We start from the raw sequence: 667,282 nt of genomic DNA, 5'->3' as shown, positions 1-667,282 counted from the left end.
ATCTACCTCCAAGGCGGCACCACCGAACACACCCACGGCATCACCTCCACCCTCCTCTCCACCCTCGCCGTCCGCTCCGGCCACATCCGCGACTCCCTCCTCCTACGCCGCGCCGAACAGGACGTACGGGCCCGGCTGGAGGCCGAGGCCGGTGCGGTCGGCGACGGCGTCACGGCCGCGCACACGGCCTGAGCCACCCGACCCTCATCCTGACCACCCATCAGAAACCTGACACGGAACGACGAAGGAGCACCACAGCCATGGCCGCCACCAACCCCTTCGAGGACGACGACGCCCGCTACCACGTCCTCGTCAACGCCGAGAACCAGCACTCCCTCTGGCCGGTCTTCGCCGAGATCCCCGACGGCTGGACCGTCGCGCACGGCGAGGACTCCCGCGAGGGCTGCACCGCCTACGTGGACGCGCACTGGACGGACCTGCGCCCCGCGAGCCTGGTCGCCCAGGCCTGAAGGACCCGGTAGGTCCCGCGCGGAGGGCCGGTGGAAGACATCCTTCCACCGGCCCTCCGGCCTGCCGGGGCACGGACCGGTGGGATCCGTTCAGCGCGCGGAGTCACCGCCGGCGAGCACGGCCGGCTCCGCCGGGCGCGGTACGGCCGCGGCGAGCCGCTCCAGCGCCCGGTGGTCCGGCGTGCCGGGCGCCGCGGTGTACACGACCAGGCGCAGCGCCGAACCGACGGCCTCCAGCACATCGCAGTCGAGGGTCAGCCGGCCGGCCTCGGGGTGCTCGACCGTCTTGGGCTGTGACGCGCTCGCGGCGACGCCGGTCCTCGCCCAGGCCGCGGCGAAGGCCGGGCTGCGCTCCAGGAGTTCACCGACGAGCGCGCGCGGACCCGGGTCGTCCGGGAAGCGCCCGAGGCTCGCGCGCAGGTCGGCGACGGCGTACGCCTCGAAGGCCGCGGCCTCGGCGGCCGTACGGACCACCCGGGAGGCGCCTCCGGTGAAGTGGCGCCGCAGAGCGTTGCGTTCGCCGTCCTCCCCGGACGCGTCGTCCCCGAGGAGGGTGACCGCCAGCGGGTTGGCGAGCACGACGTTCCAGGCGCGGTCGATGACCATCACCCCCGCGTCGTGGAGGCGGTCGATGACGCGGTGCAGTCCCGGTGTGACCCGGCCGGCCGCGGCGCCGGGCGCCGGGGGCGCGTGCCCGGCGAGCCGGAAGAGGTGGTCCCGCTCCTCGCCGCTCAGCCGCAGGACGCGGGCCAGCGGCGCGAGGACCGAGGCGGAGGGCCGTCCCGCACGGCCCTGTTCGAGCCTGGCCAGGTATTCGACCGAGAGTCCGGCCAGGGTGGCGACCTCCTGGCGGCGCAGCCCGGGGGCGCGCCGGCGCGGCCCGGCCGGCAGGCCGGCCTCGGCGGGTGCCAGGCGGTCGCGCCAGGCGCGCAGACAGGTGCCCAGGTCGGTGGGGTCCATGACCCCATTGTGGCGTGTGCGGATCGGCTGAGGGTCGCCCTGCCGGTACCAGGATGATCTCGGCCCTCGTCCCGGCGGGACGGCCGCTCCCACGATGGGCGAGGAGCACGGGTCCTCCCGGAACGCGCGTCGCCGGTGGCGCCGCGGTGCGGCCCGCCCGTGCTCGTACCCCACTGATCCGGCACCGCCCCGGTTTCCGTACCGCCCCGGCCGGTGCCGCTCCCGGCAAGGAGATACCGCCATGAGCACGATCCGGCCGACCGCCTCCGTCCAGCCGCTGCTGCGACCGGCTGACCTCGGTGGCCTCCGGCTGCCCAACCGCGTGGTGATGGCCCCGGTCACCCGGGCCCGCGCGACGAATCCCGGGCTGGTGCCGACGGAGCTGCACGCCGCCTACTACGGGGAGCGTGCCGGCGCCGGGCTGATCGTCACCGAAGGGACGTGGGTCAGCGAGCGGGCGATCGGTTTCGTCGACGTCCCGGGCGTCTACAGCGAGGAGCAGGTCGCGGGGTGGCGGCGGGTCACCGAGGTCGTGCACGCCCTGGGCGGCCGCATCGTGCTCCAGCTCTGGCACACCGGCGCCGCCTCCCACCCCGACCACCTGCGGGGGGAGGTGCCCGCGGGGCCGTCGGCGGTCGATCCCCGCGAGAAGTCCTTCACCCGGGAGGGGTTCAAGGACACCGTCACCCCTCGGGAGATGACGGCCGCGGACATCGCGCGCACGGTCGCCGAGTACGGGGCCGCCGCGGCGAACGCCCGGCGCGCCGGGTTCGACGGGGTCGAGGTCCACGCCGTCGGGCCGTATCTGATCCCGCAGTTCCTCAATCCCCGGCTCAACAGGCGCACCGACGCCTACGGGGCGGGCGCGGCGGGACGGCGGCGGCTGCTGTGCGAGATCGTCGACGCGGTCGCCGCCCCTTGGAACGGGCGGTGCGTCGGCGTCCGGCTGTCGCCCTACTGGGACACCGGCGACCGGTTCGTCGCCGACGAGCGGACGCTCGCCGAGTACGACGCGCTGGTGACGGAGCTGGGCGCGCGCCCGGTGGCGTACCTGCACCTGCGGGGGCGTGACCTCGCCGCACCGGGCGGCACCCCGGACTTCGGGGCGTTCGCGCGGTACCGGCGGCTGTTCGGCGGTCCGCTCATCGTGAACCTGGGGTTCGGCCGCGAGTCCGGGAACGCGGTGGTCGAGGCGGGGATCGCCGACGCCGTGTCGTTCGCCACGCACTTCATCGCCAATCCCGACCTCGTCACCCGGTTCGCGATGGGACGCGCGCTCGCGGCCGGCGATCCGGCCACGTACTACACGGGCGGGGCCGCGGGCTACGTCGACCAGCCCGTGAGCGGGACGGGGTCCCCGTCGGCCGGACGGGGCTGAGGGCGCGGGACACGAGGGCCGCGATGCCGTCGCCGCCCGTGCCGGGTGCCGGGCGAGGCACGGCCGAAAGCCGGGGTGTGCCGTGCGGCGGAGCCGTGTACGGTGCGGGCGATGTCGCGGTGGCGTGAGCGTCCCGCACTGTTCCGAAGCGGCTCGCGCCGGTGCTCCGGCACCCGGGTGAGCCGTGGTTCCGCCCGCCACCACGGCACGAAGGCCGGGGCGCCGGCGACGGCGCCCCGGCCCTGTGGATTCCAATATTCCGGACAGGAAGGGCCGTGCGCATGCGGAAGCGACTGCGCGAGAGGTTCAGACGGATCTGCCGGACGACCGGCGCACCGAGGCCGGGAGTCACAGGACCGCGTACGAACGGTGGGGGTGGTTCCCGCCGTACGAGCCGTACCGGCCGTGCGGGTCGCGCGCTGGCGGCCGCCGTGGTGGGCGCCCTGCTGGCGGCCGCCCCGGGGCTCGCCTTACCGGGGTCGGCCGCCGCGGACCCGAGGTCGGCCACCGTGTTCGGGTCGTCGATCGCCGCCGCGCGCAACGCCGACGGGCGGCTGGAGCTGTTCGGGACCAACAGCGGTGACGCGATCTACCACCGCTGGCAGACCTCCATCGGGGGCGCCTGGTCCGGCTGGGCACAGTTCGACGGCGCGCTGCGCGCCGTCGCGTCCGAGACCAACGCCGACGGGCGCGTGGAGCTGTTCGGCGTCAACGGCGCCGGCTCCATCTATCACCGCTGGCAGACCTCCCCCGGCGGCGGCTGGTCCGGCTGGGCACAGTTCGACGGCGCGCTGACCTCGATCGCCGCCGCGCGCAACGCCGACGGACGACTGGAGATCTTCGGGGCCAACAGCGCCGGGAACATCTATCACCGCTGGCAGACCTCCCCCGGCGGCGGCTGGTCGGGGTGGGCGCAGTTCGACGGCGGGCTGACGCAGGTGGCGGCCGAGACCAACGCCGACGGGCGTGTCGAGCTGTTCGGCGTCAACAGCGCCGGAAGCATCTACCACCGCTGGCAGACGTACCCCGGTGGCGGCTGGTCCGGCTGGGAGCAGTTCGACGGCGGCCTGTCCTCGATCGCCGCCGCGCGCAACGCCGACGGACGACTGGAGATCTTCGGGACGAACAGCGCCGGCGGGATCTACCACCGTTCGCAGAACTCCATCGGCGGCTCCTGGGGTCCCTGGGCGCAGTTCGACGGCGGCCTGAGCCAGGTGGCTGCCGAGACCAACGCCGACGGCCGCATCGAGCTGTTCGGCGTCAACAGCGCCGGCTACCCGTATCACCGCTGGCAGACCTCCGTCAGCGGCGGATGGTCGGGCTGGGTGCTGTTCGACGGCCTGCTGAGGGGCTGAGCACCGAGCCGGACCGGTGACGGCGGCCACGGCGGCGGGAAGCCCCGGGGGTACGGGCCGCGCCGCCCGTACCACCGGGGTGTCCGCGCCCCGGGGGCGTGCCGAAGCGCTCCGGCACGCCCTTGACCTGGAGCGCGCTCCAGCTCATATGGTCGGGGCATGTCAGACAACACGCCCTCCGTGGCCGTCCTCGGCACCGGCATCATGGGCTTCCCCATGGCCCGTAACCTCGCCCGTGCCGGACTGGACGTGCGCGCCTGGAACCGCAGCCGCGAGAAGGCCGTGCCGCTCGCCGCCGACGGTGTGCGCGTCGCGGAGACGCCCGCCGACGCCGTGCGCGGCGCGGAGGTCGTGCTCACCATGCTTCACGACGGGCCCGCCGCCCTGGAGGTGATGCGGGACGCCGCGTCCGGTCTGCGGGCCGGTGCCGTCTGGGCGCAGTCGACCACCGCGGGCCTCGACGGGTTCGACGCGCTCGCCGGCTTCGCCCGGGAACACGGCCTCGTCCTCGTCGACGCGCCCGTCCTGGGGACGAGGCAGCCGGCCGAGGAGGGGAGGCTCACCGTCCTGGCCGCCGGGCCCGAGGCGGTTCGCGGCACCCTCTCGCCCGTGTTCGACGCCATCGGCGGGCGTACGGTCTGGGTGGCCGACGAGGCGGCCGGTGGCGCCGCGACACGGCTCAAGCTCGTCGTCAACAGCTGGGTGCTCACGGTCACCCACGGCACCGCCGAGGCGCTCGCGCTCGCCGAAGGCCTCGGTGTGGACCCGGCCGCCTTCCTGGGCGCCGTCGAGGGCGGCCCCCTGGACATGGGCTATCTGCGGGCCAAGGCACGGCTGATCCTGGACGGCGGCCTCACCCCGCCGAGCTTCGCCACCACCACGGCCGAGAAGGACGCCCGGCTGATCGTCGAGGCGGGGGAACGGGCCGGGGTGCGCCTGGACGTGACGGCCGCGGGCGCCGAGCGCTTCCGCCGGGCCGCCGAACAGGGCCACGGTCAGGAGGACATGGCCGCCTCGTACTTCGCCAGCTTCGACGACCGGGGGTGACCGGGAGCACGGGGTCACGGGCCGGGCGCGCCGCTCAGCCCTTCCCCTTCGTGACCGCCTCCGCGAGCCGCAGCGTCATCTTCTGCTGGCTCGCGTCCCGGTGGGTCGGGTTGAAGGAGTAGGAGACACGGCGCTGCTGGTCGCGCGTGGCGAACACCGCCGAGTTGTAGCCGTACCGCTCGCCGGTCTTGCCCCACAGCGTCACGCCGTTCACGGTGACCGTCTGGAGACCGGCGCCGTAGCGGGCCGGGCCGCCGTCGAGCATGCGCACCTCCGCGGGCGGCAGTGTGAACATCCTGTCCAGCTGGGCCTTCGGCAGGAGCTCGCCGGAGAAGAGCGCGGTGATGAAGCGGTCCAGGTCGCCGGTCGTGGAGATCATCTCTCCTTCGCCCCAGGCCTCCGTCTGGTCGTACTCCGTGACGTCCTCCAGGTGGCCGTCCGACATGGCCAGGTAGCCGTGCACGTGCGGGCCGCGGATCTTCGGGTCCGCGCCGGGGAGGGACGTGCGGTCCAGGCGCAGCGGGCGCAGGACGCGCTTGCCGATCTCCTCGCCGTACGGGCGGCCGGTCACCTTCTCTATGAGCATCGCGGCCAGCACGTAGTTGATGCCCCGGTACTCCTGCTTGGTGCCGGGCGCGAACTTCATCGGGCCGCGGGTCACCATGGCCGCGAGCTGCTCCGGCTTCCACCGGTCGTGGCGGTGCCGGAGGATGTCCTCCGGCGTGTCGAGGTCGGGGATGTCCGGGCCGCTCTCGGCGGGCAGGCCGCTGGTGTGGTTCAGCAGCTGGGTGGCCGTGATCGGCGGGAAGCCGTCGGGCAGCACACCGGGCAGGCGGCGCTGGATCGGCGCGTCCATGTCCAGCTTGCCCTCGGCGGCGAGCTGGAGCACCACGGTGGCGACGAAGACCTTGGTGATGCTGCCGATGCGGAACCTGTCGTCGGGGCGGACGGGCCGGCCGGTCCGGGTGTCCGCGACGCCCGAGGTGCCGTACCAGCGGCCGGCCGAGCCGCTGACCCGTATCTGTGCCGCCGTCAACTGAGGGTCCCCCAGCTCGGACAGGGCCGCCCGGAGGGCCCGGGTGTCGAGGGGCGGAACCGCCGGGGCGGTGGTGGAGGTGGCGCCGCCGGGGCGCGGGGCGGCCGCGGCGCCGCTCGCGGGCAGGGCCGCCGTCATGAGCAACGAGCCGGCCAGGGCGGCCCCGAGGAGGGCCCGGCGGGAGAGGAAAGTGGACGAGTGCGTCATGTCGATCATGGTTGTCCGCCGGGGCCGCGCCGCCATCCGGGGCGTACCCCCACCCGCCCCTGAGCCGTCCCTGACCCGCGGCCGGGGGTCGTCCCCCATGGCCGTCGGGGTCCCCGGCGTCATGGACCGTCGCCCGGCGCGCGCACGTACCGCCGCCGACGGGACACCGACCGTACGTGCGCGGGAGCATATGATCGACCGGGATACGTCGGGACGGGGGGAGTCGTCAGAATTGCCCGCGCCGCACCAGATGACTCGCATCCTTCTGCTCGGGCCCGTGCAGTACGTGCCGGTCCGGGGGACGGCCGCCCGCCCCGGCGCACCGGGGCCGCAGGCCGTGCTGGCGGCCCTGGCGCTGCGCGCGGGGAACCTGGTGACCATCGACGAGCTGATCGACGGGCTTTACCACGACGACCCGCCGTCCACCGCCCGGCGCGTGGTCGTCAACTACGTGCACCGGCTGCGGACCCACATCGACCGCGTGGACCCGGCGGAGGGCACCTCCGGGGAACGCCCCTCCGCCGTCATCGGGACGACCGACGACGGATACGTGCTGCGGCTTCCCGACGAGTCCGTCGACGCGCTGCGGTTCGGCCTGCTCACCGCGCGGGCCCGGCACCACGCCCGGAGCGGTGACCCCGCGGCCGCCGCGGCCGCTCTGGAGGAGGCGCTCGGGATGTGGCGGGGGACCGCTCTCGCCGGGCTGCCCGGGCCGGCCGCCGAGGACCACCGCCGCGCGCTCACCGAGCAGCGGGCGTCCGCCGTGGAGCACCACCTGGAACTGCTGCTGGAGTGCGGCCGCAGCGCGGAGCTCGTACCGGACATCCTGCGCGCGCTGGAGGCGTACCCGTACCGGGAGCGGCTGCACGGCGCGTTGATGCTGGCCCTCTACCGCTCCGGGCGCGCGGCCGAAGCGCTGCTGGCCTTCGAAGACGCCCGCAGGGTGCTCGCGGACGAGCTCGGCGTCGACGCGGGCCCGGCCCTGCGGGAGCTGCACGCCGCCGTCCTGGCGGAGGACCAGGCGCTCCTCGCGGTCCCCGGGGGGCGGGCGCTCCTCGTCGCCCCCTCCCCGGCGGACGAGGACTCCCCGCCGTCGGCCGCCCCGGTGCGACCGGGCGTCCAGGAGCTCCCGGCGCCCGCTCAGCTCCCGCCCGCGCCCTACGACTTCACCGGCCGTCAGGAACAGCTCTCCGCGCTGGTCGGCGCGCTGGACGGTGGTGCCGAGCACGCCGTCGCGGTCATCACGGGCATGGGCGGCGTCGGCAAGACCACGCTGGCGCTGCGCACCGCGCACACCGTCGCCGCCGGCTACCCGGACGGGCAGCTGTACGCGAACCTGCGCGGCCCCGACGGGGCTCCGGGCGACCCGGCCGCGATCCTGGCGGGCTTCCTGGCGGCGCTGGGCGTTCCGCACGAGCGGTTCCCGGCGTCGCTCGCCGACCGCACGGCGCTGTTCCGCACCCTGTTGTCGCGGCGCGCCGTCCTGGTCGTGCTCGACAACGCCGCGGGCGTGACACAGGTCGAACCGCTGCTGCCGGGCGCGGCCCGGTGCGCCGCGCTGATCACGGCGCGGGCCCTGGCGGCCATGCCCGCCACGCTCACCGTTCCCCTGGTGGGCATGGGGACCGACGACGCCGTGGAGCTGATAGGCAAGGTCGCCGGGGCCCGGCGGCTCGACGAGGAGCCGGAGGCCGTGGCGGCGCTGGCCGCGGCCTGCGGGCACCTGCCGCTGGCGCTGCGCGCGGCGGGCGCCCGGCTGGCGGCCCGGCCGGCGTGGAGTGTCGCCACGCTGCTGGAGCGCGTGTCGGACCAGGCCCGGCTGCTCGGGGAGCTCCGGGTGGGAGAGCTGACGGTCGAGGCGGTCTTCGAGCTGTCGACGTCGCAGCTGCCGCCGCGGCAGGCCCGCGCGTTCATGGCGCTGTCGATCCCGCACTACGCGGAGTTCGACGTCAGGGGCGCGGCCGCCGTTCTCGACCTGCCGGAGCGGGACGCCGAGACGGTGCTGGAGGCGCTGGTCGACGCCGTCCTCCTGGAGACCCGCGCACCGGGCCGCTATCACTTCCACGACCTGGTCGGCGCGTACGCCCGGGCGAAGGCGAAGGCGGAGCTCTCCGAGAGCGAGCGCCGTGCGGTGGTGCGCCGCGCGGCCGACTACATCTGCGCGAGCGTCGTGGCGGCGGTACGGGCCTCGCAGCCGCTGGCCGGTCCGCTGACCGCCGACATCCACCCCCGGCGGTCGGCCGGCGCGGACGTGGGGACCGGGCGTGACGCGATGCTGTGGGTGCGGGGGGTGCTGCCCACGGTCGTCGCGGTCGTCGAGCAGGCGGCCGCCAGCGGTGACCCGGACGCGGTGGCGCTGGCCGTGGACACCGTCACACTCGTGCCCTGCTTCGAGGACATCGTGCCGCTGGGGTCGTTCGCGCAGGCGGCGACCGCCCTGGTCCCGGCCGCCGTGGCGCTCTGCGGCGGGGACATCGCGGGCACCGCCTACTACGCGGCGGGGGTGGTGCTCCAGAAGCACTCCTCCCCCGAGTCCCTGCACCGCTCGCGGGCGCACCTGCTGAGGGTCCTGGACATCTTCGGGGACGCCCCGGCGCCGGGCGGCGGCCCCCGCCCCTTCCTGCTGGTGCTGTTCTCCCTGGCGATGCTGGCCCAGCTGGAGCTCCAGTTCGGGAACTTCGCGGCGGCCCGCGCGTACGCGGAGCGGTCGGTGGCCGTGGCGGAGGTCAGCGGCGACCGGGAGCTCGTCGCGCGGCGGCGGACCCTGCTGCTCCAGGTCGAGGTCGAGGACCCGGAGCGGCGGATCGATCTGGTCCGGATCGGTGCGGAGTGCCGGGAGCTGTCGGGCGTCTTCACCCGGCGCGAGGACGAGAAATGGCTCATCAGGATGCTGATGACGGAGGCGGAGAGCGTCCTGCGCGGCGGCGGGCACGCGGAGGCCGCCGGGCTGTACCGCCGGGTGCTGGAGCGGGCCCGGCACAGCGGCCACGCCCGTAACGAGACGGAGTGCCTGTTCCGGCTCTCCGAGGCGCTCCTGGCGACCGGCGACACCGGGGCGGCCGTCGACACCGCGCGGGACGCCGTGGCCGGTGCCCGGCTGGCCCAGGAACCCTTGCTGACGGCGCACGGTCACCGGGCTCTCGGGCTGGCCCTGCGGGCGGTGGGCGAGGAGGCGGAGGCCGCGTCGCACCTGGAGCGGGCCGAGGAGCTGTACCGGGCGCTGCGCAGGCCGCCGGGAACGGCGGAGGTCTGACGCGCCCCCGCGGGCCGGTCCCCCGTGCCGGCTCCTCACGGACACGTCAGCAGTCCCGCCCGTGCCGGAAGGGGCGCGGCGGCGGGCCGGACGGCGGACCGGCAGTCGGCGAACGTCAGGGGGGCTCCCGTGGCGACGACGATCCGGCGGTCGCCGCGGTAGGGGTCGCGGCCGTGCGCGCTGCGGACGTTGTCGACGAGCATGAGGTCGCCCGGCTCCCACGCGCGGCGGACGGTGGCGGCCTCGTAGGCGGCGCTGATGGTGTAGAGCTCGCCCCTGGTGAGGGGCAGGCCGTCGCCGAAGCCGGTGTGGAAGGGCAGCCCGTCGTGGCCGAGCTCGTCGACGAGGATCTCGCGGACCTTCTCGTCCAGTGACCACTCGTTCCAGAAGGCCATGTGGTTGAACCACACCTCCTCGCCGGTCTCCGGGTGGCGGACGACGCCGGGGCGCAGGCCCCGGGTGCGGAGGCCGCCGTCCGCGCGCCATTCGCAGGAGACGAGGTTCTCGGCGCAGCGGCGCTCCACCTCGGCCCGGGAGCCGGTGCCGAACGCGGAGCGCCAGCCCGCCGGGACGCGGTCGGAGTACGTGCGCGTGAGCAGCCAGCCGTACGTCCGCATCCGCTCGACCAGGTGCGGGGGGAGGTAGCGCAGCACGGTCCGGCAGTCGGCGACCGGGGTGGCGCCGCCCTGGTCGGGGGCGCTCAGGCAGCCGAAGAGCAGCAGCCCGGGGAAGGTGAGGGCGTGGCTGTCCTCGTTGTGCGTCCGGATCGACTGGCCGGACGGCAGGTTCGTGGTGGTGCGGACGCCGTGACCGAGGTCGCCGCGGGGGGTGGCCGTCTCCCGGTGCGGGGTGCGCTGCGGCAGGAGCACGTCGCGGACCTGCGCGAACGCCTCCACACTGTGCACGGGAAGGCCGCGGATGTATACGGCGCCGTGCTCCCGCAGGCCGGCGCGGAGCGCGTCGTGCGCGGAGGCCAGCCAGAGGAGGGCCTCCTCGACGCCGGGCTGGTGGGGGGCCACGAGTGTGGCGGGCCGGCCGGGCCCGACGGACCAGTGGAGGTTCACCGGTGCCCGCCCGGGGCACGGTGGCGGAGGCCGGCGGCGGGGGAGGCCGGGCGGGGTGTCGGACGGTACCGGGGCCGGGCCGTACGGGCCGGCTGCCGCTGTTCGGACATGGAGGGTCTCCGGGTCGATCGGCGGGGAACGGTTGGGGGGGCGCCGGTCCTAGGCGGGGCGGACGGCGTGGACGCTCCAGTCGCGCAGGAGCGGGGACATGGCCAGCGCGCGCCGGCAGATGTCCAGGGCGGCGGCCCCGGCGGCCGCCCCGGGGGGCTCCAGGGTGAAGATCCCCAGGTGGAGGCGGCCGGGAGCGCAGCGGACGCTGATGTGTTCCAGGCGGTCCTCGGCGGTGGCCGCGACCCACAGCAGGTCGCTCACCTGTGCCCCGTCGAGCACCTGAGGGGCCCCGGTGCCGGTGGCGGCCAGGGTGATGACGGTCAGTCGCATGGTGGGAGGTGCGTCAGTCCCGGATCACAGCGCTCGCACCGACGGGAGGGCCGGGGTCCACCGGTCGGCGGTGGCGGCGGGTCTGCCGGGGACGCGGGTGCGGACTGCCATGGGAGACGCCTTGTCTGGTCGGGCCGGCCGGGCTTCCGGTGCTGACGGAGCCGCTGGAGCCGGTTCACGGAACTGCCGGGACCGTTCGGGTCGCCGGCGCTTCCGCGCCGTCCCGGTGGTCACCATCCTGGTCGGCCGCCCCGCGCGGGGGAAGGGGTTCGGGCCGGTCCAAACCGTCCTGGCCGGTTTGTGCCACGGGCGCCGGCCCGCGGCACCGGGGGGCCGGAAGCGGCGTCCCGGCGTGTTGATCCGCTGTTGACCGTGCCCGCGCAGACTGACCGGCACGGGGGTGCTTGTCGCACGAGGAAGGGTTACGCATGTTGGTGGCACTCGGTCTGGAGACGACGGACGAGGCGGTCTACCGCGAGATGCTGGAGTCCCCCGCCCTGGGGGTCGAGGAGATCGCGGCCCGCTTGGCGACCACTTCCGACCGCGTCCGCGCCTGTCTGGACAAGCTGTTCGAGCTGCGGCTCGTGCAGGAGTCCTTCGAGACGCCCGGCCGCTTCCTGGCGGTGGAGCCGGCCATGGGGCTCCAGCGGCTGCTGGCCCGGCAGCACGCCGAACTGATGGAGCGGCAGCGGCAGATGGCGGACAGCCAGGCCTCGTTCCTCCGCCTGTTCGCCGGTACGGGCGCCCGCTCCTCCTCCGGTGGCGGCGTCGAGCGGCTGGTGGGCGAGGACGCGGTGCGGCGGCGGCTCCAGGAGCTGGCCCGCGACGCGGTCCGCGAGGTGCTGACGTTCCTGCCCGGCGGCCCTCGGTCGGCGGCGGACCTGCGGGCGGCGCGGCACGACGACGGGCACGCCCTGGGGCGGGGGGTGGCGATCCGGGTGATCGGCCCGGAGGGGGTCCGCGAGGACGCCGCGACCCTGGGCTACGCGCGGTGGCTGACGCGACAGCGCGGTGAGTTCCGCACCACGGCGAGCCTGCCACCGCGGATGGTCCTGGTCGACGGGGTGACGGCACTGATCCCGCTCGATCCGGACGACACCCGCCGGGGCGCCCTGTGCCTGTCCGGCCCGGCGCTGCTGGCCCCGCTCCTCGCCCTCTTCGAGCAGACCTGGGAACGGGCCGCTCCGCTGGGTCCTCCCGGCGCCGGGCCCGCCCATCCGCTGTCCGACCACGAACGCGCCCTGCTCACCTACATCGCCCAGGGGCACACGGACGAGTCGGCCGCCCGGCAGCTGCACGTCTCGCCACGCACCGCCCGCCGCACGATGGCCTCCCTCATGGACCGCCTCGGCGCCCGTAGCCGCTTCGAGGCGGGCTTGAAGGCGGCGCGGCTGGGCTGGCTGTGAGCGCGGCGGGGCGACTGTGAGCGGGCGGGGCGGGGCCGACCGTGAACAAGCGGAGGAGGCCGGCTGTGAACAAGCGGGGTCGGGGTGAACAGCGAGCCGGCCGCCGACTGTCGTGCCCCGGCGACCCGGCGGGCGCAACGATCGCGGGTGCGGCCCGGCCACGGCGAAGGACGGCGGGGCCACGGCGCGACAGCCCCGTGACCCCGCCGGCTCCGTGGCGTCAGTCGTTCCCGGGCGTCGCGTGCTGGACGACCTCGAAGGCCATCAGCTTCGACCCCGTGGCCGCCGGCTTCGGCCGCTCTCCGTCGCCGCCGCCCTGGTGCCCCTGCCGCATCGCGCCGTTGAACCAGTTCTGGTAGTCCTCCTCACTGCGCCAGCGGGTGTAGACGAAGTACTCGTCCGTCCCCTCCACGGGCCGCAGCAGCTCGAACCACTCGAACCCGTCCGCGCCCTCCACCAGGCCCGCCCGTGCCGCGAACCGCTTCTCCAGAAGCTCGCGCTGTTCGGCGGGGACCGTCAGGACGTTGATCTTCACTACGCTCATGCCCCCATGGTGCCGGACGCGGGTGACGGGTGAGGCGGCGGGGGCGGCGCAGCGTGTCCCCGGGCTCGCCCGCCCCGCGGACCGGCCGCCCGGCGGCGGCTCCGGAGTCGATGCCCCGTGTCACCGAGCCCGACGGCTAGCGCCGCTTCAACCGCTTTCTCACCGCCTTCAGCAGCTCCACCCGCCCCACCCGCAACGTCAGCGCGTCATGCCCCGCCAGCGGCTTGGCGTACCAGGGCATACCGAACCGCCGCCAGCGGGCGGGCTTCGGCGAGGGCTGCGCGGGTACGGGGACGGACCACTCCTTGCCGTCCACCGTAAGGCGGAGGGTCAGCTTCCACTCGCCGGCGGTGACGCAGGGCACCCGTGCCGTGAACGCGCCTTCGGAGGCCGAGGACGAGGGCTCGGCGAGCACCACCTGTTCGGCGCCGTTCGCTCCCTCGGCGCGCACGGTGAGTGCGCCCTGGGGCCAATCGCTCAGCCCGCAGCGGCCGTTCACGACGAGCGTGGCGGAGGACTCGGACGACCACTGCGCGCCGGTGACCCGCAGGCTCGGCCGTACACGGTGACGGGTCTCGCCCACGTCCAGTGTGAGGTTGCCGTAAGGCTTGGTGGTGTAGAGGGCGGCCGCGGTCCCGCCGTCCGTGACGACCATGGTGGTCGCCGTGGTCACGGACTCCGCACGGCTGCTGCCGAGGCGCACCTCCTTCACGATGCCCTGGGCGGTCACGGCGAGCGAGATGTCCCAGAGGCCGGCCGTCAGCGGGGCGAGGTCGATCGTCGCGTCGTACTCCGCCGTGTCGCGGTCGTGGAGGTCGCCGCCCTTGCCGGCACCCGGGGCAGGGGTGTGATCGACCGCGAGGCGGTGCTCCGTGTCCGTGCCGCGCTTGCGCAGGACGAGCTGACCGGTGACGTCACGCGTGGATATTCGGTCGATGCGGGCGTGCCCGGTGAGGCGCAGCCGGGTGGTGTCGAGCTCCGCGGAGTCGACGCGGTGGAGGGTGCGCAGCTCGGCCGTGAGGTCGTAGCAGTCGTCGGGGACGTTCAGCGTGGTGTCGCGGAAGTAGGGGTAGTGGGCGTAGGCGCGACCGTCTTCGACCTGGATTTCCGGGAGGGCCGTGGCCGTGGCGGCGAGGGTGGTGATGCCGTAGCTGGCCGCGCCTCGGTCGAGCTCCCAGCGGACGAGGGTGAGGAGCTCGTCGAGGAGGTCGCGGCCGACGAGGTGGCAACGCAGGCGGACCGCGGCGGGCAGGCGGGCGGCCAGGCCGTCGGTCCAGTACAGCGTCACCAGATCGGCCAGCTCGTGCAGCGACTTCTCCTGGACGTCACGGCGGGGTTCACGGCTCAGCTGCAGCACGGCGTCCCGCAGCTCGACCGCGAAGTGCCGGTGCATCAGCGCGTCGCGATCGGGGCCGGCCGGCACACGGTCGGCGACGAGCTCGACCATGGTGCGGAAGAGGTCCACCCGCATCCGTGTGCCGTGCTCCTGCGCGGTGATGTTGTTGCCGTCCTCGCGCGCGACCCAGTAAAGGCAGTCGTAGTCGGCGACGACGGATATCGCGGCGGCCTCGAGGTAGGCGGTGGCGACGAACGGCTGGTCCTCACCGATCGACAGGCCCGTGTCGAAGCGGAGCCGAAGCCGGTCGATCAGCTCGCGACGGAACAGCTTCATGGGGTTGAGGGTCCAGTAGACCCTGGAGGAGAAGACATCGGTCTTGGGCTGGTTCCGCTTGAACATCGACTGGGGTGCGCGGCGCCCGCCCTCCCCCACGATCCGCCCGAGGGCGACGTCGGAGCCGTTCTCGTCCGCCGCCGCGATCATGCGCTCAAGGGCTTCGGGGCCGATGCGGTCGTCGGCGTCGAGGAAATAGACATAGCGTCCGGTGGCGCGGTCGAGCCCGAGGTTGCGCGGACCCGCCGGACCGCCGGAGTTCGGCTGGTGGATCACACTCATCAGCGGCGCCCGCTCCGCCAGCCGGTCGAGCTCCTCCGCCGTACCGTCCGTGGATCCGTCGTCGACCACGATCAGCTCGATCCGGTCCGCCCCCAGGGACTGATCGAGAACGGAGGCGACGCTGCCGGTCACGTACGGCATGGCGTTGTACGCCGCGATGATGACCGTGACATCAGGCCCAGGCATGGTGAAGCACTCCATTCCCGCAGTTCAAGGTATTTTTCCAGGATATAGGAGTTATCGAAATACCATTCCTCGAACGCCGCGGGCGTTCCTCGAGTGCCGCGAGCGGGCGGCGGGCGACAGTGACGCGGCGGGCACATTCGACGGGCACGGCGGACACGTCACTGCAACGCCACCCTTGCCCTTCCCTCCGGAACCCGGACAGGGGTGCTTCAGTCGGCGTGTGCGGTCAGGTGCGAAGTGCACTGCCAGGGCGGTGCAGTTCGGTGTCGGGGAACGGCTTCGTACGGACCCGGCAGTTTCGTTTGGATCAGTAAGTCGTTGGGTTGGTTGTGCCGTTGACTGATGCGCAGTGGGCGCAGATCGAGCCGTTGTCCCTGGACCGGGCTTCGCACGGAGCCGGTATCGACTCTCCGGTGGGAACCGCCACCGCGCAAGTGGCGTTGTCCGGAGAGCACGCGATGCGCCACCCCACCGCTCCCGCGGACACCCGCGACGGGTTCCCCGCCGGCGACCTCCCGGGTTTCCGGTCGCCTGTCACCCGCATACTGCTCGCCAGCGACGGTTTGACCACCGTCCTGCTCCAGGCGCTCACACGATCAGCCCTCACACCACAGGTGGACGGCATCGAGATGACGCCGGGGCAGCATGTGGAGGCGACGGCGCGTGGGCTACTGCGCCTGGCGACGGACGATGTGTGCCTGGTGCGCCGTTCCCGGTTGGTCAGCCGTACCGGTGAGGTGGTGTCGGCGAACATCGTGACGGCGCGGGCCGGACAGGACGCACGGATCGACGCGGCGATGCGGGATCGTACGCGCCCCATCGGGTTCGCGTTCGCCGCGGCGGGCTTGCCGATGAACCGCCGCATCAGCCGCATCGGCCTGACGAGCTGGCCGCAGGCCCCGGACACGCCCTGCGCTTTCAAGGCCTACACCCTGAACGCCGACGACAGGCCGTGGGCGTACATCCGCGAGCTGTTCAGCCCTCGGATCGTTCCACCCGCGACACGGGCCGAGCCCGGGATGCGGACCGAGGCGGCGGCAGCCGGGGAGCGTGCTTGAGATGTTCCGTGACGCCCTGATCGACGCCCTCGCCGCGGGCGGCGCCCGCGTCGCCGTCCTCGACGACACCGCGGCCTGTTCCTACGCCGAGTTGGACGCCTGGTCCTCCTCGCTGGCCGACACCCTTCGCCCGCTGACGCGGACCCCGGAGGACTGCGCCGCGCTCCTCCTGCCCAACGGTGCTTCCTGGCTCGCCGCGCACCTCGCCGCCCACAAGGCGGGCATGGCGGTGGCACCGATGAACGCCGTGCTCACCGAGCACGAGATCGTCCGCGTGCTGGAGCATCTCCGCCCCCGGGCGCTGCTGACCGGCCCGGACCGGTCGGATGACATCAAGGAGCTGTGCGCCGGGCGACGGCTGCGTGTGGACGTGATCGCGGCAACGCCGGGAAGGCATGTCGTGCGGCGCGGTCCACACGAAGCGGCAGGGGCGAAGACGCGGGCGGCCACCGGCCGCGTGGCGGACGCCCCGTGCATGATCATGCACACATCGGGATCGACGGGCCTCTGCCGTCCCGTGGTCCAGACGGAACAGGCGCTTCACCTCGCGGTCGGCTTCTGGCGCGGCCGGCACCGCGGTCCCGATGATGTGGTGGCCGTTCCCATCCCCCTCGCGCACACCTACGGCCATCTCGCGGCGATCTCCACTCTGCTGGCCGGGGCGACGCTGCTGACCTCCTCCCGCGCCTTCGAGCCGACCTGGTGGCTGGAGCAGCTGGTCGCTCGCGACGTCACCGTCATCGAGGCGGTGCCGACCGCCTACCGCGGGCTGCTGGAGGCCGCCGGTCCGTGGTGGCGGCCGGCCGCTTTGCGGCGCTGCCTGAGTGCGGGGCAGCAGACGCCCGCCGACCTGCGACGCGACTGGCATCGGCACACCGGCGTGGAGTTGCTGCAGAGCTGGGGAATGACCGAACTCTCCGGCGCGGGGCTGAGCCCCACCGCTGATTCCTGTCGGGACGGCGCCGGCGTCCCGGTACCGGGCCTGGAAGTCCGCGTCGTCGACCCCCAGACCCCCGGACACCCCGTGCCGGCCGGTACGGTCGGCGAACTGTGGGTGCGGGGCCCCCAGGTCACCCCCGGCTACCTGACGAGCTCCGGACAGATGGCATCCGTCACCGACGACGGCTGGCTGCGCACCGGCGATCTGGTGGTCCGCGACGCGCACGAGTGCGTCCGCGTCGTCGGGCGGTCCAAGGACACCATCATGACCGGTGGGTACAGTGTGCAGCCCGCCGAGATCGAGGACGTACTGCGCACTCATCCCGAGGTCGAGGACGCCGCCGTGATCGCCCGTACCGACCCCCGGCGCGGCGAAGTCCCCCACGCCGTGATCGTTCCCCGGCACGACCGTCGGCCGGACGCCGAGGAACTGCTCAGCCACTGCCGCGGCCTGCTCGCCCGGTACAAGGTGCCCCGCTCCATCGACTTCGCCGAGCGGCTGCCCCTGTCGGCCACCGGCAAACTCGACCGTGCCGCGCTGCGCGGCCGCTACGGCGCACCCGAGCAGGAGGACACGCCCCATGTCGTCGCATGACGGGACCCGTGCGTCCCACGAGTGTGCCGCCGGTGATCCGCCTGTTGCCGTGATCACCGGTGCCACCGGCGGACTCGGGGCGGCCATCGCGACCGCCTGTGCCGAACGGGGATTCCGGCCGGCCCTTGTCGCGCGCACCCGCTCGGCGCTCGAACGCCTCGCGGCGGCGCTGCCCGCACAGCCGGGCAGTCCGGTCACGACGGTGTGCGCGGATGTCAGCGACATGTCGGCCGCTGCCGTCGCCATGCAGAAGATCTATGCCGACTGCGGCCGCATCGATGTCCTCATCGACAACGCCGGCGTGGAAGGCCCCATCGGCCTCACCTGGGAGATCCCCGTCGAACAATGGTGGGAGGCGGTGCGCGTCAACACACTGAGCACCGTCGCCACGGTGCATGCCGCGATTCCGCTGATGGCTCGTCATGGCGGTGGCCGTGTCATCAGCATCAGCAGCGCCGCGGGACGGCACCGCTGGCCCACCTTGTCCTCCTACTCCGTCGCCAAGGCCGCCGGCATCACGTTCATCGAGAACATCGCCAGCGAAGCCCGCCCCTACGGAGTCCTGGCCTTCAGCCTGCATCCCGGGATCGTGGCGACCGGACTCACCACGAGCGCACTGGACGAGACCGACTCCACCGACCCCTGGCGCCGGCGCCGCGCCCTCTGGCTCCGCGAGCAGATCGAAGCAGGGCGGGCCGTTCCCCTCCCTCGAGCGGTCAGCGCCGTCCTCGAACTGGCCACGGGCCCGGCGGCGGAACTGTCCGGTCGCTACCTGACTGTCGAGGACGTCACCTTGTCGCGGTAGCCGGCCTCAGGGCGTGCCACAGCAGAGAACCGTGGCTGGTCGGCATCCGGCCCGCCGGAACCCGCCACGGACCGCCTGTAGGCGCCAAGATCACGCGATCGTCTGATCACGCCCCTCTTACCTCGCCTGCCTCCGACGCTCGGATCCGGTGACCTCACGCCCCGAGCCCTCACTTGTCCGAATCACACAATCGGAACCTGGGTGCGGACACCTCCGCCAAGAAGGGAGGTGACAAGATCGAGGTCACCTCAGCGCACTTCCGACCATCCCCTCACGGCCGTGCCACGATGGCCGGGTGACACCCGGCGGCCCGGCGGGAAGATCTTGATGTCCTCCGGCGTCGCCGCCTCGCACAAGCCTTACGCACAGCCTCACCGACGCACGTGACAGGAGTGGATCCCCGCAATGCCCAGCACCCCCTCCCCCAAGGCCACCGCGCAGATCGGCGTCACCGGGCTCGCCGTCATGGGCAGCAACCTCGCCCGGAACTTCGCCCGGCACGGGCACACCGTCGCCCTCCACAACCGCACCTACGCCAAGACCGAGGCGCTCGTCGGCGAGCACGGCCACGAGGGGGACTTCGTCCCGGCCGAGTCCGCCGAGGACTTCGTCGCCGCGCTGCAGAAGCCCCGACGGATCGTCATCATGGTCAAGGCCGGGGACCCGACGGACGCCGTCATCGACGAGTTCGCCGCGCTCCTGGAGCCCGGCGACGTCATCATCGACGGCGGCAACGCCCACTTCGCCGACACCCGCCGCCGCGAGAAGGCCCTCCGTGAGAAGGGCATCCACTTCGTCGGCGCGGGCATCTCCGGCGGCGAGGAAGGCGCGCTCAACGGGCCCGCCATCATGCCCGGCGGATCGGAGGAGTCCTACAAGGCCCTCGGCCCCCTCCTGGAGTCCATCGCCGCCAAGGCCGAGGACGGCAACCCCTGTTGCGTCCACGTCGGCCCCGACGGCGCCGGACACTTCGTCAAAATGGTGCACAACGGCATCGAGTACGCCGACATGCAGCTCATCGCCGAGGCCTACGACCTGCTGCGCAACGTCGCCGGGTTCGCGCCGGCCCGGATCGCCGAGACCTTCCGCGGCTGGAACGCCGGGCGCCTGGACTCGTACCTCATCGAGATCACCGCGGAGGTGCTCGCCCACACCGACGCCGCCACCGGGCGGCCCTTCGTGGACGTGGTGGCCGACGAGGCCGAGCAGAAGGGCACCGGCCGGTGGACGGTGCAGACCGCGCTGGACCTCGGGACCCCGGTGTCCGGCATCGCCGAGGCCGTGTTCGCCCGCTCGGTCTCCGGCCACCGCGACCTCCGCGAGGCGGCCCGTGAGCTGCCCGGGCCGCGGCGCGCGGCGCTCCCCGACGACGAGGCGGCGGCCTTCGCGGCGCGGGTCGAGGAGGCGCTGTACGCGTCGAAGGTCGTCTCGTACGCCCAGGGCTGGAACATGATCAGCGCCGCGAGCGCCGAGTACGGCTGGGACATCGACCTCGGCGCCATGGCCGCCATCTGGCGGGGCGGCTGCATCATCCGGGCCGCGTTCCTGGATCGCATCAGGAGCGCCTTCGCGGCCGACCCGGCACTGCCCACCCTGCTGGCCGACAAGGGCTTCGCCGAGGAGGTCGGGCGGGCCCAGGACGCCTGGCGCTCGGTCGTCACCACCGCCGTCGCCCACGGCGTGCCCACCCCCGGCTTCTCCGCCGCCCTCGCCTACTACGACGCGCTGCGCGCCGAGCGGCTGCCCGCCGCGCTGACGCAGGGGCAGCGCGACTTCTTCGGCGCGCACACCTACCGGCGCGCCGACCGCGAGGGGTCGTTCCACACCCGGTGGAGCGGGGAGCGCGACGAGGAGCGCACCGCCTGATTCCGGCCGCCGGCGGCCGGCCCCCGGTGGAGGCGGCCCGCGCGGGCCGCCTCCGACGCCACCTGACGGGCCGCCAGATCACCTGCGGGCACATCGTCGGAAAAGGTGCGAACAGGTCGTGCGACACGCCGAAAATCGGTGACCGGATCACCCGCTCGTATGGATGTGTCCCTACCTGTCGTTTCTGTCCTGACCTGCGTCTTTGCAGGTCAGAAAGGGGTTGCGGCGACCTCGGCGTAGACCGGGCCGGGGAAAGGGCTTAACTTATGCGCTATGACCTCCCCCCGCAGCACCTACGGCGGTGGCTACTACGCCGCGCCGTCGTTCCCGGACACCCCCATCTACGACAGCCTTGTCGCGGAGCGGGGCACCCCGCAGATCGCGCCCATCCGGGTGTCGTCGCCGTACGACGGCGGGAGCCAGCTGCCCGCCCTCCCGGCGCTGCCCTCGGGCCCGTCGGCCGCACCGCAGCCGCAGGCGCCGCAGAGCGGCTACGCCGCCCCCGGCCAGCAGTACGGCTACCCGGCCGCGAACGGCCAGCAGCCCGCCGGCCTCCAGCAGGCCCCGGCGCCCTACATCCCGCAGCAGGCGCCGCGCTACGCGGGGCCCCAGCAGCAGTACCAGCAGCCGCGTCCGGCGGCCGCCGGTCCCGCCGGCACCGGCGGCCCGGCCGGTTACGACGCGATGCGGCCCGTGGCGCCCCGCCCCGCCCCCGCGCAGTACGAGGACCCGTACAACCGGCCGTACCCCCCGCAGCAGGGCGGCTACTGAGCCTCGCCGACCCGGCCGGGCGGCCGGGCGACGCCGGGTGCCGGGGGGCCGGGGCGGGCGTAGCGAACGAAGCGACGGGGGGAATCGTCCGGTCATCGGGCCGCGGTGGCAGGATGGCCGCATGTCCACGCCAGTGCTGACCTCGGTCCACTACTACCCCGTCAAGTCCATGGCCGGGTGCGCGCCCGCCGAGGCGGCCGTGGAACCCTGGGGGCTCGCCGGGGACCGGCGGTGGCTGGTCACCGACGAGAGCGGCGCGCAGATCACCCAACGGCAGCGGCCGAGACTCGCGCTGGCCTCGGCCCGGCCCTCGGCGGGCGGCGGGATCCGGCTCCACGCGCCGGGCGCCGAGCCGATCGACGTCCCCGTGCCCGACGCCGCCGAGCGGGGCGGCACGGTCACGGTGCGGGTGTTCCAGGACAAGGTCGAGGCCGTCCCGGCCGGGGCCGCGGCGGACGCGTGGGTGAGCGACTTCCTGGAGTGCCCGGCCCGGCTGCTGCACATGGACGACCCGGCGGTCCGGCGCACGATCGACCCCGAGTACTCCCGGCCGGGTGAGACAGTGAGCTTCGCCGACGGCTTTCCGCTGCTGGCCGCCGCGCAAGGCTCGCTGGACGCCCTCAACTCCCTGATCTCCGAGGGCGACCACGCCGAGGAGGGCCCGCTGCCCATGAACCGTTTCCGGCCGAATGCGGTGATCGCGGGCACCGAGCCGTGGGCCGAGGACGGCTGGCGGCGCGTCCGGATCGGCGAGGTCACCTTCCGGGCCGTCAAGCCCAGCAAGCGCTGCGTCGTGACCACCACCGACCAGCTGACGGCCGTACGGGGCAAGGAGCCGCTGCGCACGCTCGTCCGGCACCACCGGATCGGCAACGGCGCGGTGTTCGGCATGAACCTCATCCCCGAGCACACCGGGGTGCTGCGCGTGGGCGACCCGGTCGAGATCCTGGCCCGGGTCCCCTGACATCGGGCTTCCGGCGTCGAACTCCCGAGAGCGAACCTCCGGGGCCGGACCTCGTCTCGGCCTGGAGCGGGGCCGAACCGGCGCCGGGACGAGCGCCGGGAACAGCCGCCCCGCACGCCCCTGTCGTCCCGTCACCGCACGCCACCCGTCAACGCGCCGCCGCGAACGGCATCCGGAGGGGGTGATTTTGCTCTCTCCGCCGCCTTCATCCGCATGCGATGCCCTGTGTGAGGTATCTACGGAACGCGGAAGGGGGTGAGCGTGGTGCGCGCGACGAGGTGGGCATGGCGATGGCGGCGCAATCCGCTGCGCCGCCGGACCGACGCCCTGGAGGCGTGGATCGGGGTGGCCGCCGTGGCCCTGATGCTGCTGACCGGCACGGCCGTCGGCTGGGCGACGGGAACGCTCGCGCACAAGGCGCTGCGGGAGACGGTCCGCGAACAGCAGCGGCACCGCCACCTCGTGACCGCCACGGCGCTGCGCACCCTGCGGAGCCGGCCCGCCGGGACGGAGCACGAGGCGGCGGCCGAACGCGAGGGGCACCTCCGGGTGATCGCCCGCTGGCCGGGCCCGGAGGGCGAGCGGCTCTCCGGGGTGGTCGCCGTCCGCGACGCCGCCGACCCCGGCCACCGCTTCCGGCTGTGGACGGACGACCAGGGGCGGGTCGCGGGCCGCCCCATGGACCGGGGCACCGCCGCGGTCCACGCGGTCCTCGCCGGTGCCGCCGCCGGCGCGGGGGGCGCCGGGCTGGTCGAGGGGTGCCGCAGGATCGTCGTCTGGAGGCTCACCCGACAGCGGTACGCCGAGTGGGACCGGTCCTGGCGGCAGGCCGCGCACACCTGGGGTCGCGCGGACGCGGGGAGCTGACCGGTCAACTCCCGTGGCCCGCGCGCGCTACGGTGGTCCGGCCGGTACGTACCGTGCCGGTGAACGCACGCACGAGGTGGGGGCAGAGCAGCACCATGGCACAGGGCTCGGTCCAGGTGACGCACAGCGGTACGTCGCGGTGGCGACGGCGCACGGGGGAGTACGACTCCCTGGCCTCGGCCCTGGAGGCGTCGGCGGACGGCGACGTCCTGTCCGTCGCGCCGGGCACCTACCGCGAGAATCTGGTGGTCACGCGCGCCATCACCCTGCGCGGCTGCGAGAGCGCGCGCGGCTCGGTGCGGATCGCCCCGGCGGAGGGCGTCGCCCTGACCGTGCGGGCCTCGGCGGCGCTGCTGGACCTCCACATCGAGGGGCAGGACGCCACGGCGCCCGCGCTGCTCGTCGAGGACGGCGCCCCGGAGCTGGCCGATCTGCGGATCACCACCCGCTCCGCGGCGGGCCTCGAGGTGCGCGGCGGCTCCCGGCCCACGGTGCGCCGCTGCACGGTCGACAACCCCGGCGGCACCGGGATCAGCGTGCTGGACGGCGCGGGCGGCTTCTTCGAGGACTGCGAGGTGGTGGCCGCCGGCCAGTCGGGGGTCGCCGTGCGCGGCGGCGCCCGTCCGCGGCTCGAGCGCTGCCGGGTGCACCACGCCTCGGGCGCGGGGCTGTCCATGACCGGCGAGGGCAGCGCCCTGGAGGCGATCGGCTGCGAGGTCTACGAGATCCGGGGCACCGGGGTGCAGGTGACCGCCCGCGCGGCCGGGCATCTGACCGACTGCCAGGTGCACCGCACCTCGGGTGACGGCGTGACCCTGGACACCGGCGCGGTGCTCTCGCTGATGGACTGCGAGATCCACGACGTCCCGGAGAACGGGGTGGACCTGCGCTCCCGTTCGGTGCTGTCGATGACGCGCTCGGCGGTGCGCCGCTTCGGGCGCAACGGCCTCTCCGTGTGGGACCCCGGTACCCGCGTGGAGGCCGACCGGTGCGACATCCACGAGAGCACGGGCGACTACCCGGCCGTCTGGGTCAGCGACGGCGCCTCCGCCGTGCTGGGCGCCTGCCGGGTGCGGGAGGTGCCGGACGCCCTGTTCGTGCTGGACCGGGGGTCCGCCGTCGAGGTGGTCGACAGCGACCTCGCGCAGGTCCGCAACACCGCTGTGTCGGTGAGCGACGGCGCGACGGCCCGCCTGGACGACTGCCGGATCCGGCAGGCCGGTACGGGCGCGTGGTTCCGCGACCACGGCAGCGGGGGCGCGATGACGGACTGCACCATCGACGGGGCGGCGACGGGCGTCATCGTCACCAAGGGCGCGGACCCCACCGTCGAGCGCTGCGTGGTCAGTTCGCCCGCCGAGGCGGGCTTCTATGTGTCGGCGGGCGGCCGGGGCACCTTCCACGACTGCCGGGTGACGGGCAGCGGCGGCTACGGCTTCCACGTCATCGACGGCTGTCGTTCGACGCTGAGCCGGTGCCGCACGGAGCGGTGCGCGCGCGGCGGCTACGAGTTCGCCGAGGCCGGCACCGTGAGCGAGGGCTGTACGAGCGACGAGGGCGCGATCGCGACGGCCGGCGCCTCGCTGTCGCCGGGCCGGGGCGTCGGCGCCCCGGTGGTGGAGGCTGCGCCCCTGGCCCGACCGGCACCGGTGCTGTCGGTCGGGGTGCCGCTCCAGCGCTCCCCCGACGACGCCGTGCCGGCCACCCCCGAGTCCGGGCGCCCGGCGGCGACGGTGCTCGGCGAGCTGGACGCCCTGGTGGGCCTGGAGAGCGTCAAGCGTGAGGTGCGGGCGCTCACGGACATGATCGAGGTCGGGCGGCGCCGGCGGGAGGCGGGGCTCAAGGCCGCGTCCGTGCGCCGGCACCTGGTCTTCACCGGCTCCCCCGGCACCGGCAAGACCACGGTGGCACGGCTCTACGGCGAGATCCTCGCCTCGCTCGGGGCGCTGGAGAGCGGGCACCTGGTGGAGGTCTCCCGGGTGGACCTGGTGGGCGAGCACATCGGCTCGACGGCCATCCGCACCCAGGAGGCCTTCGACCGGGCGCGCGGCGGGGTCCTCTTCATCGACGAGGCGTACGCCCTGTCGCCGGAGGACTCCGGTCGGGACTTCGGCCGGGAGGCCATCGACACGCTGGTGAAGCTGATGGAGGACCACCGGGACGCGGTCGTGGTGATCGTCGCCGGCTACACCGCGGAGATGCAGCGGTTCCTGACCGTCAACCCCGGTGTGGCCTCGCGCTTCTCACGCACCATCACCTTCACCGACTACGCTCCGGACGAGCTGCTGCGGATCGTGGAGCAGCAGGCGGTCGAGCAGGAGTACCGGCTCGGCGAGGGGGCGGCGGACGCCCTCCTGAAGTACTTCACGGAGATCCCCAGGGGCCCGGCCTTCGGCAACGGCCGGACCGCCCGGCAGACCTTCGAATCGATGGTCGAGCACCACGCGGGCAGGGTGGCGCAGCTGTCCGCGCCGAGCACGGACGAGCTGACCCTGCTCTACCCGGAGGACCTGCCCGAGCTGTCCTGAGCGGGTATCCAGGCGGCGAGCTCGGCCAGCAGCGCCGAGCGCTCCTCGGCGAAGGCGGGGTCGGCCTGGTAGCGGGAGTGGCAGAGGACCGGCGCGGGCAGCGGGTGCTCGGGCGTGCGCCCGTAGGCCAGGGGGTCCTTGAGGGGGCCGCGGTCGACGCGGCGGGCGCTGTCGGCGCCGGACCCGGCCGGAGGGAGCCGCACGGGGCCGCCGATGGGGTCGGTGCGGCGCCACAGATTGCGCCAGCACCGCAGGTCGTGGTGGAGCGCCGTGAGCTGCGCGGGCCCGAAGTAAGCGGGGAACCAGCGGCCGTAGAGGCGCTCCAGGGGCGAGCCGTGGGTGAGCAGGGCGACCCGGGCACGGGTACCGCGGTCGAGCTGCCAGACGGCGGCCGCCGCGAGGACGCTGCCCTGGGAGTGCCCGGAGATGACGAGCCGGCCGCCCGTGCGCTCGGTCCACGTCCGCATCCGCCAGGTGAGGTCGGGGACGGCGCGCTCGGCGTAGCAGGGTGGGGCGAAGGGGTGGGCGGCGCGCGGCCAGAAGGTGCCGACGTCCCAGAGGATGCCGACGGTGCGGCGCGCGGCGGGGTCGCGGTAGGCCCGCCGGCCCCAGGTGAGCAGGAGGACGAAGCCGAGGCCGACGCACCAGGAGCCGAGGGCCTGGGCGGTCTGCGCGCAGCTCTCGACGGCCGCGGACGTGCCGTCGGCGGCGCGGCCGGGCACGTCGCCGGTGGCCCAGGCGCCGGCGAGCGCGCCGCCGCCGAGGAGGAGGGTGAGGCCGGCCGCGGTGCCGGCGACCCAGGGGGCGGAGTCGGTGAGCCCGGCGCGGGCGACGGCTCCGGCGATGGCGCCCGTACGGGCCCGGTCGGGCTCCTCGCCGGGGTAGTCGCCGGGGACGGTGCGGAGCAGCTCGCGGCGGGTCCGCAGGGCGCGCACGGCGAGGTGGAGCGCCGGCAGGAGCAGGGCGGCGAGCAGCGGGGGTATGGCGGACGCCTGCCAGGACAGGACGACCGGGGGGCCGGCGATCGGGCCGTCGCCCATGCCGGGGGTGGCGCGGCCGTCCAGCCAGTCCGCGGCGCGCTGGGCGACGCCGGCGGTCATGAGCCCGCCGAGGGCGCAGGCGAGCGTGGCGACGACGGGGCCGGCGAGCCCGGCCAGCGGGGCCCGCTCGACGGGCTCGGCGCGGTGGAGGCGGCGGGCGACGACCGCCAGGAGGACGACCAGGAGGATCTGGGCGAGGCCCACGGCGCCGAAGAGGCGGTCGCCGGGGAGCATGCCGGTGGAGACCCAGCGGGGGCGGCTCCAGGCGGCGTGCACGGCGGCGAGCGCCAGCAGGGCGAGGGCGGCGACGGGCAGCGCCCGGACGGCGGCGCGGTCGGTCCTGCCGTCGGGGGTGGTCTCGTGGCGGCCCCGGCGGCACACGGTGAAGAGCGTGAACGCCCCGGCCGCCGACAGGGCGGCGACGAGGGCCCAGCCGGTGGCGTCCAGGGCCGTGCCGCCGCCGGGCGCGCGGTCGTGCCGGGTGGCGGCCTGGGTGAGGACGGCGGCGACGGTCAGCAGGGCGGCCGCGGTGTGCGCGGCGCGCAGGCGGGCGACGATCCGGCGGCCGTACCAGAAGCCGGGCAGGCACAGGGGCGGGCGGCCGCCCGTGCGGGGTTCGCCGTCGTCGGGGGCGGAGGGGGCGGGCGGCTGGGTCTCGTAGGCGCTCCAGGTGCGGTGGGAGAGGAACCACAGCAGGCCGGTGAGGGCGGCGGGCACGGTGGCGGCCAGGGCGAGCCGGCGGCCGGGCTGGCTCCACCAGCCGTCCCTGGCCGAGGACATGAAGCCGAGCCATGCCTTGCCCGAGGAGCAGGCGCGGTTGCCCGCGCACTGCCAGGCCGTCAGGTCGAGGGTGACCTCGCAGATCGCGGCGGTGAGCAGGACGGTGAGGCTGAGGGCGACGAGGCGGACCAGCACGCCGTAGGCCCGCGCGGTGCGGGTGCGGGCGTCGGCGGCGGGGCGCATCCAGTGGGCGAGATTGACGACCATGAAGGGCAGCAGGACGAGCCACAGGGCGCGCGAGCCGTTCCCCGACGTCAGGTTGGACCATACGTATGCCTCGCGGACGGGCCCGTCGCGCGGCTCGCGCGGGTCGTCCTCGGCGTCGAGGTCGTCGGTGCGGCGGTGGATGCCCGCGATGTCGTCGCCGGTGACGCGCTCGGTGCGCGGGTCGCCCAGCATGCTCTGCGCGGTGGCGCCGCCGACGCCGTGCACGAGCAGTTCGAGAGCGAGTCCTTGTGTCGGACGTGCCGCCCGTGTCTCCGGCTGTTCCTGTGCTGCCACCGCGTCCCCCGATCCCGGTGTGGTCCCTCACTTCCAGAATCGTCGCAGGAGGCACTGACAATGCGCGGAGGCGGGGAACGAGGCGCAATCGTGATGCGAGTCGAACGAAGCCGATCATCTGCCTTACGTGCGTGGGAAGATGAGCGGGCACAGCTGTCGGCGGCTGACCGGAAAGGACGGCCCGGGTGAGCGACAACCAGAACCTCCTCGCGGAGCAGCGGCGCGCCCTGATCCTCGACGAGGTCCGGCGGCGCGGGGGCGTGCGGGTCAACGAGCTGACGCGCAGGCTGAACGTCTCGGACATGACGGTCCGGCGGGACCTGGACGCGTTGGCGAGGGCGGGCGTCGTGGAGAAGGTGCACGGCGGTGCCGTGCCGGTCGCGGAGGCGACGGCCCACGAGCCGGGCTTCGAGGCCAAGTCGGCGCTGGAGCTGGCGGCGAAGGAGGACATCGCGCGTGCGGCGGCGCGGATGGCCGCGCGGGGCGGGGCGATCGCGCTGGCCGGCGGGACGACGGTGTTCGCGCTGGCCCGGCGGCTGGTCGACGTCCCGGATCTGACGGTGGTGACGAACTCGGTGCGGGCCGCCGACGTGTTCCACACGGCGCAGCGGTCCGTGTCGTCCACGGGGCCCGCGGCCCGGCCCGGAGCGGCGACGGTGGTGCTCACGGGCGGGGTGCGGACGCCCTCGGACACGCTGGTCGGCCCGGTCGCGGACGCCGCGATCCGCTCGCTCCACTTCGACGTGCTGTTCATCGGGGTGCACGGGATCTCCGCCGAGGCGGGTCTGTCGACCCCGAATCTCGCGGAGGCCGAGACCAACCGGCACTTCGTGCGGGCGGCGCGCCGCGTCGTGGTCCTCGCCGACCACACCAAATGGGGGACGGTGGCGCTGAGTTCGTTCGCCGCGCTGGACGAGGTGGACGCCCTGGTGACGGACGCGGGGCTGCCGCCGGCGGCGCGCCGGGAGATCGCCGAGCGGCTGCCGGAGCTGGTGGTGGCGGACGGCTTCGGCGAGACGGCGGATCCCTAGGCCCGGAACGGCCTCGTCCGGAGACCGGGCGCGGGGCGCCCGTACCACCCCGTGGGAGGCGTCAGCCGGGCCAGTGGCCGGTCGCCAGGAAGGTGGTGATGGCCGTGGTGTACGGGGCGATGTCCAGGCCCTGCTCGGCGAGCCAGGCGTCGGAGTAGTACGTGTCGAGGTAGCGCTCGCCGGGGTCGCAGATGAGGGTGACGACGCTGCCCTAGCGGCCCTGGTCGGCGAGTTCGGCGACGATCTTCAGCGCGCTCCAGAGCCCGGTGCCGCTGGAGCCGCCCGCCTTACGGCCGACGGCCGCGTCCAGGGCGCGTACGGCCGCGATGCTCGCGGCGTCCGGTACCTTCATCATCCGGTCGATCGCCCCGGCCACGAAGCTGGGTTCCATGCGGGGCCGGCCGATGCCCTCGATGCGTGAGCCGCGGTCGCTGGTCGCGGTGGGGTCGTGGTCCCGCCAGCCGTCGAAGAAGCAGGAGTTCTCGGGGTCGGCGACACAGATGTGGGTGTCGTGCTGCATGTAGCGCACATAGCGGGCGAGGGTCGCGGAGGTGCCCCCGGTGCCGGCGGTGGCGACGATCCAGGCGGGCACCGGGTGGCGTTCGAGACGCAGTTGCTGGTAGATCGACTCGGCGATGTTGTTGTTGCCCCGCCAGTCCGTGGCCCGTTCGGCGTAGGTGAACTGGTCCATGTAGTGGCCGCCGGTCCGCTCGGCGAGGGCGGCCGCCTCGGCGTACATCGTCCGGGGGTCGTCGACGAAGTGGCAGCGGGCGCCCTGGGCCTGGATCAGGCGGCACTTCTCCCGGCTGGTGGTGCGGGGCATGACGGCGACGAACGGGACGCCGATCAGGGCGGCGAAGTACGCCTCGGAGACGGCGGTGGAGCCGCTGGACGCCTCCACGACGGGGGCGTCGGGGCGGATCCAGCCGTTGCACAGGCCGTAGAGGAAGAGCGAGCGGGCGAGGCGGTGTTTGAGGCTTCCGGTGGGGTGGGTGGATTCGTCTTTGAGATAGAGGTCGATGCCCCACTCCTGCGGCAGCGGGAAGCGCAGCAGGTGGGTGTCGGCCGAGCGGTTCGCGTCGGCCTGCACCTTCCGGACGGCCTCGGCCAGCCAGGCCCGGTGGGCGGGGTCGCTGCGGTCGATGTCGACGGTGGGGACGGGAGTGGGGCCGGCGGAGCCGCCCGCGCGCACGGTGCTGTTCACGACGCTCCTCACGCAGTTCGTCCTGGCTCGTACGGGAGCACCCGGACGTTTCGATCATAAATGGGCACTGGTGCGTGAGCCGCCTCACAGGCAGACTGCGCAGCAGGCACACGATTCGGCCGGGGAGGCGGTTGCCGTGGCGGAGCCGGAGTTCAACGCGACCGGAGTACGGATCGAGCGGGCTCTGCGCTCTCTCACCAGGGCCGGGCAGGTGAAGATCAAGGACGGCAGGCTGGAGCTGCTGACGAGCTACGGCCGGGAGATCGACAGCGCTCCCCTGGACGCGGTCCACGCGAGCAAACCCTGGTTCGCCGCCCGGGACCGGGCGCGGGCACGGGTGAACGGCACACGCTACGTCCTCACACTGGGCGGCCGGGACGGTGCGGCCGAGGAACCGGGGCCATCGGCGGTCCGGCGGTTCCTGGAGGCGGTCCGCTCCGCGCGCGACAGTGATGCGCGGGGCTGAAGGCGTAGGAGTTGCGCATGTGGCAGTGAGAACCGACCCTTGACCCATATCGGCATCACCGAGGGTAGAGCGGCGATTACACTCCGGATCAGTGTTCGCCGACCGGCTCAGCCACCACCGCCGTCGGACCGGACCCGGCGCGTGCCGGAACGCCTATCTGCATCAGGCTAGCCCTACTTCTTCAGGGAGTCGCAGCCGTGATCAGTCGACCGAACAAGCACTGCACCGTAGAGCTCCAGGCTCTGCCGCCGCGGATCGGCCAGGTCCGCAGAATCGTATCTGCGCAGCTCCGTTACTGGCACCTCGATCCCCTCATCGACACCGCCGCGCTCGGCGTCACCGAGCTCCTGACCAACGTGCACCGGCACGCGGAACCCGACAAGCGCTGCACCGTCGAGATCGACCTCGTGCTGGACCAGCTCACGGTCTCGGTGCGGGACCACGACCCCCGGCTGCCGCGTCTCGGGGACGCCGACACCGGCAGCACGCACGGCCGCGGTCTGGCGCTGATCGCCGCCGTCAGCGCGAGCTGGGGGGTGCAGGAGCGGCACGACGGCGGGAAGGTCGTGTGGTTCACCCTCGCCGTGCCCGGTACGCCCGCGGCCCGGCGGATCCAGGCCGAGCGCGCCGCCGCGTTCGAACAGACCGTCACCCGGTTGCCCGCGCTGGACGAGTCCGTCTTCGAGGAGCCCGCGGCGGCTCTCCGGACGGCGTCGCTCGGCGGCCGCTCCCCCGTCCCCGGCTGAGCCGGACGAGGGCGCGTCCACCGGCCGGCCCCACTCACACCCCACCCACCCTCGCGGGAGCGGCCTTTACCCGGCCGCGACGGCGCGCGACACCCGTCGGACGCGCCGCCCGCCGGGCGGGCCGGGTCCCGGGCCCGGTGGACGGACGGGCGTCTCCGCACGCCTCCGTCGGACGCCCGCGCGCCACGGCCGGCCGTACAGGCCCCCGAGGCCCGGCCGACCGCCCCTTCCCGGGCGGCGCCGCGTGGCAGAGTGGGACCGTGGACCACCTCTCCGTATTCCACCGTGAAGTCCTGGCGTTCGAGGCCGTGGTACGACGAGCGGCCGACTCCGGTGGATCACCCCTGGTCCCCTCCTGCCCCGGCTGGTCGGTGGCCGATCTGGTCGTGCATCTCGGCAGCGTCCACCGGGCAGTGACCCATATCGTGACGCGGCGGCTCGACGGCCCGCCGGAGACCTCGGACCTCACCTTCCTCGATCTTCCCGCGGACACCCACGACTGGCCGCGCCCCGAGGACGCGCCCCATCACGGGCCGTTGCCCACGAGCCTTTCCGACTGGTTCGCGGCCGGGGCCGCCGCCCTGGAGTCGGCGCTGGGCGACCGCGCGCCGGACGCGTGGGCGTGGACGTGGTCCGGGGAGCGGACGGTCGGCTTCTGGCGGCGGGTGCAGGCCGTCGAGGCGTCGGTGCACCGCTGGGACGCCGAGCGGGCGCTCGGCACGGCCCGGCCGCTGGAGGCGGATTTCGCGGCGGACGCCATCGGCCACAACTTCGAGGTGTTCGTACCGGCCCGGCGGACCTGGCGACGCGTCCCGGCCGGCGCGGGAGAGCGGTTCGGGTTCCGGCGTACGGACGGCCCCGGCGACTGGACCGTGTCCTTCCACGGGGACGACGTCCGGACCGCCGACGGCACCGGCCCCCGGGACGTCGAGGTGGCGGGCACCGCCTCGGACCTGCTGCTGTTCCTGTGGCAGCGGATCCCCGCGGAGCGGCTCGACGTGAGGGGCGACCGGCGCGCGCTCGACCGCTACTTCGCTCTCGTGCCTCCCGTGTGAGTGCCGGAGCCCTCCTCCGGGACGGCCGACCGGCGGCGGTACCCGTCCTCGTCGATCTCACGGCCGCCCGGGAGGGCCGTCGGCGAAGGTTCGGCAGGCGCTGCCCGGCCCCTCCGCCGGTTCATCTCCGGGTGACGGGAGTTCAGCCGAGTGCCGCCAAGGGGTCGTCCAGGACCGGCTGCCACGCCGCCTCGGCCGCGCCGATGAGGCTGTTGTGGTCCAGGGTGCAGGACAGGATGGGCACGCCGCCGCTGCGGCCCCACAGGCTACGGTCGGCGACGACCGCGCGGAGGCGTTCGGGGTCCGCCTCCAGCAGTTCGCGGTGGAGGCCGCCGAGGATGATGCGGTCCGGGTTGAGGATGTTGACCAGGCCCGCGAGACCGAGGCCGAGCCGGTCGACGATCAGTTCCGCGGCGGCGCGCACGGCCGGGTCGGCGTACTCCGTGCGGAGCAGGTCGCGGGACTGCTGGAGCAGGGAGACCTCGGGCCCGGGGTCGCGGCCCGCGGCGGTCAGGAAGGCCAGCGGGTCCGCCTCCACGTCCAGGCAGCCACGGCTGCCGCAGTGACAGGGCAGGCCCGCGGGGTTGACCGTAAGGTGGCCCACTTCCAGGGCCAGGCCGGAGCTGCCGCTGTGCAGCCGGCCGTCGAGTACGAGCGCGCCGCCGACGCCCCGGTGCCCGGTGGCGACGCACAGCAGGTGCCGGGCGCCGCGCCCCGCGCCGTGGCGGTGCTCGGCCAGAGCGGCCAGGTTGACGTCGTTGCCGGTGACTCCGAGGGCGGGGGTACCGCCCGGGCCGGGCACGTCCGCCTTGGCGAGCGCCTCCGTGAACAGTTCCCGGACCGGCGCCCCGGCGGGCCAGGAGAGGTGCAGCGGGTTGAGGGCGGTGCCCTCCGGTTCGGCGACGGCCGAGGGGACGGCGAGGCCCGCGCCCAGACAGCGGCGGCCCGTCCCGCGCAGCAGACCCGCTCCGGCCTCGACGACGGCGTCGATGATGTGCGCGGGGTCGGCGGGTACGGTCATACAGCCGGGGGCGGTGGCGACCATGCGGCCGCCGAGGCCGACGAGGGCGGCGCGGAAGCCGTCGGCGTGGATCTGCGCGGCGAGCACGACCGGCCCGTCCGGGGCGAGGGAGAGCCGGTGGGAGGGCCGGCCCTGGGAGCCGGCGGCGGCGCCGGGGCGCGCGTCGACCTCGATCAGCCCGAGGGCCTCCAGCTCGGCCGCGACGGCGCCCGCGGTCGCGCGGGTCACGCCGAGCTCGGCGGTGAGCACGGCCCGGGTGGGGGCGCGGCCGGTGTGGACGAGCTCCAGGGCCGGGCCGAGGGCGCCACGGCCCCGTTCCAAACGTGTTGTCCGAGTCTGGGTCACACCCCTATTCTGACTTTGTGCCGACGCTGAACAAAATACGGACAGCCATTTCGAGCCGATCCGGCCGGATACCCACCGACCCCGACCTCCGCCGCCTCCGCACCGCCCTCACCCTCTTCTTCGCCCTCGACGGCCTTCTCTTCGCCGGCTGGGTGGTCCGCATTCCCGCGATCAAGGAGCAGACCGGGGCCTCCGCCGGGGATCTCGGCCTCGCCCTGCTCGGCGTGTCGGCGGGTGCCGTGGCCACCATGACCGTGACCGGCCGGCTGTGCCGCAGGTTCGGGAGCCATCCCGTGACGGTCGCCGCCGGTGTGCTGATGTGCCTGGGCATCGCCCTGCCGTCGTTCGCCCACTCGGCGCTCGCCCTCGGTCTCGTCCTCCTCGTCTTCGGCGTCGCCTACGGCGGTCTCAACGTCTCCATGAACAGCGCCGCGGTGGACCTCGTCGCGGCGCTGCGCAGGCCGGTGATGCCCAGCTTCCACGCCGCGTACAGCCTCGGCGGGATGCTCGGCGCGGGCCTCGGCGGACTGATCGCCGGGCAGCTTTCCGTCACCCGCCACCTGCTGCTCCTCACCGGCCTTGGGCTCGTCGTCAGCGTGCTCGCCGGGCGCGCGCTCCTGTCCCGCCCGGCACCCGTCGTCGACCGGGTGGCCCCCGCGAAGGAGCCCGGCGCGAAGCCGGCCGGCAACCGGCGCGGTCTGGTCGCGGTCCTGGGCCTCATCGCCCTGTGCGACTCCTACGGCGAGGGGGCGCTCGCCGACTGGGGCGCGCTCCACCTCCAGCAGGACCTCGGCGCGCGGGCGGGCCTCGCGGCCGTCGGCTACTCCGTCTTCGCGCTCACGATGACCGTCGGACGGCTGTCGGGCACCGCGCTCCTCGAACGGCTGGGCCAGACGAGGACGCTGGTCGCGGGCGGCGCGACGGCGTCGCTGGGCATGCTGCTCGGCTCTCTCGCCCCGACGGCCTGGATGGCGATCGCGGGCTTCGCGATCACGGGGTTCGGGCTGGCCAACATCTTCCCGGTCGCGATCGGGCGGGCGGGTGAGCTGGCCGGGCCCGGTGGGGTCGCGCTGGCGTCCACATTCGGCTACGGCGGCATGCTGCTCGGACCGCCGGCGATCGGCTTCCTCGCGGAGTGGTTCTCGCTGCCCACCGCCCTGACCACGGTCGCGGGCCTCGCGGCCATGGCCGCGCTGATCGCCTACGGCACCCGGAACATGGTGCGGGCCGCGGCCCGGTGAGGTGTCCGGGCGGGCGTTGTCAGTGGCCGCTGACACAATTCGAGGCAGCGGGACGACGGGGCCGGTGGACGGGAACGGGACGACGGGTCCGGTGAACGGGAAGGGGCGGGGCCGCATGCGCGCGGAGGGCGACGACTGGCGGTGCGCCGGGGTGCGCTGGCCGCCCACCGGGCCCGAGCTGGCCTGGCTGCACCCGGTCCTCGGCGGGCGCACCTCGCCGCTGCCGGCCGGGCGGCAGCTCGCCTTCGTCACCGGGAAGGCCCGGCGCTGCCTCGGGGTCCGCAGGGGCGGCCGGCACACCCCGTGCCCGGCCGGCGCGGCGCTGACGTCCACAGCCGTCTCGGCGCAGTGCGCGGAGTGCGCGCGGCTGGACCGGGCGCACTCCGTGGCCGCCGACACCGTCACCGACGACCCGCGCCCGTACGACGTCTACCTGGCGTGGTTCGGCCCGGGCCTGATCAAAGTCGGGATCACGGCGGCCGAGCGCGAGGGCGCCCGGCTGCGGGAGCAGGCGGCGCTGTCCTACGCGCTGCTCGGGCGCGGCCCGCTGATGGCCGCCCGCCGGGCGGAGGCCGTGCTCGGCGCGGCCCTCGCGGTCCCCGACCGCTTTCCGTACGCCGCCAAGCGCGCCGCCCGGCACCCGCTGCCCGCGCGGGAGTCGCGGACGGCCGAGCTGGCGGAGCTCCACGGGCGGGCCCTCGGGCTCGCCGGTCTGCCGGAGTCGCTGGCGGTCCGCGCGTTCGCGCCGGTGCACCACGACGAGGAGTTCCACCTCGGCGGCCTCCGGCCCGGCCCCGGCCTGGTCGGACTCTCCCCCGGGTGCGCGATATCGGGGCGGGTCGCGGCGGTCGCCGGGCCCGACGTGTATCTGGACGCGGCGGACGGACGGCTGCTGCTCCTCGACACCCGGCAGCTGGCGGGGTGGGCACTGCGGGCCTCGGCCCCGGGGACGGCCGTCACCGCGACCGTCCGCCCGCCGGAGCCGGCGGAGCCGGACGCCCTGTTCTGACCCGGGCAGGACGCCCTGTTCCGACCCGGGCCGGAAAGCTCGGGAGACCGGACCGGAGGGAACCCGCTTCATGTCCGGCGGGCCGGGCCCGGACCGGAGCGAGCCGGTCCCGTTTCCGGTCCGGGGACGGGCCAGGGCGCGGACCGGACAACACCAGCCCCCTCCCCGGACGGAACGAACCAGGGCACGGACCGGAGAGAGCCGGTCCCTTCCGGACGGAACGAGCCGGGGCCGGGGCCGGACGGCGGCGGGCGGCGGCCCGCCCGGTCCCGGAGCGTACGGAACCGGACCGGCACCGGGCGGAACAGGGTGACACCGGCCTGCCCTCCCGCGCCGCCGGCCGGAGCCGTCAGCGGTCCATCGAGGACAGCACCCGCCGTGCCATGGAGTGGGTGCGGACGACCTCGGCGAGCGTGGTCGTCCCCCGGGTGATCTTCACAAAGACCTGCCACGCCGGCCGGAAGCCGGTGAGCGCGGCGTGCATCAGGCCGGGGCGGCGCTGGTAGAAGGCGAGCATGCGCCGACCGACGCCCATCTCCACACCGAGGCCCGCCTTGATGGCGAAGGCGTAGTTGAGCGCCTGGCGGCGGGCGTCGACGGCGTCCTGCGCCTCGCCGATGCGGACGGCCCACTCCCCCGCCAGCCGCCCCGAGCGCAGGGCGAAGGAGATGCCCTCGCGGGTCCACGGCTCCAGCAGTCCGGCGGCGTCACCGCAGACGATCACCCGGCCGCGCGACAGCGGCGAGTCGTCCGAACGGCAGCGCGTGAGGTGCCCGGAGGAGATGCTGGGCTCGAAGCCCGCCAGGCCGAGCCGGGCGATGAAGTCGTCCAGATAGCGCTTGGTGCCCGAGCCGTCGCCACGGGCCGAGATCACGCCCACGGTGAGGGTGTCGCCCTTGGGGAAGACCCAGCCGTAACTGCCCGGGATCGGGCCCCAGTCGATGAGCACCCGGCCGGCCCAGTCCTCGGCGACGGTCGGCGGGACCGGGATCTCGGCCTCCAGGCCGAGGTCGACCTGGTCGAGCTTGACGCCGACGTGGGCTCCTATGCGCCCGGCGCTGCCGTCGGCGCCGACGACGGCGCGGGCCAGGACGGTGGTGCCGTCACCGAGCACGACCGCGACGGTGCGCCGGTCGGGCACGGCCGGGCCGTGCTGCTCGACGCGCGAGACCGTGACGCCCGTGCGCACCTCGGCGCCGGCCGCACGGGCGGAGTCGACGAGCGCGGCGTCGAACTCCGGGCGGTTGATGAGGCCGAAGAGCATCCGCTTGGAGCGGCGGGTGCGCGTCAGCTTCCCGTTGAGGGAGAAGGTGACGGCGTGCACCCGGTCGCGCAGGGGCAGTTCGAAGCCGGGCGGCAGGGAGTCCCGGGAGGGACCGATGATGCCGCCGCCGCACGTCTTGTAGCGCGGCAGTTCCGCCTTCTCCAGGAGGAGCACCCGGCGGCCGGCGGACGCCGCCGCGTGGGCGGCCGACGCCCCCGCGGGCCCGGCGCCCACCACCACGACGTCCCACACCGGTTCCTGACCCCCGGTCGCGTCCCGCTCCGCGTCCTGGGCTGCGTTTTCGCTGCTCACCTGTGCTTCTACTCCCGCTCGATCACCGGCTAGGGCTACCGCCCGCATCCTAAGGCCCCCGGAACCCGCGCAGGCCGTCGACCACGCTCCGGGAGGATCCGGGTCCGGGCCGAGGGGCGCGGGCGGCCCGGGTCCGGAGGGGAGCCGTGCGACGGACCATGGGAGGATCGGCAGACAATCAGCCCGTACGTACGGATATAACGCCTCGCCCCCAAGGAGCGTTCCCATGGAACCGTCCTCGCCCGTCCCGCCCCGGCCGACCGCGCTCGCGGAGACCGTCGCCGCCCTCCAGTCCCGTGCCCGGGCGGAGCTGACGGAGCTGGTGGCCTTCGCGTCGGTCGCGGACGAGGCGCAGTTCCCCCGCAGCGAGTGCGAGGCCGCGGCGGACTGGGTGGTCCGGGCGCTGCGCGCCGAGGGCTTCACGGACGTGGCGCTCCTGGACACCCCGGACGGCACGCAGTCCGTCTACGGATTCCTGCCGGGCCCGGCGGGCGCCCCCACGGTGCTGCTCTACGCGCACTACGACGTGCAGCCGCCCCTGGACGAGGCCGCCTGGCTCTCGCCCCCGTTCGAGCTGACCGAGCGCGACGGGCGCTGGTACGGGCGGGGCGCCGCCGACTGCAAGGGTGGCCTGATCATGCACCTCACCGCGATCCGGGCGCTGAAGGAGCACGGCGGCGTACCGGTCAACCTGAAGGTCGTCGTGGAGGGCTCGGAGGAGCAGGGCACCGGTGGTCTGGAGCGCTACGCGCAGGAGCACCCGGAGCTGCTGGCCGCCGACGCCATCGTCATCGGTGACGCGGGGAACTTCCGGGTCGGCCTGCCCACCGTGACGGCGACGCTGCGCGGTATGACGCTGGTCCGCGTCCAGGTGGACACGCTGGCGGGCAACCTGCACTCCGGTCAGTTCGGCGGGGCGGCGCCGGACGCGCTGGCCGCGCTGATCCGCATCCTCGACTCGCTGCGCGCCGAGGACGGCACGACCGTGGTGGACGGCCTGCCGTCGGACGCGCGCTGGGAGGGGCTGCAGTACCCGGAGGAGGAGTTCCGCGAGGACGCCAAGGTCCTCGACGGGGTGGGTCTGATGGGCTCGGGCACGGTCGCCGACCGCCTGTGGGCGCGCCCGGCCGTCACCGTGCTCGGCATCGACTGCCCGCCGGTCGTGGGCGCCACCCCGGCCGTGCACGCGGGTGCGCGGGCCCTCGTCAGCCTGCGGGTGCCGCCGGGCACGTGCGCGATCGAGGCGACGAAGCTGCTGACGGCCCACCTGGAGTCGGCCGCGCCGTGGGGCGCGCGGGTGGCCGTGGAGCAGGTGGGCCAGGGCCAGGCGTTCCGCGCCGACACCGCGAGCCCGGCGTACGCGTCGATGGCCGAGGCCATGCGCGTCGCGTACCCGGGCCAGGAGATGCAGGTCTCCGGCATGGGCGGCTCGATCCCGCTGTGCAACGCCCTGGACGCCCTCTACCCCGAGGCGGAGATCCTCCTGATCGGTCTGAGCGAGCCGGAGGCCCAGATCCACGCGGTGAACGAGAGCGTCTCCCCGGAGGAGCTGGAGCGGCTCTCGCTCGCCGAGGCCCTCTTCCTCACCCATTACGCGGAGAGCAGGGGCTGATCAGGGGCTGATACCGCCGGGCCCGAGCGGGCACCGGGCCCGCCGCCGGTGCCGGTGCGGCCTCCGCGCCTGAACCGCGCGAAGCCGGCCCGGCGCAAAGCCGGCCCGGCGCAAAGCCGGCCCGGCGCAAAGCCGGCCCGGCGCAAAGCCGGCCCGGCGCAAAGCCGGCCCGGCGCAAAGCCGGCCCGGCGCAAAGCCGGCCCGGCGCAAAGCCGGCCCGGCGAGGGTGCCCGTGCGGGCACCCTCGCCGGGCACGGCGTCGCGGACGGCCCGTCAGCCGACGGGCACGCCCGCCTCGAGGTTGAGCGGGCGGCCCTGTTCCCGGGCGCGCAGCGCCCACCGGAGCCGGTTGAGGCGGACGGGCGGCAGCAGCGCGGCGGCCTCGTCCTCGGTGACGAAGCGCCAGCCGCGCAGCTCCGAGCCGGGCAGCAGCAGCCGGTCGCCGGCCGCGCCCGGGAGCCGGCCGCCGTCGAAGAGGAAGCGCATCCCGCCGAAGCCGGGCGGGTGCGGCGGCTCCCAGTCGACGACGAGCAGCCGGGGCACGGAGGGGAGTTCGACGCCTAACTCCTCAGCGACCTCGCGCACGCCGGCGCGGGCGGGCGCCTCGCCCGGTTCGACGACCCCGCCGGGGAACTCCCAGCCGGGCTTGTAGGTGGGGTCGACGAGGAGCACGCGGTCCTCCTCGTCGAAGAGCAGCACCCCGGCGGCCAGGGTCTCGGCTTTGGGCTCGGGGGTCTGGACGATGGCGCAGGTGCCGGCGGCGCCCGTGCGCAGGGCGTCGGCGACCCGCTCGGCGGCCTCCCGGGGGGTCAGCGCGCCGGTGTCGAGGGTGAAGGCGTCGGCCCGCAACCAGGGCAGGGCGGCCCGGTAGGGGCCGATGTGGTCGCGGCACCACCGGCGGACGGACTCGGTGCGGCCGGGGTCGTCGGGGTAGTCCTCACGGCCCTCGATCCGGCTGCGCAGGATCGTTTCGTCGGTGTCCAGCAGCACATGCCGGACCGGGATGCGCCGCGCGGCCAGCCCGCCGAAGATCTCGTCGCGGTACTCCTGCCGCAGCAGCGTCATGGGGACCAGGAGCACCCCGCCGACCTCCGCGAGCACCGCGGCCGCCGCGTCGACGACCAGCCGGCGCCAGACCGGCAGGTCCTGGAAGTCACCGGCCTCGCCCAGTCTCTTCGGCGGCAGGAGGTGGCCCAGCGCCCCGCCGATCACCTCGGGGTCGTACAGGGCGCTGTCCGGGACCAGCTCGGTCAGCTCCCTCGCCGTGCTGGTCTTCCCCGCACCGAACGCGCCGTTAAGCCAGACGATCACGGTTCCCCCTTCTCCGTAGGCCCCTGTGACGTGCCCGGAACACCTTGCCACGGAAACGCGTGCGAGCGGCATGACGCACGGTGGGGCTCCCGGACGCCCGCCGGCATCCGGATTCCGCCCTCGCGCCCCCGCGCGGGCCTTGCCCGGCGCGCTCCCGGCCACGCCGACCGGTGCGTACGCCGTCGCGCCAGGGACGGGGTGCCGCCCGTGGGGTGACCGGGGCGCGGGAGCCATGACGGCCCGACAGGTCGGGGGCGTCCAGCGGGCCGTACCGACGTCGTCGGGCCCGCTCTACGACCGGCCCGCCGTCAGCGTGCCCCGGGCACCTGCCAGAGCCCCGTGCCCTGGGCCGCCGCGGCCGCGGCGCCCACCAGACCCGCGTCCGGGCCGAGCACGGCGGGCAGCACCTCGACGCCCGCCGCGAAGGACAGCGTCGCGTAGTCGCGCAGCCGCGCGCGCAGCGGCGCGAAGAGGACGTCACCCGCCCCCGCCACCCCGCCGCCTATGACGGCCACCTCGATCTCCACCAGCGTCGCCGTGGCGGCGATGCCCGCGGCGAGCGCCTGGGCGGCGCGCTCGAACGAGGCGAGGGCCACCGCGTCCCCGGCGCGGGCGGCCGCCGCGACGGCCGCGGCGGTACGGTCGCCGTCGGGGCCGGGGTGCCAGCCGGCCTCCAGCGCCCGGCGCGCGATGTTGGGGCCGCTGGCGATGCGCTCGACACAGCCGCGGGCACCGCACGGGCATGGATCCCCGTCGAGGTCGACACTGATGTGGCCGATGTGTCCCGCGTTGCCCGTGGGCCCGGTGTGCAGTCGGCCGTCGAGGACGAGGCCGCCGCCGACCCCGGTGGACACCACCATGCACAGCGCGTTGGCCCGGCCCCGCGCCGCGCCCCGCCAGTGCTCGGCCGCGGTCATCGCGACCCCGTCGCCCACCAGCGTGACCGGGCGCCCGGACACCCGCCGCGCCACCTCCTCGACCAGCGGATAGCGCCGCCAGCCGGGGACGTTGACCGGGCTGACGGTGCCCCGGGAAGCGTCCACGGGCCCCGCGCTGCCGATGCCCACGGCGCGCACCCGGGGCCATCCGGCGTCCGCCGCGAGCGCGTCGAGCACCTCGGCCACCGCGCCCATCACGGTCGCGCCGTCCTCCCGGGCGGGCGTCGGCCGCCGCGCCCGGGCGAGCAGCCGGCCCCGGCTGTCCACCAGCGCGCCGGCGATCTTGGTGCCGCCGATGTCGAGAGCCGCGACGAGGTCGGGGTGCGGGGAGGCGGGTGGGGCGGCGGGGGTGGTGGGTTTGGCGGGCATGGCGGGCATGGAGGCGATCTCTCCTGGTCCACGGCGTGCGAGAGGGCGTGAGGTCGTCAGTCTCCCCAGAGTTGACAACGTTGTCCAGGCTCTATGCTCGACGTCACCCCGTACTCCCGGCGTCCCGCGCGAAGGAAGATGCACCGTGGTCGAGAAGAGCCCTCAGCAGCGCTACGGCACCCGTCCGACCATGAAGGACGTGGCCGCGCGCGCCGGGGTGGGGCTGAAGACCGTCTCGCGGGTGGTGAACGGCGAGCCGGGCGTCACGCCGGACACCGAGCGGCGCGTGCGGGACGCCATCACCGCGCTCGGCTTCCGCCGCAACGACAGCGCGCGCATCCTGCGCAAGGGCCGGACCGCCTCCATCGGGCTCGTGCTCGAAGACCTCGCCGACCCCTTCTACGCGCCGCTGAACCGCGCCGTGGAGGAGGTGGCCCGGGCCCACGGGGCGCTGCTCATCAACGGCTCCAGCGCCGAGGACGCCGAGCGCGAGCGCGAGCTGGCGCTGGCGTTCTGCGCGCGCCGGGTCGACGGCCTGATCGTCATCCCCGCGGGCAGCGACCACCGTTACCTCGAACCGGAGATAGCCGCCGGCGTCGCCACCGTCTTCGTGGACCGCCCGGCCGGCCTGCTGGACGCCGACGTCGTCCTCTCCGACAGCTTCGGCGGCGCCCGCGAGGGCGTCGCCCACCTCGTCGCGCACGGCCACCGCCGCATCGGCTTCCTCGGCGACCAGCCGCACATCCACACCGCCACCGAGCGGCTGCGCGGCTACCGCGCGGCCATGGCCGACGCCGGGCTGCCCGTGGACGACGCCTGGGTGTCCCTGGGCACGACCGCCCCCGAGCGGGTCCGGCGGGAGGCGGAGCGCATGCTCGGCGGGCCCCGGCCGGTCACGGCCCTGTTCGCGGGCAACAACCGCGTGACGGTCACGGTGGTGCGCGTCCTCGCCACGGCGCGGCGCCCGGTCGCGCTCGTCGGCTTCGACGACTTCGAGCTCGCCGACCTGCTCTCCCCCGGCGTCACGGTCGTCGCCCAGGACGCGGCCCGGCTGGGCCGCACCGCGGCGGAGCGGCTCTTCCGCCGCCTGGACGGGGTGCTGGAGCCGCCCCGGCGGGTGGAGCTGCCGACCCGTCTCGTCGTGCGCGGCTCGGGCGAACTCCCGCCCGCCGAGGGCTGAGTCCCCCGCCGCGGGCGGGCGTCCGCTACCCCGCCCGCCCCGCGAGCCGGTCGAGGTCCGCGCGGGAGAGCCCGGTGAGCCCGGCCACCTCCGCCGCGTCGACCGCCCCGCAGTCCAGGCCGCGCAGCAGATGGCCGCTGAGCGCCCGCGCGGTGGCGGGCTCGTCCAGGACCTCGCCGCCGGAGCGGGCGACGTACGCGGCGAGCCGCGCCGCGGTGGCCTCCAGCCCCTCGCGGTAGAAGGCGTACACCGCCGCGTACCGCGTCGGCAGGTGGCCCGGGTGCATGTCCCAGCCCTGGTAGTACGCGCGTTCCAGCGAGCGCCGTACGAGCCGGTGGTGGAGCCGCCAGGCGTCGTGGACCCGCGGCGTCGGGCCGACGGGCAGGACGTTGGTCGAGCCGTCGGAGAGCCGGACGCCGGTGCCGGCGGCGGCGACCTGCATCACGGCCTTGGCGTGGTCGGCCGCGGGGTGGGCGAGCGACTGGTGGGCGGCGCCGACCCCGCAGGCGGCGCTGTAGTCGAAGGTGCCGTAGTGCAGGGAGGTGACGCGGCCCCCGGCGGCGTCGATCATGCGGGCCACGGTGGCGCGGCCGTCCGCGCCGAGCACCGCCTGGGTGGTCTCGACCTGGATCTCGAACCGGAGCCTGCCGTGCTCCAGGCCGCGGGCCTTCTCGAACTCCCCGGCCAGGCCCGCCATCGCCGTGACCTGCTCGGCGTAGCTCACCTTGGGGAGGGTGAGGACGAGCCCGTCGGGCAGGCCGCCCGCGTCCATCAGGCCGGTGAGGAAGACGTCGAGGGTGCGGATGCCGCGGTCCCTGACGGCGGCCTCCAGACACTTCATGCGGATGCCGACGTACGGGGTGGCGGTGCCGTCGGCGCACGCGCGGGCCACCAGCTCCGCGGCGCGCGCGGCCGCCGCGTCCTCCTCGTCGTCCGGCCGCGGCCCGTAGCCGTCCTCGAAGTCGATCCGCAGGTCCTCCACGGGCTCGCGCTCCAGCTTCGCCCGTACGCGCGCGTGGACGGGCCCGGCGAGGTCGCCGGGTATGCCGAGGACGGCGGCGAACGCCCCGGCGTCGGGGGCGTGCGCGTCGAGGGCGGCGAGCGCCTGGTCGCCCCAGGAGCGCGGGGTGCCGGCCGTGAGGGCGTCGGCGGGGACGTAGACGGTGTGGACGGGCTGGCGGGTGCCGGGGTCGCCCGGGTAGCGGCGCGCGAGCTCGGCGTCGACGCCCGCGAGGGAGGCGCCGATCCGTTCCGTCACCGCGCTCGCGAGGGTGGTCGCGACCGTCCGCTGCTGCCCCATGACACGCCTCCGTACTTCCGCTGAGCGGAACCGACTGTCCGTCCGGCGAAGCTACCGACGGCCCTGGCGGAAGGTCAACAGCCCCGGGCGGCACGGGGTTCGGCGGGGACGCGGAGAACGCCCTGGGCCCCCGTGCGCGTGCGCGCACGGGGGCCCAGGGGCGAGCGGGGTCAGCCCTTGCGGGACTTGACCTCCTCGGTCAGCTGCGGGACGACCTCGAAGAGGTCGCCGACCACGCCGTAGTCGACCAGGTCGAAGATCGGGGCCTCGGCGTCCTTGTTGATGGCGACGATCGTCTTCGAGGTCTGCATGCCGGCGCGGTGCTGGATCGCGCCGGAGATGCCCGCCGCGATGTACAGCTGCGGCGAGACCGACTTGCCGGTCTGGCCGACCTGGTTGGTGTGCGGGTACCAGCCGGCGTCGACGGCGGCGCGCGAGGCGCCGACGGCCGCGCCGAGCGAGTCGGCCAGGCCCTCGATGAGGGAGAAGTTCTCGGCGCCGTTGACGCCGCGGCCGCCGGAGACCACGATCGCGGCCTCGGTCAGCTCCGGGCGGCCGGTGGACTCGCGCGGGGTGCGGGAGACGACCTTGGTGCCGGTGGACTTCTCTCCGAAGGAGACGGCGAGCTGCTCGACCGTACCGGCGGCCGGGGCGGCCTCCGGGGCGGCGGAGTTGGGCTTGACGGTGATGACCGGCGTGCCCTTGGTGACGCGGGACTTGGTGGAGTACGAGGCCGCGAAGACGGACTGCGTGGCCACCGGGCCCTCGGCGCCGGCCTCCAGGTCGACGGCGTCGGTGATGATGCCGGAGCCGATGCGGACCGCGAGGCGGGCCGCGATCTCCTTGCCCTCGGCGGAGGACGGGACGAGCACGGCGGCCGGGGAGACGGCCTCGAAGGCGGCCTGGAGCGCGTCGACCTTCGGCACGACGAGGTAGTCGGCGAACTCGGGCGCGTCGGCGGTGAGGACCTTCACCGCGCCGTACTCGGCCAGCGTCGCGGCGGCGGCGTCCGCGCCGGCACCCAGGTGCACGGCGACGGGCTCGCCGATGCGGCGGGCGAGGGTGAGCAGTTCGAGGGTGGGCTTGCGGACGGCGCCGTCCACGTGGTCGACGTAGACGAGGACTTCAGCCATGGGATTGCACTCCTGAGCGGAAAGATAGGGCGGGTGACGGCGTTCTTACGGGCTGACGGAAGCTCAGCCGCGGTGCGCTCCGGGGGTACGGGACGGGCCCGCCCCCGGACCGGCCGCTAGATGAACTTCTGGCCCGCGAGGAACTCGGCGAGCTGCTTGCCGCCCTCGCCCTCGTCCTTGACGACGGTGCCGGCCGTGCGGGCCGGGCGCTCGTTGGCCTCGTCGACCTTCGTCCAGGCGCCCTCCAGGCCGACCTCCTCGGCCTCCAGGCCCAGGTCAGAGAGGTCCAGGGACTCCACCGGCTTCTTCTTGGCGGCCATGATGCCCTTGAAGGACGGGTAACGGGCCTCGCCGGACTGGTCGGTGACGGACACGACGGCCGGGAGGGAGGCCTCGAGCTGCTCGCTCGCGGCGTCGCCGTCACGGCGGCCGGTCACCTTGCCGTCGGCCACGGCGACCTCGGACAGCAGGGTCACCTGCGGGACGCCCAGGCGCTCGGCGAGCATCGCCGGGACGACGCCCATGCCACCGTCGGTGGAGGCCATGCCGGAGATGACCAGGTCGTAACCGACGTGCTCGACGGCCTTGGCCAGCACCAGCGAGGTGCCGAGCGCGTCGGTGCCGTGCAGGTCGTCGTCCTCGACGTGGACGGCCTTGTGGGCACCCATGGAGAGCGCCTTGCGCAGCGCGTCCTTGGCGTCCTCGGGGCCGACGGTCAGCACGGTGATCTCCGCGTCGTCCGCCTCGTCGGCGATCTGCAGCGCCTGCTCGACGGCGTACTCGTCGAGCTCCGAGAGCAGGCCGTCCACGTCGTCACGGTCGACGGTCAGGTCCTCGGCGAAGTGCCGGTCGCCGGTGGCGTCGGGCACGTACTTCACACAGACAACGATCCTCAAGCTCACGCCGGCTCTCCTACTGCATCGTCTCTTCGTAGCTGCCTTGTGCAGGCAGCATAGGCGCCTTGTGGGGCGGATTCCGGTCGGACCGGCCTGCGCCCCGAGCGGAATGTTACTCGTCAGTACATCGAGCGTGTCACCCGAGCGCAAGGGTGGTCGGCTGTGATCTGCCCAACGCGGGAGATCAGGGACGTCTCAGTCCCGCAGACCGTTGAAGCGCCCCTGGTGGTGGATGAGCGGGCGGCCCGCGCCGTCGGGGTCGCCGGCGACCACCTCGGCGAGCACGAGGCGGTGGTCGCCGGCGGGCACCCGGGCCACGACGCGGCACACCATCCAGGCCAGCACGCCGTCCAGCAGCGGCACCCCCTCGGGGCCCGCGCGCCAGCTGGTGGGCGGGGCGAAGCGGTCGGCGCCGCTGCGCGCGAAGGTGCCGGCCAGCTCCTTCTGGTGCTCGCCGAGTATGTGCACGCCGACGTGCTCCGCCTCGGCCATGACGGGCCAGCTGGAGGAGCCGGTGCCCACCCCGAAGGAGACCAGCGGGGGTTCGGCGGCGACGGAGGTGAGCGAGGTGGCCGTGAAACCGACCGGGCGCGTGCCCCGCGCCGTGATCACGGCGACGCCGGCGGCGTGCCGGCGGAAGACGGAGCGCAGCAGTTCGGGGGTGGCGAGGGCGGGCGTACCGAGGGCCTGCGTGGCCGTCATGGATCTGTCCTTCTGCTGGAGGTCGGACCAGAAGTGGTGTCGAACCAGGAGCCGTACGGGCGCGAGGGGGTCACCGCCCCGGACGGCGCGCGCTCGCGGTCCGCGGCGGATCGATGTGCGCGCGCCCGAGGGGAAGCGGTCCAGGCCACATAACGTCACCCTGACGATTCGTGGCGCACAGCGTCAAGTGCGGCCGGGCATATGGGAGACGGATCACGGCGATCACAGGGCGGCGCCGAGTGCCGCGATGACATCGGCCTTCCTCGGCTGCCCGGCGGCCCGGCGCACGACCCGGCCGCGCGCGTCGAGGACGAGCGTGGTGGGGGTGGCGGCGATCCCCAGGGCGCGGACCAGGCCGAGCCGGGCCTCGGCGTCGATCTCGACGTGGGTGACGCCCCCGACCATGGCGGCGACCTCGGCGAGGGTGCGTCTGGTCGCCCGGCACGGCTGGCAGAAGGCGCTGGAGAACTGGACGAGCGTGGCCCGCTCCCCCAGCTCCGCGCCGATGTCGTCGGCGTCGAGCCGTACCTCTTCGTCCCGCCCCGGCACGTTCTTCCCTCCGCGGTCGTTGTCGCCCTGTGATGATCGTGGTCGTCGTGTGGTCGTCCCCACGGGCCGGGCCCGTGGTCGTCGCCGATTGCAGCACCGCCGGGGGCGCGAAAATTTCCGCCCGGCGTCTCCCGGGGGGTCCCGTGGGGGGCGGTGTACCTTCGGCGGTAACCGGGCGGTGGGCCGACGTGATGAGAATCTCCCGGCCCGCGGGGGGCCCTCGCTGGTCCCTGACCCGGACGATCAGGCACGATTCGGCACGGGCCGACAACCTACGGCCGCGTAACTTCAGCCGGGAGCCCCCTCCCCCAGGCCCAGAGGATTGTCCGATATGGCAGAGCTCGTCTACCCGCCGGTGATCGGTACCGCCCGCACCATGTTCAAGGCGCTCGACCTGCGTTTCGACATCCAGGGCACCGAGCACGTTCCGCCGCGCGGCGGGGCGGTCCTGGTGAGCAACCACATCGGGTACCTGGACTTCATCTTCTGCGGCCTGGCCGCCCGGCCCGCCAAGCGGCTGGTGCGCTTCATGGCGAAGGAGTCGGTGTTCCGGCACAAGGTGTCGGGGCCCCTGATGCGGGCGATGAAGCACATCCCGGTGGACCGGGCGGCCGGCATGGACGCCTACAAGCACGCGCTGTCCGCGCTCCGCTCGGGCGAGATCATCGGGGTCTTCCCGGAGGCGACGATCTCGCAGTCGTTCACGCTGAAGAACTTCAAGTCGGGCGCGGCCCGGCTGGCGCAGGAGGCGGGGGTGCCGCTGCTGCCGATGGCGCTGTGGGGCACCCAGCGGCTGTGGACCAAGGGGCATAAGCGGAATCTGGGCCGCAACCACTTCCCGATCACGATGCGCGTGGGCGAGCCGCTGACGGCCGACCCGGCCGAGCACGCGGACACGGTGACCGAGCGGGTGCGCGGGCGCGTCCAGGAGCTGCTGGAGGCCGCCCAGCGGGCCTATCCCGTCCGTCCCAAGGACGCCTCCGACACCTGGTGGATCCCGGCCCACCTGGGCGGCACGGCGCCGACCCCGGCCGAGGCGGCCGTCCTGGACCGCCGCTAGCCGGGCGCCACGGGCCCGAGGACGGGCCCGTACCGGCCGGTATATGTATGCGCCCGGCCCCCTGGTCGTCGACCCGGGGCCGGGCGCACACGCGTACGCGCTACTGCTTGCTCATCTCCTCCGCGACCGCCTTCGCGAAGGCGTCCACGTCGGCCTCGGTGGTGTCGAAGGAGCACATCCAGCGGACGTCACCGGCCGCCTCGTCCCAGAAGTAGAAGCGGTAGCGCTTCTGGAGACGCTCGCTGACGTCGTGCGGGAGCCGGGCGAAGACGGCGTTGGACTGCACGGGGTGCAGGACCTCGACGCCCTCGACGGACCGCACGCCCTCGGCCAGCCGGGTGGCCATGGCGTTGGCGTGCGTGGCGCTGCGCAGCCACAGGTCGCCGGTGAGCAGGGCCTCGAACTGCGCGGAGACGAAGCGCATCTTGGAGGCGAGCTGCATCGACATCTTGCGCAGGTGCTTCATCGCCCGCACGGCACCGGGGTTGAGCACGACGACGCACTCGCCGAAGACCATGCCGTTCTTCGTGCCACCGAAGGAGAGCAGGTCCACGCCCGCGTCGGTGGTGAAGGCGCGCAGCGGGACGCCGAGCGTGGCCGCCGCGTTGGCGATCCGCGCGCCGTCCAGGTGGACCTTCATCCCGCGCTCGTGGGCGTGGTCGCAGATCTCCCGGATCTCCTCGGGGGTGTAGCAGGTGCCCAGCTCGGTGGTCTGGGTGATCGAGACGACCTGCGGCTGCGCGCGGTGCTCGTCCTCCCAGCCCCATGCCTCTCGGTCGATGAGCTCGGGGGTGAGCTTGCCGTGCTCGGTGGGGACGGTCAGCAGCTTGAGGCCGCCGACCCGCTCGGGCGCCCCGCACTCGTCGACGTTGATGTGGGCGGAGGCGGCGCAGACCACCGCGCCCCAGCGCTCGGTGGCCGCCTGGAGCGCGACCACGTTGGCGCCGGTGCCGTTGAAGACCGGGAAGGCCTCGGCGGTCGGCCCGAAATGGGCGCGCATCACGTCCTGGAGATGGGCGGTGTAGTCGTCCTCGCCGTAGGCGACCTGGTGGCCGCCGTTGGCGAGGGCGAGCGCCGCGAGGATCTCGGGGTGGGCACCCGCGTAGTTGTCGCTGGCGAAGCCGCGCAGCTCGGGGTCGTGCCGGCGTATCGCGTCGGTCGCCCCCGAGGAGGGTGCCTGGGTCACGGTTGCGGAGTCAGCCACTGACGGGTTCCGTTCACTTCCTGGGCGGGCATGTCCCAGACGCCGACGATGGCCTCGGCCAGGTCCTTGACGTCCGTGAAGCCCGCGAATTTCGCGGTCGGGCGCTCGGCGCGCATGGCGTCGTGCACCAGCGCCTTGATCACCAGGATGGCAGCGGCCGCCTTCGGGCCCTCCTCGCCCCCCGCCTTGCGGAAGGAGTCGGCGAGCGCGAGCGTCCACGCCTCGGCCGCGGCCTTGGAGGCGGCGTAGGCGGCGTTGCCCGCGGTGGGCTTGCTGGCGCCGGCGGCGCTGATCAGCAGATAGCGGCCGTTGCCGCTGCGCTGGAGGGCGCCCTCGAAGGCGAGCGAGGTGTGCTGCACCGTACGGATGAGCAGCTTCTCCAGCAGCTCCCAGTCGGCGAGGTCGGTCTCGGCGAAGGTCGAGGAGCCGCGCCAGCCGCCCACGAGGTGCACGAGGCCGTCGATGCGGCCGAACTCCTTCTCGGTGCGGTCCACCCAGGCGCGGGTGGCCCCGAGGTCCAGGAGGTCCACGGTGTCGCCGGTGACGGTGGCGCCGCCGTGGGCGTAGCGGGCGGCGTCCACGGCCTCGGCGAGGCGCGCGGCGTCGGCGTCGGAGGCGACGACCGTGGCCCCGGCCTCCGCCAGGCGCAGCAGGGCCGCGCGGCCGGCCGGGCCGGCCGCTCCCGCCACCGCCACCACGGCGCCGTCCAGGCGGCCGCCGCCGTTCGTCGGAATGCTCATCTTCGTCGCCTCTTTCTCGAGCTCGCTCACGCCGCCACCCGCTCGGCGTCCGCGGCGGTGATCCCCTTGGTCGAGGCGATCACGGTGCGCAGCTTCTTGGCAAGGGCCTCGAAGAACATGCTGAGCGGGAACTCGTCCGGAAGCACGTCGTCGACGAGCTTGCGGGGCGGCAGGGTGAGGTCGAGGGCGTCGGGGCCCTTGGCCCACACGGAGCCGGGGTGCGGGGCGAGGTAGGTCGAGACGAGCTCGTAGGCGGCGAGCCAGTGGACGAGCTTGGGGCGGTCGATGCCGTCGCGGTAGAGCTTCTCGATCTCGGCGCACAGCTGGTTGGTGACCTGCGGGGCCCGGTCCCAGTCGATGTGGAGGGTGTTGTCCGTCCAGCGTACGACGTCGTGCTGGTGGAGGTAGGCGAAGAGCAGCTGACCGCCGAGGCCGTCGTAGTTGCGCACGCGCTCGCCGCTGACCGGGAAGCGGAACATCCGGTCGAAGAGGATGGCGTACTGCGCGTCGCGGCCCTGGCCGTAGCCGTCGGCCTCGAGCTTCACGGCCTCCTTGAAGGCGGTGAGGTCGCAGCGCAGCTCCTCCAGGCCGTACATCCAGAACGGCTGCCGCTGCTTGATCATGAACGGGTCGAAGGGCAGGTCGCCGTGGCTGTGGGTGCGGTCGTGGACCATGTCCCACAGGGCGAACGCCTGCTGGCAGCGGTGCTGGTCGCCGATCATCGCGGCGATGTCGGCGGGCAGCTCCAGGCCGAGGGCGGTGACGGCCGCCTCGGTGACGCGGCGGAAGCGGGCGCCCTCGCGGTCGCAGAAGATGGCGCCCCAGGTGAAGCGCTCGGGGGCCTCGCGCACGGCGATGGTCTCCGGGAAGAGGACCGCGGAGTGGGTGTCGTAGCCCGCGGTGAAGTCCTCGAAGGTGATGCTGAGGAAGAGGGGGTTGTCGAAGCGGGTGCGCTCCAGCTCGGCGAGCCACTCCGGCCACACGACGCGCATCACGACCGCCTCGAGATTGCGGTCGGGGTTGCCGTTCTGCGTGTACATCGGGAAGACGACGAGGTGCTGGAGGCCGTCGGCGCGGTGCGCGGCGGGGTGGAACACCAGCAGCGAGTCGAGGAAGTCCGGGACGCCGAAGCCGGCGTCGGCCCAGCGGCGGAGGTCCGCGACGAGGGCCGTGTGGTAGGCCGCGTCGTGGGGCAGGAGGGGTGAGAGCTCCTCGACGGCCGCGACGACGCGGCCGATCTCCGCCCGGACGGCGTCGCCCGGGGGTGCGCCCTCCGCACCGAAGTCGATGGATCCGTCGGGGGACTGCCACGGCCGGATCGTCTCGACAGCGCTCTTGAGCACCTCCCAGGCCGGGTGATCGACTACCCGCTCGGTGGTCGATTCCTCGGCTGCTATCGCCGTCGACGCAAGAATTTCCGTCATGGCTACCCCTCCTCAGGAGAACTTGGCGTTAAGACACCGTATCCATGCGCGGTTCTCCACCTCAAGAGGTAGAGCGACAAATTATCCTGCCGGACCCCCGGTGAAGCCGCGTTTTTTCCTGCTTCCGGCAACGCCGATCGCCTCAAACGTATGTTTTCGCCCCACGAGCCCCACAGGCACCGGACGGCGTCCTAGTCAGCCGCAGGGCGGTTTCCGGCCAGTTTCCGGCGCATTTCCCGGGGCCACCCCGGACGCGCACTGTTCACGAACCGGCAACAGTCTTCCGCTATTCGGACGGATCATGGCCTGACCTGGACAGACCGCCCGGGGCACTGCCAGTCTCCCGCCATGCCCGTCGTCAACCAGCGCGTACACCACGCCGATCCGCTCCCGCGCCGCCGCGCCACACGCCGCGCCGCCCCGTTCGCGGCCGGCCTCGCCGTCCTCCTCACGGCCGCCGTCGGCTGTGCGGCGCAGGACGACACCGACGCCGCGAAGTCCCCCGCCGGGCCGTCCGCCGGGGCCGCCGCCTGCGCCAAGGGCGGGCTCGCCACCGAGACCGCCGGAAAGCTCACCGTGGGCACCGACAAGCCCGCCTACGCCCCCTGGTTCCGCGACGACGACCCCACGAGCGGCGAGGGCTTCGAGTCCGCCGTCGCCTACGCCGTCGCCGACCGGCTCGGCTACGCCAGGACCGACGTGGTGTGGCGGACCGTGCCCTTCAACAGCGCCGTCGCACCCGGCGCGAAGAAGTTCGATTTCGACGTCAACCAGATCTCCGTCAGCGACGAACGCCGCCGGGCCGTCGACTTCTCCTCCGGCTACTACGACGTACGGCAGGCCGTCGTCGCCCTCAAGGACTCCCCCGCCGCCAAGGCCACCACGGCCGAGGGACTCAAGGGGGTGAAGCTGGGGGCGCAGGTCGGCACCACCAGCCTCGACGTCGTCAACGACGTCATCAAGCCCGGCACGGCACCGGCCGTGTTCCAGAAGAACGACTTCGCCAAGACGGCCCTGAAGAACGGCCAGGTCGACGCGATCGTCGTGGACCTGCCCACCGCCTTCTACATCACCTCGGCCGAGGTCACCGACGCGAAGATCGTCGGACAGTTCGAGGCCGGGAGCGGGAAGGCCGAACAGTTCGGGCTCGTCCTCGACAAGGGCAGCCGGCTCACCGGCTGCGTCAGCCGGGCCGTCGACTCCCTGCGCGAGGACGGCACGCTGGCGAAGCTGGAGAAGCGGTGGCTCTCCGAGGCCGTCGACGCGCCGGTGCTGAAGTGACGGCCGGCGACACGGCGTCCGGGCCTCATGCGGGGGCCGCACCCGTGGCGGAGACGACGGAGACGGCGGGCCCGGCCGGCGAGGACCGGTACGTACCGTCCGCGCGGCGCCTGGAGCGCGAGCGCTTCAAACGGACGCGGGCCCGCCGGGCCACGGCGGTGGCCGCCCTCAGCACCCTGGTCACCGGCGTCGTGCTGTTCCTCGCCGTCGTCAACTCCCCCGGCTGGCCCCGCACCCGGGAGACGTTCTTCAGCGCGCACTACGCCCGCGAGGCACTGCCGGAGGTCCTCGACGGCCTGTGGCTCAACCTGCGGCTGCTGGTCGTCTGCGGGGCGGCCGTCCTGGTGCTCGGGCTGCTGATCGCCGTGGCCCGTACGCTGCGGGGCCCGGTGTTCTTCCCGCTGCGCGCGCTGGCCACCGCCTACACCGACTTCTTCCGCGGGCTGCCGCTGGTCATCTGCCTGCTCATGGTGGTCTTCGGCATCCCGGCCCTCCGGCTCCAGGGCGTCACCACCGACCCGGTGCTGCTGGGCGGGACGGCGCTGGTCCTCACCTACTCGGCATACGTGGCGGAGGTCTTCCGGGCGGGCATCGAGTCCGTCCATCCCAGTCAGCGGGCCGCCGCCCGCTCCCTGGGGCTCAACGGGCGGCAGACCCTGCGCTTCGTCGTCCTGCCGCAGGCGGTGCGCCGGGTCGTGCCGCCGCTCCTCAACGACCTGGTCTCGCTCCAGAAGGACACCGGCCTCGTGTCGATCGCGGGCGCGGTCGACGCCGTGTACGCGGCGCAGATCGTCGCGAGCAAGAGCTTCAACTACACGCCGTACGTGGTCGCCGGGCTGATCTTCGTCGCCCTCACCATCCCCGCGACCCGGTTCACGGACTGGGTCACGGCCCGGATGGACCGCCGCCGGGCCCAGGGAGGGATCGTATGACCAGCGACCGTAAGGACGAAGGCACACCGGCGGCCGCCGCGCCGCGGAAGGACGCCCCGGCCCGGGTGCCGGGGCAGGGCGGCGGCGCGACGCCCGTGCTGCGGCTGGAGGCCGTCCGCAAGACCTTCGGACGGACCGTCGTCCTGCGCGACGTCGACCTCGAGGTCGCGCCGCACACCGTCACGGCCCTGATCGGAGCCTCCGGCTCCGGCAAGTCGACGCTGCTGCGCTGCGCGAACCTGCTGGAGGAGATCGACGACGGCGCGATCTTCCTCGACGGCGAGGAGATCACCGACCCCCGTGCGGACCCGGACACCGTGCGCCGCCGGATCGGCGTGGTCTTCCAGGCGTACAACCTCTTCCCCCACATGACGGTGCTCGACAACATCACCCTGGCGCCGCGCCGGGTGCACGGGGAGCCGCGCGCGCGGGCCGAGGAGCGGGCGCGGGAGCTGCTGGAGCGGCTGGGCCTGGGCGGCAAGGCGGGCGAGTACCCGGACCGGCTCAGCGGCGGCCAGCAGCAGCGGGTCGCGATCGTACGGGCGCTGGCGGGCCGGCCCCGGCTGCTGCTGCTCGACGAGATCACCGCGGCCCTCGACCCGGAGTTGGTCGGGGAGGTGTTGGGCGTCGTGCGCGATCTCAAGGAGGAGGGGATGACCATGGTCCTGGCCACCCACGAGATGGGCTTCGCCCGGGACGTCGCCGATCAGGTCTGCTTCCTGGACGGCGGGGTGGTGCTGGAGCGCGGCACGGCTGCCCAGGTCTTCGGCGACCCGCGGGAGGAGCGCACCCGGCGGTTCCTGCGGCGGCTGGTGGAGGCCGGCAGGCTGTGACGGCCCGTGGAGGAACGGGCACGCGTAAGGGGCTCCGGCCGTGGCCGGAGCCCCTTACCAGCAGCCGTGAGGACTGTGGCCTCACCGCCTACGGCAGCTTCTTCACCAGCAGCTCGAACTCCAGGTCGTCGCGCTGCGGGATGCCGAAGCGCTCGTCGCCGTAGGGGAAGGGGCTCATCTTCCCCGTGCGGGCGTAGCCTCGGCGCTCGTACCAGGCGATCAGGTCGTCGCGCTGCCGGATGACCGTCATGTGCATCTCGCGGGCGTCCCACTCGGCCCGGACGAACCGCTCGGCCTCCGCGATGATCACCTTTCCGAGGCCGGCGCCCTGCATCGCCGGCCGGACCGCGAACATCCCGAAGTAGGCGTGGTCACCGCGGTGTTCGAGCTGGCAGCAGGCGACCAGGGCGCCGTCCAGCTCGACCACGAGCAGCCGGCTGTTCGCGTCGGTCACCACGGCCAGGACGCCGTCCGGGTCGGTCCGCTGGCCGTCCAGCAGGTCCGCCTCGGTCGTCCACCCGGCCCGGCTGTCGTCACCCCGGTAGGCCGATTCGACGAGCGCGACGAGTTCGGGCACATCGGCGGCGGTGGCGGTGCGGAAGGTCGGCTCGGCAGCGCGGCTGCCGGCGGTTTCCATGGTCACCCGTGGGTTCCTCTCCATACGTTTCGACTCGTATGAACACTAACCCGATCGATGGTGCGTACAGTCGCAGTCATGGCGCACGTACTCAGCAGCAGAGTGCTTCTCCGGCCCACCGACCCCGAGCGCTCCCGTACCTTCTACGGGCGCACGCTGGGACTCGCGGTCTACCGCGAGTTCGGCACGGGCCCGGAGCGCGGCACCGTCTATTTCCTGGGCGGCGGATTCCTGGAGGTCTCGGGCCGCTCCGAGGCGCCCCCGGGGCCCGGCATGGAGCTGTGGTTGCAGGTCGCGGACGCGGCGGCCGCGCACGAGGAGCTGGCCCGGCAGGGCGTCGAGATCCTGGAGCCGCCGGAGCGCAAGCCCTGGGGGCTGATCGAGATGTGGATCGCGGATCCGGACGGGGTGCGGATCGCGGTGGTGGAGGTGCCGGAGGACCATCCGATGCGCTACCGCCCGGGGATCTAGGTAAGTGCGAGGCCGGGTTCTCACCTTGACGGAACACCTAGTGGGGCCACATTCGTTCGTGGTAGAGGTGAGCGAATGAACTCAGTGAACTCTTCAGCGAAGTCCCTGCAGGCGAACAAGGATCTCGTGGCCGAGTACATCCGGCTGTTCTACAACGACAAGGACTTCGACCGGGCCCGTCGGCTGCTCACCGAGGGCTTCGTCAACCACCACCCCGGCGTCGGCGCGGGCCGCGACCGGACCGTCGAGTCGTTCTCGGCCGTCGCCACCGCCTTACCCGGGTTCTCGCTGACGGTACGGCGCGTGGTGGCCGAGGGCGACCAGGTCTGGACGCACAGCGTGGCCAAGGCCGCGCCGGACGCGCCGCCCTCGATCGTGGTGGACATCTGGCGGGTCGAGGACGGCCGCATCGCCGAGCACTGGGACGTGGGCCAGGGCCTGCCCGAGGGCTCCTCCCTCGAGGAATTGATCGAGGACGCCGGATGAGGCTCCGCCGCATCGGCCGTGCGGGACCCGAGGTCTTTCCTCTCGGACTCGGCTGCATGGGCATGTCGGAGTTCTACGGCGGCGCCCGGGAGTCGGAGTCGATCGCGGTCGTCCACCGCGCCCTCGACCTCGGTGTGAATCTGCTGGACACCGCCGACATGTACGGGATCGGGGAGAACGAGCGCCTGGTCGGGCGTGCCGTCGCGGACCGTCGCGACCGTGTGCTGCTCGCCACCAAGTTCGGCGTGGTCCGCGACGGGGACCCCGCGGCGCGTGGCATCAACGGCAGCCCGGAGTATGTGCGCGCCGCCTGCGACGCGTCCCTGGCCAGGCTCGGCGTGGAGCACATCGACCTTTACTACCTGCACCGTCGTGACCCCCGGGTGCCCATCGAGGAGACGGTAGGGGCGATGGCCGAGCTGGTGCGGGCCGGCAAGGTGCGCTGGCTCGGGCTGTCCGAGGTGAGCGCGCGGACCCTTCGCCGGGCCTGCGCGGTGCATCCGATCTCCGCTTTGCAGAGCGAATTCTCGCTGTTCAGCCGGGACGTCGAGGAGAGCGTGCTGCCCGCGGCCCGGGAGCTCGGCACCTCCCTGGTCGCCTACGCGCCGATCAGCCGGGGCCTGCTCGGCGGCGCCCTGCCGCCCGCTTCCGAACTGGCCGACGGCGACTTCCGCCGGGCGGCGCCCCGCTTCACCGGTGACAACGCCGAGCACAACGCGCGTCTCGTGGCCAGGATCCGGGAGATCGCGAACGAGGCCGGGCTCAGCCCGGCCCAGCTCTCCCTCGCCTGGCTGCTCGCGCGGGGCGAGGACATCGTGCCGATTCCGGGCACCAAGCGGCTGCGCTACCTGGAGGAGAACGTGGCCGCCGCGGAGGTGGAGCTGTCCGGCGCGACGCTTTCGGCTCTGGAGTCGGCCGTCCCCACCGGCGCGGTGCGCGGCGAGCGGTACCCGGACATGTCGCACATCGATCGCTGACCCGGACCGCCCCGGCGGCGTGGGACCCGGGACTCAGATGAGGAACTGGTCGTACCCCACCCGCCGGGAGCGGTTGCGCAGTTCGCCGTTCTCGCGCACCAGCACGTCGTGCACCAGACAGCTCGGGGCGACCTCGGGCTCGCGCACGCCGGGCCTGGTGGTCACCACGAGCACGTAGAACGTGGAGTGGATGCTGCCGTCGTCCTGCGGATCCAGGTCGATCATGTTGAACCAGTGGCGGCGCTGTACCGGGTCGCCCTCGAACCGCTTGTGGAAGTCGTACAGGTCCGCGGTGATGCCCGCGCGGGTCCGGGACGGTTCGCGGCCCGGCGTATGGGAGAACTCGCCGTCCTCGGTGAACGTCTCCGCGTACGCCTCGAGCTTGCGCGCGTCGAGTGACTGCATCTGCCGCGCGTAGTACTGCTGGACCTCCGCGTACAGGAGGCGATCGTCCGGTTCGCTGCCGCTACGCCTGCTCGTCATGGCTGGAGCCCCTTCGGTGGACGGTGCCGGGCGACCCTTCACTGTCGTCGGCCCCGCCACCGTCCGGCCTGCTCGTCCAAGTCCCCTCGAAGTCCGCTCGAGGCGGCTCCCGGCCCCTGGCCGCCCGGTCACGGGTGCCGGCCCGCTCCGGCGCGACCGGACTTCCAGTCCGATTGGATCCGGGTTCGAGCACCTCCGGCAAGCGTGGAGCGCAGTTCGCAGCCAGAGCGAAACGCCCGGGCTATCCCGGCAGAACCCGAGAGGACCGACCATGGCGGAACGCACCCGGCGAGTGGCACTGGTCACCGGAGCGACCAGCGGCATGGGCCTAGAGATCGCCAAGAGCCTGGGCCGGCAGGGCATCAGCGTCTACCTCTGCTCGCGGCGCGAGGACGCGGTGGCGGCGACCGTCAAGGAGCTGCGCGATCTGGGCCTCGACGTGGACGGGCGCCCCTGCGACGTGCGGAAGCCGGAACGGGTCCGCGCGCTCGTGGACGCGGCCGTCGACCGCTTCGGCCCCATCGACATCCTGGTCAACAACGCCGGCCGGCCCGGTGGCGGGAACACCGCCGAGATCGAGGACGAGCTCTGGTACGACGTGATCGACACCAACCTGAACAGCGTCTTCCTCGTCACCAAGCAGGTGTTGACGCGCGGCGGCCTGCGGGACAAGAGCTGGGGCCGGATCATCAACATCGCGTCCACCGGCGGCAAGCAGGGCGTGATCCACGCCGCCCCGTACTCGGCGTCCAAGCACGGCGTCGTCGGCTTCTCCAAGGCGCTCGGTCTGGAGCTCGCCAAGACCGGCATCACGGTGAACGCGGTCTGCCCGGGCTTCGTCGAGACGCCCATGGCGGAGCGCGTGCGCGAGCACTACGCGGCGATCTGGGGCGTGGACGAGGAGGAGGCCCACCGCCGGATCAGCGCCCGCGCGCCCATCGGCCGGTACGTGGAGTCCGGCGAGGTCGCCGCGATGGTCGACTACCTGGTCGGCGAGGGCGCCGACGCGGTGACCGCCCAGGCCCTGAACGTATGTGGCGGGCTCGGCAACTACTGATCCCGCCGGTCCGCGCCCCGGGCCGGGAAGGGGCCGGCACGCGTCGGTCGCGCCACCCGCTCCCCGGCCCCACACTAATGCAAAGGAACGTACTGAGATGCTCAGTTCAACCGTGCCCACGGCCGTGGACGGCCCCCGATGACGCGCCGTGTCGTGATCACCGGTATCGGCATCCGGGCCCCCGGAGGCAAGGGCGCGAAGGAGTTCTGGTCCACACTGACCAGCGGCCGCACCGCCACCCGCAGGATCACGTTCTTCGACCCCTCGCCCTACCGCTCGCAGGTCGCCGCGGAAGCCGATTTCGACCCGGTCATCGAGGGACTCACGGCGTCGGAGACCGACCGCATGGACCGGGCCACCCAGTTCGCGGTGGTCTGCGCCCGAGAGGCCGTCGGCGACAGCGGGCTGGAGCTCGGCGGCCTGGACCCGTACCGCGTCGGTGTCGGTCTGGGCAGCGCGGTCGCGGCCGCCACGAGCCTGGAGCGCGAGTACCTGGCCCTGTCCGACCGGGGCCGTGACTGGGAGATGGACCCCGCGAGGCTCTCTCCGCACATGTTCGACTACTTGGTGCCGAGTGTGATGGCGGCCGAGGTCGCGTGGACGGTGGGCGCCGAGGGGCCGGTGGCGATGGTCTCCAACGGCTGCACCTCGGGGCTCGACTCGGTCGGCCACGCCGTGCAGCTGATCCGCGAGGGCAGCGCCGACGTGATGGTGGCCGGTGCCTGCGACACCCCGATCACCCCGATCGTGGTGGCCTGCTTCGACGCCATCAAGGCGACCACGCCGCGCAACGACGACCCGGAGCACGCCTCCCGCCCTTTCGACGGTTCCCGGAACGGCTTCGTACTCGCCGAGGGCGCGGCCGTGTTCGTCCTCGAGGAGTACGAGAGCGCCCGGCGCCGCGACGCGCACATCTACGCCGAGGTCACCGGATACGCGACCCGTTCCAACGCGTTCCACATGACCGGGCTCAAGCCGGACGGCCGGGAGATGGCCGAGGCGATCCGGGTCGCCCTCGACGAGTCGAGGGCCGATGTGACGGCCGTGGACTACATCAACGCGCACGGCTCGGGGACCAAGCAGAACGACCGCCACGAGACCGCCGCGTTCAAGCGCAGTCTCGGGCAGCACGCCTACGAGACCCCGGTCAGCTCGATCAAGTCGATGGTGGGGCACTCGCTCGGCGCCATCGGCTCGGTGGAGATCGCGGCATCGCTGCTCGCCATCGAGCACAACGTGGTCCCTCCCACGGCCAATCTGCACACCAGCGACCCGGAGTGCGACCTGGACTACGTACCGGTCACCGCCCGTGAGCACCGGGTGGACACGGTCCTCACCGTGGGCAGCGGCTTCGGCGGGTTCCAGAGCGCGATGGTCCTCCGCAGCCCCCAGGAGGTCTCATGAGTGCCGTCGGCGTGGCGGACGCGGGCCGGGCGCAGGCCGTCACACGGCGCCCCGGCCCCGGCCCGGGCCCGCACCCGGGCACCCGCCCGGTGTATGTGACCGGCATCGGCGTCGCCGCTCCCAACGGCCTCGGCCTGGAGCGCTACTGGGAGGCGGTCCTCGCGGGCCGCTCGGGCGTCGTACCGATCACCCGCTTCGACACGTCCCGCTATCCGGCCCGGCTGGCGGGTCAGATCGAGGGCTTCGACGCGTCCGCCCATCTGCCGAGCCGGCTCCTTCCGCAGACCGACGTCTCCACCCGGCTCGCGCTGGCCGCGGCGGACTGGGCGATCGCCGACGCGGGCGTGGATCCGTCGAAGGCCACGGACTACGACATGGGCGTGGTGACCTCCACCGGGTGCGGGGGCTTCGAGTTCACCCACCGGGAGTTCAAGAAGCTGTGGAGCGTCGGCTCCCAGGCGGTGAGCGTGTACGAGTCCTTCGCCTGGTTCTACGCGGTCAACACCGGCCAGATCTCGATCCGCAACGGCATGCGCGGACCCAGCAGCGCCCTGGTGGCCGAGCAGGCCGGCGGCCTCGACGCCCTCGGACACGCCCGGCGCACCATCGGGCGCGGCACTCCCCTGGTGGTCACCGGAGGCGTGGACTCCGCCTTCGACCCCTGGGGGTGGGTCTCCCATCTCGCCAGCGGGCGGATCAGCCACGCCACCGACCCGGAGCGCGCCTACCTGCCGTTCGACGCGGCGGCCCGCGGCTATGTGCCGGGCGAGGGCGGGGCGATCCTGGTGGTCGAGGACCCCGTGGCGGCCCGGGCGCGCGGGGTGCGCCGGGTGTACGGGGAGATCGCCGGGTACGCCTCGACCTTCGACCCCGCCCCGGAGGGCGTCCGGGAGGATCTCCCGGCACGTCCCGGGCGGCCGCCCGGGCTGCGCAGGGCGGCCGAACAGGCACTGGCCCAGGCCGGGTTGACGCCCGCGGACGTGGACGTGGTGTTCGCGGACGCGGCCGGTGACCGCGACCTGGACCGTGCCGAGGCCACGGCGATCCGGGAGTTGTTCGGGGTGCGCCGGGTGCCGGTGACCGCGCCCAAGGCGCTCACCGGGAGGCTGTACGCGGGAGGCGGGCCGCTGGACGTCGCCACCGCGCTCCTGACCGTCCGGGACGGCGTGATCCCCGCTTCCGGGGCCAGCTCCGACGTCCCGGCCGATTACGGAATCGACCTGGTGACCGGAGGCCCGCGGGAGGCCCGCGTCTCCTGCGCCCTGGTCCTCGCCCGCGGCCGATGGGGCTTCAACTCGGCCGTGGTGGTCCGTGAGGCAACCCTCTGACCCTCCGTCCGCACATGCGCCGCCTTCCTGACGACAGCAAGGATTCGACCATGCCGAACACCACCATGACCCTTGACGACCTGCACCGCATCCTGGCCGACTGCGGGGGCGCGAGCGAGGACTGGCCCGCCGGCGAGGACGTGCGCGACCGGCCCTTCCAGGAGCTCGGGTACGACTCCCTCGCCCTGCTGGAGGCCGCCGTGCGCATCGAGAACGAATTCGGCGTGCAGGTGCCGGACGAGGTGGTCCCGCTGCTCACCAGCCCTCGCGACGTACTCGACCTGGTCAACGGCTCCGCCGCGAAGACCGTGTGAACCGGCGCGCCACGCGCGCCGACCGACCCGCGACCCGGAAGGCCCTCGACCATGACCGAGTTACGAGAGCACCACACCCTGCACACCCGCGTCGTCGCGGCTCCCGCGGACACCGTGTACCAGCTGGTGGCCGATGTGACCCGATGGCCGGTGATCTTCGAGCCCACGCTGCACGTCCGGCATCTGGAGCGGGACGGCGACAACGAGCGCTTCCGTCTGTGGGCCCTGGTCAACGGCGAGGTCAAGGACTGGACCTCGCGACGCGTGCTGGACCCCGAGGGGCGCACCGTATCGTTCCGCCAGGAGCACAGCCGGCCGCCGTTCGCCTCGATGGGCGGCCAGTGGCGGTTCGCCCCGCAGCGGGACGGCAGGACCATGGTGAGCCTCACCCACGACTTCACCGTGCCCGGTCAGGAGGCGGGGGCGTGGGCCACCGAGGGGGTGAACCGCAATTCCGAACGGGAGCTGGCGGCCCTCGCGCGGATCGCCGAACTTCCGCACGCGATAGACGATCTGGTCTTCTCGTTCACCGACCGTCTCGAGCTCTCCGGCGCGGCGGCGGACGCCTACGCGTTCGTGGACCGCGCCGACGCCTGGCCCGAGCGGCTGCCGCATGTGCGCCGGGTGCGGCTGCGCGAGGACCCGCCCGGGGTGCAGGACATGGAGATGGACACGGTGACCGCGGACGGCAGCGCGCACACGACCCGCTCCGTGCGGCTCTGCTTCCCGGACTCGTCGATCGTCTACAAGCAACTGGTGCCGCCCGCGCTGCTGTTCGGGCACAGCGGGGCCTGGGAGTTCACGCCGGACGGGGCGGGCGGCGCCGTGGCCGTCGCCCGGCACACCGTCGCGGTCGACCCGGCCGCCGTCCCCAAGGTGCTCGGCGAGGGCCGCACCCTGGCCGACGCCCGGGCCTACCTGCGTGCGGCGCTGGGCGCCAACAGCCGCACCACGCTCGGCCACGCGGCCGCCCACGCCGGCGCGAACGCCTCGGCGCTCGCGCCGGGCGGTCCGCCTCACGAGGGGACGCGGTGACCGCCATGTCCCAGGGCCCGACGACGCGCGCCTGACCCGGGTGGCCGAGCGGCGGGCCGCGCGTCGCGCCCCGCGCTCCCTGCCGCACCGCCGACGGCGCAACCGATCGACACGCCTCACCTTCCCCGATCCGGAAAGGACCTCGCCCGTGCAGACGGCACCCCTTCGACAGTCCGACCCGGCCACCCGCGGCCGGCGCGCACGCCGTGCCGTCATGGCCGGCCTCGCGGCCGCCGCCCTGCTCGGCGCCTGGGTGGCGGCGGACACCGGCCGCGCGGACGACTCGCGGTCCGACGCGAGCCCGGCGGCCCACGGCCGTGTCAGGACCGAGTACGGCACACCCCAGCCCTTGGGCGACGGCACCGTCCGCGTCTACTCGCAGCGCCGCGGCTCCCGCCCGCTCACCCTCGGGTACACCTTCTCCGCCGCCGCCCTGCGGAACCTGCCCAAGGAGGGCGACGGCAAGCTCTGCTACGACGTGAACGGCGACGGCAGAACGGACCGGGCCACGGAGTGCGTGGACGAGGTCGAGACGGCACTGGACCTTCCCAAGGGGTTCCGCGAGAACGTCGGGGGCCCCTTCACCTGGGCGCAGCTGACCTGGGACCCGCGGGGCCATCCGCCGGAGAGCTACGGCATCCCGCACTTCGACTTCCACTTCTACATCCAGGACGAGGCGGCCGTGCGCCGGATCCGCACCGGCCCGTGCGCCGGCCTGATGAACTGCGACGACCTCAAGACCGCGCGCAAGCCGGTGCCGGAGCGGCACATGCCGGCCCGGTACATGGACATGGGTGCCGTGGTGCCGCAGATGGGCAACCACCTGATGGACATGGACGCGCCGGAGATGCACGGCAAGCCGTTCACGCGGACGTTCATGTACGGCGCGTACGACGGCCGGATCAGCTTCTACGAGCCCATGATCTCCAAGGAGTGGATCGAGGGGCTCGCGAACGGGCGCGCGGGCGGCTGCATGCCGGTCAAGAAGCCCGAGGCGTGGGCCGTCTCCGGCTGGTACCCGACCGAGTACTGCATGGACTACAGCCGCGCCACCCGGCAGTACACGGTCTCGATGTCCGGCTTCACGCACCGCGAGGCGACGCCGTGACGGCACGGCCCGGGGTGGACGCCCGGTCGGCACCGGGAGCCCTCGCGGCCTCGGGTCCGGACGGCGGGGGCGCCGGCCCGGACCCCGCGCTGTTCCGCGGCGCGATGGCCCGCTTGCCCACCGGTGTCGCCATCGTCACCGCTCATGACCGGCACGGCAGGCCGCACGGCTTCACCGCCGGTTCGCTCTGCTCGCTCTCGGTGGACCCGCCGCTGCTCCTGGTCTGTCTGGCCACGTCGGCGCGTTGCTATCCGGTCTTCGCGCGGAGTCCGCGGTTCGCCGTCAGCCTGCTCCGGGAGGGGCACGAACACTCCGAGCTCGCCCGGCGGTTCGCGGGCAAGAGCCCGGACAAGTTCTCCGACGGCGGCTTCGTGCCCACCGAGCGCGGGGGCACCGTCGTGGCCGGGGCGCTCGCGGTCGTGGAGTGCGTGACGCGGCGCAGGGTGGACGCGGGCGACCACGCGATCTTCCTCGGTGAGGCGGAGCACGTGATCCTGCCGGAAGGCGGCGGCCGCCCCGCCGTCTACGCCGACCGGGGATTCCGCTCCCTGTGCGGTGCCGACTGCGCCCGGAGCGACATGCCCCGGGGAGCGGGCCCCTGAGCACCGTCCCGGCCCGGCTCCGGTCCAGGAGCCGTGCCTAGCCTCCGCCGGGCGGCGCACCGCCCGGCACCACCTCCCTCACGAAAGGCGTCACCCCATGTCGTTCCTCGGGCCGCTGAAGCCGATCACCGTCGATGACGACGCTCTGCGCGCCCACTTGGAGAGCGCCGAGGTGCCCGCGCTGCTGATGACCGTGGCGCACCTCACGGGCGACCTGTCCGTGCTGCGCGAGGACCTGCGGGCCGCCGGCTGGCTCTTCGCCCCGCAGGGCGGCCTCTCCGCCGAGCAGCGGGCCGCGGCCCGGGAGACCGCGTTCGACGCGCTCGTACGGTACCGGCGGGCCGGCAGCGTGCCCCCGCCGCCGCCCGACCGGGAGACGCTGCGCCGGATCAGCGGCTGGGCCATGGGCGGCGACACCGAGGACATGCTGCCCCTGCTCGCCGAGGAGATCGTCCTCGCCGATCAGGACCCGAGGGCTCCGCGCTGGCGGGCGAAGGACCTCGCCGCACCGGCCGGCGAGGCGCCCGAGGGGCCCCGGGATCCCGCCCCCGTGCGCGTGTCGATCATCGGCGCCGGGATGAGCGGGCTGCTCGCCGGACACCGGCTGGCCCAGGCGGGCGTGCCGTTCACCATCTACGAGAAGAACGAGGACGTCGGCGGCACCTGGCTGGAGAACCGGTACCCGGGCTGCCGGGTCGACGTCCCCAGCCATCTGTACAGCTACCCGTTCGCCAACCGCTCCGACTGGCCGGATCACTTCTGCACGCAGGACCAGCTCCTCGAGTACTTCCGGGCGTTCGCCGAGGAGTACGGACTGTACGAGCACATCCGGTTCGACACCGAGGTGCGCGAGGCGTGCTGGGAGGAGGAGCACGCACGCTGGCGGCTGGAGTTGTGCGGCCCGGACGGGACGCGGAGCGTGCGGAGCGAAGTGCTGGTGAGCGCCGTAGGACAGCTGAACCGGCCCAAACTGCCGGACATCCCCGGCCGGGAGCGGTTCGCCGGTCCGGCGTTCCACTCCGCCGCCTGGGACCACGGCGTACCGCTCGCCGGCCGCCGGGTGGCCGTCGTGGGGACGGGCGCCAGCGCGTACCAGTTCATTCCGGAGGTGGCCGAGAGCGCGGGCGAGCTGACCGTGTTCCAGCGCACACCGCCGTGGCTGCGCCCCACCCCGCACTACCACGACGCGGTGCCGCCGAGCACCGCCTGGCTGTACGAGCACCTCCCCTACTACGCGGCCTGGCACCGCTTCTGGCTCTTCGCCCCGGGCCTGCGGGGTGTGCTCGAGGGCTGGATCGTGGACCCGGACCACCCGCCCACCGAGCGCGCCGTCTCCGCCGCCAACGACGAGTTGCGCGCCACTCTCACGCGCCACCTGGAGGCGCAGCTCACCGACGCGCCCGAACTGCTTCCGCTGGTGCTTCCGCGGTATCCGGTGGGAGCCAAGCGGGTGCTGCGGGACAACGGAATGTGGTTACGGACGTTACGGCGGGACAATGTCTCGTTGATCACCGAAAAAATCTCGGAAATCACCGAGGACGGTGTGCGCACCGCGGACGGCGTTCTGCACGAGATCGATATCCTCATTTACGGAACTGGATTTGCCGCTTCCCATTTTCTGGCGCCTATGCGCGTCACCGGTATCGGCGGCGCGGATCTGCATGACACCTGGGACGGGGACGCCCGCGCGTACCTCGGCCTGACGGTTCCCGGTTTTCCCAATCTCTTCTGCCTTTATGGCCCGAACACCAACCTCTCGGGGCAGGGAGGCAGTATTTTCTACTTCTCCGAGTGCGGAGTGACCTACCTTCTCGATGCCGTTCGGCTGCTGCTCGAAAGCGGACGGCGGTCCCTGGACGTGAAGAGGGATGTTCACGACGCGTACAACGCCTGGGTCGACCGGGCCAACTCGGAGCGGGCCTGGGGGTGGTCGAAGGTGAGCAACTGGTTCACCAACGAGAAAGGGCGCTCGGCGCAGAACTGGCCTTTCACGGCGCAGGAGTACTGGCGCCGCACCCGCCGTGTCGACCCATCCGACTACGAGACCCCGGACCGTCCCGGCCGTGCCGCGGACCCGGCGGCGTCATCAGGCAAGCGATGAGGGAAACGAGAAGGAACCATGGACATCACGATGAGCGATCAACCAGCGGAGCGCAGAGGGGTTTCCCTGCCCGAGGCCGTCGCGCTCGACGTCGAGCCCGTACAGAGCATCGCCGCGCCCTTCCGTCCGGTACGGGTCGCACCGGACGACCCCCGCTATCCCGACCTCGTCACCGGCAATGACAAGCGCTGGGTCGCCGCGCCCGAATACGTCCAGGTGGTCGGCGATTCCGACCAGGTCCTGCACGCCGTGGACCGGGCCGCCCGGGCCGGGAAGCGGGTCTCCGTGCGCGGCGGCGGCCACAGCTACGCCCCGTTCGTCTACCACCCCGAGGCCGAGGTCATCATCGACCTGTCGCTGATGTACGACGTCTACTACTGCGACCGGCGGCGGGCCTTCGCCGTCGAGGGCGGCGCCCAGCTCGGCCGGATCTACGAGTGGCTGTTCAAGGGCTGGGGGGTGACGCTGCCGGGCGGGGTGTGCCCCGGCGTCGGCATCGGCGGCCACGCCAGCGGCGGAGGGTACGGGCTGCTCTCCCGTAAGTTCGGCTATGTGGTGGACCACCTGGAGGCGGTGGAGATGGTGGTCGTCGGCCGCGACCGCCGGGCTCGCCGGATCACCGCGTCCCGCAACCCCGACGACCCGAACCACGACCTGTGGTGGGCGGTCACCGGCGGCGGTGGCGGCAACTTCGGCATCGTCACGCGCTACTGGTTCCGCTCTCCGGGCAGCCGCGGAGCCGCCCCGGCCGAGCAGCTCCCGCGCCCGCCCAAGAGCGTGCTCCTGAGCGTCGTCCCGATCCCCTGGTCCGACCTGGACCGCACCGGCTTCACCCACCTGGTGCGCAACTTCGGCACCTGGCACGAGCAGAACATGGCCCCGGAATCGCCGTACACCTCGCTGACCGGAGTGGTGTTCCTCCAGCACAAGGCGTCGCGGTCCATCAACATCCTGACCCAGATCGACGCCGGGATACCGAACGCCGAGGAGCTGCTGGCCGGCTATCTCTCGGCGATCACCCAGGGCACGAAGGCCGCCGTCCCGCCGGCGGCCAGGCTGTCCTGGCTGGACGCGACCGAGCTGATCGGCACCAGCAACCCCACGCTGATGACCAGCCCCGCCATGCGCAGCGGCGTGAAGACCGCGTATATGCGCAAGGGCTTCACCGACGCCCAGATAGGCACGTTCTACGACCAGATGACCCGGGACGACTACGTCAACCCCAACGCCACGCTCCAGCTCACCGGGGTGGCGGGCGGCCGGATCAACGCCGTCGATCCGCACGCCACCGCCTCCGTGCACCGCGACTCGGCGTTCCTCGCCCTGTTCGAGAACTACTGGCAGGACCCCCGCGAGGACGAGCAGCACATGGGCTGGCTCCGCGAGATCTACCACACCGCCTTCGCCTCGACCGGCGGGTACCCGGTGCCCAACGAGCAGTCCGACGGCTGCTACATCAACTCGCCGGACACCGACATCAAGGACCCGCGGTTCAACAAGTCGGGGGTGCCCTGGCACGCCCTGTACTACAAGGACAACTACCGCAGGCTGCAGCGGGCCAAGGCGCGGTTCGACCCCACGGACTTCTTCCGCCACTCGCAGTCCGTCGAACTTCCGCACAGGCCCTGAGCGCTCCCGGGAACACCGCGGGGCCCGCGTAGGCGGGCCCCGCTCGCGCGCGCTCGCCGAAGGGCCTCAGCCGCCGGCCGCCTCGGAGACGGAGACCGTATAGGAGGCCACCGTCACCTCGGCCCCCTGTCCGAAGAGCCGGCTGGTCTCCGCGCTGTCGGGGTCCACGAACGTCTGCGGTACGGGCGGTCCCTGGAGCGTGCTGTGGTACTGCTCCGGCCGGGGAGTGAGGCGGACCAGGCCGGACGCGTTCGCGTGGCCCGTCAGCGCTCCGTCCAGTACGGTGAACAGGCCGATACCGGCGGCGAACTGACGCGGCTCGGCCGGCGTGTCCTCGCCCCCGTGCTCGAGCATCAGGTGCTCGCGGCCCGCCAGACGGTATCCGAGCCGGTCCACCCGGAAGACCTCCTCGCCCTCCAGGAGGTAGCGCACCGTTCCGGCGGCGCGGTCGTAGGAGACCCGGCAGTGGTGCACGTCCCCGGGTGCGCGGTCGGCGACGGGAACGGCGTAGAGGAACGCCGCGTAGTCGCCGAGCTGTCCGCGCCCGAAGGGCAGCCGTTCGTAGCAGGCGTACACCTTGGCGTTGGTGAGGAAGAACTCGACACCGATGAAGCTTTCGAAGTCCACGATCGGGGCTGCCGCCGAGGCCAGTCGCAGGTCGCTGTCCGGGTCGGCGACCGCCTCGCCGAAGGGGTGTGCGGCCGTGCCGTAGGTGCGCCCCGAGAACACCGTGTCGAAGTGGAGCACCTGTCCGCGGACCGCGTCGAAGCCCGGCATCCCCCCGGCGGCGCGCTCGTTGGCGTAGGACAGCCATTTGACGTGGTCGATCTCGCCGGGCAGCCCGGCGCCGTTGACGTGGTCCTGCCCCAGGCCGCGTACGAAGGCGGGCTCTCCCGTGACCGGGTTGACGCCGCCGGAGACCACGCGCAACCCTTGGTCCGAGGTCGTCACACGGCCGTCGTCGCCGACGTAGGACTGCTGCGCGTAGTGCCACCAGCGGGCGTCCGGGCCCGTCGCGGTGAACCCGCCGGCGAAGTCGGCGTCCCAGATCACCTTCTCTGCCGCGCCATGACTCACGTGCGTTTCCCTTCCTCGGTGTCGGCGTGCGGTGTGCGGTGTGCCGTGCCGCCCAGTCCGCGGACGAGCGCGTCGGTCTGGTCCATGAGCATCCTGCGGCTCACGGCCGCGTCGGCGACCGAGACCGAGGCGTGGAACGTGCCCGGCCAGTAGCCGATCTCGGTGCGCACCCCCGCCTGGATGAGCCGGTGGGCGTAGATGAGGGCCTCGTCGCGCCCCGGGTCGTACTCGCAGGCGCCCACATACGCGGGCGGCAGTCCGGACAGGTCCGCCGCTCGGGCGGGCGCGGCGTACGCAGGCACCGCGTCGGCGCCGGGCCGGTGGCGCGGCCCCAGGTAGTGACCCCAACTCGCCTGCGCGCACGCCCGGTTCCATTTCGGTGTGTCGGTGAAGGCACGGGCCGAGACCGTTTCGAGGCGGTCGTCGAGCTCCGGCCACATCAGGCACTGCATGCGCAGAGGGGGTCCACCGCGGTCGCGGGCCAGCAGGGCCACCGCGGCGGCCAGTCCGCCTCCGGCGCTCTCGCCGCCGATCCCGAGCCGGTCCCGGTCCACACCGAGCCGGTCCGCGTCGCCCGCCGTCCAGAGCAGGGCGGCGTAGGCGTCCTCGAGACCGGCGGGGAAGGGGTGCTCGGGTGCGAGGCGGTAGGCCGGCGCGATCACGACGGCGCCGGTGCGGTCCGCCAGGCGCAGACACGTGGGGTGCAGGGCGTCCGGGCCGCCGCAGACGAAGCCGCCCCAGTGCAGGTACAGCAGTCCGGGGCCGGGCCGCGCGTCCCGGGCGGCGGGCCGGTAGACGCGGAGCGGCACCGGTGGGGCGCCGTCCGGTCCGGGGGCGGCGGCCTCGGACACCTCGACGGCGCCGAGGGGCCGGTAGGGCGGCCGACGCTCGGTGACGGCCCGGACCGCGGCGCGGGCGGCCACCGGGTCCGTGTAGTCGACCGGGGCGAGGCGCGCCGCCCAGGGAGCGAGCTCGGGATCGTAGTCGTAGGCCACGGCGGTCACCTCGGTGGGGTCGCTTCGCGCGGGGTGCCGCCCGCGGCCCGCCGGGGCCGCGGGCGGCGTGGGCTCAGAAGGTGATGACGAGCTTGCCGCGGGAGTGGGAGCCGGCGAACCGCTGCGCCGCCTCGACGGCCCGGGAGAACGGGAGGGCGTCGACGTGCGTGTCCAGCTGCCGCTCGGCGGCGCGCCGGACGAGGTCCTCGAGCTGCCCGATGCCCTGCTCCACGCCCACATAGGCCGCCGTGACCCCGCGCTCGAACCCCGGCGCGCCGCCCAGCGTGGAGACGAGGAGCCCGTCGGGCTTGGCCGCGGCCGCGGTGGCGGCGAGGCCGGGCCCGGCGTTGACCAGGTCGATCACCACGTCCACGCCGTCGGGGCGGAGGCGGCGCGCCTCCTCGACGACGTCCTTGCCGGTGTAGTCGATCGTCTCGACGGCTCCCAGGCGGCGCAGGTACTCGTCGTCCTCGGGTTTGCCGGTGGCGAGCACCTGGGCTCCGGACCGGTGGGCGAGCTGCACCAGGTAGGACCCGACGCCGCCGGACGCGCCGATCACCAGCGCGCTCTGGCCGGATTTGAGCTGGGCCGCGTCGTGCGCGGCGGCGGCGGTCATGGCCGCCTGCGGGAGGGCGGCGGCGGTCTCCGGCGACAGGGACTGCGGGCGGTGCACCAGGTTCGGGCCCTCGGTGGCCAGCGCGTATTCGGCGACGGTGCCGAAGAACGGGTAGGTGAAGGCCACGACCTCGTCGCCCGCCTTGAAGCGGGACACGCCCTCGCCCACGGCCTCCACCGTTCCCGCGGCGTCGAGCCCGAGGTGGAAGGGGTGCTCCACGGGCATCTGCTCGCGGAACTCGCCCGTGGTGAGGCGGATGTCCAGGGCGTTCAGGCTCGCGGCCCGCACCTTGATCAGAACCTGCCCGGCCTCGGGTGCCGGCTTGGTCACGTCGGTGACCGTCAGCTGGTCGACCGGGCCGTAGGAGGAAGCGATCAGAGCCTTCATGGCGGAGTTTCCTTTGCGTTGAAGAACGATGGACATTGCCCGTGGTCCGCTGTCGTGCGGGTGCGGGGCCGTCGTCCGGCCCCGGGCACGGCGGGGTGGGGTCACCCCGTCCGGCCTTCGGTGCGAGGTGCGCGGGACGGGCTCACCCGCGCACCCGTTCCCAGCAGAGCCGCCGCCGCTGCGGCCGCCCGCCGATCATCGCCGTGCCGTGCAGGACGATCCGATCGCCGTCCTGCTCCAGCTCGCGGACGAGTTCCCGGCCCACTTGGTGGCCGTGGGCGCTGACCTCGACGTGGTGCACCACGGTGCGCTCGTCGGCGAGGCGCCACCGCCCCGCGTACCCCATGAACGTCTCGTGTTGCCGGGCCGGGGCCGCTCCCCCGGCCCGCTGCCCCGGCCCGGCGGCCGCGGAGGGGCCGGTGCGCATCATGCTGACCGCCATGTACCCCTGCTCGTCGTAGATGAGGAGCCCTTCGGGTGCGGGGCCGAGCGGCCCCTCACCGGTGCCGCCCGCCTCGTCCACGTCGACGTACGAGACGAGGCGCCAGGTCCCGGCCAGCTCGGCCGCTGCCGGGACGGGCCGCCCGGCGTCGCGGTGGTTCACCTGCCGTGCCCCTTCCGAACGGTGTAGCGGGCCACGGAGAGGCTCGCGCCCTGGCCGAAGAGCCGGCCGGTCCGCGCGCTCTTGTCGTCCAGGAAGGTCTGCGGCCGGGGCTGTCCCAGGGCCGGGGCGAAGTAGAAGTCCTCCGCGTCGGACAGCCGCACCAGAGCGGCTCCTGCCTGTCCCGGCCGCGCGCCGTCGAGGAGGCTGAACATGCCCATGCCGCCGTTGAGCTGGCGCGGCGCGATGGGTGTCTCCTCGCCCCCGTGGTCGAGGACGAGGTGCCGCGAGGAGTCGAGGCGACGGCCGAGCCGGTCCGTGCGGAAGACCTCGTCGCCGTCGGCCACCCAGCGCACCCGGCCGGCGGAGCGGTCGTAGTGCAGCGCGAGGCGGTGCCGCTGACCGGGCGAGCGCCGGGCGACGGGGATCGCGTAGGAGAACGAGGCGTAGTCGCCCAGCTGCCGGCGGGCGAACGGCAAACGCTCGTAGAAGGCGTAGATCCGGGAGTTGGTCAGGAAGAAGTCGACGACCAGGAGCGTCTCCGGGTCGAAGGCGTTGACCGCGATCGAGGCGAGGCGCAGGTCGTCCTCGGGATCGGCGACGGCCTCACCGAAGGGATGGCCTTCCGTGCCGTACGTACGGCCGGACACATCGGCCTCGAATATCAGCTCCCCTTCGGGCGGCGCGTCGAAGCCGGGGAGTCCGGCGGAGGATTCGTGCTGGATGTAGGCGAGCCATTTGACGTGGTCGAGCAGGCCGGGCAGCCCCTGGCCGTTCTCCCGCTCCTGGGCGAGGGTGCGGACGAACGCGGGGGTGCCGTTCTCGCCGACGCCGCCGGAGTCGACCCGCAGGCCGTGCGCACCGGTGGTGACCACCCCGTCGTCCCCGGTGTGGGGACCGGTCGCGGAGTGGTACCAGCGCGCACCGGGCCCGCTGGTGGCGAAGCCCTCGCTGAAGTCGGTGTCCCACAGCACCTCGCCCTGGTGCGGAGGTTCGCCCGCCGGCGTCGTGGCCCGGTGTAATCGCTGTTCGTCGGGGCGGTCTGCCATGGCTGCTGTTCTCCCCCTGTGATGCCTGGATGTCTGCCCGGCCGTGCCTGCCGCGTCCGGCCGTCGCCGCGCTGGGCGGCCTGTCCCGTGCGACCCTCTCCAGGACCGCTCGAAGACGGCTCGAAGGCGCGGTGCGGTCGCGCGCCGCCGTACGGCCGGGCCCGCGCCCGTGGTGCCGTGCGGCGGTTCAGTTCCGGCCGTCGCCGACGATCCGGGCGGTGATCCGGGCCAGGCGCAGGCCCTGGAAGCGGGCCGCGGCGAGCACCTCCGGCGAGGGGCCGCCGCCCTGCGAGGCGTGGGAGGTGCCGTAGGGATTGCCGCCCGCGGGATAGACACTGGCGTCGGTGTAGCCGGGCGGGACGGTGATCGCGCCCCAGTGGTGCATGGTGTTGTACAGCGCGAGCAGCGTGGACTCGTTGCCGCCGTGGTCATTGGCGGCGCTGGTGAACCCGGTCGCCGTCTTGTCCGCGAGCTCACCGGAGGCCCACAGCCCGCCGGTGGTGTCCAGGAACTGCTTGAGCTGCGCGGAGACGTTTCCGAACCGGGTCGGGGTGCCGAAGGCGACGCCGTGGGCCCAGGCCAGGTCGTCGAGTGCGGCGAGCTCGACGCCGGTGGTGGCGTCGAGGTGCGCCCGCCACGCGGGGTTGGCGTCGATCGCGCTGTCCGGGGCCAGTTCGGCGACCCGGCGCAGGCGCACCTCCGCGCCTCCCTTGTCCGCTCCCTCGGCGACCGCCTGGGCTATCCGGTGCACGTTCCCGGTCGCGGAGTAGTAGATGACGGCGATGTTCAGGCTCATCACGGATTCCTGCCTTGTCGTCCTGCGCGGGCTCGGCCGAGGGGCGCGTGCGATGCGAGTCGGGCAGGTCCGGCGCCGCGCCCACGAACCGCGGCGACCGGCCTCCCTCTCCTGGAACTTCCCTTTGCTCAGCGGGAGTTGTGCCGTGCTAGCGTACGGGGCCAGACACTAACCGGAGCGCACTCCGATTACAAGCGGGATCGGACAACCCCTCCCGCCCGGTTCCGAAGAGGCCACGTAGACTGCCCCGACCGCCCTCCCGGCAGGAAGTGAGGAACCACGGTGGACAGCCGCCGCCCGGCCCCGCCGCCCCCGTCCGGCGCGCCGGGACCGCTGACACCGCTGCCACTGGCCGGAAGGACCGCTCCCGAGCGCGCCGACGCCGCCCGCAACCGCCGCAGGATCCTCGACGCCGCGAGCCGCATCGTGGCCCGGCACGGTGTGCGCGAGCTCACCGTCGACCTGGTCGCGGGCGAGGCCGGGATCGGCGTGGGCACCATCTACCGCCGCTTCGGCGACCGGGCGGGACTGATCTTCGCCCTCCTCGACGAGCACGAGCACCGTTTCCAGCGGGATTTCCTGGCGGGGCCGCCACCGCTGGGACCGGGGGCCGAACCCGTCGCACGCGTCCGGGCCTTCCTGCACGCCCTCGCCGACCGGGTCACCGCACAGTTCGAGCTGATCCTCGCGGCCGAGTCCAGCGCTCCCGGGGCCCGCTACCGCAGCGGTCCGTACGCGGTCCACCACACGCATCTGGTCACGCTGCTCACGCAGGCGAGGCCCCCGGGGGCGGACGCGCGCTTCCTCGCCGACGCGCTCCTCGCTCCGCTCTCCGCCCTCTTGATGGACCATCAGCGGAAGGCGCGGGGGATGACCGCCCAGGACGTCAAGACCGGTCTCGACGACCTCCTGCGCTGGTCGCTGGGCTGAACCTCCGGCTCTTCCAGCCGGTATCGAGCCGACTTCGACGGCGGCGGACGAGTGTCTGGAACGCCCCAACCGAGCCGAGCCGTGGGCTGCCACGGAGACCAGTGAGGTACCGGGATGCTGGACCGATCCCCACAGCGCGTCGCCACCACCGCACCCTCCACGACCATGTCCGAAGCGGCTCCGGCGGCCGCCGGCGTCGCCGCCCTCGCCGCCGAGCGCGCGACCTCGGCGGAAGCCGCGCGCAGGCTCGACCCGGACGTGGCCCGGGCCCTGGTCGACGCCGGATTCTCCCGGCACTTCGTCCCCCTCGAGTGCGGCGGGAACGCCGGCACGTTCCGGGAACTGACCCCGGCGGTGGCCGAGATAGGCCGGGAGTGCGCGGCCACCGCCTGGTGCGCCTCGCTGATGGCCAACCTCTCGCGGATGGCCGCGTTCCTGCCCGCGGAGGGCTTCCGCGAGGTGTGGGCGGACGGTCCGGACGCCGTCGTGGTCGGGTCCCTGATGCCGGCCGGCCGGGCCCGCAAGGTGCCGGGCGGCTGGCGGGTGAGCGGCCGGTGGTCCTACATCAGCGCGGTGGACTCCTCCCACTGGGCGCTGGTGTGCGCCACCGTCCCCGGCGCGGAGCGCTCCTCGGCCAAGGTGTTCGCGGTGCCCAGGGCGCAGTTCTCCGTCGCCGACACCTGGTTCAACATCGGCATGCGGGCCACCGGAAGCAACACCGTCACGGTCGAGGACGTCCTCGTCCCCGACGCCCGGTGCTTCGACCGCCAGGACCTCTTCACCGGACGCGCCGTGGACTCGGCCGCACCCTGCCACTCGGTGCCGCTCGAAGCGGTCAACGGCCTTTCCTTCGCGACCCCGGTGCTCGGCGCCGCGCGCGGGGCGCTCGCCGCCTGGTCGGCGTACCTCACCGAGAAGGCCAGGTCCGCCGCGGCGCGCCCGGACGCCCCGCAGGTCGACCGGGCCTCGGCGCACGCCACGCTGGCGCGCTGCGCGGCCGACATCGACGCCGCGGCACTCCTCCTCGAACGCGCCTCGCTGATCGGCGACAAGGGCGCGGCGGCCACCCGCCTCGAGGTGACGCGCAATCTGCGCGACTGCTCCTACGCCGTCGACGTCCTGGTCACTTCGGTGAACCGGCTCTTTCACGCGGCGGGCACCTCGGGGCAGGCCGAGAGCAACCCGCTGCAACGGCTGTGGCGGGACGTCAACTCCGCCGCCAGCCACATCGCGCTCCAGTTCCAGCCCGCGGCGGACTCCTACGCGGCCCAGTGCCTGGCGATCTGAGCACGGGACCGGAAAGGACCCCGGGAAGACCGGCACGCCCCGGGCCGGGGCGGACGCACGACCCGGTGCCCGGGCCTGTCGGGCCCGGGCACCGGGGGCGGCCCGCGACGCGCGTGACGGACCGGGGCTAGCCGGCCTTGGCGCGCAGGCCCCAGGGCACGTCGAAGCGGTCGCGCGGAGCGACACCCCGCGTGGGCCGGTCCTCGTCGTACCGGCCGTGGTTCAGCACCTCGTACTGGAGCCGCCGGATCTCCGGCGCCGGTTCGACGCCGAGTTCCTGGTCCAGGACGGTGCGCAGCTGCTGGTACGCCCGAAGGGCGTCGGCCCGCCGCCCGGTCTTGTACAGGGCTTCGATCAGCTGGGCGTGAAAGTGCTCGTTGAGCGGGTGGAACGCGACCAGCGAGCTGAGCTCGGGCACCAGCTCCTGGTAGAAGCCGAGCCGCCGCAGCACCTCGATACGCAGGTTGATCGCCCGGATGCGCACCTCGCACAGGTGTGTAAGGTGCGCGCTGAGCACTCTGCCCAAGGCCATTCCGGAGAAGGCGGGGCCGTGCCACATCGCCAGGGCCTCGTCCAGCCGCGCCATCGCGTCCTCGGGGCGGCCCGCGTCCAGGAGCCCCTTGCCTTCCCTGACGAGGCGCTCGAAGCGCTTGCTGTCGACGAGCTCCTCGTCGGCCAGGATGGCGTACCCGGGCGGCCGGGTCACGAGCACCTCGTGCCCGGCCTGCCCGGGCAGCTCCCGGTCGAACATCTGCCGTGCGTGGTAGACGTACGTCTGCAGCGTGGTCCGGGCGCTGCGCGGTAATCGCTGCCCCCACAGCTCTTCGAGGAGAGTGTCGGAACTGACCGTCTCCCGGCACCGCACAAGGAGCAGCGCGATCACCTGTCCCGTCTTCGAGGTGTTCAGCTCCAGGGACCGTCCGTCGTCGGTCACCATTTCCAGAGCACCGAGCACGTTGAACTTCACTGGCATTCCCCCGGCATTTCACGTCGTCTTCCGGCCTTGGGATCCCCCTGTGAAATAGGGCGCCGATCAGTGCAGGTCAGTGCAGATCAGCCACCCTTCGACCAGGCTGACGAAGCCTGGGAAGCGACCCCCGCCAATTTCCCCCGCCGGCCGCGCCCGAGCGAGACCGGCCTTTGATGCTTCTGTCAAGCATGGCACCTCTTCGATCGGGAACAAAGCATTCCACCCCGGAATGATCAATTCATGCGAGTCAAGTTACCGTATTGACCGAATTCCCTCCTGATCGAAATCACCGAAGTGACCGGTGAACCCTTACCAGTGACACCTCGTCAGGTTTTTCGATCTTCGGCCGGGCGGGGCGCCTCAGGCGAATGCGCGGGCGCACGCTCGGGCGCCCTGTGCTCCCCCTGTGCGCCCGTGCGCTCCCGTGCCACGCGCGGTAAGGGGAATCCTCCGGAGGTGGATCCGCGCGTCCGGGCGGACCCGCGCGTCCGGGGAGGTGTGCCGTGCAAGGACCGCCGCTGGTCGGCTGGTTGCTGGTGGCGCTGTGCGCCGCGACGGGCGCGTACTGCCTGGCCCGGATAGGGGCGGACGCGGGCCCGGTGGGCGGCAGGGCCACCGGCGGGGACGCCCTGATGGGGCTCGGCATGGCCGCGATGGCCGTGCCGACCGCCGTGCTGGACACCCGCCCGTGGGGCGCGCCGCTGTTCGCGGCCGTCTTCGGAGCGGCCGGGCTGCGGTCGCTGCTGGTGGCGGCGCGGGGCCGCACGGAGCCGAACCACCTGCACCACGCGGTGGGCGCGTTCGCGATGGTCTATATGGCGCTGGCGATGGCGGGCGCCCCCATGGCCGGTCACTCGGGGCATACGGCGGCGGGTCACGAACCGGCGGGAACACCGCTGCTGACAGGACTGCTGCTGGTGTATTTCGCGGTGTACGTGGTCCGCACGGTGGCGGTGCTGGTGCCGGTGGTGGCCGCGACGTCGGGTGAGGTCACCTGGCCGGGCCGCCCGAACCTCACCAACGCCTGCCGGTTGTCCATGGGCATCGGCATGCTGGCGATGCTCCTGACGATGTGAACGGCCTGACGATGTGAACGGGTGGTCCGGTTCCCCGAGGGCGCCGCGCGGGGCCGTGGCATGCGTCACTTCGCGCACCGGGGCGTACCCGCGCACGGCCCGGCCCTCATAGGCTGCGGCCATGATGGTCCCGCTCGCCTTGCTGGTCCTCGCCGGACTGGTCGCGGCAATGGCGCCGCGCCTGCTGACCCGCTCCGACTGGCCCGACCGCGAACCCGTCGTGGCCCTGTGGGTATGGCAGTGCGTCGTGGCGGCCGTGCTGCTGTGCTGCGCCCTCGCGATGTCGCTGAGCGCTGCCGCGGCCTGGGAGGCGGTGCGCGGCCATGTCTTCGCGGTCGCGCCGCACGCGGTGGTGGAGGCGTACGCCCTGACCTCCTATGCCTCGTGGGCGGCGCCGCTGGCGGTCGCCCTGGCGTGCGGGGCGGTGTGGACGGCGGCCATGCTCACCCGGGAGGTGCGTGGGGCGCGGGCCCGGCGCCGGCGCCGGCGCGCGGAGCTGGTCGTACGCTCCCCCCGGCTGCCCGGCGAGGACGCGGGCGCGGAGCGGCTGGTGGTGCTGGAGGGCGAGCGGCCCGACGCGTGGTCGCTGGGCGGCGCCGCTCCTCAGCTGGTGATCACCACGGCGGCGCTGCGGCGGCTCAAGGGCGAGCGGCTGGACGCCGTACTGGCTCACGAGCAGGGACACGCCCGGGCCCGGCACGACTGGCTGCTGCACTGCTCGGGCGCGCTGGCGAACGGCTTCCCGCAGGTGCCGGTGTTCGCGGCGTTCCGTGACCAGGTGCACCACCTGGTGGAGCTGGCCGCGGACGACGCGGCGTCGCGCCGGTTCGGCAGGCTGAACACCGCGCTGGCGCTGGTCGAACTCAACGAGGACCGCGGGGTGTTCGGGCCCTGTCCGGCCCAGCTCTCTCAGGTGCCCGGCCGAGTGCACCGGCTGCTGGCACCGACGCCCCGGCTGACGGCGGCGCGGCGGCTGCGGCTCACCGCCGCGGCGGCGCTGGTGCCGGCGGTCCCCCTGCTGGTCACCTTCGTGCCGGGGCTCAGCGCGCTCGGCTGACGGGCGGCCACCGGCGTCTGGTGCCGGCGCGGTCCGATCGGCGACGATCTGATCATGCATTCTCCGCGGCGCCCTCCTCCCCCGCCCCCGGCCGACTCCCTCCGCCCGTACAGGCCCATGGCGCCGCTACGAGTGGGTGCCACCCTCGGCGCGCTGTTTGTGGTGCTCCTGGTGCTGGTGAGCACGAGCTGGGCTCCGCTGCTGACGCTGGACGGGCGGCTCGCGGACGGGCTGCACCCGGTGGCCACGGGTCACCGCGGCTGGACCCATGCCATGCGCGTGCTGTCGGACTGGCTCTGGGACCCCTGGACGATGCGGGCGGCGCTCGCCATGACGGCCCTCTGGCTGCTTCGGCGGCGGGAAGGGGTACTGGCGCTCTGGATCGCCGTCACGTCACTCCTCGGCACCGCCCTCCAGCAGGGGCTGAAGGCGGCCGTGGGCCGCGACCGGCCGTCGTGGCCCGATCCGGTGGCGACGGCGCGCTACCAGGCGTTTCCGTCGGGCCACGCCCTGACCGCGACGGTGGCCTGCGGGCTGCTGGTGTGGCTGCTGTGGCTGCACGGCGCCGGCCCGCGGTGGGTGCGCGGCGCTTCGGCGGCCGCCGTGGTGTCGGTGGCCGGGGTGGGCTTCACCCGGGTGTATCTGGGGGTGCACTGGCTGTCGGACGTGGTGGGCGGGTGTCTGCTGGGCGGGGCGCTGGTGGCGGTGTCGGCGGGGGCGTACGCGAGGGCGGCGGGACGGAGCGGGGTCGCCGCCGGGGCCGGGACCGGGGCCGGGGCCGGAACCGGGGCGGGAACCGGGAAACGGCCTCGGAAGGACCCGCGGAAATAGTTCAAGCTTCACTTATGTTGGGGTGGGGGAAAGGAGCCGTCCATGACCGACTTCACCCCGTTCTCGCCCACCGCCGAGCCGCCGGCCACGCCGCACCCGCTGGCGGACGAGTACGCGCGCGCCCACCTCTTCTTCGAGGCCAGGGACTACACCGAGGCCGCCCGCATCCTGGCCCCGGTCGTCGAGGCCGAGCCGGGCCCACCTCGCGGCCCGGCTGCTGCTCGCGCGCTCCTACTACCACTCCGCCCAGCTCCGACGGGCCGAGGCGGAGGCCCGCCGCGTGATCGCCCACGCCCCGGCGGAGGCCTACGCCTACCTGCTGCTGGGCCGCAGCCTGGAACGCCAGAACCGCATGGAGGACGCGGCTCCGTACTTGCGGCTGGCGGCGGCGATGGACAGCTCGTACGCGCGCGGGGAGGAGGACACGCGGAGCGCCGGAGGCGCGTAACGCCCCGCCGGCCCGGTAGGGCCGGCCCGCGCAAACCGATGGGAACAAAGGCGACCAGGCTCCGCTGCGGTAGGGCCCGTTTTCCAGCGGCCATTTCTTCATGTCGTCACTCGACGTCTCGAATTGTGAGGGGAGGCCGCTACCCCGCCCGGCCGGGGAGCGTACGCGGGGTCTGCTGAAAGGGCTCTGCTCTATTCTCGATTTCATGATCGAGGATATTCCGGTCTCCGACATTCCGACGCGGGAAGGGGATGGGTCCGCGTGAACAGCGAGGACATTCTGGTGGGGCTCGACGAGGAGCGCCGGGCTTCCGGGGAGAGCTCCGGACGGGGCGGAGTCGTCCGCGAGTACGCCGCGGACGACTCCGAGTGCCGGATCGTGTACGCGCGTTGTGCACCCGAGGAGCTGGACGACGTGATCCAGGAGGAGATGGCGCGGGCGAAGGCCCAGGGCGGCACCCTGGAGTGGAAGCTGTACGGCCATGACACCCCCGCGGATCTGGCTGACCGGCTCACCGCGGCCGGGTTCGAGGCGGACGACCGGGAGAGCGTGCTGGTACTTCCCGTGGACGAGGCGGCCCTGGCCTCCTTCACCCCGGAGGGCCGGGACATCAGGCGCGTGACCGACGAACGCGGGCTGGAGGACTACGCGGAGATCGCCCGCGCGCTCGGGCGGAAGAACGCCGAGGAGGAGCGGCGGCGGCTCGCCGCCGAACTGCGCGACGCGCCCGAGGCGATGAGCATCCACATCGCCTACGTCGACGGGGTGCCGGCCTCCTGCGGCCGGGTCCACTTCCGGCCGGGCGGCCCCTACGCCGAGCTGGCGGGCGGCAGGACCCGCCCGGAGCACCGGCGGAAGGGACTGTTCACGGCGCTGGTGGGCAGCAGGCTGCGGGAGGCGCGCGAGCGGGGGCGTACCCACGTCTTCGTCGACGCGCTGCCCACCTCCGAACCCACCTTGTGCAAGCGGGGGTTCGAGGTCGTGACCTGGACGAGGCCCTTCGTGTACGAACCCGGCAGCTGAGCCGGTCCGGACGGCGGGGAAGGCGGAGGGAAGGCACATGACAGCGGATGTCGTCGTGGTCGGCAGCGGGCCGAACGGCCTGTCGGCCGCGGTCGCCATGGCCCGGTCCGGTCTGCGCGTCGAGGTGTACGAGGCGGCGCCGGAGGCCGGTGGCGGGCCGCACACCAACCCTCTTCCGGGAGGACGTGGTGCACGACAACGGTCATCGCGCCGGCCCCCGACCGACGTGATCACTCAGCCGCCGGACCCCTGATCGCCGGACCCCCGCAGATGCGCGATGCCCCGGTCCAGGGCCGCTTCCAGATGTTCCATGCCTCCCGTCGTCATCAGGATCATCACGCCGCCCTGGACTCCGGCGAGGAGTGCCGCGGCTTCGCGATCGGCGTCCAGGCCGGGGACCACCTCGCCACTGCCCTGCATATGGCGGATTCCCGCGGCGAGTTGGTCCTGCCATCGCCCCAGGAGTCCGCGGGCCACGGACCGCGCGGCGTCCGTGGCCGATCCGAGCTGGGACACGGCCGCGTGCAGCGGACAGTTCTCGCCCTGCTCGCGGTAGCGGGCGACCACCTTGTCCCGCCACTCCCACCAAGCGGCCCAGCTGGTGAGCGAGCCCAGCTCCGGCTGCTGGTCGTCGATGACCCGGTCCGCCTCGTGCCGGGCCACGGCCAGCAGCAATTCGTCCTTCCCGCCGGGGAAGTAGTGGAACAGCTGGCTCTTGCTGGTCGCCGTGCGCGCCATGACGTCCTCGAGCCGCAGGGAGAACACTCCTTGGTCGCGGAACTCCTCGGCGGCTCCCTCGATGATGCGCCGCTTGGTCGCGGCGCCCTTGCGGGTCAACGGCACAGGTCCTCCTTGTGCGGTGAAGCATGTCCGGCGGGGATGCCCAAGGCCGGTCAGGGCAGGAGGAGCAGTTTCCCGGTGGTCCTGCGCGACTCGATGTCCGCGTGGCCTTCGCCGCGTCCGCCAGGGCGTAGCGGCCTCCGATGCGGGGGGTGAGCCGCCCGCCGAGGACCAGGTCGAAGATCTCTCCGGTGCGGCGGACCAGGGCCTCGCGGGTGGGCACGTGGTGGTGCATCACCGGGTAGGTCAGCATGATGCTGTTGGGCAGGTCGGTCGGCCGGAGGGACGGAACGCCCATGTACGGGCCGTAGTACACGTGCACCCCGTGCGGGCGCAGGGCGAGCTGGGAGGAGCGGAACGTCTCGCTGCCACCACCGTCGTAGACGACATCGGCTCCCCGGCCGCCGGTCAGTTCCCTGACCCGGTCCTCGAAACCGCCACCGGATCGGACGAGCACATGGCCGGCGCCGGCCTCCTTCGCGGCGGCGACCTTCTCCTCGCGGGAGACCAGGCCGATCACCTCACCACCACGGGCCTTGATCATCTGAGTGAGCAGCAGGCCCACTCCGCCCGCCGCCGCGTGCACCACGGCCGTGTCGCCCGGACCGATCGCATAGGTCTCCGTGCTGAGGTGGCTCGCGGTGATTCCTTGGAGCATGACGGCGGCCGCGGTCTCGTCGGTGATGGCGTCGGGCACCTTGACCAGCGAGTCCGCCGAGACGGCGAGTAACTCGGCGTAGCTGCCCGGGTGGTAGAACCAGGCCACCCGGTCACCGACGGCCAGGCCCTCGACACCCGCGCCCAGGGCCGTGACGTATCCCATCCCTTCGGCGCCCAGGACCACGGGAGCCTCCCAGCCCGGGGCGCCCTGCGCGCGGGCGCCGGTGTCCATGTAGTTCACTCCCGCGGCCCCGAGCCGGACCAGCGCCTCACCGGGGCCGGGGACCGGATCCGGCAGCTCGGTCCATCGCATGACCTCGGGACCGCCGTGTTCCTCGATACGGATCGCGTGCATGAGCAGCACCTCTCTGGGTGAACGAACGTGTGGTGAAGGGGTATGGCGATCACCGTAGGCAGCCAGGATTGGACCCACAAGTCCACTCCTGCGACGCGCCGGGCCGGGCCGGACCGTCAGGAGGGCGCCTGACCGGTGAGGGTGGCGAGGGCGTGCTGGAGGGTGGCATCGCTCGGCGGACGGTCGGGCCAGCGGGCGCCGACATGGCCGTCGGGCCGGATGAGCAGCGCTCCGCTCGGGCCGATACCGCAACGGCCGGCGTGCTCGCCGGGGAGGGTTTCGACGCGCAGCGGCCACGGCGCGGCGGCGCATCGCGCCCAGCGGGAAGGGTCCGGGGTGAGGAGAGTGAACCATTCGCCGAAGGCGTCGAGGGTGGAGCGGTCGCGCGCGAGCCGGAGGTGTGGCATGCGGTGGCCGGGCTCCGCGGTGGGGACGTATTCCGTACCGGCGTCCGGGTCCTCGTGCGTTTCCTCGCGCGTTTCCTCGTGCGATTCCTCGTGCGTTTCCTCGTCCGCCCTCTCCTCCGTCCTCTCCTCCGTCTTCTCACCCGCGCCCGACGGCCCCGCTCGGGTGCTGTCGCCTGCGAGGACGGCACCGGAGCGGTAGACGGCGCCGAGGACAAGGCCGAGCTGGGCGAAGAAGCCTTTCGACCAGGGAAGTTCGACGTGGGACGGCACCGTCTCACCGGAGCGCAGTTGCTCGCGGCGCCGGTTCTGCACATGGAGCGCGAGCTGGGCGTTGGCCACCGCCTGGCGGAGGGTCCGGAGGGCGACGGGGTGCCGTTCCGCCTCGTAGGTGTCCAGCAGGCCGGGCGCGGCCCACCCGTGGAGCACGCCCGCCAGCTTCCAGCACAGGTTGTGCGCGTCGGCGATGCCGGTGTTCATGCCCAAGCCGCCGATGATGGGGATCGCGTGCGCGGCGTCGCCGGCCAGCAGGTTCCGGCCGTGACGGAAGCGTTCGGCGACGGACGCGTTCATCACCCAGTGCTGGACCCGCACCACCTCGACACGTACGTCGGCGCCGGGGCCGAGGGCACGGGAGACGAGACCGGGCCAGTCGGCGTGCGCGGCGTCCTCGGGTGTGGGACCGAACCAGGCCCAGCCTCCTTCGGGGTAGAGCGGGGTGAACGATCCGTGCGCGGTGAAGTAGACCCCGGCGGGCCGGCGGGCGCACCAGCGGCTGAGGTCGGCGTCGAACACGACGGTCGTGAAGCCCCCCATCGCTCCCGGGCCGGAGGTGTCGATTCCCAGCCGCTGCCGGACGGTGGAGTTCGCGCCGTCGGCGGCGAGTACGTAACGGGCGCGGACGCGGGTCTCGTGACCGCTCCGGTGGTCGACGAGCGAGGCCACTACGCCGTCGGGCTCCTCCGCCAGGTCGACGAGCTCGGCCCCGAACCGCACCGGCGTGTCCGCCGCGGCGAGCAGGAGGGGTTCCAGCCGGTCCTGCGAGGTGACCACGCCGGTCGCGGGGCTCTCGGGTACGGGCGCGTCGACCCCGGCCATCGCCGCCGTGGCGAAGTCGCGGTCGTACAGCGTGTCGCGGAAGCGGATGCGGCCGTACTCGGGCGCGAACGCGCGCGCCGTGATCCCGGCGGCGAGCCCGAGCCCGCGGAAGATCTCCATCGAGCGCACGTTGACCAGCCGGGCCCGGGGAAACGGTGACAGCTCGCGGTGCCTCTCGACCAGCAGGGACCGCACACCCCAGCGTTCCAGCAGCACTCGGGCGGTGAGCCCGACCGGTCCACCACCGACGATCAGTACCGCCACCTCGGTGTCCGCGACGGGCATGTCGAGCTCCTCCCGCTCACCCCGGCCCCGCGCGGCACACGGCCCCGGACCGCCATGAGATCAATCTTCCGCACCGGCCACCCGCGATCGCCCTTCCCTCCCTCCGACACGCCCTTGGACGCACCGGTTCGCTCCAGTGGCCCGCGGGTCCGGTACGAAAGGTCGCATACCCTCTGGCGTTCTTGATCCACTTCGTGGTTGTCTCGGTCTCCCAGCCTTTTAGGAGAGAAGGAACGACCATGAGACGCTTTGTCCGCGCCCTGGCCCTGACCGGAGCGACCGCCGCGGCCGGCGCCCTGACGCTGCTGACCGCCCCCACCGCCCAGGCCGCGCCGTCCGACGGGCCGGCGTGCGTCACGGCCGCCGGGACGAAGTCCTTCGGTCGCGGCGAGATAGCGATGTGTCCGCAGAGCGACGGCACCACGCGGGTCACCGGCTGGGTCGAGGACCTGCTGCCCGGCAAGGGCTGGGGCGGCACGCCGGACGGGCGCTGCGCGGGCTGGTGGATCGAGATAGGCGCGAAGGGCGGCATGGTCGGCCCGCTGGTGTGCCCGCACTTCACGCCCTCGCACGAGGCGACGTACAAGTTCGACTACACGTTCAAGCCGCAGGCCCCGGTGACGGGCGCGAAACTGAACGCGTTCACGGCCTGAAGGCCGCAGCAGGCCGCAGCAGGCCGCAGCAGGGCGAAAAGATCAGCCCTTCAGGCCGTAGAAGTGCATCGGTGAGTTCGGCCTGAAACCGATGCGGGGATACACCGGCGCCCCCGCCGCCGTCGCGTGCAGGGTGGCACGTGTCAGGCCGGTGGCCCGGGCACCTTCGTGGAGGGCCTTGCGGGTCACCGCCTCTCCGTAGCCCTTGCGCTCGCATTCCGGGGCCGTGGCGACGAGCACGACGAAGAGGCGGCCCGCCGCCTCCACCGTACCGGCGCACGTCACCGGGACACCGTCCCGTAGTCCCAGGTAGGCGTGCACCCGCTTCTTCCACAGCGCCGACCCGACGAGCCCGTCGCGGCCGTCCTCCAAGGGGAATCCGTAGGCCCGTGAGTTCAGGTCCGCGTACGCCCGCAGCTGTTCGTCGGTGGTCACGCGTACGAACGTCAGGTCGGGGTGGGACGGCTCGGGGAGGGGAAGGAGGTCACCGGCCATGCCGACGCCGGGGAAGGCGTGCTCAAGGCCCGCCTTCTCGGCCGCCGTCCGCAGTCCCGCGCGTGCCTCGTCGTCGAGGAGGTCCTCGAAGAGCCACAGGAATCCGGGGTGTTTCTTCGCGCGCATGATGTCCGCGGCCTGGCACAGGCGCTGCTCGAGGAGCGCCGCGTCCGCGTCGACATCGGTCAGCGTGACGCAGTTCCAGAAGGCGAACCGGCAGTCGGCCCAGCGGACGGCGATGCCCGGAAGGTCCCGTACGTCGGCGTTCGCGTCACGGTCGAGCACCATGGCCCGCCAGCCCACGGCGAGCTGCTCCATAGATTCGATCGACTCCGTACGTTCCGGCACCGGACCTCCTGAGCGGTGGAATTGCGGACTGCCCTCAAGCGAGCGGACTGCCCTCAAGTAATACGCCACCGGCCAGGGGTCGGGCCACGGTCACTGCGGCTTGAAGGAACGAATCTGGTAGCTCCCCTGGAGGTTTCCCTCCCCGCCCTTCGGGGTGGAGCCCACTCGCGCCTTGTAGTTGGTCTGCGTGTAGTACTGCACGCGGTGACCGGTGTTGTTCCGCACGGAACGGACGTTCCATCCCTTCTGGATGAACCCGCAGTCGTCCGCGGTGTTGGCCTTCTTGCTCACGGACCACTCACATCTCTCCCCGCCGCCGTTCCAGTCGGAGTAGATGCAGAAGGTCCCGGGCGAGCACGGGTAGCTCAGTGCGGAAGATCCTCCGCCGGGGGCGGCGACCGCGCTGGGCGCGACGAGAGCGGTACCGAGAGCGATGACCGACGCCACGGCGAGCGGGATGGTACGACGCATGGACCCCTTCTCCCTTCTCCGGCGTGGGCTCCGGGCAACGCCCGAATCCGACCCCAGGCAGCCTGCCATCCGGCATGTCGGGCGGGGGAGGGCATTTTCTGCCACCTAAAGGACACCACCGAAATGTCATGATCCTGCGATGGGAAGGAATCAGCCCTCGTGTGTGTTCAGCGCGAGTAGTGAACTCATGTGTTTCAACAGAAGGGTGAAGTCGTGTCAGTGACATTCGACGAGGAGACGCGCGAGCTGCTGGACGGGAGGAACTTCGCCACCGTCGCGACCCTGAACCGGGACGGCGGGCCGCAGACCTCGGTGGTCTGGATCGCGCGGGACGGCGACGCGGTGCTGTTCTCCACCACGGCGGGGCGTCTGAAGGCACGCAATCTCACCCGGGACCCACGGGTCAGCCTCACCGTCTTCGACACCGAGAACCCGTACCGGTCCGTGGACATCCGCGGCACCGTCGAGCTGATCGAGGACCCCGGGAAGTCGTTGCCGCTCGAGCTCTCCCGGAAGTACCTGGGCGAGGACCCGCCGCCCGAGCCGGAAGAGGTGCTCCGGCTCATCGTCCGGGTGACACCGCGGAAGGTGACCCGCTTCCCCGTCTGAGCCCCGCGACCACCTGCCTCGGGAGCGGGCCCGGCGCGCCTGCCGGCGACGCCCGGCCCGGCAAGTGCCGCGTGCCGGTACGTTGTCGTCATGAGCAACCTTGATCGTCAGGCCGCACTCTCCGTCTGCGGCGGCCGTGGATTCGTTCCCGGCGAGCCTGTGCACGAACTGCTCAGCCCACGCCACGTACGGCTCGGCGAATCGACCCGGGTGCGCCGGCTGCTCCCGAACCTGGGCCGTCGCATGGTGGGCGGTTGGGCCTTCGTCGATCATTACGGTCCCGACGACATCGCCGACGAACCCGGCATGCAGGTGCCGCCGCACCCGCACATGGGGCTGCAGACCGTCAGCTGGCTGCACGACGGGGAGGTGCTGCACCGTGACAGCCTCGGAAGCCTCCGGACCGTCCGGCCGCGAGAGCTCGGCCTGATGACGTCCGGCCGGGCCATCTCCCATTCCGAGGAGAGCCCGCGACCGCACGCCCGCTACCTGCACGGCGCTCAGCTCTGGGTCGCCCTCCCCGAAGCGCACCGGAACGTGGAACCGCGCTTCGAGCACCACCCCGACCTGCCGGTGGTCACCGCGCCCGGACTGACCGCGACCGTCATCCTCGGTGAGCTCGACGGCGTGCTCTCGCCCGGCACCGTGTACACCCCGATCGTCGGAGCGGATCTGACGCTCTCCCAGAGCGCGACGGCGAGCCTGCCGCTCCACCCCGACTTCGAGTACGCCGTGCTCTCCATGTCGGGCGAGGCCCATGTCGACGGCGTGCCGGTCCTGCCGGGTTCCATGCTCTACCTCGGCTGCGGCCGCACCGAACTGCCGTTGCGGGCCGGGTCGGACGCCGGTCTGATGCTGCTGGGCGGCGAGCCCTTCGAAGAAGAGATCGTGATGTGGTGGAACTTCATCGGCCGTACGGGAGAGGAGATCGCACAGGCCCGTGAGGCGTGGATGACCGGCGACCGCTTCGGCAGCGTCCACGGGTACGACGGAGCCCGGCTGCGGGCACCCGACTTGCCTCCGGTGCCGCTCAAGCCGCGCGGACGGGTCCGCTGAGACACGGCCGGGACACATACGAAAAGGCCCCGCCCGGCATCGTGCCCGGTGAGGGCTCGTGCGTACCGTGCGAGGCAACGGTGGGCGCCGTGCTCATCCGTCCGTCGACGGGTGCCCGTCAACGGCGTCCGTCGACGAGCGCGGCAGTGGCGCTGATCCGTGCATCGTCCGCTGATCGGGCGCTCCCCCGCGGCGCCCGATCAGCGGACGCACCGGATCCCGGCCGGCGCGCTGGCGGCAAGGACAACCGGAGACACGCTGAGTATATTGGCCCGGAGCCAGTCAACGCAGGAGTTAGGACATGTCTCCCCGCAGCGCGTCCGTCAACGAGGAGTTGCGGCGCCGTTCGCGCGAGCGGCTGCTCGGAGCGACCGTCGAACTCGTAGCCGAGCGGGGGTACGAGGCGACGACGCTCGCCGACATCGCGGACCGGGCGGGCACGGCGCGCGGTCTGGTGTCGTACTACTTCCCCGGCAAGCGCCGGCTTCTCCAGTCCGCCGTGCACCGGTTGATGCATCTGGAGCTGGCCGCGGCGCTGGAGCGTCCGCCGCGCGCGCGGGACGGCCGGGAGCGGCTGGCGCGGGCGATCGACGCGGTCCTCGGCCTCGCCCGGGACCGTCCGTTGCTGATGCGCACGCACATGGCGGGCATCCTCCAGGAGGACGGCTTCCTCCAGTGCCCGGACCAGCAGCGTCTCGCCCACCTGCTGCGCGACACCATGGCGCGCTACGGCTCGGCCGACCCGGAGTCCGACTACCGGCTGCTGCGCGCCCTGTTGATGGGCGCGGTCGTGGCCGTGCTGCTGCCGGGCGCGCCGATGCCCGTCGAGCGGCTGCGCGCCGAGCTGTTCCGGCGGTACGGGCTGGACTGGGAGCTGGGCGTGCCGCCCGGCCCCTCACCGCGCGAGGGATTCGATACCCCCGCGCGGTGAGGGCCCGCCGAGCGACCGCCCGGACTAGACGCCGAACGGGGTCGCGTAGCGAATGGTTCCGCCGGGCATGGACCGGCCGGCGTCGAGGCCGAGGGCCATCATGGCCTCGTCCGGGACGTCGAAGGGCGGGCGGATCCCGTACACGGAGGCGCGGGTGAAGCCGAACCTCGGGTAGTAGTCGGGGTGTCCGAGCACGGTGACGGCGTGCTCACCCATGCCCTCGGCGGCGTCGAGAGCGGCGCGGACGGCCGCGGAGCCGGCGCCGGTCTTCTGGTACTCCGGGAGGACGGCGACGGGGGCCAGGCACAGGGCCGGGGCGTCGCCGATGTGGCAGCGGGTCAGCAGCGCATGGCCGACGACGGTGCCGTCCGGGGTCAGGGTGACCACGGAGAGGCCCGGGATCCAGGAGGTGTCGGCGCGCAGGGCGTCGACGAGGCCGGCCTCCATAGGGGTGTCGAACGCGGCGAGGACGATGGCGCGGACCGCGGGGATGTCGGCGTCGGTCTCGGTGCGGGTGATCCAGTTGGTGCGAGTGTTCATGACGGGATGACTGTCCGTTTCATGGGATCGGCACGGTTCGTTCCCGAAGGGTCCGGTACCGCCGGCTGCCGGGAGGACAGACGGAGCACCGCGAGAAGCAGAGAGCCGCGGAACAAGGTCGGAAGGCCCTTGCGGGAAGGGGCCCCGTCAGCACACGGAGACGACCACCGCGCCGAGCGCGAGGCTCGTGCCGAGCACAAGGCTCATCACGCGGAAGGGTCGGAGAACGGTCAGACCGGGGCCCGGGACGTGAGGATGGTCCGGGCGGCGCTACGCATGGCAGCGGCCTTCAGTACGGTCATCAACCTCACCTCCCTACTCGCTCGAAAATCCGGTCGAACACCAACGATCACCACGCTAACACGCCCGGGTGAGGCCGCGCCCGTCAATTAAGCGCCCCGGAAATCACCTGGTACGGGCCCGGGGTTGCACCCCCCGGAAGCGGCGCGGCCCGGCACTCCGGGCCCCCGGATTCCGGCCGCCCCGGCCGCCTGTCTCGCGCGCCTCTCCCGCATCCCGTCCCCCGGTGCCATCCTGGACGTCTCTGCGGGACGTCTGCGGCCCTGCCGCGGGAAGGGGCCCAGCGTGCTTCGCGTCGCAGTCGTCGGATCGGGACCGAGCGGGGTCTACGCCGCGCAGGCCCTCGTCCAGCAGCGGGACGTCCCCGGGGTGACGGTGGACGTCCTGGACCGCCTGCCGTGCCCGTACGGCCTGGTGCGCTACGGCGTGGCGCCCGACCACGAGAAGATCAAGTCGCTCCAGAACACCCTGCGGACCACGCTGGAGCACCCGGGCATCACCTTCCTCGGCAATGTCGCGGTGGGGGACGGCCCCCGCGAGCTGCCGCCCCGGCGGCTGCTGGACCTCTACCACGCGGTGGTCTACTGCGTCGGGGCCGCGACCGACCGGCGGCTCGGCATCCCCGGCGAGGACCTGCCCGGCAGCTTCTCCGCCACCGAGTTCGTCTCCTGGTACAGCGCCCACCCGGACGCGGCGCCGGGCGGTTTCGTGCTCGGGGCGCGTTCCGCGGTAGTCATCGGGGTGGGCAATGTGGCGGTCGACGTGGCCCGCGTGCTGGCGCGCGGCGCCGAGGAGCTGCGGCACACCGACGTACCGGACGCGGCGCTGGCCGCGCTCGCCGACAGCCGGGTGACGGACGTCCACATGGTGGGCCGGCGCGGCCCGTCCCAGGCCCGGTTCACCACGAAGGAGCTCCGCGAGCTGGGGGCGCTGCCGGGCGCCGAGACGCTCGTACGGCCGGAGGAGGCCGCGCTGGACGCGGGGTGGGCCGACCCGTCCGGGCTGCCTTCCGCGGTGCGGCGCAACGTCGAGGTGCTGCGCGGCTGGGCCGGGCGGCCGTCGCTCGGCCGGGCGCGCCGGATCCGCCTGCGGTTCTTCCTGCGCCCGGTGGCGCTGCTCGGTGACGAGGCGGTGCGGGCGGTGCGCTTCGAGCGGACCGCTCCGGACGGGCGGGGCGGGGTGACGGGCACGGGCCGGTTCGAGGAGATCGAGGCGGGGCTGGTGCTGCGGTCGGTGGGCTATCGCGGGGTGCCGATCGCGGGGCTGCCGTTCGACGAGGGCAGCGGGACGGTCCCGCACGACCGGGGGAGGGTGCTGCGGGAGGGGGCGCCGGCGCCGGGCGAGTACGTGGCGGGCTGGATCAAGCGGGGGCCGACCGGGGTGATCGGGACCAACCGCTCGTGCGCCAAGGAGACCGTGACGTCGCTGCTGGCCGACGCGGGGGCGCTGCTGGAGCGGCGTCCTCCGGAGGACGCGCGTGCCGCGCTGCGGGCGGCGGGCCAGGAGCCCGTCGAGTGGCCGGGCTGGCTGGGGATCGAGGCGGCGGAGGCCGCGCTCGGGCGGAGCCTGGGCCGGGGGCCGGTGAAGATCCCGGACTGGGAGGGCCTGCTGGCCGCGGCCCACGGCACGGGGGAAGCGACCCCGAGCGGAACCCCTGACCCCCGCTCGCCGGGCTGACCGCGGCCCGGTGGGAGCACCGCCCGGGCCCGGCCCCCCCCTGACGCCCGCGCGGACCGGCCACGGCACCGTGGCCCCGACGCCGCCGCGCGCACACGGCGGACGGGGGCCTACCGGCCCTCCTCCCCCAGCCGCGCCGCTTGGCGGTGGGCGCCCGTGAGGACGCTGTCGAGCAGCCCGGGGAAGAGCTCCTCCAGGTCGTCGCGGCGCAGCGCGTTCATCTTGGCGGTCCCCCGGTAGATCTGGGTGATCACACCGCTCTCGCGGAGCACCCGGAAATGGTGCGTGGTCGTGGACTTGCTCACCGGGAGGGCGAAGACGGAACAGCTCTGCTCGCCCTCGGAGCCCGCGAGCGCGCACACGATCTGGAGGCGCATGGGGTCGGAGAGCGCGTGGAGCACGTCCTCCAGGCGGATCAGGTCACGGTCGGGGTGCTCCAGGGAGCGGCCGGTCGACGGGGGCCGGGTCTGTGTCCGCACGGCTGCTCCTTCGGGCTCGGGCGTCGTCGGGCTCGGCCGTCCTGGCCGTCGCCGCCGGGCGAGGGTACCGGACGAGGATCCCATTGTACGAGGATCCTCGTAGTTTGACATCTGGCGTACTACGATGGGTATCGTACGAACCGTGGTCGCCGCCCGGCGGTCGACACCACACCCGTCACCCCACCCGTGTAGCGCATTTGGAGTCTGTTGTGAGCGTGAGCGCACTCTTCGAGCCTTACTCCCTTCGGTCGCTGACCTTCCCCAACCGCGTCTGGATGGCACCCATGTGCCAGTACACCGCGGACGCGTTCGGACCGAACGCGGGCGTGGCGCGGGACTGGCACTTCGCCCACTACTCCGCCCGCGCCATCGGCGGCGCCGGGCTGATCCTGCTGGAGGCCACGGCCGTCTCCCCGGAGGGCCGGATCAGCCCCGGGGACCTGGGCATCTGGAACGACACCCAGGCCGAGGAGCTGCGCCGGCTCACCGCCTTCCTCAAGGAGCGCGGCACGGTACCCGGCATCCAGATAGCGCACGCCGGCCGCAAGGCGTCGACGAAGCGCCCCTGGCACGGCAGCGGCTACGCGGACGCCGAGGAGGCCTGGCAGACGGTCGCCCCGAGCGCCGTCGCCTTCGACGACCGCCACCCCACGCCCACCGAGCTGACGGTGGAGCAGATCAAGGAGATCGTGGGGCAGTTCGCGGACGCCGCCCGGCGCGCTCTGGCCGCGGGCTTCGAGGTCCTCGAGGTGCACGGCGCGCACGGCTACCTCATCCACGAGTTCCTCTCCCCGCACAGCAACCACCGCACCGACGCCTACGGCGGCTCCTTCGACAACCGCGTCCGGTTCGCCCTGGAGGTCGTCGACGCGGTGCGCGCGGTCTGGCCCGAGGACCTGCCGGTCTTCTTCCGCGTCTCGGCCACCGACTGGCTGTCGGAGAACGCCGACGACGCGCGCGAGGGCTGGACGGCGGACCAGACCGTGGCCCTGGCGCGCGAACTGCGGGCCCACGGCGTGGACCTGCTCGACGTCTCCACGGGCGGCCTCGTACCCGACGCGGTCATCCCCGTCGGCCCGGGCTTCCAGGTGCCGTTCGCGAGCCGCGTGAAGGACGAGGCCGGGCTGCCCGCCGCCGTGGCGGGTCTGATCACCGAGCCCGAGCAGGCCGAGAAGATCGTCGCCGCGGGCGAGGCCGACGCGGTCCTGCTCGGCCGCGAGCTCCTGCGCGACCCGCACTGGGCGCACCGCGCCGCCGACGCGCTGGGCGCCGCCAAGCGAGTGCCGGCACAGTACGGCCGGGCCTTCTGACCTGCCCGTACGCGCTTCCGGAGGCCGCTGCCCGGCGGCCTCCGGAAGCATCTGCCGACGCGCGGCGATCACTCGTCCGGGGGATGCCGGAGAGACACGCGGCCAAAGCGCGGCGGGGTGCGCACGGGCGGCGGCGGGAAGGCGCGTTCGTACGGGAACGGACTGAGCCAGTAGAGTGACGCCCCGTGGCTGCACGACCGTTGAATGAGATCGTCGAACCGGGCTGGGCCAAGGCGTTGGAGCCGGTGGCCGGGCGGATCGCCGCGATGGGCGACTTCCTGCGCGCCGAGATCGCCGCGGGCCGTACGTACCTGCCTTCGGGCGCGAATGTGCTGCGGGCCTTCCAGCAGCCCTTCGACGAAGTGAGAGTGCTGATCGTCGGTCAGGACCCGTACCCGACACCGGGTCACGCCGTGGGACTGAGCTTCTCCGTCGCGCCCGAGGTGCGGCCGCTGCCCGGCAGCCTGGAGAACATATACCGCGAGATGCACACGGACATGGGGCTGCCGCGGCCCTCGAACGGGGACCTGACCCCATGGACCCGCCAGGGCGTGCTGCTCCTCAACCGCGCGCTGACCACGGCCCCGCGCAAGCCGGCGGCGCACCGCGGCAAGGGCTGGGAAGAGGTCACCGAGCAGGCGATCCGGGCGCTGGTCGCCCGGGGCGGCCCGATGGTGGCGATCCTGTGGGGCCGCGACGCCCGCAACCTGCGCCCGCTGCTCGGCCAGGTGCCGTCCGTGGAGTCCGCCCACCCCTCCCCCATGTCCGCCGACCGCGGCTTCTTCGGCTCCCGGCCGTTCAGCCGGGCCAACGAGCTGCTGGCCCGGCAGGGGGCGGCCCCCGTGGACTGGCGGCTTCCGTGATCCGGCGCCCGGCGCCGCGCCGGACCCCCGCGCGGGGTCCTGCGGGCGGAGCTCCGGCGCGGCTGTCGCCGGCGCCCCGGGCCCGGCGGAGACGACCGCCGCGATGACCGCGCCTGCACGGCCGTCCAGCCATGTCCTGGGCGTCGACTCCGGCGGCTCGGGCATCCGTGTCGCCCTGGCCCCCGCCGACGGCGGGGGCCCTTCGCTGCGCTGGTCCTCTCCCGTGCCCACCGCCGTCGGCCCGGCCGGCGTCGACGCCCGCGGCCTCTTGGCACAGCTGCTGCCCGCCGCCCGGGAACTGCTCGGGCGGGCGGGCGCCGGGCGCTGCGAGGCCGTCTGCGTGGGCGCGACCGGCATGGCCGGGATGGGGGACGAGCTCCGCGCCGTCCTCCCGGCCGCTCTGCGCGAGGCGCTCGGCACCCGGCGGCTGGCCCTGGCCTCGGACGCGGTGACCGCGTACGTGGGGGCCCTGGGCCAGCGTCCCGGGGTCGTCGTGGCGGCCGGTACGGGCCTGGTGGCCCTCGGCACCGATCTGTCCCCCGAGGGGGGCTGGCGGCGCGCGGACGGCTGGGGGCACCTGCTCGGGGACTGCGGCGGCGGTGCCTGGATCGGGCGCGCCGGGCTGGAGGCGGCCATGCGGGCGCACGACGGGCGGGCCGGCGGTTCACGGGCGCTGCTCGACCGGCTGCGCGCCGTGTTCGGCCCCGCGGAGCGGCTGCCGGGCCTGCTGTACCCCCGGGCGGACCGGCCCGCCCTGCTCGCGTCCTTCGCCCCCGAGGTCGCCGTGTGCGCGGCGGCCGACCCGGTCGCGGCCGCCATTCTCCGTGAGGCCGCCTGGCACATCGCCGGCACGGCCGCCGCGGCCTGCCCGCCCCCCGGACCACCCTCCGACATGTCCGTCATCTCCGATACGTCCCGCGCTCCCGGCCGGACGATTTCCGGCCGCGAGACCCCGGGTCCGGATGCCGACGGACCCTCGGGCGAGGCAACGGAGGGGGCCGGTGTGACATATGAAGTGGCACTCGTCGGCGGATTGTTCCGGATGGGCGATCCCCTGCTCGCACCCGTGCGCGAAGAGTTGCAAAAGCAACTACCTCACGCGCGACCGGTCGACGCCGCGGGCGAGCCGCTGGACGGCGCATTACGCGTGGCGGGAGCGTTGGTGACGGACAGTCTCCTGGTGCCGGCCGATCCCGCGATGCTCCGTATCATTTGCTGAACACTCCTTCATTCGTCGTATGCGCGGGCGAATAAATCCGGACAGACAAGACCAGGACGGACCCGCCCGAACGGTCCGGTGCGATGAACGACTAACATGCGGCGCCATGAGCTCCCCCACAGGGCCCGCGCCTGGCCTGCCCGTACGAATGCCGCGACCCCGTCAGCCCGGACGGCATCGGCGACCGGAGCCAGCGGCCGCGCCGGTGGGTGCGCCTCCGCTGGTCCTCGCCGTGCCGGGCACACCCGAGCCCGCCACCCGCGGCCTCGCCGAGGAGATCCTGAGCATCGCCCGCTCCGAGCTCCCCGGCATCGACGCGCGGATCGGCTACGTGGACGCGGAGGGCGACAGCGGCGGCTACCCGTCGCTGGAGTCCGTCCTCGCGCACGCGGCCGCCCAGCGCGCCGCTCGCGCGCGCGAAGCCGAGGCCTCGGGCAGCGCGGAGGACGCCGCCGACTCCTGGGACCGCTGGCCCACCGCCATCACCGTGCCGCTGCTCGCCGGACCCGACAACGCGCTCCTCCGGCGGATACGTCAGTCGGTCATGAACAGCGGCTCCGTCACCGAGCTCACCGACACGCTCGGTCCGCACCCGCTGCTCGCCGAGGCGCTGCACGTACGCCTCTCGGAGGCCGGGCTGGCCCGCGCCGACCGCGCCCGACTGTTCACAGTTGCAACTGCCGCCGACGGAATCATCCTGGCGACGGTGGGTGGCGAGGAGGCCGTGCAGGCCGCCGGCATCACCGGGATGCTGCTCTCCGCCCGTCTGGCCGTGCCGGTGCTGGCCGCCGCGCTGGACGAGGAGGGAGCCGTCGCCCGCGCCGCTGAGCAGCTGCGCGGCTCCGGCTCCCGGCAGCTGGCGCTCGCGCCGTGTCTGATCGGCCCCGAGGTGGCCGAGGGTCTCGCCGCCGAGGCCGCGCGTGAGATCTCCTGCGCGGCGGCCGAGCCGCTGGGCGCCTACCCGGCGATCGGCAAGCTGGCCCTCGCGAAGTACGCGAGCGTGCTGGGCATCACGCCCCAGCCGTCGCCGCAGGGCGTGCCGGGCCGCTGAGCGACGCCGCGCACCGCGCACGAGCTGTACACGCCTGACGGGCCGGCCGCCCGCCCGGTGTCCGGAGAGGGGCTCCCGCCCGGCGGGGGCCCCTCCGGCACGTGTGGGACCCCTCGGCACGTGTGAGGCCGGACCGGCTACGGACCGGCGTCGGACGTGGACCGCCCCGCACCCGGGGAGGCCACCGGCCGGAGAAGCCCGGGAGGCCACCGGCCGAGGCAGCCGTCGGCTCTCACCCTGAAGTTCAGCTTGAGGGTGTGGTTCCGGGCCGACCCGCGGCCCGTACGCGCGGCCCGGCTCCGGCCGCTACCGGAGAACCCGGCCGGACGGCCGCCCCGCACGCCTCAGTCGAAGATCACACAGGACGCGGCGGTCACCGGGAGCGCGCCGCCGGGACGCGGTATGCCGGTGGTGGCGTCGACGGTGAACCACGCGACGTCACCGGAGCGCTCGTTGGCCGCGTACAGATGACGCCCCGCGGGGTGCGGTGTCAGGTCCCGGGGCCAGCGGCCCCCGCAGCCGACCGCCGAGCGGAGCTCCAGGCCGTCCCCCGAGGCGTCGAGGGCGAGGGTGGTGACGCTGTCGTGCCCGCGGTTGGCGACCCACAGGAACCGTCCGTCGGAGGACACCACGGGCGCCGAAGGGTAGTTCACGACGTCGGCGTCCGGCGGTACGACTCGGGTCTCGCCCAGCGGCTCCAGGGCCCCCTTCGCCGCGTCCCAGCGGCACACCGTGACCGTCGACTCCAGCTCGTTGAGCACGTAGGCCCGGTCGCCCCGCGGGTGGAAGACCAGGTGCCGTGGGCCGGTGCCGGGCCGCAGCGCCGCCTCGTGGTGCGGGCGGGGCAGGCCGGACACGGGGTCCAGGGCGTGGATCCACACCGAGTCCGTACCGAGGTCGACGGCGAGGAGCCAGCGGCCGGAGGGGTCGGGCACGACGGCGTGCGCGTGCGGAGCCTCCTGCCGGTCGGCGACCGGGCCGCCGCCCCGGTGCGGCAGGACCGCCACCGGCGCGCCGAGGCCGCCGCCCGTACGGACCGGCAGGGCGCTCACGCTGCCCGAACCGTAGTTGGCGGTGAAGACGTGCGTGCCCGCGAAGACGAGGTGGGTCGGGCCGTCGCCCCGTACGGGCACGGGCTCGCCGAGCGGCTCGGGCCGCGCGGGATCGGCGAGGGAGAAGGCCGCCACGGCGCCCTCGTCGGTCTCGCTCACCGCGTAGAGGACGTCGGCGCCCGGCGAGAGCGCGAGGAACGACGGGTTCACGACGACGTCGGTGGAGTGCACCGGCGTCAGGGCGCCGGTGCCCGGATCGGCCTCGGCGACGGTCAGACCGGGGCCGCCCGCCTCCGTGAACGAACCGATGTACGCGAGGCTTCCCCGGCGCCTCGGCCGTGCGCTGCTGATCACCATGCCGCCCTCCCCTCGGACCACGTGTGTCTCCGACGCTACACGCAGGCACCGACAGAGCGAGGTCAGGGAAGTGTCAGGGAGCGGTCGGTGTCCTGGAACGGGCACCGGGGCCGCCCGGCACGGAGGTGCGGGACGGCCCCGGAGGGAGCGCGACGGGGGCCGGGGACCGGCCGGAGGTGTCAGGCCTCGGCGAACACCCCGCGCGGGTTGCCCCGCAGGGGCTTGGCGAGCGAGGAGATCGCCTCTTCCAGGTCGCGCAGGTGGTCGAGCGCGCGCTCGGCGCCGGGGTGGTGGTGCGGGACGGCGTCGAAGGCCACGGCGGCCGGGGGCACCTGCTCGCCGCCGGGTGCCACCAGGCCGTGGAGCGCCGTCTCGACGCGCTGGCAGGCGGCGGTGAGCCGGGCGTCGTGCGAGGCGTCCGGGTCGGCCGCGACGGCCGCCAGGCCGCGGGCCTGCCGGGCGCAGTCGTCGAGGTGTGCCATGACCTGCCGGGCGCGCTCCTTACGGACGCGCAGGGGGCTGAGCGGGTGCAGGAGGGGCGCCAGGGAGACCCGGACCTTGCCGAGGAGGAGTTCGAGCTCGGCGACGTGCGGGGCGGGGTCGGCGGACTCGTCGCCCGCCAGCCGCCGGGCGGTCTCCGTCGTGCAGTGCCGTACGGCCAGTAGGGCGCGCTGTATCCAGGCGTCGGTGGCCGCGTGGGTGGTGACGGGCAGGACGAGGGCGACGGCGAGCGCCGCGCCGGCGGCGCCCACGAGGGTCTGCTCGAAGCGCAGGGCGAGCAGCCCGGGGTGGAGCACGCCGAGGAGCCCGTAGAGCAGACCGGCCATGACGGTCACGAAGAACATCATCCAGCTGTACGAGGGCGCGGCCGTGTAGAAGATCCCGAAGACGCAGACCGCGACGAGGAGGGCGGTGGGCCCGGGCGCGCCGTGCAGCGGCACCGCGACCACGAGGCCCACGGCGATGCCGGCCAGGGTGCCGACGACCCGGCGGAAGCCGCGCACCAGGGTCTCGCCGCGCGAGGCGGTGTTGACGAAGATCCACCAGGCGGTGCCGACGGCCCAGTACCAGCGCTCGTCTGAGACGAGCTGGCCGACGCCCAGGGCGAGGGCGCACGCGAAGGTGTTCTGGAAGGCCTGGCGGGTCGTGGGGCGGGCGAGGCCTCGGGCGGCCAGTGGGGCGGGGCCGACGGGCGGCGGGGTGCGGCGCTCGATACACCAGACGCCGAAGCGGACGAGGCCGCACGCCGCGAGCGACAGCAGCACGGCCACGTACAGCTGGGGCAGCTGCGCGGGGACGGCGTGCAGGAACTGCGTGGCGAAGAACATCATGAAGCCGAAGATCCCGAGCGCCTGTCCGCGCGGGCCCCAGCGGCGGGCGTAGACCCCGCAGAAGACCACCGCGAGGAAGGCGGCGTCGCGCAGGAGCGGCATTCCGTGCAGGGAGGCGGCCAGCGCGAGCACGGGGAAGCCGACGACGGGCAGCAGGGCGGTCGTGACCACCTGGCGCCGCGCGGTCGGGTCGCCGACGGTGAACATGGCGAGCAGCGCCGCCAGGCCGCCCGCGATGCTGGCGGGCAGCGGCAGGCCGGACAGCTCCACGACGGTGACCGCGAAGCCCACGCCCAGGACGGCGCGGGCCGCGGTACGCAGCCTCATCCGGCCCGGATCCGGTGCCACGAAGATTCTCTTCAGAGCTGCCGCCCTTTCTACGTTCCGGCATGAAAAAGGCGCCGCGGGATCATCCGCAGCGCCATCGACTGCTCCATCACAACATCTCATCGGCTGTTGGCTCAAGAGAGGCGAATACCCCTGTGCCATTGGCACACTCCCGGGCATCCGATCTCGGCCGTAGGAGGGCCAATGGCGCCCTCGTCCGGCCGGGCGGGTGCGACGGGGCGGCGGGTTCCCAAGGCCGGGCCGGTGGGGACGACGCGCCGGAGACGGCCGCCGGTTCGCCGAGAGGGCTCGCCATGCCGGTGGAGTGAGCCATTGGTACCGTGACCGGCCGGGAATCCCGACCGGAAGGAGGCCGTCGGCGCATGGCCGTGGACGTCTTGGACTCGAAGATCCTCCGTTTGCTGCTGGAGCAGCCCCGCACCAGCGTGCGCGAGTACGCGCGGCTGCTGGGGATCGCGCGCGGCACGCTCCAGGCCCGCCTGGACCGGCTGGAGCGGGACGGTGTGATCACGGGGACGGGCCCGCGCCTCTCCCCCGCCGCGCTCGGCCACCCCGTGCTGGCCTTCGTCCACATCGAGGTCACCCAGGGCCATCTCGATCCGGTGGCGACGTCGCTGGCCGAGGTCCCCGAGATCATCGAGGCGTTCTCCATCACCGGGGGCGGCGACATGATGGCGCGCGTCGTCGCGCGGGACGCCGGGCACCTGGAGGACGTGATCCAGTTGCTCGTACAGCTCCCCGGAGTGGTGCGTACGCGCACGGAGGTCGTGCTGCGCGAACGGGTTCCGTATCGGATGGTGCCGCTCGTGGACGCGGTGGGCCGGTCGGCTCAGCGGGGTTCGTGACGTCGCTCTGGCCATCGGGCGTGTTTCCGCCCGCGGCCCGGGAGCATGGGCGCCTTCCTCGGTGCAGCGGTAATCCGCAGGTCATGTTCTCGCCGCCGCCCGGAAGGACTCGGACGCGCGGAGCCGATCCGCGCGTGGGTCACGGGAGATACCCGAACACTCCTGGTTTCTCCCGGCGAAAGAGTTGGTGCGATCATCTGCTCGCCCGGCTCGACACGCGAGAACGGGCACGCGAGAAACAGAGGCATAGATGGAGCGATGTGAGGGAAGACCGGCCCGCCGGTGGGGCGCGGCCCTGATCGCCTCGACGGCGGCGGTCACCGCCGTACTCCCCGCGACGACCGTGGAGGCCGCCACCGGTCCGACGGTGGCCGCGAAGGGCGCGTTCCTGCTCGACAGCGGCAAGAACCGCCAGCTGTGGGCCAAGGACGCCGACACCAGACGCCAGATGGCCAGCACCACGAAGATCATGACGGCGGCGGTCGTCCTGGACACCCGGGGCGTCGACCTCGACAAGAAGGTCACCGTCAAGCAGTCCTACCGCGACTACGTGGCGCGGAACGGGGCGAGCACCGCCGACCTGCGGACCGGCGACAAGATGACCGTACGGCAGCTGCTGTACGGCCTGATGCTGCCCTCCGGGTGCGACGCCGCGTACGCGCTCGCCGACACCTTCGGCACGGGCAGGACCGAGTCGGCGCGCACCGCGTCGTTCATCGCCAAGATGAACAAGAAGGCGGCCGACCTGGGCATGAAGAACACCAAGTACGACTCTTTCGACGGCATATCGGCGAAGGGCGCCAACTACACCTCGGCGCGCGATTCGGCCAAGCTCGCCGGCCATGCCCTCTCCAACAGCACGTTCCGCACGGTCGTGAGGACGGCCTCCACCCAGCAGAAGGCGGCGAACGTCAACCGCACGTACTACTGGGACAACACGAACAAGCTGCTGGGCTCCTACAAGGGCGCGCTCGGCATCAAGACGGGCACCGGCACCACGGCCGGGCCCTGCCTGGTCTTCGCAGCCCAGCGCGACGGCCGGACCGTCGTGGGCGTGCTCCTCAACGACCCCACGCAGCGCTATCCGGACGCCGTGAAGATGCTGGACTGGGCCTTCAAGACGAAGACCAGGTCCGACGTCAAGCTCCGGGAGCTGCCGGAGTCGGCGCAGCGGGACTGACCGCCGCCCCCGTGGATGAATGAATGTCTGAGTAACTGAACGATGCCCCTATGGGAGTGCTCCCATAGGGGCGTTTTTGCGGCTGTGCCGGCCTTTCGGCGTCTCCCACCGGCTCCGCCGCTCCCTCAGCCGAGGAAGGAAAGCCGGACCTGACGGTCGGGGTTGTCCACGTTCGTATCGACCAGGACGACCGACTGCCATGTCCCCAGCGCCAGTTCGCCCCCGACCACCGGGAGCGTGGCGTGCGGCGGCACCAGGGCGGGGAGCACGTGGTCCCGGCCGTGGCCGGGGGTGCCGTGGCGGTGGCGCCACCGGTCGTCGGCCGGGAGAAGGTCGTGCAGGGCGGCCAGGAGGTCGTCGTCACTGCCGGAACCGGTCTCGATGACGGCCAGGCCGGCGGTCGCGTGGGGGGTGAAGACGTTCAGCAGGCCGTCCCGCCCCCGGGCGGCCTCCTGGAGGAAAGCGGAGCAGGCGTCCGTCAGGTCGTAAACGGTCTCGACGGAGCCCGTCGGGACGTGGAGCGTGCGGGTGGTGAAGGTGTCAGCCATTTCCTCACCGTAACCGCAGCGCGGATCCTCAGGGCGTCGGAGCTCCGCTCCGGGCGCGGTCGGGCACGCCGCCCGAGCCGCCGGCCGGGCCGGCCGAGGTGTTCCGGTCGCCGTTCGGGCCGGGGTTCGGGCCGGGACCCGGGAGCGGCGGGGGCGACGAGCGCCGAGGCGTGGGCGAGGAGAACCGGCCGCCGGGTTCGGTGCCCCCCGTCGTGCCGTTCGTGGTACTTCCCGCCGTGTCCCCCGAAGGGCCGGAGCTCGGGGTCGGACCGCCGGTGGAGGACGGCGGCGCGGTGGCGGACGGGCTCCGGGTCACACTCGGGCTCGGCGGGACACTGGGGTCTCCGCCGGACGTACGGCTCGGCTTCGGACTCGGGCCGCGGGTGGAGGTGCCGGACGGAGCGGGGGACGAGGTCCCGCCGCAGTGCGGTGACGTGCTGCCGTCGGGGCAGGTCTTGTCCTTGCTCCTGTTGCTGTTTCCGATGACCGTGTCGACCACGGGGCCACCGGTCTCGCCCCACGTGGTTCCGGTGCGAGGTTCCTCCGCGACGACCGCCGCGATGGGCTTCCCTTCATGGCGCTCGTACGCGTTCGCGCAGACGAACGGGGCGACGAACACGACGACGGAGGCACCGAACCGGACCAGCCCGGCCTGGGCTCCGTCGGCGAATATCGTGCCGCCGAGCAGTCCCCCGCTCCCCAGCAGACCGACGAAGGTACCGATGTCGCCCAGATGCGAGAGGATCCAGGTCACCACGCTGCCCGCGGCGGCCTCTGCTAACAGTCGGAAGATGAGCCTGACCATTGTCAACTCCCCCGATGCGGTGATGATGCGTTGCTAGGAGACGGCGGCGCACGGCTTCCGGTTGCGGCCTGCTCATGAGTGCGCCCGGCGCGTAAGGGCACACAGCGGCTCGCTCGCGGGCGCGAGCGCCCGTGGCCGAGCCAGGTGTCCGCCGTCGAAGCCCAGGGGAACAGCTCGGGAAGAGATCCCACCTCCACCGAGTTAGTAGAAACATGAACAATACTGTGGTGCGTGAGCGCGAGGTGGACGTCGTGGTGATCGGCGCCGGGCAGGCGGGCCTGTCCAGCGCCTACCACCTGCGCCGGGCGGGGTACGAGCCGGACAGTGACTTCGTGGTCCTGGACCACGCGCCGGGTCCGGGCGGAGCCTGGCGGTTCCGCTGGCCCTCACTCACCTACGGCAAGGTGCACGGGATGCACGCGCTGCCCGGCATGGAGCTGACAGGTGCCGACGACGCCCGGCCCTCCTCCGAGGTGATCAGCACGTACTTCGCGGAGTACGAGCGCGCCTTCGACCTGCGCGTCCACCGCCCGGTGGGGGTCCGTACCGTGCGCGAGGGCGACGGGGGCCGGCTCCTGGTCGAGACCTCCGAAGGTGTGTGGTCGGCCCGCGCGCTGATCAACGCCACCGGCACCTGGGACCGCCCCTTCTGGCCCCGCTACCCCGGCCAGGAGACCTTTCGCGGCCGCCAGCTGCACACCGCGAACTACCCCGGACCCCGGGAGTTCGCCGGACAGCGGGTGGTCGTCGTGGGCGGTGGCACCTCCGGCGTACAGCATCTGATGGAGATCGCCGAGGCGGGAGCGGAGACGACCTGGGTGACACGCCGGCCTCCGGCCTTCCGCGAAGGACCCTTCGACGAGGACCGGGGGCGGAACGCGGTGGCCCTCGTGGAGGAGCGGGTGCGCCAAGGGCTGCCGCCGCAGAGCGTGGTGTCCGTAACCGGGCTGCCGATGACCGCGGCCATGGAACGGGCCCGCGCGGCGGGCGTCCTCGTCCGCCGGCCGATGTTCGACCGCGTCACGCCGGACGGGGTGGAGTGGGCGGACGGCACCTCGGTGGACGCCGACGTCATCCTCTGGGCCACCGGCTTCCGGGCCGTGATCGACCACCTGGCACCGCTCAAGCTGCGCGAGCCCGGCGGCGGCATCCGCGTCGAGGGCACCCGAGCCGTCCACGACCCCCGCGTGCACCTGGTCGGCTACGGGCCGTCGGCGAGCACCATCGGGGCGAGCAGGGCGGGCCGCGGAGCGGTACGCGAGATCAAGACCCTCCTGAACGCCCGCACCGGCGCTCCCCTTCCGGCCCCGGCCTGACCCCACCCGTCGCCGTACGGCGAGCCGTCCCGTCCGTGACCGGTTCTTCCCAGCCGTCGGCCGCTGCGGCAGTATGAGGCGCGGATGATCACTATCGGCGCGCCGCCGGACGGGCCGTGAGGAGAAGTCATGCGCGTGGGCCTTTTCGTCACCTGCGTCAACGACTCGCTCTACCCCCGCACGGGCCGGGCCGTGGTGACCCTGCTGGAACGCCTCGGTGTCCAGGTCGACTTCCCCATGGCGCAGAGCTGCTGCGGTCAGCCGATGTTCAACACGGGCTACCGGCACCAGACCGAGCCGCTCGTACGCCGCTACGCGGCGGCCTTCCGCGACCACGACTATGTCGTGACCCCGTCCGGATCGTGCGCCGCCATGGTCCGGGACAACTACCCGAGGATCGGGGCCAGGGCCGAGGCGGAGGGACGGGGGACGGAGCTTTCCGAGGCCGCCACGAGCGCGGTGCCCAAGACCTATGAACTCACGGAGTTCCTCGTCGACGTGCTGGGCGTGACGGACGTCGGCGCGTACTTCCCTCATACGGTCACCTACCACCCCACCTGTCACGGGCTGAGGGCACTGGGCCTGGGTGAGCGGCCCCGTCGGCTGCTGGAGCGTGTCGAGGGGCTGGAACTGCGGGAGCTGGACGGGGCTGAGGAGTGCTGCGGCTTCGGCGGCACCTTCGCCGTGAAGAACCCCGCCGTGTCCGCCGCGATGGGCTCCGACAAAACCCGGGCCATCGCCCGGACCGGCGCCGAGGCCGTGTGCACGGTCGACAACTCCTGTCTGATGCACATCGGCGGCGTCCTCGCCCGGGAAGGCTCACCCGTGCGCCCCGTGCACATCGCCGAGATCCTCGCCGGCACGAAGGAGTCCGCCCGATGAGCCGCGACGGATCCGACGTCCCCCGGGGCGGCGGCGCCACCTACCTCGGTATGCCCGCCTTCCCCCGGGCCGCCGACTTCCCCCGGGCCGCCGACACCGCCACCCGCGACGGCCGGCTGCGCGCCAATCTCCGCCACGCCACGCACACCATCCGCGCCAAGCGCGCCCGGGCGGTCGCCGAACTGGACGACTGGGCGCGGCTCCGGGAGGCCGGCGCCGCGATCAAGGACCGCACCCTGCGCCATCTCGACCACCACCTCGTGCGTCTGGAGGAGGCCGTCACACGGGCCGGGGGCACCGTCCACTGGGCCGCCGACGCCGCCGAGGCGAACCGCATCGTCACCGATCTCGTACGGGCCACCGGCGAGCGCGAGGTGGTGAAGGTCAAGTCCATGGCCACGCAGGAGATCGGACTCAACGAGGCCCTCGCGGAGTCCGGTATCCGGGCGTACGAGACCGACCTCGCCGAACTGATCGTGCAGCTCGGCGACGATCTTCCCTCGCACATCCTGGTCCCCGCCATCCACCGCGACCGCGGCGAGATCCGCGACATCTTCCGGGACCGGATGGCGAGCTGGGGACGCCCGGCCCCCGAGGGGCTGACCGACCGGCCCGCCGAGCTGGCCGAAGCCGCGAGACAGCACCTGCGGGAGAAGTTCCTGCGTGCCAAGGTCGGGGTGTCCGGCGCCAACTTCATGGTCGCCGAGACGGGAACGCTCGTCGTGGTCGAGTCCGAGGGCAACGGCCGTATGTGCCTGACGCTCCCCGAGACGCTGATCTCCGTCGTGGGCATCGAGAAGACCGTGCCGACCTGGCGGGACCTGGAGGTCTTCCTCCAGCTGCTGCCCCGCTCCTCGACGGCCGAGCGGATGAACCCGTACACGTCGATGTGGACGGGCACCACCGACGGCGACGGACCCCGCGTCTTCCATCTGGTGCTGCTCGACAACGGCCGCACCGACACCCTCGCCGACCAGGTCGGCCGCCAGGCGCTGCGCTGCATCCGCTGCTCGGCCTGCCTCAACGTCTGCCCCGTGTACGAGCGGGCCGGCGGCCACGCGTACGGCTCGCCGTACCCCGGACCGATCGGGGCGATCCTCACTCCCCAGCTGCGTGGTCTCGCCTCCCCGCTGGAGGAGTCGCTTCCGTACGCCTCCTCGCTGTGCGGCGCCTGCTTCGAGGTCTGTCCCGTCGCCATCGACATCCCCGAGGTGCTCGTCCACCTGCGGGAGCGGGTGGCGGAGGGCGGTGAGGTGACGGTCCGCGGGACGCGCACGGTCATCAGGCCCGCGAAGCGGCACGCCACCGAACGGGCCGCGATGCGGGCCGCCCGCTGGGCCTTCGACCACCCGGACGCGCTCCGTCGCGGACAGCGGATCCTCTCCCGGACCCGCCGGCTCCAGCCGCGACGGCTGCCGGGCCCGGGCCGCGCCTGGACGGACTCCCGCGAGCTGCCCGCCGTCCCCGCCGAGTCGTTCCGCGACTGGTGGGCCCGTACCCGTGGAGGCACCTCGTGAGCGGCGGTACGAGCAGGGAGCGGATCCTGGGACGGGTGCGCCGCGCGCTTGCCGACGTGCCACGGGAAGAGCGCCCGGAGGACCACCCGGTGGTACGCGACTACCTGCGGGTCCACGGCGAGCGGAGCCCCGCGGAAACCCTCGACCTCCTCGCCGGGAACCTCGCGGACTACCGTGCCCTCGTCCACCGCGTGGACGCCGCCGGGCTGCCCGCTCTCCTCGCCCGGCTGCTCGCGGAACGAGGCGCCCACCGCGTGCTCGCACCCGCCGGGCTGCCCCGAGGTTGGCTCCGGGACGCCCGGGTGGACGTTCTGTCGGACACCCCCGCGCTGACGGCGCGTGAGCTGGACGTCGTGGACAGCGTCGTCACCGGCTGTGCCCTGGCGATCGCCGAGACCGGCACGCTGGTGCTCGACGCGGGCCCGGGGCAGGGACGCCGCGCCCTCACCCTCGTGCCGGACCACCACCTGTGTGTGGTGCGGACGGCGGATCAGGTGGTGGATTCGGTCCCGCAGGCCCTGGAGCGGCTGGCGCCGGTGGCGGCCCGGCCGCTCACCTGGGTCTCGGGACCGTCGGCGACCAGCGACATCGAGCTGGACCGGGTCGAGGGCGTCCACGGTCCGCGCACCCTGGAGGTGCTCCTCGTGGCGGGAGATCCACGACCCGTCTGAGGCGCGCCGGTCGCGGGGCTTGTGGCGGGGAAGAGTTCTGTTCGATCCTGGCGCTTCCTGTTCTTTCGCGTATCGCTCATCCGGAGCCGACGTATGCGCGCACGACGACCGGACCCCCGCTCCTCCCTCGTCACGGACGCCTCCCCGGAGCTCTTCCAGGAGAACCGGGAACCCGCCCGGGCCCCGCTCGTTCCCTTCGCCGACGCCCGGGCCGCGCTCTCCGCCGGCCCGGCGGACTCGCCGTACCGCCTCTCGCTCGACGGCTCCTGGCGGTTCCGCTGGTCCAGGAACCCCGACGAACGCCCCGTCGACTTTCACACGCCCGACTTCGACGACACCGGCTGGGCGCACATCACCGTGCCCGGCAACTGGGAGACCCAGGGCTACCCGGAACCCGTCTACCTCAATGTCGACTATCCCTGGACCGGCTACGAGCAACCCACTCCCCCTCGGGCTCCCACCGGCTTCAACCCGGTCGGCTCCTACCGCCGCGTCTTCGCCGTCCCCCGCGCATGGTCCGGCCGACGGATCCTGATCTCCTTCCAGGGCGTGAAGTCCGCCTTCTTCGTCTGGGTGAACGGCGAACGGGTCGGCTACAGCGAGGACAGCTACGCCCCCGCGGAGTTCGACATCACCCCCTACCTGCGCTCCGGCCAGGAACCGGTGGTCAACAGCCTGGCCGTCGAGGTCTACCGCTGGTGCAAGGGGAGCTGGCTGGAGGACCAGGATCAGATCGACCTGTCCGGCATCTTCCGGGAGGTGTTCCTCTACTCCGTCCCACATGTGCGCGTGCACGACCTGTTCGTACGGACCGAGCTGGACGACGTCTTCCGTGACGCCGACCTTCGGGTGACCGTGGCCCTGCGCGCCGGCCCCGGGCTCGCGCCGACCCCCGGGCATCGGGTACGCGCCACCCTCCACGACGCGCGTGGTGAGCACGTCCTCTCCTCCACCGGGACCGTCCGCTTCGACGGCTCCGGGGAGGCGACCGTCGAACTCACGGAGCGCGTCACGGCACCCGCCCTGTGGTCGGCCGAGGAACCCCATCTCCACACCCTGGTCGTCGAACTGCTCGACCCGGCCGACAAGCCCCTCGACGTCCGGCGGACCCGAGTCGGCTTCCGCACCCTCTCCTTCGGGCCGGGGAAGCTCACCCTCAACGGCGAACCGCTCGTCCTCCGTGGCGTCAACCGGCACGAATGCGACCCCGACCACGGGCAGGCGGTCCCCGAGCCGCGGATGGTCGAGGACATCCTCATCATGAAACGGCACAACATCAACGCCGTCCGCACCTCGCACTACCCCAACCATCCACGCTGGCTGGAACTGTGCGACGAATACGGTCTCTACGTGGTCGACGAGGCCGACCTGGAGACGCACGCCCTCCGGGACTCCCTGCCGGCGAGCCGGCCCGAGTGGGCCGCCGCCTGCCTGGACCGGATCCGCAGCCTGGTGGAGCGGGACAAGAACCACCCGTGCGTCGTGCTCTGGTCGCTGGGCAACGAGGCGGGCCGGGGTGACATCTTCGAAGTCATGGCCGACTGGGTGCACGGCCGGGACCCGTCCAGGCCGGTGCACTACGAGGGCATGAACGAGGTCGCCGACGTCGAGTCGCGGATGTACGCCACACCGGCCGAGGTCGAGGCGTACGCCACCTCGGGCGCCACCAAGCCGTTCGTCCTGTGCGAGTACGCGCATTCCATGGGCAACAGCACCGGAAATCTCCAGGAATACTGGGACGTCATCGACGCTCACCCTCATCTCCACGGTGGGTTCATCTGGGACTTCGCCGACCAGGCGATCCGCCTCCCGGTCCCCGGCGTTCCCGGGCGGTACTTCCTCTCCTACGGGGGCGACTGGAGCCCCGGTGCCCGCTCGGACGGCAACTTCTGCTGCAACGGGCTCGTCGACGCCGACCGGCGCCCCCATCCCGCTCTGCACGAGGTGAAGAAGGTCTACCAACCCGTGCGCGTCGAAGCCGGGGACCTCGCCGGCGGGACCGTCCGGATCACCAACAAGCACCTTTTCACCGGCCTCCACGCGTACGAACTGCGGTGGGAGGTCACCCGCGACGGCGAAACCGTCCAGCACGGCGTCCTCGCCGCGCCGCCGGCCGAGGCGGGCGGGACCACGACGGTGGAACTCCCGCTGGAGCCGCCGGAGAAACCGGAGCCCGGCGCGGAGTACTGGCTGAATGTGTCGTTCGCCCTCCGGGACGCCACGCCTTGGGCGGAGGCGGGTCATATTGTCGCCCGCGAGCAGCTCGCACTGCCCTGGCGTGCCCCGGCGGCAACCCTGTCGCGCGGGACCATGCCGACCTCGGCGCTGGACATCGCGCAGACAGCCGACTCCGTCACGCTGACCGGTCCTGAACTGCTTCTGAGCCTCGACCGCGCGACCGGGGCCCTGACGACCTACCGGTACCAGGGATACGAACTGCTGACAGGCGGCCCGGTGCCCAACTTCTGGCGCGCGCCCACCGACAACGACATCGGCCGTGGTGCCCATGTCACGCTGCGCACCTGGCGGGACGCAGGGGCACACCGCACGGTCACCGGCATGGAGGTCACCCGGCTCACCGCCTCCGAGGTCACCGTCGCCGTCACCGCCACGCTTCCCACGGCTCCGGCCGACTCGCTCTGGACGACCCTCCTCACGGTGCGCGGTGACGGCGAGATCCTCGTCGGGCACACACTCGTCCCCGGTGAGGGTCTCCCGGAACTCCCTCTGGTCGGCGTCCTGCTGACCGTGCCACCCGCCTTCCGGACCTTCACCTGGTACGGACGAGGGCCCCACGAGAACTACCGGGACCGGCGCACCGGAGCGTTCATGGGCCTCCACCGCGCCTCGCTGGACGCGCCCCGCATGCCCTACGCGCGGCCGCAGCAAGCCGGCGACGTCACGGACGTCCGCCATGCGTCCCTCACCTCCTCGGACGGCTTCGGCCTGACCGTTCTGGCCGAGCCCGGCGGGGACACACATCCATTGGAGATCAGCGCGTCGCGCTGGACCCCCTTCGACCTCGAAGGGCTCGAACACCCTCATGCGGTGGTGGCACGTGAGGGGACCGTACTGGCGGTCAATCACCGGCAGATGGGCGTGGGCGGCAATGACTCCTGGGGTGCCGCTCCGCTGGAGGACTATCTGCTGCCCGCCGATCGCGCGTACAGCTACTCCTACCGCCTGCGGCCCGCACGCTGACGGCCGGTGGCGTGTTCTTCCGGTGGCGGATCTCCCCCTGATCTCCATGAAAGCGAGCGTAGACGGGACGACGCCGGGCGGTTCTCGACTGTCCACAGCCTCGGTCATACGGTCACACCAATGGGAGGAGTCGAGTTGGAACCACCACTGCGTGACATCACCGTCGTCGCCCTCGAACAGGCCGTCGCCGCACCTTTCGCCACCCGTCAGCTGGCGGATCTCGGCGCCCGGGTGATCAAGGTCGAGCGGCCCGGCCAAGGAGACTTCGCCCGGGCGTACGACCGCAGGGTGAAGGGGATCTCCGCCTATTTCGTCTGGGTCAACCGAGGAAAGGAGAGCGTGGCCCTCGATCTCAAGGCCGACGAGGACCGCGCGTTGCTCGACCGGATCCTCGCCCGAGCCGACGTCTTCGTCCAGAACCTCGGTCCCGGTGCGGCCGAGCGCCTCGGGCTCGGCAGCCAGGTGCTGCGCACCCGCCATCCGCGCCTGATCACCTGCGACATCACGGGCTACGGGGCGACCGGCCCCTACCGCGACAAGAAGGCCTACGACCTTCTGGTGCAGTGCGAGACCGGTCTGCTCTCGATCACGGGCAGTCCCGACTCCCCCGCCCGGCCCGGTATTTCCGTCGCCGACATCGCCGGCGCCATGTACACCTACTCCGGCATCCTCACCGCGCTGTACGAGCGTGAGCGCACCGGCGAAGGCACCGCACTGTCCGTCTCGTTGCTGGACGCGCTCGCCGAGTGGATGGGCCAGCCGTACTTCGCGCAGGCGTACGGCGGCGCTCCGCTCACCCGTAGCGGCGCCCGGCACCCGACCATCTCCCCGTACGGGCACTACGCCTGCGGCGACGGCGCACGGGTCTTCCTGAGCGTGCAGAACGACCGGGAGTGGGTGGCCCTGTGCGAGCGGGTGCTGCGCGAGCCCGGGCTGGTCCGCGATGCCCGCTTCGCGGACAATCCGGCGCGGCGCGCTCACGACGACGAGCTGACCGCCGTCATGGAGAAGCACTTCGCCCGGCACACGGCGGACGGAGTCGTCGCCTTACTGGACGGCGCGGGCATCGCCAACGCGCGACTGCGGTCGGTCGGGGAGTTCGCCGACCATCCACAGCTGCGGGCCCGGGACCGCTGGCGTGAGTTCGACTCGCCCGTGGGCCCGCTGAGGGGGTTGCTGCCGCCGGTCTCGGTGGAAGGACGGGAGGCGGCGATGGGCGCCGTGCCGGAGCTCGGCGCCCATACGGACGCGGTCCGGGCGGAGTTCTCGGCGGACCAGGGGCACGCCTAGCGATCGAGGGGGCGCTTCGCCGTCTCCGGGAGGACCGCGTAGACACAGGCGGAGACCAGGCAGAGCCCGGCCACGTACCAGGGGAAGGCCCCGGGGTGGCCGGACTGCTTGAACCAGGTTCCCAGGTAGGGCGCGGTCCCTCCGAACAACGCGACGGTGAGGGAGTAGGGGAAGCCGATGCCTGCCGCCCTGACCCGCGCGGGGAAGACCTCGGCGTTGACCGCGGCGGCGATCGAGGTGTAGCCGGTGAGCAGCACCATCCCCGCGCACTGCACGAGCAGCAGGGAGAGGAACGCGCTGGTGATCGAGTGCAGCAGGGGCACCGCCAGGATCGCGAACCCCAGCGCGAAGCCGATCAGCAGTGGCCGTCGTCCCACCTTGTCGGACAGCAGTCCGCCGAGTGGCTGGAGGAGGGCGAAGAACGCCAGCGAGAGGGTGCTCGCGATCAGGGCGTCACCCTTGTCGAAACCGGCGTTCACCTGGGCGTAGGTCGGCAGGTATGTGGTCCACGTGTAGTAGGCGAGGGTGCCGCCCGCGGTGATTCCGCAGATGAGGAGGGACTCCCGGGGGTGGCGGCGCAACGCTTCGAACAGGGCGGGGCGCTCCGTGTCCGTTCCGTGCGCCGGCTCCCTCGTCTCCTGGGCGCCCTGCCGGATCCAGAAACCGACCAGGCTGATGAGCGCGCCGATGAGGAACGGCACCCGCCAGCCCCAGTCGCCCATCTGCCCCTCGGTGAGCAGATGGGCGAGGAGTGCGGCGATTCCGGAGGCGAGCAGCTGGCCGATGGTGGTGGACACGTACTGGAAGCTGGAGAACAGCCCTCGTCGGCCGGGTCCCGCCGACTCCACGAGGAACGTCGTCGAGGCGGCGAACTCTCCTCCGACCGACAGTCCCTGGATCAGGCGGGCGACGACCAGGACCACGGGTGCGAGCACGCCGGCGGAGGCGTAGGTGGGCGTGAGCGCCACCAGTAGGCTGCCGCCTCCCATGAGCAGGATCGTGGCGGTGAGGGCGGCCCGGCGGCCACGCCGGTCGGCGATCGAGCCCATCAGCAGGCCGCCGACCGGGCGCATGAAGAAGCCGACGGCGAAGACGGCGAAGGTCGAGAGCAGGGGGACGAGAGAGTTTCCGGAGCCCTTGGGGAAGACCCGGTCGGCGAAGTAGACGGCGAGGAAGGAATAGGCGTACCAGTCGTACCACTCGGCGGCGTTGCCGACGGACGCCGCCGCGAGCTGTCGTATCGAGGAACGAGGGGCGGAGGGCGGTGTTCCTGCCGGTGTCGCGGCGGGAGCGCCGTCCATGGGCAGGGACTTGGATTGCGTCATGATCCCCTGGATCCCCCACCCACCCGCCTCGCACACCTGTCCGAGTCCGGTTCTCGCTGGGTGACCCTGCCAGTGGTACGCACGGGGTTCGTACGAAGCCCACAGGTCTGGGTGGCCCTCCCGGCCGACGGCAGTCTCTTCCTCAGCGGTTCATCCCACGCAAGGAAAAGGCGAGATCATGACAGTTCAGGAAAAGGCTCCGGCGGCGGCACTTCGCACGGAGAAGCGGCGGACGGTGGAAGCCACGACGTCCTGGTCGGCCGGCTGGGCGGCACCGGTCCAGCGGCCGAGCTCCGGATTCGAGGAGAACTGGTCCGAGGCCGGCTTCGCCCGTCAGTCCGTCCGCCAGGTCGTGCGTGTCACCAGTGGAGGCACGGCCGCACGGATACGGCTGTCGAACCGGTTCGGTGAGCAGCCGCTGACCGTGTCCGCCGCGAGCCTCGCCCTGGCCGGAGGGGGCGCCGCGCTCCGGCCCGGAACGGCCAGGGAGGTCACCTTCGGTGGCCTCGCATCGGTGACGATCCCCGCCGGGGGCGAGGCGGTCAGCGACGCGACGGAGCTCCACGCCGAACCCTTGGACTCCGTGGCGGTGACGCTCTTCTTCGACGGTCCGACCGGGCCCGCGACCTTCCACGCCCAGGCCTACGCGACCAGCTACCGGGCGGCGGGCGACCGGACGTCCGATGCCGAGGGAGGGGGCTTCGACGAGCGCACCCACTCCTGGTACTACCTCTCCGACGTCGAACTGTCGGGCGGAGAGCCGCTGAAGGGCACCGTGGTGGCGTTCGGCGACTCGATCACTGACGGCTTCGGCTCCACCGTGGACGCCGACCGTCGCTACCCGGACGTGCTCGCCGAGCGGCTCGCCGCGACCGGCGAACGGTGGGCGGTGCTCAACGCGGGCATCGGCGGCAACCTCGTGCTGAGCGACTCCCCGTGGTACGGCGAACGGGCCGTGAGCCGGTTCGAGCGTGATGTGCTCGACAAGCCCGGGGTCAGTTCCGTGATCGTCTTCGGCGGCCTCAACGACATCGGCTTCAGCGAGGTCGACCTGGAGACCTACAAGCCCAATCCTGATGTCACGGTGGAGCAGTTGATCGCCGGCTACCGGTCACTGATCCGGCGGGCACACGACCGTGGTGTCAAGGTCATCGGGGCGACCATCCTTCCTTTCAAGGGGTCGGAATACCACACCCCGCGGGCCGAGGCGAAGCGTGTCGCGCTCAACGAGTGGATCCGCACGTCCGGGGAGTACGACGCGGTGGCCGACTTCGCCGACGCCCTCGCCTCGGCCGAGGACCCCGAGGTGCTGGCGCCCGCCTATGACAGCGGCGACGTCAAGCACCCCAATGACGCGGGTTACCGGATCATGGCCGAGACCGTCGACCCGGATTCCCTCTGAGCCCTCGCGAGGAGCGTCAGACATCGGCCGTCAGGCGGGCGTCCCGGCGCACGAGGGCGGCGTAGTGCCCGTCGTCCGCGAGGAGTTCCTGATGGGTGCCGCGCTCGGCGACACGGCCGCGGTCGAGGACGACGATCTGATCGGCGTCACGGACCGTGGAGAGCCGGTGGGCGATCGTGATCGTCGTCCGCCCCGCGGAGAGCGCGTCGATGGCCTCCTGCACGGCGTGTTCGGTACGGGTGTCCAGTGCGCTGGTCGCCTCGTCCAGGATGAGGACGGGCGGATCGCGCAGGATCGTACGGGCGATGGCGAGGCGCTGCTTCTCCCCGCCGGAGAAGCGGTAGCCCCGCTCGCCGACCAGGGTGTCGTAGGCCTCGGGGAGGGAGGCGATGTGGTCGTGGATCTGCGCCGCCCGGGCGGCGGCGACGAGCTCCTCGTCGGTCGCGTCCGGCTTGGCGAAACGGAGGTTGTCGGCCACCGAGGCGTGGAAGAGGTAGGTCTCCTGCGAGACCACCCCGACGGCGCGGGCGAGCGTGTCGAAGTCGAGGTCGCGGACGTCGACCCCGTCGAGCAGGACCCTGCCGCCGGTGACGTCGTACAGGCGCGGCACCAGATAGCTGAGGGTGCTCTTCCCGGAGCCGGTCGGGCCGACGACGGCCAGGCTGCCGCCAGCGGGAACGGCCAGGTCGATGCCGCTGAGCGTCGCGCCCAGCCGGCCGGCCGCCTGAGCCTCCGGGTCGTAGGAGAACGTGACGTGCTCGAAGCGGATGTCGCCGCGGATCTTCTCCAGCCGCACCGGGCGGTCCGGCTCGGCGATGTCCACCGGCAGGTCGAGGTACTCGAAGATGCGCTGGAACAGGGCGAGCGAGGTCTGCACCTGCACACCCGTGGAGAGCAAGCTCACTGCGGGGCGGAAAAGGCCCTGCTGGAGGGAGACGAAGGCGACGAGCGTGCCCAGCGATATGGCCGGCCCGCCGGTCCGCAGGGCGGCCATGCCCGCCGCCCAGTAGATGACGGCGGGCATGGCGGCCATCACGATCCCGATGGTGGACATCCGCCAGCGCCCGGCCATGCTGGACCGCACTTCGAGTCCGACGAGCCGCTCGGACTCCTTGCCGAACGCCTGGGTCAGTGAATCCGAGCGCCCCATGGTGCGGCCGAGCAGGATCCCGCTCACCGAAAGGGACTCGGTGACCATCGCGGCCATGGCGGCCATCTGCTTCTGCCGCTGGGAAGTGATCCGCTTGCGCTCACGCCCGACGCGCCGGCTGATCCAGACGAACACCGGCAGCAGGAGCATGGAGACGGCCGTGAGCCGCCAGTCCAGGGCGAGCATCGCGACGATCGTGGCGACGACGCTGGTGAGGTTGGAGACCAGCGAGGTCGCGGTGGAGGTCACGGTGGCCTGCATGCCGCCGATGTCGTTGGCGATGCGGGACTGGACCTCGCCCGTGCGGGTGCGGGTGAAGAAGGCGAGCGGCATGCGCTGGAGGCGGTCGTAGACCGCGGTGCGCAGGTCGTGCATCACACGCTGGCCGACCGTGGTGGAGACGAGGGTCTGGAAGACCCCGAAGACGCTGTTGACCACGGCCGCGGCGATCATGCCGATCGCCAGCAGGCTCAGCAGGCCCGTACGGCCCTGCGGGATGGCGACGTCGAGGACCTCGCGCAGGAGGAACGGCGAGGCCACCGAGACAAGTGAGGAAGCGGCGACGAGCAGCCCGACAAGGGCGAGTCTGCCGCGGTAGGGGCGGAAGAGCCGGAGGATGCGGCGCACCTGCGCGGGCTGCTCCGGGTCGGCGGGCGGGGGCGTCCAGTCGGGTTCGTCGTGACGCATGGGCTCCTAGTTCTCTGATCGCGGAGTGCTCTGGGCGCAGGGTGCGGACAGAGGGAATGCGGAGAGGAACGAGCGGAAGGGCGGCGGAATGGCCGAGGGGAATGATGCCGTACCGAGCATAGCTCACTGTTACCTATGCTCACAATGCACTCCGTCCTGGTAATCTCTGATCATGACCGCCTCCGACCCGTCCGGACAGCTGGCCGAGCAGCTGCTGCGCCTCACGCGCCGGCTCCACCGCGCCCAGAAGCGCTATCTGGACCCGGTCGGCATCACCCCCGCCCAGTCCCGGCTGCTGCGCACGGTGGCGCAGTACGAAGAGCCGCCCCGGATGGCGGATCTCGCCCAGCGCCTCGAAGTGGTGCCGCGGGCGGTCACGACGCTGGTCGACGCCCTGGAGGCGAACGGCGCGGTGCGCCGGGTGCCGGATCCCACCAACCGCCGTGTGATCCGCATCGAGCTCACCGAGGCGGGCCGCGCCACTCTGCGGGAGCTGCGGGAGGCCCGGCGGGCCGCGGTCGAGGACATATTGGCCCCGCTCTCCGCGCAGCAGCGGGACACCCTCGGCAGCCTGCTCACCGAGCTCATGCGAGGCCCCGGCCACCACCTCTGAGACAGGGCGGCGCGTACGCGCCGGGTGGGCCCGAAGCCGGACGGCCTCGGGCCCACCCGGGTCGCGTTCAGCAGTTCCGCCTGTCCTCCGTCAGCTCCCCTTGAGCGGTGGCGAGGGTCCGGTCGTGGCAGGTGCCGGGCCCGAACAGCCGGTAGCGCTCACGGGAGACGCCTGTCGCGTGCCGTTGTTCCCGTGGCACGTTCTGGTTGTACGCGGCGTCCCCGGTGTACGTGTCGTCCAGGTGTGACCAGTCGAGCCTCTCACCGGCGCGCACGGTGGCGCTGTCCGAGCGGTCTCCCATCGTCATCACGGTACGCAGCCGCTCACCCGTCCCACCCGTGATCTCGCCGTCCATGGTGTACGCGCGATGGGTGCGGGTGACCGTCGCGGGGCCCCGGCCGCGGGTCACGACGGTCTCGTCGTCGTTCCAGCGGGCCTGGAGGGCGTCCGTCGACTCCCCTTCCGTCCAGCGGTGCGTGGAGGTGTTGGCGACGTTCCGGTCGACGGTCGTGGTGACCCGGCCGTGCGAGGTGTCGAGGTACCCCGAGACCGTGAGCGAGTCGCGGCCCTCGGCGCGCAGCCGGTGCTCGGTGCCCGGTTGATGCGTGACGGTGCCCGCCGGCTCCCCCGCCCGGTGGGCGGTCAGGGCTCCGGTGACCCGCGACGCCCCGGCGTCCTGCCAGACCAGGACGTTGGTGGGCGTGCTCCAGCCGCTCTGCCCTTCGGGCACCCCGGCCACGGATATCGCGATCCGGTGCGGCTCGCCGTCGTTCAACTGCCCGGCGAACGGCGTGAGGTCGTACTCCACGGGCCGCACGTCGAAGGCGCGCGGGCCGGGGATGACGTACCACAGGAAGGGGTTCGACCATCCGCCCGTCCATACGGTCGGGAAGGGCGCGGCGATTCCCGCGAGTCGGCCGTCCACCGAGACCCTCACCTCTCGGTAGGGGCCGTCCTTGGCCTTGCAGGAATACGGCGCGGCGTCCGGCACGGTGAGGTACCAGAACTCCTCGCAACCGCCGCCCGAACCGGTCGCGTAGACCTCGGCCACGATCCGCTCACTGTTGCGCGGCGTGGTCAACTGCCCCTCGTAGACCGTGCCCACCTGGTGCGCACCGTCCAGGGTGAGGACTTTGTCCGGTGTCCGGGCGGGCTTCACGCGCCCCTCGGCGGCGTAGAACGTCAGCGTCACCTTGACCTTGATGACGCCCGTGTAGGTGCTGTTCACGAGATTGCCGATGAGCATCTCGACCGGCTGCCGGTCGCGCAGCGTGGCGGCGTAGCGGGTGACATCCTTCTCGACGTTCCAGGTGATCCCTTCCGGTGAGGGTTCCGGCGTGGAGGTGCGCAGTACTTCCACACCGCCGATCCGCAGATAGCCGAGACGGTCGTACTGCCGCCCGGCGACGGCGCCTTCGAGGCGCAGGACGACCTTGTTCCAGCGGTCGCCGCATGCCTTGGGCGGGAGATACGTCCCCCGGTAGGGGGTGTAGTCGCGGAATTCCGTGTCGGCGACGGTGACCTTGCACGAGGTGGTGTCCGGTACGGACACCGGGGGCCCGGCGGTGACCGGATCGTGCCAGTCGGTGCCGAATTCCGTGGGCGGCGCCGAGGCCGTGGCGGGGCCGATGCCCAGCGTCAGGCCGACGGCCGCGGCGCACAGCGCGAGAAGCAGTCGTCTCATGTGGCAGGAGTGAAGCGCTTCGTACTGCCGTACGCCAGTGCTCCTTTGGCCGTATCCGGGGCGGGGTGGGAAAACCAGTTGAACGCCGTGGTCGTGTGGCGCAAGCCTTGCACAGGCCCTCTCCGCGCCCCGACCCCCTGGGATGTCATGCAGATTCGCGATCTTCCGTATACCGATCCCGGCCGACCTGACGTACGGTCGGGGCCGCGGTTCCTGCTCTGGCTCGGGCGGAAGCAGGTCGCCGGCCAGGTCAAGGCCATGCTGTGGGGCGTCCTGCACATGGCCGCGGTGGCGTTGCTGCCGGTCGTCCTGGGGATCGCCGTGCAGGCCGTGGTCGACCGGTCCGGTGGCCGGTTGGCGCTGGCGGGCGGGCTGATGGTGCTGCTGGGCACGCTGATCGCGCTGGGCGACACGATGCTGCACCGTGTGGCCGTCACCAACTGGATCACGGCCGCCGCCCGGGTGCAGCAGCTCCTGGCCCGGCGCACGGCCGAGTTGGGGGCCACGCTCACGCGCAGGGTCGCGGCCGGTGAGATCGTCGCGGTGTCGACGGGTGACGTCGAGAAGATCGGCTGGTTCGTCGAGGCCTTCTCGCGGTTCCTCTCCGCCGCGCTGACGACGGTGGCGGTGTGCGTGGCGCTCGTGATCTACCAGCCGACGCTCGGTGTGGTCACGGCGATCGGGGTCCCGGTGCTGGTCCTGGCCGTGCTGCCGTTGCTGCCGCACGCGACGAAGCGGGCCGACGACCAGCGTGACAAGGCGGGCCGGGCGACCGAGCTGGCGTCCGACACGGTGGCCGGTCTGCGAGTGCTGCGCGGCATCGGTGGCGAGGAGCTGTTCCTGACTCGCTACCGCCGGGCCTCGCAAGAGGTCCGCAAGGCGGCCGTGCACAGCGCCCGGATGTGGGCGCTGATCGCGGCGGTGCAGGTGCTGCTGCCGGGGCTGCTGCTGATCGCGGTCGTCTGGTACGGCGTCGGACTGGTCCAGGACGGCCGGATCGGTGTGGGCGAGCTGGTCACGGTCTACGGCACGGTGACGTTCCTGCTGTTCCCGCTGCGCCAGTTCGAGGAGATCGCGATGGCGTACTCCTTCTCCCGCCCGTCCGCGGCGCGCGCCGCGCGGGTGCTGGCACTGCGGCGCACCGTGCCGGCGGCGGACGCCGCACGGGCCGGCAAGGCGCTGTCGGGCGATCTCCACGACCCGGCGAGCGGGCTGCACGCCCCGGCCGGCCGGCTGACCGCGGTGGTCTGCGGCGACCCGGACGCCGCCGGCCGGCTCGCCGAGCGGCTGGGCGGGCACGCGACCGGTGCGACGGAGGCACCGTCGGTGCTGCTGGGCGGTGTGGCACTGGACGAGGTGCCGCTGGACGAGGCCCGTACGGCGGTGCTCGTCCAGGACAAGGACCCCGTGCTGCTGTCGGGGACGCTCGCCGAGCTTCTCGACGTGCCCTCCTCGGGAGAGGTAGGGGCCGACGCGGCGCTGAAGGCGGCGCAGTGCGGCGATGTGCTGACCGCGCTGGCGCAGGCGTCGGCGGACGACTCCGGTGATCCCATGCGGACCCGGATCACCGAGCGCGGCCGGTCGCTGTCCGGAGGGCAGCGCCAACGGCTGGCGCTGGCCCGGTCGCTGGTCACCGACCCGGAGGTGCTGGTGCTGGACGAACCGACCTCGGCGGTCGACTCGCACACGGAGGCCCGCATCGCGGACGGCCTGAAGGAGCTGCGGCAGGGCCGTACGACGGTGGTGTTCTCCTCCAGCCCACTGCTGCTGGACCGCGCCGATCGCGTGGTGTTCACCCGGGAGGACCGGGTGGTGGCCGTGGGCAGACACCGCGAGCTGCTGCGTGACGCTCCCGCGTACCGGGCGGTCGTCACGCGCGAGACCGACGAGGAGGGCGCCGGGCCCGCGCGGAGCGCGGCCGGTGCGGACACGGGGGCGCTCGACACCGAGCTCACCCGTCTGGAGAAGACCGAACAGATCGAGGAGTCGGCATGATCGGCGTGGCGCCACCGGCGTACGACCCGGCGGCACCGGAGTCGGCGACGACCCTGCCGGTCGCCGCGCCCGCGACCGTACGGAGCTATGTACGGGGGATGCTCCGCAGGCACCGCAAGGCCTTCGCCCTGCTGGTGGCGGTGAACGCGGTCGCGGTGACGGCCTCCATGGTCGGCCCGTACCTGCTGGGCGGCCTGGTCGAGAACCTGTCGTCGGGGAAGGAGGACCTCCGGCTGGGGCAGGCGATCTCGCTCTTCGCGGTCGCCTTGGGTGTGCAGACCGTGTTCGTCCGGATGGTGCGGCTGCGCGGGGCGGTGCTCGGCGAGGAGATGCTGGCGGACCTGCGTGAGGACTTCCTGGTGCGGTCGGTGGCCCTCCCGCCGGGCGTTCTGGAGCGGGCGGGCACGGGTGATCTACTGTCCCGCATCACCACCGACATCGACCGGCTGGCGGAAGCCATGCGGGAGGCCGTGCCGCAGTTGGCGATCGGTTTCGTGTGGGCCGGGCTGCTGCTGGGCGCGCTGACGTTGACCGCGCCGCCGCTGGCACTGTGTGTGCTGGTCGCGCTCCCGGTGCTCGTGATCGGTTGCCGCTGGTACTTCCGGCGGGCACCCGCCGCCTATCGGTCGGAGGCCGCGGGGTACGCGGCGGTGGCGGCCTCGCTCACGGAGACCGTGGACGCGGGGCGGACGATCGAGGCGCACCGGCTGGGTGAGCGCCGGGTGGAGCTCTCGGACCGGCGGGTGGCGGAGTGGACCCGGTGGGAGCGCTACACGCTGTGGCTGCGCTCGGTGCTGTTCCCGGTGATCAATGCGACGCACTCGCTGGTCTTCGGCTCGGTGCTGATCGTCGGTGGCGTCTTCGTGCTCCAGGGCTGGGTCTCGGTCGGCCAGCTGACGACGGGAGCGCTCTTCGCGCAGATGCTGATCGACCCGATCGGGCTGATCCTGCGCTGGTACGACGAGCTCCAGGTCGCCCAGGTGTCGCTGGCCCGTCTGGTGGGGGTCCGTGAGATCGAGCCGGACGGCGCGGACGAGGACGTGGCGCCCCGGGGGCGGACGGTGCGCGCGGACGAGGTGCGCTTCGGCTACCGGGAGGGCAGCGACGTGCTCCACGGTGTGTCCTTGGAGGTCCCGCCGGGCAGCCGGGTCGCGCTGGTCGGGCCGTCCGGCGCGGGCAAGTCGACGCTGGGCCGGCTGCTGGCCGGGATCTACGCGCCGCGCTCGGGCAGGGTGACGCTCGGCGGCGCGGAGCTGGCGCGGATGCCGGCGGAGAGCGTGCGCCGGCACGTGGCGCTGGTCAACCAGGAGCACCATGTCTTCGTGGGCTCGCTGCGGGACAATCTGCGGCTCGCCCGCGCGAGCGCCGACGACGGCGAGCTGTGGGAGGCGCTCGCGGCGGTGGACGCGGAGGACTGGGCGCGGGCCCTGGAGAGCGGCCTGGACACGGAGGTCGGTTCGGGCGGGGTCGTGCTGACCCCGGCCCAGGCGCAGCAGGTCGCGCTGGCCCGGCTCGTCCTCGCCGATCCGCACACGCTGGTGCTGGACGAGGCGACGTCGTTGCTGGACCCGCGCGCGGCCCGGCACCTGGAGCGTTCGCTGGCGCGTGTGCTGGAAGGCCGGACGGTCGTGGCGATCGCGCACCGGCTGCACACCGCGCACGACGCGGATGTGATCGCGGTGACGGAGGACGGCCGGATCACCGAGCTGGGCAGCCACGACGAGCTGGTCGCGGCGGACGGCGCGTACGCGTCGCTGTGGCGCTCCTGGCATCAGTGACCGGCGCGTCGGTGACCGGCCGGGGCCGGGGGCCGGGAGGTCAGATGACTCCCAGGCCCCCGAGCCCGCCCACGCCGCCGAGTACGACGAAGGCCGGCATGAGTACCTTCAGCTCCACCCAGCTGCCCGCCCGGAAGCGCATGGCCTTCGGCGGCCCGACGGGGTACCAGCGCTTGCGGCCGATGGGTATCGGCCAGAGGATCGGGCACCCGGAGACCGTGAGCGCGTCCCCGATGTCGTGCACGAGGGCGCCGAGGACGATGGGCAGGCCGAGCCACATGTACTCCTGGCCCGCGCCGGTGAAGAGCCAGTCGGCGCCGTTGCCCGGTTCGTTGAGGACTCCGGCCAGGATCCAGGCGCTGGTGGCGCCGAGGAGCCACACCAGGACGTCGCTGGAGGTCCGGGCCATGCGCCACAGCAGCCCTTCGACGGCGAGCACCAGGTGGACGAAGAGGATGCCGAGCACGGCCCAGCGACCGCCGGTCATGGCGAGGACCGAGGCGCCGGTGCCTATCAGCACCGCCCAGAGCCAGGTGTGGGTGAGGGTACGGTGACCGCCGTTGCGCCGGGGGTCACCATGGCCCCGGGTGGCCTTGTAGACGGAGTGCGACAGCTTGTCGATGATCTCGCAGAGGCCACGTGAGATCGGGCCGAACGCTCTGGATATCGTGGCGGACTTGTGGTCGAGGTCGGGCGCGAGTGCCGCGCCGGCGCAGATCAGGGCGCCGACGATGAGCACGGGCCAGGGCATGGGGTGCCCGGCCGCCGCGACCGCCGATCCCACCCCCAGCCAGGCGGCAGCGCCTGAGAGCGAGTGCGCCGGTCCCATCATTCCGATTCCACCCCTTTTGTAGGCCGAAGTCCCGTTTTTCTGACATCGGGTCGGCGACTCAGCGTAGCCCCCGATGATCATCGATCCGCCGCCCGGTTCTCTGATCCGGCCATGGGCCAGGCAGTATGGAGGCGTGACCCTTATCGATCAGATGCCGAGCCATGCCGACCCCGATGCCCTCTTCGAGGCTTTCTCGACCTGGGCCGAGGAGCGGGGTATCTCGCTGTACCCCGCGCAGGAGGAGGCACTGATCGAGGTCGTCTCCGGCGCGAACGTGATCCTGTCGACCCCGACAGGGTCGGGCAAGAGCCTCGTCGCGGCGGGCGCGCACTTCACCGCGCTGGCCAACGACCAGGTGACCTTCTACACCGCGCCCATCAAGGCGCTGGTCTCGGAGAAGTTCTTCGACCTGTGCAAGATCTTCGGCACGGAGAACGTCGGCATGCTCACCGGCGACGCCTCGGTCAACGCCGACGCGCCCGTGATCTGCTGCACGGCCGAGGTCCTCGCCTCCATCGCGCTGCGGGACGGCAAGGACGCCGACATCGGCCAGGTCGTGATGGACGAGTTCCACTTCTACGCGGAGCCCGACCGGGGCTGGGCCTGGCAGATCCCGCTGCTCGAACTGCCGCAGGCCCAGTTCATCCTGATGTCCGCGACGCTGGGTGACGTCTCCCGCTTCGAGGAGGACCTCACCCGGCGCACCGGCCGGCCCACCACCGTGGTCCGCTCCGCCACCCGCCCGGTCCCGCTGTCCTACGAATACCGCGCGACGCCCCTCACCGAGACCCTGACCGAGCTGCTCCAGACGCAGCAGGCACCGGTGTACATCGTGCACTTCACCCAGGCGGCCGCCGTGGAGCGGGCGCAGGCGCTCATGAGCATCAACATGTGCTCGCGCGAGGAGAAGGACGAGATCGCCAAGCTGATCGGCAATTTCCGCTTCACCACGAAGTTCGGACGGAACCTCTCGCGCTACGTCCGGCACGGCATCGGCGTGCACCACGCCGGCATGCTGCCCAAGTACCGGCGGCTGGTGGAGCGGCTGGCCCAGGCCGGTCTGCTGAAGGTCATCTGCGGTACGGACACGCTCGGCGTCGGCGTCAACGTGCCGATCCGCACGGTGCTGTTCACCGCACTCACGAAGTACGACGGCCAGCGGGTGCGCACGCTGCGGGCCCGGGAGTTCCACCAGATCGCGGGCCGGGCCGGCCGGGCCGGTTTCGACACGGCCGGATTCGTCGTCGCCCAGGCGCCCGAGCACGTCGTGGAGAACGAGAAGGCGCTGGCCAAGGCGGGCGACGACCCTAAGAAGCGGCGCAAGGTGGTCCGTAAGAAGGCGCCCGAGGGCTTCGTCAACTGGGGCGAGAACACCTTCGAGAAGCTCATCGCCTCCGAGCCGGAGCAGCTCACCTCCCGCTTCCGCGTCACGCACGCGATGCTGCTGGCCGTCATCGCGCGGCCCGGCGACGCCTTCCAGGCGATGCGCCGGCTGCTGGAGGACAACCACGAGCCGCGCCGGAACCAACTGCGGCACATCCGCCGCGCCATCGCCATCTACCGCTCGCTGCTGGACGGCGGCGTGGTCGAGCGGCTCGACGAGCCCGACGCCGAGGGCCGGATCATCCGCCTGACGGTGGACCTCCAGTCGGACTTCGCCCTCAACCAGCCGCTGTCGACCTTCGCGCTCGCCGCCTTCGAGCTCCTCGACCCGGAGTCGCCGTCCTACGCCCTGGACATGGTCTCCGTCGTCGAGTCGACGCTCGACGACCCCCGGCAGATCCTGGCCGCGCAGCAGAACAAGGCACGGGGCGAGGCCGTCGCGGCGATGAAGGCGGACGGCGTCGAGTACGAGGACCGCATGGAGCGGCTCATGGACGTCACCTACCCCAAGCCGCTGGAAGAGGTGCTGTCCCACGCCTACGACGTCTACCGCAGGAGCCACCCCTGGGTCGGCGACCACCCGCTGTCGCCGAAGTCGGTCATCCGCGACATGTACGAGCGCGCGATGACCTTCACGGAGTTCACCTCCTTCTACGACCTCGCCCGGACCGAGGGCATCGTGCTGCGCTATCTCGCCAGCGCGTTCAAGGCGCTGGACCACACCGTGCCCGACGACCTCAAGTCCGACGACTTCGAGGACCTGATCGCCTGGCTGGGCGAGATGGTGCGCCAGGTCGACTCCAGCCTGCTGGACGAGTGGGAGCAGCTGGCCAACCCGGAGGTGGAGACGGCGGAGCAGGCCCAGGAGCGGGCCGACCAGGTGAAGCCGGTCACCGCCAACGCCCGCGCCTTCCGGGTGCTGGTGCGCAACGCGATGTTCCGCCGGGTCGAGCTGGCCGCCCTCGACAAGGTCGGCGAGCTCGGCGAGATGGATGCCGAGGCCGGCTGGGACGAGGACCGCTGGGGCGAGGCCATGGACGCCTACTGGGACGAATACGACGAGCTGGGCACCGGCCCGGACGCCCGGGGGCCGAAGCTGCTGCGGATCGAGGAGAAGCCGGAGGACGGTCTGTGGCGGGTCCGGCAGACCTTCGCCGACCCGAACGGCGACCACGACTGGGGCATCTCCGCCGAGGTGGACCTCGCGGCCTCCGACGAGGAAGGCCGCGCGGTGGTCCGCGTCATGGACGTCGGTCAGCTGTAGCCTCCGAGGCACCGCCCGCGCGGTGCCCTCGAGCGGTGAAGGAGTGCCGATGACCAGTCCCACCGACCGGCTGGTGGGTCTGCTCGACCTGGAGCAGATCGACCTGAACATCTTCCGGGGCCGCAGCCCGGACGAGTCGCTGCAGCGTGTCTTCGGCGGCCAGGTGGCCGGGCAGGCGCTGGTCGCGGCGGGGCGGACCACCGACGGCGACCGTCCCGTGCATTCGCTCCACGCGTACTTCCTGCGCCCCGGCCGGCCCGGGGTGCCCATCGTGTACCAGGTGGAGCGGGTGCGCGACGGACGGTCCTTCACCACCCGGCGGGTGGTGGCCGTCCAGCAGGGCCGTACGATCTTCAACCTCACCGCCTCCTTCCATCACAGCGAACCGGGGTTCGAGCACCAGGTGGCGGCGCCCCGGGTGCCGGGCCCCGAGGAGCTGCCCAAGCTCGCCGACGAGATCCGCGAACATCTCGGCGGCGAGCTGCCGAGCGCGCTCCGGCACATGGAGCGCAGGCTGGCCTTCGACATCCGGTACGTGGACCGGCTGCGCTGGACCGCGCGGGAACTGGCCGACGCGGAACCGCGCAGCGCGGTGTGGATGCGCGCGCTCGGACCTCTCGGCGACGACCCGCTCGTCCACACCTGCGCCCTCACCTACGCCAGCGACATGACGCTCCTGGACGCGGTGCGCATCCCCGTCGAGCCGCTGTGGGGGCAGCGCGGCTTCGACATGGCCTCCCTGGACCACGCGATGTGGTTCCACCGGCCCATCCACGCCGATCAGTGGTTCCTCTACCAGCAGGAGTCCCCGATCGCGACGGGTGCCAGGGGGCTGGCCCGAGGCCAGATCTTCGACCGCGAGGGTCGGCTGCTGGTCTCGGTGATGCAGGAAGGACTCTTCCGCAAGATGCCGTGAGAGGCCGTGAGAGGCACCGGGGAACCGGCACCGGGCCCACACACCGCCAGGCGCACGGACGGAGCGTCACCTCCGGCCCCGCAGCCGCCCCCACAGCGCGCGCAGCCCCACCGCCGACTCCGGCTCCGGCAGCGCGTCCCGGGCCGGCCTCACCTCACCGGCCGAAGGTTCTTTCCGGACCGAAGGCTCTTCCGTGACCGCCACCTCTACCCGGCGCCCTTCGGGCCCGGTGACGGGGCAGGCGGCACGGGCCCGCGCCAGGGCGGCCGTGAGCTGCTCGCGGTACCAGGCGATCTCCCCGGGATCCGTCGCCAGGGTCACCCGCTCCACCACCGCGCGGACGAGCTGCGTGTCCGCGCGGACGGCCGACAGCTCCGGCCTCAGCTCGCTCACGCGGGCCCGTTCGTACGGATCCGGTACCGCGTCGGCCAGCTGCTCGGGGCCGAGCACCGACGCCGTGGCGGCCGCTCGCTCCCACGGATCGTCGGTCAGCGCCAGCAGCTGGTCGAGCCGCCGGGCACGCCACCCGCGGGCTCTGCGGTCCTCGCGCTCCTCCAAGGCGTCGCGCAGGGCCGCCGGTGTGCGTCCGGTGAGGAGTTCGGGGCTCGCGTCGGCGAAATCCACGAGATCGGTGGCCAGATAGTGCCAGACCACGGCGCGATAGCGGTTCACGTAGAAACGGACGGGGGCGAAACAGCCGGCACGGGCCAGGCGTCCGAACCGGGCCGGGCTGATGCCCATGAGCTCGGCCCCCTCGGACGTGCCCACCACCCACACTCGGGTGCGCAGGGCCTCCGGGAACCCTGGGGCGCCCATGTGCCGGTCGATCTCCTCCCGCGCGATCCGGCGCCGGCCGCCCGGCCCGGCGGTGAAGGTCCGCACGAGCCCCAGCTGGACGGCCAGCTCGAACTCGCGCGGCTTGAGCTCCAGCTCCCGCGCGGCCCTCGCGAACGGGACAGCGGCCACGGCCGTCCCCCGCTTCTGACACTGCTGCACTGCCATGACAGCCTCCCCGCCCCACTTCGGTCACCGACAGTGACGAAGATAGTGCCGGGTCGCGACAGCGCGTCAGCCCTGTGGATAACTCCCGTCAGCGCCCACGCCCCGGGGCGGTGCCGTCGGCGTCCCCCTGTCGGCGGGTCTCGATGCCCAGATGTTCGCCGACACGGTTGACCAGCAGCGTCATCTCGTAGGCGACCTGCCCGATGTCCGCGCCCGGCCCGCCGAGGACGCACAGGCAGCTCCCGCCCCCCGCCGCCGTCACGAACAGCACGCCTTCGTCGAATTCGACCATCGTCTGGCGCACCCCGCCCGCCCTGAACTGCCGTCCGGTGCCCTTCGCCAGGCTGTGCAGCCCGGACGCGACCGCCGCGAGGTGCTCGGCGTCCTCCCTCTCGAGGGAGGTGCTCGCGCCCGTCACCAGGCCGTCGTTGGACAGCACCAACGCGTGGCGTATGTTCTCGACGCGCTCGGTCAGGTCGTCGAGCATCCAGTCGAGTTCCTTGCTGAGTGCCATGTCCCGCCTCCCCGTTCCGCTCTTCCCCGTGACTGCCGTGCCAGCCTTGCCCACCGGCGCGCCGTCGGCAACCCGCCCGTACCGTCGGCACGTCCCTGTCGGCCGGTTGGCGCAAGATGGGGACGCGGCGCGGACAAGGTCACGAAGGCCGACGCCGTGTCCGGACGGCCGGGCAGCCGCCCGGACAACCGATTCCCCCCTCGCCGAAGGAGCCATGACGTGAGCGACGACCCCACCCGGGTGCGGGAGTTCTTCACCGCGCGGGCCGACGACTGGGACGCCAGGTTCCCCGACGACGGGCCCGCCTACGGTGCGGCGGTCGCCGACCTCGGCCTGCGCCCCGGTGACGTGGTGCTGGACGCGGGGTGCGGAACGGGCCGGGCATTGCCGGCGCTGCGCGGGGCCGTGGGCCCGCGCGGGGTCGTACTGGGCGCGGACCTCACACCCGCGATGCTGCGGGCCGCCGTACGGGCCGGCCGGGACAGCGACGGAAAGCTCCTCCTGGCGGACGTCACGCGGTTGCCGCTCCGGGACGGCTCGGTCGACGCCGTCTTCGCGGCCGGACTCGTCTCCCATCTCGCCGACGCGGAGGCGGGCTTCCGCGAGCTGGCGCGGATCGTCCGTCCCGGGGGCCGCCTCGCGCTCTTCCACCCGGTCGGGCGGGCGGCGCTCGCCGCGCGCCATGGGCGGCGGATGACGGCGGACGACGAGCGGGCGGAGGAGAATCTCGGGCCGCTCCTGTGGAGGGGTGGGTGGCGGATGGTGTCTTATGCGGATGAGGACGCGCGGTTCCTGGTCATCGCGGACCGTTCGTGACGCGTGGGGGTGAGCGTTGCCGGGTCTGTTGCCAGGACGGTACCGCCGGGGGCAGTGCGATCAGGGCGGGAGCGGGTAGCCGTTCCGGCCCGGTCGGCTCTTTCCCCGGCCCCGCCCTTCCCGGAACCGGGGCTCCGCCCCGGACCCCGGACCTCACACGCCGGACGGGCTGAATCGCCCTACGCCACCGCCGCCACGAAGTCCTCCGGATTGTCGAACATGATGTTGTGACCGGCCCCCGCGATCGTCCTTACGGTCACCCCGGCCGCGGTCAGTTCCGGACGGCGGGGTATGTCGTCGCCGTGCTCCCCCACCAGGTACACACGCGGAATGTCGAGTTCCAGGAGCATGGCGCGCATCGTCGGCGTGGTCCCGCGGACCAGGGCGACCGCGGTGCGGTGGAGGGCGGTCGGGTCCGCCAGGCGCATCGTCGCGCGCCACAGGGGGCCGACCCGCTCCAGCGTCTCCTCGAAGCCCCCGCCCCGCACGAACGCTTCCTCCGTGTAGGCCGCGATGCCGCTGCTCCCGGCCGTCCTGGGCGGGTTCGGGTCGAGGTTCGCCTCCGCCAGGACCAGGCGTGAGACCAGGTCGGGACGCCGGGAGGCGAGCACGACGGCGACGGCGCCGCCCATGCTGTGCCCGATCAGCTCGGCGCCGCGCGCCCCGGCCACGTCAAGGACCGCGGCCAGGGCGTCGGCGTGTTCCTCCAGGGTGTAACCGAAGTCGAGCGGGCGGTCGCTGACGCCGTGTCCGGGAAGGTCCACGAAGAGCGACCGCCGCCCGGCCAGGGCCGGGTCCGCGGCGATGTGCGCGTGGTAGACGGCCGAGGACGAACCGAGGCCGTGGACGTAGACCCGCGCGGGTCCCTCCCCCGCCGCCTCGGTCCATCGCACGAACGCCCCCGCGGGACCGAACCCGACCTGCCGCATACCCCGCACCCCTTCGACGACTCCACTCGGAAGAGCCACACTATCCCCGCGCTTCGAGCAACCGTTCGCCGGGCGGGCGGCGGGTGAGAGCGGGCGTCACCTCCCGTGGGGCACCGGGCACGCTCCCAGCCGCTTGGCCGCTTGAGCGCCGTGGAAGGTACCGAGTTCGGCGACGTCGTAGCCGTTCGGATAGCCCTTGATCTCGCGGTTCTGGCGGGCGTGGTGCGGGGTGCGCCTCGGCGGGAGGAGCCGCACGGCCTTGGCCCTGGCGCGCAGCGCCCCCTGGACCAGGGCGCGGGCGGCGGGGTGCGGGCTCTCGTAGCGGAAAGCACGCAGCAAAGGCTCGTCCAGGAGCGCCTTGCTCGCACCGCGGACAAGCGGAGCGAGAGGCGCCGGATACCAGGAGGCCATCAGGTCCAAAGTGGCGTCCGAGACGGCCCTTCCGTCCTCGTCCCACCCGAAATGGGCATCCTCGTACTCGTCGAGGCAACGGCCGAAGTCGTCGTAACTCTCAGGTATGTCCTGGATACCCATATGCCGGCCGAGGGTCCGGTAGTAGGCCGCCATGGCCCGTCGCTCGTGCTCGGAAACCCTTCGCCAGCCGTAGCGGTCGAGCCACCTTCCGGGCACCGCGACAAAGGTGCACAGGACGTAGCGCATATCGTCGTTGCTGATGTCATAGCTGCGGTGCATCTGGTTGATACGGCGGATCGCGGACCTGCCGGTCGTGGTGTCGAAACCGTGCTCCACGACCGCGTCGAGCAGCAGCGTGGTGTCGTCGTACCGCTTCTGCGTACGGTTGACGAACTCGCCGGTCTCACCCAGGAGACGGCCGATGCTGGGCACGGCGTAAGTCCTGTAAAGGGCGAGCTCCAATGCCCGCGCCATGTCCCAGGGGAATTCGAGGGTCGACGTGATCTGATAGATCCGGAGGAAGTCATTCTCGGGGTCGAGCCGCTGAATCTCCCTGAGCCGGTCGAAGCGTTTCACCGCGCTGTCTCCCTTTCGTTCGTCGGAGGTTCAACTCTACGTCCGAAGGGCACACTTGAACGACCGCACGGCAAACTCTTCACGGGGCAGGTGATCCGCGTGTTCGACAAGCTCCGCAGGCGTTTCGAGAATGCCTGGCACGTCCCCTCTCCGCCACCGCCCGCGGGCCGGCAGCGGAATCTCTTCGAGGCGGCGGCCGTCTACGTGGCGGCATGCGCCGAGGACGACCACGAGCGGTGCGCGGAGGCGTCCCGGTGGGTGTCGCCGGAGGCCCTCTGCTTCGGCGTGAACGAGCTCGCCTGTCGCGCCGTCATAGCGCTCGCCCGCGAGCACGACGAGTCACCGCAGCGCGTGGCACGGTCCCTGCTCGGCCTGCCAGGGGCCTGAGACAGCCGCCCCTCGGGCACGCGCTCACGTTCCGCTCCGCCACTGTTCCCCGCCCCGTCACCCGAAAGGCGTGTACATGTCATTCCGTCAGCCTACATTGCCATCGAAGCCGCAGGCGCCCACCCCCTGCCCCCAGCCCGCTCCCCCTGTACGGAGGATCCGTGTCCGCCGCAGCCCACCACCCCCACAGACCCCGCCGCCCCCGCCGCCGTCCGGGCGCCCTGATCGCGTCCTTCGCGCTCGCCGCCACGTCCCTGGGCCTGTGGGCCTCCGAGTCCTCGGCCGCGGCGGCCGTGCCCACGCCCGACCACGTCGTGGTCGTCGTCTTCGAGAACCACGCCTACGGCCAGGTCATCGGCACCTCCAGCGCCCCGTACATCAACTCCCTGGTCGCCGGTGGCGCCGACCTGACGAGCTCGTACGCCGAGACGCACCCCAGCCAGCCGAACTACTACGCGCTCTTCTCGGGCGACACCCAAGACGTCACCGACGACAGCTGCGTCACCCCCGGCTTCAGCGACGAGGCCAACCTCGCCTCCGAGCTCATCGCCGCCGGTAAGACCTGGGCCAGCTACAACGAGTCCCTGCCCGGCGAGGGCTCGACCGTGTGCAAGAGCGGCAAGTACGCGCAGAAGCACAACCCGTGGTTCGGCTTCGGGAACGTGCCCACCAACACCGCCCACACCATGAGCGCCTTCCCCACCGACTACACGAAGCTGCCCACGGTCTCCTTCGTCGTCCCCAACCTCTGCAGTGACATGCACGACTGCTCCGTGCGCACCGGCGACACCTGGCTGAAGAACAACCTCAAGGGCTACGCCGACTGGGCCAAGACCCACAACAGCCTGCTCCTCATCACCTTCGACGAGGACAACCGGCTGAGCGGCAACCGCATCCCGACCGTCCTGTACGGCCAGCCGGTCAAGGCGGGCGTCACCTCGGGGACGACCTACAACCACTACGACGTGCTGCGCACCCTCGAGGACATGTACGGCACCACCCACGCCGGACAGGCCGCGAACGCCAAGGACATCACCGGCATCTGGAACAGCTGACCGTGTACGTCGCGGACAACCGCACCGTTCCGGACCGAACCCCGGACCGCGCACAGGACCACCCCGACACCGCCGGCCGGCGACCCCTCCCCGGCCGGCGGGCCGTGGCCGTCCCCGGCGCCGTGCTCGCCCTGGGCACCGTCAGCCTGGTCACCGACGTCTCCTCGGAGATGGTGGCCGCCGTCCTGCCGCTCTACCTGGTCGCCGAGCTCGGTCTGTCGCCGCTCGGCTTCGGCCTTCTGGACGGCGTCTACAACGGCGTCAGCGCGCTCGTACGCCTCGTGGGCGGCGGGCTCTCCGACCGGGGCCGCGGGCCCAAATCCGTGGCGCTCGCCGGCTACGGTCTGTCCGCCCTCTGCAAGCCCCTGCTGCTCGTCGCGCACGGCATGCCGCTGATCGGCGCCGTGCTGGCCGCCGACCGCACCGGCAAGGGGCTGCGCACGGCGCCACGCGACGCGATGATCTCGCTGGCCTGCGAACCCGGCGCCCGGGGGCGGGCGTTCGGCGTGCACCGGGCGATGGACACCGCGGGCGCGCTGCTCGGCCCGCTGGTGGCGTTCATGATCCTGCGGGCCGCCGCGGGCGGCTACGACGCCGTCTTCACCGTCAGCGGCTGTGTGGCCGCCCTGGGCGTCCTCGTCCTCCTGCTGTTCGTACCGGGCCGGACCACCGTGCCGACGACCCCGGCGCCCGAGGAGGGCAGGGCGCCGCTGCGCGCCGTACTGCGCCGTCCCGGTGTCCGCCGTCTGACCGGCTGCGCCGTGCTGCTGGGCCTGACCACGGTCAGCGACTCCTTCCTCTACCTCACCCTGCAACGGCGCCTGGACCTGTCCGAGGCGTGGTTCCCCCTGCTGCCCCTGGGAACGGCCTCCGCCTTCCTCCTGCTGGCCGTGCCCCTGGGCGTGGTCGCCGACCGCGTGGGCCGACGGAAGCTCTTCCTCTGCGGCCATCTCGCGCTCCTCGCGGCCTACGGTCTGCTCGTCGCCCCGCTCGGCGAGTCCGCCGCGCTCTGCTGCCTCGTGCTCGCGCTGCACGGGAGCTTCTACGCGGCCACCGACGGCGTCCTGGCCGCCGCGACCGCCGACGCCGTGCCGAGCGCGGTACGGGGCACCGGGCTGGCCGTGGTGCAGACCGGTCAGGCCGCCGCCCGCTTCGTCTGCTCGATCGCGTTCGGCGCGGCCTGGACCGTCTGGGGCGACCGCACGGCGCTGGGCGCCGCTGCCGCCGGGCTCGTGCTGTCCACCGCCGCCGGCACGCTCCTGCTGCGCCCCGCGCCCGCCAAGTCCCCGCCGACGTCCCACCGGAGTCCTTCCGTTGAACCGTAAGAGTCACGTGAGCCGTAAGAGCCGCGTCCTGATCCTCCTCGTCGCCGTCCTGGTCCTCGGCGGTGTCGCCGTGGGCGCCACCCTGCACGCCGCCGGGCGGGCGGCGGAGAAGGACCGTGTCCGGTCCGGCGGACCGGCCGTGCGCTCCGGTGAGGTCGCCCTGGACGCGCCCGGGGTCAGCGTGTTCCAGAACATGGCCTGGGGTCCGCACCGCGACGAGATCGCGTCGGTCCCGGCCGGGGACCCCGCGGGTCCGCGCACCTCGTCCGGGGTGCGCTGCCTGCGCTTCCACACGGCCGGCGGCACCGGCGTCTGCCTGCGCGCCGTGCGCGGCGGGCTCCGCGACACCTACCGCGCCGTGGTCCTCGACGCCCGCCTGCGCGAGACACACCGCTACGACCTGGCGGGCGTGCCCTCCCGCGCCCGGGTCTCCCCCGGCGGCCGCAGCGCCGCCTGGACCGTCTTCGTCAGCGGCGACTCGTACGCGGGCACGGCGTTCTCGACGCGTACGTCGGTGCTCGACCTCCGCACCGGCCACCTGGACCGGACGCTGGAGGACTACCGCTTCTTCCTGGACGGCCGGCCCCGCAAGCCGGTGGACCTCAACCTCTGGGGCGTCACCTTCGCCGACGACACGCGGTTCTACGCGACGGCCGCGACCGGTGGCCGGACGTACCTCGTCCGGGGTGACCGTGCGGCCCGGACCCTGCGCACCGTGCACACCAACGTCGAGTGTCCGTCGCTCTCACCGGACGGGACGCGGATCGCCTACAAGAAGCGCGTGGAGGACGCGTCCTCCGACGCGCCCTGGCGGCTGTATGTCCTGGACCTGCGCACGCTGCGGGAGACGCCCACGGCCGAGCGGCGCAGCGTCGACGACCAGGCGGTCTGGCGGGACGGCGGGACCCTCGTCTACTCCCTGCCGGGCGACTACGGATCCGACCTGTGGACCGTGCCGGCGGACGGTTCGGGCAGCCCGTCGGTCTCGATGCGGGCCGCCCTGGCCCCGGCCTTCACCGCCCGGTGAGGGAGCGCTCCGCTCGCAGCGGCGCGCCCACCTCGTGCATGTGGCGCAGCGCCTGGCGGTAGGAGTCCACGAGGCCGGTCTCCGTGTACGGCAGCCCGGCCGCGCGGCAGTGCGCGCGTACCAGGGGCCTGGCGAGCCGCAGGTGGGGGCGGGGCATGCTGGGGAAGAGGTGGTGCTCGATCTGGTAGTTCAGGCCGCCGAGGAACCAGTCCGTCAGCGCGCTGCCACGTACGTTGCGCGAGGTGAGGACCTGGCGGCGCAGGTGCCCCCAGCGCTCGCCGTCCGGGTCGGGCATCTCCATGCCCTTGTGGTTGGGGGCGAAGACCGCGCCGAGGTGCAGTCCGAAGAGCGCGTGGTGCAGCAGCGCGAAGGCGATCGCCTTACCGGGGGACATCGACGACAGAAGGAGGGTCGCGTAGCCCGCCCAGTGGAGGACCATCAGCGTCGCCTCCACCCGTCGTTCCGGTGCCTCTTGCCTTTTGAGGTCGCGGACGCCCGAAACCTTCAGGTTGAGACCTTCGAGAAGGAGCATGGGGAAGAAGAGCCGGGCCTGGTTGCGGGTGAGCCAGCGGACGAAGGCCCCTTCGCGCCCCGCGGCCTGCCGCTGTGTCCATACGAGCGCGCCGACGCCGACGTCCGGGTCCTTGTCGACGTGGTTGGGGTTGGCGTGGTGGCGGTTGTGCTTGTCGTTCCACCAGCCGTAGCTCATGCCGAGCAGCAGGTCGGCGTGGAGCAGGCCGATCAGTCGGTTGCCCCGGCGGGTGGCGGCTATCTGGGAGTGTCCGCCGTCGTGGCCGACGAAGCAGGCCCGGGCGCAGAACACGGCGGCGGGAACGGCCAGCGCCAAGGTCCACCAGGAGTCTCCCGCGAGCGCGACGCCGGTGGCCGTGGCGGCGAGCGCGAGCAGGTTCGCGGTGATGGTGAGCGCGTACCAGCCGCGGCGGCGTTCGAGCAGGCCCTGTTCCCTGACCTGGCGCAGCAGCGGGGCGAAATCGCTTCCCGCGGCGCGTTCGGCGGGCGGGGCGGTGGCCTGGGGCATGGTTTCTCCGGACGGTCGGTCGACGGGCTGACCTCACAGAACGTACGGATCAGGGGCATGGGGCGGCCATGGCGGCACCACCCGGATCCCTGGGGGGCCTGCACCTGCCGACCGAGGGGGGTTGGCTACACCCCCCTCGTTCCACGGGGGTGCACCCCGCGCCCGACGCGTGGCGTGGTTCACACGCGGCGGGCCTCCCTCGGGGGCGCGCGTCCTGTACCCTCGGCCGCTCCGAGCTCCACTAGTCAAATTTGAGGAATGCGCAGCGCTGTGACACCGCCCTCTGCCGCAACACCCTCCGAGGTCTCCCTGCTCTCCCGCTGTTCGGCCGTCTTCCTTCCCGGCGACCCCGCCCGCACGGGGCGCGTGGCCTGCTGGCGGGCCGACGGCGAACCGCCCGCGGGTCCCGGCGTCGTCGAGGACCTGACCGTCGCCGTCGCCGACGGGACCGGCGTCGGCACCATGGACGTACGGGCCGTGGTGCTGCCCGTGCGCGAGGCCGTACCCGTGCTCACCCGCGCCCGGGCGGCGCGCGCGGACGAGGCGGCGGCCTTCTGGGGAGCCGCCGCGGTGCTCGCCCTGCAACTGGCCGCGCGCGGCCGCCTGCTGCCCGGTCTGACGGCGACCGACCACGACGCCTGGCGCGTCGGGCCGCTCGCCCCCGAGGACCTGACCCGGGTCCGGGAGCTGGCCGCCGCCATGCCGCCCGCCGCGCACGCCGTGCCCCTGCCGGGCACCGGACCGCTGCTGCTGCCCGACCCGGAGCGGCTCGTCCGCTCCTTCCTGGACGCGGTCGCCGACGGTCTGCCCCGCTCCCCCGCCGCGGCGCTGGCCGCGGGCGGGCCCGCCTTCGCCGCGCCCGAACCGCAGCGGATCCCCGCCCGGCGCGCCTGGGCCGACGGCATCGCCGCCGGGCACGACGCGGGTGTGCGCCTCTCGCTCCGGGTCGAGGTCCTGGGGCTCGGCGAGGAGGCGGCGCCGCGCTTCCGGGCCGTGCTCCAGCTGCACAGCCTCACCGACCCCGCGCTCGTCGCCGACGCCGCCGAGATCTGGTCCGGCACCTCCCCGGTCGCCGCCGCGCTCGGCCGGGGCGCGCGCATGAACGCGCTGCTCGCCCTGCGCCGCGCCGCGCACGCCTGGCCCGCGCTCACCCCACTGCTGTCCGCCGCGGCACCCGACGCCGTCGACCTCGCCGACGATGAGGTCGGCGAACTCCTCGGCGCCGCCTCGGCGGCGCTGGACGCCACCGGCGTCCAGGTGCACTGGCCCAAGGACATGGCGCGCGAGCTCACCGCGCACGCCGTCATCGGACCGGCCGGCGACGACACCGGGGACGAGGACGACGGCCGTAAGGCGCTCGGCAGGGACCGTTCCGGGATGCCCTCCCTGCTGTCGGCGGACGCCCTGCTCACCTTCAGCTGGCGATTCGCCGTCGGCGACCAGGAGCTGACGAAGGAAGAGCTGGACCGGCTCGCGGAGGCAAGCCGGCCGGCCGTACGCCTGCGCGACCAATGGGTGCTCGTCGACCCCGAGTCCGTCCGCCGCGCCCTCGGCCGGCGGGACCGCGCGCTCACCCCGGTCGAGGCGCTCGGCGCCGCTCTTACGGGCCACGCTCCCGCCCGGGAGGCCGGTGAGGGCGAGGAGACCGTCGAGGTGGCGGCGACCGGCTGGCTGGCCGCGCTCCGGGACCGCATCGCCGACCCGGATGCCGGCGGGGAGCCGCTCGCCCAGCCCGCCGCGCTCGCCGCCACCCTGCGCGACTACCAGCTGCGCGGCCTGGCCTGGCTGCACCGCATGACCTCGCTCGGCCTCGGCGGCTGCCTCGCCGACGACATGGGCCTCGGCAAGACCGTCACCCTCATCGCCCTCCACCTGCACCGCGCGACGCTCCCCGAGGCGGCCGGACCGACCCTGGTGGTCTGCCCGACCTCCCTCATGGGCAACTGGCAGCGCGAGATCGAGAAGTTCGCGCCCGGAACGCCCGTACGCCGCTTCCACGGCTCCGGACGGACCTTGGACGGCCTGGCGGACGACGAGTTCGTCCTGACCACCTACGGCACGATGCGCCTCGACCCGGAGCGGCTGGCCGCCACCGGCTGGGGCATGGTCGTCGCCGACGAGGCACAGCACGTCAAGAACCCGTACTCCGACACCGCGAAGCGGCTGCGGGACATCGGCGCGAAGGCACGGGTCGCGCTCACCGGCACGCCGGTGGAGAACAACCTCTCCGAGCTGTGGGCGATCCTCGACTGGACGACGCCCGGTCTCCTCGGCTCCCTGGGCGCCTTCCGCAGGCGCTACGCCCAGGCCGTCGAGGGAGGCGCCGACCCGGCCGCCGCCGAGCGCCTGGCGGCCCTCGTACGGCCGTTCCTGCTGCGCCGCCGCAAGTCCGACCCCGGAATCGCCCCCGAGCTGCCGCCGAAGACCGAGACGGACCGCGCGGTCGCCCTCACCAAGGAGCAGACGGGTCTGTACGAGGCCGTGGTGCGGGAGATCCTCGCCGAGGTCGAAGGGGCGGACGGCATCGAACGGCGGGGGCTGATCGTCAAGCTCCTCACCGGGCTGAAGCAGATCTGCAACCACCCGTCGCAGTATCTGAAGGAGCCCGGCAGCCCTCGGATCGCGGGCCGTTCGGGCAAGGTCGAGCTGCTCGACGAGCTGCTGGACACCATCCTCGCGGAGGGCGCGAGCGTGCTGGTGTTCACGCAGTACGTGCAGATGGCCCGGCTGCTGGAGCGCCATCTGGCGGACCGGGGCGTCGCGGCGCAGTTCCTGCACGGCGGCACGCCGGTGCCCCGGCGCGAGGAGATGGTCCGGCGCTTCCAGGACGGTGAGGTGCCGGTCTTCCTGCTGTCGCTGAAGGCGGCCGGCACGGGCCTGAACCTCACCCGGGCCGGGCACGTGGTGCACTTCGACCGCTGGTGGAACCCCGCGGTCGAGGCGCAGGCCACCGACCGCGCCTACCGCATCGGCCAGACGCAGCCCGTGCAGGTGCACCGCCTGGTCACCGAGGGCACGATCGAGGACCGGATCGCGGAGATGCTCACCCGCAAGCAGGCCCTGGCGGACGCCGTGCTGGGCTCCGCGGAGGCGGCCGTGACCGAACTGACCGACGCCGAGCTGGCCGAGCTCGTCGCACTGAGGGGGGCCGGACGATGACCGGACACGACAGCCTGGAGCGGACCTTCGCGGCGCCGCCGCCCGCGCCCGGCCGGGCCTTCGCCGAGAGCTGGTGGGGACGCGCCTGGCTCAAGGCGCTGGAGGACACGGCGCTGGACGGCCGGCAGGTGAAGGAGGGACGCCGGCACGCGCGCGCGGGCGCGGTGGGCGCGGTGTCGGTCCGGCCGGGCCGGATCACGGCGCTGGTGCGCGACCGCGACGGCACCGCGTACCGCTCCGACGTGCTGGTCCAGCAGCTCTCCGGCACCGAGTGGGACCGGCTGCTGGACCTGGTGGCCGACCGGGCCGGGCACATCGCCGCGCTGCTCGACCACGACATACCGCCGCACCTGGCCGAGGACGCGCTGGCGGCGGGGGTGGAACTCCTGCCCGGCATCGGTGACCTGGAGCCGGAGTGCGGTTGCGAGGCGTGGGACCACTGCCCGCACACGGCGGCGCTGTGCCACCAGGTGGCCAGGCTCCTCGACGAGGACCCCTTCGTGCTGCTGCTGATGCGCGGCCGCGGCGAACGTGAGCTGCTGGACGACCTCCAGGCGCGCAGCGCCTCCCACGCGCCGGAGCCGGCCGCCGAGGCGTCGCCGGGTGTCCCCGCCCTGGACGTCTTCACGGCGCGCGTCGCCCCTCGTGCCCTGCCCGGCCCCCCTCCGCCGGTGGACGCGCCCGCCCGCCCCCTCGTGTTGACCGCCGACACGGCACCCCCGCCCGGGCTCGACGTCGAGGCGCTGGAGTTCCTCGCCGCGGCAGCCGCCGCCCATGCCCGGCGGCTGCTGGCGGAGGCCCTGGCACCGGGACACGAGCTGACGCCCATACCGGCCGGTCCGACCGTGTCGCAGGACGCGGTCCGGCTCGCCGCCGCGGGCGCGCCCGCCCGGGTCGCCGCCGGACTCGCGGCCGGTACGGGACGCGACGGCGCCGCGCTGGCGCGGGCCGTTCGGGCCTGGGAGTGCGGCGGACCGGCCGCGCTCGCCGTCCTGGAGGAGGAGTGGACGCCGGAGCCCGCGGTGCTGGCGCGCGCCGGGGCCCAGCTGGCCGCCGCCTGGGAGGAGGGCCCGGCGCCCCGGCTGCGGGCGACGCGCAACCGGTGGACGGTCGTCGGCACCTCGGCGCAGCTGCGCTACGGGCCGGACGGCCGCTGGTGGCCCTACCGCCGGGAGGGCGGCCACTGGCTGCCGGCCGGCCCCTGCGCGCACGACCCGGCGACGGCTCTCGCCGAGCTCCTTACGGAGGAGAACGGATAAACCGAAGGCGACACAGCCGAGAAATCAAGCTTTCCAAGGCGATCTAAGGCGTTTTGCCTATCAGTGCCAAAATATGGTGATCTACTCTTCAATCACCTTCTGGTCACGGAAAGGTCCTTTGGGATGGCTTTCGCCCTGCTGCGCCGTTACAAGCGTTCTCCTTACGGGGAGAACGCTCCGATCCCGTACGGCGCGGGGGCCCTCGACTGTGTCGTCCTCGACCCCGTACGCCTGCCGATGCACAGAGCGGAGGTGTCCGTCCGGGACGTCCACGGCCAGGAGGTCGTCCACGGCCAGACCGACCCCCACGGCCGCTTCGCGGCGACCGTGGCGCCGGGCGAGTACAGCCTCGCCGTGACCGCCGAGGGGTTCACGCCCGTACGCCGCACCTTCGAGTCCACGGACGGCGTACGGACCAGCCTCGACCCGCTGGCCCTGGAGCCGGCGCCGACGCCCTCCATGCCCTCGCCGGGCGCGTGGCGCATCGATCCCGACCACACGGCCGTGCGCTTCATCGCCCGGCACATCGGACTCGCCGAGGTCCACGGCCGGTTCAACCGGTTCGAGGGCTCCCTGTGGATCGGCGAGCGCATGGAGGACTCCCGGCTCGACGTGGTCATCGAGACCGCGAGCATCGACACCGGCGTCGCCCAGCGCGACGCGCACCTGTGCTCCGCGGGGTTCCTGAACGTGGCCGCGTTCCCCCACATGCAGTTCACCAGCGAGCGCTTCGTCCACCGGGGCGGCTCCCGGTGGACCGTCCAGGGCGTGCTCAACCTCCACGGCGTCAGCCGGAACGTCTCCCTCGACACCCGGTACCTGGGCATCGGCACCGGCGTCATGGGCGAGACCCGTACCGCCTGCTCGGCCTCGACCGAGCTGCACCGCGAGGACTTCACCCTGGACTGGCGCTCCATGCTCCAGCGCGGGATCGCCATGATCGGCGCGACCATCCGGATCGAGCTCGACATCCAGGCCGTGCCCGCTCAGTGACCGCTGTCCGGCGCCCGGCCCGCGGTCACGACGGGCTTGCTGTCGGGGAGCCGCGGCAGCAGTTCGGTGGGGAATCCGCTGGGCCAGCTCGTGGGGAACCCCGACGGCAGCTTGGTGGGCAGTTTCGTGGGCAGGCGCGTCGGCAGTCCGCTGGGCAGGGCCGTCGGCAGCCCCGAGGGCAGTCCGCCGGGGAAGGTGAAGGACGGTGACGGGCCCGCGGAGGGGCTTCTCCCGCCCGGCCCGTCCCGCTCCTCGCCGTCACCGTCCCTGATGAACAGCACGGCGCCCAGCGCGAGCGCCGCGATGACCACCAGCACGACCACGGCGACGACGATCCGCCTGCCGCCGCCGTCACCGCCGGGCGGTGGCTCGGGATCCCAGGGCGGCCGGCCGGGGCCGAACCCGCCCGGAGGCGGTGGCGGAGGAGGAGGGGGACCGTAAGGCGGACCGGGTGGACCGGGCGGGCCGGGTGGACCAGAGGAAGCGGTCATACGGTCCAGGCTCCCCGCGTCCGCACCTCCGCCACCGGGCGATGACGGTACCGCCACATCTTCCGCTCCGGATCATGACATTCCACCGCGCGTCCGGCAGCGCGTCCGCCCCCGCCCCCACCGGTACGCCCGGTCGTACGACCGGGCGAAAACACCGTCCCGTCACCGCGTGGCGCCCACGTCCGCTTTATCCCATAACCCTACGATCCGACGGTGGTTGTCGAACCGTACGCAAGGCGTTCAGCCGGCCGCGCGGAGGAACGCCTCGAGCCCCGCCAGGTCGTCGGTGTTGAGGTGGTCCGCACCGGCCGCGAGGAGCTCCCGCCAGACCGCTTCGCGCGCCGGGCCGGGCCGGTCGGGTGTGGCCCAGAACCGCACCCGCCGGTGCTCGGCGTGCGCCAGGGACACGACGCGCGCCAGCTCGGCCCGTTCCGGCCCGGGCATCGGCCCCACCCCCTGCCAGCTGAACTTGGTGTTCCAGTTGTCGCTGACGAGCGGGGCGAAGGAGGCCGGGACGCCGGTGCCGAGATCGGCGAGCCGGGCGTCGTAGAAGGCCCGCCGCACCCGCTCCGTCGCCATGGGCACCCGCGCGCCCCGGTCGCCGGAGACGACCGCGGTCACCGCGCCCCGGCGCACCCGCTCACCGACGCAAGAGCTGAGCATCGACCGGTAGCGCCGCAGGTGCCGGGCGAGCTCGCGGTAGGTGGGGGCGCCCGCGGTCTTGATGTCGACGAGCAGTTGCAGGGACAGGTCGTACCCCTCGTAGACACGGCCGTGCCCGGCTCTCACCCGGCGCAGCAGCGGTTCGAGGTAGAGCGATTCGAGGGTGCGGGTGGGATCGAGCCCGGACGCGTCGTGGGCGACGAGGAGCTTCCCGCCGACCAGCCAGATGTCCGCCTCGACGCTGCCGAAGCCGTGGGAGAGGGCGTCGGCGAGCGGGTGCGGGTGCTCGTAGTCGTTGTGCGCGTGGGCACGGCCCAGCGGCGGACCGGCGAGCCGGCGGGCCTCGGCCTCCGCGTCCGCCTCGACCCGGGGGGTCGGGGCGGCCAGGGCGGGGCCCGCGAAGGCTCCCGCGAGGGCGGCCCCGAGGGTGACGACGGCGGCGCGGCGCGTACGGGGGGACGCGGCCGGGTTCGCGACAGGGTTCACGGAGTTGACGACAGGTTTCGCGACGGGTTTCGCGACGGGGGGCATGGCAGGGGTCATGGCGTCTCCCGGGTCGATGGGCGTCGGGGTGCGGTGGCCGGCGGCCCGCGGGGGCTGACACCTGTGAGTATCCGGGCCCGACGGGCTGATGGGCAGGGACGTGCCGAGAGTTGCCCGCGTCGACGTCGGTACGTTCCCTGTCGTTCTTTCGGGGCATGGTGAACTCTTTTGTGCCGTGCCAGAGTTGACGGGACCTCTGGGGTGACTGTGAAGAGACGTAGCAGCCGCGTGCGCGCGGTACTCGCGATTCTGATGGCATGGACCTCGCTGGTCGGCGGGGGGACGGCCTGGGCGGACAAGGGGCCGCGGACGGCCGTGCGGCTCGGCGCCCTCGCTCCGGTGGCGCCGGGCGTGACGTATCAGGAGTTCTCGCTGGCGGCCTCGCACGGCCCGGCGTACGGCCATCTCCTGACGGCGAATCTGGACGTCGCGGCCATCTCGGTGGATCTGCTGTACCCGGGCTCGGTGGCCGCTCGGTCGACGGTCTCCCGGATGGTGTCCCAGCGCGGCGCGGTCGGCGGGATCAACGGCGACTTCTTCAACATCACGGAGACCCAGCATCCCGGCGTGGACGCGACCGGCGCCCCGGTGGGGCCGTCCGTCGCGGGCGGCCGCCGGCTCGGCGCGGCGGTGCCGAACGGCCAGCGCTTCGGGCCCGCGATGCCGCCGGGCGTCACGACCCGCGACGTCATCGGCGTCGGCACGGACGGCAGGGCCCGGCTCGACCGGCTCACCCTGGGCGGCACGGTGACCGCCGCGGGCCGCAGGCTGACGCTGCGCGGGCTGAACCAGTACGCGCTGCCGGTCGGCGGCATCGGCGCGTACACCCCCGCGTGGGGCGGCGCCTCACGGCTGCGCGCCGTCTGCGGGACGGACACCGACCGGAGCGCGCCGTGCAGCGGTGACACCTACGAGGTGACAGTGCGGCGCGGGCGGGTGGCCTCCGTGGCGGAGCGGCCGGGGCGCGGCACGATCGCCTCCGGCTCGGTGGTGCTGGTGGGGCGCGAGGCGGGGGCGCGCGAGCTCCGCAAGCTGCGCGTGGGTGACACGGTGCGCGTCAAGGAGCGCCTGGACTCCACCAAACCCGGCGCCCTGCGCTTCGCGGTCGGTGGGTTCCCGGTGCTGCGCGGTGGGCAGCCTCTGGCGAGGCTGGACGGCGTGGCCTCGGCCGTCCGCTCCGCGGCGGGTTCGGGCGGCGGCGGGCGCGTCTTCTACCTGCTGGCGCTGGACGGCGCCACCGATTACCGCACCGGCCTGACCATCGCGGAACTGGCCGACGTCATGCGGGAGCTCGGGGCCGACGACGCCCTGAACCTCGACGGCGGGGGTTCGAGCACGATGGTCACCCGCGATCCCGACGACGGCCGCACCGCGGTGCGGAACCATCCGTCGGGCGGGACGGAACGAGCGGTCGCGAACGGCATCGGCATTTTTATCCGAACTTAACATCGTCGATCAATCCACCCATTCGAGTGACTGCGGCGGCCAAATCCCGCTGATAGCTTCGAGGTTGCGCAAGCGGAAAGCAACCGTCGGGGCCCGCAAGGGGCAGTTCCGCAATGGATGGGTGGGAATTCAAATATGACGACGTCAGTGGAGACCGGCACCGACGCCGACAGTAATAACGGGCCGGGCTCCCTGAGCCTGGGCACCGCGGCCGCACGGAATCTGGCGACCACGACAAAGTCCGTACCCCAGATGCAGGGCATCTCCTCGCGGTGGCTGCTGCGTCTCCTGTCGTGGGTCCATGTCCCCGGAGGTACGTACCGGGTCAACCGTCGGCTGACACACACACTGGGCGACGGCCGGGTGGAGTTCGTCTCCACCGGCGCGGAAGTGCGGGTCATCCCCGCGGAGCTGGGCGAGCTGCCGCTGCTGCGCGGTTTCTCGGACCCGGCGGTGCTGGAGGAGCTGGCGGGCCGCTTCACGCAGCGCGAGTTCCGGCCCGGCGAGGTGCTGGTGGAGGCCGGGCAGCCGGCCGATCAGGTCGTGCTGATCGCCCACGGCAAGGTCCACAAGGAGCGCGAGGGCGAGTACGGCGACCCGGCCGTGCTCGGCGTGCTGGCCGACGGCGGGTATTTCGGCGACCGGGCGCTCGCGGCGCCCGAGGCGAGCGAGTGGGACTTCACGGTCAAGGCCGTCACCGCCTGTACGGTGCTGACGCTGCCCCGCCAGGAGTTCGAGTCGCTCCTGGAGCGCTCGGAGGAACTGCGCTCCCATGTGGCGGCGTTCCGCACCACCACGGGCCGCCCGCAGAACGAGCACGGGGAAGCGGCCATCGACGTCGCCTCCGGCCACTCCGGCGAGCCGGCCCTGCCCGGCGTCTTCGCCGACTACGAACTGGCGCCGCGCGAGTTCGGGCTGAGTGTGGCGCAGACGGTGCTGCGGGTGCACACCCGCGTCGCCGACCTCTACAACGAGCCGATGAACCAGGTCGAGCAGCAGCTCAGGCTGACCATCGAGGCGCTCCGCGAGCGCCAGGAACACGACATGGTCAACAACCGCGAGTTCGGCCTGCTCCACAACGCCGACCTCAAGCAGCGCATCCACACCCGCTCGGGCCCGCCCACCCCGGACGACCTCGACGAGCTGCTGGCCACCGTGTGGAAGGACCCCGGCTTCCTGCTGGCCCATCCCCGCGCGATCGCGGCGATCGCCCGCGAGTTCAACAGCCGGGGCATCTACCCCGACCCCGTGCAGGTCGGCGGCCACTCCGTGCCCGCCTGGCGCGGCGTGCCCATCTTCCCCTGCAACAAGATCCCGGTCACCGACAACGGCGTCAGTTCCATTCTGGCGATGCGGACCGGAGAGGACGCGCAGGGAGTGGTCGGCCTGCACCGTACGGGAATTCCCGACGAGTACCGGCCGGGCCTTTCCGTGCGGTTCATGGGAATCAGCGAGCAGGCCATCATCTCCTATCTCGTGAGCGCCTACTACTCCGCGGCCGTCCTGGTCCCCGACGCGCTGGGAATTCTCGAGAACGTCGAAGTCGGGCACTGACCCGCGAGGCGCCGCGCGCCCTCGCCCGAAAGGCTCCGAAAAGCACCGCGCATTCCGCGCCGGAGAACGCAACAGCCGGACAACGCAACAGATGGGTGATGACCAGCTATGACCACGTCAGTGGAGCCCGATCACGCCGAGCAGGCCGGCGAGTCCCAGCTGAGCCTGGGCACAGCCGCGGCACGGCAGCTCGCCACCACGACGAAGTCCGTACCGCAGATGCAGGGGATCTCCTCCCGCTGGCTGCTGCGGGTGCTGCCGTGGGTGCAGGTGTCCGCGGGCACGTACCGGGTGAACAGGCGACTGACCTACACCGTCGGTGACGGCCGGGTCGAGTTCATCTCGACCGGCACGGAGGTGCGGGTCATCCCGCCGGAGCTGGGCGAGCTGCCGCTCCTGCGGGGTTTCGAGGACGGCGCCGCGCTGGAGGCGCTGGCGGAGGGCTTCGTCCAGCGCGAGTACGCGGCGGGCGACACACTCGTCGAGGTGGGCGCCCCGGCCGATCACATCTTCCTGATCGCCCACGGCAAGCTCAACCGCACCGGCCCCGGCAAGTACGGCGACGAGACCGTGCTCGGCGTGCTGGCCGACGGCGACTACTTCGGCGAGACCGTGCCCCTGGAGCCGGACGCCACCTGGCCGTTCACGGTGCGGGCCGTCACGCGCTGCACCGTGCTGGCGCTCCCCCTCCAGGCGTTCCAGGAGCTCGCCGACCGCTCCGAGGCGCTGCGCGAGCACGTCGCGGGCTTCGCCTCGCGGACCCACCCGCCGCTGAACCGGCGTGGTGAGGCCGACATCACGGTGACCTCCGGGCACACGGGCGAGCCGGCGATCCCGGGCACGTTCGTGGACTACGAGCCGGCGCCGCGCGAGTACGAACTGAGCGTCGCCCAGACGGTGCTGCGGGTGCACACCCGCGTCGCCGACCTCTACAACGAGCCGATGAGCCAGCTGGAGCAGCAGCTCCGGCTGACCGTCGAGGCGCTCCGCGAGCGCCAGGAACACGAGATCGTCAACAACCGCGAGTTCGGCCTGCTCCACAACGCCGACCTCAAGCAGCGCATCCACACCCGGACGGGCCCGCCCACCCCGGACGACCTCGACGAGCTGCTGGCCCGGCGCCGCAAGACGCAGTATCTGCTCGCCCACCCGCGCACCATCGCGGCGTTCGGCCGGGAGTGCACGAGCCGGGGCCTCTACCCACAGGCCGTCGACGTCCTGGGCACGGCGGTGCGGTCCTGGCGCGGGGTGCCGCTGCTTCCCTGCAACAAGATCCCGGTGACCGAGTCGGGGACGAGCTCGATCCTCGCCATGCGGACGGGCGAGGAGAACCAGGGCGTGGTGGGTCTGCACCAGACCGGCATCCCGGACGAGTACCAGCCGAGCCTCAATGTGCGCTTCATGGGCATCAGCGAGCAGGCGGTCTCGTCCTACCTGGTGAGCGCCTATTACTCCGCGGCCATCCTCGTGCCGGACGCGCTCGGCGTCCTGGAGGACGTCGAGATCGGGCGCGGGTAGCGAGCGGTAGCGACACGCGTGCCCCGATGTCCGTGGATCCCTCCCGTCGGCGCGGCCGGCCGGGGGGATCCGCGGCGTCAGGGCCTTACGCCGCCGACGATGCGCGTGGTGGCGGAGATCCCGTCGTAGATGGTCGGGGCGACGCTCGTGCTCGCTAGGAAGAATCCGAGCAGGACGCAGACCAAGGCGTGGGACGCCTTCAGTCCGTTGCGGAGGAACACCACCGCCAGGATCAGCAGCAGTAGGACCACGGAGATCGAGACAGCCATGGCGAACCTTCCAGACGGCACCTTCCGGGCGGCGCGGTTGTCGCCAGTCTGTCCCATTGCGGACCGTTATCCGCGAAGGCCGCCGTACTCCATTCGGGTATGAATTCACTGGTTCGGCTGTTTTCCCTTACTTTCGTATCTCTCGATAGCTCCTGAAGCGGGAACGCCGCTCTACGCTCACGGGCGTGGCGAGATTCGTGGACGCGGTCAAGCGCTTGGTCGTAGGCAGGGCACTTCCCAGCGAGGGCCTTCAGGAGACGCTGCTGCCGAAGCGGCTGGCGCTGCCCATCTTCGCGTCCGACCCGCTCTCCTCCGTCGCCTACGCCACGCAGGAGATCCTGCTGGTGCTCACTCTCGGCGGCCTCGCCTATCTCCACTTCACCACCTGGGTGGGCCTGGCGGTCGTGGCGCTGATGGCCGTCGTGGTGCTGTCCTACCGGCAGGTCGTCCACGCCTATCCGTCCGGCGGCGGCTCGTACGAGGTGGTGTCGACCAACCTGGGCGCGTCGGCAGGGCTGGTGGTGGCCGCGTCGCTGCTGGTCGACTACGTGATGACGGTGGCGGTCTCGGTCGCCTCCGGCGTGGACAACATCATTTCCGCCTTCCCCTCCTGGAACGAGCACCGCACGGCCCTCGCGGTGGGCTTCGTGATGCTGCTGGCGACGGTGAACCTGCGTGGCCTGCGCGAGTCCGGCCGGGCCTTCGCGGCCCCCACCTACCTCTTCATCACCGGCATCGTCGTGCTCTGCGCGACCGGGCTGATCCGCTGGCTCGCCGGTGACGCCCCGGTGGCCGAGTCCGCCCGCTACGGCATCACCCCGGACCCGGGTGACACCGACCTGGCGGGCCTGGCACTCCTGCTGCTCGTACTCCGGGCGTTCTCCAGCGGCTGTACGGCGCTGACCGGTGTGGAGGCCATCTCCAACGGCGTGCCCGCCTTCCGCAAGCCCAAGTCCCGCAACGCCGCGACGACGATGACCGCGATGGGGCTGATCGCGGTGCTGATGTTCTCCGGGATCACCGCGCTCGCCCTGATCGCCGATGTGCGGATCGCCGCCGACACCTGCCGGCTGACCGGCTTCGACGGTGACTGCCGGACCGCGCCGCAGCTCACCGTCATCGCCCAGCTCGCCGCCGCGGTCTTCGGCGGCACGGACGGCTTCGGATTCTTCTACATCCAGGCGGCCACCGCCCTCGTGCTGATCCTGGCCGCGAACACCGCGTTCAACGGCTTCCCGCTGCTGGCGTCCATCCTGGCCCAGCACCGCTATCTGCCGCACCAGCTGCACACGCGGGGCGACCGGCTCGCCTTCTCCAACGGCATCCTGGCCCTCGCCCTGGTCGCAGCCGCCCTGCTGTGGGCCTACGACGCGTCGGTCACCAGCCTCATCCACCTCTACATCCTCGGTGTCTTCACCTCTTTCACGCTCTCCCAGACGGGCATGGTCCGGCACTGGAACGGCGAGCTGCGGGAGGGGCCCGCCCCGGCGGTGCGCCGGCGGATCCACACGGCGCGGACGATCAACGCGGTGGGGGCCGTGGTCACCGGCCTGGTCCTGGTCATCGTGCTGCTGACGAAGTTCACCCAGGGCGCCTATCTCGCGGTGATCGCCGCGGTGCTGCTGTGGCTGATGATGCGCGGTATCCGGCGCCACTACGACAACACCGACGCCGAACTCGCCGTCACCGACGCCGCCGAGGCGGGCGCCCTGCCGTCGCGGGTGCGCGCCGTCGTGCTCGTATCCAAGATCCACAGGCCGACGCTGCGGGCGCTCGCCTATGCGCGGGCCACCCGGCCCGACGCGCTGGAGGCCCTCAACGTGGCGGTCGACGCCGAGGAGGCCCGGGCCCTGCGGGAGCGGTGGGACGCGTACGGGATCGAGGTGCCGCTCAAGACCCTGGAGTCCCCCTACCGCGAGGTCACCCGCCCGGTGGTGGGGTACGTGCGTGCGATCAACCGCGAGAGCCCGCGCGACATCATGAGCGTTTTCGTCCCCGAGTACGTCGTGGGGCACTGGTGGGAGAACCTCCTGCACAACCAGTCGGCGCTGTGGCTCAAGGGACGGTTGCTGTTCGTCCCCGGTGTGATGGTCATCAGTGTGCCGTGGCAGCTCAGTTCCTCCGTCCGCCGGCGCCACCGGACCGTGGCCCGGGCCCCCGGCTCCGTACGCCGTGGGGTGCCCGCGGCGGTGCCGCACCTCGCCCCGCCGGCCCCTGCCGGGCCGGACACCCCGGACGGAGGGAGGTGACGTCACCGGTGCGCGGTGCTCGGCGGGCATGCCGGGCGCGGCGTGCCTAGGCTGGCGGAATGAGCCGCACAGCCCCGGACGCGCAGCACGCCACGGGCCCGCCCGCCGCGGCGGAGCGGGCGCGGGACCGCCGGGAGGGCCCCGAGGGCCGGGGATCCGCCTGGCGCCGGCTGCTGCACCGGGTGCCCAACGGCTTCGCGATCTTCTTCGGTCTGCTGGGCCTGTTCTGCGCGGTCACGTCCCTGATCACACCGCTGCGGCGCGCGGTCCGGCCGCTGACCGACGCGCTGGACACGCTGACCGTCCCCACGGCCCCGAACCTCGCCTACGCGGTCTTCCTGCTGCTCCTCGCGGCGGCGATGGCGGCCCGCAAGCGGGTCACGCTCTGGTTCGTCCTGGGCTATCTGACCCTGCTGCTGGTGGCCGACGTACTGCTGCTGGCCGTGGGCTACTGGGACACGATCCCCTCGCTGGTGCTCTGCGTCGCCGCGATGACGCTGCTGATCCTCGCCCGGCGGGAGTTCTACGCGGCGTCGCGGCGCGGCGCGTTCCTGCGGGCGCTGCTGGTGCTGGCGGCCGGTCTCGGCGCCGCCGTGCTGCTGGGCTGGGGGCTGGTGTCGCTGTTCCCCGGCTCGCTGGAGCCCGGCGGCGGCAACCGGCTGCTGTTCGTCGCCAACAAGGTGTGCGGCGGTCTGGTCAGCGGGCGGCACTTCGACGGGCACCCGCCGCACTGGCTGTACTTCCTGCTCGGTCTGTTCGGCGCGCTGGCGCTGCTCAACGCCGCCATGACGCTCTTCCGCTCGCAGCGTCTGGAGGCGGCGCTGCACGACGACGAGGAACCGCGCATCCGCGCCCTCCTCGGCCGCTACGGCAGCCAGGACTCGCTGGGCTACTTCGCGACCCGCCGCGACAAGGCCGTGGTGTTCTCCCCCAGCGGGAAGGCCGCCGTCACCTACCGCGTCGAGGCCGGGGTCGCCCTGGCCTCCGGTGACCCGCTGGGCGACCCGGAGGCGTGGACGCCGGCGATCGACGCGTGGCTGGAGCTCGCGGGCCGTTACGGCTGGCAGCCCGCGGTGATGGGGGCCAGCGAGGCCGGGGCCAAGGCGTACGCGCGCTCGGGGCTGGGCGCGCTGCAACTGGGCGACGAGGCGATCCTCCAGGTCGCGGCGTTCGACCTCGACGGCCGGGAGATGCGGGTGACCCGGCAGGCCGTCAACCGGGTGGAGCGTACGGGCGCGACCACCCGGATCCGGCGCCATTCGGCGCTCTCGGACGAGGAGATGGGCGAGGTCATCCACCGCGCCGACGCGTGGCGGGACACCGAGACCGAGCGCGGCTTCTCGATGGCGCTGGGCCGGCTGGGCGACCCGGCGGACGGCGACTGCCTGCTGGTCGAGGCGTTCGACAGCGAGGGCAGGATGATCGCGCTGCTGTCGTTCGTCCCCTGGGGGCGCGACGGGGTGTCGCTGGACGTGATGCGCCGGGACCGCGCCGCCCCCAACGGCGTCATGGAGTTCATGGTCGCCCAGCTGTGCGCGCAGGCGGGCCGGTTCGGCGTCAAGCGGGTCTCGCTGAACTTCGCGGTCTTCCGCTCCGCGTTCGAGGAGGGCGCCCGGATCGGTGCCGGGCCGGTGCTGCGGCTGTGGCGCCGTCTGCTGCTGTTCTTCTCCAAGTGGTGGCAGCTGGAGGCGCTCTACCGGTCGAACGTCAAGTACAACCCCGAGTGGCACCCGCGGTTCCTGTGCTACGCGGACACGGGAGCCCTGGCCCGGATCGGTCTGGCGGCGGGCATCGCGGAGGGGTTCGTCTCCGTGCCGAGCCTGGGCACGTTGTGGCGCCGGGGCCGGCGGCCCCGGGGCGTGGTCTCTCCCGCCTCGACCGCGGGCCTGCCGTCGCTGTCCGAGCTCGGTCTCGCCGACGCCGGGGAGGCCGCGGAGCGGGACGAGCTCGCGGGCCTGCCGGAGCAGGTGCGGGTGCGGCGGAACAAGCTGGAGCGGCTGCGGGCCGCGGGGGTCGACCCGTATCCGGTGGACGCCCGCCGCACGCACTCGCTGGCCTCCGTGCGGGCCGCGCACCCGGGCCTGCCGCCGTCGGCGCGTACGGGCGAGCGGGTGACGGTGGCCGGGCGGGTGCTGCTGGTGCGCAACCACGGCGGGGTGGCCTTCGCGGTGCTGCGCGACTGGTCGGGCGACCTCCAGCTGACGTTCACCCGCGACGACTCGGGGGCGGGGTGCCTGCGGGCCTTCGCCGCCCACGTCGACCTCGGTGACCACATCGAGGCCGAGGGCGAGGTGGGCACCACGGACCACGGCGAGCCGACCGTCTTCGTGACCCGTAGCCGGATGATCGCCAAGTGCCTGCGCCCGCTCCCGGACAAACGCCGGGGGCTCGCGGACCCCGAGGCGCGGGTGCGGATGCGCTATGTGGACCTGGCGGTCTCGCCGGAGGCCCGGCAGACCGTGCGGGCCCGGAGCGCGGCCGTGCAGGCCCTCCGGCAGGGGCTGCTCGACCGGGGCTATCTGGAGGTCGAGACGCCCATGCTCCAGCAGATCCACGGCGGCGCGAACGCCCGGCCCTTCACCACCCACATCAACGCGTACGACCTCGATCTGTATCTGCGGATCGCGCCCGAGCTGTATCTGAAACGGCTGTGCGTGGGCGGCATGGAAAAGGTCTTCGAAATGGGCCGCACCTTTCGCAACGAGGGCGTCTCGTACAAGCACAATCCCGAATTCACGATGCTGGAGGCGTATCAGGCGTTCGCGGACTACGACGTGATGCTCGACCTCACCCGTGAGCTGATCCAGGGGGCGGCCGTCGCGGCCCACGGCTCGGCGGTGGCACTGCGGACGGACGCCGGGGGCAGGCGGGTCGAGCACGACATCTCGGGGACGTGGCCGGTGAAGACCGTCTACGGGGCGCTCTCGGAAGCGCTCGGCGAGGAGGTCGGCGCGGACACGTCCGTGGCGGCACTGCGGCGGCACTGCGACGCCGCCGGGGTGCCGCACAGGCCGGAGCACGGGCGTGGGGACATCGTGCTGGAGATGTACGAGCGGCTGGTCGAGGAGCGGACGGAGCTGCCGGTCTTCTACAAGGACTTCCCGACCGACGTCTCGCCGCTGACCCGACCGCACCGCGCGGATCCGCGGCTGGCCGAGCGCTGGGACCTCGTGGCCTTCGGCACGGAGCTGGGGACCGCGTATTCGGAGCTCATCGATCCGGTGGAGCAGCGGCGACGGCTGACGGCGCAGTCGCTGCTGGCGGCGGGCGGCGACCCGGAGGCGATGGAGCTGGACGAGGACTTCCTGCGGGCGCTGGAGTACGCGATGCCGCCGACGGGCGGGCTCGGGGTGGGAGTGGACCGGCTGGTCATGTTCCTGACAGGACTGTCGATCCGGGAGACGCTTCCATTCCCGCTGGTACGCAGGCGCTGACCACACACTAAAAGACTTCCTTTGAGGAAGAAATAGAATTCATTATTTGCCTTATAGATCGCCCGTTGTTAATTTGACAGCTCAGTCCTTTCCGACCGAGCTGGTGGTGTTTTCCATGGCGGCACAGCGTGCGGCGACCCCTTGGCTTCCCATGACCGCGACGGCGGTGCTGTGGGGATCCGCGTTCACCGCGATCCAGGTCGCGCTGCCGGACTACTCCCCCGCCGCGATCGCCCTGCTGCGGATCACCGTCACCGTGGTGCTGCTCCTGCCGTTCCTGGCGCTGGGGAAGATCGGCCGGCTGCGGCGTGCCGACGCCCTGCGCATGGCGGCGTTCGGGCTCACCGGCATGACGGCCTACCAGGTGCTGCTCTGCGCGGGCGAGGAGAGTGTCGACGCGGGCACCGCGGCGATGCTGATCGCCGCCTCACCGGTCTTCACCACCGTCCTGGGCATGGCCTTCCTCGGCGACCGGCCCGGCCGGCGCGGCCTGGCCGGGCTGGGCGTCGCCCTCTCCGGCGCGCTGCTGGTCGCGGTCACGACCGGCGGCGGCAGCGGCTCCCTCATGGGCGCGCTCACGGTCCTCGCCGCCGCCGCGACCCAGGCCACGTCGTTCGCGCTCCAGAAGCCGCTGCTGAAGAAGTACTCCGGCGCCGAATGCGTCTTCTACGGCAGCCTCTTCGGCCTGCTGCCCCTGCTGGCCGTGGCGCCCGACGCCGTCGGACAGGTGGCGGCGGCGGACGGCCACCGCACCGCGGCGGTCCTCTGGCTGGGCCTCGGCTGTACCGCGGCGGCCTTCTGGACCTGGTCGCGCACCCTGCGCGCGACCACCGCCTCCACCGCCTCGCTCGTGCTGTACGCGGTGCCGGTCGCCGCGCTCGCGCTGGACGCGGCCCTGCTCGGGAACGTCCCCGCGCCGAGCGCCGTCGGCGGCGGCCTGCTCGTCCTGGCCGGTGTCGCGGTCGCGACGGTGCGCCGCGCGGCCGCCCCGCGGTCGGTGACCGTGGCCTCCGGGCCGGGCACCCGCGAGCCCGAGCGGGAGCCGGCCGGAGCCGGCGCCCGCTCCTGAAGGCACCGCGCCTGAAGGCACCGCGCCTGAAGGCACCGGTCCTGAAGACACCGCTTCGGGAAGCCCCACTCCGCAAAGCACCACCTCCGAAAGCACCGCTCCGGCCGGCACCCGCTGCCGGAGCCGCCCGCTCCCGGAGCCGTACGTGACGGGCGGCGTCAGTCCTGCGGGCCCGGCAGGTCCACCAGCCGGGCCAGGGTCGCACGGTGCCGCCCCGGGGTGCCGAGCGCGAGCTCGGCGCTCTTGGCGCGCTTGAGGTAGAGGTGTGCCGGGTGCTCCCAGGTCATACCGATTCCGCCGTGCAGCTGTACGCACTCCTGCGCGGCCCGCACCGCGACCTCGCCGCAGTAGGACTGCGCGACGGCGACGGCGACCGCCCTGTCCACCGAGCCGGTGGCGAGGGCGTCGGCGGCGTTGCGGGCCACGGCGCGCGCGGACGCCACCTCCAGCCACAGGGCCGCCAGCCGGTGTTTGAGCGCCTGGAACGAGCCGACGGGACGGCCGAACTGCCGCCGCTCGCCGGTGTAGCGCACGGTCTCCTCCAGGCACCACTCCGCGACGCCGAGCTGTTCCGAGGCGAGCAGGCCGGCGCCGGTGAGCAGCGCGGCGTCGACGGCGGCGCGGGCGCGGCCCGGTCCGGCGAGCAGGCTGCCGGGGGCCTCGGCGAGGGTGACGCGGGCGACCGGCCGGGTGAGGTCCAGCGAGGTGACCGGGGTGATCCGGACGCCTTCCGCTTCGGTGTCCACGGCGTACAGCCCGGTGTCGGCCGGCACGAGCAGGAGGTCCGACCCGGCCGCGCCCGCGACGGCGGTGACCTCACCGCTGAGCAGCGGCCGACGTCCGGCCGCCCGTACGGTCTCCGTCGGCCGGGCGCCCGGCCAGGTCGTGAGCGGCACGGCGAGGGCACCCACCCGGCGGCCCTCGGCGAGCGCGGCGAGCGGCGCGGCCACCGCGTCCTCGGCGGTGTCGCAGCCGAGCAGGGCGGTGACGGCCAGGACGGCGCCGGTGAGGTAGGGCACGGGGGCGACGGAGCGGCCCAGCTCCTCCAGGACGACGGCCGCCTCGCGGGCGGTCGCGCCCTGTCCCCCGAGCTTGTCGGGCACGAGGAGCCCCGCCGTTCCCATGCCGGAGGCCAGGGACCGCCACAGCTCCGCGTCGTACGGCCGGCCGTTCTCGGCCTCGGCGAGCACGGTGGCGGGGGCGCCCCGGTGGGTGAGCAGGGAGCGGACGGCCGCGCGCAGGTCCTCCTCGGCCTCGGAGTAGAGCAGGTCCGGCGCGGTGGCGGAAGACGCGGCTGAGGGCGGCGGGGTCATCGGGGCAGGTCCTTCCACGGGAGGTCCTTGTCGGTGCGGGGCTCGGGCGGCAGGCCCAGTACGCGCTCGGCGACGATGTTGAGCAGCACTTCCGAGGTGCCGCCCTCGATGGAGTTGCCCTTGGCCCGCAGATAGCGGTAACCGGCGTCACGGCCCGTGAAGTCGACGACCTCGGGCCGGGTCATGGTCCAGTCGCCGTACGCCAGGCCGTCCTCGGCCAGCAGCTCGACCTCCAGACCGCTGAGTTCCTGGTTGAGGCGGGCGAAGGAGAGCTTCAGGCCCGAGCCCTCCGGCCCGGGGCGGCCGCGCCGCAGCTGCTGGCGCAGCCGCTCGCCGGTGAGCCGGGCGGCCTCCGCCTGCACCCACAGGCCCAGCAGCCGCTGGTGGAGGTCGTGGGTGCGCAGCTCGGGGCGGGCGCGCCAGGTGTCGGTGACGAGCCCGAGCATGCCCGTCTCCCTGGTCTCGCCGGGCGCTCCGGACGCGCCGCTCCCGCCGATGGCGACGCGCTCGTTCATGAGGGTGGTCCGCGCGACCCGCCAGCCTTCGCCGACGGCGCCGAGGCGGTGGGCGTCGGGGACGCGCACGCCGGTCAGGAACACCTCGTTGAACTCGGCCTCGCCGGTGATCTGGCGCAGCGGCCGCACCTCGACGCCCGGGTCGGTCATGTCGCAGACGAAGTAGGTCAGGCCGGCGTGCTTGGGCACCGTGGGGTCCGTACGGGCGAGGAGGATCGCCCAGCGGGCGAGGTGCGCGCTGGAGGTCCACACCTTCTGGCCGTCGACCCGCCAGCCGTCACCGTCGCGCACCGCCCTGGTGGCGAGGGCGGCCAGGTCGGAGCCGGCGCCCGGCTCGCTGAAGAGCTGGCACCACACCTCCTCGCCGGTCCACAACGGGCGCAGGAAGCGCCGCTTCTGTTCGTCGGTGCCGTACTGGAGGAGGGTGGGCGCGGCCATGCCGAGGCCGATGCCGATGCGGCGGGGGTCGTTCCCGGGGGCACCGGCCGCGGCCAGGCCTTCGTCGACGACGGTCTGGAGGGCGCGCGGCGCCCCCAGCCCGCCGAGGCCCTCGGGGAAGTGGATCCAGGCGAGCCCGGCGTCGAAGCGGGCCCGCAGGAAGTCGAGGCGCGGTGTGGTGGCGGGGTCGTGGGCGGCGAGCAGCGCGGCGGTACGGGCGCGCAGCCCGGCGGCGTCGACGGCCTCCGGGCCGGCGGACCCGGCCTCGGGGCCGGGGTGGGTGGGGCTCATCAGGGCGCCTCCTCGGCGGGGACGACGACGATCCGGCCGGTCGTGGTGCCGTCGGCGACGCGCTGGACGGCGTCGGCGGCGGCCTCCAGCGGCACCCGCTCGCTGACGAGGGGGCGGACCGCGCCCCGGTCGGCGAGGTGCGTCAGCTCGTCGTGGCAGGCGCGGACGGCGGCCGGGTCCTTGGTCTGGTAAAGGCCCCAGTGCAGGCCCAGGATCGTGTAGTTCTTCACCAGGGCGTGGTTGAGGGCGGCTTGCGGAACGGTGCCGCTGGCGAAGCCGACGACCACGATACGGCCCTCGAAGGCGACGCACTTGGTGGACCACACGAACGCGTCGCCGCCGACCGGGTCGTAGACGACGTCCGCGCCGCGGCCGCCGGTCGCCTCCTTCACCGCCGCGACGACGTCGTCGGCGTGGCGGTCCAGCACCAGGTCGCAGCCCAGTTCGCGGGCGGTGCGCGCCTTTTCGGGGCCGCCGGCGACGCCGATGACGGTGGCCCCGGCGGCCTTGCCGAGCTGGACGGCCGCGCTGCCGACGCCGCCGGCCGCCGCGTGGACGAGAAGGGTCTCGCCCGCGCGCAGCCGGGCGCGGCGGTGCAGGCCGAACCAGCCGGTCTGATAACCGATGTGGAGGGCCGCGGCCTCGGCGTCGTCCAGGGACCCGGGGACGGGCAGGGCGCTCCGGGCGTCGACGACCGTACGCTCGGCGAAACCGCCCGCCGGGAGGGCCGGTCGCGCGAGGATCCGGGCACCGACCGCGGCCTTGACGCCCTCGCCGCCCGCGAGGACCTCGGCGCAGAGCTCGACCCCCGGGGTGAACGGCAGGGGCGGGCTGATCTGGTACCGGCCCCTGCACAGCAGCGCGTCGGGGAAGTTGACGTTCGCGGCCCGGACGCGGACGAGGAGTTGGCCGGGGCCGGGCACGGGTTCCGGGGCGTCCTCCAGGCGCATCACCGTGCGGGGTTCGCCTGTCCGGTGCACTCGCCATGCCTTCATGGGGCCTCCGTGGTGGGGTGTGCCGCGAGCGGACGCGTCGCATACTAAGCGGTCGGTAAGGGCTGGGAACAGGGGTACCCGCTCGCCGGAGGGGCTCGTTCCCGCTCCCTGGCGTCCGGTGGGCGGCCAGGAGCGGCGGCCCGGACGGCGGCCGGGCCGCCGCTCAGGCGGGCGCCCGGCCCGTCGACTCGCGGCGCGCCAAGTGCGGGGTCGGCGCCTGGACCCGCCTCGGCGGGGCGCCGTCCAGGAGGGCCGTCAGGAGCTCCGCCGCCTGCCTGCCGAACGCGACGGTGTCGCGGGTGAGCGAGGTCAGCGCCGGGTGGGTGCTGCGGCAGAGGACCGAATCGTCCCAGGCGACGATCGAAAGCCGGTCCGGTACGGGCACGCCGCGCTCCGCCGCCACGGCCAGCCCCGCCACGGCCATCACGTCGTTGTCGTAGACGAGCGCGGTGGGCGGCCGTTCCCCGGTCAGCAGGCGGCGGGTGGCTTCGGCACCTTGTGCGTCGGAGTAGTCCGTGGTCACGGAGGTGACGTCGGGCAGACCGCGCCGGGCGGCCTCGGCACGCAGGCAGGCCATACGGCGCCGGGTGTGCGCGAGTTCGGGGAGGCCGGCGATGTGGGTGATGCGGTGGTGGCCGAGCTCGTGGAGGTGGCCGACGATGGAGGTCATCGCCCCGGTGTCGTCGGCCCAGAGGTTGGAGATCACGCCGTGGGGCGGACCGGGGGCGCCCTCGTCACCGTGCGCGCCGGGGGCGTACGGACCAGCGGGAACCCCGGAGACGCCGGGCACGCCGGGCACGCCGGGACCGGTGAACACACCAGCAGCGTCAGGCACCCCAGGCCCGTCGGAACCGTCGAGGGCGCCGATCACCACCGCGGGCAGGCCGAGCCCGTCCAGCAGTGCCGGGCGGGGGTCGTCGGCACGCGGGTCGACGACGAGGAGGCCGTCCACGCGGCGCTCGGCCCACCAGCGGCGGTGTACGGCGCACTCGGCGTCGACGTCCTCCACCAGCTGGAAGAGCAGGCCCAGCCGGCGCACGGCGAGGGCCTCCTGGACGCCGGAGACGAGCTGGAGGAAGAACGACTCGACACCCAGGGTGCGGGCGGGGCGGGCGAGGACCAGCCCCACGGTGGCCGCGCCCTCCCCGGACAGGGCGCGGGCCGCGGTGCTGGGCTGCCAGCCGAGCTGTTCGGCGACGCGCCGCACCCGTGCGCGGGTGACCTCCGAGACGCCCGGCCGGCCGTTGAGCGCGAAGGACACGGCGCTCTCGGAGACCCCCGCGCGGCGGGCGATGTCCTTCATGGTCGGCCGGCGGGCCGGTGTCCGGCGCATGACTCCCCCTCCGTCCCGCGGGCGCGGCGGGCCGTGCCGAAGCGCTGGAGCGGCGGAGGCCGCGACGGAGGTCACGACGGCGGCCCGCCCACGCCTTCCCGTATGCCAACTCGCCGCAGACTAAAGCGCATTAGTACGCGACGGAAGTGCACCGGACGTATTGACTTCAGGGCGGCCCGGGTGCAGTTTTTGTTGCGCTCGCCCTCGTCTCCCCGGTCCGACCGAAGGAGTTCACCGGCCATGCCACCCTCCCGCAGCGCCGCGGCGGTCGCCGCCCCGCTCCTCGCCTCCGTTCTCCTTCTCGGCGCCTGCGGTTCCGGCGGTGACGGCGGCGGGGGCGGCAGCGCGGACGGCAAGCCCGAGGGGAGCATCACTTTCCAGACCTGGAATCTCCGCAGCAACTTCAAGGGCTATTTCGACGGCCTGGTGCGTGATTTCGAGAAGGCGAATCCGGGCGTCAAGGTCAAGTGGCTGGACCAGCCGGCCGAGAACTACGCGGAGAAGCTGAGCGCGGACGCCGGCGCCGGCACCCTGCCCGACGTCGTCAATGTCTCGCCCGACCTCTCCTACCCGCTGGCGAAGGCCGGGCTCCTGATGAACCTGGACAAGGAGAAGGCCGCCGCCCGCTTCAAGGGCGAGTACACGCCGGAGTCCTGGCAGGGCAATACGCTGCCCGGCCTGGACGGTTCGTACGCCTTCCCCTGGTACCTCAACACCGGCCCGCTCTTCTACAACAAGTCCCTCTTCCGGGAGGCCGGGCTCGACCCCGAGAAGCCACCGGAGAACTACGACGAACTGTTCGCCGCCGCGCGCACCATGGCCGGGAGGCCCGGTGGGCGGACGGCGACACTGGCCGGCACCCCCTCGATCGAGGACTTCGGCCGCTACGGCGTGCGGCTGATGAACGAGGACGCCACCCGGTTCACCTACAACGAGCCCAAAGGCGTCGAGCTGCTGACCCGTTACAAGGAGCTCTACGACCGCGGCGCGCTCGACGCGCAGGCGCTCACCAACACCCCCGAGAAATCGGGGCAGAAATTCCTGGAACAGAAGGTCGCCATGAATCCGGGCAGCGCCCACGACCTGGGTACCTTCAAGAAGAACGCGCCGGCCCTGTACCGGAATCTCGGCATCACCGACGCCCCGAACAACAACGGCAAGCCGAACATGTACGTGATGGGCCTGGCCGTCAACGCCCGCGGCAAACACAAGGCGGCGGCCGTCGCCTTCGCGCATTTCGTCACGGACCGCCGGAACCAGGAGGCGTTCGCCCATCAGGTCGCCGTCTTCCCCAGCACCAAGGGTTCGCTGGACGACCCGTACTGGACGAAGGACGACGGCACCGACGAGGGCCGGGTCAGGGTGGCCTCGGCGAAGATGCTCAAGGGAGCGGTGAATTACACCCCCGTGGTGATGAGCGACGAGATGAAGGTCGTGCTCAAGAACGAGGTCGCCAAGGCTCTCCAGGGCAAGAAATCTCCGAAGGAAGCCCTCGACGACGCCGCCGCGCAGAGCGACAAGCTCCTCAAGCGGAGCTGACCGCCGTGCAGCGCGCCGCCGGACGCACCCCGGAGCGGCCGACCGCCCGCGCGGGCCGCGTCCGTACCCACCGGGCCGCCAGCCCCTGGCTCTTCCTGCTGCCGGGCCTCGGGGTCGTCGCCGCCTTCGTCCTCTACCCCTTCCTCAGCACGGTCCACAAGGCGTTCACCGACGCCCGTACGCTCACGCCCGGCACCTGGGTGGGGCTGCGGAACTTCCGGGACATGCTGGACGACGAGCAGTTCCGGGTGGCCCTGCGCAACAGCGTCCTGTACGTGGTGGCGGTCGTGCCCCTCACCGTGCTGCTGCCGCTGCTGCTCGCGCTCCTGGTCCACAAGAAGCTGCCCGGCGTCACGTTCTTCCGGTCCGCGTTCTACACCCCGGTCGTGGCCTCCGTCGTGGTGGTGTCGCTGATCTGGGGGTGGATGCTGGACGACCGCGGGCTGGTCAACGGCATCCTGCGGTTCCTGGGCGCCGGGCCGGTCGCCTTCCTCGGCGACCAGTGGCTGCTGCTGTTCAGCGCGATGGCGCTGACGGTGTGGCGGGGCCTCAGCTACTACATGATCATCTATCTGGCGGCGCTGGCGAACGTGCCGCGCGAGCTCCACGAGGCCGCGGCCGTCGACGGTGCGGGGCCCCTGCGCCGCTTCGTCAGCGTCACCGTGCCCGCCCTGCGCTCCACGATGGTGCTGGTCGGCGCGCTGTCGTCGGTCGCGGCCTTCAAGGTCTTCTCCGAGGTCTATCTGCTGGCCGGGCCCACCGGCGGACCGGCCGGCCAGGACACCACGCTCGTCATGCTCGTCCAGCGCACGGGCACCGGCCTGAACGGGCGCGTGGGCTACGCCTCCGCCCTCTCCCTGGCCGTCTTCGTGCTCACCCTGCTGCTGATGCTGCTGGTGCTGCGCGCCGACCGTAAGGAGGCCGACGGGTGACCCGTACGTCCGGCGGGGAGAAGGCCCTGCGGTACCTGCTGATGCTCGCCGTGCTGGCGGTCTCCGTCGGCCCGTTCCTGTGGCAGCTGTCGACCTCCCTGAAGAGCACCACCGAGGACATCTACACCTATCCGCCCGGCCTCCTCCCCGAGCACCCCACCCTGGACAACTACCAGGGCGTCGCCGACATCGTCCCCGTCTGGGACTACGCCCTGAACTCGCTCAAGGTCGCGGCCGCCAACGTCGTCACCAACCTCGCCGGCGCCTCCATGGCCGGCTACGCCCTCGCCCGGCTGCGCTTCCGCGGCCGGAAGGCGGCCGGGCTCGCCTTCGTCGCGGCGCTGCTCGTGCCCCTGGAGTCCGTCGTCATCGCGCAGTTCACCATGATGCGCGACCTCCAGCTGAACAACACCCTCACCGCCGTGGTCCTGCCCGGGGCGGTGGGGGCGCTCAACGTGCTGCTGATGCGCAACGCCTTCGCGAACCTCCCGTACGAGGTGGAGGAAGCCGCCGTCATCGACGGGGCGAACGTGTGGCAGCGGTTCACCAGGATCGCCCTGCCGTCGGTGCGGGGCACCCTCGCCGCCGTCGCGATCTTCGCGTTCATGGGGGCCTGGGACGACTTCCTGTGGCCGTTGATCGTGCTCTCGGACCCGGACCGCTTCACCCTGACCGTGGGCCTGAACTTCCTGCACGGCACGTTCCAGCAGAACCCCCGGCTGGTCGCCGCCGGAACCGTCATCGCGGTCGCCCCGCTCCTCGTGATGTTCGCCTGCCTCCAGCGGTACTTCTTCCGCGGCGTCGGCGAGGGCGCCGTCAAGGGCTGACCGACCACCGCACCCGCCCGAAGGGACGACACCCGTATGCGCTTCGGCGTCAACTACACGCCCACCCGGGGCTGGTTCCACCACTGGCTCGACTTCGACCTCGACGAGATCCGCGCCGATCTCGACTCGCTCACCGTCCTCGGCCTCGACCACATCCGCGTCTTCCCGCTGTGGCCGCTCTTCCAGCCCAACCGCGCGCTCGTCCGCCCGCGCGCCGTCGAGCAGCTCGTCGCGCTGGTCGACGCGGCCGGCGAGCGCGGGCTCGACGTGGCCGTCGACGGCCTCCAGGGCCACCTGTCGAGCTTCGACTTCATCCCCTCCTGGACCACCACCTGGCACCGCCGCAACATGTTCACCGACCCCGGCGTCGTGGAGGCCCAGGAGGCGTACCTGACCGCGCTGGCCTCGGCGCTCGCCGACCGGCCGCACTTCCTCGGGATGACGGTCGGCAACGAGATCGACCAGTTCTCCGGCGACCCGCACCCCGACCCGGACCGGATCCGGCCCGAGCAGGCCGGGAGCTGGCTGCGCCGGATGCTCGACGCCTGCGACAAGGCGGCGCCGGGACGGGCCCATCTGCACGCGTCCTACGACGCCGCCTGGTACGACGGCACACACCCCTTCACCCCCGCCCACTCCGCGCGGCTCGGCGCCATGACGGCCGTGCACTCCTGGGTCTTCAACGGCACGGCGCAGCGACACGGGCCCACGGGCGCGGCGACCGAGCGGCACGCCGCCTACCTCGTCGAGCTGTCCAAGGCATGGGCCGACGACCCGGACCGGCCCGTGTGGCTCCAGGAGGTCGGGGCACCGGCCCCGCACATCCCGCCCGGCCGGGCCGCGGCCTTCACCCGGGCGACGCTCGCCCACGCGCTGGACTGCACCGGCCTGTGGGGGGTCACCTGGTGGTGCTCGCACGACGTCGACCGGGCGCTCGCCGACTTCCCGGAACTGGAGTACGGCCTGGGGCTTTTCACCAACGACCGCCGGATCAAACCCGCCGGGGAGGCCGTCGCCCGCGTGGTGCGCGAATGGCACGAGGGCGGACGGGAGCCGGAGCCCCGGCGTACGGCGCTGGTGCTGGACGTGGGCGATCCGGAGACGGCGCCGTCGCGGTCGGTGTGCGGGCCCGGTGGGGAGTTCTTCGAGGCGTGGATGCGGGTGGCCGCGCGGGGGGTGCGGCCGGGGGTGGTGCTGGGGTCTCGGGTGGGGGACGCGGGGTGGCTGGCGGCGCGGGGGATCGACTCCGTCGTGTCGGTGGACGAGGTGTGACAGGTGGCCCCTGCGGGGGGCCTTTTCCCCTACCCGCCCCTTCCCGTAACCGGGGCTCCGCCCCGGGCCCCGGTCCTCAAACGCCGGACGGGCTGAAACTTCCGGACTGCCCCTCGCCTGCGACAAGGAGTCCCCGTGCGTAAGAGAGTCACCCGCCGCTCCGTCCTCCTGACGGCCGCCCTCGCCGCCGCGACAGGTGCGGCCCGTGCGTCCACCGGGAGCGAGGGGACGCTCCAGCCCTACGCCTCCTACTGGTACCCCGACAGCCTCCCGGCCGGCTCGCCCGGTTCCGGGATCGTCTGGCGGAGCCTGCGCTCCTGGACGCCCGAAGGTGACGCCGACCTGCCCTTCAACCGGGCCACCGTGCCGCTCGCCGCCCGCTTCACGCCGCCGCCGGTCAACGCCACCGCGCAGGCCGGGCAGGCCCGTGTCAGCGCGCTCGTCTCCTTCGCCCCGACCTCGGGCAACCCCGCGCAGGGCTCGGCCACCGCCGACTTCTACGCCCTGACGCACTGGGCCTACCTCGACGAACTGGTCTTCTGGGGCGGCTCCTCGGGCGAGGGGCTGATCCTCGCCCCCAACGCGCCCGTCGTGGACGCCGCGCACCGCAACGGCGTGCCCGTGCTGGGGACGGTGTTCCTGCCGCCGGCCGCCTACGGCGGGCAGTTGCGCTGGACGCGGGAGCTGGTGCGGCGCGGCCCGGACGGCGGCTTCCCGCTCGCCGACCAGCTGATCCGGGTGGCCCGCGCGTACGGCTTCGACGGGTGGTTCCTCAACGCGGAGACCGGCGGCGGCGACGCCCGGCTGGGCGCGGACACCCGCGACTTCGTCGCCTACCTGCGGGCGCGCGGCGAGAAGCTGCGCGTCACCTGGTACGACGCGATGACGCTCGCCGGCGACGTCTCCTGGCAGAACGAGCTCAACGACCGCAACGCGGCGTTCTTCGAGGCGTCCGACTCGATGTTCCTCAATTTCGACTGGGACCGGGCCGGGCTCGTCTCCTCGGCGCGGCGGGCGGAGGGGCGAAAGCGCGGCAGGTACGAGCTGTGGGCCGGCGTCGACGTCGAGGCGAACGGCTGGGACACCCGGGTCGACTGGGACGCGGTCGTCCCGGCGGACGGCCCGCATGTGACCTCGTACGGCTTCTACCGCCCCGAGTGGACGTGGAAGAGCCTGCCCGCGAACGCCCGGACCCCGGCGGACTTCCACGTGCGCGACGACCGCTTCTGGTCCGGGCGGGCCCTGGACCCGGCCGCCCCGGACAGCGGCGCCTGGCGCCCGCCGGCGGCCTCGGTGGCGGACCGCTCCACCCTCACCGCGCTGCCCTTCGCGACGGCCTTCAACACCGGGCACGGGCTGGGCTGGTACGAGCGCGGGACCCGCCTGTCGGACTCCGCCTGGAACCACCTGGGCCTCCAGGACCGGCTGCCCGGCCGCCGCTGGGTGGTCCGGACCACCGGCCCCCGGCCCACCGTGGGCTTCGACTTCGCCGACGCCTGGCGGGGCGGCGGCAGCCTTCTGGTGACGGGCGGGCTCACGGCCCCGGCGACGGTGGAGCTCTTCCCGGCGCGGCTCCCGCTGTCCGAGGCCACGGTCGTGGAGCTCGCCCACCGCACGGACGACGGCTCGGCGGCCGTGCGGGTGGAACTGGCACTGGAGGTGGCCGCCGCGCGGGGCGGCCCGTCCCGGCTCGTCCACCTGCCCGCGGGGACCCTCCGGGCGGGTGGGCGCGGCTGGACGACGGCAGCCGTGCGCGTCGGCCGGGCGCTGCGCGAGCGGGCCGGAGGAACGATTCTCTCCCTGGGCGTACGGCTCGGCTCGCCCGACGGCGGGACGGCGCGCTGGCGGCTGGGCGGCCTCGCGGTGCGCGACACCGCGCCGCCGCCCGGCCCGCCGGGCGCGCCCACGATCACGGCGTCGCGGACGGACGCCGACGGCACGGCGGCGCTGCGCCTGGCCTGGACGGCGCCCGTCCGCTCCCCCGGGTCCGTACGCCATTACGAATTGCACCAGCTCCTGCCCGGCGGCGGCCGTCGCTTCCTGGGGGGCACCTGTGGGCATGCCTACTACGTCGCGGCCCTGCGCCGCGCGGCCGGCGAGGCGGCCACGCGCGTCGAGGTGCGCGCCGTGGACGAGCTGTACGCCTCCTCGGCGCCCGCGTCCGTCACCTTCCGCTGGTAGACCCTCTGCGTTAGGACACCGACCTCATGCACAACGACCGCACCCTCACCGAAGACCGTCTGAAGCGTGTGCTGGAGGAGCGCATCCGGCCCGCCGTGTATCCGGAGTCGGTGCCGCTGGCCGTCTCCGTGTGGCACGCGCCGGGCGAGCCCGTCCCCGTGGCGGAGGGCCTGGCCGCCCCCCGGACGCCCGTGGAGGTCGGCGCCGAGTGGGGGCCGCCGTGGGGCACGAGCTGGTTCACCGTGGCCGGGCGGGTGCCGGACGCGTGGGCGGGCCGGACCGTCGAGGCCCTACTCGACCTGGGCTTCGACGAGAACATGACCGGTTTCCAGTGCGAGGGGCTCGTCTACCGGCCGGACGGCTCGCCCGTGAAGGGCCTCAACCCCCGTAACCAGTGGGTACGGATCGGGGGCCACGACGGCACGGTCGCGGGCGGCGAGGAGGTGCTGCTGCACATCGAGGCGTCGGCGAACCCGGTGATCCTGGACTACCGGCCGTTCCGGCCGACGGAGCTGGGCGACCGGGAGACGGCGGACGCGGCACCGCGCTACCGGCTGGCCCGGATGGACCTGGCCGTCCTGGACCGGACGGTGTGGGAGCTGGTGCGGGACCTGGAGGTGCTGGGCGAGCTGATGACCGAGCTGTCGCCGGACTCGCCGCGCCGCTGGGAGATCCTGCGGGCGGTGGAGCGGGCGCTCGACGCGGTCGACCTCCAGGACGTCGGGGGCACGGCGGCCCGGGCGCGCGAGAAGCTCGCGCCCGCCCTCGCCGCGCCCGCGCACGCCTCCGCCCACCGGATCAGCGCCGTGGGGCACGCGCACATCGACTCGGCGTGGCTGTGGCCGCTGCGGGAGACGGTGCGCAAGGTGGCCCGTACGACCGCGAACATGACGGAGCTGCTGGAGGACGAGCCGGAGTTCGTCTACGCCATGTCGCAGGCGCAGCAGTTCGCGTGGGTCAAGGAGCACCGCCCGGAGGTGTACGCGGGGGTGAAGAAGGCCGTCGCGGAGGGCCGGTTCGTGCCCGTGGGGGGCATGTGGGTGGAGTCCGACACCAATATGCCGGGGTCGGAGGCGCTGGCGCGGCAGTTCGTCCACGGGAAGAGGTTCTTCCTGGAGGAGTTCGGGATCGAGTCGGAGGAGGTCTGGCTGCCGGACAGCTTCGGCTATTCGGCCGCGCTGCCGCAGCTGGTGAGGCTGGCGGGGGCGAAGTGGTTCCTGACACAGAAGATCTCGTGGAGCCGTACCAATAAGTTCCCGCACCACACGTTCTGGTGGGAGGGCCTGGACGGCACCCGGGTGTTCACGCACTTCCCGCCGATCGACACCTACAACTCCCAGCTCTCGGGCCAGGAGCTCGCGCACGCGGTCCGCAACTTCCAGGAGAAGGGCGGCGCCACCCGGTCGCTCGCGCCCACCGGATGGGGTGACGGCGGGGGCGGGACGACGCGCGAGACGCTGGCGCGGGCGAAGCGGCTGGCGGATCTGGAGGGTTCGGCGAGGGTCGTCTTCGAGAAGCCGTCGGCGTTCTTCGAGAAGGCGCAGGCGGAGTACGCTCAGGCGCCGGTCTGGGTGGGCGAGCTGTATCTGGAGCTACACCGGGCGACGCTGACCAGCCAGGCCCGCACCAAGCGGGGCAACCGGCGGGCGGAGCACCTGTTGCGGGAGGCGGAGCTGTGGGCGGCCACGGCGGCGGTGCGGACCGGGTTCGCGTATCCGTACGAGCGGCTGGACCGGATCTGGAAGACGGTGCTGCTCCACCAGTTCCACGACATCCTGCCGGGCACGTCCATCGCGTGGGTGCACCGCGAGGCGGCGGCGACGTACGCGGCGGTGGCGGCCGAGCTGGAGGAGATCGTCGGCGGCGCGCTGGCGGCGCTGGCGGGTGACGGCACGGGCGGCGGGACGGTGGTCTTCAACGCGGCGCCGCACGGGCGGGGCGGCACCCCGGCCCACGCCGCGCGCCCGGTGCCGGACGAGGCCGCCGCGCCGGTCACGGCCGGGCCGCGCGCGGGCGGCGGTTTCGTCCTCGACAACGGGCTGCTGCGGGCCGAGGTCGACGGCCGGGGGCTGGTGGTCTCCGTGTACGACCACACGGCGGAGCGGGAGACGGTCGCGCCGGGCGCGGCGGCCAACCTCCTCCAACTGCACCAGGACTTCCCGAACATGTGGGACGCGTGGGACGTCGATCTGTTCTACCGGAACACGGTGACGGACCTTACGGACGTGGAGACGCTGGAGCTCACGGCCGAGGGTGCGGTGCGCGTGGTCCGGGCCTTCGGGGCCTCGCGCGTCGAGCAGCTGCTGTCGCTCCCGGGCGGGGCTCGGCGGCTGGACGTCGAGACGGAGGTCGACTGGCACGAGACGGAGAAGTTCCTCAAGGCGGCCTTCCCGCTCGATCTGCACGCCGACCGTACGGCGGCCGAGACCCAGTTCGGCCACCTCTACCGCCCCACGCACACCAACACCAGCTGGGAGGCGGCGAAGTTCGAGGCGTGCGCGCACCGGTTCGTCCATCTGGAGGAGCCCGGCTGGGGCGTGGCGGTCGTGAACGACTCCACGTACGGCTACGACGTGACGCGCGCGGTCCGGGACGCCTCTTCGGGGGCCGCCGGCACCACGACGACGGTCCGCCTCTCCCTCCTGCGCGCCCCGCGCTTCCCCGACCCGCGCACCGACCAGGGCGTGCACCGCTTCCGGTACGCGCTGGTGCCGAACGCGTCCGTGGGCGACGCGGTGCGGGAGGGGTATCTGATCAACCTTCCGGAGCGGCGGGTGGCGGGCTCCGCCGCCGTGGCGCCGCTGGTGCGCGTCGACGACGACGCCGTCGTGGTCTCGGCGGTGAAGCTGGCCGACGACGGCAGCGGCGATGTGGTCGTCCGGGTGTACGAGTCGCTCGGCGGCCGGGCCCGGGCCGTCCTCACGCCGGGGTTCGCCCCGGGGGCGGTGTCCGTGTGCGACCTGCTGGAGCGGCCCTCGGGCACGGTGGCCGCCGAAGGCGGGCGCGTGTCCCTGACGCTGCGGCCGTTCGAGATCGTCACACTGCGGATCGCCCGCGCGTGACGCCCTGACGGGCAGGTCTCCCGCCCGTCCCGGCCCGCGCGGGCCTGCGGCAGAGAGGCGGGGTGCCGGTTCGTGCCGGTCCGGCCCCGCACGGCTCCGGCGGAGGGGCGGGGGCGCCGGCCTGTACGGGTCCGGCCTCCCGCCGCGGACCCCCGGCGGGCAGGGGGTCGTGGACGAAGGAGGCGACGGCGCCGGTGACGCCGGGCGCGCCGCGCGGGGCGGCCTCGAAGGGCACCAGGTCGCGCCCGGGCACGGCCGCACAGCCGGGCCCCCGCCGGGCCCCGGGCCGGCTCTCCCCGACGTCACTCCGCTCCGTAAACCCGCTCCGGCGGTCGTGCCGCCTTCAGCAGCCCCCTGACGGCCTCCCCCACTTCACCGGCCTCCCACCGCCCCGCCCGCTCCACCGAGGGGCCGGGGCACCAGCCCTCCATGACCGTGACGCGTCCTCCTTCGGCCTCGAAGACCCGGCCGTTCACCCCGGCCGAAGCCTCCGAGGCGAGCCACACCACCAGGGGTGAGACGTTCTCCGGGGCCATCGCGTCGAAGCCCCGCCCCGGAGGGGCCATGGCCTCGGCGAAGGTCCGTTCCGTCATCCGGGTGCGGGCGGCCGGGGCGACGGCGTTGACCTGGATCCCGTAGCGGGCCAGTTCGGCGGCGGCGACGAGGGTGAGGCCGACGACGCCCGCCTTCGCGGCCGCGTAGTTGGCCTGGCCGACGCTGCCCAGCAGGCCCGCGCCCGAGGTGGTGTTGACGATCCGCGCGGCGGGCGTACGGCCGGCCTTGGCCTCGGCGCGCCAGTGGGCGGCGGCGTGCCGCAGGGGCAGGAAGTGGCCCTTGAGGTGGACGCGGACCACCGCGTCCCAGTCGTCCTCGCCGAGGTTGACGAGCATCCGGTCCCGCAGGAAGCCGGCGTTGTTGACGAGCGCGTCGAGGCGCCCGTAGGCGTCCAGCGCCGTGGCGACGAGCGAGGCCGCGCCCTCGGTGGTGGCGATGTCGCCGCAGTGCGCCACGGCCCGACCGCCGCGTGCGGTGATCTCGTCGGCGACGCGGCGCGCGGGGCCCGCGCCGCCGCCTTCGCCGCCCTGGTCCACGCCGAGGTCGTTGACGACGACCTTCGTGCCCGCGGCGGCGAGCGCGAGGGCGTGGGCCCGGCCGAGGCCGCGCCCGGCGCCGGTGACGGCGGCGACGCGCCCGGTGCGGATTCCGGTCATCGCTTCACTCCTCCTGGTGGGTTCGGGCGGCCGCGAGGAACGCGGGGCGCTCCCCGCCGCCGTGGACGAGCAGGCCGGCGCCCGTGATGTAGGCGGCCCGGTCCGAGGCGAGGAAGACGGCGGCGTCGCCGATCTCGTCGGGCTCGGCGAGGCGGCCCGCCGGTACGGTGCGGGCGACGGCGGCGACCCCGTCCGCGTCCCCGTAGTGGAGGTGGGCGGACTCGGTGCGCACCATGCCGAGGACGAGGGTGTTCACCCGGACCTCCGGGGCCCATTCGACGGCCATGGTGCGGGCCAGGTGCTCCAGACCGGCCTTGGCGGCGCCGTAGGCGGCGGTGCCGGGGGACGGCCGGCCGCCGCTCACACTGCCGACCATCAGGACGCTGCCGCCGTCCGGTGCCGCGCGCAGGAGCCCGTAGGCCGCGAGGGAGACGGTCAGCGGGGCGGTGAGGTTGAGGGCGACGACCTTCGCGTGGCTCGCCGCGTCCGCCGCCCCCAGGGGCCGGTACGGGGTCCCGCCCGCGTTGTTGACCAGCACGTCCAGGCGCCCGTACGTCTCCGCGACGGTGCCCAGGAGGCCGTCCACGGCGGTCTGTTCCCGAAGGTCGGCGGGGAGGAAGCGGGCGACGCGCCCGGCCGCCGCGACCGGCCGCCCGGGGGCCTCGCGGGCACAGACGACGACGCGCGCGCCGGTGCGCAGGAAGGCCCGGGCGATGCCCGCGCCGACGCCGCGCGTCCCGCCGGTGACGAGCACGACCCGGCCGCCCGGGCCGTGGGGGCGGTGAGCTGTGGCCATTCGGGCACCTCCCGTGGGGGCCGGTCCGCTGCTACCGTCGCGCCTAACAAACGTTTGGTGGAAAGGTAGCTGATCCGCTGATGGGTGTCTCCACCTCCCGCCCCGAACCGGGCGTCGCCGTCGTCACCGTGGACTTCCCGCCCGTCAACGCCCTTCCCGTGCGCGGCTGGTACGAACTGGCCGACGCCTTCCGCGCCGCCGGCGCCGACACCGGGGTCCGCTGTGTCGTCCTGGCCGCCGCCGGACGCGGCTTCAACGCCGGCGTCGACATCAAGGAGCTGCGCAGCACACCCGGCCACACGGCCCTGCTCGGCGCCAACCACGGCTGCGCCGCCGCCTTCTCCGCCGTCTACGACTGCCCGGTGCCGGTCGTCGCCGCCGTGCACGGCTTCTGCCTGGGCGGCGGGGTGGGTCTGGCCGGCAACGCCGACGCCGTCGTCGCCTCCGACGACGCCGTGTTCGGCCTGCCCGAGCTCGACCGGGGCGCGCTGGGCGCCGCCACCCACCTGTCCCGGCTCGTGCCGCGGCACCTGATGCGCACCCTCTACTACACCTCCCGCACGGTCACCGCCCGGGAGCTGCACGGGCACGGCTCCGTGTGGCGAGTGGTGCCGCGCGGCGAACTGCCCGCGGCGGCCCTGGCGCTGGCGCGGGAGATCGCCGCCAAGGACGGCTCGCTGCTGCGGCTGGCCAAGGCCGCCCTCAACGGCATCGACCCCGTCGACGTGCACCGCTCCTACCGCTACGAGCAGGGCTTCACCTTCGAGGCGAACCTCAGCGGCGTCGCCGACCGCCTCCGCGAGGGATTCGCGCCCGGATCCGCCGACCGGCATACCGAGGAGGACCGCGCATGACCGCCGACAAACGGATGACCGCGGACGAGGCCGTGTCGCACCTGGAGAGCGGCATGACGATCGGCATCGGCGGCTGGGGCTCCCGGCGCAAGCCCATGGCCCTGGTGCGGGCCCTGCTGCGCTCGGACGTCACCGGGCTGACCGTGGTCTCCTACGGCGGCCCGGACGTGGGCCTGCTGGCCGCGGCGGGCCGCGTGCGCAAGCTCGTCGCGGCCTTCACCACCCTGGACTCCATCCCCCTGGAACCCCACTTCCGGGCCGCCCGCCAGCGCGGCGAACTCGAACTCACCGAGCTCGACGAGGCGATGTTCATGTGGGGACTGACGGCCGCCGCCCACCGGCTGCCGTTCCTGCCCGTCCGCGCCGGGCTCGGCTCGGACGTGATGACGGCCTGCCCGGAGCTGCGGACGGTCGTCTCGCCGTACGAGGACGGCGAGGAGCTCGTCGCCGTGCCCGCGCTGACGCTGGACGCCGCGCTGGTCCACCTCAACCGGGCGGACGCCCGGGGCAACGGCCAGTACCTGGGCCCGGACCCCTACTTCGACGACCTCTTCTGCGAGGCCGCGCGGGAGGCGTACGTCTCGTGCGAACGCGTGGTCGACAGCGCGGAGTTCGCCGCCTCCGGCGGCCCGCAGACGCTGCTGGTGCGGCGCGCGTGCGTCAACGGCGTCGTCGAGGCGCCGGGTGGCGCGCACTTCACCTCCTGCGCGCCCGACTACGAGCGCGACGAGGCGTTCCAGGCCGCCTACGCCCGGGCCGCCGCGGACCCGGCGGCCTGGCGGGAGTTCACCGGCCGCTTCCTCTCCGGTGACGAGGACGCCTACCACGCGGCCGTCGCCGACTTCACCCGGGAGGCGGCGTGACCGCGACCCGGGCCGAGGTGTGCGTGGTCGCCTGCGCGGAGGCGTGGCGCGGCGACGGGGAGATCCTGGCGAGCCCGATGGGCGTGCTGCCGACGATCGGCGCGCGGCTGGCCCGGCTGACGTTCTCGCCGGACCTGCTGCTGACGGACGGGGAGGCGCTGCTGATCGCCGACACCCCGGCGCTGGGCGCGAAGGCGGCCGTGGTCGAGGGCTGGCTGCCGTTCCGCCGCCACCTCGCGATGGTCAGCGGCGGCCGGCGGCACGTGATGATGGGCGCGAGCCAGCTCGACCGGTACGGCAATCAGAACATCTCCCGCATCGGCGCCGCGGACCGGCCGGACCGGCAGCTCCTCGGGGTGCGCGGGGCGCCCGGCAACACCGTCAACCACGCGACGAGCTACTGGATCCCCCGGCACTCTCCCCGGGTGCTGGTCGAGCGGGTCGACATGGTGTGCGGCGTCGGCCACGACCGCGCCGCGGCCGCCGGGCCGTCCGTCACGCGCTTCCACCGCGTCCCGCGCGTCGTCACCGACCTGGCCGTCCTCGACTTCGCGACGCCGGACCGCACGATGCGGGTCCGCTCCCTGCACCCGGGGGTGGCCCCCGAGGAACTGCGCGCGGCCACGGGGTTCCCGCTCGACGTCCCCGCCGGCGTGCCGCGCACCCGCGTCCCGACCACCGCGGAACTGCGGCTGATCCGGGACGTCATCGATCCGGACGCCCTGCGCGAGCGGGAGGTACGGGCGTGAGGACGGCCCTCACCGACCTCGTCGGCGTCCGGTACCCGGTCGTGCAGACCGGCATGGGCTGGGTGGCCGGGCCCCGCCTGGTCTCGGCGGTCGCGAACGCGGGCGCCCTCGGCTTCCTGGGTTCCGCCACCATGACGCCGGGGCGGCTGCGGTCGGCGGTCCGGGAGGTGCGCGCGCGCACGGACCGGCCCTTCGGGGTGAACCTGCGCGCGGACGCCGGGGACGCGGCCGAGCGTGTGGACATCCTCGTGGAGGAGGGCGTCAAGGTCGCCTCGTTCGCCCTCGCGCCCTCCCGCGACCTGATCTCCCGGCTGAAGGACGCCGGTGTCGTCGTCGTCCCGTCCGTGGGCGCCCGGCGGCACGCCGAGAAGGTCGCCGCGTGGGGCGCGGACGCGGTGCTGGTCCAGGGCGCCGAGGGCGGCGGCCACACCGGCCGGGTGGCGACGTCGGTGCTGCTGCCCCAGGTGGTGGACGCGGTCGGCGTCCCGGTCGTCGCCGCGGGCGGCTTCCACGACGGCCGCGGGCTGGTGGCGGCGCTCGCCTACGGCGCCGCCGGGGTGGCGATGGGCACCCGCTTCCTGCTGACGGCCGAGAGCACGGTCCCGGCGGCGGTGAAGGCCGCCTACCTCGCGGCGGCGGTCGAGGACGTCACCGTGACGACGAAGGTCGACGGGCTCCCGCACCGTGTGCTGCGGACCCCGTTCGTCACCGCGCTCGAACGCTCGGGCCGCGCCGCCACGCTCGTACGGGCGCTGCGGCACGCGGCCGCTTTCGGCCGGCTGACCGGCCTGGGGCCGGGCCGCCTGGTGCGGGACGGGCTGGCGCTCCGCCGGGGCAAGGGGCTGACCTGGAGCCAGGTCCTGCCGGCCGCGAACACGCCGATGCTGCTCAAGGCGGCCATGGTGGACGGCCGTACGGACGCCGGGGTGATGGCCTCGGGGCAGGTCGTCGGCCTCATCGACGACCTGCCGACCTGCGCCGACCTGGTCGCCCGCGTGATGGCCGAGGCACGGGCGACGCTGGCGGGCCTGCCGGAACCGTACTGAGACGCGCGCGGGCCCCTCCGGCGGCGGCCGGAGGAGCCCGCGGGGCGGAGGGGGCGGGATCAGGACACGATGTCCTTGTCGCGGAAGTGCCGGAACGCCAGCGCGAACAGCACCAGCGCGTAGCCCGCCGACACCGCCACGCCCTTGATCATCCCGCCCCATTCCAGGTGCGGCTGGAGCGCGTCGGCCCACGCGTACTGCCAGTGCGCGGGCAGCAGGTCGCGCCAGTCGCCGAGGGCCGTGACCGCGTCCAGGACGTTGCCCACGATCGTCAGGCCCACCGCGCCGCCGACCGCGCCCAGCGGGGCGTCCGTGACCGTCGACAGCCAGAACGCCAGGGCGGCCGTCACCAGCTGGCCGACGAAGACGTACCCGACGACGATCGCGAGCCGCGCGGTGGCCGTACCGGCCGGCAGCGCCCCGCCGGTGGGGATCTGGAGCGGCCCCCAGCCGTACGCGGCCGTGCCCGCCGCCAGGGCGACCACGGGCAGCAGCACCATCGCGGCGGCGCTGAACGCCAGCGCCACGGTCAGCTTGCTCGCCAGCAGACGGGCGCGCGGCACGGGTGCCGCCAGCAGATAGCGCAGCGACGACCAGCCCGCCTCCGACGCCACCGTGTCGCCGCAGAACAGCGCCACCGGAACCACCAGCAGGAAGCCCGCCGAGACGAACAGGCACGTGGCCGCGAAGTTCGCGCCCGATGCCGTCGCCGTGTCGATCAGGGTGATCCTGTCGTCCCGGCCGCTACGTTCCCCGCCGATCGCGAAGGCCGCGATCAGCACGAAGGGCAGCACCGCGAGCACCGCCCCGACCACGAGGGTGCGGCGGCGGCGCAGCTGCCGCATCGCCTCCACGCGCAGCGGCAGCGTGTGCCGGGCGCGGTAACCGGGCGCCGACTCCGGGGCCGGACCCGGCGCCGCCCGTTCCTCCTGCGTCGCCGAGCTCATGACGGGCCTCCGATCAGGGTCAGGAACGCGTCCTCGAGACGGCGGTGCGGACCCACGCGCGCCACCGGGACCTCCAGCCGGACCAGCTCCACCAGCAGCGTGGCGGCGCTCATGCCGTCGAGCCGCACCAGCAGCCCGTCCTCGCCGCGGACGGCGGAGGCGACACCGGGCAGCGCCGCCACCTTCTCCGCGACCGGCTCCGGCAGCTCGCCCTCGACGCCGACCAGGAGCGTGTCGCCGGAGCCGACGATCTCCGCGACGGGGCCGGCGGTGACCAGCCGGCCGCGGTCCATCACCACGAGGTGCGTGCAGGACTGCTCGACCTCGGAGAGGAGATGGCTGGAGACGATGACGGTGCGGCCGGCCGCCGCGTAACGGATCATCACCTCGCGCATCTCACGGATCTGCGGCGGGTCCAGACCGTTGGTCGGTTCGTCGAGGATCAGCAGGTCCGGCAGGCCCAGCATCGCCTGCGCGATCGCCAGCCGCTGCCGCATGCCCTGGGAGTACGTCCGTACGGCCCGGTCCAGCGCGGAGCCGAGCCCCGCGATCTCCAGGGCCTCGTCGAGGTGCGCGTCCTCGGCCGGGCGGCCGGTCGCCTGCCAGTACAGGTCGAGGTTGGCCCGTCCGGACAGGTGCGGCAGGAAGCCCGCGCCCTCCACGAACGCGCCGACCCGCGACAGCACCGGGGCGCCGGGCCGGATGGCGTGGCCGAAGACCCGCACCTCACCGCCGTCGGGGCGGATGAGGCCCATGAGCATGCGCAAGGTGGTCGTCTTGCCCGCGCCGTTCGGGCCGAGCAGGCCCAGCACCTGGCCGCGTTCCACCCTGAACGACAGGTCGCGCACCGCGTACCGGTCGGCGGACTTGGCGTACCGCTTGCTCAGGCCGGTGATCTGCAGCGGCACCTCGGCGAGCGCCGGGTCGGGCGGTGCGGCGGCGGTGCGCCGCCGGCCGGTCAGCAGCACGGCCGCCGCGACGGCCGCGCCGCCCAGCGGCAGCCCCCACGTCCACCAGGGCAGCGCGGCCGAGGCGGTCCGCACACCGGGCGCGGTCGGCACGCTCAGGCCGTCACCGGCGAGCGCGACGGTGTAGGTGGCAGGCCTGACCGGTGAGGCGTAGCCGAGGTCGGTGGCGGAGAGCACCAGCCGCATCCGGTGTCCGGATTCGAAGACGTGGTCGACGGCGGGGAGCCGCAGCTCGACCGTCCTGCCGTCGCGGGCGCCCTCGACGCGGACCGGGGCGACCAGCTGCCCGGGCAGCACCTGCTGACCGTTCGGGCCGACGTCGTAGACCTTGGCGAAGAGGACCGCGTCCCCGGCGCCGAAGGTGACCTTGACCTTCACGGTCGGCGATCCGGTCACCCGGACGCCCTCGGTGAGCCGCGCGGAGTCGAAGCGGGCGTGCTGGCCGGGGAAGTCCAGCGAGACCCCGACGCCCAGCCCCGACAGCCGGGCGACGCCGCCCAGGCCGGGCACCGACGAGATCGCGGGCGGGGTGGCGCCCGCCGGGTTGCCGAACATCTGCGGGCGGCCGGTCAGGGCGACCGTCCGGGTGTCGCCGCGCAGCCCGGGGTAGGTGTCCGCGCTCGCGCCGCGCAGCCGGGCCTTGCCGTCGGTGGTGTCGATGCCGCCGGTCCGGCTGACACGGAACGCGGGGCCGGTGTCAGCGCCCTCGTCGTCCTTCAGATAGCGGTCGAACCACGTCTTCACGCGGCCCTCGACACGGCCGGCCTCGGTGTCGGCACCGCCGTCGTGGCCGCCCGCGATCCAGTCGACGGAGACGGGCGCGCCGTTCCGGCCGACGGCGCGGGCGGCGGCGTCGGCCTGGTCGAGCGGGAAGAGCGAGTCGGTCTGCCCCTGCACCAGGAGCGTGGGCACCTTGATCGCCCCGGCGACGGCCGAGGGGCTGCGGCGCTCCAGCAGCTCGCGCGCCGCGGCGTCCGGGGCCCCGGCGACGGCCACCCGCTCGTACATCGCGCACAGCGTCGTCTCGAACCGGCCGCAGCCCGGCTTCCCGGCCGGGGGCGCGGGCGCGGCGTTCCGGCCGCCGAGGGCTCCGGCGGGCGCGCCGCCCGAGCCGGTGGTGAAGAAGATGCCGGACCAGAGGCTCTTGAAGACGCCGGACGGGAACAGCGAGTCGGCGAGGTTCCAGTAGGTGATCTGCGGGGCTATGGCGTCCACGCGCTTGTCGTGGCCGGCGGCCAGCAGGGCGACCGCGCCGCCGTACGAGGCGCCCGCGATGCCCACCCGGGGGTCGCCGGCCTTGTCGAGGCGGACCTCCGGGCGGGCGGCCAGCCAGTCGATCAGCCGGCGGGCGTCGGCGACCTCGCGGTCGGGGTCGTTGAGCCCGATCCGGCCGGTGGAGCGCCCGAAGCCGCGCGCGGACCAGGTCAGCACGGCGTAGCCGTCGCGCGCCAGGTCCTCGGCCTGCGCGCGCAGGTCGTCCTTGCTGCCGCCGAAGCCGTGTGCCAGCAGGACGGCGGGCCTGCGGTCCGTACCGCCGGAGGTGTAGAAGGACGTGTCGATCCGTACCGTGCCCTTGCCGCCCGGTTCCTCCGGCATCGTCAGGAACCGGTCCTCGCGGTGCACGGGGGCACCACCGCCGGAGGCCGATGCCGCGGTCCAGGTGCCGGCCCCGGCGAGCACGGCGCCGGCGGCCAGGGCGGCGACCAGCCGCCCGCGGCGCCGGCGGGGGAGACGGAGTTTCATGTCCGCATGCTAAGCGGACGGCCCGCGCGGCCGGCCGGGCGGTCAGTCCCGGGCCATCGCGGCCAGCTTGGTGACGGTGTTCCAGTTGCGCGCGGTGCCCACCACGCCCAGGCGTCGCTCCGTCAGCTTCTTCGCCAGCCGGGAGTCCCGGATGCCCAGGGCGCAGTGCAGATAGAGCGCCCGCTCCCCCAGGGCGAACCGCTCGGGCGCGTACTCCGCCGGGTCGAGCTCCGCGACGGTGGCCGGGTCGACGGGGGCGGAGAGGAACGTCACCAGGAAGCGCGACGGGTCGACTTCCTGCCCGGCGAACGGATTGCCGTCAACCACCCGGCGCAGTTCACCCTCGGTGCGGACCAGGCAGCGCACGGTCAGCCCGAGCTCCTGGAGGATCGTCCGCTCCAGGCCGGCGGCCAGGCTCTCCTCGTCGGCCTCCGGGTGGGTGAACACGGCGTTGCCGCTGTTGAGGTGCGTCCGCACCGATCCGCAGCCCAGGCCGGCCAGCATCGCGCGCAGGGTCTCCATGGGCACGCGCTGCTTGCCGCCGACGTTGATACCGCGCAACAGCGCCACATAGGTCGTCACTCCGTCACCGTAATATGCCCGCCATCACCGTTGTGAAGGGCGATCGCATGGTGCACGAGGCTTCGCGGAGAGGGAACGGGGGCAGGGCGCGGGCCGGCTGGACCCTCGCCGTGCTCGCACTGCTGCTGACGGCGGTCGGCGCACCGCCCGCGGGGGCCGGGGCCCCCGCGGAGAACCCGGCCCGGGTGGTGCGGGAGGTGCGGGTCGACGACCGTACGCGCGACGTCCAGGTCCGGTCCCCGGAGCTCGACGGGCTGACGCACACCAGGTGGGTGCGGCTGCTGCTGCCCAAGGGCTGGTCGCCGGGCGCCGCACGGACGTGGCCCACGCTGTGGCTGCTGCACGGCGGCGGCGGGGACCACAAGGACTGGACGGCCCACACCCACGTCGAGGAGCTCGTCGCCGACCGGGACGCGATCGTCGTCATGCCGGAGACCAGCGGGTGCAGCGCGTACAGCGACTGGTGGAACCACGGCCGGGGCGGCGCCCCGAAGTGGGAGACCTACCTCCTGGACGAGCTGCGGCCGCTGCTGGAGCGGGCGTACCGGGCGGACACCCGGCGGGCCGCCGTCGCGGGCCTGTCCATGGGCGGCCTGGGCGCCCTGAAGTTCGCCGCCGCCCGCCCGGGCGCGTTCCGCGCCGCCGCGTCCTACAGCGGGGCCGTCAACCTCCTCCACAAGTCGCCCGACGGCGGGTTCGACGGCCCCGACGCGGTCAAGGCCGGCGGCCTCGTGTGCCTCACGGACTGGAAGCGGGTGTGGGGCGAGCCCGGCCATCCCTTCGACACCACCGACCCGGCCGATGTGCGCCAGCGGGCGATCTGGCAGCGCAACAGCCCCCTCTACCAGGCCGCGAGGCTCGCCGGCACACCGCTGTACGTCTCCTACGGCGACGGTACGAAGAAGGGCCCGGACTGGACGTGGGGCGACCCGGCACCGTCGCCGTCGCGCTGCACGGATCCGGCGGCGCACGGCAGGGACGACGGGATCGAGCGGGCGATCCACGGGATGAACCAGGAGTTCCGCAAGCGGCTCGCGGAGCTCCGGATCCCGGCGACGGTGTGCGCGTCGACGGGGGTGCACACCTGGCCGTACTGGGAGCGGGAGTTGGTGGCGTCGTTCCCGATGCTGATGGGGGCGCTGGGGGTGTAGATCCCCCGGTACGCCCCGCTCGGGTGCGCCTGCCGGGCGGCCCGTGGGCCTACAGCCGTTCGATGATCGTGACGTTCGCCTGGCCGCCGCCCTCGCACATCGTCTGGAGCCCGTACCGCCCGCCGGTCCGTTCCAGTTCGTGCAGCAGCGTCGTCATCAGTTTCGCCCCCGTCGCCCCGAGGGGGTGTCCCAGCGCGAGCGCGCCGCCGTTGACGTTGGTCTTCTCCGGGTCGGCTCCGGTGTCCTTCAGCCAGGCGAGGACGACGGGGGCGAATGCCTCGTTGATCTCGACGAGGTCGATGTCGTCCATGGTCAGGCCCGCTTTTCCGAGGGCGAGTACCGTGGCGGGGATGGGTGCCGTAAGCATGAGGAGGGGGTCGTCGGCGCGGACGGAGAGGTGGTGGACGCGGGCGCGCGGGGTCAGCCCGTGGTCGCGGAGGGCGCGGTCGCTCGCGAGGAGCAGGGCGGCGGCGCCGTCGGATATCCGGGAGGACAGGGCCGCGGTGAGCCGGCCGCCCTCGGTGAGCGGCGGGAGGGCGGCCATCTTCGCCGGGGAGGTGTCCCGGCGGGGGCCCTCGTCGGCCGCCACCCCGCCGTAGGGGACGAGTTCGCGGTCGAAGCGGCCCTCGTCGGCGGCGCGCACGGCCCGCCGGTGGGAGCGGAGCGCGAACTCCTCCATGGCGGTGCGGGAGATGCCCCACTTCTCGGCGATCAGCTCGGCGCCGGCGAACTGGCTGACGGGCCGGCCGCCGTAGCGGGCCCGCCAGCCCGCCGACCCGGCGTACGGGCCGTCGGTGAGCCCGAGCGGCTCGGTGGCCCGGCGGGTGGCGTAGGCGATGGGGACCTGCGACATGTTCTGGGTGCCGCCCGCGACGACGAGGTCCTGGGTGCCGGAGAGGACGCCCTGCGCGGCGAAGTGGACGGCCTGCTGGCCCGAGCCGCACTGCCGGTCGACGGTGACGCCGGGCACCTCCTCGGGGAGGCCCGCGGCCAGCCAGCTCGTCCGGGCGATGTCGCCCGCCTGGGGGCCGACCGTGTCGACGCAGCCGAACACGACGTCCTCGACGGCGGCCGGGTCCACGCCCGTACGCTCCATCAGGGCGCGCAGCACATGGGCGCCGAGGTCGGCGGGGTGGGCCGCGGCGAGTCCGCCGCCGCGCCCGCCGGCGGGGGTGCGGACGGCTTCGACGATGTAGGCCTCGGGCACGGCGGCGGCTCCTTCGGGGTCAGGTCCGGACGGCGATGCCGTCCAGGACCATCGACAAATACTGGCGGGCGATCTCCTCGGGGTGGTGCCGGCCTCCCGGCCGGTACCAGGACGCGGCGACCCAGACGGTGTCGCGGACGAAGCGGTAGGTGAGCCGGGCGTCGAGGTCGGCGCGGAAGGCCCCCTCGGCCACGCCGCGCTCCAGCGTGCCGAGCCACAGCTTCTCGAACCTCCGCTGGGACGCGGCGAGATAGGCGAAGCGGGGCTGCGCGGCGAGGTGCCGGGACTCCTTCTGGTAGATGGCGACGGCGGGCCGGTGCCGGTCGATCTCCCGGAAGGACTCGGTGACGAGGGCCTGGAGGGTCTCGCTGGGGCCGAGGCCGGCGGCCAGCACGGCGTCGTAGCCCGCCCACAGCTCGTCGAGGAAGGTGGAGAGGATCTCGTCGAGCATCGACTCCTTGGAGTCGAAGTGGTAGTAGAGGCTTCCGGCGAGGAGCCCGGCCTCGTCGGCGATCCTGCGGACGGTGGTGGCGTTGTAGCCCTGCGCGGCGAACACCTCGGCGGCGGTGGCGAGGAGTTCACGGCGGCGGGCGGGAGCGGGGCCGGCGGGCTTGCCGTGCGCGGCCTTGCTGTTCCGGGTCTTGCTGCTGTCGGTCCTGCTGTTCGTCGGCACCCGGTCATTGTCGGCCATGTGCCGTCCCGCGGGGGCATCGGCGGTCACGCGCGCTGGCTGCTGACGGAGACCGTCTCGCCGGTCATGTAGGAGGAGTAGTCGCTGGCCAGGAAGACGATGACGTTGGCGATCTCCCAGGGTTCGGCGTGCCGTCCGGAGACCTCCAGGGCGGTGAGTCCGGCCAGGAGTTCCGGGGAGGTGACCTTGGCCAGGTGCGGGTGGACGGCGAGGCTGGGGGCGACGGCGTTGACGCGTACGCCGTGCTCCGCCGCCTCCACGGCCGCGCACCGGGTGAGCGCCATGACGCCCGCCTTGGCGGCGGCGTAGTGGGCCTGGCCGCGCTGGGCGCGCCAGCCCAGGACGGAGGCGTTGTTGACGACGACGCCTCCGGTGCCGCCGGCCCGCAGTCTGCGCAGGGCGGCGCGGGTGCAGCGGAAGGTGCCCTTGAGGGTGGTGTCGACGACCTCGTCCCACTGCGCGTCGGTCATCTCGACGAGCTCGGCGGTGCCGCCGAGCCCGGCGTTGTTGACGACGACGTCGAGGCGGCCGTGCCGCTCCTCGGCGAGGTCGAAGAGGGCTGCGACCTGGGCCTCGTCGGTGACGTCGCAGGGCAGTCCGGTGACCTGTCGGGCGCCGAACTCGTCGCTGAGCGTGGCGACGCAGACCCGGAGGCGGCGCGCGTGGGAGTCGCCGAGGACGACGCGGGCGCCCTCTTCGAGGAAGCGCCGGGCGGTGGCACCGCCGATGCCGGTGCCGGCCGCGGCGGTGATGACGGCGGTGCGGCCCGCCAGGAGGTCGTGACCGGCGGGGCAGGCCGGCGGGACCCCACGGGCCCCTGGGGGAGCGGCCGTTGGGTGGTCGTCGGACGCCTCGACGCTGCTCATGGCCGTACGTTAACCTACCAAACACTTGTTAGGGAAGGAGGGTCATGCCCCCGCCCGCACCAGACGCCCCGACGGTGCGCTACGAGCGCAGCGGCCCGGTCGCGACCGTCGTCATGGACCGGCCCGAGTACCGCAACGCCCAGAACTCCGCGATGACTTACGCCCTGGACGACGCCTTCGGCGAGGCCGCGGCCGACGACGGCGTCAAGGTCGTCGTCCTCGCCGGGGCGGGCGACCACTTCTCGGCGGGCCACGACATCGGCACACCGCGGCGCGACGCCCATCTGCCGTATCCGCGCCGCGCGGGCCTGTGGTGGGACCACTGCGGCAAGGACGGCGCGGAGAGCCGCTTCGCCCGCGAGTCGGAGGTCTATCTGGGCATGTGCCGGCGCTGGCGCGAACTGCCCAAGCCGATGGTCGCCTCCGTCCAGGGCGCCTGTGTGGCGGGCGGGTTGATGCTGGCGTGGGTGTGCGATCTGATCGTGGCGAGCGAGGACGCGTTCTTCGCCGACCCCGTCGTCCGGATGGGGATCCCCGGCGTCGAGTACTTCGCCCATCCGTGGGTATTGCCGCCGCGCGTCGCCAAGGAACTGCTCTTCACCGGGGACCGCATGACCGCGTGGCGCGCCCACGAGCTCGGCATGGTCAACCGCGTGGTTCCGCGCGACCAGCTCGCGGCGCGTACGGCCGAACTCGCCGCCCGGGTAGCGGAGATGCCCCGGATGGGGCTGGCCCTGGCGAAGCGGGCCGTCAACCAGGCCGAGGACCTCCAGGGGCTGCACAGCGGCCTCGACTCCGCCTTCGGTCTGCACCATCTCGCGCACGCGCACAACGCGGAGACCGCCGCGGACCCGCTCGGCGGCATGGACGTCCGGGCGATGAAGGAGCGCGGCCGCTGATGGACCTGGACCTCACCCCCGAGCAGGAGGATTTCCGCGCCGAGGCCCGCGCGTGGCTCGCCGCGCACGTACCCGAGGTGCCGCCGCGCTCGCTGGAGACCCGGGAGGGGTTCGCCGAGCACCGCGCCTGGGAGCGGACCCTGGCCGCGGACCGCTGGTCGGCGGTGACCTGGCCCGAGGAGTACGGCGGCCGGGGGCGTTCGCTGCTGGAGTGGCTGCTCTTCGAGGAGGAGTACCACGCCGCCGGGGCGCCCGCCCGCGTCTCGCAGAACGGCGTCTGCCTGCTCGCGCCCGCCCTGTTCGCCCACGGCACCGAGGAGCAGCGCGCCCGGCTGCTGCCGCCGATGGCGAGCGGCGCGACGGTCTGGGCGCAGGCGTGGTCCGAACCGGAGGCCGGGTCCGACCTCGCGTCCTTGCGGTCGGTCGCCGTGCGGGAGCGGGGCGGGTGGCTGCTGCGGGGGCAGAAGACGTGGTCGTCGCGGGCCGCGTTCGCGGACCGGGCGTTCGGTCTCTTCCGCAGCCACGCCGACCCCGGCCGGCCGCCGCACCACGGGCTGACGTACGCGATGTTCCCGCTCGACGCGCCCGGCGTGACCGTACGGCCCCTCGGCCGTCTGGACGGCAGACCGGCCTTCGCGGAGATCTTCCTCGACGACGTCTTCGTGCCGGACGCCGATGTGCTCGGCGAGCCGGGGCGGGGCTGGCGGGTGGCCATGAGCACGGCGGGCGACGAGCGCGGGCTGACGCTGCGCAGCCCCGGCCGGTTCCTGGCCGCCGCCCGGCGGCTCGTCGCGCTGTGGCGGGCGACGGCGGACCCGGACGACACGGCGCTGTGCGACCGGGTCGCCGATGTCGCGGTCCGGGCCCGGGCGTACCAGCTGTACGGGTACGGCGTCGCGGCGCGCCTGGAGGCCGGGGGCACGCTCGGCTCGGAGCCCAGCATGAGCAAGCTCTTCTGGTCCGAGCTGGACCTCGCGCTGCACGGGACGGCCCTCGATCTCCTCGGCCCGTACGGCGAGCTCGCCGGCACGGCGGCCGACGCGCCGGAGGGCGGCCGCTGGGCGGACGGGTACACGTTCGCGCTGGCGGGGCCGCTGTACGCGGGGACGAACGAGATTCAGCGGGACATCGTGGCGGAGCGGGTGCTGGGGCTGCCGAGGGGGATGCGGTGAGGTTTCTGCCGGACGCCGAGCAGAACGCGTTCGCCCACAGCCTGGACCGCATGCTCGCGGCGGCCGGCACGCCGGGTGCCGTACGGGCGTGGGCGCGCGGCGAGCACGGGCCGGGGCTCGCGCTGTGGCGGCGGCTCGCGGAGGCGGGCGTCCTCGGCCTGGCCGTACCGGAGGCCTACGGCGGGGTGGGGCCGCTGCCGGTGGAACTGGCCGTGGCGTACGAGCGGCTGGGGCGGCACGCGGTCCCGGGCCCGGTGGTCGAGACGGCGGCGGTGGCCGCGCTGCTGTCCCACCTGGCCGCCGCCGGTGAGCCGGGCCCGGCCGAGGAGTGGCTGCCCGGGGTGTGCGCGGGCGGGACCCGGGTGACGCTCACGCTGCCGGCGGGCGGGCCGTACGCGCTGGACGCGGACGTGTGCGACGGGGTGTTCGTGGTGCGGGAGGGGATGACGGGCGAGGAGGGGGACGGCGCGGCCGGTGTACCGGGGGACGGCGCGTCGGGGGCGGCTTCGGGCACGGGCCGTACGCACCTGGGCGGCGCACCCGGGGACGGCGCGCGCACGGAAGGCACCCACGCGGGGGTCCGGCCGGGGGACGGTACGCGCATGGACCGCACCCGCGCGGGCGCCGCGCCCGTGCGGGAGCGCGCCCCGCTCGCCGCTCCCCCGGTCCGGCTGTTCCTCGCGGGCGGGCACGGTCCCGTGCAGTCCTCCGTCGACCCCGCGCGGCGGCTCGCCCGGCCCGTCCTCGGGGAGGAGGTCCCGCTGCCGGAGTCCGCCGTGCGGGCCGCCGCCGCGCACGCCGCCGGCTGGGCCGCGTTCGCCTGCGCCGCCCAGGCGCTCGGGGTCGGCTCCGCGCTGCTGGAGCGGACCGTGGCGTACGTACGGACGCGGACGCAGTTCGGGTCGCCCGTCGGCGCGTTCCAGGCGGTCAAGCACCGGCTCGCGGACACCCGGACGGCACTGGAGTTCGCCCGGCCGCTGGTGCACGGCGCGGCCGTCGCCCTCGCGGCGGGCGCGCCGGGCGCGGCGGCGGAGGTCGCCGCGGCGAAGGCCACGGCCTGCGACGTGGCGTACGCGGCGGCCCGTACCGCCCTTCAGCTGCACGGCGCGATCGGGTACACCGCGGAGTACGACCTGTCGCTGTGGATCGGGAAGGCGCGGGCACTGCGGTCCGCGTGGGGGTCCCCGGCGGACTTCCGGGCCCTCGCCCTGCATTTATTTTTCGAGTAAAACACTTGCTAACCTATTGGGGTGTCCCTACAGCTCACCCCCCTCGGAAAGCGCCCCCGGCCGCTGCCCCTGCGCGGCACGATGCGGCTGAACCGCCCCGGCGACATCTGGTACAAGCCCGCGTTCAGCGCCGCCACGGCGATGGCCGTGGCGGACGGCGCGCTGCTCGCCGCCGGCCGCCTCGACCTCGCCCTCTACACCTCCGCCGGCGCCCTGTGCGCGCTCTACGGCCACGCCCTGCCGTACGCCGCGCGGGCCAGGGCGCTCGCCGTACTGGTGGCCGGCATGGCGGCCGGTGTCGGCGTGGCGCTGACGGCCGCCTCCCTGACCGGCTCCGCCGCGCTGCTGGTGCTGGTCGCGGCGCTGCTGGCGGCGGCCCAGAAGGCGCTGTGCGACGCCTCGCGGATCGGGCCGCCCGGGAACATCGTCCTCACCTTCGTCACGGCGGGCGCGTGCTTCGCGCCGCAGCGGCTCGGCCAGGTGCCGCCGCACCTCGGACTGGTCCTCGCGTGCGGCGCGTTCTCCTGGCTGGTGTGCATGGCCCCCGCGCTCGTCCGGCCGTACGGGCCCGAGCGCGCCGTCGCCGCCCGCGCGCTGGAGGCCACGGCCCGGCTGCTCCGGGCGCGGGGGGACGACGTGCCGAGGGCCCGGCACGCGGCGACCGCCGCGCTGCACACGGCCCGCCGCGGGCTCGCGCACACACGGGCCGCGGGCCATCCGCTCGCGGGGCTGGAGGGGCTGCTGCTGCGCGCGGAATCGGCCACGGCCGGGGAGGAGGCGGACGGCACGGCCGCCGCGCGGCTCCACGAGTCCTGGGCCCGTGACCTCCGCAAGGGCCGTCCCCTGCCGGACGGACCGGGAACCACCGAGGCCGGAGCGCCGGTGGCCGCCGGCCCCTCCCCCGCCCGTACCCGGCGGACTTGGTTCCGCTCGCCGCTCGTGCCCGTCGCCGTCCGGGTCGCGGCCGGGGCCTCGGCGGCCGGGTGGGCCTCGCTGGCCCTGGGCGTCGGCCACCCGTACTGGGCCGTGGTCACCGCCGCCTCCGTCCTCCAGGCGAACACCGCGCTGTCCTGGCAGCGCGCGCTCCAGCGGGTCCTCGGCAACCTCCTCGGGCTGCTCCTCTTCGTCCTGCTGCTGCCCGCCGTCCGGACCGGGCACGCGGCGATGGTCCTGCTCACCGTCGCCCTGCTGATCGGCGCCGAGGCGCTCATCACCCGCAACTACTGGCTCGCGACCGTGTGCGTCACCCCCATGGCCCTGCTGCTGACCGAATTCGGTGGCGGTCACCCGGCCCGGGAGCTCGTCGGCGACCGCTGGACCGATACGCTCATCGGCGCGGCGGTCGGGCTGCTCGCCTGCGTGCTGGTCACCAACCGGCGCGCGGTGGACCGCACCGACGCCGCGCTGGGCCGGCTGTCCGAGGCACGGGCGGCGGCCCTCGCCGTGCTGGACGCCCCGCACTCCGCTCACGAGGCGGGCCGGGCGCGCGACCGGCTCGCGACCGCGCTCGTCGAGCTGCGGGAGGCGGCGGACGTCGCGGCCGGCGAGTGGTGGCAGCGCGCCCTGCCCGCGGAGCGCGTACGGCTCGCCGAGCACGACGGGCACCGGGCGCTGGCCGCGCTCGTCCGCAGGCTCGCGCCGGCCGCCGCCTGACGCGCCGCGCGGGGCCGGGACGCGCGGCGGGCGGACCTCCTTACGGATGGTCACGAGCGGGACGGCAGAATCTTCACCGGAGCCCCCAGGGAAAGGACCAGAGACCGTGACCGAGGACGTCGTCGCGCGCGTGCTGCGCCAGTGGCTGCAGGTCCACCCGGGACTCGACACGGCGCCGATGGCCGTGATCGGCCGGCTCAACCGCTGCGCGGCGCTGCTCCAGCAGGCGACGGACGCCCCACTGGTGCGGGAGGGGCTGACGCGGGCGGAGTTCGACATCCTCGGCACCCTGCGACGCACGGGGCGGGAGCTGACGCCGGGGCAGATCTCCCGGGAGACCTTCGCGTCCGGGGCGGCCGTCACCAAGCGGCTGCGCGTCCTGGAGGACCGGGGCCTCGTCGCCCGGCGCGCCGACGAGCGGGACCGGCGCGTGGCCCACCTCTCGCTCACGGAGGAGGGCACCGGCCTCATCGACCGGCTGATCCCCCAGCAGCTCGGCTATGAGAGCACGCTCCTGGAGGGGCTCGGCGAGGAGCACCGGGAACGGCTCGCGGAGACGCTCGCCGAGCTGCTCGTCCTCCTCGAAGGACGGCTCGGCGGCCTCCAGCCCTGACGGGCACCGCCGCCTCTCACCCGTGGGGGTGAAGACGCGTCAGGGTGGACCCGCCCCGCGCGCCGGCCGTCCGGCGGGCCGTCCGCTCCGGACCTCGCCCGAAGAGGGCCCGGGCGGCCCCCGCCCTCCGCCGGGGCGGGACGGCCGGCGGACACGCGGGCGAGTCCGTGTACGAGCCCCGGCGCCGCCGCCACAAGAGCCGCGCGCGGCCCCTCCGGCCGCGCCGGTCACTCCGGTTATGGCCGGAATCCCTGGTGGCACGTGCGGTTCCCGTGCCCGGTTCATGAGCGATCGGTAACAGCGGGATCCATTCCCCCCGCTCTCCCCCTCTCATTCGGTGCAACAGGCACCTACAGGGAGGGCGGGGCGACGTCATGGCGCTGCCGAAGAAGCAGAGGAACCGGATCGCGGCCACGGTGGCGGTCCTCGCGATAGCCGGGGGCACCCTCGCGGTGGCGTCGAACGAGCGTGGTTCCGGGGGTGGTTCGCCGGCGGCGGAGCGGCCCTCGCCGGTCAGGCAGGTGAGCCAGGAGATCGAGCACCTCTCCGAGGACCCCGGGAAGACCGTCAACCTCACCGTCGACGACGGGCCCGACCCCACCTGGACCCCCAAGGTCCTCGACCTGCTGAAGCGGTACGACGTCAAGGCGACGTTCTGCATGGTCGGCCCCAACGCGGCGAAGCACCCGGACCTCGTGAAGCGGGTCGTCGCCGGGGGCCACCGGCTGTGCGACCACTCCATGTCGCACGACACGAGGATGGACAAGAAGTCCGTCGAGTACCAGTCGAAGGAGATCCTCGACGCCAAGAAGCTGATCGAGGAGGCGTCGGGCGGCGCCCCGGTCCGCTATTACCGGGCCCCCGGCGGTGCGTTCACCCCCGACAGCCGCCGGATCGCGGCCGAGAACGGCATGCGCCCCCTCGGCTGGAACGTCGACACCAAGGACTTCGAGCACCCGGGCGTCGACAAGATCGTGGACACCGTCAAGCGGCAGATCGGCAAGGGGCCGACCGTTCTGGTGCACGACGCCGGCGGGTCGCGCAAGCAGACCGTCGAGGCGCTGGAGCGGCTGCTGCCGTGGCTGAAGCAGGAGGGCTACACCTTCAGCTTCCCCCGGACCTGACGGCCCGTCCCCCACGGCGGGGCCGCGCCGGCGAACGGCGAGGACGGCACCACGGGCCGCTGTCAGCGGCCCCCGCCGCCGCTGCCGGCCTGCGGGGAGGGCAGCTTGGCCGCCGGGAAGGCGTTGTTGCTGTCGCAGACCAGGTCGGAGATGGTGTAGCCGCCGCCGCTGAGCTCCACCTTCACATCGTGGATCTGGCGCCTGGGCGGCGTCTCGTTGTCCGCCGCCGTGCACACGAACTGGCTCCGGGCGACCGGGCTCAGCCTCAGGACGTTGAACGGCATCTGGACGCTCACCCGCAGGGTGCCGGTGGTGACGTGCACCTGGTCGGCCCGCATCCTGGGCAGGTCGGAGTAGAGCCCGCGGACGCGCTCGTCGGGCTCCGGCCCGTTGAGGAGCAGGGCGACGGCGTCCTCCGCGCCGAGCTTGGTCTTGGCGTCGCGGGGCACCGACTTCACCCCGGTCGGGGACATCAGATAGATCCGGGCCCCCTTCTCCTGGGTCGTGCCGGGCCGCTTGGCGCCGCTCGCGGGCTGCCCCACCTCGATGACGTCCGTGGAGGTGACCCCGCATCCCGCGAGCGTCCCGGTCAGCAGGAGCGCGGCCAGGGCGGCGCGTCGCTTCGTCATCCCTCGTCACCTCCGCAGTGGCGCAGCGGCAGGTCCACCGTGAACACCGCGCCGCCCTCGGGGCGGTTGGCGGCCCGTACGGTGCCGTCGTGCAGGCGGACGTTCTCCAGGGTGATGGCGAGTCCGAGGCCGCTGCCCTCGGAGCGGGCGCGGGCGGAGTCCGCCTTGAAGAAGCGCTCGAAGACGTGCGGGAGCACCTCGGGGTCGATGCCCCGGCCCCGGTCCGCGATCTCGATCAGCAGCCGCTCCCCGGCTCCCGGGGTCTTCCCCTCCGCCACCCGGACGGTGACGCCGACGGGTTCGCCGCCGTGCTTGAGGGCGTTGCCCACGAGGTTGGCGACCACGACGTCGATGCGGCGCGGGTCGAGCCGGGCGCGTACGCCCTCGGGCAGGTCGACGGAGACCTTCTCCTGCCAGCCGCGGGCCTGGAGTGTCTTGCGGACGGTCTCGGCGACGTCGACCTCGTCCAGGTGGAGCGCGGCGGCGCCCGCGTCGAAGCGGGAGATCTCCATCAGGTCCTCGACCATACGGGCGAGCTTGCCGGTCTCCTCGCTGATGAGGCGCACCGCGTAGGCGGTGTCGGGGTCGAGCGAGCCGGCGTCGTCGTCGAGGACGTCGACGACGGCGGTCATCGCGGCCAGCGGTGTGCGCAGCTCGTGCGAGACGTCGGCGGCGAAGCGCCGGGAGTTGGCCTCCATGCGGCGCAGCTCGGCGACGTTCTCCTCCAGGGCCTCTGCCATGTCGTTGAAGGTGCGGGAGAGGTCGGCGAGCTCGTCGCGGCCGGTGACCTTCAGGCGGGTGTCCAGCTCACCGGCGGCGATCTTGCGGGTGGCGCGGCGCAGCTCGCGTACGGGCCGGAGCACGCCGCGCGCGGCGATCAGGGCGGGCACGGCGGCCAGCGCCACGCCGGGCACGGCGCCGCTCTGCGCGGCCTGGACGAGCGCCCGTACGTTGATCTCGTCCTCGCGGAGCGGTATCTGGGCGTAGACCTCCAGGCCGGAGGGCGCGCCGTTGTCGGCGTAGGTGACGGGCAGGCCGATGGCGAGCCAGGCGTTGCCGTCGATGTCCATGCGCTGGAACGCCGCGATGCCGTTGCGCACCTTCTTCTGGAGCCCCTGCGGGATGATCGCCTTCACATCGGCGGAGGGGACCATGGGGCCGTTCCCGTGCCGGACGTGGATGATCCAGTGCTGGGCCTCGCCCGCCCGGGTGAGGCCGTGCGTGAGCTCCAGGAGCTTCTGCTGACTGGGTGGGAAGGCGTAGTCGGGGATCTGTGAGTTGACCTGGGAGCGCAGGGCGGAGACGGCCGTGTCCTGGGTGCGCTTGAGGATCGCCGTACGGGCCTCGCGGAAGGTCAGCCCCGCCGTGGTGAGCGCGCTGAGCGCGGCGACCAGCAGGAACGCGACGACCAGGCGGGCCCGCAGGCCCGACGCGAGGGCGCGCAGCGACGGGCGGCGGAACTCGGGGCGCCGGAGGTCGGGGCGCGGGAACGCGGGCCTGCGGAGTCGCGGCCGCTTCACAGGGGTCCGAAGCGGTAGCCGAAGCCGCGCACGGTCTGGATGTACTTCGGCGACCGGGTGGAGTCCTCGACCTTGGTGCGCAGGCGCATCACACAGGCGTCGACCAGGCGGGCGTCACCGTGGTAGCTGTGCTCCCACACGTGTTCCAGGAGCTGCTGGCGGCTGAAGACCCGGCCGGGGGTCGCCGACAGGTACAGCAGCAGCTTCATCTCGGAGGGGGCGAGCGGCAGGTCCTGGCCGTGCTTGGCGACGAGCAGGCCCTTGCGGTCGATGGAGAGGTCGCCGTGCGTCTCCACGGGCTGGCTCGCGGCGGGGTCGGGGCCGCCGTCGCCCGGGGCGGCGCGGCGCAGCACGGCGCGGATGCGGGCTTCGAGGACCTCGCCCCGGGCGGGCTTGACGATGTAGTCGTCGGCGCCGGCCTCCAGGCCGAGGACGACGTCTATGTCGTCGCCGCGCGCGGTGAGCATGATGATCGGGATCTGCTGGGTGGCGCGGATGCGCCGGCACACCTCGAAGCCGCTCTTGTCGGGCAGCATGAGGTCGAGCAGGACCAGGTCGGGGCGGAAGGTCTCCATGGCGGAGAGCCCGGCCTCGCCGGTGGCCGCGCCCTCGACCTCGTGGCCGCGGCGGCGCAGGGTGAGGAGGACGGCTTCCCGTACGGCCCGGTCGTCCTCGATCAGCAGCACGCGTGACATGCGGACAAGTATCGTTCCCCTCGGGACACACGTGCGCCGCACGGCCCTCCGGACGCCCGAACTGTCACCGACTGCTCATATTCGCCGGTCTCGGCCGGGCGGTGGGACCGCGTTCGGACCGCTCCCCGGCGAGGACCGGCCACAGCCCGGGATCCTCGAAGTCCAGGGCCCACAGCGCGGTCCCGGTCACCCCGTACTTCCGCAGGACGGGCAGGTGGGCGGCGACGCCGCGGGCGTCCTGGTACCAGACCTCGCGCTGCCGGCCGTCCTCGGTGTAGGTGAAGTGCGGGGTGCGGGAGACGGGGTCCAGGGCGTAGGGGGCGCCGACGCGGCGGCGCAGCGCCTCGGCCTCCCGGCTGGTGCGGTGGGTGGCGCGGGCGGGGTCGCCGACGCGGTGGTCCCAGCCGTAGGCGGGGATGCCCATCTCGATGCGGCGGGCGGGTACCCGCGCGGTGGCGTAGCTGAGGATCTCGTCGTACCAGGCGGGGCTGGAGAGCGGGCCGGGGCTGCCGAGGGCGTTGTGCAGGTTGTAGCCCATGATCCGCAGGTGGTCGAGGGTGCGGCCGAGATGGGTGTAGTCGAAGACCCGCCCCTCGTCGTGGGCGGGGGCCGCGGTGCGGGGGAAGACGGCGGCCACGCACTCCTTGCGCAGGGCGTGCAGCCGGGCGCACAGCTCGGTGGTCAGGGCGTTGAAGCCGGTGCGGACGCGTGCGGCGAGGGCGGGGGTGCGGGCGCCCTCGTTCATCCGCTCGTAGTCGAGGTCGAGGCCGTCGTAGGCGTGGTCGGTGGTGAGCCGGACCAGGGTGTCGACGTGGGTGGCGCGGGTCTTCGCGTCGCCCATGAGGCGGGCCATCGCCTCGGCGTCGAGGGTTTCGGTGACGGTGGGCACGACCTTGATGCCTGCGGCGCGCAGGCCGTCGACGACGGTCCGGTCGCCGGCGCCGGGGTGCGCGGTGAGCCGGTCGGCGGCGGTGGCCTCGTACCAGAAGGGGCTGACGGTGTGCAGCCGGTCGGCGTGGGCGAGGGCGTCGCGGTAGGCACCGGGTTCCCAGTAGGGCAGCCAGGCCGAGGCGGTACGGGGTGGGGCCGCGGGGCGGGGGGCCGCGAGGGCGGGCGGGGTCAGGCAGGTGAGCACCGCCGCCAGCGCGGCCGTCACTGCGGGGACGGCACGTCCGCTGATCATGCGCCCAGCCTCGTACGGTGCGGGCGGCGGCGCGAGCGGAGTGCGCCGGGCGGGCGGCTCCCGGGCCGGGACATCGCCGCTGGATTCTGTACCTACTGGTATGTACAGTGCGGGCATGAAGATCATCCGCACTCGCCCGGACGCCGTCGCCGCACCGTCCGCGCTGGTCACCGGCGCCGTTCACCTCGACGAGCTGGCCGCCCCCGCTCCCCCGTCCCGGGTGCGGGCCGCGAGCGTCCGCTTCGCCCCCGGCGCCCGTACGCACTGGCACCGCCATCCGCTCGGCCAGCTCCTGCAGATCACCGAGGGCGCGGGGCTGGTGCAGCGGCGCGGCGGCCCGGCGGAGCCGGTCCGCCCGGGTGACACCGTCCGGATCGAGCCCGGCGAGTGGCACTGGCACGGCGCCGCCGCCACGACGCCCATGACCCATCTCGCCGTCCACGAGGCGGCCGCCGACGACACCGAGGCCGAGGTGGGCGAGCCCGTCACCGACGCCGAGTACGCCGCCGCGCACACCAGCGCCTGAACAGCTCCGCGCAGCACCGAGAACAAGGACCTCCGCGCCATGTACGCCATGCAGTACGAGATCACCCTCCCCGCCGACTACGACATGGGGATCATCCGCGACCGCGTCGCCACCCGCGGCCACCTCCTCGACGACCTCCCCGGGCTGGGCCTGAAGGCCTATGTGATCCGGGAGCGCGGCGTCGACGGCTCGCCCGTCAACCAGTACGCGCCCGTCTACCTGTGGCGGGACACCGACGCCATGAGCCACTTCCTTGTCGGCGGGGGCGGCTTCCAGGGGATCATCGGCGACTTCGGCCGGCCCGCCGTCCAGCACTGGACGGGCCTGGCGACGCTGGCGGGCCCGGCCCGCGGCCGGACGCCCGCGGCCGCTTCCCGGCGGCTGACCCCGATCCCGCCCGGCGCGGAGCCGGGTGACCTGGCCGCCCTGATCCAGGAGGAGACCCGGCTGCTGCGCGGACTCGCCGCGCGGGAGGGCGTGCACACGGCCGCGCTGGCGGTCGACCCGCGCCACTGGCAGCTGATGCGGCTGACGCTGTGGGAGCGGACCGCACCCCGGGACGAGGACGCGACCGAGCGCTACGAGGTGCTGCACCTGTCGGCCCCGCACCTGGACGAGTCGGGCGGCGCGCCGCGGCGGTGACCGGCGGGGCTAGCCGCCGATGTGCCGCAGCAGCAGCTCCCGGAACTCCCGGTCGAAGTCCTCGTAGTGCCGCCGCAGCCGGTCACCCGGCCAGTCCGCCGGCAGCAGGGACGCGGGCAGCACCGGGTCCGCCAGGAGGTGGCGAAGGACGGCCGCCGAGACGGTGAACCGCCGGGCGAGACCCTCCGCGCGCTCCCGGCGCAGCGCCGCCTCCAGGGCCCGGGCCCGCACCGCCCAGGCCTCCAGGTCCCACAGCGTGGCGGCGAGCCGTGCCGGGTCGCCCTCCGGCGCGGCTCCGGTGAGCAGCGCGCACTGCTCGGTGACGACGGCGGGCCGGGCGCGGACCAGGTTGGCCGGGCGCAGCCAGCAGCCTTCGCGCAGCTCGGCGAGGCGGAGTGCCGCCATGGCCTGGCGGAGTGCCGCGCGCTCGGCGGCGGGGCGGCGGTCGGGGGTGACGACGGCGATCTCCCAGCCGCCGTCCCAGGGGCGGGTGCGCGGGGCGCGGCTGTCGTCCTGCCGGGCCTGGCGGGCGAGGAGCCGGTCGGTGAGGCGGTAGGCGCCGTCGCGCTGCTCCAGGTCGCCGGCGGCGACCATCCGGGTCAGGGCGGTGCGGACCGCCCCTTCGGCGGTGCCGAACAGCTCGGCGACGCGGACGAGGGCGCGGGCCGGGAGCGCGGGCGGGTGGTGGCCGAGCAGAGTGGAGAGCACGACCGAGCGCGCGGTCAGCGGCCGCAGGGCGGGCGCGGCACCCGCGCCGGGGTTCCCCGCGCGGTCGTCCCTGTCCGGCGGGACCCTGTCCATTACAGCCTCCGATCACGCATCATGAAACTGTAATGCCCCTCGTGCCCGCCCGCCCACCCGGAGGCCGTCCCATGAGCGCCACGCACGAAGTCCTCAACCAGGCTCCGCCCCTGACCGGTTTCACCACGGCCGACGACCCCGCCCTGCTGGAGGCCCTGCGGCGCGACGGCGCCGCGGGGGCCGAGGCCGAGGTGCGCGAGCTGGGCGCCCGGGCGGGCTCGCCCGAGGCGCAGGAGTGGGCCCGGACGGCCGAGGCCCATCCTCCGGTGGCGCACACCCACGACCGCTACGGCCACCGTGTCGACGAGGTGGAGTTCCACCCCTCCTGGCACCGGCTGATGACCGTGGCCGTGGAGAGCGGCCAGCACGCCGCCCCCTGGGCGGAGGGCGGCCCGGGCGCGCATCTGGCGCGCGCGGCGAAGTTCTACGTCTGGGCGCAGGCCGAGCCCGGTCACGGCTGTCCGGTCTCCATGACCTACGCCGCCGTGCCCGCGCTGCGCGCCGAGCCCGCCCTGGCCGCGGCCTATGAGCCGCTGCTGGCCGCGCGCTCGTACGACTTCGGGCTGCGGCCGCCGCTGGGCAAGCGGGGGCTGATCGCCGGCATGTCGATGACGGAGAAGCAGGGCGGCTCCGATGTGCGGGCCAACACCACGACGGCGGTCCCGGCCGGCGACGGCTCGTACGTGATCACCGGTCACAAGTGGTTCACCTCGGCGCCGATGAGCGACGTCTTCCTGGTCCTGGCCCAGGCTCCGGAGGGTCTGACCTGCTTCCTGATGCCCCGGGTACTGCCCGACGGCACACGCAACGCGATGCGGATCCAGCGGCTGAAGGACAAGCTCGGCAACCGCTCCAACGCCTCGGCCGAGATCGAGTACGAGAGGGCCGTGGCCTGGCCGGTCGGTGAGCCGGGGCGCGGGGTGCGCACGATCGTCGAGATGGTCAACATGACCCGGCTCGACTGTGTGATCGGCTCGGCGGCCGGGATGCGGGCCGGGCTGCGGCAGGCGCTGCACCACACCGCGCACCGGCGCGCGTTCGGCGCCGAGCTGATCGACCAGCCGCTGATGCGCAACGTCCTGGCGGACCTCGCCGTCGAGTCCGAGGCGGCGACGGTGCTGGCGATGCGGCTGGCGGCGGCGCTGGACCGGTCCGAGGCGGGCGACGCCGGGGAGGCCGCCCTGCGGCGCCTCGCGCTGGCCGCCGGGAAGTACTGGGTGTGCAAGCGCGGCAGCGCGCACGCCGCCGAGGCCCTCGAATGCCTGGGCGGCAACGGCTACGTCGAGGATTCGGGCATGCCCCGGCTCTACCGCGAGGCGCCGCTGCTGTCGATCTGGGAGGGCTCGGGCAATGTCGCGGCGCTGGACGTGCTGCGGGCGCTCGGCCGGGAACCCGCCGCCCTCGCGGCCTACTTCGCCGAGGTCGACGCGGCGGCCGGGGCCGACGCCCGGCTCGACGCGGCGGCGGCGCGCCTGCGCCGCCTCCTCGGCGAGCTCACCGACCCCGGCCGCGCGCAGCTCCTCGCCCGCCGGGTGGCCGAGCAGCTCACGCTCGTCCTCCAGGGCAGCCTGCTCGTCCGCCACAGCACCCCGGCCGTCGCGGACGCCTTCTGCGCCTCGCGGCTGGACGCGGACTGGGGAAACGCCTTCGGCACCCTGCCGGCCGGCACGGACCTGGGCGCGGTCCTGGAGCGCGCGCGGGCGAAGGACGCGCGGTGACCGCCGGCGTCCGCGTGGTCCGGGCCGGGCCGGTCACCACGGTGGTCCTCGCCCGGCCCGGGGTCCGCAACGCCGTCGACGGGCCGGCGGCGGCCGCGCTCGCCGACGCCTTCCGGGAGTTCGAGGCCGACGAGGACGCGCGGGTGGCGGTGCTCTGGGGCGAGGGCGGGACCTTCTGCGCGGGCGCCGACCTCAAGGCGTTCGGCACGGAGCGCGGCAATCGTGTGGCGCCGGACGGCGACGGGCCGATGGGCCCGACCCGGCTCCGCCTGTCGAAGCCGGTCGTCGCGGCGGTGAGCGGCCACGCGGTGGCGGGCGGGCTGGAGCTGGCGCTGTGGTGTGATCTGCGCGTGGCCGAGGAGGACGCGGTGTTCGGCGTGTTCTGCCGCCGCTGGGGCGTGCCGCTGGTCGACGGCGGTACGGTCCGGCTGCCCCGGCTGATCGGGGCGAGCCGGGCCATGGACCTGATTCTGACCGGCCGTCCGGTCGAGGCGCCGGAGGCGTACGCCATCGGACTCGTCAACCGCCTTGTGCCGCCCGGGGAGTCGCGCCGGGCGGCGGAGGAACTGGCCGCGGGGATCGCCCGCTTCCCGCAGGAGTGCCTGCGCGGCGACCGCGCCTCCTTGCTGGAGCAGGAGGGCCTTCCGGAGGAGCCCGCGATGGCGGGTGAACTCGCCTACGGTATGGCCTCGTTGGAGAGCGCCGCCGAGGGGGTCGCGCGCTTCGCGGCGGGGGCGGGCAGGCACGGTGACTTCTCCGAGCCGCGGGACGCCGGGAGATGACGGTCCGTTGAGGTGCGTCGGCCCTGGACCCGGAGTTCACGGCTTCCTCCGGAAGTGCCCTTGTTGTCGAAGTTGTTCCACACATAACGCACACACTTCTTCATCCCATCGGAGGGATTGAGGCGCGAAGGCGCGGCGGAAGCCTTGCCGACCACCAAGATCTCTGTCGTGAGTGGATGGGTGTGTGCGGGGCGGACGGGGATCGTGGCCTTCGTGGCCGTGCTGGCGACAGCCGCGGCCGCACCGGTGCAAGCGGACGGTGACGGGGACGATCCCAGGGGCGTGCGGGACGTGAAGGGCGTCCGCGTTGGCGGAACGTTCTTCCCCGCCGGGAAGCCCCGTCCGGACCACCCGGTTCACCCCGCACACCACCCGGCCTACCCGCTTCGCCCCCAGGGTCGGCCGTCGGCCGCCGCCTCCTCCCCCACCGTGGTCATCGAGGGGCCGTCGGGCCGTGGACGGACCTCCGGGCGCGGCCACCTGGGCAAGGTGACCGTCACGACGGGCGACGGCGCGTCCGTGGTGATCCAGGACGAGCCGGGGTGCGTGACGGTCGACGCGCGGGCGGGCGGCGGCACGGCCGTCATCGGTCACTGTCCCGCGCCGCGTCCCCGCCCGCCGGGCGTGCGGATCGCGCCACCGGCTCCGGCTCCGCCCGCCCCCTCGCCCCCGCCCCTTCCGCCCCGGCCTCCCGCACCCGTGCCGCCACCGGCGCCGCGGCCGGTGATCGCCCGCGGCGGCGACGTCTCACCGCCCCCGGCCCCCGCGCCGGAGCCGACGCCCACCCCCGTGACCACACCGCCGTCGCACATCGCGCCCCGCGCCTACCACCCGTCGGTCTCCAAGCGCCCCGAAGGCGGCGTCTCGCTGGTGACCTTCACCCTGCTGCTCACCGCTCCGGCCGTCCTCTCGGCCGCCCTGCTGCGGCCACGCGGCGGCGGTGGCGGTGGGCGCCGCGGCTGACGCCCCGCCCGCGTTCCCGTACCCGCAGACATCCTCACCCCGGAGGTTTTCCCTTGTCCGAGTGGCTGGTCCTGGCCCTCGCGATGGCCGCCGCCTGCGCGGTCGTCCTGACCATCACCTTGCTGCGGCACCGCAGGCTCGGCGAGGACTTCGATCCGAGCGAGACCCCCGACGTCATCGAGTACATGACGATGATGATCGGCGTGGTCTACGCCATCGTCCTCGGCCTGGCCATCGCCGGCGTCTGGGAGGCGCGCAACGGCGCCCAGGAGGAGGTCCGCGCCGAGGCCCAGGCGCTGCACGAGATCCACGAGCGGGTCCAGGTCTACGCGCCGGCCGCCCGGGACCAGGTGCGGGAGGACATCGACGCCTATGTGAGCTACGTCGTCCACAAGGAGTGGCCGGTCATGCTCAAGCACGGCGGACTGACCGAGCGCAGCGCGCAGTTGCTGGCCAAGGTCCGGGAGGACGTCACCTCCTACGAACCGCGCAACGACCACGAGGGACAGTCGTACCAGCCGATCCTGGACCAGGTCGGCGCGGCGGACGCCGCGCGCACCTCCCGGGGCGGGAACTCCGAACCCACCATGCCGGGCGTGGTGTGGTTCGGGCTGGTCGCGGGCGCGCTGGTGGCCGTGGGGCTGATCTTCACCCTCCAGATCGGGCGGTCGCCGCGCGAGCTGCTGCTGGCAGGCCTCTACAGCGCCCTGATCGCCTTCCTCCTCTTCCTCATCTGGGACTTCAACTCCCCCTTCGGCCATGACGTGGGCGATGCCAGCGGTGCCTTCACGGAGATGTTCGCCATCTGACGGGCAGGTGTTTGAGGCCGTTCTGGAAGTTGGACGTCAGGCGGACCGGCTCGCCCGCCCGCTCCAGCCCGGGCAACCGGTCCGCGGCGGCCCGCAGGACGGCCCTCAGCTGTACGCGCGCGAGGTGGGCGCCCAGGCAGACGTGCGGGCCGAAGCCGAAGCTGACGTGGTCGTTGGGCGTGCGGGTGATGTCGAAGCGGTCGGGGTCGGCGAAGACGCGCTCGTCGCGATTGGCGGAGGCGTGGAAGACGACGACCTTCTCGCCGCGCCGGACGCGCACCCCGGCGAGCTCCGTGTCGCGGGTGGCGGTGCGGCGGAAGTCCATGACGGGCGGCCAGTGCCGGAGGACCTCCTCCACCGCCGTCGCGGTGAGCTCCGGGCGGGTGCGGAACAGCTCGAACTGCGCGGGGTGGTCCAGGAGGGTCAGCAGGCCGCCGGGGATGCCGTTGCGCAGGGTCTCGTTGCCGGCCACCGCGAAGAGGAAGAACATCGTCTCGAACTCGTCGCGGGTCAGGCCCGCGTCGCGCATGTGCGCCATCACGCTGCCGGGGCGGGGCTCGCCGGAGAGGGCGTGCGCGTAGGCGAACATGTCGGCGAGGGCCTCCCGCGAGCGCGGGCTGATCATGCTGCCGTCGGGGCGGGCGAGCGTGGCGGGCCGCAGGGCGAGGGCGGCGCGGCCCACCGGGGTGAGCGCCCCGGGGGCGGCGGTCGCCGACCCGGCGTGGTCGGGGTCCTGGTAGCCGATGACGCGGTTGGACCAGTCGTAGAACAGCCGCCGGTCCTGGTCCGGCACGCCCATGATGTGCGCGAGGGTCCACACGGGCAGGTCCGCGGCGAGCTCCACGAAATCCGTCGCGCCCCGGGCCGCGACACCGTCGACCAGGGCCTGGGCGCGGGCCTCGATGACGGCCTCCAGCTCCCGGACGGCGCGCGGAGTGAAGGCGGCGGCGACGATGCGGCGCAGCCGCGCGTGGGCGGGCGGGTCCTGGTTGAGCATCATCGACCGGACGAAGTCGAGGTCCCCGGGCGTGTCCGGGTCGGGGATCTGGGTGGCGCCCAGGTGCGAGGAGAAGACCTCGGGGGTGCGCAGCACGTGCTTGACGTCGGCGTGCCGGAGGACCGCCCAGTAGCCGGGGCCGGCGGGCCAGGGGCCGACGGCCGGCTCCTCCGTCCAGTGCACGGGGCTGTGCTCCCGTAATTCCCGGAAGCGTGCGTAGGGCACCCCGTGGGCATAGGTCTCGGGATGGTGGATGTCGGCGGGCACCTCGGATCCGGTCACTTTTGTGACCGTACGCCCTCCTCTGGCGTGTACGTCAAGGGCTCGTCACAATGACGAGGTGCCCTTGAGGCCGGTCGAGCACGAGGGAAACATGGGGCCCGGCTCCACCCGTGGTGTTCAGCGGAACCGCTGAGGTTCCGCCGGCGGCGATGGACGGGAGGTACGGACCATGGCGGACACCGAGTCCGGCAGGGCGGGCCCCGCCGCGTTCGTGGACGAGGCGGAGGTGAACGCGCTCGTACGCGGCATCTGTTTCAAGACCGGCCCTCCCAGGCTCCTCGGAGTGGAGCTGGAATGGCTCGTCCACGACCCGCGTGACCCCACCCGCCCGGTCCCCCCGCCCCTGCTGGCGACGGCCGCCGACCGCCTGCGTGACCTGCCGCTGCGGTCCCTGATCACCGTCGAGCCGGGCGGCCAGCTGGAGTTCAGCTCCCGGCCCGCGGACTCCCTCGCCGCCTGTGTGGCGGAGGTCTCCGCCGATCTCGCCGCCGCCCGCCCCGCCCTCCACGACCTCGGCCTGGTCCTCGCGGGCTACGGCCAGGACCCCTGGCAGCCCCCGCGGCGCGTCCTGCGGACCCCCCGCTACGAGGCCATGGAGGCCTTCTACGACCGGCGCAACGGCGCGGGGCGCACCATCATGTGCCGCACCGCGTCCGTCCAGGTGTGCGTCGACGCCGGGTTCGAGGAACCGGGTCCGCTCGGCTTCGGGCGGCGCTGGCGGCTCGCCCATCTGCTGGGCGCGGTCCTCGTCGCCGCGTTCGCCAATTCCCCGCTGCATCTGGGCCGGCCGACCGGCTGGCGCTCCACCCGGCAGGCCGCCTACGCCGACGTCGACCCCGGGCGCGCCCTGGCACCGCCGGAGCTCCCGGACCTCCGGGCCGCCTGGGCCGGGTACGTCCTGGACGCCCCGGTGATGTGCCTGCGGTCGGGCGACCGGCCGTGGCACGCCCCGGAGGGTCTGGACCTGCGCCGCTGGGCGCGCACGGGACGGCCCCGGCGACTCACCGCGGACGACGTGGCCTACCACCTGACCACGCTGTTCCCGCCCGTGCGCCCGCGCGGCCACCTGGAGCTGCGCATGATCGACGCACAGCCCGGCGAGGACGGCTGGCTGGTGCCGCTCGCCGTGACGGCCGCGCTGTTCGACGACCCCGTGGCCTCCGAGACGGCCTACCGCGCGGTGAAGGCCCTCGCGGACACCGCCGGCGCGGAGCCCCCGCCGGACAATCCGCTGTGGCGGAACGCCGCCCGGCACGGCCTGGCCGACCCCGAGCTGCACGCCGCGGCGGTCGCCTGCTTCGCGGCCGCCCGGGAGGCACTGCCCCGGATGGGCGCGACGTCCCGCGTCCTGGCCGCCGTCGACGCCTTCACCGCCCGGTACGTCGACCGCGCCCGGTGCCCCGCCGACGACCTCCTGGACCACGTCCTCGGCAAGGAGCGCCGCGCATGACCGTCCCCGAGCTCGACCCCGCCGTCCTCCGGCGGCGGGCCGCGGACGCCCTCCGCACCGCCCGGGCGCGCACCCACGCGCTCACCGGCTGTGTGGACGGGCGTGAGCTGACCGCCCAGCACTCCCCCCTGATGTCGCCGCTGGTCTGGGACCTCGCGCACATCGGCAATCAGGAGGAGCAGTGGCTGCTGCGCACCGTGGGCGGGCGCGAGGCGCTGCGGCCCGAGATCGATTCCGTGTACGACGCGTTCGAGCACCCGCGTGCCGAACGCCCGAGACTGCCGCTGCTCGCGCCCGAGGAGGCGCGGGGCTATGCGGCGGACGTCCGGGACCGGGTCCTGGACGTCCTGGAGAGAGTGCCGCTGGCCGGGGCACCGCTGCTGGAGGCGGGGTTCGCCTTCGGCATGATCGCCCAGCACGAGCAGCAGCACGACGAGACGATGCTCATCACCCACCAGCTGCGCCGGGGCCCGGCGGTGCTGTCCGCCCCGGAGCCGCCGGGGGCCGCGCCCGACGCGGCCTCGCTCCCGGCGGAGGTCCTGGTCGAGGGCGGGCCGTTCACGATGGGCACGTCGGCCGAGCCGTGGGCGCTGGACAACGAACGGCCCGCGCACACCCGCTTCGTGCCCGCCTACTTCCTCGACACGCTGCCCGTCAGCAACGGCGCGTACCTCCGGTTCGTCGAGGACGGCGGCTACGCCGACGCCCGCTGGTGGCGGCCGGCCGGCCGGGAGCAGGTGCGCCGTCACGGCCTGGCCGCGCCGCTGTTCTGGCGGCGGGAGGGCGGCGGATGGGTGCGGCGGCGGTTCGGGGTGGAGGAGCCCGTACCGCTGGACGAGCCGGTGCTGCACGTGAGCTGGTACGAGGCGGCGGCGTACGCGGCGTGGGCGGGGCGGCGGCTCCCCACGGAGGCGGAGTGGGAGAAGGCGGCCCGCCACGACCCGGGCTCCGGCCTCTCCCGCCGCTATCCGTGGGGTGACGCGGACCCTTCTCCCGACCGCGCCAACCTCGGCCAGCGGCACCTGCGCCCGGCTCCGGTGGGGGCGTACGCCGCCGGCGCGTCCCCCTTGGGCGTGCGCCAGCTGATCGGCGACGTGTGGGAGTGGACGTCGAGCGACTTCCTGCCTTACCCGGGCTTCCGCGCCTTCCCCTACCGGGAGTACTCGGAGGTGTTCTTCGGCGAGGCCCACAAGGTGCTGCGCGGCGGTTCCTTCGCCGTCGACCCGGTGGCCTGCCGGGGGACGTTCCGCAACTGGGACCTGCCGGTCCGCCGGCAGATCTTCGCCGGCTTCCGCACGGCGCGCGACGCGGAGCCGTCCTGATGTGCCGCCACCTCGCGGTGCTGGGGCCGCCGGAACCCCTCGGCACGACCGTGGTGGAGCCCCCGTACGCGCTGTTCCGCCAGTCGTGGGCACCGCGCCGGCAGCGCTACGGCACGGTCAACGCGGACGGCTTCGGGGTCGGCTGGTACGCCCCGGAGGACCCCGTCCCGGCCCGCTACCGGCGGGCCGGGCCCATCTGGTCCGACCCCTCCTTCGCCGATCTGGCGCGCGTCGTGCGCACCGGGGCGCTGCTCGCGGCGGTCCGGGACGCCACCGAGGCGAGCGCCGACGGCGAGGCCGCGGCGGCCCCCTTCGCGGGCGGGCCGTGGCTGTTCAGCCACAACGGGGCGCTGACCGGCTGGCCGGAGTCCGTCGCCCCGCTGACCGCGCTACTCCCGCGCGCCGATCTGCTGCGGCTGGCGGCGCGGTGCGACTCGGCGTTCGTCTGGGCGCTGGTGGAGCGGCGGCTGCGCGGCGGCGAGCCACCGGGCCGGGCGCTCGCGGCCACCGTCGCGGCGCTGGCCTCGGCCGCGCCCGGCTCGCGGCTCAACCTGCTGCTCACCGACGGCGCGTCGATCACCGCGACCGCGTGGGGCGACACCCTCTGGTACCTGGTGGCGGACGGCCGGACGGCCGTCGCGTCCGAGCCCTACGACGACGACCCGCGCTGGACGGAGGCGCCGGACCGGACGCTGCTCACCGCCACCCGCGCCGAGCTCTCCGTCGTCCCGCTCTCCCCGCTCTCCTCGCTTCCTTCGCTCAAGGAGCCCGTTTCGTGAGCCCGTTCGCCCTGACCCGCACCCTTCCCCTCGACGCGACCGCCGCCGCGCTGCGCGCGGACGTCGCCACGGGGCTGACCCGCTCGCCCAAGGAGCTCCCCCCGAAGTGGTTCTACGACGCCCGGGGCAGCGAGCTGTTCGACGAGATCACCCTGCTGCCGGAGTACTACCCGACGCGGGCCGAGCGGGAGATCCTGGTGACCCGCGCCGACGAGATCGCCGCGGTCACCGGCGTCCGTACGCTCGTGGAGCTGGGCTCCGGCTCGTCCGACAAGACCCGGCACCTGATCGGCGCGCTGACCGCACTGGACCACTACGTCCCGGTCGACGTCAGCGAGAGCGCGCTGACCGGGGCGGCCGGGACGCTGCTCGCCGGGCATCCGGCCCTGACCGTGCACGCGCTCGTCGCCGACTTCCAGTACGGGCTGTCCCTGCCCGGCACACCCGGACCGCGGCTGCTCGCCTTCCTGGGCGGCACGATCGGCAATCTGCGCCCCGCCGAACGGGCGGTCTTCCTCGCCGCCGTCCGCGCGGAACTCGCCCCGGGCGACGCGCTGCTGCTGGGCACGGACCTGGTCAAGGACGAGCGGACGCTCGTCGCCGCCTACGACGACGCGGCGGGGGTGACCGCCGCCTTCAACAAGAACGTGCTGTCCGTGATCAACCGTGAGCTGGAGGCCGACTTCGACCCGGACGACTTCGACCACGTCGCCCTCTGGGACGCGGAACGGGAGTGGATCGAGATGCGGCTGCGGGCCCGTACCGCCCTGGTCGCGAAGGTCCCCGCCCTCGATCTGGCGGTCCACTTCGCGGCGGGCGAGGAGCTGCGCACGGAGATCTCGGCGAAGTTCCGCCGGGAGGGGGTACGGAAGGAGCTGGCGGCGGCCGGCTTCGAGCTGAGCCGGTGGTGGACGGACGAGGCGGGGCGCTTCGCGCTGTCCCTGTCGGTGCCGGCCGGCCCGCCGGTGTGAACCCCCGCGGGGGAAGGCGGGGTGTCGCCGCCCGCCGCCGTGGGTAGCCTGCGGCTGCCTGACAGCGAGGAGGCGTGCGGCATGGCGGAGCTGGAGGACGGCGCGGCGGAGGGGCCGGAGGAGTCCGGCGGGCTGCTGCTGGAGCACCGGGACGGCGTGCTCGTGCTGAGACTGACGGGCGGCGGGAGCGTCATCCCGAAAGCCATCCCCGTGATCGACGAGGCGGGCCGGCTCCTCGCGGTCTACTCCGCGGGCACCGCGGTCCGCCCGGCCCCGGGCGGCGAGCGCGCCCCCGCCGACCTCGCCCCGGCGGTGGACCCCCTGACACCGGTGGCCGACACGTTCGAGGTGGATCCACCGCGCTAGCCGTACGGCGGCGGTACGGTGCGCGCATGCGCGAGATTTCCGAGGAGACCGAGATCCGGGCGGAGCCCATGGAGGTCTGGTCCGTCCTCACCGACCTGCGCCGCTACCCCGAATGGAATCCCTTCATCCGGCGGGCCGACGGGCGGGTGGCGGCCGGCCGGACCCTCACGCTGAGGATGTTCCCCGCGCGCGGGCGCCCGATGACGTTCCGGCCCAGGGTGCTGACGGCCGAGCCCGGCCGGGAGCTCCGCTGGCTCGGCCGCCTCCCGGTGCCGGGCCTCTTCGAGGGCGAGCACCGCTTCCTCCTCACCCCGGTGGCCGGAGGCACCCGGCTCGTCCAGAGCGAGGCGTTCAGGGGACTCCTCGTCCCCCTCCTGGAGCGCAGGATCCGCGACACCAGGACGGACTTCCGGTCCCTCAACGCCGCCCTCAAGGCCCGCGCGGAGCGGCGCCCCCCGGTCTGACGCCCCGGCCCTCGCCTCGCGCGGGGCGGTGACCTGGGGCACGGTGGGACGAGGCCCGCGAGCTCCGCCCGGGACCCGACCTAGGGAGAGGCATGTCCGACCACACCTACCGCGTGACCGAGATCGTCGGCTCCTCGCCCGACGGCGTGGACGCGGCGATCCGCAACGGCATCGGCCGCGCGTCGCAGACGCTGCGCGGGCTCGACTGGTTCGAGGTGACGGAGGTCCGGGGGCATATCGAGGACGGTGTGATCCAGCACTTCCAGGTGGGCCTGAAGGTGGGGTTCCGGCTGGAGGAGGCGGGGTAGGGCCGTCCTCCCCGGGGAAGGACGCCCGGACGGGGGCGCCTCCCGGTCGCGGCCGGAGGAGGGAAGGAGCGGGCCGGGGAGAGATCAACCCCCACGGCGGCCCGCTCCCGGAACCCCATAAAATCGGCGCGAAACGCACCCGCGCGAGCCTCGCGCACCCCGCGCCGCCCTGGAGCCCCATGACCCCGTCCGCCGACCCCTCGACCCCGCACCCCGCCCACGACCCGTTCGTCCGGGTGCGCGGTGCGCGTGAGCACAATCTCCGGGGGGTCGACGTCGACATCCCCCGGGACGCCCTCGTCGTGTTCGCCGGGGTCTCCGGTTCCGGGAAGTCCTCGCTGGCGTTCGGCACCGTCTACGCCGAGGCGCAGCGGCGGTACTTCGAGTCCGTGGCGCCCTACGCGCGCCGGCTGATCCATCAGGTCGGCGCGCCCAAGGTGGGGGAGATCACGGGGCTGCCGCCCGCCGTCGCGCTGGAGCAGCGGCGGTCCGCGCCCACCTCCCGGTCGTCGGTCGGGACCGTCACGACGCTGTCCAACTCCCTGCGGATGCTGTTCTCCCGCGCCGGCTCGTACCCCGACGGGGCCGCCCGGCTGGACTCCGACGCCTTCTCGCCGAACACGCCCGCCGGGGCCTGTCCGGAGTGCCACGGGCTCGGGCGGGTCCACCGGGTCACCGAGGAGTCGCTGGTGCCCGACCCGTCGCTGTCCGTCCGCGAGGGCGCCGTCGCCGCCTGGCCGGGCGCGTGGCAGGGGAAGAACCTCAGGGACATCCTCGCCGCCCTCGGCCACGACGTCGACCGGCCCTGGCGCGAGCTGCCGGCGGAGGACCGCGAATGGATCCTCTTCACCGACGAGCAGCCCGTCGTCACCGTGCACCCGGTGCGGGACGCGGACCGCATCCAACGCCCGTACAAGGGCACGTACATGAGCGCGAAGCGCTACGTCCTGCACACCGTCGCCGAATCCAAGAGCGCCCCCCTGCGGGCCCGCGCCGAGCGGCACATGGTGACCGGGCCGTGCCCCGGCTGCGACGGGCGGCGGCTGCGGCCGGAGGCGCTCGCCGTCACCTTCGCCGGGCACGACATCGCCGCGCTCGCCGCCATGCCGCTGTCCGGCCTCGCCGCCACGCTGGGCCCGGCCCGCGAGGGCGACGGCGTTGCCGCGACACTCGCAGCCGACCTGGTCGCCCGGATCGAGGTCCTCACCGAACTCGGCCTGGGCTACCTCGGTATGGACCGGCCCACCCCCACCCTCTCCTCCGGCGAGCTCCAGCGGCTCCGCCTCGCCACCCAGCTGCGCTCCGGGCTGTTCGGTGTCGTCTACGTCCTCGACGAGCCCTCGGCGGGCCTGCACCCGGCCGACGGCGCCGCGCTGCTCACCGTCCTGGACCGGCTGAAGGCCGCGGGGAACTCCCTGTTCGTCGTGGAGCACCACATGGACGTCGTGCGCCGCGCCGACTGGATCGTGGAGGTCGGGCCGCACGCGGGCGAGCACGGCGGCCGGATCCTCTACAGCGGCCCCGTCGCCGGCCTCGCGGACGTCGCCGACTCCGCCACCCGCCGCTTCGTCTTCCCCGACGGTCCCCCGCCGGAGCCCCGCACGCCCCGCCGCCCCTCCGGCACCCTGCGGCTGCGCGGCATCACCCGCCACAACCTCCGGGACCTCGACGCCGACTTCCCCCTCGGTGTCTTCACGGCCGTCACCGGCGTCTCCGGCTCGGGCAAGTCCACGCTCGTCGGACAGGCCCTCGCCGACACCGTCGCCGCCCACCTGGACGAGGCGGCGGCGCGGGAGGGCGCGACGGCGGACCGTACGGTGCGGGCCGCCGAGGGCCTGGACGCTGTGCACCGGCTCGTACGCGTCGACCAGAAGCCCATCGGCCGCACCCCGCGCTCCAACCTCGCCACGTACACCGGCCTGTTCGACGCGGTGCGGAAGGTCTTCGCCGCCACCGACGGCGCCCGCGAGCGGGGTTACACCGCGGGGCGGTTCTCCTTCAACGTCGCCGGCGGGCGCTGTGAGGTGTGCCAGGGCGAGGGCTTCGTCGCCGTGGAACTCCTCTTCCTCCCCGGCGCGTACGCGCCCTGCGACGGCTGCCGCGGCGCGCGCTACAACCCGGCGACCCTGGAGATCACCTACCGGGGCGCGAACGTCGCCGAGGTCCTGGACCTGACCGTCGACGCCGCGGCCGGCTTCCTCGCCGACGTCCCCGCCGCCCGGCGCGGCCTGCGCACCCTCCAGGACGTCGGCCTCGGCTACCTCCGCCTGGGCCAGCCCGCCACGGAGCTGTCGGGCGGCGAGGCGCAGCGCATCAAGCTCGCCACGGAGCTCCAGCGCACGCACCGGGGGCACACCCTGTACGTTCTGGACGAGCCCACCACCGGCCTCCACCCGGCCGACACCGAGCTGCTGCTGCGGCAGTTGCACGGGCTGGTCGACGCGGGGAACACGGTGGTGGTCGTCGAGCACGACATGGCCGTCGCGGCCGGTGCCGACCACGTCGTCGACATGGGGCCCGGTGGCGGCGCGGCGGGCGGGCGGATCGTCGCGGCGGGGGCGCCGTGGGACGTCGCGGGGGCGGGTGGCGCGACGGGGCCGTATCTGGCGGCGGCGCTGGGGATGTGACGGGCGGGGGCCTTCTCCCCTGCCCGCCCCTGCCCGAATGTCCTCAAACGCCGGACGGGCTGATTGGTTGCCCGGAACCCGGCGCGATCCGGTCCGGCTGGGGGAGCTTGAGGCCACCGCGCGTCAGCGCGGCCGGGGGCCCGGGGACTTGCCCCCGCCACGCGGTCTACGCACGCCCCCCTCCCCCCGGATACCCTCGGACCGGCGCCGGCCGGCCCGGTCCGGCGGGACGGAGGGCAATGACCCGCGCTCTGATCATCGGCGGCGGCATCGCCGGCCCCGTGACCGCCATGGCCCTGCGTCGCGCCGGCATCGAAGCGGTCGTCCACGAGGCGTACCCGGGCGGCGCGGACCACCTCGGGGCGTTCCTCGTCCTGTTCGCCAACGGGCTCGCCGCGCTGCGCGCCATCGACGCCGAACGGACCGTGCGCGAGCGGTCGTTCCCCGCCGAGACCGTGGAGTTCGTCGCCGACACCGGGGAGCCGCTCGGCACACAGCCCATCGCCGGCTCGTGGGACCCGGGGCTCAGCCCGCGCACCGTGCAGCGCTCCGTCCTCTACCGCGCGCTCCACGAGGAGGCCGCACGGCGCGGCATCCGGGTGGCGTACGGCAAGCGCCTCGTCGACGCGACGACCGGCCCGCGCGGCACGGTCGTCGCGTACTTCGCGGACGGCTCCCGCGCCGAGGGCGATCTGCTGATCGGCGCCGACGGCATCCATTCCGCCACCCGCGCCGTGCTCGACCCGCACGCTCCCCCGCCGCGCTACACCGGCTACGCCAGCGTGTGCGGCCGCACCCGCGCCACCGTCCACCCGGCGCCGCCCCGCACCTACCGGATGATCTTCGGCAAGCGGGCGTTCTTCGGCTGTACGACCTCGCCGGACGGCACCACCCACTGGTTCGCCAACATCCGGGGCGCCGAGCTGTCCCGCGCGGAGCTCACCGCCGCCACGCCCGACCGGTGGCGCCGGCACGCCGCCGAGGCCCTCGCCGGGGACCGGACCCCGGCCGCCGCGATCGTCGCCGCCACCGGTGACGCCGTCATCGGCATGAACACCTACGACATGCCCACCACCCCCGTCTGGCACGACAGCCGCACCGTGCTGGTGGGCGACGCGGTCCACGCCACCGCGCCCAACGCCGCCCAGGGCGCGTCCATCGCCATCGAGGACGGCGTGGTCCTCGCCCGCTGTCTGCGCGACCTGTCCGGGCCCGAGCCGGCGTTCCGGGCCTACGAGCGGCTGCGGCGCGAGCGGGTCGAGCGGGTGGTGGCCCTGTCCGCCGGTCTGGCGGGCCGCGCCCGGCCGGGCCCCGGCGAGGAGCACGGGGCGGACGGCGGCGAGGCGGCCGGTCCGGCCGCCCGGGACGCCGACGGCGACTGGCTGCACGGCTACCGCGTCGACTGGGACGCCACCGTCCGCTGACTTGCCGGGCCCGGCCCCTGCGGCAGACTGGAGGCATGCCGGAGCTGCCGGAGGTCGAGGCCCTCGCCGATTTCCTGGCCGAGCACGTCGTCGGCCGTACCGTCGAGCGGGTCCTCCCCCTGGCCGTGAGCGTCCTCAAGACCTACGACCCGCCGCTCGACGCGCTCGAAGGGCGCCCGGTGACCGCCGTGCGCCGCCACGGCAAGTTCCTGGACCTCGCCACCGACGGCGGCCCGCACCTGGTGTTCCACCTCGCCCGGGCCGGCTGGCTGCGCTGGCACGACCGGCTCCCCGACGCGCCGCCCCGCCCGGGCAAGGGGCCGCTCGCGCTGCGGCTGCGGCTGGCCGGCGGCGCGGGCTTCGACCTCACCGAGGCGGGCACGCAGAAGCGGCTCGCCGTCCACTGCGTGCGCCGCCCGGACGACGTGCCGGGGGTCGCGCGGCTGGGCCCGGACCCCCTGGCGCCCGCGTTCACCTTCGACGCCTTCGCCGCGCTGCTGGCCGGGGAGCGCCGGCGGGTCAAGGGGGTCCTGCGGGACCAGAGCGTGCTCGCGGGCATCGGCAACGCCTACTCCGACGAGATCCTGCACGCCGCCCGGATGTCCCCCTTCAAGCTCGCCGCGAGCCTGACGCCGCAGGAGACGGCCGTCCTGTACGAGGCGGTCGGTACGACGCTGCGCGGCGCCGTGGAGCGGGCGCGCGGGCACGCGGCCGGGGAGCTGAAGGCCGAGAAGAAGAGCGGTCTGCGGGTGCACGGCCGTACGGGGCAGCCGTGCCCGGTCTGCGGGGACACCGTCCGGGAGGTGTCCTACCGGGACTCCTCCCTCCAGTACTGCCCCACCTGCCAGACGGGCGGGAAGCCGCTCGCGGACCGGAGGCTGTCCCGTCTCCTCAAGTGAGCGGCCGTGGCTCCGGAGTGCTCAGTCCCGCCGGTCCTCCGCCCCGGCCAGGCCCGAGTGCCGGTAGGAGTAAGCGAAGTAGATCACCAGGCCGAGCGCGAACCACACGGCGAACCGCAGCCACGTCTGCCACGCCAGATAGGTGATCAGCCAGATCGACGCGGCGACGCCGATCGCGGGCACCAGCGGCACCGCCGGGCAGCGGAAGGACCGCGGCAGCTCCGGTCGCTTGTAGCGCAGGATGATCACGGCGGTGCACACCACCGCGAAGGCCAGCAGGATGCCGATGTTGGTCAGCTCCGCCGCCTCGCCGATGGGGATGAAGCCCGCGATCGCCGCGGAGGCGAAGCCGACGATCCAGGTCACGCGCGTCGGTACGTGGCGGGTCGGGTGGGTCTTGGCGAACCAGTGCGGGAGCAGCCCGTCCCGGCTCATCGAGAACCACACCCGGGTGACGCCGAGCATAAAGGTGAACATCACCGTGAGGATGCCGATGATCGCGCCCACCGCGATGACGTCCGCGAGCCCGCCCAGTCCCACGGACTTGAAGGCCGTGGAGAAGCCGCTCTCCTTGTCGATGTCCTTGTAGTTCTGCATACCGGTCAGCACGAGGCAGGCCAGTACGTAGAGCACCATCGAGATCGCCAGCGAGTACAGGATGGCCTTGGGCATGTGCCGCTGGGCGTCCTTGGACTCCTCGGCCGCCGTGGACATCGCGTCGTAGCCGAAGACCGCGAAGAACACCGTGGCCGCGCCGGTGAACGCGCCGCTCACCCCGAAGGGGAAGAACGGCTCGTAGTTGGACGCCTTCACATGGAAGAAGCCCACCACGACGACGACCGCCACGACGAGCACCTTCAGGATGACCACGACGGTCTCGAAGCGGGCCGCGTTCTTGATGCCGAGGGTCAGCAGATAGGCGATCAGCAGGCAGAGCACCGCCGCGAACAGGTCGACGCGGTGGCCGTCGCCGGTGCCCGGCGCGCCCAGCATCCACTGCGGCAGCTCGGCGTTCATCTCGTTGAGCAGGAAGTTGATGTAGCCCGAGATGCCGATCGCCACCACCGCCACGATCGCGGTGTACTCCAGCAGCAGGTCCCAGCCGATGAACCAGCCGGCCAGCTCGCCGAGGACCACATAGCCGTAGGTGTAGGCCGATCCGGCGCGCGGGATCAGGCCCGCGAACTCGGCGTACGAGAAGGCCGCCGCCGCGCTCGCGACGCCCGCGATCAGGAAGGAGATCAGCACGGCCGGGCCCGCGGTGCCGTTGGCGATGGTGCCCGCGAGGCTGAAGATGCCCGCGCCGATGATGCCGCCGACCCCGATCGCGGTGAGCTGCCACAGTCCCAGCGTCCGGGTCAGCCGTTCGTCCGCGTCACCCTCCTCGATGGTCTCGATCGGTTTGCGGCGCAGCACGCCCTGACCCGCCCGGAACCCGGCCATGTGGTGTCCTCTCGTCGACCCTGACGGCCGGTCATCATGGCGGAGCGGGGGCGGCGACGGAAGCCGCCGCCCCGCGCCGGGCCCGCCGGTTCAGCCGATGGCGGGCGCCGCGTCCCGGCGGCCGGTGCCCCAGTCGGACGGGGAGTCACCGACGGTGAAGTCCAGGCGCCGGCCCTTCGTCAGCTGCTCCGTCGTCAGGAACGTACGCCCGTACGGGGAACCGTCCAGCCGGGCCGACCGGATGTAGCGGTCGGTGGCCGAGGTGCCCGGCGCCGTCACCGTGAAGCGTCCGTTCGGGTACCAGCGCCGGTCCAGCCGCAGTTCGACCTGGTCGAACACCGGGGTGCTCAGCCCCCAGGTGTCCCCGCCGGGCTGTACCGGGTAGATCCCCATGGCGGAGAAGATCATCCAGGCGGACATGGTGCCCAGGTCGTCGTTGCCGGTCATCCCGGTCGGTCCGTCGGTGAACAGGGTGAGCGCCGCGTGCACCACGTCCGTGGTCTGCCACGGCCGGCCGGTGGAGAGGTAGGTGTACGGGGCGATGAGGTCCGGCTCGTTCTGCGGGTTGTACTTGTCGGCGTTGTAATAGTCGTACGGGCCGTGGACCCACACCTCGCGGGCGGTGCGCGCCGGGTCCTTCAGCAGCCGGTCGTAGGCGAAGAAGGAGTCGAGCCGGCGGTTGGTCGCGTCCCGGCCGCCGATCAGCTCCACCATGCCCGGCAGGTCCTGCGGCACCAGCCACTGGTACTGCCAGGCCGTGCCCTCGTGGAAGCCGACGCTCTTCGCGGGGTCGGCCGGGCCGGTGAAGGAGCCGTCGGCGCCCCGGGCCCGGAAGAAGCCGGTGCTCGCGTCGTACAGCTTGCGGTAGTTCCGTGACCGGGCCGTGTAGCGGGCGGCGTCGGCGCGGTGGCCCAGGCCCTCGGCCATCTCGGCCAGCACCGCGTCGGCGAGCGCGTACTCCAGTGTCGCCGAGGCGCCCTGGTGGAAGTCGGAGTCGCCGGGCTTCCGCTTCGGCCGGCCGGGCAGGTACGGGACGTAACCGTCCCGGATGTACTCGGCGTTGCCCTCCCGGCCGACGCCGGGGTTGCCGGGCGCCGGCACCCCGTCCGCGTTCCTCCGCAGGACCCGGTACGCCTCCTCCTCGTGCCCCTTCAGCAGCCCGTGCTGATAGGCGGTGGTGAGGTACGGGGTCACCGGGTCGCCCGTCATGATGTTGGTCTCGACCGTCCCGTAGCCCCACTTGGGCAGCCAGCCGCCGTCGGTGTCGACCCGCAGCACGGACAGCGCCATGTCCCGTGCCTCACGCGGCGCGAGCAGTGCCAGCAGCTGGGCCTGGGTGCGGTAGGTGTCCCACAGCGACCAGTTCTGGTAGTAGGTGAAGCCTTCGGCGCGGTGCGTCCGCTGGTCCCAGCCGGTGTAGCGGCCGTCGGCGTCGCTGCCGATGTTGGGCGTGAGGAAGGCGCGGTAGAGCGAGGAGTGGAAGACGCGGCGCAGCGTCCGGTCGCCGCCCTGGACCCGTACGTCGTCCAGGCGCTCCGCCCACGCCTCGCGCGCGGCCCGCTCCGTGCGGTCGAAGCTCCCGTCCTCCGCGCGCAGGTTGCCCGCGGCGCCGGCCGCGTCGACGTAGCTGATCGCGGTGGTCGCCTCGACGGTGCGGTCCCGGCCGGTGTCGAAGCGCACCCAGGCGCCGTTGCGGCCGGTGCCGGTGGAGTTCTTGGAGCCCGTGGTGACCTCGTCGCCCTTCCAGGTGCCGTAGGCGGTGAACGGGCGGTCGAAGCGGGTCAGGGTGTGCACGGTGTACGGGCGGGTGTCCTGGCAGAAGCCGCGGCCGGTGATCGTCGAGCGGACGGTGCGGGAGTCCACGACCTCGACGGAGGTGCTGACCGTCCGGTGCAGCGACTGCCCGGTGTTCAGGAGCACGTTGGCCTTGTCGGTGGCCGGGAAGGTGTAGCGCTGGTGGCCGGTGCGCCGGCCCGCCGTCAGCTCGGCGGTGACGCCGCCGTAGGAGGAGAGCCTGACGCGGTAGTAGCCGGGGCGGGCCGTCTCGTCGGCGTGGCTGAAGTCCGCGGCGTAGCGCCCGTAATCGGTCTGTTTCACGTCGCCCGTGGTGGGGAGCACGGGCAGATCGCCGCCGATGCGGCAGCCGACGCCCGACAGGTGCACGGTGCTGAAGCCCCGGATGCGCCGGTCCTTGTAGTCGTAGCCGGTGCTGTGCCCGGTGTCGGGGGAGAGCTGCACCATGCCGAAGGGCACGGCGGCGCCGGGGAAGGTGTTGCCCTCGTTCTGGGTGCCGATGAAGGGGTTCACCAGGTCCGTGGGGACCTCGGCCGCGGCCGAGGCCGGTGGCGGTGGTACGAGCGCGGTGCCGCCCAGCATCGCCGCGAGGGCGAGCGCGACGGCGCCGACGCGCGGCCGCAGGTGTCCCCGGTGCGGAGGCCATCCGGTCCATCTCATCGTCCACGCCCCTCGTATGACGCGTCATCCGATCCTGACATCGTTGTCAGCGCCGAGGGTACCGAGAGGGGGACGCCCTGTCATGGTGCCTCGCTCGCCAGGTGTGGCGACGGGAGCCCCAGGGCTCCCGTCCCCCTGGCCCGGTGCCGGGGGGGCTGTGCCGGGGCTCACCACCGCCCGGTGGGGGCGGTCCGCCGGGCCTGTGGGAGGCTGCCGGGGTCCGGGCTTCCTCCCCCGCTCCCCGGGACGGGGGGCTCGGCCGGACGAGGCCCCCGACGCCGGCACCGAAACGGAACCACTCGCCCATGCGCCTTCGCGAACTCGCCTCGGTCGGCCCTTTCTTCGCCCTGCGGACCGAGGACGACGGCCCCGCGGACGACGGCTCCGGCTACCTCCCGCTGGGCGAGGAGGCCGTACGGGCCCGGGTGGCGACCGTGGCGGAGCGGCTGGGCACGGAGGACCGGAGGGTCGCCGCGTCGGTCGCCTTCCAGGGCATCGCGGGGCGGCTGCTCTCCGTCGCCCTCGGCTCGGCCGCCCTCACCGGCCAGGTGCCCGACCTCTCGTCCGGGCGGCTCGGCTGGCACCCCGCCCGGACGGCCCCGGACGATCTGTGGCTGCCCCGCCCCGAGGCGCTGCCGCCCTCGGACGACCCGGCGGAACTGATCCGGACGCGGGTCCTGCACGGCCCGCTGGCCCTCCTGCACACCGCCACCCGCGCGGCCGTGCCGGTCTCCGGCCGGCTGCTGTGGGGGAACGCCGCGTCCTCGCTGGCCGGTTCGCTGCGGGTGCTCCACACGTGGTGCCGCGCGGAGGGCCGGCCGCGGGAGGCGGCCCGCGCGCTGGCCCTGGCCGAGGAGATCCTGGCCGACCCGGTGCTGCGCGGCACCGGCACCCTGAGCGCCCGGGGCCGTGGTGGCCCGTCCTTCGTCCGGACCACCTGCTGCCTGTACTACCGGGTGCTGCCCGGTGGCATGTGCGGCGACTGCGTGCTGCGGCACGCGCCACGGGCCCGCTGAGGGGCCGGGGCGGGCGGCCACTCGCGCGTGGAGAGGACGCCCAGGACGTACGCCTTGGCCACGAGGGCGGTGCGGTTCGGCACCCGCCAGCGCCGGGTGAGCCTGGTCAGGTGGTAGTTGACGCCGTCGACCGTCAGGCCCACGGCCTTGCCGATGGCCGCGGTCGTGGCCCCGGCCGCCGCCAGCGCCAGGATGTGCCCCTCGACGACGCTGACCTCGGCCATGGGCTCCGCCTGGCGGGGCACGGTCTCGGACCGTACGCGCAGCACCGCCAGCAGCATCGGACTGGCCGGGAACGCGTCACCGACGGGGTCGACGAGCAGTTCGCCCTCCCGCTCGACGCCGTCCGTGCCGACCAGCCAGCGCACCTCGATCGGGTGCCGGGGCCGGCGGCCCAGCCGCAGCGCCTCGATGTGCCGGTCGAGCCGGCCGGGCGCCCTGGGCCGGAACAGCTCGTGGAGGTTGCGGCCGCGCAGCCGCACGGGCGCCGTGCCCCACTCCGCGGCCATGGCCGGATTGGCGACCGTGACCTCACCGTCCGCCCGGCAGACCGCGATCGGGGTCGGGATCCGGTCGAGCAGCAGCAGGAAATGGTTGCGCCAGCTGATGAACTCTTCACTGCCCACGCTCGTACCGGCCCCTCGCTCGTACCCGTGCCCGTCCAAGGGCCCGACCAGTTGCTTGCCCGGCGGGCCGCGCGGGGGAGCGTCACGCCCCCAACCACTGCACAATCGTGCAGTTATGTAGATGAGCGGCGGCGGCGACGCGCGGAGCGGTCCGGACACCGCGCGACACCGGCTTGGCCAGGGCTTTCCGCTCCGTGAGAACGAACGGCCCGACGCCCCCGGGCTGGGACGCCCGGCGCGGACGCCCCTAGGCCGCCGGCACGGCCGGCTCCCGGGTGGCGTAGACGTCCCGGAGCCGGGCGGACAGGGCTTCGTACGCGGCGTTGGCCCGGGCGCCCAGGGCGCCGGGGTCGACCTGCTCGTCGCGCAGCACGCTCGCCGAGGCCGTCGTCAGGGCCTTCTCCGCGGCGTCGGCCAGCGCCCGGACGTCGTCCGCCAGGATGAAGCCGATCTGGGACCGCAGGGCGTCGAGGGCGGTGTCCGACGCGGCGGACGCGTCCAGCATCGGCTGCCGGTACGTCTCGGGAGGGGCCGCCGGGTCCTCCCGCAGGCGCGACCGGTAGTGCCGCCTGGCCGACACGAAGGCGTGGAGCGCCGTCACGGCGTTCCGCAGCAGGGTGTTGACCTCGACGAGCTGGGCCAGCTCGAAGGTCTCGCGGCGCTCGGCGACCGCCTTGTACCGGTCGGCCGCCCTGGCCCGCGCTTCCCGCCGGGCCTGGGAGCGGTTGTTGATGAAGCCCATCGTCAGGACCGTGGCCTGGCCGATCAGGATCGACGCGACGGTCGTGAACCATCCCCAGCCCCCCGCAACCATGCCAGCAGTCTAGGTATCCGGCGTAGGGCCGGAGAAGCGCCGACCGCACCCCTCCGGGGCACTGCGCTCCGGCCCCGCGCCCGCCACGGCCCGGTGCGCGCCCCGGGCACGCCACCGCTTCCGCCGGACCCGCGGCCCGGGGAGGGGGATCGGATCACCGTGGGCCGTGGGCCCCGGGCGAGCCCGTCAGCGCGCGCGTGAAGGGGTGGCGCGGCGCCGTCAGCGCCTCCGCGGCCGGGCCCTGTTCGACGATCGCGCCCGCGTCCAGGACGGCGATCCGGTCCGCCAGGGCCGCCGTGTCCAGGTCGTGGGTGATCAGGACGAGCGCCGGTCCGGCCGGCTCCCGGGCGAGGTCCGCCAGCAGCCGGAGGACGCCGCGCCGGGTGACGGAGTCGAGGCCGGAGGTGACCTCGTCGCAGATCAGGACCCGGGGCCGGGCCAGGAGCGCGCGGACCAGGGCGGCGCGCTGGAGCTCGCCCCCGGAGAGCCCGCCGGGCCTCCGGCGCGCCGTCCCCTCGGACAGCCCCACCCGGCCGAGCGCGGCGACGGCCTCCTCCTCGGCCGCGCCCGGCCGGACGCCCCGCAGCCGCACGGCCGTGCGTGCGACCTGGTCGAGTACGGGCCGGTACGCGTCGAAGGCGGCCCGCGCGTCCTGGAAGACGTACTGCACTGCGGCCAGTTGGGCGCGGTCCCTCCGGCGCAGGCTGCGCGGCAGCGGCGCGCCGTCCAGCAGCACCTGGCCCTCGTACCGGGAGTGCAGCCCGGCCAGGCAGCGGGCGAGCGTGGTCTTCCCGCCGCCGGAGCGGCCGACGACGGCCAGGCACTCCCCCGCGCGGACGCTCAGGGAGGCGTCGCGCAGGAGGGCGGGCGTGCCCCGGTGGCGCGCGGTGACCGCGCGGGCTTCGAGGACGGGAGCGGGGCCCTCCACTGTGTCGCGGGCAGGGGCGGGGGCAGGGTCAGGGGCAGGAAGGGGGACGGCGACAGGGAGGGGGACGGTGACAGGGAGGGGGGCGGTGACAGGACCGGGGGCGGGGACGGCGGGCGTACGGGGCCGGCCGCGCTCCTGTCCTCCGTCGGCCGTTCCGCCCGGTCCGCCGAGCAGTTCGCGGGTCCAGGGATGCCGCGGACGGAGCCACAGCTCCTCCGCCGGGCCCGACTCGACCACCCGGCCGGCGCGCATCACCAGGACCTCGTCCGCCAGGTCGCGGACCAGGTCGAGGTCGTGACTGAGCAGGAGGACGGCGACGCCCCGGCGGGCCACGGCGGCGAGTTCCCCGGCGACGCGGCGGCGGGTGAGGGCGTCCAGACCCGTGGTGGGTTCGTCGGCGACGACGGTGCGGGCGCCGAGGAGGAGTGCCTGGGCGAGGACCACGCGCTGCTGCTGGCCGCCGGAGAGCTGGTGCGGGTAGCGGGTCAGCACCTCGGCGCCGTCGGGGAGCCGGGCCGCCTCCAGTGCCGCCAGGACGCGCGCGCGGCCCGCCGCGCGGCGGGCGCGCCGGGGCAGGTCCGCCGTGCCCGTCCGGGCGATGTCGGTGAGCAGCGCGCCGACGCGCCGCGCCGGGTTGAGGACCGACGCCGGGTGCTGCGGTACGTAACCCACCGGCCCCTCCGCCACCCAGACGTCGCCCGTGACACGCGCGCCGTCCGGATACTCGCCCAGCAGGGCGAGGCCCGTCGTCGTCTTGCCGCTCCCGGACGCGCCGACGAGCGCCGTGACCCGGCCCGGCCGGACGGTCAGGCCGACCCCGTCCACGACGGCCCTTCCGCCGATCTCGACCCGCAGGTCCCGGATCTCGGCCACGGCGTCGGCCCGGGCCCCGCCCTCGGTCCCGGTCTCGGCGTCCGCTCTCTTCGGCGACCTCACCGTCGTTCTCCCTTCCGTCCCCGGTCCCGCTTCCGCGCCGTCGACGTCCCCGCGTCGCACAGCAGATTCACACCGACGGTCAGCGCCACGACCAGCAGCGCGGGCACCACGACCGCCCACGGCTGTACGGACAGGCCGGTGCGGTTGCGGTCGACCATCACCGCCCAGTCCGCGGCGTCGGGCTCCACGCCCACACCGAGGAACGCGGCCGTGGCGACCAGGTACAGCGCACCCGTGAGCCGTACGCCCGCGTCGGCGGCGAGCGTGCGGACCATGGACCGGGCGACGTAGCCCACGGCCGTCCGCCACCAGGTCTCGCCCTGGGCGCGCAGGGCCTCCACCGCCGGGCGGGCCGCGGCCTCGGCCGCCCCGGCCCGGACGATCCGGGCGGCGTCGGGGACGTTGACGAGCGCCACGAGCGCCGCCAGCCCGGCCGTCCCCGGCGGGTACACCGCCGCCACCAGCAGCAGGAGCAGCAGCGAGGGCACGGCCAGCAGGACGTCCAGCGGGCGTGTGAGGGTCTCCTCCAGCCACGCCCGGCGGGTGAGCGCCGCCGCGAGGCCCAGCGGCAGGGCCACCAGGTAGGCGAGCGCCGTGGCCGTGACGGACACGGCCACGACGGACCGGCCGCCGAGCAGGACCTGTCGCAGGACGTCGCGCCCGACGAAGTCGGTGCCGAGCCGGTGGCCGCCGCCCGCCGTGAACGACACACCGCGCGGGCCTTCCGCGCCCGCGAGCCACGGGCCCAGCAGTGCGATCAGCAGCGGCACACCGGCGACGGCGGCACCGAGCAGGAACCTGCGGCCGGTACGGGCCGTAAGCCGCGTACGGGGCGCGCCCGGCGTCCGGGCCGTCCTCATGCCGCCACCCCCGCCCGGGGCGCGAAGCGGCGGGCGACCAGGTCGGCGCCCAGGTTGAGGACGACGGCGACCAGTCCGAAGACCACGGCGAGGCCCTGCACCACGGGCACGTCCCGGGCGGCGACCGCGTCGACGAGGACGGTGCCGAGGCCGGGGATCGCGAACAGCGCCTCCACCACGACGACCCCGCACAGCAGCCAGTCGGCGGTCCGCGCGAGCTGCTGGGCGGCCGGGGCCACGGCGTTGGGCAGGGCGTGCGCCCACCGCACCCGGGCGCCGGGGACGCCGTAGCGGCGGGCCTGGGCCACGTACGGGGAGGCCAGCGCCTCGGTCATGCCGGCGCGCACGAGCCTGCCGAGCGAGCACACGGGCCGGGACAGCAGCACGAGGACGGGCAGGACGAGCACCGCCGGGTGGGCGAGCAGGTCGGTGCCGTAGCCGACGGCGGTCGGCGGCAGCCAGTCCAGCCGGAGCGCGAGGACGGTCACGAGCAGGATGCCCAAGGCGAATTCGGGCATCGCGTACACCGCCAGTGTCACCGCGCTGACGGCCCGGTCCACGGGTCCGCCCTCGTGCCGCGCGGCGAGTACGCCCAGCCCGACGCCGAGGGGCACCAGGGGGACGAGCGTCAGCGCGGCCAGCAGCAGCGTCGGCCCGGACCCGGCGGCGAGGGCGTCGGTGACGGGCCGCCCGGAGGCGAGCGAGACGCCGAGGTCTCCGTGGAGCAGGCCGGCGGCCCAGTCGGCGAGGCGTTCGTGCGCGGGCCGGTCCAGGTGCAGGGCCTCGCGGATCGCGGCGATCCGGGCCGGGTCGGGGTCGTCGCCGGCGAGGGCCACGGCCGCGTCGCCGGGCAGCGCCTCGGTGAGCGCGAAGACGAGCAGGACGACGCCGGCCGTCTGGGCGAGGCCGAGCAGGAGCCGGCGGGCGATCCAGCGGTTCACGCGAACCACACGGTGTCGAAGCGGGCCCAGTCGAGGGTGTTGGCGGGGGCGTCACGGGCGACACCGCGCACCCGGCGGCCGGTGCCGACGATCCAGTCGGCGAAGCCCCAGACCAGGAAGCCGCCCTCGGTGTGCAGACGGCGCTGCAGCCGCTCGTAGAGCGCCGTGCGTCCGGCGGTGTCCTTGGTGGACTGGAGGCGCTGGTAGAGGTCGTCGAAGTCCTTGTGGCGCCAGTGGGTGGCGTTGGTGGTGGAGCCGGTGAGCAGCCGCTGGGAGATGTGGGACTCGATGGGCATGGCGCCGGAGCGGTAGCTGGCCAGGGTGCCGGAGTCGAGGATGTCCTTCCAGTAGCTGTCCTTGTTGCCGGTGCGCACCTCGACGGTGACGCCGGCCTTCTTCGCCTGGTCGCGGAAGATGCCGGCGGCCTCGGTGAATCCGGCCGCGACGGGCGAGGTGTCGAGGGTGACGCGGAGGTCCTCGGCACCGGCCGCCTTGAGGAGGTGGCGGGCACGGTCGAGGTCCTGTACGCGCTGGGGCAGGCCGGCCGCGTAGTGGGCGTAGCCCTTGCCGAAGAGGTCGTTGCCGATCTCTCCCGCGCCGGACAGGGCGCCGTCGACGAGCTCTTGGCGGTCGGCGATGAGGAAGAAGGCCTCGCGGACGCGCGGGTCGTCGAACGGCGCCCTGTCGGTCTTCATGGCGAAGCCCTGCATGGCGCTGTTGCGCAGCCGTACGATCTCGATCCGGCCCTTGCCCTCGTGGGCGCGGGCGGTGGCGGGGTTGAGCTCGTGCGCGTAGTCGACCTGACCGCCGAGGAGGGCGCCGACGCGCGCGGACTCCTCGCCGGCGACGACGACTTCGAGCTCGTCGAGGTGGGGCGCGCCGTCCCAGTAGGCGTCGTTGCGGCGGAAGCGCGCGGAGCGGCCCGGTGTGAAGGACACGAAGCGGAAGGGTCCGGAGCCGACCGGCCGGTCGAAGCGCTCGGTGCCCTTGGGGACGATGTACGCGCCGAACGCGGCGAGGACGTTGGGGAATTCGGCGGTGGGTCGCTTGAGCCGGAACTCGATGGTACGGGGGCCGGTGGCGCGGCTGGCGTCGAGGTCGACGGGCTCCAGGGACGCCTTGGCACGGAACGCCTTCCGGGGGTCGGCGATGCGGCGGTAGCTGAAGAGGACGTCCTCGGCGGTGACGGGCTTGCCGTCGTGGAAGGTGGCCTCGCGGAGGGTGACGGTCCACCTGTCGAGTCCCGGGCCGGCGGCCTCCCAGCGCTCGGCCAGGCGGGGGCGCGGGGTCATGTCGGAGCCGTAGTCGGCGAGCTTGTCGAAGAGGGCCTTGGCGCGGGCGGCGTCGGCGAAGAGGTTGCTGAGGTGCGGGTCGAGGGTCTCGGCGGCGCCACCGCCGGCGAAGGCGGCGCGGAGGCGTCCGCCGCGCTTCGGTTCGCCCTTGTTCTCGCTGTTCGCGGTGCCGGGGGTGCCGCCTCCGCAGGCGGCGAGGGTGAGGGTGGCTATGCCGGCGCCGGCGGCGGTGAGGAGGGTTCGGCGGGGGGTGTGCATGGGGCTCCTTGTTTGTGTGTGGGGGTGAGCGGGCGCGGAGGTGACCGGCGGGTTGGGTGGGGTTGCCGCTGCGCGGGGCCTACTCCCCCACCCGCCCCTTCCCGCCGCATCCGATGTGCGGCTCCGCCGCGTGGCGGGGCTCCGCCCCGGGCCCCGGTCAAGCGCCGGGCGGGCTGAATTCCAGCCCGTCCGGGGGCACCTCCCAGCGGTAGCTGGGGGAGCTTGAGGACACCGCGCGGCAGCGCGGAACGGGGGGCCTGGGGGCGAGGCCCCCGGTTTCGGGAAGGGGCGGGGCCGGGGAGAGTTCCTTCAGTCACCCACCACCCGGGCCACGACGTGCAGCCGATCCCCGTCCGCCCGTCCCGGCCCCCCAGCACCCGCGGGCACGGCCTCCCCCTCCCACACCGGCGACGTCCGCGGCCCCGGCCCGTCGTGCAGTGCCAGCACCTCGAACCCGTGCGCGGCCAGCGCGTAGCGGAGTTCCTGCGGGAACAGCAGCCGCCACGCGGACTCCTGCTCCACCGGTGCCGACCCGTCGTCCGAGGTCCACACCCGCCGGCGGCGCAGCAGTTGCGCGGCACGGTCCACGGTCAGCGTGGTGACGTACGTGTACGCCGTGCCCTCCCAGGCGAAGCCGCCGGACGACGGCGCGTCCAGCAGCTCCGTACTGCCCAGGAAGAACGCCCCGTTGCGCATCTCCGCGACCAGCAGCCCGCCCGGGCGCAGGGCACGGCGGCAGGAGGACAGCAGTCCGTCCAGGTCCTCGTTCGTGTGGCAGTACAGGAGTGCGCTGTCGAGGCAGACCACGGCGTCGAACGGCGGGCCGGGCAGGTCGAAGCCGCGCAGGTCGGCACGGAGGTACACAGGCCCGGGGTGGTGGGTACGGGCGTGGGCGAGCATCGGTGCGGACAGGTCGGCGCCGGTGACGTCGCGGCCCGCGCGGTGCAGCCAGGCCGCGTCGCGGCCGGTGCCGCAGCCGAGGTCGAGGACGCGCGGCCCGGCCCCGTGGGCGGTGAGGCAGGCGTCCGCCCAACGGGCGGCGAGGTGCCCGGGGTCGGGGAACCGGGCCTCGTACAGCGCGGGGTTGTCGGTGAGGAGGTTCTCGCCGGTCATCGGGGCACCTCCGCCGGCGCGTGCCCGGGCAGGGCGCGCGTCCGGTGCAGCCGGGCGACGGCCGCGGCCGACATCAGGCCCAGGGCCAGGCAGCAGGCCCAGGGCAGCCAGGCCGCCCGGTCGCCGCCGGCGTCCATGGCCCAGCCTACGACCGTGTTGCCGACGGCCGCGGCGATGCCGGAGACGACGTAGAAGACACCGAAGTAGGTGCCCGTGAGCTCGGGCCTGCCGAACTCGGGGACGAGCTCCATCACGAACGGCTGCGCCACCATCACCCCCAGGTAGAGCAGGAGGGCTCCGGCGAGCACCGGGAGCAGGCCGAGGGCCGCCCGGACCGGGCCGTCGGGCGCGGCGGCGCCCGCGACGGCCATAGGCGGGACGAACGAGAGGGCCATCAGGGCGAGTCCGGCGCCGATCCACGTCGCGCGGGTGCGCCGGTTCTTGAGGGCGGTGGTGACGCGCAGTTGCAGCGTGAGGTTGGCGACGGTGCCGACGAGGAAGACGAGCCCTGCCGCGCCGTCCCAGCCGGTGGCCCGGCGGGCGCCGTCGGGGATCAGGAGGTAGAGCTGGTTCTCCATGGTGAACATGCCGACCATGGCGAGGGCGAAGGCGAGGAAGGCGCGGTGGGAGACGACCTCACGCCAGTCGGCGAGCACGGTGCCACCGCTCGGGGTCACCTCGCCGGCGGGCAGGACCAGGGCCTGGGCGACCGTGAGGACGGCGAAGATGCCGGCCGCGGTGAGCGCGGAGAGACGGAAGTCGACGAACAGCAGGGCGCTGCCGAGCAGCGGGCCGACCAGGGCACCGGTCGTCGCGAAGACGTTGAACAGGGCGAACGCCTCGGCCTTGCGGTCACCCGCCTCCCGGGCCAGGTAGGCGCGCACGGCCGGGTTGAACAGGGCTCCCGCGAGGCCGCTGAGGACGGACGCGGCGAGCAGGACGGGCAGGCCGTCGCCAAGGGCGAAGAGGGCGAAGCCGACGGTGCGCAGCGCGCAACCGGCGATGATCACGCCGCGGGCGCCGAGCCGGTCCGCGGCGGAGCCGCCCAGGATGAACAGGCCCTGCTGGCTGAGGTTGCGGACGCCGAGGACGATGCCGACGACGGCCGCGGACATGCCGAGGTCCTGGCCGAGGTGGGTGGCGAGGTAGGGGATGAGCAGGTAGAAGCCGGTGTTGACGCCGAGCTGGTTGACGAGCAGGAGGCGGATCGCGGGCGGGAAGCCGCGTATCTCACGCCATGTCTTCACGGTGCGGACTCTTCTCGGGCGGGGGACTGTTCTCGGGCGCGCGTACGCGTGGGCGTGGGCGTCGTCGGGCCGGCCGTCGTCGGCCCGGGCTCCGGCCTCGGGCGTACGCCCAGGCCGGCACGGTCGCTCGCGCGTACGGTGCCGTCGGCGCCGCCGATGCCCTCCCAGGGGTCGTGGGCGAGGAGGAGGTGGCCGTCGAGGTCGACCCAGCGGGCCCGGTCGGCGAGGTGCACGGCCGGGGCGAGCCCCAGCGAACTGGCCGTCAGGCAGCCGAGCATCAGGGCGGTGCCGCTGCCCTGGAGCGACTCGGCGATGCGCAGGGCGGCGTGGACGCCGCCGCACTTGGCGAGCTTGACGTTGATGCCGTGCACGCGTCCGGCCAGGCGGCGGACGTCCTCGGGGCCGACGGCGTCCTCGTCGGCGATGACGGGCAGCGGGGAGTCCTCGGCGAGCCGGGCCAGGGCCTCGGGGTCGCCGGGGACGGTGGGCTGTTCGACGGCCTCGACGCCGAGTTCGGCGAAGCGCGGCAGGAGTGCGCGCGCCTGCCCGGTGCTCCAGGCGCCGTTGGGGTCGAGGAGGAGCGCGGCCTCCGGGGCGGCCTCGCGGACCGCCCGGACGCGGGCCAGGTCGTCCTCGGGGTCGGGGGACCCGCCCTTGACCTTGAGGACGGTGAACCCGCTGTCGGCGAGCCCGCGGGCGCGGAGGGCCGCCTGGACCGGGGACATGATGCCGAGGGTGCGGGCGGTGGCCGCGGCGGGCGGGGCGGTGGTGCCGAGGAGTGCGTGCACGGGCGTTCCGGCCCGCTTGCCGACGAGGTCGAGGAGGGCCGCGTCGACGGCGGCGGCGACGCCCGGGGGCGTGCTCGCGGGGAGCAGCCCGCGCTCGCGCTGGGCGTCGAGGGCGCTCTCGGGGGTGGCGAACCGGCCGAGGACGCGGGCGGCGACGCCGAGCAGCCGCCGTATGGTGCCGGTGTCGAGCCCGTAGTACACGCTGGCGACGACCTCCCCGTGGCCGCTCAGTCCACCGTGCGCGACGGAGAACCGGACGGCGTCCCGGGCGTCCATGACGGCCCGTGAGATCCGGAAGGGTTCGGCGAGCCGCAGCCGGGTGGTGTGCAGGGTGGTCTTCATCGCGCGCCTCCGGCGGCGGACACCGACGCCGTCCCGTCCGGGCCGGGCATTACCGCCGGATCGGCGCATGGTGACGCGTCCGACGCGGCCCGGCCCGAGCCGGGCCGCGTGCCCGGGACGTGCCGCGCCTCCAGGCCGGCGCGTGCCTCGGTGGCGGACACCACCCCCTCCGGACCGGGCCGCACCCCCGCACCGGCACAGGGTCCCGCGGCCGGCACCGCCCCGCCCGAGCCGTACCCCGCCTCCGGTCCAATACAAGCTCCGGTAGCGGACACCACCCCCTCCGGGCCGGGCCGCACCCCCGCACCGGCACAAGACCCCGCGGCCGGCACCGTCCCGCCCGAAGCGGGCCGTAGCTCCACACCCCGCCGTGTCTCCGGGTCGGCACACGCCTCGGCCGGGGCGTCTGTGGTGCGGTGCCGGGCCGTGTCCGGGCGGGTCAGCGGGTCCACGATCGTCGCGCAGCGCGCCCACCCCACCGCCTCCGCCGCCCGGGGGTGGGGGATCTCCACCGGGCGGGTCGCGGCGTCGTCGAGGTCGAGGCCGTGGGCGGTGGTGAAGTCGTCGTCGAAGAGCGTGCCGAGGTAGCGGTGCGGGCCGTCGGGGAAGACGGTGGCGACGACGGCGCCGGGGTGGACGCGGGCCGCCCAGGCCGCGACGAGGGCGACGGCGCCCGTGCTCCAGCCGCCGCTGACGAAGTTCTGCCGGGCCAGCCGCCGGCAGGCGCCCGCCGCCTCGGCCGGGCCGACCCAGTGGACCTCGTCGAAGGCTTCGTAGGCGACGTTGCGCGGGTGGATGCTGCTGCCGAGGCCGCGCATCAGCCGGGGCCGGGCGGGCTGGCCGAAGATCGTGGAGCCGGTGGCGTCGACGCCGACGACGCGCAACCGAGGCCAGTGGCGGCGCAGCGGCCCGGCGAGGCCGGCGCTGTGGCCGCCCGTGCCGACGCTGCACACGAGGACGTCGAGGTGGTCGAGCCCGCCGGCGAGCTCCGCGGCGAGGGAGGCGTAACCGGCCACGTTGTCGGGGTTGTTGTACTGGTCGGGCCAGTACGCGTCCGGGTGCTCGGCCAGCAGCTCGCGCAGCCGTCGCAGCCGGGCGGCCTGCCAGCCGCCCTCGGCGTCGGGCCGGTCGACGATGTCGAGGCGGGCGCCGTACGAGCGCAGGAGCTGTCGCATGGCGGGCTCCAGGCCGGTGTCGCCGACGAGGACGACGGGGTGGCCGAGCGCCTGCCCGGCGAAGGCCAGGCCGACGCCGAGGGTGCCGGAGGTGGACTCGACGACGGGCGCGCCGGGGAGGAGCTCACCGCGCTCCTCGGCGCCCATGAGCATGGACACGGCGGCGCGGGCCTTCATGCCGCCGGCGCCGAGCCCTTCGAGTTTGGCCCAGAAGCCGGGCTGGGGGCAGGGGAGGTCGGCGGTGATCCGGGCGAGGGGCGTACGGCCGAGGAGGCCGAGGAGTTCACGGTTGGCGCGTGGGGCCCGGGGCACCCAGGGGGCGGAGGCGGCGGGGTGCGGGGAGCGCCCGGGGTGCCGGTGGGGGCGGCCCGGACGGGGGCGCGGGGGACGGCTCATGCGGCGCCTCCGGCGGTGGGCCGCCCGTGCGGGCGTGCGGGGCCCCGGCCGGGGGCGACCCCGTAGCGGTGGATGACGCCGGGCCCTCCGTCCAGCCAGAAGAAGGGATACGGTTCCGCGCACACGGCGTCGACTCCGGCGCCGAGCAGCCTCGGCAGGATCGCGCTGCCGGTCTGGGCGAACATCACCAGTTGCTTGCCGTGCCGGACGGCGTGCTCGCGCAGGGGCTCGAAGGTGCCGTTGCCGAGGGTCATCCCGGAGGCGAGCACGGCGTCGCAGCCGTCGAGCGCGGCGAGCGCGTCGGTGCGGACGGCCTCTCCCCATTCGGTGGTGCCGCCCTTGAGGTCGCAGGGCACGGGGTCGAGGCCGCGCGCACGCAGCGCCTCCAGCAGGGAGTTGACGACGCCGACGACGAGGACGCGCTGCCCGGGGGCGGCGCGCAGCAGGTCGACGACGCCGCGCGCCCGGGCCCGGGACTTGTGCAGCGAGTTGCCGGCGGGCAGTGGCCAGGGGTGCGCCCCGTGGGCGGCGGTGTGCGGGGTGACGTGCATCAGGTAGGCGTCGAGGGCGGCGGTGCGGACGGCCGTGGCGGGGTGCGCGAGGAGGCGGGCGACGGACGCGCCGGCGCACTCCTCGACGGTCCCGGCGGGCAGGGTGCCCGGTTCGACGGCGCAGGACCCCACCGCTTCGCCGAGGCGGAGGCTGAGCACCTCGTTCCGGTAGCCGCCGGCGCGGCCTTCGTGGCGTACGGCCTGGGTGGTGGTGAAGGCGACGGCGATCCACAGGTCTTCGAGCGCGGGCCCGAACTCTCCGTCGCGGACGCGTCGTTCGAGGTCGGGTAGGGAGGCGGCCCGGGCGAGCGGGGCGGTGGCGGTGGTCACGGGCGCACCGCCGTCCGGGGGCGGAGTCCGGCGAGGAGCCGTTCGACGCGTTCCCGTGCGCCAGGGCCTTCGTGGTCGGCCGCCATGACGTGGCCGAGGTAGTCGTTGTTGCTGCCGGACGCCTTGACGGCGGTGCCGGGCCCGGCGAGGCGGGCTTCGAGGACGCCGGGCGCGCCGGTGAGCGTCTCCGCCCCGTCGATGCCTTCCAGCGTTCCCGTCGTCTCGGGTATGAGGAAGCCGACGGCGGCGCTGCGCACCCCGGTGTCGCGTACGGCGAGGTCCGGTGCGCGGCCGAGGGCGACGTCCACGCAGGCGGCGGCGAGGTCGACACCGGTGACGTGGCGGACGAGTTCGGTGATCCGGTTGCCGGCGGGACGGGGGTTGACCTCGACGACGCGCGGGCCGCCGGGGGTGAGCTTGATCTCGGTGTGGGCGACGAGGCCGTCGAGGCCGAGCGCGGCGAGCGCGCGGACGGCGGTGCCGGCGGCGGCCGCCCGCTGCGCCTCGGGGAGAGCGGCGGGGAACATATGGCCGGTCTCGACGAAGGCGGGGGCGCCGCCCAGGCTCTTGTCGGTGACGCCCACGACCCGTGTGACGCCGCCGTACGACACGGTCTCGACGCTGACTTCGGGGCCGTGGAGGAGCTCTTCGAGGAGGACCGCCGGTTCGCGCCGCTGGCCGCGGGCGTTGACGGGGAAGCCGGCGAGCGCCCGGTGGGCGGCGGCGAGTTCGTTCTCGTCGGCGATCCGGCGTACGTACATCCCGGCGCAGAGGTCGACGGGCTTGAACACGAGCGGGTAGCCGAGGTCCCGGGCGGCCTCGGTGGCGGCGGCCAGGTCCGGGCAGACCGCGTAGCGGGGTCCGGGGACACCGGCGCGTTCGAGGACGCGGCGGGTGGCGTCCTTGCGGCAGGCGTCGGTGACGGCGGCGGCCTCCGGGCCGGGCAGCCCGAGGGCGGCGGCGAGGCGGGCGGCGGTGGGGAGGTAGTAGTCGCAGGAGGTGACGACGCCGTCGAAGCGCAGGGTGCGGTGCAGTCGCTCGATGTACGGCAGCAGCGTGGCGAGGTCGTTGGTGTCGGCGGTGATGACGTTGCGTGCGCCCAGCAGGGGGTGGGCGGTGCCCTCGGGGGCGGATCGCAGGTAGTGGTGGAGGTCGCGGGTGAGGAAGGTGAATTCGTGCCCGCCCTCGCGGATCGCCCGGGGCAGCAGTCTGCTCATCGCCCCGACCCAGCTCTCGACCATCAGCAGATGTCCCACAACTCTCCTTCTCCGTGGCGGTGTCGAGGGGCGCGGGCATGCCGGCGGAAGCCCTCGGGGCGGCTCGGCCCGTCTTGACCGTGTACACGTTATCGGTAATGGTTGTCATTGTCATCTGCTGTCTCATCAGCCCCGGCCGTCCCTCCTCCCTCCCCGAGCCCCCACGCCCGCTCCCTCCCGATTGCGAGATCCGTGCGCCACCCGATCCGCCCGAACCCCCCGACCGGCCCCCTCACCCGGGCCACCGCCGTCTTCTGCTCCCTGATGGCGGCGACCGCCGCCCTCTCCCCCGCCGCCCCGGCCCACGCCGCCACGTGGCGCCAGTCCCCGTCCCCCCAGCTGAAGTTCGGGGCATGCCCCGCCGGCGTGCCCGCCCCGCCCGCGCCCGCGCGCGTCGAGTGCGGAACGCTGAGCGTGCCGCTCGACCGGAGCCGCCCCGACGGGCCGCGCCTGGACATCGCCGTCTCCCGCGTCCGCGCCACCGGCACACCCGCCGAGCGCCGCGGCATCCTGCTCGTCAACCCCGGCGGGCCCGGCGGATCCGGTCTGCCCTACGCCGTGACCAAGCGCGCCAGACTCCCCGAACGGGTGCGCCGCGCGTACGACGTCATCGGATTCGACCCGCGCGGCGTCGGCCGCAGCGCACCTGTCGACTGCGGCCCGATGGGCGGGCTCTTCACGGCGCCGGGGGCGGACCCCGTGCCCCGCGACCGGGCGGCCGAACGGGCGCGGGACACGGGGCTGCGGCGGCTCGCCGACGACTGCGCCCGCGGCGCCGGCGCGGCGCTCCCCCACCTGTCGACCGAGGCCACGGCCGAGGACATGGACGCGATACGCGCCGCCCTCGGCGAGCCGCGCCTCGGCTTCCTCGGCGTCTCCTACGGCAGCTACCTCGGCGCGGCGTACGCGGCCCGCTTCCCGCACCGTACGGGCCGGATGGTCCTGGACAGCGTCGTCGGCCCCACCGACTGGTACGACTTCGACCTCGCCCAGGCGCGGGCCTTGCTGCGGCAGCGCGACACGCTGTTCGGCTGGCTCGCCGCCCACGACGGGCGCTTCGGGCTCGGGAGCGACGCGCGCGAGGTCCGTTCCGCGTACGAGCGGGTGCGCGCCGGACTGGCGGCGCGTCCGGTCGACGGCTTCGGCCCGGCCGGGTTCGACCGGGCGGTGTACCGGGCCCTCGGCCGTACGGAGCGGTGGGCGCCGCTCGGCGAGGCCCTGGGCGCGTATCTGCGGGACGGTTCGGCGGACGGGCTACGGCCCGCCGCGCCCTTCGACGGCCCCGACTCCCGTAACTACGAGGCCGCGAACCGCGTCGTGAAGTGCGCGGACGGCCCCGGCCCGAGCCCCGCGCGGGTCACGGCGGACGTCCGGAGGCTGCGGCGGCTCGACCCTCTGCCGGTCCTCACCGGCATCGAGGCGTCGGCCTGCGCGTACTGGCACCACCGGCCGGCCCACCGTACGGCGCTCGGCTCCCCGGCCGCGCCGCCGGTCCTCCTGGTCGCGTCGGCCCACGATCCGGTCACACCCGTCGAAGGGGCGCGCCGACTGCGCCACCGGCTTCCGGGCTCGCGGTTGGTGACCCTGGAGAACGACTACTCGCACGGGGTCTTCGCGAGCCGGGGCGACGGGTGCGTGGACGGCACGGTGGGGGCGTACCTGGCGGACGGGGTCGTACCGGAAACGGATGTGCGGTGCGAGGGGGCGGGGCTGCCGGCGGCCTGACGGCCGCCCCTTCCCGCCCCGGGGCTCCGCCCCGGACCGCAAAACGCCGGACGGGCTGATTCTCAGCCCGTCCGGCGTTCGAGGACATTCGGGAAGGGGCGGGCAGGGGAAAACACCCACCCGCCCCGAGGCGCATACGTCAGGACGCCGGAATCGGGTCCGAGAGCTGCTCGCTGATGAACTGGATCGGACCGTGCCCCATGCTCGGGACATACGTGGCGGCGTCGTGCTTCCCGCCCGGTATCTCCTTCACCGAGGTGTGCACCGGACCGTTCCCGTACTCCTTCACGAAGTTCTTGACCCCCTCGATGGTGATGGGGTCCTCACGCGTGCCGTACTGGAAGGCGATGTAGACCTCGGGGCCCTTGCGGGCGATCAGGTCCTTCGCCAGCAGCTTGGGGTCGTTCTCGTCCCGCTCCTTGGGGTGGCCCTTCCACAGCGGGGAGTCGGGGTAGAAGTCCGGGCCGGAGGCGATCGCGGCCTTGAACTTGTCCGGGTGCTTCAAGACGGCCTTCATACCCGCGAAACCGCCGGAGGAAGAGCCCATGAACGCCCAGCCGTCGCGCGACTTGATCGTGCGGAAATTGGCCTTCATCAGGTCCGGGACGTCCTCGGTGAGCCAGGTGCCCATCTTCGGCTGGCCCGGGATGTCACTGCCGTCCCAGTACGTTCCGTTGTTCTTGGGGTTGAGGATCGGCATGGCCAGCAGGAACGGCTTGCTCTTGCCCTCGGCGTACCACTTGGAGAGGGACGACTGGAGCTTGAGGTTGGTGCCCATCCAGTAGTTGTTCGGGAAGCCGGGGCCGCCGGGCAGGGCGATCAGGACCGGGAATCCATGGTCCTTGAACTTCGGGTCCTTGTACTCCTTGGGCGCCCAGACCCACACCTTGCCCGTGAATCCGGACTTCTTGCCCTCCAGGGTGGTGACGGCGATGTGCGTGCCGTCACCGAGGGTCTCGGAGTTCTTGAAGTCGGCGGCGGGCCCGGTGGGCATCAGGATCTTCGAGTCCGGGGCCGGCGCGCCGTCCGCACCGCCCGCCTGGCCGCCGTTCTTGCCGGAAGCCCGGTCCTGGCCGAAGCTGACCGGCTCGCCCTTGTCGGAGAACGGGCCGATCTTGAGGTAATTGAGCACGCCGGCGGTTATCAGGCCGACCACGGCTATGCACACCACCACGAGCGTCCATCTTTTGGCACGTCGCGCGCGGATATACCCCTGCGCCTGATAGGTCCCGTTGCTGGCTTGCGTCATCACGTCGCTCCGGACATTCCTCTGCCCCGAAGGACATGACCGTCTGTTCCCGCCCCTATGGAGGGACGAAGGGCTCCGGAGGTTCCGCCCCCGGGCCATGATCTGCGCCGCAATCCTACGGAAATGCCGGGGCGGAAATCGCCACCCCCCGGGGGTACGGCCCGGGGAGCGCGCGCAGGCCGCCGCGGCACGCCCCGGAGGCGCGCCGCGGCAGCCCGTTCAGGCACCGGACCGGGGCACGGGGGCCGCCGGAGCGGGGGCCCGGAGCACTGTCGTCCCGGCAGGGAAAATCGCTCCGCCGAGCGGCTGCGCGGGCTGTAGGGTCGGCGCCGTGAAGTGACGACCCCCGGCACACCGGTCCCCACGGCGCCGTCCGAGCCCCGCTCCGGCGCCCGTCCGGCGCGCCCGCGCCGCCCGTCGCCCGCTTCTCACGATCGGATCCCCATGACCGACGACGATCTCTTCCTCGCCCGTGTCGCCGACCGGCTCGCGGCCCTGCCCGCCGTCCGGGCCGTCGCCCTCGGCGGCTCACGCGCCCAGGGCACCCACTCCCCCGGCAGCGACTGGGACCTGGCCGTCTATTACAGGGGCGGCTTCCGCCCGTCCGACCTGCGCGACATCGGCTGGGAAGGCGAGGTCTCCGGGATCGGCGACTGGGGCGGCGGCGTCTTCAACGGCGGAGCCCGGCTCACGGTCGACGGCCGCGCGGTCGACGTCCACTACCGCGACCTGGACGCGGTCGGACACGAGCTCGCCGAGGCCCGGCGGGGCCGCTTCCGCTGGGAGCCCCTGATGTTCCACCTCGCGGGGGTCCCCAGCTATCTGCCGGTCGCCGAGCTCGCCGTCAACCGGGTGCTGCGCGGCTCCCTGCCGCGCCCCGCGTACCCGCGGGCCCTGCGCGAGGCGGCCCCGCCGGTGTGGCGGGAGCGGGCGGTCATGACGCTGGGCTACGCCGAGGGCGCGTACGTACGGCACGGCCGGGCGACCGAGGTCGCGGGCGCGCTGGCGATCGCCGCCGCGCAGACCGCGCACGCGGTGCTGGCGGCGCGCGGCGAGTGGATCACCAACGAGAAGCGGCTCCTGGAACGGGCCGGTCTCCGGACCGTCGACGCGATCGTGGCCGGCCTGCGGCCGGAGCCGGAGGCGCTGGCACGGGCGGTCACCGAGGCGGAGGAGCTCTTCGCGGCCACCACGTAGGGCCGACGCGCGGGTCGTGGGCCCGGTGCGGGGGTCCGCCCCGGCCTGGTCACCGGCCGCGTCCGCGAGCCGTGCCGCCGGCCCTCGCCGCCCGTGCCGTCTGCGCAGGTCAGCGGGGTGAACGCGACGCCTCACCAGGCATCGGGTGGCGTGGTGCTCGGCAGCGGGTGGACAGTGGGAGGGGGCACTCCGTTGACCGGGAGGTCATCATGATCGTCCTCGGAGTCATTCTTCTCCTCATCGGATTCCTGGCCGGCATCTCCATCCTGTGGACGATCGGGATCGTGCTGGTCGTGATCGGCCTGGTCCTCTGGGTACTGGGCGCCGTGGGGCACGCGGTCGGAGGCCGGCGGCACTACTGGTAGCGGTGGAGCGGCCGGCCCCTCGACCCCGGCGGACGGGATTCTCCCTCCGGGACGACGCGCGCCCTGAGTACCCGGGGCTCGATCGTGCACATCGCCGGGCCGGGGGCCGGGCCGTGCTCACTCGTTCGGCCTTACGGCCGGTCCCGCTTCCGGGAGCGGGCCACGGAGGTGATCCCTCGGGTGTCCGCCGGGCGGTCTCCGGACCGGCGCCGCGAGCCGCGCGCCCGCGGCGGCACGGACCGTGACGTCCAAGTGGTGGGGGCCGACGGGTCGGCCCATGGTGAACGGGAAGCTGCTCCGGCAGTCCCGCCGAACGGAAGGGCACACCGTCATGCGCACCGCCACCTGGCTCACCACCGCCGTCACCGCCGCGGCCTGCGGCTCGCTCGCCCTGGGCGCGGCGAGCTCCGCCCCGGCCGAGGCGCGGACGGCGGCACACGGGACACGGGCCGCCGCCCAGCGGAACGAGGTGCCCGGCGCGCTGGACGAGATACGGACTCTGGTCTCCCGCATCACCCGGGAAGCGCGGTCCGCGTCCCCCGACACGGCGACGCTCAGAAGCCTTCGGCGGCAGCTCGACCGGCCGGCCGGCCGGCTGCTGGACGACGCCACGGCCCGGCCCAAGGCCGCGCCCATGGCGCCGGACCCCCTCCCGGAGGTCAAGCAGCTGCTGGACGAGCTGAACAAGGACGTCACGAGGATCATCGATGACGTGACGAAGACGGGCACGGCGGCGTCCACCGAAGTGGACGGCGTCGTCGCGGACCTCAAGGAGATCCTGGCGAGGATCCCCGCCCTGGTGGCCGGAGCGGTTCCCACCACGTCCGGCACGCTGCCCGGGTAGCCGGGCGGAACCGCCGGAACCGCCCACCCCGGCGGGTGGGCGGTCACGCTCGAGCCGCTCGGATCGATCCGCTCAGATGCGGTCGGCGGCGATGAGGAGGTAGTGGAAGCTGCCCTCCTTGTACGCGGTGAGGAAGGGGTCCTCGACGCCGGTGGCCAGGGAGGACCGGGCGCGCAGCTCCCAGTACGGGATGGTGTCGGCCGTGAGGTCGACGACGTTGATGGGCACGAGGCCGTTGGCGGCCATGGCCTTGAAGTAGGCGCTGCGCGGGTGGATGTTGCACGTGTAGTGCTCGTCGATCCGGCTGACGGCCTTGGAACGCAGGCCCGTCACATCGTTGGAGCAGCCGGTGATGGTGACGTAGCGGCCGCCGTAGGCGAGCTGGCGGGCGTGCTCGGCGAAGAGCTCGTTCAGGTCCACGTACATGGTGGACTCGTTGTTCCAGATGCCCTGGAAGGCGCCGGTGGGCAGGCCGGTGTCCAGCATGTTGGCGAAGTGGTAGCGGACCTTGTCGTCCACGCCGCGCTTGCGGGCCTGGTCGTTGGCGAAGTCGACCTGGGTCTGCGAGATGGAGACGCCGTCGGCGCGGCAGCCGAAGCGGGCGTTGGCCATGATGCTGGTGCCGCCGCGGCCGCAGCCGGCGTCCAGGACGCGCTGGTCGGGGGCGATGGGGCCGAGGTGGTCGAGGAGGACGTCGGCCTGGGCCGACTCCAGGCGGTGCAGTTCCTCGATGATGCGCGCGTCCCGGGTCTCCTCCGGGCCCTCCAGGACGGAGGCGTCGTAGTCGCCGAGCCCGTAGTGGTGGTGGTAAAGGCCGTCGACGTCGCCCAGGCGGAGGTTGACCGGGTCCTTCTCGTTGTTCCAGTACTCCGCGACGGACTTCTGGTAGGCGGTGCGCAGGACGCCGGGGGCGGGCGTGGTCGTCATGGGTTGCTCCTTGAACATGCGAAAAAATGTGTGCGGTGACGAAGAGGGGCGTGGGCTCAGGCGCCGTTGTAGCGGGAGCTGCCGCTGTGCCATTCGCGGTTGCCGCCGAGCCAGGCCCACACGCCCGCGAGGAACCGGCGCAGCTGGGGCGACCCGGTGAGGGCGAGGGCCGCGGCCTGCGTCTCGAAGGCGTGGACCAGCTCGTCGTGGATCTCCGCGCTCCGCTCGACGGCCTCGCGCGGCGAGCACCGTTCCTCCTCGGCGACGACGAGGGGCAGGTTGAACTCCACGTCCGAGGAGTCGTGTTCCTTCGTCATCGAGTACAGGTCGTTGACGAGGGTGGCGGCGGTGGCGGCCGTCGTCACGGCGCGCCGTACGCGCGGGTCGGCGTACTCGGTGGCGCCGAGGGCGTAGCCGCCGACCGCGTCGGCCAGGGCGATGCAGGGGAGGAAGCTGTTGATCTGGCGGTGGGCCAGGTACTCGTGGACGCTGGGCATATGGCCCCGGGCCCGCCAGGAGCCCTCCTGGCCGTAGCCGACGAAGAGGACGGCGATCTCGTGCCGCAGCCGGTTCACCTGGGACGGCTCCGCGTACCGCGCCAGGTGGGCGAGGGCCGAGCGCAGGGCGACCCGTACGGGGTCGTCACGCATCTCCTTCTCCAGGGCGGGCGCGTAGCGGACGGGGAGGCCCGCGGGGTCGACGGCCGTGTAGGCGAGACCGAGCTGGGAGCCGAGGAGTTCGGTCCGGGAGCCGGCGGTCTCGTCGTCGCAGTAGTAGTCGTCCGTGGCCCATTCCGCCAGGGCGCACTTCCCGGCCGCCAGCAGGCGGTCGGGGTCGTCGCTGTCGGGGTGGGCCAGCATCATCAGGCGCCCGAAGTCGGCCGCGCGGACGCGGTCGAGGCGCCCGGCGTAGATGCCGGTCTCTTCGGCCCAGCCCACCAGGCGGTCGTTGACCTCCTGGGCGAGCACCGGGTCGTCCCGGAGCGCGGGCGGGCAGTAGAGCGGGGGGACGCCGGAGCCGCGCTCCGCCGGCGCGGACGGAGCGTCACCGGCCGGCCCTCCCCCCGGCCCGGCCGCCTCGCGGGCCGCCTTGCGCGCCGCGAGGCGGGCGGCCGAGGTGCCCAGGCCCGTGGGCCCGGTGGGCAGGGCGCCGCCCGCCCGGCGGGCGGCGGTGCCGGGCAGCGTCGCCGGTGCGGAGGGGCGGGCGCCCTGCCGGTGGGCGAGCAGCGTGGCCACGAGCCGCGCCACGTCGTGAGGGGCCGTGGGCGCGGTGATCCGGGACAGCAGTGACACAGGTTCTTCTCTCCACTCCAGGAGGGTCGTGCCCGTCAGGACGGGGTGTGGAAGACCTCGACGTTCTCGAGGACGCCGAGCGCGTCGGGCACGAGAACCGCTGCCGAATAGTAGGTGCTGACCAGGTAGGAGATGTGGGCCTGGTCGCTGATGCCCATGAACCGCACGTTCAGGCCGGGCTCGTACTCGTCGGGGATCCCGGTCTGCCGCAGGCCGACCACGCCCTGCTGGTCCTCGCCCATACGCATGGCGAGGATGGCGGACGTGCCCGCCTCCGAGACGGGGATCTTGCCGCAGGGCAGGATGGGGACGCCGCGCCAGGCGGGCACGGGGTGGCCGTCGACGTCGGCGCTGTCGAAGTTGAGGCCGCGCTTGTTGCACTCGCGGGCGAGGGCGGAGATGGCCCGGGGGTGGGCGAAGAAGGCCCGGGTCCCTCGCCGCATGCTCAGCAGCTCGTCCATGTCGTCGGGGGTGGGCGGGCCGGAGTGGGTGGAGATGCGCTGGCTGTGGTCGGCGTTGTGCAGCAGGCCGAACTCGGGGTTGTTGACGAGCTCGGACTCCTGGCGCTCGCGCAGCGCCTCGATGGTCAGCCGCAGCTGCTGCTCGACCTGGTCCATCGGCTCGTTGTAGAGGTCGGCGACCCTGGTGTGCACGCGGAGGACCGTCTGGGCCACGCTCAGTTCGTACTCGCGGGGGGCGAGTTCGTAGTCGACGAAGGTGCCGGGCAGTACGGGCTCGCCGGTGTGGCCGGAGGCGAGGGCGATGTTCGCCTCGCCCTTCTTGTTCCGCGGCCGCGCCTCGTCGGCCCGGCGCTCCCGGACGTGGGCGCGCAGCCGCTCGTCGCGGGCCGCCACCTCCTCGTAGGCGGTCCGGGGCAGGGCCAGGACGGTGCACGCCGTCATGGCGCGCGCCGTGAACTCCCACTCGCCGGGTTCCTCGGCCACGGCCCGCTCGCCGAAGAAGGCGCCGTCGGCCAGGACACCGCGCCGGGTCTCGTCGCCGTACTTGCCGGTGCCGACCTTCTCCACCTTGCCGCGCGCGATCAGGTAGACGTGGTCGACGGATCCGCCCTGCTCGGCGATCACCTGGCCGGGTTCGTACTCACGCTGCCGGCACCGTTCGGCCAGCGCGCGCAGGGTCGCGTCGTCGTGGAAGCCGCGCAGCAGCGGCAGTTCCCCGAGCTCCGCGGGGACGACCCGGACGGAGGCGCCTTCCTGGACGAAGGTGATCCGGCCGTCGCCGACCTCGTACGTCAGACGGCGGTTGACCCGGTAGGCGCCGCCCTTCACCTCCAGCCAGGGCAGCGCGCGCAGCAGCCAGCGGGAGCTGATGCCCTGCATCTGCGGGACGCTCTTGGTGGTGGTCGCCAGGTTCCGTGCGGCGGCGATCCCCAGGCTGAGCTGTCCCCTGCCCGTGTGCTCTGCGGGCTGCTCCGGCTGCTGCCGGTGCGCTGCGGTCGACATCCCGGTCCCTTCCGTCTGGGCGCATGCGTCAAGAAGGAGCCCCTGGAATAGCCCGATCGGACTACGAGGAGCTCCCGCCGCGCAAGTGAATCAGCGCTTAATGATGTTGGTCGAGGCGGCCGGGAAGGCACCGTCGCATTCACGCCATCGATGGGAGGCCGATTCGCGCGGCCCGTCCCGGATTCCGGAGGCGGACGAAGACGATCGGGGGCGGCGATCATGTCCGTTATGCCGCTATGACCCGTGTTTCGGACACTCCGAGCCGGAGACCCTGCGAAACGGCTTCGGTTCCGCGCCTCGCGCGACAGGAGTGACCGAGGTGGCCGATAACGATCCATCAGGCCGGAAAGAGGGGACCTTCGCCTCCTCTTCGCAGGCGTGGCCAAATACCCACTCGAACATATTTCACTATAAGTGGCGAATCGGTTACCTTTCGTAGGATCTCCTTCTTGATGGATTCGTTCACCACGCCCTGACGTCACGACGTCATGAAGGAGAAGACATGCGCGTACGGAGGATGACGGTCGCCGCCGCGGCGGCGGTCCTCGCGCTCCTCGGCGGCACCTCCCCCGCCACGGCGGGCGGGACGGCGACCGACCCTTCCGCCCCGGCCACCGTGCCCCGGAACGCCCCTGACGACCCCGGGGGCAGCGTGGAGGCCGGGAAATCCGGCTCGGACGCGGACGCCCAAGCGGTGATCCGGTGTACGGGCCAGGTCCAGCGCCCGCACAACTCCACCCATGTGCCCGGCACCGTGAACGTCGTCGTGACCGTCTCGTGCACGGCACCGGTCCAGGAGATCACCACACGGGCGGCCCTGTACAAGAACGGACAGCTCGTCAACCAATCGGCGCTGCGGACACAGCACAACACCGCCTCCGCGCAGAACAACGCCGCCGTGCGGTGCAGCCCCGGCAACTACCGCGGCTGGATGTACTTCAAGGTCGTCTTCCCGCCCGGCTACAACCCCCCGACCGCCTCCGCCAACGGCTTCGGCCAGGAAGTGCCCATCAGCTGCTGACCCGCCGCCGGAGCGGCGGCACGTTGCGCGGGGGCGCCGCCGGGGAAGGAGTCCCGACGTGCGCCCCACCCCCGCCGCCCGGATCCTGCGCCGGAGAGTGACACAGCTCGACGCGGTGTCGGTCCCGGCCCCGGCCCCGGCCGCCGGGGCCGGGACCGACGCCGGTGCCTTGCTGCGCCACTTCACCTCGGTCATGACGCTGTGGACCGAGCCCGAGATGACGGCCCTGGCCGGGGGCCCGGCCGTCGTCGACCCGGACGAGGCGGACGCGGCGGTCGAGGAGTGCCTGCTGCTGCGTCACCTCGCGCGCGAGGAGCCGGGCATCGTCCGGGGCCCCCTGGAGCGGACCCGCCAGCACTGGATCGGCACCGGCCCCCACGAGCTGGCGCCCTCCCGCCGGCCCGGCCTGAGCCGGGAGCGGTTCCGCGCCCCCGGCGCCGGCCCCGTCCCGCCCAGCACGAAGCCGTTCCACGTGGGGCTCTACACCTCGACGGCGTGGCGTGGCGGTGGCGGTGGCGGTGGCGGTACGAGCATGTGGCGGATGTACCTCGACCAGGGCTCCAGCCTCCACCCCCTCCCCTGGCACACCTGGGAACTGCGGGTCACGGACCCCGCGGCGGAGGTGCTGGAGATCGGCGACGCGAGCGCCTGGGCGGCCTTCGTCGGACGCTATCCGCTCGTCCACGACGGCTCCGTCTTCCCCGACTGGCGGGCGGTGGCCCGGGAGTACGCGGGCGTCCACATGACGCTGCGGGCGATCGCGGCGACGCAGGGGTTCGGGGTGCGGGTGGCGGGTGGGGTCGCGGCGGCGCCGTACTGGGATGTGGAGTCGGTGCTGTGGTTGCGGTGGGTTTTCGCGGGGGTGCGGTTGGTGGGGGTTGCGGTGGGGTGAGGGTGGGTGGGTGCGGGTGCGGTGTGCCGCTGCGCGGGGCTTTGTCCCCTACCCGCCCCTTCCCGTAACCGGGGGCGAGCCCCCGGGCCCCCCTTTTCCGCGCTCCGCGCGGTGGCCTCAAACGCCGGCCGGGCTGAATTTGCCCGGTTCCGGGCAACATTTCAGCCCGTCTGGGGGCACCTCCCAGCGGTAGCTGGGGGAGTTTGAGGACCGGGGTCCGGGGCGGAGCCCCGGTTCGGGAAGGGGCGGGGTGGGGAAAAGCCCCGCGCAGCGGCACCCCCACCCCCACCCGGAACCGCCGAACCCCCCGCACGCGTTCCCGCAACAGGACGGAGCACGCACAGCGACCCCCAGGGACACCCATGCCGCAGGAACCCGAACAGCCGCCCACCCCCACCAGACGCCGCCTCCTCATAGGTGGCGCCGCCACCACCGCGACCCTGACCGCAGCCGCGTACGCCGGGCAGGACGAACTCAAGCGCTGGTGGTGGCGCACCACGCGGCGGGAGCGGCCCCGTACGGACGGCGCGCTCGACCACGCGGGCGCCGAGTGGGTCGCCGCGTCGTCGGCGAACTGGCGGTGGGCGGACCGGCCGGCCGACTACACCGTCGACCGGATCGTCGTCCATGTCGTCGAAGGCAGCTACGGCGACGCCCTCCGGGTCTTCCGCGACCCCCTGCACGAGGCCGCCGCGCACTACGTCGTCCGCAAGGACGGGCACATCGCGCAGACCGTCCGCGAGCTGGACGTGGCCTTCCACTCCGGGAACCGGAAGTTCAACGAGCGGAGCGTCGGGATCGAGCACGAGGGCTACGTGGACCGGCCGGGCGACTTCACGGACGCGATGTACGCGGCGTCGGCCCGGCTGGCGGCGGACATCTGCGCCCGGTACGCGATCCCGGTGGACCGGACGCACCTCGTCGCCCACTCCGAGGTGCCGGGCGCGGACCACACCGACCCCGGGCCGCACTGGGACTGGGACCGGTACCTGAAGCTCGTCCGGGCCGCCGCGGGCTGACGGTCGCCCGGCCCGCGTCCGCCCGCCGACGGTCCCGGTTGCGGGGGCGGGCCGTTCGCCTAGGGTGACAGCGTGATCCGTCCCCCCGCCGCCCGTGCCGGGCGGCGCCCGCCCGGCGCCCCGGCGACGCGGGCGACCGGAACGGACCGGAAGCCGTCGTGGGTGTGAACGGGCCGGTCCGGTGGCTGTTGCGGCAGGAGCAGGGCGCCGAGCACCTCCGGAGCGCCGTCTGGGCCACGCTCGCCGGGCTCACCGGCTTCTACGTCCTGCGGTACGGCTTCGACGCGCCCGACATGGCCCTCTACGCCCTGTTCGGCGCACTGCCCCTGTGCCTGTTCGCCCAGGTGCCGGGCGCGGCACCGGAGCGGACCCGTACGTTCCTCGCCGTGCTGCCGGCCGGCTGGGCGCTGGTCACGGCCGGCACCCTGCTCGCCGGGCACTCCTGGAGCGCCGCCTGCGGCATGTTCGTGGTGGGCTTCACCGCCTCGTTCCTGGGGGTCGGCGGCCCCCGCCTGGGCGGGCTGGCCACCGCCTTCCAGCTGTACTACCTGCTCCCTTGCTTCCCGCCCTACGCCCCCGGGACGCTGGGCGAGCGCCTCGGCGGCCTCACCGTCGGGATCCTGCTCACCGCCCTGGTGGACCGGCTCCTGTGGCGTACGGAACGACCGGTCCCGTACCGGGTCCTGCTCGCCGACGCGGTGGACGCCGTGGCCGGCTACTGCGCCGCCACCGGACGGCTGATGGCCGGCGCGGGCGACGGCACAGACCGGGCCGGGGCGCGGCGGTGCGAGGAGGAGGCCGGCCGGGCGCTCCGGGCGACTCTGCTGTCCCGGGTGGCACCGGCGGAGCGGCCCACGTCCGCCTCGCTGCGGGACCGGGCCTGCTACGACGCCCGCGCCGCCGTCCGGCACGTCCGCGCGCAGCTGGACCGGCTGGTGGCCGGCGCGCGGGGGCCGGACCCCGGCGGCGCCCGGCTGCTGGAGCACACCGCGGCGGCATTGCGGAATGCCGGTCGGGTCCTGCGCTCGGGGTCCCCGGGGCCGCGCGACGACACCCTGTCCACGGCCGTGGGCGCCTTCCGCGCCGAACGGGCGCGGCGGCTGTCCGGGGTCTCGGCCGTGCGGCTGCGGCAGGACTCGGTCGTCCAGGCGGCGGCCGCGGGCGCGGTGCTGGCGGGCGAGGGCGCCCGGATCGCGTTCGGGGCGCCTCTCGACGACCGGTGGCGGCGGCCCGGCGGCCCGTTCGCGTACGCCACGACGAGTGCCCCGGGCCGGTGGTGGCGGCGGCTGGCCCTGCACCTGACGCCGCGTTCGGTCCTCCTCCAGAACGCCCTCCGGCTCGCCTTCGCCCTGGCCGGCGCGCGGCTGATCGTCGGGGCACTGGAACTGCCGCACGGTTTCTGGGTGCTGCTCGCGGTCCTCAGCCTGATGCGGACCTCGGCCGCGGACACCCGGGGCGCCCTGCCGCCCGCGTTCCTGGGCGTGGCCGTCGCCGCCGTGGTCTCGACGCTGCTGCTCGTCGTGGTCGGTGACACGCCCGCCTTCTACATCGCCGCCGCGCCCGTGGTGTTCCTGGTGGGCTTCGCCGTGGGACCCGTGCTGGGCTCCGCCTGGACGCAGGCGACGCTGACGCTCGTCCTCGTGCTGCTCTTCGTCCAGATCCTGCCCCCGGACCGGCACCTGCCCGCCGTGCGGCTCATGGACGTCGTGATCGGCGGCTCCCTCGGCGCGGCGGCGAGCCTGCTGGCCTGGCCCCGGGGCGCGGGGGGCGAGCTGCGGCGCTCCGTCGTGGACTTCATGTCCCGGGGCGCGGAGGCGTGCGGGGCGGTGACGTTCCGGCTGTGCCACGGCCTCGAGCACGACCGGGGTACGGATCCGCTGCGGCCGGCCCGTACGGCGATGCGGCTGGCCCAGGCCGCCCATACCCAGTACCGGACGGAGCGCGCGGGGCGGGAGGCGACGAGCCCGTCCTGGGAGACCGCCATGCAGCCCGGCCATCACACCGTCAGCGGCGGCGAACTGCTGATCACGGCCCGCCGGGACGGCGGCGGCCCACCGCTGCCACCGGAGGCGACCGCCCTGCTGGCGGACCTGGCCGAGCGGGTGACGGCCGACTGCCTGCGCGCCGCGGACGTCGTCCGCTCGGCGGGCGCCTCGGCGCGTGCGCCCGGGTCCGGTGAGCCGCCCGGCCGGTATCCGGCGGCGGAGTCGGAGGCGTTGCGCTACGCGGTGGAGGGGGTGGGGGAGGTGGACGCGGCGGCGGTGCTGCTGATCGCGGACACGGAGGCTTGGCTGACGGGGGTGGCGCATGACGCGGGGTGGGTGGTGGAGGTGGCCCGGGAGGGGGTGGGGGGTGGGGGCGGCGGCTGAGGGGACGGGCGGGACCGGGGGCGTGGTTGCCGCTGCGCGGGGCCTTTTCCCCGGCCCCGCCCCTTCCCGAACCGGGGCTCCGCCCCGGACCCCGGTCCTCAAGCGCCGGACGGGCTGATTTCAGCCCGTCCGGCGCTTGAGGACATTCGGGAAGGGGCGGGTAGGGGAAAAGGCCCCGCGCAGCGCCACCCCGTCACCCCGTCACCCCACCATCACGACCCCTTCCTCTCCTCGTTCACCCCCACCGTCCCGTCGCCCCCCGCGACCGGCCCCGACCCCCCGTGCCCGTGCCGCGGCACCTCCGGCCCCGGGTTCTCGACCTTCGTCGTTGAGGTGAACACCTTCGCGTTCCGGGCCCCGCACGAGGCCTTCTCGTCGGCCGTCATGGGCCGGGTCTTGACGACGACGGCGTTCTTGACGCCGTCGGTGTCGTTGGGCGCGGGGCTGGTGATGGTGTCGTCCCAGTACCAGTAGTAGTGGCCCCAGTGGGGGTTGTCGTAGTGGGTCTGCCACCTGCCCGAGACCTCGCGCATCGCCTGGGCCCGGGAGATCCAGCCGACCTCGCCCGGCTTGACGGTCATGCCCATGCTGCCGCCGTCCGTGTGGTCGACCTGCCAGGTGTGCCCGTACTTCGCGGTGACGCTCGTGTCCACGATGCCCGCGATCTTGCCGCCGGCGGTGACGGAGACCTCGAAGGTGTCCGTCGACCCCACTCTGTCCGACCAGTTCAGTCCCTGGGTGGCGTCGGAGGTGCTGCAGTTGTAGAGGGTGTCGGAGACCTGGTGGTAATTGCCGAGGTAGGCCTTGTCGACGACCGGGTCGTTGAAGGTGCACTTGCCGACGCCGCTGGCGCAGTCCGCCAGGAGCTGCTTCTCGGTCGGCTCGCTGTCCGCGGCGGCGGGCAGCGCGGCGGCGCCGACCATGACGGCTGCGGCGACGCCCGTGAGGAGTATGCGCTTACGGCCTGCCGTCCTCGTCGTGCTGAATTTCGACATACGCGTCCACCTGAAACCTTTCGAGTTTCGGAATCTGCGGTTCCGGTTCGATCCGCGAATTCAGGCTGCCGCACGCCGCCTTGAAGGAAGAACAAAGGCGAGGCAAAGGACCGGCCGATGCGCCTCGTCTCACACATCCCGAGGGGGCAAGAAATTCTCTTCCACGCCATGGAGAGTTTCTATTCCGGCACGTCGCGAGGCTTTCGGAAGGGAATTCCCCGGAATTCCACCGGGCGCGCCGGGCGCCGTGCGGGAGCGGGTCCCCCGCGGGCCGGCGGGCGCCTCCGTCGCCTGCGGCTCCTCCACCGGCGCTTCCCCCGCCGACGCCTCACGGGCCGTGCCCCGGGCGCGCGGGCCCGTGACCAGTACGCCCAGGATCGCGACGACGGCCCCGCAGCCGGTGACGATCCACCACGCCGGCCGGGTCGCGTCGGCGAAGACGGCCGCGTCACCGGTGCCCGGCGTGCGGCCCAGGCCCGCCGACAGGACCGCGCCCATCACGGCCACGCCCACGGACACGCCGACCCGGCAGCTCGCCGTGCTGATCGCCGAGGCGACCCCGGCCCTGGCCCGGGGCATGCCCGCGACCGCGAGCCCGGTCGCGGGAACGTCGACCAGGCCGACGCCCGCGCCGAACAGCCCGTAGGCGAGGAGGAGCAGCGCGACGGACGACCCCGCGTGGAGGACGGCGAACGACAGCCCGCTGAGCACGGTGGCCAGGCCCGCGAGCACCAGCGGGAGCCGCGGCCCGTGGCGGGCCACCAGCCGGCCCGCCACGGGGGCGAGGAGCACCGTCGCCACCGGCATAGGCAGCATCCACAACCCCGCCGAGAGGGCGGACAGTCCGCGTACGTCCTGGAGGTAGAGCGTGCTGAGGAAGAGGAACCCGCCGAGCGCGGCGAAAGCGGCCAGGGAGACGACCACGGAGCCGGTGAAGGGGACGCTGCGGAAGAACCCCAGCTCGATCAGGGGGTCGCGGCGCCGGTGCTCGTACGGGATCAGCGTGGTCAGCGACGCCGCCGCGACGGCCAGGCAGCCGAGGACGACCGGGGAGGCCCAGCCCCGGTGCGGGGCGTCGATGACGGCGTAGGTCAGGCAGCCGAGGAGGGCGATGACCAGGAACTGGCCGAGCGGGTCGGTCCGCCGGGGCGCCGGGGTCCGCGACTCCGGCAGGTGGCGGGCGGAGAGGGCCAGCACGGCGAGCCCGACGGGCACGTTGATCCAGAAGATCGAGCGCCATCCCTCGGCCGCCACCAGCACCCCGCCGACCAGCGGGCCGACGGCCAGGCCGATGCCGAACGTGCCGCTCCACATGCCGATCGCCCGGCTGCGCTCGGCTCTGTCCGGGAACGTGTGGGTGATCACCGACAGGGAGACCGGGGCGATCACCGCGCCGCCGAGGGCCTGGACCACCCGGGAGCCGATGAGGGTGTCCAGGCCAGGGGCGAGGCCGCAGAGCGCCGAGCCGGCGACGAAGGCGGCGACCCCGGCCCGTAGGGTGCGGCGCCGGCCCGTCCGGTCGCCGACCGATCCCGCGAGCAGCATCAGCGCGGCCACGACCAGGTTGTAGGCGTCGACCACCCACTGCAGCCCGGCGATGGAGGCGTCCAGCTCCCTTCTCATGACGGGCAGGGCGACGTTGAGCGCGGTGCTGTCGAGGCCGACCATGAGCACGGCCAGGCAGCAGACGGTCAGCGCCAGACGGCCGTGTGCGGACTGCGGCGCGGTCATGGGGCGTCCCCGGTGCGCTGCGGACTCCCGGCCGCCGGGCGGACGTCGTCGTACGGCTGGTACGGCTGGTACGGCTGGTACGACTCGTACGGCTCTTCCGCCGAGTACGGGGCCCGCCGTCGCGGTACGCCGTCGCACACCGTGCCCACCGGCTCGTCCGGCGGGGTACGGCAGGCCGCGTAGCGGCTCAGCTCGGCGCAGTGCGCGGCCGTCGCCTCCGGCGCGTCCGGGGCGGTGAACAGCGTGATCTCACGCGAGACACCCGGCAGGGGCCGGATGACCTGGGAACCCAGCCGGGGCGGTACGGCACCGGAGGGGACCGCGGTGAGCCCGGCGCCGTCCGCGGCGAGGGCGATCGCGGCGCCGGCGGTGGGGACCTCCAGGAACGGCCGGTGCGGGAGCGGGCCGGGCTCGTGGGCGCCGGTGAGGAGGGCGAGCGGGCTCCGGCCGTCCTCCCGGTAGCGGATCCACCGGTCGTCGAGGAGTTCCCGCACCGGCGCGGACCCGCCGCGCAGCGGGTGGTCCGCCGGGCAGACCACGACGAACTCCTCGGTGCCGAAGGGCCGCACCCGGCCGTGCCAGCCTTCCGGGCGCGGCCCCACGGCGAGGTCGGCGGCGCCTGAGGTGACGCCGTCCCGGAGCAGCCGCCGGCTCGCGCACAGACTGACGACGAGGCCGGTGTCCGGCCGGGCGAGCGACCACGCCCGCAGGACGGGCAGGAGTCCGGGCAGGAGCGAGGGCAGGGTGGCCACGCGCAGGGGCGCCTCGCGGGCCTCGCCCGCCGCCAGCGCGGCGGAGCGTCCCTGCCGGGCGCAGCGCAGGGCGGTCCGGGCGTGCGGCAGGAGGGCGTCACCGGCGGGCGTGGGGCGCACTCCGTCGGCACCGCGGACGAGCAGAGGGGTGCCCACGGCGCGTTCCAGGGCCTTGAGCTGCTGGGAGACGGTCGGTTCCGTGACGTGCAGCCGCCGGGCGGCGCGCGTCAGACGGCCCTCGCCGAGTGTGACGACCAGGTATTCGAGTTGCCGGAGGGAGAGGTTCACGCTGTCTTCGGCGGCGGGCGGCGCGGGCTCGTACGGGCTGTCGCGGAGCGGTCGTGCCCGGTCTTCGCCGGTGCGCGGGGTTTCGGTCATGGCGGGCACCTCCCACGGTGTCGCGTCGGGGTGGGGCACCGGCCGTCGTGGGCGGCCGTGGCCGCTCAGGCGGCGGGGAGCTGTTCGGCCCAGATGGTCTTCCCGTCGGGCGTGTACCGGGTGCCCCAGCGGTCGGTGAGCTGGGCGACGAGGAAGAGGCCGCGGCCGCCCTCGTCGTAGGCGCGGGCCCGGCGGAGGCGGGGCGCGGTGTGCCCGGCGTCGGAGACCTCGCAGATCATTCGGGTGTCGTGGATCAGCCGCAGCCGGACGGGCGCGGCACCGTAGCGGAGGGCGTTGGTGACGAGTTCGGTGGTGAAGACGAGGTCGTCCAGGCCCCAGGCGGTGAGCTGACGCGCCGCCAGGACACGGGCGTCGGCGACGGCGGACGGGTCGGGGCCGAGGTCCCAGGCGCGCGTCCGGTCCCCGGGCAGCGCGCGGGTACGGGCGAGGAGCAGGGCGACGTCGTCACCGGGGCGCTCCGGGAGCAGGGTGTCGAGGACGGTGTCGCACGTCTCCTCCAGGGAGTCCGTGGCCCTGGTCATGGCGCGCAGGAGCCGGGCGCCGCCGTGACGGATGTCGTGGTCGGCCGCTTCGACGAGCCCGTCCGTGTAGAGGGCGAGGACGCTTCCCTCGGGCAGCGGGACCTCCCGCGACTCGAAGGGCAGGCCCCCGAGGCCGAGGGGCGGCCCGTGCGGCAGGTCCAGGAAGCGGGCGTCGCCGTCGGGGGTGAGGAGGACGGGCGCGGGGTGGCCGGCTGCGGGTCTCGTCCTCGGCGCGGCCCGAGATGTACGCCATCTCGTCGTTGGCCCTGACCTGACGGCAGTCACGGTCGTAGAGGGCCATGGCGATGGGTGCCTGGGCGAAGGCGTGCTCCATGAGGGGGGTGGGGGTGGGGGCCGGGGTGGCCGGTGCGGGGTCGTCGGTCCTGGTGAGGGGGTTCATCGTCGGACCTCCTTTTCTCTGCGGTCCGGTCCGGGGTGGCCGGGCTTCTGCCGGGTTCCGCGGGGTTCCGCGGGGGCGGGCCTCGCCTTCCGCCGGAAGGAGAAGGCGGGTCTCCGCCGAAGGGGCGGCCCGGGTTCCGCCGGTCCTCGCCGGGGAGGCGGGCGGGGTTTCCGCCGCGCTGACGCCGGAGGGGCGGTCCGGGTGGTCTGTTCCCAGGCTGGCCGGGGCCGGGCACGGCCGGGATCGGCCGACCGGCCGCGCGGGGGTCCGACCTCCCTCCCCCGACAGGAGGACAGCCGCGCTGCCGCTGCCGCGCCGGGACCGCCGAGGGGACGCGCCCGGCGCGGAAAGGGGGCGGGCGGGCGCGGGAGGATTCCCCCGGCCGGTGGACCGGTCGGCCGATACGCGGGGCGGGGCCGGCTTCCTACCGTGAAGACGAAGGGTCCGGTGGTGGGACGTCCGGCGGCCCGCACGGGGGCGGGGCAGGGCCTGAACACCGGCCTGTGCCCCCGACCCGGCGACCACCCCGCGAGCGGCGGGTCCGTACGCCCGGCGCGGCACACGACCCGGCCGGGCGCGGCGTACGGCCCTGCCGACCGGTGTACGTCCCGCCCAGCCGGTGTACGTCCCCGGCCGCCCCGGCGTCGACCCGCCCGGCCTGGTGTACGGCCCGCCCAACCCGGCACACGACCGGACCGACCAGCCACCGACCCGACCAACCCCGCGTCAACCCACTCGGCCCAGCACACCACCCGCCCAACCCGGCACACGTCCCACCCGGCGCGGCACACGACCCGGCCGACCCGGCACCGCTGAACGGCCACGGAACCCCGTGGCCCACAGATCCCCGGAGAGAAAGGGCACCGGCCATGCGACACCCCGCATCCTCGAACCCGGCGGAGACCGGCTCCGGAAGCGCGCCCGGTGCCCCGCGGGCACGCCTCCGGCACACGGGCCGCCCGCACCCGGACCCGCGGTGTAGGGCGCTCCGCCACCGCCGGGCCCGCGTCGGTGTGTTCTTCCTGGTGACCCTGATCGCCCTCGGGGTCTGTCTGATCCTCCTCGGCGGGAGCGCGCCCGCCCCCGCTCCCCCGCCCGGTCCGGGCCCTGGCGCCACCGCCCCCGTGTCGCCGGGGCCCGGGACCGCCGTGCCCCTGCCCCGTTCGGAGCCCGTGCGGCTGGCGATCCCCTCGCTCGGCGTCTCCTCCCCCGTGATGTCCCTGGGGCAGGAGGCCGACGGCACCGTGGAGGTGCCCCCGATCGCGAAGGACGCGCCCGCGGGCTGGTACCGGGGGTCCCCCACCCCCGGCGAGGCCGGTGCCTCGGTGCTCCTCGGGCACTCGACCGTGGGCCGGTACGGCGACGGCGTGTTCTTCGCCCTCGGCCGGCTGCGGCCGGGCGCCACGGTCGAGGTGACCCGGGCGGACGGCGTCACGGCGGTGTTCACCGTCCGGGCCGTGGAGCAGTACGCCAAGGCGGACTTCCCCGCCGACCGCGTCTACCAGGGCTCGGGGGCACCGCGGTTGCGACTGGTCACGTGCGGGGGACCGCGGGACGCGGCGGACGGGTACCGCGACAACATCGTCGTGTACGCGGATCTGACGGGCCGGTACCCGGCCTGACGGTCCCGCCTGCCGCGAAGGGGGCCGTCCTCATCGGCAGAGGTCGCACTTCTCGCGCTTGCGGTCGGTCACGGAGGCGAGGCGCCGGTAGCCGGCGAGGAGATGCGTACAGCAGTTCTCCACCGTGAACCGGGCGGCGTCGGCGCGTGCCCGCCCGGTGACGCGACCGTTGTCGTCGAGGGCCGCGCGGAGGGAGGTGACGAGTGCGCCGGGGTCGCCGGGCCGGAAGAGGTAGGCGTTGTGACCGTCGGAGAGGATGCTGGTGATGCCTCCGCTGGAGGGGTTGACCACGGGGATTCCGGAAGCCATCGCCTCGACGACGGTGCAGCCGAAGGTCTCGTAGGGGCAGGCCGTGCAGAAGGCGTCGCAGGAGGCGTAGAGGGCGCTGCGGTCGGCGCCTCGGACGAAGCCGAGGAGGTGGATCCGGGGTGAGGCCGCGGCCAGCCGGGTGATCCGGGCGGTGATGTCGGGCGGGCCGTCACCGGCGATGAAGAGCGAGAGGTCCTCGTTGCCGGGCAGGGAGCTCAGCCGGAGAAATGCCTCGATGACGAGGTCCAGGCGCTTCTCACGGGCGAGCCGGCCCAGGTAGAGCACGCGTTTGCCGCGGCCGTCGTAACGAGGCGCGAGCTTGGTCAGCACGGCGGGGTCGGCACGGTCGGCGCCGAAGGAGCCGATGTCGACGCTGTCGAAGGGGACCTGCTCGATCCGTACGTCGCTGAGGCCCCTCAGGGTGTCCGCAGCGTACGGGGTGGCGCAGATGGCGGTGTCGAAGTGGCGGTAGACGTACCGCATGACGGGCGGGAACAGCGCGGTCGCCAGATGACGCCAGACCGGATAGCTCCGGGCGAAGTTGAAGTGGTCGCCTTGGTACTGGGCCACGTAGGGCACGCCGTGCCGCCGCGCGTAGGCGTGCCCCGGCAGCCCCCACGAGCCGAACACGAAGGACCGTTCGGGGTCGATGACCACCACCAGGTCCGGCGCGATCCTCTCCAGCGCGGTGTCGATCTGCGCGAGTGCGGACCGGCGCGGGACGGGCAGCATCGGGTAGGGCAGCCACGGCTTGGCGTCGTAGGGGAACAGCTCCAGGCCCGACGTGCCCGCCCCGCCCGGAAGGCGACCGTCGGGGGATCCGGGGACCAGTAAGCACAGCCGTACGTCCGGCTGCGAGGCGAACCACCGGGCCCGCTCCACATTTCCCAGCGAGATGCCGCTGACCTCGGGCGGAAAGCTTGCGGTGATCCAGGCCACGGTCATCGGGGCTGATTCGGCACGCGAAGGCAACTGAACGACCTCTCCATCGGAATGAGGGCTCTCCATGGGGAAAGTGACAGCGGTCGATGAAACCCGGATGAATCCCGGAGCCCGGCGGGGGTGACGACCTGCCCGCCGGTCCGGCCGTCAAACCCCGGGCGACCGGCCACCGGGTCCACCGGGCCGCGCCCTGTCCCCCGGCCGGTCGGGGGACGCCCGCCGGAGGACCTCCGAAGGCCCGGCCGGTCCCCCGCCCGCCCGACACCGCCGGGCGGTGAGGTCGGCGACGGTGGAGACGTTCCCGCCGCGGTGGCCGCCCGGCCGCCCGCCCTTCGGAGCGGGTCCGGCGGACGGAACGCGGCACACCACCGATGTCGACGAAAGGACGTCGATTCCCATGCACACCACACTCGTCACGGCGGGCTCCGCGCTCGCGCTGTGCGGCGCCCTGGCGTTCGCGCCGGTCGCCACGGCCGCCGGGGGCTCCGGCGGGTCCGGGTCACCGTCCGGCGGGTCCGGCCAGGGGCCGCTCGTCGGCGCCGCCAGGATCAGCGTCAGCCCGAGCGAGGCCCGTACCGGGCAGACGGTGAACATCAGCGGCTCGTGCGCCCCGTACCCGGGGGCCACCGTGAAGTCGGTCTCCTCCCGGGCCGGCGCCGTCACGCTCACCCGCACCGACCCCCAGCACATCCAGGGCCGGCTGCACATCACCGCGCGGCCGGGCACGTACCCGGTGAAGCTGGTCTGCAGCAACGGAACCGCCGGTACGACCCTCAAGGTCGACCCCGCGGCCCCCGCTCCGCGCCCCCGCCCGGGCGGCACCACTCCGGCGCACCAGGCGTCCGGGGCCTCCCTCCGGCAGCACAGCGCCGCGCCGTCCCACGAGACGGCCAAGATTCCCAAGGGTGCTCCGCGCACCGGGGAGAGCACGGGTGGCACCGTCAACGACGACATGATCCTGGCGGGTTGCGGAGTCGTCGCCGTCGCCGCGGCCGCCCTGGCCCTGTCCCGGCAGCGCGCCGGGGACAAGGGGAAGGAGAACAGGTGAGCGCATCCGTCACCCCGTGTCCCCCGGGCCGTCGGCCACGGGGGACACGGCCGTGCGGCCGGCAACGGGAGACGAGCCCCCAGGCGGGGGCTCGTCTCCCGTCATCGGCCGCACGAGCCGTCCGGGCGCCTACGTGCGCGCCCTCGGTGTCACTTCAGGACCAGCAGCGCCGCGAGCGCGGGCCCGAGCGCTCCGCCCAGCTGGTAGCAGAGGACGAACAGGCCGATCGCCGTGGGGCGCTGGTGGCCGGGGGCGTCCTTGGCGGCGCGGACGGACAGGACCGCGTTGCTGCCGGTGGAGACGAGGACGGCGACCGTGGCGGTGACCAGGAGCAGGGGGCCCCAGGTGGCGAAGGCCGCGGTGAGGGGGGCGAGGGCGCCGAGGGTGATCAGGACGGTGAGGACCGTGCGGTGTCCCAGGCGTCCGGCGGAGGCGGCCAGCAGCCAGGACAGGGCCGAGCCGATGAGCAGGGCGACGAGCTGCCCGGTGCCGATGGCGTCGGTGCTCCAGGTCGTGCGCTGGGCGATCAGCCGCGGCAGGCTGAAGAGGAGGGCGAAGTAGGAGGTCGAGAAGGCGCAGGCGAGGAGCGCGGACCCGATGAAGGCGGGCGAGCGCAGGAGGACGGCGGGGACGAAGCCGTCCGGGCGCCGCCGGGCGTGGAGCACGAGCGGGACGGCGACGACCAGGGCGGCGAGCGCGGCGGTGAGCGGGGCGGTGGGGATGAGGACGAGGGCGGAGGCCAGGGCGACGACGAGGCCGGCTCCGGTGGCGTCGAAGGTCGTGGTGGCGGGCGGGGTCCGGCGGGTGTGACGCCAGACCATGGGGACCGCGAGGAGCGAGACGGCGGACAGCGTGAGGGCCAGGCGCCAGGAGACGGCGTCCGCGAGGAGCGAGCCGAGCAGGGGGCCGGAGGCGCCGAGCACGCCGAATCCGGCGGTGATGACTCCCATGCGCCGGGTGGAGCCGGCGAGGTTCATGGCGACGGCGACCAGGCCCGCGCCGCCGACGGCCTGGACGGCCCGTCCGGTGAGGGCGAGGGGCAGCCAGGGGGCGGTGGCGACGACGGCGGTCCCGGTGGCGACGGCCGCCGCGCTGACGAGGAGTGCCGGGCGCAGGCCGCGCTGTCTGATCAGCCCGGCGCACAGCGGTGAGCCGACGGTCATCGCCCAGGCGAAGACGGTGACCAGCCAGGTGGCGGTGGACGTGGGGACCCCGAGGGAGCGGGCCATGCCGGGCAGGATCAGCACGGGGGCGTTGGCGCCCATGGCGATGGGGGTCGCGAGCAGGGCCAGCCAGAGGACCGGCACCAAACCGGCCGCCGCCTTGGCGGTGCGGGGTGGTGCGGAGGCGGTGGTGGGGGCGGCGACCAGCTGAGCGGACATGGGAGCCTCCTCTTCTCAAGGTTGATAATTTCAACGTTGAGATAAAAGCACCCGAGTCGTTCAACGTCAAGTGTTTCAATGTTGAGATATCATCGTCGGGACGACGTCGGACCGGCCGGAGGAGAGCGATGAGCGGCGACGCAGCGGGCGAGAACACCGAGCGGGACGCGGTCGACGAGATCGTCGGACAGTGGCTCGTGGAGCGCCCCGACCTGGCGGACGACCTGTGGCCGGTGCATGTCTTCGGCCGTCTACAGCGGCTGGGCGCGGCCTTGGACAAGCGGTTCCGGGCGTTCGCGGCCGAGCGCGGCCTGGAGCTGGGCGAGTTCGACGTCCTCACCACGCTGCAGCGGTCCGGCCCGCCCTACGAGCTGACCGCCGGCGCCTTCCGCAAGGCGGCGATGGTGACGTCGGGCGCCATCACCAACCGCATCGACCGCATGGAGGCCAAGGGCCTGGTCGAGCGGGTGCGGGACACGGCGGACCGGCGCTCCGTGAAGATCCGGCTCACCGAGCGGGGCCGCGAGCTCACCCGCGCGTACATGGCCGACCACCTCGCCCACGAGGCCCGCATGCTGGAGCGCTTCGACCGCGCCGAGACCGAGGAGCTCGCGGACCTGATGCGCCGGCTCCTCGTGTCCTTCGGGGACACCACCATCAAGTGACGGGCCCGGCCCCGGAGACGGGACCCGGACCGGTGCCGGGGCCGATCCCGGCGCCGGCCCCGCCCACCGCGTCCAGCCGGGCCCGGCACGCGGTCACGACCGCCGGGGCGACCTCGGTCATATAGGCCCGCCAGCCGACGTGGACGTTCACCTCACAGATCGTGAAACCCCCGTCCGGCTCGAAGAGCAGGTCCACCCCGGCGACACCGAGTCCCAGCGCCTCGGCGGCCCGTACGGCGAGCTCCTCCCCCGCCGGGTAGCGGCCCGGGCACAGCTCGGCCGTACCGCCCAGCGCCAGGTTCGATCTCAGGTCGCCGTCGGCGGCCGAGCGGACCTGCGCCGCGACGGCCCGCCCGTCGACCACGACCACGCGCAGGTCCCGCCCGTGGGAGTGCGCGACGTACCGCTGGAACACATACGGCGAGTCGTCCTTCAGGCTGCCCTGGACGGCGCGCAGCATCGCGGCGTCGGGCGCCAGGAAGACCTGCCGCCCCTGCTGGCCGCGCACCGCCTTCACCACGCACGGCTCGGGCACCCCGGCGTCGATCACCTTCGCCAGGGGGGCGTCGGCGTAGCTGCGGGTGTCGGGGACCGGCAGGCCGGCGACCGCGAGCTGCTGGAGGTGCCAGAACTTGTTGACACAGGCCAGCACGGCGCCGGTCGGGTTGAGCAGGACCGTGCCCATCGCCTCCAGGTGGCGCAGCAGCGTGATCTCCCGGTCGGTGCTCAGCAGGGCGCTGCTCATCCGGGCGTAGGCGACGGCCGGCGCGGCCAGCGGCGCACCGTCGAGGTCGTGCAGGGTCAGCCGTCCGCCGTGCACGCCCAGGAGGAGTTCGTCCGTGTGGACGACCTTGTAACGACCGGTCAGGAGCCGTTCGCAGGCGTCGGTCAGCTCCCCGACGATCCGCCGTCCGGCCAGCCCCGTACCGACGACCAGCCAGAACTCCGCGGCCGGCCCGCCGGCCCCGTCCGTCACCGCCTCGGCTGCGGACAATGCCGTCTCCTCTCGGTTCCTGCGACGCGGTCGGTCTCCCGGCCCCCTCCGGCCCGGGGGGGGCGGCCGTGAGCCTACCGGGGAGCGGCACCGTCCGGGTCCGGTGGCAGTGGTCCGGCCGGGCACCCGGCCCGGCACGGTGCGAGGCTTGCGGCATGCACTCCACGCACCACACCGCCCGCGTCCTTGTCGTCGACGACGACCCGACCGTCTCCGAGGTCGTGGCCGGATACCTCGACCGGGCCGGCTTCGCGGTCGACCGCGTCGCCGACGGACCCGCCGCCCTGGAGCGCGCCGCCGCGTTCCCGCCCGACCTGGTGGTCCTCGATCTGATGCTGCCGGGCATGGACGGCCTGGAGGTCTGCCGCAGGCTCCGCGCGGACGGCCCCGTACCGGTCATCATGCTGACGGCGCGCGGCGACGAGGACGATCGTGTCCTGGGGCTGGAGGTCGGCGCGGACGACTACGTGACCAAGCCCTTCAGCCCCCGCGAGCTGGTGCTGCGCGTCACGTCCGTGCTGCGCCGCGCGCGGACGCGGGCGACGGTCGCGGCCTCCGGTCCCGCCGCGGCGGCCCCGCTGCGCGTGAGCGGGATCGGGCTCGACCCCGTGGCCCGGCGCGCCACCAAGGACGGCACCGAACTCGGCCTCACCCTGCGGGAATTCGACCTCCTGGCGTTCCTCATGCGGCACCCCGGGCGGGCGTGCGGCCGCGAGGAGCTGATGCGCGAGGTGTGGGGGTGGGAGTTCGGTGACGTGTCGACGGTGACCGTGCACGTACGGCGGCTGCGCGCCAAGGTCGAGGACGATCCCGCGCGGCCCCGGCTGATCCGGACGGTCTGGGGCGTGGGCTACCGCTTCGACACGGACGGGGACACCCCCGAAGGAACGGCCGGGAACCCGGACGCGAGCGGGACCACCTCTCCCGGGAGCGGGGACCGCGATGCGTGACGTCCTGCTGATCGCCCTGTTCTCCTTCCTGGGCGCCGCCGCGGCCGGACTGCTGGGCGCCCTCGCGCTGCGCGCCCTGCGCCACCGCTCGGTGGCCGTGGCCCTGACCGTGGTGGCGGCCGTGTCCGTGACCGCGATGCTGGCGGGCACACTGGCCGTGGCCCGGGCGATGTTCCTCTCCTCGCACGACCTGAAGGTCGTGACCACGGTCTGCGCGACGGCCGCCGTGGTCTCCCTCGCCACCGCGCTGCTGCTCGGCCGGTGGGTGGTGGCCCGCAGCGAAGCCCTGACCCTCGCCGCACGCTCCTTCGGCGACGACGGCAGCTTCGCGGCGCCCGCCGGTGACGCGACGGCGGAGCTGGCCGCGCTCGGCCGCGAGCTCGCGGCGACGAGCGGGAAGCTCGCGCGGTCACGGGAGCGGGAGCGGGCGCTGGAGGCGTCCCGGCGCGAGCTCGTCGCCTGGATCTCGCACGACCTGCGGACCCCGCTGGCCGGGCTGCGCGCGATGGCTGAGGCGCTGGAGGACGGGGTCGCCGAGGATCCCCGGCGCTACTTCCGGCAGATCGGCGCGGAGGTCGGCCGGATCGACTCCATGGTCGGGGACCTCTTCGAGCTCTCCCGCATCCACGCGGGGGTGCTGGCGCTCCACCCCAGCCGGATGTCGGTGTACGACCTGGTGGGCGACGCCCTCGCCGGCGCGGGGCCGCTGGCGCGCGAGCACGGGGTCCGGCTGGTCGGCGACCGGGTGGACCCCGTCCCGGTCGAGGTGGACGGCAAGGAGATGACGCGCGTACTCGGCAACCTCCTCGTCAACGCGATCCGGCGCACCCCGGCCGACGGCACGGTCGCCGTGGCCGCGCGCCGCGACGCGGACACCGTCGTCCTGTCCGTGACGGACGGCTGCGGCGGCATCCCGGAGGAGGACCTGCCGCGTGTCTTCGACACCGGCTGGCGCGGTTCCCAGGCGCGGACGCCCCCGGCGGGGGCGGGGCTGGGCCTGGCGATCGTCCGTGGCATCGTCGAGGCCCACGCGGGCCGCGCGGCGGTCCGGAACGTGCCGGGAGGCTGCCGCTTCGAGGTCGTGCTGCCGGCGGCCTCGCCGTGACGGACGACCGGGCGTCCCGGGTGCCCGCCCCCTGACCCGTCGGCCACCCCTCGGTGACCGAGGTGCGCGAGGCCCCCGGCCGCTCGTTCGCGGTGGCCGCCACCGGCCGTTCCTCTCTCCCCCCGGTCCGGGCCGCAGCACCGTTCCGCCGCCCCAAGGCCCCTGACAACCGCCGGAGTTCACCTGAACGTAGGGCACAGGACCTGCCCACCACCCCCGTTCGGGTGAGCACCGCATGCGCGCCCCGGGGGCTGGGCAGCCCTCGGGGCGACCGGCCGGCGAACCTCCCGCCGACGCCGGCTCTCCCGCACCGGAAGGAACTTCGCATGCGCCGCTTCGTCGCAGTCGTCCTCGGGGTCGCCGCCTGGTTCGGGGTGTGCGCCTCCCCCACCACCGGCCACGACCAGCCCTTTCCCGGGCGCGCGACCGGCGGGAACGACACGGCCGCCCGCCCCCGCTGACCTACCGGGCCACCGACGACGAGGGCAACGATGCGGAGGCCCCGCATCCGCATTGACACGACAGCAGGCACATGACTCTAATGGGCGCGTGTCCGCGTGGCGCCGGCCGAAGAGCAGTGGGCGGGCCGGCGATCGGGCGAGACACCTTTCCTCAAAGGGTCTTCCCATGAGTTCTCACTTCACAGGCAGCGCCTGACCGCACAGCGCCGCCGCGTGCCCTTCTTTCGCACGCCGCCGCGCCCGGGCGCGCCCCGACGCGCTCCTCAGCCCTCACCTTCACCGCGATCGTCGCGGATCGCGCACCTGCTCCGGAGAGCCCGCACCGTCATGCCCATATCGTTCAACCAGTCCGTCATCGAGGAGTTCCGGGCCCACGGAGGAAAGGTCGGCGGCCCCTTCGAAGGCGGCGACCTCCTCCTGCTGACCACCACCGGCGCGAAGTCGGGCGCCTCGCACACCACTCCCCTCGGCTACGTCCGCCACGACGGGCTCCTGCTGGTCATCGGCTCCAACCTCGGCGCGCCCCGCCATCCCGCCTGGTACCACAACCTGCTCGCCCACCCCCTGGTACGGGTGGAGCTGGGCACCGAGGAGTTCGAAGCGGTCGCCGTCCCCGCCGAGGGCACCCGGCGCGACCGGCTGTTCGCGCACGTCGCCCGGGCCGAGCCGGGCTACGCCGGCTACCAGGAGCGGACGTCCCGCCTCCTGCCCGTCGTGGCGCTGGAGCGCGCCGAGCACGCGGACGCGGGAGGCCCCCGGGAGATCGTCAGCCTCGCCGACAAGGTCCTGGAGGTCCATACCTGGCTGCGCGCGCAGCTGAAGCACGTGCTCGCCGAGACCGACGCGCATCTCGCGGCGGTCGCCGCCCACCGGGGCCCCGGCGAACCGCCCGCGCCCGGGCTGGGCATGCAGATCAGACAGCACTGCCTGGCGTTCTGCGGGACCTTGACGTTCCATCACACGGGCGAGGACGCCCATGTCTTCCCCGCGCTCGCGGAACACCACCCCCGGCTGCGTGACGCCCTCGACCGGCTACGGGAAGAGCACCGGACGGTCGCGCGCGTCAAGGACGAGCTGCTGGCGCTGCTGGGGGACATCGGGGCGGCGGACCCGGTCCGGTTCCGGGCCGAGCTGGGGCGGATGGTGGACGAGCTGACGGCGCATCTGGACCACGAGGAGGCGTGGCTGCTCCCGGTGCTGGCCGCGGTGCCGTTCCCGCCGGGGGCGGCGGCCTAGGGGGCCGGGCGGGTCCTCCACCCGCCGCCCCTTCCCGCCGTACGACGGAGGGGCCACGCCCTCGCCATGGCCCGGCCCCTCCGTCGTACGCGTCCCGCGTCAGCCCTTGGGCGCCGCCGCCGACGTGCGCGCCGCCCAGCGCTGTTCGACCTTGCCGAAGCGCCAGTACGCCAGCGCCGCGGCCCACACCACGACGAACAGGCCGACGATCACGAAGCCGACGTTGTCGAGGTTCAGCCCGGCGATCCAGCCGGTCAGCCCGTCGTCGAGGCCGAGCTTCTCGTGCAGGACGCTCACCAGCTCGATGGTGCCGATGAGGAAGGCGACGGCGATCGACAGCCCGGTGATGGTGAGGTTGTAGTAGACCTTGCGGACGGGGTTGGAGAACGCCCACTGGTAGGCGAAGTTCATGAACGTGCCGTCGAGGGTGTCGAAGAGGCTCATGCCCGCGGCGAACAGCAGCGGCAGGCACAGGATCGCGTACCAGGGCAGGCCGGCCGCGGCCCCGCTGCCCGCCATCACCATGAGGGTGACCTCGGTGGCGGTGTCGAAGCCGAGGCCGAAGAGGAAGCCCAGCGGGTACATCTGGCCGGGGCGGGTGATGGAGCGGGTGAAGCGGCCGAGCACACGGTTCATAAAGCCGCGGGAGTCGAGGTGGCGCTCCAGCTCCCGCTCGTCGTAACGGCCCTCGCGCATGGCACGGAAGATGCGCAGGATACCCGCGAGGGCGACGAGGTTGAGGGCGGCGATGAGGTAGAGGAAGCCGCCGGAGACGGTGGTGCCGACCACGCCGAGGGTCTGATGGGTGGTGGACTCCTCGTTGAGGAGGGTCCCCGCGACCTGGGTGCCGCCCGCGACCAGGGCCGCCATGGCGACCACGACGCTGGAGTGGCCGAGCGCGAACCAGAAGCCGACCGAGACCGGGCGCTTGCCGTCGGCCATCAGCTTGCGGGTGGTGTTGTCGATGGCGGCGATGTGGTCGGCGTCGAAGGCGTGCCGCATGCCGAGGGTGTAGGCGGTGATGCCGAGGCCGACCCCGTAGACCTTGGAGCCGACGGCGTAGTGGTTCGGGACGACGAGCAGGTAGAGCACGCCGAACGCGACGACGTGCAGGGCGGCGATCACCGCCAGCAGGCCGGCGGTGCGTACGGTGTCCTGGCGGCGCCAGCGGAAAGCGGGCAGCGCGCCGCCCGGGGCGTCGGCGCGGGTGGCGCCGGGGGCGTCGGTGGGCAGGGTCATCGGGGGTGAACGCTCCAAGCACCTCGTGGATCATTGCGTGAGATGCCGTGGCCGGTCTCCTGGCTTACGGGTTCGCGCGCGCCCGCCCCTGCCTTCCCGGCCGCGGGCTGCGGCCAGTGGCTCCACGCGCCGTGGCGGCGCGCGGAACGGAACGGGAACTCCCCGATCACAGTGGCGAGGGCCGCTCCGGACTCGGGCCACGAGGGCCTGTCACCGGTCTTCCCGAACACCACGGCCGGGCCACCATAGCGCTCCGGCCGACGCTTGTGGCAAGGATGTGGCAGTTGCCATAGATGTGCAATAAGCGCCTCGGGCCGCCCCCGGGGACACCCCGGAAAGCACCCGCGAGGTCACTCCCGAGGCCCCGTCAGGGCGTGCCCGCCGAAGCCCCGGCCGCCGTCGGCCGCCGCGCTCCACCAGGCGTCGACGGCCTCCTGGTCCATGGCCGCCCAGTCGGGGGTCGCCTGCACCTGCGCCCTGCCGAGCAGGCGGCCGACGTCGACCACGGCCCGGCCGGTGGGCGACCGTTCGGCGTCGTAGGCGCGGACCGCGGCGTCCAGGTCCGGCGCCTCGCGCAGCACACGCTCCAGCACCGCGGCGTCCTGGAGGGCCTTGACGGCGCCGCTTCCGGAGTGCGGGCGGGCGACGGCGGCCGCGTCCCCGGCGAGGACGAGCCGGCCCTCGCCGTAGTGCGGCACGGCCAGGTCGTAGATCGGCTGGACGTACGTCCCGGAGCGCGGGGTGCGCCGGACGACCTCCTGCCAGTACGGCGGGAAGTACCGCTCGACGACCGCCGCGTGGTGGGCGACGAGCTCCTCGGTGACCGTGCCGGCGGGCACACTGGTGGGGTCCCGGAGGGCAGGGCCGACGGAGGCGGGCGGCGCGGTGTAGAAGACCCAGTTCGCGGAGGTGCCCCGGCCGCCCGGGCCGGGAATGCGGTAGACGATCATATGGCCGCCCGGGAAGACGACGGTCGCGGCGTCGTGCTCGGGCCAGGCGTCGCGGGGGCCGGGCAGCAGTTCCACCGGCAGGGTGCCGCGCCAGGCCAGATAGCCGGCGTACACGGGCACGGTGGCCGCGCGGGTCGCGGCCCGGACGGCCGAGCGGTAGCCGTCGGCGCCGACGACCAGGTCGAAGCGCTCGGTGCGCCCGTCGGCGAACCGCAGCGCGGCGCCGTCCGGTCCCGGCAGCACCCGCTCGACGGCCGCGCCTCGGACATAGCCGACGGCGTCGGGCAGCCCCGCCCGCAACTCCCGCCAGAGCGATCCCCAGTTGTACGAGCGGAAGGGGAACGGCAGCACGCCCACCGCCCGCCCGGCGGGCGCGTCGCCGTCCCGCACGATCCAGGGGCGCCGGGTCAGCCGCCGCCAGGGCACGTCGGGCCCCAGGTGCCCGGCCGCCGCCAGCTCGGCGTAGCGGTCGTCGTGGACGGCGAGGCCGACGCCCCGGTCCTGGAGACCGCCGGCCGCCCGCTCGTACACCACGACCTCGTCCGCGCCGGCCCGCGCCGCGGCGAGCGCGGTGGCGCACCCCGCGATCGACCCGCCGACGACGGCCACCCGTGCTCCGCGCATGTCCGCTCCTTACGTCCCGACCCATGATTCCCGCGTTCGCCCGCGCTCCCCCGGGCCCGGAACCTACACTGCGCCGTCCGGGCGGTGGCAGCACGCCCGGGACGGTTCACCGACGTCCAGGTCATGGACGCTTCCGGCACGCCGGTGCTACCAGTGCAGTGGGTACGGCACCGTCCGGCGCGAGAAAGGGCTGACCGCCATGGCAGACACGGGACAACGGCCGGAGCCGCGGGTCGGGTTCGTACGCCGCATCGGGCTCTTCCAGGCCACCGCGCTCAACATGAGCCAGATGTGCGGCATCGGGCCGTTCGTCACCATCCCGCTGATGGTGGCGGCCTTCGGCGGTCCGCAGGCCGTCATCGGGTTCGTCGCGGGCGCGGTGCTGGCCCTCGCCGACGGGCTGATCTGGGCCGAGCTGGGCGCCTCGCTGCCGGGGGCGGGCGGCAGCTACGTCTATCTGCGGCAGGCGTTCCAGTACCGGACCGGCAGGCTGATGCCGTTCCTGTTCGTCTGGACGGCGATGCTCTTCATCCCGCTGGGCATGTCCACCGGGATCATCGGTTTCGTGCAGTACCTCGGCTACCTCTGGCCGGACATGGGGCAGACCCGAGGTGACCTGGTCGGGCTGGCCGTCATCGCGGTGATCCTCGCGGTGCTGTGGCGGCGGGTGGAGAACATCGCGAAGATCACGGTGGTGCTGTGGTGCGTGATGATCGCGTCCGTGGTGCTCGTCATCACCGCGGCCTTCACCCACTTCAGCCCCGACCGGGCGTTCACCTACCCCGCGCACGCGTTCGAGCTGACCACCAATCACTTCTGGATCGGCTTCGCGGCGGGCCTGACCATCGGCATCTACGACTACCTCGGCTACAACACCGCGGCCTATATGGGCGCCGAGATCAAGAACCCGGGGCGCACCCTGCCACGCGCCATCGTGTTCTCCATCCTCGGCATCATGGCGATCTACCTGCTGCTCCAGATCGGCACCCTGGGCGTCATCGACTGGAAGCAGATGCTCGACCCGGACTCCACGGCCTCCTCCTCGGTGGCCTCCGCGGTGCTGGAGAAGTCCTGGGGCGAGGGCGCGGCGAAGACCGTCACGGTGCTGATCCTCGTCACGGCCGTGGCGTCGGTGCTGGCCGGTCTGCTCGGCGGGTCCCGGGTGCCCTACGACGCCGCGCGGGACAAGGTCTTCTTCGGCTCCTTCGGCAAGCTGCACCCACGGCACCGCTTCCCGGTCCTCGGCCTGGCGTCGATGGGCGCCGTCACCGCCGTCGGCTTTCTGATCGGCCGTCATACGGATCTGGCGACGCTGATCCAGTTGCTGACCACGGTGATGGTGATCGTGCAGGCCCTGGCACAGGTGCTGGCCGTGACGGTGCTGCGCCGCCGTCAGCCGGCGCTGCGGCGCCCGTACCGCATGTGGCTCTATCCGCTGCCCAGCTTCGTGGCGCTGGTGGGCTGGCTGGTGATCTACGGCTACGCGGACAAGAACTCGCCCGGCCGGCACCCCATCGAATGGTCGCTGGCATGGGTCGCGGCGGGCTGTGTGGCGTTCCTGCTGTGGGCGCGGTACGAGAAGGTGTGGCCCTTCGGGCCGCGGGAGATCTCGGAGGAGTATCTGGAGGCCGCTGATCCGGATGTGGACCCGGACGGGGACCTGGACACCGGGCCGGACGTGGACCCGGACGGGGATCCGGGCCCCGCGAGCGGTGACGGGACCGGGCCCGGGGCCGGTCCGCGCGGCGGTCCCGGTGGTGACCCCGATGACGCGGCGCCCGCGCCGGTCTGACCCTGGATCACCCGCGGTGCCCGTTTTCCGGCCCGGGCACCGGTGACCGGTCCGAACGGGTGATAGAACTTGCATCCATGCCTGTGAGCCCCTCCCCCTCGTCGCCCCATCCCCCGCAGTCCTCGCACACCCGGGCGGCGCCGCCGCGCAGGCTGCTGTGGCACCACCTCATATTCGGGCTCTGGTTCCGCCCGGTCGAAGTGCTCGACGAGGCGCGGGACCGGAGCGTCTGGGGGGCCGCCACCTTCCTGTGCCTGCTCTGCGGGACGCTGGGGACGCTGGGCAACGACTCCTTCCGGGAGGGCTGGCGGGTAGGCCCCGGGCAGGCCCTGGAGGCGATGGCCCTCGCCGACGGGGTGCTGCTCCTCGCGAGCCTGCTGCTGGGGGTGGCCACCCAGGCCATCGCGCGCCGGCTCGGCGGCAACGGCAAGTTCGGCCCGACGGTCACCCTGTTCGTGGTGATCTTCTGGGCGACGGACCTGCCCCGGCTGGCGCTCGACGCGTGTCTGCCGGGCGACTCCTACGCGGTGCGGGCCGCCGCCTGGATCACCTCGGCCTTCGGCTACGCCTTCGCCGCGCTGCTGATACGGGGCCAGCACCACCTGCCGACGCACAAGGCGGTGGCCGCGGTGAGCGTGCAGATGCTGGCGGCGGTGGCCCTGCTGAAGTTCCCGGCCGGCGGATCCTGAGCTCCGCACCCGCTCTTCGGCGGGCGGCGCCGAGGGCGGGGCCCTCGAAGTCGAAGGCCCGCCCGGTGCGACGGGGGATGCACACCGGGCGGGCTCGAGGACATTTCTACCGCATCAACGATGGGTTATGCATCAAAAATCTGTTCGGCTTTGCTTAATTCCAACGAACAGGCAGCGAAATCAAGCCACGCGCCCGTATCGAGGGCCGCCACTCCAGCTCCTCGCGTGGCACATCGAGCGTCAGCCCCGGGAACCGCTCGAGCAGCGCTGCCAGCGCGATTTCCGTCTCCATCCTGGCCAGCGGCGCGCCGAGGCAGTAGTGGATGCCGTGCCCCAGCCCGAGATGCCCCTTTCGCTCGCGGTCCGGATCCAGCCGTTCCGGATCGTCGAAGTGACGAGGATCACGGTTGGCGGAGGCCACCGCGAGCAGCACCGTCTCCCCAGCGGGCACGGTCACACCGCCGATCTCGACGTCTTCCAGCGGAAAGCGGCGGATCGCCAGCGGCGCGGGCCCGTCCCAGCGGTTGAACTCGTCGAACGCGGCCCCCATTCCGTCCGGATCCATGCGCAACTGACGCATCAGCTCCGGATGGTCCAGGAGCGCCAGGACGGCGTTGGCGATGAGGTGGACGGTGTTCTCGTAGCCCGCGAAGAGGATCAGGAAGGCGAGCGAGGTCAGCTCGTCCTCCGAGAGCCGGTCGTCGCCCTCGCCGTCTCCGTCCCGGACCGCGATCAGGTCCGAGAGCAGGTCGTCAGCGGGCGCGGCGCGCTTGGCCGCGATCAGCTCGGTGAAGAAGCGCAGCAGCTCGCCTATGGCCTCCTTCATCAGGTGGGGGCGCTTCGGGTCGGGCGCGATCATCGCGTCCGTCCAGGCCCGGAAGTCCTTCCGGGCCTCCTGCGGCACCCCCAGCAGGTCACAGATGACCGTGATGGGCAGCGGGCCCGCGTAGGCGGCGAGCAGATCGGCGCGGCCGTCGGCCTCCACGGCGTCGAGGAGCGCGTCGGCCGTCCGCCGCACCGGCTCCCGGAGCTTCTCCGTCCGGCCGGGGGTGAACGCCTTGACGACCAGCCGCCGCACCCGTGTGTGGTCCGGCGGATCCATGTTCAGCAGGTTCGAGTCGAGGGCGGGCGGCAGCGAGAAGCCGCTGTAGTTCTCCCGCTTGGCGTGGGACTTGTCCAGGGACAGCCGGGGGTCGGCGAGACCCGCGCGGACGTCCTCGTAGCGGGTGACCAGCCACGCGGGCCGGCCGTCCGGGCCCGTGAAGCGGTGGACCGGGCCGGCCTCGCGGAGCCGGGCGTAGGTGCCGTACGGGTCGCTGACCAGCGTGGCGAGGTCGAAGGGCGCGGAGGCGCCGGGCAGGGCGGAGTTCTGCATGGAACCCGACTCTAGACAGGGGCGGGGGTGCCGGGCACCGGAGGGTGACACGCACGGGCGGCGCCGGGTCCGTATGGTGACGGACCCGGCGCCGGCCTGTGGCGCAGGCGGCCTTGACCCCCGTCCATGGCCGCCTCGTCTGTGGGCCGCGCGCCGTCAGGGACGGCTCGCCGCGCTGATCTCCCGTAGGTCGGTGAGGACCGCGTCGACCAGCGGGTCGTGGTAGACGTCCGCGACGCGGGCCAGGTGTTCGTGTTCCTCGGCCGGGTCCGCGCTGACGGTCACCACCACGCTGTCGGCGTGGGGGGCCGGCACATGCCCGGTGATCTGGTTCGCGAGGCCCCGGCGCAGGGCGGCGGCCTCGACGACCGCGGCGGTGCGCCGCTCGTCCAGGCCGGCGGCGCCCGCCTTCTCCCGGGCGAGGTCCAGCGCCAGCGGCTCGACATGGCGGCGGATGCCGCGCTGGATGTCGCGGATCTCCGCCATCCGGCGGTTGGCGCGCCACTCCAGGTCCGCGAAGGGCCAGCGGGCCGACCAGCGGTTCTCGTCGATGGTGACCTCGGGGGCATGCGCGGTGACGGACCGCCAGAGCGGGTCCAGCCGGCGCAGCCGCCGCCAGGCGGAGACCCGGGGGCCGGCCGCGGGCAGCGAGAAGCCGAGCAGCACCAGCAGCGCGGCCACCGAGGCGCTCATCGGCGCCACGCCGTTGGACAGCCAGTAGAGCTCGTTGCCGGTCCAGGACAGGACGAAGCCGACCAGCTTGCACAGGCAGTACAGCAGGCCGAGCCAGCAGCCCGCGGCCAGCGTGCGCAGGCCCTTGGCGAGCCATGAGCGGCCGAGCCGGGCGGCGTAGCGCGGGCACAGGGCGCCGAGCCCCGCGAGGCTCGTCCCGAAGATGGCCAGATACAGCACCAGGAAGGCGACCACTCCGGGCGCGTCGGCGTAGGCGGTGCTGAAGTCGCGGGGGTGCTCCACATCGTCCGGACGGCCGACGGCGAAGCAGACGACGGCCGTGAGCCAGGCGACGCCCACCACCGCGATCGCGAACCTCGCCCGGGCGGCGGCGCGGGCCTCGGCGGCCGCGTCGCCCCGGCTGGTCCAGCGCAGGAGCAGCACGGTGGCGCCGGACGCGAACAGCACCACGGCCGAGTAGAGGAAGACCATGGCCAGGTTGGCCACGCCGGTCAGGCGGTCGAAGGCGCGGTAGACGCTGGGCGCGGAGAAGAGGAAGACGATGGGCACGCCGGAGGTCATCAGGGCCGTGAGGCCCAGGTCGACGTTGCCGCGGTCGCGGAACCAGGCGCGGGCCTTGTAACCGACGATGCACCAGGTGATCGCGGAGAAGGTGAGGTAGAGGGCGTCAAACATCGGCGCCTCCCTCCCTCAGCTGACGGCGCACGTGCTGGAGCGCGGGGCCGAGGGACGCGGCGAGCGCGGCGGCCTCGCCCTCCAGCGGGGTCTCCTGACCCGGCGGCGGGGGCACGACCTTCTCCATCAGGAGGGTGCCGAGGATCTCGGTCTCGCGTTCGGTGAGGTTGTCGTAGCAGTGGTGGCGGGCGAGGCCCATGGTCAGGCCCATGCGGCGCATGGCGGTGGCCACGTCGACCGACGGCGTCCAGACCTTGAGGGCGTCCTCGGTGACGGCCGGGTCCTGGTCGTGGCCGAGCAGGAGGTGGCCGATCTCGTGCAGGACGATGTGGACCTGGTGCCAGGGCGAGGTCTTCTGCTCGTAGATGACCCAGAAGGAGTCGTCGGTGGTGGCCGTCATGCCCGAGACCACGCCGTTCAGGCTCATCGGGACGAGGCGGATGGGACGGCCCACACGGCCCGCGACGATGTCGCACAGGCCCTGGAGATCCGTGGACGCGGGCAGCGCGAGCTCATGGATGAGCTGCTTGCACCGGCGCCGTATGCGCCCCACTCGCATCCCTGCACCGTCCTCGTCCTCGGTACGCCGCCAGTACGTGAAGAGCCGGTCATCCGCCGTGACGGTCACGAGCGCTCCTCAGCACCCGCGTCGGGCGGGTCGGCCGGAAGGTTCATCTGCTGCCGGAACTGGGCGATGATCGTGTTGAGGCTGTCCTGGACCTCGGGCGGCAGCCCCACGGAGCGCAGGGCGATGGCCCGGACCCGCTGGTCCCGCATGGCGACGAGGAAGCGGACCTCCTCCTCCACCCGCTCGGCCTGCGAGGCCGAGAGGTCGCCCATCAGATAGCCCACGGGCACGGCGAAGAACTTCGCCAGCGCGCGCAGCACGTCCGGGCTGGGGTTGGCACGGCGGCCGTTGCGGAGCATCGACAGATACTGCTCGGTGAGCTTGACCCCGCCGTACTCCTCGGTGCCGCGGCAGATCTCCTCCGCCACGTGCGCGTTGGTGTACGGGGCGCCGGGCGGGTGCATGTTCGCGAACAGGTAGTTGAGCCGCGCCGCGAGCGGGCTGCCCGCCTCGCCCGCCGACCTGTCGCCCCCGGTTGCCATCCGCTCCGTCCTCACGAGCTTGTTTCCGCGATCTTCCCCACGTCACCTCACGGCCAGTTAAGAAGAACCCGGCCGCGGAGAGCATCCTGTCACGGGAGGAAGCCCTCGCACTAGTCCGTGCCACGTCACGGCTGGGCCACGGACTTAACCACGGGTTGATGACGCCCCGTGAGACGGCCCGCGCGGAGCGTGGCAAGGATGCGTCGAGGTCGCTGCAAGCATTCCGTCAGACCCCTTGGGAATCCCCTGGATCCGAGCATCGGCCGGCCGGGGAGGCCGGCCCGTGAAGAGGGGGATGGTGCCCATGTCCGCGATCCTGGGGAGCCCGGAGCCGGACCGCCGGTGGCTGACGCTGCCGGACTGCAAACGCGTGCTGGTCGTCGTGCACACGGTGACCTACGGCCAGCGGCTGCGCGATGTGTTCTCGCTGATGGAGGGGGATCTGCGGATCCAGGTGACCTTCACGGTCGCCCCGCACGCGCTCGGCGAGGGCGCCGCCCGCTTCCTGCGGGACCTGGGGGTGGCGGTGCTGCCGTGGCGGGCGGCGGTGCGCGAGGAGTTCGACCTGGCGCTCGCGGCGGGCTCCCGGGGGATCGAGAAGGTGCGCGGGCCACTGATCCGGCTCTCGCACGGCGCCGGGCACATCAAGCTGCTGCGCGAGGGCGGGCGGACGTCGGCGCCGGCGGCGGAGCGCCCGACGGGCATGCTCAGCCGGGAGTACCTCACCCGTGACGGCAGGGTCGTGCCGGCCGCCGTCGCGCTCGCGCACGACCGGGACCTCGCCGAGCTGACGCGCTGGTGCCCGGAGGCGGTGCCGGTGGCGACCGTGGTCGGCGACCCCTGCTACGACCGGATCGTCGCGAGCCTGCCGCACCGGGAGGCGTACCGCCGGGGGCTGGGTCTGAGCGACCGGCAGCAGCTGGTGGCCGTCACCACCACCTGGGGCCCGTCCTCGTCCTTCGGCCGCTTCGACGCCCTGCTGCCGCGATTACTCAGCGAGCTGCCGCCCGACCGGTACCGGGTGGCCGCTCTCGTGCACCCCAACGTGTGGGCCGGACACGGGGACCGGCAGATCCGCACCTGGCTGGCGAGCTGCCGGGCGCGCGGGCTGGCGCTGGTGCCGCCCGAGGCGGACTGGCGGGCGGTGCTGGTCGCCGCGGACAAGGTGATCGGCGACCACGGCTCGCTGACGTCCTACGCCACGGTGACCCGGGCGCCGGTGCTGCTCGCCCGCTTCCCCGAGCGCGAGGTGCACCCGGCGTCCCCGGCCGCGGCGCTCGCCCTCGCCGCGCCCGCGCTGTCGCCGCTGCACCCGCTGGAGGGGCAGCTGCGGTACGCGGCGACCGAGTACCGGCGGCGGGAGTACGCGCGGGTGGCCGCCCTGCTGTCCTCCGAGCCGGGCCGCTTCAACCGGCGGATGCGCGCGCTGATGTACCGCCTGCTGGGCCTGGGACAGCCCGCGTACGCGCCGGTCACCGAGCCGGCCGAGGTGCCGCCCCCGCTCGACGGCGGCGTCCCGGTGCCCGGCGCGGCGGGGCCGGGGGCGTGACGGCCGTGGAGCGCGCCCTGGCGGTCGTCCGCCTGACGGCCGGTGACCGGCGGCCGGTGACGGTGGAGCTGACGGCCACCGACCGCTGGAGCGCGGACCCCGGGCCCGGCCGGACGGGGCGCCCGGCGGGTGTGGACGTCCACTGGAGCGTGGACCCGGACGCCCGCCGGGACGGGCGCTGGACGGAGACCGCCGACGTCCTCCGCTGCGGGCGCCCGGCCCCCGGCCCGGCCGCGGCGGCGCGCCGGGCGCACTGGCTGCTGACCCGGCACCCGGGCTGCCTGCTCACCTCGGTGCCGGACGCGGCGGGCGGCTGGGTGATCGGCCTCCGCGACGGCCGCCTGCTGATGGCGTCCCCGCGCCCGGCCGTTCCGCCGGTCCCCGTCGGCGCGGCCCTGACGTCGTTCCTGCACGGCTGGCTGACGGCCGGACGGGCACTGGAGGAACTGGCCGTCGTGCGGTTCTCACGGCCGGGGGCGAGGGTGTCGGTGCGCCTGCGCCCCCGGTGCGGCGGCCGCCCCGGCGAACGGGGACCCGGGACCGGCCTCGCGGAGGCGGGTACGTAGACGACCCGCCGGTGGGGCCTACGGGCGCGGGCCCACCGGCCGCCACCGTGCGGTCCGGGCCCGGGCCGGCCTCCCGGAGGCGCGAACGTAAACGGATCGCACCGGGGGGACCCACGGGCGCGGGCCCGCCCGCCGCCCGCGACGGCGTGGTTCCGGGTCCGATCGGGCTTCACAGAGGCAGGCGCACCGGCGGGGCCCGCCCGCGGACCCCGCCCTCCGTCACCGTGCGTCCGCGGGCCCGGGGCCGGTCTCGCGGAGGCGGGTGCGGAGGCGGGCCGCGTCGGTGGGGCTCACCGGGTCGTAGAGGGCCAGGGAGCGGGTGAACCAGCGGACGGCCTCCGTGGGGGCCCGGTGTTCCTGGCAGGCCTGGCCGAGGTACTCCATCGTCCGGGCCTGCCAGTGGACGGAGCCGGCGTTCTCGAACTCCACCAGGGCGCGCAGGAGTCGCCGCATCCCCGTCCGGGCGTCGCCGCCGCGGGCCGTGGCGTGGCCGAGGAGGGCGAGGGCGCGGGCCGCGTCGTAGGAGTCGCCCTCGGCGACGAGTTCGGCGCGGGCCGTGGCCAGCCGGCCGGCCGCGAGGTCGGGCCGGTCGTGGGCCAGGGCGATCTCGCCCAGGCACACGCGGGACAGCGCCGCGCCACGGGTGTGGCCGATGGCCTCCCGGAGGGTCAGCGCGTGGCCGTAGTGCACCTCGGCGTCCCGGGTGCGGCCCGCGCCGAAGTGGGCCCGGCCGAGCCCGTGCAGAGCCTGGGCCCGCTGGCGTTCGTCGCCGTCCTCGGTGGCGTGGCGCAGGGCGTCCTCGAACCAGCGGGCCCCTTCGTCGAAGCGGCCCGTGTGGCACAGGCCGCTGCCGCCCGAGGTCAGCATCCGGCCCTCGCCCGCCCGGTGTCCGGCGCGGCGGGCGGCCGCGAGGCCCAGCGCGTGGGCTTCGTTCCACAGGTCGTAGGGCCGCAGCCGGAGGAAGAGCGGCCACATCGCGTCGACGAGCTGCCAGGTGCTCGCGTCCCAGCCCTCGCGGGCGGCGAGGCGGAGGGCGGCCATGAGGTCGTAGCGGTGCTCGTCCAGCCACGCGAGCGCCGGGGCCTGGGCGTCGAACGCCACCGGCGGGGCGGGCTGCCGGCCGTAGTCGCGCGGCAGGTTGCGGTGGCTCGGGGTGAGGAGCGCCTCCGCCGCGGTGGCGGTGGCGAGGCACCAGTCGACGAAGCGGCGGAGCGTGACCCGCCGTTCGGGCTCCGGCAGGTCGGTCTCGGCCCGGCCCGCCGCGTGCTGGCGTACGAGGTCGTGGAAGCGGTAGCGGTCGCGCGCCCCGGGGGCCCGGCTCGTCCCGGTCTCCTCCAGGAGGTTCACTTCCAGGAGGAGTTCCAGCAGGTCCTCGGCCTCCTCGGGCGGCACGCCGCACACGGCGCCGACCATGGGGCCGTCGTAGCGGGTGACGGGGAGCAGTCCCATGCGCCGGTAGGCGTCGGCGGCTCCGGCGGGGAGCGTGGCGAACGACTCGTCCAGGGCGGTGCGCACGGCGGTGTCCCCTTCCACTCCGAGGGTCTCCAGCGGGCCGCGCCCCCGGGTGAGCGCCGAGGCGAGCGCGGCGACCGAGCGGCGCGGGCGGGCGGCGAGCTGTGCGGCGGCCAGGCAGACGGCGAGCGGCAGGCAGGCGCACAGGCCGACGACCTCGCGCGCGGCCGGGCGGTCCGCCGCGACGCGGTCGCCGCCCACGCCCCGGGTGAAGAGCTCCAGCGCCGCCGCGGGGTCGAGCATGCCGACCTGGTGGAAGCCCGCCCCGTCGACGCCGAGCCCGGTGAGCCGGTGCCTGCTGGTGACCACGACGAGGCTGCCGGGGGCGGCGGGCAGCAGAGTGCGCACCTGGGCGGCGGACAGGGCGTTGTCGAGCATCACGACGAGCCGGAGGTCGGCGGTCAACGAGCGCCACAGGGCGGCCTGTTCGGCCAGGGAACCCGGGATCGAGGCCGCCCCGAGGGCGCGCAGGAAGCCGGCCAGGGCCTCGGTGGGACCGGCCGGGCCGGCGGGGGTGTGGCCGCGCAGGTCGGCGTAGAGCTGCCCGTCGGGGAACTCCGGGGCCAGCGCGCTCAGCCAGCGGCTGACGAGGGCGGTCTTCCCGACACCGGCGGGACCGCTGACCACGGCGACCTGGGGAGCGGAACCTCCCGCCCGTGCGGCCCGCAGGGCGTCGAGTGCACGCAGATCGCGCGCCCGGCCGGTGAAGTGCGCGGGTACGGGCAGGAGTTGACGCGGCACGGGGGGCCGCCGGGGCGACGGGGCGGCGTGGTGGAGATGGACGCCACCGTGGATGTCCCGTGCCTGGACGCTGGACCCGGCGACCAGGGTGTGCCCGGCGAGGGTGTTGGAGTGCCCGGCCGAACGGCCGGCCGTGGGGGCGGCGCCGGGGGCACGGGTGCCGTCGGCGGAGTCGCCGCCTCCGCGACCGACGGCCTCACCGGCCGTACGGGCCGCCAGGTGATCGGCACCACGCCCGTCGGGTCGGCCGACGGCGTCGCCGACGCCACGACCCGCGGCCTCACCGGCCGCACCCCCCGCGGCGTCGCCGCCCGGCGCGCGCCCCGCCCCCGCCGGCGCGTACTCCCGCACCCATTCCCGTAACCCCGCCCGCAGTTCCCCCGCCGCTCCGCCCTCGACGTGCCGGTGCAGCACGCCCGCGAGGTCCGCCAAGCGGTCCGGGCGTCCGTGGGCCGCGGCGGCCCAGGCGGCCGCGAGGGCCGCGTCCGACTCCCGGGCGCTACCGGTCAGTCGCTCCAGGGCCCGTCTCGCCGACGGGCCCTGCGGCCCGCCCGGCGGCAGGGCGCGTACGAATGCTTCGGTGAGCTCCCCCTCGGTCATGGGTTCCGCCGTCATGCCCCTCCCCCCTGCGCGGCCACACCGCCACATGCACACGACATGGCCATTCGGCAATCCTTGGCCTGAGCCCTACCCCTCCGAGACCGGTTCCGATCGTGTTTGGCGGCGCGACAGCCGAATTCCAGGCGCTCCTTCACCACCTGGCACCAATGTTTGACGCTGTGTCATGCTCATCCTTCCGATCGGACGTCCCGGGGGAAGGGGCGCAGGTGGAGTTCCGGCTCTTGGGCACCATCGAGCTGCGGGCCGGCGGGCGGCGCAGCGGACTGGATTCCGGCAAGGCGCGCTGCACGCTCGCGGCCCTGGCGTACGACGTGGGCCGCCCGGTGAGCCTGGACACCCTGATCCACCGGATCTGGGACGACGACCCGCCGCGCCGCGCCCGGGAGAACCTGTACACCTACGCCTCCCGCATCCGCACCGCGCTCCGCAAGGTCGGCGGCCCGGACGCCCCGGCGCTCACCAACCACGCCCACACGTACGTCCTGGAGGCCGACCCCGAGTCCGTCGACGTGCGCCGCTATCTGAGCCTGACCACGCGGGCCCGCGCGCTGGCGGAGAGCGGCGACGCGGAGCAGGCGCTCCGGCTGCTGGACGAGGCGGGCCGGCTGTGGCGCGGCGAGCCGCTGACCGGGCTGTCCGGCTCCTGGGCCGAGCACGTGCGCGCCACGGCCGAGGCCGCGGGCCTGGCGGCCGCCCTCACCCGGGCCGGCCTCGACCTGCGGCTGGGCCGCTTCGCCGACGCCGTGCCGGAGCTGTCGGCGCTGGCCGCCCGGCACCCGACCCACGAGGCGCTGGCCGGGCACCTCGCGCTGGCCCTGCACGGCTGCGGCCGCACCGCCGAGGCGACCCACCTGCTCCGGCAGGTCACCCACCGGCTGGTCACCGAGCACGGCACCGACCCGGGCGAGGAGCTCCAGCGCGTCCAGCACGGCATCCTCAACGGCTCGCCCGCGGTCCGGCTGCTGCCCCGGGCGGGCGGGGACGACGGGCTCCGGGAGCGGACGACCGTGCCCGACAACCTGCCGCACGACATCCCCTGGGTGGGCCGGACGGACGAGCTCCACCGGCTCGCCACCGCCCTGACCCCGGCGTCGGGCACCCCGCGCGCCGTCGTGGCCCTGGAGGCGATCGACGGCATGGCGGGCGTAGGCAAGACCGCACTCGCCGTCCACACCGCGCACGAGCTGCGGGACCGCTTCCCCGACGGGCGCCTCTACCTCAACCTCGGCGCGCACGCGTCCTTCCAGGAGCCGCTCACCCCGGAGGCCGCGCTGGGCCGGCTCCTGCGGCTGATCGGCGTACCCGCCGACCGGCTCCCGCGGCAGCTGGACGAACTGACGGCCCTGTGGCGCACCCTGCTGGCCGACCGGCACGCGATCGTCGTACTGGACGACGCCGCCGGGCCCGAGCAGGTGCGCCCGCTGCTGCCCGGCGCCACCCCCTCGCAGATCGTCATCACCAGCAGACGGCGGCTCACCGGCCTGCCCGGGGTCCGGCCCATCTCCCTGGACGTCCTGCGCCGGGCCGAGGCCGTCGCCCTCTTCCACGACCGTGTGGGGGCCCGGCGCCCGGCCGATGAGGCGCAGACGGCCGAGATCGTCCGGCTGTGCGGCTATCTCCCGCTGGCCATCGAGATGGCGGCGAGCCGGTTCCTCTGCCACGGCTCGTGGACGGCGCGCGACCTCGTGGACCGGCTCGCGCGGCCCGGCCGCCTCGCCGAGATCCGCGACGGCTCCCGGGACCTGGCCCGTACGTTCGCCTTCTCCTACCGGTCCCTGACCCCGGTGCAGCAGAGCGCGTTCCACCGGCTCAGCCTGCACATCGGCTCGGAGTTCGGTGTCTACGCGGCCGCCGCGCTCACCGGACTCCCGTTCGACGACACGGAACGCGTTCTGGAGGACCTGCTGAACTTCCACCTGCTGGAGGAGCCCACTCCGTACCGCTACCGCATCCACGACCTGCTGCGCGAGTACGCCCGTACGCTCGTGGCCACCGAACACGTCGACGACCCCGGCGGCGACGAGCGGGCCGTGGGACGGCTCACGGACTTCTACCTCTTCTGCGCGGACCGCGCCGACCGCGCGCTGTTCCCGCACCGCGCCCGGACCGCGGTCGCCCTCGCCCGCCCGCCGGCCGAGGCGCCCGCGTGGCTGGACCCGGCGGGCCCTCGGGAGTGGTTCGCCACCGAGGCCGCCAACCTGCTCGCGCTCGTCGACCACGCGCGGCGCTGCGCCCCGCCGCGCCGGGCCGCGCTGCTCGCCCACGTCCTCGGCGGTTTCCTGGAGTCCGAGGGTCTGTGGACGGTGGCCGAGCCGCTGCACGAGCATGCCGTGGCGTACTGGCGGGACGCGGAGGACCGCCGGGCCGAGGCCCGTTCCCTGCTCGACCTCAGCGCCGCGCGCAACGCCGCCGCGCGCTACGACGAGGCCGTCGCCGAGGCGGGCAGGGCCCTCGCCCTGTCCCGGGCGACGGGCGACCGCGAGGCCGAACCGGAGGCGCTGCGCTGCCTCGCGCTGCCCCATCTCTACACGGGGCGCAACCACGAGGCGCTGGCCTTCGTCCAGGAGGCGCTGTCGATCCACATGCGCACCTCCGACCGATTACAGCAGGCGCGCTGCCTCAACAACATGGGTTTCGCCCTCTTCGAGCTGGGGCGGCACCCGGAGGCGCTGGAGTGCTTCCTGGACGCCCTCTCCCGCTTCCGTGAGATCGACGACCGCCGGGGTCAGGGCCAGGCCCTGAACAACACCGGTGAGATCTACTCCCTGCTGGGCCTGGAGGACCGGGCGATCCGCGCGTACACACAGGCGCTGGCCCTGGCCCGCGCGGTGGGCGGCCGCGCCAACCGGGCGACGGTCGAGATGAACCTGGCGAACGCGCTGATGCGCTCCGGCGAGGTGGAACAGCCGCTGGCCCTGTGCCGCCAGGCGCTGGCCACTTTCCGCGACATCGCGGACCGCCGCCACGAGTCCATCGCCCTCAACACCCTGGGCCGGGCCCTGGGCCGGGCGGGCCAGGACGAGGAGGACATGGCCCACCAGTGGGCGGCGCTCGCCCTGGCACGCCGGATCGGCGCGGCGCAGGAGGAGGGGCACGCGCTGCGTGACCTGGCCGCCGCGGAGACCCGGACCGGGCGTTTCCGTAAGGCGGAAGAGCACCTGACGGCGGCGCTGGCCGTCAACCGGCGGGTGGATTCGCCGCTGGAGGAGGCGGGGACGCTGGACCGGCTGGCGGAGCTCCGGGAGGCCACGGGGGCGCCGGTGGAGGCGCGGGAGTTGCGGCGCGCGGCGGAGGCGATCAGGCATCGCCTGAGCAGGTCGCGATCAAGCGAGATCGATCAGGAGTCGACCGAACTCGAGCTTTCTTGATCAGGGATCTTGACCTGGAGCTGGATATCGATATTCTTCCCGAGCGTTGTATGAATATATGACGCCAGCTCAACTGTACGTATTCGTCAGCACGTTGAGAGGCGACCCCTTGTTCAGCACGTTCATGCGCATCCTCGGGGTGTGCATCGCTTCCTGACCCCCGTCTGTGCCCGCCGGGACCGTTCAGCGCGTCCCGGTGGGCCCTCCGGGCGTCCAGTCGATGTCCCGCCCCTGGATCAGCGTACCCACCCGGGCCTGACCCGAGACCGTGTTCGTCACCGAGCTGTTGTCGACCGGGAGCCGGCACCTCGCTTCCGCCGCCCACGTCCTGAACTCCTCGGCGAGCCGAGGATCCCGCAACGCCCCCGCGAACAGCAACGCCGCCAGCGCCCGCACCTGCTCCCCGTCCGCCGGATCGAGCGGCAGCGCCACCGGCTCCGCGGCCGGCTCGCCCCTTCCCCTGCCGACCGCCCGCCGGGCGAGGTCCGCCAGGGAGCCCCAGACCTGCCGTCCCGCCTCCGTGCCCACGGACCCCGCGGCTGCCGTCACCGCGGTCGTGATCGCGCTCAGTGATACCGGATCGACCGTCACAGCCACTCCCCCACCTCGCCACCGGACACGCCCGTGCCGGTCCAGGCTATCCGCGCGGGACACCCGGGCCCACCCGGCCGAACGGTGAAACCGGTGAAATCCCTTACGGTTCTGGCGCGTCGGCGCCTCCCGGCGGGCGTACGACCCGTAGGACGATGACACGCTCCCCGCCCGCATCCGGAGAGGAATCCGTCCCATGCGCAGACCCCTCGCCCTCCGCGGCCTGGTCACCGTGCTCGCCGGGCTGCTGGCCGTGTCGCTGCCCGGCCCGGTCACCGCCCGGGCCGCGGCTTCCCCGGGCGGCTCCCCCGCCGTCGCCGCCTCCTCCTACTGGACCCCCGCGCGCATGGCCGCCGCGCGCCCGGCCGTGGAGTCGAAGGGGCCCGGGGAGCGGCCCGCCGCCGGAGCGTCCGTACCGCCGAGCCGGCCCTTCGACGGGCTGCCGCAGGTGGGAACGTTCTTCTGGACCGACGGGAGCGGCACCGGCCGGTTCTGCGGCGGTACGGTCGTCCGGAGCCCGCACCGCGACCTCGTGGTCAGCGCGGCCCACTGCCTGCGCTCACCGGACACCAAGAAGCGGCTGTCGTTCGTGCCGCAGTACCACGACGGGCTCAAGCCGCACGGGGTGTTCCCCGTGGAGGCGATCCACATCGACCGGCGGTACTACGACCTGGGCACGGACGGGGGCGCCCGCTGGGACTTCACCGTGGTGCGGGTCGGCGGGCGGGCCGACGGCACGGACGTGGAGGACGCCGTCGGCGGCTTCGACCTCAGGATCCGTCCCGGGTACCGGCACCGCGACGTACGGCTGATCGGCTATCCGGGCAACAGCGACGCCACCTACCCGAAGCCGCTGACCTGCCGCTCCGAGACCCGCCGCTGGACCAGCACCGACCCCAAGGCCCCGGGCGACTTCCTGGAGATCGCCTGCGCGGGGTACGTGGGCGGTACGTCGGGCGGGCCGTTCCTCGTACGCGGGGCGGGCGGCGGGTACGCGCTCATCGGGGTGATCGGCGGCTACCACACCGGTGGCGACACCCCGGACATCTCCTACAGCTCGTACTTCACGGAGGCCCTGCGCGCGCTCTACCGGCACGCGGTGGCGGGGGACCCGCCCGCACGGCGGTGAGCGCTCGCGGCACGGGGCCCCGGGCGCTCACCGCCGGTCGTCACTGCTGCCGCGCCGCCCGGTGCGGGTGGCGGGTCAGCTTGTAGCCGCCGATGGCCGCGAGCGCGCCGAGCACGGCCCCGCCGACGGTCCACGCCCAGCGGGCGGACCACCAGCCGCCGTTCCAGCCGGACTCCGGCTCGGCGACGGCGGCCGCGTGCAGCGGTGCCACCTCGCCGCCCTCGGCGTGGGCGCCGCCCGCGTCCTCGGCGTCCGCCCGGAGCTCCGCCTTCACCGGCAGGCCCAGGTCCTGGTCGGGCACGTCGGAGACGGTGAGGCGGACGTAGTAGGCGCCGGGCAGCGGGTCGTTGGCCCACCGGTCGGCCCAGGGGCGTACGGTCCGCAGCGTGCACGTCACCTTGACGGTGGTGTCCTGCCGCAAGGCCCGCTTCGTCGGCTCGCCGGAGGCGCACGCCTGGCGGCGGCGCAGCCCGTCGAAGACGTCGAGCTGCCAGGTGGCGCCGCCGTGCCGGGTGGCCGCCTCGGGCAGCTGCACGGTGGCCTCGGCGGTCGCCCGCTGTCCGGCGCCGGCCGGGAACTGCCAGTACAGGTAGTCACCCGTCGAGGCGCTCGCGGTGGCCTTCTGCCCCTGCTTGACGGGGGTGGCGGTCCGGAAGGTGGTGCCGGCCTCCGTGGGAGCGCCGTCCTCGCCGCCGGAGACGGCCGGGCTCGGGGAGGCCGCGGTGGCGGCGCCCGCCGTGGTGAACAGGGTGGCGGCGGCGAGCAGTACGGCCGCCGCCGGCCGTGCCATGGTCGTGACCCTCATCAGTTCGCCCTCCACACCGACACGCGCCAACGGGACACCCAGCCCCACACCAGCCCGGCGATCAGCCCGGTCAGCGCGAGGACGGCCAGCAGCACCCAGCCGCGGCCGAGGCCGAAGGCCGCGATGTCGGAGGGGCTGTCGGGCGAGTCGGTCAGGTCGACGGCCAGCTCGACGGGCAGGCCCGGGTCGCGCTTGACCGAGGCGGGCGCGGAGAAGGAGTGCGAGACCTCCAGGCAGACCGTCCGGGCCTCCTTGTCCTCCTCGTCGTCGCCGCTCTTGCCCACGGGGTAGCGGAGACCGGACGACATCACGTCCGTCCGCCCGCTGCCGGCGTCACTGCCGCGTACGAGTTCCCGGCCGCCCGGTCCGACAGCCCGGATCAGTACGCCGTAGTCCCGGTCGACGGCGCGGTCGGCACCGACGCTCACCGAAGTGCGCAGCTCCTGGCCGGGCTTGACCTGGACCTTGTACCAGCGGTGCTCGGAGAACGTGGCGCGGTCGGTCCACAGGCCGGCGCCGAGCTCGGGCGCCTTGGCGCACTCGTCGGCGCCGTTGACGGGCTTCGGGGTCTCGACGGGCACCTCGGCCCGGCGGACGAGCTGCTTGATGCGGCCCGAGAGCTCGTCCTTGTGCTGCACGGAGGTGTACGTGCCGCCGGTGGCCTCGGCGATGCAGCTCAGCTGCTCGCGGGTCTTGTCGTCGTGGGCCAGACCCAGCGTGTCGATGGTCAAGTGGGTGCCCTTGGCGGCGAGTTCGCGCGCCACGTCGCACGGGTCGGGCTGGCCGCAGGAGTCCTCGCCGTCGGTGATGAGCACGATGCGGCGGGTGCCGCCGTCGGTGCCCAGGTCCTGGTCGGCACCGCGCAGGGCGTAGCCGATCGGCGTCCAGCCGGTGGGCTGGAGGGTCGCGACGGCGGTCTTGGCCTCGGTGCGGTCGACCGGGCCGACGCGGTAGAGCTGCTTGCTGTCCTTGCAGCCGAGTGTCTTGTCGTCACCGCCGTAGTCGGCGCCGAGGGTGCGGATGCCCAGCCGCACCCCGCTCGGGACCGCGTCGATCACCTCGCCGAACGCCTCCTTGGCGACCGACATGCGCGACCGGCCGTCCAGGTCGGTGGCCCGCATCGAGCCGCTGACGTCCAGCACCAGCTCGACCTTGGGTGAGTTCTTCGAGGGGCCGTCGGCGGCGTTCGCCGGGGCGATTCCTGCGGCCAGCGCGGCGAGCAGGGCGCACGCGCCCGCCGCGAGCCGTTTTGTGGTGATCATCCGGAGATCCTATTGATCAGCGGGGGCGCGGCCAAACGGCGCGTGGAAGTTTTGGACTGATCAGTACGATACAGTCGCGCCAAGACCGACCGGTACAAAACTTGGGAGACACGATGACGAAGCCGCTGACCGGCAAGGTCGCACTGGTGACGGGTGGTTCGCGCGGCATCGGGGCCGCGACGGCGCGGGCGCTCGCCGGGCAGGGCGCGGACGTGGCGATCTCCTACGTCGCCTCGCCCGACCGGGCCCGCGAGGTCGTCGCGGACCTCACGGCCATGGGCGTACGGGCGTCCGCCCACCGGGCCGACCAGGGGGACGAAGCACAGGTCACGAGCCTCGTGGAGGCCGTGGCGGCCGAGTTCGGGCGACTGGACGTCCTGGTGAACAACGCCGGGACGGCCTTCACCGGCCGCGTCGACGACCCCGGGGTCGACCCGCGGGCCGTGGACCGGCTCTTCGCCGTCAACGTCCGCGGGGTGCAGGCCGCGATCAGGGCCGCCGCCCGGGTGCTCGCCGACGACGGACGGATCGTCACCGTCGGCTCCAACCTCGCCGTCCGGCCGGGCTTCGCGGGCATGGCGGACTACGCGGCGACCAAGGCCGCGCTGGTCGCCTACAGCAAGGGCGCCGCACGCGACCTGGCCCCGCGCGGCATCACCGTCAACGTCGTCCAGTCGGGTTCCGTGGCGACGGACATGAACCCGCCGGAGGGTCCCTTCGCGGACGCGCAGCGGGCCGGCAACGCCCTGGGGCGGTTCGGACGGCCGGAGGAGATAGCCGCCGGCATCGTCTTCCTCGCCGGCCCCGGCGCGTCGTTCGTCACCGGGGCCGTCCTCGACATCGACGGCGGCTACCTGGCGTAGCCGCCGCCCCGCCGGGATCGCGGGAGGACTACTCCTCGCCCTCCAGCTCGCCCTCCGTCTCCAGGAACGCCCGGCGCAGCCCGTCGAGGGTCTCGGCGTCGGGCTTGGCCCACATGCCGCGGCTCTCGGCCTCCAGGAGGCGCTCGGCGATGCCGTGCAGGGCCCAGGGGTTGGCCTCCTGGAGGAAGGCGCGGTTCTCCGGGTCCAGGACGTAGGTCTGGGCGAGCTTGTCGTACATCCAGTCGGGGACGACGCCGGTGGTGGCGTCGTAGCCGAAGAGGTAGTCCACGGTGGCCGCGAGCTCGAAGGCGCCCTTGTAGCCGTGGCGGCGCATGGCCTCGATCCAGCGGGGGTTGACCACCCGGGCGCGGAAGACGCGGGAGGTCTCCTCGACCAGGGTGCGGGTGCGGACCGTCTCCGGGCGGGTGGAGTCGCCGATGTACGCCTCGGGGGCGGTGCCCTTCAGCGCCCGTACGGTCGCGACCATGCCGCCGTGGTACTGGAAGTAGTCGTCGGAGTCGGCGATGTCGTGCTCGCGGGTGTCCGTGTTCTTGGCCGCGACCGCGATCCGCTTGTACGCCGTCTCCATCTCCTCGCGGGCCGGGCGGCCTTCGAGGCCCCGGCCGTAGGCGTAGCCGCCCCAGACGGTGTAGACCTCCGCCAGATCGGCGTCGGTGCGCCAGTCCCGGCTGTCGATGAGCTGGAGCAGGCCCGCGCCGTAGGTGCCCGGGCGGGAGCCGAAGATGCGGGTGGTGGCGCGGCGTTCGTCGCCGTGGGCCGCGAGGTCGGCCCGGGCGTGGGCGCGGACGTAGTTCTGCTCGTCCGGCTCGTCCAGGGACGCCGCCAGCCGCACCGCGTCGTCCAGGAGGCCGATGACGTGCGGGAAGGCGTCGCGGAAGAAGCCGCTGATGCGCAGGGTGACGTCGACGCGCGGACGGCCCAGCTCCTCCGGGGTGACGGGCTCGAGTCCGGTCACCCGGCGGGACGCCTCGTCCCACACGGGACGGATGCCCATCAGGTGCAGGGCCTCGGCGATGTCGTCGCCGGCGGTGCGCATGGCGCTCGTCCCCCACAGGGAGAGGCCGACCGACTTCGGCCAGTCGCCGTGGTCGGCGCGGTAGCGCTCCAGGAGGGACTCGGCGAGCGCCTGCCCGGTCTCCCAGGCGAGCCGGCTGGGCACGGCCTTGGGGTCGACGGAGTAGAAGTTGCGGCCCGTCGGGAGGACGTTGACCAGTCCGCGCAGCGGGGAGCCGGAGGGGCCCGCCGGGACGAAGCGGCCCGCGAGCGCCTTGAGGGCGTGGTCGAGTTCGTCGGTGGTGCGCGCCAGACGGGGGACGACCTCGTTCGCCGCGAAGGTCAGGATCGCCTCGACGGCGTCGGCGTTCGCCGCAGCGGTGCCCGCCGCCGTGCTCACAACGGCGGGTACGGCCGCCGGGTCCCAGCCCGCGTCCTCCATGGCCTGGACCAGGGCGCGCGCCGCGGCCTCCGCCTCGTCCGCCGTCGTGCGCGTCGCCGCCGACTCGTCCAGGCCGAGCGCCTCGCGCAGGCCCGGCAGGGCCGCCGTGCCGCCCCAGATCTGGCGGGCGCGGAGAATCGACAGGACGAGGTTGACGCGCTCGGGGCCGGTCGGGGCGCCGCCGAGCACGTGCAGGCCGTCGCGGATCTGGGCGTCCTTGACCTCGCACAGCCAGCCGTCGACGTGCAGCAGGAAGTCGTCGAAGCCGTCGTCGTCCGGGCGGTTCTCCAGGCCGAGGTCGTGGTCGAGCTTGGCGGCCTGGATCAGCGTCCAGATCTGGGCGCGGATGGCGGGCAGCTTGGCCGGGTCCATCGAGGAGATGGCGGCGTACTCGTCGAGGAGCTGCTCCAGGCGCGTGATGTCGCCGTAGGACTCCGCGCGGGCCATCGGCGGCACCAGGTGGTCGACGAGGGTGGCGTGGGCGCGGCGCTTGGCCTGGGTGCCCTCGCCGGGGTCGTTGACGAGGAAGGGGTAGACCAGCGGGAGGTCGCCGAGGGCGGCGTCGGGGCCGCAGGCGGCGGACAGGCCGGCGTTCTTGCCGGGCAGCCACTCCAGGTTGCCGTGCTTGCCGAGGTGGACCATGGCGTCGGCGCCGAAGCCGCCGTCCTCACGGGCGGCCGCGATCCAGCGGTACGCGGCGAGGTAGTGGTGCGAGGGCGGCAGGTCGGGGTCGTGGTAGATGGCGATGGGGTTCTCGCCGAAGCCGCGCGGCGGCTGGATGAGGATCAGCAGGTTGCCGCGGCGCAGGGCGGCGAGGACGATGTCGCCCTCGGGGTTGCGGCTGCGGTCCAGGAACATCTCGCCCAGCGGCGGGCCCCAGTGCTCCTCGACGGACTCGCGCAGCTCCCGCGGCAGCTTCCCGTACCAGCGCCGGTAGTCGGCGGCGGGGATGCGGACGGGGTTGCGGGCGAGCTGCTCCTCGGTGAGCCACTCCTGGTCGTGGCCGCCGGCCTCGATGAGGGCGTAGATGAGCTCGTCGCCGTCGCCGGACTCCAGGCCGGGCACGGGCTCGTCGCCGAAGTCGTAGCCCTCCTCGCGCAGGCGGCGCAGCAGGGCGACGGCGCTGGCGGGGGTGTCGAGGCCGACGGCGTTGCCGATGCGGGAGTGCTTGGTGGGGTAGGCGGAGAGGACGAGCGCGATCCGCTTCTCGCCGGCCGGGATGTGGCGGAGCCGCGCGTGGCGGACGGCGATGCCGGCGACGCGGGCGGCGCGCTCGGGGTCGGCCACGTACATCGGCAGACCGTCCTCGTCGACCTCCTTGAAGGAGAAGGGGACGGTGATGATGCGGCCGTCGAACTCCGGCACGGCGACCTGGGTGGCGGCGTCGAGCGGCGAGAGGCCCTCGTCGTTCTCCTCCCAGGCGCTGCGGGGGCCGGTCAGGCACAGGGCCTGGAGGATCGGCACGTCGAGGGCGGCGAGGGCGCCCGCGTCCCAGGACTCGTCGTCGCCGCCGGCGGAGGCCGTGGCGGGCTTGGTGCCGCCGGCGGCCAGGACGGTGGTGACGACGGCGTCGGCGGTGCCGAGGGCCTCGATCAGCTCGGCCTCGGGGGCGCGCAGGGAGGCGACGTAGAGCGGCATGGCCCGGCCGCCGGCGTCCTCGACGGCGCCGCAGAGGGCGTCCACGAAGGCGGTGTTGCCGCTCATGTGGTGGGCGCGGTAGTAGAGGACGGCGACGAGCGGGCCGTCGGCGTTCCCGGCGCGCGGCGTGCGCTCCAGCGGGCCCCAGGCGGGGGCGGGGGCGGGGGCCTCGAAACCGTGGCCGGTGAGCAGCACGGTGTCGGAGAGGAACCGGGAGAGCTGTTCGAGGTTGGCGGGGCCGCCGTGGGCGAGGTAGGCGTGTGCCTCGGCGGCGATGCCGACGGGCACGGTGGACGCCTCCATCAGCTGGGCGTCGGGGGCCTGTTCGCCGGTGAGGACGACGACGGGGCGGTCCCCGGCGAGCAGCAGGTCGAGCCCGTCCTGCCAGGCGCGGACGCCACCGAGGAGGCGGACGACGACGAGGTCGGTGCCCTCCAGGAGCGCCGGGAGCTCGTCGAGGGCGAGCCGGGCCGGGTTGGCGAGCCGGTACGGGACCGGGCCCCCGAGTGCGGCGGCCGCGCGGGCGCTGAGCAGGTCGGTGTCGGACGTCGACAGAAGAAGGATCACGCGGCGCTCCCCTGGGCTTCGAGGGTCGCCCGGGGCGTGCGGGACCGGAATGTGCGCATGCGGCGGCAAGCCTTCCTCGGGGTCCGCGCCCCGGGCGGTTGGAGGACGGCGGGAGTTCCTGACTCGCCCGGCATCGCTGCCGGGCTCACAGTGGCGGGACCGTGCCGGAGTCTCACCGGCTTCCTCCCCTGTCGCCGTCGCTGGCGTTCGGAAGCAGTGCTCGCGGAGCGGGCGCTGTTCCACTGCTGAGCATAGTAAGCGCTGGCAGGGCGCGGTACGGGAGTGTGTGGGGTGTGCGGTACGGGGCCGAGCGCCGGGCGCGGGCGTCGGTATGCTCGCCGCCATGCCCTCCACCCCCGCACTCTCCTCGGACCGGGACGATTCCGGTGCCGGCGCGCCCGCCGCCGGGCCCGTTCGCGAGCGCGGCGACGCCTGCCCCGGCGCCCTGCGCCTGCACGCCGCGGACGACGGCGCGCTGGCCCGGGTCCGGCTGCCCGGCGGCCTGCTGACTGCCCGTCAGGCGGTGGCGCTGGCCCGGTGCGCGGAGCAGCTGGGCGACGGGCACCTCGACCTCACCTCGCGCGGCAATGTGCAGCTGCGCGGCCTCGCCACCGGCTGCGGCGGCACGCTCGCGGAGGCGCTGCGGCCGTCCGGGCTGCTGCCCTCGGACCGGCACGACCGGATCCGCAATGTGGTGGCGTCCCCGCTGTGCGGTCTGGACGACTGGCGTCCGGATTCCGGATCCGGGCCGGACGGGGGGATTCCGGCGGCCGACCCGGCCGCGCCCGATGTCCAGGCGTGGGTGCGTGAGCTGGACGGACTGCTCTGCTCCGACGACGGCCCGGCCGATCTGGCCGGTCTCTCCGGCCGGTTCCTCTTCGGTCTGGACGACGGGCGCGGCGACATCGTGGCCCTCCGGCCCGATGTGACATTGATCGCAAGCGGCGACGGGCGGGCCGACCTGTACTTCGGCACGTCCGGGCCCGGCCTGAGGGTCCTCGCCGGGGACGCCCCGCGCGCTGCCGTGCTGGCGGCGGCCGGGTTCCTGGCGGCGCTGGAGTCCGGCGGCGCGACGGCCTGGCGGGTGCGGGAACTGCCGCCCGGGCGGCGGCCGACCACCGCCCGGCTGGCGGACCGGCTCACCGCGGCGGGCATCGCCCACACCCCGCTCCCGCCCACCCGGCTGCCCTCCGGCGAGCCCGCCGGGCCGGGCCGGGTGACGGGCCCGGACGGTCTGTGCGCCCTGTCGGTGACGGCGCCGCTGGGGCGGCTGACCGTCGCTCAGTGGCGGCTCGTCACGGACGTCGCCGGGGAGGGCTCCGGCGGGATACGGGTGACCCCCTGGCGCGGCCTCGTCGTCCCCGGCCTCCCCCCGGCGAAGGCCCCACGGCTCCTCGCCGCTCTCGCGGACGCCGGGTTCGTCACCTCCACCGCCTCCGCCTGGCACGGCGCGGGCGCCTGCGCGGGCCGGCCCGGCTGCGCCAAGTCCCGCGCGGACGTACGGGCGGACGCGGCGGCCGCACTCGGCCGGCGGCGGTCCGCCGGGCTGCCGGTGTACTGGTCCGGGTGCGAGCGGCGCTGCGGCCACCCCGGCGGCCGGTGGGTCGACGTCCTGGCGGCCGACGGCGGGTACGAGGTCACCGAACGGGACGGCACGTGGAGCGGACCCGCCCGGCGGGTGGCGGCCGCGACCGGACCGGCGGGGCTGGCGGACGCCGTGGCGGCGGCGCGGTCCGGAACACGGGCGCGGACACACACGACGATTCAGCAGTAGATCCGGCCGGCAGCAGATCCGGCCGGGCCGTTCGGCACCACAGCGGCGGAACGGCGCACAGAGCGAAACCAGCGAGCGAGGCAGAGTGTTCGAGTACGACAAGGACGGCGCGTCCATCTACCGCCAGTCCTTCGCCACCATCCGGGCCGAGGCGGACCTCGGCGGACTGCCGCCGGACGTGAGCCGGGTCGTGGTCCGCATGATCCACGCCTGTGGGATGACCGACCTCGTGCGGGACGTCTCGTACAGCCCGCGGGTCGTGGCGCGGGCGAGCGAGGCGCTGCGCGCGGGCGCGCCGATCCTGTGCGACGCGAACATGGTGGCCAGCGGCGTCACCCGCAAGCGGCTGCCCGCCGACAACGAGGTGCTGTGCACCCTCACCGACCCGGCGGTGCCCGACCTGGCCCGGCGCATGGGCACCACCCGCAGCGCGGCCGCGCTGGAACTGTGGCGCGAGAAGCTCGACGGTGCGGTGGTGGCGGTGGGCAACGCGCCCACGGCTCTGTTCCGCCTCCTGGAGATGGTCCAGGAAGGAGGGGCGGGTGCGCCGCGCCCGGCCGCCGTCATCGGCATACCGGTCGGCTTCATCGGCGCCGCCGAGTCCAAGGACGCCCTGGCGGACAGCCCGCTGGGGCTGGAGTACCTGGTGGTGCGGGGCCGGCGTGGCGGCAGCGCCATGGCCGCGGCCGCGATCAACGCGATAGCGAGCGAGGAAGAGTGAGCGAGCAGCCTTTGACGACGGGCCGGCTGTACGGGGTGGGGCTCGGCCCCGGCGACCCGGACCTGATGACCGTGCGGGCCGTCGAGGCCATCGCCGCCGCGGACGTGGTCGCGTACCACAGCGCCCGGCACGGCCGGTCGATCGCGCGCTCGATCGCGGAACGCCATCTGCGCCCCGAGCACATCGAGGAGCGACTGGTCTACCCGGTCACGACGGAGACGACGGACCACCCGGGCGGCTACCGGGCCGCGATGGAGGAGTTCTACGAGGAGGCCGCGGCGCGACTGGCCGCGCACCTCGACGCGGGCCGTACGGTGGCGGTGCTCGCCGAGGGCGACCCGCTCTTCTACAGCTCGTACATGCACATGCACAAGCGGCTGGCCCACCGCTACCCGACCGAGGTCGTCCCGGGCGTCACGTCGTTCAGCGCGGCGGCGGCCCGGCTGGGCGAGCCGCTGGTGGAGGGCGAGGAGGTGCTGACGATCCTGCCGGGCACGCTGCCCGAGGAGGAGCTCGCGGCCCGGCTCGCCTCGACCGACTCGGCCGTGGTGATGAAGCTCGGGCGGACGTTCCCGGCGGTGCGGGGCGCGCTGGAGCGCTCCGGGCGGCTGGAGGAGGCGCGGTACGTCGAGCGCGCCACGATGAGCGGGGAGCGGACGGGCCGGCTGGCCGACGTGGACCCGGAGTCGGTGCCGTACTTCTCCGTGGCGGTGCTGCCGAGCCGCGTGGGCGCGGCCCCCGCGGCGCCGGCCGCGGGCCGGGGGCGGGTCGTGGTCGTCGGGCTCGGTCCGGCCGGCCCGCTGTGGCTCACGCCGGAGGCGCGGGGCGAGCTCGCGGCGGCCGAGGACGTCGTCGGGTACAGCACGTACGTGGACCGGGTGCCGGCGCGGCCCGGGCAGCGGCGCCACGCCTCCGACAACAAGGTGGAGTCCGAGCGCGCCGAGTTCGCGCTCGACCTCGCCCGCGAGGGGCGGCGGGTCGCCGTCGTCTCGTCGGGCGACCCGGGTGTCTTCGCGATGGCGACGGCGGTCCTGGAGGTCGCCTCCGAGGACCCGTACCGCGAGATCCCGGTCCGGATCGTCCCCGGCATGACGGCCGCCCACGCGGCGGCCTCCCGCGCGGGCGCCCCGCTGGGCCACGACTACGCGGTGGTCTCCCTCTCCGACCGGCTCAAGCCCTGGGAGGTCATCGCGGAGCGGCTGCGCGCCGCGGCGGCCGCGGACCTGGTCCTGGCCCTGTACAACCCCGGCTCCCGCAGCCGCGTCTGGCAGGTCGGCAAGGCCCGCGACCTCCTCCTCGAACACCGCGCCCCGGAGACCCCCGTGGTCCTCGGCCGCGACGTGGGCGGCCCGGAGGAGAACGTCCGCGTCGTCCGCCTCGGCGACCTCGACCCGGCGGACGTCGACATGCGCACGATCCTCCTCGTGGGCTCCACCCAGACCCGCACGGTCCACCGGGGCCCCGGCGACGGCGAGCGGATCGTGTGGACGCCCCGGCGGTATCCGGAGGCGTGAACCCGCCGGTCCGGCGGCCCGGATCCGGGCCGCCGGACCGGATCACAGACCGAGGAAAGTGACCTGGCGGATGTAGACCCGCTGGTGACGCGGGACGACCTGGTACACGAACATGCCCGACGCGTCGACGGTCTCTTCCTGCATGCGGGGCGAGCCGCCCATGTACTTCGCCCCGTCGAGGTAGAGCGCCGCGGCGGCCCGGACGAGTTCGTCGGCACGTTGTTCGACCTGTGCGACAAAGGCCAGATTGTCGATGCCGCCGATGACGAACCCGGGGTCGGGGTCGTACTCCCACGCCCAGGTGTCAGTCACCGGTCACCGCGGCACGGGCCTCGTCGCGTACGGCCATGCACGCGTCCATGGCCTCGCGCCATCTCGGGTCGGTGCGGTCGAGGGTGTTCGCGCCGTCCAGGGCCGCGCGGTAGCGGGCGGCCAGGCCGGGGCGGCGTTCGATCTCGATCTCGGTCGCCCACTTGAGCTGGAACATCCGGATGGGCTGGAACGAGGAGTGCTGGGTGGCCGCGGTGAACGCCGAGTCCCGGTCCGCCTGGAACTCGGCGAGGCGGGAGGAGGCGACACGGGCGAGCGCGGCCCGGAGCGCGGGGAACGTCATCTCCGGCCGCGGGATGAGCTCGGCGGGGTCTTCGGCGTGCTGTGCGGTCATCGGTCCTCCGTACATCCGGCGCACTGCGAACCGTACCGGCTCGCGGGCGGGCGCCGGAGCGGAACCGGCGCGGTGCCGTCAGCCGAGAACCTTCCGCACCCACTCCACCGCCCCGGCCGGATCCGCCGTCTCCGGTACCCCCTCCGGTACCGGGGGCCTGCGGACGACCAGTACCGGTACGCCCGTCTCGCGTGCGGCGACGAGTTTCGCCGATGTCGCCGCCGCCCCGCTGTCCTTCGTCACCAGGACGTCGATGCGGTGGCGGCGCAGGAGTTCCGTCTCGCCCTCGACGGTGAAGGGGCCCCGGTCCAGGAGGATCTCCGTGCGGGGTGGCATGGGGGGTTCCGGGGCGTCGACGGAGCGGACGAGGAACCACTGGGCGGTGAGGTGCGCGAAGGTGGCGAGGCCCATGCGGCCGGTGGTCAGGAAGACGCGTTCGCCGAGGGCCGGCAGGGCGTCCGCGGCCTCCGTCAGGGTGCTGACCTGGTGCCATCGGTCGCCGGGGCCGGGTACCCACCCGGCGCGGCGGAGGGCGAGCAAGGGAACATGGACGGACGCGGCGGCCTGCGCCGCGTTGAAACTGATCGTGCCGGCGAAAGGATGGGTGGCGTCGATGAGCGCGTCCACCTGCTGCTCGCGCAGCCAGCGGGCCATGCCCTCGGGTCCCCCGAACCCCCCGATCCGCACCTGCCCGGCGGGCAGCCGTGGCCGGGCGACACGTCCGGCGAGCGAGGTCGTGACCCGCAGCGCGGGGTCCTCGGCGAGCTCGGCGGCGAGCTGCCGCGCCTCGGTCGTGCCGCCGAGGATCAGGATGTGGCGCTGGGCGCTCACGCGGTGCCTTTCGGTGGAGGAGGGTGCGCGTCCGGCCGGCCGGACGCGGGTGGCGGCCGGTGCGGCGTCAGGGAACGCTACCCGCCGGGCCGGTGCGGCACGAGCCGGGGGCGGCCCCGGGCGCGGTGACCTCGGGCACGGCAGCCCCGGGCACGGCGGCGCACACGGTGGTGTCCGTCGCGCCGTCGGACACCGCGCGGAACGACTCGGCCGCGCCGTCGGACCGCACGCGGCACAGCCCGGCCACGCCGCTCCCACGGGCGGAGCCCGCCGTGGCTGAGCCCCTGGCCGGTCAGGTCACCGGTGGACGGGCGGCCCAGCTCGCGCACACCGGGATGCGGCACGGCTGGACGACCGGCGCCTGCGCGACGGCCGCGACCACCGCCGCGTACACGGCGCTGCTGACCGGGGAGTTCCCCGACCCGGTGACGATCACGCTGCCCAAGGGGCAGACACCGGCGTTCGCGCTCGCCGCGGAGCGGACGCACGGTGACGGCCGGGTGATGGCCGCGATCGTGAAGGACGCCGGAGACGACCCGGACGTCACCCACGGGGCGCTGATCCGCTCGACGGTACGGGCCCTGCCGCCCGGCTCGGGCGTGGTGTTCCGGGCGGGGCCGGGCGTGGGCACGGTCACCCGGCCGGGGCTGCCGCTGCCGGTCGGGGAGCCCGCGATCAATCCCGTGCCGCGGCAGATGATGCGCGACCACGTGGCGGAGACGGCCGCCCGGCTCGGCGGTACGGGGGACGTCGAGATCGAGGTGTCCGTGGACCACGGCGAGGAGATCGCCCGTTCCACCTGGAACCCCCGGCTGGGGATCCTCGGCGGCATCTCGATCCTGGGCACGACCGGCATCGTCGTGCCGTACTCGTGCTCGGCGTGGATCGACAGCATCCGGCGCGGCGTGGACGTGGCCCGCGCGGCGGGCCGTACGCACGTGGCGGGATGCACGGGCTCGACGTCGGAGAAGGTGGCCGTGGCCGTGCACGGCCTGCCGGAGGACGCGCTGCTGGACATGGGCGACTTCGCGGGCGCGGTGCTGAAGTACGTGCGCCGGCACCCGGTGGACCGGCTGACGGTCGCGGGCGGCTTCGCGAAGCTGTCCAAGCTGGCGGCGGGCCATCTGGACCTGCACTCGGCGCGGTCCCAGGTCGACAAGGGCTTCCTGGCTGAGCTGGCCCGGCGCGGCGGGGCCGGCGAGGAGCTGGCGGCGGCCGTGGCCGGCGCCAACACCGGCCTGGACGCCCTCCAGCGGTGCGCGGCCGAGGGCGTCCCGCTCGGCGACCTGGTGGCGGCGACCGCCCGCGACGAGGCACTGGCCGTGCTGCGGGGCGCGCCCGTCACGGTCGACGTCATCTGCATCGACCGCGCGGGCACGATCGTGGGCCGCGCGGAGCCGAGGGGCCCGCGCGACCACGGCATCTGAGAACGCGTCTCTCGGGGCACCCGCTCCACCCGGTGAGGGCTCGACGGAGGTGGCGTGGGCGCCGCTGAGGTGACGGGACAGCGGACCGCTTCCACCACCCCGTCGTCCGGCCATCACCCACCCGTGCAGAGGCTGAGGGCCCGGCCCCGTCGCTCGGCTACCGGGCACCCGCGCGAAGCACCAGATCGCCGCTCGCCACGGCCGCCCCCACCACGCCCCTGTTACCCTCCGTTATCGACCCGGCGCTCCCGGTCGCGGGAGGCGGCGTTCGGGGTGATGCTGGTGGGACCGTGGCCGGCACCGGCCACCCCGGCGCCCGCGGTGCCGGTGGGCCACGACCGCGACTCCTCGCGACACCGGCGCCCCGCCCGGACCGCACGACGCACATGCCCGGCAGGCACGGGCACTCCTTCCGCCAGGGAGCGAGGGACGGCTGTGACCAAGGCAGAGACCGCGCCACGGCGGCGCACCCGCGAGGCGCCCGACACCGGCGCGGCCTTCGAGCGGCTGGTGACCCTCTCCGACGGCGCCGAGCGCGACCGCCTCCGGCAGGACGTGATCGCCGCCTGGCTGCCCATGGCCGAGCGCATCAGCCTGCGGTTCCGCAGCAGCGGCGAGAGCCCCGCGGACCTGCGTCAGGTGGCCGCCCTGGGTCTGGTCAACGCCGTGGACCGGTACGACCCCGGGCTCGGCCACGCCTTCGAGACCTTCGCCGTCCCGACCATCACCGGGGAGCTCAGGCGGCACATCCGCGACCACGCCTGGTCGGTGCACATCCCGCGCCGGGACCAGGAGCTGCGGGCGGCGGTCCGCGCGGCCCAGGTGACGCTGGCGCAGCGCGGGGTGCGCGGCCGGGCGGGAGCGGCGGAGCTGGCGGCGGAGAGCGGGCTGTCCGAGGAGGAGGTGCGGCGCGGGCTGGCCGCCGAGGGCGTGCACCACACGCTGTCCCTGGACCACACGGTGCTCGGCGCCCACGACCTCCCGCTCGCCGACACGCTCGGCTGTGCGGACGTCGCGCTGGACCTGGTGATCGACCGGCAGTCCCTGCGGCCGCTCCTGAGCGCCCTGCCCGAGCGGGAGAAGTACGTCCTGTACTGGCGGTTCTTCGGCAATCTCACCCAGAAGCAGATAGGTGCCCGGCTGGGCGTCTCGCAGATGCAGATTTCCCGCATCCTCAGCCGTACGTGCGCCCGGCTCCGCCAGGAACTGCTGGGCGGGGCCGCGCCGCCGGGCGGCAGTCCCGCCCCCTCCTGAGCGCCGGGCCCCGGCAGAGGCGTCCCCTCATGCCGCTGCCGCGCGTACGTACCGCCCCCGCGTCCCCGTTTCCGTGTCCCTTTCGTGTCCGTTTCCGTGTCCGTCACGACAGGCAGGTGCATCACCATGACGTCGAGTCACACCCGCCTCACCCCCGATCTGCCGCCGATCGTCGACGTCCCCGACCTTCCCGGCGCCCAGCTGTCCGAGCCGGTGGGCCGGGAGCCCGAGGAGTGCCCGCGGGACGGGAGCGTCCTCGACATCGGGCCCGGACATGGCGGTGGCGCCCATCATGGCCATGATGGGCGCCACAACCGCGCGGGCGAGGACTCCGGCGGCTGACTGTGACCCTCCCCACGCGCACCGCGCGGGTGCGGCTGGGCCGCACCCGGCGGGGCTTACGGGCTTACCACTTGTCGTGGTCGTAGCCCCCGTGACCGTGGCCGCCGTAGCCGCCGTGACCCTTGTGGCCGCCGTCGTGGTGCCCGCCGTGGCCGTCGATGTTGGCGCAGGTGTTGCCGAAGGTCGGGTTCAGCAGGCCCACGATGTCGATGGTGTTGCCGCAGAGGTTCACCGGGATCTGGATCGGGACCTGAATGACGTTGCCCGAGATGACGCCGGGGGAGCCCACGGCCGCACCCTGCGCTCCGGAAGCGGCGGAGGCGACTCCCGCCGCGGCGCCGGTCACGGCGAAACCGGCGGCGACGGTCAGGGCAGCAGCCTTGGCGATACGCGACATGGCTAAACCTTTCTCATGGGTGGTGAGCGGCAATTGTTGCCAGAGAATCCAGAGAGATTCGCTCAATTCGGGCGCAGAGGGCCATAATTAACCCGGTAAGCCCAATAAGTCATATGGAATGTATGGGATGTTGGGGAAAAATGCTGGGCCGACCGGGTGCCGGCGCGTAACCCCCGGACACCCCGAGGGGGGAACGCGGGGAAGCGGGCGTACGAACGCGGCACACATGCCCGGGCCCGGTGGCACTGCCCCGTGTGCGCCGCCCGTCACGGCGCGTAAGCGGAAGTGGAGGTGCGCGCGGTGTCCCCCGCCGTGACCGAGGACACCGGGAGAGATCACTCATGTGCACACAGGTGAGGAGGTCAAGTACAGTTTTCGAAGCTTTGATAGATCAGACGAACTGGGAAATGACACCGCCGATGACGGTCACTGAAGAAAGCCGCGACGGTGCAGCCCTCGGGGCAGGCATCGATCCCGAGCGGATGGCGATCTGCCTGAGTGTGCTGGAGGAGCTCGACGGACTGCCGGTCGACCACCCGCAGGCGATCGAGATCCGGCGCGCCACGGCCGGCATCTACCGCATGGTGAAGCAGCGCCGCCGGCAGGAGCGCCGGGCCGCCAAGACCGCCAACGACAAGGCCGTCACCGAGGCCACCGCCACCGGCGCCGCCGACCGCATCGACGACGAGACCCGTGGCATCCCGCTCGCCGCCACGAGCGCCGCCCAGATCGTCGGCATCCTGGAGCGCCCCCGCTCCTGCTACATCTGCAAGACCCGGTACGTCGAGGTCGACGCGTTCTACCACCAGCTGTGCCAGCCCTGCGCCGCGGAGAACCGCGCCCGCCGGGACGCCCGTGCGGACCTGTCCGGCAAGCGCGCCCTGCTCACCGGCGGCCGTGCCAAGATCGGCATGTACATAGCGCTGCGGCTGCTGCGCGACGGTGCCCACACCACCGTGACCACGCGTTTCCCCAACGACGCGATCCGCCGCTTCAAGGCCATGCCCGACAGCGCGGAGTGGCTGCACCGGCTGAAGATCGTCGGCATCGACCTCCGGGACCCCGCGCAGGTCGTCGCCCTGGCCGACTCCGTCGCCGCCGAGGGCCCGCTCGACATCCTGATCAACAACGCGGCCCAGACCGTCCGCCGCAGCCCGGCCGCCTACCGCGAGCTGGTCGCCGCCGAGGCCGCCCCGCTGCCCGCCGGCGAGCTGCCCGCCTCCGTGGTCTTCGGCGCCTTCGGCAGCGGCGCGCAGGCCGCCCTGCCCGCCCCCGCGGGCAGCCGGCACGACGAGCTGACCCCGCAGGCGCTCACCGAGCTCGCCCTGACCAGCGGCTCCGCCTCGCTGGCCCGGGTCGAGGCCGGCACCGCGATCGACGCCGGCGGCCTCGTGCCCGACCTGGACGCCACCAACACCTGGATCCAGAAGGTCGGCGACGTCGACCCCGTGGAGCTGCTCGAAGTCCAGCTCTGCAATGTCACCGCGCCGTTCGTGCTGGTCAGCCGGCTCCGCCCGGCCATGGCCGCGTCGGCCGCCCGCCGCAAGTACGTGGTCAACGTCTCGGCCATGGAAGGCGTCTTCAGCCGCGGCTACAAGGGCGCGGGCCACCCGCACACCAACATGGCCAAGGCCGCGCTCAACATGCTCACGCGCACCAGCGCCCAGGAGATGTTCGAGACCGACAACATCCTGATGACCGCCGTCGACACGGGCTGGATCACCGACGAGCGCCCGCACCCCGACAAGGTGCGGCTCGCCGAGGAGGGCTTCCACGCCCCGCTCGACCTCGTCGACGGCGCGGCCCGCGTCTACGACCCGATCGTCCGCGGCGAGCACGGCGAGGACCTCTACGGCTGCTTCCTCAAGGACTACGCGCCCGCCAACTGGTAGCCGCACCGGGCACCGCCCTCCGCACGCCGACACGACCGCCCGTCCCGGACTTCCGGGGCGGGCGGTCGCGCGTTTCCGGATGCGCCCGGATCCCCACCCCCGTGGACGGACGTGCCCGGAGACCCCCACCCCCGTGGACGGACATGCCCGGAGACCCCCACCCCCATCGACAGACGTGCCCGGAGACTCCGCCCCGTGCGTACGGGCGCGCCCGGAGCCCCCGTCCCCGTACGGACCCGCACGCCGCACCCGTAAGGCCAGCCCCGCCTGGCGCGACGTACCCGCGGCGGGGGAGCGTGGACCCCATGGACGCGACAGCGCACGACCACGGCCGGGACGAGGGCACGGACGGCGGGGCCGACGGGACGGGCAGGGCCGACGGGACGTTCGACCGCCACGACGCCCTCGGCGCCGAGCCCCTCGCCCCCGGCGCGTCCGGGGCGCAGGACCCGCCGCGAGTGCTCGTGGCCGGGGCGACCGGCTACATCGGCGGGCGGCTCGTCCCCCGGCTCCTGGACGCCGGATACCGGGTGCGCTGTCTGGTCCGCGACCCGGAACGGCTGCGGGACCAGCCGTGGGCGGACCGCGTCGAGACCGTCAAGGGCGACGTGACCCGCCCGGACACGCTCCCCCGCGCCTTCGAGGACGTCGACGTCCTCTACTACCTCGTGCACGCCCTCGGCACCGGCCGCGACTTCGAGGAGACCGACCGGCGGGCCGCGCTCGCCGTCGGCCGCGCCGCGAAGGCCGCCGGCCTCCGGCGCATCGTCTACCTGGGCGGCCCCTCGCCCCGGCAGGTGTCCGAGCGCGACCTCTCCCCGCACCTGCGCTCCCGCGCCGAGGTCGGGCGCATCCTGCTGGGCAGCGGCGTCCCCACCGCCCAGCTCCGCGCCGCGGTGATCATCGGATCCGGCTCGGCCTCCTTCGAAATGCTGCGGTACCTCACCGAACGGCTGCCCGCGATGGTCACCCCGAAGTGGGCGGACACCCGGGTGCAGCCCATCGCCGTCCGCGACGTCCTGCGCTACCTGCTGGGCGCCGCCCGGCTGCCCGCCGACGTCAGCCGCGGCTTCGACATCTGCGGCCCCGACGTCCTCACCTACCGCCGGATGATGGAGCGCTACGCGGCCGTCGCCCGCCTGCCGCGCCGGGTGATCGTGCCCGTGCCCGTGCTCTCGCCCCGGCTCTCCAGCCTCTGGGTCGGCCTGGTCACGCCCGTACCCGGCGGCATCGCCCGCCCGCTCGTCGAGTCGCTGCGCCACGAGGCGGTGTGCCGCGAGCACGACATCGCCCGGTACGTGCCGGACCCGCCGGAGGGCCCGGTCGGCTTCGACGAGGCCGTACGCCTGGCCCTCCAGCGGGTGCGTGACGCCGACGTCGCCACCCGCTGGTCCTCCGCCTCGCTGCCCGGCGCGCCCAGCGACCCGCTGCCCTCGGACCCCGACTGGTCCGGCGGCAGCCTCTACGAGGACCGGCGCGAGGTGACCGTCGACGCCCCGGCCGCGGCGCTCTGGCGCGTCGTCGAAGGCATCGGAGGCGAGAACGGGTGGTACTCCTTCCCGCTGGCCTGGTCGGCGCGTGGCCTGCTGGACCGCCTCGTGGGCGGCGTCGGCCTGCGCCGGGGGCGCCGGGATCCGCAGCGGCTGCGGGTCGGTGACTCGCTGGACTTCTGGCGGGTCGAGGCGCTGGAGCACGGCCACATCCTGCGGCTGCGCGCGGAGATGCGGCTGCCCGGCCTGGCCTGGCTCGAACTGACCGTGACCCCCGAGGGGCCGGGCCGCGCCACGTACCGGCAGCGGGCGTTGTTCCATCCGCACGGGCTGGCGGGGCACGCGTACTGGTGGAGCGTGGCGCCGTTCCACGCGGTGGTGTTCGGGGGGATGGCGCGGAATGTCGCGCGGCGGGCGGGGGCGGGTGTGTAGGGCGGGTGCGGGTGCCGCTGCGCGGGGCTTTGTCCCCTACCCGCCCCTTCCCGTAACCGGGGGCTTCGCCCCCGGGCCCCCTTTTCCGCGCTTCGCGCGGTGTCCTCAAGCGCCGGACGGGCTGATTTTCAGCCCGTCCGGCGCTTGAGGACCGGGGTCCGGGGCGGAGCCCCGGGTCGGGAAGGGGCGGGGCTGGGGAAAAAGCCCGCCGCAGGCGCGTCAGCCCCGCGGCAGCAGCTCCCGCACCCGCCCCAGCACCCCCGCCAGAGCATCCGCCGCCAGCCCCCCACCCTGGGCGACGTCGTCGTTGCCGCCACCGCGACCGTTCAGCAGCGACTTCACCAGCGCCGCGGCCGAGAGGCCGGCCGCCCGGCCCGCCTTGTTGACCGCGACGGCCACCACGGCCTTGCCGCCGGCGTCCGAACCGATCACCGCCACGCCCGGCCGGGCGTCCGGCATGCGGTCGCGTACGGCCAGCGCCAGCGCACGGGCGTCGCCGTCCGTGGTCGCGGTCACGGCGAGGGTCCCGGAGACCTCGGCCGCGGCGGCGGCGAGCTCCGCCGCCCGCCCGGCCGCGGCCCGCTGCCGCAGCTCCTCGGCCCGCTGGTCGGCGGCCTTGAGCCGGTCGAGCAGCACCGCCACCCGGTCGGTCAGCTGCCCGCGGGGCGCCTGGAGCTGCTCCGCGAGCCGGACCACCAGGTCACGCTCGCGCGCCAGATAGCCGAAGCCCTCGACGCCGACCGCCGCTTCCAGCCGGCGCATGCCCGCGCCGACCGACGACTCGGCGGTCAGCGCCACCAGGCCGATCTGCGAGGCGTGCTCGACGTGCGTACCGCCGCACAGCTCGCGCGACCAGGCGCCGCCGATCTCCACGACCCGCACCCGCTCGCCGTAGGTCTCGCCGAACAGCGCGAGCGCGCCCAGCTCCTTGGCCTCGGGCAGCGTCATCCAGCGCACGTCCACGGCCAGGTCCCGGCGCAGGGCGCGGTTCGCGGCCTCCTCGACCTCGCTGCGGGCCGTCTGTCCCAGCGCGCCGCGCCAGGGGAAGTCCAGGCGCAGATAGCCGGGCCGGTTGTACGAGCCGGCCTGGAGCGCGGTCGGGCCGAGCACCTGGCGCAGCGCCGCGTGCAGTACGTGCGTGCCGGAGTGCGCCTGGCGGGCACCGAGCCGCCACTCGGCGTCGACGGCCGCCCGTACGCCGTCGCCCACGGCCAACTCACCCGCCGTCACCCGCACCTGATGGGTCACCAGGCCGGGCAGGGGTCGCTGGACGTCCAGCACCTCGGCCTCCACGGAGGCGCCGGTGAGCGCGCCCGCGTCGCTGTCCTGGCCGCCGGACTCGGCGTAGAACGGGGTGCGGTCCAGGACGACCGTGGCGATCTCTCCGGCGCGGACCACCGGCAGCGGGCCGGCCGGGCCGAGCAGGGCCAGCACCTTGGAGTCGGTCAGCAGTGTGTCGTAGGCCCGCCAGTCCGTGGGGCCGTGCGCGTCGAGCACCGAGCGCAGCGCGGAGGTGTCCAGCGCCCCGCCGGACTTGCGGGCGCGGGCGTCGGCGCGGGCCCGCTCGCGCTGCTCGGACATGAGCGCGGTGAAGCCCTCGCGGTCGACCTCGACGCCCTGCTCCTCGGCCATCTCCAGCGTCAGGTCGATGGGGAAGCCGTAGGTGTCGTGCAGCAGGAACGCCCGGTCGCCCGGGAGCTTGCGGCCACCGGCCGCCTTCACCTCGGCGACGGCCGTGTCGAGCACGGTCGTGCCCTGCCGCAGGGTGGAGCGGAAGGCGTCCTCCTCCGCGTACGCCTGCTGCGAGATGCGGTCGAACTCCTCGGCCACCTCGGGGTAGCTCGCGGCCATGCAGTCCCGGGCCGCGGGCAGCAGCTCGGGCAGGGCGGGGTCCTGGTGGCCGAGCAGGCGCACCGAGCGGACGGCCCGGCGCAGGATGCGGCGGAGCACGTAGCCGCGGCCCTCGTTGCCGGGCGCGGTGCCGTCGGCGAGCAGCATCAGGGCGGTGCGGACGTGGTCGGCGACGACCCGCAGGCGGACGTCCGCCTCCGCGTCGGCCCCGTAGCGGGCGCCGGTCAGCTCGGCGGCCCGGTCGAGGATCGGCCGGGTCTCGTCGATCTCGTAGAGGTTGTCGACGCCCTGGAGGAGCGTCGCCATGCGCTCCAGGCCCATGCCGGTGTCGATGTTGCGGCGCGGCAGCTCGCCAAGAATGGGGTAGCCCGCCTTGCCGGTGCCCTCGCCGCGCTCGTACTGCATGAAGACGAGGTTCCAGAACTCCATGTAGCGGTCCTCGTCCACGGTGGGACCGCCCTCGCGGCCCAGGGCGGGGCCGCGGTCGTAGAAGAGCTCGGAGCACGGGCCGCAGGGGCCGGGGACGCCCATGGACCAGAAGTTGTCCTCGTCGCCCCGGCGGACGATCCGCTCCTGCGGCAGCCCGGAGATCCGCCGCCACAGCTCGGCGGCCTCGTCGTCCGCGTGGTGGACGGTGGCCCAGATCCGGTCCGGGTCGAGCCCGAAGCCGCCGTCGGCGACGGGGGCCGTGGACAGCTCCCAGGCGTAGGAGATGGCCTCTTCCTTGAAGTAGTCGCCGAAGGAGAAGTTGCCGTTCATCTGGAAGAACGAACCGTGCCGGGTGGTGCGGCCGACCTCTTCGATGTCGAGGGTGCGGATGCACTTCTGCACGCTCGTCGCGCGCCCCCACGGCGGCTGCGCCTCGCCCGTCAGATACGGCTTGAACGGCACCATGCCCGCGTTGACGAACAGCAGCGTCGGGTCGGGCGTGGGCAGCGGCGCGCTGGGCACGACGGTGTGGCCGCGGGCGGCGAAGTAGTCGAGGAAGCGGGAACGGATCTCGGCGGTACGCATGCGGAACTCCGGGAGGTTCAAGGGGCACGGCCGGTCCGGCGCTCCCGGACCGGCGGTGGGGCGGCGCCGCCGCGCGGGGCGCGGCGGCGGCCTCGGGTCTACGCGACTACGGCCTTACGGGCGACGGGGTGCAGCGCCGCGTACTCCAGCGGTGCCGACGGGTCGATCGACACGTCCAGCGGCGCCGGCTCCGCGCCCGCCCGCACCAGCAGGTCGCCGACCGCGGCGATCATCGCGCCGTTGTCCGTGCACAGCCGCAGCGGCGGCACCCGCAGGGTGATGCCGGCCTTGGCGCACCGCTCCTCGGCCAGGGCCCGCACCCGGGAGTTGGCGGCCACGCCGCCGACCACGACGAGGGTGCCCACCCCGTGCTCCTTGCACGCGGCGACCGCCTTGCGGGTGAGGACGTCGGCTATGGCCTCCTGGAGGGACGCGGCGCCGTCGGCCACGGGCAGCGGCAGCCCCGCGGCCCGGTGCTGCTCGGCCCAGCGCGCGGCGGCCGTCTTCAGGCCGGAGAAGGAGAACGCGTAGCGGTCGTCGCGCGGGCCCGTGAGCGGGCGCGGGAACGCCACCGCGCGCGGGTCGCCCTCGCGTGCCGCCCGGTCGACGGCGGGGCCGCCGGGGTAGGGCAGCCCGAAGACCCGGGCGACCTTGTCGAAGCACTCGCCCGCGGCGTCGTCGAGGGTGTCGCCGAGGTGGACGATCGGGTCGCGCGCCAGGTCCCGTACGAGCAGCAGCGAGGTGTGGCCGCCGGAGACGATCAGCACCATGCAGGGGTTGGGCAGCGGCCCGTGCTCCAGGGTGTCGGCGGCCACGTGACCGGCGAGGTGGTGCACGCCGTAGAGCGGCACCCCCAGGGAGTACGCGAAGCCCTTCGCCGCCGCGACGCCCACCTGGAGCGCGCCGGACAGACCGGGGCCCGTCGTGACGGCGACCGCGTCGATGTCACTCATGGTCAGGCCCGCGTCGGCCAGTGCCGCGTGGACGACCGGCGCCGCCGCGTGCACGTGCGCGCGCGCCGCGATCTCCGGCACGACGCCGCCGAAGCGCGCGTGCTCGTCCATGCTGGACGCCACCGAGTGGCCCAGCAGCTTTCCGTCCTGGACCAGACCCGCACCGGTCTCGTCGCAGGACGACTCGATCCCCAGCACCACCGGTGAACGCTTCACGCCGCGCCGCCTCCCGCCTTCTGTAGTAGCTGCACATTGTATGCAACTGCTGGGAAGCGGTCCCGGCTGTGCCGCCGTCGTCGCTGGTCAGTAGAGTTCCCGTGCTCCCCGACCCCCGTGAACCCCGAGGTGACGAGACCCCGTGAGCACTGCCCCCGTGACCGTCGTAGGCATCGGTGCCGACGGCTGGCCCGGCCTCGCCCCCGGCTCCCGGGCGGCGCTGCGCGAAGCCGAGGTGGTCATCGGCGGACCGCGCCAGCTGGAGCTGCTCCCGGAGGACTGTACCGGCGAGCGCGTCGCCTGGCCGTCGCCGCTGCGCCCCGCGGTGCCCGGCCTGCTGGCCGCCCACGCCGGGCGGCGCGTCTGCGTGCTCGCCAGCGGCGACCCCATGTTCTTCGGCATCGGCCGCACGCTCGTGGACGTCCTCGGCGACGCGGCCGGGCTGCGGGTGCTGCCGCACCCCTCCTCCGTCTCGTACGCCTGCGCCCGGCTCGGCTGGCCGCTCGACGACACCGAGGTGGTCAGCCTCGTCGGCCGGCCGCTCAGCTCGCTCGTCGCCGCGTTGCACCCGGGCCGCCGCCTGCTGGTGCTCAGCGCCGGCGCGGGCACCCCCGCCGAGGTGGCGGCGCTGCTGGCCGCGCGCGGCTTCGGGCCGAGCCGGCTGACGCTCCTGGAGCAGCTCGGCGGGCCGCGCGAGCGCCGCGTCGAGGGCCCGGCCGAGGGCTGGCCGCACCCGCCCGGCGACGCGCTGAACGTCCTCGCCGTCGAGTGCCGGGCCGCCGACGGCACGCCCCGCCTCCCGCTCACCCCCGGCCTCCCGGACGAATCCTTCGAGCACGACGGGCAGTTGACGAAGCGTCATGTCCGGGCGGTGACGCTCGCCACGCTCGCCCCGGCCCCCGGCGAACTGCTCTGGGACGTGGGCGGCGGCTCCGGCTCGATCGGCGTCGAGTGGATGCGCGCCCACCGCTCCTGCCGCGCCGTCGCCGTCGAGCGCGACCCCGTGCGGGCCGGGCGGATCGCCCGCAACGCCGAGGCGCTCGGCGTGCCCGCCCTGCGCGTCGTCACCGGCGCCGCCCCGGCGGCCCTGGCCGGGCTGCCCACGCCCGACGCCGTCTTCGTGGGCGGCGGGCTCACCGCCCCCGGCCTCCTCGAAGCCTGCTGGGAGGCGCTGCCCGCCGGCGGCCGGCTCGTCGCCAACACCGTCACCCTCGAGTCCGAGGCGCTGCTCACCGGGTGGTACCGGCGGCACGGCGGCGAGCTGACCCGCCTCGCCGTGGCGCGGGCCGTCCCCGTCGGTGGCTTCACCGGCTGGCGGCAGGCCATGCCGGTCACACAGTGGTCCGTGACCAAGCCGCGGGGCCCCGTGGCCGAACCCGTACAGCCCGTAGACCCCGTACAAGGAGAGCTCCAGCCATGACCGTGTACTTCATCGGCGCCGGCCCCGGCGCCGCCGACCTCATCACGGTGCGGGGCGCGCGGACCCTGGCCCGCTGCGGCGTCTGTCTCTACGCGGGCAGCCTCGTCCCCCGGGAGCTCCTCGCCGACTGCCCGCCCGGCGCCCGGCTCGTGGACACCGCCCGGCTGGACCTCGACCAGATCACCGCGGAGTTCGTCCGCGCCCACGAGGCGGGCCAGGACGTGGCCCGGCTGCACTCCGGCGACCCGGCCGTCTTCAGTGCCGTCGCCGAGCAGATGCGGCGTCTGGACGCGGCCGGGATTCCGTACGAGATCGTGCCCGGCGTGCCCTCCTTCGCCGCGGCCGCCGCGGCGCTCGGCCGCGAGCTGACCGTGCCGACCGTGGGCCAGACGGTCATCCTCACCCGCGTCGCCCAGCAGGCCACCCCGATGCCCCCCGGTGAGGACCTGGCGACGCTCGGCCGCAGCGGCGCCCTGCTCGTCCTCCACCTCGCGGCCCGCTACACCGACCGGGTCGTCGCCGAGCTGCTCCCGCACTACGGGCCGGACTGCCCCGCGGCCGTCGTCGCCATGGCCAGCCGTCCCGACGAGATCGTCCTGCGCGGCACGCTCGCCGACATCGCGGGACAGGTGGCGGAGGCCGGGGTGGTCCGTACGGCGGTCATCCTGGTGGGCCGCGCGCTGGCGGCGGAGCAGTTCCCGGACAGCTATCTGTACTCGACCGGACGGGACCGCCGCGACCACTGAGCCGTGGTGAGGGCAGCCTATGCTTACCCCTGAATGATCTTGTGGCAGTCGACCGGCCACACCATTTCCCAGGGGGATACGCATGTCCAAGCACATATCGAAGGTTCTGCGGGGTGCGCTGGTGGCGCTCACCGCGGCGGGCGTCGTCGGGGGCGCGGCGGTCGTCCCGGCCGGCGCCGCGACGCAGGGCAAGGGCTCACACGCCGCGACGCAGGCCGCCCTGGACGGCCTCGTCGCCGCGGGCATGCCGGGCGTCGCCGCCGGGACCTGGACGCCCAAGGAAACCTGGTCCGGCTCGGCGGGCTACGCGGACACCGCCACCAAGCGCGAGCGCACCGCCGGCGACCACTTCCGCGCCGGCAGCATCACCAAGTCCTTCGTCGCCACCGTCCTGCTCCAGCTGGAGGCCGAGGGCAAGCTCAGCCTGGACGACTCCCTGGAGCGCCGCCTGCCCGGCGTGGTGAAGGGCAACGGCTACGACGCCGACAAGATCACGATCCGTCAGCTCCTCAACCACACCAGCGGCGTGCACGACATGGTGTACACCCCGGAGTGGGACAAGGAGATGAACGGTCCCGGGTTCTTCGAGCACCGCTACGACATCAAGACGCCCGAGCAGATCGTCGCCATGGGCATCAAGTACGGCCCCGACTTCGAGCCGGGCAAGGGCTGGCGCTACTCCAACACCAACTTCGTCCTCGGTGGCATGATCATCGAGAAGGTCACCGGGAAGCCGTACGCCCGTGAGGTGGAGCGCCGCATCGTCAAGCCGCTCGGCCTGAAGGAGACGACCTTCCCGGGCACCGACCCGAAGCTGCCGGCCCCGCACCCCGTCGGCTACTCCAAGCTGTACGTGCCGAACCCCGGCCCGCAGATCTACGACGCCACCGAGTACCGGCCGTCCTGGTCCGGCGCCACCGGCGAGGTCGTGAGCACCAGCGGCGACCTCAACCGCTTCTACAGCGCCCTGCTCCAGGGCAAGTTGCTGCCGAAGAAGCAGCTCGACGCGATGCTCACCACGGTCGAGACCGGCGAGCACTACACGTACGGGCTCGGCATCATCTCCCGCAAGCTGTCCTGCGGCGTCCAGGTCTACGGCCACGACGGCGTCGTCTGGGGCTCGCTCTCCGGTGCGGCCGGCACCCGGGACGGCAAGCACATGCTGACCTTCAACATCAACGGCGACTGGCTCGACCAGAGCCCGCCCTTTGAGAACATGTTCGAGGGCGAGTTCTGCGGGACCGCCGCCAAGCCGACCAAGTCCCAGGCAGTGTTCGGACCGGTAAACCGCTAGGTCGCAACCCTAGTAGATTCGGAATCCTCTCGATCCGAGCCCCGCGATTGAAGCAGGCAGTGCGCATCGCTGTAGGCGCGTCAGGCGCCCTATGGTCTCGGCATGGCGAGCATCGTGGAACGTCCCAAGAAGGATGGGATCGATCACGTACCAGGTGCGCTGGCGCGACGGTGGGGGTCGCGCCAGCAGCATCCAGGCCGAGAATTTCGGAGAGCTCGAAGCGGCCGAGGAGTTCCGCGACCTGGTGAACGCGTACAAGCAGCACCGGCCACACTGCTGGGTCCGCGGCCACGGGTTCGTTGAGGAGGAGGAAGTTCCGGGGGATCAGCCGCTGATGGGCTTCGCTCATCGGTACGTAGACCGGCTCACGGGGGTAAACGAACGTACGCGAGAAGACTACGCTCGGGATCTTCGGCACCGGCCTCGTGGCCGACGGCGTCCTGTGGCTCGACGGCACCGCCTCCCTGCGCTGGCGCGGCCCCCGGCCCTCCACCGTGCACTGGGACCGGCTCGACGACGCGATCGCCGTCCACGGACACGGCGGAGCCACCCACGTAGTCTGGGCGGACACCACCTCCGCCATCCCGGACACCACACCGCCCGGCAGCGCCCTGACCAGCGCGGAGACCGTCCGGCCGACCCCGGACACCGGTCCGGCGGACACGGGCCGGACAACGCCGGACCACCCTCTTCGCCGCCCCTACGCGGACGCACTCCGGGTAGCAGCGCACCCGTGCGACGGCGACTGTGGACTCGACGAGCGCTCCTGCTACGACGCGCACCCGATCACCTGGTCCGGTACGGCCGGCGGACACACCCACATCGACGGCGCGATCGAGCGATCGTGGACACCGTGCTCGCCGTCCACGACGCCGGCGGTCACGTGTATCTCTCCACCGGCTGTCTGCACGGTGATCACGACTACTGCCAGAACCACACCGGACTCAGCGGCCAGAAGACACCGGCCGTCTGCAAGTTCTGCGAGGCGCCCTGTGTCTGCGCCTGCCACCGGAGCCCCGGCGAGTAGGCCCGGCCGACGGTGCCGGTCCTGGCGCTGGTACCACTACCGACCCGTCCACTGCTCCTGGCCCGCCACGCACGCCGTCAGCAGCAAGTGGCACTGCAACGAGACCACGGGCGCCGCCTGGTACGTCAGCAAACGATGGCGCCCCACTGGGTGATGGCGGGCCGCAGGAATCGGCCTCTCTTCAGAGGTGATCGGCTACTTCGAGATGACGCTGTAGCGCCTCTGCGATGTCTGTCACCGAACCCGACTCAGGCAGGTGCCATACCGACTCGTCACCACCGTTCATCGCCAGCTCACTGGAGAACTCGACCAACTCGGGAGAGGGGACGAAGGAGTCCCGCAACCAGGCCGCGAACACTGCCGCCTCCACCGCCGAGGCCCCAGTGATCATCACGGAGCCCATCCCTTCGAAGGGCATCGTCGCCAGCCCTTCGATCCAGACCCCCTCAGCGATCTGGATCTCGAAGGAGAGAGTGGCCGCCGGGCGCGGGCCCAGGTCTCCCTCGCTCTTGGCGGATGAGTCCGGGAACGACTGCTCAATGGATCGTTCCAGGCGGTCCAGGCTGAGGTCCCACGCCAGGGCGTTATCCACTGGAGGATGAAAGACGAAGGTAGTCCTGATCGGGTTCTCGCCGTGCATATTTCCTCGTCTCACGGTACGTATCGGGTATGACCGCTCACGCCGGTCATGAGCATCATGCTTTGCCAATAGGCAGTGGAGTCACGATCATTCGTAACAATCTCCAACCCCCGGAGTTCCTTGGGTGAATGCTCCATGGCGGCCTTGTAGCGTGAGAGCTCTTTTTCATCACCGACATACATAGCGTCACGTCGCGGGTCAAACTTCGCATTGCCCTTGGCGTCGAGTTTCGGTGGAGTTCCCAGCGTCTTCTCGACTGCATCCAAGTGACGGAAGGTGGTTGGGTTCTCGCAGTTCGGCTTACGGACATGTTTCGCCTCGACCGCGTAGCCGTCGGCAGGTCGTAGGCCATCGGCCATGAGCCCTTTACCGCTCCTTCCCATGGCTTCGGCAGGCAGGGGAAGTTCACGCTCCGGATACCCGGCCGTGCGAAGCTGGTAAGCGTTGTCCGGTCGACTTGGGCCGCCGCCGCCCGCGAAGCCACCAGCAGGCAGCGAGTTCGCCCATGCCCGGAACCGTGCCTGCTCTGCTGGACTGAGCACCGTACTCAGCATCGGGTCCGGCGGGATCGGGTCCCGTGCCGTGACGCCCGCGTTAAGCCCGTTACCGGCTGGCACCGCGTACGAGGCTAGGACCAGAGGCACAGGGGTCAGCGACGGCACGCCAGGAAGAAGCGGCGGATGCCAGCCCGGCCCTCCAGCGGCGCCGGGCAGCTTCACACGGGCCTGAGACGAGTCGAGCGCGTGGGCAACATCCCCTAGTCGGTGAATATGCGGGTCGCCGGCTATGGCGGTGTGCAGACCACCATCGTCACCGTTCCCACCCAAAATCGGGGAATCCCACGGTAACTCAATACGAAAGGGCTCTGCCTTTTTCGTGAGGATCTGCAAACGCGCGGTCTCGATATGGTCCGCGTACTTCTCACAAGCTTTTGACAGCTGGTGGCAGGCGGCTACGAGGTTGGCGACGAGCGGTTCATCCTCCTGGACCTGATCCGGTGGATGGCCGAAGCCCACCGTACGCTTGAAGTACTGGTCGAAGGCCATGGCCGCCTGTCCCGCATGCGACTTGTTGGCGGTCATGGCGTATACCTGGGCATCGTCAAGGAACCGTTCCATCAGCTTCCCGGCGTGGCGCCAGATGCCGGCGACGGATCTCACCTTCTTAGGGTCGCCGCGGTACCGACTCCCACCGCCAGGCCGGTACTGCTCATGCCAGACGGTGTCGCCGACCACGTCAGGAAGTTCCTTACCCAGGCTCAGGAATGACCGGGTACAGTCCTTGGCAGGGTTCCCCATGCCCTGGGCCAGGTCGGGCTGCTGGCCGGAGAAGCCGAAGCCTGCCGCGATCTGCTTATCGGCGATCAGGAACTCCTGAGCGGTCCGCATGAGCGCTTGCCCGGTGCCGCCGAATATATAGGCGCTGAAGCCGATCTGATCGAGAGTCGTAGATGCCGCCGGCTCGTACACCTTGGCGAACGCGCGGCCGGCCTTGTCGTCACCGGCCATGCCTCCCTGCTCCGCGAGCTCGCCGCCGAGGGCGATCGCGGTGTCCCGGGCACCGGTCATGACCACTTCGACCATCCCCATGGATGCCTTGATCATCCCCGAGGCGGTCAGCCTCATCCTGTCGCTCACGCGCCGTCCCCTCCCAGTTCCTGACACCGCCACCGTTCTACCGCACAGCCGGGCGAGCCGATCTGTGCGGGTGCGCCCGCGACTTCACGGCAGGCCGCTCACGGCCGCCACTCCTCCCGGTAGTCCGGGTGATCGGCATACGGCAAGGCGAGGCAGCGGAGCACCTCGGCCAGCACGAGGCGCTGAGCGGAGCTCGTCAACCGGTTGAACGAATCCGGCAGTGCATCGCTCGTCTCCGGATTCTCGTACCGATCAAGGAGAGTCCGCTGCGCCTCGACCTACACAAGGATGCGCGAGGGCTGGTGGCGGACGATGTGCAGCGCGTTCGGCACGCCGTACCCGTCAGACACCCGGCGGCAGTCGGCCACTGCTGATCCGTACGGCCGGCCGTCAGGTGCCGCGTCGTCGGCGTGCACGCCGGCCACGTGGTCGTGCCGGATCCACGGGCCGGACTTCGCCGCGCGGGCAACCTGCTCATCGTCGTCGAGGCGGGCGCGGAGGAACGCCACCAGATCCGCGGTCACTTCTCAGTCTCCCCGCCCGGTACGCCCACGTAGCCGGCCTGGACCGCGGCTTCGACTATCGCGCGCTTCACCCACTCCGCCGGCACCCCTCGCAACTCCTTACGTACTTCCTTGCCCCAGTCCGGATGCTGCGCCTCAGCCTGGCTCGCCAGGAGCCGGGCATCGCCCTCCGGCAGGGCGGCCACGACTGGGGAGAGACCCAACTCGGCCGGGGGCCCGGGCATCCGAGGAGCCGGGGAACCCTCCCAGCGCGGCGCAGCGGGCGGAGGTGCGGCGTGCTGCCGGGCGGGCCCACTGGCCAGCTTGCCGACCGTGGGCGGGCGCTTGCGTTCCACACTCTCAGCGCGCGCGATGCGGCGGAAGTACTCGGGCGTGAGCCCGGTGAGTTTGGCGAGATCGCTGACGGCGGCGCCGGCCTTGAGGTCGCGGGCGGCTTGTTCGCGGACGGGGTCCCTGAGCTCGGCCTCGATCTCACGAGCCCGCTTGTAGCGGCCGTAGAGGCGGAGCGCTTCGTCGTCGGGGGCGTAGTCGCTGGACATGGGGCCATGGTCGCATACGGGTTGCCAACGGTAAGGCCACCCTGTTGGGCTATCCCAGGAAAACCTATAGCCCAACGCGTTGGGCTACATGATGGTGTCACACCGCAAGGGAATGCAGCTCAGAGGGGGATCTCGATGAAGCGCACCGCCCGCCAGACCACCACCCTCACCGACCTCACCCAGGCCCTCGACCGCCGCCACCCCGTCACCATCACCTACGCCAAGACCATGGACCGGCAGTCCCTCGGCAGCCGCATCTTGGCCGAAGCGATCGGAGTGAAGAACGCAGGCTAGAGAGGCACCTTGGGACAGGGGGACACTTTGCCCCCTGCTCCTTTGATCAAGACCCTACGGTGGCGGCTCCTCAAATGGACGCCTACACAAGGGGTTAGTCATGACCGTCGATCAGTGGCACGCATCGCCGTCCCGGCAGGCCGACGCGACCACCGACAGCGCCACCGGTGAAGTCCGCTTGCCCGTGGCGCTGTTCCAGTTCGAGAGCCTCCAGGGCACAGTCGACTTGGTCCTGACCCGGCTGGAGGCCGTCAAGCTGTACCTCCTTCTCGCTCGCGTGCTGAGCGGCTCAGGATTTGTTGCTCCCGGGCGGCTCGCATGAGCTGTTCTGCCGCTCGCAGGGCATCAGCTGGATTCTCGGCCTTAGCGCTGAAGGCAGGGCTGGGCGGTGCCTTGCTCGCAGCCGAGAGGGGCAGCGTCGTGCCCGTGACCCACCCCGCACTCCCACACGCCGCCGAGCAGTGCCGGATCGGTCAGCACCCCGATTGCCCTGGGGCGACCCAGCTCCGCCGGATCGGCGCGCCCCGCACCGCTCAGACAGAGCCCCTCGCCTGCCAGTGCACCTGCCACCAGCCCACGACCGAGGCCGCGAGATGACCAACTACATCGACCTCACCTGCTACACCCAGCCCAGTCTGACCTCCGCCGCCGCACGCTGGCTCCTTCGCCGCGAGACCTCACCATGGCACGCCCAGGAGTACTGGGCACGCGGCGCCAGCGCCGGCATCGGGCTCCAGCACTTCGAGGCCGCCTACCTCCCCGCGGACACGGTCGAGGGGAAGATGGCCAGCAGCGTCCGTGACTGCGATGGAGTCGAGGCCCACCTCCGCGCCGCCGGCCTCACCCACGGCGTCATCGTCCCGAAATCCCGGCTTCACTACGTGATGCTCGTGCCCCCTGGCACGGCGGACACCTGGGCGGAGCCGCGGACGGAGTGCAGGAGCCGCCGACACCACGCGGGATACGTCGCCGCGCCCCCACCGGCCCACCGCAGCCAGCCCGGTGCGTACTGGCTCCTGCCCCCGCCCGAGGCCGACGAGGACCTCTGCGACCCGGCAGCGGTACGAGCCCTGATCCGGCAGGCGGCCCGTGAACGAGCCAGCAGCAGAAGGGGCTCGGTCTGCCGACCGATGGCTGTCCGAGGGCCCGTTCCTCGCCAGGAACCGACGTGCCTGGGACCGCGGGGAGCCCGCGGGCGTCTTCACCGGACACCTCTACGACGCCGTCCAAGTCCCTGCCGGTGACGTCGAGGCGCTCATCAGGGAGGCTGGCCTGGAGGGCCCCGAAGGCGTGTTCCTGGCGCACGGGATCACTGCCGCCGTGATCGCGGAGCCCCGCCCCCCGGCGGCGCCGCGTGTGGCTGCCCGAGACCTCGGCCGACACGGCCGGGGGTATCGGGGCTTTTCCATTCACTCCCGCGAGACTGGGGCGCCCGCTACAGAGGCCGCGTTCCCACAGGAACCCGGCTCGACTTGGAGGTGCATTGAGCATCATCGAACTCTGTCGAACTGTCTCAATTCTCGACGTTTCCGCAGGTCACGCTATGTTCAAGAACCTGGATCAGAGCCCGCCCATTGAGAACACGTTCGAGGGCGAGTTCTGCGGGACCGTCACCAAGTGCGACAAAAAGCCAGTGGCCCGGGCGGCGCTCGGCCCGGTGAATCGCTAGAGCGCGTCTCTTTGAGCGGTTGGTCAGTTGATCGGATGTGTCCGTCCGATTGGTGATCACTGATTCCCTGTGGGACCGGATCGTGCCGCTGATGCCGCCTGACCCGGTCCGCGGTCGGCGATGGGCCGACCACCGCCGAACCTTGGAAGCCATCGCGTGGAAGTACCGCACCTACTCGCCCTGGCGGGACCCGCCGGACGAGCTCGGCTCGTTCCGGACCGCTCACAAACGACTGATCAGGTGGGCCGTGGACGGCACCCGGGAACGCATCCTCGCCACTGTCCTGGCGGTCGGCCTCCGGCGCGGAGCTAGGACTGATCGCCGATGTCGAGGGCGTGTTCTTTGAGGTATGCGCCCGCGTGGGCCGCTGCTTCCTCTGCGGTCGCGTACGGCGCCCCATCGGGGGCCTTGCCGGATGCTCCATCAGCGCCTCGACCAGTCCAGCCCCAACCGCCGGAAGTTGACTGCGCCAACTCAGCAGTCCCTCCGAACAGCGCAAGCGTGCTTTTGCCCGCTGTCGCGGGTGCTGGGCGGCTGACGGCATCGGGCCATTTCTTACGGGCGCCCTGCCGGGTGATTCCCCAGACAGCTCCCAGCTGCTCATAACTCGCGCCGTAGGAGCCGGCGGTCATTGCCGCCCTCTCCGTGAGCCGCTTGACCTCACCATCCATCACCTTCCACGCGGCCAGGACGGACAGTGCCACTTCGACGGGACTCGCGTCCCACATGCGGTCGGCGGACAACCCGGTCTCTCGGGAGCGGATGGCCGAGGCCAGGGGGTTCAAGGCGTCGTACAGGGTTTTGTCGAGCTCTGCCTGCTCTTCTGGGGTGATCTCAGAGGCCGTCATGCGACAACTGTCGTTTATAGAACCGCCCACGTAAACCAAACTTTCCAGACTGCATCGGTTGTCGCCACATCAGAGAGACAGGCCCAGGCAACAACCCCGCCTGGCGTCATCCATGACCGTGCCGCACGGGCCCGCGCCCGTGCGACACAGCGGCTTTTCCGCGGCCTCCTCGAAGCCTGGAGAAGGCACCCCCGCGAAGACCCTCTGCGGCGTCCATGGCGCTTTCACGGTGCCTTCATGACCGAAAATACTCTCCTCAAGTCCTTCACGCAGGCCATTGAATGCCCATGGTCAACACTGATCCCTCATCAGCGCATCAGTGCACTCTTCACGCTTGGGAGACACCCATGAGACGACTCCGCACCGCGGGTCTGGCACTTCTCGGCGCGACGCTCGTCGCCTCCGTCGCGGCGAGCCCGGCCCAGGCGTCGCCGGGCGAGACCCGCACGGTGTGCGCCGACTCGATGACCCCGGACGGCTGGGTCGACGTGAACTGGGGCACCAGTGCCTCGTGCCGCGTGATGAGCGGCTCGAACGTCAAGATGATCAAGCAGCTGGAGGGGCTCCCCGTCGGCACTCAGGTCAACGCCTGCGCCTCCGCGCAACCGCCGAGCGGCTGGATCAAGGTCCAGACCTACTACAGCGGCGGCTGCGTGGTCTTCGTCAACTCCTCCTTCACGCCGAACGCCTGGCTGCTGCGTAAGACCTCCTGACCGGAGGGCAGCGAGGGTGTGGCACCCGGCCGAGCGGCCGTTGTGACGCGCCCACGACGACGTCAGGGCTCCCGGGTGGATGACCGGCCGTCACTCGTCAACCGGGGGCGACCGAGCCGCTCATTTTCGGAAGGCTCGGTGCCACAGTCTTCCCGAGACGAAGCACCTCACCGCGAGCGCCCCCGGTGAACGCGCTGCCGACCGACCCATAACAGACCTCCGGCCTCGCCCCATAGTCTGGCAGTGACGAGCTGTTCAGAAAGGGGCGAGACCGTGTCACCAGATGCTACCCCCGACCCGTATGCCGAACCGATCGGCTTCGGACAACGAATGCAACTGCTGCGAACGCGGCGAGGGATGAGCCGAGTTGTTCTCGCCGGCCTGGTGGGACGGTCACCTAGTTGGGTGAAGGCAGTGGAAAGCGGGCGCCTTCAGACCCCCAAGCTGCACACGATCCTGCGTATCGCCGAGGCCCTGCGCGTCGGCGACCTCGTCGAACTGACCGGCGATCAAACCACCCACGTCGACCTCTTCACCGGCCCCGGCCACAAACGACTCCCGGCGGTGAAGGCGGCAGTCGACGCCTTTCTGCTCCCCACAGACCTTGAAGCGCCGCCGACTGAGCATCTGCAAGCGCGCCTTGCCCGGGCCTGGAAGGCCCGCCATTCAGCGCCCCACCACCGCGACGTGATCGGCCGACTGCTCCCCGACCTCATCCGCGACGCCCAACTCGCCGTAAGGCAGGCCGAATCCAACGCGACCCTCCGCGCCGCGCAGGCCGCCCTGTCGGAAGTCTATTCCCTGTCGCAGTTCTTCATCGCCTACCAACCGGACGCCCATCTACTGTGGCGCGTGGTGGAGCGCAGCATGATCGCCGCCCGGGAGTCCGATGACCCGCACGCCATCGGCGTTGCCGCGTGGCTCGCCGCACAGGCACATCGCGACAGCGGTCCCACACACTACGACGCAGCGGACGCAGTCACCATGGAAGCGCTGGAGTACCTGCAACCCCTGCTCGCCGACGCCGATCCAGGGGTCCTGGCCATCGCCGGCGCGCTCCGGTTCGAGGCCGGCCACACCGCCGCGCGCCGGGGAAATCAGGGGAGCGCCTGGGGCCACTTCGACAAGGCCAGGGCCATGTCGAAGACCTTGCCTCCTGGCTACTACCACCCGATCACCTCGTTCTCGGAAGCGATCATGGGTGCCCACGCCGTGACCGTCGCCGTCGAGCTCCGGGCAGGAGGCGAGAGCGTCAAGCAAGCCGCAGCGGCGGACGCTCTGACGATCCCCTCCCTGCCACGCCGGGCCCGGCACCGCATCGAAGAAGCCCGGGGCTACCAGCTGGACGGCCAGCCGGACACCGCGCTCGCCACCCTGGACAAGGCGTTCGAGTCCGCGCCGGAAACCATCCGGTACAACGGCTACGCCAAGGGCATCATCCTCGAACAGACCGAGTCCCGGACGCCGAACCGACGCCGCCGCGCCTCCGAGCTGGCCGTAAAGATCGGCATCCTCGCGGCCTAGGGAAGCTCGAATCGCGGGCGATCGAGGGGGCACACACTGTGCCCCCTCTTCCCTTGCCCCGGTCCTACCGTCATCCCCACATCCGCTCACCGATGATCGTGAGACCCTCATGGACAACGCTCTCCTCAAGTGGCCGGCCTCCGCCTGCCTGCCGGAGCCCGATCGTGCGCAGGCCGCACCATGCCCGTGACCCGGCCTGACCGCCCCCACACGACCGAGCGATGCCGCACCGGGCAACACGCCCGCTGTTCCGGGACGACCCCGCTTCGCCGGATCGGCGCACCGTCCCGCGCGGCACGGACCGCACCCCTGACCTGCCAGTGCGCCTGTCACCAGCCCACAACCGAGGCCACCAGATGAGTATCTACACCCACCCCAGCCTGACCTCCGACGCCGCACGCTGGCTCCTGCGCCGCGAGACATCGCCATGGCGGATGCAGGAGGATTGGGCCCGCGGTGCCAACGCGGGCATCGGGCTCGAACACTTCAACGCCGTCTACCTCCCCGCGGATCTGGTCGAGGACGGGATGCCCAGCAGCATCCGCGACCGCGACGGAACCGAAGCCCACCTCCGCGCCGCCGGCCTCACCCACGGCGTCATCGTCCCGAAGACCCGGCTCCACTACGTGCTACTCGTTCCCCCTGGCACCGCCGACACCTGGGCAGAACCCCGCACGGAGTGCCGCAGCCGCCGCGCCCATGCGGGATACGTCGCCGCGCCCCCGCCGACCCGCCGCGACCGGCCCGGTGCGTACTGGATCCTGCCCCCGCCCGAATCCGATGGAGATCTCTGCGACCCCGAAGTGGTACGGATCCTGATCACGCGCATTCCGATCAAGACGACGCGGCCCGGACCGGTAGACCCACGGCAGAACGGAACGGCGAGCGAATAGGGAGGCCGCAAGGTCGTCCGCGCCCCTGATCGGCCCCCGTGACAGCCACCCGCAGGCAGTGCTACGGGCGGCTGCTCGGTCCCTCGGTCGGTGCACGGCCTCGTGGGCGAGCTCGTCCCGGACGCCGGTGCGGCGGATCTCCGGCAGGTGTCTGTCCACGAGGTGTGCGAGGACGGGGCGGAGGGCAGCCGTGCGGGCGCGTCCCGCAGCTCGGAAGGCTCTTTTCCGTGGGCCGGCGGGCGCGCCGTCGTCCGACCGGGCCAGCGGCCGGGACGCCGGTCCCCCGAGCGCGTTTCCCGCGCCTCCCAAGGGGTACCCCGGCACCCGCCCCACGCCCACCGAGGAGGCCCCATGCCCACGCGTCCGCACTCCGGCCGTGCCGCCGAGCCGGCGGTGCCGCTCACCGACGCCGAGGTCGCCGCCCTGGACGCGCACTGGCGTGCCGCGAACTACCTGGCGGTCGGGCAGATCTACCTGCTGAGCAATCCGCTGCTGGCCGTGCCGCTGGAGCCCGAGCACATCAAGCCGAGGCTGCTGGGGCACTGGGGCACCTCACCCGGGCTCAACCTGGTCCACACCCACCTCAACCGGGTGATCAAGGCCCGCGGCCTGGACGCCCTGTGCGTGTGGGGGCCGGGGCACGGCGGCCCGGCCGTGGTCGCCAACTCCTGGCTGGAGGGCAGCTACAGCGAGGTCTACCCGGACGTGAGCCGTGACGCGGAGGGGATGGAGCGGCTCTTCCGGCAGTTCTCCTTCCCCGGCGGCGTGCCGAGCCACGTCGCCCCGGAGACCCCCGGCTCGATCCACGAGGGCGGTGAGCTCGGCTACTCCCTGGCCCACGCCTACGGCGCCGCCTTCGACAACCCCGGCCTGCTCGTCGCCTGCGTCGTCGGCGACGGCGAGGCCGAGACCGGCCCGCTCGCCACGTCCTGGCACTCGAACAAGTTCCTCGACCCGGTCCACGACGGGGCGGTCCTGCCGATCCTGCACCTCAACGGCTACAAGATCGCCAACCCCACCGTCCTCGCCCGCCTCCCCGAGGAGGAGCTGGACCGGCTGCTGCGCGGCTACGGCCACGAACCGCTGTACGTCGCCGGGGACGACCCCGCACAGGTGCACCGGGCACTGGCGGCCGCCATGGACCGCGCCCTGGACCACATCGCGACCGCGCAGCGCGTCGCCCGGGAGGACGGCGTGCCCGACCGGCCGCACTGGCCGGTGATCGTGCTGCGCACCCCGAAGGGCTGGACGGGCCCGGCGGAGGTCGACGGGCTCCCCGTGGCAGGCACCTGGCGCTCCCACCAGGTGCCGCTGCCCGGCGTGCGCGACGACCCCGAGCACCTGCGGCAGCTGGAGGCGTGGCTGCGCTCGTACCGCCCGGAGGAGCTCTTCGACGCCGACGGCCGGCCGCGCCCCGAGGTGCTGGAGCACGTCCCCGAGGGCGACCGGCGCCTCGGCGCCACTCCGCACGCCAACGGCGGTCTGCTGACGCGCTCGCTGCCGCTGCCGCCGCTGGAGCACTACGCGGTGCCCGTCGGCAAGCCCGGCACGTCGCTGCACGAGCCCACCCGCGTACTCGGCGGGCTGCTGGCCCAGGTCATGGCCGACACCGCCGGCAGCCGGAACTTCCGCGTGGCCGGCCCCGACGAGACCGCTTCCAACCGTCTGGACGCCCTCTACGCGGCGACCGCCAAGGCATGGCAGGCGGAGGTCCTGGACACCGACGAACACCTCGCGCACGACGGCCGGGTGCTGGAGGTCCTCTCCGAACACCTCTGCCAGGGCTGGATGGAGGGCTATCACCTCACCGGCCGGCACGGCCTGTTCTCCTGCTACGAGGCGTTCGTGCACCTCGTCGACTCCATGGTCAACCAGCACATCAAGTGGCTCAGGACCTCCCGCGCGCTCTCCTGGCGCCGTCCCGTGCCCTCCCTCAACTACCTGCTCACGTCGCACGTCTGGCGCCAGGACCACAACGGCTTCTCCCACCAGGACCCCGGATTCGTCGACCACGTCCTCAACAAGTCCCCCGAGGTGGTGCGCGTCTACCTGCCGCCGGACGCCAACACCCTGCTGTCCGTGACCGATCACGTCCTCCGCAGCCGTGACTACGTCAATGTGATCGTCGCGGGCAAGCAGCCCTGCTTCGACTGGCTCGGCATGGACGAGGCGCGCGCCCACTGCGCGCGCGGCGCGGGCGTCTGGGAGTGGGCAGGCACCGAGACCGGCGACCGGCCCCCGGACGTCGTCCTCGGCTGCGCCGGCGACGTGCCCACCCAGGAGGCGCTGGCCGCCGCCGGGCTGCTCCGCCGCCACCTGCCGGAGCTGGCCGTACGGCTCGTCAACGTGGTCGACATGACACGCCTGCTGCCGCGCGAGGACCACCCGCACGGGATGACCGACGCCGAGTACGACGCGCTGTTCACCACCGACAGGCCGGTCGTCTTCGCCTACCACGGCTATCCGTGGCTGATCCACCGCCTCGCCTACCGGCGCACCGGACACCCCCATCTGCACGTCCGGGGCTACAAGGAGGAGGGCACCACGACCACGCCCTTCGACATGGTCGTCCGCAACGACCTCGACCGCTACCGGCTGGTCATGGACGTCATCGACCGCGTCCCCGGCCTGGGCGTCCGCGCCGTCGCCGTCCGCCAGGCCATGGCGGACGCGCGCACCCGCCACCACGCCTGGATCCGTGAACACGGCACGGACCTCCCGGAGGTGGCGGACTGGACCTGGCCCGGCGCCTGACCCCGCCCGCCCGGTCCTGCCCCACCCCATCCGGGCCGCCGTGGCGCACGCCACATTGACGGGCCCTTGACGCCCTCCCGATGTAATCGATTACCTAGCGCCCAAGAAATCGATTACATCCCTCGGAGGCGCCGTGGCGAACATCAAGGACGTGGCCGAGCGAGCCGGCGTGTCCGTCGCCACCGTCTCCCGCGTGCTCAACGGCCGCTCCCCCGTCGCCGCCACCCGCGAGCGGGTGCTGGCCGCCGTCGAGGAGCTCGGCTACCGGCCCAACGTCGTCGCCCGGGCACTGCGCACGGCCCGCACACGGACACTGGGTCTGGTCATCAGCGACCTCCGGAACCCGTTCTTCACGGAGCTGGCCGACGCCGTCGAGCAGGAGGCGCGCCGGCTGGGCTACAGCCTGATCATCGGCAACGCGGGCGAGAGCCCGGAGCAGCAGGACGACTACATCCGCACCCTGCTCGACCGGCGCATCGACGGCCTGATGGTCAGCTCCGCCGGCACCGGCTCCGCGATGCTCCACGAGGTGGTGTCCGCGGGCACCCCGCTGGTGCTCCTCGACCGTTCGGTGCCGGGCGTCGCCGCCCCGTGCGTACGGGCGGAGGGGCGCGCCGCGCTGACGGATCTGGCCGCCCATCTGGCGGCGCTGGGGCGGCGCCGCCCCGCCGTGATCGTCGCGCCCGCCGGCACGCCCGTCGGGGACGAGCGCCTGGAGCTGTTCCGCGCGGCGCTGCTGGGGCACGGCATCGCGCTGCCCCCGGAGCGGATCGGCTCCTCGCCGGACCTCTCGTCCGCGGGCGGCAGGCGGGTGACGCGGGACCTGCTGGACCTGGCCGAGCCGCCGGACGCCGTGCTGGCCACCGACAACCTGATGGCGCTGGGCGCCCTGGACGAGGTGCGGGCCCGGGGCCTGCGCATCCCGGACGACCTCGCGCTGGTGGCCTTCGACGACGTGCCGTGGTTCGCCCACACCGACCCGCCGCTGACCGCCGTCGCCCAGCCGACGCGCGAGCTCGGCCGGGCCGCCGTGCACACCTTGCTGGAGCGGATCGAGGGCCGCCCGGCCGGTTCGGTGCTGCTGCCGGCACGGCTCGTCGTCCGCCGTTCGTGCGGCGAACCACCCACCCACTGAGAACATCGAGAGGGGCAGCGCATGACCGGCGTCAACGACGACGTTCCGGCCGGCGGCCGCGAACTGCTGCGCGTCGAGGGGGTCACCAAGTCGTTCCCGGGCGTACGCGCCCTGGACGGCGTGGACCTGGCCCTGCGCGCGGGCGAGGTGCACGTCCTGCTCGGGGAGAACGGCGCGGGCAAGAGCACACTGATCAAGATGCTCGCCGGCGCCCACCGCCCCGACGAGGGCCGCCTCGTGGTGGACGGCGCCGAGGTGACCGTCCGCTCCGCGCAGGACGCCGAACGCCTGGGCATCGCCACCATCCACCAGGAGTTCAATCTCGTCCCCGGCCTCACGGTCGCCGAGAACATCTTCCTGGGGCGGCAGCCGCGCACCGCGCTCGGCCTGGTCGACAGGCGTGCCATGCGGGCACGGGCCGCGGAGCTGCTGGCCCGGGTCCGGCTCGGTGTCTCCCCCGCCGCGCCGGTGGCCGGACTCGGCATCGCCCAGCTCCAGATGGTGGAGATAGCCAAGGCGCTGAGCCTGGACGCCCGTGTCCTGATCATGGACGAGCCGACCGCCGTGCTCACCTCCGAGGAGGTGGCCACGCTCTTCGGGATCGTCCGGGAGCTGCGCGCGGACGGGGTCGGCGTCATCTTCATCACCCATCACCTGGAGGAGATCGCCGCGCTCGGCGACCGGGTGACGGTCCTGCGCGACGGGCGCTCGGTGGCCGAGGTGCCGGCGACGACGCCCGAGGACGACCTCATCCGCCTGATGGTGGGCCGGGACATCGCCGAGCAGTACCCGCGCCGGGCGCCCGAGGAGCCGGGCGCCCCGCTGCTGCGGGTACGGGGGCTCGGGCGGCGGTCCGGCCGCGGCGGCGGGCGCCCGGTGTTCGCGGACATCGGCTTCGAGGTCCGGGCCGGCGAGGTCGTCGGACTGGCCGGGCTGGTGGGCGCGGGCCGCACCGAGGTGGCGCGGGCGCTCTTCGGCGTGGACCGCTACGACACCGGGACCGTCGAGGTGGACGGCCGGGAGCTGGCGCCCGGGGACGTACGGGCGGCGATGCGGGCCGGGCTCGGGCTCGTACCCGAGGACCGCAAGAGCCAGGGCCTGCTCCTGGACGCGCCGCTGCGCGACAACCTCACCCTGGCCCGGCTCGACCAGGACACCCGGGGCGGGCTCGTCGACCGGCGGGCGCAGCGGCGGGCGGCCGCGGAGGTCGCCGGGCGGCTGAAGGTGCGGATGAGCGGGCTGGAGCAGCCGGCGCGCACCCTGTCGGGCGGCAACCAGCAGAAGATCGTCATCGGCAAGTGGCTGCTGGCCGGTGCCCGGCTGCTGATCCTCGACGAGCCCACGCGCGGCGTCGACGTCGGCGCGAAGGTCGAGATCTACCAGCTGGTCAACGAGCTGACGGCCGCGGGCTGCGCGGTGCTGATGATCTCCAGCGACCTGCCGGAGGTGCTCGGGATGAGCGACCGGGTGCTGGTGATGGCCCAGGGCCGGCTCGTCGGCGAGCTGGCCGGCGAGGAGGCCACCCAGGACGCGGTGATGGAGCTGGCGGTCCGGTCCGCCGGCGGTGTGGAGAACGAGAGCGCGATGGAGGGCTCCGATGTCGGCTGAGGTGCTGCGGGCGCCCGGGAGCACCCCCGGGCAGTGGTTCGTGAGGGCGGTGCTGCGCAACGGCCCGTTGGGCGGTCTGATCGCCCTGGTCGTGGTGATGGCGGTGCTGTCCCGGGACTTCCTGAACGGGCAGAACCTGCTCAATGTCGGGGTGCAGGCATCGGTGACGGCGATCCTGGCCTTCGGTGTGACGTTCGTGATCGTGTCGGCGGGCATCGACCTGTCCGTCGGTTCGGTCGCGGCGCTGTCGGCGACGGTGGTGGCCTGGGCCGCCACGAAGGAGGGTCTGCCCGTCTGGGTCGCGGTCCTCCTCGGGCTCGCCGTCGGCGCGGTGGCCGGTCTGCTCTCCGGCGCGCTCGTCGCGTACGGGAGGCTGCCCGCCTTCATCGCGACGCTGGCGATGCTCTCGGTCGGCCGGGGCCTGGCCCTCGTCATCTCGGGCGGCTCGCCGATCGCGTTCCCGTCCTCGGTCAGCCGGCTCGGCGACACCCTGGGCGGCTGGCTGCCGGTGCCCGTGCTGGTGATGATCGCGGCGGGGCTGGTCGCGGCGCTGGTGCTGGCCCGTACGTACACGGGCCGGGCGATGTTCGCGATCGGCGGGAACGAGGAGGCGGCCCGGCTGTCGGGCATCGACGTCAAGAAGCGCAAGCTCGTCGTCTACGCGCTCTCGGGGCTGTTCGCCGCCGTGGCCGGCATCGTCCTGGCCGCCCGGCTGACCTCGGCCCAGCCGCAGGCGGCCGTCGGCTACGAGCTGGACGCGATCGCCGCCGTCGTCATCGGCGGGGCCAGCCTGTCGGGCGGTTCGGGCAAGGCGTCCGGCACGCTCATCGGCGCGCTGATCCTGGCCGTGCTGCGCAACGGCCTCAACCTGCTGAGCGTGTCGGCCTTCTGGCAGCAGGTCGCCACCGGTCTCGTCATCGCGCTGGCCGTGCTGCTCGACACGCTGCGCCGCCGGAGCGCCCGATGAGGGGGCGGGTACGGGCGGTGGCGGCGGCAGCGGCGCTCACGGCGGTCGTGGCCCTGTCCGGCTGCGACCGGGGCGGGAACACGGATCTGGGGCTCGCCCTGTCCACGATGAACAACCCCTTCTTCGTCGGGATCAAGGAGGGTGCCCAGGCCGAGGCGAAGGCCCGCGGCCTGAAGATCAACATCACGGACGCGCAGAACGACCCGACGCAGCAGATCAACCAGATGGAGACGTTCACCAGCCAGGACGTCAAGGCCGCGGTCATCAACCCCGTCGACTCCGACGCGGCGGTGCCCGCGGTCGGTGTGGCCAACCGCGCGGACGTGCCGGTGATCTCCATCGACCGGGGGGTCAACGGCGGCAAGGTCGGCTCGACGATCGCCTCCGACAACGTGGCGGGCGGCAGGCTGGCCGCGAAGACCCTCGCCGAGGCGCTCGGCGGCAAGGGCGAGGTGGCGTTCCTGGAGGGGCAGCCGGGCACCTCGGCGGCCCGCGAGCGCGGCAAGGGCTTCGAGGAGGGCATCAAGGCGTACCCGGGGATCCGGGTCGTGGCCCGGCAGCCGGCGGACTTCGACCGCGCCAAGGGCATGGACGTGATGGCGAACATGCTCCAGGCGCACCGCGGCATCGGGGGCGTGTTCGCCGCCAACGACGAGATGGCGCTGGGCGCGGCGAAGGCGCTGGGCTCCGCGTCGGGCGGCCGGGTGAAGGTCGTGGCCTTCGACGGCACGCCCGACGGGGTCAGGGCCGTCCGGGACGGCTCGCTGACGGCGACCGTGGCGCAGCAGCCGCGGCTGCTGGGCAAGCAGGCCGTGGAGTGGGCGGTGAAGGCCGCCGAGGGGCAGCGGCTGCCGCGCGAGGTGAAGGTGCCGGTGGTGCTGGTGACCCGGGACAACGCGGCGCGGTTCGCGGACTGACGGCCCGGCAGGGCAAGGTGGAGGCGTGACGATGGGTGAGCGGGAGAACGTGTACGACGTCCTGGTGGTCGGTTCGGCCAACGCGGATCTGACGGTCCGGGTGGACCGGCGGCCGGGCGCGGGCGAGACGGTGCTCGGTACAGACCTGGTGGAGTCGGCCGGTGGCAAGGGGGCCAATCAGGCCGCCGCGGCGGCCCGGCTCGGGGCGCGGACGGCGCTGCTGGCGAGGGTCGGTGACGACGCTTTCGGCGAGCTGCTCCTCAAGGGGCAGCGCGCGGCCGGTGCCGATGTGCGGCACGTGCGGGTGGAGAAGGGCGCCCGGACGGGCACGGCGTTGATCGTGGTCGGGCCGGACGGGGACAACACCATCGTGGTGTCGCCGGGGGCCAACGCCCGCCTCTCCCCCGCCGATGTGACCGGGGCGCGGGAGGTCGTCGCCGCCTCGGCCGTCGTCTCGCTCCAGCTGGAGGTACCGCCGGAGACGGTGCGGGCGGCGGTCGAGGTCGCGCGGGAGACCGGCACCCGGGTGGTGCTGAACCCGTCGCCGACGCCCGCGGAGCTGGAGCCGGAACTCCTCGCGGCGGCCGATCCCCTGGTCGTCAACGAGCACGAGGCGCGGCAGCTGTCGGGGCTCGCCGGCGGCGGGCCCGAGGAGTGGGCCCGCGCGCTGCGGGAGCGGGGCGCCCGGTCGGTCGTGGTCACGCTGGGCGGCGACGGGGCGCTGGTCCTGGACGCCGGTCCGGGGGCGGGGCGTACCGCCGCGCCGGGCGTGGAGCCGGGTGCCGGACCGGCGGGGGACGAGGTGGTGCGGGTGCCGGGCGTCCGGGTGCGGGCCGTGGACACGACGGGTGCCGGTGACGCCTTCACCGGCGCGCTGGCCACCCGGCTGGCGCGCGGGGCGTCGCTGGCCGGGGCGGCGCGCTACGCGGTGCGGGTCGGCGCCGCCTCGGTGACCCGGCCGGGCGCGCAGCCCTCGTACCCGGCGGAGGGGGAACTCCCGGACGGAGAGGGCTCTTTCGCGTAGTCGTCCGATATCCGGCCACGCGTTTCCTCCCACGGGACGGAATGGCGCTTTCTGGCGGGTGACGCCGTGTCGGCGGGCGGTCGCTCCGCGATACGGTCGGCGGCGAGGTGAACGCGGCGCCGGGCGGGACGGGTGAGGGGGATCCCCGCGCGGTGGGCTGCGCCCGATTCGACCTGGAGGACCCATGTTCCGTGACCGTCCCCGCCGCACGATGGGCATCGCCGCAGCCGCGGTGGCCGCCGCCGGTGCCGTGACGTTCAGCGTGCTGTCCCTGCAACCCGCCGCGGCTGACGGGGAGAAGGAGCTCCGGCTGACCACGGTGCGGAAGGTCGACACCCAGCCCGAGCACCCCAAGACCGGTGACAGCTGGGCGACCTACTTCGATCTGCACACCACCACGGTCGGCCGCGACGGCCGGGAGACCACGGGCCGGCGCGTCGGTGACGCCGGCGACCGGTGCGACGTGGTGCTCGCCCGCTACGAGGGTGTGGTCACCCAGTGCCAGCGGGTGCTGCGGACCGACGCCGGCACCCTCGTCCTGACGTCCATGAGCGACCGTTTCGGCCGTGGCCCCTACCCCGTGACCGCGGCCGTCACGGGTGGTACGGGCAGCTACGCGGGCGCGGTCGGCGAGGCCCGCGTCACCCTCGACGGCGACCGGGCGTCGTACCGCATCCAGCTGCGCGGCTGAGCCCCGCGCCCGTCCTCCGCCCCGCCCGGTCGGGGCCGCACGGTCAGGACCGCCCGGTGACGCGGGCGATGAGCAGGGCCACGTCGTCCTGGTCGTTGCCGTCGCGCAGGGTGGTCAGCAGGAGGTCGCACGTCGCCTCCAGATCGCGCGGGGCGGCGTCGAGGACGGCGAGCAGCGCTTCGAGGCGGACGTCGATGTCCTGGTCCCGCGTCTCGACCAGCCCGTCGGTGTACAGCACGACGGCGTCGCCCGGGCCCAGCCGGACGCCGACGCTCTCGAAGGGGACGCCGCCCACCCCGAGCGGGGCACCGGCCGGCATCTCCAGCAGGGCGGGCCGGGCACCGGGGCGGACCAGGACGGGCGGGAGGTGGCCGGCGTTGGCGGCACGGCAGATCCCCTCGCGCGGGTCGTACACCGCGTAGAGGCAGGTGGCGATCATCTGGTCCAGACCACTGGCGGTGTGGTCGAGGTGGTGCAGCACCCGCGCCGGGTCCAGGTCCAGCTGGGCGAGCGTACGGGCGGCGGTGCGCAGCTGGCCCATGGCCGCGGCGGCGTTGATGCCGCTGCCCATGACGTCACCGACCACGAGGGCGCTCCGGTCGCCGGACCGGGGGACGACGTCGAACCAGTCGCCGCCGACCTGGCCGGCGGTGCCCGCGGGCTGGTAGCGGTAGGCGATCTCCAGGCCCACCAGGTGCGGCGGCCGCTGCGGGAGCAGGCTGCGCTGGAGGGTGAGGGCGGTGGCGCGCTCGCGCTGGTACCAGCGCGCGTTGTCGATGCAGACGGCGGCGCGGGCGGCCAGCTCCGAGGCGAGGGCGACGTCGTCCTCGCTGAAGGGTCTGGGGTTGGTGAGCCGCTTGAGGTCCAGGGCGCCGAGCACCTCGCCCCGGGCGATCAGCGGCACGGCGAGGTAGGAGTGCAGCCCGGCACCGGCCAGCAGCCCGGCCGCGGTCTCGTCGCGGGCGATGCGCGGCAGGTCCGCCGGGCGCACGTACGGGAGGTGGACCGGCCGGCCGGTGCTGACACAGCGGGTGACGAGCCGGTCGGCGGCGTACCGCGCGATCTGCCCCGGCGGGTCGGCGGCGCGTACGGCCTCGGAGGCGTCGGCCGAGGCGACGGCAAGCGCCCGGAAGACCGCGGACCGGCCCTGCGGCGCGGCGCGGTCGCCGCCCAGGACGGTGTCGAGGACGTCGACGGCGGCGACGTCGGCGAGCCCGGGCACCACGGTGTCGGCGAGCTCGCGGGCGGTCTGGTCGAGGTCGAGGGTGGTGCCGATGAGCACGGAGGCCTCGGCGATGAGCGCGGTGCGGCGGCGGGCCTCGGCGTTGACGCGGTAGCGGTCGGTGACGTCCACCACGGAGGTGGCCAGACCGATCGTCCGGCCCGCGGGGTCGTCCAGGCGGTAGTACGAGATCAGCTGGGCCTGGTCCTCGGCCGCGCCGCCGCCCTCGCGGCCCACGGCGAAGCGGTCCAGCTGCGGGGTGCCCGTCGCCAGGACCTCGCGCATCGCCGCCTCGATCCCGGCGGCGTCCGCGAGCGGCAGCGCCTCGCCGACCCGGCGGCCGAGGTGGTCCTCGGCGGGCAGGCCGTGCATGCGCTCCAGGGCGGGGTTGACCATCACGTACCGCAGGTCGGTGTCCAGGACGGCGACGCCGATCGGGGACCGGTCGACCAGTTGCAGGGAGAGCGCCAGGTCGCGCTCGACGCGCCGCAGGACCCGCTGGTCGGTGGCCATGCCGAGGGCGTAGAAGCGGCCGCCCTCGTCCTCCAGGCGCATGTTGCGGAACTCGACGAGGAGGGTGGAGCCGTCCTTGTGCCGGGCGGGGAAGACGCCGGCCCAGGACTCGCCGCCCCCCATCACCTTGGCGAACAGTTCCAGGATGGCCTCGAGGTCCTCCTCGACGACCAGCAGCCGGGCCCCGTAGCGGCCGAGGGCCTCGGCGGCGGTCCAGCCGAAGAGCGCCTCGGCCTGCGGGCTCCACAGCACGATCCGGCCACGCTCGTCGAGGACCACGGCGGCCACGCTCAGGAGGTCCAGCAGCCCGCCGGGCTCGTAGGGGGCACCCGCGGCCCGGGCGTCTCCCGACCGGGAGCCGTCGGCGTCGGTCGTCCCCATCGGGTCCTCCTTCCGCCCGCGGAGAGGGTGCGCAGCCCCGCGCCGTCGGACCCGGACCGGTGTCCGCCCCGTGTGCGCCGTGGCGACTTCCATGGTCTCTCCGAACCGGCCCACCGCGCAGCCCGCTGCACACGGCCGTCGTGCCCGCAACCGGAGGAGGGGCCGGCGCGCGTGCGGAGGCGGGCCGGGCTACGGGAGGGGGAGGGTGAACCAGACGGTCTTGCCGTTCCCGGAGGCGTGGTGGCCCCAGCGGGCGGCGATCTGCTCGACGAGCCACATCCCGCGCCCGTTCTCGCTGTCCGGGTCGGCCTCGCCGCAGCGCGGCAGCCGGCCTCCGGCGTCGGTGACCTGGGCGACGAGGTGTCCCTGGCCCCGGGTGAGGAGGAGCTCGATGCCGGCCGTGCCGGGGACGTGCACGACGGCGTTGGTGACGATCTCGGAGAGCAGCAGCGCGGTGTCGTCCGCCAGCTCGTCCAGTCCCCATTCGGCCAGCAGCCGCGTCGCGAAGCCGCGGGCGGCGGAGACCGAGCCGGTGGTGGCGGGCAGCGAGACGGAGCCGGAGGGGTGGCCGGGCACGGACGGGAGGTGCGGGGCGTGCAGCCGGGCGCGGCCGGGCGGGCTGTGCATGCACAGCGGGATGCCCGGGCCCCAGGGGCTCACGGGTCTCCGGGGCGGGACGAGCCGGTCGGCGACGGGCTCGGGGGCGCCGGTGGGGACGGCGCCGACCGCGGGTGCGGTACTCACGGTGTCGCGGCTGATAGCAGGCATGGGGCTCACGTGCGATCGAAGTAGCACGAAGGGCGCGGGGGCGGGAACTCTCTCCGACGCCGGTACGGTCCTGCGGGGGGGTTCTCTTTCGGGCCGTCTTGTCTTCGCGTGGTTCCCCCCACATTCGCGCGCTTTTCGCCAGAGGTCTATACCCCGATGGTCACCGGCGTGCTGCGGAGCGCTATCTCCGCAGGTGGGGCGGGATCAGGCGGGGATAAAGTCCTTCAGGCCCGAGGCAGCGACGCCGGTCGGCCGGACAGCGGTGCGCCGGGAACGGGAGGGCGGGCCCGCCTCGGCCCGCGGGTCCGCCCTCCCTGCCGCACCGGTCCGTCCGCCGGCCGCCTACGTCCTCGGCTTCGGGCACTCCTTCCAGGCCAGGTGGTAGACGGTGTTGATGTCACCGTCGGTGGAGTCCATGGCCATGAAGCTGTTGGTCTTGGACGGGTCCGAGGTGCCGGCGTTGACCCTCAGCTCGGTGTTGATGTTGAAGTTGCGTCTCTCGCCACAGGGCGCCCAGACCAGCGCCGCCACGTCGACCCGGTCCGTCGACTGCCAGTTGTCGTTGTACGCGCCCTTGAAGTTGTGGATGATCGGGACCGTCTGGGAGGAGCCCTGGAAGTAGTACGAGGCCTTCTGCTGCGCCGTCGCGCCGGACTCCAGCTTCGCGTAGCCGCGGTAGTCCGCGCTGGCGATGGCGTAGGTGAAGCCCTGGGGCACGTGCACGATCAGGTTGAGCTGGCAGTTCTTACGGAAGTCCGTCGGCTTGGAGCCCACGCCCACCTGGGCCAGGTACTCGCTGTAGGTGACGGTGAAGGCCGTGTTGTCGGGCGAGACGGCCACCGCGGCGGTGCCCGCGGGACAGCCCGAGCCGTTGACGGTCGCGACCTCGATCACGATCTTGTCCGGTGGGGGGTTGACGATCACCGATGCGTCGAACGTGGACATCGGCGTGGCGAACAGGGCCGCGATCGCGGCACCCGCGAAAAGACCGCCGGGCATGGTGTCTCCTATCCATGGTCCTGGGAACGAGCGACTGGGCGCGGGCCGGGGTAGCCGGGAGCGAGTGCGTCCCGGTGGGTGAAGGCGCGACATTTGAAGTCATGCCCATGACAATGAACTCTCCAACGGCCCGTGGGACGGGGAGCGTTCGAATCGTAGGAGGCGCCAACCCGGTCCGCCAGAGCATGGGCAGGTCATCCATGCCGATGGCTCGTAATGACGCCTCCCACCTCCGTCATTTGGCGGAGAGCTCGGGGAACGCGTGGCTCAAGTGGACACAGAGCATGGAGATGAGCACTGCGGCCATGATCACTCCCACGCATCCGAAGACGTCGCGCAGGGTGCTCGCCAGGGGTCCCATCGGTTCGGGGGGCAGTTCCCGCGGGGCGGCCGGGCCGCCGTCAGGTCTGGACGGGCTGTGCATGGGCAGAACCGTTGCGCCGTGCGCGGTCGGGGGCCGTCCGGGCCCCGGGGGCCTCGGAGTAGGGGGACAGGCCGGCGCCGATGCCGTACTGGGCGGCCTGGAGTTCGTACATCGTGCGGTACAGGCCGCCCTCGACGGCCATCAGCTCCTGGTGCGTGCCCTTGCCGACCAGCCGGCCCCGGTCGAGGACGTAGATGAGGTCGGCGGTCGCGGTCGCGGCGAGGCGGTGGGTGATCAGCAGTACGGTCGTGCCGTCGTCGGCCAGCGAGCGCAGCGAGCGGAACGCGTCGGCCTCGGCCTTCGGGTCGAGGGCGGAGGTGGGCTCGTCCACGATGAGCAGCGGCGCGCGGCGGTAGCGGGCGCGGGCGCTGCCGAGCCGCTGCCACTGCCCACCGGAGATCTGGGTGCCGCGCTCGAAGCCCTTGAGCACCAGGCTGTCCCAGGTGTACGGCAGGGAGGCGACGACGTCGGCGGCGTCGGCCTCGGCGGCGGCGCGGTCGATGCGGGCCTGGTCCAGCGGCTGCCCGGAGCGGCCGATGTGGATGTTGGCGCGGGCCGTCATGGGCCAGCGGGGGAAGTCCTGGGAGAGCACGGCGACCCGGTCGAAGAGCTGGTCGCGGTCGCCGTCCCGGACGTCCACGCCGTTCCAGGACAACCGCCCGGAGGTGGGCAGGTAGAGCCCGGCGACCAGCTTGGACAGGGTGGTCTTGCCGGAGCCGTTGGCGCCGACGAGGGCGACGACCTTCCCCTGCGGGATGGCCAGGCTGATGTCGCGCAGGGCCGGAGCGGCCGCGTCGGGGTAGGAGAAGGTCACCTGCTCCAGGCGGATCTCCTCCGCCCCGCCCGCGAGCGGGGTCCCGCCGGTGGGGATGGCCTGCCGCTCGGCGGCGTCGCACGCCTCCTCCAGGTCGCCGAGGTACATGGCTTCCTCGTAGAGCCGGTTGACCTGGGTGACCAGCGAGGTGAGACCGGCGCCCGCGCCCCGCACGGCGATGACGGCGGTGCCGGCGACGGCCAGGGGCATGCCGCCCGAGGCCAGCAGCAGCCACAGCACTCCGTAGGCCGCGACGGCCGCGAGCCCGGACAGGGCGGAGGACGCGCTCTGGGTGGCGGCCTGCGCGCGGGCGAGGCGCGACGCCTCCCGCTCCATGCTCCGGGACATGTCGTCGTAGGCGTCGACGAGCATGCGGCCGGCTCCGTGCACCCGGATCTCGGCGGCGCAGTCCTGGGCGGTGAGCGTGGAGGTGATCACCGAGATGGCGCGCCGGTGCTCGATCCAGACGTGGCGGGAGGCGTACTGCCGCCGGGCGGAGACGACGGCGCCCCAGCCCTTGGGGGCGGCGATCAGCAGCAGCATGCCGACCAGGGCCGGGTGCAGCAGCAGCAGGACGCCGGCGGCGGCGAGCAGTCCGATCAGGGCGTTGACCACCGTCACCGAGGAGCTGAGCATCATCCGCACGGAGTCCGTGCCGAAGCGGCCGGCGTCGAGGAGGCGGTGGAACTCCTTGTTCTCCAGGGCCGCGAGCTCGACCCGGACGGCGGCCCGGTAGAACCGGGCGGTGCACGCCCGCTCCACCTTGGGCTCCAGCTGCCCGGCGGCGGCGACGGATACGGCCGACAGCAGGGCGGAAGCGGCGGCGACGAGGGTGACGCCCAGCAGCGCGGGCAGGGCGTGGCGCAGCCGCTCGGGCGTGGGACCGGCGGAGAACAGGGCGACGAGAGCGTGGTTGGTGGCGACCAGACCGAAGGCCCGTGCCACCCCCTGCCCCAGCTCGGCGCCCAGGAGGGTGAGCAGCGCCGCGGGGTCCTCGCGCCAGGCGGCGCGCGCCACGGTGGCGACCATCGCGGGGAACCGTCGCGCCATGGCCCAGAACGACATGCGCAGCAGCGGCCGCCCGTGGTTCACGAAGGGGCTCTCGAACCGCAAGGGGCCGCCGAACAGCAGGAGTTCACTGCCGGAAACGGGGATGTCATGGGCGGTCCGCCGCCCCAGGAGCGTCACCACGTCCCCGGCCCGGGGCCCGCCGTGACGATGGCCGGGAGCTCCGGCGCGACGGCCTCCGGGACCCGGGGGGCGCGGACTCGTAGCTCTTTTCGGGCGGACATGGCGCCTCCAGGGGTCGTCGGACGAAGTGAGGTGGGTGCGGCTCCCGTTCTCGGGCAGGGGTACGGCCCAGGGGCGCGCGGAAGCCGCTGGTCACGGCGACGCGCCGAAGGAGGAGGAGTCGGGCTCGGGGGTGATGAACGGCCTCCGGGGGGACGGTGATCCAGTCCGATACCGTCCGATACCGTCGGCGAACGCAGCGGCCCGGCGCCCGTTTCCGGACAGGAAGGACTCTATCTCCCCCCGGACTCGGGGCAGTTCGGCATCCCCCAGTTACCTGCTGACGGTTCACTCGTTCAGGTATAAATCGAGCCCGGACCCTTTTCGGGGTCCGGGCTCGCGGCGGAGGCGTGGAATGATCACCTCTCGGCCGGGTTCTACGCGGGGGCGTGCCCCCGCCGGGGTTCCTCGGTTCTCGCTGGTTCCCGTTCGACCCTCGGCTCTCGTCCGGCCCTTGGTTCTCGTCCGGCCCTCGCGCCTCGTTCAGTCCTCGCGCGACGAATCCGGCAGCCGGCGGAGCTTCAGCGGAGTGCGCTTGCCGTACGCGTAGTCCAGCATCCTGGCCGCGTCGGGGTAGCGGCGGTCGAAGGCGTCGTTCAGGATGACGCCGATCACGGTCCGGCCGTCGCGGCGCGCGGCGAAGACCAGGCAGGGCCCCGCGCCCGAGGTGGTGCCGGTCTTCACCCCGATCACGTCGCGGTAGGAGCCCAGCAGCTTGTTGGTGTTGTACCAGGTGTAGAGGCGGTTGACGTTGGTCGCCTTCTGCTGGGTGCTCATCGCGCCGATGACCTGCCGGAACGTCCCGTCACGCAGCGCGTGCCGGGCGAGCCTCGCCAGGTCACGCGGCGTGGTCCAGCTGCCGCCGCGCGAGGAGATGCCGTCGAAGGAGTCGTACTTGGTGTTGCGCAGGCCCAGCTGCGCCGCCCGCCGGTTCATCTTGCCGATGAACGACTTGGTGCGCGCGGCGTCGCCGCTCCCGCTGCCGAAGGAGTCGGCGAGGGCGTACGCGGCGTCGCAGCCGGAGGGCAGCATCAGCGCGTAGAGCAACTGACGGACCGTCAATTTGTCCCCGGTCCGGAGGTCGGCGGTGCTGGCCTCGGTGCGCGTGACGTAGTCGCGGTAGGCCTGCTTGACGGCTACGGGCCGGTCGAGGTCCACACCGGGGGTGTCCAGCACCACCACGGCGGTCATGATCTTGGTGGTGCTCGCCATCTGCCGCCGGACGTCGGGGGCCTTGGACCACAGGGCCCGGTCGGTGCCGCCGTCGAGCAGGTACGCGCCCTTCGCGGCGATTCCCGACGGGCCGTGCGCGGCCTCCGCCACGGGCGCCGGAAGGGCGGCGAGGGCGGTGGCGGCCGTCGCCGTCAGCAACGCCCCCCAGCGGCTCCGCTTGCCGGCCGGTGCTCCCCCAGATCGCTGCATGCAGGCTCCATTTCCTCGTGGTGCGGGTCAGGGAGAGCGCATCGTCGCACCCGTCCCGGCCCGTCGGGAAATCCGAACCACTAACGGATGAGCGGGACTTCAGGGGCTGACCGGGAGGGGGGTGACGCACGGGGCGACGGGGGGTGGCGGGCGTACGGTCACCCGTCCACCCCGCGCCTCACCGCCCGCCACTCCCGCCGCTCCCGCCACCAGGCCCGTCGCCGGTCGGCCCCGGCGGTTCGACCGGGCACGCCGGGGGCGCGCCCTCGGCGTCACTTCCCGACGTCGGTCATCCCCCAGAAGACCAGCACCTCCTGGATCAGCCCGTCGCCGCCGACGCTGATGACGTCCACGCAGGGGATCTCCATGCGCGGCCCGTCCTTCTTCCCCAGCTGGTTGAGCCTGCCGACCAGCGGCAGGGCGACCCGCACACCGTCCTGGGCGGCGACGATCGGACCGGTCCTGATCTCCGACTTCGCGTCGATCACCGAGGTCAGGTACTCCCGGAGCGCCTCGTGGCCGATCCGCGGCGGACCACCGACCGGGTCCTCCATCCGGATGTCGGGCGACAGCATCTCCATGACCTTGTCGATGTCACCGTCGTTGAGATGCCGGAAGTACGTCTCCACTACCTTCTTGCGCGCCTCCTCGTCGAGCAGCTCCACCCCTTCGACGGCGGCCCAGTTGGTGACGTTCTTGCCGGCGAGGGCCTCGCCGAGGACGGCCACGGGGTTGGTGTCCAGCCAGTACCGGTCCTTGCGGAAGGCGTAGGTGGGCAGTTCCACCTGCTCCCCTTCGGCACCGGCGGCCGTCAGCACGCGCCGCCAGTCCACCGGCACGCCCCGGACGTGCGCGCGCCAGGGCCGCCAGCAGCCCGGCCACGGCACCGCCCGGCGCGTCGAGCGCCCCGGCTTCCATCGCGACGCCGACGTCGTCGCCGCGCAGCCCGGGCGCGCCGTCGGCGGGTGCCACGGCGGTGTCGCGCTCCAGCCAATAGGCCGCGTCGGCCATCCGGGCCGTCTCCAGCGGTTCACCGGTCACGGAGCACACCAGGGGCAGCTCCGCCTCGCGCGGGCGCACCTTGCGCACCGCGCGGTGGAAGTCCTCGACCGCCGTGCCGCGCACGCCGGCCGACTCCAGCAGCCGCCCGACGGCCACGACGAGGACGGCGGCGTCCTCGGCGGTGAGCGCGCCGGCCACCAGGGCCGCCGCGATCTCGCCGCCGCCGTGCCCGGCCACCCCCTCGGGGCTCAGCCCGAGTTCACCCAGCAGGCCGGCCAGCGCGACCTCTTGGGCGTATCCGGCGGCCGTACGGGCCGCGGGGCCGGCCAGGGCGGCGGAGAAGACGGCGTCCCGGGCCGGGGTGCCGAGGTGGGCGTCGAGGTGGGCGCACGCCGCGTCGAGCGCGTCGGCGAAGGCCGGGAAGGTCTCGTAGAGCTCCTTCGCGACGGCGCCCTGTCCGACGGGCGGCCCGGCGGGCGCGGCCCCCCGGAACACGAACACCGGCCGCGCCGCGCCCGGCGCCTCGCCGCGCGTCGTACGTTCCAGCGGGTCGCCGCACTCCAGGGCGGCGAGACCGGCGAGCAGCCCCGCGCGGTCCGCCGCGAGGAAGGCGGCCCGGTGCTCGAACGCCGACCGTCCGGTCGCCAGCGACCACGCCACGTCGGTGACCGTCAGGGCGGGCCGCGAGGCGACCGATTCCCTCACCCTGCGGGCCTGTTCGCGTACTCCCTCGACCGTACGGGCCGACAGCAGCACCGGCACGGGGAGCGGGGCGGAGGCGGGGACCGGGGGCAGCGCCGGGCCGGTGGCGGGGGCTCGGCCGGGCCCCTGCCCAAGGCTCCGCTCAGCACTCAGCCCAGGGCCCTGCTCGGGGCTCTGCTCAAGGCTCAGCCCGGGACTCATCCCAGGGATCCGCTCGGAACTCCGCTCAGGGCTCTGCCCAGGGCTCTGCTCAGGGCTCTGCTCGACGATGAGGTGCACCTTCGTGCCGCCGGCCGCGAACGACGACACCCCGGCCCGGCGCGGCCGGCCCGTCTCCGGCCACGGCACGGTCTCCGACAGCAGCGACACCCCGCCCGAGGCCCAGTCGACCTCCGGGGACGGCGCGTCGGCGTACAGCGACTTCGGCAGCACGCCGTGCCGCATCGCCAGCACCATCTTGATGACGCCCACCAGCCCGGAGGCCGCCTGCGGGTGACCGATGTTGGACTTGACCGTGCCCAGCCACAGCGGCCGGCCGGCGGGGCGGCCCCGGCCGTACGTCGCCTGGAGGGCCTGCGCCTCGATCGGGTCGCCCAGCGGGGTGCCCGTGCCGTGCCCCTCGACGGCGTCGACCTCGTCCGCCTCCAGCCCCGCGCTCGCCAGCGCCGCGCGGATCACCCGCTGCTGAGAGGGACCGTTGGGGGCCGACAGGCCGTTGCTCTCCCCGTTGTGGTTCACGGCCGAGCCCCGGACGACGGCCAGGACGGGGTGACCGAGCCGGCGCGCGTCCGAGAGCCGCTCGACCATCAGCATCGCGGCGCCCTCGCCCCAGCCCGTGCCGTCGGCGGCGGCGGAGAACGCCTTGCAGCGCCCGTCGGGCGCCATGCCGCCCAGGTCGAGGGGGGCCGTCGGGCTGGACAGCACGGTCACCCCGCCCACCAGCGCGGACGCGCACTCGCCGCGGTTCAGCGCCTGGCACGCGAGGTGCAGCGCGACCGCCGACGAGGAGCAGCCGGTGTCCACGGTGAACGTGGGCCCTTCGAGGCCGAGGAGGTACGCCACCCGGCCGGAGGCGAACGTCGGCGTCACCCCGGTACCGAGGTAGGGCTTCACCTCCTCGGAGATCCTGTTCGACCCGGCCCAGTAAGGCTGGAAGAACGTACCGACGTACACGCCCGTGCTACCGCCCCGGAGCGTGCGCGGGTCGACGCCGGCCCGTTCCACGGACTCCCACGCCATCGTCAGCAGCAGCCGCTGCTGCGGGTCCATGGCCAGCGCCTCCGCGGCGGACAGACCGAAGAACTCCGGGTCGAACACGGCGGGGTCGTCGATGAACCCGCCCTTGCGGAGCCAGCTGCCGCCGGGGAAGTCGACGCCGAGCTCGGTCAGCCGCTCCACGGCGCCCCACCCCCGGTCGCCGGGCAGGTCGGACACCACGTCACGGCCCTCGACGACCAGCCGCCACAGGTCGTCCGGCGACTCCACCCCGCCGGGCAGACGGCAGCTCATGCCGACGATGGCGATCGGTTCGTCGCCGACGGGGGCGGACGCTCCCGGGGAGGCCGGACCGGCGGCCGGACCGGCGGCCGTCAAGGCGCCGTCCTGCTGCTCGCCGACGAGCTCGGCGCGCAGGTGGCGGGCCACGGCGGCGGGGCTGGGGTGGTCGTAGACCAGCGACGCGGGCAGCCGCAGCCCGGTGGCGGCCCCCAGCCGGTTGCGCAGCTCGACCGCGCTGAGGGAGGTGAAGCCCAGCTCCTGGAACTGCCGGTCCCGTTCGACGGCGTCCGCGGAGTCGTGCCCCAGCACGGCCGCCGCGTGCGCGCGGACCAGGTCGAGCAGGACGCGGTGCTGCTCCCCCGGCGACCGCCCGGTGAGTCGCCCGACGAGCTCGGACCGGGACCCGCCGTCCTCTTCCCCCGCCTCGCCGCCGGCCCGTACGGGGTTCCGCGCCTCGGGCAGTTCGTCCAGGAACGGGCGCGGGCGGGCGGCGGTGAAGACGGCGGCGAAGCGCTCCCAGTCCATGTCGGTGACGGACAGGGCCGTCTCGTCGCGGTCGAGGGCCTGTTGCAGCGCGGAGATCGCGAGCCCGGGGTCCATCGACCGCAGTCCGAGCCGGCCGAGCGCCTCCTCGACGCCCTCCTGGCCCGCCACCATGCCCGCGCCGCCCCACATGCCCCAGGCGATGGAGGTGGCGGTGGCGCCCCGGGCGCGGCGGCGCTCGGCGAGCGCGTCGAGATGGGCGTTGGCGGCGGCGTACGGGCCCTGGCCTCCGCCGCCCCAGACCCCGGCGTTGGAGGAGAAGAGGACGAAGGCGTCGAGGGCGTCGCCCTCGGCTTCGGCGGCCGACAGCAGTTCGTCCAGGACCTCGGCCCCGGTGACCTTGGCCGCCAGGGTCTCGGCGAGGTCGGCGGGCACGGCGCCGTCGAGGGTCGTGAAGCGGCCGGGGACGCCGGCGGTGTGGATCACGGCGCGTACGGGCGAACCGTCCTCGCGCAGCCGGGTGAGCAGGGCGGAGACCTGATCGCGGTCGGCGATGTCACAAGCGGCGAGGGTCACACGAACACCCAGCGCCTCCAGTTCCGCACGGAGTACGTCCGCACCCGGCGCCTCCGGTCCACGGCGGCTCGTCAGGACCAGATGCCCGGCACCACGCGACGCCAGCCACCGCGCCACATGACCACCGAGACCACCCGTACCACCCGTGACCAACACCACCCCGGAAGACGACGGCTTCCAATCCCGCACCTCCGGCGACTCCGCCAACGGCGCCCGGACCAGGCGGCGTACGAACACACCCGACGCCCGGACCGCAAGCTGGTCCTCGTCACCCAGACCGGCGAGCACGGTGCCCAGGCGGCCCGCGGCGCGGGCGTCGAGGGCGTCGGGGAGGTCGACGAGCCCGCCCCAGCGCTCGGGGTGTTCGAGCCCGGCGACCCTGCCCAGGCCCCACACCTGTGCCTGCGCGGGATGCCGGGCCCGGTCGGCGGCGCTCACGGAGACCGCGCCGCGCGTGGCGCACCACAGGCGGGCGGCGACTCCGGCGTCCCCCAGTGCCTGGAGGAGCGTGAGGGTTCCCGCGGTACCGGAGGGCACGGTGGGGTGGTACGAGGGCGTGCCGGCCGGGTCATCCTCGCCGGGCAGCGCCAGCAGCGACAGTACGCCGGTGACCTCGCCACCGCCCTTGGCCGCCCGCCGCAGTTCCCCGGCCCAGGCACCACGGTCCGGACGCGCGACGTCCAGGGCGACCACCCGTACCTCGGCACCGGCCGCCGCGAGGGCGTCGACGGCCCAGGTGTGGTCCGTCGTCGTGGTGGGCACGACGAGCAGCCAGCCGGCCCCGGCGAGGACGGCACCGGGCGCCACCGGGACCGGCACCGGGCGCCACGCCACCTTGTACCGCCAGGAGTCGACGGTGGAACGGTCACGGCGCTGCCTGCGCCACGCGGCGAGGGCCGGGACGAGTACCTGGAGCGCCTTACGGGCCTCGGGGTCGGTGGCGGCGCCGGCACCCGCGCCGGTGCCCTCGGGCCCCGGGTCCAGGGTGCGCGCGAGCTCTTCCAGATCCTCCTGTTCCACGGCCTCCCAGAAGCGGGCGTCCAGCGCGTCGGAGGCGACGGCGTCCGTGTCGTGTGCCCCGGCCGCCTCGGAGGCGGGGTGGGACGGCGAGAGCCAGTAGTGCTTGCGTTGGAAGGCGTAGGTGGGGAGTTCCACGCGGCGGGCGCCGGGAAGGACCGTCGTCCAGTCGACGGGGACGCCATGGGTGAATGCCTCGGCGGCGGAGAGGAGGAACCGGTCCCAGCCGCCCTCGTCCCGGCGGAGCGAACCGACAGCGGCGCCGGGCAGGTCACCGTCCTCGATCGTCTCCAGCACACCCGTCGTCAAAACCGGATGCGCCGACGACTCCACGAACACGCCATAACCCTGAGCGAGAAGAGAACGAGTCGCCGCCTCGAACTCCACCGGACGGCGCAAATTCTCAAACCAGTACGACGCGTCCAACCCCGCCGTATCCACCCAGTCACCCGTCACCGTCGAGAAGAACGGTATCCGGGACGTCACCGGGCTGACGGGCTTCAGCGCTTCGAGGAGTTCCCGTCGGACGGGGTCCACGTGCGGCGAATGAGAGGCGTAGTCGACGGGGACCCGGCGGGCGCGGATCCCCGTCTTCTCGCACGCGGCGAGGAATTCCTCCAGTGCGTCCGCGTCACCGCTGACGACGGTGGAGGACGGACCGTTCGCCGCCGCGACACCGATCCGTTCCGCCCACGGGGACAGCAAATCTTCCACCCGCGCCCGGCCGGCCGCGACCGACACCATGCCGCCGAGACCCGCGACCTTCCGGATGGCCCGGCTACGGAGGGCGACGACGCGGGCGGCATCGTCCAAGGACAAACCACCGGCTACGCACGCCGCCGCGATCTCCCCTTGCGAGTGACCGACGACCGCACCCGGCTCGACACCGAGAGAACGCCACACCTCGGCGAGGGAGACCATCACCGCGAACAGGACAGGCTGAACGACGTCCACCCGCTCCAGCAACTCCTCAGAGCCCTCACCCCCGCGCAGGACCTCCCCCAACGACCAGTCCACGTAAGGAGAAAGCGCCCGCTCACACTCCGCGATCCGCCCGGCGAACACCGGCGACGAGTCCAGAAGACCCACCGCCATCCCCACCCACTGCGAACCCTGCCCCGGAAACACCAGCACCGGACGCACACCACCGCGCGCGACACCCGACACCACCCCCGCACCAGGGGCACCTTCGGCCAGCGCCTCCAAACCCTTCAGAAGCGCTTCCCTGCCATTTCCGAGGACCACGCCCCGGTGCTCCATCGACGCACGCGCCGTCACCAGCGAGAAACCCACATCCACCGGATCCAGCCCCGGGCGTTCGGTCACATACGCCAGAAGCCGCGATGCCTGGGCCCGCAGGCCCTCCACGCTCCGGGCCGAGAGCGTCCACGGCACGACGGGGAGCGGATCGCGGCCGGCCGGCGCTTCCTCCGCCTGCCCCGCGTCCCCCGGGGCCTCCTCGACGATCACGTGCGCGTTGGTCCCGCTGATGCCGAACGAGGACACCCCGGCCCTGCGGCGTCCGCCGGGTCCCACCGGCCAGTCCCGCGCCTCGTCCAGCAGTGTCAGCCCGCCCGCCGACCAGTCCACGTGCGGCGACGGCTCCTCCGCGTGCAGCGTCCTCGGCAGGACCTTGTGCCCGAGCGCCATCACCATCTTGATCAGGCTGGCGACCCCGGCGGCGGCCTGGGGGTGGGCGAGGTTGGACTTCACGGAGCCGAGCCACAGCGGCCGGTCCGCCGGACGGCCCCGGCCGTACGTCGCCTGGAGCGCCTGCGCCTCGATCGGATCACCCAAAGGCGTCCCCGTACCGTGCGCCTCGATCACATCGATCTCGTCGGGCGTGAGACCGGCGTTGGCCAGGGCCGCGCGGATCACCCGCTGCTGGGAGGGGCCGTTGGGGGCGGTGAGGCCGTTGCTGGCGCCGTCCTGGTTGACGGCGGTGCCACGGATGACCGCGAGCACGGGGTGGCCGTTCCGGCGGGCGTCGGAGAGGCGTTCCACGAGGACGAGGCCGGCGCCCTCACCCCAGCCCGTGCCGTCGGCGGACGCCGAGAACGCCTTGCAGCGCCCGTCCGGGGACAGGGCGCGCTGGCGGCTGAACCCGACGAACGTGCCCGGGTTCGGCAGCACCGCGACGCCGCCGGCGAAGGCCAGCGAGCACTCGCCCTGCCGCAGCGACTGGACGGCGAGGTGCAGGGCGACCAGCGAGGACGAGCACGCCGTGTCCACCGTCACCGCCGGGCCCTCGAAGCCGTAGGTGTAGGCGATCCGGCCCGAGAACACGCTGCCCGCGCTGCCCGTCATGAAGTGGCCTTCGACGCCGGCCGGGACGTCCGGTACGCCCGCCGCGTAGTGCCGGGTCACGTAGTCCGAGGTGATGCCGCCGGTGAAGACGCCGACGGGCCGGCCGCGCAGCGAGTCCGGGGCGATACCGGCCCGTTCGAGCGCTTCCCAGGAGATCTCCATCAGCAGCCGCTGCTGGGGGTCCATGGCGAGGGCCTCGCGCGGCGAGATGCCGAACAGCTCGGCGTCGAACTCGGCCGCGTCGTAGAGGAACGCGCCCTCGCGGACGTACGACTTGCCCTGCGCCTCCGGGTCCGGGTCGTAGAGGGTGGTGAGGTCCCAGCCCCGGTTGCCGGGGAGGCCGGACACCGCGTCGCGCCCCTCGCTCACCAGGCGCCACAGGGCTTCCGGGGAGTCGGCGCCGCCGGGGAAGCGGCACGCCAGGCTGACCACAGCGACGGGTTCCCGGGCGGCCGCCGACAGCTCGTGGTTCCGCTTGCGGAGGCGCTCGTTCTCGGTCAAGGACGCCCGCAGCGCCTCGACGACCTTCTCGGAGGATGTGCTCATGCCCGGTCCGTCCCTTCGGTGTCCGTCGGTGTGCCGCTCTCTCCGAGTGCGATGCGGACGAGGTCGTCCACGTCCATCGCCGCGAGCGCGTGTCCCTCGGGGGCGGGCGCGTCGCCCGGGTGGGGTGCGGCCGTGGTGCCCTGACCGGCGAGTCCGAGCAGCGTGTCCAGGAGGCCCGCCGCCCTGAGCCGGTCCAGCGGGATGGAGGCGATGGCCTGCCGCATCCCGGCCTCGTCTCCTGGAGCCGCGGGCGTTCCCGGTCCGTCGTAGCCGTCGTGGCCGCCGTGGCCGTCGCCTCCGCCGTCGGGTCCGGGCGCCAGGTCGTCCAGGATGTGGCGGGCGAGGGCGTTCGGCGTGGGGTAGTCGAAGACGAGGGAGGCCGGCAGCCGCAGCCCCGTGGCGCCGTTGAGGAGGTTGCGCAGTTCGACCGCGGTCAGCGAGTCGATGCCCATGTCCTGGAAGGAGCGGCCGGGGTCGATGCCCGCGGCCGAGGTGTGGCCCAGGACGGCGGCGAGGTCCGCGCGGACGAGGTCCACGACGACGCGTTCCCGTTCCGCTCCGGTGAGCCCGCCGAGCCGCTCGGCGAGTGCCGGTCCCTCGGGCGCCGCGCCGGCACCGGCCACCGCGCGCCGGGCCGGGGCGCGGACGAGGTCGCGCAGCAGCGGCGGCAGCGTACCGGCGGCGGCCTGGGCCCGAAGGGCTGAGGTGTCGAGGCGGACGGTCACTTGCGCGGGCCGGGTGTCGTCGACGGCCGCGTCGAAGAGGGCCAGGCCCTGTCCGGTGGTGAGCGGGGCGAGGCCGGACCGGGCGATCCGGGAGCGGTCCTCGTGGCCGAGCCGTCCGGTCATGCCGCTCGCCTGTTCCCACAGGCCCCAGGCGAGCGAGTGACCGGGCAGTCCTCGCGCGGTGCGGTGGTGGGCGAAGGCGTCGAGGAAGGCGTTGGCGGCGGCGTAATTGCCCTGACCGGGACCGCCGAGGACGCCGGAGGCGGAGGAGTAGAGGACGAACTCGGCGAGGTCCAGGTGGCGGGTCGCCTCATGAAGGTTCACGGCCGCGTCCGCCTTCGCCCGGAACACCGCGTCGAGCCGTCCCGGGGTCAGCGCCCCGATGACGGCGTCGTCCGTCACACCCGCCGTGTGCACCACGGCGGTCAGCGGATGGGCGGCCGGAACCTTCGCGACCAGCTCGGTGACCGCCTCACCATCGGCCAGATCGCACGCCACGACGGAGACCTCCGCCCCCTCCTTCTCCAGTTCTGCGCGGAGCTCCTCCGCGCCGGGGGCGTCGGGTCCCCGGCGGCTCGTCAGCAGCAGGTGGCGCACCCCGCGATCGGTCACCAGATGGCGGGCCAGCAGCGACCCGAGCGTGCCCGTCCCGCCCGTCACGAGCACGGTGCCCTCCGGGCGGCGGGCAGGGGGCACGGTGAGGACGACCTTGCCGATGTGCCGGGCCTGGCTGAGATGGCGGAACGCCTCGGGGGCCCGCCGGATGTCCCACGTCGTCACCGGGAGGTGGGTGAACTCACCGGTCTCGAAGAGCCGTACGACCTCGGTGAGGATCTCCTGGAAGCGGTCCAGACCGGCGTCGAGCAGGTCGAAGGCGCGGTAGACGACGCCCGGGTACTCGGTGCCGATCCATTCGGGGTCGCGGACGTCGGCCTTGCCCATCTCGACGAACCGGCCGCCCTCACGCGGCATCAGCCGCAACGACGCGTCCACGAACTCCCCCGCCAGACTGTCCAGGACCACGTCGACGCCACGCCCGCCCGTCGCGTCGGTGAAGGCCGTCTCGAAGTCCGTCGTCCTGGACGAGGCGATATGCGCGTCGTCCAGCCCGGATGCCCGCAGCGTCTCCCATTTGGCCGGACTGGCCGTGCCGAAGATCTCCGCACCCAGATGACGGGCCACCTGCACCGCCGCCATCCCCACACCACCCGCCGCCGCGTGCACCAGCACCGACTCCCCAGCCACCAGACCCGCCAGATCCACCAGCCCGTAATAGGCGGTGGCGAAGACCGTGGGGACGGAGGCCGCCTGCTCGTACGTCCAGCCGCCGGGAACGCGTACGAGGGCCCGGCGGTCGGTGACCGTCGTCGGGCCGAAGGCCGAGGGGAGCATGCCCGTCACCCGGTCGCCGGGGGCCAGGTCCGTCACTCCGGAGCCCACCTCGGTGACGACTCCCGCCCCTTCTCCGCCCATGCGGGCCTCCCCCGGGTACATGCCGAGGGCGATGAGGACGTCCCGGAAGTTCAGCCCCGCCGCGCGCACGTCGACGCGCACGTCGAGCGGTCCCAGGGCATCCGGATCCGGCTCCGCGGGCACCAAGGCCAGGTTCTCCAGGGTGCCCGGGGCCGTCACGTCCAGCCGCCACGGCCCGTCGGCCGGGGGCACCAGCGTGCCGCCGGGGGCGGGCCGGGTCAGCCTGGCCACCAGGGCCTCGCCACCGCGCACGGCCACCTGCGGTTCGCCCGTGGCCAGGGCGAGGGGCAGCGCGTCGTCGATGCCGGTGGCGCCGTCCAGGTCGAGGAGGACGAATCGGCCCGGGTTCTCGGTCTGCGCCGCACGCACCAGACCCCACACCGCGGCCTGCGCCGGATCCGGCACCTCACCACCGGCCGCCACCGCGTTCCGGGTCACCACGACCAGGCACGATTCGGCGAACTTGACGTCGGACAGCCAATTCTGAAGTGCCGTCAACACCGTGGAGGTGGCGGCGCGGGCGGCACGGGGAAGGTCGGCGGTGGGCGGTACGGGATGCGGGGCGGGCTGCGGCAGGACGAGGAAGTCCGCGTCCGCGTCACAGTCCGCCACTCCCGCCAGGCCGTCTTCTCCGAGCAGGGTCCAGCGGTCCGGGGTGAGGGCGTCCGGGGCGGCGACCGCGCCGGTGGTGGCGGGCACCCAGTCGAGGACGTACGGCCGTGCCTTCTCCTCGCCCCGGACGCGCGCCAGCTGTTCCGGCGACATCTCGGGGATGAGCAGCCGTTCGACGGTCGCTATCGGGGCGCCTGTGAGGTCGGCGAGCTCGACCGTCACCGCGTCCGGGCCCGCGGGTGAGACCCGCACCCGGGCGGTGGCGGCCCCGGCCGCGTGGACGGAGACGCCGCTCCAGGCGAACGGCAGCCGCATGGAACCGCCGCTGTCGAAGAACGCGCCCGCACCGGCGGACTGGAGGGCCGCGTCCAGCAGGGCGGGGTGGAGGGTGAAGTCACCGGCCGTACGCCGCGCGTCCTCGGGGAGGGCGACCTCGGCGAACACCTCGTCACCGCGCCGCCAGGCCGCGCGGAGGCCCTGGAAGGTCGGCCCGTAGGCGTAACCGATGCGGGAGTAGACGTCGTAGAAGCCGTCCAGCGGCACGGCCGCGGCGCCCGGGGGCGGCCAGGTCCCGGCGGGCGAGGACGTCGGCGGCGCGGCGGCCGGGGCGAGGGTGCCGCGCACATGGCGGGTCCAGTCGTCGTCGGGCCCGGTCCGGGAGTGGACGTTCAGCTCGCGCCATCCGGCCTCGTCCTCGGGGCCGACCCTGACCTGCACGGTGACGCCGCCCTGGCGCGGTACCACCAGCGGGACTTCCAGGGTGAGCTCTTCCACGCGGCCGCAGCCGACCTCGTCGCCGGCCCGCAGCGCCATCTCCACCAGGCCCGCGCCCGGTACGAGCACGGTCCCGCTGATCTCGTGGTCGGCTAGCCAGGGGTGCGTGCGCAGCGAGAGCCGGCCGGTGAGCAGGGCGCCCTCGCCGTCCGCGAGCGGGACGGCGGCGCCGAGCAACGGGTGGCCGGCCGGGCCGAGACCCAACCGCTCGGGGTCGGTGGCGGTCCCTTCGGGCAGCCAGTAGCGCTGTCGCTGGAAGGCGTAGGTGGGGAGGCCGACTCGGCGGGCGCCGGGGAGAAGGGCGGACCAGTCGACGTCCGTGCCGTGCACGTAGGCGGTCGCCACGGCGGTGGTGAGGGTGAGCGGCTCGGGACGGTCCTTACGGAGGAGAGGAACGATGACGGAGTCTGGGCGGTGCTCGTCCAAGGTCTCCTGGGCGAGGGCGGTCAGGACGCCGTCGGGGCCCAGTTCAAGGAACGCGTCCGCGCCGTGGTCGGCGAGGGCCCGTATGCCGTCACCGAAACGGACGGCCTCACGGACGTGCCGCACCCAGTACTCAGGGAACGACAGCTCGCCCGGCTCGGCCAAGCGTCCCGAGATGTTGGAGACGACCGGGAGCCGAGGCTCGACGAAGGTGACCTGCTTCAGGACCTGCCGGAAGTCCTCCAGCATGGGATCCATGAGGGGCGAGTGGAAAGCGTGGCTCACATCGAGACGGCGCTTCTTGCGGTCGGGGAAACCTGCCACGACCGCTTCGACACTGGCAGATTCCCCCGACAGCACGACCGAGCGCGGGCCGTTCACGGCGGCGATGCCGACGCGGTCCTCGAACCCGGACCCGGACAGCGCCTGCCGGGCCTCGTCCTCGGTGGCCTGCACCGCCACCATCACCCCACCGGCGGGAAGAGCCTGCATCAACCGGCCACGCGTGTTCACCAGCAGCGCCGCGTCCTCCAGCGAGAACACCCCCGCCACATACGCCGCCACAACCTCACCGATCGAATGCCCGATCAGGAAATCCGGGCATATCCCCCAGCTCTCCACCAGCCGGAAGAGTGCTACTTCGAAGGCGAAGAGCGCCCCCTGAGCGAACTCCGTACGCCCCAGCCGCTCCCCGTCGTCGAACACGTCCCGGGACAGCCCGAGAGCGCCGCACGCCTCGTCCAGCGCCGCCGCGAACACCGGATAAGCCTCGGCCAGTTCCCGGCCCATCCCCACGCGCTGCGCACCCTGACCCGAGAACAACAACGCCACCCGCCGCTGCCCCCGAGCCACCCCACTCACCACACCACCAGCAGCACCCTCATCCCCCAGTCCCGCCAGCAACTCCTCCCGCCCCTCACCCAGCACCACCACCCGATACTCAAGAGCAGTCCGCGACACCCCAAGCGAGAAACCCACATCCGCCACGTCCAGCCCGGGCCGCGCCTCGACGTGCGCCCGCAGGCGCGCGACCTGGGCCCGCAGGCCCTCGGGCGAGCGCGAGGAGAGCGTCCACGGCACCACCGGGCGGTACGGCGCCCGTTCGGCCGCCGAAGGCGCGCTGCGGGAGCCTTCCGCTTCCGGCGCCTGCTCCGGCGCCTCCTCCGGTGCCTGCTCCGGCGCCTCTTCCCGTGCCTGCTCGACGATGACGTGGGCGTTCGTCCCGCTGATCCCGAACGACGAGACCCCCGCGCGCCACGGCCTGTCCACCTCGGGCCACGGGCGGGCCTCCGTCAGGAGTTCCACCGCGCCCGCGGACCAGTCGACGTTCGCGGAAGGGCCGTCGACGTGCAGTGACTTCGGGATCAGTCCGTTGCGCATGGACAGGACCATCTTGATGACGCCCGCCGCACCGGCCGTCGCCTGGGTGTGCGCGATGTTCGACTTCACCGACCCCAGCCACAACGGCCGGTCGTCCGGCCGGCCCTGGCCGTACGTCGCGAGCAGCGCCTGCGCCTCGATCGGATCACCCAGCGTCGTCCCCGTACCGTGCGCCTCCACCACATCCACCTCGTCCGGCGACAACCGGGCGTTGGCGAGGGCCGCGCGGATGACACGCTGCTGCGACGGCCCGTTCGGCGCCGTCAGACCACTGCTCGCGCCGTCCTGGTTGACGGCGCTGCCCCGGATCACCGCCAGCACCTCATGCCCGTTCCGACGCGCGCCCGACAACCGCTCCAGCAGCAGCAGTCCGACGCCCTCGCCCCAGCCCGTCCCGTCGGCCGCGTCGGCGAACGGCTTGCAGCGGCCGTCCGGGGCGAGCCCGCGCTGGCGGCTGAAGCCGACGAACGGATACGGGTTGACCAGGACGGACACCCCGCCGGCCAGGGCCATCGAGCACTCGCCCTGGCGGAGCGCCTGGCTCGCCAGGTGCATGGCCACCAGCGACGACGAGCACGCGGTGTCCACGGTCACCGCCGGTCCCTCCAGCCCGAGGACGTAGGCGATCCGGCCGGACAGCACGCTTGAGGAGCCGCCGGTGATGGCGTAGCCCTCCGCGCTGTCGGGTACCTGCCGGGCCGCGGACACGTAGTCGGACCAGGCGGCGCCGGCGAACACCCCGATGTCCCTGCCGCGCAGCGAGGCCGGGTCGACGCCCGCGCGTTCGAAGGCCTCCCAGGCCGCCTCCAGCAGCATGCGCTGCTGCGGGTCCATCGAGACGGCCTCGCGCGGCGAGATCCCGAACAGCTCCGCGTCGAACTCCGCGGCTCCGTGGACGAAGGCGCCCTCCCGCGCGTATGTCTTCCCCGTCGCGTCCGGGTCGGGGTCGAACAGTTCCTCCAGCGGCCATCCACGGTCGTCGGGGAATTCCGTCACGGCGTCCCGGCCGTCGGCGAGCAGCCGCCAGAAGTCCTCGGGGGACTCCACACCGCCGGGGAGCCGGCAGCTCATGCCGACGATCGCGACGGGTTCCCGGGACCTGGCCTCGGCGGCGTTCAGGCGCTGCCTGGTCCCGGAGAGATCCGCGGTGACACGTTTGAGGTATTCACGGAGCTTGTCTTCCACGCCGGCCATACGAATTCGTCTCCTACGGGATTCAGGTTCCGTTCAGGGGCCACGAAGTGCGCCGAGGGTCCCGGCCGGCTTCAGTCGAGCCCGAGCTGTTCGTCGATCAGCGCGAACATCTCGTCGTCCGTCGCCGATTCGAGCGTGGTGCGGTCGACGACCCCGTCCGCTTCCCGGCCGGGTTCTCCGTCCACCTTGCGGAGCAGTTCCCTTAGCCGTTCGGCGACCTGGGCGCGCGCGTCGTCGTCCAGCGCTTCGGCCGTCACGGCCGCCTCGACCTGGCGGAGGCCGTCGAGGGCCGTGGGCCGCCCGTCGTCCCGCGCCGTGAGCCGGGTGCGGAGGTGGCGGGCGAGCGCGTCGGGCGTGGGGTGGTCGTAGACCGTGGACGGGGGGAGGCGCAGGCCGGCCGCCGTGTTGAGCCGGTTGCGCAGCTCGACCGCGGTGAGGGAGGTGAAGCCCGTCTCCAGGAAGCCGCGCCGGGGGTCGACCTGCTGCGGCGCGGCGTGGCCGAGGACGGTGGCGGCCTCGGCGCGGACCAGGTCGAGCAGGACGCGGTACTGCTCTCCCGGGGGCCTTCCGGCGAGGCTCCGCGCCAGGGCGGAGCGGGACTCAGCCGCCTCCGTCGTCTCCTCCGGCGTGTGCGGGGAGCGGCCCAGGCCGGGGAGTTCGTCGAGCAGCGGGCCCGGCCGGGCGGCGGTGAAGAAGGAGGCGAAGCGCTCCCAGTCCATGTCGGTGACGGACAGGAACGTCTCGTCGCGGTCGAGGGCCTGTTGCAGCGCGGAGATCGCGAGCTCGGGGTCCATCGACCGCAGGCCGCGCAGGCTCAGCGCGTCCCCCATCCCCTGTTCGCCCGCCAGACCGTCGCCTTCCCACATGCCCCAGGCGATGGAGGTGGCGGTGGCGCCCCGGGCGCGGCGGCGCTCGGCGAGCGCGTCGAGGTGGGCGTTGGCCGCGGCGTACGGGCCCTGGCCTCCGCCGCCCCAGACCCCGGCGTTGGAGGAGAAGAGGACGAACGCCTCCAACTCACCGTCACCGGCGCGCCCTTCGGCCGACAGCAGCTCGTCCAGCAGCTCCGCTCCGACGGCCTTGGCCGCCAGGGTCTCGGCGAGGTCGGCGATTTCCGCGTCCACGAGGGCGGCGTACCGGCCGGGGATACCGGCGGTGTGGATCACGGCGCGTACGGGCGAACCGTCGTCCCGCAGCCGTGTGAGCAGGGCGGAGACCTGATCGCGGTCGGCGATGTCACAGGCAGCGACGGTCACACGAACACCCAGCGCCTCCAGTTCCGCACGGAGCACGTCCGCACCCGGCGCCTCCGGCCCACGACGGCTCGTCAGGACCAGATGCCCGGCACCACGCGACGCCAGCCACCGCGCCACATGACCACCGAGACCACCCGTACCACCCGTGACCAACACCACCCCGGAAGACGACGGCTTCCAATCCCGCACCTCCCGCGACTCCGCCAACGGGGCGGGCACGAGGCGCCGTACGAACACGCCCGACGCCCGGACCGCAAGCTGGTCCTCGTCGCTCGGCCCGGCCAGCGCCCGGCACAACCGGTTCGCGAGCGGCGCGTCGACGGCCTCCGGTATGTCCAGGAGACCGCCCCAGCGCTCGGGCCGTTCCAGGGCCGCGACCCGGCCGAGGCCCCACACCTGCGCCTGTACCGGCCTCGGCACCGGGTCCGCGCCGGTCACCGACACCGCGCCCCGGGTCACGCACCACAGGCGGGCGCCGTCCGTCCCGGCGTCGTGCCACGCCTGGAGGAGGACGAGGGTCGCACCGGGGGCCGCGCCCACCGTCGGGTGCTCGGGCAGGGACCGCTCGTCCAGCGCCAGCAACGACAGCACCCCGGCCACTTCCCGCCCGTCGGCGGCCGTCCTGAGCTTCCCGGCCCAGGCCGCCCGGTCCGGACGCGTGGCGTCCATGGTGACGACCAGAGCCCGCGCGCCCGTCGCCGTCAGGGCGTCGACGGCCCAGGTGTGGTCCGTCGGCGTGGTGGGGACGACCACCAGCCAGGTTCCCGTGAGGGTGGTGCCGCCGGGCGCCGTCGGCACGGGTGCCGGGCGCCAGGCGATCCGGTACCGCCAGGAGTCCACCAGGGACTCGTCCCGGCGGGACTTCCGCAGGGAGGAGAGAGCGGGCATGAGCGCCTCCAGCGAGGAACGGACCTTGTCCGCGGTTCCGTTGGCCCGGGGTTCGAGCGTGCGGGCGAGCTCTTCCAGGTCCTCGCGCTCCACGGCCTCCCAGAAGCGCGCGTCGACGGTGGCACCGGTGGGCTCGCCGGCCCGGTCGCGGCGGGCCGACGGGACACCGCCCGTGGATTCCACCCAGTAGTGCTTGCGTTGGAAGGCGTAGGTGGGGAGTTCGACGCGGCGGGCGCCGGGAAGGACCGTCGTCCAGTCGACGGGGACACCGTAGGTGAATGCCTCGGCGGCGGAGAGGAGGAACCGCTCCCAGCCACCCTCGTCCCGGCGGAGGGAACCGACAGCCGCGCCGGGCAGGTCACCGTCCTCGATCGTCTCCAGCACACCCGTCGTCAAAACCGGATGCGCCGACGACTCCACGAACACGCCATAACCCTGGGCGAGGAGAGAACGGGTCGCCGCCTCGAACTCCACCGGACGGCGCAAATTCTCAAACCAGTACGACGCGTCCAACCCCGCCGTATCCACCCAGTCACCCGTCACCGTCGAGAAGAACGGAATCCGGGACGTCACCGGGCTGACCGGAGCCAGAACCTCCAGCAACTCCCCACGTATCCGGTCCACATGAACCGAATGCGAGGCGTAATCCACCGGAACCCGACGCGCCCGCACCTCCGCCTTCTCACACACGGCGAGAAGTTCCTCCAGCGCCTCCGCGTCCCCGCTGACCACCGTCGACGAAGGACCGTTCACCGCCGCGACACCGATCCGCTCCGCCCACGGGGACAGCAAATCCTCCACCCGCGCCCGGCCGGCCGCGACCGACACCATGCCGCCGAGACCCGCGACCTTCCGGATGGCCCGGCTACGGAGGGCCACGACGCGGGCGGCATCGTCCAAGGACAAACCACCCGCCACACACGCCGCCGCGATCTCCCCCTGCGAATGACCCACCACCGCACCCGGCTCCACACCCAGCGAACGCCACACCTCGGCGAGGGAGACCATCACCGCGAACAGGACCGGCTGAACAACATCCACCCGCTCCAGCAACTCCGAGGCTTCATCACCCCCGCGCAAGACCTCCCCCAACGACCAGTCCACGTAAGGAGAAAGCGCCCGCTCACACTCCGCGATCCGCCCGGCGAACACCGGCGAGGAGTCCAGAAGACCCACCGCCATCCCCACCCACTGCGAACCCTGCCCCGGAAACACCAGCACCGGGCGTACGTCCGTGGCACCGCCCGTCACTCCCGACACCACTCGCGGCGTCGAGGTGCCCGAGCTCAAGGCGTCGAGGCCGGACAGCAGGCCGTCGCGGTCCTTGCCCAGGACCACCGCCCGGTGTCCGAGGGCCGTGCGTGTCGTCGCGAGCGAGTGGCCGACGTCCGTCACGTCCAGCTCCTGGTGACCGGCCGCGAACTCCCTCAGCCGGGCCGCCTGGGCCCGTAGTCCCTCCGTGCCGCGCGCCGAGATCACTTACGGCACCACGGGCACGGGATCGCGTTCGGCCGGCGGCTCCGCGTCCTCGATCGCCGGAGGCGGCTCCTCGACGATCACATGGGCGTTCGTGCCGCTGATCCCGAACGACGACACGCCCGCCCGACGCGGACGGCCGGCCACCGCAGGCCACTCCCGCGCCTCCCGCAGCAGTTCGACACCACCCGACGACCACTCCACATGCGGCGACGGCTCGTCGACGTGCAACGTCTTCGGCAGGACACCGTGCCGCAGCGCCATGACGGTCTTGATCAGGCCCGCCGCACCGGCCGCCGCCTGGGTGTGCCCGAGGTTGGACTTCACCGTGCCCAGCCACAGCGGCCGGTCGTCCGGACGGTCCTGGCCGTACGTCGCGAGCAGCGCCTGTGCCTCGATCGGGTCGCCGAGTGTCGTCCCCGTGCCGTGTGCCTCGACCGCGTCCACGTCACCGGCCGACAGCCGGGCGTTGGCGAGGGCCGCGCGGATGACACGCTGCTGCGACGGCCCGTTCGGCGCCGTGAGACCACTGCTGGCCCCGTCCTGGTTGACGGCGCTCCCCCGGATCACCGCCAGCACCTCATGCCCGTTCCGACGCGCGTCCGACAGCCGCTCCACCAGCAGTATTCCGACGCCCTCGCCGAAGCCGAAGCCGTCCGCCGAGGCGGAGAACGCCTTGCACCGGCCGTCGCGGGCCAGGGCGCGCTGCCTGCTGAACTCGGTCAGTTCCCGGGGTCCGGCCATGACGGTGACGCCGCCCGCGAGCGCGAGCGTGCACTCACCGGCCCGTAGCGACTGACCCGCCAGATGCAGCGCGACCAGCGACGACGAGCACGCCGTGTCCACCGTCACCGCCGGACCCTCCAACCCGAAGGCGTACGCCACCCGGCCCGAGATCACACTGCCGGTGCCGCCGGTCATGGCGTAGGCGGCGACGCCTTCCGGCAGTTCGTCGAGGCCCGCCAGGTAGTCGGTGCCCATCGCCCCGGCGAACACTCCGACCGGCGCGCCCCGCAGGGACTCCGGGGCGATACCGGCGCGTTCGAACGCCTCCCAGGAGGCTTCGAGGACCAGGCGTTGCTGCGGGTCCATGGCGAGGGCCTCGCGCGGCGAGATGCCGAACAGCTCGGCGTCGAATCCTGCCGCGTCGTAGACAAACGCGCCCTCGCGGACGTACGACCTGCCCTGCGCCTCCGGGTCCGGGTCGTAGAGCGCCGCCAGGTCCCAGCCCCGGTCGCCGGGGAGCTCCGCGACCGCGTCGCGGCCCTCGCTCACCAGGCGCCACAGGGCTTCCGGGGAGTCGGCGCCGCCGGGGAAGCGGCAGGCCATGCCGATGACGGCGAGCGGTTCGTCGGAGGGTGCGGCGGATCGTTCGCCAGGGGCGCCGGTGGTGGCCGTGCCGGCCAGCAGGGTCGTGAGGTGGCGGGCCAGGGCCAGGGGGGTCGGGTGGTCGAAGACCAGCGTGGTGGGCAGGCTCAGGCCCGTCGCGGTGTTGAGCCGGTTGCGGAGCTGGACCGCCATCAGGGAGTCGAAGCCCTGCTCCAGGAAGCCTCGGCGCGGTTCGACGGCGTCGGCGCGCGCGTGGCCGAGGACGGCGACGGCGGTTTCGCGTACGAGCGTGAGGAGGGTGCGCTCCCGCTCGGGTCCGGCGAGTCCGGCCAGTCGCCGGGCGAGGGAGCCGGCCGCCCCGCCCGTGGCCGTGGTGGTGCCGGCCGTGCGTCGGGCGGGGGCGCGGACGAGGCCGCGCAGCAGGGGTGGCACGGTGCCGCCGGAGCCCGCCTGGGCGCGGAGTGCGGTGAGGTCGAGGCGGGCGGGGACCAGGAGGGCGTGGCCGGGTGCGGCGGCCCGGGCGGCGTCGAAGAGCGCCAGGCCCTCTTCGTTCGTCATGGCCGAGGCGCCGGCGCGGGCGAGCCGTGTCCGGTCGTCGGCGTCCAGGTGTCCGCTCATGTCGCTGTCCTCGGCCCAGAGGCCCCAGGCGAGGGACACGGCCGGGAGGCCCTGCGCACGGCGGTGTGCCGCCAAGGCATCGAGGAAGGTGTTGGCGGCCGCGTAGTTGCCCTGGCCCGGGTTGCCGAACACCCCGGCGGCGGAGGAGAAGAGGACGAAATCGGCGAGGTTCAGGTGCCGCGTCGCCTCGTGCAGATTCCACGCCGCGTCCACCTTCGGCCGCAGCACACCCGGCAAGCGGTCGGGAGTCATGGCCGTGAACGTGACGTCATCGAGCACACCGGCCGCATGGACGACAGCGGCCAGCGGACGCCCGGCCGGAACGGCGGCGAGGAGGCGGTCCAAGGCCGCGCGATCGGACACATCACACGCCACCACCTCCACCTCGGCACCCAGAGCAGCCAACTCCTCGCACAACTCCGGTACGCCGGGCGAGGCCCCACCCCGCCGACTCGTCAGCAACAGATGCCGCACCCCGCGCTCCGTCACCAGATGACGGGCCAGCACACGCCCCAGCGCACCCGTACCACCTGTGATCAGCACCGTCCCGTCCTCGTCCCAGGCGGTCGCCTCGGACGACGGCGACTCCGTACGGGTCAGGCGTGGAACCAGGAGCGCTCCGTCGCGGGCGGCGAGCTGGGGCTCCCCGGTGGCGAGGGCGGCGGGCAGGACCGTGTCCCAGTCGGTGTCCTGGCCGGCGTCCAGCAGGACGAGCCGGCCGGGCTGTTCGGACTGGGCCGACCGGATCAGGCCCCAGACCGCCGCGTGCGACAGGTCCGGGACGTCCTCGCCGGTGGCGGTGGCGACCGCGCCGCGGGTGATCACGACGAGGCGGGACGCGGCGGCGGCCGGGTCGGCCAGCCACTCCCGGACGGTGGCGAGGACCTCACCGGTGACTTCGTGGACGACGCCCGCGAGGTCCGCGCACTGGAGCGGGGTGCAGGGGAGGACGGCGACGTCCGGGTAGGACGTGGCCTCGCGGAGTTCCTCGCTGCCCAGGACCGCCCAGGAGGCGGGCGTGACGGGTGTACCGGGCCCGCCCGTCGCGGCCGGGGACCACTCCAGGTGGAAGAGCGGCTCCCGCCCGCTCGCCGCCGCGGCGCGGCGCAGCTGGTCGGCGCGTACGGGCCGGGCGACGAGTGCGCCGACGGAGACGACCGGCCGGCCGTCGGTGTCGGCGGCGCGCAGCGTGACCGCGTCCGGGCCGGTGGGCGTCAGGTGGACGCGGAGGGCCGTGGCGCCGGTGGCGTACAGGGTGACGTCGTTCCAGCCGAAGGGCAGCCGGACGGGCCCGCCGGGTTCCGCGGTGGCGAGGGCCGCGTGCAGGGCGGCGTCGAGCAGGGCGGGGTGCGCGCCGAACCGGGCGGCGGCCTCGTGCTCGTCCTCGGGCAGGCTCACCTCGGCGAACACGTCCTCGCCGCGCCGCCACACCGCGCGCAGCCCCCGGAACGCGGGGCCGTAGCCGTAACCGTCGGCGGCCAGCCGCTCGTAGAACCCCTCCAGCGGTACGGGCTCGGCGCCCGGCGGCGGCCAGGACGTCAGGTCGAAGTCCGGTTCCGGCGCCTGTGCCGGTTCCGGTGCCGATGCCGATGCCGGGTTTCGTGGGGCGAGCAGGCCGGTGGCATGGCGGGTCCAGGCGTCGGTGTCGTCGGTCCCGCCGGGGTCGCCGGAGTCACCGGTGTTCCGTGCGAGAGGCGTGGGCCGGGTGTGCACGCTCAGGGGGCGGCGCCCGGTCGTGTCCTGGGGGCCGACCCGGATCTGTACGGTCACGGTCTCGTCCTCGGGGAGGACGAGGGGGGCTTCGAGGGTGAGCTCGTCCAGGCGGGCGGCCCCGGTCTCGTCGCCGGCGCGTACGGCCAGTTCGACGAGGGCCGTGCCCGGCAGGAGGACGGTGCCCGCCACGGCGTGGTCGGCGAGCCAGGGGTGCGTGCGCGCGGAGATCCGGCCGGTCAGGACGGTGCCCTGCCCGTCGGCGAGCCTCACGGCCGCCCCCAACAGCGGATGGCCCGCGTCGGCGAGACCCAGGGCCGCGGGGTCGCCGGCGTCCTGGGCGGCGCCCTGGAGCCAGTAGCGCTGCCGCTGGAAGGCGTAGGTGGGCAGCGCGACGCGGCGGCCGCCCGCCAGGCGGGACGGCCAGTCGACGTCCAGGCCCCGGGTGAACGCCTCGGCCACCGAGGTGAGGAAGCGGTCCGGGCCGCCGTCGTCCCGCCGCAGCGAGCCGACGGCCAGCGCCGCGTCGACCCCCGCCTCCTCGAACGTGGCCTGGGTGCCCAGGCCGAGCACCGGATGGGCGCTGCACTCGACGAAGAACCGGAAGCCGTCGCCGAGGAGCGCGTGTACGGCGCCCTCGTAGTCCACCGGCTGCCGGGCGTTGTCGAACCAGTAGCCGGCGTCCAGCCGGTCGTGGTCCAGCGGGCCGCCGGTCACGGTCGAGTAGAACGGCACCCGGCCGGCGCGGGGCCGGATGCCCGCGAAGAGTTCGAGGATGCGGTCGCGCAGCGGGTCGACCTGGGCACAGTGCGAGGCGACCGTCGAGCCGACGACCCGTACGCGTACGCCGTCGGCCTCGCACCCGGCGACGAACTCCTCAAGCGCCGGGATCTCACCCGCGACGGTCACCGCGCCGGGCCCGTTGCGGCCGGCGATCACGAGTCGGCCGTCCCACGCGGTGAGCCGTTCGGCCACGGCCTCGGCCCGCATCGCCACGGACGCGACGGCGCCGCGGCCCACGAGTTCGCGGGCGAAGAGGGCGCTGCGGGCCACCACCAGTTCGGCCGCGTCCTCCAGGGACAGGGCCCCGGCCACGTGGGCCGCGGCGATCTCCCCTTGGGAATGGCCGACGACCGCGGCCGGTGTCACGCCGTACGCGCGCCACAGGGCGGCCAGTGACACGTTCACCGCGAACAGCACCGGCTGGAGCACCTCGATGCGGTCGGCGGACGGCGCGCCCTCCGCGCCGCGTACGACGTCGGTGACGGACCAGCCGGCGTGCCGGGCCACGGCCGCGTCGCAGGCGGCGAACGCCTCGGCGAACTCCGGTGAGGCGTCGTGGAGTTCCGCGCCCATGCCGGCCCACTGCGAGCCCTGGCCGGGGAAGACGAACACGACCCGGCCGCGGACGTCGGCCTCGCCGGTGACGGCCCCGGCGGCCGGGGTGCCGGCGGCCACGGCCGCCAGGGCGGCGGTCGGGCCGTCGGGGTCGCCGGGCGCGGCCAGGACGACCGCCCGGTGCGCGAACGTGGAGCGGGCGGTGACCAGCGAGAAGCCCACGTCCGCCGGGTCGGGGCCGGGTCGCGCGGCGACGAGGTCCCGCAGCCGCCCGGCCTGGGCCCGCAGCCCGTCGGCGGTGCGCGAGGAGACGACCCAGGGGACGGGGGTGACGGAGGCGTGCCCGGCGGGGAGGGCGCGGGCGTCCTCGCTCGGTTCCGCCGTGGGCTCCTTCGCGGGTACGGGTAGGGGTGCGGGGGCGGCGACGGGTACGGATGCGGGCGCGAGTGCGGGCCCGGGTGCGGGCGCAGGTGTGGGCGTCGTTGCGGACGCCGGTGCGAGTACAGGCCCGGGTACGGACGCCGGTACGGGCGCAGGTACGGACGTCCGTACGAGTACGGGCCCGTGCACTGCCGCGCTGACGGACGCGCCCGCCGTCTCCGGCTCCGGTGCCTGCTCGACGATGACGTGCGCGTTGGTGCCGCTGATCCCGAACGACGAGACGCCCATCCGGCGCGGGCGCCCGGTCCCGGGCCACTCCCTCGGCTCCGTCAGCAGCTCGACGGCTCCCGCCGACCAGTCCACGTGCGGTGACCGCTCCCCCGCGTGGAGGGTGCGCGGCAGCACACCGTGGCGGAGCGCCATGACCGCCTTGATGACGCTCGCCGCGCCGGCCGCGGCCTGCGTGTGCGAGATGTTCGACTTCACCGAGCCCAGCCAGAGCGGCCGGTCGTCCGGACGGTCCTGGCCGTACGTCGCGAGCAGTGCATGTGCCTCGATCGGATCACCGAGGGGCGTGCCTGTGCCGTGTGCCTCGACCGCGTCCACGTCACCGGCCGACAACCGCGCGTTGGCGAGGGCCGCGCGGATGACGCGCTGCTGGGAAGGCCCGTTGGGTGCGGTGAGGCCGTTGCTGGCCCCGTCCTGGTTGACGGCACTCCCCCGGATCACCGCCAGGACTTCATGCCCGTTGCGGCGGGCGTCCGACAGGCGCTCCAGCAGCAGCACGCCCACGCCCTCGCCCCAGCCCGTGCCGTCCGCCGAGGCCGAGAACGCCTTGCACCGGCCGTCGGGCGCGAGCGCCCGCTGCCGGCTGAACTCGACGAGCGCCTTGGGCGTGGCCATCACCGACACCCCGCCCGCGAGCGCCATCGCGCACTCGCCCTGGCGGAGCGCCTGGCCGGCCAGGTGCAGGGCGACCAGGGACGAGGAGCACGCCGTGTCGACGGTGACGGCGGGGCCTTCGAGACCGAAGGTGTACGAGACGCGGCCGGAGATGACACTGGCCGCGCTGCCGGTGGCGGAGAACCCTTCCAGTTCCGCGGGCACGGTGAGACCGGCCGTGTAGTCGGAGGCCATGGCGCCCGCGAACACCCCGATCCGGCTGCCGCGCAGTCCGTCGGGGGTCATCCCGGCACGCTCGAACGCCTCCCACGACGTCTCCAGGAGCAGCCGCTGCTGCGGGTCCATCGTCAGCGCCTCGCGCGGGGGGATCCCGAACAGCCCGGCGTCGAAGCCCGCCGCGTCGTCGAGGAAGCCGCCCGCCCTCGTGTAGTTCTTCCCCGGGGCGTCGGGGTCGGGGTCGTAGATGCCCGCCACGTCCCAGCCCCGGTCCCCGGGCAGCGGCCCGGTCGCGTCGCGGCCCTCGCTCACCAGGGTCCAGAGGTCCTCGGGCGAGGCGACGCCGCCGGGGAAGCGGCAGGCCATGCCGATGACGGCGAGCGGTTCGGCGGCGTCCGCGACGGCGGCACCGGACGGCGGCACCGCACCGGGTACGGCCCCCGGGGCACCGACGAGTTCGGCGAGGAGGTGGCGGGCGAGGGCGGCGGGGCTGGGGTGGTCGAAGACCAGGGACGCGGGCAGGCGCAGGCCGGTGGCGTCCTTGAGCCTGTTGCTGAGCTCCACCGCTGTCAGCGAGTCGAAGCCGAGGCTCCGGAACGCCTGGCCGGCTTCGACGCTCTCCGGCGAGGCGTGGCCGAGGACGCCGGCCGCCTGGGTGCGTACGAGCTCCAGGAGCACCCGGTCCCGCTCCGGCTCCGGCAGCCCGGCCAGCCGCCCGGCGAGCGCCGAGGCGGCGCGGGAGCGGTCGGCGGCGGAGCCCGCCGGGCTCGCCGTGCGCCGCGACGGGACGGGCACCAGGCCGCGCAGCAGCGGCGGCACGGAGGTGCCGGAACCCGCCTGGTGGCGGAGCGCGGTGAGGTCGAGGCGGACCGGGACGAACAGCGCCCGGCCGACGGCCGTGGACGGCGCCCCGGCCGGCGTGGACGGCGGGGCCGGCGTGGACGGCGGGGTCGGCGTGGACGGTGCCGCCGACGTCGTCGGTGCCATCGGTGCCGTCGACGTCGCCGCGTCGAACAGGGCGAGGCCTTCGTCGTCCGTCAGCGCCGCGACCCCGCCACGCGACAGCCTCGCCCGGTCCGCGCTGCCGAGCCGCCCGGTCATTCCCTCGCCACCCTGCTCCCAGAGTCCCCAGGCCAGGGACACGGCCGGGAGGCCCTCAGCGCGGCGGTGGGCCGCCAGAGCGTCGAGGAAGGCGTTGGCAGCCGCGTAGTTGCCCTGCCCCGGGTTGCCGAACACCCCGGCCGCGGAGGAGAAGAGAACGAAATCGGCGAGATCCAGACGCCGGGTCGCCTCGTGCAGGTTCCACGCCGCGTCCACCTTCGGCCGCAGCACCGCCGACAAACGGTCGGGGGTCATGGACGTGACCGTGGCGTCGTCCAGCACGCCGGCCGCGTGGACGACAGCCGTCAGCGGATGCTCCGCGGAAATCCCGGCCAGAAGCCGGTCCAAGGCCGCACGATCGGCCACGTCGCACGCGACCACGTCCACGGCGGCGCCCAAGGCCGCCAGCTCCTCGCGTAACTCCGGCACGCCGGGCGACGCCTCACCACGGCGACTGGTGAGAAGGAGGTGCCGCACTCCGCGCTGCGTCACCAGATGGCGGGCCAGTAGGCGCCCCAGCGCACCCGTACCGCCCGTGACCAGCACCGTCCCGTCCTCATCCCAGGCGGTCACCTCGGCCGACGGCGACTCCGCACGGGTCAGCCGGGGCGCGAGGGCGCGCCCGTCGCGGACCGCGACCTGGGGTTCGCCGGTGGCGAGGGCCAGGGTCAGAGCCGTCCGCCGGTCGGTGGCGTCGTCGGTCACGTCGACCAGGAGGAAGCGTCCGGGGTTCTCCGACTGGGCGGCGCGCACCAGCCCCCAGACCGCGGCGTGCGCGAGGCCGGACACGGGCTCGGCGGGGCCGGTGGAGACGGCGCCTTGGGTGACCACGGCCAGGCGCGCGTCCTCGGCCAGGTCCGGGGCACTCAGCCACCGTCGGAGTTCCGCCAGGACCTTACGGGTGGAGGCGTGGACGGTGGGGGCTAGGTCGGCGGGATCAGCGGTGGGGGCGGACGGGCAGAGGAGCACGGACAGGCCCGGTGCGGGCGGCCTCGGTTCGGACGCCGGTTCCGAAGCGGGTTCCAAAGCGGGTTCCGAAGCGGGTTCCGAAGCGGGTTCCGAAGCGGGTTCCGAAGCGGGTTCCGGCGCCGGTACCGACGCCCGATCCGACCTGGGTTCCGGCGCCGGTACCGACACCGGATCCGGCCCGGCTTCCGACGCCGGTCCCGCGAGCGGCTCCGTACCGCCGAGAACCGACCACTCCTCCGCCGGGGCGGAGACGCCTGCCACGGGCCCCACGGGCGTCCAGTCCACGCCGAAGAACGAGTCCCGGCCGCCGACGCCGGGACCGGCCGCGGCCTGCCGCAGCCGGTCCGCCGTCACGGGACGGGAGACGAGGGCGTCGACGGACGCGACCGGGCGGCCCGTGGTGTCGGCGAGCAGCACCGACAGCCCGTCGGCCCCCTCGGGCGCGAGCCGGACCCGGAGGGCCGTCGCGCCTTCCGCGAGCAGGGACACCCCGTTCCAGGAGAACGGCAGCCGTATCCCGTCGCCCTGAGGCGAACCGGCGGCGGCCATCGCCGCGTGCAGGGCGGCGTCGAGCAGCGCCGGGTGGACGACGAACCGGGCCGCGCCCTCGTGATCCTGCTCGGTCAGGCTCACTTCGGCGAAGATCTCGTCGCCGCGCCGCCAGGCGGCTCGCAGCCCCTGGAACGCGGGGCCGTAGCCGTAACCGTCGGCGGCCAGCCGCTCGTAGAACCCCTCCAGCGGTACGGGCTCGGCGCCGGGCGGCGGCCAGGACGTCAGGTCGAACGCCTCGACGGTGTCCTGCGCGGTCAGCACGCCGTCGGCGTGGCGCAGCCACTCCTGTCCGTCCGCCGTCTGTGAGTACACGCTCACGGGACGACGCCCGGCCGCCTCCTCCGCGCCGACACGGACCTGGACCGTGACGGCGCCCTCGGCCGGTATCACCAGCGGCGCCTCCAGGGTGAGTTCCTCCAGCCGGGCGCAGCCCACCTCGTCCCCGGCGCGTACGGCCAGCTCCACCAGGCCGGTGCCGGGCAGGAGCACGGTCCCCGCGACGGCGTGGTCGGCGAGCCAGGGGTGCGAGCGGAGATCGATCCTGCCGGTGAGCGCGACACCCGACCCGTCGGCCAGCCGGACCGCCGCGCCCAGGAGCGGGTGGTTCGTGGCCCCTAGGCCGAGGGTGGCGACGTCACCCGAGGGCACGGCCGCGCTGTCCAGCCAGTAGCGCTGTCGCTGGAAGGCGTAGGTGGGGAGTTCGACGCGGCGGGCGCCGGGGAGGAGGGCGGACCAGTCGACGTCCGTGCCGTGCACGTAGGCGGTTGCCACGGCGGTGGTGAGGGTGAGCGGCTCGGGACGGTCCTTACGGAGGAGGGGGACCGTCACGGAGTCGGGGCGGTGCTCGTCGAGGGTCTCCTGGGCGAGGGCGGTCAGGACGCCGTCGGGGCCCAGTTCGAGGAAGACGTCCACGCCTTCGCCGTCGGCGAGGGCCCGTATGCCGTCACCGAAACGGACGGCCTCACGGACGTGCCGCACCCAGTACTCAGGGGACGACAGCTCGGACGGTTCGGTGACGGGACGGCCGGTGAGGTTCGAGACGACGGGGATCGCCGGTTCTGCGAAGGACACGACTGTCAGGGCGTGGCGGAACTCGTCCAGCATGGGTTCCATGAGAGGCGAGTGAAAGGCGTGACTCACATCGAGACGGCGCTTCTTGCGATCGGGGAAACCGGCCACGACCGCTTCGACACTGGCAGATTCCCCCGACAGCACGACCGAGCGCGGACCGTTCACAGCGGCGATACCGACACGGTCCTCGACCCCGGCCCCGGCTAAGGCTCGGCGGGCCTCGTCCTCGGTGGCCTGCACCGCCACCATCACCCCACCGGCGGGAAGAGCCTGCATCAACCGGCCGCGCGTACGGACGAGCAGCGCCGCATCCTCCAGCGAGAACACACCCGCCACATACGCCGCCACGATCTCACCGATCGAATGCCCGATCAGGAAATCCGGACGTACCCCCCAGCTCTCCACCAGCCGGAAGAGCGCCACTTCGAAGGCGAACAACGCCCCCTGAGCGAACTCCGTACGCCCCAGCCGCTCCCCGTCCCCGAACACATCCCTGGACAGCCCCAGCGCACCACACGCCTCATCCAATGCCCGCGCAAACACCGGATAAGCCTCGGCCAGCCCCCGGCCCATCCCCACCCGCTGCGCACCCTGACCCGAGAACATGAACGCCGTACGGGCCTTGGCACGCGCGACGCCACGCACGGAACCCGCCGCCGGTTCGTCCTTCGCCAGCGCCTCCAGCCCCGCCAGCAGTTCCTCCCGGCCCTCGCCCAGTACCACCGCGCGGTGTTCGAGGCCGGCCCGCGTGGTCGCGAGCGAGTGGCCGACGTCCTTCGTGGACAGTTCCGCGCGGGCGGTGACGAAGGTACGGAGCCGGGCGGCCTGTTCCCGGAGGGCCTCCGGCGTACGGGCCGAGACGGACCACGGCACCACGGGCGTCCGCACCGGCTCGGCGGGCCCGGAATCGTCGGCGGGGACCGCCTCGGCCCCGTGGCCCTCCGGTGCCTGCTCGACGATCACATGGGCGTTCGTGCCGCTGATCCCGAAGGACGAGACACCCGCCCGGCGCGGACGATCGGCCACCGCAGGCCACTCCCGCGCCTCGGCGAGAAGTTCCACCGCGCCGGAGGACCAGTCCACGTGCGGCGACGGTTCGTCGGCGTGCAAGGTCTTGGGCAGGACACCGTGCCGTATCGCCTGCACCATCTTGATCACGCCCGCCACACCCGCGGCCGCCTGCGTATGCGCGATGTTCGACTTCACCGACCCCAGCCACAACGGCCGCCCCGCCGAACGACCCTGACCATACGTCGCCAGCAACGCCTGCGCCTCGATCGGATCACCCAACGTCGTCCCGGTGCCATGGGCCTCCACCGCGTCGACGTCGTCCGGCGACAGGCGGGCGCTGGTGAGCGCGGCGTGGATGACGCGCTGCTGGGAAGGCCCGTTGGGCGCGGTCAGGCCGTTGCTCGCGCCGTCCTGGTTGACGGCGCTCCCCCGGATCACCGCCAGCACCTCATGACCGTTCCGACGCGCGTCCGACAACCGCTCCAGCAACAGAACCCCGGCGCCCTCGCCCCAGCCCGTACCGTCCGCCGACGCCCCGAACGCCTTGCAGCGGCCGTCCGGGGCCAGCCCGCGCTGGCGGCTGAACTCGATGAACACCGAGGGCGTGGCCATCAGGGAGACCCCGCCGACGAGCGCGAGCGAGCACTCGTCGGCGCGCAGGGCCTGGCAGCCCAGGTGCAGGGCGACCAGGGACGACGAGCACGCCGTGTCGACGGTGACGGCCGGGCCCTCCAGGCCGAAGGTGTACGCGACCCGGCCGGACGCCACGCTACCGGCGCTGCCCGCGCCGAGGAGGCCCTCGTACGCCTCGGGCAGCGGGAGGGGGCGTACGCCGTAGTCGTCGTACATGACGCCCGTGAAGACGCCCGTCCGTGAACCGCGCAGCGAGTCGGGGGCGATGCCGGCCCGTTCGAAGAGCTCCCAGGCCGTCTCCAGGAGGAGGCGCTGCTGCGGGTCGACAGCGGTCGCCTCGCGGGGGCTGATGCCGAAGAATGCGGCGTCGAACTCGGCCGCGTCGTAGAGGAATCCGCCGTGGCGGGCGGTGAAGGTGCCCCGGTGGTCGGGGTCCGGGTCGTAGAGGCCCTCGATGTCCCAGCCGCGGTCGGTGGGGAAGCCGGAGACGGCGTCCGTGCCGTCCGCGACGAGCCGCCACAGGTCCTCGGGTGACCGGACGCCGCCGGGGTAGCGGCAGCTCATGCCGACGATCGCGAGGGGTTCGTGGGTGCCGGACTCGAGGTCCAGGAGGCGCTGCCGGGTCTCGTGCAGGTCTGCGGTGACCCACTTGAGGTACTCGACCAGCTTCTCGTCGTTCTTCTCGTCGTTGGTCATCAGCTGTCGCCCTTCTTACGGCCCAGCCCGCGGTCGATGAAGTCGAAGATCTCTTCTTTGGTCGCCGTCTCCAGCCGGTGCCCGACGGTGCTCCGCGCCGCCGACGGTGGCTCGTCGTGTCCTCGGCGGAGGTCGGTCCATTTGGCCAGGACGGTCCGGAGCCGGCCGGTGACGCGCAGGGACGCCTCGTCGTCAGGGGCCGCGGCGCCGAGGAGTTCGGCTTCGATCCTGTCCAGGTCGGCGAGGGCCCGCGTCACGGGGTCCATGGGCGCGGGTCCGAGGCGGGACCGCAGGTGACGGGCGAGGGCGCCCGGTGTGGGATGGTCGAAGACCAGGGTCGCGGGGAGCCGCAGCCCGGTCGCCGCGTCGAGCCGGTTCCTCAGCTGGACGGCGGTGAGCGAGTCGAAGCCGAGGTCCTGGAACGGCTGGTCGGGGGTGACGCCGTCCGGTGACGCGTGGCCGAGGACCGCGGCGGCATGGCCGGTGACGAGGCCGGTCAGGATGCGTTCCCGCTCCGGTTCGGACGCCTTCTCCAGCCGCCGGGCCAGCGCCTGCCCGTCCTCGGTGACGGCGTCCGTTCCGCCGCCGGCCGCCTGACGACGGCGGGCGGAGGCCGGTACGGGCCCTTGGGTCCGGAGGGTTCGACGGGTCCCGTGGGTCCGTACGAGGTCGTGCAGCAGTGCCGGCAGGGTGCCGGACGCGGCGTGCGTACGCAGCACGGGGAGGTTCAGCCGGAGCGGTATCAGCAGGGGCTGCCGGTACGGGCCGGTGGTCGGCGAGCCGCCCCCGGACACGGCCGCGTCGAAGAGGGCCAGACCGTGGGCGCTGCTGAGCGGTTCGAGTCCGGTACGGGCGAGCCTGCCGAGGTCGCTGTCGCCCAAGTGGCCTGCCATGCCGGTCGCTTCCTGTTCCCACAGCCCCCAGGCCAGGGACACGGCCGGGAGGCCCTGGGCGCGGCGGTGGGCAGCCAGGGCATCGAGGAAGGCGTTGGCGGCGGCGTAGTTTCCCTGGCCCGGACCGCCGAACACTCCGGCGGCGGAGGAGAAGAGAACGAACGCCGCGAGGCCGAGGCGACGGGTCGCGTGGTGGAGGTGCAGCGCCGCGTCGGCCTTCGGGCGCAGGACGGCGGAGACCCGCCGCCCGTCGAGCGCCCCGATCACTCCGTCGTCGAGGACACCGGCGGTGTGGACGACCGCGGTCAGGGGATGCCCGTCCGGGATGCCGTCGACGAGTCCGTCGACGGCGGCCCGGTCGGCGAGGTCGCACGCCGCGAACGTGGCGTTCGCCCCGCCCGCCTCCAGTTCCTCACGCAGGCGGGCGGCGCCCGGGGCGTCGGCGCCACGGCGGCCGGCGAGGAGGAGGTGCCGTACGCCCCGTTCGGCGACCAGGTGCCGGGCGAGGAGGCTGCCGAGGGCGCCCGTACCGCCGGTGATCAGCACGGTTCCGTCGGGGTTCCATGCGTACTCATGTGTCCCCGTCCCCGGCGCCGTCCCTGCGGCGGGCCCGGGTTCCGTGCGCGTCAGGCGTGGTGTCAGTGCCCGTCCGGCGCGGACCGCGACCTGAGGTTCCCCCGTGGCCAGCGCGGCGGGCAGGGCCGCTTCCCAGTCGGCGGGATCGTCCACGTCGACGAGGACGAACCGTCCCGGGTGCTCCGACTGCGCGGACCGCAGCAGGCCCCAGACCGCCGCGTGCGCCAAGTCCGGTACGCCGTCCTTGTCGTCGGCCGCGACGGCGCCGCTCGTGACGACGGCGAGTTTCGCGGAGGCGGCGGCCTCGTCGTCCAGCCACTCCCGTACCGCCGACAGCACCTCGGTCGTGGCCTCGTGCACGGCGTCGGCCGTGTCGCGGGTGCCAGGGGTTCCGGGGCTTCCGGGGCTTCCGGGGAGGCGGGGAAGGACGAGGAAGTCGGGGTACGGGGACGTGCCGGCCGTCCCGGACAGCGCCCAGCGGGGAGGGGCCGCCGTACCGGCCGGGTCGTCCGGGGCGACCGGCACCCAGTCGAGGGTGTGGAGCGCGCCGAGGTCGTCGCGGGCTGTCCCGTCACCACCGCCGTTGTCGCCGCCGCTGCCGGCCAGGGCGTTCCGGAGCCGGTCGGCAGGGAGGGGGCGGGAGACGAGGGCCGCTACGGACGCGACGGGCCGGCCTTCGGGGTCGGCGATCAGCAACGAGACGGCGGCGTCGGCGTCCGGGACAGAGCGCGTGGCGGCCGGGCCGGCGGGGTCCGGGTCCGTGACGGCGGGTGCCAGCCGGACGCGTACGGCCGCGGCGCCCTCGGCGTACAAGGTCACCCCGCGCCACGCGAAGGGCAGCCGGAGCCGGCCGTCGAGGCCGCCGCCGTTCTCCTGGCCGGCCGGCGCGGCGTGCAGGGCCGCGTCGAGCAGGGCGGGGTGAAGGGCGAAGGAGCGCGCGGCCTCCCTCTCCTCCTCCGGCAGCCGGACGTCGGCGAACAGTTCGTCCCCGCGCCGCCACACGGCCCGCAGACCACGGAAGGCGGGCCCGTACGCGTAACCGGCCGCCCCCATACGGTCGTAGAAGCCGTCCAGCGCCAGCGGCTCGGCACCCTCCGGCGGCCATACGGCGAGGTCGGACGGCTCGGACAGGCCCTCGGCGGCCAGGACCCCTTCGGCGTGCAGCACCCACTCCTCCCCGCCGGTCGTGGTCCGGGAGTGCACGCTCACCGCCCGCCGCCCGCCGTCGTCGCCCGGGCCGACCCGCACCTGCACGGCGACGGATCCGGTGCCGGGCACGACGAGCGGGGCGTGCAGCGTCAGTTCCTCGACCTGCCGGCACCCGACGGCGTCACCGGCCCGCACCGCCAGTTCCACGAAGCCGGTGCCGGGGAGGAGGGCGGTACCGGCCACGGCGTGGTCGGCGAGCCAGGGGTGCGTGCGCAGCGAGAGCCGGCCGGTCAGCACGGCCCCCTGTCCCTCGGCCAGGACCACCGCGGCGCCCAGCAACGGGTGCCCGGACGGCTCCAGGCCCAGTGCGTCGGGGTCACCGCCCGCCGGGTCGGCGTCGCGCAGCCAGTAGCGTCGGCGGTTGAAGGCGTAGGTGGGGAGTTCGACGCGGCGAGCACCGGGGAGGAGGGCGGACCAGTCGACATCGACACCGTGCACGTAGGCGGTCGCCAGGGCAGTGGTGAGGGTGAGCGGCTCGGGACGGTCCTTACGGAGAAGGGAGGCGGTGACCGTGTCGTGGGTGAGGCCGAGGTCGTCGAGGGTTTCCTGGGTGAGGGCGGTCAGGACGCCGTCGGGGCCCAGTTCGAGGAAGACGTCCACGCCTTCGCTGTCGGCGAGGGCGCGTATGCCGTCACCGAAACGGACGGACTCACGGACGTGCCGCACCCAGTACTCCGGGGACAACAGCTCGCCCGGCTCGGCCAAGCGTCCCGAGACGTTGGAGACGACCGGGAGCCGAGGCTCGGCAAAGGTGATCTGATTCAGGACCTGCCGGAAGTCCTCCAGCATGGGATCCATCAGGGGCGAGTGGAAAGCATGGCTCACATCGAGACGGCGCTTCTTGCGGTCGCGGAAACCTGCCACGACCGCTTCGACCGCGGCAGATTCCCCCGACAGCACGACCGAACGCGGGCCGTTCACGGCGGCGATGCCGACCCGGTCCCCGGACCCGGCCCCGGCCCCGGCCCCGGCTAAGGCTCGGCGGGCCTCGTCCTCGGTGGCCTGCACCGCCACCATCACCCCACCGACGGGAAGAGCCTGCATCAACCGGCCGCGCGTACGGACGAGCAGCGCCGCATCCTCCAGCGAGAACACACCCGCCACATACGCCGACACGATCTCACCGATCGAATGCCCGATCAGGAAGTCCGGACGTACCCCCCAGCTCTCCACCAGCCGGAAGAGCGCCACCTCAAAGGCGAACAACGCCCCCTGAGCGAACTCCGTACGCCCCAGCCGCTCCCCGTCCCCGAACACATCCCTGGACAGCCCCAGCGCACCACACACCTCATCCAACGCCCGCGCAAACACCGGATACGCCTCAGCCAGCCCCCGGCCCATCCCCACCCGCTGCGCACCCTGACCCGAGAACAACAACGCCACCCGCCGCTGCCCCCGCGCCACACCACTCACCACACCCGCGGCACCCTCAGACCCCAGCCCCGCCAGCAACTCCCCCCGCCCCGCACCCAGCACCACCACCCGATGCTCAAGAGCAGTCCGCGACACCCCAAGCGAGAAACCCACATCCGCCACGTCCAGTGCCGGGCGTCCGGCCACGAACTCCCTCAGGCGGGCCGCCTGCCCCCGCAACGCCTCCGGCGTACGGGCGGACAGCGCCCACGGCACCACCGGCACCGGCACCGGTCCCCGCCCGACCGGCACTTCCGCTTCCCCGGTCGCCGGAGGCGGCTCCTCGACGATCACATGGGCGTTCGTGCCGCTGATCCCGAACGACGAGACACCCGCCCGGCGCGGACGATCGGCCACCGCCGGCCACTCCTGTGCCTCCCGCAGCAGTTCGACACCACCCGACGACCACTCCACATGCGGCGACGGCTCGTCGATGTGCAAGGTCTTGGGCAGGACACCGTGCCGCATCGCCTGCACCATCTTGATCACGCCCGCCACACCCGCGGCCGCCTGCGTGTGCGCGATGTTCGACTTCACCGACCCCAGCCACAACGGCCGCCCCGCCGAACGACCCTGACCATACGTCGCCAGCAATGCCTGCGCCTCGATCGGATCACCCAACGTCGTCCCCGTACCGTGCGCCTCCACCACATCCACCTCGTCCGGCGACAACCGGGCGTTGGCGAGGGCCGCGCGGATGACACGCTGCTGCGACGGCCCGTTCGGGACCGTAAGGCCGCTGCTCGCGCCGTCCTGGTTGACGGCGCTCCCCCGGATCACCGCCAGCACCTCATGCCCATGCCGACGCGCGTCCGACAACCGCTCCAGCAACAGGACCCCGGCGCCCTCCGCCGGGCCGACGCCGTCGGCCGACGCCGAGAACGCCTTGCAGCGGCCGTCCGCGGCCAGCCCGCGCTGACGGCTGAAGTCGGCGAACTCCTGCGGGCCGGCCATGACGGTGACGCCGCCCGCGAGCGCGAGCGTGCACTCACCGGCCCGTAGCGACTGACCCGCCAGATGCAGCGCGACCAGCGACGACGAGCACGCCGTGTCCACCGTCACCGCCGGACCCTCCAGTCCGAAGGCGTACGCCACCCGGCCCGAGATCACACTGCTGGTACTGCCCGTCATGGTGAAGGCCTCGACGTCCTCGGGCACCTTGTTGAGGCTCGACACGTAGTCGGAGGCCATGGCGCCGGCGAACACGCCCACGCGGCCGCCGCGCAGCCCGGCGAGGTCGAGCCCGGCACGTTCGAACGCCTCCCAGGAGGTCTCCAGGAGCAGCCGCTGCTGTGGGTCCATGGCGAGGGCCTCGCGCGGCGAGATGCCGAACGCCTCGGCGTCGAAGTCGCCCGCGTCGTGCAGGAACGCGCCCTCCCGCGCGTAGCTCTTGCCGGGCGCGTCGGGGTCCGGGTCGTAGATTCCTTCGAGGTCCCAGCCGCGGTCGTCCGGGAAGGGGGTGACCGCGTCCCGCTCCTCGCTGACGAGCTCCCACAGTTCCTCGGGCGAGGCGACGCCGCCGGGGAAGCGGCAGGCCATGCCGATGACGGCGAGCGGTTCGTCGTGCGCGGCGGGGCCCGTGCGGGGCTCGGCCTGCGACGGGGCGGTGCCGCCGCCGGTGTGCCGCTCTCCCATGAGTTCGGTGCGGAGGTGACGGGCGAGGGCGTGCGCCGTCGGGTGGTCGAAGATCAGGGTGGAGGGGAGGCGCAGGCCGACGGCGGCGTTGACCTGGTTGCGGAGGCGCACCGCCATCAGCGAATCGAACCCCATGTCCTGGAAGCCCCGCCGGGGGTCCACGGCGGCCGGCTTCGCGTGCCCGAGCGCGGCCGCCGCGTGGGTGCGTACGAGGTCCAGCAGGACACGCTCCTGCTCGGCCTCCGCGAGGCCGGCCAGCCGCCGGACCAGCGCCGAGCCCGCCCTGCCGCCGTCGGCGGCGGACGTCTCCGCGCTCGCGGGTCGGCGGGCGGGTGCGCGCACCAGGCCGCGCAGGAGCGGCGGCAGGTCGCCGGCCGCCGCCCGGGAGCGCAGGGCGCCCGCGTCGAGGCGGACGGGGACCAGGAGCGCCCTGCCGGAGGCGCTCTCCGTCGTCGTGCTCGCCGAGGCCGCGTCGAAGAGGGCGAGTCCTTGTGCGTCCGTCAGCGGTGTGACGCCCTCGCGGGCGAGCCGCACGCGGTCGGCCCGGCTCAACTTCCCCGTCATGCCGCTGGATTCCCGCTCCCAGAGCCCCCAGGCCAGCGAAACGGCCGGGAGACCCGCGGCGCGCCGGTGCGCCGCCAGGGCGTCGAGGAAGGTGTTGGCCGCGGCGTAGTTGCCCTGCCCGGGACCGCCGACGATCCCCGCGGTGGAGGAGAAGAGGACGAACGCCGCGAGGTCGAGGGCGCGGGTCGCCTCGTGCAGGTTCCAGGCCGCGTCGGCCTTCGGCCGGAGGACGGCCGACACCCGGTCGGGGGTCAGGGCGGTGACTACGGCGTCGTCGAGGACGCCGGCCGCGTGGACGACGGCGGTCAACGGGTGCCGGTCGGGTATGCCGGCGAGGAGACCGTCGAGCGCGGCCCGGTCGGCCACGTCGCACGCCGCCAGCGTCACCGAGGCGCCCAGCGCGGCGAGTTCGTCGCGCAGCCCGGCCGCCCCGGGGGCGTCCGGGCCGCGACGGCCGGCGAGGAGCAGATGACGTACGCCCCGGTGCGCCACCAGGTGTCGGGCGAGCAGGCGGCCGAGGGCGCCGGTGCCGCCCGTGATCAGCACCGTTCCCTCCGCGTCCCACGCCCGCTCGCCCGCCCCCGGCTCAGGCACGGCACGGGTCAGGCGCGGCACCAGTGCCACGCCTCCCCGCACCGCGACCTGAGGCTCGTCCGCCGCCAGGGCGGCGGGCAGGGCCGCCTCCCACCCGGCGGCGTCGTCGACGTCGACCAGTACGAACCGGTCGGGGTGCTCCGACTGCGCCGATCGCACCAGCCCCCGGACGGCGGCGTGCGCGAGGTCCCCGCGTACGCCCGTACTCCCGGGTCCACCGATTACGCCGATTCCGCCGGTACTCCCGGGTCCGCTGGTGTCGACCGCTCCGGAAGTGACGACGACCAGGCGGGAGTCCGATGCCGCGGGGTCGGCGAGCCATGCCTGTACGGCCGCCAGCGCTCCGTTGACGGCCTCGTGCGTCGCGCGGACGGGATCGCGGTCAGCCGCGCCGTCGGAGGGCAGGCACGGCAGGACCACATGGACGGGGTACGGGCGCTCGGCGCCGTCCAGCAGTGCCCAGCGGACCGGCGGGGCTCCCTCGCCGCCCGCCCGTTCCGGAGCCGGGATCCAGTCCACACCGTGCAGAACGGCCTGCTCGGCGGCCCCGGCGGCCTGCCGGAGCCGGTCGGCGGGTACCGGGCGCGAGACGAGGGCGTCCGCGGACGCGACCGGGCGGCCTTCCGTATCGGCGATCCGCAGCGAGAGCCCGTCCCGGACGGACGCGGCCGGGGCCAGCCGTACGCGCACATCCTTCGCGCCCGTCGCGAGGAGCGACAGCCCGCGCCAGGCGAAGGGCAGCCGTACCTCACCTGATGCGTAGTCATTATTGGCTGCTGTAGCGAGAGTTGGGTGCAGAGAGGCGTCCAAGAGCGCCGGGTGGATACCGAAACCCTCCGCCTCGCCGCGCGCCTCCTCCGGGAGCCCGACTTCGGCGAACACCTCGTCGCCGCGTCGCCATACCGCGCGCAGCCCCTGGAACGCGGGGCCGTACCCGTAACCGTCGGCGGCCAGGCGGCCGTAGAACCCCTCCAGCGGTACGGGTTCGGCGCCGGGCGGCGGCCAGTCCGCCAAGTCTCGGAACCCATCGGACATACCCTGCTCACCAGGCGTGTCGGACTCACCTGCGGCGAGCACACCGTCGGCGTGCCGTACCCAGTCCCGGCCGTCGGCCGGCTGCGAGTGCACGCTCACGGGGCGTCGCCCGGACGCGTCCTCGGGGCCCACGCGGACCTGGACGGCGACGCTCCCCTCTTCCGGGACCACCAAGGGCGCTTCGAGGGTCAGTTCCTCGACGCGGCCGCAGCCGGCCTCGTCACCGGCCCGGACGGCGAGCTCCGCCAGGCCCGCGCCCGGCAGCAGCACGGTGCCGGCGATCGCGTGGTCGGCGACCCACGGGTGCGTACGGGCGGAGATCCGCCCGGTGAGCAGCACACTCCGGTCCTCGGCCAGTTCGACCGCCGCGCCCAGCAGCGGATGGCCGAACGCTCCCATGCCGACGGCTGACAGGTCACCGGCCTCCCGCCCCGACTCCTCCAGCCAGTAACGCGTGCGTTGGAAGGCGTAGGTGGGGAGGTCGACGCGGCGGGCGCCGGGAAGGACCGTCGTCCAGTCGACGGGGACACCGTGGGTGAATGCCTCGGCGGCGGAGAGGAGGAACCGGTCCCAGCCGCCCTCGTCCCGGCGGAGGGAACCGACAGCCGCGCCGGGCAGGTCACCGTCCTCGATCGTCTCCAACACACCCGTCGTCAAAACCGGATGCGCCGACGACTCCACGAACACGCCATAACCCTGAGCGAGAAGAGAACGGGTCGCCGCCTCGAACTCCACCGGACGGCGCAAATTCTCAAACCAGTACGACGCGTCCAACCCCGCCGTATCCACCCAGTCACCCGACACCGTCGAGAAGAACGGTATCCGGGACGTCACCGGGCTGACCGGAGCCAGAACCTCCAGCAACTCCCCACGTATCCGGTCCACATGAACCGAATGCGAGGCGTAATCCACCGGAACCCGACGCGCCCGCACCTCCGCCTTCTCACACACGGCAAGGAACTCCTCCAATGCGTCCGCGTCACCGCTGACGACGGTGGAGGACGGGCCGTTCACCGCCGCGACGCCCAGGCGCCCCTGCCAGCGGGCGAGCATCCTCGCCGTGTCACTTCGCCCGGCCGCCACGGACACCATGCCGCCGAGACCCGCGATCTTCCGGATCGCCCGGCTACGGAGGGCGACGACGCGGGCGGCATCGTCCAAGGACAAACCACCGGCTACGCACGCCGCCGCGATCTCCCCTTGCGAGTGACCGACGACCGCACCCGGCTCCACACCGAGAGAACGCCACACTTCCGCGAGGGAGACCATCACCGCGAACAGGACCGGCTGAACGACGTCCACCCGCTCCAGCAACTCCTCAGAGTCCTCAACCCCGCGCAGGACCTCCCCCAACGACCAGTCCACGTAAGGAGAAAGCGCCCGCTCACACTCCGCGATCCGCCCGGCGAACACCGGCGAGGATTCGAGAAGACCCACCGCCATCCCCACCCACTGCGAACCCTGCCCCGGAAACACCAGCACCGGACGCACACCACCGCGCGCGACACCCGACACCACCCCCGCACCAGGGGCGCCTTCGGCCAGCGCCTCCAAACCCTTCAGAAGCGCTTCCCGGTCACCACCCAGCACCACCCCTCGGTGCTCCATCGACGCACGCGCCGTCACCAGCGAGAAACCCACATCCACCGGATCCAGCCCCGGACGGTGCAGCGCGTGTTCACGGAGGCGGGACGCCTGGCCCCGTAGCCCCTCGGCCGACCGCGCGAAGAGCACCCAGGGCACCACGGGTACCGGGCCCCGGTCGGCGGCCGGCGCCTCCACAACCTCTGCCGCGTCCCCCACATCCCCCGGGGCCTCCTCGACGATCACATGCGCGTTCGTCCCGCTGATCCCGAACGACGACACGCCCACCCGGCGCGGCCGGTCGGCCACCGCCGGCCACTCCCGCGCCTCGTCCAGCAGTGTCAGCCCGCCCGCCGACCAGTCCACATGCGGCGACGGCTCCTCCGCGTGCAGCGTCCTCGGGAGCACACCACGCCGCAGGGCCATCACCATCTTGATCACGCCCGCCGCCCCGGCGGCGGCCTGCGCGTGGCCGATGTTCGACTTCACCGAGCCGAGCCACAGCGGCCGGTCCGCCGGACGATCCCGGCCGTACGTCGCCTGGAGCGCCTGCGCCTCGATCGGATCACCCAAAGGCGTCCCCGTACCGTGCGCCTCGATCACATCGATCTCGTCGGGCGTGAGACCGGCGTTGGCCAGGGCCGCGCGGATCACCCGCTGCTGCGACGGGCCGTTCGGGGCCGACAGCGCGCTGCTGGCCCCGTCCTGGTTTACGGCGCTCCCCCGGATCACCGCCAGCACCTCGTGCCCGTTCCGACGCGCGTCCGACAACCGCTCCAGCAACAGCACGCCGACGCCCTCGGCGGGTCCGAAGCCGTCCGCGGAGGCGGCGAAGGCTTTGCAGCGGCCGTCCGGGGACAGCCCCCGCATGCGGCTGAACTCGGTGAAGACGCGGGGGCCCGCCATGATGCTGACGCCGCCCGCGAGGGCGAGCGAGCACTCGCCGCCGCGCAGGGCCTGGCCCGCCAGGTGCAGGGCGACCAGCGACGACGAGCACGCCGTGTCGATCGCCACCGCGGGGCCTTCCAGGCCGAGCGCGTACGAGACGCGGCCCGCGACGACGCTCTGGGTGTTGCCCGTGACGAAGTAGCCCTCGACCGTCTCGGGGGGCCGCTTCAGCCGGGTGACGTAGTCCGACCAGCCGGTGCCGTAGAAGACCCCCACGGGCTCGCCCCGCAGTGTCCTGGGGGCGATCCCGGCGCGCTCGATCGCTTCCCAGGAGGTTTCGAGGAGCAGCCTCTGCTGGGGGTCCATCGCCATGGCCTCGCGCGGCGGGACGGCGAAGAAGTCCGCGTCGAACTCCTGGGCGTCGTGGATGAATCCGCCTTCGCGCGTGTAGCTCCTGCCGGGGGCGTCGGGGTCGGGGTCGTAGAGGCCCTCGGTGTCCCAGCCCCGGTCCTCGGGAAGGGGCGTGACGGCGTCCCGGCCCTCGTCGACGAGGTCCCACAGGTCTTCGGGCGTGCGGACCCCGCCCGCGAAGCGGCAGGCCATGCCGACGACGGCGAGGGGTTCGCGGGTGGCGGATTCGAGTTTGTGGTTCCGCAGCCGGAGGCGTTCGGTTTCTTTGAGGGAGGCCCGCAGAGCCCCGACAATCTGCTCGGTGGACGCGTCAGTCACGAGCTCTGCCCTTCGGATCGTCCGGGTTCTTCGGTGTCGGCTGTGCCTTCTGTTTTGCCTGTGCTGCTTGTGCTGCCTGTGCTGGCTGTACTTCCTGTGCTGTCCATGTCGTCCACGTCGGCCGTCTCCGCCGGGCCGTCGCCGTGGGCCATGCGGAGGAGGCCCGCGAGGTCCAGTCCGTCGACGGCGCTGACCGCCTGTTCGATCTCGGTGTCGTCCGCGCCGTTCCGGTGGCGGACGTCGGCTTCCGGCGCGTCCTCGTCGGCGGGTACCAGTTCGGCCCGGAGGTAGTGCGCGACGGCCAGGGGTGTGGGGTGGTCGAAGAGGAGCGTCGCGGGCAGCCGGCGGCCCGCCGCCGTGCCGAGGCGGTTGCGCAGTTCGACGGCCGTGAGGGAGTCGAAGCCCGAGTCCATGAAGCCGCGTTCGGGGTCGACGGCGTCCGGCCGGGTGTGGCCGAGCGTGGTGGCGGCGTGGCTTCGCACGAGTTCCAGGAGCAGTTGGTTCCGGTCGTCGCGGGAGAGTCCGTCGAGGCGTCGGAGCAGGGCGGACGCCGCGTCGGCCGGGGTGCCGTCGGCGGGAGCCGCTCCGGCGGTGCGCCGGGCGGGGGCGCGGACGAGGCCGCGCAGCGGCGCGGGCAGGGTGCCGGCCGCGGCCCGGGTGCGCAGGGCGGCCGGGTCCAGGCGGATCGGGAGCAGCAGCGCTTCGTCCGCCGTGAGGGCGGTGTCGAAAAGGCTCAGGCCCTGTCCGTCGGGGATCGGTGCCAGGCCGGAGCGGGCGATGCGGGCCCGGTCGCCGCGTCCGAGGCGGGCGGTCATGCCGCTGGAGCGCTCCCACAGGCCCCAGGCGAGCGAGCGGCCGGGCAGTCCTCGCGCGGTGCGGTGGTGGGCGAAGGCGTCGAGGAAGGCGTTGGCGGCGGCGTAATTGCCCTGACCGGGACCGCCGAGGACGCCGGAGGCGGAGGAATAGAGGACGAACTCGGCGAGGTCCAGGTGGCGGGTCGCCTCATGAAGGTTCACGGCCGCGTCCGCCTTCGCCCGGAACACCGCGTCGAGCCGTCCCGGGGTCAGCGCCCCGATGACGCCGTCGTCCGTCACACCCGCCAGGTGCACCACAGCGGTCAGCGGATGGGCGGCCGAAACCTTCGCGACCAGCTCGGTGACCGCCTCACCATCGGCCAGATCGCACGCCACCAGGGTCACGCTCGCCCCTGCCGCTTCCAGGTCACCGACGAGTTCCCGCGCGCCGGGGGCGTCGGGTCCCCGGCGGCTCGTCAGCAGCAAGTGGCGCACCCCGCGGTCGGTCACCAGATGGCGGGCCAGCAGCGACCCGAGCGTGCCCGTCCCGCCCGTGACCAGGACCGTGCCCTCCGGGTCCCGCACCGGAGGCATCGTGAGGACGATCTTCCCGACGTGCTGGGCCCGGCTCATGAGGCGGAACGCCTCGGGGGCCCGCCGTACGTCCCAGGTCGTCACCGGCGAGTGGGTGAACTCGCCGGTCTCGAAGAGCCGTACGACCTCGGTAAGGATCTCCCGGATGCGGTCCGGTCCCGCCTCCGTCATGTCGTAGGCGCGGTAGGAGACTCCGGGGTGGTCGGCGGCGACCTGCCCGGGGTCGCGGACGTCGGCCTTGCCCATCTCGACGAACCGGCCGCCCTCACGCGGCATCAGCCGCAACGACGCGTCCACGAACTCCCCCGCCAGACTGTCCAGGACCACATCGATCCCACGCCCGCCGGTAGCCGCCCTGAACGCCCCCTCGAACTCCGTCGACCGCGACGAGGCGATATGCGCGTCGTCCAGCCCTGACGCCCGCAGCGTCTCCCACTTCCCCGGACTCGCCGTACCGAACACCTCCGCACCCAGATGACGGGCCACCTGCACCGCCGCCATCCCCACACCACCCGCCGCCGCGTGCACCAGCACCGACTCCCCAGCCACCAGACCCGCCAGATCCACCAGCCCGTAGAAGGCCGTCACATAGGCGACGGGGACGGCGGCGGCCCGGGCGAACGTCCACCCGTCGGGGATGCGGACGACGGTCCGCGCGTCGGTGACCGCCACCGGGCCGAAGGAGCGCGCCACCACGCCCGTCACCCGGTCACCGGGGACCAGGTCCGTCACTCCGGAACCGACCTCCGTGATCACTCCGGCGGCCTCGCCGCCCATCGGGGCGCGTTCCGGGTACATGTCCAGGGCGAGGAGCACGTCCCGGAAGTTCAGGCCGGTCGCCCGGACGTCGATGCGGACGTCGAGCGGGCCGAGGGGCGCGGTCTGCTCGGGGCTGGGCAGCAGGGCGAGGTTCTCCAGGGTGCCGGGGGCGGAGACGTCCAGCCGCCAGGGCGCGGGGCCGGCCGGGGGAAGCAGGGTGCCGCTGTCCCCGATCCGGTGCAGGCGGGCCGCGAGCGGCTCGCCGCCACGCAGTGCCACTTGGGGTTCGCCGGTCGCGAGGGCGATCGGGAGCGCTTCGTCGACGTCGGCGGCGCCGTCCAGGTCGAGGAGGAGGAAGCGACCCGGGTTCTCGGTCTGCGCCGCACGCACCAGACCCCACACCGCGGCCTGCGCCGGATCCGGCGCCTCACCACCGGCCGCCACCGCGTTCCGGGTCACCACGACCAGGCACGATTGGGCGAACTTGTCGTCGGACAGCCAATCCTGAAGCACTGTCAGCACTTCTGCCGTGGCCGCCCGCGCGGCGGCCGGCAGTCCGGTCCCCGTGGCGGAGGGTGTGCAGAGGAGCGCGGTGAAGGCCGGGTACGGGTTTACGTTCCCGTGCGGGCTTCCAGTCCGGTGTCGGCCTCCGGTCGGATGCGCGTTTCCTTTGGGGTGCGCGTTTCCGTTGGGGTGCGCGTTTCCGTCGAGGTGCCGGCTTCCGTTCCGCTCCGGGCCGCCGGCTCCGAGCACCGTCCACCGGACCGGCGGGACGGGGTCGGGCGCCGGGACGGGCGTCCAGCGCAGGGTGAAGAGCGCGTCCCGGTCCGCGGGGGCGGCCCGTAGGTGGCCCGGGGTCACCGGCCGGGTGACCAGCCTGTCCACCGAGGCCACCGGGCGCCCTTCGGCGTCCGCGAGCCGCAGGGTCAGGGCGTCGGGGCCCTGGGGAGACAGTCGTACGCGCACGCTCGACGCGCCCTCGGCGAAGAGGGACACCCCGCTCCAGACGAACGGCAGCCGCACCTCACGGCCGCCCGGACCACCGTGCCCCGTGGGGCTTCCCGTGTCCGCCGCCGCGAGGGCCGCGTGCAGGGAGGCGTCCAGCAGGGCCGGGTGGAGGCCGAAGCGGGCCGCTTCGGCGTGTGCCGCCTCGGGCAGGCCCACCTCGGCGAACACGTCCTCGCCGCGCCGCCACACGGCGCGCAGACCTTGGAACGCGGGGCCGTACCCGTAGCCGTCGGCGGACAGGCGCCCGTAGAAGTCCTCCAGTTCCAGGGGCTCGGCTCCGGGAGGCGGCCACGCGGCGAGGTCGAAGGTTCCGGTACGGGCCTCGGGGGCGAGGGTCCCTTCGGCGTGGCGGGTCCATTCCCGCGCGTCCTCCGTCCGCGAGTGCACGCTCACCGGGCGGCGGCCGTCGTCCTCCTCCGGGCCCACGCGCACCTGCACGTCGGCCGTCCCGTCCGCCGGCAGGACCAGGGGCGCGGCCAGGGTCAGTTCTTCCAGGTGGCCGCAGTCGGCCTCGTCGCCGGCGCGTACGGCCAGTTCCACGAAGGCCGTACCGGGGAGCAGCACGGCCCCGGCCACCTCGTGGTCGGCGAGCCAGGGGTGCGCCCGTACCGAGAGCCGGCCGGTCATGACGACGCCCTGTCCGTCCGCCAGGTTCACGGCCGCCCCGAGCAGCGGGTGGCCGGCGTCGGCGAGTCCCAGTGCGCCCGGGTCGCCTCCCGCGGGCGTGCGGTCCTCCAGCCAGTAGCGCTGCCGCTGGAAGGCGTAGGTGGGGAGTTCGACGCGGCGGGCGCCGGGGAGGAGGGCGGACCAGTCGACGTCCGTGCCGTGCGCGTAGGCGGTCGCGACGGCGGCTGTGAGCGTGCGCGGTTCGGGGCGGTCGCGCCGCAGGAGGGGGACCGTGACGGCTTCCGGGCGGAGGTCCTCCAGGGTTTCCCGCGCCATCGGTGTGAGCACGCCGTCGGGGCCGAGCTCGATCAGGACGTGCACGCCCCGCGCGGCGAGCGTCCGTACGCCGTCGGCGAAGCGGACGGTGTCGCGGACGTGCCGCGCCCAGTGGTCGGGCGAGGTCAGCTCACCGGGCTCGGCCGGGCGTCCGGACACGTTCGACACGACCGGGATCCGGGGCTCGGCGAAGGCGATCCGCTTCAGGACCTGCCGGAAGTCGTCCAGCATGGGGTCCATGAGGGGCGAGTGGAAGGCGTGGCTCACGTCGAGGCGACGCGCCTTGCGGTCGGGGAAACCGGCCAGGAGCGCTTCGACGGCGGCAGATTCCCCCGACAGGACCACCGAGCGGGGGCCGTTCACGGCGGCGATGCCGACCCGGTCCTCGGGTCCGGGCCTGGATCCGGACCCTGATCCGGACCTGGATCCGGCCAGGGCCTGGCGGGCCTCGTCCTCGGTGGCCTGGACCGCCACCATCACCCCACCGGCGGGAAGAGCCTGCATCAACCGGCCGCGCGTGTTCACCAGCAGCGCCGCGTCCTCCAGCGAGAAGACACCCGCCACATGCGCCGCGGCGACCTCACCGATCGAATGCCCCAGCAGGAGGTCGGGCCGCACGCCCCAGCTCTCCAGCAGCCGGAAGAGCGCCACTTCGAAGGCGAAGAGCGCCCCCTGCGTGAACTCCGTACGCCCCAGCCGTTCCCCGTCCTCGAACACGTCCCGGGACAGCCCGAGAGCGCCGCACGCCTCGTCCAGCGCCGCCGCGAACACCGGGTACGCCCCGGCCAGTTCGCGGCCCATACCCGCCCGTTGCGCGCCCTGGCCCGAGAACAGGAACGCCGTACGGGCCCGGCCCCGCGCCGTACCGCGGACGACCACAGGACCACCGGCGCCCTCGTACGGGCCTTCCAGCCCTGCCAGGAGCGCTTCCCTGTCCTCGCCCAGCACGACCGCCCGGTGCTCCATGGCCGTCCGCGTCGTGGCCAGGGAGAGGCCCACGTCCGCCGGGTGGAGTTCCGGACGCTCCGTCACATACGCGTGGAGGCGGGCGGTCTGGGCGGCCAAGGCCTCGGGGTTCCGGGCCGTCACCACCCACGGTACGACCGGTACGGGCGCGGGGGCCCGCACCCGTCCGGGCACGGCACCGGACGCGGCTTCCTCCAGGGCCTGTTCGACGATCACGTGGGCGTTGGTGCCGCTCATCCCGAACGACGACACGCCCGCCCGGCGCCGCCGGTCCACGGCGGGCCACTCCCGCGCCTCGCCGAGCAGCCGCAGGGCGCCCGACGACCAGTCGATGTGCGGCGACGGTTCGTCGGCGTGGAGGGTCCTGGGCAGTGTGCCCCGCCGCAGGGCCAGGACCGTCTTGATCACGCTGGTCACGCCGGACGCGGCGGCGGTGTGCGCGACGTTCGACTTGACCGAGCCCAGCCACAGCGGCCGGTCCGCCGGCCGGCCTTCCCCGTACGTGGCCAGGAGGGCTTGCGCCTCGATCGGGTCGCCCAGGGTCGTGCCCGTGCCGTGCGCCTCGACCGCGTCGATGTCGTCCGGGGTCAGTCCGGCGTTGGCGAGGGCGGCGCGGATCACCCGTTGCTGGGAGGGGCCGTTGGGTGCGGTGAGGCCGTTGCTGGCGCCGTCCTGGTTGACGGCGCTGCCCCGGATCACCGCCAGGACCTCGTGCCCGTTGCGGCGGGCGTCCGACAGGCGCTCCAGCAGCAGCACGCCTACGCCCTCGCCCCAGCCCGTGCCGTCCGCCGAGGCCGAGAACGCCTTGCAGCGGCCGTCCGGGGCGAGCCCGCGCTGGCGGCTGAACTCGGTGAAGGGCTTGGGGCCCGCCATGACCGTGACCCCGCCCGCGAGGGCGAGCGCGCACTCACCGGACCGCAGCGCCTGGCCGGCCAGGTGCAGGGCGACGAGGGACGACGAGCACGCGGTGTCCACGGTGACCGCCGGGCCTTCCAGGCCGAAGGTGTAGGCGACGCGGCCGGAGAGCACACTGGCCGCGCTGCCGGTGAGGGCGAAGCCCTCCAGTTCCTCCGGTACGTGGTTGCCGTCGGTGGCGTAGCCCGCCGAGCCCGCGCCGACGAAGACGCCGACCTGGGCGCCGCGCAGGGAGGCCGGGTCGATGCCGGCGCGTTCGAACGTCTCCCAGGAGGTCTCCAGGAGGAGCCGCTGCTGCGGGTCCATGGCGAGGGCCTCGCGCGGCGAGATGCCGAAGAACCCGGCGTCGAAGTCGCCCGCGTCGTGCAGGAAGGCGCCTTCGCGCACGTAGCTCTTGCCGGGGGCGTCGGCGTCCGGGTCGTAGAGCCCGTCCAGGTCCCAGCCCCGGTCGGTGGGGAAGCCGGTGACGGCGTCGGTGCCGTCGGCGAGGGCGCGCCACAGGTCTTCCGGTGAGGTGATGCCGCCGGGGAGCCGGCAGGCCATGCCGACGACGGCGATCGGCTCGTCCGCGGCCACGGGTTGTGGTGACGGGCCGGTCCGGGGCGCGGTGTCGCCCGTGAGTCCGGTGTGGAGGTGGTGGAGGTGACGGGCGAGGGCGGCGGGGCTGGGGTGGTCGAAGACCAGGGAGGTGGGCAGGCGCAGGCCGGTGGCGTCCTGAAGGCGGTCGCGGAGCTCCACGGCGGTCAGGGAGTCGAAGCCGAGGGCGCGGAAGGCGAGGTCGGTGTCGATCCCTTCGGCCGTCTCCGTCTCCGTCTCCGCCGCCGGGTCGCCGTGGCCGAGGACCGCGGCCGTGTGCGCGCACACGGCGTCGAGCAGGAGGCGGTGCCGCTCCGGCCCGGGCAGGCCGGCGAGCCGGCGCGCGAGCTCCGGTCGGGGTGCGCCGGTGGTCTCCTCGGTCTCCGCCCCGGGCCGTTCCGGTCCGCCGTCGCGCTCGCGCCGCCGTCGCGCCTCGGGGATCTCGTCGAGGAGGGGGCGCGGGCGGGCGAGGGTGAAGAGGGTGGCGAAGCGGTCCCAGTCGACGTCGCTGACGACGACGGACGTCTCGTCGTGGTCGAGGGCCCGGCGCAGCGCCTCGAAGGCCAGGCGCGGTTCGAGGCGGGGCAGGCCCTGGCGGATCGACCGTTCGGTGAGGAGGTCGCGCATGGTGGTGTCGCCGTCCCGGTCGTCGAAGGCGTCCCAGATGCCCCAGGCGATGGAGGTGGCGGGCCGGCCGGCGGCGCGGCGGTGTGCGGCGAGGGCGTCGAGGAAGGCGTTGGCGGCGGCGTACGAGCCTTCGCCGGCGGTGCCCCACACCCCGGCGACGGAGGAGAAGAGGACGAAGGCGTCGAGGTCGTCGTCGGCGAGCAGTTCGTCGAGGTTGCGGGCCGCGGTGACCTTGGCGCGGACGGCGTGGGCGTAGCGGTCGGTGGTGGTCTCCGCGAGGGGGCCGATGTCGGGGACGACGGCGGCGTGGACGACGGCGCGCAGGGGCGGCCCGTCGGCGCGCAGCCGGCCGAGGAGCGCGGCGAGGGCGTCGCGGTCGGCGGCGTCGCAGGCGGCGAGGGTCACCCGGACGCCGCGGGCCTCCAGCCGGGTGCGCAGTTCGGCGGCGCCGGGGGCGGCGGGGCCGCGGCGGCTTGCGAGGACGAGGTGTTCGGCGCCGTTCCCGGCGAGCCAGTGGGCGAGGTGGCCGCCGAGCGCTCCGGTGCCGCCGACGACGAGCACGGTGCCGCGCGGCCGCCAGGCCCGCGGGGCCGGGGTGTCGCCGAGCGGGGCCCGTACGAGGCGGCGTACGAGCGTACCGGTGTCCCGTACGGCGATCTGGTCCTCGGCCCCGTCGCCGGGGCGGCCGGCGAGCGCGGCGCACAGCTGCCGCAGTGCCGCCTCGCCCGGCTCCTCGGGGACGTCGGCGAGCCCGCCCCAGCGCGCCGGGTGTTCGAGTCCGACGACCCTGCCGAGCCCCCAGATCTGGGCGTGCTCGGGGCGGCGGACGGGGTCGGTGGGAGAGGTGGTGACGGCGCCACGGGTGAGGCACCACAGGGGCGCGCCGACACCGGCGTCGCCGAGGGCCTGGGCGAGGGTCAGGGTGGTGGTGACGCCCGCGTGGAGGTGGGGGTGACGGGGGTCGGGGGCCTCGTCGAGGGCGAGCAGGGAGAGGACACCGCGGGGGGCCTGCCCGGCGGGGGCGGGGGTTCGGCCGTGGCCGGGGTCTGCGGCTTGGGCGGCGTGCCGGTTGTCGTCGGCGCCTTGGCCGAGGGGCGGCCGGGGGTGAACGGGGTTCAGGCTCGCGGCGGGGTCGTGGTGGGCGTCGGCGGCCTGAGCGGCGCTCCGGCTCCGGACGGGATCGTGGCCGGCGCCGCCGATCCGGGTGGCACTCGGCTCCTCGCCGCCACCGGGCCCGCCCCCGAGGCACCGGCCCGCGTCGCCTGCGTGAGCGACGTCCCGGCTCCCCGCCGCTTCATAGCCGACGCCCTCAGCCCGAACAGCACTCCGGCTCCGGGCGGGGTCGTGGTCGGCGTCGGCGGCCCGCACAGTGCTCCGGCTCCCGCCGAGGTCGTGGCCGGTCGCCCCGGTCCGGACAGAACTCGGCCCCTCACCAGGGCCGTGGCCTTCGTTGCCGGCCCGAACAGTGCTCCGGTCCTCGCCGAGGCCACGGCCCGCGTCTCCGGATCGGGCTGCGCTCCGGCCGCCTCCGGCGTCTCCGGCGTGGGGGGTGGCCTTCCCGCCACGACCGCCGGCCTCGGCACCGGCGTCGGCACCGGTGACGTCACGCGTCTCTCCCCCGCGCGCGGCCCGTGCCGTGGTGGTGCGGAGGCGTTGGGCGAGCGTTTCCCGGTCGTCGTGGGCCGGGTCCACCGGGAGCTCGACCACGTCCGCGCCGTGTTCGGCCAAGGCCCGGCGGACGGCCCGGGCCCAGGGGTGGTCGGCACAGCGGGCGGGAGTGACGACCAGCCAGGTGCCGGAGAGTCCGGAGTCGGAGAGGGCGGGGCCGGGCTCGGTGGGGCCCGGGCCACCCGGTAGCGCCCGCGGCGCCGGCCGCCAGGCCACCCGGTAGCGCCAGGGGTCGGCCGCCGCCCCGTCGCGCCGTCGCCGCCGCCGTGCGGCGAGGGCGGGGAGCAGCTCGCCGGGCCCCTGCGGCCGCGGGAGGGCTTCCGTGCCCGCGTCGGCCGGGTCCCCCGGCTGCCCGGGGAGGCCGAGGGTGCGGGCGAGGTCGGCGAGTTCGGCGGGGTCGCCGCTGTCGACGGCCGCCCAGAAGCGGTCCTCGGCGGGGTCGGCCACCGCGCCCGCCGCCGTGCTCGCCACCGCACCCGCCACCGTGGCGACCGGACCGGTGGCCGCGTGCCGGAGCCAGTACGGCTTGCGCTGGAAGGCGTACGTGGGCAGCTGGATCCGGCGGGCGCGGGGCAGCAGGCCGCGCCAGTCGACGTCGGCGCCGTGGGTGAAGGCGGTGGCGAGCGCGGTCGTCAGCGCCTCGTCCTCGGGGCGGTCCTTGCGCAGGAGCGGGAGGGTGAGAACGCCGGGGCGGCCGTCGAGGGTGTCCCGGGCCATGGTGGACAGGACGCCGTCGGGGCCGAGTTCGAGGTAGGTGGTGACGCCGAGCCGGTCGAGCTCCCGGACGCCGTCGGCGTAGCGGACGGCGCTCCTGACGTGCCGTACCCAGTACTCGGGCGAGGTCAGCTCGCCGGGCCCGGCGGGCAGGCCCGTGACGTTCGACAGGACGGGGACGTCCGGTTCGTGGAAGGTGAGCGCTTCGGCGGTGCGGCGGAAGTCCTCCAGCATGCCGTCCATGCGCGGGGAGTGGAAGGCGTGGCTTACGCGCAGGCGTGTGGTGCGGCGGCCGCGGGCGGCGAGGGTGGCGGCGACGGTGGTGACGGCGTCCTCGTCGCCGGAGAGGACCGTGGCCGAGGGGCCGTTGACGGCCGCGACGGTGACCCGGTCCGGGTGCCCGTAGGCGGTGAGGGCCTCGGTGACCTCGGCCTCGGGCGCGGCGACGGCGATCATCGCGCCGCCTTCGGGGAGCGCGTCCATCAGCCGGCCGCGGGCGGCGACCAGGCGGGCGGCGTCGGGCAGGGAGAGGACGCCCGCGGCGTAGGCGGCGGTGAGTTCGCCGATGGAGTGGCCCATGACGTGGTCGGGGGCGATGCCGCAGCCGCGTACGAGCTCCAGCAGGGCGGCTTCGACGGCGAACAGCGCGCTCTGCGTGTAGTGCGTGCGGTCGAGGAGGCGGGCCTGTCCGGTGCCGGGTTCGGCGAACATCACGTCGTACAGGGGGAGTTCGAGCCAGCGGTCGAGTTCCGCGACGGCCGCGTCGAGGGCGGTGGCGAAGGCGGGGTTGCGGGCGTGGAGCCGGCGGCCCATGCCGGCGCGCTGGCTGCCCTGGCCGCTGAAGAGGAACGCGGTCGCGCCCTCGCGCGCCCGGCCGTGGACGACGGCTTCGTGGGCGCGGCCCTGGGCGAGGGCGGCGAGTCCGGCGTGGGCGGTGCCGGGGTCGTCGGCCGGGGCCAGGACTACGGCGCGGTGGTCGAGCGGGGAGCGGGTGGTGGCGAGCGACCAGGCGACGTCCAGGGGGGCGGGCGCGGGGCGGGCGGTGGTGAACTCCGCGAGCCGCGCGGCCTGTCCGCGCAGCGCGGCGGGGCCGCGGGCGGAGATCACCCAGGGGACGAGCCCGGCCGGCCGGCCGCCGGCCGGGGGCTCGGCCGGCGGCTCGTCGGGGATGCCGGGTGGTGCCTGCTCGACGAGGACGTGGGCGTTGCTGCCGCTGAAGCCGAAGGAGGAGACGCCGGCGCGGGCGGGACGGCCCCGGTCGGGCCAGGCGCGGCGGCCGGTGACGAGCGAGACGGGCAGGGCGTCCCAGTCGATGCGGCTCGACGGGCGGTCGACCAGGTGCGGCGGGAGCTCGCCGTGGTGCAGGGCGAGGACGACCTTGAGGAGGCCGGTGATGCCCGCGGCGGCCTCCAGGTGGCCGATGTTCGCCTTGGCCGACCCGAGGAGGAGGGGCGTGCTCCGGTCCCGGCCGTGCCCGAGGGCCTCGGCCATGGCGCGCACCTCGATGGGGTCGCCGAGGGGGGTGCCGGTGCCGTGCGCCTCGACGTAGTCGACGTCGCGGGGCACCCAGCCGGCGCGGTCCAGGGCCTGGCGGATCAGGGCGGTCTGGGCGGCGGCGCTCGGCACGGTGAAGCCGCCGCTGTCCCCGTCCTGGTTGACGGCGGTGCCGCGCAGGAGCGCGTAGACGCGGTCGCCGTCCCGCTCGGCCGCCGCCAGCGGTTTGAGTACGAGCACGACGGCGCCCTCGCCGCGCCCGTAGCCGTCGGCCGCCTCGTCGAAGGTCTTGCAGCGCCCGTCCGGGGCGAGCGCGCCGCCGGCGGACATGGCCACGGAGACGGTCGGGGTGGTGATGACGTTGGCGCCGCCGACGAGGGCGATGTCGCAGTCCCCGGACCGCAGCCCCTGGCAGGCGAGGTGCACGGCGGTCAGCGAGGCGGAGCAGGCGGTGTCGACGGCGATGCTCGGGCCGTGCAGGCCGAGGAAGTACGACAGGCGGCCGGCGGAGGCGGCGAAGGTGTTGCCGGTGCCGTAGTAGAGGTCGATGTTGCTCATGTCGCGGGTGAGCAGTTCGTGGTAGTCGGCGGTGTTGAGGCCGAGGTAGACGCCGGTCCGGCTGCCGTCGAGGGAGGCGGGTGGCTGTCCGGCGTCCTCCAGGGCCTCCCAGGCGACTTCGAGGGCCAGGCGCTGCTGGGGGTCGAGGGAGGCCGCTTCGCGTGGGGAGATGCGGAAGAACGCGGCGTCGAACCCGGAGACGTCCGCCAGGTACCCCCCGCGCGTGGGCACTCCGGGCCCGGCCTCGGCCCATATCGGGTCGTCGCGCCGGCCGGGCGGCGGGTCGCCGACGACGTCACGGCCTTCGGTGAGCAGCCGCCAGAACGCGCCGGGCCCGTCGGCGCCGGGAAGCCGGCAGGCGACGCCGACGACGGCGACGGCTCCGGTGGCCTCCGGGGCGGTTCCCGTGCCGGGGGCGGCAGGGGTGCCGGACGTCGGTACGGGCTCCTCACGGGCGCCCGAAGCGTGGGCGCCGAGGGGTCGCGAGCCGAAGTCCGCGGCGCGACCGCCCTCGAGGGAACCGAAGCCCGGGCCGGAGGCACCGCCGGAAGCGGGCGGACGTGGCGAGGCGGCGCCGCCGGTGGCACCGGCGACCGCGACGGCCCCGGCCGTGCCACCGCCGGACGACGACCGGGCGGCCCGAGCGTCCTCGGCACCGTTCACGCCCGTAGCGACCCGGGATCCGGAATCTCCGGAAGCCCGCACGCCCGGCCCGGTGGCGGCGCCACCGACCGCCCCGGAGGCCCCGACGGCCCCGGACACCCCCGCGGGCTCCGCGTCCTCGGCACCCAGGCCGCCGGACCCACGCGCGCCCGGCCCCGCGCCGCCGTCAGCCGCGCCGGAAACCCCGGCAGTTCCGGCAGCGCCTCCGGACGGCTGGACGGACTCCGCACTCGCGGCGCTCAGGGCACTGCTCACGCCCGCGCCTCCCTCGGAACGGGCCGCGTCCGAAGGCCGCGCATCCGGCCCCGTGGCGGCGCCGACCGTCCCGGAATCCCCGGCAGGCCCGACCGCACCCCCCGACAGCCCTGCCGGCTCCGCTCCCTCGGAACCGGAAGCACCGGTAAGCCGCCCGCCCGGCCCCGCGCCACCGTCCGCCGCATCGGCATCCGCATCGGACTCCGACCCGGAGCCGGAAGTGCCGTCGGCGCGGCGGCCGGGCGCGGCCGCCGGGTGGGTGGACCCGGTGGTCCGGGCGCCGGGCGGCCGGAGCCCCGTCGCGGCGGGGGCCGGCGTAGGTCCGTCGCCTGTAGGCGCGATCCCCGCGCCTACAGGCCCGGCGGTGGCCGTCAGCTCCGTGAGCAGCGTCGCCAGGCCCTGTACGGACGGGTGCTCGAAGACGGCCGTGGCGGGCAGGTCCACCCCGAACTCCCGTGCGAGGCGGTCCCGCAGGGACACCGCGGTCAGCGAGTCGAGGCCCTGCTCGAACAGGCCGCGCCGCCGTGGCAGGTCCTGGTCCGGCCCGAGGCCGAGGATCTCGCGGACGGCCGCGTCGACCCGCCGTACCGTACCGGTGCCCGCACCCGCGGAACGGAGGCTTCCGGCATTGCGCGCGATCCCCGGCCCCCCGGACGCGCCCGCGCCGATGACGGGCGCCTCCGGTGCGGGGCCGGGCACGGGCTCCCCCGGCCCGTAGACCCGGCCCCGCTCCACCCCCGGCAGCCAGTACCGTTCCCCACCCCAGAACGGCACCGGAAGGTCCCTGTACCGGCGCGGCCTGCCGGTGACCCGCTCCCAGTCCACCCCGGCCCCGGCGACGTGCAGCCGCGCCAGGGCGCGGTGCAGCGCCGTCCGCCCCGGCTCGTCGCGGCGCAGCGTGCCCAGGCTCAGGGCCGGGAGGCCGCGGTTGCGGGCGGCGTCGGCGAGCGGGCGGGCGAGCACCGGGTGCGGGCCGATCTCGACCAGGGCATATGAGGCGTCCTCGGCGAGCAGCCGGTCGACGGCGGGCCACAGCCGTACGGGCTCGGTGAGGTTGCGTGCCCAGTACGCGGCGTCGAGCGCGCCCGCGTCGGCGTCCGGGTCGACGCTGGAGAGCAGCCGCAGCGCGGGTTCGCGCGGGGCGAGGCCGGCCAGTGCGGCGCTCAGCCGCGGACCGCAGTCGGCGACGAGCGGGCTGTGGAACGCGTAGTCGACCTTGGTGCGGCGGCAGCGCAGCCCCGCGCGTTCGAGGACGGGCAGCGCGGCGTCCACGGCGTCGTGCGGGCCCGCGACGACCACCGAGCGCGGGCCGTTGACGACGGCCACGGTGACGGGCAGACCGGCGCGGGTGAGGACGCCCGCGACCGCGGCCTCCTCGCCGTCGACGGCGAGCATCCGGCCGAGCCCGGCGGTCTCCTGGAGGATCCGGCCGCGCCGGACGGTGAGCCGGACGGCCTCCGGGAGGTCGAGGACGCCCGCGGCGTACGCGGCGGCGACCTCTCCGACGCTGTGCCCGACGACGGCGGCCGGGGCGACGCCACGGCGGGCGAGCCAGCGGACCAGGGCCACCTGGACGGCGAGGACGGCGGGCTGGGCACGGTCCGTACGCTCCAGAACGTCACCGCCACCGCGACCGCCACCGCCGGAACCGCTCGTACCGCTCGTACCGCGAAGGGTGTCGAGGAGCGACCAGGACGCCTCGGCGCGGACGAGCGCGTCGCATTCGTCCAGGGTGCCGGTGACGTCGGGGTCGGTGCCGTAGAGGTCCATGGCCATGCCCGGCCACTGGCAGCCCTGCCCGGAGAAGACGAAGACGGGTGCGGGCGCGCCCTCGGGGGCGAGCCGCCCCGTGTACGCGCCGTCGGGGAGGTCCTCGGGGTCGCCGAGGGCGGCGAGCAGTCCTTCGCGGTCGGCGGCGACGGCCGCGTAGCGGTGGGTCTCGTGGGTACGGCGGGTGGCGGCGGAGGCGACGAGGTCGTCGAGGGGAGCGTCCGCGGCGGTGAGGCGGGCCCGCAGGCCGGCGATCTGCCGGGTGAGCCCTTCGGGCCGGGAGGCCGAGGCGAGCAGGACGTACGGGGTGAGGTCGGTGGTCCGGCCCGGGTCCGTTTCCCCGGCGGTCCCGCCGGGCGCGTCCGTGCCCGCCCCGCGCGGCGGTTCCTCCGCGATCAGGTGGACGTTCGTGCCGCTGAGCCCGAACGCGCTGACTCCCGCTCGTACGGGGCGCTCCCCCTCGGAATCCGCCCCCGGGACCGGGAGCCCGGAGAGGTCCGTGCCCGTCAGGGGCACGGCGATGCCGCCGGTGCGCCAGTCGACGGCCGGGGTCGGCTCGTCGACGTGCGGCTGCGCGGGTGCGTGCCGGGCGCCGAGGGCCCAGACGGCCTTGAGGAGGCCGGTGATGCCGGCGGCGGAGTCGGTGTGGCCGAAGACGGCCTTGTGCGAGCCGACGAGCAGGGGCCGGTCCGGGCCGCGCCCGGTGCCGTAGACCTCGGCGAGCGTGCCGAGCTCGATCATGTCGCCGAGGGGCGTACCGGTGCCGTGCGCCTCGACGTAGTCGACGTCGTGCGGGGCGAGTCCGGCGGCGGCGAGGGCGTCGCGGACGACGGCTTCCTGCGCGGCGGCGTTGGGCGCGGTGAGGCCGAGGCTGCTGCCGTCGTTGTTGGCGGCCGAGCCGCGGATCACGGCGTGGATCCGGTCGTGGTCGGCGAGGGCGTCGGCGAGCCGCTTGAGGACGACGACGCCGCAGCCCTCGCCGCGCACGATGCCGTCGGCGGCGGCGTCGAAGGGCCGGCACCGGCCGGTGGGCGAGATCGCCCCGATGGTGCTCATGAAGACGCTGATCTCGGGGCCGAGGAGAAGGCTGACGCCGGCGGCGATCCCGGTGTCGATGTCCCCGGCGCGCAGGCTCTGGCATGCCTGGTGGACGGCGTAGAGGGAGGAGGAGCAGGCGGAGTTGACGGCGACGGCGGGCCCGCGCAGGTCGAAGGTGTAGGCGAGGCGGCCGGCCGCGAAACTGGACTCGACGCCGGTGACGTAGTGCGGGCCGATGCGGTCGAGGCCGACGGCCTTGGCGTGCAGCAGGTGGTAGTCGTTGGCGAGGAGGCCCACGTAGACGCCGGTGCGGGTGCCGCGCCAGGCGTCCCGGTCGCGCCCCGAGTCGGCCATGGCCTCCCAGGCGACCTCCATGAGGAGCCGCTGCTGCGGGTCGACGGCGGCGGCCTCGCGGGGCGCGATGCCGAAGTGGGCGGCGTCGAAGCGGTCGACGTCGGTGAGGAACGCGCCGACGTGGTTGGCGGTGGTGCCGGGCCGCCCCCGCTCCGGGTGGTGGAGGTCCGGTCCCCAGCGGTCGCCGGGTACGGGCGTGATGACGTCGGTCCCGGCGGTGAGCACGGTGCCGAGCGAAGCGAGGTCGCGGACGCCTCCGGGGAGGCGGCACCCCACGCCGACGACGGCGATGGGTCCGGCGGGGCGGGGGGTCACGTCCGTGCTGGCGGCCATGGTCTGCGAACGCCTTTCACCTGGGCTCGACGGGGGGATGGGCGACGGGGGGCGCGGGCCGGGCGGGGCTTGCCGTTCCGTACTCGGACCGCGGGACGGGCGCGGGCGGGCCGCACGACACCGCGGCGGGCAAGCGGGAAGGGACGGGGAGGAGGTGGGCGGGCGGGGATCAGGGCGGGACGGGAGGGGGTCCGGCGCCGTCACGCCGCCCGGCGCACCCCGCGGGCCACCATCGCGGCGATGCTGCGGACGTCACGGAAGTTGGCGGCGCTGATCTCGACGGGTTTGACGACGACGTCGAGTTCCTCGCGTATGAAGGCGATCAGCCGGGCCGTGTTGAGGGAGTTGAGCACCCCCCATTCCAGGAGCGGTGTGTCGTCCTCCAGCTCGCCCTTGGGGTCGCCGTCGAGGAAGTTCTCGCGGATGTACTCGCTGATGTAGTCGCTGACGCGCCGGAAGTTCTCGTCGTCGGACGGGGCGTGGGCCATGGTGGTCACTTCCTTCGTGTGAGGGGTCGGACCGGCGGGGCCGTCGGAGCCGGTGGGCCGCCGAGCGGGCCGGCTAGGGCTGTACGGGCGTGGCGGCGGCCCGCGCGAGGGCGGCCCGGTCGACCTTGCCGTTGGGTGTGCGGGGCAGCCGGGCGAGCGTCCGCACGGCGTCGGGCAGCATGTAGCGCGGCAGGCGCCGCGCGGCGTGCCGCTTGAGGGCGAGGACGCCGGGCCGGGCCCCGGGCGCCGGGACGACGAAGGCGACGAGCCGGGCGTCCATGCCGGAGCCGTCGACGACGACGGCCGCCTCGGCGACGTCCGGGTGCAGGGCGAGGACGGACTCGACCTCGCCGGGTTCGACGCGGTGGCCGCGCACCTTCACCATGTGGTCGCGCCGGCCGAGGTAGTCGAAGGACCCGTCGGGGCGCTGCCGGACGAGGTCGCCGGTGCGGTACGGGCCGTGGTGCGGCTCCCGGCCCCAGTAGCCGAGCATCACCGTCGGGCCCTCGACGAGGAGTTCGCCCTCCTCGCCCGGGCCGGCGTGACGCCCGTCGGCGGTCTCGGCCCAGGCCCGGTCGCCGCTGACGGCGGTGCCGATGGGCAGGGGCCGGTCGTGGCGGAGGTCGTCGGGGACGACCTCGTGGGCGGTGCAGACGTTCGTCTCGGTCGGCCCGTAGAGGTTGAGCAGCCGGGCGCCGGTCCACGCGGCGAGGGCCCGTACCTGGTCGACGGGGAACGGTTCGCCCGCGAAGAGCACGGCGCGCAGCGCGGTGGGGGCGGGCCGGTCGAGGAGGCCCCCGTCGCGGGCCATCAGGGTCAGCGCGGACGGCACCGAGTACCAGACGGTGATGCCGCGCTCGTGCAGGAGTTCCACGAGCTGGGTGGGCGCGTAGGCCAGTTCGGCGGGGACGAGGTGGACGGAGGCGCCGCCGGCGAACGCCGCGTAGAGGTCGAGGACGGAGAGGTCGAAGGTGAAGGGCGCGTGGTTGGAGAAGCGGTCCTCAGGGACGGGGGCGAGGGTGTCGACGGCCCAGTCGATGAAGGCCCGGGCGTTGCGGTGGCTGACGCGGACGCCCTTGGGAGTGCCGGTGGAGCCGGAGGTGTAGAGGATGTACGCGAGGTCGTCGGGCCGTACGGCCGTCTCGACGGGGGCCGCCGGGGGGTCGTCGGGGGCGGGGGCCGTGCCCGCGGATCCCGCCGGATGCTCGGCGACCCGCACCGCCGAAGCGGCGGAACCCGCCGAATGCCCCTCCGGCCCCACCGCCGAACCGGCGGAACCCGCCGAACGGCCGGCAGGCTCTACGGCCGTGCCGACGGGGCCGGTCGAGGTCGTGCGAGCCGCACGGCCGGACCGGCCCGCCTCGGCCTCCCCGGCCTCTGCCGTCTCCTCCGTCTCCCCTGTCGTCGGGCCCGGCGCCTGTGCCAGGTCCGCGCAGGGCGTCCCCGGGCCGAGTTCCCTCCGTATCGCCGTCAGGCGGTCGTCCGTGGTGAGGACGGTGGCCGCGGCGCAGTCGCGGGCCATGGCGGCGACCCTGCCCACGGGGAGGGTGCCGTCGGCGGGCACGTACGCGGCGCCGAGGCGCAGCACCGCCTGCGTGGCGGCGACGACGGCCGCCGACTTGTCGGCCCAGAGGACGACGCGGTCGCCTGGGCCTACGCCGCCGGCGCGCAGCCGGCGGGCGAGGGCGTCGGCGGTACGGTCGAGCCGGGCGTAGGTCAGCACTCCGTCGGGGCCGACGACGGCCGGGCGGTCCGGGACCTTGACCGCCGCGTCGATGACCAGCTGGTGGAGGCCGGTCACGGGCTCCGTGGCGCCCGTGGCAGACGCACGGGTGCCGGCGGGGCCGGGCCCGGGAGGCACGCGCCCCGTGGCGGGATCAGCCCCGGCGGACACACGGGACCCGGCAGGCCCGGCAGACACACGGCCCCCAACAGGGTCGGGCCCGGCGGGCATACGAACCCCGGCGGGATCAGCCCCGGCAGGCACACGGGACCCGGCAGGGTCGGGCCCGGCAGGCACACGCCCGGCAGCGGAATCAGGCCCGGCAGGATCAGGAGCCCCGGTGGGCTCGGAGGCCATGGCGGCGGCCCCGGAGGGTCCCTCGGGCTCGAAGGCCCCCGCCCCCGCGGGCCCCGGTGGGTTCCCGGAGGTCATAACCCCGCCTCCCTCGCGATGAGCTCCCGCTGGATGTCCGTCGTGCCCGAGAAGATCAGGGCGGGCACGGCGTCCCTGAGCTGGTGTTCGATGCCCGTGGCGGTGAGGTAGCCGGAACCGCCGAAGATCTGTACCGCGTCCAGGCTGTTGGCCACGGCCGCCTCGGAGACCGCCACCTTCGAGAGGGCGACCGCGCCGGTGTGGTCGCGGCCCTCGTCGATGAGCCAGCAGGCGCGGTAGAGCAGCAGGCGGGCGCTCTCCAGGCGCTGTTTCATGGCGGCGATGCGGTGCGAGACGGCCTGGAAGTCGCCGATGCGGTGGCCGAACTGCCGGCGCTGCCGGGCGTGCTCCACGCATCGGGCGAACTGCCGGTCCATCACACCGAGGTACGCGCCGAAGAGGCAGCCCCGCTCCCAGGCCATGGAGTGCTGGAAGATCGCCGTGCCCTGCCCCTCCTCGCCCAGCCGGTAGGCGGTCGGCACCTCGCACCGGCGGAAGCCGACCCGCCCTGCGGGGCAGCCGCCGAGCCCCATCTTGTCGAAGGGTTCGCCGGCGGACACGCCGGGGAACCCGGCGGGGACGGCGAAGGCGGTGAGGCCGAGGAAGCCCGCGCCGGGGTCGGTCACGGCGTAGGTGACGAAGACGTCGGCGGCGGGGGCGTTGCTGGCGAAGGACTTGTCGCCGTCCAGCACATACCCCTCGGGCCCGCGGCCGGCGGTCATGGAGAGGCGGCTGAGGTCCGAACCCGCGTCGTCCTCCGTCATCGCGTTGGCCGCGACGAGTTCGCCGGAGGCCAGCCCGGTCAGCAGCTCCCGGCGTACCTCGGCGGAGGCGAAGTCCCTGATCGGGACCGCGCACGCCAGCAGGTGGGCCGCGACCGCGAAGACCAGCCCCGTGTCGGGGCAGCCCTGGCCGAAGGCCTGGAGGCAGAGAGCCGTGTCGAGCGCGCCGAGCCCGCCGCCGCCGTACTCGGGCGGGAGGCAGAGCCCGGTGAGGCCGATGCCGGCCGCGCTCTTCCACTGCGCGCCGGTGAAGGGGGTGCCCGGCGGCGGGTCGGGCCGGCCGAGCCTGTCGCGCACTTCGGCGAGCACGCCGGCGAAGCGCTTGCGTTGTTTGTCGGTGAGGTCGAAATCCACGGAATGCCGTACCTCGCGTCCGGTAGCAGAACCGATACACCCGTTTCCGTTCGGCGCGTCACGCTACCCACCCCGGCTTTGGCCCGTCAGCCCCTACTTCCGGACCCCGCCACCCCTACCCCTATGCCGTCAACCGCCGTTCATCACTGCGGGGTTGCCGGGCCGGGTGGGAGCTGGGTAGCGTGCCCGGAAAGCCTTCGGCAACTACCTTCGGTAACTCTCTTCGGCAACCGGCCACCCTTCTTCTCCAGGACGGGATGTATCCGCGATGACCCAGCAGCCCTCGGACGCGATCACCGGCCTTTACGACGCTTTCAATTCAGGTGACACCGAAAAGGCGCGGGAGTTCATCGCCGCGGATGTCGTGGCCCACCTGCCGGGCACCTCGGGCGACGCGGAGCACCCGCCGGGCACCCCGCGCGACCGGGAGAGCTGGCTCGCGGTGTGGCAGTTCACGCAGGCCGTCTTCCCGGACATGCGGGCCACGGTCGAGCAGGTGGTACAGACCGGGGACACCGTGGCGTCGCGCTGCGTGGTGCGGGGCACACACACCGTCGAGTTCATGGGCATTCCCCCCACGGGAAAGTCCTTCGAAATGCTTATGCTGAACATGAGCCGTGTGCAGAATGGGAAGATCGTCGAGCACTGGACCATCAGCGACAACGTCACGATGCTGGCCCAACTCGGCCTGAAGGCTCCCCAATAGGCGCATAGGCACGCCGCACTAGGAAGTCCGATGCAGGAAATCGTCCAGACCCTGATATCCGGCGAGGCGACCGGCACCGACATAGCGGCCCTCCGGTTACCCGAGAGCTATCGCGGCGTCGTCGTCCGCAAGGAGGACGTGGCGCTCTTCGAGGGAATGGCCTCCGCCGACAAGGACCCGCGCAAGTCGCTGCGCGTGGAGGAGGTGCCGGTCCCCGAGCTGGGGCCCGGCGAGGCGCTGGTGGCCGTCATGGCCAGCTCCGTGAACTACAACACCGTCTGGTCGTCGATCTTCGAGCCGCTGCCCACCTTCGGATTCCTGGAGCGCTACGGCCGCACCTCCGCCCTGGCCGCCCGCCACGACCTGCCGTATCACGTCCTGGGCTCCGACCTCGCGGGCGTGGTGCTCCGCACCGGCCCGGGTGTCAACGCCTGGAAGCCCGGTGACGAGGTCGTCGCGCACTGTCTGTCCGTGGAGCTGGAGTCGGCCGACGGCCACGACGACACGATGCTCGACCCGGCCCAGCGGATCTGGGGCTTCGAGACCAACTTCGGCGGTCTCGCGGAGATCGCGCTCGTCAAGTCCAACCAGCTGATGCCCAAGCCCGCCCATCTCACCTGGGAGGAGGCGGCCGCGCCGGGGCTGGTCAACTCCACCGCCTACCGTCAGCTCGTCTCCCGCAACGGCGCCGGCATGAAGCAGGGCGACAACGTCCTGATCTGGGGCGCGAGCGGCGGACTCGGCTCGTACGCCACCCAGTTGGCCCTGGCCGGCGGGGCGAACCCCGTCTGCGTGGTGTCCAGCCCCCGGAAGGCCGAGATCTGCCGCGGGATGGGCGCCGAGGCCATCATCGACCGGTCGGCGGAGGACTACCGGTTCTGGAGCGACGAGCACACCCAGAACCCCCGCGAGTGGAAGCGCTTCGGCGCCCGCATCCGCGAACTCACCGGCGGCGAGGACCCCGACATCGTCTTCGAGCACCCCGGCCGCGAGACCTTCGGCGCCTCCGTCTACGTCACCCGCAAGGGCGGCACCATCGTCACCTGCGCCTCCACCTCCGGTTTCACCCACGAATTCGACAACCGCTATCTGTGGATGAACCTCAAGCGCATCGTCGGCACGCACTTCGCCAACTACCGCGAGGCGTGGGAGGCCAACCGCCTGATCGCCAAGGGGAAGATCCACCCCACCCTGTCGAAGACCTACCGCCTGGAGGACACCGGCCAGGCCGCCTACGACGTCCACCGCAACCTCCACCAAGGCAAGGTCGGCGTCCTCGCCCTCGCCCCCGAGGAGGGGCTCGGCGTCCGCGACCACGAGCTCCGCGCCCGGCACAGGGAGGCGATCGACCGCTTCCGCGCGCCCGGCGCCGAACCGGCCGCCACTCCCTGACGAGCGGTCCGGCGGGCACATCGATCCGTACGGGACCGCGGCGTGGCCGCGCCGTCCGACCGCCCCTGGAGCCACCGGCTCCGGGGGCGTTCCCTTGCCCGCCCCCTGCCCGAACCTCCTCCGGCCGTCCGCACCCCCACGGCCCCACCGATGCGATCGGGCCACTTCTCCCCCACTTCCTCAACGCGCCCTATCCACAGGCGAGTTCGGTCATTACAGTGGCGACTGAAACCTCTGGTCATCGCAATCGGCTTCAGGAGGTACCGCCCTATGGCGTCGTCCGCCGACGACACCCCGGCCGTGGAGTCCGCCGAGATCCGGGCCTGGGTCGAGGGTGTGGCGACCTGGTTCATGCAGCAGTCCGGCTGGCCCCCGATCATGGGGCGGACACTGGCCTGGCTGATGGTGAGCGACCCGCCCGAGCAGAACGCCGCGCAGATCGCCGAGGCCGTACGGGCGAGCCGGGCCTCCCTCACCGGCACCCTGCGGCTCCTCACCGAGACCCGCATGATCCAGGCCGTGACCCGCAGCGGCGACCGTTCCACCTACTACCGCGTGTCCACCGACGCCTGGTCCGCCCTGGTGCGCCGGCGCCTGGAGAGCATCGCCTCCTTCGTGGACATCACCGACGAGGGGCTGCGGCTGTTCCCCGCCGGGGCCCCGCAGGCGGCCCGGCTACGGGAGGCGCACCAGGTCTTCGAGTGGCTCACGGTCGAGGCGGAGCCCCTGCTCAAACGCTGGGACGCCGTCCGGAACGGCTCCCTCCAGGACGGGACCCACGAGGCCGGCGCGGAACAGGGGGACCACGGTGCGTGAGGCGAGGGGCAAGTGGCTGGCGCTGGCGGCGCTCGGGCTGAGCCTGCTGACCATCGGCGTGGACGCGACGATCCTCAATGTCGCCCTGCCGACCGTGGGCGCCGACCTGGGGGCGACGACCAGCGACCTCCAGTGGTTCGTCGACGCGTTCACGCTGGCGATGGCGGCCCTGCTGCTGCCCGCCGGCCTGCTCGGCGACCGGTTCGGCCGCAAGAAGTTCCTGATGGGCTCGCTGTTCGTGTTCGGCGCGGCCTCCGTGTGGTGCGCGTACTCCGGCTCGTCGGGGATGCTGATCGCGGCGCGCACCCTGCTCGGCGTCAGCGCGGCCTTCCTCGTGCCGCTGTGCACCTCGGTCCTCCTGGACATCTTCGAGGACGAGAAGGAGCGGACGAAGGCGATCGGAGTCATCGCGGTCACCCAGACGCTGGGGCTCCCGCTCGGCCCGATCCTGGGCGGCGCGCTGCTCAACCACTTCTGGTGGGGCTCGGTGTTCCTGGTCAACGCCCCGCTGGTGGCGCTGGGCCTGGTGGCCGTGGCCCTGCTGGTCCCCGAGTCGCACGGCGCGCAGCGCGGCCGGATCGACTTCACCGGCGTGCTGATCTCCAGCGTCGCGCTGATCGGCGTCGTCTACGGCTCGATCAGGGCCGGGGAGGAGGGCTGGGGCAGCGGCGAGGCACTGCTGCCGCTGGTCGGCGGGCTGGTGCTGCTGGGGGTGTTCGGCTTCTGGGAGAAGCGTGTCGCGCTGACCGGCGAACCCCTCGTCGACCTGAGCCTGTTCCGGTCCCGGGGCTTCGTCTGGGGTTCGGTGCTGGGCACCGTCGTGGCCTTCGCGATGTTCGGGCTGATCTTCGCGCTGCCGCAGTACTTCCAGGCGGTCGACGGCACCGACGCGCTGGGTACGGGCGTCCGGCTGCTGCCGCTGATCGGCGGCGTGCTGGTCAGCGCCGGGCTGGTCTCCAAGCTGGCGACGGAGATCGCCCCGAGGGCGGTGCCCGCGCTCGGCTTCCTGCTGGTCGCGGCCGGTCTGTTCCTGGGCACCAGGACCGAACCGGCCACGTCCTACGGCTTCGTGGCCCTCTGGCTGGTGGTGGCCGGTGTCGGCCTCGGCCTGGCGATGACGCGGACGATGACCGCGGCCATCAATTCGCTGTCCAAGGAGCGCAGCGGGGTGGGGTCCGCCCTGGTCTCCGCGATGCGGCAGGTGGGCGGCTCGGTCGGGGTGGCGGTGCTCGGCACGGTCGCCAACGCCGGCTACCGCTCCCATCTGCGGCTGAGTGAGGTCCCCGGCGAGGTGACGGAGGTCGCCCGGCGCAGTGTGGGCAGCGGGGTGGCCGTGGGGCGGAAGCTGGGCAGTCCCGAGATCGTGCGCGCGGTGCAGGACGCGTTCGTGAGCGCGATGCACACACTGCTGGCGGTGTGCGGCGCCATCGCGGTGGTCGCCGCCGTGCTCGCCCTGTTGTTCATGCCGAAGCGGCCCCCAGGGTCCGGAGCGGTGGAGGAGGCGGACCATGAGGGTCCGGTGAGCGGAGCGGTGGGCTGATCCGGCCGGGGTGCGAGCCGGATCCGTACGCCGTCAAGGCTCCGCGGCGTCGCGTGCCCGTGACCGCGGCGCCGCGGACACCATCCCGTGCGGTGGTCCGGCGCGGGGTGTCTACAGGTCCATCGGGAGTTGATGGCGGCGGGTGATACGCAGTTTTCGGTATACGCGCGTCAGATGCTGTTCGACGGTGCTGACCGTGATGTAGAGCTGCTCCGATATCTCGCGGTTGGTACGGCCGTAGGCGGCGAGCGAGGCGACGCGGTGCTCGGCCCGGGTGAGTTCGCCGCCGGGCTCGGCGGCGGGCTCCGCCGGCGCGGGCGCCGGGGTGGTGTCCTCCCGGGGTACGGGCGCCTCCCGCCGCCCGGGTGCGACCCGGCGGCACAGGGGTTCCGCGCCGCATTCCCTGGCGATGTGCCAGGCGCGGCGGCGGGCGAGTTCGGCGCGCATCGGGTCGCCGAGTTCCTGATAGGCGTCCCGCAGGTCGGCGAGGGCCTTCGCGGCCTCCAGCCGGTCGCAGGAGGAATGGAGGTCCTCGACGGACCTGCGCAGGAGTTCGGGCCGCCGGGAAAGGGGGGCGAGGGCCGCCTCCAGGCGAAGGGTGATGCCGCGGATCCGGCCGCTGCCGGGGAATTTCTCGCTGGGCTGCGGGGAAAGGACCTCCGCGGCCTGGACGGGCTCGCCCACGCGCAGCCAGCATTCGGCGGCCTCGGTGCGCCAGGACACGAGCATGGGGTGGTCGATTCCCCAGCGGCCGGCCAGCTTTCCGATTTTCAGGAAGTCCGCCAGGGCGGCGAGGGGCCGGTCCGTGGCGAGGTGGAAGAAGCCCCGGGCGCGGAGATAGCCGAGCCAGTGCACGCTCTTGAACCAGGCTTCCGGCACCGGCTGGCTGATCTGCCGGGCGGCGTCGTCGTAACGGCCGAGTTCGGTGTAGGCCACGGCCAGGATGGCGGTGGTGCCGCAGACCAGGACGCTGCCGTTCCGCTCGGGGACCACGGCCAGCGCCCGTTCGACCGAGGTGATGGCATCCTCCAGCCGCCCCTGGCGCAGGGCTATCAGCCCCTGGGTGGTGGCGAACACCGCCTGCCAGCCGGGGATGTCGCGGCGGGTGGACTCGTCGAGCGCGCGGGCGCACCAGGCGGCGGCCTCCTCGACCCGGTCGGCGTAGAGCAGGGCCTTGAGGGCACTGCCCACGGGGCCGAGCATGGCATCGGTGAGGGTGGCGACCTTGAGGAAGCTCTCGGCCGAGGCGGCCCAGTCGTCCCCTCCCCCGCCGAGCAGGAGGGATTCGGCGGACCTCTGGAGCAGGTGGACTCCGGGGACGCGCTCGTCGGCGGGGTCGGGTGCCGGGGGGACCGTCGCCCGGACCTCCTCGGGGAACATGACGGCGGGGAAGCCGTAGCGGGCCCACAGCGAGGAGATGTACGGGTGGATGCCGCTCTCCGGGGCGGTGTCCGGGGCGTCGATGCCGCAGCGGGCGATGACCTCCAGGGCCTCCTCGATGCGGCCGTGGGCCACGAGGAGCTTGCCGAGCATGACCAGGCCGTCGGAGGAGAGCATTCCGGCGCGCATGGCGGCGAGCAGTCCGGGGAGGTGCTGGTACTCCGCGGCGGCGGGGTTGGTGCGCCACATGACGAGGGCGAGCCGCATCTTGATCTCGATGCGCTGGGATTCGTCGGAGCCGGAGTCGTGGGCGAGTTCGAGGCAGTCGACGGCGAACTTCGCGTCGTCCTGGCCGAGGGCGTCCTCGGCGGCGTTGCGCAGGGCGATCAGTTCCCAGGGCTCGACGGCGCGCTGGGCCGCGAGGAGGTGGCGGGCTATCGCCGGGGAGGCGGCGCCGGCGGCGTAGAGGACGGCGGCGGCCTTGCGGTGGAGGGCGGTGCGGCGGGCGGGTGCCATGTCGGCCTCGACCGTGGCGGCGGCGGAGCGGTGCCGGAAGCGGGTGCCGTCGAGGACGCCGGCGGCCCTGAGGGCGTGGAGGTTCTGGTCGAGGGGCGCGGCGGGCTGGTCGAGCATCCGGGCGACCAGGCCGGGGGTGCCGGCGTCGCCGAGGACGGCGAGGGCGTGGCCGACCTCCAGGGCGACGGATCCGCTGCGGTAGAGGCAGGCGAGTACGGCCTGTCCGTAGAGCCCGCCCACCAGGGGTTCGCCGCAGGCGCTGGGCGTGCCGGCCCCGGTGACCAGGCACTCCTCCAGGAGTGCCCGCAGGAGGAGGGGGTTGCCGGCGCCTATGGAGTGCAGGCGGGCGACCAGGGCGGGGTCGCGGGGGTCGCCGTCGTGGGCGGCGAGGAGCTCGGCGGTGCCCTGTTCGGTGAGGGGGCCGAGGCGGATGCGCAGGGAGTTGGACCGGCGCAGCAGTTCCGTTTTGATCAGCGGGTCCTGGTGGGGCAGGTGGAGGCTGTCGGTGAAGACGAGGAGGAGACGGGCCGAGCGGAGGCGGCCCGCGAGCTGGAGGAGGTGGTGCAGGGAGCGGATGTCACCGTCCTGGGCGTCGTCCACGCAGACGACGACGGGTGAGGTCGCGGCCATCCGGTGGAGGGCGGCGAGGAAGTCGTGCTCGGTGGGGGGCCGGGTGGGGTCGGGGCCGCCCTGTCCCGTCTGGTCGGCGAGCTGGCGCAGCACAGCGAAGGGTTGCGCGTCGGTGGAGCGCATCCCGACGGCCCTGAGGACCACGGCTCCCCGGACGGTGGCGTATTCGGCGAAGGTCTCCAGGAGTTCGCTCTTCCCGCAGCCGACGCCGCCTTCCACGACGACAGTCTTCGACCTTCCGGCGGCGCACTCGGTGAGTGCGGATGCGAGGAGGTCGAGTTCCTTTTCACGGTTGACCAGTATCATCTGGAGTGACACGCCCTCGTAAAGTTTCAGCAGACGGACCTTCTCGGGATGAATTTCCGGAATTCCGGGCCCCGGTGGCCGGTGCCGGAGGTGCGCGGTGCTCGCGGCGGAAGAGGAGCCGGGGCCGGCGGAGCGCGAAAGGGGGGCACGCGCGGGGGCCGTGGCGGAGAACGGTCCGGCACGGCTTCACGCCATGGGGTTTCCCGGCTCTAGCGGAGTCTGCGTCGAGACCCCGGGCGCCACGTCGGCCACCTGGCGTGACGTAGGGTCATCCGACCGTCCATGCACACCCCACCGCTCCCCCTGCCCCCAAGCGCAGCGCGCGTGTTGAGCGTTCAGGCTAGCGCCTCATCCCGTCCCGGTGCGAGACCGGACAGGGGTCGGCGACATTAAGTCTCCGCTACCGGATTCCGTTTCGACGTACCGTCAATCTCTTTTGGAGAAAGGCGAGTTCTCGACTCCGGTCCGGGCGCGGGGCGATGGTAGGGGCGGACGCGCGAGAGCCCGCCCGGTGGTTCCGGGCGGGCTCTCGCGTGGGGGGGTCAGCTTGTCGGAGCGGCTGCCGGGGCGGCCGTTCCGGTGCGGGTTCCGGAAGCGGGCCGTGGGGTGAGGAGCCGCTCGGCGAAGTGGCCGAAGACGAGACCGAAGCCGGTCCACAGGAGGAGCTGCATGGCCAGGGCGGAGAGCCTGAAGCGCCAGAGCAGCGTGGCGGAGAAGCCCTCGGGGACTTCGTTGATCGCGGGCAGGAAGGCGTAGGCGAGCCCGACCGCGACGACGAAGCCGGCCGCCGCCGCGACGGTGGCGTACCAGGCGCCGAGGCGGGGGGCCAGCCGCTTGCCGAGGACGACCGCGCCCACTGCCAGCAGGACGCTGAGCGCGATCATCAGGAAGTAGAGCGTGGTGCGCTTGGCGATGGTGTCGGGGTCGCCGACGGCCGGGGGGTTCGCCGGGTACTTCAGGAACGGCACCACGTAGACGGTCAGGAGCGCGCCGAGGGAGACCAGGGCGGCCGTCGCGCGGGGACCGAACCGGCCGACGCGGCCGAGCGCGACGCAGAAGGCCAGGGCGGCGATGCCGCCGAGCGCGACGCCGTAGACGAGGATGCCGGTGGCGAGGCCGGCCGTGGACTGGAGAGTGCGGCTGACGGCCTCCTCGCCGCCGTGCTCATGGCTGTGCGCCTCCTCGAAGGCGATGGCGGAGTCCACTTGGGGCTCGCCCAGCAGATAGGCGACGATCAGGGCGAGGACGCCGGCGGCGAGGCCGGCGAGCATGCCGCGGACGAGCAGGGCTCTCACGGAGACGGAGTTCATGGTGTCGGTACCCCTGGGTCGTCAGTGGCAGGGGAAGCCGAGCAGGTGGCGTCCGTCGTGGAGCCACTCGTGGACGTTCTCGCCGGAGACGAGCGAGGTGGCGCCCTGTTCGGCGCCGACGAAGTAGAGCAGGACCAGCATGAGGATCCCGCCGAAGACGGCCCAGGGGGCGATCTCCTTCAGCGAGATGGGGGTGACCTCGGGTATGGCGGGCGAGCTGGTCGCGGGAGCAGCTGACTGAGCCATGGCAGAACCTCCTGAGGGAACACGCGTCCCATGTCGGGGCCAGGACGACAGTGCCGGGTCTGACTTCCCGGCCCGGGCACGCCGGAGGGCGCGCGGGCCGGTAACACAGTGGCGCGACCGTACCGGATTCTCACCGGGATTCCGTCACACCGTCGTCATTGCCACGCGACCGTACCGCGCGCCGGACCCGTGCGCTACGGCGTACGGATGCGCACCCCAGCGCACGCTCCCCGGGATGTCCGTGATCTGCTGACGCGCGGGCGCGCGGGGCCCCGAACGGGCTTGGCGGGCAAGGGAGAGAAGCGGCGGAGAAGGGGTGGGGTACGACGATGACGGTGCGTGTGACGCTGATCTCAGCCGTGGCCGGGGTGGCGGCGCGGGAGGCGCGCTTCGGTGACGGGCCGCCGGACGAGGCCGCCCTGCGGCGGGCGGCGGAGGCGGCCGGGGGGCTGCCGGCCGCGTCGCGGGTGTTCAGCGCGCCGTCCGCGCGCTGCCGCGCGACGTGCGCGGCGCTCGGTGTGACCCCGGACGGCGCCGCCCCGTACGACCTGGACCCGGGCCGGTGGCGCGGGCGTTCCCTCGCGGAGGTCGGCGCCGAGGAGCCCGGGGCCGTGGCCCGCTGGCTGAGCGACCCCGCCGCCGCCCCGCCCGGCGGGGAATCGGTCCTCGACGTGGTGGCCCGGGTGGGCGGCTGGCTGGACTCCCTGGTGGAGGAGGGCGGGCGGGTGCTGGCGGTGGTGGAACCGGCGGTGGTGCGGGCGGCGGTGGTCCATGGGCTGGGGTTGCCGGCGGGGGCGTTCTGGCGGCTGGACGTGCGGCCGCTGGTCCGTACGGAGTTGTCGGGGCGGGCGGGGCGGTGGAATCTGCGGTGCGGGTCGCCGCTGTGAGGGGTGCCGTTCCCCCATGGGGGGTGGCGTTCCCCCACCCGCCCCTTCCCGCCGCATCCGATGTGCGGCTCCGCCGCGTGGCGGGGCGAGCCCCCGGGCCCCGTTCCGCGCTGACGCGCGGTGTCCTCAAGCGCCGGACGGATCCAGCCCGCCCGGGGGCACCTCCTTGGGGCACCCCCAGCGGTAGCTGGGGGAGGCAGCCGGGGAGGTTCGAGGGCCGGAACCCGGGACGGAGCCGGGGGAAGATCCATTCTTTACCGCCCGCGCACGCGGCGGCAGTGCGAGGATGCCCCGGGGAGGGCATGGACATGAGCAAGACCTACGCCGGCGCGCGCCTGCGCCGTCTCAGGGAGGAGCGCCGGCTGAGCCAGGCCGAGCTCGCGCGGCGGCTCGCCGTCTCCCCCAGCTACCTCAATCAGATGGAGCACGACGCCCGCCCGCTGACCGTCCCCGTGCTGCTGCGCCTGACCGAGGCGTTCGGCGTGGACGCCGGGTTCTTCTCGGAGCGGGACACCACCCGGCTGCTCGCGGACCTGCGGGAGGCCCTGGCCGACGAGGTGACGGCCGCGAAGGTCTCCCCCGGCGACCTGTCCGAGCTGGCGTCGCGGCTGCCGTCCGTGGCCGGGGTCGTCCTCGCTATGGACCGCCGCAACCGCGCGCTGGCCGAGCGGCTCGCGGAGCTCGCCGGGGACCGCGAGGGCGGCGCGGCGGTCCCCGGCGGGCGCACACCGCACGAGGAGGTGCGGGAGTTCTTCTACCGGCGGCAGAACTATCTACACGAACCGGACATGGCCGCCGAGCGGCTGGCGGACACCATCGGGATCCGGCGCGGCGAGGTGCGGCAGGCGCTGGCCGCCCGGCTGGCGGACCGGCACGGGGTCCGGCTGGCCACGGGCTCCGAGGAGCTGCACCGCTACGATCCGGACGCGCGCGTCCTGCGTCTGTCGCCCCGGCTGCGGCCCGGGCAGCAGGCGTTCCGGATGGCGACGCAGCTCGCGCTCCTGGAGTACGGGCGGGAGCTGTCGGAGCTCGCCGCGGAGGACTTCACGGCGGACTCCCCCGCCTGGTCGACGGCCCGGATCGGGCTCGCCAACTACTTCGCGGCGGCGCTCGTCCTGCCGTACGGCGTCTTCCACACGGCGGCGGAGGAGCAGCGCTACGACATCGAGCGGCTCGCCGACCACTTCGGGGTGGGGTACGAGACGGTGTGTCACCGGCTCAGCACCTTGCAGCGGCCGCGGGCCCGCGGGGTGCCGTTCTCGTTCGTCCGCGTGGACCGGGCGGGCAACATGTCCAAGCGGCAGTCGGCGACCGGCTTCCACTTCTCGCGCGCGGGCGGCACCTGCCCGCTGTGGAACGTCTACGAGGCGTTCGCCTCGCCGGGCCGGGTCCATGTGCAGATGGCGGCGATGCCGGACGGGCAGCGCTATCTGTGGACGGCGCGGGCCGTCACGCGCTTCCGGGGCGGCTGGGGCGAGCCCGGCAAGACCTTCGCGATCGGTCTGGGCTGCGAGCTGCGGCACGCGCCGCGGCTGGTGTACTCCGCGGGTCTGGACCTGGACGACGCGGCGGCGGCGACGCCGATCGGGATGGGCTGCCGGGTGTGCGAGCGGCTGGACTGCCCGCAGCGCGCGGTGCCGCCGCTGGGCCGGCGGCTGGCCGTGGACGAGAACCGTACGACGTTCGTACCGTATCCGGTGGAGCCCTGACCGGGGGCCGGCTCGTACGGTCGTGGCTCCGGCGGACGTACACCCCCCTCCGCCTGCGATGATGTAAAGTTCTTAGGCTAGCCTTACCTTATGACTCTGTCGCAAGTGGGCCCCCCGGAGGCACAGCCCACCAGCTCCTCCCGTTCGGCGTCGCCGCCGGGCCGCCTACGGGGCGGCCGCGTCCTCGTGGTCGCCTCGGTCTCCCTGGTGCTCGCCGTCCTCGTCCTGTCCGCCCTCTCGCTGTCCGTGGGCGCGGGAGAGGTCGGGCCGGGCGACGTCCTGAACTACCTGCTGGGACGCGACGGCGCACGCGACAGCTCCCGTCTCTCCCTGGTCATCGGCGACTTGCGGATCCCCCGCACGCTCACCGCGCTGGCCGTCGGCGCGGCCCTCGGCACGGCGGGCTGCCTGCTCCAGGCCGTCACCCGCAACCCGCTGGCCGAGACCGGCCTGCTCGGCGTCAACGCGGGCGCGTCCCTCGGCGTCGTCGTCGGCATCGCCTTCCTCGGGGTGCAGAGCGGCCTCGGCTATCTCCTCTGGGCCTTCGGCGGCGCCGTCGTCGCGAGCTCCCTCGTCCTGCTGATAGCGGGCCGCCGGGGCGGCGGTTCGCCGATGCGGCTGGTGCTCGCCGGATCCGCGCTGGGCGCGACCTTCGGCGGTGTCACCAGCGTCCTCATCGTGAACTCCGCCGAGACCTACGACCGCTTCCGCTTCTGGGTGCTCGGCTCGCTCGCCGGCGTCGAGGGCTTCGGCAAGCTCAGCGGCCTGGCGCCCGTCCTGGCCGTGGGCTTCGTCGTGGCGCTGCTCGTCGCCCGCCCGCTGTCCGCCCTCGCCCTCGGCGACGACCTCGCCCGCGGCCTGGGCCACCGGCCGGGCGCCGTCCGCGTCGTCGTCGCCCTCTCGGTGACCCTGCTGACCGCCGCCTCCGTGGCGCTCGTCGGCCCCATCTCCTTCCTCGGCCTGCTCGCCGGATTCCTCGCCCGCGCCGTCACCGGCCCCCGGCTGCTCGCGCAGATCGTGCTCGCCGGGCTCATCGGCGCGGGCGTGCTGACCGGTTCCGACATCCTGGCGAGGGTCGTCTCGCGGCCCTTCGAGGCCCCGGTCTCCGTCGTCATCGCGCTCTTCGGCGCGCCCGTCCTGATCGCCATCGTCCGCTCCAAGCGGCTGGGCGCGATGGGCATGACCGAGCCCGCCACCGCCGAGACCTCCGGCCCGGGCAAGCGCCTGCTGCCCCCGCTGCCGCGGCTGCCGCGTCCGGCCCGTCCGGCCAGGAAGCGGGCCGACAGCCTGGTCGTCCGCCGCGGCCCGCTCTCGCTGCTGGTGCCGCGCCGGGCGGCGCTCGCCGCGCTGTTCCTGAGCGCCCTTCTGGTGGCGGCCGTCGTGCTGTCGGCGTACGCCGGGCAGAGCGACATGGGCATCACCCGCACCTTCAACGCGGTCTTCGGCTCCGGCGACCGCTTCGACGTCCTGCTGGTGCAGAAGTTCCGGCTCGGCCGGATCGTCGCCGGACTGGCGGCCGGCGCGGCGCTCGGCCTCGCGGGCTGTCTGACGCAGACGCTCGCCAGGAACCGGCTCGCCACCCCCGAGCTGCTCGGCGTGAACGACGGCGCCACCGCGGCCGTGCTGCTGTCGGCCACCCTCAGCGGCACGTTCGGCGCCTGGTGGGCGGGCCCGGTCGGCGCCCTCGCCGCCGTCCTCGTCGTCACCACGGTCTCCGGCGGCCTCGGTCAGCGCGGCTACCGGGTCCTCGTCGTGGGCCTCGCGATGTCGGCGCTCGCCTCCGCGGTCACCCAGGTCGTGCTCTCCCGCCGCTCCCTGAACTCCGCGAGCTCCCTCTACGTGTGGACCTCCGGCAGCCTCAACGGGCGCGGCTACTCCGTGGCCGTCCCGGTCCTCATCGGCCTGGCCGTGCTCGTACCGCTCGCCCTCGTCGTCGCCCGCCACCTCAACGTGCTGCGGTTCGACGACTCCACGGCCGCGTCCCTGGGCGTCTCCGCCGCCCGGGTCCGGCTGGTCTGCCTGCTGCTCGCGGTGGGCCTCGCCGGCCTGGCCGTCGGCATCTGCGGGCCCGTCGGCTTCGTCGCCCTCGCCGCACCGGTCGTCGCGGGCCGCCTGGCCGGGCCCCTGCGGGTGCCGGTGCTGGGGTCGATGCTGGTGGGCGCGGTGCTGATCGTCCTGGCGGACACGCTCGGCAGGATCGTCCTGGACGGGGTGGAGATCCCGGTCGGCATCGTCACGACGGTGCTGGGCGGACCGTTCCTGCTGTGGGTGCTGCTGGGCCGCTCCGCGGCGACGCGCGTGTAGGAACGGGCGGGCGGTTTCCCCGACCCGCCCCTTCCCGAACCGGGGCTCCGCCCCGGACCCCGGTCCTCAAACGCCGGACGGGCTGAATCGTCGCCCGGCCCCGGGCAGGAAGTCAGCCTCGGACAGGGGCGAAATCCAGCCCGGCCGGCGATTGAGGCCACCGCGCGGCAGCGCGGAACCGGGGGCCCGGGGGCTTGCCCCCGGTTACGGGAAGGGGCGGGTAGGGGAAAGCCCGCCGGCAGGCGACACCCCGCACCACCCACCCGCCCCGGACCCCGCCACCCCGCCCACCCACAGAAACCAGGAGCCATGCACCCGCAGAGCCCCGCACTCCGGAACCTCGCCGCCGCCGTCCGCAACAACACCCCCGGCGCCACCGACATCTTCTGGCGGCACGCCGCCACCTCCGGCACCCCCCTCGTCGAGCCCGACCCCACCGACCCCGGCAACCCCGCGTACCGCCTCGTCACATTCCTCTGGCGGGACGACCCGGCCGCCCCCGCCACCGACGTCCTCGCGCTCCTCCACACGGTCACCGACAAGGACCGGCACGCCCGCGACCTCAGCCCGCACCTGATGGAGAAGGTGCCGGGCACGGACGTCTGGGCGATCAGCCACCGGCTGCGGGCCGACCACCGGGCCGCGTACCAGTTCTTCGTGGCGCGCGGCCCCCGCGAGGAGACCCTGCGCACCGACCGCGAGGCGTGGCTGCGGGTGCTGGACGCGGCCGTTCCGGACCCGCTCGCCACGGTGCCGGTGCTGCCCTCCAAGGACGGCCGCAACCCGTCGTCCGTGCTGGAGCTGCCGGACGCCCCCGCCCAGAAGTGGGCCCTGCCGAGGGCGGAGGTGGCGCGCGGCAGGCGCGTCGAGGCGGAGGTCGACGGCCGGAAGGTGTCGGTGCACCTGCCCGCCGGGCACCGGGCCGGGGACGGGTCGTACGCCGTCGCCGTGCTGCTGGACGGCGAGATGTGGGGCCCGGTCCTGGGCTTCGGTGACACGCTCGACAACCTGCACGCGGAGCGGCGGATCGAGCCGACCGTGACCCTTCAGGTGCACACCATGGGCCGGGCGCGGCGGATGGCGGACCTCAGTTGCAGCGAGGAGTTCGTCGACTGGCTGGCGGACGTGCTGCTGCCGTGGGCCGCCGACGCGTACGGCGCCACGGGCGACCCGGCGCGCACGGTGGTGGCCGGGCAGAGCGCGGGCGGTCTGACGGCGGCGTTCGCGGCGTTCCGCAGGCCGGAGCGGTTCGGGAACGCGCTGTCGCAGTCGGGTTCCTTCTGGTGGCCGGACGACACCGAGTTCGACGGCGGCAGCGAGTGGCTGACGCGGCAGTACGCGGTGCGCGAGAAGCAGCCGGTCCGTTTCCATCTGGAGGTGGGCCTCCAGGAGTGGATGCTGCTCCCCCAGAACCGCCACCTGCGCAATGTGCTGGAGGCGCGCGGCTACGAGGTGACGTACCGGGAGTTCAACGGCGGGCACGACTACGCCTGCTGGCGCGGCGGGCTGGCCGACGGCCTCGCGGGGCTGCTGGGGCCGCGTTAGCACCGCGGGTTCACGAGAGCCTCATGACCGAGGCCCGCCATGACAGAGGTCCCTGACCGGCGCACTGCCGGTCAGGGACCTCTGTCATGGCGGGCGCGCCGTCCGGCGCGCGGGGCCTCAGGCCGCGGCGGGCGCCTGCTCGCCCTCCGGCTCGTCGTCGAACGGCGGCGGCGCGGGGGCCTCCTTGGGCATCCGCAGGGCGAAGAGCGTGCCCGCGGCCACCAGGCCGGCGGTGACCAGGATGCCCGTGCGGTACGGGCCGGGGTCGGCGTCGTGCGTGGACGTGGCGCCCGCGGCGGAGATGACCGCGGCGACGGCCGCGATGCCCAGTGCCCCGCCGAGGGTGCGCACGATGGTGAACAGGGCCATGGCCTGGCCCATGGCCGGGGGCGGTACGTCCGCGAACCCGGCGATCTGCACCGTGATCACGGCCGTGCCCAGCACCAGGCCGACGCAGAACATCAGCGCCCGGACGGCCCAGGCGTTCTCGGCCACGCCCGGTACGGCGAGCGCGGCGAAGACCGCCGTCGCCAGGACCAGGGCGGGCACGGCGAGCCACCGGGGGCCGAGCCGGGGCATCAGCCGGTCGGAGACCTGGGAGGCCAGCATCAGGCCGAGCGCCTCCGGGAAGACGCTCAGGCCCGCGTCGAGGGCCGAGGCCCCGAGGGCCGCCTGGTAGAGCAGCGGGAAGGCGAAGAGGACGCCCATCAGACCGGCCGAGGTGACCAGGGCGAGCACGGTGGCGGAGGAGAAGACCTTGTCCGCGAGGAGCCGCAGCCGGAGCAGCGGCGTCTTGGCGCGGACCAGGTGGACGCACCCGGCGACCAGCAGCGCCAGCCCGAGCGGGCCGGCCACGGCGACGGACGGGGAGGTCCAGCCGTGGGTGGGGCCGAAGCCCAGCGCGTAGGTGAGCAGGCCGAGCGCGGGGGTGGCGAGCAGGAAGCCCTTGAGGTCGAACCCGCCCTCGACGTCCTCCTTGTGCTCGCTCAGGCCCACCACTCCCAGCAGCACCGCCGCCGCGCCGATCGGCACGTTGACGAAGAACAGCCAGTGCCAGGAGAGGTGCTCGGTCAGGAAGCCGCCCAGCGGCGGGCCGAGGGCCGGCATCAGGGCCGTCGGCACGATGAGGACCTTCGACAGCTTCATCCGCTCGTGCGGCGGGAAGGCCCGGAAGAGCAGCGTCATGCCGACGGGCGTGAGCAGGCCGCCGGCGATGCCCTGGACGACGCGGGCGAGGACCAGCGTCTCCAGGTTCTGGGCGAGGCCGCAGACCGCGGAGGCGGCGGTGAAGACCGCGAGGGAGCCGAGGAAGACCTTCTTGGTGCCGAAGCGGTCGCCGAGCCAGCCCGCGACGGGCAGGGCGACGGCGAGCGCCACCAGGAAGGCGACCTCGACGGTGTTGGCGGCCGACACGGGTTCGCCGAAGTCCCAAGCGATGGTGAGCAGCGCCGGGTTGACGATGGTGGAGTCGAGGCCGTTCATGCACATCGCCGCCGTGTACACGATCACGACGGCGACGCGCGGGGATATGCCCTTCACCCCTGGGCCGCCGGGGCCAGGTCGGTCCAGTTCTCGGTGATCCAGTCCACGGCCGGCTGCCGCTCGCAGGGGCCGTGGACGAGGGTCCAGCCGTCCGGCACGGCGGCGAAACCCGGCCAGAGGCTGTGCCGGCCCTCGGCGTTGACGAGGACGAGGAAGGGGCCGTCTCCGTCGAAGGGGTTGGCGGGTGCGTCGCTCATGGGGTCAGTTCTCCAGGTTCTTCAGCTGGTCGGCGATGACGCTCGCGATGTGCGCGATCGGTTCGGGCAGGGTCATGTCCTTGTGCGAGCAGGCGACGTCGGTGTTGTCGATCCGCCCGGTCACGTAGGGGGCCCAGGTGTCCGGGGTGAGGGTGTCGTCGATGGTGTCGACGGTGGCCCGGAAGAAGAGCACGTCGCCCCGGAAGACGCGGTGGTCGAAGGCGCGCACCAGGTGGTTGGTGTTGAGGTAGGTGCGGTTGAGGGCCTCGATGGTGGCGTCGTCCAGGCTGGCCAGCGGGGAGCCCTCGCGGCGCAGCACCTCGGTGACGTGGGCGAGCTCGAAGGGCTTGCCGTCCAGGCTGTCCGGTCCGTAGCCGCCCATGGCGAGGAGTGCTTCGAGCGCCTCGGCCTGGTCGGGGACGGGCAGTTCGCGGAAGCCCTCGGCGGGGTAGGCGTCGAGGATCGCGAGGGTCTCGACCTCCTGGCCGAGGTCCTGGAGGCGGGTGGCCATGGCGTGGGCGATGATGCCGCCGGTGGACCAGCCGAGCAGGCGGTACGGGCCTTCCGGCTGGACCTCGCGGAGCCGGTCGACGTAGTGGGCGGCGAGCTCCTCCAGGGTCGCCGGGAGGGGTTCGGCGGCGGTGGCGGGTCCGACGCCCTGGGCCTGCATGCCGTAGATCGGCACGTCGGCGGGCAGGTGGCGGATGATGCCGGCGTAGCACCAGCTGAGGCCGCCGGCGGGGTGGACGCAGTACAGCGGGGCCTTGTCGCCGGGCGCGGCCGGGCGCAGCGGGAGCAGGACGTCCAGCTCGTCGGTGCGGTCGGTGGCGTCGAGTGCGGCGTCCAGGGCGGCGGCGGTGGGTGCCTGGAAAATGGTCCCGATGCCGACCTCGGCGCCGAGTGCCTCCTTGACGCGGCCGGCGAGGCGCACGGCGAGGAGGGAGTGGCCGCCGAGGTCGAAGAAGTTGTCGTCGACGCCGACCCGGGGCAGGCCCAGGACATCGGCGAAGATCGCGCAGAGCTGTTCCTCGCGGAGGCCGCGGGGGGCGCGGCCTCCGGTGACGGCGGCGGCGAGGTCGGGGGCGGGCAGGGCCTTGCGGTCGAGCTTGCCGTTGGCGGTCAGCGGGAGCCGGTCGAGGAGGACGACGGCCGACGGGACCATGTGGGCGGGCAGTTCGGTGCCGGCGTGCTCGCGCAGCAGGGCGGGCGTGGTCTCGCGGGCGGGTACGGCGTAGGCGACGAGGCGCTTGTCGCCGGGGGTGTCCTCGCGGACGACGACGGCCGCGTCGGCGACGTCGGGGTGGTCGGCGAGGACGCCCTCGATCTCGCCGAGCTCGATGCGGAAGCCGCGGATCTTCACCTGGTGGTCGGCGCGCCCGAAGTAGTCGAGGTTGCCGTCGTGGCGGCGGCGCGCGAGGTCGCCGGAGCGGTACATCGGGGTGCCGCTCTCGCCGAAGAGGTGGGCGAAGGGGTCGGCGACGAAGCGCTCGGCGGTCAGGGCGTGGCGGCCGAGGTAGCCGCGGGCGAGGCCCTCGCCGGCGACGTACATCTCACCGGTGACGCCGGGCGGGACGGGCTGGAGGTACTCGTCGAGGACGTAGACGCGCAGGTCGGGGATGTTGACGCCGATGGTGCTGGAGGCGCCGGCGGCGGCCTTCGCCCGGTCGAGGGCGATGTAGGAGACGTGCACGGTGGTCTCGGTGATGCCGTACATGTTGACGAGCGTGGGGGCGTCGTCGGCGTGCCGGTCGTACCAGTCGGCGAGGCGGGCGAGTTCGAGGGCCTCGCCGCCGAAGACGACGTAGCGCAGGGCCAGGTCGCTGCCGGGATGGTTCGCGCTCCTTTGCCGGTCCGCGGCCATCAGCTGGTAGAAGGCCGACGGCGTCTGGTTGAGGACGGTGACGCGTTCGGCGGCCAGCAGGCGGAGGAAGGCGGCGGGGTCGCGGCTGACGAGGTGGGGGACGACGACGAGCCGGCCGCCGTGCAGGAGGGCGCCCCACATCTCCCAGACGGAGAAGTCGAAGGCGTAGGAGTGGAAGAGCGTCCAGACGTCGTCGGCGTCGAAGCCGAACCACTGGTCGGTGGCGGAGAACAGCCGGGCGACGTTGTGGTGGGTGACGGGGACGCCCTTGGGTCGGCCGGTGGAGCCGGAGGTGTAGATGACGTAGGCGACGTCGTCGGGCCGCAGGGCGCGGGTGCGCTCGCCGGGGGTGAGGTCGGTGGGCGCGTGGTCCTGGGCGTCGGTGCCGTCGACGAGGACGACGGGCAGCTCGTGGGCGGGGATCCGGGCGGCGGTCGCGGTGTCGGTGACGACGGCGGCGGGGGCGGCGTCCTGGAGCATGTAGGCCAGGCGGTCGGCCGGGTAGTCCGGGTCCATCGGGAGGTAGGCGGCGCCGGACTTGGCGACGGCCAGCAGGCCGGTGACGAGCTCGGGGGAGCGCGGCAGGGCGAGGGCGACGATGGAGCCGGGGCCGATGCCGCGGGCGGCCAGCAGCCGGGCGAGGCGGTTGGCGCGGGCGGACAGCTCGCGGTAGGTGAGGGAGGCGCCGTCGCAGGTGACGGCGGTGCGGTCGGGGTGGCGGCGGGCGGCGTCCTCGTAGAGCTCGACGAGCGTCTGCTTGAACGGCTCGGGGGCGGGGGTGCCGGTGTTCCACTCGACGAGGGAGCGGTGGAGCTCGGCGTCGTCGAGGAGGGGCAGCCGGCCGAGGGGGGTGTCCGGGTCGGCCGCGGCCGCGGCGAGGAGCCGGGCGAGGTGGGTGGCGAGCGCCTCGGCGGTGGCCGCGTCGAAGAGGTCGGTGCGGTACTCGAGGAAGCCGGAGATGCCGCCGCCGGGCCGCTCGCCGGCGTTGAGGGTGAGGTCGAACTTGGCGGTGCCGGAGGGGACGGCGTCCATGCGGGCGGTGAGGCCGGGGCCCATCGCGAACTCGGCGTCGGGGACGGACTGCCAGGCGAGCATGACCTGGAAGAGCGGGTGCCGGGCGAGCGAGCGGGGCGGGTTGAGGTCCTCGACGAGGCGGTCGAAGGGCAGGTCCGCGTGCTCGTAGGCGGCCAGGGTGGAGGTGCGGACGCGGTCGAGGAGGGTGCGGAAGGTCGGCGCGCCGGAGGTGTCGGTGCGCAGCACGAGGGTGTTGACGAAGAAGCCGACAAGGTCGGCGGTGGCGTCCTGGTCGCGGCCGGCGACGGGGGTGCCGACGGGGATGTCGGTGCCGCAGCCGTAGCGGGTCAGGAGTGCCGCGAGGGCGGCCTGGACGACCATGAAGACGCTGGTGCCGGTGGTGCGGGCGAGCGCTTCGACGGCGGCGTGGGCGGCCGGGTCGAGGTGGAAGGGCGCGGTGGCACCGGCGTAGGAGGCGACGGCGGGACGCGGCCGGTCGGTGGGGAGTTCGAGCTGGTCGGGGAGGCCGGCGAGGGCCTGCCGCCAGTGGTCGAGCTGCCGTCCGGCGAGCGGGGTGGGCGCGTCGGCGGTGCCGAGGAGGCGCTGCTGCCAGGCGGTGTGGTCGGTGTACTGGACGGGCAGCGGGGCGAACGCGGGGGCGTGGCCCTCGGCGCGCGCCGCGTAGGCGGTGGCGAGGTCGCGGGCGAGCGGTGTGGTGGAGGCGCCGTCGCCGGCGATGTGGTGCAGGAGGACGAGCAGCGTGTGCTCCTCGGAGCCCTCGGTGCTCTCCTCAGCCGGGGAGCGGCCCCCGGAACCCCCGGTGAAGAGCGTGACGCGCAGCGGGGGTTCGGCGGCCAGGTCGAAGCAGTGCCGGACGGCTTCGGTGAGGTCCGCGGTGCGCGGGGCGGTGTGCAGCTCGGGGCGGGCCTCGGCGGGGGTCAGGATCCGCTGGTAGGGCTCGTTGTCGGCGGCGGGGTAGACGGTGCGGAGGGTCTCGTGGCGCTCGGTGAGGTCGCCGAGGGCGAGGCGCAGCGCGTCCTGGTCCACGGGCCCGGTGAGGGTGAGGAGCAGGGGGATGTTGTAGGTGGGGCTGGGGCCTTCGAGGCGGTGCATGAACCACAGCCGCTTCTGGGCCGGGGAGAGCGGCATCCGCTCCGCGCGGGGTACGGGCACGAGCTCGGGCCGCTCCTCGGGGGCGTCCGGCGCGGTGGCGCCCTCCAGGAGCGCGGCGAGGGCCGCGGGGGTGGGGTGGCGGAAGACGTCGGCGAGTCCGAAGCCCTCGTCGAGGGTCTCGCGGACGCGGGCGGCGATCCGGCCGGCGAGCAGGGAGTGGCCGCCCAGCTCGAAGAAGTCGGCGTGCGCGGAGGGGAGTTCCGGCAGGCCGAGGACGTCCTGGAAGAGGGCGCAGAGGGCGGCCTCGCGCGGGGTGCGGGGCTCCTGGCGCGCGCCGGCCTCGGTGGGCTCCGGGTCGGGCAGGGCGCGGTGGTCGAGCTTGTCGTTGGCGGTGCGGGGCAGGGCGTCGAGGAGGACGATCGCGCCGGGCACCATGTGGGCGGGCAGCAGTCCGGCGAGGTGGGCGCGCAGGGCCTCGGTGTCGGTGGCGCCGGGCGCGGTGGGCACGGCGTAGCCGAGGAGCCGCTTGCCGTGGGCGGTGTCGCGGGCGATGACGGCGGCCTGGGCGACGGCGGGGTGCGCGGCCAGGGTGGCCTGGATCTCGCCGAGTTCGATGCGGAAGCCGCGGATCTTCACCTGGTCGTCGGCGCGGCCGAGGAACTCCAGGGTGTTGTCGGGGCGGCGGCGGACCAGGTCGCCGGTGCGGTACATGGCGGCGCCGGGCTCGCCGTGGAGGGCGCCGAAGGGGTCGGCGGTGAAGCGCTCGGCGGTGAGGTCGGGGCGGCCGAGGTAGCCGCGGGCCAGGCAGGCGCCGGCGATGTAGAGCTCGCCGGTGACGCCGGCGGGGGCGGGGCGCAGGGAGTTGTCGAGGACGTAGGCGCGGGAGCCGCGGACGGGGCGGCCGGCGGCCGGGGCGCCCGCGCCGTCGCCGGGCACCCAGTAGTAGGCGTCGACGGTGGTCTCGGTGGGCCCGTAGAGGTTGAGGGGGGTGAGGCCGTCGGTGGCGGCGAGGGTCTGCCACAGCGGCTCGGGGACGGTCTCGCCGCCGACGACGACCATGGCGGGGCGGTGCCGGTCCGCGTCGAGCAGGCCCTCCGCGAGGAGCGCCTCGACGTAGGAGGGGGTGGCGTCGAGGTAGTCGACGCGGTGCTCGTGGACGTAGGCGGCGAGGGCGGCGGTGTCGCGGTAGCCGGCGTCGTCCAGGAGGTGCAGTTCGTGGCCGTGGACCATCCAGATGACGGGGTCCCAGGAGGCGTCGAAGGCGAAGGAGGCGCTGTGGGCGACGCGCAGCCGGTCGCGGCCCGCGCGGGCGACGGCGGGGGCGATGTGGTCGGTGCCGTGTCCGGCGTGGAGGTTGGCGAGCGAGGCGTGGGTGACGACGACGCCCTTGGGCCGGCCGGTGGAGCCGGAGGTGTGGATGATGTACGCGGCCTGGCCGAGGGCGGGCGCCTGGGGCGCGGTGGCGGGCCGGGCGTCGATCCGGGCGCGGGTGGCCGGGTCGTCGAGGAGCAGGGTGGGTATGGAGTGCGCGGGCAGGCCGGCCACGGCGTCGGCGGTGCCGACGACGCAGGCGGGCCGGGTGTCCTCCAGGACGGCGGTGAGGCGCTGTTCGGGGTGGCCGAGGTCCAGGGGCTGGCAGACGCCGCCCGCCTTGAGGACGGCGAGCAGGGCGACGACGGTGTCGGTGCTCCGGGGCAGGGCGAGGGCGACGGGGGTCTCGGCCCGTACGCCGGCGGCGGTCAGCTCGTGGGCGAGGCGGTTGGCGCGCTCGTCCAGGTCGCCGAAGGTGAGGGCGGTGCCGTTGCTGCGGACGGCGACGGCGTCGGGGGTGCGGGCCGCCTGCGCGGCGAAGAGCTCGGGGAGGGTGTGCTCGGGGGCGGGCTCGCTACGGCCCTCGGTGGCGCGGTGGATCTCGTCGGCGCCGAGGAGGTCGAGGGTGCCGACGGGCCGGGACGGGTCGTCGAGGAGCAGGCCGGCGAGGGCGTCGAGGTAGCGGAGGAGGGCGTCCTCGTGGTCGGCGAGCGCCGCGTCGTCGTAGCGGGCGGGGTTGGCGTCGAAGCCCAGTCCGAGGGAGCCGTCGGGGGCGGGGGTGGCGGCGACGGCGAGGTCGTCGACGGGGCCGGCGGCGAGGTTGCGGACGGTGCCGGGGAGCCCGCCGAAGTCGAGGTCGCCCTCGAACGCCTTGATGTTGACCATCGGGCCGAAGAGCGGGGTCTCGGCGCCGGTGAGGCCGAGGTCGCGGCGGAGGTCCTCCAGCCGGTAGCGCTGGTGGCGGCGGACGGCGCGGACGGCGAGGACGACGCGGCGCAGGAGTTCGGCGCCGGTGTCCTGGGGGCGGACGGTGACGCGCAGCGGCATGACGTTGACGGTCATGGCGGGGGTGCGCAGGGCGGCGGGGCCGCGGCGGTTCATCAGGGGCAGGCCGAGGACGACCTCGTGGGTGCCCGTGACGCGGTGGACGTATCCGGCGGTGGCCGCGATGAGGAGCTCGGCCCAGGTGGCCTTGACGGCCCCGGCGGCCGCTTCCAGGCGGGGCATGGTCCCGGCGGGGAGGGTGCCGGTGCGGCGCAGCGTCTCGCCGGCGGGGGCGGCGGGGCGGGTGGAGAGGGAGACGGGCTCGGGGCGGTCCGCGAGGTGCGTGCGCCAGAAGTCGCGGTCGGCGGTGTGCCGGGGGCTCGCGAGGTACTCGGCCTCGTCGGCGACGAGCTCGCGGAGGGTGCCGAAGGGGTTGTCGGAGGGCTCCTCGCCGGCGGCCAGGGCGGTGTAGATCTCGGCGGTGCGGCGGCCGATGAGCGTCAGGGCGTAGGCGTCGACGGCGAAGTGGTGGACGCGCTGGTACCACCAGTAGCGCTCGTCGGCGAGGCGGAGGAGGGCCTGGGTGACGAGCGGTCCGCGGGTGAGGTCGACGGGGCGGTCGAGGTCCTCGCGCATCCAGCGCTCGGCCTCGGCCCGCGGGTCGGCGGCGTCCCGCAGGTCGACGCGGTGGAGCTCGGTCTCCGTGCCGGTGAGGCGCTGCGCGGGCGGGGTGTCGGCGCCGCCCGGGGTGGCGAGCAGGGACAGGGTCTCGGCCTCGCGGGCGGTGCGGCGCAGGGCGCGCGCGAAGAGCTCCTCGTCCAGGGGGCCCGTTATCTCCACGCGGTCACCGGTGTTGTAGACCGGGTTGTCGGGGGCGAGCTCCTGCGCGTACAGGATTCCGGCCTGGGCGGCGAGCAGGGGCAGCTCGGCATCGGCGGGACCGGCGGCAGAAGGCTCGACCTGGTGGTGACGCATGGCGTGGGGACTCCCGTTGTGATGACAGCGATCTGGCCACACCGGACCCCCCGGCATGTCAGCTTAGGGAAGCCTAAGCTATTTTTTTGCCTGCTCGTGAGACTCCCTCAGCTGAGCGGGCGAAACGAACAGGAGCCACCTCATGACCGCGGCCGACGGCCTCAAATCCGCCCTGCGCGCACGCGTGCTCGATCACCGCGACGACCTCCTGTCGCTGAGCCGGCGCATCCACGCGCATCCCGAGACCGCCTTCGAGGAGCACCGCGCCGCGGCGTGGTGCGCCGAGTTCCTGCGCGGGCACGGTTTCGACGTGACGGCCCCGGCGTACGGGCTCGACACCGCGTTCGCCGCGACGGTGGGCTCCGGTCCGGTGACCGTGGCGCTCGCCTGCGAGTACGACGCGCTGCCCGGCCTCGGGCACGCCTGCGGGCACAACCTGATCGCCGCCGCGGGCCTCGGCGCGGCCCTGGCCCTCGCGCCGTACGCCGATGAACTCGGTCTGACGGTCCGGGTTCTGGGCACCCCGGCCGAGGAGCGTGGCGCGGGCAAGGCACTGATGCTGGAGGCGGGCGCGTTCGAGGGGGTGGACGCCGCGATGATGGTGCACCCGTGCCCGTTCGAGGTCGCGGAGTTCCGCTCCTTCGCGCTGGGCACGCTCTCCGTGGCGTACACCGGCAAGGCCGCGCACCCGAGCCTCAACCCGCACGAGGGCCGCAACGCCGCGGACGCCCTGACGGTGGCCCAGGTGGCCCTGGGCCTGCTGCGCCAGCAGCTGCCGCCGCACTGGAAGGTGCACGGTGTGACGACGGGCGCGGGAACGGCGCCGAACCTCATCCCGGACCGGGCGACGGCCGAGTACGAGATCCGCGCGTCGGCCGCCGAGGACCTGCGGGAGCTGCGGGAGCGCGTCGAGGCGTGCTTCCGGGCGGGGGCGCTGGCGACGGGCTGCGAGGTGGAGCTGACCCGGCCCGAGCCGGACTACCTCGACTTCCGCACCGACGCCGGGCTGATCTCCCTGTGGCAGGCCAACGCCCGCGCCCTGGGCCGCCCGGAGCCGCAGCGGCGTGACGCGTTCGCGTGCACGGACATGGGCAACGTCTCCCACGCGGTCCCGTCGATCCATCCCGTCCTCGACATCTCGGGTGGGGCGTGCGGCCCTCATGAGCCGGAGTTCGTCCAGGCGGCGGTGTCGCCGATGGGTGAGCGGGCGCTGCTCGACGGCGCGGTGGGAATGGCGTGGACGGCGGCGGACTTCGCGGCGGCGAAGCGCGCCTGATCTCCCGGGGCTCCGCCCCTGACCCTGGCCGCTCAAACGCCGGACGGGCTGATTCCCAGCCCGTCCGGCGTTTGAACTCCCCGTACGGGGTGGGGCGTCGTCAGGACTTCGCGCCCAGCGCCTTCACGATGTCGTCGATGACGGCGGAGCTGGCTAGCGGGCCGCCGCGGGTCGACCAGACCGAACCGTCCACGGTCACGGCGTGGTTCTTCTTGACCGCGTTCAGGTCCTTGTAGGCCGGCTTCTCCTGGACGTCCTTCAGGGCCTTCTCACCGTCGGAGGTGAGGGTGGAGAGGAACAGCCAGTCGCCGTCGATCTCGTTGATCTTCTCGAGGCTGAGGGCCGGCGTGTGGGCGTTGCCGTCCTTGTCCTGGGACTTGGGGCGCTTCAGGCCCATGTCCAGGGCGACGCCGCTGGCGAACTGCTTCTTCTCCATCCAGCTGGGGCCGTCCGGGTTCCAGCGGACGATGCTGACCTCGGCGCCCTTGTTGTCGCCCAGGCCCTCGCCGGCCTTCTTGGCCTTGGCCTCGTAGTCGGTGATGACCTTGTTGGCCTTGTCCATGGCGTTCACGGCGTTGCCGATGCCCCGGAAGGAAAGCTTCCAGTCGTCGGTCGGGGCCATGGTGACCAGGGTGGCCGGGGTGATCTCGCGCAGCTGCTTGAGCACCTGCTCGTCCTGCATGTCACCGGCGAGGATGAGGTCGGGCTTGGCGGCCAGCACCTTGTCCATCACGGGCTGGAGCAGATTGCCGACGACATTGATGCCCTTGACCTTGTCGTCGAGGTAGGCCGGCGGCTTGTTCAGGCCCTGGCCGTTGGTGATGCCGACCGGCTTGAGGCCGAGCGCGAGCACCGCGTCCAGGTCCTCCTGGGTGAGCGTCACGATCCGCTTGGGGTTCGCCGGGACCTGGACGGCCTTGCCGGTCGCGTCCTTGACCGTGCGCGTGCCGCCCGCCTCGGACGTCGCCTCCGTCTTCTTGTCGGAGCCCTTGTCCGAGTCCGAGCCGCAGCCCGTCACCAGCACGGCTGCCGCCCCCACGGCGGCGAGGACCTGTACCGCGCGGCGCGGGGTGGACAGGAGGAGGCGGTGGGGTGCGGTCATCAAAAGCTCCGGGCGTGAAAAGGAAGCGAGAAAACGGGGAAAGACGGTCGCGGATCGTACGGGTGTCCCCTCGCACTGACCTGCGACAGCCATTAGGTTAGCCTTACCTTAAAGCCCTCAGGCAAGAGGGTCCACACCCAACCGGCGATCTTCTGGAAAGGCCTCTGCCCGTGGAGCTCCGCGTAGAACAGCTCGTCGCCGGCTATCCCGGCCACCGCGCCGTGGCCGGCGTCGACCTCACCATCCCCTCGGGGCAGGTCGTCGCGATCGTCGGACCCAACGGCTGCGGCAAGTCCACACTGCTGCGGTCCGTCGCCCGCCTGCACCAGCCCGAGTCCGGCCGGGTCCACGCGGGGGACGCCGACATCTGGGAGCTGAAGCAGCGTCAGGCCGCCCACCGCATCGCCCTCCTCCCCCAGTCCCCGCTCGCCCCCGAGGCGGTCACCGTCGCCGGGCTCGTGCGCTACGGCCGCCACCCGCACCAGGGCCTCTTCCGGCAGTGGTCGCGCGACGACGAGCGGGCCGTCGAGGAGGCCCTGCGGGCCACGGGCGTCGCCGCCCTCGCCGACCGCCGCCTGGACCAGCTCTCCGGCGGCCAGCGGCAGCGCTGCTGGCTGGCGATGGTCCTCGCCCAGGAGACCCCGATCGTCCTCCTCGACGAGCCGACCAGCGCCCTCGACATCGGCCACGCCGTGGAGGTCCTCGACCTCGTGCGCGAGGTGTCCGTCGCGGGCCGTACGGTCGTGATGGTCCTGCACGACCTGGCCAGTGCCGCGCGCTACGCGGACACGGTGGTCGCCATGAAGGACGGCCGGATCGTCGCCCACGGCGCGCCGCGCGACGTCGTCGACACGGAGCTGGTGCGCGAGCTGTACGGCATCGAGGCGGACATCCTCCAGGCGCCGGACGACGGTTCACCGGTCGTGGTCCCGTCGGCGCGGCGGCCTGTGGCGGTCAGCGCGGCCTAGCCGCACGCGGCTCCGGCCCCGGGCCCCGGCCGGACGCGGCCCGTCCTGTACCCACGGGTACAGTGCCGAGGTGAGCACCTCGGACCGCCTCATCGAAAGCACCCGCGCCCTCCTCTGGGAACGCGGCTACGTCGGCACCAGCCCCAAGGCCATCCAGCAGCGCGCCGGCGCCGGACAAGGCAGTATGTACCACCACTTCACCGGCAAGCCGGACCTCGCCCTCGCCGCGATCCGCCGGACCGCCGAGGAGATGCGGGCCAAGGCCGAGGAGCAGTTCTCCGGGCCGGGCACGGCCCTGGAGCGGATCTCCGCCTACCTCCTGCGGGAGCGGGACGTCCTCAAGGGCTGCCCGGTCGGCGGACTCGCCCAGGACCCGGACATCGTGGCCGACCCGGAGCTGCGCCGTCCCGTCGAGGAGACCTTCGACTGGCTTCGCGGCCGGCTCGCCCAGCTGCTCGCCGAGGGCCGCGAGCGCGGCGAGCCGATCGCCGCCCTCGACCCCGCCGAGACGGCGTCGGCCGTGGTCGCCGTGCTCCAGGGCGGGTACGTCCTCGCCCGCGCGGCCGGTTCGGCCGAGCCCTACGACCAGGCCGTCAAGGGCGTGCTGGGGCTGCTCGCGGCGCACACCTCGCCGTAGCGGCGGGACCGGCCGGGACCCGGCGGTTCCCGAACTCCCCCGCGAGGAGGCGGGCGTCGGCGGTCAGGACGGCTTCGACGACATCACCGTCGAGGGCATCGCCGGGCGGCACGGGTTCCCCCTGACGGGATTCCGCGCCTCCAGCACCGAGGCGAGCCTGCGTTTCGCATGGCCGATGTGGGACCGCACGGAGGCCTCCTCGGTCCCGAGGAGGCCCGCGACCTGGCCCACGCTGTAGCCGATCAAGCAGGTGAGGACGAGGGCGTCGGACTGCCGCTCGGGCAGCCGGGCCAGGGCCGCGTAGAGCCCGATCCGCCGCTCCAGCCGCGCGAAGCGGCGCGCGCACTCCCCGGCCGGCGGCAGGGGGTCCCCGCCGCCGGTGCCGTGGAAGGCGGCCGTGGCCAGGGCGGTGCCCCGGCCGCGGCCGGTCAGCCAGCCGTCGACCCGCTCCTTCAGCAGCGACCAGGCGTAGGAGTCCGCCGACCGCTGGCGCAGGACGTGCGGCCACAGCGCGGCCAGTTGGTCGAAGGTCTCCTCGGAGATCCTGGCGGCGGCGTCCCGGTCACCGGTGTGCACATAGGCGTAGACCCGCCACTTGCTCGCGTGCAGTTCACGGAAGGCGGCGAAGGTGAGCGCCATCCGGCGGCCGGACATGCCGGACGGCGGGGGCCGCTCCGAGTCTCCACTCACAGATCCCTCGATCCGTACGAAGCCGCGCGGTGTGGGCTGGTGTGCCGGTATGCGCTCGGCATCCAATGAACCGGAGAATTGATCCGGTCATGCGGCAACACATCAAAAATTTTAGCTCTCCGCATCCAACTGGTTACTCGTATGCGCTCATTGAAGTGGGTACGTATGACGACCCGACAAGCCGTGGCGGCCGGCCCGGCCCGGCGCCCGCGTCGTCCACCGCCGGCACCCCGGCCGACCCGGGACGCCTTGAGCACTTCGGCGCTAGATGGCGTACTGCCAGACCGTGACCATGTACGCCCCGTACCAGCAGCCGAAGAGGGTGGCGGCGGTCAGGGAGACGGCCACCGTGCGGTCGGTGGCCCGTGCCAGGGCGCGGGCGGCCGGCAGGAGGAAGAGGACGGCGGGGACCAGCAGCCGCAGCTTGGAGTGCGAGTAGTTGCTCTGCGCGAGGGTGAGCACGACGATGCCCGTGCCGTAGACGAGCAGCGGCGGCCAGGTGCCCCGGTGCCAGGTGAGGAACGTGGCGCAGAGGAGGCCGAGGAGGAGGACGGCGGTGCTCACCGCCACCCAGCCCTCGCCCCGCCGGAAGGTGTCGCCGAGGAAGTCGAGGAAGGCGGCGCCGTTGTCCCAGTGGGTGCCCCAGCCGGCTTCCTGGATGCGGAACCACGCGCCCGGCTCGCCCAGCCGCCGTCCCACCCACCACAGGTAGAGGGGGGTGCTCACACAGCCGAGGGCCACGGCCGCGACCGGGCGCCAGGTGAGGCGGCGCTCGCGCAGCAGGTGCAGTCCGGCGGCGACGGCCAGGGCGGCGACGACGGCCGCGGCGGCGGGCCGGGTCAGCCCGGTGAGGAAGGCGAGGGCGCCGGCGGTGAGCCAGGCCCGGTGGTGCGCCGCGAGGAGCGTCCCGACGGCCAGGGCCAGGAAAAGGGCCTCGCTGTAGGACATCAGGAAGGTCAGGGCCATCGGCTGTGCGCCGGCCAGCAGGACGAGGGCGATGGTCGCGGTCCGGCGCCCGTACAGCCGGTCGACGAGGCGGTGCGTGACGACGAGCGCGGCGATCAGCGAGAGGTGGGCGGCGATGATGCCCGAGGTCCCGTGGTCGAGGCGGGTGACGGTGTGGACCACTCGGATCAGGGTCGGGAACAGCGGGAAGAACGCCAGGTTGTTGCCGTCGAGCCGGCCGTCCTCCTTGTAGGTGAAGGAGTCGGGGTAGCCGTTCTCCGCGATGTCGACGTACAGGCCTCCGTCCCAGGCCAGGAGCAGCTTGCGGAGGCCGGCGTCCTCGGGGCCGCGCATGGCGGCGAGCAGGACGAGATGGAGCGTGGTGGTGACGGCGTAGACCACGAGCGCGGGCAGCGCCAGAACGAAGATACGTTTCGCCGGAGGGACGGGCTCCGGCTTCCTCCACGACGGTCGGGCGCGGGGCTCCGTCGCGGAGGAGCCGGGTATCAGATCCGGTTTCATCGTTTTCATGCCGTTTCGTCGGGTGGTGGCCATGAAGGTCCGGGGGTGCCTGGGCGGTTCGGGCTCCCTGGGCGTTCGGGTGCGCCCGGGTGCTTCTCGCGTGCCCGGGAGGTTCTTGTGCCCGGGTGGTTCGCGCCGCGCGCGGGGAGCGGCGGCGGGCGGGGCTCGGTCAAACCGTGGGGTAGTGCTCCGCGCGCGCGGCGGTGACCAGGGCGGAGACGTCCGCCCAGTCGAGCCCCGCCGCGTGCGCCCGGCCCATCCAGTCCGAGAGCTCCGCCCGGAACGGGGAGTCCCCGAGGGGCCGGGCCTGCGCCGGGACGGCGCTGACGAACGTCCCCACACCGGGGCGGGCCTCGACGAGCCCCAGGTGTTCGAGCTCCCGGTACGCCTTGAGCGTCGTGTTGGGATTGAGTTTGGTGTCCCGGGCGACGCGCGCCGCGGTCGGCAGCTGGTCGCCCACGGCGAGGATGCCGAGGCGCAGCGCTTCCTGTACCTGTTGGACGATCTGGAGATAGGCGGCCATGCCGCCGTGCCGGTCGATCCTGAACTCGACCATGTACCGGCCCCCCTCAATCCCTGCGTGTGCGCGTCGACCCGATGACGGCACGGCTCACAGGGGCCGCCTGCGGGCCCACCACACGGTGAAGGTGAGGATCGCGGCGGTCAGGGCCAGCAGGATCGCGGCACCCGTCCATTGCATGGCGTTCATCTGGTCGTATCCGAAGTATTCCAGGCGGTGGGCGACGATACCTTCGTTCGCCCGGCATCCCTCCGGTGTGGACTCGTTGAAGCAGGTGCCGAAGCCGTGCAGGCCGCCGTGCGCGTCGACGGTCCACTCGTCGTGCCACACCGCGCCCTCGGGGAGCTTGGGCCTGCCCGCCTCCACGGGGGAGGTGAGGGTGCGGGCGGTGCCGAGCCGTGGCCGGACGGTGTCCCAGAGGATCTCCACGGCGTAGGCGAAGCCGAAGGTGAGCACCATCGCGACCACCGTGCGGCGGAGGAACATGCCGAGGGCGGCGCCCGCGGCGAAGTGGAGCAGCGCCATCGCCACCAGCATGGGGCCGGTGTTGTCGAAGACGCCGCTCTCGTCCCAGTGACCGCTGTTGACGTAGAGGTGCGCGGGCTCCCACCACCAGGTGAAGACGGCGGAGAGGGCGGCCGAGCACACGAGGGTGACCAGCGCCGCGAGTCCGAGCTTGGTGAGGATCCAGCGGCCGCGCGTCATCGACTGGGTGGTGACCAGCTTCACGGTGCCGCGTTCGCGGTCGCCGGAGATCAGCGGGGCGCCGAGGAAGACTCCGGCGACGACGGGCACCAGGGAGAGTGTCCAGGTGGCGCTCTGGAAGGCGGAGGACTGCGCGCCCTGGAACGCCTCCAGGACGTCGACGGCCGTGCCGTCGGTCCGGGCGCGCGCGAGGAAGTCCCGGGTGGTGCCGCGCTGCCACAGCATGTTCACGCACGAGGCCGCGGCGAGCAGGAGGCAGGCGACGAAGGCGGTTCGGTGCTGGCGCCAGACCAGCCAGGCCATGCCGCGCATGACGCGGGGCGGCCGCTTGCCCTGCTCGGCGCGCGGGTCCTGCTTCGCGGTCGTGGTCATGCCGCCACCTCCGGGGCGTCGTCGAGGTCACCGGGACGGGCGTCCGCGGTGATCAGGGGCGGTGCCCCGGGGGACCTCAGGTAGGCGAGGAGCACTTCTTCGAGGGTGGGTTCACCGGTCCGCCAGTCGCCCTCCACCGGGCCTTCCGGGCGGATCAGCCCGGTGAACTGGCGTCCCACGACACGTGATTCGACGACGGTGTGCCGGGCGATCTCCGGCGGTACGCCGTCGACGAGGCGGGCACCGGTCACCAGGCTGTGGGCGGACAGCAGCGCGTCGACCTCTCCGGCGAGGCGGAGCCGCCCGTCGGCGACGGCCAGCAGGTAGTCGCACATGGTGGACACGTCGGACAGCTGGTGCGAGGACATGACGACGGTCGTGCCCTGCTCGGCGGCCTCGGACATCAGCAGTCCGGCGATCTCATGGGCGGCGAGCGGGTCCAGCTCGGCCAGGGGCTCGTCCAGGAGCAGCAGGTCGGGGCGCTTGCCGAAGGCCAGGGCGAGCGCGACCCGGGAGCGCTGGCCGCCGGAGAGGGCTCCGGCCCGCGCGTGGAGGGGCAGCTTGCCGGAGCGTACGATCCGCGTGGCGACCTCGCGGTCCCACCGGGGGTTGAGCTCCTCGCCCATCCGCAGATGGTCCTCGACGGTGAAGCGCGGGAACAGCGGTTTGTCCTGGGCCAGGAAGGCGCACCGGGCCGGCACGCCGGCCTCGGCCACGGGCGTACCGAAGAGCCGCAGGCTCCCGCCCGTGGGCCGCGTGATGCCGGCGGCCATGTTCAGCAGCGTGCTCTTGCCCGCGCCGTTCGACCCCACGAGTCCGCACACGACACCGGCCGGCACCCGGAACGAGCAGTCGCGGACGGCCCAGCGCCGCCGGTACCGCTTGCCGAGTCCGCGTGCCTCGATCGCCCAGCGGCTCCCCTCGCCGCTCGGAGGTATCCCCACCATCGCCCACCTTGCTAATTCACTAGTCAGCTAGTGGAATGAGCATTGTCGATCACCCCTCCATGTGTCAATACGGGCAAAAGACCGGACGGCCGCACACGGTTGGGGCCGCGGCGGCCGTCCGGCCGGGGGAGGGAAAGCGGTTTCGGGGGCCCTGGGGGCCAGGGGGTCAGGACGCGGGCGCCTTCCCGGCCCGGGGGATGAAGAGGCAGGCCAGCGCCGAGAGCGCGGAGGCGGCGAGGGTGAACTCCCAGCCGTGGTCGAAGGCCGTGACGGCGTCGCCGTCGCCGGGGGTGCCGAGGAAGGCGACCAGCAGGGCCACCCCGAGGACCGAGCCGACCTGGCGGGCCATGGTGACCACGGCCGAGCCGGTGGAGAAGCTCTGCGGCGGAAGGGCCGTCACGGCGGCGCCGACGAGGGTCGGTACGACCAGGCCCACCCCGATGCCGGTGAGGAGCATGCCGGGGAGGAAGCCGGCGACGTAGTCGTGCGAGGTGTCCAGGCGGTAGATCCACCAGCCGATGCCCACGCAGAAGAGCACGGACCCGATCGCGGAGACCGCGCCCGAGCCGATCCTGCGGATGAGCGGGCCGACGCCCATGGCGAAGGCGGGGACCATGACCGGGCCGGGCGCGATGGCGAGGCCGGTGCGCAGCGGTGACCAGTGCCAGACCTGCTGGCACCAGAGCACCGCGGAGAGCAGCATCGCGCCGAAGGCGACCGCGAACAGGAGGTTGGCGAAGGTCGCCGGGCCCACGGGCCGGATCCGCAGGAGGTTCAGCGGCAGGATCGGGGACGGGTGGCGCGCGGAGCTGAGGACGAAGCAGACGAGCAGGAGGACGCCGGCCACGAGCGAGCCGATGACCCCGGCGGAGGCCCAGCCCCAGTCGTCGCTCTTGACCAGGCCGAGGGCGACGACGGCGATGCCGAGGGTGAGCAGGACGGCGCCGGCGAGGTCCAGCCGGTCGGCGGTCGGGCGGGACGGGGTGCGCGGCAGCACCCGGGCGCCGACGACGAGGGCGAAGACGCCGATGGGCAGGTTGATCAGGAAGACCCAGCGCCAGTCGAGCTGGGTGAGCAGGCCGCCGACGACGGGACCGAGGGCGGCGGCCAGTCCGCTGATGGCGGTCCAGGCGCGCACCGAGGCCACCCGCTTCTCGGGCGGGGCCGCGGCGAGCAGGAGGCCGAGGGACGACGGGATCAGCATCGCCGCCCCGACGGCCTGGACCACCCGGGCGGCGACCAGGACCCACACCCCCGGCGCCACCGCGCAGGCGGCGGAGGCGAGGGTGAAGACGGCTATGCCCAGCAGGTACGCCTGCCGCGGGCTGGTCCGGTCGGCGAGGCTGCCGGCCGGGATGAGCAGCGCGGCGAAGATCACGGCATAGGCGTTGAGGATCCAGGACAGCGAGGCCAGCGACGACCCGGAGAACTGTGCGCCGATGTCGGGCAGGGCGACGTTGACGATGAACATGTCGAGGTTGGACATCGCCACGCCGGCCACCACGACGGCGAACACCGGGCCGAAGCGGGGCTTGGTGACGCTGCCCGCCTCACCGGCGGCGGTCTGAGTCATCGCTCTCCTCGTTAGTGAGTTGGTTTTTCCAACTCACGCGAGCATACCGCGCCCCGGAGGGCGCCTCCCCTCTTCCCGAAGAGGCGTCAGCCACACTTCACGGGCAGCCGGTCGAAGCCCCGCTGCACCAACTGGTCGCGGAAGGTGGGCTCCCCCGCGGGCCGCAGCCCCGGGAACCGGCGCAGCAGCCGGGGCAGCGCGGTCTCCGCCTGCATCCGGGCCAGCGCCGCGCCGAGACAGAAGTGCGCGCCGCCGCTGAACGTCAGGGCGTGGTTCCCGGTGCGGTACGGGTCGAAGCGCAGCGGGTCGGGGAAGCGGCGCGGGTCGCGGTTGCCTGCCGCGATGAGGAGCGTGACCTTCGTCCCCTCGGTGAGCGGTACGCCGAAGAACTCCATGTCGGTCGCGGCCACCCGGTTCAGCGCCTGGGCGGCGGGGTCGAAACGCAGGGTCTCCTCGATGTAGCCGGGGGCCAGCCCGGGGTCCTCTCGGAGCGCGTCGGCGTGCCCGGGGTGGTCGAAGGCCAGCCGCAGCGCGTTGCCGATGAGGTCCATGGGGGCCTCGGTGCCGGCGACCAGGAGCAGCATGAAGTTGGCGATCAGCTCCTCCTCGCTGAGCTCGCCGCTCTCGTCCCGGGCCCGGGTCATCGCGCTGACCAGGTCGTCGCGGGGCTCGGCGCGGCGGGCGGCGGCCAGCTCGGTGAAGTAGGCGGCCATCCATTCCATACCGGCGTCGCCCCGGTCGAGCTGGGAGAGGTCGCGAATCGGTTCCAGGGCCGTGGTGATGTCGCCGACGGGCCCCCGGAAGGCGGCCTGGTCCTCCTCGGGGATGCCCAGGAGCGCGCCCATCACGGCCATCGGCACCCGGAAGGCGAACTCCGCCATGAAGTCCACCGGTGCGCCGTCCGCCCCGAGTCCGGCCAGCCGGTCGATCAGCCCGTCGATCAGGCCCTCGACCACGGGCCGCGTCTCGGCGATCCGCCGCGGGGTGAACGCCCCGCTGAAGAAGCGCCGGTAGCGCTCGTGGTCCGGGGAGTTGCTGAAGAGCATGTTCTGCGCGAGCCAGACCCAGGAGGAGTGGTCGCGCCAGCCGGGCATCATCCGGTCCTGCACGGGCCCGTCCGTGGAGAGCAGCCGGGGCTCGCGCAGCGCGCGGAAGCACTCGGCGTGGCCGGTGACGACCAGCTGGTCCGGGCCGAGCCGCAGGAGCGGACCGTACGCGCGGAGCGCCTCGTAGAGGGGATACGGGTCGCGCTTGCCCTCCGGGGTCATCAGCGTCGTCATCGCGACGCCGGGATCGGTCACCGCTGTGCTCATCTGCTCTCCTTCTCGGGCGTTACCGGCGGGTGCTGCGGGTCTGCCGGGACTACAGCGGTGCCATCACGAAGTCGGCCTTCGTCGTACCGCAGTCCGGGCACTCCCAGGTGTCGGGGATCTCCTCCCAGGGCGTGCCCGGGGCGATGCCCTCCTCGGGGAGTCCGAGGGCCTCGTAGTAGACCCATCCACACACCAGGCACATCCATGCCCTCTTGCCCATGTCCTCGCTCACGCGATGGTCTCTCCAGTTCTGGATCCGTGTTCGGCGACGAACGCGGAGACGGCGCTTTTCACTTCGGGCGACATGAGGATCCCCATGTGGCCACGTCCGGTGGCCCTTTCGAGCCGTACGTCCGGCAGGCCGGCCGCGATGACCTCGGCCTCGTGGAACGGTACGACCGGGTCGTCGGGGTCGTGGATCGCCAGCACCGGGCACGGGAGCCCGCGGCCGAGGCCGACGACGTCCCAGTGGCTGACGGGCACCCCGTTGCGGCGGTGCAGTTCTCGGTAGATGCGGTCGAGGACCGGGCGGGCGAGCCGCAGCTCGCTGTGCGCCCAGGCGTCCAGGACGGCGTTCAGGGTGCAGGTGGGGGCGACGAGGGTGAGGCAGTCGACGGGCCGGTCCGGGCGCAGGGCCAGGGCGGCGACGGCGGCGATCGAGCCGAGCGAGTGCGCGACGATCACCCGCACCCCGCCGAGCGAGTCGAGGACCGCCCTGGTGGCCGCGGTGTACTGCGTCATCGTCGCCTGCTTGCCCTCGGACACCCCGTGGGCCGGGGCGTCGAACGCGGCCACCCGGTAGCCGAGCGCGCGCAGGGGGGCGATGAGGGAGTACATGCTGGAGCTGTCGGCGCCCCAGCCGTGGACGAGCAGCGCGGTCGGCACGGGCCCGCCGTCGGCGTCCTCGTCGTCGCCCCACAGATAGCCGCCGCGCACATCGGGGTTGCCCTCGACGGCGAACCGGCGGGCGCCGAGCGGCAGGACGTTGTCGGGCCGGACACCCATCTTGCGGGTGCGGGAGAAGACGTCGGTCGCCCAGCGGCCGCCGACGCCCGGTGCGAGGGCGCCGACCGCCGCGTGGGCGAACCGCCGGAGGGAGAGAGGTGTCATCACGAGGTCTTCACGGGCACCGGCTCGGCGTCCGCCGGTGCGATGCGGGTACGGGAGAAGTCGGTGTAGTAGCCCGACTCGGTGTCGTAGAAGTGCAGCCGCCGGACGATCCGGGCCAGCTGGCTGATCTTCACCTTCTCCTCGCGGACCATGCCGGGGTACGCCGCCTTCAGGGCCGCCTGGGCCTTGCGGAGGTTGTAGTAGGGCACGACCGGCGCCACGTGGTGCGCGGTGTGGATGGAGATGTTGTGGGTGAGGAACAACAGCCACTTGGGGTAGACGTAGTCGGTCGTGACCAGCAGCCGGCTCGCGTTGCGGGTCCAGTGCTCGTTGGTCAGGTACGGCACGTCGCTGGAGCTGTGGTGCATCAGCGTCGTCGCGCTGAACCACGCGTGGGTGGCGAGCCAGGGCGCGACGAAGTAGATCAGGAAGCCGGTGACACCGGTGAACCAGATCAGCGGGGTGAAGTACAGGACGCACACGGCCAGCACGAAGACCATCGACCGGCGCACGTCGCGGCGCGCCTCGCGCTTGGGGAAGTAGCCGGGCCGGAAGCCGGACTCCCGCCAGTAGTTGATGGTGCCGCCCCAGAACGCCCAGGTGCGCGTCCCGTGGTAGATGACCTTCTCGTGGAAGGGCATCCGGTCGTAGAGCGCCGCCGGGACGGGACGCCAGTCGGTGTCCAGCTCAAGGTTGTTGGTGTGGCTGTGGTGCAGGTTGTGGACGTGCCGCCAGGCGTGGAAGGGATAGATCAGGGGCAGCAGCGACACATGGCCGACCGCGAAGTTGAACTTCCGCGACCGGGAGAAGGAACCGTGTCCGCAGTCGTGGGCGATGCAGTGCAGCCCCCAGCCGCCGAGGCCGGCGACGATCCACAGCGGGATCCACAGCAGCCAGTGCGGCGCGAGGGCGACGCCGGCGATCGCGCCGATGTAGAGCGCCCAGCTGACGGCGAACCCGAGGATGCCGCGGGCCACCCGGGGCTCGAAGTAGTCCCGGGGGATGGCCGCCTGGAGGCGCTCCCCCTCGATCTTCTCCGACTTGCGGAGGAATTCCTTGAAGTTCTCGTCGGGTGCCGACGGAAAGTTGTAAGCGGCCATCGTGGCGATCCCCTTCAGCCGGTCCGGCCGGACAGTCTGAGCTCTTGCGCGAGGTAGCGGCTCAGGTCGTCGATGGTCTGGTGCTCGTAGAGCAGACCGGGCGAGAGCCTGCGCTCGACGACCTTCTCCAGGGATCCGGAGACCTGGACGGCGACCCGGGAGTCGAGGCCGTACGCCTCGAAGGACTTGGTGGTGTCGATCTCGGCGGGCGGGACCTCGATCCGCTGGGCCAGGTGGTCGACCAGCCACTGCCGGAGGGAGTCCTCCGTGAGCGGGCCGGTCAGCTGCGTTTCCTTCTTGCGTCCGAACATGGGTGGGGTGGCTCCTGCCGGGAGGTGGTACTGGATCTGACGAGTGCTGACGAGTGCTTACGGGGGCCGCCGGGTGCTGACGGGACGGGTGGGGTCCTGTCAGGCGGCCTTCTTCATCGCCCGTTTCCTGGCGATGGTCGCCTGGTCGGGTTCGCGCAGCTCCCACACGACGCCCGCCTTGCCGAGGCCGAAGAGCAGCCAGCCGCTCAGGTCCGGCTCCCACCACGTGACGCCGTGGCGGTACGAACCGGGGAAGGCGTGGTGGTTGTTCTGGAGGCCCTCGCCGAAGGTGAAGGCGGCGACGGGCCAGTTGTTGGCGCTGCGGTCGTCGTTGTTGAAGGGGCGGCTGCCGATGGCGTGGCAGACCGAACCGACGCACCAGGCGGCCTGGTTGGCCACGAAGATGCGGGCGAAGCCGCCGAAGACCAGGGCGGTGAGCGCGGACATCGGGGTCTGACCGACGGCGAAGCCGATCACGGTGGGGATCAGCAGGCCGGTGAGCACCCAGGCGGGGTAGGTGCGGTGGTACCACATCAGCCGGCGGTCCCGCAGGACGTCGGGGGCGAAGACGGTCCACTTCGACGTCTCGTCGCTCAGCATCCAGGGCATGTGCGCGTACCACAGCCCCCGCAGACGGGCCCGGAGGCTCCAGCCGTGCAGGTTCGGGGAGTGCGGGTCGCCCTCGCGGTCGCTGAAGCGGTGGTGCCGTCGGTGGGTGGTGACCCAGAACATCAGCGGACCCTGGGCCCCCATGGACCCGGTGATCATCATGATGCCCTCGAACACGCGCGAGGTCTTGAACGCCTTGTGCGAGAGGTAGCGGTGGAAGCCGATGGTGATGCCGCCCATGTGGACGAAATACATCACGACGAACAGGACCAGGTCCGTGGTGGTGTAGTTGCCGGTCCACAGGAACCAGACCGCCGCGAGCGTGCCGATGAGCGGCAGGGTCATGGTGGTCAGCGCGGAGAATCTTTTGATGCGGCGGCTGGCAGGGTCGAGCTTGACGATTGCCGCCGCCAGCGGATCAGCTGTTGCCGAGGACACGAGAGCCACTCCTTTTCTACTCTGACCGTGCGCGTTTGGGGTAGCGGACGTGGGTGACCAGGCCGAGCGCGTCCAGCAGCCGGATGACGCCGCCGGCGATGTCGATCTGCCAGAAGGTGTGCCGGTTGTGCGCCAGGGCGGGCTTGGCGTGGTGGTTGTTGTGCCAGGAGCCGCCGACGGAGAACGGCGCGAGCGCGGCCACGTTGCGGCTGGTGTCGCGCGTCCGGTAGGGGCGGTTGCCCAGCGTGTGGCCGATCGAGTTGACGCTCCACGTCACATGGTCGAGCAGGAAGACGCGGGCCAGGCCGCCCCAGAGGAGGCCGCCGGCCGCGCCCCGGGCGGTGCCGCCGGTGAGCGCCCAGCCGAGCAGCGCGGGCAGCGCGAGGCCGGCCAGGACCCAGACGAAGTAGTACTGGTTGATCTTCATCACGAGCCGGTTGCGCATCAGGTCCGGGACGTACTTGCTCCAGTTCTGCCGGCGGACCGTGAACAGCCAGCCGACGTGGCCGTGCCAGAAGCCGCGCACCCTGGCGAACCGGCGGCCGTCCTCGATCGGCCGGGGCGAATGGGGGTCGCCGTCGCGGTCGGTGAAGGCGTGGTGCTGGCGGTGGGTGGCCACCCAGAAGACGATCGGGCCCTGTGCCGCCATGCTCCCGGCGATCCCCCAGAAGGCGGTGACGCCGGGCTTGGCCGCGAAGGACAGATGCGAGAAGAAGCGGTGGAAGCCGCCCTCCACGCCCAGCGACGTCACCAGGTACATGCCGACGAGCAGCCCGATGTCGACGGCGCTGATGCCGTAGTGGAAGGCGAAGACCACGGCTCCGGCGAAGCCGAGGGTGGGCACGCCGACGGTGACGTAGGCGAGCCTTCGCGCCGAGGCGTCGGTGTCACCCGCCGGGACGCCGGGGGCCGCGGCGGGCTGCCCGGCCGCGGTGCCGACGCCCTCGGCCCCGCCGGCCGGGGCCGGTGACGAGGAAGGCCGGGGGGACAGGGACGACGGGGAGGACGGGGATGACGGGGACGACGGGGAAGGGGTCTCGGGAGATCTCTCGGGGGACCTATCGGAGGAAACAGTCATGGTGGACTCCAGTCACCGCGCGGACAGCGGCTTGTCGTCGGTGGCCAGGGCCAGCTTCTTGAGCGTCCCCTGGGCGTAGGCCTTCCGTGTCGCGTCCCGGCGTACCTTGCCGCTGGTCGTCATGGGGATCGCGCCGACCGGACCGAAGTGCACGTCGGCCGGCCGGACGCCGTGGTCGGCGGTCACCGCCGCGATCACCGCGTCGAGGACCGCGCCGCCCTCGGCGGCCAGCTGGCGGGCGGTGCCGCGGTACTCCGCGACGACCACCAGTTCCTCACCGGCCTCGCCGGGGCGGGAGAAGACCGCGGTCCCGCGCAGCTTGCCGTGGGACTCGCGCACGGACTGCTCGACGTCCTGCGGATAGAGGTTGCGGCCGGCGATCACCACGAGGTCCTTGAGCCGCCCGGTGATGTGGAGTTCGCCGTCGAGCAGGAAGCCGAGGTCCCCCGTGCGCAGATACGTTTGTTCACTTCCCGAAGGCGGGCGGGCGTCGTCCGCGAGACGGGCGGTGAAGGTCTCGGCGGTGAGCCCGGGCCTGCCCAGGTATCCGGCCGCGACGTTGGGACCGTGCACCCAGACCTCGCCGACCCGCCCGTCGCCGACCGGGCGCCGGGACTCCGGATCGACGATCAGCACCTCGTGGCCGACGGCGACGGCGCCGCAGCTGATGATCCGCGTCGTCGCGTCCGTGCCGAGGGGGTCCCCCGCGCGGACGAAACCCCTCTCCAGGGCCTCCTTGTCGAGGAGCCGGGTGCGGACCTCGGTGCCGGAGCGCTTGCCCGAGACGTAGAGCGTCGCCTCGGCCAGCCCGTAGCAGGGGATGAGGGACGTCTCGGTGTAACCGCGCGGTCCGAACCGCTCCCGGAACCTGTCCAGGGTGGCGCGGGAGACGGGCTCCGAGCCGCAGAAGACCTGGCGCAGCCGGCTCAGGTCGAGCGTCTCCAGCTCCTCGTCGGTGACGCTCGACGTACAGAGGTCGAAGGCGAAGTTCGGGCCGACCGAAATCGTCACCTTGTGATCGGTGAGCGCCTTGAGCCAGCGGTAGGGCTGTTGCACGAAGTGCGCCGGTGACAGCAGCACCAGGGGCCAGCCGCCGTGCACCGCGAGCAGGAGGGTGCCCATGAGTCCCATGTCGTGGTACGGCGGCAGCCAGGTGCAGCCGACCCGGTCGGGCTCGTAGCCCATGTTCTCCTCAAGCGTCACACAGTTGCTGACGAGGTTGTCATGGGTGAGGACGATGCCCTTGGGGTTCCCGGTCGAGCCGGAGGTGTACTGGAGCAGCGCCGGGTCGGCGAGCCGCGGGGGCCGCCGGTCGGCCGCCGCGCCGGTTTCCTCGAAATAGGCGTCGTCGACGAATATCCAGCGCGGGCGGGCCACCGATTCGGGGAGTTCGGCCTCGAATTGGCCGACGCGGCTCTCCAGCCGGGTATCGGCGATGATCACATCGGGTGCGCAGTCCTCGATGATGGAGGCGAAGCGTGCCACGGCGCGTTTGCCGGTCGGCGGGAAGGAGGGCACCGCGGTGGCGCCGGCCCGGAATATCCCGAAGAGCGCGGCGACGTAGTGCAGCCCGGGGTCGAGGGCCAGGACGACGCGGCGGCCGGTGAGCTCGCGGTCCAGCAGGTCCGCGGCGATGCGGCCGGCGTGCTCGGCGAGGTCCTGGTAGGTCCATTCGACGGCCTCGTCGGAGGTCCCGTCGGGCAGGAAGCGGAAGGCCGTCCTCGGTGGCCGCGCCGCCCGGTACTCCAGGATCTCCGGTAATGACGTGGGCAATGACGTACGGGCCCAACCCGCTGAGCGGTCCACAGCTCCCCCGTTTACTTCAGCCTTGTGACCGGACCCGTCATCGCGTCGACGGCGGGTCCGGAATTCTTCTTCTCTTCGTTCCGCGCATGGTGGAGCCGGTCAGTCCGTTCGTACGACGCGGAGTTGCTGGGCGGAACCCAGATGGGTGCCGTCGGGACCCCAGGCGTCGATCTGCTCGTCCACCCAGCCGTCGGCGCTGGCCGACCGCGTCCGCGCGCGCAGCAGTATCCACGGCGAATCGGCCCGGGCGAGATTTCCGCTGGGCCGCACCGTGAGTTCGACGGTGGGCACCAAGGCTAGGGTCGAAAGCACCGCCGCGTACGAAGGTGCCAGCGAATCCATCAGAAAGACGAAGCGCAGCGCGTCCGGCGGCTTCTCGTCCTCCACCATCCTTATCCAGGCGATGAGTTCGGGTTCCGGCCCTCCCGCGTAGGGGCGGCTCGGCCCGACCGGGCGGATCTCCATGTACGTGGATATCGCCACGAACTCGGGTGGGATGGTGAAGATTTCACAGTCTTCCGGGGGCGGCGCCACCGGTGCGGCGGGGGCGAACGTCTGCCAGGAGGCCGGCTTCAGGGATCCGAAGACCGCCTGGGCGTCGACGTGAATTCCCTTGGACGTCACCGCGCGTGCGCCGATGGTCGAGACGGTACGGCCGGAGCGAATGAGCGAGGTCTCCACCCGGAAGTCCTCGCCGATCGGCCGGTGGAATCGGGCGGTTGCGCTCGCCAGCGGAATGTCCGGTACCGACCCCTGCATCGCCGAGGTCATCAGCGCCAGGGTCAGGCCGCCGTGGAAACCGCCGAAGCCGTGCAGATGCGTTCCCGCACCGATGTCTCCGGAGGCCGGTCGGCTTAACAGATCCGCAGGTGAGAGCGGCGGTGCGGTATTGGTCACGACTCCTCCGAACCGGCAACCGGAATAACGCAGTCAGCGAGGAGGGCGGACCCCTTGCGATAGTGGAACCCGATCGTCGACAACAGGCCAGACTTTGCGAGGAGTTGGATCACACGAGTGACCGTAGAAGGGGCGCGCCATACCAAGCAAGCAATATTTTTTGTGACCCGCGTCACGCTTGTTCGAATCCTCGGAAGGGCGTGACGTTCAACACTCGACATCCGGATGCCAGTGGGTTGCGGACTCCAACCCACCCCGGAGATAGTCTCCCCGCGGGTGAGTTCACGTTCTGGCTTGGGGGGGCCTGTATGCGCGGCACGGTGATCGCCACCGAAGCTCTCGCCCGGACCGGAAATCGTCCGGCGCCCGAGTGTCCCACCGGCCGGGACCGGGCATCCGCACCTCTTCGGGATCAAGGCCGGAGCGCCTTTCCCGGACCCGTCCGCCGACCCGCGCGGACCGGCTGTCACTGATCACGCCCGCGCCCCGCCTCCCGTCGACCGCGCCGGAATCCGGCGTCCCCCCGACGGCGTGCGACGCCCGGCATCCGGAACGGACCGAGGGTTGGTATTGCCATGCAGATACAGCGAACCGCCGCACAGGACGCAGGAATTCTCGGGATCGGCGCTTATCGTCCGCACCGCGTCGTCGGCAATGAAGAGGTGGCCGCGCGCACCGGACGGACGGCCGAGTGGATACAACGGCGTACGGGAATCGTGGAACGCCGCTACGCCGCCGCGGACGAGACGGTCGTGGACATGGCGGTGGAGGCGGCGCGGAAGGCCGTCGCCGACGCCGGGGTGGAGCCCGACCTGATCGGCGCGGTGATCCTTTCCTCGATGTCGGGGCTGCGCCAGAGCCCGGGTGACGCGACGGAGATCGCGGACCGGCTGGGCACCCGTGGCGCGGCCTTCGACCTCAACGCCGCCTGCGCGGGCTTCTGCTACGGCCTGGCCCTGGCCGCGTCGATGGTCCGGGACGGCGCGGCGCGTTATGTCGTGGTCGTCGGCTCGGACAAGATGACGGACATCATCGACCCCGAGGACCCCTCGGCGGCCATCCTGTTCGCCGACGGCGCCGGGGCGATGGTCGTGGGGCCGCGCGAGGAGTGCGGCATCGGCCCGGTGGTCTGGGGCTCCGACGGCAGCCGCCGCGGGCTCATCGCCCACTCGGCCGGCTGGCTGGAGTACCGGGACGAGCCCGGGACCGCTTGGCCCACCATGCGCATGGCCGGGCCGGAGGTCTTCCGCTGGGCCATCGAGGAGATGCCCAAGGTCGCCCTGGAGGCGCTCGACGCGGCCGGAATAAGACCCTCCGATCTCGCCGCCTTCGTACCGCACCAGGCCAACCTGCGGATGATCGAGACCGTGGCGCAGCGGATGGAGCTGCCCGGACACGTGGTCGTGGCACGGGACGTGGCGCACGCCGGCAACACCTCGGCCGCCTCCGTACCGCTCGCCGTCGCCCGGTTGCGCGAGTCGGGTGCCGTGACCAGTGGCGATCTGGCGCTGCTCCTGGGATTCGGCGCGGGTCTCACCTGGGGGGCGCAAGTCATACGCCTTCCGTGACGGATGGGGCGCCTGAGGCGGACGGCCGGCCGGTTCCCCAGGTCCACCGCGTACTTTCAGGCCACTCCCCGCCACTCTCGCCTTACTGTCGGACGAGGGGCCCTCCTCGCCCCCGGCCCGACGCCGCCCGCGCGGGCCCGCACCCGGGGCCGGCGCCCGGCCCGTACGAAGGCGAGGACATCGGATGACCTCAAGTCCACTGCGCGCGCGGGACCTGCCCGACGCGCCCCCGGCGATACCCGGCGCCGCGCACCGGCCGCCCTTCGTCCACTTCGGCCCCGGCCCGCTGACGGACGCGCTGGCGGGGGTCCCCGAGGGGGACGTGGCGGGGTTCCTCGCCTCCTGGGAGGATCTGCCGGCCGACGCGCACCTGGGCACGGACACGCCCTACCGCTTCCGCCGGTACGGGAAGTTCCGCCTCCGGCCACGGGGGCTGGAGCAACTCCCCCACACCGCCTTCTTCCAGGACGCGTCGGTGAACCGGGTGAACGGCGGCGTCGAGCGGCTCTTCGCCCCGCTGTGCCCGGCCGTGGCGGCGGGCGAGCCGCTGCGCCGGGTCGTCCTCGCCCTGGGGGAACGGCTTCCCGGCCCCCGCGCGGGCATCGACACCTGCGGCGTCCACCAGATCCGTGTCGTCGCGACCGTCAACGCCGAGGGGCATCCCGCCCCGGAGGGCGTCCACCGGGACGGGCACTGCTACGTGGCCCAGGTGCTGATCCGCCGCCAGGACGTGCGGGGCGCGGAGTCCTGCCTCTACGACCCGGAGCGGCGCCCCGTCCACCGGGCCGTGCTCACCGCGCCGCTGGAGACGATCGTCCTCGACGACCGCCGGGTCCTGCACGGCGTCTCCCCGGTACGGCCCGCCCCCGGCGCCGGGACGGGGATCCGGGACATGCTGCTGGTCGACTTCTTCGGCGGCGCCTAAGGAGGCACCTGAGGCGGGACCTGAGAAACAATCGTTCATAAGAACGCAGCAAATGCCTTTGCTTTATTGCGGAGACATGAACCCTGCCTTCGCTTAACAGGTATTTTTCGGTTTCGCTCATACGATCCACGGAACGACGCGGACACCGCCCTACGCGGCACCGCGTCCCTGCACCGTCCTGTCTCCTGGAATGAGCCACCGATGACACTCCCCCTCCCCCGCCGACGCGTTCTCGCGGCGAGCACGGCCGCCGCCCTCGCCCTGCTGCTGTCGGCCTGCGGCCTGTCCGACTCGGGCGGCGGGAACCAGGTGCGGATCGGTGTCAGCGGAGCGGACGAGGAGTGGGACGTCCTCGCCGAGGAGGCGAAGAAGGAGGGCCTCGACGTCAAGATCGTCACCTTCGACGACTACCAGCTGCCCAACAGGGCGCTCGCCGACGGCGACATCGAGCTCAACGCCTTCCAGCACCTCGCCTTCCTCAGCCAGTTCAACGCCCGGAACCGCACCGACATCGTGCCGGTCGCCTCCACCTCGGTGGCGCCGATGGGCCTGTACTCGCTCAAGCACAAGAAGGTCGACGAGATCCCCGACGGATCACGCATCGCGATCCCCAACGACCCGTCCAACCAGGGCCGGGCGCTGCTGGTGCTCCAGGCCGCCAAGCTGATCGAGCTCAAGGGGAAGGCGGGCATCTACGGGACTCCAGAGGACATCACCGCCAACCCCCGGCACCTGAAGATCACCCCGGTCGACGCCCAGCAGACCCCGCGCAGCCTCAAGGACACCGCGGCCTCCGTCATCAACGCGGGCGTCGCCGAGCTGGCCGGCTACAAGCTGGAACAGGCCGTCTTCCACGACGACCCGGAGAGCGCGGCCGCCCGGCCGTACGTCAACGTCATCGCCGCCGACGCCAAGGACAAGGACTCCGAGAACGTCCGCAAGGTCGTCGAGCTCTACCGGACGAAGAAGGTCCAGGAGGCCGTGGCCAAGTCCGCGCACGGGGCCCGCTATGTCCTCGACATCCCGCGGCCCGAGCTGGAGCGGGAGCTCGACCGGCTGACCGAGCAGGGGAAGGGCTGATCACGGTGATCGAACTCCGTCACGTCACCAAGACCTTTCCCACCCGGGACGGCGGCCGCGCGTCCGTCTTCCGTGCGGTCGACGACGTCTCCCTGACCGTCGAGCGGGGCATGGTCTTCGGCATCGTCGGGCACAGCGGCGCCGGCAAGAGCACGCTGCTGCGGGTCATCAACTACCTGGAGGAGCCCACCTCCGGCAGCGTCCTCGTCGACGGGCAGGACCTCGGCGCGCTCGGCGAACGGCGGCGGCGCGCCGTCCGGCGGTCGATGGGGATGGTCTTCCAGCAGTTCCACCTCTTCCGCTCCCGCACGGTCCTGGGCAACGTCGCCTACCCGCTCGGTCTGGCCGGGCACTCCCGCCGGGAGGCGCGCGAGCGGGCCGCCGAGGCATTGCGCTTCGTCGGCCTGGAGGACCACGCGCGCCGCTACCCCGAGCAGCTCTCCGGCGGCCAGCGCCAGCGCGTCGGCATCGCGCGGGCGCTCGCCACCTCCCCGAAGGTCCTGCTGTGCGACGAGGCGACGTCCGCGCTCGACCCGCGGACCACCGGGGAGGTGCTGGACCTGCTCAAGCGGGTCAACACCGAGCTCGGTGTCACGATCGTCCTGATCACCCATGAGATGGACGTGGTGCGCGGCATCTGCGACGGGGTGGCCGTCATGGCCGACGGCCGGGTGGTGGAGAGCGGCGGCGCCTACGACGTCTTCGCCCGCCCCCGGCATCCCGTCACCGGGGCTCTCGTCCGCTCCGCCCTCCACGACGTACCGGAGGGCGCGGCCCTGGAACGGCTGCGCGCCCGGCACTCCGGGCGGCTGGTCACCGTGCCCGTCACCCGGGACGGTACGGACGGGTCCGGCCTGTCGCGGCTGCTGCGCAGGTACGAGCTGGACTTCGCCGTCGCGCACGCCGGCGTCGGCGAGGTGCAGGACCTCCCGCTGGGCAGCGTGACCCTCGAACTCCGGGGTCCTGACGACGCGATCGACGCCTTCCTCACCGAGCTGGCCGGCGCCGGAGAGGCGGCCGTGGCGTGAGCGTCGACTGGAACGAGTTCTGGGTCAAGGTCGTCGACGCCACCGGCGAGACCGTGTACATGGTGCTGATCACGCTGGCGCTGTCCGCGGTGCTGGGCATGGGCGTCGGCCTGGCCCTCTACGCCACCCGCAAGGGCGGCGTGCTGCCCAACCGCGTGGTGTTCGCGGTGCTCAACCTGCTGATCAACGTCATCCGGCCGGTCCCTTTCATCATCGCGATCGTCGCCCTGTCACCGGTGACACGGAGCGTGGTGGGCACGATGATCGGCACCGAGGCGGCCATCTTCCCCATGGTGGTGGTGGCGACCTTCGGCGTCGCCCGGATCGTGGAGACCAATCTCCTCGCCGTGGACACCGGGGTCGTCGAGGCCGCCCGGTCGATGGGCGCGGGCCCGCTGCGCATCGTGCTGACCGTGCTGGTCCCGGAGGCCCTCGGGCCGCTGGTCCTGGGCTTCACCTTTATGCTCGTCGCCCTGATCGACTTCTCGGCGGTGGCCGGGACCGTGGGCGGCGGCGGGGTGGGCAACCTCGCGATGACATACGGCTATCTGCGCTTCGACACCTCGGTGATGGTGGTGACCGTGGCCGTGCTGATCGTCCTCGTGCAGATCGCCCAGCTGCTGGGGAACGTGCTGGCCCGCAGGATCCTGCGCCGGTGACGGCGGCCGGTCCGGGCGCGCGCCGCCCGGACCGGCGGCTTACGTACCCGGGTCGGCGCCGTACGGGCCGCGTTCGACAGGGCGGGCACGAACGGATGGTCGAGTTCCGCAAAATCGACCGTACTCTCGACTCCGACACGTTCCACGCCCATGTCCCCGTCTGCGACCGACCGCTGGAGGTGAGCCGGTGACGGCCACTCCCCCGTCCGCCGAACTCCTCTGCGCGCGGACCACCGAGCCGCGCATCTCGTACTTCACCTTCTTCCTGCGCGGCCTGGAGGACGGCGCCGATCCCCAGTCGGCCGTCACCACCGCCCCCAGACGCTGGGCGGTGCTCGCCGGGCCGGGCGGCGTGCTCTTCCGGTGCGCCACCACCGACTTCCATCCGCATGTGCGGCTGGAGGGCTGGTCCGGCGAACCGCCGGCACCGCCGGGCGGCTGGGACACCCTGGACACGGTGGAGTTCGAGCTGTTCCGGCACGGGAAGGTCCAGCTCACCGAGTGGGACGGCCGGCCGTCGGGCGAGCCCGTCGACCTCGGCGGTCCGGGCGCCTACCGGCTGCGCGCGGCGAGCCTGGGCCGCGTCGCGGCACGGGAGCGGCACACGGCCGGCGAGATGTTCTTCCACGGCACGGAGGAGTGGCTGATCCAGGTCTGGCCGCGCTGAACGGCGGCCCCGGCGCGCGCCTCCCGGCAGGACGGCCGGGGCGGCCCGCCGGGCGCCGGAGGCCCGCGCGGATCGGCCTCCCCGGATCCTCCACGGACCGGACGCGGATTCCCACCGGATCCCTCTCACATCCCACCCGGATCCCTCTCGCGTCCCACCCGGATCCCTCTCGATTCCTCCGCGATTCCCACGCGGTTCCCCCGCAGGCCGCCCGCAAGACCGCCTTCTGCGACAAGGCTCGGCCCGTTCAGGCCACTTGCTCTCCACCGGGCATCAAGGACGCGCATTGTTCACGTGAACGTGTGTACATGTTCACCCTGCGTTTCCTTATCTTCGGTGTCCCCATCTCCGGCGCACAGAGAGCGAAGCCATGGACTCCCTCCGACACCTCGCGGCCCACCTGGGGCTCGACCTCGCCGCCATCTGCCTGCTGACCTTCGCCATCTACTATCCCAGGCACCGGCGCCGCGACCTCGTCCCGGCCTATCTCGCCCTGAACGTCGCCCTGTTCACCGTCGTGGCCGCCCTCGCCGAAGTGGGCGGCAGCGGTGGGACCGCGCTCGGCTTCGGACTCTTCGGAGTGCTCTCGATCATCAGACTCCGCTCCGACTCCGTGCAGCACGAGGAGGTGGCGTACTACTTCACCACCCTCGTCCTCGGCCTGCTGTGCGGTCTGCCGCACCTGAGGTTCGCCCTCGCCGCCACACTGAGCGCCGTACTGCTCCTCGTCGTCTACGTGGCCGACCACCCCCGGCTGTTCGCCCGCTCGCGCCGCACGGTCGTCACCCTCGACGCCGTCCACCGCGACCCCGCCGCGCTCCGCGCCGACCTGGCCCGGCGGCTCGGCGAGCCGCTCCACTGGACGGTCATGGAGGTCGACTTCGTCCGCGACCTGACGGTCGTGGACGTCCGCTACCGCGAGCCGAGGCCGGGCGACGGCACCGCGCCGGCCACCGCCGGATCCGCCCAGCGCGCCGTTCCCGCGTGGGAGTCGGTATGACACTCGCCCCGGAGAGCCCCGCCGGACCGAGCGCTCCGCAAGCACCCGCCTCCGTACGGGCCATCCTCACCGCGGCCCGGTCGGCCGACCCCGTCTCCCTGGCCGAGGTCAACGCGCGCGCCGAGCTGCTCGCCCGCTTCGACCGCAGCTACCTCGTGCCCACAGAAACCTTTCTTCGGATGGTGGAGCGGCTCACCGACCCCCGGCGGGCCGGTGGCCCCTTCCGGGCCCTGACCATCGACGACCGCCGCGCCTTCCGCTACCACTCGGTCTACTACGACACCCCCGGTCTCCGCTCCTTCCACGACCACCGGCAGGGCCGGCGCCTCCGCTTCAAGATCCGCGAGCGGGTCTACGAGGACAGCGGCGAGCGGCAATTCGAGATCAAGCTCAAGGGCCGGCGCGGCGACACCGTGAAGCACCGCCGCCCGCTGACGGGCGCGGACACCCCGCTCGACGGCGCCTTCCGGTCCTTCCTCGCCGACACCCTGCACCGGGCGTACGCCATCGACGCCCCGGCCGCGCTGCTGCCCTCCCTCAGCACGGACTACCTGCGCGCGACGCTGGTGGCCGACGGGGAGCGCGTCACGTGCGACGCCGGGCTGGTCTGCGACGACCTGCGGGCGCCCCGTTCGGTGCGGTGCGACCCCGGACTCGTGCTCGTGGAGACGAAGACGGCGGGGCACCTGACGGAGGCCGACCACCTGCTGCACGCCTACGGGGTGCGGCCCGCGGTGTTCACGAAGTACTGCGGGGCGCTGGCCGCGCTGCGGCCCGGGCTGCCGGGGAACCGGTGGCGGCGGGCGGCGCGGCACGCCTTCGGCTGACGGCCCCCGCCTCCGCTTCCGGTCCCCGGTCCGGGCGAGCTCGCCCTCGCCCGCCGGACTACCGTTCGCTCGGCTCGTGCTGCTGCGGCTCCACCGTGTGGAAGCACTGGCCGCAGACGTAACCGCCCACCGGCCCCTCGTGCACCGACCACCCGCAGTGCGCGCAGTGCATCAGGGCCGTGTTGGCATGAGGGAAGTCCTCCGACTCGTTCATCCGGTACCTCCGCAATTGGCGCACGCCCAGTCCCCGTTCGGCCCCTGGCGCATCTCCGCACCGCAATGCGAGCAGTTCATCCCACACCGCCCTACTGACAGAGACCCTACGAAAGGTTCATACCACGCGGGGTGCGGCACTTGAATGCCCGAACGGCGGCGCACGGAAGCGTGTCGGCTCGCGCCTCCTTGGATCCGGAGCCGGTAGCGGGGACCCTCCCACCATGACGACCATGGGTGTCGAGGAGGAATACCTGCTGCTCGACGCGGTCAGCGGGCTGCCCGTACCCCTGGCCGAGAAGGTCCGGGCGACGGCCGGCCTGCGGCCCGTACCGGGGGCGGGCGAGGTGCACTCCGAGCTGTTGCAGTCCCAGATCGAGATCGCCACCCCGGTCTGCCGGAGCCTGGACGAGCTGGGCGACAGCCTGCTGAGGCTCCGTCACGCGATCGGTACGGCGGCGGACCGGGCGGGCTGCCGGGTGGCGGCGTCCGGCACCGTGCCCTTCGCGGGCCGCACGCCACCGCCCGTGACCGACGAGGCGCGGTACCACGCCATCCGCGCCGCCGCGCCGCAGCTGGTGGACGAGCAGCTGATCAACGGCATGCACGTGCACGTCGGCATCCCGGACCGGGCCACCGGGGTCGCGGTGCTCAACCGCGTGCGCCCCTGGCTCCCGGTGCTCGTGGCCATGGCCGCGAACTCGCCGATGTGGTGCGGGCACGACACCGGGTTCGCCAGCTGGCGCACGGTCGTCTTCGGCCGGTGGCCGGTGAGCGGCCCGCCGCCGGTCTTCGAGGACGCCCGGGACTACGAGCGGCGCGTACGGGCCGTCATGGACACCGGGATCCTGCGCGACCGCGGCCAGCTCTACTGGCAGGCCCGGCTGTCGGAGCGCTATCCGACCCTGGAGGTCCGCGCGCTTGACGTCCAGTTGCACACCGAGGACGCCGTCATGTTCGCCGGTCTCGTCCGGGCCCTCGTGGACACCTCCCTCTTCGACGAGAAGCGCGGCGTGCCGTATCCCGTGCCCTCCCCCGAGATGCTGAACACCGCGAACTGGCAGGCGGCGCGGCACGGTCTGAGCGGGGACCTGATCGACCCGCTCGGCCGCCGCCGGCCCGCCGACGAGGTCGTCGGCCGGCTGCTCGGCCATGTCTCCCCCGCCCTGGAGCGGTACGACGGCGCCCGCCGGGTCGCCTCCCTCGTCCACCGGCTGCGCACGGACGGGGCGCCCGCCGACCGGCAGCGCCGCGCCCTCGCCGAGGGCGGGTGGCGCGCGGTGATGGATCTGATGTGCCTGACGGCCCCTCGTCACCCACACGAGCGGAATTCGGACTGATCGCTCCGGGCGGGGGCCGCGCGGGCGCCTACGTTGACCTCTGTCGATCACCACCGTCGAGCACGTCCGCCGAGCACGTACGCCGTGGCACAGGAGGCCTTGTCCGTGAGCGATTCACCCCCCGGCACACTCGACGAGGACCGCGCCGAGGGCCTGTTCACGTGACGCCCGGGCGGGGGCCGGTCCCTCGCGCCGGGTGCTGGTTCACCGTCCTTCCCGACGGCCCGCACGCGTCCACGGCCGTGCGCCGGCTGCGCGGCCGCGGCTGCCGGACCGTGGCGCACGCCTCGGGCCGGCCGTGGCTGCTGGGCTGCTGGACGGACGACGAGCTGGTGGTGGCCTGTCAGGGCGAGGTGCGACTGGCGGTGGCCGGGCCCTGTTCGCTCGGCGGGGCGGAGCTCGCGGGGCGGCTGCGTGGCGTCCGTTCACCGTTCGACGTCGAGGACGCCCTGCGCGGCGCGCACGGCGGCTTCCACGTCCTCGCCTCGCTGGCCGGGGAGGTCTACGCCCGGGGCTCGCTCTCCGGGGCCCGGCGGCTGTACTGGACGTCGGTCGACGGTACGGCGGTGGCCGCGGACCGGGCCCGGACGCTGGCCTGGCTGACGGACGCCGACCCGGACCCCGCCCAGCTGGCCGCGCGCCTGGCCGGGCCCGGTCTGCCGTATCCGCTGGACGGCGGTGCCATGTGGTGCGGGGTGCACACGGTTCCGCCCGGCGACGCGCTCCGGCTGGACCGGGACGGCAACGGCGGCGCGGTACGGCGCTGGTGGCTGCCGCCGCCCGTGGGGCTGTCGGTGGCCGAGGGGGCGCCCGGGCTGCTGGCGGCGCTGCGGGAGGCGGTGTCCCTCCGGGTGACGCCGGGCCGGGCGCTGGGCGCGGACCTGTCGGGCGGCCCGGCCGCCACGGCGCTGTGCCTGCTGGCCGCGGAGGCGGGGGCCCGGCTGGTGACGTCGGGGGCGCCGGGGCCGGGCGGGGGGCTCGACGACGGAGTGCCGGGAGCGTGGGACACGGGCTGCGGGCTGCCGGGCGGCGTGCGGGGGTGGGGCGGCCTGCCGGGCCGAGGGCCCGGCGCGGCCGGGGGCCCGGGTCCCGGGTGGGGCGGTGCCCTCGGCCCGGCGTCCACCGGTCCCGGCCTGCCCGCGTGGGGGCGCCGCGAGCCGGGTGACGAACCGTCGGCCGGGCTGCGCGACCGCGCGCGGCGGCGCGGGCCGGCGAGTGTGCTGAGCGCGCAGGGGGCGAGCCGGCTGCTGCTGGGGCACGGCGGTGACGCGGCGGTGCGTCCGCCCGGCGCGTACGTCCACGCGCTGGTGCGGGACCGGCCCGTGGCGGGGCTGTGGCACGCCTTCGGCCATCGGGCACGCCTGGGGTGGTCGCCGGGCGACACCGCGCGGATGCTGCTCGACCGGGGCTCGTACCGGGACTGGCTGGGCGCGGCGGCCGACGGGCTGGACCTGGCGGCGGAGGGCACGGGGGCGCCGCACCGCTGGGGGGCGCTTCCCGCGCTGCCGCCGTGGGCGAGCGAGGAGTGCGTGGAGCTCGTGCGCGACCTGCTGCTGGGGGCGGCGGCCGGTGAGGTGGAGCCGCTGGCGGCGGACCGGGGACGGCACGCGTGGGTGCAGCGGATCCAGCGGGCGGGGCGGGCGGCCGCGTTCACCGTGCAGGACTCGGCGGCGGTCGGGCTCCCGTCGGACGCGCCGTTCTGCGACGACGGTGTCCTCGGCGCCTGTCTGGCGGTCCGCCCGGAGGAGGCGGGTACCCCCTGGGCGTACCGGCCGCTGCTGATCGAGGCCATGCGGGGCGTCCGCGCGGAGGAGTTCCGGCCACGGGTCGCGGAAGACGGGGCGCCGCCCGTGCCCGGCGAGGAGGCGTGGGGGGAGCGGGGGACGGATCCGGTGGCCTGGGTGGACGAGTCGCTGCTGGTGGCCGCGGGGCTGGCCGACGAGGAGGCGCTGCGGGAGGCCGTGCTCGGCGCCGGCCCGCCCGGGAGCGGAGTGGGCCGGTGGGAGCGGACGCTGGCGGTAGAGGCGTGGCTGCGCGAGCTCGCGGATCATCCCGTTCCGTCCGCCGTGGAGCCGTGCGAGCACGACGCCCGGGTGACGCTCTGAGCGGCGGGGCGGGCGCGGCCCCCCTCGACGGACCGTCGACTTCCGCTCGAACGGGACGCGCCGCAGGTGAATTTTCGCGACCTCCTTGTGCCGATTGATCCTGTTCTGTTCCACCTGTGTCACACCCGGCAGCGCCCTCACCCCTTGCGCCGGATACGGGGTGGGGGTATATCTGTACCCCGTCGGGAGAGATACCCCCTAGGGGTATCAAGCACAGAGAGAGGGAGCGGGCCATGGCCACCACAGCCCCACGCACGGCCACCACGACCACGACCGCCGGGACGGCCGGGGCCGAGGTGGAGCTCACCATCGGCGGGATGACGTGCGCGTCGTGCGCCGCGCGGATCGAGAAGAAGCTCAACCGCGTGGAGGGCGTGACCGCCGTGGTCAACTACGCCACGGAGAAGGCCCGGGTCTCCTACGGCGGCGAGCTGACGGTCGGCGATCTGATCGCGACGGTGGAGGCGACGGGGTACACGGCCGCGCCGGTCAGGCCGTCCGGCCCGCCCGCCGCCGGCGACGGGGAGGCCGCGGAAGGCGCGGAGGAGACGGGCGAACTCCGGTCGATACGGCAGCGGTTGGTGACCGCGGTGGCGCTGGCCGTGCCCGTCGTCGTCCTGGCGATGGTGCCGGCCTGGCAGTTCACCTACTGGCAGTGGCTGTCCCTCACACTGACCGCGCCGGTCGTCACATACGCGGCCTGGCCCTTCCACCGGGCCGCGTGGACGAACGCCCGGCACGGCGCGGCCACCATGGACACCCTGGTCTCGATCGGGACCTCGGCCGCGTTCCTGTGGTCGCTGTGGGCGCTGTTCCTCGGCAGCGCCGGGATGCCCGGTATGACGCACGGCTTCGACCTGACCGTCTCGCGGAGCGACGGCGCGGGGAACATCTATCTGGAGGCCGCGGCCGGCGTGACCGCGTTCATCCTGGCCGGGCGCTACTTCGAGGCGCGCTCCAAGCGCAAGGCCGGGGCGGCGCTGCGGGCCCTGCTGGAGCTGGGCGCCAAGGAGGTCACCGTGCTGCGCGGCGGCCGGGAGGCCCTGATCCCCGTCGCGGAGCTGATGACGGGCGACCGCTTCCTCGTCCGGCCCGGTGAGAAGATCGCGACCGACGGCCGGGTGGTGGAGGGCGGCTCGGCGGTGGACGCCTCCATGCTGACCGGTGAGTCCGTGCCCGTGGAGGTCGGCGCGGGTGACGCCGTCACCGGTGGCACCCTCAACGCGGGCGGGCGGCTCGTCGTCGAGGCCACCCGCGTCGGTGCCGACACCCAGCTCGCGCGGATGGCGCGGATGGTGGAGGAGGCGCAGCACGGGAAGGCGGCCGCGCAGCGGCTGGCCGACCGGGTGTCCGCCGTGTTCGTGCCCGTCGTCATCGCCCTGGCCCTCGGCACGCTGGTGTTCTGGCTGGCGAGCGGCGCGGGGGCGGCCGCCGCGTTCACGGCGGCCGTGGCGGTGCTGATCATCGCCTGCCCGTGCGCCCTGGGCCTCGCCACCCCGACGGCGCTGATGGTGGGCACGGGGCGCGGCGCCCAGCTGGGGATCCTCATCAAGGGGCCCGAGGTCCTGGAGACGACCCGCGCGGTGGACACCGTCGTCCTGGACAAGACGGGGACCGTCACCACCGGCCGGATGACGCTGCTGCGGACGCACACCGCGGAGGGCGTCTCCGAGACCGAGGCCCTGCGGCTGGCGGGCGCGCTGGAGCACGCTTCCGAGCACCCCGTGGCGCGTGCGGTCGCGGCCGGTGCCGCCGCCCGGGTGGGCGGGCTTCCGGTTCCGGAGGGCTTCGTGAACGTCCCCGGGCTCGGGGTGCGCGGGGTCGTGGACGGGCACACGGTGCTCGTGGGCCGGGAGGGGCTGCTGCGCGCGGAGGAGCCCGGGGCGGCCGTCCTCCCCGCGGAGCTGGCGCGGGCCCGGTCGGCCGCCGAGGCCGCGGGCCGCACGGCCGTCGTCGTGGCCTGGGACGGTGCGGCGCGCGCCGTGCTGGAGGTCGCGGACGCCGTCAAGGACACCAGCCCCGAGGCGATCCGCCGGCTGCGAGCGCTCGGTCTCACCCCGATCCTGCTCACCGGCGACAACAGGGCGGTCGCGGAGGCCGTGGCCGCCGAGGTCGGCATCGACGAGGTCATCGCCGAGGTCATGCCGCAGGACAAGGTCGACGTGGTCAAGCGGCTCCAGGCCGAGGGCCGTTCGGTGGCGATGGTCGGCGACGGCGTCAACGACGCGGCCGCGCTGGCCCAGGCCGATCTCGGGCTGGCGATGGGCACCGGTACCGACGCCGCCATCGAGGCGGGCGACCTCACGCTCGTCCGTGGCGACCTGCGCGCGGCGGCCGACGCCATCCGCCTCGCGCGGCGGACGCTGGGCACCATCCGGACGAACCTCTTCTGGGCCTTCGCCTACAACGTGGCGGCGCTGCCGCTGGCGGCCACCGGGCTGCTCAACCCGATGATCGCGGGGGCGGCCATGGCGTTCTCGTCGGTCTTCGTGGTCGGCAACAGCCTGCGCCTGCGGCGGTTCCGGGCCGGGGTCTGAGCCTTCGCGCGAGAACGCGAAGAGCGGGAGTGAAGCGTGCCGGCCGGACCCCGGGGGTCCGGCCGGCTTCGCGTCGCCGGTCCGGTGTCAGCGGGTGACGACCTTGTGGGCCGGGGTGACCTCGGGCCGGAGGTCGCCGTACCCGAGGTCGGTGATGATCGGGCCGAGCAGCTTGCCGAACTCCTCGAACGCCTCGACGGACTCCCAGACGTCGGTGACCCGCCAGCCGCCGTCGACCGGTCCCGTGGCGTGCGAGAGGAGGCCGGGGACGGGCAGGTCCGCCGGACTGGTGAAGCCCTGTCCCCCGGTGAGGCGCTCGACGCACGCCTCGTAGAGCTCCGGCCCCACTCCGGGGACGTTGAAGGTGACGATGACGGCCATGGTTCGCGCTCCTGTCGGTGACGGTTCCGCAGGGCCCGGGGCACGCGGTCCGCGCGCTCCGGCCCTCGACGCCCCCTCTGACTCCCCCTTCCGTGGCCAGGGCATACCCGGCCGTGAAGGCTCGTCGGCGCGTTCGGGGGCGGCCCGTTGGCTCGGGCGCGGGGGGCGCCGGGGACAGGGCACACCGCTTGTCGTTCGGCCCCCCGGCCGTGGCGGGTGTGCCGCGACGGGCCCCGGGGAGGCGCCGGGCGGAGAGCCCGCGCAACGAGGAAGGCCCTCCGCGGAAACCGCGGAGGGCCTTCTGTTCACCGGTGCGCCACCAGGGACTCGAACCCCGGACCTGCTGATTAAGAGTCAGCCGCTCTGACCAACTGAGCTAGCGGCGCGAGAGGAACTTTACCTCATCCGATGATCGGATCGCACCACGGAAGCCGGACGAACCCGGACAGCTGACCGTACAGCGAACGGCGAAGGGGTTCCGTTCATCTCAAAAGAGTGAAACCCGCTGGTAGTTCACTAACAGCGGCAGACTCGGAAATGTCTCTCCTTCATGGAGCACAGTGGCCTTTCCACCGTCACGCACCATGGACCCATCGCCGTCGTCGGCGCGGCCTGCCGCCTGCCCGGTGGCATCCGCGACCTCGGCGGACTCTGGTCCGCGCTCGTCGAGGAGCGGGACCTCATCAGCCCGGCGCCACCGGCCGACCGGCTCGACGCGGCCCGCTTCTCCGACCCCGACCCCGAGCGGCCGGGGAAGGCGTACACGATGGCCGGGGGCTATCTGGAGAACATCGCCGGGTTCGACCCGGAGTACTTCGGGATCTCCCCGCGCGAGGCGAAGCACATGGACCCGCAGCAGCGGCTGCTGCTGGAGATGACGGCCGAGGCGTTCGACGACGCGGCCCTCGACACGGCGGCCCTGGCCGGATCGGACACCGCGGTGTTCGTCGGGGTCAGCGACGTCTCGTACGGCGCCCTCCAGATGGCCCGCTACGACGAGATCACCGCGTACTCCATGAGCGGCTCGGCCCTGTCGATCACCGCCAACCGCCTGTCGTACGTCTTCGACCTGCGGGGCCCCAGCATGGCGGTGGACACCGCCTGTTCGTCCTCGCTCGTCGCGCTGCACCAGGCGTGCGAGACGCTGCGCGCGGGCCACGCCCGGCTGGCCGTGGCGGGCGGGGTGAACGTCCTGCTCAGCCCGTTCCCGTACATCGGGTTCTCGCGGGCGCTGATGCTCTCCCCGCGCGGGCGCTGCGCGACGTTCTCCGCCGCGGCGGACGGCTACGTCCGCTCCGAGGGCGGCGGGGTGGTGGTGCTCAAGCGGCTGGCCGACGCGCTCGCCGACGGCGACCGGGTGCACGCGGTCGTCGCCGCCAGCGGGTCCAACTGCGACGGCGGCACCTCGGGCATGACGGTGCCGAGCGCGCGGATGCAGCGGCGTCTGCTGCGCGAGGTGTACGAGCGGGCCGGCGCCGGCCCGGACCAGGTGCTGTACTTCGAGGCGCACGGCACGGGCACGCCGATCGGGGACCCGCTGGAGTGCCGGGCGGTCGGCGAGGCACTGGGCGCGCGGCGGACGGCCGGGCCGCTGCCGATCGGTTCGGTGAAGACCAACCTCGGGCACACGGAACCGGCTTCCGGCGTGGTGGGGCTCCTCAAGGCGCTGCTGGTGCTGCGGCACGGCCTCGTCCCGGTCTCGCTGCACGGGACGCCGGCCAACCCGGAGATCGACTTCGCCGCCCTGAACCTCTCCCCCGTGGCGGCCGCGTTCCCGCTGCCCGCTGTCGCCGGTGGCGTGGTGGGGGTGAACAGCTTCGGCTTCGGCGGGGCCAACGCCCATGCGGTGCTCGCCCCGGCGCCGGTACGGCCCGTGGCGGACGTGCCGGAACGGCGCGGCCCGCTGCCGCTGGTGGTCTCCGGGCGGACCCGCCGGGCGCTGGCGCAGGCGGCCGGGGCGATGGCCGGGCGGCTGGCCGGCGCCGAGGACGGGCGGGAGTTCTACGACCTGTGCTGGACGGCCTCCCGGCGGCGCACCCGGCACCCGCACCGGGCGGCCGTGCTCGCGGACGGCCCGGGGGACGCCGCCGGGCAGCTGGCCGAGCTGGCGGACGAGGAGACGTCCCCGGCGGGCGCGGCCCGGGCGGAGCGGGCCCCGGCGGGCGGTGTCGTCTTCGTCTTCTGCGGCAACGGCACCCAGTGGGCCGGGATGGGCGCGGCCCTGATGGCGGACGAGCCCGTCTTCCGCGCGGCCGTCGAGGCCGCCGATACGTATCTGCGGCCGCTGCTGGGCTGGTCGGTGGCCGAGCTGCTGGCCGCCGGGCCGGAGGAGGGCGGCGTGGCGGAGCGGATGGCCGGCACCGGCACCGCGCAGCCGGCGCTGTTCGCCTTCCAGCTCGGGCTGGTGGCGCTGCTGGCGGAGTACGGGGTGCGCCCGGACGCCGTCCTGGGGCACAGCGTGGGCGAGGTCGCGGCGGCCCGCGTCTGCGGGGCGCTGGATCCGGCGGACGCCGCGCGGGTGGTGGCCGGGCGGAGCCTCGTCCAGGCCCGTACGGCCGGTACGGGCCGGATGGCCGCGGTCGGGATGGGCGAGGAGGAGGCGGCGGAGGCGCTCGCCGCCCACGGCGGGCGGCTGGAGATCGCCGCCGTCAACAGCGCCCGGGACGTGACCGTTTCGGGAGAGCCCGGGGCGCTGCGGGCACTGGGCCGGGAACTGGCCGCGCGCGAGGTGCCGTTCCGGGAGCTGCCCGTGGACCACGGCTTCCACAGCGCGGCGATGGACGTCGTCGAGGAGCCGCTGCGGGCGGCCCTGGCGGGGCTCGTGCCCGGGGCGCCGCGGCTGCCGATGGTCTCGACGGTGACCGGCGGGCGCGTCGGGGCCGGCGAGCTCGACGCGGCGTACTGGTGGCACAACGCCCGCAGGCCCGTGCGGTTCGCGGACGCGGTGGGGAGTCTCGCCGCGGAGGGGATCGCGGCCGTGGTGGAGATCGCGCCGCAGCCGACCCTGGCCGGAGTGCTGAACCGGATCGCGGCCGACGCGCCGGGCGGGGCGTTCCCGGTGCTCTCCCCGGTGGGCCGCGAACGGTGCACCGGGCGGGCGGTGCGGCGGACGGCCGCGCGGCTGCTGGCCGCCGGGGCGGGTGACGGCGCCCGGTGGTTCCCCCGGCCCGGGTCCGTGGCCGATCTGCCGGCCTACCCCTGGCAGCGCGAGACGTACTGGCACGGCAGGCCCGAGAACTGGGTGCGGACCAGCGGCGACGGGGTGCTGGTGCACCCGCTGCTGGGCGAGCGCGCCCCCGTCCTGGAGCCGACCTGGCACACGCCGGTGGAGCGCACGCGCACCCCCTGGCTGGCCGACCACCGCGTCGCGGGGGCCGTGGTGATGCCCGCCACCGGCTACGTCGAACTGGCGCTGGCCGCCGGGCGGCAGGTCTTCGGCGGCCCGGCGGAGCTGGACGACCTGGAGATCGTACGGGCGCTGCCGCTGCCGTGGGACGCCACGATGGACGTCCGGCTGCAGACGTCGCTGTGCGACGAGGACGGCGTGGTCCGCGTCGCCAGCCGCAACGGCGACGCGGGCGGCTGGCGGCTGCACGCCCGCGGTCTGGTCCGGCGGCTCGCCGCCGAGCGGCCGCCGCCGGTGGACGTGGCCCGGGTGCGGGAGCCGCTGGCGCGCCGTGTGGGTGCGGCGGAGCACTACGGCCCGCTGGCCGCGGCCGGTCTGGAGTACGGGCCGGCGTTCCGGGTGCTGCGGGAGCTGTGGGTCGGTCCGGGACCGGAGGGACGGGACGAGGGGGAGGTGCTGGCGGCTTACCACTGCGCGCCCTCGGACGACGGCTACGGCGGGTACGTCGTCCATCCGGCGCTGCTGGACGGCGCGTTGCAGGCGGGCGCGCCGCTGCTGGCGGGCGCCGGTTGCGGCTATCTGCCGTCGCACGTCGGCCGGGTCCGGCAGTGGGCGGAGCCACCGGAGCGGGGGCTGGTGCGGGTGCGGCAGCGCTCCCGTACGCCCCGCGAGGTGGTGTGGGACGTCACGGTGACCGGCGAGGACGGCGCGGTGGCGGTGGAGCTGACGGGCTGCCGGCTGCTGCGGCTGCCGTTGCCCGCCGCCGACCGGGGCGAGGAGTTCGTCTGTGTGCTGCGCGCCGCGCCGCTGCCGGGTCAGCCGGTGCCGGCCCGGGTGCTGCCGGGGCCCCGGGAGGTGGCCGGGGCGGCGGGGGACGCGCTGGCGCGGCTGCGGGAGTCCGCCGGGACCGCGCGGTACACCGCGGTGGACGCCGTGCTGCGGAGGCTCCTCGGGGCGAGTGCGGCGCGGGCGTTCGCGGCGTTGCTCCCCGGGCGCGCGGTCTTCGCCTTCGACGACCTGCTCGACGCGGGGGTGCTGCCCCGGCACGAGAAGCTCGTGCGGCTGCTGGCGCGGGCGGCCGTGCGGGAGGGGCTGCTCGCCGAGGACGGGGAGGGCTGGCGGGTGCTCGGCGCCGGGCAACTGCCCGACCCGACGCGGCTGTCCGGTCTCGCCGGCCATCTGCCTTCCTGCGTGCTGAACGCGCGGGCCGCCCTGCGTCTGCCGGCGCTCCTGTGCGGGCGGCGCGATCCGCTGGAGCTGCTGTTCCAGGACAGCGGCCCGGAGACCGTCCAGCAGTTCTACGACCTCAACCCGCCCGCCGCGTTCCACAACCGGATGGCGGCGGAGCTGCTGCGCGAGCTCGTCCGCGGCTGGCCGGCGGACCGGCCGTTGCGGGTGCTGGAGGCGGGCGCCGGCACGGGCGGGCTGACCGCGCACCTGCTGCCCCTGCTGGACGCCCGTGCCCGGTACGTGTTCACGGACGTCTCCGGGGCGTTCTTCCCGGCGGCCCGGGCCCGGTTCGAGGCGTACGACGGGCTGATGTCGTACCGCGTCCTCGATCTGGACGCCGACCCGGTGGAGCAGGGCTTCGAGGAGGGCGCGTTCGACGTGGTCGTGGCCGGGTTCGCCCTGCACACGGCGGCGGACCTGCGGGCGGCCCTGCGGCGGCTCGCCCGGCTGCTGGTGCCCGGCGGCCATCTGCTGGGCCTGGAGTTCCACGAGCCGGAGACCCTGGCCCTGATGTTCGGCACGCTGGAGGACTTCTGGCACACCGAGGACCCCGAGATCCGCCCGGACTCCCTCCTGCTGCCGCGTGAGCGGTGGCCAGCCGTGCTCGCGGGCAGCGGCTTCGAGGAGCCGCTCCTGCTGGGCGCCGGCACCTCGCCCCTCCGGGAGCACCTCTCGGTGCTCTTCGCCCGGACCCCGGTGGGCGCCCCGGAGCCGGATCCGCCGGAGACCGGCGCCGCCCCGGAGACCGACGGGGTGTCGTGGACCCTGGTCGTCGAGGACGAGGAGGAGCGCGGCTTCGCGGAACTGCTGGCCGCGCGGCTCGGCGCGGCCGGGGCCGGTGCGCGGGTGGTGCCGGTGCCGGACGGCCCGGAGGCGTGGCGGGAGCTCCTCGGGCGGGAGCCGGACAGCGCGGTGGCGCTGCTGCTCGGCCGGGGCCCGGACCGGGACGCCGAGGGCGACCCGGTCGCCTGTGCCGGGACCGCCGTCCGCCGGGCCGCCGTCCTGCGGTCGCTGGCGGTGGCCGACGCGGCTCCGGCGGACGGGTGGTCCCGCCGGTTCGTCCTGGTCACCCACCCCAGTGGTGCCCTGCCCGCCCCGGAGCGCCCGGCTTTCCCCGGGCAGGCCGCCGCCTGGGGCGTGGCCCGCACCCTGGCCAACGAGACGGCCGTGACGGTGCGGCGGATCTCGCTGGACCGCGGCGCCGACCCGGCCGGGGACGCGGCGCGCCTGGCCCACGAGCTGCTCGCCGGCGCGTCCGGCGAGGAGGCGGTGGAGGACGAGGTCGCGCTGACCCGCGGCGGCCGGTTCGTCGCCCGCGTGGAGCGGCCGGTGCCCGCAACGGAGGTGGTGGAGCCGGACGGCGGGGTCGCGTACCGGCTGCGCGTCGACGGCCAGGGCCTGGCCTTCGGCCTCGCGTGGACCGAGGCCCCCCGCCCGGCCGCCCCGGGCCCGGGGGAGATCGTCATCGCGGTGCGGGCGGCGGCGCTGAACTACCGCGACGTGATGGTCGCCACCGGGCTGCTGCCCCCCGTGGCCGAGGACGGGGTGTCCTCGGAGGAGTTCCTGGGCCTGGAGGGTGCCGGGACGGTCACGGCCGTCGGCGAGGGCGTCGGGCACCTGGCCGTCGGGGACCGGGTGTTCGGTGTGCTCCCGGGCTCCTTCGCCTCGTACGTGCGGGTCCCCGCCGCCGCCGTGCGGCCGATGCCGGCGGGTCTGACGTTCTGCGAGGCGGCGACGCTCCCGGTGGCGTTCTTCACGGTCCATCACAGCCTGCGGCACCTCGCCGGGCTGCGGGCGGGCGAGACGCTGCTCGTCCACGGGGCGGCCGGCGGGATCGGCATGGCCGCCGGCCAGTACGCCCGGCTGGCCGGGGCCCGGGTGATCGCGACGGCGGGCAGCCCTGCCAAGCGCGACCTGGCGCACGCCGCCGGGGCCGAACTCGTGCTGGACTCGCGCGGTCACGGGTTCGCCGACCGGATCCGCCGGCACACCGGCGGCCGGGGCGTCGACGTCGTGCTCAACTCCCTCGGCGGGGAGGCCGCGGCCCGCTCCCGTGAACTGCTCGCCCCGGGCGGCCGGTTCATCGAGCTGGGCAAGCGCGACATCTACGGCAACCAGCGCATGCTGCAGAAGCCCCTGGCGGCCAACGCCACCCACTGCGTCGTCGACGCGGCGCAGCTGGCCTGGCAGGCGCCCGGGCACACCGGGAAGGTGTTCGACGAGGTGCTCGCCCGGGTGCGCGCCGGGGAGTATCTGCCCCTCCTCCACCAGGCGTACCCCGCGCACCGTGTCGACGAGGCATTCCGCCTCATGCAGCACTCCAAGCACATCGGCAAGCTCGTCGTCACCTTCGACGATCCCGTGCCGGTCCGCCGCTCCCCCCGCCCGGCGGAGGCGGAGACCGAGGGCACCTGTCTGATCACCGGCGGCCTCGGCGGGTTCGGGGCGGAGACGGCTCGGTGGCTGGCCGGGCGCGGCACCCGTCACCTCGCCCTGGCGGGCCGCCGCGGCGGGACGACCCCCGGGGCCGGGGAGCTCCTGGCGGAGCTGCGCGGACTCGGGGCGGACGTCCGGGCGTACGCCGCCGACGTCGGCGACCCCGCGGCGGTACGGCGGCTGGTGGCGGACATCGAGGCCACCGGGCACCCGGTGCGGAGCGTCGTGCACGCCGCCATGCACCTCGACGACGACGTCCTCACCGAGCTCACCGACGACCGGCTCCGGGCGGTCCTCGCCCCGAAGTGGACCGGCGCCCTGCTGCTGGACGCGCTGTGCCCGGAGGCGGACCTCCTCGTCCACTCCTCGCTCAGCGCGCTGGTCGGGACGCCGCGGCAGGCCGGTTACGTGGCCGCGAACCTCGCGATGGAGGCCCTGGTGCGCGCCCGGCGGGCGGCGGGCCGCCCCGGGCTGGCCGTGGCCTGGGGCGCCCTCGGCCGCGTCGGCTATGTGGCGCGCAACGACCTGACCGGGTCACTGACCGCCATGGGCCTCCTGCCGGTCGATCCCCGGGACGCCCTCGCCGCCCTGGACGGGTTCCGGGGCCGGGGGGCCGAACGCGCCGTTCTCGCCCGGTGCGACTGGAGCCGGATGTCCGTGCTCGCTCCTTCGCTGCGCCGCCCCCGGTTCGCCCCGGTGCTGCCCGCCCCGGTCGAGGGCGGCGACCTGCTCCTGGAGGAACTCCTGGAACGGCTCGCCGCGGCCACCCCGGCGGAGGCCGAGGCGATGGTCGAGGACCTGATCACCGCCATGGTCGCCGACGTCCTGCACATGCCGCCGGACGAGGTCGACCGGCACCGGCCCATGCAGGAGTACGGCATGGACTCCCTCATGGGCATGGAGATGCTCGCCAAGTTCCGCAAGAACCTCGACCAGGAGGTCCCCGTGATGGAGTTCCTGCACTCGGACGGCTCCGTCCGCGGCATCACCGAGGCCGTCCTGCCCCATCTGCTGAAACAGGCGCGCGCGAGCGCCTCGGCCCGGGCGCTCCCGGGCCTGCCCGCCGCGCCCGTCGCCGGCCGTCCGGCGGGTGGCCCGTGACCGTCGTGCTGACCGGCGCCACCGGCTTCCTCGGCTCCCGGCTGCTGCGCGGACTGCTGGCCACGGGGACCGCCCCGGTCACGGTGCTCGGCCGGGACGGGCGGCGGCCCCTGGCCGAGCGGGTGACGGGCGCGCTGCGCGACTGCGGGGCCGGCGAGGACGAACTCCTGCGCGCCCGGCGGCGGGTGACGGCCGTCCCGGTCGACCTGACCCGGCCGCGGCTCGGGCTGACGCCCGACGCGCACCGGTGGCTGGGCGAGCGGGCCACGTCGATCTGGCACTGCGCGGCGGCGCTGTCGCTGGTGGACACGGAGGCCACGCTCACCCCGGTGAACGTCACCGGTACCTGCCGCCTCACGGAACTCGCCGACCACGCACCCGCCGAAGTGCCCTTCCTGCACATCAGCACCGCCTATGTGAGCGACGGACCCGCACCGGACTCCCGGGAGCGGCGCGCCGCCCCGGCCCTGGCCGACGCCTTCACCGGCTACCAGCGGACCAAGCGGCGGGCCGAGGAGGTCGTGCGCGCCTGGGCCGACGGGCGGCGCCCGGCCCTGGTGCTGCGCCCGAGCGTCCTGGCCACCGACGGCCCGCTCCCCGACACGGCCGCCCAGCAGCCGCTGTCCACCCTCGGTGCCGGGCTGCGCACCGTGATCGAGCAGGTGCCGCCGTCGCTGCGCGGCCTCCTGCTCGGCAGGCGGGCGGGGCTGCCCCGGCTGCGCGTCCGGCTGCTGGGCGACCCCGCCGCCCGGGTGAACATCGTCCCCGTCGAGTACGTCGTCGACGCCATGCTGCGCCTGGCGGCGCTGCCGCACCCGCCGGGAGTGACGACCTATCCCCTGGTCCACCCCGCCGAGACCCCGGCGAGGTCGCTGGTCGCCGCCGTCGCCGAACTGCTCCCCGGCGTCGAGCTGATCCTCCAGCCCGTCGTCGACCGGCCCAACTTCGTCGAGCGGCAGATCAATCCGGTCCTCGCGAACCTCCTCCGGCACGACTGGCGGAGCCGGGCGGACGGCTGTGTCCCGCTCCGGCACGCCCTGCCCGGTCTGCCCTCCCCCGCCCCCGTCGACGGCGCGTATCTGCGCGCCGCCATGAACGTCCGTCTTCCCGTGTCCCCTTGAGAGGAACCCCTTGGTGAACCCCGGCGGCCCCGGCAACCACGACGACCGCGTGCCTCCCGGCGGTACGGCCTGGAAGAAGGCCGCCGCCGTCGCCGTCCCCGCGCTGGCGGCGGTGGCGGTGATGGCGGTGGCGATGTCCGAGGGGGTGCTGGCGTCCTCCTTCGCGGTGTCCGGCACCGCCTTCCAGGTGTCCTCGGGCCGTCTGACGAGCCAGGGCCTGGCCTCGTACGTCCAGGTCGACCGGTCCGCCGACGGCACCGGTCACCCGGCCGCGCTGCTCGGCATCGGCGACGCCACCCTGACGGACCTCTGCCAGTCCTCGCGGGTGGACACCCCGCTCGGGCAGGTGGTGTTCAAGCTGACGGCGGGCGGCGAGGCGGGCGAGGTGACCGCGAGCGACCTGGTGATCGACGGCGAGGACCTGGTCGGCGACGCGCGCTTCGGCGACGTGCAGATCGGGCGGGACGCCTCGACGCTGGACCAGGTGCCCGGGGTGCGCGGAGAGGCGGGCGCGTTCGGCCTCCAGGCCTCGGAGGTCACGGTCTCGGGGGTGCGGTCGCACGCCTGGTCGGCGACCGGCGGAAACTTCCGTCTCAAGGGGCTCTCGCTGAAGGTGAGTCTGGACGGCCCGGCGTGTTTCTGAACTCCCGCCCGGCACGGGCGCGGTGGCGTCCCGCGCGCGCCTGGCGCCGGACGCGGCCGTTCTGGGCCGGTGTGCTGCTGGTCCTGGGCGGCGCCGAGATCACGGCCAGCCCGCTGTCACCGCTGCCGGTCGTGGTGAGCCTCGGGCTCGGCGGCGTCGCGGCGATCGGCATCGGCGCCGCGCTGATCACGGCCGGCCTCTTCCTGTGGTTCCTGCCCCACACCCACCACTACGTCGGTGTGCACGCGGTGATCCTGTCGGTGGTCTCCTTCGCCGCCACCAACCTGGGGGGCTTCCTCATCGGCATGCTGCTGGGCATCGCGGGCGGCGCGATGGGCTTCGCCTGGACGCCGGGAGCGGGCGGCGGGCGGACGGCGGGGACGGACGGTCCGGGTCCGGACCCCGCCTCCGGCCCGGGGAGCGCGGGCCCCTCACCCGCGGACTCCGGTCGCGAAGGACCGGCTTCCCCGCCGTCCGGCCATCTCGCGGTGGCCCTGCCCCTCGTCCTGCTCGCGGGCCTGGCCGTGCCGGGGCCGGGGCCCCGCCCGGTGGCGCTCCCGTCAGGGCCGCCCGTACCCCGCCGACCGTGACCACGACCCGCTTCTCGCCGGACGGCTTCACCCTGGCGGGCGTCACCGAGGTGCCCACCGCCGCCGGGCCGCTCAGGGCCATGGTGCTGCGCATGCGGGCGGCCTCCCTCAGCGGCTACCGGCTACGGACCCGCGACGGCGGCGGCGAACTCGCCCTCGACGCCCGGGAGCTGAGGCTGAACGGTGACGTGACGCTCTACCTCACCCGCCTCAGCGGCTGCGTCCAGGGCCTGCTCTGCCTGACCTTCACCCCGGACGCGCTGCCCGTCCCTCCTGTGTCCCCGCCGTTCGCCTTCATGACGGACGTCACCGCCGAACAGGCCCTGGTCACCAGCGACACCATCGACGCCGACGGCCTGGCCCTCGCTACGCCCGCGCCGGGGGCCCGCCGGCGGCCCGGCTGATGGCCGCCTCCACGGCGGAGACGCGTTCCGCGAGGAGGCCCAGGGCGGCGACCGCGCGGGTCAGCGGATCGGCCTCGGGGCCGCCGAGGGCGTGGACGCGGACGTACGCGGCGTTGATCTCCCGTCGGCGGTCGGCCTGTTCCGGGGTGAGGGTGCCCCGGAGCTCGGCGAGCTTGAGGAGGTTGGCCTCGGCGTCCGCGGCGAGGGTACGGGCCTCGCCCGCGTAGTGGTCGTCGACGACGGCGGCGAGTTCGGCGTCGGTCATCACCGCCGCGACGCGTTCGGTGATCCGGTTCATGTCGCGGTACGAGCCCTGGAGCAGGAAGGGCGGCTCGGTGCGGGTGGCGTCGCTCCGAGCGGCCGAGTCGATGTAGGCGGCGTTGACCGCGAGGACCGTCCGCCGCGCCGCGAGGACGTGCCGCAGGACGGCCAGGACGCGGTCGAGTTCGGCCGGCGGGTAAGGGTGCGCGAGCTCGCCCGCCGCCACGCCCGTGTCGCCCTCGGCCAGCCGGACCAGCAGCGGCAGGTCGCCCGGCGGCCGGCCGGCCAGCGGGGCGAGGACGGGGTGGGAGGTCAGGGCGTTCTCCACGAAGCTGAGGGCGAAGACGTCCTCCTTGCCGGCCAGCACGTCGCCGAGGTTCCGCACGTCGGCGCGGTTGGCGAGCATGTCGGGGAGGTGGAAGCGCTTCCCGGACCCGGTGTAGGGGTTGCCGGCCATGCTGACGGCGAAGCGCTTGCCCCGCAGGTCATAGGTGCGGGGCTCGCCGTCGAGCACGCCCTCGACGCGGCGCTGCGCGTCGCACAGGGAGAGGAACTTCTCCAGGAGTTCGGGCGAGGTGTGCTGGATGTCGTCGAGGTGCAGCAGGGTGTTGTTGCCCGCCGCCAGCGCGAAGTTGATCTTCTCGACCTCCTGGCGGGCGGTGGCGTCGGGGGCCTCGGCGGGGTCCAGGGAGGTGGTGCCCCGGCCGAGGGCCGGGCCGTTCACCTTCACGAAGACGAGGCCGAGGCGGTCGGCGACGTACTCCATGAGCGTCGTCTTGCCGTAGCCGGGCGGCGAGAGGAGCAGCAGCAGGCCGCTCCGGTCGGTGCGGGCCCCCTCCCCCGCCGTGCCCAGCTGTTTGGCGAGGCTGTCGCCGACGAGCGGGAGGTAGACCTCGTCGACGAGGCGGTTGCGGACGAAGGCGCTCATCACCCTGGGCCGGAGGCTGTCGAGGCGCAGCCGGGCGCGTTCGCGCGCCACGAGCGCGTCGCGCTGCCGCTGGTAGGCGCGGAAGGCGGGCACGTCGTGCGCGCGGAATCGGTCCGTACGGGCGTGGAATTCGTCGATCCGGAGGGTGAGACGGCGGTCGGTGACGCGGGGGTGGGTGCCCAGCAGGCCGTCGACGGTCGCGGTGAGCGGGGCGTCCACGGCCCGGCGGGGCAGGAGGGGGCTGACCTCGGCGGCCACGGCCTCGGCGAGGTCGCCGGGGTCGGTGTCCTCGCCGGAGGCGGCGGCGTACGCGCCGAGCCAGGCCAGGGCGAGCCGGTGGCGGGCCTGTAGGCCGGTCGTGGCCCGCAGGTCCGCCGCGTAGGAGGTGCCGTCCACGGCCTTGTGGAAGGCGTCGAGGAGGGCGCGGGCCGGTGCCGCGGTGGCGAAGCCGTCGGCCCCGGCGGCCAGGTGTTCCACGAGGTAGGCGGCCGCGGCGGCGGCCGGGACGTCCCCCAGGTCCGCGTCCGCCGCGAACCGCGCGACGTCCTCGGCCAGTTCGGCCTTGAGGGCGTCCATCGCCTCCGGCCGTCCGAAGGCCGCGCGCGCCCGTCCGAGCGACACCGCGCGGCGGGCGGTCTCCTCGCGGGTGGCCGCGTCGGGCCCGTGGGCCCAGTACGTCTGCGCGGCGGCCCGTGCCCCGGCCGGGTGCCACAGCAGCCCGGCTCCGGCGCGCAGCCGCAGGAGGGCGGTGAGGAGGGCGGTCGCGTCGTGGTCGTGGACGCCGCGTTCGTAGCCCTCGTCGTAGGCGGCCTCGGCGGCCCGCCGTACGAGGGCGGGCAGGTCGGCCTCCTGGAGCGCCGCCGGGTCCTCGGTCGCGAGGATCTTCGCGGCGAGGTGTTCGGCGCGGTAGACCTCCGGGGACTCGGAGGGCAGCAGCCGGTCCCGGTGGAGGCGGCCGGCGGTGAGAACGGGGTCGGTGACGGGGGCGCGGTAGTCGGTACCGGTGAGGGCGAGGGCCAGGCCGTCCCCGTGCGGTACGAGCGTGAGTTCGGCGGGCCGGGTGGTGACGGTGAAGCGGTGCCGCCCGAGCCTGACGGTACGGCCGGCCGTACCCGTGCCGTCGCCGTGGCCGTCGGCGAAGAGGTCGGCGCGGTCGCGCAGGGCGCGTACGGCCTCCTGGCGGGCCGCCGTGAGCCGGCCCTCCAGCTCGTCGGCCCGCACCGGGTCGTCGAGCCCGCGCAGCTCGACGGCGGTGCGCCGGACCTTGGCCACCATGGGGTCGGAGGCGAAGTAGGTGTGCACCGCGTCCTGGTCGGCCAGGGCGGCGGCGCGGCGGCCGATCGTCTCCAGGACCCTGACCGCGGAGCCGGCGAGGCGTTCAGCCTGCCGGGCGCGGGCGTCCTGGAGGGACTGCCGCCGGGCGGAGAAGGCGTCGTGGACGTCGCCGCGCCGGGTCGCCAGCTCGGCGAGGAAGCCGTCGTGGCCGGCGAACCGGGCTTCGAGGTCCTCCAGGCGGAGGAGGAGGCGGCCGAGCTCGTCCTCGCAGCGCTCGGGGGTGTCGGCGGCGGCGAGCGCGCCGGTGACGGCCTGGCCGAGCAGGGCGGTCTCGGCGGTGAAGGCGGACCGGCCCTCGTGCTCCTGGAGGGCGCGGCGGCGCGCGGTCAGCGTGGCGCGGGCGCGGTTGAGGCCGCCGAGCACCTCTCCGACGTGTTCCAGGACGGTGGTGCGGACGGTGGCGTCGCCGATGTCCAGGCCGGTGACGACCTCGGTGAGGACCTGGAGTCCTTCGGTCCGTTCGGTGATCCGGTCGGCGAGGGGGTCCGCCCCGGCTGCGGTGGTGAGGGCCTCCGCCTCGGCGGTCAGGGCCTCGGTGTCGGCGTGGTCGGCGGCGAAGGCGTCCGGCCGTCGGAGGAAGGCGACGGCACGGCGCGCGGTGGCGGTGATGTCGCCCGCCACGTCGTCGGCGAGGGTGTCGACGCGCGGGATGTCGGCGTAGGGCATCTCGCGCAAGGCCGCCAGGCGGCCCTGGGCCCGGCGGAGTTCGGTGATCCGCTCGACCCACGCGCCGGCCGTGCGGGGCGCCTCGCCGCGGATGCGGCGGACGAGCGAGGCGATGTGCACGGCGGCCTCGCCCAGTGCGTCGGCGGCCTGCCGGGTGAGGGCCTGGACGGCCCCGGACTCGCGCAGGACCTGTTCTGCGGTGGCGCGGACGGCGGCGAGGGGGGTGTGCAGCCCGCCGAGGCCGGGTTCGGCGAGCCAGGGGAAGCGGTCGGTGACGCGCGCGCAGGCCGCGACGAGGGGTTCGAGGGCGGCGGGCGTCGGGGCGGTGCCGGGGATCGCGCGGGCCAGGGAGAGGCAGGCGGAGAGGCAGCGCACCAGGTCGGCGTTGCCGACGCGCGCCAGCGGGCCGTCGGCCACGGCGGGCGCGGCGGCGGCGTGCGCGTCGGAGCGGAACGGGGTCCGCCAGACCTGGAGGGTGTGCGCGCGGGACGGCCCTTCGGCACCGGCGCGCAGGACGACGAGCGTGCCGTCGTCGAAGAGGGCGTGGCCGTGGCAGACGAGCGGGGTGGCGGCCTCCTCGCGGAGGGTGTTGTACGGGAGCAGCACGGTGCGCCCGTCCTCGGGCGCGCGGAAGGAGTAGAGGACGTCCTCGCCGTTCGGCGCGGTCACGGCCGCGTCGAAGCGGAGTCCCGCGGTGTCGGTGTCGAAGGTCCTGGTGGCGCCGGTGGCGAGGTGGTAGCCGCCGGGGAAGACGATGCCCTGGTCGTCGGGGAGGCGCAGGCAGGCCCGGCCGATGCCGTCCTGGCGGGTCACGGTCCCGGTGGCGGTGTCGAGGACGAAGTGGCGCGGCGCGGCCTCGTTGTACGGGCGGACGCGCAGCAGGAGGAGCGTGCCGGCGCGGGCGTGCGCGATCTCGGCGTCGGCGAGGGACTGGAGCGGTTCGTCGACCGGTTCGCTGTGGACGCCCTCGGCGGACTCGGTGGTGTTCTCGGTCTTGACGGTGAGGGTGCCGCCGACGGTGGAGACGAACGCCTCGCCCGCGACGGAGACGTGGGGGTGCCGGCCGAGTACGTGGTCGTCGCGGGTGGCGGGCGTCCAGGTGAGCTCCTGGGACGGCGGGAGTGCGTGGTCGCGCTCGCCGTGCGCGTCCAGGTAGTCGGGGGTGCCGTCGGGGGCGAACCGCCAGCGCAGTACCCGCAGGTCGCCGGGGCGCGGGCCGGTGCGGAAGGCGGCGAGGAGCTTGCCGTCGGCCCGGTGGAGGCGGACGAGCGCCGCGTCGCGGTAGTAGCGGTGGAGCTCGGCGAAGTCCTTGGTGAAGCCCGGGTCGTGGAGCAGCCCGGGGAGGGCGTCGGCGGGGGCGGCGACGAGGGTGACACGACGCCCGGCACCGTCCGGGACCGCGGCACCGTCCCCGGAGCCCATGCCGGTCGGGGCCGCCACGCCGCCCACAGAGCCCGTGACCGGAGCAAGCCCCGCGCCCGCGCCTTCCAGGGCCACGGCACCACCCGTGCCGCCCGCCCCGCCGTCGACGCGCACGGTGTGGAGGGTGAGGACGTCGGAGACGGCCGTCTCCGGGCCCGTACGGGCGGGTGCGTGGACGCCGAGGAGCAGATGGCCGCCGGCGGCCGCGATGTCGCGCGGTTCGCACGGGTGCTCCGTGCGGAGCACGGCGGTGCCGAGGAGGCTCAGCCCGGTGGAGCCGAAGGTCGCCGCCCGCCGGGCGTTGAGCTCCTCGGCCCGGCGGCGGAGCTCACCGGCCTGTGCCGTGAGCCGGTCGCGCAGCACCTCGTAGGTCGCCGCGTCCGGCCCGGCGAGCCCCGCCGCGGTGCCGTCCCCGTGCGTGGCGGGGGCGGTGTCCGCGCCCGGCTTGCCTCGCGTGTCCCGGCGTTCGGTGATCACGTCGTTCCCGGCCTTCCGTTTCGTACTCTGCCCTGCCGCCGCTCGCTTGAGGGCGCTTTGCTTGTCGGGGGCTTGCTTGTCGGGGGGCGGGCGCCGGTGCTCACCGGCCGCCCGCCCGGCGGCGCTCGTCCGCCGCCGGTCGCCGCACGGCGGGCCGCGTCCCGGCGCCCACCGGCCGGTCCGGCGTCGGGGGCCCGTCCACCGGCGCCCCCGACGACCGGCCGCCGCGCGGCGACCCGCCTCCGGAGACCCGCGCCCGCACCGGTTCGGTGCCCGGACGCCCGTCCACCGGCACGCCCTCCCATCGGCCGCCGCACGGCACTCGCCCGCGGACGACCGCCCCCGCCGGCTACTTCCCCGCGCCGTTCACCGACGCCGGTGCGGCGCCGGCGCCCAGCAGTTCGGCGAGGCTGGTGTCCGCCAGCCCGCCGGCCCGTGCGGACTCCAGCAGGCCCTGGAGGGCGCCCGCCCGGGGGCCGCCCCCGGCGATCAGCCCGCTGAGGGCGCCGGCGAGGGTGAGGTCGCGCAGACCCGCCGGGACGGGTCCGGCGGCCAGGGCGCCGAGGTCCCGGGTGAAGGACGAGTCGTCCTTGTCGAGCCACGGGCCGGCCAGGGTCCGTACGGTCTCGGAGCGGTCGACGAAGGCGTCGACACCCTTGCCGAGCGCGATGGAGTTCACCAGCCGGTCGAAGAAGACGCTGTCGCCGCCGACGATGTCGATCTTCGCGTTCTCCAGGCCGGTGGCGAGGAGGCCCGCCTGGGCCTCGGCGACCTGCCGCTGTGTCTCGATGCCGGCCAGCCGGACGTCCTTCTCCGCCTCCAGGCGCAGCCGGAACTCCTCGTGCTCGCGGCTCGCGGCGTCCAGCGCCGCCATCGCGGCGGCCTTGTCCGTGAGCCCCTCGGCCTCGGCCTGGAGCTTCCGCTTGAGCCCTTCGGCCCCGGCGAACGCCTTCTCCCTGGCCACCTCGGCCTCGGCGTGCCCGACCTTGCCGATCGCCTGGGCGGTGCGCTCGCGCACCTCCGCCTCCGCGAGTCCGACGGCCGCCGCGTCCGCCCGCTTGCCGTCGGCCAGCCGGACGGCGGCCTCGGCGTCGAGCTCGGCGGCCTTGCGGCGCGCCTCGGCCAGGGTCAGGGTCTCGGCGGCCCGGTGGCCGGCCGCCTGCTCGGCCGCCTCCGCGGCCTTGATGTCCTTGACCAGGCGCTCCTGCGCCTCGGCCTCGGCACGGATGACGGTGGCCTGCCGCTCGCGCTCGGCCTCCTCGACCGCGCGGAGCTTCTTGATCTCCTCCTCCTGGGCGGCGACGGTCCGCTCGACCGCGATCCGCTCCCGGACGACGTCGGCGATCTCCCGCTTCTCGGCCTCGACCTCCTTGTCGGCGGCGATGCGGCGCAGCTGGGTCTCCCGCTCGCGCGCGATGACCTCCAGCATCCGGTCCTTCTCGATCCGCTCGCTCTCGACGGCGATGACCCGCTCGCGGTTCTTCTGCGCGACGGCCACCTCGCGCTCGCGGTTCTCGTTCTGGATGCCGAGCGCCTCCTCCGTCTTGAGGTGGGCGCTGTGCGAGCGCAGCCGCTCCTCGGCCTGCACCCGGGCGGTCTCGGCCTCCTCCCGGGCCCGTACGGTCTCGATCTCGCGCTGCTGCTTGATCTCGGCGTCGGCCTGGCGGCGCTCCAGTTCGAGGACCGCCTCCCGGGCCTCGACGTTCTGCCGGGTGATCTCCTTCTCCTCGGTGCGCTGGAACTCGTTGGTGCGCACGTGCTCGATGGCCGTCAGCTCGGTGATCTTGCGGATGCCCTGGGCGTCGAGGATGTTCGCGGCGTCCAGCTGGGTCATCGGGGTCTGCTCGAGGAAGTCGATGGCGGCGTCCTCGAGGTGGTAGCCGTTGAGGTCGGTGCCGATGACCGCGATGATCCGGTCCCGGAACTCCTCGCGCTTGGTGTAGAGGTCGACGAAGTCGAGCTGCTTGCCGACGGTCTTGAGCGCCTCGGAGAACTTCGCGGCGAAGAACTCCTGCAAGGTACGCGGGTCGCTGGCCCGGGCCGTGCCGATGGCCTGGGCGACCTTGACGACGTCCTCGACGGTCTTGTTGACGCGCACGAAGAAGTTGATGTGGATGTCCGCGCGGATGTTGTCCTTGCAGATCAGGCCCTCGCGGCCGGTCCGGCGGATCTCGATGGTCTTCACCGAGATGTCCATGTACTCGGCCTTGTGCAGCACCGGCAGGACCACGGCGCCGGTGAAGGTGACGTCGACGCGTTTCGTCTTGGAGATGATCAGCGCCCGGCCCTGCTCGACCTTGCGGAAGAGGCGGCTGACGGTGAAGAACACACCGAGGGCGATGAGCAGCAGGACGGCGACGAGCACGCCGACGCCGATGGCGGTGGCATCCATGGGGAACCTCTGTCGTGTGGGTCGCGAGGGGCCGCGGGCGGGCGCGGGCGTCGCGAGTGAAGAAACGTTTGTGCACTGAGGCGTGCGGGATGGGGGCGGCCGGTCAGGCGGCGGGGCGCTCCGGGCCGGGTGCCGCGTCGAAGGGCGCGACCCGGAAGAACTCGCCGTCGGCGTCGTAGTCGAAGATCAGCGCGGTCGCGCCGGCGGTGAGGCCGGGTTCCCCGGGGTGGAGCGGCTCCGGGCCGCCGTCCCGTCGCGGGGCCGGTTCCGCGCGGACCTGGACGATCGCCGTCGAGCCGTCCTCGGCGGTCACCTCGGCCTGCCCGAAGTCGGGCCCGACCCGGCCCGTGCGGATGACGCAGACGCGGCCGACGAAGTCCAGCCGTGAGGGCGGGCGTTCGTCGGGGAAGAGGTGGCGGAGCGGGCGTACGAGCACCCAGGCGGCGGCCCACGAACCGGCGAGCGCGCCGGCCAGCACGCCCACGGACAGGGCCGCCCAGAGCAGGGCGGGAACGTCCGCGTCGGCCAGCAGGGCGGTGCCCGCGAGGGACAGGAACCAGGCGACGGCGATCAGCAGGGACAGCACGACGGAGACGGGCACCCCGCCCAGGCCGGCCGCGGCCACGAGGCCTGCCGGACCGCCGGGACCGGCGCCGTCGACGCCCTCCGGGCCCGTGTCGAGGTCCCCGGCGTGGCCGTGGTCGCCCGGGTCCAGGCCGCCGGCCAGGACCAGCAGCCAGTAGCCGACGACGACCAGCAGCGCGAAGCCGAAGAGGACGGCCGGGAAGCCCAGCGCGGCGGCGAGGAAGTCGTGCACGCACCCGCCCCCTTCGTCCGATGTTGTCCCTGTTACCCGCGGGGGCCCCGGCGCCGGATGGCGTTGCCGTGTTCCGACGCCGAGGCCTTCCCCCGTTTCCCGCACCCCCAGGTTGCCATTCGTTGCCATATCCATGCATTGCCGGATCCCGGCAATCTTTACGCTTCCTTAATGCAGGGTGCTGCCCTCCGGCGGCCGTCTGGCACCCTGAGCAACGCGCGCGACAGGAAATCATCAGGAGCGCGTCAGGAAACAGGGAGACCGCGTGACGCAGCAGGACATATCCGGGGAGTATCTGGACGGCTATGCCGAGATCCTCACCAGGGTCTCGGCCACCGGCCGCCGGCTCAGCCGCGACGAGCTGGAATCGCGCCGCGCACTCGGCGAGCGGGCCGCCGAGCGGGGGTGCGGGCTGCGACAGCTGGTCATCGGCCACCTCGCCACCACCCGGGAGGTCTGGTCCGCGCTCCCCACCTCCGGCGGCGCGCCCGGTGCCCGAGCCACCGCCGAGACCGTCCTCGCCGCGACCGAGCAGGCCGTCGACGCCTTCGCCGAAGGCTACGAGCGCGCGCAACGGCTGGCCGTGCGGCAGGAGGAGGCGGCCCGCCGGGAGTTCATCGACGACCTCCTCTACGGGCGCAGCGACCTGGGCCGGCTCGCGGAGCGCGCCGAGCGCTTCGGGCTGCGGCTGGCCCGCGCCCACGCGGTGGCCGTCGCGGCCGGCCCCGAGCCGTACGACGACACCCACCCCGTGATGCGGCGGGTGGAGAGCGCGCTCCACGTCCGTTTCGGAGAGCGGCAGATCCTCCTGACGACCAAGGACGGCCGGCTGATCTGTGTCGCGCCGGGCGACCAGGACGACGTCCTGCGGTACTTCACCAAGCAGGCGCACACCGCGACCGAGGGCGGCCAGGTGGCGATCGGCCGCGCGCACCCCGGCGCGGGCGGGGTGGTGCACTCCTACGAGGAGGCCCTCGGCGCCCTGGACCTGGCCGGCCGGATGGGTCTCGAGGCGCCCGTACTGCGCGCCGCGGACCTGCTGGTCTTCCCCGTCCTGACGCGGGACCGGCAGGCCATGGCCGATCTGGTCCGCTCCACGCTGGGCCCGCTGCGGCAGGCGCGCGGCGGCGCCGAGCCGCTGCTGGAGACGCTCACCGCGTACTTCGACTCCGGGTGCGTGGCCGCAGAGGCGGCCCGCCGCCTCTGCCTGAGCGTGCGGGCCCTCACCTACCGGCTGGAGCGCATCCACCGGTACACCGGCTCGGACCCCGCCGACCCGATGCACCGCTACACCCTCCAGACGGCGGTCATCGGCGCACGCCTGCTGGACTGGCCGGCACAGGAACTCTGAGGACTCAGGAGGTCCCGGAATCCCCGCGGGGCCGGGGGGAGAGGCGGGGCAGGTGGAGGCCGTAGTACAGCGCGCCCGTCCGGATCGCGAAGACGGTCCCCGCCGAGATCACCGTGGCCGGGGTGTCGCCCATGCCCAGCCGGTCCAGCAACAGGTAGCAGCCCGCACCGGCCAGGGCGGCGGTGGCGTAGACCTCCTCGCGCAGGAGCAGCGGCGGGAACTCCCCGCACAGCACGTCCCGGATCACCTCGCCGGTCACTCCGGTCACCACGGCGAGGATGATCACGGCGAACGGTGTGACACCCGCGTCGAGGGCGGCCCGGGCCCCGATGACGGTGACGACGGCGAGGCCCAGCGCGTCGACGGTCATCAGCGCCCGGTGCGGGAGGTCACGGAAGCGCAGGTAGACCATGGTCGCGACGGCGGTGCCGGCGATCACCGTCAGCAGCACCCAGTCGTGCGTCCAGTACAGCGGGTGCCGGTCCAGCACGAGGTCGCGCAGGGTGCCGCCGGAGATCGACGCGGCGAAGGCGAGCACCAGCCCGCCGAAGGGGTCGAGCCGCGCGCGGTGCGCGGCCAGCACACCGCTGGCGGCGAAGGCGGCGATACCCACCAGGTAGAGCACGTGCAGCATCGCCGTCCCCATTCCATGATCAATATTTGTGAACGGGGACCTCTTCGTCCTCCCATGAACCAGTCGATCCCATCATTCGAAGGCGACACAGCGCTTCGGCCGAAGGAACGGGGACGGGGAGAGCGCACATCGGCCGAAAGGACGAGCGCCGCCGCCTCGCGGCACGGGCGGAAAGTCACCCGGGCAGGCCCGTCGGGCAGAATCCCCGCATGAAGATCGAACAGGTCGGCTGGACCGACCCCGACGCCACCGCGCTGCGCGCCGCCCAGCGGGCCGAGATAGCCGAGCGGTACGGGACCACGGACAGCGAGCCCGGTGTGCCGCCGTCGGCGGCGGACATCGCGGCGTTCTTCGTGGCCCGTGAGGACGACGGGACCGCCGTGGGGTGCGGCGGGCTCCGGGATCTCGGTGGTGGGGTGGGCGAGGTCAAGCGGATGTACGTGGCGCCGGGCGCGCGCGGGTCGGGGGCCGCTGGGCGGATACTCCGCGCGATGGAGGACTGGGCGCGCGAGCGGGGCTGGACGAGCCTGCGGATGGAGACGGGGGTCCGTCAGCCCGACGCCGTGCGCTTCTACGTCCGCTCGGGATACGCGCGGATCCCCAACTTCGGCCCGTACGAGGGCGTGCGCGACTCGATGTGCTTCGAGCGTTCCCTCGTGGCCTGAGCCCGGGCACCGGGCACCGGCGTCGAGCCCGCGGCCGGTGCCCGCGCGTGCCGCGGTCAGGCGCCCGCGTACGCCGCCAAGTGCTCCCCCGTGAGGGTCGAGCCGTCGGCCACGAGGTCGGCCGGGGTGCCCTCGAAGACGATCCGGCCGCCGTCGTTCCCGGCGCCGGGGCCTAGGTCGATGATCCAGTCGGCGTGCGCCATGACCGCCTGGTGGTGCTCGATGACGATGACCGACTTGCCGGAGTCGACGAGCCGGTCGAGCAGGCCGAGCAGCTGCTCGACATCAGCGAGGTGGAGGCCGGTGGTCGGCTCGTCGAGGACGTACACGCCGCCCTTCTCCCCCATGTGGGTGGCCAGCTTGAGCCGCTGACGCTCGCCGCCGGACAGCGTGGTGAGCGGCTGGCCGAGACCGAGGTAGCCGAGGCCGACGTCCGCGAGCCGGGTCAGGATCCTGTGCGCGGCCGGGATGCGCGCCTCACCGGCCGCGAAGAACTCCAGGGCCTCGCCCACCGGCATCGCCAGCACCTCGCTGATGTCCCGGCCGCCGAGCCGGTACTCCAGCACCGACGCCTCGAACCGCTTCCCCTCGCAGTCCTCGCAGGTGGTCTCGGCGGTGGCCATGATCCCCAGGTCGGTGTAGACGACGCCGACGCCGTTGCAGGTGGGGCAGGCGCCCTCGGAGTTGGAGCTGAACAGCGCCGGCTTCACACCGTTGGCCTTGGCGAAGGCCTTGCGGATCGGGTCGAGCAGCCCGGTGTACGTGGCCGGGTTGCTGCGCCGCGAGCCGCGGATGGGTGCCTGGTCGACCGAGACGACGCCCTCGGAGGCGGGGACGGAGCCGTGGATCAGCGAGCTCTTGCCGGAGCCGGCGACACCGGTGACGACGCAGAGGACGCCGAGCGGGATGTCGACGTCGACGTCCCGGAGGTTGTGGCGGGTGGCGCCCCGGACCGGGAGCCGGCCGGTGGGCGTCCGCACCTTCTCCTTGAGGGCGGCCCGGTCGTCGAGGTGGCGGCCGGTGAGGGTGCCACCGGCCCGCAGCCCCTCGAACGTGCCCTCGAAGCAGATGGTGCCGCCCGCCGTGCCCGCGCCGGGGCCGAGGTCGACGACGTGGTCGGCGATCGCGATCGTCTCCGGCTTGTGCTCGACGACGAGCACGGTGTTGCCCTTGTCCCGCAGCCGGAGCAGCAGCTCGTTCATCCGCTGGATGTCGTGCGGGTGCAGACCGATGGTCGGCTCGTCGAAGACATAGGTGGTGTCGGTCAGCGGGGAGCCGAGGTGGCGGATCATCTTGACGCGCTGCGCCTCGCCGCCCGACAGCGTGCCCGCGGGCCGTTCCAGCGACAGGTAGCCGAGCCCGATCTCGACGAAGGAGTCGAGGGTGTGGAGCAGTTTGCCGAGCAGCGGCGCGACCGACGGCTCGGCGAGCCCGCGGACCCATCCGGCGAGCTCCCTGATCTCCATCGCGCACGCGTCGGCGATGTTGATCCCTGCGATCCTCGACGAGCGCGCCTCCTCGGCGAGCCGGGTGCCTCCGCAGTCGGGGCAGGTGGTGAACGTCGTCGCCCGCTCCACGAACGCGCGGATGTGCGGCTGCAGTGAGTCGATGTCCTTGGACAGCATCGACTTCTGGATCCTGGGGATCAGCCCCTCGTACGTCAGGTTGATCCCGTCGACCTTGATCTTGGTCGGTTCCTTGTGGAGGAGGTCGCGCAGCTCCTTCTTGGTGAACTTCCGGATCGGCTTGCCCGGGTCGAAGAAGCCGCAGCCCCGGAAGATGCGGCCGTACCAGCCGTCCATGGTGTAGCCGGGGATCGTGAGCGCGCCCTCGTCGAGCGACTTGGTGTCGTCGTAGAGCTGGGTGAGGTCGATGTCGGAGACCGTGCCCCGGCCTTCGCAGCGCGCGCACATGCCGCCGTGGTAGACGGCCTTGCGCACCGTGATCCGCTCGCCCTCGCCCTTCTCGACGGTCATGGAACCGCTGGCCGTCCGCTTCGGGACGTTGAACGCGAAGGCCGTCGGCGGGCCGATGTGGGGCTTCCCGAGCCGGCTGAAGAGGATGCGCAGCATCGCGTTGGCGTCGGTGGCGGTGCCGACCGTGGAGCGGGGGTCGGCGCCCATCCGCTGCTGGTCGACGATGATCGCGGTCGTCAGCCCTTCGAGGACGTCGACCTCGGGCCTGGCCCGCGCCGGCATGAAGCCCTGGAGGAAGGCGCTGTAGGTCTCGTTGATCAGCCGCTGCGACTCGGCGGCGATCGTGCCGAACACCAGCGAGCTCTTGCCCGAGCCGGAGACCCCGGTGAACACCGTCAGCCGGCGCTTCGGGAGCTCAACGCTGACGTCCTTGAGGTTGTTCACGCGCGCGCCGTGCACCCGGATCAGGTCGTGGCTGTCGGCGGCGTGCGGCGCGGCCGCTTTGGTGGTCGCCTTCGTGCCCGCCTTCGTGGCCCTGCTCATCGTCTCTCCCTCTGTCGCGCGGGCCGCCCTCGCGGGCTCCGCCGCTTCACGCGACCACCTTGCCATGGCCCTCCCAGGGCCTCCCCGCGACACCGTGCGCGGCCTCGTGGGCCCGGGCGAGGGCGCCGAGGCCGCGGGCGTAGCGGCGCAGGAGGAGGAGCGCGGTGGTGGCGAGGCCGGTGAGGAGGCCGAGCCAGATGCCGAGGGTCTCCAGGCCCGCGGCGTGGCCGAGGAGCCAGGCGGCGGGCAGCCCGACGGCCCAGTACCCGACGAGGGTGACGCGGAACCCGCCGGCGGTGTCGTCGAGGCCGCGCAGGAGGCCCACGCCGATGTTCTGGGCACAGTCGAAGAACTGGAGGACCGCGACGACGAGCAGCAGCCGGGTCGCGATCGTCACGGCTCCGCCGTCGCCCGCGGCACCGGGGTCGAGGAAGGGGCGCAGCACCGGGCCGGGCAGGGTGACGTAGACGACGGCGACGGCGGTCATGACGGCGGCGGCGCAGGCGAGCGCGGTGTTCCGGATGCGCCGTGCGGCGTCGAAGCGGCCGAGGGCCAGCTCGCGGCTGACGTGGATGGAGGCCGCGTGGGAGAGGCCGACGGCGACCTGGAAGACGATGTAGACGAGCTGGTTGACGGCGGTGTGGGCGGCCAGCGCGGCGCTGCCGAAGGAGCCGGCCATCAGGGCGGTCAGGGAGAAGAACCCGGCCTCCGAACCGTAGGTCGCGGCGATGGGGACGCCGAGGCGCAGGAGGTCGCGCGTGGTGGCGAGGTCGGCCTTGAGCGCGTTCGGGCTGAGCAGCGGGGCCAGGACGGGGTCCCGGCGCGCCGAGGCGTACAGGGCGAGGAAGGAGAGGGCGTAGACGGTGGAGGTGGCCGCTCCGATGCCCGGGAGGCCGAGCTCCGGCAGGCCCCAGGTGCCGTGGACGAGCAGCCAGTTCAGGCCGGCGTTGACCGCGACGGAGGCGAGGGTGATCCGTAGCAGGGCCCGCGGGCGGCGCATGCCGACGGTGAACTGGCGGACGGCCTGGAACCACAGGCAGGGCAGCAGTCCGGGGGCGAGGGCGAGGAGCATCGCGCGGGCGCGGGCGGCGACGTCCGCCTCCTGGCCGAGGAGGGTGAGGCCCTCGCCGAGGAGGATCAGGAGGACGCCTCCGGCGAGTCCGGCGAGCGTGGCCACGGCCATGCTCGCGCGGACGATCCGGCGGACCTCCGCACCGCCACGGAGCCCTTCACCACCGCGAACGTCCGCACCGGCGCCTGCTTCCCCACCGCCGTCGGCGGCGCCTGCGGCGGTCTCGGCGCGCGCGGCGGCGGCCGCGATCCGGTTGCCGACGGAGGTGACGAGGCCGACGCCCATGGTGCGGAGCTGGTTGAAGAGCACGATCGCGAGGCCGCCGGCCGCCAGGTCCCGGGTGCCGAGGAGGCCCATCATCACGGTGTCGGTGGTGGTCAGGGCGACCTGGGCGAGCTGGGTGAGGACGAGGGGGACGGCGAGACCGGCCAGCGCCCGGCTGTCGCGGAGCAGGGTGGCCGGCCTCGTCCGCCGCGCGGTGGGCATCAGTTCTTGCGGAGCTTGGTCAGGGTCTCGTCGATCTCGCGCTCCACCGCGAGGTCGATGAGGTTCCGGGCGTTCATCCAGTCGTCGTCGAAGACCGTGTCCATGTACTTCTCTCCGCCGTCGTTGACGAGGGCGACCATGGTGCTGCCCGGCGGCAGCGACCGCAAGCGGGCCAGTGCCTCGTACACCACTCCCCCGGCGGAGCCGCCGATGAGCAGGCCGGTGCGGGCGACGGCGCGGGCGGTGGCGAACGCCTCGACGTCGCCGACCTTCACTCCCTCGTCGATCAGGTCGAAGTCGACGAGCGCGCCGATGCCGGCGCCCTCGGGGGTGCCGGTGCCCGACTGGTAGTAGTCGTGGGCGGGGCCGCCGAAGGCGACGGACCCCTTGGGTTCGACGCCTACGGTCCGGAAGGCCGGTACGAGCCTGCGCAGTTCCCGGGTGGTCCCGCAGAGGGCGCCGCCGGTGCCGACGGCGCCGATCAGGACGTCGATGCGGCCGCCGAGCGCCTGGTGGAGCTCGTGGGCGACGGGGTAGTAGCCGACGCCGTTGCTGGGGTTGTTGTGCTGTTCGGTGAAGACGGTGTTGTCCCGGCCGCGTGCCATGTCCGCGGCGAGTTCCTCGCGGGCCGCGGTGGCGAGCTCGTCCGTGCCGTCGTCGGCGACCCGGACGAGCTCGGTGCCGAGCGCCTTCATGCCGCGCAGCTTGTCGGGGCAGGCGTGGTTGTCGACGACGGCGGTGAAGGCGTAGCCGCGCTCGGCGGCGATGACGGCGAGTCCGAGGCCGGTGTTGCCCGAGGTGGACTCGATGATGCGGCCGCCGGTGCGCAGCGCGCCGCGCGCCTCGGCGTCCAGGATCATCTGACGGGCCATACGGATCTTGGCGCTGCCGGTGGGGTTGTACATCTCCAGCTTGAGGAGCAGGCGGCTGCCGGTGTCGGTGCGGCACAGCTCGAACAGCGGGGTGTATCCGATGAGGTCGGAGATGCGGGAGACCACGGCGGGGCGCGTCAGTGCCTCGTGCATGGAGGTACTCCTGTGACAGGTGGAAAGGGGCGGGCGCGGCTCGGACGGGCGGCCGGGCGGGGCGGGACCAGCCCGGACGGGCGGCCGGGCAGGGCGGGACCAGCCCGGACAGGCAGCCGGGCAGGGCGGGACCAGCCCGGACAGGCAGCCGGGCAGGGCGGGACCAGCCCGGACGGGCGGACGGGCAGGGCGGGATCAGCGGGCGGGGCGCCGGTCGAGGCGCCAGCGGGGCCGCCCGCCTCCGGTGTCCGGCCCGTCGGCGGCCTCGACGACGACCTTGGGCGGCAGCGGCAGGTCATGGAAAGGCGACTCGTTGGAATCCATCTGGTACCCGGCCGTGTTCGGGTAGACCAGCAGGTCGCCGACGGCCGGGCGGGCCGGGAAGGGGACCTTGCGCCAGGTGAGCAGGTCCGACTCCAGGCAGCTGGCCCCGCCCACGCACGCGGGGTGCGTCCCCGGGCCGAGGGCCCGCCCGGCCGGGGTGACCAGGGCGGGCTCGGGCAGGTACTCGCTGCCGAACCACTGCTCGGACAGGCTCAGGCTCGTCCCGTCGACGGTGAGGATCGCGTAGCCGTCGCGGTCCTTGACGCCCTGGACGCGGAAGACGGACGAGCCCGCCCGGTCCAGCAGCGCGCGCCCGGGCTCCGTCAGCAGTGCCGTGCGCGTGCCGCGGAGTCTGGCGGCCAGGCTCTCCCGGCCGCCCCCGGGGACGGCGGCCAGTACGGCCCGGAGCGCGGCGGCCCCGGCGACCGGCGAGTGGTAGGGGTAGAAGCCGCCCGCCGGGAAGGACTTGCGCGCGTGGTAGTGCGCGGGCCGCTGCGCCGCGAGGAAGGCGTGCCAGTCCGCGGCCGCCGCGTAGTCGACGGCGAGGCCGCCGCCGATGCTGATCCGGTCGGCCCGCAGGCCCAGGGCGCGGGCCTTGAGGCAGAGGTCGACGAGGTGTCCGGCGAGGTCGGCGCGCGGGCGGGTGGCGTAGCCGGAGAGATGGAAGGAGAAGCCCTCCATCCGGATCGTGTCGCCGGCGCGTACGCACCGCCTCAGCGCCTCCTCGATCCCGGCGCCGTCCATGCCGAAGCGGCTCTCCGGCTGCGCCGGGGGGAGCCGGCGCAGCAGCAGCCGGGCGGGGCGGTGCGGGCCGGCCCGGGTCCGCGCGAGGAGGCGGTCGAGTTCGTCGAGGGAGTCGACGGTGGTCAGGGCGCCCTGGAGGACGGACGCGCGCAGCAGTTCGTCGTTCTTGGCGGGCCCGGTGACGACGAGGTCCTCGCCGCGGACGCCGTGGCCGAGCGCCTCGTGGAGCTCGCCGAGGCTGGCGACGTCCGCACCGGCACCGCCCGCGGCGCAGCGTTCGATCCACAAGGCGGCCTTGTTGGCCTTCTTCGCGTAGTACACGCGCCCGTCCACGCCGGCCTCCTCCAGCACGGCGCGGAGCGCGGCCAGGTTGGCGTCGAAGCGGTGCGGGAGCAGGAAGTGGAACGGGCCGCCGAAGGCGTGGGACAGCTCCTGGAGGAGGCCGCTGTCGAGGATCGCGTCCGTGACGGGGTCCGGATGGGCGGGCAGCGTGGGGAAGCGGACGGTGAGCGGGGACGTGCCGTTCACCGCCACAGCGGCACCCGCGTCCCGAGGCCCTGCTCGAGGGCGAGCTGGGCGAAGCGGTGGCCGAGGGCGATGTCGGTGACGACCAGGCCGCTGTTGTAGGCGAAGATCCGCTCGAGCGGCGCGGTGCGGCCCGCCGTCACGCCCGCGAGGACCGGGGGGAACTCGGCGTCGACGGCGGGGAGTTTGCCGTCGGCGTCCGCCATGTCGGTGCCGGTGACGTTCATCTGGGCCTCGCTGGTGGCCACGACGCGGTCGGCGCGGTGCAGCGTGGAGGGGGCCAGGCCGTGGCCGACCAGGATCGACAGCGTTCCCGGCGCCAGGTCCGCGGACTCGACGGCGGCGGGGGTGTGCGCGCCGGCCGTGGCCACGACGACGTCGGCGTCGCCCGCCGCGGCCCGGGCGTCGGTGACGACCTCGACGTCGCGGTCGGGGAAGTGGGCGCGCAGCCGCGCCCGTACCGCCTCGATCCCCTCGGGGTGGGTGCCGAAGAGCATCAGCCGGTCCAGGCCGGGCAGCGTGGTCAGCAGGAACGGCAGGGCCAGCCGGCCCTGGGTGCCGGTGCCGATGACCAGCGCGCTGCGCGCCCCGGGGGTGGCGCACTCGCGGGCCAGCAGTGCGGAGACGGCCGGGGTGCGCAGGGAGCCGACGCGGCCGCAGTCCATCATCGCGACGGGCAGGCCGGTGACGTCGTCGTAGAGGGTGAGGGTGGTGTAGTAGTGCTGCTCCTGACGCCCCTTGTCCAGGCCGTGCTTGTACGAGGTCTTCACGGCGACGACGTCGCGGGAGCCGTCGCGGCCGAGCATGGCGTACGCGACGGAGTGCCCGTCGGAGGGTTTGACGGTGACCTTGCGCGGGTTGTCCGAGCGGCCGGCGGCCAGGGTGCGGTAGGCGCCCTCGACGGTGCCGACGACGTCGGCGAGGGAGATGTCGAGGCCCGCGAGGTCGCTGGTGGACAGCAGGCGCAGGGTCGTGTCGTCGGCGGGCGCGGCCGTGCCGAAGGGTATGCGGGGGTCCGTGGTACCGGTCATGTCTCGCTCCTCGTCCGCGGTGGGGTTTTCGGTGAGGGGTGGTGGGTGCGAGTCGGTGCTCGGTGACGCCTGTGGGGGGTAAGACGTGCTGGGGTAGGCCCTGCCGGGGCCCGTGGGGGGTAAGCCGTCCTGGGGTAAACCCTGCTGGGCCCATGGAGGGAAGGTCCGGGCGAGTCCTGCGGTCGGTGCGCTTCGGCGGCCGGTTCGGCCGGTTCAGCCGGTCACCGGGGCGGCCGTGCGGCGGGCGCCGGGATCAGCCCGCGCCCCGCGACGCGCAGGCCACCAAGGCGGCCTGCCCGTAGCCGTGTTCACCGGCCTCCGCCGGCGGGCGGGTGGTGCGGCCGGGGACGCGCACGGAGGCGCGCTTGAGCCAGCGGTCGGTGCCGTCGTAGCGGGCCTTGAAGGGGACCCGGCCGTGCACCACGAGGTCGTTGTCGATGACGAGGACCTCGCCCGGATCGAGGCTCACCGAGACGGAGACGCGGGCGAGTTCCGCCTCCAGCCGCCCGTACGCCGCCCGGTAGACGGGGGTGGCCTTCGCCAGCGGGGTGTAGGCCGGGTCGAAGCGCAGGGTGAGGCCGTCCGGGGAGCGCCAGAGGGTGGAGACGTCCGGAGGTCGCTCGGCCCGGCGGTCGCCGGGATCCCACACGTTCGTGTAGGCGTCGTCGGGAAGGATCGGCAGCTCGGGGCGGGTGAGCGTGGCGATGTCGGCCTCGTCCAGGCGTACGTGGCGGACGCTCGCGGCGGTGGTGGCGACCCGGTCGTGGTTGCGGACGCAGCCGAGCATCAGGAGGTGGGCGCGGTCCGGGTGGAAGGCGTCCTCGGTGTGCGGGCTGAGGAGGACGTCGCTGCTGGCGCCGGTCTGCTCCTCCTCGTGGCCGGGGGCGGGGACGATGTTGTGGACGAAGCGACCTTCCTGCTGGCCCTCCCAGGCGAGGGGGTCGCCCATGACGGTGGCGAGCAGCAGCATCGCGATGTCGTGGGCGGCGCCGCCGTCCCCCGCCGTGGCCCAGCTCCCGGGCGTGGGGCCCACGGCGATGTCGTCGACGGTCAGGCCGCGCAGTACGAACAGGCCGTCGTCGGTGTCGACGGGCCGCAGGTGCCGCCGGACCGACTCACTGAGATCCGCCGCCGACCGGGCGACGTGTTCGAGGAGTTGGGAGGACGTGGCGGAGGTGCCGTAGGTGGTGAGGATCTTTCCGGCGGCGTGGTCGACCTCGGCGGCCGCGGTGGGATCGAGCAGGCGGACGGGTGGGGCTCCCGTGCTCATGGCGAAGTATCCGTTTCCGTGGTGAGGGCGGAGGGATCGTTCCCGGGCATGCCTCGGAAGCGGCCCGAGGGCAGGGCGGAGTGCGACCCTCGGGCCTGTGAGGGGAGTTGCGGAAGGTGGCGGAAACCCGCTGTCGGCAGCAGCGTTCACCAAGGAAACTACCATCGAATTTAGGCAAGGCAACCCTTACCAGATGGTAGTTCACTTCACCCGATTTTGCCCAATTGACGGGCAGGAAACGGAGGTTGAGGCCGATTCGCCTTTCGGTTCACGGCCCACGCACAGTTGCGATCACGTCCATTTTCAGGGTAGCCAAACCTAAGTAAGTGCAACTTCCGTGGAACGGGGACTTACGTGATTTGGACAAGGCGTCAGGCGCTCTGGACCGGCGGCGGCATAGGAACGGCCGCCCTGCTCACCGCGTGCGGCGGCGGCAAGGACGCGGCCTCCTCACCGGCGGACTCCTCCGGCGGCACCCCCCGGAAAGGCGGCACGCTCCGCGTCGGCGCGCTGGGCCGCGCCTCCGCCACCACCCGTGACCCGCACGGCAATCAGGGCAACGAGAGCGACTACCTGATCATCGCCCTCGTCCATGACACCCTCACCGCACCCGGCCTCAAGGACAACACCGTCGGCCGGCTCGCCACCGCCTGGAAGCCCTCCGCCGATCTCAGGACCTGGCGCTTCACCCTCGCCGAGGGCGCCGTCTTCCACGACGGCTCACCGGTCACCGCCGACGACGTGGTGTGGTCGCTGCGCAGACTCCGCGACACCCCCGCCGGCGCGTCCCGGCTGCCGGGCGTCAAGGCGGAGAACATCACCGCCGACGGCAAGGGCACCGTCGTCCTGGTCTCGGACGTCGCCAACGCCGAACTCCCGCTGCTGACCCGCCTGTCGACGTTCGTCCTCAAGAAGGACACCCCCGACAAGGAGATACCCAAAGCCCCGGGAACCGGCCCGTTCAAGCTCGACTGGTTCCGGGGCGGCAACGCCCGGCTGCTGCGCAACGACAAGTGGCACGGCGGGCGGGTGCACCTCGACGCCGTCGAGGTGACCATGTTCGAGAGCCCCCAGGCCATGGCCAACGCCCTGCTGGGCGGCCAGATCGACCTGGCCTCCAACGTCGGTCCCGTCGCGGCCCGTTCGGCGGCCTCACGCAAGGACGTCCAGCTCGTCCGGCGGCCGGGCGACATGGCGATGCCCCTCGTCATGCGCACCGCCGACGGCCCCTTCGCCGACGTCAGGGTCCGCGAGGCCATGAAGCTCGTCGTCGACCGCGAGGCCATGGTCGAGCAGGTCCTCTCCGGCTACGGAACCGTCGCCAACGACGTGCTGGGCACCGCGGACCCGGCCTACGCCAAGGACCTTCCCCGGCGCACGCGCGACCTCGCCAGGGCCGGGAAGCTGCTCGGCGAGGCGGGCTTCGACCTCTCCAAGACCTATGACCTCGTCACCACCGAGGACGTCCCCGGGCTGGCCGAGTCCGCGACCCTCTTCGCCAACCACGCCCGTGAGGCCGGCGTCAAGATCAAGGTCGTCAAGCAGGAGTCGGGCGCGTTCTACGAGAAGACCTGGCTCAAGGGCTCCTTCTACACCAACTACTGGGGCACCAACGACTCCGTGATCTTCCTCGCCGCCAAGATGATCACCGGCGCCGGGCAGAACGAGGCCGGCTGGTCGGACCCGGGCTTCGACGGCGCGTACCGCAAGGCCGTCGGCGCCCCCGACGAGAAGGCCCGGGCAACGGCACTCCGTGAGCTCCAGCGGATCGAGCACGACCGTTCCGGCTATCTGCTGTGGGGCGTGGCCGACGGCATCGACCTGGCCGGCCCCAAGGTGCGCGACCTGCCCAGGCTGCCCGGCTACGGACGGGTCCAGCTCGAACGCGTCTGGCTGGCCCGTTGACCGGGACGGCGACGGAACGGGCCGAGGCCGCCACCGCCCCGGTGACGGCCTCGGCCCCGCGCCGCGCCGCGACGGCGGCCGTCGGCGCCGGCGTGGTGCTCGCCAAGCGCGCCCTGATGCTGGCCGTGCTGCTCGCCGTCGTGTTCGCCGCCGTCGAACTGCTGCCCGGCGACGCCGCGTCGGCCACCTCCGACCGCGGCGAGAGCGCCGCCGACGCCGCGGCCCGCCGCCGGCTGCTCGGCCTGGACCGGCCGGTGTGGGAGCGGTTCCTGGACTGGATGACGGCCCTGCCCACCGGCGACCTCGGCACCTCCGCCCGCGGTGAGCGCGTCACCGGCCTGCTCTCCGCGCCCTTCCCCAACACCCTCCTCCTCGGCGGCACGGCGTTCGCCGCCACCCTCGCCACGGCGCTCGCCCTCGGCTGCCGGGCGGCCCTGCACCCGGGCGGCCCGGTCGACCGGATCGTCAACATCACCTCCGGGATCGCCCTGGCCCTGCCCGAATTCGTGGTAGCCGTCGGCCTGTTGCTGCCGCTGTCCCTGTGGACCGGGTGGCTGCCCGCCGTCACCCTCACCGCCCCCGACGGCGCCCCCGCCTCCTGGACCATGCTGGTCATGCCCGTCCTGGCCCTCACCGTGCCGCAGGCCGGCTGGAACGCCCGCATCGTCCGCGGCGCGCTGGCGGACCAGGCCGGCGCCCCGCACGTCACGGCCGCCCACCTGGACGGCCTGTCCCCCCGGCGCGTCCTGCTCCGCCACGCGCTGCCCGGCGCGTGGCCCGCGATCGCCACGGGTGCCGCGACGTCCACCGGGATGCTGCTGGGCGGCGCCGTCGTCGTGGAGACCCTCTTCAACTACCCGGGCCTCGGCACCGTCCTGGCCGGTGCCGTGAGCGACCGCGACACACCGGTCATCGCCGGGGTCGTGGCCTGCACCGGGGCCGTCATCAGCCTCGTCCTGCTGTGCGCCGACCTCATCCGTGCCCGCACCCTGGGAGCCCGCCCATGAGCTCCGCCGCCCTCGCCCCCTCCCGCGCCCCGCGCGCCCGCGTGCTCCTCGCGGTGGCGCCGGGGGCCCTGCTGACCCTGCTCGCGCTGACCGGGCCGCTGTTCGCCCCGCGCCCGATGGACGAACCGGTCACCGCGCCCTACGCACCGCCCGGCCCGGCCGCGCTCCTCGGCGGCGACCAGCTCGGCCGCGACGTGCTCAGCCGGATGCTGCACGGCGGCAGCGCCCTCATCGGCGGCGCCCTGGCCGTCGCCGTCGCGGTCACCGCCGTGGCCGCCGTGCTGGGCTGCTTCGCCGTGCTCTCCCCCGCCGTGGGACGGCTCGTCGAACGCGGCGCCGACCTCGCCATCCTGCTGCCGCCGGTGCTGGGCATGATGCTGCTCGCCCTGGCCTGGCCCGGCGGGCGGCTCGCGGTCATGGCGGCCGCCACCGGGCTGGGCGTCCCGTACGCGGTACGCGTCGTCGCGAGCGCGGCCGCGCCCGTCGCCGCGTCCGGCTACGTCGAGGCGGCGGCCGCCGGTGGCGAACGGCTGTGGCACCTGGCGCTGCGCGAGGTGCTGCCCAATCTGCGCGCCACCGTCCTCGCCCTGTTCGGCCTGCGCTTCGTCGCCGCCGTCTACGTCATCTCGATGGCCGGGTTCCTCCAGCTCGGGCCCCGGCCGCCCGCCGCCGACTGGGCGCTGATGATCCGTGAGAACGCCCCCGGCGCGCTCCTCAACCCCTGGGCGGTCGTCGCGCCCAGCCTCGCCGTCGGCCTCTTGGCCGTGAGCGTCAACCTCGCCGCCGACGCGCTCACACCGGCGGCGCGGCGCGCGGCGGTGGGTGCGCGATGACTCCCGGACACGAGGACCCCCGGGCGGGGGAGGGAACACCCACGGACGGACACGCCCGCACGGGCCCGCCCCCCGAGGACACACGCCCCACGGACCCACCCGCTCCCACACACCCGCACATCCCCGCGGCCTTGGCGAATCCCGCCGACCCACATGTCTCCGCAGACCCGCCCGCCCCTGCGGGCCCGGATCGAGCGCCCGTACCCCGACCCGTACCGGTGGGACGGCCCGCGTCCCTTCCCCCGGACGGAGCCTCCCCGGCCATGACCGACAGCCCGGCCGTGGTGAGCGTCACCGGCCTGGAGATCTCCGTACCCGGCGGCCCCACCCTGCTGGCCGGGGCCGGTCTCACGCTCCGGAGCGGCCGGATCACCGCCCTCACCGGGCCCTCCGGTTCCGGTAAGTCCACTCTGTTACGGGCCGTGATCGGCGACCTGCCCGACGGGGCACGGGTCGTCTCGGGCAGCGTCGACGTCCTCGGGCACGACGTCCTCGCCCTGCCCGAGGACCGGCTGCGCGCGCTGCGCCGCCACCGCGTCGCCTACGTCGGCCAGGACCCCGGCTCCGCGCTCGACCCCCGGATGCGTGTCCGGCAGCTCGTCGCCGAGACGGCGGCGGACCCGTCACCGCGCGCCGTACGGAACCTGCTCGCCGAGTGCCTGCTGCCCGTGGCGGACGGGTTGCCCGACCGCCGCCCGGGTGCCCTTTCCGGCGGGCAGCAGCGCAGGGTGGCGCTGGCCCGCGCCCTCGCCCGGCGGCCCGACGTCCTGCTGCTGGACGAGCCCACGGCCGGGCTCGACACCGCGCTGCGCGACGAGATCGCCGGCCTCCTGCGCCACCTGGCCGCCGGCCGGGGGCTCGCGATCGTCCTCGCCTGCCACGATCCCGCGCTCGTCGAGCGCTGTGCCGACGATGTCGTGGACCTCGGCCCGGCCGCCGCCCGTACGGCGCCCGGGCCCACCGCCGCGCTCCCGGCCCGGGCCGCCGCCCTCCCCGCGCGCGGCGGGCCGGGGCCCGGTCTGGCCGCCGAGGGTCTCGTGGTCACGTTCACCCAGCGCGGGCGGTCCCACCGGGCCCTGGCCGGGGTCGGCTTCGCGGTGGCCCCGGGCGAGGCCACCGGCGTCATCGGCCCCTCGGGCTCCGGGAAGACCACCCTGCTGCGCGTCTTGGCGGGGCTGCAACGGCCGGACGCCGGCTGCCTCACCCTGGACGGCCGCGCGCTGCCGGCCCTGGCCCGGCGGCGCGGCCGGGCGGAGCGGCGCCGCGTCCAGCTCGTCCCGCAGAACCCGCTGGGGGCCCTCAACCCCGCCCGTACCGTCGGTGCCACGCTGGCCAGACCGCTCCGCCTGCACCGGGCGGCGGCGCGGTCCGAGCAGGCCGACCGGGTCGCCGAGCTCCTCGGCCAGGTGGGCCTGCCGGCCGACTTCGCCCGCCGCTACCCCCACGAGCTCTCCGGCGGCCAGCGGCAGCGCGTGTCCATCGCCCGCGCCCTGGCCCCTGGGCCCGACGTCCTGCTGTGCGACGAGGTGACGTCCGCGCTCGACCCCGGCACGGCCGGCGCCGTGCTGGAGCTCCTCACCCGGCTCCGGGCCGAGCGGGGGCTGGCGCTGGTGCTCGTCAGCCACGAACTCCACCTCGTGGCCACGCACACCGACACGGTCCACGTCCTCGAAGCGGGCCGGGTCACCGCGGCCGGGGACACCGGGCGGACGCTCCCGGTGGTCGGGTGAGGGCTTCCGTCGGCCCCGGGCGAGCCACCGGTCGTGGGTCACCGCGACGACGGCGCCGGAGACGGGAGGGTACCAAGAAGCCCCTGTTCCCCCGGGGGCTCCCGGGGGAACAGGGGCGGGCCTTCCCCCTCTTACGGTCCGCTACCGGTCCCAGGTGACGGGGAGCCGGTGCACCCCGTAGATGCTCTGGTCGGTGCGCAGCGGCACCTCCTCGGGCGGGCAGGCGAGCCGCAGCGTCGGGAAACGGGTGAACAGGGCCGGGAAGGCCACCCGCATCTCGACGCGCGCGAGCTGCTGGCCCAGGCACTGGTGGATGCCGTGGCCGAAGGCCATGTGCCCGGTGGTCGAGCGCCGCAGATCGAGGGCGTCCGGGTCGGGGAACCGCTCCGGGTCGCGGTTGGCGGCCTGCACCGAGAGGGTGACGGTCTCGCCGGCCCTGATCAGCTGGCCTTCCAGCTCCACGTCCTCCAGGGCCGCCCGGAATCCGGTGTGGGTGATGGTGAGGTAGCGGAGGAGTTCCTCGACCGCCTGGTCGGCGAGTTCCGGCTCGGCGCGCAGGGCGGCGGCCTGCGGGGGGTTCCGCAGCAGGGCGAACGTGCCGAGCCCGAGCATGTTCGCGGTGGTGTCGAGCCCGGCGGCCAGCAGGAAGCTGCCTATGCCGGCGAGTTCCTCGTCGGTGAGGTCGGTGGTGGTCAGGTCGCTGAGCAGGTCGTCGGTGGGGTGGGCGCGTTTGGCCGGGACGAGCGCGTGGACCCGCTCCGTGAGCGAGGTCAGGGATTCCATCATCTGTTCAAGGGTCGCCTCCGGGTCGCTCATCCCCGCGGCGGTGCGCTGGAAGTCCTCACGGTCGGCCTCGGGAACGCCCAGCAGTTCACAGATCATCAGCGCGGGTACGGGGTGGGCGAACGCGGCCACCAGGTCGACGGACGGCCCCCGGCGCTCCATGGCGTCGAGGCATTCGGCGGTGATCTCCTCGACCCGGGAGGTCAGGGCGCGCATCCGGCGGACCGTGAACTTCCCCATGAGCAGGCGCCGGTAGCGGGTGTGCTCGGGGGCGTCGATGCCGGTCAGGTCACCGATCGGGGCCGGGGGCAGCCCGCCTTCCGGGGCGCCCGGGACGGGGAGGTGGAGGAGCTCGTAGCGTGAGCTGAAGCGGCGGTCGGCGAGGACCGCGCGGACCGCCGCGTGACTGGTCGCCAGCCAGCCCAGGTGGCCGTCGGGGAAGCGCATCCGCCGCAGCGGGGTCTGTGCGCGCAGGGTCGCCAGCTCGGCGGGCGGGTCGAAGGGGCAGCCGGCGGGGCGGCTGGTGGGCAGTGTCGCCAGCTCGGTGTGCGGGGCCGCCTCATGGGTGATCTCTTCGTACGGGGCTGTCGACGGTTCGTGCTGCATGGTGTCCTCCTGAACAGGGTGCAGAGTGACGTGCGGTGAACAGTGACGTGCGATTGCCGTGGTGAAGCGGGTGGTGCGGGCAGGGCGGCCCGCCGTGCGGGGCCGCTGCCGTGCGGGGCCGCCCGGCGCGCGGGCCGTGCGGCGCACGGCGGGCGGGGCTCCGGCCCTCGTGGCGCGGGGGCCCGGGTGAGGTGGGGGCCGCCCATGAGAATGCGCGCGGAGAGAAGTGTGGTGTGTCAGGAAACGCGGTGACGTGCGCGGGGTCTCACGCGCGACGGATCACGATGTCGCCGACGCCGGTACGGGCGCGCACCTCTACGGTGCTGTCGGAGTCGCCGGGGCCGTCGGCCGGGCCGAGGGAGTTGCGGACGGCGCCGAGGCGGGTGTTGACGTCGAGCCAGGCGGCGGTGGACTCGCGGATGCCGACCTCCAGATCGCCCATGGCCGTCTGGAGCGTCACCTTGCCGCGCGCCACCTCGTCGACCCTGATGCCGCCATTGGCGGACTTGGCGTCGACGCCGGCGTGCGCGACGCCGATGGAGATGCGGCCGTTGGAGGAGTTGACCCGGAGGTCGCCGGTGACCTCCCCGATCTCGGTGTCGCCGTTGACGTTCTTGACGATCGCGGCACCCGCGACCCGGCCGATGCCGATCCGACCCGCGCCGACGACCTCGGCGTCCCCCGCCACGCGGGCCAGGCGGACGTCGCCGTGGTCGGTCCGCAGATTGACGGCCGCCGCCTCGGCGACCTGGATGCCGCCGAGCGAGGACTTGATCCTGCACTCGCCGAGAGCGCCCTCGCAGACGAAGTCCGCCAGGGGCGAGACGGCCAGGACGTCCGAGCCGGCCGGCAGTTCGACGCTCACGTCGAGGGAGCCCGCCCGGCCGAACAGGGAGCGCTGCTTGGGGCCCTTCACCTCCAGCTTGCCGTCCGCGAAGGTGACCTTCGTCTGCCGAGCGGCCCGCACGTCGGCGCTCTCGGCGCCGTCCGTGGGCAGCACCTCGACGACCGTGTCCGTGCGCTCGCCCGCGGTGATCCGGGCGGATCCGATGTCGAATTCGAGGGAGAGGGAGATCGGTGCGGGGGTGTCGAAATCAGGCATGGCTGTGCCGTCCTCATGACTGTGGTGGGTGATCCCGCGGGTGAGGCGGGCGTGGAGATCCGCCGGGCGCCCCCTAGCGGACCCAGCCCGTGTAGCCCTGGCCGTTCCGCTGGCGGCCGCGCCCCGCGGGCCGTTCCGGCGGGCCGGGTTCCAGGGCCGTGGCGACGGCACGTACCAGCCAGGCGTTGACCGAGAGGCCCTCCTGGCCCGCCGCGTCCTCGATCCGGTTCTTCAAGTGGGCGGAGAGCCGGAAGTTGATGCGCGCGGTGCTGCCGTCGTCCCCCTCCGAAGGGGCGGGCGGCAGGGGCGCCCGCGTGACGGCCGCCTCCTGGCCGCCGGCCTCCTCGTACGGCTCCGGGGCCGGCGGCCGCGTCACCACGAATTCGGGGTCGAGCCCGCGCAGCCGTACGTCGACCGAACCCGGCGCGAGGTCCCGGGTGACCTCGCCCATGGCCGCGGACAGCGCGTTCAGCAGGGTGAGCCGGGCGGCGGACTCCAGCGGCGCGGACAGCCGTTCGGCGAGGGCGCGGGCTTCGTCGCCGCCGGCGCCGGCGGCTACGGCGAGTTCGCGTCGGAGGTTCTCGACGTAGGGCGTGAGGTCCATAACGCCATCATGGCACCATTATGGCGCCACCGCAAGGGGAGGTCGGCGTCTATGTGGCACCATAACGGCGAGGGGGTTTCCCCAGCCCCGCCCCTTCCCGAAACCGGGGGCTTCGCCCCCGGGCCCCCTTTTCCGCGCTTCGCGCGGTGTCCTCAAGCGCCGGACGGGCTGGAAAATCCAGCCCGTCCGGGGCGGAGCCCCGGGAGCGGGAAGGGGCGGGGCTGGGGAAAACCCCCGAACCTCACCGCCCGCACACCCCTCGACCCTCAACTCACTGGTAACCCCCCGCCCACCCCCGATACAACGACCCCATGAAGATTCGCTCAGCGGCAATCACGACCGCCCTCCTCACCGCCCTCACCCTCGGCGCCGCCACCGCACCCCCCGCCCAAGCCGCCTCCCTCCCCCGCTGCACCCAGCCCGCCCGCCTCGACGTGTTCCGGGAAGGCGGACTCCCCCTGCTGGACTGGCGGGAGAACCTCGAGTTCGACGGGCGCGGCACGCTCTGGGTCGCGCATCTGACCAAGAACCGGGTCGAGGGGTACGCCCCCGACGGGACCATGAAGGCGAGCTTCCCGGTGAGCGGCCCGGGTGCCCTGCGGCGCGGCCCGGACGGCATGATGTACGTCAACTACGGGGTGAATCCCCTGACTCCGGGCGCCGGCATCGTCCGGTTCGACCCGGCCGCCGCACACCCGAAGGCCGAGAAGGTCGTGGCGGGGATATCCGGCATCAACGGCCTCGCCATCGACGCCGAGGGCAACTTCTACCTCAGCCGCGAGCTGGCCACCGGCATCCTCAAGATCCGCCCGGACGGGACGAAGGACGAGGCCTGGACGAAGGCTGCCGACGTCTTCGGCGCCAACGGACTGGAGATCGTGGGCGACCAGCTGTACGCGAGCGTCATCACCGACACCACCTCACCGATCGTACGGATCCCCCTGAAGGACCCGGCGGCCCGCACCACGGTCACCAAGCTCAGCCACAACATCCTGGACACCAAGGTCCTCGACGACCTCACCCATTTCGACGGTGACCTGGTGGTCGCGAGCTTCCGCAAGGGCCAGCTGCTCCGGGTGGACCCGGCGACCGGGGCGACCTGCGTCCTGGCCGAAGGGCTGCGGATGCCCAGCAGCGTGCGCGTCGCCCGCGCCTTCGGCGACAACGACCCGCGCCGCGACCTCTTCGTCGTCGAGGCGTCCGGCCGCATCGTCAAGGTGACGGTCGGCTGAGGGGCGGGACCGCGGGCCGGGGCGGCGGGACAGCGGGAACGGCCGTACGAGCGCGGCCCGCCGGAGCGGAATCCGGCGGGCCGCGTCGGAGGTCACGCGCTCAGCCGCAGTTCCCCGCCGGCCGTCCGCGGGTGACCAGGTCGCCGTGGCCCGTGGTGCCGTCGACCCAGATCACCCGCTTGCCGCCCGCGGCGGCGGCCGCGGCCTGCTCGCCGCGGTTGCAGGAGACCCGGGCCCGGCGCGCGCCGTCCGCCGGGAACTGCCACAGCTTGGCGAGCGTCTCGTTGCCGGGCTGCGCGCCGGGGGACGCGGGCACCTGGGAGGTGACCGTCACCGCCTCCTCGGAGGCCGTGACATCGGTGGCGAACAGCGCGTCCGGGGCCTGCTCCTTACTGAGGTCCACCACGCCCGAACCATCGAGGTTCGCCCGCCGTACGGCCCGCTGGCCCTGGTCGGCGGTCTCGTCCGCCAGCCAGTAGACGTGCTTGCCGGTGAGGGCGGTCGGGCCGACGTTGATCGGCTTGCCGAGTTGGGGCATCTCGGTAGTGGAGCCGGTGGCGATGTCCCGGACGTGGACCGAGTACGTGTAGCCGCGGAGCCGCACGTAGGTGCGTTTGGCGTAGGCGAGCTTGCCGCCGGTGAGGGACGGCATGGCGGTCGCGTTGCGGCGGCCACCGGTGTCCATCCACGTCGGCTCCTCGTCACCCGGGCGCAGGTAGGCCACCCGCAGCGGGACTCCGCCGCGGATCGAGGCCGAGAAGGCCACGACGCCGCCCTCGACCCGCACGTCGTAGACGGCCTTGCGGTTGTGCCACAGCTTCTTGACCGGGCCGCCCGCCAGCGGCCGCGACAGGAGGTCGACACCGCCGGACCCGTGCGCCGCCCACACCACGGTCTTCCCGTCCGTCGCCGGATTGACGTGGTAGCGGCCGTCGTTGGGGCTGATCAGCTTCTTCTCCCCGGTGCCGTCGACACGCCCGGCCCAGATCGAGTACGGCTCGGATCCGGTCTCGTCGGACTTGGAGACGGCCCACCAGCCGCCGCCCGACCCGGTGTTCGTCTCCGTGACGTTGAGCCTGCCCAGGAGCTGATCGGAGTCCACGCCGATCGCCCGCTCCCAGTTCGGGACGATGCCGTGGGCGCCGAAGGAACGGGTGACGGTGGCGAGGTCCTTTGCGGGTACGCCCAGGGCCCTGGCGGCGGCGAGGACCGCCGCACGGCCATCGGTGAAGCCGTCGAGAGGTGTGAGGTACTCGGTGAGCGCCTTGTAGACGATCTTGTCGGCGAGGGTGCGGCCGAGGTCCTCGCGGATGTCCCACAGGGCGCCCGAGAAGATGGTGGAGTTGAGGTGGACGCCGCCGTTGTCGGTGCCGAAGCCGACACCGAGGAAGGACTTGGAGGTGGTCCTTCCGTCGTTGAGGTCGCGGATCGCGCACTCGCGCGGCGACTTCGTCCGGCACAGGGTGTCGCCCAGCAGCCCCGAGTCGGGGCTGTCCATGGGGATGCCGAAGGCGTCGGTCTTGACGGCGTTGCCGAAGTAGTCGGCGATCGCCTCGTTCAGGGCGCCCGGCTGACCGGCGTAGACGAGGTCGGCGGAGTTCTCCACCACACCGTGCGTCATCTCGTGGCCCACGACGTCCAGGCCGGCGGAGAGGGGACGGTACTCGGTGTCCCCGCTGCCGTAGACCATCTTGCTTCCGTCCCAGAAGGCGTTCACGTAAGGCATGCCGAAGTACGTCACTCCGACGAGGGAATTGACGGTCATGCCGCGGCCGTTCAGGCTGTTCCGTCCGTGCGCCTCCTTGTAGTAGTCGTAGACCTTGCCCGCCGCCCAGTGCGCGTCGACCGCGCCCGCCTCGGTCGCCTCCTTGCCGAAGGCCGCCGTCGGGGAGCCGAACTCCTTGATGTCCTCGGGCCAGGTGCCGGACACGTCGCCGACGTTCTTGCCGCGCGCGTCCCAGGTGGCGAGGACGTTCTTGGTGCTGTCCCGCATCCGGGAGTGGTCGCGCAGCACGAATTCCCCGCGCGAGTCGTCCCGGGCCAGTTGGAGCCCGACCGGCTTGCCGTCGAGCCTGACCCCCGACCCTTGGACGCCCGGCTCCCCGGGGGCGGGGTCGTCCGCGGCCCGTGCCGGCGCCGCCGCGGCCCCGGCACGGGTGTCCGTTCCGGGAGTACGGGCGGCCGGGGCCCCGAACGTCTTGATCCCGCTGTACTGGAGGACCGGATAGCCGGCCCGCGCGTCGACGTACACCTCGCGCAGTACGGGCGCGCCGGTGGCCGGGTCGGCGCCGCGCACGGTGACGTGGTGGGTGAGCACGCCGGCGCCGCGGGGCAGGACGACGAGGCCGCGGGCGGTTCCGGTCAGCGGGGGCACCACCGTGGCCCCCTCGTCCTCCGTCCCGTCGTCCCGGCCGAATCCGCCGGTGCCGAGCCGCGCCTCGGCCGCCTCCACCGCCCGTTCGACGGCGAGGTCCTCGCCGATCCCGGGTTCGACTCCGGTGGACAGCCCGGTGAAGTACTTTCCGGAGGTGCCGGTGACGACCCTCCCGCCGTCCTTCTTCTCCATCCGGACGACGTACTGGCCGCCCAGGACCGTGACGCCCCGGTGCCGCTGCTGGAGCCGCACGGTCTCCGACGCGCCGGCGGCCGTGGTCCGCAAGGGTCTCAGGTCGCGCTCGGGATCGGCGATCCGGTAGCGGCTCCGCTTCTCCGCGAGGTGCGCGCGTGCCGCGTCGGCCGCGCTCCCCGTGGCCTTCACCGGCTCCCTGAGGCCCTCGACCAGCGCCGGCGTCGCCGTCCGCTGTCCCGGGACGACCCCGCCCGGGGCCGGGGGCGGCGGTGTCGCCGCGTGGGCGGGGGCCGCCGGAACGACGAGTGCGGCGGCGCTGATCAGCGCCGCCGCACCTGTGATGCCGCCCTGTACCCCGGCTGTTCTCGGTCTCCCCGTACGTGCTCTCGGCTTCCGCACGCCATCCCCCTCCAAAGGCGCGCCTCACGGCGCACACCTGACAGCAGGAACTTCGGTCAGGGCAATGGAAACGGGTGACACGGCGCCTCATCAACGGCATACGTCCGCACACCGTCGGCTTTCGGCCTCGGCCGGGCGACGGGGGATCGGGCAGGCGCTCACCGCCGCCGGCCGGCCTCCCCCGGGAGCTCGGAGGCGGGTGCCGGTCCTTCGTTCTCGGTGCGCTGCAAGGAAGACTCCGCGTCGCGTCGGTGGGTCGGGAGGAAGACGGGTCCGGGCGCGTCCGGGCGGTTCCCTCGAACCCACCGCCCACGAACCCACGGGCCGCCTTCGGTCGGGCGACTCGCAGGGTGCTGACTCCCCGATCGAGTGATCGGTAAACGCGACACTGACGAGTACGCACAGTATATGAATAGTACGATGATCAGCCCATCTCACTTTCTTGTGCCTCCAAAGTTTCACTTGACGCCAGCCCACCGGGGCCGCGACCGTTATGGGCCGTACGGGAAACGTCACCGGCGCCTCCCGAGGTGATTTCCTTGGCACCGCCCGGAGCCGATGGGAGATATCCCTGAATTCGCATCCGTTACCTTCCACCACACCACAGTTACCGTCCTTCGAAGACATCCGCGCATTCGTCAACGAAGTGGTTCCTTTCCAGAAGTTCGTGGGCGCGGAAGTGAGAGAGCTCGGGCCCGGACGCGCCGTGGCCGCACTCCCGGACTCCCACGACACGCGCAACCACGTGGGCACCACACACGCCGCCGCGCTCTTCCTGCTCGCCGAGGCGGCCGCCGGCGCGGCGCTCGCCGGAGCGCTGCGAGAACGCGTCACCGCCACGGTCTTCATCCTCCGGGAGTCCCGGATCGAATACCGCAGGAAGGCCCTCGGGGAAATCCGGGCGGTGGCGGACGCACCGGTGGAAGGAATTCCCGAAGGCTATCCGGACCTGCCCGCCGGCGAGCGTTTCGACGTGACGGTGAGAGCTCATCTGCAGAACGCCGAAGGCGAATTCCTGGCCGGCGCCGCGTTCACGTACCACTGCAAGATCCTGCCCGGCTGACCGGGGCACGGCGGAAGCCGGACCCACGCCCGTGACAAGCGAACCGTGACACGCGATCCGTGACACGCGAGATAACGAAAGGAAGAAAAGCCCCGTGAACTCCCTGGAGCGTCACGATCTTCCGCTTTCGAAGATCCCGAAGCGCTGGTACAACGTGCTTCCCGATCTGCCCCGCGCACCGGACGACTACCTCGACCCGGCCACCCGGGAGCCGGTCGGCCAGGACTTCATGGAGCGGCTGCTCCCCAAGGCCCTGATCGCCCAGGAGCTGTCCCCCGAGCGGTGGATCGGCATCCCCGAGGAGGTCCGCGCCGCGTACGGCCTGTGGCGGCCGACACCGCTGTTCCGGGCGCACGCCCTCGAACGTCACCTGGACACCCCCGCGGAGATCTACTTCAAGTACGAGGGCGCCAGCCCTTCGGGCTCGCACAAGCTCAACTCCGCGCTGGCCCAGGCCTACTACGCCAAGCTGGAGGGCATCGACCGGCTCGTCACGGACACCGGCGCCGGCCAGTGGGGCAGCGCCCTGTCCATGGCGTGCAGCCTCTTCGGCGTGAAGGCCCTCGTCTACATGGTCCGGGCCAGCTTCGAGGGCAAGCCCTACCGGCGCGACTTCATGGAGACCTTCGGCCAGCGGGTCCTGCCCAGCCCCGGCCCGCACACCGCGTACGGCCGCTCCCTGCTGGAGAAGACCCCCGGCCACCCGGGCTCCGAGGCCACCGCGGTGACCGAGGCCCTGGAGACCGTGCGGCTGAACCCGGGCGACCGCTTCTCCATGGGCGCCTTCGCCAACCACGTCCTGCTCCACCAGACCGTCGTCGGCCTGGAGACCCGCGAGCAGCTGGAGGACCTGGGCAAGCAACCGGACTTCCTGGTCGCCTCCGTCGGCTGCGGCAGCAACATGGGAGGGTTCGCCTTCCCCTTCGTCGGCGACAAGCTGGCCGGCGCGGACATCGGCATCCTCGCCGCCGAACCGGCCGCCTGCCCCACCCTGACCTCCGGCGAGTACCGCTACGACTTCGCCGACGGCAGCGGCCTGGGCCCGATGGCCCGCACCTACACCCTCGGCCACGAATTCGTCCCGCCGCCCATCCACTCCGGCGGACTGCGCTACCACGGCGCCGCACCGCTCGTCGGCCTCGCCCGCCACGAAGGGATCCTGGACTCCCGGGCCTACGCACAGAAGGAGGTCTTCGAGGCCGGCTCGCTCTTCGCCCGCCTGCACGGCCTGCTGCCCGCGCCCGAGACCGCGCATGCCATCCGGGCCACCATGGAGCTCGCCGAGGAGTGCCGCCGCACCCGCCGCCGCGCCGTGATCGTCTTCTGCTACAGCGGCCACGGCCTGCTCGACCTGGGCGCCTACGGCTCGTTCAACGCCGGGGAGATGGCGGACGCCGAGCCCTACGAGTGCGGCCTCGCCGCGGGCGACCCCGCCCTCGCCGGCCTGGGCGGGCGGTGACGGCGGCCGTGTACTCCTTCGCGCAGTACATCGCGGGCCGGGACCGGCCCGGCCCGGGCTGGACGTACTGCCTGGACGCCGGTGCCTTCCTCACCGACCCCAGGGGCGCCTTCACCCGTAAGCGGCGCCTGGAGCGGGCGGGCGGCGAGCTCCCGCGGGAGGACACCGCCGGGATCGTCGGGCGCGTCGGCCTCAGCGCCCCGGACGACGTGGCGGACGCCCTGCTCGCCGCCCACCGGGCCCAGGCGGAGTGGGCCGCCTTCGACCTGGACACCCGGGCGCGGGTCGGCACCCGGCTGCACGCGGTCCTCGGGGAACGCCACGACGAGCTGGTGTCGGTCCTCGTCTCCGAGGGCCACCCGCGCCGGCTGGCCGAGTGGGAGATCCAGGGCCTGCTCACGGGCACCAGCTCGGAGAACATCTCCTTCTGCCAAAGCCAGATGGAACAGCGCTTCGACGACCCCCACCGCACCCTCACCCTGATGCGCAAGCCCGACGGGGTGGTCTGCCTCAACCCCCCGCAGAACGCGGCCGCCTCCAACTCCTTCCTGGGCGTGTCCGCGCTCTGCGCGGGCAACACCCTGGTGGTCAAGGCGCCCCGCACCGCGCCGCTGGGCGTCGCGTTCCTCTACCGCGAGCTCGTCGTCCCCGTCCTCGACGAGCTCGGGGCGCCCCCCGGCACGGTCAACCTCGTCTCCGGCCCCACCCGCCCCATGCTGCGGCAGTGGCTGACCAGCCCGTACGTCGACGACATCATGTTCTTCGGCGACAGCGACGTCGGCCTGGAGTTCGGCAACGACTGCGTGGCGCACGGCAAGAAGCCGGTACTGGAACTGGCCGGCAACGACACCCTGGTGGTGTGGAACGACGCCGACCTCGACGGCGCCGCGGAAGCGCTGGTCGAGTGCTTCTACGGCTCCGGGCAGATCTGCATGGTGCCCAAGTGCGCCGTGGTCCACCCGGGCGTCGCCGACGCCCTCCTGGAACGCCTCGTGGCCCGCTGCCGCTCCCTGCGCCCCGGCTACCCCGGCGACCCGGACGTGCTGCTGAGCCCGGTGCTGAAGATGGACCGCTACCACGAGGTCCTCGACGACGCCCGGCGGCACGGCGGCCAGGTGCTGTGCGGCGGGCGGCGCGTCGACGTCTCGGGCGACCCGTCGCTCACCGGCGCCTTCCTCGAACCCACCGTCGTACGCGTCGACGGGCTGCGCGGCGCGCGGGGCGTCCGGGCCGTGCGCGAGGAGACGTTCTTCCCGCTGCTGGCCGTCGTCGTCCCCGACGAACGGGACGGGTCCGGCGAACTGCTGGACGACGTCATCGCGTTCGTCAACACCAACGAATACGGGCTGCGCAATTCCCTGTGGTCCGGCGACGACAAGGTCGTCAACGCCTTCGTCCGCCGGGTGACCAACGCGGGCCTGCTGAAGGTCAACGAATCCCACATCGGGTTCGCGCCGTACCTCGGGACGCACGGGGGGACGGGGCGGACCGGGGGACCGTTCGGTGAGCTGAACTATCCGATCCTGCGGACGTCGCACCTGCAGGGGGTGTCGGTGGCGAAACCGGGGCAGTGACGCGCGACCACGGGCATTTCCCCGGCCCCGCCCCTTCCCGATCCGGGGCTCCGCCCGGACCCCGCTCCTCGAACTCCCCCGGCCATCTCCCCCAGCTACCGCTGGAGTGCCCCCAGGAGGTGCCTCCGGACGGGCTGGGTTGTCGCCCGGAACCGGGCGGAATCCAGCCCGGCCGGCGTTTGAGGCCACCGCGCGTCAGCGCGGGACGGGGGCCCGGGGACCTACCCGGTTCCGGGAAGGGGCGGGTAGGGGAAAACCCCGCCCCCGGCAACCACCCGCCGCACAGGACCGACCCCGAAGGACCCGCCATGCCCACCCTCACCCGAACCCGCCTCGCCCACCGCGTAGCCGGCCGCCGCACCCTCGTCACCGGCGCCTCCGGCGCCATCGGACGGCAGCTCGCCGTCCTGCTCGGCGGGGCCGGTGCCCACCTGATCCTGCTGGGCCGGGACCCGGAGGCACTGCGGGAGACCGCGCGGCAGGTGCCGGACACCGCCGCGGCGGTGCGCGTCGCCCCGCTGGACCTGACCGTCCACGAGGACGTGACGGCGTTCACGAAGAAGCTGACCGCCGACCTCGGCGGAGTCGACATCCTGGTCAACAACGCGGGACGGTCCATCCGCCGGGGCACCGCGCACGCCACGGACCGGCCGCACGACTACCGCAGGACCATGGCGGTCAACTACTTCGGGGCGGTGGACCTCACCCTGGGCCTGCTCCCCGGCATGCGGGAGCGCGGCCACGGCCACATCGTCAACGTCACCACCATCGGGCTCCAGTTGGGCATGTCCCGCTTCACTGCCTACAACCCCTCCAAGGCGGCCCTCGAAGCCTTCGGCCAGTCCCTGGCACCGGAGCTCAGACGCGAGGGCGTCGCGGTCAGCACCGTCCACCTGCCCCTGGTGCGCACCCGGATGAGCGCCCCCACCACGGCCTTCGCCCGGCTGCCCGCCCTCGACCCCCGGCAGGCCGCACGCATGATCGCCACCGCGCTGGTCACCGGGCGCCCCCGGGTCTCCACCCGGCTCGGCACCGTGGGGGAGCTGCTCGGCGTCGCCGCCCCCCGGGTCCGGCTCGCGCTGGGCGCCCTGGAGTACCGCCACCTGCCCGAGTCCCCCCGCTCCGCCCGTACCGCCGCGCACACCCCGCCGACCGACCGTTCCCGCACCGATCCGACCGGACCTGATGGGTGAGATGACGTACGCCACCGCCACCGGCGCCCCCGCCGGCCATCTCCAGCGCGCGCTCGACGCCCCCACCGCCGACCACGCCTTCGACCTGACCGCCCGGGCCTTCGCCGACCGCCCCGCCCTGCGCGCGCCCGGCCGGGAGCCGTACACCTGGGCGCGCTACCGGGCCGCGGCACGGCGCTGCGCGGCCGGGCTGGCCCGGCTGGGCCTGCGCCCCGGGGACACCCTGGGCCTGCTGCTCGGCAACCGCCCGGAGTTCCACGTCGCCGACGCGGCCGCCATGACGCTCGGGGTGACGACCTGCTCGCTGTACCCCACCACCGCCGACGAGGAACTGCGCTTCCTGGTGGACGACTCGCGGATGAGCGTGCTGGTGTGCGACGAGGCGGGCCGGGAGCGGGCGACCGCCCTGCTGCACGGCTGCCCGGGGCTAGTCGCCCTGGTCGTCGTCGACGGCGCGACGGGCCCGGACCCCGGGGTGCGTCCGTTCGCGGAGCTCCTGGACACCCCGGTCCCGGAGGGTGCCCCGGCGCCGCGCGCCCCGCGCCCGGACGACGTCCTCACCCTCGTCTACACCTCGGGCACCACCGGTCGCCCCAAGGGCGTGGAGCTCACGCACGCGGCGGTCCGCGCCACCGGGCGGGCCTTCCTGGAACGGGTGCCGCTGGATCCCGGCTGCCGGCTGGTGTCGTACCTGCCGATGGCCCACATCGCCGAGCGCTGCTGCTCCCACTACCTGCCCATGGCCCTGGGCGCCGACGTCACCTGCTGCCCGGAACCGGAACGGCTCTTCGACGTCCTGCCGGACGTCCGCCCGCACTGGCTGTTCTCGGTGCCCCGGGTCTGGGAGAAGCTGCGCACCCGGCTGCTCGACGAACTCGGCCGCGCCCCCGAGGACTTCCGCCGGGGCGCCCTGCGGGCCCTGGACCTGGGCGGCATCCTGGCCGACGGCCACGGCGGGCCGGACGGGGAGCCCGCCGGGACCCCGGACGGAGCCGCCGGCCTGGAGCGGATCCGCGCCGAGTACGACCGGCTGGACGGCACCCGGCTCGCCCCGGTCCGCGCCCTGCTCGGCCTGGACGCCGTCCGGTTCGTCCATGTCGGGGCCGCGCCCGTGCACATGCGGACGATGCGCTTCCTGCACGCGCTCGGGCTCCCGGCGGGCGAGATCTGGGGCATGACCGAGCTGTGCGCCGCCGCGTGCGTGACCGAACCGGGCCGGTACCGGCCGGGCTGGATCGGGCCGCCGCTGCCCGGCGTGGAGCTGCGCACCGGGCCCGACGGGGAGATCCTCGTCCGCGGGCCCCTGACCATGCGCGGCTACCGCGGCCGGCCCCGGGAGACCGCCGCCGTGCTCGGCGAGGGGGGCTGGCTGCGCACCGGGGACCTCGGCGAGATCGGCGCCGACGGCTCGCTGCGCGTCACCGGCCGCAAGAAGGAACTGATCGTCAGCGCGTACGGCAAGAACATGGCGCCCGTCCGGATCGAGGAGTGCGTGGCCGGCGGCGAGCCGCTGATCGACCAGGTCTGCGCGATCGGCGACGGCCGCCCGTACAACGTCGCGCTCGTCACCCTCCACGGCGCCCCCGGCCCCGAGGCCGACGCGCGCGTCCGGGAGGCGGTCACTCGCGGGAACCGGCGGCTGTCCCGGCCGGAGCGGATCCGGCGGTTCGCCGTCCTCGACCACACCTGGACGCCGGAGGCGGGGCTGGTGACGCCCACGCTGAAGATGCGCCGCCGGCGCATCGAGGAGCACTACCGGGAGCTCATCGACTCGCTCTACGCCGGCGGCGGCGCGACCCCCCTCGAGGACTGACGACCCATGACACCCGTGACGCGCGGCCCGAGTCCCGCGCCCTCCCTGTCCGCCCTCACCGGGCGGCTGGCCGCGACGCTGACCGGCAGCGGCCCCGAACTCGCCCCTCAGGCGCCGTTCACCCTCGACGTCATCGCCCGCCTGCCCTCCGCCACGCCCGGCGACGTCTCCCGCGCGTACGACCGCGCCCGCGCGGCGCGGCACGCCTGGGCCGCGCGGACGCCCCGCGACCGGGCCCGGGTCCTGGGCCGGCTGCACGCCCTGCTGCTCGGCCGGCAGCGCGAGGCCCTCGACCTCGTCCAGTGGGAGACGGGCAAGGCCCGCGCCCACGCCTTCGAGGAGGTGGCCGACGCGGCGGGGGTCTGCCGCTACCACGCGCGGCGCGCCCCCGCCCTGCTCGCCCCGCGCCGCCGGGCCGGGGCCCTGCCGCTGGTGAGCACGGTCCGCGAACTGCGCCACCCCAAGGGCGCGGTGGCCGTCGTCACCCCGTGGAACTACCCCCTCAGCCTGGTCATGACCGACGTCGTCCCCGCGCTGCTGGCGGGCAACGCCGTGGTGCACAAGGCGGACACGCAGGCCGCGTGCACCGCGCTGTGGGCGCGGGAGCTGTGCCGGGAGGCGGGCCTGCCGCGTGACGTCTGGCAGATCGTCGTGGGCGACCCCGAGGACATCGGCCCGGCCCTGCTGGAGCGGGCCGACCACCTGGCGTTCACCGGCTCCACCGCCTCCGGGCGGGTGCTGGGCAGGCTGGCGGGCGGCCGGCTCATCGGCTGCATGCTGGAGCTCGGCGGCAAGAACCCGCTGGTGGTGCTGGCCGACGCCGACGTCGAGCGGGCCGCGGCCGGTGCGGTGCGGGCCTGCTTCACCAGCGCCGGCCAGCTGTGCATGTCGGCCGAGCGGATCCTGGTCCACGCGTCGCTGCACGACCGTTTCCTGGACCGCTTCCTCGCGCACACCGCCGCCCTGCGCCTCTCCCCCGGCTTCGGCTTCGACGCCGGCATGGGCTCGCTCACCACGCGCGCCCAGCTGGAGCGCGTCACCGCGCACATCGACCAGGCCGTGGCCAAGGGCGCCCGGGTGCTGTACGGCGGGCGCCCGCGCCCCGACGTCGGACCGCTGTTCCACGAACCCACCGTGCTGGCCGGTGTCGTCCCCGGCATGGCCGCGCACGACGAGGAGACCTTCGGTCCCGTGGTCTCGGTCCGCCCGTTCCACGACGACGACGAGGCGGTCGCCCTCGCCGACGCCGGGCCGTACGGGCTGACCGGCAGCGTCTGGAGCCGCGACGCCCGGCACGCGGCGAGGGTCGCCGCCCGCCTCCGCGTCGGCGCCGTCAGCGTCAACGAGGGCTTCCGCACCGCCTACGTCTCGTACGACGCCCCCGTGGGCGGCCGCAAGGACTCCGGCGTCGGCCACCGGCACGGCGCCGAGGGCCTGTTGCAGTACACAGACCTCCAGATCGTCGCCCGCGCCCGGCTGGACTTCTTCGACCCCCGGCCGGGGACGAGCCACGCCCGCCACGCCGGGCGGCTGACCGCGCTGCGCAGGGCCATGGCCGGGCTGGGGCTGGGATGACGGCGCGCGACGGACAAGGACGTTTCAGCTGCTTCCTGGTCGGCGGGAACGCCATGGTGGCCTCCTGCGCGGAGCTGCTCCTGGAGCGGGGGCACCGGGTGCTCGGGGTGGTCTCCGCCGACCCCGGGGTCCGCGACTGGGCCTCGCGCGCGGGGCTGCCCGCCCTCGGTTTCGGGCCGGATCTGGAGGACCGGCTCTCCGCGGGGCCGTTCGACCACCTCTTCAGCGTCGCCAACCTGCGCATGCTGCCCCGGTGGGTGCTGGACCTGCCGCGCGGCCTGGCGGTGAACTTCCACGACGGGCCGCTGCCCCGGCACGCCGGGATGCACGCCACCACCTGGGCGCTCCTGGAGGGCGCGGCCGTCCACGGCGTCAGCTGGCACGTGATGACCGAGGAGGCGGACGCCGGTGACGTGCTGGCGCACCGCGAGGTGCCGGTGGCACCCGGGGAGACCAGCGCGACGCTCAACGTCGCCTGCATGGAGGCGGGGATCGACGCCTTCGCCGGGCTGGCCGACGCGCTGGCCTCCGGTGAGGTGCGGCGCCGTCCCCAGGACCTGTCCCGGCGCACGTACCACGGCCGCCACGACCGGCCGCCGGGCGGCGGGTTCCTGTGCTGGGACCGGCCCGCCGAGGAGCTGGACGCGGCCGTGCGCGCCCGGGACTTCGGGCCGCACGCCAACGCCTTCGGCACCGCCAAGGCGGTCGTCGGCGGAGCCCCGGTCCTCGTCGGCGGGTCGGCGGTGCTGCCGGTGCGCTCGGGGAGCGCGCCCGGCACCGTGCTCGCCGTGGAGGGCTCCGGCGCGGTCGTGGTCGCCACGGCCGGCCGTGACCTGCGGCTGACCCGGCTCACCGCCCCGAGCGGCGCGCCGGTGTCCCTCGCCCTGTCCCCGGGGGACGTGCTCCCGGTGCCGGACGCGGCCCTGCTGGAGGCGGCGGGCCGGGCCGAGGCCGCGAGTCTGCGGGCGGAGGCCCGCCTGCTGCGGCGGCTGTCCTTCCCGGCCCCGGCGGACCTGCCGCACCGGGCGGACGGCGCCCTCGTCGAGTCCGAGGTGCCGGTGCCCGAGGGCCTGCGGGACCCCCGGCGGCTGCTGGCGGCCCTCCTCGCCTTCCTGGTGCGCGTCGGCGTCACGCCGGGGACGGACGTACGTCTGCGTCCGCCGTTCCCCGGGACCGGCCATCCGGTGGTGGACGCGCTGTACGCCGACTGGGTCCCGCTGCGCGTACCGCCCCTGGGAGGACGGCCGGACGGGCCGGAGGGGCACGGCCCGGTCCCGTACGACCTGTGGGTCCGTCACCCCAGGCTGCGCGCGGGCGCCCGGGACCTGCCCGTCACCCTGGAGATCGCCGAGGACGGGCCCCTCGTGCCCCCGCCCGGCACCGGCCTGCTGATCCGGCTCCCCGCCCGGCCGGGCGGCCCCTGCCGGTGGCTGGGCCCGGCCGGGCCGCTCGCCGGTTACGCGGCGGCTTTCCTGCGCGCCCTCGACCGGACGCCCGGCGCGGACCCGGCCCGGGTGCCGCTCGGCACCGAGGAGACCCGGCGCGCGACGGCCTCCTGGAACGCCACCGCCGCCGGTCTCCCCCTCGGCACCGCCGTGCACCGCATGGTCACCCGGCAGGCCCGGCTGCGCCCGGACGCCCCGGCGGTGACGTGCGCGGGGCGGACGCTCGGCTACGGCGAACTGGACCGCCTCTCCTCGGCGTTCGCGGGCCGGCTGCGCGGCCGGGGCGTCGGGCCGGGGCACCGGGTCGGCGTCTACCTGGACCGTTCCGCCGACCTGGTGGTGGTCCTCCTCGGCATCATGAAGTCCGGTGCCGCCTATGTGCCGCTCGACCCCCTCTACCCGCCCACCCGCGTCGCCGCCATGGTCGCCGACGCCGCGCCGGCGCTGCTGGTCACCGAGGAACGCCTGGCCGGCGCCCTCCCCGCGACCGGTGCCGGCGTCCTCGTCCTGGACCGGGAGCGGGCCGACGCCGGGGCCGACGCGCCCGAGGACGGCGCGGCGGTACGGCCGGACACCGACGCGTACGTCATCTTCACCTCCGGGTCGACCGGCCGCCCCAAGGGCGTGCGGATCGGCCACCGGGCCCTGGCCAACTTCGTGTGCGCGATGGCCCGGACGCCGGGCTTCACCACCGGGGACCGGCTGCTCGCGGTCACGACGCTCTGCTTCGACATCGCCGGCCTGGAGCTCTACGTACCGCTGGCCACCGGCGGGCAGGTGGAGATCGCCCCGGCGGACGCGACGGCCGACGGCTTCGCGCTGCGCGCCCTGCTGGAGCGCTCCGGGCCCACGGTCATGCAGGCCACGCCCGCCACCTGGCGCATGCTGCTCGACGCCGGCTGGCGGGGCCGGCCGGCCGCCCCGTTGCGGATGCTGTGCGGCGGCGAGGCGCTGCCGCCGGACCTCGCCCGGGAGCTGCTCGCCCTGGGCGGCCCGCTGTGGAACCTCTACGGGCCCACCGAGACGACGATCTGGTCCGCGGCCGCGGAGGTCCTGCCCGGCCGGCCGCCCCTGATCGGACCGCCGATCGCCAACACCCGTTTCCACGTGCTGGACGGCGAGCGGCGGTCCCTGCCGCCGGGGGTGCCCGGAGAGCTGTACATCGGCGGCGACGGCGTGGCCGCGGGCTATCTGGACCGGCCGGAGCTGACGGCCGAGCGGTTCGTGCGCGTCCCGGACGACCCGGGGACCGTCTACCGCACCGGCGATCTGGTCCGGCAGCTCCCCGGCGGTCACCTGGAGTTCCTGGGCCGGGCCGACGGCCAGGTCAAGGTGCGCGGGTACCGGGTGGAGACCGGTGAGGTCGAGGCGGCGCTGCGCGCCCACCCCGCCGTGTCCCGGGCGGTCGTCGCCGTGCGCGACGACCGGCTGGTGGCCTACGTCGTCCCGCGCGGGGTCCCGGCCACGGCGGGCGAGCTGCGCGCCCGTCTGGCGGCCGGGCTGCCCGGGTACATGATCCCGTCGGTCTTCGTGACGCTGGAGCGGATCCCGCTCACCGACAACGGCAAGACCGACCGCGCCGCCCTGCCGGCGCCCGCCCCGCCCCGGCCGGACCCGGCGGCCGGTTCCCCCGACCGCTCCGAACGGCTGGTCGCCGAGGTCTGGCGGGAGGTGCTGCGGCTGGACGGGATCGGCGTCGAGGACAACTTCTTCGAGGTCGGGGGCGATTCCCTGCTGCTGATGCGGGTCATGGCCCGGCTGCGGGACCACTCGCCGCGGCCGCTGACCCGGGTGGAGATGTTCATGTACCCGACCGTCCGCTCACTGGCGCGCCGTCTGGCGCCGCCGGACGCCCCCGGGCCCGTACCGGCCGGTCCGGAACCGCCCGGACCCGTACGCCGCGGCGCGGGCCGGCCCGGGCTGGGCGAACTGCGCAGGCGCCGCCGGGGCTGACCGTCCGGGCCCCGACGACCTGCCACGAGGACCGTCGCACGACCGACCGACCGGCCACCACGTACACCGACCGCACCGCGACGGCCGAACCGCGCGGGGAAGGGAGACCACGGACATGCGCGTGTGCGCCGTCTGCGCCCTCAAGGAGAACCACCCCGGTGTCACTTTCGGCGACGACGGGGTGTGCAGCCTGTGCACGCTGGACTTCGCCGGTGACCTGATGGAGAACTTCGCGTACACCAGCCGGGTCTTCGAGGAGTTCGCCCGCAGCGGGCCGAACCCGGACGGCGACCACGACTGCCTGTTCATGTACAGCGGCGGCAAGGACAGCACGTACATGCTGGACAAGTTCGCGGGCGAGTACGGCAAGCGCGTGCTCGCCTACACCTTCGACGTGCCCTTCGAGAGCGCGCACGCCGCGGAGAACATCCGGCTCGCCCGGGAGCGGATCCCCGCCACCTTCGTCGTCGACTCCGACGACGACAACATCAAGGCGATGATGCGGGAGGTCTTCAACCGGACGCCCGCGAAACCCGGCAAGTACCTGGACGAGAAGCTGCCGTGCGTCTCGTGCCGTTCCTTCTTCGTCATCCGGGCGATCCTGTACGCCTTCCGGCACCGCATCCCCTACATCGTGCTGTGCGCCGACCCGCAGCAGATCCTCACCATGGAGTCGGACGCCCGCGAGGTCGTGCGCGGCTTCTACCGGACCTTCGGGCGGCGGCTGACCGGGGAGCTCTTCCGGGGCGAGCTGGAGGAGGTGCTCTTCGCCGAGGAGCCGGAACTGCCGCGCATCGTCTTCCCGTTCATCGCCACGCGCTACGCGTACGACCCCGACCGCATGGTGGCCGAGCTCAAGGCGAAGGGGCTGTACACCTCGTCGCCGATGGAGACGCACTGCACGCTCTTCCCGCTGCTGAACTACTACTCGTTCGCCAACTGGGACTGCATGTTCTACAAGCTGAACGCGGCCAGCCACCGGCGCTCGGCGCGGCGCGACGGGAACCACCGGCGGTCCACGTTCAGCATCACCTTCCCGCGCGCCGCCGATCTCCCCGCGATCGAGGAGCGGCTCAAACGGGTCGTCCTCGACATCGCGGGCGCCCGTGGCGACCCGGCGGAGCAGGAGCGCGAGCTCGTCGACCTCTTCACACGGCTGGACGCCTCCGAGGAGGCGGCGCGTTTCGTGGCGCACGGCTTCCTCGCCATGCGCGAGACCGCGGCGGACCTGGGCATCACCTTGCGGAGCAACGGGGCGGAGACATGACGGACTGCGATGTCGCGATCATCGGTATGGCCTGCCGGTTCCCGGGGGCGCCCTCCGTGGAGGCGTTCTGGGACCTGCTGCGGGAGGGCCGGGAGGCGGTGCGCTTCCCCACCGAGGCCGAGCTGCTGGCCGCCGGGGCCGATCCGGCCGAGCTCGCGCGCCCCGGCTTCGTCCGGGCGACGCAGGGCATCGAGGGCGTGGAGCTGTTCGACGCCGCCCACTTCGGGATCCCGGAGGACGAGGCGGAGCTCCTCGACCCGCAGCACCGGCACTTCCTGGAGTGCGCGCTGGCCGCTCTGGAGGACGCCGGGTACGACCCGGGCACCCACCCGGGCGAGATCGGCGTGTTCGCCGGCGCGGGCATGAACACCTATCTGCCGGGCAACCTCGCCGGGCGGTACGCCACCGGGTCCTCGGTCGGCCGCTACCGCCTCATGCTCGCCAACGACAAGGACTATTTGGCCACTCGAGTCTGCTACAAGCTGGACCTGCGCGGCCCGGGCGTCAGCGTGGGCACCGCGTGCTCCACCTCGTTGGTCGCCGTGCACCTGGCCTGCCTGAGCCTGCTGTCGGGCGAGTGCGGGACGGCCCTGGCGGGCGCGGTGCACCTGCGGATGCCGCAGGACGAGGGGCATCTGCACCAGGAAGGGATGATCTTCTCGCCGGACGGGCACTGCCGGGCGTTCGACGCCGAAGCGCGCGGCACGGTGCTGGGCAGCGGCGTCGGCGTCGTCGTCCTCAAGCCGCTGGCCGACGCCAGGGCGGACGGCGACACCGTGCACGCCGTGATCAAGGGGACGGCCGTGACCAACGACGGCCGCGCCAAGACCGGGTTCACCGCGCCGAGCGTGGAGCGGCAGGCCGCCACGGTCCGCGAGGCGCAGCGCGTCGCCGACTGCCCGCCGGGGACGATCGGCTACGTCGAGGCGCACGGCACCGGTACCCCGCTGGGCGACCCGGTCGAAGTCGCCGCCCTCAACCGGGCGTTCGGGCGCACCGGCCCCGGACGCACCGTGCTCGGGTCGGTCAAGACCAACGTGGGCCACCTCGACGTGGCCGCCGGCATGGCCGGGCTGATCAAGACGGCGCTGATGCTGCGGCACCGCACCTTCGTGCCCAGCCTCCACTTCCGTGCCCCCAACCCGGACATCGACTTCGCCGCGGGCCCCTTCCGCGTCGGTACCGGGACCGCGCCCTGGCCGGACGGGAACGGGCCCCGGCGGGCGGGCGTCAGCTCCTTCGGCGTCGGCGGCACCAACGCCCATGTGGTCCTGGAGGAACCGCCCGGCCCCCGCCCCGGGCCCGCGCCACGGGCGGCCGAACCGCTGCTGATCTCCGCGCGCACGCCCGAGGCGCTCGCCCGCGCCACCGGGGACCTGGCCCGGCATCTGCGCCGCCGCCCCGGTGCGGACCTGGACGCGGTCGCGCACACCCTGGCCGCGGGCCGGCACCACCACGCCCACCGGCGGGCCGTGGTCTGCGCGGACACCGGGGACGCCGCGATGTCGCTGGCCGTCCTGGACCCCGAGCGGGTACGGACCGGGCAGGCGGGCCCGGACCCGGCGGGGTTCGCGTTCGTCCTGCCGGACGTCACGGACGTTCCCGGCGCCGCCGAACTCTACGAAGGGCTGGCGGCGTTCCGTGAGGCGGTCGACGCGTGCGCGGCCGAACTGCGGACGCCCGCCGGGGAACTCCTCGCGGACCGTGCCGCGGCGGCCCTCGTGGTGCCGTACGCGCTGGCCCGGGTGTGCCGGGAGTGGGGCGTGCGCCCGGGCGCGGTCGTCGGCAGGGGAAGCGGGCGTACGGTCGCGGGGTGCCTGGCCGGGGTGTTCGGGCCGGGCGGTGCGCTGGCGCTTGCCGCCGGGGGTGCCGCCGGGGGTGGCACCGGGGGTGCCGTTGCTGGTGGTGCCGGGAGTTCTGCGGGAGGCGCCGCTGGGAGTGCTGCCGGGAGCACCGGCGACGACGCCCTCGGCGGTGCCACCAGGAGTGTCACTGAAAGTTCCACGGCAGACGCCGCCGGGAGCGCTGCTGTGAGCATTCCCGGCGACGCCGTCGACGGTGTCGCCGGGGGTGCCAACGGACGTTCCACGGGAGGCCCCGCCGGAAGCGCGGCCGGAAGTACTGCCGGGAGCACCACCGACGGCGCCACCGGGCGTGCCACCGACGGCGTCGCCGCGAGGACGCCCGCCGTGCCGTGTGCCGTGCCCGAGATCCCGGTGAGCCTGGGAGAGGGCTGGCTGCCCCCGCACCGGGCGGCCGATCCCGGCACCTGGACGCGGCCCGGCGACGGGGAGGGCGACCGGCAGGCGACGGAGGCCCTGCTGAAGGACGCCGGGCTGGTCCCCCTCGTGTTCGACCCGTCCGGCGGCCGTCCGGCGACCGAGGTCCTGCTCGACGTCCTGGCCCGCGCCTGGACCCATGGCGCCGACGTCCGCTGGGAGCACTGGTACGGACCCGGCCGGCGGCGCCGGGTGCCCCTGCCCACCTACCCGTACGAGCGCTGGCGCCACTGGGTCGACCCGGCGTCCGCGCGGGAACGGCCCGCCGCGCGCCCGGACGAACTGCGCCGCCGCGTCGAGGAGGCGGACCCCGGCGGGCGCGGCGCGATCCTCCAGGAGTTCCTCCGCGCGCAGGCCGCCCGGCTGCTCGAACCTGAGGACGGGCGCCCGCCCGGTGTGGACGACGACCTCTTCGAGCTCGGCGCCGACTCCCTCATCCTGATCGACCTCGTCGCCACCCTCGGCACCGCGCTCGGCCGCTCCCTGTCCGCCTCGTTCGACGACCCGCCCACCCTGCGCGGCCTGGCCGACCAGGTCGCGGCCTCCTGGCGGACCCCGTGAGCGGGACCGCGACGGGCCCGGCGGGCTGGCCGATCGCCGGTACCGGGGTGGTGAACAGCGTCGGCGCCGGCACCGCCGAGGTGTTCGCGGCCCTGTGCGCCGGGCGCGGCGCGCCCGCCGTGGTGCGGTCGTTCGGCACCGGGGCGCTGCGCACCCGGCACGCCTTCGAGATCACCGACCCCCCGCAGCGGCCCGCGGCCTGGCTGTGCCGGGCCGTCGCCGAGGCGCTCGCGGGCGCCGCGCTGCCGGAGGACCTCTCCGAGGTCCCGGTCCTGGTCGGCACCGGCCTGCGCGACCTGCGCGGGGCGGAACGCAACTGGCTGGCGGGCCGCTCCGGGCCGCCCGACCCGCACTTCGGCCGCGCCCTGCTGGACCGCTTCGGGGCCTGCGACACCCACACGTTCGCCGGCGCGTGCTCGGCGTCCCTGTACGCGCTGGCCCTCGCCGCCGACCTGCTCGCCACCGGCCGGGCGGAGACCGTGGTGGTGGCGGGCGTCGACACGATCACCGCGAGCATGTACGCGCTCCTCGACCGGGTGCAGCCCGGGGCACCGCGCGAGGTCCGCCCGTTCGACCGGCGCAGCGCCGGGCAGTTGCTCGGCGACGGCGCGGCCGCCGTCGTCCTGCGCCGGCCCGGCCACGGCCCGGCGCGGGCGGTGCTGCGCTCGGTCGGCCTGCACTGCGACGCGGGCCACGCCACCGCGCCGGACCCGGCCGGGCTCGTCGCCGCCCAGCGGGAGGCACACGAGCGGGCCGGGATCAAGGCCGGCGAGGTCGGCCTCGTACACGCCCAGGGCACGGGCGCGCTCCTCAACGACCGGGCCGAGGCACGGGCGCTGGCCGAGGTGTTCGGCCGGGGCGGCGGCCCGCTGATCGCGGCCGTCGAGGGGATGACCGGCCACACCTCGGGCGGTTCGGGGCTGCTGTCCACGGTGCTCGCCACCGAGTGCCTGCGGACCGGGCGGGTGCCTCCCGTGGTGGGGCTGCGGGAGCCCATCGAGGAGGCCGAGGGGCTGCGGTTCAGCACCGGGGACCGGGCGGACGGCGCGGGGCTGACGATCGCTCAGGTGAACTCGTTCGGCTTCGGCGGGGTCCACGCCGTGGCGGTCCTGGGGAAGGCGGCGTGATTCCCGTGACGGATCCGGTCGTGACCGGCACCGGCGTCGCGCTCCCCGGCGCGCGGTGCGCGGCGGACCTGTCGGCGCCCGCTCCCGGCCCTCTGCCGGGAGCGGGTGAATGGCCGCCCTACGAGCGGGAGTCGCGGTTCCGGGACCGGGCGACGCGGCTCGCCCTGCTGGCGGGCGCGGCGGCGCTGACCGACGCGGGGCTGCTGGGCGGCGACGGGCGTCTCACGGTGCCCGGCGAGGCGGTGGGCACGGTCGTCAGCTCCAATCTGGGCGTCCTGGACACCGTGTGCCGGGTGGCGGAGGCCCTCGACCGGGAGGGCCCGAGCGGCCTGCGCACGATGGACCTGCCCAACGCGTGCAGCAACGCCACCGCGGCCGGGGTGGCCATCCGCTTCGGGCTGCGCGGCGCCAACCTCATGGTGTGCAACGGCGCCACCTCCGGACTCGACGCGGTCGGCTGGGCCGTCCTCGCCCTGGCCGCGTGCCGGGCCCGGCACGTCCTGGTCATCGGTGTGGAGCCCGCCGACCCCGTCGTACGGCGGACGGCTCCCGGGGCGAAAACGCTGGACGGCGCGGTGGCGCTCGTCCTGGAGACGCCCGCGGCGGCGTACGGGCGCGGCCGGTCCGCCCACGCGGCGGTCGCGGGATACGCGCGGCGGCGGGACGTGGCGTCGGCGGTCGCGGCGGCGAGGGCCATGGCCCGGGGGACGGCCGAGGTGAGGCTGTGGCTGCCGCCGGAACGAGAAGCGGAAGCGGGTACGGGCAGGGGCGGCGGAGGTACGAGCCGAGAGCGCCCGGGCGCGGGCGGCGGGGACGCGGGCGGGGCGGACCCGAGCCGCCCGCGCCCGGGCAGCGCGGGCACGAACCGAACGGGCACGAACCGAACGGGCGGCGCGGGCACGCGCCCAGGCGACCCCGGCGGATCGGTCGGCACAGGCGGCACGGGCACGAACCCGAGCGGCCTCGGCCCAGGTCCGGGCGGTCCCGGTGGTCCGAGCGGCCCGAGCGGTCCCGGCAGTCCCGGCAGTCCTGGCATTCCCGGCAGTCCGAGCGGTCCCAGCATTCCCGGCGGTCCAAGCGGTCCCGGCGGTCCGAGCGGTCCCAGCGGTCCGAGCGGTCCCAGCGGTCCAGGCGGTCCAGGCGGTCCAGGCGGTCCAGGCGGTCCAGGCGGTCCAGGCCCAAGCATGGACGGCACAGGCCCCCCTGATGCCCCCGTTCCCCGGCCGGACGGCCGGCCCCCGGGCGGTGGCCGCCTCGGCCTCGGCCGAGCCTTCCCGCCGGCCTCCGGTGCCTTCGGGGTGCTCCAGTGCGTCGTGGCGGCCGACCGGCTCGCCACCGCCACCCGTCCCGGGGCCGCGCTCGCCGCGGCCGGGGGCGGGCGCGCGGACGACGCCGCGGCCGCCGTCCTGCTCACCACCCCGCCGCTCACCACCCCGCCGCTGCCCGCCCCGCCGCTGCCCACCGCACCGCACGACGACGCAAGGAAGGGAGAAGGATGACGCAGGTCCTGATCACCGGGGCGGGAGCCGTCTCCTGCCTCGGCGTGGGGGTGCCGGCCATGTGGCGCGCCCTGTGCGCGGCCCCGGACGGCCTCCCGGAGCGCGCCGACGACCCCGGCGCCCGGATGCCCCTGCCGCTGATCCACATGGCGCCCTCCGGGCCCGGGCCCGGCCGGGCGACCCGGCTGGCCCTGACCGCGGCCCGGGAGGCCGTCGCCGACTCCGGCCTCGACCCCCGATTACTCGCCCGCAGCCCGGTGGTCATCGGCACCGGCGGCGGCAACGCCGACCACTGGGAGCGGCCCCTGGACCCCGCCCGCCCGTACACCCCCGCCTTCACCGTCGCCGCGGCGATCGGCGCCGAGGTCGGGTCGAGCGGCGCCGCGACGAGCGTCAGCAACGCCTGCTCGGCCGGGGGTTTCGCGCTGGCCATGGCCGCGGACATGATCCGCGCCGGGGAGGCGGACGTCGTGCTGGCGGGCGGCGCCGAGGCGTACAGCAGGGTCGCGCTCGGCTGCTTCAACCGCATGGGCGCCGTCGACCCGTACGCCTGCCGCCCGTTCCACCGCGACCGCGGCGGCACGGTCTTCGGCGAGGGCGCGGCCGTCCTCGTCCTGGAGTCGGCCGGACACGCCCGGGCACGTGGGGCGGCGCACCACTACGCGGCGCTGGCCGGTTCCGGCTGGAGCTGCGACGCGCACCACCTGACCGCGCCGGACCCGGACGGCGTCCAGATCCGGCGGGCCATGACGGACGCGCTCGACGACGCGGGCGCGGCGCCCGGTTCGGTGGGCTGCGTCGTCCCGCACGGCACCGGGACCCGCCTCAACGACGAGGTGGAGAGCCGGGCGCTCGGCTCCGTCTTCGGCGACCTCGCGGACTGCCCGCCCCTCTACAGCCTCAAGGCGCTCATCGGTCACACGGCGGGGGCCGCCGGGGCGCTGGGCGCCGTCGCCGGGGCGCTCATCCTCGACCACGGCACCGTACCGCCGAACCTGGCGCTCGGCGCGGACCGGGACCCGGGCTGCCCGGTCAATCTGCCGGAGGGCGGGGAGGAACCGCTGGACGGCCGCCATGTGATGGTCAACGCCTTCGCGTTCGGGGGCAACAACGTCTCGCTGGTCCTGGAAGGACGTGCCGCGTGAGCGCCGACACGCTGGTGGTGACCGGCGTCGGCGCCGTCACCCCTTGGGGGCACGACCCGTCCCGGCTCGGTCTGGACGGCGGGCCGCCGCCGGATCCGCACGGCCCGTGGTTCGACGTCGCGGCCGAACTCGGGCCCCGTGGCTACAAGTACGTCCCGGCCTCGTGCCGCCATCTGCTCGCCGCCACGCGCAGGGCGCTCACCGACGCCGGGGACGTCCTGGGCCGTGTCCCCGAGGCGCGGCGCGGCATGGCCGTCGGGACCAACAACGGCATCACCACCCTCATCGACACCATGGACGAGACGGTCTCCGGCCCCGGCGCCGCCCGGCTCAGCCCGGCGACCGCCCCGTACTTCTCCATCAACACCCTGGCCGGGCGGGTCGCCATGGACCACGGGATCAAGGGCTGGAACCTCACCCTGACCTCGCCCCGGACCGCGTCCCTGGACGCGCTCGGCGCCGGCGCCCGGGCGTTCGCCGCCGGCCGCTGCGACCTGCTCCTGGCGGGCACCACCGAGGCCCCGCTGCCGGGGCGCACCAAAGGTCACGCGGTCTCCGAGGCGGGCGCGGCCGTGCTCGTGCTCGAACCCGCCGCCGGGGCCGCCGCGCGCGGCGCCGACCACTACGGCACCTGCCGCACCGTCTCCTTCCACCTCCCCGCCGGGGCGCCGTACGACGCCGCCCGGCGGACGTCCGGCGACGCCCTGGACCGGCTCCTCGCGCCCGGCGGCCGGGGCGGTCTGCCGGCCGCCCGTCTGATCAGCGACGCCTCCCCGGTGGGCGCGGCCCTCGCCGCGCACCTGCGCGGCCTGGGGGTCCGCACCCACGCGGTGCCGGCGGGCGCCGGCACCCTGCTCCCCTTCCTGTACGTCGTCCACGCCCTCGCCCGCCAGGGGCCGCCCCGCCTCGTGGCCGCGGCGAGCCCGGAGGGCGGTTGCGCGCTGACGCTGGTGCGCCCGTACCGCCCCGCCGCCATGACCGCTCGCACCCCCGACCCCGAGAAGGAGGAACGATGAACCCCGACAGCAGCGTCATCGACCTGGAGAAGCTGCGTGTGACGATCGCCGAGACCTTGGAGCTCGAGCCGGCGGAGGTCACGGACGACGCCCACTTCGTCCGCGACCTGGGCGCCGACTCCCTCCTGGCGCTGGAGATGCAGGTCGTCCTGGAGGAGCAGTACGACGTCCGCCTCACCGAGGACGATCTGCGCGCCGCCTCCACCCTGCTCGCCGCGCACGCGCTGCTGGTGGCGAAGGCCGCCGCCAGGACCGCGGACGCCGAGGCGCGGGCGGGGCAGCGGATCGATACTTCCGCCACGAACGGGTGAAGGGCCGGGTACGGCGCCGGAAGGAGGGGAGAGTAATGCGGTCCCACCACCTCGTAGACGGGAAGTTCATGCGTCACTTAGCCACCGTCCTCCTCGGTTCCGCCGCCCTCTTGGGAGCGCTCGCCGTGCCCGCCCACGCCGACCCCGGCCGCGCCGGCGGCCCCGGCGATCCGGTCGGCGCGCTGCTGGGCCCGCTCGTCGCCCCCTCCCCCGGCATCACGGGGGACCCGAGGGACAACGGAAACGGGAACGGCAACCACAACGGGAACGGCAACCGCGCGATCGTCGGACTGCAGTTCCCCATCCTCTCCCCCGGCGAGAACACGGGGCACTGGGAGTGAGCCCCGGGTAGGTCCCGGTCCGGCCGCACGCCGGTGGCGGGCCCGCCCCCGAGGCCCCCGCCGGGGAGGCGCCGCGCAGCCCTGACCCTCCGCCCGGGTCAGGGCTGTGCGGGGGGGGGCGAGGCCCGGGGCGGCGGCGACACCGGATGTCCACCGCGCCTCACCAGCCCCTGGAAGCAAGGCCGTTCAACGCCGGAACGCACCTCTCGGGCCCAACAGGCGCACCCCTCCGGCCACTTCGCGAGCGGGCGCCGCACGGCACGTACCCCACTCCCCCGGAACGGGCCTCCGGCCCCGCTCCGCCGTGCCATGCTGGGCCGGTGCCGGAGACCTATCAGGACCTCGTCGGACGTGCCCTCGGAGAAGCGTCCGCCACCGGCTGGACGCTCCGCGACGGCGAGACCTGGTGCATGGTCACGCCACCGTGCCACGCGCCCCGGCAGCAGGGCTGGAAGCTGCACCTCTCCGCGACGCCCGCCTCGGCGCCCGAGGTCCTGCGGTGCGCGGCCCCGGTCCTGGTGGCGCACGCGTGCGCGTTCAAGTGCGCGGTATCCCCGCGGGTCACCGCCGAACTCACCTCGGTGCGGGCGCCCCGCGCGCAGTCGGGGAAGTTCCTCACCGCCTACCCCCTGGACGACGACCAGTTGCGCGTCCTGGCCGAGGAGCTCCACACGGCCACCCGCAGTCTCGTGGGCCCGGCGATCCTCTCGGACCGCCGTTACCGGCCGGACAGTCTCGTGCACTACCGCTACGGCTGTTTCGCGCGCCCCCGCGAGCTCAACGACGAGGGGATCTACGAAAGCCGTCTCCGGGCACCCGACGGCACGTTCGTGACGGACGAGCGCAACCCCTGGTTCTCACCGCCCCCGTGGGCCCGGCCGCCGTTCGCGCCGCCCGTCCCCGCCCCGCCCGGCCGCCGCCGTGGCGCCCCCGTCGTCCTCGCCGGGCGCTATGTGGTCCGCGAGGCGGTCCGGCACTCCAACCGCGGTGGCGTCTACCGCGCGCGGGACCGGCGGACCGGCGAAGACGTCCTGATCAAGGAGGCCCGCCCGCACGTCGGGGCGACCTCGGACGGGAAGGACGCCAGACACTGGCTGCGGTACGAGGCGGACGTCCTGTCCCTGCTCGCTCCCCTCGGCATCACCCCGGCGGTGGGCGAGGTGTTCGAGTCCGGTGGCCATGTCTTCCTGGTGGAGGACCTGATCGACGGCGAGAGCCTCCAGCGGTGGACCACCGAACGCCTGGCCCGGCATCCCGAGGGCCTGGTCCCCGTCCCGGTGGCGTGGGGGCTGGCACGCGAGCTCACCCGCCTGGTCGGCCTGGCGCACGCGGCCGGATTCGTCCTGCGCGACCTCAAGCCCGGCAACATCGTGATGGCGCCCGGCGACAGGCCCGTACTGGTCGACATGGAGTGCGCGGTCCGTGCGGGCGAGCGGGCCCATGTGGTGGGCACGCACGGCTTCACCGCGCCGGAGTACCTGGAGGGGCCCGACCGGGCGGAGGAGGGCGGGCCGCCGCCCGCGCCCGGCCCGGGGGTGGACTGCTACAGCCTGGGCGCCACCCTCCTCTACGCCACCACCGGCGTCGTCCCGCTGCTGGCCGAGGACTCGCCGCCCCGCCGTGCGGCCGGTGACCGGATCGCGGCGCTCGTCGGGACGGCGGCGCCCGCCGCCCCCGCGCTACGGGCGCTCGCGCCCCTGGTCCTCGGGCTCACGGCGGACGGGCCGGGCCGCTGACCGCTGGAGAAGGCCGCCGCGTTCCTGCGCGGGGAGCCCGTCGGAGGACCGGTGTCGGCGGGGCCCGAGCCACCGGCGGGCGCGCTCGCCCGGCTGCTGGCGGACGGTCTGGCCCACCTCGCGGCCACGGCCGACCCGGGCGGTGAGCACCTGTGGCCGAAGCCGCGCTCGGCCCCGTCCACCGACCCCTGCAACGTCCAACTGGGCGCGGCGGGGGTGCTGGGCGTCCTGGCGCGGGCGGTCCGCTCCGGTGAGCCGGCCGCCGGCCCGTTGCTCCGTACGGCCGCCCGGTGGCTGGACGAGCGCCTCACCCTGCCCGGCAGGATCCTGCCGGGCCTGTACTTCGGGCGCTCCGGCGCGGCGTGGGCCCTCCACGACGCGGCGCGGACGCTCGGCGACGAGGAGCTGGCGGTACGGGCCGGGGCGTACGCCCTGCGCATCCCGCTCACCTCGCGCAACCCCGACATCTGCCACGGCCTCGCCGGCGCGGGGCTGGCCCAGCTGCACCTGTGGCACGCGACGGGTGACCGCCGGTTCGCCGACCGCGCCTCCGGGTGCGCCGACGCCCTCCTGCGCCTGACCACGGGCACCGGCCACGGCGTGGACCGGCCCGTCGGCGCGGAACACCTCCGGGAGCTCGCCGGATCCGCCTCGTACGGCTTCGGGCACGGCGTCGCCGGGAACGCCGCCTTCCTCCTCGCGGCGGGCCGGGACCTGGCGCGCCCGGACCTCGTCGACATCGCGACCGGCGCCGGGCACGCCCTGTGCGCCGTGGCCGAACCGCGGGGCGACGCCGCCGCGTGGCCGAAGGGCCCGGGCCGGGAGGAGCGGACCGATCTGAACTTCTGGTGCCACGGCGCCTCGGGCGTCGGAACGTTCCTCGTCCGGCTGTGGACCGTCACCGGCCACGCGCCGTTCCTCGACCACGCCGACCGCGCGGCGCGCCTGGTGTACCGCGACCGCTGCCGCACCGGCACGGCCGCGTGCCACGGCGCGGCGGGCAACGCCCAGTTGCTCCTCGACCTCGCCGACGCGACGGGGGAAGCGCGCTACCGCGAGCAGGCGGCGGAGGTCGCCGCCTGTCTGTACGCCCGGGCCGTCCGGCGCGACGGCCGCCTGCTGGTGCCCGACGAGACCCTGCGCGACGTCGGCGCGGGCTACCACGTCGGCCTGGCCGGCGTCCTGGATCTCCTGCTCCGCCTCGAACACGGCGGCGGCAGGTCATGGCTGGTCGACGCCCGCCGGCCCGCCGGAACCCCCGCGAAGGAGGCACACCCCGATGGAGAACAACGTCCTCGAACTCCAGGAACTGCCCGAAACGGATGAGCGGTCCCTGGACCCCGTGATGTGCTGCGACACCATCTTCACCACGGACCGCACGGACGGCTGCACGGAGCCGCCACGCTGTCGGTAGGACCGGCCCTCCCCGTTCCGTGCGCCCGGCTCGGCGTACCGGGTACGCACGGAACGGCGGAGTGCGCGGCCCCCGGCTAGTCCTCCGGCACCCCGCGGATCTCGCCCGTGCCCAGTGTGATCACGGCCCGGGGCCGCATGGGCCCGTCCTCGCGGCGGGAGAGCAGGGTCACCTCCTCCACCGCGGCCGGCAGCGCGCCGAGCCGCGCGGCGCACTCGGTGGCCAGGCTTCGTGGCTCCCGGGTGCGGCCGAGTGACAGGTGCGGGGTGAAGTCGCCGCGACCTCGGCAGAGGGGGAACCGCGAGGCCAGCGCGCGGTGGAGGCGGGTCCAGGGCTCCAGGCCCCCGGCCGCCGGATCGAGCCACACCGTCGCGTAGCGCCGGTGCCGGAAGTACCGCACGCCGGACAGACGCGCCGTGAACGCCGTGTTCTCCGCCGCCCCGGCGGACAGCAGCGGCGCGGCCCGCGCGAACTCCTCCTCCGGTACGAAGCCGAACAGCAGGTTCACATGCGGCGGCCACCGCCGTACCTGCGGATCGTGCTCCCAGCGGATGTCCTGGATCCCCGGCCAGAGCTCACGCGGCGGCAGCCACGCCACGGCCGTACGGGCCGTGGGCGCCGTCTCGCACGCGTCCACCGGTTCGGCCTCGCCGAACACCTGGTTCCCGTCCACACTCCCATGATCCGCACCGTGCCCGCGTCGCACCAGCCCGGCACGGCGGTCGCACCGAGCGGTTCACCGGGCGTCTCCCCCTGTCGGGGGAGCGCCTTTTCCCGCCTTCCCGCGATGCGCACCCGGGCCCCCGCGGGCCAGGATCTGTCCCGACCGGTCGGCCTCCCCGGCCTCCCCCTACCCAGCGAAGGCGAGCATCACCGTGCGGAACAGACGAACAACACCTCTCGTGACCGTCGCCCTCGCGGCGGCGTCCCTTTCGACGCTGATGCCCACGACCGCCCTCGCCGCATCCGGTGCCCCACCAACCGCGGACTCCCTCCGGCCGTACACGGAGCAGAATCCGAAGTGGGAGCCCTGCGACGCCGAGAGCCCCGCCGCCTTGCGGTGCGCGACCGTCGAAGTGCCGCTGGACTACGGCGATCCCGGCGGCAAGCGGATCAAGGTCGCGATATCCCGGCTGAAGGCGACCGGCACGAAAGAACGCCGCGGTGTCCTGCTGTTCAATCCGGGCGGGCCCGGCGGGCCGGGCCTGAAGATGCCGGCCGAGCTGGAGGGGAGCCTCTCCGGGGAAGTGAAGAGGCGGTACGACCTCATCGGATTCGACCCGAGGGGCATAGGCCGCAGCACCCCCGTCGGCTGCGGCCTCACCCCCGGCGAACTCACCGTCGAACGTCCGTACAACGCCTCTACGTTCGCGAGGGACGTGGAGTGGGCACGTACGGTCGCCGACAAGTGCCGGATCCGGAACGGCGACGCCCTGGCTCACCTCACCACCCGCGACACCGCCCGCGACATGGACGTCATCCGCGCCGTACTGGGCGAGAAGAAGCTCTCCTACATGGGGTTCTCGTACGGCACCTACCTCGGCGCCGTCTACACGCAGATGTTCCCCGAGCGGACCGACCGGTTCGTGCTGGACAGCGCGACCGACCCCGCGCGGTACGGGCGCGGCCTCTTCCGGCAGATCGCGGAGGGGACCGAGCCCGCCTTCGCGAGGTGGACCCGGTGGACCGCCGAGCGCCACAGCACGTACGGGCTGGGCGACACGCCGGCCGGGGTCCGCGCGACCTTCTGGAAGCTGGTCGCCCGGGCCGACCGCACGCCCGTCGCCTACGAGGGGCGATCCCTCACCGGTGACGACATCCGTGCCGAGCGCCATGTGTTCTTCCGCGTGGAGAAGGCGGCCACCTGGGTCGCCGGCCTGCGGAAGGCCGCCGAGAACGGCGAGAAGGCTCCGTCGGGCACGCCCGGGCGGGCCCCGGACCGCCCCGTTCCGGCCGCGTCGGCCGCCGATCCCACCCCCGAGAACGAGATCGCCGGCCTCTGGGCCGTCCTGTGCGCCGACACCTCCCGCTCGTGGCCGCGCGACCCCGAGCGGTACCGCCGCGACGCGGTCCGGGACAAGGCCCGGTACCCGCTGTACGGCGACCTCGCGTCCGGCATCAAGCCGTGCGCCTTCTGGAAGCCGGGCAGCGAGCCCCCGACCACGGTGAACAACCACGTCAAGGCGCTGATCCTGCAGAACGAGTGGGACCCCCAGACACCCCTGGCCGCCGCCCGGGGCATGCACCGGGCCCTGCGCGGCTCCCGGATGGTGACCGTCGCGGGCGGGGAGGGCCACGGCGTCCACGGCACCAACTCCTGTGCGGACAGGAGCGCCGCGGTCTACCTGACCACCGGCAGACTCCCGGACGAGGACCTGACCTGCGCCGCGGAGACGCGGGACCCGTCCTGACCGTCGGCCGGTGCCTCCCCGTCACACGCCCCAGGTGACCGGGAGGCTCTTCACCCCGTAGATGTCCGCGGTCTCCGGGCGCAGGACGACCTCTTCGGCCGGTACGGCCAGCCGCAGCGTGGGGAAGCGTTTGATCAGCGCGGTGAACGCGACCTTCAGCTCGACACGCGCCAGTTGCTGGCCCAGGCACTGGTGGATGCCGTGGCCGAAGGCCAGGTGCCCGCCGTGCTGCCGCCGGACGTCGAGCGCGTGGGGGTCGGTGAAGCGTTCAGGGTCGTGGTTGGCCGTGTGGTAGGAGAGGACGACGGTCGTGCCGGCCTTGATGGTCCGACCGCCGAGCTCGACGTCCTCCAGCGCCGTCCTCATGAACGACTTGGCGACGCTCAGGTACCGCAGCAGTTCTTCCACGGCCCGGTCGACGAGCGTGGGATCGGCGCGCAGCGCGGCCAGTTGCTCCGGGTTCCGCAGGAGGGCGAAGGTGCCCAGTGCGAGCATGTTCGCGGTGGTGTCGAGCCCGGCCGCCAGCAGGATCAGGCCGACCCCCTTCAGTTCCTCATCGGTGAGGTCGCTGTCGGTGAGGTCGCTGAGCACGTCGTCGGTGGGGTTCGCGCGCTTGGCGGCCACCAGGTCGGCGAGGTAGTCCTGGGTGGCGGTGTAGGCCGCCATCAGCTCCTCGTCGCTCGGCTCCCCGTTCATGAACGACTCGACCTGCCGCTGGAAGGAGCCCCGGTCCTCGTACGGCACCCCGAGCAGTTCACAGATGATGACGGCGGGGATGGGCCTGGCGAACGCGGCCACCAGGTCCGCCGACGGTCCGGCCGCCTCCATGGCGTCCAGGCAGTCGGCGGTGATCCGCTCGACGCGGTCGGTGAGCAGGCGCATCCGCCGTACGGTGAACTTGCCCATCAGCGGCTTGCGGTAGCGCCTGTGCTCCGGGTCGTCCATCAGGAGGAACTCGCCGGGCGGCGCCGGGGGAAGCTCGTAGTCGACCACGTTCATGAGGTCCCTGCGCGAGCTGAACCGCGGGTCGGCGAGGACCGACCGCACCAGGTCGTATCCGGTGATCAGCCAGCCGGGTTTTCCGCCGGGGTGGGTGTAGCCGCTGATGGGGCCGTGCCGGCGGGCGTCCATCAGCTCCGCGGGCGGGTCGAAGGGGCAGCCTGGCCGACGTTCCGTCGGCAGCGCCGTGACGGTGTGCGGGGATTCCCCCATGGTCATTCCCATCTCACGATAGTGCGTGTTCGGAACAACTCGAAAGCTACGTTGCGTTCAGATTTTCGTCAATCAACAGAAATGTGTTTCCGCAGGCCACTGGCGGTAAATTGATGCAATGACGCTGAAGCCGAATGCAACGATGCGTTGCAATGGATGCCCGCGAAGGCAATACTGACGGCATGCCAGGAGGACGCTTAAGCCAGCAGGACCGCCAGCGGATCGCGGCGGGACTCACCGAGGGACTCTCCTACGCCGAGATCGCCAGGCGGCTCGACCGGCCGACCTCGACGATCAGCCGGGAGGTCGGACGCAACGGCGGCCCCGGCGGCTACCGGCCCGAGCAGGCGCACCGGGCCACGGCCCGGCGGGCGCGGCGCGGCACGCCGGCACCGCCCCGGGCGGCCGGGGCCCCGGGCGGCACCGCGGGGGACGAGATCATCGAACTGGCGGTCAGAACGGGGCTGCCGAGGATCACCGCGCGCGTACATGTCGATCTGCTGCTGTCCGAGGACGGCAGACGGACCGCGGCGGAGCTGACCCGCAGACTGGAAGTCAGCCCGGCCTCCGTCTCCGTGGCCGTGAACTACCTGGTCGAGCAGGGATACGTCCGGCGCGAGCGCGACCCGCGGCGGCGTCGCGACATCTACGTGGTCGACGACGACGCCTGGTACCACACGATCGCGATCAGTTCACGGCTGACGCTCGAGGCGGCGCGGGCCGCGATGACGACGGCGGAGACCTTCGGCCCCGACAGCCCGGTAGGGCAACGGCTGAGCAGGGGAGGCACGTACGTGGAGCGGGTCATCGCGGACATGATGGAGTCGGCCGAACGCTGGCGCACCCTCCTGACATGACGGGCGTCCACCTCCCGCGTCCGGTCGCGGGTCCCGCACCCGATGCCCCTGGACCGGCGAACATACTGAACCGGTGACTACCGAAGACTTCTTGACACGGCAGGGATCGCTCCAGGCGGAGGCCGACGAGGTCGCCGCCGACCTCGGGCTGGCGGCGCTGCTGGCGGACCGCGGCGAGGCCGTCCGCGTCGGCAGCGCCGCGCTCGGCCTGATGGTGCGCCGGGACCTCGACATCACCGTGGTCTGTCCGGAGCTCGACGCCGCCACCACGAAGGCCGTCGCCGGGATCGGCGCCGAACTGGCGGTGCACGACCGGGTGCGGCAGATCCGCTTCCGGGACGATACCGGGCACTGGAACACCGACCCGCTGTACCCGGACGGCCTCTACCTCGGCGTCGAGTACCGCTCCGGCGCCGGGCGGGAGTGGACCCTCGACATCTGGTTCGTGGACGAGCCCGGCCGCCAGCCCGACCTCGCCCACGTCCGCGCGCTGCCGCCCCGGCTGACCGACGGGCACCGGGCCACGATCCTGCGGATCAAGGAGGTGCTGGCCGGACGGCCGGAGAACAGCCCGAAGGTGCCCAGTTACGACGTCTACCGGGCGGTCCTGGACGACGGGGTCACCACGGTGGAGGAGTTCGACGCGTGGTGCGCCCGCGGCGGGGACCGAGGCGCGTAGCGGCGCCGGGGGCGTAGCGGCCGGGGGGCGTACGAGCGCTCGTACGCCCCCCGGTCAGACGACCGGCGTGTAGTCGAGGTGCGGGAAGTAGTCCTCGGCCGCCCCCTCCCGGTTGACGTCCCAGGTGGCGCAGTGCAGCGACCCGCCGTACTCGAAGACGTCCCGGAACGGCACCGGGAGGACCTCGAAGCCGAGCTTGTCGAGCAGGTCCTGCAGCGGCTTCTCCCGCTCTTCGCAGACGACCTTCGTGGGCGAGACGCTGAGGACGTTCATCGACAGCCACTTCGACGACTGGCAGTAGCGCGGCATCTCCTCGTTGTTCGAGGTCGGCTGCGGCACGTCCACCAGCTCCCAGTCGTTGCGCAGGAACATCTGTTCCTCGCCCTCGCGCAGCGGCCGCTCCGGGTTGGTCAGGATCAGCCCAGGACGCAGCGGCACGAAGGTGCAGTCGATGTGCGACGGGAAGAAGTCGAGCGGGAAGTGCACCGGGTGCACCCGGAAGCCGCGCGGCTCCAGGTGCCGCTTGAGCCAGCGGATGCCGGCCCGGTTGGTGGTCATCGACTCCTGGACGACGATGTCGCGGCCGAAGCGGTTCATGTCGGCGGCGTCGAAGACCACCTCGTCCTGTGTGACGCAGAACTCCGACTCGTGCATCCGGGCGTGCCGCTCGGCCAGCGGCCAGTCCCAGAAGTCCTGCCGGTACATGGAGTCGGCCATCGACGGCTTGGGGGCCACGGTCCACACCATGTTCGGGTCCGCGTTCCAGTACTCGTAGACGAGCGTGCGGTACGCCTGGTACTCGAAGTACCGGGCACGGCGTGACATGGACGCCTCGACGATCTCGTTGCCGAGCGTGATCATCACGTCCCGGGGGCAGACCACGCAGTACTGGTTGTCCACCTCGAACGTGGGCGTCCGGAGCGCGCTCCTCAGGTCGATCGCGTCGGGCCGGCGGACGGTGACGCCCTGCGCCTCCAGCACCGCCGCCAGCCCGTCCAGTTGCGCGTTGGCCCGGTCGATCATCTCGGCCGGCTTGGGGCCGGTGGGGAAGGGCGCGTCCGTGTCGCGCAGTGCGGGGCGGTAGCCGGGCTCGCCGGGCTCGAAGCAGGCGTTGTCGGCGACGCCGACGACGATCTCGCGCAGCGGGTCCCATTCGTTCCAGGAATTGACCCGGACGGCAGGCTGGTTCATGATCGTGCACCTTTCTTTGCTCATCGCGTGCCTTTTGCTCATCGCGTGCTTCGGGAAAGGTCTGTGGGCGGTGCCGCCCCGGACTCAGCGAGCGGCCGCCGCCAGCGGGAAGGCGCGCAGCCCCGGCTCGCCCAGCCGGGCCGCCAGGTCCGCGCAGGCCGGGCCCGCCCGGTGGTCCGGCGCCGACGGCACGGCCTCGACGGGCGTCGTGCCCACCGCCAGCGAGGCCGAGGGCGCGGCGGCGACCAGCCGGCGCACGAGCCCTTCCAGGGCGGCGGCCGTGATCCCGCCGAGCCCGGGCAGGCCCTCCTGGACCGCGCGGTTGTACAGGTAGACCGGGAAGTCCGGGAGCGCGGCCCGCAGGCCGAGGCCGGAGGCGTGCCGGGGGTTGAGTTCGGTGGCGGTGAACCCGTCCGGCGTGAGCAGGCCGTCGACGCTGAAGATCCCCCGGTAGCCGGTGGTCCGGACGAGTTCCGCGCCCGCCCGCCGCGCCGCGCCCCGGATGTCGCGCTCCGCCGCCTCGCCCGGTCGCCAGTGGGTGGACGAGCCGCAGAACAGCAGCCGGCCGGTCGCCGGATCGCCGAGGGTGACGATCTCGATGGGCGAGAACACGGCCACGCCGTCCGGCAGCGCCATGCCGAGCACGCTGCACGGCACGCCGTCGGCGAAGCGGGCGATCCGCACCCGGTCCGCCCGGTCCGCGAACTCCTTCGCGGCCTCCGGGAATCCGGCCGGGCCGGGGACCCAGCGCAGGCCCAGCGCGTCCCCGACGTGGCCGCGCGTCGAGTCCGCCGCGATGACGACCCCGGCCGGCCCGGCCACCCCGTCGAGCCCGGCCGGCCCGCGCGACAGCTCGTCCACGCCGACGACGACGTGCGGCGGCGAGGCCACCCCGGCGGCCTCCCACAGGGCGTCGATGGTGGTCTTGTCCTCCACCGCGGCCCACTCCGGCCGCCGCCGGCCGTGCACCGGCCGCCCGCAGAAGGTGGCGACGCCCGTGCGCGGCGTGCCGAGCACCACCCACTCCCGCGCCGGGTCGAGCCCGTCGAGCCAGGCCCGTACGTCCTCCGAAGGACCCCGCAGCCACGCCTCGAACTCCGGCCGCGTGAAGGTGAGTCCGGCGTCGGAGCAGTGCAGGCTCCGCTCGACCTCCGGAGCCCCGGCGACCGGGCCGGTCCGGGCGATCACGGCGCCCACCCGGGCGCCGCACGCCCGCAGCTCGTCGACCAGCGAGGTGGCCCGGTGGTCGAAGTCGTCGAGCAGCAGCACCGCGTCGCGCCCGGACCAGAAGTCCCGCAGCACGCGGGTGACGGTCCCGGTGATCCGCTCTTCCGCTCCGGCACCCGTACCGGTGACCGTCGCCTCGTCCGTCATGGCCCAAGACCCCGCGCCCCCGGCCCGCGGGCCGTTCTCCGACCGGCTCATCGTCGTCCTTTCCGGCCGACGGGGGCGCGGCCGCGCACGCCCGGGGCCTTTTCGGTGTGCGGCGCCCTGGCGAGCGCGGTGTAGACGGCGGCGGCCGCGAGCAGGGCGCACGCCATGACGAGCCACGGTGTGCCGCCGGACACCGAGAACAGCAGCGTGTGCAGGACGGGCCCGAGCGCCCCCGACAGCCCCCACGCGAGCTGGTAGAAGGCGCTGTACCGGCCGGAGTCCGCCGCCGACGCGAAGGACAGCACGATGGTCATGGCCACCGCGCCGAAGACCGCCTCGCCAAGGCTGAAGAGCAGCACGAGCACGGCCACCGCGGCCGTGGCGCCCGCCGCGCTCAGCCGGCCCACGACGACCAGCCCGGCGAGCGCCGCCGCGATCAGTACGGCCGCCAGCGCCATCAGCCGCATCGCCGGCCGCTCCCGCCCCAGCCGCAACGCCAGTGGCTGGAAGGCGGGGATGGCCACGCACGAGAGCACGTAGGCCACCGGCGGCATCCACAACGGCATGTCCAGCGAGCGCAGGAAGACCGGCAGGATCGAGTCGAAGGCGACGCTGGACAGCGTGATGGCGAGGGTCGCGCCGGTGAAGGCCAGGAACCGGTGGTCGGCGAGGACCCGGCGGTACGACGCCGGGGGCCCGGTCCCGCGGCGCACGGCGGGGACGCCGCGCCCGGCGTACCGGAAGAGGACCCCGGCGACGGCGAAACTGGCGGCGTTGGCCAGCGGGATGGAGTTCCAGAGCAGTCCCCCGCCGCGCTCCTCCAGGGAGGCACCCAGCGCCACGGCCAGCGCGCCGACCCCGAGGCCGACGTTGCGCAGGCTGTTCAGCAGGGCGAACAGGCCACGCCGCTCCCGGTCCGCCGAGGTGACGCTGTCGACCAGCCCACCGTGCGCGGCCCAGTAGAGGCGGTCGCCGAAGCTCACCGCGAAGGCGATGACGGCGACGGCGGCCGGGCCGTCGGCGGCCAGATAGCAGGGGAAGGCCGCCGTCCGGATCGCGCAGCTGAGCGTAGCCGCCGGGAAGGGGCCCATCCGGTCGGTGAGCACCCCCACGGCCAGCCCGCCGACCGCCAGGGCGGCCAGCGAGCCCGCGCTGAGCGCGGCACCGGCGGTGGTCAGGGCCATGCCCTGCCCGTAGGTGAAGTACAGCAGGGAGAATGTGATCCAGACGCCGCTGCCCAGCGCGTCGACGACCATCGCCGTCATGAACCCGCCGGTCCGCACCGCCGGTCCGGTCACCGGGACTGCCATCGGATCTCCCCGGCCCACCAGTCGTCGACCTCGCGCAGCACGTCCTCCACCGCACGGCCGCCGTCCACCCGGAAGACCAGCTCCGCGATGCGGTCGGTGCTGGAGCCGGGCCCCTCGTAGCGGCTTCCTCGCTCGCCGAGGGGCGTGTAGCGGACCGTTCCGGGGAGGGGGCAGGACTCCGGCATCCGCTCCAGCGTCCCGGCGCACGGCGGGAACCAGCCCCAGCCGTGGCGCGGCCGCGCGCTGTCGGCGGTGACGGAGGTGATCAGCCCCGCCTGGCCCCGGAGATGCGCGGCGAAGAGGTTGATGCCCGTCGTGAGTTCGAACGCCTCGGCGATCCCGCATCCGCCGGGTCTGCAGGCGATCTCGCACAGCACGAGTTCGTCCTGGGGCGTCAGGAAGAACTCGGCGTGGAAGGCGGTCACTTCGGCCACCGGGGGCAACGCGGCCACGGTGGCCTCCGCCGCGCCGATCAGCCTTTTCGTGAGTCCGTCGTCCGGCGGGAGCATTCCGCTGATGCTGGGCACGGCGCGTGTCGCGGTGTCCAGATTGGATTCCAGATAGCGCGACGGGAGGGCGTGCAGCAGCGCGCCGCCTGCCATCAGTCCGTCCACATGGCAGACGATTCCGTCGATGAACCGTTCCACGAGCAGGGTCCGGCCGGCCGGGGGAGAGAATTCCGCCACGGCCCGCCGGTCGGCCAGTACGGTCACGCCGACCGAACCGGCGCCGTCGGCCGGCTTCACCACGACGGGCAGACCGTTCCGGTCGGCGAAGGACGAGAGCTCGTCCTCGTCGCGGACCAGGGCCATCGGCGCGACGGGGATTCCCCGCCGCGAGGCGAGCAGTTTCATCCGGTATTTGTCGCGGTAGGCCAGGGCGGCGGCGGTCGACTGCCCGGGGATCCCGTGCCGTTCCCGCGCCCGTGCCGCCCGGACCACGTCGATCTCCGCCGTGGTGAGCACCCGGTCGACGTCGTGTTCGGCGCACATCGCGTCGACGAGGAGGTCCACCTCGCCCGATTCGTAGTCGTCCACGACCTCGACCCGGCGGAACCGCTCGTACGCCGACGCGGGAGCGGCCGATTTCGCGGTGACGACGACCACGGACTCACCGGACAGCCAGTCCGGCACCTCGGCGAGAATGGGCCTGCGGTTGAGCAACAGCAACGCCATGTGCGACCTTTCCTCAGCGCTGGGCGATCAGCTGCCGCAGCGCGGTGGTGGCGTAGCAGCCGGCGGGCAGCTGGAAACTCACTTCGACGGCCTGACGGCCGGGGAACGCGTCGTCCGCGCCGTGATCGCCGACGGTCACCAGGGTCTGCACCACCGTCGGCCGCATGACCGGGTGCTCGACGGGCCCGTCCTCGTACGAATAACGGGTGTACGGCAGTTCGTGCCGGTCCGCGAGCAGGGCGGCGACACCGGGGCCCGTGACCGGGAACCGGTACGGCAGGCCGTCCACGGAGACGTCCTGGGCGTCCTCGGAGCGGATCAGCCCGGCTATTCGCGCGTTCCAGGCGAACGAGGAGTGCGCGGCCAGGTAGAAGGCCACCGTGCGGGGGTCGAGCTTGCGGAAGAATTCCTCGTCCGGACCGGTCCAGCGCGCGGCCGGCCCGCTTTCCGGAGCGCCGAGCCCGGCCAGTTCCGCCCGGGCCCGCGCCCATTCCCCGGCCAGTACCGCGGCTCCCACGAGATGGGTGCGCTTGGGGCCGCCGGGCACGCCGAAGCGCTGGGTGTCGTAGTAATTGACGAACAGGAGATTCGTGCGGCGCCGGGTGACGAGCTTTTCGGCGGTGCGGCCGTCGAGGTTGCGGAGCACGATCCGGAAGCCGTTGCCGTTCAGTTTCCCGACGGCGAGGGGCTCGCGTCCGTAGCCGTAATGACTCAGCCGCAGCAGCCGTCCGGAACCGGCCGCTTCCGCGAAGGCCGGAAGCCCGTCACCGGACAGGGCCGTCAGCGGTACGGACAACAGCTGCTCCGTCACCCCGTCCTCGTCCTTGAGCCCGGCGTAGCCGACGTCCCGGCTGGACACCCCGAGCCGGTCCGCGAGCAGCCGGATCGCTTCCATCGTGGTGTATCCGCGCTTGTGCAGCAGGACGTAACGCTGATCGGCCACGGTCTCGTCGGTCAGCGCGACGACGAGATTCTCGCGCACCCGGAAGTCCTCGGGTCGGTGTTTGAGTACGAGCGTTTCGGCCATCCGTGCCTCCAGAATTCAGCCGGTCCGGCGTTCGCGGGCGTGCGGCGGAGCCGCTTTCCGGTCGGTTCGGGGCTCAGTCCCAGGAGGCGACCCGCTCCCCGATCATGATCGAGACGAGATTCGTGTTCACACGCAACGGCACGGGGATCACGGACGCGTCGGCCACCCGGAGCCCTTCCACCCCTCGCACCCGGCACCACTCGTCCACCACGGCCCCCGCATCGCCCTCGGCTCCCATCCGCGCCGACCCCATCGGGTGGTGTGCCGTCCGCGCGGCCCGCCGTACGAAGGCGCTCAGCGCCGCCTCCGACCGCATCGTCTCCCCGTCCATGTCGATGACCTCCTTGGTCAGCGTCGTGAACGGGGGCTCGTGCAGCAGTTCCCAGCAGAGGCGGACGCCCTCCCGCTGGCGCCGCAGGTCCTCGGCGTCCCGGCCGTAGTCGACGGCGATCCGCGGCGGTACGGCCGGGTCGCGCGACACCGCCGTGACCGTGCCCCGGCCGGCCGGCGCCATCAGGTTCGAGGTCATCATGAAGGCCCGGCCACCGGGCACCCGGTCCGCCAGATGCGGGGCGTAGACGCCGAGTTCCACGTGGTTGAGCACGTACAGCTGCATGTCGTCGGCGACGTCCGACCCGGGCGCCGTGTACCGCAGGACGACCTGGGCGCACGGGTCGCGCGGATCGCACAGGCCCGGCCGGGGGACGACGCCGATCGCGACCTGGGAGTGGTCGGAGAGCGCCGCGCCGACACCGGGCAGGTCCGCGACCACGTCCACGCCGAGCGATGCCAGCGGCGCGGCCGGCCCGATCCCGGAGCGGTGCAGGATCGCGGGGGTCCCGTACGCGCCGGCGCACAGCGTGACCCGGGCGCCGCGCACCTCGGCGGCGCGCCCGCCCGCACGGACCGCGACACCGCCCGCCCTGGTGCCCTCGAACAGCACCCGGTCCACCAGGGTTCCCGCGAGGACCGTCAGATTCGGCCGGGTACGCGCCGGGTCCAGATAGGCGGCCGCCGTGGAGACCCGCAGCCCGCCGTCGGCCAGGTTCAGCGGCAGCGGTCCCACGCCGGTCGCGTCCGGCGCGTTGTGATCGGCCGTGAACGGGTGCCCCGCCCTCGTCGCCGTCTCCACCAACGCCGCCGACAGGGGCGTCCACTCGGCCCGGGACGGCCGCCGCACCGGCAGCGGACCGTCCTGGCCGTGGTGCGGACCGCCGAAGTCCGCGTCCGCCTCAAGGCGGTTGAAGTACGGCAGCACATGTGTCCAGGACCAGCCGGGCAGCCCCGTCGCCGCCCAGAGGCCGAAGTCGCCCGGAGCCGGCCGCAGCGCGAGGCAGGTGTTGATCGCCGAGCAGCCGCCGACGACCTTCCCGCGCGGAAGCGGAAGCTCAGCGCCGTCGTCGCGGACGCCGACGAGCGACCAGTCGTGCTCCACCATCGAGGGGGTGCGCCCGTTGCGCAGGTCCTCCGGCAGCCGGGAACGGTCCGGGTAGTCGGGCCCGGCCTCGATCAGCAGGACCCGCCGCGCGGGGTCCGCCGAGAGCCGGGCGGCGAGCACGGCGCCCGCCGATCCCGCGCCCACCACGATGTCGTCGAAGACGGCGTCGCCGCCGGGGACCGCGTCGAGGTCCGTCCCGTCATCGGGCTCGCGATGCACTGGTACTCCTCCCTTGGGCAAGCCGGATCAGCCAGTCCGACAGGTCGGCGGGCCGGGTGAACCGCAGCATGTCGAGCGACGCCCCGGGGTCGGCACCGGCGCGGGCCAGCGCCCGTAGCTCGTGCCGCGTCTCGTGCCGGGTGGACCAGCCGTAACGCAGGATGTTCTCGGGGTCGGTGAACACCGAGCGCAGCGGCGCCTCCTGGTTCCCGCTCCACAGCGCCTCACGGTGCAGGGAGCGCAGCAGCGTCCGCAGCACCAGGCTCGTCATCGTGAGGGTCGTCGAGTAGTCGAGCCATACGAGCAGTTCCGCGCGGCTCGCGAGCAGGCCGTTGACCTCGGGGTAGTGCCACTCGGTCACCCAGCGCGCGCCCTCGGCGGCCTGGGCGACGCGGTCGGCGAACTCCGGGCGTACCGACCAGTCCGGTCCGTAGTACAGCTCGTCCAGCTCGATCCTCGGCAGTCCGTACAGCGCGGCCAGCTTTCCGGCGACGGTCGTCTTCCCGGCGCCGCTGCCGCCCGCGACCAGGACGCGGTCCGGTGGGCGCGAGAGGGGTTTCGCCGGGTCGATGACGCGCAGGGACACCACGGGTTCGACTCCTCCTGGCCCTCTTGGACTTCTCGGTCTCGGCTCTCTTGGACTTCTCGGTCCCGGCGCTCCCGGACTCCTCGGTCCGACGGTTCCGGCCGGTCCGGCGGACGGGGGTTCGGCCCCGGGTTCCGGAACCGGGCGCCTCCGTCATGATCACCGAAAGCGGAGTGCGCAACACCCTCACATTTGTACGGGTGTGCACCGCCCGTGGCGCGGACATGATCGTCGACATGCTGCACACCAACGTCGGCGAGGCGGTCGATGAGGCATCGGCCCGCCAGCGCGACCACCGATACGTATGGCACCCGTGGTCCCCGGTGAAGGAGACCGTCGGGGACGCCCCGATCCTGGTTTCCGGCGAGGGCTACCGCGTCCGGGACGCGGCCGGCCGTGAGTACCTCGACGCGATGGCCTCGGCGATGAACTCCAGCTGCGGGTACGCCCATCCGGCCTTGATCGCCGCCGCCGAGCGGCAGCTCTCCCTGCTTCCGCACTTCGACCTGAGCGTGGGCACGCACCTGCCGGTCGGGCGGGTCGCCGAGCGGATCTCCGGGCTGCTCCCGGACGGCCTCGGGCGGACGCTGTTCGTCAACAGCGGTTCCGAGGCCACGGAGGCCGCCGTCCGGATCGCGCACGGCTACTGGCGCAACCTCGGCCGGCCGCGGGACCGGATCATCACCTTCGCCGCCGGGTACCACGGCACGACGCTTGTCGCCCAGCACCTTTCCGGCCTGCCCACCAATGTGACCCATACCCTGGATCCCTTCCCGGTGACGCGGGTGGAACTCCCGGTCCCCGCGCGGGAGCTGCGCGCACCGGAGTCACTGGCCCCGCTCGTGGAGGCATTCGAGCGGGCCGTGCTCGACGGCGCGCCCCCCGCCGCGGTGTTCGTGGAGGCGTTCCTCAACGTCGGCGGTGGTGTGGTGCTGCCCTCCGGGTTCCTGCGCGCGCTGCGGGAGCTGTGCGACCGGACCGGGGCCCTGCTGGTCCTGGACGAGGTCTTCTGCGGGTTCGGCCGTACGGGCCGCGTGTTCGGCTTCGACCATGAGGGGATCACGCCCGATCTGGTCACCATGAGCAAGGGCCTGAGCGGCGGTTACGTACCCTTCGCCGCGCTCAGCACCACCGAGGCCGTCTACCGCTCCTTCGCCGCCGACCCGCTGATCGGCGGGCTGCGCTACGGGCACACGACCGGCGGGCACGCGGTCGCCTGCGCGGTGGCGCTGGCCGTACTCGACGTCCTCGAGGAGCGGAAGCTGGTCCCGGCGGCCGCGGCGCGCGGCGAGGAGCTCCTCGCCGGGCTGCTGCCGCTCGCGGAGCACCCCGAGGTCGCCGATGTGCGGGGGCTCGGTCTGGTGGCCACGGTCGAGTGCCACCGTCCCGAGTTCGCCGCCGGACTGGTCGCGCGGGCGCGGGAGCGGGGAACGCTGCTGCGCAGGCAGGGCTGTTCGGTGATGGCGATCCCGCCGCTGGTCATCGACCGGGCCGGCGTCGCGGAGCTGGTCCGCACGACGGGAAAGGCTCTTGAGGACCACTGACCCGGCGGGGGCCCGCCCGCCGCGCGTCCGGGGCCGCCGGGCGCAAGCCGGCGCCCGCCCGCCGGGCGGCGCTCCCGCACCGCGTCGGGAGCAGCGTCAGATGCCGCTCCCCGACGAGCCCGGAGCGCAGGGCCATCGCCACGACGGCCTCGCGCTTCCAGTACGAGCGCTTTCCGTCGGCGACTCCGGCCCATTCGGTGACGTGAAGCTTCTCCGTGGCGAGGTAGTTGATGTGGTGGTTCACCGCCGCGCGGCTCATCGCGGGCGCGCAGGCGGTCTCCTGGAGGCGGGTGATGACGTCGGCGATGGTGGGAACGGCGCCCGGGGGATATCCGCGGAGCTGCGGTTCGCACAGTGCCACGAGTACGCGGAAGTAGGCCGAATGTTCGTCGAGCCGTGGCCAGTTGGTCGTGGCCCCGGAGGCGGCGGCCGCGGCGAGATAGCGGGGCTCGGGGCCGAACACATTGACGATGCCGATCCGGCGCGCCACGGGAAGGACCAGCCGGGCGAGTTCGAAGGGAACGGGGAAGTCCCGGCGGCGAGCGGCGACCTTGACGAACTCACCGCCGTGTTCCATGTTTTCTATGAAGTAGGTGTCCTCGGCATGCAGGTTGGTGAGGCACCAGTGACCTGCGTGTCCGGTGACGATGGCGGCGGCGGGCCGGGGGCGGTCGGCGGGAAGGACGGCTAAGGAATCGGTTTCGCGGTCATACCTGATGCAGGCCGTCTCCCCTTCCCCGATTTTATGTTGCTCACGCATGACGGGGCGACCCGGTTCGTCTTCGGTGTACCAGCCCGCGAACTGAAGGATATGTATTCCCATAGCGAAGCGATCCTTACTCCGGAGTATTGCCGCAATATCGCTGCCGAGAGTCGGAATCCATGACTTGATCGGCGCCACGGCCTTCGACTGAAAGCCTTGCGCCAAGCCCTGCCAATGAATCCACACTAACCGCGGGGCCGGACCGAGGCAAGAGATCACTCTGCGGCACAGCGCGGGGCAACCGGGCCGAATTCAAGTCGACTTGACTGATCGGTGGCTATACCAACGACTTCATCCGCTGTATCCGATTCCTGCTCGCTCCCGCTCATCGAGGACACGCCCATGCCGATTTCCCTGTCACTGAACTCCGAGTTGCGGCCGGCCACCACAAGTGGTGAGCAGGCGGTGTCGGCGATCGCCAAACTCCACGACTTCCTGGCCGAGCAGGCCCAGGCCACCGACCAGGAGGGCCGCTTCGCCCGGGAGAGCGTCGGTTCCCTCGCCGAGGCGGGAGTGTTCGCCGCCACCGTCCCCGCGGAACTGGGCGGCTTCGGCGTCGAGCGCCTGCACGACCTGACGGTCATCACGGCGCGCATCGCCCGGGCCGACGCCTCCGTCGCCGTCGCCTACTACATGCACATCGCGCTCGCCTGGTACTTCGCCCGCGTCGTACGCTTCGGCGCCGACAACGAGCCCGGCTACCTGCCGCGGCGGGAGTGGCTGGAGGCCATCGGCGACCGACGGATGCTGCTGTGCTCGGCCGTCGCCGAACGCGGCGCCGACTACTGGAACCTCGCCACCACCGCGACCGCCTCCTACAACGGCTGGGTCGTCAACGGGCGCAAGATCCTCGCCTCGCTCTCCCCCGCCGCCACGCACTTCTACTGCCGCATGAAGGCGGAGCGCGGCGAAGGCCACCACCTCGCCAGCGCGATGATCCCCGCCGACACCCCGGGCGTCCACGTCGAGGACGACTGGCAGGGGCTCGGCCTGCGCGGCTCGGGCTCCGGCAGCGTGGTCTTCAGCGAATGCGTGATCCCCGACGAGTCCCTGCTGGTCCGCGGCCCCTGGGGCAAGCGCGACCCGAGCATGCTGGAGGGCCGCGCGGTGAGCGGCATGGGTCTCAACGGCGTCTATCTGGGGCTGGCGGAGGCCGCCCGCGACCACGCCCTCCGCGCCCTCACCAAGCCCACGGCGAACGGCCGCCCCCGCACGGTCTCGTCCGCCGGCACGAAGTCGGCGATCGCCGAGATGGAGATCGCCCTGACGGCCGCCCGCGGCACCCTCGGCGCGGCCCTCCAGGACTTCGACGCCTACCTCCTCCTCAACAAGCCGCAGGTGCTCACCGACGACATGGCCCGCGGCATGATGAAGGAGTGCCAGAGCGTCAGCCTGGTCGTCGAACGCGCCGCCACCAGCGTCATCGACCACGCCATGCGCCTCACCGGCGGCTCCAGCTACCAGGCCCGCCACCCGCTCGCCCGCGCCTACCGGGACGTACGCGCCGCGGCCTTCATGCCCCCGTACTCCCCGCCCGAGGAAGCGATCGACTTCATCGCGGACACGGCCCTGACCGAGTGACCCCCGCCCCCTGAACTTCCGCGGCCCCGCCACCGCGGACACCTCTAGGCGACCGCCGTCCCGATATCCGACAGGAATCCGGTCCAGACCAAGAGGTGAGGCGATGAAGCGAACGCTTCACCGCGGCGATTGCGGCCCGGCCCACCCGTGGGCCGGGCCGCAGATATCACCACGACGCTCCGCGCACACCCTGCGGGGCATCGACGCGTACGGAACCGGAGTTCACCGCGAACGCGGCACCGGTGGCCCGCTGTTTCAGCAGCGCCCGGTAGCGTTCCGGTGAGAGCGCGCTGTCGCGCGGCGGCGTGGTGCCCGTCCAGTCGGGGGCGCCGCCCCCCGGCCCCGCGCCGCGCGCCACATGCGCGGGACGGCACGGGCGGCGAGCCGCGGTGTGGCCATCCGCCCGCACATCCACAGCAGGCGCCCGGCGCCGCGGCCGGGCCCGAGCGCACGCCGGCGGATGCGCTCGGCGAGGTCGGCGGCCACGACGGCCGCCCAGGGGTGGGTGGCGCGGTCGGCCGGCGGCCTTCCCGGGAGCTCCGGACCGAGGCCGCTCGGCGGCGCGGTACCGTCTGCGGACGTGGACTTCGCGGCCGGCAAGCCCGCACAAAGCGGAAAGGCCGCTCTCTCGTTACGAGAGAACGGCCTCCGACCTGCGAAAATCGCTGGTCGGGACGGCGGGATTTGAACCCACGACCCCTTGACCCCCAGTCAAGTGCGCTACCAAACTGCGCCACGTCCCGGTGCTTGTCCGGCTTGGGATCTTTCCCTCGCCGACCGCGCATGAGAACAATACCGCACTTCGCGGGGTGGCCGTGCACGCTTTGCGCGGCGTGGATCTTGGGGTGGCGGCGGAGACGCGGGAAGAGGAGCGGGAGGGGCGGGGAAGGACGGCGCGGTGTTGACCCCCGGGGCTCGGCGCGTGCGACCATCGAGCGTTCCGTTTCAGCTCCGGTCCCAGGCAACTCCCCCGCAGCAGGAGGACAGTTGGACACGTCCGGCAACGATCTCGCGGCCTCCCCGGCCCCCGCTCCGGCCCCCGCCCCGGCTCCTTCCCCGCCCTTCTCCCGGCGCGGCTTCCTCCAGGCCGCCGCCGGGAGCGCCACCGCGGCCGGGGTGGCCGCGGCCCTTCCCGCCGGGCCGGCCGGCGCCGCGACGCGTGGCGGCGCGGTCCCCACGCTCTCGTTCACCGCCGCCACCAACGGCGCCGCCAGCCTCGCGCCCGCCGGGGACCGGGTCGTCGCCGAGGTGCAGAACGTCCTGTGGTCCTTCCCCCGGGCCGGCGGCGACGCCGTGGCGATCACGCCCGCCGATCTCGAACCGACCCGGCCCGTCCACTCCCCCGACGGCAGACGGCTCGCGGTCTGCGCCTTCCGGGGCGGCGGGTTCCACATCTGGACGCTGCGCCCCGACGGGTCCGGGCTGCGGCAGCTGACCGACGGGCCCTGGGACGACCGCGGGCCCTCCTGGTCGCCGGACGGCTCGCGGATCGCCTTCGCCTCCGAGCGCGGCGGCGATCCGGTGGCCGGGAGCCCGTACCGCGTGTGGGTGGTGGACGTCCGCACCGGCGGCCTCACCAGGATCAGCGGGGTGACGGGGCAGGACGGGCCGTTCCAGGACGGGGCCTGGGAGGACTTCGATCCCACGTGGTCGCCGGACGGCAAACGGCTGCTCTTCGTCCGGGCCCGGGTCGCGGGGACGGCTCTGGAGGCCCGTACGGTCGTGTCCGCGCCCGCCGACGGGCGGGGGCCCGTCCGGGTGGAGCACGCCGAGACCGCCGCCGCGCAGGTGATGACCCCCGCCGTCTCGCCCGCCGGGCGCCTGGCTTACCTCCGGACCACGGGCTCCCCCACCGCCACCTGCGTGCTCGTCGTCGACGGTGCGGTCGTGAAGATCGACGGGGACGTCGAGCCCGTGCCGCCGCGCTGGATCTCGCGGGACGAGCTGCTCCTCACCCTCGGCGGGCGGTTCGCGGTGGTCCGGGTGAATCACGGCAAGGTCTCTTCCGCGATCACTTTCCTCCCCTTCGCCGCCCGGCTCCCGCTCCACCGGCCGCGCTACCGGACCAAGCGGTACGACCTGGAGGACGGCGGCACCCGCATCGCCCTCGCCCTCCACCTCCCGGCCCTCTCCCCCGACGCCCGCCGGGTCGCCTTCGGCGCGCTGAACTCCCTCTGGGTCGCCGACGTCGCCGGCGGGCGGCCCCGGCGGGTGGTGAGCGCCGAGCCCACCCGTTATCTGCTCGGTCCCACCTGGACCCGCGACGGCCGGTCCCTGGTCTACGCGGGCGACCGGGACGGGCTGCTCGCCGTGCGCCGCCACGACCTGGCCTCCGGCGAGGAGACGGTGCTGGCCGACGGGGGCCGGGTCTATCCCGCGCTCTCCCCGGACGAGCGGTTCCTCGCGAGCGTCGACATGGCCGGCAACATGGTCGTCCGCGACCTCGGCGAGGGCTCCGACCGCGTCCTCGCGGCCCCGCTCGGCGCGGGCGGCCTGCCCGGCAGACCCAGCTGGTCGCCCGACGGGCGCTTCCTCGCCTTCTGCGACCGCAACCGCCTGAACCAGCGGTTCCGCGAGGGCTACAACCTCATCCGCGTCGTCGACACCCGCGACGGCACCGCCCGCCTGCACGCCCTCGCCCCGCACGCCTCCCTCTCCGACCGCTACGACTCCGGGCCCGTCTGGTCGCCCGACGGGCGCCACCTGGCGGTGATCTCCGAGTCCGCGCTGTGGCTGCTGCCCGTACGGGCCGACGGGACCCCCGAGGGCCCGCCCCGGCGGCTGACGGACGAGGCCGCCGACCACCCGTCGTGGTCCGCCGACGGGCGCCGCCTCCTCTACCTCTCCGCCGGACGGCTGCGGATCATGGAGATCGGGAGCGGCTCCGTCCGTACGGTCCCCGTCACGCTCGACTACCGGCGCCCCGCCCCCGCCGACGTCATCGTCCACGCCGGAAGGTTCTGGGACGGCACGGGCGACACGGTGCGCGACGACGTCGACGTCACGGTGCGCGGCGGCCGGATCGACGCCGTCGGGCCGCACCGGCCGCGCCGGGCGTCCCTCCGCCGGATCGACGCCTCGGACCGCACGGTGATCCCCGGCCTCTGGGACGCGCACACCCACCCGTACCAGAACATCTACGGCGGCCGGCAGACCGCGCTGCAGCTGGCCTACGGGATCACCACGGCCGTCTCGCTCGGCGGGTTCGCCTACGAGCAGGCGCGCATCCGCGAGGCCGTCACCGCGGGGGCGCTGGCAGGGCCCCGGATGCTGACCTCGGGCGAGCTGCTGGACGGCGGGCGCGTCGCGTACAGCATGGGACGCGCGCACCGCACCCGGGAGGGCCTGCGCCGGTCCCTGGACCGCGCCGCCGCGCTGGACTGGGACTTCGTGAAGACGTACGTGCGGGCCCCGGGCTGGGTGATGGAGGAGGCGGCCCGGTTCGCGCACGAGCGGCTGGGGGTGCGCGCGGGCAGTCACCTCTGCTCGCCCGGCGTGCAGCTCGGCCAGGACCTGACGACCCATCTGCAAGCCACGCAACGGCTGGAGTTCGGGCACGCCACGACGGCCACGGGACACGCCTACCAGGACCTGGTGGAGATCTACACGAGCCGGGGCGTGGACTTCCACCTGATCGCGACGCTCTTCAGCTCCGTGCCGCTGCTCGGCGACTCCCCGGCCCTGGCCGAGGATCCCCGGGTGACGGCGCTGATGCCGCCGTGGGACGTCGCGGTCGTACGCCGGACGGCCGGCAGCCGGCCCACCCGCGACCAGCTGGACACACTGGAGCGCGAGGTCGACGTCTACCGGCGGGTGCTGGCCGGTGGTGGCGTCGTCGCCCTCGGTACGGACGCCCCGCTGGTGCCCGTGGGGCTCTCGCTGCACCTGGGGCTGCGGGCGCTGCACCGCTACGGGCTGTCGGCGACGGAGGCCCTGCGCACGGCGACCGTGCTGCCCGCGCGGACGTTCGGCGCGGAGCGGGACCTGGGCACGCTGGAGTCCGGGAAGCTGGCCGACATGACGGTGGTGGACGGCGACCCGTTCACCGACTTCGCCCGGCTGGTGCGGACGGAGTCGGTGCTGCGCGGGGGCGTGCCCTTCCGCCAGGCGGACCTGGTGGGTTCGTACGCCGGCGCCCGCCCGGAGGGCGGGCCCGTGGCGCGCTCGCTGGGCGAGTGGCTGGAGGTCGGACGGCGGCTGCGCCGGGATTCGTGCTGCGACATGGAGCTGCCGCACTGAGTCGCGGCGGGCCGGGTCGCCCGGCGGGCGGCACGGCGACCGTGCCGTCCGCGCGGGCGGACGGGCGGGCCGTGGAGGCGCCTTCCCGCGCATTCCCGCACCTCCACGGCCCGCCCGCCGCCGCTCCTCACCCCTTGGTTCCTTACCCCTTGGTTCCTTACTCCTTGATCTCGTACGAGTCGCCGTAGACCTTCCACTTCAGCGGCGGCTGGAGCTCGAAGTTGCCGTTGTTCAGGAACACGCGCTGCGCGGTGTCGACGCGGCTGGTGTCGCTGTGGGCCTCCTCGCTCTGCATGGCCTTCTTCCGCGCGTCGAGGAAGGCGCCGAGGTAGGTCTTCTCGTCGCCGCCCTGGGCCGGCGTCTTCGCCTTGGCGAGGGCGGCCTTGCGGATGCCGCCGAAGCTGTCCTTGCCGCTGCCGGGGCCGTGCATGACGATCGCGTCGTAGTAGATGAACTGGCCGAGCGTGCGCAGGCCGTCGGCCTTGGCCTGGGCGACCGACGGGCCGAAGTAGACGCGGTCGCGCTCGGCCTCCTGGGCGGCCTGGAACGCCTTGTCCTGGGCGGCCTTGTGCCAGGCGTCCTCGAAGGGCTTGCCCAGGCCGGCGTGGGAGTCGCTGCCGTTGACCTTGCGCAGCGCGGGCAGGTACTTGGCGAGCGGGTTGCCGGGCTTGTCCTTGGTGTACCGCTCGGCGAGGTCGAGCATGTCGCCGGTGCCGGAACAGAAGCCGATGATGCCGGCGGTGTAGCCGCGGCCGTCGCCGATGTCCTCGATGTAGGTGAACTGGGCGCGCCAGTCGAGCGAGGAGTTCTCGGCGCTCGACACCAGCCGCATGGCGATGTCCTTCTTCCGCGGGTCGTCCAGGCCGGTCGCGGCCTGGGCCCGTATCCGCTCGGTGAGCGGAGCGGCGGTGACGTGGTGACCGGCGGAGGCGCTCACGGCCGCCGCCTGTTCCACTCCGGTGAGGGCGAGGGCGGGGAGGGCGGCGGCCAGGCCGACGAGGGCGAGGCGGGTGGTCCGCCTCGGCTTCCCCGTGGTGCGGCGTGGAGTGAGGGACGTCGCCTGGGGCGGGGCCTCGTCCGAGGCGGTGCGGGAGTGTGCGGTGGTCGTCGCGGTGCGCTTGGGCATGCGGATCTCCGTTCCCGGGTCGCCGGGGCCCGACGACCCCGGCTGTTAGGAAGCTTTCCTAACCAACGAACGGCATTGAAGCGGGCCCACCGCTTCCGCCACAAGGGGAACGTAGGGCCTCATAGGCCCCGCACCTCACTCACTAGGGGATTGCGTAGGAAATCGCACCACGGCGGCCCGGGCCCCGCGCCCGGGGCCGGGCGGGACGTCAACTCCCCGGCTACGCGCGGACGGTGGCCCCGGCCCGGCCGGGGCCGTCGACCGTCCGCGACCGCACCGGGCACTCCGCCGCCGGGGTCGCCGGCCGGGCCGCGACCGCGCGCCACCACGGGTCCGCGGGCAGCCCGGCGGCCGGCTCGAAGGGCTGCCCCGGGCGCGGCGTCACGACACGCGCGCCACTGCGCGCGGCCGCGGCGACGGTGCCCTCGACCGGCTCCTCCCAGGGGTGCGGGGCGAGGTTGAAGGTGCCCCAGTGGATCGGCAGCATGACGCCCCGGGCGGGGTCCCCCTGAAGGTCGAGGTGGGCGCGCATGCCCTCTTCCGGCGTCATATGGATGTCAGTCCAGAATTCGCTGTACGCCCCGATCTGCACCATTGTGGCGTCGAAAGGACCGTATTGTTCGCCGATATCCGCGAAGCCGGGGAAGTATCCCGTGTCCCCGCTGTGGAAGACACGGTGCTCGGGGCCCGCGACCACCCAGGAGGCCCAGAGAGTGTGCTGGGTGTTGCGCAGCCCACGGCCGCAGAAGTGGCGGGCGGGGGTGGCGGTGAGGGTGAGGCCCCCGACCTCCGTCGACTCGTGCCAGTCGAGCTCGGTCATCCGGTCCTCGGGCACCCCCCAGTGTTCGAGGTGCGCGCCGATGCCCAGCGGTACGACGAAGTGGGCGCCGGTGTGCCGGGCCAGCGCCCGGACCGTCGGCATGTCCAGGTGGTCGTAGTGGTCGTGGGAGATCACGACGGCGTCGACGTCGCCCGCCTCGGACAGCGGGACCGGCACCGGGTGCAGGCGGCGCGGGCCCGCGAAGGCGAAGGGCGAGCAGCGCTCGGACCACACCGGGTCGAAGAGCACCCGGCGCCCGTCGATCTCCGCGAGCACGGTGGAGTGGCCCATCCACGTCAGCCGCAGCCCGGTGGCCGCGGGGGTGGCGAGGTCGGCGACGGTCGTGGGGTGGACCGGCACATTGCCCGCGGGAGCGCGGCGGGCGCGCTCCTCTCTGCGGAAGTAGGTGGGCAGGAACTTCAGCATGGAGCCGGAGGGGGTGTGCTGGGCCGCCACCGGGTTGGTGAAGACGCCGTCGGCGTAGTGCGGCGACCGCCGGATGCGCGCCATCCGCTCCCCCGACGGGTCGACTCCGAACGCGGCCGGTCGCAGGGCGTCGAGCGGTGAGCTTTTCGGGCGGGAGCCGGTCACGGCACCTCCAGGAAGCAGCGTCGGGTGAAAGTCACCGTCATTATCTGCTCCTGTTCGAACGGCCGGCGGGTGGCCCCCCGTCGTCGGGCGGACCGCGCCTGGGGGAACACCCGGTGCGCCGTCCGGGCCCACCCCCGTGATCGGGCCCGGCCGACGACCGGTGTTCACCACCTGATGCCCCACTGTGCAGGGTCCGGGGGCCATATGCACGTGAATTTTCACGTGCACGTGGCTTGTTTTCGGCCGTATTCCGGGGTCAGCCGAGTCCGCTCACGCGGAGGGTGATGTTCAGGCGGCCGGTGAGCCCCAGTCCGGGCGGCGCGGTGTCCGGGTGGGTACGGGGAACGCCGTGGTAGGCGAACCGCGCCGGGCCACCGAAGACGAAGAGGTCGCCGCTGCGCAGTTCGACGTCGGTCCAGGGGCGCTCCCGGCCGCTCACCGTGCCGAATCTGAAGACACAGCTGTCGCCGAGGCTGAGCGAGACGATGGGCGCGTCGGAGCGCTCGTCGCGGTCCTGGTGCATGCCCATCCGCGTGCCGGGCCCGTAGAAGTTGATCGCGGCCGTGTCGTACGGGGCGGACGCGGCGGCCCGCGCCGGGCCGAACGGCTCCGCGTCCGCCGAGGCCTCGCGGGCCGCCCGCACCGCGTCCTGGGCCAGTGCGTCCAGCCAGGACGGGAAGGGCTTGACGGGCGCGCCGTCGCCGTCGACCACGGTGCGGGCGTACCCGTAGGGGAACCAGTGCCAGCCGAGGCCGACGGTCCGGACCGACATCCGCCCGCCGCCGGGCATCCGCACGGTCCGCAGCCCGGCGGGCGGCTTCGCCCAGGTGCGGCAGGCGTCGAGCAGGCGGGCCTGGGCGGCGGGGTCCAGCCAGCCGGGTATGTGTACGGCGCCCGGGGTGATCTCGGAGGGCGGGCGGGGGAAGAGCTCGTCCATACGGCCAGCGTAGGTGGGGCCGGGTGGGGGCCGGGCCCCCGGTTCCGCGCTGCCGCGCGGTGTCCTCAATCGCCGGACGGGCTGATGATCAGCCCGTCCGGCGATTGAGGACGTTCGGGAAGGGGCGGGGCTGGGGAAAAGCCCCGCGCAGCGGCCCCACCGGCACCGGCAACCCCACCCCGGCCACCCCTTACCCCTTCCGCCCCACCCCGCCGTAAAAGATCGTGTTGTTGAGCTCCTCCGCCCCCGGCACCGGCCCCTCCGGCCGCCACAGCGGCACCCGCACCAGCCCCGGCTCCTCCAGCGCGAAGTCACCGAAGAGCGGCTCCACCTCCGCGCGCCCGCGCAGATTGAGCGCGGCGGTGGCGTTCTTGTACGTGCCGAGGACGCTGTCGCGGGCCTTGACGTCGGTGTAGCCGCCCTCGTAGCCCTCGTACGGCTCGGCCGTGGCGTGGGAGAGGATCAGGCGGCTGCCCGAGGGGAGCGCGTCGGCGAGGGTCGCGACGATGCCCGCGGGGTCCTCCTCGTCCTTGACGAAGTGCAGGACGGCGACGAGCAGCACGGCCACGGGCTCGCTGAAGTCGATCAGGTCGCGGACCACGGGGTGCGCCAGGACGGCGCCGGGCTCGCGCACGTCGCCGAGGACGAACGCGGCGCGACCCGCGTTCGTCAGCTTGGCGCCCGCGTGGGTGGCGACGATCGGGTCGTTGTCCACATAGGCGACGCGGACGTCGGGGTCGGTCTCCCGGGCCACCTCGTGGGTGTTCGGGGAGGTCGGTATGCCCGTGCCGATGTCGATGATCTGGCGGACGCCGTCCCGCACCACGTCCCGCACGGCGCGGGTCATGAAGGCGCGGTTGGCGCGGGCGGACAGCCGCACCTGCGGGTGCACCCGGATGACGTGCTCGGCGGCCTGCCGGTCGACCTCGTAGTTGTCCCAGCCGCCGAGGTAGTAGTCGTACATGCGGGCCGGGTGCGGCCTGCTGGTGTCGATCTCCTCCGCCGCGAAGCCCTGCTCGCTCACGCCGTGCCCTTTCATTCGCAGCTCACACTCGTTCCCGCGAGAAGGAAGTCGGCTTCGCCGGCCTTCGCGCCTTTGATGAAGCTTTCGATTTCGTGGTGCGTGTAGATCAGCGCGGGGCCGTCCGGATCGGTGGACTGACGGAGCGCGACCCGGCCGTCCCGCAGCCGCATGGCCTCGACACAGCTTCCGCCGTTGCCGCCGCTCCACGGCTTGCTCCACCCCTCGGTGCCGAGGTCGGTGGCGGGCATGCCGTTGTATATGCGATCCATGGATCAGATCTCCTTACGAATGCCACCCAGGAAGGCCTCGGTGGTGTGTGCCGGCGCGGCCTGCGCGCACATCCGGTCCAGCGCCTCCAGGAAGGCCGAGACATCGTCACGCTGGTCGAAGTACGAGGCCCCGACGAGGTTTTCGGCGTACGCGATGTCCGGCAGCTCCGGGAGCGGGAACCGGAAGATATGGAACGGTCCGTACATCGCCGGGTGCGGCCCGGCGGCGAACGGCATGATCTGGAGCCGAACGTTCGGCATGGCGGTGGCGGCCGCGAGGTGTGCGATCTGCTCCCGCATGACACCGGGCCCGCCGATGGGCCGGCGCAGCACGGTCTCGTCGATCACCACCCACAGCAGCGGTGCCCCGTCCCGGGTGAGCAGCGACTGCCGCTCCCGGCGGACGGTGACCGCGCGGTCGATGTCGGCGTCGGGGGCGTGCGGCATCCCGGCGCGGAGTACGGCCCGGGCGTAGGCCTCGGTCTGGAGCAGCCCGGGGACGTAGTGGGGCTCGTACGCGCGGATCAGGTTGGCCTCGCCCTCCAGGGAGACGAAGGCGCTGAACCACTCGGGCAGGACGTCCCGGAAGCGGTGCCACCAGCCCGGGCGGTTGGCCTCCCGGGCGAGGGTGAGGAAGCCGTCGAGCTCCTCGGGGTCGGCGACTCCGTAGACGCGCAGGAGCTTCTCCACGTAGGGGAGCTTCAGGCCGACCTCGGCCTTCTCCATCCTGCGGACCGTGGCGTGGGTGACGTCGAGGGCGCGGCCCGCCTGCTCGAAGGAGAGCCCGGCCCGCTCCCTGAGGTCCTGGAGCCGTTTGCCCAGCACGACCCTCAGGACGGTCGGGGCGCCTGTCGGCCGCGCGTCCGCCACTGTTCATCCCCTCCAACTTTTGTCATATGCCCCCCGTGCAGCGCAGTCTGCCACGCACCCCCCGGAGCGGACAGACTGAACTGACGATTCTGCAATTTACAGATTGAACCTTGCCACACATGACTCACATCGCACATAGTTGCGGAGTGGTCCCCTCCCATGACGCACCTTCGCTCGGACGCTACGGCAGTTCCATAGCCGCGCGTCTCCAGGACGCCTTCCACTTCCCGGCTCTCAACACCTCGGTGGCGGAGGCGCGCAGACGAGTTCTCGCGCGACTGCGGGAGTGGGGTATCGACGAAGTGGCGTGCGACGACGCCCAATTGGTGGTGTCGGAACTCTTCACCAACGCCGTGCGGCACACGGACAGCGACAAGGTCAGCTGTCAACTGCGCCTGAGCGGCGCGCATCTGCGGATAGAGGTGGCCGATCAGGGGCACACCTCGACGGAGCCCCGGGCGCGGTGCAGCGGGGCGGACGAGGAGAGCGGGCGCGGGCTGCTGCTGGTGGGCGCGCTGTCGAAGGCTTGGGGGGTCCGGCCCGACGACGACGGCCGCGGCCGTGTCGTCTGGGCCGATCTGCCGCACGGGCGGCTCCCCCTCTGACGATGACACCCGGGCCGGGCCCGGTGTCCTTCCCCCTTTTTTCTTGATGCTCCGGGCCCGCCCTACAGCGGCAGCAGGTCCGGACGCTTGGCTTCCACATGGTCCCCCGAGGACTCGCCGCGTAGCCGGCGGCCGATCCACGGCACCAGGTGCTCGCGCGCCCAGTGGATGTTGTCCCGGCGCACCTCGGCGGGCGACCGCAGCCCCTCGTCCGGCCACGCCTGGTCCGGGTCGGCCGGCACCTGGAGCCCGAGCACCTGGGCGGCGCGCAGCGCGACGCGGGTGTGCCCGTCGGGCGAGAGGTGCAGCCGGTCGTCGCTCCAGGCCCGCCGGTCCTGCACCGAGCGCAGCGACCACAGGTCGAGCACCGGGCAGTCGTGCCGGTCGGCGATGGCGCGGACATGGGCCGTATACGTCGCGATCTTGCCGCGCAGATGGCGCAGGACCGGGACGCCCCGGGTGTCGAAGCCGGTGCACAGCAGCACCGTGCCGACGGAGGAGGCCAGGTCGACGACGGCCGCCTCGTAGCGCTCGGCCACGTCGTCGGGGTCGCTGCCGGGGCGCAGGATGTCGTTGCCGCCGGCGCAGAAGGTCACGAGGTCCGGGCCGAGTTCCTTGGCCCGGGGCACCTGCTCCTCGACGATCTGGTCGAGGAGCCGGCCGCGGACGGCGAGGTTGGCGTACCGGAAGGTGTGCTCGTCCTGCTGGTCGGAGAGGAGTACGGCCAGTCGGTCGGCCCAGCCGATGAAGGTGTCGTCCGGCCCTGGGTCGCCGACGCCTTCGGTGAAGCTGTCCCCGACGGCTGCGTACGACCCGATCGCGCTCTTGCTGAATGAATTCGAATCGTCTGCCACGTCAGCACATCTTTCCTCTTGAGGAGTGACTTACGCCACCGTAACCAGGGGTTGACGTGCAGTGATGTATCCCACCCCAACAAAGTCACCCCAAGCGGAATACGTCAACACCGGTGTCGCGCGGGCTGGATTCCGCGTACAACCAGTGACGTAGAGTCGTTCAGCCGCCTGGTCGACGAGCAGCGTCGACAGCCGAGACCCGGGGAGCGCCCGTGACGCAGACGCCACATGTCCCGTCCACCGAACCCGAGCTCACGGGGGTACGCAACTTCCGTGATCTGGGCGGCCTGCCGGCCGCCGACGGACGGCGCGTACGGCCCGGCGTCCTCTTCCGCAGCGGCCACCTCGCCCACGCGACCGAGTCGGACGCCCGCTTCCTCGGCTCGCTGGGGCTGCACACGGTCTTCGACTTCCGCAACGCCGCCGACATCGAGCTGGACGGCCGGGACATCGAGCTCACCGGGGTGCGCAATGTGAACATCCCGCTCAACGACCCTGCGGACGGCGCCGAGTTCTGGCGGATGGTCCGCGCCCGCGACCTCACCCAGCTGCGGAGCGTGCTCTCCGGCACCCGGGGCGCGGACCGGATGACCGAGACGTACCGCGAGATCATCACCACCCGCACCGCCGAACACGCCCGGGTGCTGCGCGCCCTCGCCGAGGACGCCGTGCCCGCGCTGATGCACTGCGCGGCCGGCAAGGACCGGGCGGGGCTGTCGATCGCCGTCACCCTGCTGGCGCTCGGAGCTTCGCGGGAGACCGTCGAGGCCGACTACCTGAAGTCGAACGCCCCGCACCGCCGCTACCGGATGCGGCGCGCCGAGGGCGCCGGGGAGGAGGAGCTGGAGGTCGCGGAGCTGCTCGCGCCGATGTTCGAAGCCCGCGCCGAGTACCTCGCGGAGGCGTTCACCACGATCGAGGAGATCTGGGGGACGACCGAGCGGTACCTCACCCGGGGGCTCGGCTTCGGCGGCGCGGACCGGGAGCGGCTGCGCGCCCGGCTGCTGACGGACTGAGCCCGCCGGTCTCCGGTGGCCGGACGGGCCCGTGACACGCCCGTCCGGCCGGCCCGGCCGCTCGGCGGCGGCCACCGCCCGCCCGGCCACCGCCCGCCCGGCCACCGCCCGCCCGGCCGGCGTGCGGCCGGGCGGCGTGCGGCCGGGCGGGGCCGTCAGCCCTTGCCCGCTTGCAGGGATTGCTTCACCAGCGTCCGGCCGAAGTCCCACATCAGCCCGCCGCCGCCGTGCGCGTCGTCCATCACGGCCGTGAAGGCCGCGACGAAGCGGTCCACCTCGGGCTCGCCGATGGTGAGCGGCGGGATCAGCTTGATCACCTCCAGGTGGTCGCCGGAGACCTGGGTGAGGATCCGGTGCTTCTGGAGCAGCGGCACCACGACCATCTGCGCGAAGAGGCCCTTGCGGGCGGCCTGGAGCATCGTCCACCGGCCGCGCAGCCCCAGCGAGCGGGGCCTGCCGAACTCGATGCCGATCATCAGTCCGCGGCCCCGGACGTCGTGCAGCAGCTCGTACTTCCCGACCAGCGCGGCCAGCCGGCTCCGCAGCAGCTCACCCGTGTGCCGGGCGTTGGCGACGAGCTCCTCGTCCTCCATGACCGAGAGCACGGCGAGCCCGGCCGCCATGGCCTGGGCGTTGGAGCCGAAGCTCGCCGAGTGGACCAGCACCCGGTCCATGGAGGAGTAGACCTTCTTGAAGATCCAGTCCTTGCCGAGGGTCGCGCCGACCGGTACGTAGCCGCCCGAGAGCGCCTTGGCCACGCACACCAAATCCGGCTCGACGCCCTCCTCGTGCTGGTAGGCGTAGAAGTCGCCGGTGCGGCCGATGCCGGTCTGCACCTCGTCGGCGATCAGCAGCGCCTTGTGGCGGCGCAGCAGGTCCTGGGCCGCGCGCAGGAAGCCCGGCGGCGGTTCGTGGACACCCTTGCCCTGGATGGGCTCGACGACGAAGGCGGCGACGTCGCCCCGGCGCAGCTCCCTCTCCAGGGCGTCGAGGTCGCCGAGCGGGATCGCCGTGTCCGGCAGCAGCGGGGCGAAGCCGTCGCGGAAGCCGGTCTCGCCGTTGACGGACAGGGAGCCGGTGGTCAGGCCATGGAAGGCGTGGTCGCAGTAGAGGACCCTGGGCCGGCCGGTGGCGTAGCGGGCGAACTTCAGGGCGGTCTCGACGGCCTCGGTGCCGCTGTTGCCGAAGAAGACCCGGTCCAGGTGCGGGGTGTACGACAGCAGCTTCTCGGCGAGGAGGCCGGGCAGCGGCTGGCAGTCGAAGCGGGTGAGGTCGGCGAGCGAGGCGTCCAGGACGTCGTGCAGCGCCTTGCGGACGACGGGGTGGTGGCGACCGACGCCCATCACCCCGAAGCCGGCGAGCATGTCGAGGTAGTCCCGTCCCTCCGCGTCCCAGAAGTACGCGCCCTCGGCCCGTTCGTAGACCTTGTCGAAGCCGATGGTGCGCAGCATGCGGGGCAGCTGGTGGTTGAGGTGACGGGTGTGCAGGTCGTACCGCTCACCGCCGCGCTCCGCGAGGAGCCGGGCGAGGTCGAACCCCTTCGTTCCGTCGGTGCCGTCGGATGTCATGCGTCGTTCTCCTTACGGGCCTTGCTGGTCCTGCCGGCCGCGGCCGGCGCCGCCTCGGTCACCTCCTTACGGGCCAGGGCGGCACTGATCCGGCCGGCGATCTCGGCCGGGGTGAGCCCCAGGTCCGCGAGCACCTCGCCGCGCTTGGCGTGCGGGAGGAACTGCTCGGGGATGCCGAAGGTGCGCACGGGCACATCGACCTCGGCGTCGCGCAGGGCCTGCGCCACGGCGGATCCGACGCCGCCCGTGCGGCTGTTGTCCTCGACGACGGCGACGACGCGGTGCCGCGCGGCGAACGCGGGCAGGGCCTCGTCGACGGGCTTGACCCAGCGGGGGTCGAGGACGGTGCAGGAGGTGCCGCGGGCGGTGAGCAGCTCGGCGGCGGCCAGGCAGACGGGGGCCATGGTGCCGACGGCGACGAGCAGCACGTCGGCGGGGTCCTCCTCGGGGCCGGGGCCGCCGATGACGTCCATGCCGCCGATCTTCGCCGTGGCCGGGAGGGGCTCGCCGACGGTCTCCTTGGGGAAGCGGATGACGGTCGGGGCGTCGTCGACGTCCAGGGCCTCGCGGAGCTGGGCCCGGAGCTGGTCGGCGTCGCGCGGGGCGGCGATCCGCAGGCCGGGGACGACCTGGAGGATCGACATGTCCCACATGCCGTTGTGCGAAGGGCCGTCGGTGCCGGTGACGCCGGCCCGGTCGAGGACGAAGGTCACCCCGCACTTGTGCAGGGCGACGTCCATCAGGACCTGGTCGAAGGCACGGTTGAGGAACGTCGCGTACACCGCGAAGACCGGGTGCAGACCGCCCGTCGCCAGGCCGGCGGCCGAGGTGGCGGCGTGCTGCTCGGCGATGCCGACGTCCCAGACCCGGTCGGGGTAGGCGGCGGCGAACTTGGTCAGGCCCACGGGGTGGAGCATGGCCGCGGTGATGGCCACCACGTCCGGCCGCTCGGACCCGATCCGCAGCATCTCGTCGCCGAACACCGAGGTCCAGGAGCGGCCGGCGGCGGGCGCCAGCGGCTCGCAGGTGAGGGGGTTCATAACGCCCACGGTGTGGAAGCGGTCGGCCTCGTCCTCCAGGGCCGGCTGGTAGCCGCGGCCCTTCTCGGTGCGGCAGTGGACGAGGACGGGGCCGTGGAAGCGCTTGGCCTTGCGCAGCGCCGACTCGACGGCCTCGATGTCGTGCCCGTCGATCGGGCCGAGGTACTTGAGGCCGAGGTCCTCGAACATGCCCTGGGGCGCGAAGGCGTCCTTGAAGCCCTTCTTCGCGCCGTGCAGCGATTCGTAGAGCGGCCTGCCGAGCACGGGCACGCTCTGGACGGCGTCCTTGCCCCAGGAGAGGAAGCGTTCGTAGCCGTCGGTGGTGCGCAGGGTGGCGAGGTGGTCGGCGAGGCCGCCGATGGTGGGGGCGTAGGAGCGTTCGTTGTCGTTGACGACGACGATCAGGGGCCGGTCCTTGGCCGCGGCTATGTTGTTCAGCGCCTCCCAGGCCATTCCGCCGGTGAGGGCGCCGTCGCCGATGACGGCGACGACGTGGCGGTTCCAGCGGCCGAGGACCTGGTTGGCCTTGGCGAGGCCGTCGGCCCAGCCGAGGACCGTGGAGGCGTGGCTGTTCTCGATGACGTCGTGCTCGGATTCCTCGCGCGAGGGGTAGCCGGACAGGCCGCCCTTGCCGCGAAGCTTGGAGAAGTCCTGGCGGCCGGTGAGCAGCTTGTGCACGTAGGACTGGTGGCCGGTGTCCCACAGGACGCGGTCGGCGGGTGAGTCGAAGGCGCGGTGCAGCGCGATGGTCAGCTCCACCACGCCGAGGTTGGGTCCGAGGTGGCCGCCGGTCCTGGCCACGGCGTGCACCAGGAAGTGGCGGATCTCCTCTGCCAGTTCGGTCAGGTCCTCGGTGTCCAGCGCCTTCACGTCGCGCGGTCCGCGGATGTTCTCCAACAACGACACGTCGGGGCCCCCTCCTCGTCTCTCGGCCCCGGCCGGGCAGCCCTGACGGCCGCTCCTTCCGGGGACTGTCTGATCTGACTGGGTGTGCCTGTGTCCGACCGGTCGGTCCGGTCGGGTTCTCCGGCGGGCGTGGCCCCGTCGGTCAGCTCACGGTGACGTCGGGCGTGCCCGAGCCGGCGCCCGCGGCCTCCATGGTTTCGGCGATCTTCATCGCCTCCTCGATGAGGGTCTCGACGATCTTGGACTCGGGGACGGTCTTGATGACCTCGCCCTTGACGAAGATCTGGCCCTTGCCATTGCCGGACGCGACACCGAGGTCGGCCTCGCGGGCCTCACCCGGACCGTTCACGACACAGCCCATGACCGCCACGCGCAGCGGCACCTCCATGCCCTCCAGACCGGCCGTGACCTGGTCGGCGAGCTTGTAGACGTCGACCTGGGCGCGGCCGCAGGACGGGCAGGAGACGATCTCCAGACGGCGCCGGCGCAGCCCCAGGGACTCCAGGATCTGCATGCCGACCTTGATCTCCTCGGCCGGCGGGGCCGACAGGGAGACGCGGATCGTGTCGCCGATGCCCTCGGACAGCAGCGCGCCGAAGGCCACGGCCGACTTGATCGTACCCTGGAAGGCCGGGCCCGCCTCGGTGACACCGAGGTGCAGGGGGTAGTCGCACTGAGCGGCCAGCTGGCGGTAGGCGTTGACCATCACGACCGGGTCGTTGTGCTTGACCGAGATCTTGATGTCACGGAAACCGTGCTCCTCGAAGAGCGACGCCTCCCAGAGGGCGGACTCGACGAGCGCCTCCGGAGTGGCCTTGCCGTGCTTCTCCAGCAGACGCCGGTCGAGCGAGCCCGCGTTGACGCCGATCCGGATGGGGGTGCCCGCGTCCGAGGCGGCCTTGGCGATCTCGCGCACCTTGTCGTCGAACTGCCGGATGTTGCCCGGGTTCACCCGGACCGCGGCGCAGCCGGCGTCGATGGCGGCGAAGACGTACTTCGGCTGGAAGTGGATGTCGGCGATCACCGGGATCTGCGACTTCTTCGCGATGACCGGCAGCGCGTCGGCGTCGTCCTGCGAGGGGCAGGCCACCCGGACGATCTGGCAGCCGGAGGCGGTGAGCTCGGCGATCTGCTGGAGCGTCGCGCCGATGTCCGCCGTCACCGTCGTGGTCATGGACTGCACCGAGACCGGTGCGTCCCCGCCGACCGGGACCGACCCGACCTGGATGCGCCGCGAGGTGCGGCGCTTCGCCAGCGGCCGGGGCGGCAGGCCGGGGAGTCCGAGTGAGACAGGATCCACGGAACCCATGCCCGTCAGCCCCGGTTTCCCGCGACGGTCTCGCGCGCGGCGCGCAGCGATTCCTTCAGCGATCCCATGGTGGCGAGGACGGCCGTGGGTTCGTAGCCGCAGTGCGCCATGCAGTTGGCGCAGCGCGGGTCCTTGCCCCGCCCGTACTTCTCCCAGTCGGTCTCCTCGATCAGCTCCCGGTACGTCGGGACGTAGCCGTCGCTCATCAGGTAGCAGGGGCGCTGCCAGCCGAAGAGGGAGTAGTTCGGGATGGCCCACGCGGTGCAGGGGAAGTCGGCCTTGCCTTCCAGGAAGTCGAGGAAGAGCGGGCTGTGGTTGAGCCGCCAGCGGCGGCGGTTGCCGCCGCCGAACGCCTTCCTGAAGAGCTCCCGGGTCTGCTCGACGCCCAGGAAGTGCTCCTGGTCGGGGGCCTTCTCGTAAGCGTAGGCGGGCGAGATCATCATCTCGTCGACCTGGAGCTCGTCATTGAGGAAGTCGAGCACCTCGATGATGGTCTGCGGGGTGTCGGTGTTGAAGAAGGTGGAATTGGTGGTGACCCGGAAGCCACGCCGCTTGGCCTCCTTGATCGCCTCCACCGCCTCGTCGAAGACGCCTTCCTTCGCAACGGATTCGTCGTGCCGCTCGCGCAGCCCGTCGATGTGCACCGCGAACGCGAAATACGGAGAGGGGGTGAACTTCTCCATCTTCTTCCGCATCAACAGGGCGTTGGTGCACAGGAAGACGTACTTTCGCTTCGCCACCAGCTGCCGCACGATCTCATGGATCTGCGGGTGCATCAGGGGCTCGCCGCCGGCGATGGAGACCATCGGCGCACCGGATTCCAGCACGGCGCCGACGGCCTGTGCGACGGGCATGCGCTGCTTGAGCACGCCCGCGGGGTGCTGGATCTTCCCGCAGCCCTCGCACTTGAGGTTGCACGCGAACAGCGGCTCCAGTTCGACGATCAGCGGGAACTTCTCCCGCCTCCGCATCTTCTGTTCGAAAAGGTAGGTTCCCACCCGGATGGACTGGCGGAGCGGCATGGCCATCTGGCTCACCTCCTGGGGAGCAGTAAAGATCGGTGCCATTCGATAAATGCCGGGAGGACGGTGCGGAGGACCCGGAAGGCTGATATTCCACCCCGCAACGTCCCGATTCGTACGAGTTCATGTTCTGGAGCGTCCACGACCACCCGGACGGCCGCAACCGGGCGTGGTCCCGCCCGGACGGCGCTTCGGAGCGTGGCGGCGGACTCCATGTCGACGGCGAGCGCCCCCGCGGCGTGCAGGCCGGAGCGCTCCGCGCCGCGCACGACATGGTCCGAGCCGACCAGGGGGCCGGTGTGGATCACGCGCCGGGGCGCCACCCGGGCGAGCTCCTTGGCCAGGAGCTCGGCGCCGGCGCACTCCGTGCGGCCTCCGGCGTCGCGGGTCTCGTCGGCGACGACCAGATCGCCGGGGTGCATCCCCGGTGCCAGCCCGGCGCAGAAGCCGGTGGCGATCACCGAGGCGTACCGCATCGCGTCGTCCGCGAGGGCGCGGGTGACGGCCTGGTCCGCCGCGGCGGGGCCCATGCCCGTGCGCAGTACGGTCACGGGCCCGGCCGCACCACAGTGGCCGCCCCCGCGCAGGGCGAGGCGCTCGATGCCGAGCGCGCAGGCGACCAGCAGCGGTGCGGGGCCGGGGGCTCCCGTGCCGTGGGGCATCACGCCTCCTGGTGGTCGGCGGCGAAGGGCTCCCCGTGGACGTAGCGGCCGAGGGCCGTGAGGGGGAAGACCTGGCGGTACAGGTGGTAGTTGATGGAGAAGTCCCAGGGGAAGCCGGTGCCGGTGAAGTGCGGTTCGTCCCAGGAGCCGTCCTCCTTCTGGGTCTCCACCAGCCGGGCCACCCCGCGCTCGACGGCCTTGCCCTCCCGCTCCCCCGCGGCGAGCAGCGCCATCAGCGCCCAGGCCGTCTGGGAGGGGGTGGAGGCGCCCCGGCCGATCCACTCCGGGTCGCGGTACGAGCGCAGGTCCTCGCCCCAGCCGCCGTCGTCGTTCTGCACGCTCTCCAGCCAGCGCACGGCCCGGCGGATCGCCGGGTGCGAGACGGGGAGCCCGGCCGTGACGAGGGCGGGGACCACCGACCCGGTGCCGTAGACGTAGTTGACGCCCCAGCGGCCGAACCAGCCGCCGTTCTCCTCCTGCTCGGCGAGCAGCCAGTCGACGCCGCGCCGGGTGCGCGGGTCGTGCTGCCTGCCGAGGACGGCCAGCATCTCCACCACGTGCGCGGTGACGTCGGCGGAGGGCGGGTCGATGACCTCGCCGAAGTCGCAGAACGGCAGCCGGTTGGGGAAGGGGCTGGTGTTGTCGGCGTCGAACGCGCCCCAGGCGCCGTCCTTCGACTGCATGCCGAGGTTCCAGCGGGCGGCGCGCTCCACCGCCCCGTCCAGCCGGGCGCGGTCGGGGTGGGCGATGCGCTTGAGGGCGAGGACGACCTCGGCGGTGTCGTCGATGTCGGGGTAGTTGTCGTTGTGGAACTCGAAGGCCCAGCCGCCCGGGGGCAGTTCCGGCCTGCGCACCGTCCAGTCGCCGGGCCGGAGGATCTGCTCGTCGAGCATCCAGTCCGCGGCCTTGACGAGCGCCGGGTGGTCCGGGGCCACGCCCGCGTCGGCGAGCGCGATCGCGGCGAGGCAGGTGTCCCACACCGGGGACTGGCATGCCTCGATCATCCGCGAGCCGTCCTCGCGCCAGACGGCGAAACGGTCCAGCGACGCGAGGCCCGCGCGCAGCACGGGGTGGTCGAGGTCGTAGCCGAGAAGGTGCAGGGCGATGACGGAGTAGACGGCGGGCGGCTGGATGCCGCCCCAGCAGCCGTCGTTCTCCTGGCGCTCGACGATCCAGCGGGCGGCGGCGTTGAGCGCGGCGCGGCGCAGGGGCTTGACGGGGAACCTGCGGTACCGGTGGAGGGCCTTGTCCAGGCGCTGGAAGGCTCCGTCCCAGCTGAGGGCCGGGGCGAGCGAGCGGGGCGGGTTGGGCCGGCGCGGGTCGGTGTGCAGCTCGTCCAGCGCGAAGGGCGCGGGGCGCACGGGCCGCTTGGCCGAGACGACGGTGAGCGGCACGATGGTCTGCCGGGCCCAGCAGCCGAAGTCGTAGATGTTGAGCGGGACCCACTTCGGCACGTACATGATCTCGGGCGGCAGCTCCGGCAGGTCGTCCCACTTCCACCAGCCGAAGAGGGCGAGCCAGATGCGGGTGAAGACCCGGGAGGCGGCGATGCCGCCCTGAGCGCGGATCCAGGCCGACGCGGCGGCCATGTGCGGGGCGTCGGGGGCGTCCCCGGCGAGCCTCAGCGCGACATAGGCCTCGATGGTGGCCGAGAGTTCGGGCGGTCCGCCGAGGAAGGTGGCCCAGGTGCCGTCGGGCCGCTGCTCGGAGCGGATGAAGAGGGCGGCGCCACGGGTGGTCCGCTCGTCCTGGATCCCGAGGAACTGACGGAGGAGCAGGTCCTCGGCGTCCATGGTGACGTTGGTCTGGAGGTCGCCCTTCCACCACCCCTCGGGGTCCTGCCGGGACAGGAGGTGGTCGACCGCCCTGGCGGTGGCCCGCTCGGCGGCCGTGGGGGCCGCCGCCGGCCCGCCGCCGGGCGGGGGCGTAACGGTGGTGCTGTCCTTGGCCGCGGCTGCGCGGAGCGGAGGGGCTCCGGTGCTTCCGTCGGTCGTCGCTGTCATGGTTTCCCCTTTTTGCAGTGATCTTTCTTCTCTGCCGTGCTGGGGGCTCCGTCGGCCGACGCACCGTCAGGGCGTCGGCCGGCGACTGCGATCTACTTAGATCGGGTGAATGGGAATCATCTCTTCCGTACGACGACGAAATCGGCGAGCGCCGTGAGCTGCGCCCGCACCTGGGCCGGCATGTCGACCCCGTCGAGGGCCTCGATCGCGGTGGCGTGCTGGCGGCGGGCCTCCTGGGAGGTCCACTCCCGGCCGCCCGCCTCCTCGATCAACGCCGCGCGGCTGGCGAATTCTTCCTCGTCGAAGTCGGCGGTCTGGGATTCGCCGAGCTTGGCGTCGGCGGCGAGGATCTCGGCGAGCCGCTCGGAGGCGGGGCCGCCCGCCGCGAGGGCCGCGACGACCGGCAGCGACTTCTTGCGCTGGCGCAGGTCGCTCCAGGTCTGCTTGCCCGTGGCCTCCGGGTCGCCCCAGATGCCCAGCAGGTCGTCGACGGCCTGGAAGGCGAGGCCCAGGTGGTAGCCGTAGGCCTCCAGGGTGTCGGCCGTGCGGTCGTCGGCGCCGCCGAGGACGGCGCCGATGGAGACGGCGCAGGCGAGCAGGGCGCCCGTCTTGTTGCCCTCCATCTCCAGGCACTCCTCGACGGTGACCCGCTCGCGGTGCTCGTAGGAGATGTCCTGGGCCTGGCCGTCGATCAGCTTCCGGGTCGCGGTCGTCAGCCGCCGGGTGGCGCGGCCGGCCTCGACCGTGCCGAGCTCCAGCAGAATCTCGTTCGCGAGCGCGAACAGCGCGTCACCGACGAGGATGGCCTGCTCGGGGCCGTACACCTTCCACACCGTGTCGCGGTGCCGGCGCTGCTCGTCGCCGTCCATCAGGTCGTCGTGGAGCAGCGAGAAGTTGTGTACGAGCTCGACGGCGACGGCACCGGGGATACCGGTCTCCGGCGGCGCTCCGGCGGCCTCGGCCGAGAGCAGGGCGAGGGCGGGCCGGACGGCCTTGCCGCCGTCGCCGTGCGCGGGCCTGCCCTCGGCGTCGATCCAGCCGAAGTGGTAGGCGGCGACGGTGTCCATGGGCGGCGCGAGCCGGTCCACGGCTGCACGCAGCACCGGCGTGGCAAGCGTCCGTCCGCGCTCCAGCAGGGCGTTGACGCCTGCGGTGTCGACAGCTGGGATCGCCGATGTCACGGTCTCTCCTCTGGTGGTCGTGCTCGTACGCGCCCCGTTGCGGGATCGCGACGCTTGATGGCTCGCCTCGGTCATGCCGGCTCCCGCAAGGGGTGGTGATGCGGACGGCCGAGCTCGGAGAGTGCCGCGGCGGCGGCCTCGACACCGCTGCGCACCGCGCCCTCCATCGTCGCGGGCCAGCCGGTGGCGGTCCACGCGCCGGCCAGGAAGAGGCCGGGCGTGGCGGTGGGGGCGGCCGGCCGCAGCCCACCGACCCCCGGGGTGGGCGCGAACGTCGCTGTACGCTCCCGGGTCACGAAGAAGTCCCGCACCCCGGCGCCGCGGGCCGCGGGCAGCAGCCGCTCCAGCTCGGGGAGGTAGCGCGCGCGGAGCTCGGCGACGGGCCGGTCGATGTCGTCGTGCGCGGCGGACTGGGAGACGGCCAGGTACTGGCCGCCGGTGCCGTGCGCGGCGAGCCCGGAGGAGTCGGTGCGGTCGAAGACCCACTGCACCGGGGAGCCGAGCGCCGCGAAGAAGGGCTGTCGCAGGACTTTGCGGTCGTATACGACGTGAAGGTTGAGGATCGGCGCGGTGTCGATGCCGAGCAGCCGGTCGGGGTCCTCGAGCGCGCCCTCGGGGAGCAGGCCGTGGGTCTCGCGCTGGGGCACGGCGAGGACGACCGCGTCGGCGTCGAGCCGCTCGGTGCCGCCGGGGCCGGCCTCGGTGTCGACGTGCCAGCGGCCGTCCGCGGCCCGGGTGAGCGCGGTGGCACGGGTGCGCAGCTCGGTGCGGACGCCGGCCTTGTCGAGGGCGGCGCGGGCCCGGGTGTCGTGCAGCTCCCCGAGGGGCACATGGGCCCAGCCGATGTCGGCGGCGCCGGGCTCGGAGAGCAGGCCGGTCTTGAAGACCATGGCGGCCAGGCCCAGCGAGGCGCGGTCGGCGGTGGCGTTGAGGGTGGCGACGCCGACGAGGTCCCAGAGGGCCTCGACGGCGCGCGGGGACTGGCCGTGGCGGTGCAGCCAGCTCGCGAAGTCCTCGTCGTCGAGCGCGGGGTCGTCGAGGTCGAGGGCGCCCAGGGCGAGCGCGGCGCGTCCCACCTTGGCGCGCTCGGCGAGCGAGAGGTGCGGGTAGGTGGCCAGGCTCGCGGCCAGGTGCAGCGGGACGGGCAGGGCGGTGCGCCGCAGCCGGCCGAGGCGCGGCTTGCCGGAGGGGTGGCCGACGTCGAGCACGGGCACGTCGAGCCGGGGTTGCAGCGGGGCGAGCGCGGTGGCGTCGACGCGGTCGAGGAACCAGCGGTAGGCGGTGCAGCAGCGCAGGTAGACGTGCTGGCCGTTGTCGATGGTGAGGTCGCCGCGGCGGAAGGAGAAGGCGAGCCCGCCGAGGCGGGGGCGGCCTTCGAGCAGGGTGACGCGCAGTCCGGCGTCGGCGAGTTCGAGCGCGGCCGTGATGCCGGCCAGCCCGCCGCCGACGACCACGGCGGCGGCCCCGGTGGACGGGGCCGTGTCGTGCGCGCGCTCCCGGTCGGTACGGGTCGTCGTGCGTGGTGTGGTCACGCGCCCACCCCCTCGGCTGCTGTCAGTGACGTATGCCATCGGCGGAGGGTTGCACACCGCTTGCCGGTCCGGGAACGGGGCGTCCGGGGCATCAAGCGCGCCCCCCGGCGGTCCGCCGACCGACGCCGCGGGCGTCGAGACCGGACAGGCCGCGCACGGCGACGTATACCTTCTCGCGGCCGGGGAGCGAGACACGGCCGCGCAGCACGGCCTCGGGCTCCTCGGCGATACGGTCCAGCAGCCTGCGGTAGATGCCGGACATGGCGGCGACGCAGGCGCCGCTGCGCCGGTCGAGCATGGGGAGGAGCTTGGTGCCCTCGGCGAACAGCGCGCGGGCGCGCCGGACTTCGAAGTGGACCAGGCCCGTGAAGTCGGCGCCGGCCGGCGGCTTCGCGGAGTGGAAGCCCGCGGCGCAGCCGAACTTCGCGAGGTCGTCGGCGGGGAGGTAGGTGCGGCCGTTGGCCGCGTCCTCGCGGACGTCGCGCAGGATATTGGTGAGCTGGAGCGCGAGACCCAGGGTATCGGCGTACTCGGCGGCGCGCGCGGCGTCGCGTGCGCCTGGCACGGTGCCGAACACGCCGAGCGAGAGCCGGCCGATGGCACCCGCGACACAGCGGCAGTAGACGGCGAGGTCGTCCCAGGTCTCGTAGGACTCGCCACGCACATCCATCTGAACGCCGTCGATCAGTTCGTCGAGCCCGCCGAGCGGAATCGGGAAGCGGCGCGCGGCATGGCTGAGCGCGACCGCCACCGGGTCGGTGTGGTCGTCCTCGATGCCGCCCTCGCGGATCCGGGCGAGCAGGGCCCGGGTCTCCTCGAGCCGCCGTTGCTTGGCCGTCGCGTCCAGCGGGCCGTCGCCGATGTCGTCGACACGCCGGGAGAAGGCGTACAGCGCCGACATGGCGCGCCGCTTGGCGGTCGGCAGCAGTCTGATGCCGTAGCTGAAGTTGCCGGCCTGCTGGCCGGTGACCGCCTCGCAGTAGCTGTACGCGGCGAGTACCGGCGCGGACGCGTCTGGCGATCCGTTCACGGTCCCGCTCACCCCTCTCTTCGCAGTGTCGCTCCCACCTCGCGCAGCAGGCTGAGCTTGGTGGGCTTGGGTGGTCCGGGCAGTACGTCGTGTCCCGCGGCGGCGACCGCGCGGAGCGCGGCCCTCCCCCCGCCCACGAACCCCGCGAGCAACAGCTTCAACCTGCCGTGGACGCTACCCACCAGGGGGGTGCCTTCATTCAGCAGTTCCCCGGCGCGTTCCGCCTCGTAGGCGACCAGGGCGCGCAACGACGCGCCGCTGGTGGGACGGGCCAGATCGGCCTCGCCCACGCGGAAGCGCTCCATGTCCTCGGCCGGGAGGTAGACGCGGTCGCGTCCGAGGTCCTCGGCGACGTCCTGCAGGTGTTCGACGATCTGCAGGCCGGTACAGACCGCGTCCGAGCGGCGGATCCGCTCGGGGCTGGCGGTGCCGGTGATGGCCAGGACGAGGCGGCCGACGGGGTTGGCGGACAGCTCGCAGTAGGCGAGCAGGTCCGCGTAGGTGGCGTAGCGGGTGACGTGCTGGTCCTGGCGGTTGGCCTCGATCAGGCCGAGGAACGGCTCGGGGGTCAGGCCGCACCGGCGGACGGTCGGGCGCAGACGGAGCAGCAGGGGGTGGCGCGGGCCCGTACCGGTGGTGTCGAAGGCGCGCAGGAGGTCGGCCTCGAAGGCGTCGAGCATGGCCGGGCGGTCGTCCGCCTGTGCCCGGTCGAGGCCCAGCAGCTCGGCGTCGCGGCCGCCGGGGGCCAGGTCGCCGTCGCCGATGTCGTCGACGAGGCGGGCGTAGCCGTAGACCGCCATGAGGTCGTCCCGCCAGGCTCGCGGCAGGAAGAACGGTGCCACGGGGAAGTTCTCGTGCGCGGCCTTGCCGAGCACGGCGCGCTCGTGCGCGTCCGTTCCCGCCGTCACAGGGGGCCGCCCGGACGCGTCGTCGGGCCGAGGACGGCGGGAGCGCCGCGGAGCTGGAGAGTTCCCGTAGCCATTGCCGTCACATCTCCCGTTCTACACTGCCGACCCAGAACATCCTATTTCGGACACGCCGCAGGGCAGACGTCCCCCTGTGCCCCCTGGGCACCGCCCGGATCTCCCTCCGGATCACCCTTCCGCCGGGGGAGATACACCGGTATCGCCCCGCTTCTCCATAAATCAGCACTGTACAGCGTACGCCGTACAGATGTGCGGCACGCGCCCGGGTAGGTGCTTGATCCATACAATGCCACGCGAGGGGCGAATCAACCCTGACAATAAGCGAGTTGATCGTTACGGATAGGTCAAGCCCCCGCCCGTCGGGGGACGGCGGGGGCCGGTGCGCCTGGCTGGAAAACGCGGGCCGCGGGGCTAGCGGGCCGTCTCCTTCTCATAGGCCCGGACCACTTCCTCGGTCGGTCCGTCCATGAGCAGCTGCCCGTGTTCGAGCCAGAGCACCCGGTCGCAGGTGTCCCGGATCGACCGGTTGTTGTGGCTGACGAGGAAGACCGTGCCGGCCTCCTTGCGGAGCTCGCGGATGCGGGCCTCGGAGCGCTTCTGGAAGGACCGGTCACCGGTCGCCAGCGCCTCGTCGATCATCAGGACGTCGTGGTCCTTGGCCGCGGCGATGGAGAACCGCAGCCGGGCCGCCATGCCGGAGGAATACGTCCGCATCGGCAGCGTGATGAAGTCGCCCTTCTCGTTGATGCCGGAGAAGTCGACGATCCCCTGGTAACGCTCGCGGATCTGCTCCCGGGACATGCCCATCGCCAGCCCGCCGAGCATCACGTTCTTCTCGCCCGTGAGGTCGTTCATCATGGCCGCGTTGACGCCCAGCAGCGAGGGCTGGCCGTCGGTGTAGACCTTGCCGCGCTCGGCAGGCAGCAGCCCGGCGATGGCCTTGAGCAGCGTGGACTTGCCGGATCCGTTGGATCCGATCAGGCCGATCGCCTCACCGCGGTAGGCGGTGAAGCTGACGCCCTTGACCGCGTGCACCTCCCGGACGCCGGCCCCCGGCGTCCGGCGGACCAGCCGGTTGAGCGCGGCGGTCGCGCTGCCGCGGCCGGTGCTGCCGCCGTAGACGCGGTAGACGATGTGGACGTCGTCCGCGATCACGGTGGGGATGCGGGGGCCCGAGGGGACCGGGGAGGGTGCGGGGGCCTCCGGGGCCCCGGTGGGGTTCTGTTCAGCCACGGCCGTACTGCTCCTCAGCCTTCCAGAAGTACACGAAGCCTCCGACGCCGAAGACCAGCGCCCAGCCGAGGGCCAGGGACCAGACGTGCGGCGGCAGGTGGATCCTGCTGTGGTTCTCGATCAGCGACCAGCGCATCAGGTCGATGTAGACGGCGGCCGGGTTGGCGCTCAGCACGTCCACGACCCACCCCGGCGCCTTCGCCTTCTCCAGCGCGTCCACCAGGCTGTACATCACGCCGGACGCGTACATCCAGGTGCGGGTGACGAACGGCAGCAGCTGGGCGAGGTCCGGGGTCTTGCTGCCCGCGCGGGCCAGGACCATCGCGAGACCGGTGTTGAAGCAGAACTGGAACACCAGCACCGGGACGATCAGCAGCCACGACAGCGACGGCATGTGGCCGAAGCCGAGCAGGAAGAGGAAGAGCACCACCATCGAGTACAGCAGCTGCTGGAGCTGCTGCAGCGCGAAGGAGATCGGCAGCGCCGCCCGCGGGAAGTGCAGGGCCCGCACCAGCCCCAGGTTGCCCGAGATGGCGCGCACGCCCGCCATCGCCGAGCTCTGGGTGAAGGTGAAGACGAAGATGCCCGTCACCAGGAAGGGGATGTACGTCTTGATCCCCATCCCCTTGCTCTGCTGCATCAGCAGGCCGAAGATGAGGAAGTACACCGTCGCGTTCAGCAGCGGCGTGGCCACCTGCCAGACCTGGCCCAGCTTGGCCTTGCTGTACTGCGCGGTCAGCTTCGCCCGGGAGAACGCGAGGATGAAGTGGCGCCGCGCCCACAGCTGCCGGGCGTACTCCCCCAGCGGGGGCCGGGCGCCGCTCACCGCGAGGCCGTACTTCTTGGCCAGCTCGGCGGCGGAGAGTCCGTCGTCGGGAGATGGCGGGGCACTCATGGCGACCGCACTGTCGTGCGTTGTCTCGCTCACAGTTGACACTTTCGTCCTCAAGGTGCGCTCCCGGGGTCCTGCCCCGGGACGCGCCCGATGCTCTCAGACAAGAGCTTGTCAGATCACGGGAGGGCGACCCAGTCGGGTCAGGCGCCACACGGTACGCCACTTCATGGGGCGCCGTGGGCCGCAGGGGGTCGTCCAGCCCTCCTTGAAGCCGCCGAGCCAGGCGCGCAGCGCCGGCATCGAGGGCCGCCTGGCCAGGGTCAGCAGCAGCCACACCCCGAGGTAGACGGGGACCAGGGGCGCGGGGAGGTTGCGACGGGCCAGCCAGACGCGGTTGCGGGCGACCATGCGGTGGTAGACCGCGTGGCGGCTCGGCGGCGTCGTCGGGTGGTGCAGGACCATGTCCGCGCGGTAGTCGATCATCCAGCCCGCGTCGAGGGCCCGCCACGCGAGGTCGGTCTCCTCATGGGCGTAGAAGAAGTCGTCGGGCAGGCCGCCGACCTCCGCGAAGACCCGGGTGCGGACCGCGTTGGCGCCCCCGAGGAAGGTGGTCACGCGCGAGGACCGCATCGGGTCCGAGGCGCGCAGCCGCGGCACGTGGCGGCGCTGGGTGAGCCCGGTGTCGGGGTCGGCGATGCGGAAGCTGACGATGCCGAGCTTCGGATCGGCGGCGAACGCCTCACGGCACAGCGCGGCCGTGTCCTGACCGGGCAGCAGCCCGTCGTCGTCCAGGAAGAGCAGCGCGTCGACCTCGCGGCCGGCGGGGCCGAACGCCTCGATGCCGACATTGCGGCCGGCCGGGATGCCGACGTTCTCGGAGAGCTCCACGGTCCGCACGGTCAGCCCGGGCGGGGCCATGGAGGCGAGCGGGGGCAGCGGCGAGCCGTTGCCGACGACGACGACCTCAATGGGGTCGCCGTCCTGCTTGGCCACCGACTCCAGCAGCGCGCGCAGCTCGGCGGGGCGGTTACCCATGGTCAGGACGACCGCGCCGAGCTTCATGCTCGGCGCGGCGGGAGCGGAGGAGGCACTCATTTCAGCCTGCTGGAAGCGAGGATGGACACGAGGTGGAGCACTGTCTGCAATACCGCGACGGCGGCGAGCAGCACAACCGCGATCCGGGTGAACAGCAGGTCGTGGTGGAAGAAGTCCGCGATGCCCGCGACCAGGATCACCAGGGACGCCTCGACACCGCCGACCAGGCGGTGGAACTTCAGCGCCGCCGCGGCCTTGCGGGCCAGGGCCATGCCCGAGGAGCGGGGGGTGGCCGCGGAGTCCTCCGCCGCCGGCAGCCCGCTGCGGGCCCGGGCCACGTCCACCAGGTCCGTCTCGGCCTTGATCAGGATCGCGCCGAGCGCGGCCACCGTGCCCAGGAGCGCCCACTGCCACTGCGTGCTCGCGCCGTCCTTGTGGAAGACGTCCGCGGCGCGGATGCCGAATCCCACCAGAAGGGCGGCCTCGGAGAGGTAGTGGCCCACCCGGTCGAGGTAGACGCCGGTGATCGAGGTGACCTTGCGCCAGCGCGCGAGCTCGCCGTCGACGCAGTCCAGGAGCAGGTACAGCTGGATGAGCAGCGCGCCCAGGATCGCCCCGGTCAGGCCCGGCACCAGGAGTGCCGCGCCGGCCGCGATCCCGGCGAGGATCATCAGCCCGGTGTATCCGTTGGGCGAGAGCCTGGTGTCCACCAGGACCCGGGTGCAGCGCAGCGAGATCTCTCGCATGTAGATGCGCCCGGCCCAGTGCTCACCGCTGCGCCGGTCCTTGAGGCCGCCGGGGTGGACGACCGGACGGAGTTCAGCTAGTGACGGTTTTGGCATAGTCGGCGTAAGCGTCCCTGATCTGGTCGGTGGAGAGGTCGAGGTGCTCCAGGATCGTGTAGCGCCCGGGGCGGGTCCGCGGGGCGTACTCGACTGCCTTGACGAACTCCTCGGCGCTGAAGCCGATCTCCTGCGGCAGCACCGGCAGGCCGTGGCGCCGCAGCACCTCGATCATCAGCGCGGACTCCTCGCGGGCCCCGCGCAGGTGCATGGCGAAGGCGGCGCCGAGGCCGCACTGCTCGCCGTGGCTGGCGGCCCGCTTGGGGTAGAGCAGGTCGAAGGCGTGGTTGATCTCGTGGCACGCGCCGGAGGCGGGGCGGCTGTCGCCGGCCACCGACATGGAGATGCCGGTGAGCACGAGGCCCTCGGCGAGCACCTGGAGGAAGCCGTCGTCGCCGACGCCGCCGGGGTGGCGGAGCACGGCCTCGCCGGCCTGCCGGGCCATCGCGGCGGCCAGGCCGTCGATCGCCTCGCCCGTCTCGCGGTGGGAGAGCTCCCAGTCGGCGACGGAGGAGATGTTGGAGATCGCGTCGCCGATGCCGGAGCGCACGAAGCGGACCGGTGCCTCACGGATGACGTCGAGGTCGATGACGACGGCGATGGGGTTGGGCACCCCGTACGAGCCGCGGCCCGCGTCGTTGTCGAGCGTGGCGACGGGCGAGCAGAGGCCGTCGTGCGACAGGTTCGTCGCGACGGCCACCAGCGGCAGCCCGACCCGTGCGGCGGCGTACTTCGCACAGTCGATGATCTTGCCGCCGCCGAGGCCCACGACCGCGTCGTAGTGCCCCTTCTTCATGGCGTCGCCGAGCTTGATGGCGTCGTCGAGGGTGCCGCCGCCCACCTCGTACCAGGAGGCGCCGGGCAGCGCCGGGGCGAGCCGCTCGCGCAGCACCGCCCCGGAGCCGCCGCTGATGGCGATGGCCAGCTTGCCGGAGCTGGAGATCCGCTGATCGGCGAGGATCTTCGCCAGATCGTCCAGCGCTCCGGCCCGGATGTCGACGACGACCGGCGAGGGGATGAGCCTCGTCAGTACTGGCACGCGATCCCCCGGCCCTTGGCGAGGTCGTCGTGGTTGTCGATCTCGACCCACTTGACGTCGCCGATGGGCGCCACGTCGACCTTGAAGCCGCGGTTGACGAGCTCCTGGTAGCCGTCCTCGTAGTAGAGGTCGGGGTCGCGCTCGAAGGTGACCTTCAGGGCGTCGGCCAGCTCGGCGGCGGCCTCGCCCTCGATCAGGGTGACACCGATGTACTCACCGGTGGCCTCGGCCGGGTCCATCAGCTTGGTGATCTTCTGGACGCCCTTCTCGGCGTCGACGACGACCTTCATCTCCTCGTCGGCGAGCTGCTTCACCGTGTCGAGGGCGAGGATGATCTTCTGGCCCTTGCCGCGGGCGGCGAGGAGGGTCTTCTCGACGGAGACCGGGTGCACGGTGTCGCCGTTGGCGAGGATCACGCCGTCCTTGAGGGCGTCACGGCCGCACCACAGGGAGTAGGCGTTGTTCCACTCCTCGGCCTTGTCGTTGTCGATCAGGGTGAGCTTCAGGCCGTACTTGGCCTCGAGGGCCTCCTTGCGGGCGTACACGGCCTCCTTGCGGTAGCCCACGATGATCGCGACCTCGGTCAGACCGATCTCGGCGAAGTTGGCCAGGGTGAGGTCGAGGATGGTGATATCACCGTCCACCGGCACCAGGGCCTTGGGCAGAGTGTCGGTGTAGGGACGCAGACGCCGTCCGGCGCCGGCAGCCAGCACGAGGCCGATCATGCGGGTTCTCCTGTTTCGTCGTGTACTGCGGGCGCCCCGGAGGACACCCAGAAACGGATGCTCTCGATGAGCACCGTGATCGCGACGGCGGCCGCGAGGACCGTCAGCGCGATGGTGAAACCTTGGCCGTGCCACAGGGCGGCGGCGATCGTGACCGCCAGGACGCGTCCCTCGTGTCCGCCGATCGCCCGCACCAGCCAGTGCGGGGGCGCGCCGGTGCCACCGCGGATGCGGTACACCGTGTCGTAGTGATGGTAGGCGACCGCGGCGACCAGGCCGAAAGCAGCGGGCAGGGCGCCGGGGGCGTCCGACTGCGCCGCGAGCGTGAGCACGAGCCCGTACTCGGCGGCCCGGAAGACCGGCGGGACCAGCCAGTCCAGGGGGCCCTTGAGGGGCTGGGCGACGGCGACGCCCGCGAAGACGGCGTACACCACGGCCTGGAGCACGGCCCGCCAGCTGCCGCCATTGCCGGTGACGAGCGGCCCGATCAGCAGGCAGGCCGCCGCCAGCACGGCCCAGAAGGGGGGGCCGTAGGCACGGCCGGGCACGGTGGCGCCGAGTGTCCGGCCCGCTGCCTCGGCGATCGGTCCGGAGTCGGCGAGGTCGGCCAGGGCCTGGGCGGCCCGGTCGGTGCGCCGGGCCTTGCGGGTGAGAGAGCGCAGCACGCGGCCGGCGGTGGTGTAGCAGGCGGCGAAGGCGCAGCCGATCAGGAGGACGACGAAGACCACGCGGGGCGTGGTGAGCGCCGTGAGGACCGCGATCAGCGCCCAGCGCTCGCCGATGGGCAGCACGATCATGCGGCGGACCCATACGGTCCAGCCGACGCTGTCGAGGCGTCCGGAGAGCGCGGCCGTCGGGCTCGTGTTGGCCGTGGCGTCGTGGTTCGCCTCGTTGAAGGAGAAGTCGACGACGTGCCGGCAGGTCATGAGGACCATCGCGCCGAGCGCGAGCGCCCATACGTCGTCGTGGCCGCCGCCCCGGGAGGCGCCCAGGGCCAGGCCCGCGTAGAAGGCGTACTCCTTGGCGCGGTCGAACGTGGCGTCGAGCCACGCGCCCAGCGTGGAGTACTGGAGGGAGTAGCGGGCGAGCTGGCCGTCGGTGCAGTCCAGGGCGAAGGAGAACAGGAGCAGCGCGCCGGCGGCGACGAAGCCGCCCCGGGTGCCCGTGGCCGCGCAGCCCGCCGCGATCAGCGCCGTGAGGAGCGAGGCGGTCGTCACCTGATTGGGGGTGAGGCCGCGACGGGCGCACCAGCGGGCGAGGTAGCGGGAGTACGGGCTGATGAAGAAGGTGGTGAAGAAGCCGTCGCGGGACTTCACGGCGTTGCGCAGGCGCACGGCCTCGTCGTCGACGGCCCCGACCTCGGCGCGGGTCTTCGCGCGTGCCTCTTCGCCGTCCGGTACGGCCGCGACGAGCACGCCGAGCTCGGGCCGGTGCACGGCGACGCCGTCGGCCTCCAGCCTGGCGGCGAGGGCGCCGGGGAGCGCGGGGGCGAGCCCTTCGGGCGCGGAGCCCGCGGGGCCCTCCGCCGTCACGGCGCCGAGCGCGCGCGTGAGGGACGCGCGCGCGTCCGGCTGCGCGGTGAGCGCGCCCTCGACGGCGGCGGCCGGGAAGCGGGGGTCGGTCAGGGCCAGCCGCAGGGCGTGGACGTGGCCTACGAAGCCGGGGTCCACCAGGGCGACCCGCTCGGTGGCCGGGACGTCGGCCAGCGCCCCGGCGACGTCCGTCGCCACTCGGACGTCGAAGCCGAGGGACCGCAGGTCCTCCTCAAGGGAGGAGCCGGCGGGCGGCGGACCGGTGAGGATGGCGGTCGACAGACGAACTCACTCCTTGCGGCTGACATGGCCGCCTCGGGGGCCGCGGGAGGCGGCGGGCGGCAGTCGTGCCCGGAACCCGGTGCGGGCGGCACGTCGGCAGAGGCTATCGGATCACCGGAAGGTGCCGTTCACCGCACGTGCACCCCGGCTTCCCACCACTGACAGGACGCACGGGGCGTGCCGGCGGTTCCAGGCGCACTGGAGTGAAGAGAAGCGAAGAGAAGTGAAGCCGACGGGGCCCTTACCTTGGCTGGAATAGGGTGCCGTTATGACATGGCTGATCACAGGCGGGGCCGGGTACATCGGGGCGCACGTGGCGCGGGCGATGGTGGCGGCGGGGGAGCGGGTCGCCGTGCTGGACGACCTGTCCACCGGCGTGGCCGGGCGGCTGCCCGGGGAGTGCGAGCTGGTGCGGGGCTCCGTCCTGGACCGCGAGCTGCTGGACTCCGCGTTCGCCCGGCTGGGCGTCACGGGTGTGGTGCATCTCGCGGCGAAGAAGCAGGTCGGGGAGTCGGTGGAGAAGCCGCTGCTCTATTACCGGGAGAACATGCACGGGCTGACGGTGCTGCTGGAGGCGGCGGTCGCGGCGAAGGTCGGGAGCTTCGTCTTCTCCTCCTCCGCGGCGGTCTACGGCATGCCGGACGTCGACCTCGTCACGGAGAAGACGCCGTGCCTGCCGATGAACCCGTACGGGGAGACCAAACTGGCCGGTGAGTGGCTGGTCCGGGCCACCGGCTCGGCGTACGGCATGTCCACCGCCTGCCTGCGCTACTTCAACGTGGCGGGGGCGGCCGCGCCCGAGCTGGCCGACACCGGGGTCTACAACATCATCCCGATGATGTTCGACCGGCTCGGCCGGGGCGAGAGCCCGCGCATCTTCGGCGACGACTACGCCACCCCCGACGGCACCTGTGTCCGTGACTACATCCATATCGAGGATCTGGCCACGGCCCACCTGGCGGCGGCCCGGCGGCTGGCCGAGCGGCCGGGCTCGGGCGACCTCACGCTGAACGTCGGCACCGGGCACGGGGTGTCCGTCCGCGAGATGGCGGACCTGATCGCGGAGGTCACCGGGCACCACAGCCCCGCGCCCGTCGTCAAGCCACGCCGTCCGGGTGATCCGGCGCGTGTCGTCGCCTCGAACGAACTGATCGCCCGGGAGCTCGGCTGGAGCCCCGCGCACGATGTGCGCGGCATGGTGAGTTCGGCCTGGGAAGGGTGGTGCCACCACCATCCCGGGGCCCGTGTCCCGGCATAAGCACTGATCAGCGCGTCGGGGCATCGCCGCAGGTCAGAGCACATGACAACGGTGTTCAGTGCCGCGTTGCCCCATACCCCCCACCCGTAGTTCACTGAAGCCCCGGCCGGCGTCCGCCGGCCGGTGCGCACCGGTTCGGGAGGCGGCATTCATGGGCGCAGGGCACGACCACGGCCATTCGCACGGAGGCCCCCCGCCGGGCACCGGCGGCACGGCTGCCGCGGCCTACCGGGGCCGGCTGCGGATCGCCCTGGGGATCACCCTCACGGTGCTCGCCGCGGAGATCGTCGGCAGTGCGCTGACGGGTTCGCTGGCCCTGCTCGCGGACGCCGGGCACATGGCGACGGACGCGGTCGGGGTGGGCATGGCGCTGGTGGCGATCCACTTCGCCAACCGGCCGGCCGGCGGTCGCCGTACGTACGGCTACGCCCGCGCCGAGATCCTGGCGGCGCTGCTGAACTGTCTGCTGCTGCTCGGCGTGGGCGGCTTCATCCTCGTCGAGGCGATCGAGCGGCTGGCGAACCCCACCGAGGTGCCGGGCGGTATGACGGTGGTCTTCGGCCTGGTGGGTGTGGTCGCCAATCTGATCTCCCTGGGCCTGCTGATGCGGGGGCAGAAGGAGAGCCTCAATGTGCGCGGGGCGTTCCTGGAGGTCCTCTCGGACGCGCTGGGCTCGCTGGCCGTGGTGGTCTCGGCGCTGGTGATCATGGCGACGGGGTGGACGCAGGCGGACCCGGTCGCCTCGCTGCTGATCGGTCTGATGATCGTCCCGCGGACGGTGAAGCTGTTCCGGGAGGCCTTGGACGTCCTGCTGGAGGCGGCCCCGAGGAACGTCGACATAGACGAGATCCGGTCACACATCATGGCGCTGCCGGGTGTGGAGGACCTGCACGATCTTCATGTGTGGACGATCACATCCGGAATGCCCGTGCTGTCGGCGCACGTGGTGGTCGACCATGCCGCGCTGGACTCGGTCGGCCACGAGAAAATGCTGCACGACCTGCAGGGCTGCCTGGGCGAGCACTTCGACGTGGAGCACTGCACCTTCCAGCTGGAGCCCGGTGGCCACGCGGAGCACGAGGCCAGACTCTGTCATTGACGCCGCGCCGCGGTACGGCAGACTTGTGGGCCGACGACCGACAACGAGGATGGTCAATGCCGAGCACACCCGCCGAGGGCCTCTCCACCGACGACGCAGCGGTCCCCACCTCCGAAGGCACAGCGGAACCGATCATGCTGGAACTGGTCGACGAGGCCGGCAGAACCATCGGCACCGCCGAGAAACTGTCCGCCCACATCGCACCGGGCACGCTGCACCGGGCCTTCTCGGTCTTCCTCTTCGACGACACGGGCCGGCTGCTGCTCCAGCGCCGGGCGCTCGGGAAGTACCACTCCCCCGGTGTGTGGTCGAACACCTGCTGCGGCCACCCCTACCCGGGCGAGCCGCCCTTCGTCGCCGCCGCGCGGCGTACGGGCGAGGAGCTCGGTGTCGCGCCCACGCTGATGCGCGAGGCCGGCACCGTGCGCTACAACCACCCGGACCCGGCGTCCGGCCTGGTCGAGCAGGAGTACAACCACCTGTTCGTCGGGATCGTGGGCGGCGCGCTGCGGCCGGACCCGGAGGAGGTCGAGGAGACGGCCTTCGTGACCCCGGCCGAGCTGGACGCGCTGCGGGAGAAGTTCACCTTCTCCGCGTGGTTCATGGACGTCCTGGACACCGCGCGGCCCGTGGTGCGCGAGATCACCGGGGACGCGGCGGGCTGGTAGCCGGAGCGCCGAGCGGCAGGGCGGCCCAGACCACCTTGCCGCCGCTCGCGGTGTGCTCCACGTCGCAGAGGCCGCCGGCCTCGTCCGAGATGGCCTTGACGAGCAGCAGCCCCCGGCCGCCGGTCTGGTCCTCGCCGGCCTCCAGGGGCTTGGGCCGGTAGGGGTGGTCGTCCTCGACGGCCACCCGCACCCAGTCCGGGCCGAGGGAGACCTCCACGGAGACTTCCGGGGAGAGCAGCGCGGCGTGCCGCACGGCGTTGGTGACGAGCTCGGAGACGATCAGCAGCAGCCCCTGGAGCAGGTCCTCGGCCAGCGCCACCCGCTGGTGCCGGAGCAGGTCGCGGACCGCGTGCCGGGCCCGGGGCACGGAGGAGTCCAGCGCGGGAGCCGTGAACCGCCAGGCACCGTCGAACTCGATCGGTCTGCGGGGCGGGGCCTGTCCCGGGTCGGGCGGGACGCTCCCGAGGATTTCCATGTCCGATACCAACCCCTCACCCTGGTCGACCGCACCCTTGAGTGTTGGGAACCTGAGGGTCCGCACCGGCAGGCTGAACAGAAGTCAGCATCTATCGACGGATTTTGATCACGTGCGTATGCCACGGTCACTCACGCGACTGTTCCTGGCCGCCCCGGTCGTTGCTCGCTGAACGATCCGGAACATTTGATTCCGTCACCAGGTTGACGACACGCCGCCCGCCGACCCCCAGCGCGATCAGGCCGAGCCCGTCGAAGAGCAGGGCGAGCGAGATGAACGTGCCGATGACGTAGAGGCTGCTGTGCGGCCAGTCACCCAGCACCAGGATGCCCAGCAACAGCCCGAACGCACCCTGGAGCAGCGTCCAGCCGAACTGCGGCCCGCGCACCACCATGCTGCCCACCAGCCGGAAGACACCGCCGGTGAGGAAGAGCAGGGCCGCGAACATCGTCAGCGCCTCGGCGGCCACCTCGGGACGCCGGATCACCACCACGCCGGCCGCCATGTTCAGCGCGGCGACCACCACCCCGAGCCAGAAGAAGTTGCTCTCCCTGGACTGGACGGCGTGCAGCAGGCCGACGAGCCCGCCGATCAGCAGCAGCCAGCCGAAGAGGATCATCGTGGTGAGCGTCGCGAAGCCGACGTAGGCCAGGCCCACCAGCCCCGCGAGGACCAGCACACCGCCCAGCAGCGCCAGCACCCCGAAGCCTCTGTGGAGCCTGCGACCGCCCGGGTCCCGCGCCCGGCGTGTGCCCTTGGACATGAGCGCCTCCTCGTAGCGCCCCCCGCTTGATCATAGGCCGGATCGCCCCCGCCCGCCCCGGATAGCATCCGGCCATGGAGCCCGCACTGCATCTGGACGTCACCGACGCCACCGCCACCGTCCGCATCGCCAACCCCGCCAAGCGGAACGCCATGACCACGGCCATGTGGCGGGCCCTGCCCCCGCTCCTGGAGCGCTGCGCGGCCGACCCCGCGGTCCGGGTGCTGGTGCTGACCGGCGAGGGCGACACCTTCTGCGCGGGCGCGGACATCTCCTCGCTCACCGCCGGCGCGGACGCCTCCCGGGACCTGGCGGTCGCCGCCGAGGAGGCCCTCGCCGCCTTCCCCAAGCCGACGGTCGCGGCCGTGCGCGGCTACTGCGTGGGCGGCGGCTGCCAGCTCGCGGCCGCCTGCGACCTGCGCTTCGCCGCCGAGGGGGCGTCCTTCGGGATCACCCCGGCCAAGCTGGGGATCGTCTACGCGGCCTCGTCCACCCGGCGGCTGGTCGAGCTGGTCGGCCCGGCGACCGCCAAATACCTGCTGTTCTCGGCCGAGTTGATCGGCACGGAGCGCGCGCTGCGCACGGGCCTGGTGGACGAGGTGTGGCCGGCGGAGGCGCTCGACGGGCGGGTGGCGGAGTTCGCGGCGGTGCTCGCCTCGCGGTCCCAGCTCACCCAGGTGGCGGCGAAGGAGTTCGCGGCGGCACCCGTGGCGGGGACGGAGCGGCTGGCGCACTGGGAAGCGCAGGGGCACGGCAGCGGGGAGACGGTGGAAGGGGTCGCGGCCTTCCTGGAGCGGCGGGCCCCGCGCTTCGGCTGGACGGTGGGCTGAGGCCGCGCCGTGGCGGGCCGGCCCCGCCGGTGTCCTGGAACAGCGGGCGGACCGCATCGCCCGCCCCGGGGTCCGGCTCAGGGCCGCGCGACGCATCGCCCGGCCCGCCCGGCGTCCGGCTCAGAGCCGCACGATGTCCAGCGCGCGCAGCAGGCTCAGCAGGTCGTACGTCCACCACCCCTCGCAGATCCTCCCGCCGCGGAACGCGAAGACGGTCACGCCCTCCATCTCCCCCACCCGCCCCGTGGCGTCGAGGCCCATGAACGCGCCGTGGTGGGTGCCGCGCCAGGTCCAGCGCGTGGCGACCCTGTCGCCCTCGGCCACCTGGTCGTGGAGGGTGAACTCGAAGTCGAACGCCGCCCGCCAGCCGGCGACGTCCTCCTTGACGACGTCGGAACCGACGGTGGTGTCCTGCGTCTTCGCGATGTCGTGGTCGCGGTAGTCGCTGGTGAACAGCTCGTCGACGAGGGCGAGGTCGCCGCGGACGGCGATGTCGTCGAAGAACCGGCGGACCGTCCTCTTGTCGAGCTGTTCGTCCCGGACCACATCGAGGTCGGTGAAGGTCGGCATGCCGTCGCAGAGCGCCACCATCTCCTCGAAGACGCGGTTGGTCTCCGGCAGACCGGAGTTCCGCATCGCGTCCTCGTAGGACGGGAATTCCACGATCTCCACGTAATGGTCGCTCCGGGCGCGGTCCCGGCCGACGACCGAGTGGGTGGCGGTGCGCCTGCCCTCGGTCAGCTCCAGCCACCGGTCCATGAGCCAGTCCATATCGTCGTATCTACGGGTCTTGCAGTCGATCAGCTGTAGGAATGCCATGACGCCTCCCGGGAGACATGTCCATTTTATGTCCCGGGAGGCGCCACGGGCGCGGTGGTCCGGACCCCCGTACCGGGCCACCGCGGGTTCGGGGATCACATCGTGGCGCGCCATTCGGCGACGATGTCGGCCGGGGCCTTCTCCGGCGAGCCGGCGTCGTACGGCGGCTGCGGGTCGTACTCGATGAGCAGCTGCACGCTCTGTGCCGTGCGGTCGCCCGCGATGCGGCCCAGGAGCGTCAGCCCCATGTCGATGCCGGAGGAGACGCCGGCGGCGGTGACGTACTTGCCGTCGATGACCACGCGCTCCCCCGTCGGCTCGGCCCCGAAGGAGGCCAGCGTCTCCAGGGCCAGCCAGTGCGAGGTGGCGCGGCGGCCCTTGAGCAGCCCGGCGGCGCCGAGGATCAGGGAGCCGGTGCACACCGACGTCGTCCAGGTCGACGTCGCGTCGACCGCGCGCAGCCACTCCTGGACCGCGCCGGGCTTCGCCACACCGCTGGTGTCGGCCCCGCCGGGCACGACGACGATGTCGGGCCTGGTGACCTCGGTCAGCGCGGCCTCGGCGACGAGGCCGAGGGTGTCGGACTCGTTGCGTACGGGGCCGGGGCGCTCGGCCACCAGGACGGTCTCGGCGCCGGGCAGGCGGCTGAGCGTGTCGAACGGCCCGATGGCGTCGAGGGCGGTGAATCCCGGATAGAGCAGGAAGGCGATCTGCACGGTGTGCCCTTCGGTCGGATGGGATCAGGTCAGGTCGGAAAGATCAGGGGCGGTTCCCGGCGCTCCGGCGTCAGGCCGTGAGGAGCGTCAGGGGCCGGAAGCGCCGCCGGTACTCCGCGGGCGCGGTGCCCAGCGCCCGGATGAACGCCCGGCGCATGGCTTCCGGCGTGCCGTAGCCGCAGGTGCGGGAGACCTCCTCGACGCCGTCGGTGGTGTCCTCCAGGAGCCGGCGCGCGGCCTCCAGGCGGATCCGGTCGACGTAGCGGCCGGGCGTCATGCCGACCTCGCTGCGGAAGGCGCGGGCGAAGTGCCGGGGCGAGAGGTTCGCGCGGGCCGCGAGGGACTCCACGGACAGGTCTCCGTCGGGGTGCTCGGCGATCCACTGCTGGACGTCCCGGAGCGGTCTTCGGTGCGCGCTCTGGGCGGCGAGCTGGGCGCTGAACTGGGCCTGGTTGCCGGGCCTGCGCAGGAATACGACGAGGCCGCGGGCGACGGCGAGGGCGAGATCCCGGCCCAGGTCCTCCTCGACGAGGGCGAGCGCGAGGTCGATGCCCGCCGTGACGCCCGCCGAGGTGGCGACCTTGCCGTCGCGTACGTAGATGGGGTCGGGCTCCACCTTCACGGCCGGGTGCCGGTCGGCCAGCGTGTCGCAGAAGGCCCAGTGGGTGGTGACGCGGCGGCCGTCGAGCAGCCCCGCCTCGGCGAGCACGAACGCCCCGGTGCACACGGAGACCAGCCGCTCGGCCTCCGGCCCCCGCTCGCGGAGCCACGCGAAGAGGCCGGGTTCCAGGTCGTGGACGCCCTCGCCGCCGGGGACGAGCAGGGTGTGCGGGGTCTCGGCGGCGGTGAGCGCGAGGTCGGGCGTCAGCGTCAGGCCGCTGCTGGTGCGGACCGGCCCGCCGTCGAGCGTCGCGGTGCGCACCTCGTACGCCGGCTCGCCGGTCACCACCCGAGGTGTGTCGAACACTTCGAGCGGGCCGGTGACATCGAGGCTCTGGACGCCCTCGAAGAGGACGATCAGCACGGTACGGCAGGTCGTCATGGGACCATCCTGACCGTGCCCCCGCAACAGCCGCAATGACGGATACCCCACCTTTCCTGCCACGACGTCTCCCCCCTTCCCGCCATACCAACCAGTCGGTAGCGTGCGGTCATGACCACTCTCCCGCCGCGCGCCGGCCGTCGCTGTCACAGCTTCCTCAACCCCCTGCACTCCACCGTGTACTTCTCCCCCGACCTCACCGCGGAGATGGCCGCGATCGGTGTGACGGAGCGGGGCAGCGCCTATTTCGGGTCACGGGCCGCCGCGTTCGGCCCGGTGGGCGCGGGCGCGGTCACCGCGACGTTCTACGGTTTCGCGCCCTCCCTGGTCGCCCGGCACGTCCCGGCCGTCTGGGACACCGCCGCGCCGGAGACGGTCCTGGCGGCCCGGCTGCGCGCGGTCGACGGCACCCTGCGCCGGCTGCTCGGTGACGACACCGTGGCCTCGGCGGGCATGGCGGAGGCCGCGGAGCTGGCCCTGCGCGCCGCCGAGGCGTGCTCCCCCGCCGCCCGCCCGCTCTACGCCGCCCACGCCGCCCTGCCCGTCCCGAAGGCGCCGCACCTCGCCTTCTGGCACGCCGCCACCCTGCTGCGCGAGCACCGCGGCGACGGGCATCTGGCGGCGCTGCTGCGGGCCGGGCTGGACCCCGTGGAGTCGCTCCTCACCCACCAGGCCAGCGGCCACGGCATGAGCACGAAGTGGATGCTCGCCACGCGCGGCTGGACCGAGGAGGAGCTGACCGCCGGACAGGAGCGGCTGCGCGGGCGGGGGTTGCTGGCCGCCGACGGGGAGCTGACGGAGGAGGGGCTCGGGCTGCGCAAGGAGCTGGAGAACGAGACGGACCGCATGGACACGGCACCGTACGAGCACCTGGGCGCGGCGGGCGTGGCCCGGCTCACGGAGCTGGCCGAGGCGTTCGCGACCGCGGCGTTCGCCGCCGGCGCCTTCCCGGCGGACCTGGTCGGCAAGGGCTGAGCGGCGCCCCGCGGGTGGCGGGCCGCGCTGTCGGCGGCACCTGCCACAATGCAGACCGCGGCTCGAAGAGAAAGCGGAGCGTGATCGTGACGGCATCTGGGGCGTCGATCGAAGGCAGGATCGCCGAGGAGCTCGGCGTGCGGGAGCGGCAGGTGAAGGCGGCGGTCGACCTGCTCGACAGCGGGTCGACGGTGCCCTTCATCGCGCGTTACCGCAAGGAAGCGACCGAGATGCTCGACGACGCGCAGCTGCGCACGCTCGAGGAGCGGCTGCGCTATCTGCGGGAGCTGGAGGACCGCCGGACGGCGGTCCTGGAGTCGGTGCGCTCCCAGGGCAAGCTGGACGAGGCGCTGGAGGCGCGGATCCTCGCCGCCGACTCCAAGGCCCGCCTGGAGGACATCTACCTGCCCTTCAAGCCCAAGCGGCGCACCAAGGCGCAGATCGCCCGCGAGGCCGGCCTGGAGCCGCTCGCGGACGGCCTGCTGCGCGACCCCGGTGTGGAGCCGGCGGCCGCCGCGGCGGCCTTCGTCGACCCGGACAAGGGCGTGGCGGACGCCGCCGCGGCGCTGGAGGGGGCGCGTGCCGTCCTCACCGAGCGGTTCGGCGAGGACGCCGACCTGATCGGCGAGCTGCGCGAGCGCATGTGGACGCGCGGCCGGGTGGCGGCGAAGGTGCGGGAGGGCAAGGAGGAGGCCGGCGCGAAGTTCGCCGACTACTTCGACTTCGCCGAGCCCTTCACCGAGCTGCCCTCGCACCGGGTGCTGGCCATGCTCCGCGGTGAGAAGGAGGAGGTCCTCGACCTCACTCTGGAGCCCGAGGAGCCCCCGGCCGACGGCGCGGCGGCCGGCCCGAGCTCGTACGAGCTGGCGGTCGCCCGCCGCTTCGGCATCGCGGACCGCGGCCGCCCGGCGGACAAGTGGCTGGGCGACACCGTGCGCTGGGCCTGGCGCACCCGGATCCTCGTCCACCTCGGCATCGACCTCCGGCTGCGGCTGCGGCAGGCCGCCGAGGACGAGGCGGTGCGGGTCTTCGCCGCGAACCTCCGTGACCTGCTGCTCGCCGCCCCGGCCGGGACGCGCGCCACGATGGGCCTCGACCCCGGCTTCCGTACGGGCGTGAAGGTCGCCGTGGTCGACGCCACCGGCAAGGTGTCCGCCACCGAGACGATCTACCCGCACGTCCCGCAGAACAAGTGGGACGCCTCGCTGGCCACCCTGGCCCGGCTGGCCCGTGAGCACGGTGTCGAGCTGATCGCGATCGGCAACGGCACGGCCTCCCGCGAGACGGACAAGCTCGCGACGGACCTGATCGCCCGTCACCCGGAGCTGAAGCTCACCAAGGTGATGGTCTCCGAGGCCGGCGCCTCGGTCTACTCCGCCTCCGCGTTCGCCTCTCAGGAGCTGCCCGGCCTGGACGTCTCGCTGCGGGGCGCGGTCTCCATCGCGCGCCGGCTCCAGGACCCGCTCGCCGAGCTGGTGAAGATCGACCCCAAGTCGATCGGCGTCGGCCAGTACCAGCACGACCTGGCCGAGGTGAAGCTCTCCCGCTCCCTGGACGCGGTCGTGGAGGACTGCGTCAACGGCGTGGGCGTCGACGTCAACACCGCGTCCGCGCCCCTGCTCTCGCGGGTCTCGGGCATCAGCTCCGGCCTCGCCGAGAACATCGTCGCCCACCGCGACTCCCACGGGCCCTTCCGGTCCCGCCGCGCGCTTAAGGACGTCGCCCGGCTCGGCCCGAAGGCGTACGAGCAGTGCGCGGGCTTCCTCCGCATCCGTGGCGGCGACGACCCGCTGGACGCGTCCAGCGTCCACCCCGAGGCGTATCCCGTGGTGCGGGCGATGGTGAAGTCGACGGGTGGGGAGGTGGCCGCGCTCATCGGCAACACCGCCGTGCTCCGGTCGCTGCGCCCGGAGACCTTCGTCGACGACTCCTTCGGCCTGCCGACCGTCACCGACATCCTGCGCGAGCTGGAGAAGCCGGGCCGCGACCCGCGCCCGGCGTTCCGGACGGCGACGTTCAAGGACGGCGTGGAGAAGATCGGCGACCTGACGCCCGGGATGATCCTGGAGGGCGTCGTCACCAATGTCGCCGCGTTCGGCGCCTTCGTCGACGTGGGTGTGCACCAGGACGGGCTCGTGCACGTCTCGGCGATGTCGAAGACGTTCGTGAAGGACCCCCGGGACGTGGTGAAGCCGGGGGACATCGTGCGGGTGAAGGTGATGGAGGTCGACATCCCGCGCAAGCGGATCTCGCTGACGCTCCGGCTGGACGACGGGGCGCCGGCCGGCGGGTCGCCGCGGGACCGCGCGGAGCGCGGGGACCGTCCGGACCGTGGAGACCGCGGGGGTCAGCGGCGGGGTGGTGCGCCGAGGCCGCGGCGCGAGTCGGGAGGCCGCGCCACGGGAGCCCGTGAGTCGGCGGCTCCGGCGAACGACGCGATGGCGGACGCGTTGCGGCGGGCCGGCCTGCTGGGGAAGTGAGCCCCGGCCCCGCCCTTTCACCGTTTCCCGGGGCTCCGCCCCGGACCCCGGTCCTCAAGCGCCGGGCGGGCTGATTTCAGCCCGTCCGGCGCTTGAGGACAACTCGGGAAGGGGCGGGGTGGGGAAGCTCAGCGCTCCGTCACACGGCCCTCACGCACCTCGAGGCGCCTCGTCACAGCGACAGCGTCCAGCATCCGGCGGTCGTGCGTCACCAGCAGCAACGTCCCGTTGTACGAGTCCAGCGCCGACTCCAGCTGCTCGATCGCCGGCAGGTCGAGATGGTTCGTGGGCTCGTCCAGGACGAGGAGGTTGACGCCCCGGGCCTGGAGGAGGGCCAGGGCCGCGCGCGTGCGCTCGCCCGGCGAGAGGGTCTCGGCCCGGCGCAGCACGTGTGCCGCCTTCAGGCCGAACTTGGCGAGCAGGGTGCGGACGTCCGCGGGCTCCATCTCGGGGACGGCCGCACCGAAGGCGTCGAGCAGGGTGTCCGTGCCGAGGAACAGGCCGCGCGCCTGGTCGACCTCGCCGACGACGACGCCGGGGCCCAGGGAAGCGGCGCCCGCGTCCAGCGGCAGCCGGCCGAGGAGGGCGGCGAGCAGCGTGGACTTCCCGGAGCCGTTGGCGCCGGTGATGGCGACCCGGTCCGCCCAGTCGATCTGGAGGTCGACGGGCCCGAAGGAGAAGGCGCCGCGGCGTGCCTCCGCACCGCGCAGGGTGGCGACGACCGCCCCGGAGCGCGGGGCGGCGGCGATCTCCATGCGCAGCTCCCACTCCTTGCGGGGCTCCTCGACGACGTCCAGCCGCTCGATGAGCCGCTCCGTCTGCCGGGCCTTGGCCGCCTGCTTCTCGGTCGACTCGGCGCGCAGCTTGCGGCCGATCTTGTCGTTGTCGGTGGACTTGCGGCGGGCGTTGCGGACGCCCTTCTCCATCCAGTTCCGCTGGACGTTCGCGCGGGCCTCCAGGGCGGCGCGGGTGTCGGCGTACTGCTCGTACTCCTCGCGGGCGTGCCGGCGGGCGGTCTCGCGCTCCTCCAGATAGGCGTCGTAGCCGCCGCCGTAGAGGGTGATCTGCTGCTGGGCGAGGTCGAGTTCGAGGACCTTGTCGACGGTGCGGGTGAGGAACTCGCGGTCGTGGCTGACCAGGACCGTGCCGGCGCGCAGGCCGGTGACGAAGCTCTCCAGGCGGGCGAGGCCGTCCAGGTCGAGGTCGTTGGTGGGCTCGTCGAGCAGGAAGACGTCGTAGCGGCTGAGGAGCAGGGACGCGAGGCCGGCGCGGGCGGCCTGGCCGCCGGAGAGGCTGGTCATGTGCCGGTCGAGGTCGACGTCGAGGCCCAGGGAGGCGGTGACCTCCTCGGCGCGCTCGTCGAGGTCGGCGCCGCCGAGGGCGAGCCAGCGGTCGAGTCCGAGGGCGTACGCGTCGTCGGCGCCCGGGGCGCCGTCGACGAGGGCCTGGGTGGCGGCGTCGAGCGCGGCCTGGGCCTCGGCGACGCCGGTGCGGCGGGCGAGGAAGGCGCGGACCGTCTCACCGGGGCGGCGCTCGGGCTCCTGCGGCAGGTGGCCGACGTTCGCCGTGGGCGGGCTGAGCCTGAGCGTGCCCTCCTCGGGGGTGTCCAGGCCGGCCAGCAGCCGCAGCAGGGTGGACTTGCCGGCGCCGTTGGCGCCGACCAGGCCGATGACGTCGCCGGGGGCGACGACGAGGTCGAGGCCGGCGAAGAGGGTGCGGTCACCGTGCCCTGCGGCGAGGTCCTTGGCGACGAGAGTGGTGCTCATATCCCCTCGACTTTAGCCGCTGGCGCGGACGGCTCCGTACCGCTTTTTCCGTGCGGTGGCCCCGCCCGGGCCGGGCGGGGCCACCGAGGGGTGGCGAGGGTGTCAGCGGGCGGGGAGGTGGTCGAGGGAGGCCGGGGGCCGGATGCCGGGCAGCGGTGTGCCGGTGGGGGCCGTGGGCCGTTCCGTGGCCGGGTGGCCGCCCGCGGTGGCGCGGGCGAAGGCGGCGTAGCCGCCGACGAGGGGCAGCCGGGCGGTGGTGCCGCGCAGGTCCACCTTGAGGCGCGGGGTGGTGGAGGCGGGCTCGATGAGGCCCGCGTCCGTGCCGGCGACGATCAGGGCGAGCCGGTGGCCGGCGGGGACGACGTGGTCGGTGGCGGCGAGGTCGAGGGTGATCTTGTAGGGCTTGCCGGGGGTGAGGGGGCGCCCGGGGGCGGGGTCGGCGTAGTGGCCGAGGTCGGCCCAGCCGCGGCTGAAGACGGTGTGGCCGACCTGTTCCTTGTCGGCCTCGGTGCGCTTGAAGCAGCCGGTGTCCTGCGGGGTGCCGCTGCCCCAGCAGCTGCGCTCGTCGAGGGTGAGGATGCCCTCGCCGCGTGCCGCGTAGTCGCGGATGGTGGCGGGGCCGAGGTCGACGAGGACGGCGGAGAGGTGGGCGGAGGCGGTGGAAGGGGTGACGGTCAGGTCGACGCGCGAGGAGCCGGAGAGCCGCAGGTCACGGGTGAGCGGCGGGGTGACGAAGCCGGCCTTGCCCGGGGTCGCCTCGTCGACGTGGGTGGCCCAGTCGTGCTCGTTCAGCTTGGGGTCGTCGGTGAACTCGGCCGTGGCGCCGCGCGGCGCGGGTGCGAGGCCGAGGGTGCCGACGCCGGTCACGGGGCCCTCGGCGGGCCGCAGGGCGGTGGCCCGGGTGCCGCTGGGCGGCCAGACGCGGTCGGTGGACCACTGGTCGGGGGCGCGCTCGATGTCCGCCATCGGTTCGCGGTCCACGCCGTTGTCGTAGCCGAGGAGGTAGTGGTCGAACCAGCGGTGCAGGGTGGGGACCCAGGCCTCGCGGCGGAAGTCGAAGGGGTCGACGTGGCCGGTCTGGGAGAGCCAGATCTTCCGCTCGACGCCCTCCTCGGCGAGCGCGTCCCACCACTGGCCGAAGTGCTTGGTGCGGACGTTGAGGTCCTGCGTGCCGTGCACGACGAAGACGCTGGCGCGGACGTTCCCGGCGTCGGGGACGTAGTCGCGGGCGTCCCACTGCGGCGTCCGGTCGCCGTTGCGCGGCGCCCCTTCGGCCAGCGCGCGCTTGACGGCCTTGCAGCGAGCCAGCGCCTCGGAGCTCTCGACCCGGGTGGCGAGGCCGTCGGGGCCTCCGTCGTAGAGGGCGGCGCCCTTGGCGAAGTAGTAGTCGTACCAGGAACTGATCGCGCCGATCGGGACGATGGTCTTCAGGCCCTCGACCCCGGTGGCGGCGACGCCGTTGGCGACGGTGCCGTCGTAGCTCTTGCCGATCATGCCGACGGCCCCGGTGGTCCAGGACGCCTCGGTGGTGTCCTGGCCGGTTCGGGTGCGGTAGCCGCGGGCACGGCCGTTGAGCCAGTCGACGACGGACTTCGCGGACTGGACATCGGAGCGGCCGCCGATGTCGACACAGCCGTCGGAACGGTTCGTTCCGGCAAGGTCGACGAGGACGACCGCGTAACCGCGCGGTACGAAGTAGTTGTCGTAGAACAGGGGGAACTGTACGGGGGCGCCCTGCGCGTCGTAGGTCTTCTTCTGCCCCTCGTTGCCCCGCCCGCAGCAGGAGTAGTAGGGGCTGGCGTCCATGATGACCGGCACACGGCGGCCCTGTTCGGCGGCCTCGCGGGGGCGGACGATGTCGACGGCGACGCGGTCGGCGCGGCCGTCGCCGTCACCGTCGACCCCGGTGTCGACCCAGACGGATTCACGGACGGCCCGGTCGTACGAATAGACGGGTCTACTCATGCCGTTCGAGCCGCTTTGCGCGGTCGCGGCGGTCGCCGGGCCCGCCACCGGAGGCAGCAGGACGGCCGTCAGGGCGGCCAGCACCGCCGCGACGAGGGGGATCCAGGGTATGCGGGTGTCCCGCGGGTGTCTACGCACGGCCGGACGGTAGCGCGGCCCAACTACCGGGCAGAAGGGGGCGGGAGAGGCCCCTCGTGGCGGCCCGAGCCCCACGTGATGACAGGCACATGTCGGTCACATGTCGGGATGCACCATGGACATTCCCCTCTCCGGGATGCGTACATAGGCTTCGAGTGATCGTTCTCCTCTACGAGTTGGAGTGACTCGTGCGACACAGACTCATCGTTCCTAGCGCGGCCGCGGCCTGCCTGCTGCTGGCGATCCCTGCGTCGGCGGCCGACGCCACGCCCGGGGCCCCGGGTGTCGGGGACTCGTACTACCCGACCGCGGGGAACGGCGGCTACGACGTCTCCCACTACGACCTTCGCCTGAAGTACCAGCCGAAGACGGACAAGCTGGAGGGCACGGCGACCCTGCTGGCCACCACCACGCAGAAGCTGTCCCGCTTCAACCTCGACTTCGCGCTCGATGTGAGCGAGGTGCTGATCAACGGCAAGAAGGCGGCGTACGCCACCACCGGGGCCCACGAGCTGGAGATCACTCCGTCCTCCCCGCTGGAGAAGGGCAAGCAGATCAGCGTGGTGGTCCGCTACAGCGGCACCCCGTCCCAGGTGAAGATCGACGGCTTCACCGCCTGGAACCGCACGCCGGACGGCGCTGTCGTGGCGCAGGAGCCCGAGTCGGCGTACTGGTGGTTCCCGAGCAACGACCACCCGACCGACAAGGCCACCTACGACGTCTCGGTCTCGGTGCCGGACGACGTCCAGGCCATCAGCAACGGCGTCCTGGCCTCGCAGTCCTCGAAGCTCGGCTGGACGCGCTACAACTGGCGCTCCACCAAGCCGCAGGCCAGCTATCTGACCACGCTGGCGGTCGGCAAGTTCGACATCACCACGGACACCACCGCCAACGGCCTCCCGGTGGTCAACGCCTACAGCAAGGACCTGGGCGACAACGCCGCGTCCGCCAAGGCCAGCATCGAGCGCTCCGCCGAGATCGTCGACTGGGGCAGCACGGTCTTCGGCCCGTACCCCTTCAACGCGCTGGGCGGCTATGTGCCCAACGTCAAGACGGGCTACGCGCTGGAGACCCAGACCCGCCCGTTCTACAGCCCCTCGGGCTTCGCCAACGGCGCGAACACCTCACTGGTCGTGCACGAGCTGGCGCACCAGTGGTTCGGTGACAGCGTGTCGGTGAAGAACTGGCGCGACATCTGGGTCAACGAGGGCTTCGCGACCTACGCGCAGTGGCTGTGGTCGGAGAAGGAGGGCGAGGGCACCGCACAGGAGCTCGCCCAGTACGTCTACGACTCGGTCCCGGCCGACAACGCCTTCTGGACCGTGAAGCCGGGCGACCCGGGCGCCGACAAGCAGTTCGACCGCGCCGTCTACAACCGCGGCGCCGTCGCGCTCCAGGCGCTGCGCAACACCGTCGGCGACAAGACGTTCTTCACCATCCTCAAGCAGTGGCCGACCGAGAACAAATTCGGCAACGCCTCCGTGCAGGACTTCGTGAAGTACGCCGAGAAGGTCTCCGGCAAGAAGCTCGCCCCGCTCTTCGACACCTGGCTGTTCACCCCGTCGAAGCCCGGCAGCCTGCCCGCCCCCGGCGGCAAGGCGGGCAAGCCCGCCAAGACCGCGAAGTCGTTCGCGGCCACCCCGCAGCCCAAGTCCTGGAAGAAGATCCAGGAGGCGCAGGCCGCCCACCGGCACTGACCCGGAACCGGTCCGGTCCTGATCAGGCCCTGATCCGGCCCTGTTCCCGGCTCTGACCGGGATCGCCTGACCGGTCCTGCCGACCCACGCCGATCCGAGGGGCCCGGCGCACCGCGTGACGCGGTGCGCCGGGCCCTTCGACTTCCCCGGGGAGTCCCGGGAAGCCCGGCGGCGGGCCCCGGGTTCAGCCCTTGGCCTCCTCGGCCGGTGTGAGCACCACGAAGTCGGCGCCCGCCGGGTCGACACAGACGGCCAGCCGGCCCACGCCCTCCGCGTCCTCCGGACCCATCTGGAGGGTGCCGCCGTTGGCCGTGACCTTCGCGGCCGTGGCGTCGCAGTCCGCCGTCGCGAACACCGGGTGCCAGTAGGGCCTGCCGCCGTTCAGCGAGAGGTGCTCCGACGGGAGCTCCATCAGCCCGCCGTGCATCCGCTCCTCGCCCTGGCCCGCCGGGGTGAGGATGGAGTACGTGCCCCCGTCGCCCGGCAGCGGCACGTCCGACGCCGTCCAGCCGAACAGGCCGCCGTAGAACGCCTTCGCGCCGGCGGCGTCGGTGGTGTAGAGCTCGGTCCAGCACAGGGAGCCCGGCGCGTCGGCGAGCTCCACGCCGCCCCCGGTCTCCCCCGGCTGCCAGACGGCGAACTGCCCGCCCTGGGGGTCGGTGAGCTGGGCCATCGAGCCGTACTCGCCGGCGTCGGTCGGGGCGACCCGGACGGCGCCGCCCGCCCGCTCCACGGCCTTGGCCGCGGCCTGCGCGTCGGTGGTGCGGAAATAGAGCGTCCAGGCCGGCCGGGCACCCTCCTCGTTCAGCGGGCCGAGGCCGGCGACCGTCTTGCCGTCCAGCCTGAAGAGGCCGTAGCCGCCGCCCTCCTCGCCGAACGACTTGTACTCCCAGCCGAACACCGCGCCGTAGAAGGCCGCGGTGGCCGGGATGTCACGGGAACCGAGGTCCAGCCAGCACGGGGAACCGGGGACGAAATCCGTGGTGATCATGGCGCTCTCCCTTCACGGGTCCTTGTGGGGCCAGCCTCCCACCGGGCACTGACAACCGCGTCCCGTGGGCCGTGCGACCGGCCCGCGGAACCCCGCGAAAGGTTTCACAGCGGTGGTGGTACAGCGATAGTGGTACAGCAATACTGTGGAACCCGAAGGGCGCGGAACAGAGAGCGAGGCATCGCCGATGGCCACGGAGACCGAGGGACCGACCCTGACCGTCGACGAACTGGCCGCCCGCGCCGGGGTGACCGTCCGCACGGTGCGCTTCTACAGCACCCGGGGGCTGCTGCCGCCGCCCGAGATCGGTCCGCGCCGGGTAGGCCGCTACGGCGCCGATCACCTCTCCCGGCTCGCCCTCATCGAGGAGCTCCAGCACCAGGGGCTGACCCTCGCCGCCATCGAGCGCTATCTCCGGCACCTCCCGGACGGGCTGAGCCCCGGCGACCTGGCCATCCACCGCGCCCTGGTGGCCTCCTGGATGCCCGACCGGCCGGAGCCGGCGACCCGCGCGCAGCTGGAGCGGCGGGCCGGGCGCGCCCTGGGCGAGGAGGACCTCGACCGGCTCACCGCGATGGCCGTCCTGGAGCGCGACCCCGAGGACGCCGACGCCTTCCTGGTCGACCCGGGGCTGCTGTATCTGGGGCTGCGGCTGCTGGACGTGCCGATCGCGCCGGACACGATCCTCGCGGCCCGCGCGGTCCTGCTGGAGCACGCCCGGTCCACGGCCCGGTCGCTGACCCGGCTCTTCCACGAGGAGGTGGACACGCCGGACGTCGCGTCGATGAAGTCGCTGTCGGCGCACATGCAGCCGTTGGTGGTGCAGGCGCTGGTGACGGCGTTCCAGCGGTCCCTGAAACGGGAGCTGCGGGAGCTGTACGCGCAGGGGGACGCGCGGGGAAGCGCTCGGGAGGACGCCCAGGGGGACGCCCAGGCCCAGGAGGACGCCCAGGGGGACACGGCGCCGTAAGCGCCGGGCGGGCCGCGGACCGGACCCGCCCGGCTTCCGGAAGCCGGGGCCCCCGGAAGCACGGCTCAGCGGAACAGCTCGCCCTTCTCCGCCTTCTCCAGCAGCAGCGCCGACGGCGCGAACCGCTCGCCGTACGCCGCCTGGAGCTCCCGAGCGCGGGTCACGAACCCGCGCGGGCCGCCCTCGTACCCGTTGATGTACTGGATCGCGCCGCCCGTCCAGCCGGGGAAGCCGATGCCGAGGATCGAGCCGATATTGGCGTCGGCGACGGAGGTGAGGACGCCTTCCTCCAGGCAGCGGACGGTGTCCAGGGCCTCGGAGAAGAGCATCCGCTCCTTCATGTCCGCGAAGGGGACCTCGGTGGCCGCGCCGTCCTGCCCGAAGTGCTCCCGCAGGCCCGGCCACAGCCCGGTCCGCTTGCCGTCGGCGTAGTCGTAGAAGCCGGCGCCGCCGCTGCGGCCGGTGCGGCCGAACTCGTCGACCATCCGGTCGATGACCGCGTCCGCCGGGTGCGCCTCCCAGGTGCCGCCGGCCTCCTCCGTCGCGCGGCGCGTCTCCTCGCGGATGCGGCGTGGCAGGGTGAGGGTCAGCTCGTCCATGAGGGAGAGCACCTTGGCCGGGTAGCCGGCCTGGGCGGCGGCCTGTTCGACGGAGGCGGCCGGGACGCCCTCGCCGATCATGGCGACGCCCTCGTTGATGAAGCGGCCGATGACGCGCGAGGTGAAGAAGCCGCGCGAGTCGTTGACGACGATGGGGGTCTTGCGGATCTGCCGGACGAGGTCGAACGCGCGGGCCAGGGCCTCGTCGCCGGTCCGCTCCCCCTTGATGATCTCCACCAGGGGCATCTTGTCGACGGGCGAGAAGAAGTGCAGGCCGATGAAGTCGGCGGGCCGCTCGACGCCTTCGGCCAGCAGGGTGATGGGCAGGGTCGAGGTGTTGGAGCAGAGCAGCGCGTCGGGGGCGACGACGTGCTGGATCTCCTGGAAGACCTTGTGCTTGAGCGAGGTGTCCTCGAAGACGGCCTCGATGACGGCGTCGCAGCCCGCGAGGTCGGCGACGTCACCGGTGGGGGTGATGCGGGCGAGGAGGGCGTCCCGCTCGGCCTCGGTCGTCCGGCCCTTGGCGACGGCCTTGGCCAGCAGGCCGGCGGAGTAGGCCTTGCCCTTCTCGGCGGCCTCGCGCGAGACGTCCTTGAGGACGACCTCGATGCCGGCCTTGGCGCAGGCGTAGGCGATGCCGGCGCCCATCATCCCGGCACCGAGCACGGCGGCCTTGGTGACCGGGCGGGGCGCGACGTCCTTGGGACGGCTGGCACCGGAGTTGACGGCCTGGAGGTCGAAGAAGAACGCCTGGATCATGTTCTTGGAGGTCTGGCCGGTGACCAGCTCCGTGAAGTAGCGGGCCTCGATGACCTGCGCGGTCTCGAAGTCGACCTGGGAGCCCTCGACGGCGGCGGCCAGGATGTTGCGCGGCGCCGGGTAGGGCGCCCCGGCGAGCTGCTTCTTGAGGTTGGCCGGGAAGGCCGGGAGGTTGGCGGCGAAGCGCGGGCTGGCGGGGGTGCCGCCGGGGATCCGGTAGCCCTCCTCGTCCCAGGGCTGCCGCGAGGCGGGGTGGGCCCGGACGAAGGCGCGGGCCTTGGCGAGGAGCTCCTCGGGGGTGGCGGCGACCTCGTGGACCAGGCCCGCCTCCAGGGCGCGCGGGGCGTTGTACCGGGTGCCCTGGAGGAGCACCTTCAGGAGGGCGTCGGTGATGCCGAGGAGCCGCACCGTACGGGTGACGCCGCCGCCACCGGGCAGCAGGCCGAGGGTGACCTCGGGCAGTCCGATCTTCGTGCCGGGGGTGTCGAGGGCCACGCGGTGGTGGCAGGCCAGGGCGATCTCGTAACCGCCGCCGAGGGCGGCGCCGTTGATGGCGGCGACGACGGGCACGCCGAGGGTCTCGATCCGGCGCAGGTCGCGCTTGACGCGCAGGCTGCCCTCGAAGGTCTCCCGGGCGTGGTCGGGGGTGGCGGCGATGAGTTCGCGCAGGTCGCCGCCGGCGAAGAAGGTCTTCTTCGCGGAGGTGAACACGACGCCCCGTACGGACTCCTTCTCGGCCTCCAGGCGGTCGGCGACCGCGGTGAGGGAGGTCTGGAAGGCGGCGTTCATGGTGTTGGCGGACTGGTCCGGGTCGTCCAGGACGAGGGTGACGACGCCGTCGCCGTCCTGCTCCCAGCGGATGGTGGTGCTCTCGCTCACGTTCGAGCTCATTTTCGAGGTCTCCATGGAGGTTTCGCGGTGCGGACGCGGACGCGGGGCGGGCCGGGTGACCGGGCCGGGTGGGCCGGGGTCAGGCGGGCCGGGACGGCTGGAGGCGCTCGACGACGGTCGCGACGCCCATGCCGCCGCCGACGCAGAGGGTGATCAGGCCGTAGCGCTTGTCCTGGCGCTCCAGCTCGTCGACGACGGTGCCCAGCAGCATCGCGCCGGTGGCGCCGAGCGGGTGGCCGAGGGCGATGGCGCCGCCGTTGACGTTGATCTTGCCCAGGCCGATGCCCAGCTCGTCGGCGAAGCGCAGCACCACGGCGGCGAACGCCTCGTTGATCTCGATCAGGTCGATGTCGTCGATGGTCAGACCGGCCTTGGCCAGGGCCTTGCGGGTGGCCGGGGCCGGACCGGTGAGCATGATCGTCGGGTCGGAGCCGGTGGCGGCCGCGGAGACGATACGGGCCCGCGGGGTGAGTCCGTAGCGCTCGCCGACCTCGCGGTTGCCGATGGCGACGAGCGCGGCGCCGTCCACGATGCCGGAGGAGTTGCCGGCGTGGTGGACGTGGTCGATCTTCTCCACCCAGTGGTACTGCTGGAGGGCGACGGCGTCGAAGCCGCCCGCGTCGCCGATCGCCGCGAAGGACGGCTTGAGCTTGCCGAGGACCTCGACGGTGGTGCCGGGACGCACATGCTCGTCGCGGTCGAGGACGACCAGGCCGTTGCGGTCGCGCACGGGCACGACGGAGCGGTCGAAGCGGCCCTCCTTCCAGGCGGTGGCCGCGAGCTCCTGGGAGCGGGCGGCGAAGGAGTCGACGTCGTGCCGGGTGAAGCCGCCGAGGGTGGCGATGAGGTCGGCGCCGATGCCCTGGGGCACGAAGCCGACGTCGAAGTTGGTCATCGGGTCGTTGAACCAGGCGCCGCCGTCGGAGCCCATGGGCACCCGCGACATCGACTCGACGCCGCCGGCGAGGACGAGGTCCTCCCAGCCGGAGCGGACCTTGGCGGCGGCGAGGTTGACGGCCTCCAGGCCCGAGGCACAGAAGCGGTTCTCCTGGACTCCCGCGACGGTGTCCGGGAGGCCCGCGGCGATGGCCGAGATCCGCGCGATGTCGGAGCCCTGGTCACCGAGCGGGCTGACGACGCCGAGCACGATGTCGTCGATGGCGGCCGGGTCGAGGCCCGGGAAGCGGCCGCGCAGCTCGTGGATGAGGCCTACGACGAGGTCGACCGGCTTGGTGCCGTGCAGGGCCCCGTTCGCCTTGCCGCGGCCGCGCGGGGTGCGGATCGCGTCGTACACATACGCTTCGGTGCTCAAGGTCGTGAACCTTTCGGGAATCCGTCGAGTCGGGGTGATCGGGAGGAGGAGGGGTGAGGTAGCGCGGGGCGGGCCGCCGCCGGGAGTTCGTCAGGAGAGCAGGGAACGGCCGATGATCTCCTTCATGATCTCGGTAGTACCGCCGTAGATCGTCTGGATGCGGCCGTCCGTGAACGCCTTGGCCACCCGGTACTCGGTCATGTACCCGTACCCCCCGTGGAGTTGCAGACAGCGGTCGGCGACGCGCTTCTGGAGCTCGGTCGCCCACCACTTGGCCATGGAGGCGTGCACGGCGTCGAGCTCGCCGGCCGTGTGGTCGGCGATGCAGCGGTCGAGGAAGGCGCGGGTGACGGCGCACTCGGTGGCCATCTCGGCGATCTCGAAGCGGATGTGCTGGAGCTTGGCGAGGGGCCGGCCGAACGCCTCGCGCTCCTTGACGTAGCCGGTGGTCAGCTCCAAGAGGTGCTCGGCCGCGGCGATGCCGGCGACGGCGATGTTCATGCGCTCCTGGGCGAGGTTGGTCATCAGGTGGACGAAGGCGCCGTTCAGCTCGCCGAGGAGGTTCTCCTTGGGAACGCGGACGTCGTGGAAGAACAGCTCGGCGGTGTCCTGCGCCTTCTGCCCGATCTTGTCGAGGTTGCGCCCGCGTTCGAAGCCCGGCGCGCCGCGCTCGACGACGAGCAGGCTGAGGCCCTTCGCACCGCCCTCCGGGGTCGTCCTCGCGACGACGATGACGAGGTCGGCGAGGATGCCGTTGGAGATAAAGGTCTTGGAGCCGTTGAGCAGCCAGTGGTCGCCGCGGTCCTCGGCCGAGGTGCGGATGCCCTGGAGGTCGGAGCCCGCGCCCGGCTCGGTCATGGCGATGGCGGTGATCGTCTCGCCGGTGCAGAAGCCGGGCAGCCAGCGGCGCTTCTGCTCGTCGGTGGTGAGGGAGGTGAGGTAGGGGCCGATGATGTCGTTGTGGAGCCCCACGGCGAGCCCGGCGGCGCCCGCCCGGGTGAACTCCTCGGTGAGCACCACACCGTAGCGGAAGTCGTCATTCCCTCCGCCGCCGTACTCCTCGGGCACGGCGATGCCCAGCAGGCCCTGCCGGCCGGCCGCCAGCCACGCGTCACGCGAGACGATGCCGTCCCGCTCCCAGCGCTCGTAGTGCGGGGTGACCTCCTTGGCCAGGAAGGTGCGGACGGTCTCGCGGAAGGCTTCATGGTCGGCTGTGAAGAGCTGACGCTTCATCGTTGCGGGCCTTTCTGCGGCGGGTCGAGGCTGCGGACGTCCCAGTCGCGCGCCACCTCGGCGGTGTCCGCGCCGGGCTGTGCGGGCGGGCGGCGCACGGCGCCGGGGGTGGCGGAGAAGCGCGGGGCCGGGGCGGGCTGGGTGAGGCCGCCGTGCTCGACGAAGGTGGCGCGGGCGGCGAGGTGCGGGTGGCCGGGGGCCTCCCGGAGGGAGAGGACGGGCGCGACGCAGGCGTCCGAGCCTTCGAAGACGGCCGTCCACTCGGCGCGGGTGCGCTCCGCGAAGCGCGCGGTGATGGCGGCGCGCAGGTCGTCCCAGCGGGCGGGGTCGTCGCGCGGCGGGACGTCCCGGCCGTCCGGCGACGGCACTTCCCGACCGTCCGGCTGTCCGTCCGGCTGTCCCTCCTGCTGTCCCTCCTGCTGATCGTCCCGCAGGCCGAGCCGGGCCAGGAACTCCCCGTAGAAGCGCTGCTCCAGCGCGCCGACCGCCATGTACCCGCCGTCGGCCGTGCGGTACGTGCCGTAGAAGGGCGCGCCGCCGTCGAGGAGGTTGGCCTCGCGACGGTCCTGCCAGGCGCCGGCGGAGAGCATGCCGTGGAGCATGGCGGTGAGGTGGGCGGCGCCGTCGACGATGGCGGCGTCGACGACCTGGCCGACGCCGGTGGTACGGGCGTGCTGGAGCGCGGCGAGGACCCCGACGACGAGGTAGAGGGAGCCTCCGGCGAAGTCCCCGAGGAGGTTGGCGGGGGCGTACGGCGGGCCGTCGGCGGGGCCGGTGAGGCCCAGGGCGCCGGTGACGGCGAGGTACGAGAGGTCGTGGCCGGCGGTCGGCGCGAGGGGGCCGCCCTGGCCCCAGCCGGTCATCCGGCCGTAGACGAGGCGGGGGTTGCGCGCGAGACAGGCTTCGGGGCCGATGCCGAGGCGTTCGGTGACCCCGGGGCGGTAGCCCTCCAGGAGGATGTCGGCGCGCTCGGCCAGGTCCAGGACGGCCGCCGGGCCCTCGGCGGACTTGAGGTCGACGATCACGGAGCGCTTGTTGCGGTTGGTGATGTCGTGCCGGGGGTCGATGTGCAGCCCGGGTCCGCCGGGCCGGTCGACGCGGACGACGTCGGCGCCGAGGTCGCCGAGGAGCATGGCGGCGAACGGGCCGGGTCCTATCCCGGCGAGCTCCACCACGCGCACGCCGCCGAGCGGGCCGCCGCCGTTGCCTGTGGTCCCTGCCATTCCGACCGCCATCCCGACGCCGTCCCGGCCGTCACCTCGACTGTCACCCTGACGCCTCTGCCACCCTGACGCCGCGCTGTCACTGACGCCCTCGTCGGCTTATGACACAAGTGCTGTAACACTCGCGATGTTAAGAACGGGTTCCAGTTTTCACAAGCCCTCGGGAGGATCGGCGGGGCGGGCAAGGGGCGGTGGGCGCGGGGGATTTGACGGGGGGCCGTTGCGCGGGGCGTTTTCCCCTACCCGCCCCTTCCCGAATGTCCTCAAGCGCCGGACGGGCTGAAATCAGCCCGTCCGGGGGCACCTCCTGGGGGCACCCCCAGCGGTAGCTGGGGGAGCTTGAGGACCGGGGTCCGGGGCAGAGCCCCGCACGCGGCGGAGCCGCACATCGGATGCGGCGGGAAGGGGCGGGTAGGGGAAGAGCCCGCCGCACCCGTGCCACCCGCCCCGCCCGGATCAGGCCGCGTCGAGCTCGGCGACGAGCCGCTTGGGGGCGATGGTGCGGTAGCTCTCCTCGACCCAGTCGCAGAGCAGCTCGACGGGGGCGCCGCCGTCGCCGGTGAGCGGGACGGACACCCAGCCGGACCGCCCCAGCCCGTAGCCGGTGGGCGCGGCCCCGGGAACGGCGAGGGCGTGCCCGTGCGCCTCCTCGTCCTTGAGCTTGACGCTGATGCCGGGCGTCTCGGTGTTCCCCTCGGCCCCCAGGAAGACGAAGATCTTCTTGTTGACCTTGATGACGGCGTCGTCCTCCCAGGGGAACTCCTCGACCGTGCCGGGCAGCCCGAGCGCGAACGCGCGGACGGCCGCGCGCGCCTTGAGGGGAGCTGGAATCGCCGCCATGGGTGCCTCCGGGAGGTGCTCGGTCTTTTTCGCGGCCCACGCTATCCCGGGGGCCCGGTCACAGCAGGCCCGCCTCCACCAGGAGTCGCCGTACGTCCCGCACGGAGGCATCGGGCAGGGGCCGCTGGGGAGCGGCGGTGGCCGGGTGGTCGATAACGCCGAGGAGACCGAGGGCCGCCTTGTAGCCGCCGAGCGCGGAGGCGCCGGCGCTCATGTGCGCCGGGTCCCCCGTCTCGGTGAGCGCGGACAGGACGGTCAGCCGGTCCTGTTCGGCGGCGGCCTCGGCCCAGCGCCCGGCGCGGGCGTGCGCGCACAGCCGTACGTATCCGGCGGGGTCGACGTTGCCGAGCCCCGGTACGACGCCGTGGGCGCCGGCCAGCAGGGCGGCGTCGACGGTCAGTTCGGAGCCGGTGAGCACGGTGAACGTACGGTCGAGACCGCGGGCCCGCAGCGCGACGAGCAGCCGGCGCAGGGCGCCGAGGTCGCCGCTGCTGTCCTTGAGCCCGGCCAGGGTGCCGTCCTCGGCGAGGGCGAGGAGGGTGGCGGCGGTGAGCTTGGAGTGGACGGCGGACGGGATGTCGTAGCCGATCAGCGGCAGGTCGACGGCGGCGCGGACGCGGCGGAAGTGGTCGGCGGTCTCGGCCGGGTGGGTGGCGGCGTAGAAGGGCGCGGTGGCGACGAGCGCGTCGGCACCGAGCGCGAGCGCCGCGCGGGCGTGGTCGGTGACCCGGGCGGTGGTCGTGTCGATGACCCCGGCGAGCAGGGGCACCCGGCCGCCGGCGGCGTCGACGGCCGTCTGTACGACGGTGCGGCGCTGAGCGTCACTCAGATAGGCGGTCTCGCCGCTGGAACCGAGAACGAAGAGGGCGTCCACGCCCGCGGCCAGGAGGTGCTCGACGAGGGAGCGGAGCGAGCGGGTGTCGACGTCACCGGCCGGGGTGAGGGGCGTGCACACCGGGGGCACGACACCGGTCAGGGGAACGGGCCAGGGAGTGGGGGTGCCGTCGGATCCTGTCTGGGGCATCGCGGGTGCCAGCCTTTACGGTCCGGGGTGGGATGTCCGCTTCGGCGCCGAATCTGTCGGAGGGGGTGGGGGGTGTCAAGGGGGCGGGGCGGGGCCGTGGCGGTGACCCGGCCCGCTCCCGGTCCCGCTCGTTGACCCGAGGCCGTCGGCGCGGCGGCTTCACGGCCTGGGCGAACCCGGCCGTACGACGGCAGGGGGCCCGGGCGTACGGGAGTGATCCGGGATGGTGTCGGCGCTCCCTCGCCCCAGGCCGTGCGTCGGACGCCGGAAGGGCCGGAAGCGGCCACCCGGATCCTGGGCACGAGGCCGCCGACGAGGCGGCCTCCGCCTCCGCGGCGAATCCGGCCGTGCCGCGGCCGAGGCCCGGCAGTGCGGCGGCAGGGGGCCGGACGTACAAACGGTACGGGTCCGGACGAGCGACGGCACAGACCCACTCGACGCCCAGAAGCACCTATCCGGCCGTGCAACGACGGCACAGGCCCCGCACGCGGCGCGGAGGGGGCCTGTGCCCGTCCGCGCCGATCCGTCAGACCTCCCGCAGCGCGGCCCGGCACAGCGCGTCCGCCGCCCGCGTCGTCTCCGGCAGCCGGAAGTCGCGGGCGAGGCGCAGTGTGAACGCGCAGGCGTGGTCCAGGCTCACCCGGTGGCCGACGGACACGTAGATCGGTTTCACGCCCTCGCGCGTGCGGAGGGCCCGTCCCACCTCCTCCGTGCCGTCCAGCAGCGGGGAGGCGTCCCCGCGGTGCGGGCCCGGCGGGTCGTGGCGGAAGGTGAAGGGGTTCTTCGCGACGCCCATCGTCGGCAGCCCGGTCAGCACGCCCAGGTGGCTCGCCAGGCCGAACCGGCGCGGGTGCGCGAGCCCGTAGCCGTCGCAGACGACCAGGCCGGGCTCGACGGGCAGCCGGTCGAGGGCGGCGATCACCGTGGGGATCTCGCGGAAGGCGAGCAGGCCGGGCACGTAGGGAAAGGCCACCCGGCCGACGGCGGTGGCCTCGGCCACCACCTCCAGCGTCTCCGCGTCGAGCGCTACGGCGGCCGCCGCGACGACGTCGCGCTCGTCGTCGTACGCCACGTCCACGCCCACGACGATCAGCGGCTCGCCCGGCACCGGGCCCGGTTCGTCGAGCACCACCCGGCCCCGCAGCTCGTCCTGGACGGCGGTCGCCGCCGCTTCCGTGGTGGGCCAGCCGGGCGGCGGTCCGCCGGGGGCTTCGGTCGTCACGTACGTCATAGTGGGGCCTACGCTACGGGACCGGCGTAGCCTGTCGATCATGTTCGTACTCGAGCTGACCTACATCGCGCCGATCGAGCGCATCGACGCCGCCCTCGCCGAGCACGTCGCCTGGCTGGACGCCCACTACGCGTCCGGGGTGTTCCTCGCCTCGGGCCGCAAGGTGCCCCGGGACGGCGGGATCATCCTCGCGGTCGGCGACGACCGCGCGAAGATCGAGGAGATCACGCGGAGCGACCCGTTCAGCGTCGCCGGGGTGTGCGAGTACTCGATCACGGAGTTCGTCGCGACGAAGACCGTGCCGGCGATGGAGCACTACCGGCAGCAGCTACCGTCCTGACCGGCCGAGCCGCGCGACGCGCCCCTTCTCGCCGGCGGCCCAGCAGCCGCCGTCCGGGGCGCAGTCGACGGTGTCGTACGAGCCGGGGTCGAAGCCGCGCCAGGTGCGGCCGCCGTCGGTGGTGATGTCGCTGCCCGTCGGTCCGACGGCGAGCGCCGCGCGGCGGCTGTGCGGGAGCCAGGCGACGCCGGAGCGGTAGGCGGCGGGCGGCCGGTCGGCGCCCGTCCAGCTCGCGCCGCCGTCGCCGGAGACGGCGGCGGCGCGCTCCGAGGGCTGCCCGGCACGGTAGTCGCCGCCGACGGCCAGCCCGTGCGTACGGTCGCGGAAGGCGAGCCCGAAGACGCCGCGGGCGGGGTCGCCGGCCGGTACGGGCGTGTCCGTGACGCTCCAGGTGCGGCCGCGGTCGGCGGAGTGCAGGACCCGGGCGGTGGCCGCGCCGCCGGTGGCGATCCAGGCGTCGCGAGCGCCGTGGCTCACCAGGCACTGGCCGGACGCGGCGAACGCCGCCTCGCCGGGCTGGGCCGGGGGCATGCCGTCCGGGGGCAGCACGCGCCAGCTGCGGCCGCCGTCGGCGGTGGAGAGGACGCGGTACCGGCCGTCGACCGGGTCGCCGAGGGCGATGCCGTGGCGGGCGTCGAAGAACGTCATGCAGTCGTAGAAGGCCCGCGGATCGGTGTTCCGGAAGCTCTCGGTCCAGGTGGCGCCGCCGTCGTCCGTGCGGAAGACGCGGGATGCCTCGCCCTCCCCGACGGCGAGGACGACGGCCCGCCGCGCGTCGAACGCCTCCACGTCCCGGAACTCCAGCGCGCCCGCGCCGGGCGGCGAGACGTTCCGCCAGTCGCGGCCGCCGTTGCGGGTGAGCAGGACGGTGCCGTTGGTGCCCGCGGCCCACGCGGTGGAACGGCTGACGGCGGCGAGGCCGCGGAAGCGGGTGGTGGTGCCGGTGCCGGTTTCGGTGAGGTGCCAGGCGGGGGCCGGGGTGGTGACGGCCTGGGCGGGTCCGGGCAGGGTGACTGTCGCGGTGAGTGCGGTGAGGGTGGCGGCGATGCGTATCAGGTTTCTCATCCGTCCCATGGGGCGGGAAGGTAGTGGGTGGGGTGGGGGTGCGTCCATGGGTGGCGGGTGGGTGTTCTCGCCCCAGGCCCGCCCCTTCCCGAAACCGGGGAGGCCCCCGGGCCCCCGTTCCGCGCTGACGCGCGGTGTCCTCAGGCGCCGGACGGGCTGAGTTGTCGCCCGGAACCGGGCGTGAAAGCCCTCCTTCGGAGAAGCGGAACCGGCTTCCGGCTTCCGGCTTCCGGCTTCCGGCTTCCGGCTTCCGGCTTCCGGCTTCCGGCCCACGGAAAGCCCGCCTCGGCCAGGAGCACAAGCCGGCGCGGCTGGGGGCACCTCCCAGCGGAGCTAGGGAAATCGAGGCCACCGCGCGCCGGCACGGAACCCGGGTCCGGGACGGGCTCCGGGGCCCGAGACCCCGGGGGCCGAGGATGGGGGCCGGGGGCTGAGGCCGGGGGCCGGTGGCCAGGGGCAGGGACCCGGGGGCAGGGGCTCAGCAGCACGGCGGCGGGGCCCGGGGGCCCGGGGGCGGAGCCCCCGGTTTCGGGAAGGGGCGGGGCTGGGGAAGAGCCCCGCGCAGCGGCGGACCCGAGCCACACCTGCCACCCCAGCCCGGTCCCGCCCGATCCCGCCCGGCCTCACCGCCACCCGCCCCCACCACCCTCCACCGCCCCGTCCCAAACCCGTCAAAGATTCATCCTTTCGGCCAGTGCCCCGTGACCGCACGGGCGATCCCCCCACCCCCCACCCACTCCTAGCGTGAGGACATGACGCCGACGCCCTCACCCCCCGCCTACGTCACTCCCCCGGCCCCGGACCCGACCCCCACCCGGCCCCGGCCCCGGCCCCGGCCCCGGTCACGATCCCGCCGCCACGCCTGGATCGCCGCCGCCCTCTGCGGCCTGTGGGTGATCGAGGGGCGGCTGCTCAGCCGAGGCGCCTGGTACTCCGGGCAGGCGGGCGTGGGCGGCGGGGGCCACCACGCGCATCTCGTCGTCTGGGTCGCCGGCCTGCTCGTCGCGGCGTGCGTCCTGCCGTGGGCCCAGCTGGCGACCCGTGCCGTCGCGGCCGTCACCGTCTCGTGGTCGGCGACCGGCTATCTGCTGACGGCCGGGGAGCACCTGCCGGTGTGGGGGCTGACCGAGAGCGCCGCGCTGCTGGTCCTGCTGGGGCTGACGGCGTGGCGGGCGCCGGTGCGGGCGGCCGTGCCGCTGGGGATCGCGCTGGCGGCGGGCGTCCTCGCCGCGCCGGTGCGGGACGCGGACGTGCTGAGCACCACGGTCGTCGCGTACGCCCTGGTCGTGGCCGGGGTGACCGCGCTGGGCCTGTGTCTGCGCTACCGCGACGCGGAGCGCGCGCGGGCCGTGGCCGCCGCGCGGGAGGCCGAGCGTCTGGAGCTGGCGGGCGAGCTGCACGACTTCGTGGCCCACCACGTCGCGGCGATGACCTTGATGGCGAAGGCGACGGGTTCGCTGACCGAGGACGCGCGGGTCGCCGCGTCGCTGCGGGACATCCAGGAGGCCGGTGACGAGGCGATGACGTCGGCGCGGCGGCTGCTGCGCGTGCTGCACCAGGACCACCCCCACCGCAGGCCGCTGCCCGGACCGGACCGGCTCACGGAGCTGGTCGAGGAGTTCCGGCGGACGAGCCCGGGGGCGCCGGACGTGACGCTGCGCGTCGACCCGGGGCTCGACGCGGGCCGGGCCCCCGAGCTGGCGGCCTCGGTGCACCGCATCGTCGGCGAGGCGCTGTCCAACGTGGCCAAGCACAGCCCCGACACCTCGGACGTACGGGTGACGCTCCGGGGCGCGGACGGGCGCCTGTTCGTGTCCGTACGCAACGGCGGCCGCCGGGGCGCCCCCCACGCGCGCCGCGCACCCGAGGAGAGCGGAGGGCTCGGGCTGGTCGGCCTGACCGAGCGCGCGGACGCGATCGGCGGCTCCCTGACGGCCGGGCCGGTGCCGGGCGGGGGGTGGGAGGTACTGGCGGTGCTGCCGGTACGGCGGTGAGGGCGGCACAAGATCCCTGCCCTCTCCGGCCATCCGCCGGGGCCGTGCTCGCGACTGCGGGCGGCTCCCATGGAAAGGATTACCTGGCAATGCCGGTGTTCCCGACGTTCCTGGCGTTACTTCAGGTTCGTAGGCGTAAAGAACATATGTCTTGATCTTCGAAGGGTGGTGACGCAGGTCACGCTCGAATCATGTGCACTGATGTCGTAGATCCACCGTCTCTCCAGACGAAGCAGAGAGGCACGGACCGCACCACCCCCATACCGACATACCGATCGCAAGGGAGCACGCGTTGCCCACTGTCATCGACCAAGCTGTCCAGGCACGGCTGATCGCGTCGGCCCCGCAGGACCGCGCCGTTCCCGCACAGCTGCGTTATCAGCGCTCCGACCCCTTCGCCGTGCACATCGCCTTTCCGCCCATGGCGTCCCTGGACGGCGCGGACGTGGAGTGGGCCTTCGCCCGCGAGCTGCTCGCCTGCGGGCTGATCTCGCCCACCGGCCACGGCGACGTCCATGTATGGCCGTGCGGCCCCGAACGGACGGTGCTGGAATTCCACGCGGCGGAGGGCGTGGCAATGGTCCAGATCGACACGGCGGAGCTGCGCCGGTTCCTCACCCGCTCGTACGCCCTGGTGCCCGCCGGCAGCGAGGCCGGCCAGTTCGACCTGGACGGCGATCTGACGGCGCTGCTGCGGGAGGCCTGAGCCAAGAGGCCGGGACAGGCGGGACGGGTCGCCGGGGCGGGGTCGCCGGGACGGGCGATCGGGGCGGGCGATCGGAGAGGGGCGCCCCGGAGGACGACCCGTCCATGGGCCGCGGTCCCGGCCGGTGCGGTGAAGTGGGCCGCGGACCGCGGCCCATGAGCGCCGGCGGTCCTTGGGCGTCAGCGCGCCTCGGCACGCTCGCGGGAGGCGAGGATCTCGGCCTCGGCGGCGGCCCTGTCGGCCCAGCAGGCGCCGTCGTCCACGGATTTGCCGGGTTCGAGCATCTTGTAGACCTCGAAGAAGTGCTGGATCTCCAGCCGGTCGTACTCGGGTACGTGCCGCAGGTCCCGCAGGTGCTCATGACGGGGGTCGGCGGCGGGCACGCACAGCACCTTGTCGTCCGCGCCCTGCTCGTCGCGCATCCGGTACATCCCGATGGCGCGACAGCGGATCACGACACCGGGGAAGGTGGGCTCGCTCGCGAGGACGAGCGCGTCCAGGGGAGAACCGTCGGCGCCGAGGGTCGCCTCGATGTAGCCGTAGTCGGCGGGGTAGCGGGTGGAGGTGAACAGCAGCCGGTCCAGCCGGATGCGCCCCCGTTCGTGGTCCATCTCGTACTTGTTGCGGCTGCCTTGCGGAATCTCCACCACGACATCGAAGTCCACGGACGTTCCTCCGTAAGTTCCGTAAGTGTCGGCCGACCGGCCACCCATGGTGGCCCGCCGGGCGGCAGGACACCACGGGCCGGCAGGGCCGAGTTCCGGGCGGGCCGGGACGCCCGTCAGCCGGGCTTCGAGGCGGAGCGCGCCGAGACGAGGAAACGGGACCGGGAACGGCAGCGGGGCCGGGATGCCGGAAGACGGGGCAGGGGTCCGGGGCCGTCCGGGAGAGAGGGCCGACCGGGATCCGCCGGGTGAGAGGGCCGAGGTCCGGAATCCGCCGGGAGGAGAGGGGGCCGGGATCCGGGATCCGCCGGGCTCAGGGGCTCCGGCTCCCGCTCCCGGCCCGCCTTCCTGTCGCTGTCGTGGACCGTCAGCGTGATCACCCCGCTCGCGGCGACGGCCCCGGCCGCGAGCGCCAGCAGCCCGCCGGACAGCCCGTACCGGAACCCCTCCCCCAGGACCGTTATCCCCACGGCCGCGGCCACGGCGGGATTGACGACCGTCACGGTCGCGAGCGGCGCGGAGAGGCCGGCGCCGCGGTAGGAGGCCTGGGACAGCAGCATCCCGGCGGAGGCGAGGAGGCCGATCGTGATCAGGGTGGGCACCAAGGCGTCGGTCCGGTGCGCGGTCCAGTCCTCGGCGGCGGCCTTGGTGAAGACGGACGCCATCCCGAAGGCGATTCCGGCCGCGCAGGCGAGCACGACACCCCGGACGACGGGCCGGCGCGCCCACCGCGCGCCGAGCGAGACGACCGCCACGGTGACGACCGCGCCCATGGCGAGCCCGGGCCGCTGCCCGGCGTCGAGGGACTCGGTCCGCGCGGGGCCGGTCAGCGCCAGCAGCCCCGCGAGCCCGCCTGTCGCGAGGAGCGCGCCCCGCCAGCCCACGGGGCCGACGGGTCTGCGCACGAGCAGGGCGGCCATCGGCAACGCGAAGACGATCGTCAGGGCGCCGAGCGGCTGCACCAGACTGAGCGGCCCGAAGGCCAGCGCCACCACATGCAGCCCGGCACCGACACCGGTCAGCGCCACGGCCCCCCACCAGCTCGGCCGCCGCAGCGGCCCGTAGGCCCCACCCTCGCCCGAGGCCGCGACACGCTCCTGCACGATGGCCGCCGCCGCGTAACAAACAGCGGACACCAGGCACAGCAACACCGACACCACCAGCGAACTCACGTCGCCACTCGCCGGTCGTCCGTCCCGAAGCCCTTCATGCCTCCACGATCCCTCGCGGAACCCTCGCCGTCGTCGTACCCAGGTACGGATTGTCAGGTACTACAGATGGAGTACGGGTCTACGCGGGACGGCCCACCGCGGCGGCACGGCGGAGCCGCCACGTCTGCCGCACGGACTCGGCCCCGCGTCAGGCCCGCCGGGGGATCCCGGCGGGCCCTGTCCTTGTGGCGAGTCCGCCTCTCATGGCTTCTACGCTCACTCCCCGGCCAGGACCTGCTCCGCATAGGCCGCCGCCGCGGCGTCCAGGCGCAGCACCAGGTGGCTGGTCGCGGAGTTGACGTCCCGCCAGGCGCGTTCGAAGGGGCCTCCGGCGGCCTGGCCGGAGGTGCCCGTCGCGCGGAACATGCGGTTGACGCAGGTCAGCAGCGTTTCCGAGGCGAGCGCGCAGTCCCGGGCGCCCCGCGCCGTCAGCAGGCCGGTGTACGTGCCCCGGTCGGCGACGGCGGCGGCGCGGCGTACGAGGAGCTCGGCCGCGTCCAGCTCCCCCGCCGTGCGGGCGAGGACGTCGCGGAAGCCCGCGTCGGCCGCCGCTCCGGCGCCGGCGCGGGCGGCGGCCCAGCCGGTCCACGCGGTGAGCATGCCGCGCGCGGCGCCCAGGACGGGGACGACGAAGGACAGGCCGTTGACGGCCTTCAGCGGCACCCGGTGGCACGCCGCCGGGGAGGAGGAGCCGGTGCCCTCCATCACCTGGTCGCGGTCGAAGGACAGGTGCTCGGGTACGAACGTGCCATCCAGGACCAGGGTGTTGCTGCCGGTGCCGCGCATACCGACCGAGAACCAGGTGTCGAGGACGGTGTAGGCGGCGCGTTCCACCGCGAAGTAGCGGGCCCGGGGCTGTCCGTCGCCCGGTGTCGTCGCGCACACGAGTGCCCATTGCGAGTAGTCCACGGCGCTGATGAACGACCAGGTGCCGGACAGCCGCCAGCCGCCGGGGACGGCCTCGGCGCGGCCGACCGGCATCAGCGCCCCCACCAGCAGGGTGTCGGGCCCCTCCGCCCAGAGTTCGGCCTGCCCCTTCTCGGGCAGGTGGGCGGCCATCCGGGCCACGGTCGAGCCGAGCGAGGCCACCCAGGCGGCGGCCGCGCAGCCCTCGCCGACGGCCGTGACGGCGTCGACGAGCTCGGTGAAGGTGCCTGCGGTCCCGCCCCGGCGCCGGGGGACGAAGTGCCGGGCGAATCCGGCGTCGACGACGGCGCGGACGACTTCGGGGCGCAGCCTGCGCTCCCGGTCGGCGTCGGCGGCGTGGTGGGCCGCGAGCCGCGTGACGTCGCGGGCCCTGGCGGCGAGGGGCGCGCCGGCGCCGGTGATCTCCTCTGCGGTGCGCATGGCGTTCACTCCCCGCGGGCCGCGAGCGCGTCGGCGGCCGGCACGTCGGCCGCCAGCGCGTCGGCGGCGGCGAGCGCCAGCCCGCCGAGCAGGCTGAGGTTCTTGAAGAACTCGTTCCGCTGGGTGACGCGGCGGGCCGGGTCCTGCTGCCGCCAGAAGTCGTGCACGGTCACGGTCGTCGGCACCAGGCAGACGGCCAGCAGGCAGACGCTGAGCCGCGGCCGGAAGCCCGCGCCCAGCGCCAGGCCGCCGACGAGCATGCCGGCCGCCGTGGCCCGTGTGGCGGCCTCCGGCAGCGGGACTCCGTGCCTCTCCGCGAGCGCGGGCAGCGGCCCGGGGTCGCGCAGGACGCCGTAGCCGCCGGTCACGAAGCCGGCGGCCAGCAGCGGCCTGGCCAGCCCGCGTACGGTCCGATGGGTCCTCTTCATGGCTCCCTCGTCCTCCTCCCGGGCCTGTCAGCGGCCCGGTGTCGTGGTGACGGTGATCCGGCCCGGGGCCGGCCGCGCGTCGGCCCCGGGCCGGGCGTCGACCCCGGGGCCGGTGCGGGCCGGGCGTCGGCCCCGGCGCCGGTGGCGGCCTCGCCGACGGGGTGCCGCCCGGTGTTGAAGACGCGGGCGAACAGCTCCGCCGCGCAGGCCAGCTCCCCCGGGCCGGGCGCGTCGGGGCCCGGCGGGCCGGACGAGGCCGTACGGGCCAGGAGCACGCACCACTTGAGGTGGCCGTCCGGGCCGCCGGGGTCCGTGGCGTGGCCGAGGACCGGTGTGCCGGCGGCAGATGTGCCGGCGGCCGGGTCCATGGCCTCCGGTTCGACGGCGGTTCCCGCGCCGGTGGTGCGTACGCCCGCGTCCCCGTACGGCGGCGGGCCGACGGGCCGGATCCGCCCGTCGGGACGGTCCGGGCCCGCGGTGCGAAAGCCGGCCGGGCCGGGCCGGCCGGACGGCGTGCGGGCGGTGGCCACCGGGGTTGTCGTGCCCGGTCCGTGGTCCATGGTCGGCGGTTCCCTTCGCCGTGGCGGGTCAGGGTGACCGACCGTCCTCGCGGGGGCTCGAAGGCCGCTCGACGCTCGCTGGACAGGCGGCGATCCCGGTCGACCCGGCCTCCAGCCGGAATCCAGCCCGTGCGCCGAGCGTGGTGCGCCGGAGCAACGACTTTCGGGAGGGCATGAGATGGCCGTCGGGGACAGGGACACCGATCGCTGGGTTCTGGTGCTGGGCGCGACCGGCAGGCAAGGAGGTACGGCGGCCCGGCACCTGCTCGACCGGGGCTGGGCGGTCCGGGCGCTCGTACGGGATCCGGAGCATCCTCGGGCCCGGGAGCTCCAGGCCAAGGGCGTACGGCTGGTGAAGGGGTCGCTGGACGACCCGGCCGCCGTGCGCGGGGCGGTGGCGGGGGCGTACGGGGTGTTCACCGTCTTCACGCCGACGCACGGCAACGGTCTGGACGGCGAGGAGCGGCACGCGGCCCTGCTCGCCTCGGCCGTCCGGGACGCGAGGGTGGCGCACCTCGTGCACAGTTCGGTCGGCGGCGTGGAGAACCCCGGCGGCGTGGGCTGGCGGGAGACCAAGCTGAAGGTCGAGCGGACCATGCGGGCGGCCGGGGTGCCCACGACGTTCCTGCGCGCGGTCTACTACATGGAGAACTTCCTCGACCTGCCGCCGGTCGTCGACGCCTCGGGGCAGCTGGTGCTCAGCCGGGGGCTGCTGCCGGAGACCCGGCTGCAGATGATCGCTTCGCAGGACATCGGCTGGTTCGTGGCCGACGCCTTCGACGACCCCGGGTACTTCACCGGCCGGAACGTGGAGATCGCCGGCGACGAGCTCACCGGCCCGCAGATCGCCGAGGCGTTCGCGCGCCACACCGGGTCACCGGCCCGCTTCGAGTCGGTGCCCATCGAGGAGATCCGGCGGCAGAACGAGTGGATGGCCAAGACCTTCGTGTGGTTCAACGAGGTCGGCTACACCGCGGACATTCCCGCGCTGCGCGCGGCACACCCGGGGCTGCTGACCTTCGACGCGTTCCTGCGCGGGTCCGGGTGGTCACCGCGAGATCCGGAATGACGGCGTCGGCCACGGTGGACCGGGACGGCCGCCGGCCGGGGTTGCCCTCGCTGACGGGCATGCGCTTCCTGGCGGCTGCCGCGGTGTTCTTCTCGCACGCCTTCTTCCAGTTCATTCCCAGCAGTTGGGGGTCGAGCGAGGGGGTGGCGTTCCTCTGGAGCAAGGCCGGGTCGACGGGGGTGTCGTTCTTCTTCGTCCTCAGCGGGTTCGTGCTGACGTGGTCGGTGCGGCCCGGTCAGGGTCCCCGGGCCTTCTGGCGCAGGCGCGCCTGCAAGATCTACCCCAACCACCTGGTGACGGCGGCGGCCGCCGTGGTCCTGGCGCTGTCGCAGAGCCGCACGATGACGGGGCATCAGCTGCTGCCGAACCTCTTGCTGGCGCACACGTGGCTGCCGCGCTTCGACGTCCTGACCGGCGTCAACGCGGTCAGTTGGTCGCTGGGGTGCGAGGCGTTCTTCTATCTGTCGTTCCCGCTGCTGCTGGCGGTGCTGCGGCGGGTGCCGGGGCGGCGGCTGTGGTGGTGCGCCGGCGGGCTGGCCACCGCGGTGTGGTGCGTGCCGCTGGCGTCCGAGGTGTTCCTGTCGGGCGGTACGGTCCTGTCGCCGCGGATGCCCTATTCGGTGACGCAGATGTGGTTCGTCTACTTCTTCCCCTTGACGCGGTGCCTGGAGTTCGCGCTGGGCATGGTGCTGGCGCGGCTGGTCGCGGAGGGCCGGTTCCCGCGGGTGCCGCTCGTCCCGGCGGGGGCGCTCGTACTCGGCGCGTACGCCGGGGCGCTGCACGCGCCCGGGCAGTACGGCACGGTCGCGGTGACCGTGGTGCCGCTGGCCCTGCTGATCGTCGCGGGGGCCGGGGCGGACGTGGGCGGGCGGCCGTCGGCGATGCGCGGCACCGCGATGGTGTGGCTCGGCGAGGTGTCGTTCGCGCTGTACATGGTGCACGAACTGCTCATCGACCAGGTCGCCCGGGCCCTGGGCATCGGGCCGGCCGACGACCTGTCCGGCTGGCAGGCCGCGGGGCTGTCCCTGCCGGTCCTGGGCGCCGCGGTCGGCGTGGCCTGGCTGCTGTACGCGGGTGTCGAACGGCCGGTGATGCGGCGGTGGAGCAGGCCCCGCGGAAAACTCGTTCTCGAAGTGGGTGAATTCTCATGACCTCTTCCCCGGACACGGGGGCGTCTTCGCCGGACAGTGAGGCGCCTTCCTCTTTCCCGGACGGCGGGGCGCCTTCCCCTTTCCCGGACAGCGAGGCGCCCTCCCCTTTCCCGGACGGCGGGGTGCCCTCCCCGGACAACGAGGCGTCTCCCCCGGGCGACGGGACGCCTTCCCCGGGCAACGGGACGTCCGCGAGCGACGACCTGTTCCAGCTGGTCTTCCGGAGCGCCCCGTGGACCTTCCAGAGTCTGTACGTGACCGCCCGGCTCGGCCTCGCCGACCTCCTCGGCGACGGGCCGCTGACCAGCGACGAGCTGGCGGTCGCCACCGAGAGCGACGCGGACGCCCTCTACCGCTTCTGCCGCGCGGTGGCCGCGCTCGGGCTGTTCCGCGAACACCCCGGGCGGATCTTCGAACTGACCTCGACCGGCGAGGCGTTCCGCGGCGGGGGCCTGGCGCAGTTCACGATCGTCAACGGCGCCGAGAACTTCCGTTCCTGGGCCGACGTCATGTACAGCGTTCGGACGGGGAAGCCCGCCTTCGACCGCGTCTACGGCATGCCCGCCTTCGCCTTCCTGGACCGTGACGAGGAGGCACGGAAGGTGTTCCACACGATGGTCGGCCGGGGCACGGTCCCACCGGCCGTCGATTCCTGCGACTTCTCCTCCGACACCACCGTGGTGGACCTGGGCGGGAGCGTGGGGACGCTGCTCGCGCACGTCCTGCGGGAGCGGCCGGAGCTGCGCGGTGTGCTCCAGGACCTGCCGTCGGTCGTCGGCGAGGCGCCCACCGTGCTCGCCGGGGCGGGGGTCGCGGGCCGGGTGGAGATCGTGGGCCGGAGCTTCTTCGACGGGGTGCCGGCCGGCGGGAGCACGTATGTGCTCTCGCGGGTCCTGCACGACTGGGGCGACGAGGACGCGCTGCGCATCCTGCGGAACGTCCGTGCCGCCATGACGGAGGACTCGCGGCTCGTCGTCATCGACCAGGTGATCCCGGAGGGCGGCGGTTTCCACCCCGGCAAGTTCTCCGACCTCCAGATGCTGGTCGTCCTCGGCGGACGGGAGCGGACCGTCGAGGAGTTCCGGGGGCTGCTGCTCCGGGCCGGCTTGAAGATCAGGGCACTCCGGCCCCCGGCGGACGACCCGGCGGGCAGCCCGCGCACGGAGGCGGTGATCGAGGCGGGGGTGTGAGCGGGGGCGGGGAGGCGGGAGCCTCCTCACCCACGACGCCGGGTGGGTCCGGAGCGCGCGGGAGACACGACACCGGACCCGGGGAGCCGTCGCGGGCCCGGCCGGAGCACGGACGCGGACGTCCCGCTCCGTCCGGGCCCGGGCCCGTCGGGCGACGGCTGGGCTCGGTAAGGGAGCGACCCGGCCGCTGCCTGGTCCGGTCCTCCCCTTCTTCCCGTCACCGGGAGAGCGAGGGCCGGGGTCCGGGTGGTGGTGTCCGGCCCGGGCCGGACACCACCACCCCGAAAACCGTCGGCCGACCGCGAGGTCACACCGCACTGCGCGCTTCCGTCCCCGTGTCGTCCGGCACTCCCTCCGCCGCCCGGGCGGCCCGGCGTTCGAGGGCCGTCATCAGGACGGCGGGGAGCGTGGCGATCACCGCGGCCGCCAGCACCCAGATGAACGTCGTGCCGAAGCCGGACGCCTGCTCGGACGGGCGGGCGCCCGCGTCGTCCAGGTGCTGCTGGAGCACCACGACGAAGAGCGCGGTGCCCATCGAACCGCCGACCCTCTGCAACATGTTGAGCTGCGGGGTGGCGTCGCCCACCTGGGCCGGCTCCAGGGCCCGGAAGGCCGCGGTCATGGCCGGCATCCCGGCCATGCCGATACCGAAGCCGCGGGCGACCATCGCCACGCTCAGCAGCCAGTACGAACTCCCGGAGCTGATCAGCACGAACGGCACGGTCGCCGCGACGCAGATCGCACCGCCGATGACGGCCGTCAGGCTGCCGATCTTCTCGAAGAGGCGCCCCGAGAGCCACATGGCGACCGCCGCGCCGATGCCCTGGGGCGCGAGCAGCAGCCCGGTGGCGACGGCGTCCTCGTGCCGGACCACCTGGTAGTACAGCGGCATCAGGATCATGCCGCCGAAGATGGCCGCGCCCATCGCGAAGGTGGCGAAGGAGGCCGCGCTGAACATTTTGTTCCGGTACAGCCGAAGGTCCAGCAGCGGGTGTTCGACCTTCAGGGCGCGCAGCACGAACGCGGCGGTCAGGGCCAGGCCGACGAGGAAGGGAAGCAGGACGTCGGCGGCGAGCAGGTCACCCCGCTGGCCGGCCTGGGCCAGTCCGTAGGTGACGCCGACGACGCCCACGGACACCAGGAACAGCCCGATCGCGTCGAGCGGCCCCGCCTCCTCGGTCTCGTCGCGCGGGAGCAGGCGCACCGTGAGGTAGAGGGCCAGCAGCCCGATCGGCACATTGATCCAGAAGATCCATTCCCAGCCGGCGTGGTCCAGGAGCAGCCCGCCGATGGTCGGCCCGAAGACCGGCGTGAGCACCATCGGCACGCCGATCGCGCTCATCACCCGGGCCAGGCCCTGCGGCCCGGCCGCCCGCACCAGGATCATCTGCCCGACGGGCATCATCAGCCCGCCGCCGACGCCCTGCAGGACCCGGAAGACGATCAGTGTCTCGGCCGACGTGGCCAGGCCGCACAGGACCGAGGCCAGCGTGAAGACCGCGAGCGACCACGCGTAGAGCCGCCGGGGGCCGTAGCGCCTGGCGGCCCAGGCGGACAGGGGGATCACGGCCGCCAGGGCGAGCAGATAGCTGGTGACCACCCACTGGACGGTGTCCAGCGAGGTGTCGAAGTCGAGGGAGAGGTGCCGGAGCGCGACGTTGACAACGGTCGAATCCAGGAAGGCGAGGATCGCGCCCAGCAGGACGACCAGCACCGCTTGCCGCGCTTGAGGTGAGAGGCCGGGCTTCTCCGCCGGGGCCGTCGCGGCCCCGTCCGGCGTGCCCGCTCGGTCATCGTATGCAGCCATGACCCCATGGTCATCCATCGGGATGCCACTGTCAACCAACCGGATGATTGAGTAAAGTGTCCGTATGACGACGAAGAGGAGCCGCCCCGGGGCCGCCCCGGAGGCCACCGAGCCGCCCGACCGGCCCCGGCCGCGCCGCGCCCCGAAGACCGAGGAGCGGCAGCGGGACGCGGAGCGGTCCCGGAAGCTGCTGCTGGACGCGGCGCTGGAGGAGTTCGCGAACCACGGCCTGGCGGGCGCCCGGGTGCAGGACATCGCCGAGCGCGCGGGCGTGAACAAGCAGCTGATCAGCTATTACTTCGGCGGCAAGCACGGTCTCTACCGCGAGTTGCAGCGCGAGTGGGCCGAGCGCGAGGCCCTCTTCGTAGAGGAGTACGCACCGCTGGAGGAGGTCGCCGTCCGCTATCTGGAGCGCGGCCTGGCCGACCCCCGGCCGGCCAGGCTCGCCATCTGGCGCGGGCTGTCGGGGGACACGCAGGAGATCCCCGAGGAGACGTCGGCGATCACCGCCGACCTGGCCCGGCTGCACCGCGCCCGCGAGCGGGGCGAGATCTCCGCCGACCTGGACCCGGGATTCCTCCGGCTGGCGGTGATGGGAATGGTGATGGCGCCGATCGTGATGCCGCAGATCGCCAAGGAGGCGTCGGGCCTCGACCCGGGTTCACCCGAGTTCCAGGAGCAATACGGCGAGCAGATCCGCCGGCTCCTGCGACACCTGTCCGTGCCCACGGAGACCGGGGGGTGCGAGCCGGCCGGGCGCGAGCCGTAACCCGGCGGGCCAGAGGCGGGGCGCCCGGATACCGCACGGGCACCGCCAACCGGGCACGGAGCACCGGGCCGGACGCCTCCCCGGGGCCGGAACCGGGGCCGGAACCGAGGCCGGGGCCGGGGCCGGGGCCGCCGGCACGGACGCCCCCTGTGCCGGTGGCACCGGCGCAGGGAAGCCCGCGCCGCCGCCGGGCGCCCGGGAACGGGAATCGGGCGCCCGGCGCCGCGCCTACCGGAGAACGTCGGCTACCAGAGACCGTCCGTCAGCTCCCGGAAGCGCGTGAGACGTGCGATCTCGGCCTTCGCACCACCCGCGCCCCGACGATTGGAGAGGGTGATATGCGTGGCACCGGCCTGACGCCAGGTCTCCAGGCGCTCGATCCAGGCGTCCTCGGGCAGCAGCTGGAGCGGAATACGCGCCTCGATGCCGAAGTCTCCGGGGTCCCGGCCGTGTTCGGCCACCAGGGCGCGCAGCCGGCGGATCACGTCCAGACCGGCGTCCACGTCCCGCATCAGCGGGCCGAACATCTTGTAGCCGTCGGCGATGCGGGCCATCCGGTCCAGGACCACCGGGCCCGGCACCCCGCCGCCCTCGAAGTCGCCCCCGCCCATCCACACCGGCACCGGCCGTTCCGGGCGCGGGTTGACCGCCACGTCCACGATCTCGATCAGCTTGCCGCGGTAGGTGACGAACGGCTCGGTCCACAGCAGCCTCATCACCTCCACCTGCTCCTCGATGAGCCGGCCGCGGGTCTCGGGGTCCGCCCCGAGTGCACGGACCTCCTCGCGGTTCCAGCCGACGCTGACGGACAGCCGCAACCGCCCCTCCGAGAAGATGTCGATCTCGGCGGCCTGCTTGGCCGCGATGCCCGCCGAGCGCAGCGGCAGCAGCACGGAGGCGGCGATCTCGATCCGCGAGGTCAGCGCGGCCACGAAGGCGGCCTGGGTGAACGCCTCGTGCCACGGCTCGCACGGGGAGACGTCCGAGGGCCAGTTCGGCGCCCGGGCCGGCAGGACGTGCTCGCCGAACCCCAGGTGGTCGTACCCGAGCCCCTCGAACGCCTGGACGTAGTCCCGCAGTTCGTGACGACTGTCGAAGTAGGGGAGGTCACCCCCGATCCTCAGCCGGCGGGGCGGACGTTGCTGGGAGCTGGTCACGCGAGGAACCTCCGTGAGCGCGTAGAGCTTCTTCCCTTTCCCCGTCCACGATGGCACCGATCGCTGGAGCGCGGCTACTGCCGCCCTCGAACGGCGCGCCGAACTCCCGTGCTGTCCACCGGGCTTCGAGCCCTCCTCCAGCCGCCGGGACCACCTTCACCCACACCATCCGCACATCGAAGGGAGCGTCGGATGAACGACGGCGGGACTCGGATGAACGACGGAAGGACTCGGACGAACGACGGAAGGACCGGGCCGGCCGGGCCCGGCGGCGGCCCGGAACTGCCCACGGGCGTCAGCCTGACCGCGGTGGGCATCGCCGCCGGGCGGGCCGCCGAGAGCGACCGCGAACACAGCCTGTTCCACGACCCCTACGCCCGCGCCTTCGTGGACGCCGTCGGCGCGAGCGCCGTGGACGGAATGAAGGACTTCGCCGGGTACGTCGCGGTACGCACCCGCTTCTTCGACGACTATCTGGCCGGCGCGGCGGACCGCGGCTGCCGTCAGGTGGTGATCCTGGCCGCGGGCCTGGACACCCGGGCGTTCCGGCTGCCCTGGCCCGACGGCGCGCGCCTTTTCGAGGTGGACCTGCCGGAGCTGCTCGACTTCAAGGAGGGGGTGCTGACCCGGCAGCGGGCTGCGCCCGCCTGCGCGCGGACGGTCCTGGGCGCCGATCTGCGCGGCGACTGGCCCGGCGCGCTGCTCGGCGCCGGCCTCGATCCCTCGGCGCCGTCCGCGTGGCTGGTCGAAGGGCTGCTCCCCTACCTGTCCGCCGCCGAGAACGACGCGCTCCTGGACGAGGTGGGCAAGCTGTCCGCCCCCGGCAGCGAACTCGCCATGGACCACATCGACTCGAGGACGAAGGGCGGCGCTCTGGCGGAGGTGTCGGGCACCCTCGACGGCCTGGGCGCGGCCTGGCGGTCCACGCTCGACGATCCGGCGGCCTGGCTCACCGCTCACGGCTGGCACGTCATGGACGCCCCCACGGTGGGCGGGCTCGCGGCCCGGTACGGGCGCGGCGGGGACCTCGCCGCGCACATCGGGGCCCGGCCGAGCGGCCTGGCCGCCGCGGTCCGGGAGGGCTGAGCCGTGCCGACCGAGGCCCTGACGGCCGACCGCGCCCCGGCGCTCGTCTGCCGGGTCCACACCGAGCCGGACGGCGACGACCACACCATCCCGTACGTGCTGCGCTTCGCCGTGACCGCGCCTCGGACGGTGACCGTCGGCGAGGAGTTCACCGTGCTCCTCGCGCCCGCGCCCCTCACGTTCAGCCCGAAGCTCAGCAGCGGAGTCCGCGACGCCGTCCTGCGCTTCCACGCGCCGACGGCCGCGCGGGACGTCCGGTACGCGCTGGAGGGCGGCGACGGAGCCCCGTACGCCGAGCCGCTCCCCGGCGGCGGCCTGGCCCTGCGCTCCCCGGGGCCGTTCGCCCCCGGCGTGCCGTTCGCCCTCCCGGCGCTCCGCTGGACGCTGCGGGCCGACGGGAGCGGCGCGGTGGAGACGGGCCTGGCGGGGTCCGGTCTCACCGACCCGGCGTGGAGCTACCGCTGGTTCCGGAGCCGGGACGCCCGCCACGGCACGGTAGTGGGCTATCCGGACCCGGTCGGCACGCTCAGCCGGACGGTGCCGGTGCGGTGAGGCTCGTACGCGGACGCGGCACGCCGAAGCGGCACGCCGAAGCCCGGACGCCCACACCCGGGCGCCGGACGCGAACGCCTCCGCCCGGCGGACGCCGTACCCCGAAGCGGTACGCGAACGCCCGTACGCCGACGCCCGTACCCGGGCGCCGGTACGCGAACGCCCCCGCCCGGCGGACGCCCCGCGGCCCGGCACGGGACGCCGTCCGGGCCGGTCCCTCACCCCCCGCCGTCCGCCAGCGCGAGCGCCTCCGCCGCGGCGCGGAGGATACTGGTCCGGCCGTCCAGGGTGGTGGCCGCCGCGGAGACCATCACCCCGAGCGTGGTGACACCGGCGTCGGCGTACGCGCGCATGCGGTCGGCGAGCCGGGGCACGGGCCCGACGAGGGCCGTACGGTCGATGAACGTCGCGGGCAGCGCGGCTCCCGCCCCCTTGCGGTCACCGGCGTCGAGCCGCTCCCGCAGCAGGGCGGCCTCGCGTCCGTAGCCCATCCGCCGGGCCATGGCGCAGTGGAAGTTCCGCTCGGGGTCGCCGATGCCGAGCAGGTAGACGTACTGCCCGCGCAGGGCGTCCACGGCGCTGTCCACGTCGTCGGCGACCGCCGTGGGCAGGCTGGGCAGGACGTCGAACCCCGCCATGCCGAGTCCCGCCCGCAGCCTGCCCGCCCGGATCCCGGCGACGGCCTCTGCGACGTCCTCGGGCGAGGTGAAGACCCCGATCCAGCCGTCGGCGATCTCCCCGGCCAGCCGGAGGGCACGCGGCCCGACCGCCGCCAGGTAGACGGGGATCGCGGGCCGCGGCCGCTCGGTGTGCAGGTACAGGGGGGCGTCGCCCCGGGTGCCGGGCGCGGGCAGGCGGAAGTGCTCGCCCTCGTAGGTGACGGACTCCCCCGCCAGCGCCCGCCGGACGATGTCCACGTACTCCCGGGTGCGGGCCAGCGGCCGGTCGAAGCGCACGCCGTACCAGCCGTGCGACACATCGGGGTTGGACACCCCGAGCCCCAGCCGGAACCGGCCGCCGCTCAGCGCGTCCAGCGTCGCCGCGGTGAGGGCGGCGGTGCCCGGCGGGCGGGCGGGAATCTGCATGACGCCCGACGCGAGTCCGATGTGCCGGGTCGCCCCGGCGGCCAGGCCGAGCACGCTGACGGCGTCGGAGCGGTAGCCCTCCGGGGCCAGTACCACGTCGTAGCCGAGTTCCTCGGCGGCGCGGGCCAGTTCGCCCGCGCCCTGATAGATGAGATTCGCGCCGAGCCGCATGCCGTCCCCTTCGCTTGGGTCCCCGAACGCCGGGCGAGGTGTCAGATGAGGTGCGCGCCGCCGTCCACGAGCAGCACCTGTCCGGTGGTGTACGAGGCGCCGGCGAGGGCCAGTACGGCCTCGGCGACGTCCTCGGGCAGGCCCACCCTGCGCAGCGGCGTGCTCTCGCGCACCTTCTCCGCGACCGGGGCGAAGAAGTCGCTGCCGCGGGTCCAGGGCGTCTCGATCAGGCCGGGCGCCACCGCGTTGACCCGTACGCGCGGGCCGACGGTGTGCGCCAGCAGTACGGTCATGTGCTCGATCGCCGCCTTGCTCACGGCGTAGGGGATGGAGCTGCCCGCGGGCCGGCTGCCGGCGACGGAGGAGATGTTGACCACCGCCCCCGCCCCGGTCGCGGCCAGGTGGGGCATCGCGGCCACGGTCGTCTGCCAGGTGCCGAAGACGTTGAGCGCGAAGATCTCCCGCCAGACGGCGGGGGACGCGCCCTCGAGGTCGGCGTGCGGGACGGCGCGGGTGACGCCCGCGTTGTTGACCAGCAGGTCGAGCCGCCCGTAGTGCTCCACCGCGGCGGTCACCAGTCGGCGGGCCTCGGCCTCGACGGAGACGTCGGCCCGTACGTACACGGCGTCCGGCAGGGACCGGGCGAGTTTCTCGCCCGCTTCCACGGAGCGGGCTGAGTTGACCACGACGCGGGTGCCCCCGACGGCCAGCCGGGTGGCGACGGCCGCCCCGATGCCGGACGAGGAGCCGGTCACCAGGGCGACGGGCCTGACTGTCTCGCTCATGCGTCTCCGATCCCGCTGTCGTCGGAAGGTGGCGGCACGAGCGTGCGGCACCGGTCTCGAGCCGACGTGGACGGCGACTGGAGCGGCGGCCCGTCGCGCTTCGAGCCCGCTTCGAGGCGGGGTGGCGAAGGTGGCCTCCGGGCCGCCCGGCCCGCGGTCCACGGTCCGTGTTCCGCGGCCCCGCCACCCGGCAGCCCGCGCCCTTCCGCCCCGCCCGCGCCCGTACCTCCCCGAGGAGCGCCATGATCGACACCGCCACGGAGACCGGCCTCTATGCCCGGATCCAGCACTTCTACGCCCATCAGATGCAGGCCCTGGACGGCGGCCGGTTCGAGGAGTACGCCCTGACCTTCACCGAGACCGGCACGTTTCAGCATTCGCCGTCCGTCGAACCGGTCCGCGGCCGGGCCGCGATCGTCGCCGAACTGGTGAGGTTCCACGAGCGGTTCGCCGACGACCCCGTACAGCGGCGGCACTGGTTCAACCACATCGCGCTGACCCCACAAGCCGACGGCAGCGTCCGCGCCACGGTCTACGCGCTCGTGCTCACGGTCCGGCCGGGCCGCCGGGAGCCGGAGGTCGCGCCGAGCTGTGTGATGCACGACGTCCTGGAGGCGGACGGGGACGGGATCCGCACCCGGTCCCGGAGCATCGCCCACGACCACCTCGGCTGAAACGGCCACCTCGGCTGAAACGGCCGGCTCGGGCCGAGCCGGCCGGCCCCGCCGAGGCCGCCGAGCCCCGCCGAGGCCGCCGCGCTACGCCGACCGGGCCTGTACGAACGTTTCTCCGCCGTCCAGTTCCGGGGCGCCCGACAGCACCGCCTGGTGCAGCCGCTGGAGCCGCGGCGACGGCTCGACGCCCAGCTCGCGACGCAGCCGCTCGCGCAGCTGCCGGAACTCCTGGAGCGCCCGCCAGGGGCTGCCCGAGCGGCACAGCGCCGTCATCAGCTGCGCGCAGAGGTTCTCGTGCAGGGGGTGCCGGGCGACCAGCGTACGCAACTCGCCCAGCAGGGAGGCGTGGTAGCCCAGGCGGAGGTCGGCCTCGATGCGCTCCTCCAGCGCCTGCATGCGGGTCTCCTCCATGTAGAGGGTCTCCAGCCCCAGCACGCGGCCGACCGGCACGTCGACCAGTGCCGGGCCGCGCCACAGGGCGAGCGCGCGGGTCAGGTGCGCCGAGGCCGAGCGGGCGTCGCCGGCGGTCAGCGCGTCGCGCCCCTGGACGGCCAGGCGGCGGAACTGGGACCAGTCGCAGCTCTCGGGCGTGACGGCGACGCGGTAGCCGCCGAAGGCGGTGGCCAGGACGTCCTTCGGGGTGCGGGCCGGGGAGTCCGGCGCGTCGCGCAGCGCGGCGGCCATGCGGCGGCGCAGCTGAAGGATGTAGGTCTGCAGGGTGGTCGCGGCGCTGCGCGGGACGGCGTCGCCCCACAGCTCCTCCATCAGCGTCGGCACCGGCACCACGCGGCCGGCCCACAGGGAGAGCAGGGCGAGGATCTGGCGCGGCTTTCCCGCGCTGGGCACGACGGAGACCCCGTTCTCGTAGACCGCGAGTTCTCCCAGCACCTCGATGTCCATGAGCGTCCTCCACTCGGTTCACGATTTGTCGGCCTTCGTCTTGAGACTCGCACCGGGGAGCGGCCCCCGCCCAGTGAGGCCGTCACCAGGGCGAGGATGAGATCGGCACACCCCACGTGAGGAATTCACAGCTCCATTTATTGGCGTCCGTCAGGGGAACGTCACCGCGCCATGTGAGGTTGACTACAGGAATGCTCTCCGTGAGCGCTCCTCTGCTTGACTGAGCAGTTGGCACTTGGGAACTTCCTCGATCGGCAGGTCGCATGGTGGTCTTATCCAAGAGTGAGCCGCCTCCATGGCTCGCCACAGGCATCGTCCTCTCCGTGCAGTCCGCGGTGGCCGTGCTGGGCTTCCTCAACCTCCTGGCGTCACGCCGCCCTTCGGCCGGTCACATCTGCCTCTTCCTGGCCGCCTTCGTCGCGGTGTTCGTGCTCCAGGGGGTCCATTGCGCCCCGCGGGCCGGCCGGTTCCGCGCCCGCCACGGACGCCGGACGCTGGCCCTCCAGGCCCTGCTGACCTACGCCCCACTGCTCGCCCTGGGGCTCACCTGGGCCGGCATGCCGGGCTTCCTGGCGGGCTCCGCACTGCTCATCCTCGAACCCCCGCTGTCCGTCGTCGCCTTCGTCGCCGCCGCGGTCCTCACCGGGGCCTGCACCCTGCTCGCCGGCCAGCAGCCGCTGGGCGTCGCCATAGGGGTGCTGTCGTGCGGGGTGAACGGCCTGATGGTGTACGGGGTGACGCGCATCGCCTCCTGGAGCGCGGAGGTGCGGCGGGCCCGTGACGAGGTCGCCCGGCTGGCCGTGGAGGGCGAGCGGCTGCGGGTCGCCCGCGATCTGCACGACCTGCTCGGCTACAGCCTGTCCGCCATCACCCTCAAGGGGGAGCTGGTGGCCCGGCTGGTCGGCAAGGACACCGAGCGGGCGCACGCCGAGCTGCGGGAGGTCCTGGACATCTCCCGGCAGGCCCTCGCCGACGTGCGCTGCGTCGCCCATGGCTACCGTCAGCTCTCGCTGACCGCCGAACTGGAATCCGCCGCGAGAATACTGACCACCGCGGGCATCACGGTCGAGGTGCACGACGAGCGGCTGCCGCTGCGCGAGGAGACCGGCACGGTCCTGGCGACCGTCGTCCGCGAGGGGATGACCAACATCCTGCGCCACAGCGCCGCGCAGAACTGCCGGATCACGGTCTCCCGTACCGCCGGCACGCTCGTGCTCGACATGGCGGGGGACGGGATCCCCGTCGACACCGGGGAGAGGATGGCGCGCCGTTCCGGTGGCGGCCTGGACAACCTCGCCCGGCGGCTGGAAGGGATCGGCGGGACGTTCCGCGCCTGCGCCGGCGAGGACGGATGGTTCCGGATCTTCGCCGAATGCCCGGCCGGGCCCGCCGATCCACCGCGGGACGTCAGCGGATCCAGCCCTTCTCCTTGGCTATCCGGACGGCGTCCAGCTGATTCCGTGCGGTGAGCTTGGTGACGGCGGAGGTCAGGTAATTGCGCACCGTTCCCGTGGAGAGGTGCATCTCCCGGGCGGTCTCCCGCGCGGAGTTGCCGTCGGCGGCCCGTTTGAGGACTTCGGTCTCGCGCCGGGTGAGCGGGCTGTCCGTGGGGCGGTCGGCGAGCGGGCAGTCCTCGGCCTCCCAGGCGGTGGGCGGGATCCGCGAATCGATCACCCGCCGCCCCGAGTGCACCATGCGGATGGCGGCGGCGAGCTCACCGGGCGGAGCGTTCTTGGGGAGGAACCCCCGGACATGGGCGTCGATCGCCCGGCGGACCGTGCCCCGCTGCTCCAGCGCGGTCAGGATGATCACCCGGCAGTCGGGGGCCCGTTCCCACAGCAGCCTCGCGGCGTCCAGGCCGTTGACGCCGGGCAGGTCGATGTCGAGGATCGCCACATCCGGCCGGAGCTTGATCACGGACGGCAGGATGCCCCGGCCGTCCGCGACCTCCGCGACCACACGGAAGTCGGGCTCCAGCTCGAGGAGCGCCACCAGCGCCCCCCGGACCATGTGCATGTCCTCGGCCAGCAGAATCCGGATCACCGGTCGTTCCCCCCGTCAGTCCTTCGCCGGGCGGCGCGCCCTCCAACGGGGGTGCCCGGCAGGTGACTTCACCCCAAGCCTACGTCGCCACCGCGAGGAGACCGGTAACTGTTTTCGAGTGTCCGATCTCCGCCCGATCCCGCGCCGGCGGGCCGTTCGAGCCGTCCTCGATCCACCGGTACGAGCATGGCGGCCCGGAATTCCGATCGGTCAGGAGGCACGGTGTCCCAGGTACGGAAAGGTTCGGCGGGCAGGCTCGTCGAGGTGGCCGAAGGCGTCTTCGCCTATGTGCAGCCCGACGGCGGGTGGTGCCTGAACAACGCGGCGCTGGTGGTGTCCCGGGGGCAGGCGGCCCTGGTGGACACGGCGGCGACCGAGGCCCGTGCGCGCGCGCTGCGGTCGGCGGCGCTCGGCGTCTGCCCGGCGCCGCCGCGGGTGCTGGTCAACACCCATTTCCACGGGGACCACACCTTCGGCAACTTCGTCTTCCCCGAGGCCCTGGTCGTCGGCCATGAGCGGGTCCGCGGCGAGATGGCCGCGGCGGGCCTCCATCTGACGGGGCTGTGGCCCGACGTGGAGTGGGGCGAGCTCACCCTCACCCTGCCCGAGGTCACCTACCGCGACCGGCTGACCCTCCATGTGGGGGATGTGACCGCCGAGTTGATCCACCTGGGGCCCGCCCACACCACCAACGACACCGTCGTATGGCTGCCCGAGCAGCGGGTGCTCGTCACCGGGGACCTGGTGATGAGCGGCGTCACGCCCTTCTGCCCGATGGGGTCGGTCGCCGGAACGCTCGACGCGGTGGCCCGGCTACGCGCCCTCGACGCGCGCACGGTCGTCACCGGCCACGGGCCCGTCGCCGGCCCCGAGGTCTTCGACGTCACCGAGGACTACCTACGGTGGGTCCAGGAGCTGGCCCGCGAGGGACTCGCCGCGGGCCTCACCCCGCTGGAGGCCGCGCGGGCGGCGAGCCCCGGCCCGTACGCGCACCTGATCGACTCCGAACGGCTGGTACCCAATCTGCACCGGGCCTACGTGGAGGAGCGCGGCGCCACGCCCGGTGCCCCGCTCGACATCGGCGAGCTGTTCCGGGAGATGGTGGAGTTTCACGGCGGGCTGCCGACCTGCCGGGCCTGAGCGTCCCAGACGGTGAACGCCCCCCGGTGGTAGAGGACCGGCGGCCGCGGATACGACTCGGCGTGCTCCACCCGCCCGATGAAGATCCAGTGGTCGCCGGCCTCCACCGCCCGCACCACCACGCACTCGGCGTGCGCCAGGGCGACGTCCACCAGCACGGGGGCGCCCCTGGCGTGGGCGGAGGGCACCCACTCGACGCCGGCGAACTTGTGCGCGGAGCGGTCGGCGAAGACCCGCGCCGTGTCCTGGCCGCCGTCGGCGAGGACGTTGACCACGAAGGCCCCCGAGTACCGCAGCGCCGCCAGGGTCCGCGCGTTCCGGTGCACGCACACCAGGAGCAACGGCGGCTCCACGGACACCGCCGAGACCGCGTTGCAGGTCAGGCCCCGTGGTCTGCCGTTCGCGTCCGTCGCGGTGACGACGGTGACCGCCGTCGGGAAGGATCCGAACAATGCGCGAAACCGCGCCGCGTCCACTGCCATGCCGCTCCCGCCTCCGGCTGGTCTTCTCCGAGTGCTCCTGCCGTTCACGGTCGCCGGGCGGTCTGGAGAGCGGGTGGACCGGTGCTGGAACGGAGAACGACGTGATCGACGCGGCACCGGGTGAAGGGGACGTCTTCGCGGCGCGGCCGGGAGCCGGGGCCGGGGCTAGGGGCCGGAGCCGGGGCCGGGGCCGGGGGCCGGGGGCCGAGGCCAGGTCACCCGTACGCCCCGCCCGTACCGGCCCCGCCGCCGGCTGTCGCCTGACAGGCACGTCGGCGGGACCAGCGCTTACGTCCGTCAGCACATCAGTACGTCAGGACCACACAGCCCAGGTTTCCGGCCTGGCCCGGCTTGCCCTTGAGCCGTCCGTAGGTCCCCGGAGGGGTGTCCAAGGTGACACCGCCACCGTCGCCACCGTCCCCGCCGCGGCCCGCGCCGGCCGGGCAGGTCGGCGGCACGGCGAACGGTTGTGCGCCCGCGCCTCCCGCACCGCCCGCCGACATGGTCCCGGCCGTGCCTGAAGCCGGGGCGGCACCCGGCTTCGACGTGGGTTCGCCGGTGCACCGGCCCTTGCCGAGACCGCTGGTGGCGTCGGTTCCCACGCCCCCGACTCCCGGCCCGACATTCAGCTGGCCCCGGATACCGGCGGCTCCACCGGCCCCGCGCGGAGCACCGGCCGTCTGCTGCCCCTTCGGGAAGTGGACCGTGGACCCGCCCATGTCCTTGCCGGCTTCGCCGTCGGTCGGGTCGAACCAGATCAGAGTGCCGCCCGCGCCACCCGCACCGCCACCGGCGACGTCGATCGACAGGGTCTCACCGGGGGTGACGTTCAAGGTGCACTGGAAGTAGCCGCCGGCGGCGCCGCCCGCACCGCCTCCGCCGGCGAGCATGATCGCGCCGTTACCCGTGGGGGCCACCAGGCCCCCGCCGCCACCACCGCCGCCACCACCGGGGCCCACGGCCGTCATCACGATCTTCGTGACGCCGTCCGGAACGGTCACCCGCGTGGTCTTCGCCTCGCTGAACGTCAGCGTGGTCTTCCCACCCGCGGGAGCCGCGGACGCCTGCCCCACCGGCAGAACGCCGGCCAGCACTCCCGACGCCACCGCCAACGCCACAGCGGCTTTTCTCCGTAACCCACGTCTTACTGCCATCTCGGCCCTCCTTGATAGACGCTGAGAACACGGCTGCACTGACCGCCATGGCAACCCGGGGATCGATCACCGGCCATCGGCATCACAGTTGCCCCGGAGCGGACGTGGCCGTGCCCGCGCCACAGGCGCCGTCGGGTCAGGGAAATGAGCCCGAACAGCGGTCATTCAGCGTTTTCAAGGTGACAGGGGCGACTCAGGAAAATCACTACCCTTTCCCCCGGCATGCCGCGCATGATCGCCTGGTGGGTGGGTATACAAGATCGTCACCCCCGGCCGGCTCGTCCGCTCATACCGCCGACTCGGCCTACCGCTGGTGGGCGTTGGCCCAGTCGATGGCGTCCTGCACGGTAGTGATCCTCTCGGCCTCCTCATCGGGTATATCCGTGGTGAACTCGAATTCCAGGGCCGTGCCCAGCTCGACGAGGTCCAGGGAGTCCGCCCCCAGGTCCCCGACGAACGACGCGCTGTTCCTCACCTCCTCCGGCTTGACGTTCAGTTGATCGGCGATGATGCGCTTCACGCGTTCCTCGATGGTGGACACTCCACGGCCTCCTGCGCCGACGACGGGCATGGGAACGAGCAGAGCCTGCCCGCTCCCCCAGTCGTTCACGCGCTGGACGCCGCCCCTGGCGGGTCGATATCGCGGCCTATCCATTCCATCCGCACGACCAGAAGGGCCGCTCCTGCCGGGCGAGGCAGCGGAACTCTTCTGGCAACATGGCCGTAACCGTCGGAAACCGTTCCCGAACTGCCGAATCAAAGCGCCTTACAACACGCTTTAGAGATGCCTCGGCGGATCCATGCTATGAATGATCTTCGAGTTGGTGACCGACCTCACCCAACTCGCTTATTGCAGAAGGGGGACGGCATGAAGGGCACGAAAATGAAAGTAATGGGCCACCTCGCGGCAGCCGCAGTCGTGGTTCCGCTGGCGGTGGTCGGGGTTTCAGGTGAGGCTTCCGCCCGTGACAGCGGTAGCAGCCCGACAGCCGCCGACGCCCAGGCGAGCCCCGACATCGCCGGCATCGGCCTCGGCAGCACCGACTGGAAAGCCGTGATCTGCGTCCAGAAGGGCATCAACGCCTGGGCCTCTCGCACGGGCAAGGGCATCCCGATCGACGAGGAGAAAGAGGAATTCGGCAAGCAGACCTACACCGAGGAAATCGATCAGTGGGTCAGGAAGCTGCAACACGCCTACGACCTGCCCGAGGACGGGATCGTCGGACCGAACACAGGAGATGCCCTTCTTCAAGAGCTCACCAACGTCCGGGACTGGCGCTGGGTCTGCTACGACCGCATCCCGAGCACGCACCGGTAAGCGGACGACTGGGCCGGCTGGTCGACGTCTGGGGTGACGAGGTCGGCGATGGCCCGCTTGGCCAGCGACAATCCCCTTCTGCGCGTTGAGGCCTGGCGAGCCACCTGGGATTCGCCGAGCTTCGGCCGGCCGACCCACCTGAGACTGCTGACCGACCACCTTCGACGGATCCGGACCGACGGCGGTCCTGCTCCATCCGAGTGAACGCGGTCACTCACACGAAAGTGACCCTTCAACAGGTGTGGCTCTACAAGTGCCCCGGGAGCTGAGTTCACTTCACTCCCCGGCTAAAAAGGGGGGGTACGCGTCGCATTGCTGCGGCGCCTTCCCTCAGTCTGGATACCTCAGGACGGCCCGCCTGACCGGCGGGCCGTTGTGGTAATTCACGGCAGTCAGGAGCCGGACGGCGGCGCGGGCGCCTTCTCGGTGATTGACACCTTCAGGCCACGCACAAGGGATTCACCGGCGCCGAGGTCACGCGGAGCGTGACCAGACCCAGGAAACAGAAAAACCCCAGATCAACTGGGGTTCCTTCTGGTGTCCGAGGGGGGACTTGAACCCCCACGCCCGATAAAGGGCACTAGCACCTCAAGCTAGCGCGTCTGCCATTCCGCCACCCGGACCAGGTGGTGCCTCCGCGAGGCGTTCCCCGCAGCGACATGGATAACCATATCAAGGGTTCGGAGCGCCGTTGACCAAGGCTTTCTCGTCGCGCTCGCGGACGGCCCGGCAGCGCCGATGCGTGGTGACGCTCCGGCGCACAGCGCCAGGCCGCCGACACGGCTCGCGTACCGCGGCAGCCGGGCGAGCGACAGACCTCCTAAAGCCTGTCTCGTAACTCGTGGTCGGGTGCTGCGTTGAGCTGATCGTGCAGGTCGTAACCGCTCAACGCCGTTTGCGGTCCGGGTCACACACGAAGCGGTAGCCCACGTTTTTGGCACGACACCATTCTTCGGTCTTGGTGCCCAGGACATCGAACCGGAGCCGGTCCGCCACGGTGTCACCGACCGCGGGCAGGCCGCCGACCTCGACGCCGGGAACCTGCCGGTCGGGCAGGGCGCGGGGGCCGATGGCGTGGTCGAGCTCCCACCACAGGGCCTCGCCGGCACTCCCGCTCGCACCCCGGGACTCCTTCGCCTGGTACTGCTGGCCCACCGCCTTCGACGGGTCCGGGAAAGCGAGACGGGAGTAGGCCAGCTTGTTGTCACACTTCCCGCCGACAAACACCGATCCCACACCGGTGTGCTGCTCAACGGTCCAATAGCGCTGGAAGAACTCGATCTGACCGGTGAAAACGGGGAAGTCCACCCCGTTTTGCCAAACGATGATTCCACCACCACACTGCAAGAGTCGGGCTTGGGGTGTGCGGTCCTTGACCAAGAGCTGCCAAGTACCTTGCTGACAGTGCCGGATGACGAGGTCCAGCTTGATCCATGTGTCTATTTCTCCTATCCGGTTCAGGTCCTTGTCTCGGACCTCCACGCGGTATCCCATGATCACCGCCCTAACGGTCCGTGTTATAAATGATCTTGGAGTTGGTGACTGACCGCACCCAACTCGCAACTTATTGAAGGGGGAATGAAGTGAGGAACGTCAAGAAGAGGGCGCTGGCCCATTTGGCGGCAGCCGCAGTCGTGGTTCCGCTGACGGTAGTTGGAACGTCGGGCGAGGCGTTCGCCGACGGTGCCAGGACATGGAAGAACGCAAAAACCGGCATGTGCCTGAGCTGGGGCAATGCCCCTACTGTCGAGACCAATAAATATGACTGCTCCGCCAAGTACGCTAAGTGGTTTGAGGAAGAGCAGTCGAACGGGTCTTTCCGGATGAAGATTAACCAAATCGGGGTTTGGGACCAGTACTGTCTCGACAGCAGTGATGCAGGCAGGGTGTACACGAAGCCGTGCAATTCCGGTAACTACCAGAAGTGGCGGCACACCCACACCTCCACTGGGTGGAAGGTCACCAACGTTGCGACCGGGCGCGTCCTCGACAGCAGTGACGGCGGCAAGGTGTACACCAAGCCCGACAACGGTGGCAAGTACCAGCGCTGGCTGTAGCGCCCGGACCCCTTGGAGGGTCGGGTTCTAAATGACTTGCGCGTTGGTGGACGACTCCCTCCAACGTGACTCTTGCAAAAGGAGGAGCGACGTGAAGAACGTCAAGAAGAGGGCTCTCGCCTATCTGGCGGCCGTCGGCGTCGTAGTTCCGCTGGCCGTTGTTGGGGCCTCGGGTGAGGCTTCCGCCCGCGATGGAGAAGAGGTGACGTGGAAAAACGTTGCCACCAAAAGGTGCCTGACAAGCGACGGGTATCACGATGTTGAGACGCTGCCTGCGAAAGATTGCCGCTTTGGCTACAGGTGGACCGAGCATGCCATCCGTGAAGACTCTTCCGGGAATGGAGTTTATCGGTTTTCAACGAAAAATGGGAAAGTCTGCCTCGATAGCAGTGACGGTGGCAAGGTCTACCTGAAGCCGTGTAACTCTGGCAAGTATCAGATGTGGATGGTGACCAAGGTATTGGGGACCTGGAAGATCGTAAATGTTGCGACGAGCATGGCTCTCGACAGCAGCGACGGCGGCAAGGTGTACACGAAGCCCATCAATACCGGCTCTTACCAGAGATGGACGTAAAGTTCGTATTGGCCGCACACGCAGGCCCGTCGTGACTTGAGCTGACGCCCCCGGAACGGATCCGGGGGCGTCTTCTGCTTTCGGGCTAGTAAGTCTCGTATCGGGGGCGGAGGGTGAGCTTCAAGGACGCCGGTCCGTTGCTGCCAGCGGTGATGCGGATGCCGACCGTGGTCTTCCCCTCCTCGACCGGCCATAGGGACGGGCTCTTGTCGAGGAGGGGCCAGTAGTTCCGGCCGGTGTTGTCGGTGAGGGTTTTGCGTCCGGGGCGGGTGTCCACGGTCAGGACCCGGCCGGCCGCTACCGCGTCGCTGCCGTCGGCGGGCGCGGTGATGCCGAATGCCTGCCCGTCGGGGCTGCTGAACTGGAACCCGCGGACCGGTGCCCGGATCTCCCACACCGGCCACGCCTCGATCTCGCCCGGATTGATGACCGGAACTGCCCTGTCCGCCAGGGCTCCACGGCTGAGCCGCAACGGGAAGAGTGCCTTGTCCTTCTTCAGGAGCCCCTCCCCCAAGTTGAACCTCCACTCCGCTACCTGAAGGTCGTCCGCGTAGAAGTAAGGGGTCGAAGGCAGTGAGCTGGATCCCGTACCTGACCCACCGGAACCCCGCGTTGTCCGCGGACTCGTTCCCCTCCATTCCCCCCTTGTAGTAGCAGTAGAGATTCCGGACTTGAGAGTCCGCCTCAACGAAACCGCAGCACGCAATGCCCGCGTTTGGGGTTGAGCGCGGAGACCAGCTTGCGCTTGAGGTCCTTCAGGGAACGCCGGTCGATGCCGTAGAGGTGGACCGGAGCATGATGTCCCGGGCGGCAGCCCGAGCCGAACGGAAGACGGATCCGTCGAGGTTCGGGGAGCTGTCGGCGTGGAACTCGAAGGGCGGGGTGTCCAGGCCGGTGGCGCCGGCCTGGAGAAGGATGCCGGGCCACCTTCGGTCGCTGAAGGCGGTGAGGGGATTTCCTCCCCCTCACCGCCACTTCCCGTGATCGATACGCAGGTGTGCCCCCACGACATCGGGAACGGGGGGAATCGGCACCGGAACGGGCCGGTCCTGGCCCGTCTGATCCCTGGTTGCGGGTAACGGGACGTCCGCGAGGCTGGTGCCGCCGCGGCCGCCCAGCTCCTGAATGACGCGCTCGACCAGCGGGCGCCACCGGCGCACCGCGTCACCGACCAAGCCGGCGAACTCGCCCGTCCCCTCCGAGAACCGGGCCAGGGAGCCCGGCCACGGGTTGAGGAACGGCCCCTCCCCAGCGCCCGGAGCACCGCCACGAGGGCGCAGTGCGCCGTCGGCCCGGTTGCCGTAGCCGAGCTGGCGGCGGATGCTGCGGGACTCGTTACCGCCGACCGTCTCCAGGGTGGAACCCTGACGCCCGGTGGCGATGTCGATGTGGCCCCAGTTGCCGGGGCCGTAGCCCCGGTAGACCATGAGGTCGCCCGCCCGCGCCGCCGCGGTCGGGACCATCGCCGTCTTCTCGACCCAGGTGACCACCGCCGGCCACCGGTTGCCCGGCGTCTCCGTCGGGGAGCCGCCGTAGGCGGCGTTGGCGTGGGAGTGGTCCACCACACAGCTCACGAAGTCGGCACACCAGGACTCGTACTCGGCGGATCCCATGTATTTGGCGCCGGACATGGCCCCGGACTTGGCCTCCTGGAGGGCGGGCGGGACTCCCGTCCAGATCAAGAGGAGTGGCCGACCGGACACCTGGGGTGTGAGGACCCCGGAGCACGAAGACCTGAAGACGGGGAAGCGGGTCAGGCCCTGGACAGGCCGCGATTACAAGACCAAGACCGCAGCCGCCAAAGCTCTGCGTGACTGGCTGACCGAGCGCGAGAACGAGGTCAAGCGGCACGACGGGGAAGTCAAGGCTGCCGTCGAGGCGGAGGCCAAGCACAAGGACGCTGAGCAATGCTGGAGGTCCCCAGGACCCGGAGAAAGTCTCAGCCCGCTGGCGGCTGGCGCCGAACCAAGATCACGAATGACCTGCAAAACAAGGAGAACCCCGTCGAGGTCTAGCAGGATCGGCCTTGCCGGGGCCGCCCCGGCTTCTCGTCGGACCGGCTCGCGGGGCGCGCTGCAAACGGGCCGAGCGGCCTGCCGGCACTGGCAGCCTGATCGAGTTACCCGTCCGGCCTGGTCCCGTGGTTGGTCATGCCACCGGTCAGGGAAAGTTTAAAAACGTACTGGTCACGCTACTGGTCACGCTGACCGCTGAGCCAGTCCGAGAAAACAGAAAAACCCCCGCTGAGCAGGGGTTTCGTCTGATCTTGCTGGTGTCCGAGGGGGGACTTGAACCCCCACGCCCGATAAAGGGCACTAGCACCTCAAGCTAGCGCGTCTGCCATTCCGCCACCCGGACCAGGTGCCGTGTTCGCAGGGCGTTCCCCGCGGCGACATGGATAACAATACCAAGGTTTCGGAGTGCCTTTCACCTGGGTATCTTCGCCGGGCATAAGGTCCACTTATGGGCAATGACGGACATCTCGGGGCGCCGGGTGGGGTGCGGCGGCGGCCTCGGGCGTTGTCGCCGTTGCGGGAGCACCTGCGGGACACGTTCTGGTTCACACCGACCGTGGGGCTGGTGGGGGCCGCGGTGGCGGCGGTGGGGGCGCTGGAGCTCGACGGGCTGCTGATCCGGACGCTTCAGGACGACGGGGACTACGGCACGGTTTCCTCGCTGATCGAGCTCGCCGACGACACCAAGACGATCATCACCACCGTGGGCTCGGCGATGCTGACCTTCATCGGTGTGGTGTTCTCGATCTCGCTCGTCGCGCTCCAGATGGCCAGCGGGCAGTTCACCCCGCGCGTGGTGCGGCTCTACGTGCGCAGCCGGATCACCAAGTGCACGTTCGCCGTCTTCCTGGCGACCTTCCTGTTCGCGCTCCTCGTGCAGGCCTCGTACCAGGGGGACACCGACCCCCGCACCGTCGAGACGGTGCCGGTGTTCTCCAGCGTGACCTGTGTGGTCATGGTGCTGGTGAGTCTGGTGCTGTTCGTCGTCTATGTGAACTCCACGCTGCGGCTGATGCGGGTCAGCCACGTCATCGACAGGATCACCCGCGAGACCTTCCGGATGCTGGAGAAGGCCGGCGGCCGGGCCGACGACGAGTCCGCCGTGCCGGGCGAGGTCACGGGGGAGGTGGTGCACCGGGGGCGGGCCGGGGTGCTGCGCGACGTGCACATCGCCCGGCTGGTGCGGATCGCCCGGCGGCACGGCCTCGTGCTGCGGCTCATCCCGCGCATCGGGGACTTCGTCGTCCCCGGTACGCCCGTGCTGGCCGTGCACGGCGGGCCCGCGCCCGGCCGGCGGGCCTTGCGGTACACCGTCTCCGTCGGGGTGGAGCGGACCTTCCACCAGGACCTGGGCTTCGGCCTCCGGCAGCTCTCCGACATCGCCCAGCGGGCCCTCTCCCCCGCCGTCAACGATCCGACGACCGCCGTTCAGTGCCTGGACCGCGTCGTGCAGATCCTCGCCGCCATCGCCGGCCGGCCGCTCGGCGCCCTGCGCCACTACGACCGTAAGGGCGCCGTCCGGCTGGTGCAGGACCAGCCCGGCTGGGCCGACCTCGTCGACCTCGGCTTCGCCGAGATCCGCGGCTGCGCCGTCGGCGCCCCGCAGGTGACCCGCCGGCTCATGGCCGCCCTCGACGACCTGCTCCGGCTCGCCCCCGAGGACCGGCACCCACCGCTCGTACGGCACCGGACGCTCCTGCGGCAGGCCGTCGACCTCGCGGTCCCCGAACCCGCCGACCGGGAGTTCGCCCTGATGCCCGACCGGCAGGGCATCGGGTGAGCCGCCCCGAACCGACCCGGCTCCTTACGGCATCAAGTGGTAGTCCGGGAAGTTCCCCGGCAGCCTCTCCTGCGCCGACTCCCCCTCCGTCACCGCCCTCACCAGCAGCTCCCCGCCCACGAACGCCCCGCGCCACGACGCCCCGAAGCCGCCGAACAGCTCCTCCCGGTCCCCGCGCGAGCGCGGCACACCGTGGCCCACCTTGAACGCCCGGATCTGCGGCGCCAGGCGTTCGTACGTGGCTCGGTCGTCGCAGGACAGCGTCGCCACCAGCGCGCCGTTGCTGGCGTTCATCGCCGCGAGCAGCTCGGCCTCCGTGTCCACCAGCACGATCGTGTCCACCGGGCCGAACGGCTCCGCGTGGTGCAGCGGTGACGCCGACGGCGGGCCGAGGAGGGCGACCGGTGCCACGTACGCGCTCGTGTCCTGACCCGGCAGGAAGCGACCGGCGGCGAGCTCGCCGCGGTGCAGCGGTACCGCGCCGCGGCTCATCGCCTCCGCCACCTGGTCCGTCAGCTCCTTGGCCTTGGCCGCGTTGATGAGCGGGCCGAGGTCCGGATCCGGGAGGTCGTCGTCCGGCGACGCCACGGCCAGCGGGTGCCCCAGGGTAAGCGCCCGTACGGCCGGCAGATAGACGGCCAGGAAGTCCGCGAAGGCCGACCGCTGCACCACGAACCGCGGATACGCCGTGCAGCGCTGCTTCCCGTACTCGAAGGTCTTGCGGATCCGCGAGCCGAACCCCTCCCAGTCCGTGAAGTTCCACAAGCCCCAGGTGTTGAGGCCCTCCTGCTCCAGGATGTGGCGCTTGCCCAGGTCCGCGACGGCGGTGGCGACCCGCGCGCCGGTGTCCCGGCCGCCCACGAAGGACACGCAGCCGATCTCGGGAGCGCGCACCAGGGCCTCGGACAACTCGCCGCCGCTGCCGCTGACGAGCGTCACCGGCAGCCCCTCGCGGACGGCGAGTGCGCTCGCGAGGGTCAGACAGGCCAGGCCGCCGTCGGTCGGCGTCTTCGCGATGACGGCGTTGCCGGCCAGTGCCTGAACGAGCATGGCGTGGACGAGCACGCTCATCGGGTAGTTCCAGCTGGCGATGTTGCTGACCGGGCCGGGCAGCGGGCTCCGGCCCTCCGTCATACGGTCGATCTCCCCGGCGTACCAGCGCACGCCGTCGATCGCCCGGTCCACGTCCGCCCGCGCCGCCCGCCAGGGCTTGCCGATCTCCCACACGAGGAGGAGTGCGAGGAGGTCACGATGCTCGGTGAGCGCGTCGAGCGTGGCGCACACACGTGCCCTGCGGTCGGCGAGCGGTACGGTCCGCCAGGCGCGGTGCTGGTCCAGGGAGGCCCGTACGGCTCGGTGCGCGGTGGCCGCGTCGAGGCGGGGCGGGCCCGCGATCGGGGTGCCGTCGACCGGGGTCGTGGCGGGGAGCGGACGGCCGTCGGGCCGCCAGGTGCCGTCCCAGAGGTTGAGGACGCGCTCGCCCCGGAACGCCTCGGGGGCCGCGACGAGGCAGCGCTGCCAGGTCGTGGCCCATTCGGTGCCGGGCTTGAGGGTGAGGTCGGTGCTCGGTGCCATCGCAGGTCTCCGCTCTCGGTGCACGGTCGAGGCAAGGAGGTGGAAGGAGGTGGCGCGTGGTGCTCACACGTACGGCGGTCGCGTACTGCTCACATGCACGGCGGTCGCGTGCTGCTCACACGCACGGCGGTCGCGTACTGCTCACACGCACGGCGGTCGCGTGCTGCTACCGAACAGTAGCCACGGCACGGGGCCGCCGATGGGTGCCCGGCCGCGATGAGGCCCACGTCACGTGAGACGGTTTGCGAGCGGATCACCGAACGGCCGTCCGGACCACCTCGGCCGTTCGCCCCGCTTCGCAAGCTTTGTCCGCCCTCCTCACCACCACGGGACTGATCGCCATGGGACGGGTCACCTCACGACGCCGCGTCATCCGCATCCGCGACGGAGCCGTCGGCACGCGCCCGGACACCCTCGTGGCCGAGGAGCCGATGGAGATCCGGCTCAACGGCAAGCCTCTCGCCATCACCATGCGCACCCCGGGCGACGACTTCGCCCTGGCGGCCGGCTTCCTGGTCAGCGAGGGCGTCCTGGCCCGCGCCGACGAGCTCGAACGCATCGTCTACTGCGCGGGCGCCACGGAGGACGGCTCGAACACGTACAACGTCGTCGACGTGCGCCTCGCCCCCGGGGTGCCGCTCCCCGACATCGCGCTCGAACGCAACGTCTACACCACGTCGTCCTGCGGCCTGTGCGGAAAGGCCAGCCTGGACGCCGTACGGACCACCGCCCGGCACCCCGTATCCGACGGCCCGTCACCGATGCGGCTCACCCCGGAGCTGCTGGCCACCCTCCCCGGCCGGTTGCGCGAGGCGCAGCGCGTCTTCGAGACCACGGGCGGGCTGCACGGGGCCGCGCTGTTCTCCGCGGACGGTGATCTGCTGGACGTCCGCGAGGACGTCGGGCGGCACAACGCGGTCGACAAGATCATCGGACGGGCTCTGCAACGGGGTCTGCTGCCGCTGTCGGGCACGGTGCTGCTGGTGTCCGGGCGCGCCTCGTTCGAGCTGGCGCAGAAGGCCGTGATGGCCGGGATCCCGGTGCTCGCGGCGGTGTCGGCACCGTCCTCGCTGGCGGTGGACCTGGCGGCGGAGACGGGGCTGACGCTGGTGGGGTTCCTGCGCGGCACGTCGATGAACGTCTACGCGGGGGAGGAGCGGGTGGTGCTGGACGGGGGTGCGGGGGGTGACGGCGCTTAGCCCCGATCGATTCGGGTAGTTCCGATCAGCCTGGGTAGTTCCGATCGGCCTGGGTAGTTCCGATCAGGCTGGGTAGTTCCGATCGGCCCGGGTAGCCCCGATCGACCCGGCCCCCCTCAGCGACGTTCCCCGGCAGCCGCTCCCGGCCGGCCCGGCCCCTGACGCCAGGCAGGCCCGGCAGGCCCGGCCCCTTCAGGCCGGCTCAGTCCGGCCGGCCCGGCCCCTCAGTCCCGAGGTGGCGGCCCCTGCCCGGCCTTCACCCCTCCGCCACCTTCCGCAGCAGTTCCAGGAACCGCTCCCTCTCCCCCGGCGTCAGCGCCCCCAGCAACTCCTCGTTCGCCTCGTCCCCCCGCTCCGCCAGCCGCACCAGCCGCCGCCCGCCCTCGTCCGTGAGGGAGATGGCGTTCTTGCGCCGGTCCGCCGGGTCCGGCTCCCGCGTGACCAGTCCCGCGGCCTGGAGGTCGTTGAGGATGCCGACCATGTCCTTGGGGTCGAAGCCGGTCGTACGGCCCAGCTCGGCCTGGGCGACCGGGCCCAGGTCGGACACGGCCGACAGCACCGCGTGGTGCGGCATCCGCAGGCCCTCCCGGGCGAGGGCCTCGCCCACCAGGCGGCGGCCGCGCGCGGAAGCGCGGTTGAGCTGCCAGCTCGGGAGGGCTCGGATCCGGGCCAGCGCCGGTCCGCTCGGGTCGATCCCGGCCCTGGCTCCGGTTCCGGTTTCGGTTTCGGTTCCTGAAGCGGCGGTCTCTTTTTTCATGTTCCGACCCTACTCATAAAATCGTTGGACCACCCAACGAAACCTCTGTATCGTTGGGACCACCAACGACATCTGGGAGGTGCGCGTGCGTCGCGTCCGGTATCACGAGAACGGCGGCCCCGAGGTCCTGCGGGTCGAGGAGGCGGACGTCCCCGGACCCGGCGCCGGCGAACTGCTGCTGCGCACCGAGGCGGTGGGCGTGACCCTGCCGGTCGTCCGGAAGGTGCGTGAGGGCGGGCTGCCGCTGCCCGCGGGCCTCGGGGGCGAGGTCGCCGGGCGGATCCTCGCGGTCGGGCCGGACGTGACGGGCTTCGCGCCCGGCGACCGCGTCACGGGCCTGTGCTTCGGCGACGCCTACGCCGACCGCTCCCTCCTGCACTCCGCCATGGCCTCCCCCGTACCCGACGGCGCGAGCGCCACCGACGCCGTCGCGCTGGTGCGCTGCGGGCTCGTCGCCCGCGGTGCGTACGAGGCCGCTCGCCCCGCCGAGGGCGAGTCCGTGCTGGTGACGGCCGCGGCGAGCGGCGTCGGGCACCTCGCCGTGCAGATCGCCGGGGCGCGCGGCGCCGGGCGGGTCGTCGCCGCGGTCGGCTCGGCCGCGAAGGCGGACTTCGTACGGTCGCTGGGCGCGGACGAGGTCGTGACGTACGAGGAGCTGGCCGGTCCGGCGCCGCTGCCCTTCGCCCCCGTCGACATCGTCCTCGACGCCGTCGGCGGCGCGCTCCTCTCCCCCGCCCTCGCCGCCCTCGCCCCCGGGGGCCGGCTGGTGGCCTACAGCTCGGGCGGCGGCACCGTCGACGCGTACGACCTCCTCGTGGGAGCGAAGTCCGTCATCGGCTTCCAGATGGCACTGATAGCCCGTCACCACCCGGCGCTGATGGAGCGGTGGCGGCTGGAGCTGTGGGAGGAGTTCGCCGCCGGGCGGCTGCGCCCCCGGGTGCACGCCGAGCTGCCGCTGACGGAGGCCGCGGAGGCGCACCGGATCATCGAGTCCCGCGTCAACCTGGGCAAGGTGGTGCTGCGACCCGTGTGAGCTCTTTGGCGGAACCCGCCTTGTGGGGTCACCTGACGCCCCGTACGTTCGGCCTCGCCGGGCCTGGAGTCAGGGCATCCGGTTTTTTGCGTGTCACGACATGCCACCACGTGCCTCGACGCGAAAGGGCCGGGCCATGGCGCCGCACCCCCCACCGGGTCCCCGACACCACCGATCCCGCCGAATCCTCCTGCTCCCCCGGATCCCCCTGTTCCGCCGTGTCTCCGGGCCCTCCCGCCCCCGACGCGCCGTCAGGGTCCCCCACGCCCTCGCCGCCGTCACCGTCGCCGCCGCGCTGGTCACCGCCGTCCACCCCCTACCCGCCCGCGCCACGGCGGATCCCGCCTCCCCGGCCCGTACCGGCTTCGAGGAGCGGGTCCTGTTCAGCGCGGCGCAGGACGGCCCACCGGGCGAATACTCCTGCTTCCGGATCCCGGCCCTCGTGGCCGGGCCGGCCCCCGGCACGGTGCTCGCCTTCGCCGAAGGCCGGAAGGGCAACTGCGGCGACGCCACCGACATCGACGTCGTCCTCAAACGGTCCACCGACGGCGGCCGCACCTGGGGGCCGCTGCGACTGGTCGACGAGGGCGACGGCGACACCCACGGCAACCCCGCGCCCGTCGTCGACCGCGCCACCGGCCGGGTCGTGCTGGTCACCACCTACAACAAGGGCAGACAGGACGCCGCCAACTGCGACGTGCCGTGCGACCGCACCCCGCACGTGCAGTACAGCGACGACGCCGGCGACCGCTGGTCCCGGCCGCGCGACCTCACGGAGTCGCTGCGCCCGCGCGGCTGGAACTCCTGGTACGCCACCGGGCCCGGCCACGGCATCCAGCTCGCCCACGGCCCCGACAGCGGCCGGCTGGTCGTCGGCGTCAACGCCGAGAGCCACGACGGCACGCGCGGCACCGCCAACCACGCGGCGCTCGCCCTCAGCGACGACGGCGGCCGGCACTGGCGGCTCGGCGCCGTCGACACCCACCCCATCGCCCCCGACGGCACCTACCGCCAGATGCCCTCCGAACTGAGCCTCGCCGAGCGGTCCGACGGCTCGGTCTACGTCAACGGGCGCGAGCAGAACGGCACCGACCTCGGCCACCGCGACGACGCGGTCAGCCGCGACGGCGGCGAGAGCTTCACCGCGCCCTTCCGCGCCCTCCCCGACCTGGCCGCGCCCATGGTCCAGGGCTCGGTCGCGGCGCTGCGCCCCGGGCGCTGGCTGCTCTCCGTGCCCGCCGACCCCGACCGGCGCCGCACGATGACGATCCGCTCCTCCTACGACCAGGGGCACACCTGGGAGAGCGCCGAGCAGGGCGCGCGCGTCACCGCCGACTGGTCCGGCTACTCCGACCTCGCGGTCGTCTCCCCCGGCACGGCCGGTCTGCTCTACGAGGCCGGGAAGGGCAACGCCCGCGACGAGATCCGCTTCGCCCGCTTCACCGAGGACTGGCTCGGGCCGCGCACCGGGCCCGGCCCCACGACACCGGACCGCGGGACGGCCGGCCGGAACGGCGCCGACGGCCGGGCCGCCCCGGGCGCTTACGTCCTCGGGGGCGCCCGGCCGACCGGCGGCCGGTGGGGCGGCGCGCTCGTCCTCGACGGCGTGGACGACTCCGTACGGCTCCCCTACCGCGACACGCTGCCGCTCGGCGAGCGGGACTTCACGGCCACCTTGTGGTTCCGCGGCGGCGGCGCGCCGCGCGGCGAACAGCCCCTGCTGTGGACGGGCGGGATCGGCGGCGCGCCACAGGTGGCCCTGCGCTGGGAACCCGCCACGCGGCAGGTGTCCGCGCGGGTCACGGCCGTTTCCGGGCCCGGCCCCGCCCGGACGGCGACGGTCCGGGCCGCCGTCGCGCCGCCGGGCGACGGCCGGTGGCACTTCGTGGCCCTGCGGCGCGGAGGCGGGCGGCTCACGCTCACCGTCGACGACGGCGCCTCGTCGGTGCCCGGCGTGCCGGGGTCGGTGAGCCGCGGGTCGACGTTCGGGGCGTATCTGGGGCAGAAGCCGGACGGCCGGGCGTTTCTGTCCGGGGAGCTCGACGACGTGCGGGTGTACGGGCGGGGGCTGCCGGAGGAGGAGGTCACGGCGGTCCGGGGCGGACGGGCTGTGGGGCGGCCGGTGGTGTGGTTGCCGCTGGACGGGGTGCGGGCGGCTTTTCCCACGCGGCCCTTTCCGTGACGGGGCCGGCCCCCGGCGGCCCGGCCCCGCTTCCGCGCTACTCCGTGCCCTCGGGCTCCGGGGTGCGTGGTGGGTCGGGGGCGGGGCGGGGTGGGCCCTCCGGGGCTGCATGATTTACGGGCCCCGTTGCGCGACGTCGAACAGTTACCCGCCGTACGGCCCGCAAATCACGCGTCACGCCCCTTGCCGGGCCCACCCCGCCCCGCCCCCTCCCGCCGCACTCCGACTGCGGGCCGTCGCCTCCGCCCCCTCCGGCGCCCGCCGCGCGTACCTCTTCGCCAGCACCGCGCAGACCATCAGCTGCATCTGGTGGAAGAGCATCAGCGGCAGGACCGCCAGGCTCGCCTGGGCGCCGAAGAGGACCCCCGCCATCGGCAGGCCGCCCGCCAGGCTCTTCTTCGAGCCGCAGAAGACGATCGTGATGCTGTCCTCCCGGCTGAAACCCAGCCGTCGCGCGCCGTACGTGGTGAGGGTGAGCATCAGGCCCAGGAGCACCGCCTCCACGCCGACCAGCGCCAGCAGCCGTACGGGCGTGACCTGGTGCCAGATGCCGCGGACGACGCCCTGGCTGAACGCGGCGTAGACGACTAGGAGGATCGAGCCCCGGTCCACGTAGCCCAGCACCTTCTTGTGCCGGGTGAGGAAGCCGCCGACCCAGCGGCGCAGCAGCTGGCCCGCGGCGAAGGGCACCAGCAGCTGGGTGACGATCGAGATCAGCGAGTGCGCGGAGAAGCCTCCGCCGTGGCCGCCCAGCAGCAGCGCCACGAGCAGCGGCGTGAGGACGATGCCCACGACGCTGGAGAAGGAGCCCGCGCAGACCGCCGCCGCGACGTTGCCGCGGGCGATGGAGGTGAAGGCGATCGAGGACTGGATCGTCGACGGCACCAGGCACAGGAACAGCAGGCCGGCGTGGAGCTGCGGCGTCAGCACGTACGGGACGAGGCCGCGGGCGGCGAGGCCCAGCAGGGGGAAGAGGACGAAGGTGCAGGCGAGGACCGTCAGGTGGAGCCGCCAGTGGCGGACGCCGTCCATCGCCTCGCGGGTGGAGAGGCGGGCGCCGTAGAGGAAGAACAGCAGGGCGACCGCGCCGGTGGACGCGCCGTTCGCGACGGGCGCGGCGGCGCCGCGCGCGGGGAGCAGCGCGGCCAGCAGCACCGTGCCGAGCAGGGCGGCTATGTAGGGGTCGAAGGGGACGCGCGACACGCGTATGCGCGCGAGGGCGGCGGGGAGGACGGGGCGTCGCATGGCTCCAGCCTCCCTCTGACCAGGGGCATCGGGAACCCCGTTCACCACACTGACTGTTATCACGTATGACGATATGACGTTAGGCTCGAAAGGTGTTCGATCCGACGCAGCTGCGCACTTTCCTGGCCGTCGCCCAGACCCTGAGCTTCACCCAGGCCGCGCACCGGCTGGGCCTCCGGCAGTCGACCGTGAGCCAGCAGGTCCGCAGGCTGGAGGAGGCCGCCGGGCGGCAGCTCTTCGCGCGTGACACGCACGGCGTGGCGCTGACCGAGGACGGCGAGGCGATGCTCGGCTTCGCCCGGACGATCCTGGAGGCGAACGAGCGGGCGGCGAGCTGGTTCGCGGGCACCCGGCTGCGTGGCAGGCTGCGGTTCGGCGCCTCGGAGGACTTCGTGCTGACGCGGCTGCCGGAGATCCTGGAGGGCTTCCGGCGCGAGCACCCGGAGGTCGATCTGGAGCTCACCGTCGATCTCTCCGAGACGCTCCAGCAGCAGCTCACGGCCGGACGGCTCGACCTCGTGCTGGCCAAACGCCACCCGGGCCGGCCGCACGGGCGCCTGGTCTGGCGGGACAAGCTGGTGTGGATCGGCAGCGAGCGGCTGCGCCTGGAGCCGCACCGGCCGCTGCCGCTGGTCGTCTTCCCGTCGCCCGCGGTGACCCGGGCCCGCGCCCTGGAAGTGCTGGAGCGGCACGGCCGCGCCTGGCGGGTGACCTGCACCAGCGGCAGCCTCAACGGCCTGGTGGCGGCCGCCCGTGCCGGGCTGGGAGTGATGGCCCACACCCTGGGCATGATCCCGCCGGGCCTGGCACGGGTCCCGGCGCGGGCCGGGCTCCCGGAGCTGGGCGCGGTCGACGTCGTGCTGCTGTACGGCGCCTCGACGGACGGCATCTCGGCGGACGGCACCTCGCCCGGCGCCGCCCGGGGCCCGGCCGAAGCGCTCGCGGAGGCGATCCTGGCTGCCGGTGACCGGCTGCACTCGTCCGGGGCCCCGGGGCTCCCGGACCGGCGCCGGGCGGGGTCGGACCCAAGGTAGGGACGGGCCCCAGGTAGGGGCGGGGTACGGGCGGCGGCACACCAGCGACACCGAAGCCGCACACAAGCGGCACGAACGCGCCACCGAAAAGGGTTCGGGGTGGTTCCGGATCGGGTACGGTCACCGCGCTGTGCGGGAGCGGCGTGTGCGGAACGCCGCCAGGAGCACGGAGGAGCGGCCAGTTGCGCGAGTTCACCGTCCCACCCCTGGTGACGTCCCCCCACGTCGGCGGCCTGGCGGACACCGTCTTCGCGGACGCGGAGCGGGACCCCGGCCATGTGGCACTGGGCCGTCGTGACGCGGACGGCGCCTGGCGGGACGTGACCGCGGCGGTCTTCCGGGACGAGGTCCTGGCCCTGGCCAAGGGCCTGCTCGCGGAGGGGGTGCGGTTCGGCGACCGCGTCGCCGTGATGTCCCGTACGCGCTACGAGTGGACCCTCTTCGACTTCGCGCTCTGGTCGATCGGCGCGCAGCCGGTGCCGCTGTATCCGACCGCCTCGGCCGAGCAGGTCTTCTGGATCCTGCGCGACGCGGGCGTCACCGCCTGCGTGGTCGAGCACGAGGACCACGCCATGACCGTCGGCTCGGTCGTCGACCGGCTGCCGCGGCTGACCCGGCTGTGGCAGCTGGACGCGGGGGCCGTCGCGGCGCTGACCGCCGCGGGCGAGCGGATCGGCGACGAGGTCGTGCACCGGCACCGGAGGGCGGTGACGCCTTCCTCCCCGGCCACGGTCGTGCACACCTCGGGCACCACGGGCCGCCCGAGGGGCTGTGTGCTCACGCACGCCAACTTCATGGCCGAGGCGGACAACGTCGTCGCGCGGTACGGGTCCGTCTTCCGCTCCCGTCCCGGCGACGAGGCCGCCACCCTGCTGTTCCTGCCGCTGGCCCATGTCTTCGGGCGGATGGTGCAGGTGGCGGCGGTGCGCGGGCGGGTGAAGCTGGGCCATCAGCCGGAGCTCACGGCCGCCGAGCTGCTGCCGGCCCTGCGGGGATTCCGGCCCACGTTCGTCCTCGCCGTGCCGTACGTCTTCGAGAGGCTCTTCGCCGAGGCCCGCCGGACGGCCGAGGGCGCGGGCCGGGGCGAGCCGTTCGGGAAGGCCGTCGACGTCGCGGTGCGCTACGCGGAGGCCCGGGAGCGGCGCGCCTTCGGCCTGGGCCCCGGACCGGGCGCCGCGCTGCGCGGCCGGCACCGGCTCTACGACCGGCTCGTCTACGCGAAGGTGCGCGAGGCGCTGGGGGGCCGGGTGCGGCACGCGATGTCGGGCGGCTCGGCGATGGACCGGCGGCTGGGGCTGTTCTTCGCGGGCGCCGGCGTCAGCGTCCTGGAGGGGTACGGGCTGACGGAGACCACCGGGGCCGCGGTCGCCAACCCGCCCGGGCGGACCCGCTTCGGGACCGTCGGGCAGCCCGTGCCGGGCACGTCCGTGCGGCTGGCGGACGACGGTGAGGTGTGGCTGCGCGGCGGGCAGGTCTTCGCCGGCTACCTCGACGACCCCAAGGCGACGGAGGCGGTCCTGCGGGACGGCTGGCTGGCCACCGGGGACCTGGGCACGCTCGACGCGGACGGGTATCTGACCATCACCGGGCGGAAGAAGGAGATCCTGGTGACCTCCGGCGGCAAGAGCGTCTCCCCGCTACCGCTGGAGGAGCGGGTACGGGCGCATCCGCTGGTCGCGCACTGCGTGGTCGTCGGCAACGACCGCCCGTACGTCGGCGCGCTGATCACCCTGGACCAGGAGGCGGTCACGCACTGGCTGCGGATGCGCGGCAGGCCCGCGCCCGAGTGGACGGTGCTGGTCCGCGACCCGGATGTGGAGGCCGAGGTGCGGCGGGCCGTGGTGGCCGCCAACACGATGGTCTCGCAGGCGGAGTCGATCCGGGCCTTCCGGATACTGGGCGGGCAGTTCACGGAGGGAAGGGGGCTGCTGACGCCGTCGCTGAAGCTGCGGCGGAAAGCGGTCGAGGAGGTGTACGCGCGGGAGGTGGAGGAGTTGTACCGGGGCCGGGGGTAGGACACCCTCCTTCCCCGGGCCGTTCCCCCGTGCGCACGCGTACGCGGAACCACCTCCCGGGTCGGTCGTTAGGGTGGCCGACACCCTTCGACTTCGACGTAAGGAAGCACCGTGAAGCCTTGGGTCAAGGTGATGGCCGGTTGTGTGCTCGCCGGAGCGGCCGTCCTGACGGCCGAGCCCGCGGCGGCGGCCGACGAACGGCCGCTGGACCTCACGGAGGCGGTGACGGGCGGGGCGTGCCAGCATGTGGCGTTCGGCGGGCTGGACTTCAAGGTCCTCTGCGCGAACGAGGTGTCGATCGAGGGTGTGCCGCCGGGCCGGGGCAACGGCTGAGGGGGCCGGCCGGGCACGGGACCCGGCCGGGCCTCCAAGGCGCTACGGCCTCACACCGCGGTCGCGTTCACCACGTAGTACAGGGCGTACAGCACTCCCGGCAGGGCCGCGATCAGTCCGCCGATGGCGGCGATCACGACGGGCAGGCGACGTGTCGCCCGCAGCACCCTGGCCAGATAGCCCACGAGCACGAAGAAGGCCAGGGCCACGACGACCCCGGCCAGCGGCCACCACACGGTGGTATTCGGATGCATGTCAGCGCTCTCCTTGTGACGGTGCCAGTCCGACGGATTTCCCACGTCTCGGCGCGCGGGCGCGTGCATCCATGGAGGGACCTTGGTAGGAGGTCCCGGATCCACTCACTGCGACGCGGCGAGTGATTCGACGGTAGCCCAAATGGGCACCCGTGGACCAGAGTTGGCGGGACGTAAAGAGCGCACACGAAGCGACGTCCCCGAACGGGAGTTCCTGCGCGGCCGTGTGCGGTTCCCGCACGGACAGGCGGGACCCCCGGGCTACCACCCCCGAAGGTCCCCGCCCGAGCCATCGCGGACTGGCACGTCACGGAAGGCTTTCCCGTGATGGTGCCACGCCGCGATAAACACCTGAGAAACGCCCGATCGCCCGGCGCTCTGTCTTTGCTCTGCGCTCACTTAACGGCGGCTGAACGGACTGCTACCGTGGGAGCGGGCCGGGCGCGTCCGCGCGCCGCGAAGCCGGGGGGCCGGGGGACAGGCCGACCGGGGCCCGGGGCCAAGGGGGGCGAAGGTGACGGCACTTCGATTCGGGCTGCTGGGCCCGGTGACGGCGGAGTACGCGGGCCGCCCCGTCCCTCTCGGCCCACCGCAGCGGCGCGCGGTCCTCGCCGCTCTGCTGCTCGCCCGGGGCCGGGCCGTGACGGTCGCGGCCCTCCGCGACCGGATCTGGACGGGGTCGCCGCCGGTGTCCGCCGTCGCGGCCATCCAGGTCCATGTGCACCACCTCCGGCGGCTGTTCGCCGAGTACGGCCCGGAGCCCCGCCTGGTGACCCACCCGGGGCAGCCCTCCGACCGCGTCAGCTACGTCCTGCACACGGACCCCGGGTCCGTCGACGCCACCCGCTTCCAGGAGCTCTGCCGGCGGGCGGAGGCCGCGGCGGCGGACGGCGACCCGGCGGGGGCGGCAGCCCTCTTCGACACCGCGCTCGGCCTGTGGCGGGGCGAGCCGTTCATGGACCTCCCGCCCTCCGCGTACTTCGCCAGCGCCCGGCGCGGCCTCGCCGACCTCCGCCTGGACGCGGGCAAGCGCCGGGCGAGCGCCCTGCTGGCGGCCGGGTCCACGGCGCGGGTCGCGGCCGACCTGCTGGACCTGCACGCCGAGCACCCGGGCGACGAGGCCCTCGTCGTCCTGCTCACGACGGCGCTCTGCCGCTCGGGCGCCCGCGCCCGCGCCCTCGACCTGGTCACGGGCGAACTCGACCGCTGGCAGAGCGACTACGGCCTCCGGCCACCCGCCCTGCTGAGGCAGCGCGAGCGGCTGGTCACCGGCGGCGGGTGGCACGATGAGGACTGAGGCGAGCATCCTCGGACCGCTCGTCCTGACCGTCGACGCGGTCGACGTCACCCCCTCGGCGGGACGGCAGCGCAGCCTGCTCGCCGCCCTCCTGCTGGAGCCCGACCGGATCGTCCCCCCGGAGGTCCTCGTCGAGGACATGTGGGGGGCCGCTCCCCCGGCCAACGCCGGTGCGCAGTTGCAGAACTACGTGCATCTGCTGCGCAAGAGGATCGAGCGGGCCGGCGGCCCCGGCTCGGGCATGGCCACACTGGAGCGGCACCCGGTCGGCTATGTGCTGCACGTGACGACGACGGACCACGAGCGGTTCGTCGAACTGCTCGGCACGGCCCGCGAGGAGCTCCACTCCGGCGCGTACGAGCGCTGCCAGGACGCGGTCGGGCAGGCCATGCTGCTGTACCGGGGGCCCGCCTTCGCCGGGGTGCCGCGCCACAGCCGCCGTATGACGGACCGGTTGCGGGACATCGAGGCCGACCGCTGCGCGGCCCTCGCCCTGCGCATCGACGCGCGCCTGCGCCTGGGCAGGCACACCGAGGTCGTCCCCGAACTCCGCGCCCTGGTCCAGGAGTACCCGGCGCACGAGGGCTTCCGCACCCAGCTCTCCTTCGCCCTCTACCACGCGGGCCGTACGGCGGAGGCCCTGGAGGCGTCCGCGGAGCTGCCGCCGGGGGCGCGGGCGGCGCTCCGGAGCTCGTTCCGGGGCAGCGGCCGTGAGCTCGTGGGCCCGGTGCGGCAGGGCGCGGGGAGCTCTACCGCGGACGTCGCGCGGCTCCCGGCGCGCCGCCGCCCACCGGCCGGGGACCGGCTGCGCTTCTCGGTGCTCGGCCCCGTGCGGGCGTGGCGCGGCGAGGAGCCGCTGCACACCGGTTCCCCGCAGCAGCGCGGCCTGCTCGCCGCGCTGCTCCTGCGCGGCCACCGCACGGCCACCGCCGCCGAGTTGCTGGAGGACCTCTGGGGGGACGAGCCCCCGCACGCGGCGCTGGCGGCCCTGCGCACGTACGCCTCGCGGCTGCGCAAGGCCTTCGGGCCCGACGGGGACATCCTCGTCAGCGAGTCCGGCGGCTACGCCCTCCACCTCCAGGACGCCTGGTTCGACCTCGACGCCATGGAGGGCCTCGTCGCGGACTCCGGGCGCGCCCGCGGCGCCGGCGACCCCGTCCAGGCCCTGGCCCGGCTCGACGAGGCACTGGCCCTCTGGGACGGCGAGCCGCTCGCCGGCCTGCCCGGCCCCTTCGCCGAGACGCAGCGCAGCCGTCTGGAGGAGTGGCGGCTCCAGCTGACCGAGTCCCGTGTCGAGCTGCGGATGGAGCTGGGGCGGCACGCGGAGGTCGTCTCCGAGCTGACGGCCCTCACCGCCCAGCACCCCTTACGTGAGCGACTGCGCGAGCTGCTGATGCTGGCCCTGTACCGGAGCGGACGGCAGGCCGAGGCGCTCGCCGTCTACGCCGACACGCGGCGGCTGCTGGCCGACGAGCTGGGCGTCGACCCGGGCCCCGCGCTGTCGGAGCTCCAGCAGCGGATCCTGCACGCCGACACCCGGCTGGACCACGACCCGCCCACGGAGGAGGCCGCCGCCGAGCACGTCCCCGGTCCCGTGCCCGTACGCCCCGCGCAGCTCCCGGCGGACGTACCGGACTTCACCGGGCGGGGCGACCTGGTCGGGGAATTGACCCGGACCCTGGTGGCGGACGAGCACCGGGCGACGGCGGTGTCGGTGCTCACGGGCATCGGCGGGGTGGGCAAGACGACGCTCGCCCTGCACGTCGCCCACGCCGTGGGCGACCGCTTCCCCGACGGTCTGCTGTACGTCGACCTGCGGGGCGCGGGCCCGGACCCGGTGGACCCGGCGACGGTGCTGGGCGATTTCCTGCCGGACCTGGGGGTGCCCGCCGCGCGCGTCCCGGCGGGCGTCGCCGCCCGGTCCGCCCTGTACCGGTCGCTGCTCGACCGCAGGCGCACGCTCGTCGTCCTGGACGACGCCCGCGACGCCGGGCAGGTCCGGCCACTGCTGCCGGGGGCGCCGGGCAGTGCCGCGATCGTGACGAGCCGGGCGCGGCTCAGCGGCATCTCGGGGGCGCGTCAGATCGACGTGCCGGTGATGGACCGCGGGGAGGCGCTTCTCCTGTTCACCCGGATAGTGGGCGAGGAGCGGGTGACGGCCGAGCCGGAGGGGTCCCTGGAGGTGGTGGAGGCGTGCGGCCGGCTGCCGCTGGCCGTCCGGATCGCCGGATCCCGGCTCGTCGCCCGCCCTTCCTGGTCCGTGGGCACGCTGGCCGCGAAGCTGGCGAACGAGCGCAGGCGCCTCGACGAGCTGCGGGCCGGCGATCTGGTGATGCGGTCCACGTTCGAGCTGGGCTACGGCCGGCTGACGCCGCCTCTGGCGCGCGCCTTCCGGCTGCTGGGAACGGCGTCCGGGCCGGACTTCTCCCTGCCCGCCGCGGCGGCCCTGCTCGGCTCCGGGGCGGACGACGACAGCCTCGACGAGGTCGAGGAACTACTCGAATCACTGGTCGACAGCAGCCTCCTGGAGTCTCCCGCGCCACTCCGCTACCGGTTCCACGACCTGGTACGGCTCTACGCCCGTGCCTGCGCCCGGCGTGACGAGCCCCCGGAGGAGCGGCGCGCGGCCACCACCCGGCTGCTCGGCTTCCAGCTGTGCTCGGCGACCGTCGCCCAGCTGACCCTGCGTCCACGGGACCGCGGCTCGCGGCACCTGGCGCGGGGGACGGGGTTCGGGCTGTCCTTCGACGACCGCGGGGAAGCCCTGGAGTGGCTCTTCGCCGAGGCGGGGAGCGTGCTCGCCACCGTGGAGGACGTCATGGCGGAGCCGCCGGAGGTCTCCGACGAGGACCTGCGCCGGGCGGTGGACACCCTGTGGGCGATGGGCGACGTCCTGGAGGACGGGGAGAGCGCGGACCGGTTCGCGGACGCGGCCGGAAGCGTCGCGGCCGTCGCGGAGGAGCGCGGAGCGCGGCTCGTCGAGGCACGGGCGCGGTATCTGCTCGTCAAGGGGCACGAGATCGCCGGGCGGATCGAGGAGGCCGAGGCCGAGGTCCGCCGGGCCGAGATCGCCGCCGTCACGGTCAGGGACCCTCTCTCGCTGGGCCACGTGCTGCGGCTGAAGGGCTCGCTCTCCCGCCGCGGCCACGAGCGGGAGCAGGCAGCGAAATACCTCGGCTTCGCCCTCGACGAATTCCGCGGCGACGGGAACGACACGGGCGAGGCGGTCACCTTGGCGAGCCTCTCCCGCCTCCGGCTGGACGGAGGCGGGGTGGACCGGGCGCTGGAGGACGCACGGCACAGCGTGCGGATCCTGCGGGAACCGGGGGGCACCCCGGAGCTGGGCACCGGCCTCAACGCCCTGGGGCTGGCCCTGGAGCGGGCCGGGGACCTCCGGCGGGCGGTCGAGGCGCTCGACGAGGCCCGCGCCCTCTTCCACGAGTGGCACCAGCGGCGCCGGGAAGGGCTGGCGCTGTTCCGGATCGCCAGGATCCGGCTCTCGCAGGGCGCCCCGTCGGTCGCGGCGGACCTCGCGGAGCAGGCGCTCGGCGCCCTGGCCGGCGTCGGCAGCGACCGGCGCCGGGCCAAGGTGCTCCTCCTCCTGGGCCGGGCGCTCGACGGCCTCGGGGAGACGGACCGCGCCCGGAGCGCCTGGCAGGAGGCGCTGTCCCGCTACGGGCCCGAGGACTCTCCCGAGGCCGACACCGTACGCATCCTTCTCGAGACCCAGGCCGCGAGAAGGATGTTCGCCGACCCGGCTACCCCAGGTCGAACGCGTTCCGCAGGCCCAGCCTGTACCGCACGGCGTCCTGCGCCTTGACGACCTCCAGCTCCGGCGCGCGGTAGAGCGGTGTGACCGTGCACCGTTCGGCCCGCGAGCCCACCGTGTCCAGGAGGGCGTTCACGGCGGCGCGGGCCGAGGCGTTGGCGCCTTCCATGGTGGCCAGGTCGACGTCCGTGGTCACGTAGTCGCCGCAGAGGAAGAGGTTGGGGATCGCGGTGACGGCGTCGGGGCGGTTGAACCAGGTTCCCACGGGGTGGATGAGCAGTTGCTCGTCGTTGGTCGGCCGGGGGACGCCGATCTCGACGGCCGGGTCCAGGAACCAGGAGTGCAGCTTGGAGTCGCTGAGGACCGTCCGGCCCGTGTCGTTGAAGCCGGCCTTCAGCTGCGCCCACACCTCGCGGGCGACCTCCTCGCGGGTGCAGTCCTTGGCCTTCTTGCCGTAGAGGATGCCGGGCTTGTCCCACTCGGAGACGTCCACCGAGAGGCAGTCGGCGGCGGTGCCGTCGCCGTAGTCCGCGCGGAAGTCCCGCCCGGACCAGTACTGTGCCTGGCCGACGGCGGTGAGGGACCAGGGCGAGTCGATGTGGTTGATGTGGCCGTGGACGATGGGCGTGGGCTCGGTCAGATAGAACTGGATGCCCGTCATCCAGTCCGTCCGGAGGTCGTCGCAGCGGGCCAGGCGCGGGTCCGCTGCGCGTACGGACGCGTTCCAGGTGGTACGGGCGTGCTCGACCGGCATCGCCGAGACGAAGTGGTCGGCGGTCACCGAGTGGCGGGCGCCGGACGGGTCCTGGACGACGGCCGCGGTGATCCGGCCACCGTCGATCCCCAGGTCCCGTACGGGCCAGCCGACGCGGAAGGTGACGCCCAGCGACTTCAGGTGTGCCACCCAGGGGTCGATCCACGCCTCGTTGGTGGGGGCGTTGAGCACCCGGTCGGGTTCGCCGTCCGCGCCACGGCCCAGGACGTTGAAGAGGAACGCCTCGGTGACGTTGCAGACCGTCCTGGTACTGGCCACCTCCGCCTTGGTCGCCACGATGTTGCGGGTGATGCCGATGGCGAGCAGCCGCTGGTAGTTCGGTGACATCCGGGCGGCCTTGATGTAGTCCCACCAGGGGACGCGCTCCCAGCGTTCGAGCCGGCGCTCGTCGCAGCTGGTGAACCAGACGAGCAGCCGGTTCGCGAAGTAGGCGATCTCGTGGGCCGGGATGTTCCCGAAGGCGTCGAAGAAGCCGGTCAGGGCGCGGAGCAGCGCGTCGGGGGTGAGGACGGGCGGCGGCTTGCCGATGCTGCGGAAGGGGATGCGGATGTCCTCGTGGCCGATGCGGGAGAACAGGACTTCGCTGGACGCGACGAGGTTGTCGTGGCAGCCGTTGGGGTTGCCGGGGAAGGGGATGCGGCGCAGGGTGTCCGGCAGGTTGCGGTAGAAGCCGGGGATGAAGCGGAAGCCGTGCTCGCCGGGCAGCGGTCTGCGGCCGCCCCGGGCGCTGCCGGGCACATCCATGCTGCGGGCCTTGCCGCCCGGTGACTTCTTCTCGTACACCGTCACCTCGAAGCCGCGCTCGGCGAGTTCGTGCGCGGCGGTGAGTCCGGCGACGCCGCCGCCGAGCACCGCGACCTTCCGGCCGCCGGGTGTTCCGCGGGGTGCGGCGGCGGCCGTACCGCCGAGTGCCGCCGTGCCGAGCGCGGCCGTTCCGGCGACGGCCGCCGCCCCGCCGATGAATCCTCTGCGCGTGCTGCCCGTACCGCCCATGTCAGCCCCTACCGTCGGCAACGCCTGTCCTTCCGGCCGCAGGAGCATAGGAGTGTCACCCTGAGCCCGGAAGGGCGCGTCCGACGCGCGGCGGGGCGCCGCGCACAATGGCGCGAAAGCGCCCCAGTCCCGTGGGACGCTTGTGCCACCGGCATCCACGACGAAGGGGACACCCATGGCCGTCGAACCGCTCTCGCAGAAGGACGTCGAGGACCGCCTCCAGGAACTGCCCGGCTGGACCACGGACGGCGACGCCATCAGCCGTACGTACTCCTTCGAGGGCCACTTCCCGGCGGCGGCCATGGTGATCCATATCGCCCAGATCCAGGAGGAGTTGGGACACCACTCTGATCTGACGCTCGGTTACAACACGGTGCGGCTGACGGTGAACACGCACAGTGCGGGCGGCAAGGTGACGGGGCTGGACGTGGAGCTGGCCCGGCGGGTGGAGGCGGTCGCGCCTGCCCATGGGGGGCGCTGAGCGCTTGGCCGGGGGGTGGGTGGGGTGGCGGCGCAGGTGGCGGCCGGGGCGCTTCGCCCGCAGGCCCCTCTCCGCGCGGTGGCGCCTCAACGCCGGCCGGGCCGGATTCCGCCGAGGCCGGCTCTCCCGTGCGGGGAAGGGGCGGGGTGGGTCTTCCCCACTCCGCCCCTTCCCTCTGCATCCGATGTGCGGCTCCGCCGCGTGGCGGGGGCTCCGCCCCCGGCCCCCCTTCCGCGCTACCGCGCGGTGTCCTCAACGCCGACCGGCCGGCTTTCGGGGCGGAGCCCCGCCGCGTGGCGGATACAGCGGGCAGGAGCGGGGGCGGGGAACAAGCCCCCGCCGGGCGCGGCTACCGGACGCGGGCCTCGCTCTCCGGCGGTTCCTCGTCGTCCGGGAGCCGTACGTCCACCACCGCGATGTTGACCTCCACGACCTCCAGGCCCGTCATCCGCTCCACGGCCGAGATCACGTTCTCCCGCACCTCGCCCGCCACCTCCGTGATCGGCACCCCGTAGGCGACGACAAGGTCGAGGTCCACGGCCGTCTGCCGCTCCCCCACCTCGGCCTTCACCCCGCGCGTGACGTTCGACCGGCCGCCCGGCACCCGTTCGCGCACCGCGCCCAGCGTGCGGGCGAAGCCGCCGCCGAGGGCGTACACACCGGGCACCTCGCGGGCGGCCAGGCCGGCGATCTTCTCCACGACGCCGTCGGCGATGGTGGTCCGGCCGCGGGTGGCGGCGGGGGTGTGCGCGCCGGGGGTGCTGACCTGGACGGTGGTGCCGGTGGTGGTGCCGGTGGTGGTGCCGGTGGTGGTGTCCGCGCCGACGCCGGTTCCGGTGCCGCGCTTGCCGGCCGGGCCGGCGGGCTGGGGGGAGCTCGTCGTTTCCGTCGTCATCGCCGTCTCTCCTTCGGCTCTGCGGATCGTCGGGGGCGCGCTGCCCGACTTCTGTCCGCGTGGGGACGGCTTATCCCTGACCGGGATGAGGGCGGGGGTGGTTTTCCCCTACCCGCCGCTTCCCACTGCATCCGATGTGCGGCTCCGCCGCGTGGCGGGGGCTTCGCCCCCGGGCCCCCTGTCCGCGCTACCGCGCGGTGGCCTCGAACGCGGCCGGGGCAAGCGGGCCTGGGCGAAGCCCCCCGCCACGCGGCGGAGATGCAGCGGGAAGGCGCGGGTGGGGAAAAACCGTTCACACCAACCCCCGCCCCCTCCGGAACCGGCCCGCCTCCTCCCCCGGGTCCACCACCGGCTCCGGATACCCCCCGCGGTCCCGTTCCGGCAGCCGCCAGGGCTCGTGCACCGCCCGTCCCTCCACCCCGCGGAGCTCCGGCACCCAGCGCCGCACGTACTCCCCGCGCGGGTCGAACCTCCTCGCCTGGGTCAGGGGGTTGAGGACCCGGTTCGGGCGGGTGTCGCTGCCGGTGCCCGCCACCCACTGCCAGTTCAGCTGGTTGTTCGCCACGTCCCCGTCGACGAGGAGGTCCAGGAAGTGCCGGGCGCCCAGGCGCCAGTCGAGGTACAGGGACTTGGTGAGGAAGCTCGCCGCGAGCAGCCGGGCCCGGTTGTGCGTCCAGCCCTCGTGGGCCAGTTGCCGCATCGCCGCGTCGACCACCGGATAGCCCGTACGGCCCTCCCGCCACGCCGCGAGCTCGCGGGCGTCCTCGTGCCAGCGGTCGTGCCGGGGGCGGTAGTCGTGCCAGGACGCGTCCGGGCGGGCGGCCAGCAGCTGGTGGTGGAAGTCGCGCCACGCCAGCTGCCGTACGAACGCCTCGGCGCCCTCCCCCGGGCCGCCCGCCCCGCCCCCGGCCGCCGCCCGCGCCCGCGTGACCAGTTCCACCGGCGACAGACAGCCGAAGTGGAGGTACGGCGAGAGCCGCGACGTGGCGTCGCCCGCCAGGTCGTCGTGGCGGTCGGCGTAGCGGGCCAGCCCGCCGCGCCGCCAGGCGTCGAAGCGGCGGCGGCCCGCCCGCTCGCCGCCCTCGGGCAGGGCCGGTGAGAGCGGCGCGTCCCGGCCGGTCAGGGCCGCGGCCGAGGGGAGCGGCTCCGAGCGCACCTCGGGCACCCGGAGGGCGCGCGGGGCGTCCGCCACCGGCCGTAGCGCCTCGGCGGACCAGCGGCGGAAGTAGGGGGTGAACACCGCGAAGTGGTCCCGGCCCGCGGGCAGCACGGCGCCCGGGGCGACCGCCGTGATCACGGCGTCGTGCACGCGCAGCCCGCGCCCGTCCGCCTCCAGCGCGGTCCGCAGCCGTTCCTCGCGGCGCAGGGCGAAGCCGCTGACGCCGCCCGCGAGGTGCACCTCCCCCGCGCCCGTCCCGGCGGCCACCCGGCAGGTCTCCTCGACCACGTCCCCGCGCCGCACCACCAGCCGGCCGCCCCGTTCGCGCAGCCCCGCGTCCAGGTCGGCGAGGCAGTCGGCCAGGAACGCCGCGCGGTTGGGCACCGCGAAGCCCGTCGCGGCGAGGTCCTCGTCGACGACGAAGAGGGGGACGACCCGCCGCCCGGCGCGGACGGCGCCGCGCAGTACGGGGTTGTCACGCAGCCGCAGATCCGCGGTGAACAGGGCGATCGCTGCATCCACCCGCCGATTGTGCGCCCCCGGTGTGCCGGGCGCCCGTTCGCGGGGCCGTCACTACCAGGTGATGTTGAGCCAGGGACTGCCCGGGTCGGCGGCGAGCGTCCGGTGGGCCTGCCGCGCGGCGTGGCCGGGGTCCTCCGCGCCCTGGCGCAGCGCCCGGCCCAGCAGGAACCCCGCGGAGAACGACTGCCAGGAGGGGTACGCGCGGGCGCTGCGGACGCCCGCCTCCACGACGACCCGTTCGGCCTCCGCCGGGTCGCAGCAGCGGGCGGCCAGGCCCAGCCGGGCGACGGCGACCGCGCACCCGAGGTCGTACGCCACCGCCGAGCAGGCGCGGCCGTCCGGCGGCAGCAGACCGTCCCGGCGGAGCCCGTCCTCGCACCCGGCGACGCGGACGACGACGTCGTCCAGGGCGCGGATCTCCTCTCGGGAGGCGGCGCGGTGCAGCATGACGTGCGTGACGGACTGCCGCCACCGGTCGGTCGCCGGCACCCGGCCCTCGTGCTCCGCCATGCCCTCGCGGGCGCGCAGCGCGAACTCCGCGTCGCGCCCGGCCCCCTCCCCGGCGAGGAGGCGGTCCGTCAGCCACCGCCATCCGGTCGGGTCGGTGACGCCCCAGGCGTCGCGCAGGGCCGCGCGGTCGGCGTCGTAGTCGTGGTGGACCGCGCCGAGGACGTTCCAGGGCAGCGCCTCGGCCACGGCGAGGGGCGCGCCGCAGGCCAGGCCCCGCGCGAGCGGTCCGTGCAGCGGTCCGGCGAGGCTCGTCACCAGCACGCCCGCGGCGGGGCGCGGGGTATCCGCGCAGACCTCCAGCCATGCCTCGCGGTCCAGCGGGGTGGCCGGGACGGCCGTCCCGCCGGGCAGGCCGGGGTTCACGGCCAGCCACCACTTGTCGTGGGGCCACTCCTGGGCGAGTTCGGCCAGCGAGGTCCGCTGGAAGACCCAGTCGGGCCGCCAGGGCGGCAGCGCGCCACGGGTCAGCACGGGGAGGGCGCGCTTGCCGGTCACCGGATCGCGGTAGGGGGCGAGCGGCGCGGGCGGTACGAGGCCGTCCGCCTCGGCCCTGGCGACTCCCACGAACAGGTCCGCCTCGGCGAGCGCGCCGATCTGGCCGTCCCAGTCCCCGCGCGCCGTCGACTCGTGGAGCCTCCGCTCGATGTCGGTCGGCGGTGTCCAGGGCGCGAACTGCATGACCGGGAGTCTAGGGAAGGGGCGGCGCGGCGCCGGCCGCGGGGCCGCCCGCGGAGCCCGCGGGCTGTACGGGCGCCCCCGAGCCGGTGCCGTACCGGTGGCCCGGCGGCCCCGGCGACCCGGGCAGCCCCGCAGCCCGATCGTCCGGCGACGGATCAGTACTGGTCGAACTCGTCCGGGTCCGGGCCCAGCCGGGTGCCGCTGTCGAGGCCGGCGAGCGTCCCGAGGTCGTCGGCGTCCAGCTCGAAGCCGAAGACGTCGAGGTTCTCCCGGATCCGCGAGGGGGTCACGGACTTCGGGATGGCCACGTTCCCGAGCTGGAGGTGCCAGCGGAGCACGATCTGGGCGGGCGTCCGGCCGTGCTTGGCGGCGAGGCCCGCGATCGTGGCGTCCTCCAGCAGGCCCTTGCCCTGGCCGAGGGGTGACCACGCCTCGGTGGTGATGCCGTGGCGGGCGTGGAAGGCGCGGAGCCCGGACTGGGCGAGGTGGGGGTGCAGCTCGATCTGGTTGACCGCGGGGACCACGGAGGTCTCGTCGAGGAGCCGCTCCAGGTGCGGGACCTGGAAGTTGGAGACGCCGATCGCCCGGGCCCGGCCGCTCTCCGCGATCTCCGCGAAGGTCCGCAGGATCGTCAGGTAGTCGTCGCGGAAGGCGCGCGGCCAGTGCAGCAGGTAGAGGTCGACGTGGTCGAGGCCGAGCTTGGCCAGCGAGGCGTCGAACTCCCGCAGGACGTTGTCGCGCGTCCAGGTCTCGGAGGCGCTGTTCCACAGCTTGGTCGTGACGAACAGGTCGGCGCGGGGGATGCCCGACGCGGCGAGGGCCTTGCCCGTGCCCTCCTCGTTCCCGTAGACCGCCGCCGTGTCGATGCTGCGGTAACCGGCTTCCAGGGCGGTCGCGACGGCCGTGGTCGCCTCGGCGTCGGGGACCTGCCAGACGCCGAAGCCGAGCCGCGGCATCTCGACGCCGTTGTTGAGGGTGATGGTGGGGACCATGCTCACGAACACTCGATTCTTACGGTTCTCGCCTTACTCGTTACTCGGAGGAGCAACGGGCTCCCACCCAGATCCATTCCCGATACACGCATTATGGATATGCGCTGTTCGGGCGGATCTGCCGCGTGCGCCACAAAGGGTCGCGGACTCCAGGGCGATTCTTTCTTGACCGACCGTTCCAGATACCGCTACCTTGATCACGTGGCCAGGACAAAGGAATTCGACCCCGACGCCGCCCTTCAGTCAGCCCTGGAGCTGTTCTGGGAGCGCGGCTACGAGGCGACGTCGATGGCGGACCTCGTCGGACACCTCGGCGTCGCGCGGGCCAGCCTCTACGCGACGTTCGGGAACAAGCACGAGCTGTACCTGAAGGCACTGGAGCGCTACGGCGAGCAGTCCACCGTCCTGGAGGAGCTGTCGCAGCCCGGCCCGGCACTGCCCGCGGTGCGGGCGCTGATCCGCCGCTTCGCCGACGAGTCGGCCTGCGACGAGCTGCGGCGCGGCTGCTTCATCACCAACACGGCGGTGGAGCTGGCGCCGCACGACCCGGCCGCGGGCCGGCGCGTCGAGCGGAGCTGGGACGGCCTGGAGACGGCGCTGACCTCGGCGCTGATGCGGGCCAGGGCACAGGGCGAGCTGCCCGCCGGGCGGGACCCGGCGGGGCTCGCGCGGATGCTGCTCGTACTCATGCAGGGCATGCGGGTGGTGGGGAAGGCCGCGCCCGCCGGCTCGGCCCGACTGCGGGACGCGGCCGACCAGGCGCTGTCCCTGCTGGACTGACCCGTCAGGGTCCCCGCTGAACCGACCCGTCAGGCAGACACCGCCTTCGCCGGACCGGCCCGTCAGGGCCGAGGACCCGGGGCCGTCGGCCGGTTTCGCCGACGGCGTGGCTCCCCTGCCGCTCCGCATGCCCTTATTCAAGAACGACCGTTCTTTTTATTCCATCGTTTTCTTCATCTTCGAGGAGTCATCCCATGACCGCACGCTTCACCGGCAAGACCGTCCTCGTCACCGGCGGCGGCACCGGCATCGGCCGGGCCATCGCGCTCGCCTTCGCCCGGGAGGGCGCCAAGGTCGTCGTCGCGGGCCGCCGGGAAGAGCCCCTGAAGGAGACCGTCGGCCATGTGGAGGCCGAGGGCGGCGAGGCCGTCGCGATCACCGCGGACGTCACGCGGGCGGAGGACGTACGGGCCCTCGTGGAGCGGACCGTCGAGCGCTTCGGCGGGCTCGACGTGGCGGTCAACAACGTCGGGATGCTCACGGCCCCCGCCAAGATCGCCGACATCGACGAGGACGACTGGGACCGGCTGATGGACACCAACCTCAAGGGGATCTGGCTGTCCATGAAGTACGAGATCGGCCACATGCGCGCTCATGGCGGCGGCGCGATCGTGAACATCGCGTCCAACCTCGGCGCGCACATGCGCCTGGGCACGCTCGGCGCGTACGCGACCAGCAAGGCCGCGGTCTCCACGCTCACCCGCAACGCCGCGCGGGACCACATCGGCGACGGGGTCCGGATCAACGCCGTCAGCCCGGGGCCCGTGGAGACCCCGATGTCCTCCCGGCCCGGCGAGTCCTCGCTGGACAAGGCCGAGCGGATGAGCCGCGACGTGCCGGTCGGCCGCGCGGGGACCCCGGACGAGATCGCCGCGGCCGTGCTCCACCTCGCCTCGGACGAGGCCGGCTACACCGTGGGCGCCGACCTCGTCCTCGACGGCGGCATCACCGCTTGACGGGCTCGGCGGGCTCGGCGGGCTCGGCCGCTTCAGCGGCTTCGGCAGTCCCGGCGGCGGGCACGGTGGCCACTGCCTCCCCGGCCGCCTCCGCCGTCCCGGCCGCCTCCCCCGCCGGGCGGCGGGCCGCCAGCCAGACGTAGACGATGATGCCGGTGAAGAGGAAGAGCACGCCCTGGTAGACCGCGGCGTAACCGGCCCCGGCGACCAGCCAGAAGGAGAAGGCGAACGCGCCGAGCGCGAGCACCATGTCACGCGTGAACCGGGCCGGGCGGACCTTGTCGCGCCGGCCGGTCAGCAGGAAGTACATCTGCGCGGCGGCGGCCAGCAGGTACGGGACGGTCGCCGAGAAGGTCGTGATCAGGACGAGGATCTCGAAGACCCCGGCCACCCCGGTGGTGTAGTTGAAGACCGTCAGCAGCGTGGCGAGGACCGTGGCGGTCAGCACGCCGAACGTCGGCACCCCGCGCCGCTTCTTGGCGAAGACCGCCGGGAACAGCCCGTCCTTGGCGGCGGCGTACGGGGCCTGGGCGCTCATCAGCGTCCAGCCGTTGAGCGCGCCCACGATGGAGATCACGGCGCAGGCGGCGATCAGCGTGCCGCCCCACTCGCCGCCGAACATCACGTTGACCGCGTCGGAGAACGGGGCGGTGGACGTGACGAGCTTGTCGTGCGGGACCGAACCGAAGACCGAGAGGGTGCCCAGGAGGTAGACGACGGCCGCGCCGATGGTGCCGAGCACGCTGGCCCGTCCGACGTTGCGCTCCGGGTCGCGGACCTCGCCGGCGCTCATCGCGGCGGACTCGACGCCCACGTAGCTGTACAGCAGGATCGCCGCGGAGGCGGTCAGCCCGCCGGTCCAGTTGCCGTCGCCGGCGGTGAAGGAGCCGAGGTTGCCGGGGTCGAAGAAGAACAGCCCGATGACCGCGACGAACAGCAGCGGGACGAACTTCATCACCGTGGAGATCATCTGCACGGCGCCCACCCAGCGCGTGCCCGCCAGGTTCGCCAGGGCGGGCAGCCAGAGCATGGCCAGCGCCACCAGCAGGTCCTGGGACTTCGAGCCCCCGCCGGTCAGCACGTGGAAGTAGCCGACGCCCGCGACGGCGAGGGCGGCGTTGCTGACCCAGGTCATGGTCCAGAACGACCACGCGGAGAGGAAGCCGGCGAAGTCGCCGAAGGCCTCACGGGCGTAGACGTACGGGCCGCCGGTGCGCGGATGGCGCTCGGCGAGCCGGCCGAAGACCAGCGCCAGTGCGATGGCGCCGACCGTGAGGACGCCGAAGGCCAGCAGGCTCACCGTGCCGAAGGGCGCGACGGAAGCCGGCAGCAGAAAGATGCCGCCGCCGATGATGTTGCCCATGACCAGGGCCGTGGCGGTCGGTAGGCCGAAGCGGCGGGTGTGTGTGCCGTCGGTGTCGTGCATGAGGTGGTGCGCCTCTCGTCCTGCGGGCAGGTCGCGGGGTCGTGCGACAGCGCATGGTGCAACGGAGCGCACCCCTCCGCAAAATCACTCGGTTTTGTCCCGCAGGGCGGGCCCGGTGACCGCAAAAGGTGCTGGCATATCGCCCACGGGCAGTGATTCGTCCGCCCGCCGATCAAGCGGAATCCGGTCCACCGGTATTTGGGGCTCCGTGGCCTCCCGCAGCCACCGCCGCAGCACCCGGTGCACCCGCTCCGCGCCCACCAGCTCCGCGCCGTCCGGCACCGGCGCGCTCAGCTCCTGGGGCCACAGCAGGAACGGGCGGCCCTGCTCGCCGCCCAGCCCGCCGTGCGAGCCGATCTGCTCCTCGAAGGCGTGCACCGCGCCCGTCGCCGGGTCGTAAGCGGAATTGACCATGATGTCCGCCGTGTGCGGGAACCCGGCCGTGCGCCGCACGGCCTCCGCCGCGCCCGGCCCGAGGGCCCGCAGCGGGCTCTCCCCGACCACGTCCCCGGTCTCCAGGCGGTGCTCGGCGCCGTCCGGCCCCAGCACCACCGGGCCGTGCTCCTCCGACCGTACGAGCAGGAAACCGATCCCCGGGTGGTCGGCGAGGACTCGCAGCAGCCCGGGGTGACGGCGGTCGATCTCCTCGCGGCTCGCGCGGCCCGGCAGGTCCGGGAAGGAGACCAGGCCGAGGTTGCCCGAGGCCAGCACGACCGGCGGCCGGCCGGCCCCGGACGCTCCCGCCGCCCGCGCCCGCAGCACCAGCTCCTCCAGTGTCAGGCCGTAGCGGCCGGCGAAGGTCTCGCCGGGGCTCTGGCCGTGGTCCGAGAGCAGCACGATCCGGTACGGGCGCGGCGCGTGCCGGACCACCCTGGCGATCAGCGCGACGGCCCGGTCCAGGTCCCGCAGCACCTGGTGGGTGTCGCGGCCGCGCGGGCCGGAGTGATGGGCGACCTCGTCGTAACCGACGAGGTCGGCGTAGACGGAGGTGCGGCCGGAGAGGACGTCACCGAGGACGGCGGCGACGACCACGTCCCGCTCGACGACCGTCGCGAAGGCGCGCACGAAGGGGTAGAGACCACCGCGCGGCAGGCGCGGGGACTCCCGGCGGATCCTGGCCCGGAGGGACTGCCCGATCTCGCGGAGGACCTCCGCGACGTAGGAGACGGCGGTGCGGGTGGCGTTGGCGGGGTCGGAGAAGTAGGCGAAGTAGCCCGAGCGCGAGCGGTTGTGCCGGCCGCGCCGGGCGGCGACGGACAGCACGAGGGCGACCTGGTCCGCGCCGCCGCTGAAGAGGTTGCCCCGGCTGGCGCCGTCGGCGGCGAGCAGCCCGCCGTCGCCGGTGCGGGCGACGGCGCGCCGCTGGAGCTCGGCGGCCCCGGCCGGCCGGCCGCTGACGAGCACCTCGCCGGTCTCCTTCTCGTACCAGCGGAAGGCGGGCACGTCCTCGTTGGAGCCGTGCAGGATGGCGAGCTGGCTGGCGCCCGTCTGGCTGGACCAGTCGGTGCGCCAGGGGGTGAGCCGGTGGCTGGTGGCCGCCCATCCGGCGAGGGTCGGCATCAGCGGCCCCTTGCGGCGCCCGCCGGAGCCCCGGCGCTCGCGCAGGGCGTCCCGGAGCACGTCGTGGCCGACGCCGTCGAGCTGGAGGAAGACGGTGCCGGGCGCCGGGCGTGGGCCGGCGCGCTCGCCGCTCCGGCGCCGACCGCGGCCGGCGAGCCGGGCCAGCCTGCGCCCGTACGCGGCGTCGTCGCGCATGGCGAGGAAGGTGCCCGCCGCGGACGAGGCCGCCGACATCGCGGCGGCCACCACCACGGCGGTCTCCGGTTCGGCGGCGCCGCTGCCCACGGGGATCAGGGCGAGCGCGATCAGCAGCAGCGACCCGTTGAGGAAGAAGACCAGCAGCCCCAGTACGAACGCGGGCACCAGCAGCAACGCCCGTACCAGCACCGGCCAGACCACGGCGCCGAGCAGGCCGAACACCCCCGCGCCCAGCGCCGCGGCGATCGCGACTCGGGTGGCGCTCTCGCCGTCGGCGGACTGGAGCCGGAAGTCGGGCAGGACGGCGGCGAGGACCAGCATCGTGACCGTGCCGGCCGCCCAGGGACCGACGACCTCCCGCCACCGCTCCCTGGCCGACCTGCCGAAACGACGAATCGAGTCGCGCGCACGCCCCATGCTTGAAGGGTAGGCGAAGGCTCCGGAAGGCCCGGGTCCCTTCCCCGGCGGTCCTGGGAATCTCCCCGGACCACGTCATGTCCACTGCTGCACGAGACCGCCCCAAGTCCCCTTTCTCCCGATTCTCCCAATCCCCCGAGACGAAGCGAGCCCCGGATGAACGACCGGCACACCCCGACCCCGCACCCCACCGGATCCGCGTCCGGCCCCGCCCCGGCGTTCGGCATCGCCGACCCGGCGGGGTTCGGCCGGGGCGTCTTCCACGAACGCCACCCCGCCCTGATCCGGCGGCTCTGCGAGAGCAACCCCTACGGCCCCGGGCAGCGCTCCCGGCTCCGGGAGCTGGTGGCGGAGTCGGCCTCGGACACCGCCGTCGTCCGGCCGCCGGAGGAGACGACGCCGGGCCGGGAGCGGTGGCTCGCGTGGGGGCGGGAGTACTTCGGCGAGCCCTGGCGCGACGTGCCGTTCCTCTGGGCCGAGAGCTACTTCTACCTGCGGCTCCTGGAGTGCGTCGGGTACTTCGCGCCGGGGCCCTGGCAGGGGGTGGACCCGTTCGCCCCCATGAAGGCCGCCGAACTGGCCGATCCCGCGCTGGAGGCCGACACCGCGTGGCTGGACGGGCTGGACCGCTCGGAGCCGGCCGAGGCGTTCCGCGCCCTGCTGCTGGCGTCCCTGTACGGCAACCGCGCGGATCTCGGCTTCCGGCTGGTGCGCGACGGCGGCGCCGAGGACGGCGTCCCCCTGCTCGCCGACGACGGCGAGGCGCTGTGGCGGCACCTGAGCGGGCGTCCCCCGGGCGACGTCCACGTGATCCTGGACAACGCGGGGCGCGAGCTCCTCGCCGACCTGCTGCTCGTCGACCACCTGCTGCTGACCCGGCGGGCCGAGTCGGTCGTCCTGCACGTCAAGCCACGGCCCTACTTCGTCTCCGACGCGGTCACCACGGACGTACGGGACTGCCTGGTGCGGCTGTCCTCCTTCGACGGCGAGGCGGGAAAGGCCGCGGGGCGGCTGCGGGAGGCGGCGGCCGCCGGGCGGCTGCGCGTGGAGGGCGACGACTTCCTCTGCTCCCCGCTCGGTTTCGGCGAACTGCCCGGCGGGCTGCGGGCGGCGCTCTCCTCGGCCGCGCTGTGCGTGTTCAAGGGGGACCTCAACTACCGGCGCCTGGTGGGCGACCGGGCCTGGCCTGCGACGCGGCCGTTCGCGGAGGCGGTCGCGGGGGTGCCGGGCCCGCTCGTGGCGCTGCGCACGCTGAAGTCGGACGTGGTGGTCGGGCTCCGGCGGGAGACCGTGGACCGCGTGGAGGCGGCCCGGCCGGGGTGGCGCACGGACGGGTCGCAGGCGCTGGTGCAGGCGCGGCTGGAGGGCTGAGCGGGGCGTACGGACGTGACGAATCCGTACGGCGGGGCGTCTTCCGTGCGGGACGAGCCGGCGTCTCCGTACGGGACGGCCGGACGTGGCCGTACGGGACGGCCCGACGTGGCCCTGCGGGACGGCCCGACGTGGCCCTGCGGAATGCCGCCGACGTCCCCGTGCGGGATAGCCGACGTCTCCGTACGGGATAGCCGACGTCTCCGTACGGGATAGCCGACGTCTCCGTACGGGATAGCCGACGTCTCCGTACGGGCCGTGCGTTTCCCACCGTTCGTCACGGCTCCCGCATTCACCGGTGACCCTGCCGTCCCAGGGCTTTCACCCCGCCCCGGCTGGGCAGGATGCCGGCATGACCACCCTTCGTACCCCTCGACTGACGCTGCGCCGCTGGCGCGAGGACGACCTCGGCCCGCTGGCAGAGATCAACGCCGACCCGGAGGTGATGCGCTGGATCGGCGACGGCTCGGTGCTGGACCGGGAGGAGACGGCGGCGGCCGTCGCGCGGTGGGAGCGGGAGTGGGAGGAACGGGGGGTCGGGCTGTTCGCGGTGGAGGTGCGGGAGACGGGCCGGCTGGCCGGGTTCGCGGGGCTGTCCGTGCCCGAGTACCTGCCGGAGATCCTCCCGGCGGTGGAGATCGGCTGGCGGCTCGGCCGTTCCCACTGGGGGCGGGGCCTGGCCACCGAGGCCGCGCGGGCGGTGCTGGACTTCGCGCTGCGGGACCGTGGCGTGGGCCGGGTGGTGAGCGTGCACCGGGTGGGCAACGACTCCTCCGCGAAGATCATGCGCAAGCTCGGGATGCGGCGGGACCGCGAGACGACGGATCCGGTGCACCGGGTGCCCGTGTGTGTCCATGTCATCGAGGTGGCGGGGGGTCGCCCGTAAGGTGGGAGGCGCGGACGAGTCCTGGAGGTGCCCGGTGCCGGTGGAGATCACCTGGTGGGGGCATGCCACCGTGACGGTGGAGGACTCGGGTACGCGCGTGCTGACCGATCCGCTGTTCGTCCGGCGGCTGGCGCATCTGCGCCGCCGCCGGGGCGCGGTCCCGCCGCCGGCGGCGGCCGTCGCGAACGTCGTCCTCGTCTCGCACCTGCACGCGGACCATCTGCACCTCCCGTCCCTGGCCCGGCTCGCCCCCGGTACGCGCCTGGTGGTGCCCCGGGGCGCGCCGGCCGCGGTGCCGGGCCTGGGCAGGCTGGCCGCGGCACGGGGCCTGCGGATCAGCGAGGCGGGCCCCGGGGACGTGGTGCGCTGCGGCGAGGTGCGGATACGGGCGGTGCACGCGGAGCACGACGGGCGCAGGCTGCCGTACGGGCCGCACCGGGTGCCGGCGCTCGGCTATGTGGTGCACGGCGAGGCGGCGACGTACTTCGCCGGGGACACGGGCTGGTTCGAGGGCATGGCGGACGAGGTGGGGACGGTGGACGTGGCGCTGCTGCCGGTCGGCGGCTGGGGCCCGTTCCTGGGCCACGGCCACCTGGACGCGGGCCGGGCCGCGCGGGCCCTGGCCCGGCTCGGGGCGCCGGTGGCGGTGCCGGTGCACTACGGCACGTACTGGCCGATCGGCATGGACGGGGTGCGCCCGCACGAATTCCACGCGCCGGGCGAGGAATTCGTCCGCCTCGCGGGGCGGCTCGCGCCGAAAGCCACGGTGCACCGGCTGGGCCACGGCGAGTCCGTGCGGCCGTTGGGGGCGGTGTGATCGGTCCGCTCGCCGGGGCGGTGGCCCGGGCGGTACCGCCGGAGTCGACCCAGCAGGCCGTCGGCTACCCCTCGTTGTTCCTCCTGGTCGCGCTGGGCGCCCTGGTGCCGGTGGTGCCGACGGGGGCGGTGGTGAGCTCGGCGGCCGTGGTGGCCTTCCACCAGAGTTCGCCGTTCTCCCTGCTGTGGGTCTTCCTGGCCGCCTCGGCCGCGGCGTTCCTCGGCGACATGGCGCTGTACGGACTCGGCCGGCGCGGTGTCGCCTCCCGCAACGGCTCGCGCTGGCTGAACCGCCTCCGCGACCGCGCCTCCCCCGAACACCTGGCCCGTGCCCGCACGAAACTCGACGAGCACGGGGTGACGGTCCTCGTCCTGTCCCGCCTGCTCCCGGCGGGCCGCATCCCCGTGATGCTGGCCTGCCTCCTCTCCCGCGTCCCCCCGTCCCGCTTCGCCCGCGGCGACGCCCCGGCGTGCCTGGCCTGGGCGGCGACGTACCAGGTCATCGGCGTCCTCGGCGGCTCGCTCTTCGCCCGGCCGTGGCAGGGGGTGGTGGCGGCGGTCGCGGTGACGGTGCTGGTGGGGGCGGTGCCTTCGGTGTGGCGGCGGGTGCGGTAGCCGGCTCCGCCGGGTCCGACCGCCCACGTGCCATCCGGTCTCCGGGCCTCCGGACGCCCGTGGCTTTCACCGACCCGGCGTCAGCACCCGGGAGCCGCCCACCGGGAGGTCCCAGAGGTTCTCTCGGGGGCGGCCCGTCGCGGACCAGGCGGCGCGGACGCGGTGGAGGGGTTCGAGCGGGGGCTCCGCGGAGAGCAGGAAGGTCGACCAGTGCATGGGGGCCATCGCGCGGGCGCCCAGGTCCTGGCAGGCGCGGACGGCCTCCTCGGGGTCGGTGTGGACGGGGCCGAGCATCCAGCGCGGGTCGTACGCGCCGATGGGCAGCAGGGCCAGGTCGATGCCGGTGTAGCGGTCGCCGATGCGGGAGAACCAGTGGCCGTAGCCGGTGTCGCCGGCGAAGTAGACGCGCTGCCCGGCCGGGGAGGTCAGCACCCAGCCGCCCCACAGCGAGCGGCAGGTGTCGGTCAGGGTGCGTTTGCTCCAGTGGTGGGCGGGGACGAAGTCGAAGCGGACCGGGCCGGCCGGGCCGGGCAGTTCGACCGCCTCCCACCAGTCGAGCTCGGTGACCCGGGTGAAGCGGCGGCGGCGCGCCCAGCGGGCGAGGCCGGCGGGCAGCAGCAGCGGGGTGTCGCGGGGCAGCCGCTTGAGG

At 73.7% G+C, this 667,282-nt stretch carries 506 protein-coding genes, 4 tRNA genes, 10 pseudogenes and 2 riboswitches (1 of these 522 only partly in view); of the genes and pseudogenes, 265 read left to right on the top strand and 255 right to left on the bottom strand.

The features are described 5' to 3' along the window. Both LUZ64_RS08375 and LUZ64_RS08370 read left to right on the top strand, forming a co-directional pair. Nucleotides 1-192: pseudogene (locus tag LUZ64_RS08375) on the top strand (L-lysine 6-monooxygenase); the annotation flags it as partial. 68 nt (nt 193-260) lie between these two features. Then, nucleotides 261-470: an MbtH family protein gene (locus tag LUZ64_RS08370; RefSeq protein ID WP_095581464.1), complete on the top strand. Its 210-nt coding sequence runs from the start codon at nt 261-263 to the stop codon at nt 468-470. Between the two features lie 90 nt (nt 471-560). Here the strand turns inward: LUZ64_RS08370 and LUZ64_RS08365 are convergent, their stop codons facing one another. Beyond that, nucleotides 561-1,430: a helix-turn-helix transcriptional regulator gene (locus LUZ64_RS08365; protein WP_095581463.1), complete on the bottom strand. Its 870-nt coding sequence runs from the start codon at nt 1,428-1,430 to the stop codon at nt 561-563. 241 nt (nt 1,431-1,671) lie between these two features. On the opposite strand from LUZ64_RS08365, the gene LUZ64_RS08360 reads away from it, so the two are divergent. The 3 genes from LUZ64_RS08360 (at nt 1,672) to LUZ64_RS08350 (ending at nt 5,210) form a co-directional block, all read left to right on the top strand. Then, the gene (locus LUZ64_RS08360) at nt 1,672-2,808 is read left to right on the top strand and encodes an alkene reductase (protein WP_095581462.1); all 1,137 of its coding nucleotides are present in this window, start codon (nt 1,672-1,674) and stop codon (nt 2,806-2,808) included. 509 nt (nt 2,809-3,317) lie between these two features. Then, nucleotides 3,318-4,163 carry a PLL family lectin gene (locus LUZ64_RS08355; protein ID WP_232389705.1) on the top strand — a complete coding sequence of 282 codons (846 nt, stop codon included), beginning with the start codon at nt 3,318-3,320 and terminating at the stop codon, nt 4,161-4,163. A 159-nt stretch (nt 4,164-4,322) separates the two neighbouring features. Continuing rightward, a complete protein-coding gene (locus tag LUZ64_RS08350; RefSeq protein WP_095581461.1) occupies nt 4,323-5,210 on the top strand; it encodes an NAD(P)-dependent oxidoreductase in 888 nt (295 codons plus the stop codon). Nucleotides 5,211-5,244: 34 nt separating this feature from the next. On the opposite strand, the gene LUZ64_RS08345 is transcribed toward LUZ64_RS08350, so the two are convergent. Next, the gene (locus tag LUZ64_RS08345) at nt 5,245-6,453 is read right to left on the bottom strand and encodes a serine hydrolase domain-containing protein (protein WP_232389706.1); all 1,209 of its coding nucleotides are present in this window, start codon (nt 6,451-6,453) and stop codon (nt 5,245-5,247) included. A 250-nt stretch (nt 6,454-6,703) separates the two neighbouring features. On the opposite strand from LUZ64_RS08345, the gene LUZ64_RS37105 reads away from it, so the two are divergent. After that, the gene (locus LUZ64_RS37105) at nt 6,704-9,706 is read left to right on the top strand and encodes an AfsR/SARP family transcriptional regulator (protein ID WP_095581460.1); all 3,003 of its coding nucleotides are present in this window, start codon (nt 6,704-6,706) and stop codon (nt 9,704-9,706) included. Between the two features lie 35 nt (nt 9,707-9,741). On the opposite strand, the gene LUZ64_RS08335 is transcribed toward LUZ64_RS37105, so the two are convergent. Both LUZ64_RS08335 and LUZ64_RS08330 read right to left on the bottom strand, forming a co-directional pair. Next, nucleotides 9,742-10,725: a TauD/TfdA family dioxygenase gene (locus tag LUZ64_RS08335; RefSeq protein ID WP_232389707.1), complete on the bottom strand. Its 984-nt coding sequence runs from the start codon at nt 10,723-10,725 to the stop codon at nt 9,742-9,744. A 204-nt stretch (nt 10,726-10,929) separates the two neighbouring features. Further along, nucleotides 10,930-11,211 carry a hypothetical protein gene (locus tag LUZ64_RS08330; protein ID WP_095581214.1) on the bottom strand — a complete coding sequence of 94 codons (282 nt, stop codon included), beginning with the start codon at nt 11,209-11,211 and terminating at the stop codon, nt 10,930-10,932. 428 nt (nt 11,212-11,639) lie between these two features. Between LUZ64_RS08330 and LUZ64_RS08325 the strand changes: the two genes are divergently transcribed. Further along, the gene (locus LUZ64_RS08325) at nt 11,640-12,617 is read left to right on the top strand and encodes a helix-turn-helix transcriptional regulator (RefSeq protein WP_095581215.1); all 978 of its coding nucleotides are present in this window, start codon (nt 11,640-11,642) and stop codon (nt 12,615-12,617) included. Between the two features lie 220 nt (nt 12,618-12,837). On the opposite strand, the gene LUZ64_RS08320 is transcribed toward LUZ64_RS08325, so the two are convergent. After that, nucleotides 12,838-13,161 carry an antibiotic biosynthesis monooxygenase family protein gene (locus LUZ64_RS08320; RefSeq protein WP_095581216.1) on the bottom strand — a complete coding sequence of 108 codons (324 nt, stop codon included), beginning with the start codon at nt 13,159-13,161 and terminating at the stop codon, nt 12,838-12,840. A 136-nt stretch (nt 13,162-13,297) separates the two neighbouring features. Then, the gene (locus LUZ64_RS08315; RefSeq protein ID WP_170116736.1) at nt 13,298-15,301 is read right to left on the bottom strand and encodes a glycosyltransferase family 2 protein; all 2,004 of its coding nucleotides are present in this window, start codon (nt 15,299-15,301) and stop codon (nt 13,298-13,300) included. A gap of 335 nt (nt 15,302-15,636) precedes the next feature. Between LUZ64_RS08315 and LUZ64_RS08310 the strand changes: the two genes are divergently transcribed. From LUZ64_RS08310 to LUZ64_RS08275, 8 genes are all read left to right on the top strand, one after another. Then, the gene (locus LUZ64_RS08310) at nt 15,637-16,359 is read left to right on the top strand and encodes a hypothetical protein (RefSeq protein ID WP_143593106.1); all 723 of its coding nucleotides are present in this window, start codon (nt 15,637-15,639) and stop codon (nt 16,357-16,359) included. Nucleotide 16,360: 1 nt separating this feature from the next. After that, nucleotides 16,361-17,893, top strand: coding sequence for a class I adenylate-forming enzyme family protein (locus LUZ64_RS08305; RefSeq protein ID WP_095581219.1), 1,533 nt, complete (start codon nt 16,361-16,363; stop codon nt 17,891-17,893). Continuing rightward, a complete protein-coding gene (locus tag LUZ64_RS08300; RefSeq protein ID WP_095581220.1) occupies nt 17,880-18,698 on the top strand; it encodes an SDR family NAD(P)-dependent oxidoreductase in 819 nt (272 codons plus the stop codon). The genes LUZ64_RS08305 and LUZ64_RS08300 overlap by 14 nt, the downstream gene beginning before the upstream one ends. 405 nt (nt 18,699-19,103) lie before the next feature. Continuing rightward, the gene (gene gnd, locus LUZ64_RS08295) at nt 19,104-20,564 is read left to right on the top strand and encodes an NADP-dependent phosphogluconate dehydrogenase (protein ID WP_095581221.1); all 1,461 of its coding nucleotides are present in this window, start codon (nt 19,104-19,106) and stop codon (nt 20,562-20,564) included. Nucleotides 20,565-20,837: 273 nt separating this feature from the next. After that, on the top strand, nt 20,838-21,335 hold the full coding sequence (locus LUZ64_RS08290) for a DUF6643 family protein (RefSeq protein ID WP_095581222.1): 498 nt from the start codon (nt 20,838-20,840) through the stop codon (nt 21,333-21,335). Nucleotides 21,336-21,456: 121 nt separating this feature from the next. Further along, nucleotides 21,457-22,299: an MOSC domain-containing protein gene (locus LUZ64_RS08285; RefSeq protein ID WP_095581223.1), complete on the top strand. Its 843-nt coding sequence runs from the start codon at nt 21,457-21,459 to the stop codon at nt 22,297-22,299. A 264-nt stretch (nt 22,300-22,563) separates the two neighbouring features. Beyond that, nucleotides 22,564-23,166: an Rv1733c family protein gene (locus LUZ64_RS08280; protein ID WP_232390906.1), complete on the top strand. Its 603-nt coding sequence runs from the start codon at nt 22,564-22,566 to the stop codon at nt 23,164-23,166. Nucleotides 23,167-23,261: 95 nt separating this feature from the next. Next, on the top strand, nt 23,262-25,694 hold the full coding sequence (locus LUZ64_RS08275; RefSeq protein WP_095581225.1) for a right-handed parallel beta-helix repeat-containing protein: 2,433 nt from the start codon (nt 23,262-23,264) through the stop codon (nt 25,692-25,694). Here the strand turns inward: LUZ64_RS08275 and LUZ64_RS08270 are convergent. Next, nucleotides 25,664-28,015, bottom strand: coding sequence for a hypothetical protein (locus LUZ64_RS08270; RefSeq protein ID WP_232389709.1), 2,352 nt, complete (start codon nt 28,013-28,015; stop codon nt 25,664-25,666). The genes LUZ64_RS08275 and LUZ64_RS08270 overlap by 31 nt on opposite strands. A 185-nt stretch (nt 28,016-28,200) precedes the next feature. Between LUZ64_RS08270 and LUZ64_RS08265 the strand changes: the two genes are divergently transcribed. Next, nucleotides 28,201-29,046: a DeoR/GlpR family DNA-binding transcription regulator gene (locus LUZ64_RS08265; RefSeq protein ID WP_095582191.1), complete on the top strand. Its 846-nt coding sequence runs from the start codon at nt 28,201-28,203 to the stop codon at nt 29,044-29,046. Nucleotides 29,047-29,107: 61 nt separating this feature from the next. Here LUZ64_RS08265 and cds1 read toward each other — a convergent pair. Next, nucleotides 29,108-30,250: pseudogene (cds1, locus tag LUZ64_RS08260) on the bottom strand (L-cysteine desulfhydrase Cds1). A 136-nt stretch (nt 30,251-30,386) separates the two neighbouring features. On the opposite strand from cds1, the gene LUZ64_RS08255 reads away from it, so the two are divergent. The 3 genes from LUZ64_RS08255 to LUZ64_RS08245 all read left to right on the top strand — a co-directional run bounded on the left by LUZ64_RS08255 (nt 30,387) and on the right by LUZ64_RS08245 (nt 32,517). Beyond that, nucleotides 30,387-30,716 carry a hypothetical protein gene (locus LUZ64_RS08255; RefSeq protein WP_087924953.1) on the top strand — a complete coding sequence of 110 codons (330 nt, stop codon included), beginning with the start codon at nt 30,387-30,389 and terminating at the stop codon, nt 30,714-30,716. Between the two features lie 197 nt (nt 30,717-30,913). Beyond that, complete coding sequence (locus tag LUZ64_RS08250) at nt 30,914-31,462, top strand: ATP-binding protein (protein ID WP_095582192.1); 549 nt, start codon at nt 30,914-30,916, stop codon at nt 31,460-31,462. A 260-nt stretch (nt 31,463-31,722) separates the two neighbouring features. Further along, a complete protein-coding gene (locus tag LUZ64_RS08245; RefSeq protein ID WP_095583588.1) occupies nt 31,723-32,517 on the top strand; it encodes a maleylpyruvate isomerase family mycothiol-dependent enzyme in 795 nt (264 codons plus the stop codon). A 142-nt stretch (nt 32,518-32,659) separates the two neighbouring features. On the opposite strand, the gene LUZ64_RS08240 is transcribed toward LUZ64_RS08245, so the two are convergent. Further along, on the bottom strand, nt 32,660-33,883 hold the full coding sequence (locus tag LUZ64_RS08240) for an ROK family protein (protein ID WP_095583589.1): 1,224 nt from the start codon (nt 33,881-33,883) through the stop codon (nt 32,660-32,662). Nucleotides 33,884-33,900: 17 nt separating this feature from the next. Here LUZ64_RS08240 and LUZ64_RS08235 point away from each other — a divergent pair, with 17 nt between their 5' ends. Together LUZ64_RS08235 and LUZ64_RS08230 are read left to right on the top strand one after the other, a co-directional pair. After that, the gene (locus tag LUZ64_RS08235) at nt 33,901-35,124 is read left to right on the top strand and encodes an MFS transporter (protein WP_095583590.1); all 1,224 of its coding nucleotides are present in this window, start codon (nt 33,901-33,903) and stop codon (nt 35,122-35,124) included. A 115-nt stretch (nt 35,125-35,239) separates the two neighbouring features. Continuing rightward, nucleotides 35,240-36,133, top strand: a complete 894-nt coding sequence (locus LUZ64_RS08230) for a DUF2797 domain-containing protein (RefSeq protein WP_095583591.1) — start codon at nt 35,240-35,242, stop codon at nt 36,131-36,133. 349 nt (nt 36,134-36,482) lie between these two features. Here the strand turns inward: LUZ64_RS08230 and LUZ64_RS08225 are convergent, their stop codons facing one another. Continuing rightward, nucleotides 36,483-37,709: a geranylgeranyl reductase family protein gene (locus tag LUZ64_RS08225; RefSeq protein ID WP_211305125.1), complete on the bottom strand. Its 1,227-nt coding sequence runs from the start codon at nt 37,707-37,709 to the stop codon at nt 36,483-36,485. Nucleotides 37,710-37,935: 226 nt separating this feature from the next. On the opposite strand from LUZ64_RS08225, the gene LUZ64_RS08220 reads away from it, so the two are divergent. After that, nucleotides 37,936-39,321 carry a dipeptidase gene (locus LUZ64_RS08220; RefSeq protein WP_095583593.1) on the top strand — a complete coding sequence of 462 codons (1,386 nt, stop codon included), beginning with the start codon at nt 37,936-37,938 and terminating at the stop codon, nt 39,319-39,321. 273 nt (nt 39,322-39,594) lie between these two features. On the opposite strand, the gene LUZ64_RS08215 is transcribed toward LUZ64_RS08220, so the two are convergent. Both LUZ64_RS08215 and LUZ64_RS08210 read right to left on the bottom strand, forming a co-directional pair. Then, nucleotides 39,595-40,632 carry an NUDIX hydrolase gene (locus LUZ64_RS08215; protein ID WP_095583594.1) on the bottom strand — a complete coding sequence of 346 codons (1,038 nt, stop codon included), beginning with the start codon at nt 40,630-40,632 and terminating at the stop codon, nt 39,595-39,597. 308 nt (nt 40,633-40,940) lie between these two features. Next, the gene (locus tag LUZ64_RS08210) at nt 40,941-41,939 is read right to left on the bottom strand and encodes an ROK family protein (RefSeq protein ID WP_372471946.1); all 999 of its coding nucleotides are present in this window, start codon (nt 41,937-41,939) and stop codon (nt 40,941-40,943) included. 190 nt (nt 41,940-42,129) lie between these two features. Between LUZ64_RS08210 and LUZ64_RS08205 the strand changes: the two genes are divergently transcribed. Further along, on the top strand, nt 42,130-43,119 hold the full coding sequence (locus LUZ64_RS08205; protein WP_095578876.1) for a LacI family DNA-binding transcriptional regulator: 990 nt from the start codon (nt 42,130-42,132) through the stop codon (nt 43,117-43,119). 25 nt (nt 43,120-43,144) lie between these two features. On the opposite strand, the gene LUZ64_RS08200 is transcribed toward LUZ64_RS08205, so the two are convergent. The 5 genes from LUZ64_RS08200 to LUZ64_RS08180 all read right to left on the bottom strand — a co-directional run bounded on the left by LUZ64_RS08200 (nt 43,145) and on the right by LUZ64_RS08180 (nt 47,699). Continuing rightward, nucleotides 43,145-44,419, bottom strand: coding sequence for a DUF6986 family protein (locus LUZ64_RS08200; RefSeq protein WP_095578848.1), 1,275 nt, complete (start codon nt 44,417-44,419; stop codon nt 43,145-43,147). A 170-nt stretch (nt 44,420-44,589) separates the two neighbouring features. Next, nucleotides 44,590-45,552 carry an electron transfer flavoprotein subunit alpha/FixB family protein gene (locus tag LUZ64_RS08195; protein WP_095578849.1) on the bottom strand — a complete coding sequence of 321 codons (963 nt, stop codon included), beginning with the start codon at nt 45,550-45,552 and terminating at the stop codon, nt 44,590-44,592. Nucleotides 45,553-45,668: 116 nt separating this feature from the next. Then, nucleotides 45,669-46,454: an electron transfer flavoprotein subunit beta/FixA family protein gene (locus tag LUZ64_RS08190; protein WP_087924966.1), complete on the bottom strand. Its 786-nt coding sequence runs from the start codon at nt 46,452-46,454 to the stop codon at nt 45,669-45,671. Between the two features lie 189 nt (nt 46,455-46,643). Further along, nucleotides 46,644-47,150: a flavin reductase family protein gene (locus LUZ64_RS08185; RefSeq protein ID WP_095578850.1), complete on the bottom strand. Its 507-nt coding sequence runs from the start codon at nt 47,148-47,150 to the stop codon at nt 46,644-46,646. A 222-nt stretch (nt 47,151-47,372) separates the two neighbouring features. After that, a complete protein-coding gene (locus LUZ64_RS08180) occupies nt 47,373-47,699 on the bottom strand; it encodes a TlpA family protein disulfide reductase (RefSeq protein ID WP_095578851.1) in 327 nt (108 codons plus the stop codon). A 331-nt stretch (nt 47,700-48,030) separates the two neighbouring features. On the opposite strand from LUZ64_RS08180, the gene LUZ64_RS08175 reads away from it, so the two are divergent. Then, complete coding sequence (locus LUZ64_RS08175; RefSeq protein WP_095578852.1) at nt 48,031-48,759, top strand: lysophospholipid acyltransferase family protein; 729 nt, start codon at nt 48,031-48,033, stop codon at nt 48,757-48,759. 100 nt (nt 48,760-48,859) lie between these two features. Here the strand turns inward: LUZ64_RS08175 and LUZ64_RS08170 are convergent, their stop codons facing one another. From LUZ64_RS08170 to LUZ64_RS08160, 3 genes are read right to left on the bottom strand one after another with little or no spacing between them, the layout of a single operon-like run. Next, nucleotides 48,860-49,963: a threonine aldolase family protein gene (locus LUZ64_RS08170; RefSeq protein ID WP_211304912.1), complete on the bottom strand. Its 1,104-nt coding sequence runs from the start codon at nt 49,961-49,963 to the stop codon at nt 48,860-48,862. Next, nucleotides 49,942-50,703, bottom strand: a complete 762-nt coding sequence (locus LUZ64_RS08165; protein WP_095578877.1) for an SDR family NAD(P)-dependent oxidoreductase — start codon at nt 50,701-50,703, stop codon at nt 49,942-49,944. Before LUZ64_RS08165 ends, LUZ64_RS08170 begins: the two co-directional genes overlap by 22 nt. Nucleotides 50,704-50,729: 26 nt before the next feature. Next, nucleotides 50,730-52,127 (bottom strand): DUF6421 family protein, encoded by a 1,398-nt coding sequence (locus LUZ64_RS08160; protein ID WP_095578854.1) that lies wholly within the window; start codon nt 52,125-52,127, stop codon nt 50,730-50,732. A gap of 348 nt (nt 52,128-52,475) precedes the next feature. Here LUZ64_RS08160 and LUZ64_RS08155 point away from each other — a divergent pair, with 348 nt between their 5' ends. Genes LUZ64_RS08155 through LUZ64_RS08145 form a run of 3 tightly spaced genes read left to right on the top strand, consistent with a single transcriptional unit; the run spans nt 52,476 to nt 55,173 of the window. Beyond that, nucleotides 52,476-53,408, top strand: a complete 933-nt coding sequence (locus LUZ64_RS08155; protein WP_095578855.1) for an ABC transporter substrate-binding protein — start codon at nt 52,476-52,478, stop codon at nt 53,406-53,408. A gap of 44 nt (nt 53,409-53,452) precedes the next feature. Continuing rightward, nucleotides 53,453-54,340 carry an amino acid ABC transporter permease gene (locus tag LUZ64_RS08150; protein WP_232389711.1) on the top strand — a complete coding sequence of 296 codons (888 nt, stop codon included), beginning with the start codon at nt 53,453-53,455 and terminating at the stop codon, nt 54,338-54,340. Then, nucleotides 54,337-55,173 carry an amino acid ABC transporter ATP-binding protein gene (locus LUZ64_RS08145; protein WP_248288120.1) on the top strand — a complete coding sequence of 279 codons (837 nt, stop codon included), beginning with the start codon at nt 54,337-54,339 and terminating at the stop codon, nt 55,171-55,173. Before LUZ64_RS08150 ends, LUZ64_RS08145 begins: the two co-directional genes overlap by 4 nt. An 88-nt stretch (nt 55,174-55,261) precedes the next feature. On the opposite strand, the gene LUZ64_RS08140 is transcribed toward LUZ64_RS08145, so the two are convergent. Further along, nucleotides 55,262-55,810: a GNAT family N-acetyltransferase gene (locus tag LUZ64_RS08140; protein ID WP_095578879.1), complete on the bottom strand. Its 549-nt coding sequence runs from the start codon at nt 55,808-55,810 to the stop codon at nt 55,262-55,264. 78 nt (nt 55,811-55,888) lie between these two features. Here LUZ64_RS08140 and LUZ64_RS08135 point away from each other — a divergent pair, with 78 nt between their 5' ends. The 3 genes from LUZ64_RS08135 to LUZ64_RS08125 all read left to right on the top strand — a co-directional run bounded on the left by LUZ64_RS08135 (nt 55,889) and on the right by LUZ64_RS08125 (nt 57,744). Next, complete coding sequence (locus tag LUZ64_RS08135; RefSeq protein WP_095578857.1) at nt 55,889-56,281, top strand: VOC family protein; 393 nt, start codon at nt 55,889-55,891, stop codon at nt 56,279-56,281. Nucleotides 56,282-56,356: 75 nt separating this feature from the next. Then, the gene (locus LUZ64_RS08130) at nt 56,357-56,767 is read left to right on the top strand and encodes a nuclear transport factor 2 family protein (protein WP_095578858.1); all 411 of its coding nucleotides are present in this window, start codon (nt 56,357-56,359) and stop codon (nt 56,765-56,767) included. Further along, entirely contained in the window at nt 56,764-57,744 is a 981-nt protein-coding gene (locus LUZ64_RS08125; protein WP_095578859.1) for an aldo/keto reductase, read from the top strand. Before LUZ64_RS08130 ends, LUZ64_RS08125 begins: the two co-directional genes overlap by 4 nt. 33 nt (nt 57,745-57,777) lie before the next feature. Here LUZ64_RS08125 and LUZ64_RS08120 read toward each other — a convergent pair whose 3' ends face one another. After that, nucleotides 57,778-58,227 (bottom strand): nuclear transport factor 2 family protein, encoded by a 450-nt coding sequence (locus LUZ64_RS08120; RefSeq protein WP_095578860.1) that lies wholly within the window; start codon nt 58,225-58,227, stop codon nt 57,778-57,780. Between the two features lie 271 nt (nt 58,228-58,498). On the opposite strand from LUZ64_RS08120, the gene LUZ64_RS08115 reads away from it, so the two are divergent. From LUZ64_RS08115 to LUZ64_RS08075, 9 genes are all read left to right on the top strand, one after another. Further along, entirely contained in the window at nt 58,499-59,284 is a 786-nt protein-coding gene (locus LUZ64_RS08115) for an SDR family NAD(P)-dependent oxidoreductase (RefSeq protein ID WP_095578861.1), read from the top strand. Nucleotides 59,285-59,422: 138 nt separating this feature from the next. Continuing rightward, the gene (locus LUZ64_RS08110; protein WP_095578862.1) at nt 59,423-60,688 is read left to right on the top strand and encodes a beta-ketoacyl-[acyl-carrier-protein] synthase family protein; all 1,266 of its coding nucleotides are present in this window, start codon (nt 59,423-59,425) and stop codon (nt 60,686-60,688) included. Then, a complete protein-coding gene (locus tag LUZ64_RS08105; RefSeq protein WP_095578863.1) occupies nt 60,685-62,016 on the top strand; it encodes a ketosynthase chain-length factor in 1,332 nt (443 codons plus the stop codon). The genes LUZ64_RS08110 and LUZ64_RS08105 overlap by 4 nt, the downstream gene beginning before the upstream one ends. A gap of 50 nt (nt 62,017-62,066) precedes the next feature. Next, nucleotides 62,067-62,330 (top strand): acyl carrier protein, encoded by a 264-nt coding sequence (locus LUZ64_RS08100; RefSeq protein ID WP_095578864.1) that lies wholly within the window; start codon nt 62,067-62,069, stop codon nt 62,328-62,330. Between the two features lie 51 nt (nt 62,331-62,381). Beyond that, nucleotides 62,382-63,365, top strand: a complete 984-nt coding sequence (locus LUZ64_RS08095; RefSeq protein WP_095578865.1) for an aromatase/cyclase — start codon at nt 62,382-62,384, stop codon at nt 63,363-63,365. Nucleotides 63,366-63,513: 148 nt separating this feature from the next. Further along, a complete protein-coding gene (locus LUZ64_RS08090; RefSeq protein ID WP_095578866.1) occupies nt 63,514-64,473 on the top strand; it encodes a hypothetical protein in 960 nt (319 codons plus the stop codon). Continuing rightward, entirely contained in the window at nt 64,470-65,075 is a 606-nt protein-coding gene (locus LUZ64_RS08085; protein ID WP_276528250.1) for a flavin reductase family protein, read from the top strand. Before LUZ64_RS08090 ends, LUZ64_RS08085 begins: the two co-directional genes overlap by 4 nt. A 97-nt stretch (nt 65,076-65,172) precedes the next feature. Then, complete coding sequence (locus tag LUZ64_RS08080) at nt 65,173-67,176, top strand: flavin-containing monooxygenase (protein ID WP_095578867.1); 2,004 nt, start codon at nt 65,173-65,175, stop codon at nt 67,174-67,176. 30 nt (nt 67,177-67,206) lie between these two features. Beyond that, the gene (locus tag LUZ64_RS08075) at nt 67,207-68,805 is read left to right on the top strand and encodes an FAD-binding oxidoreductase (protein WP_095578881.1); all 1,599 of its coding nucleotides are present in this window, start codon (nt 67,207-67,209) and stop codon (nt 68,803-68,805) included. Between the two features lie 66 nt (nt 68,806-68,871). On the opposite strand, the gene LUZ64_RS08070 is transcribed toward LUZ64_RS08075, so the two are convergent. From LUZ64_RS08070 to wrbA, 6 genes are all read right to left on the bottom strand, one after another. Then, nucleotides 68,872-69,882 carry a DUF6081 family protein gene (locus LUZ64_RS08070; RefSeq protein ID WP_143593014.1) on the bottom strand — a complete coding sequence of 337 codons (1,011 nt, stop codon included), beginning with the start codon at nt 69,880-69,882 and terminating at the stop codon, nt 68,872-68,874. Then, complete coding sequence (locus tag LUZ64_RS08065) at nt 69,879-70,877, bottom strand: alpha/beta hydrolase fold domain-containing protein (RefSeq protein ID WP_095578882.1); 999 nt, start codon at nt 70,875-70,877, stop codon at nt 69,879-69,881. The genes LUZ64_RS08070 and LUZ64_RS08065 overlap by 4 nt, the downstream gene beginning before the upstream one ends. Nucleotides 70,878-70,950: 73 nt before the next feature. Beyond that, a complete protein-coding gene (locus LUZ64_RS08060) occupies nt 70,951-71,880 on the bottom strand; it encodes an NADP-dependent oxidoreductase (protein WP_095578869.1) in 930 nt (309 codons plus the stop codon). A 142-nt stretch (nt 71,881-72,022) separates the two neighbouring features. Next, nucleotides 72,023-72,484, bottom strand: a complete 462-nt coding sequence (locus LUZ64_RS08055; RefSeq protein WP_095578870.1) for a lipocalin-like domain-containing protein — start codon at nt 72,482-72,484, stop codon at nt 72,023-72,025. After that, nucleotides 72,481-73,530 carry a DUF6081 family protein gene (locus LUZ64_RS08050; protein WP_095578871.1) on the bottom strand — a complete coding sequence of 350 codons (1,050 nt, stop codon included), beginning with the start codon at nt 73,528-73,530 and terminating at the stop codon, nt 72,481-72,483. Before LUZ64_RS08050 ends, LUZ64_RS08055 begins: the two co-directional genes overlap by 4 nt. 187 nt (nt 73,531-73,717) lie before the next feature. Further along, complete coding sequence (wrbA, locus tag LUZ64_RS08045; RefSeq protein ID WP_095578872.1) at nt 73,718-74,326, bottom strand: NAD(P)H:quinone oxidoreductase; 609 nt, start codon at nt 74,324-74,326, stop codon at nt 73,718-73,720. A gap of 282 nt (nt 74,327-74,608) precedes the next feature. Here wrbA and LUZ64_RS08040 point away from each other — a divergent pair, with 282 nt between their 5' ends. Both LUZ64_RS08040 and LUZ64_RS08035 read left to right on the top strand, forming a co-directional pair. After that, on the top strand, nt 74,609-75,256 hold the full coding sequence (locus LUZ64_RS08040) for a TetR/AcrR family transcriptional regulator (protein WP_232389713.1): 648 nt from the start codon (nt 74,609-74,611) through the stop codon (nt 75,254-75,256). Between the two features lie 114 nt (nt 75,257-75,370). After that, complete coding sequence (locus LUZ64_RS08035; RefSeq protein WP_232389714.1) at nt 75,371-76,543, top strand: acyl-CoA dehydrogenase family protein; 1,173 nt, start codon at nt 75,371-75,373, stop codon at nt 76,541-76,543. A 127-nt stretch (nt 76,544-76,670) separates the two neighbouring features. Here the strand turns inward: LUZ64_RS08035 and LUZ64_RS08030 are convergent, their stop codons facing one another. Next, on the bottom strand, nt 76,671-77,510 hold the full coding sequence (locus LUZ64_RS08030) for an AfsR/SARP family transcriptional regulator (RefSeq protein WP_095578873.1): 840 nt from the start codon (nt 77,508-77,510) through the stop codon (nt 76,671-76,673). 506 nt (nt 77,511-78,016) lie between these two features. Here LUZ64_RS08030 and LUZ64_RS08025 point away from each other — a divergent pair. The 6 genes and pseudogenes from LUZ64_RS08025 to LUZ64_RS37720 all read left to right on the top strand — a co-directional run bounded on the left by LUZ64_RS08025 (nt 78,017) and on the right by LUZ64_RS37720 (nt 82,201). Next, nucleotides 78,017-78,589 carry a DUF5134 domain-containing protein gene (locus LUZ64_RS08025; RefSeq protein WP_095578874.1) on the top strand — a complete coding sequence of 191 codons (573 nt, stop codon included), beginning with the start codon at nt 78,017-78,019 and terminating at the stop codon, nt 78,587-78,589. 121 nt (nt 78,590-78,710) lie between these two features. Continuing rightward, nucleotides 78,711-79,646 carry a M56 family metallopeptidase gene (locus tag LUZ64_RS08020; RefSeq protein ID WP_095578875.1) on the top strand — a complete coding sequence of 312 codons (936 nt, stop codon included), beginning with the start codon at nt 78,711-78,713 and terminating at the stop codon, nt 79,644-79,646. 54 nt (nt 79,647-79,700) lie between these two features. After that, nucleotides 79,701-80,477 (top strand): phosphatase PAP2 family protein, encoded by a 777-nt coding sequence (locus LUZ64_RS08015; RefSeq protein ID WP_372471935.1) that lies wholly within the window; start codon nt 79,701-79,703, stop codon nt 80,475-80,477. 42 nt (nt 80,478-80,519) lie between these two features. Beyond that, a pseudogene (locus tag LUZ64_RS08010) lies at nt 80,520-80,925 on the top strand (tetratricopeptide repeat protein). A gap of 261 nt (nt 80,926-81,186) precedes the next feature. Then, a complete protein-coding gene (locus LUZ64_RS37100) occupies nt 81,187-81,948 on the top strand; it encodes a GNAT family N-acetyltransferase (protein WP_211304970.1) in 762 nt (253 codons plus the stop codon). A 37-nt stretch (nt 81,949-81,985) separates the two neighbouring features. Then, the gene (locus tag LUZ64_RS37720; RefSeq protein WP_095580376.1) at nt 81,986-82,201 is read left to right on the top strand and encodes an FAD-dependent oxidoreductase; all 216 of its coding nucleotides are present in this window, start codon (nt 81,986-81,988) and stop codon (nt 82,199-82,201) included. Here LUZ64_RS37720 and LUZ64_RS07995 read toward each other — a convergent pair. The 3 genes and pseudogenes from LUZ64_RS07995 to LUZ64_RS07985 all read right to left on the bottom strand — a co-directional run bounded on the left by LUZ64_RS07995 (nt 82,183) and on the right by LUZ64_RS07985 (nt 85,590). Beyond that, on the bottom strand, nt 82,183-82,791 hold the full coding sequence (locus LUZ64_RS07995) for a TetR/AcrR family transcriptional regulator (RefSeq protein ID WP_095580377.1): 609 nt from the start codon (nt 82,789-82,791) through the stop codon (nt 82,183-82,185). The two genes, LUZ64_RS37720 and LUZ64_RS07995, sit on opposite strands and share 19 nt — an antisense overlap. Before the next feature lie 50 nt (nt 82,792-82,841). After that, nucleotides 82,842-83,803: pseudogene (locus LUZ64_RS07990) on the bottom strand (quinone oxidoreductase family protein). 116 nt (nt 83,804-83,919) lie between these two features. Next, a complete protein-coding gene (locus LUZ64_RS07985) occupies nt 83,920-85,590 on the bottom strand; it encodes an FAD-dependent monooxygenase (protein ID WP_232389716.1) in 1,671 nt (556 codons plus the stop codon). 239 nt (nt 85,591-85,829) lie between these two features. Here LUZ64_RS07985 and LUZ64_RS07980 point away from each other — a divergent pair, with 239 nt between their 5' ends. Beyond that, on the top strand, nt 85,830-86,243 hold the full coding sequence (locus LUZ64_RS07980) for a hypothetical protein (RefSeq protein WP_095580379.1): 414 nt from the start codon (nt 85,830-85,832) through the stop codon (nt 86,241-86,243). 42 nt (nt 86,244-86,285) lie between these two features. On the opposite strand, the gene LUZ64_RS07975 is transcribed toward LUZ64_RS07980, so the two are convergent. Then, nucleotides 86,286-87,056, bottom strand: coding sequence for a GNAT family N-acetyltransferase (locus LUZ64_RS07975; RefSeq protein ID WP_095580381.1), 771 nt, complete (start codon nt 87,054-87,056; stop codon nt 86,286-86,288). 120 nt (nt 87,057-87,176) lie between these two features. Further along, entirely contained in the window at nt 87,177-87,557 is a 381-nt protein-coding gene (locus LUZ64_RS07970) for a peptidase inhibitor family I36 protein (protein ID WP_095580383.1), read from the bottom strand. Between the two features lie 213 nt (nt 87,558-87,770). Between LUZ64_RS07970 and LUZ64_RS07965 the strand changes: the two genes are divergently transcribed. The 3 genes from LUZ64_RS07965 to LUZ64_RS07955 all read left to right on the top strand — a co-directional run bounded on the left by LUZ64_RS07965 (nt 87,771) and on the right by LUZ64_RS07955 (nt 90,153). Then, complete coding sequence (locus LUZ64_RS07965; RefSeq protein WP_095580385.1) at nt 87,771-88,166, top strand: PPOX class F420-dependent oxidoreductase; 396 nt, start codon at nt 87,771-87,773, stop codon at nt 88,164-88,166. A gap of 90 nt (nt 88,167-88,256) precedes the next feature. Then, nucleotides 88,257-89,222 (top strand): pirin family protein, encoded by a 966-nt coding sequence (locus tag LUZ64_RS07960; RefSeq protein WP_095580386.1) that lies wholly within the window; start codon nt 88,257-88,259, stop codon nt 89,220-89,222. Nucleotides 89,223-89,523: 301 nt separating this feature from the next. Next, a complete protein-coding gene (locus LUZ64_RS07955) occupies nt 89,524-90,153 on the top strand; it encodes a TetR/AcrR family transcriptional regulator (protein WP_095580388.1) in 630 nt (209 codons plus the stop codon). Nucleotides 90,154-90,177: 24 nt separating this feature from the next. On the opposite strand, the gene LUZ64_RS07950 is transcribed toward LUZ64_RS07955, so the two are convergent. After that, the gene (locus tag LUZ64_RS07950; protein ID WP_095580390.1) at nt 90,178-90,693 is read right to left on the bottom strand and encodes a GNAT family N-acetyltransferase; all 516 of its coding nucleotides are present in this window, start codon (nt 90,691-90,693) and stop codon (nt 90,178-90,180) included. A 585-nt stretch (nt 90,694-91,278) separates the two neighbouring features. Here LUZ64_RS07950 and LUZ64_RS07945 point away from each other — a divergent pair. Then, complete coding sequence (locus LUZ64_RS07945; RefSeq protein WP_095580392.1) at nt 91,279-92,670, top strand: FAD-dependent oxidoreductase; 1,392 nt, start codon at nt 91,279-91,281, stop codon at nt 92,668-92,670. 110 nt (nt 92,671-92,780) lie between these two features. Here LUZ64_RS07945 and LUZ64_RS07940 read toward each other — a convergent pair whose 3' ends face one another. Beyond that, nucleotides 92,781-93,149 carry an ArsR/SmtB family transcription factor gene (locus LUZ64_RS07940; RefSeq protein ID WP_232389717.1) on the bottom strand — a complete coding sequence of 123 codons (369 nt, stop codon included), beginning with the start codon at nt 93,147-93,149 and terminating at the stop codon, nt 92,781-92,783. 215 nt (nt 93,150-93,364) lie between these two features. On the opposite strand from LUZ64_RS07940, the gene LUZ64_RS07935 reads away from it, so the two are divergent. The 4 genes from LUZ64_RS07935 to LUZ64_RS07920 all read left to right on the top strand — a co-directional run bounded on the left by LUZ64_RS07935 (nt 93,365) and on the right by LUZ64_RS07920 (nt 97,592). Then, complete coding sequence (locus tag LUZ64_RS07935) at nt 93,365-94,459, top strand: NADH:flavin oxidoreductase/NADH oxidase (protein ID WP_095580453.1); 1,095 nt, start codon at nt 93,365-93,367, stop codon at nt 94,457-94,459. Nucleotides 94,460-94,644: 185 nt separating this feature from the next. Further along, nucleotides 94,645-95,322 carry a uracil-DNA glycosylase gene (locus tag LUZ64_RS07930; RefSeq protein ID WP_095580396.1) on the top strand — a complete coding sequence of 226 codons (678 nt, stop codon included), beginning with the start codon at nt 94,645-94,647 and terminating at the stop codon, nt 95,320-95,322. A 103-nt stretch (nt 95,323-95,425) separates the two neighbouring features. Further along, nucleotides 95,426-96,541 (top strand): N-acetylglucosamine kinase, encoded by a 1,116-nt coding sequence (locus LUZ64_RS07925; RefSeq protein ID WP_095580397.1) that lies wholly within the window; start codon nt 95,426-95,428, stop codon nt 96,539-96,541. A 106-nt stretch (nt 96,542-96,647) separates the two neighbouring features. Beyond that, nucleotides 96,648-97,592 (top strand): sirohydrochlorin chelatase, encoded by a 945-nt coding sequence (locus LUZ64_RS07920; protein WP_095580399.1) that lies wholly within the window; start codon nt 96,648-96,650, stop codon nt 97,590-97,592. Nucleotides 97,593-97,936: 344 nt separating this feature from the next. Here LUZ64_RS07920 and LUZ64_RS07915 read toward each other — a convergent pair whose 3' ends face one another. Next, complete coding sequence (locus LUZ64_RS07915) at nt 97,937-99,001, bottom strand: lactonase family protein (RefSeq protein WP_095580401.1); 1,065 nt, start codon at nt 98,999-99,001, stop codon at nt 97,937-97,939. A gap of 179 nt (nt 99,002-99,180) precedes the next feature. Next, the gene (locus tag LUZ64_RS07910) at nt 99,181-100,659 is read right to left on the bottom strand and encodes an FUSC family protein (protein ID WP_232389718.1); all 1,479 of its coding nucleotides are present in this window, start codon (nt 100,657-100,659) and stop codon (nt 99,181-99,183) included. A 383-nt stretch (nt 100,660-101,042) separates the two neighbouring features. On the opposite strand from LUZ64_RS07910, the gene LUZ64_RS07905 reads away from it, so the two are divergent. Beyond that, the gene (locus tag LUZ64_RS07905) at nt 101,043-101,525 is read left to right on the top strand and encodes an Lrp/AsnC family transcriptional regulator (RefSeq protein WP_095580405.1); all 483 of its coding nucleotides are present in this window, start codon (nt 101,043-101,045) and stop codon (nt 101,523-101,525) included. A gap of 250 nt (nt 101,526-101,775) precedes the next feature. Further along, a complete protein-coding gene (locus tag LUZ64_RS07900; RefSeq protein WP_095580407.1) occupies nt 101,776-102,705 on the top strand; it encodes a D-alanyl-D-alanine carboxypeptidase family protein in 930 nt (309 codons plus the stop codon). A gap of 125 nt (nt 102,706-102,830) precedes the next feature. Here LUZ64_RS07900 and LUZ64_RS07895 read toward each other — a convergent pair whose 3' ends face one another. Further along, nucleotides 102,831-103,253 carry a YjbQ family protein gene (locus LUZ64_RS07895; RefSeq protein ID WP_095580409.1) on the bottom strand — a complete coding sequence of 141 codons (423 nt, stop codon included), beginning with the start codon at nt 103,251-103,253 and terminating at the stop codon, nt 102,831-102,833. A gap of 28 nt (nt 103,254-103,281) precedes the next feature. After that, on the bottom strand, nt 103,282-104,058 hold the full coding sequence (locus tag LUZ64_RS07890) for a hypothetical protein (protein ID WP_095580411.1): 777 nt from the start codon (nt 104,056-104,058) through the stop codon (nt 103,282-103,284). Between the two features lie 212 nt (nt 104,059-104,270). Here LUZ64_RS07890 and LUZ64_RS07885 point away from each other — a divergent pair, with 212 nt between their 5' ends. From LUZ64_RS07885 to LUZ64_RS07860, 6 genes are all read left to right on the top strand, one after another. After that, nucleotides 104,271-105,374, top strand: coding sequence for an NAD(P)-binding domain-containing protein (locus LUZ64_RS07885; protein ID WP_095580413.1), 1,104 nt, complete (start codon nt 104,271-104,273; stop codon nt 105,372-105,374). 129 nt (nt 105,375-105,503) lie between these two features. Next, nucleotides 105,504-106,256 carry a (Fe-S)-binding protein gene (locus LUZ64_RS07880; RefSeq protein ID WP_095580415.1) on the top strand — a complete coding sequence of 251 codons (753 nt, stop codon included), beginning with the start codon at nt 105,504-105,506 and terminating at the stop codon, nt 106,254-106,256. Continuing rightward, nucleotides 106,253-107,773, top strand: coding sequence for a lactate utilization protein B (locus LUZ64_RS07875; RefSeq protein WP_095580417.1), 1,521 nt, complete (start codon nt 106,253-106,255; stop codon nt 107,771-107,773). The genes LUZ64_RS07880 and LUZ64_RS07875 overlap by 4 nt, the downstream gene beginning before the upstream one ends. Continuing rightward, complete coding sequence (locus tag LUZ64_RS07870; protein WP_095580419.1) at nt 107,770-108,444, top strand: LutC/YkgG family protein; 675 nt, start codon at nt 107,770-107,772, stop codon at nt 108,442-108,444. The genes LUZ64_RS07875 and LUZ64_RS07870 overlap by 4 nt, the downstream gene beginning before the upstream one ends. Nucleotides 108,445-108,537: 93 nt before the next feature. Then, a complete protein-coding gene (gene lacZ, locus LUZ64_RS07865) occupies nt 108,538-111,645 on the top strand; it encodes a beta-galactosidase, LacZ type (protein WP_095580421.1) in 3,108 nt (1,035 codons plus the stop codon). Nucleotides 111,646-111,765: 120 nt separating this feature from the next. Further along, nucleotides 111,766-112,935 carry a CaiB/BaiF CoA transferase family protein gene (locus LUZ64_RS07860; RefSeq protein WP_095580423.1) on the top strand — a complete coding sequence of 390 codons (1,170 nt, stop codon included), beginning with the start codon at nt 111,766-111,768 and terminating at the stop codon, nt 112,933-112,935. On the opposite strand, the gene LUZ64_RS07855 is transcribed toward LUZ64_RS07860, so the two are convergent. Continuing rightward, nucleotides 112,932-114,260 carry an MFS transporter gene (locus LUZ64_RS07855; protein WP_211304971.1) on the bottom strand — a complete coding sequence of 443 codons (1,329 nt, stop codon included), beginning with the start codon at nt 114,258-114,260 and terminating at the stop codon, nt 112,932-112,934. The genes LUZ64_RS07860 and LUZ64_RS07855 overlap by 4 nt on opposite strands. 178 nt (nt 114,261-114,438) lie before the next feature. On the opposite strand from LUZ64_RS07855, the gene LUZ64_RS07850 reads away from it, so the two are divergent. Further along, nucleotides 114,439-115,662: an SGNH/GDSL hydrolase family protein gene (locus LUZ64_RS07850; protein WP_095580425.1), complete on the top strand. Its 1,224-nt coding sequence runs from the start codon at nt 114,439-114,441 to the stop codon at nt 115,660-115,662. Nucleotides 115,663-115,678: 16 nt separating this feature from the next. On the opposite strand, the gene LUZ64_RS07845 is transcribed toward LUZ64_RS07850, so the two are convergent. After that, nucleotides 115,679-117,499 carry an ABC transporter ATP-binding protein gene (locus tag LUZ64_RS07845; protein WP_095580427.1) on the bottom strand — a complete coding sequence of 607 codons (1,821 nt, stop codon included), beginning with the start codon at nt 117,497-117,499 and terminating at the stop codon, nt 115,679-115,681. A gap of 172 nt (nt 117,500-117,671) precedes the next feature. Between LUZ64_RS07845 and LUZ64_RS07840 the strand changes: the two genes are divergently transcribed. Continuing rightward, nucleotides 117,672-118,112 (top strand): MarR family winged helix-turn-helix transcriptional regulator, encoded by a 441-nt coding sequence (locus LUZ64_RS07840; protein ID WP_095580429.1) that lies wholly within the window; start codon nt 117,672-117,674, stop codon nt 118,110-118,112. Between the two features lie 67 nt (nt 118,113-118,179). On the opposite strand, the gene LUZ64_RS07835 is transcribed toward LUZ64_RS07840, so the two are convergent. Beyond that, entirely contained in the window at nt 118,180-119,796 is a 1,617-nt protein-coding gene (locus LUZ64_RS07835; RefSeq protein WP_095580431.1) for a peptide-N4-asparagine amidase, read from the bottom strand. 147 nt (nt 119,797-119,943) lie between these two features. On the opposite strand from LUZ64_RS07835, the gene LUZ64_RS07830 reads away from it, so the two are divergent. After that, complete coding sequence (locus tag LUZ64_RS07830; protein WP_095580433.1) at nt 119,944-121,791, top strand: ABC transporter transmembrane domain-containing protein; 1,848 nt, start codon at nt 119,944-119,946, stop codon at nt 121,789-121,791. Continuing rightward, nucleotides 121,788-123,569, top strand: a complete 1,782-nt coding sequence (locus LUZ64_RS07825; protein WP_095580435.1) for an ABC transporter ATP-binding protein — start codon at nt 121,788-121,790, stop codon at nt 123,567-123,569. Before LUZ64_RS07830 ends, LUZ64_RS07825 begins: the two co-directional genes overlap by 4 nt. A gap of 40 nt (nt 123,570-123,609) precedes the next feature. Here LUZ64_RS07825 and LUZ64_RS07820 read toward each other — a convergent pair whose 3' ends face one another. Then, a complete protein-coding gene (locus tag LUZ64_RS07820; RefSeq protein WP_095580437.1) occupies nt 123,610-124,401 on the bottom strand; it encodes a metal-dependent hydrolase in 792 nt (263 codons plus the stop codon). A 133-nt stretch (nt 124,402-124,534) separates the two neighbouring features. Between LUZ64_RS07820 and LUZ64_RS07815 the strand changes: the two genes are divergently transcribed. Both LUZ64_RS07815 and LUZ64_RS07810 read left to right on the top strand, forming a co-directional pair. Then, nucleotides 124,535-127,048: a DEAD/DEAH box helicase gene (locus LUZ64_RS07815; protein WP_095580439.1), complete on the top strand. Its 2,514-nt coding sequence runs from the start codon at nt 124,535-124,537 to the stop codon at nt 127,046-127,048. A gap of 49 nt (nt 127,049-127,097) precedes the next feature. Next, nucleotides 127,098-127,964: an acyl-CoA thioesterase gene (locus LUZ64_RS07810; RefSeq protein WP_087925030.1), complete on the top strand. Its 867-nt coding sequence runs from the start codon at nt 127,098-127,100 to the stop codon at nt 127,962-127,964. A gap of 66 nt (nt 127,965-128,030) precedes the next feature. Here the strand turns inward: LUZ64_RS07810 and LUZ64_RS07805 are convergent, their stop codons facing one another. Then, nucleotides 128,031-128,966, bottom strand: a complete 936-nt coding sequence (locus tag LUZ64_RS07805; RefSeq protein WP_095580441.1) for a DUF6397 family protein — start codon at nt 128,964-128,966, stop codon at nt 128,031-128,033. A gap of 88 nt (nt 128,967-129,054) precedes the next feature. After that, on the bottom strand, nt 129,055-129,480 hold the full coding sequence (locus LUZ64_RS07800; RefSeq protein ID WP_095580443.1) for a roadblock/LC7 domain-containing protein: 426 nt from the start codon (nt 129,478-129,480) through the stop codon (nt 129,055-129,057). Nucleotides 129,481-129,699: 219 nt separating this feature from the next. Here LUZ64_RS07800 and LUZ64_RS07795 point away from each other — a divergent pair, with 219 nt between their 5' ends. After that, nucleotides 129,700-130,296, top strand: a complete 597-nt coding sequence (locus LUZ64_RS07795; RefSeq protein WP_095580445.1) for a class I SAM-dependent methyltransferase — start codon at nt 129,700-129,702, stop codon at nt 130,294-130,296. 179 nt (nt 130,297-130,475) lie between these two features. On the opposite strand, the gene LUZ64_RS07790 is transcribed toward LUZ64_RS07795, so the two are convergent. Both LUZ64_RS07790 and LUZ64_RS07785 read right to left on the bottom strand, forming a co-directional pair. Beyond that, nucleotides 130,476-131,225 (bottom strand): alpha/beta fold hydrolase, encoded by a 750-nt coding sequence (locus tag LUZ64_RS07790; protein ID WP_095580447.1) that lies wholly within the window; start codon nt 131,223-131,225, stop codon nt 130,476-130,478. A gap of 96 nt (nt 131,226-131,321) precedes the next feature. Continuing rightward, the gene (locus LUZ64_RS07785) at nt 131,322-132,215 is read right to left on the bottom strand and encodes an oxygenase MpaB family protein (protein WP_095580449.1); all 894 of its coding nucleotides are present in this window, start codon (nt 132,213-132,215) and stop codon (nt 131,322-131,324) included. Nucleotides 132,216-132,314: 99 nt separating this feature from the next. Between LUZ64_RS07785 and LUZ64_RS07780 the strand changes: the two genes are divergently transcribed. The 4 genes from LUZ64_RS07780 to LUZ64_RS07765 all read left to right on the top strand — a co-directional run bounded on the left by LUZ64_RS07780 (nt 132,315) and on the right by LUZ64_RS07765 (nt 136,009). Further along, complete coding sequence (locus LUZ64_RS07780; RefSeq protein WP_095580457.1) at nt 132,315-132,602, top strand: hypothetical protein; 288 nt, start codon at nt 132,315-132,317, stop codon at nt 132,600-132,602. Nucleotides 132,603-132,763: 161 nt separating this feature from the next. Beyond that, nucleotides 132,764-133,657, top strand: a complete 894-nt coding sequence (locus tag LUZ64_RS07775) for an alkaline phosphatase family protein (protein WP_232389720.1) — start codon at nt 132,764-132,766, stop codon at nt 133,655-133,657. Between the two features lie 2 nt (nt 133,658-133,659). Beyond that, the gene (locus LUZ64_RS07770) at nt 133,660-134,982 is read left to right on the top strand and encodes an MFS transporter (protein WP_095584569.1); all 1,323 of its coding nucleotides are present in this window, start codon (nt 133,660-133,662) and stop codon (nt 134,980-134,982) included. A 7-nt stretch (nt 134,983-134,989) separates the two neighbouring features. Next, complete coding sequence (locus LUZ64_RS07765) at nt 134,990-136,009, top strand: TolB-like translocation protein (RefSeq protein ID WP_095584570.1); 1,020 nt, start codon at nt 134,990-134,992, stop codon at nt 136,007-136,009. On the opposite strand, the gene LUZ64_RS07760 is transcribed toward LUZ64_RS07765, so the two are convergent. Further along, nucleotides 135,996-137,048, bottom strand: coding sequence for a fatty acid desaturase family protein (locus tag LUZ64_RS07760; protein ID WP_095584571.1), 1,053 nt, complete (start codon nt 137,046-137,048; stop codon nt 135,996-135,998). The two genes, LUZ64_RS07765 and LUZ64_RS07760, sit on opposite strands and share 14 nt — an antisense overlap. 258 nt (nt 137,049-137,306) lie before the next feature. On the opposite strand from LUZ64_RS07760, the gene LUZ64_RS07755 reads away from it, so the two are divergent. The 3 genes from LUZ64_RS07755 to LUZ64_RS07745 all read left to right on the top strand — a co-directional run bounded on the left by LUZ64_RS07755 (nt 137,307) and on the right by LUZ64_RS07745 (nt 142,459). Beyond that, nucleotides 137,307-140,207 (top strand): SCO1167/SCO6262 family helicase, encoded by a 2,901-nt coding sequence (locus tag LUZ64_RS07755; RefSeq protein ID WP_211305164.1) that lies wholly within the window; start codon nt 137,307-137,309, stop codon nt 140,205-140,207. Further along, nucleotides 140,204-141,466, top strand: a complete 1,263-nt coding sequence (locus LUZ64_RS07750) for an SWF or SNF family helicase (RefSeq protein ID WP_232389721.1) — start codon at nt 140,204-140,206, stop codon at nt 141,464-141,466. Before LUZ64_RS07755 ends, LUZ64_RS07750 begins: the two co-directional genes overlap by 4 nt. 123 nt (nt 141,467-141,589) lie before the next feature. Continuing rightward, nucleotides 141,590-142,459: a YceI family protein gene (locus tag LUZ64_RS07745; protein ID WP_095582419.1), complete on the top strand. Its 870-nt coding sequence runs from the start codon at nt 141,590-141,592 to the stop codon at nt 142,457-142,459. On the opposite strand, the gene LUZ64_RS07740 is transcribed toward LUZ64_RS07745, so the two are convergent. Continuing rightward, nucleotides 142,453-142,782 (bottom strand): hypothetical protein, encoded by a 330-nt coding sequence (locus tag LUZ64_RS07740; RefSeq protein ID WP_107426645.1) that lies wholly within the window; start codon nt 142,780-142,782, stop codon nt 142,453-142,455. The genes LUZ64_RS07745 and LUZ64_RS07740 overlap by 7 nt on opposite strands. 408 nt (nt 142,783-143,190) lie before the next feature. Then, nucleotides 143,191-144,099: a phosphatidylinositol-specific phospholipase C/glycerophosphodiester phosphodiesterase family protein gene (locus tag LUZ64_RS07735; RefSeq protein WP_232389722.1), complete on the bottom strand. Its 909-nt coding sequence runs from the start codon at nt 144,097-144,099 to the stop codon at nt 143,191-143,193. Between the two features lie 309 nt (nt 144,100-144,408). Here LUZ64_RS07735 and LUZ64_RS07730 point away from each other — a divergent pair, with 309 nt between their 5' ends. The 3 genes from LUZ64_RS07730 (at nt 144,409) to LUZ64_RS07720 (ending at nt 148,674) form a co-directional block, all read left to right on the top strand. Next, the gene (locus LUZ64_RS07730) at nt 144,409-145,602 is read left to right on the top strand and encodes a phosphodiester glycosidase family protein (RefSeq protein WP_095582435.1); all 1,194 of its coding nucleotides are present in this window, start codon (nt 144,409-144,411) and stop codon (nt 145,600-145,602) included. 135 nt (nt 145,603-145,737) lie between these two features. Then, on the top strand, nt 145,738-147,156 hold the full coding sequence (locus LUZ64_RS07725) for a family 2B encapsulin nanocompartment shell protein (protein WP_095582422.1): 1,419 nt from the start codon (nt 145,738-145,740) through the stop codon (nt 147,154-147,156). Nucleotides 147,157-147,264: 108 nt separating this feature from the next. Then, nucleotides 147,265-148,674 (top strand): family 2B encapsulin nanocompartment shell protein, encoded by a 1,410-nt coding sequence (locus LUZ64_RS07720; RefSeq protein WP_095582423.1) that lies wholly within the window; start codon nt 147,265-147,267, stop codon nt 148,672-148,674. A gap of 77 nt (nt 148,675-148,751) precedes the next feature. Here LUZ64_RS07720 and LUZ64_RS07715 read toward each other — a convergent pair whose 3' ends face one another. Then, nucleotides 148,752-148,943 carry a hypothetical protein gene (locus LUZ64_RS07715; RefSeq protein ID WP_095582424.1) on the bottom strand — a complete coding sequence of 64 codons (192 nt, stop codon included), beginning with the start codon at nt 148,941-148,943 and terminating at the stop codon, nt 148,752-148,754. 185 nt (nt 148,944-149,128) lie between these two features. Between LUZ64_RS07715 and LUZ64_RS07710 the strand changes: the two genes are divergently transcribed. The 3 genes from LUZ64_RS07710 to LUZ64_RS07700 all read left to right on the top strand — a co-directional run bounded on the left by LUZ64_RS07710 (nt 149,129) and on the right by LUZ64_RS07700 (nt 155,695). Further along, nucleotides 149,129-151,192 (top strand): APC family permease, encoded by a 2,064-nt coding sequence (locus LUZ64_RS07710; RefSeq protein ID WP_095582425.1) that lies wholly within the window; start codon nt 149,129-149,131, stop codon nt 151,190-151,192. A gap of 59 nt (nt 151,193-151,251) precedes the next feature. Beyond that, entirely contained in the window at nt 151,252-154,626 is a 3,375-nt protein-coding gene (lysX, locus tag LUZ64_RS07705) for a bifunctional lysylphosphatidylglycerol synthetase/lysine--tRNA ligase LysX (RefSeq protein ID WP_095582426.1), read from the top strand. A 115-nt stretch (nt 154,627-154,741) separates the two neighbouring features. Then, nucleotides 154,742-155,695 carry a DMT family transporter gene (locus LUZ64_RS07700; RefSeq protein ID WP_232389723.1) on the top strand — a complete coding sequence of 318 codons (954 nt, stop codon included), beginning with the start codon at nt 154,742-154,744 and terminating at the stop codon, nt 155,693-155,695. Nucleotides 155,696-155,853: 158 nt separating this feature from the next. Here the strand turns inward: LUZ64_RS07700 and LUZ64_RS07695 are convergent, their stop codons facing one another. From LUZ64_RS07695 to LUZ64_RS07680, 4 genes are all read right to left on the bottom strand, one after another. After that, nucleotides 155,854-157,008 (bottom strand): acyl-CoA dehydrogenase family protein, encoded by a 1,155-nt coding sequence (locus LUZ64_RS07695; RefSeq protein WP_095582428.1) that lies wholly within the window; start codon nt 157,006-157,008, stop codon nt 155,854-155,856. Next, the gene (locus tag LUZ64_RS07690) at nt 157,005-158,252 is read right to left on the bottom strand and encodes an acyl-CoA dehydrogenase family protein (RefSeq protein ID WP_095582429.1); all 1,248 of its coding nucleotides are present in this window, start codon (nt 158,250-158,252) and stop codon (nt 157,005-157,007) included. Before LUZ64_RS07690 ends, LUZ64_RS07695 begins: the two co-directional genes overlap by 4 nt. Continuing rightward, nucleotides 158,252-159,247, bottom strand: a complete 996-nt coding sequence (locus LUZ64_RS07685; protein ID WP_095582430.1) for an NADPH:quinone oxidoreductase family protein — start codon at nt 159,245-159,247, stop codon at nt 158,252-158,254. The genes LUZ64_RS07690 and LUZ64_RS07685 overlap by 1 nt, the downstream gene beginning before the upstream one ends. A gap of 163 nt (nt 159,248-159,410) precedes the next feature. After that, on the bottom strand, nt 159,411-160,580 hold the full coding sequence (locus tag LUZ64_RS07680; protein ID WP_095582431.1) for a LacI family DNA-binding transcriptional regulator: 1,170 nt from the start codon (nt 160,578-160,580) through the stop codon (nt 159,411-159,413). Nucleotides 160,581-160,820: 240 nt separating this feature from the next. Between LUZ64_RS07680 and LUZ64_RS07675 the strand changes: the two genes are divergently transcribed. From LUZ64_RS07675 to LUZ64_RS07650, 6 genes are all read left to right on the top strand, one after another. After that, entirely contained in the window at nt 160,821-162,119 is a 1,299-nt protein-coding gene (locus tag LUZ64_RS07675; RefSeq protein WP_095582432.1) for an ABC transporter substrate-binding protein, read from the top strand. Nucleotides 162,120-162,124: 5 nt separating this feature from the next. Then, the gene (locus tag LUZ64_RS07670; RefSeq protein WP_095582433.1) at nt 162,125-163,051 is read left to right on the top strand and encodes a carbohydrate ABC transporter permease; all 927 of its coding nucleotides are present in this window, start codon (nt 162,125-162,127) and stop codon (nt 163,049-163,051) included. Nucleotides 163,052-163,092: 41 nt separating this feature from the next. Then, nucleotides 163,093-163,878, top strand: coding sequence for a carbohydrate ABC transporter permease (locus tag LUZ64_RS07665; RefSeq protein WP_095582436.1), 786 nt, complete (start codon nt 163,093-163,095; stop codon nt 163,876-163,878). Nucleotides 163,879-163,914: 36 nt separating this feature from the next. Further along, nucleotides 163,915-165,150 (top strand): glycoside hydrolase 5 family protein, encoded by a 1,236-nt coding sequence (locus tag LUZ64_RS07660; protein ID WP_232389724.1) that lies wholly within the window; start codon nt 163,915-163,917, stop codon nt 165,148-165,150. A gap of 135 nt (nt 165,151-165,285) precedes the next feature. Next, nucleotides 165,286-167,331, top strand: a complete 2,046-nt coding sequence (locus tag LUZ64_RS07655) for an endo-beta-N-acetylglucosaminidase (RefSeq protein WP_232389725.1) — start codon at nt 165,286-165,288, stop codon at nt 167,329-167,331. Nucleotides 167,332-167,357: 26 nt separating this feature from the next. Continuing rightward, nucleotides 167,358-170,393 (top strand): alpha-mannosidase, encoded by a 3,036-nt coding sequence (locus LUZ64_RS07650; protein ID WP_095585268.1) that lies wholly within the window; start codon nt 167,358-167,360, stop codon nt 170,391-170,393. Nucleotides 170,394-170,695: 302 nt separating this feature from the next. Here the strand turns inward: LUZ64_RS07650 and LUZ64_RS07645 are convergent, their stop codons facing one another. Next, the gene (locus tag LUZ64_RS07645; RefSeq protein WP_095585267.1) at nt 170,696-171,604 is read right to left on the bottom strand and encodes an SDR family oxidoreductase; all 909 of its coding nucleotides are present in this window, start codon (nt 171,602-171,604) and stop codon (nt 170,696-170,698) included. A 4-nt stretch (nt 171,605-171,608) separates the two neighbouring features. Beyond that, nucleotides 171,609-172,400, bottom strand: a complete 792-nt coding sequence (locus LUZ64_RS07640) for an SDR family oxidoreductase (protein WP_095585266.1) — start codon at nt 172,398-172,400, stop codon at nt 171,609-171,611. Nucleotides 172,401-172,480: 80 nt separating this feature from the next. On the opposite strand from LUZ64_RS07640, the gene LUZ64_RS07635 reads away from it, so the two are divergent. From LUZ64_RS07635 to LUZ64_RS07620, 4 genes are read left to right on the top strand one after another with little or no spacing between them, the layout of a single operon-like run. Next, nucleotides 172,481-173,254 (top strand): enoyl-CoA hydratase family protein, encoded by a 774-nt coding sequence (locus LUZ64_RS07635; RefSeq protein ID WP_095585265.1) that lies wholly within the window; start codon nt 172,481-172,483, stop codon nt 173,252-173,254. Next, complete coding sequence (locus LUZ64_RS07630) at nt 173,251-174,117, top strand: CoA transferase subunit A (RefSeq protein ID WP_095585264.1); 867 nt, start codon at nt 173,251-173,253, stop codon at nt 174,115-174,117. Before LUZ64_RS07635 ends, LUZ64_RS07630 begins: the two co-directional genes overlap by 4 nt. Further along, the gene (locus LUZ64_RS07625) at nt 174,114-174,866 is read left to right on the top strand and encodes a CoA-transferase subunit beta (protein WP_095585263.1); all 753 of its coding nucleotides are present in this window, start codon (nt 174,114-174,116) and stop codon (nt 174,864-174,866) included. Before LUZ64_RS07630 ends, LUZ64_RS07625 begins: the two co-directional genes overlap by 4 nt. Further along, on the top strand, nt 174,863-175,912 hold the full coding sequence (locus tag LUZ64_RS07620; RefSeq protein ID WP_095585262.1) for an NAD(P)H-dependent flavin oxidoreductase: 1,050 nt from the start codon (nt 174,863-174,865) through the stop codon (nt 175,910-175,912). Before LUZ64_RS07625 ends, LUZ64_RS07620 begins: the two co-directional genes overlap by 4 nt. 59 nt (nt 175,913-175,971) lie before the next feature. Here LUZ64_RS07620 and LUZ64_RS07615 read toward each other — a convergent pair whose 3' ends face one another. From LUZ64_RS07615 to LUZ64_RS07605, 3 genes are read right to left on the bottom strand one after another with little or no spacing between them, the layout of a single operon-like run. Next, nucleotides 175,972-176,859: an ABC transporter permease gene (locus tag LUZ64_RS07615; RefSeq protein WP_095585261.1), complete on the bottom strand. Its 888-nt coding sequence runs from the start codon at nt 176,857-176,859 to the stop codon at nt 175,972-175,974. Continuing rightward, entirely contained in the window at nt 176,856-179,570 is a 2,715-nt protein-coding gene (locus LUZ64_RS07610; RefSeq protein WP_095585260.1) for an alpha/beta fold hydrolase, read from the bottom strand. The genes LUZ64_RS07615 and LUZ64_RS07610 overlap by 4 nt, the downstream gene beginning before the upstream one ends. Before the next feature lie 42 nt (nt 179,571-179,612). After that, nucleotides 179,613-180,152 carry a DUF1697 domain-containing protein gene (locus tag LUZ64_RS07605; RefSeq protein ID WP_095585259.1) on the bottom strand — a complete coding sequence of 180 codons (540 nt, stop codon included), beginning with the start codon at nt 180,150-180,152 and terminating at the stop codon, nt 179,613-179,615. Between the two features lie 47 nt (nt 180,153-180,199). Between LUZ64_RS07605 and LUZ64_RS07600 the strand changes: the two genes are divergently transcribed. Then, nucleotides 180,200-181,303, top strand: coding sequence for an alpha/beta hydrolase (locus LUZ64_RS07600; RefSeq protein ID WP_095585258.1), 1,104 nt, complete (start codon nt 180,200-180,202; stop codon nt 181,301-181,303). 49 nt (nt 181,304-181,352) lie between these two features. Here the strand turns inward: LUZ64_RS07600 and LUZ64_RS07595 are convergent, their stop codons facing one another. From LUZ64_RS07595 to LUZ64_RS07585, 3 genes are read right to left on the bottom strand one after another with little or no spacing between them, the layout of a single operon-like run. Then, nucleotides 181,353-182,510 carry an acetyl-CoA C-acetyltransferase gene (locus LUZ64_RS07595; RefSeq protein ID WP_232389726.1) on the bottom strand — a complete coding sequence of 386 codons (1,158 nt, stop codon included), beginning with the start codon at nt 182,508-182,510 and terminating at the stop codon, nt 181,353-181,355. A gap of 19 nt (nt 182,511-182,529) precedes the next feature. Then, nucleotides 182,530-183,201, bottom strand: coding sequence for a TetR/AcrR family transcriptional regulator (locus LUZ64_RS07590; protein ID WP_095585257.1), 672 nt, complete (start codon nt 183,199-183,201; stop codon nt 182,530-182,532). A 26-nt stretch (nt 183,202-183,227) separates the two neighbouring features. Then, nucleotides 183,228-184,067, bottom strand: a complete 840-nt coding sequence (locus LUZ64_RS07585) for an SDR family oxidoreductase (RefSeq protein WP_095585256.1) — start codon at nt 184,065-184,067, stop codon at nt 183,228-183,230. 44 nt (nt 184,068-184,111) lie between these two features. Between LUZ64_RS07585 and LUZ64_RS07580 the strand changes: the two genes are divergently transcribed. The 6 genes from LUZ64_RS07580 to LUZ64_RS07555 all read left to right on the top strand — a co-directional run bounded on the left by LUZ64_RS07580 (nt 184,112) and on the right by LUZ64_RS07555 (nt 190,757). Next, nucleotides 184,112-184,966 carry an enoyl-CoA hydratase gene (locus tag LUZ64_RS07580; RefSeq protein ID WP_095585255.1) on the top strand — a complete coding sequence of 285 codons (855 nt, stop codon included), beginning with the start codon at nt 184,112-184,114 and terminating at the stop codon, nt 184,964-184,966. Continuing rightward, nucleotides 184,966-186,138 carry an acyl-CoA dehydrogenase family protein gene (locus tag LUZ64_RS07575; protein ID WP_095585254.1) on the top strand — a complete coding sequence of 391 codons (1,173 nt, stop codon included), beginning with the start codon at nt 184,966-184,968 and terminating at the stop codon, nt 186,136-186,138. The genes LUZ64_RS07580 and LUZ64_RS07575 overlap by 1 nt, the downstream gene beginning before the upstream one ends. Continuing rightward, nucleotides 186,135-187,367, top strand: coding sequence for an acyl-CoA dehydrogenase family protein (locus tag LUZ64_RS07570; protein WP_095585253.1), 1,233 nt, complete (start codon nt 186,135-186,137; stop codon nt 187,365-187,367). Before LUZ64_RS07575 ends, LUZ64_RS07570 begins: the two co-directional genes overlap by 4 nt. Before the next feature lie 21 nt (nt 187,368-187,388). Then, nucleotides 187,389-189,020 (top strand): FUSC family protein, encoded by a 1,632-nt coding sequence (locus tag LUZ64_RS07565; protein WP_308251400.1) that lies wholly within the window; start codon nt 187,389-187,391, stop codon nt 189,018-189,020. A gap of 106 nt (nt 189,021-189,126) precedes the next feature. Further along, entirely contained in the window at nt 189,127-189,633 is a 507-nt protein-coding gene (locus tag LUZ64_RS07560; protein WP_095585251.1) for a MarR family winged helix-turn-helix transcriptional regulator, read from the top strand. Nucleotides 189,634-190,007: 374 nt separating this feature from the next. Beyond that, nucleotides 190,008-190,757: a polysaccharide deacetylase family protein gene (locus LUZ64_RS07555; RefSeq protein ID WP_095585250.1), complete on the top strand. Its 750-nt coding sequence runs from the start codon at nt 190,008-190,010 to the stop codon at nt 190,755-190,757. Between the two features lie 62 nt (nt 190,758-190,819). On the opposite strand, the gene LUZ64_RS07550 is transcribed toward LUZ64_RS07555, so the two are convergent. From LUZ64_RS07550 to LUZ64_RS07535, 4 genes are all read right to left on the bottom strand, one after another. Continuing rightward, nucleotides 190,820-191,386, bottom strand: a complete 567-nt coding sequence (locus LUZ64_RS07550) for a GerMN domain-containing protein (RefSeq protein ID WP_095585249.1) — start codon at nt 191,384-191,386, stop codon at nt 190,820-190,822. Then, nucleotides 191,383-192,906 carry an ATP-binding protein gene (locus tag LUZ64_RS07545; protein ID WP_095585248.1) on the bottom strand — a complete coding sequence of 508 codons (1,524 nt, stop codon included), beginning with the start codon at nt 192,904-192,906 and terminating at the stop codon, nt 191,383-191,385. Before LUZ64_RS07545 ends, LUZ64_RS07550 begins: the two co-directional genes overlap by 4 nt. Continuing rightward, nucleotides 192,903-193,601 (bottom strand): response regulator, encoded by a 699-nt coding sequence (locus LUZ64_RS07540; protein ID WP_087925084.1) that lies wholly within the window; start codon nt 193,599-193,601, stop codon nt 192,903-192,905. Before LUZ64_RS07540 ends, LUZ64_RS07545 begins: the two co-directional genes overlap by 4 nt. Nucleotides 193,602-193,665: 64 nt before the next feature. Further along, nucleotides 193,666-194,784, bottom strand: a complete 1,119-nt coding sequence (locus LUZ64_RS07535; RefSeq protein WP_232389727.1) for a glycosyl hydrolase family 18 protein — start codon at nt 194,782-194,784, stop codon at nt 193,666-193,668. 115 nt (nt 194,785-194,899) lie between these two features. Here LUZ64_RS07535 and LUZ64_RS07530 point away from each other — a divergent pair, with 115 nt between their 5' ends. Continuing rightward, nucleotides 194,900-195,310 (top strand): (R)-mandelonitrile lyase, encoded by a 411-nt coding sequence (locus LUZ64_RS07530; RefSeq protein WP_095585246.1) that lies wholly within the window; start codon nt 194,900-194,902, stop codon nt 195,308-195,310. A 39-nt stretch (nt 195,311-195,349) separates the two neighbouring features. Next, the gene (locus LUZ64_RS07525; RefSeq protein WP_095585245.1) at nt 195,350-195,952 is read left to right on the top strand and encodes a DUF4865 family protein; all 603 of its coding nucleotides are present in this window, start codon (nt 195,350-195,352) and stop codon (nt 195,950-195,952) included. A 9-nt stretch (nt 195,953-195,961) separates the two neighbouring features. Here LUZ64_RS07525 and LUZ64_RS07520 read toward each other — a convergent pair whose 3' ends face one another. After that, nucleotides 195,962-196,753 (bottom strand): PaaX family transcriptional regulator C-terminal domain-containing protein, encoded by a 792-nt coding sequence (locus LUZ64_RS07520; RefSeq protein ID WP_095585244.1) that lies wholly within the window; start codon nt 196,751-196,753, stop codon nt 195,962-195,964. Nucleotides 196,754-196,824: 71 nt separating this feature from the next. Between LUZ64_RS07520 and LUZ64_RS07515 the strand changes: the two genes are divergently transcribed. From LUZ64_RS07515 to LUZ64_RS07500, 4 genes are all read left to right on the top strand, one after another. Further along, nucleotides 196,825-198,471: an acyl-CoA dehydrogenase family protein gene (locus LUZ64_RS07515; protein ID WP_095578440.1), complete on the top strand. Its 1,647-nt coding sequence runs from the start codon at nt 196,825-196,827 to the stop codon at nt 198,469-198,471. Next, nucleotides 198,468-199,253 carry a crotonase/enoyl-CoA hydratase family protein gene (locus tag LUZ64_RS07510; RefSeq protein WP_095578441.1) on the top strand — a complete coding sequence of 262 codons (786 nt, stop codon included), beginning with the start codon at nt 198,468-198,470 and terminating at the stop codon, nt 199,251-199,253. Before LUZ64_RS07515 ends, LUZ64_RS07510 begins: the two co-directional genes overlap by 4 nt. Before the next feature lie 489 nt (nt 199,254-199,742). Next, nucleotides 199,743-200,216: a hypothetical protein gene (locus LUZ64_RS07505; protein WP_232389872.1), complete on the top strand. Its 474-nt coding sequence runs from the start codon at nt 199,743-199,745 to the stop codon at nt 200,214-200,216. 53 nt (nt 200,217-200,269) lie between these two features. After that, on the top strand, nt 200,270-201,025 hold the full coding sequence (locus LUZ64_RS07500) for a bestrophin-like domain (RefSeq protein ID WP_095578829.1): 756 nt from the start codon (nt 200,270-200,272) through the stop codon (nt 201,023-201,025). Here LUZ64_RS07500 and LUZ64_RS07495 read toward each other — a convergent pair. Beyond that, nucleotides 201,003-202,304 (bottom strand): cytochrome P450, encoded by a 1,302-nt coding sequence (locus LUZ64_RS07495; RefSeq protein ID WP_232389728.1) that lies wholly within the window; start codon nt 202,302-202,304, stop codon nt 201,003-201,005. The genes LUZ64_RS07500 and LUZ64_RS07495 overlap by 23 nt on opposite strands. Nucleotides 202,305-202,473: 169 nt before the next feature. Here LUZ64_RS07495 and egtA point away from each other — a divergent pair, with 169 nt between their 5' ends. The 10 genes from egtA (at nt 202,474) to LUZ64_RS07445 (ending at nt 212,914) form a co-directional block, all read left to right on the top strand. Then, entirely contained in the window at nt 202,474-203,754 is a 1,281-nt protein-coding gene (egtA, locus tag LUZ64_RS07490) for an ergothioneine biosynthesis glutamate--cysteine ligase EgtA (RefSeq protein WP_095578828.1), read from the top strand. Further along, nucleotides 203,751-205,076 carry an ergothioneine biosynthesis protein EgtB gene (egtB, locus tag LUZ64_RS07485; RefSeq protein ID WP_095578827.1) on the top strand — a complete coding sequence of 442 codons (1,326 nt, stop codon included), beginning with the start codon at nt 203,751-203,753 and terminating at the stop codon, nt 205,074-205,076. The genes egtA and egtB overlap by 4 nt, the downstream gene beginning before the upstream one ends. Then, nucleotides 205,076-205,855: an ergothioneine biosynthesis protein EgtC gene (gene egtC, locus LUZ64_RS07480; protein ID WP_095578826.1), complete on the top strand. Its 780-nt coding sequence runs from the start codon at nt 205,076-205,078 to the stop codon at nt 205,853-205,855. The genes egtB and egtC overlap by 1 nt, the downstream gene beginning before the upstream one ends. Then, nucleotides 205,852-206,826: an L-histidine N(alpha)-methyltransferase gene (gene egtD / locus LUZ64_RS07475; RefSeq protein WP_095578825.1), complete on the top strand. Its 975-nt coding sequence runs from the start codon at nt 205,852-205,854 to the stop codon at nt 206,824-206,826. Before egtC ends, egtD begins: the two co-directional genes overlap by 4 nt. 81 nt (nt 206,827-206,907) lie before the next feature. Further along, entirely contained in the window at nt 206,908-207,192 is a 285-nt protein-coding gene (locus LUZ64_RS07470; protein ID WP_095578824.1) for a hypothetical protein, read from the top strand. 26 nt (nt 207,193-207,218) lie between these two features. Then, complete coding sequence (locus LUZ64_RS07465) at nt 207,219-207,656, top strand: SRPBCC domain-containing protein (RefSeq protein ID WP_095578823.1); 438 nt, start codon at nt 207,219-207,221, stop codon at nt 207,654-207,656. Between the two features lie 92 nt (nt 207,657-207,748). Continuing rightward, nucleotides 207,749-207,964, top strand: coding sequence for a dodecin (locus LUZ64_RS07460; RefSeq protein WP_095578822.1), 216 nt, complete (start codon nt 207,749-207,751; stop codon nt 207,962-207,964). A 179-nt stretch (nt 207,965-208,143) separates the two neighbouring features. Next, nucleotides 208,144-210,591, top strand: coding sequence for an excinuclease ABC subunit UvrA (locus LUZ64_RS07455; RefSeq protein WP_232389729.1), 2,448 nt, complete (start codon nt 208,144-208,146; stop codon nt 210,589-210,591). Between the two features lie 239 nt (nt 210,592-210,830). Further along, the gene (locus tag LUZ64_RS07450; RefSeq protein WP_095583287.1) at nt 210,831-212,015 is read left to right on the top strand and encodes an FAD-dependent monooxygenase; all 1,185 of its coding nucleotides are present in this window, start codon (nt 210,831-210,833) and stop codon (nt 212,013-212,015) included. Nucleotides 212,016-212,050: 35 nt separating this feature from the next. Next, on the top strand, nt 212,051-212,914 hold the full coding sequence (locus LUZ64_RS07445) for an Fpg/Nei family DNA glycosylase (protein ID WP_095583286.1): 864 nt from the start codon (nt 212,051-212,053) through the stop codon (nt 212,912-212,914). Between the two features lie 21 nt (nt 212,915-212,935). On the opposite strand, the gene LUZ64_RS07440 is transcribed toward LUZ64_RS07445, so the two are convergent. Continuing rightward, on the bottom strand, nt 212,936-214,357 hold the full coding sequence (locus LUZ64_RS07440) for an amino acid permease (protein ID WP_095583285.1): 1,422 nt from the start codon (nt 214,355-214,357) through the stop codon (nt 212,936-212,938). Nucleotides 214,358-214,447: 90 nt separating this feature from the next. Continuing rightward, nucleotides 214,448-216,811, bottom strand: a complete 2,364-nt coding sequence (locus LUZ64_RS07435) for a GH92 family glycosyl hydrolase (protein WP_095583284.1) — start codon at nt 216,809-216,811, stop codon at nt 214,448-214,450. Between the two features lie 305 nt (nt 216,812-217,116). Here LUZ64_RS07435 and LUZ64_RS07430 point away from each other — a divergent pair, with 305 nt between their 5' ends. After that, nucleotides 217,117-217,827, top strand: a complete 711-nt coding sequence (locus LUZ64_RS07430) for a (2Fe-2S)-binding protein (protein ID WP_095583283.1) — start codon at nt 217,117-217,119, stop codon at nt 217,825-217,827. On the opposite strand, the gene LUZ64_RS07425 is transcribed toward LUZ64_RS07430, so the two are convergent. The 12 genes and pseudogenes from LUZ64_RS07425 to LUZ64_RS07370 form a co-directional block, all read right to left on the bottom strand. Further along, nucleotides 217,761-218,453, bottom strand: a complete 693-nt coding sequence (locus tag LUZ64_RS07425; RefSeq protein ID WP_232389730.1) for a PAS domain-containing protein — start codon at nt 218,451-218,453, stop codon at nt 217,761-217,763. The genes LUZ64_RS07430 and LUZ64_RS07425 overlap by 67 nt on opposite strands. A gap of 247 nt (nt 218,454-218,700) precedes the next feature. Then, on the bottom strand, nt 218,701-219,267 hold the full coding sequence (locus LUZ64_RS07420) for a hypothetical protein (RefSeq protein WP_095583282.1): 567 nt from the start codon (nt 219,265-219,267) through the stop codon (nt 218,701-218,703). 154 nt (nt 219,268-219,421) lie between these two features. Then, nucleotides 219,422-221,131: an ABC transporter ATP-binding protein gene (locus LUZ64_RS07415; protein WP_372471936.1), complete on the bottom strand. Its 1,710-nt coding sequence runs from the start codon at nt 221,129-221,131 to the stop codon at nt 219,422-219,424. Beyond that, nucleotides 221,128-221,991, bottom strand: a complete 864-nt coding sequence (locus LUZ64_RS07410) for an ABC transporter permease subunit (protein ID WP_095579888.1) — start codon at nt 221,989-221,991, stop codon at nt 221,128-221,130. Before LUZ64_RS07410 ends, LUZ64_RS07415 begins: the two co-directional genes overlap by 4 nt. Then, complete coding sequence (locus LUZ64_RS07405) at nt 221,988-222,932, bottom strand: ABC transporter permease (RefSeq protein ID WP_232389731.1); 945 nt, start codon at nt 222,930-222,932, stop codon at nt 221,988-221,990. The genes LUZ64_RS07410 and LUZ64_RS07405 overlap by 4 nt, the downstream gene beginning before the upstream one ends. After that, a complete protein-coding gene (locus LUZ64_RS07400) occupies nt 222,929-224,482 on the bottom strand; it encodes an ABC transporter substrate-binding protein (RefSeq protein WP_095579890.1) in 1,554 nt (517 codons plus the stop codon). The genes LUZ64_RS07405 and LUZ64_RS07400 overlap by 4 nt, the downstream gene beginning before the upstream one ends. A 309-nt stretch (nt 224,483-224,791) precedes the next feature. Beyond that, nucleotides 224,792-225,595, bottom strand: a complete 804-nt coding sequence (locus tag LUZ64_RS07395; protein ID WP_232389732.1) for a class I SAM-dependent DNA methyltransferase — start codon at nt 225,593-225,595, stop codon at nt 224,792-224,794. Continuing rightward, nucleotides 225,592-226,842 (bottom strand): MFS transporter, encoded by a 1,251-nt coding sequence (locus LUZ64_RS07390; RefSeq protein ID WP_095580589.1) that lies wholly within the window; start codon nt 226,840-226,842, stop codon nt 225,592-225,594. The genes LUZ64_RS07395 and LUZ64_RS07390 overlap by 4 nt, the downstream gene beginning before the upstream one ends. Then, entirely contained in the window at nt 226,839-227,972 is a 1,134-nt protein-coding gene (locus LUZ64_RS07385; protein ID WP_095580587.1) for an enolase C-terminal domain-like protein, read from the bottom strand. The genes LUZ64_RS07390 and LUZ64_RS07385 overlap by 4 nt, the downstream gene beginning before the upstream one ends. Before the next feature lie 434 nt (nt 227,973-228,406). Continuing rightward, nucleotides 228,407-229,543: pseudogene (locus LUZ64_RS07380) on the bottom strand (PLP-dependent cysteine synthase family protein); the annotation flags it as partial. Next, a complete protein-coding gene (locus tag LUZ64_RS07375; protein WP_232389733.1) occupies nt 229,540-230,424 on the bottom strand; it encodes a Rossmann-like domain-containing protein in 885 nt (294 codons plus the stop codon). The gene LUZ64_RS07375 and the pseudogene LUZ64_RS07380, both read right to left, overlap by 4 nt. Then, entirely contained in the window at nt 230,421-231,680 is a 1,260-nt protein-coding gene (locus LUZ64_RS07370) for an ATP-grasp domain-containing protein (RefSeq protein ID WP_211305128.1), read from the bottom strand. Before LUZ64_RS07370 ends, LUZ64_RS07375 begins: the two co-directional genes overlap by 4 nt. A gap of 192 nt (nt 231,681-231,872) precedes the next feature. On the opposite strand from LUZ64_RS07370, the gene LUZ64_RS07365 reads away from it, so the two are divergent. Then, entirely contained in the window at nt 231,873-233,405 is a 1,533-nt protein-coding gene (locus LUZ64_RS07365; RefSeq protein ID WP_308251401.1) for an alpha/beta fold hydrolase, read from the top strand. A gap of 139 nt (nt 233,406-233,544) precedes the next feature. On the opposite strand, the gene LUZ64_RS07360 is transcribed toward LUZ64_RS07365, so the two are convergent. Continuing rightward, nucleotides 233,545-234,579 carry an alpha/beta hydrolase gene (locus LUZ64_RS07360; protein ID WP_232389735.1) on the bottom strand — a complete coding sequence of 345 codons (1,035 nt, stop codon included), beginning with the start codon at nt 234,577-234,579 and terminating at the stop codon, nt 233,545-233,547. A gap of 519 nt (nt 234,580-235,098) precedes the next feature. Between LUZ64_RS07360 and LUZ64_RS07355 the strand changes: the two genes are divergently transcribed. The 3 genes from LUZ64_RS07355 to LUZ64_RS07345 all read left to right on the top strand — a co-directional run bounded on the left by LUZ64_RS07355 (nt 235,099) and on the right by LUZ64_RS07345 (nt 237,060). After that, complete coding sequence (locus LUZ64_RS07355; RefSeq protein WP_095578918.1) at nt 235,099-235,851, top strand: nucleotidyltransferase domain-containing protein; 753 nt, start codon at nt 235,099-235,101, stop codon at nt 235,849-235,851. 209 nt (nt 235,852-236,060) lie between these two features. Then, complete coding sequence (locus LUZ64_RS07350; protein WP_095578917.1) at nt 236,061-236,216, top strand: DUF6131 family protein; 156 nt, start codon at nt 236,061-236,063, stop codon at nt 236,214-236,216. 331 nt (nt 236,217-236,547) lie between these two features. Further along, nucleotides 236,548-237,060 (top strand): hypothetical protein, encoded by a 513-nt coding sequence (locus LUZ64_RS07345; RefSeq protein WP_143593017.1) that lies wholly within the window; start codon nt 236,548-236,550, stop codon nt 237,058-237,060. Between the two features lie 72 nt (nt 237,061-237,132). Here the strand turns inward: LUZ64_RS07345 and LUZ64_RS07340 are convergent, their stop codons facing one another. The 3 genes from LUZ64_RS07340 to LUZ64_RS07330 are packed head-to-tail and all read right to left on the bottom strand — an operon-like array spanning nt 237,133 to nt 240,742. Beyond that, the gene (locus LUZ64_RS07340; protein WP_095578915.1) at nt 237,133-237,987 is read right to left on the bottom strand and encodes a geranyl diphosphate 2-C-methyltransferase; all 855 of its coding nucleotides are present in this window, start codon (nt 237,985-237,987) and stop codon (nt 237,133-237,135) included. 56 nt (nt 237,988-238,043) lie between these two features. Beyond that, the gene (locus tag LUZ64_RS07335; RefSeq protein ID WP_095578914.1) at nt 238,044-239,279 is read right to left on the bottom strand and encodes a family 2 encapsulin nanocompartment cargo protein terpene cyclase; all 1,236 of its coding nucleotides are present in this window, start codon (nt 239,277-239,279) and stop codon (nt 238,044-238,046) included. A gap of 35 nt (nt 239,280-239,314) precedes the next feature. Further along, nucleotides 239,315-240,742: a family 2B encapsulin nanocompartment shell protein gene (locus tag LUZ64_RS07330; RefSeq protein WP_095578913.1), complete on the bottom strand. Its 1,428-nt coding sequence runs from the start codon at nt 240,740-240,742 to the stop codon at nt 239,315-239,317. 502 nt (nt 240,743-241,244) lie between these two features. On the opposite strand from LUZ64_RS07330, the gene LUZ64_RS07325 reads away from it, so the two are divergent. The 4 genes from LUZ64_RS07325 (at nt 241,245) to LUZ64_RS37095 (ending at nt 246,043) form a co-directional block, all read left to right on the top strand. Next, nucleotides 241,245-241,763, top strand: a complete 519-nt coding sequence (locus LUZ64_RS07325; protein WP_143593016.1) for a hypothetical protein — start codon at nt 241,245-241,247, stop codon at nt 241,761-241,763. A 58-nt stretch (nt 241,764-241,821) separates the two neighbouring features. Continuing rightward, a complete protein-coding gene (locus tag LUZ64_RS07320; RefSeq protein ID WP_211304918.1) occupies nt 241,822-242,655 on the top strand; it encodes a hypothetical protein in 834 nt (277 codons plus the stop codon). 362 nt (nt 242,656-243,017) lie between these two features. Next, nucleotides 243,018-243,674 carry an N-acetylmuramoyl-L-alanine amidase gene (locus LUZ64_RS07315; RefSeq protein ID WP_095584564.1) on the top strand — a complete coding sequence of 219 codons (657 nt, stop codon included), beginning with the start codon at nt 243,018-243,020 and terminating at the stop codon, nt 243,672-243,674. Nucleotides 243,675-243,832: 158 nt separating this feature from the next. Continuing rightward, entirely contained in the window at nt 243,833-246,043 is a 2,211-nt protein-coding gene (locus tag LUZ64_RS37095) for an FUSC family protein (RefSeq protein WP_308251402.1), read from the top strand. Between the two features lie 212 nt (nt 246,044-246,255). Here the strand turns inward: LUZ64_RS37095 and LUZ64_RS07305 are convergent, their stop codons facing one another. From LUZ64_RS07305 to LUZ64_RS07290, 4 genes are all read right to left on the bottom strand, one after another. Next, nucleotides 246,256-247,038 (bottom strand): hypothetical protein, encoded by a 783-nt coding sequence (locus tag LUZ64_RS07305; protein ID WP_232389736.1) that lies wholly within the window; start codon nt 247,036-247,038, stop codon nt 246,256-246,258. A 129-nt stretch (nt 247,039-247,167) separates the two neighbouring features. Next, entirely contained in the window at nt 247,168-248,769 is a 1,602-nt protein-coding gene (locus LUZ64_RS07300; protein ID WP_095579233.1) for an MFS transporter, read from the bottom strand. Beyond that, nucleotides 248,766-249,899 (bottom strand): LysR family transcriptional regulator, encoded by a 1,134-nt coding sequence (locus tag LUZ64_RS07295; protein ID WP_095579232.1) that lies wholly within the window; start codon nt 249,897-249,899, stop codon nt 248,766-248,768. Before LUZ64_RS07295 ends, LUZ64_RS07300 begins: the two co-directional genes overlap by 4 nt. Before the next feature lie 65 nt (nt 249,900-249,964). Continuing rightward, nucleotides 249,965-250,726 (bottom strand): ATP-binding SpoIIE family protein phosphatase, encoded by a 762-nt coding sequence (locus LUZ64_RS07290; protein WP_095579231.1) that lies wholly within the window; start codon nt 250,724-250,726, stop codon nt 249,965-249,967. Between the two features lie 1,140 nt (nt 250,727-251,866). On the opposite strand from LUZ64_RS07290, the gene LUZ64_RS07280 reads away from it, so the two are divergent. Then, complete coding sequence (locus LUZ64_RS07280) at nt 251,867-252,463, top strand: class F sortase (RefSeq protein WP_232389737.1); 597 nt, start codon at nt 251,867-251,869, stop codon at nt 252,461-252,463. Between the two features lie 30 nt (nt 252,464-252,493). Here the strand turns inward: LUZ64_RS07280 and LUZ64_RS07275 are convergent, their stop codons facing one another. After that, complete coding sequence (locus tag LUZ64_RS07275; RefSeq protein ID WP_170116848.1) at nt 252,494-253,717, bottom strand: glycosyltransferase; 1,224 nt, start codon at nt 253,715-253,717, stop codon at nt 252,494-252,496. A gap of 394 nt (nt 253,718-254,111) precedes the next feature. Here LUZ64_RS07275 and LUZ64_RS07270 point away from each other — a divergent pair, with 394 nt between their 5' ends. Then, the gene (locus tag LUZ64_RS07270; protein ID WP_095582981.1) at nt 254,112-254,762 is read left to right on the top strand and encodes a hypothetical protein; all 651 of its coding nucleotides are present in this window, start codon (nt 254,112-254,114) and stop codon (nt 254,760-254,762) included. A 149-nt stretch (nt 254,763-254,911) separates the two neighbouring features. Here LUZ64_RS07270 and LUZ64_RS07265 read toward each other — a convergent pair whose 3' ends face one another. Next, nucleotides 254,912-256,144 (bottom strand): MFS transporter, encoded by a 1,233-nt coding sequence (locus LUZ64_RS07265; RefSeq protein WP_095582980.1) that lies wholly within the window; start codon nt 256,142-256,144, stop codon nt 254,912-254,914. Between the two features lie 128 nt (nt 256,145-256,272). On the opposite strand from LUZ64_RS07265, the gene LUZ64_RS07260 reads away from it, so the two are divergent. Then, the gene (locus LUZ64_RS07260; protein WP_095582979.1) at nt 256,273-256,809 is read left to right on the top strand and encodes a MarR family winged helix-turn-helix transcriptional regulator; all 537 of its coding nucleotides are present in this window, start codon (nt 256,273-256,275) and stop codon (nt 256,807-256,809) included. Here the strand turns inward: LUZ64_RS07260 and LUZ64_RS07255 are convergent. Then, the gene (locus LUZ64_RS07255; protein WP_095582978.1) at nt 256,802-257,803 is read right to left on the bottom strand and encodes a RimK family alpha-L-glutamate ligase; all 1,002 of its coding nucleotides are present in this window, start codon (nt 257,801-257,803) and stop codon (nt 256,802-256,804) included. The two genes, LUZ64_RS07260 and LUZ64_RS07255, sit on opposite strands and share 8 nt — an antisense overlap. A gap of 155 nt (nt 257,804-257,958) precedes the next feature. Here LUZ64_RS07255 and LUZ64_RS07250 point away from each other — a divergent pair, with 155 nt between their 5' ends. The 4 genes from LUZ64_RS07250 to LUZ64_RS07240 all read left to right on the top strand — a co-directional run bounded on the left by LUZ64_RS07250 (nt 257,959) and on the right by LUZ64_RS07240 (nt 261,555). Beyond that, nucleotides 257,959-258,753, top strand: coding sequence for a response regulator transcription factor (locus tag LUZ64_RS07250; RefSeq protein ID WP_095582977.1), 795 nt, complete (start codon nt 257,959-257,961; stop codon nt 258,751-258,753). Continuing rightward, on the top strand, nt 258,746-259,858 hold the full coding sequence (locus LUZ64_RS07245) for a sensor histidine kinase (RefSeq protein WP_095582976.1): 1,113 nt from the start codon (nt 258,746-258,748) through the stop codon (nt 259,856-259,858). The genes LUZ64_RS07250 and LUZ64_RS07245 overlap by 8 nt, the downstream gene beginning before the upstream one ends. A 326-nt stretch (nt 259,859-260,184) precedes the next feature. After that, on the top strand, nt 260,185-260,319 hold the full coding sequence (locus tag LUZ64_RS37090) for a hypothetical protein (protein ID WP_267897195.1): 135 nt from the start codon (nt 260,185-260,187) through the stop codon (nt 260,317-260,319). A gap of 327 nt (nt 260,320-260,646) precedes the next feature. After that, complete coding sequence (locus tag LUZ64_RS07240; protein WP_095582975.1) at nt 260,647-261,555, top strand: nitroreductase/quinone reductase family protein; 909 nt, start codon at nt 260,647-260,649, stop codon at nt 261,553-261,555. A 99-nt stretch (nt 261,556-261,654) separates the two neighbouring features. Here the strand turns inward: LUZ64_RS07240 and nicT are convergent, their stop codons facing one another. Both nicT and LUZ64_RS07230 read right to left on the bottom strand, forming a co-directional pair. Beyond that, complete coding sequence (nicT, locus tag LUZ64_RS07235; RefSeq protein WP_095582974.1) at nt 261,655-262,794, bottom strand: Nickel transporter NicT; 1,140 nt, start codon at nt 262,792-262,794, stop codon at nt 261,655-261,657. A gap of 32 nt (nt 262,795-262,826) precedes the next feature. Beyond that, a riboswitch (cobalamin riboswitch) is annotated at nt 262,827-263,043 on the bottom strand. Nucleotides 263,044-263,144: 101 nt separating this feature from the next. Further along, nucleotides 263,145-264,368: an FAD-dependent monooxygenase gene (locus tag LUZ64_RS07230; protein ID WP_095582973.1), complete on the bottom strand. Its 1,224-nt coding sequence runs from the start codon at nt 264,366-264,368 to the stop codon at nt 263,145-263,147. A gap of 199 nt (nt 264,369-264,567) precedes the next feature. Here LUZ64_RS07230 and LUZ64_RS07225 point away from each other — a divergent pair, with 199 nt between their 5' ends. After that, nucleotides 264,568-266,160, top strand: a complete 1,593-nt coding sequence (locus tag LUZ64_RS07225) for an APC family permease (protein WP_095582972.1) — start codon at nt 264,568-264,570, stop codon at nt 266,158-266,160. A gap of 77 nt (nt 266,161-266,237) precedes the next feature. Continuing rightward, a complete protein-coding gene (locus LUZ64_RS07220; RefSeq protein WP_095582971.1) occupies nt 266,238-266,849 on the top strand; it encodes a YIP1 family protein in 612 nt (203 codons plus the stop codon). Nucleotides 266,850-267,003: 154 nt separating this feature from the next. On the opposite strand, the gene LUZ64_RS07215 is transcribed toward LUZ64_RS07220, so the two are convergent. The 4 genes from LUZ64_RS07215 to LUZ64_RS07200 form a co-directional block, all read right to left on the bottom strand. Continuing rightward, nucleotides 267,004-268,224, bottom strand: coding sequence for a cytochrome P450 family protein (locus LUZ64_RS07215; RefSeq protein ID WP_095582970.1), 1,221 nt, complete (start codon nt 268,222-268,224; stop codon nt 267,004-267,006). A 156-nt stretch (nt 268,225-268,380) separates the two neighbouring features. After that, on the bottom strand, nt 268,381-269,592 hold the full coding sequence (locus LUZ64_RS07210; RefSeq protein WP_095582969.1) for an MAB_1171c family putative transporter: 1,212 nt from the start codon (nt 269,590-269,592) through the stop codon (nt 268,381-268,383). Continuing rightward, a complete protein-coding gene (locus LUZ64_RS07205; protein WP_095582968.1) occupies nt 269,585-270,220 on the bottom strand; it encodes a hypothetical protein in 636 nt (211 codons plus the stop codon). Before LUZ64_RS07205 ends, LUZ64_RS07210 begins: the two co-directional genes overlap by 8 nt. Continuing rightward, a complete protein-coding gene (locus LUZ64_RS07200; RefSeq protein ID WP_095582967.1) occupies nt 270,217-270,702 on the bottom strand; it encodes a helix-turn-helix domain-containing protein in 486 nt (161 codons plus the stop codon). Before LUZ64_RS07200 ends, LUZ64_RS07205 begins: the two co-directional genes overlap by 4 nt. A 304-nt stretch (nt 270,703-271,006) precedes the next feature. Between LUZ64_RS07200 and LUZ64_RS07195 the strand changes: the two genes are divergently transcribed. Together LUZ64_RS07195 and LUZ64_RS07190 are read left to right on the top strand one after the other, a co-directional pair. Further along, a complete protein-coding gene (locus tag LUZ64_RS07195) occupies nt 271,007-272,251 on the top strand; it encodes a hypothetical protein (RefSeq protein ID WP_095582985.1) in 1,245 nt (414 codons plus the stop codon). Beyond that, entirely contained in the window at nt 272,248-272,817 is a 570-nt protein-coding gene (locus LUZ64_RS07190; RefSeq protein ID WP_095582966.1) for a hypothetical protein, read from the top strand. Before LUZ64_RS07195 ends, LUZ64_RS07190 begins: the two co-directional genes overlap by 4 nt. 219 nt (nt 272,818-273,036) lie before the next feature. Here the strand turns inward: LUZ64_RS07190 and LUZ64_RS07185 are convergent, their stop codons facing one another. Further along, nucleotides 273,037-275,685 carry a tetratricopeptide repeat protein gene (locus LUZ64_RS07185; protein ID WP_232389738.1) on the bottom strand — a complete coding sequence of 883 codons (2,649 nt, stop codon included), beginning with the start codon at nt 275,683-275,685 and terminating at the stop codon, nt 273,037-273,039. 212 nt (nt 275,686-275,897) lie between these two features. On the opposite strand from LUZ64_RS07185, the gene LUZ64_RS07180 reads away from it, so the two are divergent. After that, nucleotides 275,898-279,059 carry an AfsR/SARP family transcriptional regulator gene (locus LUZ64_RS07180; protein ID WP_170116652.1) on the top strand — a complete coding sequence of 1,054 codons (3,162 nt, stop codon included), beginning with the start codon at nt 275,898-275,900 and terminating at the stop codon, nt 279,057-279,059. A 183-nt stretch (nt 279,060-279,242) separates the two neighbouring features. Here the strand turns inward: LUZ64_RS07180 and LUZ64_RS07175 are convergent, their stop codons facing one another. Further along, on the bottom strand, nt 279,243-279,650 hold the full coding sequence (locus tag LUZ64_RS07175; RefSeq protein WP_095579001.1) for a hypothetical protein: 408 nt from the start codon (nt 279,648-279,650) through the stop codon (nt 279,243-279,245). A gap of 196 nt (nt 279,651-279,846) precedes the next feature. Between LUZ64_RS07175 and LUZ64_RS07170 the strand changes: the two genes are divergently transcribed. Next, nucleotides 279,847-280,779, top strand: a complete 933-nt coding sequence (locus tag LUZ64_RS07170; RefSeq protein ID WP_095579002.1) for a trypsin-like peptidase domain-containing protein — start codon at nt 279,847-279,849, stop codon at nt 280,777-280,779. A 40-nt stretch (nt 280,780-280,819) separates the two neighbouring features. Here LUZ64_RS07170 and LUZ64_RS07165 read toward each other — a convergent pair whose 3' ends face one another. Beyond that, nucleotides 280,820-281,584, bottom strand: coding sequence for a hypothetical protein (locus tag LUZ64_RS07165; protein ID WP_095579003.1), 765 nt, complete (start codon nt 281,582-281,584; stop codon nt 280,820-280,822). After that, nucleotides 281,584-282,846 (bottom strand): VWA domain-containing protein, encoded by a 1,263-nt coding sequence (locus LUZ64_RS07160; protein WP_095579004.1) that lies wholly within the window; start codon nt 282,844-282,846, stop codon nt 281,584-281,586. Before LUZ64_RS07160 ends, LUZ64_RS07165 begins: the two co-directional genes overlap by 1 nt. Before the next feature lie 113 nt (nt 282,847-282,959). Here LUZ64_RS07160 and LUZ64_RS07155 point away from each other — a divergent pair, with 113 nt between their 5' ends. After that, nucleotides 282,960-283,709 carry an SDR family NAD(P)-dependent oxidoreductase gene (locus tag LUZ64_RS07155; RefSeq protein WP_095579005.1) on the top strand — a complete coding sequence of 250 codons (750 nt, stop codon included), beginning with the start codon at nt 282,960-282,962 and terminating at the stop codon, nt 283,707-283,709. A gap of 28 nt (nt 283,710-283,737) precedes the next feature. Here LUZ64_RS07155 and cobN read toward each other — a convergent pair whose 3' ends face one another. Beyond that, a complete protein-coding gene (gene cobN, locus LUZ64_RS07150; RefSeq protein WP_095579006.1) occupies nt 283,738-287,370 on the bottom strand; it encodes a cobaltochelatase subunit CobN in 3,633 nt (1,210 codons plus the stop codon). A gap of 112 nt (nt 287,371-287,482) precedes the next feature. Continuing rightward, a riboswitch (cobalamin riboswitch) is annotated at nt 287,483-287,556 on the bottom strand. A gap of 157 nt (nt 287,557-287,713) precedes the next feature. Between cobN and LUZ64_RS07145 the strand changes: the two genes are divergently transcribed. The 3 genes from LUZ64_RS07145 to LUZ64_RS07135 all read left to right on the top strand — a co-directional run bounded on the left by LUZ64_RS07145 (nt 287,714) and on the right by LUZ64_RS07135 (nt 291,379). Then, the gene (locus LUZ64_RS07145) at nt 287,714-289,144 is read left to right on the top strand and encodes a ferredoxin-like domain-containing protein (RefSeq protein WP_232389739.1); all 1,431 of its coding nucleotides are present in this window, start codon (nt 287,714-287,716) and stop codon (nt 289,142-289,144) included. Between the two features lie 85 nt (nt 289,145-289,229). Next, complete coding sequence (locus tag LUZ64_RS07140) at nt 289,230-289,865, top strand: precorrin-8X methylmutase (RefSeq protein ID WP_095579008.1); 636 nt, start codon at nt 289,230-289,232, stop codon at nt 289,863-289,865. Then, nucleotides 289,862-291,379: a precorrin-2 C(20)-methyltransferase gene (locus LUZ64_RS07135; RefSeq protein WP_095579009.1), complete on the top strand. Its 1,518-nt coding sequence runs from the start codon at nt 289,862-289,864 to the stop codon at nt 291,377-291,379. The genes LUZ64_RS07140 and LUZ64_RS07135 overlap by 4 nt, the downstream gene beginning before the upstream one ends. Before the next feature lie 42 nt (nt 291,380-291,421). Here LUZ64_RS07135 and LUZ64_RS07130 read toward each other — a convergent pair whose 3' ends face one another. From LUZ64_RS07130 to LUZ64_RS07115, 4 genes are all read right to left on the bottom strand, one after another. After that, nucleotides 291,422-291,691 carry a hypothetical protein gene (locus LUZ64_RS07130; protein WP_095579010.1) on the bottom strand — a complete coding sequence of 90 codons (270 nt, stop codon included), beginning with the start codon at nt 291,689-291,691 and terminating at the stop codon, nt 291,422-291,424. Beyond that, complete coding sequence (locus LUZ64_RS07125; protein WP_095579011.1) at nt 291,684-292,043, bottom strand: hypothetical protein; 360 nt, start codon at nt 292,041-292,043, stop codon at nt 291,684-291,686. Before LUZ64_RS07125 ends, LUZ64_RS07130 begins: the two co-directional genes overlap by 8 nt. Nucleotides 292,044-292,121: 78 nt before the next feature. Continuing rightward, a complete protein-coding gene (locus LUZ64_RS07120; RefSeq protein WP_095579012.1) occupies nt 292,122-292,874 on the bottom strand; it encodes a cobalt-precorrin-6A reductase in 753 nt (250 codons plus the stop codon). 67 nt (nt 292,875-292,941) lie between these two features. Then, complete coding sequence (locus tag LUZ64_RS07115) at nt 292,942-293,121, bottom strand: hypothetical protein (RefSeq protein ID WP_143593018.1); 180 nt, start codon at nt 293,119-293,121, stop codon at nt 292,942-292,944. An 88-nt stretch (nt 293,122-293,209) separates the two neighbouring features. Here LUZ64_RS07115 and LUZ64_RS07110 point away from each other — a divergent pair, with 88 nt between their 5' ends. The 3 genes from LUZ64_RS07110 to LUZ64_RS07100 all read left to right on the top strand — a co-directional run bounded on the left by LUZ64_RS07110 (nt 293,210) and on the right by LUZ64_RS07100 (nt 295,897). After that, nucleotides 293,210-294,301 (top strand): cobalt-precorrin-5B (C(1))-methyltransferase, encoded by a 1,092-nt coding sequence (locus LUZ64_RS07110; RefSeq protein WP_232389844.1) that lies wholly within the window; start codon nt 293,210-293,212, stop codon nt 294,299-294,301. 435 nt (nt 294,302-294,736) lie between these two features. Continuing rightward, on the top strand, nt 294,737-295,555 hold the full coding sequence (locus LUZ64_RS07105; protein WP_232389740.1) for a SigB/SigF/SigG family RNA polymerase sigma factor: 819 nt from the start codon (nt 294,737-294,739) through the stop codon (nt 295,553-295,555). Nucleotides 295,556-295,681: 126 nt separating this feature from the next. Next, a complete protein-coding gene (locus LUZ64_RS07100; RefSeq protein ID WP_095579014.1) occupies nt 295,682-295,897 on the top strand; it encodes a hypothetical protein in 216 nt (71 codons plus the stop codon). 64 nt (nt 295,898-295,961) lie between these two features. Here the strand turns inward: LUZ64_RS07100 and LUZ64_RS07095 are convergent, their stop codons facing one another. Then, the gene (locus LUZ64_RS07095) at nt 295,962-296,294 is read right to left on the bottom strand and encodes a chaplin (protein ID WP_095579015.1); all 333 of its coding nucleotides are present in this window, start codon (nt 296,292-296,294) and stop codon (nt 295,962-295,964) included. Nucleotides 296,295-296,713: 419 nt separating this feature from the next. Here LUZ64_RS07095 and LUZ64_RS07090 point away from each other — a divergent pair, with 419 nt between their 5' ends. Then, nucleotides 296,714-298,186, top strand: a complete 1,473-nt coding sequence (locus tag LUZ64_RS07090) for an SDR family NAD(P)-dependent oxidoreductase (RefSeq protein ID WP_095579016.1) — start codon at nt 296,714-296,716, stop codon at nt 298,184-298,186. A 305-nt stretch (nt 298,187-298,491) separates the two neighbouring features. Next, nucleotides 298,492-300,108, top strand: coding sequence for an SDR family oxidoreductase (locus tag LUZ64_RS07085; RefSeq protein ID WP_095581735.1), 1,617 nt, complete (start codon nt 298,492-298,494; stop codon nt 300,106-300,108). A 219-nt stretch (nt 300,109-300,327) separates the two neighbouring features. Here LUZ64_RS07085 and alaS read toward each other — a convergent pair whose 3' ends face one another. Continuing rightward, nucleotides 300,328-302,973 (bottom strand): alanine--tRNA ligase, encoded by a 2,646-nt coding sequence (gene alaS / locus LUZ64_RS07080; protein ID WP_232389741.1) that lies wholly within the window; start codon nt 302,971-302,973, stop codon nt 300,328-300,330. A gap of 98 nt (nt 302,974-303,071) precedes the next feature. Next, entirely contained in the window at nt 303,072-304,127 is a 1,056-nt protein-coding gene (gene tsaD, locus LUZ64_RS07075) for a tRNA (adenosine(37)-N6)-threonylcarbamoyltransferase complex transferase subunit TsaD (RefSeq protein ID WP_211304997.1), read from the bottom strand. Between the two features lie 157 nt (nt 304,128-304,284). Between tsaD and cbiE the strand changes: the two genes are divergently transcribed. From cbiE to LUZ64_RS07055, 5 genes and pseudogenes are all read left to right on the top strand, one after another. Further along, nucleotides 304,285-305,562, top strand: coding sequence for a precorrin-6y C5,15-methyltransferase (decarboxylating) subunit CbiE (cbiE, locus tag LUZ64_RS07070; protein ID WP_095581042.1), 1,278 nt, complete (start codon nt 304,285-304,287; stop codon nt 305,560-305,562). Continuing rightward, entirely contained in the window at nt 305,559-306,308 is a 750-nt protein-coding gene (gene cobM / locus LUZ64_RS07065; protein WP_095581043.1) for a precorrin-4 C(11)-methyltransferase, read from the top strand. The genes cbiE and cobM overlap by 4 nt, the downstream gene beginning before the upstream one ends. 82 nt (nt 306,309-306,390) lie before the next feature. Next, on the top strand, nt 306,391-307,602 hold the full coding sequence (locus tag LUZ64_RS07060; protein WP_095581044.1) for a serine hydrolase domain-containing protein: 1,212 nt from the start codon (nt 306,391-306,393) through the stop codon (nt 307,600-307,602). Between the two features lie 425 nt (nt 307,603-308,027). Next, a pseudogene (locus LUZ64_RS38180) lies at nt 308,028-308,111 on the top strand (hypothetical protein); the annotation flags it as partial. A 335-nt stretch (nt 308,112-308,446) separates the two neighbouring features. Beyond that, nucleotides 308,447-308,629 carry a hypothetical protein gene (locus tag LUZ64_RS07055; RefSeq protein ID WP_143593090.1) on the top strand — a complete coding sequence of 61 codons (183 nt, stop codon included), beginning with the start codon at nt 308,447-308,449 and terminating at the stop codon, nt 308,627-308,629. Between the two features lie 181 nt (nt 308,630-308,810). Here the strand turns inward: LUZ64_RS07055 and LUZ64_RS07050 are convergent, their stop codons facing one another. From LUZ64_RS07050 to LUZ64_RS07035, 4 genes and pseudogenes are all read right to left on the bottom strand, one after another. Beyond that, entirely contained in the window at nt 308,811-309,269 is a 459-nt protein-coding gene (locus LUZ64_RS07050) for a hypothetical protein (protein WP_095581046.1), read from the bottom strand. An 11-nt stretch (nt 309,270-309,280) separates the two neighbouring features. After that, a complete protein-coding gene (locus LUZ64_RS07045) occupies nt 309,281-310,906 on the bottom strand; it encodes a restriction endonuclease fold toxin-2 domain-containing protein (RefSeq protein ID WP_232389742.1) in 1,626 nt (541 codons plus the stop codon). Between the two features lie 98 nt (nt 310,907-311,004). After that, nucleotides 311,005-311,415, bottom strand: a pseudogene (locus LUZ64_RS07040) (DUF6221 family protein). Nucleotides 311,416-311,426: 11 nt separating this feature from the next. Next, complete coding sequence (locus tag LUZ64_RS07035; RefSeq protein ID WP_095581048.1) at nt 311,427-311,969, bottom strand: hypothetical protein; 543 nt, start codon at nt 311,967-311,969, stop codon at nt 311,427-311,429. Nucleotides 311,970-312,104: 135 nt separating this feature from the next. Between LUZ64_RS07035 and LUZ64_RS07030 the strand changes: the two genes are divergently transcribed. The 5 genes and pseudogenes from LUZ64_RS07030 to LUZ64_RS07015 form a co-directional block, all read left to right on the top strand. After that, entirely contained in the window at nt 312,105-312,263 is a 159-nt protein-coding gene (locus LUZ64_RS07030; protein WP_170116728.1) for a hypothetical protein, read from the top strand. A 100-nt stretch (nt 312,264-312,363) separates the two neighbouring features. Beyond that, nucleotides 312,364-312,585, top strand: coding sequence for a hypothetical protein (locus LUZ64_RS07025; RefSeq protein WP_095581049.1), 222 nt, complete (start codon nt 312,364-312,366; stop codon nt 312,583-312,585). Nucleotides 312,586-312,856: 271 nt separating this feature from the next. Next, a complete protein-coding gene (locus LUZ64_RS07020; RefSeq protein WP_143593091.1) occupies nt 312,857-313,507 on the top strand; it encodes a hypothetical protein in 651 nt (216 codons plus the stop codon). Nucleotides 313,508-313,806: 299 nt separating this feature from the next. After that, on the top strand, nt 313,807-313,932 hold the full coding sequence (locus LUZ64_RS37085) for a hypothetical protein (RefSeq protein WP_267897170.1): 126 nt from the start codon (nt 313,807-313,809) through the stop codon (nt 313,930-313,932). 37 nt (nt 313,933-313,969) lie between these two features. Beyond that, a pseudogene (locus LUZ64_RS07015) lies at nt 313,970-314,221 on the top strand (transposase); the annotation flags it as partial. 19 nt (nt 314,222-314,240) lie between these two features. Here LUZ64_RS07015 and LUZ64_RS07010 read toward each other — a convergent pair. After that, complete coding sequence (locus tag LUZ64_RS07010) at nt 314,241-314,780, bottom strand: hypothetical protein (RefSeq protein WP_170116729.1); 540 nt, start codon at nt 314,778-314,780, stop codon at nt 314,241-314,243. Nucleotides 314,781-315,127: 347 nt separating this feature from the next. On the opposite strand from LUZ64_RS07010, the gene LUZ64_RS07005 reads away from it, so the two are divergent. The 9 genes and pseudogenes from LUZ64_RS07005 (at nt 315,128) to LUZ64_RS06965 (ending at nt 327,006) form a co-directional block, all read left to right on the top strand. Continuing rightward, complete coding sequence (locus LUZ64_RS07005; protein ID WP_095581050.1) at nt 315,128-315,493, top strand: hypothetical protein; 366 nt, start codon at nt 315,128-315,130, stop codon at nt 315,491-315,493. Nucleotides 315,494-315,766: 273 nt separating this feature from the next. After that, nucleotides 315,767-317,017, top strand: a complete 1,251-nt coding sequence (locus LUZ64_RS07000; protein WP_211304996.1) for a helix-turn-helix domain-containing protein — start codon at nt 315,767-315,769, stop codon at nt 317,015-317,017. Nucleotides 317,018-317,373: 356 nt separating this feature from the next. Next, complete coding sequence (locus LUZ64_RS06995; RefSeq protein ID WP_095581052.1) at nt 317,374-317,910, top strand: hypothetical protein; 537 nt, start codon at nt 317,374-317,376, stop codon at nt 317,908-317,910. 351 nt (nt 317,911-318,261) lie between these two features. Continuing rightward, a complete protein-coding gene (locus tag LUZ64_RS06990) occupies nt 318,262-320,664 on the top strand; it encodes a phosphoketolase family protein (RefSeq protein ID WP_095581053.1) in 2,403 nt (800 codons plus the stop codon). Between the two features lie 133 nt (nt 320,665-320,797). Beyond that, on the top strand, nt 320,798-321,799 hold the full coding sequence (locus LUZ64_RS06985; protein WP_095581054.1) for a LacI family DNA-binding transcriptional regulator: 1,002 nt from the start codon (nt 320,798-320,800) through the stop codon (nt 321,797-321,799). A 21-nt stretch (nt 321,800-321,820) separates the two neighbouring features. After that, nucleotides 321,821-323,407 (top strand): sugar ABC transporter ATP-binding protein, encoded by a 1,587-nt coding sequence (locus tag LUZ64_RS06980; RefSeq protein ID WP_095581055.1) that lies wholly within the window; start codon nt 321,821-321,823, stop codon nt 323,405-323,407. Beyond that, nucleotides 323,397-325,291: pseudogene (locus tag LUZ64_RS06975) on the top strand (ABC transporter permease/substrate-binding protein). Before LUZ64_RS06980 ends, LUZ64_RS06975 begins: the two are co-directional and overlap by 11 nt. Before the next feature lie 31 nt (nt 325,292-325,322). Continuing rightward, nucleotides 325,323-326,315: a ribokinase gene (locus tag LUZ64_RS06970; RefSeq protein WP_095581058.1), complete on the top strand. Its 993-nt coding sequence runs from the start codon at nt 325,323-325,325 to the stop codon at nt 326,313-326,315. A 184-nt stretch (nt 326,316-326,499) separates the two neighbouring features. After that, the gene (locus LUZ64_RS06965) at nt 326,500-327,006 is read left to right on the top strand and encodes a hypothetical protein (RefSeq protein ID WP_095581059.1); all 507 of its coding nucleotides are present in this window, start codon (nt 326,500-326,502) and stop codon (nt 327,004-327,006) included. Between the two features lie 43 nt (nt 327,007-327,049). Here the strand turns inward: LUZ64_RS06965 and LUZ64_RS06960 are convergent, their stop codons facing one another. The 16 genes and pseudogenes from LUZ64_RS06960 to LUZ64_RS06880 all read right to left on the bottom strand — a co-directional run bounded on the left by LUZ64_RS06960 (nt 327,050) and on the right by LUZ64_RS06880 (nt 396,622). Continuing rightward, complete coding sequence (locus tag LUZ64_RS06960; RefSeq protein WP_095581060.1) at nt 327,050-329,122, bottom strand: SpoIIE family protein phosphatase; 2,073 nt, start codon at nt 329,120-329,122, stop codon at nt 327,050-327,052. Between the two features lie 189 nt (nt 329,123-329,311). Then, nucleotides 329,312-329,866 carry an ATP-binding protein gene (locus LUZ64_RS06955; protein ID WP_170116730.1) on the bottom strand — a complete coding sequence of 185 codons (555 nt, stop codon included), beginning with the start codon at nt 329,864-329,866 and terminating at the stop codon, nt 329,312-329,314. A gap of 366 nt (nt 329,867-330,232) precedes the next feature. Beyond that, complete coding sequence (locus LUZ64_RS06950; protein ID WP_095581062.1) at nt 330,233-330,889, bottom strand: DUF4360 domain-containing protein; 657 nt, start codon at nt 330,887-330,889, stop codon at nt 330,233-330,235. 235 nt (nt 330,890-331,124) lie between these two features. Then, complete coding sequence (locus LUZ64_RS06945; RefSeq protein ID WP_143593092.1) at nt 331,125-331,313, bottom strand: hypothetical protein; 189 nt, start codon at nt 331,311-331,313, stop codon at nt 331,125-331,127. Continuing rightward, on the bottom strand, nt 331,291-333,318 hold the full coding sequence (locus LUZ64_RS06940; protein WP_232389743.1) for an ABC transporter ATP-binding protein: 2,028 nt from the start codon (nt 333,316-333,318) through the stop codon (nt 331,291-331,293). Before LUZ64_RS06940 ends, LUZ64_RS06945 begins: the two co-directional genes overlap by 23 nt. Nucleotides 333,319-333,900: 582 nt before the next feature. Continuing rightward, nucleotides 333,901-334,839 carry a D-alanyl-D-alanine carboxypeptidase family protein gene (locus LUZ64_RS06935; protein WP_095581063.1) on the bottom strand — a complete coding sequence of 313 codons (939 nt, stop codon included), beginning with the start codon at nt 334,837-334,839 and terminating at the stop codon, nt 333,901-333,903. Between the two features lie 272 nt (nt 334,840-335,111). Then, nucleotides 335,112-335,414 (bottom strand): nuclear transport factor 2 family protein, encoded by a 303-nt coding sequence (locus LUZ64_RS06930; protein WP_232389845.1) that lies wholly within the window; start codon nt 335,412-335,414, stop codon nt 335,112-335,114. Nucleotides 335,415-335,433: 19 nt separating this feature from the next. Beyond that, nucleotides 335,434-342,969 carry a type I polyketide synthase gene (locus LUZ64_RS06925; RefSeq protein ID WP_232389744.1) on the bottom strand — a complete coding sequence of 2,512 codons (7,536 nt, stop codon included), beginning with the start codon at nt 342,967-342,969 and terminating at the stop codon, nt 335,434-335,436. Then, the gene (locus LUZ64_RS06920; RefSeq protein ID WP_372471947.1) at nt 342,966-349,541 is read right to left on the bottom strand and encodes an SDR family NAD(P)-dependent oxidoreductase; all 6,576 of its coding nucleotides are present in this window, start codon (nt 349,539-349,541) and stop codon (nt 342,966-342,968) included. The genes LUZ64_RS06925 and LUZ64_RS06920 overlap by 4 nt, the downstream gene beginning before the upstream one ends. 80 nt (nt 349,542-349,621) lie before the next feature. After that, a complete protein-coding gene (locus tag LUZ64_RS06915) occupies nt 349,622-353,170 on the bottom strand; it encodes an SDR family NAD(P)-dependent oxidoreductase (RefSeq protein WP_232389746.1) in 3,549 nt (1,182 codons plus the stop codon). Nucleotides 353,171-353,173: 3 nt separating this feature from the next. Then, nucleotides 353,174-365,695, bottom strand: a pseudogene (locus tag LUZ64_RS06910) (type I polyketide synthase); the annotation flags it as partial. Then, the gene (locus tag LUZ64_RS06905; protein ID WP_232389748.1) at nt 365,695-376,815 is read right to left on the bottom strand and encodes a type I polyketide synthase; all 11,121 of its coding nucleotides are present in this window, start codon (nt 376,813-376,815) and stop codon (nt 365,695-365,697) included. The pseudogene LUZ64_RS06910 and the gene LUZ64_RS06905, both read right to left, overlap by 1 nt. After that, nucleotides 376,812-392,843 carry a type I polyketide synthase gene (locus LUZ64_RS06900; protein ID WP_269755611.1) on the bottom strand — a complete coding sequence of 5,344 codons (16,032 nt, stop codon included), beginning with the start codon at nt 392,841-392,843 and terminating at the stop codon, nt 376,812-376,814. Before LUZ64_RS06900 ends, LUZ64_RS06905 begins: the two co-directional genes overlap by 4 nt. A gap of 200 nt (nt 392,844-393,043) precedes the next feature. Continuing rightward, nucleotides 393,044-393,331 carry an acyl carrier protein gene (locus tag LUZ64_RS06890; RefSeq protein WP_095582084.1) on the bottom strand — a complete coding sequence of 96 codons (288 nt, stop codon included), beginning with the start codon at nt 393,329-393,331 and terminating at the stop codon, nt 393,044-393,046. 73 nt (nt 393,332-393,404) lie between these two features. Next, nucleotides 393,405-395,132, bottom strand: coding sequence for an amino acid adenylation domain-containing protein (locus LUZ64_RS06885; RefSeq protein WP_232389749.1), 1,728 nt, complete (start codon nt 395,130-395,132; stop codon nt 393,405-393,407). Between the two features lie 350 nt (nt 395,133-395,482). After that, complete coding sequence (locus LUZ64_RS06880; protein WP_095580517.1) at nt 395,483-396,622, bottom strand: acyl-CoA dehydrogenase family protein; 1,140 nt, start codon at nt 396,620-396,622, stop codon at nt 395,483-395,485. A gap of 268 nt (nt 396,623-396,890) precedes the next feature. Here LUZ64_RS06880 and LUZ64_RS06875 point away from each other — a divergent pair, with 268 nt between their 5' ends. From LUZ64_RS06875 to LUZ64_RS06860, 4 genes are all read left to right on the top strand, one after another. Continuing rightward, nucleotides 396,891-397,328 carry an ester cyclase gene (locus LUZ64_RS06875; RefSeq protein ID WP_095580515.1) on the top strand — a complete coding sequence of 146 codons (438 nt, stop codon included), beginning with the start codon at nt 396,891-396,893 and terminating at the stop codon, nt 397,326-397,328. A gap of 30 nt (nt 397,329-397,358) precedes the next feature. Continuing rightward, nucleotides 397,359-398,720, top strand: coding sequence for a crotonyl-CoA carboxylase/reductase (gene ccrA, locus LUZ64_RS06870; RefSeq protein WP_095580513.1), 1,362 nt, complete (start codon nt 397,359-397,361; stop codon nt 398,718-398,720). A gap of 270 nt (nt 398,721-398,990) precedes the next feature. Beyond that, the gene (locus LUZ64_RS06865; RefSeq protein WP_211304974.1) at nt 398,991-399,536 is read left to right on the top strand and encodes a GbsR/MarR family transcriptional regulator; all 546 of its coding nucleotides are present in this window, start codon (nt 398,991-398,993) and stop codon (nt 399,534-399,536) included. Further along, nucleotides 399,529-401,076, top strand: coding sequence for a DHA2 family efflux MFS transporter permease subunit (locus LUZ64_RS06860; RefSeq protein WP_095580511.1), 1,548 nt, complete (start codon nt 399,529-399,531; stop codon nt 401,074-401,076). Before LUZ64_RS06865 ends, LUZ64_RS06860 begins: the two co-directional genes overlap by 8 nt. A 111-nt stretch (nt 401,077-401,187) precedes the next feature. Here the strand turns inward: LUZ64_RS06860 and LUZ64_RS37080 are convergent, their stop codons facing one another. The 3 genes from LUZ64_RS37080 to LUZ64_RS06835 form a co-directional block, all read right to left on the bottom strand. After that, nucleotides 401,188-403,920, bottom strand: coding sequence for a helix-turn-helix transcriptional regulator (locus LUZ64_RS37080; RefSeq protein ID WP_308251403.1), 2,733 nt, complete (start codon nt 403,918-403,920; stop codon nt 401,188-401,190). Between the two features lie 530 nt (nt 403,921-404,450). Beyond that, nucleotides 404,451-405,218: a CbtA family protein gene (locus LUZ64_RS06840; protein ID WP_095584867.1), complete on the bottom strand. Its 768-nt coding sequence runs from the start codon at nt 405,216-405,218 to the stop codon at nt 404,451-404,453. Nucleotides 405,219-405,239: 21 nt separating this feature from the next. After that, nucleotides 405,240-405,464: a CbtB domain-containing protein gene (locus LUZ64_RS06835; RefSeq protein WP_087925187.1), complete on the bottom strand. Its 225-nt coding sequence runs from the start codon at nt 405,462-405,464 to the stop codon at nt 405,240-405,242. A gap of 329 nt (nt 405,465-405,793) precedes the next feature. On the opposite strand from LUZ64_RS06835, the gene LUZ64_RS06830 reads away from it, so the two are divergent. From LUZ64_RS06830 to fes, 4 genes are all read left to right on the top strand, one after another. Continuing rightward, nucleotides 405,794-406,351 (top strand): histidine phosphatase family protein, encoded by a 558-nt coding sequence (locus tag LUZ64_RS06830; RefSeq protein WP_232389750.1) that lies wholly within the window; start codon nt 405,794-405,796, stop codon nt 406,349-406,351. Between the two features lie 308 nt (nt 406,352-406,659). After that, nucleotides 406,660-408,060 carry a short-chain fatty acyl-CoA regulator family protein gene (locus tag LUZ64_RS06825; RefSeq protein WP_095579436.1) on the top strand — a complete coding sequence of 467 codons (1,401 nt, stop codon included), beginning with the start codon at nt 406,660-406,662 and terminating at the stop codon, nt 408,058-408,060. A 90-nt stretch (nt 408,061-408,150) separates the two neighbouring features. Then, nucleotides 408,151-410,364, top strand: a complete 2,214-nt coding sequence (fhuB, locus tag LUZ64_RS06820; protein ID WP_095579435.1) for a Fe(3+)-hydroxamate ABC transporter permease FhuB — start codon at nt 408,151-408,153, stop codon at nt 410,362-410,364. A gap of 309 nt (nt 410,365-410,673) precedes the next feature. Then, entirely contained in the window at nt 410,674-411,909 is a 1,236-nt protein-coding gene (gene fes / locus LUZ64_RS06815) for an enterochelin esterase (protein ID WP_095579571.1), read from the top strand. Between the two features lie 117 nt (nt 411,910-412,026). Here fes and LUZ64_RS06810 read toward each other — a convergent pair whose 3' ends face one another. The 3 genes from LUZ64_RS06810 to LUZ64_RS06800 are packed head-to-tail and all read right to left on the bottom strand — an operon-like array spanning nt 412,027 to nt 420,906. Next, complete coding sequence (locus LUZ64_RS06810; RefSeq protein ID WP_267897158.1) at nt 412,027-413,448, bottom strand: DHA2 family efflux MFS transporter permease subunit; 1,422 nt, start codon at nt 413,446-413,448, stop codon at nt 412,027-412,029. Continuing rightward, nucleotides 413,445-413,648: an MbtH family protein gene (locus tag LUZ64_RS06805; RefSeq protein ID WP_095579572.1), complete on the bottom strand. Its 204-nt coding sequence runs from the start codon at nt 413,646-413,648 to the stop codon at nt 413,445-413,447. Before LUZ64_RS06805 ends, LUZ64_RS06810 begins: the two co-directional genes overlap by 4 nt. 4 nt (nt 413,649-413,652) lie before the next feature. Next, nucleotides 413,653-420,906, bottom strand: a complete 7,254-nt coding sequence (locus tag LUZ64_RS06800; RefSeq protein WP_232389751.1) for a non-ribosomal peptide synthetase — start codon at nt 420,904-420,906, stop codon at nt 413,653-413,655. Between the two features lie 142 nt (nt 420,907-421,048). On the opposite strand from LUZ64_RS06800, the gene LUZ64_RS06795 reads away from it, so the two are divergent. Continuing rightward, entirely contained in the window at nt 421,049-422,182 is a 1,134-nt protein-coding gene (locus tag LUZ64_RS06795) for a M20 family metallopeptidase (protein ID WP_095580058.1), read from the top strand. A 100-nt stretch (nt 422,183-422,282) separates the two neighbouring features. Here LUZ64_RS06795 and LUZ64_RS06790 read toward each other — a convergent pair whose 3' ends face one another. Continuing rightward, the gene (locus tag LUZ64_RS06790) at nt 422,283-423,284 is read right to left on the bottom strand and encodes an ABC transporter substrate-binding protein (RefSeq protein WP_095580060.1); all 1,002 of its coding nucleotides are present in this window, start codon (nt 423,282-423,284) and stop codon (nt 422,283-422,285) included. 170 nt (nt 423,285-423,454) lie between these two features. Between LUZ64_RS06790 and LUZ64_RS06785 the strand changes: the two genes are divergently transcribed. Together LUZ64_RS06785 and LUZ64_RS06780 are read left to right on the top strand one after the other, a co-directional pair. After that, nucleotides 423,455-424,252 carry an ABC transporter ATP-binding protein gene (locus LUZ64_RS06785; protein WP_095580062.1) on the top strand — a complete coding sequence of 266 codons (798 nt, stop codon included), beginning with the start codon at nt 423,455-423,457 and terminating at the stop codon, nt 424,250-424,252. Between the two features lie 70 nt (nt 424,253-424,322). Further along, the gene (locus LUZ64_RS06780; RefSeq protein WP_095580064.1) at nt 424,323-424,889 is read left to right on the top strand and encodes a TetR/AcrR family transcriptional regulator; all 567 of its coding nucleotides are present in this window, start codon (nt 424,323-424,325) and stop codon (nt 424,887-424,889) included. 63 nt (nt 424,890-424,952) lie between these two features. Here LUZ64_RS06780 and LUZ64_RS06775 read toward each other — a convergent pair whose 3' ends face one another. From LUZ64_RS06775 to LUZ64_RS06705, 15 genes are all read right to left on the bottom strand, one after another. Further along, nucleotides 424,953-425,579: an RNA polymerase sigma factor gene (locus LUZ64_RS06775; RefSeq protein WP_232389752.1), complete on the bottom strand. Its 627-nt coding sequence runs from the start codon at nt 425,577-425,579 to the stop codon at nt 424,953-424,955. Between the two features lie 264 nt (nt 425,580-425,843). Then, nucleotides 425,844-427,055 carry a putative hexosyltransferase gene (locus LUZ64_RS06770; RefSeq protein ID WP_232389753.1) on the bottom strand — a complete coding sequence of 404 codons (1,212 nt, stop codon included), beginning with the start codon at nt 427,053-427,055 and terminating at the stop codon, nt 425,844-425,846. A 160-nt stretch (nt 427,056-427,215) separates the two neighbouring features. Continuing rightward, complete coding sequence (locus LUZ64_RS06765) at nt 427,216-427,602, bottom strand: GntR family transcriptional regulator (protein ID WP_095580066.1); 387 nt, start codon at nt 427,600-427,602, stop codon at nt 427,216-427,218. A gap of 54 nt (nt 427,603-427,656) precedes the next feature. Further along, entirely contained in the window at nt 427,657-428,643 is a 987-nt protein-coding gene (locus LUZ64_RS06760; RefSeq protein ID WP_232389754.1) for an ABC-2 membrane transporter-related protein, read from the bottom strand. Beyond that, nucleotides 428,640-429,590, bottom strand: a complete 951-nt coding sequence (locus LUZ64_RS06755; RefSeq protein WP_095580068.1) for an ATP-binding cassette domain-containing protein — start codon at nt 429,588-429,590, stop codon at nt 428,640-428,642. The genes LUZ64_RS06760 and LUZ64_RS06755 overlap by 4 nt, the downstream gene beginning before the upstream one ends. Before the next feature lie 166 nt (nt 429,591-429,756). After that, nucleotides 429,757-431,163, bottom strand: a complete 1,407-nt coding sequence (locus LUZ64_RS06750) for a DHA2 family efflux MFS transporter permease subunit (RefSeq protein WP_095580070.1) — start codon at nt 431,161-431,163, stop codon at nt 429,757-429,759. An 86-nt stretch (nt 431,164-431,249) separates the two neighbouring features. Next, nucleotides 431,250-432,476, bottom strand: coding sequence for a cytochrome P450 (locus LUZ64_RS06745; RefSeq protein WP_095580072.1), 1,227 nt, complete (start codon nt 432,474-432,476; stop codon nt 431,250-431,252). 49 nt (nt 432,477-432,525) lie between these two features. Then, nucleotides 432,526-432,708, bottom strand: coding sequence for a rubredoxin (locus LUZ64_RS06740; protein ID WP_372471937.1), 183 nt, complete (start codon nt 432,706-432,708; stop codon nt 432,526-432,528). Continuing rightward, nucleotides 432,705-433,586 (bottom strand): alpha/beta fold hydrolase, encoded by an 882-nt coding sequence (locus LUZ64_RS06735; RefSeq protein ID WP_095580074.1) that lies wholly within the window; start codon nt 433,584-433,586, stop codon nt 432,705-432,707. Before LUZ64_RS06735 ends, LUZ64_RS06740 begins: the two co-directional genes overlap by 4 nt. Then, nucleotides 433,586-434,686 carry a fatty acid desaturase gene (locus tag LUZ64_RS06730; protein WP_095580076.1) on the bottom strand — a complete coding sequence of 367 codons (1,101 nt, stop codon included), beginning with the start codon at nt 434,684-434,686 and terminating at the stop codon, nt 433,586-433,588. Before LUZ64_RS06730 ends, LUZ64_RS06735 begins: the two co-directional genes overlap by 1 nt. Before the next feature lie 14 nt (nt 434,687-434,700). Beyond that, nucleotides 434,701-434,997, bottom strand: a complete 297-nt coding sequence (locus LUZ64_RS06725) for an acyl carrier protein (RefSeq protein ID WP_095580078.1) — start codon at nt 434,995-434,997, stop codon at nt 434,701-434,703. Nucleotides 434,998-435,096: 99 nt separating this feature from the next. After that, nucleotides 435,097-436,044 (bottom strand): acyl-CoA desaturase, encoded by a 948-nt coding sequence (locus LUZ64_RS06720; protein WP_232389755.1) that lies wholly within the window; start codon nt 436,042-436,044, stop codon nt 435,097-435,099. A 16-nt stretch (nt 436,045-436,060) separates the two neighbouring features. Continuing rightward, nucleotides 436,061-437,122, bottom strand: a complete 1,062-nt coding sequence (locus LUZ64_RS06715; protein WP_095580082.1) for an acyl-CoA desaturase — start codon at nt 437,120-437,122, stop codon at nt 436,061-436,063. A 12-nt stretch (nt 437,123-437,134) separates the two neighbouring features. Next, complete coding sequence (locus LUZ64_RS06710) at nt 437,135-438,895, bottom strand: fatty acyl-AMP ligase (protein WP_232389756.1); 1,761 nt, start codon at nt 438,893-438,895, stop codon at nt 437,135-437,137. A gap of 132 nt (nt 438,896-439,027) precedes the next feature. Next, entirely contained in the window at nt 439,028-439,825 is a 798-nt protein-coding gene (locus LUZ64_RS06705; protein ID WP_232389757.1) for a thioesterase family protein, read from the bottom strand. Nucleotides 439,826-440,400: 575 nt separating this feature from the next. Here LUZ64_RS06705 and LUZ64_RS06700 point away from each other — a divergent pair. The 8 genes from LUZ64_RS06700 (at nt 440,401) to LUZ64_RS06665 (ending at nt 447,579) form a co-directional block, all read left to right on the top strand. Further along, nucleotides 440,401-441,393 (top strand): beta-ketoacyl-ACP synthase III, encoded by a 993-nt coding sequence (locus tag LUZ64_RS06700; RefSeq protein WP_095580086.1) that lies wholly within the window; start codon nt 440,401-440,403, stop codon nt 441,391-441,393. 184 nt (nt 441,394-441,577) lie between these two features. Beyond that, nucleotides 441,578-442,318, top strand: coding sequence for a 2OG-Fe dioxygenase family protein (locus tag LUZ64_RS06695; protein WP_095580088.1), 741 nt, complete (start codon nt 441,578-441,580; stop codon nt 442,316-442,318). Nucleotides 442,319-442,519: 201 nt separating this feature from the next. Next, the gene (locus LUZ64_RS06690) at nt 442,520-443,398 is read left to right on the top strand and encodes a MetQ/NlpA family ABC transporter substrate-binding protein (RefSeq protein WP_095580090.1); all 879 of its coding nucleotides are present in this window, start codon (nt 442,520-442,522) and stop codon (nt 443,396-443,398) included. Nucleotides 443,399-443,403: 5 nt separating this feature from the next. Further along, nucleotides 443,404-444,426: a methionine ABC transporter ATP-binding protein gene (locus tag LUZ64_RS06685; RefSeq protein ID WP_095580092.1), complete on the top strand. Its 1,023-nt coding sequence runs from the start codon at nt 443,404-443,406 to the stop codon at nt 444,424-444,426. After that, nucleotides 444,423-445,085, top strand: a complete 663-nt coding sequence (locus LUZ64_RS06680; RefSeq protein WP_095580094.1) for a methionine ABC transporter permease — start codon at nt 444,423-444,425, stop codon at nt 445,083-445,085. The genes LUZ64_RS06685 and LUZ64_RS06680 overlap by 4 nt, the downstream gene beginning before the upstream one ends. A 187-nt stretch (nt 445,086-445,272) precedes the next feature. Continuing rightward, nucleotides 445,273-445,752 carry a hypothetical protein gene (locus LUZ64_RS06675; protein WP_095580096.1) on the top strand — a complete coding sequence of 160 codons (480 nt, stop codon included), beginning with the start codon at nt 445,273-445,275 and terminating at the stop codon, nt 445,750-445,752. A gap of 370 nt (nt 445,753-446,122) precedes the next feature. Next, nucleotides 446,123-446,752 (top strand): DUF4956 domain-containing protein, encoded by a 630-nt coding sequence (locus tag LUZ64_RS06670; protein ID WP_095580098.1) that lies wholly within the window; start codon nt 446,123-446,125, stop codon nt 446,750-446,752. Continuing rightward, nucleotides 446,749-447,579 carry a polyphosphate polymerase domain-containing protein gene (locus LUZ64_RS06665; RefSeq protein ID WP_095580100.1) on the top strand — a complete coding sequence of 277 codons (831 nt, stop codon included), beginning with the start codon at nt 446,749-446,751 and terminating at the stop codon, nt 447,577-447,579. The genes LUZ64_RS06670 and LUZ64_RS06665 overlap by 4 nt, the downstream gene beginning before the upstream one ends. A gap of 58 nt (nt 447,580-447,637) precedes the next feature. Here the strand turns inward: LUZ64_RS06665 and LUZ64_RS06660 are convergent, their stop codons facing one another. After that, nucleotides 447,638-447,793: a hypothetical protein gene (locus tag LUZ64_RS06660; RefSeq protein WP_170116698.1), complete on the bottom strand. Its 156-nt coding sequence runs from the start codon at nt 447,791-447,793 to the stop codon at nt 447,638-447,640. Between the two features lie 223 nt (nt 447,794-448,016). Here LUZ64_RS06660 and LUZ64_RS06655 point away from each other — a divergent pair, with 223 nt between their 5' ends. The 3 genes from LUZ64_RS06655 to LUZ64_RS06645 all read left to right on the top strand — a co-directional run bounded on the left by LUZ64_RS06655 (nt 448,017) and on the right by LUZ64_RS06645 (nt 453,774). After that, nucleotides 448,017-449,132, top strand: a complete 1,116-nt coding sequence (locus tag LUZ64_RS06655) for a carboxylate-amine ligase (protein WP_095580102.1) — start codon at nt 448,017-448,019, stop codon at nt 449,130-449,132. Nucleotides 449,133-449,293: 161 nt separating this feature from the next. Then, the gene (locus tag LUZ64_RS06650) at nt 449,294-451,237 is read left to right on the top strand and encodes an asparagine synthase-related protein (RefSeq protein ID WP_232389758.1); all 1,944 of its coding nucleotides are present in this window, start codon (nt 449,294-449,296) and stop codon (nt 451,235-451,237) included. Between the two features lie 233 nt (nt 451,238-451,470). Beyond that, nucleotides 451,471-453,774: a heavy metal translocating P-type ATPase gene (locus LUZ64_RS06645; protein WP_095578720.1), complete on the top strand. Its 2,304-nt coding sequence runs from the start codon at nt 451,471-451,473 to the stop codon at nt 453,772-453,774. Nucleotides 453,775-453,861: 87 nt separating this feature from the next. Here the strand turns inward: LUZ64_RS06645 and LUZ64_RS06640 are convergent, their stop codons facing one another. After that, nucleotides 453,862-454,155 carry a hypothetical protein gene (locus LUZ64_RS06640; protein ID WP_095578719.1) on the bottom strand — a complete coding sequence of 98 codons (294 nt, stop codon included), beginning with the start codon at nt 454,153-454,155 and terminating at the stop codon, nt 453,862-453,864. 312 nt (nt 454,156-454,467) lie between these two features. Beyond that, a tRNA-Lys gene (locus tag LUZ64_RS06635) sits at nt 454,468-454,541 on the bottom strand. 164 nt (nt 454,542-454,705) lie between these two features. Between LUZ64_RS06635 and LUZ64_RS06630 the strand changes: the two genes are divergently transcribed. Genes LUZ64_RS06630 through LUZ64_RS06610 form a run of 5 tightly spaced genes read left to right on the top strand, consistent with a single transcriptional unit; the run spans nt 454,706 to nt 465,026 of the window. Beyond that, nucleotides 454,706-462,268, top strand: a complete 7,563-nt coding sequence (locus tag LUZ64_RS06630; RefSeq protein ID WP_095578718.1) for a type I polyketide synthase — start codon at nt 454,706-454,708, stop codon at nt 462,266-462,268. Then, the gene (locus tag LUZ64_RS06625) at nt 462,265-463,389 is read left to right on the top strand and encodes an SDR family oxidoreductase (RefSeq protein WP_095578717.1); all 1,125 of its coding nucleotides are present in this window, start codon (nt 462,265-462,267) and stop codon (nt 463,387-463,389) included. Before LUZ64_RS06630 ends, LUZ64_RS06625 begins: the two co-directional genes overlap by 4 nt. A gap of 13 nt (nt 463,390-463,402) precedes the next feature. Further along, a complete protein-coding gene (locus LUZ64_RS06620; protein ID WP_232389759.1) occupies nt 463,403-464,032 on the top strand; it encodes a DUF6230 family protein in 630 nt (209 codons plus the stop codon). Next, the gene (locus LUZ64_RS06615) at nt 464,023-464,622 is read left to right on the top strand and encodes a DUF6114 domain-containing protein (protein ID WP_211304910.1); all 600 of its coding nucleotides are present in this window, start codon (nt 464,023-464,025) and stop codon (nt 464,620-464,622) included. Before LUZ64_RS06620 ends, LUZ64_RS06615 begins: the two co-directional genes overlap by 10 nt. Further along, a complete protein-coding gene (locus tag LUZ64_RS06610) occupies nt 464,619-465,026 on the top strand; it encodes a hypothetical protein (protein ID WP_211304909.1) in 408 nt (135 codons plus the stop codon). Before LUZ64_RS06615 ends, LUZ64_RS06610 begins: the two co-directional genes overlap by 4 nt. On the opposite strand, the gene LUZ64_RS06605 is transcribed toward LUZ64_RS06610, so the two are convergent. The 3 genes from LUZ64_RS06605 to LUZ64_RS06595 form a co-directional block, all read right to left on the bottom strand. Then, nucleotides 464,989-470,115, bottom strand: coding sequence for a DNA repair ATPase (locus LUZ64_RS06605; RefSeq protein ID WP_107426557.1), 5,127 nt, complete (start codon nt 470,113-470,115; stop codon nt 464,989-464,991). The genes LUZ64_RS06610 and LUZ64_RS06605 overlap by 38 nt on opposite strands. 349 nt (nt 470,116-470,464) lie before the next feature. Next, a complete protein-coding gene (locus LUZ64_RS06600; RefSeq protein WP_095578716.1) occupies nt 470,465-472,507 on the bottom strand; it encodes an SPFH domain-containing protein in 2,043 nt (680 codons plus the stop codon). Between the two features lie 103 nt (nt 472,508-472,610). Then, nucleotides 472,611-473,324, bottom strand: a complete 714-nt coding sequence (locus tag LUZ64_RS06595) for a hypothetical protein (protein WP_095578715.1) — start codon at nt 473,322-473,324, stop codon at nt 472,611-472,613. 265 nt (nt 473,325-473,589) lie between these two features. Between LUZ64_RS06595 and LUZ64_RS06590 the strand changes: the two genes are divergently transcribed. Next, a complete protein-coding gene (locus tag LUZ64_RS06590; RefSeq protein WP_095578714.1) occupies nt 473,590-474,675 on the top strand; it encodes a PucR family transcriptional regulator in 1,086 nt (361 codons plus the stop codon). A 4-nt stretch (nt 474,676-474,679) separates the two neighbouring features. Here LUZ64_RS06590 and LUZ64_RS06585 read toward each other — a convergent pair whose 3' ends face one another. After that, nucleotides 474,680-475,321 (bottom strand): trimeric intracellular cation channel family protein, encoded by a 642-nt coding sequence (locus LUZ64_RS06585; protein ID WP_232389760.1) that lies wholly within the window; start codon nt 475,319-475,321, stop codon nt 474,680-474,682. Nucleotides 475,322-475,518: 197 nt separating this feature from the next. Between LUZ64_RS06585 and LUZ64_RS06580 the strand changes: the two genes are divergently transcribed. After that, nucleotides 475,519-475,974, top strand: coding sequence for a GNAT family N-acetyltransferase (locus LUZ64_RS06580; RefSeq protein WP_095578712.1), 456 nt, complete (start codon nt 475,519-475,521; stop codon nt 475,972-475,974). Nucleotides 475,975-476,030: 56 nt separating this feature from the next. Here LUZ64_RS06580 and LUZ64_RS06575 read toward each other — a convergent pair whose 3' ends face one another. The 6 genes from LUZ64_RS06575 to LUZ64_RS06550 form a co-directional block, all read right to left on the bottom strand. Continuing rightward, nucleotides 476,031-478,433 (bottom strand): ATP-binding cassette domain-containing protein, encoded by a 2,403-nt coding sequence (locus tag LUZ64_RS06575; RefSeq protein WP_095578711.1) that lies wholly within the window; start codon nt 478,431-478,433, stop codon nt 476,031-476,033. A gap of 46 nt (nt 478,434-478,479) precedes the next feature. Continuing rightward, on the bottom strand, nt 478,480-479,991 hold the full coding sequence (locus LUZ64_RS06570; RefSeq protein ID WP_095578710.1) for an MATE family efflux transporter: 1,512 nt from the start codon (nt 479,989-479,991) through the stop codon (nt 478,480-478,482). Next, entirely contained in the window at nt 479,991-481,016 is a 1,026-nt protein-coding gene (locus LUZ64_RS06565) for a cysteine synthase family protein (RefSeq protein ID WP_095578709.1), read from the bottom strand. Before LUZ64_RS06565 ends, LUZ64_RS06570 begins: the two co-directional genes overlap by 1 nt. Nucleotides 481,017-481,211: 195 nt before the next feature. After that, nucleotides 481,212-482,618 carry a type III PLP-dependent enzyme domain-containing protein gene (locus LUZ64_RS06560; protein ID WP_095579553.1) on the bottom strand — a complete coding sequence of 469 codons (1,407 nt, stop codon included), beginning with the start codon at nt 482,616-482,618 and terminating at the stop codon, nt 481,212-481,214. Then, complete coding sequence (locus tag LUZ64_RS06555) at nt 482,609-483,640, bottom strand: ornithine cyclodeaminase (RefSeq protein ID WP_095579554.1); 1,032 nt, start codon at nt 483,638-483,640, stop codon at nt 482,609-482,611. The genes LUZ64_RS06560 and LUZ64_RS06555 overlap by 10 nt, the downstream gene beginning before the upstream one ends. A gap of 253 nt (nt 483,641-483,893) precedes the next feature. Beyond that, the gene (locus LUZ64_RS06550) at nt 483,894-484,910 is read right to left on the bottom strand and encodes a TauD/TfdA family dioxygenase (protein ID WP_095579555.1); all 1,017 of its coding nucleotides are present in this window, start codon (nt 484,908-484,910) and stop codon (nt 483,894-483,896) included. A gap of 354 nt (nt 484,911-485,264) precedes the next feature. On the opposite strand from LUZ64_RS06550, the gene LUZ64_RS06545 reads away from it, so the two are divergent. The 4 genes from LUZ64_RS06545 (at nt 485,265) to LUZ64_RS06530 (ending at nt 490,385) form a co-directional block, all read left to right on the top strand. After that, the gene (locus LUZ64_RS06545; protein WP_095579556.1) at nt 485,265-486,815 is read left to right on the top strand and encodes an ABC transporter substrate-binding protein; all 1,551 of its coding nucleotides are present in this window, start codon (nt 485,265-485,267) and stop codon (nt 486,813-486,815) included. Then, the gene (locus LUZ64_RS06540; protein WP_372471948.1) at nt 486,800-487,822 is read left to right on the top strand and encodes an ABC transporter permease; all 1,023 of its coding nucleotides are present in this window, start codon (nt 486,800-486,802) and stop codon (nt 487,820-487,822) included. Before LUZ64_RS06545 ends, LUZ64_RS06540 begins: the two co-directional genes overlap by 16 nt. Continuing rightward, a complete protein-coding gene (locus LUZ64_RS06535; protein WP_095579557.1) occupies nt 487,819-488,655 on the top strand; it encodes an ABC transporter permease subunit in 837 nt (278 codons plus the stop codon). Before LUZ64_RS06540 ends, LUZ64_RS06535 begins: the two co-directional genes overlap by 4 nt. A 263-nt stretch (nt 488,656-488,918) precedes the next feature. Further along, complete coding sequence (locus LUZ64_RS06530) at nt 488,919-490,385, top strand: ABC transporter ATP-binding protein (protein WP_095579558.1); 1,467 nt, start codon at nt 488,919-488,921, stop codon at nt 490,383-490,385. A gap of 141 nt (nt 490,386-490,526) precedes the next feature. On the opposite strand, the gene LUZ64_RS06525 is transcribed toward LUZ64_RS06530, so the two are convergent. The 3 genes from LUZ64_RS06525 to LUZ64_RS06515 form a co-directional block, all read right to left on the bottom strand. Beyond that, the gene (locus LUZ64_RS06525; RefSeq protein WP_095579559.1) at nt 490,527-491,774 is read right to left on the bottom strand and encodes a cytochrome P450; all 1,248 of its coding nucleotides are present in this window, start codon (nt 491,772-491,774) and stop codon (nt 490,527-490,529) included. 265 nt (nt 491,775-492,039) lie between these two features. Continuing rightward, the gene (locus LUZ64_RS06520) at nt 492,040-492,876 is read right to left on the bottom strand and encodes a DUF4097 family beta strand repeat-containing protein (RefSeq protein WP_095584920.1); all 837 of its coding nucleotides are present in this window, start codon (nt 492,874-492,876) and stop codon (nt 492,040-492,042) included. Between the two features lie 73 nt (nt 492,877-492,949). Then, a complete protein-coding gene (locus LUZ64_RS06515) occupies nt 492,950-493,480 on the bottom strand; it encodes a hypothetical protein (protein WP_095584921.1) in 531 nt (176 codons plus the stop codon). A gap of 311 nt (nt 493,481-493,791) precedes the next feature. On the opposite strand from LUZ64_RS06515, the gene LUZ64_RS06510 reads away from it, so the two are divergent. Further along, on the top strand, nt 493,792-494,712 hold the full coding sequence (locus LUZ64_RS06510; protein WP_232389761.1) for an SMP-30/gluconolactonase/LRE family protein: 921 nt from the start codon (nt 493,792-493,794) through the stop codon (nt 494,710-494,712). Between the two features lie 100 nt (nt 494,713-494,812). Here LUZ64_RS06510 and LUZ64_RS06505 read toward each other — a convergent pair whose 3' ends face one another. Beyond that, a complete protein-coding gene (locus tag LUZ64_RS06505; RefSeq protein WP_095585325.1) occupies nt 494,813-497,680 on the bottom strand; it encodes a M4 family metallopeptidase in 2,868 nt (955 codons plus the stop codon). A 493-nt stretch (nt 497,681-498,173) separates the two neighbouring features. Between LUZ64_RS06505 and LUZ64_RS06500 the strand changes: the two genes are divergently transcribed. The 17 genes from LUZ64_RS06500 to LUZ64_RS06410 all read left to right on the top strand — a co-directional run bounded on the left by LUZ64_RS06500 (nt 498,174) and on the right by LUZ64_RS06410 (nt 522,363). Then, on the top strand, nt 498,174-498,743 hold the full coding sequence (locus tag LUZ64_RS06500) for a DUF4442 domain-containing protein (protein ID WP_095585326.1): 570 nt from the start codon (nt 498,174-498,176) through the stop codon (nt 498,741-498,743). A gap of 94 nt (nt 498,744-498,837) precedes the next feature. Continuing rightward, entirely contained in the window at nt 498,838-500,202 is a 1,365-nt protein-coding gene (locus LUZ64_RS06495) for a TrpB-like pyridoxal phosphate-dependent enzyme (RefSeq protein ID WP_095585327.1), read from the top strand. Then, a complete protein-coding gene (locus LUZ64_RS06490) occupies nt 500,199-501,776 on the top strand; it encodes an aldehyde dehydrogenase family protein (RefSeq protein WP_232389762.1) in 1,578 nt (525 codons plus the stop codon). Before LUZ64_RS06495 ends, LUZ64_RS06490 begins: the two co-directional genes overlap by 4 nt. Before the next feature lie 308 nt (nt 501,777-502,084). After that, the gene (locus LUZ64_RS06485; protein ID WP_095585328.1) at nt 502,085-502,969 is read left to right on the top strand and encodes an SDR family NAD(P)-dependent oxidoreductase; all 885 of its coding nucleotides are present in this window, start codon (nt 502,085-502,087) and stop codon (nt 502,967-502,969) included. Between the two features lies 1 nt (nt 502,970). Beyond that, complete coding sequence (locus LUZ64_RS06480) at nt 502,971-504,782, top strand: AMP-dependent synthetase/ligase (protein ID WP_170116974.1); 1,812 nt, start codon at nt 502,971-502,973, stop codon at nt 504,780-504,782. Nucleotides 504,783-504,788: 6 nt separating this feature from the next. Then, the gene (locus LUZ64_RS06475; protein ID WP_095585330.1) at nt 504,789-506,357 is read left to right on the top strand and encodes a succinic semialdehyde dehydrogenase; all 1,569 of its coding nucleotides are present in this window, start codon (nt 504,789-504,791) and stop codon (nt 506,355-506,357) included. Next, nucleotides 506,354-509,755: an amino acid adenylation domain-containing protein gene (locus LUZ64_RS06470; RefSeq protein WP_095585331.1), complete on the top strand. Its 3,402-nt coding sequence runs from the start codon at nt 506,354-506,356 to the stop codon at nt 509,753-509,755. Before LUZ64_RS06475 ends, LUZ64_RS06470 begins: the two co-directional genes overlap by 4 nt. Nucleotides 509,756-509,870: 115 nt before the next feature. Next, nucleotides 509,871-511,022 (top strand): adenine nucleotide alpha hydrolase family protein, encoded by a 1,152-nt coding sequence (locus LUZ64_RS06465; protein ID WP_095585332.1) that lies wholly within the window; start codon nt 509,871-509,873, stop codon nt 511,020-511,022. After that, nucleotides 511,019-513,862, top strand: a complete 2,844-nt coding sequence (locus LUZ64_RS37075; protein WP_095585333.1) for a type I polyketide synthase — start codon at nt 511,019-511,021, stop codon at nt 513,860-513,862. The genes LUZ64_RS06465 and LUZ64_RS37075 overlap by 4 nt, the downstream gene beginning before the upstream one ends. Beyond that, a complete protein-coding gene (locus tag LUZ64_RS06445) occupies nt 513,859-514,989 on the top strand; it encodes a beta-ketoacyl synthase N-terminal-like domain-containing protein (RefSeq protein WP_095585334.1) in 1,131 nt (376 codons plus the stop codon). The genes LUZ64_RS37075 and LUZ64_RS06445 overlap by 4 nt, the downstream gene beginning before the upstream one ends. A gap of 5 nt (nt 514,990-514,994) precedes the next feature. Continuing rightward, a complete protein-coding gene (locus LUZ64_RS06440; RefSeq protein WP_232389763.1) occupies nt 514,995-516,488 on the top strand; it encodes a beta-ketoacyl synthase N-terminal-like domain-containing protein in 1,494 nt (497 codons plus the stop codon). Beyond that, on the top strand, nt 516,485-517,633 hold the full coding sequence (locus tag LUZ64_RS06435) for a beta-ketoacyl-[acyl-carrier-protein] synthase family protein (RefSeq protein WP_095581284.1): 1,149 nt from the start codon (nt 516,485-516,487) through the stop codon (nt 517,631-517,633). Before LUZ64_RS06440 ends, LUZ64_RS06435 begins: the two co-directional genes overlap by 4 nt. After that, a complete protein-coding gene (locus LUZ64_RS06430; protein ID WP_232389764.1) occupies nt 517,630-518,649 on the top strand; it encodes a beta-ketoacyl synthase N-terminal-like domain-containing protein in 1,020 nt (339 codons plus the stop codon). The genes LUZ64_RS06435 and LUZ64_RS06430 overlap by 4 nt, the downstream gene beginning before the upstream one ends. Further along, nucleotides 518,646-518,960, top strand: coding sequence for an acyl carrier protein (locus LUZ64_RS06425; protein ID WP_095581285.1), 315 nt, complete (start codon nt 518,646-518,648; stop codon nt 518,958-518,960). The genes LUZ64_RS06430 and LUZ64_RS06425 overlap by 4 nt, the downstream gene beginning before the upstream one ends. Before the next feature lie 68 nt (nt 518,961-519,028). Next, nucleotides 519,029-519,301, top strand: coding sequence for a hypothetical protein (locus LUZ64_RS06420; protein ID WP_143593115.1), 273 nt, complete (start codon nt 519,029-519,031; stop codon nt 519,299-519,301). 320 nt (nt 519,302-519,621) lie between these two features. Continuing rightward, nucleotides 519,622-521,037 (top strand): class III lanthionine synthetase LanKC N-terminal domain-containing protein, encoded by a 1,416-nt coding sequence (locus LUZ64_RS06415; protein ID WP_232389765.1) that lies wholly within the window; start codon nt 519,622-519,624, stop codon nt 521,035-521,037. Between the two features lie 51 nt (nt 521,038-521,088). Further along, nucleotides 521,089-522,363, top strand: a complete 1,275-nt coding sequence (locus LUZ64_RS06410; RefSeq protein WP_232389766.1) for a lanthionine synthetase LanC family protein — start codon at nt 521,089-521,091, stop codon at nt 522,361-522,363. A gap of 164 nt (nt 522,364-522,527) precedes the next feature. Here the strand turns inward: LUZ64_RS06410 and LUZ64_RS06405 are convergent, their stop codons facing one another. Then, nucleotides 522,528-523,124 carry a 2'-5' RNA ligase family protein gene (locus tag LUZ64_RS06405; RefSeq protein WP_095581287.1) on the bottom strand — a complete coding sequence of 199 codons (597 nt, stop codon included), beginning with the start codon at nt 523,122-523,124 and terminating at the stop codon, nt 522,528-522,530. A gap of 202 nt (nt 523,125-523,326) precedes the next feature. Between LUZ64_RS06405 and LUZ64_RS06400 the strand changes: the two genes are divergently transcribed. Then, on the top strand, nt 523,327-524,862 hold the full coding sequence (locus LUZ64_RS06400; RefSeq protein ID WP_372471938.1) for an alpha/beta hydrolase: 1,536 nt from the start codon (nt 523,327-523,329) through the stop codon (nt 524,860-524,862). Nucleotides 524,863-524,883: 21 nt separating this feature from the next. Here LUZ64_RS06400 and LUZ64_RS06395 read toward each other — a convergent pair whose 3' ends face one another. Then, nucleotides 524,884-526,074 carry a cytochrome P450 gene (locus tag LUZ64_RS06395; protein ID WP_095581299.1) on the bottom strand — a complete coding sequence of 397 codons (1,191 nt, stop codon included), beginning with the start codon at nt 526,072-526,074 and terminating at the stop codon, nt 524,884-524,886. 182 nt (nt 526,075-526,256) lie between these two features. Here LUZ64_RS06395 and LUZ64_RS06390 point away from each other — a divergent pair, with 182 nt between their 5' ends. Further along, on the top strand, nt 526,257-526,931 hold the full coding sequence (locus LUZ64_RS06390; protein WP_095581288.1) for a GbsR/MarR family transcriptional regulator: 675 nt from the start codon (nt 526,257-526,259) through the stop codon (nt 526,929-526,931). A gap of 73 nt (nt 526,932-527,004) precedes the next feature. After that, a complete protein-coding gene (locus LUZ64_RS06385) occupies nt 527,005-527,610 on the top strand; it encodes a hypothetical protein (protein ID WP_095581289.1) in 606 nt (201 codons plus the stop codon). Nucleotides 527,611-527,664: 54 nt separating this feature from the next. Here the strand turns inward: LUZ64_RS06385 and LUZ64_RS06380 are convergent, their stop codons facing one another. From LUZ64_RS06380 to LUZ64_RS06350, 7 genes are all read right to left on the bottom strand, one after another. Further along, nucleotides 527,665-528,801 carry a glycine amidinotransferase gene (locus LUZ64_RS06380; protein ID WP_095581290.1) on the bottom strand — a complete coding sequence of 379 codons (1,137 nt, stop codon included), beginning with the start codon at nt 528,799-528,801 and terminating at the stop codon, nt 527,665-527,667. Between the two features lie 84 nt (nt 528,802-528,885). Next, complete coding sequence (locus tag LUZ64_RS06375) at nt 528,886-530,226, bottom strand: hypothetical protein (RefSeq protein WP_232389767.1); 1,341 nt, start codon at nt 530,224-530,226, stop codon at nt 528,886-528,888. Next, nucleotides 530,223-531,485: an MFS transporter gene (locus LUZ64_RS06370; protein WP_095581291.1), complete on the bottom strand. Its 1,263-nt coding sequence runs from the start codon at nt 531,483-531,485 to the stop codon at nt 530,223-530,225. Before LUZ64_RS06370 ends, LUZ64_RS06375 begins: the two co-directional genes overlap by 4 nt. Continuing rightward, nucleotides 531,470-532,660 carry an ATP-grasp domain-containing protein gene (locus LUZ64_RS06365; protein WP_095581292.1) on the bottom strand — a complete coding sequence of 397 codons (1,191 nt, stop codon included), beginning with the start codon at nt 532,658-532,660 and terminating at the stop codon, nt 531,470-531,472. The genes LUZ64_RS06370 and LUZ64_RS06365 overlap by 16 nt, the downstream gene beginning before the upstream one ends. Nucleotides 532,661-532,673: 13 nt before the next feature. Next, nucleotides 532,674-533,687, bottom strand: a complete 1,014-nt coding sequence (gene truD / locus LUZ64_RS06360) for a tRNA pseudouridine(13) synthase TruD (RefSeq protein WP_095581293.1) — start codon at nt 533,685-533,687, stop codon at nt 532,674-532,676. 73 nt (nt 533,688-533,760) lie between these two features. Then, entirely contained in the window at nt 533,761-535,344 is a 1,584-nt protein-coding gene (locus LUZ64_RS06355; protein WP_095581294.1) for a GMC family oxidoreductase, read from the bottom strand. Further along, complete coding sequence (locus LUZ64_RS06350) at nt 535,325-535,933, bottom strand: P-loop NTPase family protein (RefSeq protein ID WP_232389768.1); 609 nt, start codon at nt 535,931-535,933, stop codon at nt 535,325-535,327. The genes LUZ64_RS06355 and LUZ64_RS06350 overlap by 20 nt, the downstream gene beginning before the upstream one ends. A 152-nt stretch (nt 535,934-536,085) precedes the next feature. Here LUZ64_RS06350 and LUZ64_RS06345 point away from each other — a divergent pair, with 152 nt between their 5' ends. After that, a complete protein-coding gene (locus tag LUZ64_RS06345; RefSeq protein WP_095581295.1) occupies nt 536,086-537,474 on the top strand; it encodes an aminotransferase family protein in 1,389 nt (462 codons plus the stop codon). On the opposite strand, the gene LUZ64_RS06340 is transcribed toward LUZ64_RS06345, so the two are convergent. Further along, the gene (locus tag LUZ64_RS06340; protein ID WP_232389770.1) at nt 537,410-538,051 is read right to left on the bottom strand and encodes a hypothetical protein; all 642 of its coding nucleotides are present in this window, start codon (nt 538,049-538,051) and stop codon (nt 537,410-537,412) included. The genes LUZ64_RS06345 and LUZ64_RS06340 overlap by 65 nt on opposite strands. A 528-nt stretch (nt 538,052-538,579) precedes the next feature. Here LUZ64_RS06340 and LUZ64_RS06335 point away from each other — a divergent pair. Then, entirely contained in the window at nt 538,580-539,818 is a 1,239-nt protein-coding gene (locus LUZ64_RS06335; RefSeq protein ID WP_095581296.1) for an acyl-CoA dehydrogenase family protein, read from the top strand. A 666-nt stretch (nt 539,819-540,484) separates the two neighbouring features. Here LUZ64_RS06335 and LUZ64_RS06330 read toward each other — a convergent pair. Next, a tRNA-Pro gene (locus LUZ64_RS06330) sits at nt 540,485-540,561 on the bottom strand. 244 nt (nt 540,562-540,805) lie between these two features. On the opposite strand from LUZ64_RS06330, the gene LUZ64_RS06325 reads away from it, so the two are divergent. Then, nucleotides 540,806-544,057 (top strand): amidohydrolase family protein, encoded by a 3,252-nt coding sequence (locus LUZ64_RS06325; protein ID WP_232389771.1) that lies wholly within the window; start codon nt 540,806-540,808, stop codon nt 544,055-544,057. Nucleotides 544,058-544,214: 157 nt separating this feature from the next. On the opposite strand, the gene LUZ64_RS06320 is transcribed toward LUZ64_RS06325, so the two are convergent. The 6 genes from LUZ64_RS06320 to LUZ64_RS06295 all read right to left on the bottom strand — a co-directional run bounded on the left by LUZ64_RS06320 (nt 544,215) and on the right by LUZ64_RS06295 (nt 549,694). After that, nucleotides 544,215-545,183 (bottom strand): chitosanase, encoded by a 969-nt coding sequence (locus LUZ64_RS06320; protein ID WP_232389772.1) that lies wholly within the window; start codon nt 545,181-545,183, stop codon nt 544,215-544,217. A gap of 220 nt (nt 545,184-545,403) precedes the next feature. Then, nucleotides 545,404-546,594, bottom strand: a complete 1,191-nt coding sequence (locus LUZ64_RS06315; protein ID WP_095578996.1) for an MBL fold metallo-hydrolase — start codon at nt 546,592-546,594, stop codon at nt 545,404-545,406. 256 nt (nt 546,595-546,850) lie between these two features. Next, nucleotides 546,851-547,531 carry an alpha-ketoglutarate-dependent dioxygenase AlkB family protein gene (locus LUZ64_RS06310; protein ID WP_232389773.1) on the bottom strand — a complete coding sequence of 227 codons (681 nt, stop codon included), beginning with the start codon at nt 547,529-547,531 and terminating at the stop codon, nt 546,851-546,853. A 190-nt stretch (nt 547,532-547,721) separates the two neighbouring features. Continuing rightward, a complete protein-coding gene (locus LUZ64_RS06305) occupies nt 547,722-548,570 on the bottom strand; it encodes an SAM-dependent methyltransferase (RefSeq protein WP_107426677.1) in 849 nt (282 codons plus the stop codon). Next, entirely contained in the window at nt 548,567-548,824 is a 258-nt protein-coding gene (locus LUZ64_RS06300) for a DUF397 domain-containing protein (RefSeq protein WP_087925308.1), read from the bottom strand. The genes LUZ64_RS06305 and LUZ64_RS06300 overlap by 4 nt, the downstream gene beginning before the upstream one ends. A gap of 3 nt (nt 548,825-548,827) precedes the next feature. Beyond that, nucleotides 548,828-549,694, bottom strand: coding sequence for a Sco1979 family transcriptional regulator (locus LUZ64_RS06295; RefSeq protein WP_095583544.1), 867 nt, complete (start codon nt 549,692-549,694; stop codon nt 548,828-548,830). 119 nt (nt 549,695-549,813) lie between these two features. Between LUZ64_RS06295 and LUZ64_RS06290 the strand changes: the two genes are divergently transcribed. Next, on the top strand, nt 549,814-550,299 hold the full coding sequence (locus LUZ64_RS06290; RefSeq protein ID WP_087925310.1) for an ATP-binding protein: 486 nt from the start codon (nt 549,814-549,816) through the stop codon (nt 550,297-550,299). 62 nt (nt 550,300-550,361) lie between these two features. On the opposite strand, the gene LUZ64_RS06285 is transcribed toward LUZ64_RS06290, so the two are convergent. Continuing rightward, nucleotides 550,362-551,153, bottom strand: coding sequence for an SGNH/GDSL hydrolase family protein (locus tag LUZ64_RS06285; protein ID WP_095583545.1), 792 nt, complete (start codon nt 551,151-551,153; stop codon nt 550,362-550,364). Between the two features lie 212 nt (nt 551,154-551,365). On the opposite strand from LUZ64_RS06285, the gene LUZ64_RS06280 reads away from it, so the two are divergent. After that, nucleotides 551,366-552,169: a tyrosine-protein phosphatase gene (locus LUZ64_RS06280; RefSeq protein ID WP_095583546.1), complete on the top strand. Its 804-nt coding sequence runs from the start codon at nt 551,366-551,368 to the stop codon at nt 552,167-552,169. Between the two features lie 155 nt (nt 552,170-552,324). On the opposite strand, the gene LUZ64_RS06275 is transcribed toward LUZ64_RS06280, so the two are convergent. From LUZ64_RS06275 to LUZ64_RS06195, 17 genes are all read right to left on the bottom strand, one after another. Next, nucleotides 552,325-553,737, bottom strand: a complete 1,413-nt coding sequence (locus tag LUZ64_RS06275) for an aspartate aminotransferase family protein (RefSeq protein ID WP_095585055.1) — start codon at nt 553,735-553,737, stop codon at nt 552,325-552,327. Next, nucleotides 553,734-555,683 carry a 1-deoxy-D-xylulose-5-phosphate synthase gene (gene dxs, locus LUZ64_RS06270; RefSeq protein ID WP_095585054.1) on the bottom strand — a complete coding sequence of 650 codons (1,950 nt, stop codon included), beginning with the start codon at nt 555,681-555,683 and terminating at the stop codon, nt 553,734-553,736. The genes LUZ64_RS06275 and dxs overlap by 4 nt, the downstream gene beginning before the upstream one ends. A gap of 142 nt (nt 555,684-555,825) precedes the next feature. After that, the gene (ispG, locus tag LUZ64_RS06265) at nt 555,826-556,983 is read right to left on the bottom strand and encodes a flavodoxin-dependent (E)-4-hydroxy-3-methylbut-2-enyl-diphosphate synthase (RefSeq protein ID WP_232389774.1); all 1,158 of its coding nucleotides are present in this window, start codon (nt 556,981-556,983) and stop codon (nt 555,826-555,828) included. A gap of 14 nt (nt 556,984-556,997) precedes the next feature. After that, nucleotides 556,998-558,020: an adenosyl-hopene transferase HpnH gene (gene hpnH, locus LUZ64_RS06260; protein ID WP_095585053.1), complete on the bottom strand. Its 1,023-nt coding sequence runs from the start codon at nt 558,018-558,020 to the stop codon at nt 556,998-557,000. A gap of 5 nt (nt 558,021-558,025) precedes the next feature. Beyond that, complete coding sequence (locus tag LUZ64_RS06255) at nt 558,026-558,676, bottom strand: phosphorylase family protein (RefSeq protein WP_095585052.1); 651 nt, start codon at nt 558,674-558,676, stop codon at nt 558,026-558,028. After that, a complete protein-coding gene (shc, locus tag LUZ64_RS06250; RefSeq protein WP_095585051.1) occupies nt 558,676-560,679 on the bottom strand; it encodes a squalene--hopene cyclase in 2,004 nt (667 codons plus the stop codon). The genes LUZ64_RS06255 and shc overlap by 1 nt, the downstream gene beginning before the upstream one ends. A 116-nt stretch (nt 560,680-560,795) precedes the next feature. Then, nucleotides 560,796-561,860, bottom strand: a complete 1,065-nt coding sequence (locus tag LUZ64_RS06245; protein WP_211305193.1) for a polyprenyl synthetase family protein — start codon at nt 561,858-561,860, stop codon at nt 560,796-560,798. Between the two features lie 71 nt (nt 561,861-561,931). Then, nucleotides 561,932-563,431 carry a hydroxysqualene dehydroxylase HpnE gene (gene hpnE / locus LUZ64_RS06240; protein WP_095585049.1) on the bottom strand — a complete coding sequence of 500 codons (1,500 nt, stop codon included), beginning with the start codon at nt 563,429-563,431 and terminating at the stop codon, nt 561,932-561,934. 52 nt (nt 563,432-563,483) lie between these two features. Next, the gene (hpnD, locus tag LUZ64_RS06235) at nt 563,484-564,434 is read right to left on the bottom strand and encodes a presqualene diphosphate synthase HpnD (RefSeq protein WP_095585048.1); all 951 of its coding nucleotides are present in this window, start codon (nt 564,432-564,434) and stop codon (nt 563,484-563,486) included. Continuing rightward, nucleotides 564,431-565,297, bottom strand: coding sequence for a squalene synthase HpnC (gene hpnC, locus LUZ64_RS06230; RefSeq protein WP_095585057.1), 867 nt, complete (start codon nt 565,295-565,297; stop codon nt 564,431-564,433). The genes hpnD and hpnC overlap by 4 nt, the downstream gene beginning before the upstream one ends. Nucleotides 565,298-565,759: 462 nt before the next feature. Then, the gene (locus tag LUZ64_RS06225; protein WP_232389775.1) at nt 565,760-566,581 is read right to left on the bottom strand and encodes an ABC transporter ATP-binding protein; all 822 of its coding nucleotides are present in this window, start codon (nt 566,579-566,581) and stop codon (nt 565,760-565,762) included. Further along, nucleotides 566,574-567,509, bottom strand: a complete 936-nt coding sequence (locus tag LUZ64_RS06220; protein WP_095578396.1) for an ABC transporter permease — start codon at nt 567,507-567,509, stop codon at nt 566,574-566,576. Before LUZ64_RS06220 ends, LUZ64_RS06225 begins: the two co-directional genes overlap by 8 nt. A gap of 78 nt (nt 567,510-567,587) precedes the next feature. Next, nucleotides 567,588-568,478, bottom strand: a complete 891-nt coding sequence (locus tag LUZ64_RS06215; protein ID WP_095578397.1) for a glycosyltransferase family 2 protein — start codon at nt 568,476-568,478, stop codon at nt 567,588-567,590. A gap of 29 nt (nt 568,479-568,507) precedes the next feature. Beyond that, nucleotides 568,508-569,293 carry a CDP-alcohol phosphatidyltransferase family protein gene (locus tag LUZ64_RS06210; protein WP_095578398.1) on the bottom strand — a complete coding sequence of 262 codons (786 nt, stop codon included), beginning with the start codon at nt 569,291-569,293 and terminating at the stop codon, nt 568,508-568,510. Beyond that, the gene (locus tag LUZ64_RS06205) at nt 569,271-570,332 is read right to left on the bottom strand and encodes an iron-containing alcohol dehydrogenase family protein (RefSeq protein WP_095578399.1); all 1,062 of its coding nucleotides are present in this window, start codon (nt 570,330-570,332) and stop codon (nt 569,271-569,273) included. Before LUZ64_RS06205 ends, LUZ64_RS06210 begins: the two co-directional genes overlap by 23 nt. After that, nucleotides 570,320-571,057, bottom strand: coding sequence for a phosphocholine cytidylyltransferase family protein (locus tag LUZ64_RS06200; protein WP_095578400.1), 738 nt, complete (start codon nt 571,055-571,057; stop codon nt 570,320-570,322). Before LUZ64_RS06200 ends, LUZ64_RS06205 begins: the two co-directional genes overlap by 13 nt. Further along, nucleotides 571,054-572,871: a DUF5941 domain-containing protein gene (locus LUZ64_RS06195; RefSeq protein ID WP_095578401.1), complete on the bottom strand. Its 1,818-nt coding sequence runs from the start codon at nt 572,869-572,871 to the stop codon at nt 571,054-571,056. The genes LUZ64_RS06200 and LUZ64_RS06195 overlap by 4 nt, the downstream gene beginning before the upstream one ends. Nucleotides 572,872-573,139: 268 nt before the next feature. Between LUZ64_RS06195 and galE the strand changes: the two genes are divergently transcribed. The 3 genes from galE (at nt 573,140) to idi (ending at nt 575,896) form a co-directional block, all read left to right on the top strand. After that, nucleotides 573,140-574,129: a UDP-glucose 4-epimerase GalE gene (gene galE, locus LUZ64_RS06190; RefSeq protein WP_095578402.1), complete on the top strand. Its 990-nt coding sequence runs from the start codon at nt 573,140-573,142 to the stop codon at nt 574,127-574,129. 151 nt (nt 574,130-574,280) lie between these two features. Further along, on the top strand, nt 574,281-575,228 hold the full coding sequence (locus LUZ64_RS06185) for a cation diffusion facilitator family transporter (protein ID WP_095578403.1): 948 nt from the start codon (nt 574,281-574,283) through the stop codon (nt 575,226-575,228). Between the two features lie 56 nt (nt 575,229-575,284). Further along, complete coding sequence (gene idi / locus LUZ64_RS06180; protein WP_095578404.1) at nt 575,285-575,896, top strand: isopentenyl-diphosphate Delta-isomerase; 612 nt, start codon at nt 575,285-575,287, stop codon at nt 575,894-575,896. Here the strand turns inward: idi and LUZ64_RS06175 are convergent. Continuing rightward, the gene (locus tag LUZ64_RS06175; protein WP_095578405.1) at nt 575,871-576,371 is read right to left on the bottom strand and encodes an ATP-binding protein; all 501 of its coding nucleotides are present in this window, start codon (nt 576,369-576,371) and stop codon (nt 575,871-575,873) included. The two genes, idi and LUZ64_RS06175, sit on opposite strands and share 26 nt — an antisense overlap. A gap of 127 nt (nt 576,372-576,498) precedes the next feature. Next, on the bottom strand, nt 576,499-577,134 hold the full coding sequence (locus LUZ64_RS06170) for an HdeD family acid-resistance protein (protein WP_095578406.1): 636 nt from the start codon (nt 577,132-577,134) through the stop codon (nt 576,499-576,501). Nucleotides 577,135-577,208: 74 nt separating this feature from the next. On the opposite strand from LUZ64_RS06170, the gene LUZ64_RS06165 reads away from it, so the two are divergent. Then, nucleotides 577,209-577,964, top strand: a complete 756-nt coding sequence (locus LUZ64_RS06165) for an enoyl-CoA hydratase/isomerase family protein (protein WP_095578407.1) — start codon at nt 577,209-577,211, stop codon at nt 577,962-577,964. A gap of 120 nt (nt 577,965-578,084) precedes the next feature. On the opposite strand, the gene LUZ64_RS06160 is transcribed toward LUZ64_RS06165, so the two are convergent. From LUZ64_RS06160 to LUZ64_RS06150, 3 genes are all read right to left on the bottom strand, one after another. After that, a complete protein-coding gene (locus tag LUZ64_RS06160; RefSeq protein WP_095578408.1) occupies nt 578,085-578,783 on the bottom strand; it encodes an ester cyclase in 699 nt (232 codons plus the stop codon). A 95-nt stretch (nt 578,784-578,878) separates the two neighbouring features. After that, the gene (locus LUZ64_RS06155) at nt 578,879-579,499 is read right to left on the bottom strand and encodes a DJ-1/PfpI family protein (protein WP_095578409.1); all 621 of its coding nucleotides are present in this window, start codon (nt 579,497-579,499) and stop codon (nt 578,879-578,881) included. A 70-nt stretch (nt 579,500-579,569) separates the two neighbouring features. After that, on the bottom strand, nt 579,570-580,541 hold the full coding sequence (locus LUZ64_RS06150) for a GlxA family transcriptional regulator (protein WP_095578410.1): 972 nt from the start codon (nt 580,539-580,541) through the stop codon (nt 579,570-579,572). A gap of 111 nt (nt 580,542-580,652) precedes the next feature. Between LUZ64_RS06150 and LUZ64_RS06145 the strand changes: the two genes are divergently transcribed. Beyond that, nucleotides 580,653-581,516 (top strand): SCO6745 family protein, encoded by an 864-nt coding sequence (locus tag LUZ64_RS06145; RefSeq protein WP_095578411.1) that lies wholly within the window; start codon nt 580,653-580,655, stop codon nt 581,514-581,516. Nucleotides 581,517-581,602: 86 nt separating this feature from the next. Beyond that, nucleotides 581,603-583,996, top strand: coding sequence for a Tex family protein (locus tag LUZ64_RS06140; protein WP_095578413.1), 2,394 nt, complete (start codon nt 581,603-581,605; stop codon nt 583,994-583,996). Between the two features lie 128 nt (nt 583,997-584,124). Here the strand turns inward: LUZ64_RS06140 and LUZ64_RS06135 are convergent, their stop codons facing one another. Both LUZ64_RS06135 and LUZ64_RS06130 read right to left on the bottom strand, forming a co-directional pair. After that, nucleotides 584,125-585,762, bottom strand: a complete 1,638-nt coding sequence (locus LUZ64_RS06135; RefSeq protein WP_095578412.1) for an ABC-F family ATP-binding cassette domain-containing protein — start codon at nt 585,760-585,762, stop codon at nt 584,125-584,127. 102 nt (nt 585,763-585,864) lie between these two features. Next, nucleotides 585,865-587,865 carry a Xaa-Pro dipeptidyl-peptidase gene (locus LUZ64_RS06130; protein ID WP_308251404.1) on the bottom strand — a complete coding sequence of 667 codons (2,001 nt, stop codon included), beginning with the start codon at nt 587,863-587,865 and terminating at the stop codon, nt 585,865-585,867. Between the two features lie 188 nt (nt 587,866-588,053). Between LUZ64_RS06130 and LUZ64_RS06125 the strand changes: the two genes are divergently transcribed. Beyond that, a complete protein-coding gene (locus LUZ64_RS06125) occupies nt 588,054-589,562 on the top strand; it encodes a M1 family metallopeptidase (RefSeq protein ID WP_095579459.1) in 1,509 nt (502 codons plus the stop codon). 184 nt (nt 589,563-589,746) lie between these two features. On the opposite strand, the gene LUZ64_RS06120 is transcribed toward LUZ64_RS06125, so the two are convergent. Continuing rightward, the gene (locus tag LUZ64_RS06120) at nt 589,747-590,553 is read right to left on the bottom strand and encodes a VOC family protein (RefSeq protein ID WP_095579460.1); all 807 of its coding nucleotides are present in this window, start codon (nt 590,551-590,553) and stop codon (nt 589,747-589,749) included. A 187-nt stretch (nt 590,554-590,740) separates the two neighbouring features. Here LUZ64_RS06120 and LUZ64_RS06115 point away from each other — a divergent pair, with 187 nt between their 5' ends. Beyond that, nucleotides 590,741-591,523, top strand: a complete 783-nt coding sequence (locus LUZ64_RS06115; protein WP_095579461.1) for a MerR family transcriptional regulator — start codon at nt 590,741-590,743, stop codon at nt 591,521-591,523. A gap of 65 nt (nt 591,524-591,588) precedes the next feature. Here LUZ64_RS06115 and LUZ64_RS06110 read toward each other — a convergent pair whose 3' ends face one another. From LUZ64_RS06110 to LUZ64_RS06080, 7 genes are all read right to left on the bottom strand, one after another. Further along, nucleotides 591,589-593,772 carry a 3-hydroxyacyl-CoA dehydrogenase NAD-binding domain-containing protein gene (locus LUZ64_RS06110; RefSeq protein WP_095579462.1) on the bottom strand — a complete coding sequence of 728 codons (2,184 nt, stop codon included), beginning with the start codon at nt 593,770-593,772 and terminating at the stop codon, nt 591,589-591,591. A 79-nt stretch (nt 593,773-593,851) separates the two neighbouring features. After that, entirely contained in the window at nt 593,852-595,084 is a 1,233-nt protein-coding gene (locus tag LUZ64_RS06105) for an acetyl-CoA C-acetyltransferase (protein ID WP_095579463.1), read from the bottom strand. A 90-nt stretch (nt 595,085-595,174) separates the two neighbouring features. Beyond that, entirely contained in the window at nt 595,175-596,317 is a 1,143-nt protein-coding gene (locus LUZ64_RS06100) for an acyl-CoA dehydrogenase family protein (protein ID WP_095579464.1), read from the bottom strand. Then, nucleotides 596,314-597,540 (bottom strand): CaiB/BaiF CoA transferase family protein, encoded by a 1,227-nt coding sequence (locus tag LUZ64_RS06095; RefSeq protein ID WP_095579466.1) that lies wholly within the window; start codon nt 597,538-597,540, stop codon nt 596,314-596,316. Before LUZ64_RS06095 ends, LUZ64_RS06100 begins: the two co-directional genes overlap by 4 nt. A 456-nt stretch (nt 597,541-597,996) precedes the next feature. Beyond that, the gene (locus tag LUZ64_RS06090; protein ID WP_095583360.1) at nt 597,997-598,380 is read right to left on the bottom strand and encodes an MmcQ/YjbR family DNA-binding protein; all 384 of its coding nucleotides are present in this window, start codon (nt 598,378-598,380) and stop codon (nt 597,997-597,999) included. Between the two features lie 58 nt (nt 598,381-598,438). Next, the gene (locus LUZ64_RS06085; RefSeq protein ID WP_095583359.1) at nt 598,439-599,404 is read right to left on the bottom strand and encodes a dihydrodipicolinate synthase family protein; all 966 of its coding nucleotides are present in this window, start codon (nt 599,402-599,404) and stop codon (nt 598,439-598,441) included. Between the two features lie 526 nt (nt 599,405-599,930). Continuing rightward, nucleotides 599,931-600,635, bottom strand: coding sequence for an endonuclease V (locus LUZ64_RS06080; protein ID WP_095580115.1), 705 nt, complete (start codon nt 600,633-600,635; stop codon nt 599,931-599,933). 40 nt (nt 600,636-600,675) lie between these two features. On the opposite strand from LUZ64_RS06080, the gene LUZ64_RS06075 reads away from it, so the two are divergent. Further along, nucleotides 600,676-600,975 (top strand): YciI family protein, encoded by a 300-nt coding sequence (locus LUZ64_RS06075; RefSeq protein WP_095580113.1) that lies wholly within the window; start codon nt 600,676-600,678, stop codon nt 600,973-600,975. Here the strand turns inward: LUZ64_RS06075 and LUZ64_RS06070 are convergent. Further along, a complete protein-coding gene (locus LUZ64_RS06070) occupies nt 600,964-602,040 on the bottom strand; it encodes a WD40/YVTN/BNR-like repeat-containing protein (RefSeq protein WP_372471949.1) in 1,077 nt (358 codons plus the stop codon). The genes LUZ64_RS06075 and LUZ64_RS06070 overlap by 12 nt on opposite strands. A gap of 752 nt (nt 602,041-602,792) precedes the next feature. On the opposite strand from LUZ64_RS06070, the gene LUZ64_RS06065 reads away from it, so the two are divergent. Then, nucleotides 602,793-604,034, top strand: coding sequence for a sensor histidine kinase (locus tag LUZ64_RS06065; protein WP_232389776.1), 1,242 nt, complete (start codon nt 602,793-602,795; stop codon nt 604,032-604,034). 292 nt (nt 604,035-604,326) lie between these two features. Then, on the top strand, nt 604,327-604,740 hold the full coding sequence (gene ssgD, locus LUZ64_RS06060) for a spore wall synthesis regulator SsgD (RefSeq protein ID WP_095579420.1): 414 nt from the start codon (nt 604,327-604,329) through the stop codon (nt 604,738-604,740). A 179-nt stretch (nt 604,741-604,919) separates the two neighbouring features. Here ssgD and LUZ64_RS06055 read toward each other — a convergent pair whose 3' ends face one another. From LUZ64_RS06055 to LUZ64_RS06035, 5 genes are all read right to left on the bottom strand, one after another. After that, nucleotides 604,920-605,405, bottom strand: coding sequence for an inorganic diphosphatase (locus tag LUZ64_RS06055; RefSeq protein ID WP_095579419.1), 486 nt, complete (start codon nt 605,403-605,405; stop codon nt 604,920-604,922). A gap of 116 nt (nt 605,406-605,521) precedes the next feature. Continuing rightward, nucleotides 605,522-606,577, bottom strand: coding sequence for a DMT family transporter (locus LUZ64_RS06050; RefSeq protein ID WP_095579418.1), 1,056 nt, complete (start codon nt 606,575-606,577; stop codon nt 605,522-605,524). Nucleotides 606,578-606,832: 255 nt separating this feature from the next. Next, the gene (locus LUZ64_RS06045; protein ID WP_095579417.1) at nt 606,833-607,963 is read right to left on the bottom strand and encodes an acyl-CoA dehydrogenase family protein; all 1,131 of its coding nucleotides are present in this window, start codon (nt 607,961-607,963) and stop codon (nt 606,833-606,835) included. Between the two features lie 5 nt (nt 607,964-607,968). Continuing rightward, a complete protein-coding gene (locus LUZ64_RS06040; RefSeq protein ID WP_095579416.1) occupies nt 607,969-608,391 on the bottom strand; it encodes a DoxX family protein in 423 nt (140 codons plus the stop codon). Continuing rightward, entirely contained in the window at nt 608,388-608,951 is a 564-nt protein-coding gene (locus LUZ64_RS06035) for a DUF6081 family protein (protein WP_095579415.1), read from the bottom strand. Before LUZ64_RS06035 ends, LUZ64_RS06040 begins: the two co-directional genes overlap by 4 nt. Nucleotides 608,952-609,129: 178 nt before the next feature. Here LUZ64_RS06035 and LUZ64_RS06030 point away from each other — a divergent pair, with 178 nt between their 5' ends. The 3 genes from LUZ64_RS06030 (at nt 609,130) to LUZ64_RS37470 (ending at nt 612,361) form a co-directional block, all read left to right on the top strand. Then, nucleotides 609,130-610,020, top strand: a complete 891-nt coding sequence (locus tag LUZ64_RS06030; protein ID WP_095579414.1) for an NmrA/HSCARG family protein — start codon at nt 609,130-609,132, stop codon at nt 610,018-610,020. Then, nucleotides 610,017-611,171: an acyltransferase family protein gene (locus LUZ64_RS06025; protein ID WP_232389777.1), complete on the top strand. Its 1,155-nt coding sequence runs from the start codon at nt 610,017-610,019 to the stop codon at nt 611,169-611,171. The genes LUZ64_RS06030 and LUZ64_RS06025 overlap by 4 nt, the downstream gene beginning before the upstream one ends. Nucleotides 611,172-611,293: 122 nt before the next feature. Continuing rightward, complete coding sequence (locus LUZ64_RS37470; RefSeq protein WP_170116674.1) at nt 611,294-612,361, top strand: methyltransferase; 1,068 nt, start codon at nt 611,294-611,296, stop codon at nt 612,359-612,361. A gap of 307 nt (nt 612,362-612,668) precedes the next feature. Here LUZ64_RS37470 and LUZ64_RS06015 read toward each other — a convergent pair whose 3' ends face one another. After that, nucleotides 612,669-614,168 carry a DHA2 family efflux MFS transporter permease subunit gene (locus LUZ64_RS06015; RefSeq protein WP_095583752.1) on the bottom strand — a complete coding sequence of 500 codons (1,500 nt, stop codon included), beginning with the start codon at nt 614,166-614,168 and terminating at the stop codon, nt 612,669-612,671. A 64-nt stretch (nt 614,169-614,232) separates the two neighbouring features. On the opposite strand from LUZ64_RS06015, the gene LUZ64_RS06010 reads away from it, so the two are divergent. Then, the gene (locus LUZ64_RS06010; RefSeq protein WP_095583753.1) at nt 614,233-614,937 is read left to right on the top strand and encodes a TetR family transcriptional regulator; all 705 of its coding nucleotides are present in this window, start codon (nt 614,233-614,235) and stop codon (nt 614,935-614,937) included. Between the two features lie 245 nt (nt 614,938-615,182). On the opposite strand, the gene LUZ64_RS06005 is transcribed toward LUZ64_RS06010, so the two are convergent. After that, complete coding sequence (locus LUZ64_RS06005) at nt 615,183-616,094, bottom strand: TIGR03619 family F420-dependent LLM class oxidoreductase (protein ID WP_170116891.1); 912 nt, start codon at nt 616,092-616,094, stop codon at nt 615,183-615,185. 192 nt (nt 616,095-616,286) lie between these two features. On the opposite strand from LUZ64_RS06005, the gene LUZ64_RS06000 reads away from it, so the two are divergent. Then, entirely contained in the window at nt 616,287-617,180 is an 894-nt protein-coding gene (locus LUZ64_RS06000; protein WP_211305131.1) for an SAM-dependent methyltransferase, read from the top strand. Nucleotides 617,181-617,183: 3 nt separating this feature from the next. Beyond that, the gene (locus tag LUZ64_RS05995; RefSeq protein WP_095583755.1) at nt 617,184-617,732 is read left to right on the top strand and encodes a hypothetical protein; all 549 of its coding nucleotides are present in this window, start codon (nt 617,184-617,186) and stop codon (nt 617,730-617,732) included. A 218-nt stretch (nt 617,733-617,950) separates the two neighbouring features. Here the strand turns inward: LUZ64_RS05995 and LUZ64_RS05990 are convergent, their stop codons facing one another. Then, nucleotides 617,951-618,988 (bottom strand): LLM class flavin-dependent oxidoreductase, encoded by a 1,038-nt coding sequence (locus LUZ64_RS05990; protein ID WP_095583756.1) that lies wholly within the window; start codon nt 618,986-618,988, stop codon nt 617,951-617,953. Between the two features lie 41 nt (nt 618,989-619,029). Next, a complete protein-coding gene (locus LUZ64_RS05985; protein ID WP_095583757.1) occupies nt 619,030-619,773 on the bottom strand; it encodes an SDR family NAD(P)-dependent oxidoreductase in 744 nt (247 codons plus the stop codon). 242 nt (nt 619,774-620,015) lie between these two features. Between LUZ64_RS05985 and LUZ64_RS05980 the strand changes: the two genes are divergently transcribed. Then, nucleotides 620,016-620,447, top strand: a complete 432-nt coding sequence (locus LUZ64_RS05980) for a nuclear transport factor 2 family protein (RefSeq protein ID WP_095583758.1) — start codon at nt 620,016-620,018, stop codon at nt 620,445-620,447. 84 nt (nt 620,448-620,531) lie between these two features. On the opposite strand, the gene LUZ64_RS05975 is transcribed toward LUZ64_RS05980, so the two are convergent. Beyond that, nucleotides 620,532-621,347 carry an AfsR/SARP family transcriptional regulator gene (locus LUZ64_RS05975; RefSeq protein WP_095583759.1) on the bottom strand — a complete coding sequence of 272 codons (816 nt, stop codon included), beginning with the start codon at nt 621,345-621,347 and terminating at the stop codon, nt 620,532-620,534. A 263-nt stretch (nt 621,348-621,610) separates the two neighbouring features. Here LUZ64_RS05975 and LUZ64_RS05970 point away from each other — a divergent pair, with 263 nt between their 5' ends. After that, nucleotides 621,611-622,816: a sensor histidine kinase gene (locus LUZ64_RS05970; RefSeq protein ID WP_095583760.1), complete on the top strand. Its 1,206-nt coding sequence runs from the start codon at nt 621,611-621,613 to the stop codon at nt 622,814-622,816. Here the strand turns inward: LUZ64_RS05970 and LUZ64_RS05965 are convergent. Continuing rightward, entirely contained in the window at nt 622,755-623,390 is a 636-nt protein-coding gene (locus LUZ64_RS05965) for a response regulator transcription factor (RefSeq protein WP_095583761.1), read from the bottom strand. The genes LUZ64_RS05970 and LUZ64_RS05965 overlap by 62 nt on opposite strands. 186 nt (nt 623,391-623,576) lie before the next feature. On the opposite strand from LUZ64_RS05965, the gene LUZ64_RS05960 reads away from it, so the two are divergent. Then, nucleotides 623,577-624,530 (top strand): MBL fold metallo-hydrolase, encoded by a 954-nt coding sequence (locus tag LUZ64_RS05960; protein WP_095583762.1) that lies wholly within the window; start codon nt 623,577-623,579, stop codon nt 624,528-624,530. Here the strand turns inward: LUZ64_RS05960 and LUZ64_RS05955 are convergent. From LUZ64_RS05955 to acpP, 3 genes are all read right to left on the bottom strand, one after another. After that, complete coding sequence (locus tag LUZ64_RS05955) at nt 624,500-624,982, bottom strand: flavin reductase family protein (protein WP_232389779.1); 483 nt, start codon at nt 624,980-624,982, stop codon at nt 624,500-624,502. The two genes, LUZ64_RS05960 and LUZ64_RS05955, sit on opposite strands and share 31 nt — an antisense overlap. 335 nt (nt 624,983-625,317) lie before the next feature. Then, entirely contained in the window at nt 625,318-626,130 is an 813-nt protein-coding gene (locus LUZ64_RS05950; RefSeq protein ID WP_143593468.1) for a hypothetical protein, read from the bottom strand. 340 nt (nt 626,131-626,470) lie between these two features. Continuing rightward, on the bottom strand, nt 626,471-626,707 hold the full coding sequence (acpP, locus tag LUZ64_RS05945; RefSeq protein ID WP_095585065.1) for an acyl carrier protein: 237 nt from the start codon (nt 626,705-626,707) through the stop codon (nt 626,471-626,473). A 327-nt stretch (nt 626,708-627,034) separates the two neighbouring features. Here acpP and LUZ64_RS05940 point away from each other — a divergent pair, with 327 nt between their 5' ends. Beyond that, nucleotides 627,035-627,484, top strand: a complete 450-nt coding sequence (locus tag LUZ64_RS05940) for a peptidoglycan-binding domain-containing protein (protein WP_143593469.1) — start codon at nt 627,035-627,037, stop codon at nt 627,482-627,484. Between the two features lie 535 nt (nt 627,485-628,019). Here LUZ64_RS05940 and LUZ64_RS05935 read toward each other — a convergent pair. Continuing rightward, nucleotides 628,020-628,107 (bottom strand) — tRNA-Leu (locus LUZ64_RS05935). A gap of 262 nt (nt 628,108-628,369) precedes the next feature. Next, nucleotides 628,370-628,978, bottom strand: coding sequence for a Gp37-like protein (locus tag LUZ64_RS05930; RefSeq protein ID WP_095585072.1), 609 nt, complete (start codon nt 628,976-628,978; stop codon nt 628,370-628,372). Nucleotides 628,979-629,067: 89 nt separating this feature from the next. On the opposite strand from LUZ64_RS05930, the gene LUZ64_RS05925 reads away from it, so the two are divergent. Continuing rightward, nucleotides 629,068-629,541 (top strand): RICIN domain-containing protein, encoded by a 474-nt coding sequence (locus tag LUZ64_RS05925; protein WP_143593470.1) that lies wholly within the window; start codon nt 629,068-629,070, stop codon nt 629,539-629,541. A gap of 91 nt (nt 629,542-629,632) precedes the next feature. Further along, entirely contained in the window at nt 629,633-630,115 is a 483-nt protein-coding gene (locus LUZ64_RS05920) for an RICIN domain-containing protein (RefSeq protein WP_170116964.1), read from the top strand. An 85-nt stretch (nt 630,116-630,200) separates the two neighbouring features. Here the strand turns inward: LUZ64_RS05920 and LUZ64_RS05915 are convergent, their stop codons facing one another. The 3 genes from LUZ64_RS05915 to LUZ64_RS05905 form a co-directional block, all read right to left on the bottom strand. Beyond that, nucleotides 630,201-630,629 (bottom strand): phage tail family protein, encoded by a 429-nt coding sequence (locus tag LUZ64_RS05915; RefSeq protein ID WP_232389780.1) that lies wholly within the window; start codon nt 630,627-630,629, stop codon nt 630,201-630,203. Between the two features lie 451 nt (nt 630,630-631,080). Beyond that, nucleotides 631,081-631,797: a hypothetical protein gene (locus tag LUZ64_RS05910; protein WP_095585068.1), complete on the bottom strand. Its 717-nt coding sequence runs from the start codon at nt 631,795-631,797 to the stop codon at nt 631,081-631,083. A gap of 588 nt (nt 631,798-632,385) precedes the next feature. Continuing rightward, nucleotides 632,386-632,473, bottom strand: a tRNA-Leu gene (locus LUZ64_RS05905). 105 nt (nt 632,474-632,578) lie between these two features. Here LUZ64_RS05905 and LUZ64_RS05900 point away from each other — a divergent pair. Further along, complete coding sequence (locus LUZ64_RS05900) at nt 632,579-633,910, top strand: DUF2254 domain-containing protein (protein ID WP_095585069.1); 1,332 nt, start codon at nt 632,579-632,581, stop codon at nt 633,908-633,910. A gap of 24 nt (nt 633,911-633,934) precedes the next feature. Here the strand turns inward: LUZ64_RS05900 and LUZ64_RS05895 are convergent, their stop codons facing one another. Next, entirely contained in the window at nt 633,935-635,485 is a 1,551-nt protein-coding gene (locus tag LUZ64_RS05895; RefSeq protein ID WP_095585070.1) for an aldehyde dehydrogenase family protein, read from the bottom strand. Nucleotides 635,486-635,826: 341 nt separating this feature from the next. Here LUZ64_RS05895 and fdhD point away from each other — a divergent pair, with 341 nt between their 5' ends. Next, nucleotides 635,827-636,684, top strand: coding sequence for a formate dehydrogenase accessory sulfurtransferase FdhD (gene fdhD / locus LUZ64_RS05890; protein ID WP_095585073.1), 858 nt, complete (start codon nt 635,827-635,829; stop codon nt 636,682-636,684). A 256-nt stretch (nt 636,685-636,940) separates the two neighbouring features. On the opposite strand, the gene LUZ64_RS05885 is transcribed toward fdhD, so the two are convergent. Beyond that, nucleotides 636,941-637,441, bottom strand: a complete 501-nt coding sequence (locus LUZ64_RS05885; protein ID WP_095585071.1) for a MarR family winged helix-turn-helix transcriptional regulator — start codon at nt 637,439-637,441, stop codon at nt 636,941-636,943. Nucleotides 637,442-637,526: 85 nt separating this feature from the next. On the opposite strand from LUZ64_RS05885, the gene LUZ64_RS05880 reads away from it, so the two are divergent. Beyond that, nucleotides 637,527-638,474 (top strand): quinone oxidoreductase family protein, encoded by a 948-nt coding sequence (locus tag LUZ64_RS05880; RefSeq protein WP_095585074.1) that lies wholly within the window; start codon nt 637,527-637,529, stop codon nt 638,472-638,474. Nucleotides 638,475-638,610: 136 nt separating this feature from the next. After that, the gene (locus LUZ64_RS05875) at nt 638,611-640,656 is read left to right on the top strand and encodes a sialidase family protein (RefSeq protein WP_232389781.1); all 2,046 of its coding nucleotides are present in this window, start codon (nt 638,611-638,613) and stop codon (nt 640,654-640,656) included. 174 nt (nt 640,657-640,830) lie between these two features. Here the strand turns inward: LUZ64_RS05875 and LUZ64_RS05870 are convergent, their stop codons facing one another. After that, entirely contained in the window at nt 640,831-641,901 is a 1,071-nt protein-coding gene (locus LUZ64_RS05870) for a bile acid:sodium symporter family protein (RefSeq protein ID WP_232389782.1), read from the bottom strand. A gap of 92 nt (nt 641,902-641,993) precedes the next feature. Between LUZ64_RS05870 and LUZ64_RS05865 the strand changes: the two genes are divergently transcribed. From LUZ64_RS05865 to LUZ64_RS05855, 3 genes are all read left to right on the top strand, one after another. Continuing rightward, nucleotides 641,994-642,935, top strand: a complete 942-nt coding sequence (locus tag LUZ64_RS05865; RefSeq protein ID WP_095581442.1) for a LysR substrate-binding domain-containing protein — start codon at nt 641,994-641,996, stop codon at nt 642,933-642,935. Nucleotides 642,936-643,117: 182 nt separating this feature from the next. Further along, a complete protein-coding gene (locus LUZ64_RS05860) occupies nt 643,118-644,950 on the top strand; it encodes an AMP-dependent synthetase/ligase (RefSeq protein ID WP_095581441.1) in 1,833 nt (610 codons plus the stop codon). 111 nt (nt 644,951-645,061) lie between these two features. Continuing rightward, nucleotides 645,062-645,283 (top strand): hypothetical protein, encoded by a 222-nt coding sequence (locus LUZ64_RS05855; protein ID WP_095581440.1) that lies wholly within the window; start codon nt 645,062-645,064, stop codon nt 645,281-645,283. Between the two features lie 50 nt (nt 645,284-645,333). Here the strand turns inward: LUZ64_RS05855 and LUZ64_RS05850 are convergent, their stop codons facing one another. Then, nucleotides 645,334-645,537: a hypothetical protein gene (locus LUZ64_RS05850; protein WP_095581439.1), complete on the bottom strand. Its 204-nt coding sequence runs from the start codon at nt 645,535-645,537 to the stop codon at nt 645,334-645,336. A gap of 514 nt (nt 645,538-646,051) precedes the next feature. Here LUZ64_RS05850 and LUZ64_RS37070 point away from each other — a divergent pair. Next, the gene (locus LUZ64_RS37070; protein WP_107426616.1) at nt 646,052-646,834 is read left to right on the top strand and encodes an AfsR/SARP family transcriptional regulator; all 783 of its coding nucleotides are present in this window, start codon (nt 646,052-646,054) and stop codon (nt 646,832-646,834) included. Then, on the top strand, nt 646,824-650,654 hold the full coding sequence (locus LUZ64_RS05840; protein ID WP_095581437.1) for an AfsR/SARP family transcriptional regulator: 3,831 nt from the start codon (nt 646,824-646,826) through the stop codon (nt 650,652-650,654). The genes LUZ64_RS37070 and LUZ64_RS05840 overlap by 11 nt, the downstream gene beginning before the upstream one ends. Here the strand turns inward: LUZ64_RS05840 and LUZ64_RS05835 are convergent. Continuing rightward, nucleotides 650,593-652,371 carry a hydroxysqualene dehydroxylase gene (locus tag LUZ64_RS05835; RefSeq protein WP_095581436.1) on the bottom strand — a complete coding sequence of 593 codons (1,779 nt, stop codon included), beginning with the start codon at nt 652,369-652,371 and terminating at the stop codon, nt 650,593-650,595. The genes LUZ64_RS05840 and LUZ64_RS05835 overlap by 62 nt on opposite strands. A 175-nt stretch (nt 652,372-652,546) precedes the next feature. On the opposite strand from LUZ64_RS05835, the gene LUZ64_RS05830 reads away from it, so the two are divergent. Continuing rightward, the gene (locus LUZ64_RS05830) at nt 652,547-652,852 is read left to right on the top strand and encodes a 4a-hydroxytetrahydrobiopterin dehydratase (RefSeq protein ID WP_232389783.1); all 306 of its coding nucleotides are present in this window, start codon (nt 652,547-652,549) and stop codon (nt 652,850-652,852) included. Between the two features lie 349 nt (nt 652,853-653,201). Here the strand turns inward: LUZ64_RS05830 and LUZ64_RS05825 are convergent, their stop codons facing one another. The 4 genes from LUZ64_RS05825 to LUZ64_RS05810 all read right to left on the bottom strand — a co-directional run bounded on the left by LUZ64_RS05825 (nt 653,202) and on the right by LUZ64_RS05810 (nt 657,614). Next, entirely contained in the window at nt 653,202-653,747 is a 546-nt protein-coding gene (locus LUZ64_RS05825; protein WP_095584923.1) for an Asp23/Gls24 family envelope stress response protein, read from the bottom strand. Between the two features lie 292 nt (nt 653,748-654,039). After that, a complete protein-coding gene (locus tag LUZ64_RS05820; RefSeq protein ID WP_232389784.1) occupies nt 654,040-655,428 on the bottom strand; it encodes a cryptochrome/photolyase family protein in 1,389 nt (462 codons plus the stop codon). 51 nt (nt 655,429-655,479) lie between these two features. Then, entirely contained in the window at nt 655,480-656,616 is a 1,137-nt protein-coding gene (locus LUZ64_RS05815; protein WP_095581857.1) for a DUF1266 domain-containing protein, read from the bottom strand. Nucleotides 656,617-656,771: 155 nt separating this feature from the next. Next, complete coding sequence (locus tag LUZ64_RS05810) at nt 656,772-657,614, bottom strand: aldo/keto reductase (RefSeq protein WP_095581859.1); 843 nt, start codon at nt 657,612-657,614, stop codon at nt 656,772-656,774. A gap of 195 nt (nt 657,615-657,809) precedes the next feature. On the opposite strand from LUZ64_RS05810, the gene LUZ64_RS05805 reads away from it, so the two are divergent. Next, nucleotides 657,810-658,388, top strand: coding sequence for a TetR/AcrR family transcriptional regulator (locus tag LUZ64_RS05805; protein ID WP_095581856.1), 579 nt, complete (start codon nt 657,810-657,812; stop codon nt 658,386-658,388). A 194-nt stretch (nt 658,389-658,582) separates the two neighbouring features. Continuing rightward, complete coding sequence (locus LUZ64_RS05800) at nt 658,583-659,344, top strand: SDR family NAD(P)-dependent oxidoreductase (RefSeq protein WP_095581855.1); 762 nt, start codon at nt 658,583-658,585, stop codon at nt 659,342-659,344. On the opposite strand, the gene LUZ64_RS05795 is transcribed toward LUZ64_RS05800, so the two are convergent. Further along, a complete protein-coding gene (locus LUZ64_RS05795; RefSeq protein WP_095581854.1) occupies nt 659,334-660,770 on the bottom strand; it encodes an amino acid permease in 1,437 nt (478 codons plus the stop codon). The genes LUZ64_RS05800 and LUZ64_RS05795 overlap by 11 nt on opposite strands. 84 nt (nt 660,771-660,854) lie before the next feature. Then, nucleotides 660,855-662,945 (bottom strand): phage holin family protein, encoded by a 2,091-nt coding sequence (locus tag LUZ64_RS05790; protein ID WP_095581853.1) that lies wholly within the window; start codon nt 662,943-662,945, stop codon nt 660,855-660,857. Nucleotides 662,946-663,101: 156 nt separating this feature from the next. Between LUZ64_RS05790 and LUZ64_RS05785 the strand changes: the two genes are divergently transcribed. From LUZ64_RS05785 to LUZ64_RS05770, 4 genes are all read left to right on the top strand, one after another. Further along, a complete protein-coding gene (locus LUZ64_RS05785) occupies nt 663,102-664,316 on the top strand; it encodes a damage-control phosphatase ARMT1 family protein (RefSeq protein WP_095581852.1) in 1,215 nt (404 codons plus the stop codon). Nucleotides 664,317-664,668: 352 nt separating this feature from the next. Continuing rightward, entirely contained in the window at nt 664,669-665,202 is a 534-nt protein-coding gene (locus tag LUZ64_RS05780; RefSeq protein ID WP_095581851.1) for a GNAT family N-acetyltransferase, read from the top strand. A gap of 34 nt (nt 665,203-665,236) precedes the next feature. Then, a complete protein-coding gene (locus LUZ64_RS05775) occupies nt 665,237-666,019 on the top strand; it encodes an MBL fold metallo-hydrolase (RefSeq protein ID WP_095581850.1) in 783 nt (260 codons plus the stop codon). Further along, complete coding sequence (locus LUZ64_RS05770) at nt 666,016-666,633, top strand: DedA family protein (protein WP_232389785.1); 618 nt, start codon at nt 666,016-666,018, stop codon at nt 666,631-666,633. Before LUZ64_RS05775 ends, LUZ64_RS05770 begins: the two co-directional genes overlap by 4 nt. A 66-nt stretch (nt 666,634-666,699) precedes the next feature. Here the strand turns inward: LUZ64_RS05770 and LUZ64_RS05765 are convergent, their stop codons facing one another. Continuing rightward, nucleotides 666,700-667,282, bottom strand: partial view of an MBL fold metallo-hydrolase gene (locus LUZ64_RS05765; RefSeq protein ID WP_095581849.1) — the 3' portion only. It continues 443 nt past the right edge of the window; 583 of the gene's 1,026 nt are visible here — the last part of the coding sequence; the start codon falls outside the window, past its right edge; its stop codon occupies nt 666,700-666,702.

The organism is Streptomyces albireticuli, assembly GCF_021228125.1.
Taxonomy (GTDB): domain Bacteria; phylum Actinomycetota; class Actinomycetes; order Streptomycetales; family Streptomycetaceae; genus Streptomyces; species Streptomyces albireticuli.
Note: the sequence above shows the minus strand (reverse complement) of the source record. Positions and strands in the feature narration are given on the sequence as shown.

Excerpts from the sequence above, each read along its gene's own strand:
- LUZ64_RS05900 (WP_095585069.1), top strand. The coding sequence starts at position 632,579 with ATGGGCAATGACGGACATCTCGGGGCGCCGGGTGGGGTGCGGCGGCGG.
- LUZ64_RS05790 (WP_095581853.1), bottom strand. The coding sequence starts at position 662,945 with ATGGGGCGTGCGCGCGACTCGATTCGTCGTTTCGGCAGGTCGGCCAGG.
- gnd (WP_095581221.1), top strand. The coding sequence starts at position 19,104 with ATGCCCAGCACCCCCTCCCCCAAGGCCACCGCGCAGATCGGCGTCACC.
- LUZ64_RS06255 (WP_095585052.1), bottom strand. The coding sequence starts at position 558,676 with ATGCCCCACGGCACGGGAGCCCCCGGCCCCGCACCGCTGCTGGTCGCC.
- LUZ64_RS07240 (WP_095582975.1), top strand. The coding sequence starts at position 260,647 with ATGCCCATATCGTTCAACCAGTCCGTCATCGAGGAGTTCCGGGCCCAC.
- LUZ64_RS07970 (WP_095580383.1), bottom strand. The coding sequence starts at position 87,557 with ATGCGTCGTACCATCCCGCTCGCCGTGGCGTCGGTCATCGCTCTCGGT.
- LUZ64_RS08145 (WP_248288120.1), top strand. The coding sequence starts at position 54,337 with ATGACCAGCGACCGTAAGGACGAAGGCACACCGGCGGCCGCCGCGCCG.
- LUZ64_RS07160 (WP_095579004.1), bottom strand. The coding sequence starts at position 282,846 with ATGATCACCACAAAACGGCTCGCGGCGGGCGCGTGCGCCCTGCTCGCC.
- LUZ64_RS08120 (WP_095578860.1), bottom strand. The coding sequence starts at position 58,227 with ATGACGAGCAGGCGTAGCGGCAGCGAACCGGACGATCGCCTCCTGTAC.
- LUZ64_RS06145 (WP_095578411.1), top strand. The coding sequence starts at position 580,653 with ATGACCACTCTCCCGCCGCGCGCCGGCCGTCGCTGTCACAGCTTCCTC.
- LUZ64_RS07270 (WP_095582981.1), top strand. The coding sequence starts at position 254,112 with ATGCACACCACACTCGTCACGGCGGGCTCCGCGCTCGCGCTGTGCGGC.
- LUZ64_RS06395 (WP_095581299.1), bottom strand. The coding sequence starts at position 526,074 with ATGGGGGAATCCCCGCACACCGTCACGGCGCTGCCGACGGAACGTCGG.
- LUZ64_RS06890 (WP_095582084.1), bottom strand. The coding sequence starts at position 393,331 with ATGGCCCACGCCCCGTCCGACGACGAGAACTTCCGGCGCGTCAGCGAC.
- LUZ64_RS08230 (WP_095583591.1), top strand. The coding sequence starts at position 35,240 with ATGCGCGCGGAGGGCGACGACTGGCGGTGCGCCGGGGTGCGCTGGCCG.
- LUZ64_RS07755 (WP_211305164.1), top strand. The coding sequence starts at position 137,307 with ATGCGCAGCGCTGTGACACCGCCCTCTGCCGCAACACCCTCCGAGGTC.
- LUZ64_RS07920 (WP_095580399.1), top strand. The coding sequence starts at position 96,648 with ATGAGCTCCCCCACAGGGCCCGCGCCTGGCCTGCCCGTACGAATGCCG.
- LUZ64_RS37090 (WP_267897195.1), top strand. The coding sequence starts at position 260,185 with ATGCGCCGCTTCGTCGCAGTCGTCCTCGGGGTCGCCGCCTGGTTCGGG.
- LUZ64_RS07845 (WP_095580427.1), bottom strand. The coding sequence starts at position 117,499 with ATGCGTCACGACGAACCCGACTGGACGCCCCCGCCCGCCGACCCGGAG.
- LUZ64_RS07880 (WP_095580415.1), top strand. The coding sequence starts at position 105,504 with ATGCGCGTGGGCCTTTTCGTCACCTGCGTCAACGACTCGCTCTACCCC.
- LUZ64_RS07590 (WP_095585257.1), bottom strand. The coding sequence starts at position 183,201 with ATGGCCGACAATGACCGGGTGCCGACGAACAGCAGGACCGACAGCAGC.
- LUZ64_RS06520 (WP_095584920.1), bottom strand. The coding sequence starts at position 492,876 with ATGCCTGATTTCGACACCCCCGCACCGATCTCCCTCTCCCTCGAATTC.
- LUZ64_RS06570 (WP_095578710.1), bottom strand. The coding sequence starts at position 479,991 with ATGCCCACCGCGCGGCGGACGAGGCCGGCCACCCTGCTCCGCGACAGC.
- hpnH (WP_095585053.1), bottom strand. The coding sequence starts at position 558,020 with ATGGCCATGCCGCTCCGCCAGTCCATCCGGGTGGGAACCTACCTTTTC.
- LUZ64_RS06765 (WP_095580066.1), bottom strand. The coding sequence starts at position 427,602 with ATGGTCGAGTTCAGGATCGACCGGCACGGCGGCATGGCCGCCTATCTC.
- LUZ64_RS05795 (WP_095581854.1), bottom strand. The coding sequence starts at position 660,770 with ATGCACGACACCGACGGCACACACACCCGCCGCTTCGGCCTACCGACC.
- LUZ64_RS06840 (WP_095584867.1), bottom strand. The coding sequence starts at position 405,218 with ATGAACTCCGTCTCCGTGAGAGCCCTGCTCGTCCGCGGCATGCTCGCC.
- LUZ64_RS07910 (WP_232389718.1), bottom strand. The coding sequence starts at position 100,659 with ATGAGGCTGCGTACCGCGGCCCGCGCCGTCCTGGGCGTGGGCTTCGCG.
- LUZ64_RS08110 (WP_095578862.1), top strand. The coding sequence starts at position 59,423 with ATGACGCGCCGTGTCGTGATCACCGGTATCGGCATCCGGGCCCCCGGA.
- LUZ64_RS07550 (WP_095585249.1), bottom strand. The coding sequence starts at position 191,386 with ATGACGAAGCGACGCGCCGCCCTGGCCGCGCTCCTGCTGACCGGGACG.
- LUZ64_RS06150 (WP_095578410.1), bottom strand. The coding sequence starts at position 580,541 with ATGACGACCTGCCGTACCGTGCTGATCGTCCTCTTCGAGGGCGTCCAG.
- LUZ64_RS07435 (WP_095583284.1), bottom strand. The coding sequence starts at position 216,811 with ATGAGATGGACCGGATGGCCTCCGCACCGGGGACACCTGCGGCCGCGC.
- LUZ64_RS05885 (WP_095585071.1), bottom strand. The coding sequence starts at position 637,441 with ATGAAAAAAGAGACCGCCGCTTCAGGAACCGAAACCGAAACCGGAACC.
- LUZ64_RS37105 (WP_095581460.1), top strand. The coding sequence starts at position 6,704 with ATGACTCGCATCCTTCTGCTCGGGCCCGTGCAGTACGTGCCGGTCCGG.
- LUZ64_RS07535 (WP_232389727.1), bottom strand. The coding sequence starts at position 194,784 with ATGATCAGCGGACGTGCCGTCCCCGCAGTGACGGCCGCGCTGGCGGCG.
- LUZ64_RS07420 (WP_095583282.1), bottom strand. The coding sequence starts at position 219,267 with ATGGTTGCGGGGGGCTGGGGATGGTTCACGACCGTCGCGTCGATCCTG.
- LUZ64_RS07345 (WP_143593017.1), top strand. The coding sequence starts at position 236,548 with ATGCGCACCGCCACCTGGCTCACCACCGCCGTCACCGCCGCGGCCTGC.
- LUZ64_RS07760 (WP_095584571.1), bottom strand. The coding sequence starts at position 137,048 with ATGCCCCAGGCCACCGCCCCGCCCGCCGAACGCGCCGCGGGAAGCGAT.
- LUZ64_RS07035 (WP_095581048.1), bottom strand. The coding sequence starts at position 311,969 with ATGTCCAGCGACTACGCCCCCGACGACGAAGCGCTCCGCCTCTACGGC.
- LUZ64_RS08205 (WP_095578876.1), top strand. The coding sequence starts at position 42,130 with ATGAAGGACGTGGCCGCGCGCGCCGGGGTGGGGCTGAAGACCGTCTCG.
- LUZ64_RS08020 (WP_095578875.1), top strand. The coding sequence starts at position 78,711 with ATGATGGTCCCGCTCGCCTTGCTGGTCCTCGCCGGACTGGTCGCGGCA.
- LUZ64_RS06575 (WP_095578711.1), bottom strand. The coding sequence starts at position 478,433 with ATGAGCAGGGCCACGAAGGCGGGCACGAAGGCGACCACCAAAGCGGCC.
- LUZ64_RS06925 (WP_232389744.1), bottom strand. The coding sequence starts at position 342,969 with ATGAGCACATCCTCCGAGAAGGTCGTCGAGGCGCTGCGGGCGTCCTTG.
- LUZ64_RS07095 (WP_095579015.1), bottom strand. The coding sequence starts at position 296,294 with ATGTCGCGTATCGCCAAGGCTGCTGCCCTGACCGTCGCCGCCGGTTTC.
- LUZ64_RS07465 (WP_095578823.1), top strand. The coding sequence starts at position 207,219 with ATGCGCGAGATTTCCGAGGAGACCGAGATCCGGGCGGAGCCCATGGAG.
- LUZ64_RS08330 (WP_095581214.1), bottom strand. The coding sequence starts at position 11,211 with ATGCGACTGACCGTCATCACCCTGGCCGCCACCGGCACCGGGGCCCCT.
- LUZ64_RS07060 (WP_095581044.1), top strand. The coding sequence starts at position 306,391 with ATGTCCAAGCACATATCGAAGGTTCTGCGGGGTGCGCTGGTGGCGCTC.
- LUZ64_RS06665 (WP_095580100.1), top strand. The coding sequence starts at position 446,749 with ATGACACTCGCCCCGGAGAGCCCCGCCGGACCGAGCGCTCCGCAAGCA.
- LUZ64_RS08115 (WP_095578861.1), top strand. The coding sequence starts at position 58,499 with ATGGCGGAACGCACCCGGCGAGTGGCACTGGTCACCGGAGCGACCAGC.
- LUZ64_RS06725 (WP_095580078.1), bottom strand. The coding sequence starts at position 434,997 with ATGTTCGGACGCAAGAAGGAAACGCAGCTGACCGGCCCGCTCACGGAG.
- LUZ64_RS07010 (WP_170116729.1), bottom strand. The coding sequence starts at position 314,780 with ATGACGGCCTCTGAGATCACCCCAGAAGAGCAGGCAGAGCTCGACAAA.
- egtC (WP_095578826.1), top strand. The coding sequence starts at position 205,076 with ATGTGCCGCCACCTCGCGGTGCTGGGGCCGCCGGAACCCCTCGGCACG.
- LUZ64_RS07330 (WP_095578913.1), bottom strand. The coding sequence starts at position 240,742 with ATGTCGACCGCAGCGCACCGGCAGCAGCCGGAGCAGCCCGCAGAGCAC.
- LUZ64_RS07325 (WP_143593016.1), top strand. The coding sequence starts at position 241,245 with ATGCGCGTACGGAGGATGACGGTCGCCGCCGCGGCGGCGGTCCTCGCG.
- LUZ64_RS07835 (WP_095580431.1), bottom strand. The coding sequence starts at position 119,796 with ATGAGACGACTGCTTCTCGCGCTGTGCGCCGCGGCCGTCGGCCTGACG.
- LUZ64_RS06485 (WP_095585328.1), top strand. The coding sequence starts at position 502,085 with ATGCCCACCCTCACCCGAACCCGCCTCGCCCACCGCGTAGCCGGCCGC.
- LUZ64_RS07020 (WP_143593091.1), top strand. The coding sequence starts at position 312,857 with ATGACCAACTACATCGACCTCACCTGCTACACCCAGCCCAGTCTGACC.
- LUZ64_RS06075 (WP_095580113.1), top strand. The coding sequence starts at position 600,676 with ATGTTCGTACTCGAGCTGACCTACATCGCGCCGATCGAGCGCATCGAC.
- wrbA (WP_095578872.1), bottom strand. The coding sequence starts at position 74,326 with ATGAGCCTGAACATCGCCGTCATCTACTACTCCGCGACCGGGAACGTG.
- lacZ (WP_095580421.1), top strand. The coding sequence starts at position 108,538 with ATGCGCGCACGACGACCGGACCCCCGCTCCTCCCTCGTCACGGACGCC.
- LUZ64_RS07155 (WP_095579005.1), top strand. The coding sequence starts at position 282,960 with ATGACGAAGCCGCTGACCGGCAAGGTCGCACTGGTGACGGGTGGTTCG.
- LUZ64_RS06375 (WP_232389767.1), bottom strand. The coding sequence starts at position 530,226 with ATGAGCCGGTCGGAGAACGGCCCGCGGGCCGGGGGCGCGGGGTCTTGG.
- LUZ64_RS06630 (WP_095578718.1), top strand. The coding sequence starts at position 454,706 with ATGGAGCACAGTGGCCTTTCCACCGTCACGCACCATGGACCCATCGCC.
- LUZ64_RS07840 (WP_095580429.1), top strand. The coding sequence starts at position 117,672 with ATGACCGCCTCCGACCCGTCCGGACAGCTGGCCGAGCAGCTGCTGCGC.
- alaS (WP_232389741.1), bottom strand. The coding sequence starts at position 302,973 with ATGCGTACCGCCGAGATCCGTTCCCGCTTCCTCGACTACTTCGCCGCC.
- LUZ64_RS07690 (WP_095582429.1), bottom strand. The coding sequence starts at position 158,252 with ATGAGCCCCACCCACCCCGGCCCCGAGGCCGGGTCCGCCGGCCCGGAG.
- LUZ64_RS08195 (WP_095578849.1), bottom strand. The coding sequence starts at position 45,552 with ATGGCTGAAGTCCTCGTCTACGTCGACCACGTGGACGGCGCCGTCCGC.
- LUZ64_RS07980 (WP_095580379.1), top strand. The coding sequence starts at position 85,830 with ATGAGACGCTTTGTCCGCGCCCTGGCCCTGACCGGAGCGACCGCCGCG.
- LUZ64_RS06990 (WP_095581053.1), top strand. The coding sequence starts at position 318,262 with ATGCCCACGCGTCCGCACTCCGGCCGTGCCGCCGAGCCGGCGGTGCCG.
- LUZ64_RS08165 (WP_095578877.1), bottom strand. The coding sequence starts at position 50,703 with ATGAGCATTCCGACGAACGGCGGCGGCCGCCTGGACGGCGCCGTGGTG.
- LUZ64_RS07030 (WP_170116728.1), top strand. The coding sequence starts at position 312,105 with ATGAAGCGCACCGCCCGCCAGACCACCACCCTCACCGACCTCACCCAG.
- LUZ64_RS06950 (WP_095581062.1), bottom strand. The coding sequence starts at position 330,889 with ATGCCCGGCGGTCTTTTCGCGGGTGCCGCGATCGCGGCCCTGTTCGCC.
- LUZ64_RS08050 (WP_095578871.1), bottom strand. The coding sequence starts at position 73,530 with ATGGCAGACCGCCCCGACGAACAGCGATTACACCGGGCCACGACGCCG.
- LUZ64_RS05780 (WP_095581851.1), top strand. The coding sequence starts at position 664,669 with ATGACCACCCTTCGTACCCCTCGACTGACGCTGCGCCGCTGGCGCGAG.
- LUZ64_RS05870 (WP_232389782.1), bottom strand. The coding sequence starts at position 641,901 with ATGCGACGCCCCGTCCTCCCCGCCGCCCTCGCGCGCATACGCGTGTCG.
- LUZ64_RS06135 (WP_095578412.1), bottom strand. The coding sequence starts at position 585,762 with ATGAGCACCACTCTCGTCGCCAAGGACCTCGCCGCAGGGCACGGTGAC.
- LUZ64_RS06730 (WP_095580076.1), bottom strand. The coding sequence starts at position 434,686 with ATGGCCGCTTACAACTTTCCGTCGGCACCCGACGAGAACTTCAAGGAA.
- LUZ64_RS06335 (WP_095581296.1), top strand. The coding sequence starts at position 538,580 with ATGCCGATTTCCCTGTCACTGAACTCCGAGTTGCGGCCGGCCACCACA.
- LUZ64_RS06935 (WP_095581063.1), bottom strand. The coding sequence starts at position 334,839 with ATGCAGCGATCTGGGGGAGCACCGGCCGGCAAGCGGAGCCGCTGGGGG.
- LUZ64_RS06435 (WP_095581284.1), top strand. The coding sequence starts at position 516,485 with ATGACGCAGGTCCTGATCACCGGGGCGGGAGCCGTCTCCTGCCTCGGC.
- LUZ64_RS07695 (WP_095582428.1), bottom strand. The coding sequence starts at position 157,008 with ATGACCCCGCCGCCCTCAGCCGCGTCTTCCGCCACCGCGCCGGACCTG.
- LUZ64_RS07675 (WP_095582432.1), top strand. The coding sequence starts at position 160,821 with ATGCCACCCTCCCGCAGCGCCGCGGCGGTCGCCGCCCCGCTCCTCGCC.
- LUZ64_RS05975 (WP_095583759.1), bottom strand. The coding sequence starts at position 621,347 with ATGGACATCGAGGTGCTGGGAGAACTCGCGGTCTACGAGAACGGGGTC.
- LUZ64_RS07520 (WP_095585244.1), bottom strand. The coding sequence starts at position 196,753 with ATGGACAGGGTCCCGCCGGACAGGGACGACCGCGCGGGGAACCCCGGC.
- LUZ64_RS08275 (WP_095581225.1), top strand. The coding sequence starts at position 23,262 with ATGGCACAGGGCTCGGTCCAGGTGACGCACAGCGGTACGTCGCGGTGG.
- LUZ64_RS07915 (WP_095580401.1), bottom strand. The coding sequence starts at position 99,001 with ATGGTGATCAGCAGCGCACGGCCGAGGCGCCGGGGAAGCCTCGCGTAC.
- LUZ64_RS08015 (WP_372471935.1), top strand. The coding sequence starts at position 79,701 with ATGCATTCTCCGCGGCGCCCTCCTCCCCCGCCCCCGGCCGACTCCCTC.
- LUZ64_RS08300 (WP_095581220.1), top strand. The coding sequence starts at position 17,880 with ATGTCGTCGCATGACGGGACCCGTGCGTCCCACGAGTGTGCCGCCGGT.
- LUZ64_RS06770 (WP_232389753.1), bottom strand. The coding sequence starts at position 427,055 with ATGAAAACGATGAAACCGGATCTGATACCCGGCTCCTCCGCGACGGAG.
- LUZ64_RS07410 (WP_095579888.1), bottom strand. The coding sequence starts at position 221,991 with ATGAGGACGGCCCGGACGCCGGGCGCGCCCCGTACGCGGCTTACGGCC.
- LUZ64_RS07200 (WP_095582967.1), bottom strand. The coding sequence starts at position 270,702 with ATGGCAACCGGGGGCGACAGGTCGGCGGGCGAGGCGGGCAGCCCGCTC.
- LUZ64_RS06175 (WP_095578405.1), bottom strand. The coding sequence starts at position 576,371 with ATGGAAATCCTCGGGAGCGTCCCGCCCGACCCGGGACAGGCCCCGCCC.
- shc (WP_095585051.1), bottom strand. The coding sequence starts at position 560,679 with ATGACAGCGACGACCGACGGAAGCACCGGAGCCCCTCCGCTCCGCGCA.
- LUZ64_RS07890 (WP_095580411.1), bottom strand. The coding sequence starts at position 104,058 with ATGGTCAGGCTCATCTTCCGACTGTTAGCAGAGGCCGCCGCGGGCAGC.
- LUZ64_RS08210 (WP_372471946.1), bottom strand. The coding sequence starts at position 41,939 with ATGCCCGCCAAACCCACCACCCCCGCCGCCCCACCCGCCTCCCCGCAC.
- LUZ64_RS07110 (WP_232389844.1), top strand. The coding sequence starts at position 293,210 with ATGCGGCACGGCTGGACGACCGGCGCCTGCGCGACGGCCGCGACCACC.
- LUZ64_RS06530 (WP_095579558.1), top strand. The coding sequence starts at position 488,919 with ATGACCGACAGCCCGGCCGTGGTGAGCGTCACCGGCCTGGAGATCTCC.
- fhuB (WP_095579435.1), top strand. The coding sequence starts at position 408,151 with ATGACTCTGTCGCAAGTGGGCCCCCCGGAGGCACAGCCCACCAGCTCC.
- truD (WP_095581293.1), bottom strand. The coding sequence starts at position 533,687 with ATGGCCGAAACGCTCGTACTCAAACACCGACCCGAGGACTTCCGGGTG.
- LUZ64_RS07265 (WP_095582980.1), bottom strand. The coding sequence starts at position 256,144 with ATGTCCGCTCAGCTGGTCGCCGCCCCCACCACCGCCTCCGCACCACCC.
- LUZ64_RS06300 (WP_087925308.1), bottom strand. The coding sequence starts at position 548,824 with ATGGATCGCATATACAACGGCATGCCCGCCACCGACCTCGGCACCGAG.
- LUZ64_RS07725 (WP_095582422.1), top strand. The coding sequence starts at position 145,738 with ATGACGACGTCAGTGGAGACCGGCACCGACGCCGACAGTAATAACGGG.
- LUZ64_RS07215 (WP_095582970.1), bottom strand. The coding sequence starts at position 268,224 with ATGCAGAACTCCGCCCTGCCCGGCGCCTCCGCGCCCTTCGACCTCGCC.
- egtA (WP_095578828.1), top strand. The coding sequence starts at position 202,474 with ATGGCGGACACCGAGTCCGGCAGGGCGGGCCCCGCCGCGTTCGTGGAC.
- LUZ64_RS07720 (WP_095582423.1), top strand. The coding sequence starts at position 147,265 with ATGACCACGTCAGTGGAGCCCGATCACGCCGAGCAGGCCGGCGAGTCC.
- LUZ64_RS05785 (WP_095581852.1), top strand. The coding sequence starts at position 663,102 with ATGAACGACCGGCACACCCCGACCCCGCACCCCACCGGATCCGCGTCC.
- LUZ64_RS07530 (WP_095585246.1), top strand. The coding sequence starts at position 194,900 with ATGAAGATCATCCGCACTCGCCCGGACGCCGTCGCCGCACCGTCCGCG.
- LUZ64_RS07610 (WP_095585260.1), bottom strand. The coding sequence starts at position 179,570 with ATGAAACTCCGTCTCCCCCGCCGGCGCCGCGGGCGGCTGGTCGCCGCC.
- LUZ64_RS06115 (WP_095579461.1), top strand. The coding sequence starts at position 590,741 with ATGGCCACGGAGACCGAGGGACCGACCCTGACCGTCGACGAACTGGCC.
- LUZ64_RS06515 (WP_095584921.1), bottom strand. The coding sequence starts at position 493,480 with ATGGACCTCACGCCCTACGTCGAGAACCTCCGACGCGAACTCGCCGTA.
- LUZ64_RS06995 (WP_095581052.1), top strand. The coding sequence starts at position 317,374 with ATGAGTATCTACACCCACCCCAGCCTGACCTCCGACGCCGCACGCTGG.
- LUZ64_RS07275 (WP_170116848.1), bottom strand. The coding sequence starts at position 253,717 with ATGACCGTGGCCTGGATCACCGCAAGCTTTCCGCCCGAGGTCAGCGGC.
- LUZ64_RS07085 (WP_095581735.1), top strand. The coding sequence starts at position 298,492 with ATGGACGCGACAGCGCACGACCACGGCCGGGACGAGGGCACGGACGGC.
- LUZ64_RS06010 (WP_095583753.1), top strand. The coding sequence starts at position 614,233 with ATGACGACGAAGAGGAGCCGCCCCGGGGCCGCCCCGGAGGCCACCGAG.
- LUZ64_RS06535 (WP_095579557.1), top strand. The coding sequence starts at position 487,819 with ATGAGCTCCGCCGCCCTCGCCCCCTCCCGCGCCCCGCGCGCCCGCGTG.
- LUZ64_RS06510 (WP_232389761.1), top strand. The coding sequence starts at position 493,792 with ATGAAGATTCGCTCAGCGGCAATCACGACCGCCCTCCTCACCGCCCTC.
- LUZ64_RS08135 (WP_095578857.1), top strand. The coding sequence starts at position 55,889 with ATGGCGCACGTACTCAGCAGCAGAGTGCTTCTCCGGCCCACCGACCCC.
- LUZ64_RS06945 (WP_143593092.1), bottom strand. The coding sequence starts at position 331,313 with ATGCACAGCCCGTCCAGACCTGACGGCGGCCCGGCCGCCCCGCGGGAA.
- LUZ64_RS07090 (WP_095579016.1), top strand. The coding sequence starts at position 296,714 with ATGACGGTCACTGAAGAAAGCCGCGACGGTGCAGCCCTCGGGGCAGGC.
- LUZ64_RS06170 (WP_095578406.1), bottom strand. The coding sequence starts at position 577,134 with ATGTCCAAGGGCACACGCCGGGCGCGGGACCCGGGCGGTCGCAGGCTC.
- LUZ64_RS05970 (WP_095583760.1), top strand. The coding sequence starts at position 621,611 with ATGGTGGTCTTATCCAAGAGTGAGCCGCCTCCATGGCTCGCCACAGGC.
- LUZ64_RS06585 (WP_232389760.1), bottom strand. The coding sequence starts at position 475,321 with ATGGGGACGGCGATGCTGCACGTGCTCTACCTGGTGGGTATCGCCGCC.
- hpnE (WP_095585049.1), bottom strand. The coding sequence starts at position 563,431 with ATGGCATACGTCACTGACAGCAGCCGAGGGGGTGGGCGCGTGACCACA.
- LUZ64_RS08285 (WP_095581223.1), top strand. The coding sequence starts at position 21,457 with ATGTCCACGCCAGTGCTGACCTCGGTCCACTACTACCCCGTCAAGTCC.
- LUZ64_RS07050 (WP_095581046.1), bottom strand. The coding sequence starts at position 309,269 with ATGCACGGCGAGAACCCGATCAGGACTACCTTCGTCTTTCATCCTCCA.
- LUZ64_RS37075 (WP_095585333.1), top strand. The coding sequence starts at position 511,019 with ATGACGGACTGCGATGTCGCGATCATCGGTATGGCCTGCCGGTTCCCG.
- LUZ64_RS07100 (WP_095579014.1), top strand. The coding sequence starts at position 295,682 with ATGACGTCGAGTCACACCCGCCTCACCCCCGATCTGCCGCCGATCGTC.
- LUZ64_RS05960 (WP_095583762.1), top strand. The coding sequence starts at position 623,577 with ATGGCGGCCCGGAATTCCGATCGGTCAGGAGGCACGGTGTCCCAGGTA.
- LUZ64_RS07385 (WP_095580587.1), bottom strand. The coding sequence starts at position 227,972 with ATGAAGACCACCCTGCACACCACCCGGCTGCGGCTCGCCGAACCCTTC.
- LUZ64_RS37720 (WP_095580376.1), top strand. The coding sequence starts at position 81,986 with ATGACAGCGGATGTCGTCGTGGTCGGCAGCGGGCCGAACGGCCTGTCG.
- LUZ64_RS07400 (WP_095579890.1), bottom strand. The coding sequence starts at position 224,482 with ATGCACACCCCCCGCCGAACCCTCCTCACCGCCGCCGGCGCCGGCATA.
- LUZ64_RS07960 (WP_095580386.1), top strand. The coding sequence starts at position 88,257 with ATGAGCAACCTTGATCGTCAGGCCGCACTCTCCGTCTGCGGCGGCCGT.
- LUZ64_RS08100 (WP_095578864.1), top strand. The coding sequence starts at position 62,067 with ATGCCGAACACCACCATGACCCTTGACGACCTGCACCGCATCCTGGCC.
- LUZ64_RS07525 (WP_095585245.1), top strand. The coding sequence starts at position 195,350 with ATGTACGCCATGCAGTACGAGATCACCCTCCCCGCCGACTACGACATG.
- LUZ64_RS06830 (WP_232389750.1), top strand. The coding sequence starts at position 405,794 with ATGACGGTGCGTGTGACGCTGATCTCAGCCGTGGCCGGGGTGGCGGCG.
- LUZ64_RS07220 (WP_095582971.1), top strand. The coding sequence starts at position 266,238 with ATGCCTGTGAGCCCCTCCCCCTCGTCGCCCCATCCCCCGCAGTCCTCG.
- LUZ64_RS07355 (WP_095578918.1), top strand. The coding sequence starts at position 235,099 with ATGACCGACGACGATCTCTTCCTCGCCCGTGTCGCCGACCGGCTCGCG.
- LUZ64_RS06970 (WP_095581058.1), top strand. The coding sequence starts at position 325,323 with ATGGGTGAGCGGGAGAACGTGTACGACGTCCTGGTGGTCGGTTCGGCC.
- LUZ64_RS06370 (WP_095581291.1), bottom strand. The coding sequence starts at position 531,485 with ATGGCAGTCCCGGTGACCGGACCGGCGGTGCGGACCGGCGGGTTCATG.
- LUZ64_RS07640 (WP_095585266.1), bottom strand. The coding sequence starts at position 172,400 with ATGGCCACAGCTCACCGCCCCCACGGCCCGGGCGGCCGGGTCGTGCTC.
- LUZ64_RS06120 (WP_095579460.1), bottom strand. The coding sequence starts at position 590,553 with ATGATCACCACGGATTTCGTCCCCGGTTCCCCGTGCTGGCTGGACCTC.
- LUZ64_RS06365 (WP_095581292.1), bottom strand. The coding sequence starts at position 532,660 with ATGGCGTTGCTGTTGCTCAACCGCAGGCCCATTCTCGCCGAGGTGCCG.
- LUZ64_RS07430 (WP_095583283.1), top strand. The coding sequence starts at position 217,117 with ATGCGCCTTCGCGAACTCGCCTCGGTCGGCCCTTTCTTCGCCCTGCGG.
- nicT (WP_095582974.1), bottom strand. The coding sequence starts at position 262,794 with ATGACCCTGCCCACCGACGCCCCCGGCGCCACCCGCGCCGACGCCCCG.
- LUZ64_RS07850 (WP_095580425.1), top strand. The coding sequence starts at position 114,439 with ATGACAGTTCAGGAAAAGGCTCCGGCGGCGGCACTTCGCACGGAGAAG.
- LUZ64_RS06795 (WP_095580058.1), top strand. The coding sequence starts at position 421,049 with ATGACCGCGGCCGACGGCCTCAAATCCGCCCTGCGCGCACGCGTGCTC.
- LUZ64_RS07895 (WP_095580409.1), bottom strand. The coding sequence starts at position 103,253 with ATGGCTGACACCTTCACCACCCGCACGCTCCACGTCCCGACGGGCTCC.
- LUZ64_RS08320 (WP_095581216.1), bottom strand. The coding sequence starts at position 13,161 with ATGAGCGTAGTGAAGATCAACGTCCTGACGGTCCCCGCCGAACAGCGC.
- LUZ64_RS06470 (WP_095585331.1), top strand. The coding sequence starts at position 506,354 with ATGACGGCGCGCGACGGACAAGGACGTTTCAGCTGCTTCCTGGTCGGC.
- LUZ64_RS06310 (WP_232389773.1), bottom strand. The coding sequence starts at position 547,531 with ATGGACGAGCTCTTCCCCCGCCCGCCCTCCGAGATCACCCCGGGCGCC.
- LUZ64_RS06755 (WP_095580068.1), bottom strand. The coding sequence starts at position 429,590 with ATGGTGGGGATACCTCCGAGCGGCGAGGGGAGCCGCTGGGCGATCGAG.
- LUZ64_RS07585 (WP_095585256.1), bottom strand. The coding sequence starts at position 184,067 with ATGAGCAGCGTCGAGGCGTCCGACGACCACCCAACGGCCGCTCCCCCA.
- LUZ64_RS08155 (WP_095578855.1), top strand. The coding sequence starts at position 52,476 with ATGCCCGTCGTCAACCAGCGCGTACACCACGCCGATCCGCTCCCGCGC.
- LUZ64_RS07800 (WP_095580443.1), bottom strand. The coding sequence starts at position 129,480 with ATGGCACTCAGCAAGGAACTCGACTGGATGCTCGACGACCTGACCGAG.
- LUZ64_RS06965 (WP_095581059.1), top strand. The coding sequence starts at position 326,500 with ATGTTCCGTGACCGTCCCCGCCGCACGATGGGCATCGCCGCAGCCGCG.
- LUZ64_RS06070 (WP_372471949.1), bottom strand. The coding sequence starts at position 602,040 with ATGAGAAACCTGATACGCATCGCCGCCACCCTCACCGCACTCACCGCG.
- LUZ64_RS07955 (WP_095580388.1), top strand. The coding sequence starts at position 89,524 with ATGTCTCCCCGCAGCGCGTCCGTCAACGAGGAGTTGCGGCGCCGTTCG.
- LUZ64_RS07860 (WP_095580423.1), top strand. The coding sequence starts at position 111,766 with ATGGGAGGAGTCGAGTTGGAACCACCACTGCGTGACATCACCGTCGTC.
- fes (WP_095579571.1), top strand. The coding sequence starts at position 410,674 with ATGCACCCGCAGAGCCCCGCACTCCGGAACCTCGCCGCCGCCGTCCGC.
- LUZ64_RS06045 (WP_095579417.1), bottom strand. The coding sequence starts at position 607,963 with ATGCGCACCGCAGAGGAGATCACCGGCGCCGGCGCGCCCCTCGCCGCC.
- LUZ64_RS07830 (WP_095580433.1), top strand. The coding sequence starts at position 119,944 with ATGCAGATTCGCGATCTTCCGTATACCGATCCCGGCCGACCTGACGTA.
- LUZ64_RS06600 (WP_095578716.1), bottom strand. The coding sequence starts at position 472,507 with ATGGATGCCACCGCCATCGGCGTCGGCGTGCTCGTCGCCGTCCTGCTG.
- LUZ64_RS07790 (WP_095580447.1), bottom strand. The coding sequence starts at position 131,225 with ATGCGGCAGGTCGGGTTCGGTCCCGCGGGGGCGTTCGTGCGATGGACC.
- LUZ64_RS07580 (WP_095585255.1), top strand. The coding sequence starts at position 184,112 with ATGCCCCCGCCCGCACCAGACGCCCCGACGGTGCGCTACGAGCGCAGC.
- LUZ64_RS07515 (WP_095578440.1), top strand. The coding sequence starts at position 196,825 with ATGAGCGCCACGCACGAAGTCCTCAACCAGGCTCCGCCCCTGACCGGT.
- LUZ64_RS05985 (WP_095583757.1), bottom strand. The coding sequence starts at position 619,773 with ATGAGCGAGACAGTCAGGCCCGTCGCCCTGGTGACCGGCTCCTCGTCC.
- LUZ64_RS07925 (WP_095580397.1), top strand. The coding sequence starts at position 95,426 with ATGACCGCGCCTGCACGGCCGTCCAGCCATGTCCTGGGCGTCGACTCC.
- LUZ64_RS07145 (WP_232389739.1), top strand. The coding sequence starts at position 287,714 with ATGCCCTCCACCCCCGCACTCTCCTCGGACCGGGACGATTCCGGTGCC.
- LUZ64_RS06655 (WP_095580102.1), top strand. The coding sequence starts at position 448,017 with ATGACGACCATGGGTGTCGAGGAGGAATACCTGCTGCTCGACGCGGTC.
- LUZ64_RS06305 (WP_107426677.1), bottom strand. The coding sequence starts at position 548,570 with ATGAAAGGGCACGGCGTGAGCGAGCAGGGCTTCGCGGCGGAGGAGATC.
- LUZ64_RS07300 (WP_095579233.1), bottom strand. The coding sequence starts at position 248,769 with ATGACCGCGCCGCAGTCCGCACACGGCCGTCTGGCGCTGACCGTCTGC.
- fdhD (WP_095585073.1), top strand. The coding sequence starts at position 635,827 with ATGGGACGGGTCACCTCACGACGCCGCGTCATCCGCATCCGCGACGGA.
- LUZ64_RS05840 (WP_095581437.1), top strand. The coding sequence starts at position 646,824 with ATGAGGACTGAGGCGAGCATCCTCGGACCGCTCGTCCTGACCGTCGAC.
- LUZ64_RS06085 (WP_095583359.1), bottom strand. The coding sequence starts at position 599,404 with ATGCCCCAGACAGGATCCGACGGCACCCCCACTCCCTGGCCCGTTCCC.
- galE (WP_095578402.1), top strand. The coding sequence starts at position 573,140 with ATGACATGGCTGATCACAGGCGGGGCCGGGTACATCGGGGCGCACGTG.
- LUZ64_RS07250 (WP_095582977.1), top strand. The coding sequence starts at position 257,959 with ATGCACTCCACGCACCACACCGCCCGCGTCCTTGTCGTCGACGACGAC.
- LUZ64_RS07630 (WP_095585264.1), top strand. The coding sequence starts at position 173,251 with ATGACCGCCGACAAACGGATGACCGCGGACGAGGCCGTGTCGCACCTG.
- LUZ64_RS08105 (WP_095578863.1), top strand. The coding sequence starts at position 60,685 with ATGAGTGCCGTCGGCGTGGCGGACGCGGGCCGGGCGCAGGCCGTCACA.
- LUZ64_RS08185 (WP_095578850.1), bottom strand. The coding sequence starts at position 47,150 with ATGACGGCCACGCAGGCCCTCGGTACGCCCGCCCTCGCCACCCCCGAA.
- LUZ64_RS08365 (WP_095581463.1), bottom strand. The coding sequence starts at position 1,430 with ATGGACCCCACCGACCTGGGCACCTGTCTGCGCGCCTGGCGCGACCGC.
- LUZ64_RS06100 (WP_095579464.1), bottom strand. The coding sequence starts at position 596,317 with ATGAAGCGTCAGCTCTTCACAGCCGACCATGAAGCCTTCCGCGAGACC.
- LUZ64_RS08325 (WP_095581215.1), top strand. The coding sequence starts at position 11,640 with ATGTTGGTGGCACTCGGTCTGGAGACGACGGACGAGGCGGTCTACCGC.
- LUZ64_RS06930 (WP_232389845.1), bottom strand. The coding sequence starts at position 335,414 with ATGCTGTCGCCCGACATCCGGATGGAGGACCCGGTCGGTGGTCCGCCG.
- LUZ64_RS06025 (WP_232389777.1), top strand. The coding sequence starts at position 610,017 with ATGACGGCGTCGGCCACGGTGGACCGGGACGGCCGCCGGCCGGGGTTG.
- LUZ64_RS08370 (WP_095581464.1), top strand. The coding sequence starts at position 261 with ATGGCCGCCACCAACCCCTTCGAGGACGACGACGCCCGCTACCACGTC.
- LUZ64_RS06565 (WP_095578709.1), bottom strand. The coding sequence starts at position 481,016 with ATGCACGAGGCACTGACGCGCCCCGCCGTGGTCTCCCGCATCTCCGAC.
- LUZ64_RS06380 (WP_095581290.1), bottom strand. The coding sequence starts at position 528,801 with ATGAACCAGCCTGCCGTCCGGGTCAATTCCTGGAACGAATGGGACCCG.
- LUZ64_RS06790 (WP_095580060.1), bottom strand. The coding sequence starts at position 423,284 with ATGACCGCACCCCACCGCCTCCTCCTGTCCACCCCGCGCCGCGCGGTA.
- LUZ64_RS07635 (WP_095585265.1), top strand. The coding sequence starts at position 172,481 with ATGGGTGTCTCCACCTCCCGCCCCGAACCGGGCGTCGCCGTCGTCACC.
- LUZ64_RS07715 (WP_095582424.1), bottom strand. The coding sequence starts at position 148,943 with ATGGCTGTCTCGATCTCCGTGGTCCTACTGCTGCTGATCCTGGCGGTG.
- LUZ64_RS05835 (WP_095581436.1), bottom strand. The coding sequence starts at position 652,371 with ATGGGCGGTACGGGCAGCACGCGCAGAGGATTCATCGGCGGGGCGGCG.
- LUZ64_RS07685 (WP_095582430.1), bottom strand. The coding sequence starts at position 159,247 with ATGAAGGCATGGCGAGTGCACCGGACAGGCGAACCCCGCACGGTGATG.
- LUZ64_RS06040 (WP_095579416.1), bottom strand. The coding sequence starts at position 608,391 with ATGAAGAGGACCCATCGGACCGTACGCGGGCTGGCCAGGCCGCTGCTG.
- LUZ64_RS06715 (WP_095580082.1), bottom strand. The coding sequence starts at position 437,122 with ATGACTGTTTCCTCCGATAGGTCCCCCGAGAGATCTCCCGAGACCCCT.
- LUZ64_RS07950 (WP_095580390.1), bottom strand. The coding sequence starts at position 90,693 with ATGAACACTCGCACCAACTGGATCACCCGCACCGAGACCGACGCCGAC.
- LUZ64_RS06080 (WP_095580115.1), bottom strand. The coding sequence starts at position 600,635 with ATGACGTACGTGACGACCGAAGCCCCCGGCGGACCGCCGCCCGGCTGG.
- LUZ64_RS06550 (WP_095579555.1), bottom strand. The coding sequence starts at position 484,910 with ATGAGCACGGGAGCCCCACCCGTCCGCCTGCTCGATCCCACCGCGGCC.
- LUZ64_RS06090 (WP_095583360.1), bottom strand. The coding sequence starts at position 598,380 with ATGGCGGCGATTCCAGCTCCCCTCAAGGCGCGCGCGGCCGTCCGCGCG.
- LUZ64_RS05930 (WP_095585072.1), bottom strand. The coding sequence starts at position 628,978 with ATGGGATACCGCGTGGAGGTCCGAGACAAGGACCTGAACCGGATAGGA.
- LUZ64_RS06805 (WP_095579572.1), bottom strand. The coding sequence starts at position 413,648 with ATGAGCGACGCACCCGCCAACCCCTTCGACGGAGACGGCCCCTTCCTC.
- LUZ64_RS07875 (WP_095580417.1), top strand. The coding sequence starts at position 106,253 with ATGAGCCGCGACGGATCCGACGTCCCCCGGGGCGGCGGCGCCACCTAC.
- LUZ64_RS06165 (WP_095578407.1), top strand. The coding sequence starts at position 577,209 with ATGGAGCCCGCACTGCATCTGGACGTCACCGACGCCACCGCCACCGTC.
- LUZ64_RS07245 (WP_095582976.1), top strand. The coding sequence starts at position 258,746 with ATGCGTGACGTCCTGCTGATCGCCCTGTTCTCCTTCCTGGGCGCCGCC.
- LUZ64_RS07615 (WP_095585261.1), bottom strand. The coding sequence starts at position 176,859 with ATGAGCTCGGCGACGCAGGAGGAACGGGCGGCGCCGGGTCCGGCCCCG.
- LUZ64_RS08095 (WP_095578865.1), top strand. The coding sequence starts at position 62,382 with ATGACCGAGTTACGAGAGCACCACACCCTGCACACCCGCGTCGTCGCG.
- LUZ64_RS06750 (WP_095580070.1), bottom strand. The coding sequence starts at position 431,163 with ATGACTCAGACCGCCGCCGGTGAGGCGGGCAGCGTCACCAAGCCCCGC.
- LUZ64_RS07975 (WP_095580381.1), bottom strand. The coding sequence starts at position 87,056 with ATGGAGCAGCTCGCCGTGGGCTGGCGGGCCATGGTGCTCGACCGTGAC.
- LUZ64_RS06465 (WP_095585332.1), top strand. The coding sequence starts at position 509,871 with ATGCGCGTGTGCGCCGTCTGCGCCCTCAAGGAGAACCACCCCGGTGTC.
- LUZ64_RS08360 (WP_095581462.1), top strand. The coding sequence starts at position 1,672 with ATGAGCACGATCCGGCCGACCGCCTCCGTCCAGCCGCTGCTGCGACCG.
- LUZ64_RS07540 (WP_087925084.1), bottom strand. The coding sequence starts at position 193,601 with ATGTCACGCGTGCTGCTGATCGAGGACGACCGGGCCGTACGGGAAGCC.
- LUZ64_RS06700 (WP_095580086.1), top strand. The coding sequence starts at position 440,401 with ATGCAGATACAGCGAACCGCCGCACAGGACGCAGGAATTCTCGGGATC.
- LUZ64_RS08080 (WP_095578867.1), top strand. The coding sequence starts at position 65,173 with ATGTCGTTCCTCGGGCCGCTGAAGCCGATCACCGTCGATGACGACGCT.
- LUZ64_RS06760 (WP_232389754.1), bottom strand. The coding sequence starts at position 428,643 with ATGACCACGACCGCGAAGCAGGACCCGCGCGCCGAGCAGGGCAAGCGG.
- LUZ64_RS08220 (WP_095583593.1), top strand. The coding sequence starts at position 37,936 with ATGGAACCGTCCTCGCCCGTCCCGCCCCGGCCGACCGCGCTCGCGGAG.
- LUZ64_RS07985 (WP_232389716.1), bottom strand. The coding sequence starts at position 85,590 with ATGCCCGTCGCGGACACCGAGGTGGCGGTACTGATCGTCGGTGGTGGA.
- LUZ64_RS06745 (WP_095580072.1), bottom strand. The coding sequence starts at position 432,476 with ATGAGCACAGCGGTGACCGATCCCGGCGTCGCGATGACGACGCTGATG.
- LUZ64_RS07230 (WP_095582973.1), bottom strand. The coding sequence starts at position 264,368 with ATGCGCGGAGCACGGGTGGCCGTCGTCGGCGGGTCGATCGCGGGGTGC.
- LUZ64_RS08200 (WP_095578848.1), bottom strand. The coding sequence starts at position 44,419 with ATGGGGCAGCAGCGGACGGTCGCGACCACCCTCGCGAGCGCGGTGACG.
- LUZ64_RS08315 (WP_170116736.1), bottom strand. The coding sequence starts at position 15,301 with ATGCCTGGGCCTGATGTCACGGTCATCATCGCGGCGTACAACGCCATG.
- LUZ64_RS07025 (WP_095581049.1), top strand. The coding sequence starts at position 312,364 with ATGACCGTCGATCAGTGGCACGCATCGCCGTCCCGGCAGGCCGACGCG.
- LUZ64_RS05940 (WP_143593469.1), top strand. The coding sequence starts at position 627,035 with ATGAAGGGCACGAAAATGAAAGTAATGGGCCACCTCGCGGCAGCCGCA.
- LUZ64_RS07750 (WP_232389721.1), top strand. The coding sequence starts at position 140,204 with ATGACCGGACACGACAGCCTGGAGCGGACCTTCGCGGCGCCGCCGCCC.
- LUZ64_RS07350 (WP_095578917.1), top strand. The coding sequence starts at position 236,061 with ATGATCGTCCTCGGAGTCATTCTTCTCCTCATCGGATTCCTGGCCGGC.
- LUZ64_RS06835 (WP_087925187.1), bottom strand. The coding sequence starts at position 405,464 with ATGGCTCAGTCAGCTGCTCCCGCGACCAGCTCGCCCGCCATACCCGAG.
- LUZ64_RS06065 (WP_232389776.1), top strand. The coding sequence starts at position 602,793 with ATGACGCCGACGCCCTCACCCCCCGCCTACGTCACTCCCCCGGCCCCG.
- LUZ64_RS08350 (WP_095581461.1), top strand. The coding sequence starts at position 4,323 with ATGTCAGACAACACGCCCTCCGTGGCCGTCCTCGGCACCGGCATCATG.
- LUZ64_RS07680 (WP_095582431.1), bottom strand. The coding sequence starts at position 160,580 with ATGCGCCGGACACCGGCCCGCCGGCCGACCATGAAGGACATCGCCCGC.
- LUZ64_RS07885 (WP_095580413.1), top strand. The coding sequence starts at position 104,271 with ATGAACAATACTGTGGTGCGTGAGCGCGAGGTGGACGTCGTGGTGATC.
- LUZ64_RS07395 (WP_232389732.1), bottom strand. The coding sequence starts at position 225,595 with ATGACCGGCGAGAACCTCCTCACCGACAACCCCGCGCTGTACGAGGCC.
- LUZ64_RS07650 (WP_095585268.1), top strand. The coding sequence starts at position 167,358 with ATGCACAACGACCGCACCCTCACCGAAGACCGTCTGAAGCGTGTGCTG.
- LUZ64_RS06475 (WP_095585330.1), top strand. The coding sequence starts at position 504,789 with ATGACACCCGTGACGCGCGGCCCGAGTCCCGCGCCCTCCCTGTCCGCC.
- LUZ64_RS06735 (WP_095580074.1), bottom strand. The coding sequence starts at position 433,586 with ATGACACCTCTCTCCCTCCGGCGGTTCGCCCACGCGGCGGTCGGCGCC.
- LUZ64_RS06290 (WP_087925310.1), top strand. The coding sequence starts at position 549,814 with ATGACTCACATCGCACATAGTTGCGGAGTGGTCCCCTCCCATGACGCA.
- egtB (WP_095578827.1), top strand. The coding sequence starts at position 203,751 with ATGACCGTCCCCGAGCTCGACCCCGCCGTCCTCCGGCGGCGGGCCGCG.
- LUZ64_RS07165 (WP_095579003.1), bottom strand. The coding sequence starts at position 281,584 with ATGAGGGTCACGACCATGGCACGGCCGGCGGCGGCCGTACTGCTCGCC.
- LUZ64_RS05800 (WP_095581855.1), top strand. The coding sequence starts at position 658,583 with ATGACCGCACGCTTCACCGGCAAGACCGTCCTCGTCACCGGCGGCGGC.
- LUZ64_RS06525 (WP_095579559.1), bottom strand. The coding sequence starts at position 491,774 with ATGCAGCACGAACCGTCGACAGCCCCGTACGAAGAGATCACCCATGAG.
- LUZ64_RS08345 (WP_232389706.1), bottom strand. The coding sequence starts at position 6,453 with ATGACGCACTCGTCCACTTTCCTCTCCCGCCGGGCCCTCCTCGGGGCC.
- LUZ64_RS07440 (WP_095583285.1), bottom strand. The coding sequence starts at position 214,357 with ATGGCCGGGTTCCGGGCGGGTCAGGGCGTGCTGCGCCGCAAACCGATC.
- LUZ64_RS06340 (WP_232389770.1), bottom strand. The coding sequence starts at position 538,051 with ATGGAACACGGCGGTGAGTTCGTCAAGGTCGCCGCTCGCCGCCGGGAC.
- LUZ64_RS06480 (WP_170116974.1), top strand. The coding sequence starts at position 502,971 with ATGACGTACGCCACCGCCACCGGCGCCCCCGCCGGCCATCTCCAGCGC.
- LUZ64_RS08035 (WP_232389714.1), top strand. The coding sequence starts at position 75,371 with ATGCTGGACCGATCCCCACAGCGCGTCGCCACCACCGCACCCTCCACG.
- LUZ64_RS07455 (WP_232389729.1), top strand. The coding sequence starts at position 208,144 with ATGACCCCGTCCGCCGACCCCTCGACCCCGCACCCCGCCCACGACCCG.
- idi (WP_095578404.1), top strand. The coding sequence starts at position 575,285 with ATGCCGAGCACACCCGCCGAGGGCCTCTCCACCGACGACGCAGCGGTC.
- LUZ64_RS07125 (WP_095579011.1), bottom strand. The coding sequence starts at position 292,043 with ATGACCGCACAGCACGCCGAAGACCCCGCCGAGCTCATCCCGCGGCCG.
- LUZ64_RS06000 (WP_211305131.1), top strand. The coding sequence starts at position 616,287 with ATGAACGACGGCGGGACTCGGATGAACGACGGAAGGACTCGGACGAAC.
- LUZ64_RS07900 (WP_095580407.1), top strand. The coding sequence starts at position 101,776 with ATGGAGCGATGTGAGGGAAGACCGGCCCGCCGGTGGGGCGCGGCCCTG.
- LUZ64_RS07445 (WP_095583286.1), top strand. The coding sequence starts at position 212,051 with ATGCCGGAGCTGCCGGAGGTCGAGGCCCTCGCCGATTTCCTGGCCGAG.
- LUZ64_RS06865 (WP_211304974.1), top strand. The coding sequence starts at position 398,991 with ATGGCGTCGTCCGCCGACGACACCCCGGCCGTGGAGTCCGCCGAGATC.
- LUZ64_RS06960 (WP_095581060.1), bottom strand. The coding sequence starts at position 329,122 with ATGGGGACGACCGACGCCGACGGCTCCCGGTCGGGAGACGCCCGGGCC.
- LUZ64_RS06160 (WP_095578408.1), bottom strand. The coding sequence starts at position 578,783 with ATGGCATTCCTACAGCTGATCGACTGCAAGACCCGTAGATACGACGAT.
- LUZ64_RS08075 (WP_095578881.1), top strand. The coding sequence starts at position 67,207 with ATGAGCGATCAACCAGCGGAGCGCAGAGGGGTTTCCCTGCCCGAGGCC.
- LUZ64_RS06645 (WP_095578720.1), top strand. The coding sequence starts at position 451,471 with ATGGCCACCACAGCCCCACGCACGGCCACCACGACCACGACCGCCGGG.
- LUZ64_RS07905 (WP_095580405.1), top strand. The coding sequence starts at position 101,043 with ATGGCCGTGGACGTCTTGGACTCGAAGATCCTCCGTTTGCTGCTGGAG.
- LUZ64_RS07295 (WP_095579232.1), bottom strand. The coding sequence starts at position 249,899 with ATGACCGAAACCCCGCGCACCGGCGAAGACCGGGCACGACCGCTCCGC.
- LUZ64_RS07005 (WP_095581050.1), top strand. The coding sequence starts at position 315,128 with ATGAGACGACTCCGCACCGCGGGTCTGGCACTTCTCGGCGCGACGCTC.
- LUZ64_RS07575 (WP_095585254.1), top strand. The coding sequence starts at position 184,966 with ATGGACCTGGACCTCACCCCCGAGCAGGAGGATTTCCGCGCCGAGGCC.
- LUZ64_RS08160 (WP_095578854.1), bottom strand. The coding sequence starts at position 52,127 with ATGACGGAAATTCTTGCGTCGACGGCGATAGCAGCCGAGGAATCGACC.
- LUZ64_RS06095 (WP_095579466.1), bottom strand. The coding sequence starts at position 597,540 with ATGGCAGGGACCACAGGCAACGGCGGCGGCCCGCTCGGCGGCGTGCGC.
- lysX (WP_095582426.1), top strand. The coding sequence starts at position 151,252 with ATGAGCCGCACAGCCCCGGACGCGCAGCACGCCACGGGCCCGCCCGCC.
- LUZ64_RS06900 (WP_269755611.1), bottom strand. The coding sequence starts at position 392,843 with ATGGCCGCCAGCACGGACGTGACCCCCCGCCCCGCCGGACCCATCGCC.
- LUZ64_RS07745 (WP_095582419.1), top strand. The coding sequence starts at position 141,590 with ATGGCTTTCGCCCTGCTGCGCCGTTACAAGCGTTCTCCTTACGGGGAG.
- LUZ64_RS07730 (WP_095582435.1), top strand. The coding sequence starts at position 144,409 with ATGGCATGGACCTCGCTGGTCGGCGGGGGGACGGCCTGGGCGGACAAG.
- LUZ64_RS06500 (WP_095585326.1), top strand. The coding sequence starts at position 498,174 with ATGGGCCGTACGGGAAACGTCACCGGCGCCTCCCGAGGTGATTTCCTT.
- LUZ64_RS08125 (WP_095578859.1), top strand. The coding sequence starts at position 56,764 with ATGAGGCTCCGCCGCATCGGCCGTGCGGGACCCGAGGTCTTTCCTCTC.
- LUZ64_RS08305 (WP_095581219.1), top strand. The coding sequence starts at position 16,361 with ATGTTCCGTGACGCCCTGATCGACGCCCTCGCCGCGGGCGGCGCCCGC.
- LUZ64_RS06420 (WP_143593115.1), top strand. The coding sequence starts at position 519,029 with ATGCGTCACTTAGCCACCGTCCTCCTCGGTTCCGCCGCCCTCTTGGGA.
- LUZ64_RS07210 (WP_095582969.1), bottom strand. The coding sequence starts at position 269,592 with ATGTTTGACGCCCTCTACCTCACCTTCTCCGCGATCACCTGGTGCATC.
- LUZ64_RS07185 (WP_232389738.1), bottom strand. The coding sequence starts at position 275,685 with ATGACGGCGGAACCCATGACCGAGGGGGAGCTCACCGAAGCATTCGTA.
- LUZ64_RS06320 (WP_232389772.1), bottom strand. The coding sequence starts at position 545,183 with ATGCCCAAGCGCACCGCGACGACCACCGCACACTCCCGCACCGCCTCG.
- LUZ64_RS07260 (WP_095582979.1), top strand. The coding sequence starts at position 256,273 with ATGAGCGGCGACGCAGCGGGCGAGAACACCGAGCGGGACGCGGTCGAC.
- LUZ64_RS06015 (WP_095583752.1), bottom strand. The coding sequence starts at position 614,168 with ATGGCTGCATACGATGACCGAGCGGGCACGCCGGACGGGGCCGCGACG.
- LUZ64_RS07665 (WP_095582436.1), top strand. The coding sequence starts at position 163,093 with ATGCTCGCCGTGCTGGCGGTCTCCGTCGGCCCGTTCCTGTGGCAGCTG.
- LUZ64_RS06185 (WP_095578403.1), top strand. The coding sequence starts at position 574,281 with ATGGGCGCAGGGCACGACCACGGCCATTCGCACGGAGGCCCCCCGCCG.
- LUZ64_RS06825 (WP_095579436.1), top strand. The coding sequence starts at position 406,660 with ATGAGCAAGACCTACGCCGGCGCGCGCCTGCGCCGTCTCAGGGAGGAG.
- LUZ64_RS06690 (WP_095580090.1), top strand. The coding sequence starts at position 442,520 with ATGACACTCCCCCTCCCCCGCCGACGCGTTCTCGCGGCGAGCACGGCC.
- LUZ64_RS07170 (WP_095579002.1), top strand. The coding sequence starts at position 279,847 with ATGCGCAGACCCCTCGCCCTCCGCGGCCTGGTCACCGTGCTCGCCGGG.
- LUZ64_RS08140 (WP_095578879.1), bottom strand. The coding sequence starts at position 55,810 with ATGGAAACCGCCGGCAGCCGCGCTGCCGAGCCGACCTTCCGCACCGCC.
- LUZ64_RS06555 (WP_095579554.1), bottom strand. The coding sequence starts at position 483,640 with ATGACCGGTACCACGGACCCCCGCATACCCTTCGGCACGGCCGCGCCC.
- LUZ64_RS37085 (WP_267897170.1), top strand. The coding sequence starts at position 313,807 with ATGTTCAAGAACCTGGATCAGAGCCCGCCCATTGAGAACACGTTCGAG.
- LUZ64_RS05850 (WP_095581439.1), bottom strand. The coding sequence starts at position 645,537 with ATGCATCCGAATACCACCGTGTGGTGGCCGCTGGCCGGGGTCGTCGTG.
- LUZ64_RS07315 (WP_095584564.1), top strand. The coding sequence starts at position 243,018 with ATGCCGCAGGAACCCGAACAGCCGCCCACCCCCACCAGACGCCGCCTC.
- LUZ64_RS06200 (WP_095578400.1), bottom strand. The coding sequence starts at position 571,057 with ATGATCGGCCTCGTGCTGGCTGCCGGCGCCGGACGGCGTCTGCGTCCC.
- LUZ64_RS05875 (WP_232389781.1), top strand. The coding sequence starts at position 638,611 with ATGGCGCCGCACCCCCCACCGGGTCCCCGACACCACCGATCCCGCCGA.
- LUZ64_RS06875 (WP_095580515.1), top strand. The coding sequence starts at position 396,891 with ATGACCCAGCAGCCCTCGGACGCGATCACCGGCCTTTACGACGCTTTC.
- LUZ64_RS06670 (WP_095580098.1), top strand. The coding sequence starts at position 446,123 with ATGGACTCCCTCCGACACCTCGCGGCCCACCTGGGGCTCGACCTCGCC.
- LUZ64_RS06210 (WP_095578398.1), bottom strand. The coding sequence starts at position 569,293 with ATGCCAAAACCGTCACTAGCTGAACTCCGTCCGGTCGTCCACCCCGGC.
- LUZ64_RS06800 (WP_232389751.1), bottom strand. The coding sequence starts at position 420,906 with ATGCGTCACCACCAGGTCGAGCCTTCTGCCGCCGGTCCCGCCGATGCC.
- LUZ64_RS07660 (WP_232389724.1), top strand. The coding sequence starts at position 163,915 with ATGCGCTTCGGCGTCAACTACACGCCCACCCGGGGCTGGTTCCACCAC.
- LUZ64_RS05815 (WP_095581857.1), bottom strand. The coding sequence starts at position 656,616 with ATGCAGTTCGCGCCCTGGACACCGCCGACCGACATCGAGCGGAGGCTC.
- LUZ64_RS06695 (WP_095580088.1), top strand. The coding sequence starts at position 441,578 with ATGACCTCAAGTCCACTGCGCGCGCGGGACCTGCCCGACGCGCCCCCG.
- cobM (WP_095581043.1), top strand. The coding sequence starts at position 305,559 with ATGACCGTGTACTTCATCGGCGCCGGCCCCGGCGCCGCCGACCTCATC.
- LUZ64_RS07340 (WP_095578915.1), bottom strand. The coding sequence starts at position 237,987 with ATGACGACCACGCCCGCCCCCGGCGTCCTGCGCACCGCCTACCAGAAG.
- LUZ64_RS07195 (WP_095582985.1), top strand. The coding sequence starts at position 271,007 with ATGTCCGCGATCCTGGGGAGCCCGGAGCCGGACCGCCGGTGGCTGACG.
- LUZ64_RS06640 (WP_095578719.1), bottom strand. The coding sequence starts at position 454,155 with ATGGCCGTCATCGTCACCTTCAACGTCCCCGGAGTGGGGCCGGAGCTC.
- LUZ64_RS07820 (WP_095580437.1), bottom strand. The coding sequence starts at position 124,401 with ATGATGGGACCGGCGCACTCGCTCTCAGGCGCTGCCGCCTGGCTGGGG.
- LUZ64_RS06215 (WP_095578397.1), bottom strand. The coding sequence starts at position 568,478 with ATGAAGCTCGGCGCGGTCGTCCTGACCATGGGTAACCGCCCCGCCGAG.
- LUZ64_RS07805 (WP_095580441.1), bottom strand. The coding sequence starts at position 128,966 with ATGGCAGTGCAGCAGTGTCAGAAGCGGGGGACGGCCGTGGCCGCTGTC.
- LUZ64_RS06110 (WP_095579462.1), bottom strand. The coding sequence starts at position 593,772 with ATGAGCTCGAACGTGAGCGAGAGCACCACCATCCGCTGGGAGCAGGAC.
- LUZ64_RS07855 (WP_211304971.1), bottom strand. The coding sequence starts at position 114,260 with ATGACGCAATCCAAGTCCCTGCCCATGGACGGCGCTCCCGCCGCGACA.
- LUZ64_RS07460 (WP_095578822.1), top strand. The coding sequence starts at position 207,749 with ATGTCCGACCACACCTACCGCGTGACCGAGATCGTCGGCTCCTCGCCC.
- LUZ64_RS07600 (WP_095585258.1), top strand. The coding sequence starts at position 180,200 with ATGGTGCACGAGGCTTCGCGGAGAGGGAACGGGGGCAGGGCGCGGGCC.
- LUZ64_RS07555 (WP_095585250.1), top strand. The coding sequence starts at position 190,008 with ATGGCGCTGCCGAAGAAGCAGAGGAACCGGATCGCGGCCACGGTGGCG.
- LUZ64_RS07450 (WP_095583287.1), top strand. The coding sequence starts at position 210,831 with ATGACCCGCGCTCTGATCATCGGCGGCGGCATCGCCGGCCCCGTGACC.
- ccrA (WP_095580513.1), top strand. The coding sequence starts at position 397,359 with ATGCAGGAAATCGTCCAGACCCTGATATCCGGCGAGGCGACCGGCACC.
- LUZ64_RS05825 (WP_095584923.1), bottom strand. The coding sequence starts at position 653,747 with ATGACGACGGAAACGACGAGCTCCCCCCAGCCCGCCGGCCCGGCCGGC.
- LUZ64_RS07225 (WP_095582972.1), top strand. The coding sequence starts at position 264,568 with ATGGCAGACACGGGACAACGGCCGGAGCCGCGGGTCGGGTTCGTACGC.
- LUZ64_RS07810 (WP_087925030.1), top strand. The coding sequence starts at position 127,098 with ATGACCAGTCCCACCGACCGGCTGGTGGGTCTGCTCGACCTGGAGCAG.
- LUZ64_RS06345 (WP_095581295.1), top strand. The coding sequence starts at position 536,086 with ATGATCACCGAAAGCGGAGTGCGCAACACCCTCACATTTGTACGGGTG.
- LUZ64_RS07645 (WP_095585267.1), bottom strand. The coding sequence starts at position 171,604 with ATGACCGGAATCCGCACCGGGCGCGTCGCCGCCGTCACCGGCGCCGGG.
- LUZ64_RS07305 (WP_232389736.1), bottom strand. The coding sequence starts at position 247,038 with ATGTCGAAATTCAGCACGACGAGGACGGCAGGCCGTAAGCGCATACTC.
- LUZ64_RS06980 (WP_095581055.1), top strand. The coding sequence starts at position 321,821 with ATGACCGGCGTCAACGACGACGTTCCGGCCGGCGGCCGCGAACTGCTG.
- LUZ64_RS08060 (WP_095578869.1), bottom strand. The coding sequence starts at position 71,880 with ATGAAGGCTCTGATCGCTTCCTCCTACGGCCCGGTCGACCAGCTGACG.
- LUZ64_RS07825 (WP_095580435.1), top strand. The coding sequence starts at position 121,788 with ATGATCGGCGTGGCGCCACCGGCGTACGACCCGGCGGCACCGGAGTCG.
- LUZ64_RS07700 (WP_232389723.1), top strand. The coding sequence starts at position 154,742 with ATGGCGGCACAGCGTGCGGCGACCCCTTGGCTTCCCATGACCGCGACG.
- LUZ64_RS05895 (WP_095585070.1), bottom strand. The coding sequence starts at position 635,485 with ATGGCACCGAGCACCGACCTCACCCTCAAGCCCGGCACCGAATGGGCC.
- LUZ64_RS06660 (WP_170116698.1), bottom strand. The coding sequence starts at position 447,793 with ATGAACGAGTCGGAGGACTTCCCTCATGCCAACACGGCCCTGATGCAC.
- LUZ64_RS06275 (WP_095585055.1), bottom strand. The coding sequence starts at position 553,737 with ATGACATCCGACGGCACCGACGGAACGAAGGGGTTCGACCTCGCCCGG.
- LUZ64_RS05990 (WP_095583756.1), bottom strand. The coding sequence starts at position 618,988 with ATGCGGCTCGGCGCGAATCTCATCTATCAGGGCGCGGGCGAACTGGCC.
- LUZ64_RS06425 (WP_095581285.1), top strand. The coding sequence starts at position 518,646 with ATGAACCCCGACAGCAGCGTCATCGACCTGGAGAAGCTGCGTGTGACG.
- LUZ64_RS06030 (WP_095579414.1), top strand. The coding sequence starts at position 609,130 with ATGGCCGTCGGGGACAGGGACACCGATCGCTGGGTTCTGGTGCTGGGC.
- LUZ64_RS05980 (WP_095583758.1), top strand. The coding sequence starts at position 620,016 with ATGATCGACACCGCCACGGAGACCGGCCTCTATGCCCGGATCCAGCAC.
- LUZ64_RS05830 (WP_232389783.1), top strand. The coding sequence starts at position 652,547 with ATGGCCGTCGAACCGCTCTCGCAGAAGGACGTCGAGGACCGCCTCCAG.
- LUZ64_RS08290 (WP_095581222.1), top strand. The coding sequence starts at position 20,838 with ATGACCTCCCCCCGCAGCACCTACGGCGGTGGCTACTACGCCGCGCCG.
- LUZ64_RS06035 (WP_095579415.1), bottom strand. The coding sequence starts at position 608,951 with ATGGACCACGGACCGGGCACGACAACCCCGGTGGCCACCGCCCGCACG.
- LUZ64_RS06390 (WP_095581288.1), top strand. The coding sequence starts at position 526,257 with ATGCCAGGAGGACGCTTAAGCCAGCAGGACCGCCAGCGGATCGCGGCG.
- LUZ64_RS08175 (WP_095578852.1), top strand. The coding sequence starts at position 48,031 with ATGGCAGAGCTCGTCTACCCGCCGGTGATCGGTACCGCCCGCACCATG.
- LUZ64_RS08130 (WP_095578858.1), top strand. The coding sequence starts at position 56,357 with ATGAACTCAGTGAACTCTTCAGCGAAGTCCCTGCAGGCGAACAAGGAT.
- LUZ64_RS07470 (WP_095578824.1), top strand. The coding sequence starts at position 206,908 with ATGGCGGAGCTGGAGGACGGCGCGGCGGAGGGGCCGGAGGAGTCCGGC.
- LUZ64_RS06580 (WP_095578712.1), top strand. The coding sequence starts at position 475,519 with ATGAAGATCGAACAGGTCGGCTGGACCGACCCCGACGCCACCGCGCTG.